Genomic DNA, 671,255 nt, shown 5'->3' on the forward strand with positions numbered 1-671,255 from the left:
CCCCCACTGGATGTCGCTGGGGAACCACTTCCATTCCTCGCCCGTGATCTCGGGGTCCGTCATCAGGGCGTTGCGGACGATCAGATAGAAGGGGATGAGGAAGAGGAGCGCGGCGACGCCGGTCGCGAGGTAGAGACCGGTCGAGCCGATGACGCTGCCGGCGCGGACCCTGCGAGGCCTGGCCGGTGCCTCGACCCGCTGCGCCGGAGGTGTCGTCGTGGTGGTCACTTGGACTCCTCACCCCTTCCGAATCCCATGATCTTGCCCTGGAGCAGGGTGACGAGGCAGATCAGCACGGTGAGGATCAGCGCTCCCGCGCTGCCCGCGCCGTAGTCCTGGCTCTCGCCGAGCGCCTTGTAGTACAGCTCCATCAGCGGCGGCCGGCCCCAGGTGGTCTTCGCCAGCAGGTTGAAGAACTCGTCGAACGCCTGGTACGCGGCCACGAGGAGCAGCAGGATCACGGCGGTGGAGGTCGCCCGCAGCTGGGGCAGGGTGATGTGCCAGAACGTCTGCCAGCCGGGCTTCGCGCCGTCGATCGCGGCGGCCTCGTAGAGCTCCTGCGGGATGTTCTGCAGGGCCGCGATGAAGAGGATCATGTAGAAACCGGCCTGGAGCCACAGTCGCACGGTCACGATGACCAGCCAGTACCACGGCGGGTCGGGACTGCCGAGCCACGCGGTGTTGTCGATGCCGAACATGTTCAGGAAGGTGTTCGCCATACCGAAGCGGACACCGTTGAAGATGGACATCTTCCAGATCAGCGAGGCGGCGACATAGCTGACAGCCGTCGGCAGGAAGAACACCGAGCGGAAGAACGCCCGCATGAACCGCAGCCGGTTCACCATCAGCGCGAGACCGAGCGAGGTCGCCCAGGTCAGCGGCACGATGAACGCGGCGAAGACGGTGAAGGTACCGAGGGACCCGATGAAGTCCTCGTCGGTCAGCATGAGCACGTAGTTGTCGAGGCCGACGAACTTGCTCGGGGTGACCGTGAAGCGGGCCTCGAAGAACGAGAGCCACAGGCTCCACAGGATCGGCGCGTAGACGAAGACGGCCAGGCCGATCAGGAACGGCCCGGTGAAGAGCCAGAAGTTGAAGGTGGGGGAGCCCCGCAGCCCCCGCCGCGGCCTGGCCGGAGCGGCCTTCGCCGGGGCGGGGCTGGAGACACCGTCCTTGGTGATGGTCGACATGTCGTGGCTACCTGTCCGCAGGTCTATCCGAAGAGCTTCTTCAGCTCGCGGTTGACCTTGGCGTCGGCCTTGGTGAGCTCCTTGTCCGGGTCACCGCCCTTGCGCACCGAGTTGGCCATGACGTCCTCCAGGGCGGTGATGCTCGCCTGGGTCCAGCCGATGTTGTCGAAGTGGCCGAACTCGTTGAAGAGCTTCACACCCTCGGCGGGCAGACCCGACTTCAGCTTGTCGGCGGACTCCGCGATGGAGGTGCGCGGCGGGATGTGGAAGCCGTAGGAGAGCGCCCAGTCCTCCTGGAACTCCTTCTGGTCGATCCACAGCCACTTCACGTATTCCTTGGTCTCCTCGACGTTCTTGCCCTTGGCGTTGACGAACATCGACCAGCCGCCGTTGTAGACGGACTGCTTGCCCGCGTCGCCGACCTTCGGGAACGGGAAGATGCCGAGGTCGTCGCCGAGCGCCTCCTGCATCTGCGGCATCGCCCACATACCGCACCACTGCATCGCCGTCAGGCCCTGGTTGAGGGCGGACGGGTCCCAGAAGTCGGTCGGCGCGTCGAGCAGCAGGTCACCGCTGGTGAACAGCTTGCGCAGCTGCTTGAAGCCGTCGACGACCCCGTCCGTGTGGTAGGCGATCCGGTTCTTGTCGTCCAGGTGCTGCGCACCCGCCGACCAGATCAGCGGGCTGACGATCGCGTGCAGCGTGTTGCCGAGGTAGGCGCCCTTGACCTTGCTCGTGGTCAGCTTCGCGGCGGCCTCGACCAGCTCCTCCAGGGTCTGCGGGACCTCGACACCGGCCTTCTCGAACATCGACTTGCGGTAGAAGAAGAACTGGGGGTCGTCGATCATCCGGATGCCGTAGATCTTGCCGTCGACCGTGTGCGACTGGATGTCGGCCGGGTTGAAGTCGTCCTTGACCGGGTCGATCAGGTCGGTCAGGTCCGCCACCTGGCCGCTCTCGATCATCTGCAGCTGCGGGTGGAACTCGAAGCAGTCGGGGGCCTTGTCCGTGAGCAGCGTCGCGAACAGCTTGCTCTCGAAGTTGGAACCGGTGATCCACTGCGTGGTGACGTTGCCGCCCTTGTACGCCTTCGCGTACCGCTTGATGGCCTGCTCGGTGCCGGCCTCGCCGTAGGCGTGGAAGTACTGCGTCAGGGCCTTGCCCGAACCGGAGCCGCCGCCTCTGCCGTTGTTGCTGCCGCACGCGGCGAGACCCCCGGCGGCGGCCAGACCCAGCGCGGCCCGCAGAGCGGTGCGGCGGTCGAAGTTCCTGTTGCTCAATGCCGACATGCTGACGTCCTTGTCTCGAGTACGGCTCCCGGCGACGCGCCGGTGCATGGCTCTGCGGCTCAGTGCCAGTGGCTCAAAGAGGCTTGCGGAGCGGGACGTTAACCTTCGGCTAAGGCTTCGGCAAGGGGTTGAACGAAGTCTGTTCGAAGCGTTGCATTCGGTTCGGGTGTCCGAACACCCTTGTCGTGCGGTGGAGTTGGGGACGAAAACGAGGGCCGCCGGGTCAGGGTCCGGCGGCCCTCTGCTCAAGGGGGTGTCACCCCCGCGACCAGGCCCGATGCCGGGCCGGCGCGGTGCGCACCCGTTCCCTCACGACGCCGGGGCGGTACGGTTCCTCGCGGGGGCGCCGCGTCGGGTGGGCCGCTGGCTGATGGACGACAGCGCCCCCTCGAGGGCGAACGTCGCGGCGCCCAGGCACACCGGGTCGGTCGGGATGGGGGACAGGACGATCTCGGCGGCGTCCAGCGGCCGGCGCAGCGAGTGCCGGGCCACGGCCTCCCGCACCTCGGCCAGCAGCGGTTCGCCGAGCGTGGCCGCGACCCAGCTGCTGAGCACGACCACTTCCGGATTGAGCAGATTCACCAGGTCGGCGATACCGGCACCGAGGTAGCGGGCGGTGTCCCGGACGACCTTGAGCGCGACGGGGTCCCCGTCGGCGACGCCCCGGGCGAGGGCGTCGATGGTCGCGGTCTGGTCCTCCGGGTGCAGCAGGGTGCTCTGCGGGGCGAGCTCCCGCAGATGCAGCATGATGCCGGGCGCCCCGACATAGGTCTCCACACAGCCGTGGTTGCCGCAGTGGCACAGCCGCCCGTCGAGCACGAGCGTGGTGTGCCCCCACTCCCCGGCGCTGTTGCTGACCCCCCGGTGCAGTCCGCCGCCCAGCACCAGCCCGGCGCCGACCCCCGTGCCGAGGTTCACCACGACGGCGTCCCCGCGGCCCCGGGCCGCGCCGAACCACAGCTCGGCGACCGCGCAGGCCCGCAGCGGATTGTCCAGGTGGAGCGGGTAGGCGATGTGCTCCGCGAGCAGGTCGAGCAGCGGGACGTCGTGCCAGTCCCAGTTCGGGGCGTACTCCGACACCCCGCCCTCCCGGTCCACCTGCCCCGGCACGCTCACCCCGACGCCGAGCACGCGCGCGCCCTCGACCCCGGCCTGGGTGACCACCGAGCCGACGGCCGCCGCGACATGGCCGACGACCTGCTCCGGCCGGCTCTCCCCGGGGCGCATGTCCTCGTCCGCGCGGGCCAGCACGTTCAGCGCCAGGTCGAACAGCTCGACCCGGACATAGGTCTCCGCGATGTCGACGCCGATCAGCGCGCCGCCCGCGGTGTTGACGGCGACGAGGCCCCGGGGGCGCCCGCCCGCCGAGTCCTCGAAGCCGACCTCGGTGATCAGCCGCAGGTCGAGCAGCTCCCCGACGAGGGTCGCGACCGTCGCGAGGCTCAGCCCGGTGGCCGCCGCCAGCTCCTGCCGCGACGTGGGAGACTCGGCGATGATCTGGCGCAGCACCTCATAGCGGTTCGCGGTGCGAATGTCGCGAGACGTGCGCTTCACCGACGACATGTTCTCCTCGATCCCTCCAGGCCATGACGAGGCCTGCGGCCCCGGCGCGGCGCAAGGCTATGACTCGGAGAGACTTTCGACAAGGGGTTAGGAAAGGGGGTTTACAAAGTTCCTCCGGCAGCTGACGCCCCCTGGCCGGAGAGCGACGGGGCGCCTCGGGCCCCAGGTGGGAGAGCCGCCCGCCGGTCCGGCTCAGTCGCCGAGCACCTCCCGGACGAAGGCGTTGCGGAACGTGCCCGCCGGGTCCAGCGCCTCCGCCAGCGCCCGGAATTCACCCAGCCGGGGGTACAGCCCCCGCAGCGCGGCCCCCGGAACCGTGAACACCTTCCCCCAGTGCGGTCGCGCCCCGAACGGAGCCAGCGCCGCCTCCACCCGCCCCACCACCGGCAGGACGGCCGCCGCGTCCGCGATCCAGGTGAAGTGCAGCGCGACCGTGTCCCGGCCGTGGGACGGACTGAGCCACTGCTCGTCGGCGGCCACCGTACGGACCTCGCACACCTGGAGCACGGGTGCCACCGCCTCCCGTATCCCGTCCAGCGCGCGCAGCGCCTCCCCGGCGTCGGCCCGCGGGAGCAGATACTCCGACTGGAGCTCCTCCCCGCTGCTCGGCGTGAACTCCGCCCGGAAGTGCGGCAGCCGCTCGTGCCACGGCCCGGGCACCCCCAGCTGCTCGGTGCAGTTCACCGCCGGCATCCCGGGCACCGGGTGCGTCGCCTCGGCCGCCGGGGCGGCCCACGGGAACTCCCGGTAGGGCTGATCGGTGCGCCGCTTGACCCAGACCTGGTCGAAGCCGGAGTGCCGCCAGCGGGTGAACAGACTCACGCTGTACGCCGCCGCCGAGACGGCCGCGAGGTCCGGCCCGGACAGGGGGAGCGGACCGTGGACGGTCTGGCTCACCTCGAAGGCGGGCTCCAGGTCCAGGGTGAGCGCGGTGACCACACCGAGGGCGCCGAGCGATGTCACCGCCCCGCCGAACCGCTCGTCACCACGCCCCAGGGTCAGCGTCGAGCCGTCCGCGACGACCAGTTCGACCTCGCGGACGGCCGCCGCGAGGGGCCCGTTGCCGTTCCCCGAGCCATGGGTGCCGGTGGCCACCGACCCCGCCACGGAGATGTGCGGGAGGGAGGCCATGTTGTGCAGGGCGAGCCCATGGGCGTGCACCGCGCGGGCCAGCTCCGCGTACCGGACACCGCCCCCGACCCGTACCGTACGGGCCGCCGAGTCCACCTCGATCGTCGGCGGCAGCCCGGACAGCGACAGCAGCACGCCGTCCGGGCCGGGCTCGGCGATCTCGTTGAACGAGTGGCCGCTGCCCAGCACCCGCACCCGCCCACTGCCCGCGACCAGGGCCCGCAGCGCGTCGACCGAGTGCGGCCGGTGCAGCTCCTTCGCGCTGTACGTGATGTTCCGCGCCCAGTTGGTCAGGGCCTCGGTCGTCATGCCTGAATTCCTCCACGATGTGCGAGCCCCGGGGGCCCGATCCGATCCCTTGCCGTCGGCGCCCATCCTTCCCCGGTCCGGGCCGTCCGTTGCCCCCTCTCGCCGGCCCGCCTACGGTGAGAGCGGTTTCCGCCGCCCACCACCGCCACCGGAAGGCCACTTTCTTGCCCGAGCGTCCGCGTGCCCTGTTCGCCATGACCGCCGAGAACATTCCGCGGGTCTTCCCGCCGGAGGTGCTGTCCCGGCTGCGGGAGGCGGTGGACATCGATCCCGAGCTGGTCGTCGAACACACCGAGGACTTCACCGACCCCCGCGTCCGGCCGGTGCTCGCCGGCGCCGAGGTACTGATCACCGGCTGGGGCTGCCCCCCGATCGACGCGGCGGTCCTCGCGGCGGCCCCGGCGCTGCGCGCGATCCTGCACTCGGCGGGCTCGGTGAGGGGGTTCGTCACCCCGGCCGTCTGGGAGCGGGGCATCACCGTCTCCACGGCCGCCGACGCCAACGCCCTGCCCGTCGCCGAGTACACGCTCGCGATGATCCTGATCGCCGGCAAGGACCTCCTCGGCCACCGCGACCGCCTGCGGGCCGAACGGCACCATCCCGGCTGGGGCTTCGTCCCCGGCATCGGCAACCACGGCCGCCGCGTCGGCGTCATCGGCGCCTCCCGCATCGGCCGCCGCGTCATCGAGCTGCTGCGCCCCTTCGACCTGCGGGTGAGCCTCACCGACCCGTATGTCGACGAGGCGGGAGCCGCCGCCCTCGGCGTCCCCCTGCTGCCGCTCGACGACCTCCTGCGCACCTGCGACATCGTGACCGTCCACGCCCCCGACACCCCCGAGACCCACCGTCTCCTCGGCCGCCGCGAACTCGCCCTCATGCCCGACGGGGCCGTCCTGATCAACACAGCCCGCGGCGCCCTGGTCGACCACGACGCCCTCACGCGCGAACTGCGCACCGGCCGCCTCTCCGCGGTCCTCGACGTCACCGACCCCGAGCCGCTCCCCGCCGACTCCCCGCTCCTCGACCTCCCCAACGCCTTCATCACCCCCCATCTCGCCGGTTCCCAGGGCAACGAGGTCGCCCGCCTCGGTCTGGCGGTCACGCAGGAGGCCGAACGCCTGGCCGCCGGAACCCGCCTGGCCCACGCCCTCGACCGCGCCGCACTCGCCCGCACGGCGTGACCGTCACGGACGGCGCCGGCCTCCCAGGAGGCCCGGCACGACAGACGCCGCATGCCGTGCGGGCCGGCCTCCCCGGCCCACTTTCCGGTGTCCCCCGTCAGTCGCGGACGAGACAGAACGGGTGTCCTGCCGGATCCGCGAAGACGAGCCAACCCCGCTGTCCGTCACCCTCGTCGAGCAGTGTGGCGCCCCGGTCGAGGACGTCCTCCCGGGCCCGGTCCAGGTCCTCGACCCCCAGGTCGAGGTGGAACTGCTGAGGGTGAGCGGAGTCGGGCCACCGCGGCGGCCGGTAGTCCTCGACACGCTGGAAGGCCAGCACGAACCCACCGTCCGTGTGGAGCGTCGCCCAGCCCTCGCCGAGCGACCACCGCGGATCCGGCCGGTCCACTTCGCCGCCGAGAAGCGACTGGTAGAACCGGGACAGCTCAACGACATCGGCGCAGTCCAACACCACACACTGCAGCTTGGCGATCATGAGGGGCAGCGTCTCACGACGCCTCATGACGATCCACAGCCGGAGTACAGGGCCTTGCCCGCGAAGGCATGCCTGCCCCGTGCGCGCCCCGGGAGCCGGCGGACACTGGCGGACACGACCTGGCCCGGGATAGCCCCGCCGGCCGGTGACCCGGCGGCTCGTACGGATCGCCGCCGTTCCGGCGGCGATCCGTACGAGCCGACGCGGCCGGACGACCGCCCGACGGCCGCCGGACGACCCGCTCGGGGCCCCCGCTCCCACCTCCGCCCGGCCGGAGGCATACCGTGAGGAGTCGAACGAGAGGAGAAACGGCATGGGCAGCCGCACCGCGCTGGTGGAGGACCTGATGGAGAGGTTCCCGCACGTGCCACGGGAAGCCGTCTTCAAGGAGGACCTGCTCAGGGGCGGCGTGGCCTTCGACGCCTCCGCCCTCAGCGACAACGAGGACGGCGAGGTCAAGCCGAAGTCGTACTTCATCTTCTCCTTCGACCACGGCACCCTGCCCGAACTGGGCGAGGCCGCACTGCGCCGCCCGCCCGAGGAGATCATCCTCACCGGCGGCCCCTACGACCTGCGGCGCACCGTCGTCTCCGTACGGGTCAACCCGTCGTCGCCGTACCGCGTCGCGGCCGGCGACGACGGCCTCCTCGGCCTCTACCTCGACGGCCGCCGCATCGCGGACGTCGGCGTGCCGCCGATGCCCGAGTACTACCGGCACACCCTCTCCAACGGGAAGTCCGTGATGGAGGTGGCCCCCACCATCCAGTGGGGCTACCTCATCTACCTGACCGTCTTCCGCGTCTGCCAGTACTTCGGCGCCAAGGAGGAGTGCCAGTACTGCGACATCAACCACAACTGGCGCCAGCACAAGGCGGCCGGCCGCCCGTACACGGGCGTGAAGGACGTCGACGAGGTCCTGGAGGCCCTGGAGATCATCGACCGGTACGACACGGCGAAGACCTCCACCGCGTACACCCTCACCGGCGGCGCGATCACCAAGACGGTCGCCGGACGCGACGAGGCCGACTTCTACGGCCACTACGCCAAGGCCATCGAGGAGCGCTTCCCGAACCGCTGGATCGGCAAGGTCGTCGCGCAGGCGCTGCCGCTCGACGACGTCAAGCGCTTCCACGACCACGGCGTGAAGATCTACCACCCCAACTACGAGGTGTGGGACGAGTACCTGTTCAAGATGTACTGCCCCGGCAAGGAGCGCTACGTCGGCCGCGACGAGTGGCACAAGCGCATCCTGGACTCGGCGGAGGTCTTCGGCGCGCGCAACGTCATCCCCAACTTCGTCGCGGGCGTGGAGATGGCCGAGCCGTTCGGGTTCACCACGGTCGACGAGGCCATCGCGTCCACCACCGAGGGCCTGCGCTTCTTCATGTCGCACGGCATCACGCCCCGCTTCACCACCTGGTGCCCGGAACCCACGACCCCGCTCGGCAAGGCCAACCCGCAGGGCGCGCCGCTGGAGTACCACATCAGGCTCCTGGAGGCCTACCGCGCCACGATGGACGACTTCGGTCTGTCCTCGCCCCCCGGGTACGGCCCGCCCGGCCCCGGTCACGCGGTCTTCTCCGTCAGCTCCTTCATGGACAGCCTCCCGGCGGCGGACGAAGCCACCGAAGAGGTTACAGTCGAGTAACCTCTGTGACCGTTGAGTCGGATGGGACTCCCGTACGTACAACTCCACAGCGGAAAACGACGTTCGGCACATCTGAACACGCGGCTTGTCAGTTGTGTGGGAAGCGTGAAAAGCTCGGGGCCGCCACCAGATGGTCCCCTCAACTCCCTTGCCTCAAGGGTCAGTTGGCCTTTCTTGTGGACTTCCCCCCTCGCTCTGTGGATGCAGGAGACCCATGCCCGACCTGCCGAAGCCCCAGGACGCCGCCGAAGCCGCGCTGTTCTCGGAGTGCTGGGACGCGGTCCTGTCGTACGCCGATCTGTGCACGTCCGGTTCGAACGCGGCGACCCAACTGGCCACCCAGGCCTTCAGCAGCGGCATGCGGGAGGCCGAGGCCCTGGAGTTCGAGGCGGGCGTCGGCCGCGGCGCGGGGCGGCGGGCCCTGCGGCTGCCCCGCATACCCTTCCTGCTGACCTGGGTCAGAACCACCTCCGCCGCCTGGGAGTCGGGCGGACAGGGCCATCGTCTCGACCCCGACCTGCGGTTGTGGCTCAACTCCGACAAGGCCTTCCGCTACACCGGGCCGCCGCTGAACCGCCCCCTGGCCCTGCGCGCCCTCCGGGACATGCAGGAGCCCGACGCGGCGCTGCTGTGGCTGGCCGAGGTCGAGTCGCTGCCGCTGACCTCGGTGGCCCGCAGACTCGGCCTGGATCCGGCCGTCGCCCGCGCCGAACTCGACCAGGTGCGGTCCCTGTTCCGGGACCGGTGCCAGCGCAACCTGGCCGACACGCCCATGAGCGCCGACTGCCGCAGCTACGCACGGCTGCTGGACGCGGTCACCCGCTCGCCCGGCACGGACACCCCCGAAGACCTCTCACGGCACCTCGCCACCTGTGTGGAGTGTGCCGAGGCGGCCGCCTGCCTCGGACTCCACGGCGGTGGTCTGCCCGCCGCCCTCGCCGGCGGGGTGATCGGCTGGGGCGGACTCGCCTACCTGGAGCGCCGCCGGCGCGCCGCCGAGGCGGGGCTGCTGCCGGGCCGCGCCGACTCCACCGGCACCGACCGGGGACTCTCGCCGGGCAGGGAAGCCCGCCCGAGGATCGGCCGCACTGGGGTGCTGGCCGGCGCCGCCATCGTCTCCGTGCTCGCGCTCACCGTCTCGCTGATGCAGTTCGGCGACGACGACACGGCCGTCGCCGGGGGCGAGGACAAGGGCGCGTCGCCGGTGGTCCAGCAGGACCACTCCCTCCCGGAGGCCGAACCCGGCCCGTCCGGCGACGCCTCCGAACTGCAGAGCACGACCCGCCCGCAGGAGACCGGCACCGACGGGGGCGCCAACAGCAACGAGGAGCCCCAGGGGGACTCCTCGTCGCCCGCGCGGTCGCACAAGCCGGTCGAGCCCGACAAGCCGTCCGCCGTCACCTGCCAGGTCCGCTACCAGGTCGACAACGAATGGCCGGGCGGTTTCCAGGCCACCGTCACCGTCACCACCACCAAGGCCCTCGACGGCTGGCGCGTCGGCTGGTCCTACCCGGAGGGCCAGCGCGTCACCCAGATGTGGGACGGCGCCTTCGACCAGAACGGCTCCCGCGTCACCGCCACCGCCGCCGACTACAACAAGACCGTCGCCAAGGGCGGCACCTTCGGCGTCGGCTTCCTCGGGACCTGGGAGGGCGACGCCAACACCGCCCCCGACGACTTCACCCTCAACGGACGGCCCTGCGGGACGACCGACTGAGGGTTGTCCCGGCCGGTAATTCGGTTGACGGGGGCCCGCGGGCCCCCGCTAGGGTGAGACCACCCCGCACGGCGGCCCCTCCGGCCGCGGTGCCGACGACGTGTGAGACAGGAGGTGTTGACCGATGGCTGTCACGGTGACGAGCGCTGCCCGCATCCAGGAATCCATCCAGTCCACCTCCGTGGTCACCGGCTGACACACTCGACCTCACCCCGCGCCGCCCTGACGGGCTCGCGCGCGGCCGCCGGGACCACCCTTGTGAAGGGTCTCCCTTGACTTTCTCCGGCTCTCCTTCCGGTTCCGCCTCCACTCTCTCCGCTCTGGTCCCCTACGGCTGGGACGACGCCTGGGCGGACGCCTTCGCCCCCTATGACGCCGAGGGCCTGCTGGCCGGGCGGGTCGTCCGGGTCGACCGGGGGCAGTGCGACGTCATCACGGCCGACGGCCTCCTGCGGGCCGACACCGCGTTCGTCACCCCGCACGACCCGATGCGGGTCGTGTGCACCGGCGACTGGGTCGCCGTCGAACCCGCGGGCGACCCCCGCTACGTCCGCACCTGTCTGCCCCGCCGCAGCGCGTTCGTGCGCTCCACCTCCTCCAAGCGCGCCGAGGGACAGATCCTCGCCGCCAACGTCGACCACGCCGTCATCGCCGTGTCGCTCGCCGTGGAACTCGACCTCGGCCGCGTGGAGCGGTTCCTCGCGCTGGCCTGGGAGTCCGGGGCGCAACCGGTGGTCGTGCTCACCAAGGCCGACCTCGTGCCGGACGCGGTGACGCTGGCGCACCTGGTGCGGGACGTCGAGACGGTCGCCCCCGGCGTCCCCGTCCTCACCGTCAGCTCCACCGCAGGTGAGGGCCTCGACGTCCTCGGCGCCGTGCTCGGCGGCGGCACCTCCGTGCTGCTCGGGCAGTCGGGCGCCGGCAAGTCGACCCTGGCCAACGCGCTGCTCGGCGAGGAGGTCATGGACGTCCAGGCCACCCGCGACATCGACGGCAAGGGCCGGCACACCACCACCACCCGCAACCTCCTCGCCCTCCCCGGCGGGGGAGTCCTCATCGACACCCCCGGTCTGCGCGGCGTCGGCCTCTGGGACGCCGAGACCGGCGTCAACCAGGTCTTCGCCGAGATCGAGGAACTCGCGGCGCGCTGCCGCTTCCACGACTGCGCGCACGTAGCGGAACCGGGCTGCGCCGTCCTGTCCGCAGTGGACGAGGGCACCCTGCCCCACCGCCGCCTGGAGAGCTACCGCAAACTCCTGCGCGAGAACCAGCGCATCGTCGCCAAGAGCGACGCCCGCCTCCGCGCGGAGATCCGCAAGGAGTGGAAGCGCAGGGGCGCGGAGGGCCGCGCGGCGATGGAAGCGAAGCGGGGTGGCCGACACTAGCCCCTGACCACGGACATCCCCCGGAGGACCGGGCCGCCGGCCCGCCCCTCCGGGGGATGCCGGGACCTGCGCGAGAAACCCGAACCACCCGCACCCGCCGGGCCCTCGGCCACCCCCGGGGGCCACCGGGCGCCCGGTGCGGGTGGCGGGTGTGGAGTGCCGTGTCCGAATCCCGCCAGCCGAAGCCTCCGTCGTCGCGGAGACTGGACTCGTGGAGGACATCGAGGACACCAGGTACGAGGCTGTGCGCAGCAGAGACGCCCGCTTCGACGGCACCTTCTTCTTCGCCGTGACCACCACCGGCATCTACTGCCGCCCCAGCTGCCCCGCGGTGACCCCGAAACGGCACAACGTCCGCTTCCACCCCACCGCGGCCGCCGCACAGCAGGCCGGATTCCGGGCCTGCCGCCGCTGCCGCCCGGACACCGCTCCCGGCTCGGCCGAGTGGAACGTCCGCGCGGACGCCGTGGCCCGGGCCATGCGCCTCATCGCGGACGGCGTGGTCGACCGGGAGGGCGTCGCCGGTCTCGCCGGACGTCTCGGCTACAGCACCCGCCAGATCCAGCGACAACTCACCGCCGAGGTGGGCGCGGGCCCCGTCGCCCTGGCCCGCGCCCAACGCGCCCACACCGCCCGCGTCCTCCTCCAGACCACGGCCCTGCCGATCACACGGATCGCCTTCGCGGCCGGCTTCGCGAGCGTGCGCCAGTTCAACGACACGATCCGCGCGATCTACGCCGCCACCCCCACGGACCTGCGCGGCGCGGCCCCCGCGGACCGGCGCCCGGCGGCCCCTCCCGGCCCGCGTGCAACCGTCCCCGGGCGAGGAGCCCGCCCCCGGTCCACCGAAGCCGCGGGTGCCCCGTCCGCCGGCATCCCCCTGCGCCTCGCCCACCGCGGCCCCTACCACCGCGCCGCCCTCTTCGACCTCCTCGCCGCCGAGGCGGTACCCGGCGTGGAGGAGGTCAGAGGGGCCCGAGGCCACCGCACCTACCGCCGTACCCTGCGCCTGCCGTACGGCACCGGGATCGCCGAGGTCGACGAACGCCGGGGCACCGGCGGCGGCCGCAACGGGAGAGCGCCCGGGCGTCCCGGGGGTCACCCCGGCGGCTGGCTGGACGCCCGCCTCCACCTCTCCGACCCCCGCGACCTCACCACCGCCGTCCAGCGGCTGCGCCGCCTCTTCGACCTCGACGCCGACCCGTACGCCGTGGACGAGCGCCTCGGCGCCGACGACCGGCTCGCCCCGCTGGTCGCCGCCCGGCCGGGCCTGCGCTCACCGGGGGCGGCGGACCCGGAGGAGTTCGCGATCCGGGCCCTCATCGGACACACGGAGGCCGCACGACTCGTACGGGTCTACGGCAAGCCCCTGGACGCCCCGGACGGCACGCTCACCCATCTGTTCCCTGAACCGGCGGCGCTGGCCGACGCCGGCGGCGCCCTCGGCGCGCTCGCCACGGCCCTCGCCGACGGCACCGTACGCCTCGACGTGGGCGCCGACCGCGACGACGCCGAGGCCGCGCTGCTCGCCCTGCCGGGCATGGACCCCCGCACCGTCGCCGAGATCCGTACCCGAGCCCTCGGCGACCCCGACGTGGCCCTGCCGGACACGCCCCTCCCGGACGCATGGCGGCCCTGGCGCTCGTACGCCCTGCGCCACCTGGGCCCGGGGGACGGGGGCGTCGCGTGGTGACGACCCCACCAGAAGAAACGACCAGACCAGTGGCAACGAGGAGTTCAGCCGTGAGTGCCGGACAGCGGACGTACTACACCACCGTCGACAGCCCCGTCGGCCCCCTGCTCCTGACCGCCGACGAGTCCGGCGCGCTCACCTCCCTCTCCGTGCCGGAGCAGAAGGGCGGCCGGGTCCCGCTCGCGGACTGGCGGCGCGAGCCGGCGCCCTTCCGGGAGGCCGAGGAACAGCTCGCCGCCTACTTCGCCGGGGATCTCACGGAGTTCCGGCTGGCGTACCGCGCCGAGGGCACGGAGTTCCGCCGGCAGGTCTGGGCCGCCCTGGACGACGTCCCGTACGGCGCGACCACCACGTACGGCGCCATCGCGGCCCGCATCGGAGCGCCCAGGGCCGCCGTCCGGGCCGTCGGCGGCGCGATCGGCGCCAACCCGCTGCTCATCGTCCGCCCCTGCCACCGGGTGATCGGCGCGGACGGCTCACTCACGGGGTACGCCGGCGGCCTTCAGCGCAAGCGGGTGCTCCTCGGTCTGGAGGGAGTGCCCGGCGCGCCGGCCGCCCTGGACGACGCGATCCCGGCGGCCCTGGCCGACGCGATCGATCCGGAGCATGCGACGTGACGGGGCCGGGCGGTGACGGGTGAGCCGCGTGATCCGCCGCGTGACCGCTGCTCCCCGGGACCGACGCGACCGGGCAAGGGCGGGTCAGCGGCCGAGCACCGCTCCGACCCACGCGCCCGCGATCAGCAGACAGGCGAAGAGCTCCGCCAGCACGCTGGAGCCGCCCGACCGCATGGCCGTGCGCACGGCGGCCGCAGCCTCACGGTGCCGGCCGAGCCGGAGCCGCTCCGAGAGGTAGATCCCGCCGACGAAACCGGGGATCGCGCCGACCACCGGGACAAGGATGAAACCCAGGAGGGCTCCGGTACCGGCGTACACCGCCATTCGGGTGGACGCGCCGCTCAGCTCCAGGCGCCGGGGAGGAAGCATCCAGCGCACCGCCCGGGACAGCAGCAGGACGGTCGTGGAGCCGACGAGCACCCACCAGGCAACCGGGCGGGGCTCCTCCAGTGCCCACCACATGACCCCGGCCCACACCAGCAGCGACCCCGGTACGCCGGGCACCAGCACTCCGCACAGGCCGAGCAGCACGACCACGCCGACCAGCAGGAGTTCCCACGCGCCCATCTGACCAGGGTGCAGGACCGCACGAGAAGCCGCAGGTCAGGTAGGCCGACCCGGTGTGCACCGCCGGCTCGACGCCGGAGTGCGGAATCCCCGTGCGTGGCGGCACCGTCCGGAGGTCTGCGTCACGCTCCCCGGGAACTCAGGGACGCCCTCACACCGCCCGACGCGGGCGGGACAACGGAACAACCCGTTTCCCCGTCGTTCCTCCCCTCCCTCGATTCCCTTCTCTCGCACCGGAGTTCGACGTGTAGTCCGACACGCCGCACGGTCGCGTGCTCCGCGAGCCGATTTTCCGGATGCCCCGTTTTCATACGGCTGTTGCGGTGGACAATTGGGGGCATGAGCCAGCAGGGGGAGAGGCCGACCGGTCAGGATCACGACTGGTGGCGGCAGTTGTACGACGACTCCAGTGGGGACACGGGCCCTTCGGTCGCGGCCGATTCCCTCGACGACCGGTTCGCCTCGGCATCGAGCACGGTCGCGCAAGGACCGACGACACCGTCGAGTGCGTCGAGTGCGCAGGGGACCCGGGAAACCGAACGGGACGGTCCGAGCGGCAAGGACACGAGAGGCACCGACCCCGCCAGGTCCGCCTCCTCGGATTCCCCGGCCCCTTCGGTCGCCCCGGTCACCAGAACACCTCAGGCCAAGGTCCCGCCCCGGGGTTCCCCCGGTGACCCCGGCCGTCCGAGCACCCTCTCGGGCTCCCTGCCCGCCCAGGGCCACCTACCCGACTCCGCTCCGGCACCGATGCCGCCCTCGCCGACCCAGGGCACCGCTGCTCGGCCGTCGTCCGCCGAGCCGTCGTCCGCCGAGCCGTCGTCCGCCGAGCCGTCGTCCGTCGAGCCGTCGTCCGTCGAGCGCCTGTCCGGCGAGCAGCCCTTGTCCGGCGAGCAGTCGCCGTCCGCACCCTCGTCGACCGCCGAGCTGCCACCTCCCACCGAGCCGCCAGGGACGGAAGCCTTCCCGCCCGGACCGAGACCTCCCGGCTTCCGCGCGGCTTCACCGCGCAGCCGGCCCCCCGGCGAGACACCCCCGAACCGGACCGCGGGCGCCCCGACCCGGCCGGACGCTCCGCCCGGCGCCGCGTCCCCGCCCTCCCGGCCGTCCGGCTCGCCGTGGCCCCCGGGGCCCTGGGCACGCTCGGGCGGGCCCAGCCGCTCCCGGACGGGCCCGGCGGCTGCCACCCCCTCGCCGGGACGCCCCCCGGCCTCCGTTCCCCCGGGTGACTCCCGACCGGCGAGCGACCCGCCCGCAGGCCCGCCCCGGGCGCCCGAGGCCACTTCACCGCCGGACCCACCCGTGCCGCACGGCACGCCCCCGCCCTCCGGTCCCTGGCCGCGCCCCACCACCTCCTCGCCGACGGAACCCTCTCCGCCCCCACGGTCCGACTCCGTTCCACCGCCCCCACCGTCCGGCTCCGTTCCACCGCCCCCGCCCACCGACCCCGCCTCCGCCCCTTCTTCCTCGCGGCGCTCCGCCCGCCCGACGGCGCCCCTCGGCCCGCGCGACACCCCTTCCCCGGACCATCCCCCGGGAGCAGCGCCCCCCTCCTCGGGGGCCGGTGAGGAGGCGGACCCGCGAACGCTGCAGGCGCAGCAGGTCAGGCTGGTCACCGGGAGCCGGCCGGTGCATGTGGACCACGTGGGGTCCGGGCCACCCACCTACGACGCCGAGCCCACCGCCCTGCCGCCGGCCGACCCCGACGACCTCGGTGACCTGGTCGCGGACACGGTGCTCGACGGGGCCCGCTACGGGGCCTGTACGCTGCGCGCCGTCTCGCTGCGCGGGGATTCCTCGCGCTACCGGGGCGAGCCGCGCCGGGACTCACTGCTCACCGTCCGGTTCGGCGTGGGCGAGCAGGCCCTGGTACTGGTGGCGATGGCGACCGGAGCCCGGGCGAACCCGGGCGCGCACCGGGCCGCGGCCGAGGCGTGCCGGTGGATCGGGCAGGCGATCGGACGCAGTCACGCACGCCTGACGGAGGACATCCGGGCCGCCCGGCGCGGCGACCTGAAGTCCGGACTGCACCGGCTCACCGACCGCAGCCTCGGCAGACTGCGCGCGAGCGCGGCCGAGCAGGGACTCGACCCCGAGGAGTACACCGCGAGCCTGCGCTGTCTGCTGCTGCCGGCTGACCCCCGGTGCCGTACACGTGTGTTCTTCGGGGTCGGGCAGGGCGGACTGTTCCGGTTGCGGGGCGGGGAGTGGCAGGACATCGAGCCCCGGGTCGCCGAGACCGCCGGCGACCCGGTGGTCGGGTTCGGCTCGCTGCCCCACGAGACCCCCGAGGGCGACCGGCTCACCATGGACCTCGGCATCACGACACCGCCCAGCCCGTACGAACCCGCCCCCGCACCGCCCCGCGAACCCTTCCGGTTCCGTGCCTCCGTGGCCCGCGAGGGCGACGTCCTGCTCCTGTGCACCCCCGGACTCGCCGAGCCCCTGCGCGGAGAGGAACAGCTCGCCGACCACCTCGCGGCCCGCTGGCGCACCGCCGAGCCACCCGGTCTCGCCGCGTTCCTCGCCGACGCCCAGGTCCGGGTCAAGGGCTACGCCGACGACCGTACGGCGGCGGGCGTCTGGGAGGCGTGACCGCCACCGGCACGCACCGGCCACCCCGTCAAACCGGGCGGACGGACCTCGGCTGACGCCGTCCCCGCCCGGCGTACGGTGTCAAGTCGTCATACCGGCCGACCTGTTGGCCTGTACCAGCGCCTGATTTCAGCCAATGAACATCATCGTCGTCGAGCGCTCCTCGTGCGCCGCTGGTGCAGGGCTCGTCCGCCCGTCGTGCGCCCCTCGCGCGCCGTCGCGACACGGCCGGAATCGGCAGCTCACATGGGCGATCGGCCCCGGCCGAAGGGTCGGGTACCAGCCGCCCGGACGGGGGCGCGGCGTCGGGTTCGTCGGTGTGTGAGGTGGTTTTCCGGGGCGGGAAGCGCTGTCTTCCGGTACCGGTGGCTGGCTTGACCCTGTGCGTTTGAACGCGCACGGAGGGACGTTGGCGATTCGGCATGAGTGCCGCGATCCAGGCCCGGGCAGGGATTCCCGTGTGCGTGTTCGAGCAGGAGGGGAATCGGTCATCGGCGCGTGGGCGGGGGTCATGAAGAGGCAGGCGCGAGGAGGCGGTCCCGTGGCGATCGGGGCGTCCTCGGCGGACGTGGTGGAGGAAGTGACCGACGATGTGCCGGCGCAGCCCGGTGCCGGCCAGCTCAGGCGCAGGCTCGGGCGGGCGGATCTCCGGGCGGTGCCCGAGTCCCGCCGGGCCCTGCGGGAGCTGCTCCGGCAATGGGGGCGGCCGGGGAGATCGGAGATAGCGGAACTGCTCACCAGTGAGCTGGTCACCAACGCCCTGGTCCACACCGACGACGACGCGGTGCTGACGGCCACGGTCTCACCCCGCGGGCTTCATGTGGAGGTGCGGGACTTCGTGGCCCGCAGGCCCAGGCCGCGGCCGCAGAACACCGATGACGGCACCCATGGGCGCGGGCTCCTCCTGGTGCAGTCCCTCGCCGACGCCTGGGGGGTACGGGCGCACGGGGTGGGCAAGTCGGTCTGGTTCGACCTCGACGGCGGGCTCACCTGAGAGGTGCCCCGTGATCCCCGGCAAGCGCGCGGCGCCGGCTACGGCTCCAGGGCGAACGCAGCCGAACGGACAGGGGCGCGGCATCAGCCGCGCCCCTGTCCGATGGTGTGGTCCGGTCTCAGCCGAACTGCTGCTCAAGGTCCTTGAGCTTCCGCTCCAGGGAGTCGAGTCGCGGCAGGGCCATTGTGTCGTCCTCCGCGGTGAGGTCCACGGTGATCGACTTGTCGGAACCGTTGCGCACGGGCTGCAGGGAGGGACGGGTGCGTACGGGAAGGGGCTCCGGCGCCGATATGGCAGGCTCCGAGACGGCCTGGGCCGGTACGCGCTCCACGGTGGTGTCCACCTGGCGCTGACCGCCGCCACCACCGCCGCCACCGCCGGGCAGACCCCGGTGGCCACGGCTGATCGCCTTGAGGTGGGCCCGCTCCAGACGCTCCTGCTCCCGCTTGCGCGCGCGGGCCTCCTCCTTGAGGCGCTTGTCCTCGCGCACCTCGTCCACCGCCTCGTCCAGGCTGCGCACGCCCTCGAGGAGCATCAGCGACCAGGCCCTGTACGTCTCGCGCGGAGCCCGCAGCCAGCGCACGACACGGATCTGCGGCAGCGGACGCGGCACCAGACCCTGCTCGCGCAGGGCCGCACGGCGGGTCTGCTTCAGCGCGCGGTCGAAGAGCACCGCGGCGGACAGGGACATGCCGGCGAAGAACTGCGGGGCGCCGTCGTGGCCGAGACCACGGGGCGCGTGCACCCAGTTGAACCAGGCCGCGGCACCCGCGAACGTCCACACGAGTATGCGGGAACCGAGAGCCGCGTCCCCGTGGCTGGCCTCGCGGACCGCGAGCACCGAGCAGAACATGGCGGCGCCGTCCAGGCCGAACGGAACCAGGTACTGCCACCCGTTGGTGAGGCCCAGGTTCTGTTCACCGAACCCGACCAGGCCCCGGAAGGAGAGCGCCGCGGCGACCGCGGCACAGCAGAAGAGAAGGACGTAGGAGGCCGTGCCGTACAGGGCTTCCTTGCGGCGGCGCCGCTCCTCGCTCCGTTCCCACGAATCCTCGGTCTTAGCGTGCTCCCCGGAGCGCTTTCCGCGCGCGAGCACCGCCACCGCCGCCAGCATGCCCAGGAGCAGTACGGCGCCCGGAAGCAGCCAGTTCAGCGATATGTCGGTCAATCTCATCAGGGGTCCCTTGCATTGGGATAGGGCGTAACGCCCGCCATAGTGGCCCAATCCTCGCGGCCCTCAGGGGGTTTCGGGGCAAGAGACCGCCAGGGAAGTGCAATGAGTGACGCCAGGCGGCATTCTGCTCGAACTGCCGCGCGAGGGACGGGAGTTGAGTGCGAGTGAGATTACCCGTTCGAGTGGTTCTACGGAAAGTTCCCGCGATACGTGAGGAATTTGTGAACCACCTGTAACCCGACGAGGGTCCCACCCGGAGTGGATCTTACGGCACGTGCCACCGGCGATCCCCGGGGGGTCCTCGGGGGGTTCTCGGGGTGTGGGGCGGAGACGGGCCGTCAGGTGGCGCCAGGGGCGGCCGGCTTGGCGATCCGTTCGGCCTCGCAGGTGCGCGGGCAGGTGACGCAGGTGTGTCCTCGGGGGTCCTGGAGAACATGCAGCAGCTCATCCGGTCCCGTGTGGACAGCGGCTCGCCGCCCGGACCGGTCGGCTCCCGGATGCCCGCGGAGCCCACGTACGGCCGGTTCGCGCCCGGCAACGGCAGTTCCAGCTCGCCGCCGGCACCTCTCGCGCTCGCCGGGGCCGAGCAGTCCGGCGATGTACCGGATGCCCTCCGTGATCTCGTGGGTCGCCATGCCCCACAGGGCGCGCCCGCGGCGCCGCATCCGCGGGCCGAAGCCGCCGCGGACCGGTTCGATGTGCTCGGCGGGCGGCGCGCACCTCGGCCCGCAGCGCCGTCACGACGTCCGGGCGCCCCTTTCGTCCCTGGTCCCGGAGGATCTGCTCCTCGTCCCACGCCGGGGACGCGTCGAGCCGGGTGCCGCCGGCCGCCGGCCGGCCGCGCCGACCCACCCCTCACCATCGGGCAATGGATCCGCGAGGGAGAGTTCTGTCACGCTCATCACGGGCAGGACCTCGGTCGGCCGCGCGCGCGGCCGTCATGGGAGACCTGCGCGAGGTGGGGGCCGGTGCCGGAGTCGAGGGGGCGTACGGGGGCCGCCGTTTCACCAACGCCGCCAGGTAAGGCGTGCCTTACCCGAGGCTGATCCGATGTGGTCCGGGTTTGAACTGAGGGCATGTGCGCCTATGGTGCTTTACGACCGGTAACAACCCCAGTAGTGCCGTAAGCGCCCCCGTGTACCGGTCGGCCGTACCGGTCGCCGCACTACCCGACACACGTCGACCCATGCTCGGCTCGGAGGAGGACCTGTGGACCAGGCCGGACCGCGTTCGCGACAGGCCGCTGCCGTGAGCGCGCCGGACGCCGCCCGTCCGGCCACGGCCTACCGAGTGCCCGCGCAGCCCGGAGTGACGGACGTCGACCGGGAGCGCGGCATCACCGTGGACGGCACCGGCAGGCCCGGCCGCGCCGGCACCGCGCCGACCGCCGGCGTGGGCCGCCGTGACACCGCGCCGTCGGCCGAGGCCGCCCGAGGCGAGCACACCCACAGTGAGACGCCGATCCCCCTGCCCCGCGGCGCCGGAACCGGGGGCGACGAGCGCTCCGGCGGCCCCCGACCCCAGGGGCGCCCCGTCGTGCAGCGCGCCTCGGTGCGCGGTCAGATCCTCGACGCCCTGCGGGCCGCGCTCGCCGCCGGCGAGCTGACCCCGGGCGAGGTGTACTCGGCGCCCGCGCTCGGCGAGCAGTTCGGCGTCTCCGCCACCCCGGTCCGCGAGGCGATGCAGCAACTGGCGATCGAGGGCGCGGTGGAGGTCGTGCCCAACCGCGGCTTCCGCGTCGTGCGGCGCGGCGCCCGGGAACTGGCCGAGCTGGCGGAGGTGCGGGCGCTGCTCCAGGTGCCGGTGGTCCTGCGGCTCGCGCGGACGCTGCCGGCCGACAGCTGGGCCGAGCTGCGGCCGCTGGCCGAGGAGACGGCGCGGGCGGCGTCCGCCGGGTGCCGGGCGACGTACGGGGAGGCGGACCGGGCCTTCCACCGGGGGATGCTGTCGCTGGCCGGCAACGAGCAGTTGGTGCAGATCGCGGACGACCTGCACCGCAGGAGTCAGCTGCCGCTGACCACCGGGCCCGCCGGTACGCGGATCGAGCTGATGGCCGACGCGGCGGAGCACATCGCGTTGCTGGACGCGTTGGCCGCCGGGGATCTCGAGGCCGTGGAGTGCCTGATGGGCAACCACTTCGGCGGGGGGCGGGGCGGGGCGGTCTAGTACCGGAAGGCGTGCGGGTCGTTCGCCGGGTGCGGGTGGTCGGTGGCTGGTCGCGTGGTTCCCCGCGCCCCTGGGGGGCCTTTCGGGGGCGCCCCGCCCCTCACGCCGTGGCCGCCGGTGGGGCCAACTGCCTGGAGAGCCAGGTCGGTACGCCGCCCAGGAGGCGGAAGAGACGGCGGGCCTCCTCGCGGAGGCGGGACGCCTCCGGTTCCGGCTCGGTGTCGGCGAGGGAGGCGAGCGCGGGGGCCGTCCCGACGAGGTAGCCCAACTCCTCGCGGATGCGCAGGGATTCGGCGAAGCCGTGCCGGGCCTCGGCCAACTCGCCGTCACGCAGGGCGAGTCCGGCCAGATGGCGCCAGGTGAAGGACTGCAGCAACAGGTTGTCATGGGCGGCGGCGCCGGCGTGGGCGCGGCGGTAGGCGGCCCGGGCGGCCTGCGGCGCGTGGGCGAGGTTCTCGGCGAGGAGGCCCCGCCGGAAGTCCAGCAGTGCCCGGCCGGGCGCTCCCGGGGCGATCAGGGCGGCCGCCCTTCCCAGCGCGGCCCGCGCCTCGTCCGAGCGGTCACGGACACCGAGCAGAGTGGCCGCGTACGCCAACTGGCCGCGCTCGCAGGCCGCCGCGCCCCGCTCCTCGTCGGTCTGGGCCTGCGCCTCGGCCGTGCGCAGCGCGTCCTCGGCCTCCTCCCAGCCCTGCTCGGTGTAGAGGCAGCGCTCGACGAGCAGCGCGGTGCGCTGGAGCGCGGCCTGTGGGGTGACGGGTTCGATGAGCGCTGCCGCGTCGACCCAGCACGCTCGTGAACGCAGGCGCCATACCGCGGTCTGGAGCGGATCGTCGCCGGCGGTCGTTCCGTTACCAGACATGGCGGTATGCGCCACGTTGCCCTCCCCGAGCACACCGTTGAGCTTTGAGTGGTGGCCGCATCTCAGCACGAATGGGCGGGCTGGCCAAGAGGGTGGGTGAAAGAATTCACAAAGTCATGGGGTGCGGGGGGCGCACATCGGTCTCACTCCACCACCCCCGGTGCTCCGGGACGGCGGCCCCCAACTCCCCACCCGTGGGCGCTAACTCATCCGCAGGGCCAGGAAGAAGTCCAGCTTGTCCTCCAGGCGGGACAGGTCCCGGCCCGTCAACTGCTCGATCCGGCCCACCCGGTAGCGCAGTGTGTTGACGTGCAGGTGGAGGCGGGCGGCGCAGCGGGTCCAGGAGCCGTCGCACTCCAGGAAGGCCTCCAGGGTGGGGATCAGCTCGGCGCGGTGGCGGCGGTCGTAGTCGCGCAGCGGGTCCAGGAGGCGGGCCGTGAAGGCGCGGCGGACGTCGTCGGGGACGAAGGGCAGCAGCAGGACGTGCGAGGCCAGTTCCTGGTGGCCGGCCGCGCAGACCCGGCCGGGGCGGGCGGCCGCCACCCGGCGGGCGTGCCGGGCCTCCTCCAGGGCGCCCCGCAGTCCCTCCGCCGAGTGCACGGCCGCGCTGACGCCGAGGGTGAGCCGCCCGTCGTCGTCGAGGCCGGCCGACAGCGGGTCCCGTACGGCCGCGAGCAGGGTGTCGGCGTGGACGCCGGCCTCGGAGCCGTCGTGCTCCGTGGAGACGGCGGGCAGCGGGACGAGCGCGATGGCCTCGTCGCCCGTGTGGGCGACGGCGATGCGGTCCGAGTGCTCGGGGCCGGTCGCCAGGGGGTCCACGAGGATCTCCTCCAGCAGCGCCTGCGCCACCGGCCCCCCGTCGATCTCTCCGGCCCGGCGCCCGCCGCCGCTCTCGACCGGGGCGGGCGCCTCCTCCCACTCGACCCGCGCCACGACCACCTGCCAGTGCGGGGCCGACCCGAGACCGGGCAGCAGCACCGGCGCGGCGACCCGGAGGCGGGCCGCGATCTCCGCGGGCGCCGAACCCGCCTGGACCAGCTCCAGGACCTCCTGCGCGAGCCTGCGCCGTACCGTGCGGGCCGCGTCGCGGCGGTCCCGCTCGACGGCGATCAGCTGGGTGACGCCGTGCAGCAGGTCGAGCCGCTCGGCGGCCCAGTCCCCGGCGTCCGCCTCGACCGCGAGCAGCCACTCGGACAGCACCGTCTCGCGCACGTCACGGGGGGCGGCGTTCGTGGAACGACCCGTGCTGGTGATGGGGAACAGTGAGTACGTCGTCGTACCGACGCCCACCCGGTACGGCCCGCGCCGCCCCGTGCGGGCCGCCGCCAGGTGTTCGCCGGCCAGCCGGGCGCACAGCTCGGCGGACAGGGGAGGTCCCGCGACCTTGGGGCCCGCGATGAGCCGGCCGGTGGGGGAGAGCACCCAGGCCCGCAGGTCCAGGTCGGAGCCGAGCAGATCGAGGACCACGTCCGGGCCGCCGCCCGCCGGGCCGGAGGTCATCATCCGGCGGTGGCGGTCCACCACGGCCGCCAGGTCCCCGGCGCGCTCGCCGGAGACCTGCCGCACGACGTGCTCGGTGATCGTCGCGAAGGCCACCGACTCGTTGACCGCGAGCAGCGGCAGCCGGTGCCGGGCGCAGGCCACGACGAGGTCCTCGGGGACGTCGCCCAGCTCGGCCTCACCGGCGGCCAGGGCGGTGACACCGGCGCCGACCAGGATCCGCACGAAGGGCTCCGAGTCGGTGGCGTCACGGCGCCAGGCCAGGCCGGTGAGCACCAGCTCGCCGCCGGAGAGGTACCGGCTGGGATCCCGCAGGTCGGTGGTCATCACACCCCGTACGGTGCGGTCCAGCTCGTCCTCGCCGCCGAGCAGCCGCAGACCCAGCGCGTCGGTGTCCAGCAGTGCCCGCAGGCGCATTCTCGTCGCCGCCGTTCTTGTCTCGAAATCTATGGCCGGTTCGCTCGGGGAGCGCCCCGGTGGCTTCCGGAGGAGGCTGGTTACGGAAGGCCGCGGCACGTTCGGGGCGTGGCCTGGGACTTTCGAAAACCGACTCGCCCGACCCCGGATGTGTGCTGCGTGTTTCCAGAGCGAAACGAGGAGGTTGCTGATGGCCTCCGTTCATACGAATCTACAAGATGCGCCCCCTGGCCAGGCAACTCCTTCATGGTTTCCGTGACTGACCGGGGTGGATCGGCGCGCTGTGTACTGACCTGGATCCCCGTGAACAGCACATGAGCGAGCCGGGCCCGCCGCACACGATCTGGCTCAAACGGAACCACTCCGACACGACAGAGACGAAGAAGAGAGCCGGTCAGATGGACTTCCTTCGCCCCGCCAGCTGGGAGGAGGCGCTCGCCGCGAAGGCCGAGCACCCCACCGCTGTGCCGATCGCCGGCGGCACCGACGTGATGGTCGAGATCAACTTCGACCACCGTCGGCCCGAGTATCTGCTGGACCTGAACCGCGTCGGCGACCTCTACGAGTGGGAGGTCGGCGAGCAGACGGTTCGCCTGGGCGCGTCCGTCCCCTACAGCCGGATCATGGAGCACCTCCGCCCCGAGCTGCCCGGCCTCGCCCTGGCCTCGCACACGGTGGCCTCCCCGCAGATCCGCAACCGCGGCGGAGTCGGCGGCAACCTCGGCACCGCATCCCCGGCCGGCGACGCCCACCCGGCCCTCCTCGCGGCGGGCGCCCGGGTCGAGGCCGAGTCCGTACGGGGCTCCCGGCTCATCCCCATCGACGACTTCTACACCGGCGTCAAGCGCAACGCGCTCGCCCCCGACGAGCTGATCCGCGCCGTGCACATCGACAAGGCGGACGGACCGCAGCAGTACGCGAAGGTCGGCACCCGCAACGCCATGGTCATCGCCGTGTGCGCCTTCGGACTGGCCCTGCACCCCGCGACACGCACCGTCCGCACCGGCATCGGCTCGGCCGCGCCGACCCCCGTCCGGGCCGAGGCCGCCGAGGACTTCCTGAACGCGGCGCTCGACGAGGGCGGCTTCTGGGACAACGGCAGGATCATCACCCCGTCGGTCGCCAAGCAGTTCGCCGAGCTGTGCTCCGCCGCCTGCAACCCGATCGACGACGTCCGCGGCACCGCGAGCTACCGCCGCCACGCGGTCGGCGTCATGGCCCGCCGGACGCTCATGTGGACCTGGGAGTCGTACCGCGGCGACGCCGCCCGCACGAAGGGAGTGGCGTGATGCGCGTCAGTTTCACGGTCAACGGACGTCCGCAGGAGGCCGACGACGTGTGGGAGGGCGAGTCCCTGCTGTACGTCCTGAGGGAACGCCTGGGGCTCCCCGGCTCCAAGAACGCCTGCGAACAGGGCGAGTGCGGCTCGTGCACCGTCCGCCTGGACGGCGTGCCGGTGTGCGCGTGCCTGGTCGCCGCCGGACAGGTGGAGGGCCGCGAGGTCGTCACCGTCGAGGGTCTCGCCGACCACGCCAGACAGCGCGCCGAGCACGGCGGCTGCGCGCCCGGCGGGTGCGGCACCGCGGACGGCGCGCCCGGGACCCCGCTCGACGAGGCGCGGCGGTGGGCCGCCCGGGGCACCGACTCCCAGACCGGCGAGGGCACCGAACTCTCCCCGGTCCAGCAGGCGTTCATCGACGCGGGCGCCGTCCAGTGCGGCTTCTGCACCCCGGGGCTGCTGGTCGCCGCCGACGAGATGCTGGAGCGCAACCCCAACCCGACCGACGCGGACATCCGCGAGGCCCTGTCGGGCAACCTGTGCCGCTGCACCGGCTACGAGAAGATCATGGACGCGGTCCGTCTCGCGGCCGCCCGGCAGTCCGAAGGGGTCTGATCATGGGAACCAACGGCCTGCCCGCCGACATCACCCAGGGCTCCCGCACCAAGGGCGGCATCGGCGAGTCCACCCTCCGCCCGGACGGCACCCTCAAGGTCACCGGAGAGTTCGCCTACTCCTCCGACATGTGGCACGAGGACATGCTCTGGGGCCAGATCCTGCGCTCCCCGGTCGCCCACGCCGAGATCGTCTCCATCGACACGGGCGAGGCCCTCGCCACCCCCGGCGTGTACGCCGTGATGACGTACGACGACCTGCCGACCGAGGTGAAGCACTACGGCCTGGAGATCCAGGACACCCCCGTCCTCGCCCACGGCAAGGTCCGCCACCACGGCGAGCCCGTCGCCATCGTCGCCGCAGACCACCCCGAGACCGCGCGCCGCGCCGCCGCCAGGATCAAGGTGGAGTACCGCGACCTGCCCGTCATCACCGACGAGGCATCCGCGACCGCGCCGGACGCGGTCCTCGTCCACGAGAACCGCACCGACCACCACGCCGGGCACGTCCCCCACCCGAACATCGTCCACCGCCAGCCCGTCATCCGCGGCGACGTCGAGGCGGCACGGCGGCGCGCCGACGTCATCGTCGAGGGCGAGTACGTCTTCGGCATGCAGGACCAGGCCTTCCTCGGCCCGGAGTCCGGCCTCGCGGTGCCCGCCGAGGACGGGGGCGTCGACCTCTACATCGCCACCCAGTGGCTGCACGCCGACCTGCGCCAGATCGCGCCCGTCCTCGGCCTGCCCGAGGACAAGGTCCGGATGACGCTGGCCGGCGTCGGCGGGGCCTTCGGCGGTCGCGAGGACCTGTCGATGCAGATCCACGCCTGCCTGCTCGCCCTGCGCACGGGCAAGCCCGTCAAGATCGTCTTCAATCGCTTCGAGTCCTTCTTCGGCCATGTCCACCGCCACCCCGCGAAGCTCCACTACGAGCACGGCGCGACGAAGGACGGCAAGCTCACCCACCTCAAGGCCCGTATCGTCCTGGACGGCGGCGCCTACGCCTCCTCCTCCCCGGCCGTCGTCGGCAACGCCGCCTCCCTCGGCGCCGGCCCGTACGTCATCGAGGACGTCGACATCGAGGCCCTCGCCCTCTACACCAACAACCCTCCCTGCGGCGCGATGCGCGGCTTCGGCGCGGTCCAGGCGTGCTTCGCGTACGAGGCGCAGATGGACAAGCTCGCGGCGAGGCTCGGCATGGACCCCGTGGAGTTCCGGCGGATCAACGCCATGTCCCAGGGCGCCGTCATGCCGACCGGCCAGGTCGTCGACTCCCCGGCCCCGGTCGCCGAACTCCTGCGCCGCGTCAAGGCGATGCCCATGCCCCCCGGGCAGCAGTGGCTCGCGGCGGGCGAGGCGGCGGACGTGCGGGAGCTGCCGGGCGGCCTGTCCAACACCACGCACGGCGAAGGCGTCGTACGCGGCGTCGGCTACGCGGTCGGCATCAAGAACGTCGGCTTCTCCGAGGGCTTCGACGACTACTCCACGGCACGGGTGCGCATGGAGGTCGTCGGCGGCGAACCGGTCGCGACGGTCCACACCGCCATGGCGGAGGTCGGCCAGGGCGGCATCACCGTCCACGCGCAGATCGCCCGCACCGAGCTGGGCGTCACCCAGGTGACGATCAACCCCGCGAACACACAGGTGGGTTCGGCCGGCTCGACGTCGGCGTCCCGTCAGACGTACGTCACCGGCGGCGCCGTGAAGAACGCCTGCGAGCTGGTCCGGGAGAAGGTCCTGGAGTTGGGCCGCCGCAAGTTCGGCACGTACCACCCCGCCTGGGCCACCGCCGAACTCCTCCTGGAGGGCGGCAAGGTCGTCACCGACGCCGGCGAGGTGCTCGCCGACCTGGTGGACGTCCTCGGTGACGAGGCCGTCGAGATCGAGGAGGAGTGGCGGCACCGGCCGACCGAGCCCTTCGACCTGCGCACCGGGCAGGGCTTCGGCCACGTCCAGTACTCGTTCGCCGCCCACCGCGCCGTCGTCGAGGTCGACACCGAGCTGGGCCTGGTCAAGGTCGTCGAACTGGCCTGCGCCCAGGACGTCGGCAAGGCCCTCAACCCGCTCTCCGTGCTCGGCCAGATCCAGGGCGGCACGACCCAGGGCCTCGGCATCGCCGTCATGGAGGAGATCATCGTCGACCCTGAGACGGCGAAGGTCCGCAACCCCTCCTTCACGGACTACCTCATCCCCACCATCCTCGACACGCCGACCATCCCCGTCGACGTGCTCGAACTGGCCGACGACCACGCGCCGTACGGGCTGCGCGGCGTCGGCGAGGCCCCCACCCTGTCCTCGACCCCGGCCGTGCTCGCGGCGATCCGCGCGGCGACGGGGCTGGAGCTGAACAGGACGCCGGTACGCCCGGAACGCCTCACGGGTACGGCGTAACTCCGTTGAGCCACTGGTGAGTTCGGTGGAAGCGGTCCGTCGGGCGGTGCGGGGGTGCGGGGGCCGGTCGCGCGGTTCCCCGCGCCCCTTGGCGGCATGGGGCGCGGTCAGACGCTTCTGAGGACGCGGGGAACCGCTGGACCGGGCCTCGGGCCCGCCGCCGGGTACCGTCCGTGCAACCGTCCGCCTGTGAGGAGACCGAGAGATGCTGGACATCGCCGAAGAGCTGCACCGGTGGGTCGGTCAGGGACGCGACTTCGCCGTGGCCACGGTGGTGGCCGTGGGCGGCAGTGCCCCTCGACAACCGGGCGCCGCCCTCGCGGTGGACGCCGACGGCACGGCGATCGGCTCGGTCTCCGGCGGTTGTGTGGAGGGCGCCGTCTACGACCTGTGCCGGCAGGCGCTGGAGGACGGCGCACCGGTCCTCGAACGCTTCGGCTACAGCGACGAGGACGCGTTCGCCGTCGGCCTGACCTGCGGCGGGGTCATCGACATCCTCGTGACACCGGTGCGGGCCTGCGACCCCGTCCGCCCGGTGGCCGCCGCCGCGCTCGCCTCGGCGGCGGGCGGGGAGGCGGCGGCGATGGCCCGGATAGTCTCCGGCCCCGCGGAGCTGCGGGGCCGGGCGCTGCTGGTCCGCCCGGACGGCTCCTACGACGGCGGCTTCGGCGCCCACCCCGAACTGGACCGTACGGTCGCCGCCGAGTCCCGCGCCCTCCTGGACGCCGGCCGCACCGGCACCCTGGAGATCGGAGAGCAGGGCTCACGCTGCGGAACACCGCTCACGGTCCTGGTCGAGTCGTCCGTCCCACCACCCCGGATGATCGTCTTCGGCGCCATCGACTTCGCGTCGGCGCTCGTCCGCATCGGCAAGTTCCTCGGCTACCACGTGACCGTCTGCGACGCCCGCCCCGTCTTCGCCACGCGCACCCGCTTCCCGGAGGCGGACGAGATCGTCGTCGAGTGGCCCCACAGATACCTGGAGCGCACGGACGTCGACGCCCGCACCGTCCTGTGCGTCCTGACCCACGACGCCAAGTTCGACGTACCGCTCCTCCGCCTCGCCCTGCGCCTCCCCGTGGCCTACGTCGGGGCGATGGGCTCCCGCCGCACCCACCTGGACCGGAACGAACGTCTCCGCCGGGTCGGCGTCACCGAGCTGGAGCTGGCCCGCCTCCGATCACCCATCGGCCTGGACCTCGGCGCCCGCACTCCCGAGGAGACGGCCCTGTCCATCGCCTCCGAGATCGTCGCCGGCCGGCGTGGCGGAAGCGGGGTCTCCCTCACGGGGGCGCACACGCCGATCCACCACGACGGCCCCTCGTCGGACACGGCCAACGTGCCCAACTTGCGGGTCTCTTGACGTCCACTCGGGTCGCCTCGCTTGTGACTTGACCGCCAGGGCGGCAGGGTTGACGTCTGCGATACGGCAACAGCACGACGGGGGCGGACAGTTGGGCGCGGTGAGCGTGGAGCACGGCACGGGTGGCGGCATGGACGAGGGGCCCGACGGCGCCACGGGTATGGACGGGGGCGGCGGCGGTGCGGGCTCGGGGCCGGTCGACGGCGGTGGCGGCTCGGGGCCGGTCGACGGCGCGACCGAGGAGGGGACCGGCGGCACCCGTGACGAGCGGCGGCTGTCGACACCGGCGACCACCGTGCTCGGCCTCTTCCTCGTGGCCGACGTGGTCTTCGTCTGCGGCGCCCTCGTGACCCTCTGGCCCGTGGTGCTGGAGACGATCGAGCCGGGGGCGGACCCCGCCGCCACCGCCCGCTGGTCGCCGTTCGGCTTCGGCGACTGGGCGCTCACGGCGGACACCGCGATGCTGCTGGCCGTGGTGGTGTGCAGCGCGCTCGGCAGCTTCGTCCACGCGGCCACCTCGTTCGCGACGTACGTCGGCAACCGGCGGCTCTACGCGAGCTGGCTCTGGTGGTATCTGCTGCGCGCCGGTATCGGCGTGGCTCTCGCGCTCCTCGTCTACCTCCTGCTGCGCGGCGGCCTCTTCGCCGGCAGCTCCGGATCCGGCGCCACCAACCCGTACGGCTTCTCCGGCATAGCCGGCCTCTGTGGCCTGTTCTCCAAACAGGCCACCGACAAGCTCCGCGAGATCTGCGACACCCTCCTCAGCACCACGGGCGACGGCGACCGCGACCGCCGCGACGGGCTCGCCACCCCGCGCGACGGCGACCCGGACCCGGGCAGGCCCTGACGCTCGACCGCGGCTCAGAGGCCGGGGGACGTGCCCCGCAACAGCCCGTCCATCGCGCGCCCGAACATCCGGCGGGCCAGCCACCCGAGGGGCCGGTCGAAGAAGCCCGGCAGCCACCGCACGCGCAGCTCCTCGCGCCACAGGACGCGCGACACGGGCGAGCCGCCACCCGCCCGGTCGACACCGGTGCCGTCACCGCTGTCGCTGCCGTCGCCGTACGGCTGGACCTCGATCTCCGCCCAGCCCGTGACCAGGGACCCGTGCTTGACGAGCCGGCACAGCCCCGTCTTCCCGCCCTCCGGCGGCCGCCACACCACGACCTCCATCGGGTCGTCGAAGGCGAGCGGCCCGATACCGCTGCGCGCGACGAAGACCGTGCCCTCGGCGGTCGGGGGAGGGATGCGGACGGTGACACGGGTCAGGGGGACGACGTCGGCGTGGCGGGGCCAGTCGGTGAGACGGTGCCAGGCGAGGTCGGCCGGGAGGGGGGAGAGGCGTTCGAGGGAGAAGAGGACCACGAACCGATCGTAAGGGCGCAACCAGGGACGGGCCGGACCAGCCGAAGCGGGCCCGTCGTCGGCCGCCGCCATCCCGCGTACGGCACCATGACCCCCGTCCACACGCCCGGGCGGGCCGGAAGGCGCTCCGGGCCTAATGCCGCAACAGGCAGCGTCCGCCCCGTCGCGACGCCCGGCACGCACTCTCGCCGCACCGGGCACAAGCCCGAGTACGGTCCAGTACGAGGGCTTGCGCCCGGCACGCCGAGAGCACGCACCAGACGCCGCTCCTTGACGGGCAAACGTTGCCTGCCGCGGGCGCTAGCCCCTCGACTCACACCTCCAGCAACTCCCGTGCCCTCACCGGCGCCCCCGTCTCCAGCGACCGGTTCGCCGCCAGTCCCGTCACCAGGGAACGCGCCCCGTCCACCGCGTCCGCGGCGCGCCCCAGCCCGTCGGGCTCCCGGTCCCCGAACAGGTCGGCCAGCATCCGCACGTCCCCGCCGCCGTGCCCGCCCTCACCCGTCGCGACCTCCACCTCGCGCGGCCGCTCCCAGAACCGGCGTACGAGCAGCTCGGTCCGCCCCGCGCCGTCGCCGGTCTCCGTGCCGTGCAGGACGGGGCTCGCCCCGGTGACCCGGACGTGCGGCCGGGTCCACGTCGACTCCTCCACCAGCAGCTCCAGGCGCCCCTCGCTGCCGTTGAAGGCGATGCGGTAGCCCTCCCAGGGCGCGTACGCCGTCAGGTGGTACGTCAGGGTCGCCCCGGACGCGTACCGCACGAGGACCGCCATGTCGTCCTCGATGGTGACTCCGGGCCCGAAGACGTTCCGGTCGCGGTGGTAGCCGTCCTCCCGCTCGGCGTCCAGGTAGAGCGCGCTGAGGACGGGAGAGTCCGCGAGACGCAACGCGAAGGGGTCGCCCTCGGCGGCCGGGGAGCCGTGGGCGCGCTCGTAGTCCCGGGCGAGTCCCCGGCGACCGCCCGCCTCGTCGCCGTAGAAGAACAGGCCGCCCTGGGCGAAGACGGTCTCCGGGCGGGTGCCGAGCCACCAGTTGACCAGGTCGAAGTGGTGGGTCGACTTGTGCACCAGCAGCCCGCCGGAGTTCGCCTTCTCGCGGTGCCAGCGGCGGAAGTAGTCGGCGCCGTGCCGCAGATCCAGCAGCCACTCGAAGTGCACCGAGCCGACCTCGCCGATCTCACCGCTCGCGAGTAGCTCCCGCACGGCGGAATGGACGGGGTTGTAGCGGTAGTTGAAGGCGACCCGCACCTCGCGGCCCGTCCGGCGGCGCGCGTCCAGGATGCGGCGGGCGCGCTCGGCATCGGTGGTCATCGGCTTCTCGGTGACGACGTCGCAGCCCGCCTCCAACGCCCGCACGATGTAGTGGTCGTGGGACCGGTCCACACCGCACACCACCACCAGATCGACCCGCTCGCGCCGCAGCATCTCCTCGAACTCCCCGGCGGGGTGGGCGCGTACGGGGGAGCGGCCCGGGTGGTCGGCGGCGATCCAGGCGTTGTGGACGGCCATGCGGTGCGCGTTGGTGTCGCAGAAGCCGACGAGGTCGATCCGGTCCGCGAAGGAACCCGTCAGCGCCTCGGTGAACATCCGTGCGCGGGCGCCGAGTCCGACCACGGCGGCACGGCGGCGGCCCACGGAGACGGTGCAGGGGTCTTGTTGTGACATCCGGACCTTCCCTAGGGTCTCGTGCGGGGGGTGGAAGCGCTTTCTAGCGAAAGAGGTGACCCACTCATGCCCGGAAACGGGACGAGGAAGTCCTCCCTGACGGCCGTGGTCCTCGCGCTGTGCGCGGTGCTCGCCGGCTGCTCTGGCCCCGAGCGGCCGGGCGGCGGCGAGGTCGTGCTGCGCTACACCTGGTGGGGCAACCCGGACCGGGCGGCGAGAACCCAGCAGGCCGTCGACCTCTTCGAGAAGAAGAACCCGGGGATCGAGGTGCAGACCTCGTTCTCCGGCTATGACGCCTACAAGCAGAAGCTGGCGACCCAGGCCGCCGGCGGTGACGCGCCCGACGTCATGCAGCTCGACTACCGGATGATCGACCAGTACGCCTCCGGGGGCGTCCTGCTGGACTTCTCCGAGCAGCAAGCCGCCCTCAACACCGACGAGTTCGACACCGGGCTGCTCGCCACCGGGAAGGTCGACGGCAGGCAGTACGCGATCCCGCAGGCGCGTGGCACCGAGACCGTCGTGTACGACGCGAAGCAGTGGAAGGCGGCCGGGGTCGCACCGCCCCGCGAGGGCTGGACGTGGAACGACTGGGCGGACGCCATGCGGGAGTTGGCGCGGAGGACGGGCAAGCCCGGTGGCACGGACCCCGGCTGGAGCGAGGACGCCTTCGAGGTGTGGTTGCGCGGCCGGGGCAAGGACCTCTACACCGAGGACCGGCAACTGGGCTTCACCGCAGACGACTTGGCACGCTACTGGACGTTCACCGACCGGCTGTGCCGGGAGGGCGCGGTCTCGCCCGCCGAGGAGACCACCCAGCTCGACGGCACGGTGGAGAACACCCCCCTGGGCCGCGGCAAGGCCGTCTCCGACAACAACTGGGACGCCCCGGCCGGCGGCTACCTCGGCCTCCTCCCGGACGGCGAGGTCACCCTCGCGCCGATGCCCTCGGGGGAGGACGGCACCCCGGGCCAGTACTTCAAGCCCTCGATGTTCATGGGCGTCGCCGCCGACACGAGTCACCCCGAGGAGTCCGTCCGCCTCGTCGACTTCATGCTGAACGACCCCGAGGCCGCGAGGATCCTCGGCGCCACCCGCGGCATCCCCGTCAACGAGACCCTCCGCGAGGAGATCGCCCCCGGCCTGAGGGACTTCGACCGGACGATCTACGACTACCAAACTTCCCTGGAGGGCGAGTTGAAACCCCCGCCCCAGGCGCCCCCCTCCGGCGACAGCGCCCTGCAGACCACCTTCCAGCGCGACTACGACCAGGTGTCGTACGAGCGGATGTCCCCCCGAGAGGCCGCCGAGAACTACATCACCGAGGCGAAGGCGGAGCTGAGGCCATGACCACCACACACATGCCGACGACCGCACGGGGCGAGGGCGCCGCCGCGCCGGACCGGCCCGCCCGCGGGCCCCGGCGCGAGGGCGCCGCCTGGGTCTTCCTGTCACCGTGGGTCCTGGGCGCCTGCGTGCTGACCCTGCTCCCGATGGCCGTCTCGCTCTACCTCTCCTTCACCGACTACGACCTGTTCAACGCTCCCAGCTGGGTGGGCCTGCGCAACTACACCCAGATGTTCACCGAGGACCCCCGTTACTGGCGTTCGGTGGGCGCGACCCTGACGTACGTCGCTGTCGCCGTCCCCCTGCAACTGGCCCTCGCCCTCGTCGTGGCCCTGGCCCTGAGGAACATGAGGCACGGCAAGGCCTTCTACCGATCCGCCTTCTACGCCCCCTCCCTCCTCGGCGCGTCCATGTCCATCGCCCTCGTCTGGCGGGCGATCTTCAACGACGGCGGCACGGTCGACCGCCTGCTCGGCACCGGCGGCTGGGTCAACAAGCCCGGCTGGGCGCTGCTCGCGGTGGCCCTGCTGACGGTGTGGCAGTTCGGTGCCCCGATGGTCATCTTCCTCGCCGGACTCCAGCAGATCCCGGGGGAGCTGTACGAGGCGGCCGAGGTCGACGGCGCCGGGCGATGGCGCCGGTTCCTGTCGATCACGGTGCCGATGCTGTCACCGGTGATCTTCTTCAACCTGGTCCTCCAGACCATCCAGGCCTTCCAGGTCTTCACCCCCGCCTTCGCGATCAGCGCGGGCAAGGGCGGCCCCGCCGACTCCACCCTCTTCTACACCCTCTACCTCTACGACCGGGGCTTCGTCGCCTCCCACATGGGTTACGCCTCCGCCATGGCCTGGGTCCTGCTGCTCGTCATCGGCGTCGTCACCGCCGTGCTGTTCCGTACGTCCCGCTCCTGGGTCTTCTACGCCTCCGAGGGGGACCGATGACCACCACCTCACCCTCAACACCGGTAGTACGCAAGCCTGTCGCCTGGCGGCGGGCGGCCCTGCACGCCGGCTGCCTGGCCGCGCTCCTCGTCATGCTGTACCCGCTGGCCTGGCTCCTCGCGACGTCCGTGAAGCCCGCGGACGAGGTCATCGCCAGCCTCGACCTGCTGCCGGGCCGGCTGGAATGGTCCAACTACGAGACCGCGCTCGACGGCGTCAACGACGTGTCCGTGGGCCGACTGCTCGGCAACTCCCTGCTGATCGCGGGCGGCGCGGTCATCGGGAACGTGCTGTCCTGCTCCCTCGCGGCGTACGCCTTCGCCCGCCTGCGGTTCCGCTTCCGCGGGCCGCTCTTCGCCTTCATGATCGCGACGATCATGCTGCCGCACCACGCGGTGCTGATCCCGCAGTACATCATCTTCAACCAGCTCGGCATGGTGAACACCTACTGGCCGCTGATCCTGCCGAAGTTCCTGGCCACCGAGGCGTTCTTCGTCTTCCTCGTCGTGCAGTTCATGCGGGGGCTGCCCAGGGAACTGGAGGAGGCGGCACGGATCGACGGCTGCGGACCGTTCCGGAGCTTCTTCCTGGTGATCCTTCCGCTGACGCGTCCGGCCCTGATCACCACCGCCATCTTCACGTTCATCTGGACCTGGAACGACTTCTTCACGCAGCTGATCTACCTCTTCTCCCCGGAGAAGTTCACGCTGACGCTGGCGCTCAGGTCGTTCGTGGACGCGTCGAGCACCTCCGCTTTCGGCCCGATGTTCGCCATGTCCGTGATCGCGCTGCTGCCGATCGTGCTGTTCTTCCTCGCCTTCCAGCGGTTCCTGGTGGAGGGTATGGCCAACTCGGGGATCAAGGGGTGAGCGCGATGCGGACCACCAGGGAGCCGGGCGAGATCTTCGGACCGAGGATGACGCTGTTCGCCGATGTGCTGTGCGTCGGTGTCGCCGTGGCGGTGGTGAGCCTGCCGCTGGTGACCCTGCCCGCCGCGCTGTCCACGGCGTGCGAGGTGCTGCGGGGAGTGCGGGACGGGCGGCCGGTCACCGCCCGACGGTTCCTCGGCGGGCTGCGGCGACGGCTGCGGCCCGGCGACTTCGCCGCCGGGCTCGTGACCGTCGCCGGGCTCGCCCTCGTCCTCGTCGACCTGGCGCTGGTCTCCGCCGGCCTGCCCGGCGGCCCCGCCTTCACCCTGGCGTTCGCCGCCGTCGCAGGCTGCGCCGCCGTGGTCGGTCTGCGCGCCTGCGCCCGCCATGAGTCGGCGGTCGACTGGCCCGCGGCGGTACGCGGGGCGGCCCGCGACGCCGTGCGGGACCCAGGAGGCAGCGCGCTGGTGGTGCTGGCCGTGGTGGCGGCCGTCCTGTGCGCGTGGATGCTGCTGCCCCTCGCGTTCCTCGTCCCCGGTCTGCTGGCCCTGGCCCTCACCGCGGTCGACGTACGCGGAGCACGCGTACTACGCCGAGAAGGCCGAGAAGGCCGAGAATGCCGGGAACGCCGAGTACGCGGAAAAGGAGTCGCTGCCCGGGAGGGGCTGTGATGGGGTGACACCCGGCATTCGTCTCGCAGGATCGGGGAGCAGTGAACAGAAGGCGGCAGAAGAAGCTGTCCGAACGACTCGTCCGGGCCGCGACGGCCGGTGACACCGCCGGTGTCGCCGCGCTGCTGCGGGCGGGCGCCTGCCCGGGGACGGCCGATGCCGACGGCACGACACCGCTGTACGCGGCGTCCGTGAACGGCGCGGCCGACACCGTCCGGCTGCTGCTGGCCGCCGGCGCCCCGCCCGACGCCGAGAGCGGGCGCGGCGCGGAGGGCACCCCGCTGTGCGGGGCCGCCTGTTGGGGCCACATGGACGCCGTGCGCGAACTCCTCGCGCACGGCGCCGATCCGAACCTGCGCGAGGATCACGGCACGGGCCGCACCCCCCTCTACTGGGCGGAGCACGGCCCCCACCCGGAGACGGCGGCGCTGCTGCGGGCCGCGGGGGCCCGCCCGCTCGACGGCGGCGTGTGACGCGCCGGGACGCGACCGGAGCCCGTGACAGGGCGAGGGGCCACCGCTCGTCGACCGCTCCGTGACGGTCAGAAGGAGTACGGCCCGAAGCGGCCCCACGCCACGATCGCCGAAAGGATCAACAGGACCACGCCGGGGACCACGGCCTGGGCGCCGTCCTTGCGGCGGACGTGCACGACCACCGCGCCGATCATCGTGAGGACCAGGCCGGTCGCCGCGAGCGGCACCAGGACCGGGGCGATGTCCAGGACGGCCGGCAGGATCAGGCCTATCGCGGCGAGGCCCTCCAGCGCGCCGATCGCCTTGACCGCGCCCGCCGAGAAGTCCTCGGTCCAGGCCATCCCGGACGCGGCCAGCTTCTCCTTCGACTGGGTGGTCTTCATCAGACCGGCGGCGAGGAGGCGGCGGCGAGGAGGCGGCGGCGCGGCCGTCGTCCGCTCACGAGCCCGCCGGCGGGCTCGTGGTGCCGCGCGCCTCCAGGGTCGGAGTCGTCAGGACCACCTCGGCCGGGCGGGTGGGGTCGGCGATGCGGTCCAGGAGGCACTGGGCGGCGCGGCGGCCGACGTCGTGACTGGCGTTGTCGACGGTGGTGAGCCACAGGTGACGCAGCCGGGAGACATAGGTGTTGTCGTAGCCGACGAGCGACAGGTCGCGTGGCACCTTCAGGCCCAGTTCCTCGGCGGCGGACAGGGCGCCGACGCAGGACATGTCGTTGAACGCCACGATGGCGGTGGGGCGTTCGGGGGCGCTGAGCAGCCGGACCGTGGCGCGGTAGCCGCCCTCCTCGGTCAGATCGCCGCGCTCGACGGCCGCCAGGTCGGACAGACCGTGCTCCCGCATGACCGTCTCGAAGCTGCGGCGGCGCAGCGCTCCGACCACGCCGTCGCCCGCGATGTGCGCGATCCGCCGGTGGCCGAGGGCGATGAGGTGCTCGGTGGCGAGCCGGGCGCCCGACTGGTCGTCGCCCGCGACGACATCGACATGGGGGAGCGTCGGCTCACGGGCCCCGGCGACCACGGTGGGGATCCGGCCGGCCGCCTCGCGCAGAGCCTCGGACGGGGGCAGTGTGCCGACCGCGATCAGGCCGTCGACCCGCAGTTCCGTGAAGGTCCGGGTGAGGTCCTCCCCGAGACGCCGGTTGAGGTGGCCGTCGGCCAGCAGCATGCGCAGTCCGTTGTCGTGCAGCCGGGAGTTCAGGCCGTCCAGCAGCTCCACGAACCAGGGATTGCGCATGTCGTTCAGGAGGACGCCGACCGTCCGGGTGCGGCGTTCGCTCAGGCTGCGCGCGGCGGCGTTGGGCCGGTAGCCCAGCTCGTCCACGGCCGCCAGCACGGCCTCCCGCTTCTCGGGGCGCACCTGCTCGGAGCCGCGCAGCACCAGGGAGACCAGGGACTTCGACACGCCGGCGCGCTCGGCGACATCGCGGATCGTCGGAGGTCTCATGGCGTGGACCGTTCCACAGGGCGGGCGTGGTTGTCAAAGGGCTTGACAGCCTTGAAGGCTCGCCTCCAAGGTGAGCGGCGTACGTTCTGGAACGGTCCAAATCCGGTCCGGTGAGTCCGAAGAAGGGCAGTCATGGTGAGTGCGCTCGGTGTCGCCGTCGTGGGGTTCGGCTGGATGGGACGGGTGCACACCCAGGCCTACGCCCGCCTGCCGCACCATTTCCCGCAGCTTCCCGTACGCCCCGAGCTGGTCACCGTCGTCGAGGACGTGCCCGGCCGCGCCGAGGAGGCCGCCGAGCAGTTCGGGTTCGCGTCGACCGCCCGTGACTGGCGCGAGGTCGCCGCCGACCCGCGTGTCCACGCCGTGAGCATCACCGCGCCGAACTTCCTGCACCGTGAGATCGGCGTCGCCATGGCCGAGGCGGGCAAGCACATCTGGATCGAGAAGCCCGTCGGCCTCACGGCCGCCGACGCCCGCGCCGTCGCCGACGCGGTCGCCGCGGCCGGCGTCCAGGGCACGGTCGGCTTCAACTACCGCAACGCCCCCGCCGTCGCGTACGCCCGCGAACTGATCTCCGCCGGCGAGATCGGCACCGTCACCCATGTCCGCGTCCGCCTCTTCAGCGACTACGCCGCGCACCCGGAGGGCGCCCTGACCTGGCGGTACGAGCGTGAGCGCGGCGGCAGCGGCGTCCTCGGCGACCTCGCCTCGCACGGCGTCGACCTCGCCCGCTTCCTCCTCGGCGACATCACCGCCCTCACCGCCGACACCGCGGTCTTCGTCCCCGAGCGGGCCCGCCCCACCGGCGCCACCGCCGGCCACACCCGTGCGGCCGGCGGCGAACTCGGCCCCGTGGAGAACGAGGACTACGTGGGCTGCCTGCTCCGTTTCGCCTCCGGCGCCCGGGGGGTCCTGGAGGCCAGCCGGGTCGCGGTCGGCGAGCAGAACAACTACGGCTTCGAGGTCCACGGCACCAAGGGCGCCGTCCTGTGGGACTTCCGCCGCATGGGCGAACTGGGCGTCAGCCGGGGCACGGCCTACCAGGACCAGTCCGTCAGCACGGTCTTCGTCGGCCCCGGCCACGGCGCGTACGCGGCCTTCCAGCCGGGGTCCGCCAACGCCATGGGCTACGACGACCTCAAGGTCATCGAGGCCCACCACTTCCTGCGCTCGATCGCCGAGGGCACCCCGTACGGCGCCACCCTGGACGACGCCGTGCACAGCGCCACCGCCCTGGACGCCATGAGCCGCTCCGCCGAGTCGGGTGCGTGGGCGGACCTCTGAGCCGGCCACCGACCCGAATCGCGCCTAGGGGCCGGGTTCCGCCGCCGGCATCGACCCGCCCCGAGGCCGGGGCTCCCGGGACAGGAGAACACGGTCGACGCGTGCAGGCCGTGCGAGATCAGTCGAGGTTGTTGCCCCAGAGGGACTCGTCGTCGCTCCTGAGGCTGGGGACCCCGTCGTAGGTGGCGCCGTCCGCGGTCACCAGGGGTGCGGAGAGCTGATCCTCCAGCACACCGTCGCGGATTCGCACGATCGTGCTGTCGTGGTCCGTCCCGCCGGGCTTGAACGTCCTGCCCTCGATCGCCGCCTGCAGGTAGTAGAGCGCGTACTTGGCGTAGAGGTCGGCGGGCTGGGAAACCGTGGCGTCGATCTTGCCCTCGGCGATCTCCTTGAGCTCTCTGGGGGTGCCGTCGTTGGAGACCACGAACACATGCCGCTTGTCCTCCGGACCGACCAGGACACCCTGCTGCCTGAGCACCTGCAGGCTCCCGGAGAGCGCCAGGCTGGACTGCATGTAGATGCCCTTGATGTCGGGGTGGGCCGTGAGATTCGCCTGCAGTTTCTGCGCCGCGACCGCCCCGTCCCAGTTCGTCGTCTCCCCGAAGACCCTGATCCCGGGATAGCGCTTCTTCATGCAGTCGTTGAACCCCTCGGTGCGATCGCGGCCGTTGACGGAGGCGAGGTCTCCCTGGAGCATGACGACCTTGCCCTCGCCGCCGAGCTTGGTGCCGAGGAACCGGCAGGCCTTCTCTCCGTACGCGCGGTTGTCGGCGCGCACCACCATGTAGACGTCGCCGGTGTCGGGACGGGTGTCCAGGGTGACCACGGGGATCTTCTGCGCGGCCAGCTGCCGCAGGATGGGCGTGGTCGCGGCGGTGTTCTGAGGGGCCATGGCCACGCCCTTCACGCCGTGGATGATGAGGCTCTGCGAGTTGGTGGCGAGTTTGGCGACATCGTTCCGCGAGTTGGTGGTCTTCAGCTCCAGCCCGAGTTCCTCGGCGAATCCAGGGGTGTACTCCATGAACGCGTTCCAGAAGTCGGTGTCGGAGCGGGGGTAGTCGACGCCCACCACCGGGCTGCTGTCCGTGTCGGCACCGGAGCCGCCGCAGGCGCCGAGCACGGCGACGACGAGAGCGCTGGCGGCGCCGAGGCTGATGCGGCGGAAGCGTCGGGTCTTCACGGCTGGTTCTCCCTTGCGGACGGTTTCGTGCGGGAGACGGGGCGGGGGCCCGATCCCCGGCGCGCCGATGCCGGCGAGCGGGACGTGGAGGCCGCCGCGCCACTGTGGGGGTTGTCCTCGACGGCTCCCGGACGGCCACGTCGAGCGGAGCGCCGGCCGGCGTCGCGGGCACGTCGCCGTGCGGCGGGCCGAGGCGGGCGACACGAGCCCCCGCAGGGCGGCGAGCAGCCGCGCCGTGGCCGGCCCGAAGTCCGATGCACCACCGCCGACCACGGCCGTCAGCCCGGAATCCTGTGACGAGCCCATGCTGCAGCCTCCGCTGCCCAATCTAATACGCCCCCAGGTATTCCTGCCTGAGCTGCGGTTTCCGGGCGGCTGGAGCGCGGCGGGCCGTGGTGGGGGGCCAGGGGTGGGTGGCCTTCGCCGGCCGAGCCCTCGATCGTGCGACAGCGTCCGGCGAGCGCCCGACGTCCTGCACGAGGAACCCGCCCCGTCCCCGCGGACCGCCGTCGCCGTGCGGACGTCAGTTGCGGACGAGCAGCTGGAAGTCGAAGGAGTAGCGCGAGGCCCGGTAGATGTGGCTGCCGTACTCGACGGCCCGGCCGGTGTCGTCGTACGCCGTGCGCTGCATGGTGAGGACGGCGGCACCCCTGGGCTCGCCGAGCCGCTCCGCCTCCTCGGGGGCGGCGATCCGGGCGCCGACCGTCTGGTGGGCGCTGTGCAGGGTGATGCCCGCGTTGCGCATCATCCGGTACAGGCCCGTCGCCTCCAGCCGTTCCGTGTCGAGGTCCAGCAGGCCCGCCGGGACGTGGTTCGAAAGGAACGCCACCGGCTGGCCGTGGGTGAGGCGGAGCCGCTCGAAGAGATGGACCTCCGCGCCCTCGGCGATGCCCAGCGCCGCCGCGACCTCGGCGGAGGCCGGGCGGATCTCGCTCAGCAGCACCCGGGTCGTGGGCTGCTGGCCCGCCGCCTCCAGGTCGTCGTAGAGACTGCTCAGCTCCAGCGGACGCTTCACCTGACTGTGCACAACCTGCGTGCCCACGCCCCGGCGGCGCACGAGCAGGCCCTTGTCGACCAGCGACTGGATGGCCTGCCGCACGGTCGGCCTGGACAGGCCGAGGCGGCCCGCGAGCTCGATCTCGTTGCCCAGCAGGCTGCCCGGGCCCAGTTCCCCGTGCTCGATGGCGGACTCCAGCTGCCGGGCCAGCTGGTAGTACAGCGGCACCGGGCTGCTCCGGTCGACACCGAGGTCGAGCTTCTCCGTACTCCCTGTGGTCGCGCTGGTCACGGTCTGAGGGTAACCGTCCGTCCGGATGACAGGAAGCCCTGTCATTTCGTTGTCCTGACAAGCCCGGCACCCACGTAGGGTGCCGGGCGGTGGTCGGGCCGACGGCGGGCCGTGCCCGTCACGCGCCGGGATGGACGCCGGGGTGGAGGTGACGCCGCTGGGCGGCGACCTCACGCTCGTAGGTCCGGCGCGCCTCGACCGCGGCCGGCCGGGCGGCCGTCTCCGCCACCGGTACGTCCCACCAGGCCTCCGCCGGGGGAGCGGTGGGCGCCGGGTCGGTCTCCACGTACACGCAGGTCGGCCGGTCCGAGGCGCGGGCCGTGGTGAGGGCGTCGCGCAGTTCCCGCACGGTCTTGGCGCGGATGACGTCCATGCCGAGGCTGGCGGCGTTGGCGGCCAGGTCCACCGGGAGCGGGGCCCCGGTGAAGGTGCCGTCGGTGACGCGGTAGCGGTAGGCGGTGCCGAACCGCTCGGCGCCCACCGACTCCGACAGCCCGCCGATGGAGGCGTAGCCGTGGTTCTGGACGAGGACCAGATTGACGGGCAGCCCTTCCTGGACGGCGGTCACGATCTCCGTCGGCATCATCAGATACGTGCCGTCGCCCACCAGCGCCCACACGGCCGTGCCGGGCGCCGCCTGCTGCACTCCGATCGCGGCGGGGATCTCGTAGCCCATGCAGGAGTAGCCGTACTCCAGGTGGTACTGGCGGGGGCTGCGGGCCCGCCACAGCTTGTGCAGGTCACCGGGGAGCGAACCGGCCGCGTTGATGACGACGTCGTCGTCCCCCACGACCGCGTCCAGGGCGCCCAGCAGCTGCGTCTGCGTCGGTACGGCGTGCTCGTCGGCCGGGGTGTACGCGGTCTGGACCACCCGCTCCCAGCGCTCCTTGCCGGCCCGGTACTCGGCGACGTACGCCTCGTCGACGCGGTGCCCGGCGAGCGCCTCCGTGAGCGCCTCCAGACCCGCCCGGGCGTCGCAGACCACGGTCCGGGCCGCCAGCTTGTGGGCGTCGAACGCGGTGATGTTCAGGTTGACGAAGCGGACGTCGGGGACCTGGAAGAGGGTGTTGGAGGCGGTGGTGAAGTCGGTGTAGCGGGTGCCGACGCCGATGACCAGGTCGGCGGTGCGGGCGATGTCGTCGCAGACGGCGGTGCCGGTGTGCCCGATGCCGCCGAGGTCGGCCGGGTGGTCGTGGCGCAGCGAGCCCTTGCCGGCCTGGGTGGACGCGACCGGGATGCCGGTGGCCTCCGCCAGCGCCCGCAGGGCCGCCTCCGCCTCGCTGTGGTGGACGCCGCCGCCGGCGACGAGGAGCGGCCGCCGGGCCGCGCGGATCGCCCGGACCGCCTCGGCCAGCTCCGCCGGGTCGGGCGCGGGCCGCCGCACCCGCCAGACGCGCTCGGCGAAGAACTCCTCCGGCCAGTCGTACGCCTCGGCCTGCACGTCCTGCGGCAGGGCGAGGGTGACCGCGCCGGTCTCGACGGGGTCGGCGAGGACCCGCATGGCGTTCAGGGCGGCCGGGATCAGCGCCTCGGGGCGGGTGATCCGGTCGAAGTAGCGGGAGACCGGGCGGAGGGTGTCGTTCACCGAGACGTCGGCCTCGGTGGGGTGCTCCAGCTGCTGGAGGAGCGGGTCGGCGGAGCGGGTCGCGAAGTAGTCGCCCGGCAGGAGCAGCACGGGCAGCCGGTTGATGGTGGCGAGGGCGGCGCCGGTGACGAGGTTGGTGGCGCCGGGCCCGATGGAGGTGGTGACCGCCTGCGCGGACAGCCGGTTCAGCTGGCGGGCGTAGCCGACGGCCGCGTGCACCATGGACTGCTCGTTGCGGCCCTGGTGGAACGGCATGGTCTCCTCGCCGGCCTCCAGCAGCGCCTGGCCGACGCCCGCGACGTTGCCGTGGCCGAAGATGCCCCAGGTCCCGGCGATCAGCCGGTGTCGGACGCCGTCGCGCTCGGAGTACTGCGCGGACAGGAACCGCACCAGCGCCTGGGCGACGGTCAGCCGGCGGGTGGAGGGGGTGGTCATCGGGACCTCACTGGGACGAAGGGGTCGGGGGCTTGGCGAGGGTTGTGCTCGTGCTCGTGCTCGTGCTTTGGGGTGCGGGTGCGTGTGTCGGTGCATGTACGCGGGGCTCAGAGCAGTCCGACAGCCGTGTCGACCGCGGTCTCCACGCTGCCCTCGGCGGGGTAGAGCAGGGAACGGCCGACGACCAGCCCCTGGACGGTCGGCAGGCGCAGCGCCTTGCGCCACTTCTCGTAGGCGCCGTCCTGGTCCTTCCCCACCTCGCCGCCGAGCAGTACGACGGGCAGGGTGGAGGTCTCCAGGACCTCGCCCATGGCGTCGGCGTCGTCGGTGACGGGCAGCTTGAGCCAGGTGTACGCGGAGGTGCCGCCGAGGCCCGCGGCGATGGCGATGGACCGGGTGACCGCCTCGGCGCTCAGATCGTTGCGGACCCGGCCGTCCACCCGGTGCGAGAGGAACGGCTCGACGAACAGCGGCAGTCGGCGCGCCGCCATGTCGTCGACCGCCCGGGCCGTGGAGTGGAGGGTCCGCAGGGAGCCGGGGTCGTCGTAGTCGACGCGCAGCAGCAGTTTGCCCGCGTCGAAGCGGAGCCGCTCGATGTCCTCCGGGCGGTGGCCGGTGAAGCGGTCGTCCATCTCGAAGGACGCCCCGGCGAGCCCGCCGCGGTTGAGGGAGCCCATGACGACCTTGTTCTCCAGGACGCCCAGGAGCAGCAGGTCCTCCAGGATGTCGGCGGTGGCCAGCACGCCGTCCACGCCGGGTCGCGACAGCGCGGCACAGAGGCGTTCGAGGAGATCGGCCCGGTCGGCCATGGCGAGGGGGCGCCCGCCGACGCCGAGGGCACCGCGGGCGGGGTGGTCGGCGGCCACGATCATCAGACGGCCGCTGTCACCGATCAGCGGACGGCGGACTCGGCGCGCCGCCGCTTCGGCGATGGCCTCCGGGTGGCGTGCGCGCACGGACACCAGGTCGGGGATGGTGATGGTCAACTCGGGCTCCGTTCCAGGGGCGGTGCCCCTTCGCCCCCTTCGGACGCCTCATGGCTCGGGGGTGTGTGGTTCTGGCGGGTGCGGATGGGGGGGGTGCTCGCGTGGTTCCCCGCGCCCCTGAACGCCCTGCGGGCCGTCCGACAGCAGGGGCCGCGCCCCGTGCTTCTCCGACGAAGGGCGGGCCGCAGGCCCGTCCCTTCAGGGGCGCGGGGAACTGCGCGACCGGCCCACTCACCGGCATACGACAGAACCGGCCGTCGAAGCCGCGGCGTGCACGATCCCGGCGGGAGCGGCCCGGCGCCGGGGCGGGCCCTGGCGGGAGCAACCCGGCGGTGGGGGCGGGGCCACGGCGTCACCCACCCGTCAGCAACTCCTCCACCTCCCCCTCCGTCGGCATCGCCGAGGAGCAGGCGAGGCGGGAGGCGACGAGGGCGCCGGCGGCGTTGGCGTACCGCATGGTCCGCTCCAGGTCCCAGCCGCGCAGCAGCCCGTGGCAGAGGGAGCCGCCGAAGGCGTCGCCCGCGCCGAGCCCGTTGACGACCTCGACCGGTACCGGCGGCACCTCGGCGACCGTGCCGTCCCGGTGCACGGCGAGGACTCCCTTGGGGCCCTGCTTGACGACGGCCAGCTCCACACCCGCCTCCAGCAGTGCCTCCGCACAGGCCCGGGGTTCGCGTACGCCGGTGGCGACCTCGCACTCGTCGAGATTGCCGACGGCGACCGTGGAGTGCCGCAGGGCCTCGGCGTAGTACGGGCGGGCGGTCTCGGGGTCCTGCCAGAACACGGGACGCCAGTCCAGGTCGAACACGGTGACGCCGCCCCTGTCACGGGCCTTGAGCGCGGCCAGCGTGGCGGAGCGGCTGGGCTCCTCGCTCAGGCCGGTCCCGGTGATCCAGAAGACCCGGGCGGCGCGGATGGCGAAGAAGTCCAGTTCGTCGGTGTGGATCTCCAGGTCGGGGGCCTTGGGCCGCCGGTAGAAGTAGAGCGGGAAGTCGTCCGGCGGGAAGATCTCGCAGAACGTGACCGGTGTGGGGTACGCGGCGACGGGCGTGACGAACCGGTCGTCGACCCCGAACTCCTTGAGCGCCTCGTGCAGGAACGCGCCGAAGGGGTCGTCTCCCGTCCGTGTGATCACCGCGGCCGTGTCGCCGAGCCGGGCCGCGGCCACCGCGACGTTGGAGGCGGACCCGCCGAGGAACCTGCCGAAGGACTCGACACGGGCGAGCGGCACACCGGTCTGCAGCGGATACAGATCCACTCCGATGCGACCCATGGTGATGAGATCGAAGGACTCGGCGGACTCGGGCATGCGCGGCGCTCCTCGGGTGGGGGTGCGGGCCGACCGGACCGTGGGCCGGCAGGGGATGCGCGGGCACGGGGCCGGATGTATCCCAGGTGTAGGGGCCCGAGTGAGCCCCTGTCAAGGCTTTGTACTGACATTCGGACCTGCTCGTGAAATGATGTCTTAACAAAGTCTTGACAGGTGGGTGTGCCAGGGGTTTGTATCCCGTCCCAACGAAACAGCGCAGCCGGCCTACCGGCAGAATGATCCGGACTTCAGGTCCGGGCCCGCGCGGGTATACCGCCCGACGCTGTCCCGTTCCCTTTCCCCCTGTCGCACAGTGAGGTGCAGGAAAGATGGACCGCACGTTTCAGCCCCGCTCACGCAGAGTGGCTCCCTTCTTCGCCGTGGCCGCGGCCTCCGCGATGTTCATAGCCGGATGCTCCAGCAGCTCCGGAGGCAAGGAGGCCGAGGAGGGCGGGGCGAACGCCTCCGCGGGCAAGGCCAGCACGCCGCGGATGACCGTGGCGCTGGTGACCCACGCCGGGCAGGGCGACACCTTCTGGGACATCGTCCGCAAGGGTGCCCAGACCGCCGCCGACAAGGACAACGTCAAGCTGGTCTACTCGAACGACCCGAACGCGGCCAACCAGGCCAACCTCGTCCAGAACGCGATCGACCAGAAGGTCGACGGCATCGCCGTCACCCTCGCCAAGCCCGACGCGATGAAGGACGTCATCGCCAAGGCGGAGAAGGCGGGCATCCCCGTCGTCGGCCTGAACTCCGGCATGGACGTCTGGAAGGAGCAGGGTCTGCTCTCCTTCTTCGGCCAGGACGAGACCGTCTCCGGTGAGGCCTTCGGCAAGAAGCTCAACGAGACCGGCGCCAAGCACGCGATCTGCGTGATCCACGAGCAGGGCAACGTCTCCCTCGAGGCCCGCTGCGCCGGTGTGAAGAAGACCTTCAAGGGCAAGACCGAGAACCTCTACGTCAACGGCACGGACATGCCCTCGGTGAAGTCCACCGTCACGGCCAAGCTCAAGCAGGACTCCTCGATCGACGAGGTCGTCACGCTCGGCGCGCCGATCGCCCTGACCTCCGTGCAGTCGGTCGACGACGCCGGCAGCAAGGCGAAGGTCGCCACGTTCGACCTCAACAAGGAGCTGACGGACGCCATCAAGGCGGGCGACATCGAGTTCGCCGTCGACCAGCAGCCCTACCTCCAGGGCTACCTGGCGATCGACTCCCTGTGGCTCTACAAGAACAACGGCAACTACAGCGGCGGCGGTGAGGAGCCGGTCCTGACGGGCCCGGCCTTCGTGGACAAGGACAACGTCGACACGATCGCCAAGTTCGCCGCGAAGGGCACCCGGTGATCTGAATGACCCAAGCAACGGCACCGGCGGCGAGCTCCCCCTCGCCGCCGGCTCCGCCGGCCGCCCAGAAGGACGGCCGTACCGTCGAACGCTCCCTGGGCCGGCGTCTGCTGGCCCGCCCCGAGGTCGGCGCGCTGATCGCCGCGATCGGCGTCTACATCTTCTTCTTCGCCGTCGCGCCCTCCTTCCGCGAGGCGGGCTCACTGGCGACCGTGCTCTACCAGGCGTCCGTCATGGGCATCATGGCGCTGCCGGTGGCGTTGCTGATGATCGGCGGGGAGTTCGACCTGTCCGCCGGTGTCGCGGTCACCACCTCCGCGCTGACCGCCGCGATCCTCAGCTTCCAGCTGACGGTGAACGTGTGGACGGGTGTGATCGTCGCGCTGGTCGTGTCGCTGGCGGTGGGCGCGTTCAACGGCTGGCTGCTCATCAGGACCGGCCTGCCGAGCTTCCTGGTGACCCTGGGTTCCTTCCTGATCCTCCAGGGCTCCAACCTGGCCGTCACCAAGATCTTCACGGGCAACGTGGCGTCCGACTCGATCGCCGACATGGACGGCTTCGACCAGGCCAAGAGCATCTTCGCCTCCGAGGTGACGATCGGCGGCGTCGACTTCAAGATCACGATCTTCTACTGGCTGGTGTTCGCGGCGATCGCGACCTGGCTGCTGCTGCGCACCAAGTTCGGCAACTGGATCTTCGCGGTCGGCGGCAGCCAGGACAGCGCACGGGCCGTCGGCGTGCCCGTGAACTTCACCAAGGTCGCCCTCTTCATGGGCGTGGGCGCCGGGGCCTGGTTCGTGGGGATGCACCTGCTGTTCTCGTTCAACACGGTGCAGTCCAACGAGGGCGTGGGCAACGAGTTCCTCTACATCATCGCCGCGGTGATCGGCGGCTGCCTGCTGACCGGCGGCTACGGCTCGGCGATCGGCCCGGTCATCGGCGCCTTCATCTTCGGCATGGTCAACCAGGGCATCGTCTACGCCAACTGGAACCCCGACTGGTTCAAGGCCTTCCTCGGCGTGATGCTCCTGATCGCCGCCCTCGTCAACTTGTGGGTCCGCCGCCAGGCGACCCGGAGGTGAACCACCCCATGACACCCACGAACACGACCGCCGCCACGACCGACGCGACCCCGGCCACCGACACCCCGGTCGTGGAACTGCGCGGCGCGGGCAAGGCGTACGGCAACGTCCGCGCCCTGCACGGCGTGGACCTGACCGTCCACCCCGGCAAGGTCACCTGCGTCCTGGGCGACAACGGCGCCGGCAAGTCCACCCTGATCAAGATCATCTCGGGTCTGCACCAGCACACCGAGGGCGAGTTCCTGGTCGACGGCGCCCCGGTCCGCTTCACCACCCCGCGCGAGGCGCTCGACGCCGGCATCGCCACCGTCTACCAGGACCTCGCCACCGTCCCCCTGATGCCGGTGTGGCGGAACTTCTTCCTCGGCTCGGAGATGACGAAGGGGCCCTGGCCGCTGCGCCGCCTCGACATCGAGAAGATGAAGCAGACCGCGGACGCCGAGCTGCGGAACATGGGCATCGTCCTGGACGACCTGGAACAGCCCATCGGCACCCTCTCCGGCGGCCAGCGCCAGTGCGTGGCCATCGCCCGCGCCGTCTACTTCGGCGCCCGCGTCCTCATCCTCGACGAGCCCACCGCCGCCCTCGGCGTCAAGCAGTCGGGTGTGGTGCTGAAGTACATCGCCGCCGCCCGCGACCGCGGCCTCGGCGTCATCTTCATCACCCACAACCCCCACCACGCCTACATGGTCGGCGACCACTTCAGCGTCCTGCGCCTCGGCACGATGGAACTCTCCGCCGCCCGCGACCAGGTCACCCTGGAGGAACTCACCAACCACATGGCGGGCGGTACGGAACTCGCGGCCCTCAAGCACGAGCTGGCCCAGGTACGCGGGGTCGACGTGGACGAACTTCCCGAAGAGGAAGACCTCACCGCTCCCGTGGCCACCGCGAAGGACGGCGCGGCGTAACGTTCCGCCCCCGCCGACCGGCACGACGACAACGGCCGTGTCGTCAGGACGGCTTTCCTGACCCGACGGCTCCTCCACCGCGAGGAGCCGCCAGGAGAGACATCCTGACGATCACGGCCGTTCGTCCTGTCGAGCCTCGGGCGTGGGCCCGTCCGCCGGTCGCCGACGTCCGGCGATCAGGAGTGTGGCCGAAACGGGGTCGTTCACGGTGTGATCGCCTACGAACGCTGTCTGCGCAATGTCCGTCTCACCGAGGGCTCGCCGACCGTACTCGACACCGCCAAGGGCCTGGCAGGCTCGCTTCGGCGGGCGGGCGGGCGGGCGGGCCGGCCGGCGCAGGCCGAGGGCGCGCTCGGCCGCTGGGAAGAGGCCCGCAAGAGCTGCATCGAGGCGTATGCACTGCTCAGGGAGGTTCTCGGGCGCTCGCACCCGTCGACGCTGACCTGTGCCGGCAACCTTGCCGTCACCCTGAAAGAGGTCGGCCGGATCAAGGAAGCGGAGAGCAGGCACAAGGACGCGCCGGCCGCCCTGATCCAGCGCGTCGGCAACAACCATCCGTTGCCGAGACCGTTAGCGGCTTTCACCCCTGGTGCAGGTCCTCGACGAGTGGCGTCCGAGCTGTCTTGACCTGGCGCCCCACCCGATCTGATCCGCGACCGACCCAGTGGGCCGCCGGCGCGGCCCACGTGTCGATCCAGGCGCGTCGTCGCCGAGGCGGAAGCAGAAGCGTGGCCCGGCAGGCAGAGGGCGGGGGTGCGTAGTGGGGCGGGCGGGTGAAGCCGTCCGCGGGCCGGTGCGGCGTGCCACGACGGCCCCACACGATGACTGATCCTTTTGTCGTTCAAGAGGAATTTCAGTCCTTTGTCCTCGTGTGTCACCGGGATGGGTCATGCGCATCAGCTCCAACGCCCCGCCGCTCACCGCACCCGTCGCCGTGCCGCCCGCCGTATCACCGGTCCTCACCCCGCTGGCCGTCGTGGCCGGAGCGTTCACGCTCGCCCAACTCGTCCTCGTGCCACCGGGGATGGGGCTGGGCTGGGACGAGTCGGTGTACGTCAGCCAGGTCAGCCCGCACGGGCCGGCCGCGTTCTTCAGCGCGCCCCGTGCGCGCGGTGTCCCGCTGCTCGTCGCGCCGGTCGCGGCCTGGTCGTCGTCCACCGAGTTGCTGCGGATCTATCTGGCGGTGCTCTCCGGCGTCGGGCTCTATCTCGGGCTGCGGGTGTGGCGCGGGCTGTTCCCCGTGCGGGTGCTGGCGCTCGCGGGGGCGCTGTTCGCCACCTTGTGGGTGACCCTCTTCTACGGGCCGCAGGCCATGCCCAACTACTGGGTCGCCATCGGAGCGCTCGTCACGACGGGATGCTTCCTGCGGGCGCGGGCGCGGGCGCGGACCGAGGCTGAGGCTGAGGCTCAGGCTGAGGCTGAGGCTCAGGCGCACTCGGTGGGCCGTACGACGCTCTGGGGCGCCGCCGCCGGCACCGCGCTCATCGCGTGGATGCGGCCCACCGATGCCGTGTGGGTGACCCTGCCGCTGTTCCTCCTGCTGGTCGGCGTGCGCAGGTGGCGGCAGCCCCGGCTGCTCGCGGCGATGGCGGTCGGAGTCGGCACCGGCGCGGGAGCCTGGGTGATCGAGGCGTACGCCCGGTACGGCGGGCTCGCCCGGCGGCTGGCCGACGCGTCACACGTCCAGGGCGGACTGGGCTGGAACATCGCCGTCGACGACCAGTTGCGCAGCCTGGGCGGGCGCACCCTGTGCCGCCCCTGCACCGGCGAGCTGCCCCACATCGCGGTCTACGCGTGGTGGTTCGCCCTGCCGGTGCTCGCCGCGGTCGGGGCGGTCGTGGCGTTCCGGGCGGGACGCCGTACGCCCACGCTGGTCCTGCTGGCCTGTGCCACGACCGCCGCCCTGCCCTACCTCTTCTTCATCGGATACGCCGCGCCCCGGTTCATGCTCCCCGCGTACGCCCTGCTCGCGATCCCCCTCGCCGACGGACTGCTGGCCTTGGTCACCGGGCCGGGCGGGGCGTGGCGGCCGGTGGCCGGGACACTCGTGGCGCTCGCCCTCATCGGCCATCTGGCCGTGCAGTACGCCGTGCTGACGCGGACCGTCGAACGCACCACCGCCTGGCACCGCGACTGGGACCGGGTCGCCGCCGACCTGCGACGGCTGGGCGTACGGCCGCCGTGCCTGCTCACGGGCGACTACGCCATCCCCATCGCGTTCCACGCCGGCTGCGCCTCCGCCGCCGTCCGCGGCAACAACGCCAACACCACCCGCGAGGGCATCCTGCGCACCGCCGAGCGCATCCCGGTCGCCGCCCTCGTGGCACCGGGCGGCACCCCGCCCGACTACGCCCGCTCCTGGCCCGCCCGGGAGGCCGCCGGGTTCCGGCTGCACGTGGCACCGACGGCGCCGTAGGCGACAACGGCGGCGGGGCATCGCGCAGGTCCGGTCCGGTCCGGTGGCGCCCGCCGGGACCGCGGGCCGCCACCGGGCCCGCGGCCTCTCACCGGGGCCCCGGCCTGCGGTGGGACCCGCCCCGGAAGTCCCGCGGACGGCGGCGCGCCCCGGCGGTGTTGCCCACCCTGACCACCAACGCCCCGACCACCACGAACATCACCGCGAGCAGCAGACACGCCACCGTGATCCGCCCGTAGCCGCCGACACCCCGGTCCGGGTCCAGGAACCGGTACGCGTACCGGCCGGTCACCGCACCCCGGGCCAGGCTGTAGCCGACGTAGAGGAGTGGGAGGACCAGCCAGGAGGCGGCGCGCGGGTAGCGGACCCGGCGGCGCGGCGGGTCGACCAGCCAGTCGGCGATCATGACCAGCGGCAGCACCTGGTGCAGCACATGGTCCACCCACGACGGCATCAGAGTGTCGTGGAACCCGGTGTCGACCACCCCGTACACCAACCCGCTGACCGCCGTGTACAGCACCACCGCACCACGCACCAGGTCCGGCACCCCGCGCCCGCCCCCTGTGCCGCGCAGCCCCTCCACCCCTGAGACCAGCAGGACGACGCACGCCGCCATGGAGCTCAGGATCGTGAAGCGGCCGAAGAAGTCCGCGAGGCCGGTCGCCGACGTCGCGGCGTCGTGGCCCGCGAAACCCAGGGCCACCGCTGACAGGACGGCCAGGGCGATACGTGACAGGGAGAGAGCGAGCGTCATGCGCCCAGAGGTACGGGCGGTCCGGGCTCCCGGCCCGCATTGCTCCGTCCGAGGGCCGCGCCCTCGGCCGACGGCCGCGCCGGTGCGGCCCGTCTCAGGACACGGAGGTGATGAAGCCGTCGCTCACCTTGTCGAAGACGGGACGGTACGTGTCCCAGTCCAGGTCCGGTGCCGAGAGGTAGATGTCGTACTCCCGCTCGCCCTCGCGCCCGAAGCCGAGGTCGATGGCGCGGAAGGCCCGGGCGCGGCCCTGGAAGGTGAACTCCCAGACGGCGGCCGGCTGCCCCCGCAGCGTGGTCTTCTGCATACGCAGCTTGCGGTAGGTGCCGGGGTAGTTGGCCTTGGTGTTCGCCTCGATGTCCTTGAAGTGGGCCATGGGGTGCGAACCGGCGGGGTCGACCACCCCGATGTCGAGGCGGACGAGTCCGGTCGTGTCGATGTAGACGACCTTTTCCGAGGTCCGCTGTGCGACCTTCCAGCCGTCCGGGACCGGGAAGGACACGTTGAGCTCCTTCTCCTCGACCAGGTGGTAGCCGTCGGGGACGGGTGACGGGGAGTAGGCCGGGGTGGGGGAACCGTCCGCACTGTCCGGAGTGGTGTTCGCACCGGGGTTCGAGGCCGCGTAGAGCGACGCCCCGATGACCGTGGCGGCCACGGTCACGGCCACGGCGAGCGAGACGAGGACGCGACGCCGCCTTCGGGGGCCGAGGGATGAAGGGGCGTCACCGTGCCACGCCTGCCCCGGCTTTCGCCGCGGCCCCGTCTCCGGTTCCGGTTCCGGCCCCGTCTCCGGTTCCGGCCCCGTCAGGATGTGGCCTCCCGTCGCCGTGGTGTGCCGCCCCGTATCTCCGTGGTCGCCGCGGCCTGCCGCGGCGCCCGTGGCGGCCGGCCCGGGCAGTGCGGTCGTCGGCGCGCCGGACAGCACGGCTCGCAGCGCCTGTTCCGTCTGCTCCGCGGTGGGCCGTTCCTCGGGGTCCTTGACCAGCAGGGCCTCGATCAGGGGTCGCAGGGCGCCGCCCTGCTTCAGGGGCTCCAGCGGGTCGACGGCGATGGCGTACGCGGCCTCCATCGCGGTCAGCCGGCGGAACGGCGGGCGGCCCTCCACCGCCTGGTAGAGCGTGGCACCCAGCGCCCACAGGTCCGACGCGGGGCCGGGCTTCCGGCCGCGAATGCGCTCCGGGGCCATGTAGTGGATGGAGCCGACCATCTCGCCGGTCTTGGTGAGGGTCGAGGCGTCGGCCGTCATCGCGATGCCGAAGTCGGTGAGGACGACACGGCCGTCCGCGCCGAGCAGGACGTTGCCGGGCTTGACGTCCCGGTGCAGTACACCGGCGGCGTGCGCGGCGCGCAGCGCGGTGACCATGCCCAGACCGATCCGGGCCGCCTCCTCGGGCGGTACGGTCCGGCCGTCGGTGAGAAGGTCGGCGAGGGCGGGTGCCGGGACGTACTCCATGACGATGCAGGGCCGTCCGTCGCCGTCCACCTCGTCGTCGACGACGTCATGGACGACGATCACGTTCGGGTGCGCGACCCGGGCGGCGCTGCGGGCCTCGCGGCGCGTGCGCTCGTACAGCCTGGCCAGGTCGTCGGGGGACAGGTGCGGCTGTACGTGGAGCTGTTTGAGCGCGACCTGACGGCCGAGGACCTCGTCCTCGCCCCGCCACACCGTGCCCATGCCCCCGCGGCCGATCTGCTCCGTGAGCCGATAGCGCCCGGCGACGAGCCGCCCTACGTCCGACACCACGTGCCTCCGCCAGCCCTGCGTACGTTCGATTCGCGACGTCACCATATCCGGCCACCCGTACGGGTCCTGCGGGCGCACCCGGACCGGGCCGGGCCCCGGCGTTCCGTGGCATCTACATGATCGTGGAGGGAGCTGCGGGAGCCGGGAAGTGTCTCGATTCGTTCGCCTCGCGCCCGCGGCCGGCCCCCGGGGGCCGGCCGCGGTTCGGGGCGGGGCTCCGGCACGGGGCCGAGCCGGTGGCGCACGGCAGGGGGAACGCCATCTGCTCCGTATCCGGTCACCGAAGGACCCGGTCGTCGTCGGGCGACGGGGACTGCCCGGTCCGTCCCGGGAGACCCAGGACGCGCAACCCCTCGGTGTTCCGGCGTAACGTCGAGAGCGTGGACCCCACGGCTGACGGTCTTGTGTCGCGTGTCGCGCGCGAGCTCGGTTCGAAGGCGGACGAGCTGATCGCCGAGGTGGAACGGTGCCTGCGCAGCGAACTGCCGGACCTCTGGGAGCACCCGGACGCCATGACGTCGGAGAACGTCGCCCAGCACGTGGTCGTCGTCCTGTCCGCACTCGAACAAGGGGTCGACCCTCGTGCCCTGGAGCAGCCGATCGCGGAGCTGACCCGCGTACGTCGGCTGGCGCGGCACGGCGTACCCGTCAGCCTGGTGCTGCGGGCCTTCCGGCTCGGGCAGGGCGTCATGCTCGACCGGCTGCTCGAGGAGATGGCTCGGCTCACGGACGACTCCACGCTGATCAGCGAGGCCGCTCGTCGACTGATCGTGACGGCCACCGAGTACGTGGACCGCTCGTCGGAGCAGGGCGTGGTGGCGTACGAGGAGGAACGGGAACGGCGGCTCCGGGGGCGGCTGTCGATGGTGAACGAGGCGAGCGTGCGCATCGGTACGACCCTGGACATCGCCCGCACCACCCAGGAGCTCGCGGACTTCGCCACCCAGCCGTTCGCCTGCCTGGCCGCCCGTTCGTTCGCCGACCTGGTCACCGTCGACCTCATCGACTCCGCGCTGCACGGCCACGACACCCCGCCGGAGGAGCCGCTCGTACTGCGCCGGCTCGCCAGGCGAACGTCGGCAGCACCGGAGGACCGGGCCGAGTCCGATGCCGGGGCCCCGGCCGAGGCCGATTCCGAGCCCGGGACCGGGCCCCGGGCCGCCTTCGAGCCGGGACCCGCCGTCGAGCAGGCGGCGGAGGCCGGGCCCCCGAGACCCCACACCTTCCCGGCCGGCTCGCTCCCGGCCCGCGCCCTGGCCACGGGGCACCCCTTCCGGCACCGCGTGGACGGCGAACCCCCCGACCCGGCGCTGCCGACGACGGCCGACGGGCACGCCGACGGCACCCACCCGACCGACCCGCCCGGTCCGACCCGCCCGGCCCCGGCCCCAGCACCCCCGAGTCCGTCCGCACCCCCGAGTCCCTCCGCACCGTCGGCGCCCCCTGCGCCCCAGGCGCCGTCCGCGCACTCGATGCTGGTCGTGCCGCTGCGGGCCCGGGGAGCCACCCTCGGGGTCGCGCAGTTCTTCCGCCATCGGGCATCCGACCCGTTCGACGACGAGGACCTGCTCCTCGCCCAGGAGATCGCGGCGAGGGCGGCGGTGGCAGTGGACAACGCCCGCCGGTACACGCATGCCCGAGCCACCGCGATCAGCCTCCAGCGCAGCCTGCTGCCGTCGCGTACGCCGCCGCAGTCCGCCGTGGAGGTCGCCTGCCGCTACCTGCCCGCCGGTGACCGGGTAGGTGTCGGCGGCGACTGGTACGACGTCATCCCGCTCTCCGGGGCCCGCGTCGCCCTCGTCGTCGGCGACGTCGTCGGCCACGGCATCCACGCCGCCGCCACCATGGGCCGGCTCCGCACCGCCGTGCGCACCCTGGCCGACATCGACCTGCCCCCCGACGAGCTCCTCACCCACCTCGACGACGTCGTCATCCGCCTCTCCGCCGAGGCCGAGGGGGAGCGGGGCGGCGCCGGGGACACGGCCCCCGGGTCCGAGCCGGGAGGGGGCGTGCGGACGTCCTTCCCCCTCGCCGACGCCGAGTCCGTCGGTGTCATCGGTGCCACGTGCCTCTACGCCGTGTACGACCCCGTGTCGCGCTCCTGCGCGCTCGCGCGGGCGGGGCATGTGCAGCCCGCCGTCGTCGCCCCGGACGGCGTCGTGGAGGTTCTCGATCTGCCGCCGGGGCCCCCGCTGGGGCTGGGCGGGCTGCCGTTCGAGGCGGCGGAGTTCGAATGGCCGGTGGGCAGTGTGCTCGTCCTCTACACGGACGGCCTGCTGGAGGCGCGGGGCCATGACATCGACGAGGGGCTCACCCGGCTGCGCGGAGCCCTCGCCCGTCCCGCCGCGTCCCTGGAGGCCACCTGCGACGCGGTACTGGAAACACTGCTCCCCGCGCGTCCGCCCGACGACGTCGCCCTGCTGCTGGCCCGCACCCGTGCGCTCGGCTCCGAGCAGGTGGCCGCCTGGGACCTGGAGGCGGACCCTGCCGCCGTGGGGCGGGCCAGGGCGAACGTCTCGCGCCAACTCTCCGTATGGGGCCTGGAGGAGCTGGGATTCCTCGCGGAGCTGGTGGTGAGCGAACTGGTCACCAACGCCATCCGCTACGGCCGGCCCCCCATCGGACTACGGCTCATTCACGACCGCACGCTCCTGTGCGAGGTCTCGGACGCCGGCAGCACCACCCCGCACCTGCGCCGGGCCCGGGTCTTCGACGAGGGAGGACGGGGTCTGCTCCTGGTCGCCCAGCTCACCGAACGCTGGGGCACCCGCCACGCCCGCCGGGGCAAGACCGTCTGGGCCGAGCTGAACGCCTCCGGCGGCCTCCCGGACATGTCCTTCCCGTAGACCGGGGCCCCTCGGGGTGGGCACACGAGGGCCGGCCGTTGATCCGACGACTGACAGGGGGAGCGGATGCCGGTCTCCAGGACGGTGCGACCCGGATGTGGCGGAGGCCGTGGTGGCAGTGAAAGCCGGATCGGTGCTACGGCCGGGGCGACCCGGTGCGGACACGCCCGCGGTGCCCGAGCAGGAGAGCATCCTGCCGCGCGGCCTGGAGGCCTTCGCCGAGCCGGGCCACGGCCGAGCCTCGCCCGGGAGCTCGCCCGCCGACTGGGCGTCAGCCACAGCCTCAGCAGCGCTCTTGTGCTCCAGGCAGAGCCCTGAGCTGCGCCTTTACTTGTCGGTGGGGCCGTCCGGTCCTCAGGCGACCGCGCTGCGCCCCACCACCGCCCCCGCCCGGTCGACGCAGATCACGTCGACGGCGACCGGTGCCCCGCGCAGGACCGCCAGGGCCTCGTCGCGGGCCGCCGTCGCGACCAGGTCGCCCAGCGGCACACCGGCCGCCGCGCACAGCTGGAGCGCGGCGAGGCCGGTGTTGGCCGCCGCCACCCCGGCGGCCAGCGTCTCGTCCGCACCGCCCCGCCGGGCCAGCTCGGCGAGGAGGCCCTTGTCGACCTGGGAGCGGCCGGAGTGCAGGTCGAGGTGGCCGGCGGCGAGCTTGGAGAGCTTGGCGAAGCCGCCGCAGATCGTCAGCCGGCCGACCGGGTGGCGGCGGATGTACTTCAGGACCGCGCCCGCGAAGTCGCCCATGTCCAGCAGCGCGTCCTCCGGCAGTCCGTACTCGGAGACGACGGTCCGCTCCGAGGTCGACCCCGTGCACCCGGCGACATGCGTACGGCCCGCCGCGCGCGCCACGTCCACGCCCCGCCGGATGGAGTCGATCCACGCCGAGCAGGAGTACGGCACCACGATCCCGGTGGTGCCCAGGATGGACAGGCCGCCGAGGATGCCGAGCCGGGGGTTCCAGGTGGAGCGGGCGATCTCCTCGCCGTGGTCGACGGAGAGGGTGATCTCGACGTCACCGGTGTCCCCGTGGCGGGCGGCTACCTCGGCGACATGGTCGCGCATCATCCGGCGGGGCACCGGGTTCACGGCCGGCTCCCCGACGGGCAGGGGCAGACCCGGGCGGGTGACCGTCCCGACGCCCGGGCCGGCCCTGAAGACGACGCCGGACCCGGCGGGCAGCCGCCGGACCGTGGCCCGGACCAGCGCGCCGTGCGTGACGTCCGGGTCGTCGCCCGCGTCCTTCACGATGCCCGCCATCGCGGCCGTCCCGGTCAGCTCCTCGGCCGCGAGCGCGAACGACGGGGTCTGCCCCTTCGGCAGGGTGATCGTCACCGGATCGGGGAACTCCCCGGTCAGCAGGGCGGTGTACGCGGCTGTGGCCGCCGCCGTCGCACAGGCACCGGTGGTCCAGCCGGGCCGCAGCCCGGTGTGCTTGAGTTGGGCCGCGCGACCGCCCTTCGCCGCACCGGCCGCCCCACCGGCGCGCTGCTCGTCACTGCTGTTCATGAACGGACCCGGACCCCCATGCACGTACTGGTACTCGGCGGAACCACGGAGGCCCGCCGCCTCGCCGAACTGCTCCACGGCACGCCCGGCCTGACCCTGACCAGCTCCCTCGCCGGACGGGTCGCCGGCCCCCGGCTGCCCCCGGGCGAGGTCCGCGTCGGCGGCTTCGGCGGACCCGAGGGCCTCACCGCCTGGCTGCGCGAGCACCGGGTGGACGCACTCATCGACGCCACCCACCCCTTCGCCGGGACGATCAGTTTCCACGCGGCGCGGGCCGCCGCCGACGCCCATGTTCCCCTGCTCGCCCTGCGCCGCCCCGGCTGGGTCCCCGGCGACGGCGACGACTGGCACGAGGCCGCGTCCCTGGCGGAGGCCGCGACCCTGCTGCCCGCACTCGGCCGGCGCGTGTTCCTCACCACCGGGCGCATGGGCCTGGCCGCCTTCGCCGGACTCGACGGACTCTGGTTCCTCGTACGGTCCGTCGACCCGCCCGAGGCCCCGCACCCGGCCCGTATGGAGGTACTGCTCGACCGGGGCCCCTTCACGCTCGACGGGGAGCGCGCGCTGCTGCGCCGCCACCGCGTCGACGTCCTCGTGACGAAGGACAGCGGGGGAGCGGCCACCGCACCCAAGCTCACCGCCGCACGCGAGGCCGGCCTCCCCGTGGTCGTGGTCCGCAGGCCCCCGGTGCCCGAGGGCGTCCCCGCGGCGGCGGACCCCGGGGCGGCGGCCCGCTGGGTCGGCGAGCGCCTCACGGGCCGCTGACCGCGCACGTCTCCACCGACGTCAGCAAGGTCCCGCGGGCCCGTTCCCCCGAGGCCGCGGCCCCGGGCACCCGTGTCGCCCGCGGCCCCGCCCCCGACGGGGCTCCCCCTTCACTCCTCCTCGCTCGCGAGCGCGTTGAGCGCGGCGGCGGCGATGGCGCTGCCGCCGCGACGGCCGCGTACGACCAGGTACTCCAGCCCCGACGCGTTCGCGGCCAGGGCGTCCTTGGACTCGGCGGCGCCGACGAAGCCGACCGGGACGCCGATGACGGCGGCCGGACGGGGAGCGCCGTCCTCGATCATCTCCAGCAGGCGGAACAGGGCGGTCGGCGCGTTGCCGACGGCGACGACCGAGCCCTCCAGCCGGTCCCGCCACAGTTCGAGCGCGGCGGCGCTGCGCGTGGTGCCGAGCTTCGCCGCCAGCTCGGGGACGGCCGGGTCGGCGAGCGTGCACACCACGTCGTTGTCGGCGGGCAGCCGCTTGCGGGTCACGCCGCTGGCCACCATCCGGACGTCCGTGAACACCGGCGCCCCCGTGCGGAGCGCCTCCCGGGCGCGGGCCACCACGCCCGGCGAGTAGGCCAGGTCCCGTACGAGGTCGACCATCCCGCAGGCGTGGATCATCCGGACGGCGACCCGGCTCACGTCGGCGGGCAGCCCCGCGAGGTCGGCCTCCGCGCGGATGGTGGCGAAGGACCGGCGGTAGATCTCCGCCCCGTCCTTCTCGTAGTCGTACGTGGTCACGGTGCTCTTCTCGCTGCCTTCGGTCGTCCTACGGCTGTCCTGCGGGCCTCTCCGCCGGGACCCGGTCCGTGTGGACTCCCACCGGGCCCGGGCGCCGGACGGCGAGCATATCCACGGGTGCCGCGGGGCCACACTCCGCCCTCGGGTGACGACCCTCGGTGCACGACCGCCCCCGCTTCTGCCACGCTGGCGGACATGACGGTGCACAGATCCTCTGAGTTCGCGCAGTTCACCAGCCCCGACGAGGTGACCCCGGGCCTGCGGCAGGAGATCACCGACTGCTGGGAGGGCGTGGCCAACGCGGGCGGAGCGGTGCTCGCCACCGAGTTCCCGCCGCTGCCGGTCAGCACGCACGACGTAGCGCCCGTGGTCGACGGCCTGGTCCGGAGCCTGCACCCCGGGCGGGGCAGGCTCCTCGTCGCCACCGTCGGCGGCTCGCTGGCCGGCTGGCTCGTCCTTCGCCGCGAGCCGCACCCGCTCGGCGCGCACTGCGGCACGGTCAACCACGTCCAGACCCATCCGCGTCACCGGGGCCGGGGCATCGGCGCCGGGCTGATGCATCGCGTCCGCGACATCGCGCGGGACGAGATGGGACTGGAGCGCCTGCAGCTCTCCACCCGCGGCGGGGTGGGGCTGGAGGACTTCTACCGCAAGCTGGGCTGGGAGGAGGTCGGCCGCTGGCCCGGCGCGCTGCGGATCGCACCGGGCGACGACCGGGACGCCATCCTGATGAGCCTCGCACTCTGAGCCACCTCCGGGCTCCTCCCCGCCCGGCCGGGCGCCGTCCGCGCGACCCGGCCTCGTCGCCTCAGCAGGTGGCCCGGATGATCCCCACGGCGCGTTCCAGGTGCGGCTCGGCGCGGTCGGCGCGGTGCGCGACGGCCAGCTCCACTCGTGCGTCGGCCCCGGTCAGCGGCAGGTAGACGACGCCGTCGAGGGCCAGCGCGGTCACCGGCTCGGGCACCACCGCGACACCGAGACCGCCGGCCACGAGCGTGACCAGCGTCGAGGTCTCGCCGACCTCGTGACGGATGCGCGGCTCGACGCCGGCACCGCGCAGCAGACCCAGGACGACGTCGTACATCACCGACCGGCGGTCGGCGGAGTGCACGATCAGGTCGGCACCGGCCAGGTCCGCCGCCCGCAGCCGGCTGCGGCGGGCCAGGGGGTGGTCGACCGGTACGGCGACGACGAGCCGGTCGCGGCGCAGGGTGTGCACGGTGAGGGAGAGGTCCGCCGCCGGAGGGCGCAACAGGGCGACATCGATCGCCCCGATGCGCAGGGCCTCGACCTGGTCCGGCGCGAGCATCTCCCCGCGGAACGAGAAGTCGACGCCGGGAAGCTCCTCCGAGAGGCGCCGCGAGAGCGCGGGCAGGAGGCTGTACGTCGCCGAGCCCACGCATCCGATCGCGAGGTGGCCCACCGTGCCGGCGGCGACGCGCCGTGCGTGGTGGGCGGCCTCGTCGACGTCGGCGAGGATCGCCCGCGCCCGCTCCAGATAGGCACGGCCCGCCTCGGTGAGGTCGACACGGCGCGTGGTGCGGCGGAACAACGGGACGCCGAGCTCCGCCTCCAGCTGCCGGATCTGCTGGGACAGCGGCGGCTGCGCCATGTGGAGCCGCTCGGCGGCCCGCCCGAAGTGACGCTCCTCGGCCACCGCCACGAAGTACCTCAGGTGCCGCAGATCCATATCTCGTCCATATCAATCGCGTTCGATATGCGTACTTCAGAATATCGGGTCGCGCGGTTAGCGTGGCTGCCATGAGCGCATTCATCTACGCCGCGACGAGGACGCCGTTCGGCCGCTTCAACGGCGCCCTGGCCGGTGTCCGCCCCGACGACCTCGCCGCCTCCGCGATCACCTCGACGCTCGCGACGGTGCCGGGGCTCGACCCGGCCGCGATCGGCGACGTGGTGTGGGGCAACGCCAACGGCGCCGGCGAGGAGAACCGCAACGTCGGCCGCATGGCCGCGCTGCTCGCCGGGCTCCCGGTGAGCGTGCCCGGCAGTACGGTCAACCGGCTGTGCGGCTCCAGCCTCGACGCGGCGATGACGGCCAGCCGGCTGATCGAGTCCGGCGACGCCGAGGTGGTGCTGACCGGCGGCGTGGAGTCGATGACGCGTGCGCCCTGGGTGCTGCCCAAGCCGGCGAAGGGGTTCCCGGCCGGCGATGTCACCGCCGTCTCCACGACGCTCGGCTGGCGGCTGGTCAACCCGCGGATGCCGAAGGAGTGGACGGTCAGTCTCGGCGAGGCCAACGAACTGCTCCGGGAGCGCCACGGCATCTCCCGCGAGCGGCAGGACGAGTTCGCCGCCCGCTCCCACCGGCTCGCCCACGCGGCCTGGGAGTCGGGCTTCTACGACGACCTGGTGACACCGGTCGAGGGCGTCGACCTCACCCGTGACGAGGGCATCCGTGCCGGATCCACGCCGGAGGTGCTGGCCGGGCTCAAGCCGGTGTTCCGCACCCCGGAGCAGGGCGGCACCATCACCGCGGGCAACGCGAGCCCGCTCAACGACGGCGCCGCCGCGGTGCTGCTGGGCAGCGAGAAGGCCGCGGCGACGATCGGGGCCGACCCGATCGCCCGGATCGCCGGTCGCGGCGTGATGGCGCTGGAGCCGCAGGACTTCGGCTACGCGCCGGTCGAGGCCGCGAACCGCGCGCTGGCCCGGGCCGGGATCGGCTGGGACCAGGTGGGCGCGGTCGAGATCAACGAGGCGTTCGCCGTGCAGTCGCTCGCCTGCCTCGACGCCTGGAAGATCGACCCCGCCCTCGTCAACCAGAAGGGCGGCGCCATCGCGATCGGCCACCCGCTGGGCGCCTCGGGCGGCCGTGTCCTCGCCACGCTGGCCAAGGTGCTGCGGGAGACGGGGCAGCGCTACGGCGTCGCCGCGATCTGCATCGGGGTCGGCCAGGGGCTGGCCGTCGTACTGGAGAACTGCGACGTGCCGGGGGTGGCCGCATGAGCAGGGCGGAAGTCCTCCGGAGCGCCGACGAGGCGGTCGCCGGCATCGAGGACGGGTCCACCGTGCTGGTCGGCGGCTTCGGCCTGGCCGGCATGCCGTTCGACCTGATCGACGCGCTCATCCGGCAGGGGGCGAAGGACCTCACCATCGTGTCCAACAACGCCGGGAACGGCGACGTCGGACTGGCCGCGCTGCTGGCCGCCGGCCGGGTGCGCAAGGTGCTCTGCTCGTTCCCGCGCCAGGTCGACTCCTGGGTCTTCGACGGCCTCTACCGCGAGGGGAAGGTCGAACTGGAGGTCGTGCCGCAGGGCAACCTCGCCGAGCGGATGCGTGCGGCCGGTGCCGGCATCGGCGCGTTCTACTGCCCGACCGCGGTCGGCACACCGCTCGCCGAGGGCAAGGAGGAACGGGAGATCGACGGCCGGAAATACCTGCTGGAGTACCCGATCAAGGGCGACTACGCGCTGATCAGCGCCCACGTCGCGGACACGATGGGCAACCTCGTCTACCGCAGGACCGCCCGCAACTTCGGACCCGTCATGGCCACGGCGGCGACGACGACCATCGTCCAGGTCGACCAGGTCGTCGAGCCCGGGAAGCTCGACCCCGAGGCCGTCGTCACCCCGTCCATCTACGTCGACCGGATCGTCCAGGTCGAGGCCCGTCACTACACCGTGCAGGGGGCGCGATGACCGCCACACCTACGACCGCGTCGACGACCGGGTCGACGACCGCGCCGAGCAGTCAGGCGCACGCCGGGGCGCCGGTCGGCGCGGACCACCGGCTCTCCATGGACGAACTGGCCGCCGTCATCGCGCGCGACATCCCGGCGGGCGCCTTCGTCAACCTCGGGATCGGCCAGCCCACCAAGATCGCCGACCATCTGCCGGCCGACTCCGGGGTGGTGCTGCACACCGAGAACGGCATGCTCAACATGGGCCCGAAGGCCGAGGGCGACGCGGTCGACCCCGACCTGACCAACGCCGGCAAGGTCCCGGTGACCGAACTGCCGGGAGCCGCGTACTTCCACCACGCCGACTCGTTCGCGATGATGCGCGGCGGCCACCTCGACGTGTGCGTCCTCGGGGCGTACCAGGTGGCGTTCGACGGCGACCTCGCCAACTGGCACACCGGCGAGCCCGACGCCATCCCCGCCGTCGGCGGTGCCATGGACCTCGCCATCGGCGCCAAGGACGTCTACGTGATGATGACGCTCTTCACCCGCTCCGGTGAGCCGAAGCTCGTGCCCCGGTGCACGTATCCGCTCACCGGCGTCGGCTGCGTCAGCCGCGTCTACACGGACTGCGGCGTCTTCGACGTCGGCCCCGGCGGCGTACGCATCCGGCAGACGTACGGCGTCAGCGCGGCCGAACTGGCGGAGCGGCTCGGCATCACGCTCCCGTAGGGCCGACGGCCACGCCGACGCCCGCACCCCCTTCCTGGAGGGGGTGCGGGCGTTTGTGGCGAAGACGTCTTCCCCCGGCAGCGGCGCGCCCCCCGCCGGGATCACCGGAGCAGCAGCGTGTCGGCGGAGCGCTGCAGCGCCAGTACCGTGAGGGCCGCCATGACGGCCGTGAGGACCTGGAGGGCGATGTTCACCGTCCGGCGCTCCGTGGCCCAGGAAGGCAGAAGGCCCCCAGGCACGGCCAGGGCCAGCAGCACGAGGCCCGTTCCGGACAGGGCGCTCTCGACGAGCACGGTGGCCCATGCGTCGAAGGGGTGGGCCCACGAGGTGAAGCGGGCGGCCCACAGCACGGTCGTGGTGAGCGTGGCCGCGAGCGGCGCGGCGTACAGCGCGTGACCGAGCCCTCCGGAGCCTCGGAGGACGACGAGCGTGACCGCGCAGACAGCCGCGGCGCATACCGCCGTCAGCACATCGAGCCGCCACACATCGCTCCAGTCGCCCGCCGCCCGCGGTTGGGACACGAGCCGGGTGGCGGCCGTGGCGAGGGCGGCAACGGCAGCGGCCGAGGCCGGGAGGAACCGGCCGAGTCGGCTCCGCCGAGGACTGCAGGCCCAGGCCCACGCGGCAAGCACGGCGATCGCGGCCAGAGCGACGGCCTTGTAGGCGCTCGACGGCGAGCGGGGGCCGACCAGCAGGGCCGCGCTCAGCACATCCGGTTGACGGAAGATCTTCAGGGCGACGATGAAGTCCAGCGCGAGCCACAGCGCTCCGCTGAACAGCAGGGTGCCGACGATGATCTCCGGCAGCCGGCCGCGGAGGGTGCCCCGTCCGGCCTTCGCGCGGACGTTCCGCAGTCCGGCGAACGCCGAACTCAGCGCGGCAGCCCCCATGACCGCCAGGGAAAGCGTGACCAGCGGCGGCCACCCCTGCATGATCCCGGTCTGTGGTGCGCCCGTGCCGCGCAGGCGCAGGAACAGTCCGACCGCCGTACTCACCCCCAGGGTCGGCAGCAGCCACCACGCCATGGGCGCGAACCCTTCCTGCCGGTCACCGCCCGCCTGCCATGCCGTCGTCCCCCATCCGAAGGTCAGAAACAGCCCGGCCGCCAGGGCGGCGACGGGGGCCGAACTCCAGCCGGTTCCGGTGAGCAGGAGGCCGGCGAGCTGGTTCACGGCGTCCACCAGGACGGCCGTGAGCAGTCCGACGGCGATGGTGTCGAGGACGGTCGGGCGCATGTACAGCCGCGGGTCACGGAGCACGTCGAGGCGGCGCTGATGGGTGGGATGTGCGGCCCGCGCCGAGCTCAGCGGATCGCGCCTCGGCTGGGGTTCACCGAGCAGAACCTCCCAGGGCGCAACGGACTGCCCGTGTACGGCGGTCAGGTCCGCCTCGTGCTCACGCGACCTCGTGATCATCTGGGCGATGAGCGCGGCGATCACGGCGAGGACCAGGGAACGTACTCCGTACTCGGCCCAGAGGGGTTGGGAGATCATCCCCTGGGGAGTCGCCTCCCGGGAGCGCATGCCGTGCACCGCGTGCAGCAGGGGCGCGGCGAGGAGGACGGGCAGGAGGGCGTACCACATCCCACGCGTGAGCCAGACCAAGGTGACGTCCCCGGCCGTGACATGGCCCATCTCGTGCCGGATGACCGCCTCCGCCTCCGGTTCGCGGAGCAGGCGGATCCTCTCGGGCAGGATGATCAGGTGGCGGCCGCGGCGACGCACCGTGAAGGCATCCTGTACCCGCTTCCCACCCCACGCCAGCCGCGGGGCGCGCATGACGCCCATCTCCCGGGCGACCCGGTCGGCCGGCTCCTGCCAGTCCGCGGAAACCGCCTGCAGCGGCCCGGCCTTGTACAGCAGAATGCGCGGCAGGGCCCGCAGACCCGTCAGGCCGAGCAGGAGCACTGCTGCCGACCCGGCCAGGGAGGTCAGGGCGAGCCTGCGCTGCACCGGCGCCTGGCAGCGCAACGACCACTGGGCCTGGTCCAGAACAGTGCCCGGTACGCGCTGCGCTTCGTCCAGGCACCGGCTCGTCTCCGTCGCCCAGGACATACCGAACACCAGGTTGTGGACCAGCTGGCCGGCGAAGGCACCGGCGAGGGCCAGGGTCACGAAAAGCAGCACGTAGCGTGCGGTGGTGGGCGACAGAGCCCTGGCGAGCCGACCCCGTGCCGGGTGCGGTCCCGGCGTCGTCACCACAGGGCTGGGCCGCCGGCTCTCGCTGACGGTCACCGGCTCCCTTCCTCGTTCCCGCGCAGGACCCGCATGATCGTCTCGGCCACCTCATGTGCCTGACCGGCAGTCGCCCCGATGCTCTGCGCCCAGGCCGCCAGTGAGGCGAGGGCCGCCTGTTCCTCCTCCGGGTCGAGAGAGACCGGGAGGAAGTCCGCCGCCGGTTCCCCGGCCGGGGGTTGGGGGCGACGGTTCCTGAGGAGACGTTTGATCTTTTCGCGCGTGATGCTGCCGAGAGCGTCCACGGCCTGGCCCGCTACGCGCTCGGTGGCGATCTTCAGGAGCCAGGCCGCCACCGGGAGGATGTACGCCAACGCCGACGACATGGTGATTCCCGAGGCCACGGCCGGCCTGAGCGCGGGCTCCGTCACCCCCTGCGGGTCCTCCCGGAAGTCCTCCCACAGCTCGGTGAAGCCGACGCGTTCACCGTCGTGCAGCTCCAGAAAGACCTCATGCCCGAGGGACTCCAACAGGGCCCAGCCCTCAGCCTCGTCCAGACCCTCGATGGAGCCCGGAACGGGCACAGTGTGTCGCGTGCTCTTGGCCCTGCGCGATAGAAACATGATCCTCCTCGGATGCGGGGCCCCGATTGCCTCGGTCTCCCTGCCGCCGACCGTAACGAGGGCAGTGCTCTCCGTAGCCGGATCTCTGCGAGTTCCGATAAGGGGATGGAAGGGCTGATAGCGTTCGTGCTTTTGATCAGTCGGCGGCCCGGCGTAGCCGATCGCGGCCCGAGTCGAGGGAGGTGTCGGGCTCCTCGGGCCGCGCACGGTGTCTCGTGCCCCCAGCCTGGAAGCCCACCCTCCCCCGCGCCCATCCGGCAACCGTCGGGGCCACCCCCGCCGAATGGCTGAAGGAGATCGCCGTCCGGTCGCATCGGACGCGCCGGCCCCGCCGGTCTGGCCGGTCGCGCCGGACGGGACCCTGCCGGCCGGCACGCTCCGCGAGAACCAACGAGATGGCGCTGCGGGACGTCGTCATGGAGGTGGCACGGGAGACGACCGTGCTGGGTGGCCCACCGCCTGGCGACGGTGACGGGCGTCGAGCGGATCGTCGTGATGGAGGCCGGACGGGTCCGGGCCGTCGGCACCCACGAGGAAGCGCCGGTCTTCGTCGCCGGTCCCCTGCTTCGCCGCTGAGCGGGGGCCCGTGGGCACCCTGATCAGCGGTGGCGCGGGCGGGGCGGCCCGCCTCGCCCGCGCCACCGGAGGTCAGGCCTGGGACGGCTCCGGTTCCGTCGCCCGGGGCAGCCGGCCGAGGCCGCGGTCGAAGCGGCGCAGGAGGAGTACCGCGGTGGTGGCGAGGCCGGTGAGCAGACCGAGCCAGATGCCGAGGGTGTCCAGGCCCAGGGCGAGACCGAGGAGCGCGGCGGCGGGCAGACCCACCAGCCAGTAGCCGACGAGGGTGACGCGGAAGCCGCCCTTGGTGTCGTCGAGGCCGCGCAGCAGGCCGACGCCGATGTTCTGCGCGCAGTCGAAGAACTGCAGCACAGCGGCGACCAGCAGCAGTTGGGTGGCGATGTCGACCGCCCTGGCGTCACCGGTGTCGAAGAACGGCGCGAGCACCAGGCCAGGTGCGCTCACGTACACCAGCCCGACCACGGCCATCACCGCCGCCGCGCAGACCAGGGCGGTGGCCTTCAGCCGCCGGGCCGCGGCCAGGTTGTGCAGCGCCAGCTCCCGGCTGACGCCGATGGACGCGGCGTGGGAGAGGCCGACGGCGATCTGGAAGACGATGTAGACAAGCTGGTTGACGGCGGTGTGCGCGGCCAGCGCCGCCGTGCCGAAGCTGCCCGCGAACAGGGCGACGACGAAGAAGAAGCCCGCCTCGGAGCCGTAGGTGGCGGCGATCGGCGTACCGAGCCCGGTCAGCCGGCGCAGGGTCGCGGGGCGGGTCTTCCAGACACTGAGCGACAGCACGGGGGCCAGCCGGGGATCGCGCCGGGCGGACACGTACAGGGCGAGACAGGACAGCGCGTACACCAGGCTGGTGGCCAGGCCGATGCCGGGCAGGCCCAGCTCGGGGAAGATCCAGGTGCCGTGGATGAGGGCCCAGTTGAGGCCGGCGTTGACGGCGATCGAGACGAGGGTGATGCGCAGCAGGGCCTGCGGGCGGCGCATGCCGACGGTGAACTGCCGTATCGCCTGGAACCACAGACAGGGGATCAGGCCGGGGGCCATCGTGTAGAGGACGGGCTTCGCGGCGTCGACCACCTCCGGGTCCTGGCCGAGCCAGATCACGGCGTGCCCGATGAGCACCATCAGCACGGCGCCGACGACGCCCACGAGGGTCGACAGCAGCAGACTCGCCCGGACCAGGTCCCGTACCTCGTCCTCGGCGGCCCCCGGCGACTCGGCGGCCCCCGGTGATGTCGCCGACTCCGCCCGCGCGTCGGCCGCCGCTACCTGGTTGCCGACGGCGGTGACCATGCCGACGCCCATGGTGCGCAGCTGGTTGAAGATCACCATGGCGAGGCCGCCCGCCGCCAGGGCCTCGGTGCCGAGGAGGCCCATCATGATGGTGTCGGTGGTGGTGAGGGCGACCTGCGCGAGCTGGGTGAGCGCCAGCGGCACGGCCAGCGAGGCGAGGGCGCGGCTGTCGCCGAGGAGGCGGGCGAGGGCGGGCGGCATCGGCTTCCGTTCCTGAGTGGGGGGACGCTTACGACGGGAGGGTCTACCCCCGGACGTCCGGCACGACGCGGCGGAGCTTGGCGAGCAGCTCGTCCACCTCGCGTTCGGCGTCGGGGGAGAGCAGGTCCCGGGCGCTCATCCAGTCGTCGTCGAAGACGGTGTCCAGGTACTTCTCGCCGCCGTCGTTGATCAGGGCGACCATAGTCGTCCCGGGCGCGAGGGAGGGCATCCGGGTCAGGGCCTCGTACACCACTCCGCCCGCCGAGCCGCCGAGCATGAGTCCGGTGCGGCGGGCCACGGCGCGGGCGGTGGCGAACGCCTCGACGTCACCGACCTTCGCGCCCTCGTCCAGCAGCGCGTAGTCGACCATGGCGCCGATCGTCGCGCCCTCCGGAGTGCCGGTGCCGGACTGGTGGTAGTCGTGCGCCGGCGGTCCGAACGCGATGGACCCCTTGGGCTCGACGCCGACGATCCGCACGTCCGGCACGGTCCGGCGCAGCGCGCCCCCGGTGCCGAACAGTCCGCCGCCGGTGCCGACGGCGCCGATCAGGATGTCGATACGGCCGTCCAGCGCGGCGTCCAGCTCCCGGGCCACCGGGTGGTAACCGACGCCGTTGGCGAGGTTGTTGTGCTGTTCGGTGAAGTACGCGTTGTCCGACTCGGCGGCCATCCGCTCCGCCAGCTCCTCGCGTGCCGCCGTGGCGAGGTCCTCGTCGCCCTCGGCGGCCACGTAGACCAGTTCGGCGCCCATGGCCTTCATGGCGCGCAGCTTGTCCTTGGAGGCGTGGTGGTCGACGACCGCGGTGAACGTGTAGCCCCGCTCGGCGGCGACCACGGCGAGCCCGAGGCCGGTGTTGCCGGACGTGGACTCGATGATCCGCCCGCCGGGGCGCAGCAGCCCGCGCTCCTCGGCGTCGACGACCATCTGCCGGGCCATGCGTATCTTCGCCGTCCCGGTGGGGTTGAACTGCTCCAGCTTCAGCAGCAGCCGGGCGTCGCTCTCCGTACGGCACAACTCGAACAGCGGGGTGGCGCCGATGAGTTCGGAGACCTGGCGGACGACGGGCGGGCGGTGCAGGGGGTGGTGGTCCGGGTGGCTCATGGCTGGGGACTCCCTACGGGTGGCGGTCGAGCCGCCAGTGGGCGCGGACGGAGGGGGAGTGGGGGGCCGACGGTTCGACGACGACCTTGGGCGGCAGCGGCAGCTCGTGGAACGGGGACTCGTTGGAGTCCATCTGGTAGCCGGCCGTGTTCAGGTACACCAGCAGGTCACCGGTGGCCGGGCGGACGGGGAAGGGGATCTTGCGCCAGGTGAGCAGGTCCGACTCCAGGCAGGTGGCGGCGCCCACACAGGCCGGGTACGGGCCCGCGTCGGCGAGGTCCGCCCGGTCGGCCGGGACGAGCACCGGGTCGGGCAGGAACTCGCTCTCGAACCACTGCTCGGACAGGCTGAGGCTGCTGCCGTCCACGGTGAGGATGTCGTAGCCGTCGCGTTCCTTGACGCCCTGGACGCGGAAGACGCTGCAGCCCGCCTGGTCCAGCAGCGCCCTGCCCGGCTCGACCAGCAGCGTCACCCCCGCCCCCCGCACAAGGTCGGCCAGGCTCGACCCCTCGCCCGCCGGGGTCGACGCGAGCAGGGCGGCGAGGGCGTCCGCGCCGGCGACGGGGGAGTGGTACGGGTAGTAGCCGGCGAAGGTCTTGTGCCGGTGGAAGTGCTCGGGCCGGGTGCTCTCGTGGAAGCGCCGCCAGTCCTTCGCGGCCACGTAGTCCACCGCGAAGCCGCCGCCGACGCTCACCCGGTCGGCCCGCAGCCCCAGGGTGCGGGCGTGCGCGCACAGCCGTACCGACCGGGCGGCCAGGTCGGCCCGTTCCTGGATGTCGTAGCCGGAGAGGTGGAAGCTGAACCCCGCCATGTCCACCTGTTCGGGGCGGCAGCGGTCCAGGGCCGTCGCCAGCTCGGTGTCGTCCAGGCCGAAGCGGCTGTGCGGCTGTCCCGGCGGGAGGAGGCGCAGCAACACCTGTGCGGTGCGGCCGAGTTCCCTCGTCAGGGCGAGGACGCGGTCCAGCTCGTCGAGGGCGTCCACGGCGACAAGCGCCCCGTGCAGTACGGCGACCCGCAGCAGATGGTCGTCCTTGGCCGGGCCGGTGACCACCAGGTCCGTGCCGCGCACGCCGGCCGCCAGCGCCTCGCGCAGCTCACCGTGGCTCGCGACGTCGACGCCCAGGCCCGCCACGGCGGCCCGTTCCGCGAAGACGGACGCCTTGTTGGCCTTCTTGGCGTAGTACACGCGGCCGTCCACGCCCGCCGAGGCGAACGCCTCCCGGAACGCGGCGGCGTTCGCGTCGAACCGCCGCGGGAACAGCACGTGGTACGGCCCGCCAAGGCCATGGCCCAGCTCGTGCAGGAGGGCGCTGCCGGGCCGGCCGAGGAGCGCGCGCACCTCCTCGGTGGTGTGCGAGGGGAGGGCGGTCGTCACGTCCACAGCGGCACCGCCGTGCCCAGGCCCTGGGCGAGCGCGAGTTGGGCGAACCGGTGGCCGAGGGCGATGTCGGTGACGACCAGCCCGCTGTTGTACGCGAAGATCCGCTGTCCCGGGTCCGTGCGGCCCTCGGCGCGGCCCGCGAGAACCTCCGGGAACTCGGCGTGCACGGACCGGAGTTCGCCGTCGGCGTCGGCCATGTCCGTGCCGGTGACCCGCATCTGGGCCTCGCTGGTGGCGATGACCCGGTCGGCGGTGTGCAGGGTGGAGGGCGCGATGCCGTACCCGATCAGCACCGACAGGGCGGACGGCTTGAGCCACTCGGCCTCGACGGACGCGGGGGTGCCCGGTCCGGCGGTGGCGAGGACGATGTCCGCGTCCTCGGCGGCGGCCCGCAGGTCCGTGACGATCTCCGGTTCCCGGTCGGGGAAGTAGGTGCGCAGTTGTTCGCGCACGGCCCGGATGCCGTCCGGGTGGGTGCCGAACAGCATCAGCCGCTCCAGGTCGGGCAGGGTGGTCAGCAGGAACGGCAGCGCGAGCCGGCCCTGGGTGCCGGTGCCGATGACGAGAGCGCTGCGGCTGTCCGGGGCGGCGAGTTCCCGGGCCAGCAGGGCGGAGACCGCCGGGGTGCGCAGGGCGCCGATCCGGCCGCAGTCGAGCATGGCGACCGGCAGGCCGGTCTCGTCGTCGTAGAGGGTGAGCGTCGTGTAGTAGTGCTGCTTGTCGCGGTCCTCGTGGAGGCCGTACTTGTAGGAGGTCTTGATCGCGACGACCCCCCGCACCCCGTCCCGGCCGAGCATCGCGTAGGCGACGGAGTGGCCGTCCTCGGGCTTCACTGTGAGCTTGCGCGGGTTGTCGGAGCGGCCGTCCGCCAGGGTGCGGTACGCCTGCTCCACCACGGAGACCACATCGGCCAACGAGATGTCCATCCCGGCCACGTCGCTGGTGCTGAGCACACGCAGAGTCTTGTCGTCGGGCGTCACGGCCGGTCCTCCCATGTCGTCGGTGCGGGTCATGCGTACGCCTCCACGGCGGCCTGGCCGTAGCCGTGCTCCGCCTCCTCGGCGGGAGGCCTGGTGCGGCGGTCCCGGACCCGCACGGAGGAACGTTTCAGCCAGCGGTCCGTGCCGTCGTAGCGGGCCTTGAAGGGGACCCGGCCGTGGACGACCAGGTCGTTGTCGACGACCAGGACCTCACCGGGGTTCAGGCTCACCGCGACGCTGACACGGGCCAGTTCGTCCTCCAGCCGGGCGTAGGCCGCGCGATGGTCCTCGGGTGCCTGGTCCAGCGGGGTGTAGGCGGGGTCGAAGCGCAGGGTCAGGCCCTCCTGGGACGCCCACAGCGTGGGCACGGCCGGTGGCTCGCCCGCGTAGCCCCGGGCCTCCTCGTAGGCGTCGTCGGGCAGGATCGGAAGCACCGGAAGGCTGAGCAACTCCACCTCGCGGGCGTCGAGTTCGACCTGGCGGATGCTGGCCGCCGTGGTGGCGACCGAGTCGTGGTTGCGCATGCAGCCGAGGACCAGCAGATGGGCCCGGCCGGGGTGGAACGCGTCCTCGGTGTGCGGGCTGAGCAGCACACTGCTGCTGGCGCCGGTCTGTTCCTCCTCATGGCCGGGAGACGGCACGATGTTGTGTACGAAACGGCCCTCCTGCTGCCCCTCCCAGGCGATGGGGGTGCCCATCACCGTCGAGAGCAGCAGCAGGACCACGTCGTATACGGCGCCGGCGTCACCGGCGGTCGACCAGTGGCCCGGTGTGGGGCCGATCTCGGTGTCGTCGACGGGCAGACCGCGCAGCACGAACAGGCCGTCGGCGGTGTCGACGGGGCGGCAGGCATGGCGTATCGCGTCGCTCAACGAGGCGGCTGTGGAGGGGACTTCGGCCAGCAGACCGGGATGGGTCGACGACCCGTCGTACCTGGTCAGAAGGGTGCGGGCGGCGGTGGTCAGTTCGGCCACCGAGTCGGGATCGAGCAGGCGTAAGGGTGCGGTTCCCGTGGGCATGGGTGACTGTCCGTTCCAGTGCGGGGGGTGCGGGGCGCGGTGCAGTGGTCTACGGGCATGGGGAAGAAGGCATTCCGGAGCGGGCCGCGTGGTCGGTGCGGTGCCGGAATCCCTGTGAAACATAGCCAGGCCCCAGTTTTCAGGCAAGGCTTACCTAAGTACGATCTAGATCACGTGAAGTCGGTCTTGTCACAAGGGAGTTGCGCAAGGTAGGTAAGGCTAAGCAAATCTCGGTCAACTGCGGGAAAACGAGGAACACGTGGAGCTGACGCGACGTCACATGCTCTGGCTCGGCGGCGCCATCGGTACGGGCGCCCTGCTCACCGCTTGCGGTGGAGGCGGCGACGAGGAGCCGAACGCATCCGCCGACGGCGGTTCGGCCGAACCCGTCAAGGGCGGCACCCTGCGGGTCGGCGCCCTCGGCAGGGCCGGCGCCATCACCCGTGACCCCCACGGCAGCCAGGCCAACGAGAGCGACTACCTCATCCTCAGCCTGATCTACGACACCCTGACCGTCCCCGGCGCCAGGCCCAACACCGAGCCGCGCCTCGCCGCGAGCTGGAAGGCCTCGGACGACCTGAAGACCTGGCGGTTCACGATCGCCAAGGGCGCGAAGTTCCACGACGGTTCACCGGTCACCGCCGTGGACGTCGTCTTCTCGCTCAAGCGGCTGCGCGCCACCCCCGCGGGTGCCTCCCGGCTGCCCGGCATCCAGGAGAAGAACATCTCCGCCGACGGCACCGACACCGTCGTGATCGTCTCCGACTACGCCAACGCCGAACTGCCGCTCCTGGTCCGCCTCACCACCTTCGTCGTCCCCGAGGGCACCACCGACAAGGACATCGCCAAGGCCCCCGGCACCGGCCCCTTCAAGCTCGACTGGTTCCGCGGCGGCAACGCCCGCCTGGTCCGCAACGACGACTGGTACGGCGGCGACGTGCACCTCGACGCCATCGAGGTCAAGATCTTCGAGAGCCCGCAGGCCATGGCGAGCGCCCTGCTCGCCGGCCAGATCGACCTCGCCTCCAACGTCGGCGCCGTCGCGGCCCGCACGGCCGAGAGCCGCAAGGACGTCAAGACCGTCCGCCGCCCCAACGACATGGCGATGCCCGTCGTCCTGCGCACCGCCGACGGCCCGTTCGCCGACGCGAAGGTCCGCGAGGCGCTGCGCCTGGCCGTCGACCGCGAGGCCATGGTCAAGCAGGTCCTGTCCGGCTACGGCACCGTCGCCAACGACATCCTCGGCACCGGCGACCCGGCCTACGACAAGAGCATCCCGCAGCGCACCCGTGACCTCGCCAAGGCCAGGGCACTGCTCAAGGAGGCGAAGTTCGACACGTCCAGGACGTACGAGCTGTACACCACCGAGGACATCGCCGGCCTCGCCGAGTCGGCCACCCTGTTCGCCACCCAGGTCCGCGAGGCCGGCGTGAAGGTGAAGGTCGTCAAGCAGGAGTCGGCCACCTTCTGGGACAGGACCTGGCTCAAGGCCGACCTCTACACCACCTACTGGGGCACCAACGACTCGGTGGTCTTCTTCGCCAGCAAGACCATGGTCTCCGACAGCGGCACCAACGAGGCCGGCTGGAAGGACAAGGACTTCGACACGGCGTACCGGAAGGCCATCGGCACCGCCGACGCGGGCGAGCGCACCGCACTGCTGAAGCGACTCCAGCAGATCGAGCACGAGAGCTCCGGCTACCTGCTCTGGGGCATGGCCGACGGCATCGACCTCGCCGGCCCCAAGGTCCACGGGCTGCCCACGCTGCCCGGTTACGGACGGGTCCGGCTCGAGCGGGCATGGCTGGCCCGTTGACCGCTGACACGGCCGCACCCGCCGGGCCCTCTCCCGAGACGGAGAAGGCCCGGCGATCGCGTGCCCCCCTCCCGCTGCGCGCCGCCCGGCTCGGACTCGTCGTACTGAAACGGGCGATGCTGCTCGCGGTGCTCCTGGCCCTGGTCTTCGGCACCGTCGAACTGCTGCCGGGCGACGCCGCCGACGCCACCTCCGAGCGCGGGGAGAGCGCCGCCGACACCGCGGCCCGACGGAGACTGCTGGGCCTCGACCGGCCGGTCCTGGAACGGTTCTGGGACTGGATGGGCGGGCTGCCCACCGGGGACCTGGGGGTGTCGGCGCGCGGCGAGAAGGTGAGCGACCTGCTGTCCTCGGCGTTCCCCAACACCCTGCTGCTCGGCGGACTCGCGCTGCTGCTGACCGCCGTGGTCTCCCTCGCCCTCGGCTGCTGGGCCGCGCTCCGGCCCGGCGGACGCGCCGACCGCGCCGTCTCCGGCACCGCCACCGCGGTCCTCGCCCTGCCCGAGTTCGTCGTCGCCGTCGTCCTCGTCCTGGCGCTCTCGCTGTGGACGGGCTGGCTGCCCGCGGTCACCCTCACCGACGCCGACGGGACCCCCGCCGACTGGACCATGCTGATCCTGCCCGTGCTCGCCCTGACCGTCCCGCAGGCCGGCTGGAACGTACGCATCGTCCGCGCCGCCCTCGCCGACGAGGCCCGCGCCCCCCATGTGGAGACCGCCGTCCTCGACGGCCTCCCCCCGCACCGCGTCCTCACCCACCACGTCCTGCCCGGCGCGCTGCCCACCATCACCGCCGGCCTCGCGACCTCCACCGGCATGCTCCTCGGCGGCGCGGTCGTGGTCGAGACCATCTTCAACCACCCCGGGATCGGGTCGGTCCTGGCCTCCGCCGTGGCCGACCGCGACAGCCCCGTCATCGCCGGAGTGACGGTCCTGTCGGGCGCGGTCATCACGGGCGTCCTGCTCCTCGCCGACCTGGTCCGGAACATCACGGCGGGAGTACGCCGATGAACCCCCGCACCCGGGCGCTCGCCCTCCGTGTGGTGCCCGCGCTGCTGCTGGTCTGCCTCGCGCTGGCCGGGCCCTGGCTCGCCCCCCACCCCATCGACGCGCCGGTCGCCGCGCCGTACGCGGAACCCGGCGGAGACGCCCTGCTCGGCGGTGACCAGCTGGGCCGGGACGTACTGAGCAGGTTGCTGGCCGGCGGGCGGGAGCTGGTCCTCTCCTCGCTGCTCGTCGCCGCGCTGGTCACCGGCGGCGCCGCGGTGCTCGGCGCGATCGGCGCCCTGCGCCCCCGCGTCGGGCGGCTGGTGGAGCGGACCGCCGACGTGCTGATGCTGTTGCCCGCCGTGCTCGGCATCCTCCTGGTCACCCTGTCCTGGCCGGACGGCGGCCGGCTCGCCGTGATCGCCGCCGCCGTCGTCCTCGGCGTGCCGTACGCCGTACGGCTCGTGGCCGGCGCGGCGGCCCCGGTGGCCGCCTCCGGCTATGTCGAGGCCGCCGCGGCGGGCGGCGAACGGCTGTGGCACCTCGTGCTGCGCGAGGTCCTGCCCAACCTGCGGGCCACCCTGCTCGCCCTCTTCGGGCTGCGTTTCGTCGCCGCCGTCTACCTGGTAGCCACCGCCGGATTCCTCCAGGTGGGGCCCCAACCCCCGGCCGCGGACTGGGCGCTGATGATCCGTGAGAACTCCTCCGGCATCCTCCTCAACCCCTGGTCCGTGGTCGCCCCCAGCCTCGCCATCGGTCTGCTCGCCCTCTGCGTCAACCTCGCGGCGTCCGCCCTCACACCCCAGACCGGCCGGAAGGCGGTGACCGTCCTGTGAGCCACACACCCGAGCGGTACCGGAAGGACGGCCTTGCCGCGTCCCCCGCCACCCCCGCGGCCCGGGTGTCCGACCTCACCGTGGCCGCCCACGACGGGCGGATCCTGCTCCGGGACGCCCGGCTCACCCTGCGACCGGGCCGGCTGACGGCCCTCACCGGCCCCTCCGGCTCGGGCAAGACCACACTGCTGCGCGCCCTCACCGGACTCCTGCCCCCCGGCACCGAGCGCACGGCCGGGCGCGTGGACGTCCTCGGCCGCGACGTGTTCGCCCTGTCCGAGCGGGAGCTGCGAGCCCTGCGCCGCCAGCGCCTCGCCTACGTCGGCCAGGACCCCGGCTCGGGGCTCAACCCCCGGATGCGGGTCCGCTCCCTGCTGCGTGAACTCAGCGACGACCGCACCCCGGAAGCGGTGCGGGCACTCCTCGAAGAGGTGCGGCTCCCGGCGGCCGGCGGCCTCGCGACCCGGCGGCCGGCGGCACTGTCCGGCGGTCAGCAGCGCCGGGTGGCCCTCGCCCGCGCCCTGGCCCGCCGCCCCCGGATCCTCCTCCTCGACGAGCCCACCGCCGGTCTGCACCCCGAACTCCGCGACGAGATCGGCGAGTTGTTGCAGCATCTCGCCAGCGAGCACCAGCTGGCCGTCGCGCTCTCCTGCCACGACCCCGAACTCGTCGAGCGGATCGCGGACGAGGTGGTGGAACTCCGGGCGAGGGTCCCCCGGCCCCGTCCGCCCCGCCCGGGCGACGCCGTGGCCGGCGACCCGGCGGCGAACCCGACCGAGGACCGGGCCGAGGACCCGACCGAGGACCGGGCCGGGGACCCGGTCGGGGACCGGCCGAGGCGCCGGGCGCCCGGCACCTCGCCGGCGGACACACCCGTGCTCGACGTGCGCGGCCTGCGCGTGGTCTTCGGCCGGCGCTCGGACGTCCCCACGCTGGACGGCGTCTCCCTGACCGTCGCCCCCGGATCGGCGACCGGCATCGTCGGCGCCTCGGGCTCCGGCAAGACCACCCTCGTCCGTGCCGTGGTCGGGCTGCAACCGATCACCGCCGGCACCATCCGTCTCGACGGGGCACCGCTGAGCACCGGCCTGCGCGGCCGCAGCCGCGAACAGCGCCGCCGCGTCCAGCTGGTCACCCAGAACCCGCTCGGCGCGCTCAACCCCAGCCGCACCGTCGGCGCCGCGATCGGCAGGCCGCTGCGACTGCACCGGCGCTGTACGTCCGGTGAGGTGCCGGCCCGGGTGGCGGACCTGCTCGGACAGGTCGGGCTGCCCGCCGAGTTCACCTCCCGCTACCCGCACGAGCTGTCCGGCGGACAGCGCCAGCGCGTGGCCGTCGCGAGGGCACTGGCGGCCGACCCGGACGTACTGATCTGCGACGAGGTGACCTCGGCGCTGGACTCCGCCACCGCGGAGTCGATCATGGACCTGCTGGCCCGGCTACGCGAGGAGCGCGGCACGGCCCTCGTCCTCATCAGCCACGATCTCCCGCTGATCGCCGAACGCACCGACACGGTCACCGTCCTCGACGCGGGCCGCGGCGTCGAGTCGGGCCCCACGGCCACGGTCTTCACCGCGCCGAACCATGCGGCGACGCGAGCGCTCCTGCGGACACCGGCGGGGATGACATGACGTACCCGGCGGTGGTCGTCGACCTCGAACCGGCGGACGCGGCGCGGCGGGCATGCCGGATGCCCGACTCCGCGACCGGCCGACACCCGCCGCCCGCCGGCGCCTTCCTCCGCTCACCCCCGTGCCCCGGGCGGAGCCGGTGACTCCGCCCCGTGCGAGGGTGCGGTTCGGGGTTTGGGCACCGTGACGCCGCTCGTCGTCCCCCGCGGCGGGGAAGCGCGTCGTCATGGCGCGGGTGCCGGCCGAGGCGGTGCCCATGCCCAGCGCGAGGGGCGGCGGTACCGCGGCCCCCGCACACCGACGGCGCCGGCCGGGTCGCCGAGCGTGCCGTCTTCCGCCGGGTCGCCGCGCTCGCCGGCTCCGGCCGGTCCCTTCCGGCCGTACGAGCATCCCGGCCGCCGCGTGCGCCGCCAAGCCCACGCACTGCGCCTCGACCCGTCACCACGGCACCTCCACGGCGGGACGCGCTGACGCCCCCTGCGCGTGACCGGCCGACCAGACGGAGCCGGTCCGCCGTCGACGCGGGGAGAGAGCGCCGGCCACTCCCTGCCCGCCGCCCCACGGCGCCGCACGGCGCTCCGCGTGCTCGCCGGTCGTGCCGCTCAGTCGGCGTCGGCGACGATCGAGCCGACGCGCTCGGCCAGCGCCGGATCGCGGCGGACCAGGAGGGCCGCATAGCAGACGGCGGCGAGCAGCGTGGCGATCGCCGCGTAGGGGAACCAGTTGTACGGCGCGGGCTGTCCCGGCTTGGCGAGGTAGTACAGCGGGACCAGGATGGCCACCGTGCCGAGCACGGGCAGGAGAAGGTGGCGGACCACCCGGAACTCCTGCGGGCGGTACCTGCGGTAGTACAGCGGCAGGGCGATGTTGGACGCCAGGTAGACCAGCAGGATCAGGATGGCGCCGAGCGTCGAGGACTCGGTGAAGAAGACCACCGGGTTCATCGGGCCGCCGCCCGGGCCCAGCAGATGGCCCAGGCCCCAGCCGCCGATGATCAGCAACGCGATGGCGGTGAAGGTGACGATCGCGTTGTTCGGCGTGCGGCGGGTGGGGTGCACATAGCCGAAGAACGCGGGCAGCAGACCCTCGCGTCCGGCGTTGAACACCAGGCGGGCCTGGGAGTTGATGCCCGCGATCAGCACGCCGAGGGTGGAGGTCAGACCTCCGAGATAGGCCAGGAACGCGAGCACACCGAGGGTGTCGTGGGCCACCTCGATGAAGGGGATCCGGGAGTTCCCGAGCCTGGTCACGTCGTAGCCGAAGCCGGTCACCGTGGCGTAGGCGAAGAGAATGTAGCTCACCGTCATGATCACCACGGAGGAGAACACCGCGCGGCCGACGTTGCGCCGGGGGTTCTCCGTCTCCTCGGCGAGTGCCGCCGAGTTCTCCCAGCCGATGAACAGGTACACCGCCAGCGGGAAGCCCGCCGCCAGCCCCTTGAACCCGTCGCTGATGTGGTTCGGCAGGAACGGGTCGAAGGACAGCGCGCCCCGGTGTTCCACCAGCGCCGCCACCGAGACCACCACCAGCACCAGCATCTCGGCGCCGAAGAAGTAGCCGGCCCACTTGGTGGAGACCACCACCCCGCGCAGCATCAGCACCACCGCCAGCCCGGTCAGCAGCAGCGTCCAGATGATCCACGGCAGGTCCACGCCGGTGTAGTGGTGCAGGGTGATCTGCACGAACCCGCCGGAGATCGAGACGACGCCGGCCATCGCGATGATGTAGCCCACCGCCGCCAGCAGCGCCGTGGTCACCGCGCTGACCGGTCCGAACGTCCTGCCGACGAAGGTGATGAAGCTGCCGGCCGAGGGGTGCGCCCTGGAGAACTCGGCCAGCGTGTTGCCGAGGAGCGCCACCGCGATGCCCGCGGCCGCGATGGTCAGGGGCGAGGCCACGCCCGCGGTGGTGGCAAGGAAGGCGAAACCGAAGAAGAAGCTCATGGCCGGGCCGACGTTGGCCATGGTGGCGGCGGCGATGTCCGCCATGCCGAGGACACCGCCGCGCAGCCGCTGTGGCGCGCCGCCGGCGGGACCCGGCGGGGACAGCGGACCGGCTCCGGGGTGGGGCATGGCGGCAACTCCTCGTGCGGTGTGGTGGCGTGGTGGGTGCGCGGGGTGTCGAGGGGCAGGCGGTGCGGACCGGGCGTCAGCCGTGCCCGGAATGCCGGTGTGCCTTCACCGCCCGCACGGCCGGATCGGTGGCGCCCCGCCCCAGTTCGGTGAGCAGTTCGGCGTGGCAGCCGTTCCGCGCCCGTACCACCTCGGGCCGCGGTGCGGGCAGCAGCAGACACAGGCGGCCGAGCAGGTCGGCTGCGAACTCGCGGATGCCGGGACCGCCGAGCACCTCGGCGAGGTCCAGGTGGAAGCGGGTCTCCAGCTCGGCCAGGTGCGTGGGGTCGTCGCTCCGGTCCATGTCCCCGACCAGTGCGCGCAGCCCGTCCAGCCGCTCGGCCGGTACCTCTCCCGCACCGTGCGCCACAAGACCGCACTCCAGCAGCAGATGGAAGGCGTCCAGCGAGGCCGCCTCCGCGGCGTCGTGCGTCAGGGCGACGACGGTGTCCCAGCCGTGCGCGACGAAGGTTCCGCCCGACCGTCCGCGCCGGCGGTCGAGCAGACCGTCCTGGCACATGCCCTCCAGCGCGCGGCGCACGGTGATCTCACTGATCCCCAGTTCCTCGGCGAGGACACCGGTGTCGGGCAGCCGGTCGCCAGGCCGCACCGCTCGCAGGCGTATCCGCAGTGCGATCCGTGACCGTACGAGATCGGATCCGCTCTGGCCGCCGAGGGGCAGCGCGCGGGCGTGTCCCACGCCGATGGCCGATGTCGTAGGAGCGGGGCCCGCCTGGTTGTAGGGCCCGAACTTGCCCGCTGCGTTCACCACGGCGCCACCCTAACGGCCTGCCGACCGCGGTCGGGGCCCGGCGCGAGACCTGGTCCGGCCGACCGGGGCCGGTGTCGGGCGATCCCGGTGAGCGGGGAGGACCGGGGGTGGTTCCCGCGACGAGGCGGCGGTGCGGTGCATCGGGGCTCCAGGGCGAGGGAGGGGAGGAGCAGGGGACGGAGGGCTCGGAACAGCCGGGGGACGGCACGGCGCAAGGCATCGCGACGGGGTGACGGACCGCGCTGCAGAAAAAATTAGAGCAAGGTGAACAGTTAAACAAGACCTTGCCGCGACCGGTCGTGGAACCGACGGAGGCGGTCCGGTCGATACCCCCGCCGTGACGGCCCTGAGCAGGTAATTCGCTCCCCGAAGAGGGCCTCTTCGGGCTCCCTCGGTGGCGCGTGGGGGCCTTTCCGGGGGTGGCATGCCCTGGGGGGCCACGCTCGGGTGCCGGGCAGCGGGCGCGACGGGACCCCTTGTTTTTTTAGATCGCGGTGAACTATTTTCCTGACCGCCACCGGCACGACCGGTCCGGCAGCCACCGGGTCGGGGGGCCGCGGTCCACCATGCCCTTCCCGCGACCGTGATCGCCACCCTCGTCTTCGCCCGGCACCTCCCACGCCCGCCCGCGGAATCCATGCGGCGACCCCGACCGATCCCGCCGGAACCCTCCCTCGTCCCCGTCTGCCACTGGATGTCGTGATGACAACACGTCCCCCTGTCTCCACCCTCGATCAGGCAACCGCCCCGGACGGCGCCTCAGAAGGATCCGGCCTGCAGGCCGGGCTGAAGAACCGCCATCTGTCGATGATCGCGATCGGCGGTGTCATCGGCGCCGGCCTGTTCGTCGGCTCCGGCTCGGGCATCGCCGCCGCGGGCCCCGGAATCCTCATCTCGTACGCGCTGGTCGGCGCCCTCGTCGTCCTCGTGATGCGGATGCTCGGCGAGATGGCCGCCGCCAACCCCACCTCCGGCTCGTTCTCCGCCTACGCCGACCGGGCGCTCGGCCGCTGGGCCGGCTTCACCATCGGCTGGCTGTACTGGTTCTTCTGGGTCGTGGTGCTCGCCGTGGAGGCGACCGCCGGCGCCAAGATCCTCACCGGGTGGATCCCCGGCGTCCCGCAGTGGGGCTGGGCCCTGATCGTCATGGTCGTGCTCACCGCGACCAACCTCGGCTCGGTCGGCTCCTACGGCGAGTTCGAGTTCTGGTTCGCCGGGATCAAGGTCGTCGCCATCGCCGCGTTCATCGTGGTCGGCGGACTCGCGGTCTTCGGCCTGCTGCCCGGCTCGGACCACCCGGCGACGGGCCTGTCCAACCTCACCGGGCACGGCGGATTCCTGCCCCATGGCCCAGGGGCGATCCTCACGGGCATCCTGATGGTCGTCTTCTCGTTCATGGGCAGTGAGATCGTCACTCTGGCCGCCGGCGAGACCGAGAACCCGCGGGCCGCGGTCACCAAGGCCACCAACAGCGTGATCTGGCGGATCGCGGTGTTCTACCTGGGCTCGATCCTGGTGGTGGTGTCCCTGCTGCGCTGGGACGACCCGGCGATCCTCAAGGACGGCTCGTACGTGGCCGCGCTGGACTCCATCGGTATCCCGCACGCCGGCCAGATCATGAACGCCATCGTGCTCACCTCGGTGCTGTCCTGCCTCAACTCCGGCCTCTACACGGCGTCCCGGATGGCGTTCTCGCTCGGCCGCCGCAGCGACGCCCCGGCTCCGTTCGCCCGCACCACCGGGCGCGGGGTACCGCGGACGGCCATCCTGGCCTCGGTGGTCTTCGGCTTCGTCGCGGTCGCCTTCAACTACCTGTGGCCGGACACGGTCTTCCAGTTCCTGCTCAACTCCTCCGGCGCGATCGCCCTGTTCGTCTGGCTGGTGATCTGCTTCTCCCAGCTGCGGATGCGCAAGATCATCCAGCGGGAGACGCCGGACAGGCTGGTCGTCAGGATGTGGCTCTACCCGTACCTGACCTGGGCCACCATCGCGATGATCACATTCGTCCTGGGCTACATGCTCACCGACACCGCCGACGGCGGCGGCCGCGACCAGGTGGTCCTGTCCACCCTGGTGGCCGTGGGCGTGGTCGCGGTCGCACTGCTCCGCGACCGCCTGCGCCGCAATCGCTCGCGCGACGCCGGGATCTCCTCCTGAGGGTTGTCCCGTAATCCCCGACGGACGAACCACTGCCGACGGCCGGGGGACGCCACACCGATGTCCCCCGGCCGGACCCGTGCCGCTCCGCCGCCCGGCTCCGACGGCCGGCCCTGTGATCGACTGGTGCCTGTTGCGGCACCATGGGCGGCAGATCGTGAACCCGAGGAGGGTGCCCTGATGGACCGCTGCGTCAACGCACACGAGGTGGAGCTCGCCCCCCTGCCGCTGAAGGAGGAGGACGTTCTCGCGGGACGCCCGGCTGCGTCCGCGAGAACTCTGGGGGAGGTCGGCGGCACGGAATTCGGCCTGTGGGCCCTGACGGTCGGTACGGTGCGCGACATCGAGGTCGACGAGATCTTCGTCGTACTCGAGGGAGACGCGACCGTGCGCTTCGAAACCGGGGAGAGTGTCGAACTGACCCCCGGGGTCGTCGTGCGTCTGCACGCGGGGGAACGGACCGAGTGGGAGGTCCGCTCGCCGCTGAGGAAGCTCTTCGTGGCCGCCGGCTGAGACGCCGGGCGGCGCCGTACCGCTCTTCTGAACGAACTCGCCCGGAGCACCTTCGGCAGGCCCGCCGGCGACGTCATCGACGCCCGGACCAGCCTGGGTCATGACGTTGCCGACACCCCCGACGGGGAGTTCGGTGTTCCGTGAGAGCTGCCGGGCGCCGGCGCCCGGCATTGTCCGACTTCGGCCAGGTACTCGCTCATCGCGTCACGGTTGCGGATGAGTACGTCGATCCGCTCGGTGAGCCGGTCCCGCTCGGCGGCCAGCAAGGCCAGCATCTCCGGTGTTGCATCGGGGAAGTGGATCGATCGAGGTTTGTCCAGGCACGGAAGGATCTGCTTGATGATGCGGGTGGGGAGCCCCGCATCCAGCAGGCCACGGATTTGGTTGACCCTGTCCACGTAGCGGTCGTCGTACTCCCGATACCCGTTCGCGCCCCGGTCCGGGACGATCAGCCCCTGCTCCGTGTTCGGGTCGAGGGCCTGTACGGCGGTGCGGTCGCCGTCACGGCGGACGACCACGTTGCAGGGCTTCAACGGATCTTCGCCCTGGTGCTGCTGACGGGGGCCGCGCCTCATGTCGACCGACCCGGTGGTGTGATGCGCCGACGCCCTCAGGCCCGACGAGCCCTCAGGCCCGGCGAGCACTGTGACCCGGCCGGGCCCTATGCCAAGGACAGGAACAGTTTCTCCAACCGGGCGCGCATCGCGTCCGTGTCCTCACCGTTCTTCCGACCGGAGTCGATGTCCGCCACGCACTGCTGCAAGCCGGTCGCGATGATCGCGAAACCGGCCCGGTCGAGAGCACGTGAAGCGGCGGCGAGCTGCGTGACGACGTCCTCGCAGTCCCGTCCCTCTTCGATCATCCGGATCACACCGGAGATCTGACCCTGCGCGCGGCGCAGGCGGTTCAGCACGGCCTTCAGGTCCGCACCCTCGAGCTCCAGTTCCACGATCACTCCTCAAGAAATACCCCTAAGGGTACTGTATGTCCCGGTTCGGGACGGCTGAGGGCACCCGTGGAGACTCCATGGGTGCCCTCGGCCGTCAGTTCGCCCCCGCCGGGTCGGCGGCCCGTCGGCGCACGTCCTCCATGTCGACGGCCCGGAGCTTGCCGATGAGCTCCTCCAGTGCCTGCGGCGGCAGTGCGCCCGGTTGTGAGTACAGCACGGTCCGGTCGCGAACGGCCATCAGGGTGGGGATGGAAGAGATCTGGAAGGCGGCGGCGAGTTCGGGCTGTGCCTCGGTGTCGACCTTGCCGAAGACGATGTCGGGGTGGCGTGCGGCGGCCTTCTCGTAGACGGGGCCGAACATCCGGCACGGTCCGCACCAGGCCGCCCAGAAGTCGATCAGCACGATCTCCGAGCCGGTGACGGTCTCCTCGAAGTTGTCCTTGGTCAGTTCCACGGTGGGCATGGCTTCCGGTCTCCTCTCATATACCCGGTGGGGTATCCGTTTCAACCGGTGCCGGTCCGGGTTTGTTCCAGGCAGACGGGCGGCAGCGGGAACCAGCGCATGCGCTCGAAGTCGGCCGGCAGCCCGGTGGGGGCGTCGTCCAGGCGGTCGGAACGAGAGGCCAGCACCTTGCGTGCGCGGTCGAGCTGACCGGGCAGTGCCTCCTCGCCCAGCCGGTGGTGGCGGACGGCCGGCGCGGTGAGGCGCCCGTCGGCGGTGAAGCGCACGTCGGTCAGCCGCAGTGGGGGATCGGCGGCGTCGGCGTGGTGGTGCCACTGCCCGGTGTGCGGGTCGAAGCGGTATTCGGGCAGGAGCCGGTGGCCATGGGTGGCGATCAGGTCGACGGCGTCGATGAGGTAGTCGCGGACCGTGTCGCTGATGAAGTAGTTGAAGTTGACGCGGGTCCAGCCGGGTTTGATGCCGTCGAAGCCGTGGACGACCTCGTCGAGCAGGGCGTGCGAGGTGGCCGCGTCGATGGCGAGCAGGCGGTGGCCGTACGGTCCGGCACACGAACAGCCACCGCGGGCCTGGACGCCGAGCAGGTCGTTCAGCAGGGCGACGACAAAGTTGTGGTGCAGGTAGGAGCGTGCCCCATGGCGGATGCGGAAGGAGATGATGGACAGCCGCCGGGCGTGGTGGTCGCCGAGGATCTCGATGCGCGGGTTGGTGTCCCAGCGGGCCAGCGCCTGCCGCCAGTGGCCCTCCTCGGCGGCCTGGATCGTGTCGGTACCGACGGCCTGTTTCAGGGCGAAGACCAGACCGGCGCGGATGGACTCGACGATGGCCGGGGTGCCACCCTCCTCACGTGCCACCGCGTCGTCGAGATAGCGGTGGCCGAGCGGGTCGACGAAGGCGACGGTGCCGCCGCCGGGCGCGGTGGGCACCCGATTGCGGACCAGCTCACGCCGTACGACGAGGACACCCGGAGTGCCGTAACCCACGCTCGGCCTTGCTCGCGCGGGGGGACCCCCATCGGCGTTCGTCCGTCGGAGCCACGCAACATGTACCAGCTGAACACGATCCCCGCGGCCGAGGCCAGGGAGGCCCAGGTCCAGGGGCTGGTCAGCAGTGTGTGGCGCAGGTCGGGGCTGATCTGTTGGCCGAGGACGAAGACGCCCATGACGGCGACGAACCAGCCGAAGGACTTGCGCAGCGCGTCCTGCGGGATGCGTCCGGCGAGCAGACCGCCGAGCAGGCTGCCGGCGACGGCGGTCGCCGTGACGAGGGCCGCGAACCCCCAGTCGATGTGCACGCTGGCGAGGTAACCGGTCAGCCCCGCGAAGGACTTCATGGCGATGACCAGCAGGGAGGTGCCCACGGCGACGGTCATCGGCAGTCCGCCGAGCAGCGCGAGGGCGGGGACGACCAGGAAGCCGCCGCCCGCGCCGACCAGCCCGGTGACCAGGCCGACGACGATGCCGTCCAACAGGACGTGCAGGACGGGGAGTTCGTGGTGGACCTTTTTCGGCTGCCGCTTGCGCCCCCGGATCATGGCGCCGGCGGTGGCGATCATCATGAGAGCGAACGCGAGCAGCAGCACGGTGCCGGGGATGAACTCGGCCAGTCGTCCGCCCGCGTAGGCGCCGGTCATGCCGGCCAGGCCGAACAGCAGCCCGGTGCGCCAGCGGACGCGTCCGGCGCGGGCGTGTGAGACGACGCCGGCGGCGCTGGTGACGCCGACGACGAACAGCGAGGTGGCGATGGCCTCCTTGGCCTCCATTCCGGCCAGGTAGACCAGGATGGGCACGGTCAGGATGGACCCACCACCGCCCAGGACGCCGAGGCTGACCCCGATGAGCAGGGACGCGGCGATGATCACGGCGATCATGACGTGCTCCGCAGGGCGGCGACGACGGTGTCGATGTCGGCGCGCGGGCCGCGGTTGTAGGGCAGCTTCGACAGCAGCATGCCCATGGCGCAGGTGTTGGTGAGCGCGGCGGCGGTCAGCCCGGCGCCGACGGCTGTGCCGATCAGGTGCAGGCCGGGCAGGAACAGGCCCGCGACGCCGGTGATCAGGACGAGGGTGCCGGCGACCAGGCGCACCTGGCGTTCCAGGTCCCAGCGTTCGGGGCCGCGGGTGAGGGCGCCGCCGGCGGTCTCCCAGGCCATGACACCGCCGTCGAGGACGCGCAGGTTGGGCAGTCCGGCTTCGGCGAGGGCCTGTTCGGCCTGGGCGGCGCGGGTGCCGGAGCGGCAGATGAGGACGACGTCCTCGTCGAGGTGGTGGCGCAGTTCGGCGCGGTGCTCGCGGAGGGTGTCGAGGGGGACGTTGTAGGAGCCGGGGATGTGGGCGGCGCGGAACTCGCCGGGCGTGCGCACGTCCAGCAGGCGCGGGCCTTCCCCGTCCCGGGTCAGGTCGCGTAGGGCGGCGGGATCGAGTCGTGGTTTGTCGGCGTGGGTGGTCATCGGGGTTCCTTGCTGTCTTTGAAGCTCTCTCTTGATGGGGGGTGGGCGGCGGCCGCGACCTCGGGACCGCCGCCCGGGGTGGGGTGGGTCAGGCGTCGGCCGTGGCCGGCCGGGCGAGCCAGGCGCCGTAGCCGCCGAGCAGGTCGGAGACGTCGGTGCGGCCCTTGTGGCGCAGCAGGCTGGCGGCGATGGAGGAGCGGTGGCCGCCCGCGCAGTGCACGGCCAGGGGCCGGTCGGCGGGGATCTCGTCAACGCGGCGGGCGAGTTCGGCCAGTGGGATGTGCAGGGAGCCCTCGATGAAGCCCTCTTCGCGCTCGGCGCTGTTGCGCACGTCGAGGACCAGCGGGGGTTCCTCGCCGTCCAGCTCCCGGCGCAGTTCGTCCGCGGTCAGTCGGCCGGCCTGCTCCATCTCGTGGGCCAGGACCACGAAGGCGCCCTCGGGCTCGCGCAGGTAGCCGCCGACCCTGTCGAAGCCGATGCGGGCGAGCCGGGTGACGATCTCTTCCTCGCGGTCCTGGGGCGCGACCACGACGACGTCCTGCTCGGGAGCGACGACCATGCCGGCCTGTTCGGCGAAGCGGCCGTCGGCGGGCACGTTGACCGAGCCGCGCAGGTGACCGGCGGCGAAGTCCTGCGGGGAGCGGGCGTCGACCACGACCGCCCCCGCCGCCCGCCGCTCCATGAACTCCTCCACCGACAGCGGCCGGGGTGCGGCGCCCGCGTCGAACAGGCCGTGTTCCTTGCGGTTGAGGATGGCGTCGTAGACGAAGTAGGCGGGCGCGGAGGGCTGTCCCTCGGTCACCAGCTCCACGAACCTCTCCTCGCTCATCGGGCGGCAGGCGTAGTTGGTGGCACGCTGCTCGCCGATGGTGGACTGGCGCTGGGTGGAGAGGTTCTTGCCGCAGGCGGAACCGGCGCCGTGCGCGGGGAAGACCCGGACCGCGTCCGGAAGGCCCATCAGCTTGTGCTGGATGGTCTCGTAAAGCATCTTGCCGAGTTCGTCGGCGGTCACGCCGATGGAGGCGAGCAGGTCGGGGCGGCCGACGTCGCCGATGAACAGCGCGTCACCCGTGAGGACGCCGTAGGGGACGGCGTCGTCGGCGTGCTCGTACACCAGGACGCTGATCGACTCCGGGGTGTGGCCCGGGGTTTCGAGGATCTGCAGCTGGACGTCGCCGAGGGTGATGTGTTCGCCGTCGATCAACTTGTGGATGGGGTACTCGGCCTCCGCGCGCTGTCCGTAGCCGATCCAGGCGCCGGTGCGGTCGGCCAGCTCCAGGTGGCCGGCGAGGAAGTCGGCGTGGAAGTGGGTGTTGATGACCGCCTCGATGGTGAAACCGTGCTCGGCGGCGTCGGCGAGGTACTCGGACACGTCGCGGCGCGGGTCGACGACGACGGCCTTGCCGGTGGTCTCGTCGGCGATCATGTACGACGCCTGGGAGAGGCAGTCGAGGTAGTACTGGGCGAAGAACATCTTGGGGACCTCCGTGTCGGAAGAGCAGGACTCTTTCTTCATACCCCCGGGGGTATGCAACAGGGTCTGGTCCGCCCTGTGCGCGGACGGGATGGTGGTCGGCCCGGGTCGGGGGATGCCCGGGCCGACCGGTCAGAGGCGGCCGGTGAGCATGCCGTGCCAGTACACCGGCGGCAGCCCGTACCGCTTGAACAGCCACATCGCGCGCCGCTCCTTGAAGGGGTCGAGCAGCGGGAAGGTGGGCGTGGGGTTCAGGTCGTAGTCGAACTCGGCGAGCAGCATCCGGTCGCGAGCGGTCACCAGCGGGCAGGAGGTGTAGCCGTCGTACCGGTGCGACGGGGAACGGCCGTTCATCACGTCGAGCAGGTTGGCGGCCACGACCGGCGCCTGCTTGCGCACGGCGGCTCCGGTCTTGGAGGTGGGCAGGTTCGCGACGTCGCCGAGCGCGAAGACGTTGTCGTACGACGGATGCCGGAGGGTGTGTTTGTCGGCGGCGACGAAGCCCTGAGGGCTGGCAGGGTCGGCGAGCGAGCCCGACGCGATCCAGTCGGGGGCGCTCTGCGGCGGCACGGAGTGCAGGAGGTCGTAGCCGATGGTCTCCTTGGTGCCGTTCGCGTGGTCGGCGACCGTGATCTCGCGGGCATCGCCGTCGACGGCGGTCATCTCGGAGCGCAGCCGCACCTCGATGCCGTAGCGCGCGGCCACCTTCTCCAGGACCTGTGACCAGGCGGGCACCTTGAACATCGCCGGGTCGGGGATGACGAGGATGATCCGTATCCGGTCGAGGACCTTCTGCCTGCGCCAGTGGTCGGCGGCCAGATAGGCGATCTTCTGCGGAGCGCCGCCGCACTTGATCGGGGTCGCCGGGTGGGTGAAGACCGCGGTGCCCGAGCGCATCTGCTTGATCAGCTCCCAGGTGCGCGGCGCGTACTCGGGGGAGTAGTTGCTGCTCACCCGGTCATGCCCGACCGCTTCGGCCAGGCCGGGCACGCCGCCCCAGTCGAGCTGCAGGCCGGGCGCCAGCACCAGATGTTCGTAGGTGAGTTCGGCGTCGCCGGACAGGGTCAGCGTGCGGGCGTCGGGATCGACGGCCAGCGCGCGCCGGCGGATCCAGCGCACGCCGTCGGGTATGACGGAGCCCTCGGGGCGGCGGGACGTGTGCAGGGGGGCCTGGCCGCCGCCGACGAGGGTCCACAGGGGCTGGTACCAGTGGGTGTCGGACGGTTCGACGAGGGTGATGTCGGTGACGCCGGCGCGGCGCAGGCGGGCGGCGACGCTGATGCCGGCGCTGCCGCCGCCGATGACGGCGACGCGGTGGCGGCCGGAGACCGGCGCGTCGGTCGGTGAGGGGGACGTGGCCAAGGCGATGCTCCTTCCGGGCTGGCCGATGTGCGGGTGTCGTACGGGGGTCAGGCCGCGTGCTCGCGGGATCCGGTCGCGATCGGGCGGCCGTCACGGGCCCAGGTGCCGGTGCCACCGGCCACGGAGTAGGCGTCGATACCGCGGGCGGTCATCAGATCGGCGGCGGTCTTGCTGCGGTTGCCGCTGGCGCAGATGACGTACACCGCCCGGTCCGTGGGCAGCTCGCCGCACCGGGCCGGCACGGTGCGCAGCGGCATCGGCTGTGCGCCGGGCACATGCCCGGCGGCGTATTCGTCCGGTTCCCGCACGTCGACCACCAGTCCGCCGTCGGACCAGGCCGCGGCGAGGGCTTCCTGTGTCACTTCACGAGCCACTTGGTTGCCTCCTCAAATACCCCGGGGGGTGTCTTGTCGGTGAGAGTACGGCGGTTCCGGGAGGTGCGTCAAATACCCCGGGGGGTATTTGCCCGACAGGCAACATCGGGTCGGCGCCGGCGCGCCGACGGCCTGTGCCGGCTTCACGGGCGGCTCACGGCCGTCGTGTGCCGGCTCGGGGCAGGCGGATGGTGATCCGGGTTCCGCCGCCCGGTCCGGAGGCAGCGGTGACCGTGCCGCCGTGCGCGGTGACCAGTTCCCGGACGACGGCCAGGCCGATGCCGCTGCCGCCGGTCGCGCGGGCGCGGGTGCCGCGCCAGAGGCGGTCGAAGACGTGGGGGAGTTCGGCGGCGGGGATGCCGGGCCCGGTGTCGGCCACCTCGACGAGTGCCTCGGCGGTGGTGGAGGAGGTGGTGACGGTGACGGTGTCGCCGGGCCGGCAGTGGCGGGCGGCGTTGCTGAGGAGGTTGCCCAGGGCCTGGTGCAGGCGGTCGGCGTCGGCCCGGACGGTCACGGGCCCGGCGTCCAGATGGGTGCGCACGGTCAGCCCGGCGGTGCGCAGTTCGGCCTCGCGGCCTGCCACCGCGGCACGGACCAGGCCGGTCAGATCCACGTCGGCCGGGTGGAGGGACAGCCGGGCCGATTCGGCGTCCGCCGGTTCGCCGAGGTCGCCGACGACACGGCCCAGCCGCAGGGTCTGGTCGTGGAGCGCGGCCAGGCGCTCCGGGGCCGGGTCGGCGTAGCCGTCGCGCAGTTCCTCCAGCCCTGCCTGCAGGGCCGCGAGCGGGGTGCGCAGTTCGTGGGCGATGTCGGCGGCGAGCCGGTGGCGGGCCCGTTCGGCGCGGGTGACGTCGTCGGCCATGGCGTCGAAGGAGCGGGCGAGGTCGCCCAGCTCGCCCGGTGCGTCGATGTGGGTGCGGGCGGTGCGGTCCCCGGCGGCGAGCGCACGGGCGGTGGCCGCGACCCGGACGACGGGAGCGGTCAGACGCCGGGTGACGAACCAGCTGACGGCCGGCGCGACGGCGAGAGCACCCAGAGCGGCGGCGATCACCCAGCCCCAGGCGACGGACAACCCGGTCGATCCCGCGGCGATGCGGTTCGGCCGGCACCGCCTGAGCGCGTTCTCCGCCTGCCGTCGCGGCGGACGCGCCATCGGCCGCGCAGCCACTCCCCGGCTTCTCCCAGTGCGACCAGCGGTGCGGCGGACGCGGCGCACAGCACGGCGCCCGTGGTGCGGCCCACAGCCTGGCTCAGAGGCCAGAGCGCAACGGTCATCGCGGCCCGCCCGAGATCGACCGACGCGATCACCGACCGCCTGGGCGATGGCCCGCCCAGGAGGGCAAAAGTGCTGGTCAGGGTTTCAGCGGAGGCAGGTGGGCGATCAGCCGCATCGCTTCTCCCCAGGGACTCCTCGGAGCCGATTCCGGCGCGGTCCGCGACCGGTGCGAGAGGAGAGGCCGCATAGGACTGGGCCCCGCAAGAGGGAATCAGAGCCAGTCCCGCCGCTTGAAAATCACGTACAGGCTGAAGCAAACCACCCCCATCAAGCCGATCGCGAAGGGGTATCCGAAGTCCCAGCCCAACTCCGGCATGTGCTCGAAGTTCATGCCGTAAATGGTTCCCACGAGTGTGGGAGCGAAGAGAATCGCCGCCCAGCTCGAGATCTTCTTGATCTCCTCGTTCTGTTCGAAGCCCGCCTCCGCCAAGGCCCGCATCTCCGCGTTCTGCTGCTGTGTCACCAGCGTCGCGTTGACCGTGAGGATGTCCGTGAGGGCCTGGCGGAAGCCGTCGACGCGTTCGCTGGTGTGGGTGACGTGGTCGGCGACGTCGCGGAGGTAGCTCTGGAGCTCGTCGTCCGTCCCGTACTTGGTGAAGCCGGCCATGAGGCCGTGGAGCATCCCGACCAGGGGCCGGGTGGCGCGCTGGAACTCGACGACCTCGCGGGAGAGTTCGTAGATACGGCGGGAGACCTCCGGGTCGCCCCCGAACACCTCGGTCTCGATCTCGTCGATGTCGTTCTGCACCCCGGCGACGACCGGTGCGTAGTCGTCCACCACCGCGTCGAGGATGGCGTACAGCACCGCCTCCGGGCCCAGCCTCAGCAGCTCCGGTGTCCCCTCCATACGGCGGCGGACCGCCGAGAGGTCCGGCGCCGCGCCGTGGCGGACCGTGATGACGAAGTCGGGGCCCACGAACACGTGCAGCTCTCCGAAGTCGACCTCCTCCGGGGCGTCGAGGTAACGGGCCGCGCGCAGCACGACGAAGAGCGTGTCGCCGTAGCGCTCCAGCTTGGGTCGCTGATGGGCCTCCATCGCGTCCTCGACGGCGAGCGGATGGAGGTCGAACTCCGTCGCCAGGGACAGCAGTTCACCCTCCGTCGGACGGGCCAGGCCGATCCACGCCATGCCGGACGGTGCCTCCCGCAGCTCCCGGAAGGTCTCCGAGAGCGTCGCCGGCGCGGAAACCCGCACGCCGTCCTCGTACAGGACCGCCTGCACCACGCTGGCCCGCTCGGACTGCTCCGGCCGCGCCGGCTCGGGACGCGGTGCCGGCGGCATGGCCGCCGGGGACGTGGGAGGGGGCAGGGCGCGGCGCCAGACGGACCTCCTGGCGCTCTTCGAGGCCGGGCGGGCACGGCGTTCGGCCATCGGTCTGCCTCCCGAGTCGCACATATGTCTGTGTGATCTTCGAGCAGGATATACGGGGCAAACGGTGTGACGGGCCGCGGGAGCCGCGCGCGTCGGCCCTTGCGGACAGAACCTGTCCGCAAGGGTCGCTAGCGTTCCACCATGACGAAGAAGGCGACCTCGACCGCACCCCTGCTCGGCGCCCGCGCCCTCAACCGCGCCACCCTCGCCCGGCAGCTGCTGCTGCGCCGTGCGCCGGTGACCGAGCTGTCGGTGAGCGGCGCCGTCGAGCATCTGCTCGGGCTCCAGGCGCAGAACGTCAAACCGCCCTACTACGCGCTCGCCGCCCGCCTGGAGAAATTCGCCCCCGAGCAGTTGTCGCGGCTCATGGCGGAGCGTGCCGTCGTACGGATCGTCACGATGCGGTCCACCATCCACACCCACACCGCCGAGGACTGCCTCACCCTGCGGCCGCTGGTGCAGCCCGCCCGCGAGCGGGAGCTGCACCAGTTCCGCAAGGGTCTCGTCGGTGTCGACCTCGACCGGCTCGCCTCCCTCGCACGGGAGTTGGTGGAGGACGAGCCGCGCACCCTCAAGCAGTTGCGCGAGGCGCTGCTCGTGGAGTGGCCCGACGCCGATCCGCTCGCCCTCGGCATCGCCGCCCGTTGCCGGCTGCCGCTCGTGCAGGTCACCCCGCGCGGGCTGTGGGGCAGGAGCGGCCAGGTCGCGCTGACCACCGCCGAGCACTGGCTCGGCCGCCCCGCCGAGCCCGCCCCCGCGCCCGAGACCGTCGTACGCCGCTATCTCGCCGCCTTCGGGCCCGCCTCCGTCAAGGACATGCAGACCTGGGCCGGGCTGACCCGGCTGCGCGAGGCGTTCGACCGGCTGCGCCCGGAGCTGGTCACCTTCCGCGACGAGAGCGGCGTCGAACTCTTCGACCTCCCCGACGCGCCCCGCCCCGACCCGGACACCCCGGCCCCGCCCCGCCTGCTGCCCGAGTTCGACAACCTGCTCCTCTCCCACGCCGACCGCTCCCGCGTCGTGCCCCCCGGTCTCAAGGGCCGTAGCTGGCAGGGAAACCAGGCCTACCGCACCTTCCTCGTCGACGGGTTCCTGGCGGGGATCTGGAAGTTCGACGGCCCCGTCGTTGTCCTGGAGCCGTTCGGCCGCCTCACCGCGGAGCAGCGGGCCGGACTCGTCGCGGAGGCCGAGCGCACCCTAAGGACGCTGCCCGGCGAGGGTGCGGACGCCGGCGGCGGCCCGTACGACATCCGCTTCGGTGCGGTCGCCGGCTGACCCGACCGGGCGGGCCGTCCGGCGGACGTCCATGGAGAGGGGGCGCTGCGAACCGCTCGTGGCAGGTTCGCAACGCCCCCTGGTATCACCTGAGGATGTGCCTCAGGAGTTCGCGGGCCGGCCTTCCCCGACTACGAGTTGACCTGCGCGGCCACCGTGCTGGAGAAGGTGGTCAGCCGGGTGTAGATACCGGGGTACTGCGCGTCGGCGCAGCCGTAGCCCCAGGAAGTAATACCTGCCAGGACGCCCCCGATCATCAGGGGACCGCCGCTGTCGCCCTGGCAGGTGTCCACGCCGCCGGAGGTGTAACCGGCGCACACCATGTCGCTCGCCTTGAACGCGGAGCCATAGGAACCGGAGCCGCCGCAGACCGAGTTGGAGACGATCGGCACGGTCGCGGTACGCAGCTGGTTGGAGGAGGAGCCGCCCGAGGAGGTGGTGCCCCAGCCGAGGATGCGGGCGGTGGTGCCGGCCGCGTAGACACCGGTCTGCGACGAGGTGACGTACGAGACGGGGGTGTACGGCATCGACGACGACAGGGTCAGCACGGCCACGTCGCTGCCGTCCTCGGCGGCCGTGTAGTTCGGGTGGATCCAGATGCGGCTGACCGACCGGACGGTGCCGTTCGTACCGTTGCGGTAGGTGCGGCCGCCGACGACACGGGTGTTGCTGGTGGTTCTGCCGTCGACGCAGTGGGCCGCGGTGATCACCTTGGTCGCGGACACGAGCGTGCCACCGCAGAACTGGCTCTGCGAGGCGTTCGTGATCTGCATGACGTACGGGTACGCGCTCGCGGTGGTGGTCGTACCGCCGACGATGGGCTGGGGAGCGGCGACGGCGCCGGGGGCGCCGAGCAGCGCGGCCGCGGAGGCGGCGGCGGTCGCCGCGGCGGCGACGATCGTCTTCCTGGCACGGTGGAACCCGAACATGGTTCTCCTCATGGGGGGGGAGTTGCCGGTGGGGGACGCGCGGGTGGGGGTGGTGCACAGGGGCCTGCGGTACCGCCCCCGCTCGGGGGAGCCGAGCGGGGGCGGTGGGCCGGTCTGTGTGCCCTGGCGTGCGGCACGGCGTAAAACGTATGACCCGATGTGATCGCTCCCCAAGGGGGGATCCCCCTAAGGGAGTTGGGGAGGGAAAACCCTCGATGACCCGGGCCGTGGTGTGAGCCTAGGCTGGAGTCGCAAGGGCGGGGGCGCGTCACGGTCGACGCGAAACCCTCGCACACCGGTCCCCTGGGAGGGGTCGTGCGCCGTTCCCGGGGAGGTCAGTTCGTCCGGTGTCCCGCCGCCAGTCGCACGATGTCCACACGCGACCGGATCCCCAGCTTCCGGTAGACCCGCGTGAGCGTCGCCTCGACCGTCTTCACGCTGATGTACAGCTTGCCGGCGATCTCCCTGTTGGTGGCGCCCTCCATCACCAGCTCGGCTACCTGCCGTTCCGTCGCCGCGAGCCCGGCGAGGGCGTCCAACGCCGACGGGGCGATCGCCGGCTGCGGCGCGGGTGCCGGGGCGACCGCGGCCCGCTCCACCTGGCGCAGCCACGGCAGGGCGCGGCAGCGGCGGAACAGCCGGGACGCCTCGTCGTACGCGGCCGGGCCGGGCGCGGGTGCCACCCCTGCGCGCGGAGCGACACCGAGTGTCTGGGGCGCGGCGCGCAGACGGGCCAGGGCGTAGGCGGCCCGCGCCTCCTCCAGTCCGCAGCCCAGCTTGGCCAGCCGGTCCTGCGCCGAGGTCAACTGCCGTACGGCCGCCTCGTGTTCACCGCGTGCCGCACGCACGAGGGCCTCGGCCCGGTCGAGGACCGCGAGGATGCTCTCGCGGCCCAGCCGCATCGCCCGCTGCCTGGTGGCGTCGATGACGTCCTGCGCCTCGGCGATCTCCCCGACCCGCACCAGCGCCTCGGCGAGATCCGCCTGCCAGCGGCCACGGGCGGGGTCGGTGACCCCGAGGCCCTCCTCCAACTCCCGCACCCGGCGCAGCGCCTGCACGGTGCCGGCCGCGTCCCCGGCCACCAACCGGGCGTGGCCGAGGGCGCCGAGGGCGCGCGAGAGGTACATCAGGTCGCCGTCCTGCTCGGCGTGTTCGGCGGCCTCCCGGGCGAGAGCCTGGGCCCGCTCCACGTCGCCCCCCGCGGCCTCCGCGAGCGAGGTCAGCATGGCGGAGGCGCCCTCGCCGATACCGGAGTCCCGGGCGAGCCCGTAGCCCTCACGGGCGAGGTCGAGGGCCCGGCCGCAGTGCCCGGTGCGCAGTTCGATCTCGGCGAGGAAGCGCACGTAGTGCACCTCGCTCTCGACCATGCCGCGACGCCGCACCTCGCGCAGCAGCGCGGTGGCCGTGGCGCGGGCGTCGCCGAACTGGTCGCTCATCATCAGCCAGCGGAAGCGGGTCGCGCCCGCCCCGTTGTGGTGACAGGCCAGCTGCGGGTCCTGCGGCTCCTTCAGCGCCTTCTTGATCGTCGCGGGCGCGTCCGGGTGCCCCATCAAGGTCTCGACCTGCGCCTGGTGGGCGAGCGCCAGAAGCTCGGTGCGGCGGTCACCGGCCTTCGCGGCCAGTTCCGCGGAGCGCGCGGCCTCCTCGCGGCCGGCCGCGAAGTCACCGTCGATGACCAGCGCGCGCCAGGCCAGCTGGTAGTGGACCAGGGCGAGCAGCCGCGGGTCGTCGCCCGCGTCGGCCAGGGCCTGCGGGTAGACGGCGTCGACCTCGGCGATCGACTGCCCGGCCGCCTCGATCACCACCATCCAGGCACGGACGCGTTCGGCGGGCTCGGTGGCCCGGCTCAGCACCTCGCGGGCGATGTCCCGGGCCAGGTCGTTCTCGCCGGCGGTCAGCGCGTCCTCGGCGGCCTGGAGCCGCCGCTCGTCCGGGGAGGGCGTCGTGTCGCCCGGGGTGTGCCGGGCCGCGAGCAGGCCCAGCTCGGCGGCGACCGAGGGCGCCCCGCGGTCCCGGGCCACGGCGGCGGCCTCGCCGAGCCGGGCGGCGACCTGCGGGTCGGCACCGGTGGTGGACAGCGCGAGATGCCGGGCCCGCTCGATGGGGTCGACGGCGGCCGTGGACAGCGCGGCGTGGGCGGCCCGCCGCTCCTGGGCGGTGGCCTCCGCGTACAGCGCCGCCGACACCAAGGGGTGCGCGAACCGTACGCCGGGGCTCTCCCGCTCCGGTGCCAGCAGCCCGAGCTCGACGGCCCGCGCGGTCTCCGCCTCGGCGTTCTCCCGCCCGGCGGCGCGCAGCAGGGCCAGGGTGGGCCGGGCTCCGGCGCTCGCCACGAGCAGGGTGCGGCGGGCCTCCGCCGAGAGCATGTCCAGCCGGTTCAGCACCAGCGTCCGCAGCGAGGTCGGCACCGGCAGCGGCTCGCCCGGGCGGGGCGGGGTGGGGCTGTCGGCGAGGGCGCGGCCCAGCTCCAGCGCGAACAGCGGGTTGCCGCCGCTGGTGCGGTGGATGTCGCGCACGGTGGAGCGGGGCAGGCCCGTGTAACCGCGGTTCTCCAGCAGCTCGGCGACATGCGCTCTGGACAGCGGATTGACTCTGAGGGCCAGGGTGTCCGGCGGGGACGCGCGTAGATACCTGTCCTGCTCATGGCCATGGGGGTCCGTCGAGGTACGGACGGCGCACAGCATGCGGACCGGCATCTCGCCGAGGCGGCGGGCGGCGAACCCGAGCAGTTCCACGCTGGCCGGATCCAGCCACTGGAGGTCGTCGGCGACGATCAGGACGGGGCCCTTGGCGGCCAGCGCGCGCAGGGTCGACAGGACCGCGAGGCGCAGGGCCAGGCCGTCGCGCTGGAGGGTGGACTCACCCCGTCCGGTGAGCGCGGATTCGAGGGCGGTGCGCTGGGGGGCGGGCAGCTGGTCGGAGACCTCGTCCACGACGAGGCCCAGCAGGTCGGTCAGGGCGAGGAACGGCAGGTGCGACTCGGACTCGGTCGCCGAGCAGCGCAGCACGGTGCGGGCCGTCGTGTCGTATTCAGCGGCCAGCGCGCGCAGGACGGTCGATTTACCGATACCGGCCGAGCCGTGCACGAGGACGCTGCCGCCGCGCGCGAGCTGCTCCCGCGCCGCAGTGAACAGCTCCTCCCTGCCTATGACCAGGTCGGGGCGGGGTCTCCCAGGCTCCTTGAAGTCCCGATGCACGGGCCACCGCTCCCCTCTGTGTCGTGTCCGGGCCAATATTAGGCAACCAGTCCTTGAATTTCGGAACGCAGCGTGGTGAGGGAAATAACAGGAAGGGTACGGCATAAGGAATTTCACACGCCCGAAACATGAATCCCCCGCCATGCCCGGGCCCACCCCTCACCGGCCTGTGGCCCCGCCGGTCCGTGAGCCGGCCGTCCCGGGCGGCTCCCGCCACCCGCGCGGGCCCAGGGAGGCGGGCCCCTGCGCAGCACGTGGGTCGCGGTGGACCCGGCGCCGGCCGCGCGGCCGACGACGGCCCCCGTACACCCCTATTGTCCCCCTGCCCCCGCGGGGCGGCGGCCGGACCGAGCCCTACGGGAGGAGCCCCGCCCGGCGGGCCGCGACGACCGCTTCCAGACGGGTGCGGGCCTCCAGTTTCCGCATGGCCGAGCGGAGGTAGCCCTTGACCGTTTCGGGGCGCAGGCCGAGACGGCCCGCGGCGGCGGCGTTGGTCGAGCCGAGGGCGACGCAGGAGAGGACGTCCAGCTCGCGGGGGGTGAGGGTGACCCGAGGGCCGGCGGGCGGCGCGGGGGAGCCGGGGCCGGGGGCGTCGACGGCGGCGGCCCCCGCCAGGCGGCCGCAGACCTGGAGGAGCTCCCGGCGCAGCTCCGGATCGTCGATGCGCGGGGCCAGCGCGCGCAGTGCCCCATGCGCCTCCCTGACCTCCTCCCACGCCCCAGGCGCCCCGTCCTCCGGCGGCCGTGCCGCCGCCAGCAGGTTCCGGGCCTCGTCCCGCACCACCAGGGCCTGCTCCATGTCCCGTGCCGCCTCCAGCGCCGCCCCGACCGTACGGTCGCCCAGCGGCTGGGGTGTGCGCAGGGCGCCGTACATCACACCGCGCACCCGGCGCCGTACGACGACGGGGACGGCGAGCACCGAGCGGATGCCCTCGGCGGCGACGGCCCCGTCGTACTCGTGGCTGATCTGCCGCGACGAGGAGTAGTCGGTCACCCAGCACGGGCGGGCCAGCGCCACCGCCTTGCCGCCGAGGCCGTTCCCGGAGTGCACGGACAGCCCGCTGAGCGAGGTCGTCCGGTTGCCCTGGAGTTCGCTGATCCGCAGTTGCCCGGGGCCCGGCTCGACCAGTCCGGCGAAGGCCAGCGGCAGTCCGGTGGCCCGCCGTAACCGGTTCAGCGCGCCGCGCAAGTCCGCCGTACCGGATGAAGCGGCATCGACGGAACCGAAGGGATCAACTGCCACGAACTCGCCCTTTCCGCGCGGCGCACCCCCGTTCGGGGGTAGTGAGACGCGTATCACGCATTACACGATGTCAGGCGACGGTCCGGCAATGAGGAGGACACATGTCGGCGATGACGAGCGCCACGAAGGAGTTCCGGGCGGCCAGGGACTTCCTGCTCGCCCACCGCGAGGACTACGCCACGGCCTACGAGGGCTTCACCTGGCCGCGCCCCGACTTCTTCAACTGGGCACTCGACTGGTTCGACGAGATCGCGCGCGGGAACGACCGCACGGCCCTGCACATCGTCGAGGAGGACGGTACCGAGACCCGCCTGTCCTTCGCCGAGATGTCCGAGCGCTCCTCCCGCGTCGCGAACTGGCTGCGCGCGCAGGGCGTGCGCGCCGACCACCGCGTCCTCGTCATGCTCGGCAACCAGGCGGAGCTGTGGGAGACCGCCCTCGCCGCCATGAAGCTGCGGGCCGTCGTCATCCCCGCCACCCCTCTGCTCGGCCCCGCCGACCTGCGGGACCGGGTCGAGCGGGGCCGGGTCCGGCATGTGATCGCACGGGCCGGGGACGCCGCCAAGTTCGACGAGGTGCCCGGCCGCTACACCCGGGTCGCCGTCGGCGGCACCGTCGACGGCTGGCGACCCTACGAGGACGCCCGCCTGGCCCCCGCGGACTTCACGCCGGACGGCGAGACCAACGCCTCCGACCCGCTGATGCTGTACTTCACCTCGGGCACCACCGCCCAGCCGAAGCTGGTGGAGCACACCCATGTGTCGTACCCCGTGGGCCACTTGGCGACGATGTACTGGATCGGCCTGCGACCGGGCGACGTCCACCTCAACATCTCCTCGCCCGGCTGGGCCAAGCACGCCTGGTCCAATCTCTTCGCCCCGTGGAACGCGGAGGCGACCGTCTTCATCCACAACTACACCCGCTTCGACGCGGCCCGGCTGCTGTCGGAGATGGAACGCGCGGGCGTCACCAGTTTCTGCGCCCCGCCCACCGTGTGGCGGATGCTGATCCAGGCCGACCTCACCCAGCTGCGTACCCCGCCCCGTGAGGTCGTCGCCGCGGGCGAGCCGCTGAACCCCGAGGTCATCGAACAGGTGCGGCGGGCCTGGGGCGTCGCCATCCGGGACGGCTTCGGCCAGACCGAGACCGCCGTGCAGGTCTCCAACAGCCCCGGCCAGGAGCTGAAGGCCGGCTCGATGGGCCGGCCCAGCCCCGGTTACAAGGTCGTCCTCCTCGACCCCGTCACCGGCGCCCCCGACGTCGACGAGGGCGAGATCGCGCTCGATCTGTCCGACCGTCCGGTGGGCGTGATGACCGGCTACCACGGCGACCCCGACCGCACCGCGGAGGCCATGGCGGGCGGCTACTACCGCACCGGCGACATCGGCTCCCGCGACCGGGACGGCTACCTCACCTACGTGGGCCGCGCCGACGACGTGTTCAAGGCGAGCGACTACAAGATCAGCCCGTTCGAGCTGGAGAGCGCCCTGCTGGAGCACGAGGCGGTGGCGGAGGCTGCCGTCGTGCCCGCGCCCGACGAGGTGCGGCTCGCGGTGCCGAAGGCGTACATCGTGCTGGCGGCGGGCTGGGAGCCGGGCCCGGACACCGCGAAGATCCTCTTCGAGCACTCCCGGACCGTCCTCGCACCGTACAAGCGGGTCCGGCGGCTGGAGTTCGCCGACCTGCCGAAGACGGTGTCGGGCAAGATCCGCCGGATCGAGCTGCGCGAGGCCACGGCCGAGGGCTCGGACGCCGAGTACCGCGAGGAGGACTTCCGGTGAGCGGGAGCGGCGGGCCCGCGGGCGGGTCGTCGTACGCGCACGGGACGAGCGGCACGCCCCTTCTCGGCGAGACGATCGGCGCCGACCTCGACCGGGCGGTGGCCGCCTGGCCGGACCGCGAGGTGCTCGTCGACGTGCCGTCCGGGCGGCGGTGGACCTACGCCCGGTTCGCGGCGGACGTGGACCGGCTGGCGTACGCGCTGGTCGCCGGCGGGATCGCCAAGGGCGACCGGGTCGGCATCTGGGCGGTCAACTGCCCGGAGTGGGTGCTCGTGCAGTACGCCACCGCGCGCATCGGCGCGATCATGGTGAACATCAACCCGGCCTACCGCACCCACGAGGTCGAGTACGTCCTCAACCAGGCCGGGGTCTCCCTGCTGTTCGCCTCGCTCAGCCACAGGACGAGTGACTACCGGGCGATGGTGGAGCAGGTGCGCGGGAACTGCCCACGGCTGCGGGAGACCGTGTACATCGGCGACCCGAGCTGGGACGCGCTGATCGCGCGCGGTACGCCTGTCCCGTTCGAGGAGCTGTCCTGCGACGACCCGATCAACATCCAGTACACCTCGGGCACCACGGGCTTCCCCAAGGGGGCGACCCTCTCCCACCACAACATCCTCAACAACGGCTACTTCGTGGGCGAGTTGCTCGCCTACACCGAGCAGGACCGGGTGTGCGTCCCCGTCCCCTTCTACCACTGTTTCGGCATGGTCATGGCGAACCTGGCCGCCACCTCGCACGGCGCCTGCGTCGTCATCCCGGCCCCCTCCTTCGATCCGAAGGCGACTCTGGAGGCCGTCCAGCAGGAACGCTGCACCTCCCTGTACGGCGTGCCGACGATGTTCATCGCGGAGCTGAACCTGCCCGACTTCGCGTCGTACGACCTGTCGTCCCTGCGCACCGGCATCATGGCGGGCTCGCCCTGCCCGGTGGAGGTGATGAAGCGGGTCGTCGCCGACATGCACATGGCCGAGGTGTCGATCTGCTACGGCATGACGGAGACCTCGCCCGTCTCCACCCAGACCCGGCGCGACGACGACCTGGAGCACCGCACCGGCACCGTCGGCCGGGTCCTGCCGCACATCGAGGTGAAGATCGTCGACCCGGCCACCGGGGTCACCCGGCCGCGGGGCACGGCGGGGGAGCTGTGCACCCGCGGCTACAGCGTGATGCTCGGCTACTGGGAGGAGCCCGAGAAGACCGCCGAGGCCGTGGACGCCGGCCGCTGGATGCACACCGGGGATCTGGCGGTGATGCGCGAGGACGGTTACGTCGAGATCGTCGGCCGGATCAAGGACATGATCATCCGGGGTGGTGAGAACATCTACCCGCGGGAGATCGAGGAGTTCCTGTACGGCCACCCGGGGATCGCCGACGTCCAGGTGGTCGGCGTCCCGCACGAGCGGTACGGCGAGGAGGTCCTCGCCTGCGTCATCCCGCGCGACCCCGCCCGGCCCCTCACCCTGGAGGAGCTACGGGCCTTCTGCGACGGGCAGTTGGCGCACTACAAGATCCCGAGCGCGCTGCGCATCCTGGACGCCTTCCCGATGACGGTGTCGGGGAAGGTCCGCAAGGTCGAACTCCGGGAGCGTTACGCGGCCGACTGAGGGTTGTCCCGTAGGCCGTGCTTCAGGCAGCGGTGAGTCCTGGGCGGAGAGCTCTTCGGCCGGTTCCGTGCAGCGCAGGCGGGCCGGGGAGAAGTCGTAGGGCAATCAGCCTTCCAGGGGCCATCGGGGTCCCCACATGTTCACGCCCCCGCGCCGGTCGCGACCAGTTCCACCGCCGCGGCGTTCACCGGCTGCGGGGTGCCCGTGAGGTCCAGGACGAACAGGGCGACGCCGAGTCGGTCGGCGCGGTCGCGGGCGTCGTCGGCGTATCCGGCGAGCGAGAAGTGGACACAGTCGCGGGACTCGGCCAGGGCGGTCAGCCACAGGCATTCGACGTCGCGCAGCGAAGCCGGCTCGACCAGCGGGTGCACCTGTGCCAGGACCCCGGGCGCGCAGAGCCCGATGCCGTGGGGCTGGCGCCGGTCGGCGCGGCGGACGTCCCGGTAGCCCAGCCAGCGCAGATAGAGGGCGACGGCGGTGACCGCGTCGCGCGCGGTGCGGATGGTGACGGGCTGGAAGGTGGCCCGCGGCTCGGCGGCTGGTTCGGTGGGCGGCTCGGCCGGTGGTTCCACCGGGTCCCCGTTCGCGGGGCTGTGCGGCTCTGCGGCGCCGGTCACCGGCACGCGCAGCACGGTTCCGCACGAGCAGCCCAGCTCCGGATGCGGCCACTGGTCCGCGCGTCCGCAGCTCCCGCAGCGGACGGTGACCCAGTCCTCGTCCCAGGTGCGGTGGGTGACGCAGACGGGGGCGGCGCGCCGGTTCAGGGGCGGCGCGACCGGGGTGCCGCACGCGCAGGGGTAGGCGGGGGCGGCGTACTCGTGTTCCCGCCCGCAGTCCGGACAGCGCACCGCCATGGTCTCGCTCATGTCCCACCCCACCACCGAGCTCACCGGGTCCCGTCGAACAGCCCCCTCATCGTCCTCCACCCGGGGGCGCACCGGCAGGGGAACGCCGTGACAGGTGTGGGCGGTCGGCGGTCCGCCGCCGAGTCCGGTGATCGCGGCGCGGGGACCCCGAACAAGGGTGATCCCGGAGCGGGTCACCGACGTCTCGATGTCCACGACGAACGGCATCGGTGCCGTGGTGGAGTCCGAGGAGCTCGCGACCGGGCCCGGTCGCGAGCCGGCCTCGGTCATTCCTGAAAGGTCTGCTTGAAGGTCTGCTCGAAGGTCTGGTTGACGGTCTGACAGGGCTCCGCACGTCCCACAGGACTCTTCAGGTCTGACCGGGAGGGGGCCGTGCGCCGGTGTGACCTCGCATGATGCGAGCCGCTTTGCCACGCCGCGGCACGGCCCCCGCTTCCCCCGTGCCCCCGTTTCCCCGGTCCCGCGAACCCGTTCCCCCGTTTTCGCCGAACCCGCGATCACGCGGACCCGTTTCCCCCGTGTCCACGATGACGCGTTGCCCCGTACCCACGACGAGGCTTTCCCCCAGAGGGCCCGCCGCCCCCGTGCCGGCGGGCCTCGTGTGTTGAGGATGTGCCCGCACCCAGGGTCAGTTGAAGCCCCCTGACGGGTGTTCAGAGGTTGATTTGAGGGTTCCGTAGGCGCCCTACGCACCCTTGCGTAGGCAGCGCGCCGGGCATGTCCGCCCAGAACCGGCACTGGTGACGATCCGTCAGCCGGAAGACCACAACGCCCCCACGGTGGCGCGGTGCGTGGCGGCGTTGGAGGGCCGTTCGAGAAGCCGGCCGCGGTGGCGGCCGCGGGGCGCTCCAGGAGCGGGAGTCCCATGGGGCCTCGGACGCTCCCGTCCGCACCGTTTCCGGTACTTGGGTTTCCATAATTCGGAATTCATCTTCTGTTTAATGGAAGATGTCGCTCGTAATCGGAGCTTGCCAAGAGGACTCGGGGGAGGGGAGCCGTGGGAGACCCCTCGAACGGCTCAGTGCGTTCCGCCGGAGGAGGCGGCAGCGCGTGAGCGGTGTGACGGTGGTGGAAGGGATGGGTCGGTACACGGACAGGAGGAGGGCGCGATGGCGTACGGAGCGGTCGAGAGCGGCACGGTGTGCCCGGCCCCGGACATGGACGGCGGCCTGCCGCCGGACCCGTCCCGGGGCGTCTTCGAGCCGATCGCCGCCGTCGCCGACGCCGTGCTCTACGAGGGCTATCTGCTGTACCCCTACCGGCGGTCCTCCGCCAAGAACCGCGTCCGATGGCAGTTCGGTGTGCTGTTCCCCCGGGAGTGGGTGGAGGCGGACGGCCCTGTCGTTCCCGGTGTGTCCGGCTCGGCCGATTCCTGGTACCAGCGGACGGAGTGTCTGCTGCGTGTCCGGCGGCCCGACGCGACCGTCCGGGTGAGGCTGCGTCATCTGCAGACGCAGCGCAAGCAGGTGGAGGAAACCGGCCGTGACGGCGGCCACCGCGCCGTCGAGTCGCTGCGGAGCGACGACGGCACGGTCCATCTGACCTTCGACGAGGCGGTCCCGTGCGAAGCCGACGTCGTGGTCCCGCTGGACGATCTGCTGCGCGGCGAGACCACCGTCCCGGTGGCGGTGCCGGCCGGTGAGGACATCGAGCCGCTGCCCCGCCATGCCGGGCGGGTGGTGCGGCGCCGCGAGGAGGTGAGGGCGAGCGTCACCCTGACGGCCGAGCGGCTCGCGGACGACGTCTGCCGGCTGCGCGTCCACACCGCGAACACCGTGGACGGCCTGGAGCCCCGGGCGCCTCGCGACGAGGCGCTGCGCCGGGCGCTCGTCGCCACCCACACCCTCATCGGCGGTGACGGAGTGGACTTCGTCTCGCTGATCGATCCGCCGGCGGACCTGGCCGACCATGCGCGGGCCTGCCGGAACGAGTTCACCTTCCCCGTCCTCGCCGGCGAACCCCCCGCCGGGTCCGTCGTGCTCTCCGCGCCGATCATCCTGCCCGACCACCCCCAGGTGGCCCCCGAGAGCCCGGGTGACCTCCATGACGCGGCGGAGATCGACGAGATCCTCACGCTGCGCACCATGCTGCTGACCGACGAGGAGAAGCGGGAGGCGCGGGCCACCGACCCGCGGGCCGCCGCGATCCTCGACCGGGTCGACACCATGCCCCCGGAGGTCTTCGCCCGCCTCCACGGCGCCGTCCGCTCGTTGACCCCGGTCGCCACCGCGGCATCCGCTACTCCGGTCGCCGCCCCGGCGCCCCCCGCCCCCGAGCGCCCCGTCTGGTGGCAGGAGGGGGCCGACGACGGGCTCTGCCCGTCCACCGAGACGGTGGTCGTCGACGGTGTCCCGCTCGGCGGCGGCAGCCGTGTACGGCTGCGGCCCCGCAGGAGCGCCGACGCCCAGGACATGTTCCTGGCCGGGCGCACCGCGAAGGTGGCCGCCGTCTTCCACGACGTCGACGGCAGCCTGCACCTCGCCGTCACCCTCGACGACGACCCCGCGTCCGAACTGCACACCTGGTACGGCCGCTTCCACTACTTCCGGCCCGACGAGCTCGAACCACTGGAGCCCGCCGGATCACCGGACGAGCCGCCGAAACCGGCTCCCGCCGCAGCCCCGGCGCGGCACACGACCGACTCCGAGACCCACCGCAGCGGAGGCCGATGACATGACCACCAGCAGCAGTACCACCGAAGTCAGCAAGGAACCCAGCCGCGCCGAGGACCGCGAGGGCTTCGACGAGATCACGATCCTCTGGATCTCCGAGGGCATGAGCTGCGACGGCGACACCGTGTCGCTGACCGCCGCCGGCCAGCCCTCCATCGAGGACCTGGTCCTCGGACTGATCCCCGGCCTGCCGAAGGTGAACCTCGTCAACAAGGTGCTGTCCCCCAGCCTGGGCGGCGAGGACTTCCTCGCCCCCTACCGGGCGGCGGCACGCGGCGACCTGGCCCCCTTCATCCTCGTCATCGAGGGCTCGATCCCCAACCAGAACATCATCGAGGGCGACGGCTACTGGACGTCCTTCGGCAACGACCCGGAGACCGGTGAGCCGCAGACCCTCAACTGGTGGATCGACCAACTCGCCCCCAAGGCCTGGGCGGTCGTCGCCGCCGGCACCTGCGCCACCTTCGGCGGCATCCACGCCATGTCCGGCAACCCGACCGGCTGCATGGGCCTCGCCGACTACCTGGGCTGGGACTACACCTCGCAGGGCGGGCTGCCCGTGGTCAACGTGCCCGGCTGCCCGATCCAGCCCGAGAACTTCATGGAGACCCTGGTCTGGGTCCTCTACCACGCGGCCGGTTCCGCGCCCCCGCCGCCGCTGGACCACATGCTGCGCCCGCAGTGGCTGTTCGGCAAGACGGTGCACGAGGGCTGCGACCGGGGCTCGTACTACGAGCAGGCCGGCTTCGCCAAGGACTACAACTCGCCCAAGTGCCTGGTGAAGACCGGCTGTTGGGGCCCCGTCGTGAACTGCAACGTGCCCAAGCGCGGCTGGATGGCCGGGATCGGCGGCTGCCCGAACGTCGGCGGCATCTGCATCGGCTGCACGATGCCCGGTTTCCCCGACGCGTTCATGCCGTTCATGGACGAGCCCCCCGGCGGCACCCTGTCGTCGATGGTCATCAAGCCGTACGGGGCCGTCATCCGCAGACTGCGCGGCATGACGAACGAGCTGGTCAACCACGAGCCCAGGTGGCGCCACAACAAGCGCAAGCTGACCAGCGGCTACAACCCGCGCTGGCGCCCGTGAGGCCGCGCACACCGCGTCCCGCCGCCACGACCCCGACCACCCCCAGCACCTGCACCACCCCCAGCACCTGCACCACCCCACCCACCCGTCACCCGCACGAAGCCGACAACGAGGGGCACCACCGCACATGACCACCACCGAGGCCCGGCCCACCGAGCGCAAGCCGCCACAACTCGTGGACATGTCCTGGGATCCGATCACCCGGATCATCGGGAACCTGGGCATCTACACGAAGATCGACTTCGCCAACCGGGAAGTCGTGGAATGCCACAGCACCTCGTCGCTGTTCCGCGGCTACTCGGTGTTCATGAAGGGCAAGGACCCTCGCGACGCGGGCTTCATCACGTCCCGGATCTGCGGCATCTGCGGTGACAACCACACCACCTGCTCCGACTACGCCCAGCAGATGGCCTACGGCGTCAAGCCGCCCCCGCTGGCCGACTACATCGTCAACCTCGGCGAGGCGGCCGAGTACATCTTCGACCACACGATCTTCCAGGACAACCTGGTCTTCGTGGACTTCTGCGAGGCCATGGTCAAGTCCACCAACCCCGGTGTGCTGGCCCGCGCCGAGGCCACGTCGGCACCCCGCGGCGACATCCACGGCTACCGCACGATCGCCGACATCATGCGGGCCTTCAACCCCTTCGAGGGCGAGGTCTACAAGGAGGCCCTGAAGGTCAGCCGGATCACGCGCGAGATGTTCTGCCTCATGGAGGGGCGGCACGTCCACCCGTCCACGCTGTACCCCGGCGGCGTCGGCACGATGCCGCAGCCGACCACCTTCACCGACTACCTGAGCCGGCTGATGCGGGTCATCGACTTCGTGAAGAAGGCCGTCGCCATGAACGACGACGTCTTCGACTTCTTCTACGAGGCGCTGCCCGGCTACGAGGAGGTCGGCCGCCGTCGTGTCCTGCTGGGCTGCTGGGGCGCCTTCCAGGACCCCATGACCGTCGACTACCGCTACGAGACGATGAACACCTGGGGCAAGCAGATGTACGTCACCCCGGGCATCATCGTCGACGGCGAACTCGTCACCAACAACCTCATCGACATCAACCTCGGCCTGCGCATCATGCTGGGCAGTTCGTACTACGAGGACTGGGTGAACGAGCAGCCCTTCGTCACCCACGACCCGCTCGGCAACCCCGTCGACATGCGCCACCCGTGGAACCAGACCACCGTCCCGGTGCCGCAGAAGCGGGACTTCGACGACAAGTACAGCTGGGTCATGAGCCCCCGCTGGCTCGACCCGCGCACCGGGGACCACCTCGCCCTCGACACCGGCGGCGGCCCGCTCGCCCGCCTGTGGTCGACCGCGCTGAGCGGCATCGTCGACACCCCGTACGTCAAGTCCACCGGCCACAGCGTGCGCATCTCCCTGCCCAAGGGCGAGACGCTCCCGGAGACGACCTTCGAGTGGCGCATCCCGCAGTGGAGCAACACCATCGAACGCGACCGCGCCCGGCCGTACTTCGTCGCCTACGCGGCCGCGATGGCCCTCCAGTTCCTGGAGGAGGCCATGGGGCTGGTACGGGCCGGCGAGACCAAGGTGTTCGAGAACTTCGAGGTGCCCGACGAGGCGATCGGCTGCGGCTTCCACGAGGCGGTGCGCGGCGTCCTCTCCCACCACCTGGTGATCAAGGACAAGAAGATCGCCAACTACCACCCGTACCCGCCCACCCCCTGGAACGCCAGCCCCCGCGACAAGTTCGGCACCCCCGGCCCGTACGAGGACGCCGTCCAGGGCCAGCCGATCTTCGAGGAGAACGGTCCCGACGACTTCAAGGGCATCGACATCATGCGCACCGTGCGCAGCTTCGACCCCTGCCTGCCGTGCGGCGTGCACATGTACGTCGGCAAGGGCAAGACGCTCACCACGCTCCACTCGCCGACGTACGGGGCGAACCATGGCTGAGGCCGCCGCCCCGGCACGGCTCGCGGACCCGGACGTCGAGGCCCGGCTCGCCCGCCTCGACGAGCTGCTGGAGGAGGTCGAGTCCGCACCCGGCCCGGCGACGCGCTCCGCGACCGAGGCGGTACGGCTGCTGACCGAGGTCTACGGCGAGGCCCTGGCCCGTGTCCTCGACCACGCGGACGCACCGCTGGCCGAACGCCTCGCCGACGACGAACTGCTGGGCCATCTGCTGGTGCTGCACGACATCCACCCCGAGTCCCCCGAGGACCGGGCGGCCCGCGCGGTCGAACGCCTCCGGCCCGCCGTACGGGAACGCGGCGGCGACGTGGAGTGGGCCGGTGTGGACGGGGACGTGGCCCGGGTCCGGCTGACGTCGGGCGGCGGCTGCGGCTCCGGGTGCGGCGGCGGAGGAGGCGACGTCAGTGCCGCCGTACGGGAGGCGGTGCTCGCCATGGCTCCCGAGCTGACGGAGGTGCAGCCGGTGCCGGAGACTCCGGCCCCCGCGTTCGTCCCGCTGACCACGCTCAGGCGCCGGGGTGCACCGTGACCACCGAGGGGGCACTGGCCCGCCTCATCCGGTCGTCCGCCGACCGCGCCGCGGCGGCCGAGGCGGAGGTGTGCGACCTGTGCGCCGCTCCGGTCGCCGACGAGCACGCCCACCTCTACGACACCGGGCAGGCGGAGGTGCGCTGCGTGTGCGGCCCCTGCTCGGTGCTGTTCGCCGAGGCCCGGGCGGGCGACGGCCACTACCGGCTGGTGCCCCGGCGCCGGGTGCGGCTGCCGCACCTGGACACGGCCGTGCTGGGGGTCCCGGTCGGCCTGGTCTTCTTCGTCCCCCGGGCGGACGGCACCGTCACCGCCGAGGGCCCGAGCCCGGCGGGCGCCATGCGGTGGGAGGTCGACGCGGACGCCTGGACGCAACTGGTCGGGACGTGTCCGCAGCTCGCCGGCATGGAACCCGATGTGGAGGCCCTGCTGGTGAACACCGTCCACGGTCTCGACCACCACTGGATCGTGCCGGTCGACGACTGCTACCGCATGGTCGCCGTCGTACGCCGCGAGTGGCGCGGCCTGTCCGGCGGCGGCCGCATCTGGCCGGCCGTCGAGCAGTTCTTCGAGGACCTCACCGAGCGGTCATGAGCACGCACTCCGCGGGTCGGAGGCGAGGAAGGAGCGCACCCATGGGCAGCATCAGAGTGGGCCGGGCCCAGGCCAAGCCCGATACGCCCCGGCACATCGCCGGCATGCACCAGGGCAACCGGGGACCGTACAAGGCCCAGAAGGGACACCACGAGGACGGCACCGCCGACGCGCGCCGCTCCACCGGGATCCACTGGAAGCGGCATGACACCCTCGCGGAGACCATGCCGAACATCTCACCGGGATGAGACAGCAGGGAGTCGCCGTGATGATGACGTACATGCGCGTACGAAGGCCCGCCTCCGTCGGCAGACGGGGCGGGATGACCGGACAGCGGGTCCTGAAGGCCGAGGCCGCCATGGTCGGCGGTCTGGCCCTGGCGCTGCTCCTGTGGGAGCTGCCGAGCCTGCGGCGGGAGGCGCGGATCTGGCGGATGGCCGGCGGTTTCCGCGCCGGCCACCGGTATCCGTGAGCCCGCCGTGCACGAACTGTCGATCGCGACCGCGATCATCGAACGGGCCGACGAGCTGGCCCGGGCGGACGGCACGGGCTCCGTCTCGGCGGTGACCGTCCGGGTCGGGGAGCTGGCGGGCGTCGTACCCGACGCCCTCAGCTTCGCCTTCGAGGTGGCCCGGGACGGCACCGCCCTCGCCGGGGCACGGCTCCTGGTCGAGCAGGTCCCCGCACAGGCCTGGTGCGGGGAGTGCGCCGAGGAGTTCGCGGTGGGCATGCCGCCCTTCTTCTGGTGCCCGCGCTGCGACCGGCCCTCCACCGAGCTGCGCAGCGGCCGGGAACTGGAGATCGCCGCGATCGAGCCGGCACCGGCACCCGCATAGCCCGAGGGCCCCGCCGGTACGCCGGCGGGGCCCTCGGACTCCAGCTCAGCAGATCCGCGGAAGCTGCTCGCCGAGCGGCAGGTCCACCACCCGCGTGCCGCCGAGACCGGTGGCGACCACGACCATCCCCGGATGGTCGGAGACGCACTCACCGATCAGCGTGGCCCCGGCGCCCTGCGGATGGGCCCGCATCGCCGCCAGCACCTCCTCCGCCGCCGACGGCGGCACGAAGGCGACCAGCCGGCCCTCGTTGGCGACGTACAGGGGGTCGAGCCCGAGGAACCCGCAGGCGTTGGCCACCGCGTCCGGCACCGGGATGGCGCGCTCCCGGAGGCGGACACCGGTCCCGGAGGCACGGGCGATCTCGTTCAGGGACGCCGCCAGACCGCCCCTGGTGGGATCGCGCAGCACATGGATGTCGGGGGTGACCGCCAGCATGGCCGCGACCAGCTCCGCGAGGGGCGCCGTGTCACTGGCGACGTCCACCCCGAACTCCAGCCCCTCCCGCACGCTCATGATCGCCACCCCGTGCAGGCCGATCGGCCCGCTGACGATGACCGCGTCCCCCGGCCGAGCCCGCTGGGGCCGGATGTCCACGCCGTCCGGGACGAGACCCACACCGGCGGTGGTGACGTACACCCCGTCCCCGTGTCCGGACTCCACCACCTTGGTGTCGCCCGTGGCGACGGTCACGCCGGCGGTCTCGGCCGCCGCGCCCATGGCGCGGGCGATCCGCTCCACGACCGCCAGCTCCACGCCTTCCTCCAGGACGAAGGCGGCGGAGAGGAACGCGGGCCGGGCACCGCTCATCGCCAGGTCGTTGACGGTGCCGTTGACCGCCAGATCGCCCAGGCAGCCGCCGGGGAAGAACAGCGGCCGGACCACGTAGGAGTCGGTGGAGAACGCCAGCCGGGCACCGCCCAGTTCGAGGACGGCGGAGTCGGCGAGCGAGGCCAGCACGGCGTTGCCGTAGGCGGGGGCGAAGACCTGCTCGACCAGTTCCGCCGACAGCGCGCCCCCTCCGCCGTGTCCCATCACCACGACCGGCTGGTCGCGCAGCGGGGCGGGGCAGGTCCAGGCGGACGGATCGACCACATCGGCGAGTTGCTCAGGCAACGGGGTTCATCTCCTCCCGCGCGGCCGGGGCGGCCTGCGGTGTCGGGCCGTCGTTCATCCGGCGGTACAGGTAGTAGGCCGCGCAGGCGCCCTCGCTGGAGACCATGGTGGCGCCGAGCGGGGTGCGCGGGGTGCAGGCGGTGCCGAACGCGGCGCACTCCGTGGGCTTGATGAGCCCTTGGAGCACCTCGCCGCTGCGGCACTCGGCCGGCTCCTCGGTACGGATACCCGAGACGTCGAAGCGGTGCTCCGCGTCGTACGCGCGGAACGCGTCGGTGAGCCGCCAGCCGCTCGCCGGGATGCGCCCGATCCCCCGCCAGTTGCGGTCTGTGACCTCGAACACCTCCTCGATCATGCGGACGGCGGCGGGGTTGCCCTCCTCGCGCACGGCACGCGCGTAGGCGTTCTCCACGCGGTGCTCACCGCGCTCCAGCTGGCGGACCGCGCGGCGGATGCCCTCCAGGATGTCCAGCGGTTCGAAGCCGGTCACCACGATCGGCACGCGGTACCGCTCGGCGAGGTCCGGGTACTCTGCCGTGCCCATCACGCTGCACACGTGCCCGGCCGCGAGGAAGCCCTGCACCCGGCAGGAGGGCGCCGTCATGATGGCCTCGACCGCCGGGGGCACCCGCACATGCGACACCAGCAGGCTGAAGTTGGTCAGGCCCAGGCGGCGCGCCTGGTGCACGGCCATCGCGTTGGCGGGGGCCGTGGTCTCGAAGCCGATGGCGAAGAAGACCACCTCCCGGTCCGGGTTGCGGCGGGCCAGCTCCAGCGCGTCGAGCGGCGAGTACACCACGCGGACGTCACCGCCGCCGCCCTTGACCCGGAACAGGTCCCGGTCGGTGCCGGGCACGCGGAGCATGTCACCGAAGGAGCAGAAGATCACCCCCGGGCGCGCGGCGATCTCCAGCGCCTTGTCGATGACCTCCAGGGGTGTCACGCACACGGGGCAGCCCGGCCCGTGGATCAGCTCCACCTCGTCGGGCAGCAGACGGTCGATGCCGTGGCGGACGATCGAGTGGGTCTGCCCGCCGCACACCTCCATCAGGGCCCACGGCCGGGTGGCGGTGGCACGGATCTCGTCCAGCAGCCGCCGCGCCAGAGCGGGGTCGTTGAACTCGTCGATGTACTTCACGGGGTTCCCGCCTCCTTCGCCGCCTGCTCCCAGGCGTCGCCGAACTCCTCCTCCAGCAGCCCCAGTTCCTCGAAGAGCTTCAAGGAGGCCAGGGCCGACTCCTCGTCCAGGCGCTGGAGCGCGAACCCGACGTGCACGATGACGTACTCACCCACCCGCACCTCGGGTACGTACTCCAGACACGCCTGCTTCTGCACACCGCCGAAGTCGATCAGCCCGGTGAGCGGGTCGGCGCCGTCGTCGATGGCCACGACCTTGCCGGGCACTGCCAAACACATGGGTCACTCCTCTTGTCGTCGGTGAGCCGCGACCACCAGTTGGCCGAGGGCCAGCCCGCCGTCGTTCGGCGGGACCTCGCCGTGCCGCAGCACCGTGAAGCCCGCCCCGGCCAGCAGTCGCGTGCACTCCTCCTCCAGCAGGGCGTTGGCGAAGACGCCGCCGCTCAGGGCGACGACGGCCCGGCCGGTGTCCCGGCGGGCCCGTCGGCAGATCTCCACGACGGCCCGCGCGACGCCCCGGTGGAAGCGCGCCGCGAGCACGGCGGGCGGGGTGCCCCGGCGCAGGTCGGCGACGAGCGCCCGCAGCACGGGCGCCGGGTCCCACGCGTCGGCGGTAATGCCGAAGGCGTACGCCGAGGTGTCGGCAGCCCAGGCACTGGCGGCCGCCGCCTCCAGTTCCAGGGCGGCCTGGGCCTCGTAGCCCGCGCGGTGGCATACGCCCGCCAGGGACGACACGGCGTCGAAGAGCCGGCCCATGCTGGACGTCGCCACGCAAGCCAGTCCGCGCGTCAACTGGCGATCCAGCATTCGGAGTTCTCGCGGCGCGCAAGCGGTCACGCAGGGCAGGTCCGCATCCCACGGCAGGCCCGCGGCCCACAGCCGGGCCAGCGCGAGGCGGCACGGGTTGGCGACCCCCGCGTCACCACCGGGCAGCGGGGCGGGGGCCAGGTGAGCGAAGCGCCGGTGGCCCGTGTAGTCGGCGAGCAGGATCTCACCGCCCCAGACGGTGCCGTCGTCGCCGTAGCCGGTGCCGTCGAACGCGACGCCGATGACGGGCGCCGTGCCGTCGAGGCCGTGCTCGGCCATCGCCGAGGCGATGTGCGCGTGGTGGTGCTGGACGAGCACGGGCCTGCCCCCGGAGAGCCGGGCGGCCCACCGCGCCGAGTGGTACCCGGGGTGCCGGTCCGCGGCGACGAGTTCGGGGCTGACGCCGGTCAGGCTCCGCATGCGCGTCTCCGCCCGCCGGGCCGCCTCCAGGGTGGTCAGCTCACCCATGTCGCCGATGTGCGGACCGAACCACGCCTGGTCGCCCTCGCCCAGGCACAGGGCGTTCTTCAGATCGCCGCCCACCGCGAGCGCGGGCCGTACCGCCACCGGCAGCCGCAGCGGGCGGGGCACGTACCCCCGGGACCGGCGCAGCACCTGCTCGGTGCCGTCGGGGCGCACCCGCAGCAGGGAGTCGTCACAGGGCGCGGAGACGGCCCGGTCATGGGCGAGCCAGGCGTCCGCGAGGCCGGCCAGCCGGGTCAGCGCCTCGTCGTCGTCCGTGACGATCGGTTCCCCCGAGCGGTTGCCGCTCGTCATCACCAGCACCCGCGGGCCCGGCGGATCGCCGGGCAGCCCGAACAGCAGCGTGTGCAGCGGGGTGTACGGCAGCATGACGCCGAGGTGCGGGCTGCCGGGACACACACCGGAGGCGAGGACCCGCTGACCCGCGCGCGGGCGCAGCAGGACGATGGGGCGCCGGGGGCCGGTGAGCGCCGCCGCCTCGGCCGTCGAGACGGCGGCGATCCGCCGTACGGTGTCGAGGTCCGCGCACATCACCGCGAACGGTTTGCCGCCGCGCGCCTTGCGGGTGCGCAGGGCGTCGACAGCGGTCGCGTCGCCGGCGTCGCACGCCAGGTGGTAGCCGCCCAGGCCCTTGACGGCGACGATCCGGCCGGCGGCCAGCAGCGCGCGGGCCGTCGCGAGGGCGTCGGCGTCCCGGGCGGGCCGGACCCCGCTGCCCGACGCGGGCACCAGACGCAGCCGGGGCCCGCAGCCGGGGCAGGCGACGGGCTGGGCGTGGAAGCGGCGGTCGGCGGGGTCGCCGTACTCCCGGGCGCAGGCCGGACACAGGGGGAAGCCGGCCATGGTGGTGACGGCCCGGTCGTACGGCATCCCCGTGGCGATGGTGAAGCGGGGACCGCAGTGGGTGCAGGTGACGAAGGGGTGCCGGTACCGGCGGTCGGCCGGGTCGGCCAGCTCCCGCAGACAGTCCGCGCAGGCCGCCGTGTCCGGCGGGAGCAGGGTGCGGCCGGGGGACCGTTCGGTGGAACGGATCGTGAAGGTGTCGTCGGCACCCGTGGCGGACAGGTCCTCGACCCCGACACCGGTGACGGCGGCCAACGGCGGCGGCTCCGCGGCCAGTCGGTCGCAGAACAGCGCGATGCCGGCCGGCGGGCCCTCCACCTCGATGAGCACGCCGTTCGCCGTGTTGCTCACGAAGCCGGCCAGGGCCAGGTCCGTGGCCAGGCGGTGGACGAACGGGCGGAAGCCCACGCCCTGCACCGTTCCGCGCACGGTGACGCGTCGGCGCACCGTCCGCTCGCCGCCGGTGCCGCGCGGAGCGCTGGTGGCGGGCGCCGTCACGAGACGCGGCCGGCCGCGAGGCCGGACCCGGTGTCCTCATGGCTGTGCGGACGCGGCGCCAGGGGAGGCCGGTGGACGGGCGCCCCGTCCCGCACCGCGAGCACCCGCTCCAGGACGGTGTCGACGCCCTCGCCGCTGCGGGCGCAGGACCGCACCACCTCCACGCCCGGGTTGACCCGCCGCACCTGGGCGTGGAAGGCGGACTCGTCGAAACCGGCGGCCTCGGCCAGATCGGTCTTGGTGAGCACCACGAGATGGGCGGAGCCGAAGGCCGTGGGGTACTTCAGCGGCTTGTCCTCCCCCTCCGTCACCGCCATGAGGACGATCCGCAGGCTCTCGCCGAGGTCGTAGGAGGCCGGGCAGACGAGGTTGCCGACGTTCTCCACGAACAGCAGCGAGGTGTCGGCGGGCAGCCAGCTCTCCACGTGGCCGCGCAGCTGCCGGGCCTCCAGATGGCACAGCCCGTCGGTCAGCAGCTGCCTGACCGGCGCCCCCGAACGGGCGAGCCGGCGGGCGTCGTTCTCGGTCGCCAGGTCCGCGGTCAGCGCGGCCACCGGCAGCTGCCGCTCCACCGCGCGGGCCAGCACCCGGCCGAGCAGTTCGGTCTTGCCGCTGCCCGGGCTGGACAGCAGGTTGACCACGGTCACCCCGCGTCCGGTGAGCTCGTCGCGCAGGCTCGCGGCCAGCCCGTCGTTCTTCGCCAGGACGGCCTGGGTGACGTCGTCCACGGACTCGCACATGGCGCAGCTCCTCGCGAGGGGTCGGGTGCGTCGGACCGCTGCCGATCCTCCGCGCCGCCGGCGACCGGGCGGGGGAGACGGGCCGCGGACGGGCCCGCGGATTCGTCCGGGCGGCTCAACGGGGCTGCGCCGCCGGGGTCAGCGGGGGCGTCGCCGCCGGGTCCGCGAGCAGCGCCGGGACCATGGTGTGCAGCGCCGTGACGGCCCGCGCGACGGCGTCGCGCACCGTCGCGCTGACCCCGGGGGCGATGTCCTCGTCGCCGTGCGGCAGCACCTCCGGCTCGCAGGCGAGGACGAGGACACGGGGGAGCGGTTCGTCGCCCAGGTGGGCGGCCAGGGCCAGGACCTTCGCCGGGTCCATCCCGTGTGCCTCGGGCGGGGGGCCGCCGGTGGCGCGGTCGGGCGGTTCCGGTTCGATCAGCGACAGGGTGCCGGGCCGGTGCCCGCGCACGGACGCGTCCACCAGGACGGCCGTGTCGTAGCCGCCGAGCAGTTCGTAGGCGAGGTCCATGCCCCGGATGCCGAAGTCCCGCACCCGCGCCTCGGGCGGCAGCGGGCACCCGTCCAGGGCACGGATCACCTCGGGGCCGAAGGCGTCGTCGGCGAGGAAGATGTTGCCGACCCCCGCGACCAGCAGGCGCGCGCTCATCGCGCACCTCCCGTGGCCAGGGGCCGGGCGGAGCCGTGGGGCTGCTTACGGACGAACGCCGAACGCAGGGCGTGGTAGGGGGCGTGCGGGTCGAGGAAGACGGCGTGCATACGGGCGAGTTCGGTCTCCCGGTACGCGGCGAGCGGCCGCCGCTCCTCGTCCGCCCGGCGTGCCGCCGCTTTGGCGGCGATCCGCGACGTGAGATCCGGCGCCTCGGCGAGCGCGGCCGCCATGCTCTCGACCTCGGCGGTGAACCCCTGCGGGGCGACCGGCAGGAGACGGTCCACCAGCCCGATCCGCGCGGCGGTCGCGGCACTCACCGGCAGCGCCTCGCCGGTCAGCCGCTCTGCGGTCTCCGCTCCGACGCGGCGCGGCAGCGTGTACGTCCAGTACTCCGACCCGTACAGGCCCATGCGCCGGTAGTGCGGGTTGAGGACGGCGCCCTCGCGGCACCACACCTCGTCGGCGGCCAGGGCGAGCATGACGCCGCCGGCCGCCGCGTTGCCGCCGAGCGCCGCCACCACCAGGCGGTCGGTGGTGCACAGCACCGCCTCGACGAGGTCGTTCATGGCGTCGAGGTTGGCCCGGGACTCGGCCGCCGGGTCGGCCGACGCCTCGATGACAGCCAGGTGGATGCCGTTGGAGAAGAAGTCGCGGGACCCGCCGAGCACCAGCACCGGCGTGGGGCGGGCGACCGCGTACCGGTAGGCGTCGAGCAGCCGCCGGCAGTGGTCGGTGGCCATGGCGCCGCCGGGGAACGAGAAGTCCAGGAAGCCGACGGCGCCGAGCCGGCGGTACCGGATGTCGGTGAACGTGCGCCGGCCCGGGGGCAGTTCGAGCGGGACGGCGCTCACCGGCAGCCGGGTCCGGCGGTCGTCGGAGCCCGGCGTCCCCCGGGCGGCTCCGGGCGGGGCGGAGAAGCCGGCGAGGACGGAGTCCGCCGGGCGGCGGAACGGCGCGGGGTCGCCGGAGCTCTTGCGCGGGCGCAGTTCGGGGATCCACACCGCGCCGTCCCGGGTGGCCCGGCAGACCGCCCCGGCCCGTGTCGCCAGCAGTTCGCCGGGACGTCCGCGGAGCCGGTCCTCGGCGTGTCCGCCGTGCAGGAACACCTCCCGGCCGAGGAGTTCGTCCAGGACTCCCGGCTGCGAGTCGGCCGCGCGGAGCTTCCTCAGCACCGTCCGCGTGCCGTCGTTCTCCCAGTCGATCCGGCGCCGCTCCTGGCGGAAGAAGTCGCGCCACACCACCCGGATGCCGGGATCGCTCTGCGGCCGCGGTTTGAAGGACCCCTCGGCGTACCGCCGCACGGCCAGCAGGACGGCGGCCGAGGCGGCGTCGGAGACCTCGCCCCGGTACAGGTCGCTCTTGCCGACCGGAGGCACCGGGAACGACACGGCGGCCCAGACGTCACCGGCGTCCATCCCCGCCTCCGCCTGGAGGACCGTCACCCCCCAGTGGGGCGCCTCCTCGGTGATCGCCCAGTCCAGGGAGGACGGGCCGCGGTCGCCGGGCGGCCCCGGGTGCACGATGAGGCAGGGGCGCTCCCGCCACACCTCCTCGGGCAGGGCCGTCCTCAGCAGGGGAGCGACGATCAGCTCCGGGCGCCTCTCGCGTGCGGCGGCCAGGACCGCGTCGGTGCCGTGCGAGGCCAGAACGACCTCCACGCGGTGCCCCCGGTCCGACAGTTCCGCGTACACACGCTGGGAAAGGCTGTTGAACGCGCCGGCTACCAGCAAGATGTCCATGACGTGGCATGTTCGCCGGTCCGGGGAGGGGCACGAAGGACCACGGCGGCGTTTCGCCCGGCTCGTGTCCCTACATGGGCGAGCCTCGGTGTGTACGCAGGGCCCGGTCGCCGTGCCCCGGCCGTGTCGGGACACCCGGGCCGGGCGACCTCGGATCGCCGTGCGGCGTCCGTTAAGGTCGTGTCGCAGCGGCGGGGGCGCACCAAGCGTGCGATGCGGGAACGTGCAGGTCGGAGCCGACGTCATGGGGGCGTAGTGCGATTGCGAGTGGAGTTCACCACCGAGCCGTTCGACCTGGACGAGCCCCCGCGGCATGCGCTGGTCGCCCGGGACGTCATCGAGGCGGCCGAGCTGGACGCCGTCGACGTGGGCCCCTTCGGCAACACCGCCGAGGGCGGGTCCGACGCCGTGCTCACCGCGGTCGACGCCCTGCTGCGCCGGGCCCTGGAGGCGGGCGCCACCCGGGTCTCGCTCCAGGTCAACGTGGTCGGGGAGGGGCAGGGGTGAGCGCCGCCGGGGACGACCCCTTCGTCGCGGCCGTCAAGCCGCTGGTCGACGCCATGGGCGGGGTCATGCTGCCGCCGGGCGAGGCCGGCCCCGACGACGTCGTGCTCTCCTGGCAGGGCGCCGATGTCGTCGCCGTACGTCTGCCGCAGCTCGCCGAGTCGCTCGACCACATCCTCGCCGCGCTGGAACGCAAGCACGGCAAGGCCCTCGGCGACCTCGACCGCAAGACCAAGCAGGAGATCGTACGGACGCTGGAGGCGCGCGGCGCCTTCTCCGTGCGGCACGGTGTGGAGACCGTCGCGAGCGCCCTCGGCGTCAGCCGCTTCACCGTCTACAACTACCTGAACAGGGAGAACGCGGCGAAGGGCCGGTGAAGGGCGGTCCGGTCGGGCGAGCGGCGCCCACCGTATGTTTTCAACAAACTGTTGACGAGGTGTCGTCGCGGGGCGTTAGCTTGCCGTAGCCAGTCCAGCACCACGGCCACGGAGGCTCCCGTGACTTCGCGTTCCTCGACGCCCGGCCTGACCCGCTTCAACACCCTGGAGAAGCAAGCCGCCGTCGCAGCGCTCCACGAGGTGTGCGCCTCGGCGGAATGGGGGCGCAGACTGCTCGCCGGCCGTCCGTACGCCACCGTCGCGGACCTCCTCGACGCCGGTGACGCCGCCATGGCCGAGCTGACCGCCGAGGACCTGGCGGAGGCGATGGCCGGACACCCGCCGATCGGCCGCCCCAGGCCGGGCGACCCGACCTCGGCCCGTGAGCAACGCGGCATGGCCGGCGCCTCCGACGCGCTGAAGGCGGAGATGCTCGAACTGAACCTGGCCTACCAGGAGAAGTTCGGCCACGTCTTCCTGATCTGCGCCACCGGCCGCACCGGCGAGCAGATGCGCGACGCCGTCAGCGAGCGCATCGGCAACACGCCGGAGGAGGAACGCGAGATCGTCCGTGTCGAACTGGGCAAGATCAACCGCATCCGCCTCACCCGACTGGTCGAAGAGGACTGACAGCAGCATGAGCAACAGCACCACGGCCTCCGTGTCCACGCACATCCTGGACACCAGCGTCGGCCGCCCCGCCCCCGGGGTCGCCGTCCGCCTCGCCGCCCGTCCGGGACGCGACGCGGACTGGCGGGACCTCGGCGGCTCCGCGACCGACGCCGACGGCCGGTGCAAGGACCTCCCGGCGCTGCCGGAAGGGACGACCCACGTACGGCTCGACTTCGCCGTGGAGCCGTACTTCGAGGCCAAGCAGGCCGAGACCGAGCAAGCCGAGGCACAGCAGGACGCCCCCGCGAACCGGGACAGCGGTGTGTTCTTCCCCGAGGTGGTCATCACGTTCGCCGTCGACGCCGGCGAGCACTACCACGTACCGCTGCTGCTCAACCCGTTCGGCTACTCCGTATACCGAGGGAGTTAGCACGCATGCCCATTCTTGGACAGAACCAGTACGGCAAGGCCGAGAACCGCGTCGTACGCATCACGCGGGACGGCGCCACCCACCACATCAAGGACCTCAACGTCTCCGTGGCCCTCTCCGGAGACATGGACGAGGTCCACCTCTCCGGCTCCAACGCCAACGTCCTGCCGACGGACACCACCAAGAACACGGTGTACGCCTTCGCCAAGGAACACGGCATCGAGTCCGCCGAGCAGTTCGGCATCCGTCTCGCCCGCCACTTCGTGACCTCCCAGCCGGCCATCCACCGGGCCCGTATCCGCATCGAGGAGTACTCCTGGGAGCGCATCGAGCACTCGGGGAAGGGCGCGCACTCCTTCGTCCGCAAGGGCCAGGAGACCCGGCTCGCCCAGATCACCTACGACGGCTCGGCGTGGGAGGTCGTCTCCGGCCTCAAGGACCTCACCGTCATGAACTCGACCGACTCCGAGTTCTGGGGCTATGTCAAGGACAAGTACACGACCCTCCCCGAGGCGCACGACCGCATCCTCGCCACCGACGTCTCCGGCCGCTGGCGCTTCAACTGGACCGACGACGAGGCGCCGACGCCGACCTGGGACGAGTCGTACGCGCAGGTCAAGCGGCACATGCTCCAGGCCTTCGCCGAGACGTACTCGCTCTCGCTCCAGCAGACCCTCTACGCGATGGGCGCCCGGATCATCGACCGGCGCGGAGAGATCGACGAGGTCCGTTTCTCCCTCCCGAACAACCACCACTTCCTGGTGGACCTCGCCCCGTTCGGCCTTGAGAACGACACCGCCGAAGGAGCCGTCTACTTCGCCGCCGACCGCCCCTACGGCCTCATCGAGGCGACCGTCCTGCGGGACGGCGCAGAGGCTTGCATCCCGGCCGACCTCACCAACCTCTGACGCGGACCCGGAACGTACATCCGGGAGTTGGGACGAACAACGATGGCTCAGCGCATCGTCATCGAGAACGCGGCGATCGCGACCGTGGACGCGCGGGACACGGAGTACACGTCGGGCCATGTGGTCGTGGCGGACCACGTGATCGAGTCGGTGGGCGCGGGACGGGCCCCCGAGGGACTGACGGACGTCGTACGCCGGATCGACGCCACCGGACACCTGGTGACTCCCGGCCTGGTCAACACCCACCACCACTTCTACCAGTGGATCACCCGGGGTCTCGCCACCGACCACAACCTCTTCGACTGGCTCGTCGCGCTGTACCCGACCTGGGCGCGCATCGACGAGCAGATGACGTACGCGGCGGCCCAGGGCTCCCTCGCGATGATGGCCCGCGGCGGTGTCACGACCGCGATGGACCACCACTACGTCTTCCCGAAGGGCTCCGGTGACCTGTCGGGCTCCATCATCCGGGCCGCCCGCGAGACGGGCGTCCGCTTCACCCTCGCCCGCGGCTCCATGGACCGCAGCGAGAAGGACGGCGGCCTGCCCCCGGACTTCGCCGTCGAGACCCTCGACGGGGCGCTCGCCGCCACCGAGGCCACCGTGAACGCCCACCACGACGCCTCCTTCGGCGCCATGACCCAAGTGGCCGTCGCCCCCTGCTCCCCGTTCTCCGTCTCGACCGAACTCCTCAGGCAGGGCGCCGAGCTGGCCCGCCGTCTCGGCGTACGGCTGCACACCCACGGCTCGGAGACGGTCGAGGAGGAGAAGTTCTGCCACGAGCTGTTCGGCATGGGCCCGACCGACTACTTCGAGTCGACGGGCTGGCTCGGCGAGGACGTGTGGATGGCGCACTGCGTCCATATGAACGACTCCGACATCGAAGCCTTCGCCCGGACGAGGACCGGCGTCGCCCACTGCCCGTCCTCCAACGCCCGGCTCGCGGCCGGTATCGCCCGCGTCCCCGACATGCTGGCGGCCGGCGTCCCGGTCGGCCTCGGCGTCGACGGCACCGCCTCCAACGAGTCCGGCGAACTCCATACCGAGCTGCGCAACGCGCTCCTCGTCAACCGCCTCGGCGCCCACCGCGAAGCCGCCCTCAACGCCCGCCAGGCGCTGCGCCTCGGCACCTACGGCGGTGCCCAGGTCCTGGGCCGGGCGGCCGAGATCGGCTCCCTGGAGGCCGGAAAGCTCGCCGACCTCGTCCTGTGGAAGCTCGACACCCTCGCCCACGCCTCCATCGCCGACCCGGTGACCGCCCTGGTCTTCGGCGCGGCGGCCCCGGTGACCCTGTCGCTGGTGGGCGGCCGTGCCGTCGTGGAGGACGGCCGCCTGCTGCACGTGGACGAGGACGCGATCGCCCGCTCGACACGGGAAGAGGCCCGGCGACTGGCCCGGATCGCGGCAGGGGACTGACGGGCCGCGGGTGCCCACCGCCGGCGGCGCAGCGGCAACCCGGCCGCGCCGTACGGCGGTGGACTCCGGCCGAGGGGGACGGCCCTCGCCGGTACGCCGTGGACCCGGCCGGGGTCCGCGGCGGCCGTCTCCCGAGCGCACACGAACCCGTTTCAGGTGAGCGCCGTGAGCCGGTCCCACACCTCGGCGGCCACCGTGTACGTGTCTCCGGCCGGCTCGGTGGCGAGCGGTCCAGGGTTCCGGATCCAGCGGTCCTCCAGGGCGAACCAGTCGATCTTCTTCGGTGCCCGCCCGTCGGCGAGCGCGGCCCGCAGCTCCTCGAAGTACGTCGACCAGCGCAACCGGTACAGCCCACCGACCAGGCCCGCCCACTCCCGGTTGGCGTAGTCCCGCAGACCCGCGTCCGCGCCCTCGCGGGTGCCCCACACGGTCAGCAGCGACAGGTTGTCGTACGCCAGCCGCTCCCGCTCGGCGTCGCTCGCCCCCCAGGCCCGCGCATCGGCGACCCAACGGCCCAGCAGATGACGGGAGTCGGTGGCGAGCAGCCGGTCCAGCAGCTCCAGCAGGGACAGCCAGACCTCCGCCAGCTCCTTCAGCCGGGCGGCGTCACGGGCGTCGTACGCCGCCTTGATCCGCGGCAGCAGCACCCGGCTGCGGTTGGACAGGACCTGGCGGGCGACGTCCAGGAGATCCCGGCGGTAGGCGGACGACGTACGCAACCCGGCCCGCACACGCAGCAGTTCGCCGAGCGCCGGCTCCAGGTCCGCCGGGGCGTACCGGAGCTGCTTGGGCGACCAGCGGGCAGCTCGTACGACGCCCAGCGCCGGACGCGCGCCGAACAGGCCGTCGGCGCCCTCGCTCCACCGGTCGGCGCGGGTGGTGCCGTAGACGGTCCGGCGCAGGATGTCCCAGGCGGCCTCGGCATGCGGGTCGCGGGCGCCGTACCGCGCGTGCGCCCACGTGGCGAACCACCTCTTGAGGTCCAGTTTCCCCTCGCGCCAGGCCAGTTCGGAGAACAGGGCGAAGGCCGCCGGGTTGTTGTCCGCCGCTTCCGGCATCAGTGCGATACCGCGCAGCCTGCTGCCGGGCCTGGTGCGCCACGTCTCGTACAGCTCCGCCCAGTCGCGGGTGTTGGCGCCGAGCACGGTGTGGCCGCCGAAGTTCCAGATCGAGCCGAACGCGTACGGTGTGTCACCCCAGTCGGCCTCGCGGTCGGTGACCGTGGGAAATCGGTCGGAGAGGCCGTCGACCACGAGCATGTGCTTCTTGTCGACGGCGTCGACGATCGCGCGCGGCGGGTTGTGCTGCCAGCCGAGGATCACCCAGGTGGCGTCGGGGCGAGCCCGCCGCAGCGCCCGCTCGACGCCCTTCGCCGCGTCCCCCACGGGCACGTCACCCGGATCGCCGCCCTCGTGCAGCAGGTCCATCTTGTACAGGTTCGACGGACCGCCGAACAGCTCGTTCTGTACCCGGTAGAAGGCCGCCGCCACCCGCGCGAACGCGTCCGTGCGCGGGTCCAGCCAGTCGGGGCGGGCGAAGCCCATCCAGTCGCCCTGCGGGATCGTCCGCGCCCCCGGGACGCGCTCGGCGAAGCCCGGCGGGACCGTCCCGAAGTAGCCGGGGAACACCGGGGTCATGCCCAGCTCGCGCACCCGGTCGGCGATCCGGCGGCCGAGGGCGGCGCGGGCGTCGAGCAGCTGCCGGGAGACGGGGGCGGGGAATCCCGACAGGTTCTGCAGCAGCCACCACGGCTGGTGGGCGGGGCCCGGGATCCACTCCCGAAGCTCCTCCTCCCCGTACCCGAACTCCTGGAACACCCGGTGGTAGAGCGCGTCCGCGCCCGTGTAGACGAGGATCTCGTTGTAGCCGTGCAGGGCCAGCACGTCCAGCTCGTGTTCCCAGTACGACCAGTCGAGGTAGGCGCCCGTGTAGCCGTCGTTGGTGTCGTTCAGGGCGAAGCGGTGGGGGACGTTCGCGCGTCGGGTGACCGTGCCGTCGAGGCCCGGCAGGGCGCGGGGAAGGTCCGTCTGCTCGCCCGCCCAGTTGATCTCGGCGTACGCGATGTGCCGCAGGTACCAGTGGAGACCGGTGAGTCGGGTGGCCGGGGTGTCCCCGGTGACGGTGATGCGCCCGGTGCGGCCCGTGACCTGGAAGGTGTCCCGCTCGGCCTTCTCGGCGAATGTGATCTGCCGCCAGTGGTCCGGCAGCAGCCGCCGGGCCGCCGAAGCGGCCGCGTCCCCCTGTCCGTCCGCGCGAAGGGCGTCGACCGGCGGGGTCGCACGGGCGGGGGTGCAGGCGACCGCCGCCCCCGCCGAACCGGCGGCGAAGGCGGCGAGAAGGGCACGACGGGCGAGCGGCATGAGGTCTCCGGGTGCGGGTGGGGGGTACGCCGAGGGAGGAATACCCCCGAAACGACACTTCCGCACCGACACACGGCCACAAGGGGGAGAATCCGCCGTGAACGGCCGGGAGGCGCCCGCGCTGCCCGGGGCTCTATGGGGCGGGGGTCCACGCCATCAGGTTGGCCAGGAGTTCCGCCTGCTCCACGGCGTCGTCGAGGGCGTGGTGCGTGTGCCGGCGCCGCGAGAGCAGATGGCGCGGCATCGTCCCCTTGGCCACCGCCCGCAGCGGGACCTTCGCCTTCGTGGCGTACAGCGTCTTCATGTCGAGGCACCCCGAGTGCCCGAACGGGCTGTCGCCGGTGAAGCGGATCAGGTACCAGTACAGGAACGTCCAGTCGTACGACGCCGGGTACCCGCACATCACCGGCTGCGCCCCCGCGCTCACCTCACGCACCCACGCGCCGAACTCCCCGAGCGCGACCGCCGGGTCGGCCCCCCGCACCAGCAGCCGCTCCCGGTCCAGGCCGCTCACGGCCAGCGCCTCCGACACGAACTCCTCGCTGATCGGCCGCAGTTCACGGTAGAAGGTGTGTTCCTCCGGGTCGGCCGGCGTGAAACCGTCCACGTCCTGCCGGCCCGCGACGGCCGCGCCGACGCTGAGCATCGAGTAGGGGCCGGGGATGGGTCCGTCGGCCTCGATGTCCACGGAGATGTACAGACTGGGCTTGATCCTGCGTAGTGCCATGGGGCGAGCATGACGGCCGGCCGACACGCGGCGCATCCGGATTTCGGGCCGGGCGGACTCGGCCTCTAGGGACGCGCGTACGCCTGACAGGGCCGGCCGGCGGGACGGCGGCCGGTGAAGAACGAGGCCGGGGGTACGCCCATGAGGGTGCGGAAGTCGGCGGTCATGTGCGACTGGTCGTAGTACCCGGTGGCGGCCGCGAGCTGGGCCCACGGGACGGCGGGGGAGCGGTGCGTGAGGATGTGCCGCACCCGCGCGATGCGGGCGAAGTGCTTCGGCGAGACCCCCACCCCGTCCGCGAAGAGATTCCGCAGCTGCCGCTCGCTGACGGCGAGGCGCTCCGCCGATTCCCGCACACCTCGGGGGAGATGGCCGGGACCCGTCGACAGCGCGCGCACCGCCGCACGCAGCATCGCGGTACGGGGGTCGTCGGCAGGGGCGAGGTGCTCCGACAGGACCTCCGCCAGGCGGGGGAGGATCGACTCGGCCTCCGGCGAACGGAGTTCGTCGGCGAGTCGGCGTGCCGCCGCTGTCGGGAAGTCGCCGAGCCGGATCACCTTGCCCACCAGGCCGGCCGCCGGGACACCCAGCAATGGGCGCGCTGTGCCCGGCGCCAGGCGCAACTGCACGCAGGAGACCGGTCGTTCGCTCACGTGGTAGGACGCCCGGGGGCGCGGGCCCACGACCATGACGACCCGGTGGCCGCTCTCCTCGGCCCGTACGACCAGCTTGGTCGCGGTGTCGGGGAGATGGGCGTACGGCTCCTTCGGATCACCATCCGTCGGCGCGGCCTCGGCCTCCGCTCCGTCGAACCACGCCCGCAGGGCGTCGGGCAGCGGGCCGGGCCCTTCGGGTGCGCCGGCCCCGGCCCCGGTCTCGTACGTCGTCGGCGTGTTCACCCGTCCACCGTAGACGCCGGACACGCTGGAACGGGGGTCGGCGACTGTGCCGGAATTTCCTAGAGTCCGGGGCCGGCGATCGGCAGCCTGGTGGGCATGATCATCGTCACGGGTGCCACCGGCACCATCGGCAGTGAAGTCGTACGACAGCTCGCGGCGCGCGGTGAGAAGGTGCGTGCCCTCACGCGGGACCCGTCCCGAGCGCGGGTGCCCGGCGGTGTGGAAGTGGCGCGCGGGGACCACCGCGAACTCGCGACCGTCGAGGCCGCGATGGCCGGGGCCTCGGCGCTCTTCGCGGTGGGTGTGCTGGGCCCCGGTGACGGAGAGGTGGACGCGGCCCTGGTGGACCTGGCCCGCGCGGCGGGCGTCGGGCGCATCGTGAAGCTCTCCGCCATCGGCACCGGGGACCCGGCTGCCGGTCCCGGCGGCAACTGGCATCTGCCGGGCGAACGGGCCGTCCGCGACAGCGGGTTGGAGTGGACCGTCCTGCGGCCCTCGTCGTTCGCCTCCAACACGCTGAGCTGGGCGCAGGCGATCTGCTCCGGTTCACCCGTGCCCAACATGACGGGCACGGGTACCCAGGGCGTCGTCGACCCCCGCGATGTGTCGGAGGTCGCCGTGGAAGCGCTCCTCACCGCACGGCACGCGGGGCGGACCTACACCCTGACCGGCCCGGAGGCCATCAGCACCGCGGACCAGGCCGCCACCCTCGCCTCCGTGCTCGGCCGGCCGGTCGGGACGGTCGACCTGTCGCCGGGGCAGGTACGGGACCACCTGGTGGCCGCGGGGATGGGGGACACCTATGTGGAGGGCGTCGTTGCCGGGACCGCGTTCGTGCGCGCGGGCGGTGGGGCCGACGTGACCGACGACGTTCCGCGGGTGCTGGGCCGACGGGCGCGCACGTACCGGGAGTGGGCGGAGGACCACCGGGAGGCGTTCGCCGCGACGTGACGGGTGGCGCACCGACCGGGGCGGCTTCCGCCTTCGTCATGTCCTCCTGCGCCTCTCGTCCCGTTCGCCGTACGTCGATGTGCGCCGGATGTCCCGAATGGGCCGCCGGGTGTCGATCGTGAAGCACCAGGGGTGGCGCCCGAGCCTCCCGTGCCACCGCAAGGGGCCGCTTCGCGATGACGGACCTGCTCCTGCTCGCCTTCGAGAACGACCCGAAGCCGCTGAACCCGCTGGACTGAGCAACCGGAGGGCTGTCACTCGCCGTTCGGGCTGTGGGCCGCGCTCACAGCCCGAACGGCTTCGGGTCGGCGGCCAGCTCCCTGAAGTACTCGCGCGGGTCGGCGACGAGCTTGCGTGTCCGGAGGTCCAACAGCCCGCCCACACCGGTGATCTCGGCGGCCACCGTGCCGTCGGCCTTGCGAATCGTCTGCTCCATCCGGAACGTCCTGCCCTCGCCCCAGAGGAACGCGCAGGTCACCTCGACCTCGTCACCGGCGAGCAGCTCACGCCGGTAGCTGATCGTCGTCTCCAGGGCGACGGGACCGACGCCCTTCGCCATCAGGTCGGCCTGCCGGATCCCGGCCGCCTGGAGCAGCGACCAGCGCGCGTGCTCCCCGTACTGCAGGTACACGCTCTGGTTGAGGTGTCCCTGGACATCGGTCTCGTACCCCCGGACGGTCACCGGGACGGAAAACGGCTCGGACTCTGACACAACTACCCCTCGGCTGCCTCGGCGGTGAACAGGACGGACGCAAGCCTACTGAGCGCTTGCTCATGTTGTGGTCGACGGTCCGGCTCTGGCCGGTCACACCTTCCTGGGTGAGGCCAGCAGATACCGTTCGCGGGTCCGCGGGTCCGTGTGCTCGCTCGCGTGCCAGCCCGCCTTCTCCAGGGTCCCCGCGCAGGCGCGCAGCGCCCCGGCGTCCGGCTCGTGCACGGCGACGGCCTCCGGCTGCGGGGTGGCCCGCACCCGGTAGCCGCCACGCTCCGTCTGCGCGCCCGCCGGGCGGTGGCCCGCCGCCTCGAGGGCGAGCGCGGCGGCCCGTACGAGATGCGTGCGCTCCCAGCCGCACGGGCGGTCGGTGGCGCCGCCAGGGTTGGTCATCCGCCGTAGTTCGAGGAGTCCCTGCCAGGCGCTGTGCACCTCACGGGCCCGTGCCGGCCCGGCCTCGGCGGACTCCTCGCCGCCCACCCGGGCGGCGAACACCCCCGACTCGGCGGGGGCGGGCGGAGCCGGGGACGGCGCCGGTGCGGGGCCGGCGGGCGCGGCGGCCCCGGTGCGTTCCGCGGCCTCGGGCGGCGGGCCCGTTTCCCGTATCCGGTGCCCGGCCGGCGTCAGGAAGTGATCGTGCGGCGGGCGTGGGTGGCGGAACGCCAGCCCTCGCTTCACCAGCGCCGCCAGCTGGGCCGCCGTACCCGTGAGCCGTCCGGTCACGGGCTCGGCGGCGTCGATGATCCGCCGCTGGACGGCGGTCGGCGGTCGGGTCACGACGACCTCCCTTCCCGCAGGAGCGCTGTCGTACGCGGACGACGTCAACCCACTCGAAGACTACGAGGAGGGTCTGACATTCCATGCCGCGAGCACCGGACGGCCGTGTTCCGTACCGAGCCGGCAGACCGTGCCCGTGGCGAGCTGGAACAGCGCCCCGGCGGACACCGGCAGCCCGAGGTAGCGCGCCGTCAGGACGCGCAGGAAGTGGCCGTGCGCCACCAGCACCACACAGCCCTCCGTGTTCGCCAGCGCCGCGTGCGCCTTCGCCAGTATCCGGTCGGCGCGCGCCCCGACGTCCTCCGGGCCTTCCCCGGGGTGGTCGGGCGGTCCCGGAGCCACCCCGTCGGTGAACAGGAACCAGCCGGGCCGCGTCCGGTGGATCTCCTGGGTCGTCACCCCTTCGTACGCCCCGTAGTCCCACTCGGAGAGGTCCGCGTCCACCTGCGCCCCGGCGAGCCCGGCCAGCTCGGCCGTCTGCCGGGCCCGCTTCAACGGACTGACGAACACGGCCCCGATCCGGTGCGAGTTCAGCAACGGCGCCAGCCCGCGCGCCTGTTCCCGCCCCCGGTCGGTCAGCGGCAGGTCCGTCCAGCTGGTGTGCTGCCCGGACAGCGACCACGAGGTCTCCCCGTGCCGCACGAGAAAGAGATCAGCCATGCCTCACAGGCTACGAGCCCACCGCTCCAGTTCCTCGAACTCCGGCTCGCGCAGCCCCCGGCGGGGGTCGATCCGCAGCAGCAGGGCCGGTGTGTCGTGGTGCCGGGCGACATGGCGGACGTCGAGGTCGGTGATCATGTCGTCGACCCAGACGAAGGGCCGGCCGGCGGCCCACTCCAGGACCCGGCGGGTCTTCCAGTAGAGGCCGTCGGGGTCTCGTGCGAAAAGATCGGTGAACTCGATGACGGGCAGGTCGCCGGGGAGGCCGATCACGGGGCCGATCATCTCGTTCGCGTCGTGCATCCAGGTGGTGGCCCAGGCCAGGTCGTACGGCAGGGCGAGCAGGCGCTGCCCGTGGGCGGGGTTGAGGCGGACGCGCAGGCCCCGGCGGAGCCTGCGGGAGCCGGGTTTCTGGCGGGCGGACCAGAGGGTGGGGTGCACCCGGCGGGTGATGTAGCCGCGCGGTCGCCGCAGGCGGGCGCCGAACGGGTTGAGGGGGCCGTCGACATCCAGCAGGAGCAGAGGTCGGTCAGTCATGGGAAGGGTCTACCCACGACGGGGCGGTCGGCCTGCCGGAGGTCCCGTACGACGACCGGGAGGCAGCCCCGGACGCGGTTCCCCGGAACCGCCCGGCCGTCCCTCGCCGAGGGGCCCCCAGCTCCGCGGCCCTCCGCTACTGCCGATAGCCGCTCAGGAACCGTCCGATACGGCTGATCGCCGCGTCCAGATCGTCCGCGTGCGGCAGCGTGAGGATGCGGAAGTGGTCGGGGGCCGGCCAGTTGAAGCCCGTGCCCTGGACGACCTGGATCTTCTCGCGGAGCAGCAGGTCGAGGACGAACTTCTCGTCGTCGTGGATCTTGTGGACCTTCGGGTCGAGGCGCGGGAACGCGTACAGCGCGCCCTTCGGCTTGACGCACGACACGCCGGGGATCTCGTTGAGCTTCTCCCACGCGACGTTCCGCTGCTCGTGCAGACGCCCGCCCGGCGTGGTCAGGTCCCGGATGGACTGACGGCCACCGAGCGCGGCCTGGATGGCGTACTGGGCGGGGGCGTTGGCGCACAGCCGCATGGAGGCCAGCATCGTCAGGCCCTCCAGATAGTTGCGGGCGTGCTGTCTGGGTCCGGTGACGACCAGCCAGCCGGAGCGGAAGCCCGCCACCCGGTAGGTCTTGGACAGGCCGCAGAAGGTGAGCACGACCAGGTCCGGGGCGAGTGCGGCGGCCGAGTGGTGCACGGCGTCGTCGTACAGGATCTGGTCGTAGATCTCGTCGGCGAAGACCATCAGGCCGTGCCGGCGGGCGAGATCGAGGATGCCCTCGATGATCTCCTTCGGGTAGACGGCGCCGGTGGGGTTGTTGGGGTTGATGATGACGACGGCCTTGGTGCGGTCGGTGATCTTCGACGCCATGTCGTCCAGGTCCGGGTACCAGTCGGCCTGCTCGTCGCACAGGTAGTGGACCGCCTTGCCGCCGGCCAGGGTGGTCACGGCCGTCCACAGCGGGAAGTCCGGCGCGGGGATGAGGATCTCGTCGCCGTCCTCGATCAGCGCCTGTACGGCCATGGAGACCAGCTCGGAGACGCCGTTGCCGAGGAAGACGTCGTCGACGTCGACCTCCAGGCCGAGGGTCTGGTAGCGCTGGGCGACCGCGCGTCGGGCGGAGAGGACGCCGCGCGAGTCCGTGTAGCCGTGGGCCTGCGGGAGCATCCGGATCATGTCCTGGAGGATCTCCTCGGGCGCCTCGAAGCCGAAGAGCGCGGGGTTGCCGGTGTTCAGGCGCAGCACGCTGTGGCCCGCCTCCTCCAGCGCGTTCGCGTGCTCGATCACGGGGCCGCGGATCTCGTAACAGACCTCGCTGAGCTTGCTCGACTGCCGGAACTCCATGCGCTCTCGCCCTCCGGTTCGCTATGTCGCTTGTTCGCTTGGTTTTACCAAGTAGGCGCTTGGAAAGTCCAATGACATGTCTAGACTGCGTCGCATGTCACCTCGCCGAAGCTACGACCAGTACTGCTCCGCCGCCCGGGCGCTCGACCTCGTCGGTGACCGCTGGACCCTGCTGATCGTGCGCGAACTGCTCGCCGGGCCGCGCCGCTACACCGACCTGCACGCGGACCTGCCGGGCGTCAGTACGGACGTCCTCGCGTCACGGCTGAAGGACATGGAGCGTGACGGTCTGTCGACCCGGCGCCGGCTGCCGCCGCCGGGGGCCGCGTACGTGTACGAACTCACCTCGCGCGGAAGGGCGTTGCTGCCGGTGCTCCAGGCGCTGGGGGAGTGGGGCGAGGGTGTGCTGGGCGACCGGCGGCCGACGGACGCCGTACGGGCGCACTGGTTCGCCCTGCCGCTGCTCCGCGACCTCGACGGTTGTGCCGCCGGGCTCGTCGAAGTGCGGCTGGCGGAAGGGACGTTCCACCTGTGGGCGGGCGCCGGGGAGGCGCCGGTGTACGGCGACGGGCCCGCTCCGGGGGAGCCGGACGCCCGGCTGTCTCTCGACGAGGAGACCTGCGGCGCGGTGGGCCGGGGGGAACTGGGCCTGAGGGACGCCGTAGGGCAGGGCCGGGTCGAGGTCACGGGGGAGGGGGCCCTGGCGAAGGAGTTGCGGGAGGGATGAGTTCCGGTGAGGGCGCTCGCGGGCGTCCCTTCCGGGCGGTCCGTGCGAAGGCCCGCCGAACCACACGTGGTCGGCGGGCCGTTGAACGGGCGTCAGGCGCCCGGCGGCGGCACCCTCGCCGGGCGGCCCGAACCGCGGGTGAGGGAGTAGCCGCCGATGCCCGCGAGGGCGGCCAGGACCGCGCCGAGCGCGGTCCACACCCAGCGGTCGCTCCACCAGCCCGAGGCCCAGCCGTCGTCGGGTTCGAGGGAGGACAGGACGGCCTCGGCCGAGGAGTCCTCGTCATCCTGCCGCGAGGTCACCGCGATGCCCGGCACGAGCGGCTGCGCCAGCGACCCGTCGACCGCCGCCGCACCGCCGATGTCCTTGGACTCGGCCCGGACCTCCACGCCCACCGGCAGGCCGAGATCGGCCGTGGCCAGTCGCGTCGTCGTCAGCCGGACGTAGTACGTGCCCGGCAACGGGTCGCCCGACCACTGCTCCGACCAGGCGCGGACCGTGCGCAGCGTGCAGGACAGCTCCACGGAGGCCGCCCCCGCGTCGGCCGTGCGCGTCTGTGCCCCGTACTGGCAGGCCTGGCGGCGCCGCAGCCCGTCGTACACGTCGAGCTGCCACGTCGAGGACGACCCGGCCGCCTCCGGCAGCTTGACCGTCGCCCGCACGGTGGGGCGTTGGCCGGCGTCCGCCGGGAACGACCAGTACAGGTAGTCGCCGGTCGAGGCGCTCGCCGTCGCGGTCTCCCCCTGTTCGAACTCCGCCGCCGTACGGAAGGAGGTGCCCGCCTCGGTGGGCGCGTCACCGTTCTCCGACGGGCTCGCGGAGGGAGTGGAGTCGGCCGCCGCCGGGGAGACGGCCAGGGCCAGCATCAGCAGGGCGGCGCCCCACACACGTGTGATCCGCATCAGTTGGTCCTCCAGACCGCGACCCGCCAGCGCGACAGCCAGCCCCACAGCACACCCGCCAGGAACCCGGCGAGCACCAGCACACCGAGCAGCCACCAGCCGCGGCCGAGCCCGAAGGAGGCCACGTCCTTCGCCTGGTCCGGTCCCTCCACGACATCGACGGTGATCTCCAGCGGCAGACCGGGCGTGGTCTTCACCCCGCCGGCCGGCGCGTACGAGTGGGTCACCTGGAGGCACACGGTCTCGGCGACGTCCTCGTCCTCCTCGTCCTCGGCCTCCGCCTTCGGGTAGCGCAGACCCGTCGATATCACGTCCGTACGGCCGTTCCCGGCCGCCTCACCGCGCACGATCTCGCGGTTCTTCACGGTGACCGCACGCAGCAGCACCCCGTAGGACGGGGTGACGTCACGGTCCGCCGCGACGCTCACCGAGGCCCGCAGCTCCTGGCCGGGCTTCACGTCCACGCGGTACCAGCGCTGCTGGTTGAACTCCTCGCGGTCGGTGAACAGACCCGAGGTGAGCGTGGGCGCCTGGGCGCACGCCTCGGCGCCCTCGACGGCCTTCGGTACGACCACCGGGTCGGCGGCGCGGTCCACCAACTGGTTGACGCGGTCGGTGAGTTCGTCGCGGTGCTCGATCGAGGTGTACGTGCCGCCGGTCGCCTCGGCGATACAGCTGAGCTGGACGCGCATCTTGGCGTTGGGGACCAGGCCGAGCGTGTCGATGGTCAGGCCGATGCCCTTGGCCGCGATCTCGCGGGCCACCTCGCACGGGTCGAGCGGGGCGCAGGTGTCCTCGCCGTCGCTGATCAGGACGATGCGCTTGGTGCCCTCGCCGCCCTCCAGGTCGTCGGCCGCCTTCAGCAGCGCCGGGCCGATCGGGGTCCAGCCGGTCGGGGTGAGCGTGGCCACCGCGGTCTTCGCCTCGGTGCGGTCCAGCGGGCCCACCGGGTAGAGCTGCGCGGTGTCCTTGCAGCCCGTCTTGCGGTCGTCGCCCGGGTAGTCGGCCCCCAGCGTGCGGATGCCGAGCTGTACCTCCTCGGGTGTCGCGTCCAGGACCTCGTTGAACGCCTGCTTCGCCGCGGCCATCCGGGACTGCCCGTCGATGTCCTTCGCCCGCATCGAACCGCTGACGTCCAGCAGGAGGTTGACCTTGGGCGCGGTGGCCGTCGTCTCGTCGGCGACGGCCGTGGACGGGACGGCGATCCCGGCCGTCAGGGCGGCGAGCAGGGCGAACACCCCTGCTGCCGGCCGATGTCTTGTGATCATCGGCGGATCCTATTGACCGGGAGGCCCGCGCTTCAAAACGAGACCGCCCGTTCACCGGCCGGACAACGGCACCCGCCGCGCGGGCGGGGAGGCGGGCGCGCGGCGGAGGTTCGCCCCGGCCGCCGGGCCGCCGACGGGCCCGGTGGCGAGTGGCCGTTCCGCCGATGGGCCCCGGTGACGAGCCCCGGCCCCGGGCCCCACCGGCGGTCGTCACCGCAGGGGAGTCGGCAGCTCCGCCCAGATGTCACCCGGCCGCTCCGGCGAAAGACGCATCAGCGTCAGCGCCTTCGTCGGTACCGGCCCCTCCAGCAACGTGTCCAGATCGGCGGTCGGCGGCACGTCCCGTACGGCGGCGGAGAGCGCCTCGCGCAGCACGGGCGTCGAGCCCGCCGTCGCCCCCAGCGCGCCCGTGATCAGCGCGCCGAACAGCTTGCGGCGCAGGGCGGTCTCGTCGTCCGTGATGATGCGACCGGTCATCGCGGGGGCGGCGAGCCCGTGCCGGGCCAGCCGGGCGGGGCTCACCCTGATGTCCGCGAGGTCGCGGTAGACGAGCCGCACGGGGGCACCCGACGGCGACAGCACCACCAGAAGGTTCTGGCCGTGCGCCTCCAGCGCCACACCCAGGTCGAGGAGCCGGAGGCAGACCGTGAGCGCGAGTCGGCTGAAATCCGCCAGCCACGAGGGTGACCGGGGCAGTCCGGTGGCCCCCAGCGCGGCCACCGGGACGACCCGCTCACCGGCGGCGGTGTCCGCGTACCTCTCCGGCGACTCCCGCAGGACGGCCGCCAGGTCCGGCGAACCCGCGGTGACCGCGCCGAGCGTACGGGTCACGTGCAGCAGCCCGTCCGCGCGGTCGGCGACCTCCGCCATGAAGTCCGACACGATCGCCGAGGTCTCGATCGAGTAGACCGAGATGTCCCGCACGGAGGACGTCAACCGGGCGCTCAACGCGGTCTTCACATGCTCCCCGCCCTCCGCGAGGGCGAGGGTGCGCAACGACATCAGCGGATGTGCGTCGATCACCTCGCCCGGGGGGCACTTGAGCACATGAGCCGCCTGCCACGGATGGACCGGCACCAGCACCCGTCCCCCGTCCCGGAAGCGCTCCGGCCACTCCCCGACCACCAGCGCCTCGTCCACCGGTGCCAGCCCCAGCGGTACGAGCTGCCGGTGCTCGGGCCCGTAGGCGAGCTGATCGGCGGCGGAGAAACCGGGCCGGGAACGGCAGTTGGGGTGGAAGGGATGTCCGTCGACGATGGACTGCTCCCACTCCCGGCTCGTCACCGGCGCCTCCGCCACCGTCGGTCGGCCGGCCCGCGACAGCGCCAACGAGGCCGCGCTGTGGTCGAGTTCGGCTGCGAAGGCGGCACTGTGCGGGACCGCGAGCGCGCTCATCAGCCGCGCCGGACGGTCGTACGGCCGCCCGCCGAACCACACCTGGTCGACCGGCGCATCCGTGGCGTACGGGTCCACCGGGGGGCCGTGCAGCCGGCGGCCGTCGGCCAGCAGGAGCGTGACGCCGTCGTCCCCGGCCGTCTCCCGGCGCACCACCCAGGGCAGCGGTTCGTGCACGAGGCCCCGCCACAGCCGCGCCAGCACTGCCGCCCGGGCACCGGGCAGCGCGGCCGTGTAGGGCAGCGTCAGACCGGGGCGCACGGCGCCCAGCTCGGCGCCGAGCGCCGCCTCGGCATCCGACATCGGACGGCGGTCCACGGGCGGCCTCCTAGGGGGCGGTACGACGACGGGCGGATACGGCACCGCTGTCGACAGCGGCGTACGACCACTGCCCGCCCGCCTCCGCGGCGACGCATGACGGCGTCGGGACAAGCCACCTCGGGCAGACATACTGATCACACGTGCACCGTATGTGGAACGAATGGACTCCGTGGACGCCAACCCGCCCCGCGACGACGTCGGGACCGCCGCCGACGCCCACGCCGCCGCACCGCTGCTCAACTGCCTCCTGAGGGAGGTGGCCGAGCCCGTCGGACCAGGTGTGTACCGCCTCGCGGCCGGGGGCCGCCTGCTGCGCGTCCGGGGCACCCGCCGCCCCACCGGCCCCGAGGTGTTCACGGACGGCGCCTGGCGTCCGCTGACCCACGCCGGACTGGTCGAACTCACCGCCGACGAACTCCGCCTCCGCACCGGCCTGGCCAACCCCGAGCTGCCCGCCGAGATGCTCGACAGCCGCGAGACCGTGGCCGCCTTCCTCGCGGCGCGCGCCCACGCGACGGCACCCGAGGACCCGTACCGCCGTTCGGAACAGTCGCTGGTCACCGGGCACCCGTACCACCCCGCCCCCAAGGCGCGCGGCGGCGGCCCGGCCGCCGCCTGGCTGCCCTACGCGCCGGAGGCGTACGCCGGTTTCCCGCTGACGCTGCTCGGGGTCCGCCAGGACATGCTGGTCGAGGAGGGCGACACCACCGCCCTCGACACCCTGGGCGCGGCCCCGCCCGGCTACCGGCTGCTGCCCGCGCACCCCTGGCAACTCGACCTGGTGGGTGAGCGGTTGGCCGAGGCTTTCGCCGACGGACGGCTGATACGGCTGGGGCACACGGCGGGGGAGGTGTGGCCGACGGCCGCGATCCGCACGGTGTGCGTCCCGGGGGAGGTCGTTCGAGGGAACCCCGGTGGGACGCCCGGCGAGGTCCCCGGGGCGGACCGCTTCGAGGCGGACCTCTTCCTCAAGTTCAGCCTGGACGTGCGCATCACCAACGACGTACGCCGCCTGTGGCGCCACGACCTGCTCAAGCTGCGCCGCACGGACGCGGCGGCCGGCGCGGCCCTCGCCGCGCTGCCGGACGGCGCCTGGCTGAGCGACCGCGGCTACCGCACCGCCGCCTTCGCGTTCGAGGAGCTCGCGGTACTGGTCCGCGACGGGCTGGCCGGACATCTGGCCCCCGGCACGACCGCCGTCCTCGGCGCCGCCCTCACCGAGGACACCGCGGCGTTCCCGGACAACCCGCTGGTCCGCGCCACCGCCCCCGGCGAATGGTGGAAGGCGTATCTGCGCGCGGTCGTGCCCCCGGCCCTCGGCGCCTTCCACCACCACGGCGTCGTCCTCGAAGCCCACCTCCAGAACACCCTGGTGGCCTGCGACGCCGCCGGCACGCCCGTCCAGGCCCTGTACCGGGACGCCGAGGGCGTGAAGCTCCTGCCGGACGTGACCCGCGAGGCGGGCTGGGAGCGGCTGGTGTACTGCCTGTTCGTCAACAACGTCCTGGAGGTCGGGGCGGCCGTGGCCGAACACCACCCCGGGGTCGACGTCCGGGCCGCCGTACGCGGGGAACTGGACCGGCACCGCGAGGTGCCCGGCGTCGAGAACCTCCTCGACGCGGCGACGCTGCCCGGCAAGACGAACCTGCTGCTGCGCTGGACCGGGGCCGACGGCGCGGAAGCCCGCTACCTCCCGCTGCCCAACCCGTTCCGGCATGCCGACCGCTCCGGGGCCGCGTAACGCCCTGCCTGAGGGGACTCGGGCACGTCCGGCCCGCCTGTACCGCGCCCCGAGGGGAGCACGGCCGCCGCGGCCGTCCGGCCGTGGCCTCCCCGTGACGCCGGAGGTGCCTCGTGAGCGGCGGGAGTGATCCGGCCACCGCTGCCGACGCCCTGGACGCCGAGTTCGCGGAGACCGTGCGGGGGATCGGCGCGTCCATCGGCGCCCTCTATCTGCTCGCGCCGGACGAGGAGGTGCTGCGCCTCCGTCTGCTGTGCGGATCGCCGGCCGAGTTCGCCGCCCCCTGGACGCGCGTGCCGCTCGGCGCGCGCCCCGGTGGCCGTCGCGGCCCGGGAGGGCCGCTTGGTGTGGGTGGGCGGGCAGGAGGAGATGGCCCGCTCCTTTCCGCGCACCGCGATGGTGCTCCCGTACCCGCTGGCCCTGGCGGCCGCCCCCGCCACCGGCGCACGGCGGTGGGGGACGCAGCTGCTGATGTGGCCGACCGGCCACCCCCGTACATGACGGCTCGCGAGCGGGGACATATCGAGTCCCGGTGCAGACGCCTGGCCCGGCTGCTCGACGAGAGGGAGGAGCACGACGGCGTAGCGGTGCCCGCCTGCCTGCCCCGCGTCGTCCCCACCGGGACCGGCCGCCCGTCCATGAGCAAGGAGATGGCCCTGGCGGACTTCGTGGAGCGCCTGCCCGGCGGCAGTTGCGCCCTGGACCTGGAGGCACGGTTCACCTACGTCAGCAAGGGCGCCGGCGAACTCTTCGGCCGCGATCCGGGCCGGCTGCCGGGCACCCTGCCGTGGCAGTCGCTGCGCTGGCTCGACGAACCCCTCCATGAGGACCCCGGGAGCCCGTCTCCTTCACCGCGCGCCGCCCGCCCGGCCGGTGGCTCGGCATCCATCTCCATTACGCGCCGGTGCCGAGGGTGCCCCGCGCGGTCAGCCGACCCGCTGCTCGCGCTGCTCGCGCAGTTCGTGGACGGTGGCGGTCAGCGTGCCGTCCTGCTGCTCGTAGTGCGACAGGGCGAGCCCGAGACCGAAGAAGGTGGGCGCCCACTCGCCGACGAACAGACCCCAGCGGTCGGCCCGGTCCAGCCCGGTGCCCGGCTCCATCTTGAGGGAACCGGCCCAGGCCACGACGGTCAGGCCGATGGAGGCCATGGCGGCGATGTAGGCGTGCTCGCTGCGGATGCCCATGTCGTGCAACTTCTTGATGACCATGATCGGCTCCTCGGGATGGGGGGATGTCCGCTCGGCGGGCGAGTGCCCCCGGGCGGGACACTCATGCACCGAATTGCCGGAAATGCCCTTTGTGTGAAAGGGGTCGGCCTTCCGTGCTCCGGGCCGGCGGAGGCCCGGCCTCCCGAACCCGGGGCGGCCGGATCAGTCCGCGACGCGGCGCTCGATCCAGTCGGCCGCGGCCCGGCGGAAGATCCGCCTGCTGTCCGCGCGCAGGAAGTCATGGCCTTCGTTGCGCAGCAGCAGCAGTTCGGCCTCCAGGCCCCGCTCGCGGGCCGCGCGCACGAACTGCTCGGACTCGCCGAGCGGCACATTCGTGTCGTGTTCGCCGTGGACGGCGAGGAGCGGCACCCGCAGCGCGTCGATCCGGGTCATCGGGGACAGCGCGTGCAGCAGTTCGCGGTCGTGTTCCGGATGGCCGTACTTGTGCGCCGCCGACTCCGCGATCCACGGCTCGGTACCGGCGTAGAAGGTCGCGAAGTCCGACATGCCGCACGCCGCGACACCCGTGCGGAACAGCTCCGGGTGCCACACGAGCGAGGCCATCACCAGATAGCCGCCGTAGGAGCGGCCCATGACGGCCAGCCGCCGCGGATCGGCGAGACCGGCCTCGACGACGTGGGCGGCGCAGTCGGCGACGTCCTCGATCGCGGCGAACCGTCCCGTACCGAGGTCCGCGTCGACGAACGACCGGCCGTGTCCGGAGGAGCCGCGCACGTCCGGGGCGAAGATGTCGAGCCCCCGGCCCGACAGCTCGTGGTACAGCGGGTTGAAGACGGGCCGTTCCTGCTCCTCCGGACCCCCGTGCAGATGGATCACACAGGGTGCCGGCTGCCCCGGGGCGCGGCCCGGCGCACGGTAGTACCAGCCGCTCAGCGGCAGCCCGTCGCGCGCCATCGGCCGCAGCGGCACGGGACGCACGGGCGGGCGCCCCGGTGGTACGGCGTCCTCGTCCCGCGACGACCACTCGGTGCGCCGAGCGGCGCCCTCGGAGAGCCACCACACACCGGGCCGCCGCTGCGACCCGGACAGCGCCAGCACCAGGTCCGAACCACCGCCGGCCCGCACCATCCGGGTCACCACCTCGTGCGGCAGCGACACGGCCCGCCGCACCCCCACCGACGCGTCGCCCGCGGACACCGCGACGGCCGTGACCTCCAGCTCGGTCGCTCCCCGCACGTTCCACGCCAGGGCCGCCGTGGACCCGTCGTGACCGAACGTCAGCAGTTCCAGTCCGCACCCGTCGCGCTCCGCGGCGACGGCCATCCCCAGCGGCTCGCCCTCGGGCGCCAGCCGCACGGCGAACAGCGCGGCGAACTCGCGTGCCGCGTCGCTGCGCAGCCACAGCGTCGTGGCGTCGGGGGAGAACCGGCCGATCCACGGGTCCCCGTCGGCGACCGGCAACGCGAACGTGGTCCGCAGGTCGGAGGTGCGGACCACGAGCGCCTCGCGGCGGCCGCGCGGGCCCCGGCGCACCAGGGCGAGCCGGCCGTCCTGGCTGAGGTCGCACACCCGCAGTGTGGCGGCGCCGCGTTCGACCGCCAGCAGCTCGGGCGCCGCCGCGCCCGTGGGGTCGACGAGGTAGGCGGCGAGACCGCCACCGGCCGCCCCCTCCCGGTCGGCCTCCCGGTCGTTTCGGCGGGCGGTCCCGCCCTCGCGTTCCGCGAGATGGTCGGCGGGTCCGGCGTCGCCGTGGTGCGGGCCGCCCAGCAGCACGGCCCGGCCGTCGCGGACCGCCCAGCCCGGCGGGCGGGCCGGCGTGTACGTGTGCGGGTCGGCGAGGCCCGGCTCCGCACGGGCGGGCGTCTCCTCGGTGTCGCCGCCGCCCGGCAGGAGGACCGGCTCGGCGACGGTGACGGCGACCGCCGAGCCGTCGTGCTGCCAGCAGCCCAGATACGCGGAGCTGCCCGGCTCCGCACCGGCGAGGACCCGCCGCCCGGTGCCGTCGGGCCGGACGCACAGCACCCGGGTGTGCTCGCCACCGCCGGGGGCGGTGGTGTAGGCGATCCAGCGGCCGTCCGGCGACCAGGCCACCTCCTTGACCGGGTGAGGATCCGAGTCCAGCAGGTGGACCTCGCGTCCGTCCACCGGACCGGTCCACAGCTGCGGCACCCCGCCCCGGTCGCAGATGAACGCCACCTGACGGCCCGTGGGGTCCACCGAGGGGTACCAGCAGCCGTGGGACCGCAGCGGCTGCGGGGTGTCCCGGGTCCCGGCGGTCTCCGGCAGCGGCACCGGCACGGGCGCCGTCGACGCCGGGGGGGCGAGGCCGGACATCCCGGCCCGCGCGGTGCCCGGAGCGGCCCTGGCCGGGGACACGGCGCCGTGGTCCAGGGGCAGCCACGGCAGCCCGCCGACGACGTCCTCACCGGCGCGGATGTCGAAGGGAGGCTCCGCGGTCGGATCCGACGGGGCTGCCGTGGCCGGGCGCGAGGGCCGGCTCCCCTGCGCCCCGGTCAGCTGATTCCGTGCGTTTGCAGCCATATCTCCAGCAAAGCTACCTGCCACAGGGCGTTCGCCCCACGCCTCGTACGGTGCTCGTCCGGCGCCGAGAGCAGCTTGGCCACGTACGCCTCCTCGAAAACACCGCGCGACGCGGCCTCGGGGGCCGACAGGGCCTCGGTCACCCGGTCGAGTACCGGGCCGGCCATGTTCATGATCGCGGGGACCGGGAAGTAGCCCTTGGGGCGGTCGACGACCTCCCCGGGCAGGACCCGCCGGCCGGCGGCCTTGAGGACTCCCTTGCCTCCGTCGGCGAGCTTCAGCTCCGGCGGACAGGCGGCGGCCAGCTCCACGAGTTCGTGGTCGAGGAACGGGACCCGGGCCTCCAGCCCCCAGTCCATGGTCATGTTGTCGACCCGCTTGACCGGATCGTCGACCAGCATCACCTCGGCGTCGAGCCGCAGCGCCGCGTCGAGGGCCGTCTCGGCACCGGGGCGCGCCATGTGCTCCCGTACGAACTGCCCCGAGACGTCGTGGTCGGGCAGCATGTGCGGCTGGACGATCCCGGTGAGATCGCCGTGCGAGCGGTCGAAGTACGTCTCGATGTACGCATGGTGGGCCCGCTCCCTGGGCACGGCGGCCATGTCCGGGTACCAGTGGTAGCCGGCGAAGACCTCGTCGGCGCCCTGGCCGCTCTGGACGACCTTGACCTCCTTGGCCACCTGCTCGGACAGCAGGTGGAAGGCGACCACGTCATGGCTGATCATCGGCTCGCTCATCGCCTCGACCGCCGTGTCCAGGGCCGTCGACACCCGGTCCGAGGGCACCATCAGCTGGTGGTGGTCCGTGCCGAAGCGCCGGGCGACCAGGTCGGAGTAGTGGAACTCGTCGCCGTCCACACCGCCCTCCGACTCGAACCCCACGCTGAACGTCGCGAGGTCCGTCTGCCCCTCGTCCGCCAGCAGCGCCACGATCAGACTGGAGTCGAGGCCGCCCGACAGCAGGACGCCCACGGGCACGTCGGCGACCATGCGGCGGCGTACGGCGGTGCGCAGCGCGTCGAGCACCGCGTCGCGCCAGTCGTCCGCGCCCAGCCCCGCGTGCTCGGGCCGGCGCGTGTACGACGGCTGCCAGTAGCGGATGTCGCGCCGGCGTCCGTCGGGCTCCACGACGCGCACGGTGGCCGCGGGCAGCTTCCGCACCCCGTTGAGGACGGTGCGGGGCGCGGCCACCGTGGCGTGCCAGCTCATGTACTGGTGCAGGGCGACGGGGTCGAGGGAGGTGTCGACGCCGCCGCCCGCCAGCAGGGCCGGCAGCGAGGAGGCGAAGCGCAGCCGCCCCGGCGACTCGGCCAGGTACAGCGGCTTGATGCCGAGCCGGTCCCGGCCGAGCACGAGCCGGCCGGTGTCCTGTTCCACGATGACGAAGGCGAACATGCCGAAGAAGCGGTCGACGCAGCCGGTGCCCCACTGCTGGTACGCCTTGAGCACGACCTCGGTGTCGGAGTCGGAGAAGAAGCGGTGGCCCAGTCCGCGCAGTTCCTCGCGCAGTTCCCGGTAGTTGTAGACGCAGCCGTTGAAGACACCGGTGATCCGGCCGGTGGAGTCGGCCATCGGCTGGGCCCCGCACTCGGACAGGTCGATGATCTTCAGCCGCCGGTGCCCCAGGGCCACGGCGCCCTGCGACCAGACGCCCCTGCCGTCCGGTCCGCGGGCGGCGAGTCGGTCGGTCATGCGCTCCACGGCCGCCAGGTCGGGGCGGCCGCCGTCGAAACGGATCTCTCCGGTGAGACCGCACATCAGGCCGCACCCCCTCGCGGATGGACGCCGGTCGTGCCCGGCGACGAGGGAGCGCCGAGTGGGGACCACCCGGTCTGATCGGTATCGGTGTTGCTGGTGGGCATGTCGAATCTCCTTGATCGCAGGCGGCACACCGGCGCCGCGGAGCGGACCACGACCGCTCCGGGGGTGGCGCCGCCCCCTCGGGGGGCGTCGGCCGGTGACCGCCTTTCCGCATGGCTGCGCGGTTCAGCCCCCGACGGCCTGCACCGGGCCCGCCGCCAAGGGCCCCCGCACCGCGGCACCGTCCGCCGCTGCAGGCCGGCGCACCGCGGTGGGCACGGGGCGCCTGCCGCGCTCCCCCCGGGTCTCGGCGACCACCGTCTCCACGGCCGCGCGCAGACCGTGGACCTCGGCGACCCCGCGCAGCCGGTGGGCGGCGCTGCCCTCGGCGAGGGTCTGCGCCATGAGCAGACGCACGATCTCCCAGTCGCCGCAGGACTCCAGGGCCGGACGCAGCCTCCGGAGCATGCCGCGCAGAACGACGGGCGCGGGCGCGGGCAGACGGGTGACCGGATCGACCAGGTCCCCCTCCAGTCCCGCCCGGGCCGCCCGCCAGACGGCTGCCCGGAGCCATTCGTGCCTGCCGTCGCACACCTGGTCCCCCCGCTCCAGCCGGACCCGGGCGTCCTCGACGAGGGCCCGGAACAGCCCGGCGACGAGCACGACCGTCTCGGTACGCGGACAGGCGTCGCAGATCCGCAGCTCCAGGGTCCGCTGGTGGTCGGACGGCCGCAGGTCGTAATAGACCATCCCCGGGTCGCTGATCACTCCGCCGCGGATCAGATCCGCGACGGCGGCGTCGTAGTCGTCGGCCGAGGCGAAGCAGCCGACCGGCCCGGCGGTGGGCCAGCGCTGCCACAGCATGGTGCGCCAGCTGGCGTACCCGGTGTCGGCGCCCAGCCAGAACGGTGAGCTGGCGGAGAGCGCCAGCAGCGGGGGCAGCCAGGGCGAGACGGCGCACATGATCCGGACGGCCGTGTCGCGGTCCGGTACGTCGACGTGCACCTGCGCGCTGCACACGAGGTGCTCGTCGGAGACCTGCCGGTACTCCTCGGCCATGGACCGGTACCGCCGGTCCGGGGTGGGGTCACCCGGGGTCACCTGCGCGAACGGTACGGTCCCGGCGGCGGCGACGGCCAGCCCGAGAGGGGAGGCCGCGGTGTCCAGCCGTCGCCGAGCCCCCGCCAGGTCGGCGCGCAGGGCCTCCAGCGAGGTGTGCACCCGGCTGTTCCACTCGACGGCCGACCGCTGAAGCTCGGGTTTGAAGCCCGGTCTGCGCAGACGGCCGAGGATCGCGTCTGCGCCCGGGACGAGTCGCCCGCTTTCCAGGTCCAGGACGTGGAACTCTTCCTCAACGCCTACCCGAACGGCCACGATCTCTCCCTCTTCCGTTCCCGAGATCGCCCGCCGGGCAGGGGACCCGCGGCGACCGTTGCGCCATGCGGGTTCCCGGCAAAAGCATAAATAAGCCTCAAGATCCTGCACGTTTGTCGTGGTCGTATGGCATATGAGCGGGAAGGTGGGGTCCGGATCGTCAGCGGAAGAGGGGAGACCCGATGCGGCGAAGCCGCCGGCACAGGTGAGGAGGGCGCTGTGCGGACGGCGTGGCGTCTCGGCAGGGAGCGTCTGAGGACGGCGTACCGGGCCTCGGCGGTGATGTGGTCGGTCCACCTCGGGGACGACACGGCCGCGAGGTTCCGCGCCGCCGCCGACGTCCACGCAGCCGCGCGGGGCGCGGTCCCCGTCGTCGGCCGGGATCACGACGCCGACCGGGCCGGTCCCGGCCGGAGCGGCGGCCTGAACCGGACGGAGCCGCGATCTACCCCCGGTTACTATGCTCACTTCATACCGGAGGCCGGAGACGAGGCGGGTGACCCGAGGACGTGCTGAGAGAGGTCACCGCGACTCGCTATGTCACCCCCCTCCGGTCCGGTGGCTCCGTCCCCGGTGTCGTCGAGGCCGACGACCTGGGCACCTATGTCGTCAAGTTCACCGGCTCCGCGCAGGGCCGCAAGGCGCTGGTCGCCGAGGTGATCGTGGGGGAGCTGGCGCGTGCGCTCGGGCTGCGGTTCCCGGAGCTGGTCCTCGTCCACTTCGACCCGGCGATCGCCGACGACGAGCCGCACCAGGAGGTCCGGGAGCTGCACGGCGCGAGTGCGGGAGTCAATCTCGGCATGGACTTCCTGCCGGGCGCGAAGGACTTCACCCCCGAGGTCGCGAAGACGTTCCCCGTGGACTCCTCGGAGGCGGGCGGGATCGTCTGGCTCGACGCGCTCACCGTCAACGTCGACCGTACGGTCCACAGTTCGAACCTGATGGTCTGGCCCACCCTCGGGACCGTCCCTCCGCGGCTGTGGCTCATCGACCACGGCGCCGCCCTCGTCTTCCATCACCGCTGGGACGCCTCGGACCCCGCCAAGGCGTACGACTTCCGGCACCACGCCCTCGGCCACTACGCACCGGACGTCCGCGCGGCCGACGCCGAGCTGGCGCCGAAGGTCACCGAGGAACTGCTGCGGCGGATCGTGGCGGAGGTCCCCGACGCCTGGCTGAGCGTCGAGGACGGGTTCGCGACGCCCGACCGGGCGCGTACGGCGTACGTCGACTACCTCCACGCGCGCGTGCGGGCCTCGGAGTCCTGGCTCCCCACCGACTTCCCCTCCCGGGAGGAACTCGCCGCGGAGGAGGCGCTCCGCGCGGCGAGGACGCAGCGAGGCCGCCCGGACTGGCTCAAGCGGGTCCCCGACCTGCACGGCAAACCGGCGGCCGAACAGGATTGGTCGGTGCACCTCGGATGACGGACACGACGGACTCGGCGACCGGCACGCCCACGGCCCCCCGGCGCGTGTCGATCGAGTACTGCACCCAGTGCCGCTGGCTGCCCCGCGCCGCCTGGCTGGCCCAGGAACTGCTGACCACCTTCGAGACCGAGCTGGCCGAGCTGTCCCTGCGGCCCGGCACCGGCGGCGTCTTCGTCGTACGCGTCGACGACGAGATCGTGTGGGACCGCCGTGACCAGGGCTTCCCGGAGCCCACGGCCGTGAAGAAGGCCGTGCGCGACCGAGTGGCCCCGGGGAAGTCCCTGGGCCACTCGGAGAAGTGACGTCAGCCGGCACCGGCCGAAGCCGGTGCCGGCGCGGCGCCGGGGGTCAGCCCGTGAGCCGCTCGTACGCCGGCAGCGTCAGGAAGTCCGCGTAGTCCTCGTCGAGCGCGACCTGGAGGAGCAGGTCGTGGGCCTGCTGCCAGTGGCCCGTCGTGAAGGCCTCCTCGCCGATCTCGGCGCGGATGGCGGCCAGTTCCTCGGCGGCGACCTTGCGGGCCAGCTCGGGCGTGGCCTTCTCGCCGTTCTCGAACTCGACGCCCGCGTTGATCCACTGCCAGATCTGGGAACGGGAGATCTCCGCGGTGGCCGCGTCCTCCATGAGGTTGAAGATGGCCACGGCGCCGAGGCCGCGCAGCCAGGCCTCGATGTAGCGGATGCCGACCTGTACGGCGTTGACGAGACCGTCGTACGTGGGCCTGGCGTCGAGCGAGTCGACCGCGATCAGGTCGGCGGCCTCGACATGGACGTCCTCGCGCAGCCGGTGCTTCTGGTTCGGCTTGTCGCCGAGCACCTTGTCGAAGGACTCCATGGCGATCGGCACGAGGTCGGGGTGGGCCACCCAGGAGCCGTCGAAGCCGTCGTTCGCCTCGCGGTCCTTGTCGGCGCGGACCTTCTCGAAGGCGACCTTGTTGACCTCGGGGTCCCTGCGGGACGGGATGAACGCGGCCATGCCGCCGATCGCGTGCGCGCCGCGCTTGTGGCAGGTGCGGACGAGCAGTTCGGTGTACGCCCGCATGAACGGGGCCGTCATCGTCACCGCGTTGCGGTCCGGGAGGACGAACCGGGCCCCTCCGTCACGGAAGTTCTTCACGATGGAGAACAGATAGTCCCAGCGGCCGGCGTTCAACCCGGAGGCGTGGTCGCGGAGTTCGTAGAGGATCTCCTCCATCTCGTACGCGGCGGTGATGGTCTCGATGAGCACGGTGGCACGGATCGTGCCCCGGGGGATGCCGACGTAGTCCTGTGCGAGGACGAACACGTCGTTCCAGAGGCGGGCCTCCAGGTGCGACTCCGTCTTCGGGAGGTAGAAGTAGGGGCCCTTGCCGAGGTCGAGCAGCCGCTGGGCGTTGTGGAAGAAGTACAGGCCGAAGTCGACGAGGGCGCCGGGCACGGGGGTGCCGCCGGCGTCGACGAGGTGGCGCTCGTTCAGGTGCCAGCCGCGCGGGCGCATGACGACCGTCGCCAGCTCGTCGTTCGGGCGCAGCGCGTACGACTTGCCGGTGCGCTCGTCGGTGAAGTCGATGTTCCGGGTGTACGCGTCGGCCATGTTCACCTGGCCGAGGACGACGTTCTCCCAGGTCGGGGCGGAGGCGTCCTCGAAGTCCGCGAGCCACACCCGGGCGCCCGAGTTGAGCGCGTTGATGGTCATCTTGCGGTCGGTGGGGCCGGTGATCTCGACCCGGCGGTCCTCCAGGGCGGGCGGCGACGGGGCCACCTTCCAGGAGTCGTCGGCGCGGATCGCGGCCGTCTCCGGGAGGAAGTCGAGCGTGGAGGTGCGGGCGATCTCCGCGCGGCGCTCGGCGCGGCGGGCGAGCAACTCGTCACGCCGGGGCGTGAACCGCCGGTGCAGCTCGGCCACGAAGGCGAGGGCCGCGTCGGTGAGGATCTCGTCCTGGCGGGGCAGGGGCTCGGCGTCGACGATGGCCAGCGGGGACGGCGCTGGTGCGGACATGAGCTGTCACTTCCTTCAGCGGTCGTGGCACCGGGTGTCGGTCGACCCGGGTAGGGCGGGAAGCGCCCTCGCGTTCAGATGGCGGCACTTCTGGTTAGTGGATACTAGTTTCCTCATGGTGGAAGTTCAATGTTTTGTTGATGTCGGGATTCTCCGGTGCGAGGCAAGGGGGCGCCGGGTGCCACTCCGGCCACGCGCCGCTCATTCGAGATGGCCGAGGTCGGCCTCGGTGTCGATGTCGTACGGCCGCGCCACGTCCCCGCACTCGACGAGCGTGAGTTCCTCGGCGTGGGCCCTCAGGTAGGCGCGTGCCCCCTGATCGCCGGTTGCGGCCTCCGCGATGCCCGCCCAGTGCTCGGCGCCGAACAGCACGGGGTGGCCGCGCTCCCCGGCGTAGGCGGCGGCCACGAGTGCCGTGCCCGCTCCGGCCCACTCGTACGCGGTGAGGACCCGGGTCACGGCCTCCGGCCCGATGCCCGGCTGGTCCACGAGCGACACCAGCGCCGCCTCGGCGCCCGTCCCGGCCAGCGACTCCAGTCCGGCCCGCAGGGACGAGCCCATGCCGTCGGCCCAGTGCGGGTTGTCCACCAGGACGCAGCCGGGCAGTTCGGCCCGGGCCCGTACGCTCGCCGCCTCCGCCCCGAGGACCACATGGATCCGCGAGCAGCCTGCCGCCCGCAGCACCGCGACCGCGTGTTCGACCAGGGGGCGCCCGCGATGGGGGAGCAGCGCCTTGGGGCGCCCGCCGAGGCGCCGACCGCCGCCGGCGGCGAGCAGCAGTGCGGCGATGCGGGGTGGCTGACCGCCTTGGCCGCCCTGACGGTCCTGACCACCCTGGGCGTCCTGACCGCCTTGACCGTCCCGGCAGTCCCGACCGGCCTGACCGCGCTGATCGCCTTGACCGGCCTGGGCGGTGGTCGGCCGGCCGCCGTCGCTTCCGGTCTGCCGGTCGTCCTGACCTGCGGTCTCTCCGTCGTCTCGGCCTGCGGGCCGCCGGTGGTCGTGTGTCATGCGCCCTGCATACCCGAACCGGCGTGCAAGTGCCCGTGAGCCGGGGGCCGGTGGCGTCTGTCGGCAGAGGAATCCATGGGGCTGAATTTCGGTCCTCGGTGTGGCGCTCGCCATACCGTTGGCGTTTACTGGCCCGCGCCACCCCCGGCGGGCGACCTACGCGCAGGGGGGCGGCCGGACGTGCGACGGGGCGCGACCGGCGGGTGTGAGGGGGAGGGCTGGCTTGCGGAGCTTGGGGCAGAGGCCGGTGACCGGCAGTGGTGAGGATGAGAGGGTGGCGGGGCTGCGGTCCGCCGTGTCCCGGTTGCGCCGTGAACTCGCCGCGCATCCCGCCGATTTCCCGGACCGGGGGATCGCGGAGGACGAGTTGGCCGCGCTCGCGGCGATGGTCGTGAGCGGCATCCCCGAGGTCCCGCGCCTGCGGCGGTCCCTTCTGTTGATCGCGGGGGCGATCGGGTCGGTCAGCGCGCTGTCGAGAGGGCTGGCGGAGGTCCGCCTGGCGGTGGACCTGTTCGGGGAGCCGCCGGGTCGGTGACCGCCGGGGTCCCGCCCCGCCGCCCCGGTCCTCCACCACCCTCAGCCGGTGGGCCGCCGCGTCCTGGCCGGCTCAGCCGCAGCACCGGCGCGATCCGTTCCGCCGCCGCCTCCGTGACGCGGCCCGCGGGACCGCCGACGCGACCGCACCGCGCTGACACCACCACCGCTCGCGGCGCCATCGCCGGGACGCACCGTGACGGCGTCACGACCGGCTCCCTCAGCGCGCCGACGAAGGCGTTCCCGGCGGACACCCCACCCACCCGCAGCCGCGGAGCAATCCCCCGGCCCCGAGTCGTCACGCGCCCGGCGTCTCAGCCCCCCGTGCTGGCGAGTGCCTCCGACAGCTCCGCCGCCACCTGCCGCAGCACCGGCACGATCCGTTCCGTCGCCGCATCCGTGACGCGGCCCGCGGGGCCGGAGATGGAGATGGCCGCCGCGGTGGGCGAGTCGGGGACGGAGACGGCGAGGCAGCGCACGCCGATCTCCTGCTCGTTGTCGTCGACGGCGTAACCCATCTCGCGCACGTCGTCGAGCGCGGCGAGGAATCCGTCGGGCGTCGTGATCGTCTTCTCCGTGGCGGCCGGCATACCGGTACGGGACAGCAGGGCCCGGACCTCGTCCGCCGGCAGCTCGGCGAGCAGGGCCTTGCCGACCCCCGTGGAGTGGGGAAGCACCCGGCGGCCGACCTCCGTGAACATCCGCATGGAGTGCTTGGACGGCACCTGCGCCACGTACACGATCTCGTCGCCGTCGAGCAGAGCCATGTTCGCCGTCTCGCCCGTCTCCTCGACCAGCCGTGCGAGATAGGGGCGCGCCCAGGTGCCGAGCAGCCGGGACGCGGACTCGCCGAGGCGGATCAGGCGCGGGCCGAGGGCGTAGCGCCGGTTGGGCTGCTGGCGTACGTAGCCGCAGACCACGAGGGTGCGCATCAGCCGGTGGATCGTGGGGAGCGGCAGCCCGCTGCTCGCGGAGAGCTCGCTGAGGCCGACCTCGCCGCCGGCGTCCGCCATCCGCTCCAGCAGATCGAAGGCGCGCTCGAGGGACTGGACACCGCCGCCGGACGAGGACGACTTGGTGGAGTCGGTGGTGCTGGCGCTGGACGTCGGCACGGGCGCGGGTCCTTTCACGAAGGCAGGCGAAGTCGCAGCCTACCGGGCAGTTCGTTGACTGCTCCCTTGAGCGTCACTATGTTCTGCCTGGCGGAATTCTCCTTCCGTTTAATGAAAATGTCCAGGGGGTGGGATGGGGGAGCAGAGTGGAAGAGGGTGCCCTTGACGGGGTCCGGCCTGAAGTGAAGACTCCTTCAACAGAACGTTGAATTCCGTTACGTGGAAGTAAATCCCGTTGACGCGGAAGAGAAACGACCGCAGGACGAGAGGGGTCCGGGTGTCCGACGCTGAACTGGTGCTGCGCTCGACGCGGGTCATCACGCCCGAGGGATCGCGCCCCGCCGCCGTCGCCGTCGCGGCGGGCCGGATCACGGCCGTCCTCCCGTACGACGCCGACGTGCCCCCCGGCGCCCGTCTGGAGGATCTCGGTGACGACGTCCTGCTGCCCGGCCTGGTCGACACCCATGTGCACGTCAACGATCCGGGGCGCACCCACTGGGAGGGCTTCTGGACCGCGACACGCGCCGCGGCGGCCGGCGGCATCACCACCCTCGTCGACATGCCCCTCAACTCCCTGCCGCCCACCACGACGGTCGACCACCTCCGTACGAAACAGGAGGTCGCCGCCGACAAGGCGCACATCGACGTCGGCTTCTGGGGCGGCGCGCTGCCCGACAACATCAAGGACCTGCGCCCGCTGCACGACGCAGGGGTCTTCGGCTTCAAGGCGTTCCTGTCCCCGTCCGGCGTCGACGAGTTCCCGCACCTCGACCAGGAGCGGCTCGCCCGCTCCCTGGCCGAGATCGCGGGCTTCGGCGGACTGCTCATCGTGCACGCCGAGGACCCGCACCACCTCGACGCCGCCCCCCGGCGCGGCGGCCCCCGGTACGCCGACTTCCTCGCCTCCCGCCCCCGCGACGCCGAGGACACCGCCGTCGCGGCCCTCATCGACCACGCCCGACGGCTCGACGCCCGGGTGCATGTGCTCCACCTGTCCTCCGGTGACGCGCTGCCGCTGATCGCCGCCGCCAAGGCCGAGGGCGTACGGATCACCGTGGAGACCTGCCCGCACTACCTCACCCTGACCGCCGAGGAGGTCCCGGACGGGGCGAGCGAGTTCAAGTGCTGCCCGCCGATCCGCGAGTCCGCCAACCAGGACCTGCTCTGGCAGGCGCTGGCCGACGGCACGATCGACTGCGTGGTCACCGACCACTCCCCGTCCACGGCCGATCTGAAGACCGGCGACTTCGCCACCGCCTGGGGCGGTATCTCGGGCCTCCAGTTGAGCCTCGCGGCGGTCTGGACCGAGGCCCGCCGGCGCGGCCACGGCCTGGAGGACGTGCTCCGCTGGATGTCGGCCCGCACGGCCGCCCTCGTCGGCCTCGACCGCAAGGGCGCCATCGAGGTCGGCCGTGACGCCGACTTCGCCGTGCTCGCCCCGGACGAGACGTTCACCGTCGACCCGGCGGCCCTCCAGCACCGCAACCGGGTGACGGCCTACGCGGGCCGGACGCTGCACGGCGTCGTCAGGTCCACCTGGCTCCGCGGTGAACGCATCGTCGCGGACGGCGAGTTCACCGCGCCGAAGGGGCGGCTCCTCACCCGCACCCCCTGATCCACTTCCGCCTCGCGGCGGGCCCCAACCGAGAGGCAGACCTGATCATCGTGACGGCGATCGTGAACTTCACCGGCGACGCGAACCCCTACGGCGGCGGTGACCCGTACGCGGACTACCGCACCGCGGAATTCCCCTTCACCCACCACGCCAACCTCGCCGACCGCGGGCTCGGCGCCGGTGTCATCGCCGCCAACGACGAGTTCTTCGCCCAGCGGGAGAACCTGCTGCTGCCCGAGCGGGCCGAGTTCGACCCGGAGCACTTCGGGCACAAGGGCAAGATCATGGACGGCTGGGAGACCCGGCGCCGCCGGGGCGCCTCGGCCGACCACCCCTGGCCCACGGCCGACGACCACGACTGGGCGCTGGTCCGCCTGGGCGCGCCCGGCGTCGTCCGGGGCATCGTCGTCGACACGGCGCACTTCCGCGGCAACTACCCGCAGGCCGTGTCGGTGCAGGCGGCCTCGGTACCGGGCGCCCCCTCGCCCGAGGACCTCCTCGCCGACGACGTGAAGTGGACGACCCTGGTCCCGCGCACCCCGGTCGGCGGCCACGCGGCGAACGGCTTCTCCGTCTCGGTCGAACAGCGCTTCACCCACCTGCGCGTCAACCAGCACCCCGACGGCGGCATCGCCCGACTGCGGGTGTACGGCGAGGTCGTCCCCGACCCCGCGTGGCTGGACGTCCTCGGCACCTTCGACGTGGTCGCGCTGGAGAACGGCGGCCAGGCCGAGGACGCCTCCGACCTCTTCTACTCCCCGGCCACCAACACCATCCGGCCCGGCCGCGCCCGGGTCATGCACGAGTGCTGGGAGACCCGTCGCCGTCGCGACCAGGGCAACGACTGGATCCGCTACCGCCTGGCCGCCCAGTCCGAGATCCGGGCCCTGGAGATCGACACGGCCTGTCTGAAGGGCAACGCGGCGGGGTGGGCCGGTGTCTCGGTGCGCAACGGCGAGGACGGCACCTGGACGGAGATCCTCCCCCGCACCCGCCTCCAGCCCGACACCGACCACCGCTTCGTCCTCCCCGAGCCCGTGGTGGCCACCCACGCCCGTATCGACATCTACCCGGACGGCGGCATCTCCCGTCTCCGCCTCCACGGTTCCCTGACCGAGGAGGGCCGGACGCGGCTGGCCGCCCGCTTCCAGGAGCTGGGCGTCTGAGAAGTCAGGGAAGCCGAGGCGCTCGCGAGGGGCTCGGGGGACCGCGCGAACGTGCCCACGCCGTTGCGGTCGCCGACGGAGCGCTGTCCCGCACCCCCCGCGGGCGGCCGAACCACTTCCCGCCGCACCGATGAGTTGCGGGCGTCCGCGGGGTCTGAGGTGATGACAGCAGACCCCGCACCAGGAAGCAGGCGATCGCCATGGGCAAGCTCGTCTCGACCGTCTTCGTCACCCTCGACGGCGTCTACCAGGCCCCCGGCGGCCCGCGGGAGGACACCCGCGGCGGCTTCGAACACGGCGGCTGGAGCTTTCCGTACGCCGACGACGACTTCGGCACGTTCGTCGCCGAGAGCTTCGGCAGGGTCGGCGCGTTCCTCCTCGGCCGCCGGACCTACGACATCTTCGCCTCGCACTGGCCGAAGGTGACCGACCCGGCCGACCCCGTCGCCGGCAAGCTGAACACGCTGCCGAAGTACGTGGCCTCCTCGACCCTCACCGACCCCGGTTGGTCCGGCACCACGGTCATCCGCGGCGACCTCGCCGAGCAGGTCACCGCCCTCAAGGAACGCACCGACGGCGAACTCCAGGTGCACGGCAGCGGCGCGCTGGTCGGCTCCCTGCTGGCCCTCGACCTCGTCGACACCCTGCACCTGCTGACCTTCCCGGTGGTGCTCGGCTCCGGCCTGCGGCTGTTCCGTGAGGGAGCCCTGCCGACGGCCTTCCGGCACGCGGGCGGCCGGATCACCGGCCGCGGGGTCTCCATCCAGACGTACGAGCTGGAAGGGCGCCCGGCCTACGGCAGCTTCGCCCTCCCCGAGGACTCCGAGGACGTCTCCGAGGACGCCTGAGGACGCCTGAGGACGTCTCACGGGGCGTCGCATGTCGTCGTATGTGAAGAGAACGCGCCGTCCGTGAACTCCTGTTAACTCCCGGAAAACTTACCGTGCGTGCCGGGCGAATCATCCAGCTTGTCATTGACATGCCATCGTCTACGCGCGTCATCATGAGGGCATGAGATTCCCCCCACGCACAGCGCGCGCCACGCGTGTCGGCGCCGTCGCCGCCCTGATGTCCGCCCTCCTCGTGGGCGGCACCGTCACCGCCGGCGCCGCGGACACCTCGGCCGCCGCGGTCGGCAGCATCTGCTACGGCGACCTGCCGTCGCAGGCGCACACCACGCTCGACCTCATCGAGCGGGGCGGCCCGTTCCCGTACTCGCAGGACGGGAGCGTCTTCCAGAACCGGGAGCGCGTCCTGCCCTCCCGGTCCAGCGGTTACTACCACGAGTACACGGTGAAGACCCCCGGCTCCTCGACCCGCGGCGCCCGCCGCGTCGTCACCGGGCAGCAGCACCAGGAGGACTACTACACCGCCGACCACTACGCGTCCTTCGACCTGATCGACCACGACTGCTGATCACCGCCGGGACACCCGCCGGGCCGTCCGTCCTCCCCCACCCGGACGGGCGGCCCGACGGGCCGGTCACCCGGCCTTCCGGCCGTCGGCCGCCGCGAACAGCGCGAGCCCCAGCACGATCAGCGCGATGCTCACATAAATCTCGTAGCCGTCCAGGACGGCCCACCGCTGTGTCACACCCCACCTCAGTTTGCCGGTGAGCTCGTACACCAGACCGCCCGAGCCCTGCAGCAGGGCGATGAAACCGAGGAACTCCAACAACTGCTTCATAGGAGAGATCCTCACCGCGAGGACCCCTCGCCCTCATCGGCCGCGGGGCGCGGCCCTTCCGACCGGAGTACCGATACGCACGACGCCGGACCGCCGAAAGTCGGGCGAGGGGTACGACTTTGGTCGCTGTCCCCGGCATCGGGGACCAACGAGGCCCGGTCCCCGCATAGATTTGTCGACTGTGAGCGCTGACGAACAGGTGGCCGAACCACCGGACTTCCCCGCGCGGCGCTGGCTGTTGCCGTCGGCCGTCCTCGACCCCGCCCTGGATCCCGGCACCGGACGGCCGGGGAGACGACCCCGGCGCACCGCGCGCGACTGGGTCGTCGACTTCACCTGCTTCCTGATCGCGGTGGGCATCGGCCTCCTCGGTGTGGACACGGTGAACAAGGAGACCGACCTCCCCGCGGCCCTCGCCGTCCTCGACCAGGTGCTCGGCGCGCTCGCGTGCGCCGCGGTCTGGCTGCGCAGGCGCCGGCCGACGGGGCTCGCCGTGGCGATGGTGCCCGTCTGCTTCGTGTCCGCCACCGCGGGCGGGGCCGGCCTGGTCGCCCTCTTCACCCTCACCGTCCACCGGCCCTTCCGGTACGTGGCCTGGGTGGGCGGCGCCTCCCTCCTGCTGAACCCGGTCTTCTTCCGGCTGCGCCCCGACCCCGACATCACCTACCCCTGGGCGGTCTTCGTCTCCGTCGTGCTCACCGCCGCCACCGTCGGCTGGGGCATGTTCGTGCGCGCCAAACGACAGCTCATGCTGAGTTTCCGGGACCGCGCCCAGCGGGCCGAGACGGAGGCGGCCCTGCGGGCCGAACAGGCACAGCGGCTGGCCCGCGAGGCCATCGCCCGAGAGATGCACGACGTGCTCGCCCACCGGCTCACCCTGCTCAGCGTGCACGCGGGCGCCCTGGAGTTCCGGCCCGACGCGCCCCGCGCGGAGATCGCCCGCGCGGCGGGCGTCATCCGGGAGAGCGCCCACGAGGCGCTCCAGGACCTGCGGGAGATCATCGGCGTCCTGCGCGCGGGCGAGTCCGAGGACGCCGGGCGCCCCCAGCCGACGCTCGCCGCGCTGGAGGGCCTCGTCGCCGAGTCCCGCGTCGCCGGGACGAAGGTCGTCCTCGACCACCGCGTCACCGACCCCGCCGCCGTCCCCGCCTCCGTGGGCCGCACCGCGTACCGCATCGTCCAGGAGTGCCTGACCAACGCCCGCAAACACGCACCCGGCGCCGAGGTCACCGTCACGGTCTCGGGCGCGCCGCGCGACGGACTCACCGTCTGTGTACGCAATCCGGCGCCGCCGGGGGAGGTCCCGCCGGTCCCCGGCTCCGGCCAGGGACTCATCGGCCTGACCGAGCGGGCGACGCTCACCGGCGGGCGCCTGGAGCACGGCCCCGAGGCGGACGGCGGCTTCCGGGTGCGTGCCCGGCTGCCCTGGGGCTGAGAGTGTGGGTGTACGGGTCGGCGGGGCAGCGGGTGCGGGTGGTGGGTGGTTTCTCGCGCAGTTCCCCGCGCCCTGAAGGGTGGAGCGAGGCGACCCCGGGGTCACCCCGTTCGCGGCACCACCCGCTGCCCCGCCGACCCGTACACCCACGCCGACGCCTCGTCGATGAAGTCACCGGGGAAGCCGAGGCGGAAGCCGGTGGTGTCCTCCAGGCGGGCCAGTACCTCCTCGGGCAGCACGAGCCGGGCCGCGCCCAGGTTGTCCGTGAGCTGTTCGGCCCGGCGGGCGCCCAGGATGGGGTGGACGGCGGGGGAGTGGGCCATGGTCCAGGCGATGGCGACCTGCGCGGGGGTGGCGCCGAGTTCGTCCGCGGCGGACTGCACGGCCTGCGCGACCGCGCGCTCCCGCCGCCCGACCGTCTCCGCGGACAACCGGGTCGCCGTGCCCGGCGCCGGCCCGCCCGGACGGGTGTACTTGCCGGACAGGATGCCGTTCTGCAGCGGGCTCCAGGCCGCCACCGACATCCCGAACGCCTCCGCCATCGGCAGCAGTTCACGCTCGATGTCCCGGTTGAGCAGGCTGTACGGCACCTGGAGCGCCGACAACGGGGACCAACCCCGCCACTCCGCCAGGGTGTTGGCCCGCGAGACCACCCATGCCGGGGCGTCCGAGATCCCGACGTACAGCACCTTCCCCGACCGTACGGCGTCGTCCAGGGCGCGCATCGTCTCCTCGACCGGCGTGTTCCGGTCCCAGATGTGCACCCAGTACAGGTCGATGTAGTCGGTCTCCATCCGCCGAAGACTGGTCTCCAGCGACAGGGCCAGGTTCTTGCGGTGGTTGCCCGCCGCGTTGGGGTCGGTGCCGTCGCGCGAGACGGTGTACTTGGTGGACAGCACGAACCGGTCCCGCTGCCCCTTGAGCAGCTCGCCGACGATGCGCTCGCTCTCTCCGCCCCGGTAGTTGACGGCCGTGTCGATCACATTGCCGCCGGCCTCCGCGTACACGTCGAGGATCCGCGCGCACTCCGCCCGGGGCGCCCCCACCCCGCCCTGCTCGCCGAACGTCATGGCGCCGAGGAACAACTCGGAGACACGGAGCCCGGTCCGGCCCAGGAGTCGGTAACGCACCCAAAACCTCCGTCAGTTGAATGCCGTGGCGGCCGACACTAACGGGTCGCCCCGGCGGAGGGCGGCGGTCCGTGACGCGGCGTCAATACGGTAGGCCCATGACCGACATGCGAACGGTGGGCCGATGACCACGATCCGACTGCTCCTCGTCGACGACGACCCCCTCGTCCGCGCCGGGCTCTCCCTCATGCTGGGCGGCGCCGACGACATCGAGATCGTGGGGGAGGCGGCCGACGGCGCCGAGGTGGACGCCCTGGTCGACCGCGCACGCCCCGACGTCGTCCTCATGGACATCCGGATGCCGACCGTCGACGGTCTCTCGGCCGCCGAGCGGCTCCGCCGCCGCGCGGACGCGCCCCAGGTCGTCGTCCTGACCACCTTCCACGCCGACGACCAGGTGCTGCGGGCCCTGCGCGCGGGGGCCGCCGGGTTCGTCCTGAAGGACACCCCGCCCGCCGAGATCGTCGCGGCGGTACGCAGGGTCGCCGCCGGTGAACCCGTCCTGTCACCCGCCGTCACCCGCCGGCTGATGGCGCACGCCGCGGGCAGCGCCCCCGACACCCGCCGGACGACCGCCCGGTCCCGCGTCGCCGCCCTCAGCGACCGGGAACGCGAGGTCGCCGTCGCGGTCGGCCGGGGCGCCTCCAACGCCGAGATCGCCGCCCAGCTCTTCATGAGTGTCGCCACCGTCAAGACCCACGTCTCCCGCATCCTCGCCAAACTCGACCTCAACAACCGTGTGCAGATAGCCCTGTTGACATACGACGCCGGGTTGCTGGAGGACGACGGGCGATAGGGGTGGAAGCAGTCCGTGCGGTCGCCTCCGCCGGTGACCGGAAGCGCCTGTGCCGTGTGCCGTCCGGGCACCGAGACCGGCGGTCTGGTACGCCTCACGCGGACCCGCATCTCGAGGGGGACACGGTGACCGTCCCCGTCCCCGTCCTCGTCTCCAGCACGCGGGCGGCGATCGACCGGTGCTAGGGCACTCGGGCGGGGGCCCGAGCGTTGTGCGGGTGAGGGGGGAATCGTGAGGAAGACGAAAGTGATCGATCTGAGCAGGTACGGGACCCGGTTCACCGAGAACCCGTACCCCGTGTACGCCGAGCTGCGGGCGCTCGGCCCGGTGCACCGGGTCCGGCTGCCGGGACCCGACGCCCACCATGAGGCCTGGCTGGTGGTGGGGTACGAGGAGGCGCGGGCGGCGCTCGCCGACCCCCGGCTGTCGAAGGACGCCTCGAAGATCGGGGTCACCTTCCTCGACGAGGAGCTGATCGGCAAGTATCTGCTGGTCTCCGACCCGCCACGGCACACCCGGCTGCGCAAGCTCGTCGCCCGCGAGTTCACCGCCCGCCGTGTCGAGCAACTGCGGCCCAGGATCCAGCAGATCACCGACTCGCTGCTCGACGCGATGCTGCCGCTCGGCCACGCCGACCTGGTGGAGTCCTTCGCCTATCCGCTGCCGCTCACCGTCATCTGCGAACTGCTCGGCGTGCCCGAGTTCGACCGCGCCGCCTTCCGCGAGCTGTCGACGGAGACGGTGGCACCCACCAGCGCGGAGAGCGAATACGACGCCTTCGTCCGACTCGCCTCGTACCTGGGCGAGTTGATCGAGGACAAGCGCTGCTCCCCGCCCGCAGACGACCTGCTGAGCGCGCTGATCCGCACGACCGACGAGGACGGCGACCGGCTGTCGCCGGACGAACTGCGCGGCATGGCCTTCATCCTGCTCATCGCCGGCCACGAGACCACGGTCAACCTCATCACCAACGCCGTCCACACCCTGCTCACCCACCCCGGCCAGCTCGCCGAGGTCCGGGCCGACAGGAACCTCGTGGACGCGGCGGTGGAAGAGACCCTGCGCTACGAGGGCCCCGTCGAGAACGCGACGTTCCGCTTCGCCGCCGAGCCCCTCGCCATAGCCGGCACACCCATCGCGGCCGGCGATTCCGTGCTGATCGGCCTGGCCGCCGCCGACCGCGACGACAGCCGCTGTCCCGCCGCCGACCGCTTCGACATCCACCGCGACACCCGCGGTCATCTCGCCTTCGGCCACGGCATCCACTACTGCCTGGGCGCGCCCCTGGCCCGGCTGGAGGCACGCGTCGCCCTCCGCGCCCTCCTCGACCGCTGCCCCGGGCTCGCCCTGGACGGCCCGCCGGGCCCCTGGCTGCCGGGGATGCTCATACGCGGCGTACGGAGCCTTCCGGTCCGCTGGTGAGTACGCTCTCCACCGCTCGCCGCCCCCAGCCCCGCAGGAGAACCCGACCATGCTGCGCACCGCGGAGATCACCGCGGCCCTCGTCCGGCCGCCGGGTGGCCAGGAGAGCCACCAGCTGTACTGGGGCCCCACCCTCGAATTCAGCCTCGACTGCTTCGTCTGCGAGCGCCTCGGCCGCACCACGGTCTTCGAGCGCGGTGCCGAGAAAGCCCTGTGCTCCGGCACGCGCAGCGGCCTCGGCCGTCATCACGCGCCGGCCCGCATCGCCGCGTTCGACAGCACCTCCGGGGACGAGCGGCTCGCGGTCCGGATCCTGCTCGACTTCTGGTGGGCGCCCTTCGAGGACGGCCGCGACGGCCGCCGCTCCGCGGCACCGACCAGCCACCCCTGGGTGCGGCTGCACCTCGGCTACTACTGCCACGAGACCGGGGAATCGGGCAAGCCCGGCATCCAGACCAACGTGAGCCGGCCGTGGGACCTCCGCTGCCGCGACTGCGACCAGATCCTGGCCACCGACACGGAGACCCCGTCGGTACGGCTGCTCGTGTGAGCCGCGCCCGCGCAAGCGGTCCTGTGCCGGCGGCTCAGTCGCGGCCGCCCGGGATCTCGCCGAGGTTCACCGGCCGGTGCTCCCGGCGGGACAGCTCGCAGGCCTCGGCGACGCGCAGCGCCTGCAGCGCCTCGCGGCCGTCGCAGGGGTTGGCCCGCTCGCCGCGCACCACCTCGACGAAGGCGGCGATCTCCGCCTCGTACGCCGCGGCGAAGCGTTCCACGAAACCGGTCCACGGCTTGTCGGCGGGTGGCGGACCGGACGGCTCGGTGGACGCGACCGGCGTACGGTCGTCCAGCCCGACCACCACGGTGTCCAGCTCCCCGGCCAGCTCCATGCGGACGTCGTAGCCCGCCCCGTTCACCCGCGCCGCCGTCGCCGTGACGAGGGTGCCGTCCTCCAGCGTCAGCACGGCCGCCGCCGTGTCCACGTCGTGCGCCTCCCGGAACACCGGGTTCCCGGCGTCCGACCCCGTGGCGTACACGGTGACGACCTCGCGCCCCGTCACCCATCGCACGGCGTCCAGATCGTGGATCATGCAGTCCCGGAAGATGCCCCCGGACGCCGGCAGATACCCGGCCGGCGGCGGCGCCTGGTCGGCGCTCAGCGCCCGCACGGTGTGCAACCGCCCCAGCCGCCCCGACCGCACGGCCTCACGGGCGGCGACATAGCCGGAGTCGAAGCGTCGCTGGAAGCCCATCTGCAGCACGGTTCCGGCGGCGTCGACCTCGGCGAGCGCGTTTAACGTGCCCTGCATGTCCACGGCGATGGGCTTCTCGCAGAACACCGGGAGACCCGAGCGTGCTGCCCGACCGATCAGTTCGCCGTGGGCCGACGTGGCGGCCGTGATGATCACGGCGTCCACACCCCAGGTGAAGATCTCGTCCACGCCGGGCGCGGCCGTCTCGCCCAGGCGATCCGCGAGGTCATGGGCCCGTGCCGTGTCGACGTCCGTGATGATCAGGGAGCCGACATCGCGGTGGCGGCTGAGCGTGGCCGCGTGAATCGTCCCGATTCGACCCGCTCCGATGAGTCCGATGCGCATGAGAAACAAAGTGCGGTCGCACCCACCGCCGTGTCAATGCTTTGTCCGGACAACCGAACGACGCCGCTTCCCGTCATCCGGCGCCGGGGCTACGCTCGGCCCGTGCCGAAACCAGAAGTGGATCCGACCGTGTCGCTCCAGCTCAGCGTCGACCGCAGCAGCCCGGTCCCGCTCTACTTCCAGCTGTCGCAGCAACTGGAGGCCGCGATCGAGCACGGCGAGCTGACCCCGGGCAGCCTGCTGGGCAACGAGATCGAACTGGCCGCCCGCCTCGGCCTGTCCCGTCCGACCGTCCGCCAGGCCATCCAGTCCCTCGTCGACAAGGGCCTCCTCGTCCGCCGCCGCGGCGTGGGCACCCAGGTCGTCCACAGCCAGGTCAAGCGCCCCCTGGAGCTCAGCAGCCTCTACGACGACCTGGAGGCCGCCGGCCAGCGCCCCGCCACCCGGGTCCTGCTCAACGCCACGGTCCCCGCCTCCGCCGACGTCGCCGCCGCCCTCGCCGTCGCCGAGGGCAGCGAGGTTCACCGCATCGAGCGACTCCGTCTGGCCCATGGCGAGCCCATGGCCTCCCTCTGCAACTACATCCCGACCGGCCTCCTGGACCTCGACTCGCCCCAGCTGGAGGCCACGGGCCTCTACCGCCTGATGCGCTCCGCGGGCATCAACCTCCACAGCGCCCGCCAGACGATCGGCGCGAGAACGGCCACACCGGAGGAGGGCGAACGCCTGACCGAACCCGAGGGTGCGCCCCTCCTGACCATGCAGCGCACCACCTTCGACGACACGGGCAGAGCGGTCGAATACGGCACCCACATCTACCGGGCCTCCCGCTATTCGTTCGACTTCCAGCTGCTGGTGAGGGCGTAGGAGGCCGTCCCCCGGGCCCCTGATGAGCAAGGGGCGCAGTCCTCGCTCATCAGGGGCGCGGGCTGTGACATGTGCGACTCCGGCGCGTGGGCGTGACCAGCCCCCACTCACCCGCACCCGAAAAACAAAGGGGCGGCACCCCCTGCCCCCACGGCGCACCAAGCGGAGCGCTAAGGCAGAATCGGTCCGATGAGCACTTACCGCGACTTCACCCACCGCGGCTCCGCGCGGGCCACCGTCCTGCGTACCGTCGGCACACGCGAGCGCCGCTCGCACCTGACGGCGCCCCGCGTCCCCACCGTCGGCATCGACATCGGCGGTACGAAGGTGATGGCGGGCGTCGTGGACGCCGACGGCAACATCCTGGAGAAGCTCCGCACCGAGACCCCGGACAAGTCCAAGAGCCCCCAGGTCGTCGAGGACACGATCGTCGAGCTGGTGCTGGACCTCTCCGACCGGCACGACGTGCATGCGGTCGGCATCGGCGCCGCCGGGTGGGTCGACGCGGACCGCAACCGTGTGCTGTTCGCCCCGCACCTGTCCTGGCGCAACGAACCGCTGCGCGACCGGCTCGCCGACCGCCTCGCAGTGCCCGTGCTGGTCGACAACGACGCCAACGCCGCCGCCTGGGCCGAGTGGCGCTTCGGCGCCGGCCGCGACGAGGACCACCTGGTCATGATCACGCTCGGCACCGGCATCGGCGGCGCGATCCTGGAGGACGGCCAGGTCAAGCGCGGCAAGTTCGGGGTCGCCGGTGAGTTCGGCCATATGCAGGTCGTGCCCGGCGGTCACCGCTGCCCGTGCGGCAACCGCGGCTGCTGGGAGCAGTACAGCTCGGGGAACGCGCTGGTCAGAGAGGCCCGCGAGCTGGCCGCGGCGGACTCCCCGGTCGCCTACGGGATCATCGAGCACGTCAAGGGCAACATCGGCGACATCACCGGGCCGATGATCACCGAGCTGGCCCGTGAGGGCGACGCGATGTGCATCGAGCTGCTCCAGGACATCGGCCAGTGGCTCGGCGTCGGCATCGCCAACCTGGCCGCCGCCCTCGACCCGTCCTGCTTCGTCATCGGCGGCGGCGTCTCGGCCGCCGACGACCTCCTCATCGGCCCCGCCCGCGACGCCTTCCGCCGCCACCTCACCGGCCGCGGCTACCGCCCCGAGGCCCGTATCGCCCGCGCCCAGCTCGGCCCCGAGGCCGGCATGGTGGGCGCCGCCGACCTCGCCCGCCTCGTCGCCCGCCGCTTCCGCCGCGCCAACCGCCGCCGGGTCGAGCGCTACGAGCGGTACGCGCGGTACGTGGAGGCCCGCCGCACCACCCGGGACTCCGCATGACCGCCTCCGTGCCCCGTCAGGGCACCTCACCCGAGGAACCCGAGCAGCCCGCCGAGGACCGCCGCCACAAGATCCGCCGGCGCGCGCTCACCCTGGCGATCATCGTGCTGCTGATCGGCGTCCCCGCCGGCTATCTGGTGATCTCCGCCAACCAGAGCCGGGACAGCGGCAAGGACAAGGAAGCGAAGTACTCGGCGACCGGCCTCACCGCACACTGGCCCTCGCGGCTCCAGCAGCGCCTCTACGACGTCCCGATCCCGCCGTACTCGAAGCACCTCGCGTACTACGAGACCAACAACTGGCGGACCAGCCGTCTGTACGTGCAGTTCTACACGAGCAACGAGGGCCTCGAACGCTTCCTCGACCAGATCGGCACCAGCACGGCGGCGCTGAAGAAGGGCGAGATGGCCGTCCACGCCCGCGACCGGCGGATCGTCGGCTGGGACTTCAGCGGCCCCGGCCCCTGGTACGGCCTCGTCAACAGGCAGAAGGATCCCGCGCCCACCCACAACATCGTCGTGAACCGGTCCAACCCGGACCATCCGATGGTGTACGTGGTCTCGCGAACCGTGCCCTGACCTGCGCGTACCCGGGCCCGTCGGGGTTCGCGCACGGTCGACGGGACCGAATGTCAGACCCCGCCCGTAGAGTCGGAGACAGCTGATCGGAGCCGACAGGCGGCTCATCCGACCATGGGCGGGGAGGTGACCGGACACATGCGGGACATGGCTGTTCCCGAGGCCGACACGGCCGTTCCCGTGACACCGGCCGTCACCGATCCCCTGACCGTCCCGGTGCGGCTGGCCGCCGTCTTCCGGCCGGCACCCCTGCCCCGCCACGGCCGGGTCGCGTTCTGGGACCCGGAGAGCGACAAACCACCCCCCGGCGGCGCCACCGAGGACCTCACGGTCGTCCGCCGGCACGGCGCCACCGGCGTCCGCAGAGGCACCGTCCCCGCCCTGTCCCTGCCCGTCGCCGACGCCCTGCCCCTGCTCGCCCGGGCCCGCCGCGACCCGGCCGCCCACCCCGCCACGGCCTGCTGGGGTGCCGCCGCCCTGCACGCGCTGCGGCTCGTCGCCCGGGGGCGTCTGCTGCCGGGGCTCACCGCCGACGGGTTCGACGCCTGGCGGGCCGGACCGCTCGACCCGGACGACATCGCCCACCTCAGGGCCGTCGCCGCAGCACTGCCGTACGAGGGCCACGCCGTGCCACTCCCCGGCAAGGGCCCCCTCAGGCTGCCCGACCCGGAGGCACTGGTGCGGTCCTTCCTGGACGCCGTCGCGGACACCCTGCCCCGCGGCCCGGCCGCGCCGTACGTATCCGGCAGGCCCTTCGCCGCGAGCACCGGCCAGCGGCTCCCGGGCGCCCGCGACTGGGCCGCCGAGGTCGCCGCCGGCATGGACGCGGGCGTACGGGTCTCCCTGCGCCTCGACCTGTCGGCGTACGACCTGTTCGACGACAGCGAAGGCGGCCGCCGGGCCGGCGCGGCGGTCGTCCAGGTGCACAGCCTCGCCGACCCCACGCTGGTCGTCGACGCCACGGCGCTCTGGGCGGGCGACGCGGACGAGGCGTTCGGGCCCCGCGCCCGTGTGGACGCCGCCCTGGCCGTACGCCGGGCGGCCCGCGTCTGGCCGCCCCTGGACCGGCTCGCCGACCAGGACGTCCCCGACGTCCTCGCGCTCTCCGAGGACGAGCTGTCCGACCTCCTCGGCGTGGCCGCGACCCGACTGGCCGCGGCCGGGGTCGCCGTGCACTGGCCCCGCGACCTCGCCCAGGACCTGAGCGCCCGCGCCGAGGTGCGCCCGGCGCCCGGCTCGGCCACGGACGGCACGGGCTTCTTCGAGAGCGAGGAACTGCTGCGGTTCCGCTGGCAGCTGGCGCTCGGCGGCGACCCGCTCACCGACGCCGAGATGGACGCCCTGGCCGAGGCGCACCGCCCGATCGTCCGCCTGCGCGACCAGTGGGTCCTCGTCGACCCGGCTCTCGTCCGCAAGGCCCGCAAACGCGAACTGGGCCTGCTCGACCCGGTGGACGCCCTGTCCGTGGCCCTCACCGGCACCGCCGACGTGGACGGGGAGACCGTGGAGGCGGTCCCGGTGGGCGCGCTGGCCGCGCTCCGCGACCGACTGACGGCCGGCGTCGGCCCGGTCGAGTCGCCCCCGGGTCTCGCGGCCACCCTCCGCGACTACCAACTCCGGGGCCTGGCCTGGCTGGACCTCATGACCTCCCTCGGCCTCGGCGGCTGCCTCGCCGACGACATGGGCCTCGGCAAGACCATCACGGTCATCGCCCTGCATCTGCGCCGGGCCCGCCCCGAGCCCACCCTGGTCGTGTGCCCCGCCTCGCTGCTGGGCAACTGGCAGCGCGAGATCACCCGCTTCGCCCCCGGTGTGCCCGTGCGCCGCTTCCACGGCCCCGACCGCACCCTGGACGACCTCGGCCCCGGCTTCGTCCTCACCACCTACGGCACGATGCGCTCCACGGCACCCCAACTCGCCGAGCAGCGGTGGGGCATGGTCGTCGCCGACGAGGCCCAGCACGTCAAGAACCCCTACTCGGCGACGGCGAAGGCCCTGCGCACCATCCCGACGCCCGCCCGCGTCGCCCTCACCGGCACCCCCGTGGAGAACAACCTCTCCGAGCTGTGGGCCCTCCTCGACTGGACCACCCCCGGCCTCCTCGGCCCCCTCAAGTCCTTCCGCGCCCGCCACGCCCGCGCCGTGGAGAACGGCGAGGACGAGGAGGCCGTGACCCGTCTCGCCCGACTGGTGCGCCCCTTCCTGCTCCGCCGCAAGAAGTCCGACCCGGGGATCGTCCCCGAACTCCCGCCCAAGACCGAGACCGACCACCCGGTCCCCCTCACCCGCGAACAGGCCGCGCTCTACGAGGCCGTCGTCCGCGAGTCGCTGCTGGCCATCGAGACGGCCGAGGGCATCGCCCGCAGGGGCCTGGTCCTCAAACTGCTGGGCGCCCTCAAACAGATCTGCGACCACCCGGCGCTCTACCTGAAGGAGGAAGCAGCCGGCCACGGGGACCGCCTGTCCGCGCGCTCCGGCAAACTCGCCCTCCTCGACGAGCTGTTGGACACCCTGCTCGCCGAGGACGGCTCCGCCCTGGTCTTCACCCAGTACGTCGGCATGGCCCGCCTCATCACCGCGCACCTCGCCGCCCGCGCGATCCCGGTCGAGCTGCTCCACGGGGGCACACCGGTCAAGGACCGCGAGGAGATGGTGGACCGCTTCCAGAGCGGGCAGACCCCGGTCCTGGTCCTCTCCCTCAAGGCGGCCGGCACCGGCCTGAACCTCACCCGCGCCGGCCATGTCATCCACTTCGACCGCTGGTGGAACCCCGCCGTCGAGGAACAGGCCACCGACCGCGCCTACCGCATCGGCCAGACCCAGCCCGTCCAGGTCCACCGCCTCATCACCGAAGGCACCGTCGAGGACCGCATCGCCGAGATGCTCGAATCGAAGCGGGCCCTGTCCGACGCCGTCCTGGGCTCCGGCGAAGCGGCTCTCACCGAGCTGACCGACCGCGAGCTGACCGACCTCGTCTCCCTGCGGAGGCCGGGATGAGCGCCCCCGACCCCGCCCCCCGCCCGGCCGACGCGGCCCGCCAGGCGCTGCGCGCCGCCCGGGAACGGGCCATGCGCGGCGCGGAACGGGCGGAGGAGCCGGCCACCGCGACATCGGCGCCGGGCAGCACGGGTCCGGCATCCGGGGACGACACGGGGGTGCCGGGCGGTGCGGACGGGACGGCGGGCAGCGGCGCCGGGAGGTCCGTCGGGGGTGCCACGGCGTCGGACCGCGTCGCGCGGACGTCGGGCCCGGCTGGTACGGCCTCCGACGGTGCCGCCCGGACATCGCGCCGTGCGGCGGAGACGTCCGGCCTGGGCGGTCCCGAACCGGACAGCGCCGGTGACCGGGCGGGTGGTGGCGACTCGGCGCCCGCGTCGCCCCCGTGCGAGGCCGGGGGCACACGGGGCGCCCGGCCGGGCGACGTGGCCCGGAAAGCGCTGTGGCGGGCCGCCGACGCCAGGGCGGCGGCCACCCCCGAGGAACCGGCCGGCGAGAGCGCATCGCGTGCTCCGGACGCACCCCGCGGCGGTGGCAGGGGTGCCTCGGGCGGCGCCAGGCCCGGTGACATCGCCCGGGCAGCCCTGCGCGCCGCTCGTGGCGCGGCCGAGCGGGCCCGCGCCCAAGCGGAGGCCGGAGCCGTGGCCAGGACCGAGGCAGCCGCACCTGAGGAAGCGCCAGGGCAACCGGACGCCACGCCCGGGACCCTGGCCCCGCGCCCTCCCGCGGGCCCGGCGCCGCTCCACCGCCGGGCAAGGCAGGAGAGGCGGGGTCCCGCCGCTGATCGGGGCGAGGGGCCCCGTCCGGTCGGGGACGTACGCGCTCGGCTCGCAGGTGCCTTCGAGCCGCCCGCGGCGGAGCCGGCACCTCACCCCACCTCCGCCGAGGCGCCGCAGGATCACCTCGACGCCGCGTCCGGCCTCGGCCCGGACGAGGGCGTAGGCCACGACGGCCCCCGGACACGGCCCACGGCATCTCGGCCGGCCTCCGGGCGGCGCAGCACACACCCGGAACCCACCGAAGCCGAAGCCGCAGCCGAGTCCGAAGCCGAGTCCGAACGTGAAGCCCAGGTCGGCGACCGGGCCGTCCCACACGCAGGCGTCGACCACCCCCGGGACACCCGACCCGCGGGCTCCGCCACCCCTCGCGTCCCCGCCACCATGGCCGCGCCCTCCCGGGACGGCGAACTCCGCCGGACCTTCGGGGCGTTCCCGCCCCGCACCTCGACGGGGGAGGCGTTCGCGGAGAGCTGGTGGGGCAACGCGTGGGTGACGGCGCTGGAGGAGGGCGCCCTCGACGCGGCCCGGCTCGCGCGGGGTCGGGCGTACGCCGACAAGGGCCGCGTGGACGCGATCACGGTCACGCCGGGGTTGGTCCTGGCCTATGTGCACGGCAGCCGGCCCCGACCGTACCGGGTGCAGGTCCGGCTGCGGACGCTGGACGACGACGAATGGGACCGCTTCCTGGACAGGGCGGCCGAGCGCCCCGGCGACATCGCCGCCCTGCTCGACAGGGAACTGCCGCAGTCCCTCGGCGACATCGGTGCCGACGTCGGTGCGGGTGCCGCCCCCGCGTCCGGTGCCGCCCCCGCGTCCGGTGCCGCCCGGAACCGTCGCGGGACGCGACTGCTGCCCGGCCCCGGTGAGCTGGACCCCCGGTGCAGTTGCCCGGATCGCGGGCACCCCTGCAAGCACGCGGCGGCGCTCTGCTATCAGACGGCGCGGCTGCTGGACGAGGACCCGTTCACGCTGCTGCTTCTGCGAGGCCGGGGAGAGCGGGAGTTGCTCGACGCGCTGTCCCGGCGCAACGCCGCGCGGGCGGCGCGTGCCGCCCAGGAGGAGCGACCCGCGGCACCACCGGGTGTCCGGGCCGCCGAGGCCCTCGCCCCGCGCACCCTCCCGCCGCTGCCGGCCCCGCTGCCCACGCCCCCGCACCCGGAGCAGCCCCCCGTGTATCCGGGGGCGCCGGGCGGTCCCGACCCGTTCGCACTGGACCAGTTGGCCACCGACGCGGCGGCCCGGGCGCACGCCATGCTCACCACCGGACGGGACCCGGTCGCCGAGCTGACGCTCTGGCAGGACGCGGTACGCCTGGCCGCCGCACGCCCCGGCTCCGGCCTCACCGCCACCACCCGCGCCCTGTACTCCTCGCTGGCCGCCGCCACCGGCCGCACCCCGGCCGACCTGGCCCGCGCGGTCGCCGCCTGGCGCCAGGGCGGCCTGGAAGGTCTCGCCGTCCTGGAGGAGCCCTGGGACCCGCCGGCGGGTCGCTTCGACCGTGCCCGCCCCCTGCTCCTCGCCGCCGACCTCCCGGCGTTCCGCCCCTGGCACAACCACCTCACCCACCCCCTGGGCCATGTCCAGCTCCGGCTCGGCCGGGACGGCCTGTGGTACGCCTACGAGTCCGAACCGGGCCACGACGACTGGTGGCCGAGAGGCACACCGGACCTCGACCCGGTGGGAGCCTTGACGGGCCTGGGGGCGACCGACGGCCTCTGACGGCTCTCCATTCCACCCCGAAGCGCAACACGCGACACGCCGGGACTTTTGTTCGAAGGGTGGTCCGTTCTCCGGCCCCCCACCCGTCCCACGGCGTGACCTGCGCTTCGGTGAAGACGGTGTGAGAGTTGCCCGCCGATGTTCAGGAGTCGGCAGGGCGGATTACGGTCCCCGGGACAGAGCATCGAAGGCGGGACGTTAGCGTGTACCGGTGAGTGAGACGACGACCCCTGCCCTCCAGTACCGCTTCGACGGGCCGGACGACGCCCCGGTCCTCATCCTCGGGCCCTCGCTCGGTACGACATGGCACATGTGGGACAGGCAGATCCCCGAACTGACCAAGCAGTGGCGGGTCTTCCGGTTCGACCTGCCGGGCCACGGCGGTGCCCCCGCCTACCCCGGCGGTTCGGTCTCCGAGCTGGCCGCCAGGTTGCTGGCCACGCTGGACGCGGTCGGCGTGCAGCGCTTCGGCTACGCGGGCTGCGCGCTCGGCGGCGCCATCGGGGCGGAGCTCGCGCTGCGCCACCCCGACCGCCTCGCCTCGCTCGCGCTCATCGCCGCCTCGCCGCGCTTCGGCACGGCCGACGAGTTCCGTCAGCGCGGCGTGATCGTACGGACGAACGGTCTGGACCCCATCGCCCGCACGTCCCCGGACCGCTGGTTCACCGCCGGGTTCGCGGCGGCGCAGCCCGCGATCACCGAGTGGGCCGTGCAGATGGTCCGCACCACCGACCCCGGCTGCTACATCGCCGCCTGCGAGGCCCTCGCCTCGTTCGACGTCCGCGCCGAACTGGGCCGTATCGGGGTCCCCACCCTCGTCCTCGTCGGCTCCGACGACCAGGTGACGGGGCCGGCCGAGGCCCGTACGCTCGTCGCGGGCATCCCTGACGCCCGGCTCGCCGTCGTCCCCAGCGCCTCGCACCTGGTCCCAGTGGAGCAGCCCGCCGCGGTCACCGACCTCCTCGTCCGCCACTTCTCGACGGCCTGGCAGCCCGCGTACGACTCGACCACCGGTCAGGTCGCCATCCCGGTGGCGCCGGCCAAGCCGGCCCTCGCCGTCGCCGTGCCACCGCAGAGCGGCCCCGTCGCCGAGATCGCCCCGGCCGCCGTCCAGCCGGAGGCGACGGGCAGACCGGACCCGTACGACGCCGGGCTCAAGGTCCGCCGCGAGGTGCTCGGCGACGCCCACGTCGACCGGGCGCTGGCCACGGCGGACGATTTCTCCGGCGACTTCCAGGAGTTCATCACCCGCTACGCCTGGGGCGAGATCTGGGACCGGCCGGGTCTCGACCGCCGTTCCCGCAGCTGCGTCACGCTCACCGCGCTCGTCGCCGGCGGACACCTGGACGAACTCGCCTTCCACACCAGGGCCGCCCTCCGCAACGGGCTCACCCCGGACGAGATCAAGGAAGTCCTGCTCCAGGCCGCCGTCTACTGCGGCGTCCCGGCCGCGAACAGCGCCTTCAAGGTGGCCCAGCAGGTCATCCGCGAGGAGACCACGCCTGAGGAATGACCCCGGAGCGACCGGCGGGCAAGCCCGGGAACCATCGGCGAGCGGGCCCGGAAAGGGCCGGTGAGCGGGCCGTCGGCCGCCCGGCGGGGGCAGGATGGACCCATGACCATCAAGCTCACGAAGAAGTCGCACGCCTGCGTCCGTCTGGAGAAGGACGGACGCACACTCGTCATCGACCCCGGCGGGTTCAGCGAGGAGGACGCGGCGGTCGGCGCGGACGCGGTCCTGGTCACGCACGAGCACCCCGACCACTTCGACGAGGGACGGCTGCGCGCGGCCCTCGAGGGCAACCCGGCCGCCGAGATCTGGACCCTGCGCTCCGTCGCCGAGAAGATCTCCGCCGCCTTCCCCGGCCGGGTGCACACCGTCGGCCACGGCGACTCGTTCACCGCCGCGGGCTTCGACGTCCAGGTGCACGGCGAGCTCCACGCCGTCATCCACCCGGACATCCCGCGCATCACCAACGTCGGCTACCTCGTCGACGGCGGCCGGGTCTTCCACCCCGGTGACGCCCTGACCGTCCCCGACCGCGCCGTGGAGACGCTGATGCTGCCCGTCATGGCCCCCTGGAGCAAGATCTCCGAGGTCATCGACTACGTCCGCGAGGTCAAGCCGCAACGGGCCTACGACATCCACGACGCCCTCCTCACCGACCTGGCCCGCCCGATCTACGACCGCCAGATCGGCGCCCTGGGCGGCGCCGAGCACCTCCGCCTCGCGCCCGGCACCTCGGCGGACCTGTGAGCACCCGCCGGACCGGATGAGGAGCCGGAAGAGGAGCCGGAAGAGGAGCGGGAGCGGGCCGAAGCAGGGCCGGGGCCGGGCGGGACGGCGTTGTCGGACCCGGCCGGTAAGTTGTGGGGCATGCGCATCGCCACCTGGAACGTGAACTCGATCACCGCCCGCCTCCCGCGGCTCCTCGCCTGGCTGGAGACCAGCGGCACGGACGTGCTCTGCCTCCAGGAGGCCAAGATCGCCGAGGACGCCTTCCCCTTCGACGCGCTGCGCGAGCGGGGCTACGAGGCCGCGGTGCACGCCACCGGCCGGTGGAACGGCGTGGCGGTGATCTCCCGCGTCGGCCTGGAGGACGTCGTCAAGGGCCTGCCGGGCGACCCCGGCTACGACGGCGTCGTGGAGCCCCGCGCGATCTCCGCCACCTGCGGCCCGGTCCGCGTCTGGTCGGTGTACGTGCCGAACGGCCGCGAGGTCGACCACCCGCACTACGCCTACAAGCTCCAGTGGTTCGAGGCCCTCAAGGCCGCCGTCGCCGGTGACGCCGCCGGCAGCCGCCCCTTCGCCGTCATGGGCGACTACAACGTGGCGCCCACCGACGACGACGTGTTCGACGTCGCCGCCTTCGAGGGCGCCACCCATGTCACCCCCGCCGAGCGCGCCGCCCTCGCCTCCCTCCGCGAGGCCGGGCTCTCCGACATCGTCCCCCGCCCCCTCAAGTACGAGCACCCCTTCACCTACTGGGACTACCGCCAGCTCTGCTTCCCCAAGAACCGCGGCATGCGCATCGACCTCGTCTACGGCAACGAGCCGTTCGGTAAGGCCGTGAAGGACGCGTACGTGGACCGCGAGGAGCGCAAGGGCAAGGGCGCCTCCGACCACGCGCCGGTCGTGGTCGACCTGGACGTGTAGCGGCGCGGGGACAGCGCCTCAGAGCAGCCGCAGATCCACCGACTCGGCCAGCGCGGCGAGCCCCGCCTCGCCCGGATGCAGATGGTCCCCGCTGTCGTAGGCGGGGAGCATCCGCGACGGCCGGTCCGGGTCGCGCAGCACCCGGTCGAAGTCCAGCACCCCGTCGAAATCCCCGTTGCCGCGGATCCACTCGTTGACCGCGACCCGCTGGGCGTCGGCGGCGGCCGTGCAGCGCGCCTCGCCCTCGCAGGGCGCGATCGTCGCCACCAGCATGCGCAGACCGCGGGCGCGGCCCCGGGCGGCGATCTCCCGCAGCCCGGCGACGACCTGGTCCGCCGTGCCGCCCCAGCGGACGTCGTTGACGCCCTGGAAGACGACGGCGGTACGCGCGGAGGTCTGCGCGAGGACGTCGCGGTCCAGGCGGTTCAGGGCGCTGACGCCGCCCGTGTCGGTGGAGACGCCGTCTCCCGGATAGCGGTCGGTGACCACCCGGTTCGCGGAGATCCCCTGGTTGAGGACCCCGTAGCGGGGGACCTCGCCCTGGTTCAGCAGCCGGTCGGCCAGCACGTCCGGCCATCGGCGGTTCGCGCCCGCCGTCGTCCTCTCCCCATCGGTGATCGAGTCACCGAGGAGCACCACCGACCCGGGACCGCCGCCCACGTCGACGCCCGTCAGCAGCGGCCAGGTGGTGATCGCCGAGGTGTACGCCGCCGCCGAGCCGTCGCCCGCGTGGTCGCCCGCCTCGCTGACGTACGAGGTCTGCTGGGCCAGCCGGTGCACGGGCGCGGCCGGCACCGTGCCGGGCAGATGGAAACTCACCAGCAGATCGGTGTCCGGCGGCACCTCGAAGCCCAGTGGATCGCTGAACGCCTGGGCGCCCGCCGCGATCTCGGTGCCCGCGCGGCCCCCGAACGACAGCGGTACCGGTGTGCCGAGGGCGGCGGCCCCCTCCGCCCGCAACGCCACCGTCGCACTGCCGACCCGTACCGGCGCCGACGCGAAGGTGTTGTCGAGCCGGATCCGCACCCGGGGGCCGCCGGCCGACGTGTGCACCACCAGCCGCAGAGTGCGGTCGGTCCACGGTCCGACGGCGGTGTAGCCCGAGGTCGCGGCCGCCCAACTTCCGGTCCAGCCACGTGACTCGGGCCGCACCGACAGGGCGAACACATGCAGGTCCCGGTCGCGCGGCAGGGTCACCGAAGCCACCTGGCGGCCCCGCACGAGGGGCACGGTGACGACGTACAGCCGCGCCTTCTCGGTGAGTTGACCGCCGGGCGTGTTGATGTGGGGGAGGGCGACGGCCTTGGTGGCGAGCGGGCCGGTGCGCCAGTCCGGAGCGGTGAGCCGGTACGAGGAGCGGGCGCCGCCCGTGTAGCGGACCGTGCCGGTGCCGGTCGCGTCGGTGCCGCCCGTCGCGGCGACGAGGAGGGCGAGGGCGTCGCCCCGGCCCCCTACCCGTACGGACTGGCCGTCGGCCCGTACGTTGTCCGGCTCGCCCGGGGCGCGGTCCGGCCAGGTCAGCCGGGCTCCCTGAACGGTCAGGGCACGGCCGGGCGTCCAGCCGGCGGCCGTCAGGTCCCGTGCCGAGAGGGAACCGCCCGTGCCGTCGAAGTCGGCCTCGCCGGGCCGCGTGTCCTCACTGACCGCCCGGTTGTCGAACAACCGCGCCAGCGGGACCGGTTCGCCCGCTCCACCGGTGGCGGCACGGGCGGAGGCGACGGGAGCCACCGCCGCCGACAGGCCCAGTACGACAGCCGTTCCCCAGACCCGTCGGCGCACGCGCGCCCCCTCCCGTTCGCTGATGACCCTCGCGACTTCGATCCATCGATCCATCGATCCGTCGCCTCCGTCCGATCCAACGACGGGGCGACGGATGCGCCACGAAACTAAGGAGGCGTCAGGGGCCCGTCAATGAGGCGGGCGCGAACCGGGGAGGAACTCCGGGCGAACAGGCGACTTCCGCGCGCCTGTGGTGCCAGGGGTGGTGCGAATGACACGCTGACCACATGAACATCCGTTTCCTGGGCAACTGGCGCAAGAAGCGTGGTCCCGCGCGGGGGGTCGCGATGATCTCCGTCGGCGAGGGGGACGGCAACGGTCAGGAGCGTCAGGAGCGCATCGTCGAACTCCTCTCCGAATGTGAGCTGCTGCGGGCGCAGGCCCAGCAGGCGGGGGCGGAACTCGACGACTCGGCCGCCTCGTTGGAGGAACTCGATCAGCTGGTGCCGCGCTGGCGGGACGACGAGGAGACCGCGACCTGGCTGGGCAACGACGCCGGGCTGTACCTCGGCACGGTCGTCGTCCGCACCGTCCCGGGCGCCCGCTGGGAGATCTGGCCCAATGGGCAGCCCGTGGTGAGGCTGGCCTCCGGCCGGGAGATCGACGTGGTCGAGGCCGGACACGAATGGGCCGACAACGGCGTACCGGAGCTGTCGCAGCTGTACGCCGAGATCGCGGAGGGGTGAAGGGCCGGGTCGGGTGCCCGCGCGGCGAGGCCCCGCCCCGTGCCTGACAATACGGCTATTCCCCGACGGTGCGTGTCGCGTATTGAGTCACCCTCCGTCCGGATAGTTTGCGGCACCTGCGACACGACACGGCCGAGAGCGAACAGGGCGGGCAGTGCATGGCTGTCGATCCGCTGATCGAACTGCATGGTGTGAACAAATACTTCGGTGACCTGCATGTCCTCCAGGACATCGACCTCACCGTGGACAGGGGGGAGGTGGTCGTGGTCATCGGCCCCTCGGGATCGGGGAAGTCGACGCTCTGCCGGGCCATCAACCGGCTGGAGCCCATCCACTCCGGGGAGATCCTGCTCGACGGACAGCCGCTGCCGGCGGAGGGCAAGTCCCTCGCGGCGCTCCGCGCGGATGTCGGCATGGTCTTCCAGTCGTTCAATCTCTTCGCGCACAAGACGGTGCTGCAGAACGTGTCGCTCGGTCAGATCAAGGTGCGCAAGAAGAAGAAGGAGGAAGCCGACAAGCGCTCCCGCGAACTCCTCGACCGGGTCGGCCTGTCCGACCAGGCGCCGAAGTACCCGGCGCAGCTCTCGGGCGGTCAGCAGCAGCGCGTCGCGATCGCGCGGGCGCTGGCGATGGACCCGAAGGTCATGCTCTTCGACGAGCCGACATCCGCCCTCGACCCCGAAATGATCAACGAAGTCCTCGAAGTCATGCAGCAGTTGGCGCGCGAGGGCATGACCATGGTCGTCGTCACCCACGAGATGGGCTTCGCCCGTTCCGCCGCCAACCGCGTCGTCTTCATGTCCGACGGGCGCATCGTCGAGGACCGCACGCCCGACGAGTTCTTCACGAATCCGAACAGCGACCGAGCCAAGGACTTCCTCTCGAAGATCCTCAAGCACTGACCGCCGCCGCTGGACCGGGCGCGGGCCTCGACTACGATGAGCGGTTCCTCCACTTGGGGGTGACCGAGGCCGTGGACTCCATCCCGGCCATCAAGGGGACGCTGCTGCCAGGCGTGCAGTAGCCAGGGGCCAGGCCCGCCCGGCGGCAGCCGGAGATCACTGCTCGCGCAGTGGGATCGACACGTACGACGGGTCGTCCGGCGGCGAGGAGAAGGTCAGCTGCGCGCCGGACGGGTTGTGCTCGATGTAGAGCGGGTCGACCGTGTCGACGACCAGGGCGAGACGGTGGCCCGCCGGAACGTCGTAGGCCGTGGAGAACAACTCCAGGTCCACGCCGAACGGCCGGCCGGGCGTCTTGCCGTGGAAGGTGTACGGCGCGTTGCTGACCAGCTTGCCGAGGCCGAGCGGGCCCACGTCGTACAGATAGGCGACGAGGGTCCCGCTCTCCTTGGTGGCCGTCACCGTGGTGTGCAGCTTCGCGGTGCCCCGCACCCGCTGCGTCGTCCGGTACTTCTCCGACTGCCACACGGCCGCCCAGCGGCGCGGCAGCAGCGGGATCGAGGCCACGGGCGGCAGTTGGACGACCTGGTCGAGGACGCTGGACAGGAAGATGACCCCGCCGTTCGCGCCCGAGTCCACGTTCGTGTGGATCGTGGTGCCACTCGCGAGGGCGATCTTCTCGCGGGTCGCGGTGACCGACTTCCAGTCCGGATAGCCCTCGAAGGCTCCGCCGGTCCGGGGCTTGAGCTGGACGGGCTGCTCGCCGTCGATGCCGTTGGCCTGGCCCCGCAGATGGTGGTCGAACCAGCGCCTGGTGTCCGTCCACACGTCGTTGGGCAGCCCGAACAGGCCCGTCAACTCGGTGGTGGCGTGGTCACCGGGCCGCAGTTCGAGTCGCTTGGGACCGGTGAGCTTCTCGTAGAAGTCCGCGTACTGGTTGGGCGGGAAGACCGAGTCGCCCCAGCCGTTGGCGAGCATGACGGCCGTGCCGTTGGCGTTGATGGCGTCCACATAGGTCGCGGGGGAACGTTTCTTCCCCCAGCCGATCATCTCCTGCTCCTTGGTCAGGTTGGACGCGTAGAAGTTCTTGAAGATCTCCTGGAGTTCGGGGCTCTGCCGGCCGGTGATCCGGCCGGCGCCGTCCAGCAGGCCGACCGCCTGGAGGTGCTGGGTGCGCCCGGAGTAGATGGAGTCGATGAGGTCGGCCCACCCGCTCAGCGCGGCGACCGCCTTGACCCGCTTGTCGTGCGCGGCGGTGAGCAGGCTGATGCCCGCGCCGTACGACAGCCCCGCCATGCCCACGCGCCGTTCGTCGGCCGGGGTGTGGGCGAGCGCCCAGTCGATCACCTTGGAGGCGTCGGCTATGTCCGGTGGCCCGGCCACTTCTATGTACCCGCCGGACTCCCAGAAGCCCCGCACGTTGTAACTGACCACGACGTACCCGGCCTTGGCGAGCTGCTGCGCCTGGGCCAGGTACTCGACCTGCGGCAGGCCCCAGCTCGTGGGGAGCACCAGCAGGGGGTACGTGCGGGAGGAGTCGGCGGGGGCGACGACATTGGCCTTGAGGACCGTGCCGCCGGCGCCCGTGATGTCGACGAAGCGGGTGGTGGGGGAGTCCGCCGCGGCCGCCTGGGCGGCGGGCGCGAGCCCGAGGGCCGTGCCGGCGACCAGGGTGGCCGACACGGCCCCCACGGTGGTCGTGCGCAGGGCCTTGGCCGTGCGCGAAGTCGTGCCGTGCGGGTGTCTCACGGGTCGCTCCTCACTCGTGTCAGTGCAAAGTGACCCGACGGTAACCGCCACGGCTTACCAGAGGTAACTCCTCGGTAAGTTACGTGACGGTAACAGTTGGCGTGAACGCGTCGGCCGACTCGCCCCGCACCTCCTACGAGGCCCGGTGGGAGGCTTTGGCCGGGAGCGCCGCCGGCGGGGTCTGGGCGGCGCGGGTGACGTCCGCGACCAGTTCGACGACATCGGGGCCGTAGGCCTGGGAGTTGACGACCTTCAGCAGCAGCACGAAGTTGCCGGTGCCGTACTTGCGGTGGAGCCGCTCGTGGTGGCGGGCGAGATAACGGGTGGCGGCCTGGTTGGTGATGGCCCGCTGACCGCAGAACAGGAAGACGGGCCGGGCCTGGTCGGGCTGGCCGGTGGTGAGCCGGGCCAGGAGGACGTGCTCGGTGACGCCGGGCTCCATCCGGTAGGTGTCGTCGCCGATGAGGAAGGCGGCGCGGTCCGGGCCTGGCTCGGGATCGGTGTTGAAGCGCAGGCCGGGCAGCATGGCCCCGATGTGCGCGGCCATACGGCGGTTGGATACGGGACCTCCCACGCAGAACTCGGTGCGCTCGCCGAAGCCCTGCCGTGCCGCGTCCTGGGTGATCATCTGGGCGTGCGCACCGCAGTCCTTGATCAGCGCGGACAGCTCCAGCAGCGCGAACACGTCGAAGCGGTGCACCGCCAGGTCCGCGCTCGACGGATCGCGGTTGACCACCAGCAGGGACTCGGAGTTCTCGGGCAGCCCGAAGAACGCCTGCTTGCGGCGGAGCTTGCGCTTCCACAGGTAGGTCCGGACGAACCAGCCCAGCGAGGCACTGATGCCCGCCGCGATCACGCCGAGGACGATATTGCGCACGTCGTCATTCATGGCCGCGCATGGTAGCGGGCGCGGCGGAACCCTGTCCGAATCCCTGTCCTATTCCCTGACCGGTTCCGTCGGGCCACCCGGTCGGCCACCTGTGCGGTCGCCCCCGTAGGGCGTTGCGTCGCGGGCGTGTTGCGGGACGGCCGGATGGCCGAGACGCCGCTGACGGGGCCATCGCGGCCACGTTAGTCTGCGCGAACGGTCGTTGACTGGAGGTACTGATGCGTCTGCGTCGCCCTGTCGCGCGGAAACTGGCGGTTCTGGCGGCTGTGTCCGCCGTGGTGTCGGTGGGGGCGGCGCCGCCGACGTCCGCCGCGCCGGACCCCGTCGAGAAGGTGCCGGTCGCCGTCGGCTACGGCGGTGCCGTGGCGAGCGTCGACCCGGACGCCTCGGCCGCCGGGATCGAGGTCCTCAGGAAGGGCGGCAACGCGGTGGACGCGGCCGTCGCGACCGCCGCCGCGCTCGGTGTCACCGAGCCGTACTCGGCGGGCATCGGCGGGGGCGGCTACTTCGTGTACTACGACGCCGCGTCCCGCAGGGTCCACACCGTCGACGGCCGCGAGACGGCGCCGCTCAGCGCCGACGAGGGACTCTTCCTGGAGAACGGCACCCCGATCCCGTTCGCCGAGGCCGTGACGAGCGGGCTCAGCGTCGGCACCCCGGGCACGCCCGCCACCTGGCGGACCGCGCTGCGCAGCTGGGGCAGCAAGCCGCTCGCCAAGCTGCTCAAGCCCGCCGAGAGACTGGCCCGCGACGGCTTCACCGTCGACGCCACCTTCCGCGCGCAGACCGCCGCCAACGAGGCCCGGTTCCGCAACTTCCCCGCCACGGTCGACCTCTATCTGCCCGGCGGGCAGCTGCCGGTGGTCGGCTCGACGCTCAAAAACCCCGATCTGGCCCGCACCTACGCCGAATTGGGCCGCAAGGGCGTCGGGGCGCTCTACCGCGGCGACATCGCGCGGGACATCGTCGACACCGTCAACAAGCCGCCCGTCGACCCCGCTTCGGGCTACAACGCCCGCCCCGGCGACCTGACGGCCGCCGACCTCGCCGCCTACCGCACCAAGCGCCAGGCGCCCACCAAGGCGTCGTACCGCGGACTCGACGTCTACGGCATGGCCCCGTCCTCCTCCGGCGGTACGACGGTCGCCGAGGCGCTCAACATCCTGGAGCGGACCGACCTGTCGAAGGCGAGCGACGTCCGGTACCTGCACCGCCTCATCGAGGCGAGCCGGGTGTCGTTCGCCGACCGGGGCCGCTGGGTGGGCGACCCCGCCTTCGAGGACGTACCGACGAAGGAACTGCTCTCGCAGAGGTACGCCGACTCGCGCGAATGCCTGATCAAGGACGACGCCGTGCTCACCAGCCCGGTCGCGCCGGGTGACCCGCGCGACCCGGCGGCCTGCCCGACGGGCGGTACGGCCGCGCCGACCACGTACGAGGGGGACAGCACGACCCATCTCACCGTCGCCGACAAGTGGGGCAACGTCGTCTCGTACACCCTCACCATCGAGCAGACCGGTGGCAGCGGCATCACCGTGCCGGGCCGTGGCTTCCTGCTCAACAACGAGCTGACGGACTTCTCCTTCACCCCGGCCAACCCGGCCGTGCACGACCCGAACCTGCCCGGGCCGGGCAAGCGGCCGCGCTCCTCCATGTCACCGACGATCGTGCTCGACCAGCACGGCAGGCCCGTGGTGGCGCTCGGCTCGCCGGGCGGCGCGACCATCATCACCACCGTGCTGCAGACCCTGACCGGCTTCCTCGACCGGGGCCTGCCGCTGGTCGACTCCATCGCCGCGCCCCGCGCCAGCCAGCGCAACCAGACCACCACGGAGCTCGAACCGGGTCTGTGGAACAGCCCTCTGAGGGGACAGCTCGAATCCATCGGGCACGGCTTCCGGCAGAACCCCGAGATCGGCGCGGTCGCCGGCGTGCAGCGGCTGCCGAACGGCAAGTGGCTGGCCGCCGCCGAGACGGTACGCCGCGGCGGCGGCTCGGCGATGGTGGTGCACCCGACGCGTTAGCCCGCGTCAGCCCACGTCTGATGCATCCGGAGCGGGCGGCGTCGTCGTACGGAAGGTGAGCCGCCCGTTCTCCGTCTCCGCCCGCACCCGGCTGCCGGACGGCAGGCGGCCGTCGAGGAGGAGGCGGGACAGGGGGTTGTCGACCTCCCGCTGGATCGTGCGGCGCAGCGGCCGGGCCCCGTAGTCGGGCTGGTGGCCGTGGTGGGCGAGCCAGTCGACGGCCTGTTCGGTGAAGTCGATGGTGACGCCCTGCGCGTGCAGGCGCTGCCGGGTGCGTTCCAGCAGCAGGTCGGTGATGCGCCGCAGTTGCCCGGCGGTGAGCCGGCGGAAGACCACGATCTCGTCGACGCGGTTGAGGAACTCCGGCCGGAAGTGCTCCCGGAGCGGCCTGAGGACGCGCTCGCGCCGCTCCTCCTCGGCCGCCTCGGCGCCGCCCGCGACGAAACCCGGCCCGGACCCCCGGCGGATGATGGCGTCCGAGCCCAGGTTGCTCGTCATGACGATCACCGTGTGGGTGAAGTCGACCGTGCGGCCCTGGGAATCGGTGAGCCGGCCGTCGTCGAGGACCTGGAGCAGGATGTTGAAGACGTCCGGGTGGGCCTTCTCCACCTCGTCCAGAAGCAGCAGCGAGTAAGGGTGCCGCCGCACGGTCTCGGTGAGCCGGCCGGCCTCCTCGTGGCCGACGTAGCCGGGCGGCGCGCCCACCAGCCGGCTGACCGTGTGCCGCTCCTGGTACTCGCTCATGTCGAGGCGGACCATCCGGTCCTCGCTGCCGAAGAGGGCCTCGGCGAGGGCGCGGGCCAGCTCCGTCTTGCCGACACCGGTCGGGCCCAGGAAGAGGAAGCTGCCGATCGGCCGGTCGGGGCTGGACAGCCCGGCCCGCGACCGGAGCACCGCGTCGGCGACCACGCTCACCGCCTCGTCCTGCCCGACGACCCGCTGGTGCAGATGCTCCTCCAGCCCGAGGAGCCGCTCCCTCTCCTCCCGGGTGAGGCTGCTGACCGGGATGCCGGTCTGCCGGGACACCACCTCGGCGATGTCCTCGGCGGTGATCTCCAGGCTCTGCCCGTCGTCGGCCCGGTCCTCCTCGTGGCCTGCGGCGACCCGCTGCCTCAACTCGCCGATCCGGTCACGCAGCTGTGTCGCCTGCTCGTACTGCTCGCTCGCGACCGCCTGGTCCTTGTCACGGGTCAGCTGCTCGATCTCCCGCTCCAGGGCCCGCAGGTCCGTGCCCTTGGTCCGGGAGCGCAACCGCACCCGGGCGCCCGCCTGGTCCATCAGGTCGATGGCCTTGTCGGGCAGCCGCCGGTCGGACAGGTACCGGTCGGAGAGGTCCACGGCGGCCCTCAGCGCCTCGTCGGTGTAGCGGACCTGGTGGTGGGCCTCGTACCGGTCGCACAGACCGCGCAGGATCTCCAGCGCGTCGGCGGTGGACGGCTCGGTGACCAGCACGGGCTGGAACCGGCGGGCCAGCGCCGCGTCCTTCTCGATCCTGCGGTACTCCTCCAGCGTCGTGGCGCCCACGATGTGCAGCTCGCCGCGCGCCAGGGCCGGCTTGAGGATGTTGCCCGCGTCCATCGCGCCGCTCTCCCCGGAACCGGCCCCCACGACGGTGTGCAGCTCGTCGATGAAGACGATCAGCTCCTCGGAGTGCGTGCGGATCTCGTCGACGATGGTGGTCAGCCGCTCCTCGAAGTCGCCCCGGTAGCGGGTGCCGGCGACCACCCCGGACAGGTCCAGGGCGGCCACGCGGCGCCCGGCCAGTACATCGGGCACGTCGCCCTCGGCGATGCGCTGCGCCAGCCCCTCCACGATCGCGGTCTTGCCGACGCCCGCCTCGCCGATGAGGACGGGGTTGTTCTTGCCCCGCCGGGAGAGCACCTCGACGGTCTGCTCGATCTCCTCGTCCCGGCCGATCACCGGGTCGATACGTCCCTGGCGGGCCTGCTCGGTCAGATCACGCCCGTACCTGTCGAGGGTCGGAGTCGTCGCGCGGCGCGGCAGCTCGGACTGCGGGTACACGGGGCGCGGCAGTCCGGGCTGGGTGCCGTTCGTCGGCGGCTCCGACGCCTCCGGCGGCAGCGACGCCGCCGACAGGTGCGCGGCGTTCAGGATGTGCCCGGCGGCCGAGTCCGGGTTGGCGGCGAGGGCGCTCAGGACGTGCTCGGGGCCGATGTAGCCCGAGCCGGTGGACCGGGCCAGCTCATGGGCGTCCAGCAGGGCCCGTTTGACCGCCGGGGTCAGGGCGAGCGACGCGGGTGCCGGCCCCTGGCCGGGTTTGTGCCGTGCGGGGCCCGACCGCTCGTCGATCTCACCGGCGAGCACGTCCGGATCGGCGCCCGCGCGGGCCACCAGACTCCGGGTCGGTTCGGCGGCGAGCGCGGCGCGCAGCAGATGCTGGGTGTCCAGGTCGCTGCTGCCGTGCTGCGCCGCGTACGCCGCCGCGTCCGCCACCAGCTGCCGGGCCTGGCCGCTCATCAGCCGCCCGATCTCGATGCGCTGGGGGCGGGGCCCGCCGAAGAAGCGTGCGAAGAACTCACTGAAGGGGTCCGGACCGTAGCCCTCGGGCCCCGGGAATCCGCTGTTCATTGGCACGCGAGTGCCCTGTCGCCGCGCGGCTACACCCGGGGGCGCCGTCGGGGCGGGGGTGTGTTGTCGGGTGCGGGTCGGTTGTGGTTACTCGCGCAGTTCCCCGCGCCCCTGAAGGCTTGGGCCTGCGGCCCGCCTTCATCGGAAAGGCACGGGGCGGCAGGTTCCGGCTTTTCCAGCGGCGCGGGGAACCGCGACCAGCCCCGCACCGGTGGGCCCCCGGCGCCCTACCGCTCGGTCAGCACCCGCGGCCCCGCGTGCGTGATGGCCACCGTGTGTTCCACGTGGGCCGCACGGGAACCGTCGTCCGTGCGGAGCGTCCAGCCGTCCGGTGCCGTGTGGTACCCGTCCGCGCCGCCGCCGATCAGCATCGGCTCGATCGCGAGCACCAGGCCGTGCCGCAGGGGCAGCCCCCGCCCGGGCCGCCCCTCGTTCGGTACGGACGGGTCCTCGTGCATATGGCGGCCGATGCCGTGCCCGCCGAAGCCGTCGGGGATGCCGTACCCGGCGGCACGGCACACGGAGCCGATGGCGTGGGCGATGTCGCCGATGCGGTTGCCGACGACCGCGGCCCCGATGCCCGCGGCCAGCGCCCGCTCCGCGGTCTCGACCAGCCGCAGATCGGCGGGGCGCGGCTCGCCCACGACGAAGCTGATCGCCGAGTCCCCGGCCCAGCCGTTCAGTCGGGCACCGCAGTCGATGGAGACGAGGTCGCCGTCGCGCAGCCGGTAGGAGGTGGGGATGCCGTGCACGATCGCGTCGTTGACCGAGGCGCAGATCACCGCCGGGAACGGCGTCGGCGCGAAGGAGGGCCGGTAGCCGAGGAACGGTGACGAGGCACCCGCCCCGCGCAGCACCTCGTGCGCCACCTCGTCCAGTTCGAGCAGGGAAACGCCCACGTCGGCGGCCTTCCGCACCGCGCTGAGCGCCCGCCCCACGACCTGCCCGGCCTCGGACATCGCGTCGATGGACGCGTCCGTCTTCAATTCCACCATGCCAATTACTATACCGCTCGAATCCAATTCTCATACCGGTCGCCCCGGGGTGGCCGGTATTAGAATGGGCGTATGGTCCGTACCCCCCTGACCCCCGAAGAGCGCGAGCGCGGCGAGCGGCTCGGCCGGTTGCTGCGGGAGGCCCGCGGCGGCCGCACCATGGCGGACATCGCCGCCCGTGCGGGCATCTCCGCGGAGACGCTCCGCAAGATCGAGACCGGCCGCGCGCCCACCCCGGCCTTCTTCACGGTCGCCGCCCTGGCCCGCGCGCTGGGCCTGTCCATGGACGAACTCGCCGGGCGGTGCGCACCGGCGGAGGCCGTGCCGCCGGCGGCGGTGGCCTGAGCCGGTCGGGCGTGCGCCCGGGGGCGACGCGTGGCCGGAGCCCGTCGCCGCGGTGTCCGAAACCCTCACACACAGCGGCCGGCCGACCGCGCACGGCACACTGCGCCCGGTCCGAAAACTCCCCGTAGCCTCCCTGTAACACGGCTGGTGTTCTCTGGCGGACCGGGGCACTCCAGTCTGCCGGGGAGTATGCGATGGCTGTGGATCAACTCCCGGGTGAGGTTCGGGAGTTCGCGGATTACCTCAACAAGCTGATGGCGAAGCTGGACCAGGGCGGCGGTTGGTGCGCCGTCTTCTGGCGGCGCGACCCGGACGGCATGCGGGCCTGTCTCGACGGCCTGGAGGTTCCGCCCTGGGACGTCGTCGAGGCGCTCATGCACGACCTCCACACCGCGTACGGTCCCGCTGCCGCCGCCCAGGAGACCCGGCGGGCCCGCGCTCTGCACGGCGCCTCACTCGCCGCGTACGACGCCCGGCCCGGCGGTCGCGACGCCCTCGGCGACCGCTACGACGGCATGCTCCGCGAGCAGCGCTACGCCGCCGACCGCACCGCCGAACTGGACCGCCGGCTCCGTGCCGCCACCACCCGGGAACAGGCCGAGGCCCTCCGGCTCGAGCTGGCCTGGGCCCAGGACGACCAGGAGCGGGCCACGGCCCGCTGCGCCGAACTCCTCGCCCGCATGGAGACCCTCGATCGTCGCGCCCCGCACCTGCCTGTGCGGGGCGCGACGCGCTCTGCTGGAAACTCCGCCGACGGCGTCTCCCGGGCGTCGGAGGGGGACGGGCACGGTCCGGAGGCGGTGGCCCGCGGCGGCCGCACGTACCCGGGCACGCGAGGCGACGGCCGTACGCAGGACACCCGTGCCGCTCAGGAGGTCGCGCACACCAGCCGTGCCGCTCACGACATCGCGCGCGACGCCCGCCGTGACGGGTACGCCACCGCCTTCCCCGCCCCCGACGGGCCTGCCCCGGCCGACACGGCCTTCTCCACCCCGGAACCCCAAAGCCCCGCGCCCGAACCCACCCCCGACGCCGAACCCACCCCCGACGCCGAGCCCGCGGCCACGAAGAAGCGCTCCAAGCGGCGCCCCCGCGGCGGTGCCCGTTTCGCCGGCGCCGTGGAGGCGGAGGAGGCGCCCGTCGTCGTGCCCGAGAGCGCGCCCGCGCAGCCGGCCGCGTCCAAGGGGCGCGCACCCCGGGGCGCACGCTACGCGGGCGTCGCCGAGACGGCCGCGCCGGAGCCACAGCGGGAGCGGCCCGCCCGGCAGCCGCTGGACGACGAGGCGCGGCGGGAGGTCGCCGAGACCGTCGAACGGCTGCTGCGACTGCGCAGGGAGGGACGCAGCGGGGAGGCGCACGCCCTGCTCGTGGAGGTCGCGTACTGGCCCGCCGCCCGTTTCCCGCTGCTGGCGACTGACATGCACAGGGCAGGACTGGGTGCCGACTGGGCGACCCTGTTGTGGGAGGCCGCCTCGCTGCCCGTCGACCGGCTGGTCGCCGTCGTCGACGCCCTGAACGCGGCGGGCCGCGGCACCGACGGGGAGCAGATGCTCCGGCAGGGCGTCTCGCGGCCCGCCGAGGAGATCGGCGAGGCGGTGCTCGGGCTCACCGCCGAGGGGCGTGAGCGACAGGCGCGTGCGCTGCTCGAAGCGTATGTACGCATCCGCACGCCCGAGGAGGCGGCCCGCGTCGCCGAGGCACACCCGCAGCGGCTCACCCGGATGGTCGTGGAAGCGGCGCACGCCGTGTCGGAGGACCGGCAACGGGACGTGGCGCACGCCCTGCGCGTCGCCGGACTCGCCTGACGGCACACCGGTCGCCACGGCGGCCCTCTCCCCGGGACGCGCAGGCGATCACCCACTGGAGTGCGAAACGTGATCGACTCGGCCGGTTAACGGCGATGGTCTTGCCCAGCCCGTCGGCGAGGCTTACTTTCAAGCCTCTACGGCCTGCTTCTACGGGCGTAGAGGCTGTCTGACTCCCCGGTCGAAGGAGCAGCTGACATGGCCAACGTCGTACGCGCCGCCCTCGTCCAGGCGACCTGGACCGGCGACACCGAATCCATGGTCGCCAAGCACATCGAGCACGCCCGCGAGGCGGCCCGGCAGGGCGCGCGGGTGATCGGCTTCCAGGAGGTCTTCAACGCGCCCTACTTCTGCCAGGTGCAGGAGCCGGAGCACTACGCATGGGCCGAACCCGTGCCCGACGGGCCGACCGTGACCCGTATGCGGGAGCTGGCCCGTGAGACCGGAATGGTGATCGTCGTCCCGGTCTTCGAGGTCGAGCAGTCCGGCTTCTACTACAACACGGCCGCCGTGATCGACTCCGACGGCACGTATCTCGGCAAGTACCGCAAGCACCACATCCCCCAGGTCAAGGGCTTCTGGGAGAAGTACTACTTCAAGCCCGGGAACCTCGGCTGGCCGGTCTTCGACACCGCCGTCGGCAAGGTCGGCGTCTACATCTGCTACGACCGCCACTTCCCGGAGGGCTGGCGCCAGCTCGGCCTGAACGGCGCCCAGCTCGTCTACAACCCCTCCGCCACGCACCGGGGCCTCTCCTCCCACCTCTGGCGGCTCGAACAGCCCGCGGCTGCCGTCGCCAACGAGTACTTCGTCGCCGCGATCAACCGGGTCGGCGTGGAGGAGTACGGCGACAACGACTTCTACGGCACCTCGTACTTCGTCGACCCGCGCGGCCGGTTCGTCGGCGACACCGCGAGCGACCGGGACGAGGAACTCGTCGTACGGGACCTCGACTTCGATCTGATCGAGCAGGTGCGCACCCAGTGGGCGTTCTACCGGGACCGCAGGCCGGACGCGTACGAAGGACTCGTGCGGCCCTGACGTGGGCACGTACAGCCCTGACACACCACACCCGTACCGCAGTGAAAGGAGTGGTGCAGCCGTGACCGACGAACTGCTCGGCCGTCACAAGGCCGTGCTGCCCGACTGGCTCGCGCTCTACTACGCGGACCCGCTGGAGATCACCCACGGCGAGGGCCGTCATGTCTGGGACGCCGCCGGCAACAAGTACCTCGACTTCTTCGGCGGCATCCTCACCACGATGACGGCGCACGCGCTGCCCGAGGTCACCAAGGCGGTGAGCGAGCAGGCCGGGCGGATCATCCACTCCTCCACGCTCTACCTCAACCGGCCGATGGTGGAACTGGCCGAACGCATCGCCCAGATGTCCGGCATCCCGGACGCCCGTGTCTTCTTCACCACCTCCGGCACCGAGGCCAACGACACCGCGCTGCTGCTGGCCACGACGTACCGGCAGAGCAACCAGATCCTGGCCATGCGCAACAGCTACCACGGCCGCTCCTTCAGCGCGGTCGGCATCACCGGCAACAAGGGCTGGTCGCCGACCTCGCTGTCCCCGCTCCAGACGCTGTACGTGCACGGCGGCGTCCGCACCCGCGGCCCGTACGCCGATCTCGGCGACGCCGACTTCATCGCGGCCTGCGTCGCCGACCTGGAGGACCTGCTCGGCCATGTCCGCCCGCCCGCCGCGCTGATCGCCGAGCCGATCCAGGGCGTCGGCGGCTTCACCTCACCGCCGGACGGCCTGTACGCGGCGTTCCGTGAGGTGCTCCAACGGCACGGGGTGCTGTGGATCGCCGACGAGGTGCAGACCGGCTGGGGCCGCACCGGCGACAACTTCTGGGGCTGGCAGGCGCACGGGCGGAACGGGCCGCCCGACATCATGACCTTCGCCAAGGGCATCGGCAACGGCATGTCCATCGGCGGTGTCGTCGCCCGCGCCGAGGTCATGAACTGCCTCGACAGCAACTCGATCTCCACCTTCGGCGGCACCCAGATCACCATGGCCGCCGGGCTCGCCAACCTGAACTACCTGGTCGAGCACGACCTCCAGGGCAACGCGCGCCGCGTCGGCGGACTGCTCATCGAGCGGCTCCGGGCGATCTCGGCGCAGATCCCGGAGGTCAAGGAGGTACGCGGCCGGGGCCTCATGATCGGCATCGAGCTGGTGCAGCCGGGCACCGAGCAGGCCAACCCGGACGCGGCGGCGGCCGTGCTCGAAGCGGCCCGCCGCGAGGGCCTGCTGATCGGCAAGGGTGGCGGCCACAACACCAGCGCCCTGCGCATCGCACCCCCGCTCTCCCTGACCGTCGCCGAGGCGGAGGAGGGGGCCGACGCCCTCGAACAAGCTCTGCGGAGCATTCGGTAACGCCACCGGAGCAGATCTGAGGAACGCCGCATGACCACCGCCCTGGAACCCGCCCTGTCGGTACGCCAGGTCCTCACCCTGGACCGGGTCCTCGCCGGAGAGCCAGAGGTGGTGGCCGGGGCCGGGCAGCTCGACCGGCCCGTCCGCTGGGTGCACGTCGCCGAGGCCCCCGACGTGGGGGTCATGCTCAGCGGGGGCGAGATGGTCCTCACCACCGGGGTCCTCCTCGCCGGTGACGAGGAGGCGCAGGCCGAGTACATCCGGTCCCTGCACCGGGCGGAGGCCGCGGCGGTCGTCCTCGGCCTGGGCCGGGCCTTCCCCACGCCGCCCGAGGTGATGCGCCGGGCGGCGGAGCGGTGCGGACTGCCCATGGTGGTGCTGCACCGGCCGTTCCCCTTCGCCGAGCTGACAGAGGAGGTCCAGTCCCGGCTCGTACGGCGCAAGTTCGCCGCCGTGAGCCTCTCCGAGGCCGTGCGGACCGCGCTGACCGGCCTCATCACGGCCGGCGCCCCGCTGCAACGGCTGCTGGACGAGATCGCCCAGCACGCGGGCTGTCCGCTGGTCGTCACCAACCTCGCCCACCGCGTCCTCGCCACGGCGGGCGAGCGGTCGGCCGTCGACGACGTGCTGCGCGACTGGGAGCGCATCTCACGGCAGGCGGGCGGCACCGAGGGCGACGGCTGGATCCGCGCCGAACTGGGCGGACGCGGGGAGCGCTGGGGCCGGATCGTGCTGTGCGGCCACCGCGGCGACACGGCCACGGGGCGGCTCCTCGCCGACCGGGCCGCCGAGGCGCTCGTCCTGCACCGCATGCTCGGCGGCACCGCGCACAGCTGGGAGGAGCAGTCCGCGCAGAGCCTGCTGACCGATCTGGTCTCCGGTGTCGTACCGGCCCGGCAACTGCTGCCCAGGGCGCGGGCGGCCGGGCTGCCGGTCAACCGCCGGACGTTCGTGCCGCTCGTCGTGGGCGACGGGGACCCCTCCCAACTCGACCGGGTGCTGCGGATGCTGGGCCTGTCGGGGCTCGTCGCCGAACTCGCCGAGGGCGCGACCGCCGTCCTGCTGAGCCTCGCCCGGGACCAGGACGCGCAGGCGCTCGCCGCGCACTTCGCGACCCGGCTGCGGTCGGAGTCCGGGGGACGCCGGACGGTCGTGGCGGCGGCCGAGCCGCGCATCACCTGGGAGGAGGTCCCGGCGGGACTGCGCGAGGCGCGGCACGTCGCCGACGCCGTCGCCCAGTCGGCGACCGGGCTCGACCTGCCCGTCGTCGTACGGCTGCGGGACGTCCATCTGCGGGGCCTGATCCGGCTGCTGCGGGACGATCCGCACGTCCAGGCGTTCGCCGAGCGGGAGCTGGACGGGCTGCTGTGCGGCGACCGCCACGCCGAGCAGGACCTGCTGCCGGTCCTGCGGACCTATCTCGCCACCGGCCGCAACAAGTCGCACACCGCCCAGCTGCACCACGTCAGCCGGCCCGCCCTGTACCGCCGCCTCGAAGCCATAGAGGCCCGGCTCGGCGTCGACCTCGACGACTTCGAGCAGGCCGCGTCCGTGCACATCGCCCTCCTCGCGCACGACGCGCAACAGGGCTGAAACATGCCGGGACCTGCGAAAACAGCGGTGAAACATGCGCCCACGAAGAGGTGACACGGTGGAACGCGAAGCGGCTCCAGACGTGACACCGTGCAACTCAAACCGCTCCGCGCGACTTCCTAGGCTCGCCGCACACCGAGTGACCGGAGGTCCCGATGAGCAGAGTCATCCGCGCAGCCATCTTCCAGACGGCCTGGACCGGCGACAAGGAATCGATGATCCAGGTCCACGAGCAGGCGGCCCGCGACGCGGCGGCGCAGGGCGCCCAGGTCATGTGCTTCCAGGAGCTGTTCTACGGTCCCTACTTCTGCCAGGTCCAGGACAAGGCGTTCTACGAGTACGCCGAGCAGATCCCCGACGGCCCCATCGTCAAGCGCTTCCAGGCGCTCGCCAAGGAGCTGAACCTCGTCCTGGTGCTGCCGATGTACGAGGAGGAGCAGCCGGGTGTCCTGTACAACACGGCCGCAGTGATCGACGCGGACGGCAAGTACCTCGGCAAGTACCGCAAGCACCACATCCCGCAGGTGCCCGGCTTCTGGGAGAAGTTCTACTTCCGCCCCGGCAACGCGGGCTGGCCCGTCTTCGACACGGCGGTCGGGAAGATCGGCGTCTACATCTGCTACGACCGTCACTTCCCGGAGGGCTGGCGGGCGTTGGGCCTCGGAGGAGCGGAGATCGTCTTCAACCCGTCGGCCACCTCGCGCGGACTGTCCCGCTACCTGTGGCAGTTGGAGCAGCCGGCGTCGGCGGTCGCCAACGAGTACTTCATCGGAGCGATCAACCGGGTGGGCGTGGAGGACCTCGGCGACAACGACTTCTACGGCACGTCCTACTTCGTCGACCCGGAGGCCCAGTTCGTCGGCGAGGTGGCGAGCGACAAGGAGACCGAGCTGGTCGTCCGCGACCTCGACCTCGCCAAGCTCCGCGAGGTCCGGGACCGCTGGCAGTTCTTCCGCGACCGCCGCCCGGACGCGTACGCGCCTCTCACGGCGCCGTAGCGAAGCCTCCCCCGCGCCCCGTGCTGTTCGAAGGGGCGCGGGGCCGCACCACCTTGCGGCTGCCGCCGCCCGGGCGCGACCAGCCACGAACGACCGGCACTTTCCCGACAACCGAACGGAGCGTGACCGAATGAGCGGCCGTACAGTCATCCGCGGCGGTCTCGTCATCACAGCCTCGGATGAGATCCACGCCGATGTCCTGATCGAGGACGGCCGCGTCGCCGCCCTCGCCGCCAGTGGGACATCGGCCGCCCAGGGATGGGAGGCCGACCGCACCATCGACGCCACCGGCAAGTACGTGATCCCGGGCGGCGTCGACGCCCACACCCACATGGAGCTGCCCTTCGGCGGCACGTTCGCCTCGGACACCTTCGAGACCGGCACCCGGGCCGCCGCCTGGGGCGGCACCACGACGATCGTCGACTTCGCGGTGCAGAGCGTGGGCCACACCCTCCGCGAGGGCCTCGACGCCTGGCACGCGAAGGCGGAGGGCAACTGCGCCATCGACTACGCCTTCCACATGATCGTCTCCGACGTGAACCAGGACACGCTCAAGGAGATGGACCTGCTGGTGGAGGAGGGCGTCACCTCCTTCAAGCAGTTCATGGCCTACCCGGGCGTCTTCTACAGCGACGACGGCCAGATCCTGCGCGCCATGCAGCGCTCCGCCGACAACGGCGGCCTGATCATGATGCACGCGGAGAACGGCATCGCCATCGACGTGCTGGTCGAGCAGGCGCTGGCGCGCGGCGAGACCGACCCCCGCTACCACGGCGAGGTCCGCAAGGCCCTGCTGGAGGCCGAGGCCACCCACCGGGCCATCAGGCTCGCCCAGGTCGCCGGCGCCCCCCTGTACGTCGTGCACGTCTCGGCGATGGAAGCGGTCGCCGAGCTGGCCAGGGCACGCGACGAGGGGCTCAACGTCTTCGGCGAGACCTGCCCGCAGTATCTGTTCCTGTCCACGGACAACCTCGCCGAGCCGGACTTCGAGGGCGCCAAGTACGTGTGCAGCACGCCCCTGCGGCCGCGCGAGCACCAGGCCAAGCTGTGGCAGGGCCTGCGCACCAACGACCTCCAGGTGGTCTCCACCGACCACTGCCCGTTCTGCTTCGTCGGGCAGAAGGAACTCGGCCGCGGCGACTTCTCCAGGATCCCCAACGGTCTGCCGGGCGTCGAGAACCGGATGGACCTGCTGCACCAGGCCGTCGTCGACGGGCGCATCTCGCGCCGCCGCTGGATCGAGATCGCCTGCGCGACCCCGGCCCGGATGTTCGGCATGTACCCCAAGAAGGGCACGATCGCGCCCGGCGCCGACGCCGACATCGTCATCTACGACCCGCACGCCGAGCAGGTCATGTCCGCCGAGACCCACCACATGAACGTCGACTACTCGGCGTACGAGGGCAAGCGCACCACCGGCCGGGTCGAGACGGTCCTCTCGCGCGGCGAGCCGGTCATCACCGAGCGGGAGTACACCGGTCACGCCGGGCACGGTGTCTACACCCCCCGCTCCACCTGTCAGTACCTCAACTAGGAGCGGAGCAGATGGACTTCGGACTCGTCCTGCAGACCGACCCGCCGGCCTCGCGTGTCATCGAGCTGATGAAGCGCGCCGAGGACAACGGCTTCACCCACGGCTGGACCTTCGACTCCGCCGTGCTGTGGCAGGAGCCGTTCGTCATCTACAGCCAGATCCTGTCCCAGACCACGAGACTGAAGGTCGGCCCGATGGTCACCAACCCGGGCACCCGCACCTGGGAGGTGACCGCCTCGACCTTCGCCACGCTGAACGACATGTTCGGCAACCGCACCGTCTGCGGCATCGGCCGCGGCGACTCCGCGATGCGCGTCGCGGGCCGCACCCCGAACACCCTGGCCCGCATCAGCGCCGCCATGAAGGTCATCCGCGCCCTCGGCTCGGGCCAGGAGGCCGACCTCGGCGGCACCGTGATCCGCTTCCCCTGGATCAGGGAGGACGCCGAACTCCCGGTCTGGATGGCCGCGTACGGGCCCAAGGCACTGAAGATGACGGGGGAGGAGGCCGACGGCTTCATCCTCCAGCTCTCCGACCTGTACCTCACCGAGTACATGGTCAAGGCGGTCAAGGACGCGGCCGTCGCCGTCGGACGCGATCCGTCCGAGGTGAAGATCTGCGTGGCCGCCCCCGCCTACATCACCGAGGACGACTCGCCGGAGGCGCTCGCCCACGCCCGTGAGCAGTGCCGCTGGTTCGGCGGCATGGTCGGCAACCACGTCGCCGACCTGGTCTCCAAGTACGGCGAGCACTCCGCGGCCGTACCGGAGGAGCTCACGGACTACATCAAGGCCCGCGAGGGGTACGACTACTCCCACCACGGACGGGCCGACAACCCCGACACGGCGTTCGTCCCCGACGAGATCGTCGACCGGTTCTGCGTCATCGGCACCCCCGACATGCACATCGCGAAGCTGAACGCGCTGCGGGACCTGGGCGTCGACCAGTTCGCCGTGTACGACATGCACGACGCGCAGGAGCGGGTGATCGACGTGTACGGCTCCACCGTCATCCCCGCGATCACCGGCTGACCTGGGGTTCCCTGCTCGGTCGGCTCCTGCCACAATCCGGAACGCTTCGCTCCGTCACGACCCCCCACACCTTGACTCCCTCCCCGCTCCCCCGGGGAGGGCCCAAGGCCCGCACGGCCTTTCTCTCCCGTCCCGCCTCCCTGATTGGCCTGCCCATGACCGAAACAGTTCCCCCGGGGTCGCCGATGGCCCAGTCCGCCGACTCGTCCGGCCGGATCGAGCTGGCCCCCGAGGCCTTCCCCGCCGACAGTCCCTTCGCCAACGAGGACCTGCGCCCCGTACCCGTCTCCGAACGCAGGTGGACGACGTACAACTTCGCGGCGCTGTGGATCTCCATGGCCCACTGCATTCCCAGCTGGACCCTGGCCTCCGGCCTGGTCGCCCTCGGCATGGACTGGAAGCAGGCCGTCTTCACCATCGCCCTGGCCAACGTCATCGTGCTGCTGCCGATGCTGGCCACCGGGCACGCCGGACCCAAGTACGGCATCCCGTTCCCGGTGCTGGCCCGCGCCTCGTTCGGTCTGCGCGGGGCGAACATACCGGCCATGATCCGGGCGGCCGTGGCCTGCGGCTGGTTCGGCATCCAGACCTGGATCGGCGGCAGCGGCATCTTCGCCCTCGGCTCCAAGCTCACCGGCGGTCAGTGGGAGACCGCCGGGAAGATCGCGGGCAACCCCTGGCCGCTGTGGCTCTGCTTCGTCCTCTTCTGGGCGCTCCAGATCGCGATCATCTACCGGGGCATGGACTTCCTGCGGCACTTCGAGAACTGGGCCGCGCCCTTCGTGATCGTCGGCGCCTTCGTGCTGCTCATCTGGATCGCGGTCAAGGCGGACGGCTTCGGCGCCCTGCTGGACCAGCCGTCCAAGCTGGGCTGGGGCGCCGACTTCTGGCCTGTCTTCTTCCCCTCCCTCATGGGCATGATCGGCTTCTGGGCCACCCTCTCGCTGAACATCCCCGACTTCACCCGCTTCGGCGCCAGTCAGAAGGCGCAGACCTGGGGACAGTCCCTCGGTCTGCCCACGACCATGACGCTCTTCGCGATCCTGGCCGTCCTCGTCACCTCCGGCTCCGAGGCCGTCTACGGCGAGGCGATCTGGGACCCGGTCACCCTCGCCGCCAAGGCCGACAGCACCTTCGGTCTGCTCTTCGCCCTGATCACCGTGCTGATCGCGACGATCTCGGTGAACATCGCGGCGAACGTGGTCTCCCCGGCCTACGACCTCGCGAACCTCGCTCCGAAGCTCATCAACTTCCGCACGGGCGCCCTGATCACGGGTGTCGTCGGCATCCTGATCTTCCCGTGGAAGCTGATCTCCACACCCGAGTTCTACATCTTCACGTGGCTCGGCGTGGTCGGCGGACTGCTCGGCACGGTCGCGGGCATCCTCATCGCCGACTACTGGATCATCCGGCGCACGGTCCTGCACCTCGCGGACCTGTACACGCCGGGCGGCCGCTACTGGTACTCCTCCGGCTGGAACTGGCGGGCCATCGTGGCCTTCCTGGTCGGCGGCGTCCTCGCGGTCGGCGGCTCGTACTCGACCGTGTCCGCGGAGGGGGTCTCCTCGGGCCCGTTCCCGGAGGACGGCCTCATCCCGCTCCTCAAGCCGCTGGCCGACTACGGCTGGGCGGTGGGCCTCGCCGCGTCGATGCTGGTGTACGTGGCGCTGATGGCGGGGGAGCGGGAGAAGGCGAGAGCGACCGTCTGAGCCGGCGCCTCTGACCGCGGTGGCGGTGGTCGTGCCGGAGACATGCCCCTACCGGGCACCCTCCAGTGCGGCCACCGCCTCCTTCGCGGCCTTGATGGCGCCCTTGTTGATCTCGTCGGTGCCGGGCGCCTTCTGCGACTCGAAGTCGCTGCCGTTGTAGGTGACGACCACCAGGGCGTTGGCCACGCGCGCGTACACCACGCCCTCGCGTGTCTGCTGCTTGTCCTCGGTGGTGAGGTTCACGACCGAATAGGCCCCGTCGCCCAGACCGGGCACCGCGCCGCCGCCGCTCTTCTGCGACATCCGCTCCTTGTAGGTGCTTTCGGCCTTCGCGTCCGTTTGGTGAATCTCGTACGAGATGTCGAGCCAGCGGTAGTCGTAGCCCTTGAGCGCGTTCCAGGAGCAGGTGCGGCGCACGGACTCGTCGGTCGACGCTATCTCCTTGCCGGCCGTCTTGGCGCCCGGAACAAGGGATTTGACCGTTTTCGCCGTGACGGCGCCGCAGGGCGCCGGTGCTTTGGCGTATGTCCTGGTCGCCGCGGACGTGGCCGGCGCGGACTCGGTTGTGGAGATGGGCCCGGAGGCGGTGTCCCGCGTGGACTCCTTCCCCGCCGGGCTCGTGTCCGACGAACCGGACGACAACGCCCAGCCTGCCGTGGCGAGTACGGCGACCGGAAGCAGACGCACGGTGAGGGCGAGCGGCAGAGGGAGATCACGCACAGCGCACTTCTCGGGGTCGAGGCGGCGGTACCGCCGGTCGGTGGGGTACGTCAGTGTCACACGACTGCCTGTGGGGCGAAAGTGCGACCTCGCTCCGTGTATACGTGGTGACCGGCCTCCACCGTTCAGCGAGTGGCGACTTCGCGGAGTCACGGCTTCTGCCCGGCGCCCGTGCCAGGATCGGTCCGTGATCCCGATACCGGGCCGTACGGTCTCCCGTGTGTCCCTCGCCGCCGCGCTGGTCGTGGCCGTCGGTGGCTGTGGTCTGGCGGAGGAGATCGACCGCGAGGTGAACCCCGACCGGGCCGTGCCCTCGACGGCGGCCCCGTCCGCCGCACCGGGGTTTCCCGGCGGTGTGCACACGGACGAGCTGCGTCGTGCGCGCACCGACGCCGTCTCGGCGCACGGGCGCCACCCGCACTCGGCGGACGACCCCGTCTTCACCACCGCCTACTTCGCCGACCCCGCCGAAGTGCCGGGCGAGTTCGACGCGGCGGGGCTCGCGTGCGAGGGCCAGTACGGCCTGGAGGGCGTCGCCTGGCCGATGGGGGACGTGGAGGAGTGGCTGGACGACCCCGAGCGGAGGAAGGCCGTTCCGGCGGCGACCCGGCGCATCGAATCGGAGCCGTCGCTGCTCGGCGCGAGCGGGCATGTGCTGACCGTGGGACGGCGTGCGTGAAGCGCTTCTGACGGGGCCTCGGGGGACGCTGCGTACGATCGGCGGACGATCGTCGTGCTGTGAGGAGTCCGCCCGTGTTCACCACTCGACCGACGCTCCAGGGGACCTTCGGCATGGTGTCCTCCACGCACTGGCTCGCGTCGCAGTCCGCGATGGCCGTCCTGGAGGACGGCGGCAACGCCTATGACGCGGCCGTCGCCGCCGGTTTCGTCCTGCACGTCGTCGAGCCGCACCTCAACGGGCCCGCCGGGGAGGTCCCCCTCATCCTGGCCACCGCTGACGGCGAGGTGCGGGTGCTGTGCGGACAGGGCGTGGCGCCCGCCGGGGCGACCATCGAGCACTACCGGGGACTCGGTCTGGACCTCGTCCCCGGTACGGGCCCCCTGGCGGCCGCCGTGCCGGGCGCGTTCGACGCCTGGATGCTCCTGCTGCGCGACCACGGGACGAAGGACCTCGCCGACGTCCTGAAGTACGCCATCGGGTACGCGGAGGACGGTCACGCGCCCGTGGAGAACGTCGGGGCGACCGTCGAGTCGGTGCGCGACCTCTTCGAGAAGGAGTGGGTGTCCTCGGCGGAGGTCTACCTGCCCGGCGGACGGGCGCCCCGCCCCGGCGAGCTGTTCCGCAATCCCGCCCTGGCCGCGACCTGGCGGCGGCTGCTCGCCGAGGTGGAGGGAGCCGGGGACCGCGCGGCCCGGATCGAGGCGGCGCGGGAGGTGTGGCGCTCCGGCTTCATCGCCGAGGCCCTGGTACGGCAGGCCGGCCGGCCCACCATGGACACCAGCGGCGAACGGCACTCCGGCACGCTCACCATGGCCGACCTGGCCGCCTGGTCCGCCTCGTACGAATCCCCGGCCACGTACGACTGGAACGGCTGGACCCTGTGCAAGGCGCGCCCCTGGAGCCAGGGCCCCGTGCTCCTCCAGCAACTCGCCCTGCTCCCGCCCGACCTGCCCGCGTACGGGTCGGCCGCCTACGTGCACCTGCTGATCGAGGGCTGCAAGCTCGCCATGGCGGACCGCGAGGCCTGGTACGGGGACGCGGCACCGGTTCCGCTGACCGAACTGCTGTCCGACGCGTACAACACCGAGCGGCGGGCGCTCGTCGGCGACAGCGCCTCGTACGAGCTGCGGCCCGGCAGTCCCGGCGGGCGCACCCCCCGGCTGAGCGCCCACGCGAGCGTGGTGGCCACCGGCGAACCCGGCTTCAACCCGATGGGGGTCGGTGAGCCCACGGTCGCCAGGAGCCCTCGGCCGCCCGTGCCGGGGGAGCCCGAGACCGCGGCGGACGGGAGCACCCGGGGCGACACCTGCCATCTGGACGTCGTCGACCGGTGGGGCAACATGGTCGCGGCCACACCCAGCGGAGGCTGGCTCCAGTCCAACCCCGTCGTCCCCGAGCTGGGCTTCCCGCTCGGCACCCGGCTGCAGATGACCTGGCTGGACGAGGGGCTGCCGAACTCGCTCACCCCCGGCCGCCGGCCCCGCACCACGCTCACCCCCTCGCTGGCGCTCCGCGACGGGGTGCCCGTGCTGGCGTTCGGCACCCCCGGCGGCGACCAGCAGGACCAGTGGCAGCTCCACTTCTTCCTCGGTGTCGCCCTGCGCCCACCGGTCCGGGGCGGCCTCGACCTCCAGGGCGCCATCGACGCCCCGAACTGGCACACCGACGGCTTCCCCGGCTCCTTCTACCCGCGCGGTATGCGCCCCGGCAGCGTCACCGTCGAGGACCGCATGCCCGCGCGGGTCGTCGCGGAACTGCGCCGGCGCGGCCATGACGTCACCGTCGGCGAACCCTGGTCCGAGGGCCGCCTCTGCGCGGTCGCGCGCGACCCGGAGACCGGAGTGCTGTCGGCGGCGGCGAACCCGCGGGGCATGCAGGGGTACGCGGTCGGGCGCTGAGCGGGGCTTCGTCGTTACCCGGCCACGCTGTTCATGGTGATTCCATGCGGAGTGCACCGGCCGGGTGGGGATTGTCAGCGGTGCGTGCTGTGATGGAGGCATGATCGAAGACAGCGAAACCATCGACGAGTTTCTCGCCCGGCACGCCTCCGACGTCGAAGAAGCGATGCGCAAGGCCGCCGCCGCCGAGATCATGCCGCGCTGGCGGCAGCTCGCCGCGCACGAGGTCGACCAGAAGAACGGCCCGCACGACCTCGTCACCGATGCCGACCGCAAGGCCGAGCTGTATCTGACGGAAGTGCTGCCCGCGCTGCTGCCCGGCTCGGTCGTGGTCGGCGAGGAGGCGGTCCACGCCAACCCGGCGTCGTACGAGGCGATCCGCGGCGACGCGCCGGTCTGGATCGTCGACCCGGTGGACGGTACCCGGCAGTTCGTGCGCGGCGAGCCCGGCTTCTGCACGCTCGTCGCCCTCGCCCTGGACGGGGTGGTGCGCGCCTCCTGGACGTACGCGCCCGCGCTCGACCGGCTCGCCGTGGCGATACGCGGCCGGGGGGCCACGCTGGACGGTGAGCCCCTGCACGCCGGTCCACCCGAGCCCGGCCGTGACCTCGACGTGGCCACCTCCCATCCGGACTACACCTCGGAGGGGCAGAAGGCGGCGCTGCTGGGCCTGTGCACGGAGGGCGTCGCCCCGCGCCCGTGCGGGTCGGCGGGGCTGGAGTACCTCGCCATCGCACGGGGGCGGTTGGACGCGGTCGCGTTCTCCTGGGAGGCGGCCTGGGACCACGCGGCGGGCCTCCTCCTCGTCGAGGAGTCCGGCGGCGCCCATCTGACCCTCGCGGACGAGCCCTTCCGGATCACCGGCGGCAACACCCTGCCGTTCACCGCGGCGCGGGACGCGGCCACGGCTCGCCGGGTGCGGGGGTTGCTGTCGGCCGGAGCCTGAGCTGCAGTCCGGGGCATGGGCCCGGTTCCAGGGAGAAGCGGATCGTGACGACCTCGAACTCGGTCACCGTGCCGACCGCAGGCCAGTCCTCGGCCTCCCTGGGGAGGTGGAGCACATCCACGAACGCTCCCACGGGCCGTCCGATGTCCACGACCATACCGGTCAGCCCCGGCCCCCAGGGCAGTGCGGACACCGTGCCCGTGAGCCGGGCGCCCTGGGGGAGCGGCCCCGTGTCGTAACGGCTGAGGTGCCGGTCCCGCAGGGCCGCCCCCCACGCCTGGGCGAACGCCTCCTCCGTGACGGGAACCGCCTCCGGCGGCTCCTCGACGGGCCCCTCGTCGAGGACGCCGTACACGGCCTCGTAGAGCCGGCCGGCGAGCGGGCCGTGCTTCTCGCGTGTCGCTGTCAGGTACGCCCACGACGCGGCGACCGACGCGGCGCCGTGCGTCTCGTCCGGGCGCTTCGTGAGCCACTCGGGCAGCGGGGGCGGTTCCCGCCGGCCGTCGAAGGTCGCCTGCCGCAGTACCCGCCCGTCGTCACCGACCTCGAACCAGTGCCGCAGATCCTGTTCGGGGTCGGTGAAACGGAACCGGCGAGTCATTCGGCGCAGCCTACCCAGGCCCTTGGCCGTCGGTGGTCGGGCATATCCTGATCGCAGGTTCGCCGCCGGGCGGAAGCCCGTCCGCGGCGCCTGATGGCCATCGGCTGACGAAGGGGTCCGAACGTGCCGGCGATGCTCGACGCGGTGGTGGTGGGGGCGGGGCCGAACGGCCTGACGGCTGCCGTGGAGCTGGCCCGCCGCGGGTTCTCCGTGGCGGTGTTCGAAGCCAAGGACACGGTCGGCGGAGGTGCCCGCACCGCCGAGCTCACCCTGCCCGGCTTCCGGCACGACCCCTGCTCGGCGGCCCACCCCCTGGGCGTCAACTCGCCCGCGTTCACCGGGATGCCGCTCGCGCGCTACGGCCTGGAGTGGCTGCACGCCGAGCTTCCCATGGCGCATCCGTTCCTCGACGGCTCGGCGGCGGTGCTGTCGCGCTCGGTGGGGGAGACGGCCGCCTCCTTCGGGCCGCGGGACGCGGGCGCGTACCGCAGACTGGTCGAGCCCTTCCTGCCCAGGTGGGACACCCTGGTGCGGGACTTCATGTCGCTGCCGCTGTCGGCGCTGCCCCGCGACCCGGTCACCCTCGCCCGCTTCGGCCTCGCCGGACTGCCCCCCTCCACCTGGCTGATGCGCCGCTTCAGGGACGAGAAGGCCAAGGCCCTGTTCTCCGGGCTGGTCGCCCATGTCATCGCCCCGCTCGGAGGGCTCGCCACCGGCGCCGTGGGCCTCGTCTTCGCGCTGGCCGCGCACGCCGCCGGCTGGCCGGTCGCCCGCGGCGGCTCCCAGGCCATCTCCGACGCGCTCACCGCCTATCTCAAGGACCTCGGCGGCACCGTCCACACCGACTACGAGGTCAAGCGGCTCGACGACCTGCCGCCCGCCCGCGCCTATGTCTTCGACACCTCGCCCACCGCCCTGGCCCGGATCGCGGGCTTCGGGAGCTTCTACGAGTCGTACCGGTACGGCGCGAGCGTCTTCAAGATCGACTACGCGCTGGACGGCCCGGTGCCCTGGACCGCGGAGGAGGCGCGCCGCGCGGGTACGGTCCAGGTGGGGGCGAGCAAGGCGGAGATCGGCGCCGCGCTGGACGCCGCCTCCCGGCACGGCCACGCCCCCGACCGGCCGTTCCTGATCACCGTGCAGCCCAGCCTCGTCGACCCGTCCCGGGCCCCCGAGGGCAGGCACGTCTTCTGGGCGTACGGCCACGTCCCCAACGGCTGGACCGGGGACCTGACGGACACCGTGGAGCGCCAACTGGAGCGCTTCGCCCCCGGGTTCCGGGACCGGGTCCTCGCCCGCGCCACCGCCGGACCGCCCGAACTCGCCGCGCACAACGCCAACTACATCGGTGGTGACATCGCCTGCGGCGCCGCCTCCGGCCTCCAGCTGCTGCTCCGCCCCCGACTCACCCTCCACCCGTACCGGACCCCGCACCCGGCCGTGTTCATCTGCTCGTCGGCCACGCCGCCCGGCCCCGGAGTACACGGCATGTCGGGGCACAACGCGGCCAAGGCGGTATGGCGGAGACTGCGTCAGGAACTCTGAACTCCCATAGCGCATAGAGCAGTTCATCGGTAGGCGGTATCAAGTCACGGAACGAGAAAGGTCTTCACGTTTTCTCCATGTGAATGTTCAAGCGGCAGAGGTAGGTTGCCGCCATGAAAGATCGGAGAGTGGATTTCCGCTCCGGCTCGCGGCCTGCCGTGAGTCTTGCTGATCTCGCTCAACTCGTCCGTGCCCCGGCCGCGTTGAGCGTGCCGGGTGACGTCCTCGCGGGCGCCGCCGCCGCAGGCCGTCCACTGAGCGCGGCGACGCTGGGCGTGATGGGCTCGTCCGTCTGCCTCTACTGGGCCGGCATGGCCCTCAACGACTACGCCGACGCCACGATCGACGCGGTCGAACGCCCCGAGCGGCCCGTCCCCTCGGGGCGCGTCCCCCGCCGTACCGCCCTCTCCGTCGCCGGCGCGCTCACCGCCGCCGGTCTCGGGCTCGCCGCCGCCTCGGGCGGCCGCCGCAGCTTCCTGGGAGCGCTGCCGCTGGCCGGTGCGGTCTGGGCGTACGACCTGAAGTTCAAGTCCACCCCGGCGGGAGCGGCCGCCATGGCCTCGGCCCGGACCCTGGACGTCCTCGCGGGCGCGCTGGCGGCCGGGCGCCCGGGCGGAACCGGTGAGGCACTGCTGCGCGGGGCCGTCCCGGCCGCGCTCGTCGGCGCCCATACGTACACGCTGTCCGCCCTCAGCCGCCATGAGATCTCCGGCGCCCCCGCCCGGGTGCCCGCCTCCACCCTCGCCGCCGCCACGACCACGGCCCTCGCGACGGCGGTCCCCGCCGTTCGTACGGCGATCGCCTCCTCACGGGAAGGCCGGTCGAACAGCCCCGCGGCACCCTCGTCGGGGCACACGGCCGGCACCCCCGCCCGGCGGATCTCGCGGTGCCTCGGCACCACCCCCGCCGCACGGTCGGCCGTCACCCGCGCCGCCGTGGTCGGGGCCGGAGCCCTCGCCTACCTCGGCAGCTACGGCACGGCCCAGCTCCGCGCCGTACGGGAGCCCTCGGGCCAGAACGTCCGGCGGGCCGTCGGGGCCGGAATCCTCGGGTTCATGCCCCTCCAGACGGCGCTGACGGCGCGCAGCGGAGCCACCGTCGCGGCGGCGGCCCTCGGCGTCGCCCACCCCTTGGCCCGGCGGCTCGCCCGCCGCATCTCGCCCACCTGAACCAGAACCAGAACCAGAACCAGAACCAGAACCAGAACCTGGACCTGGACCTGGACCTGGACCTGAAAACGGACCAGCACAAGCCTCCGCAGGAGCAGACGCCGGCATGACCGCGCCCCCCACCCCCCTCAGATTCGGTTACGGCACCAACGGCTTCACCAACCACCGGCTCGGCGACGTCCTCACGGTCCTCGCCGACCTCGGCTACGACGGCGTCGCCCTCACCCTCGACCACGGACACCTCGACCCCTACGCCTCCGACCTGCCCCGGCGTGTCGCCGAGATCGCCCGAGACCTCGACCGGCACGACCTCGAGGTGACGGTCGAGACCGGCGCGCCCTATCTCCTCGACCCCTGGGGCAAGCACCACCCGACCCTGATGTCCGACGCCGCCGAGCGCCGTGTCGACCTGCTGCGGCGGGCCGTACGCATCGCCGCCGACCTCGGCTCACCCACCGTCCACCTGTGCAGCGGCCCCGCGCCGGACGACGGGCTGCCGGAGCGGGACGCCTGGAAGCGGCTCGCGACCGGCATCGAGACCGTCCTGGAGACGGCCGAGGAGTACGACGTCTCGCTGGCCTTCGAGCCGGAGCCGTACATGTTCGTCGACACCGTCGAACGGTGCCTGGAGCTGGCCGAACTCGTCGGTGGGCACGAGCTGTTCGGAATCACCCTCGATGTGGGGCACGCCCACTGCGTGGAGGAGCGGACCGTCCTGGAGTGCGTGCGGCTGGCCGCGCCGAGACTGCTCAACGTGCAGATCGAGGACATGCGGCGAGGCGTCCACCAGCACCTCGAATTCGGCGCCGGTGAGATCGACTTCCCGCCCGTGCTCGCCGCCCTGCGGGACCTCGACCACCGCGGACTGGTATCCGTGGAGATCCAGGGCGGCTCGCTCGACGCCCCCGACGTGGCCCGCCGCTCCATCGAGTTCCTGCGCGCGGCGGCCGCCTGACCCCCTTCCGTCACCTCCTGCACCTTCCTTCGCCCCGCATCTCCTCCACCCCCCACCGGAGGCTGTTCCGCCATGGCGTCCCTCGGCATGCCCGCACCTCTGCTCCCCGACCCCCGAAGCGCTCTGTCCCGCCATCCACTCGAACCGGCCGCCCGCTCCTGGCTCGCCGACGCGGAGGCCCGCGTCGCCGCCCGGCCCGCCGCCGTGCGGACCCTGTTCCCCGCCGCCCGCAGACACTGCGGACGCGGCCGGCTGGACGCCCACTGGACCGCCGACGAGGCGGCCCGCGCCGTCCTGCTCATGGCCCTGCCCCTCACCGGCGAACCCCTCGCCGCCGAACTGGCGGGCCTCTACCGCCACGGCGACCCGGCCGAACAACGGGCCGTCCTGCGGACCCTGCCCCTGCTCGACGCGGCCACCGCGGATGTGCCCCGGCCCGAGCACGACCCCGACCCCGAGGCCGAGACCGAGGCCGAGGCCGATGCCGAGACCGGGGCGGAGGCTCTGGCCGTGACCGATACAGCGGCCGGCGGTGAGCCCCTGGCCGACCGCGCCCTCCCCCTCGTCCGCGAGGCCCTGCGCGGCAACGACAGCGGTGTCATCGAGGCCGCCCTCGGACCGTACGGCGCTGCCCGCCTCCCGGACGCCGAGTACCGGCAGGCCGTGCTGAAATGCGTCTTCCAGGAGATCCCGCTCGACCGGATCACCGGACTCGACACCCGTGCCGACGGCGAACTCGCCCGCATGCTGGCCGACTTCGCACACGAGCGGGTCGCCGCGGGCCGGGACGTCCCCCTCGACATCTGGCCCGTCGTCCGGGCCCACCCCGCCCGTACCGCCCTCGCCGAGAAGCTCACCGCCGAGACCCGGGCCGCCGCGTCCGAACGCCGCGAGGCAGCCGAACGCGCGCTGGAGGCACTCCGGTAGACCCGCGGGCCTCACCCACTCGCCCTGCTCGCCGAAGAACCCGAGGAGACAGACGAGACCGTGCGCATCTTCGACCCCCACATCCACATGACCTCCCGCACGACCGACGACTACGAGGCGATGTACGCGGCCGGGGTCCGCGCGGTCGTCGAACCGGCCTTCTGGCTCGGCCAGCCCCGTACCTCGCCCGAGAGCTTCTACGACTACTTCGACGCGCTGCTGGGCTGGGAGCCGTACCGGGCCGCCCAGTTCGGCATCCAGCACTTCTGCACCATCGCGCTCAACCCGAAGGAGGCCAACGACCCGCGCTGCCGTCCCGTCCTGGACGAACTGCCCCGTTTCCTCGCCAAGGACAGGGTGGTCGCGGTCGGCGAGATCGGCTACGACTCCATGACACCGGAGGAGGACGAGGCACTCGCCTTCCAGTTGCAGCTCGCCGTGGAGCATGGGCTGCCCGCGCTCGTGCACACCCCGCACCGCGACAAGGCCACCGGCACCCGCCGCACCCTGGACGTCGTACGGGAGTCCGGCATCGCCCCCGAACTCGTCCTCCTCGACCACCTCAACGAGCTGACCGTCGCCATGGTCCTCGACAGCGGCTGCTGGGCCGGGTTCTCGATCTACCCGAGGACCAAGATGAGCGAGGACCGCATGGTCGCCGTCCTCCGGGAGCACGGCACCGACCGCGTGCTCGTGAACTCCGCGGCCGACTGGGGGCGTTCGGACCCGCTCAAGACACGGAAGACGGCCGACGCCATGCTCGCGGCCGGCTTCGGCGACGACACCGTGGACAAGGTGCTCTGGCGCAACCCCGTCGACTTCTACGGCAGGAGCGGCCGACTGGACCTCGACGAGCCCGAGCCGGACGAGGAGTCCAGCTTCCAGGGCAACTCCGTCCGCCGCGGCGGAGAGTGAGGGGCCGGCCATGCGACTCCGGCACCCGGACGGCACCACCGTCCACCTCGGCTACTGCAGCAACGTCCACCAGGCGGAGGACCTCGAAGGCGTCATCGGCCAACTCGCCGCGTACGCCGGGCCCGTACGCGAGCGCCTCGGCGCGGACCGGCTGGGCATCGGACTCTGGCTCGCCCGTGACGTGGTGACCCGGCTCGTCGACGACGAGGACGACCTGCACCATCTCAGGGCCGAACTCGCCGCGCGCGGCCTGGAGACCGTCACCCTCAACGCCTTCCCCTACGCCGGATTCCACCGCGACGTGGTCAAGAAGGACGTCTACCAGCCCGACTGGGCCGACGAGGCCCGGCTGCGCCACACCCTCGACTGCGCCCGTGCGCTCGCCGCGCTCCTCCCCGACGACGTCGAACGGGGGAGTGTCTCCACCCTGCCGCTGGCCTGGCGCACGCCCTGGCCCCCGGACCGCGCCGAGACCGCCCGCCGGGCCCTGGACCGGCTCGCCGACGGGCTCGCCGCGATCGAGTCGGACACCGGCCGCCGCGTTCGCGTCGGATTCGAACCGGAGCCCGGCTGTGTCGTGGAGACCACCGTCCAGGCCGTACGGGAACTGCGCGGCCTCGACCCCGACCGGCTCGGCGTCTGCCTCGACGCCTGCCATCTCGCCGTGCAGTTCGAGGAGCCCGGGGCAGCCCTCGCCCGCCTCGCGGACGCCGGGCTTCCGGTGGTCAAGCTCCAGGCGTCCTGCGCCGTCGAGGCCGCCGACCCCGGCGATCCCGCCGCCCGCGCCGCCCTGCGGCGCCTCGCGGAGCCACGGTTCCTGCACCAGACCCGTACGGCCGCCGCGCCCGAGGCACCGGTCCAGGCCGTCGACGATCTGCCGGACGCCCTCGACGGCGGCCTGCCCACCGGCACCGGGCCCTGGCGCGTCCACTTCCACGCCCCCCTGCACGCCGACCCCGAGCCGCCGCTGCGCACCACCGCGGACCAGCTGGCAGCCGTCCTCGCGGGGCTGCTCGGCGGGCCCTCGGTCCACTGCGACCACATCGAGGTCGAGACCTACACCTGGTCCGTCCTCCCCGAGCCGCCCGCCGATCTGGCCGGGGGCATCGCCGCCGAACTCGCATGGGCCCGCGACCGGATGACCGGACTCGGCCTCAAGGAGGATCACCAGTGAGCAGCACCCGGCCCCCGAGCGTCCCACCGGGGAGCACCCCGCCCGTGAGCACCCCGGCCCCGCCCGTCAACCGGCTCGTCGTCCTCGACATCGTCGGCCTCACCCCCAAGCTGCTGCGGCACATGCCCGCCGTCGCGGCCCTCGGCGCGCGCGGCTTCCAGGCCCGCCTCGACCCCGTACTGCCCGCCGTGACCTGCACGGTCCAGTCCACCTTCCTCACCGGCGAACCCCCCTCCACGCACGGGGTGGTGGGCAACGGCTGGTACTTCCGCGACCTCGGCGAGGTACTGCTGTGGCGGCAGCACAACGCGCTGGTCGGCGGCGAGAAGATCTGGGACACGGCCCGCAGGACCGCCCCCGGCTACAAGGTCGCCAACATCTGCTGGTGGTACGCGATGGGCGCGGACGTCGACCTCACCGTCACCCCGCGCCCCGTCTACTACTCCGACGGCCGCAAGGAACCCGACTGCTACACCTGGCCGCCGTCCCTGCACGACGAACTCACCGACCGCCTCGGCCCGTTCCCGCTGTTCACCTACTGGGGCCCCAACGCCGGGATGCCCTCCACCCGGTGGATCCTCGGCGCAGCCCGCCAGGTCTTCGACGAGCACCAACCCGACCTCACCCTCGTCTACATCCCCCAACTCGACTACGAGCCCCAGCGGTCCGGTCCCGACTCGCCGGAGACCGCCGAGAGCGCCCGCCGGCTCGACGAGGCGCTGCGCCCGCTGATCGACCACTTCCTGCGCGAGGGCGCCACGGTCGTCGCGCTCAGCGAGTACGGCATCACCCCCGCCTCCCGCCCCGTCGACATCAACCGCGCCCTGCGCCGCGCCGGGCTGCTCGACGTGTACACCCAGGACGGCATGGAGTACCTCGACCCGTGGACCTCACGGGCATTCGCCGTCGCCGACCACCAGATCGCCCACGTCCACGTCCGCGACCCGGCCGACACCGCCGACGTCGCGGCGCTCCTCGCCGGACTCGACGGCGTGGACCAGGTGCTGGACGCCGACGGTAAGAAGGCCCACGGCCTGGACCACGAGCGCTCCGGCGAACTGGTCGCGGTCGCCGACCCCGACGCCTGGTTCACGTACTACTACTGGCTCGACGACGCGCGCGCCCCCGACTTCGCCCGCCAGGTCGAGATCCACCGCAAGCCCGGCTACGACCCCGCCGAACTGCTGTACGACGAGACCGTGCCGGCGGTGAAGCTGCGCGCGATCGGCCAGGTGGCCCGCAAGAAGCTGGGGTTCCGCTACCGCGTCAGCACCGTCCCGCTGGACCCCTCCGGCGTCAGCGGCAGCCACGGCCGGCTCCCCGCCCACCCCGACGACGGCCCCGTACTGCTGTGCTCCGCACCGGACGAGGCACGCGCGACGTACGCCGCGACCGAGGTCAAACGGCTGCTGCTGACGCTCGCGGGAATCCCCGCCACCGACGAGACCCCCCGGTTCGACCCGCACCCCGCCGACGCCCCGCACCCCGCCGACGCCCCCCACCCCACCGATGCCCGGCACCCGGGCAACGACGCGAAATAGGAACGGCACCGCGATGACCACGCACCCCCCACTGCCCACCGCCCGCCCCCTGCTCGACCCCGCCCCCGAATACGCCAAGTGGCAGGCGGAGGAGCCGATCCGCCGTGTGGCGCTCTGGGGCGACGGCAGCCCCTGGGTGATCACCCGGCACGAGCACGCCCGCACGGTGCTCTCCGACGCCCGCTTCAGCTCCGACGGCACCCGTGACGGCTACCCGACCATGCGTCCCCAGCCCACCCCGCGCACCCCCGGCCAGATCTTCATGATGGACGGCCACGACCACAACCGGCTGCGGCGCATGCTCATCAGCGACTTCACCCACCGCCGGGTCGAGTCGCTGCACCCCTCCGTCACCCGGCACGTCGGGAACCTGATCGACACCATGACGGCCGACGGGGCCACCGAGGCGGACCTCGTCGAGGCGTACGCCCTGCCGCTGCCGTCCCTGGTGATCTGCGAACTGCTCGGCGTGCCCTACGAGGACCACGCGTTCTTCCAGCACCAGGCCCGAACCTTCCTCACCATCGCCACCAGCCCCCAGGAGGCGATGGCCGCCCGCGCCCACCTGTACGACTACCTCGGCGAACTGCTCGCCCGACGGACCGAGGAACCCGCTGACGACCTGCTCTCCCGGCTCGCGACGGAGCGGGTGGCCACCGGCCAGGCCACGGTCGAGGAGGCCGTCGGCGTCTCGTTCGTGCTGCTCCTCGGCGGTCACGAGACCACCGCGAACATGATCGCCCTGTCGACCGTGGCCCTGCTGCGCGACCCGGCGCAGCTCGCCGCGCTGCGCGCCGACCCCGCGCTGTGGCCGGGCGCGGTGGACGAACTCCTGCGGTACCTCACGGTGGTGCACTCGGGCATGCGCAGGGTCGCCACCGAGGACGTGGAGGTGGGCGGTGTGCTCATCCGCGCCGGCGAGGGCGTCATCGTGCCCCTCCAGGCGGCCAACCGCGACCCGGACGTCTACCCCGACCCGGACCGGCTGGACGTCACCCGGGACGCGTCCCGGCACCTCGCGTTCGGGCACGGGGCCCACCACTGCGTCGGCGAGTCCCTCGCCCGCGCCGAACTGGGCATCGCCCTGCCCGCCCTCTTCGACCGGCTGCCGGGCCTGCGCCTGACCGCCGACCCCGAGGACTTCGCGCAGCCGCTGAGCCCGGTGCACGGAGTGCGGTCCCTGCCGGTCGCCTGGTGACCGACGGTGCGCCCGACGTCCACGTGAACGGCGTACGACTGCTGCTATAGAGGAGGTCATGACCACCATCACCCTCGTCCAGGGGGACATCACCGAGCAGTCCGTCGACGCCATCGTGAACGCCGCGAACTCCTCCCTCCTCGGCGGGGGAGGAGTGGACGGCGCGATCCACCGGCGCGGCGGCCCCGCCATCCTGGAGGACTGCCGCAGGCTCCGGGCCTCGCACTACGGCAAGGGTCTGCCGACGGGGCAGGCGGTGGCCACCACGGCCGGTGAACTGGACGCCCGGTGGGTCATCCACACGGTGGGCCCGGTCCACAGCCAGAGCCTGGACCGGTCCGCCCTGCTCGCCTCCTGCTACCGCGAATCCCTCCGGGTCGCCGACGAGCTGGGCGCCCGCACGGTCGCCTTCCCCGCCGTCTCCGCCGGCGTCTACGGCTGGCCCATGGACGACGCCGCCCGCATCGCCGTGGGGACCGTCCGCTCCACGGAGACCTCGGTCGAGGAGGTCAGGTTCGTCCTGTTCGACGAGCGGGCGTACCAGGCGTTCGCGGCGCAGCTGCCCTGAGCGTGGTCAGGGACCCGGCCCTCCGCGGGCTCAGTCACCCTCCGGCGCGTCGCTGATCCCCAGTCGCAGATGCTCCACGTGGTACACGGCCTGGTCCAGCAGCTCGGCGACATGGTGGTCGTGCAGTGCGTACACCACCGAGCGGCCCCGGCGCTCACCCACCACGAGCCCCAGATTCCGCAGCAGACGGAGCTGGTGGGAGCACGCGGACTGTTCCATCCCCACCTCGGCGGCCAGCTCGGTCGCCGGGAGCGGGCCTTCCCGCAGCCGGGCCAGGATCAGCAGCCGCGACGGTGTGGACAGGGCCTGGAGGGTGGTGGCCACCTTCGCGACGTTGCCCGCGTCCAGACGCACACGAGGGGTGGCGTCCTGCGCGGTGGCGGTTACGGCTCCATGACCCATGGCGAGTATCTTACCCATCGCACATGAAGGCATGAATGAGTCTTCATGTGTTCCTGTATGGTGTGCCGGGTGTCTGCCACTCTCGTCCCCTCACCGGTCCGCCGTACGCCCGAGTCGACGGCCCCGCGCCGCCGTACCCGCGTCCTCGCCCTGCCCGAGGCGCGCTGGGCCCTGGCGTCGACCGTCGCCTTCCTGGTCGCCTTCCCGCTGGACCTCGCCGGCACCTCCGCCTGGCTCTACGGCCCGCTGTACGCCGTCGCGTACGCGGCCGGCGGCTGGGAGCCCGCCCTCGAAGGGCTGCGGGCGCTGCGAGAGAAGAGCCTCGACGTCGATCTGCTGATGATCGTCGCGGCGCTCGGCGCCGCCGCGATCGGCCAGGTCCTCGACGGCGCCCTGCTCATCGTCATCTTCGCCACCTCCGGCGCCCTGGAGGCCCTCGCCACCGCCCGTACCGCCGACTCCGTACGCGGCCTGCTCGACCTCGCCCCCACCACGGCGACCCGGCTGTCGCCGGACGGCACCGAGGAGACCGTGCCGACCGACCGGCTCGCCGTCGGCGACGTGGTGCTGGTCCGCCCCGGCGAACGCATCGGCGCCGACGGTCAGGTCCTGGAGGGGGAGAGCGAGGCCGACCAGGCGACCATCACCGGTGAACCCCTGCCGGTGCCCAAGGCGCCGGGCGACGAGGTCTTCGCCGGCACCCTCAACGGCAACGGCGCGCTGCGCGTCCGCGTCGAACGCGACCCCGCCGACTCGGTCATCGCCCGGATCGTCGGCCTCGTGGAGGAGGCGTCCCGGACCAAGGCGCCCACTCAGCTGTTCATCGAGAAGGTCGAACAGCGGTACGCCGTCGGGGTGGTCGTCGCCACCCTCGCCGTCTTCGGCATCCCGCTGGCCTTCGGCGAGGACCTCACCGAGGCGCTGCTGCGGGCCATGACCTTCATGATCGTCGCCTCGCCCTGCGCGGTCGTGCTGGCCACCATGCCGCCGCTGCTCTCCGCCATCGCCAACGCCGGCCGGCACGGCGTCCTGGTCAAGTCGGCCGTCGCGATGGAGCGGTTGGGCGAGATCGACGCCGCCGCGCTCGACAAGACCGGCACGCTCACCGAGGGCGCGCCCGAGGTCACCTCCGTACGGCCGCTGCCGGGTTCCGGGCTCGACGACGACGGACTGCTGGCACTCGCCGCGGCCGCCGAGCACCCGAGCGAGCATCCGCTGGCCCGCGCGGTGGTGGCAGCGGCCGGTGCGCGAGGGCTGCGGGTGGCACCCGCCGAGGAGTTCACCGCCACGCCGGGGCGTGGAGTACGGGCCACGGTCGAGGGGCGGGTGGTGACCGTGGGGCGGCCGGCGGAGTACGGCGAGGCCCAGGGCGGCGAGGGAGACGGCCCCGACCGCGGCGGGACGACCGTGCTCGTCGAGCGGGACGGGGCCGCCGTCGGCGTGCTCACCCTCACGGACCGCGTGCGCCATGACGCGTCCGCCGCCGTCGCGGGGCTCGCCGCGGTGACCGGCACGCCTCCCGTGCTGCTGACCGGGGACAACCCGCGGACCGCCGCGCAGGTGGCCGCCGCCACCGGGATCACCGACGTGCGGGCCGGGCTGCTGCCGGAGGGCAAGGTGACGGCCGTACGGGAGCTTCAGGGCGGCGAGGGCCGCAAGGTGCTGTTCGTCGGGGACGGGGTCAACGACGCGCCGGCACTGGCCGCCGCGCACTCCGGGGTGGCGATGGGGCGGGCCGGGTCCGACCTGGCGCTGGAGACGGCGGACGCGGTGGTCGTGCGGGACGAACTGGTCGCGATTCCGGCGGTGGTGCGGTTGTCGCGGGCGGCTCGGCGGCTGGTGGTGCAGAACCTGGTGATCGCCGGGGTGTGCATCGCCGTGCTGGTGGTGTGGGACCTGGCGGGGCATCTGCCGCTGCCGCTGGGGGTCGCCGGGCACGAGGGGTCCACCGTGCTCGTCGGGCTCAACGGGCTGCGGCTGCTGCGGGAAGGCGCCTGGCGGCGAGCAGTGGGGCAGGGTGCCTGAAGGGCACCCGCGGTGACGAGGTGGCCCCACCTCGATGTCGGATTCTCGCCAGCCCCCGCCTCCTTCCGTGCTCGATGCTTGAGCCATGCGGAACGGGATGTACAGGGACGTGGAGCGGTGTGTGCGGGCCGTGCAGTCGAAGGACGCGCGGTTCGACGGGTGGGTGTTCACCGCGGTGCTGACCACACGGATCTACTGCCGGCCGAGCTGTCCGGTGGTGCCGCCGAAGCCGGAGAACATGACGTTCCACCCGAGCGCGGCGGCCTGCCAGCAGGCCGGGTTCCGGGCGTGCAAGCGGTGCCGGCCCGACACGAGTCCCGGGTCACCGGAATGGGACCAGCGGGCCGACCTGGTGGCCCGGGCGATGCGGCTCGTGGCGGACGGGGTGGTCGACCGGGAGGGCGTGCCGGGGCTGGCCCGCCGGCTCGGGTACAGCACCCGGCAGATCGAGCGGCAGCTGCTGGCGGAGCTGGGAGCCGGGCCGCTCGCCCTCGCCCGCGCCCAGCGGGCGCAGACCGCGAGGCTGCTGATCGAGACCACCGCGCTGCCGATGGCGGAGATCGCGTTCGCCGCCGGGTTCGCCTCGATCCGGACGTTCAACGACACCGTGCGGGAGGTCTTCGCGCTCTCACCCAGCGAGCTGCGGGAACGCGCCGCCAAGCGGGCCGGGCTGCCGGCCGCGGCACCCGGCGACTCCGCCGGGACACCGGGTGTGCTGGCGCTGCGGCTTCCCTTCCGGGCCCCGCTCAACCCCGACAACCTCTTCGGACACCTCGCCGCGACCGCCGTCCCGGGGGTGGAGGAGTGGCGCGACGGCGCGTACCGGCGCACGCTCCGGCTGCCGTACGGGCACGGCATCGTGGGCCTCACCCCGCGACCCGACCACATCGCCTGCCGGCTCACCCTCGGCGATCTGCGTGACCTGCCGGTCGCCATCAGCCGCTGCCGCCGGATGCTGGACCTGGACGCCGACCCGGTGGCGGTGGACGAGCAGCTGCGCGAGGACCCGGTGCTGGCCCCGCTGGTCGACAAGGCCCCCGGCCGTCGGGTGCCGCGCACCGTCGACGAGGCGGAGTTCGCCGTACGGGCGGTGCTCGGGCAGCAGGTCTCCACGGCCGCGGCCCGGACCCACGCGGGCCGCCTCGTCCTCGCGCACGGCGATCCGGTCGACGACCCCGAGGGCGGCCTCACCCATCTCTTCCCCTCGCCCGAGGCGCTCGCGGCCGTCGACCCCGAGACCCTCGCGATGCCCCGCACCCGGCGGACGACCTTCACCACCCTGGTCCGCCGGCTCGCGGAGGGCGAGCTTCACCTGGGGGTGGACAGCGACTGGGCGGAGACCCGCGCCCGCCTCCTCGACCTGCCCGGTTTCGGGCCGTGGACCGCCGACGTCATCGCCATGCGCGCACTGGGCGACCCCGACGCCTTCCTCCCCACCGACCTCGGTATCCGGCGCGCGGCCGCGGAGCTGGGCCTGCCGTCCACCCCGGCCGCGCTCACGGCCCGCGCGGCGGCCTGGCGGCCCTGGCGGGCGTACGCGGTCCAGTATCTGTGGGCGACGGACGGTCACCCCATCAACTTCCTTCCCGCATAGCCCCGTTCGAGGACCTGCCATGAAGCAGCACACAGTGATCGACAGCCCTTACGGCCCCCTCACCCTCGTCGCCGACGACGGGGTGCTGTGCGGCCTCTACATGACCGGTCAGCGCCACCGACCACCGCAGGAGGACTTCGGCCCGCGCGACGACACCCTCTTCGCCGAGGCCGAGGAGCAGCTGAAGGCCTACTTCGCGGGCGAGTTGCGGCAGTTCACCCTCGCACTGCGCCTGCACGGCACCCCGTTCCAGCGCAGTGTGTGGGAGCAGCTCGTGCGCATCCCCTACGGCGAGACCCGTTCGTACGGCGAACTCGCCGGTGCCCTGGGCAGCCCCAGGGCGTCCCGCGCGGTCGGCCTCGCCAACGGCAGGAACCCGGTCGGCATCATCGTGCCCTGCCACCGCGTGGTCGGCTCCGACGGCAGCCTCACCGGCTACGGCGGCGGCCTGGAGCGCAAGCGGAGCCTGCTGGACTTCGAACGGGGCACGGCGCTGTTCTGAACCGCCGGGTCTGCCACGGCCGTCGGCGGAACCGGGGATCGGCCATGACCCACGGGTGGTCCCCGCCCGTGGGTCACGGCGTCGTGGGTCTGGGAGCCCCGGCCCCGCCGGGCTTCAGGCGCCTACGGCCCCGACCCTGCGCAGCAGCTTCGGCAGCGCGGTGCCGATCGGTTCCCGTACGACCTCGTCGGCCAGTTCGTCGTACGGCGTGGGCTCGGCGTTGACGATGATCAGCCGGGCCCCGTGGTCGACGGCGACACCGGCGAGCCCGGCGGCGGGGTGGACCTGGAGGCTGGTGCCGACGGCGATGAACACCTCGCACGCCTTGGTGATGGAGACGGCCTCGCCGAGCACCATCGGGTCGAGGCCCTCGCCGAACATCACCGTCGCCGGCTTCAGTACGCCCCCGCACGTCAGGCACGGCGGGTCGTCCTCACCGGCGTCGACACGGGCGAGCGCGTCCTCCATCGGCGAACGGGCATGACACTTGGTGCACACCACGGACCGGGCCGTGCCGTGCAGTTCGAGGACCTTCCGGGCCGGCATCCCCGCCAGCTGGTGCAGCCCGTCCACGTTCTGGGTGATCACCCGCACCGGCACCCCGGACCGCTCCAGCTCGGCCACCGCCAGGTGTGCCGCGTTCGGCTCGGCCTGCAGCGTCCGGTTCTGCCGCCGCATCCGCCACGAGCGCCGGCGGATGTCCGGGTCACCCATGTAGTACTGGTACGTCACGAGCTTCTCGGCCTCCGGGTCCTTCCGCCACAGCCCTTGGGGGCCGCGGTAGTCCGGGATACCGGAGTCGGTGGAGACACCGGCGCCGCTGAGGATGGCGACGAGGGGCTTCTTCATGGGGCCGAGGGTAGGTCGCCCGCCCGGCCGGGACCAGCGGATATCGGGGGCGCGGGGGCCGCGGGGGACTCGCGGGCGGGTCAGACGGCGGGGATGCCGTAGGCGCGGTCGTAGTGCTGGGCGACGAGGAGGCCGGAGTGGTCGCAGGCGAGCTGCCAGTCGTTGACGCCGGTCTCCACACCGTCGGTGAAGTGCCACAGGAGCCTGCCGCGGGCGGCGTCGATGGCGTAGAAACCGTTTCTGTTCTTGTAGGCGGGGACGTAGACCGCGGTGGGTCCGGCGGTCACGGGGTGGTCGGCGTCGAGGCGCGGGGTGGGGCAGAACCAGCGCCGGGCGCCGGTGGCGGCGTTGAACGCGTACACGCCGGAGGGGTCGGTGCCGGTGACGTACACCGTGTTGCCGTGGACGCCCAGGGAGGCGAACTGGCCGTCATCGGGGCTCACCCGCCAGCGCACCTTGCCGGTGCCGAGGTTGAGGGCCTTGAGTTCCCGGCCGATGGCGAAGACGGTCCGGCCGAGGACGGCGAGGCCCGGCCGGAGGTCGTAGCCGACGGGGTGCCGCCACAGGACGCCGGAGCTGTTCGTGTCCCTGACCGTCACATTGCGCAGACCGTCGGCGTAGACGAAGTAGCCCGGGATGATCACCGGTGCCAGCCGGATACCGACGTCCTCCGGGCTGATGGGGATGATCTCGGCCCGGCGGTTGGCGAGATCGACGCCGAAGACCGTGTCCGTGGACGTCGCGACCCCCTGCTCGTCGGACTCCCGCTGGAGCCGGACACCGATCACGGATATGTCGCGGTCGCTGACGACGCCGAGCAGGGTGGTGAACCGGAAGTCCGGCCCGAAGTCGATAGTGAACCGCTCCGAGCCGTCGGCGGGATCCACCCCGATCACCGTCGAGCCCTCACCGAGCGCGACGGCCGCGTCGAAGGCCAGCACCGCGGGGGTGGGTGACTGGCTGATGCCCTGGTAGACCCACAGGGGCCGGGCACCGTCCCTGAGGCCGAGACAGACCAGGTCACCCGGCCGGGTCTTCACCAGGGCCGTCCCCTCGTGGAACACGGCCGGCGCCTGGAGCAGCGGGTCGCTCCGGTACACCCAGGCCGGCTCGGGGGCCGGGCCGAGCGGCGTCACCGTACGCCCTGCCGGTGTCTTCCGCCGGGAGAGGAACACCGCACCCCCGATGGCCGCCGCGGTGGTGGAGGCCGCCGACGCGGCGAGCACCGTACGCCTGGACGGACCCGACCGGGCGTGCGGCCGGCGGTGCCCGGGCGAGGCGGGGCGGTACGGCTCCGGCTGCCCGGGGGAGCCGCCGGCGTAGGTTCCCGGAGCCTCGGCGCCCGGCGGATCGGCGGTGGCCACCGCCTCGGCCGGGTGGCCGGAGTGGTCACACCCCTCCGACGCGCACGGCGTCGGGCTCGCGGCGGCACACGGTGCGCGGTCGGGGGCGTAGGGCGCCGGGTCCGCGGCGTACGGTGCTCGCTCGCGCGCGTACGGAGCCCCGTCCCGGCCGTCGGAACCGGGCGCCCGGTCCTGCTCCCGGGCGCCGCCCGTCCCGTCGCGGCCGTACGCACAAGGCTCGGGGCCGTCCCCGGCCGGGGGGCCGGTGGGCACGTCGTCCGGTGCGGTGGCGAACGTCGCGACCGCCGCCGCGCGGAGGGCTATCGACGCGGTCACCGACGGCGGCAGCCAGCCGTCGCCGGTCACCTGCTCCACCCCGCCGGGCGCGCAGGCCGCGGCCAGCTTGTCCGGGGTGATCCGCAGCCGCGGGTCCTTGGTGAGGCAGAGACTGATGATCTTGTCGAGCGGATCGGGTACCCCGGTCAGGTCGGGCGGGCTGTGCACGACCTGGTAGAGGAGCGTGGCCGCCGCCGTCCCGCTGAACGGGGCGTGCCCGGACGCGGCGTACGTGAGCACGGACCCGAGGGAGAAGACGTCGCCCTCCGGGCCCAGCGGCTCACCCGTCGCCTGCTCGGGACACATGTACTCGAAGGACCCGAACAGCGCCCCGGAGCGGGTGAGGTCGTACCCGTCGGCGGCGCGGACGATACCGAAGTCGATGACCCGCGGACCGTCGGCGGCGAGCAGTACGTTGGACGGCTTCAGATCGCGGTGCACCAGGCCGGCGGCCTGCACCGAGATCAGCGCCTCGGCGATCCCGGCGCCCAGCGCCAGCACCGACTCCACCGGCAGCGGCCCGTGCTCGGAGACCGCCTCGGCCAGGGTGGGGCCCGCGATGTACTCGGTGGCCAGCCAGGGGATCGGACCGTCCGGGTCGGCGTCCACCACGGGCGTCGTGTACCGGCCGCCGACCGCCCCCGCCGCCTCCACCTCGCGACGGAAACGGATGCGGAAGCTCCGGTCGCTCACCAGCTCCGGGCGGACGGCCTTGACCGCGACGAACCGCCCCTCCGGGGAGCGTGCCAGGTAGACCCGCCCCATCCCGCCCGCGCCGAGCCTGGCCGCGAGCCGGTGGGGACCCAGTACCTCGGGATCGTCAGGGCCAAGTGGTTCCATGACCTCAGCTGCCTGTTCTCGGTGAAGACGGGCGAGAAGCGGCCCGCGCTGGGTGGGGGAGACCGGCTGCCCGGGCGGACCCCGTAGGACCGCTCCCCGGAGCCCCGGATCCTGCCGAAGCCGCGGCCCGCGCCCGGTACGCCGGTCCGGGAATCCCGGGTTCCGGCCCGGTTCCGGAGTGAGCGAGCACGGGGCGGCCACTCGGACGGGGTCTGAAGTCACCCTAGAGGCTGGAGTGGCCGACAGGCAGCGTTTTCAGCCAACGCTTTAATTTTCCATCAAGTGTGGCACTTGCTCTTCTCACCGTCCGTACAAGGCGAATTGACAATAGGTCAGCTGACTCCTGTCAACGGCCGGTCAACGCGACAGCGGGTAGCCGTGGCGCATTGTCGACGGTCCTCAGCCCACCCGGACCCCGTTCTCCAGCTCGACCGGACCGGTGCCGTCCGCCAGCGCGTCGAGCGCGGCGAGCACCCGGCGGCCCAGTGTCTCCGAGAGGTAGCCGGTCAGTTCGGCCCGGGGCACGAGCCGCCACGACAGCAACTCCTCCTCCTGCACCCGGATGCGACTCAGCTCGTCCTCGCCGAGCACCCCGCCGTCGTACAGATACGCCACCAGCGGCGGCCGTCCCGCGCCGTGCACCCAGTCCACGGCGAGCAACCGCCCCAGGTCGACGTCGAGGCCGATCTCCTCGGCGGTCTCGCGCCGCGCGCCCTGCCGGGGCGTCTCCCCGTCGTCCGACTCGATCGTCCCGCCCGGCAACGCCCATCCCTCGCGGTAGTTGGGTTCCACGAGCAGGACCCGCCCCTCGGCGTCACGCAGGACCGCGGCGGCGCCGGCGAGGACACGCGGAAGGCTCGCGATGTACGCGGCGAAGTCTTGAGTGGTCATCCAGGAAGCGTAGACGGCGCCCGAGGAGCGGGGAATCGGCGCTCGGAGGCACACCGCGAACCCCCGCGGGCCGGTATGCCCGGGAGCCTGCCCTCAGAGCGCGGAGGCCTCGGCCAACCGCACGGTCCGCTGGGCGAGTTCGCTGATCCGCACTCCGTCGAAGCCGAACACGGCGCTGCGCACGGTGTCCTCCAGCGGGTCCTTCCACCGGTCCGGGATCGCCGCGGCCCCGCACAGCACCCCCGCCACCGAACCGGCGGTCGCGCCGTTCGAGTCGGTGTCCAGCCCGCCGCGCACGGTCAGCGCGACGGTGCGGGTGAAGTCGCCGTCGCCGTACAGCAGCCCGGCGGTGAGCACCGCCGCGTTCGGGACGATGTGGATCCAGTTCGTGCCCGCGGTCTCCTGCGCCACCGTCGCGAGGGTGTCCTCCCAGGCCATCCCCGTCTCGTGCAGCGAGGCCACCCGCCGCACGGTCCGCGCGAGCCGACTGCTCGCCGGGACGACCGTCAGGGCCTGGTCCACCGCCTCCCGCACGGTGCCCGCCGTGAACGCCGCCGACACCAGCGCCGCCGCCCACATCGCCCCGTACACGCCGTTCCCGGTGTGCGACAGGACCGCGTCACGGCGGGCCAGCGAGGCCGCGCGGCGGGGCGCGCCCGGGCAGGTCCAGCCGTGGACGTCGGCGCGGATGAGGGCGCCGATCCACTCCTGGTACGGGTTGTCGTACGTGGCGGTCAGCGGAGGCTTCAGGCCGTTGGCCAGATTGCGGTAGGCGGCCCGCTCCGCCGTGAACGTCTGGAGATACGGCAGCCGCAGCAGCCACAGGTCGCCGACCTGCTCGGTGGTGAAGTCGAAGCCGTGCGTCTCCAGCAGATGGAGCCCGAGGATCGCGTAGTCGACGTCGTCGTCGCGGCAGCTGCCGTGGATACGACCGCGCACGCACTGGCGCCACTCGGGACGCAGCGCGAGCCGGTCGCCCTCGTCGGCCGGCTCCGGCATGTAGTCGGTCAGGGGCAGCGCGTCGGCCCGGCGCAGATAGCGGTCGATGCGCTCCCGCGTCCAGTGGTCGCCCTGCTCGACCGGCTTCCCGAGCATGTTGCCCGCGATCCGGCCCAGCCAGCCTCCGAGTACACGGTCGGCGAGTTCGGTGCCCGAAGGGGTCATGGTTGAAGGTCTACCCAATTCCGCGGATCGGCGCTCGGTGAACGGGTGGCCACACGGCGTGTCGTGTTCGGCGGGCGGGGCGGGGCATGACGCGGGGGCCCCGGTGAGGTTAAGGTCACAGCGGCGCGACTGCCTTGACAAGCGCAAGGCCCGATGAGCGAGGGGAATGCAAGGTGGCGAACGCCGCTGTGGACGGGACCGGTACTGACACGGCAATCCCGCGGGTGCTGATCGCCGCGGACAAGTTCAAGGGCACGCTCACCGCCGTCCAGGTCGCCGAGCGGGTGACGGCGGGCCTGCGCCGGGTCCTGCCGGACCTGGCGGTCGAGGCACTCCCGGTGGCCGACGGGGGAGACGGCACGGTGGCCGCCGCGGTCGCCGCCGGATTCGAACGACACGAGGTGCGGGTGACCGGCCCGCTGGGCGAGCCCGTGACCGCCGCGTACGCGCTGCGCGGCGGCACCGCCGTGGTCGAGATGGCCGAGGCGAGCGGGTTGCAGCTGCTGCCGGCCGGGGTCTTCGCGCCGCTCACGGCCTCCACGTACGGCTCCGGGGAGCTGTTGCGCGCCGCCCTCGACGCCGGTGCGCGCACGATCGTGTTCGGGGTCGGTGGGAGCGCCACGACCGACGGCGGCGCGGGGATGCTCGCCGCGCTGGGGGCGCGCTTCCTCGACGCGGCGGGGGAACCCGTCGGGCCCGGCGGCGGAGGACTGCGCGACCTGGTGACGGCGGACCTGTCGGACCTGGACCCCAGGTTCGACTCCCTCGACCTCGTCCTGGCCAGCGACGTCGACAACCCGCTGACGGGACCCAAGGGCGCCCCCGCCGTGTACGGCCCGCAGAAGGGCGCGAGCCCCGCGGACGTGGCGGTCCTGGACGCGGCTCTGGCGCACTTCGCCTCCGTCCTGGAGACGTCGCTCGGCAGCCGGGCCGCCGAGTACGCCCTCGCGCCCGGCGCGGGCGCGGCGGGCGGCATCGGCTACGGCGCCCTCGTCCTCGGCGCCCGCTTCCGCCCCGGCATCGAGGTGATGCTCGACGTCCTGGGCTTCGCCCAGGCACTGGAGAAGGCCACGCTGGTGATCACCGGTGAGGGCTCGCTGGACGAGCAGACGCTGCACGGCAAGGCCCCGGCGGGTGTCGCGGCGGCCGCGCGGGCCGCCGGCAAGGAGGTCGTGGCGGTCTGCGGCCGCCTGGCCCTGCCCCCCAAGGCACTGGGACAGGCGGGCATCCGCAGGGCCTACCCCCTGACGGGGGCCGAGCCGGACGTGGAGCGCTGCATCGCCGACCCGGGCCCGATCCTGGAGCGGGTGGCCGAGCGGATCGCCCGGGACTTCCTGACCTGACGGGAGGGGGCCCGCTCCCCCGCCGGCGTCGCACGGCGCGCATACGAGAAGGGCCCCGAACCCGAGCGGGTTCGGGGCCCTTCCGCGGAGTACTACGGAAGCTGGGCCGCCCGTGCCTCGCGGCGGTTGCCGCGGAAGTTGTTCACCCGGCGGGCCGTGGCGAACAGGGGGATCACCGCGCCCATGACGAGCTGCAGGGCGCAGCCGGCCTGGAGGAGGAACTGTCCGCCGGGGGCGGCGAAGGCCCAGGCCGCCAGGAGGCCCATGGACAGGACGATCCAGGAGAGCATCGCGACCGCGAGGACACCCCGCGGCTTCGGGTACTCGACCCGGCTCACCATCAGCCACGCCGTGCCGAGGATGGCCAGGAGCGTCGCCTCGAAGGGCAGCTCCAGAAGCACGATCGACACCACGGTCAGCGCGCCGAACGGCGAGGGCATGCCCTGGAAGGTGCCGTCCTTCACCGTCACACAGGAGAATCTGGCGAGCCTCAGCACCACCGCGAGCAGTACGACGATCGCGCCCACCGCGGCCACCCGCTGATGCGCGTCGTTCGCGACCATGCCGTAGACGAGGACGAAGTACGCCGGTGCCAGCCCGAAGCTGATCAGGTCGGAGAGGTTGTCCAGCTCCGCGCCCATCGGCGAGGAGCGGAGCTTGCGCGCCACCAGCCCGTCGAACAGGTCGAAGATCGCCGCGCAGAGCATCAGGATGACCGCCGTGGCCGCGCTGTGGCGGGCCATGCCGAGCTCCTGGCTGCCCGTGAGGTGCGGGATCAGGATGCCCGTGGTGGTGAAGTACACCGCCATGAAGCCGCACGTGGCGTTGCCCAGGGTCAGCGTGTCCGCTATCGACAGGCGCAGCGACAGCGGCATCTCCTCCGCGTCGTCCTCCGCCTCGTCCACGTCCGGCACCCAGTCGGTCGCCGGGCCGGCCTTCCCGGCCTGTGTATCAGGATCAATCACGGTCAATGCGAGTCACCCCAGCCACGGTCTTCTGACCCACCTCGACGTCGACCTCCACGCCCTCGGGCAGGTAGATGTCGACCCGCGAACCGAAGCGGATCAGCCCGATCCGGTCACCCTGCTCGACCTTGGTGCCCTCGGGAACGTACGGAACGATGCGGCGAGCCACGGCGCCGGCGATCTGGATCATCTCGATGTCACCGAGCTCGGTGTCGAAGTGCCAGACGACGCGCTCGTTGTTCTCGCTCTCCTTGTTGAACGCCGGGACGAACCCGCCCGGGATGTGCTCGACGGACGTCACCGTGCCGGAGAGCGGCGCGCGGTTCACGTGGACGTTGAGCGGGCTCATGAAGATCGCGACGCGGGTCCGGCCGTCCTTCCACGGCATGATGCTCTGCACCACTCCGTCGGCGGGCGAGATGACCCGGCCCTGGGCGATCTCACGCTCGGGGTCGCGGAAGAACCACAGCATGCCCGCCGCCAGCGCGGTGGCGGGTACGGCCACGGCCCGGGCGACGCCGGAGCGGCGCGAGCGGGCGAGGCTGAGTGCTGCGGTGGCGACGGTCGGGAGAAGCCACGGCGATGCTCCGCGCGCGAGCCGTACGCCGGCGAGGCTGTCGCGAGGTGCAGAGGTTTGGCTGTGGGGCATGGATGACCTTCGTAGCGGATGATGCCGCGCGGTGACAGGGGACGGCGGCTTTCCGGGGATCGTACCGGTCGCGGCCCGCAACTGGGCAAGCCAGGAAGCCGAGTCGACGGCCGAAGACTGCTGACGGGGTGTGATCTTCTTCTCGAAGAAAACACCCCGAACCAGACATTCGACCCTGGACTAACCCTGGAATCGATACTCCTCGAGTAGCCGGCGACCGATGATCATTTTCTGGATTTCGGCGGTACCTTCACCGATGAGCAGCATCGGAGCCTCACGGTAGAGGCGCTCGATCTCGTACTCCTTGGAGAAGCCGTAGCCGCCGTGGATCCGGAAAGCGTCCTCCACGACTTCCTTGCAGTATTCGGAGGCGAGATACTTCGCCATCCCTGCTTCGAGGTCGTTTCGTTCGCCCGAGTCCTTTTTGCGTGCTGCGTTCACCATCATGGCATGAGCGGCCTCGACCTTGGTAGCCATCTCGGCCAGCTTGAACTGGATCGCCTGGTGCTGGGCGATCTGCTTGCCGAAGGTGTGGCGCTGCTGGGCGTACCGCACGCCGAGCTCGAACGCACGCTGTGCGACACCGCAGCCACGGGCGGCCACATTCACCCGGCCGACCTCTACACCGTCCATCATTTGGTAAAACCCTCGGCCGGTGACGCCGCCCAGTACACGATTGGCCGGAATGCGCAGTCCGTCCATGATGAGTTCGGTCGTGTCGACGCCCTTGTAGCCCATCTTGTCGATCTTCCCGGGGATGGTGAGGCCGGGACGGACCTCCCCGAAGCCGGGCTCCTTCTCGACGAGGAAGGTCGTCATCGACTTGTGGGGCGCGGTGCCCTCGGGGTGTCCTTCGTCACTCCGGACGAGGACGGCGACCAGGCTCGACGTCCCGCCGTTCGTCAGCCACATCTTCTGGCCGTTCAGGACGTACTCCTCGCCGTCCTTCACCGCCTTCGACGTGATGGCCGACACGTCGGAGCCCAGGCCCGGCTCCGACATCGAGAAGGCGCCGCGGACGTCGCCCGCCGCCATCCTCGGCAGGAAGTGGTCCTTCTGCTCCTGCGTGCCGTGCTGCTTGAGCATGTACGCGACGATGAAGTGCGTGTTGATGATGCCGGAGACCGACATCCAGCCGCGGGCGATCTCCTCGACGCACAGCGCGTACGTCAGGAGGGACTCGCCCAGACCGCCGTACTCCTCGGGGATCATCAGGCCGAAGAGGCCCAGCTCCTTGAGGCCGTCGACGATCTGCTGCGGGTACTCGTCGCGGTGCTCCAGCTCGGTCGCGACCGGGATGATCTCCTTGTCCACGAAGTCACGGACGGTGGAGAGGATCTCCTGCTGGACGTCGGTCAGACCGGCGGTCTGGGCGAGACGGGCCATGGCCTACTTCTCCTGCTGCTTCGGTTCCGGGCGGCCGGGCTGCTCGCCGCCGCGCTCCTTGATGTACGTCTCGGTCGGCACCATGACCTTGCGGCGGAACACGCAGACCAGCGTGCCGTCCTGCTTGTAGCCCTTGGTCTCGACATGGACGATGCCGCGGTCGTTCTTCGACTTCGAGGGCCACTTGTCGAGCACGGTCGTCTCGCCGTAGATCGTGTCGCCGTGGAAGGTCGGCGCCACGTGCCTGAGCGACTCGATCTCCAGGTTCGCGATCGCCTTGCCGGACACGTCCGGGACGGACATGCCGAGCAGCAGCGAGTAGATGTAGTTCCCCACCACGACGTTCTTGCCGAAGTCCGTCGTCCTCTCGGCGTAATTGACGTCCATGTGGAGCGGGTGGTGGTTCATGGTGAGGAGACAGAAGAGGTGGTCGTCGTACTCCGTGACCGTCTTCCCGGGCCAGTGCTTGTAGACCGCCCCGACCTCGAACTCCTCGTACGTGCGTCCGAACTGCATTGCGCTCAGGCCTCCGGGATCTCGAACTTCGACGTACGGGTCATCCCCGCCGCCCGTCCCTTGCCGGAGATGACCAGGGCCATCTTGCGGCTTGCCTCGTCGATCATCTCGTCGCCGAGCATCGCCGAGCCCTTCCTGCCGCCCGCCTCGGACGTGTAGTAGTCGTACGCGTCCAGGATCAGCTCGGCGTGGTCGTAGTCCTCCTGCGAGGGCGAGAAGATCTCGTTGGACGCCTCGACCTGGCCCGGGTGCAGCACCCACTTGCCGTCGAAGCCGAGGGCGGCGGCGCGCTGCGCGACCGCGCGGTAGCCCTCGACGTTGCGGATCTGCAGGTAGGGGCCGTCGATCGCCTGGAGGTTGTTGGCGCGGGCGGCCATCAGGATCTTCATCAGGATGTAGTGGTAGGCGTCCGCCGGGTAACCGGGCGGCTGCTCGCCCACGACCAGCGATTTCATGTTGATCGACGCCATGAAGTCGGCCGGGCCGAAGATGATCGTCTCGACGCGCGGGGAGGCCTGCGCGATCTCGTTGACGTTGTTGAGGCCCTGCGCGTTCTCGATCTGCGCCTCGATGCCGATCTTCCCGACCTCGAAGCCCATCGTCTTCTCGATCTGGGTGAGCAGGAGGTCCAGCGCCACGACCTGCTGGGCGCTCTGCACCTTCGGCAGCATGATGCAGTCGAGGTTCTGCCCGGCCCCCTCGACGACCGTCACGACATCGCGGTACGTCCACTCCGTCGTCCAGTCGTTGACCCGCACGACCCGGGTCTTGCCGGTCCAGTCGCCCTCGTTGAGGAACTTGACGATGGTGTGCCGCGCCTCGGGCTTGGCGAGGGGCGCGCACGCGTCCTCCAGGTCGAGGAAGACCTGGTCCGCCGGAAGGCCCTGCGCCTTCTCCAGGAAGCGGGGGTTCGAGCCGGGTACGGCCAGGCAGGAACGCCGCGGGCGGAGACGGTTGACGGTCATACGGGGACCTCCGTGCTGATGAGGGGGTTGAGCTTGTTGGCCTTGCGGATCTCGTCGACGATACGGCCGATGATCCCGGTGATGTCGAAGTCCTTCGGGGTGAACACGGCGGCCACTCCGGCGGCCCTGAGCTGCTCGGCGTCGGCGTTCGGGATGATCCCGCCGGCGATCACCGGGATGTCGGCGGCACCGGCGTCCCGCAGCCGCTCCAGGACGTCCGGGACGAGCTGCGCGTGCGAGCCGGAGAGGATGGACAGCCCCACCGCGTGCACGTCCTCGGCGAGCGCCGCGTCCACGATCTGCTCGGGGGTGAGCCGGATGCCCTGGTAGACCACCTCGAACCCGGCGTCACGGGCCCGCACGGCGATCTGCTCGGCCCCGTTGGAGTGCCCGTCCAGGCCCGGCTTGCCGACCAGGAAGCGGAGCTTGCCGACGCTCAGGTCCCTCGCCGTCAGGTCCACCTTGCGCCGGACCTCCGACAGGGCCGAGCCCGCCTCGGCCGCCACGGCCACCGGGGCGGAGGAGACACCGGTCGGGGCACGGAACTCACCGAACACCTCACGGAGGGCCCCGGCCCACTCGCCGGTCGTGACCCCGGCGCGGGCGCACTCCAGGGTGGCCTCCATGAGGTTGTCGGTGCCCTTCGCGGCCTCCTTCAGCCGCTCCAGCGCCTTGCAGGGGCGCGGGTGGTTGAAGGGCGGCTGGTAGCGGGTGTCCCGCCAGTGCTGGAGCGAGGCGATCACCCGGGCCTCGACGGCCGGGTCGACCGTCTGGATCGCCGTGTCGAGGTCGGCGGTCAGGGGGTTCGGCTCGGTCGTCTCGAAGATGTTGACGCCGACGATCTTCTCCTGGCCGGACTCGATCCGGGCCCGGCGCTCGGCGTGCGAGGCGACGAGCTGCGACTTGAGGTAGCCCGACTCGACGGCGGCCATCGCGCCGCCCATCTCCTGGATCCGCTCGATCTCGGTGAGCGACTCCTCGACCAGCGCCGCGACCTTCGCCTCGATGACGTGGGAGCCCTCGAAGATGTCCTCGTACTCCAGCAGGTCGCTCTCGTGGGCCAGCACCTGCTGGATGCGCAGCGACCACTGCTGGTCCCACGGCCGGGGCAGACCCAGCGCCTCGTTCCAGGCGGGCAGCTGGACGGCACGCGCGCGTGCGTCCTTGGAGAGGGTCACGGCCAGCATCTCCAGCACGATCCGCTGGACGTTGTTCTCCGGCTGCGCCTCGGTCAGCCCGAGGGAGTTGACCTGCACGCCGTACCGGAAGCGGCGCTGCTTGGGGTTCTCGATGCCGTACCGCTCGCGCGTGATCCGGTCCCAGATCCGCCCGAACGCCCGCATCTTGCACATCTCCTCGATGAAGCGGACGCCCGCGTTCACGAAGAAGGAGATACGGGCCACGACGTCCCCGAACTTCTCGGCGGGGACCTGCCCGGAGTCGCGTACGGCATCGAGAACCGCGATCGCGGTGGACATCGCGTACGCGATCTCCTGGACCGGCGTGGCGCCCGCCTCCTGCAGGTGGTAGCTGCAGATGTTGATCGGGTTCCACTTCGGGATGTGGGAGACCGTGTACGCGATCATGTCCGTCGTCAGCCGGAGTGAGGGCCCCGGCGGGAAGACATGGGTTCCCCGCGACAGGTACTCCTTGACGATGTCGTTCTGGGTCGTGCCCTGGAGCTTGGTGATGTCCGCACCCTGCTCCTCGGCGACGACCTGGTAGAGCGCCAGCAGCCACATGGCGGTGGCGTTGATGGTCATCGAGGTGTTCATCTGCTCCAGGGGGATGTCCTGGAACAGCCGGCGCATGTCACCGAGGTGCGCGACCGGCACGCCGACCCGGCCGACCTCGCCGCGGGCGAGGATGTGGTCGGAGTCGTACCCGGTCTGCGTCGGCAGGTCGAACGCCACCGACAGACCGGTCTGGCCCTTGGCGAGGTTGCGCCGGTACAGCTCGTTGGACGCCTCTGCCGTGGAGTGGCCGGCGTACGTGCGCATCAGCCACGGCCGGTCCTTCTGACGCTCAGTCATCTGTTGTGACCTCAGATGTTGCGGAAGCGGTTGATGGCGTCGATGTGCTGGTCGCGCTTGGCCTGGTCGCGCACGCCCAGGCCCTCCTCGGGGGCGAGGCAGAGCACACCGACCTTGCCCTGGTGGAGGTTGCGGTGCACGTCGTAGGCGGCCTGGCCGGTGTCCTCCAGCGAGTACACCTTCGACAGGGTCGGGTGGATCTTGCCCTTCGCGATGAGCCGGTTGGCCTCCCAGGCCTCGCGGTAGTTGGCGAAGTGCGAGCCGATGATCCGCTTCAGCGACATCCACAGGTAGCGGTTGTCGTACTCGTGCATGTAGCCCGAGGTCGACGCGCAGGTGGTGATGGTGCCGCCCTTGCGGGTGACGTAGACGGAGGCGCCGAAGGTCTCGCGGCCGGGGTGCTCGAAGACGATGTCGATGTCCTCGCCGCCGGTGAGCTCGCGGATGCGCTTGCCGAACCGCTTCCACTCCTTGGGGTCCTGGGTGGACTCGTCCTTCCAGAACTTGTAGCCCTCGGCGTTGCGGTCGATGATCGCCTCGGCGCCCATGGACCGGCAGATCTCCGCCTTCTGCGGCGAGGAGACGACACAGATCGGGTTGGCGCCGCCGGCGAGCGCGAACTGGGTGGCGTAGGAGCCGAGTCCGCCGCTCGCGCCCCAGATCAGGACGTTGTCGCCCTGCTTCATGCCGGCGCCGTTGCGGGAGACGAGCTGCCGGTACGCGGTGGAGTTGACCAGACCCGGAGCGGCGGCCTCCTCCCAGCTGAGGTGGTCCGGCTTCGGCATCAGCTGGTTGGACTTGACCAGCGCGATCTCGGCGAGACCGCCGAAGTTGGTCTCGAAGCCCCAGATGCGCTGCTCGGGGTCGAGCATGGTGTCGTTGTGGCCGTCGCTGGACTCCAGCTCGACGCTCAGGCAGTGCGCGACGACCTCGTCACCGGGCTTCCAGGCGTTGACGCCGGGGCCGGTGCGCAGGACGACGCCCGCGAGGTCGGAGCCGATGATGTGGTACGGCAGGTCGTGGCGCTTGGTCAGCTCGCTGAGCCGGCCGTAGCGCTCCAGGAAGCCGAACGTCGACAGCGGTTCGAAGATCGACGTCCACACCGAGTTGTAGTTGACCGACGAGGCCATGACCGCGACCAGGGCCTCGCCCGGGCCCAGCTCGGGCAGCGGCACCTCGTCCAGGTGGATCGACTTGCGGGGGTCCTTGTCGCGGGTGGCGAGCCCGGCGAACATCTCCGTCTCGTCCTTGTGCACGGTGATCGCGCGGTACGACTCGGGGAGCGGCAGAGCGGCGAAGTCGGCGGACGTGGACTCCGGCGACTGGATCGCGTCCAGGATTTCCTTCACGGTGGTGCCTCCGGCGACGAGCGTCCGAGGGAAGACGCTGTTGAGGGTTACGTCGGGTGCTGCTGATCTGTCTGGTGATGCCGTCGGTTCGGCGGAGGGTGGTGCTTGCGGCGGCGCTTTGTGGCGCGGAAGGGTGCCTGTGACGCAGGCGTCCGGGCGCGCAGGCACATGGCTTGCGGGGACAGCCGGCGTACGGGAGTTCTCCGCCCGCCGGCCGCCCGGACTCCTTCAACGTATGGCACGCCGTGTCACCCCGCAAGGCACGGAGTGCCAGAAAGTTCGCTCAGGTGAAATCTTTACGTAACACCTGAGCGATGATCGATCAGGCGGGGGTGGAAAAGGGCCTCTGACATGCCAAAACGGCCACCCCGTGGGGTGGCCGTCATCACAGTTACCGATGAGTAAAGAGGGGTTTCGGGAGGCCCGCGGAAGACGTCAGCGGTCCCGCAGGGCCTCCTCGATCGTGCGCATGACCTCGTCCAGGGGGGCGTCCGTCCGGGCGACGGTCACCAGGACCTCGCCATGGGTGGAGGCCGTGGCGACGGCCGGCTCCGGGTTCATGGAGCGGCCGGCGCCGATGCCGTTGCCGAAGGTCTTGCGGACGATGGCGAAGGCGTGGTCGAGCTGGGTCTCCACGTCGCCCTGGCCGCCGGAGCGGAGCCAGCGGCGCAGGACGTGGTTGTGGGCGGTGACGACCGCCGACGCGGCCACCTCGGCGAGCAGCGGGTCGTCGTTGCCGTCGTCGACATGGGCGTGCTCGTCGAAGTGGCCCAGCAGATAACGGGTGAAGAGGCGCTCGTAGCGGGCCACGGAGGCGATCTCCGCCTCGCGCAGGGTGGGGACCTCGCGGGTCAGTTGGTAGCGGGCGACCGAGATCTCCGGCCGCGCCGCGTACATCTTCATGACTTCCTTGATGCCCCGGCACACCGTGTCGAGCGGGTGCTCGTGCGCCGGTGCCGCGTTGAGCACGGCCTCCGCGCGGATCAGGGTGTCGTCGTGGTCCGGGAAGATCGCCTCTTCCTTGGAGCGGAAGTGGCGGAAGAAGGTGCGCCGGGCGACACCGGCAGCCGCCGCGATCTCGTCGACGGTGGTCGCCTCGTACCCCTTGGTCGAGAACAGCTCCATGGCCGCGGCCGCCAGTTCCCGGCGCATCTTGAGCCGTTGGGCGGCGGCACGACTGCCCGCGGCACTCTCCGGCGCGTCGGGCGTAGCTGGGGTACGTGAGGACTTGGCGGGCTGGGACATGCCCCGAACGTACTGCATCCGCGCAGGAGAGTGCGCAGGTCCACCGATCCCCCCGCCCCGCTCGGGCGGGGGAGTGCGGGTGCCGGAGGGCACGGACCGGCCGCCCGGGGCGAGCAGTCCGCCCCAGTCCGTGCCCTCGTGGAACCACTCGCCCGGACGCTCAGCGCTTGGCATATTCGCGGAAGCCGCGGCCGGTCTTGCGGCCGAGGCAGCCCGCGGCCACCAGGTGCTCCAGCAGCGGCGCGGGGGCCAGCCCCGGGTCGCGGAACTCGCGGTGCAGGACCTTCTCGATGGCCAGCGAGACGTCCAGCCCCACCACGTCCAGCAGTTCGAACGGACCCATCGGGTAGCCGCCGCCCAGCTTCATCGCCGCGTCGATGTCGTCCAGCGTCGCGTAGTGCTCCTGCACCATCTTGATCGCGTTGTTCAGGTAGGGGAACAGCAGCGCGTTCACGATGAACCCGGCCCGGTCGCCGCAGTCCACCGGGTGCTTGCGGATGGCCCCGCACAGCTCGCGGACGGTGGCGTGCACGTCCTCGGCGGTCAGGACCGTGCGGACCACCTCGACCAGCTTCATCGCCGGCGCCGGGTTGAAGAAGTGCATGCCGATCACGTCCTGCGGACGCGAGGTGGCGCGGGCGCAGGCCACGACGGGCAGCGAGGACGTGGTGGTCGCGAGGATCGCCCCCGGCTTGCAGACCTTGTCGAAGGTCGCGAACAGCTGCCGCTTGACCTCCAGGTCCTCCGCCACGGCCTCCAGCGCCAGGTCGACGTCCGCGAACGCGTCGTACGAGCCCGCCGGGGTGATCCGGTCCAGGGTCTCGGCGGCGGCCTCGACCGTCATCCGGCCCTTGTCGACCGAACGCGACAGCGACTTGCCGATGCGGGCCTTGGCGGCCTGCGCCTTCTCCTCGGTGCGCGCGGCCAGGACGACCTGGTAGCCGGCCTTGGCGAACACCTCGGCGATCCCGGACGCCATGGTCCCGGAGCCCGCCACACCGACCGAGCGGACCGTGCGCCCGGGGGCCGTGGCGACCCCCTCCAGCGGCGTCAGCGCGTCCCGCACGACGGTCGCGGAGCCGGGGGCCTCGTAGGTGTAGAAGCCGCGGCCCGACTTGCGGCCCGTCAGACCCGCCTCGCTGAGCTGCCTGAGGATCGGCGCCGGCGCGTGCAGCCGGTCGTGCGAGGCCGCGTACATGGCCTCCAGGACCGTACGGGCGGTGTCGATGCCGATCAGGTCGAGCAGTGCCAGCGGGCCCATCGGCAGACCGCAGCCGAGCCGCATCGCCGCGTCGATGTCCTCACGGGAGGCGTACTTGGCCTCGTACATCGCGGCGGCCTGGTTGAGGTAGCCGAACAGCAGCCCGTCGGCGACGAATCCGGGCCGGTCGCCGACCGCGACGGGCTCCTTGCCGAGGTCCAGCGCGAGGTTGGTGACGGCCGTGACGGCCTGCGGCGCGGTCAGCACCGAGGAGACGACCTCGACCAGCTTCATCGCGGGCGCCGGGTTGAAGAAGTGCAGCCCCAGCACCCGCTCGGGGTGCGCGGAGTCGGCGGCCAGCCGGGTGACCGAGAGGGCGTTGGTGCCGGTGGCGAGCACGGTCTCGGGACGCACGATCGCGTCGAGCTCCCGGAAGACCTGCTGCTTGATGTCGTACGACTCCGGGACCACCTCGATCACCAGGTCGGCGTCGGCGGCGGCCCGCAGGTCGGTGAAGGTGCGGAAGCGGGCGAGCGCGTCACCGCGTTCCCGCTCGGTGATCCGGCCGCGTGCCACGGCGCGCTCGGTCGAGGCCTCCAGCGCGGCGACGGCACGGGCGGCGGCCGCCTCGCTGATGTCGATGCCGATGACCTCGCGGCCGCCGCGGGTGAGCACCTCGGCGATACCGGTGCCCATGGTGCCGAGGCCGACGACGGCGATCGTCTTGAGGGGGGACTGCTGGGACAGGGGCGAGTCGGAAAGGGGAGTGGCCATCGCGGGACTCCAGGGATGAGGGTGACGACTGAGGAAGCGCCCGGGTACGCCGACGAGGGCGCGACCAGCGCGTGGAGTGCGGGTGTTGCCGGGCTGCATGCGCACACGCCCGGTGCCGTCGCCGCGGGCGTGCACACGCCCGGGGGGGAACGGCTGAACCGACCGGCCCTGTCCCGAGGCCGAGTCGCACTGCGGTACTGCGCGTACCGAACCGACTGCGCTCACGACGGCCGCGTCACCAGACCACCGAGAGCGAATACGAGTGGGTCACTCGCTCGTCTGAGCCTAACCGGTGGGTAACGAGCGCGCCAGCCCTCGTCTTTGTGATGTAGGTCCCTGAGAGGATGTCCCGCCCGTAATCTCGACGGCATGGACGAAGCGTTGCGATCGCTCACGGAGCGTGTGCGGAACGAGTCGGGCGGGTCGGCAGGCTGCGCACGGCTCCTCGCCACCGAGGACGCCGACGAGCTGGCCGCCGTACTCACCGAGCCCGGGCAGCCGCTGTGGGCGCGTGAGGTGGCCGCCTTCCGGCTCGGCGTCGCGGGGGACCGGCGGGCCTTCGAAGCGCTCGTGCTGCTGCTCAACCACCGCGACCCGCCCCGCTGCGCCAGTGCCGCCCACGCCCTGGCCCGGCTCGGTGACCCCCGCACCGCCCGCGCGGCCGCCGCCCTCGCCACCAACGAACTGCGCGTCGCCTACGCCCTGCATCCCGTCCGTCTGCTCGTCGAGCTCCGCGCCCCCGAGGCGGTGCCCGCGCTGATCACCACGCTCGAACGCCGCCTCACCCCGCACGACCCCTACCGCCGGGTCGCCCTGGCGTGCGTGGAGGGGCTGGGGGAGCTGGGCGACGCCCGGGCCGGGCGGGTCCTCAACGAGGCGCTCGCGCACCCGTCGCTGGCGGAGGCGGCGGTCCGTGCCCTGGCCAGGATCCCGAAGCAGCGCTGACCTCCGCCGGGGCACCGGTCCGGGGCGCGAGACAGGGGGCCCACCGGGCGGTTGCGCCGCATCCCTCACGGGGAGTTCTCGCCGGTCCCCAGCCGCAGGGCGTACCGCAGTTCCGGTATCTCCACCCCGTCCACCTCGAACGGCTCCTCGGCGCCGTCGGGCGCGAAGCCGTGGTGCTCGTAGAAGCGGCGGGCCCGGACGTTCTCCTTGAGGACCCACAGGAACACCCGGTGGTGCCCGGCTGCCGCGCACCGTTCGAGCGACGCCCGCAGCAGCGCTCCGCCCACACCGCCGCCGAGGCGGTCCGGCCGAACGTAGAGCGCATACAACTCCGCGTCGCGGGTGCGGACTTCACCGGCCCGGTACGGCCCGTGCGCCGCCCATCCGAGGACTTCGCCGGCGTGCTCGGCGACCAGGTTCACCACCGGGTTGCCGGACTTGAGGAGCATCCCGCGGCGCCTCTCCGCGTCCTCCGCCACGTCCAGCCCGTCGAGGTGGGACCGCGGCACGAGCCCCGCGTAGGCCGTCCGCCAGCCGCCGACCCGGATCTCGGCGACGGCCCGGCAGTCGGCCAGGGTCATGGCCCGCACCCCGAGGTCATGAAGATCATCCATGGCGGAACCCTAGGCGGGCGCCGGGCGCGGCGCCCTCCGGATTATTCGCCGAGCACGGCGAAGGCTTCGACCTCCAGCAGGAACTCGGGGCGGACCAGCGCCGTGACCTGCACCGCCGACGCGGCGGGGAGCCGGTCGTCGGGGATGTGCTCGGCGCGAGCCGCGCGGATGGCCGGCAGATGCGCTATGTCCGTGACGAAGTACGTGAGCTTGACGACGTCGTCGAAGGTCGCCCCGGCGGCGGTCAGACAGCGCCGCAGGTTCTCGAAGACCTGGCGGGCCTGCGCCGCCGGGTCGCCCTCGCCCACGGGCTCGCCGTCCTCGTCGAGCGCGACCTGACCGGAGACGGCGACGAGGCGGCCGGTGCCCGTCACGACATGCGTGTACTGGGCGGCGGGGGCGACACCGTCGGGGGCGGCGATCCTGGTCAGTTCACTCATGGCCCCATCCTGGACCATGGCGGTGACGCCGCCCCCGACGGGCCGTCGGAGAAGGATCAGCCGCGGAAGCCCAGCAGGCCGTGGAGGGTCGAGCCGCGTGATGCGGGGGACACGGCCTCGGCCTTCCGCGGCGTGGGGTCGGGCAGCCTCTCGCACACCGCGTCGACCTCGCCGGTGCCGCGCGGCACGGTGCCGTCGGTCAGATAGGCGGCCAGATGCCCGTCGAGGCAGGCGTTCCCGCTCAGCGTGATGCCGTGGTTCCCGCCGCCCTCCTCCACGACCAGGCTGGAGCCGCGCAGCAGATGGTGGGTGATGACGCCGCCCTCGTACGGGGTGGCGGCGTCGTCGGTGGCCTGGAGGATCAGGACCGGTGGCAGCGCGTCGTTGGAGACGTCCACCGGGTTCAGGGACGTCGTGGGCCAGAACGCGCACGGCGCGTTGTACCAGGCGTTGTTCCAGGTCATGAACGGTGCTTTCCGGTGCACCGCCCAGTTGTCCTCACGCCACTGGCCCCAGTCGCGCGGCCAGTACGCGTCACGGCACTGCACCGCGGCGTAGACGCTGTATCCGTTGCTGCCGGAGGAGTCGTCGGCGGCGAAGTTCTCGTACGCCTCGACCAGCGGGTCGTCGTCCCGGTTGTTCACGAAGGCCGCGAACGCCTCGGCGAGATCCGGCCAGTAGCCGTTGTAGTAGCCGCCGGGGATGAAGGTGTCCTCCAGTTCGGAGGCGCCCACCTTGCCGTCCGCGGGCTTCCGGGCCAGTTCCGACCGCATCGCGTACCACGCGGCCTCGATCGCCCGCGGATCGGTGCCGAGCCGGTACGTCCCGTCGTGCTTGGCGATCCAGGCCATCAGGGCCCGGTGGCGGTCGTCGAACGCCTGATCCTGCTGGAGGTTGTCCTCGTACCAGACCCCGGTGGGGTCGACGACGGAGTCCAGCACCGCGCGCCGTACCCGATCGGGGAAGAGCTTGGCGTACACGGCGCCCAGGTAGGTGCCGTAGGAGTACCCGAAGTAGTTGATCTTCGTCGCGCCGAGCGCCGCCCGGATGGCGTCGACGTCCCGGGCCGCGCTCACCGTGTCGATGTACGGCAGCACGTCCCCGTGCTTCTCGGCGCACGCCCGCGCGAAGTCCTCCGCGCGGTTCAGATTCGCATCCTCCGTCATTCCGTCGCTCGGCAAGGAGTCGGGGCGAACCGGAGCGAAGTGGGTCGGCAGGCAGTCCAGGGCGGGCTTGCTGGCGCCGACGCCGCGCGGGTCGAAGCCGATGACGTCGTACTGGGCGGCCACGTCCTTGGGCAGGGACGAGGCGACGAATCCGGCCAGGGTGACTCCGCTGCCGCCGGGGCCGCCGGGGTTGACCAGCAGGGGCCCCTGGGACTTCTCCGCGGTGTGCGGCACGCGGGAGAGTGCGAGCGTGATCTTCCTGCCCTGCGGATCGGCGTGGTTCAGCGGCACCTTGAGGGAGGCGCACTGGAGGGTCGGATACGCGCTGGTGGCGCACTTCTTCCAGGAGAGCTTCGCCACCGGTGCGGCCGAGGAGCCGCCGCTCGCGTCGGCGGGGACCGCCGTGGCCATCCCGGCCAGCACGGCGGCGGCACCGCACAGAGCGGTTGCGCGTTTCTTCATCTGTCAGGTCTCCCAGGACGGAGGGATGTCGAGCCGTGTACACCACGGCCTTTGGTCGCATCGTCCCGGAATGCGGGTGTGGGAGAACCCGGTCTGTCGCACATTGACCCGATCGGCGTGGAAGGAGCGCCCGGATGCCCCCGGCGGGTCGGGGATGTTCCGTCACAGAAGGGTCAGTTGGGTGGGTGCCGCGTCCGGCTCCGTGGGGGGCCGGGCCGGCTCGGGCGCCGCGCCCCTCCTCGGCAGTCCCGCGCGCCGGGGACCCATGCCGAACTCCTCGGCCAGTTCGTGGACCTGACGGGTCACCTGCCGCTGGTACCACTTCGGGGCGTACGCCCCCTCCGCGTACAGCCGCTCGTAACGCCGTACGAGATGGGGGTGGTGGCGCTCGAGCCACGCCGTGTACCACTCGCGTGCGCCGCCCGGCCGCAGGTGCAGCACCAGCGGTGTCACCGAGGTCGCCCCGGCGGCGGCGATCGCCCGGACGGTGTCGCGCAGCATGTCCGGGTGGTCGCTGAGGAAGGGGAGCACGGGGGCCATCAGCACACCGCAGCCGATGCCGTGGTCGGTGAAGGCCCGCACGATGTCCAGGCGGCGCTCCGGGGCCGGTGTGCCCGGCTCGACCGTGCGCCACAGCTCCTGGTCGGTGAAGCCGACGGAGACGGAGATCCCCACCTCGGTGACGTCCGCGGCCTGCCGGATGAGATCGAGGTCGCGCAGGATCAGCGTGCCCTTGGTCAGGATCGAGAAGGGGTTCGCGTGGTCGCGCAGGGCCGCGATGATGCCCGGCATCAGCCGGTAGCGGCCCTCCGCCCGCTGGTAGCAGTCCACGTTGGTGCCCATCGCGATGTGCTCCCCGCGCCACCGCGGTGAGGCCAGGTGGCGGCGCAGCAGTTCGGGCGCGTTGACCTTCACCACGATCTGCGAGTCGAAGTCGTGGCCCGTGTCCAGGTCCAGATAGCCGTGGGTTCTGCGGGCGAAGCAGTAGACGCACGCGTGTGCGCAGCCCCGATAGGGGTTCACCGTCCACTCGAACGGCATCCGTGAGGCCCCGGGGACCCGGTTCACGATCGACTTCGCGCGGATCTCGTGGAAGGTCATGCCCCGGAACTCGGGCGTGTCGAAGGTGCGGGTCGTCACCGCGTCCGCGCCGAACAGCGCGGCGTCCCGGGCCGTGGCGGGGTTCTCGGCCAGATGGTCCCAGCGCATGACGCCTCCTCGGTTGCTCCGGCCTCAGAATAGAACAGATGTTCCCTTGATCGTGCGAATGGGCTTTCGAACATCGTGTGAAGGTCTCGTCGGGAGGGGCTCCGGCGGGTCGCCCGCCGTCCGTGCGGGCCCCCGATTTGGGCCGTCCGGCCGGGTGGTGGTTGGCTTTCCGCACATCCCCGAGTTACCGAGTGCTGGAGGAAGTGCAATGGCGCAGGTCGAGGCCACGACGGAACGAGTCGTCGCGGCGGACGCGGAGACGGTGTTCGACACCCTGGCCGACTACAGCGGCACGCGCGGGAAGCTGCTGCCCGAGCACTTCAGCGAGTACGAGGTGCGCGAGGGCGGCGACGGCGAGGGCACCCTCGTCCACTGGCGGCTCCAGGCCACCAGCAAGCGCGTCCGCGACTGCCTCCTGGAGGTCACCGAGCCCTCCGACGGCGAGCTCGTCGAGAAGGACCGCAACTCCTCCATGGTCACCGTCTGGCGTGTCACCCCCGCCGGTGAGGGCAGGTCCCGCGTCGTCGTCACCACCACCTGGCAGGGCGCCGGCGGCATCGGCGGCTTCTTCGAGCGGACCTTCGCCCCCAAGGGCCTCGGCCGGATCTACGACGCCCTCCTCGCGAACCTCGCCGCAGAGGTCGAGAAGTAGGCGCCGGGCGCACCGCCCTCCGTCGCACCGCCTCCCGGCCCAACGGGCGGCGCAACAGGGCCCGTTGCGCCCTTCACCGGTTGGCGTGGATCTCCCCTGCGCTCCCCGGGGCGCCGTGGCTCGTGGCACTTACCGCCAGTTGCCGCTCGACGCGGGAACCGTGCGGTAGGTGCTACGAGGGGAGCGGTACGCATGAGCGCGACCGCACGGCCGTGTCGGCACGCTCACACCGGTGCTGACGGCACGTTCCGGTTCAGCGACCTCTCCCGTGCCGGGTACACGGTGATCGCGACGGGGTATCCGCCGGTCGTGACGGTCCTTTGTGTCGAGGGCGGCGGCCGGACGCCATTGGATCTGGAGCCGGGGTACGCGGACCGAGGCGCGCGGCGCACACGGGCCCGGAGGCCGGCCGGGTCTCCCCGCCTGTCCGCCGGGTTGGTTCGGGTCCAGCACGGGGGCGTGCGAGTGTGCCGGGCGCCGAGCGTGTGCCGGGCTGTGCGCCGGAGGCTCCCGGTGGTCAATTCCCGTATTGCCACACCGCGCGACGCTACGCCGCCGTACGGTAGTGACGGCGCCGCAGATCTTGCGAGCCGTGGGAAGAAAGGGCCTTGGCCATGGACCGTGGCACGGACACGGGCGTGAACACCGGCCACGGAGCGGGTGACGAGGCGGTGGGGCGGACCGCGGCCGGCCGGGTCCCCCTGGCCGTGGTCGTCGTCGACCGGGGCGGCCTCGTGTCGCACTGGAGCACCGGCGCCTGGCGGCTGTTCCACACCGCCAAGGAGGACGCGGTGGGCCGCCCCGCCCTGGATCTGCTGCCGGTGTCCGGCGCCTTCCCCGAGGAGGACGACACCCCGTCCCGCGCCGCGTACGGCCCGTACGACGGACTCGGCCCCGACCTGGAGTCCTCCCTCGACGGGCAGCTCTGCTACCCGTCGGCCGGACGGGCCCGGCTCACGGTCCCCGAGAACGGACCGGGCGGGACGGGCGCCTCCCGGGCAGAACACGGCACCCGGGTCGACGTCCTGTGGTGGGCCTACCCGCTCGTCGGGCCCGGTCCGGGGCGCCTGCTGGTGCTGGCCGCCGACGCCGAGGCGCTGCGCGGCCAGTACGAAGGGGTGGCCGTCGAGCGCATCGCGCCCGGCTTCGCCCTCCACACAGACTTCCCGGGCGCCGAGGAACTCGCCCGCCGCCTCCCCGAGATCCTGCCCAGCATGAGCGTGGACGAGAGCGCCCGCATCGTCGCGCAGGTCCTCGAACTGGGCTATCCGGTGCTGGAGTTCAGCCGGAACGACCGGGTGCCCGTGACCCCCGACTGGGGTGTGCCCCGGCGCGCGGAGCGGCTGAGGCGCCGCGAACGCGCCGCGCGCGCCGTCGCCGAGGGGCTCCCGGTCCCTCAGGAGCTGAAGGACGAGGGCGAGGACCTCGAGTACGCCGCCGTACGGGAGCGCCTGGAGTTCCTCAACGAGGTGAGCGGACGCATCGGCACCTCCCTGGATCTGTCCCGCACGATCATCGAGGTCAGCAAGGCCGTCGTGCCCCGCTTCACCGATGTCGCCGGCACCTATCTGCGCGAACAGGTCGTCGCCGGTGAGGGCTTCCCCGACGGGGTGCCCGACACGACCACCATGTGGCACCGGGTGGCCGTGGAGCACACGGACGAGCCCGGCCGCTGGGACGACGTCGTCCCGGTCGGCGAGGCCATGCCGTTCCCCGCGCACACCCCGTTCTTCCAGTGCATGACCACCGGCGAACCCGTCCTCGTCCCCCGGATCAGCGAGCAGATGGGGCACGCCATCGCCGCGCAGTTCGAGAAGCGCGACATCCGGCCGCTGATCACGGGCCGCTCCATGCTGATCGTGCCGCTGAAGGCCCGCAACGTGGTGCTCGGCTTCATGATCCTGCTGCGCCACCCGGAGCGCGAGGTCTTCGACGACATGGACCGCGTCACCGGCGCCGAACTCGCCGCCCGCGCCGGGCTCGTCCTCGACAACGCGCGTATGTACACCTACCAGGAGAACGTCGCCGAGACGCTCCAGGACAGCATGCTGCCGACCATCGAGGCCCACCGGACGGGCTGCGACATCGCCACCCGCTATCTGCCCGGCACCCTGCTCGGACGGGTCGGCGGCGACTGGTTCGACTCGGTCAAGCTGCCCGGCGCCCGGACCGCCCTGGTCGTCGGCGACGTCATGGGGCACGGGCTCAACTCGGCCGCGATGATGGGCCAGCTGCGCACCGCCGTCCAGACCATGGCCGCACTCGACCTGCCGCCCGCCCAGCTCCTGCGCAACCTCGACGACCTCGCCCAACGCCTGGGCGACACCTACCTCGCGACCTGTCTGTACGCCGTCTACGACCCCATCGCAGGCGAACTGCACCTCGCCAACGCCGGCCACATCCCGCCGGTGCTGGTCCGCGCGGTGGACGGCCGCAGCGAACTGCTCGACCTGCCCACGGGCGCGCCCATCGGCGTCGGCGGGGTGCCCTTCGAAGCGGTACGCATACCCGTGGAGCCCGGCGACCGGCTCGTGATGTGCACCGACGGACTGGTGGAGGTGCGCGGAGAGGACATCGGAGTCGGCCTCGCGACGCTCTGCGAGTCCGCCGCACACCCGGCCGCCTCCATGGACGCCGCCTGCGACGGCATCATCCGCGCCCTCAACACCAGGGGCGGACGCAAGGACGACGTGGCCCTGCTGATGGCCCGCCTCAACGGCGTCGCACCGCAGGACGTCGCCGAGTGGCGACTCGCCCGCGACCCCGTCGAGGTCGGCCGCGCCCGCGCCGCCGTCCGTGAACAGCTCCACGTCTGGGGGCTGGAGCAGCTCACGGACACCGCCGAACTGCTGGCCGGCGAGCTGGTCACCAACGCGGTACGGCACGCGGGCGGCCGCGGCGTCGAAGTGCGGCTCGTGCGGGGCGACACCCTGCTCTGCGAGGTCTACGACGAGGACCACACCCTGCCGACGCTGCTCAGCGCCGGCCCCGCCGACGAGTTCGGCCGGGGGCTGCGCGTCCTCAGCACCCTCGCGCGCGAGTGGGGGACGAGCCGGACGGGCGCCGGCAAGACGGTGTGGTTCGAGCTGACGCTGCCACGGCGCCGCTGAGGCCGACCGCGGCGGCGGTGTTCCCCGTACGGCGTGGGGTGCGCGGGTGACCGCGCGGGCCATGACGCGGTGTGCGCGATCCGGATGCGCGGTGAAGGTACGCGCGCGGCGCTTGTCCCCGTGTGACGGGCGCGGTAGACCGTTCTGGGCCGTCCGTCCGGTGGCCGCGTCGCATCCTGGGGGGTTGGGCATGAGCGTGACGAGTCGGTACCGGGACGCCTGGGAGGGATTCTGGCGTGAGGCCCCGGACGAGCCGGGAGCCGTGTTCTGGGACGCCGAGCCCGCCCGGACCTCCGCCGTCCATCTGGCCCTCTTCGAGCCGCATCTGACCGCCCTGGACCTGCCCATGGTGGACCTCGGCTGCGGCAACGGCACCCAGACCCGCCATCTCGCCGACCGTTTCGCCCGGGTCGTCGGCACGGATCTGTCGGCCGCCGCCCTCGACCACGCCCGCCGGGCCGACCCCGACGGCCGGGCCGACTACCGGCTCCTCGACGCGACCGACAAGTCGGACGCCGACGCCCTGCGCGCGGACCTCGGCGACGCCAACGTCTATCTGCGCGGCGTCCTCCACCAGTGCGAACCCGACGACAGACAGCGCCTCGTCGCCACCGTCGCCACCCTGGTGGGGGAACGCGGCCGGGCCTTCCTCGTCGAACTCTCCGAGGCCGCCAGGCCCGTGCTCATGGGCCTGGCCCGGAGCCCCGCCGGGCCGCCCGCGAAGCTCGCCCCCGTCTTCCGCCACGGCATCGCCCCCGCCGAGGTCAGCGACGCCGCGGTCCCCGCCTGCCTCCGCGCAGCCGGCCTCACGGTCCTCGCCGACGGCGAACTCCCGCTGGTCACCACCGAGCACACGGCCGACGGCACCCGGATGGAACTGCCGTCGAGGTGGTACGTCGCGGGCCGCGGATAGAGACGGGGGAACGACGGGGGAACGGCGCGCCTCCCCCCGACCCGTCGGCGTGGTCCGCGGGGCAGCCCGGCGGCCGTGCCGTCGATACGCGGCGAGACCTCCGGGTTCGCAGGGCCGGCCGCCCCCTGCGCCGGGGGCGGCGCGTAACGTGAGGCGGTATGAAGATCCTCATCAGCGCGGACATGGAGGGCGCCACCGGTGTCACCTGGCCGGCCGACGTGCTGCCGGGAACCCCGCAGTGGGAGCGGTGCCGGGCGATGTTCACCTCCGACGTGAACGCCGCCGTGCTCGGCTTCCTCGACGGCGGAGCCGACGAGGTGCTCGTCAACGAGGCGCACTGGACGATGCGCAACCTGCTCCTGGAGCAGCTGGACGAGCGGGCGCAGCTGCTCACCGGCCGGCACAAGGCGCTGTCCATGGTCGAGGGCGTGCAGCACGGGGACGTCGACGGCATCGCCTTCGTCGGCTACCACGCGGGCGCCGGCATGGAAGGCGTCCTCGCCCACACCTACCTCGCCAACTCCATCACGGGCGTCTGGGTCGACGGCGTACGGGCCAGCGAGGGACTGCTGAACTCCCATGTGGTCGCCGAGTTCGGGGTACCGGTGGTGCTGGTGACCGGTGACGACGTGGCCTGCGAGGACGCCCTGGGGTACGCGCCCGGCGCGCTCAAGGTCGCGGTCAAGGACCATGTGTCCCGGTACGCGGCGGTGTGCCGCACCCCGGCGCGGACCGCCGCCGACATCCGCGCGGCGGCGAAGGAGGCCGCGTCGCTCGCGGTCCGGCACGAACCGGTGCGGGGCGGGCCCTTCACCGTGGCGCTGGAGTTCGACGCCGAGCACCTGGCGATGGCCGCGACCGTCGTACCGGGCGTGGCCCGGACCGGCGAACGCAAGGTCGCGTACACCAGCCCGACCATGTACGAGGGAATCCGGACCTTCAAGGCGGTCACGACGATCGCCTCGGCCGCGGTGGAGGAGACGTATGGCTGAGCAGACTGCAACGGTGGACGAACAGGCGCTCGACGAGGTCGTCCGGTTCACCTCCGACCTCATCCGCATCGACACCACCAACCGCGGCGGCGGGGACTGCCGGGAACGACCCGCCGCCGAGTACGCCGCCGCGCGGCTCGCCGAGGCCGGGCTGGAACCCACGCTGCTGGAGCGAACCGAGGGCCGGACCAACGTCGTCGCCCGGATCGAGGGCACCGACCCCTCGGCGGACGCGCTGCTCGTCCACGGTCATCTCGACGTGGTGCCCGCGCGGGCCGAGGACTGGAGCGTGCACCCGTTCTCCGGGGAGATCCGCGACGGCGTGGTCTGGGGCCGGGGCGCGGTCGACATGAAGAACATGGACGCGATGATCCTCGCCGTCGCACGGCAGTGGGCCCGCCACGGCATACGGCCCCGCCGCGACATCGTGATCGCGTTCACCGCCGACGAGGAGGCCAGCGCCGAGGACGGCTCCGGCTTCCTCGCCGACCGGCACCCGGGCCTCTTCGAGGGCTGCACCGAGGGCATCAGCGAGTCGGGGGCGTTCACCTTCCACGACGGTGCCGGCCGGCAGCTCTACCCGATCGCCGCCGGGGAACGCGGCACCGGCTGGCTCAAGCTCACCGCGCGCGGCCGGGCCGGTCACGGCTCCAAGGTGAACCGGGACAACGCGGTGACCCGGCTGGCGGCGGCGATCGCCCGGATCGGCGCCCACGAGTGGCCCCTGCGGCTCACCCCGACGGTGCGCGCCGCCCTCACCGAGCTCGCCGCCCTGTACGGCATCGAACCCGAACTCGACGACCCCGCGGGCGTCGACCGGCTGCTGGAGAAGCTCGGCCCGGCCGCCGCACTGGTCGAGCCGACCGTGCGGGGCAGCGCCAACCCGACCATGCTGGACGCCGGCTACAAGATCAATGTGATCCCGGGTGAGGCCGTCGGCCATGTGGACGGGCGGTACCTGCCCGGCGGCGAGGACGAGTTCCGCGAGACCCTGGACCGGCTCACCGGGCCTGACGTGGACTGGGAGTTCCAGCACCGCGAGGTGGCCCTCCAGGCGCCGGTCGACTCGGTGACGTACGCGCGGATGCGGGCCGCCGTCGAGGCGTTCGCGCCCGAGGGCCACGTGGTGCCGTACTGCATGGCCGGCGGCACGGACGCCAAGCAGTTCTCGCGCCTCGGCATCACCGGCTACGGCTTCTCGCCGCTGAAGCTCCCCGAGGGCTTCGACTACGCGGCCCTCTTCCACGGCGTCGACGAGCGCGTCCCGGTCGAGGCGCTCCACTTCGGCGTCCGGGTACTCGACCACTTCCTGCGGTCGGCGTAGTCCGGCAGGGCCTAGGACACCGCGACCCGGGGAAGGCACAGACGGGGGACGAAGGGAGATGGGGGACAAGGTGCAGACGCTGGCGTACGGTTCGTGGCACTCTCCGATCGACGCGGCGCTCGCGGCCGCGCACGACGGGCACCCCGAGTTCGCGGGGTTCGTCGGCGACGAGGCGTGGTGGACCGAGCCACGCCCGACCGAGGGCGGCAGACGCACCCTCGTACGGCGTACCCCCGACGGCGCGGAGGAGTCGGTGCTGCCGGCGCCGTGGAACGTGCGCAGCCGGGTCATGGAGTACGGCGGTCACCCGTGGGCGGGCGTCCTGCGGGACGACGGGCCCCTCGTGGTGTTCGTGAACTTCGCCGACCAGCGCCTCTACCGGTACCAGCCCGGCGGAGAACCGTTTCCGCTCACCCCCGTGTCCCCGGTGGGCGGCGGACTGCGCTGGGCCGATCCGCTGCTGCACCCCGAGCGGGACGAGGTGTGGTGCGTCCTGGAGGAGTTCACCGGGAAGGGGCCGGCCGACGTACGGCGGGTCGTCGCCGCGGTGCCGCTGGACGGCTCGGCGGCCGACGACCGCGGCGCCGTCCGCGAGCTCTCCGACGGTGGGCACCGGTTCGTCACCGGACCCCGGCTCTCGCCCGACGGCCGCCGTGCCGCGTGGCTCGGCTGGGATCACCCGCGGATGCCCTGGGACGGCACCGAACTGATCGTCGCCGAGGTCACCGACGACGGCGGGCTGCGCGGTGCGCGGACCGTCGAGGGCGGTCCCGACGAGTCCATCGCCCAGGTCGAGTGGGCCGCCGACGGCACCCTCGTGTACTCGAGCGACCGCACGGGCTACTGGAACCTCTACCGCCGTGAGGACGACGGCCGCGGTACTCCGCTGTGCGCCCGCGAGGAGGAGTTCGGCGGGCCACTGTGGAAGATCGGCCTGCGCTGGTTCGCCCTGCTGGACAGCGGGCTCATCGCCGTCGTGCACGGCCGGGGCGCCACCGCGCTCGGCGTCCTCGACCCCGAGACCGGCCAGATCACGGACGCGGACGGCCCCTGGACCGAGTTCGCCCCGTCGCTCGCCACCCGGGGCGGCCGGGTGATCGGCATCGGCGCCAGCCCGCGCAGCGCGTACGAGGTCGTCGAACTGGACACCGGCCCCGCGGGCTCAGGCTCCGCCGGTACGCTCGCCGGCCGCGCCCGGGTCATCGGGGCCGCGCACGACGACCCGGTCGACCCCGCCCTCTACCCCGAACCCCAGATCCGCACCTTCCTCGGCCCCGCCGGACGCGAGATCCACGCGCACGTCTACCCGCCCCACAACCCCGGCTGCCTCGCCCCCGGCACCGAACTGCCGCCGTACGTCGTCTGGGCGCACGGCGGACCCACCAGCCGCGCGGCCCTGGTCCTCGACCTGACCATCGCGTTCTTCACCTCCCGCGGCATCGGCGTCGCCGAGGTCAACTACGGAGGGTCCACCGGGTACGGGCGGGAGTACCGCAACCGGCTGCGCGAGCAGTGGGGCGTCGTCGACGTCGAGGACTGCGCGGCCGTCGCCCTCGCCCTCGCCGACGAGGGCACCGCCGACCGCTCCCGGCTCGCCATCCGGGGCGGCAGCGCGGGCGGCTGGACCACGGCAGTCTCCCTCACCACGACCGACGTCTACGCCTGCGGAACCATCCTGTATCCGGTGCTGGACCTCACCCAGTGGGGGTCGGGGGAGACCCACGACTTCGAGTCGCAGTACCTGGAGAGCCTCGTCGGGCCGCTCGCCGAGGAACCGATGCGGTACGCGGAGCGGTCGCCCGCCGAGCACGCCGACCGGATCACCGCGCCCTTCCTGCTGCTCCAGGGCCTCGACGACGTGATCTGCCCGCCCGCTCAGTGCGAGCGGTTCCTGGCCCGGATGGAGGGAGGGCGGGTGCCGCACGCGTACATCGCCTTCGAGGGGGAGGGGCACGGATTCCGGCGGGCGGAGACGATGGTGCGGGTCCTGGAGGCGGAGCTTTCGCTGTACGCGCAGGTCTTCGGGTTGAATCCTCCTGGAATCCCTACCCTGGAGCTCGCCAAGTGACGACACCCCCACCGACCCGCACCACGGCCCCCGCCGTGACCCCGCTGACCCGGCCCGCCCGCCTCGCGCCGGGCGCCCGGGTGGCCGTCGTCGCCCCCAGCGGGCCGGTGCCCGAGGAGCGGCTCAGCGCCGGGCTGGACGTCCTGCGCGGCTGGGACCTCGACCCCGTCGTCGCACCGCACACGCTCGACCGGCACCCCGACTTCGACTACCTCGCGGGCACGGACGCCGACCGGGCCGCCGACTTCCAGGCCGCCTGGTGCGACCCCTCCGTGGCCGCCGTGGTGTGCGCCCGCGGCGGTTACGGCGCGCAGCGGATGGCCGACCTGCTCGACTGGGACGCCGTCCGCGCGGCCGGGCCGAAGATCCTCGTCGGGTTCAGCGACATCACCGCGCTGCACGAGGCCTTCGCCACCCGGGCCGGGCTGGTCACCCTGCACGGTCCGATGGCCGCCGGCGTCGACTTCCTCAAGAACACCCGTGCGCAGGACCATCTGCGGGCCACCCTCTTCGCCCCCGAGTCGGTCCGGACGATCACCGCCGAGGGCAGCACCGCCCTCGTCCCCGGCCGGGCGCGGGGCGTCGTGCTCGGCGGCTGCCTCTGCCTGCTCGCCGCGGAACTCGGCAACCCGCACGCCCGGCCGTCCGCGCGGGGCGCCCTGGTCTGCCTGGAGGACGTCGGCGAGGAGACCTACCGCCTCGACCGCTACCTCACCCAGCTGCTGCGCGCCGGCTGGTTCGACGGCGTCGCCGGTGTCCTCCTCGGCTCCTGGGCCCAGTGCGAACCGTACGAGCGGGTCCGGGCCCTGCTCCTCGACCGCCTCGGCGGACTCGGCGTGCCGACGGTGGAGGAGTTCGGCTTCGGTCACTGCGACGGTGCGCTGACCGTCCCGTTCGGCGTCACGGCCGAACTGGACGCGGACGCCGGGACCTTGACGCTGGACGAGCCGGCGCTCGTCTGAGGCGGGCGCGCGGGACCCCGGGGCCGCCGCGACGGGCGCGGGGCCCGGGGCCACCGTGACGGGCGTTCACCCCGTGGAGGCTCCCGCCGGGCGGGGCACGCCGCCGCGTCGCATCCTGGGCGTATGAGCCCGAAGACGACCACGTCGGACCGAGGCAGGGCACGCGGGCACCGGCAATGGGGTGATCTGCTGACGCCCGGCAGGGTCGCCGTCGGCCTGCTCGCGGTGCTCGCTCTCGTCTTCATCTTCGAGAACACCCGGACCACCAGGATCCGGCTGCTGATCCCCGAGGTCACGATGCCGCTGTGGCTGGCGCTGCTCGGCACGGGGCTGACCGGGGCGGTGTGCGGGGCGTACTTCATGAGGCGCCGCTGGTGAGAGTTCGTGAAACGCCGCCGGTGAGACCGTCGGCGCAGGGAACCGCACCACCGCTGTCCCGACCGGGCGGCGGCCGTCCGTCGCCCCGGCGTACGGTGGCGGGGTGTCCGAGAACGTGTCCTACCTCGCCGTGGGCCCCCGTGTGGGGCTGCGGCACCTCACCCTCGAAGACGGTGCCGAGTTCGTGGCGCGGGCGCGGGAGAGCAGGGAACTGCACCACCCGTGGCTCTTCCCGCCGACCACCCGCACCGCGTACGCCGCGTACGCGGGACGGCTCATCGAGGACCCCACGAAGGCCGGGTTCCTCGTGTGCGAGCGCGACGGCGGGGGCATCGCCGCCTTCATCAACATCAACAACATCGTCGAGGGCGCCTTCCAGTGCGGCGCGCTCGGTTACGGCGCGTTCGCCCACGCCGCCGGGCGGGGGCTGACGGGGGAGGGGCTCGACCTGGTCGTCGAGCACGCGTTCACCGCTCTCGGGCTGCACCGGCTGGAGATCAACGTCCAGCCCGGCAACGCCGCCTCCATCGCCCTGGCCCGGCGCTGCGGTTTCCGGCTGGAGGGCTTCTCCCCCGACTTCCTGTTCATCGACGGGGCGTGGCGGGACCACGAACGGTGGGCGCTCACGACGGAGATGCGGTCCCGCTGATCCGGGGCCCCGCCGGAGCGGCACGGTGGCGGGCCAGCTCCCACGGGTCGTGCGCGGAGATCAGCCCGACCTGGTCGCCGTGGTCGCGGACCAGTTCGCGCAGCCGGGCCTGTGTGCCGAGCCGCAGGTCGCGATGCACCTCCGAGTGGGTCTGGACGATGTCCAGCAGCGGGTGGGGCTCCTTCGCGTCCCCCATCTCACGGTGGTAGTAGTAGGCGTCACCGCAGTGCAGGAGCCACCGGTCGCCGTTGTGCACGGCGACGCCGGTGTGGCCGGCGGTGTGACCGCCGAGGGGGATGAGTTTGATCTCCGGTGGCAGCCCCTTCGGCGCCACCGCGGTGAATCCGAACCACCGCTCGTCGGACTCGTGGCCATAGGTGACCCAGTCGGGCCCGTGTGCCCAGTGGGCCGGGCGGTAGCGGTAACTGGGCGCCTCGGCGCGCGCCGAGGCGAGTTCGTCCGCCATCACGTGGACCCGGGCGCCGGGGAAATCGGGAAGGCCGCCGCTGTGGTCGACGTCCAGGTGGGTCACGATGATGTGGCGCACGTCGGAGGGCGCGTGCCCGAGTCCGGCGACCTGCCGGACGGCTGTCTCCTCCTCGTCGAGCGCCGGCTGGGCCATCTCGACCCAGGCGGCGCCGAGTGTGCCTTCGGGGTCGCGGATGTCGCCGAGGCCCAGTCCGGTCTCGATCAGGACCAGGCCGTCGGTGTCGGTCTCGACCAGCAGGCAGTGGTTCACGGCGGGGGCGGGCTGCGGGCCGTCGTAGGTCGCCTCGATCGTCCGGACCGAGCCGCAGTTCAGGTGATGGATCTTCATGCCGACTAGGCTGCGACTTGAACCGTGCTTCAAGTCAAGGAGTGCCGATGAACGAGTCGTTGATGGACATCGCCGACGTCGCGCGGCGCTCCGGGCTGGCGCCCTCGGCCCTCAGGTTCTACGAGAGGCGGGGCCTGATCACTCCCGCGGGCCGCAACGGCCTCCGCCGCACCTACCGCCCCGACGTGCTGGAACGCCTGGGGCTGATCACCTGCGCGCGCAGCGCCGGGTTCTCGGTCGCCGAGATCGGCCGGTTCCTGGAGGCGCGGCCGTCCGACGCCGACCTGCGTCCGGGCCTGGCGGCCAAGGCCCGCGACCTCGACGAGCAGATCGGCCGGCTCACGAGGTTCCGCGACAGCCTCCGGCACGCTGCCGTCTGCGAGCACGAGCCGATCGTCGACTGCCCGGACTTCAAGCGGGCCGTCGGCAATGTGTCCCCACGTGCGTCGGACCAGGAGGGGTCCGCCTCGTGAGCCTGGACGTTCCGACGCGGCCGCGGCGCCGACTCGTTCCGCAGCTCGACGCGGCGGCTCCGACGGAGCTTGCCCCGACGGAGCTTCCCGACGAACCGACGGCGCCGCTGGGCCCGTTGGTCACGTCACCGTGCGGTGTCGGCCGCAACGTCACCGACCACGACCCCGACCTCCACCCCGGCCCCGGCCCGGCCGGCACGGCGCGCGCACTGCTCACGGACATCATGGTCTCCGGCTTCGCCGACCGGCCCCGCCCCTGCGGAGCCGCGCTTGAGGCGCCACACCCGAGGAGCCGCGCCTTCCGGCCCGGCTACCCCGGGGCGCGGCGGTCGGCGTACTCGTACACCGAGCCGTCCGGGTGCACCGCGATGAGGTTGCGGCCCACGGGTGTCGGCACCGGGCCCGCCAGGACCCGGGCGCCCGAGGCGGTGAGCACCCGGTTCGCCTCGTCGACGTCCTCGACCGCGATGGTGGCGGCCACCTTCCGCAGCACCTCCAGCTCGGACTCCGGGCCACTCATCAGCAGGAAGCAGCCGATGGCGGCGACCTGGACGCCACCGCGCTCGAAGCGCATCGCCGGTCCGCCCGAGAGTCTCTCGTAGAAGGGCACCGCGGCCTCAAGGTCGTCGACGCAGATACGGAGCGTGGTTCCGAGAATCTCCATACGGAGGAGCCTAGTTGGAAACCGCCGGGACCGGCCGCGAGGAGAGGGCTCCGGACGGCCCGAGCCGGCGGGAACCCCGGAGCGGCCTCCTGCGCGTCGCGTTACCCGGGGAGGCCACCGGGTACTCGGGCGGCATGGACCGCTTGGATCATCTCGAACATCTGGACAAGCACCTGGTCGACGAGCTGGCGCTGGTGGCCCGCGAGACCGTGCGGGACGAGCTGCGGCAGCAGACCCGCAAGCAGCGTCGCCGGGCCGCGCTCTACGCCGGGTCCGGAGCCCTCGCCCTGTACGCGGGCGCCGCGCTGGCGCTCGCCCTCGGGCTGGCGCTCTCGCTGGTCCTGCCCGACTGGGCCGCCGCGCTGATCACGGCCGTGGTGCTCGGCGCCGTGGCGTATGCGCTGAGGGGTGCGGCCCGCCCCTCAGCGTCCGGGCCCACGGCCGGGCACGAGGCCGGACCCGCCGCCGGTCACGACCGTGCCGCCGCACGTACCGCGCCCGGCATGCCGCCGGGCGGCACGGCCCCGGCCGGTTACCCGCCGGTGCCGCCCGTCGCCCCCGCCGCCGGTCCGGTGCCGGGTACGTCGGCCGGGGCACCGCCCGTGCCGGGCGGCGACCCGGAGACGGCGCACCACAGGGCGTGACGCCCGATGGGTGCCGCGCTGCCGGGACACCGCCGCAGGACCGTGGTGGTCACCGGGGCCAGCGGCGGTGTCGGCCGTGCCACCGTCGTGGCCTTCGCCGCCCGGGGAGACCGGGTGGCGTTGCTCGCCCGCGGGAGGGAGGGCCTCGCCGCGGCCGCCGACGACGTCGAGCGGGCCGGGGGCGAGGCCCTCGTGGTCACCGTGGACATGGCCGACGCCAGGGCGGTCGAGGACGCCGCCCAGCAGGTCGTCGACGCCTTCGGGCACATCGACGTCTGGGTCGACAACGCCTTCGCCGGGATCTTCGCGCCGTTCACGGACATCACTCCCGACGAGTACCGTCGGGTCACCGAAGTGTCCTACCTCGGCTATGTGTTCGGGACCCGGGCCGCACTGCGGCACATGCCGCCGCGCGAGATGAGGTCAGCGGGACCGAACTCCTCGGTCGCCAGGAAGTAGCCGAACTCGGGCATGGGGGGGTGTCCTCCGCGGGGGTGGGCCACGTCGCGGTCCGAGTACCCGGAGGTCCCGGTGGAAACCGACCGCCCCCAAGGCGTCCCGCCGGTTTGGGCGCCCCCACCGGGGGGACGCGGTAGGCCGGTACGGCACGGGCCGGGAGCCCTGGGAGCGAGGCCGTACGCACCCACCAGAAGACCGAGGACTCCACGACCGAGGACTCCACGACCGAGGACTCCACGACCGAGGACTCCGTATGCGCGACCCCGCCGGAGGCGAACCGTGAGTCGACCCCGCATCGTGATCGTCGGTGCCGGCTTCGCCGGCTACCGGACGGCCCGCACCCTGGAACGGCTGAGCCGGGGCAAGGCCGACATCACCCTGCTGAACCCGACCGACTACTTCCTGTATCTGCCCCTGCTGCCCCAGGTCGCCGCCGGCATCCTGGAACCGCGCCGGGTGACCGTCTCCCTCACCGGCACCCTGCGCCATACGCGCCTGGTGCTCGGCGAGGCCGACGAGATCGACCTCGACGCGCGCACCGTGCGCTACGCCGACCCCGAGGGCGGAGTCGGCACCCTGGCCTACGACCGGCTGGTCCTCGCCGCCGGCAGCGTCAACAAACTGCTGCCCATCCCCGGCGTCGCCGAGCACGCCCACGGCTTCCGCGGCCTGCCGGAGGCGCTGTACCTCCGGGACCATGTGACCCGGCAGGTCGAGCTGGCCGCCGGCTCCGAGGACCCCAGGGCCTGCCGGTCGCGCTGCACCTTCGTGGTGGTCGGCGCCGGCTACACCGGCACCGAAGTGGCCGCCCAGGGGCAGCTGTTCACCGACGAGCTGGTGCGCAGGCAGCCGCGCTGGGACGGGGTGCGGCCCCGCTGGATGCTGCTGGACATCGCCGAGCGCGTGATGCCGGAGATGGACGAGAGGCTGTCCGCGACCGCCGACCGGGTGCTGCGGCAACGGGGCGTCGACGTGCGGATGGGGACCTCGGTGAAGGAGGCGACGCCCACCGGAGTGCTGCTGACCGACGGGGAGTTCGTCGACACCCGCACCCTGGTGTGGTGCGTGGGCGTACGGCCCGATCCGCTGGCCGAGTCGCTCGGGCTGCCGATGGAACGCGGCCGGCTGCTCGTCGAGCCCACGCTCCAGGTGCCCGGCCGACCCGAGGTGTTCGCCTGCGGTGACGCGGCCGCCGTGCCCGATCTGACCAAGCCCGGCTCGTACACCCCGATGACCGCCCAGCACGCCTGGCGCCAGGGCAAGGTCGCGGCCCTCAACGTCGCCGCCTCCCTCGGCAGGGGCGAGCCGAAGCCGTACCGCCACAGCGACCTGGGCTTCGTCGTGGACCTCGGCGGCGTCAAGGCCGCCGCCAACCCCCTCGGCATCCCCCTGTCCGGCCCCGTGGCCGGCGCCGTCACCCGCGGCTATCACCTGGCCGCCATGCCGGGCAACCGCGTGCGTGTCGCCGCCGACTGGCTCCTCGACGCGGTCCTGCCCCGCCAGGGCGTCCAACTCGGCCTCGTCCGCTCCTGGTCGGTCCCCCTGGACACGGCCTCACCCGAGCTGGCGAAGGGACCGGGCACCACGGCGAAGCCCGGAACGGACGGGCACAAGGACGCCTCCGGCAGGGCGGACACGGCCGGGACGAAGACCCCGGAGAAGGCCGGGGCGGCACACGGCCGGGGGACACCACGGCGGTCCGACGCCGCGCGGAAACCCGCACCGGGTTCGGAAGGAGACTCATGAACAGCCGTCAACTGGGCGAGCTGGCCCAGCAGTTGCGAGTGGACAGTGTTCGCTGCTCGGAGGCCGCCGGATCCGGGCATCCCACGTCGTCGATGTCGGCGGCGGAGCTGATGGCGGTGCTGACGGCCCGGCACTTCCGCTACGACTTCGAGCGCCCTCAGCACCCCGGAAACGACCGGTTCGTGCTGTCGAAGGGCCATGCCTCGCCCCTGCTGTACGCGGCGTACAAGGCGGCCGGGGCGATCAACGAGACCGAGCTGATGACCTACCGCAAGCTGGGCAGCCGTCTCGAGGGGCACCCCACGCCGCGCCGCCTGCCCTGGGTGGAGACGGCCACCGGCTCCCTCGGCCAGGGCCTGCCCGTCGCCGTCGGCATCGCGCTCGCCGGGAAGCGGCTGGACCGCACCGGCTACCGGGTCTGGGTGCTGTGCGGGGACAGCGAACTCGCCGAGGGCTCCGTCTGGGAGGCCGCCGAGCACGCCGCGTACGAACACCTGGACAACCTCACCGCGATCGTCGACGTCAACCGGCTCGGCCAGCGCGGCCCCACCCGCCACGGCCACGACCTGGACGCCTACGCCCGCCGCTTCGCCGCATTCGGCTGGCACACGATCGAGATCGACGGCCATGACGTGGACGCCGTCGACCGCGCCTACGGCGAGGCCGCGTCCACCAGGGGCCAGCCCACCGTGATCCTCGCCCGCACCCTCAAGGGCAAGGGCGTCGAGGCCGTCCAGGACCGGGAGGGCCTGCACGGCAAGCCGCTCAAGGACGCCGACGAGGCCATCGCCGAACTCGGCGGCGTACGGGACCTCCGCGTCGAGGTGCACGAGCCGCCCGCCGCGCGGATGCTGCACGCCGTACGGACCGGGCACCCGGAGCTGCCGCGCCACGACATCGGCGAACAGGTGGCCACCCGGGACGCCTACGGGCAGGCGCTCGCCGCGCTGGGCAGCGCACGCGGCGACGTCGTCGCCCTGGACGGCGAGGTCTCCGACTCCACCCGCGCCGAGTTCTTCGCCAAGGAACACCCCGACCGGTTCTTCGAGTGCTACATCGCCGAACAGCAGCTGGTGGCCGCGTCGGTGGGGCTCGCGGCGCGCGGCTGGGTGCCGTACGCCTCCACCTTCGCGGCGTTCCTCACCCGCGCCCACGACTTCATCCGCATGGCCTCGGTCAGCGGGTCCGGCATCAATCTCGTCGGCTCGCACGCGGGCGTCTCGATCGGCCGGGACGGGCCCTCGCAGATGGGCCTGGAGGACCTGGCGATGATGCGCGCCGTGCACGGCTCGACCGTGCTGTACCCGTGCGACGCCAACCAGACGGCCAAGCTCGTCGCCACCATGGCCGACCTCGAAGGCGTCCGCTATCTGCGCACGTCCAGGGGCGAGACCCCCGTCGTCTACAGCCCGACCGAGGACTTCCCGGTCGGCGGCAGCAAGGTGCTGCGCGCCTCCGACGGCGACCGGCTCACCGTCGTCGCCGCGGGGATCACCGTCCACGAGGCGCTGAAGGCCGCCGACGCGCTGGGCCGCGAGGGCATCCCGATCCGGGTCGTCGACCTCTACTCCGTCAAGCCCGTCGACCGCCGCACCCTGCGGGAGGCCGCCGAGCACACCGGCTGTCTGCTCACCGTCGAGGACCACCACGAGCAGGGCGGCCTCGGCGACGCGGTCCTCGACGCCTTCCTCGACGGGCGCCCGGTGCCCCGGCTGGTGCGCCTCGCCGTCCGCGACATGCCGGGCTCCGCCTCCCCGGAGGAACAGCTGCACGAGGCGGGCATCGACGCGGAGGCGATCGCGGCGGCCGGCCGCCTGCTGGTCGAGCACGCGATCACGTCCTGACCGGGGAGCGGAGAACGGTCCGCACGGCGAGGGGAGTTGACCATGGGGGCGGCGCGCACCCTGCGGGTCGGGCGGCGCAGCGTGGAGATCCACCGCCCCGAGAAGGTGCTCTTCCCCGCCGGCGGTGACGGCGGGCAGGCGCGGGGCGGCGGCACGGAGTACACCAAGGGCGACCTCGTGGCGTACTACCGGGCCGTCGCCCCGTTCATGCTGCCCCATCTGCGCGGGCGCCCGCTGATGCTGGAACGGCACCCCGACGGGCTCGGCGGCCCCACCTTCATGCAGAAGAACACCCCCGATCACCATCCCGACTGGATCGAGCGGGTCGAGGTGCCCAAGGAGGGCGGCACGGTCCTCCACACGGTGTGCGAGGACACCGCCACCCTCGTCCACCTCGCCGACCAGGCGTGCGTCACCCTGCACCGCCTGCTCTCCCGGACCGGCCGGATCGACCGGCCCGACCGGATGGTCATCGACCTCGACCCGGCCGGGGACGACTTCGAGCAGGTCCGGCGGGCGGCCCGGGACGTCAGGGAGCTGCTCGACGATCTGGGACTGGTGTCGGCGCCGATGACCACCGGGTCCAGGGGCCTTCATGTCGTCGTGCCGCTGAAAGGGCAAGACGACTTCGACGCGGTGCGCGCCTTCGCCGGGGAGATCGCCGAGGAACTGGCCCGCGCCCGCCCCGAGCGGCTCACCACCGCCGCCCGCAAGAAGGACCGGGGCGGGCGCCTCTACCTCGACATCCAGCGCAACGCCTACGCCCAGACCGCGGTCGCCCCGTTCACGGTACGGGCCCTGCCCGGCGCCCCCGTGGTCACACCGATCACCTGGGAACAGCTCGACGACCCCGACCTCGGCGCCCGGCGCTGGACGATCGAGGACGCCGTCGAACAGGCCCGCACCGACCCCTGGGCCGGGGTGATGAGCCGGGCCCGCGCCCTCGGCCCCGCCCGACGGCGGCTCGGCACGCTGCGCGGCTGAGACGGCACGCATCCGGAATGTTTGGTCAACGGCCGGAGGGCCACTCGGTGTTCGAGGTGGCCATGTCGAACACATCCAACACATCCAAGACGCAGAGTTCACAGAAAAGCCAGAAGTCACAGGAGGCGGACGAATCGGGCGGGGTGCGGGAGTCGTCCGGGCATGCCCGGACCGACGCGGTGGACAGCCGTCCCAGCCCCATGCAGGTACTGCGCCACGCGCGGACCCAGCTCGCGGAGCTGACCGGCATGGCGCCGGAGTCCGTGTCGTCCTTCGAGCAGACGGAGGACGGCTGGACGTTGGAGGTCGAGGTCCTGGAGATGGCCCGGGTCCCCGACACCATGAGTCTGCTGGCGAGCTACCAGGTGGAGCTGGACCCCGACGGTGAGCTCACCGGCTACCGGCGCGTCCGGCGCTACGAGCGCGGGAGGGCTGACCCGCATCGCTCCGGCGGCCGCTAGGGCCGCGGTCCGCACACCATCCACAGGCAACGCAGTCCGCACAGCATCCACAGACAAGGAGGAACAGCCGGCATGACCGTTGTCCCGGCACAGCAGTCCGGCGGCGGAGGCGGCAGCAGCGGCCTCTACGACGTCCTGGAACTGGTCCTCGACCGAGGGCTGGTCATCGACGCCTTCGTACGGGTCTCCCTCGTCGGCATCGAGATCCTGAAGATCGACGTGCGTGTCGTCGTCGCGAGCGTCGACACCTACCTGCGTTTCGCCGAGGCGTGCAACCGCCTCGACCTGGAGGCCGGACCACGCAAGAACCCCGGCCTGCCGGACCTGGTCGGTGAGATCACCGAGTCCGGCGCGCGCGGCAAGTCGAAGGGGGCGCTGTCCGGCGCCGCCGAGACGATCTCCGATGCCTTCAAGCAGGCCCGCGACGACGGTCAGGCCGAATCGCGACCCCGGGCCCGCAAGGCCACCAGCTCGCGCAAGAGGGAGGAACAGGAGTGAGCACGTACGTCTACGGCATCGCGGCGAGCTCGCACAGCGCTCTCCCCGAGGGCATGGGCGGGGTGGGCGACCCACCGCGCCCCGTGCGCATCCTGAAGGAGGGCGAGCTGGTGGCGATCGTCAGCGACGCCCCCGAGGAGCTGCGCCCCAAGCGAAAGGACCTGCTCGCCCACCAGAACGTGCTGAGCGAGGCCGGCGGCGGCGGTTCGGTGCTGCCCATGCGGTTCGGCAGCGTCGCACAGGACGACGCGGCCGTCACCGGGGTCCTCGCCGAACGGGCCGAGCACTACCGGGAGCGGCTGGGCGCCCTCGACGGCAAGGTCGAGTACAACGTCAAGGCCAGCCATGACGAGCAGGGCGTGCTGCACCTCGTGATGAGCGAGAACGCCGAGCTGCGCGCGCTGGCCGAGGCCAACCGCAAGGCCGGTGGCGGCACCTACGAGGACCGGCTGCGGCTCGGCGAGATGGTGGCCACCGCGGTCCAGCACCGGGAGGCCGAGGACGCGGCGGAGGTCCGGCGGGCGCTGGAGACGGCCGCGGCCGCCGTCAGTGTGGGCCCCGACTCCACCGGCTGGCTGGCCAATGTGTCGTTCCTGGTGGACCGGCGGTCGGCCGAGGTGTTCCTCGCCGCAGTGGACGAGGTCCGCAAGAGCCATCCGCACGTCGAACTGCGCGTCAACGGTCCGCTGCCGCCGTACAGCTTCGTCGAGCCGGGACCTGCCCAGCACGCGGAGGCGGCGCACTGATCGCGCCGCACGCACGGCGTACGAGGCCGAAGGAGGCGAGTGCATGGGTCTGATCACCGAGGTGCTGCTGCTGCCGTTCGCACCGGTGCGCGGCAGCCTCTGGGCGGTGAGACAGGTGCTGGCCGAGGCCGAGCGCCAGTACTACGACCCGGCGGCCGTCCGTGCCGAACTCGCCCGCCTCGAGCAGCGGCTCGACGCGGGCGAGATCGATGAGGAGGAGTTCGACCGCTTGGAGGACGAGCTTCTGGAGCGGCTGGAGATCAGTGCGCGCAGAAGCTCAGGAAACGGCGACGGGACGACATGATGAACCGAGTGGGACTGGGCCTCGCTGTCGGGGCCGGATACGTCCTCGGACGTACGAAGAAAATGAAGCTCGCCTTCGCGATAGGCACGATGGTGGCGGGCAAGCGGATGCACCTCGGCCCGCGGGCGATCGCGGACCTGGTGTCCCAGCAGCTGAAGGACAATCCGCAGGTCAAGGAGATGGGCGACCAGCTGCGCGGTGAGCTGCGCGGGGCCGGCAAGGCGGCCACCGGAGCGCTTATCGAACGCCAGATCGAAGGTCTCGCGGATCGGCTGCACGGCCGCACCGCACAGGTGCGCGACCAGCTCTCCGGAGCCGCCCCCGACGGGTCGGCGCGCGATGAGGACGACGACGCGTACGAGGGTGAGGACGAGGACACCGAGACCTCCGACGAGCACGACGAGCACGACGAGGAGGGCGCCGACGACCGGTCCGGCGCCGACGGCGCCGAGGCCGCCGACGAGGAGCCGGAGCCGGAGCGCGGCAGGCCGGCGAGGAAGACCGCGGCGAGGGCCGCCAAGAAGGCCCCCGCGAAGAAGTCGGCCGCCCCCGCCCGCAAGGGCACGGCGAAGAAGGCCGCCGCCAAGAAGACGGCCGCCAGGAAGACCACCCCGGCCAAGAAGACCGCCCGCAAGACCACCCGGTCGCGGGCCACGAGGGGAGGCGGTGGCGATGACTGAGACCCTGGGTGCGGCGACCGGCCGCGCGACGAACACGGCGAAGGGCGCGGCCGACACGGCCAAGGGCGCGGCTGACACGGCCAAGGGCGCGGCGAGCGGCACCCCGCTCTCCGACCTCGCCCACAGCCCCGCCGTCGACCATCTGAAGGACGAGGCCCGTGAGTTCATGGCCGCGCAGGCCCAGCGGCTGCTGGCCGGCGTGGGCCGCAAGCTCGGCGAGACCACCGGCAAGCTGAACGACATCGCCGACGGCGAAAGCCCCGGTTTCGCCAAGCTCGCCCTGGACGGCGGCCGCAAGCTCGCCGAGGGCAAGGGGCCGCTGCGCACCGCCCTGGAGCTGGGCGCGGGCCGGGCCAAGGACAGTGTGATGGGTGCCCTGAAGAACCTCGGCGGCGGCAAGGGCGGCCGCCGCGGGGGAGCGGGCAGCAAACCCACGGTGATCATGGAATCCGTCGACGTGGGCGTCCCCCTGCGCACCGCGTACGACCGGTGGACCCAGTTCCAGGACTTCAGCACCTTCGCGAAGGGCGTCAAGAGCGCCGGCCGGTCGGACGACACCCACTCCGACTGGCAGCTGAAGGTCTTCTGGTCCAACCGCAGCTGGAAGGCGCACACAACCGAACAAGTGCCCGATGATCGGATCACCTGGACATCCGAGGGTGCCAAGGGCACCACGAAGGGCGCCGTGTCCTTCCACGCCCTCACGGACAACCTCACCCGGGTCCTGCTGGTGATCGAGTACTACCCGAAGGGACTGTTCGAGAAGACCGGCAACATCTGGCGCGCCCAGGGCCGCCGTGCTCGGCTGGACCTCAAACATTTCGCTCGCTTTGTCACCCTCAAGGGTGAAGCGGAGGAGGGCTGGCGCGGGGAGATCCGTGACGGCGAGGTCGTGCGCTCCCACGAGGACGTCGTGGCGGAGGAGGAGCGCGACGAGGCCCAGGAAGGCGAAGAGGCCCAGGAAGGCGAAGAGGCCCCGGACGACGGCGAGGCCCGCGACGAGGACGAGGACGTCTACGAGGACGAGGACGTCGACGACGAGCCCCGGGGCGCCGACGAGGCCGACGAGGAACCCGACGAGTACGCGGACGAGGACGAGGAGGGCGCCGAGGACGCGTACGAGGAGGACCCCGAGGCCGAGGAGGACGCGTACGAGGAGGACGTCGAGGAGGACAGCGACGAGGAACCGTACGACCATGAGGACGAGGAACGGGCCGCTGGGGGCGGGAGCCGCCGGTGACCTTTCCGAGCCGAGTCCCCGAGCCGTACGGCCAGAACGGAAGCGCCAACCTGGCCGACATCCTGGAGCGTGTACTGGACAAAGGTCTGGTGATCGCGGGCGACATCCGGATCAACCTGCTCGACATCGAACTGCTCACCATCAAACTTCGCCTCATCGTCGCCTCGGTCGACAAGGCGAAGGAGATGGGCATCGACTGGTGGGAGACCGACCCGGCCCTGTCGTCGCACGCCCGCCGCGACGAGCTCTCCCGTGAGAACGCCGAGTTGCGCGCCCGGCTCGCCGAGCTGGACGACGGCCGGCCCCGGCGTGAGCCGGAGCCGGCCGTCGAGCGCGGCCGTGCCAGAGAGGAGCCCTCATGACCGGACTGCGGTATGTGTACGCCGTGTGCCGACCCTTCGACGCGCCGCTCCAGTCCCAGATCACCGGGGTCGGGGGCGCCCCTCCCCGGCTGCTGCGCCACCACGACCTGATCGCCGTGGTCAGCGAGGTGCCCGAGCGGGACTTCGCCGAGCAGCCGCTGCGCGCGCATCTGGAAGACCTCGACTGGCTGACCGAGACCGCCCACGCCCACCAGAACGTGATCGACGCGCTCACCGTCGTCACCACGCCCCTGCCGCTGCGGCTGGGCACCGTCTTCCACGACGACAGCGGCGTACGGGTCATGCTGGAGGCCCGCGAGGAGGGCTTCCGCCGCACCCTGGACCGGCTGACGGGCCGGGTGGAGTGGGGCGTCAAGGTGTACGCGGAACCGGAGACCGAGGAGCCGCCCCGGGAGCCGGCGAAGGTGGCCAGCGGGCGGGACTATCTGCGGCAGCGGCGGCGCAGCCGACAGGTCCACGAGGAGATGTGGCAGAGGGCCGAACGCTTCGCCCGCCGACTCCACGAGACCCTCTCGGAATGCGCCGAGGACACCCGGCTGCACGCCCCCCAGAATGCCGCCCTTTCCGGTGCGCCCGGCCGCAATGTACTCAATGCCGCCTATTTGGTGCCGCGCAGTGTTTCCGAGGAGTTCGTGGAACTCGTGGACCGCACGAAGAACGAGGAACCCGGATTGCGCGTGGAACTCACCGGACCCTGGGCCGCCTATTCCTTCAGTGGTGAGGAGCCCGGTGAAGGGGACTCCGGTGGCATGAGTGGAGAGAATTCGTGACCGTCATAGAACGCCGGGAAGTCGCCCTCGTGGACCTGCTCGACCGGCTTCTCGCCGGCGGGGTCGTCATCACCGGTGACCTCACCCTGCGCATCGCGGACGTCGACCTCGTCCGGATCGACCTGAACGCGCTCATCAGCTCGGTGAACGCGAATGTGCCCGCACCCTGGGGAGGCAGTGAGTGACCGGCCGCAACCGCCTCGAACTGGAACCCGACACGGTGGAACGCGACCTGGTCAAGCTGGTCCTGACCGTCGTCGAACTGCTGCGTCAGCTGATGGAGCGGCAGGCGGTGCGCCGCTTCGACACCGGGGAGCTCACCGAGGAGCAGGAGGAGCGCATCGGGCTCACCCTGATGCTGCTGGACGACCGGATGACCGAGTTGCGCGAGCGCTACGGACTGCGGCCCGAGGACCTGAATCTGGACCTCGGGCCGCTCGGACCGTTGCTCCCCAGGGACTGACCCGCCGTTCGGCGGGCCGGTCCCCGGGGTGTCACCTCACCACCTGTACCAGCGGCCCCTGCCTCCGGATGCGTTCGTACCGCGCAGCAGGAATCCGAGGAGCCACAGGACCAGAACGGCCAATGCGATGTACCAGAGAATCTTCACCGCAAATCCGGCGCCGAAAAGAATCAGCACCAGCAGCAGTACCAGCAGGATGGGAACCATTATGCGAACCTCCTGATGGTCCGTGTTTCCAGAATTCTCGGTTTCAGGCCGGCTTGCGGCAGAGAATTTCTCCGTGCAGCACGGCGAACCAGCCGTCCTCCTGCCGCCCCCATTCCCGCCAGGCGGCCTCGATCGCGCGCAGCCGCTCCTCGGTCGCGTGTCCGCCCTCGGTGGCCCGCTCGGCGTACGCGGAGGCGACCGTGCGGTCCGCCCACAGACCGCTCCACCAGGCCCGCTCCTCGGCGGTGGAGTACGTCCAGGTGGAGGAGGTGGCCGTGATGTCGGTGAGCCCGGCCCGCAGGGCCCAGGACCTCAGCCGGCGCCCGGCGTCCGGCTCGCCGCCGTTCGCCCGGGCCACCCGCCGGTACAGGTCCAGCCAGTCGTCCATCCCAGCCGACTCCGGGAACCATGTCATCGCCGCGTAGTCGGAGTCGCGGACCGCGATCAGGCCGCCGGGTCTCGTCACCCGCACCATCTCGCGCAGCGCCTGCACCGGGTCGCCGACGTGCTGGAGCACCTGGTGCGCGTGGACCACGGAGAAGGTGCCGTCCGGATGGTCCAGCGCGTGGACGTCGCCGACCGCGAACGCCACATTGGTCAGGCCCCGTTCGGCGGCCGTGCTCCGGGCCCGGTCCAGGATGCCGGGGGCGTGGTCGACGCCGGTGACGTGTCCGTCGGGGACCAGGGCGGCGAGGTCCGCGGTGATGGTTCCGGGGCCGCACCCGATGTCCAGGACGCTCATGTGCGGTTTCAGCGATCCGAGGAGGTACGCCGCCGAGTTGGCGGCCGTCCGCCAGGTGTGCGAACGCAGTACCGACTCATGGTGCCCGTGCGTGTAGACGGCGGTCTCCCGTGACTTCGGCATGACCGTTCCCCTTCTGCAGGTCCTGGGGGAACCGTACGCACTCCTGCCGAATAATGAGACCGCCGTCTTGAATAATGGACTGCCGGTCAGTCCGTGGTCGCGTCCTCGGAGGTCAGCCGAGGGGCCGGTAGACCGTGAGTGCCTCCGGGAGCTTCCGCAGCGTCAGATCGCCGTGCACCTCGGTGACTTCGCCGTCGTACGCCAGCGGGGTGCCCGGCGTGACGCCCTCGACGCGCAGCCGGCTCACCCGGACCGCGGCGTGTGCGGGGGAGCGGGTCAACGGGCCGGCGAGCGCCGCCGCCAGCAGCCGCAGCGCCGGGCGGCGCCCGCCGTGCACCACACGGACGTCGAACAGACCGTCGGCGAGGTCGAAACGGTGACCGGGGGCCAGGCCCAGCCGGTGGTACGTGCCGTTGCCGGCGAAGAGCAGCCAGATCGGGCGCGGCCGGCCCTGGAAGGTGGCCTGGAGCGGGTGCCGGTCGGAACGCAGGACGCGCAGTGCCGCGATCACCCCGGCCGGCCAGCCCCCGATCACCCGCTCCCAGCGCTCACGCTCGCGTACCAGCTCCGGATACACCCCCACGCTGAAGGTGTTGACGAAGTGACCTTCCGTCTCGCCGGACCTGAAGTGCCCGACGTCCACCCGGACGGCCTCGCCCTGGCGCAGGGCACGGGCGAGATCGCGTACGTCCTCCACGCCGAGGTCGTGCGCGAAGTGGTTGAGCGTGCCGCCCGGCAGCACGGCCAGGGGCAGACCGTGGCGCAGGGCGACCTCGGCGGCGGTGTTGACCGTGCCGTCGCCGCCGCACACGCCGAGCACCCGGGCGTGGGCGGCCGCCTTCTCCAACTCGGCGCGCACATCCTCCGGTGCGCACTCGACCGTCTCGGCGCCGGGGAGCGTGTCCCGCAGGGCGCGTACCCGGTCGGCCGTCCCCGAGGCGGTGTTGGCCACCATGACCAGGCCCTCGCCGTCCCGCAGCGCGGGCGCGTCCGCGCGAGGGCGGCCGGGAGGCGCGAGCTGGTCGCGGGTGGGCACCATGCCCCGCACGGCGTAGGCGGCGCCCACGCCCAGGGCGGCGCCGACCAGCACGTCACTCGGGAAGTGCACGCCGGTGTACACACGGGACAGCGCGACGGCGGTCGCGAGGGGGGCGACCACCGCGCCCCAGCCGCGGGACTCCAGCGCCACACCGGTCGCGAAGGCGGCGGCCGACGCGGAGTGGCCCGACGGGAACGACGTGGTGATCGGCTGGCGCTTCAGCTGGCGCATCACGGGAACGTTGTCCAGGACCGGACGGGGGCGGCGCACCGTGCGCTTGCCGAGGGTGTTGATCGTCGCCGAGGCGAGGGCGAGGGAGGCCACACCGCGAACGGCCGCCCTGCGTGCCCTCGGGCTGCGGGTGGCGGCGATCGCGGCCGCCGTGGCGAACCAGAGGACGCCGTGGTTGGCGGCGCGGCTCAGCCTCGGCAGCATGGGGTGGGCGCCCGGCCACTCGCGGGTCGCCACCGCGTTGAACAGGCGGCTGTCCGCGGCGAGGAAACGGTCCCGGAGAATGTGGTGGCCCGGGAGGCGGACGGTGAGGTCGACGTCTGCGGTCATGGGTCCACGGGTACCCCATGGTGCGCGAACCCTGTCGGGCGGGGTCCGTTCGGCGAGTCCCGGGCGCCGGGCACCCCGGTGCCGCGGCCATGCCGGCGGACGGCTCCGCCCGCAGCCCGGCGGGCACGAGGCAGGCCACGGCCCGGCGGCACGAGGCAGGCCACGGCTCGCCGTGCGGGACCGCCCGGGGAATCGGTTTGCGTCCCGGATCTCGGGGCTCGGAGAATGCGGCGCATGGGATATCTCGAAGCCGCGCATCTGGAGTACCACCTTCCTGACGGGAGGGCCTTGCTCGGCGACGTGTCCTTCCGGGTGGGGGAGGGCTCGGTGGTCGCCCTCGTGGGGCCCAACGGGGCCGGGAAGACGACCCTGCTGCGGTTGATCTCCGGCGAGCTGAAGCCGCACGGGGGGTCGGTCACCGTGACCGGCGGGCTCGGCGTCATGCGCCAGTTCGTGGGGTCCGTACGGGACGAGACGACCGTCCGGGATCTGCTCGTCTCCGTGGCGCAGCCCAGGATCAGGGAGGCGGCCCGGGCGGTCGACGAGGCCGAGCACGCGATCATGACCGTCGACGACGAGGCGGCCCAGCTCGCCTACGCCCAGGCCCTTTCCGACTGGGCCGAGGTCCGCGGCTACGAGGCCGAGACGCTCTGGGACATCTGCACCACCGCCGCGCTCGGCGTGTCGTACGAGAAGGCCCAGTGGCGGCAGGTGCGGACGCTGTCCGGCGGTGAGCAGAAGCGGCTCGTGCTGGAGGCGCTGCTGCGCGGCACCGACGAGGTGCTGCTGCTCGACGAACCCGACAACTACCTCGACGTCCCCGGCAAGCGCTGGCTGGAGGAGCGGCTCGCGGAGACCCGCAAGACCGTGCTGTTCGTCTCCCACGACCGGGAACTCCTCGCCCGCGCAGCCGAGAAGATCGTGAGCGTGGAGCCGGGGCCCGCGGGCGCCGACGCCTGGGTGCACGGCGGCGGCTTCGACACGTACCACGAGGCCCGGCGGCAGCGGTTCGAGCGCTTCGAGGAACTGCGCCGCCGCTGGGACGAGAAGCACGCCCAGCTGAAGAAACTCGTGCTCACGCTCCGGCAGGCAGCCGCGGTCAGCCACGAGATGGCCTCACGGTACGCCGCCGCCCAGACCCGGCTGCGCAAGTTCGAGGAGGCCGGGCCGCCGCCCGAGCCGCCGCGCGAGCAGGACATCACCATGCGGCTCAAGGGCGGCCGTACCGGCGTACGGGCCGTCACCTGCGCCGGGCTCGAACTGACGGGGCTGATGAAGCCCTTCGACCTGGAGGTCTTCTACGGCGAGCGCGTCGCCGTCCTCGGCTCCAACGGCTCCGGCAAGTCGCACTTCCTGCGCCTGCTCGCCGGCGAGGAGGTGGCCCACACGGGACAGTGGAAGCTGGGCGCCAGGGTCGTACCCGGGCACTTCGCGCAGACGCACGCCCATCCCGAGCTCCAGGGGCGGACCCTGCTCGACATCCTGTGGAAGGAGCACGCGCAGGACCGGGGCGCCGCCATGTCACGGCTGCGCCGCTACGAGCTGACCGGACAGGCCGAGCAGTCCTTCGACCGGCTCTCCGGCGGCCAGCAGGCCCGCTTCCAGATCCTTCTCCTGGAACTCCAGGGGGTCACCGCCCTGTTGCTCGACGAGCCGACCGACAACCTCGACCTGGATTCGGCTGAGGCCCTCCAGGAAGGTCTGGAAGCCTTCGAGGGCACGGTGCTCGCGGTCACCCACGACCGCTGGTTCGCGCGTTCGTTCGACCGCTATCTGGTCTTCGGCTCCGACGGCCGGGTCCGCGAGACGCCGGAGCCGGTGTGGGACGAGCGCCGCGTGGAACGCGCCCGCTGACCGCACACCGGCTCACGCAGAGGCCGGCTTCGCCCGGTGCGCGGACCCGCCGCGCGCCGGGCGGCCGGGGTCACTTCCAGCGCAGCAGCGCGCCCAGGCCGCCGACCGGGACCTCGGCCTCCGCGGCCTCGGGCGCCGGAGACACGGAGATCGCCGGAGCACCGGTGGTCACCACCGACCGCAGCAGCGCGTCGTCCGCCCGGGCCGACCGGGCGTCGTCCTCGGAGAGCCCGAGCGTCCGCAGCTCCGTACGGCGTACGGCCAGCTGGTCCGGGTCCTCGCCGACCCACAGCGCCCGGTGCGTGTCGGGCCCCTCGGCGCGGACGAGCAGCTCGTCGATCCGGTGCTCGCGCGCCGCCTCCACCAGGTCGGCCACGTCCTCCACGGCCCCCCGGCGCCCCTCGGCGTCCGCGCCGCGCGCCGCCAGGAACCGCTCGACCTCGTCGGCGGCGCGCCGGCGGACGTGCTCGGCGCGGATCCGTGCCACGTCCTCGTCCAGCAGCCTGCTGCCCGCCCCGTGCGGGGCCTCGACCACCCGGTCGAGCAGCCGCTGCGGCAGCCGGTCCCGCACGGCGTGCCGCTCACGGTCCTCACCCACGAGGATCAGCAGATCGGCGCGGGTGTCCTCCTGGCACACGGCGAGCGCGTCGGCGACCTCCGCCGCGTTGTGCTCCCAGGTGTTCTCCACCCGCAGCTGGAAGTGCCGCTCCGACCAGTCGACCGTGCTCGTCCGGTGCACCGGCCACTGCCGCCCGGTCACCGAGCCGGCGTCCTCACTGCCGAGGGCATCGCGAGCTCGAACCGGGCGCCCCGCCGGTCCACGTACGCCACCACGCACACCGGGTCCTCCCCGGCCAGGTCCAGCAGCGGCGCCGTACGCGGCAGCGGCGCCCAGAACGCCTGGTTCGCCGGCGGCGGCGCGGCCGGCGGCGGATCGAGGACCACCCGGCCCTCGCGGGCGAACAGCGCCCGGCCGTGCGGCTCGGTGTCGTGCCGCAACTCCTCCACCGCCTCGTGCACGGCCCGGCAGGTCGCCTCGTCCGCTCCCTGCTCGGCGAGCTCACGGGAGACGGCGGCCGCGGTCAGGGACCGTTCCCGGGCCATGGACTCCGAGGGCGCGGACGTACCGACGTACACGGAGGCCCAGGGCCCGGGATGTTCGTACAGTGGATGGAGAAACGCGAGATCCATGGCTCCCTCCCGGATGCCGCTCGGGGTAACGCTTGCCGGGCGGGTACCCGGACCTCATGGAGGAACACGAAGATCGGGGTACCACCATGACCGGAGTGCACCCGGACCAGCTGGACGACCAGCAGCTGATGAAGGAGCTGGAGTCGATCCACCGGACCCGCCACGACACGCTGCTGCACGGATCGCCCGAAGCGCTGCGCACCCACAACGAGCGGATGGCGCAACTGGAGGGCGAGTACCTGCGCCGTCATCCGCGCCGCCCGGTCGTCTCCGGGCGGACGCGCGACGGCGCCCGCGACCGAGGACCGGGGCCGTCATGAGGCGTATGACTTCCGACCCGACCGGCGCCGGTGATACCGACGGCACGGGCGGCGACACCGGCCGCACCGGCACGGCGACCGCCACACCGGCCGACAACGCGGCCGACCACGCGGCCGAAACGGCGGAGCCCCATCCGCTGCTCGCCTGGCATGCCGAGGCCCAGAACCTGTTCGGCGCCCGTGTGCACGCCGTCCGCGACGACCAGTGGGGTGCCGGCACCCCCTGCGCCGAGTGGACGGTCCGTGACCTCGTCAACCACCTCGTCTCCGAGCAGCTGTGGGTGCCGACCCTGGTCAGGGACGGCTGCATGATCGAGGAGGTCGGCGACACGTTCGACGGGGATCTGCTGGGGCACGATCCGGCCGCGTCCTGGGACACGGCGGCCCGTTCCGCGCGGGAGGCGTTCACCGCGCCGGGGGCGCTCGAACGGACGGTCCATCTGTCGTACGGCGACACCTCGGCGACCGCGTACTGCGCGCAGATGATCGCGGATCTCGTCGTCCACACCTGGGACCTGTCCCGGGCGATCGGGGCCGACGAGCGGCTCCCCGAGGGACTGGTGACGTTCGCGACGGAGGAGATCGCGCCGTACGCGGGGGATCTGGAGAAGAGCGGGCTGTTCGCGGCACCGGTGGAGCCGCCGGCGGGTGCCGACGCACAGACCGCGCTGCTGTGCCTGCTCGGCCGTCGGCCGTAGTGCTCCGCCGAGCGGCCGCCGGCCTGCGAGCGGCCCGGTGCGAGCGGCCGGAACCGGCAGGGGGCGCCCTCGGTCCGTGAGGGCGCCCCCTGGGGGTGTGCCGGCCTCAGACGGCGGCCGTCTGGAAGGCCTCAGACGGCGGCCGTCTGGAAGACGTCGAGGAAGGCCTCGCAGAACGCCTTCAGGTCGTCGGGCTTACGGCTGGTGATCAGCTTGTTGGGGCCGTGGTCGCAGACCTTCACCTGCTCGTCGACCCATTCGCCGCCCGCGTTGCGGATGTCCGTGCGCAGGCTGGGCCATGAGGTGAGGACCCGTCCGCGGACCACGTCCGCCTCGACCAGCGTCCACGGCGCGTGACAGATCGCGGCGACCGGACGTCCCCGCTCGACGAACTCCCGGACGAAAGAGACGGCCTTGTCGTCCATCCGCAGGAAGTCCGGATTGGCCACCCCGCCGGGCAGCACCAGGGCGTCGAACGACTCGGCGGGCGCCTCGCCCACCACGTCGTCCACGGCGAACGTGTCCGCCCTGTCCAGATGGTTGAAGGCCTGGACGTGGCCCGGCTTCGTCGACACCAGCACCGGCTCGTGACCGGCGTCCGTCACCGCCTGCCAGGGATCGGTGAGTTCGATCTGCTCCACACCCTCGGGTGCGGTCAGGAATGCGATACGCATACGCGTTCGGTCTCCTTTCTGGTCGGACCGTTCCGGTCTCCTCGGACGTGCTCGGCGTCCTTGGAGGCCTTCGGTGTCCTTGGACGTCTTCGGTGTCCTTGGACCGTCGCGGGCCCGTCATGGGGGCGGCTCGTGTCCTCCCCCGAGCGGGTCAGACCGGGGGTCCACCCGGCCAGGTGTCCGGTTCGGCCCGGCTGATGCCGGCCGGCGCCGAATGCGGTTCCTGCGCGACGGCCAGATCGCCCAGGCTCACCATGCCCACCGGGTGCCCGTCCGCCAGGACCGGAAGACGGCGTACCGCGTGGTCGCGCATCAGCGCGACCGCGGCGGACACCGCGTCGTCCGGGCCGATCACCACCGGGTCCGGGGTGCAGACGGCCTCGGCGCTCACCGTCAGCGGGTCCACGCCCTCGGCGACGGCCCGCAGCGTGATGTCACGATCGGTCAGGACCCCGATGAGCTGCTCGTCCAGGGTGACCAGGACGCCCCCGACGTCCCGCGCGCGCATCAGCTGCGCCGCTTCCACGAGTGAGGCGTCCGGGGGGACCGCCACGACACCGGGCGTCATGACGTCCCTGACGAAAACAGCCATGCTGATCGGCCTCTCGTTTGCTGCTTCCGGGCCGCGGGGCACTCCCGCGCGGGGTGACGACGCCCGCAGTACCCGCGAGCCGGGCGGCCATGCGTCTTCGCCGTGTGCGGGTTGCGTGCCCGCCCGGTCACCGCGTCCGGCCGCCGTCCGGGCCGCCGGCCACCGCCTCCGCGAGCTGGTGGACGGAGTCGTAGCGTGCCTTCTTCGGCAGCCGTTCCAAGGGTTCGACGAGGTTGTCCGGGGCGTGCCGGTCGCGCAGTACGCGGATCAGCTCGCCGGGCCTGGCCGGGAACGACGTACGGCCCAGCACACGGGCCAGGTCCAGGCGCAGCGCCTCCACCCGGGCGGGCGCGCGGCTCGGCGTCACCGGCCCGTGCGCGACCTCCGGGTCGTCCTCGGCGTACGGCTCCGGGTCGTGCCACTCCTCCGTCCGGGTGGGGTGCCCGGATCGGAGCAGCCCCTGCAGTTCGTGCTTCATCTCGTCGTCGCGGTGGACGTTCAGCCGGTCGCTGCCTCGCTGCATGATTCCCCTCCAGGGTTCGCGTGGCCCCCGCGTACCCGAGGACCCGGCGTCGACACGGCCTTTCCGGCGGCCGGTTGCGGTCGCGGTCCCGGGTTCCGCTTGCCGCCCGGGTTTGCCCGTCCGCGCAGGGGAGACCCGGCCGGAAGCCCCCCACCGCACATTCCCTCGGGAAGGACCGGGCCCATGGCGGTGATCGCTGTGATCATTCCGATGCTGATGCTTGGCGCCGTTCTGGCGCTGGGCCGCTACGAGGAGCTGGTGCTGCCGCCGGCCGACGACGCCGACCGGCCCGAGCCGGTGGTCCCGGCCGGCTGACGGACACCGGGGCGCGGGCGTCGGTGCCCCGCACCGGCGCGGCCGCAACCCGGCCCGATCTCGACGGCCCCACGAAACGGGCGGCCTCACCGGGCCTCCCACACCGGCCGCACCCAAGCCTCCCGCCCTCCGGCCCTCCCGTCCTCCCGCCCTCCGGCCGGCTACGGGCCTCGGGTTCTGTGGCCCCGGCCTCGGGCTCTATGCCAGGACCTTGCAGCAAGCCGCTCGGTCAGATGGCGGTGGTACGGCGGTGGTGCGGGCGACGGATCGGCCGGGGCGGCCCCGCAGGGGGCCGCCGGCCACTACCGCTTGCCCCTGGGCTTGGTGCTCGGCAGGAACTCCTGCATCTTCGCCTTGAAGCCCTGCTTGATCATGGACCCCCGGTCCGCGTCGCCCTTGAGGATCGAGGCGGCCGTGGCCTCCATCTGCTCCCAGGTGGCGTGCGGCGGGATCGGCGGGACCGCCGGGTCGGTGAGGAACTCGACGACGGCGGGGCCATCGGCCTCCAGGGCCGCGCGCCAGCCCGCCTCGACGTCCTCCGGCTTCTCGACCCGGATGCCGGTCAGGCCCAGGGAGCGGGCGAACGCCGCGTACTGGACGTCCGGCAGTTCCTGGGACGGCAGGAACGACGGTTCGCCGCCCATCGCCCGCAGTTCCCAGGTCACCTGGTTCAGATCGTGGTTGTTCCAGATGCCCACCACCAGCCGCGGGTCCTCCCAGGAGTCCTTGTACTTGGCCGCCGTGATCAGCTCCGCCAGACCGTTCATCTGCATCGCGCCGTCCCCGACCAGCGCGATCGCCGGACGGTCCGGATGGGCGAACTTCGCGCCGATCGCGTACGGCACGCCGCAGCCCATCGTCGCCAGCGTGCCCGACAGCGACGACCGCATGCCGTCCCGCAGGGTCAGATGGCGGGCGTACCAGTTCGCCGCCGACCCCGAGTCCGACGAGATGATGGCGTCGCCCGGCAGCAGCGGGTCGAGGGCGTGGGCGACGTACTCCGGGTTGATCGGATCGGCCGACAGCTCTGCACGCCGCGCCATCACCTCACGCCAGCGGGTCACGCCCGCGCACACCTCGTCGTACCACTCCCGGCCCCGCTCCGGGTCGATCAGCGGGATCAGCCGCTCCAGTGTCGCCTTCGCGTCGCCGACCAGGTTCACCTCGTACGGGTAGCGCATCCCGACCATGTGGGGGTCGATGTCGATCTGGACCGCCCGCGCCTTGCCGTACTCGGGCAGGTACTGCGAGTAGGGGAAGGACGAGCCGATGGTCAGCAGCGTGTCGCAGTCGCGCATCAGCTCGTACGAGGGGCGCGTGCCCAGCAGGCCGATCGAGCCGGTGACGTACGGCAGCTCGTCGCTGAGCGCGTCCTTGCCGAGCAGGGCCTTGGCGACCCCGGCGCCCAGCAGCTCGGCCATCCGCCGGACCTCGGCGCGGGCTCCGGCGGCGCCCTGTCCGACCAGGATGGCGACCTTGTCGCCGGCGTTCAGGATCTCGGCCGCCCGCTCCAGCGACTCCTGCGAGGGAACCGTCGTCCAGGAACCGCTGTCCAGGCTGGAGGGGACCATCTTGAAGTCATGGGTCGGCGGCGAGTAGTCCAGCTCCTGCACATCGCCGGGGACGATGATCGCGCTGGGTGCCCGGCGGGCGTAGGCGGTGCGGATCGCCCGGTCCAGGACGTTGGGCAGCTGCTCGGGCACGGTCACCGTCTCGACGAAGTCCGAGGCCACGTCCTTGAACAGCGTGTGCAGGTCCACCTCCTGCTGGTACGAGCCGCCCATCGCGCTGCGATGCGTCTGGCCCACGATCGCGAGCACCGGCACATGGTCCAGCTTGGCGTCGTACAGCCCGTTCAGCAGATGGATCGCGCCCGGCCCCGAGGTCGCCGCGCACACCCCGATCCGGCCCGAGAACTTGGCGTAGCCGACCGCCTGGAACGCGGACATCTCCTCGTGCCGTGACTGGATGAACCGGGGCCGGTCCTCCGCCCGCCCCCAGGCGGCGAGCAGCCCGTTGATGCCGTCACCTGGATAGCCGAATACGTGTTCGACTCCCCACTCGCGCAGCCTGCGCAGGATGTGATCGGCGACATACGCGCTCATACTGGACCTCCCGGGGTGTTTTTCCCAGTGCCGAGTCACCCGGTGGCGAAGAGGAAAACCTGGGTGTGTTTGCCGCGTGTGAAGCGGGGCAGGCGCACCACAGTGCTTCGGACAGGAGGCACGTCCGTGGGATAGGCGTTCGATCCTTACATCACGGGTGTGCCCTTATGTGCATGTCCGCGCCCCCCACGGTGACCGTCCACCCCAGAGCACATCCAGGGAGTTGCGACGCACCATGCGTACTCAGGCAAGCGCGAAGCGCCACCCGCACGACGACGCCCCCGACACAGCGGACGCGTTCCGGGAACTGGCGACGCTTCCGCCCGGTCCGGAGCGGGACGAACTGCGGGGACGGATCGTCGAGGCGTGGCTGCCGATGGCCGAGCGGCTCGCCGGCCGGTTCCGCAGCCGCGGCGAGAGCTACGAGGACCTGCGCCAGGTCGCGGCGCTCGGCCTGGTCAAGGCCGTCGACCGCTACGACCCGGAGCGCGGGAACGCCTTCGAGAGCTATGCGGTACCCACCGTCACCGGTGAGATCAAGCGCCACTTCCGCGACCACATGTGGACCCTGCACGTGCCGCGCCGGGTCCAGGACCTGCGCAACCGCGTGCGGTTCGCCAGCCAGGACCTCTCCCAGACGATCTCGGGCCGTCGGCCCACCGTGGCCGAGATCGCCGCACACGCCAACATGAGCGAGGAAGACGTACAGGTCGGCCTGGAGGCCCTGGAGAGCTTCACGGCGCTCTCCCTGGACGCCGAACTGCCCGGGAGCGAGGACGGCTACTCGCTCAGCGACGCGCTGGGCGCGCCCGACCCCGCGCTCGACACCGTCGTCGACCGTGAGGCGGTCAAGCCGCGGCTGGCGGCGCTGCCGGAGAGGGAGCGGGCGATCCTGTACATGCGCTTCTTCGGCGACATGACGCAGAGCCGGATCGCCGAGCAGCTGGGCATCTCGCAGATGCACGTCTCCCGGCTGATCAGCCGGTGCTGTGGCCGGTTGCGGGACCAGGTGATGCAGGACGTGGGAGGCTCCTCCAACTGAGCCGCACAGGCCCGGCCGGCCGAGCCATGGCGCTCGGCCGGCCGGGCCGTCGCGTTCGGAGGCCGAGCGCCTGGGGCCCTCCTGCCGGGTCTCCGCGGCGTCAGGTGCCTGCCCCGCGGGTGCGGCGGTGGGGTCCGCTCCCGTTCGAGCGGAGCCGGGACGGGGGAGCGTGCATGGCGGGGCAGGGCAGACGGAATGGTCAGACACCCCTTATGCATCGCCCATGGCCAGGGCTATGTGGCGGGACATCGTGTCCATCGCCCGGGCCTCGGCCATCGAGAAGGCCAGGCGGGCGCCCGAGCGGAAGAGGGTGAGGACGCCCTTGACGGTGCCGTCGGGAGTGGCCAGGGGGACCGACAGCAGTGACGTGACGTCCGCCCGCACCAGCACGGGGGCGCCCGTGGCGTCGTGGCCGAAGGCGTCGGGGTCGGCAGGGCGGACCTGGAGGGCGGTGGAGCCGTCCCGGGTGGCCGCCACGACCAGGGGGCAGGAGGCCGGGTCCTGGTCCGCGAGCAGGCTCGCCTCCTTGCCGGAAGGGGCCAGCACGGTCGCACGGGCCGGCCGGGGGGACGTCGTGTCGGCCACGACCCAGTCGGCGAAGCGGCCGTGCAGGACACGGGCCGCACGGTCGAGCGCCCCGGACGCGGGCGCGGTGAGCAAGGCCGTCGTCATGGCGTCCAGCAGATCCATGAGCGCCGCGTGGCGGGTCGTCTCCGTGAGATTGGGCAGGGGGCGGGCGGGGCCCTCCACGGAGGGCATCCGGTGGCCCGCCGGTTGCAGGACGACCAGGACGGCGGTCCGGGGCTCACCGCTGGGCCGCAGCGCCGTCAGCGTCGCCCGAACCGGAACCGAGGGGCGCTGCTGGAGGTGCACGGTGATGCTGCGGTCGCCCTCGCCGCGGGCCACGGCGGCGACCTGGCCGCGGACCGCGCTCCGGTCGGCGTGCGCCAGGAACCCGGTGAGCGGGCGACCGGTCGCATAACCGGCCCGTACGCCGGTGAACGTGCTCGCCGCCTGGTTGAGCCGGCGCACCACCGTCTCCCGGTCCAGCAGGGCGATGGGCAGCGGCAGCTCTTGGAAGACGGCCTTCAGTAAATGGTGTTCCTGCGCGGCCGAGGAGGTCCCGCCGGGCGGGCGGGCGTTGAGCCGCTCGTACCATGGCCACAACTGGTCGGCCACATGGTCGAGTTCGAAGATCGCCGCGTCCAGCACCGTCGGCAGAGCGTCGGCCGGCACCGATCTGGCCGTCTTGAGTTCCGCGACCCGGCGTACGAAATCCGCCAGCTGCTCACCGAATTCGTCCGTCTGAGCCATGCGACGAACGTAACGCGTGAGGGGCGCTCACGGGGACGGTGTGACGCAAGGCATCGCACCGGCCGTCCCCATTCGTTTTCCGCGCGGGCGAGCGGGAAGGCGACCCGGGGAGAGGAGGCGTGCAGCATGCCGGAAACCGAACACGCCGGCCTTCTGAGCAGCGAATCACCCGAGTCGGCCCTTCCGGCGAGAAGGCTCTCCCAGCTCGTCGAGCACGCCGCCCGCTGCACCAGCGACTGCTGCGGGGCGAGCAGCATGGTCTCCGACGACGGTGTCGAACGCCCCGCCGCCGTCACCCACCCCGACCTGGCCGGACTGGTCGCGGTCCAACTCCGCTCGGGGGACGGGCCGATACCGGCCGCGCTGGAACGCGGGGAGCCGGTCGACGCGGCGGACCTCCTGCGCGACGAACGGTGGCCGGACTTCCGGGCCGTCGCCCTCGACGCGGGCGTGCGGTCCAGTGTCACACTGCCGTTCAGGCGGCCGGGGCTGACCGTCACCCTCAGCCTCTACAGCTTCCGCCCCGGTGCGCTGGAGGACGTGCCGCGAGGGCCGGCCCGCGCGCTCGGCGACCTCGCCGCGACGTGCATCGTCCACGACCGTTCCTACCGGGCCGCTCTCACCGAACTCGACCAGCTCGGCACGGCGCTGCGGACACGGCCGGTCGTCGACCAGGCGTGCGGCATCGTCATGCACGTCCTCGGCTGCGACGCGGACGCGGCGTTCACGGTGCTGCGGCGCATCTCGCAGGGCACGAACCGCAAACTGGCCGACGTGGCCTCGGCGGTGGTGGAGAAGCGGGGGAGGGGACTGGAACGGGAGTTGGTGTCCCTTTCCGAGTGAGGCGGGGAGCGGACGCCTCAGGGCTCGGGGCCGCGGGTGCGCCGGCGAGAGCGGGTGGTGCGCCGCCTCCCGCGCGGCTCCGCGCGCCCGGGAAGGACGGGCCCGCGGCCGGCGCGCACACCCCGTCACCCACTCGGCGGCCCGCGTCCCGCGAATGGTGCCCGGCGGCGCGCGGTGGGCCGGGCCGAGGGTTCTGATGGGGAGGGCGGGGCGCGGTGGTCGTGCCCTCAGCCGGAGTCGGCCTAAGGAGCCTCGCCCATGCGCCGCAGAGCCCGTGTCCTGTCCGCCGCCGTCCTGTCCGGTGCCGTGCTCGGCGTCGCGGCCCCGGTCGCGTACGCGAATCCGGCGGCCGAGGTCAATCCGCAGGACGCCGCCCCGGGCGAGACCGTCGCCGTTTCCGTCTCCTGCCCCCCGACCGGCGGTCCGGCTCCCGACACCATCGACGCCGACTCCCAGGCGTTCGAGCAGGGCACCGTCGAGCTGCAAAGGATCCCGGGCAACGACGACCCCGCGGGCGGGCCCTCCTACCAGGGCAGCGCCCGTGTCGCTCCGGCCGCGGACCTCGAGACGGGCCCGGACACGGCCGGCGGCCCGACCGAGTGGGGCGTCGAAGGGGTCTGCCCGGCCCCGCCCGGCGGTGAGGAGCAGCAGTGGAGCGCCACCTTCACCGTCGACCCCGGTGGCGGCCACCACCCCACGCACCACCCCGATGACCAGCCTCCCCACCCCGATGACCAGCCTCCCCACCCCGATGACCAGCCTCCCCACCCTGATGACCAGCCTCCCCACCCCGATGACCAGCCTCCCCATCACGACGACCAGCCCACCCATCACGACGACCAGCCCACCCATCACGACACCCGCCGTCCGGCGCCGGTCCAGCGCGGCGTTCAGGCGGGCGGCGGCGGTGCCTTCACCGACTCCGTCCCCGCCATGGCCGCAGGCGGCCTCCTCATCGCCGGCGCGCTCGGCGCCGCCGTCCACCGGCTGCTGCACCGACGGGGCCGGTGGACGCCGTGACCGCGCGCCGCTGTGACCGGCGCAACCCGGCGAGGTGCCCATGGAGCGCGTGAGCCGGGGTACCGGCAGGCCGAGGGCGTGTACGGCGCATCGCGGGGTACGACGGAGCACGCGCGGGAACGGCGGAGCACCATGGACATCGCGGGAGCGCTGAGCACCGGACAACGCGACAGGACTGCGCGGAGGCAGAGATGCGGCGGACGGAACCGGAAAGAGGTCCGGTGGGGCACGGCCCGGTCCGCTACGGACCGCCCCTCCCCGACCAGGGACTGCCGCTCCTCCCCGAGCTGACCGCCGTGCTCTCCGCGGCCGCCGGCCGCCCCGACGCCGTACCCCTCGGCGGTCCCCCCGCCCTTCTGGAGGCCGCCTGCGGCTACTGGGACCGGCGCGGGCTGCCCGTCACCCCCGACCGCGTCGCGGCCGCCCCCGGCGCCCCCGCCCTGCTACTGGCGCTGACCGCCGCGATCGGCGGCGACGTACTGCTCCCGCGGCCGTGCGCCGCCTGGTGGGAGCCGGAGGCACGGGCGCTCGGCAGATCCGTCTTCCACGTACCGACGCCCGCCGAGTGCGGCGGTGTACCGGACCCGTACGCGCTGCTGGAGACCGTGCGCAGGATCCGGGACGAGGGCGGCGACCCCCGGCTGCTCGTACTGTGCCCCGCCGACGACCCGACCGCCACCGTGGCCCCGCCCGAACTGGTGCACGAGGCTGTGGAGGCCGCCGCCGGGGCCGGTCTGCACCTGGTCAGCGACGAGACCTGGCGCGACACCCTGCACGACCCCCACGACCCCGTGCTGCTCAGCCCCGCCGAGATGCTCCCGGACCGGGTCACCGTGGTCACCGATCTCGCCGGCCCGTTCCTGCCGCCGGGCTGGCCCGCCGCCGTCGCCCGTTTCCCGGCCGACGGCACCGGCGGCGGACTGCGCGACCGGGTCCTCGACGTGCTCACCGCGCTCGGCGCCCGCGTCGCCACCCCGGTCGCCGCGGCCGCCGCGTACGCGCTCGACGAGCCCGCCCCCGTCACCGAGCGGCTCGCCACCGCGGTACGACTGCACGCCCGTCTGGCGGCTGCCGCGCACCGTGCGGTGATCGCCGCCGGCGCGTTCGCCCTGCCCCCGAGAGCGGGCCGGCATCTGTACGTCGACCTCGGCCCGCTGCGCCCGGCGCTCACCGCGCACGGCGTCGGTGACGCCCAGGAACTGGAGGACTTCCTCACCGCCCGGCTCGGTCTGCCCGCGCCCGGCGGCCACCGCTTCGGGGACGACCTCGGGGCGCTGCGCTTCCGCCTGTCGACCGGGCTGTTCCTCGGCAGCGCGGACGAGGAGCGGGCGCAGGCCCTGGCGGCCCCCGACCCTGTGGAACTACCGCACGTGGAACATGCGTTGACCTTGTTCGGATCGACCTTCGAGAACCTCCGGTGACGAGGAGGCTCCGGGCCGCCGGGCCGGGCCCGCGAAGCCCCCGCGTCCGCCCGCAGGCCGGTCCGCAGCGACGACGACCCTTCGACGACGCTCAGCGATGGGAGCCTCCTCGATGACGCAGCAGTCCGAGTCGACCACCTCGGCGACCACCTCGGCGCGCGCCTCCGCGACCCCCGAGGACACCGACGATCCGGCGTCCTCAGCCCGCCTCGGTGCCCTGGACCCGAGGCCCGCGTCGCCCTTCGCCGTCCCGCTCGCGCCCCCGGAACCCGCCGAGCCCCGCCCCCTCGGCGAGCGGCGCCGCTGGCCCAGGTCCTTCGCCGGCCGGCTGACCACACCCCTGCCGGGCCTGCGGGCCCTCGCCCGTTTCGCCCGCGAGGGCTCGGTGCGGCCGCGCCCCGAGGGCCTCGTCGACATTCCCCGACTGCCTTACGAACCCGGCCCGCTGCCCCGCGTGGACGCGCACAGCGTCGCCGTCACCTGGGCGGGGCACGCGAGTTGGGTGGTGCGGATCGGCGGTCTCACCGTCCTCACCGACCCCGTCTGGTCCCGCCGCATCCTCGGCACCCCCGCCCGGATCACCCCGGTCGGCGTGGCCTGGGACGCGTTGCCGCGCGTGGACGCGGTCGTCATCAGCCACAACCACTACGACCATCTGGACGCGCCCACCCTCCGCCGACTGCCGGACGACACACCGGTGTTCGCGCCCGCCGGTCTCGGCGGCTGGTTCCGCCGCCGCCGGTTCACCCGCGTCACCGAGCTGGACTGGTGGGAGGCCGCCGAACTCGACGGCGTCCGCTTCGACTTCGTACCGGCCCACCACTGGTCCAAGCGCACCCTCACCGACACCTGCCGCTCCCTGTGGGGCGGTTGGGTCCTGACCGAGCCCGACGGGAAGCGGGTGTACTTCGCGGGCGACACCGGCTACGGCCCCTGGTTCTCCCTGATCGGCCGCCGCTACCCCGGCATCGACCTCGCGCTCCTGCCGATCGGCGCGTACGACCCCCGCTGGTGGCTCAGCGACGTCCACTGCGACCCCGAGGAGGCCGTCCAGGCCTTCCAGGACCTCGGCGCCCACCACATGGCCCCCATGCACTGGGCCACGTTCGTCCTCTCCGCCGAACCGGTCCTGGAACCACTCACCCGCGTCCGGGCGGCCTGGGAGGCGGCGGGGCTGCCACGCGAGAACCTGTGGGACCTGCCGATCGGAGCGTCCCGGGTTCTCGAGTGACGGTGGTGCCGGTGCCGGTGCCGGTGCGGGTGCGGGTGAGGGTGCCGGTGCGGGTGCGGGCCAGCCCCCCGGCCGCGGCGCGGCTCCCTTCGGGAGCGCGGCCGATCGCGCGACAGGCCACGACGAACCCGCGGCTCGCGAGGAACGACGGCGGCGGCCGGACTCTCAACGCACGAGTCGCCGCCACGCACCCGGCACCACACTGATCAGCAAGGCCAGCACGACCGCCGCCAGCACCCCCTCCCACGGCTCCGCGAACAGCGAACCCCCGAGTATCCCGATCAACTGGTACGTGAGCGCCCACGCGAGACACGCCGGCAGATTCCCCCGCGCGAACCGCCGCAACGGCATCTTCGCCAGCAGACAGGCCAGCATCACCGGCAGACGACCGGCCGGCACCAGCCGGGACAGCACCAGCACGGCCACCCCGTGACCGTCGAGCTTCCGCTGGGCCTGCGCCAGCCGGTCCTCGGGCGCCCGGCGGCGGATCGCCTCCAGCCAGCGCGAACCGTTCTTCGAACCCATCCCGCGCCGCCCCAGCCAGTACAGCGCGATGTCACCGAGGAACGCGGCCGACGACGCCACCACGAACACCATCAGCAGCGCGAACGGCGCCGTCTGGTGGAACGCCACCACGGCCGCCGAACTCACCAGCGCCCCCGTGGGCACCACCGGCAGCAACGCCCCCACCAGCACCAGCAGGAACAGCGTCGGATAGCCGATCGCCTGCTGCGTCGACTCGTACGGCAGGGGAGTGGCCGCGACGGACAGGAGCATCACCGGGCGCCCTCCCCGGCCCCGCTCGGCCGTACGCTCTCGCCGTGCTCCAGCCGGTGCACGGCCACCTCGGGCGCGCGCACGGCGGCGAGGCGGACGAACTCCTCACCGGGCGCGTGGAATTCATGGGGGCGCACGGCGTCCAGGCCGATCGGCCAGTACGTGCCGTAGTGAACCGGGATCGCGCTGCGGGGCGCCAGCAGCGCGAGCGCCTCCGCCGCGCGCCCCGCGTCGAGATGCCCCTCACCGAGACAGGGCCCCCAGCCGCCGACCGGCAGCAGCGCCACATCGACCGGCCCGACCTCCTTGGGCATCGACTCGAACAGCCCGGTGTCCCCGGCGAAGTAGGTCCGCGCCTCACCCTCGACGACGAAGCCGAGAGCCGGCGAACGGTGCGGTCCGACCGGCAGCCGCCGCCCGTCATGGCGCGCCGGCACGGCCCGGACGACCAGGTCACCGACGCTCACCTCGTCACCGGGCGCCACCTCGGACAGCCGCAGATGCCGCAGCCTGCGCAGCCCCGGCACCTGGCGCGGCGCACCGCGCGGCACCACCAGCCGGGTACCGGGGGCGAGCCGGGACAGGGACGGAACGTGCAGATGATCGGCGTGCAGATGCGACACCAGCGCCACGTCCGCGACCGCCGCCTCGGGCGGGGGCGGCGCTCCGCGGCGCCTGCGCAGATGCGCGAGCCGGCGCGTGAAGAGCGGGTCGGTGAGCACGCGCGTGCCGGAGTCCTCCACCGTGCAGGTGGCATGACCCCACCAGGTGACCTCCACCGGCACTCCGTTCGCCTCCTTCGCGCTACTCCCCCGAGCCTACGGGCTGGAGTAGGGTCTCAGGCTCTGGACCCGGAGGTGAGGGGGACGCCGTGGGAGACGAGAGTGAGGCCTTCGCCCTGTCCTGCCAGGAGCCACCCCGTGAGTGCCAGGAGACACCCCGTGAGTGCCCGGAGCGTACGGCGGGACGCGGGCCGGTGGTGCGGGTCGCCGCCATCGCCAGCCTCACACCCCTGGAGGAACTGGAGGCGGACCCCTTCCTGGTCGACTCCCGCAGCCAGCACGCCATGTGCGCCCGCTGGGCCGCCGAGCGCGGCTACGTGGTGACGCGCGAACTCCTCGTGCGCGGTCTGCGCCCCGACCACTGCGCCCTGTGGGCCGACGTCGACGCCGGCCACGTCGACCTCTTCGTCGCCCCCAGCCGCCGCGTCCTCGAACGCGCCCTCGCCTCCGTCGACGACTTCACCGCCGAGTGCGCCCGCCGCGGCGTCCGCGTCGAGACCGTCGGCCGCGCCGAACCCGCCTACGACGCCCAGATGAAGGCCCGCGTCCACCGCCGTCTGTCGATGCCGACCGCGGGGTACGACGGCCGCTGACCACCGCGGGCCGCGCTCCGTGCCGTGCCCGGGCCGCACCCCGCCCCTGCCCCCGTGCCACCCCTCCGTGCCACCCCGGCTTCCCGGCCGTTGTGACAGGCTGGGGGCCCAGGAACGGGACGTAAGGGTGGCCGGACGTGGGCGGTGAGCGTTGGCGGAGGGTGCTGAGCGGGTTCTGGCGGATGCTGGCCGTGTGGGCGGTGTCGACGCTGACGATGCTGGTGCTCGCGGGCGCGCTGCCGGACTTCCGGCTCCAGTCCAGCACCGGCGAGAGCGCCACCCAGATCGCCGTCACCGCTGCCCTCGGCGCCGGGGTGTTCGGCGTGCTGTCCGCCCTGGTGTGGCCGCTGCTCGTACGGGCGCTGCTGCTGGTGCCCGCCCTCGTCCTCGGTGTGCTCGTCTTCTTCCTCAACGGCTCGCTGCTCCTCGTCGCCCTGTGGATCAACCCGTCCGGACAGGGTGAGGCCGCGCCCGAGACCGCCGTGGTCGTGGCCGCCGTGATGTCCGCCGTCGCCTCCGCCACCGGCGGCTCCCTCGCCGTACGCGACGACGACGCCTACCGGCGCCGTCTGTACCGGCTGGCGGACCGCCGCCGCAGGCACGCCGCCGGCGCGCCCGGTCCGGTCGGTCCGGGCACCGTCTTCCTCCAGCTCGACGGCGTCGGCCACGACGTGCTGGAGGCGGCCGCCGCCAAGGGCCTGATGCCGACCGTGGCGGCCTGGCTCGGCGCGCCCGCGCCCGCGCCCGGGACCGGCCACGCCCGTGCCACCCACCGGCTCACCCCGTGGCGCACCGACTGGTCCAGCCAGACCGGCGCCAGCCAGCTCGGCATCCTGCACGGCAGCAACCACGACGTGCCCGCCTTCCGCTGGTACGAGAAGGAGAACCAGGAGGTGATGGTCTGCAACCGTCCCTCCAGCGCCGCCGAACTCCAGCGCCGCGCCATCGAACGCACCGGCGACGGGGGGCTGCTCACCGTCGACGGCGCGAGCCGCGGCAACCTCTTCAGCGGCGGCGCCGACCAGCTCGCGCTCGTCCTGTCCATCGCGGCCCGCCGGGGCAAGCGGAACCGCTCCCGCGCCGGGTACTTCGCCTACTTCTCCGACCCCGCCAACGCGGTCCGCACCGCCCTGTCCTTCGTCGCCGACGTGTTCCGGGAGACCGGCCAGTCCACCCGCGCCCGGCTCCGCCGACAGCGGCCCCGCGTCAATCGCGGCGGCCTCTACCCGCTCATCCGCGCCTTCGCGACCATCGTCGAACGCGATGTCGTCGTCGCCGCGGTGATCGGCGACATGTTCGCGGGCCGCGCCGCCATCTACGCGGACCTGGTCGCCTACGACGAGGTCGCCCACCACTCCGGACCCCACAGCCGGGACGCCGAGAAGATCCTCGAACGGCTCGACCGCTCCATCGCGTTGATCGCGCAGGTCGCCGAACACGCCCCCCGCGCCTACCGCATCGTCCTGCTCTCCGACCACGGACAGAGCCCCGGCGAGACCTTCCTCGGCCGCTATGGCCTCACCCTGGGCAACCTGGTCCGAGCGGGCTGCGGCCTGCCCGTGCCCCGCAGGGCCGAGCGCACCCACAGCGGCGCCGAGGCCCGCTCGGCGGTCCGGGCCGCGCTGCACATCCCCGTCGAGGAGGGCTCCGAGGAACACCGCCCCACCCACCGATCCGAGCCGATCGTCCTCGCCTCCGGCAACCTCGGCCTGGTCTCCTTCCCGGACGTGGCGCACCGGATGAGCCGGGAGGAGATCGACGCCCGCCACCCCGCCCTGCTGTCCACCCTCGCCAACCACCCCGGCGTCGGCTTCGTCCTCGTCCGCAGCGAGGAACACGGCGGCCTCGTCCTCGGCGCGCACGGCACGGAGATCCCCGTCGACGAGCTCAGCGACGACCGCCCCGGCCCCCTCGCCGACTTCGGCCCCGGCGCCGCCGACGCCGTACGCCGCACCCACGGCTTCCCGCACGCCGCCGACATCATGGTCAACTCCTGGTACGACCCGGTCGAGGGCGAGGTCCTCGCCTTCGAGGAGCAGATCGGTTCCCACGGCGGCCTCGGCGGCTGCCAGTCCCGCCCCTTCCTGCTCTCCCCCCTGGCCCTCTCGGAACCGGTCTCGGGGAGCGAGGAGTTGGTCGGCGCGGAACACGTCCACAAGGTCCTGCGGCGCTGGCTGACAGAGGCCGACGGCCCCCAGGTCCCGGTGGGGGCGCACGCGCCCCGAAGGGGCGCGGGGAAGGGCGCGACCGGCTCGAACGAACCCGCACCCGCCCATCGCCAGAACCCGGCAGAGGCGTAGGCATCCCCGGCGCGAGAATATTCGGCTGCGCTCCTTCGAACAGGCGCCCACACTTGTTCGCACCGTCCCGAGGACAACACCAGGAGCCCACCCCTTGCAGGCAGCCGTCACCGTCACCCCGTCCCGTCTCCCCGAACTGCTGCTGGGCCTCGCCACCGTGCGGCCCGTGTTCGTCTGGGGCGCCCCCGGCATCGGAAAGTCCTCCCTGGTACGGGACTTCGCCGAGTCGCTGGGCCTGGAGTGCGTGAGCCTGCTGGGTACGCAGCTCGCGCCGGAGGACCTGATGGGCGTACCGCAGATCCGCGACGGGCGCTCGGTGTTCTGCCCGCCGGAGGCCATCGCCCGCGACGAGCCGTACTGCCTCTTCCTGGACGAGCTGAACGCGGCGACACCGGACGTCCAGAAGGCCTTCTACTCACTCATCCTGGACCGCCGCATCGGCGCCTACGAGCTGCCGCAGGGCTCCATCGTCATCGGCGCCGGCAACCGCGCCACCGACAACGCCCTGGCCCGCCCCATCGCCTCCGCGCTGGTCAACCGTCTCACCCACGTCCACCTGGAGGCGTCCCCGAAGGACTGGCTGGCGTGGGCGGCGGGCAGCGGCATCCACCCCTGGATCGTGGACCACCTCACCGACCGCCCGGACCATCTGTGGTCCAAGCCGCCGAAGACCGAGGAGCCGTTCTCCACCCCGCGCTCCTGGCACATGCTCTCCGACGCCCTGCACTCCTTCGGGCAGGCCCTCGACGAGGACACCCTCCAGGTGCTCGCGCACGGCACGCTCACGCCCGCCCACGCCGTGGCCTTCTGCGGCTACGTCAAGGTCGTGCGCAGCCGCTTCGGCATCGAGGCGATCATCAAGGGCGACGCCCGCTGGCCGAGCCGGACGGAGGACCGCGACCTGCTGTACTTCCTCGCCGACTCCTTCCGCGGCCGGCTCATCAAGGACCTGCCCGCGAGCAAGCAGCACATGTCGGCGAACGGCCGGCAGACCGCGTACCGCGCCAAGTCCCTGCTGGTGCAGCTCGCGGAGATCTCCGTCGAGGTCGCCCAGACCGTCATCGCCTCCGACGCCGACGGCCGCCCCGTGCTGCCCGCCTGGTTCCTGGTGGAGGCGGCCCGTGACATGCCCCGGCTGGTGGAGGCCCGCCGATGAGCCGCGGCGGCGGCAGGAACCAGGGCAAGGGCAAGAAGAAGCGGGACATCGCCGGCGCCGCCTACTCCGCGGGCCTGGAGCTGGTGCGGGCCAACCCGGCGCTGCGCTCCATGGGGCTCACCCACTGCCGCAGCGAGACCTGCGAGCTGGTGCCCCGCGACGGCCTCGTCACCGTCGACTCCGAGGGCGAGGTGCACGCCCATCCCGACCGGCTCGCCGAACCCGGTGCCTGGGCCTGGGCCCTCGCCCATGCCACCCTGCACGTCGGCTTCGGGCACGTCCCGGCCGCCACCGGGGAACGCGAGCAGCCCGACCGCTTCGACCTCGCTGCCCGCTGCGTCGTCGTCAACCGCTTCCTGCTCACCTTCCCCATCGGAGACGCCCCCGAGCACCTGCCCACCTCCTATCCGGACGGCGACGAGGAGCAGCTCGCCGCCCGCTGGCGCCGCGACGGGCTGCCCACGGCGTACGAGCGCTGCGGCACCGCCGAAGGCGAGCCCGACCAGATCCTGCTGACCTGGCCGAAGTGGGCGGGACAACTCCCCGACTGGCAGCTCGCGTTCGCCCACGCCCTCGCCGGGACCATGTCCGCCGCGATGGACATGGCGGGCGGACGGCGGGACTCCCTGGACGGCGAGCCGGTGCGCAAACGGCCCTGGGAGGCGGCGCTCAGCTGGTTCATCTCCTCCTACCCGCTGCTCGGCGGCATCGCCGCCGGAATGAAGATCATCGCCAAGGCCGACATCGCCCACGCCCACGACATCGCCATCGCGGCCGTCGACGCGGACGCCGGCGAGATCTACATCAACCCCCTGCGCGACTTCGAGGACGAGGAGTGGCGGTTCATCCTGGCCCACGAGATGCTGCACGCCGCCCTGCGCCACGGCGACCGGTGCGGCACCCGCGACCCGTACCTGTTCAACGTCGCCGCCGACTACGTCATCAACGGCTGGCTGTGCGAGATGCAGGTCGGCACCATGCCGGAGGGCCTGCTGTACGACACCGAACTGAAGGGCCTGTCCGCCGAGGAGGTGTACGACCGCATCGCCGACGACCTGCGCCGCAAGCGCCGGCTGTCCACCCTGCGCGGCAGGGGCACGGGCGACATCCTCGGCGGCCCGCTCGGCACCCCCGGCGACTACGTGGACCTCGACGAGTTCTACCGCCGGGGCCTCGGCCGGGGCCTGGACCTGCACCGGCGGCAGGAGCGCGGCCACCTGCCGGGCGGCCTGGTCGAGGAGATCCGCGCCCTCACCCACCCCCCGCTGCCCTGGGACGCGCAACTCGCCCGCTGGTTCGACGAGTTCGTGCCCCGCCCCGAACCCGTACGGAGCTACGCGCGCCCCTCGCGCCGCCAGTCCGCCACCCCCGACATCCCCCGCGCCGGGCGGTACTTCCCGCCCGAGGAGATCGCCCGCTGCACCTTCGGCGTCGTCCTCGACACCTCCGGCTCCATGAACCGGGTCCTGCTCGGCAAGGCCCTCGGCGCCATCGCCTCCTACGCCGAGGCCCGCGACGTACCGGCCGCACGGGTCGTCTTCTGCGACACGGCCCCCCACGACGCGGGCTATGTGCCGGTCACGGAGATCGCCGGGCGGGTCCGCGTCCACGGCCGGGGCGGCACCGTGCTCCAGCCCGGCGTCGACCTGCTGCAGCGGGCCGACGACTTCCCGCCGGGCGCGCCCCTGCTCGTCATCACCGACGGCTGGTGCGACGCCCTGCGCGTACGACGGGAGCACGCCTTTCTGATCCCTCAGGGTGCCCGCCTGCCGTTCACCGCGCGCGGACCGGTGTTCCGCGTGCGGTGAACGGCCCCGCCCTCGCACCAACCCGGATGCGTCCCGGCGGACTTGGACCCGGCCGATCGCGTCCGCGGCCGGACGGCGCTCGACGGGTTGTACGCCGGGCGAACGAGCGGCCGACGGCGGCGGGCCACCGCCCGTCGGCTGGGACTCGGACCCTTCGGTGTGATCGGATGGGGTCCGACCCCGTTGGAACGGGACCCACGTGAAAGGAAGAACCGTGGCTACCACGCGCTCCGCACACACCGTATGGGAAGGCAACCTGCTCGAGGGCAACGGTGTCGTCACCTTCGACTCGTCCGGCGCCATCGCCGAGCAGCCGGTGACGTGGGCCGCTCGCACGCAGGAGGCGAACGGCAAGACCAGCCCCGAGGAGCTGATCGCGGCCGCCCACTCCAGCTGCTTCTCCATGGCGTTCTCGCACGCCCTCGCCGGCGCCGGCACGCCGCCCACCAAGCTCGTCACGTCCGCCGACGTGACGTTCCAGCCGGGTGAGGGCATTACCGGCATCCACATCACCGTCGAGGGCGAGGTGCCCGGTCTGGACGAGGCGGGCTTCGTCGCGGCGGCCGAGAACGCCAAGGTGAACTGCCCCGTCAGCCAGGCACTCAAGGCCGTGCCGATCACCCTGTCGGCCAAGCTGGCCTGACCCCCGGGCCCACGGCGGCCGGACCGGTCACCTCCTCGGGGCGACGGTCCGGCCGTCGGCGTCCCGACGCGCGAGCCGGCGGTGACGACGCCGTGATCCGGTCACCCGGCCGGGCCACCGCGATCACCCCACGGCTGCCCACCGCACGTGCCCACCGCACGCGCCCACCACGCGGGAACGGCCGGCTCCGGTGCCCGCCCGGCGGACGATGGTGGACGCGGCCTCGACACCCGGCGGGCGCTCGGCCGTGCGCAGGGCGAGGGCGGGCAGGGTGCGGAGTGGATGGTCCTGCCGGTGTACCTGCTCGGGACCCGCACCGGTGCCCGGCCCGAGAACGAGCCGGGCGGACCGCCGCCCTCCGACGCCGTCGCGCGGCGGCTGACCGGTCCGTTCGCAGCCCAGCCGGTGATCTTCCCCGACGAGCCGGCCCGCCCGTCGGCGCGTGGAGCTGATCCGGACGAGCGCCGCCACCCGGACCCTCCTCGACGACCGCCGGACGGCGGACCAGAAGCTCACGGGATCGACGGGATCGCAGCTCCGGCACTTCGGGGCCTTCGCCTAGCGGTCCCGGCGGGCCGGAGACCGGATGGGGGGCTGGCTGGACGGCGCTGGACGGCTGGTCCATGTGCTGCCGTCCCCGCAGCGCCCGAAACGACTCGCGGCCGAGGGCGCGCCCGTCGGGCGGCGGCTGAGGAATATCGCCGGGACCGGGGCCCCGACGAGCGGGATCTTCACCGACGGGTCCACGGGGCGTCCACCGGGCCGGGCTGCCTGACCGCGGGCGACCCCGGGCGGAGCCGCCCGTGAGCGCGCCGCGGACGTCGATGGAGGTGGTCCTTCGCAGCCTCGGCATCCAGCGGCTGATCACGGCGGAGGAGCTGCCCCCGCGTCGCCGAGCAGACCGAGGCGGACCAGGAAGCGGGCGGCGCCCGTGCCGCGGCCGCCTTCCTGAGGCACTACCGGCGGCGGTACCCGACTCCCGGCAGCCGGTCGACCCCGGGACGGTCGACCAGTCGCTGCTGAAGCACACCGGCTCGCACACCGCCTGGTGACGGCGAACGCGGTACGCGCGGCGGTCGACCTGCCGTGCTGGGCCTGCGCCACGGCGGTGTGAGGCACATCCTGCGCCTGGCGCACGCCGTGCGCGGAAGCACGTGGTTTTTCCCGACCATGCCTCCCAGACGTCCGCGCCCGGCCCGCGAGCGCCCCACGCCCCATTGACAAGAGCCCACTCAAGTTTTGTGCTGGTGGTAGGAACCACGGGCGGAACCTTGGCGGACCTTGCGGGAAGGGGACGGCGATGGGGCGTGCGGTCGGAATCGATCTCGGGACGACGAACTCGGTGGTGGCCGTGTTGGAGGGCGGTGAGCCGACCGTCGTCGCCAACGCGGAGGGCCAGCGGACCACTCCGTCCGTCGTGGCCTTCGCCAAGAACGGCGACGTCCTCGTGGGCGAGGTCGCCAAGCGGCAGGCCGTGACCAATGTGGAGCGCACCGCGCGTTCCGTCAAACGCCATATGGGCGACGGGAACTGGCGTTTCCCCGAGCAGGGCTCCGTGGACGGCACCCGGCTGAGGGCCCAGGAACTGTCCGCCCGCGTGCTCCAGAAGCTCAAGCGGGACGCCGAGGCGTATCTCGGCGACGACGTCACCGACGCGGTGATCACGGTGCCGGCGTACTTCGACGACTCCCAGCGGCAGGCCACCAAGGAGGCGGGGGAGATCGCCGGACTCAAGGTCCTGCGGATCATCAACGAGCCCACGGCCGCGGCCCTCGCGTACGGCCTCGACCGGGGCGAGGAGCAGACCGTCCTCGTCTTCGATCTCGGCGGCGGCACCTTCGACGTCTCGCTGCTGGAGATCGGCGACGGGGTCATCGAGGTCAAGGCCACCAACGGGGACACGCACCTCGGCGGCGACGACTGGGACCAGCGGGTCGTCGAGTACCTCGTCAAGAAGTTCAAGGGGCAGTACGGCATCGACCTCGGCAACGACAAGATGGCGCTGCAGCGGCTCCGGGAGGGCGCCGAGAAGGCCAAGATCGAGCTGTCCAGCTCCTCCGAGACGTCCATCAACCTCCCGTACGTCACCGCCTCCGCCGAGGGGCCGCTGCATCTGGAGGAGCGGCTGACGCGCGCCCAGTTCCAGGAGCTGACGGCCGATCTGCTCGACCGCTGCAAGACGCCGTTCCACCAGGCCGTGAAGGACGCGGGGGTGAAGCTCTCCGCGATCGACCACGTCATCCTCGTCGGCGGCTCGACGCGGATGCCCGCCGTGACCGACCTGGTGAAGGAACTCACCGGGAAGGACCCGCACAAGGGTGTGAACCCCGACGAGGTGGTGGCCGTGGGCGCCGCGCTCCAGGCGGGTGTCATCCGCGGCGACGTCAAGGACGTCCTGCTGCTCGACGTGACCCCGCTGTCCCTGGGGATCGAGACCAAGGGCGGCATCATGACCAAGCTGATCGAGCGCAACACCACGATCCCGACCCGGCGTTCGGAGATCTTCACGACGGCCGTCGACAACCAGCCCTCGGTCGGCATCCAGGTCTACCAGGGGGAGCGGGAGATCGCCGCGTACAACAAGAAGCTGGGCGTCTTCGACCTCACGGGACTGCCTCCGGCGCCGCGCGGGGTCCCGCAGATCGAGGTGGCCTTCGACATCGACGCCGACGGGATCATGCATGTCTCGGCGAAGGACCTGGCCACCGGGCGCGAACAGAAGATGACCGTGACCGGTGGTTCCGCCCTGCCCAAGGACGACATCGACCGGATGATGCGGGAGGCCGAACAGTACGCGGAGGAGGACCGGCAGCGCCGGGAGGCCGCGGAGACCCGCAACCAGGCCGAGCAACTCGTCTACCAGACCGAGCGGTTCATCCGTGACAACGAGGAGCGGGTACCGGCCGACATCCGCGGCGAGGTCGAGGCCGCCGCGGCCGAGCTGAAGCAGCTCCTCGACCACCCCGAGGACACGGCCGCCCTCCGGGCCGGCATCGACAAGCTGGCCACGGTGAGCCAGCGCATGGGCCAGGCGATGTACGCGTCAGCCTCCGGCCCGCAGGCCGGGGAACCCAGCCCCGGCCCCAGCCCCGCCGAGGAGGAGGGCGTCGTGGACGCGGAGATCGTCGACGACGAGAAGAACCCGAAGAACGGCGCGGCCTAGCACCGGAGGAGCGGCGTGGCCGACTCTCTCCAGACTGCGAGGTGTCTCATGAGACACCGGCAGCCGAGCTGCATCTCCTACCGCCAAGCCATCGGCTCGGCTGCGCTGGCGGTCGTGCCCCGCCGGCCTGCAGACTGGCAGCACGAACCATCGGTGCCCGGAAGGCGAGAACCCTTGCTCCTTGCGACTGGCAGTGTCGTCATCTTCCTGTGGCTGTTCCTCTTTGCGTGGGTCGGCTGGCGGCGGCGCAGGCATGGCGGCGGCGGAGCATCCACTGCTGAGGCGTGGGCCGAGCTCTTCCATCCGTCACAGCGACACGTGCAACAGGAGCGGGAACGCCAACTTGCCCTCCGGGACGACGCAGACTCCGGTGCACCCCCCAGCTCTGTTGACCTCGACTCCGGCAAGGCGGTTATCCGCCCCGTGCAGAGCACCACGAGCAGGTACGACGCCCTGTAACGGTTCGTTACATCGTCATCCGCCCGCGCCGGATCCACGCCTTGGCCGACAGCGGATCAGCAGGTCGCGGTGGTCTGCTCGCCGACCTCATCCGCAGGCGCATGAGCTCGGAGCGATTTCTACTCCAGCAGCTTTTTCCTGGTGCAGTAGCTTGCCAACACCCCCAGGGGAATCACCAGCTGCCGCAGAGTAGGACAACCGGAGGATCATCCATGCCCCGAGAGGCGCCCTACCTCGCAGTAGCCGACGTGCTGCGTGCGCGGATTCTCGCGGAAGAGTGGGAGATCGGGGAGCGCTTGCCGTCCCGGGCACGGCTCGCCGTGGACTACGGGGTCGGACGCAACGTCATACAGAGGGCCATGGACCGTTTGATCATCGAGGGTCTCCTCGAAGGCCGCGCCGGCTCGGGCACCTACGTCCGTAGGCCGCGAGAGCGCCTCCGGCTGGTCCGCTCGCGGCACCGCGAACGCCGGGAGGGTGCTCTTCGCCGGCAGGACGGGAAGGAGCGGGGCAGGGCCGACGCCTGGGATTCACACAGTCAGGTGCGCGTCCCCGCCCCCGAGCCAATCGCCGAGCGGCTTGCCATCAGCCCCGGGGACCTCTGCGTCTGTACGCATTACGAGTTCCTCGCCGACGGGCAACCTGTCCAGCTTTCCGAATCCTGGGAGCCGATGGCTATCACGTATGGAACGCCGATCGTACTGCCCGAGGCGGGCCCCCTGGCGGGTAAGGGGGTGGTCGAGCGCATGCGTTCCATTGGCGTGGTCATTTCGACTGTGGTCGAGGTGCCGCGCCCGGCTCGTGCCACTCAGGTGCAGGCGAACCTTCTGGGGATCAGCGTGGGAGACCTCGTTCTGCAGATCGAGCGGACCATCTTCGACACGGACGGGCGTTCGGTGGAAACGGCCGACATGGTCATTCCGGACATGCGTCGCGAAGTGGTCTACGAGTTCGGAGTCGACCGTCTGTAGTCGTTGAAGCCACCAGAGAGACATCGAAAATCCGAGAGTTGGGTATCCCGTGGCAAAATCCTCCCGGCTCGGCCTATTACGCGATCGGGACTTTGGGCGATTATTCGCTGCCACTGCACTCGGCCAGTTGGGCGACCGCATCATCTTTCTGGCCTTGCCTTTGGTTGCCGTCGGGGCATTGCATGCCGGCGAGTTTGAGGTGGGGTTACTGACCGCGATGACTTCGGCAGGATCGCTCCTGGTCGGGTTGCCGGCGGGCGCGTGGGTGGACCGCATGCGGAAGCGATCGGTGATGATCAGCACTGATCTCGCACGCGCGCTGTTCCTCTTGACGGTTCCGATGGCGTGGTGGGCGGGCCTTCTCGCCATCTGGTGGCTCTATGCAGTCGCCTTGATTCACGGAGTCCTGACTGTCCTCTTCGATGTTGCATACGTCAGCTATCTCCCGCACCTGGTGGGACGCAGCAATCTCGTGGAAGGAAACTCAAAACTGTCGGCCATGCGCTCGGTGACCAGTATCAGCGGGCCGGCGGTGGCGGGGCCGCTGGTCGGCCTGGTTGGAGCTCCTGCAACGCTTTTGGCGAGTTCGGCCGGGATGGCTATGTCGGGGCTGCTCGCGATCACCATCCGGAAACACGAAGAGAAGCCTGAGCCGAGTGGACACCCTCAATTGGCCCGAGAGATCAAGGAGGGGCTGAAGTTCGTCATCAAGTACCCTGCTCTCCGTGCGATCATGCTGGGGGATGCGATATTCAACCTCTTCCTGGCCATGTATCAGACCATGTTGCTGGTCTTTTTGGAGCGAGAGATAGGTCTCCAGTCCTTTGGTATCGGCCTCATTCTGTCGGGAATGGGTTGCGGTGCCTTGATGGGCGCCCTGTCGGCAACCAGGGTCTCCAAGTGGATCGGGCAAGGCCCGGTCATCTGGATCGCGCCTCTGGTTACCTGTCCGTTGACCGTGCTCATGCCGTTAGCGCGAACGGGTTGGAGCGTGTATGTGGCTGCGATCGGGCTCGCGGCTCTGTCGCTGGGTGGAGTCGTTCGCGTGGTGGCTCAGTCAAGCTTCCAACAGGCCCTGACGCCGGATCGGCTTCTGGGTCGGATGAGCGCAACAGCTCGATTTGCTTCCTGGGGTGGCATTCCCCTCGGTGGGCTTTTGGGTGGAGCCTCGGGCGCTGTGTTCGGGGCACCAGGAACGTTGTGGATTGGCGCAGCCGGTATGACGCTGAGTGTCCTGCCCAACTTCCTTTCACCGCTTCGCGCAATGCGCACGCTGCCAACGGAGAAGGCCCCCGACCTCGCGCGTTGAGGCGTCACCGATGGCTGACAAACAAGTGGCGCGATCCATGGTGGCCCGGCTGACGTCGGCCTCCCGCCAAAGGTTGTTCCGGCTTCTGCGCAGCTTGCCGCGGAGCTCTGCGACTTCCGCGGTGTATCGGTGCTGCAGCATGCCAGCCGGGCTGGTGGCGGTCCGGGCGTCCCATTCGGTGGGAATCTCGGCGGCTCGGTTCATCGTGGCCCGGCTGACCTCGGCCTCGCGGCAGAGGTTGTTCTTGGTGAGCTTGCCGTCAGTGTGCTGGGACTGGTCCGACAGAAGCCTTTCCACGGCATCGCGCAGTGCCTGTTCCGGCTTGGTGGAGACGACGGGCCCAGGACGAGGCGGGCTCCACGTAGTGAGCGGTGGGTCCCAGCCACCGCCCTGCCGCGCACGCCCCTGTCGCGCACGCGCCCGCCACGAACGCCCCCGCCCCCGAGACGGCGGTCAGTCGCGGCGGCGGATCTCGGCGGTGTCGGACCGGCCGCGACCGGCGGGCACGCGGCACGCGCGCGGCGGCCTCCGAGGTCCGGGGCTGCCGGGGGCGGCCGCAGTACAGGTCGCGCGGGGCGGCCTCAGTACCGGTCGCGGTACTCCCGCAGGATCTCTCGGGTGCGCTCCGCGGAGGCGGCGTGCGCGGCCATGTGGTCGAGGACCTCCAGGTGGAGGGCTACCTCGTGCCGGGAGTCGAGGTAGAGCGCCCCGGTGAGGTACTCCGTGTAGACCATGTCGGGCAGTTCGGGCTCCGCGAAGCGGAAGAGGGAGAAGGGGGCGTACGTGCCCGGGTGCGGGCCGGCGGCGAACTCGGCGACCTGGAGGGTCACATGGTCCTTCTCGGTGGTCTCCAGCAGCCGGTCGATCTGGTCGCGCATGACCTGGGAGCGGACGCTCACCGGCCGTCTGAGCGCCGTCTCGTCCATGATCACCCACAGGTGCGGCGGGTTCTCCCGGGTGAGCAGCTTCTGGCGGGCCATGCGCAGCGACACATGCCGCTCGATGGTCTCGGGGCCGGTCTGGCCGAGTGTCCCCGCCTCCATCACCGCCCGGGCGTAGTCCTCGGTCTGCAGCATGCCGGGCACGAAGTGCGGTTCGTACTGCCGGATCAGATGCGCCGCGCCCTCCAGGCTCACGTACAGGCTGAACCAGTCCGGCAGCACATCGTGGAACCGCTGCCACCAGCCGGGCCTGTTCGCCTCCTCGACCAGCTTCACGAACGAGGCGACGTCCTGCTCGGCGACGCCGTACGTGGTGAGCAGCACCTGTACGTACGGGATCTTCAGCGCGACGTCGGCGGTCTCCATGCGCCGTACGGTCGCCGGGGCGACCCGCAGGACGCGCGCGGCCTCCTCGCGCTTGAGCCCCGCGGCCTCGCGCAGTTCCTGGAGCCGTCTGCCCAGCACCACCTGACCGACGGTGGGCGCGGGCCGCCGCTCACTCACGCCACGCCTCCCCACGCGCCGAAGTACGCGCCAAGTCTGTCATGTTCCGGTGCACATCTCATGGGGACGACCGGAACGGGAAGCCCCCGGTTCCGGTTCGACCACCACGACGCCGCGGCGGTGAGCGCCACGGCGACCTCAAAGAGTAAAGGACGATTCCGAAGAGTGAGCAACGGTCCCACAGCGTGACATCCGTCATGACTCCCCCTCGGACGCCGCCCCCGTCCGGACCCGGCCATGATCTTCGAGCTCTTCGAGGGTGGATGCGGTCATGACCTCCGAGGTAATCGACCGCCGTTCCCCCGCTCAGGCAAGGTGGGGCCATCGGGTTCCGGGCCGGCGCACTCCGGCCCGGGACCCGGCTCCGGCGGCCCGCACGGCCGCCCCCATCCGACTGACTCCACCTCGACGGAGGGTGATGCGCCATGTCCGCGACCCAGCTCGCCGCTCTCGCCCGGACCACCGAACCCCGTACCATGCTGCGCCGCTTCCTGGCCGTGGACGCCGCCGTGACCGGGGTGAACGGGCTCGCCTACCTCGTCGCCGCCGCTCCGCTCGGCCGGCTCCTCGGGGCCGGCTCCGGCCTCCTCGTCGCGCTCGGGGCGTTCCTCACGGCGTACGCGGCGGCCGTGGCCCTGCTGGCCGTGCGGGGGCGTCCGCCGATGTGGCCCGTGCGGGCGGTGATCGAGGCCAACCTCGCCTGGGCCGTCCTCAGCCTCGTCGCCCTCGCCGTGTGGCTCACACCGACCACCGCGGGCGCGGTGTGGACGGTGCTCCAGGCGCTGACCGTGGCCGGGTTCGCCGGGGCGCAGTACGTCGCCGCGCGGACGATCGAGGACTGACCGCCCGTCACATGGACAGCGACTGAAGGTACTTGACCGTCGCCGGATCGGCCGGGAGAAACGTCTCGATGGCCAGCTCGGCCACGGTCACGTCCATGGGCGTGTTGAACGTGGAGATCGACGAGATGAAGGACAGCACCCGTCCGGCGTGCTCGATCCGCATCGGCAGCGCGAAGGACACGCCCGGCTCCTCCCCGGGCTCCTCCTCGGGCGTGCCCGGCGGCAGCGGATACGCCGCCACCTCCTCGTACAGCGCGCGCAGCGGCTCCGAGCGGCGCAGGGCGATCTGACGCTCCATCTGCTCCAGCAGATGACCGCGCCAGGCCCGCAGATTGCGGATGCGGGGCGCCAGGCCCTCGGGGTGGAGGACCAGCCGCATCGCGTTCAGCGGCGGCACGAGCAGGGACTCGGGTACCCCGTCCAGCAGCATCGCGATGCCCCGGTTGGCCGCCATCACGTGGTACGTGGCGTCGAGCACCAGCGCCGGGTACGGCTCGTAGCCCTGGATCAGACGCTCCACGCCCTCGCGGAGGGCCGCCATCGACGGGTCGTCCAGCGGTGTCTGCGGATAGCGGGGGGCATAACCGGCGGCCAGGAGCAGCGCGTTGCGGTCCCGCACCGGGACGTCCAGGTGCTCGGCGAGCCGCAGCACCATCTCCTCGCTGGGCCGGGAGCGCCCCGTCTCGACGAAGCTGACGTGCCGCGCCGACGAACCGGCGCGCAGCGCCAACTCCAGCTGACTGACCCGCCGTTGCTCCCGCCACGCGCGCAGCAGCGGGCCGACTCCCCGGTCGGGAGGGGTGCCGGGACGGTTGGTGGTGCCGGGCGGGACAATGGCCATACGTCAGAACGTAGCCGAGGCGATCGAGGAGTGGCGCGTGTACGACCCGTGGAACCCGTCCTGGGAGGCGACGGCGGTGTACCGGGCCCGGGTGCGAGGCTGCCTGCTGGGCGGGGCGGTCGGGGACGCGCTCGGCTACCCGGTCGAATTCGCCTCGCTGGCCGTCATCCGTGCCACGCACGGCGACCGAGGGGTGACCGGCCTCGTCCCGGACGCGGACGGAGTGGTGGGGCGGGTCAGCGACGACACCCAGATGACCCTCTTCACCGTCGAGGGGCTGCGGCAGGCACACGAGCGGGCACGTCTCAAGGGCATCGACGGCGCCTGGTCCCAGCTGGTCCGGGAGGCCTACGGCCGCTGGCTCGACACCCAGCGGCAGCCCGGCCCCGACCCGCGCGCGACGGGCCTCGCCGCCCTGCCCTGGCTGTACGCCCGCCGCGCCCCCGGCAACGCCTGCCTGTCGGGCCTCGCCCAGGTGCACCACCCCGATCCGGCCGCACCCCTGGGGCGTCCCGGCCCCGTCAACCCGGACTCCAAGGGCTGCGGCACCGTCATGCGCTCGGCACCGTTCGGACTGGCCCGCGTCCCGGCCGAGACCGCGTTCGGCATGGCGGCCCGCAGTGCCCGGACGACACACGGGCACCCCACCGGCGGCTACGCCGCGGGAGCGCTGGCCGCGATCGTCGCCCACCTGGTCGCCGACGAGTCGCTGGAGGGCGCCGTCCTGCGCACCCTGCGGCTGCTCGCCCGCCACCCCGGACACGAGGAGACCAGCAGGGCCCTCGACCGCGCACTCGACCTCGCCGCCGAGGGCGCCCCCACGGCGGAGAAGGTCGAGTCGCTGGGCGCGGGCTGGGTCGCCGAGGAGGCCCTCGCCATGGGCGTCTACTGCGCCCTCGCGACGCACAGTGTCGGCGAGGCGCTCCTCCTCGCCGTCAACCACTCCGGTGACAGCGACTCCACCGGCTCCATCTGCGGCAACCTCCTCGGCGCCCACTACGGCGACCACGGCCTCCCGCAGGACTGGCTGGCCGCGACCGAGGGCCGCGCCGACATCACGGTCCTGGCGGACGACTTCGCCACGGAGAGCGTGCGGATGTGAAACCGGGCCGGACCGCCCGGTCCCGGTGGCCCGCGCGGCCGAATGCGTACGGCGCCGGCCATCGCGGCGCGGGCTGACCTGGGACGCAGCGGCCGGGCTGTGGCACGCTGAGAGGGACCGCACGTCACGGAGGGGACGTCACGGAAGGAGCGGGCCATGCCCGTCGAACCCTTGCCGCAGAAGGAGATCGAGGACCGGCTGGCGGAGCTGCCGGGCTGGTCGCTGGACGGGGACCGGATCGCCCGCACCTACCGGCTGGCCTCGCACTTCGCGGCGACCGCGATGGTCGTGCACATCGCCCGCACCCAGGAGGAGCTCGACCACCACTCCGACCTCACCCTCGGCTACAACACCGTCTCGCTGACCGTCCACACGCACAGCGCGGGCGGCGCCGTCACGGAGAAGGACTTCGAACTCGCCCGCAGGGTGGAGGAGCTCGCACCCGGCCACGGGGCGAGCTGAGCCGGTGCTGGACTACGACAAGGAGGCGGACGACTACGACGCCCTGCGCGGCGGCGAGCCCCGCGCCGAGGCCGCCGCCGACGCCGTGCTCGGACTCGTCCCCCGGGGCGCTCGCAGCCTCCTCGACGTGGCGTGCGGAACCGGCATAGTGACCCGGCGGCTGGCCGCCGCCCGCCGTGTGATGCGGGTGACGGGCGTCGACCTCACCGCCGCGATGGCGCGCCGGGCCGCCGCCCGCCTGCCCGGCGCGATCGTCCGCGCCGACAGCCGCCGACTCCCCTTCCCCGACGCCGCGTTCGACGCCGTGACCAGCGTGTGGCTGCTGCATCTGCTCGCCGACCCGGACGACGTACGGACCGTCGTCGGCGAGTGCGCCCGCGTCCTGCGGCCGGGCGGTGTCTACATCACCACCGTCGACAAGGGGGCCGCCCACAACGTCGGCAGCGACATCGACGCCGTCCTCGCCGCCCGCCCGCGGAGTCCGGCCACGGACACCGCGGAGGCCGTCGAGACCTACGCCGGCCGACACGGGCTGCACCCCGCGGGCGAGGCCCGCTTCCCGGGCCGGGGCCAGGGCCGCAGCCCCCGCCGCGCCCTCATGGACCTGCGCCGCGGCTGGTTCGTCACCCTCCCGCCCGGCGATCCCCTCGCCGACGACTTCGCCGTACGCCTGGCGGCCCTTCCCGACCAGGACCGCCCCCGCCCTGACCCGGAGTTCTCCCTCCGGGCGTTCCGCAAGAGGTGACGGCGAGCGCCGCTCAGGAGACCACCGGCCGTGCGGGACGCCCACGGGCGGTCTCCGGTGGTGCCGGCCGGCTGTGGGAGGGATCCGGCCGAGGTGCGCGGAACGTGGCACGATGTACGGCGCGGATGGCGGCAACTCCCGTACGCCGGGCGGCGACTGAGGAAACGGAACCCGTCTGTCCTCCCGGGAGGTAACCCCGTGCAGCACCCGCACGCGCACAGCAGACGCACGATCCGCAGGGCCCGCAGGCTGATGACGACGACGGCGGCCGCCGCGCTGACCGCCGCCGGACTCACCACCTACTCGGCGCCGCCCGCCGCCGCGGCCACCGCACGCCAGGTCGAGAAGCTGGACCGGGGCGTGGTCAGCGTGCACACCGACGCGGGCAACCTGGTCAGCTGGCGCTGGCTGGGCACCGACCCGAACGACGTGTCGTTCAACCTCTACCGGGCCGGCACCAAGGTCAACGCGGCCCCGATCACCGGCTCCACCAACTACTTCCACTCCGGCGCCCCCGCCCAGGCCGACTACACGGTCCGGGCGGTCGTCAACGGTGTCGAGCAGGGCGACTCCGCACACGCGGTCCAACTCCGCACCGGCTACAAGGACGTGCCCATCAGTCCGCCCGCCGGCGGCACCACCCCGGACGGCGTGGCGTACACCTACGAGGCCAACGACGCCTCCGTGGGCGACCTCGACGGCGACGGCGCCCTGGAGTTCGTCCTCAAGTGGCAGCCGACCAACGCCAAGGACAACTCCCAGTCCGGCTACACCGGCAACACCGTCGTCGACGGCATCAAGCTCGACGGCACCCGGCTGTGGCGCATCGACCTGGGCCGCAACATCCGCTCCGGCGCCCACTACACCCAGTTCCAGGTGTACGACTACGACGGCGACGGCAGGGCCGAGGTCGCCATGAAGACCGCCGACGGCACACGGGACGGCACGGGCGCCGTCATCGGCAGCGCCTCCGCCGACCACCGCAACTCCAGCGGCTACGTCCTCACCGGCCCCGAGTACCTGACCATGTTCAACGGGCAGACCGGCAGGGCCATGCAGTCCGTCGACCACGTCCCCGGACGCGGCACGGTCTCCTCCTGGGGCGACAGCTACGGCAACCGCGTCGACCGCTTCCTCGCGGGCACGGCGTACCTGGACGGCGCCCGCCCCTCGCTCATCATGGCCCGCGGCTACTACACCCGTACCGTGATCGCGGCCTGGGACTGGCGGAACGGCGCCTTCACCCGCCGCTGGACCTTCGACACCGGCTCCTCCACCAACAGCGGCAAGGGCTATGACGGCCAGGGCTCGCACAGCCTCTCCGTCGGCGACGTCGACGGCGACGGCCGGGACGAGATCGTGTACGGCTCGATGGCCGTGGACGACAACGGCAACGGCCTGTGGACCACCAGGACGGGCCACGGCGACGCCCAGCACCTCGGCGACCTCGACCCGTCCACGTCCGGCCTGGAGTACTTCAAGGTCTCCGAGTCCACCTCGCAGCCCGCCGAGCTGTACATCGACCCCGCGAACGGGGCGGTCCGCTGGAAGCTCGCCGCCTGCTGCGACAACGGCAGGGGCGTCGCCGGGGACATCCACGCGGGCAACGACGGCCCCGAGATGTGGTCCGCCTCCGACACCTCCGTCCGCGACGAGGCCGGCGCGACGAAGGGCCGCGAACCCTCCTCCGTCAACTTCCTCTCCTGGTGGGACGGGGACCCGGTCCGGGAGCTCCTCGACGGCACCCGCATCGACAAGTACGGCACCTCCTCCGACACCCGCCTGCTGACCGGCTCCGGGGTCTCCTCCAACAACGGCACCAAGGCGACCCCGGCCCTCTCCGGCGACATCCTCGGCGACTGGCGCGAAGAGGTCGTCTGGCGCACCAGCGGCAACACCGCCCTGCGGATCTACTCGACACCGGTCGAGACCGGCACGAAGATCACGACCCTGCTCCACGACACGATGTACCGCACGGGTCTGGCCTGGCAGAACACCGCGTACAACCAGCCCCCGCACACCGGCTTCTTCATCGGCGCCGGGATGCCCACGGCGCCGAGGCCGACGGTCTACACCCCATGAGCGGTATGACGGCGTAGACACGAACGGGTGTATTTTCGGCCGTCCTGGTGACGTCGGCGGACGGAGGCGGGATCATCGTCCGGCCCGCCCCGTCCAGCAAGCCGTCACCTCCAGGGCAGCGGCCGAGAGAGCCCGTCAATGACCTTGTCCCGTGTCGTGACCGCCGCACCGGCGATCATCATGCTCGTCGCCGCCGCGGTGATGCTCCTGTGGTGGATCCGGCACCGTGACGACGAATGAATGAGGGCGCGCGCCATGTTCGGCGCGCGCCCTCGCCGCGTCCCGCTCGGGTGTCAGGTCACCGTGCAGGACTGGTCACCGAGCTTGAAGGCGGTCGGCTTCCCGTTCGTCCCCGACCAGCTTCCGGTGAAGCCGAAGCTCACCGACGATCCCGCCGCGACGTTCGCGTTCCAGGCGATGTTCTTCACCGAGACCGCGGCATCCGACTGGGTGTGGGCCGCGTTCCACAGCTGCGTGACGCTCTGGCCGTTCGGGAAGGACCAGTTGAGGGTCCAGCCCGACCAGGCGCTGGTGCCCGTGTTGGCCAGCCGCACATCGGCCTGGAAGCCGCCCGACCACTGGTTGGTGATCTTGTAGGTCACCGCGCAGGCACCCGTCGGCTGCGGATCCGGGTCGGGATCCGTGCCGCCGCCCCCGCCGCCGCCCGTGTCGGAGGTGTCGCCGTAGACGACCCCGCGGCCGTTGGTGGCGATGTACACCCGGCCGTAGGTCCGCGGGTCACCGGTGATCGCCGCGCCGGTCCAACCCCACTGGTGGGCGTCGTCGTTGATCCGCGTCCACGTCGCGCCCTTGTCCGTCGAGCGGAAGATGCCGCGCACCCCGCCGATCCTGGCGCTGGTGTAGAGGGTCTGGTACGAGGCTCCCGCGGCCGCCTTGCCGAAGCCGATGGTGTCCGCCTGCGCGACGTTCGACAGCTTGGTGAAGGTCGCGCCGCCGTCGGTGGAGTGCCACAGCCCGTACGCGCCGTCCGCCGCCCCGCCCGCGAGCCACACGTCGCCCTTCGTGCCGGGCAGCGCCTTGAAGCGGACGCTGTCACCGCCGGGCAGGCCGCTCGCGCTCGACGCGGTGAAGGTCGCGCCGCCGTCCGTACTGACGTAGAACTTCCCGGACTTGAAGCCGTAGAAGGTCTTCGGGTCGACCCGGTCGGACTCGACGATCGCGCCCGCCGGTATCCCGCTCGACTCCTGCCACGACGTCCCGAAGCCCGTCGTGTACCGCACGCCGGTACCCGCCGGGCTCCACACGAAGCGCGAGCCGTCCGAGGCCGCCGCGACCGTGCCGCCGCCGCTCACCCCCGACGGGTCGGTGCCCGCGAACCAGTTGGCGCCGTTGTCCGTGGAGAACGCGATGTGCGGCCCGGAGTCCAGGTTCCCCACCCGGACCACGGTGTTCGGGTCGGTCTCGGCGAAGTCCAGACTGGTCGTCGTCGTGAAGTTCGGCTGGGTGAACATCATCGACGGGACCTTCGTCAGATCCGTGTGCCGGAAACCGCCGACATCACCGAGCGCGCTGAGCAGCGGGGCGCCGGACGGGGGAGAGGCGAGGTCGTTGACGGCCGTCTCCTCCAGGCCCCGCACCATGGGCTTCACGGTGAACTTGGCGCCGCTGTCCCAGTCGGTGAGGTTCTCGGTGCCGTAGATCGTCGCGCCCGTCCCGTACATCATGCGGTTCGAATCGAACGGGTCGATCTCCAGCGACTCCGTCATCCACCCCAGCTTCGGCGTCTGTTCCGGCGGAGACGGGTTCGCGCCCCACGTCAGCCACGGCGACGACGAGACGTCCATGGTGTAGCGGTTCTCGCGGTTGGGGTACGAGGTGTAGTCCCACGCCTTCGTCCAGGTCGCACCCTTGTCGGTGGAGCGGAAGATCTGTGTGTCCGGCCACCAGGAGCTGTACGCCGTCGCCATCACCGTGCCCGGCTTCTGACGGTCCACCGTGAGCCCGCTGAAGCCGTAGTACGTGTCGGCCTCCGCCACCGGACTGATGTCCGTCCACGTCCCGGTCGCCGTCGCGTACCGGTAGAGCCGGCCCTTGCCGCCGTCGTACGGGCCGCCCGTGTCGCTGTACGCGAGGTACAGGTAGCCGTTGGCCGCGTCCAGGACCCCCTTGTGCGCCAGTTGGCCGGTCGGCTGCCCGGCCACCCGTGACCAGGTCGCGCCCGCGTCCGTCGACCGGTAGACCGCGTTCTCCTTGTCGGCCACGCCGACGTAGACCGTCTTCGTGGCGGTGCCCGCGGTGCCCGTCGACTCGTCGAAGGTGACCCAGACGATGCCCTGGTTGTCGCTGGAGTACCCGCTGGTGTCGGACGGGTCGGCCACGTAGTCGCCGACGTTCGGGAAGTTCGTCACCTGCGACCAGGTGACCCCCGAGTCCGTGGACCGCCACAGCCCCTTGCCGCTGGGCGCCCCCAGGTACAGCACGCTGTTCCTGTGGGGGTCCACCGCCAGCCGCTCGCCCATGCCGCGCCCCGGCATGTTCCCGCCCAGCTTGAACGGCAGGTTCGCCTTCTGCCAGCTCGCGCCCCGGTCGGACGAACGGTAGATCGCGCCGTTGCCCGGGTCCCAGCTGTTGGTGTAGGTGCCGGCCGCCACGTACACCTTGTCCGGGTCGACCGGGTCGGAGGCGAGGCTCACCACACCCGTGTGCCCCCAGTCGTCCCAGCCGACCGAGTCGAGCAGCGGTGTCCACGTCTTCGACGACTCCACCCACCGGTACGCCCCTCCGATGTCCGTGCGGGCGTACGCGAGGTTCCTCTCCTTGCGGTTGAACACGATGCCGGGCACGAACCCGCCACCGTCGATGCGGGCGTTCTTCCACGTGTAGGTGTCCGCGGCGATCGACACCTTCCTGTCGGACTGCGCGGCTTGTGCCGCCCGTTCGGCCCGCTCGGCGGCCAGCGCGGGTGGGGAGCCCGCGAGCAGACCGGCCGCGAGGGCCAGAACGGTGGTGAGGATGCGGGTTCTTCGCACGGTGAAGTCCTCTCCGGATGCGTGGGGGGAGGCGGATGGACGGGCGGTGCGAACGGCCGGGCGGCCCCCTGTGCGGGTGGGGACCGCCCGGCCCGGGTCCTGCCCCCGCCGGAGCGCAGGACCTCGTACCCGGAGCTTCAGCGGGGACTTATTCGAGGAGCTCCGCGTACGAACCCATGGCCAGGGCGATGTCCGCCTGGGCCCAGAACCGGTGGTACGTGAACGACGGCGCGGCGCCACCCGCCAGATACGCCTCGATCTTCGACCAGGCCGGGTCGTCCTCGTAGAACGACCGGATCGACTCGAACGTCGACGACGAGTTGATCGTGTCGCCGTTCGGCATCGTGCCCGTCCACCCGTTCGGGACGTACACCCGGTCGTCGAACCGGTTGTAGTCAGCGCGGGTCTCCGGGACGGCGACACCCAGCCCGTCCTGGTGGTGCTGCCACATCCCGTCGAGCAGCGCCTTGGCGACCCGGGCCGCGTCGGCGTCACCGGAGCGGTCCGCGTAGTACGTCAGCGTCTTGGCGTACGCGGCCGCCACGCCCACGTCGTCGGTGTAGTCGGCGACGGTGACGTGCAACCCGCTGTTGGAGCCGGGGCTGGACGGGTTCCAGGTGTTCGGGGCGCCGGACCACTGGAGCGTGGAGGGAATCCGGTACGTCCCGTCGGGGTTGATCGTGGTCTTGGACAGCGCCCAGTCGACCCACTTGTCGAGCACCGTCTTCGCGGCGGCGTTACCCGTCTGCTGGTAGTACTCGGCGACCCGCTCCATGGACCACGCCTGGAAGCCGAACCACTGGTTGGACGGCGGGTCGTGGTACACGGGCTTCTCGTCGTAGTACATGCCGTAGAAGGTCGGCGTCCCGGCCGGAGGCGTGGCGTACCGCCCCGCCCAGCTGTTGGTCGCGCCGCCCGCGATGCCGCCCTCGTCGGACTGCAGCCAGCGGTAGAACTCGATCTGCCGGTCCAGGGACTTGGCCCAGTCCGCCTGCCCGGTCGCCGACTTGGGCTTCAGCGGGGCGTAGTTGGCGAGGGCGTACGCGGCCAGCGGGTTCTGGTAGCCGCCGTGCGCGTGGCTGGAGCCGATGCGCCAGGACCAGCCGGCGTTGGTGTCGGTGGCGCCACCCCACGCGTAGTACCAGGAGAGCAGGTAGAAGGAGGCGTCCTTGCCGGTACCCGCGGGGCACGTGGTCGGTCCCACGCAGTTCCCGACCTTCTTGAAGTACTTGTCGTACATCGCGTAGCGCAGGTAGTCGCCCATCTTCGCGGCCTTGCCGACGGTCGCGGAGACGTCACCGCCCTTGCCCTGCTGCTTGGCCCAGACGTCCGCCCAGTACGCCGCCTGTACGGCGCGCGCGTCGGCGTCCGGGGCGTTGGTGAACTTCCACTGCTTGGCGTAGGAGGCGTCACGGGTGAACAGGTCCAGGTACCCGTTCCTGCCGCCGTACTTGAACTGGTCGCAGGTGGGCTGCGGGACGGTCTCCCACACCGACTCCTGCGGTCCGCGCTGGAAGGTGTTGATGTACGACGGGCCGGTGTCGGCCGGTCCGGCCTCGCACTTGCCCGGCGAGTTGCCGTAGCCGTAGACGTTGTCCACGTCCTGCAGCCAGTGCATGCCGTAGATGTCGTCCGTGTTGTAGGCGCTCTTCAGCTCGGCGGCGATCGGGTCCGAGCCGACCGAGACCGAGGTGTTCAGCTGCGCCGGGTACTCGTTCGGGGTGTCGTGCTCGGGGGCGTACGTCGCCGGCTTGGAGGCGTTGTAGAAGGAGGTGGTCGGCTGGTCGGCCTTGGTGGGGATCATGTACTTCTCCATGATCTCCCAGGCGCCGTTGAACTTGGACCAGTCGCCCGTGACCTTGCCGTACATGGCCTGGAGCCACAGGAGGTAGCTGTACGCCTCCGAGGTGGTCTCATGGCCGTGGTCCGGCGCCTCGACGATCAGCGTCTCCACCGAGTGGTACGGGATGCCCTCGGGGGAGAAGTAGCCGTTCGCCGGGTTGGTGATCTTGCCGTAGAGCTCCAGGAAGCGGGCGTCGTACACCTTCGACGCCGCCAGCTGCGTGACCGTCACCGAGGCCTTGGCGTGGCCCGTGGCCGTCGACTCGAAGACCGCGGCGCCCGTGCCCGAGGAGTCGGCCGTGATGGTCACCTTCTGGGCCGTGTTCCAGTTCTGCGGTGTGAACGTCAGCGACGCGCCACCGGTGACCGACAGGCCCGAGTTGCCGGAGGCCCGCGCGGTCGTCACCGTCACATTGCCCGACGGCTGCGTCGAGAGCTTCACGTCGTACGTGCCCGTCTTGCCCTGCTGCACGCCCAGTTGGGTCGGTGAGACCACCACGGCGGGGCCCGACGCGACCGTGATGCCGACCGGTGCGGAGTCCGCCGACGCGCCCAGGCTGTCGTACGCCTTGGCGACCAGCGAGTGGCTGCCCACGGACAGACCGGTCGCCGAGAAGGTGTACGGCGAGGTCGTGTCCGTGCCCAGCAGCCTGGTGTCGTCGTAGAACTCCACCTTGGTGACGGTCGCGTTGTCCGCGGCCGCCGCGGTGGCCGCCATCGGCACCGGGTCGCCCTGCGAGTACGTGGCACCCGCGGTCGGGCTGGTCAGCACGGTGATCGGCGGCTGGTGGGCGCCGACACACGCGGTGCCGTTGATCGCGAAGCCGGTCGGCGCGGTGTTCGTGCCGCTGTAGGTGAACTGGGCGCCGGTGCTCACCGCGGCCCCGACGGCGATGGTGCCGTTCCAGGACGCGTTCTTCGCGGTCACCGTCTTGCCGGACTGCGACCAGGTGCCGCTCCAGCCGCTGGTGAGCGTCTGGTTGCCCGTGTACGCGTACGTCAGGGTCCAGCCGTTGATGGCCTCCGTACCCCGGTTGGTGATGGTCAGCTCGGCGGTGAAGCCCGAGCCCCAGTCATTGGTCTTGTAGTCGACGTTGCAGGCGACGGCCGCCGCGGCGGCGGGGGACGATCCCGTGCCCAGCATCGTCAGGGGAAGAGCGAGGGCCGCGACCACGGCGGTCCACAGGCGCCGTGTGCCACGGCGTCCGCGTCTGGGGTGCATGCTCTGGTTCCTTCCGTGCGGCTCTTACGAAGGTGGGGGCGGAGCAGCAACAACAAGCCTTGAACCAGTGGGAGCGCTCCCATATTGAGGAGAGGGGTGCAGGCGGTCAAGGTGCTTGAAGAGTCGAAAAGATTCGACGACGGGCGAAAAGATTTGTGCCGGGTAATAACGCAACACCCCTGTCTTTTACCGTCACTTGGCGCTACCTTCACCAGCACCAGTGGGAGCGGTTCCACCAGTCGGCGCGGTCGTCACGGCGCGCCCGATCTGCAAGGAGTCGCTCATGCGTCACCCCGCGCGTTCAGGTCTTTTACTCGTCGCCACGGCCGGGCACCTCCCGCCGGACGGTGACGGGCCGCAGGTGTCCGGGCTGCCCGGCGACAGGGTCGTCCTGCGGGCCCGCGGACTGCCCGCGACCTGAGTCCGCGGCCGTGGAACCGACCCACCGAGTCCCAGGGCGATCCGCTTTTCGCCCGGACCGACCGGAGCACATGGCCCGCTCCCGCCGGTCCGGCCCGGACGCCGCCCGCGACGACCGTCCCACGTCGTCGGGTGCCGGGCCGGGCGACCGTTCGCGCCGCCCCGGCGGACGGGCACCACGCGCAACCCCTACGGAACCTCCACGTACACCCCACTACGGAAGAGGAAACCCGCACTCATGAGCCGTACCAGAACAGCACTCCTCGCGGCGATGGCGCTGGTCGCCGGCGCCGCCGGGACCGCGGTGGCCGCCGTGCCGGACGAGGCCGGCACCCGGGCGATCCCCTGCACCGTCGACTACAAGGTGCAGAACCAGTGGTCCACCGGCTTCACCGCCGCCGTCACGATCACCAACAACAGCGCCGCGAAGTCCTCGTGGTCCGCGAAGTGGTCGTACGCGGGCAACCAGCAGGTGGGCAACGGGTGGAACGCGAGGATCTCCCAGAGCGGCAGCACCGTGACGGCCTCCAACGAGACGTACAACGGTTCGCTCCCGACCGGCGGCTCGGTCAGCTTCGGCTTCAACGCCACCTACAGCGGCACCAACGCCCTTCCCGCCACCTTCACGCTCGACGGTGTGACCTGCAACGTCGACGACGGTGGCGGCGGCGGTCCCACCGATCCCGACCCGGGCACCCCCGGCACGCGGGTGGACAACCCGTACGCCGGCGCCAAGGTGTACGTGAACCCGGAGTGGTCGGCGAACGCCGCCGCCGAACCGGGCGGCAGCCGGATCGCCAACCAGCCCACGGGCGTGTGGCTGGACCGCACCGCCGCCATCGCGGGCGCCGGCGGCAAGATGGGGCTGCGGGCCCACCTCGACGAGGCGCTGCGGCAGAAGGGCTCCGACCAGCTCGTCGTCCAGCTGGTGATCTACAACCTGCCCGGCCGTGACTGCTCGGCCCTCGCCTCCAACGGCGAGCTCAAGGCCGACGAGATCGACAAGTACAAGACGCAGTACATCGACCCGATCAAGGCGATCCTCGCCGACCCGAAGTACGCCGGGCTGCGGATCGTCACCACGGTCGAGATCGATTCCCTGCCCAACCTCGTCACCAACACCGGCAGCCGCCCGACGGCCGTGCCGCAGTGCGATGTGATGAAGGCCAACGGCAACTACGTCAAGGGTGTGGGCTACGCGCTCAACAAGCTGGGCGACGTCCCCAACGTCTACAACTACGTCGACGCCGGCCACCACGGCTGGCTCGGCTGGGACGACAACTTCGGCCCCACCGCCGCCATCATGAAGGAGGCGGCGACCGCCGAGGGCGCCACCGTGAACGACGTCCACGGCTTCATCACCAACACGGCGAACTACAGCGCCCTGAAGGAGAACAACTTCACCGTCAACGACACCGTGGCCGGCAAGTCGGTCCGCGAGTCGAAGTGGGTCGACTGGAACCGCTACGTCGACGAGCTGTCGTTCGCCCAGGCCTTCCGGACCCAGGCCGTCTCGGCCGGCTTCAACTCGAACATCGGCATGCTGATCGACACCTCCCGCAACGGCTGGGGCGGCAGCGCACGGCCCACCGGGCCGGGCGCGACGACCAGCGTCGACACATACGTCGACGGCGGGCGCTACGACCGCCGCCTCAACACCGGCAACTGGTGCAACCAGGCCGGAGCCGGTCTCGGCGAGCGTCCGCAGGCGTCCCCGGCGACGGGGATCGACGCCTATGTGTGGATGAAGCCCCCGGGTGAGTCCGACGGGGCCAGCTCCTCGATCCCGAACGACGAGGGCAAGGGCTTCGACCGCATGTGCGACCCGACGTACACGGGCAACCCGCGGAACAACAACAACATGTCCGGCGCCCTGCCGAACGCGCCGATCTCGGGTCACTGGTTCTCCGCCCAGTTCCAGGAGCTGATGCGGAACGCGTACCCCGCGCTGTGACCTCCGCAGGCTGAGCGGGTCCGCCGGGGGTGAGCACTTCCCCCGGCCCCTGGCGGACCCGGCCGAAGGCACGCCCGCGCGGACGACGGCCGCCCGCCCCTTTCCGGCAAGGGGCCGGGCGGCCGTTGCCGTGCCAGGGCCGCGCGAACCGCTTCGGCGCCGCGGCGACGAGGACCGCGGCGACGAGGACCGCGGCGACGAGGACCGCGGCGACGAGGACCGCGGCGACGACGACCGCTTCGGTGTCGGCGCCGGGGCGGCCGTTTCAGTGGCAGGGTGGTGTGACACACGTCACCGTGACGTGGGGTGGATGAGGCGATGAGTTCCGGACGGCGCGCCGGTCTTCATCGCCGTCACCACTGAGCGGACGAGGAGACCACCCCATGCGCATCGTCATCACCGAGTTCATGAGCCTGGACGGCGTCGTGCAGGCCCCCGGCGGTCCCGAGGAGGACACCGACGGCGGCTTCGCCCACGGCGGCTGGACGCAGGAGTTCTTCGACCCGGAGGTGGTCGGCGGGGCCTGGGACGAGGCGCTGCGCGCGGCGGACGCGCTGCTGTACGGGCGCCGCACCTGGCAGGTGATGGCCGAGGCGTGGCCCGAGCGGGCCGGGGACCCCTTCGCCGACCGGATCAACGCCCTCCCCAAGTACGTGGTCTCCAGCACCCTCGGGGACGACGAGCTTGCCTGGAACACCTCCCGCATCCCCGGCGACGAGGCCGTCGCCCGCATTCGTGGGCTCCGCGAGGCCCCCGGTGGTGACCTGCTGGTCATGGGCAGTCCCAGCCTCGCCCGCACCCTCCTGCACGAGGGCCTGGTCGACGAACTGCGGCTGATGATCATGCCGGTCGTCCTGGGCGGCGGAAAGACGATCTTCCCCGACGGCGGCGCCAGGCGGACCCTGGAGCTGGTCTCCACGGTCACCAGCGCCACGGGCGTGAACGTCTGTGTCTACCGGGCCGCGGAGAAGGGCTGAGCCCCGGAGAGTTTGCCGTTACGGCAAGGGAGATTGCCGTTCGGCGGTGTCTCGGCGCAGGCTGACGGCAACCGGAAGAGAGGCTCACCACCATGGGACACCACCACCAGCACGGTCACGGGCGCCACGACCACGGTCACACCGACATCGACTGGGCCGAGCTGGCCGAGCATCTGGAGCAGCAGGCGGAGCTGTTCGCGCCGCTGAACCGCAGGGCCGCGGCCTGGGTGGCCGAGCGGCAGCCGGAACCCGGGCTGGTCGTCGACGCGGGCAGCGGGCCGGGCGTCGTGAGCACGCTGCTGGCCGACACGTTCCCCGGCGCCCGTGTGGTCGCCGTGGACGGCTCGGGTCCCCTGCTCGCGCGGGCCCGGGCCCGGGCGGAACGCCTCGGCGTGGCCGACCGGTTCGCCACCCTGGAGGCGGAACTTCCCGAGGGGCTGGCCGAGTTGGACTACCCCGTCGACGTGCTGTGGGCGAGCCGCAGTCTGCACCACCTCGGCGACCAGCGGGCCGGCCTCGCCGCCTTCGCCGAGCGGCTGGCCCCGGGCGGGGTGCTGGCGCTCGTGGAGGGCGGGCTGCCCGCGCGGTTCCTGCCGCGGGACATCGGCATCGGCCGGCCCGGCCTCCAGTCGCGGCTCGACGCGGTCGAGGAGATGTGGTTCGGCGAGATGCGCGCCGCCCTGCCCGGTACGGTGGCGGAGGCCGAGGACTGGCCGGGGCTGCTCACCGCCGCGGGCCTGCGCGACGCCACCTCCCGCACCTTCCTGCTGGACCTGCCGGCCCCGGTGTCGGAGGAGGCGCGCGCCCACGCCGTCACCCTCTTCCGGCGCCGCCGAGAGACCCTCGCGGAGTACGCGGACCATCTCGACCCGTCCGACCTCTCCACGCTCGACCGGCTCCTGGACCCCGACGACAAGGCGAGCCTGTACCACCGCCCCGACGTGTTCGTCCTCACGGCCCACACGGTCCACCTCGCCCGCGCGTGACGCGGGCGGGGCTGCGCCGGGTGCCCCGTGACACGCGAAACCGCCCGCCGGAATCCCTCCGGCGGGCGGTCCCGTCAGCCGGCGTCGGCCGCGGTGGGCCTCAGGCCATGTCGAAGGTCGCCGGGTCGGGACCGATGCGGCGGTCCTCGTTCAGCGCGCTGATCGCGGCGATGTCCTCGGTGTCCAGGGAGAAGTCGAAGACCTCGATGTTCTCCTTGATGCGGGACGGGGTCACCGACTTGGGGATGACCACGTTGCCCAGCTGGAGGTGCCAGCGCAGCACGATCTGGGCCGGGGTGCGGCCGTGCTTCTGCGCGATGGCGACGATCGCCGGGACCTCCAGGAGGCCCTTGCCCTGGCCGAGCGGCGACCATGCCTCGGTGGCGATGCCCTGCTCCGCGTGGTACTCGCGGGCGGCGTGCTGCTGGAGGTGGGGGTGCAGCTCGATCTGGTTGACCGCCGGGATGACGTCGGTCGCCTCGATCAGCGTCTCCAGGTGCTCCGGAAGGAAGTTGGAGACACCGATGGCCCGGGCGCGGCCGTCGGCGTACAGCTTCTCGAACGCCTTGTACGTGTCGACGTACGCGCCACGGGCCGGGAGCGGCCAGTGGATCAGGTACAGGTCGACGTACTCCAGGCCGAGCTTGTCCAGCGACTCGTCGAACGCGCGGAGCGTGGCGTCGTAGCCCTGGTCGGTGTTCCAGAGCTTGGTGGTGACGAAGAGGTCCTTGCGGGGGACGCCGGAGGCGGCGAGCGCCTTGCCGGTGCCCCGCTCGTTGCCGTAGATCGCGGCCGTGTCGATGCTGCGGTAGCCGGCCTCCAGCGCCGTGCCGACGGCCTGCTCGGCCTCGTCGTCCGGCACCTGCCAGACGCCGAAGCCCAGCTGGGGCATCTCGACGCCGTTGTTCAGGATGATCGGGGGGACCTTGCTGCTCACGAGCTCTCGATCCTTAAAGTCGTCGGTTGGTGCTTCCCATCGTCAACGATCACGGCGCGCGATGCATTCCTGAGCGGCTCGCTCGCGCCCCGAATCGCAGAATGGCCGGAAATGGATCCGACGGTTCTACGTTATCGGTCCGGACCATTGACCGAACACCGTCACACGGGGAGCCTTGCCGAAGCCCCGCACGCGTCCCTGAACTCCGGTCATCTCCGTGAATGGACGGCCATGCCCCCCACCCGCAGGAACCTCCTCGGCGCCGCGCTCGGCGGCGCGACCGCCGCCGCCCTCGGCCTGCCGACCGCCGCGCACGCAGCCTCCTGGCAGCTGAAGTGGTCCCCGTCTGCGAGCGCGGACGGGCTCCGCGCCTTCGAGACCGTCGAGGACGACCGCGCCGACTCCCACCCCTCCGCCGCGCCGCACATCCGCGCCACCGGCGACACCTGGCGGTTCGACATGCACACCGTCGACCGGGACACCTCCACCGACCGGCAGCGCCAGGAGGTCACCGGCCTGCGCACGCCCGGCGGCTTCCTCCGCTGGACCGAGGGACAGACCTGGCGCGTCACCTACCAGATGTATCTGCCGAGTTCGCTCAGGGCGACCACCAGCTTCACCCACGTCATGCAGATGAAGCAGCCCGGAAACGGCACCTCCCCGCTCGTCGTGCAGTCACTGCGCAGGGTGAACGGCACGCAGACCATCGAGCTGAAGCTGCCCGTCGACGACATCCTGGTCGGCCGCACGGATCTGGCGCCGCTGCACGACTCCTGGACCGATGTCGACTTCCAGGTGAAGGTCGGCAACGGCTCGGCGGGGTCGGTGCGCTGGATCCTCAGGAAGGGCCCGGCCACCCTCATCGACGTCTCCCGCTCCGGGGTCGACACCTTCCTCGCCGACCGGCTGCGCCCCAAGTGGGGCATCTACCGCTCGCTCGGCGACACCTCGGGCTCGCTCCGGAACTGCCACATGCTCCTGCGGAACATGCGGGGCTACCAGCTGGTCTGACCCGGTACGCCGAGGCGCCCGGCGCCCGCCGAGCGGTCTCACGCCCGGTACAGCGCCTCCACCTCCTTCGCATACGTCTTCTCGATCGCCTTCCGCTTCAGCTTCAGCGAGGGCGTCAGCAGGCCCTGCTCCTCGGTGAACTGGTGCGCCAGTATCCGGAACGTGCGGATCGACTCTGCCTGCGAGACCAGGGTGTTGGCGGCGACCACCGCCCGTCGCACCTCGGTCTCCAGCTCCGGGTCGCGCACCAGGTCGGCCGGTGCCAGCCTAGGCTTGCCGTGCATCTGGATCCAGTGCTCGACCGCCTCCGCGTCCAGGGTGACGAGGGCGGCGATGTACGGCCGGTCGTTGCCGACGACGATGCACTGGGCGACCAGGGGATGGTCCCGCACCCGCTCCTCCAGGACCGCCGGGGAGACGCTCTTGCCGCCCGAGGTCACCAGGATCTCCTTCTTGCGCCCGGTGATCGTGAGATAGCCGTCCTCGTCGAGGGAGCCCAGGTCCCCGGTGGCGAGCCAGCCGTCGTGCAGGGTCTCGTCGGTGGCCTTGGGGTTGTTGAGGTACCCCTGGAAGACATTGGGGCCGCGCAGCCAGACCTCGCCGTCGTCCGCGATGTGCACGGTCATGCCCGGGATGGCCTGGCCGACGGTGCCGTACCGGGTGCGCTCGGGCGGGTTGGCCGTCGCGGCCGCCGTGCACTCCGTCAGCCCGTACCCCTCGTAGATGTGGATGCCGGCGCCCGCGTAGAACAGCCCGAGCCGCCGGTCCATCGCCGAGCCGCCGGACATGGCGTACTTGATCCGGCCGCCCATGGCCTCCCGGATTCTGGAGTAGACGACCTTGTCGAAGAACTGGTGCTGCATCCGCAGCCCCGCCGAGGGGCCGGGGCCCACACCCCAGGCCTTCGCCTCGACGGCGTCCGCGTACTTCACGGCCACCTCGACGGCCTTCTCGAAGGGACCGGCCCTGCCCTCGCGTTCGGCCTTGCGCCGGCTCGCGTTGAAGACCTTCTCGAAGATGTACGGCACCGCGAGGAAGAACGTCGGCCTGAAGGCCGCCAGGTCCGGCAGCAGCACGGCCGCGTTGAGCTGCGGCTGGTGCCCGAACTTGACCTTGCCGCGGATCCCGGCCACCTGCACCATCCGACCGAAGACATGCGCGAGGGGCAGGAACAGCAGGGTCGCCGGCTCCTCGCCCCTGCGGGACCTGAACAGCGGCGCCCAGCGCTCGATGACCGTGTCCGCCTCGACCATGAAGTTGGCGTGGGAGATGACACACCCCTTGGGGCGGCCCGTGGTGCCGGACGTGTAGATGATCGTCGCGACCGACTCGGGGGTCACCGCCCGCCGGTGCCGGTGCACCACCTCGTCGTCGAGCTGAGCGCCGGACTCGTACAGCTCCTCGACCGCGCCCTCGTCCAGCTGCCACAGCCGGCGCAGCTGCGGCAGCCGGTCGATGACCGTGGCGATGGTCATCGCGTGGTCCTCGTGCTCGACCATGGCCGCCGTGCACTGCGAGTCGTACAGCATCCAGAAGACCTGCTCGGCGGAGGAGGTCGGGTAGACGGGCACGACCTGGGCGCCGACGGTCCACAGCGCGTAGTCGAACAGGGTCCACTCGTACCGGGTGCGGGACATGATGGCGACCCGGTCGCCGAACCGGACTCCCTGTGACAGCAGGCCCTTGGCCAGCGCCAGCACCTCGTCACGGAACTCGGCGGAGGTCACATCGCGCCACTCGCCGCGCTCGTCCTTGCGCCCGAGCGCGATGTACGTCGGGTCCTCCTGGGCGTACTCGAAGACGACGTCGGCCAGACCGCCCACCGGCGGCGCCGACGCCAACGGAGGGTTGGTGAACTCGCGCAAACCCGCTCCTCGTGGCACTCCGCACAGCGCGTGAAAGCTACCTCACCGGGAGCCGGGACGGGAGGGGAACGGGAGGGGACGAATCGGCAAGATCAGTACGAGCGGGCAGCGGAATATGTGTGCAGACGCGGAGAAGCCGGGCGAAATTCCTTACGGAGCAGTAAGTTTCGGCACCGTAATCTCCACCGAATCTGTACGACCCGATTACCGCCACCGCTGGGGCCGGGCCGCGCCGCTTCACGCCCGGCCCCAGCGATACCGGTCCCAGGGACCGACATCAGTACCAGCGCGGCGGCGCACCGGTCCGTCACACCCCGCGGGCCCGGCCGTGGAGGCGGTCGCCGCCGGAGAGGATCGCCGCGGCCAGCGCGTCCGCCGCGCTCGTCGCCGCTCCCGGTCGCCGTCCGTGCACGAGCACGAAGTCCACCTCGCCGAGTTCCGGCAGCCCCGCCCGCTCGGGGACCCGGACCAGACCGGGGGGCACCAGACGGCGGGAATGGGCCATGACCCCGAGGCCCGCGCGGGCGGCGGCGATGAGGCCGTTGAGGCTGCCGCTGGTGCAGGCCACCCGCCAGGCGCGGCCCTCCCGCTCCAGCGCCTCCAGCGCCAGGGCGCGGGTGATGCCCGGCGGCGGGTAGACGATCAGCGGTACCGGGCGGTCGGGGTCGAGGCGCAGCCGCTCCGCGCCGATCCACACCAGCCGGTCCGTCCAGACCGGCTCGCCGCGCGGGTCCTCCGGGCGCCGCTTCGCCAGCACCAGATCGAGCTTGCCCGCCGCGAGCCGCTCGTGGAGCGTGCCGGACAGCTCGACCGTCAGCTCCAGGTCGACCTCGGGGTGGTCGTGCCGGAAGCCTTCCAGGATCTCCGGCAGCCGGGTCAGCACGAAGTCCTCCGACGCGCCGAACCGCAGCCGGCCCCGCAGCCGGGTGCCGGTGAAGAACGCCGTCGCCTGCTCGTGCACGTCCAGGATCCGGCGCGCGAACCCCAGCATCGCCTCGCCGTCCTCCGTCAGCTCCACCGAGTGCGTGTCCCGGGTGAACAGCTGCCGCCCGGCCGCGTCCTCCAGCCGGCGAACGTGCTGGCTGACCGTGGACTGGCGCAGCCCGAGCCGCCGCGCGGCCTGGGTGAAGCTCAGCGTCTGCGCCACGGCGAGGAACGTCCGCAGGTGGGAGGGGTCGTACATGAGGGCACCCTACCCCGGTCATCGCGAATCACGATGACAGTCAGAACGGTATGAGGGATTCCCGATCAGGGGGCGGCGGAGGACGATGGAGAGGGCCTCTCAGGCCCTGCCACAGACCCGATCGAAAGCACGTGGAGCACCGTGAAACGCCTGCAGTGGCCGACTTGGATGCCGATCGACCCCTACATCCTGCTGTTGCTGGGGACGGTGGGCCTCGCGGCGCTCCTCCCGGCGCGGGGCTCGGCCGCCGACGTCGCCTCGGGCGCGTCCACTGTCGCGATCGCCTTCCTGTTCTTCCTGTACGGGGCCCGGCTCTCCACCCGTGAGGCCCTGGACGGTCTGAAGCACTGGCGGCTCCATGTCACGGTGCTGGCCTGTACGTTCGTCGTCTTCCCGCTACTGGGCCTGGCCGCCAGGGGCCTCGAACCGGTGCTCCTGAGCCACTCCCTCTACACCGGCCTGCTCTTCCTCACCCTCGTCCCGTCGACCATCCAGTCCTCGATCGCCTTCACCTCGATGGCCCGCGGCAATGTGCCCGCCGCGATCTGCGCGGGCTCCTTCTCCTCCCTCGCGGGCATCGTCGTCACCCCGCTGCTCGCGGCGATCCTGCTCGGCGGCAGCGTGGGCGGCTTCTCCGCCGACGCGCTCTGGAGGATCGTGCTCCAGTTGCTGGTGCCGTTCGTCGCCGGACAGGTCGCCCGCCGCTGGATCGGCGGCTTCGTCACCCGGCACAAGAGGGTCCTCGGCCTCGTGGACCGCGCCTCGATCCTCCTCGTGGTCTACGTCGCCTTCAGCGAGGGCATGGTGCGCGGCGTCTGGAGCCAGGTGAGTCCGCTGCGGCTCGGCGGGCTGCTGGTCGTCGAGGCCGTGCTCCTCGCGGTGATGCTCACCCTCACCTGGTACGGCGCGAGGGTTCTGCGCTTCGACCGGGCCGACCGCGTCGCCATCCAGTTCGCCGGCTCCAAGAAGTCCCTGGCCTCCGGACTGCCCATGGCGAGCGTCCTGTTCGGCGCCGAGGCGTCCCTCGCGGTGCTCCCGCTGATGCTGTTCCACCAGATGCAGCTCATGGTCTGCGCGGTCATCGCCAAGCGCCGCTCGCACGACCCCGAGGCGGCGGAGGTCACGGAGCGGCGAGACGAAGCGACACGAACCGAGGCCGGTACAGGGACACGTTCCGCGTGATGTTCAGCTGCGCCGCCGCCGCGTTCGCGTCCAGCCAGTTGACGTCGTAGCTGAGGACCAGCCGCCCGCCGCTGACCGCCTCGTGCGCCTGCGGGTTGTACGCCGCCACCCCGTCCCTCGGCAGCGGCGGGGCGAACCCCTCGGTGGGCCCGTGCCAGGGCCCGGTGGGAGAGCACGCCCAGTAGGCGGTGACGGTCGTCAGCCCCTCGGTCCCCGCGGCCATCGTGAACAGCACATACGTCCGCCCGTCCCGTACGACGCTGAAGGCGCTGCCCACGCCTTTGTCCTCCCCGTTCCCCAGCACCGCCGCCGGGCGCCCCCGCACCGTCCACCGCGAGCCGTCCCAGTACTCCCACGCCCCCGGCTCCCCCAGCCTGCCGCGCGCCACCCGTGCGACATACGCGTGGGAGGTCGGCCGGGAGGCGGCCTGGGCGTCGGTGCCGCCGAAGACGTACGTCCAGTCGCCCGCGTCGACGGCCGTCGTCCCGAAGAGCACCCGCCGGGCGGGATCGGCGACCGGCGCCTGGTCGAGGACCGTCGTGATCCCCTCCAGCCGCAGCGCGGGCAGCGACAGCGTGGCGACCTCGGTGGCCGTGGGCACCCCGTAGATCCAGGGCGACTGCCCCGCCGTACGCGTCCACAGCAGTACCCGGACGACCTTCTCGGCGGAGCCGGGGGAGCGGGGTTCGACCCGGGCGGCCACCGGCCAGCGCCACCGCTGGGGCGCCGGGTCCGGGAAGACGGGGGCCGGGAGGGTGGACTCCAGGCGGCCCGAGGGGGACATGACGACGGCCGAGTTGCGTACGAGGGGTGTCGAGACGTCCCGCCAGGCCACGGACTCGCCGACCGGGTTGGGCGGTGCGTGCACCCGGCCCAGATAGGTGTCGGAGAACAGCCACAGCACCCGCCCGTCGGGCAGGCGCACCGAGTGGGTGCCGTCGCCGCCGGTCCAGTCGTCGGTGCGGGTCGCGTCGTCGCCGTAGCGGGCGAACTCACCGGTCAGCGGCTCGTCCGGGTCCCAGTCCCGGACGGTGCGGGCCGTGCAGGTGGGGCCGCCCTCCCGGTCGCCGTCCGGGATGGCGGTGAGCAGCACGGCCGCGAGGGCCAGGACCAGCGCCAGGATCAGGACCGGTCCCGCCCCCGTCCGCCGTCGTGCTCCTGCGTCGTCGGGCACGGGAGGGACGTTAGTGGCCCGGGTCCACACGGTCCATGGGCAGCCACAGGATCGCGCCGCGCCGCGCGGCCGTGTCCCCCACCCGCAGCCCCGTCACCTCGTGGTCGCTCAACGCCCGGTCGACGACGAGCACTTCGTCGAGCGTTCCGGTGAAGTGCACCCGGCTGTCGACCCGTTGCCCGAGGTGCACCCCGAACGGCGAGTTCCGGCTGACCGATCCGGCGACGTCCGTGGTGGCGAACCGCGTACCGTCCACGAACAGCGCCAACTCCCCGCCGCCCCGTCGCAGCACCAGGTGGTGCCACCGCCCGTCGTTGTACGCGCCCGTCGACCGCACCGCCACGCTCCTGGACGGCGCGGCCCCGTCCCGCACGGTCATCAGCCCCGTCAGCCGCCCCGAGGCCGGCTCACCGCGCACCCACACCTGCGGCTGCGTGGTCCCCACCCCGCCCATCCACAGCATCGGCTGCTCCCCGGTGGTCGCCGTGTACCGGAACCAGAGCGAGGCGGTGAAGTCCTTGGCGTGCAGCGGGAGCCGGGGCCGGTAGGGCAGCCGTACGGCGTCGTCGGCGCCGTCGAACTCGATCGCGCCCCCGAACGCCCCGTCCGTGGGGCGCGCACCCCCGAGTACCGCGGCCCGCCTGCCGCCCGGGGCCCTGTCGGGCGTCGTCGGGTCCGAACCCCGGCGCGGCTTCAGCCAGTCCTCCGTGAAGCGGGCGAAGCGGATCTCGTCCCGGGCGTCGACGGCGCCGCCCTCGTACATCAGCCCGACGACATCGTTGCCGTCGACGCCGCGGCCGATCCGCACCAGGTCCGAGTAGCCGGACCAGTCGGTGGTGACCACCGTGCCCCGGTCCACGCTCTCCCAGGTGCGACCGCCGTCGTACGAGGAGCGGACCGCCATGGTCCGACGGCGGTCGGGGTCGGCGGGACCGGCCAGCAGCATGCGGTCGCCGAGCCGTAACACGGACCCCTGCACCTGGGGCATGTACAGGTCCGGGAGCGCCCGGAACGGGGAGGCGAAGCTGCGGCCGCCGTCGCGGCTGACCGCCTGGCCGCGGTGCCCGAGGTCGGTGCCGTCCTGCTCACGCCCGCTCACCAGCACCGAGCCGTCCGCGCGCTCGGTGAGCGTCAGCTCCGACGGCTTCTGCCGGAACGTGCCGCCGACCGCGACCGGCCAGGTGTCCGTGGCGCCGATCCGCCAGTTCTCACCGCCGTCGTCGCTGGTGACGAGCGCCGCGTGGTTGGCGGTGACCCGGCCGTCCGCCCAGGTCTCGGCGTTCACCCCGAAGACCAGTCGGCCCGCGTGCCGGCCCCTGGTGAGCTGAATGCCGTGCACCGGCCCGGTGGCGTACCAGGAGTTCCAGTGGGCCGGGCGGATTTGCTCGCCGAGCGGGCGCGGCTCGGACCAGGTCACTCCGTCGTCGTCGCTGTACTGGAGGTGGGGCGTGCGGTCACAGGGCACGTCGCAGCTCGCGCTGTCCGTACGGCCCGAGTTGTACGTCTCCGCCAGCAGGATCCGGCCGGTCTCCCGGTCCACCACGGGGGCGGGGTTGCCGTGCGTGTCGCCCTTGCCCTCGTTGACGACCTGGAGCGGGCCCCAGGTGCGGCCGCCGTCCGTGGACCGTTTCAGCACGAGGTCTATGTCGGCCGCGTCCCCGCAGTTGAGGACGCGCCCCTCGGCGAAGGCCAGCAGGGTCCCCGCCGTGCTCCGCACGATCGCCGGGATGCGGAAGCAGGCGTAGCCGGGGTCCTGGGACGCCTTGAAAAGAACCTGTTGCTCGAACTCGGGTGCGCCGGGGCCTTGTCGGGCCTGTGCCCCGGAGGGGTGGGGGAGGGCGAGGAGCGCGGTGGCGGTGAGCAAGGCGGTGAGGGTGGATCTGAGACGTGCGCGAAGACTCGACGGCACGGTGCGGCCAGCCCTTCATGCGTCCGGATGGGGGGACGTCGGACGTCCCATGTCCTATGTCCGCCCACAGACGCTACGCGGGGGTTCAGGGGCCCACAAGAACCGTGCGGAAGGGTGTGTCAGGGGGCGCCTTCCGACTCGGGGGCGCGCGTGGTTGTGGCGGGTGCGGGTGCGGGTGCGGGTGCGGGTGCGGGTGCGGGTGGGGTGTGGTTTCTCGCGCAGTTCCCCGCGCCCCTGAAGGGTTGTGCCTGCGGCCCGCCCTTCATCGAAAAGCACGGGGCGCGGCCCCGGTCGCTTTTCAAGGGCGCGGGGAACTGCGCGACCAGCTCCCACCCACCCGCACCCGGCAACGCACCGGTGGCCCAACGGCGCGTACCCGGCGGCTGAACCGGCTGAACCGGCTGAACCGGCTGAACCGGCGGAGCCAGCCGGTCAGCCGCCCTGGGCGGCCGCGGCCCGCAGGGCGATGCGGTGCTCACCCGCGTACACGTTCATGGAGGCTCCCCGCAGGAAGCCGACGAGGGTCAGCCCCGTCTCGGCGGCCAGGTCCACCGCCAGCGACGACGGCGCCGACACCGCCGCCAGGACCGGTATCCCGGCCATCACCGCCTTCTGCGCCAGCTCGAAGGAGGCCCGCCCCGACACCAGCAGCACGGCCCGTGACAACGGCAGCGACCCGCTCTGCAGCGCCCGCCCGACCAGCTTGTCCACCGCGTTGTGCCGGCCCACGTCCTCCCGTACGTCGAGCAGCTCGCCGTCCTCGCCGAACAGGGCCGCCGCGTGCAGACCCCCCGTCCGGTCGAAGACCCGCTGGGCCGCGCGGAGCCGGTCCGGGAGGCTCGCGAGGAGGCCGGGGTCCAGGCGGACCGGGGGAGCGTCACCGCCGTGCGTGTCGTCGACGGGCCAGCGGGCCGTCGTACGGACCGCGTCCAGGGAGGCCTTGCCGCACAGCCCGCACGACGAGGTCGTGTAGACGTTGCGTTCGAGGGTGATGTCCGGGACCACCACACCCGAGGTCGTCCGCACGTCCACCACGTTGTACGTGTTCGCACCGTCTGCGGTGGCGCCCGCGCAGTACACGATGTTCTGCAGGTCGGACTGCTCGGCCAGCACGCCCTCGCTGACCAGGAACCCGGCGGCGAGCGCGAAGTCGTCGCCGGGGGTGCGCATGGTGATCGCGAGGGGCTTGCCGTTGAGGCGGATCTCCAGCGGCTCCTCGGCGACGAGCGTGTCCGGACGCGAGGAGACCTCCCCGTCCCGGATGCGGATCACCTTGCGTCGTTCCGTGACTCGTCCCATGTCCTGCCCCTGTCCCGACCAGTCCCGCTCAGTCCCGGTTCTGTACGTGCTGGTAGCCGCAGCGGCCCTTGATGCACAGGTTGCCGTGGGCCACCGGGTTGTCGTGCGGCGAGGTGACCTTCACGATCTCATTGTCCTGCACGTGCTGTGTGAGGTCGCAGCCCACTCCGCGGTACGCGCACACCGTGGTCGGCCGGCCGAGGAGGCGAGGAGTCCGAGGACGGTCCTGCGGCCGCCCCGGTCGCCCCGGTCGCCCCGGTCGCTCGGCGCGCCGCCGCCGGACGCGGGTGCGCGGGCACGAGGGAGGGCGATGCCGCCGGGCGCGGCGGCCGGGGTGGACATGCACCGACCGTTCGGCGCGCGCCGCATGCCGTTCGTCGCACACGGTCGACGCGCCGACTTCTCAACTCCCCGGTCGCTCCCTACCGTCCGGGATCATGAGTCCCCCCATCGCGCCCGTGGGCTGGAGCCGCTGGCTCGTTCCCCCCGCCGCCCTCTCCGTCCACCTCTCCATCGGACAGGCCTACGCCTGGAGCGTGTTCAAGCCGCCGCTCGAATCCGCGCTCGGCCTCAGCGGCACCCAGAGCGCGCTGCCCTTCCAACTCGGCATCGTCATGCTGGGCCTGTCCGCCGCGTTCGGCGGGACGCTCGTGGAGCGCAACGGGCCGCGCTGGGCCATGACCGTGGCCCTGGTCTGCTTCTCCTCCGGCTTCCTGATCGCCTCCCTGGGAGCGGCCACCGAGCAGTACTGGCTGATCGTCCTCGGCTACGGCTTCGTCGGCGGGATCGGCCTCGGCATCGGCTACATCTCGCCCGTCTCCACCCTGATCAAGTGGTTCCCCGACAGGCCCGGCATGGCCACCGGCATCGCCATCATGGGCTTCGGCGGCGGTGCGCTGATCGCCTCGCCGTGGTCCGCGCGGATGCTGGAGACCTTCGGCGCCGACTCGTCCGGGATCGCCGTCGCCTTCCTCGTCCACGGACTGTCGTACGCGGTGTTCATGGCCCTCGGCGTGCTGCTCGTCCGGGTGCCCCGCGGCGAGAAGCCCCGCGCGAGCGGACCGAGCGCCTTCGAGGGCCCGCAGGTGTCGGCCCGCGACGCCATCCGCACGCCGCAGTTCTGGTGCCTGTGGGTCGTCCTCTGCATGAACGTGTCCGCCGGCATCGGCATCCTGGAGAAGGCCGCCCCGATGATCACGGACTTCTTCGCCGAGTCCTCCACCCCGGTCTCGGCCGGCGCGGCGGCGGGCTTCGTGGCGCTCCTCTCGGCGGCCAACATGGCGGGCCGCATCACCTGGTCGTCGACCTCCGACCTGATCGGACGCAAGAACGTCTACCGCGTCTACCTCGGCGTCGGCGCCCTGATGTACCTGCTCATCGCGCAGTTCGGCGACTCCTCCAAGCCGCTGTTCGTCGTCTGCGCCCTGGTGATCCTCTCCTTCTACGGCGGCGGCTTCGCCACGATCCCCGCCTATCTGAAGGACCTCTTCGGCACCTACCAGGTCGGCGCCATCCACGGCCGGCTGCTCACCGCCTGGTCCACCGCCGGTGTCCTCGGCCCGCTGATCGTCAACTGGATCGCCGACCGGCAGGAGGAGGCGGGCAGGAGCGGCCCCGACCTCTACGGCATGTCCTTCTTCATCATGATCGGCCTGCTCGTCGTCGGCTTCGTCGCCAACGAGCTGGTCCGGCCCGTCCACCCCCGCTTCCACATCCCCGCCCCGAGGGAGGCCGCAGATGCCGTCCAGCGACAGCAGTCCGGATCAGCCTGACCGGCGTCCACTGATCGTCTTCGCCTGGCTGTGGGTGGGCGTACCGCTCGCCTACGGACTGTACGAACTGGTACGAAAGGCCACGCAACTGTTCACCGCCTGACCGCTCGGCACGTACTCGGACGTCCGGAGGTCTGACAGAAGCCCACAACATGGGTTCGTCTTTACTGTCACCTCACCCGCCCTCCTACCCGTGAGTCACTGCGCAGACTGGTGAATCCCGCTGACCACAGGCTATGAGGGGGAACACCCATGAACGGCTCGCGGATCGCCGCCGTCGGCCACTACCAGCCCGCCAAGGTGCTCACCAACGAGGACCTGGCGGGCATGGTCGACACCAGTGACGAGTGGATCACGAGCCGCGTGGGCATCCGCACCCGGCACATCGCGGGGCCCGACGAACCCGTCGACGAGCTGGCCGGGCACGCCGCCGCGAAGGCGCTCGCCTCGGCCGGCCTCACCGCCGCCGACATCGACCTCGTCGTGGTCGCCACCTCCACGGCCGTCGACCGCTCCCCGAACATGGCCGCCCGGGTCGCCCACCGGCTCGGCATCCCCTCCCCGGCCGCCATGGACGTCAACGTCGTCTGCGCCGGCTTCACCCACGCCCTCGCCACCGCCGACCACGCGGTGCGCGCGGGCGCCGCCACCCGGGCGCTGGTCATCGGCGCCGACAAGATGTCCGAGGTCACGGACTGGTCCGACCGGACGACCTGTGTGCTCGTCGGGGACGGGGCGGGCGCGGCGGTCGTCGAGGCGGCCGATCCCGCCGCCGGCGCGCCCGGCATCGGGCCGGTGCTGTGGGGCTCGGTGCCCGAGATGGGACACGCGGTACGGATCGAGGGGACGCCCGCGCGGTTCGCGCAGGAGGGGCAGAGCGTCTACCGCTGGGCCACCACCAAGCTGCCGCCCATCGCCCGCGCCGCCTGCGAGAAGGCCGGGCTCGCCCCCGCCGACCTCGCCGCGGTCGTCCTCCACCAGGCGAACCTGCGCATCATCGAACCACTCGCCGCGAAGATCGGCGCCGTCAACGCCGTCGTCGCCCGGGACGTCACCGAGTCCGGCAACACCTCGGCCGCGAGCATCCCCCTCGCCTTCTCCAAGCTCGTCGAACGCGGCGAGATCTCCAGCGGCGACCCCGTGCTCCTGTTCGGCTTCGGCGGAAACCTGTCGTACGCAGGACAGGTCGTCCGCTGCCCCTGAGCACCGCCCTGGCGGTGATGTGACGCGACAGACTCGTCAACTCCCTGGCCGATGAGGCTCGCAGACTGTAGACGATAGACAATCCGTACTGGCTGTCGACCTCGACATTCCCTTACGGGCCGTCGGCTTTCCGCGTGCGGTACACGCTGTGGTGCTCTGGAGGGGGACCCGATGCTGTCGACCGGACTGCCGCAAGGGGCCGTGCCCAAGCTCGAGCGCCCCGGCCCGCTGCGCGACCGCGTCCACGAAGCCCTGCTCGAACTGATCACCACCCGCGTCCTGCGCCCCGGCCGGCACCTGGTCGAGAGCGAACTGGCCGGGCACCTCGGAGTGTCCCGGCAGCCGGTCCGCGAGGCCCTCCAGCGTCTGAGCACCGAGGGCTGGGTCGACCTCCGGCCCGCGCAGGGCGCGTTCGTGCACGAGCCGACGGAGGAGGAGGCGGACCAACTCCTCACCGTCCGCACCCTGCTGGAGGCGGAGGCGGCCCGTCTCGCCGCGGCGAACGCCGGTACGGCGGGCATCGCCGCGCTGGAGGAACTCTGCGCGGAGGGCGAGCGGGCCGTCGACGCGGGCGACGCGGACGCCGCCGTCGCGTTGAACACCCGCTTCCACGCGAAGGTCATGGAACTCGCCGGCAACGCGGTCCTCGCCGAACTCGCCGCCCAGGTCGATCGCCGGGTCCGCTGGTACTTCACCCCGGCCGCCCGGCAGCGCGGCCACCAGTCCTGGATCGAACACCGCGAACTGCTCACGGCGATCGCCGCGCGCGACGAACAGCTGGCGACAAACGTGATGCGAGCGCACACGGAGCACACGCGCAAGACGTACCACGAGCGGCCGGAGTAACCGCGAGGTGCCCCGTCAGCCGGTCACGGCACCGGGTGACGGGACCGAGCGCCCGCCTCGGCGTCGACGAGCGGGGTCGCGCCATCAGGTGCGGCACGGTCGTAGGATCTGATCTCCTGGGGCGGGGAGGGCATCACGATGGAAGAGGCAGGGATCCGCCTCGGCTGCGACAGCGCATGGCTGGAGCTCGCCCACGCGGGCGGAGACGCCTGGCGAGTGTCCGCCGACTGGGGCTCGTGCCTGAAGGCCGACTTCGTCGCCACCCTCACCAAAGAAGAGACGGCTGGCTTCGCCGCACGGATGCTCTCCCGTCTACGGGCTCCGTCGGCCAGTCCCTTCTCGGTGGCGGTGACTCCCGGCCGCAACAATCCGCTGAGGCTGAGGGCCGAGCCCGTCCGGGGCGGTTTCGCCTTCTTCGTGCGTCTGACTCCCAACGGGGACGACGACGTGTGCCGCCTGCAGATGGAGATCGACCCGATCGACGCCGGCGAACTCTGCGACATGTTCGACGCGTTGTACGCGTCATCGGTGCTCTGACCGCGGAGATGCGCGAGCGTCCGAGGCCGTTCCCGTCGAATCGGCGTACCGCGATCCGGACGGTGTCGGCCCGCCGGTGGTGGCTTCGCGCCCCTTCGCCCGGCTCTGCGCACCTTCTTTGTCCTGCGAGTGGAGAAAGTTGGCGGCAATCTGTGCTCAACTTCTTCCCAGTCGTGGTGACCGCTGCTACGTTCCCTGCGAAAGCAAGCCACACTGAGGTGGCCGGAACCCAGCGGACACAGGCCGGTTGAGGCGGGGAGGGGCTCGTGAGACGTATGACGGCTCGTCCCGCGAACGCGCACCAGGCACGGCTGCTGAAGCTGCTGCGGGACGGTGGACCCCACTCCCGCGCCCAGCTCGGTGACCGGGTCGACCTCTCCCGGTCGAAGCTGGCCGTCGAGGTGGACCGGCTGCTGGAGACGGGTCTGGTCGTGGCCGACGGACTCGCCGCCTCCCGCGGCGGCCGGCGCTCGCACAACATCCGGCTCGCCCCCCAACTCCGTTTCCTGGGCGTCGACATAGGCGCGACCTCGATCGACGTCGCCGTCACCAACGCCGAGTTGGAGGTCCTCGGCCACATCAACCAGCCCATGGACGTCCGGGACGGCCCCGTCGCCGTCTTCGAGCAGGTCCTCTCCATGGCCGCCAAGCTGAGGGCCTCGGGGCTCGCGGAAGGGTTCGACGGCGCCGGCATCGGCGTCCCCGGACCGGTCCGCTTCCCCGAGGGCATCCCGGTGGCCCCGCCGATCATGCCCGGCTGGGACGGGTTCCCGGTGCGGGAGGCGCTCAGCCAGGAACTCGGCTGCCCGGTGATGGTCGACAACGACGTGAACCTGATGGCGATGGGGGAGCAGCACGCGGGCGTGGCCCGCTCCGTGGGCGACTTCCTCTGCGTCAAGATCGGCACCGGCATCGGCTGCGGCATCGTCGCCGGCGGCGAGGTCCACCGCGGGACGACGGGCAGCGCCGGCGACATCGGCCACATCCTGGCCGTACCGGACGGCCGCCCCTGCGCCTGTGGCAACCGGGGCTGCCTGGAGGCCCACTTCAGCGGCGCCGCGCTCGCCCGCGACGCCAAGGAGGCCGCCCAGCAGGGCCTCTCGGTGGAACTCGCCTCCCGGCTGGAGACCAACGGCACCCTGACCGCCGTCGACGTCGCCGCCGCGGCCGCCGCCGGTGACGCCACCGCCCTCGACCTGATACGCGAGGGCGGCAACCGCACCGGCCAGGTCATCGCCGGACTCGTCAGCTTCTTCAACCCCGGCCTGGTGGTGATCGGCGGCGGAGTGACCGGCCTCGGCCACACCCTGCTCGCCGCCATCCGTACCCAGGTCTACCGCCAGTCCCTGCCCCTCGCGACCGGCAACCTGCCCATCGTCCTCGGGGAGTTGGGCCCCGCCGCCGGAGTCATCGGCGCGGCCCGCCTGATCAGCGACCACCTGTTCTCACCCGCGTAGCCACTCCGTTCGTCAGCACCGAGGACCACCAGCCCAGGCCCTCCGCACGGCACCCCGCACCGAGCCGCCCACCGCGCCGGGTCGCACCCGGCACCGAGCCGCACGCCGTACCACCGCACCGCGCAGCACGCCGTACCACCGCACCGCGTACCGAGCCGCACGCCGCACAGCACTCCGCCCTGCTCCGCCTCGTCCTGCTCTGCTCTGCCTTGCCCTGCCCTGCCCGAACACGCCTGCTCCGCAGGCTGATTCGCCCTGCAACCGGCCCGCACGCCCGCCAAGGGGAACTCATGGCACCAGAATTACCGCTGCTCACCATGTCCGGCATCACCAAGTCGTTCCCCGGCGTCCGGGCCCTCGACGGCGTCGACCTCGACGTCCAGGCCGGAGAGGTCCACTGCCTGCTCGGCCAGAACGGCGCCGGCAAGTCCACCCTGATCAAGGTGCTCGCGGGCGCCCACCAGCCCGACGGAGGCACCATCACCTGGCGGGGGGAGCCCGTCACCCTCAGGTCGCCGATCGCCGCCATGCGCCTGGGCATCGCCACCATCTACCAGGAACTGGACCTGGTCGAGCACCTCTCCGTGGCCGAGAACGTGCACCTCGGACATGAGCCCACCGCCGCCGGCTTCGTCGTACGGGGCAAGGCCGCGCGGGCGTCCACCGCCGCTCTGCTGAGGCGGCTCGGGCACCCGGAGATCGACCCGGCCCGCCTCGTCGGTGAACTGTCCGCCGCCCAGCAGCAGATCGTCTCCATGGCGCGGGCGCTCTCCCACGACGTACGCCTCATCGTGATGGACGAGCCGTCCGCCGCCCTCGACCCCGACGAGGTCGACAACCTGTTCAGGATCGTCGGGGACCTCACCGCCGACGGGGTCGCCGTCGTCTACATCTCGCACCGCCTGGAGGAGATCCGCCGGATCGGCGACCGGGTGACCGTACTGAAGGACGGGCGGGCCGTGGCGGGCGGACTGCCCGCGAAGTCGACGCCCACCCGCGAGGTCGTCGCCCTGATGACCGGCCGGAACGTCGAGTACGTCTTCCCGGACCGGCCGCCCGAGCCGCCGGCGACCGCCGCCCCCGTCCTGGAGGTCCGAGGGCTGGCCCGCGAAGGGGAGTTCGAGGCACTCGACCTGGACGTCCGGGCCGGGGAGATCGTGGGCCTCGCCGGTCTCGTCGGCTCCGGACGCTCCGAGATCCTGGAGACGATCTACGGCGCCCGCAAACCCTCCGCGGGGCAGGTCCGCGTCGACGGACGGCCGCTGCGGACCGGCAGCGTACGGGCCGCCGTACGCGCCGGGCTCGGACTTGCCCCCGAGGAACGCAAGGCGCAGGCCCTGCTGATGCTGGAGTCGGTCACCAGGAACGTCTCGGTGTCGACGATGTCCCGCTTCGCCCGCGTCGGCTGGATCGACCGGGGCGCAGAGTTCCGGGCCGCGCGCGCCGCGACGCGCGAGCTGTCCCTGCGCCCCGACAACCCGGCCGTACCGGTCCGCACCCTCTCCGGCGGCAACCAGCAGAAGGCGGTGCTCGCCCGCTGGCTGCTGCGCGGCTGCCGGGTACTGCTGCTGGACGAGCCGACCCGGGGCGTCGACGTGGGCGCCCGCGCCGAGCTGTACGCGGTGGTGCGCCGCCTCGCCGACGAGGGCCTGGCCGTCCTGCTGGTCTCCAGTGAGGTGCCCGAAGTCCTCGGCCTCGCCGACCGGGTGCTCGTCCTGCGCGAGGGCCGGGTCGTGCACACCGCCCCCGCCCGTGAACTCGACGAACACCGCGTACTCGACCTCGTGATGGAAGGAAGCCCCGTGGCAAGTGCAGCCACTCCCGCCGGCCCGGGCAGCCCGGCGACCGGCGCGGCAGGCCCGGTGACCGGTGCCGACGGCCCGGCGGCCGGCGAAGGGAGGCCGGCGTCATGACCCAGCACGCGTCCCCGCCCCGCGACGGAACAGACAAGGCGACCCCCGTCGCAGGACCGCCCGCCTGGCGCACCGTCCTCTTCCGCGCCGACGTCCGCACCCTCTCCCTCCTCGGTGTCCTCGCCGCGCTGGTCGTCATCGGCGGCATCACCAGGCCCGACGAGTTCCTGGACACCCGCAACCTCCAACTCGTCCTCACCCAGGCCTCCGTGATCGGTGTCGTCACCGTCGGCATGACCTTCGTCATCACCTCCGGCGGCATCGACCTGTCGGTGGGCGCGATCGTCGCCCTGGCCTCCGTCTGGGCGACCACGGTGGCCACCCAGGAGTACGGCTTCGCCGGCATCCTCTTCACCGCCGTGATCGTCGGCGTCGGGTGCGGCCTGGTGAACGGGCTGCTCATCGCGTACGGCGGGATGGTCCCCTTCATCGCGACGCTCGCCATGCTCGCCTCCGCCCGCGGGCTCGCCCTCCAGATCACCGACGGCAAGACCCAGATCGTCACCGTGGACGGCGTCCTCGACCTCGGCGAGCGCGACGCGTATGTCCTCGGTGTACCGCCGCTGGTCCTCGTCTTCGCGGTCGTGACGGTCATCGGCTGGCTCGTGCTGAACCGCACGACCTTCGGCCGGCGCACCGTCGCCGTCGGCGGCAACGCGGAGGCCGCCCGGCTCGCGGGCATCGACGTCCGCCGCCAGCGCCTCTACCTCTACCTCCTCTCCGGGCTCTGCTGCGGCATCGCCGCGTTCCTGCTGATCGTGCTCTCCGGCTCGGGCCAGAACACCAACGGCAACCTCTACGAACTCGACGCCATCGCCGCCGCGATCATCGGCGGCACGCTGCTCACCGGCGGCCGGGGAACCATCACCGGCTCCGTGCTCGGCGTCCTGATCTTCACCACGATCACCAACATCTTCGCGCTGAACAACCTTCAGAGCGACGTCCAGCAGATCGCCAAGGGCGCGATCATCGTCGCCGCGGTCCTGGTCCAGCGACGCACGGCAAGCACGACCTGACACACCGAAGAGCCCCCACCGGAAAGGTCCACCGCCATGCCACAGTTCCCCAGCCGCAGAGGACTGCTCTTCGGGACCGCCGCCGTCTCGGCCGGCGCCCTCCTCGTCGGTTGCACCAGCAATGAGACCGACGGTGACAACGCGGCGGCCGACAACCAGCCCGCCGCCGACGACAAGCCCGGCAAGGAAGTGACGATCGGCTTCGCCGGACCCCAGGCCGACCACGGCTGGCTCAACGCCATCAACGACAACGCCAAGAGCCGCGCCGAGCGGTACCAGGACGTCACCCTGGAGATCACCGAGGGCTCCAACGACACCGCCCAGCAGATCGGGCAGATCGAGACCCTCATCAACAAGAAGGTCGACGTCCTGGTCGTCCTGCCCGCCGACGGCAAGGCCCTCACCCAGGTCGGCCTCAAGGCGATGCGCGCCGGCATCCCGGTCATCAACCTCGACCGGATCTTCAACTCCCCGCAGGCTTACCGCTGCTGGATCGGCGGCGACAACTACGGCATGGGCCTCAACGCCGGGCACTACATCGGCGAGAAGCTCAAGGACAAGTCCGACGCCCGCGTCATCGAACTCGCCGGCCTCGACAACCTGGAGCTCACCAAGCAGCGCACCCAGGGCTTCGACGACGCGCTGAAGAACTACCCCAACATCAAGAAGGTCGCCCGCCAGGCCGCCGAGTTCACCGTGGAGTCCGGGCAGGCCAAGATGGCCCAACTCCTCCAGGCGCAGTCGAAGTTCGACGCCCTGTGGAACCACGACGACGACCAGGGCGTGGGCGCCCTGCGCGCCATCGAGCAGGCCGGACGCGACGACTTCCTCATGGTCGGCGGCGCGGGCGCCCTCTCCGCCTTCCAGGCCATCAAGAAGGACGACGGCGTCCTCAAGGCGACCGTCCTGTACCCGCCGACCATGGCCGCCTCCGCGATCGACCTCGCCCGCGCGCTCGGCCAGAGCAAGGGCGTCGGAGGCCTCGCCGAGTTCGAGATCCCGTCCTCGCTGACCCTCTACTCGGCCGTCGTCGACAAGGACAACGTCGACCAGTACATGTCCACCGGCTTCAAGTGACGACTCCCGCCGGACGGGCCTGACCCGGACGACCACCGGGAGCCGGCAGCCGCGGCCCCCGGGGTTCCGCGTCGGGCCCGACCCCCCACCGCGCCGCGACCACGAGGAGGACACACGCATGGGACAGCCGCAGCAGCCCGACCAGGCCGAGGCGGAGGAGGCAGAGGCCCCGGGAGCCGGCACCGGTACCGGGACCTGGCCCGCCGGGATCGCCGGCGGGGTCGGCAAACCGCCGCTGCGGGTCGGCATGGTCGGGTACGCCTTCATGGGGGCCGCGCACTCGCAGGGCTGGCGGACCGCCGGACGGGTCTTCGACCTGCCGCTCAGCCCGGTGCTCGCCGCGGTGTGCGGCCGGGACCACGACGCCGTGCGGGCCATGGCCGACCGGCACGGCTGGGCCACGACCGAGACCGACTGGCGGGCCCTCGTCGCCCGCGACGACATCGACCTCGTCGACATCTGCACCCCCGGCGACAGCCACGCCGAGATCGCCCTCGCCGCCCTGGCCGCGGGCAAGCACGTGCTCTGCGAGAAACCGCTCGCCAACACCGTCGAGGAGGCGGAGGCGATGGTGGCGGCCGCCGAAGAGGCACAACAGCGCGGCCAGTTGGCGATGGTCGGCTTCAACTACCGCCGGGTGCCCGCCACCACGCTGGCCCGGCGCATGGTCGCCGAGGGGCGGCTCGGCGCCCTCCGCCACGTCCGGGTGACGTACCTCCAGGACTGGCTCGTGGACCCCGAGTTCCCGCTGACCTGGCGGCTGCGCAAGGAGTCCGCCGGGTCCGGGGCGCTCGGCGACCTCGGGGCGCACATCGTCGACCTCGCGCAGTACCTCGCCGGGGAGCCGGTCGTCGGGGTCTCGGCGCTCACCGAGACCTTCGTCCGGGAACGCCCCCTGCCCGCCGGGGCGTCCAGCGGCCTGGCGTCGGCCGGCGGCTCCACCGCGCGCGGGGCCGTCACGGTCGACGACGCCGCCCTGTTCACCGGCCGCTTCGCCTCCGGCGCGGTCGCCTCCTTCGAGGCCACCCGCTTCGCCACCGGGCGCAAGAACGCCCTGCGCATCGAACTCAACGGCGAGCGCGGCTCGTTGGCCTTCGACCTGGAACGGCTCAACGAACTCTCCTACCACGACCACACCGAACCCGGAGCCCGCGCCGGCTTCCGCCGCATCCTCGTCACCGAGTCCGACCACCCCTACCTGGACGCCTGGTGGCCGCCGGGCCACGGCCTCGGCTACGAGCACACCTTCGTCCACCAGGCCCGCGACCTGGTCCACGCCGTCGCGGCGGGCGAGCGGCCCGAACCGTCCTTCGCCGACGGACTCCAGGTGCAGCGCGTGCTCGCGGCGGTCGAGGAGAGCGCCGAGAAGAACTCCGTCTACACCCCCACAGCGGTCTGAGGAGGCCCCGCACCATGCCGCGCACCTTCACGCTCTTCACCGGCCAGTGGGCCGACCTGCCCCTCGAAGAGGTCTGCCGCCTCGCCCGCGACTTCGGCTACGACGGTCTCGAACTCGCCTGCTGGGGAGACCACTTCGAGGTCGACAAGGCGCTCGCCGACCCGTCGTACATCGACTCCCGCCACCAGCTGCTGGAGAAGTACGGCCTCAAGTGCTGGGCGGTCTCCAACCACCTGGTCGGCCAGGCCGTCTGCGACGCCATCATCGACGAACGCCACCGGGCCATCCTGCCCGCCCGGATCTGGGGCGACGGCGAACCCGAGGGCGTCCGGCAGCGGGCCGCCGCCGAGATGGCCGACACCGCGCGGGCGGCGGCCGCCTTCGGCGTCGACACCGTGATCGGCTTCACCGGCTCCGCCATCTGGCACCTGGTGGCCATGTTCCCGCCCGCGCCCGAGTCGATGATCGAGCGCGGCTACGACGACTTCGCGACGCGCTGGAACCCGATCCTCGACGTCTTCGACGCCGAGGGCGTGCGGTTCGCCCACGAGGTCCACCCCAGCGAGATCGCGTACGACTACTGGACGACGCAGCGGGCGCTGGAGGCGGTCGACCACCGCCCCGCCTTCGGCCTGAACTTCGACCCCTCGCACTTCGTGTGGCAGGACCTCGACCCGGTCGGCTTCCTGTGGGACTTCCGCGACCGGATCTACCACGTCGACTGCAAGGAGGCCCGCAAGCGCCTCGACGGCCGCAACGGCCGCCTCGGCTCGCACCTGCCCTGGGGCGACCCGCGCCGCGGCTGGGACTTCGTGTCCGCCGGCCACGGCGACGTCCCCTGGGAGGACGTCTTCCGGATGCTCCGCTCGATCGGCTACCAGGGCCCGATCTCCGTGGAGTGGGAGGACGCCGGCATGGACCGGCTCCAGGGCGCCCCAGAAGCCCTCACCCGCCTCAAGGCGTTCGACTTCGAACCGCCGTCCGCCTCCTTCGACGCGGCGTTCGGCGGCAACGACTAGGCGCAGTACACCATTCGGCCATCTGTCCGGCCGGGCCGCCACGGCCCGGCCGTGTCCCCGGGGTGACGGCGCACCCCGGCGTACCGCACACACCCGTACACGTCCGTACGACCAGCCCCTCCTTGGAGGCCCTTCGTGCACCCGTACGACGACAACAGACACCCCACCAGCCCCTTCAGGCGCCGGAGAGTCCGCGGGCCCCTGGCACTGCTGAGCGGTCTGCTGCTCGCGGGTACCTCGCTCTCGCTGACCGCGCCCGCCGCGGCCGAGGCCGCCCCACGGGCCGCGGCCGAGGACTTCCAGCAGGTCACCCTCGCCAAGGGCGAACCGGAGGTCGGGGAGCCCATGTCCCTCGCCGTCCTCCCGGACCGCTCGGTGCTGCACACCTCGCGCGACGGCGAGCTGCGGCTGACCGACGCGGCCGGCAACACCAGGCTCGCCGGCAAGCTCGATGTGTACTCCCACGACGAGGAGGGCCTCCAGGGCATCGGCGTCGACCCCGGCTTCGCCGAGAACCGCTTCATCTACCTCTATTACGCGCCCCCGCTGGACACCCCCGCCGGGGACGCCCCCGAGACCGGCACCGCCGCCGACTTCGCGCCCTTCGACGGCGTCAACCGCCTCTCCCGCTTCGTCCTGAAGACCGACGGCACGCTCGACAAGGCCAGCGAGAAGAAGATCCTCGACGTGCCGGCCTCGCGCGGCATCTGCTGCCACGTCGGCGGTGACATCGACTTCGACGCGGCGGGCAACCTGTACCTGTCGACCGGTGACGACAGCAACCCCTTCCAGTCGGACGGCTTCACCCCCATCGACGAGCGCGCGACCCGCAACCCGGCCTTCGACGCCCAGCGCACCTCCGCCAACACCAACGACCTGCGCGGCAAGATCCTGCGCATCAAGGTCAACGCCGACGGCTCGTACGCCATACCCGACGGCAACCTGTTCGCACCCGGCACGGACAAGACGCGCCCCGAGATCTACGCGATGGGCCTGCGCAACCCGTTCCGCTTCAGCGTCGACAAGAAGACCGGAGTCCTCTACGTCGGCGAGTACGGCCCCGACGCGGGCGCCGCCAACCCCTCGCGCGGCCCGGCCGGACAGGTCGAGTTCGCCCGGGTGACCAGGCCGGGCAACTTCGGCTGGCCGTACTGCACCGGCAAGAACGACGCCTACGTCGACTACGACTTCGCCACCGGCGCCTCCGGCGCGGCCTTCGACTGCTCGGCGCCGAAGAACACCTCGCCGAACAACACGGGCCTGACCGACCTGCCGCCCGCCGAGCCCGCGTGGATCCCGTACGACGGCGGCTCCGTACCGGAGTTCGGCGACGGCTCCGAGTCACCGATGGGCGGTCCGGTCTACCACTACGACGCCTCGCTCGACTCCCCGGTGAAGTTCCCCGAGTCGTACGACGGTGACTTCTTCGCCGGTGAGTTCGGCCGCCGCTGGATCAAGCGCATCACCAGCGACGCCGACGGCACCGTGCGGTCCATCGCCGACGTGCCGTGGACGGGCACCCAGGTGATGGACATGGCCTTCGGCCCGGACGGCGCGCTGTACGTCCTCGACTACGGCATCTCCTGGTTCGGCGGCGACGAGCACTCCGCCCTGTACCGCATCGAGAACGCCACCGACGGACACTCGCCCGTCGCCCAGGCCGCCGCCGACCGCACCTCCGGTCAGGCCAGGCTCAAGGTCCGCTTCTCCTCCGCGGGCACCGGTGACCAGGACGGCGACGCCCTCACCTACAGCTGGGACTTCGGCGACGGAGGCACCTCCACGGCGGCGAACCCCACGCACACCTACAAGAAGAACGGCACCTACACGGCGACCGTCACCGCGAAGGACCCCTCCGGGCGCACCGGCAGCGCGAGCGTGCGGATCGTCGTCGGCAACACCGCGCCCAAGGTGACGCTGGAACTCCCCAAGGACGGGCAGCTGTTCGCCTTCGGTGAGGCCGTGCCGTTCAGGGTGCGGGTGAGCGACCCCGAGGACGGGCGGACCATCGACTGCTCCAAGGTCAAGGTCACCTTCGTCCTCGGCCACGACAGCCACGGCCACCCGGTGACCTCCGCCAACGGCTGCACCGGCACCATCCAGACCAGCGCCGACGGCGGCCACGACGAGAACGCCAACATCTTCGGCGTCTTCGACGCCGAGTACACCGACGGCGGAGGCGGCGGCCAGGCCCCGCTGACCACCCACGACCAGAACGTGGTCCAGCCCAAGCACCGCCAGGCCGAGCACTACGGCGACTCCTCCGGCATCACGGTCCAGTCGAAGGCCACGGCACACGGCGGCAAGACCGTCGGGGACATCTCCAACGGCGACTGGATCTCCTTCAAGCCGTACGTCCTGTCCGACGCCACGAAGATCACCGCGCGGATCTCCTCCGGCGGCGCGGGCGGCAGGCTGGAGGTCCGGGCGGGCTCACCCACCGGCCGGCTGCTCGGCAGCACCACCGTGCCGGTCACCGGCGGCTGGGAGAACTTCCAGGACGTCACCGCGAACCTGACCCGGGCCCCGAGCGGCACCACCACACTCCACCTGGTGTTCAAGGGCAGCGGCTCCGGCGGTCTGTTCGACGTGGACGACTTCACGTTCACCACGAGGTGAGGGGCGGCCATGCGAACCAACGGACGTATCGGGACCGCCGCGATCGGCGCCGCCCTGCTGATCGGCTGCCTCTCGGGGCCGGCCGTGTCGGATGAGGCGGCCGGCACCGGGCCGGCACACGGCTCCGCACAGGCCCGGGTGCTGGTGTTCTCCAAGACCGCCGGCTTCCGCCACGACTCGATCCCCGAGGGCATCACCGCCCTGCGGGAACTGGGCGCCGCCCACGGCTTCGGGGTCGACGCCACGGAGGACGCCGGCGCCTTCACCACCCGCAACCTCGGCCGCTACGACGCCGTGGTCTTCCTCTCCACCACCGGCGACGTCCTCGACACGAGCCAGCAGACCGCGTTCGAGCGGTACATCAAGCGCGGCGGCGCCTACGTCGGCATCCACGCCGCCGCCGACACCGAGTACGACTGGGCCTTCTACGGCGGGCTCGCGGGCGCGTACTTCCAGTCGCACCCCGCGATCCAGCCCGCGACGGTCGACGTCGAGGACCACGCCCACCCGGCGACCGCCGGACTGGGCGCGACCTGGAACCGCACGGACGAGTGGTACAACTACCGCTCCAACCCCCGGGAACGGGCCCATGTCCTCGCCTCGCTCGACGAGTCGTCGTACAGCGGCGGCACCATGAACGGCGACCATCCCATCGCCTGGTGCCAGAACTACCAGGGCGGCCGCGCCTTCTACACCGGGGGCGGCCACACCAAGGAGTCGTTCGCCGAACCCGCCTTCCGGCAGCACCTGCTGGGCGGCATCCGGTGGGCGATCGGCGAGGCCCGGGCCGACTGCCGGCCGGAGAACGGCTACCGGCCGCTCTTCGACGGCACCTCCCTGGACGGCTGGCGGCAGGCGGGGCCGGGCTCCTTCGAGCTCGGCGCCGACGGCACGCTCACGTCCACCGGCGGTATGGGCATGCTCTGGTACGCCGACCGGAGCTTCGGGGCGTACTCCCTGAAGCTCGACTGGAAGATGGCCGGCCCCTCGGGCGACGACAACTCCGGCGTGTTCGTGGGCTTCCCGCCCTCGGACGACCCGTGGTCGGCCGTGAACAACGGCTACGAGATCCAGATCGACGCCACCGACGTACCCGAGCGGACCACCGGGTCCGTCTACGGCTTCCGCTCCGCCGACATCGGCAGGCGCGACCGCGCGCTCAACCCGCCGGGGGAGTGGAACACGTACGAGATCCGCGTGGAGGGCGAACGCCTCCGCGTCTGGCTCAACGGCGTGCAGATCAACGATTTCACCAACACCGATCCGGCCCGCAGCCTCAGGGACGGTCACCTCGGCATCCAGAACCACGGTGCCGGCGACCGGGTGTCCTTCCGTGACGTCCGGATCAAGGAACTGCCCGCGGGAGCCGCCGGTACGGCGGCCCCGCCCACGGGCGACTGAACGGCGGCGGGCGGGGGACGCCGGACTCCCGCCCGCCGCCTCCCCTCCCGGTGATCCCGGGTTCCCGCACCACGTGCTCGACAAGGAGGCTGCCATGTCCGCGTCCCCGTCCGTGTCCGCTCCGGCACCGGGTGCCGCGCCGCGCGTCGGCGTCTGGCTCATCGGGACCCGCGGCTCCGTCGCCACCACCGCCGTCGCGGGCTGCGCGGCCGTCACGGCGGGCCTGCACGCCCCCACGGGCATGGTCACCGAGACCCCCCTCTTCGCCGGCTCGGGCATCCCGCCCCTGACCTCCCTCGTCTTCGGCGGCCACGACACGGCGGACTGCCCCCTGCCCAAGCGCGCCGAGGCCCTCGCCGCCGGCGGTGTCCTGCCCCATGACCTCCCCGCGGCCGTCACCGCCGAACTCGCCGCCGCCGACCGCGAGATCAGGCCCGGCGGCCCCGTCCCCGGCGACACCCGCACCCCCGACGAGCTGATCGACGCCTTCACCACCGACCTCCAGGACTTCGTACGGCGCCGGGGCCTCACCCGCGCCGTCGTCGTGAACGTGGCCTCCACCGAACCCGCGCCCACCGGCACCGCCCCGCCCCCCAGCTCCCTGTACGCGGCAGCCGCCCTGCGCGCCGGCTGCCCGTACGCCAACTTCACCCCCTCGACGGGCCTGGACCACCCGGCCCTGACGACCCTGGTCGAGTCGGCGGGCGTGCCCTGGGCGGGCCGCGACGGCAAGACCGGCCAGACCCTCCTCCGGTCGGTCCTCGGCCCGATGTTCGCCCAGCGGGCGCTGACCGTGCGCGCCTGGTCCGGCACGAACCTCCTCGGCGGCGGCGACGGTGCCGCCCTCGCCGACCCGGCGGCAGCCGCCGCCAAGAACGCCGGCAAGGAACGCGTCGTGACCGACACCCTCGGCACTACCCCCGAGGGCGAGACCCACATCGACGACGTCCCCACCCTCGGCGACTGGAAGACCGCCTGGGACCACATCGCCTTCGACGGCTTCCTCGGCACCCGCATGGTCCTCCAGACCACCTGGCAGGGCTGCGACTCCGCGCTCGCCGCGCCCCTGGTCCTCGACCTGGCCCGCCTCCTCGCCCGCGCCCACGAGGCGGGCCTCTCGGGCCCGCTGCCCGAGCTGGCCTTCTACTTCAAGGACCCCGTGGGGCACGGCCCGGCGGCACTGGGGGAGCAGTACGCGGCGCTCGCGGGGTTCGCGGAGCGGCTGCGGACCGCAGGCCGGGACCTCGCCGGACCGGAGGACGGACGGCGGGCGGCGGCGGGCGGGCCGGAGCCCGAGCCGTGGGCCGGGCCGGAGCGGGCGCCCCTACCCGGGCCGCGCCCGGTGGGCGAACCGGGGCCCCGCGCGATGCGGGAACCGGGGCCCCGCGCGATGCGGGAACCGGGGCCCGATCCGGAGGGCGAGCCGAAGCCGCGAGGTGAGGCCCGATGACCGCCCAGGCCACCCTTCTCTCCTTCGGCTACGGCACCAACGGTCTCGCCGACCTCCGTCTCGACGACGCGCTCGCCCTGCTCGCCGACCTCGGCTACGACGGCGTCGGGCTGACCCTCGACCACATGCACCTCGACCCGCTGGCGCCCGACCTCGCGGCCCGTACCCGGCGACTCGCGCGACGGCTCGACGCCCTCGGCCTGGCCGTGACCGTGGAGACCGGCGCCCGCTATGTCCTCGACGCCCGCCGCAAGCACGGCCCGACCCTGCTGGACGCCGACCCGGACGACCGTGCCCGCCGGGTCGGCCTGCTCCTGACCGCAGTACGGGTCGCCGCCGACCTGGGCGCCCACGCCGTGCACTGCTTCAGCGGCGTCACCCCGCCCGGCACCGACGCGGACACCGCCTGGAAGCGCCTGCCCGACGCGCTCACCCCCGTCCTCGACGCCGCCACCGCCGCCGGGGTCCCGCTCGCCGTCGAACCCGAACCAGGTCACCTCCTCGCCACGCTCGCCGACTTCCACCGCCTCCGCGAGGCCCTCGACAGCCCGGCCGCCCTCGGCCTCACCCTCGACATCGGCCACTGCCAGTGCCTCGAACCCCTCCCGCCCGCCGACTGCGTCCGCGCCGCCGCGCCCTGGCTGCGCCACGTCCAGATCGAGGACATGCGGCGCGGCGTCCACGAGCACCTGCCGTTCGGCGAGGGCGAGATCGACTTCCCGCCCGTCCTCGAAGCGCTGGCCGCCGTCGGCTACCGGGGCCTGACCGTCGTGGAACTGCCCCGCCACTCGCACGCCGGCCCCCACCACGCCGAGCGGTCCCTCTCCTTCCTCCACCGGACGACCGGCCGCCCGGCGGTGCCGCCGCCGGGTCCCGCCGCCGCACCTCCCGGGAGAACCTCGTGATCCACCACCGCCCCCCGAACCCGGCCGACCCGGCCGACCCGGCGGACCGCCCCGGCCATCCGGCCCGCACCGCCCCCGCCGAACTGCGCGGCCTGCTGAGGGCGCGGCTCGACGGTGCCGCCCGGGAGTGGCTGGACCGGGCCCTCGACGAGGCCGCCTGCCACCCCGGCACCCACGGCCCCCTCTCCGTCTGGGAGCTGCGCCTCGCCGAGGCGGGCCGACGCTGCGGCACCGAGCACGCCGACGCCGCCCGCGTCCTGATCCTGGACGCGGCCCGCGCCGACACCGACGCGCTCACCCGGGTCTACCGGCAGGGCACCGCCGACGAACGCCGCGCCGTGCTCCACGCGCTGCCCCACCTGGTGCCGGGTCCCGAGGCGCTGCCCCTCGTCGAGGACGCCCTGCGCACCAACGACACCCGTCTCGTCGCCGCCGCCCTCGGCCCCTACGGGGCCCGCCACCTCGGACCGCACGACTGGCGGCACGCCGTCCTCAAGTGCCTTTTCACCGGCGTATCCGTCGACGAGATCACCGATCTGGCCCGCCGCGCCCACGGCGACACCGAACTGGCCCGCATGCTCGGCGCGTTCGCCGACGAACGCACCGCCGCGGGCCGTCCCGTGCCCGGAGACCTGCACCGCGTGCTCGCCCTGACCGCGCCCCCACCGGCCGACGAGACCGCCGTCGACGGCAAGGAGACCTGATGCGCATCTTCGACCCCCACATCCACATGACGTCCCGCACCACCGACGACTACGAGGCGATGCACGAGGCGGGCGTCCGCGCGGTCGTGGAGCCGGCCTTCTGGCTGGGCCAGCCCCGCACGTCCCCCGCCTCGTTCCTCGACTACTTCGACTCCCTGCTCGGCTGGGAGCCCTTCCGCGCCGCCCAGTACGGCATCGCCCACCACTGTGCGATCGCCCTCAACCCCAAGGAGGCCAACGACCCGAACTGCACCCCCGTCCTGGACCACCTGCCCCGCTATCTCCTCAAGGACCGGGTCGTGGCCGTCGGCGAGATCGGCTACGACTCCATGACGCCCGCCGAGGACCTCGCCCTGGAGCACCAGCTGCAGCTCGCCGCCGACCACGGCCTGCCCGCCCTCGTGCACACCCCCCACCGCGACAAGCTGGCCGGGCTGCGCCGCACCGTGGACGTCGTGCGGACCTCCGAGCTGCCGCCCGAGCGGGTGCTGCTGGACCACCTGAACGAGACCACCGTCAAGGAGGCCAAGGACAGCGGCTCCTGGCTGGGCTTCTCCGTCTACCCCGACACCAAGATGGACGAGGAGCGCGTGGTCGCCGTCATCAAGGCGTTCGGCACGGAGAAGGTGCTGGTCAACTCCGCTGCCGACTGGGGCAGAAGCGACCCCCTGAAGACCCGCGGGGTGGCCGACGCCCTGCTTGCCGCCGGGTTCGACGAGGACGACGTGGACCTGGTCCTGTGGCGCAACCCGGTCGCCTTCTACGGGCTCAGCGGCCGTCTCACCCTCGACGCCACCACGACCGGCGCCACCCACGAGGGCAACAGCATCCTGCGCGGCGGGGAGTGACCCATGCGCTTCCGCCACCCCGACGGTTCCACCGTCCACCTCGCCTACTGCACCAACGTGCACCCGGCCGAGACCCTCGACGGCGTCCTCGCCCAGCTGCGCGACCACTGCGAACCCGTCCGCCGGCGCCTCGGCCGCGACCGCCTCGGCATCGGCCTGTGGCTCGCCAGGGACGCCGCCGACGCGCTGATCACCGACCCCTCCGCCCTGCGCGGCCTGCGCGCCGCACTCGACCGGCGGGGCCTCGAAGTCGTCACCCTCAACGGCTTCCCGTACCAGGGGTTCGGCGCCGAGGAGGTCAAGTACCGCGTGTACCGGCCGGACTGGGCCGACCCCGAGCGCCTCGACCACACCACCTCCCTGGCCCGTGTCCTCGCCGGGCTCCTCCCCGACGACGTCACCGAGGGCACCGTCTCGACCCTCCCGCTGGCCTGGCGCACCGCGTACGACGCCGGCCGGGCCCAGGCCGCCCACACGGCCCTGCGCACCCTCGGCGAGCGCCTCGACGCCGTCGCCGAGCTGACCGGCCGCTCCATCCGGGTCGGCCTGGAACCCGAGCCCGGCTGCACCGTCGAGACCACCGCCGACGCCATCGGCCCGCTCACCGCGATCGGCCACGACCGCATCGGCATCTGCGTCGACACCTGCCATCTCGCCACCTCCTTCGAGGACCCGCACACCGCCCTCGACGCGCTCGCCCAGGCCCGCGTCCCCCTCGTGAAATCCCAGCTCTCCGCCGCCCTGCACGCCGAACACCCCCACCTCCCCGAGGTCCGCGAGGCACTCGCCGCCTTCGACGAACCCCGCTTCCTGCACCAGACCCGCACCTCCACCGCCGCCGGTCTGCGCGGCACCGACGACCTCGGCGAGGCCCTCAACGGCGACGCCCTCCCCGACGCCTCCCCGTGGCGCGCCCACTTCCACGTCCCCCTCCACGCGGCCCCCGCCGCCCCCCTCACCTCCACGCTCCCGGTCCTCCAGGCCGCCCTCACCCGCCTGGTCGGCGGCGCCCACCCCCTCACCCGCCATCTGGAGGTCGAGACCTACACCTGGCAGGCCCTGCCCGCGGAGCTGCGCCCCACCACCCGGGCCCGCCTCACCGACGGCATCGCCGCCGAACTCAGCCTGGCCCGCGACCTGTTGACCGATCTCGGACTGAAGGAGCTGCCGTGAACACCCCCACCCCGCTCCTCGTCCTCGACGTCGTCGGCCTCACCCCCCGCCTCCTCGACCACATGCCCCACCTCAAGTCCCTCGGCCAGTCCGGCTCCCGCGCCCCCCTCGGCACCGTCCTGCCCGCCGTGACCTGCGCCGCCCAGTCGACCTTCCTCACCGGCTCGCTCCCCGCCGAGCACGGCATCGTCGGCAACGGCTGGTACTTCCGGGAACTCGGCGACGTCCTGCTGTGGCGCCAGCACAACGGTCTCGTCGCCGGGGACAAGCTGTGGGACGCCGCCCGCCGCGCCCACCCCGGCTACAGGGTCGCCAACATCTGCTGGTGGTACGCCATGGGCGCCGACACCGACATCACCGTCACCCCCCGCCCGATCTACTACTCCGACGGCCGCAAGGAACCCGACTGCTACACCCGGCCCCCCGCCCTGCACGACGAACTCACCCAGAAATTGGGCACCTTCCCCCTGTTCCACTTCTGGGGCCCCGGCGCCGATCTCGTCTCCAGCCGCTGGATCATCGACGCGACCCGCCACATCCTCCGCACCCGCCGCCCCGATCTGGCCCTCTGCTACCTCCCGCACCTCGACTACGACCTCCAGCGCCACGGCCCCGACGACCCGCGCTCCCTGAAGGCGGCCGCCGACCTGGACCGCGCCATGGCACCGCTGCTCGACGAAGCCCGCGCCGAGGGCCGCACCGTGGTCGCGCTCTCCGAGTACGGCATCACGCGCGTGGACCGGCCCGTCGACATCAACCGCGCCCTGCGCCGCGCCGGCCTCCTGGAAGTGCACACCCAGGACGGCATGGAGTACCTCGACCCGATGGCCTCACGGGCCTTCGCGGTCGCCGACCACCAGATCGCCCACGTCTACGTCCGCCGCCCCGAGGACCTGGACGCCACCAGAGAAGCCCTCGCGGCTCTCCCCGGCATCGACCAGCTCCTCGACGACGAGGGCAAGAAGGCCCACCACCTCGACCATCCGCGCTCCGGGGAACTCGTCGCAGTCGCCGATCCGGACGCCTGGTTCACGTACTACTACTGGCTCGACGACGACCGAGCGCCCGACTTCGCCCGCCTCGTCGAGATCCACCGCAAACCCGGCTACGACCCGGTCGAGCTGTTCATGGACCCGCGCGACCCGTATGTGAGGCTCAAGGCGGCCACGGCACTGGCCCGCAAGAAGCTCGGGCTGCGCTACCGCATGGCGGTCGTGCCGCTGGACCCCTCACCTATTCGCGGCAGCCACGGCCGCCTGCCCGTGAGCGACGACGACGGTCCGCTCATCATCTGCTCCACCCCCCGTGCCGTCGGCGACCGCCTCGCGGCCACCGATGTGAAAGCACTGCTGCTCCGACTGGCCGGTCTGTCCTGACAGCCCGGCACCTCCACTGACGACCAGTGAAGCACCCGCCACTGACAACGCCCTCCCACCCAGAGGAGTCCCCGGTATGAGCCGCACCCACCAGCCCGACCCCGAACTCGCCCACCGCCTCAGCAGACGAGGCATGCTCGGCGTGGCCGCGGGCGCCACCGTCGCCGCCCTGCTGGGCACCGCCGCCCCCGCCCAGGCCGCGGCCGGAGCCGAGGCCGCGACCGCGGGCAAGGGCCGCGGCCGCCCCGTCCTGCCGCCCGGCCGCCTCGGCATCCAGCTCTACAGCCTCCGCGACAAGGTCTCCACCCTCGGCTTCGCCCCCGTCTTCGCCGAGCTGGAGAAGTACGGCTACGACGAGGTCGAGTTCGCGGGCTACACCCAGGGCTCAGCGGGCCCGATCACCCTGGCCCAGCTGAAGCGGCTGGCCCGGAACCACGGCCTCACCCCGATCGGCAGCCATGTCGGCTACTACTCCAGCGACCCGAACGCCTACACCTTCGCCCAGAACCTCGACAAGGTCCTCGACGACGCCCAGGCCCTCGGCCTGAAGCACATCGGCACCGCCGCGGGCCCCTTCCGCTACGGCACCACCGTCGACGCCATGAAGCGGGCCGCCGAGGAGTTCAACACCTACGGCGCGGCGGCCCGGGCACGCGGCATGAAGTTCTACCAGCACAACCACTCCGAGGAGTTCTCCTTCGCCTCGGACCAGCCGCACGTCCGCCTCTACGACGTGCTGCTCCGCGAGACCGACCCGAGCCTCGTCTACCTGGAGATGGACATCTTCTGGGCGTACGTCGCCCAGTTCCGCTTCTCCAAGCGGCCCGACGGCACCCCCGCCCCGTTCGAGCCCCTCGACTACGTCCTCAGGCGCCCGAACCGCTATCCGCTCTTCCACGTGAAGGACGGCGAGAGCGACCCGTCGAACCCCTTCGGCTACCGCATGGTGGACGTCGGCGACGGCGACATCGACTACCAGAAGTTCATCTCGGCGGTGACCCGCCTCAAGGGCCACCGCCTCGCCCACCACTGGCAGGCCGAACACGACAACCCCGCCGAGTCCTTCACCTTCGCCCGCCGCTCCAGCGAGCATCTGCACTCGCTGCGGGAGAAGTGCTGACCGGAGCGAGCGCGACAACGACAGTAGGCGGCCGCCCCGTGGTGTGAGACCACGGGGCGGCCGCCCGCTGCCGTACGCCTCGGCGTCGGGCCGCCTCTTGCGTCGCCGGGTTCACGGCGTCCGAGGGCAGGACGATGGGCCACGCCGGGGGCGATCGTCTCCGGTTCCGGTTCGTCCGGCGCGGCCCAGCCCAAGGAGGCCCTGGAAGCGGTCGGCGTACGGGTCGGGAACACGCCCACCGAGACCGCCCGGCTGGTCCTGGCCGCCCTCGAAGGCGGTTCTTGACATGGCACCGGCGGCCACCTCCGCCGGCACATCCCCCGGCCACGTCACCCTGAAGACCGGCACACCCCCTGGCCCGACGCCTGGCGACGCTGTCTCGCCGTCGCCCCCGAGGCCTTCGGGGACGACCGTGTCCTCAACCTGTGGGACGCTGCCTGGCGCCGAGGCGTGATCGTCCGGTCACGTTCGGTAAGGCCGCGCGGCCCGCTCGTCGAGGCCCGCGCGGCTCCGCCCGGGGCCCGGATATGCAGGTGAAAGCCACTCCGAAACCTTGGTATTGTTGTCCATGTCGCCGCGGGGAACACCCCCGGTCAGGCGCCAGACACCTAGTCCGGGTGGCGGAATGGCAGACGCGCTAGCTTGAGGTGCTAGTGCCCTTTATCGGGCGTGGGGGTTCAAGTCCCCCCTCGGACACTCACAGGGACGTTCGGAAGATCGTCCCGAAGCGTTCACGAAATGCCGGTCGAGTCATGTGACTCGCCGGTATTTCGTCGTTTCTGGGGCCTTCAGGCCTCGTGATCGGCTCGGTGAGGGGTGAGGGGTGAGGGGTGAGGCGGTGGCGGTCCAGGTACTGCGCCCCTCACCTGCGGAAACAGGACATGCCTGCGCGACGGCTGGTAGCCGTGGCGCAGGCATTGGTGGTGCTACTTCCTCCGGAACCACCCAGGCCCCAGTCCCCGGGTGTCCACGATCAAGGGGAAGCTTCACTTCGCCGGACTCTTGAGAGGTGTACCGGCCCCCACCCCCGCCTCCACCAGGAACGGACTCGCCTCGCCCGACCACGACACGTACAGACTGTCGCGCGCTCTCGTGCAGGCGACGAACAGCAGGCAGCGTTCCGACATCATGTCCGTCTCGTGCTGCTTGGCGTCCAGCTCGGCGGGCGTCACCGCCTTCGCGAACGGCACGGCACCGTCGTTGGCGCCGATCACCGCGACGCAGCGGAACTCGAGTCCCTTGAACGAGTGCATGGTTCCGACCCGTACGGCATCCGCCGCGCCCGCTGCGTCGGCGGACCGCAGCGATACGGCGGGGATGCCGGCGGTCTTGAGGTGGGTCACCGCCTTGGCGCACGTCTTGTTGAACCGGGTGCTCACCCCGATCTCCTCGGCGCCGACGCCCGCATCCAGCCACGTCCGCACTTGGGCGACCAGAGCCGCGAGTTCGACGTCCTCGTCCGCCGCCGCGTGCACGGCAGGCCCGTCGCCGTGCAGGGCGGAGCGGTAGCCGAGCAGCGTGTCGTCGCGGCCCTCGTCCTCCAGCTGGGCGATGGGACGGCCGATGAGCAGGGCGGTGGACCAGCGCAGGATCTCCTGGGTGCTGCGGTAGTTCTTGCGCAGTTTCACCGACCGCCCGGTGACCTTGATGCCGAGCGACTTCAAGGACACCTTCGAGTCGTAGATGCGCTGGTGCGGGTCGCCCGCGATGAACAGGTCGTCCGGGCGGGCGGGCACGGCCGCGCGCAGCAGACGCCACTGCGCCGGGTGCAGGTCCTGCGCCTCGTCCACCACCACATGCCGGTATCGCGGCCCCTTCTCCGCCAGCAGCCGCGCCGCCTCCGCGCAGGTCTGCAGCCAGGTCCGGGCCCCGTCCGCGGCCAGGCCGTCCGTGAACCGCTCCACTGTCTCCCACACCAGCGGCCGTTCGGCCGCGGTCAGCCGGCTCCCGCGCCCGCGCCGGTCCGCCGACTCGTACTCGGCGAGGCTCCGGATGTCCTGGGCGAGGATGACGTGCCGGTACTCCTGGGCGAGGAACTGCGCGCTGCCGGGGAAGCCGGTCGCCTTGGCGGCCTTGCCCCAGCGGCTCTCCTCCTCGTTGTTCATCAGTGGCCGCAGAGCCACCGCGCCCGGCGCCTCTGCGACGACCCGGCTGGCGAATCCGTCCACCGTCGAGACGTCCACCTTCTCGCGCAGTTCCGGGTCCTCCACCAGCGACTCGAGGCCGGAGCGGAGCGCGTTGACGAGCGCGTTGGTGTAGGTGGTGAGCAGGATGCGGTCCCCGTCGCGCAGGTGCCCCAGCAGGTGCTTGACGCGGTGCAGGGCGACGACGGTCTTGCCGGTGCCGGGCCCGCCGGTGACCTGGGCCGGCCCCGAGTACGACGCCCGGTAGGCCACCTTGCGCTGCGAGGGGTGCAGGAACACCCGCCAGGCCGCGAACGGCTTCTCCAGGATGTCCCGCAGTTCCTCCGGCGCCGTGACCAGCGCGATGCGCGCCCGGGTGTGCCGGATCGCCGTCTCGTAGTCCTGGGTGTCCACCGGCTGCGTCGACGCCTGGAGGGCGGGCGCGACGATGTCCTGCCACACCTCCTGGATCGGGATCCCTTCGGCGAGGTACTGCAGCACCTCCCGCTGGTCCTGCGGCAGCAGCGGCGCGAACACCTCCAACTGCTCCTTGTCGACGAGCGACCGCGCCTGCCGCAGCGTCTCGTCGTCGATGCCGAGAGCCTTAAGGTCCCCGTCGGAGAACTCGGCGAACAGCCGCTTCTTCGGGGAGCCCTCCGCGACCCGCTCGTACGCCGGCGTGAGCTCGTCCAGGGTCGCGGCGTCCCGGATCTCGACGGCCCGCGTCACCTCGTTGATGCTGGCCTTCTGCTTCTTCGCCCAGGCGATCGCCTTGTCGTGCTGCATGACCCGCAGCAGGATGAACGTGTCCCCCGTCGGCGGAGCGAGGACCACACCGCGCCAGAACTGGTCGATGCGGATCGTCCGTATCTGCTTGTCCTTGGCGTTCGTCAGGCTCTCCAGCTTCAGCCCCTGATCCTTGAAGAGCTGATCGAGGGTGAGCTGGTTGAACTTCTCCCACGCCTCCAGCACGCCCTTCCTGACCGGCGGCTGAAGCTTGGGGAGTTCGGCGAAGAAACCGATGTCGAAGGCGAGCTGCGGCATGAGGGGATCCTAAGGGCCGGGCGGGGTGCGATGCGGGCGGAGTACCAGGTCAGGAGGAGGAGCCGGGGCTGCCACCGTCGAGATCCAGACGGATCACGGCCAGCGTCTCGGCGACCTCGGCGGTGAGTTCGTCGTCCGGGCCGAACACCATGCACAAGTCCTCGTGCAACGGCTCCAGGACGTCGAAGGCGTCCGCGGCCCGGCCCTGCGCGAGCAGCAGCATGCCGATGTCGCGCCGCAGTTCCACGGCCGTCTCGCTCATGTCGCCGTCCACGGACCGGACGACATCGAGGACGTCGTGCAGCCCCGCCAACGCCTCCGTCACCTGGCCGAGTTCGCCCCGGCAGCGCGCCGCCTGCGCCCGGCTGTCCAGCGCCTCCTCACTGCCCGGGCCGCTCACCCGCCCGTAGGCGTCGGCGAGCGCCTCGAACTCGGGCAGCGCGGCCCGGTGGTCGCCCGCCAACTGTCGGCTGACCGCCCGTCGCATGCGCAGCCCGAGGACCGCCTTGTTCTCCGAGCCGAGGGCACGCGCGGCGGGCTCGATCATCTCGCCCACCACCTCGGCGGCCTGCGCGTACCGCTCCTCCTCCAGCAGGGCGCGGTAGTGCGCGTGGACCTCCCGGATCTGCTCCCGCAGCGCCTCCCGCTCGGCCGCCGGAACGGCGGGCGGGAGACCGGGCCCGGCGGCGGCACCGGCGGGCCGCGCGCCCGCGCTGCCGGCGTGGCCGAACTGCTCCAGCAGCTCGTACCGTCCCGCGATCCGCCGTGGCTCCGGCACCTGGTCCCCGCCCCCGCCCCCGTCGAGTTACCGAAGTGGTCTTGGATGCGCTGGAAAGCATTTCGCGGGTGCGGGTTCCGCGCGTCCAACCGGGTCGCGGGCGACCTACGTGATCAGGTCACGGGAGGCGGCGCACTCGGCGGCGCACTCCGCCCAGACGGTCTTGCCGGGCGCGCCCGTGGCGCGGGGCGACCAGCCCCACCGGTCGGCCAGCGCCTCGACGAGCAGCAGGCCGCGCCCGCTGTCGCCGTCCGGCGGCGCGGTGGGAATGCGGGGCACGCGCTCCCCACGGGTGTCGCTGACCTCGATCCGTACGGTGCCGGTTGCCGGGTCGGCGGTGAGCAGGACGTGGAAGTCCCGGCCGGCGACGTGCCCGTGCCGGACGGCGTTGGCGCACAGCTCCGCCGCGACGAGGGTGACGACGTCGTGCGCGTCGCTGCCGTACGGGATGCCCCAGGCGTCGAGCCGGGTCCCGCACAGCCGCCGGGCCAGGCGGGCGCCGCGCGGGGTCGAGCTGAAGCCCATCGCGAACTTGTGCACGGTGAGGGGTGATTGTGCTGCGGTCATGCACTCACCGTGGCGTGTCGTGGCACAGCGTCACCAGGGGTGATGCGCTGACGTCGGCCCTTCGTACGGGGCGGGTGGGCGCTCTGTACGTGGTGGTACGCGAGTACGCGGGGAAGAGGCCGCACCCTCTTGCGGCCGTGCTCGCTGGGCCGGCGGACCGGTCAGTGGGTCAGGACAAGGACGAGGACGACGAGGGCGACGACCGCCGCCACCGCCAGGAAGACCTTCCTCCGCCCCTCCTCCGACACCCGCCGCCGGACGTCGAGTCGTCCGTCACTGCTTCGGAAGACGTAGAACTCCAGGTTGTCGGAGTAGGGCGGCGTCGCCTTGACGACCGTGAGCCGCTTGATCACGACCTCTCGCTCCTTCTCGCCCTTCCGTAGGCGCAGGTGCGGTTCGAGGGCCGAGCGATGGTCAGGGGAGAGGTCGTCGGGAAGCGGATCCTGAATGCCGAGCCGGTCCGTGTGCCAGCCGCCCGAGCCCAGTCCCGAGGCCACTTGCCGGGGCCGTGGGACAGGGGGTGACACTCTCTCGGTCTGTGAGGGCCACTTGATCCGTCCTGCCGTCCAGGACGTGAGGTTCCCGTGTCCACGGCAGGTGGCGCACTCGACGGTGCCTGCCCCCTTGCACGGTACGCAGGGGATGCGCCCACTCGCCTGGCACTCCTGACACCTGACCTTCCCCCAGCCCCGGCACCCGGGACACGCGCTGTCGGGTGTCTGGCATGCCTCGCAGTTCACCCGTTCGTCGGGTCGGTCGGCCCGGCCCGGCTTGGGGGGCCTGGGCGGGGTGCTGGGCAGACCGCCGTGCTTGAGGGTTTGCGTGCATGCGGTGACGCCCTGGCACACGGTGCATACGCGGGCGGGCTCGCACGGGCGGTACCTCATGCCGTTGCAGTCGGCACACCGCCGCCGGCCGTTGCCGCAGTCACAGGACCGGAGATGCACCGTGCCGCGCTTGACCAGGTCGAGCGGCCGGTCTCCGGGCTTCTCGTGCGGGCTCAGCTTGTAGTTTTCCAGCACGTCGTACACCGGTCGCTCCGAGAGGTCGACGGCGCCGGGCTCGTGCTGTGTCCCCTCGGTGCGTTGCTCGACGCGCCGGGTGACGGTGCCTTCAAGCAGGTGCAGGCGGGTGAGGCGGAAATCCGCAGGGGCCGCGCCAAGACGCCTGCTCCGGCCGCGTGCCAGGAAGGCGCTGAGCGCCGCACGCACCTCGTCGTCGGACGGATCGTTGGGTGCCACCACGAAACTTGCTCCCCCCAAGCAGTGCCTCTCCCGCCCGAGAGCAGGGGCCGAACCGGTGCCGAGCGCCCCCAGTGTGACGGGACAGGGCCCGCCGCGAAAGGGCGCGAAAGGGAGAGCTCATGTTGCCGCCCGTCCGAGCGGCGCGCGCAGCAGTCTGTGCCGGAAGTGGTGCGCACCAAGCCTGGCCACCGCGGGCACGGCGGGCGGCGCGTCGGCCCCTGGGCGTCGCGTGACCTGTGGTGATGCCACGGCGTTAACCCGTCGGGGCGGGCTCGACCCCTGTGTCCGGCGAGGTGCGGCAAGAGGTGGGCAGGGCGGTGACCGTGAGGGACGTGGAAGCGGAGCAGCGGCAGCAGCGGCCGGAGGACGAGCCGGGGACGGGGGTGGTGACCGCGTTCGGGCGGCAGTTGAAGCTGCTGCGGGTCCGGGCGGGGATGGACCGGGCGGAGTTCGGCAAGCGGGTCGGGTACTCGGCGGACACCGTGGCGTCGATCGAGCAGGGGAGGCGGATCCCGCAGGCCCGGTTCATCGAGCGGGCGGATGAGGTGCTGGGGGCTGGCGGGTTGCTCACGGCGTTGAAGGAGGAGGTGGGGCGGGCTCAGTATCCGGCGTTCTTCCGGGACGCGGCGAGGTTGGAGGCCGATGCGCACGAACTCTTCCTGTACGCGGTACAGGCGATCCCTGGGCTTCTGCAGACCGAGGAGTACACGCGTGCTCTCCTCGCCATGCGGCGACCGCTACTGGACGAAGACACAATGGAACAGCGAGTCGCAGCGAGGCTGTCACGCCAAGAGATCTTGAGCCGCTGGCCAGCACCTCTCATGAGCTTTGTCATCGAAGAGGCCGTGCTCCGTAAACCCTTCGGCGGTACGCCGGTTCTGCGCGGTGTCCTCGAAAACGTCCTACTGACCGGGCAGAAACGCAACGTGGAGATCCAGGTCATGCCGAACGACCGCGAGGACAATGCCGGCGTGGACGGCCCCTTCACGTTGATCACGCCGAGGCGGGGTGACCAGATCGCGTACCTGGAAGTACAAGGACGCAGCATCCTGGTCAGCGACCGAGACGAAGTACGGTCCATCTCAGCACGTTATGGGATCATCCGAAGTCAGGCTCTCACTCCGCGAGAGTCCCTGGGATTCGTAGAGAAGGTGCTGGGAGAGCTATGAACACGGGTGAGTCGTGGCGCAAGAGCAGCTACAGCGGCGCGGAGGGCGGCGAGTGCATCGAGGTCGCCGAGACGAGCGGAGCCATCTGGGTACGTGACTCCAAGCGACCGACGGAAGCCAGACTGTCCTTCGGGGCCGACGCATGGGCCGACTTCGTGCGGATGACCGCGCGACGCTGAACTGACTGAAACTGCCGGGGCTCGGTGCGCGCGTCGCACCGAGCCCCGAGCATGTCAGATATCCTCCAGCCCCTCCTCCCGGCGGATCATCCGCCAGGCCGCGCGGCGGGCGCTGCGGTCGAGGTTGGACTTGAAGTCGCGGTCCGTGCCGAAGTACCGCTTGCCGAGGGTGTCGATCGTGGAGACATGATCCATCATGTTCTCCTCGAACTTCTTGTCGAAGACGATGCCGAAGTTCTCCTCGTCGTTGACGAGGGCGGCGGCCCGGACCTTCGGGTCTTTCTTGGTGGCGTTGAAGGCCGGGAGGACGTCCTCCTCGGTGAACTCCGTGCCGAACTTGGCGTTGAACTTTTCGATCAGCTCGGACAGCAGTGACTTCTCGGCGTCCTTCGCGCCGCCCGCCCCGTCCCCGAAGCCCTTGAGCTCGGCGGGTCCCTCCGGGTTGAGGGACACGTCGTACTCGCCGGTCTTCTCGACGCGCAGGTGGCTGAGGTCCACTTCACCTACGTTGACTCCGCCGTCCGCGAGGCGGGGGAGCCGGTTGAGCAGGTAGCGGCCGTAGAGGTACAAGCGCTCCAACTCGGCGTCCTGGTAGGGCACGATCTGCGCGAGGAACCCGTACTTGCGAACGTAGCCGTTGAGGTTGGCCCGGAAGTCCTCGGCGGCCTCGACGTCGTCCTCCTCGTCGCTCTCCAGGAGGTGGGTGAAGCGGGTGACGGCGGGGGACAGGAGCCGATACAGCTCGGCGTGCAGCTTCTCCCACTTGGACTGGGAGCCACCCGCCTTCTCCTGCGCCTCGAAGTACGCGGCGACGAACTCGTCCATGTCCTGCTCCGAGATGATCGGCGCGGACATGACGCGGCTCTGTGCCGAGTACAGGAGGTTCGGGTCGGAGGGCAGGGTCTGCGCCTCCTCGAAGTACGGGCGGAACGCCTCCCTGATGTCCTCGGCGTCGTTGACGAAGTCGAGGACGGCGAGGTCGGCCTGGGACTTGCGTTCAGCGGTGCGGTTGAGGCGCGAGAGGGTCTGCACGGCGGCGATGCCGGTCAGCGTCTGTTGACGTACATCGTCGTGAGGAGCGGCTGGTCGAAGCCGGTCTGGTACTTCTCGGCGACGACCAGGATCCGGTACTCCTGCTGCCCCTTGCCGCCGGCCTTCGCTGCCTTGTCGTCGGCACGGGTGTAGCCGAACGCCTTCGGTAGCGCGCTTTCCGACAGGCCGCCGTTCTCCTTGCTCTCGGTGGTCTCGTCGCCGTCGATGGTGAGGGACCCGGAGAAGGCGACCAGGACACCTAGGTCCGGGTACTTGGTGTCGTAGTCGCGGTCGGCGATGTAACTGCGGATGGCGCGGGCCATCTGCACGGCGGAGAGACGGGAGGCCGTGACCACCATGGCCTTGGCGCGTCCTCCGAGCCGGCCGCGGGTGTGGTGGACGAAGTGCTCGACGATCACCTGGGCGTGCTGGGACACCGTGTGCTCGTGCATGAGCGCGAACCGGGCGAGCAGGCTGTTGGCCTTGGAGGGGTCGACCTCCTTCTCGTCGTGGTTGAGGTTCGCGAGTTTCCAATAGGTGTTGTAGGTGACGTAGTTGCGCAGAGGGTCGAGGATGAAGCCTTCCTCGATGGCCTGGCGCATGGAGTAGGTGTGGAAGGGGCGGTAGACGGTCTTGCCGTTCTCCACGTCTTCCGTGCCGAAGAGTTCGAGGGTCTTGGACTTGGGCGTGGCGGTGAAGGCGAAGTAGGAGAGGTTGCCGGCCCGGGAGCGCGCCACCGCCTTCGCCTTCAGCTGGGTGTCCAGGGTGACCGTGGTCGCGCCCTCGTCGTCCGAGTCGGCGTCCAGGCCGAGGTCGCGCAGGGCGGACTTCACGGCGGTGGCGGCGTCGCCGGACTGGGAGGAGTGCGCCTCGTCGACGATGATCGCGAAGCGGCTGCCCTTGATCTCGGTCGGGTTGCGCTTGATGTAGTCGAGCAGCGCCGGGAACGAGTGCAGAGTGACCGTGACGATCTTCCCGGTGTCCCGGGAGAGCGCGCGGGCGAGCTGCTCGCTCTTCGCCCCGTGCTTCTCGTCGACCTTCACGACCAGGCCGTCATGCCGGGCGCTTCGTCCGTGCGCGTGACGGTGATCGAAGGGGAGGTCGGCTACTCGGCTGACAGCGACCGTGCCTTCCCCCTGGCCAACATCGAGGTGGATCTCCCCACGCGCGAACAGGACAGCCGGCGGAACAAGATCGAGATCAAGTTCCGCTACAACGAGAGCGGCATCCTGCGCTTCACCGCCACCCACGCGGAGACCGGCGTGGTGCTTGCCGAGCGGGAGATCGACTCCTTCGGACCCGACGGCACCCCACTGCAGCACGGTCTCGACGATGAGCTGACCCGCCTCCTGGCCCACACCGTCCGCCCGTTCGCCGACGGCTCCTCCACCGTCCGGCACCTCTCGGCAGCCGAAACGGCCAACGCCCGCCCCGCACCGATCGACATGTCCGTGCGTGTAGTGGAGGCCGACCCGGCCGTGACGATCAACGGCGAGCCGCAGGGCTTGGTGACGGGGGGACTTTGACCAGCCTCTGCACTTTGGTGGGTGATCTGCGGGTGCGCCAGAGCGCGCTCCACTGCTGCGGCAGATAGCGGGGGCCAGCGGATCCTGTCGCTGGCCGCCGGTGGCCTGGATGCCCGCCTTGCCCAGGCCCCCGGCGGCGAACTGGACCATCTCGACTTCTTTCAAGGCCTCTGTCAGGACGAGATCACTCGACGCGAGACCGCCACCTTCGAACGCCCCCGCAGGACGCCGCCCGCGCTCAGCACCTCACCTCTGCCCTGTCGATCAGCTCCGGCTTGCGGATGCGTCGGCCGAACTCGACCGACGTGATCTGGTCCTTCCCGTAGCCGACACGGGAGCCGAGGCAGGTTGTCCAGGACCCGCCGTACAGTCGCGTTCGGGGTCTGTTGCGCCAGCCAGTCGCGCAGTTCGTCGGCCGACCGGTCGGCCTTGCCGTCCTTGGGGCCGACACCGGCCACCAGCGCCGCCCACAGCCGACGCCAGGCGCCGACGGAGTAATGGCGCAGCAGCACTCCCCGCCAACCGGCCGTCTCAGGAATCTCCGTCAACACGGGATCCGTTGTCGCATCGCCACCGAAAGCCACCGCGGAGCGCAGCGTCTCCTGACACCCGTTGCCCTCATGACCGTGGAGATCGATCGCCCGGCCGAGGATACGGAGGGTCGCACGCCGAGTGCGGTCGGGCGCCTCCCAGTCCCCCCGCGACTGGGTCCCTCCACCGCGAGTTGCGGTCAGCACGTCCGTCAGCCATTCCCGCTCGGCCGGACACGGGACCCCAAGAGCCGCCTGCCGCGCTGTCTCCAGGTCGGCGGAGGACACGACGTCCCGCGCCGCGAGTGACAGTAGAGGGGCGAAGGGATCTTTGACCGCAGGAGGGCACGGGCACCGGCCGGGTTTGAGCACTCCGTCCCGGACCCGCCACGGTGCCGAGCACCGTTGCGGGTCCGCCGTACTGGTCCCAAAAGCCCCAGCGGCGGGGTGAGTACGACTGGCCCAGCTGCTCCTCGTCGGCGGCTCGCGCGAGTTCCAGTCCCTCTGCGCAGAAACCCCGCGCCCGATCGACCCCGTGGGCAAGCCACGCCGGATCTGTCTCCGTGTGGTGCAGGAGCGCCGCCAGGAGGACCTCGCTGCGGCGGACCGCCCGGCGGCACGCAGTGATGTCCCATACGTTTCGTTCTGCGTGCGCCGCGATCGCCGCGTACAGGCAGCCGCACCCCGCCGTTCACCGTCATGACCTCGATGCCCTCCAAGGCCTGATGCCCCGCACAGAAAGGTCAGCGCCCCATGTCCGTCGACCGGATTGCCTGGGAAGCCGCAGTACGCCACCTCTTCGAGGACGCGTTCCCGTACGACGCCACGGGTCCACGACGCCACGAGGACTGGACCCTCGACGTTCTCGCGCTGATGGCCCGGGCCGTACCGGACCCCCGGGGCTGGACCGGTCTCGACGACACGGCGCAGGCCCCGGAGCGCGAGACGTACCCCACGTATCCGTTCGCCGTCCGCCCTCCGGAGTACATCGCGGCACGTCTCCATGAGATCGACCGGGCCAGCGCCGAGAACCTGCTGCTGGCCCTCACGGACGACTGCTGCACCCTGTCCAACCTGAAGCGCTTCACGGAGAGTGAGGAGGAACTGCGGGCGATGGCACGCACGATCCTCGCCCGGTACGGAGACGAGGCCACCTACCACACCAACGTCAACAAGCCAGGCCATGTCCGTGGCACGCTCGACTTCACGTCATCGGGTTGGGCTTACAGCCCGCTGGCGCTCACCGACGACTACTCGGAGGACTGCGGCCTGATCGTCGTCTCCGACACCGAGGTGGGCATGTTCTGGAACTTCTCCGACTACTGATCCGTACAAGCGCAGCTCCTGACAGCCCGTGGGGCGCGTCCAGCTGGAGGTCGACCTGCTGGCCGGGCCGGGGGCCCGTCGACGTCCGCGCGGCGCGCGTGGTGCTGAGCCGCGAGCCGTCGAGCCCGCACGGCTTCGTCGTCCGCACGACCGTCCCGGTCTACGTGTAGGGGCTGCCGCGCATGTCCATGAAGCCCCTCGAACACGACCGCCGGTACGGCGAGCTGGAGCAGGTGATGCGCGCCTACCTGGGGCAGCCGGTCGACGACACCCCGGAGCGGCGCAGCCGGGCGCTGGACGCCCACCTCCGTCTGGCACTCGCGCCCCTGGGCCGTCGCGGAGGCGGAGCGCCAGCTACGCGAGTACAGCCGCAACCCGCCGGGTCGCTTCCGGCAGAGGCTGGGCGAGTTCTACCCGATGCCGGACACCGGGAGGGCGGAGTCCGAGATCGGTGAATGGTTGATGGTGCTGGCCGATCACCTGAAGAAGAGCGTCGAGGAAGGCGACGTCCCAGGACCGTCGTCCCCGCAGACGCACCGGGAGTGGCACGCGCGCTTCCCGGAGACCGCACAATTCCTCGGGGGCTGGTTCTCGCAGGACATCGTCGACGAGTTCCCCGACCATGACGAGGCCGTCGCCGACTACGCCGCCACCACCGACCCCCACCTGGTAGCACGCCTCGTGGGCGAACTCCACGAACTGCTCGCCCTCCCCCTGGACGAAGGGGACTACGCCCTGGCAGCCGCCGAACTGGGCATGGAGGTCGGCCGACCCGAACTCTTCTCCTACGGCGCCTGGTTCCAGGCGGTGGCGGCGACACTGTCTGGCGGCTGATCCGGGAGCACCGTGCGCGGGAGATTGTGCGCCTCCGGTGAGGTCGCCGCCCAGCACCCCGGAGAACCACAGGTCGGCCGAGCGGCTGTTCACCGGGCTCCTCGACGATCTCCTTCACCTCGTCGACGGTGAGGGCCGGGTTGATCGACGTCCCGTCGTCGTCGCGGTCGCACACCACGAACTCCTCCGGCCGCAGCCGGTTGACGAGCGCCGGGGAGTGGGTGGCCACGATGAACTGCGTCCACTCGGCGGCTTCGCGCAGCCGCTGCACCACGAGTTCCAGGGCTTGCGGGTGCAGCCCGTGGCCGATCTCCTCGATGCGGGTGAACGCCGGTGGGCTGGGGTCGTACAGCAGGGCGAGCAGGCCCGAGGAGGCGGACCGTCCCGTAGGAGGCGTCGGCGAGCGGGGTCAGGAGGCGCAGGCCGCGCTCGCGCAGCACGAAGGTCAATTGGTCGGTCGACCCGCCGACCTCCTCGAACTCGATGTTCTCCAGTGCGGTGCTACGCGCGCAAGGGTCTCGACCGGACGGTGCATTCAAGGGGCCCTTCTCGCGTTGCGGGACGCGTCCGTGCCGGCGGGTGGTCTCACCACGCGGAGCGGCTGCCCTGATCCCCACGGACGGAGCCGGGCTCTTTCTTTTCTCTTCAACTTCTAGTCGAATAGCGGCACTTGAGTCACACGCGTGTCATACGTTGCGGACGTCCCCGACCAGGACGCCCCCTGTCCGCAGCCGACCGAGGAGACATGCATGCCCAGCTCCCCCCTGAGCCGTCGCGCGTTCGTGCTGCTCGGTGCCGCTGTCGCCGCCGCTGCCGGAGCCCGGACCTCGGTGGCCGTCGCCGCGCCCACCCGCACGCCGACGCCCGTGCGGATCGTCGACGACAGGGCGACCCCCGCCACCCGCGCGCTCTACGCCTACCTGAAGCGGCAGCAGGGCAACGGCATCCTCTTCGGGCACCAGCACGACCTCACCTACGGCTTCACGTTCACCACCCCCGACGGCAAGTCGTCCGACACCAGGGCGGCGGTGGGCGACTACCCCGCGGTCTTCGGCTGGGACACCCTCGTCCTCGACGGCGACGAACGCCCCGGCGTCGAGGGCGCCTCCCACGCCGAGAACATCGCCGCGCTCAGCCGGTGCATCCGGCAGGGGGACGCACGCGGCGGGATCAACACCCTCAGCGCCCACCTGCCGAACTTCGTCACCGGCGGGGACTTCTACGACACCACGGGCCGCGTGGTCCGGCAGATCCTGCCCGGCGGCGCGAAGCACGCGGCCTTCAACGCCTTCCTCGACCGCATCGCGAAAGCGGTCAAGGGCGCGCGACGGCCGGACGGCACGGCGATCCCGGTGATCTTCCGCCCCTTCCACGAGAACAACGGCGGCTGGTTCTGGTGGGGCGCCGGCCACACCACCTCGGGCGAGTTCATCGAGCTGTTCCGCTACACCGTCGAGTACCTGCGCGACACCAGGGGCGTCCACAACCTGCTCTACGCCTACTCGCCCAACGCCAGTCTCGGCGGCGACCCGGCCGGCTACCTGAAGACCTACCCGGGCGACCGCTTCGTCGACATCCTCGGCTACGACTCCTACGACGAAGCCGCCGGGCCGACGCCCTGGCTGGACGGTCTGGTGAGGGACCTGGCGATGGTCGTCCGGCTGGCCACCGAGCGCGGCAAGGTGCCTGCCTTCACCGAGTTCGGCGAGAGCGGCACCGAGGTCCGCGACCCGCAGTGGTTCACCCACCTGCTGCAGGCCCTCAAGGCCGACCCGCTGGCCCGCCAGGTGACGTACATGGCCACCTGGGCCAACTTCGGCGGCACCAGGCGCGCCTACGTGCCGTACCCCGGCCACGCCCTGCTGCCGGACTTCGCCGCCTTCCACCGGGACGCACACACCCGGTTCGCCGCCGACCTGCGAGGGGTGTTCTCGGCGCGCACCACCGCCGTCAGGAACGGCCCGGTCATGCATCTGGTGACCCCCACGGACCGACAGCGCGTGACGGGCCCGAGGACCACCGTCCGCGTGCGGGTCACGCCCGCGCGGGCGAGCCGGGTCACCTACAGCGTGAACGGCGGACGCCCCAGAGCACTGCGTCTCGACGCCGACGGCTTCTACTCGGCCGACTGGTCGACAGGCCCCGCCCTGAGGAAGAACGGCTCGGCGACCCTCACCGTGCGCGCACGGGTGGACGGCCGGACGCTCACCGACTCGGCGGTGGTCCTCCTCGGCGAGCCCGCACCGCTGCCCGCCGGCTGGATCGACGACTTCGAGGGGTACGCAGGGGACGACATCGCCCTGAACGAGGCGTACACCCACCTCAACTCCCACACCCTCACCCTGTCGCCCGAGCACAAGTCGTCGGGCTCCTACGGGCTGGCCTACGCGTACGACTTCTCCGGCGCGGAGTTCACCGGCATCGGCAAGCCGCTCGCCGTGGACTGGTCCGCGTTCACGTCCCTGGCGATGTGGCTGCGGGGCGACGGTTCGGAGAACGGCGGGGCGCTGGAGATCGTCGCCGACGGCATCCAGTTCCAGTACCGGTTTCCGCTGACCGACACCGGCGGGCAGGAGATCACGGTGCCTTTCGGCGAGTTCCAGCCCGCGCCCTGGGACACGGCACACCCCGGAGCCGTGCTCGACGCGGCCCGCCTGGCCAAGGTCACGGCGTTCACCCTGTACCTCGGCCGGGGCGGCGGCACGGTGACCAAGGGCGTGGTGTACGTGGACGACATCAGGGCCGTCGCGGAGCCGCGGAAAATACGGTGACCCGGCCCCGTCGCCGTCCCTAGACTCGCCACACATCGCGCGCCGCACGAGATCGCGGCGCGCGGTCCGCACGCATGACGCATGGCGCATGACGTGTGTCCTGTGGCGCATGACGTGAGGAACGACGAGAGAGGGGAGCCCGGCCGTGTGTGACCGCACCGCTGTCGTCGTCCCCTCCTCCCTGTACGAGGTGATCCTCGTGTCCTCGTCCGTCCGGTGCCCGCTGCGCGGCCGGTACCGGATGCCCGTGACGCGGGCCTGACGTCGAACCCACGCGCCGAGAGGCGAGGACGGCCCTGTCCTCGCCCCGTCCTCGGCATGCCCTCGTCGTACCCGCCCCGCACGGGAATCGCGCTGCCCTGACACAGCTCAGCTGAAAGGCCACGGGCCATGCGCACCGTCGACACCACCACCCTGACCGCCGTCCGCAACCTGGGCATCCTTGCCCACGTCGACGCCGGGAAGACCACCGTCACCGAGCGGATCCTCTATGTCACCGGCACCACGCACAAGCGGGGCGAGGTCCACGACGGGACGACCGTCACCGACTTCGATCCGCAGGAACGGGACCGCGGCATCACGATCTTCTCCGCTGCCGTCAGCTGCGCCTGGGACGGCCACCGGATCAATCTGATCGACACACCGGGCCACGTCGACTTCGCCGATGAGGTGGAGCGCTCGCTCCGGGTGCTCGACGGCGCGATCGCCGTGTTCGACGCGGTCGCGGGCGTGGAGCCGCAGAGCGAGTCGGTGTGGCGGCAGGCCGACCGGCACGGCGTACCGAGGGTCGCCTTCGTCAACAAGCTGGACCGCGCCGGGGCCGACCTCGACAGCGCGGTCGACTCCATCCGGCGGCGGCTGCACCCCGCGCCGCTGGTCGTGCAGCTGCCCATCGGGACGGAGGACGGTTTCACCGGCGTCGTGGACCTCCTCCGCATGCGGGCGCTGACCTGGGCCGACGGCAGCGACGACGTACAGGAAGGGTCCGTGCCCGAAGCCCTGCGCGACGAGGCGGAGCGCCGCCGGCGACAACTGGAGGAAGCCGTGGCGGAACTGCACGCCGGCGCCCTCGACGAGTTCTGCGCGCAGTCCACGCTCTCCGCGCCGACGCTCGCCACGGCACTGCGCGACCTGACCGCGAGCGGTGAGGGCGTGGTCGTCCTGTGCGGCTCCGCCTACCGCAACCGCGGCATCGAACCGCTGCTCGACGCGGCCGTGGCCTATCTGCCCTCACCGGTGGACGTGCCGCCCGTACGCGGTACGCACGACGGTACGGAGCAGGAGCGGACCGCCGACCCGGAGGCACCCCTCGCCGCGCTGGCGTTCAAGGTCAGCGCGACGGCCACCGGGCGGCTGACGTATCTGCGGCTGTACTCGGGGACGATCAGGAAGGGAGACACCGTGCTGGACGCGGGCACCCGGCGCACCGAGCGGATCGGACGAATCCTTCGGGTGCGGGCCGACCGGCATGCCGAGCTGGACGGGGCATCGGCCGGGGACATCGTCGCCGTGATCGGCCTCAAGGCCGCACGCGCGGGGACGACCCTGTGCGCACCGGCGGCTCCGCTGCTCCTCGAACCGCCGTCCGTCGCCGACCCGGTGGTGTCGGTGGCCGTGGAGGCCCGCAGGAGCACGGACATCGACCGGCTGGCGTCGGCGCTGGCACGGCTCGCGGAGGAGGACCCCTCGCTGGTGGTGCGGACCGATTCCGAGACCGGACAGACCGTGCTGTCCGGTATGGGGGAACTGCATCTGGAGGTGGCGGTGGAGAAGATCCGGCAGACGTCCGGCGTGGAGGTCACGGTCGGCCGGCCACGGGTCGCCTATCGCGAGACGGTCGTCCGAGGTGTGTCCGGCCTGGTCTTCCGGCATGTCAAACAGGACGGGGGCGCCGGGCAGTTCGCCCATGTCGTCCTCGATGTCGCCCCCCTGGAGGCGGCGGACGACGACAATGCGGACGGCGCGACCGGCTTCGCCTTCCGTTCGACCGTCGTCGGCGGACGCGTGCCGCAGGAGTTCGTGCGCGCGGTGGAGGCCGGGTGCCGGGACGCCCTCGCGGAGGGGCCCCTCGCCGGTCACCCGGTGACCGGGCTGAGCGTCACCCTGACCGACGGGGCGACCCACTCCAAGGACTCCTCGGAGATGGCGTTCCGCACGGCCGGGCGGCTCGCGCTGCGCGAGGCGCTGCGCGGCAGTGCCATGGCGCTGCTGGAGCCGGTCGCCGAGGTCACCGTGACCGTGCCCGCGGACGCGGTGGGCGGGGTGCTCGGGGATCTCGCGGCGCGGCGCGGGCGGGTGTCCGACTCGGTGGCCCGGGCGGGGTCGGTGGTCGTCAGCGCGACCGTGCCGCTGGCCGAGCTGTTCGGGTACGCGACGCGGCTGCGCAGTCGTACGCAGGGGAGGGGGACGTTCACGACGCGGCCCGCCGGGTACGCGGTGGCACCTGCCGCCGCGGTGGTGAGTGAGCGTTAGGGGGCTGCCCCGCGATTCCCTGACGCTTGTCGCGCGGTTCCCCGCGCCCCCTGACAGGGGGCGCGGGGAACGCTGTGTGCGCGTCAGGCCCAGGGGGTCACTGCCGTGAAGGAGCTGTCGGCCCGGAAGGTGTCCGTGGCCTGGTAGGTGTCCACGCGGAGTTCGTAGTTGTAGTGGCGGAGGTAGCGGCCGGGATAGTTGTACGACTCCAGGCTGACGGAGCCGGACGCGCTGCCCGGGCGGGCGCAGTACGTGGCGTCCTTGTTGAAGACGGCCGTGCCGTTGCTCGCGTCGAAACGGACCCGGAAGTCCCAGTGGCGGAGATAGCGGCCGGAGGAGTCGCGGAAGGAGTAGCAGTTGGCGTCCGCGAGGCCGGGCACGATCGTGAGGGTGGCGCTCTGCTTGACGGCGGTGGTGCTGGAGGAGGTCACCGGGTCGATGTAGCCGAGGCTGTCGGAGCGGACCGCGGCATAGCGGCCCGGGTAGTTGACGGACTGCAAGGACCGGGTGGTGTTGGCCGGCAGGGTCGCGCCGCCGGACACCGTCTCCTTCAGGACGGTCAGATGGCGGACGAAGCCGCTGAGGCCCGGCAGCTCGGTCCGCGGGGTCCAGGTGGCGAAGTTGTCGTAGCTGTCGCTGTACCAGTACTTGCCGTCGCGGTAGGCGTCGAAGAAGATGCGCCAGCCTCCGTTGTCGAGCGGGACCAGGGCCGGGCCCTCGTTCCAGGATCCCCAGCCCGCCCAGTCTCCGGTCTTCCGGATGGTGTAGGGGCCGGTGAGGCTGGAGGCGGTGGCGTACTCGAGGTACTTGGTGGTCTCGTTCTTGATGATCGCGTGGTAGGTGGAGCCGACCTTGACGACGAAGGTGTCGATGTAGTTCGGCGCGATGCCGGCCAGCTGGGTGGGCGCGGACCAGGTGGTCAGCGCGGAGTTGGTCGCCGTGATCTTGTAGGGCGTGAAGTGGGTGGCCGTGCTCGCCGTCGTCAGGGACACGATGATGCTGACGCTGCCGTCGGTGTCGATGAACCACTCGGGTGCCCAGGTGCGGGTCAGCCCGCTGATCGGGATCGTGTAGTTGTACAGGAACGTCCAGTTCACCCGGTCGGTGCTCCGGGCGAAACCGATCGTGTTGCCGGTCCAGTTGGTGGTGTAGGTGATGTAGTAGAAGCCGTCCGTGTGCCTGAAGACGCTGGGGTCACGGATCAGCCCGGAGGGTGGGGTGTAGGCCGGGCCCTTGCGGAGGGTGAAGCCGGTCGCGTCCGGTGAGTCGTAGACGTACATGTTCGACTCGCTGGAGTTGGTGAACGCGGTCATCGTGTACCGCGTCGCCTGCCCCGCCGGTGGATGAGCGGCTCCGGCCGGTCCGGCGAAGGCGGTGGTGAGGCCCAGCAGGGCGGCCACCGAGGTCAGCAGGGCGAGGACCGCCCTGAGGGTTCTGTTCAACGCTCGTCCCATTTCTGCGTGAACTGCCCTGAGGCGTCGGGATGTTGTTCGAAATGTCGCACCTCGTGCGGAACTTCGGTCAGAAGATAAGAGGGAGGTATGTGCACGTCAATGACTTGCGCAGGAGTTTCTGCGAGGCGTCATTCCGCTTTGCGCCCGCGGTGACTCCGCTGCGCCTCCCGCTCACCCCCGCGGGTGACCCCGGCGTTGCCTCCGGCCCCGCGTTTCCCCAGCTCACCCCGTGTTTCCTGACCACCCTCCCGGCGGGCAACAGGAAACCCGTCGACCGCCTGTGGGCAAGGGGGCAAGTCTGGATCCGTCAGCACGCAGCGAGACGGACCAGCGAGGCCGAGGGGGACCCGATGAGACGCACGCTCATGTCTCTGTGGGCAGTCGTGACGGTCGTGGCGACCGCCGCGACCGGATGCACGGCGGACGCCGAGGCGGACAGGCCGGGCTCGGCCACCACGGCCGCCCGCCAGGCCCGGCCCCAACCGCTGACCTGGCGGCAGGAGCTGCGCGTCGGCGACGCCCAGCAGCGCCTGATGAAGCAGTGCATGAACCGCAAGGGCTTCGACTACTGGGAGGACCGCACCCTGACCCTGAGTGAGAGCCGCCCGGTGCGCTTCGTCCAGGACGACGTGGAGTGGGCCCGAGTACACGGGTACGGAGGCCGGATCGACGCGAAGAGCCGGCGCGTTCACGAACGCAACCCCATCGGTACCTACCGCGAGGGCCTCTCCGCGTCCCGGCGTGCCGCCTTCGACACCGCGCTCGACGGGGGCGACGACGCACGCATCCTCACCGCACCAGTGCCGGGGCTCAAGGGCGAGGTCCGCAAGAGGACCGGCGGCTGCACGGAGGAGGCCGAACGCAAGCTGTTCGGCGATCCGGCCGAATGGTTCCGCACCGGCAAGGTCGCGAAGGGCCTCAGTGGGCTCTACGGCGAGGACCTGATGAAGGATCGCCGGCTCACCGCGGCGATCGCGGCCTGGTCCCGGTGCATGAAGAAGGCCGGGCACCCCTACAAGGACTCCCAGGCGGCCCGCGAAGCCGTCCGGGTCAACACCGTCCGCCTGGGCGAGGCCCGCGCCGACGAGGCGTTCGCCGACGAGCGGAGGACCGCCGTCGCGGACGCGACCTGCGCCCGCCGGACGTCCCTGCGGTCCGTGGCCTGGGCCCGGGAGACGTACTACGAAGACCGCCTGCGCGACCGGTACGGCAAGGACATCGACACCTACCGACGTCTCGCTCAGCAGGCCCACGACCGGGCGGTGCGCATCGTCCCGGAGCGGGACTGACCATCTCCGCTCCGGACACGGGCACCGCTCTGCACCACCCACGCACACCAAGCGAAACGAGGGGAAACACCATGCGCAAGTTCACCGTCGCGGCAGCGCTCGTCGGACTCACCGCCCTGGGCGTCGTCGTACCCGCGACTGCCTCCCAGGCGGCCGACAACGCCGTCGCCGGCCCCGGCTGCGACAGCAAGTGGGGTCCGCGCAACGGCAACATGTACGCCTGGCAGGACCTGGACTGCTCGGGTCCCCTGCTGATCACAGCCGCCGGAAACAGCTCCAACTGGGGCACGGCCGCCAACGACAAGGCCACCTCCGTCATGAACCGCGGCTTCGTCGGCGGCCTCGACCACGTCGCCTTCTACGAGCACGACCAGCACCGCGGCGGCCACGCCTGCCTGGCCCCGAACGAGCTCTACGCCGACAACCTGACCGACGACCGGTTCAACAACGGCGTCATCGTGAACGACCAGATCACCTCGCACCGCTGGGTCAACGGGAGCGCCTGCGGCGCCTTCGTGAAGTAGTCCTCCCGATCGGCGGGTGCGGCCCGGGACCGACCGACCCGGGCCGCACCGGCCGCCTTCGGAGGACACATCACTCATCGACACGGGGAGGGAACGGCATGATGCGCAAGCTGACGGTCACAGCGGCGGTCCTCGGGCTCGCCGCGCTCGGACTCGCCGCGCCCACCGCCGCCGCGCAGGCGGCGCAGGGTGCCGCCTCGAACTGCGAGGGCGTACGGCCTCCGTCCGGCACCGCCGTCCTGGCCTGGGACGGCCCGAACTGCACCGGAGAACCTCTGCCCATCCCCTCGGGGGGCGGGGACTGGGGCGCCGCCGGTGACAGGGCCTCTTCCGTGATGTACCGCAACCCCTTCGTCGGCGGCCACGACCACGTCGCCTTCTACGAGAACGCGACCTTCTCCGGCGGACACGCCTGTCTCTCGCCGGGCGAACTGTACGCCGCCGACCTGACCCACAACCGCTTCGGCAATGGCGCCGTCGTCGACAACAACATCAGTGCGCACCGGTGGGTGAACAGGACTGCCTGCGCGGCCTTCCTCCGCTGATGTCGCAGGTCTGAGGGAGAATTACATCCGGAACCGTCTGCCCGCGGTTCCGGATGTTCGTGTTTTCGCCACTCCGAGTGAAAGACTTGGCCGCCCCCCTGGACCCGGCAGTAACCTGGGCACTCGCCGTCTCACGGCCGCACTGCCTTGGGGGACACCTTGGGGGACCCGCAGCACGGACAGGACTCAGACCCTCATCACGGACGGGACCGGGACGCGCTGACCACGCTGTCCTTCCCGGCACAACTGAGACGGCTGAGACGGGAACGCGGACTGTCGCTCACCGACCTGGCCCGACAGACCCACTACAGCAAGGGCTACCTCAGCAAGATCGAGACCGGCACCAAGCGCGCCACCGTCGACGTGGCCCGGCTGTGCGACCAAGTACTCGGCGCCGAGGGGGAGTTGCTGAGGCTGGTGCAGCAGGCGCCGCCCCGTGGGGACGACCCCGGCACCGGCACCGACACCGGGGGGCGGCAGTCCGACGAGACCTGTCCCTACCGCGGCCTGGCGGCGTTCACCCCCCGGGACGCGGAGATGTTCTTCGGCCGGGACCGCGCGACGGCCGCGCTGGTGGAGCGGATCTTCGAACGGATCGACACCGGACCGCTGATGCTCGTCGCACCGTCCGGCGCGGGCAAGTCGTCGCTGCTCAACGCCGGTCTCGTACCGGCGCTTCGACGCGGCGACCTCCCCATGCCGGGCGCCGACCGCTGGCCGGTGGTGCTGCTCACCCCCACCTCGCGCCCCCTGGACGAACTGCTGGAGCGCTTCGCGAAGGCGCTGGGCAGCGACCTCGGCATCACCGCCGACGAGGTGCGGGACAACCCGGGCGCCCTGCTCGGCGCCGTACGGGCCCGCTCGGACCACTCGCCGCGGGCCGAGGGGACACGGCGCCCCCCGCCACCCCGACCGGTGTTGATCGTCGACCAGTTCGAAGAGCTCTTCACCCTCTGCGCGGACGAGGACGAACGCCGCTCCTACGTCCGCGTGCTGTGCGCCCTCGCGACCTCCCGGCCCGCCGAACAGTCGCACCCCGCGGCCGTCGTGGTGCTCGGCGTGCGCGCCGACTTCACCGGCCGCTGTCTGGACCTGCCCGAACTGGGCCGGGTCTTCACCGACGGGCTGTTCGTCCTGTCCCCGATGACCGTCGCGGAACTGCGGGAGTCCATCACGCGCCCCGCGGAACTCGCCGGCGTCACCCTCGAACCCGGCCTGGTCCCCCTGCTGCTGCGGGACGCGGGACTCCGCGACGAGCCGGACACCGGCCCCGGGGCCTCGGCGATCGGCTCCGACGAGACACCCTCCGGCGCCCTCCCCCTGGTCTCCCACGCGCTGCTCGCCACCTGGCAGCGGCGCCGCGACTCCGCGCTGACCGTCGACGGGTACGAGCGGGCCGGCGGCATCCAGGGGGCGGTCGCCCGCACCGCCGAGAACGTGTTCGCCCGGCTGTATCCCGCCGAGCAGAAGACGATCCGCCGCATCCTGTCCCGGCTGGTCCTCGTCATGGACGGAGCCGGGGCGACCCGCCGCCGGATGAGCCGGGACGCGCTGATGGCGCAGCTCGGCGACGCGGACGGGGCCGCCGCCGCGCTCGACGCCTTCGTCCGCGCCCGCCTCATCACCCTGGACAGCGACACCGTCGAGATCACCCACGAGGCACTGCTGCACGCCTGGCCCCGGCTCCGCGACTGGATCCACGCCGACCGGGCCGGCCTCCTCCTCCACCAGCAACTCGCCCACGCCGCCGGCGAATGGGAACGTGAGAACCGCGACCCGTCCGCCCTCTACCGGGGCACCCGCCTCGACACCGTACGGACGTGGGCCGACGAGTCGGACGGCTGGAGCAGGCTCGGGCCCGACGAGCGGGCGTTCCTGAGGGCCAGTCAGGCAGAGGAGGACGGCCGCCGCAGGCAGGCCCGGCGACAGGTACGGCTGCGGCAGTCCATGCTCGCCACGCTCGCCGTACTGCTGGGCCTCGCCGTCACGGCCGGAGGACTCGCGTACCAGCAGCGCGAGGGCGCCCTCGGCCAGGAGCGCGTCGCCCGTTCCCAGGCCCTCGCCGAGCGGTCGGCGTCCCTCGCGGGGGGCCGGCCGGAGGCGTCGATGCTCCTCGCGGAGGAGGCCTACCGGACCGCGACCACCGCCGAGGCCCGCGGCGCCCTGCTCAGCACCCAGTCGCAGCCCTTCACCGCCCGGCTCGACGGCCACCGCGGACCCGTCAACGCCGTGGCCTTCGCCCCCGACGACCGTACTCTCGCCACGGCCAGCTCCGACGGCACGGTGGCCCTGCGCAGCACGGCCGGCGGCCACCGGACCCTCGCCCGGTTCACCGTGCCCGGCCGGGTGCGCGCGGTCGCCTTCAGCCCCGACGGCCGCACGGTCGCGGTGACGTCGGCCGACGGACCGGTGACCCTGTGGAGCACCACCGGCCACCGCAGGACCGGCGTGCTCTCCGACGCCACGAAGGGCGCGCGGTCGATCGCCTTCGACCCCCGCGGGGGCAGGCTCGCCGTAGCGGCCGTCGACGGCACCGTCCGGCTGTGGGACACCGGGTCCCGGCCCCGGCCCGTCGCCACCCTCCCCGGACACAAGGGCACCCTCAACGCGCTGGCCTACGCCCCCGACGGGCGGATGCTCGTCTCCGCCGGCACCGACCGCGCCGTCCGGCTCTGGGACACCGACCGGGACCGCTTCCTCAACGTCCTCAAGGGGCACACCGACGACGTGCTGGGCGTCGCCTTCTCCCCGGACGGGAGCACCGTGGCCTCCGCCGGCGTCGACCGGACCGTACGGCTGTGGGACGTGCGCGACCGGCGGTCGACCGCCACGTTCACCGGGAGCAGCGACGACATCAACGCGGTCGTCTTCACCCCGGACGGGATGACGGTCGTCGGCGCCGTCGGGGACGGGACGACCCGGCTGTGGGACGTGCGCAGCGGCCGCCAGACCTCGGTGCTCGCCGGACACACCGACTACGTCCTCGGGGTGGCCGTGACCTCCGACGGTGCCCTGCTGGCCACGGCCGGCTTCGACCAGTCCGTCGTCCTGTGGGACCTGGCCGGGCCGGTCCTGACGTCCCGTCCGTTCACGGAGGTCTGGCAGACCGTGTACAGCCCCGACGGGAGACTGCTGGCCACCGCCGACGCCGACCACGCCGTACGGCTGTGGGACGCGCGGACGCACACCCTCCTGGCGGCGCTGGAGGGTCACGCCGAGACCGTCTTCTCGGTGGCCTTCTCACCCGACGGGCGGACCCTCGCGTCGGCGGGTTCCGACGGCACGGTACGCCTGTGGGACGTCGCGGAGCACTCGGCGCTGAAGAAGCTGACCGGGCACAGCGGACAGGTCTTCGCAGTCGCCTTCTCGCCCGACGGGCGCACCCTTGCGTCGGCGGGCTCCGACCACACCGTGCGCCTGTGGGACGTGGCCCGGCGCAGGCAGCTGACCGTGCTCGGCGGCCACAAGGACTTCGTCAACGATGTCGCGTTCAGCCCCGACGGCCGCACCCTCGCCGGCGCGGGCGACGATCTGACCGTACGACTGTGGGACGTCGCCTCGCACCGCGAACTGGGCACGCTGACCGGGCACTCGGGCGCGGTCCGCGGTGTGGCCTTCAGCCCGGACGGCCGCACCCTCGCCAGCAGCGGCAACGACGGCACCGTACGCCTGTGGGACGTCCGGCACCGCCGCATCGAGACCGCGCTCACCGGCCACTCGGGCGCGGTCCGCGGTGTGGCCTTCAGCCCGGACGGCCGCACCCTCGCCAGCAGCGGCAACGACCGCACGGTACGCCTCTGGGACGTCGCCCGACGGCAGCCGTGGGCGACGCTCACCGGCCACACCAACGCGGTCTGGGGCGTCGACTTCGCCCCCGACGGGCGGACCGTGGCCAGCAGCAGCACCGACGGGACCGTACGGCTGTGGGATCTCGACCCGGACGCACGGCTGACGGACATCTGCCGGCTGCGCGCGGGGATCGGCCCCGAGGAGCGGGCCACGCTGCTGCCGGGGGTGCCCGTCGCGACGGACCCGGGGGCCTGCGGAAGCCGTTGACGGACCCGCCGGGACGATCCGCCGCCGGTCGGCAACCGCCCTGCTCGGACGGGGTTTCCCGGATGTTTCCCGTTGCCCGATGGGATGGGGCGACACCCGGATCTCGACGCGCGGGGCCCAGGACGAGCAGGCTGCTGCCGACCACCACTTCGGGCACGTTCGCCACGGGTCGGCGCCTCGCGCCACCGAGCGCCCGCGACCGGCCCGGCTTCGTGCACGCGTTCACACCAGTTCATCGAGACCAACAGGAAACGGGGGTTCCGGCATGGTGAGCCGGACCAATCTCATCCGCACACTGATCGCACTCATGGCCCTGCTGCTGTGCGCGCCGCTGTCCACGGCCTCCGCGGCACCGGCCGCCCCGGCCGCCGACTGCGGCGTCCTCGCCCCGGGCGCCTCGCCCGCCGCGCAGCGGGCGATCGCCGCGGCCTGCGCCGAGGTCGCCGCGGGCACCTGGTACACGTGGGGCGGCGGCCACGGCGCCCAGCCCGGCCCGACGTACGGGCAGGTGGACCCCACCGACCCGGCCAGCGAACACGACCCCGAGCGGCGCGGCTTCGACTGCTCCGGCCTCGTCCGGTACGCGTACGCCCAGGCCGCCGGCTCCGACATCCTCAACGGCGTGGCCAGCCAGCAGTACTACACCCACCGCGCCGCCGCCCGCTTCACCGCCGCCCAGGGCCTCGCCCCGCTGCTGCCGGGCGACCTCCTGGCCTACGGCACGGACTCGGGCAACATCCACCACATCGCCATCTACCTCGGCGCCGGCAAGATGGTCGAGGCCCGGCAGTCCGGCACCAAGCTGATGGTGAGCGACGTCCGGACGAGCGGCTACTACGGCGCCGTCCGCGTCAACACCGGCGAGGTCACCGGCCACATCCACCGGACCTGGGGCACCGACGTCTGGACCAAGAAGCTGCCCCGCCTGGACGCCGCCCGCGTCTACCCGTTCCCCGGCCCCACCACCATCCGCGTGAAGTGCCAGAAGCACGCCCAGCTGGTGAATGCCGAGGGCTACGAGAACGACGCCTGGTCCTATCTCCCGGACTACGACGCCTGGGTGACCAACATCTACATCCAGGGCCCGGCATGGCTCCCCGGGGTGCCCGACTGCAAGGACGTGCCCGCGCCCCCCGGCCCGTGACCCACCGCGCCGGTGGCCGTCGGGGGGCGGCCACCGGCGCGAGCCGTGCCCGGACGGCGGGCCCGAGGGCACCCGGCCAGGCCCGGTCCGGTGGGACTCGCGCACACACCGGCCAGGCCCACCGGGCACGGCACCGCTGCGCCCCCCACCACCCGGGGGCGCAGTGTGCCGTTCATGCCGACCGACCGGACCCAGGATGCAGGGCGCCGCCCGGTACCCGCCGTGGCCGGCGCGCCGACCTCGGCGGGCCGGGCCGACGACGAGCTCGAACCCGCCCGGCGATGCGACTTCGTGCGGGTGGGAACGGCGAGCCCGAGGTCAGTCTCGACTACCAGGTGAACGTGTGGGACCGGTACAACTGGGACCCCGGCAAGAAGCCCCCATCGGACCGACCGACGTGACCGACGCCGACATGGCCCGGCTGCACACCACGGGTCTGGGCAGAGAGTTCGGCATGCGAGGCAGCGGATCGGTGCAACACCATGACCTGCGTTCCAGCGGCAGTCTTCCGGCCCCGAGGCCCCGGGGCGAGTCGGGACGCGCACCGATCCGGGACGTAACGGGGACGCCCGATGACGCGGACACCCCACCGATCTCGGCGCGTCATCCTTGCCGTCGGCGCTGTGGCCGCCCTCTGCCTGGCCGCCCTCTGCCTGGCCGGTCCGACCCTCGCCGCCTCTACTTCGAGAAGCTGGAGGAGACCTCTCCCCGCTGAAGCCGGGCCCCGTGGCCCGGTCGCGGGGCGAGCGAACCGGGTCACGGGAGTCCTCGACCGGCGGCGGCGGGCCGTGGCCGCGCTCGCCGGCCGCGATCAGTAGCCGTAGATCATCTTGTAGGCGACCTCGGGGAGGAACTGCCCGGCCGACGAGCCTGATCCGACGCCGCAGTTGCCGTCCGACTCGCCCGGCGCCTTGATCCACAGCAGCATCTCGGCGCCGCCGCCCATCTGGGTGGCGGGGCCGATGCGGCGGCCCGAGGGGTTGCACCACTGGCCGTTGGAGCCGTTGCCGTTGCGGCTGGTGTCCACGACGAACGGCTTGGTGTAGCCGTAGCGCGCGCTGAGCTGGCTGTTCACGGCGTTGCCGTAGGCGGTGTTCTCGGCGGTGGTCAGGTAGTTGGAGACGTTGAGCGAGAAGCCGTGGGCCTGGCGGAGGCCGGCCTCGTGCAGACGCCGCGCCATCGTTGCCGCGTCCGTCCACGCGGGGTTGCCGGCATCCATGTACACCCAGGTGTTGGGAGCCTGGCGGCTGAACTGCGTGAGGGCACCGCTGAGCATGCCCTGGCGTTCGGTGATCTGCGCCTGGTTCATGCAGCCGTAGTCCCCGAGGGAGTCCGGCTCCAGGATCACCAGGGCGGGACGGCTGCCGATCCCGCCGGCGAACTGGGAGATCCAGTTCGCGTACGCCGACGGTGAGGCGGCCCCGCCCGCGGAGTGCCCACCGCAGTAGTCGCGGTTGTAGATGTTGTACGCGACGAGGATGGGCAGCTTGTCCCTGCTGTCCGCGGCGCCCGTGAACGAGCCCGTGGCGGAGCCGATCGAGCCGCTCCACGAGCCGAACCAGCGGGCCATCGGGGTGTTCGCGATGGAGGCGTTGATCGCGGACGCCCGGCCGTCACCGGGGTTGGCCGCGACCCACCGCTTCGCGCTGGAGTCGGGGTCCACATAGAACCCGCTGGTCATGCTGGTCGGGTCGGCGGCATGGGCGGACGGAGCGGCGGCGAGAGCGAGCGGCAGAGCACAGAGCGCTGCCATCAGGACGCGGAGCCTGCGGCGCATGACATCACCTCGGTTTCCTGGCAAGGATGCGTCGCGCGCTCTCGTCCCGAGCGTGCGACGCGCTGAGGAAGTGCGGTGGTACGGCGTACCCCGATGAGGTGGGAGCGCTCCCATTGGAAGCGCTTCCAGTGGTGCCGAGAACCTTAGGGGTATGGTCGGTATCGTGTGGCTGGCTGGTAGAACTGTCAATAGTCGAGGTGTGAACCTCCCTCTGTACAGGGTGAGTTGCAGGCTCTACGGTCCTTGTCACCGGAAGCGGTCCCAGTTTTCGGCCCGGGGGAGAGACATATGGTCATGGCAGAGGATCCGCCGCGTCGGCATCCCACGCTCGACGCCGTGGCCGCACTCGCGGGCGTCTCCCGCTCCGTGGCCTCCCGTGTCCTCAACAACGCGCCGCACGTCAGCCGGGGGAAACGCGAGGCGGTCGAGCGGGCCGTCCGGCAACTCGGCTACGTGCCCAATCCGACCGCCCGCGCGCTGGCCACCCGTCAGACGGGAGCGGCCGCCCTGGTCGTCTCGGGAGAGGATCCGTCGATCTTCGCCGATCCGTTCTTCGCCCAGGTGATCGTGGGGGCGTCGGCCGCTCTTGAGGAGGCCGACCTGCATCTGATGCTGTGTCTGGCCGCGACCGACCGGGGTCGCGAACGGGTTGAGGAACTGCTCCGCGGAAAGGGTGCCGACGGCGTCATGCTGATGGCCCTGCGCGAGAACGATCCGCTCGCCCGTGTGGCCGAGGAGGCGGAGATGCCGGTGGTGTTCGGTGGACGCCCCGTCGGGTCGGCTCCCCGCTGGTACGTGGACGTCGACAACACCGGCGGAGCGCGCGAGGCGACCGAGTATCTGCTCTCCCGCGGCCGGACCCGGGTGGCCGCGATCTGCGGGCGGCTGGACACCGAGGCGGGCCGCGCCCGGTACCGCGGCTACCGGGACGCCATGCTGGCCGCCGGCCTCGATCCGTTCCCGCCGGACGAGGGGGACTTCACCGAGCCCAGCGGAGCCGCCGTCATGGCCGGGCTGCTGGCGGAACGCCCCTACCTGGACGGTGTGTTCGCCGCCAATGACAACATGGGGGTGGGGGCGCTGCGCACCCTGCGGGAGGCCGGGCGCCGCGTCCCCGAGGACGTCGCCGTCGTCGGGTTCGACGACCTGGCCGTGGCCCGGATCGCCGATCCGCCGCTCACCACCGTCCACCAGCCCATAACGGCCCTCGGACGGGAGATGGCGCGCATGCTCGTCGCGCTGGTCAACGGGCAGGACCCCACCCCGCTGATCCTGCCCACCCGCCTGGTCACCCGCTCCAGCGCCTGACCCTGCGGCGGCCCGGCCGGGCCGCGCGCCCGGCCGAGCGACCACTCGACCGGGCGGGTGCTTGTCCGGGGGCGTGCTTGTCCGGGCGGCGCGCGTCCAGGCCTGCGGGGTGGCTCAGCCGGGTGGTCGGGGCCGCGTTGCGATCGGGGGGCGTGCTCTTCTGGGCGGGCGGGGTTGTGTGATCGGGTGGGCGGGGTCGTGGCGCTGTGCGGAGTGTTCCTCCGGGCCGGCGGGGCTGTTCGGTCGGGCGGCTGGACTGCCCGGCCCGACGGGGGGCGCGTGTTGGGGGGGCGCGCTCGCCCGGACCGCCGGGACGGTCCGGGCGGGCGGCGGGACTGCCTCGGGCCGGCGGAGTGCTCGGCCGACCCGGCGGGGCGCCGCTCGGCTGATGTGGCCGGCGCCCGTGCCGGGTGGCCGGGCCGATGCCGGCACCGCAGGTCACGGCGGCGGCGCGGCCCCGCCCCTGCCGGGACTCAGGACGCTCAGGCGGCGTCCTTGCGTACCTCCTCCAGCCGTACCGGGCGGCGCTCGGCCACCGACAGCGTGCACGCCTCGGCGATCCAGCTGGCCTCGATGGCGTCGGCGACCGTGCAAGGGGAAGGGCGGGTGCCGGCGACGACCTCGGTGAACGCGGTCAGTTCGGCGCGGTAGGCGGGGGTGAAGCGGTCCATGAAGAAGTTGTGCGGTGGACCGGCGGGGAAGGTCACGCCCGGCTCGGCGGAGCGGAGGGGGAGCCGGCCGTCGAGGCCCGCCGCGATGCTGTCCTTCATGCCGTGCACCTCAAGGCGCACGTCGTACCCGCGGGCGTTGTGGCGGGTGTTGGAGATGACGCCGATGGTGCCGTCGTCGAAGGTGAGCAGCGAGGACGCCGTGTCGACGTCACCGGCCTCCTTGATGTACTCCGCGCCCTTGTTGCCGCCCGTCGCGTACACCTCGACGACCTCGCGGCCCGTCACCCAGCGCACGATGTCGAAGTCGTGCACCGCGCAGTCCCGGAAGATGCCGCCCGACACCGCCACGTACGCGGCCGGCGGCGGGGCCGGGTCCAGGGTCGTCGACCGCACGGTGTGCAGCGCGCCCAGTTCACCGCTGAGGACCGCCTCGCGGGCGGTCATGCAGCCCGCGTCGAAGCGGCGGTTGTAGCCGATCTGGACCTCGATGCCGCTGTCCCGGACGGCGCGCAGCACGGTGAGGCTGTCCTCGACCGTCTTCGCCACCGGCTTCTCGCAGAACACCGGGATGCCCGCCTCGACGGCGGCGAGGATCAGTCCGGGGTGCGCGTCCGTCGCCGCCGTGATCACGACTCCGTCGATCCCGGAGGCGAACACCGCCTCGGGGGAGTCGGCCACCGTGGCGCCGAACTTCTCCGCCGCCGCGGCAGCCGCCGCGGCCACCGGGTCGGAGACCACCAGCTCCTCCACGACGTCCAGCCCGGACAGTGTCCCGGCGTGGAAGGCGCCGATGCGGCCCAGCCCCAGGATGCCAATGCGCATGATCGAGTGTCCCTTTCAGATGTGCGGGGGAAGGTAGAAAGCAGGGATTAGAGCAGGTCAGGGCTGTCAGTCGGAGGCGCCCAGGACGTTCTGGTCCCAGTCGATCACCGAGCCCGTCACCACACCACTGCGGTCGGACAGCAGGAAGACGACGAAGTCGGCGATCTCGTCGACCTGGCCGAGCTTTCCCATCGGCAGCCGTTCCGCTGCCCGCTCCCGCCAGTCGTCGCCCGCGTCGTGGAACTCCCGCTGGATCGCGTCCTCGCCCTCGGTCTCCGTCCAGCCGATGTTGAGGTCGTTGATCCGGATCCGGTCCCAGCGGTGGGCGTGGGCGGCGTTGCGGGTGAGGCCCGCCAGGCCGGCCTTTGCGGCGGAGTACGGCGCGAGGAACGGAGGGCCGCCGTGCGCGCAGTTGGAGCCGATGTTGACGATCGTGCCGGGCGCCCCGCGGGCCACCAGATGCGCCACCACCGCCTGCATCGCGAAGAAGGGGGCGCGCAGGTTGATCGCGATGTGCGCGTCGAACAGCTCCGGCGAGGTGTCGAGCAGCGACCCGCGTGAGGTCAGCCCCGCCGCGTTCACCAGGCTGTCGATCCGGCCGTGGGCCGCGATCACCTCGTCCACGCCGCCGCGCACCCGCGCCGGGTCCGCGAGGTCCGCGCGGACGAACAAGGCGCCTGTCTCCGCCGCCAGTTTCTCGCCGACCTCGGCGCGGCGGCCCGTGAAGGCGACGGTCGCGCCCTCGCGCAGGGCGGCGCGGACGATGCCCGCGCCGACGCCCTGGCTGCCGCCGTTGACGAGGACGACCTTGTCCTCCAGGAGTGCCATCCGGGGTGTTTCCTTTCGTTCGGCTCCGACGCCGCGCACCGGCGGTGCCGCCAGTCGGCCGCGGTGTCGGGTCAGGTGCGGCGCCGTTCGGCGCCCGCTCGCAGTTCCCCGCGCAGCCGCGCCGGGCTCCAGTCCTCGGCCACGGCCCGCCACAGCGTGTCCGCCTGGGACGGCGGGGCGAGTCCGTCGACCGGCGGGTCCCGGTCCAGGTTCGTGGGGAAGGCGTAGCCCTCGGCGGTGGCCGCCACCACGCGGCGCAGCCAGTCCTCGGCGGCGCCCCCTGCCTTGCGGGCGAGCAGGGCGGGGAACACCGCGTTCGCCATGGCCTCGCGGTCCACCGTCTCCATCGCCCGGCCGAAGGCGGAGGAGACCTGGAGCAGGTTCGCCATCCGCCGGACGTCCGTCGAGCGGTTGTGCCCGGCGGCGTGGAACAGCGCTGGGTTGAAGAAGACCGCGTCCCCCTTCTCCAGCGGGAGCTGCACGTGGTGGGCGTCGAAGTACGCGACGAACTCGGGCAGCCGCCAGGCCAGGTAGCCGGGCTCGTACTTCTGGGAGTGCGGCAGGTACAGGGTCGGGCCGGACTCGACGGGCATGTCGCAGTGGGCCACCGCGCCCTGCAGGGTCAGCACGGGGGAGAGGCGGTGGACGTGCGCCGGATACGCGGCGGCCTGCTCCGGGCCGAGGAAGCCGAGGTGGTAGTCGCGGTGCGGGCTCTGCGCGGCGCCGCCCGGGTTGACCACGTTGATCTGCGACGTCATCTGGTAGCCGGGGCCGAGCCAGGCCTCGGAGACCAGCGCCAGCATGTCGTTGGCGTAGTAGTCGGCGAACGCCTCCGGGGCCCGTACGGCCGTCTTCTCCAGGGCGTTCCACACGCGGTCGTTGGCGCCGGGCTTCGCGAAATGGTCGCCGCGGGCCGCGCCCGAGGCCCGTTCCTCCTCGATCAGCGCGGTGAAGGCGGCGGTGGCCGCGTCCACGACCCGCGGGTCGGGGAAGGCCCGCTTGAGGACCACGACACCGGGACCGTCGAGCATCGCCCGGACGAGCTCCACCTGCACCGCGCGACGGTCCGCCGCCGCCCGCAGGCGCTCGCTGTCGTAGACGGGTACGTTCCGCTCGACGCCCTCCGCGTACGGGTGGTCGCCGGCATCGGTGGTGCGCTCGACCAGGGCCCGGAACGCGTCGAGGTCGCAGTCCCCCTCGGACGGCCAGGTCGCCGAGCCCGCGGCGGTGAGGGCCATGCCGGGTCCTTTCACTGGTCTGGTCGGTCGTCGGCTTCCGGGCCGGCCGGGTGGGTCCCCGGCACGCGAAGCCCGGCAGGCCGGGCTTTCCCCGCGTCGCCGTCTCTGTCAGTCTTGGGCCCGGACCACCCTCATTCAACCCTCAGCAGCCCCTCAAAAAACCCTCATTCGCAGCCGGGAACGCAGTCATGGGACACCCTTACACGATCCGTGAGATCGCCCGTCAGGCCGGGCTGAGCCTGGCCACGGTCGACCGGGTCCTCAACGGTCGCGGCGGGGTGCGGGAGAGCACCGCCCGCGAGGTCGAACAGGCGATCAAGGACCTGGACCGGCAGCGGACCCAGGTGCGCATCGGCGGCCGTACGTTCATGGTCGACATCGTGATGCAGTCGCCGGACCGGTTCTCGACCGCCGTCCGGGAGGCCCTGGAGGCCGAACTGCCGTCCCTGCACCCGGCGGTCGTGCGTTCCCGCTTCCACTTCCGGGAGACCGGGCCCGCCTCGGAGATGGTCCGGATGCTCGACCGGATCGGCCGGCGCGGCTCACAGGGCGTGATCCTCAAGGCCCCCGACGTCCCCGAGGTCACCGGCGCGATCGAACGGCTGGTCGCGGCAGGCATCCCCGTCGTCACCCTCGCGACCGATCTGCCGAGCAGCCCGCGCAGCGCGTACGTCGGCATCGACAACCGGGCAGCCGGGGCGACCGCCGCGTATCTGGTCCGGCAGTGGCTCGGTGACCGGCCCGGCGCCGTGCTGGTCACCATCAGCCGGGGCTTCTACCGCAACGAGGAGGAGCGCGAGATGGGGTTCCGGGCGGCGATGCGGGCCGCCGAGCCGGGCCGCAGGCTCGTCGAGGTCACCGACAGCGACGGCCTCGACGCCACCCAGCGGGACCTGGTCCGGGACGCGCTGGAGCGGGAGCCGGACCTCGCCGCCGTCTACTCGATCGGCGGCGGCAACACCGCGACGCTCGACGCCTTCGCCGCGGCGGGCCGGGCGCCGCACGTCTTCGTCGCGCACGACCTGGACCACGACAACACCCGGCTGCTGCGGGCCGGCAGGCTGTCCGCCGTGCTCCACCACGACCTCCGCCAGGACCTGCGCCGCGCCTGCCAGACCATCATGCGCGTCCAGCAGGCCCTCCCGGAGGAGGGTCCCTCCCTGCCCTCGGCGATCCAGGTGGTCACGCCGTACAACATGCCGCCGGGGAACGGGTAGCCGAGGGGCCGTTCAGGTGTCCTCGCGCCGAGACCGCCCGGGTCGCTCATGGTGCGAGGACACCTCAGGCCCTCGTCCGGAACGTGCGCCGGTAGGCCAGCGGGGACACCCCGATCGCCGCGTGCAGATGCTGGCGCAGGGACGTGCCGGTGGCGAAGCCGACATGGCCGGCGATCTCGTCGACCGGCAGGTCCGTGGACTCCAGGAGGTGCCGGGCGCGGGTCACCCGCTGCTGGACGAGCCAGCGGCCCGGGCTCATCCCCACCTCGTCGTTGAAGCGGCGGGCGAAGGTGCGCAGGCTCATCCGGGCGTGCCCGGCGAGGTCGGTCAGCGTCAGTGGTGAGTCCAGGTGTTCGAGGGCCCACTGGCGGGTGGCGGCCGTGCCGTTGGCCGGGTCCTGGGGGACCGGCTGCTCGATGTACTGGGCCTGGCCGCCCTCCCGCCACGGCGGCACCACGCACCGGCGGGCCACCCGGTTGGCGACCTCGCTGCCGTGGTCCTTGCGCACGAGATGCAGACACATGTCGATGCCGGACGCGGCGCCCGCCGAGGTGAGGATGTCCCCGTCGTCCACGAACAGGACGTCCGGGTCCAGGTCGACCCTCGGGAAGCTCCGGCGGAAGGTCTCGGCGAGCGCCCAGTGCGTGGTCGCGGGCCGGCCGTCCAGCAGTCCGGCCGCGGCGAGCACGAAGGCGCCGGTGCAGATGGAGACCAGCCGGGTGCCTGGGCGGATACGCGCGAGCGCCGCCGCCAAGGGGTCGGGAAGCTCGGTCGGCAGCAGCCCGAGGGCGGCCGGGAAGGGCCCGAACGAGGCGATGACCACGGTGTCGGCCGTGGCCAGGACCTCGGGGCCGTGCTCCACGGAGACCGTGAAGTCGGCGGCAGAGCGCACCGGCCGGCCGTCGGCCGTGCAGGTCAGGACCTCGTACAGGCCGTCGGTGGAGCCGAAGACCCGGCTCGGTATGCCGAGTTCGAAGGGGTAGACCCCGTCGGGGGCGAGGACCACCACACGGTGCGCGGACGTCATGCCGGACAGTCTGGCACGGATCGTGGCACGATCCCATCGAATGATGGCCATCGTGCCATTGCTGGGGTGCCCGTCCCCGGCGCAGGCTGGACGCCATGACGGAAGCGAACACGAACCCCGGCACCATGCGTGCCGTCAGCCAGGACGACTTCGGCGGGCCGGAGGTACTGAAGGAGGTCGAACGGCCGCGCCCCGTGCCCGGCCTCGGCGAGATCCTCGTCCGGGTCCACGCGGCCGGCGTGAACCCGACGGACTGGAAGAACCGCGCCCATGGACTGTGGGTACCGGACCCCCTGCCCGTACTGGGCTGGGACGTCTCCGGGGTCGTCGAGGCGGTGGGCCTCGGGGTCACCCTGTTCAAGCCGGGCGACGAGGTCTTCGGCATGCTGCCCTACCCGCACGGGGCGGGCGCCTACGCCGAGTACGCCAAGGGGCCGGCCCGGGCCTTCGCCCACAAGCCCTCGAACATCGGCCATGTCGAGGCGGGCGCCCTGCCGCTGGCCGCGCTCACCGCGTACCAGGCGCTCGTGGACACCGCCGACGTGCGGCCCGGCCGGCGGGTGCTGATCCACGCGGCCGCCGGGGGAGTGGGGCACCTCGCCGTGCAGATCGCCAAGGCGAGGGGTGCGTACGTCATCGGTACGGCCAGCGCCGGCAAGCACGAACTGCTGCGCGAACTGGGCGCCGACGAACTGATCGACTACCGGACCGAGGACTTCGCCGAGCGGGTGAAGGACGTGGACGTGGTCCTGGACACCCTGGCCGGGGACGTCCGCACCCGTTCCCTGGACGTCCTGCGTCCGGGCGGCACCCTCGTCACGATCCTGCCGATCGGCCTGGAGGACGACGCGAGGAAGGCCGCCGAACTGGGGGTACGGCTCGAAGCGCTGCTGGTCGAGGCCGACCGGGCGGGGATGCGGGCCATCGCCGGCCTCGTCGCGGAGGGGAAGCTGCGCGCCCGTGTCGACGCCGTCTTCCCGCTCGCCGAGGCGGGGAAGGCACACGCCCACGGGGAGACCGACCGGACCACGGGGAAGATCGTCCTCACCGTGCGCTGAGGCCGGCGCCGGGCCGTGCCCGGCTCGCCGCGCGCCTCGCGCACGCCGTCTCGTACGGCAACCCGCGGGTCGACCGGTACGCCGATCCGTACGTCAGCTCGACACCAGCTCGGCCGCGCGGCGCTCCGCGCCGGCCTCCACGGCCACGGCCACGGTCACCGGCTCCGGCACGGTCACCGTGGCCGTCGCCGTGTCCCGGCCCTCGCGGTTGCGGTACAGCCAGCCGATGTCCCGGCCGAACGACCAGACCAGCGAGCCCAGCGCCACGGCGGCGACGGCGAAGTTCGCCGCGTAGGGCAGCAGTTCGGAGGCGGCCACCAGCAGGAAGACCCCCTGGATCGCGGCCACCGTCTTACGGGCCATGCTGTGCGGGAGGGAACCGTTCAGCCACGGCATGACCTTGGCGGCGGCGACGAAGCCGTACCGCATCAGGCCGATCAGCAGCACCCACGGGCCGAGCGACATCGACACGTACACGCTCAGCACGAGGATCAGGAACGCGTCGACCTCCATGTCGAAGCGGGCGCCCAGCGCGGTCGACGTGCCGGTGCGCCGGGCCACCTTGCCGTCGACGCCGTCGAGGATCAGGGCCACGGCGGTCAGACCGACGAAGAGGGAGACCGGCGGCGAGCTCTGGAAGGAGTCGGCGACCAGCGCGGTGACGGCGCCGACGAGGACCGCCCGGCCGAGCGTGACCCGGTTCGCGGGGCCGAAGGAACGGGGCCGGCTGCGCAGCAGCGCCCGGTTGAGGACCGCCCACGTGGCGAACGCGAACGCCAGCCCGGTCAGCCAGCCCGCAGGACCCAGTCCGATCGCCGTGCCCAGGAAGGCGAGGAGCAGCACCTGGGCGCCGGCGCCCACCGCCGTCTCAGAGAGCACCAGCCGGCCGTCGTAAGTGTTGTTCAGGGCCACCGCAAACCTTCCGAACGTGTGTGGAAGAGTCGATCATCGCCGCGTACCGTTCCGCGACTTCCACTGCTGCGTACGTGGAGAACCGCCCGACCGTTCACGGAGACACATATGAAACACACAGCCCGCGCCTTCTGGCTCAGCTCCCCGGGACGGGGCGAGATCCGCGAGGAGCACCTCGCCGCCCCGGCCGACGGCGAGGTGCTCGTCCGCGCGCTGTACTCCGGTGTCAGCCGTGGCACGGAGACCCTCGTGTTCGGCGGTCGCGTACCCCGGAACCAGCACGCGACGATGCGCGCGCCCTTCCAGGAAGGAGAGTTCCCGGCACCGGTGAAGTACGGCTATCTCAGCGTCGGCCGGGTCGAAGAGGGGCCGGACGCACTGGTCGGCCGGAACGTCTTCTGCCTGTATCCGCACCAGAGCCGCTACGTCGTGCCGACGAGCGCCGTCACCGTCGTGCCGGAGTTCGTCCCCGCGGCCCGCGCCGTCCTCGCCGGAACCGTCGAGACCGCCGTCAACGCGCTGTGGGACGCGGCTCCCCTCGTCGGCGACCGGATCGCCGTCGTCGGCGGCGGCATGGTCGGCTGCTCGGTGGCCGCCCTGCTCGCCCGCTACCCCGGCGTACGGGTCCAGCTCGTCGACGCCGACCCCGCCCGCGCCGACCTCGCCCGCGCCCTCGGCGTGGACTTCGCCCTGCCCGGCGACGCGCTCGGCGAGTGCGACCTCGTCGTGCACGCCAGCGCCAGCGAACAGGGCCTCGTCACCTCGCTCGGACTCCTCGCCGCCGAGGGCACCGTCATCGAGCTGAGCTGGTACGGGGACCGCCGGATCGCGCTGCCGCTCGGCGAGGCCTTCCACTCACGCCGGCTCACCATCCGCAGCAGCCAGGTCGGCACCGTCTCCCCGGCCGGGCGCCCCGGCCGCACCTACGCCGACCGGCTGGCGCTCGCCCTCGAACTCCTCGCCGACGCACGCTTCGACGCGCTCGTCACGGGGGAGTGTGCCTTCGAGGAACTCCCGGACGTGATGCCGAGGCTCGCGAGCGGGGAACTGCCGGGCCTCTGCCATCGGGTACGGTACGCCGCCGAGTGACCCACTGACCGGTCAGCGCTTCCGCCCCACCCGCCCCTGAACTGCCCCGACGGAACGCTGACCTCCGAAGAATCCGCAAGACTCGGCTGAACAACGGGTAGGGAGCAGCCGTACTACACGGCATGCCCCGGCCCGGGGGCAGACGTACCGCACTGGAGGGTCGTCCGTTGTTCAGCATCACCGTCCGCGATCACATCATGATCGCCCACAGCTTCCGCGGGGAGGTCTTCGGACCCGCGCAGCGCCTGCACGGCGCCACCTTCCTCGTGGACGCCACCTTCCGGCGCGCCGAGCTGGACGACGACAACATCGTCGTAGACATCGGGCTGGCCACGCAGGAGCTGGGTGCCGTGGTGAGCGAGTTGAACTACCGCAACCTCGACAACGAGCCCGACTTCGCGAACACCAACACCTCGACGGAGTTCCTGGCCAAGGTGATCGCGGACCGGCTCGCCGAGCGGATCCACAAGGGCGCGATGGGCGAGAACGCCAAGGGCATCGCGGGCATCACGGTCACCCTGCACGAATCGCACATCGCCTGGGCGAGTTACGAGCGTGCCCTGTGACCGACACGACCATCGACCGGGCGGACCTCGGCACCGCCGCGCAGGCCGGCGGTGCCGCCCAGGCGAACGGGGGAGAGCAGATGAGGCTCGGCTACGTGCCCGTGCAGAACGCGGCGCTGAAGAACGCCGCGATCGTGCCCATGTCGCTGCGCTCCGTGCACTTCGTGCTGCCGGGCGGCGTCGACGACCTGGCCCGCCCCAGCGGCGGCAACGCCTACGACCGCCGGATCTGCCTCGACCTGCCCGGCTTCGGCTGGCAGGTGCACCAGCACGCGCTGCACGGCAGCTGGCCGCGTCCCGGCGCCGAGGCCCGCGCCGAACTCGCCCGTACGCTGCGGGAATTCCCCGACGGCACGGTCGTCCTCCTGGACGGGCTGGTCGCCTGCGGTGTCCCCGAGATCATCATCCCCGAGGCCGAACGCCTCTGCCTGGCCGTCCTGGTGCACCTGCCGCTCGGCGACGAGACCGGCCTGGAACCGGACGTGGCCGCCGAACTCGACGCCAAGGAACGCGAGACCCTGCGGGGCGTGCCGGCCGTGATCGCGACCAGCGACTGGGCGGTCCGCCGACTGGTGTCCCACCACGGCCTCGCCCCCGAGCGGGTCCATGTCGCCGCCCCCGGCGCCGACATCGCCCCGCTCGCCTCCGGCACCGACGGTGTCTCCCGGCTGCTGTGCGTCGCCGCGGTCACCCCGCGCAAGGGCCAGCACCGGCTGGTCGAGGCCCTCGCGACCGTCACCGACCTGCCGTGGAGCTGCGTCCTGGTCGGCGGTGTCGACCAGGACCCCGAGTACGTCGACCACATCCGCGGCCTCGTCGCCAAGTTCGGTCTGGAGGACCGGCTGCACCTCGCCGGACCGCAGACGGGCGCCGAACTCGACGCCAGCTACGCCTCCGCCGACCTGATGGTCCTCACCTCCTACGCGGAGACCTACGGCATGGCGGTCACCGAGGCCCTCGCCAGAGGAATCCCCGTGCTGGCCACGGACGTCGGCGGTCTCCCGGAGGCCGTCGGCCGCGCCCCCGACGGCGGTGTGCCCGGCATCCTGGTCCCGCCGGAGAACCCCGCGGCCATCGCGTCGGAGCTGCGCGGCTGGTTCGGGGAGGCCGACGTGCGGCGCCGGCTGAAGGCCGCGGCGCGCGGGCGCCGCGCCGCGCTCGACGGCTGGGCCACCACGGCCCGCAGCCTCGCCCACGTCCTGGGGCGACTGCGCCACGAACCCCGGAGGGCGGCATGACCACTTCAGCCGAAACGGCCACCACGACGACCGCGTCCGCGGGGACACCGGCGGGCGGGGACAGTGGTGGTTCCGTGAGCCCGGGACCGGGTTCCGCGCCTTCCGCGGGTACGCCCGCACCCACGGCCGCGGCGGCTTCCGCCACCGGTACCGCGCTCAGCATGGCGGGGCGGGGCGGCGACACCCCGGCGGCCGAGGGGCATCAGTACGCGCCGCAGTGGCTGGAGTTGCGGGAGAGCGCCGACGCCGCCGCCCGTGCCGCGGATCTGCTCGACCCGCTGCGCATCCGTCTGGCGAACCTGCCCCGACGGGCCACCGGACTCGTCATCCACGACCTCGGCTGCGGTACGGGCTCGATGGGCCGCTGGCTCGCGCCCCGGCTCGACGGCGCCCAGCAGTGGGTCCTGCACGACCAGGACCCCGCCCTGCTGCGGCTGGCCGTCGAGCGGGCCCCGCGCGCGGCCGCCGACGGCAGCCCCGTCACGGTCACCACCCGGCGCGGCGACATCGGGCGGCTCAGGGCCGAGGACCTGGCCGGCGCCTCGCTGGTCACGGCGTCCGCGCTGCTCGACGTCCTCACCCGCGAGGAGATCGAGACGCTCGCCGGGGCCTGCGCGGGCGCCGGCGTCCCCGCGCTGCTGACGCTCTCCGTCGTCGGCCGCGCCGACCTCGTACCGGCCCACCCCATGGACGAGGAGGTGGCCGAGGCGTTCAACGCCCACCAGCGCGCGAGCGATCTGCTCGGCCCCGACGCGATCACCGTGGCCTGCGAGGCGTTCGCCCAGCGGGGCGCCACGGTCCGGGTCAACCCGAGCCCCTGGCAACTCGACGACCGGCACATCGCGCTCACCGAGGAGTGGTTGCGCGGCTGGGTCGGCGCCGCGTGCGAACAGCGCCCCGAACTCACCGAGCGCGCCGAAGCCTACCTCCGCGACCGCCTGGCGGCCTGCGCGGCGGGCGAGTTGCGCGTCACCCTCCACCACAGCGACCTGCTGGCCCTTCCCCGGCCGACGGGCGGCACCCCGTGACGGCGCCCGTGGACGCGTACACACAGGTGGGCGAGCGACGGGTCGGCGTACGGCCGAGGGGCGTCCGGGCGCGTGTGAGGGCGAGTGCTCCCTCGCCCCGCGCGCGCATGCGCACGACCGCGCCGGTCACGACCCCGCGCCGGCACCCGCAGGCCGCACCCCGGAACACCGTGGTGGTACCGGGCGAGGACCGCGCGGAAACGAGCCGGCCCGCCACACGCCCCGGCCTGACTGCGGCCCCGACCGTGGTGACCCCGGCCGCCCGCCGCCCCTCGGCGGTGCCGGTCCGCGCTCCCCGGGCGTCCTCGGCCCCGCTGCCCGGCCCCGCGCTCAAGGCGTCGACGTCCGCCGAGGCCTTCGACGGCCACCGGGCGGAGGCCGCCGCGGTGCCCCCGCGTACGGCATCGCGGGCGCTGCCGGGCGACGGCCCCTCCGGCGCTCCGGAGCCGGCCCGCCCGGTGAAGGGCGAGGTCCCGGTGGACGCCCCGGCCGAGTCCGGGCCCCGCCTCGGCGCCAGGGTGCTCCGCGCACTGCGCGCCCACTTCGGGAGCATCGCGGGAACGATCATCCTCGCGGTCGTCGTGTGGCGGCTCGGGACCGGTGTGTTCGTGGACGGACTGCGGCGGATCGACGCCGGAACGCTGGTCGCGGCCGTCGGGATCGGCGTGGTGACGACCGTGTTCAGCGCCTGGCGCTGGTGCGCGGTCACGAGGGCGCTGGGCATCCGGCTGCCCCTCGGCCCGGCCGTCGCGGACTACTACCGGGCGCTGTTCCTCAACGCGGCGCTCCCCGGCGGTGTCCTCGGAGATGTGCACCGGGCCGTCCGGCACGGGCAGAGCTCCGGGGACATGGGACGCGGCGTACGAGCGGTGGTGATCGAGCGGACGGCGGGTCAGCTGGTGCTGGCCGCCGTGGGCGTGGCGGTCCTGCTGGCCATGCCCTCCCCGGTGCTGGAGCAGACCCGTCGCGCGGCGGGCGTGCTGGCGCTCGTCGCCCTGGGCGCGACCGCCATCTGGGCGGCACTGCGGATGGGCCGCAAGCCGGTCCCCGCGGGCGGCGGCCGGGGCGGTCGGGTGCGCGCCGCGCTCACCGAGGCGCGCGGCGCGCTGCTGAACCGCGACAGCGGCCCGGCCGTGCTGATCTCCTCCGTGGTGGTGCTGGCCGGGTACGTGGCGATGTTCCTGCTCGCCGCACGCGTCGCCGGCTCCGCGGCGACCCCGGCGACGGTGGTGCCGCTCGCTCTGCTGGCCCTGATCGCCATGAGCCTGCCGCTGAACGTCGGCGGCTGGGGCCCCCGGGAGGGTGTCACCGCCTGGTCGTTCGGCGCGGCGGGTCTGGGCGCCTCCCAGGGCCTGACCGTGGCCGTCGTCTACGGCGTGCTGAGCTTCGCGGCGGCGCTGCCGGGGGCCCTGGTCCTCGTCGGACGCTGGTACGGCTCGCTGAGGGCCCGCCGTCAGTCGACCGCCGGGGCGGGCACCGCGTCGACCACCGGACCCGGTGCCGACCGAGCCTCGGACGGAACCGCCCCCTTGTCCCAGGCGTCCGAGGTGACCACGGAGAAGTGCGCACCGAAGGCCTGGACGAACCCCGCCAGCAACTCCTTCCCCTTCGCGGCGGACGCCAGGGACGGACGGCCGATCACACCGGAATCGGTGTAGGCCGACATACCGAGGGAGAGGAGATGACGGCGGTCGTCGGCAAGGAAATCGGTGGTCTCGTGACCGGGCCGGACCAATTCCGGATGGCAATGCAGAAGTATGGAGGTCTCAATTTCTCCCGCATGCATATCACTGAGCAACGAGGTCTCTACACCCGCCCGTTCACGGGCGGCCTCCCAGTCCTCCATCGCCGGGAAAAGCGCCATTTGATGTCCCGCCGCGGTGGATTCCTGGACGACATTGCCCAGGACGTAATTCCCGCCGTGACCGTTCACCACGACCAGCGCCTCGACGCCCGACCGGCGCAGGGAGTCGGCGATGTCGCGGACCATCGCGTGCAGCGTCGTCGCGGAGATGCTCACCGTGCCCGGCCAGCCGGCGTGCTCGTGGGAGCAGGCGATGGTCACGGGCGGCAGGAGGTGCACCGGATAGGCGGCGGCTATCTCCCGCGCTATGGCACACGCCACCAGGGTGTCCGTGGCCAGCGGCAGATACGGGCCGTGCTGCTCGAAGCTGCCGACCGGAAGCACCGCGACCTGCCGGCCGGTTCCCGCACCGCGCTCGCGGACGTCCGCGGTGGTGTCGGCGGGCAGCAGACCGTATACCGTCGGCTGCTGTCCCCGTCCCTCCTGCCGCGCCCCCGACTCCGTTCCCGAACTGCTCATCTTTTCCCGGCCTTTCGTCTCTGCTGATGCTCCGTCATTTTCGCATGACGTCAGGACTCACCAGATAGGAACCAGATCATGACAGAAAATGTTGGCGTACTCGGCGCTAATGCCCAGTCCTCCGGTGCCGTCCGCGTGGTCAATGCACCGCTGCCCACGACGTACGGCGACTTCGAGGCCGTAGGTTATCTCGACCAGGACCGCGGCGAGGAACAAGTGGCGCTGGTGTACGGCGACATCAGCGGCGGTGAGAAGATACTCATCCGGCTGCACTCCGAGTGCCTGACCGGTGACGCGTTCGGCTCCCAGCACTGCGAGTGCGGGGAGCAGCTCGACAGCGCACTGCGCGCCATCGTCGCGGAGGGCCGAGGCATCCTCGTCTACCTCCGCGGCCACGAGGGGCGCGGGATCGGGCTGCTCGCCAAGCTCCAGGCGATGAAGCTCCAGGCCGAGGGCCTGGACACGGTCGAGGCGAACCTCGCCCTCGGTCTGCCGGTGGACGCCCGCGACTACCGGGTGGCCGCCGAGATGCTGCACGACCTCGGCGTACGGTCGGTGCGGCTGATGTCGAACAACCCGCGCAAGCGGGAGGCGCTGCTGCGCCACGGCATCCAGGTCTCCGAGCAGGTGCCCCTGCTGATCACGCCCTGCGAGGACAACATCACCTACCTGCGCACCAAGCGCGAGCGGCTGGACCACTACCTCCCCCACCTGGACGCGGTGGTCCACTCCTCCTGAGCGCCGCAACACGCGAGTTCCCGCCCGCCGCACGGGGCCGCGCGGCGGCCGTCACCGGGGTCACCCGCCACCGGCCGCCGCGCCTGCCGGAACGTTCCGGCAGGCCGGTTCGCACGGCATGCCCTTCGGCCGACTCCGCTGCCGCACCGCATGAACGTTCGCCTGTGGTGGAAGACCTGACTCCGTCGGGCGAACCGACCACGACCGGACGAAGGGAGCCGCGTACGTGATCCGCAGCGCACGGGTCGTCGTCATAGGCGGCGGTGTCATCGGCACGAGCATCGCCTACCATCTGGCCTCCGCGGGCGTGGACGACGTCGTCCTCGTCGAACGCGACGAACTCGCCTCCGGCTCCACCGCACGGGCCGCCGGCGGCGTACGCGCCCAGTTCTCCGACGAACTCAACATCCAGCTCGGCGCCCGCAGCCTGGAGGCGTTCGGCCGCTTCGGACAGGAACCGGGCCACGACATCGGACTCCACCGGGTCGGCTACCTCTTCCTGCTGTCCACGCCCGACGACGTCGACCGGTTCGAGGCCGGTGTCCAGCTGCAGAACGACCTGGGCGTACCCAGCCGCATGATCGACCCCGCCGAGGCGCAGCGGCTCTCCCCGCTGATCAGCACGGACGGCCTGCTGGCCGCCGCGTTCTCGCCCGACGACGGCCACTGCACCCCCGAGTCCGTGGTCCACGGCTACGCGGCCGGGGCCCGCCGCCGCGGCGCGACCGTCCTGCGCAACTGCGAGGTCCTCGGCATCGAGACCTGGCGGGACACGATCACGGCGGTGGTCACCAGCAAGGGCCGGATCGTCACGGACACCGTGGTGTGCGCGGCCGGCGCCTGGTCCCGGTCCATCGGCGCCATGGTCGGCGTGGACCTCCCGGTGGAGCCGCTGCGCCGCCAGATCGCGGTCACCGAACCGGTTCCCGGCCTGCCGCCCGGCCTGCCCATGACGATCGACTTCACCAGCAGCCTCTACTTCCACACCGAGGGCCCCGGCCTCCTCGTCGGCATGTCCGACCCCGACGAACGGCCCGGCTTCGCCACCGACGCCCACGACCGCTGGATCCCCCGCCTCTGCGCGGCCATGGAGCACCGGGCGCCCGCCCTGCTCGACCTGCGCCGGACGGGCGGCTGGGCGGGCCTGTACGAGATCACTCCGGACCACAACGCCCTGATCGGCGAGGCCGGTTCATGCTCCCGCTTCCTCTACGCGACGGGCTTCTCCGGCCATGGTTTCCTCCAGGGCCCCGCGGTCGGCGAGGTGGTCCGCGACCTGTACCTCGGCCGCGTACCCTTCGTCGACATCAGCCCCTTGAGCGTCGACCGCTTCACGGCCGACGCGTTGCGCCCGGAGGCCAACCTCGTATGACCGATCGCCACTTGTGGCTCCGCCACGAGACCCGCACCACCGAACGCCGCACCCCGATCGTCCCGTCCGACGCCCGGCGGCTCGTCGAGAGCGGAGTACGGATCACCGTCGAGGACTCCCCGCAGCGGATCTTCCCGACTCAGGCGTACGCGGAGGCGGGCTGCGAGGTCGCCGAGCCGGGCCGGTGGCCGTCGGCACCGCGGGACGCGGTGATCGTCGGGCTGAAGGAACTCCCCGACGGACCGGCTGAACTGACGCACCGGCACATCTTCTTCGGGCACGCCTACAAGGGGCAGCCCGGCGCCGAGGCGCTGCTGCGCAGGTTCGCCGCCGGGGGCGGGGCGCTGCTCGACCTGGAGTACCTGGTGGACGACCAGGGCCGCAGGCTCGCCGCGTTCGGCTTCTGGGCGGGCTATCTGGGCGCGGCCCTCGCGGTGCTGCACCACCGGGGCGGTCTGGAGAGCCCGCTGGTGCCCACGGCCAAGGAGGAGATGGAGGCCCGGCTCCGCGCCTCCGAGGGCGACCTGACCGCGCTGGTCATCGGCGCCCTGGGCCGCAGCGGGCGCGGTGCGCGTACCGCGCTCGCCGAGGCCGGTATCGAGCCCACCTGCTGGGACGTGGCCGAGACCCGCGACCTCGACAGGGGCGCCCTGCTCGCCCACGACCTGATGGTCAACACCGTGCTGACGACGAGCCCGGTCCCGCCCTTCCTGACGGACAAGGACCTCGACGAACCGGACCGCCGGCTGCGCACCCTCGCCGATGTCACCGTCGACGTCGGCTCGCCCATGAACGTCCTGCCGTTCTACGACACCACCACCGACTGGGACCACCCGGTGCGGCGCCTGCGCGAGCGCCCGCCGCTCGACCTGATCGCGATCGACAACCTGCCCTCCCTGCTGCCCCGCGAGGCGAGCACCGACTTCTCCGCCGCGCTGCTGCCGCAGCTGCTGGACCTCGGCACGGGCGGCGCGTGGGGCCGCTGCCTGGACCGGTTCCGCCGGGCGTCCCACGAACTGGGTCTGACGACGAGGGAGTCACCGGATGGCTGATGACGCGGTCCCCGCGAGCGGCACCGTCCACTGGGTCGGTGCCGGCCTCTCCACGGGCAGCGGCCTGGCGAAGGTGTGCGACACCGCCGCCCGGGTACGGCTGTGGCACCGCACCGAGGAGCGCGCCGAGCGGGCCCTGGCCGCACTGGGCCTCACCGGACGGGCCGAGCCCCGCGCGTACACCCCGGCGGCGCTCGCGGCCGAGCTGACCCCCGGTGACGTGGTCGTCTCCATGCTCCCGGCCACCGAGCACGCGCCGCTGCTCGGGGCGTGCGTCGAGGCGCGGGCGCACTTCGCCTGCTCCAGCTATGTCTCGGACGCGGTCCTGGAGCTGGCGCCGGCGGCCGAGGCGGCGGGGGTCACCGTCCTCACCGAGGCGGGCCTCGATCCGGGCGTCGACCATCTCTTCGCCCACAGCCTGATCGCCCGGGCGTGCGGGGCGATCGGGCCGGAGACGGCCGCCTCGTACACCCTGACCTCGTACTGCGGCGGCGTCCCGGCCGTCCCCAACGACTTCAGGTACCGCTTCAGCTGGGCCCCGGCCGGCGTCCTGAACGCACTGCGCGCACCGGCCCGCTGCATCGAGGACGGTACGGAGACGACGGTCGCACGCCCCTGGCGGGCGACCCGTCCGTACGTCGTCGACGGCGAGACCTTCGAGGCCTACCCCAACCGCGACAGTGTCCCCTTCGTCGCCCAGTACGGCCTCCCGCCCGCCTGGAAACCGCGCACCTTCGTCCGCGGCACCCTCCGCCTCGACGGCTGGCTCACCGCCTGGGCGCCGGTCTTCGCGGAACTCGAACGCGACGACGACCGGCGCATCGCCGCCCTGGCCCGCGAACTCGCCGCCCGGCACCCGATGACCGAGGCCGACCGGGACCGTGTCGTCCTGGCCGTCACCCTCGACGTCCGCGCCGCTTCCGGCGACCGCTGGTCCGGCCGCTGTCTCCTCGACCTGACCGGCACGGCCGAGGAGAGCGCCATGGCCCGCTGCGTCTCCCGCCCCCTGGCCCTCGGCATCGCCCACATCCTCGACGGTTCCCTGCCCCCGGGCCTGCTCCGCGCGGCGGAGACGGGGGAGCGGTCGGAGGTGTGGCTCACCGAACTGGCCGAGGACGGGCTGGAGTTCGCGCTGCGCGTCGAGAGCTGAAGCGGGTGGGGGGGCACCCCGGGGGTCGGATGAGGTCTGTCCCGCGCCGGTGGCGGCCCCGGGACGACGGCGACGCGGGTGCTCAGGGTGAAAGGGCTTCCCTCTGACAGCCATACCCAGAACCCCTGGGCCCTCCGATCTTACGAATGACCGGAGCAACCACCCTTGAAAGGTAGGACCCCTCGGTCCACGACGGCCTCGTGGACCAGCCGCTTCAGTTCCGGGTAGACCGAGAACGACGAGCGGCGCCGTACCTGGGTCATGAACTGGACGGTCAGATCGCGGCGGGGATCCACCCAGAAGATCGTGGTGGCGGCGCCGGTCCAGCCGAAGGTGCCGAGGGAGGACGGGCTCTCCGTGGCCTCGGGGTCGATGACGACGGAGACGCCGAGGCCGAAGCCGACGCCCACGTTGCCGGGCTGCCGGTGGAAGCCGCTGCCGTAGGTGTGGATGTCGACGCCGCCCGGCAGCTGGTTGGAGGCCATCGCGCCGACCGACTCGGGAGTCAGCAGGCGGACGCCGTCGAGTTCGCCGCGGCGGCGGAGGAACTCGGCGAAGCGGTGGTAGTCGCGGGCGGTGGCGACCATGCCGCCGCTGCCGGACAGGAAGCGCGGGCGGCCGTGCAGGGGCAGGCCCGGCACCGGGGCGATCGAGCCGTCCTCCTGCTCGCCGTAGAGCTGGGCCAGCCGCCCCGCCTGTTCGGGGGAGACCTGGAAACCCGCGTCGGTCATGCCCAGCGGGCCGAGGATCCGCTCGCCGAGGAACTCGTCCAGGGCCTGCCCCGACACCACCTCGATGATCCGGCCGAGGACGTTGCTGGCGACGGAGTAGTTCCACTGCGTGCCCGGCTCGAACTGCAGGGGCAGGCGCGCGTACTCCGCGCAGGTCCGGGCGAGGTCGGCGCCCGGCCGGACCGAATGCTCCAGGCCCGCCTCCCGGTAGAGGGCGTCCACCGGGTGGTCGTAGTAGAAGCCGAAGGTCAGGCCCGAGGTGTGGGTCATCAGGTGCCGGACGAGGATCGGCTGCCGTGCCGGCCGGGTCCGGGTGCCTGCGCCCTCGCCGGACTCGTACACCCGGGGCTCGGCGAACTCCGGGAGGTAGCGGGAGACCGGGTCCGTGAGGGACAGCCGTCCCTCCTCGACCAGTATCAGCGCCGCCACCGATGTGACCGGCTTCGTCATCGAGTAGATCCGCCACAACGTGTCGGTCTCCACGGGCAGCCGCGCGTCGACGTCGCGCTGTCCGTACGTCGTGAGGTGGGCGACGCGGCCGTGCCTGGCGAGGGAGAGCAGATAGCCGGGCAGCCGGCCGTCGTCGACCTGGCGGGCGAGGTACTCGTCGAGGCGGGCCAGGGTCTTCGGGTCGAGGCCGGCCTCGCGCGGCTCGGTCTCTCGGCGCAGTCGTTCCATGGTGGTTCTCCTCCGGCGGCCCGGGTTACGGCTCACATACGTCCTTGCCTTCATCGTTCCGTACCGACCGCGATCCATCCCTCGGAGGACGGGCGGGTCGGGGCATTCGTCCGGCAAGTGGCGCACCGAGCGCCGACAGGCCCGCCAGCAGCAGGAACGCGGGCTCCGCGGCAAGGGGCAACAGGGTCGCCGCGGCGGCCACTCCGAGCGTCGGCCCGACGTTCATCGCGGTCTGCTGGAGCCCGCCCACCACCCCCGCCGACTCCGGCGGCGCGTCCCGTACGACGACCGCGGTGGCCGTCACCATCACCGCGCCGAACCCGGCGCCCAGCAGCAGGAATCCGCCGCCGATCACCGCCGTGGGGGAACCCGGACCCACTCCCGACAGCGCCAGCACCCCGGCGGTGAGCAGCAGTGTCCCGGTCAGGGCCGTCGGGCGGGCGCCCCATCGGCGCAGCAGCACGGCCGAGACCGGGGCACCGAGGACCATCATCACGCCGCCGGGCAGCGCGACGAGGCTCGTGCGCAGCGGGTCCATGCCGAGCACGTCCTGGAGGACGTGGCTGCCGGCGAACAGCGCGCCCATCATCGCCGCCGACGCGGTCACCAGCACCCCGAGCGCCGCGCCCGCCGTCACCGAGCCGAGCAGGGCGGGCGGCAACAGCGGGTCGGGCGTGCGCCGTTCACGGCGTACGAGGGCGCCGGCCGCGACCGCGGCCACGAGCAGACCGAGTACAGCGGTCACCGTCCAGCCGTGCCCAGGTATCCCGACCAGGGTGTGCACGAGCGCCGCGAGCGCCACGGCGAGCAGGGCCGCGCCCGGGGCGTCGAGGCGGCCGGCGGGTGCACTCCGGGCCCGCGGCGCGCGTACCGCCAGGGCCAGCAGGCCCATGACCAGCGCCGGTATCACGTTCAGGAAGAACACCGCCCGCCAGCCCAGCTCCGCCACCAGTACCCCGCCCACCAGCGGACCGGCCGCGGCGGCCACCCCGATGGCGCTGGTCCGCAGCGCGACGGGCATCCCCAGCCGGTCGGGTGGGAACGCGGCCCGCAGCATCCCGAGGGTGGCCGGCTGCAGCAGCGCCCCGAACACCCCCTGTACGACCCGCAGCGCGATCACCCAGCCCACACCGGGCGCGAAGCCGATGCCCGCCGACGCCGCGCCGAAGCCCAGGACGCCCCACGCGAACACCCGCTGATGCCCGTACCGGTCACCCAGCCGCCCCGCGAAGACCAGCAGACTCGCCACGGCGATCAGATATCCGGTGCTGGTCCACTGCACCTCGGCGTAGGAGGCGTCGAGGTCCCGGCGCAGGGTGGGCTGGGCGATGGTCAGCACGGTCCCGTCGAGGGCGACGACCACCGCACCGAGCACACTGTTCGCGAGCGTCAGCCGACGGTGCGGCACGGAAGGGGCCGACGGTGCACCCGCGTCCGCCTCCCGTACGACCTCCGTCACCGGTCCTCGCTCCCGAGGTGGGCGTCGAGAGCCGCGTTGAGCAACGGGGTGAAGTCATCTGCTCCCGTGGTGAGTTGGAGGCTGCCCCAGGTCCACAGCTGGGCGATGCCGTACAGGTTCGCCAGGAGTGCCCCGGCGACGAGCCTCGCGTCGGCATCGGGCCGGGCGCGGCCGACGAGGTCCACCAGCAGGCCGAACACCGGCAGGCTGGCGTCCCGCAGCCCCAACGTGTTGCTCTCCAGCAGATCGTGACGGAACATCAGCTCGTGCATGCCCCGGTGGGTGAGCGCGAAGTCGAGGTACACCCGGCCCAGCGTCGCCACCTGCCGCCGAGGGCTCGCCGTGCCGTCGCCGAGGGCCGCGGCCCCCCTGGCCGCGAGGTCCTCGAATCCCCGGCGCGCGATGGCCGACAGCAGCTCCAGATGCGTCGGGAAGTACCGGCGCGGCGCCCCGTGCGAGACCCCCGCCCGCCGCGCGATCTCCCGCAGCGACAGTGCCTGCACCCCCTCGGTCGTCACCAGCTCGACCCCGACATCGACGAGCCGGGTCCTGAGCCCGGCGCTCCGCTCACTCATGGACACTGTCTACCGCAGAAGAGTAGACAGTGTCTACCAAGGCTGGCCGGATGGTGGACACGGCATTCCCGCCGAGAACGTTCCTGTGGCCGGACAGACCGTTCGAGGACGGTGAACTCATCGGCCGGCCCCCCGGGGGGCCGCGGGCCCCGGGGCGCGGGGAATTGCGGCCGCCGCCGGCACGTTGACGTGTCATGCCCTGGGACACGAACGACGCGGACGCCACACAGAACGCCCTGCTCGCCCTGCTCTCCGAATACGACGGCGGAGTGCTGGTCACGCTCAAGGCGGACGGCCGCCCCCAGCTCTCGAACGTCAATCACGCCTACCACCCCGGCGAGCGGACGATCCGCGTGTCCGTCACCGACGACCGCGCCAAGACCCGCAACATGCGCCGCGACCCCCGCGTCTCGTACCACGTGACCAGCGCCGACCGCTGGGCGTACACGGTCGTCGAGGGCACGGCAGACCTCACCCCGGTGGCCGGGGACCCGTACGACGAGACGGTCGAGGAACTGGTCCGCCTGTACCGGGACGTGCGGGGCGAGCACCCCGACTGGGACGACTACCGCGCGGCGATGGTCCGCGACCGCCGGCTCGTGCTGCGGCTGAGGGTGGAGAGGGCGTACGGCATCCCGAGGCGCTGAGACGCTACTCGGCGGCCCTTTCGAGGACGCACGGCTCCCCGCCGTCGGGGTCGCCGACGTACGTCCACAGGACGGCCCTCTCGGCCGTTCCCCTCGCCTCGTACTGCGTCCACACCCCACCGGGCGCGAAGGTGAGCCGGACCGCCGACATCGGCTCGTCCGTCTCGGTGTCCTCCGACTCGAGGTGTCCCCAGCCGCCGGAGCCGGGATCCGGGGCCTCGGCCCCCCAGAGGGCGTCGGCCCTGAAGTCGCCGCACACCCCGTCCGAGGCGAACGTGCCGTCCCTGCGCAGGACCAGGCTGCCGCCGGAGTCGTCCCGCCAGGTGCCGGCGATCTGCTCCTGCCGCATGACGAGGGGTTCGCCCTCCGGGACCTGCGTCGGGAAGAGTGTCCTGCCCACGACCATGAGCAGGAACGTGCCGCCGAGCAGCAGCACCGGAGCGGTCAGCAGGCACCCCAGCACGATCAACACGCCGATCAGTACACCGTTGCCGTTTTCCGACCGCTCCACGACCCACCCCGTTGATCACCCCGAGCCCTGGCCGGCGCCCGCGCCCATCATCCCTCCGACCTGCGGGCATGTGTGCATCGGGGTCCCCGGCGGAGGTACGCCGACCAGTCGGGACGCACGGCGGGGCCCCGAACACCTTGGGTGCCCGGGGCCCCGCCGACCGGACGCCGGCGATCGGGGGCGGGGGTCAGGCCGCGACCCGCTCCCGGTCCCTCGTCGCGTCGGCCGCGCGGACCCCGAGGAGTTCGGTCGGGACCTTGTGGGTCTCCCGGGCGGTGAGGGCCGCGATGACCGGCGGCACGCACAGGGCAGTGGTGAACAGGGCCACCGCGAACCAGTCGTCCCCGTCGGGGCCGGCGATCTGCGCGGCGAAGGTGACGGCGAACCCGGCGATCGCGAAGCCGATCTGGGTGCCGATGGCCATGCCGGACAGCCGCACCTTGGTGGAGAACATCTCGCCGTAGAAGGAGGGCCATATGCCGTTCGCCGCGCTGTAGACGACGCCGAAGGTGACGATGCCGAGGACGAGGACCAGCGGGTAGGCGCCGGTGGAGATCGCCCACAGGTAGACGAACATCATCACCGCGCTGCCGGCCGCGCCGATCAGGAACACCGGGCGTCGGCCGATGCGGTCGGAGAGCGTGGCCCACAGCGGGATCGCGCCCAGCGCGACCAGGTTGGCCAGCGCGCCCACCCACAGCATCGAGGAGCGCGACAGGCCGACCGACTCGCTCGTGCCGTACGCCAGCGCCCACACGGTGAAGATCGTGGAGACCGAGGCGACCAGCGCGCCCGCGATCACCCGCAGCACATCCGCCCAGTGCTCGCGCAGCAGCACCGCGAGCGGCAGCTTCGCGACGCCGTCGGAAGCGGTCTGCTGCCGGGTGAACGCGGGGGTCTCCTCCAGGGTGCGGCGGATGACGTAGCCGACGACGGCGACCGCGATGCTCATCCAGAACGGGACACGCCAGCCCCATGACAGCAGCTGGTCCTCGGGGAGCGCGGCGATCGGGATGAAGACCAGGGTCGCGAGCAACTGGCCGCCCTGGGTGCCGCTCAGCGTGAAGCTGGTGAAGAAGCCGCGGCGGTCCTCCGGCGCGTGTTCCAGCGTCATGGAGTTGGCGCTGGCCTGCTCACCCGCCGCCGAGATGCCCTGGAGGACGCGGCAGATCACCAGGAGGACCGGGGCGAGGGTACCGACCTGGTCACGGGTGGGCAGGCAGCCGATGAGGAACGTCGACAGGCCCATCAGGATCAGCGTGAAGACCATGATCTTCTTACGGCCCAGCCGGTCGCCGAAGTGACCGAGGAAGAGCGCGCCGATCGGCCGCGCCGCGTACGCGACACCGAAGGTGCCCAGCGACAGCAGGGTCGCCGTCGCCGGGTCCGACTCGTCGAAGAAGACCGTCGGGAAGATCAGGGCGGCGGCGCTGCCGTAGATGAAGAAGTCGTAGTACTCCAGGGCGCTGCCCACCCAGGCGGCCGTGGCGGCCTTCCTGGGCTGGCCGGGAGGTGCGGCGGGGACGGACACGGCGTGCTCCTTCGAGGAATCCCCCCATTGAGGGGGAGTGAGCGGAGGAAGGCAAGGCAGGACGGGCGATGCGGGGGGAGGGGAGCCGGATCCCCGGGGGTGCTGGGGCGGCCGTGCCGGGCGCTACCCGGCTAATTAACGCACTGGATAGTTAGTAGCGGTTGGCTACGGATGTTGCGCCCAGGTTTCCCGGGTGTCAAGGGGGGCGCCGGACGAAACCCGCGGCTCCCGGGCGGCCGAGGGTGTCGCCGCCGGAGCGACGCGCGGTCCGCCGCCGGTCCGTGGTCTGTTCGAGCGTGGTGGCGCCGTCAGTCCGTCGCGCGGTCCGCCGTCAGATACGCGATCACCATGTCGCCGAGCATCTTGCGGTAGTGCTCGCGCTGCTCGGGGGCGACCAGGTCGCGGCCGAAGAGGGCACCGAAGGTGTGCCGGTTGGCGACCCGGAAGAAGCAGAAGGCGCTGATCATCGCGTGCAGGTCGACGGCGTCGACATCGGCCGTGAACAGACCGGACTTCTGCCCCGACTCCAGGATGCGGCGGATCACGTCCAGCGCCGGCGAGCCGATCCTGCCCAGCTTCTCGGAGGCGGTGATGTGCTCGGCCTCGTGGATGTTCTCGATGCTGACCAGGCGGATGAAGTCCGGGTGGCGCTCGTGGTGGTCGAAGGTGACCTCGGCCAGGCGCCGGATGGCGGCGACCGGGTCCAGGTGCTCGACGTCCAGCTCCTGCTCCGCCTGCCGGATCACCGAGTACGCCCGCTCCAGCACGGCCGTGAACAGTTGCTCCTTGCCGCCGAAGTAGTAGTAGATCATCCGCTTGGTGGTGCGGGTGCGGGCGGCGATCTCGTCGACCCGGGCCCCCGCGAAACCGGAGCGGGCGAACTCCTGGGTCGCGACGTCGAGGATCTCGGCCTTGGTGCGGGCGGCGTCACGGGTGCGCCCGTTCGGTCGTGCCGGCTCTTCGACGCTGGTCATCGGGTTCCTTCGGGCGAGGGGCCAATGACCGCGATTGTAGAAGAGGGCTTCCCCTGTTCGGCCGGGGCTGCTATGACTAACGTACTAGTTCGTACATTAGTGAGCCTCAGGGAGGCCCCGCCGTGCCCCAGGTCTCGAACCCCGTCCCGAAGCGGGACTCGTATCTCGTCGGCCTCGTCGGCTCCGGCATCGGGCCCTCGCTCAGCCCCGCGCTGCACGAGCGGGAGGCCGACCGGCTGGGGCTGCGGTATGTGTACCGGCTGATCGACATCGACCGGCTCGGGGTCGGCCCCGAGGCGGTGGGCGACCTGGTGCGCGCCGCCCGGGACCTGGGCTTCGACGGGCTGAACATCACCCATCCCTGCAAGCAGCTCGTCATCGAGCACCTCGACGCCCTCGCCCCGCAGGCCGCGGCGCTCGGCGCCGTCAACACCGTCGTCTTCGAGGACGGCCGAGCCGTCGGCCACAACACGGACGTCACCGGCTTCGCCGCGTCCTTCGCCCGCGGACTGCCCGACGTGCCGCTGGAGAAGGTCGTGCAGCTGGGGGCCGGGGGCGCGGGCGCGGCCGTCGCGCACGCCACGCTCACCCTCGGCGCCGAGCATGTCACCGTCGTCGACGCGATGCCCGACCGCGCGGCCGGCCTCGCCTCCGCCCTGGACCGGCACTTCGGCGCGGGACGCGCGGCCGCGGCGGCGCCGGAGGCGTTGCCGGAGCTGCTGGGGGAGGCCGACGGGGTGGTGCACGCGACACCGACCGGGATGGCCGCGCACCCGGGGCTGCCCTTCGCCGCGGAGCTGCTGCACCCGGGGCTGTGGGTGGCCGAGGTGGTGTACCGGCCGCTGGAGACGGAGCTGCTGCGGACGGCCCGCGCGCTGGGGTGCGCCACGTTGGACGGGGGAGGGATGGCGGTGTTCCAGGCGGCGGACGCGTTCCGGTTGTTCACGGGGAGGGAGGCGGACGCGCCCCGGATGCTGGCCGACATCGCGGAGTTGGCGGGGGCCGCGGGGGTGCCTCGCTAGGCGTTGTCCCGTCATGCCCGGCGGGCCTGGGGCGCTTCCGATGACATCGCCACCGGGTCGCGGGGGCCGTCCCGGTCGTCGGCCGCACAGCTGGAACCGAAGGAGCACCACCATGCGTACGTCCATCGCCACCGTGTCCCTCAGCGGGTCGCTCACCGAGAAGCTCACCGCCGCCGCGCGGGCCGGGTTCGACGGGGTGGAGATCTTCGAGAACGATCTGCTGGCCAGCCCGCTCGCCCCGGAGGAGATCCGGGCCCGGTGCGCGGACCTGGGGCTGAGCATCGATCTGTACCAGCCGATGCGGGACATCGAGGCGGTGCCGGCCGACGAGTTCGACCGGAACCTGCGTCGGGCCCGGCACAAGTTCGAGCTGATGCGGCGGCTCGGCGCCGACACGGTCCTGGTGTGCTCCAGCGTCCATCCGCTCGCGGTCGACGACGACGCCCTCGCCGCCGCTCAGCTCCGCCGGCTCGCCGACCTCGCGCAGGACTTCGGGATCCGCGTCGCCTACGAGGCGCTGGCCTGGGGACGGCACGTCAGCACGTACGACCACGCCTGGCGCATCGTCGAGGCCGCGGACCACCCCGCGCTCGGCACCTGCCTGGACAGCTTCCACATCCTCGCCCGCGGATCGGACCCGAAGGGCATCGAGGACATCCCCGGCGACAGGATCTTCTTCCTCCAGCTGGCCGACGCCCCGCTGATGGCGATGGACGTACTCCAGTGGAGCCGCCACTACCGCTGCTTCCCCGGACAGGGCGGCCTCGACGTCGTGGGCCTCGTGTGGCATGTGAAGGCGGCCGGATACCAGGGACCCCTGTCACTGGAGGTCTTCAACGACGTCTTCCGGCAGGCCGAGGCGGGCCCCACCGCCGTCGACGCCCACCGCTCCCTGCTGATGCTCCAGGAGGCGGCGGGCCTGGCCACGCTGCCGCAGCCCGTCGTCCCCACCGGGGTCGCGTTCACGGAACTCGTCACCCCCGACGCCGAACCCGTGGGCGCGGTACTCGGCGCCCTCGGCTTCGCCCGCACCGCCCGCCACCGCAGCAAGCCGGTGGACCTGTGGCGGCAGGGCGAGGCGAGGGTCCTGGTCAACACCGGCCCGGCGGCGCGCCGCGACGGCACCCAGCTCGCCGCGATCGGCCTGGAGTCACCGGACCCGGCAGGCGCCGCCCGCCGAGCCGAGGCCCTGCAGGCACCGGTCCTGCCCCGTCGCCGCGCCCCGGAGGACGTCGCCCTGGACGCGGTCGCCGCCCCCGACGGCACCGCACTCTTCTTCTGCGCCACCGACCGGCCCGAACTCCCCAGCTGGACCAACGACTTCCAGCCCGTGCCGCACGCGGAGCCCGCCCGGTACGTCCACCGTGTGGACCATCTCGCCCTCACCCAGCCGTGGCACCAGTTCGACGAGGCGGCCCTCTTCCACCGGACCGTGCTCGGCCTGCCCGCCCGCGAGAGCGTGGACGTGGCCGACCCCTACGGCCTGTTCCGCAGCCGACCGGTCGGCAACGCCGACGGCAGCGTACGGATCGCCCTCGGCGTCGGCCCCGCTCCCACGGACCACACCGCCCGCGCCCAGCACATCGCCCTCGCCACCGACGACGTGGTCGCCGCGGCCCGCGCCTTCCGCGACGCCGGAGGCCGGCTGCTGGCCGTCCCCGGGAACTACCACGACGACCTGGCCGCCCGCTTCGAGTTCGCCGACGGCGAGCTGGAGACCTACCGTGAGCTGGGCATCCTCTACGACCGGGACCAGGACGGCGAGTTCCGCCACTGCTACACCGAGACCGTGGGCCGCGTCTTCTTCGAACTCGTCCAGCGCGACGGCGGCTACCGGGGCTACGGAGCCCCGAACGCCCCGGTACGCCTCGCCGCCCAGCACGCCCAACGCCCGGTGAAGTAGGAGGAGTCATCGGCGACCGGGGCCCATCGGGAGGCCCCGGGCTCGCCGCGCACCGGTGGAGTCACTGGCGGCTGACGGTGCGGGTCACACCCGTGACCACCGTCGTCGCCAGGATCCACCCCGTGATGACGAGGACATACGACAGCCACTGCCCCCAGCCCTCGGGCGCGTACGCCCGCTCCTGGCCGAAGTCGATGATCGGCAGCAGCAGATCGAGGGTGTAGAAGACCGGGTTGAACTCCGGGGCCTCGTCGGCCTTCAGCGGCCGCGGCCGGTCCAGCGCGTACGCCACCGAGCCCACCGCCAGCAACGACAGCAGCCAGACCGCCGCGCGCAGCGGACGGAACCCGTAGCCGACGGTGGCCTCCTGGACCAGGCCCCACAGCCGCCCGTACCACGGGAGCGTGGCCCGGCGCCGGCGCTGCCTGGCGAGCTGGACCAGCCGGGCCGCGTCGTCGTCGCCGATACGGCGGTACGCGGCGGTCAGCTGCTCGTAGGAGTGGGGGATGAACCCGTCCCCGTCCCGCGCCAGCATCGGCAGCCGCAGCGGGGCCGGGAGATGCGAGAGGAGCGAGGTGTAGGTCAGGTCGTTGAGCAGCACCCGCTCGGGAACCACATCGGGTTCCATCAAAAGGACCTCGATCTGCGAGCGGCGGAGGTTGAGGATGCCCTCCATCCGGGGACCGCCGCGCAGCCACAGCTCACCGATGACGCAACTGCTGGCCCGTAACGCCGTACCGCCCGGGTGCGCCAGCCGCGCGTACGACAGGTCCAGGCGCCCCGACACCCGGGCGCCGCGCATCTCGACCCGCCCCCGCACCCGCGCGCGGCGCAGTTCGACGTCGGCCTCCGCAGTGAGCGTCTCCGCGGTGAGCGCGACACCGTCCGGCCGCTCCAGGCACACGTCGTTGAGGTTGACCGACCCGGCGACCCGGGCGCCGGCGAGCCTGACCTCGCCCCGCGCCCGCAGTCCGGGAGCGCACAACTCCTCACCGATCTCCGCCTGGTTCAGCCGCAACGCCGGTTCCTCGTCGTCCGGCGCGGCGAACTCCGACCCTTCCATGAACAGGGTCCCGGAGATCTGCGCCCCCGTGAGCTTCACCGGCCCCCGGAAGCGGCAGCCCGTCAGCCTCATCCCCCCGTCGATCCGGACCCGCGCCGAACGCAGGCCCGGCAGTGCGGACCCGGTGAGGTTGAGATAGGTGAGCTGCGCGCCCGACAGGTCCGGGGTCTCCTCGAAGTGGCAGTCGCTGAGCCGTACGACGCTCTCGACCGTCGCGTACTTCAGGTCCAGCGTGCCGGTGATCCGAGCCCCCGCGATCTTGAGCGCGGCGACCTCGCCCTCCTCGCGGGGTGCCGTGAGGAGCAGTGTCCGCAGGACCGCCGCCCGCAGGGTCCGCCGGGAAGCCTCCTCGCCCTCGTCCTCGTCCTCGTCCTCGGCGGACGCGCCGGGCTCGACGGCACCGAAGTCCACCGAGGCACCCCGGGGAAAGGCTTCCCAGACACGTCGCTCGGCCGGGGTGAGGTCGTCGATCATCATCAACGGGACTCTCACCCGAGACGCGTGTACCTGTCAACCACCGCTTTTCGGCCGCTCGGTGGCCCCATACCCGGCCGTGTGCGCGGTGCGCGTCCGTCAGACCGTTCACGAAGAACAGGTCGCGGGGCTCGGGGGATCAGCCGGCGCCAGAGGTCGGCGGGGCGCAGGCGCGGGGTGACGAGGGGGCCCCCACCCACCCCCACCCACCCGCACCCGCCAACGCACCCCCGCGGCCCACGCACCCGGCGGCTAACGCTTCGTCGACTCCACCGCATGCCCCCCGAACTGGTTCCGCAGAGCCGCCACCATCTTCATCTGCGGGGAGTCGTCCTGGCGGGACGCGAAGCGGGCGAACAGGGACGCGGTGATCGCCGGCAGCGGCACCGCGTTGTCGATGGCCGCCTCGACCGTCCACCGGCCCTCCCCGGAGTCGGCGGCGTAGCCGCGCAGTTTCTCCAGGTGCTCGTCCGTGTCCAGCGCGTTGACCGCGAGGTCCAGCAGCCAGGAGCGGATGACCGTCCCCTCCTGCCAGGACCGGAACACCTCGCGGACGTCCGTCACCGAGTCCACGGCCTCCAGCAGCTCCCACCCCTCGGCGTAGGCCTGCATCATGGCGTACTCGATGCCGTTGTGGACCATCTTGGAGAAGTGCCCGGCGCCGACCTTGCCGGCGTGGACGTACCCGTACGGCCCCTCCGGCTTGAGGGCGTCGAAGAGGGGCTGGAGCCGGTCGACGTGCTCCTTGTCGCCGCCGACCATCAGCGCGTAGCCGTTCTCAAGTCCCCATACTCCGCCCGAGACGCCCGCGTCCACGAAGCCGATGCCCTTGGCGCCCAGCTCCTCCGCGTGCTTCTCGTCGTCCGTCCAGCGGGAGTTGCCGCCGTCGACGACGGTGTCGCCGGGCGACAGCAGGTCCGCCAGCTCGTCCACGACGGACTGCGTGGGAGCGCCGGCGGGGACCATCACCCAGACCGTGCGCGGCGCGTCGAGCCGCTCGACCAGCTCGGCCAGAGTGCCCACGTCGGAGACGTCGGGGTTGCGGTCGTACCCGATGACGGTGTGGCCGGCGCGGCGGATCCGCTCGCGCATGTTGCCGCCCATCTTGCCGAGACCGATGAGACCGAGCTGCATGTCAGTTCACTTCTTCCTGAGCGTCACGGGTGCCAGGGGTGTCATGGGTGTCATGGATGTCGCGGGTGCCGCGGGTGCCGCGGGTGTCGCGGGTGCCGCGGGTGCCGCGGGTGCCGCGGGTGCCGCGGGTGTCATGGATGTCGCGGGTGTCGCGGTCGCGGGAGTGACCGCCGTCGCGCAGCGGCGGGGGGTGGGGCATCGGGCCCGCGCGGTGGTTCGCCCACTCGGCCCACTCCGGGCGCCGGTTGGGCCGGAGGGTGTCACTCATGGCCGGCGGCCTCCTCGGTGTGCTCACCGCCGCGCAGGGCGATGGCGTACATCTCGTCCGCGTCGAGGCGGCGCAGTTCCTCGGCGATCAGCTCGGAGGTGGGGCGCACCTTCAGGGCGAGGGTGCGGGACGGCTGGTCCGGCAGGGTGAGCGTGGCGAGCGGGCCCTCGGGACGGTCGATGACGATCTCACCGTTCTCGGTGCCGAGCCGTACGCCCGTCACGACCGGCCCGGCGGTGGTGACACGCTCGACGGTGACTCCGAGACGGGCCTCCAGCCAGCGGGCCAGCAGTTCGGCGCTCGGGTTGTCGGCCTCGCTGTCCACGGCCGCCGAGGTGATCTTCGTGCGGGCCTGGTCGAGGGCGGCGGCGAGCATGGACCGCCATGGCGTCAGCCGGGTCCAGGCCAGGTCCGTGTCGCCGGGGGTGTAGGAGGCCACCCGCTGCTCCAGCGCGGCGAGCGGGGACTCGACGGCGTACATGTCGGTGATCCGGCGCTGCGCCAGCGCCCCCAGCGGGTCCTTCGCCGGGTGCTCCGGCGCGTCCACCGGCCACCACACCACGACCGGCGCGTCCGGCAGCAGCAGCGGCAGGACCACGGAGTCGGCGTGGTCGGACACCTCGCCGTACGTCCGCAGCACGACGGTCTCGCCGGTGCCCGCGTCGGCGCCCACGCGCACCTCGGCGTCCAGGTGCGACCGGGTGCGGTCACGGGGAGTGCGGGCGTGCCGCCTGATGACGACCAGCGTGCGCGAGGGGTGCTCGTGCGATGCCTCCTCGGCCGCCCTGATCGAGTCGTAGGCGTTCTCCTCGTCCGTCACGATCACCATCGTGAGGACCATGCCCACGGCGGGCGTGCCGATGGCCCGGCGTCCCCGCACCAGGGCCTTGTTGATCTTGCTTGCCGTGGTGTCCGTCAGGTCGAGTTTCATGGCCTGCGCCAGCTCCGTCCGTCTCGTGCGAGCATCTCGTCGGCTTCCTCGGGTCCCCAACTGCCCGAGGGGTACTGCGCGGGGCTGCCGTGCCTCGCCCAGTGCTCCTCGATCGGGTCGAGGATCTTCCAGGACTCCTCCACCTCCTGGTGGCGGGGGAAGAGATTGGCGTCGCCGAGCAGCACGTCCAGGATCAGCCGTTCGTACGCCTCCGGGCTGGACTCCGTGAACGACTCGCCGTACGCGAAGTCCATGGTGACGTCCCGGATCTCCATCGAGGTACCCGGCACCTTCGAACCGAAGCGCACGGTCATTCCCTCGTCCGGCTGCACCCGGATGACGATCGCGTTCTTCCCCAGCTCCTCGGTGGCCGTGGAGTCGAACGGGGAGTGCGGGGCGCCCTGGAAGACGACCGCGATCTCGGTGACCCGGCGGCCGAGCCGCTTGCCGGTGCGCAGATAGAACGGGACACCGGCCCAGCGGCGGTTGTCGATCTCCAGCTTCACGGCCGCGTACGTGTCGGTCCTGGAACCCGGGTCGATGCCGTCCTCCTGGAGGTAGCCCACCACCTTCTCGCCGCCCTGCCACGCCCCGGTGTACTGGCCGCGCACGGTGTGGGCGCCCAGGTCGGCGGGGAGCCGCACCGACTTGAGGACCTTCAGCTTCTCGGTGAGCAGCGCCTCGGCGTCGAAGGCGATCGGCTCCTCCATGGCGGTGAGCGCCATCAGCTGCAGAAGGTGGTTCTGGATGACGTCGCGGGCGGCGCCGATGCCGTCGTAGTAGCCCGCCCGGCCGCCGATGCCGATGTCCTCGGCCATGGTGATCTGGACGTGGTCGACGTACGACCGGTTCCAGACGGGCTCGTACATCTGGTTGGCGAAGCGGAGCGCCAGCAGGTTCTGGACGGTCTCCTTGCCGAGGTAGTGGTCGATGCGGAAGACCTGCTCCGGGTCGAACACCTCGTGCACGACCGCGTTCAGGTCGCGGGCGCTGGCCAGGTCGTGGCCGAACGGCTTCTCGATGACCGCGCGCCGCCAGGAGCCCTCGGGCGCGTCGGCCAGCCCGTGCTTCTTCAGCTGCTGGACGACCTTCGGGAAGAACTTCGGCGGTACCGAGAGGTAGAAGGCGAAGTTGCCGCTGGTGCCGCGAGAGGCGTTCAACTCCTCGACTGCTGAGCGGAGTTGCCGGAACGCCTCGTCGTCGTCGAAGTCGCCGGGGACGAAGCGCATGCCCTCGGCGAGCTGCTGCCAGACCTCCTCGCGGAACTCGGTGCGCGCGTGCTCGCGCACCGCGTCGTGCACCACCTGCGCGAAGTCCTGGTCCTCCCAGTCCCGGCGGGCGAAGCCCACCAGCGAGAAGCCCGGCGGGAGCAGGCCGCGGTTGGCCAGGTCGTACACGGCCGGCATCAGCTTCTTGCGTGACAGGTCACCGGTCACCCCGAAGATGACGAGCCCGGACGGTCCCGCGATCCGGGGAAGCCGGCGGTCGCGCGCGTCCCGCAGCGGGTTGGTCCAGTCGGCCGCCGCCAGGGCGGTCGCCTCGGAGGTCGAGGTCATTCCCCATCAACTCCCTTGCTGTTCGGAGACTGTGGACGGGACGGTGGTCACGCCGACGACGCGCCCGGACGCGACGAGCCGGGCGCCGGGTCGCCGGAGGTGACGCGCTCGCGGGAGATGCCGTCGAGCCGGACGGGGACGCCCTCCTCGCAGAGGCGTCGCACGGGGTCCGTGGCGGCGGCCGCCGCGGTCGGTTCGGTGGGCACAGTGATCATCTTCCTTCAGGCGTTTGCGTCAACCGCGGACGGCGGCCAGGGATTCCCTCGAGTGCGGCGGATTCACTCGGTCGCCTTCGAAACCAAAAGTCTGACTTCTATGAGGGAAGGTTGCCGTGTGCCGGCCTTCGGTGAAACTGGGACACCGACCAGGGGGACGGGCGAGGCCATGTGGGACAGGGGCATCCGGGACGGCGGCGACTCGCAGGGGAGCGGCCGCATCCGGACGTTCCCGTTCCCGGCCGACCTGGGCCTCTCCGGTGTCGGCAGGCAGGTCGGCCCGGTGGACGACCGCCGCACCTGGCGCGCGGACGCCCCCTGGAACGGGTGCACCGCATCGACTTCCACGTGGTCATGCTGTTCGACCACGGTCCCGTCACCCACATGGTCGACTTCACCGAGTACGAGGCGGACGCGGGCGATCTGCTGTGGATCCGCCCCGGACAGGTGCATCGCTTCTCACACACCACCGGGTACCGCGGGACCGTCCTCACCATGCAACCGGGATTCCTGCCCCGGGCCACGGTCGAGGCGACCGGCCTCTGCCGTTACGACCGGCCCCCGCTGCTCCGCCCCGACGAGGCCCGACTCGCGGGCCTGCGCGCCTCGTTGGCGCACCTGGAGCGCGAGTACGTCGACACGGCCACCCTGCCGCCCAGCCTGCACACCGCCGTCCTGCGGCACTCCCTGACGGCATTTCTGCTGCGCCTCGCCCATCTCGCGGCCGGCTCGGCCGAGGCGGCCCTCGGCCACCACGACACGACCTTCACCCGGTTCCGGGACGCCGTGGAGCGCGAGTTCACCACCAACCACAGCGTCGGCGCGTACGCCGACGCCCTGGGCTGCTCGCGCCGCACCCTCGTCCGGGCGGTCCGCGCCGCCACAGGGGAGACCCCCAAGGGCTTCATCGACAAGCGGGTGGTCCTGGAGGCGAAACGGCTGCTTGCCCACACCGACCTGCCGACCGGCCGCGTCGGCGTGGCGGTCGGCTTCCCCGACTCGGCCGACTTCTCCAAGTTCTTCCACCTGCACACCGGGACGACGCCGGTGGCGTTCCGGGCGGAGCTGCGCTGACCGCGCCGGGCGGCTCCCGCACACGGGAGAGGGGCTCCGCCCGCGGGCGAAGCCCCTCCCGATGAGGTCAACAGTCCTCTCAGCGAGAGAAGTTGAACCAGTTCACGTTGACGAAGTCCTGAGGCTGACCGCTCGTGAAGGTCAGATACACGTCGTGCGTCCCGGTGACGCGGCCGATGTTCGCCGGCACCGTCCGCCAGGACTGCCAGCCCCCGGTGTTGGCGAGGGAGAAACTTCCGATCGGGGCGTTCGAGCGGCTGTCGAGGCGGACCTCGACCAGTCCGCTCACCCCGGCGTTCGCCCCGCTGGCCACCCGGGCCACGAACTGGGTGGCCCCCGTGGAACCGAAGTCGACGTTCTGGAACAGCGCCCAGTCGCCGTTGGCGAGGGAGCCGATGTTCTGGCCGCCGCCGCTGTCCGTCGTGGTCTCCGTACTGACCCCGCTCTGCCCGTTGAACGACTCGGCCTGGATCGCGCTGTACGCGTCCCGGGTGCCCGACGGCGGGGGAGTGGTCGTGCCGCCGCCGGCCGACAGCACCTGCACGTAGTCCACGACCATGGGGACACCGGAGCGGGTGTCGCCGTCCAGACCGCCGCCGAACGCGTCGGGGAAGGCGCCGCCCATCGCCACGTTCAGGATGATGAAGAAGCCGTGGTCGGTGGCGTTCTTCCAGGTCGTGGCGTCCATCTGGTCGGCGCTGACCGAGTGGAACCGGGTGCCGTCGACGAAGAACCGGATCGTCTCCGGGGTCACCGAGCGGTCCCACTCCATGGTGTAGGTGTGGAAGCCGGACTGGCAGGTGGTGCCCGGGCAGGCGGTGGAGTTGCCGATGCCGGTCGTCTCGTTGCACGGGCCGCCGGGGGTGATGCCGCAGTGCATGGTGGCCCACACCTGGTTGCGGCCCTGGACGTTCTCCATGATGTCCAGCTCGCCGACGCCCGGCCAGTTCTGGTAGTTGCCCCGGTAGGGCGCGCCCAGCATCCAGAACGCCGGCCAGTAGCCCTCGGCGGCCGTGCCGGTCACATTCGGCATCTGGAGCCGGGACTCGACCCTCAGCTTGCCGCCCGCCGGCGGCTGGAAGTCGGTGCGGTTGGTCTCGATACGGCCCGAGGTCCAACGGCCCGCCGAGTCGCGCAGCGGGGTGATGCGCAGATTGCCGTTGCCGTCGAGCGAGACGTTGGCGGTGCTGTTCGTCATCGTCTCGACCTCGCCGGTGCCCCAGTTGGCGGGCCCGCCGGGGTACGAGGTCCCGGTCGCGTACTGCCAGTGGGAGGTGTTGACACCGGTGCCGGCCGTGCCGTTGAAGTCGTCGAGGAAGACCTGGGTCCAGCCGGTGGGCGGCGCGGGGGCGGCCCCCTGCGCGGTGGTCGCCCCCGCCGCGGCCAGCGCCACCGCGCTGACGACGGCGAGGAGCACGCGACGGAGCGGGCGACGACGTCCGATGGGTGTGCCGGGGGGTTCACTCATGGCGGCCTCTTTGGGGTGGGGAGTACGGAGTGAAGTGCGCGGGCGGAGAACGCTCTGCTCGGTCCCGTTCCTTGAGAGCGCTCTCAGGGAAGAGCGTGCGGATAATGTGCGCTTCAACGCTGCGGTCGTCAAGAGTTAAAGCAGAGAAAGTCCGTGCGCGAAGGGCGAGTTCACCCTGTGAAGATCGGCAGTTCTCGGGCGGTGTCCGGCCACGGGGGAGGCGGCGGGGCCGCCCGGCGCCGACCGGGTGAGGGACATCGGTGATCGGGAGCTGAGGACGTTCGACTTCCAGAAGCGCCACAGCGACTACGGGAGGCACGGTCCGGCACCAAGACGATGACCGCGCTGTGCGCCCTGATCCTCGCCGACCGCGGCGCCCTGGGCCTGGACGCCCCGGTGGCCGCGTACTGGCCCGAGTTCGGCGCGGCGGGCAAGGAGACCGTGCGGGTGAGTCATCTGTGCACCCGCACGGCCGGGCCGCCCGTCTTCGACGCGCCGACCACGCTGGAGGACCTCTGTGGCTGGCCGGCCTGCGCGGAGAGGGCGCCGGTCAGGAGGGCGAGAGGGGTGAGGGCGCCGGCCGGGACGCGGACACGGCGGACCGGCCCGGTATCGGCGCCCCCCGGCCGCGCGGTTCGTCGGGCTGCCAGCCCAGCGCCCGCGAGATGCCCCGGGCCGCGACCCGCACCGCGGGGGTCAGCACGGGCACCTGGGCACCGGCCTGGGGCACGACCACCGACACGGCGGCGACCACAGCCCCGCCCGGCCCGCGTATCGGGGCCGCCACCGACAGCGCGTCCTCGGTCACCTGACGGCTGCTCACCGCCACGCCCGCACGCCGGACTTCGGCGAGTACCCGCCGCAACCGGGCTCCGTCGGTGATGGTGTACGGAGTGAAGGCCGCCAACTCCCCCTGACAATAGGTCTCTTGCGACGTGTGGTCGCCGTAGGCCAGCAGCGCCAGCCCCACGCCCGTGGCGTGCAGCGGCCAGCGGGCGCCGACCCGGATGTGGACGCCGACGGCCGAGCGCCCGGAGAGCCACTCGATGTAGACGACCTCGTCGCCGTCGCGGACGGCGAGCTGCACGTTCTCGTGCGTCGCCTCGTACAGGTCCTCCAGGTACGGCAGCGCGATCTGCCGCAGGGCGAGTCCGCGCGGGGCCAGGGCCGCGACCTCCCACAGCCGGAGCCCCACGTGGTAGATCCCGTCCCCGTCCCGTTCCAGGGCGCCCCACTTCGTGAGCGCGCCCACCAGCCGGTGCGCCGTGCTGAGGGTGAGCCCGGCCCGGCGGCTGATGTCGGTCAGGGACAGCGCCGGATGGTCGTGGTCGAAGGCGGCGAGCACGGCGAGCAGCCGGTCCGGGGCGGACCGCGCGGCCCCCGGCTCCGGCGGCGCGCCGGCGGTCATCGGCACCGGGTCACCCCAGCCCGGCCTCGGCGACCTTCTGGAGCAGGACGTGGAGCGCGTCGCGCTCGGCGGCGTCCAGCGGCCCCAGCAGTTCGTCGGTGACGCGTCGGCCGGCCTCGTCGGTGTCCCGGAGGAAGGAGCGGCCGTCCTCGGTCAGCACCACGATCCGGCTGCGGCGGTCGTCGGGCGAGGGGCGCCGCTCGGCGAAGCCCAGCTTCTCCAGGTCGTCGACCAGGCCGACGATGGCGCTCGGGTCGTACCCGAGGGAGGAGCTCAGCTCCCGCTGGAGCGCGCCCGGCGTGGTGGTCAGGAAGCGCAGCAGCGCGTAGTGGCGCAGCCGGAGCCCCGACTCCTGCAGCGAGGCGTTGAACAGCTGCCCCGAGCGCTGCCCCAGGCGGTACAGCAGATACCCCGTGTCCGCGTGCAGCCCGCGCATCCACGGCTCACGCGCGTCGATCGAGGCGGAGTTCTGAGTCTGCTGGCCGGCGATGGCGGGCTCCCTGGTCGAGGCCCCCTGCGGGGCGGCGCTTGTGGTGCTGCTCCCCAGGATGCCCCAAAGACCTCGGCTCAACAACTATTGACGTCAACAACTATTGCTCTTAACTTCGATTTCGAAGCCGCGCAGCCATCCGCGCTGTCACTCCGAAGGGACCCCACTCGTGCCCAGCATCGATCTCACCGGCAAGGTCGCCGTCGTCACCGGCAGTGGCCGTGGCCTCGGACTGGCCTACGCCCAGGCCCTCGCCGCCGCCGGCGCCTCCGTGGTCGTCAACGACATCGACGAGGCCGTGGCCGAAGCGGCCGTGAAGTCCATCACCGAGGCGGGCGGCTCGGCCGTGGCCGAGGTCGTCCCGGTCGGCACCACCGAGGCCGCCGATCGGCTGGTGGGCCGCGCCGTGGAGGAGTTCGGGCGGCTCGACATCCTGGTCACCAACGCCGGCATCCTCCGCGACAAGGTGCTCTGGAAGATGTCCGACGACGACTTCGACGCGGTGATCACCACCCATCTCAAGGGCACCTTCACCTGCGCCCGCGCCGCCGCGATCCGCATGCGCGAGCAGGGCGAGGGCGGCTCCCTGATCCTCGTCGGCTCCCCGGCCGGCCAGCGCGGCAACTTCGGCCAGACGAACTACGCCGCCGCCAAGGCCGGCATCGCGGCCTTCGCCCGCACCTGGGCGATGGAGCTGGGCCGCGCGAACATCACGGTCAACGCGATCATCCCGGTCGCCGCCACCGCGATGACCGAGACCATCCCGGTCTTCGCCCCGTATGTGGAGGCCCTGCGCGAGGGCAAGCCGTTCCCGGACTTCCTGCGCAAGGGCGAGGGCTTCGGCACCCCCGAGGACTGCGCCGCCCTGATCCCGTTCCTCGCCTCCGAGGCCGCCCGCGGTGTCACCGGCCAGGCCATCGGCATCGGCGGCGACAAGGTGGCACTCTGGTCGCATCCGCAGGAGATCAAGACCGCGTACGCGAACGGCGGCTGGACCCCCGAGGCGCTCGCCGACGTCTGGCCGGCCTCGCTGGGCGCCGAACCGCAGACCGTGGGCATCCCCGCCCCGAAGATCCCGGAGGCGTGATGAGCACCGCAGGTCCCGCCATGAACGTGGACGAGCTGGTCGCGATCGACGTCCACACCCACGCCGAGGTGTCGTCGAAGAAGGGCACGTCGTCGCTGGACGACGACCTCCACGACGCCTCCTCCGCCTACTTCAAGGTCGAGGGCAAGCGGAAGCCCACCCTGGAGGAGACGGCCGCCTACTACCGCGAGCGGAAGATGGCCGCCGTGATCTTCACGGTGGACGCCGAGTCCGCGACCGGCACCGAGCCCGTCCCCAACGAGGAGGTCGCCGAGGCGGCCGCCGCCAACGCGGACGTGCTGATCCCCTTCGCCTCCATCGACCCCTTCCGCGGCAAGGCCGGCGTCAAGCAGGCCCGCCGCCTCGTCGAGGAGTACGGGGTGAAGGGCTTCAAGTTCCACCCCAGCATCCAGGGCTTCTTCCCCAACGACCGCTCGGTGGCGTACGACCTCTACGAGGTCATCGAGGAGACCGGCACCATAGCCCTCTTCCACACCGGGCAGACGGGCATCGGCGCGGGCGTCCCCGGGGGCGGCGGCATCCGGCTGAAGTACTCCAACCCGCTGCACGTGGACGACGTCGCCGCCGACTTCCCCCATCTGAAGATCATCCTGGCGCACCCGTCCTTCCCCTGGCAGGACGAGGCGCTGGCGGTGGCCACGCACAAGCCGGGCGTGCACATCGACCTGTCCGGCTGGTCCCCGAAGTACTTCCCGCCCCAGCTGGTGCAGTACGCGAACACCCTGCTCAAGGACAAGGTCCTCTTCGGCTCCGACTACCCCGTCCTCACCCCCGACCGCTGGCTCGCCGACTTCGACAAGCTGACGATCAAGGACGAGGTCAAGCCGAGGATCCTCAAGGAGAACGCCGCCCGGCTGCTCGGGCTGACGAAGCCATGACCACACCGTGAGGGACACCCCCATGTGCAAGGACGGACAGGGGCACAGACATGCGCAATGAGGGACTGGGATCGTGGCCCGCCCGGCGGGCCCGCAAGACCCCGCAGCGCACCGCGCTGATCCACGGCGACACGAGCATCACCTACGCGAAGCTGTACGAGCGCACCACGCGTCTCGCCCACGCCCTGCGCGCCTGTGGCGTACGCCGCGGCGACCGCATCGCCTACCTGGGGCCCAACCACCCCTCGTACCTGGAGACGCTGTTCGCGGCCGGCACGCTCGGCGCGGTGTTCGTCCCGCTCAACACCCGCCTCGCCGGACCCGAGATCGCCTACCAGCTCGCGGACTCCGGCGCCAAGGCCCTCGTCTACGCGCCCGGCTTCACCGGACTCGTCGCGGGGCTGCCGGGCGACACCGACGTCCGCACGTACGTCGAGACCGGCCCGGAGTACGAGGCGCTGCTGGCCCGGGCCGACGCCGACCCCATCGACCAGCCGGTCACGGCCGACGACACCTGCATCATCATGTACACCTCGGGGACGACCGGCCGTCCCAAGGGTGCGATGCTCACACACGGCAACATCATCTGGAACGCCGTCAACGTCCTCGTCGACCAGGACGTCATCGCCGACGAACGCGCCCTGGTCTCCGCTCCGCTGTTCCACACCGCAGGGCTGAACATGCTCACCCTGCCCGTGCTGCTCAAGGGCGGCACCTGCGTCCTGGTCGAGTCGTTCGTGCCGGAGGCCACCTTCGACCTGATCGAACGGCACCGGATCACGTTCATGTTCGGTGTCCCCACCATGTTCGACCAGGTGGCCCGGCATCCGCGCTGGGCCGACGCGGACCTGTCGTCGCTCCGGATGCTGTCCTGCGGCGGGTCCCCGGTGCCGACCCCGCTCATCGCGAAGTTCCAGGAGCGCGGTCTCACCTTCCTCCAGGGCTACGGCATGACGGAGGCCGCCCCCGGCACCCTCTTCCTCGACGCGGAGCACGCCGTGAGCAAGGCCGGTTCCGCGGGCGTCCCGCACTTCTTCAGCGATGTGCGGGTGGTACGGCCGGACATGACACCGGTCGACGTGGACGAACCCGGCGAGGTCGTCGTCCGCGGCCCGCACGTCATGCCCGGGTACTGGGGACTGCCGGAGGAGACCGCCGCGGTCTTCGCCGACGGCTGGTTCCGCAGCGGGGACGCCGCACGCGTCGACGAGGACGGGTACGTCTTCATCGTCGACCGCATCAAGGACATGATCATCTCCGGGGGCGAGAACATCTACCCCGCCGAGATCGAGGACCAGCTCCTCGCCCACCCCGACATCGTCGAGTGCGCGGTCATCGGCGTACCCGACGACAAGTGGGGCGAGGTGCCGCGCGCGGTGGTGGTCCCGCGGGAGGGTTCCGCCCTGGACGCCGACGAGGTGCTGGCCTCGCTGGCCGGGCGGCTCGCCAAGTACAAGATCCCCAAGTCGGTCGTGATCGCCGAGGAGTTGCCCCGCACGGCCTCCGGCAAGTTGCTTAAGGCCCGGGTGCGCAAGCGCTACGGCAACAGCTGACTCATCATCAATTCTTTTGGAAAGCAGGGAACATGAGCATCACCGTGAACGGCATCGACGAGCTCAAGAAGCTCGCCGGCAGCGACCTCGGAGCCAGTGAGTGGATCGAGGTCACCCAGGAGCGCATCAACACCTTCGCCGACGCGACCGGGGACCACCAGTGGATCCACGTCGACCCGGAGAAGGCGGCCGAGGGCCCCTTCGGCGCCCCCATCGCCCACGGCTACCTGACCCTGTCGCTGTTCATCCCGCTGTTCACCGAGCTGCTGGACGTCGAGGGAGTGTCGACGAAGGTCAACTACGGCCTGAACAAGGTGCGTTTCCCCTCCCCGGTGAAGGTCGGCTCCAAGATCCGCCTGGTGGGCACGCTGACCTCGGTGGAGGACGTCCCGGGCGGCGTGCAGATCACCGTCGACGGCACGATCGAGATCGAGGGCGCCCCCAAGCCGGCCGCGGTGCTGCAGAGCCTGTCCCGGTTCTACGCCTGAGAGGGCCGTCCCGGACCGGGGCGCCCCGAGAACGCCGCAGGGCGGAGCACTCCCCCATGGGTGCTCCGCCCTACGGGCATAGGATCAGCCGGCGCGGTTCCGGCTGCGCGAAATCCGGGGCGGGAAACGGGCCACTGACATCTCCCTGAGGCGGGGGCGGTGCGTTCCGGGACGACCCGAGGCTGGCACTCGCCGTGACGCCGGTACAAGGGGTTCCGCGCTGGTGGGACGCTGGGACGGCCGTCCCGCGACCGGCCTGCGACGTCTGCCGGCCGCTGGGACGGCGCTGGGACGCGACGCGAACGGATGCCGGTCGTCCGCCCGGAAGTGGCTGGAGTTCGCCGGGTTCCGGCGGTCTGTTTCTGGCACAGTGTGCTCGGGCGCGTGGCATCGGGGGATCCAGGGGGCGCCTCTCATCCATGGACACATCGCGCCGCCGTCCGACCCACGTGCGGCGCCGCCGTCACGCGCGGCAGCAAGGGGAAAAGGGGGGACGCCCGTGTCCGAGTGCACGGAGTCCGAGCGGTTCGCCGCCTTTCTGCGCTCGCTCAAGGAGCGGTCGGGACTCAGTTACGCGGCCCTCGCCACGAAGGCCGGAACCAGTGGGTCCAGCGTGCACCGCTACTGCCTGGGCAGTTCGGTACCGCAGGACTACGGCACCGTCCACCGCCTGGCCGTGGCCTGCGGAGCCACCCCGGAGGAGCTGCGGACGCTGCACCGCCTGTGGGCCCTGGCGGACGCCGCCCGGGAGCCCGATCCCACGGCGACGACGGGGCCGGATACCCCTCCCACCGGACCACGGACCTCTCCGACAGAAGCGAGGGCCGCGCGGCCCGAACCGGAGACCGCTCGGCCGGAGCCGGGATCGGGGCGGCCGGAACCGCTCGCCGCTCGCCCGGAGCCGGAAGCGGCGCGGCCGGAACGGGGAGCCGCCGAAGCGGGGCCTGAGCCGGATGGAGTCCAGCCGGAGGCCGAGCCGGATGCCGCCGGGTCGGAGCCGGGGAGTGAGCCGGAGCCCGGTAGCGCCCGAGCGGGGTCCGGGCGTGAGCCGGAGGCAGTCCAGCCGGAGGCAGTCCGGCCCGCCCCGGGTGCAGACGCGTCGGAGGCAGGGCACCGCGCCGGGGCCCTACGGTCCCGGCGCCGGCGGACCCGCGCCGGCATGACCGTCGGCCTGGCGGTGCTGCTCCTCGGCGGGATGGCCTGGACCCTGCCGTCGCTCGGCCCGGCGGACGGAGACGGCGGCGGCCCCGACAAGAGCACCTCGGCACGGCAGAAGACGGACGGCCGCACCCTCTTCACCCCCGCCTGCCGGGAGGTGGTGGCCATGGGCCAGCACGACGCGTGCGTCCGCGAGGTGCAGCGCCTCCTCGAAGCCAAGGGCGCGGTCATCGGCGTGGACGGCGACTTCGGACCGCAGACGCTGCGCCGTGTGACCGCCTTCCAGGTGATCGCGGGGATCGAACCGCCCAACGGCGTGGTCGGCGACAGGACCAAGCGGGCGCTGTACGAGTCCGGGGCGCGCATGGACACCTGGACGCCGGACGAGGTGCGGCGGCGCATCCGCGAGGTGTTCACCGAGGCACCGGACCGCGCGGTCGCGATCGCCGACTGCCAGTCCTTCCTCGACCCGCTGCACATCCTCCCCAACACCAACGGCACCAGGAACTGGGGGCTGTTCCAGATTTCCGACGCCCGGCTGAGGGAGTTGAAGGGCACCCCGCGCAAGGCACTCGACCCCGAGTGGAACATCCGCGCGGCCAAGCGGCTGTGGAGCCGGCACCGGGACTTCGGCGACTGGCCCCACTGCGACCGGGCGTTCAAACCGAGTCCGTCACCCTCCCGGTAGGTCCGGCGCACCGAGGGGCGGGGGGGCCGTACGACCGGAGGACCGGCGGTCGTACGGCCCCCGCGCCCCTCAACCGGACGCGGCACTCACCGCACGTCCACGAACACCGGGTTCGTGTAGAACCAGGTGTCCTTCCACGGATCGCCGTTGCCCGGCTCATGGGGGACCGGGCCGTGCGGGTCGATGGCGGCACCCAGGTAACCGGCTCCGTTGCGGTGGCCGTCGCTGCCGCGCAGACGGAGGTAGAAGGGCTCGTCGCCGACCGTGATCGGGACGCGCAGGGTGTACGTGCCACTGCGGCCGCTCACGTCCTCGGTGTGGACCACCCTGGTGTCCGGGGCCCGCCAGGAGTCCCGGTCGGTCACCGGGCCCTTCACCGCGCCCCGGATGACGTCCACATGGGCCGGTGCCGGCAGGATGCCCTGCGGGTTGGGGCGGGACGCCGTGGTCACGGTCACCGTCAGGGTGAGCTTCTCGCCCCTGCGGGCGTGGACCCGTCCGCCGAGGGTGACGCCCCGGCCGGGGGCCCGGTCCCGCTTCACGCGGACCTCCAGGCCGTCCAGCAGATGGCCGTGGTCGAGCCAGACCCGGCCCGCCCGCAGGCCCGCCATCACGGCACGGTAGCCGTACCGGGTGACGCCGACGTGGGTGCGGCTGAACTGGCCGGGCCAGAAGTCGCTGCCGGGCTGCGGGGTGTCGGTGTTCACCGGGTCGGGCAGCCTGCCGGTGGTGTCGAAGTTCTGCCCGGCCGGCCAGTCGCCGTTCTTCCAGGTGTCGAACACGATCCGGTGGGCGTCCGAGTTCGTGGTGATGGAGAACAGCCTGCCCTCCGCCAGCAGGGAGTCCCACAGGCCGCCCACGGTCGCCGTCGACCAGTCGAAACCGCCGTAGGTGAGGTACGCCTCCGCCGGGTAGCCGGGCCAGGACTGGGCGGACGGCTTGTTCTCGTACTCGCCCCGGATCGAGGTCGCGCCCCGCCGGCCGGGGATGGCGGCGCCCTGGGCGCCGGGCGCGCCCTCCATGCCGATCATGATCTCGGGGGCCGCGTCCCGCCAGGCGCGCAGCTCGTGCGGGGAGTCGATGCCGAGCCGCAGCGGGTGGTTGGCGAGGACCAGCACGTCGTCGACGTAGCCCGAACGGCGCTGCTCCGCGAGCCACTTGACGGCCTTGACGGCGTGCGCCTCGTTGCGGGCCGTGTCCGGACCGCCCACCGAGCCGTCGGTGTACCCGAGCAGCTTTCCGTCGTAGGCCCTCTCGAACCGGGCGAGGACGTCGGCCTCGTTCGGGCCGGGGGAGGTGAAGACCGTGCAGTGCTCGGCGGCCGGGATGTACCACTCCAGGCCCTGGAAGATCAGCTGACGCGGGTTCTCGGCACGTGCCCGGAGGATCTCCTCGTGCTCCAGCGCGGCCCCGAAGTCGGCGTGCCCGAGGTTGGCGTGCTCGGTGAACACCATCCAGTCGAGGCCGTACGTCGCGCCCGCCGCGGCCAGCTGGGAGAACGTGTACTTCGCGTCGTGGCTGTACACGGAGTGGACGTGGTGGTCGCCGACGAGATAGGCGAGGCGGGGGTCGTCGCCCCCGTCGCGCCCGGAGGCGGCGGCCGCGGGCATGGCCGGGGAGCTCAGGGCGAAGGCCGCGCCGAAGAGGCCCGAGGCGCGCAGGAGGCCACGCCGCGACAGGCCCTGGGCGTCGAGGTCGGCGGGGGAGACGGACGGATCGGCCCAGACGGGCAGTCGCTGCTCTGGCATGGTCGTACGAACCCTTCCGGGTGGGGGTCAGTGGTTCATGAACGAGGTGACGGGCAGCGCCCGTCCGACGACGCGGACGTCACCGAGCCGTCCGTGCAGGATCTGGTCGATCTTCCCCGCGTACGCGTAGCCGCCGAGGAGCCACGGCAGTCCGACTGAGGTGAGGCCGACGGCCGCGGCCCTGGGATTGCGTACGACCGGGCAGCCCTGGACGTACAGGGTGGTGTGCCGGCCGTCGTTGACGACCGCCAGGTGCCACCACGTCTCCAAGGGGGTCTCCTGGCCCCAGTTGGTCGCGATGCCCTGCTGGTTGAGCGGGCGCACCGCCCACTGCGGCTCGCGGTCGTTCGACAGCGACAGCGTGGCGAGCGGCTCGTCCGGGTCGTCCTCGGTCCTGCCCGCGGCGCCGCCCGTGCCGGTACGGCCGAGGATGCCGGCCCACGCGTGGTGCGCCGGGTCCCAGTCGGCGGGCAGCCGGTAGAACGCCTCGATGGTGTAACCGTCCTCGAACGTCGCCGAGTTGAGGGGCGCCCCGTCGACCGTCCGCAGATACGCGCCCTTCAGGGGCGGCTTCCGGCCGTGGAACTCCAGGCTGCCGTGGCCCGGCTGGTCCGGGTGGTGGTCGGCGCAGTAGGTGAGGGCGCCTCCGCCGACCGTGACCGGGGTGAGGTCGTTGCCGTGTCCGGAGCGGTCGCGCACGAGGCCGTCGACCCGTGCCCCGTCCTTCTGGCCGTCGAACCGCCAGTACGCGAGGGTGCCGCGCACCAGCATCCTCGACGCGGGCCGTGCGGGACGCGCCGGCACCGGCGCGAAGCCCGCGAACCGCTTCTCGAAGTCGATGTCGACGGTGAACCGGTCGGCGTCGCCGGAGAGTTCCGCCTCCTGCCGCTCCAGCTCGTTGAGTCCGTCGGCCGCCCGGCCCAGGATCCACGGGGAGACCGTCTCCACGTCGATGGCGTTCCGGTCGAGGTCGAAGCGGTAGAGGCGGATCATCGCGGCGCCGCCGAAGTACCGGTTCTGGTAGTTCGTGAGGTGCAGATGGACGTCGTTGCCCGCCCCGTTCCTCCGGACGGCGCGGGCCGCGGGCCAGTAGTGCCCGTTGAGGGTGAGGAAGATCTGGTCGTGGTCCGCGATCAGCCGGTCCCACAGCCGCTGCCCGTACGGGGAGAGGGAGTCGTCCTCGTCGACCAGCTCGTGCGTGGTGACCACGACCGGCGTCCTCGGGTGCGTCGCCAGGACCTCCTCGGCCCACGCGTAGCCCTGCGCCGACAGCCTCCAGTCCAGGGCGAGCACCATCCACTGCCGCCCGCCGGCCTCGAAGAGGTGGAAGGAGTTGTAGCCGTCCGGGGAGGCGCCGCCGAACGTCCGGGAGCCCTCGAACCGGTCGGGGCCGAACACGTCCAGGTAGGGGGTGGGGCCCCGCTGGTCGTCGGTGGACGAGCGGACGTCGTGGTTGCCCGCGAGGACGCTGTAGCCGACGCCCTTCCGGTCGAGCAGCCGGAACGCCTCGCCGATCGCCGCGCACTCCTGCCGCGTGCCGTTCTGGGTGAGGTCGCCCAGATGGGAGAGGAAGACGATGTTCTCGTCCCGCCCGTGCTCCAGCAGATACCGCAGGGACGCCTCGACGGGCGCACGGTCGATGCTCGGCCCGTCGAAGAGGTACTGCGTGTCCGGCATCACCGCCAGTGTGAACCGGCGGCTGCCGGGATCGGGCCGCCAACCCGCCGCCGACGCGGGCGACTCGGCGGCGGCCGAGGCGGTTCCGGCCGCCGGGAGCACCGCTGCCGCCGCACCCATCAGCGCGGTCGCCCGCAGGAAGTTCCGTCTGCCGGCGCCGGCCTGCGGGGCCGCCTCGCCCTGCTCGTGATCATGCGAAGTACACACCTGTGCTCCGTGGGAAGGTCCGTGGAAAGGGCTGCGCGAAGAGAGGGGAGGGGGTGGTGTTCAGAGCACGCGCAGCGTCCGCGACCAGTGGTGGACACCCGGCGGGACGAGATACGAGGGCGAGGCGTCGGGCCCGCACGACGCCGTGCCGAGCCCCCGGTGCGCCGCGTCGCTCACCGGCTTGGGGATGAGGTCGGGGAAGACCACCCCGTCGGCGATGAACGCGCCGTCGTGGATCGCCTCGCCGAAGTCACCGCCGTACGCCCAGCGCTGCCCGGGGGCGGCGACACCGTTGTCATACAGCCCGGCGCCCCCACGTCCGGCCGGTCGTCCGTCGTTCACACGCTGGAGGATGCCGTGGTCCCGGGACTCCCGGATGAATCCGCCCTGAAGACCCGGGGTCGCCTCGATGGCCGCCCACGTGTCGGAGAGGGTGCCGTTGCCGTTGCCCATGGCGTGCGAGTACTCGCACGGGATCAGCGGCCGGGTCTGCTCGTCTGAGAGCGCGAGCGCCACGCAGTCCTCGATCGGCGCGCACATCGGGCAGGCGATGTATGAGACGTCGTCCGTGGCCGCCCGGTCGAGCTTCGCGGCGCCCTCGTCTGCACCGGCCGGGTCGGATCGTGCCGCCGCAGCCGGCCCGCCGCATCGCCCGCGTGCAGCGCCCAGGGACCCGGCAGTTCGGCCCGGGACCAGGCCGGTCCCGGCTCGGCCCCGGGGGTCGGCAGCAGCTGGAACCGCCGGCGCCCGTCGAGCGACCGCGCCCCGGCGCGGTGACTCCCATGGGCGCAGGGCGATCGGGGGATCGGCGGCGCGGGGCGCGGGGTTCGACGGGACGACCATCGGCGGGCGTCCTCCGTACCGAGATCGCGGGCGGCCGGGCCGGCCGGGGGGAGGGCGGGGACGAGGAGTACGTCGGTCATGACCGCTCCGGGTTCGGGGGTGATATGGGGCGGCCGGTCGGCCGGGGCAGGACACGGCCCGCCAGGTTCCAGTCCGGGTCGACGGGGATGCCGAGCCGGTCCAGGGCGGTGGGGGCGATGTCGACGAGCCGGGGTTCGTCGAGGAGGGCGCCGCCGGGCATGCCGGGCTCGGCGAGGACGACGAACACCTCGCGCTCGGCATGGGTGTCGCCGCCGTGGCCGCCGCCGTCGCGGTGCCCGTGGTCCGTGGTGACCAGCACCGTCCACCGCTCGTCCGCGCGGGCGGGGTCGGAGCGCCGGGCGGCGATCGCGTCCAGCAGCCGCCCGAGGTGGGCGTCCTGGTCGAGGAGGGCCTGGTCGTAGGCGGGGCCGAGCGGGCCGGTGCCGTGGCCGGCCTCGTCGGTGGCGCCCAGATACACGAACAGGGCGTCCGGGTCCTTCCTGGTGAGCCAGCGCACGGCCCTGCGGGTGACGAGACGGTCCGCGGTTCGGTAGCCGCGGCGTTCCCCGTTGAAGCGCACCCGCCGGCCGATGCCGCGGCCGAGGGTGCCGCGGCGGACCAGGGTCGGCCACGACACGGCCGCCGCCGTGCGCAGTCCCGGCCGCACGGCGGCGGCGCGGCTGAGGAAGTCGGGGTAGCGGGCGTAGTCGGCGCCGGCGAAGTCGTTGCCGGTCACCCCGTGCCGGTCGGGCCACACGCCGGTCAGGATGCTCGACCAGCCGGGTCCCGAGTCGGTGTAGGCCATGCTGGTGGACGGCCCGTGCCCGGCCTGGCCGTCCGTCTCGCCGTAGGGCAGCAGACTGCTGCCGTAGGCGCCCGCGGCCATCAGGCCGTGCAGCACGGGCGCGGTGGACGGCGACCGCATCAGCCGGTCGAAGCGCAGTCCGTCCATGCCCACCAGGAGCACCTTGCCCCGCTCCGGCCGTCCCGCTCCGACGACATCCACCACGGTGCACCTCTCTCTCGTCAACGCTTCAGGTGCCTTGTACCGCACCCTCGGTGGCGCCCGCGATGAATCCGCGGGCGAAGACGGAGAACACGACGACCAGCGGGAGGGAGGCCATGAGCACACCGGCCATGACCATGCTGTAGTCGGTGTTGTGGCCGACGTTGAGCTGGGCGAGTTCCACCTGGAGCGTGACGTGGTCGGGGTTGGTGAGCACGATCAGCGGCCAGACGTAGTCGTTCCAGGCGCCGACGAAGGCGTAGATGGCGAGGAACGACATCGCGGGTCTGATCATCGGCAGTGCGACGTTCCAGTACTGGCGGAAGAACCCGGCGCCGTCGATGCGCGCCGCGTCGAGCAGTTCGTCGGGCACGCCGTTCTCGATGTACTGGCGCAGCCAGAAGATGCCGAAGGCGTTGGACAGGGCGGGCCACACCAGTGCCTTGAGCATGCCGACCCAGCCGACCTCCGACATCAGGATGAACTGCGGCAGGACCGCCAGCTGGAGCGGCAGCATCATGAACACCAGCAGCGTGGCGAAGAGGATCCTGCGCCCGGGGAAGTCGAACTTGGCGAAGGCGAAGGCCGCCAGGGAGTCGACGAACAGCACCAGGACGGTGGTGACACAGGCGACGACGATCGTGTTGAGCATCGACCCGAAGAAGTCGACGGTGTCGAGCACGCCCCGGATGTTCTCCAGCAGATGGGAGCCGAAGGTCATCTTCGGGGGGCTCTGGTAGATGTCACGGGTGGTGTTGGTCGCCATCACGATCGTCCACAGGAACGGGAAGACGGAGATCGCGACGGCCAGGACCAGGAACACGTGGGCGGACAGGCCCTTGGGGCGACGCGGCCGCTTCGCGCCGGTGGCCGGCCGCGGCGTGACGGCTGTCGTCATGGCTTCCTCCCTCGTTGCACAATGCGCCAGTTGACGGCGACGAGCACGATGACCAGTACGAAGAAGGCCCACACGATGGCCGCGCCGTAGCCGTAGTCGTTGTCGAGGAAGGCCGACTGGTAGAAGTACAGCAGCGTGGTCAGGCCGGCCTGGCCCGGGCCGCCGAGGTTCTGGTTGGCGGCGTTGCTGGCGAAGAGCACCTGGGGTTCGCTGAAGCTCTGCAGACCGTTGATGGTCGAGATGACGACGGTGAACAGGATGATCGGCCGCATGATCGGAATGGTGATCTGGAAGAACGTGCGGACGGGACCGGCGCCGTCCATCCTGGCGGCCTCGTAGACCGACTGCGGGATGGCCTGGAGCCCGGCCAGGTAGATGATCATGTTGTAGCCGGTCCACATCCAGGTCATCAGCAGCGCGATGACCACCTTGATCAGCCAGGGATCGCTCAGCCACGGCACGGGATCGATGCCGGCCATGCCGAGGATCGCGTTGACCAGACCGAAGTCATTGCTGAACACCGCAGCGAAGAAGATCGCCACGGCGACGATCGACGTGACGTTCGGTACGTACAGGGCGATGCGGTAGAAGCCCTTGAAGCGCCGCACCGAGTGCAGCAGCGTCGCGAGGACGAGGGCGCCGAAGAGCGTGGGGACGGTCGACAGCACCCAGATCACCAGCGTGTTGCGGACCGACAGCCAGAAGACCGGGTCGTTCCACAGGAACTCGAACTGCTGGAGTCCCACGAACTGCTTGGTGCCCAGGCCGTCGTAGCGCTGGAACGCCAGATAGAGCGAGTAGAAGACGGGGCCGAAGGAGAAGACCGTGAAGACCAGATAGAAGGGTGAGATGGCCAGGTACTGCCGCCAGAACGACAGCACCCCGCGGCGTGCGGGCCGCGCGACGCCCGCGGGCGGGGTGCGCCGCGGGCGGAAGCGGGCCGGGCCCGGCCCGCCGCGGTGCTCGCGCACCGCGGCGGGGCCGGTGACCGGAGGTGACGACACCTCAGCTCACCCCCTGTCGCCGGGCGATCTGCCTGGCCTGGGAGAGCGCGTCCTTCCAGGCGTCGTCGGGCTTCTTGCCCTTGGCCTCGACGCTGGTCAGCTCGGCCATGAAGGGCGCCATGACCGCGGAGTCGGCGGGCGCCTCGTAGCTGACGGGGATGGCCTCGGCGGCCGGACCGAACACCTCGATGATCTTCTGTCCGCCGAAGAAGGCGTCGGGGCCGGTCATGGCGTCCATCGCGTAGGTGGCCGGGGAGGCGGGGAAGATGGTGGCGTCGGCGAAGCTCTTGGCGTTGTTCTCCGGGCTGAGGATCCAGCTGATGATCTTGAACGCCTCTTCGGGGTTCCGGCACTGCTTGGGCAGAGTCAGGTAGGAGCCGCCCTGGTTGGCCGGCCCGCCCGGAGTCGCGCAGACCCGCCACTTGCCCTTGGTGCCGGGTGCCGCCGACTCGATGTCCAACGCGTGCCAGGCGGCGCCCACTTCGGTGGTCAGGGTCTTGCCGACGGCGGAGTTCCAGCTCTGGTCGTTGATCTTGGCGTCGAGGCCGAGCCGGTAGGCGCGCACCGCCGTGTCCCAGGCGGCGCGGATGTGGTCCTGGTCGCCGATGAAGTGGTTGTCCTGGTCGATGAACCGCTTGGTGCCCTGGCCGACGGCGATGCTGAACACCGAGCCCATGTTGTTGATCAGGAAGGTGCCGGGCAGCGCCTTCTTCAGCTCGGTGCCGAGCGCGAAGTAGTCCTCCCAGGTCTTGGCCTCGGCGGCGACCTTGTCCGGCTCGCTGGGCAGTCCGGCCTTGTCGAACTGGTCCGCGCGGTAGAAGAGGGCGGTGGGGCCTATGTCGATCGGGAAGCCGATCTGCTTGCCGTCCTCGGTCCGGGCGAGCTTGGTCTTCCACTCCAGGTACTGCGACGAGAGCTGCTTGAAGCCCAGCTCGTTCAGGTCGAGGAAGCGGTCGGCGTTGGGCAGGAAGGACGCGATGTCCTCGCCCTTGATGCCGGTGATGTCCGGCACGGAGGAGCCGCCCGCCGCGAGGGTGGTGGTCAGCTTCTGCTTGAAGTCGCCGCCGATGGAGGCGCTGGTCAGCTTGACCTGGCCCTTGAAGTGCGTCTTGGCCTCGGCGACCACCTTGTCGCTGAGGGCGCCGCCCCAGTACCACATGGTCAGGTTCTTGCCGTTCTTGGTACCGCCGGACTCCGCGCCGCCGCCACAGGCGACGGTCAGGCCGGAGGCTGCCGCGGTGAGGACGGCGGCCTGGAGGAAGCCTCTACGAGAAAGGTCCACGGGACACTCCTGTTGTTCCTGTTCGTGGTGCTGAGGGGCGGTGTTTCCGGGGGGCTCGGGGCAGCGGTGCGGGCGGGGTGACCGGAGCGTGGCGCACCGGCGGGCCGGTGTCCGCGGGGATGCGGTCCGCGAGGAAGCCGTAGGCCCTCTTCAGGCCGGGGTCGGTCAGCGAGCGCCACCAGCGCTCGACGCCGTACCAGCCCGGGGCGGCGAGCGCCCCGCCGTGGTGCCGTACCGACAGGCCCGCGGCGAGAACGGCGAACCGCAGCCGCTCCGCCAGCGGCCAGCCGCCGAGGGAGGCCGCGACGAAGCTCGCGCCGAACACGTCCCCGGCGCCGGTCGTGTCGAGGACGTCGACGTCGAGGGCCGGGACCTCGGCGTACTCGCCGGTCGTCTGGTCGACGCCGACCGCGCCTGCCCCGCCGCGGGTGACGACCGCGACCGGCACCAGCTCGAAGAGCGTGCCGAGCGCGGCCACCGCGCTGTCGGTACGGGTGTAGGCCATCGCCTCGGTCTCGTTGGGGAGGAAGGCGTGGCACAGGGCGAGTTGGCCGAGCAGTTCACGCGACCACTGCCGGGTGGGGTCCCAGCCGACGTCCGCGTAGATGTGCGTGCCGTTCGCGGCCGCCGTGGCGAGCCACTCGCGGGGCTCGGCCTCGATGTGCACGAGCGCGGTGCGCGACTCGGGCGGGTCGCCCATCAGCGCGTCCTGCGAGTACGGCGGCTCCTGGCCGTGGGTGACGAGGGCCCGGTCGTGGCCCTGGGCCAGCGAGACGGTGACGGGGGTGTGCCAGCCGTCCGCGGTGCGTGAGAGGGAGAGGTCCACGTGTTCCTGTCCGGCGAGGACCTCACGGCAGTACGCGCCGTAGTAGTCGTCGCCGAAGACCGTGGCGAGGGACGTCCGCAGGCCGAAGCGGGCGGCGGCCACCGCCAGGTTGGCGATACCGCCGGGACCGCAGCCCATGCCGCCGGTCCAGATCTCCTCGCCGGGGGCCGGCGGGCTTCCGAGCCCCGTGAGCACGAGGTCGTAGAAGAGCAGCCCGGTCAGCAGCACATCGGGCCGGTCGTCGTCCACGCGTGCACCTCTCGTCAGAACTCTTCAAATTCAATGCCGGGAATCGTGCGCCGATCCGAGAGATTGGTCAATACCCGAGCAGAACTGAGCATGGAAATGATTGAGGATGACGAGTACTGTTCAGAGTGTGCTGGCAGAGAGACGACACCAACTCATCCTGCGGGCCCTGCGATCAGGTGGCCCCGCGGCCGTGACCGACCTGTCCGAACAGCTCGGGGTGAGCCCGGCCACCGTCCGGCGAGACCTCGTCAAGCTGGAGGAGGAAGGGCTGCTGACCCGGGTGCACGGCGGGGCGGTCGTGGAGGAGGGCGACCAGCCCTTCGCCGAGGTCGCCGAGGTCCGGGTGGCCGAGAAGGACGCGATAGCGGCGCGGGCCGCCTCCATGGTCCGCGACGGCCAGTCCGTCCTGCTCGACATAGGGACCACCGCCTACCGCCTGGCCCGGCAGTTGCACGGCCGCAGGCTCACCGTGATCACCAGCAATCTGGTGGTCTACGAGGAACTCGCGGACGACGAGGGCATCGAACTGGTGCTGCTCGGCGGCATGGTCCGCCGCGAGTACCGCTCCCTGGTGGGCTTCCTCACCGAGGACAACCTCCGTCAGCTGCACGCGGACTGGCTGTTCCTCGGCACCAGCGGGGTGCGGCCCGGCGGCCAGGTGATGGACACCACCGTCGTCGAGGTCCCCGTCAAGCGCGCCATGATCAAGGCGAGCGACAAGGTGGTGCTGCTCGCCGACTCCGCGAAGTTCCCCGGCACGGGGATGGCGCGGGTCTGCGGCCCGCGGGAACTCGACGTGGTGGTCACCAACGCGCCCGTGGACCAGGCGACCCGCACCTCCCTGGAGGAGGCGGGCGTCGAGGTCGTGACGACATGAACCGCGCACCGGGCATGAATCGCGGCGCCGGAGGCATGATCCCCCGCCCCGGCGGCATGCTCCACCGGGGCGGCGGTGTGGTCCACGACGGCGGCCCGGTCCGCGTCCGCCGCCGTGGTCGCGTCCACGGCGGCGGGGGCCGGCCGACTGACACGTGTCCGGGCGGCCGGCACCCACCGCGCGCCACGGCGCAGGTCCGCTTCGCCGGCCGGTCCCCGGGCCGGCCGGCGGACCCCGCGCCTGCCCGCACACATGCACGATCGGCAAAGGTGGTAGTTGCGTGAAGCTGACGATTCTGGGCGGCGGAGGATTCCGGGTGCCCCTCGTGTACGGGGCGCTCCTCGGAGACCGCGCCGAGGGCCGGGTCACCCGTGTCGTCCTGCACGACCTGGACGCCGAGCGGCTCTCCGCCGTCACGCGGGTCCTCGCCGAGCAGGCCGCCGGCGTCCCCGACGCCCCCGAGGTGACCGCCACCACCGACCTCGACGAGGCCCTGACCGGCGCCGACTTCGTCTTCTCCGCGATCCGCGTCGGCGGCCTGGAGGGCCGGGCCCACGACGAGCGGGTGGCCCTCGCCGAAGGTGTCCTCGGCCAGGAGACCGTCGGCGCCGGCGGCATCGCCTACGGTCTGCGCACGGTCCCCGTCGCGGTCGACATCGCCCGGCGCGTGGCCCGGCTCGCCCCCGACGCCTGGGTCATCAACTTCACCAACCCGGCGGGCCTGGTCACCGAGGCCATGTCCCGCCATCTCGGGGACCGCGTCATCGGCATCTGCGACTCACCCGTCGGCCTCGGCCGCCGTATCGCCCGGGTGCTCGGAGCCGATCCCCGCGAGGCCTGGATCGACTACGTCGGCCTCAACCACCTCGGCTGGGTCCGCGGTCTGCGCGTGGCAGGCCGCGACGAACTCCCGCGGCTGCTCGCCGACCGCGATCTGCTCGGCTCCTTCGAGGAGGGCAAGCTCTTCGGCGTCGACTGGCTCCAGTCCCTGGGCGCCGTCCCCAACGAGTACCTGCACTACTACTACTTCAACCGCGAGGCCGTACGCGCCTACCAGGCCGCCGAGAAGACCCGCGGCGCCTTCCTCAAGGACCAGCAGGCCCACTTCTACGAGGAGATGCGCCGCCCCGACGCCCACGCCCTCAAGGCATGGGACCGCACCCGCGCCGAACGCGAGGCCACCTACATGGCGGAGAACCGCGAGACGGCGGGCGCCGGCGAACGCGACGCCGACGACCTCTCCGGCGGCTACGAGAAGGTCGCCCTCGCCCTGATGCGGGCCATCGCCCGCGACGAGCGCACCACCCTCATCCTCAACGTCCGCAACCGGGCCACCCTCTCCGTCCTCGACACCGAGGCCGTCATCGAGGTGCCCTGTCTGGTCGACGCCAACGGCGCCCACCCGGTCGCCGTCGACCCGCTGCCCGACCACGCCACCGGCCTGGTCTGCGCGGTCAAGGCCGTCGAGCGCGAGGTCCTCGCCGCCGCCGAGTCGGGCTCCCGCACGACCGCGGTGAAGGCCTTCGCCCTGCATCCCCTGGTCGACTCGGTCAACGTGGCCCGGCGCCTGGTGGAGGGCTACAAGGCGGTGCACCCTGGGTTGGACTACCTGAAGTAGGCTCCCTCGGGAAAGCGCTTTCCGTACGTCCTCGCCCCTTGCCTCCTCCGTATCTCCCCCCGCTCCGCCGTCTTCCTGGAGACCTTTCATGCATGACGAACGCCGCCGGATCGAGGAACGCGTAGAGCGCGTCCACACCCAGCGCGTCAAGCCCGCGATCTACGCGGCCTCCGTTCCCTTCGCGGTCGAGGCGTGGCAGGCGCCGGGGGAGCCCGTCCCCTTCGAGGAGGCCGCGGCCGCCTCGTACAGCCCCTTCGCGATGGACACCCCCTGGGGGCCGCCCTGGGGCACGACCTGGTTCCGGATGCACGGCCGGGTGCCCGCCGAGTGGGCCGGGCGCCGGGTGGAGGCCGTCATCGACCTCGGCTTCGTCGGCGACTGGCCCGGCAACCAGGCCGAGGCCCTCGTCCACCTCACCGACGGCACCCCGCTGAAGGCGGTCAACCCGCTCAACCAGTACGTACCCGTGGGCAACCCGGTCCGCGGCGGCGAGGTGATCGACTACCTGGTCGAGGCGGCCTCCAACCCCGACATCCTCGCCGACAACTTCTCCAGGATCACCCCGCTCGGTGACGTCCTGACCGCCGGCGACAAGCCGCTCTACACCTTCCGGCGCGCCGACCTCGCCGTCCTCGACGAGGAGGTCTTCCACCTCGACCTGGACCTCCAGGTGCTGCGCGGACTCATGGTCCACCTCGGTGAGCACGAGCCCCGCCGCCACGAGATCCTGCACGCCCTGGACCGGGCGATGGACGCCGTCGACCTGGACGACGTCTCCGGCAGCGCCACGGCGGTCCGAGAGATCCTCGCCCCCGTCCTCGCCCGGCCCGCCCACGCCAGCGCCCACACCGTCTCCGGCGTCGGCCACGCCCACATCGACTCGGCCTGGCTGTGGCCCATCCGCGAGACCAAGCGCAAGACGTCCCGCACCTTCTCCAACGTGACCGCGCTGGCCGACGAGTACGAGGACTTCATCTTCGCCTGCTCCCAGGCCCAGCAGTACGAGTGGGTGCGGGACAACTACCCGCAGGTGTGGGAGCGCATCAAGAAGGCCGTCGAGAAGGGCCAGTGGGCGCCCGTCGGCGGCATGTGGGTCGAGGCCGACGGCAACCTGCCCGGCGGCGAGGCCGTCGCCCGCCAGTTCGTCCACGGCAAGCGGTTCTTCATCGAGAACTTCGGCATCGAGACCAAGGGCGTCTGGCTGCCGGACTCCTTCGGCTACAACGCCGCCTACCCGCAGCTCGCCAAGCTCGCCGGCAACGAGTGGTTCCTCACCCAGAAGATCTCCTGGAACCAGACCAACAGGTTCCCCCACCACACCTTCTGGTGGGAGGGCATCGACGGCACCCGCATCTTCACCCACTTCCCGCCCATCGACACCTACAACGCCCGCTTCAGCGGGGAGGAGATGGACCGCGCCGTCCGCAACTACCAGGAGAAGGGCGCCGGCACCCGCTCCCTCGCCCCCTTCGGCTGGGGCGACGGCGGCGGTGGCCCCACCCGAGAGATCATGGAGCGTGCCCGGCGCCTCGCCGACCTCGAAGGCTCCCCGAAGGTCGTCATCGAGCACCCCGACGAGTTCTTCGCCAAGGCCCGCGCCGAGTACGAGGACGCCCCCGTCTGGAACGGCGAGCTCTACCTGGAGCTGCACCGGGCGACGTACACCTCCCAGGCCCGCACCAAGCAGGGCAACCGCCGCAGCGAGCACAAGCTGCGCGAGGCCGAACTGTGGGCCACGACGGCCGCGCTCCACGCGCCCGGCTACGCCTACCCGTACGAGAGGCTCGACCGCCTCTGGAAGACGGTCCTCCTCCACCAGTTCCACGACATCCTGCCCGGCTCCTCCATCGCCTGGGTCCACCGTGAGGCGGAGGCCGAGTACGCGCGGGTCGCCGGGGAGCTGGAGCAGCTGACGGCGGAGGCGATCACGGCGCTCGGCGGCGGGGACACCCGTGTCTTCAACACCAGCCCCCGCGACCGGGCCGAGGTCATCCGTACGTCCGAGGGCGCCCCGATGTACGTGACGGTCCCCGCGAACGGCAGCGCGCCCCTCGCCCCCGCACAGCCCCCGCACCCTGTCACCGTCGACGGCCTCACCCTCGACAACGGCCTGGTCCGGGTGGCGGTCGCCGAGGACGGCACCCTGGCCTCCGTGCACGACCTGGTCGCCGACCGCGAGGTCCTCGGCGAGAGGGGCAACCTCCTCCGCCTGCACACCGACCTCCCCAACTACTGGGACGCCTGGGACGTCGACAAGCACTACCGGAACCGCTACACCGACCTCCTGGACGCCGAGTCCGTCACCGTCGTCGAGGCCGGCCCCCTCATCGGCGCCATCCGCGTCGAGCGCTCGTTCGGCAAGGGCTCCCGCATCACCCAGACGATCACCGTCCGGGCCGGCAGCCGCCGGATCGACTTCGAGACGGACATCGACTGGCACGAGGCGGAGAAGTTCCTCAAGGCAGGCTTCCCGATCGACATCCGGGCACCGCACTCCTCCGCCGAGATCCAGTTCGGCCACATCCAGCGCCCCACCCACACCAACACCAGCTGGGAGGCGGCCCGCTTCGAGGTCTCCGGCCACCGCTGGGTGCACGTGGCCGAGCCCGGTTACGGCGTCGCGGTGATCAACGACTCCACGTACGGCCACGACGTCTCCCGCACCGTCCGCGAGGACGGCGGCACGACCACCACGGTCCGCCTCAGCCTGGTCCGCGCCCCCCGTATCCCGGACCCCGAGGCCGACCAGGGCAAGCACCGCCTCACGTACGCGCTGCTGCCCGGCGCGACCATCGAGGACGCGGTGGCCGAGGGCTACGCCCTCAACCTGCCGTTGCGGGTCGCCGACGCGGCGGGCGCACCCGAGCCGGTCGTCTCCGTCGACGGCGCGGGCGTCACGGTCGAGGCGGTCAAGCTAGCCGACGACGCCTCCGGCGACGTGGTGGTCCGGCTCTACGAGTCCGGCGGCGGCCGTGCCCGGGGTGTCCTGCGCACCGGCTTCCCGCTCGCGGGGGCCCACATCACCGACCTGCTGGAGCGGCCCCTGTCCGAGGCGGCCACGGACGGCGACGGCGTCCCCGTCACGCTGCGCCCGTTCGAGGTGCAGACCCTGCGGCTCGTGGTGGGGAGGCGCTGACGGGGTTGCTCCGCGCCCCCTGAGCCGGTGGACGCCCGGTGGCGGCCTGCCGCGTCGTGCGCGGAGCGCGCACCCACCGCATGAGCGGGGAACCGGGCCCGGCCGGTGTCGGCAGTCGTCCGTCCTGCCCCGTCGGGAGGGCCCGGAGAGGGGAGGTGCGCAGCTTGTCCATCCCCGTTGTCACCACCGGTCGTGTTCGTGTTCGTACTCGGCCGCGGCGACGTGCCTGGCGAGGTGGGGGCGATGGCCTCCCACCGGCCCCCGGGAAGGGCCTGCGGCCCGGGAATTCCAAGGCCTGGGCCAGGCCGACGCCGCTCATGACCGCTCCTCGCGACCTCAATGGCGTCGGCCGTACGGCCCAGCCGGCTGCAGGCCGGTCTCGGTCGAGTGGCGGACGCGGGCCCGGCGGCCGCGCACTCCTCCGGTGCGCCGAACCGACAGCCCGCCGGTCCTGACCGCTACAACTCGTCGGAGAGGTGGTCGGCGAGCACCTGAATCCGCGGGTCATGGGGCCAGCGATCGGCGAGTGCCATCACGGCCGCTCGCTGCGTGTGCCAGTCGGAGGAGTCGGCGGCCAGCTCGGTCAGCAGTTCCTCGGTCACGGGGTCGTCGCGCCAGCCGCCGGCCAGTGCTCGGATTGCCGCGCTGCGGCTGATCGGGTCGCTTCGGCCGGTGGCAATCCGTCGGAGCAGCTCGCCGGTCTCCGTGTCCCGCCAGCCCGCCGCCAGGGCGTGTATGGCGGCGGAGCGCAGGTGTTCATCGGGGTCGTCGATGGCGAGCCGGCGAAGCAGGACGGCGGTCTGCAAGGTGCGGGAGTTCCTGACGAGAGCCTGGACGGCGGTCCGGCGGACGTAGGGTTTGGGGTCGTTCTCGGCCCTGTCGTGCAACAGCGCGACGGTGTGCGGGTGGTCTCGCCAGATGGCTCCCAAAGTCCGTACCGCCGCCGCGCGTACGCCCTCGTTGTCGTTGTCGTCAACCGCGAGCCTGCGAAGCAGCGTCCCGGTCGCCGGGTTGTTGTGCCATCCGGCGGCGAGGGCGAGGACGGCCGACTCGCGGGCTTGCGACGGGGCGTTGCCGTTGGCGACGCTGCGCAGCAGTGCCTCAGCGTCGGGATGGCCGGGCCAGGCGGAGCCGACGGCCTGCAGTGCGGCCTGCCGCTCCGGCGTACACGCGCCGGAGGCGGCGAGCTCGCACAGCCACGGCAGCGTCCGCGGATGGGTGCGCCATTCCGTGGCCAGCAGCCGCACCGCGGCAACCCGGACCTCCTTGTTCGGGTGGGCCGTGGCCAGTTCGTGCAGCAGCACGGGGGTCTCCGCGTCGGCGCGCCGGTCGACTACGAGGGGCTTCAGCGCGGCGTACTGCGGATTCCCTGCGGCGGGCGGAGGCGTCGGTCGGGCTGGGGCAGGGCCGGTGGGTGGGGTCTCGGCGCGGGCCAGCGCCCATTTCGCATTGTCCCGTACCCATGGCTCGCTGCCGGCGTCGGCGGCGATCGCACGCAGCAGCGTCAGGGTCTGCGGATCGTCGGGCCGGCACGTGACGAGGATGCGGAACACCCGGCACCGCAGATGCGGGTCCGGATCGCGGGCGGCGCGGTCGTGTAGTACGACTGCCGCGTCCGGGTTGCGCGGCCAGCCGTCCGCGATGGATCGCACCGCGGTGAGGCGGACCGAGTCGTCCGGGTCATCGGTCGCAGACAGGCGTAGCAGGGGGAAGGTCTCAGGCTCGTCGCGCCAGCTGTCGGCGAGCGCGGCCAGCGCCCCCTGCCGTAGGTGTCGATCGTGGTCGGCAAGACATCTGTGCAGCAACATCCTGATGGACTGATCCTGGCGACGGGTCCTTGCGAGTAGCTGGAGCGAACCGCTCCTGAAGCCTCCATCAGGGTCTGTCTCGGCGAACTCACGGAGCAGTTCAGCAACCTGCGGATCGTCCGGCCATTCCTGGACAAGCGCGAGTAGCGCCTCCCACCTGCCGGAGGGATCAGGGCCGAAGACTGCCTGACCGACCAGGCTGCTGCGGAACTCGCTGTTGTCGCGTAGCAGCGAGGCACCGACCCGCGCGGCCGGCGGTGCCTCGAACCAGACGAAGTCCTCGCCCTCCCTCATGACCCTGAGGAACTGGCCGTGCGCCCGGTACCAGTCGTGGTACCGCCGACCGATGGCGGATTCGCTTGCGCCGAGCCGGCCGAGCACGCGCGGCAGCGTCTCCGTGACCGCGCGGGAATCGAGGGGCGCCCGCTTCTCGACCATGTGCTCGATCAGCGCGATCACCGCGTTGAGGACGGCGGAACACTGGGCACTCAACAGGCCGGGGTCGACCTCGCCGAGGCACCTGGCAGCGAGCACGATGTGCTGTGGCGTCTCGTCCGAAGACGTCCCGGGCCGCCGAATGAACCACAGCGGATCGGCCGCAAGGAGGTGCTCGACGATGTGTCCTGCGAGGCGGGGTTCGACCATCCCTGCGAGAAGGACGAGGGTTTCATGCCAGGTGGAGTCGGCCCAGTGCTTGCCGTACACCTGGTGGACGAGGGCATCCTCCGTCAGACTGCGCTCAACGGTCAGCCGCCGGTGGATGTCTGCCGCGGCGTGATATTCGAGGAAGGTCCGGTGGGGGAAACCGAGGCCGTCGACCTGCTGGACCAGCAGTCCGGTGTGCCGGAGAAGGTTCTCCAGGAAGGCATCCCAGCGCTCTGGGCGGATTTTGCTGGGGCGCCGCACGGCCTCGTGTGAGGCCAGTGCCTCGGTGACCGGGGTCCTGTGGCCCGAAAGCCTCCGGTGCGCCAGATAGCCGATCAGCTCGGGCAGCCGTTCGTGGACATGCCGTGCGGCGGCTTCGGCTTCCTTGCGTGCCCCCGGACTCTGGACGCTTTCCACGAGCTGCTTGATCGCTTCATTGTGGCTTTCCGCGACGTGCTTGCTCTCGTTGGTCGCGTAGAGCAGGTCGGTGAAGGCTTCATACACCGCGGCGCGGCCGTCCGGCAGCTGGTGCTCGGGCTTGGCGAGGTACAGCTGGCACAGCATGAAGGCCATCAGCGGGGTACGAGCCAGCTCGTCCAGGGAGACGCTGCGGAGCGCACCGGCGAAACGGTGAGCGTGGTGGGTGGCCTCCTCTTCTTGCCGCCAGCGGGTGCGGAAGTACTTCTTCACATAGGCGTGCAGATCGTGCGGTGTGAACGGCTGCAGTTCATAGTGCGGCGCCCTGCGGCCGAGGACGTGGTCGAGGACGTCGAGTTCGCCCTCTGCGAGAGGGCGGGTTGCCACGACGCACCGGTACAGCGATGGTTGCGCCACGACGGCGTTGGCTATCTTCTCCAAGACCACGCGACGCTCGTGCGCGTTGGGGAGTTCGTCGAGGTCGTCGACGAGGAGCTGCCAGTGCGCCCCCGTCCAAGGCCGCTGCAGGAAGCGGTCTCGGGTCAGCTTCTGGAGCTGCCCGAACCGGCTTAGCCTGGTGGCGCCGGCGAGCACGTCAGGTACTTGCACCTCCTCGCCGGTGAACGCGTGTGCGCTCACCCATACCGGGACGGCTCCATCACACTTCGCGACGTTGTGCGCGTTGTCGAGCAATTCACCGGCAGCCTCGCGTAGCCGCGCGTGCAACAGCGTGGACTTGCCGGTGCCGGGACCGGCGATGAGCACGCACACCCGGTCGGCCTTCCGGAAGACCGCTTCGGCCGGCTCGGAGGGAACGGCCAGGTCGACACCGCTCCCTCCCGCGGAAGAGCCGTCGCCGGACCCGGTGTGCCCGTCCCGGGCCGCAGGACGGCTGTGCTGGCGCACGTAGACCTTATCCAGGGAAGGCGGTTCGGGAATGCTCAGGTACGGGTGCTTCTCGCCGGCCTTCAGGGCGGCCGCAAGGTAACCGCGCACCTCCTCGTCCATGCTGATCCTGCGGCGGGCAACGCGCTCTTTCTCGTCTGCTGCGTACCACCGACGGGCCTCCCGGATGTCCTCTTGGCTCCCGCCCATCGCCTTGACCAGACGGTCGAGCTGGTCCCGGTCCGCCGGCCGGCTGTCGCCGCGCAGGATGACGTGAACCCGGCTACGCGCCAGGCCCATCTCCTCGGCGATCACCTGAAGGGACTTCGTGCCGTTGTCGGTGCGGACCTTGTCGAGGTGTTCCAGCAAGCGCCGGAACGGTCCCTCGGCAGGCCACCGCTCGGGATTGACCGGCTGACCCCTGCCCATCGGCCTCCGTTCGGTGTTCTGTCACTGTCCTGTGCTCCCCACCGCCCCTTGACGACATGCCCCAAGTCAGCGACGGCGGCCGGGGCGGAGGACACAGACAGGACGCGGCAGGACACGCAGCCTAGCCAGCCGGCGGGCACTCTTGGTGCCGTCCACGAAGAAGGGAGCACACAGAATGCAGTCCTGGCTGGCTCTCATTGGCAACGTCCTGGGGTTCACCACCGCCGTCGTCGCCCTGTTCACCGAAGTCCTGCGGAGGGGCCGCCGACGGGCGCGGCATCCCCGGTCCGCTTGCCGCGCACCAGCCCCACCCGCCGGCCGCGAGGGGGGTGACGGGCACGAAGACCGTGCGACCTGAGCCTCCCGGGGCGCTTCATCGACCGTGCTCGGCCATGGCGCCCCGCTTGGGGGCGGGGTACCGGAGGGCGGCCGGCGGGTCCAGCCACCCTCCCCTGTCGTACGGCCTCGGGGCCGGCCTCAGACCGCCAGGGGGCGGTCGGCGGCCGAGGTGCAGGCGGTCGGCGACGGGGCGCGTGTGGGAGCCTCCGGGGGCACGGCGAGCGACCGGGCCTCCACGGCCTCCACCGCGCCCACGGGCACCTCGACCACCATCGGCGTGCTCACGGCTCCCGGCACCTCGACGGTCCTGTGGACGTCCGCGGCGGCCGGCGCGTCCACCGCCACCACCGCACCCGGGCCCGCGCCCTGGCCCACGGCCGCACCCGCCGCGTTCGCGGCCACCGCGTCGTCGGCCTGCTGGGGCAGCGTCACCGGGCGCACGGGCCGTGTCCCCGACACCACGGTGTAGTCCTGGCCCACCCGGGTGGGCAGCACGTCACCGGTCTCCTCGCCGAGCGCCAGCCGCACCGCCGCCCAGGGGGCGTTGATCCCGCACAGCGACAGCTGGTGCAGCCCGCCGGCCGGCCGCGTGTTCACGTCCATCAGCACCGGCCGGTCCCCGAACATCCGGAACTGGATGTTGGCCAGGTAGTGCAGTTCGAACGACTCGGCGAGCCGCCGGGCCGGCTCGATCCAGGCGGGGTTCAGGGAGAAGCCCCGCCGCCGCCCGTTCTTCGTGCGGCCCACCGCCATCCGCACCCGCCCGTCGGTCCCGGTGAGGCAGTCGACGGACACCTCCGGCTGTTCGAGACGGGGCATCACCAGCCAGTCGACGGGCTCCCCGGCCTCACGCACGGCGGCGACCACCATGTCCAGCGGCACGTACGGGCCCGGGAATCCGCTGAGATGATCCAGCGAGAAGGGGGCGCGGGTCACCACGCGGAAGCCCACACCGCCCGCCCCCGAAGCGGGCTTGAAGCACGCCCGGTGCCCCTGGGCCTCCAACTCGTCGACAGCGGCGACCAGTTCATCGGCGTTCGTCACCCGGAACCACGGCGGCACGGGAACCCCGTACGCCTCGACCGCCTCGTACGCGGTGACCTTGTCCTCGAAGACCTCGATCGCCTCGGCGGGCGGCGCCAGCAGCGCCGTGCCGACGGCCGTGAACTCCTCGCGGTGGGCGGCGATCGCCGCCTGGTGCAGCCGCGGCACGAACACGTCGACACCGCGCCTGACGCACTGGTCGAGCGCGTACTCGACGTACGCGGCGGGGGAGAGGCCCTCGGGCTCCAGATCGGCGGTGTCGGCGGCGGCCAGCACGGGGGAGTCGGCGTCACCGTGGGTGGCATGGATGTCCACCGGACGAGCGTGCGGATTATTCCGCAGCTGATCCATGAAGAAGACGTTCTCCGCGTACGTGCGGTTGAGCCAGACGCGTACGCGAGAGACCATGCAGGCCGCCTTTCTACGGTTCGCGGGCACGGCGGAGCAGGCCGTGCCCGGCCAGGGGGGATGGAGGTACGCCGAACCGCCGACGCGAACGACGGGCGTGACGGTGGTGTTGGGGCGATCATAAGGCCACCGGGACCGATGTTTCTGTCACGCGCGTGTTAAGCCTTGTGGGGTGGGCGCGCCGGAGTCGCCAAGGGCGTTCAGCCAGTCGCTCTTGTCCCCCGGTGCGCACGTGTGTTCTCGTGTTGTTGATCGAAGTCGTGGAGGGAGTGAGGGTGGAGTCGACGGTGGGCCGGCCCGGGAACCTGCTGGCCATCAGCGATCTGCACATCGGCTATCCCGAGAACCGCGCGCTGGTCGAGCGGATGCGCCCCGAGACGGACCACGACTGGCTCCTCGTCGCCGGTGACGTCTCCGAGAAGGTGGCCGACATCCGCTGGGCCCTTCAGACCCTCGCCGGACGCTTCGCCAAGGTGGTGTGGGCGCCGGGCAACCACGAGCTGTGGACCCACCCCAGCGAGACCGTCCCCTACCGCGGCGTCGAGCGGTACGAGCATCTCGTCGCGCTCTGCCGGGAGTTGGGCGTCGTCACACCCGAGGACCCGTACCCCGTGTGGGAGGGAGGGGGCGGCCCCGTCGTCGTCGCGCCGCTCTTCCTGCTGTACGACTACTCCTTCCTGCCCCCGGGCTGCGCGACGAAGGCCGAGGGGCTGGAGTACGCGCACGGCACCGGCGTGGTCTGCACCGACGAGCACGTCCTGCACCCCGACCCCTATCCGAGCCGCGACGCCTGGTGCCGCGCCCGGGTCGCCGAGACCGAGCGCCGGCTCACCGAGATCCCCGCCGACCTGCCCACGGTGCTGGTCAACCACTACCCCCTCGACCGGCACCCGACGAACGTCCTGCGCTACCCCGAGTTCGCCATGTGGTGCGGCACCGGCCTGACGGCCGACTGGCACCGGCGCTTCCGCGTCGAGGTCATGGTCTACGGCCATCTGCACATCCCCCGGACCACCTGGCTGGACGGGGTCCGCTTCGAAGAGGTGTCCGTGGGTTACCCCCGCGAGTGGCGCCCGCGCCCGGAACCCCCGGGAAGGCTGCGCCGGATTCTGCCGATGGAGGTCGGAACCGTTGATCGAGGAGCTGCTCCCGGAGTCGGTCGTGGCCGTGGAGGCGTTCGCCGATGACACGACCGGGGGAGCCGACGGGATCGAGCTGTACCCGGAGGAGGAGGCGATCATCGCCCGCGCGGTGCCGAAGCGGCGCCGCGAGTTCACCGTCGTACGCGCCTGCGCCCGGCGGGCCATGGAGAAGCTCGGCGTCCCGCCGCGGCCCATCCTGCCCGGTGAGCGCGGCGCCCCCGGCTGGCCGGAGGGCCTGAACGGCAGCATGACCCACTGCGACGGATACGCCGCCGCCGCACTGGTCCGCGCCGCCGACCTCGCCTCCCTCGGCATCGACGCCGAACCCCACGACGCCCTGCCCGAGGGCGTCCTTGAGGCCATCGCGCTCCCCGCCGAGGAAGCCCGACTGCGCCGACTCACCGCCGACCACCCCTCGGTCCACTGGGACCGGCTGCTGTTCAGCGCCAAGGAGTCCGTCTACAAGGCGTGGTTCCCGCTCACCGGCCGCTGGCTGGACTTCTCCGAGGCCGACATCGAGGTGTCCGTCGACCCCGGCGCCCCCTCGGGCGGTCTGCGCGCCGAACTCCTCGTTCCCGGACCGGTGGTGGACGGCCGGCGCATCACGGCTTTCGCCGGACGCTGGAGCGTCGGGCGCGGGCTGGTGGTGACGTCGGTGTCGGTTCCCTTCCCTCTGGAGAACGAGGCTCGCCGTTGACTTCCCTTGCGTACGCAGACCTGCACGGACAGATGGCCGCGGAGGTGGCCGCGGAGATAGAGCACGCCCTGGAGGAGCTCGGCCCCGCCGCCACGGCGGTACGAAGATCGATATCCGGGCTGCTCGGACACCAGCGCATGAAGTACCCCCTGTCGGTGCTCCCGCTGCTCGTGCACGGTGCCGAGACGGGTGCCCCCGAACCGGCCGTTCCCCTGGCGGCCGTGCACGTGCTGTGGTGGACCTCCGCGTGCTATCTGGACGACCTGGCCGACGGCCACGGCGCGAACCTGCCGCAGGGACTCGGCGCGGACGAGGCACTGCTGGCCGCCGTCCTCAGCGGCCAGGCCCTCCCCATCCGGATCGTCCAGGCGCAGCCCGTCTCCGACGCCCTGCGCAACGCCCTCACCCGCGAGATCGTCGACTGTGGGATCGGCGCCGCGGAAGGGCAGCTGCGGGACCTCCGCGGTGACCTCGACGCGGCCTCCCCGGATTTCGTCCTCGAGGCGTACCGCGGGAAGTCCGGGGCCCCCTTCGGGATGATCACGGCGATGGCGGCGATCCTCGCCGGCGCCGGCCCCGACCGCACCGAACTGTGGCGGGAGTTCGGCGACGCCTTCGGCATCCTCTGGCAGCTCTTCAACGACCAGGAGGACCTCCTCTCCGGCCGCGACGAGGACCTGCGCAACGGCACCGTCACCTATCTGCTCGCCTGCGCCCTGGACGAGGCGTCCCCCGGGACACGGGACCGCCTTGTCGAACTGAGCTCCGCCGCACGGAAGTCCGAGCCCGCGCGGCGGGAACTGCGGGAGCGTCTGCTCGCCCCCGACGTCCTCCACCGCTACGAGAAGGACCTCGGCACCCACCGTGACGAGGCGTACCACGTCCTCGACCGGCTCGGTGGCCACGAACCCCATGTCTCGGCCCTGCGCCGGCTGGTGGACGGGTCCGCCGGGATGCATCTGACGTAGCCGGTGCCGCGGGCCCCGCACGGTCCGCCGGCAGGCCCGGCGGACCGTGCGGGCGAGCGGGTCAGAGCCCCGGGCACCAGCTCCGCAGCAGCCGGAAGAACTCCTCCTCGTTGCCCGCCAGACCCGCCTGCGCCAGCGCCTGCTCGGCCTCGGCGAGCGCGGCGGTCGGCACCACGGCTGGTCGGCGGCCCTCCGGCGGCCCGTCGAACGCTGCTCGCACGGTCCCCAGCAGCCGCAGATAGGCCTGGACGGCGGTCCGCTCGCGGTCGGTCAGTACGGCGGTGTGCATCGGACGGCGCTCCCCTCGTTGGATGAGTGACACGCCCCCAGCTTGCCGCCCGGCACTGACAATCCCGTTCTCCCGCACGCCGGTTCGCTCGGTCAGCGGACGGGAGAACCGCCCTACCGCGCCGCCCTCAGCACCGTGTCCCGCTCACGGTCCGTCAGCGGTGGTCCTGTCAGCGGGTCCTTGACCGGGCCGCGCAGCACCGCAAGCACGATCTCCGGCTTGATCAGGGCGGCGCCCGGCGCGGAGAGCGTGATCACCCCGAGGAAGGCCCGGAAGACCAGGGGCCGCCCCACCGCCGTACGCATCAGCCGCTGCACATACAGCCCGAAGAGCCGCTGCACGACGTTCGGCCGCTTGCCGATGGCCTCCGGGTAGCGGATGTCCGTGCCGGTGGCCAGCTCCCACGCGAGCGCCACCGGTACGGCGACGGCCCGCTGGATGCGGCGCGCCAGCCCCGGCGCGGTGATCCCGTGCTCGGCGACCTTCTCGCGCAGCCCGAGGGCGCACTGGGCGGCGACCGACATCCCGTGCCCGTAGATCGGGTTGTACGTCGCCACCGCGTCGCCGATCGCCACGAACCCGTCCGGCCAGCGGGACACCTTCTCGAAGTAGCGCCGTCTGTTGATCGTGCTGCGGGTGACCACCACATCGGTCAGCGGCTCGGCGCGGGCTATCAGCTCGCCCACGACGGGATGCCTGACGTTGCGCGCGAACTCCTCGAACTCCTCTGCCCTGCCGGTGGGTTGACCGCCGCGGGTGCCCGACAGGGTCACCAGCCAGCGTCCCCCCTCGACGGGCACCAGCGTCGCGCTCTGCGCCGGCACGGGATCCGCCGCGTTCGGCTGGACGTTCACCACCGGGTACTCCTCGGTCCCTTCGGGCGCCCGGAAGATCCGGCTGGCGTACACCAGTCCGGAGTCGACCTCCTCCATCGGCGCGGGCGGCACCCCCAGCGCGTCGAGCCAGGCGGTGCCCCGCGACCCCCGCCCGGCGGCGTCCACCACCAGGTCGGCGGGCAGCACCCGCTCCTCACCGTCGGCCATCCGCACCCGAACGCCGGTCACCCGGGACGCGTCGCCCGCCAGTCCCAGGATCTCGGTGCGTTCCAGGACGGTGACCCGGGGACCGGCCAGCAGCAGGGAGCGCACCACCGACTCCAGCAGATCCCGGCTGCACGCGATCATGAACTCCATCTCGGGCCAGCGCCGGACCCAGCCCTGCGCCGACAGCGACACCAGCCCCGTCGGCAGCGGCACGCGCCGGGCCCCGGCGGCCAGCCACGCCTCCGTCACCCCGGGCAGCAGCTCCTCCATCGCGCGGGCTCCGCCGGACCACAGCAGATGGGCGTGCCGGGCCTGCGGAACACCCTTGCGGGCCTCGGGCCCCTCGGGCAGCGTGTCACGCTCGACGACGGTGACCTCGGCGTGGTCGCGCAGCGCGGCGGCGGCCAGCAGGCCGGCCAGGCCCGCGCCGACGACGACGGCACGCCGCCCGGGGGTGACCGCGGTGTCGTGTGGACCGCTAACGGGTTCGCTCATGGAAGTCGCTCTCTGGCCTGGTCGCGGCGGCCCATGCGCGGGCGGCCGCTACGACGGGGGACTGACGCAGGGCGATGGACATCCGCACCAGGTCACGGGGGTTCTCGGCGGGCAGCGTGGGGGTGTCGGCGACCGCCGAGCTGAGGACGCGGCCCTCCGGATCGTCCTGCCGGGCCCGCACCGCCGCCGTGAGCATCGCGGCGTCGGCCTCGGCCCGCGCCTGTACCGGCTCCGAGCCCGCCGCGACGGCCGCCGCGTAGGCCCTCGCGCGCACCTCGGAGTCGAAGTACGGGTACAGGCTGAGCATGCCGTCGTGGATGTCGGACTCCCGCTGCGTCATCTGCAGCTGCGCGGGCGCCCACCAGGAGATCCGCACCTCGTGGCCGGCCTGGGCCCACACCGGCCGCAGCTCCCGCCACAGCGGGCCGAGCCTGCGATAGGTGGACCAGGTGGTCCAGGAGTCGCCGATGCGCTGTCCGGCGAGCGGCAGACAGAAGCCGACCGCGCTGACCTGGGTGCCGATCGACGCCAGCGTGGGGGCGAGATACGTGCTCAGACCGTCCAGGTCGGCGCCCTGCCAGCGGGCCGCGACGGCGACCGACTTGGCGGCCGAGAAGGAGACGTTGACGAGATAGCCGAACGCGATGACCAGCAGGCCGGCGCGCAGCCAGCCGCCCACCTGGAGCGCCCAGCGCCAGCACATGACGTGCATGGCGACGCCCGCGACGGTGAGTCCGGCGAGGTACAGCACGATCATCTCGCGCAGGAACGGCGTGTTGGCGTAGTACGTGTCGAAGTCCCGCACCCGCTCCACCGGAGCGTTCCCGAGCACGAACAGCACCACGATCGCCACGCAGACCCCGGCGTACCCGGCGATCCAGCGGCGCGAGAGCCGGCGGGTGACCTCGGGGGAGCCGCCGCGCCAGTTGGTGATCAGCACCAGACAGGAGCCGCTGAACGCGCTCAGCAGGACGTACACCAGGACCGCCGACAGGTTGGTGACGCCGCTGAGGCGGTTGACCTCGTTGATCGTCGGGGGCGCGGCGAAGAAGAACACCAGGGAAGCCAGTGTCATCAGGGCGCACACGGACCTGATCAGGGGATCGCCCCAGTTCCGCAGCAGCGCGGGCGTCTTCAGGGCGAGGGCGACCGCCATCGCCGCGGCCGGTATGTAGTAGCTGTGCCCGTCCATGGTGTCGGCGGCTGCCTCAGCCCTGCGGGCCGCGGTAGCCCAGCGAGGCTCCGATCCGGCCGGCCAGGTGATCACGCCGCACGGGCCCGCGCAGCGCGGAACCGGGAAGCCACGTACGGCACTTGCTGGCGAGCAGCAGACCGAAGCTCTCGGCGTCCTGTTCGTCGGTCAGGTCGAAACGGGTCCGCGCGGCCACCTTCAGGACCGTCGCCTGGAGGTCGGCGTCCACGTTCAGTAAGCGCGCGGCGACCGCGGCGCCCTCCGCGACCTCGACATGGTGGCCGCAGTGCCCGGCCTGCATGTGCCACAGCTCGTGGCCGAGGATCACCAACTGGTGGTCGGGAGCCGTGCGTTCCTCGATGACGACGAGGTCCTGCTCAGCCATGTCCAGCCACAGCCCACTGGCCGTGCCGGGCGGGAATGCGGCCGTACGGTAGTGGACGGGGCGGCCGCGGCGTCTGCTCATGGCGTCGCACAGGGCGCTGTAGAGGTCGGCGGGGTCCGCCGGCGCCGGCAGCGTAAGCTCGCCGACCAACTCGCCGCACAGACGGCGCATTTCCCTTCCGATGCCCACAGATCTTCCCCCGGTCAGGACTCGGGCCGCTTGACGCTCTCCAGCAGCATGTCCAGCCACTCCGCCACCTTGTCGCGGTGCTGGTCGGTGGGCAGCTGGGCCGCCCGCCAGGCGATGGAGCGCACCCCGTGGTTCTGCAGCAGCCGCTGCAGCGGGTCGTCGGCGGCCTCGGCCGCCGCACGCTCACGGTCGGCGAGCTGCTGCAGGAGCTCCTGCTCGGTGCGCATCAGGGCGCTCGCCAGGGCCTCGGGGTCCTCGGCCGTGAGGAAACCGGCGTGCACCCGGAAGAAGCGCTGGATGGCGTCGCAGTGCTCCATCGTGGGCCGCCGGTCGCCGTTGATCAGGGCGCCGGCCTGCTGGCGCGACATGCCCGCCCCGTCGGCGATCTCCTGCTGGGTGTACTTGCGGCCGTTGGGCTTCAGCCGGGTGCGGCGCAGCAGGTCCAGGCGCTGCAGAAAGCGCGCTTGGATGTCCGGCTCACCCGCGGCCTGACCGCTCAGCAGGGCCTTCACCACCGCCTCGGGGACACCGGAGGCGACCGAGAGCCGACGGGGGTCGAAGACCTCCGAGGGCGCCGCGCCCAGCTTGTCCGCCAAGGCGGTGACGCGGGCCACGACGGCCGGCAGCAGAACCGTCGCCGCGGCGTCCGGAACCTCGAAGCCATCCGTCACCGACAGGTCTCCTACGTCTCTCTCAGGCCAATTTCGCGGTACTGCGGAATCCGTGGAACCAAGCCTGGCGCGAGACCCTGGTCCCGGCAAGTACACCGTGAACTGCGGGGAGACTAGCCGCTTCGTCGAACTCACATCCAGGTCTCGCCACAACTGTGGCGAGATTCAGCCGTCAACTGTCGCCGAATGCCACGATAGTTGACATGACTCCGCCGGGGGCACGAGGATCAAGAGGCCGCGTGAAGGCCGCATAGGCAAGAGGGGTGACCTCCCGATGGCACATCAGGCAGGAGGGCGGCGGTCGGTACCGCGGCCCGTCCCCGACAGTCTCGAAGCCCGGGAAGCGCAGGCATATCTGCTGGACTACGCCGCGCTGCTGGAGTCCGTCACCTTCCCCTCCGTCGTCCTCGACCACGGCTGGGACGTCGTCCTCGCCAACTCCGCTTTCCGGAAGCTGTTCAGCGGCGTGGGGCCGCACCCGACGGCCATGCCGGGCGACAACTTCCTTCGCTTCGTGCTCTTCCACCCCGACGCCGCCACGGTCCTCGGCGAGCACGAGTCCAGCTGGTGCCTGCCGATGCTCGCCCACTTCGCCACCGCCGTGGAGCGCCACGCCCAGGACCGTGGCCTTCAGTCGATCCGCCGGGACATCGCCCAGGACCCCATCATGGACGCCGCCTACCGCCACGGTCTGCCGCACTGGCTGCGCACGGTCGGCCCCGGCGCCGCGCGGCACGACGGCGCGGTCCGCCCGCTGGTCCACCCAGACCCCCGCTGGGGCGTCACGGACTGCCGGGTCGTCGACGAGACCCCGGACACCCTCCGCGACCTGGGCTACACCAGGATGACCCTCGTACTGCGCGAGGCCGGCCGCCAGTCCGACATCCCCCGCAGGCCACGCCGCTCCCGCCGGACCTCCGCGGGCCACCTCAGCGTGGTGCCCTCACCCGCCCGGTGAGCCGCACCCCCTCCGGTGCCGCCGGCGTTCAGGTCGCCGACGGCACCGGAGGTCAATCCTTCTCCGGCGCGACGTCCCACCTGGCCGCGTCCGGCGGGACGTCGCGCTCGTCCGCCCGGATCTGCTCGTACACCCGCGGGCGCGGTTCGGCGAAGCGTGCCGAGCCGCGCGGGGTACGGCGGCACGGGTGCGCCATCGTCGACCGGGCACCGGAGGAGGGGCTCAGGTCGGTCGCCGCCCCGGTCCGGGACCGGGACGGGGCGGTGGCCGCCGTGAACATCCCGGCCGGGACCGGGACGGGGAGGTGCTGGCCGCCGCCGTGAACATCCCCGTTCACGCGAGCCGGTATCTCCGTCGAGGCGGTACGCCGCCCGCGGCGGTGGTTCTAGAGGTCGAGCACGAGCCGCGGGCCCCGGCAGCGGGACACACAGATAAGCATGGTCTCCCCGGCCTCGCGCTCCTCGTCGCTCAGCACCGAGTCCCGGTGATCGGGGGTGCCGTCCAGCACGTCCGTCTCACACGTCCCGCACGTGCCCTCCGTGCACGAGTAGAGCACCTCGACCCCCGCGGCCCGCACGGTGTCGAGCACCGAGACCCCGACCGGCACGGTCACCGTCTTCGCCGACCGCTCCAGCACGACCTCGAACTCGCTGTCCGGGCCGGTCTCCTGCTCCTTCGGCTGGAACCGCTCCACCCGCAGCGCGCGCCCCGGACAGCGTTCCTCGACCGCGTCGAGCAGCGGGCCTGGGCCGCAGCAGTAGACGAGGGTGTCCTCGGGCAGTCCGTCGAGGACCGAGCCCAGGTCGAGGAGGCCCGTCTCGTCCTGCGGGGCGACGGTCACCTTGTCCCCGTACGCGGCCAACTCCGCCCGGAACGCCATCGAGCGGCGGCTGCGCCCGCCGTACAGCAGCGACCAGTCGGCGCCCGCCGCCTCGGCCGCGGCCAGCATCGGCAGGATCGGCGTGATGCCGATACCGCCGGCCACGAACCGGTAGCGCGGCGCCCGCTCCAGGGCGAAGTTGTTGCGCGGCCCGCGCACCCGCACCTTGTCACCCTGACTCAACTCCGTGTGCACGAAGGCCGACCCACCCCGCCCGGCGGGCTCCCGCAGGACCCCGATCCGCCAGGTGTACCGGTCCGCCCGGTCGCCGCACAGCGAGTACTGCCGCTCCAGACCGGGCCCGAGCAGCACATCGATGTGTGCCCCGGGCTCCCACCCGGGCAGTTCCTCGCCCAGTGGGTGGCGCAGGGTGAGGGCGACAACGCCGTCGGCGGCGAACTCCCGCTTCTCGACGACGAGTTCCGCCTCATACGAGGACGAGGGCGAGGGCGAGGACGCGAACGAGGGCGAGGGCGAGGGCGAGGGCGGTGACGAGGTCATGAGCTGATTCCTTGCGGCTCGTTTCCGTGCGGCTCGTGTCCCTGCGGATGGGAGAGCATCCACTCCCACATCTCGATCGGGTCCTGCGAGGTGTGCTCGCGTCCGCAGTGACAGGTGCCGTGCAGGACGTCGGTGCCCGGCAGCCAGTCGATGCGGTAGATCTCACCGGTGCGGAAAGGGGCGGTGGGGGATGTGCTCACTGGACCTTCTCCACGGGCTTCGCGCCCTCCTCGACCAGCCGGGCGAGGATACGGCGGGCGGCCAGACCGCCGGTGTCGATGTTGATGCTCAGCTCCTGGTAGCCGGTGCGCTCGGTGCCGAGTGTCCTCTGGAGCAGGTTGAGGGCGTCGACGTCCTGCATCACGACGGTGTGGTTGTTGTTCCGCAGGAACTCGGTGACCTCGTCGTCCTCGGTCGCCCAGTCGCGCGAGACCATCCAGAAGTCGTACACCTTGCCGTCGGTCGACGGGGTGATCGCGTACGTGACCTCGGTGTGGAAGCCGTTCGGGTCGCTGCCGTCCGCCTCGGGGACCACGCCGACCGGGGCGACCCGGCTGTGCAGGAGGTACAGGCAGGGGGCGAAGTACTCGATGTCCTGCCAGCGGGTGATGCGGCCGGTGATGCCGGTCGACCTGGCGTAGAACGGCGGGCACTCGGCGTCGTCCATGTGGCGGCTCACCCGGACGATGCCGGCGCCCTCGTCGACCTCGGTGGTGATCGGTGTCTCGGCCACCTCCGGGGTGCCGATGTAGCCGCCGTGCAGATACGTCTCGTGGGACAGGTCGAGCAGGTTGTCGACGAGGAGCCCGTAGTCGGCGTCGATCGGCTCCATGCCGCGCACCGTCACCCAGCCGGGCGAGTCGAGGTGCTTCGCCCGGGGGATCGTCTGCGGGTCGGCGAGCGCCGGGTCGCCTATCCACACCCAGATCAACGAGTCCTGCTCGACCACCGGGTACGAGGCGACCCGCGCGGTCCGCGGGACGCGCTTCTGCCCCGGCACGTACACACAGGTGCCCGTCGTGTCGTACGTGAAGCCGTGGTAGCCGCACACGATCCGGTCGCCGTCGAGCCGGGTGGGGGCCTCGGACAGCGGATACCGGCGGTGCACACACCGGTCGTGCAGCGCGACGGGCGTGCCCTCCTCCTCCGTCCGGTAGAGGACGAGCGACTCGCCGAGGATCGTCCGGCCGAGCAGCTCCCGCCCGACCTCATGGGCATAGGCGGCTACGTACCACTGGTTCCTGGCGAAGGCGGTCATGTGAGGCATGGGCTTCCCGTCCCTGTCGGCGGGGCGTCGGTGCCCCGCGTGCCGTGGTTGGAACCAGGGTCGTGAGACGTGCGCCGGCTCGGCAAGGCGGCTTCTGCCAGGCGGAAGAACTTCTGTGAAGAGGCTGGTCAGAGCCCTGTTCTGGTAGCCCCCAGCCGCCAGAGTGGAGGGCCGGGTGGTGCTGCTGTGAGGTTCGCGCTCGGGATGGCCGGACGGACTGCGGGGTGGCTTCCTGTTGTCGCCGCCACTCGCGTTCACTCCGGGTGTCCGGCCGACACGCGGGGGCGGTCGAGGTTCGTTCGTCGATCAGGAAGGGGAGCCAGGTGTCGTGGTTGTGGGGGACTCGCGTCCGTCTGTACCCGGTCCGTCGACGCCCAGCGACACCAACCGCAGGTCGGCTTCGGGCCTCGCCACGGAGACATGGTGTCCGGGCTGCCCAGGCGCGATCCATTCCGTCAACCTCTCAAGGTAGGCCCGCACCGTCACGCCCTCCGCAGCGGCTGCCGCCGCCAGGCGGTCGTACGTGGCGGTCGAGACACGAAGGTCCCTCTCAGGCATCGGTCGGCTGCCTCCCCTCGGCCAGCAGGTCGAGCAGTTCCTCCGCCCACGACGGGTCGTAGCGGTCGAGGCGGGGCAGGCCCCCCTTGTCGGGATCGCCGGTCCACCGGACGTGGGCGCCGGGGTTGTGGACCGCGTACCCGCCGGGCGCGAACAGGTGAGGGCTGCCCTGGATGTGAGGCCCCTGGGCGACGCGGAACTGCTCGTAGACCTCCGCGCGGCCGGCACCGCGCTCGAGAGCGCGGGCCAGGGCCCGTTCGTCGACGTGCTCACACCCCGCGGCGACGTCGAGGATCTCAGGGAGAATGCTGACGCACCGGCTCTCGACGTAGAACGCGTGGCGCAGTCCTGCGTCCAGTTCGTCGCTGCCGCGCAGGCCACCGACGGACGGGTCCTTCGCGGCCTGGACGGCTTCCATCACGGGCAGCATCGTCGAGGGGTAGTCGTACTCCCGCCCGGCCCACAGACGCCAGCCGAGGTCGGGTCGGTGAGCGGAGATCACCACGATCTCGGGCTCCACGATGAACTTGGGCGTGGGCTGGTGGTTGAACAACTCCAGCGGGAAGGCCCGGTGGTCGATCAGGAGGTCCTGCTCCCGTGCCCGGGCGGCAGTGCGCAGCGTGTGCAGGGCGAGGGTGGCCCACGGGCACCCCGGATCGGACCAGACGGTGACGGATCGTGGTGCCGGGGCAGTGCTCATGGTGTCCTCCTTGGTGGCGGGACCACACCGGGGTCCTCGACGTGTGTGTCGCGTCGTGGAATCCCATGGTGACGCGCTTGCGGTGCCCGGCGCCCGATGCCGGCGCTACTTCGTCAAGTCGCCCCGCAGCGGGCTCCGCGGAGATTCCCGCCGACCGGGACGGTGGTCCGGACACCGTCCGAACCGTGCGTTCCGGACAGGGATTTCCGGAGGAGAGCCAGGCGGTGGTGGCCCGGCCACCGCCGTCCGCCACAAGTCCTGTGCTCTGCGTACCTGGGAAGGGCACTTCGCCTGCCGCACATTGAACGGGCAGCCCTTCGGATCGTCTTCGTCTACTCCCGATGGAGGGTCCGTTCATGAGTGTGGTCGCGCTGAGCCCTGACCAAGCGCAGAGTCCGATCACGCACGAGCCGTCGTACGCAACTCCGTGCAAGGTGTCGCTGACGGAGATGTGTTCACTGCTTTTCGCCTCCCTGCCCCGCAGCGACCAACGTCGCAAGGGCATGGAGTACATACGTGGTTTGCTGGAGGTGAGGGGACGCAAGTCGATACGCAACATCGCCGCGCTTGTCGGTGGAGAGGCGACGGAACAGAGTCTGCACCACTTCATCAGCGACTCGAGCTGGGAATGGGGTCCGGTGCGCCGGGCACTGGCCCGGTACACGGTGAGCGCGGTCCCACCACAGGCTTGGGTGGTACGGCCCATGGTCATCCCCAAGGCAGGGCGGCACTCCGTCGGAGTGGAGCGGCGCTTCTTCCCGGAGCACGGGCAGATGCTCAACGCCCAGCAGGCCGTGGGCGTATGGGCGGTCGGCGAGGATGCGAGCGTGCCGGTCAACTGGCGGCTGCAGCTCTCCCCGGCCTGGCTCGCCGAGGACCGTCGGCGCCGCGCGTCCATACCGGACGACGCGTCGGCGGAGACCCTCGGTGAATGCGCGCTCCGGGCCTATCTGGAGACCGTGGCCTGGCGGCTGCCGTCCCGCCCCCTGGTGATGGACGCCCGCGGCGCTGACATCACCTCGACGGTGTCGCAACTCCTCGACCGGGGCATGCCGATGATGCTCAGGGTGGACGACTCCCTGCGGCTTTCGGTGAGGGACCCCGCGCTGAAGGGCTTCGGCACCACCTTCAGGCCGGTGCGCCAGATCATGAGCGCGAGCCGGGGCCTGCAGCGGCCGGTGGTGTGGCCGGGCGACGGCGCGGGGACGGGCAGGTGCTCCGGGCTCGTCACTGCCGTACGAGTGGCGCTGCCCGCCCCCGCGGGCCGGCCGGCCACACGCGGGCACGGTGACCTGCTCCTGCTGGGGCTGGGGAACAACGACCGGCGCCGGCCGCGGGAGGTGTGGCTGACCGACCTGACGTCGGTTCCGCCCGCGTTCCTGATGCGGCTGCGGGGGATGATCCCCCGGGTCGACCAGGACCTTGCCCACGGAGCCGGCCAGGTGGGGATCCGCGACTTCGCCGGACGCTCCTACCGCGGCTGGCACCGCCACGTCACCCTCGCGTCCGCCGCGCACATCCTGGCGGCCCTGGGCGACACCGACGACGCCGAACTCGGCTATGCGTCCTGATCCCCGGCTGTTTCCCCGGCCGACTCGTCGCGTTCCCGCAGCACACGCCGTATCCGGGACATCCGGAGCGCGAGCTGGATCTCCAGGGCGCGTTCGGGCTTCTGCCAGTCCGAGCCGATCAGTTCACCGATGCGTTCCAGCCGGCGGGCGACGGTGTTGGGGTGGACGTGGAGCTGCTCGGCCGCGTACGTGGGACTGCCGCCGGTGTCGAAGTAGGCGTCCAGCGTGCGGATCAGTTCCGTCAGCCGCTGCTCGTCGTAGTCGAGTACTGCTCCTATGGTGCCTTGGATGAACCTGTCGGCGTCCACCTGGTCCGACAGCAGCAGCCCCAGGAACCCCAGCTGGTGAGTCGAGGCGGAGGTTCCTGCGGCGCCCAGGGCGGTCATCGCATCGAGGCAGCGTGCCGCATCCCGGTACCCGTGGAGGACCGCACCGGGGTCCGACACGGGTCCGGAGCCGCTGACCGTGGGCGGAGGGCCGGGCAGGGACGACAGCTCGTCGTGCACCGTCCGGGCGGCGGTGCCCGGGTCGGTGCCCGGCAGCAGCAGCACGATGTCGCCTTCGTGCGTCGTCCGGAGCCCGTTCAGACGGCGTGCGCAGGTCGACGCCCGGGTCACCGCGTGTGCCTGCGCGCCCCCTTCGAGGCGGGCGATCACGACGACGTGCGGCTGATCGAGACCGATGCCCAGCCGGCGGGCGCGCCGCTCCAGCAGATCCCGGGGGCGGGGCCCACTGATCAGCAGGTCTTCGAGCAGTTCGTCCCGGAGCTGCCCCTCCACGGCCGCGCCTCGGCCCTCCTGGAGGGACAGCAGCACCGCGACGACGCGCGCCACGTACCGCAGTAGTTCCGCGGTGTCGCCGGTCAGGGCAGGACCGGCCTGGACGTACAAGGCGCCCAGGTGGTGACTGCGGGCGAGGACCGGCACGGACCAGATGCCGTCCTGCAGGAGGGCGGGCGCGGGATCCAGCAGGACACCGGCGGCCTTCGTGGCGCGAGCGAACTCCTCGCCGCGCTCGGACAGGTCACCGGCTGCGGCGATCGTCGTACCGTGCGGGCTGCACAGCAGCACCGGAGCACCCAGTCTGAAGTGGCACTCTTCCACCAGCAGCTGCGGGTCACAGCCGTCGAGCACCAGGGAGAGCAACTCCCCTTGGGCCTTGGCGAGCCCGCGTGCGTCGGCCAGGTCCGCCTCGGCGCGCGACAGCCGGTCCCGCAGGGCCGACGTCTCCGCGAGCGTCTCGTCCCAGTGAACGGCCCGTGACAGCGCCACACCGCCGATCTCGGCGAGCATGTTCGCCAGCGCTATCTCGTCCGCGGAGAAGTGGCGCACGCTGCGGTCCGCCACGTGCAGCGAGCCGGCGAAGGCGGTGCCGCGGCTCAACGGCACCGCGAGCACGGCGTGCAGGCCCTCGGCGCCGATCCACTGATCGAGCTCGGCGGAATGCCGGAAACTGTCGTCCGTCAGGTAGTCGGAGGTCCACAGTGGCGCGCGGTGTGCCAGTACCGCGGCCGCGAGCCCGGCTCCCTCCGGTAATCGCAGCCGCGTGTTGAGCATCGTGACGTGACCGTCGAGCGAGTGCAGCCGGAGCGCCCCGTCGTCGGTGGCGGGCAGGGTGACCCAGGAGACGTCGACGCCGAGCAGCAGCCGCGCCCGGCGGGTGATGATCTTGAGGGTGTCCTCGACCGTGTGCGGGCTCGTCAGATCGGAGGCCGTGTCGACGAGCGTGGCGAGGGCAGCGCTCCGCTGCTGACGACGCTCAAGCCGGGCCTGGATGCCCAGAGCCAGTCGTTTGATGCGTTCCACCGTGCGCAGGTCGCCGCCGGTCACGCCCTGTCTTCGTGCCTCCTCGACCACGGCTTCGAACCGGTTCGCCGACCCTTCACCGGCCAGGAGGTCCAGCAAGGCCAGCACAGCCGTCACCGCTTCGTCCTTCGTCCCCGACACGACGCCCTCCGGTGTCTCGATTCCCAACCGCCGGCAGTGACGGTGCACGAGGCCGAGTCGCATGGGCCGCAGCTCCACCGGTGCAACGGGAGGACACCCGCGTGCATTCCGCGAGCCGAGAGCCGCAACCTCTCTTCCCACGTGGTGACCTGGTGGCTTGCGGACCGCCACGATGGCCGCCAAGCAGGCTCACGGCTCGCTGTCCCTCACGAACCCCCTTGGGAATTATGCCAGTTGACGTATGGAATGAGGCTCTGGGAAACGGGTGTGTGCCGTCACACCCGCGGGGTGTGACGGCACATCCGGATCGAGGCCGCCGGCGGTCAGAGCGACAGGAGCGAGACGATGGCAGGGCCGAAGGCGGCACCGAGCAGATAGGCGAGGTTGAACAGGCCGATAGCCGGGGGGCGTTGGTCGTCGGGGACGGCCGAGGCGGCGCGCACTGCGAACGCTCCCTGGCCCGAGGCCGCCGCGATCGACGTCAGGGCCTGGGCGGCCAGCAGTACCGCGGCAGAGGTGCCGACGACAGCCAGCACCGTTCCCGCGAGGGCGAGACCCACCAGCGCGGTGATCACGACCCGGCGTCCCGTCCGTGCCGAGACCGCCACGACGAACCAGGAAAGGGCACCGCCCAGCAGCAGCGGCCACACCATGGCGACGCCGATCTCACTGGTGGACCACGACGTGTGATCCTCCAGCTGCTCCGGAATCGCGTACATCATGCCGAAGTTGACCACCGCCAGGCACAACGCGAGGCCCGCCGAGACCAGGAAGCCCGGGTTGCGGACCAGGACGGCGGGGACGAAACCCCGCGGCCGCGCGCGCACCCGGGCCGCCAGCGCTCCCGCCGCGAGGACGGAGCACACGCCGGCCACCAGCGGCGTGTGCGGCACGAACACGAACGCGGTGACCAGCGCGGTCAGCAGCACCGCGCCCAAGGGGTCGAACGGTTCCCGCCCTGCGGGAGCGCCGTGCCCGCACCGGGCCGCCGCGAAGGGCACGGCCACCGCACTCAGCACCGGCAGCGCCAGGGCGGCCTGCCAGGACAGCACGTCGTTCACGAGGGAACCGGCCAGCGGGGCCGTCGAACCCACCACGGCGAGCGAGGCGGTGACCAGTCCCATGGCGCGGGGCGAGCCGGCCAGGCTCATGGCCGTCGCCGTGAGGCCGGCCGTGCCGAGACCCATCAGGGCGGTGCCCAGGACGAGGACCGGCAGGACGGGTATGCCGGCCACCAGGCCCGCCCCCAGCAGGACGAGCAGACCGCACACGGTGAGCGCGCTGCGCGCCCCGCGGCGGTCCAGCAGCCCGGCCAGCAGGGGTGTTCCGACGGCTATGCCCCAGCCGAACGCGGTCACCGTCCAGGTGGCGGCCCCGGTCGTGACGCCGAGGTCCTTCGCGGCGTCGTCCAGGACCAGGGCGGGGCCCGCGATGCCGAAGGACAGCGGGCCGGCCATGAGGGCCAGCCAGAGGGCCGCGGGTCCGTGGAACGGGCCGCGGGTGGTGGTGGTTGCGTGAGGTTTCCTGCCCGGCGCGGCGGGACCCGGGGCGCCGGACTCGGCGAGTGAGTTGCTCATCTGTGCTCCCTGAGCGGTCGGTCGTCGCTGGACCACCCTGGCCCGGTCCGGCGTGCAGCCCTTCGGGGGAGAAGGCGCCGGCCGGGCCAGGGAGTCGGGGATCGGGGCAGGAGGGAAGCGGGGCGGGGCGGGCCGGGCGCCGACCGGGAGCCCCGCTGCCGCCTGCCCGGGGGATCAGCCGTCCAGCGTCGGGTAGTCGGTGTAGCCCCGGTGGTCGCCTCCGTAGAAGGTCTCCGGGTCGGGCGTGTTGTAGGGGCCGCCGGCCTTGATCCGCGCGGGCAGGTCGGGGTTGGCGAGCCACAGCGAGCCGATGCTCACCGCGTCGCACAGGCCCTCGGCCAGGACCGCCTCGGCGGCCTCGGGCGTCACCGCGGCCTCCTCGCCCGTGGCGTGCGGGTTGAGGATGAGGACGCCCGGCCACTCGCGCCGGATCAGCTTCGTGATGTCACGGCCGCCGAACTCCATCAGGTGGACGTAGGCCAGGCTGAGCGGCGCCAGGGCGCGGATCAGGGCCTCGTACAGCGCGGCGGAGTCGCTCTCCTCGATGCCGTTGGTCGTGTTGGCGGGGGAGAGGCGGATACCGACCCGCTCGGGGCCGATCGCGTCGCTGACCGCCTGGGCGACCTCGACGGCGAAGCGGATGCGGTTGTCGATGCTGCCGCCGTAGGCGTCGGTGCGCAGGTTGGTGTTGTCGGCGAGGAACTGGTGGATCAGGTAGCCGTTGGCGCCGTGCAGTTCCACACCGTCGAACCCGGCGTCCATCGCGTACTTGGCGGCGGAGATGTGGTCCTCCACCGCACGGGCGATGTCCTCCAGGTCCATGGCCTTGGGCGTGGGGTGGTCCAGCATGCCCTCCGGCGTGTACATACGGCCGCCCGAGGCCACCGCCGAGGGGGCCAGCGGCAGCGCGCCGTCGGGGTAGAGGCTCGGGTGCCCGATACGGCCCGAGTGCATGATCTGAACGAAGATCCGGCCCTGCCGCTCGTGCACCGCGTCGGTCACCCGACGCCATGCCTCCACCTGCTCGGGCGTGTGCACGCCCGGTGTGTCGATGTATCCCTGCCCGATCACGCAGGGCTGCGTGCCCTCGGTGATGATGAGGCCCGCTCCGGCGCGCTGTCCGTAGTAGTCGGCCGCCAGCGGGGTCTGTACGCCGTCCCTGGCCCGGCTGCGCGTCATCGGCGCCATGACGAGCCGGTTGGGCAGCGTCAGCTTGCCCAGGGGCAGCGGTTCGAAGAAGTGGCTCACGATCTCCTCCATCGGGGAACCGGCTTGTTCCACACCGTAGGAAGGGGGGAGGTCAGGCCGAATCAGTAAGATTTCTGAAACCGGATACGTACGTCGGCACGGCTTGCCTACCGGTGGGCCGCATCACGGGGAGTGGGGGCACCTACGTGCTGTACGGCAGGTCCACCGAGCTTGCGGCCCTCGAGGAACTCACCGCCCGGGCCCGCGAGGGACGCAGCGGTGCCCTGGTCCTGCGCGGTGAGGCGGGCATCGGGAAGACGGCCCTGCTCGACCGGGCGGCGCAGTCGGCGTCTGTGTCGGACATGCGGGTCCTGCGGGTCACCGGGGTCGAGCCGGAGGCGGACCTGGCCTTCGGCGGGCTGGTGCAGCTGCTGTGGCCGGTGCAGGACCGGCTGGACGGGTTACCCGAACCCCAGGCGGACGCCCTGCGGGCGGTCCTGGGGACGGGCCGCACCCGGACGCAGGACAGGTTCCTGACCGGCCTGGCCGTGCTCACGCTCCTGGCGGACCTGGCCGAGCAGGGGCCGCTGCTGTGCCTGGTGGACGACGCCCAGTGGCTGGATCAGGCCACCTCCGACGCGCTCCTCTTCGCCGCCCGCCGGCTCGCCGCCGAGCAGGTGGCCATGGTGTTCGCCACCCGGGACGAGGGGTTCGCCGCCCCCGGGCTCACCGAACTGCGCCCGTCCCGGCTGGACACCGGCGACGCGGTGAGCCTCCTCGCCGACCTGGGGCTGCCCCCCGCCCTGCGGGACCAGGTCATCGCCGAGTCCGCCGGGAACCCGCTGGCGCTCATCGAGTTCGGCGCCGCCCGCCGCGACGACCCCGGCAGCTTCACGCCCGTGACCGTCGCCGACCGGGTGCTGTCGTCGTACCGCACCCAGATCGCCGCGCTCCCCGAGAAGACGCGGCTGGCGCTGCTGTTCGCCGCGGCCGAGGGGCGGGGCGACCTGCCGCTGCAGATGAAGGCGGCCCGCACGCTCGGCGTGGGTCTGGTGGACCTGGAGGACGCGGAGCGGGCGGGGCTGATCCAGGTGACCGAGAGCACCGTCGTCTTCCGCCACCCGCTGATCGGGACCGCCGCCTACCAGGGAGCCGTGCTGGCCCGGCGGATCGCCGTCCACCAGGCGCTGGCCGACGCCGCGGAGGACCCCGACTGCCGGGCCCGCCACCTGCCGCTGGCCACCACCTCACCCGACGACGAGGTCGCCGCCGAACTGGTCGCCGCCGCCGAGCGGGCCGCCGACCGCAGCGCCTACGCCGCCGCCTCGCTCCTGCACCAGCAGGCCGCCCGGCTCACCCCCGACCGCCGCGCCCAGGTCCACCGGCTCACCGACGCCGCGACCTGCGCCCTGAACGCCGGACACGCCGGCCAGGCCCGGGACCTGGCCGAGCAGGCCGAGCGGTCGGCCCCCGAACCGGAGGACCTGGCCCGGCTCGCCCCCGTGCGGGCCGCCGTGATGTTCGAGTCGGGGGACCAGCGGGAGGCCGCCCGCCTGCTGCTGCGGCGGACGCACGCGGCCGGCCCCGGCCTCGGCCCCGCCATGCTCCGCACCGGCGCCACGTACGGCTGGTTCGCCGGCGACGCGGAGTCCGTGCGTGAGGCCGCCGAGCGGCTGGCGTCCCTCGGGGAGGCCGACCCGATGGTGGAGGGCATGGCCCACCTCGTCGACGACGACTACGCCCGCGGACTGCCCCTGCTGGAGCGCGCCGTCGCCGCCGGCCAGGACGGCTCGGACGCGGCGCGCACCCGCGCCCTGCACAGCGCGATCCTGCTCGGCGACGACGCCACGGCCATGGAACTGGCCGCGGCCGAGGTGGCCCGCTGCCGCGCGCGGGGCCTCATCGGGGCCCTGCCCCAGGCCCTGCACCTGCTGGCGGAACGCCAGGTGCTGGCCGGGGCCCACCGCGACGCCGAGGCGTCGGTGGCCGAGGCCGTGGAGATCGCCCGCGACACCGGGCTGCGCGAGCGCGTCGCCTGGCTCAACGGCGTTCCCGCCCGGATCGCGGCGATCGAGGGCGACGAGCAGCGCTGCCGCGACCTCACGCGGGACGTCCCCGACGTCGGCCGGGTGGCCGGCGAGAGCGCCCTGAGCCTGCTGGAACTGGCGCGCGGCGACTACGAGGCGGCCCTCGGCCGGCTGGAGACCGCCGTCGGCCCGGGGCCGCAGCGCCACACGGCGATGGCCATGGCCACCGTCGCCGATCAGGTGGAGGCCGCCGTACGGCTCGGGCAGTCCGAGCGGGCGGAGCGGCCGGTGCGCGCCTTCGAGGCCTGGGCGCGGGCCGGCCGGCAGCCGTGGGCACTGGCGGTGGCCCATCGGTGCCGGGCGCTGGTCGACGGGCGCGAGGAGGACTACCGGGAGGCGGTCCGGCTGCACGGACAGGGCCGGCGGCCCTTCGAGCGGGCCCGCACCGCGCTGCTGTACGGGGAGTGGCTGCGCAGGGCCCGGCGCCGCAGCGAGGCCCGTGACACGCTCCGGTCCGCCCTGGAGGACTTCGAGCGGCTGCGCGCCGTGCCCTGGGGGGAGCGCGCGCGTGCGGAGCTGCGGGCGGCGGGTGACGCGACGACGGGCGCCAAGGCCACCGCGGAGAACGTCCTCGACCGGCTGACCCCGCAGGAGCTGCAGGTGGTCCGGCTGGCGGCCGACGGCAACAGCAGCCGGGAGATCGCCGCGCAGCTGTTCCTCAGCCGCAGGACGGTCGAGCACCATCTGTACAAGGCCTATCCCAAGCTGGGCGTCGGCTCCCGGCGGGAACTGGCACGTCTCAACCTGGTCTGAACGGCGTGGATCTGACGGAGAACGAGGCGGATCTGACAGAGATGGTTCCGATCTGACAGATCCGCGACGGCGTCCGGGCCGCTCGCGGACGAGGCCGGGGCCTCTTTGCCAGAATCCCTGACCATGATGCGTGCTGCCTACATTGAACAGCTCGGATCTCCGGACGTCATCCGTTACGGTGATCAGCCCACGCCGGAACCGGGGCCGACCGACGTCCTGGTGGACGTCACGGCCGTCTCGGTCAACCACGTCGACACCTTCGTGCGCTCGGGCGCCTGGCGCACCCCGCTCACCTTCCCCTTCGTCATAGGCCGGGACCTCACCGGCACCGTCGCCGCGGTCGGCACCGGAGTCCACCGGTTCCGGCCCGGCGACCGGGTGTGGTGCAACAGCCTCGGCCACGACGGCCGTCAGGGGGCCGCCGCCGAGCGGGTGGTGGTGCCCGTCGACCGGCTGTACCGCCTGCCGGAGCGCGCCGACCCGTACGAGACCGTCGCGCTGGCCCATCCGGCCGCGACCGCCTACCTCGGCCTGTTCACCCACGGGCGGCTCCGCTCCGGCGAGACCGTCGTCGTGGTCGGCGCGGGCGGGAACGTCGGCAGCGCCCTGGTGGTGATGGCCGCCGCCGCGGGCGCCCGGGTCGTGGCCGTCGCCTCCGCGCGGGACGCCGGGTACTGCCGCGGCCTCGGCGCCGACCACGTCGTCGACTACCGGGACCCCGACGTGCCCGGGCGCATCCGTGCCGCCGCCCCGGCGGGTGCCGACCTCTACCTCGACGCGTCGGGCACCAACGACCTGGAGACCGCGGTGGACCTGCTCGCCGGGCGGGGGCGGATCGTGCTGCTCGCCGGACTGCTCTCCCGGCCTGTGCTGCCGGTGGGGCCGCTGTACCTGAGGGACCGTTCCATCCACGGCTTCGCCATCTCGCACGCCACCGCCGGGGAGCTCGCCGAGGCCGCCAGCGCCATCAACCGGCTGGTCGCCGACGGCAGCCTCAGGCCCCGGGCCGTCGAGCGGCTGAACCTGAGCGACGCCGCCGAGGCCCACCGCCGGCTGGAGGAGGGCAAGGTGCACGGAAAACTCGTGCTGAGCGTCACCGACGGCGCCTGAGGCGAACGGGGCGCACGGCGCCGGTGAAATGCGGGAATTCAGACCTGACAAATGAGAAAGCCGCTCTTTGACCGGCGCCGGGCAGCCTCGACAGAATTCTGCACATGACTCAGTCAATCATCGACACGTCGCCGCTCTTCGAGCTCAAGGCCGACATTCACATTTCCGCGACCCCGCTCGAGGTCTACTCCGTCGTCAGTGATCTGCCGCGCAGTGCCGAATGGAGCCCCGAATGCCGGGGCGGCACATGGGTCTCCGGCGAACCGTCCACCGTCGGCGCCGTCTTCCGCGGCGAGAACCTCCGCAGCGAGGACGTCGTCGCCTGGGCGCCCCTGGTGCGCGGCGTCTGGCACACCGAGTGCCGCATCACCGCCGCCGAGCCCGGCCGCACCTTCCGGTGGATGATGCTCACCCACGCCCGCGAGGACCAGGAGAGCATCTGGGGCTTCGACATGGCGCCCGCCGAGGACGGCTGCGTGCTCACCCACCACTTCCGCATGGGCCGGGCCACCGCCGGCATCCACAAGATCGTCGCCGACCTCGACGAGGACGACCGCAAGCGCTTCGTGGCCGACTGGACCGCCAAGCTCGAACAGGACCTCGACGCCACGCTGAAGCGCATCAAGGACGTCATCGAAAAGCGGTGACAATTCCCGGTGATCCGTACGGGAGCCTGAATTCAAACGGCCCGCCGCACGGCTGAGGAACAGTCACGGCGGATGAGAGGGTGGGCAGATGTTTCTCCAGCGCATCGGAAACAAGGGAATTCGGCTGGGCACGCTCTTCGACCGGGCCGCGGCCCGGCACCCGGCGAATCCCGTGATTCTCGACCATGATCTCGACGTCGCTCCGGAGCGCGGGCGCCGCATGACGCTCACGGAGGTCGCCGACCTCGTCGACGACCTGGCCTCCCGGCTGTGGGCGGCCGGCGTCCGGCCCGGGGAGCGCGTGGTCGTCCACAAGACCAACGGGTTCGACATCACGCTCCTGGCCTGCTCAACGGCCAGGATCGGCGCCGTCCCGGTCCTGCTGTCCCCGAAGCTCGACGGCGCCACCGTGTGCGAGCTGGTGCGCCGCGTGGACCGGCCCTACCTGGTGACCGACCAGGACAAGCTGGACCACCACCTGCCCGCCGAGATCTTCGGCCTGACCCGGCAGGTGCTCCTGGCCTCCGGCAGCCACGACGAGGCCGTCACGCTCGCCTCGCTGGCCGGCTCGACCCGGGTCGCGCCGGTCACCATGCCCCCGGACCACCCGACGCTGGTCACCCACACCTCCGGCACCACCGGAACGCCCAAGCTGGCGGTGCACACCGGGCGCACCTTCCAGGCCCGCTACCGCCCCCAGGGCACGGTGGCCTCCCTGGTGGGCCGCAGCGAACCGGTGGCCATCCACGTGTCGTTCGTGCACTCGCGGATGTTCACCGCCATGCCCATCACGATCCTCCAGGGGCACCCGCTGATCATCCTCCGGGACGACGACCCGGAGGTCGTGGCCGAGGTGTTCCGCCAGGCCCCGCCGGGTCTGATCGAGGCACACCCCAACACGTTCCTGCGCTGGGAGGTGCTGGTCGACGACCCGCGCCGGCCGCTGGCGAACGTGAAGTACTTCAGCAGCACCTTCGACGCCATCCACCCGCGCACCGTGCACCTGATGCTGACCGCGTCCCGCCGCGAGTCGCCGCAGTTCGTCCAGATGTACGGGCAGAGCGAGGTCGGCCCGATCGCCGGGCGCACCTACTCCAAGAAGCGCGGCGCGGACGCCGACGGCCGCTGCGTGGGCTCCCCGTTCCCCGGTATGACGGGCGTGCGGGTGGTCAGCCGGGACGGCAAGCGGCCCACCAAGTCCAACCCGGGCTACATCGAGGTGCGTTCCGACGGACGGATCGTCACCTACCTCGGCGAGCACGCGCGCTGGGAGAAGCAGGCCGACGGCGAGTGGTGGCGCATGGGCGACCTCGGCTACCGCACCAAGTGGGGCTGCCTGCACCTGCTCGACCGGGAGGTCGACGAGATCAAGGGCATCGACAGCACCCTGGAGATCGAGGACACCCTCTTCGCCCGGATACCGGAGCTCGTCGAGGTCATCATCGTCCCGGACGAGGACGGCAGGCCCCTGCCCGTGGTGTGCACCCGCGACGACAAGCCGCTCGACCTGGCGGCCTGGAAGTCCGCGGTGGCCGGTCTGCCCGCGATGGCGGAGCCCGTGCAGTGGAAGCTCGACGACCTGCCGCAGACCGCCACCACCAAGATCAAGCGGCTGGAGCTGGCCCGGCTGCTGAAGGCGGAGCGGACGGACGCCTAGGTCCCGGATCCCGCACCGCCACCTCCTCGGGGCGCGGGCCCATCCCGCCCCCCGTGGGCCCGTGCCCCCGTCACCCCCCGCACGACGGCCCGGCGCCACGCGCCGGGCCGCCGTCCCCAGCCGAGGAGTTGCCCCCGATGACGGCACTGCGCGCCTCCCGACGCCGGATCGAGCACTGGGATCCGGAGGACGAGGAGTTCTGGGAGCGCACCGGCAAGCACGTCGCCCGACGCAACCTCGTCCTGTCCGTCCTCTCCGAGCACATCGGGTTCTCGATCTGGAGCATGTGGTCGGTCCTGGTGCTGTTCATGTCCCCGGCCATCGGCCTGGGCTTCGCCCCGAGCGAGAAGTTCCTGCTGGTGGTCACCCCCACCCTGGTGGGGGCACTGCTGCGACTGCCCTACAGCTACGCCGTGACCCGGTTCGGCGGGCGGAACTGGACCGTGTTCAGCTCGGTCCTGCTGTTCGTGCCCGCGCTGCCGGCGCTGTACTTCGTCCAGCGGCCCGGCACACCCCTGTGGGTGTTCCTGCTCATCGCCGCGACCGCGGGCGTCGGCGGCGGCAACTTCGCCTCCTCGACCACCAACATCGCCCACTTCTACCCCCGGCGTCACCAGGGCTGGGCGCTCGGTCTCAACGCCGGCGGCGGCAACCTGGGCGTCGCCGTCATCCAGCTCGTCGGCCTGCTGGTCATCGCCACCGCGGGCGACACCCACCCCGCCTACGTGATCGCCGCCTACCTGCCGCTGATCGCCCTGGCCGCCGTGCTCGCGGCGCTCGGCATGGACAACGTCGACACCGGCCCGGCCTCGACGGGCGCGCTGCGCGAGGCGGTGGGCAACCCGCACACCTGGTGGATCTCGCTGCTGTACCTGGGCACGTTCGGCTCGTTCATCGGGTACGGCTTCGCCTTCGGGCTCGTGCTGCAGAACCAGTTCGGCTCGACACCGCTGGAGGCCGTCGGGTTCACCTTCCTCGGGCCGCTGCTCGGCTCGCTGTCCCGCCCGCTGGGCGGCCGGCTCGCCGACCGCTGGGGAGGCGCCCGGGTCACCTTCTGGAACTTCCTCGCCATGGGCGCCGGCACACTCCTGCTGCTGATGGCCTCGGCCCACCACTCGCTGGCGCTGTTCGTCGCCGTGTTCACGGTGCTGTTCGTGCTCAGCGGCCTGGGCAACGGCTCCACGTACAAGCTGATCCCGGTCGTCTTCGCCGGGCAGGCGGAGGCCGCCGTCACCGCCGGCCACGACGCGACCGAGGCCTTCGCCCGGGCCCGCCGCCTGACCGGCGCGGTCATCGGCATCGCCGGTGCCGTCGGCGCGCTCGGCGGCGTCGTCGTCAACCTGGCCTTCCGGGCGTCCTACGGCAGCCGCGGCACGGGCGAGCCGGCCTTCTGGTTCTTCCTCGCCTTCTACGCGGTGTGCGTGGCCGTCACCCTGCTGGTCTACCTGCGCGCCCCGCACGGCACCCCGACGGGCGAGGCGCGGCAGGCGCTGCGGGCCGGACGCGGGGCCGCCGAGACCTCGGAGGTCACCCGTGCCTGACAGCGCGCCGCGCACGAGCGTGGCCACCCACTGCCCGTACTGCGCCCTGCAGTGCGGCACCCGCCTCGGCCACGGCGCCTCGGGAACCGTGGTGGAACCCTCCGACTTCCCCGTCAACGACGGCAGCCTGTGCCAGAAGGGCTGGACCGCGCCCGCGGTGCTCGACGTCCCGGACCGGCTGCGCCGGCCACTGCTGCGGGGCCCGGACGGCCGTCTCGCCCCGGCCGACTGGGACACCGCCCTCGACACGGTCGCCGCGCGGCTGCGGCGCATCCGCGACGCGCACGGCCCGGACGCGCTCGCCGTGTTCGGCGGGGGCGGCCTCACCAACGAGAAGGCCTACCTGCTGGGCAAGTTCGCCCGACTCGCCCTCGGAACCAGCCAGATCGACTACAACGGCCGGTTCTGCATGTCCTCGGCCGCCGCGGCCGGCAACGCCGCCTTCGGCCTGGACCGCGGACTGCCGTTCCCCGTCGCCGACCTCGACGCGGCCGACACCGTCCTGCTCGCCGGCGCCAACCCCGCCGAGACCATGCCGCCCTTGATGCGGCATCTGCGCAAGGCCGACCTGATCGTCGTCGACCCGCGCCGCACCAAGACCGCCGAACGGGCCGCCGTGCACCTGCAGCCGGTGCCCGGCACCGACCTCGCGCTGGCGCTGGGGCTGCTGCACATCGCCGTGAGCGACGGCTGGTGCGACAAGGAGTACGTCCAGGAGCGCACCACCGGCTTCGACGCGGCCTGGCGGCGCGCCGTCACCTGGTGGCCCGAGCGCGTCGAACAGGTCACGGGCGTGCCCGTCGCCGAACAGCGCGCCGCCGTGGAGCTGCTGGGCGAGGCACGCCGGGCCTACGTGCTGACCGGACGGGGTGCCGAGCAGCACAGCAAGGGCGCCGACACCGCCGCGGCCTTCATCAACCTCGCCCTCGCCCTGGGCCTGCCCGGGGTCGCCGGCAGCGGCTACGGCTGCCTGACCGGACAGGGCAACGGCCAGGGCGGCCGCGAGCACGGGCAGAAGGCCGACCAGCTCCCCGGCTACCGCATGATCACCGACCCGGAGGCACGGGCCCACGTCGCCCGGGTCTGGGGCACCACACCGGACGCCCTGCCCGGCCCCGGCCGCAGCGCCTACGAACTGCTCGACGCGCTCGGCACCGAGGGCGGCCCGCGCGCCCTGCTGGTGTTCGGCTCCAACCCCCTGGTGTCCGCGCCCCACTCCGCCCATGTCGCCGACCGGCTGGCGGCCCTCGACCTGCTGGTGGTGGCCGACTTCGTGCCCTCGGAGACCGCGCGGACCGCCGACGTCGTCCTGCCGGTCGCACAGTGGGCCGAGGAGGAGGGCACCCTGACGAATCTGGAGGGCAGGGTGCTGCGGCGCCGCCGGCTGCTGCCCCCGCCGGAGGGCGTGCGCACCGACCTGGAGGTCCTGCACGGCCTCGCGGTCCGGCTCGGTGAACCGGCCCACCGCTACCCGACGGCGCCGCGCCAGGTCTTCGACGAACTGAGGCGCGCCTCCCGCGGCGGTACGGCCGACTACTCCGGCATCACCTACGAGCGCCTCGACGCGGGGGAGGCCCTGCACTGGCCCTGCCCGGAACGCCCCGGCGGGCAGCCGCACCCCGGCACGCCCCGCCTCTTCCTCGACGGCTTCGCCACCCCGGACGGCCGCGCCCGGTTCGCCGAGGTCGACCACCGCGACCCGGCCGAGACGCCCGACGCCGGCCACCCCCTGTACGCCACCACCGGCCGGGTCCTCGCCCACTACCAGTCCGGCGCGCAGACCCGCCGCGTGCCCGAACTCAACGACGCCGTCCCCGAGCCGTACGTCGAGATCCACCCCGACACCGCCGAACGCGCGGGCCTGCGCGAGGGCGGCACGGCCCGCGTCACCTCGGCCCGCGGCACCACGGTCGCGCGGGTCAGGCTGGTCGGCAGCATGCGCACGGACACGGTGTTCCTGCCGTTCCACCATCCCGGCGCCGGCCGGGCCAACCTGATCACCGGCACCGCCCTCGACCCCCGCAGCAGGATGCCCGAGTTCAAGGTCTGCGCCGTGCGGATCGAACCCGGCACCGACGCGCCGTGAGGCCCGCCATGACCGCCACCCACCACGTCCTCGTCATCGGCCACGGGCCCGCCGCGCACCGGCTCGTCGAGCGGCTGCGCGCGCACGGCCACCGGGGCCAGGTCACCGTCCTCGGCGCGGAGCCGCGGCCGGCCTACAACCGGGTCCTGCTCACCTCCGTCCTCGACGGCACCCTCACCGCCCAGGATCTGGAACTGCCCGCCCCACCCGACGGCGTGCGCGTCCGGCCCGGCGTCACCGCCACCGCCGTCGACCGCGCCCGCCGCCTGGTGCGCACCGGCACCGGCGAGACCTTCCGCTACGACCGGCTGGTGCTCGCCACCGGCGCCCGGCCGAGGATCCCGCACCTGCCCGGCGTGCTCACCGCGGACGGCAGGCTCACCGAGGGCGCCACCACCCTGCGCACCCCCGACGACGCCGGACGGCTCGCGGACGGGCCCGTGGTGGTGCTCGGCGGCGGCGTGCTCGGCACCGAGACCACCCTCGCGCTGCTGCGCGCCGGCCGCGACGTCACCCTCGTGCACCCCGGGCCGCACCCCATGCACGACCGGCTCGACGGCGCGGCCGGCGCCCTGCTCGCGAGCCGGCTGCGCGCCGCCGGCGCCCGCCTGCGAACCGGGCGCGCCGCCGTGGAGTACCGGCCCGGCAAGCTGGCCCTCGACGACGGCGAGGTCCTGCGGGCCGACGCGCTCGCGCTGTGCACCGGGGTCGAACCCGAGACCGCGCTCGCCAGGCGCGCCGGACTGGCCGTCCGCACGGGCATCGTCGTCGACCGGCACCTGCGCACCGCCGATCCGCGCATCCACGCCCTCGGGGACTGCGCCGAGTTCGGCGGCGAGGTCCCCGGACTGGTCGGCACCGCCTGGGAACAGGCGGAGACCCTCGCCCGGATCCTCGCAGGGCACGACACGCACCACCGCGCCGGCCGGCCCGTGCTGCGGCTGAGGGCGCCCGGCCTCGACCTGGCCTGCCTCGGTTCGCCCGACCCGCCGGGCGCCACCCGGCACATCACGCTGTCCGACCCCGCCCGGGGCCGCCACGCCGCGCTCGCCCTCGACGGGGACCGCGTGGCGGGCGCGGTCCTCATCGGCCTGCCGCGCGCCACCGCCGCGCTCGCCCAGCTGTACGCGCGCGACCTGCCGGTGCCGTCCGACCGGTTCGCTCTCCTGCTGGGCACCGCGGCCGGCGCACACCCCGCCCGCGTCGAACTGCCGGACGCGGCGGTGCTCTGCCACTGCAACCACGTCACCAAGGCCGACCTGCTGCGCGCCTGGCGCGCCGGCGCCCGCGACCTGACGGGGATCGCCGCCGCGACCCGCGCCACCACCGGCTGCGGCGGCTGCGCGGACGACGTCCGCCTGGTCCTCGCCTCGGCGACCGGAACCTCGGCGACGGGAACCTCGGCGACCGGAGGGAACAGCCCATGACCCGCACCCCGCGCACCCTGGTGGTCGTCGGGCACGGCATGACCGGCCACCGCCTCGTCGAGCACCTGAGGGCCCACGACCGGTACGGCACCTGGCGTGCCGTCGTCCTGGCCGAGGAGCCCCGCCCCGCCTACAACCGGGTCGCCCTGTCGTCCTACCTGGAGGGCAGGAGCGCCGCCGACCTCACCCTCGCGGGCCGCGCCTTCCTCACCGACCCCCTGGTGGAGCTGCGTACGGACGCCCCGGTGACCGGCATCGACCGGCGGGCCCGCACGGTCACCACCGCCGACGGCACGGTCACCCGCTACGACGCCCTCGTACTGGCCACCGGGTCCCGGCCGTTCGTGCCGCCCGTGCCGGGGCGCGACCTGCCCGGCTGCTTCGTCTACCGCACCTTCGACGACCTCGACGCCCTCCGCGAGGCGGCACGCGAGGGCCTCCCCGGTGTCGTGGTCGGCGGCGGCCTGCTCGGCCTGGAGGCCGCCAACGCGCTGCGGCTGCTCGGCGTTCGCCCCCACGTCGTGGAACTCGCGCCGCGCCTGATGCCGGTGCAGCTCGACGACGGGGGAGCACACGTGCTCACCCGGCTCGTCACCGGTCTCGGTCTGCGGGTGCACTGCGGCACCGCCGTCCGCGAGATCCACCCGGCCGCCGACGGCCGGGTCGGCGGGGTCGCCCTCACCGACGGCACCGCGCTCGACGCCCGGCTGGTGGTGTTCTCCGCGGGCATACGCCCCCGCGACGAACTGGCCGGACCCGCCGGACTCGCCACCGGCGAGCGCGGCGGCTTCCTCGTCGACGACCTGTGCCGCACCGACGACCCGCACATCTGGGCCGTCGGCGAGTGCGCGGCCGTCCGGGGCCGCACCTACGGGCTGGTCGCCCCCGGCTACCGGATGGCCGAACTCGTCGCCGACCGGCTGCTCGACCGCCCCACGACCCCCTTCGCCGACCCCGACACGGCCGCCAAGCTCAAACTCCTCGGTGTCGACGTGGCCAGCTTCGGCGACGCCCACGCCGAGACCGAGGGCGCCGTGGAGTACGTCCTGCGCGACGACACGGCCGGCACCTACGCCAAGCTCGTCCTCGACCCCGAGGGACGGGTCCTGCGCGGCGGCGTCCTCGCCGGCGACGCCACCGCCTACCGCACCCTGCGCGCCCTGACCGGCCGCGAACTGACCGCCCCGCCCGACCGGTTGCTGTCCGCGCCGGGCCCCGGCGGCCCGCCGCCCCCGCACCGCGCGGCGGACGCGGCCTGACTTGACGGAGTAGTGACCGGCGGTTGGCGGCCGGCCCGGCACCGGAGCGACGATCACTGTGCCCCATGGTGCGCGCCGCGCCGCCCCGACAACGCCGAGGCGGGAAATGAGGTTCACCAGATGCCCAGTCGCACAGTGGTCGTCCGGACGACGGCGGGACGAGTGGCGGGAGTGCGGGCCGACGGGCTGACCGTCTTCCGGGGCGTGCCCTACGCGGCCCCACCGGTGGGCCCGCTGCGGTTCTCCTCGCCCCGGCCGCCCGAGCCGTGGCAGGGCGTACGGGACGCCACCGCCTTCGCGGCCCCCTCCCTGCAGGGCGACTACCTTCCCGACAGCAGCGAGGACAGCCTCTACGCCAACGTGTGGACCCCGGACGTGGAGGGCCGTCTGCCGGTCCTCGTCTACATCCACGGCGGCGGCTGGATGCTCGGCGCGGGCAGCGAGCCCGACTACGACGGTGCCCGTACCGCCGTCCGCGGCCGCATGGTCGTCGTCAACTTCAACTACCGCCTCGGCGTGTTCGGCTGGGGCCTGCACGAGGACCTCACCGACCCGCGCACGGGCTCCTGCGCGAACTGGGGCCTGCAGGACCAGGCCGCGCTGGTGCGCTGGGTCCGCGACAACGCCGCCGCGTTCGGCGGCGACCCGGACAACATCACCGTCTCCGGCACCTCCGCGGGCGGCTCCAGCACCTGGCAGCTCGCCCTGCTGCCCGAACTGCGGGACATCATCAAGAGGATCATCCCGATCAGCGTCAAGCACGTGTGGGAACCGGCCAGTTCCACCACGCCCACGGAGTCCCGCGAGGTCTACCGGTACCTGGCGCGCCGCTTCGGCACCACCGTGCCCGGCCTGCGCGCCGTACCGGCCACCGAACTGAGGGACGCCTTCGACGAGGTGTACGCGGGCAGCCCCACCGAGCGGTTCGTGCAGGGCGCACGCGAGTACCGCGGGCCGATCGTCGACGGGCGGTGGATGCGCGGCCACGACCACGCCCTGCCCACCCCGCGCATCCCGATGATGCCCGTCTACTGCCGCACCGAGGGCTCCTTCTTCACCACCGGACCCGGATACCCCTACCCCGGCCCGCACCCGGCCGACGACGCCGGACTGCGCGCCGCCGTCCGCGAGGTCCTCGAAAAGGGTGCCGTCAAGGTCACCGACGAGCAGGTGGACGACTGCGTCGCCCACTACCGGCGGGCGTCCGAGGCGGAGGGCCTGCCCCACGACCCGGTGTCGGTGTGGACACAGGTGTGGGGCGACGGGCTGTTCCGCTACCAGATCGTGCGGCTGGCCGAACGGCACGCCCGCGAACGCGACCCCGCCGCCTCGCCGCAGTACCTGATGGAGTTCGCCCACCCGCTCAAGCCGCCGTACGCCGGCACCACCCCGCACGAGGCCGTCGCGAAGTTCCTCTTCGGCACGTTCGCGCTGCCGGTCAACGCACCCGCCTACGGGGACGGACCACTGGAGCGGCGGATCTCGGACACGCTGATCGACCTGGTGGCGGCCTTCGCCCGCGGCGGCACACCGAGCAGCGAACACGCGCCCGCCTGGCCGGTGTTCAGCCCGGACCGGCCCACCGTGATGGTCCTCGGCGGCGAGCGGGTGGCACGGGTCGGCACGGTGTCGGCCCAGCCCCACCTGACGTACTGGGACCGCGCCGGCTGGGTGCCGCGGCCCTGAGCACCACTCCATCCCCCCGCCCCTGCACCACCACAGGAACGAAAGGAACTGGGACTTCGATGTGCGGACTCGCAGGCTGGGTCGCCTACGACCACGATCTGTCGGTACACGGCGGGACGGCGTCGGCCATGACGGAGACGCTGGCGTGCCGGGGCCCCGACGACCGCGGTGTGTGGATGTCACCGCACGCCGTCCTCGGGCATCGCCGGCTCTCCATCATCGACCTGGAGGGCGGCCGCCAGCCGATGCACGTCACCGGTGAGGGCGACGGCCTCCCCGTCCTCGTCTACACCGGCGAGGTGTACAACTACCGCGAGCTGAAGGAGGAACTCGCCGGTCTCGGCCACGCGTTCCGCACCTCCAGCGACACGGAGGTCGTCCTGCACGCCTACCTGGAGTGGGGCGAGCACTTCGCCGAACGCCTCAACGGCATGTACGCCCTCGCCCTGTGGGACCCGCGCACCGAGGAACTCCTCCTCGTCCGCGACCGCATGGGCGTCAAGCCCCTCTTCTACCACCCGACGCCCGACGGCGTGCTGTTCGGCTCCGAGGCCAAGGCCATCCTGGCGCACCCCGACGCCGAGGCGGTCGTCGACCGCGAGGGCCTGGCGGAGATCTTCGCCATCATCAACACCCCCGGCCACGCCGTCTTCAAGGGCATGCACGAGGTGGTGCCCGGCACCGTCGTGCGCTTCCACCGCGGCGGCCACACCACCCGCACCTACTGGCAGCTGGAGGCCCGCCCGCACACCGACGACCTCGACACCACCGTCACCCGCGTCCGCGAGCTCCTCGAGGACATCGTCGAACGCCAGCTCATCGCGGACGTCAAGGTGGGCACCCTGCTCTCCGGCGGCCTCGACTCCAGCGCCATCACCGCGCTCGCCGCCAAGGTCTTCCGCGACCAGGGCAAGCAGGAGCGCATCAAGGCATTCTCCATCGACTTCAGGAACAACGAGGAGAACTTCCGCGGCAACGGCATCTGGATGGACCCCGACACGCCGTACGCCATCGACGTCGCCCGCCGCTCCGGCGCCGAGCACGTCATCGTCGAGCTGGAGAACCACCACGTCCTCGACGAGGACGTGCGCAGGCGCGTGCTGCGCGCCCAGGACCTGCCCGTCTCCACCGGCGACATGGAGCACTCCCTCTACCACCTGTGCAAGGCGCTCAAGGAGCAGGTGACGGTCGCCCTGTCCGGCGAGACCGCGGACGAACTCTTCGGCGGCTACAACTGGTTCTTCGACAAGGAGGCCGTGGAGGGCGACACCTTCCCCTGGTACGACGCCTGGCGCCGGCTCGGCGGCCTGGACACCATGAAGGAGATCGGTCTCTGGGACCGGCTCGGCCTCGACGAGTACGTCGCCAAGCGGTACGCCGAGGCGCTCGCCGAAGTGCCGCGTCTGGAGGGCGAGTCCGCCGACGAGGCGCGGATGCGGGAGCTGTCGTACCTCAACATCAGCCGCTGGGAGAACTTCCTGCTGGACCGCAAGGACCGCATCAGCATGGCGGCGAGCCTGGAGGTGCGGGTGCCGTTCACGGACCACCGGCTGGTGGAGTACGTCTTCAACGTGCCGTGGGCCATGAAGACCTTCGACGGCCGTGAGAAGAGCCTGCTGCGCGCCGCCGCGAGCCACGTCCTGCCCGAGTCGGTGCTGGAGCGCAAGAAGAGCCCCTACCCGTCCACCCAGGACGTGGAGTACGTGCGGGCCCTGCGCGCCAAGGTCGAGGCCCTGCTGGACGGTTCCCCCGTGCTCGACCTCGTGCCGGCGGAGGGCATCCGCAAGCTACTGGACAAGCCCGTCGAGTCCTACGCCGGTCTCGGCGGCCTGTGGGGCATGCGGGCCGTGATGGAGCGCCTGGTCGAGTTCGACGCGTGGGTGAAGGAGTACGACGTCCGCGTGGAGTGGTGACACTCCCACCGGCGCGGCGTGCGGCGTGCGGCACCCGGACGGGCCGCGCGCCGCACCGCCGTGCGCCCCGACCCACCTCTCGCACCGGAAGGACGCTCATGGACACCTCAGGACTGCCCCTCGTGGTCGACGACTCCCCGGAGTGGGGGAGCAAAGGGCTCGACCTCGACGCCTACCTCGCCCGCATCGGCTACCGGGGGCCGCGCGAGACCTCCCTCGCGGCGCTGCGCGCCCTGCACCGCGCGCACCGGGACTCCGTCTGCTTCGAGAACGTCGACATCGCCCTGGGGCGTACGGTCTCCCTCGACATCGACGCCGTCCAGCGCAAGATCGTCCAGGCGGGCCGCGGCGGCTACTGCTACGAGACGAACCTGCTGTTCGCCGCCGCGCTGGACCGCTTCGGCTTCCCCGTCACACGGCTCCTGGTCCGCATCCGCGAGGGCAGCGGCAAGCGCCGGTTCCGCTCCCACACGGCCCTGCTGGTGCGGGCGGACGACACCGTGTGGCTGGCCGACCCCGGCTACGGCTACGCCGCGCTCATCGAACCCATCGCCCTGCGACCCGAAGCGGAGAGCACCGTCGCCGGCTGGTCGTGGCGGCTGACGACCGAGGACGGCCACTGGCTCTTGCAGTACCGGCGGCCCGAAGGCTGGTTCGACATCTACGCCTTCCGCACCGAACCCCAGTACGCCGTCGACTTCCAGGCCGCCCACTACGTCAGCTCCACCCGCCCCGGCTCGCCCTTCGTCGGGCAGCTCGTGGTGCAGAGGGCCAACGACGAGGAGCGGTACCGGCTCAGGAACAACGAGTTCATGACCGAGTACCGCAGCGGCGAGCAGCGCCTGCGCCTCCTGCGCCCGCACGAGACCGTGGACGCCGTGCGCACCACGTTCGGGCTGCCGCTCACCGCGGAGGAGGAACGGCTGCTGCACGACTTCCTCGCCGCCCGGCGGTGACGGGCGCGTGACCGTACGAGCACTCCCCGCCCGGAAGGCGGGGAGTGCTCGTATGGGGCTTCAGGCATTCACCTCTCGCGGGGCCAGCGCCGCCAGTACGGCCTCCACGACCCACTCCGGGGTGCGCCCGCCGGTGTCGACGACCGCCCGGGCGACCTCCGTGTAGAGCGGACGGCGTGCCGCGGCCAGCGCACGCCACCGCCGGTGCGGATCACCCGCCAGCAGCGGCCGGCCGGGGTCCCGGCCGATCCGCCGCACCGCCTCGCCGGCGTCGGCGTCGAGGAAGACCACCGGCAGCCCGGACAGCAGCGCCCGGGTCCGCGGATCGAGGACCGCCCCGCCGCCCAGCGCGAGCACGCCGTGGTGCCCGGTCAGGGCCCGGGCCACCGCCCGTGCCTCGATCGCCCGGAAGGCGGACTCGCCGTCGTCGACGAAGATCTCGGCGATGGTCCGGCCCTGCTCGGCGACGATGTCCCGGTCGGTGTCCCGGTAGGCGACTCCGAGCCGCTCGGCCAGCAGTTGTCCGACGGTGGACTTGCCCACGCCCATCGGGCCGACCAGCACGACCAGCGGCCCGCTCATCGGACGGCGAGGTGGTCGAGGTACGAGGTGACGTTGCGGCGGGTCTCGGCAACGCTGTCGCCGCCGAACTTCTCCGCCACCGCGTCCGCCAGCACCAGCGCCACCATCGCCTCGGCCACGATCCCGGCCGCCGGGACCGCGCACACGTCCGAGCGCTGGTGGTGCGCCTGGGCGGCCTCGCCCGTGGAGACGTCCACCGTCCGCAGCGCCCGGGGCACGGTCGCGATCGGCTTCATCGCGGCCCGCACGCGCAGCAGTTCACCGGTGGACAGACCGCCCTCCGTGCCGCCGGAGCGGCCCGAGGCCCGTCTGACGCCCTCCTCGGTCGCCAGGATCTCGTCGTGCGCCCCGGAACCCGGCACCCGCGCCAACTCGAAACCGTCTCCCACCTCGACGCCCTTGATGGCCTGGATGCCCATCAGCGCGCCGGCGAGCCGGGCGTCGAGCCTGCGATCCCAGTGCACATGCGAGCCGAGGCCGACCGGCACGCCGTAGGCCAGGATCTCCACCACACCCCCGAGGGTGTCGCCGTCCCTGTGGGCCTGGTCGATCTCGGCGACCATCGCCTTCGAGGCGTCCGCGGCCAGACAGCGCACGGGGTCCGCGTCCAGCCGCTCCACGTCCGCCGGCGTCGGGTACACGCCCTTCGGCGCCCTGGCCGAGGCCAGCTCCACGACGTGGCTGACGATCTCGACGCCGGTGGTCTCCCTCAGGTACGACCGGGCCACCGCGCCCAGCGCCACCCGGGCCGCCGTCTCCCGGGCGGAGGCCCGCTCCAGGATCGGCCGTGCCTCGTCGAAGCCGTACTTCTGCATACCGGCGAGGTCGGCGTGACCGGGGCGCGGGCGGGTCAGCGGGGCGTTGCGGGCCAGTCCCTGGAGGATTTCGGGGTCGACCGGGTCGGCCGCCATGACCTGCTCCCACCTGGGCCACTCGGTGTTGCCCACCATGATCGCCACCGGCGAGCCGAGCGTGAGGCCGTGCCGCACACCGCCGAGGAAGGTGACCTCGTCCCGCTCGAACTTCATCCGGGCACCGCGGCCATGGCCCAGCCGCCGCCTCGCGAGATGGTCCGCCACCATGTCCGTGGTGATCGGCACGCCGGCGGGTAGACCCTCCAGCGTCGCCACGAGTGCGGGACCGTGGGACTCACCCGCGGTCAGCCAGCGCAACCTGCTCAACGGTGCCGCGCTCCTTTCCCGTCGCGTGGGGGAGAACCTCCTTGATGAGGTCGCCGACGATGCGCACGCCGTCCTGGGTGAGCACCGACTCGGCGTGGAACTGCATCGACGCGAAGTGCGGGCCGCGCAGCGCGTGCACCTCACCGGTGTCGGGATCGCGGCTGACCTCCACCACGCCCACCCCCTCGTACTCGGCCTTGTCCTCCTCGGCGCGGGCGGCGAACGTGTTGTAGAACCCGACCCGTTCCCGCGCCCCGAACAGGTCGATCTCCCGCTGCACGCCCTGGTTGGGCACCGCCCGGCGCACCAGCGGGAAACCGAGCAGCGTGCACAGCGTCTGGTGGCTGAGGCAGACGGCGAGGAACGGGCGCCGCTCGTCGAGCAGGGTGCGCACCGTGGCACGCAGGTGCGCGATCTTCGGGTGCTCGACGTCACGCGGATCGCCCGGACCGGGCCCCATCACCACGAGGTCGTATCCGTCCGTGGAGTACGGCTCGTCGAAGCGGCGGACCGTCACCCGCAGCCCCAGGGAGCGCAGCTGGTGGTCGAGCATGGACGTGAACGTGTCCTCGGCGTCGACGACCAGCACGCGGCGTCCGCTCAGCTCCGGAACGGGCCGCGCCCCGGAGCCGTGACCGGCCAGCCAGAAGCCGGCGAGGGTGGCGTTGCGCTGCTCCAGCGCCGACCGGACCCGCGGATGGTCCGCGAAGCGGGTCGGCCCGTGGCCCTCGATGGCCGCGAGCAGACCCGCCGCCTTCGCCGCCGTCTCGGCGACCTCGCTCTCCGGGTCGGAGTGCCGTACGAGCGTGGCGCCGACGCCGATCCGCAGCCGGCCGGAGGCGTCGATGTCGGCGGTACGGATCAGGATGGAGGAGTCAAGGGCCCGCTCGCCGTGCTCGTCACGGCCGATCAGCGCGACGACACCGCTGTAGTAGCCGCGCCCCTCGGGTTCGTACCGGTTGATGACCCGGCAGGCGTTCTCCAGCGGGCTGCCGGTGACGGTCGGGGCGAAGAGCGTCTCGCGCAGGATGTCGCGCGGGTCGCGTGTGCTGTGCCCCTCGATGAAGTACTCGGTGTGGGCGAGGCGGGCCATCTCCTTGAGGTACGGCCCGACCACCCGGCCGCCCTCCTCGCAGATCCGGGCCATCATCTTCAGTTCCTCGTCCACGACCATGTACAGCTCGTCGGCCTCCTTGCGGTCGGCGAGGAAGCCGAGCACCTCCGGCAGCGCCGGGCCCGTGGACGGGTAGCGGTAGGTGCCGCTGATCGGGTTCATCACCGCCAGGCCCTCGCGCAGGCTGATGTGCCGCTCGGGAGTGGCGCCGACGAGCGTGCGCGAGCCGGTGTGCACCAGGAACGTCCAGTAGGCGCCGCTCTCGCGTTGCAGCAGGCGCCGGAAGACCGCCAGCGCGTGCCGCGGGGTGTAGCCGGTGATGTCGGCGGTGTAGGTGCGCCTGATGACGAAGTTGGCGCCCTCCCCGGTGCCGATCTCGTCCTTGACGACCCGGCGGACGGTGGCGGCGTACTCCTCGTCCGGGACGTCGAAGCGGCCGCCGGACAGCTCCACGGGCAGGTCGGGGATCCGGGTCAGCACCTCGGTGACGGGCACGGTGGCCTGACCGGTGACGGTCATGGCCAGCAGCGGCGTACCGTCGTCGGGGCAGTCGAATCCACGCTCGGCGATCTGCCGGTAGGGCACGAGGGCCAGGACCTCGTGGCGGGGGCCGGCGGATGTCTCCGCGGCGTCGGGCAGGGGCAGTTCGGCGAGGGTGCGCGACTCGGCCGCCTCGCCGACGACGACGTCCAGCACGCCGGGGCCCGTCGCCTCGGGGCGGTGCAGGAGGGCGTACGCGGCCGGCGGCCGGTCGCCCAGGATCCGGCCGAGCAGGTCGCCGCTCGCGGTGCCGGTCATGCCAGGACCTCCTTGGTGGTGACGACGACGGCGCAGCGCTGCGCCGCGTACTCCAGGGCCAGCCGGTGGTGGTACTCGGAGAAGTCGGCCACGGCGTCGGCCACCAGGAACGGCTGGATGTCGTGGGTGAACGCCTCGACGGCGGTCATCAGCACGCCGACGTGGGCGTACACGCCGCACAGCACCAGCTGGTCCCGGCCGCCGGCGCGCATCCGCTGCAGCAGGTCGGAGCGGAAGAAGGCGCTGTAACGCCACTTGGTGAGCTGCCAGTCGCCGGGGGCCGGGGCGAGTTCGTCGACGACCTGCCGGTCGGCGGGGGCGGTGCGCATGCCCGGGCCCCAGAAGTCCTTCAGCAGGCCCCGCTGTTCGTCGGTCATGCCGCCGGGCTGTGCCGTGTACGCCACCGGGATGCCGAGCCCTGCGCAGTGCTCGCGCAGCTGCCGGGCGTTGCCCGCGAGTTCCTCGCGCAGGCCGTCGGGCAGGGGCCGCAGGAAGTAGCGCTGCATGTCGTGCACCAGCAGGACTGCGCGGTCCGGGTCGACGGACCACTGGGCCACGTTGCCGGGCAGGTCGCCGGCCGTCGGCATCGGGTAGGGGGTGATCTCGGGTATGCCTGCCATGAGTTGCTCTCCTGGTCGCCTCAGGTCGGTGGGGGTCGGGGCTCAGGCGCCGAGCGCGGCGCCGCCGTCGACGGTGAGTTCGTGCAGGGTGATGTGGGAGGCCTCGTCGGACAGCAGGAAGGCGACGGCGTCGGCGACGTCCGAGGGGCGGGCCACCTTGCCCAGCGGGATGCCGACCCGGAACGCGTCCAGCCGCCCCTCGATCGTGTGCTTCGGGCCGGACTCGTCGTGCCACATGGAGGTGAGCATCGGGGTGCTGGTGGAGCCCGGCGCCACCACGTTGCAGCGGATGCCGTCCCGGGCGACCTCCAGGCCCAGGCTCTTGGTGAACATGGTCGCCGCTGCCTTGGACGCGGCGTAGGCGGCCATCTGCACCCGTGGGGTGGCGGCGGCGTTGGACGCCACGGTGACGATCGAGCCGCGCCGGCGCGGCAGCATGCGGTTGACGACGGCCCGCGACATCAGGAAGACGCCGGTGGCGTTGACGGCGAACGTCGTCGTCCAGTCCTCGTCGGTGAGGTTGCGCACGGAGCCCAGACGCAGCACACCGGCCCCGTTGACCAGGTACTCCAGCGGGCCGAGGCGCTCCTCGGCCGCGCGGACCACGGCGTCGACGTCGGCGGCGCTGGTGACGTCGGCGGGCAGGGCCCGCGCCTCCAGGCCGTCCGCGCGCAGCTTGTCCACCACCTGCCGCAGCCGGTCGGCGTCGCGGTCCACGGCTCCCACCACCGCGCCGCGTTCACCGAGGGCGCGGGCCACCGCCTCGCCGATGCCGCCCGCCGCCCCGGTGACGAGTGCGACCTTTCCGTCCATTGTCAGGACCTCCTCATCTGCGTGTCTGCCCGACGGCCGTGCCCCGTGCCGGTCGGGGTGGGTGGCGGAGCTGTCAGCCGAGCCAGGCCGAGGCCACGGCGACGGCCTGGCTCGGGTTGAGGCGCGGATCGCAGTAGGTCGTGTACTTGTCCGCGACGTGCTCGACGCAGGCGTCGTTGGGGACGCACTCGGTGACGTCGTCCGGCGTGGTCTCCAGGTGCAGCCCGCCGATGATGCCGCCCTCGGAGCGGACGGCCTCCTGGAACTCCTGGATCTCCCGCTCGATCGTCTCCAGGAAGCGCGTCTTGAGACCGCCCGGCAGGGTGACGGTGTTGCCGTGCATGGCGTCGGTCAGCCAGATCACCGGATGGCCGGCCTCGCGGGCCGCGGCGACGAGCTTCGGCAGGCGATCGCCGACGGTGGCGGCCCCCATGCGGGAGATGAGGGTCAGCCGGCCCTTCTCCCGGTCCGGGTCGAGCCGTTCGCACAGCCCGAGGAGTTCGTCGGCCGTCACCTTGGGCCCGATCTTGCAGGCGACCGGGTTGGCGACCCGGGACAGCAGGGCGACGTGCGCGCCGTCGAGCTGGCGGGTGCGCTCGCCGATCCAGGGCCAGTGCGTGGAGGCGAGGACGAGCCGGCCCCGGTCGTCGCGGCGGACCAGGGGGAGTTCGTAGTCCAGGATCAGTGCCTCGTGGCTGGTCCACACCGGCGGCTCGACGGCGTGCCGCCGCCCGGCGTCCTGCCAGCCGAGGTGCGTCATGATCTCGCGGGCCGCCTGGTAGCAGGCCAGCATGCGCCCGGGCTCGGGGCGCCGGCTCTCCGGGTCGGGCTCCGGGCCGTTGACCATGTGGCCCCGGTAGGACGGCAGTTCCACACCCCCGACCAGTTCGGTCGGGCTGGAGCGGGGCTTGCCGAACTGGCCCGCGATCCGGCCCACGCGGATCACCGGCTTGTGCGTGATCATCTTCAGCGCGCCGGCCAGCAGGTCCAGCACCGCGGTCTTCCGGGCGACATAGCCGGGCGTGCACTCGGCGGGGTCCTCGGCGCAGTCGCCGGACTGGACGACCAGGGCCTCGCCCGAGGCGACCCGGGCCAGCAGCGAACGCAGCGTGTCGACGTCCGCCGCGTCGACGAGGGCCGGGCGGTGGGCCAGGGTGTCCGTGACCTGCCGCACCCGCGCCGCATCACCCCACTCGGGCTGCTGCCTGGCCGGTTTGTCCTTGATGTCGAGCAGAGCGTCGTCCACTGGTGTCTCCTTTGGCGAAGGGCGTGACTGCGGCGCGCCATCGCCGGGGCAGGGAAAACCCCGTGACCGCGCGGCCGTGCGGGTCTCGGACATGGGCCGGCGGGGCCGGGCGCACCGGGGTGTGCCGGGGCCGCCGTCATCGGGCAAGCCGCACGAGCGGCGCCGCCGCGGGCCGTGCGGGTGGTGCCGCGGGCCGTGCGGGTGGTGCCGCGGGCCGTGCGGGTGGAGCCGCGGGCCGTGCGGGAGGTGCCCGTCCGCGCGTCGGAGGCGCGACGACCGCCGCTTTGGTTCGGCACGCGTAATAGCTCTGGTGATAGCTCCGATCCTGCGGTAGGCGGCGGGAACGCCGCGGCCGGGAATTGCTCGCTTTGCGCCGGATCCGGAAGCCGGGGCACGCAATGCCGCTGCCCCGCAAATGCATTACCGGCCCGGAGGTGATGCTTTCCGCTTCACCCGGTTCCGGTGCCGGGCCGGGGAACCGGAGCGGCCGTCACGGGGCCGCGCGCGGCTCGGCCCGGATCCGAGGGGCCGTTCGAGCGTCGGCCCCGGGGGAGCCGCGACGGGGCGCGGCCAGGGAAAACAGGCCGTTCGCCCAGGTGACGAGCGCGCCGGTCGGCGTCCGGAGTGCGGACAAGTCCCGTGCAGGGCCTTCGAGGACGGCGATGTGGGCCGTGCATGCGGTGCTCCCTCGGCAGACGGAGTGGTCGTGCCGGACCTGAGCCGGCTGTTCGCTCCGATCCTGTATCGAAAGCGAAGGCAGGCCCAATGGCGATCGACGCACTTCGTCAAATAGCCGCTACTTCATCAAGTCGATGTCGGAACCACTTTGCGCCAATGTGGCATGACACCCGTAGTTCATCTCGGGTGCATGCGAATAGCCTGACGGTGACGCTTGAACTCGCCATGGAGTAGCAAGGAGTGACGACCCACCATGTCGGACCGGCTGAGGCAACCGGGCGTGCTGGAGCTGGACGAACTGGTCGCGGAGGGCGTCTCGCCCTGGCTGGACGGACTCACCCGCGGTCACCTCGCCTCCGGATGCCTGAACCGGCTCATCGCGCGCACCGGCGTCCGGGGCGCCACGTCCGACCCGGCCGCGCTGGCGGCGGCGGTCGAGAGCGACGACGCCTACCGCGAACAACTCGCGGGCCTGGCCTCCGACGACATCTGCGCCGCCGACGCGGTGCGTGCGGTGGCGGCGTACGACGTCCGCTGGGCCTGCGACGAACTCCGCCCGGTGTACCAGGCCACACGCGGCCTGGACGGCCTGGTGTCGATGGACCTGGACCCGCGCCTCGCCCACGACGTCGAGTCGGCCGTGGCGGAGGCGGAGCAGGCGCTGCGCGCGGTGAACCGGCCGAACGCGATGGTCAAGCTGCCCGCCACCACGGAGGGGATCGCCGCGATCAGGGAGTGCGTCGGTGCGGGCTTCCCCGTCCATGTCACCGCGGTCTTCTCGGCCTCGCGCTACCGCGAAGCCCTCGACGCCTATGCGGAGGGCCTCCGGCGCGCCCTGGCCGACGGTCGGCGACTCTCGGCGCTGGCCTCGGTTGTCTCACTGCCCGTGGGCCTGCTGGACGCCGAGGTGGACGCGCGGCTGGAGGACCTGGGCACCCCCGACGCCCTGGCGCTGCGCGGCGAGGCCGCTGTGGCACGGGCCCGCCACTTCTACCGGATGTACGACGATTGGTTCGGCGGCGCCGACTGGCGGGCCCTGGCCGCCGCGGGAGGCCATCCGCAACGGCTGATGTGGACGGCCACGACCGTGACCGACTCCTCGTCGTCACTCACCCGCTACGTCGAGCAACTCGTCACCTGGGGCACGATCACCTTGATGACCCTGCCCACCCTGGAGGCGGCCACCCGCCGACTCGACATGTGTGGAGACACGTTGATGGGTCGCCACAGTACGGCTCTCGAGGTCTGGAAACGACTGGAAGGCCTCGGCGTCGACGGCGAAGAGATCGCCAGGAAGCTGGAAGCCGAGAGCGTCGAAGGACTGGCGGCCGCGTGGCGCGACCTCTACGCGGCAGTGGACGCGGGGCGGCACACGGCTCACCGGACGTGACCAGGCCGGGGCCGGGCGCCGGTCCGGCTCGGCTCGGCTCGCTGGAGGCCGTCTTGTCGAGTCGGCGCAGCACGCGGTGGGGCGGCAGGTCGGCTGAGGCGGTGTAGCGCAGGGCGGAGCGGTGGGCGGTCTCGACGGCTGCTACGAAAGAGCTGGTCAGAGTCAGTCCTTGACGGCTGTCGCGATGAGAGCCTGCAGCTGTTCGGCGATGTGGTCGAGTGGCCGCGTGCTGCGCCGGGCGCGGCACAGGGCAACTGTTCCCTCGACGGCCGCGACGATGAGCGTCGAGAGCTGGGCGGCCTGCCGGGCTTCGGCGCCGTGCGCCCGCAGTGAGTCGGCCAGCAGGCTCTCCCACTGCAACTGCTGCTTGCCCTCAGGGAAGTAGTGGTGCGTGGAGCCGAGCGGCGCCTTGGCGTACTTGGCCATCTCGCGGATGCTCGTGGCGCTCAGAGCCCGCCTGCCGACCATGCCGGCGGCGCCGACCACGATCCGCTCCCGCGCCTGCGGGCTGGGTTTCGTCACCTGCGGGATCCCTTGCCGACGAGTTCGCCCAGGAGCGCGGGCGAAGCGCCGACCGCCGACGCTCACGGCAGCAGTTGGCGTACGAGCGCGTCCGCCGCCCACCGTTCCCAGCGCGCCGGGGGCCAGCCGCGACCGGTGACCAGCAGGCCATAGGTCTCCGGGCCGAGGACGGCCAGGGCGATGTCGGCGGCGGAGGAGGCGTCGTGACCGTCCCGCAGTACGCCGCCGGTCTTTGCCGTCAGCGCCTCGGCGAAGCGGAGCTGGACCGCATGGCGCTGCTCCTGGTTGGCCCGCCACAGTTCGGCCACCTCCGGGTCGGCGGCGGCCGCGCCGCGCACGACCTCCAGGATCGGCGCGGCGCGCCGCAGGATACGGCGGGCACCGGCTGCCTGGAGGGCCAGCTGGGTGGCCGGGTCGGGGGCGTCCAGGACCTCGCGGGCCCAGGGGCGTTCGAGGGTCGCGACCGCGTCGAGATCTCCGGCGATCGCGGTGTCCAGCAGTTCCTTGAGCAGGGCGCGCTTGTTCCTGAACGTGAAGTACACCGTCTGCACGCCGACTTCTGCGCTGCGGGCGATGTCCTCCACGGTCGTGCCCGCCCAGCCGCGTTCGGTGAACAGCCCGGCAGCGGCGTCAAGCATCCGCCGCCGGGTGCGGCGGGCCTTCTCGGCGCGGGTCAGGGGCGCGTCCACGCTGCCTCCTCGGTCGGCGGGTTTTGACTGTAGTGAGACTACAGTGTTAGTCATTGGAGTATGACTACAGTGAAATCCGGTGGTGCCTCCGCCGGGCGAGTCCTGGTCGTCGGCGGGTACGGGGCCGTCGGCGCGGTCGTGACCGCCACGCTCGCCGAGTGGTTCCCGGGGTGCGTCGTCTCCGGCGGGCGCGACGCGGTGCGGGCCCGCCGACCGGGCGGGGCACGGATCGACCTGACCGATCCCGAGGGGTTCGCGCGGACACTGGACGAACTCGGTGACGTGGCGGTGGTGGTGCTGTGCGTCGAGCCCCCGGACGCCGCCATCGCGCGCATCTGTCTGGAGCGCGGCGTCCACCTGATCGACGTCGGTGCCACGCCCCGGCTGCTCGACGCCGTGGCCGCTCTGCACGACGTGGCCGTGACCGCCGGCGCAACGGCCGTGCTCAGCGTCGGTGTGGCGCCCGGCCTGACGAACCTGCTCGCCCGCCGCGCCCATGAGGCCGTGGGCGGAGCGGAACGCCTCGACATCACGCTGCTGCTCGGCTCCGGCGAGCGGCACGGCGGGGACGCGGTCCGCTGGACCGTGGAGGGGCTGACCGAGCCGGTCACGGCCCGCCCCCTGCGCACGGCGCTTCCCGGGTACGGCACCCGGACCACCCACCCCTTTCCCTTCTCCGACCAGCACACCCTGCCGAGCACGCTCGGCGTGTCCGAGGTGACCACCCGGCTGTGCCTGGACTCCCGCCCCCTGACCGCCGCACTCTTCGCGGCCCGCCGCACCGGGCTGCTGCGCGTCGCCCGCCGACCAGGCGTACGACGGCTGCTGACCGGCGCCTTCCGCCGGGTGCACGTCGGGGGTGACGGCTTCGCGATCCGCGCCGACGCGCGGCGCGGTGACCGCCACGCCGCCCGGGCTCTCACCGGACGCGGACAGAGCAGGATCACCGGTCTGGTCGCGGCTTACGTCACCCGTGAACTGCTCACCGGAACTCCGGCGAGCGGGGTGCACCACATCGAACAGCTGTCGGCGCTGGCCGGGTTGCCGGAGACCCTGGCCGCCGAGCACGGCGTCGCACTGCACGCCCCGCTTCCCCCGGGCCGGCGCCGCGGCCGGTGACCGGCGGCTGGACCGGCGGCGACTACGCCGCCTTCTGCGACGCCTGGGCACACGCCGCCGACGACGTGACCGCCGCGGCCCCGACCGCCCTCGGCCGTACCGCGACCGGGCCCGCACCGCTCGTGCTCGACGTGGCCACCGGCACCGGACCCGCGGTCCTCGCCGCCGCCCGCGCCGGGGCCGAGACCGTGGGCCTGGACCACGAGCCCGCACTGTTGCGGACAGCCGGGGAACGCGTCAGGCCGGCCGGGCTCGCCGCGAGGGCACGCTTCGTCGTCGGGGACGCCCTCCGGCTCCCGTTCCCGGCCGGCGCCTTAGGGCTCCGAACAAGAGTGGAGCCCGGCTCGCGACGCCCGGCACGCACGCTCGCCGCGTTGCCGAAAGCCCCTGGTAGCCCCGCTACAAGGAGCTTCCGGCGCCTTGCGATCGCACGCACCAGACGCCGCGAGCTGATCGGACTCCAGTTTTGTTCGGAGCTCTCAGACGCCGTCCTGTCCACCTTCGTTGTGATGTTCGCCCCCGACGCCCGCCGGGCCGCAGCGGAACTGCTCCGGGTCTGCCGCTCCGGGGGATCGTGGCCGTCGCCTCCTGGACCCCCGACGGCGTCATGGGCAGGATCGCCCCGACCGTCACCGGGCACCTGGACCGGCCTCCGACCCCACCGCCCCCGACCCGCTGGGGTGACCTCGCGCACCTCTGCGCCTGGTTCGGGCCGCTCCCCGCTGCCGTACGGACCCGGGTCGAGCACGTCCGCGTCACCTACCCGTCCGTGACCCACGCCGTCACCGTCTTCGAGAACAAGCCCGGCCCGCTGCGCGCCCACCGGTCCGCCCTGCGGGCCCTCGGCCGTTGGGGCGCCGCCCGCTCCGAGCTGGCAGCGCTGTTCGACACCCACAACCGCACCGGCGCCGACCTGGCCGGAAGTCATGGAATCCCGCCCCGAGTGCGGCGTCGCCCCCAAAGGCCGCCGCGCAACCGTCCGGATACCGCTCAGGGAGTTCCCGTCCTGTCACGTCGCCCTACGCATCCTTGACGCGACAGTGACGGCTTCTTAGCGGCCACCGGCATACATGACCCAGCGAACACTGCCGGGAACCGGCAATGCGGGGTCGGTATCGGATCGTGCAGCATGGCTCGTGGGGAGCACGGCGGATGAATCCATGCCGGGCACCGGCAGGTGCCCGGCATGGAGGCCCGGAACGACCGTGCACCGTCGGAGACGACTTGTGCGCGCCGCGGGCGGAGACAGCGGAGGGGGACGGGGAGATGCGGACATTCCTGGCAGCGGCCACGGGTCTGCCCACGATCCTGCTGACCAACGCCCTCATCGTGGTCGTCTGTTTCTGGCTCCTCGCCGCCGTGGGTGTCGCCCGCGTGGACAGCTTCGACACGGACGTGGATCTGCGGGCATGGCGGATGGGCGACGTGCCCGTGACGGTCGCCTTGTCGCTACTGACGGTGATCGCCTGGCCCCTGAGTACTGGCGGGGCGGTTCTCGTGGCCGTGTACGTGCCCCCGGGACCCGTAGCCGGGATGCTGCGCCTCGTCGCATGTGTGGGGGCGCTGTCCGTCGCCTGGGCCGTGACCTGCCTGATCGTACGGCCGTTGCACCGCCTCTCCCCGGACGAACCCGGGGTCTCCGAGCGGAGCGGGTCCGGCCCGGGCGGTGCCGCCGCGCTGCCGCACACCCGCGGAGGGCATCCCCGCGGGACCGCGCCGCGAGCCGCCGCGCTGCATCCGCGGGACCGCGCCGCCTGAGCCTTACCGCCGCCGGATCTCACCTCCGGCCTCTCTGCTTCACGCTCAACTCCCTTACGCCCGAAGGACGTATGCCATGGTCGTCATGATCGTGGGCATCGGCGTGCTCGTCGCCGTCTGCCTGCTCCTCGTACTCGTCGTCGCCCGACTTTTCCGCAAGGTGGAGCAGGGCAAGGCGCTGATCGTCTCCAAGATGCGCAAGGTCGATGTGACCTTCACCGGGCAGGTCGTGCTGCCGGTGCTCCACAGGGCCGAGGTGATGGACATCTCGGTGAAAACCATCGAGATCACCCGGGCCGGCAAGGAGGGGCTGATCTGCCGGGACAACATCCGGGCCGACATCCGCATCTCGTTCTTCGTCAAGGTCAACAAGACCGCCGAGGACGTCGTCAAGGTCGCCCAGGCGGTCGGTACGGCACGGGCGAGCGACCGCAACACGCTGCAGGAACTGTTCCACGCGAAGTTCTCCGAGGCGCTGAAGACCGTCGGCAAGCAGATGGACTTCACCGACCTCTACACCAAGCGCGAGGAACTGCGGTACCGGATCATCGAGGTCATCGGCGTCGATCTGAACGGCTACCACCTGGAGGACGCGGCGATCGACTACCTGGAGCAGACGCCGCTCAGCCAGCTCGACCCGGCCAACGTCCTCGACGCCCAGGGCATCCGGAAGATCACCGAGCTGACGGCCGTGGAGCACGTGCGCACCAACGAGGCCCAGCGCACCGAGGAGAAGGAGATCACCCGGCAGAACGTCGACGCCCGGGAGACCATTCTGGAGCTGGAGCGCCGACAGGCCGACGCCGAGATCAAGCAGCGGCGGGAGATCGACACCGTACGGGCGAGGGAGGAGGCCGAGACGGCGCGGGTGGTGGAGGAGGAGCGGCTCCGCGCGCAGGGCGCCTTCCTCAAGACCGAGGAGCAGCTCGGCATCCAGCGGGAGAACCAGGCCCGTGAGGTCGCCGTCGCCGCGAAGAACCGCGAGCGGGTCATCGCCGTGGAGAGCGAGCGCATCGAGAAGGACCGCCTCCTCGAAGTCATCGCCCGTGAACGGGAGACCCAGCTGACGCGGATCGCCGCCGAGAAGGAGGTGGAGGCGGAGAAGCGGGAGATCGCCGAGGTCATCCGCGAGCGGGTCGCCGTGGACCGAACGGTCGCCGAACAGGAGGAGTCCATCAAGAAGCTGCGGGCCGTGGAGGAGGCGGAGCGGCAGCGGCAGGCCGTGATCATCGCGGCCGAGGCTCAGGCGCAGGAGCGGCTGGTCAAGGACATCAAGGCCGCCGAGGCGGCCGAGCAGGCAGCCACTCACCGTGCCGCCGAGGAAATCACCCTGGCCGAGGCCCGGTTGAAGACCGCTGACCTCGACGCGCGGGCCAAGCTCCGCCTCGCCGAGGGGGTTCAGGCGGAGTCCGCCGCCGAGGGCCTGGCCGCCGTCCAGGTCCGCGACAAGGAGGCCGAGGTCATCGAGAAGGCCGGCCGCGCGGAGGCCGAGGCCACCGAGGCGCGCATGCGGGCCGAGGCGGAGGGCTCCCGGGCCCAGGCGCTCGCAGAGGCCGAGGCCATCGGCGAGAAGCTGAAGGCGGAGGCGGCCGGTCTCACCGAGAAGGCCGCCGCGATGGCCGCGCTCGACGAGGCGTCCCGTACGCACGAGGAGTACCGGTTGCGGCTGGAGGCGGAGAAGGACATCCGCCTGGCCGGGCTGGACGTGCAGCGGCAGATCGCCGAGGCGCAGGCCACGGTGCTCGCCACCGGGCTGGAGAACGCCGACATCAACATCGTCGGCGGGGAGTCGGTCTTCCTCGACCGGCTGGTCGGGGCGATCGCGCTCGGCAAGGGCGTCGACGGCTTCGTCCAGCACTCCGAGACCGCCCAGGCACTCGCGGGGCCCTGGCTGGACGGCACGGCGAGCTTCACCGACGACCTCACCCGTGCCCTCGGATCGGTCTCCACGGCCGATGTGCGGGATCTGACCGTGTCCGCCCTGCTCATGAAGCTCATGAGCAATGGCGGCGCGAACGCCGGACAGTTCCAGCAGCTCCTGGACAAGGCCGGCGAACTGGGCCTCGCCGACACCTCGCTGGCCGCGCTCAACGGCAGCGTCAGGGCCTGACACACGCCGGGGCTCCCCGCACGCCGGGGCCCCGACCGTGTCACCACGGCCCCCCGGCCCGTGGTCCGGAGCCGCCGCACAGGGGACGGCAGCTCCGGACCACGTTTCTTTCGACTTCTCTCCGACTCTCCGAGAGGGACCCCATGACCACCGGGACCAGCGGTCTGGACACCGGCACGTACGAGGTGCTGCGCGACCGGCTCACCGCGCAGGCCGCGGAGCTCGCCCGGCGCGCCGAGGCGCTCAACACCCGCCGGACCGAGGAGTTCGGCTCCACCCTGCTGGAGCTGACGAGCACCGAGCGGCTGCGTACCGAGCACAACTGCGTGCCCCGCGACATCGTCTCCGTCGGCGACACCCTGCTCTTCGGCCACAACGTCTTCCTCGGCCTCAAACCGGAGACGGCGGTGGGCGATGTCTTCGCGCTGTACGACCGCGCGCTGAACCGGCTGCCCGAGGACGCCGTGCCGGGCCTGCTCGACGACCCCGCCTTCGTCCGCGAGTTCGCCGCTCTCTACCGCTACTACCGCCAGGCCCACCTCCTGCAACTGCGCAGCGCCGAAGGCAAGTTGCTCGCCGTCTTCCAGACGGGGGAGAAGACGGGCGACATCCGTGTCCTGCGCTGGGCACTGACCGACGACGGACAGGTCACCTTCCTCGACGCGCGGGGCGAGCGCGGCGACCACCACAACGTATTCCCGCCCTCCCACGACTTCGCCTGGACACGGACGACCCGCGAGCACCACGTTCTGGGCCGCCACCCGCATGTCTCCATCGAGGGCGAGGTCTTCGTCGAGACCGTCGGCGGCGCCCTCACGGTCAAGATCGAGGACAACACCGAGACCGGCGAGGGCATCTACGCCGAGCCGGTTGCCGAGCCGCTGCAGTCCCTCGCCGACGCCGACATCGCGTACGCGCGTGTGGGCGCCCTCATCCTGCTGGACGTCCTGCCGTACAAGGAGGACGTCCACCGCTACCTGGTCTTCAACACGCTCACCAAGAGCGTCGTCCGCCTGGACGGCATCGGCCGGGCCTGCCGGGCACTGCCCGAGGACCAGGGGATCGTCTTCCCCGGCGGCTACTGCCTCGCCACCGGCACGTACAAGACCTTCGACGGCATCGCCGCCTCCTCGGGCATGGCGGACCTGGAGTTCGAGCGCGCGGTCCGTTCGCCGAACGGCGAGGACGTGCTGTTCGCCTTCCACGCGCGCGTGGAGGGCCGCAGTCTGCTGCTGTCGTACAACCTGATCCGCAAGGAGGTAGCCACCCCCCTGACCTGCCATGGCTGGGCGCTGTTCGACGACGGGACCCTCCTCGTCCTGCGTGCGGACAGCGACGAGCCGCAGCGTGTCCATCAGCTCCAGGTCTGGAGATCCCCGTACGTCTCCGACACCCACGCCGCCGCCCAGCCCGTCGGCACCGGCCCTTCTGCAGGCTCTCAACTCGGTTCGCGCAGGGGAGACCTCATCGCCCGCGTCGGCAACGCCGACCTCGTACGCGGCATCTCCGACTGCCTGTCCCTCGCGCGCGCCGTCACCGAGACGACCCCGACGAGCGAGGTCTACGAGGCCCTGGCCGCCGCGTGCATGCGAGCCATCGACTCGTACCACTGGCTGAGCGAGCCCGAACTCGGAGACCTGCACACGCCGCTCACGCAGATCCGGGCCACCGCCGAACAGGTGCTGGCCGAGTTCGAGACCGTACAGGCCCTCTCCCGGCAGGCCGCCGACGCGCTCGCCGAAGCCGCCACGCGCGTCGCCCAAGTCGTACGCCGTCTGCGCGGCGAAGCCCCGCGCGGCGCCGCCGCCTGGGTGACGGGCCTGACCGAACTGCGGCAGGCCCAGGGACATCTGCTCACCCTCAAGGACATGCGGTATGCGGACACCGCCCGCATCGACCAGCTCGCCGCCGCGGCCGAGGCCGACCTCGCCTCCTTCGGCCGACGGGCCGTCGCCCATCTCGCCCGCGAGGACGCCTTCGCCGGCCACCAGGACGAGATCGAGCAACTCGTCGCCCACGCCGAGGCGATCACCACCGTCGCCGAGGCCGCGCCCGTCGCCGCCCGCCTCGACGAACTCGCCGACGGACTGCGCACGGTGACCGAGGTCGTCGCGGGACTCGACATCGGCGACGCCATCGTCCGCACCGCCATCCTGGAGCGGATCGCAGAGCTCCTCGGCGCCGTCAACCGCGCCCGCGCCACCCTCGACGGCCGCCGCCGCGCCCTCCTCGACCGGGAGGGGCGGGCCGAGTTCGCCGCCGAGTTCGCACTGCTCGGCCAGGCCGTCATCGGCGCGCTCGCGGCTGCCGACACTCCGGAGGCCTGCGACGAGCAGCTGGCCCGCATGCTGGTGCGGGTGGAGAACCTGGAGGCGCGGTTCTCCGAGTTCTCCGAGTCCGCCGATTTCGACGACTTCCTCGGCGAACTGGCGGAGAAGCGCGACGAGGTCCACGAGGCGTTCTCCGCCCGCAAGCAGAACCTCGCCGATGCCCGTGCCCGCTGCGCCGAGCGCCTGGCCGACTCCGCGACCCGCGTTCTGCGGACGGTCACCCGCCGCGCCGCCGCGCTCCTCGACGCGGACGTCGTCGCCACGTACTTCACCTCCGACCCGATGCCCGCCAAGGTCCGCCGCATCGCCGAGGACCTGCGGCGACTCGGCGACCAGGTCCGGGCGGAGGAACTGGACGGACACCTCAAGGCCGCCCGCCAGGAAGCCCTGCGCGCTGTGCGCGACCGCACCGACCTGTACACCGACGACGGCCGCACGATCCGCCTGGGCACCCACCGCTTCGCCGTGAACACCCAGCCGCTCGACCTCACCCTCGTCCCGCGCGACGGCGGCCTGGCCTTCGCGATCACCGGCACCGACTACCGCTCCCCGGTCACCGACCCGGACTTCGCCGCGACCCGCCCGTACTGGGACCGCCCGCTGCCGTCGGAGTCCCCCGAGGTCTACCGCGCCGAACACCTGGCCGCCCGGCTGCTTGACGAGCACGGCCCCACGGCCCTCGCCGAGGCCGACCTGCCCGCCCTCGTACGCCGGGCGGCGGAGGCGGCGTACGACGAGGGCTACGAGCGCGGCGTCCACGACCACGACGCGACCCTGGTCCTCATCGCCCTCCTGCGCCTGCACGAGGGCGCCGGCCTGCTCCGCCACGAGCCCGCGGCCCGTGCCGCCGCCCAGCTGTTCTGGGCGCACGGCACGACACCCCGGAAGCGCGAGAGCTGGACCCGGCGTGCGGTGTCGCTGGCGCGCCCGGGACACGTTCGGGCCGGCGCCGGCGATCACCGACCTCCGGGCGGAACTGGCGGAGGCGATCGCCGGGGAGGCGGCGGATGCCGCCGCCGGGTACCTCTTCGAGGAGCTGACGAGCGGCCCCGACGGCTTCGTCATCAGTGCCGGCGCCCGCACGCTGCTCGACAAGTTCCGCCGTACGGTGGGCACGTCGGCCTACGACGACGACCTCGCCGCACTCGGTGACCTGGCGGCCCGCAAGCAACTGGTCGAGGCGTGGCTGACGTCGTACACCGCGGCCACCGGCACGGACATCGCCTCCGGCGACCTGGCGGAGGCGGTGACCGCCGAGCTCTGCCCGGAGCTCGACCGCTACGAGTCCGCCGCCACCCTGACCGAGACGGTCGAGGGACTGCTCGGCACCCACCCGCGCATCCACGACCGCACACTCACCGTCCGCGTCGACGAACTCCTCGCCCGCACCCAGGTGTTCCGGACCCACGAGGTCCCCGCACACCGTGCCTACCAGCGCCGCCGCACGGCACTGGTGGCCGCCGAACGATCGCGCATCCGCCTGGACGAGTACCGGCCGCGGGTGATGTCCGCGTTCGTACGGAGCAAGCTCATCGACGAGGTGTACCTGCCCCTGGTCGGCGACAGCCTCGCCAGGCAACTCGGCACCACGGGGGAGTCCAAGCGCACCGACACCGGCGGTCTGCTGCTGCTCATCTCCCCGCCCGGCTACGGCAAGACGACGCTCATGGAGTACGTCGCCGACCGCATCGGCCTCATCCTGGTCAAGGTCAACGGACCGGCGCTCGGCCACGCCGTGACCTCGCTCGACCCGGCCGAAGCCCCTAACGCCACCGCGCGCCAGGAGGTCGAGAAGATCAACCTCGCGCTGGAGGCGGGCAACAACACCCTCCTCTACCTTGACGACATCCAGCACACCTCGCCCGAACTGCTGCAGAAGTTCATCCCGCTGTGCGACGCAACGCGCCGCATCGAGGGCGTGCGGGACGGCGAGCCACGCACGTACGACCTGCGCGGCAAGCGCTTCGCGGTCTGCATGGCCGGCAACCCGTACACCGAGTCCGGCAGCCGCTTCCGCTTGCCCGACATGCTCGCCAACCGCGCCGACGTGTGGAACCTCGGCGACGTCCTGACCGGCAAGGAGGGCGCCTTCGCGCTCAGCTTCATCGAGAACGCGCTCACCGCCAACCCGGTCCTCGCCCCGCTCGCCGGCCGTGACCGCGCCGACCTCGATCTGCTGATCCGTCTCGCGGAGGGCGACTCGACGGCCCGTGCCGACCGGCTCGCCCACCCGTACTCACCCGCCGAGCTCGAGCGCGTCCTGGCCGTCCTGCGGCACCTGCTCGCGGCCCGCGAGACGGTTCTGGCGGTGAACGCCGCCTACATCGCCTCCGCGGCCCGGTCCGACGCCACCCGCACCGAGCCGCCCTTCCAGCTCCAGGGCTCCTACCGCAACATGAACAAGATCGCCCAGCGCATCCAGCCGGTCATGAACCACAGCGAGCTGGCGGCCCTGATCGACGACCACTACCGGGCCGAGGCCCAGACCCTGACCGCCGGCGCCGAGGCCAACCTGCTGAAACTGGGAGAGCTGCGGGGCACGCTGTCGCCCGAACAGCTTGCGCGCTGGGCCGAGCTGAAGGCCGCGTACGTCCGCACCCAGACCCTCGGTGGCTCGGACAACGACCCCCTCACCCGAGCCATCGCCGCGCTGGGGCTGCTCGCCGACCGCGTCGCGGCCGTGGAGACGGCGATCAACCGTGCCGCCGACCCGCGGTACCTGGTGGCCAATCCGGCGGCCCGGCACGCGGCCCGCCCGGCCGCAGCCGCAGGGGAGGAGTAAGAGCTCCGAACAAGAGTGGAGTCCGATCGGCTCGCGGCGTCTGGTGCGTGCGATCGCAAGGCGCCGGAAGCTCCTTGTAGCGGGGCTACCAGGGGCTTTCGGCAACGCGGCGAGCGTGCGTGCCAGGCGTCGCGAGCCGGGCTCCACTTTTGTTCGGAGCTCTAACACGGCGCACGCTCGTCCTGTGCCCCTGCCCGCGGAGTCGCCCCACGCGGCCCCACGCGGGCGGGGTTCGCCGTCGGGCGCGCTGCTCCGGCCGGTAGACAAAGCACCGGTCTCCTCCGGATACCGGGCTGCCCCTCCGTCTCAGCGAGGCCCGCCCCGTCAGCGCCCCCGGACGGCGGCACCTCCGGGTCGCCCTCTGCGCCGAGATGCCACAGACTCAGGAGGAGGGCCCGCGTCGGTGTGGGCCGCGGAGAGGGTGACCGTCGTGCTGGAGGTCCCGCTCTGGTTGTGGGTGGCGTTCGCCGCGACGGTGGTCGTGTCGCTGGCGGTGGACCTGCTTGCCCACCGTTCCGCACACGTCATCGGCTTCAGGGAGGCCTCCGCCTGGAGCGCCCTCTGGGTGGGCCTCGCACTGGTCTTCGGCGGGGTCGTCTTCGTCGTTCTCGGCACGACGGCCGGCACCGAGTACACCACCGCGTGGCTGCTGGAGAAGAGTCTGTCCGTCGACAATCTCTTCGTCTTCGCCGTGATCTTCGCCTACTTTCGCGTTCCCCGTGCCTATCAGCATCGTGTCCTGTTCTTCGGCGTGATGGGAGCCCTGGTCTTCCGCGGGATCTTCCTCACCCTCGGCGTGGCCGTGGTCAGCCGCTTCACCGCGGTGCTGTTCGTCTTCGCCGCAGTGCTGTTCTACAGCACCTACAAACTCCTCAAGGGCGAGGACGAGGGCTTCGACCCCGGCAAGAGCTTCACGCTGCGACTGCTCCGCAAGGTCATCCCGGTTCGGGACGAGTACGCGGGTATGAGGTTCACCGTCAAGGAGGCCGGCAAGCGCGTGGCCACCCCGCTGCTCGCCGTGGTGGCCGCCATCGAGGCGGCCGACCTGGTCTTCGCGGTCGACAGCGTGCCCGCCGTTCTCGCGGTCAGCGACGACCTCTTCATCGTCTATACCAGCAACGCCTTCGCCATTCTGGGCCTGCGCGCCTTGTATTTCCTGCTCGCGGGACTGCTCGACCGCTTCCACTACCTCAACATGGGGCTGGCGGTGATCCTCGGCTTCATCGGCGTCAAACTGGTCCTCCAGGCGGCTCACAAGACGATCAGCCCCAGCATCCCGGAGATCCCCTCGCCGATCAGCCTCGCGGTCGTCGTCCTTGTGCTGGCCGGGTCCGTCGTTCTCAGTCTGCTACGGCCCACCGGGCCCCATCCGGCCCCTGACGCGGGGACACGGGCGGACACGCCGGCCGATGACCCGGGGCCTTCCGGCTCGCGGCGAACCGAAGGCGAGCGACCCGTCGGCCACGAGCGGCCGGCTGACCGTGAGGACGATCGTTGAGCACCCGACCTGCTGCTCTCCGCGGCCAGGCGATCTATGGTTAAAGGATGAGTAAAACCGAGCATGAGACCGGCCCTCAGGGAACGCTGGTGTGCCCGGTCTGCCGGCAGCCCCTGGACATGACCATCAGGAGACGGCACAAGACCTTGGGGGTGTTCGTGCCCGTGTGGGGCCCGGCCCCCTGCCACAACCGCGACTGTTCCGCCTACATGGTGGAGCCGGCCCCCGGGAGCACCCACCGAAGGCGTTGACAGGGCCCTTCTCCGGACGGTGCGGTCGTGCGGGCACGGCTCGCGGGGCGCGTGCTGTGTGCCTGCGAGACCGCTGCGTGCCGGCGACCACTTGGCGGGGTCTCGCCGAGTTCCTCGGCCACCACCCGCCGCGCCGTAGCAGCCGGTCGACCGTGCCCCACTCCAGACGTGCTCCGTGAGCCGGCCGCTGGGGGGGCGACGTGCTCGGTGCTCCGAGGTGTGCAGGGGACCGGCATCAAGGGAGCGTGAAGATTGCCGTGACCAGGCAGTGTTTTGGTGTCGCCCCTGTGTGAGTATGCGGTCACCGGCGCGGTGACAGTGGGGGAGAGGCGGTGAGCTGGCATGGCCTGGTTTCTGGGTCTCGGCATCGTAGGAGTCGTACTCCTCCTCTTGTCCCTCGTGTTCGACGGTGTCCTTGAGGGTCTCTTCGGCGGCGTCGACGGGCTGGACGGCCTCTTCGAAGGCTGGCTGTCACTCCCGGTCATCGCCGGATTCGTATCGATGCTCGGCTTCTCCGGCGTGATCGTCATGAGCACCACCGGACTCGGCGCGGCCGGTGCCACCGCGATCGGAGTGCCCGCCGGGGCCGCCACGGGCTGGCTCGCGTACCGCCTCAGCCGTGCGCTGCTGAGCGACCGGTCCGGTGCCGCACCGCGCGAGGGCGAGCTGATCGGCGCCGCCGGCTCCGTGGTGACGGCCATTCCGGCCGACGGCTACGGCGAGGTGCTGGTCCACCTGGCCGGGCAGCCCGTGAAGCTCGCGGCGAAGAGTCCGATCCCGGTGGCGCGAGGAGCCGAGATCTGGGTGGAGGAGGCGCTGTCGCAGACAGCGGTCTCCGTGCGCCCTGTCGAACGCTGACCCGCCGCACGGCTTCGCACAGACGGGGCGCCGCCCGGCGCTCCTCCACCCACATGAACCCGTATCGATCTGCCGTCCCCTGGGAGGGCTGAGGGGAAGGACATCATGAGTCCAGTCGTCATCGCCGTGATCGGAGTCGTCGTACTCCTTGTACTGATCGGTCTCGTCGTGGTGACCCGCTACAAGGTGGCGGGCCCCAGTGAGGCCTTCATCGTCACCGGGCGGCGTGGCAAGCAGTCCACCGATCCGGAGACGGGTCGGGTGTTCACCGACAACAGCGGGCAGAAGGTCGTGGTCGGCGGCGGGGTGTTCGTCGTGCCGTTCGTGCAGCAGAAGTTCACTCTGGACCTGTCGTCCCGTCACATCCCGGTGGCGGTGCGCGGCGCGGTCACCCTGCGAGGCGTGAAGGCGCACCTGGAGGGGGTCGCCATCGTCAAGGTGGGCGGGACCGAGGACTCCATCCGGGCCGCCGCCCAGCGGTTCCTGATGCAGCAGGACGGCATCGTCGGCTTCACCCAGGAGGTGCTCTCCGGCGCGCTGCGGGCGATCGTGGGCCGGATGGCGGTGGAGGACATCATCCGCGACCGGGCCGCGTTCGCCGGCCAGGTCGCCGAGGAGGCCGAGGCCAGTCTGTCCGGGCAGGGCCTGGTACTGGACGCCTTCCAGATCCAGGACATCAGCACCGAGGGCTCCTACCTGGAGGACCTCGGGCGCCCCGAGGCCGCCCGAGCCAAGCAGGAGGCCGACATCGCCGAGGCCGTGGCCCGGCGTGCGGCCGAGCAGGCACGGCTGAAGGCCGAGGAAGAGATCGCGATCGCGCAGCGGACCTTCGCGCTGAAGCAGGCCGAGATCAAGGCCGAGACGGACGAGGCCGCTGCTCGTGCGGCCGCGGCCGGTCCGCTGGCCGAGGCCGCTCGGCAGCAGGAGGTGCTCGGCGAGCAGGAGAAGGTCGCCGAACGACAGGCCGCCCTGACCGACCGCGAGCTGGACACCAAGGTCCGCAAGCCCGCGGACGCGGCCCGCTATCAGGCCGAGCAGGAGGCGGAGGCCCGTCGGATCGCGCTGGTCAAGGAGGCCGAGGCGACCGCCGAGCGGGCCAGGCTGACGGGTGAGGGCGAGAAGGCGCAGCGCGCCGCGCTCGCCGCGGCGGTGCGTATCGAGGGTGAGGCGGAGGCCGCCGCCATCGGTGCGAAGGGGGCCGCCGAGGCCGAGGCGATGCGGAAGAAGGCCGACGCCTTCGCCCAGTACGGCGATGCCGCCGTGCTGCAGATGCTCGTGGAGGTGCTGCCGCAGGTCGTCGCCAAGGCGTCCGAGCCGCTCAGCGCGATCGACAAGATGACGGTGATCTCCACCGACGGTGCCTCGCAGCTGTCCCGTACGGTCGCCGACAACGTCGCCCAGGGTCTTGAACTCCTCGGATCCACCACCGGAGTCGACCTCGCCGAACTCTTGAAGGGCATCACCGGGCGGGTCGGCGCAGCGCAGCCCGCGCCGACGGCTCCGGCTGAGGCCAATGGAAAGGTCGAGATCACCGGCTGACGCCGACATCGAGAGAGAACGCCCGGGCGGTCCGGCAACCAACCGCCCGGGCTTCTGCGTGAAGGCGCTGCAACGGTCTGGAATGTGCAAGCGACTTCGACAACTGCCGGAGACGGGCAACGAGCGACCTGCGCGGAGCCACGTGCAGGGGCATGCGCTAGAAAGGCGTCGACAAGGAAGCAACAACGGGGGCCGCATGACCTTTCGGGACACGTCCGGGGAGCACGACGACTACTTGGAGGGATACGCCCGCATCCTCGCGGACGCCTCGGCGACCGGGCGGCGGCTGACCCGCAGCGAACTGGATTCGCGGCGGGCGCTGGGCGAGCAGGCGGCGGAGGCGGGCCTCGGCCTGCGGGCTCTGGTCGGCGCCCACATGGCCGCCACCCGGGCGCACTGGCCGGCCGGGGACCGTGTTTCCGTGGACGACGTGCTGGGCGCGGTGGCACAGGCCGTCGACGCGTTCGCCGAAGGCTACGAGCGGGCGCAGCGGCTCGCCGTACGCCAGGAGGAAGCCGCTCGCCGCGAGTTCATCGACGACCTGCTGTACGGCCGCAGTGACCTGGGCCGCCTCGCCGAGCGCGCGGAGCGGTACGGGCTGCGACTGTCGTACGAGCACGCGGTCGCCGTGGCACGAGGCCCGGTGGCCTACGAGGAGGGCGACACGGTGCTGCGGGACGTGGAACACGCGCTGATCGGCCGGTTCGGCGACCGCAGCATCCTGCTCACCACCAAGGACGGCCGGCTGGTGTGCATCGCCCCCGGCGACCAGGGCGAGGTGCTCGCCCACTTCGCCAAGCAGGCGTTCGCCGCCACCGGCGGCGGTCAGGTGGGCATCGGCCGCCCGCAGCCCGGCGCGGCAGGTGTCGTCCAGTCCTACGAAGAGGCCCTGAACGCCCTGGACCTGGGCGAACGCCTCGAACTGGACGATCCCGTGCTGCATGCGGCGGACTTTCTCGTGTACCCGGTGCTCACCCGCGACCGGCAGGCCATGGCCGATCTGGTGGACAACGCCCTCGGCCCGCTGCGCCGAGCCCGCGGCGGAGCCCAGCCGCTGCTGGACACCCTCACCGCCTACTTCGACGCCGGGTGCGTGGCCGCCGAGGCGGCGCGGCGGCTGTCGTTGAGCGTGCGCGCCTTCACCTACCGCCTGGAGCGCATCCACAAGCTCACCGGCGCGGACCCCTCTGACCCCGTTCACCGTTACACCCTGCAGACCGCGGTGATCGGCGCCCGCCTGCTGGACTGGCCGACGAAGCCGGAGTGACGCCAGGACGACGGTCTCGGTGATGCACCGGCTCCGGAGGTACCGGACGGGGCGGGCCTGTCGTACTCAGGCTGTACCCCCTGTCTCGGAGGGTGCCCGGGTAGTCGCCGCCGACGCGGGCGCGAACCACCCGGATCACGATGCGGGGGCTGTCTCTCCGCTGTGCCCCACATGGCGGTGCTTCACGGGCCGAAGGACCGAGTTCGAACCTGTGGCCGTCGTCCGAGGAGTTCGGCCAGGCCCTGCCGGGTGGTGGCGAGGACCACCCGGTCCTGCGGGCGCAGGACGTACCCGGGGTGCGGCTTCCACAGGAGGCCGGCGGGCCGCTCGGTGTCGTCGTGGGCCGGGGTGGTGGCGAGGTCGGGGAGGCGGTCGTCGGGTGCGGCGGTGTCCAGGGCGAGGACGCGCCAGGCGCCGGGCCGGAAGGACTCGGCGACGGTGCGTCCCTCCAACTGCGGATGCCCGGCGACGTCCAGTGCCGCGAAGAGCAGGACGCGCCGTTCGACGGGGATGGCGCCGAGGATCTGGCGGCCCATCATCGCGCCGGCGAAGGCGGGCGCGGCGAGGGTGGAGACACTGCGGCTGCGGGTGAGGGCCTGGGGGTGGGCGGCCCGCATGGTGCGGTGGACGGCGGTGGCGAAGTGGTCGTCGTACAGGCGGAGCGCTGTTCGCAGGTCGGGTTTGACGGAGCGGGCGTAGAGGGCGGCTTCGAGGTTGGTGGTGTCGCTGCTGGTGAGGGCGAGCAGGGCGTGGGCGCGGTCGATCCCGGCCGCTTCCAGGACGCCTTCCTGGGTGACGTCGCCGAGGACCGTGGGAACGCACAGGCGGCGGGCGAGCGGGATGCCGCGTGCCTCGGGGTCCTCCTCGACGCACACCACGGGGATGCCGAGTTCGTGCAGCCGGGCGAGGACGCGGGTGCCGATCTTGCCCAGGCCGAGCAGGACGACGTGGCCGGACAGGGCCCGGGGCGGTCGGCGCAGCGCGGAGGCGGTGCGGAAGGTGCCGAACGCCTCCAGGGCGGCGGCGAGCAGCACGGGCAGGAACAGCAGCCCGGCCAGGCCGGCGAGGAGTTGGAGGACCTGACGGCTCGTGGGTTCGTCGAGGGCGGGGTCGTTGATGGCGAACAGGTCGAGCATGGTGAGGTAGGCGGCGTGCAGCGGGTGACCGTCGGTGGTCAGGGAGGTGGCCACGGCCAGAGCCAGCACGCTGGTCACCAGTCCGGCCAGCGACCAGCGCAGCCGGGCGGGGAACAGGGCGGCGAGCGGCAGCCCTCGTTCCGTCAGGCGGCGGGGTGGGGGAGCGGTGCCGGTGTGGGTGATGGTCTCCAGGACGACCGTGCCGCGTCCGGTGGCGGCGGCCACCGTCTCTTCGTCGGGCAGCAGCGTCGGCCCTTCCCGGCCGCTGGCGTCCGAGCCCTCCGCACCGGACGGGTCTTCGGTGGTCGACGACAGCAGGGCGAGTGTGCACAGGCCGGGGTCGGCCACCTCGCCGGTGGCCGGTGGTGTGCGTTCCACGGCCCGCAGCAGCAGCCCGTCGGCCTGGACGACCTTGCTGGTGCCGGCGACGGCGGTGGCCGCGAGGGCGGGCGCGGCGGTGTCCGCGTCCGACAGGACGGTGGTGGAGGTGTCCAGGGCCGCCGGGTCGAGGTCGGGGACGGCCAGGGCGGCGGCCTGGTCGAGGAGTTCCTCCAGGTGCTGGCCGAGTTTGCGGTTGTAGAGCCGGATGACCAGGCGCAGCCGGGGGTTGAGCCTGCGGGCCGCGAGCGCGGCGCGGATGTTGGTCTCGTCGTCCTCGTGCACCAGAGCCAGCGCGGCGGCCTCGCGCACCCCGGCCTCGGCCAGCGCTCTCTCGTCCAGCTCCGGGGCTTCGAGGACGCGCTGAGCGTCCGGGCCGGTGTCCGTCCGTCCGATCACGGACTGCACCCGGTCCAGCAGGGCCGAGGTACGTGCTCGCGGCCCGATGGCGCCGGTGCGGGACGCCGGTGGTACGACGAGGGTGACCCGCTCCCGGTACACCGCGGTGAGTTCGCCGGCCAGCCGCTCGGCGAGCGCGTCGTCACCGCACACGATCATGTGGCCCGCCTGAGGAACGAGCCGTGCGGGCTGCGGGAACACCGTCATGCGGACCCTCCCTGACTGCCTGGACGAGTTCGTGCCGATACACATGTCCGACGGCCGACGCTCCGCGCGCGGCGGAGGTGAGGACCGGGCCCCGCTCCGTCCCGTCGGTGGCGACGCCCATCCGGCCCTTCCGGCCGTTCACGCTTCTCCTCCGACAAGTCGTTCCATCAGCCGGCCGGCTGTCACCACGCCCGCCAACCACCGTTGGTCGTCGTCGCGTTCGACGACGGCGACCAACGGGCTGCGGGTCCGCGCGATGAGGTCCGTGATCCGTGCGAGGCCGTCGTTCTCCTCGACCGTCGGCGGGCTGGGACTGCCGGGCGGCAGCCAGTCCGCGACCGTGAGGCCGGCGATCCGTGTCGGGGCCTCCTCATGGTCCCGCCCGTCGGACACGAGCCGTCCGACGAGGTGGGCGCAGGGCACGAGGGCGTACGGCACGGCGTCGGTGTCGACGACCAGAAGCGCGGGTAACCGGCGCAGAGCCGGCAGGCGGACGGCGTGGGCGGCGTCCTCGTCGGTGGTGACGTACGGGTGGGGCTCGGCGAGGTCACGCGCCGACACGGTCGGCTCCCTCGACAGCGGGGGGCGTGCCAGGACCGGAGCGTGTGCCCGTGAGGCCGTCCACGTGGAAGAGCCGGGCGATCGGTACGTCGGTGGAGCTGTGCGCGATGATCGAGAAGGCGATGCACACGGCGATGAGGGTGAATGCCTCCTCGCCCTGTGGGATCCCGGCCTGGAGCACGAGCAGCCCGTAGACCACCGAGGCGAAGCCCTTGGGCCCGAACCAGGCCGCGACCAGCTTCTCCTGGCGGGTGAACCGGGTGCCGAGCAGCGACAGCAGCAGCGACGCCGGGCGGATCAGCACGATGGCCAGGACGACGGCCACGTATCCGCCGAAGGACAGGTCACCGAACAACTGCGGCGTCAGCAACGCGCCGAACACCAGCAGCGCCGCGAACTTCGCCAGCTCCGCCAGCGCCTCGCCCAGCGGCTCGAACGCCTCCTTCGCCTCCAGCGAGCGTGCGGTGAGCACGGCGCCGGCGGAGAACGCGGCGAGGTAGGGGTTGGCGTGTGTGAGATGGCAGACCGCGTACAGGATCACGCCGATCGCCAGCGGCAGCAGCGGCTGCAGTTTCGGCTCGGCGCCCAGCAGCCGGAAGCGTACGAGTTCGATGACGACGTAGGGCAGGACGATGCCGAAAACCAGCCCGAGGACCAGTTCCAGGGCGATCTTGCCCAGGGACGCCTCGGCGTTGCCGGAGGTCGGGCCGGCCGCGGCGATCAGGATGAGGACGACCGGCAGGGCGAGCCCGTCGTTGATGCCGCTCTCCACGTTCAGCAACTGCCGCAGCTTCGACGGGACCTCCTTGCGGCCGACGATCGCGGAGGCGAAGACCGGGTCGGTCGGCGCGAGCACGGCGCCGACCAGGAAGGACGTCGTCCAGTCCAGCCCTGCCAGGTAGTGCGTGATCAGCGCCATGCCGATGAACGCCAGCGGCATCCCGAGCCCCAGCGCGCGGGCAGGGTTGCGCCAGTTCGCGCGCAGCTTGGGGAAGGAGACGTGCATGCCGTCGGTGAACAGCACCGCGAACAGCGCCAGATCCGCCGTCACCGACACGATCTCGCTGTCCGGAGTGATGTGGATCCAGCCCAGGAAGCCGTCGCTGACGAGCGCGCCGCCGACAAGGAAGAGCAGCGATGTCGACAGCACCGTGCGGGCGGCGAGACCCGACAGCAGCACCGCTATCAGCAGCGCCACCCCGAAGACCACGACAAGCACCATGAACAGGACCCCCGATCAGCGAAGAGAGTTCTCTCGACCGCCGACCAGACTTCCCGGCACACCGCGGGGAACCCTACACGTTCTTTATGCGGCGTTGACAGGCCTTTGGTGCGCAGCCACGGATCCTCGTACGTTGCCGGGTTCCGGCATCAGACACTGCTCCTGGCATGGGTCAGGAGGATGCGCTGCCCCGGGGCCGGGCAGGGAACGGAGGAGGGCCCGCGGCAGGCCGACTTCACGCGGCGTAGTGGCAGCAGCGCGCGGACGCGTGGAAGGCACGGTCCGCGGACGGCGTACGAACATCCGGTCGCCGCGGGCCGTGGCACGGCCGCCCACGAAGAAGGCGCCCCGTTACTCGGAGGGTGGAGCGTCCTCTGAGAGGCCGTCTCGGCGACCGGAACGGTCTCCTCACCACCGGAACGACCGACTCGTCTGCGTTGGGCCACGCGGGGCGTCCAAACGTGATGATGATCGCATCGGCCCGCCTGCATCGGGAGCTCTCGGTCCGCATGCCGCGAGTCGTGGCGGTTAGTGTGTAAAGAACGCGTCAAAGGCGCGGGGTGTGCCGGGAAGTCTGGTCGGCGTCGAAGGGGCACGTGTGCCCGGAGCTCGATGCTGTGGAGGTCTTCCCGGATGCGTGCACCTCGTGGGGAGCGTTCCGTCTTCCTCGGCCTGCTGCCCTGGCCGGAGCGGGTCCGGGTGGCCCGCGCCCTGCGTACGGAGACGGTCGGCGGGCTGGTGCTGCTGACGGCGGCCGTGGTGGCACTCGTGTGGGCGAACACCCCGTGGAACGGTACGTACGAACAGCTGCGCGACGCCCACTTCGGGGTCTCCGCGCTGGGTCTGGACCTCTCGGTGGAGCACTGGACGGCGGACGGGCTGCTGACCGTGTTCTTCCTGGTCGCCGGTATCGAGCTGAAGCGCGAGCTGGTCGTCGGTGAACTGCGGACACCGGCCACGGCCGCCCTCCCGGTGGTGGCCGCCCTGTGCGGTATGGCGGTTCCCGCCGGCGTCTACCTGGCCACCGTCGGACTCGGCGGAGGCAGCTCACAGGGGTGGGCGGTGCCCATGGCCACCGACATCGCGTTCGCGCTCGCCGTGCTCGCGGTGCTCTCCACCCACCTGCCGTCCGCCCTGCGGGCGTTCCTGCTGACGCTGGCCGTGGTCGACGACCTGGGCGCGATCCTGGTGATCGCGGTCTTCTTCACCAGCGACCTGAACCCGGCCGCCCTCGCCGGGGCCGCGGCGGGCCTGGTGGTCTTCTACCTGCTGCAGCGGTTCCGGGTACGCGGCTGGTGGTGGTACGTGCCGCTGGGACTGGTGATCTGGGCGCTGATGTACAACGGCGGAGTTCACGCCACCGTGGCCGGTGTGGCCATGGGGATGATCCTGCGTACGAGCCGTGGCGAGGGCGAGGACGTCTCCCCGGGCGAGCGGGCCGAACACCTGTTGCGGCCGATCTCCGCCGGGGTGGCGGTGCCGTTGTTCGCACTGTTCGCCGCCGGGGTGAGTGTGTCGGGCGAGGCGCTGGGCGAGGTGTTCACGCGTCCGGAGCCGCTGGGAGTCGTCCTCGGACTGGTGCTGGGCAAGACGGTGGGGATCTTCGCGGGCACCTATCTCGCGGCCCGCTTCACCCGGGCCCGTCTCAACCCCGACCTGGCCTGGGCGGACGTGTTCGCCCTGGCCGTACTGGCCGGCATCGGCTTCACCGTGGCCCTGCTCATCGGCGAACTCGCCTTCACCGATCCGGCCGCTGCCGAACACGTCAAAGCGGCCGTCCTTCTCGGCTCGCTGATCGCGGCCGCCGTCGCGGCCGTGCTGATCAGACGCCGCAATGGCATCTACCGCCGTTTGTGGGAGGCCGAGAACCGGGACGAGGACGCCGACGGCATCCCCGACATCTACCAGCGTGCCGCCCTGGGGCGCGATGGTGCGGGGGGCCCTGGCTGAAGGAGCCACCGTCGTCGCCGGGAGCCCGGGCGTCGGCGGACGTCCAGTGGATCACCCCTGCTTCGCGCCCTTCGCCGGTGCAGCAGCCGGAACCAGGACAGCGAGCCACCGCGTCGACCGGACGTTCCTCGGTCGACCGGGGCGCGCCCTGCCAACGACACCTGACACCTGACACCTGATGCCTGGCTCCGGAGGGACGGCCGCAGAACCTCCGGGCTGGAGGTCAGAGGAGCACCGCCGCCGGGTAGGGTGACGGCCGCGCGGGGTGTGACGGGCTCCGACGAGGTCCATCCCTGGCCATGACGGACTGGGCGTACACAGAAGGGGAGCCGTGGGAGGACGTTCCGCGCATCCGCGCAGGTCGCTGTTGACCGCGCACCCGGCCCGTACGGTCGTGCTGGCCTTCGCCGCCGTGATCGCGCTAGGGACCGGGCTGCTGGCACTGCCGCTCGCCGCCGAGGACGGTACGGCCACCGGGCTGGTCACCGCGCTGTTCACCTCCACCTCCGCCGTGTGCGTGACGGGCCTGGCCGTGGTGGACACAGGCACGTACTGGAGCGGCTTCGGCGAGGGTGTGATCCTCGCGCTGATCCAGGTCGGTGGCTTCGGCATCATGACCATGGCCTCCCTGCTCGCCCTGCTGGTCTCCGGGAAGCTGCGGCTGCGACTGCAGCTCACGGCCCAGGCGGAGACCAAGAGCCTGGGCATCGGCGACGTACGACGGGTGCTGCTCGGCGTCGCCGGCACGACGCTGATCGTGGAGCTCGCGGTCGGCGCGATCCTCTCCCTGCGTTTCCGCTTCGGGTACGGCAACTCCATCGGTGAGGCCGTGTACCTGGGCTACTTCCACGCGGTGTCCGCCTTCAACAACGCCGGGTTCGGCCTGCACGCCGACAGCCTGACCCGTTATGCCCGGGATCCGTGGGTCACCCTGCCGATCGCCGTGGCCGTGATCCTCGGCGGGCTCGGTTTCCCCGTCCTCCTGGAACTGCTCCGCCACCGCAACCGCAACCGCCCCCGCACCGCCGGCCGCCGCAACTGGACCCTGCACATCAGGCTGACGCTCGTCACCACCGTCGTGCTGCTTGCCGCCGGCACCCTGCTGACCTGTCTGCTGGAGTGGACCAACCCGGCCACTCTCGGGTCGCACGACTGGCCGGAGAAGCTCCTGAACGGGTTCTTCCACTCCGCGATGACCCGTACGGCAGGCTTCAACTCACTCGACATCGGGGCCATGCATGCCTCCACGCTCTTGATGACGTGCATGCTGATGTTCATCGGCGGCGGCAGCGCGGGGACCGCAGGCGGAATCAAGGTCACCACGTTCGCGGTGCTGGCCGTCGCGATCATCGCCGAGGTGCGCGGCGAACCCAAGACGTCGGTCCTGGGCCGCAGACTCGCCCCGCACAGCCTGCGCCAAGCGCTGACCGTGGTACTGCTCGGCGTCGGTCTGGTCATGGCCGCCACCCTGGCTTTGCTCAGCATGACCTCGCTGCCGCTGGAGGGGGTGCTCTTCGAGGTCGTCTCCGCCTTTGCCACCGTCGGGCTGTCCACCGGCATCACGGCCGACTTTCCCGACGCCGGGCAGCTGATCCTCGTCCTGCTGATGTTCATCGGCCGTCTCGGTCCGGTCACCCTGGTCTCGGCGCTGGCCCTGCGCGAGCGCGTCCGCCGTTACGAACTGCCCGAGGAGCGACCCGTCATTGGTTAACTACCTGCACTCCCTGCGTCGGCGCCGCGGTAAGCGGCTGGCCCACCAGCACACACAGCACACCGGGGACCAGCGGGTCGCGGTCATCGGCCTCGGCCGCTTCGGCAGCTCGCTGGCCAACGAGCTGATGCACCGCGGCTGGGACGTCCTCGGCATCGACACCGACACCCGTCTCGTACAGAAGTACAGCGACGGACTGACCCACTCGGCGGTCGCCGACTGCACCGACCCCGAGGTGCTGCGTCAGCTCGGCGTGCACGAGTTCACCAGCGCGGTCGTCGGCATCGGCACCGACATCGAGGCGTCCATCCTGGTCAGCTCCAACCTGCTGGAGGCCGAGGTCCCCAACATCTGGGCCAAGGCCATCAGCCGCCAGCACGGCCAGATCCTCGAACGTCTGGGCGTCCACCACGTCGTCCTGCCCGAGCACGAGATGGGCGAACGGGTCGCGCACCTGGTCACCGGGCGGATGCTGGACTTCATCGAGTTCGACGACGACTACGCGCTGGTGAAGACCGTCGCCCCGGGCATCGCCACCGGCGTCCCGCTCGGCCAGAGCCACGTCCGCAGCAGGTACGGCGTCACCGTCGTCGGCATCAAGCGCCCCGGTGAGGACTTCACGTACGCGACCGCCGACACGGTCGTGCAGAAGGGTGACGTCATCGTGGTCACCGGCAAGACACATGCGGTGGAGAGGTTCGCCGAGCTCGGCTGAGCGGCGCCGCGCCGTAGGGAGTGTGCCGAGGGCACGAGGGCAAGGGCGTCGGCGAAGGCCGCAGCCACCGCATGCGCCCGCCCCCGCTCGCCGCCCGGGTCTCCGGTGTCCGCCTGCGCCGGGACCGTCGGTGCCAGGCCGGCCCGGACCAGGTCGGCGATCAGCCCGCCCGACGAAGCGTTGTCGCCCGCTCGGCGAAGCGTTGTCGCCCGTGTCGGTCGGAATCTTCACCAGCCGGTGAGCAGCAGGTGGTTGATGAGCAGCGCGAGTGCGGCCTGTGCGGCCAGCCAGGCGCGGGGCCGGGGGAGCAGGGCGCCCGCCGCGAGCAGCCACATGGCGAAGGGCAGCCAGATCCGTTCGGTCTCCGCTTTGCTCATACCCGACAGGTCGGCGACGAGGAGTGCGGCAAGAGCGAGGAGTACCAGCAGGGCCAGGCGGACTTCGGGAGTGTGCCGGGGCGTGTTCTCGACGGGCAGGGGGCATACGCGTGCCCGGACCGGCCGGAGCCGCTCGCGCTCCCGGACGAGTACGGCGGCGGTCCGCCGCAGCCCCGCCACCGTGGCCGGGCCGACCACCAGCGCGGTGCAGGCGAGGTTCGCCCAGACCCAGTAGCCGTAGGGTCTGAACCCGCCCGCTCCCTGGTAGTAGCGTTCGACGAGCAGGTGGTACGCCTCCCACCAGTCGAAGCCGACGAGTGTGAAGGCCAGCGGTACGACGGCGGTTCCCGCGAGCAGGAAGGGCAGCGTCCTGAGCCTCCTTCGCCCGAGGACCAGCACTCCCGCCCCGACCACCGCGAACAGCGTGAGCCCGTACGAGAGGTAGCAGGCCAGGCCGAACAGCAGGCCCGCGCCGAACGCGGCGGTCCACGACCGGCGTGTCGTCCGGGCCGTGGCCGCGAGTGCGACGAGGGCTACGGACCATGCGGCGACGGCCGCGAAGTAGCCGTCGGCCGACGTCCCCATCCACACGGCGGCGGGCGCGAGCGCCAGGAAGGGTGCCGCCCGGCGGGCCAGGGCCTCATCGGCCAGGCTCCTTGCGGTGACGAGGACGGCGACCGCCGTGGTGGCCCCGATGGTGATGGCCCATACCCCCGCCCAGGCGCCTCCGCCCAGCCCGATGCGGTCCAGGAGGACGAAGGTGAGGGTGGCGCCCGGGGGGTGTCCGGCGACGTGCGGGGGCCAGTGGTCCGGGGAGTGGAGCAGGATGTGGTTCGTGAAGTCCCGCAGGGTCGCGGGGATGTCGTGGAAGCGGTCGATGACCTGGAGGTACTCGTACCGGGTGGTCAGTCGTCGGGCGATGCCCCGGTGCCAGCCGTCGATGAGGGCGAGGGAGAAGATCCATGCCGTGGCGGTGGCCCAGGAGGCGAGCAACAAGGCGCGCCAGGGCAGGCGTGCGGCGACGGTGGGGCCGTACGCCACGACGACGACCGCGACGGTGACCGCTGCCGGGGTGCCGGGGCCGAAGTGAGGGAGCCAGTTGGCGTACAGGGGTGGCCAGCCGACGTGGAGGACGTCCTTCGACCGCTTGATGGCGACACCCACCAGCGCGGCCGTCAGGACGAGCAGTGCGGCGCCGGCGACGGCGTACAGGTCGCGGCGGAGATCGCGGCGAAGGCCGGGGCCGGTATCGCCACGCAGGTCACTGCGGAGATCACGGTTCACGCGGGAACGTTAAGCCGGACGGCGGCGGCCGGGGCCCGTGTCAGACGCGGACGTCAGTGTTTCGTCATGGTTCACGGACGCGGTGCCGTGCCGCCCACAGCGCGGCGGGTTTCTCGAATCCTTACGAGACCCTGACGAGGTATCCGATCTTGCTCAACGTGCCCGTCTCACCCGTAACTCTGGTCACGACGTCGCAGCTGAGCGACGGCGAGAGGAATTCGAGGAGCCGAAGGTGATCACGCGGTACGCGTCACTGCGGCTTCCCCAACGGCTCCGACTCCGGAGCGGCACCACAGCGGCATCCGAAGCCATCTGACCAGAGTTCTCCAAGGAGTCCCATGCGACGCAACACGCGCAAGCGATCGAAGACGACCCGCCGGACCGTCGCCGCACTGGCCGCGGCGATGCTGGGAGCAGGGGGGCTGCTGGTGGCCAACGTGTATGCCTCGGCCGGTGAGAGCGGAGCCGGGAACACGACCAGGAGTTCCCCCCAGGACCGGATCGATCAGGCCATGGCGGCCGGGGCCGCCACCATCGACTGCCCCGACGTCGGCTCCCGACTGCGGCAGGTGCCCGATCAGGCCCGGGCCGAGGTCGACAGGGAGCTCGCGCTGCTGGACCAGCAGGTCGCGGAGGCATACCAGCGGTTGCAGAGCTCGGTCCGTGCCATACAGCAGGACAGCGCCTTCGCCGACAACGCGGTCATGGGTCCGCTGAAGGGCAAGCGCACCGCGGCCATCGACCGCATCGAGATCGCCATCGGTCGTGTGGCCGACCGGCCGCAGGGGCTTCAGTCCCTCGCCGCCTGCACGCTCCGCGCCTCCGGCAACCAGGCGGGCGAGGGCCAGGGCGGCGAAGAGCAGGAAGGCCAGGGACAGAACCAGGGGAACGGCAACCAGGACCAGGGGAACGGGCAGGGAAAGCCCGCCGGTAACGGCGGACAGGCCGGTAACGGTCCGGTCGCCGCGGACTTCGTGGACATCACCACCGTCCAGCCCAACGTCCCCAGCCCTCAGCGGCAACAGAACGCCTCGCTCGGCAAGTTCACCACCGACTGCGGAGTGAACGAGAACAAGCTGTACAACACCGACAACATCATCGTCGCCCCCGGCGTGGCCAACGGGGCGCACCACACGCACGACTACGTCGGGAACCAGGCGAACGACGCCTTCGCCGACGACGCGGACTTCGCCGCCGGCGAGACCACCTGCCGGAACCAGGGGGACAAGTCGTCGTACTACTGGCCGGTCCTCCGCTTGCAGGACGGCACCCAGGAGTTCGACGCCGACCGGCCGGGCGGTGGCGCCGAGGGCAACGTGGGCAGGATCCTCACCGCGTCGCAGGTGACCCTGGACTTCGTGGGCAACCCGAGCGGCAAGGTCGTGACGATGCCGAAGTTCCTGCGCATCATCACCGGCGACGCGAAGGCGTTCACCAACGGAACCGCCAATGCGAACGCCGCGTGGAGCTGCACCGGCTTCGAGGACCGGCAGCTGACGGACAAGTACCCGATCTGCCCCCAGGGCAGCAGCGTCGTCCGTACGTCGAAGTTCCAGAGCTGCTGGGACGGCCGGAACATCGACAGTGCCAACCATCGTGATCACGTCGCGTTCGCCGACCCGCGGACCGGTGCCTGCCCGAGCGGCTTCCGAGCCATTCCGCAGCTGGTCCAGCGCCTGGTGTACGACGTGGACGCGCCGAGCCTGAACGACGGAGGCCGGTCGCGCCCCTTCTTCTCCGTGGACGGCTTCCCGGAGCAGTTGCACAAGCCGGTCACCGACCACGGCGACTTCGTCAACGTCTTCGACGAGAAGTTGATGAACCGGATGGTCGAGTGCATCAACACCGGCCGGAAGTGCCAGTGACCCCGACGAGTTGAGCCACCGCCCGGCCCTGTCCGCGGCTGACGAGAGTTTCCCCTTCCTGGCGCTCGGCCCGGTCGTCCCGTTGTGGGACAGACCGGGCCGGGGCGCCCTGCTGACGGTGGCGACGTACCGGCCGGCGAAGGACCCGGCACGGACCGAAAGCCCTGCGAACCACTGAAAGGCTTACGAACCGCTGACATCCCCGAGCCGCTCGGCCCGCGGGCGGATGGGCGGCCCTACGGTCGGAGCATGTTGATCCTGGTCACCGGAGGTGCGGGTTTCATCGGCTCGCACGTCGTCACCGCCCTCGTCGGCGCCGGGCACGCGGTGCGCGTCCTCGACGCACTGCTGCCCTCCGCCCACCGCACCGCGCCGCGGATTCCTCCCGGGGTGGACTGGCGGCACGCGGACGTCCGTGACAGGGCGGCCGTCACCGACGCCTTGCGGGGCGTGGACGCCGTCTGCCACCAGGCCGCGATGGTCGGCCTCGGCAAGGACTTCGCCGACGCGCCCGACTACGTAGGCTGCAACGATCTCGGTACCGCGGTGCTGCTGGCCGGCATGGCGGAGGCCGGGGTGAGGCGTCTGGTGCTGGCGAGTTCGATGGTGGTGTACGGCGAGGGACGCTACACATGCTCCCGGCACGGTGTGGTCCGGCCGGGGCCGCGCCTGGTGGCGGACCTGGAGGCGGGGCGCTTCGAACCACCGTGTCCGCACTGCGGTGAGCCGCTCACCGGCGGGCTGGTGGACGAGGAGGCGCCCGCGGACCCGCGCAACGTGTACGCCGCCACGAAGCTCGCCCAGGAGCACCTGGCCGCCGCGTGGGCGCGGGCGACGGGCGGCAGGGTGTCCGCCCTGCGCTACCACAACGTCTACGGCCCCGGCATGCCGCGCGACACCCCGTACGCCGGGGTCGCGTCCCTGTTCCGGTCCGCGCTGGCGCGCGGGGAGGTCCCGCGCGTGTTCGAGGACGGCGGGCAGCGGCGGGACTTCGTGCACGTCCGGGACGTGGCCGGGGCCAACCTCGCCGCGCTCGACGGTGTGCGGGGCCTCCCGGAGGGCGGCCTGCGGGCGTACAACGTCGGCAGCGGGGAGCCGCACACCGTGGGGGAGATGGCCACCGCGCTGGCCGCGTCGTACGGCGACCGGGTACCGGTCGTCACCGGGGAGTTCCGGCTCGGCGACGTCCGCCACATCACGGCCTCCTCACGACGTCTCCGCGAGGAACTGGGGTGGAAGCCGCAGATCGCCTTCGCGGAAGGGATGGCGGAGTTCGCGGCGGCACCCCTACGAGCCGGATGAGCCCGGCCGGGCGCCGAGTCGCCCAAGGGGAGTGACCAAGGGACCGGCCGGGCTTCCGCCGGCCGGTCCGCTCCTTCCGGACGATCACGGATCGTTCTTCCCCGACCTCAGACCGCCGCGGGCAGATGGACCTCGAACCGGCAGCCGCCCGGCACATCGGACACAGCCGCGTGCCCCTGGCGGGCAGAGCGATCCGTAAGGGCCGGCGATGTCAGCGATCCGTAAGGATGTCACATCCCTTATGCCCGTTCTGCGTTCGTAGGCTCAGTGGGGTGATCGAGACAACCCCTCCCTCCGTGGACGTCGTGCTGCCCTGCCTCGACGAGGCCGAAGCCCTGCCCTGGGTGCTGCACCGCATCCCGCCCGGCTGGCGCGCGATCGTCGTCGACAACGGCTCCACCGACGGATCCCCCGACATCGCCCGCGACCTCGGGGCACATGTGATCCACGAGCCGCGCCGAGGCTTCGGCGCCGCCTGCCACGCGGGACTGACCGCAGCCACCGCCGACGTCGTCTGCTTCTGCGACTGCGACGCCTCCCTCGACCCCCGCCTGCTGCCGGCTGTCGCCGGCCCCGTCCTCAACGGCTCCATCGACCTGACCCTGGGGCGACGCCGGCCCACCGTTCCCGGGGCCTGGCCCCTGCACGCCCGGCTCGCCAATCTCGAACTGGCACGGCTGATCCGCCGTCGTACCGGCCTGCGCCTGCGCGACCTGGGCCCGATGCGCGCGGCTCGCCGCGAAGCGCTGCTGGGCCTGGGCCTGAGCGATCGCCGCTCCGGCTACCCGCTGCAGATGGTGGTCCGGGCCGCCGACGCCGGCTGGCGCATTCAGGAGACGGACGTGCCGTACCACCCGCGTACGGGCCGCTCGAAGGTCACCGGAACCTGGCGGGGCACCTGGCAGGCGGTCCGTGACATGCGTGCCGTTCTCGCCGAGCGGCCGGCCGGGCCCGGTCACACCTCCACCGGCCCGGACACGCCGGTTGCAGGAGGCGCGCGATGAACACCGTCACGGCGGCGGCCACACTGCTGATCATCGCCAAGGAACCGGTCCCCGGCCGCGTCAAGACCAGGCTCACGCCGCCCTACACGCCGTACGAGGCGGCAGCCCTGGCGGAGGCCGCCCTCACCGACACCCTCCACACCCTGCTCCGGGTCCCGGCCCGGCGCCGGGTGCTCGTCCTCGACGGAACGCCCGGCCCATGGCTGCCGCCGGGCTTCGACGTCGTCCCGCAGGTGCCGGGAGGGCTGGACGAGCGGATCGCGGGCGCCTTCGCCCTCTGCGACGACGGGCCCGCCCTGCTGGTCGGCATGGACACCCCGCAGCTCCCCGCCGACCTGCTGGCCGATGCCGGCGGGGACGGCCACGACGCCTGGTTCGGCCCGGCCGCCGACGGCGGCTTCTGGGCTCTCGGCCTCGCCGACCCCTCCCGCGCCGGGGCTCTCGTCCGGGGCGTACCCATGTCCACCGACCGCACCGGCGCGATCCAGCGACGCAGACTAGTTGAGGCCGGGCTGACGGTCCGCGACCTCCCACTGCTGCGGGACGTCGACACCGCGTCCGACGCCGCCTCGGTCGCCGGCCTGTGTCCACCCGGCTCGCACTTCGCCACCGTCCTGCACTCGCTCGCGGAGGTGACCCGGTGAGCGGCGTAGCGGTCGGTACGGAATCCGTCGTCGAGCCGGCCGAACGAAGCGACACGGCGTCCCCGCCGCAGACCGGCCTTGAGCCGCCCGAGCGGCTCACCGTGCCCGAGCCTTCCGCCGACCGCTTCGTGACGTCCGTGGCGCCGGGCGAGCCCTGGACGGCCGACCCTTACGCCCAGGCCCTGCGCACCGGCCGGGGCCCGCTGTACCTGCGCCGCCTGGGGCCCCTCACCCCGGGGGAGGCCGAGCTGATTCCCCTGGAGGTGGAGCGCTGGTGCGCCGCCCCCGACGCCGCCGACACCAATGTGCTGGGCCGTTGCACCGGCCCCGTCCTGGACGTCGGCTGCGGTCCAGGGCGCCTGGTAGCGGCCTTGACCTCACGTGGCGTCACCGCCCTTGGCGTGGACGTCAGCCCGGCCGCCGTCGCCCGGACCCGGCGCCACGGCGGAGCCGCCCTACGGCGCTCCGTCTTCGACCGCCTGCCGGGAGAGGGCCGCTGGGGCACCGTCCTGCTGATGGACGGCAACATCGGTATCGGGGGCGACCCGGCAGCCCTGCTCACCCGCCTGCGCGACCTCCTGCGCCCCGGTGGCCGCCTCCTGGCCGAGACGGCCGACGACGACGTGGACCAGCGTCTCACCGTCCGCGTGGAGGACGCCCACGGCCGCCACGGCCGCCCCTTCCCCTGGGCACGCGTCGGCACGACCGCCCTGCTGCGCGCGGCCGACTCCACCGGCTGGATCCTCACCGGCCGATGGAGCGTCGACAGCCGCTCCCTCGTGGAGCTCCACCGCGCCACGGCGGAGCGCCAGGAGCCGGACGCGGCCCGGGACGGGGACTTCACGGCCCCCGACCCCACCCCCATAGCCGCCGAGAAGCCGCAGGTCACCGTCACGGCTGGGCTCCATGGACATCGGGGCGGTGACATGTCGTGAGCTCGCTCGCGAGGCATGGACCACCCAGCAGATCTCGGGCAACCGGTGTACGAGATCAACCCCTGCGGGCTCAGTGGGGGTGGCCGTGCGCGGTCGCGGCAGTCTGACGGAACGTCAGGCAGCAGGACCCATGGATCGATGCCGTGCTCGTGTGAACGGCGGATTTCCGGCGGACGGCCACGCCACGGGAGAAGGCGGCCTGCGCGGCCATCGGCTCCATGATCAGGGTCGTCGGGCGCCGCCCATCTCGGCGGTGAAGCCCTCGGGGTCGCTGTGGAACCCGCGGACCATGTGGTGGAACTCCCACGCTCCGGAGGAATGCCGGGTGAACTCCCCGATCGTTGCCGCGGTGGCTTCGGGGACCTGCGCGAAGTCGTCCTTGAGAAGCTCCTGGTACCCCTCGACGACCAGCACTCCGGCGTTCGATAGGGCACCGAAGGTCTTGGGGCCGGTGTTCTGGTGGATGGCCACGCCCACGACGACCCGTGCGAAGGAGGGAGCGAGGCGATCGAGTTCCAGGGTCATCACTTCCACGTAGCCGAAGCCCTGGCCGGTCTGGCTGTGCCGGCCCATGTTGATGGTGCCGTCCGGTGAGCGGCTGTCGAAGTGCACGACGTACACCGGCGGCCCGTACGGCGCGTTCGCCGAGTAGGTCGTGGCGATGATGTCGAGATGGTGAGGTGGCTGATTCCAGGGACTCGGGTCCCACTTGAGCCGTACCTCGGCCTTCCCCACGCCCTGGCTGTCGCCGCTCACCGGATCGCTGCCTCTCCCCTGTCAACCCCCGTGGCGGGGTGGTCCCCGCATGGGGAAGTATGGCTCTCGGCCATCGTGTCGAATCCTTGTGCCGAAAACAGGCCGCCGACGATCATCACCTGCCCGTGCCCGTGCCCGTGCCCCTGCCCGTGCCCGGGCAAAGGGTTCCGCGCCCTGCCGGTCCGCGCGCAAGGCCGACCAGGCGGCCGCCCTGGGAGCCGGCGATGTGCACGTGCTGGAGCTTGTCGCCCGCGTGACGCATCATCGCCGCGATGTCCGCCGCGCCGTCCCGCGGATCGCAGGCGGAGCGGTCACCGACCGTCGGCCGAACGGTCACTTGTCCCAGATCTTGCGGTACGCCTCCCGGTATCCCACCCCGTCCCAGGACAGAGCGCCGCCGCTGTTGGCGGCGGTGCTGATGTGAACGGGTGCCACGTACCGGCTGGCCGGCTCCCCGGCGAAGGCCCGGTTGAACTCGTCGATGATCTGCCAGCCCTGCTCGGACAGCGGTTCGGGCACGGTGGCGGCCTGGAACCGTCTGCCGTTGATGCGCTCGAAGGCCGACGGATCGCCGTCGCCCGCACCGATGTTGTAGGGGGCGCCGGCGCCGTCCCTGCCCTTGGCGCGCAGGGCCGCGGCCGCGTGGTCGAAGTAGAGGTCGTTGATGGCGACGGAGTGGGTCCACTCGTCGCCGTGGCGGTCGAGGAGCGACGAGACCACCTTGAGGGTACGGCTGTTGGCCTGAGGGATGGGGATGTCCTCGTAGCTCAGCAGCCTGATGTCGGAACAGGTGGAGAGTTCCTTCCTGATCAGGTCGGACTTGCGCTTCGCGAACGGTATGGACGCGTCCGTGAACAGGACGACACCGGCGCGGCCCCGGGAGCGGGCGATGATCCAGTCGGCGCTGATCCTCGCGACGTCCTCCACCTCGGTGGTGACATTGGTGAAGAGTTCGGGGCTTCTGCTGGGCCCCGGAGCGGTGACCGCGTGCCAGCCGACCAGGGGGATGCCCGCGGCGTTGGCCCGGTCGACCTGGCGGGGCGTGGACTTCGGGTCGAACCCTCCGATGACGATGCCGGACGGCCTGAGCGCGAGGGCCTCGTCGAAGGCGTCGCGCAGACCCTCCGGCGTGCCCTGCCCGTTGATGGTGCGTACGTCCCAGCCGATGACCTCGGCGGCCTCCTGGACACCCCTGGCGACACCGGCGACGCCCGGGTTGGTCAGGGTCTGGGCGATGTAGACGATGGTCTTGTCCGCGGCGGCCGCGGGACCCGTGGTGGGGCCGGACCAGGGGGCGTCGACGTCCTCGGCCTTCTTGACGACGCGCTTGGCGGCGGCGAGGACCGAAGGGCAGCCGGGCTCCGCGGGCGCCGGGGAGTGGGTGCCGGACGCGGCGCTGCCCGAACCCTGCTCGCAGCCGGTCGACAGGGTGGCGGTCACTGCCAGAAGCACGGCTGCCGTCACGGCCGTCCTGCGGGTGTGGTGCACGGGATCTCCTCACGGAACACGACACGAACGGGACCTGCATGGGGGGAGGAGGGGGACGGTCGTGAGGGCGACGACGGTCCCGGCGCACGGCCTGACGTCAGGTGACCCGAACGCGACACCCTGGGCGTGCTGGGGTGGGAATGTAGCAGGCACCCGGTGCGGCTGCAGGCCACCCACGGTGCAGAGGTGATCTACGCGCGGTGACCTGGAAATGATCCGATTTCGTGATCAACGGTTATAGAACGACCCCTTGTCAACGCCCGCACAGACGGTACTCTCTCACAGCCAGTTCCGGACATGTGACCGAATGTGTCTGCTCTGGCGGGAGTGGACTCCGTCTGCGCGCGTCCGCTCCCCGGTGCCGGCGCGGTCCGGAGACAACGGCACCCGGTCACCGCTCAGAAGCCCGTCGAAGGAGGCCCGGGTGCCCGCGAACACCGTGGACCCATCGCCCGCACTCGCCACGCCCGAACCCGTGGGCGGCGCGCCCCGGTTGCGGCGGCACGCCGTGTCCCTCCTCGACCGCTGGCCGTTCCGGCGCAAGCTGAACATCCTGGTGATCGCACCGGTCGCGGTCGTCGGCGCACTGCTCGGCGTCGGCATCGGCGGCCAGGTGGAGCAGGCCCGGGAGGCCGACCGGACCGAGGCCCTGGTGCGGGACAGCGAGCAGGTCACGCGGCTGATCAACGACGTGCAGGCCGAGCACAGGCTGGCGCTCGTGCTGTCCGTCCGGTACGACTCGGCCCGCCCCGGGGCCGAGCCCCCCTCGACCGCCGAGTACCGCAAGGCACAGCGCGACACCGACGCGCAGATCGCGGCCGTGCGCTCCGCGTTCGGGTCGAGCCTGCCGAAGGAGGAGGCGCAGGGCCTGGACTACCTCCGCGACCTCGCCGTACTCCGGGACAAACTGGCACGCGGATACGTTCCCGCAGCGGACATCGACCCCGCCTACGCCGCGGCGGTCGACTACCTGCTCGACGGGATCGGGCTGGATGACCTCTCCGGCAGTTCCTCCTCCTCGGTCATCACCATGCTCGACACGGTGCTGCGCGCCGACGCCGCGCACGCGGCCTTCGAGAGCGCCGTGTTCTCCGCCCAGAGCCGCGATGCCAACGCGCTCACCGAGTACAGCCGCGCGGTCGGCGCCCACGAGCTCTACCGGCACCACGCGGCCCGTTTCGAACGCATCGCCACCCCGGCGCAGGTACTGCTCCTCGACGGCATCGAACGCGCCGCGGAACAGAACGGCATCGAGTCGCAGTTCGCGGAGCTCCAGATCGATCCGGCGGCGTTGCAGGGCCGTACTCCGGCGCAGCTGCGCGAGGGGATCACCACCGCGGGCAAGCAGGCGGAGACCCGCCTGGAGACCACCGGGGCACTGATCGAGCAGATCGCCGCGCGGGCCGACGCCGCGTCCGCGAGCGCCCTGCGCAAGGCGCTGCTCATGATCGGCCTGGCCGTGCTGGGCTTCGCCGTCTGGCTGCTCTTCTCCGTCCTGGTCCGGCGCTCGGTCCTGCGCCCGGTGCGGGCCCTGACCGACGCGGCCCAGCAGGTCGTCGACGTCGCGGGAGAGGAACTCGCACGGGTCGCGGACGACGACGCCGCCGACGGCACTCCGCTGCGGACCCGGCCCATACCGGTCCCGGTCCGCGACGAGATCGGTGAGCTGGCCGAGGCGTTCAACCAGGTCCAGGTCACCGCCGCCCAACTGCTGGAGCGCCAGGTGCAGAGCCGTCGCAACGTCGCCGAGATGTTCGGCAACGTGGGGCGCCGCGTCAGCAACCTGACCTCTCGTCAGCTCCTGCTGATCGACGCGGTGGAGCGCGAGGAGACCGACCCGAACCTCCTGGAGCAGCTCTACCGCATCGACCACATCGCCGTACGCCTCCAGCGCAACGCGGACAGCCTGATGCTGCTGGCCGGCCTCCGGGAGACCGCCGTCAAGGCCCGTCCGGCCGGCCTCGCCAACGTCATCCGGGCCGCGCTCGGCCAGATCGAGGGGTACCAGCGGGTGTCCCTGCGATCGGAGACGGAGGTCACCATCGCGCCCGACCTCCATGACGACCTGACGTTGATGCTCGCCGAACTGCTGGAGAACGCGGTCGCGTTCTCCCCGGCCGACGCCGCGGTGGAGGTGACCGTCCGGCCCGGCACCGATGTCACCGCGGACGGCGGAGCGCTGATCGAGGTCATCGACCACGGCATGGGCATGAGCGCGGAACGGCTCAGCGAGGAGAACGCCCGCCTGGTCCGCCGGGAACGCCTCGACCTGGTGCCGACGAAGGTGCTCGGCCTCTTCGTGGTCGGAGCCCTCGCCCGGCGCTGGGGCATCCGGGCGGCCCTCAGCCGCACCCCGGGCGGCGGCGTCACCAGTACCGTCTGGATCCCCTCCACGCTCCTGCTCGCGATGAGCCCCGTGTCCCCGACGCCCGCCTCCGAACCGGCCTTCGCTCCGGCCCGGGAACGCTCGGCGACCGGCGCCCCGGGCAGGCGGGGACCGGAGCCGGGCGCTCTCCCGTCGAAGTCCGCCACCGCCGTCCCCCTCCTGCAACGCCGCCCGGTGATCCCGTCGCCGGACGGCCGGCTGCCCCGGCGTACCGGAACGGGCCGCGGCCGCGGCTCCGGCGAACCGTCGCAGGAGTCCCCCAGCCCGCTGCGGCGGCGGGTCCGGGGCGCCACGCTCGCCATGACCACACCGCCGCCCGACCGGGCCCTCCCGACGGTGCTGCGCCCCGTCGACGCCGAGGCCGTCCGTTCGGAACTCGACGAGTTCGAGGACGCCGTGCGCAGGGCGGAACGGGACAGCGGCACCGCTCCGCCCCGCCCCGCGGAGGAACGATCATCCACGCCAGAACAGCAATCCCAGAAGGAGTCGGGCCAGTGACCACGTCGACAGGTGACAGCCGTTCCGAGCAGAAGGAACCAACGGACCTGCGAGCCGCCGCGGCCGACTTCACCTGGCTGCTCGACCGGTTCGCCGCGGAGACCGCCGGGGTCGTCGACGCCATCGCGGTGTCGTCCGACGGGCTGCTGATCGCGGCCTCGCAACTGCGTGACCAGGCCGACTCCGAGCGGCTCGCGGCGATCGTCTCCGGCCTCACGAGCCTCGCCGCCGGTGCCTCCGGGAACTACGGCCTGGGCGCCCTCAACAAGGTCATCATCGACCTGGAGGGCGGCCATGTGCTCGTGTCGGCGATGGGCAGCGGCGCCGTCCTCGGAGTGGTCACGTCGAAGGAGGCGAAGCTCGGGACCATCGCCTACGAGATGGCTCTCTTCGCCAACCGGGCCGGGGGCGCGCTCACCCCTCAACTGGTGCTCGAACTGAAGAACAACGTCGGCGCCACGTCGGCCGGCTGAGCCCCGAGGAGGGATGGTGATGGCCGTCAGCGGACCACAACCTCACGAGATGTCAGAGGACGGGGACGGCTCGCCCGAGCCCGTGGGCCGCGCCCCCGCGATCCGGCCGTTCCTGCTGACCGCCGGCCGGGTCTCGGGCGGCGGCACCGGGACCGTGCTGCCGCTGGAGAGCCAGGTCGTGGCCACCTCGGACGGGCTGTCCGTCCTCCGCTCCCTCACGTTCGAGCACCGTGACATCGTCGTCTGCTGCCAACAGCCGCAGTCGGTGGCGGAACTGGCCGCCCGCCTGCGGCTGCACCTCAACGTCGTCCGGGTACTGGCCGAGGACCTGTGCGCCGCCGGCCATCTGGCGGTCTACGTACCGAACACCAGGACCACCCAGGACATCTCTGTACTGCGAAGGGTCATCGATGGTCTCCGTGCCGTACCCGACTCACGGGGCACACTCCGCAACAGCGGTTGAACAGCCGCCGCTGCCGGTCAAGCTCGTCGTCGCCGGCGGTTTCGGCGTGGGCAAGACCACCGCCGTGGGCGCGATCTCCGAGATCAGGCCGCTCACCACCGAGGCGGCGATCACCGAGGTCGCGGCCGGGGTGGACGACCTCACACACACCCCGGGCAAGACCACCACCACCGTCGCCATGGACTTCGGCTGCATCACCATCGACCCGACGCTGAAGCTGTACCTCTTCGGCACGCCGGGACAGGAACGGTTCGGCTTCATGTGGGACGACCTGGTCGAGGGAGCACTCGGCGGCCTCGTCATCGTGGACACCCGCCGGCTGGACGACTGCCACGCGGCCGTGGACTACTTCGAGCACAAGGACATCCCGTTCGCGGTGGCCGTCAACGCGTTCGACGGGAAGGTCGAGCACGAGCTGGAAGAGGTGCGGTGGGCGCTGGACCTGACCGAGCACGTCCCGCTGTTCGTGTTCGACGCGCGGGAGACGGGATCGGTCAGGGACGCGCTCCTGGTGGTCCTGCACATCGCCCTGGCCCGCGCCGAGAACGCGGCCGCGGGGGCTGACGGTTCGTGACGTGCCCCGCGCGTCACGGGCCGTCGCCCTGCGGTCCTGCGGTCCTGCGCCCCGTCGGCCTCGCGGCCCTTGGTGCCCGCGTGACCTTCCCGCCCGGCGCTGTTCGCGTCCCGGACCCCGGTCGGCCACACCTGTGCCATGCCCCCTTCCCCGGCGTTCGTTCCTCTTGGACCATTCCCCGGGGGCTCTCGTAGCACCCCCGGCGCGCAGGTCACATCCGACGCACCACGTCAGGACAAGAGGTCACCCACCCATGCCTGAAGTCAACCGGCGGCGATTCCTCCAGGTGGCGGGCGCCACCACGGCGTTCACCGCTCTGTCGGCCAGCATCCGACGGGCCGCGGCACTCCCCGCGCACCACGACTCCGGCACCATCGAGGACGTCGAGCACATCGTCGTCCTCATGCAGGAGAACCGGTCGTTCGACCACTACTTCGGCTCACTGAGAGGCGTACGCGGCTTCGGTGACCCGCACCCGGTCACGCTGGACAGCGGGAGGACGGTGTGGCACCAGTCGGACGGCACCCGGGACATCCTGCCGTTCCACCCCGAGGCCGACGACCTCGGCATGCAGTTCCTGGAGGGCCTGCCGCACGGCTGGTCCGACGGGCACGCCGCCTACAACGGCGGCAAGTACGACAAGTGGGTGCCCGCCAAGGGCACCACGACGATGGCGTACCTGACCCGCGAGGACATCCCGTTCCACTACGCCCTCGCCGACACCTTCACCGTCTGCGACGCCTACCACTGCTCGTTCATCGGCTCCACCGACCCGAACCGCTACTACATGTGGTCCGGCCACACGGGCAACGACGGCACCGGCGGCGGCCCCGTCCTCGGCAACGACGAACTCGGCTACGGCTGGACGACCTACCCCGAGCGCCTCGAAGCCGCCGGGATCTCCTGGAAGATCTACCAGGACATCGGCGACGGTCTGGACGCGGCCGGCTCCTGGGGCTGGATAGCCGACGCCTATCGCGGCAACTACGGCGACAACTCCCTGCTCTACTTCAACCGGTACCGCAACGCCAAGCCCGGTGACCCCTGGTACGACAAGGCCCGCACGGGTACGAACGTCAAGGCCGGCGACGGCTACTTCGATCAGCTGAAGGCGGACGTCGAGGCGGGCCGGTTGCCGCAGATCTCCTGGATCGCGGCGCCCGAGGCGTTCTCCGAGCACTCCAACTGGCCCTCGAACTACGGTGCCTGGTACATCGCGCAGGTCCTGGACGCGCTCACCGCCGACCCGGACGTGTGGGCGCGGACGGCGCTGTTCATCACCTACGACGAGAACGACGGGTTCTTCGACCACGTCGTGCCGCCGCTGCCGCCGCGCTCGGCCGCGCAGGGCAGGTCGACCGTCGACGTCGGCCCCGACCTCTTCGCCGGGAGCGCCACACATGCGGCCGGGCCGTACGGGCTCGGCCCGCGGGTGCCGATGCTGGTGGTGTCACCCTGGAGCAGGGGCGGGTTCGTGTGCTCCGAGACGTTCGACCACACGTCGATCCTGCGTTTCATGGAGCGCCGGTTCGGGGTGCGGGAGCCGAACATCTCGCCGTGGCGGCGAGCCGTCTGCGGTGACCTGACCTCCGCGTTCGACTTCTCCCGCAAGGACGGCCGGCCGGCCGCGCTGCCCGACACGGACGGGTACGAGCCACCGGACCGCGAACGGCACCCCGACTACCGGCCGACCGTCCCGGCCACCTCCGGCGTCCCGCGCCAGGAACGGGGGCTGCGTCCCGCCCGGCCGCTCAAGTACGCGCCCAGGGTGGACGGTTCGGCCGATCCGGCAGCCGGGACCTTCACCCTCACGTTCGCCTCCGGGGCGAAGGCCGGCGCCGCGTTCCTCGTCACCTCAGGCAACCGTACGGACGGACCGTGGACGTACACCACCGAGGCGGGCAGGACGCTCTCGGACACCTGGAACTCGGCGCACTCGGGCGGCTCGTACGATCTGACGGTCCACGGCCCCAACGGCTTCCTGCGCGTCTTCAAGGGGCCGGGCAAGGAGGCGACCGGCCTGGAGGTCACCGCGCGGCACGTCGGCGGCGACGTGGAGCTGACCTTCGCCAACAAGGGTTCCGCCGCGGTGCTGCTGAAGATCCGCAGCGGCTACGGCGCCGGCCAGGGGCGTACGGTCAGGGTCCGGGCCGGCGCCACCGTCCGGCGCATCGTGGACCTCCGGGCGAGCCACCGCTGGTACGACCTCACGGTCACCGCCGAGGCGGCACCCGGCTTCCTGCGGCGGTTCGCGGGCCATGTGGAGAACGGCCGCGTCGGCGTCAGCGACCCGGCACTGGGTCGACGGCCCGGGGCGTGACCCCTCCGGGAGGGCGCCGCTGAGCCCGGGGGAACCGCGGTCGAGCGTCCGCGCGCACGTCGTGGCCGTTCGCGCGGTTCCCCGCCTCCTCGAGGTGCGGAGCCCCGCCGTCCTGCGATGGCGGCGCCGCGGGTGTGGTCGAGCGGCGTGGCGACACCCTGTCGGCGCCGGTACGCCGCCCCCGGTCTCAGAGGGAGGTCAGCTTCGGGAGCAGCGGCGGTTCCGTGGGGGCCTGCCGGGGTTCCAGGGCCAGGACCGCGGCCACCGGGTGGGGCCCGTCGGCCGGGTGCGGGTGCGGGGCGGAGCGGGGCGCGCGGGTCAGGAGGACCACGCCCCGGCCCGCCACCACGGCTCCGGCCACGGCGAGGAGGATGCCCGCCGCGCCGCCCCGCAGGCCCTCGCCCAGCAGGGACAGGCCGATCACGGCGGCGGCGACGGGATTCGCCAGGGTCACCACCGCGAGCGGCGCGCCCAGACCGCCCCGGTAGGCCGTCTGGGAGAGGAACAGGCCGCCCACGGCAAAGGCCGCGACCAGCAGGGCCACGACGACGACCTCGACGCTGAGCAGCGGACCCGAGGGATCGGTCGCGGCCACCGTCACCGTCTGGGTCAGGGCCGACGCGACCCCGGACGCCACGCCGGAGGCGGTCGCATGCCGCAGCCCCGGCTCGGCGCCGCGACGGGACAGCAGCCCGATCAGCGCGGCCGTGGCCCCGGCGACGGCGACCGCCTCCGGCACGCTCAGCACGTCGTCCGGCGCGGAGCCGGACGCGGTGACCAGGATCGCCGCGAGCCCCACCAGCGTGAGCGCCGTACCGCGCCACTCCACCGCGCCGACCCCTCGCCCCGCCAGCCGGGCCCCCAGCGGCACCGCCGCCACGAGGGTGAGCGCGCCCAGCGGCTGGACCACGGTCAGCGGACCGTACTTCAGGGCGACCACGTGCAGCAGTGCGGCGCCGCCGTTGAGCGCGACCGAACCCCACCAGGCGCCGCTGGCCAGCATCCGCCGTACTCCGGTGCCGGCGCCGCGGGACGCGAGCCGCTCCTGGGCCACGGCGGCGCCCGCGTAGGCGACGGCCGAGACCAGGGAGAGGGCGACGGCCACGAGCGTGGCGTTCACCGCCCCGCTCCGACCAGGACGGGTCCCTCGACCGGGGCGATCCCCATCGGTCGCGGGCCGGTCGGGGCCACGTGCCGCGGGACCCGGATCACCGCCAGGACGATGCCCAGCAGCACGCCCGCCGCGAGCGCGTCCAGCCAGTAGTGGTTCGCGGTGCCGACGATCACCAGCAGCGTGACCAGCGGGTGCAGCAGCCAGAGCGCGCGCCACCGGGAGCGGGTCGCGGCGATCAGCCCGATCGCGACCATGAGGGCCCAGCCGAAGTGGAGCGAGGGCATCGCCGCGAACTGGTTCGCCAGGGAGTCGGTCGCCGGGCCGGCCGAGTACACCGTCGGCCCGTACACCTGGCCGGTGTCGACGAGACCCGCCGCCTCCAGCATCCGGGGTGGTGCCAGCGGGAACGCGAGATGGAGCAGCAGGGCGGCGGCGGTGAGGGCCGCCAGAACCCGGCGGGCCCACACGTAGTGCGCGGGGCGCCGCAGGTACAGCCAGACCAGGAAGGCCGCGGTGGCCGGGAAGTGGACGGTCGCGTAGTAGACGTTCGCCAGGTGGACCAGCGTGTCGCCGTGGAGCAGCGCGGCCTGCACGGCCGCCTCGCCCGGCAGGCCGAGCGCGCGCTCCCACTCCCGGACGCGGTCGGCGTTGCGGAAGGCCTCGGCGGTGTGCGCGCTCGTCAGCAGCCGTCCCGACTTGTAGAGGAGGAAGAGACCTGCGACGAGCAGGAGCTCACGGACAAGGGGCGGTCGCGGTGTCGCGGCGGCCGGCCCCTCCGAAGGCGCGGCGCGGCATTCCATCCCCCGGCCCTTTCACTGACGGCGCTGGTGGCGCTGGTTCCCTTGGCGGCACAACGATCGACACGGACGCGTACCGACACGGACCTGTTCCGACACGGACCTGTTCCGATACGGACCTGTTCCGATACGACTTGGTTCCGATACGCGAGTGTACCGATACGCCACTGTACCGAAACTGGAGGGTATCGATACGGTGCTGTACCGATACGTTCGCGTTCCGGTACAGTGGCGTATCGACAGGCGCAGGGATGTGACCCGACCGAAGGAGACGAGAGTCATGACGTCGCAGGCCGCGGACGGGCCGGACACGGCCGTCGCCTCGCGCCGCTCCAAGATCACGCCTGAGCGTGAGCAGGAGTTCTTCGACGCCGTGCTCGAACAGATCCGTGAGTGCGGCTATGACTCGGTGACCATGGAGGGCGTCGCCGCGAGCACCCGGTGCAGCAAGTCCACGCTCTACCGGCAGTGGAAGAACAAGCCCCAGTTCGTGGCCGCGGCGCTGCGGGCCCGCCGCAGCGTGCGGTTCGGCGGTATCGACACCGGCTCCCTCCGCGGCGACATGTGCGAAGTGGCCCGGCAGGCGAGCGAGGGGTTCGCCCTGGAGGGCCGGATCTACCAGGCCCTCGGCCAGGCTGTCGTCCAGGACGAGGAGCTGCGGGCGGCATTGCGCGACGCCCTGATCGAGCCCGAGATCGACGCCCTCAGGACGATGATCGACCGTGGTGTCGCCCGGGGCGAGGTCCCCGCCGGACATCCGGCGCTGGAGTTCGTCCCCGCCCAGATCTTCGGTGTCCTGCGGGCCCGCCCGGTGCTGGAGGGCCGGGACGCGGACGAGACGTACATCATCCGATTCATGGAGGCGGCCGTGTTCCCGGTGCTCGGCCTCACCTGAGACTCGGGCCGCCGTTCATGGAATGACCGGACGGCGACCCGACCGCGCCGCACCGTGGGGACGGGGGCGGCGCGCACCCCCCCGGCCGGGTGGGGTTCCTCTTGAGCGGAGAGGAACCCCGCCCGGCCGACTCACACGTCCTGGCCGCTGCCGCCGCCGGTGATCGCCGCCTTCTTGATGCCCTTGGTGATGTCGTCGATCACCGACTGCTCGGGCGCCTCGTCGCTGACGTCGATGCCGAAGCGCACCACGACGAGCCGCGAGGAGTCGGCCGGGGACGGGAACGCGAGCGACTCGACATAACCGTCGTCGCCCTTGCCGGTGGCCACCTTCCAGCGGACCAGATAGCCCTTCTCGCCGGCCACGGTCACCGCCTTGGAGGCCAGCTCCTTGTGCGAGCTGATCTTGCCGTAGCCCTCGCTGCCGTAGGCGTCCTCGGCGTTCTTGGCGATGTCCTCCTTGGCGGCCGCCTCGGCGGTGGTGGCCTTCAGGTTCAGCTCCTCGGCGGGCATCGAGTAGGCGCCGCCGCGCGTACAGGTCTTGGATGGGTCGGCGGGGCACTTGTACGACGCCTCCGTCACGACCTGCGCGCCGACCGGCAACGACGAGGCGATCCACCCCTCGGGCACGGGGATGCTGATGCCGCTGACCGAGTCGGTGGCGTACCCGTCCTCGGTCTGCGGAGGCCGCCCCGACCCGTCCGGCGCCGGCGACTGCCCGCCGGAGCCACCGGAACCCCCCGAGCCGCCGGGCCCGTCCTGGCCGCCGGAGCCGCCCCCCGGCCCGCCGTCGCCGCCCCGGCCGTTCTGCCCTCCGGAGCCCTGTGACGTCGTGCTGCCGTCGCTGCCGCCGTCGTTGCCGACCAAGGCGTACGCGCCGATCCCGATGCACGCCAGAACCGCGACGGCCACGGCGACGGCTATGCCCGTGCGCAGCCCTCGCTTGGGGGCCGGGGGACCGTAGGCCGGGTATCCGGGATACGCCGGTGCGGCGGTGGGCGGATACGGCCCCGCGCCCGGCGGGAAGGCCGGGGGCCCGAACGTTCCGGCCGAGCCCACGGGCCGGACCTGGTCCGTCCACGCCCTGCCGTCCCACCAGCGCTCGGTGGGCGGCGCGTCATTCGTCTGGCCGGGGTCGGGGTACCAGCCGGGAGGAGTCACCTGCGTCATGACGCCACCGTATGAGGCCGGAGTGAAAAGGGGATGAGAGGGGACCGGAATTCGCCGCGCCGAGCGCCGTTCTGAACCCTTGGTGAGCTTTCGTGCGATGGTCTGGTTTGCGCCGATGGCAACGAAGGTGGCCTTGGGGCGGCACCCCCGAGCGACGCCCGCGAGCAGCCGACGCGGCCGGATCTCCTGGACCGTGCCCCGCCCGGCCGGGGCGCCGTTCACCTCGTACGCCGCGCGCCCGCCCGTGCCGTCCCGCGCCACCGCGTCGATCGGCGCACACAACGGCACGGTGTCGAAGACGGTGCCGTCGGACGCGGTGACCTGACGATGCCCCGAGGATCAGCGCCGCGGGTGTCCCCGGCCGCCCACGCGGCCACACCGGGTCGAACAGGCCCACCACGGGCACGCTCCGCCCCGCCCGCCCATGAAACACCCTGGTGCCGGCGGCTCCTGACGAACCGGCACCTCGCGCCCGCGAAACCGGTCCCCGCTCGCGACAGGTTGACGGCCCGTCACGTCGGCCACGGCAGGTGGGCGGCCGGAAGCGTCGCCCGACGGCCGTCCCGTGTCACCCCGGACGGCGGGAGGAGCCCCGACGAGCCTCCACTTCTGCCGCCGGACGGCTACGCTCGATGACCTGTACGTCGTTTGGGCGACCTGGGGAGGTAGCGGGATGACGGAGGCACGGCCCGACACGGCCGCCTCGGCTTCCCTGTGGGAGCGCGACGCGGAGATCGCCGCGATCACGGAAGCGATCGAGGGACTCTGCGCCGACCCGACCTCACCCGGCAGGGTCCTGGTCTTCCGGGGCGAGGCGGGCATCGGCAAGACCGCCCTCCTCACCGAGGCGCGCCGTATCGCCGAGGAACGCGGCTGCACGGCCTGGTACGCGCGCGGCGGCGAGACCATCACCTCCGTCCCGTTCAACGTCGTGCGCCAGCTGCTCCAGCCCGCGCTGCTGGAGCTGCTGGACGGCGAGACCCCTGACCACCGGTGCGACTGGTACGACATCGCGGGCCCCGCCCTCGGCCTCGCCGAACCGGGCGAGGCACCCGCCGACCCCCGGCACGTGTGCGACGGCCTCGTCGCCGCCGTGAGCCGGCTCGCCCGCAGGACCTGGCCGCTCGTGCTGCTGATCGACGACGCCCACTGGGCCGACCAGGAGACCCTGCACTGGCTGTCCGCGCTCACCGGACGGCTGGCCGAGATGTGCGTCCTCGTCGTGATCGCCCGCCGCCCCGGTGAGGCCACCGGGGAACGAGCCCGGTGTCTGCGGGAGATCGCCGCCGCGGCCGGCCCCGTGACGAAGATCAGCGCGCTCACGCCCGACGCCACCGCCGGGCTCACCCGCACCACGGTCGGCGAGCACGCCGACGACGCGTTCTGCCGCGAGGTGTGGGCGGTCACCGGGGGCAACCCGTACGACACCGTCGAACTCCTCGCCAAGGTCAAGGACAGCCGGCTCCACCCGGTCGAGGACTCCGCCGCCGAACTGCGCGCCCTCAACAGGGCGGCCCGCGGCCACGGACTCGTCGCCCGCCTGGAGGAACTCGGCGTCGAAGCCACCCGGTTCGCCTGGGCGGCCGCCATCCTCCACACCGGCATCACCGTGGAGATCGTCGCCCGCCTCGCCGGGCTGCCCGCGGACCGGGCGCGGGAGTGCGCCGAACTGCTCACCCAGGCCCGCATCCTCACCGCGCCCGATCCGGCCAACCGCCAGCCCGACGACGGCGACCTGGTGTTCGTCCACCCCCTGATCGCCACCGCCGTCTACGACTCCATCCTGCCCAGCGTCCGCACCGCGTTCCACGGCGTCGCCGCGACCGTCCTCACCGAGTCCGGGCGCGGCCCCGCGGCGGCCTCCCGCCACCTCCTGGAGGTCCTCCCGGACGGCGAGTCCGAAGTCGTCGAACAACTCCGGGCCGCCGCGACCGAGCACCTCGCCGTCGGCGCCCCCGAAGCGGCCCGCCGCTGCCTGGAACGCGCGCTCCAGGAACCGCCCCGGCCCGACGTCCGCGTACGCGTCCTGTACGAACTCGGCTGCGCCACCCTCCTCACCGCCCCCGCCAGGACCGTCGAATACCTCCGCTCGGCCCTCGCCGAACCCGGCCTCGACAGCACGGAACGGGTGGACGCGGTGTTCCGGCTCTCACAGGCGCTCGTCCACAACGACCAACTGGGCGAAGCCGTCCGCACGGTCGAGGCGGAGGCCGCCCGGCTCGAACCGGGGCCGGCCCGAATGCGGCTGCAGGCCGCGCGCTACATGTGGGAGGGCATCCACGCGGGCGAGGAGGCGTCCCCGAACCGCTCCCGGGAACTCGCGGAACTCGCCGCGACCTGCACCGGCCGCGACAACTCCGAACGCGCACTGCTCATCCTGCGGAGCTTCGACGCGATGGCCCGCGGCGAGAACGCCGAGGTGGTCGTCGAGCACTGCGACCGCGCCCTGGTCAACGGCAGGCTCGCACCCGGACTCGGCTGGACCGACACCGAGTGGGGCATGGAACTGCTGCTGATGCTCACCACGTCATACGCCTACGCCGACCGCCTCGACCGTGCGGAGAGCCTGTGCACGGAGGCCCTGCGCACCTACGAGTCCGCCGGATGGAGCGGCGGCCATCTGGCGCTGGCCCACGCCTATGTCGCGCTCGCCCACCGCAGGCGGGGCCGCCTCAGGGAGGCCGAGGCGTCCCTGCGCGAGTCGCTGGTGTTCGCCGAGCGGGTCGGGCGGGGTCTTCCCCTGTTCTGGACGTCGACCTGCAACCTCATCGACACGCTGCTCGCCCGCGGCCATGTCCAGGAGGCATGGGAGGTCGCCGAGAGGAACGGCTTCGCGCCCCCGTACCCGTCGCCCATCGTGCTGCCCGACCCGCGTTCCGTCCGGGGCAGGCTGCTCCTCGCCGTCGGCCGCACCGAGGACGGCATCAACGAACTGGAGGCCGCGGAGAAGGCGGCGGACGCCCGCGGACACCACAACACCGTCCTCGTCCCCTGGGGCGGCGACCTCGCCCGCGCCCTCGCGGGCGTGGACCCGCGACGCGCCGTGGAGATCGCCGGCCTCGTGCGGCGCCGCGCCGAACGCTACGGCACGGACACCGCCATCGGGGAGGCGCTGCGTGTCGAGGCCGCCCTCGCCACCGGCAGGCAGGCCGCCAACCTCTACGCCAAGGCCGTCACCTACCTCGAAGCCTCACCCTCCGCCTACGAACACGCCGCGGCCCGCGTCGAGTACGGCATCGCCGTCCGCTCCGCCACGGAACTCCGACGGGGGCTCACCCTCGCCGAGTCCTGCGGCGCGGACGGTATCGCCGAGCAGGCCCGGGAGGCCCTCGTCGCGCTCGGCTAGGACCCTTCTTGGTCGTGCTCCTCCTCCGCGAGTACCCGCTGGGCCGTCGCGAAGGCCGAGTTGGCCGCCGGGACGCCGCAGTAGACGGCCGTCTGAAGGAGGACGGCACCGATCTCGTCGGGGGTGAGGCCGTTGCGGCGGGCCGCTCGGATGTGCATGGCCAGTTCGTCGTAGTGACCGTGGGCGACCAGGGCGGTCAGGGTGATCATGCTGCGTTCGCGCCGCGAGAGGGTGGGGTCGGTCCAGATCTCGCCCCAGGCGTAGCGGGAGATGAAGTCCTGGAAACGGGCGGTGAAGGGCGACTGATAGGACTGGGCGCGGTCCACGTGCGGATCGCCGAGCACCTGGCGGCGCACCTCCATGCCGTGCCGGGGGTACCCGTCGAAGTGCGTGCGCAGCGCGGCCAGCACCGCCTCCGGGCGTTCGGCGGGCGCGAGATGGGACGCGCCTGGGACTTCCGTGAGCGACGAGCCCGGCACCGCGTCCGCGATCTCCCGCAGATGGGCGGGCGGAGTCGCCGGGTCCTCGCGGCCGGCGATCAGCAGGGTCGGAGCCGTGATCCCGGGCAGCGCGTCACGGATGTCGAAGGAGGCGAGCGCGTCACAGCACGCGGCGTACGCCTCCGGGTCGGCCCTCCGGTGGTCGTCGACCAGCTCCGGCACGGTGAACCCGGGGGTGAACCACCGGGCGTCGGCGGTCCCGGCGAGCCCGGCCAGCCCGTCCCTGCGCACCAGCTCGGCCCGGTCCCGCCACGGCTTCTCCCCGTTGAAGTGGGACGAGGAGCAGATCACCGCGAGGGACGAGATCCGCTCCGGGTGGTGCGCGGCGAGATGCAGACCCACCGCTCCGCCGAGCGACACTCCCGCGTACGCGAACCGCTCGATGTCCAGCGCGTCCGCCAGGGCCAGCACCAGGGCGGCCAGGTCGCCGACCGTCGCCCCGGCGGTGATCAGCTCGGCCGGAGAACCGCCATGGCCCGGCAGGTCCCAGCGGATCACGCGGTGGGTGATGGACAGCTCGGGGGCCACCTTGTCCCACAGCCTGGTGGAGGTGCCGAGGGAGGGGCCGAGCAGCAGCGGGGGAGCGGAGGCCGGGCCCTCCGCACGGTGGTTGAGCAGTGTGTCCGTCAAGGTCGCTCCAGGGCACGGTCGGTGAGGTCACCGGCACAGCCGGTGTAGCGGGCGGGATCGGTGAGGTCCGCCAGGTCGAGATCCTTCAGTTCCGGTTCCTCGGCCAGTAGTTCGCCCAGGGGGCGACCCTCGGCGTGGACGCGCCCGGCGGTCCGGGTGAGCAGCTCCTTGGCGCGGGCCCGGCCGAGCACCGGCGTCAGCTCGGCGGCCAGCCGCTCGGAGACGATCAGCCCGTGGGTGAGACCGAGATGGCGCCGCATGGCGTCCGCGTCCACCCGGAGCCCCCGGGTGAGCTCCACCGCGTCCCGCGCGGCGCCCCCCACCAGCCGGAGCAGATCACGCAACGGCTCCCACTCGGCGTGCCACGACCCGGCGGGCCGCTCGTCCTCGGCGGCCAGTGCGCCGTACAGCGTGGCGGCGAGCTGGGGCGCCCGCCGGGCCGCCGCCGCGATCAGCGTGGACCGCACGGGGTTCGCCTTGTGCGGCATCGCGGACGAACCGCCCCCGCTGCCCTCGGCGACCTCCGCGATCTCCGTGCGGGCCAGCGTGAGCACGTCCACCGCGACCTTCCCCAGGGCCCCGGCTGCGAAGGCGAGCGCCCCGGCGAGGTCGGCGATCGGGGTGCGCAGCGTGTGCCACGGCAACTCCGGCTCCCGAAGGCCCAGTTCACCGGCGTATGCGGCGACGAGGGCGCGGGCGCCGGCCGGCGTGTGCGGTGTCCCGGCCGCGGTCGCCGGGGCGAAGACGGTGAAGGCCGCCAACGTACCGGCCGCACCGCCCAGTTGGGCCGGCAGGCTGGCCCGTACGACCGCGATCCGGTCCCTGGCGTCCAACACCAGCGACCGCCATCCCGCCGCCTTCAGCCCGAAGGTCGTCGGCACGGCGTGCTGGGTGAGGGTCCGCCCGGGCATCGCCGTGTCCCGGTGCTCGGCGGCCAGCCCGGCGAGCGCGGTCTCCGTCCGGCCGAGGTCGGCCAGCACCAGGTCGAGGGTCCGCGCGGCGACCAGCATCGTCGCCGTGTCCATGATGTCCTGGCTGGTCGCGCCCCGGTGGACGTACGGTCCGTACTCGGCGCCGACCGCCGCGGTGAGGTCCGCGACCAGTGGGATCACCGGGTTGCCGCCGCCGCGGGCGCGCTCCGCGAGCGACGCCGCAACGACGGCGCCGGTGCCGTGGCGGGCCGCCTCGGTCACCGCTGTCGCGGCCTCCGCCGGGGCGAGCCCCAGCGCGGCCTGGGCGCGGGTCAGGGCGGCCTCGGCGTCGAGCAGCGCCCGGAGGTAGGCGCCGTCGCCGGTCTCGGCCGCCGCCGGGGAGCCGGTCCACCCGGGGGCGAGCAGACCGGCGTCGGATTCGGCCGGGGGCACCTCCCGCCCGGGGGGTGAGGGAGTCACCGGAACTCCAGGAAGACCGTCTCGCCCTCGCCCTGCAGACGGATGTCGAAACGGTAGGTGCCGTTGCCCTGGTCCTGCGCGATCAGCGTGCGCCGACGCGCCTCCTCCACCCGGGAGAGCAGCGGGTCGGCGGCCAGCGCCGCCTCGTCGTCCGGCAGATAGATGCGGGTGAACAGGTGGACGAGGAGACCGCGCGCGAAGACGCACACGCTGATGTAGGGAGCGTTCCGTCCGCGTGCGCCGGGCCGCAGCGTGCGCGCGGTCCAGTGCCCGTTGGCGTCGGTCTGGATGCGGCCCCAGCCGGTGAACTCGACGCCGTTGCGGCCGAGGAAGCCGCCGCTCGCGGGATCGCGCCGCATGGAGCCGTCGACCTGCGGGACGTCGCCGTCCGGGTCGGGGCCCCACAGCTCCACGAAGGCGTCCGGCAGCGGATCGCCCTCACCGTCGAGGACGTAGCCCTGGAGCGCGATGGTGTCGGGGTGGCCGGCGGGGGCGATGTCGCCGCCGCCGGGGAACGGCAGGGCGTGACCGTAGAAGGGGCCGACGGTGTGCGACGGGGTCGGGAGCACCGTCTCGGGACGGCTCGTGTCGATCTTCGTCATGGCAGGTCAGCGTCCTTCTTCGATCCAGGTGGCCTTCGGTCCGTCGAGCACGATGTCCCAGACGTACCCCATCGAGAACTCCGGCACGGACAGGTTGTGGTCGTACGTGGCGACGAGCCGCTGCCGGGCCGCGTCGTCCGTCACCGACTGGATGATCGGGTCGTACGGGAACAGCGGGTCGCTCGGGAAGTACATCTGGGTGACCAGCCGCTGGGTGAACGCCGTGCCGAAGAGCGAGAAGTGGATGTGGGCGGGCCGCCAGGCGTTGAGGTGCTGGCGCCACGGGTACGGGCCGGGCTGGATGGTCGTGAAGTGGTAGTGCCCGTCGTCGTCGGTCAGGGTGCGGCCGACGCCGGTGAAGTTCGGGTCGAGCGGGGCGTCGTGCTGTTCGCGCTGGTGGGCGTAGCGGCCGGCCGAGTTGGCCTGCCAGATCTCGACCAGCTGGCCGCGGATCGGGCGCCCGTCGCGGTCCAGGAGGCGGCCGGAGACGGTGATGCGCTCACCGATCGGCTCGCCGTGGTGCTGCCGGGTGAGGTCGTTGTCGATCTCGGTGATGTCCCGCTCGCCGAAGGCGGGGGAGGACAGCTCCACCAGCTCCGGGTCCTTGCCGACGTCGATGGGGATCGGCGGCTGCTTCGGGTGCCGCAGCACCGAGGACCGGTACGGCGCGTAGTCACGACGCGGCTGGTGCTCGACCGGCCCGCCGTCGGCGATCCGCTTCTCGTACGCGGCGCGCTCGGCCGCGATCTCCAGGTCGATGTCCGCTTGGGTGAGACTCATGAGGGTTCCTTAGCGCTCGAGGCAGGGGCGAGACCCCGGCCCACGCCGATGCAGAGGGGGGCGGTGCCGGTGCCGGAGCCCTTGCGGGCGGGCTGACGGGCGGCCTGTCCCGGTGGGCGAGCCGGCCGCCCGGACGATCCGTCCGGCCGTGCGAAGGACCGCGAGGCCGGATCCATGGCCCCGCGGTTGTCCGACGCGACCACAGGGCCCGGGACGCCGCGCTCGTGGGGTGCCCGGATCGGCGCGTCCGGCACGCCGCTCGGTCCGAAACCGCCGACCGCGAGCGTCGCGCCGTCCGGCACATCGGCCACTGCCTCCAGGGCTGTGGCGACCGCCTCGACCATCCGTGAAGCCCCATCTCGTCCCGAGTGCCCGGTGACCAATTAGTCAGGGCACTGAGTATTTCGGTGAAGTTCCCTTCACGCTGCCACTCGCCGGGTTCGCCGTCAAGGCCTGCGATACGTGCCAGGTCGGATGGGTGCACGGCGCTGGACACGCCCCGCTGGGATCCCGGTATCGTTCGCATCGTTCAGTGTACGAACGAATCGTTGTCCTTACCGACCGAGCCGAGGAGCGCACATGGCCGCGGTGGACCTCTCCACCCATCCAGGGCACCTGGCCCGACGGCTGCAGCAGGCGCACTACCTGCTGTGGAACGTGATGGTCTCCGAGGAGATCACCTCGCCGCAGTTCGCGGTCCTCAACACCCTCGTCGCCGAGCCGGGGCTCGACCAGCGCACGGTGGGGGAGCGGGTCGGCCTCGACCGCTCGACGATGTCCGAGGTGATCAGCAGGCTCGGCCGCCGGGGTCTGCTCGACAAGGTCCGCGACCCCCAGGACGGCCGGCGCTTCCTCCTGCGGCTCACGGAGGACGGCGAGCGGACGCACCGCAGGCTCACCGTGCGGACCGCCCGGATGAACCAGGTGTTCCTGGCCCCCCTGTCGGAGGACGAGCAGCGCGTGTTCTTCGAGCTGATACGGCGGGTGGCGGACGCGGCGGAGGAACTGCGCAGCCCGGCGGAGACGCTCCGCTAGTGCTGTGACCGGAACGGTTTGCGCCGGACCGTGTCCGTGGACTCCCCTCGGGCCGCCGGTCCGGGTGCCACGCACGCGGCGCGGACGTGACCCGGGCGGCGCGCCCCGGGCCGGAGCCGCGGGTCTGATCCGCTCGGCAGGCGGTGCGGTGAACGCGGCTTCGGGGGAGCGGAGCGTCCGGCCGTGGGCGGCCGGTGGGTCCCCCGCGGTTCACCGGGCTTCTGCTCGGGTGGCGCGACCCGGGTCACTTCTTGACGTACACCACCCAGACCTGGCCCTTCGCGAAGTTCATGGGTTCGCCGTCCGGCGTCGTGAAGGTGGTGCCGTCCGAAGGGTTACTCCGCTCCCAGCGGGCGTCGAAGGCGCGGCCGTCGCGCAGGACCTCGGCCTTCCCGGAGCCCACCGTCTCCGTGTACGGCGTGTTGTTGCCGAGGTAGTCGTGGAACTGGGACTTCCGGACGGTCACGTGCTGGACGACCACGGTGGCCGGCGCGACGCGCGTGCCGTCGGTCAGCACGGTTTCCCGCCCGTCCATGGAGACCGGCCAGCGCTGCTCCTTGTCGGACCAGGTGAAGGTGAAGCGGGCCGCCGGGTAGCGGATCGTGCGGGAGTCCTCGGGGGTGCCGCCGGCAGGCGCCCGGCCGTAGCGGAAGCCGGTGGTCAGGGCGTCGGCGCCGGGCGGGGAGCCGACCAGTTCCGCGGGGCGCAGATAGAGGTTGTGCGGGGCGGCCTTGTCGGTGCCCCGGTAGTACGCGGAACCGGCGTCGCCCGGCGGCCTGGCGTCCAGCGGCGCCCTGTCGATCAACGGGAGCAGCTTGCTCTGGGCCCCGGAGAAGGCCAGGGCCGGCTCGTCGAACTGGCGGAGCAGCTCCAGATCGGACTCCCGGGCGCTGCGCACGGGGCCGACGGCCTCCGGGAACCTCGTCGCGTAGACCGCCATCAGCCGGCTCAGACCGCCCTCGACCTGCTCGGCGTAGACGATGTCCGCGGCGTCGAGCCCCGTCTGGGGTCTGGCGGCGCGCACGTTGTCGATCTTCACGGCGAGTATCGAGCCGGCGGACGCCGCGGTGCCGGGTCTGTCCCCGGGGCTTTCGCCCTGGCGGCCGTCGTCCGAGCCGCTCCCGGAGCAGCCCGCCATGAGGGCGCCCGCCGTGAGCGCGGCGAGTACCATGCCCGTCGTCCCCCGGCGCCGAGTCCGCCGCGTCTTCAGTTCCATGCCCACCGTGCCCGTCCTTCGCCGCGTTTTGCCTTTGATTGTGCGCTTATCAGGTGATAGTTGGCCATCCCTGTTTACTTCCGCCCGCATCGGCCGGTTCGCCTGACATCGGCGTGGTTCGGCACCAGCGCTCCGGGTACTCGTGCCGGACCTGCGAGGCCGAGTCGAGGGACGGAGCGGGACGCGATGAAGGCAGTGACATGGCAGGGCAAGCGGGACGTACGCGTCGAGACGGTGCCCGACCCGGGGATCCAGGAGCCGACGGACGCGGTCATCCGCATCACCTCCACCGGGCTGTGCGGCTCCGACCTGCACCTGTACGAGGTGCTCACGCCGTTCATGACGCCGGGCGACATCCTCGGCCATGAACCCATGGGCATCGTCGAGGAGGTGGGCGCAGCGGTACCCGACCTCGCGGCGGGCGACCGGGTCGTGGTGCCGTTCCAGATCGCCTGCGGCAACTGCTGGATGTGCCTCACCGGGCTGCCCACCCAGTGCGAGACCACCCAGTGCACCGGCGAGGGCATGGGCGCCGCCCTCTTCGGCTACACCCGGCTGTACGGCGCGGTGCCGGGCGCGCAGGCCGAGTACCTGCGGGTCCCGCAGGCCCAGTTCGGACCGATCAAGGTGCCGGAAGGCCCGCCCGACGACCGGTTCGTCTACCTCTCCGACGTGCTCCCCACCGCCTGGCAGGCGGTCGAGTACGCACACGTCCCGCCCGGCGGCAGTGTCGCCGTGCTCGGCCTGGGGCCCATCGGCGACATGGCCTGCCGGGTAGCCCAGGTACGCGGCGCCGAGCAGGTGTTCGGCGTGGACCTGGTGCCCGAGCGGCTGCGCCGGGCCCGCGACCGCGGTGTCGAGACGTTCGACCTCAGGGACTTCGACAGCCAGAAGGAACTCGTGACCGCCATCCGCGACCGCACGGCCGGACGCGGCCCCGACGCCGTGATCGACGCCGTCGGCACCGAGGCCCACGGCAGCGCGGCCGCCAAACTCGCCCAGACCGCGGCCGGAATGCTGCCCCGCGCCATCGGCGCCAAGTTCGCGGAACACCTCAGCGTCGACCGGCTCGCCGCCCTGCACACCGCCATCGAACTGGTACGGCGCGGCGGCACCATCTCCATCTCGGGCGTGTACGGCGGCACCGCCGACCCCATGCCGCTGCTCACCATGTTCGACAAGCAGATCCAGCTGCGCATGGGCCAGGCCAACGTCCGCACCTGGAGCGACGCCATCCTGCCGCTCCTCACCGACGAGGACCCGCTGGGCGTCGACACCTTCGCCACCCACCGCATGCCGCTCAGCGAGACGCCGCACGCCTACGAGATGTTCCAGCGCAAGGACGACGGGGCGGTGAAGGTGCTGCTGGAGCCGTGAGCGGACCCCTTGGACACCCCTTGGCCAGGGGCCGACCACTAGGGGCCGAGGATCTCCGCCAGGTCGTAGTTCACCGGCTCCTCCAGCTGCGCGTAGGTGCAGCTCTCGGGGGTGCGGTCCGGGCGCCAGCGGCGGAAGCGCGCCGTGTGACGGAAGCGGACGCCGTTCTCCATGTGGTCGTACGCCACCTCGGCCACCCGGTCGGGCCGCAGCGCAACCCACGACAGGTCCTTCTGCCCCGACCAGCGGCTCGGCGCGCCCGGCAGCCGCGCCGTCTCGTGCGCCGCCTCCTCGGCCCAGGCCGCCCAGGGGTGCTCCCGGGCGTCCGCCATCCGCAACGGCTCCAGCTCGGTCACCAGCTCGGCGCGGCGCTTCATGGGGAACGCCGCCGACACTCCCACGTGCTGCAGGGTTCCTCCGTCGTCGTACAGGCCGAGCAGCAGGGACCCGACCACGGGCCCGCTCTTGTGCAGCCGGTACCCCGCGACCACCACGTCCGCCGTACGCTCGTGCTTGATCTTGAACATGGCGCGCTCGTCCTGCCGGTACCGCAGATCGAGCGGCTTGGCGATCACCCCGTCGAGCCCGGCGCCCTCGTACTGCTCGAACCACCGCTCGGCCACCGCGCGGTCCGTGGTCGCCGGGGCGAGATGGACGGGTGCCGTGACCCCGGCCAGGGCGCGTTCGAGGAGCCTGCGCCGGTCGGTCAGCGGAACATCGGTCAGCGACTCGTCGTTCAGGGCCAGCAGATCGAAGGCGACGAAGGAGGCGGGCCGGGTGTCGGCCAGCATCCGGACACGGGAGTCCGCCGGGTGGATGCGCTCGGTGAGCGCATCGAAGTCGAGCCGGCCGCCGCGGACGATCACGATCTCGCCGTCCATCACACAACGCTCCGGCAACCGCTCCGCGAGCGCCCGCACCAGCTCGGGAAAGTACCTGGTCAGCGTCTTGCCGGTACGGCTGCCGAGCTCCACCTCGGGGCCGTCGCGGAACACGATCGCCCGGAACCCGTCCCACTTCGCCTCGTAGTGCATGTTCGGCGGGATCTTCGCCACGGACTTGGCGAGCATCGGCTTCACGGGCGGCATCACCGGCAGATCCATCCTCCGATTCTGCGGCCCCGCGAGGATATTCGCCCGGTATGCGGCATTCACCGCCTGCGCCTACCGTGGCCGCATGGGTGATGCGGTGGAACTGGAGGTTGCGGGCAGGACGGTACGGCTGTCCAGCCCGGACAAGGTGTTCTTCCCGGAGCGCGGTTTCACCAAGCTGGACCTCGCCCGGTACTACCTCGCCGTCGGCCCCGGCATCCTGCGGGCCCTGCGGAACCGGCCCACCACCCTGGAGCGCTACCCGGACGGGGTGACCGGAGAGAACTTCTTCCAGAAGCGGGCCCCGAAGAACATGCCCGACTGGATTCCCACCGCCCACATCACCTTCCCCAGCGGACGCAGCGCCGACGAGATGTGCCCGACCGAGGTCGGGGCCGTCGTGTGGGCCGCCCAGTTCGGCACGCTCACCTTCCACCCGTGGCCGGTCCGCCGCGACGACGTCGACCGCCCCGACGAACTCCGGCTCGACCTCGACCCGCAGCCGGGCACCGACTACGCCGACGCCGTCCGCGCCGCCCATGAGCTGCGCTCCGTCCTCCATGACTACGGCGACCTGCGCGGCTGGCCGAAGACCTCCGGCGGACGCGGCCTCCACATCTTCGTCCCGATCGCACCGCACTGGACGTTCACCCAGGTCAGACGCGCCGCCATCGCCGCCGCCCGCGAACTGGAGCGCCGGATGCCGGACCAGGTGACCACGGCCTGGTGGAAGGAGGAGCGAGGCGAGAAGATCTTCGTGGACTACAACCAGACCGCCCGCGACCGCACCATCGCCTCCGCCTACTCGGTACGGCCCCGCCCGCACGCCCCCGTCTCCGCGCCCCTGACCTGGGACGAGGTGGGCACCGCCGTGCCCCGCGACTTCGATCTCGCCACGATGCCGGTGCGCTTCGCCGAACGCGGCGACGTGCACGCCGACATGGACGACCACGCGTACTCCCTGGAAGCACTGCTGGAACTGGCCGCGCGTGATGAGCACGACCACGGACTGGGTGATCTGCCCTATCCGCCGGAGTATCCGAAGATGCCGGGGGAGCCGAAGCGGGTGCAGCCGAGTCGGGCGAAGAGGCGCTGACCGGTCGTCGGCCGGTGCCCGGTGCCGCCCTGTGCCGTCGTGCGAGTGCCGCTTCGGCGTCCCTTTCCGCGCAGTTCGCCGCGCCCCGTGCGGGCGGCGCTACAGCTCCTTGATCCGGATGTCGCGGTAGGAGACCACGTCCGTCGTGCCGTGCACCTGCAGTCCGAGGTAGCCGGAGGCGAACCGCCGCCCGTCCGTGCCCGGGTCGTCCGCGCGGGGCGGGGCGAAGTCCTGGCCGCCGGTGTTGTCGAACTCGTTGATCAGCACCCCGTTGCGGTACACGGAGTAGTGCTGGTCGACCACGCGGATCTCGTAGTCGTTCCAGGTGCCCTTCTGGGTGACACCCGCGCCCGCGAGCCCCACCCGGTCGAAGCCGTAGACCGAACCCGTCTTGTACATGTCGCCGTCGGGGCGGTCCAGGACCTGCACCTCGTGGCCGTACTTGATGGCGACCCACTCCGGCCGTGACTCCTCCGGGTGCTCGTGGACCCACGGGAACCGCACGAAGACCCCGGAGTTGGCGTTGGACGTGCCGGGCGCGTCGTCACGCCACTGCAGGCGCAGCGAGAAGTCGCCGTACTTCCGCTCCGGGAACCACAGCATGCCCAGCCCGTCCTTCGTCGTCCCGGACGTGATCGAGCCGTCGGCGTTGCGGGCGAACGAACCGCCGCCCACCTGCTGCCACTTGGCGAACGACTCCGCCGTCCCGTCCAGGATCGTCCGATAGCCCTCGGTCTGACCGGGCCTGCCGATGCCGGACTCCGCCGCGGCCTCCTTCACCGCGTCGTACTCGCGCCGGTCGACCACCCCGGCCTTCAGCAGCTTGTTCAGGACGGTGTCCACGTGCTTGAGGAACAGCGCGTGGGACGTCCACTCCTTCTCGTCCTCGATCAGCTCGTTGATCCGGCAGCGGTTGTCGGTCACCCGGTTCGGCACACCCGAGTCGACCGCGCCGACGATCACCGTCAACCGCTCGTCGTACTCCGCGCAGGTGGGGGCCGGTACGCCGCCGCCCGCGACGACCGTGAACGTCACCGAGCGCGCCGCGGCGGTGTTGCCCGCCTTGTCGCTCGCCCGGTACGCCACCGTGTGCGTGCCCGCGCGGTCGACGACCACGGGGGCGGCGTAGGCGAGGTAGGGACCGCCGTCCAGCGAGTACTCGACCGCGGCGACACCCGATCCGCCGTGGTCCGTCGCGCTCACGGTGACCTTCGCGCTCCTCAGGTAGGCGCCGGCCGAGTTCCGCTCGCCCTCGACGGTCACCCCGGTCACCGGGGGTGTCGTGTCGGCGGCGGGCGGGGCCACGACCGTGAACCCGACGCTCTTCGCCGCCGAGACGTTGCCCGCCCTGTCCGTCGCCCGGTACCGCACCTCGTGCGTGCCGGTCTCGTGCACCATCACCGGAGCCGTGTAGGGCCGCCAGGCGCCCGAGTCGCCGAGCGCGTACTCGACGGTGTTGACCCCGGAGCCGGTGTCCGACGCGGACACGGTGACCGTGGCCATGGCGACGTACTGACCCTGGGCGTTGCGTTCACCGGTCACCGTGGCCGAGGTCTCCGGCGCGGTGGTGTCGTCGGTCGGCGGCGCGACGACGGTGAACTCCACGCTCTTCTCGGCGGCCGTGTTGCCCGCCTTGTCGACCGCCCGGTAGCGGACCTTGTGGTTGCCCACCTGGTCGATCACCACGGGGGTGGTGTACGGCGCCCATGCGCCCGTGTCGCCGGTCGCGTACTCGACCCGCTCCACCCCGGAGCCGCCCGTGTCGGTCGCGGTGACGGTCACCGTCGCCGAGCCGACGTACGCGCCCTCGGAGTTCCGGGTGCCGCTCACCGAGGCCGAGGTGTCCGGCGCGGTGGTGTCCTCGCCGGTGCCCTCGGTGACCACGAGGATGCCCTGCATCTGCCCGTGGCCGGGGATGGTGCAGTAGTAGCGGTACCGGCCGGGGGCGAGCGTCACCTCGGCGGTGTGCCGGCCGCCGCGGTCGTCGTTCGGGTTGGCCAGGATGTTCAGCGGGACGTCGTTGTTGTACTCCGGGTCGGAGACGTCGAACGTCAGCGTGTGCGGCATCCCCGTCGTGTTGCCGGTGGCGGTGCTGTTCTCGAACACGATGGTCGTCGCGCCCGCGACCGCCGTCCTCGGGGCCGTCGTGTACTTGGTGATGTCGTCGCCGGCGGTCCAGGTGAGCACCTGGGCAGCGGCCTCGGCGGCCGGTTCCGCCCGCCCGGTGGCGGGCGTCGCCGTGAGGCCGAGCACCATCAGCAGGGCTGCCGTCAGGACCGCCCACAAGCGTCTCTCGCGCGTCACCGCGCCCTCCTCGCGAGCTGGTCGGCGGCCGGCGTGGGGCCGCCGCCCGTGTAGGTCACCCGCCACAGGGCGGACTTGGCGTCGGACGTGAAGAAGCCGCGTCCGTAGTCGAGGAGGTACAGGGCCCCGTCCGGCCCGAACTTCCAGTCCATCAGGTTCCTGATGCCGTCGTTGCCGACCGGGATGATCCGTTTCAGCGTCTCGGCGTGGATCGGGAGCCCGCCGCCGCCGTGGTTCCTCGGGTCGGTGAGCACGGCGTGCCGCGGCTGGTCCGCGTCGTAGAAGTCGCCGACGAACCACTTGCCGTCCCAGTACGCGGGCCACCGGCCGGAGCCGGTCGCGGCGGGGTCGTAGCGGTAGACCGGGCCGTTCATCGCGGCCTGTCCGCCGCCCTTCAGCCAGGGCAGCAGGTACTTGGCGTCCTCGTTCTTGTAGGAGGGGACGCCGTTCGCGTCCCGCGGGAAGTCGGGGGCGCCGCCCTGCGGTGAGTACCAGATGTTGTTGCCGGTCACCGGGGGCAGGTTGACGAGGCCGTCGTTGTTGGGGGACTCGTTCTTCGGGTGGTCGCAGTCGTACCAGCCCAGCGGCTTCGACGGGTCCGGCAGATTGCGGTCCCGGTACGGCTGCTCGTTGCCCATGCAGTACGGCCAGCCCCGGTTGCCCGCCTCGGTGATGACGGCGAACGTGTCGTACTTCGCCGGCCCCCAGGTCGTCGACGGCGCCGAGGCGTCCGGGCCGACCCAGCCCGCGTAGAGCACGTCCGTCTTCTTGTCGACGAAGATCCGCGCGGGGTTCCGTACACCCATCACATAGATCTCGCCGCGTGTCTTCCCACCGCCCTCGTCGGTCTCCTGCCCGGTGAAGAGGTTGCCGTCGGGCAGGGTGTACGTGCCGTCCGGCTCCGGGTGGATGCGCAGGATCTTGCCGTTGAGGTTGTTGGTGTTGCCGGCGGTGCGCCGCGCGTCGGCGAAGGACACGCCCTTGTAGTTGGGCTGGGGGTTGTTGCCCGAGTAACCGGCGCTGAAGCCGCTGGAGTTGTTGTCGCCGGTCGCGATGTACAGGTTGCCCCGCGAGTCCCAGGCCATCCCGCCGCCCGCGTGGCAGCAGCTGTGGATCTGCACCGGCCACGTGAGCAGCACCTTCTCGCTGCCCGGGGCCAGCTTGTTGGTCGCGAGGTCGAGCGTGAAACGGGAGACGCGACGCTCGGCCATCCGGGTGTCGCGGTTGATCTGCGCGTGGGGCGTGTAGTGCAGGTACACCCAGCCGTTCTGCTGGAACCCGGGGTCCAGCTCGATGCCCAGCAGCCCCTCCTCGACCTTGGTCAGCTCGTCACCGCCGCCCTTGTTGCCGAAAACGGTGAGGGCGCCGGCCAGGGTGACCTGCTGGGTCCGCGGGTCGTAGACATGGACCTCGCCCCTGCCCTTGCCGATGTCCGGGTCGTTCCAGTCGGTGACCACCGGCTGGGAGGAGTCGGCGCCGCCGCGGCCGATGTAGAGGACACGACCGTCGGGGGCGGTGACCAGGCCGTGCGGTTCGCCGATCTGGTCGTTCTGCCCTGGCTGGTTGGGCCGGGTCAGCCGCTCCGCCTTGTAGTTCGCGTCGATCGTCGCCTTGCAGTCGGCCCGGGTCAGCCGGGACGTCCACAGCAGGGCGCCGCGCAGATGCGCACGGAAGTCGCTCTCGTCGTACGCCGACACCGTCCCGCCCATGCCGGTGTAGAAGGAACGGCCGCCGTCGTAGTCACGGCACCAGCTCACCGGGTGGTCCCAGCCGTTGGCGCTCGCGCCCGGCTGGTACGTCGACTCGCGCACCCGCGCCACGGTGTGCACCGCACCTGACGGGTTCTTCACCCAGTTGAACCACTTGTCCGGCCGCTTCCACTGCACGGGCAGGTCCTTGGTGGCCGGGTGCCGCCGGTCCCCGACCTCGACCGTGGCCCGCTGCACGGCAGTCGGGCTCGACGCGGCCGGGCGGGCGCCGATCAGCCCCGTGAACCAGTCCGAGTACGGCTCGGCGCGTGCCGCGTCATGGATGCCGACGAAACCACCGCCCGCCTCCATGTAGGCCTCCAGGCCCGCCTCCTGCTCGGGGTCCAGGACGTCGCCGCCGCCGGTGAGGAAGACCACCGCGTTGAAGCCGCCGAGACGGGCCCCGTCGGTGAAGACGGAGGCGTCATCGGTGGCGACGACCTCGAACCGCTCGGCCGCGGGCCCGGAGAGCCCGATCCGCTCGATGGCCTCGATCCCGGCGTTGACGAGCGGCGACTCCTCGCCGGATGCCGCGGACCCGTGGAAGATCAGCACCCGAGGGCCCGAGCCGCCCGGGGGCGAGGTGATCGACATCGTTGTCAGTCCGGGCTCCGGCGCCGGGCGGGCGTGGGCCGCGGGGCCCGACAGCAGCCCGGCGGCCAGGACCGAGGCGGTCACGGCGGCCGCCCAGGGCCGTCTTCCCCGCCTTCTCGTGTCGCTCAACCCTCGTAAGTACATGGGCACCTCCTCGGTCACAGCCACAGCGCCAAGGAAGCTAAACCCCTTTGCGCGGCACGCCAATACCTATGACCGGAATGCCACCAACTTTGTCCTGGGTGTGGATAAACATCCGTCGTGCCGCTACCGTCTCACAGGTTCGCCACAGACACCGGCGTGCCTTCGTGAATGCCGTATCCGCATGGGGAGTTCCGCATGGACGGACTGGACAGACGAGGCTTCAACCGACGGCTGCTCCTCGGTGGCGCCGCCGCCGCGACATCGTTGTCCGTGGCCATCGACACGGTCGGCGCGCCCGAGGCCGCGAGCGCCGACACGGCGGCGAGGACGGCTCCGGCGGGCGGCGAGGTCCGGCACATCAGGCTGTACGCCGAGAAACTGGCGGACGGTCAGATGGGCTACGGCCTGGAGAAGGGCAAGGCGTCCGTGCCCGGCCCGCTGATCGAGCTGAACGAAGGCGACACGCTGCACATCGAGTTCGAGAACACCATGGACGTGGCGGCCAGCCTGCACGTCCACGGACTGGACTACGAGACCTCCAGCGACGGCACGAAGCTCAACAGGAGTGACGTCGAACCCGGCGGCACCCGTACGTACACGTGGCGGACGCACGCGCCCGGCCGGCGCAAGGACGGCACCTGGCGGGCCGGCAGCGCGGGTTACTGGCACTACCACGACCATGTCGTCGGCACGGAACACGGCACGGTCGGCATCCGCAAGGGCCTCTACGGGGCGGTGATCGTCCGCCGCAAGGGCGACGTCCTCCCCGACAAGACCGTCACCGTCGTCTTCAACGACATGCTCATCAACAACAAGCCCGCCCACTCCGGACCGGACTTCGACGCGACCGTGGGCGACCGCGTGGAGTTCGTGGTCATCACCCACGGCGAGTACTACCACACCTTCCATCTGCACGGACATCGCTGGGCCGACAACCGCACGGGCCAGCTGACCGGCCCCGACGACCCCAGTCAGGTCATCGACAACAAGATCTGCGGCCCCGCCGACTCCTTCGGCTTCCAGATCATCGCCGGTGAGGGTGTCGGAGCCGGCGCCTGGATGTACCACTGCCACGTCCAGAGCCACTCCGACATGGGCATGGTCGGCCTGTTCCTGGTCCGCAAGCCGGACGGCACGATCCCGGGATACGAGCCGCACGAGCACGCGCACTGAGGCCCGTCCGCGCGTCTCGCTTCAGCCCCCGCTGATGTCCAGCACGTCCCATGTGGGTGACGACTCCTCCTGGACGTAGATGCGCGGTCCCCGCGACACGACACGCCGCCGGCGGTCCACCGGGGTGCCGTCCGCGCGGAGAAGACGCGAGGTGACCACGGTGTCGACCGAGGTCTCGCCGAGGGAGGCCACGACGAGCCGGTCGCGGTCCTGCCCGTAGCCGCCGAAGAACGCGACGAACTCTCCGTGCACGGCCACACCGGACGCGCCCTCGACCTGTGTCGAGCGCAGCCGGAGCGGTCGGCCGTCCCCCACCTCCACCAGAGGGAAGGACATGTAGGGCGTGTACGGATACACCCAGGCCGCCCTCCGGTCCACGTTCAGCGCGTAGCAGTGGGCGATCCAGTCGGCGCCGGGCGGCGGGCTGTACGCCCACAGGGCGTCACCGGTGGCGCTCCAGCGGCGTGCGCCCGCAGTGCTGAGGGGATCGTCGCCGTACACGCCCTCGTCGAAGTACCCGATCCACAGGTCGCCGGACTCGTCGGTCAGCAGATGCTCGATCCCGTCGCCGACGCGGAACGTCCACGTGGGACGCCCCAGCGCGTCGAAGACCTGGACCTGCTCGGCACCCGCACGGCTGCGCGCGTCCGCGACGACGAAGCCGCCGTCCGGAAGCGAGTCGACCTTGGGGTGACGGGCCGACACCGAACCGAGCGAGGTCTCGTACGAGGCGCCGTCGTCGACGGTGACGACCACGGCGTCGTACGGCCCCGGCGCCTCCGCCGGAGCCCGCAGCAGCCAGTGGGCGCGGCCGAAGGCGTCGACCGTGCTGTGGAGGAGATGCAGATCGCGGTACGCGCGCGGAAGGCGGGCGTACCCGGTCAGGCGGTCAGGCGTCATGGGCCTTTCTCATGGTCATGCGGTGATCTTCACGGCTGCCCCCTGCCCGGTGCAACCGAATTCCGGCGGACGCCCCCCACCTGGTCCGGGAGCGCTCTCGGGGCGGCCCGGCCATGGTTATCCTGATCCGCAACCGCTCTTGAGGAGTCCTGAAGTGACCGAGGCAGTGTCGCGACCCACGCTGGAGGCCGTGGCCGCGCGCGCCGGTGTGTCACGGGCGACCGTGTCCCGTGTCGTCAACGGGGGCGAGGGCGTCCGCGAGCCGCTGGTGGAGCGGGTGCGCAAGGCGGTCGAGGAACTCGGCTACGTCCCGAACCAGGCGGCCCGCAGCCTGGTCACCCGGCGGCACGACGCCGTCGCCGTCGTGATCGCCGAGCCGGAGACCAGGGTGTTCGCGGACCCCTTCTTCGCCCTCCAGCTCCGGGGCATCAGCAAGGAACTGACGGCGCACGACTCACAGCTCGTGCTGCTGCTCACCGAGGGCCCCGAGGACCACGCGCGGGTCGGCCGGTACCTCGCGGGCGGGCATGTCGACGGGGCCCTCGTCTTCTCCCTGCACCTCGACGACCCGCTGCCGGGACTCATCAAGGGCGCCGGTGTGCCGACCGTGTTCGGCGGCCGGCCAGGCTGGGGCGACGGTCCGCGCGGCGACGGTCCCACCGTCTACGTCGACAGTGACAACCGGGGCGGCGCCCGGGACGCCGTGCGGCATCTCGTCGGTCTCGGCCGCAGCCGGGTCGCCCACATCACCGGCCCCCTCGACCAGACCTCCGCGGTCGACCGCCTCGACGGCTACCGGGACGTCATGGTCGACGCCGACCCCCGGCTGATCGTGGAGGGCGACTTCACCCCGGCCGGCGGCGAGCGCGCGATGCGCGTCCTGCTGGACCGCTGCCCCGAGGTGGACGCCGTGTTCGCCGCCAACGACCTCTCGGCCTCCGGCGCCCTCCGGGTCCTGCGCGAACGGGGACGGCGGGTGCCGCAGGACGTGGCCGTGGTCGGCTTCGACGACATGCTGCCGGTGGCGGAGGGCTCCGACCCGCCGCTGACGACGGTCCGCCAGGACATAGAGGGGATGGGGCGGTTGATGACCCGTCTCCTGCTGCGCGGTCTCGAACGACGAGGGCGGGACGAGGACCCGGGACCGGGCCCCGGCAAGGGCCTGGGGGACGCGCCGTCCAGTGTCGTGCTGCCGACGACACTGGTCCGACGCGCCTCCGCGTGAGCCCGTGGGCCTGCGGCGCCTCACCCGAGCCCGTGAGGCCTACGCGCCCACCGTCACCGTGAACCGGCGCGGGTTGCCGTCGTGTGCCGCGCCGGACACGTCCGGCTGACCGTCGGGCCGTACGTCGTCGTACGGGAACGCGTATCCGATCGGCGAGTTGGCGTGCACCACGCGGGACCAGTGGTTGGTCACGGTTCCCCGGTAGTAGGCGCTCGCCGTGGACCCGTTCGGCTGCGTGGGGTGGGTGAGCATGAGCGAGCGGTTGAACCCGGCGGCGATACGGGCGAGGAGGGCCTTCTTGACGTCGGGGTCACCGGGGTTGTTGGCGAACGGGCCGTGGTTGCAGGTGAAGATGTCCTTCGAGGCCGGCCGGGCGAAGGAGTGGCCGCCGGCGAAGGTGAGCCGGTCGCCGACGACCCGGCCGGAGAGCACGCCCCGCCCGCCCTGCAGGTCGATTCTCAGATCCGTCGAACGGTACTTGTCCCACACCTGGTCGACGTACGCGTCCCAGTAGGAGCGGAACGGCATCCGGTCCGGCCGGTCGAAGTACGGCGCCATCAGGTTCTGCGGCGAGATGACCCGCAGGACCCCGCCGTCGCCGCCCCGGACGACGAGCCGGTCCCACGGCTGTCCGTCCCTCGCCGCCTGGGCCACCAGGTCCGCGGCGATACGGTCGACCGCCCCGCTCGGCAGCGGGGCCACGGTGTGCGTGGCGTCGCCCTCCAGGGTCAGGCCGATGGGGAGGGCCGTCACCAGGTCGACGTAGCTGATGTTGGCGAACAACTGGGTGGGGTCGAACGTGAACTCGCAGAACGACCAGGTCCTGCCGAAGTTGGGGTCGGCGGCCGTGGCGAACGCGGGCTCGACCAGCGCCGGGCCGGGGTTGAGGAAGAAGTCCAGGGTGTCGTCCCGCACGAAGTAGACGCGGGCTCCGAACATCTGGGGGAGCGTCAGCACCACGGGGGCGGACCCCGCCGGGCCGAGCGGGATGGCGCAGTCCACCGGCAGCGGTGTGTGCGGTGCCGAGGGCGAGGCGGGCCGGTAGACGCTGCCGTTGGCCCGCAACAGCACCCAGGCGCCGGTCGACTGTTCGTGCCCGGTGACGTACGCCCGGACCGTGCCCGGCAACGAGGCGTTGCGCAGGGCCAGTTGGCAGGTGGTGGGAGCAGCGGCGCGGGCGGGGGAGCTGAGAGCGCTCCCAGCGGCGGACGCGCCGATGACGGTGGCGGTTCCGGCGAGGAACCTACGACGGGAGAGCATGGTGGGGCCTCCTGGGAGTGGGGAGTGGAGGCACAGGGGTGGGGGCCCTGCTGTGGTGCACCCACTGTTCCCAGGGGATGTTGAGCCGTCAAGACTTATGACTGAGAGCGCTCTCACTGATCTCCGGCGTTCAGGACTTGACGACGACTCGTCGGGGGAGCCGGCACCGCTGTCCGCACAGGTAGGAGCAGCCCGGTGCCGCGCTCACCGCCACTCCGTGCCGCGCTCACCGAGCGCGACCGGCGCCGGGCTTCCCGGTCCGGTCCTCACCCCTGCGGCGGCGTGCTCCTGATCACCGCGAAACGTGCCCCGTACGGGTCGGTGAGCTTGGCGATGCGGCCCACCCCGGTCAGATCGGTCGCGGGCATACGGACCCCGCCACCGCCCTCCTGGGCCTTCCGCACGGTCTCGTCGGTGTCCGCTACCTCGAAGTACGGCAGCCAGTACGGCCCGGTCTCGGTGGGGTCCTCGTCCAGCGGGACGATGCCGCCGAACATGTCCGCCGGTTCCTTCCCGGCAGGGTTCACACAGGTGTAGCTGCCGCCCTCGACGTCGATCGCCGAGGTCTCCCAGCCGAACACCGCGTTGTAGAACCCGGCGGCCGCGGGCAGGTCGGGGGCGTAGAGCTCCAGCCAGCACAGCGAACCGGGGTCCATGACGACGTCGAGCCCCGTGGTGCGTCGGGGCTGCCAGATGCCGAAGGGGACGCCCGCCCGGTCGGCGAGGATGGCCATCCGGCCCTCCTCCGCCACATCCATGGGCCGCATCAGCACCGAGCCGTGCGCCTGCTCGACCGCCTTGGCCGTGGCGTCCGCGTCCGGTGACTGGAAGTAGACGTTCCAGGACGGCGGGCCCTGCTCCGGTGGGTTCTGCATACCGGCCGCCGCGGTCCGGCCGTCGAGCTGGAAGAAGCCGTAGCCGCCCATCTCGGGGCCGGCCGACCGGAACCGCCAGCCGAAGAGACGGGCGTAGAACGCGCCGGCCCCCTCGATGTCGGGGGTGCCGAGGTCGATCCAGTTCGGCGCGCCGGTGACAAAACGGGTGGTGAGCATCCTGGCCCTCCTTCGAGAGCTCCTTGAGGGGTCCCACTGCCTTTCTGTCGAGTCTCGCACCGCCCACTGACAACCGCCGGGGCACGCCGCCGGACCACGCCGGCCAGACCACGCCGGCCGGGGCGCGGCCGTCGCGGTGGTGCCGCGGGACGCGGGTCAACCGCGGGGGTGGGGTGGGGGCGCGATTCCGTGTTCCCGGTGGCGGTGGCGGTGGCGGTGGCGGTGGCGGTGGCGGTGGCCACCGGCTTCCGGGGGCGTTCACCTCCGCGCGCCGCCGTGCGCCGGGACGCTCCCGGCGGGGAACATGGAGGGCTCGGAGCGCCGTGTTGATGCGGCGTTGATCGAACGTTTTTCGCGCACCGGCACGATCCTGTCCATGCACATCGACACGATCACCCCGGTCGACATCGCCTGGCAGGAGAAGGCGCTGTGCGCACAGACGGGGGCCGACTTCTTCTTTCCCGACCCCGGCAGCTCGGTTCGCGAGGCGAAGCGCATCTGCGGCATGTGCGAGATGCGCACCGCCTGCCTCGACTACGCCCTCGCCAACGACGAGCGCTTCGGCGTCTGGGGTGGCCTGTCCGAGAAGGAGAGACTCCGCCTCCGGCGCACCGGACGCGGCTGACCCGGGTGCGCCCCTCCGGCGGGAGCGGCCTCACGGGTTCTCCGGGGCGGACGGAGGCGGGGTGACCGGCCTCCGCTCACCCGTGGCGGGCGGTCACGCCTTCGCGCGCGCCGCCATCCGCGCCTTGCGGGCCGCCAGCTTCTCGTCGAACTTGAGCGCCTCCGCGTCGAGCCCGTCCATGTAGAGGCCGAGTTCCTCCTGGGCCTTCAGGCCCTCGGGGCCGAGGCCGTCGATCTCCAGGACCTTGAGGAAGCGCAGGACGGGCTGGAGGACGTCGTCGTGGTGGATGCGGAGGTTGTAGACCTCGCCGATCGCCATCTGCGCGGCGGCGCGCTCGAAGCCGGGCATGCCGTGACCGGGCATGCGGAAGTTCACGACGACATCGCGCACCGCCTGCATGGTGAGGTCGGGGGCGATCTCGAACGCGGCCTTCAGCAGGTTCCGGTAGAAGACCATGTGCAGGTTCTCGTCGGTGGCGATACGGGCCAGCATGCGGTCGCAGACCGGGTCGCCGGACTGGTGGCCGGTGTTGCGGTGCGAGATCCGGGTGGCCAGCTCCTGGAAGGCGACGTACGCGACCGAGTGCAGCATGGAGTGCCGGTGGTCGTGCTCGAAGCCCTCGCTCATGTGGGCCATGCGGAACTCTTCGAGCTTGTCCGGGTCCACCGCGCGCGAGGCCAGCAGGTAGTCGCGCATCACGATGCCGTGTCGGCCCTCCTCGGCGGTCCAGCGGTGCACCCAGGTGCCCCAGGCGCCGTCCCGGCCGAAGAGCGTGGCGATCTCGTGGTGGTAGCTGGGCAGGTTGTCCTCGGTCAGCAGGTTCACCACGAGGGCGATACGGCCGATCTCGGTGACCTTCGACTGCTCCTTGTCCCAGGCCTCGCCGTCCTCGAAGAGGCCGGGGAAGTTGCGGCCGTCGCTCCACGGCACGTACTCGTGCGGCATCCAGTCCTTGGCGACCTGCAGATGCCGGTTCAGTTCCTTCTCGACCACTTCCTCCAGCGCGTACAGCAGACGCGCGTCGGTCCAGTCGGAGGACGGGCTGCCGAGAAGAGGGGAAGTGATCGACACAGAGGCTCCAGGGGGACGGCCGGGGGATGAACACATGTGCGGTCACGCGCGGATGACCGAACCTACGGAATCGTAGGCTACGAATCCGTAGGTTACGAAGACGTAGGTTAAGCGCGCGGTAAAGGCCCCTGATCAGCAGGGCCTTGCCGGGTTCGGGCGCACATGCCGAACAGCCCCCGGACGCGCAGGTCCAGGGGCTGGAAAGGCGAGGCGATCACCGGGTCAGGCGTACAGCTCCCGCAGCCGTACCGAGAGGCATGTCACACAGCCCTCCAGCTTCTCGAACTCGCTGATGTCGACGACGACGGGCTCGTAGCCCAGATCCGCGTACAGCTCGGCGGTCTTCGGCGCGCTCGCCGCCATCAGCAGTTTGTCGCCGCCGAGCAGCACCACGTGCGCCCCGGCCTCCTCCGGCACCGGCAGGAAGCGCCCGAACAGCGACGGCGCGTCCATCTTCGGGATGTGCCCGACGACCGTTCCGTCCGGCAGCGCGGTGACCGCCGACTTCAGATGCAGCACCTTGCTCACCGGTACGGAGACGACCCGTGCCCCGAGCGGCTCGAACGCGGCCCGCAGCTGCTGGACCCCGGCCGCGTTGGTACGCCCGCCCCGGCCCACGAAGACGGTGTCGCCGACCTTCAGGACGTCGCCGCCCTCCAGGGTTCCCGGGGCCCAGACCCAGTTCACCGAGCAGCCGAGCGCGGCCACGGCCTCCTCGGTCCCGGCGGTCTCCTCCAGCCGGGACTCGGCGCCGGGGCGCGCGATCAGTGCCACGTTCTTGTACACGACGACCGTGTCCTCGACGAACACCGAGTCCGGGCAGTCGTCGGCGGGGTCCACCTCGATGGTCTCCCAGCCGTGCGTACGCAGGGCCTCGCCGTACGCCTCCCACTGCTCGACCGCGAGGTCGACGTCCACCTTCGCCCGTTCGATGTGCGTGACGAGGCCTTCTGCCAGGCGGGGGCTGGGACGACGGACGAGGGCCTTCTTGCTGGGCACGTGTGGGACTCCGAATCGAACGAGGTTTTTCCGGCGCCCGTGAAGCGACGCCGGTCCGCCATCATGCAGCCCCGGCCCACCAGGACAAAACCCCCGCAGCCAGGCTGTGGCCCTCCTGAGATACTCGGCGGTAGCCGGGCGCGGAGGCGGCGGGACGAGAGGGGCCGGGCACCGGGCCCGTCCCTTCAGGGGCGCGGGGAACCGCGCGACCAGCCCCCACCTGCCCGCCACCGCCCACCTGCCCCCGGCGGTACGGCGGGACCCGGCGCGCCCAACGCGCATCCCTCGCCGGCCCGGCCGCCGAACGGCGGACCCGGCGCCAGGCAGGGGGTGCGGCGCCCCGCAGCGGGCGCCCCGCAGCGGACCGGGCACGCGGCAGCGGCGGGCACCCGGCAGCGGTACCAGGCACCCCGCAGCGGACCGGGCGTCCCGTGGCCGTCGGGGTCAGCCGGTGGTTCCGAGTTCCTCCGGTGTGGTGTCGCGCAAGCCGCCCTCCTCCAGCAGCAGCCATCGGGTGATGCCGAGGGACTCCAGGAACGGCAGGTCGTGGCTGGCCACGATCAGCGCGCCCTCGTAGGACTCCAGCGCCGTCGTCAGCTGTCGCACACTCGCCATGTCCAGGTTGTTCGTCGGCTCGTCCAGCAGCAGCAGCTGCGGGGCGGGCTCGGCGAGCATCAGCGCGGCGAGGGCGGCCCGGAAGCGTTCCCCGCCCGACAGTGTCGCCGCCGGCTGGTCGGCGCGGGCGCCCCGGAACAGGAAGCGGGCCAGCCGTGCCCGCACCCGGTTGTTGGTGGCGCCCGGCGCGTACCGGGCCACGTTCTCGGCGACCGTCAGCTCGTCGTCGAGCACGTCGAGCCGCTGCGGCAGGAACCGCAGCGGAACGTGCGCCCGCACCTCGCCGCCCACCGGCTCCAGTTCGCCCGCGATCGTGCGCAGCAGTGTGGTCTTGCCCGCCCCGTTGCGCCCGACCAGCGCGATCCGCTCGGGGCCCCGCAGGTCTAGACCGCCGTTCACCCGGGCGCCGTACCGCAGCCGGAGGTCCAGGGCGGTGAGCACGGTACGGCCCGGGGGCACGGCCGTGTACGGCAGGTCGACGCGGATCTCGTCGTCGTCCCGTACCGCCTCCACCGCCTCGTCGAGCCGCTCCCTGGCCTCGGCGAGCTTCTCCTCGTGCATGATCCGGTGCTTGCCCGCGGACACCTGAGCGGTGCGCTTCCTGAGCTTCATGACGGCTCGGGGCTCCCGCTTGTTCTCGTACATCTTGTTGGCGTAGCGCGTGCGCCTGGCCAGCTTGGTGTGGGCGTCGACCAGCTCGCGCTTCTGCTTCTTCAGATCGGCCTCGGCGACCCGCACCATCCGCTCGGCCGCCTCCTGTTCCGTGGTGAGCGCCTCCTCGTAGACGGAGTAGTTGCCGCCGTACCAGGTGACCTCGCCGGCGCGCAGATCGGCGATCTGGTCGACCAGGTCGAGGAGTTCGCGGTCGTGGCTGACCACGATCATGACCCCGGACCAGGCCGAGACGGCGTCGTACAGCCGGCGGCGGGCGTACAGGTCGAGGTTGTTGGTGGGTTCGTCGAGGAGCAGGACGTCCGGGCGGCGCAGCAGCAGCGCGGCCAGGCGCAGCAGCACCGACTCGCCGCCCGAGATCTCGCCGATCGTGCGGTCCAGGTCGATGTGACCGAGCCCGAGTTGACCGAGGGTCGCCAGGGCGCGCTCCTCCACGTCCCAGTCGTCGCCGACCGCCGCGAAGTGCTCCTCGGCCACGTCGCCCGCCTCGATGGCGTGCAGCGCGGCGCGGGTCGCGGCGATGCCGAGCGCCTCGTCGACGCGCAGCGCGGTGTCGAGCGTGACGTTCTGCGGCAGGTAGCCGATCTGGCCGGTCACCCGGACGGTGCCGTCGGTCGGCGTCAGCTCACCGGCGATCAGCCTCAACAGGGTCGACTTGCCGGACCCGTTGACCCCGACGAGCCCGGTCCGGCCGGGGCCGAACGCGATCTGGAGGTCCTCGAAGACGGGCGTGCCGTCGGGCCAGGTGAAGGACAGGGAGGTGCAGGTGAGGGAAAGGGGAGCAGACATAAGGGCCTCGCGGTTGCTTGCGGTGGTCGGGGCAACGCGTGCGGACACCGCGAGCGCGACACATCGAGGCGAGGGCGAACCCGCTGGGCGGGGCCGGAAGAAGGCCCGCTGCCGGGGGACGGCTCGTACGCCGAGGTCGCACGCAACGCACACAGGGAGCCGGGATACGGCGATGATGTGTGACGCGGTGTCTCAGGACCTCAGACGAGCAACGTCCTTCTCCAATCGACGGCAACAGGACCGCTGTACAACGTAGGAGGGGCCGTCAGGGGTGTCAACGGATTAAAAGGGCACCCGGGCCGGCCGCCCCCGGCCCGAGCGGGGCGGCGTCGCAAGGCTGGGTGTCAGCAGGCGTCCCGCATCAGCTCGGCCAGGTCGTGGTCCAGGTCCACCTGGTGGTGTTCGAGGCCGAGGGGCACCAACTCGGTCGTCCGGTCCAGGAAGCGGCGCACCTCGCCGGAGAGGACGTGCACCACGGCGGTGCCCTCCGGGGCGTGGAACTCCAGGACCAGCCGCTCGTACCCGTACGGGCGCACCCGGACGTCCCCCTGGCCGACGGCCTCGTCCATGCCGGTCACCAGGAGTTCGCGGGCGAAGGTCCAGCAGACCTCGACACCCTCCAGCGTCGCCGGGGCGGGGAACGTCATACGGACGGCGAAGGGGTCGCTCCGGTCGTAGTGGAGCGTGGCGGGAATGCTCGGCATCCGCGGCGCGGCGGCGACGAGACGGGCCTCTACGGGCTGCTCGATGACGGTGGACAACGCCTTGCTCCCTTGTGACGGCTGGACGGACTCCGGATGGCTTGGCCGGGCATGTGAGGAGACGCTGGATCGGGCCGATCCGTGCACACGGGCTTCGAGTGACCTCTGTCACCGAGTCCAATCACTGAGGTGATCCATTTCTCGTCCCAGGGTCCCGGGATACCCGAGAGGACACCGCAGGCGGCTCCGCGGTTCCCGGGCGAGGCCATCTGGACGGGGTACGGGGGGTGGGCTAGCTTCGCCCGCCATGAGGGCCTTGGGGCAGTCGAGAAGCAGGAACCGGACGAGTCGGACGATGACGATGGGACTGGCCGCGACGGCGCTCGCCGCCGCCATGACCGTCCCCGCGCAGGCACACGGCGACGGCCGGCCACCCCACTGGGAACTGAAGGAAACCGGCACCGACGTGCGCTTCCGCGGTCTCGCCGCGGTCAGCCGGAACACCGCCTGGCTGGCCGGCAGCGCGGGGACCGTGCTGCGGACCAAGGACGGGGGTGCGCACTGGCGCGATGTGTCACCACCGGGCGCACAGGATCTGCAGTTCCGGGACATCGAGGCATTCGACGCACGCCGGGCGGTCGTTCTGGCCATCGGTGAGGGCGAGGCATCCCGCGTCTACCGCACGGACGACGGCGGCGCCACCTGGACCGAGTCGTTCCGCAACACCGACCCGCGCGCCTTCTACGACTGCCTGACCTTCTTCGACACCCGCCACGGGCTCGCCATGAGCGACCCGGTGGACGGGAAGTTCCGCATCCTGTCCACCAAGGACGGCGGCCGTTCCTGGAACGTCCTGCCGGACGACGGCATGCCGCCGGCCCTGGAGGGCGAGGCGGGCTTCGCGGCGAGCGGGCAGTGCCTGGTCGGCTCGGGTCGGCGGGATGTGTGGCTGGCGACCGGCGGAGCGGCACGCGCGCGGGTGCTGCACTCCGCCGACCGCGGTCTGACCTGGACGACCGCCGACACTCCCGTCCCGGCGGGCGACCCGGCCCGCGGCGTCTTCGGCCTCGCCTTCCGCGACCGGTCCCATGGCATCGCCGTCGGCGGCGACTACCGTGCCGACCAGCCGTCCCCGAGCGCGGCGGCCACCACCGACGACGCGGGCCGCGGCTGGAGGGCCGCCGCGCAACCGCCGCCCGCCTACCGCTCCGGTGTCACCTGGCTGCCGTACAGCCGTACGGCGGCCCTCGCCGTCGGCCCCACCGGCACCGATCTCACCACCGACGGCGGCCGCACCTGGCGCACCGTCGACACGGGCTCGTACGACACAATCGACTGCACCCCGGACCGCGGCTGCTGGGCCGCCGGGGAGAAGGGACGCGTCGCCCGGCTGGAGAACTGAGGGAAGCGCCGGTGAACGGGCGGTGGCCGGGACTGAATCCCGCACGTCGGGATACCCGTGGGGTGATCGCGTCAGGAAGGGAGTGATCGGCATGCCACGCGGTTCGAGCCCCAAGCGGGAACGTCAGTACGAGCACATCAAGGAGAGTGCCGAGGACCGGGGCGAGAGCGAGTCGCGCGCCAAGGAGATCGCCGCCCGCACGGTCAACAAGGAACGCGCGCGGTCCGGTGAGTCCAAGACCGCGAGCCGTACGTCCACCCAGGACATGTCGTCGGGCAAACGCGGCGGGCAGCGCTCCCACAGCGGGTCCGAGGGGCCCACGTACGACCAGCTGTACGAGGAGGCCAAGCGGCGCAACATCCGCGGCCGTTCCGACATGAACAAGAGCCGGCTGAAGCGCGCCCTCGACAAGTAGAGGGGCGGCCCTGGCCGGCGGGCTCGCCGCGGGGATGCGTACGCTCCTCGGACCATGACGACCGTACGCATCCCCGCGGGCTGGCCCGCCACCGAAGACCAGGCCCGAGCCGTGCAGGACGAGTTGCGCGGCAAGGTGGTCCTCGACGAGACCGGGCCGCCGCCCGGCACCGGACACGTCACCGGCGTCGACGTCGCGTACGACGACGAGCGGGACGTGGTCGCGGCGGCGGCCGTCGTGCTGGACGCGGCGACCCTCGGAGTCATCGCCGAGGCCACGGCGATCGGGCGGGTGTCCTTCCCCTACGTCCCCGGGCTGCTGGCCTTCCGCGAGATCCCGACCGTCCTGGCGGCCCTGGACGCGCTGCCGTGCGACCCCGGCGTCGTCGTCTGCGACGGCTACGGCCTCGCCCACCCGCGCCGCTTCGGGCTCGCCAGCCACCTCGGCGTCCTCACCGGGCTCCCCACGATCGGCGTCGCCAAGAACCCGTTCACCTTCACGTACGACGAACCGGGCACCCCGCGCGGCAGCGCCTCACCCCTCCTCGCCGCCACCGGCTCCGGCCCGGAGGAAGTGGGCCGCGCGCTGCGCACCCGCGCCGGGGTCAAACCGGTGTTCGTCTCGGTCGGCCACCGCATGACCCTCGACAACGCCTGCGCCCACACCCTCGCCCTCACCCCGGCCTACCGCGTCCCGGAGACCACCCGGCGTGCCGACACGCTCTGCCGCCGGGTCCTGCGGGAGACGGCGGGCCGAGCCCCCGGGGACGCACGTGAGTAGGTGCGGGCTTCGCACCTGAGTACGAGTACGGATATCGGCGCGTCGCCGTGACCGGCAGGCTGGACCGCATGACGACGCACCGAGCCCCGAAGCCCGCCGCCGGCCCCGGCCGGCCCGTCGAACGTGCCGTCACGGCCGGCCTGCTCCTCGCACTGATCGCCGGGATCGCCTGGATCGGCGGGATGGTCTACACGCTGACGGGATGGGCCTGAGCCCCGAGCGCGGCGCGGGCGGTGCGTGTCCGGCCCCCTCCGGGGGCCGGACACCGCGTCACCGGGAGGCGGCGACCCGGAACGTGATGCCCGCCGCGCGCAGCCGTTCGATCAGCGCGTCGCCCATCGCCACCGCCGTCGTGACCTGGCCCGCGGTGGCGGGTAGGTCGTCGAATGCCAGGCAGAGCGCCGACTCGGCGAACATCTTTGCCGTCTCGCCGTAGCCGGGGTCACCGCCCGAGACCTCGGTGAAGACCCGTCGCCCGCCGCCCTCGCCCACGAACCGCACCGAGAACCAGCTCCTGGCCCGCTTCTCCGCGCTCGGCCCCTCGCCGGGCCTGTGCAGGTTGCTCAACCAGCGCCGGGCGGGCGGCACTTGGGCGGCGGCGGCCACCGCACCCACCAACGCGGCCCCGCCCACCGCGAACGGCAGGGTCCGCACGGCGGCATAGTGGCGGTAGCGGAAGTCCGGCCCGTAGCGCCGCAGGGCGCGCGCCGAACGCTGCACCACCCGCGCATCGATGGTCGGCAGCGGCAGCGCCCACGCGCCGACCTCCTTGGCGAACCGGGGCGCGCTCACCGGCGCGTACGCTCGCCGCCCCACCGTCCGCGGCTCGTGCCGCCTGCGGTCCCGCGAGGCGGCGGCCATCTGCCGGGGTCGCGAGAAGACCGTCAGCGCGGAGGTGAACGTGCCGCCCGAGAACATCCCCGACGCCCGCACGAAGCCGTCGACGGTGATCGGCACGTCCTCCGGGAGCTGCAGCACCGTGAAGTACGCTCCCAGGTCGTGCGGGATCGAGTCGAAGCCCGCCGCGTGCACGATCCGGGCGCCGGTCTCACGCGCGCGTGCGTCATGCCGGACGTAGGTGAGGTCCATGAACTCCGGCTCGCCGGTGAGGTCCAGATAGTCGGTGCCCTCGTCGGCGCAGACGGCCACCAGCTCCTCGCCGTAGGTGATGTACGGGCCGACCGTCGTGGCCACCACGCGCGCCTGCTTCGCGAGTTCGCGCAGGGACGCCGGATCGGACACGTCCGCCTGGAGTACCCCGATCCCGGCGCCGCCGGGCAGCCGCTCCCGCAGCGCCGCCAGCTTCGCCGCGCTGCGCCCGGCCAGCGCCCAGCGCAGCCCTTCGGGCGCGTGCTCGGCGAGATACTCCGCGGTCAGCTCGCCGACGAACCCCGTCGCCCCGAAGAGCACGATGTCGTACGCCCGGTCCGCCCTGTTCTGCGTGCTCATGAACCCCTCAGCCCTCGCCCCCGCGCCGTTGTCGGTGGGTGAGGCTAGCGTGAGGGACGAGCAGCCGAACGTGCGGGATCCGGAGGTGGCCGTGCCCGTGCCCGGGAACGCCCTGAAAAAGTGGGAGAAGGTACGCGAGTTCGCCCTCGGGATGCCCGGCGCGGCCGAGGAGTTCCCGTGGGGCGAGAGCGTCGCCAAGGTCAACAGGAAGGTGTTCGTGTTCCTCGGTGTGGACGACGGCAGTCATCCGCTGGGCGTCACCGTGAAGCTCAGGGACGAGGAGACCCACGCCCACGCCCTCACCTGCCCCGGAGCCGAGCCCGCCGGGTACGGCCTCGGCAAGGCCGGCTGGGTGCGCGTCCCCCTGGAGGAGCCGGGCGCCCCGGGCGTGGAGCTGCTCTGCGACTGGGTGGAGGAGAGCTATCGCGTGATCGCCCCGAAACGCCTGATAGCGGAGCTGGAGACCCGCGGAGCCTGACCGACGCACGTCGGGACATCCGGCACGACCTTGGGCACAATGGCTAAGCGTTTGCTCAGCCAGGGCCTTGTGCGGGGTGGAACGCGTTCCTAACATCACTGGTGTTACATCATCGGTGTCACAGAGCTGGGGGCTCTCGATGGCAGTGGCGAAGACGCCCGGGCACGGCCCGCTCGCCGGTGTGCGCGTGGTCGAACTCGCGGGCATCGGCCCCGGCCCGTTCGCCGCCATGCTCCTCGGCGACCTCGGCGCCGACGTCGTCCGCGTCGACCGGCCGGGCGGCGCCGGTCTCGCCGTGAACCCCCTGTACGACATCACCAACCGCAACAAGCGGTCGGTGATCGTCGACCTCAAGTCCGACGACGGCCCGGACGGCGTCCTCGCCCTCGCCGAACGCGCCGACATCCTGATCGAGGGCTACCGCCCCGGAGTCGCCGAGCGCCTCGGCGTCGGCCCCGACGCCTGCCACGCCCGCAACCCCGCCCTCGTCTACGGCCGGATGACCGGCTGGGGCCAGCAGGGCCCCCTCGCCCAGCGCGCCGGCCACGACATCGCCTACATCGCCCTGACCGGCACCCTCGGCATGATCGGCACCCCGGACACCCCGCCCGTCGCCCCCGCCAACCTCCTCGGCGACTACGCGGGCGGCTCGCTCTACCTCGTCGTCGGCGTCCTCGCCGCCCTGCACCACGCCCGCGCGACCGGCGCCGGGCAGGTCGTGGACGCGGCCATCGTCGACGGCACCGCGCACCTCTCCGCGATGATCCACGGCATGCTCGCCGCCGGCGGCTGGCAGGACCGCCGCGCCGCCAACCTCCTCGACGGGGGCTGCCCCTTCTACGGCACCTACGAGACAGCCGACGGCCGGTACATGGCCGTGGGCGCCCTGGAGCAGCAGTTCTACGAGGAGTTCGTCGACCTCCTCGGCATCAGGGACCGGGCCCCGGCCCGCAAGGACGTCGCCGCCTGGGGCCGACTGCGCGAGACGGTCGCGGCCCGTTTCAGGACGCGTACGCGCGACGAGTGGACGGCCGTCTTCGAGGGCTCCGACGCCTGTGTGGCGCCCGTCCTGTCCCTGCGCGAGGCCCCGGACCACCCGCATCTCGCGGCCCGCGGGACCTTCACCGACTTCGGCGGCATCACGCAGCCCGCCCCCGCACCCCGTTTCTCCGCCACCCACACATCGGTCCGCGGCGGCCCCGCCCAGCCGGGCGCCGACACCACGGACGTGGCCCTCGACTGGGGCATACCCGGCCTCCTGGCCGGCCGTCCCCCGTCCCCCGGCCCGGAGGCCGCCCCGACGGACGGCATACCCGACGGCGAGATCGGCGCCTGACGCCCGGCCCTCGCGCCCCGACCACCCGGCTCTCCACCGCCACCCGAAAGGCCAGACCCGTGAGCACCGAAGCGTACGTGTACGAGGCGATCCGCACCCCGCGCGGACGCGGCAAGGCGAACGGCGCCCTGCACGGCACCAAGCCCATCGACCTCGTCGTCGGGCTGATCCACGAGATCCGGCGGCGGCACCCCGGCCTCGACCCGGCCGCCGTCGACGACATCGTCCTCGGCGTCGTGGGCCCCGTGGGCGACCAGGGCTCCGACATCGCCCGGATCGCCGCCATCGCCGCCGGACTGCCGGACACCGTGGCCGGCGTACAGGAGAACCGCTTCTGTGCATCGGGCCTGGAGGCCGTCAACATGGCCGCCGCCAAGGTCCGTTCCGGTTGGGAGGACCTGGTGCTCGCCGGCGGCGTCGAGTCGATGTCACGGGTGCCCATGGCCTCGGACGGCGGCGCCTGGTTCAACGACCCGATGACCAACCTCGCCGTCAACTTCGTGCCGCAGGGCATCGGCGCCGACCTCATCGCCACCATCGAGGGCTTCTCCCGCCGGGACGTCGACGAGTACGCGGCCCTCTCCCAGGAGCGGGCCGCGGCGGCCTGGAAGGACGGCCGGTTCGACGGCTCCGTCGTCCCCGTCAGGGACCGCGCGGGCCTCGTCGTCCTCGACCACGACGAGCACCTCCGGCCCGGCACCACCGCCGACTCGCTCGCCAAGCTGAAGCCGTCGTTCGCCGACATCGGCGAGCTGGGCGGGTTCGACGCGGTGGCCCTGCAGAAGTACCACTGGGTCGAGGAGATCGACCACGTCCACCACGCGGGCAACTCCTCCGGCATCGTCGACGGCGCGGCGCTCGTCGCCATCGGCTCCCGCGAGACCGGCGACCGCTACGGCCTGCGCCCGCGCGCCCGGATCGTCTCCGCAGCCGTCTCCGGCTCCGAGCCCACCATCATGCTCACCGGCCCCGCGCCCGCCACCCGCAAGGCCCTCGCCAGGGCCGGGCTGACCATCGACGACATCGACCTCGTCGAGATCAACGAGGCGTTCGCCGCCGTCGTCCTGCGCTTCGTGAAGGACATGGGGATCTCCCTGGACAAGGTCAACGTCAACGGCGGGGCCATCGCCCTCGGCCACCCGCTGGGCGCCACCGGCGCGATGATCCTCGGCACGCTCGTCGACGAGCTGGAGCGACAGGACAAGCGGTACGGGCTGGCCACGCTGTGCGTGGGCGGCGGCATGGGCATCGCGACGATCGTCGAACGCGTCTGACACCCGGCGGAACCACAAGACTTCTACGGAGAGCCCCCTCATGACCGAGAGCACCACCATCCGCTGGGAACAGGACCGCTCGGGCCTCGTCACCCTCGTCCTCGACGACCCCCACCAGTCCGCGAACACCATGAACCAGGCGTTCCGCGACTCCCTCGCCGTGACCACCGACCGGCTGGAGGCCGAGAAGGACTCCATCCGCGGCGTGATCATCACCTCCGCCAAGAAGACCTTCTTCGCCGGCGGCGATCTGCGCGACCTCATCCGGGTCACCCCCGACACCGCGCAGCAGCTGTTCGACGGCGGCCTGGAGATCAAGCGGCATCTGCGCCGCATCGAGACCCTGGGCAAACCCGTCGTCGCCGCGATCAACGGCGCCGCCCTCGGCGGCGGCTACGAACTCGCCCTCGCCTGCCACCACCGCGTCGCCCTCGACGCCCCCGGCTCCAAGATCGGCTGCCCCGAGGTCACCCTCGGCCTGCTCCCCGGGGGCGGCGGCGTCGTCCGCACCGTACGGCTCCTCGGCATCGCCGACGCGCTCCTGAAGGTCCTGCTCCAGGGCACCCAGTACAGCCCCCGGCGTGCCCTGGACAACGGCCTCGTCCACGACGTGGCCGCCACGCACGACGAGCTGATGGCCAAGGCGCGCGCCTTCATCGACGCCAACCCCGAGTGCCGGCAGCCCTGGGACGAGCCGGGCTACCGCATCCCCGGCGGCACGCCCGCCAACCCCAGGTTCGCGGCGAACCTGCCCGCCTTCCCCGCGACCCTGCGCAAGCAGACGGGCGGCGCCCCCTACCCCGCCCCGCGGAACATCCTCGCCGCCGCGGTCGAGGGCGCCCAGGTCGACTTCGAGACCGCCCAGGTCATCGAGGCCCGGTACTTCGTGGAGCTGGCGGCCGGCCAGACCTCGAAGAACATGATCCAGGCCTTCTTCTTCGACCTCCAGGCCGTCAACTCCGGCGCCAACCGCCCCAAGGGCGTCGAACCCCGCCAGGTCCGCAAGGTGGCCGTGCTCGGCGCCGGGATGATGGGCGCCGGCATCGCGTACTCCTGCGCCCGCGCCGGCATCGAGGTCGTCCTGAAGGACGTGTCCGAGGAAGCGGCGGCGAAGGGCAAGGGCTATTCCGAGAAGCTCTGCGCGAAGGCCGTCGCCAAGGGCCGCACGACCCAGGAGAAGGCCGACGCCCTCCTCGGCCTGATCACGCCCACCGCCGACCCCGCCGACCTGGCCGGCTGCGACGCGGTCATCGAGGCCGTCTTCGAGGACACCGCCCTCAAGCACAAGGTGTTCCAGGAGATCGAGAGCGTGGTGGCCCCGGACGCGCTGCTGTGCTCCAACACCTCCACCCTTCCCATCACCACCCTCGCCGAAGGCGTGGAGCGCCAGTCCGACTTCATCGGCCTGCACTTCTTCTCGCCCGTCGACAAGATGCCGCTCGTCGAGATCATCAAGGGCGAGCGGACCGGTGACGAGGCCCTCGCCCGCGCCTTCGACCTGGTCCGGCAGATCAAGAAGACCCCGATCGTCGTCAACGACTCGCGTGGCTTCTTCACCTCCCGGGTCATCGGCCACTTCATCAACGAGGGCGTCGCGATGGTCGGCGAGGGCATCGAGCCCGCGTCGGTCGAGCAGGCGGCGGCCCAGGCGGGCTACCCCGCGAAGGTCCTCTCCCTGATGGACGAGCTGACCCTGACCCTGCCGCGCAAGATCCGCACGGAGACGCGGCGGGCCGTCGAGGAGGCGGGCGGCACCTGGGAGGAGCACCCCGCCGAGGCCGTCATCGACCGCATGGTCGACGAGTTCGGCCGCACCGGCCGCAGCGGCGGCGCCGGCTTCTACGACTACGGCCCCGACGGCCGCCGCACCAGGCTCTGGCCCGGCCTCCGGGAGCACTTCACCCGGCCCGGCCACCGGATCCCCTTCGAGGACATGCAGGAGCGCATGCTGTTCTCCGAGGCCCTCGACACCGTCCGCCTGCTGGAGGAGGGCGTCCTCACCTCGGTCGCCGACGCCAACATCGGCTCGATCTTCGGCATCGGCTTCCCCGGCTGGACGGGCGGCGTCCTCCAGTACATCAACGGCTACGAGGGCGGCCTGCCGGGCTTCGTGGCCCGGGCGAGGGAACTGGCCGACCGCTACGGCGCCCGCTTCACGCCGCCGGCGCTGCTGGTGGAGAAGGCGGAGCGGGGGGAGGCGTTCGCCGACGCGTGACCGTCCTGGGGGTGCGGGGTGCGGGGTGCGCTGGCGGCCGCGGGTTCGTGGTGGCCTGTCGCGCAGTTCCCCGCGCCCCTGAAGGGTCGGGCCCGCGGCCCGCCCGCCCTTCTCTCCCCTCACCCCTCCTTCATCCACTCCCGCAGCTCCTCGCGCAGGGAGCGTTGAAAGGTCGTCAGCAGGGCCTGGACGACCAGGGGCTGCATATGGGCCGACAGGGACTTCACCGCCCGGGGGTCGCGCTCGGCGACCGCGTCGCGGAAGAGGCCGGACAGCTCGTGGGCCGCCGCCCGGGCGTGCTCGATCAGGACGTTCCGCGCGGCCAGGATCGACTCCTGGGACAGCGGTACGTCAAGGAGTTCCGCCCCCAGCCGCAGCAGACCGGGGTCCACCAGGAACCCGTCGCCCTCCCGCTCGACCAGGCCCATCGCCATGAGCCGTCCCACGTCGCCCTCGTCCAGGGACCGCCCGGCCCGCACGTCCAGCTCCTGCCGTGTCACCGTCTCCACCGCGTCCGGCGCCCAGGAGGCCACCACGGCCCGCTGCAGGGCGAGATCACGGGGGGACAGATCCGGCGGCAGCTGCCGCAGATACCGCTCGATGGCTGCCAGGGTCATGCCCTGCCGCTGGAGCTCCTCGATCAGTGCGAGCCGGGCCAGATGACCCCGCCCGTAACGACCGACCCGGCGTGGACCGATCACCGGCGGTGGCAGCAGACCCTTGGTGCCGTAGAAGCGGACCGTGCGCACCGTGACCCCGGCCCGCGCGGCCAGTTCGTCGACGGTGAGGACGTCCTCCTGGCCGCTCTCAGCCGTGTCCGCTCCTTCTCCGGTCCCGGTCGTCATGACAGCAGTATCGCTGTCCCACCAGTGCTGTGAAACCTTCAACGGCTGCTCAGGGCGATTGTCGGTGGCGGCCCGTACGGTGTGGTCCATGCCGGGGATCACATACGTCAGGGGAGACGCCACGGTGCCGCTGGGCAAGGGCGTCAAGGTCATCGCCCATGTCTGCAACGACCTCGGCGGCTGGGGCAAGGGCTTCGTCCTCGCCGTGTCCCGGCGCTGGCCGGAACCGGAGGCGGCCTACCGCGCCTGGCACCGCGACCGCGCGCACAACGACTTCGGTCTCGGCGCCGCCCGGTTCGTCCAGGTCGGCCCGTACACCTGGGTCGCCAACCTGATCGGCCAGCGGGGCATCCGTTCGGGCGGCAAGGGCGCCCCCGTCCGGTACGAGGCCATCGACTCGGCCCTCGCCCTGCTGGCCGACAAGGCCCTGGAGCTCGAAGCCTCCGTCCACATGCCCCGCATCGGCTGCGGTCTCGCCGGCGGCACCTGGTCCCGGATCGAGCCCCTGATCACCGAGCGGCTCGTCCGGCGGGGCATAGCGGTGACGGTGTACGACCACGGGGACTGACGGCCCGCCGTCCACCGGGACCGAAGGGCGGCTGTTGGGGTGAACGGCCGTCGATTATCGGTCAACTCTGGCGCAGACGTGCGATGCGTCGTGCGTGTGAACGGGTAAGCCATCGGTATGGACCTTCTCCCGGTGGACATCGGCCCGTTGAACCCCCCGGTCGCGGAACTCGTCGTCGCGGCGGTGCTGTTCGCGCTGGTGTTCGTCTTCTTCCTCCGGCTGGCGCCCCGGGTGCGGCATGTGCTGGCGGAGCGGGAAGCGGCCACCGACGGGCTCGAGGCACAGGCCGAGGCCGTACGGCGGGAGGCGGAGAACAAGCGGGCGGAGGTGGCCGCGACCCTGGCGGAGGCCCGGCACCAGGCCGCCCGCATCCGCCAGCAGGCGTTCGAGGAGGGCACGACCCTGGTCGCCGAGGCCCGCGCGGAGGCACAGCGCGAGTACGCGACGATCCTCACCCAGGGCCAGGCCCGTATCGCCTCCGACCGCGCCGCGGCCGAGGCCGAACTCCGCGTCTACGTCTCCGAACTGGCCTCGAACCTGGCGAGCAAGATCCTCGGCGAACGGATCGAGGCCAAGGCCGAACCGCGCCTGTAGGAGCGGGGGCGCAGCCCCCGCCTCCTCCATCGGCGCGGGGAACCGCGCGACCGGCCGCGACGGGCCCGCAGCCGCCGCTCGGCGGCAACCCCCGCGTCCTACCGACCGTGCCCGTGCCGGCTGTCGTGCTCGTGCACGGAGTTCGTCGCCGCGATCTTCCTCCACGACTTGGGTGCCTTCGCCACCCCGCCCCCACCTGAGGCGACCCCCGCCCGCTCGGCCGCCGCGGCCCCCGGCTTCACCGGCTGGTACAGCCACGTGTCGAACAGTTGGTCCAGCCGCCGCCCCGAGACCTCCTCCGCGTACGCGACGAAGTCGCCCACCGTCGCGTTGCCGTACGCGTGCCTCGTCGGCCACCCCTTCAGGATCCCGAAGAACGCCGTGTCACCGATCTCGTTGCGCAGCGCCTGCAACGCCAGGGCCCCCCGGTCGTACACGGCGATGTGGAACTGGTTCTCCGGCCCGGGGTCACCCGGCCTGACCGTCCAGAAGGGATCGTCGGCCGCGCGGGAGGCGTACACATGGTCGGCGATCTCCTGCGCCGTACCCTCGTTCTCGTGCTCGGACCACAGCCACTGCGCGTACCGGGCGAAGCCCTCGTTGATCCAGATGTCCTTCCACCCGGTGACGGAGACGAGGTCGCCGTACCACTGGTGGGCCAGCTCGTGCACGACCACCGACACGTTCGACCCGTTCGCGAACTGCCGGGGGCTGTAGAAGGGCCGGGTCTGTGTCTCCAGGGCGTATCCCACCTGGGGGGTGTTGGGCACATACCCGCCGAGGCCGCTGTACGGATACGGCCCGAAGTACTCGGTCAGCCAGGCGGCGACCTCACCGGTCCGCTCGACGCTCGCGCGGGCCGCGCCGTAGTCGTCGCCGAGGTCCTTGCTGTAGGCGTTGACGATCGGGATGCCGTTCCCGGTCCGCCCGGTCGTGATGTCGAACCTCCCTACGGCGAGCGTGGCGAGATACGTGGCCTGGGGTCTGTCGGAGCGCCAGTTGTAGCGGGTCCAGCCCGCTCGGGACGAGGTCGACTGGAGCGTGCCGTTGGAGAGGGCCTGGGTGCCGTTCGGGACCAGCACCGACACGTCGTACGTGGCCTTGTCGAGCGGGTGGTCGTTGCTCGGGAACCACCACCAGGACGCCTCGGGCTCGCCCGCCGCGACACCGCCGTCCGGGGTGCGGAGCCAGCTCGTGAAGCCGTACGCCTTCTCGGACGACGGAACCCCGGCGTAGCGCACCACGACGCTGACCTCCGTCCCCTTGGGCAGCGGGTCCCCCGGAGTGATCTCCAGTTCGTGCTCGCCGGAGGTGGTGAAGGCCGCCTTCGCACCGTTGACCCGTACCTCGCTCACGTCCAGGAGGAAGTCCAGGTTGAAGCGGGACAGGTTCTCGGTGGTCCGGGCCAGCAGGGTCGCGGTGCCCTCCAGCCGGTCCGTCTCCGGCTGGTACTTGAGCCGGAGGTCGTAGTGGGAGACGTCGTATCCGCCGTTGCCGTAGGCCGGGTAGTAGGGGTCGCCGATCCCCGGCGCACCGGGCTCGTACGAGGCCGCCGATGCCGGGATCGCCAGCAGGAGGGAGGCCACGAACGCGCCCGGGGCGATGAGTCTGCGGTGCACGAATCACTCCAAGTGGTCGGTGAGCGGTTCCGCTTGTCCGTGCGGAGACTATTGAGTCCCTGTGCGCCCAGCGGTGTCCATGACCCCCGCCGTCACACGATCGCCATTCGGTCGACATGAGTCACCCCACTTGACGCTCCTTTCCGGCCAACACCGTGGCCGATCTCCCACGCGCCCCAACGGGTCCTCTTTTGAGCGGGAGTTGACAGCAGTACCGTCCGCGCATGCCGATACCTGCGCGACGCACACGCCGTTCGACCTGGAGATCCCTGGCGACGGTCGCCACCTCCGCCGCCCTGATGGCCGGCTTCGTCACCCCGGCGGTCGCCGGCACCACGACGCCCCGGAAGAGCCAGCCCGTCTACGCGTACGACAAGGCGATCCGCGAGGCCGTCTGGGTGGACATCGGACTCGACGGCGACCGCGACGGGAGGAACGACCGTGTCGCCGTCGACATCGTCCGCCCGAGCGAACCGGCCCAGCGGGGCCGCAAGATACCCGTGATCATGGACGCCAGCCCGTACTACTCCTGCTGCGGACGCGGCAACGAGAGCCAGCGCAAGACGTACGACGCGAACGGGAACGTCGTCCAGATGCCGCTGTTCTACGACAACTACTTCGTGCCCCGCGGCTACGCCTTCGTCGCCGTCGACCTGGCCGGGACCAACCGCTCCGACGGCTGTGTGGACGTCGGCGGACGCTCCGACATCCAGTCCGCCAAGGCGGTCGTCGACTGGCTCAACGGCCGTGGAAAGGCGTACACCACCCGCACGGGAACCAAGAAGGCCAAGGCCGGCTGGACCAACGGCAGAACCGGCATGATCGGCAAGAGCTACGACGGCACCGTCGCCAACGGTGTCGCCGCCACCGGCGTCGAGGGCCTGGAGACCATCGTCCCGATCGGCGCCATCTCCTCCTGGTACGACTACTACTTCGCCAAGGGCGCCCCCCTCTACGACTCCGGCCCCGACTGGCTGTCCGACGCCATCGAGAGCCCCGAGGCCCGCGCCGAGTGCGCCCATGTCCAGCGGGCGCTCGTGGACGGCGCCCCGCGCACCGGCGACTGGACGCGGCTGTGGACCGAGCGCGACTACGTCAAGGACGTCCGCAGGGTCCACGCCAGCGTCTTCGTCATCCACGGCCGGCAGGACCTCAACGTCCGCCCCAAGCACTTCGGCCAGTGGTGGGACGCCCTCGCCAAGCACGGCGTCGAGCGCAAGATCTGGCTCTCCCAGACCGGCCACGTCGACCCCTTCGACTTCCGCCGCGCCGCCTGGGCCGACACCCTGCACCGCTGGTTCGACCACGAACTCCTCGGCTACGACAACGGCATCGACGACGAGCCCATGGCCGACATCGAACGCCACCCCGACCGCTGGGTGAAGACGAAGGTCTGGCCGCCGCGCGCGACGAGCACCACGACCCTCCGCCCCGGCAAGGGCACCCGGCCCGGCGTCGGCACCCTGGGTCTCCGCAAGCGGCCCGGCACCGAGACCTTCACCGACAACCCCGCCCTGAACGAGACCGACTGGGCGGCGCACATCGACCGGTCCACCCCCGACAAGGCGGGCTTCGTCACCACGCCGCTCACCAAGGACCTGCGGATCTCCGGCTCCGCCAAGGTGACCGTCACCGCCACGCCCACCACCTCCACCGCACACCTCTCGGCGGTCCTGGTGGACCTCGGCCCGGACACCATCCGCGACTACTCCACCGCGGGCGAGGGCATCACCACCCTCACCGACCGCACCTGCTGGGGCCCGAGCACCACCGGTGACAGCTCCTGCTACCTCGAGACCCGGGCGAAGACCGCCGCCGTCGGCTACACGATCCTCAGCCGCGGCTGGGCCGACCTCGGCAACCACTCCTCCGGCACCGGGGCCCCGCTCACCCCCGGCACCCCGTACAGCCTCACCCTCGACCTGCACGCGAGCGACCATGTCGTCCCGGCGGGTCACCGGCTCGCCCTCATCGTCGCGGGCACCGACGAGGGCCTCATCGACCCGCCGTCGACGAAGCCCACCCTGACCCTCGACCTCAAGCGCACCTACGCCAAGGTGCCGCTGGTCGGCGGGGCCGCCGCCTTCAGGAAGGCGACCTCGGGTGCCACCGCCGCGCCGAAGGGCTCCGTCCTCGACGGCGTCGGCGACCCGAGCGGCGCCGCCCGCATCCCGGGTGACGGCGTATGAGGGCCCGGACCATGATGTAGGTGCATCTCGGCAGGCCCGGACTCCGCACCGGTCGGTCACTCGCCGGTGCGAGGTCTCGGGAGCCGCGGGCAGATGCTGCGAGAACGGGCCGCTGATGCTCCGAGCCGGGACCGCCGGACCCCCTACGGGTTGCCGACGATGCCCGCGTCGTGGGCGAGGAGGCCGGCTTGGGTGCGGTTGGCACAGCTCAACTACGTGTCGACGATCGCCGACCGTGTCCGTCCTGGGCTCCTGCTACAGCCAGTTGGCGATCGTGCTCGCGGCACGGCGCCAGAACGGGATACTGAAACGCGTGCGGGCGACACCGCTGCCCGCGTCCGCGTACTTCGTGGGACTCCTGGCGCACTGCGTCGTCGTGAGCGTCGTCGACGTCCTGCTGATCACCATGGCCGGCCGGCTCTACGGCGTCTCGCTGCGCGCCTCCTCGCAGCTGCCCGCACTGGCCGTCACGCTCGTGCTCGGCGCCGCCGCCTTCTGCGCCCTCGGGGTGTCGCGGTGGCGTCGCTGATCCGCGACGCGGAGGCCGCGCCGTCGGTCGTGCAGTTCGTCCTGTTCCCTACTCTCCGTGCGCGCTCCGGCGGCTGCGGTGTGCTCGTACCGTTGCGCCGGCAACTGAGGGGCGCCCATCCCGTCACCTCCTGGACGAGCGGGCCCCGTACCGCCTGACGGGGGAAGAGCACGACACCACCTGGTGAAGAAGGCGGCAGCGGGGTCACATGCGGGAGGGCTCGCTGGGCAGGAGTAGCTCAGTTCCAGCCACTCGCGGAAAGGTTCCACCTGTGACGCACGATCACACAACCACCCACCACGGGGGAGGCGTGCTTCCCGGTTCGGAGGCGGGTCTCCCCGGCGGCGGGCGGCCCCGGACCGATCGCGTCGTGTTCGGCGTGACGGCAGTACTGACCTTGGCTTTCGTGCTCTGGGGCGCCCTTGCCACCGACTCGCTCGAAAGCGTCTCGGGCAAGATGCTGAGCGGCCTCATACACAACGGCGGTTGGGCGTTCATGCTGGCCGCCTCCTGTTTCGTGGTCTTCGCCCTGTGGCTCGCCGCCAGCCGCTACGGCCGTATCCACCTCGGTGTCGAGGGGGAGAAGCCCGAGTTCCGCACGGTGTCGTGGGTCGCCATGATGTTCAGCGCGGGCATGGGTATCGGTCTGATGTTCTATGGCGTCAGTGAGCCCCTGGCGCACTTCACCACGCCTCCGCCGGGCACCGACCCCGACGGGGCCGGTGAGCGCATGGAGACGGCGATGGCGACCACGCTGTTCCACTGGACTCTGCACCCCTGGGCGATCTACGCGGTGGTCGGCCTCGCCATCGCCTACAGCACCTTCCGCAAACGCCGCCGCCAGACCATCAGCGCCGTCTTCACCCCGCTGATCGGCGAGAAGCACGCGAACGGCACCGGCGGCCGGGTCATCGACATCCTCGCCATCGTCGCCACCATCTTCGGCTCGGCGGCCTCCCTCGGCCTGGGAGCGCTCCAGATCGGCTCCGGCGCCCGGGAGCTGAACTGGATGGACAAGGTGAGCACCGGACTGCTCGTCGGCATCATCGCCGTCCTGACCCTGGCCTTCGTCGCCTCCGCGGTGTCCGGGGTGGAGAAGGGCATCCAGTGGCTGTCCAACACCAACATGGTGCTGGCCCTGGCCCTGCTCCTCTTCGTCTTCGTGGCCGGCCCGACGATCCTGGTCCTCGACCTCCTGCCCACCTCGGTCTTCTCCTACCTCGGCGATCTGCCGCAGCTCGGCGGCCGCACCGAGGCGTCCGGCGGCGAGGGCGTGGCCGACTGGCTCAGCAGCTGGACCGTCTTCTACTGGGCGTGGTGGATCTCCTGGACGCCCTTCGTCGGCATGTTCATCGCGCGCATCAGCCGCGGCCGCACCATCCGCCAGTTCATCGGCGGCGTCATCCTGGTCCCCAGCTCGGTCAGCCTCGTGTGGTTCGCGGTGTTCGGCGGCACGGCCATGAAGCTCCAGGACCAGGGCCGGCTCGGTGACGAGTCCACCGCGGAGGGTCAGTTGTTCGCGGTCCTCAACCAGTTCCCGGCGGCCACCGTCAGCTGCCTGCTGGTGATGGTGCTGGTCGGTATCTTCTTCGTCTCCGGCGCCGACGCCGCCTCCATCGTCATGGGCACCCTCTCCCAGCGCGGCGCCCTGGAACCCGGGCGCTTCGTCGTCGTCTTCTGGGGCGTCCTCACCGGAGCCGTCGCCGCGATCATGCTCCTCGTCGGCAGCGGCCAGGGCGACGCCCTCACCGGCCTGCAGAACCTCACGATCCTGGCGGCCGCCCCGTTCGTCCTGGTCATGATCGGCATGTGTGTGGCGCTGATGCGCGACCTGCGCCGCGACGCGGTGATCGTGCGCGAGGAGATGGCCTCCGAGGCCGTCGAACTCGCCGTGATCGAGGGCCACAAGCGCTACGACGGCGAATTCGAGATCCGGGTCGGCCCGGGGCAGGGAACGGAGGTCGAGGGCGATCCCATCGGGCACCGGAAGGCCTGACCGCCACCAGGGGGCGCGGCGCCCGGGCGCCCGGGGCACCGCTCCGGGAGCCGGCCGCCCGCGCCCAGGCGCCCTCCCGGAGTTGCCCGGAGCCCCTTCTCGGCCGTCCGGCGGAGGGCCGCGACCGCCCCGCGGCGGGCCGGAATCACCCAGGACCCCTCCACGGTCACCCGGCGGCGAGTCGCGCGACCTCCCGGGCGCAGCCCCAGGCCACCGTCACCCCCGCGCCGCCGTGCCCGTAGTTGTGCACCAACAGCCGCCCGGCAGACGGCCGCTCACTCTCCAGCCGTACGGCGGGCCGGGCGGGCCGCAGCCCCACCCGGTGCCCGATCACCCGCGCCCCGGCGATCTCCGGCCGCACGGCCGCGCACCGCCGCACGATCTCCTCGGCGGCCACGGGGTCGGGTGTCATCGACCACGCGTCCTCCTCCGCCGTACCGCCGAGGATCAACCCGCCCGGCTGCGGAATGAAGTACGTGCTCGTGCCATCGGCGTGGTCCACCGATGTCATCCAGGTGGTGACACCCGGGTTCTCCACCACGACCAACTGCCCCCGCACCGGACGCACGGACGGGTCCGGCACCAGGTCGCGCGCGTCGAGCCCGGTGCAGTTGACGACCACGCGGGCGTCGACCGCGGTGAGGTCCGTGACCGCGCGCTCCTCGATCGTCCCGCCCGCCGCGGCGAACCGCTCGCGCAGCCACCGCAGATGGACCGGCATGTCGATCACCGGCAGCCGCGCCCACAGACCCGTCCCCGCGTACTCCTGCGCCGTCGTGGCCCGCAGGCCAGCCACCCGTGAGGCCCAGGCACCGAGTCCGTCCAGCGTGGTCTCACCGTGTACGCCCTCGACCAGGCGTACGCCTGTCTCGTCCGGCCGTGCCGCCAACTCCTCGTACACCGCCAGCGATACGAGCGCCCATTCACCGGCGAGCGCCTCCGGTTCGATGCGGTACGGCCACCACAGCCCGCCCGCGACGGCGGACGTGGTCCGCTCCGCGGGCTCCCGGGCCCAGACCCGGACCCCTCTGCCGCTCTCCGCGAGGACGACGGCCGTCGTCAGACCGACGATGCCGCCACCGACCACGATCACATCGCTGTTCGATTCCCTGGTCACAAAGGGACGTTAACGGACTATGTCATGCCGTGCTCACAAGTCTGTCTTTGTGGGGATACTCACACCATGTCTGCCGAGTACGCGACCTTCGGCCTGGCACCGGCGATCCGAGCCGGTGGCGTCCTCGCCGACGGTGCCTACCAAGCCCACCGGGACTTCGTGGACTTCATCGTCGACGGACGCCCGCTGCTGTTCCAGCTGTCCGACCTCGACGCCGTCTCGCCCCTCGCGTCCGACATACCGCCCGCGATCTTCACCGCCCAGGTGCGCGGCCTGCTCCTGGAGGCCGACGCGCCCCTGACCGGCGGCCGGTACGTCATCTACGGCTGCCCCGAGTGCGCCGACCTCGCCTGCGGAGCCGTGACGGCGGTGATCGAGCGGGACGGCGACGACTACGTGTGGCGGGACTTCGCCTGGCAGACGGAGGAGGAGGCCGACCTCAGGCTGAACGGCTACACCGGCATCGGCCCCTTCCGGTTCCACGGCTCCGAGTACCGCAGCGCCCTGCAGTCGCTGTTGCGCGAGTCCGCCGACGAGGCCCCGCCGCGCCCACGGGTCCTCCTCATCGGTGCCCGGGTCGCCGTCCTCGCCCGACTCGCCGCCGCCCTGCGGGCCATCGGCATCGGCGCGGACATGGCGCACGACGCCGCCGGTGTGCCCGACGAGGAGCTGCGTGGTTACGGCGCGGTCGTCTTCGGCCGGGCCGTCGGCGAGGCCGACCGTGCCGCGGTACGCACTGCCTTCGACCGGGCGGGGGTGCGGGTCGCGTACGTCGACGGGTTCGCCCCGATCATTCCGCTCCTCGTCGCGCAGATCGAGAACGCGCTGGACCGCAGCCCGGTGGAACAGCGCCGGCTCACCCGGCTGATCGCGGCGGACGGTCAGGCCGGTGTCGAGATCACCTCCACCTGCCGGGTCGAGCTGACCGCGTACCGCCTCGACCGGCTGTACCGGACACACACGTACAAGTTCTTCGACGGCATCCTGCCCGCGGGGCGGCACCGGATCGGGCTGGACGCCAAGTCCGTCAAGGGCGAGTCGTTCATCGTGGCCCGGACCGCGGGCACGGTGCTGGTGGAGCCGATGGTGAGGTGACCGGCTGCGGTCGCCAGGTCGCCAGGTCGCCCGACCGGCCGCGGGGCCGTGGGGGCCGGCCGCGCGGCTCCCCGCGCCCTTCGCGCGCTTGCTCGTGCCGCCGGCCGCCGCGGGCGTCGGCCGTGCTGCTCCTCGGGGTGAGAGCACGGTGCGGAGGTCGTTAGGATCGCACCCTGTGACCGCCACCCTCGTCGTCAAGAACCTCGCCGCCGGCCACGGCGACCGCCCGCTCTTCTCCGGGCTCGACCTCGTGGTCGCGCCCGGTGACGTGATCGGGCTGGTCGGCGCCAACGGAGCGGGCAAGTCCACCCTGCTGCGGCTGCTCGCCGGGCTCTGCCCGCCGGAACAGGGGGAGCTGCGGCTGTCCCCGCCCACGGCCACCGTCGGGCACCTCCCACAGGAGCCCGAGCGCCGCGAGGGCGAGACGGTCCGGGAGTTCCTCGCCCGGCGTACGGGGGTCGCCGAGGCCCAGCGGGTGATGGACGACGCCACCCAGGCCCTCGTCGACGGGGCGCCGGGCGCGGACGACGCGTACTCGGCAGCCCTGGAGCGCTGGCTCGGCCTCGGCGGCGCCGACCTCGACGAGCGGGCGGCGGAGGTCGTCGACTCCCTCGGCCTGGACGTCGACCTGGACCAGCCGATGACCGGCCTCTCCGGCGGCCAGGCGGCCCGCGCCGGCCTCGCCTCCCTCCTCCTGTCCCGCTACGACGTCTTCCTCCTCGACGAACCCACCAACGACCTCGACCTGGACGGCCTCGAACGGCTCGAACGCTTTGTGAGCGGCCTGCGCGCCGGCACGGTCGTCGTCAGCCACGACCGCGAGTTCCTCACCCGCACGGTCACCAAGGTCCTCGAACTCGACCTGGCACAGCAGCGGATCAACCTCTACGGCGGTGGCTACGAGGCGTACCTGGACGAGCGCGAGACGGCCCGGCGCCACGCACGCGAGGACTACGAGGAGTACGCCGACAAGCGGGCCGCACTCCAGGACCGAGCCCAGACGCAGCGCTCCTGGATGGACAAGGGCGTCAAGAACGCCCGGCGCAAGGCGGGCAACGACAACGACAAGATCGGCCGCAAGTTCCGCAGCGAGGCGAGCGAGAAGCAGGCCGCCAAGGCCCGGCAGACCCAGCGCATGATCGAGCGGCTCGACGTCGTGGAGGAGCCGCGCAAGGAGTGGGAGCTGCGCATGGAGATCGCGTCGGCCCCGCGCTCCGGCGCCGTCGTCGCCACCCTGCGGGACGCGCGGATCAAGCGGGGCGACTTCGCCTTCGGTCCGGTGTCGCTCCAGATCGACTGGGCCGACCGCATCGCCATCACCGGCGCGAACGGCGCGGGCAAGTCCACGCTCCTCGGTGCCCTGCTGGGCCGCATCCCGCTGGACGCGGGCCACGCCTCACTCGGCTCCGGTGTCCTGGTCGGCGAGGTCGACCAGGCCCGCGCGCTCTTCCACGGCCCCGAGTCGCTCCTCGACGCCTTCTGCGCGGCCGTGCCCGACACCGAGCCGGTCGAGGTCCGCACCCTCCTGGCCAAGTTCGGCCTGAAGTCCCACCACGTCCTGCGCCCGGCCGTGACCCTCTCACCCGGCGAACGCACCCGCGCCGCCCTCGCCCTCCTCCAGGGCCGCGGTGTGAACCTGCTGGTCCTGGACGAACCCACCAACCACCTCGACCTGCCCGCCATCGAGCAGCTGGAGTCCGCCCTCGACGCCTACGAGGGCACGCTGCTCCTGGTCACCCACGACCGCCGCATGCTGGACGCGGTACGGGTGACCCGGCGCTTCGAGGTGGCATCGGGCAAGGTCACGGAGGGCTGAGCCGCTGGCCGGGGCCCACGTCCGCACAGCGCGGTGCCGGGCACCCCGCAAGCAGGGCACCCGGCACCGGCACGATCACCTCAGCGCCGCTTCGGGTCCACCAGCCCGGCCTTGCGCAGCGCGTCCGCCATGGCGCTGTTCGCCGGAGCCGGCGCGGAGCCCCCCTGCCGGGACCCTCCCTGCCGGGAGCCGCCGCCACCACCGCCGCCGCGGCCCTGCCGCTGCTGAGGCGCCCGGGCCCCCCGCTGCGGCCGCGTGCCCCCGCCGGACTGGCCCTGAGGCGCGGCCTCGTCGTCCAGCCGCAGCGTCAGCGAGATCCGCTTGCGCGGAATGTCGACGTCGAGCACCTTCACCTTGACGATGTCGCCGGGCTTGACCACATCGCGCGGATCCTTCACGAACGTCTTGGACATCGCCGACACATGCACGAGCCCGTCCTGGTGCACCCCGACGTCCACGAAGGCCCCGAAGGCCGCCACGTTCGTCACGACCCCCTCCAGCACCATCCCGGACACCAGGTCGGAGATCTTCTCGACGCCCTCCTTGAACGTGGCCGTCTTGAAGGCCGGCCGGGGGTCGCGCCCCGGCTTCTCCAGCTCCTTCAGGATGTCGGTCACGGTCGGCAGACCGAACGTCTCGTCCACGAAGTCACCGGGCTTCAGCGACCGCAGCACACTCGTGTTGCCGATCAGCGCCGCGACCTCGCTGCCCGCCGCCTTCACCATCCGCCGCACCACGGGGTACGCCTCCGGGTGCACGCTGGAGGCGTCCAGCGGGTCGTCGCCGCCCCTGATCCGCAGGAAGCCCGCGCACTGCTCGTACGCCTTCGGACCGAGTCGCGCCACGCCCTTCAGCTGGGAACGGGACGTGAACGGACCGTTGGAGTCCCGGTGGGCCACGATGTTCTCGGCGAGACCGGAGGAGATACCGGACACCCGGGCGAGCAGCGGCGCGGAGGCCGTGTTCACATCGACGCCGACGCCGTTCACACAGTCCTCGACGACCGCGTCCAGCGACCGCGACAGCTTCACCTCGGACAGGTCGTGCTGGTACTGGCCGACGCCGATCGACTTCGGGTCGATCTTCACCAGCTCGGCGAGCGGGTCCTGCAGACGGCGCGCGATCGAGACGGCACCGCGCAGCGAGACGTCCATCCCGGGCAGCTCCTGGGAGGCGAACGCCGACGCCGAGTACACCGAGGCGCCCGCCTCCGACACCATCACCTTGGTGAGCTTCAGCTCCGGGTGCCTGGTGATCAGCTCACCGGCGAGCTTGTCGGTCTCGCGGGACGCCGTGCCGTTGCCGATGGCGATCAGCTCGACCGCGTGCTCCTTGGCGAGACGGGCCAGCTTGGCGATGGCCTCGTCCCACTTGTTGGCCGGAACATGCGGGTAGATCACGTCGGTGGCGACGACCTTGCCGGTCGCGTCGACCACGGCGACCTTCACGCCCGTACGGAAACCGGGGTCGAGGCCCAGCGTCGCGCGGGTACCGGCGGGGGCGGCTAGCAGCAGGTCGCGCAGGTTCGCCGCGAAGACGTTCACCGCCTCGTCCTCGGCGGCCGTGCGCAGCCGCAGCCGCAGGTCGATGCCGAGGTGCACCAGGATGCGGGTCCGCCAGGCCCAGCGGACGGTGTCCGTCAGCCACTTGTCGGCGGGGCGCCCACGATCGGCGATCCCGAACTTGTGAGCGACGATGCCCTCGTACGAAGACGGTCCGTCCGTGGGCTCCTCCGGCTCCAGGACGAGGTCGAGGACGTCCTCCTTCTCGCCCCGCAGCATCGCGAGGATGCGGTGGGAGGGCAGCTCGGTGAACGGCTCCGCGAAGTCGAAGTAGTCGGCGAACTTGGCGCCCGCCTCCTCCTTGCCCTCCTTCACCCTGGCCGCCAGCCGGCCCCGCACCCACATGCGCTCGCGCAGCTCGCCGATCAGGTCGGCGTCCTCCGAGAACCGCTCGGTGAGGATCGCCCGCGCGCCGTCCAGCGCCGCCTGCGCGTCGGCGACGCCCTTGTCGGCGTCGACGAAGGCCGCGGCGGCGGCCTGCGGCTCCACGGTCGGGTCGCCCAGCAGGCCCTCGGCGAGCGGTTCGAGCCCCGCCTCGCGCGCGATCTGCGCCTTCGTGCGCCGCTTCGGCTTGAACGGCAGGTAGATGTCCTCCAGCCGCGCCTTGGTCTCGGCGCCGCGGATCTGCGCCTCCACCTCGGGGGTCAGCTTGCCCTGCTCCCGCACCGAGTCGAGGATCGCCGCACGGCGGTCCTCCAGCTCGCGCAGATACCGCAGCCGCTCCTCGATCGTGCGCAGCTGCGCGTCGTCGAGCATCTCGGTCGCTTCCTTGCGGTAGCGGGCGATGAAGGGAACGGTCGAACCGCCGTCGAGCAGTTCCACCGCGGCCTTCACCTGCCGCTCCCGTACGCCGAGTTCCTCGGCGATCCTGCCTTCGATGGACCCTACTTCGATGGATCCGGGTGTCGTCACGATCCCGTACCGCCTTCTCCACTGAGGTTGCGCGGCAATTGTGGCAGGTGACGCGGACAACGGGGGATCAGGGCGGCGCGTGCCGGTCATCCGGTCCGGACGGGTGGGGGGCCGGATCCGGACAGCCGGGGAGCCGGACGCGGGCTCGCGTCCGGCTCCCTCGGTTCACGGCTCGGCCGGGGTCAGGCCCGGCGCGCGCGTCCGGTGCGGCGCGTGGAACTCGAGGCGCCGCCGAACAACCGGGCCACAGCTCGGAACGGCAGCGTCACCACCGTCGCGACAGCCCCTCCGATCTGGCGCAACACATCTGCGATCGCACGGAACACGTAACTCCCCTTTCCTCTCCCGGCCGACCGGGCCGGGAGAGCACGGGTACCGCGTCCCGTCTCCTTCATGCGTGAACGAGCCGGCCGGCCCGCACGAGACCGTGCCCCGGCGGCCCACCGCCCCCGGGCCGCACCCGGCCTCGCCGGTCACGCGCCGGTCACTTCTTGCCGATCATCCCCGCCGGGAACGCGCCGGCACCGAGCATCGTCGTCACCATTCCGCTCATCAATTCGGTGAGTCGTTCCACGCCGGCCGCGCCCAGGTGCTCGTACGGGGCCCGGTCGAGGCGGTCCGTCGCGCTCTCGATCTCCTCGCGCAGTGCGGCACCCGCCTCCGTCAGTTCGCCCTCGCCGTCGACCAGTCCGCGCTCCTGGAGCCGCCCGCGGGCCGCCTCCCAGTCGGCCCGCGTCCAGCCTCGGGTGCCGAGCATCCACTTCGGGGACATGCCCTTGCCGGTCGCGGTATGGCTGACCAGTGCCTCGACCGGGTCGAGACCGGCGCCGAGAAGGACCGTGAGGTGCCCGTCACCCCGGTGCTCGCGCAACAGCGTGGCCGCATGCCACAGCGCGAGGTGGGGGCGCTCGGGCACCGGCAGGTCGGCGTGCGCGGCGTACAGGGGACGCGCGGTCCGCACGCACGCCTCGGTGGCCCGCAGGGCCAGCTCGGCGGCCTCCGCGACCTCCCTGGAGCCGATCAGCTCGTCGCCGAGCAGCCGGCGCAGGGTGGCGTCCGCGACCCGCTCGCGTGCCGCCAGCACCACCGAGGGCGAGGCGGTCTCCCACACCTCGGGCACATGCCGGGCCACCAGGTCGTGCCGGAAGTTGAAGAACGTCGCCGTCACCACGCCCGGTCCGACCGGGCCCATGGCGGCGGCCCGCACCGCGAAGTACGCCGCACTCGGGTGCTCGACCCCCACCGCGCCCAGCTCCCGCCCGAGGTCCGGGGAGAAGTAGTGCGCGGAGTGGAACGGGTTGAGCAGGTTGTGGCAGCGCCGCTCGGCGCGCTCCGGCAGGGAGGAAGGCGTCATGCCCCGCAGGTTACCGACTGGTCGGTTCGTCGTCTGGGGCAGGCCCCACGTGCCTCTGCTCACACCGCGTCGGCCGGGCCTGACCGATGGCAGGAAAGGTGGGGTACCCGTCATTGCGGCCATCGCCCGGGCTCCCCAGAATCGGGACATGCGCACAGTCCTGGTCGTCCTCTTCGACGGCGTGCAGAGCCTCGACGTCACCGGCCCCCTGGAGGTCTTCCAGGGCGGCGAGTTGCACGCTCCGGGCTCCTACCGCATCCGCACGGCCTCCCCGGACGGCGCCGCGGTGCGCACCTCCAGCGGCCTCACCCTCCTGCCGGACCAGGCGCTCACGGCATCGCCCGCCCCGCACACCCTGCTCGTCCCCGGCGGCCAGGGCACCCGGCACCCCGCCCCGGACGTCGTCGCCTGGCTGCGGGAGCACGGCCCCCGGGCGGAGCGCCTGGTGTCGGTCTGCACCGGCGCGATCCTGCTCGCCGAGGCGGGCCTCCTGGACGGACGCCGGGCGACGACCCACTGGGCGTACTGCGACAAGCTGGCCCGCGACCACCCGTCGGTGGACGTCGACCCGGACCCCATCTACGTCCGCGACGGCCATGTCGCCACCTCGGCCGGTGTCACCGCAGGCATCGACCTGGCCCTGGCCCTCGTCGAGGAGGACCTCGGCCGAGAGGTCGCCCTCGGCATAGCCCGCCACCTGGTCGTCTTTCTGCGTCGCCCCGGCAACCAGGCCCAGTTCAGCGCCCAGCTCACCGCGCAGACCGCGCGCCGGGAGCCCCTCCGGGAGGTCCAGCATTGGATCACCGAGCACCCCGGCGGCGATCTGAGCGTCGAGACCCTGGCCGCCCGGGCCCGCCTCTCACCCCGTCACTTCGCCCGCGCCTTCCAGGCCGAGACCGGCACGACCCCGGGCCGCTATGTCGACCGGGTCCGCCTCGAACACGCCCGCCGGCTGCTGGAGGACACCTCCGACGGCGTCGAGGAGATCTCCCGCGCCTGCGGCTACGGCACCTCCGAGGCCATGCGCCGGGCCTTCGTCAAGGCACTCGGCACGCCCCCCGCGGAGTACCGCCGCCGCTTCCGGCCGGCGTCCGCCCCCACCCACTGAAGGGACCCCCATGCAGATCGCCGTCGTCCTCTTCGACCGCTTCACCGCTCTCGACGCCGTCGGCCCCTACGAGACCCTCGGCCGTCTCCCCGACGCCGAACTGGTCTTCGTCGCCGAGGAGACCGGCCCCGTCCGCTCCGACACCGGAGCCCTCGCGATCACCGCGGACCGGACCCTCGCCGAGGTTCCGGCCCCGGATGTCGTCGTGGTGCCGGGCGGCCCCGGCCAGTTCGCGCAGATGGAGAACGAGACCCTCTTCGCCTGGCTCCGCGCGGCCGACCGTACGAGCACCTGGACGACCTCCGTCTGCACCGGCTCCCTGATCCTCGCGGGCGCCGGCCTCCTCGAAGGCCGCCGGGCCACCTCGCACTGGCTGGCGCTGGACTTCCTCAGGCAGTACGGGGCCGAGCCGACGGGGGAGCGGGTCGTGTTCGACGGCAAGTACGTCACCGCGGCCGGGGTCTCCTCCGGCATCGACATGGGCCTCACCCTGATCGGCCGGATCGCGGGCGACGAGCACGCCCAGGCGGTCCAGCTGATGACCGAGTACGACCCGCAGCCCCCGTACGACGCGGGCGCCCCGCACAAGGCGCCCGCGCATCTCGTGGAGGAGTTCCGCACCAACAGCCGCTTCGCCCTGATGTGACCCCCGGTCGCCCCGGTGCTCAGGCCACGGCTCTCACACCGTCCAGGTGAACAGGGGCCGCCTGCGCTCCAGGAACGCGGCGACGCCCTCCGCGGCGTCGCCGCTGCCGCGTGCCTGCTCGGCCCAGTACGCGTCCCGGTCCCTCCGGCCGTCGGCGAACTCCTTGGCCGCCGCCTGGGTCAGCCGGGAGCGCGAGACCAGCACCCGCGTGAACTCCGCGACCCGCTCGGCCAGCCCGCCCACGGGCAGCACCTCGTCCACCAGGCCCGTGCGCAACGCCCGTTCGCTGTCCATCAACTCACCCGAGAACAGCAGGTACTTGGCGGTGCCGGGGCCGACCAGCGACACCAGCCGCCGGGTGGAGGAGGACGGATAGACGAGCCCCAGCTTCGCGGGGGTGATCCCGAACAGCGACCCCTCCTCCGCGAACCGCAGATCACAGGCCGCCGCGAGCTGCGACCCCCCGCCCACACAGTGCCCCCGGATCGCCGCGAGCGTCGGCTTGGGGAACGCCGCCAGCGCCTCCTCGGCGAGCAGTGCCAGCCCCTGGGCCTCGCCCGGGGACTCCCGCAGCGTCGAGATGTCGGCCCCCGCGCAGAACGTCCGGCCCTCGCCGGTCAGCACCAGCGCCCGTACGGAGGGATCGGTGGCCAGCCGGTCGAGCAGCGGCGGCAGGGACCGCCACATCCCGGCCGTCATGGCGTTGCGCTTGGCCGGGTGGTGGATCACCACCGTCGCGACCCCGTCGGCGGTGGAGTGCAGCAGCTGAGGGTCCATGCACCGGATGCTAGCCACCTCGCCGGCGCCGCTCTTCGACGGCCTCCGGCTGACCGCCCCCGGTTCGGCGGGCGGCCGGCCCGTCGTCGGGCCTCTCTCGGGAATGATCACGGAGAGTCACGACCGGGGTCGGGAAGATCAGGCACGGCACCGAACCCGTACAACCCGAATAGTTTCAAGAGCGACATAAGGCTGGCAGAACCGAGCATTCCATCGATCGTTCCGAACCCGGTCGGTCGTGAAATCGTCGATACGCGCTGACTTGTGTTCAGGCATCCGTGGACGGCGTCGAGTCGCCAACACTTAACGTGTGGTGACAATCGAGCGCAAAGGCGGCGACCGGACCATGGACGACCGAGGGCGCGGCGGTGACCCACGCCCCGGCGGCGGCGGGCACGTTCCCGACGACCGGAGGCCGCCGGAACCGTTGCCGTACGAAGGGGTCTGGCGGTTCACCGCGGCCGCCGTCGACGCCTCGGTGCCGCAGGCGCGGCGCGCCGTCCGGGACCTGCTCGTCCGGCAGGGCGTGCCGATCTCGGACGACCTGGTCCAGGGATTACTGGTGATCGTCTCCGAGTTGGTGACGAACGCGGTCAAACACGCGGCGGTGCTCTCGCCCACACTCGCCGTGGAGGTCGCGGTCGGAGCGGAGTGGGTGCGTGTCGCGGTGGAGGACAACCACCCCTACCGCCCGACCGCCCTGGAGACCGACCACGGCCGGCTGGGAGGGCGGGGGCTGCTGCTGGTGCGCGAGATCACCAGGGAGGCCGGCGGAGTCTGCGATGTCGAGCACACCGCGAGTGGCGGCAAGGTGATCTGGGTCGCCCTGCCGCTCAAACCCGCGCACCTCTGACGGCCGCGGTCACCAGCCCGCGGTCGGGCCCGTCAGTTCCCTGACCGCGGGGCGGGCCGCGTCCAGCACCGTCATGAACCAGGCCGAGAAGGTGTCCTTGGCGTGCCGCTCCGCCAGCTCCGCCGGCGTCACGAAGGCCGTGGCCCCGACCTCCTCCGGGTCCGGCCGCAGCGGGGACCGCACCAGTCCGACGAAGAGGTGGTTGAACTCCTGCTCCACCAGACCCGAGTCCGGGTCGGGGTGGTTGTAACGGACCGTGCCCGCCTCGCCGAGCAGCGCTGGCGACACCCCGAGCTCCTCGTACGTCCGCCGCGCGGCGGCCGCGAAGGGCGACTCACCGGGGTAGGGGTGGCCGCAGCAGGTGTTCGACCAGACCCCGGGGGAGTGGTACTTGCCGAGGGCGCGCTGCTGGAGCAGCAGCCGGCCCCGCTCGTCGAAGAGGAACACGGAGAACGCCCGGTGCAGTCGCCCGGGCGGCTGGTGGGCGGAAAGCTTCTCCGCCGTGCCGATCGTCGTGCCCTCCTCGTCGACCAGCTCCAGCAGGATCGCTTCCGTGGTGCTGTCCGGTGACTCGTGCATCGCGGTGGCAGGTGTGATCGGCATGCCCATCCTTCGCTTCGTTCCTCGAATCCCAAGTCTGCCGTAGGGAACCGGCACCCCTGGTACTTCACGCCAACCCGCATGTCCTACCCCCGCACCCCCCGCGCGGACACCCATGGATCGCCCACCGGCCCTCCACAGCGGGCGAACTCCCGCTCGCCGGGGGTGCGGGTACCTCGCGGGCGCCCGGTCTCGGCGGCCGCGCGGCCGGGTGCCGACCGTCGAAACCCGGCCGGATGGCGTAACCGGATGACGTACCAAGCGGGTCCCGGCACACGCGGCGCGCCACATGGGGAGGCCGGCAGCGGCGGCCGGGGATCAGTGGCAGAGCTTCGCCTCGTGCGCCGCGTGTCCACCGGGCTCCAGCTGGAAGGTGCAGTGCTCGACGTCGAAGTGGTCCCCGATGCAGCCCTGGAGCTCGTGGAGCATCTTCTCGTTGCCGATGGCGTCGAGCGTCTCTGAGCCGACCACGACATGGGCCGACAGGACGGGCATCCCGGAGGTGATGGTCCAGGCGTGCAAGTCGTGGACGTCCTCGACGCCGGGCAGAGCCAGGATGTGCGCCCGGACCTCCGCCATGTCGACGTTCTTGGGGGCCGCCTCCAGCAGCACGTCGAGGGTCTCCCGCAGCAGCTTCACCGTGCGCGGCACGATCATCACGCCGATGACCAGCGAGGCGATGGGGTCGGCGGCCTGCCAGCCGGTGAGCAGGATGATCCCGGCCGAGACGATCACCGCCAGCGAGCCGAGCGCGTCGGCCGCCACCTCCAGGAAGGCGCCCCGTACGTTCAGGCTCTCCTTCTGGCCCCGCATCAGCAGGGTCAGCGAGATCATGTTGGCGACCAGACCGATCGCACCGAACACGACCATCAGACCGCCCTCGGTGCCGACCGGGGTGACGAAGCGCTGGATCGCCTCGAAGAGCACGTATCCGCCGACGCCCAGCAGCAGCACACAGTTGGCGAGTGCCGCCAGAATCTCGGCGCGGGCGTAACCGAACGTGCGGTTGCCGCTCGGCGGGCGGTTGGCGAAGTGGATCGCGAGGAGCGCCATGCCGAGACCCACCGCGTCCGTCGCCATGTGCGCCGCGTCCGCGACGAGTGCGAGGGAGTCGGCGAGGACACCGCCGACGATCTCGACCACCATGACGGCGAGCGTGATCGACAACGCGATCCGCAGCCGGCCGCGGTACGCCGCCGCCGCCGTACCACCGGCCGGCGCGTGATGCGCGTGCCCGTGATCGTGCCCAGCCCCCATGGAATCCGCCCTTCCGTGTCCCTGTGTCCGGCTCCGGGACCACAGTCAACTACGGGCGGGGGGTATGGGGCAACGCGGCACTGAACACCGTTGTCATGTGCTCTGACCTGCGGAAACGATACGCAGGTCAGAGTGGTGTCATGATCGGGAACCCGGTCGCAGACCGTGGTGCAGGCACCAGCCGGCCCATGCCGACTCGACCATCTCGCGCACCCCGCGCCGGGCCGTCCAGCCCAGCTCCCGCTCGGCGAGCGCGGCCGAGGCGACGGCGCGCGGCGCGTCACCGGGGCGGCGCGGTTCGACGAGCGCGGGCCGCCGATCGCCGGTCACCTCGCCGATGAGCGTGACCAGTTCACGTACCGAGACGCCCTCCCCCCGGCCGATGTTCACGGTCAGGTCGCCGGACGTGCCCTCCGCGGTGAGTCGCCGGACCGCGGCGAGGTGGGCCTCGGCGAGGTCGGCGACATGGATGTAGTCCCGGACGCAGGTGCCGTCCGGGGTCGGGTAGTCGTCGCCGAAGACCCGGGGTGCCTGGTCGCGGGTGAGGCGGTCGAAGACCATCGGGATCACGTTGAAGACGCCGGTGTCGGCGAGCGCGGGCTCGGCGGCGCCGGCCACGTTGAAGTACCGCAGACAGACGGTGGCCATGCCGTGCGCCCGGCCCGCCGCGCGGACCAGCCACTCCCCGGCGAGCTTGGTCTCGCCGTAGGGGCTCATCGGGGAGCAGGGGGTGTCCTCCGTGATGAGGTCCACATCCGGGTTGCCGTACACGGCGGCGGAGGAGGAGAACAGGAACCGCCTCACCCCGGCACCGGCCGCCGCGTCGAGCAAGGTGGCCAGTCCGCCCACGTTCTCCTGGTAGTAGCGGGTCGGCTGGGCCACCGACTCGCCGACCTGCTTGCGGGCCGCCAGGTGCACCACGCCGGTCACCGCGTGCTCGGCGAACGTCCGCTTGAGGAGGTCGCCGTCCAGGGCGGAGCCGTGTACGAGCGGGATACGGTCGGGGAGGCGGCCGGGGACCCCGGCCGAGAGGTCGTCCAGGGCGACCACCTGTTCTCCGGCGTCGGCCAGGGCCTTCGCCACATGTGCGCCGATATATCCGGCTCCGCCTGTGATCAGCCAAGTCATGGGCACCTACCTTAACGGGGTCCCCCCGAGTTTCATTGATGTTTTCTGTTGAATGATGTTGGACTCTGTTTGTTCTCGGCGGGCAAGGTGCGGGGTTCGGCGTATATCGCCTATGAGTCGATATGCGAACCGGAGTTTGTGGCGTGGCCCTCGGATCCACGATGATGATCGCGGCGGAGCCCCAGCAGGCCCACCTGATCGGGCCGTGAACGGGCGGTGAATCCTCGTTTCCCTTCATCCGATAACCTCTGCCGACACGCCGCCGGACCGTAGCGGGCCGGGGTGTCTCCACCACGCACATGCCCGGCGCGGTCGCGTCGGCACCCAGGGAGTGAGTTCGTCTGTCGACCGCCATCCTCACCGGTCAGCCGGTCCCCGGATCGTCGCTGGAGGGCGATCTGCGGTCGCTCGGCTTCGACGTGCGGGTCGCCGCCGACGCCGGTGACGCCGAAACGCTCCTGGCCGCCGTTCCCGCCGGTCAGCGGGTCGCGATCGTCGACGCCCGGTTCGTGGGGCATGTGCACGCGCTGCGTCTGGGCCTCACCGATCCCCGCTTCGACGCCGCCGCACTGCCCGGCGCGGTGACCGTACAGGCCGCCGCCCGCCAGGCCCTGACCCGCGCACTGGCCCGGGAGAGGTCCGCCGAGGGCGGCAGCACCGCGGTCGCCGTGGACAGCGTCGCCGACCGGGTCACGGCCGCCCTCGACGCCGACGGCGTCCCCCTGTACCGGCCCGACCTCGGCACCCTGGTCGCCGCGGTCCCCGCCGACCCGCAGGCCCGCAACGAGGCCCGCCAGGCGGTCGCCGACGTCGACGACGAGGCCGTACGGCTGAGGACCGCCGTGAAGTCCCGCGACGGCTTCTTCACCACGCACTTCATCAGCCCCTACTCCCGCTACATCGCCCGCTGGTGCGCCCGCCGCGGCCTGACCCCGAACCAGGTCACCACCGCCTCGCTCGTCACCGCACTGATCGCGGCGGGCTGTGCGGCCACCGGAACCCGCGGCGGGTTCGTCGCGGCCGGCGTCCTGCTGATCCTCTCCTTCGTCCTGGACTGCACCGACGGCCAGCTGGCCCGCTACTCGCTGCAGTACTCGACCCTCGGCGCCTGGCTCGACGCCACCTTCGACCGCGCCAAGGAGTACGCCTACTACGCGGGCCTCGCCCTCGGCGCCGCCCGGGGCGGCGACGACGTCTGGGCCCTCGCCCTCGCCGCGATGGTCCTGCAGACCTGCCGCCACGTCGTCGACTTCTCCTTCAACGAGGCAAACGTCGGGGATCCCGCCGCCACCGCCAACACCAGCCCCACCGCGGCCCTCTCCGACAGGCTCGACAGCGTCGGCTGGACGGTATGGGTACGCCGGATGATCGTGCTGCCCATCGGCGAGCGCTGGGCGATGATCGCCGTGCTCACCGCGGCCACCACGCCCCGCATCACCTTCTACGCCCTCCTCATCGGCTGCGCCTTCGCCGCGACGTACACCACGGCGGGCCGCGTGCTGCGCTCGCTGACCCGCAAGGCGCAGCGCACCGACCGGGCGGCACGGGCGCTCGCGGACCTCGCCGACAGCGGCCCGCTCTCCGAGGCGCTGGCACGGCTCCTGCCCGGCCCCCCGCGCAAGACGGCACTGCTCAGCGCGGCCTTCGGGGCCGTGGCCGTGGTGACCGCCGCCTGGGTCTGGGGCCCCTCCTGGCAGGTCGTCGCCATGGCGGCCCTGTATGTCGGGCTGTCGGCGGAAGCTGTCGAGCGCTCCCTCAAAGGTGCCCTGGACTGGCTGGTTCCCCCGCTGTTCCGCGCCGCCGAATACGGCACCGTCCTGGTACTGGCGGCCAAAGCCGACGTGAACGGAGCCCTTCCCGCGGCTTTCGGGCTGGTGGCCGCGGTCGCCTACCATCACTACGACACGGTGTACCGCATCCGCGGTGACGCCGGCGCGCCGCCGCGGTGGCTGGTGCGGGTGATCGGCGGCCACGAAGGCAGGACGCTGCTGGTCACCGTTCTGGCCGCGCTGCTCGCGCCCACGGATTTCAAGGTCGCGCTCACGGTGCTCGCCGTGGCCGTGGCGCTCGTGGTGCTCCTCGAGAGCATCCGCTTCTGGGTGACCGCCCACAAAACCGGCGCACCCGCCGTACACGATGAAGGAGAACCCGCATGATCGGCCTCGTGCTGGCGGCCGGCGCCGGACGGCGTCTTCGCCCCTACACCGACACCCTGCCCAAGGCTCTGGTGCCGGTGGGCCCCGAAGGCAACGAGGAGAGCCTCACCGTTCTCGACCTCACCCTCGGCAACTTCGCCGAGATCGGCCTGACCGAGGTCGCGATCATCGTCGGGTACCGCAAGGAGGCCGTCTACGAGCGCCGCGAGGCGCTGGAGCAGAAGTACGGCCTGAAGATCACCCTGATCGACAACGACAAGGCCGAGGAGTGGAACAACGCCTACTCCCTGTGGTGCGGCCGTGACGCCATCAAGCACTCGGTGATCCTCGCCAACGGCGACACCGTGCACCCGGTCTCCGTCGAGAAGACCCTGCTCGCCGCGCGCGGCGGCGACAAGAAGATCATCCTCGCCATCGACACCGTGAAGTCGCTGGCCGACGAGGAGATGAAGGTCGTCGTCGACGCCGAGAAGGGCATGACGAAGATCACCAAGCTGATGGACCCGGCGGAGGCCTCCGGCGAGTACATCGGCGTCACCCTCATCGAGGGCGAGGCCGCCGACGAGCTGGCCGACGCGCTGAAGACCGTCTTCGAGACCGACCCGCAGCAGTTCTACGAGCACGGCTACCAGGAGCTCGTGAACCGCGGCTTCAAGATCGACGTGGCGCCCATCGGTGACGTCAAGTGGGTCGAGATCGACAACCACGACGACCTCGCCAAGGGACGTGAGATCGCGTGCCAGTACTGACGAGGCTCATCCCCTCGCCGGTCGTCGTGGACATCCGTCCCGGCGCGCTCGATGATCTGGCGACGATCCTGTCGGACCAGCGCATCGCGCCGTCGGGCCGGCTGGCCTTCGCGATCAGCGCCGGCTCCGGCGCGGCGCTGCGCGACCGGTTCGCCTCCGCGTTCCCGGAGGCGGACTGGTTCAGCGACGCCGACGGCACCATCGACGGCGCGGTACGGCTCGCCGACTCGATCAAGAAGGGCGGTCACTACGACGCCGTGGTCGGGCTCGGCGGCGGCAAGGTCATCGACTGCGCCAAGTACGCCGCGGCCCGGGTGGGCCTGCCGCTGGTCGCCGTCGCCACCAACCTCGCCAACGACGGTCTGTGCTCCCCGGTCGCCACGCTCGACAACGACGCGGGCCGCGGCTCGTACGGTGTGCCGAACCCCATCGGGATCGTCATCGACCTCGATGTCATCCGTGAGGCCCCGGTGCGCTTCGTGCGGGCCGGCATCGGCGATGTGATCTGCAAGATCTCCGCCGTGGCCGACTGGGAGCTGTCCAGCCGCGAGACCGGCGAGAAGGTCGACGGACTGGCCGCCGCGATGGCCCGCCAGGCCGCCGAGGCCGTGCTCCGCCACCCCGGCGGCATCGGTGACGACGACTTCCTGACGACCCTGTCCGAGTCCCTGGTGCTGTGCGGGATCTCCATGTCCGTGGCCGGCGACAGCCGTCCCGCCTCGGGCGCCTGCCACGAGATCAGCCACGCCTTCGACCTCAGCTTCCCCAAGCGCAACGCCCTCCACGGAGAGCAGTGCGGACTGGGCGGTGCCTTCGCCACGTTCCTCAGGGGCGACAAGGAGATCGCCGGGCAGATGACCGAGGTGCTGCGCCACCACGGGCTGCCCGTCCTCCCGGAGGAGATCGGCTTCACCATCGACGAGTTCGTCAAGGTCGTGGAGTTCGCGCCGCAGACCCGGCCCGGCCGGTACACCATCCTCGAGCACCTCGAACTGAGCACCGAGCAGATCAAGGACGCATACGCCGACTATGCCAAAGCCATCGGTAGCTGAGCTCCGACCGGTCGTCCACCCCCCGGGTGTGAAGGACCGGCGGAGCGGCGAGCACTGGGCCGGCCGGCTCTACATGCGCGAAATCTCCCTGCGCATAGACCGGCACCTGGTGAACACCCGGGTCACGCCCAACCAGCTGACCTACCTGATGACCGTCTTCGGCGTCCTCGCCGCCCCGGCGCTGCTCGTGCCGGGCATCTGGGGCGCCGTCCTCGGTGTGCTGATGGTCCAGCTGTACCTGCTGTTCGACTGCGTCGACGGGGAGATCGCCCGCTGGCGCAAGCAGTACTCGATCGCCGGCGTCTACGTCGACCGGGTCGGCGCCTACCTGTGCGACGCGGCCGTGCTCGTCGGCTTCGGCCTGCGCGCCGCCGACCTGTGGGGCACCGGCCGGATCGACTGGCTGTGGGCCTTCCTCGGCACCCTCGCCGCCCTCGGCGCCATCCTGATCAAGGCGGAGACCGACCTCGTCGGGGTCGCCCGGCACCAGACCGGGAAGCCCCCGGTCCAGGAGTCGGCCTCGGTGCCCCGCTCCTCCGGCATGGCACTGGCCCGCCGGGCCGCCGCCGCGCTCAAGTTCCACCGGCTGATCCTCGGGGTCGAGGCGTCCCTGCTGATCCTGGTCCTCGCGCTCGTCGACCAGGCCCGGGGCGACCTCTTCTACTCCCGGCTCGGCGTCGCCGTCCTCGCGGGCATCGCCCTGCTGCAGACGCTGCTGCACCTGGTGTCCATCCTCGCCTCCAGCAGGCTGAAGTGAGCGGCGGCATGAAGGTCGGCGCGGTCATCATCACCATGGGCAACCGCCCCGACGAACTCCGCGCCCTCCTCGACTCGGTCGCCAAGCAGGAGGGCGACCGGGTCGAGGTGGTCGTCGTCGGCAACGGCTCACCCGTCCCGGACGTCCCCGAGGGCGTCAAGACGGTCGAGCTGCCCGAGAACCTCGGCATCCCCGGCGGCCGCAACGTCGGCATCGAGGCGTTCGGCCCCGGCGGCCGGGACGTCGACGTCCTGCTCTTCCTGGACGACGACGGCCTGCTCGCCCACCACGACACCGCCGAACTGTGCCGCAGGGCCTTCGAGGCGGACCCGAAGCTCGGCATCATCAGCTTCCGCATCGCCGACCCCGACACCGGCGAGACCCAGCGGCGCCATGTGCCCCGGCTGCGCGCCTCCGACCCGATGCGCTCCTCCCGGGTCACCACCTTCCTCGGCGGCGCCAACGCCGTACGCACCCGGGTCTTCGCCGAAGTCGGCGGGCTCCCGGACGAGTTCTTCTACGCACACGAGGAAACCGACCTGGCGTGGCGGGCCCTCGACGCGGGCTGGATGATCGACTACCGGTCCGACATGGTGCTGTACCACCCCACGACCGCGCCCTCCCGGCACGCGGTCTACCACCGCATGGTCGCGCGCAACCGCGTCTGGCTCGCGCGCCGCAACCTCCCCGCGCCGCTCGTCCCCGTCTACCTGGGTGTCTGGCTGCTGCTGACCCTGCTCCGCAGGCCGTCGGGCCCGGCGCTGAAGGCGTGGTTCGGCGGTTTCAAGGAGGGCTGGACGAGCGCCTGCGGTGCCCGTCGGCCCATGAAGTGGCGTACGGTGTGGCGCCTGACCCGACTGGGCCGACCTCCCGTCATCTGACAAGCTCGATATCTGAGAGCATGCGGCGGTACCCGGTCCCAGGTTTCCGCCTCGGCCCGACCAGGCTGCGCACTTTGAGGACGAAAGTATCCATTTGTGAGTGAGACAACGCATGACGGCAGGCTCGCGGTGAGCGACCGCCCCTCGCCCGATGACGGGCTCTCCGCGGCGGAACTGGCCGCCAAGTACGGGCTGTCCGTGAGCGGCGCCCGGCCCGGACTCGTCGAGTACGTCCGCCAGATGTGGGGGCGGCGCCACTTCATCCTCGCCTTCTCCCAGGCGAAGCTCACCGCGCAGTACAGCCAGGCCAAGCTCGGCCAGCTGTGGCAGGTGGCCACCCCGCTGCTGAACGCGCTGGTGTACTTCCTGATCTTCGGCCTGATCCTCAACGCCGACAAGGGAATGCCGCGCGAGGTCTACATCCCGTTCCTGGTCACGGGTGTGTTCGTCTTCACCTTCACCCAGAGCTCGGTGATGGCGGGCGTCCGCGCGATCTCCGGCAACCTGGGCCTGGTCCGCGCGCTGCACTTCCCCAGGGCGTCGCTGCCCATCTCCTTCGCACTCCAGCAGCTCCAGCAGCTGCTGTTCTCGATGGTCGTGCTGGTCGCCGTCACGATCGCCTTCGGCAGCTACCCGACGCTGTCCTGGCTGCTGATCCTGCCGGTGCTCGCGCTGCAGTTCCTCTTCAACACCGGTCTGGCCCTCATCTTCGCCCGTATGGGATCGAAGACCCCGGACCTCGCGCAGCTGATGCCGTTCGTGATGCGGACCTGGATGTACGCCTCAGGCGTCATGTTCTCCATCCCGGTGATGCTCGCCGGCCACCCCAAGTGGATCAGCGACGTCCTCCAGTGGAACCCGGCCGCCATCTACATGGACCTGATGCGCTTCGCGCTCATCGACGGCTACGGCCGCGAGAACCTGCCCCCGCACGTGTGGGCGGTCGCCGGCGGCTGGGCCGTGCTGATCGCGCTCGGCGGCTTCGTCTACTTCTGGAAGGCCGAGGAGAGGTACGGCCGTGGCTGAGACCCGAGTCCCCACCGTCATCGCGGACGAACTGCACATCGTCTACCGCGTCAACGGCGCCAAGACCGGCAAGGGCAGCGCCACCGCAGCTCTCAGCCGCATACTCAAGCGAGGCGCCGACGACGCCGCGCGAGGCGTCCGCAAGGTGCACGCCGTCAAGGGCGTCTCCTTCATCGCCTACCGGGGCGAGGCCATCGGCCTCATCGGCTCCAACGGCTCCGGCAAGTCCACCCTGCTGCGCGCCATCGCCGGGCTGCTCCCCGCGGAGAAGGGCAAGGTCTACACCGACGGCCAGCCCTCCCTCCTCGGCGTCAACGCCGCCCTGATGAACGACCTCACGGGCGAGCGGAACGTCATATTGGGCGGCCTCGCGATGGGCATGTCGCGAGAGCAGATCAAGGCGCGCTACCAGGAGATCGTCGACTTCTCCGGCATCAACGAGAAGGGCGACTTCATCACCCTGCCGATGCGCACCTACTCCTCCGGCATGGCGGCGCGCCTGCGGTTCTCCATCGCGGCGGCCAAGGACCACGACGTCCTGATGATCGACGAGGCCCTCGCCACGGGCGACCGCAAGTTCCAGAAGCGCTCCGAGGCCCGCATCCGCGAGCTGCGCAAGGAGGCCGGCACGGTCTTCCTGGTCAGCCACAACAACAAGTCGATCCGGGACACCTGCGACCGGGTCCTGTGGCTGGAACGCGGCGAGCTGCGCATGGACGGTCCGACCGAAGAGGTCCTGAAGGAGTACGAGAAGTTCACGGGCAAGTAGTCCGCCTCCGCCCGGGCCCCGCCGGAACTGCTCCGGTGGGGCCCGGCGTCTGCGGAGGAGACGGGGGCACGGCGTCCGCAAAGGAACCGCCAACTCCGGCAAGGAACAGTCAACTCCGGCCACCCGTAGGAATCTTGGGGGCAATCGGTGCGTTCTTGTGATGTGCAGGACACCCCGACGGAGCATGGGGCGTTGTAGAACGTAAGCTGTACCGGTGCCGAATCGCGGCAAGTGGGTCCATAATGCGCGACACCCGGCATCCGCCGCACACGCCGACGATCGGGCGGCGTGTCCGAAATAGTGCGTATTGGGTCGGCAGTGTAGAACGGGAGATGTGACGGCCATGGCTACGGAAACTCCCCAGCTCAACAACGCTTCCGCCGTCCCCGCGCCGGGTGACGAGCGGTGACCGAAAGCGGGACGGCGCGCACCGGTGACCCGGAGCGCGACACCCTCGACAAGGCCGCGGCCGAGAACTTCCCCGTCGCGCCGTTCTTCCTGCCCAGGGCCTGGCGCGACGATCTGACGGCGCTCTACGGCTTCGCCCGCCTCGTCGACGACATCGGCGACGGCGACCTCGCCCCCGGCGGCGCCGACGCCCGTCTCCTGGGCGTCTCCCCGCAGGACGCCGACGACCGGCTCCTCCTGCTCGACGCCTTCGAGGCCGACCTCCGCAGGGTCTTCGACGCCACCCCCTGCCACCCGCTGCTGCGCGGCCTCCAGCGCACGGTCCGCCGTCACTCCCTCGGCCCAGGGCCCTTCCTCGACCTGATCGCCGCCAACCGCCAGGACCAGCTCGTCAAGCGGTACGAGACCTACGACGACCTGCTCTCCTACTGCGAACTGTCCGCCAACCCCGTGGGCCGCCTGGTGCTCGCCGTCACCGGCGCCACCACCCCGGAACGGATCCGCCTGTCCGACGCGGTCTGCACCGCGCTCCAGATCGTCGAACACCTCCAGGACGTGGCCGAGGACCTCCGCGGTGACCGCGTCTACCTGCCCGCCGAGGACCTGAAACGCTTCCACGTCCAGGAGGCGGATCTGGCCGCGCCCACCGCGGGCGCGTCGGTGCGCGCCCTGGTCGCGTACGAGGCGGAACGCGCCCGGAGCCTCCTGGCCGAGGGCACCCCGCTGGTGGGGAGCGTCCACGGCAGGCTGAGGCTGCTCCTCGCGGGGTTCGTGGCGGGAGGAAGGGCGGCCCTCCACGCGATCGCCGCCGCGGAATTCGACGTACTCCCCGGCCCACCCAAGCCCGGCAGGCTCCGGTTGCTGCGGGACATGGGCGCGACCCTGCGAGGAGAGGGGTGATCCGGACCGTGGAGTCGGAACCGCACGCGTCCGCGCCGGTACTCGCCGCCTACAGCTACTGCGAGGCCGTCACCGGACGGCAGGCCCGCAACTTCGCCTACGGCATCCGGCTGCTGCCGACGCCCAAGCGCCGTGCGATGTCCGCGCTGTACGCGTTCTCGCGACGCGTCGACGACATCGGTGACGGCGCGCTCGCGCCGGAGGTCAAGACGGCCCGGCTGGAGGAGACCCGGTCGCTGCTCACGCGGGTCCGCGCGGGCACCGTCGACGAGGACGACACGGACCCCGTGGTCGTGGCGCTCGCCCATGCCGCGAACCGTTTCGCCATCCCGCTGGGCGCCCTCGACGAACTCATCGACGGCGTCCTGATGGACGTGCGCGGCGAGACCTACGAGACCTGGGACGACCTGAAGGTCTACTGCCGGTGCGTCGCCGGCGCCATCGGGCGGCTCTCCCTGGGCGTCTTCGGCACCGAACCCGGAGCGCGGGGAGCGGAGCGCGCGCCGGAGTACGCCGACACCCTGGGACTCGCCCTGCAACTCACCAACATCCTCAGGGACGTTCGCGAGGACGCCCAGGGCGGCAGGATCTACCTGCCGGGCGACGACCTCGCAAAATTCGGCTGCTCCGCCGGGTTCGCCGGGCCGCTCCCGCCGGCCGAATCCGACTTCGCGGGTCTGGTGCACTTCGAGGTGCGCCGGGCCCGTGCCCTCTTCGCCGAGGGCTACCGGCTGCTGCCCATGCTGGACCGGCGCAGCGGAGCCTGTGTCGCCGCCATGGCCGGTATCTACCGGCGGCTGCTCGACCGCATCGAGCGCGAGCCGGAGGCCGTGCTGCGCGGCCGTGTCTCGCTCCCCGGCCGCGAGAAGGCCTATGTCGCGGTGCGTGGGCTGTCCGGTCTGGACGCCCGCCATGTGTCCCGGCATGCCGTCAGGAGGCGCGCCTGATGGACAATCCGGGCCAAGGCGAACTCATCGCGGACAAGTGGTACGCAACCCTCCGCGGCACGGGGGCGTCCCTGACGACGACGGCCTGCCGCGGACCGATCCCTCGCCCCGGCGGACCGGCAGGGGAGGGCGCGCGATGACCGACACAGCACAGCCGGACGGACCCCCGCGCGGGGGCCGTACGGGCTCCCACGGCACGGCCGTGGTGGTCGGCGGAGGACTGGCGGGCATCACGACCGCGCTCGCACTCGCCGACGCCGGAGTGCGGGTCACCCTGCTGGAGGGGCGCCCGCGCCTCGGCGGGCTGGCCTTCTCCTTCCAGCGCGGCACCCTGACCGTCGACAACGGTCAGCATGTGTACCTGCGCTGCTGCACCGCCTACCGCTGGTTCCTCGACCGGATCGACGGCACCGCGCTGGCCCCGCTGCAGGACCGTCTCGACGTGCCGGTCCTCGACGCCCTGGGCAGGCCCGGCCGGCGGCTCGGCCGGCTGCGGCGCGACGCGCTGCCCGTCCCCCTGCACCTGGGGCGCAGCCTGGCCGCGTACCCGCACCTCTCGCTCACCGAGCGCGCCAGGGTGGGGCGCGCCGCGCTGGCGCTCAAGGCGCTCGACCTCGGCGACCCGGCACTGGACGCGCGGGACTTCGGCGGCTGGCTCGCCGCGCACGGCCAGTCCGCGCGTGCCGTCGAGGCACTGTGGGACCTGGTGGGCGTCGCCACCCTCAACGCGGTGGCCCGGGACGCCTCCCTCGGGCTCGCCGCGATGGTCTTCAGGACGGGGCTGCTGTCCGAGCCGGGCGCGGCCGACATCGGCTGGGCCCACGTGCCGCTGGGCGAACTCCACGACCGGCTGGCCCGCAAGGCCCTCGACTCGGCGGGCGTCCGCACCGAACTGCGGACCCGCGTCACCTCGCTGTCCGCCGGAGGGAACGGCCGCTGGCGGGTCGAGGTGCCCGGCGAGAGCCTCGACGCCGACGCGGTCGTCCTCGCCGTACCGCAGCGCGAGGCGTACGACCTGCTGCCGGAGGGCGCGCTCGACCACCCCGAGCGGCTGCTGGAGATCGGCACCGCGCCGATCCTCAACGTCCATGTGGTGTACGACCGGAAGGTGCTCAGCCGTCCGTTCTTCGCGGCGCTCGGCTCGCCCGTGCAGTGGGTCTTCGACCGGACCGAGGCGTCCGGGCTGGGCGAGGGCCAGTATCTGGCGCTGTCGCAGTCGGCCGCGCACGACGAGATCGACGAGCCCGTGGCCGTGCTCCGCGAGCGCTATCTGCCCGAACTGGAGCGACTGTTGCCCCGCGTGCGCGGCGCGCGCGTGAAGGACTTCTTCGTGACCCGGGAGCGCACCGCGACCTTCGCTCCCACCCCCGGCGTCGGACGGCTCAGGCCCGGCGCCCGCACCAAGGCACCCGGCCTGTACCTGGCCGGAGCGTGGACCGCCACCGGGTGGCCCGCGACCATGGAGAGTGCGGTCCGCAGCGGCGTCGGCGCGGCGGACGCCGCCCTCGCCGCCCTGGGCCGGCCCCGGGACCACCTCTTCGCCTACGAGGAGGCAGCGTGACGCTCGAAGCGCACCCCGACGGTTCCCGCACTCTCGGCACCGCAACTAGAGGAGAGACTGTGCCCACTGTGCCCCCGGCCGCGACGGCAGCCGACGCGGTGGACGTGACCGCGCTCCTGGAGCGCGGGCGGACCCTGGCCACGCCCGTGCTGCGGGCGGCGGTCGACCGGCTGGCGCCCCCCATGAACACCGTCGCGGCCTATCACTTCGGCTGGATCGACACCCATGGCAACCCGGCCGACGGCGACGGCGGCAAGGCCGTGCGCCCCGCCCTCGCCGTCATGTCGGCCGAGGTCACCGGCGCCGCCCCCGAGGTCGGTATCCCCGGCGCGGTCGCGGTGGAGCTGGTGCACAACTTCTCGCTGCTGCACGACGACCTGATGGACGGCGACGAACAGCGCCGCCACCGCGACACCGTCTGGAAGGCGTACGACCCCGCCCAGGCCATCCTCGTCGGCGACGCCCTGATGGTCCTGGCCAACGAGATCCTCCTCGAACTCGGCACCGCCGAGGCGGCCCGCGCCACCCGCCGTGTCACCACGGCGACCCGCGCGCTCATCGACGGACAGGCCCAGGACATCTCCTACGAGCACCGCGAGCGGGTCACCGTCGAGGAGTGCCTGGAGATGGAGGGCAACAAGACCGGCGCCCTGCTCGCCTGCGCCTGCTCCATCGGCGCGGTCCTCGGCGGCGCGGACGACCACACCGCCGACACCCTGGAGAAGTACGGCTACCACCTCGGGCTCGCCTTCCAGGCCGTGGACGACCTGCTCGGCATCTGGGGCGACCCGGTCTCCACCGGCAAGCAGACCTGGAGCGACCTGCGCCAGCGCAAGAAGTCCCTGCCCGTGGTGGCCGCGCTCGCGGCGGGCGGCCCCGCCTCCGAGCGGCTCGGCGAACTCCTCGCCGCCGACGCCAAGAGCAGCGACTTCGACAGCTTCTCGGAGGAGGAGTTCGCCGCCCGCGCCGCCCTCATCGAGGAGGCCGGCGGCCGGGAGTGGACCGCCCAGGAGGCGCGCCGCCAGCACGCCGTCGCCATCGAGGCGCTCCACTCGATCCGGATGCCCGAGCACGTACGGGACCAGTTCGCGGCGCTCGCGGACTTCGTCGTCGTACGGAAGAGATGACCGCCATCGGCCGGCCGCCGGGCGCCGTCGGCCGAATAGCCCTCGCGTAGTCGCCGGCCGGTGCGTGTTCACCGGACACGCACCGGCCGACGGCCGACCCACCGCAGAGATCCGTCCACTGCACGAAGGGGAAGCCATGACAGCGACGACCGACGGAAGCACCGGGGCAAGGCCGCCCCGCGCTGCCTCGGCCAGCGACATCGACACCGACACCCCGGTGGCGGCGGGGGCCCGGGACGCCGCCGAGCGCGCCCTGCGGCGTGCCACCGATCACCTCCTCGTGCGTCAGGACGCCCAGGGCTGGTGGAAGGGCGACCTGGAGACCAACGTCACCATGGACGCCGAGGATCTGCTGCTCCGTCAGTTCCTGGGCATCCGCGACGAGCCGACGACACGGGCCGCGGCCCTGTTCATCAGAGGCGAGCAGCGCGAGGACGGCACCTGGGCGACCTTCTACGGCGGTCCGCCCGAGCTCTCCGCGACCGTGGAGGCGTACGTCGCCCTGCGGCTGGCCGGCGACGATCCGTCGGAGCCGCACATGGCGAAGGCGTCCGCGTGGATCCGGGAGCGCGGCGGGATCGCAGCGGCCCGGGTCTTCACCCGGATCTGGCTCGCCCTGTTCGGCTGGTGGAAGTGGGACGACCTGCCGGAGATGCCGCCGGAGCTGATCTACTTCCCGAAGTGGATGCCGCTGAACATCTACGACTTCGGCTGCTGGGCTCGGCAGACCATCGTGCCGCTCACCATCGTCTCCGCGAAGCGCCCGGTGCGGCCCGCGCCGTTCCCGCTCGACGAACTGCACACCGATCCCGGACGGCCCAGCCCGCCCAGGCCGCTGGACCCCCTGGGCACCTGGGAGGGCGCCTTCCAGCGGCTCGACAGAATCCTGCACGGCTACCGCAAGGTGGCGCTGAAGCGGCTGCGCAGAGCGGCGATGAACAGCGCGGCCCGCTGGATCATCGAGCGGCAGGAGAACGACGGCTGCTGGGGCGGCATCCAGCCGCCGGCCGTGTACTCGGTCATCGCGCTGCATCTGCTCGGCTACGACCTCCAGCACCCCGTGATGCGGGCCGGACTGGAGTCACTGGACCGGTTCGCCGTGTGGCGCGAGGACGGCGCCCGCATGATCGAGGCCTGCCAGTCACCGGTGTGGGACACCTGCCTCGCGACCGTCGCGCTCGCCGACGCGGGCCTGCCCGCCGACCATCCCCAACTGGTCAGGGCCGCCGACTGGATGCTCGGCGAGGAGATCGTCCGGCCCGGCGACTGGTCGGTCAGACGCCCCGAACTTCCCCCGGGCGGCTGGGCGTTCGAGTTCCACAACGACAACTACCCCGACATCGACGACACGGCCGAGGTCGTACTCGCCCTGCGCAGGGTCAGGCATCCCGACCCCGAACGCGTCGAGAAGGCCATCGCGCGCGGGGTGCGCTGGACCCTCGGGATGCAGTCGAAGAACGGCGCCTGGGGCGCCTTCGACGTCGACAACACCAGCATGTTCCCCAACAAGCTGCCGTTCTGCGACTTCGGCGAGGTCATCGACCCGCCCTCCGCCGACGTCACCGCCCACGTGGTGGAAATGCTCGCGGTCGAGGGCCTCGCGCACGACCCCCGCACCCGGCGCGGCATCGACTGGCTGCTGGCCGAACAGGAGCCCAGCGGAGCATGGTTCGGCCGCTGGGGCGTCAACTACATCTACGGAACCGGGTCCGTGGTCCCCGCGCTGGTCGCCGCCGGACTCCCCGCCGCCCACCCGGCGATCCGCCGGGCCGTGGCCTGGCTGGAGACCGTCCAGAACGACGACGGGGGCTGGGGCGAGGACCTGCGCTCCTACCCCGAGCCCGCCGAGTGGGGCGGCAAGGGCGCCTCCACCGCCTCCCAGACCGCCTGGGCGCTCCTCGCGCTGCTGGCCGCGGGGGAGCGGGACTCCAAGGCCGTGGAGCGCGGCGTCGAGTGGCTCGCGGGGACCCAGCGAGACGACGGCGGCTGGGACGAGCCCCAGTTCACGGGGACCGGCTTCCCCTGGGACTTCTCCATCAACTACCACCTCTACCGGCAGGTGTTCCCGCTCACCGCCCTCGGCCGGTACCTCCACGGCGAACCTGCCGTACCGAAGGCCGGGGCGAGCTGATGGACACGGCCGCCGCCCCGGCGCCGCTGCTGATCGCCTGCGCGCTCGGCATCGAGCAGTTCGCCCTGCGCAGCGGCGACCGGGGCGGCGCCGGCGGCCCGGTCACCGTGCTGCGCACCGGCATGGGCCCCAGGGCCGCCGAGCGAGCCGTCACCCTGCTGCTCGCGGAACCGGCACTGGCCGGGGCCGCCGTCCTGGCCACGGGGTTCTGCGCGGGGCTCGCCCCCGGTATGCACCCCGGTGACCTCGTCGTCGCCGAGGAGACCCGGGGCCCCGGCGGTGCCGTCACTCCCTGTGTGGGCATCGAACGACTGGTCAAGGAGCTGGGACGGGCCGTGCCCGGACGCACGGTCCACACCGGCCCGCTCACCGGATCCGATCACGTCGTACGCGGTCAGGAACGGTCGGACCTGTTCGCGACCGGAGCGATCGCGGTCGACATGGAATCCGCGGTCACGCTCCACTGCGCCGTGCGCTCGGGCGCACGCCCGGTTGCGGCCGTCCGGGTGGTCGTGGACGCTCCAGAACACGAGCTGGTCCGGATCGGCACGGTGCGCGGTGGAATATCGGCTTTCCGCGTCCTTCGTGCCGTCCTCCCCGCTTACTACGAATGGCACCGTTCCTTGCTGCTCCCCAGGAGGTGAGCCAGATGGCCATGCCGCTCCGCCAGTCCATCAAGGTGGCGACGTATCTCGCTGAACAGAAGCTCCGCAAGCGCGCCAAGTTTCCGCTGATCGTCGAGTTGGAACCGCTCTACGCCTGCAATCTGAAGTGCGAGGGCTGCGGCAAGATCCAGCACCCGGCCGGGGTGCTCAAGCAGCGCATGCCGGTCGCGCAGGCCGTGGGCGCGGTCCTCGAATCGGGTGCGCCGATGGTGTCCATCGCCGGTGGCGAACCGCTGATGCATCCGCACATCGACGAGATCGTGCGGCAGTTGGTGGCCCGCCGGAAGTACGTCTTCCTGTGCACCAACGCGCTGCTGCTGCGCAAGAAGATGGACCTGTTCAAGCCCTCGCCCTATTTCGCGTTCGCCGTGCACATCGACGGGCTGCGGGAGCGGCACGACGAGTCGGTGGCCAAGGAGGGCGTGTTCGACGAGGCCGTCGCCGCCATCAAGGAGGCCAAGCGGCGGGGCTTCCGGGTGACCACCAACTCGACCTTCTTCAACACCGACACCCCGCAGACCATCATCGAGGTCCTCAACTTCCTCAATGACGACCTGAAGGTCGACGAGATGATGATCTCGCCCGCCTACGCCTATGAGAAGGCGCCCGACCAGGAGCACTTCCTCGGTGTGGAGCAGACCCGCGAACTGTTCAGGAAGGCCTTCGCGGGCGGCAACCGGCGCCGCTGGCGCCTGAACCACTCGCCCCTCTTCCTCGACTTCCTGGAGGGCAGGGTCGACTTCCCGTGCACCGCCTGGGCGATCCCCAACTACTCGCTCTTCGGCTGGCAGAGGCCCTGCTACCTGATGAGCGACGGCTACGTCCCGACGTACCGGGAGCTGATCGAGGACACCGACTGGGACGCGTACGGCCGCGGCAAGGACCCGCGGTGCGCCAACTGCATGGCGCACTGCGGCTACGAGCCCACCGCCGTCCTCGCCACCATGGGATCGCTGAAGGAGTCGCTGCGCGCCCTGCGCGAGACGGTCTCCGGGAACCAGGGGTGATGTCATGACCGCCGTGTCCCTCGGCGTTCCCGAGGTGCCCGTCCGGCCGGTCGCCGAGCGCCGCCCGTCGCGGCGGATCGAGGTCGGGCCGGTGGCCGTGGGCGGCGGGGCCCCGGTGTCCGTGCAGTCGATGACGACGACCCGTACGTCGGACATCGGCGCCACCCTGCAGCAGATCGCCGAACTCACGGCGTCCGGCTGCCAGATCGTGCGGGTCGCCTGCCCCACCCAGGACGACGCGGACGCCCTCGCCACCATCGCCCGCAAGTCGCAGATCCCGGTGATCGCGGACATCCACTTCCAGCCGAAGTACGTCTTCGCCGCGATCGAGGCCGGGTGCGCGGCCGTAAGGGTCAACCCCGGCAACATCAAGCAGTTCGACGACAAGGTGAAGGAGATCGCGCGGGCGGCGAAGGAGCACGGGACGCCGATCCGTATCGGGGTCAACGCCGGGTCGCTCGATCGGCGGCTGCTCGAGAAGTACGGCAGGGCGACGCCCGAGGCGCTGGTGGAGTCCGCCCTGTGGGAGGCGTCGCTCTTCGAGGAGCACGACTTCCGGGACATCAAGATCTCCGTCAAGCACAGCGACCCGGTCGTGATGATCGAGGCGTACCGGCAGCTCGCCGCCCGCTGCGACTACCCGCTGCACCTCGGTGTCACGGAGGCGGGCCCCGCGTTCCAGGGCACGATCAAGTCGGCCGTGGCCTTCGGCGCGCTCCTCTCCGAGGGCATCGGCGACACGATCCGCGTCTCGCTGAGCGCGCCGCCGGCCGAGGAGGTCAAGGTCGGCATCCAGATCCTGGAGTCGCTCAACCTGCGGCAGCGGCGGCTGGAGATCGTGTCCTGCCCGTCGTGCGGACGGGCGCAGGTCGACGTCTACCGGCTGGCGGACGAGGTGACCGCCGGACTGGAGGGCATGGAGGTGCCGTTGCGCGTCGCGGTCATGGGCTGCGTCGTCAACGGGCCGGGCGAGGCACGGGAGGCGGACCTGGGGGTCGCCTCCGGCAACGGCAAGGGGCAGATCTTCGTGAAGGGCGAGGTCATCAGGACAGTGCCCGAGTCGAAGATCGTGGAGACCCTCATCGACGAGGCGATGAAGATCGCCGAGCAGATGGAGAAGGACGGCGTCGCGTCGGGGGAACCGGCGGTCACCGTGAGTTGACGACACGGGCTGAAGAGCACGGATCGAGAGGGGGCCCGACGTGACGATTCTGGAGAACATCCGGCAGCCGCGCGATGTGAAGGCGCTGACCGAGGAGGAGCTCGGCGCACTGGCCGAGGAGGTCCGGGAGTTCCTGGTGCACGCGGTCGCCAGGACCGGCGGTCACCTGGGGCCCAACCTGGGGGTGGTGGAGCTGACCATCGCGCTCCACCGGGTCTTCGAGTCACCCGTCGACCGCATCCTGTGGGACACCGGTCACCAGAGCTACGTCCACAAGCTGCTGACCGGACGACAGGACTTCTCCAAGCTGCGCGGCAAGGGCGGCCTGTCCGGCTACCCCTCGCGCGAGGAGTCCGAGCACGACGTCGTCGAGAACAGCCACGCCTCCACCGCCCTGGGCTGGGCCGACGGCCTCGCCAAGGCCCGCCGGGTGCTGGGGGAGCGGGGCCATGTCGTCGCCGTCATCGGTGACGGGGCGCTGACCGGCGGGATGGCCTGGGAGGCGCTCAACAACATCGCGGCAGCCAAGGACCGGCCGCTGATCATCGTCGTGAACGACAACGAGCGCTCCTATTCGCCGACCATCGGCGGCCTCGCGAACCACCTCGCCGCCCTGCGGACCACCGACGGCTATGAGCGGTTCCTCGCCTGGGGCAAGGACGTCCTGCTGCGTACCCCCGTCGTCGGCCACCAGCTCTACGAGGCGCTGCACGGGGCGAAGAAGGGCTTCAAGGACGCGTTCGCGCCGCAGGGCATGTTCGAGGACCTGGGTCTGAAGTACGTGGGGCCGATCGACGGGCACGACGTCAAGGCGGTCGAGTCGGCGCTGCGCCGCGCCAAGCGCTTCCACGGGCCCGTCCTCGTGCACTGCCTGACCCAGAAGGGCAGGGGGTACGAGCCCGCCCGTGCCGACGAGGAGGACCATTTCCACACGGTCGGTGTGATGGACCCGCTCACCTGCGAGCCGCTCGGTCCCTCCGGCGGTCCGTCCTGGACCTCCGTCTTCGGTGACGAGATCGTCCGGATCGCCGACGAGCGGGAGGACGTCGTCGCGATCACCGCGGCGATGCTGCACCCGGTGGGCCTCGGCAGGTTCGCGGAGAAGTTCCCCGACCGGGTCTGGGACGTCGGGATCGCCGAGCAGCACGCGACGGTCTCGGCGGCCGGCCTCGCCACCGGCGGACTCCACCCGGTCGTCGCCGTCTACGCCACCTTCCTCAACCGGGCCTTCGACCAACTGCTGATGGACGTGGCGCTGCACCGGTGCGGGGTGACCTTCGTCCTGGACCGGGCCGGGGTCACGGGCGTCGACGGTCCCTCGCACAACGGCATGTGGGACATGTCCGTCCTCCAGGTCGTCCCCGGGCTGCGGATCGCCGCACCGCGCGACGCCGAACAGCTGCGCACGCAGCTGCGGGAGGCGGTCGCCGTGGACGACGCGCCCACTCTGATCCGGTTCCCGAAGGAGTCGGTGGGGCCCGAGGTCCCGGCCCTGGAACGGGTCGGCGGCATGGACGTCCTGCACCGCTCCCCGGCCTCCGCGGACCCCGAGGTGCTGCTGGTCTCGGTCGGCGTCATGGCCCAGGTGTGCCTCCAAGCCGCCGAGCTGCTGGAGGCGCGCGGCATCGGCTGTACCGTCGTCGACCCCCGCTGGGTCAAGCCGGTCGATCCGGCGCTGCCGTGGCTCGCCGACGAACACCGGCTGGTGGCGGTCGTGGAGGACAACAGCCGGGCGGCGGGGGTCGGTTCGGCCGTCGCCCTGGCCCTGGGGGACGCCGCCGTGGACGTACCCGTACGGCGGTTCGGCATCCCCGAGCAGTTCCTCGCGCACGCCAAGCGGGGCGAGGTGCTGGCCGACATCGGGCTGACCCCCGTCGACATCGCCGGGCGGATCAGCGCGTCCCTGGCGGGGAAGGCCGCGTTCGAGAAGGGGGCGCTCACGAAGGGGGTTTCCGTCGAGGGGGGCGTCGCGAAGGGCACGTCCGTCGAGGGGGCCGTCGCGAAGGGCACGTCCGTCGTGTCGGCCGTCCAAGAGGGTGCGTCCGTCCGGGAGCGGCCGAGGAAGGAGGCCTCCCGGGGGGCGTCGTCGACGGGCGCGTCGTCGCAGGGGGATTCGACCGAGGCCGAAGCCGTCAAGGAGACACCGCAATGACCACCGCGAAACCCGCCGCCGGGAACGGGGAGTTCGACCTCGGCAGACTGCTCGCCGAGCGCGGCGCCGAGCGCTACGAACTCCACGCCCGGCACCTGAACCACCAACTCCCCCGCATGCTGCACACCATCGGCTTCGACAAGGTGTACGAGCGGGCCGAGGGCGCGTACTTCTGGGACGCCGACGGGCAGGACTACCTGGACATGCTCGCCGGATTCGGGGTGATGGGCCTCGGCCGCCACCACCCCGTCGTCCGCAGGGCGCTGCACGATGTCCTCGACGCGCAGCTCGCCGACCTCACCCGCTTCGACTGCCAGCCCCTGCCCGGACTGCTCGCCGAACGGCTGCTCGCCCACAGCCCGCACCTGGACCGGGTGTTCTTCGGCAACAGCGGTACGGAGGCCGTCGAGACCGCGCTGAAGTTCGCCCGGTACGCCACCGGCCGGCCCCGCGTCCTCTACTGTGACCACGCCTTCCACGGGCTCACCACCGGCTCGCTCTCCGTGAACGGCGAGAACGGCTTCCGGGACGGCTTCGCCCCGCTGCTGCCCGACACCGCCGTACCGCTCGGTGATCTCGGCGCACTGGAGAGGGAGCTGAGGAAGGGCGACGTCGCCGCCCTGATCGTGGAGCCCATCCAGGGCAAGGGGGTGCACGAGGCGCCGCCCGGCTATCTGCGCGCCGCCCAGGAACTCCTGCACGGGCACAAGGCGCTGCTCATCGCGGACGAGGTGCAGACCGGGCTCGGGCGGACCGGGGACTTCTACGCCTACCAGCACGAGGAGGGCGTCGAGCCGGACCTGGTGTGCGTCGCCAAGGCGCTCTCCGGCGGGTACGTACCGGTGGGCGCGACCCTTGGCAAGGAGTGGATCTTCAAGAAGGTCTACTCGTCGATGGACCGCGTCCTCGTCCACTCGGCGAGCTTCGGCTCCAACGCCCAGGCCATGGCCGCCGGGCTCGCCGTCCTGTCGGTGATGGAGAACGAGGAGATCGTGGCGAACGCCCGTGCCACGGGAGAGCTGTTCAAGAGCCGGCTCGCGGCGCTGGTCGACAAGTACGAGCTGCTGGGGGACGTGCGCGGCCGGGGCCTGATGATCGGCATCGAGTTCGGCAGACCCCGGTCGCTGAAGCTGCGCGGCCGGTGGACGATGCTCCAGGCGGCGCGCAAGGGGCTCTTCGCGCAGATGGTCGTCGTGCCGCTGCTGCAACGGCACCGCATCCTCACCCAGGTCTCCGGCGACCAGCTGGAGGTGATCAAGCTGATCCCGCCGCTGATCATCGGGGAGCGGGAGGTCAACCGGTTCGTCGAGGCCTTCACCGAGGTCATGGACGACGCGCACAGCGGCGGCGGGCTGATGTGGGACTTCGGCAAGACCCTGGTGAAGCAGGCGGTGGCCAACAGGTAGGGGCGCACCCGGCCGAGCGGGCCTTGCCTCTGAGGCAAGAAACTTGCCCCAGAGGCAAGGCTGCGGCTGAATGGAGGGCATGAGCCCTGCCGAGGGTACCGACCCTCCCGAGCCCGCGGACGCGGACCTGCCCGCCGTGGCCCCGCAGCTGCGTGCCCTGCGCCGACGGGCCTCCCTCACGCTGGAGGCTGCGGCCCGGGCCGCCGGGCTTTCGCCCGCACACCTGTCCCGGCTGGAGACCGGCCGGCGCCAGCCCTCGCTGCCGATGCTGCTCGCGCTGGCCCGTATCTACGGTACGACCGTCTCCGAACTGCTCGGCGAGACCGTCGCCGACCGGAACGCCGTCCTGCGGGCCGGCGACATGGAGCCGACCAGGGCCGGCGGCTGGACGTACTGGCAGGCGGGTGCCCCGGGACGCGGGATGCAGGCGCTGCGCGTCCATGTGCCGTACGGCTCGCAGGGCGACATCGTGCGGGTGCATCCCGGCGAGGAGTGGCTGTACGTCCTCAAGGGACGGCTTCGGCTGCGCCTCGGGGACACCGCGCACCTGCTCGCGCCGGGGGACGGCGCCCACTTCGACTCGCTGACCCCGCACCGTATCGCCGCCGCCGATCACGACGGCGCCGACCTGCTGTTCGTCCACACCCTGCTGCAGAGCCCGACCGCCGCGCTGTGCCTCGGGCCGACCACCCCGGAGACGTCCCATGAGTGACCTGGAAGAGAAGTTCCCCCGCGCCCTGTGGGTGCGGCTGATCATCTACATCGCCGTCGGCCACCTCTTCGCGGCCTTCATCTATCTGCTGTTCGAGGTGGGCGCCAAGCAGTGACCGAGGTGGGCGCTGTGCGCTGACCGAGACGGGCGCCGTGCGGTGACTAGTCGAGCAGTCGCTCGCGCAGCCGCTCGCGGTTCTCGGGACTCAGCTTCAGGCCCTGCGACAGATAGGTGTCCACGTCGCCCCAGGTCTCCTCGACCGTCTCGAAGGCCGCCTGGAGGTACTCGGCGCGGGCGTCGAACAGCGGGCTCAGCAGCTCCATGATCTCGGGGGAGTAGGCGTTCGGGGAGGTGCTGCTGCGGCGCACCTTGTAGCGGCGGTGCTTGGCGTTCGACTCCAGGTAGTCGGCCACGATGGCCTCCTGCTCCACGCCGACGGCGAGGAGCGTCACCGCTATGGAGAGGCCCGCGCGGTCCTTGCCCGCCGCGCAGTGCATCAGCGCGGGCACGCTGTCCTCCGCCAGCGCGTGCAGCACCCGGGAGTGCTCGGCCGTGCGCTGCTTGATGATCGTGCGGTAGGAGGCGATCATCCGGCCGGCCGCCTTGCCGTCGTCGAGCAGCGCGCGCAGTTGGTCCAGCTCGCCGTCGCGGACCATCTTCCAGAACTCGGCTCCGTCCGCCGGGTCGGACAGCGGCAGGTTCACGTTCCGCACGCCGGGCAGTTCGACGTCCGGGCCCTCCAGCCTCTGGTCGGCCGCATTGCGGAAGTCGAAGATCGTGTGCAGACCGAGGGAGTTCAGGAACGCGGCGTCCTCATCGGTGGCGTGCGCGAGATGCCCGCTGCGGAACAGCACTCCCTGACGCACCCGGCGACCGTCCACGGTCGGCAGGCCACCCACATCCCGGAAATTGCGCACCCCGGTCAGCTCGGGCTCGGTCGACGGGATCTGCTGCGTCACGGGGGCTCCTCCCATCCGGGCCGTCGGCGCCGATCGTCGACGGGCACGCGCTCGGCATCGAGGCGTCCCTCGACGATACGACATGGGTGCCGTCGCGATCAGTTGTCCACAGGCGCTCGCGGCGGGGCCGGCGGCGGTTGTCCACAGGCGGCGAGGCGCTCCCGCGGCGACCTGCGATGATGTTGAAGCACGATCGCACCTGTTCGAATATGTGAGGCCTTGATGTTGGACATCGCCACGGACGGCCGGACCTGGCTTCTCACGGGCCCGCGGAGCAGCTACGCCCTGCGGCTCACCGAGAACGACGAGCTGCTGCACCTGCACTGGGGTCCGAGGATCACCCTCCCCGACGCCGAGGAGCTGGCCGCCCGCCAGGAGTTGCCCTACTGGCCTTTCGAGGCCCCCGTCGACGGCCACGAGGAGTACCCCGTCGAAGGCGGCCCGCGCTTCGCCCGCCCCGCCCTCTCGGTCCGCACCGAGGCGCGGCGCGGCACCGAGTGGACGTTCCAGGAGTACGAGGCGGACGGTGACGAGTTGCGCCTGCGCTTCGTCGACGACGGACTGCGGATCACGCTCCACTACCGGATGCGCGACGACGTCGTGGAGCGCTGGGTGACCCTCGCCAACGAGGGGGCGGCCGTGGAGCTGCTGCGGGCCGACTCGGCGACCTGGACGCTGCCCCGCCGCGAGGAGGGCTGGCGCCTGTCCCAGCTGCACGGCCGGTGGGCGGCCGAGTCCCGGTTGGCGCGTGGCGAACTCACCTACGGGGAGAAGGTCATCGGCAGCCGCCGAGGGCACACCGGACACCAGCACCTGCCCTGGGTCGCCCTCGACACCGACGCCACCGAGGACCACGGCGAGGTCTACGGCTGCGCCCTCGGCTGGTCGGGCTCCTGGCGGATCGCCGTGGCCCAGCTGCCGGACGCACGGGTGCAGATCACCGGCGGCGCCGGGTACGACGAGTCGGGGCTGTTGCGGCTGGAGGCGGGGGAGACGTTCACCACGCCCGTTTTCGCGGGACTGTGGTCCGACGGCGGCCACGGCGGGGCGAGCCGGGCCTGGCACGCCTACCAGCGGGCGTATGTCATCCCGGACGCGGACCGGGACCGACCGGTGCTGTTCAACTCCTGGGAGGCCACCGAGTTCGACATCTCGGAGGAGCAGCAGGGGGCGCTGGCGGAGCGGGCGGCGGCCATCGGGGTCGAGCTGTTCGTGGTCGACGACGGCTGGTTCGGGGCGCGCACCAGTGACCGGGCCGGACTCGGCGACTGGACGCCCAACCCGGACCGCTTCCCCCAGGGGCTGAAGCCGCTCGCCGACCGGGTGCACGCCCTCGGGATGCAGTTCGGCATCTGGGTCGAGCCCGAGATGGTCAACCCGGACAGCGAGCTGTACCGGGCGCACCCCGACTGGGCGCAGTACCAACCGGGACGAAAGCGGACGGAACTGCGCAATCAGCTGGTGCTGAACCTCGCGCGGCCGGACGTCCAGGATTATCTGTGGGAGAAGCTGGACGCCCTGCTCTCCAGCGCCCCGATCGACTATGTGAAGTGGGACTTCAACCGCTGCTTCACGGACGCCGGCTGGCCCGGTGAGCCGTACCCGCAGAAGCTGTGGGTCGAGCACGTGCACGCGTTCTACGCCCTGCTGGACCGGCTGCGGGCCGCGCACCCGGGTGTCGCCTTCGAGTCGTGCTCGGGCGGGGGCGGCCGGATCGATCTCGGCGTCATGTCGCGGACCGACCAGGTGTGGACCTCCGACAACACCGACCCCCTGGACCGGCTCGCCATCCAGCACGGATTCAGTCACATCCATCCGGCGCGGGTCATGGCCGCGTGGGTCACCGACAGCCCCAACAACCAGCTCAACGGCCGGGTCAGCTCCCTGCGGTTCCGCTTCGTCAGTGCCATGGCGGGCGTGCTCGGCGTCGGCGGCGACCTCACCAAGTGGAGCGAGGCGGAACTGGCCGAGGCGCGGGAGTGGGTGCAGCTCTACAAGGAGATCAAGCCCGTCGTGCAGCGCGGCGACCAGTACCGGCTGCGCCCGCCGAGCGGAGGGCTGAGCGCCGTGCAGTACGTCCACGGCGACGAGGTGGTCGTCCTCGCCTGCCTCCAGGCCCAGCACTACGGCGAGCCGCTCCCGCCGCTCCGGCTGCGCGGCCTTGACCCCGCGAAAACCTACGAATGCCGTGAAACGGGCGAAGTGCACCGAGGGGCGGTGCTGTTGCACCACGGCCTGCGGACCGGGCTGCGCGGTGACTTCGATGCGACGGTTATCCGCCTGCGTCGCACTTGAGCGATCTGTCCGAAATGGAGCCGTTAATCCAACTGGCCCTGGAATAAAGACTACTGAGGCGTAGGCGCGTGAGCAGCGTCATACTCGTGACGGACTGTCGTCGTCATGCTCACGTAATTCAGGAGCTTTTCCAGGGCCTTTGGAAATGCCTATACGGCACACCTTTACGGAGCGTAATCGGGATTCGGTGTAAGGATCACGTAGGAAGACGCGCGGGAAATCCAGATAGTTGTCTCTGTGGGGACAAGTCGCTTACGTTCAGCCTCGATCCGGACGGACGCCCAATCCTGCCGCCGACCGGAGCCGCATACCGACCCGATCCACGGCAGGAGCGGGGGACCCACAGGCAGTACCGCCTGTTCCGGTCTCCGGAACGGCTAGGGGTAAAGCCGGGCGCAAGCCCGGCCGGGCATCTCCAGTCCGCACCCGACAGCTCACCTCGCAGGCGCCGGAGAGGAATTCGCCATGCCCGCGAAGGGTAAGCATCGCCGTCCCAAGTCCCAGCGTTTCACCCGCTCGATCGCTGCCGCCGGAACCGGTGGCGCCGCGCTCGCGCTGCCCCTGATGGGAGCCGCCGGCGCTCACGCCGCGACCCCCACGGCCGCCGTCTCCGGAGCTTCCGAGAAGACGGCCACGGCCACCCCCGGGAAGGCCGTCACCGAGCAGATCGCCGCGAAGAAGAAGGCGGCCAGGACCTACACCGTGAAGGCCGGCGACTACCTCGCGAAGATCGCGGACGAGCAGGATGTCCGGGGCGGCTGGAAGCGGCTCTACTCGGACAACCGTTCAGTGATCGGCTCCGACCCCTCGCTCATCCACCCGGGACTGAAGCTCGTCGTCGGCGGCAAGCCGGCGTCGGGCGGGCTGTCCCAGTCGTCGACGAAGACCCAGTCGTCGCAGTCCTCCAAGCCCGCCCAGGCGTCGAAGCCCTCCGGGTCCGCGGCGAAGGCGACGACCGGTGCGTCCGCCGGTCAGGTGGCCGAGTCCAGCAGCTCCGGCTACACCCTGCCCATCCAGGGCGCCACCATCAGCACGGCGTACAAGACCGCCGGCAGCATGTGGTCCAGCGGCTACCACACCGGTGTCGACTTCGTGGCCCCGACCGGCACGAGCCTCAAGGCCGTGGGCGCCGGCACCGTCGTCTCCGCCGGCTGGGGCGGTGCGTACGGCAACCAGGTCGTCATCAAGCTCGCCGACGGCTACTACGCCCAGTACGCCCACCTGTCCTCGATCGGTGTCTCCGCGGGGCAGTCCGTGAGCGGCGGTCAGCAGATCGGCCTGTCGGGTGCCACCGGCAATGTCACCGGCCCGCACCTGCACTTCGAGATCCGTACGACCCCCGACTACGGCTCGGACATCGACCCGCTGGCCTATCTGCGGTCGAAGGGCGTCACCGTCTGACGCGCCGCTCCCGGCCCACCTGATGTCATCGAAGGCCGGACCCCGATCCCGGGGTCCGGCCCTCGCCATGCCCCTGCGAGAAGGAGGGGCCACCGCCGTCGCGGCGGCGGTCACGGCGGCGGCGGGGGAGCCTCACGACCACGCGTAGGGCTTTCGATCGGGTGATCGCCGGGGACGACTTCCGGCGGCTCCGGCGGTGGCAAGGGGAGTTGGGGCGCGGTGGGACGGTGAGTGCCGCGCGGGGGCGCTGGAGGCCGACGACCGGGTGTCCGGCCTGAACAACTCCCGACGACCCGGAATCCCTTCCGGATCCAGGAATTCCGGGTGTGGCGGCTGTTCTGACCCGGCGTATTCCCGGGTTGATCGAATCTTGAAGCGTGGTCTATCTCACCGCCCGTCAACCCCTTATTACGGTCGCGTAGGTCACATCCCAAGGTGAATCATGGGCCGATGTGGCAGACGATTCGAAGAACAGCAGATCAGTGATCGGGTCGTACGTGGCGGTGGGGGACAGCTTCACCGAGGGCGTCGGCGATCCCGGCCCCGACGGGGCGTTCGTCGGTTGGGCGGACCGGTTCGCGGTACTTCTCGCGGACCGGGTGCCCGAGGGCGACTTCAGATACACCAATCTCGCGGTGCGGGGGAAGCTCCTCGACCAGATCATCGAGGACCAGGTGCCGAGGGCGCTCGAACTCGCGCCGGATCTCCTTTCCTTCTGCGCGGGCGGGAACGACATCATCCGGCCCGGCACGGACCCGGACGAGGTCGCGGAGCGGTTCGAGCGGGCTGTGGCGCGGCTCACCTCGGCGATCGGCACGGTGATGGTGACCACCGGGTTCGACACACGTGACGTGCCGGTGCTCAGGCATCTGCGCGGGAAGATCGCGACGTACAACGGGCATGTGCGCGCGATCGCCGACCGGTACGGGTGTCCGGTGCTCGACCTGTGGTCGCTCAGGACCGTGCAGGACCGGCGTGCCTGGGACGACGACCGGTTGCACCTGTCGCCCGAGGGGCACACGCGGGTCGCTCTGCGGGCCGGGCAGGTGCTGGGGGTGGAGGTGCCGGCGGATCCCGAGCAGCCGTGGCCGCCGCTGCCGCCGCGGGGGACGTTCGAGGTGCGCCGGGACAACATCCAATGGGCGCGGGAGTATCTCGTGCCGTGGATCGGGCGGCGGTTGCGCGGGGAGTCGTCCGGGGACCACGTGTCGGCGAAGGGGGCACTGTCGCCCGACGACATCAGGATGCGGATCGAATCCGTGGCCTGACGGTGCTGGAAGGCGCCCGACGCCCGCGGCGCGCTGCGGACGGGGCCGTGCCGGTGCGTCAGTCCGTGGGCCAAGGGGTGTCCCGTGATCCCCGGCGGATCAGCGCGCGGCACCGGGGCGCGGGCCCCGCTCCACCGGAGTGATTGCCGGGGTGCCCCCGTCCCCCGTGGCCGTACCCACCTGACCGGGGCGCGCAGGGAACCTGCCTCCCGGGCCAGGATCACGCACAGGAGCGGGCCGCGGCTCCCAGGGCCGAGTGCGCCGGGGGCCTGGGGCCCCTCCCGGTAGGGACGGGTTCTCCGGGCCGCTGTGTCCGACGGGCTCGGCACACCGGCACGAGCCCCTTCCGCGCACGGACGGTTGACGGGCCGCCGTTGTCAGTTCGTCGGCGGCCGGCCCAGGTTCAGCTCGTGGGCCAGGGTCTCGTCCGCCCATTGCCGGGCCTTCGCGCGGGAGACCGCTCCGTCGTAGGACGTCAGTTGTACGGCCAGGCCGTCCAGGAGAGCGGTGAGGCGGAGGGCCGACGCCCGGGGGTCGGGGCAGTGGAACTCGCCGGCGGCCACGCCCTCCTGGATGAGACCGGTGAGCGCGGCCTTCCACCGGAGGTCGAGGTCCCGCGTCACCTCGCGCAGGGCGGGGTCGCGGAGGGAGACCGCCCAGCCCTCGATCCACAGACGCCAGCCCTTGGCCTGGCCGGTGGGGGCGTACCAGCGGACGGCCGCCCGGAGGCGGCGCAGAGCCGTCGTGCGGCGCGCCAGCAGCCCACGGAGACGGGTGAGGTCGTCCTCGGCGGCGTACCGGAAGGCCTCGGCGACCAGCTTCTCCTTGGTCGAGAAGTGGTAGAGCACCAAGGCGTTGCTCACACCGAGGGAGGCGGCCACGTCGGCGATCCGTACCGCCGCCACGCCCCGCGCCTCGATCTGTTCGATGGCAGCCCGCAGCAGTTCCTCGCGCCGCTCGGCCACACTCAACCTGACCCTGCCCACACGGCAACCCTACCTACGGGTCAGATCGGGCGGTGCCGTCCAAAGCGCGCCTCTATGACGGGGAGGCGGTCGGCGGCGATGGCGTGGGCGGCCGCCCGGGGTGTCGTGCCGTCGCTCTCGGCGCGGGACAGCATCAGGTCCACCAGGGCCCGCATGGAGCGGCGGGTGTGGTCGAAGGCGCTCCGGGCCTCCGGCGCGATGTCACCGAACAGGGTCCACCACCACCAGGCGTTGGTGCCGGAGTTGACCACCACGTCGGGGAGGACCGTCACCCCTCGGCCGGTGAGCAGGGCCTCGGCCTCGGGGAGGACGGGCATGTTGGCCGCCTCGACGATCAGGCGGGCGGTGATCCGCGCCTGGTTGGCCGGGTCGATCGCGTAGGAGACGGCGGCGGGGACCAGGACGTCGGCGTCGGCGGCCAGCCAGGCGTCCGGGCCGGTCTCCCGGTCCTCCGGGCGGAGCGCGGAGCGGTCGACCGTGCCGTGGGCGTCCCGGGCGGCCAGCAGCGCCTCGACGTCCAGGCCGGCGGGGTTCGAGACGGTGCCCTTGATGTCGGCCACGGCGACGATCGTGAGGCCCGCGCGGGCCAGGAAGCGGGCGGTGGCGCCGCCCATGGTGCCCAGGCCCTGCACGGCGACCCTCGTTCCCGCGTACGGTGTGCCGGCCCGGTCCAGGGCCGTCAGGACGGACTCGGCGACACCGCAGCCGCCCACCAGCTCGTCGAGTCCGATGCCGTCGACCTCGACCGTGAAGGCGTCCGCCAGCCGCTGCCGGGCGGCCCGCTCGTCGTCGAGGAGGGGGTAGACGGCCTGGACGGTCGAGACGAGGCCCGCCTCCGCGGCCGCCCGGTCCACCAGGTCCTGGGTGAGCCCGAGGTCCTCGCCGGTGGTCCAGAAGGCCTCGATGTACGGGCGGGTCGCGCGCAGGTAGCGCACCAGGACGCCGTACGCCTCCGGGTCCCGGGGGTCGCAGTCGATACCGCCCTTGGCGCCGCCGAGCGGGACGTAGCGGCCCTCGGGGTCGTAGTGCAGCGCTTCCTTCATGGTCATGCCGCGGGCCAGGCCGGCGACCTCGCCGAGCGTGCAGCCCGGCCGCATCCGCAGACCGCCGCTGGCCACCCCGCGCACCAGCCGGTCCACCACGAGGAAGCCGCACCGGCCCGTGACGTCGTCGGTCCAGGTGAGGGAGAGGTACGGGGTGGACATACGGGGCTCCTGAGGGGCGGCCGGGGGAAGTGGCGGTGGCGGGCGGGAACGGATGGAGGGCGGAGCGGGTTGTAGAAGCAGGCCCCGGTCGGCGGTACCCGCGGGGAACAGACGGCTCTACTGAACCGTTGGTCAGTATGTCACCGTGCCCCGCGGATCGGGCGCGGTGCTGTCAGAGGGGCGGACCATAATGGAATGCCTCAGCGAATCCACCAGGAGGTGCCGTGTCCGGTCCCCGTTCGCAGAGCTCGGGGCTGCGCGTCCAGCCAGCCGCCTTCGGTGCGGTTCCGACCGGCGCCAGGCTGGAGCGGATCCGCAGGTCCCCGCATTTCGCGAACGGCGCGTTCGTGAACCCGGAGGGCGCCCGTATCGGCCCCTCGCGCGGGGTCGCGCTGGAGATGGCCAAGGGGTACTTCCGCAAGGACGAGCGTGTCCGCCGCGCCCCCGCCGGTCTGATCCCCGTGCACTCCACGACCCTCGCCGACCTGGCCAGGCCCCCGGCGAGCGGCCTGCGCATCACATGGATGGGCCACTCCGGCGTGCTCGCCGAGATCGACGGGCACCGCGTGCTCTTCGACCCCGTCTGGGGTGAGCGCTGCTCCCCGTTCGCCTTCGCCGGGCCCAAGCGGCTGCATCCCGTGCCGCTGCCCCTGGCCGCGCTCGGCCCGGTCGACGTCGTCGTCATCTCGCACGACCACTACGACCACCTCGACATGCCCACGATCAAGGCGCTGGCCGGCACGGACACGGTCTTCGCGGTCCCCCTCGGCGTCGGCGCCCACCTGGAGCACTGGGGTGTCTCCGAGGGCCGCATCCGCGAGCTGGACTGGAACGAGGCGACGAAGGTCGGCGGCCTCACCCTGACCGCCACCCCCGCCCGGCACTTCTGCGGCCGCGGTCTGCGCAACGCCCAGCAGACGCTGTGGGCGTCCTGGGTCGTCGCCGGTGACGAGCACCGGATCTACCACAGCGGCGACACCGGCTACTTCCACGGCTTCAAGGACATCGGCGGCGAGCACGGCCCGTTCGACCTCACCATGATCCAGATCGGCGCGTACAGCGAGTTCTGGCCCGACATCCACATGACGCCCGAGGAAGGGCTGCAGACGCATCTCGACCTCCAGAGCGGCGAGCCCAGCGGTGTGCTGTTGCCCATCCACTGGGCGACGTTCAACCTGGCGATGCACTCCTGGGCGGAGCCCGGCGAGCGCTCGATGTGGGCCGCGCGCAAGGCCGGGGTGACCCTGGCCACGCCCCGGCCGGGTGAGCCCTTCGAGCCGCGGAGCACACCGCCGGCGGATCCGTGGTGGCGATCCGTCGCCCGGCGCCCGGTCGGCGGCTGGCCGGCGTGGCCGCCGGTGGGAGAACGGCTCGACCTGGTCGCGGAAGGCTGAGCCCCGGGAAAGGGGGCGACCGACATCGTCAACGCCCCGGAATTCTCCCGGCAGGGTGATTTTTCGATGGACGGCGAAGGCCGGGGAGTGCATTTCTCCCCGGCCTTCGCCGTATTTTGACGACCTGTTGTGAACAGCTTTGATCGAAATGTTGTCGCACAGGGAATGCGGGAGGAACATCCGTCCGAAGAATGGTCGGACTGCCGTGCGAAGCCCCATACCAGAGCCCCACGCTTTACGGGGGTATTTGTCAACTGCGCACCGCACATGACGCGTTGGCGACTACTGTGAGTTGCCGCCGGGCGACGCAGGGCCGAATTCCTCGACTCTCCCGACCGACACGCGATGGCGCATGCCCAAGTCGCCCAGACGCGGCACCCCCCACACCCTGACGGACCAGTACGAGGACGCTGATGTCTCACCTTCGCGCACCGGCCGCACGCGCAGACCGCCGTGAGGGCGGGCGGCACGGGCGATCGGCGGCACCGGCCGGCAGATCGGCCACCCGTCCCGTCCCCGCGTTGCCCGAGATCCACATACGGCCACAGTTGCTGCGTCTCGCGGTCCTGCCCCCCACCGCGGTGGCCCTCAGCGCCTGTGCCGCCGTGCTCTTCACCGTCCGCGCGGGGGAGCACCGCCCCGGCCCCACCCTCTGGGCGGTCCTCACCGGCGCCGTCGCGGTGGCCCTGGCCGCCGTCGTGATCGCCGCCGTGGCCGCCGGCCGCACCGCCGGATCCGTGGGCGAACGGCTCGGCGCCCTGCGCGAGTCCAGCGCCAGAGGGGAGGACGACCTGCGGGCGCTCGTCGAGGCGCTCCGGCGCGGAGAGCAGCCGCCCGCGCGTGGCCCGCGCCCCACGACCGGCCCGGACGCCGACGACTTCGGACTCCTCGCCGACGAACTGGCCCGCGCCCAGGACAGCGCCGTCACCGCCGTGGTCCAGGCCTCCCAGCTCTCCAGCCACGCCGGCAGCGAGCAGAAGCTGGAGGTCTTCGTCAACCTCGCCCGGCGACTGCAGTCGCTGGTCCAGCGCGAGATCTCCATCCTCGACGACCTGGAGAACGAGATCGAGGACCCTGACCTGCTCAAGGGCCTCTTCCACGTCGACCACCTCGCCACCCGCATCCGCCGCCACGCCGAGAACCTCGCCGTCCTCGGCGGCGCCGTCTCCCGCCGCCAGTGGAGCAACCCCGTCCCGATGACCGAGGTGCTGCGCTCCGCGATCGCCGAGGTCGAGCAGTACTCACGGATCAAGCTGGTGCCCCCGGTCGAGGGCACCCTGCGCGGCCACGCCGTCGCCGACGTCATCCACCTGCTGGCCGAACTCGTCGAGAACGCCACGGTGTTCTCCGCCCCCCACACCCAGGTCCTGCTCCGCGCCAACCTCGTCACCTCCGGACTCGCCGTCGAGGTGGAGGACCGAGGCCTCGGCATGCCCGTCACCGAACAGCACAAGATGAACGCCCTGCTCGCCGACCCCGACCAGGTGAACGTCGCGAGCCTGCTCCAGGACGGCCGCATCGGTCTCTTCGTCGTCTCCCAGCTCGCCCGCCGCCACGGCATCCAGGTCCGGCTCCAGAGCAACATCTACGGCGGCGTCCAGGCCGCCTTCGTCGTCCCCCAGGGCCTGCTCGGCACCGACCAGGCCGCAGGCGGAGACGTACCGCGGCCCCAGTCCCCGGGCCGTCAGCCCACCGGCGCACGCCAACCGGTCATCGGCCCCCGCCACGCACAGTCCCCCTCCGGGCCCGGGACGGCCGCGTCCGGACCGCCGGACGGCTCCGCCGCCCGGCAGTTCCCGGTCACCCCGTCCGGACGGCCGACGCAGGCCGGGCGTCCCGAGCCCGGACCCGCCGCCCCGAGTTCCGCCCGTCCCTCCGTGCCCCGACAGCAGGGACCGGGCAGGGGCACACACCAGGGCCTCCACGCGGGCCCGGGTGGCGGCGGACAGAGGCCGGGCCGCGGTCAGGGCGCAGGCCAGGGCGGCGGAGTCACCCCGCTGCCCGTGCGCGGCGCGCGCGAGGACCGGCCCAACCCGTCCGAGGCCGTGCCCGGAATCCGCCCCGAGGACCGGCGGAACGTGGCCGACAACACCGCGGCACCCCCGACCCCGCGCGTCCCCGGCACGGTCCGCGGCACCATGGGCAAGCCCCAGCTGCCCCGGCGCCGGGCACAGCAGCACATCGTGCCTCAGCTGCGGGACGGCCCCGTGCCCACGTCCCGTCAGGACCCGGAGCACCACGTCGGCCACGACCCCGGCCTGATGGCCGCCTTCCAGCGCGGCATCGGCCTCGCCGAGGCCCGTCAGCGGGACGGCTCCGACTGGGACGCGGCCATGCTGGGCACGGCCGCCCTGGACCTGACGCCCCCGCAGACCGCGACCCGCGGCGAGCCCGAACGCCGGTACCCGGACCGCGGGGACACGACGTCAGGCCTCGGCACGGCCCCCACGGACGCCCTTCGCATGGAGCCGGCGCCCACGGACGCCCTTCGCATGGAGCCGGCGCCCATGGACGTGCCGCACCGGGACGCGACCCAGCCCCTGAGCGGCCCCGTCGGGGGTGCCGCCCCCACAGCCGCACCGCCGTCGGCCCTCGACGCGGCACACGACCTGACAACCCGGAAGGACGGGAGCACGCCGGCCGGATGAACACCCCCCTGCACACCCCCACCGCGGTTCCCACCCCTTCCGCTCCAGCTGACCTTCGGACCCCAAGGAGTCGATCCACCATGGCGAGCGATGCGCCGAACGGCCATGTATCCGACCTCGACTGGCTGATGAGCGGTCTCGTGCAGCGCGTGCCGCACACCACGAGCGCGGTGCTGCTGTCCTGCGACGGGCTCGTGAAGTCGGTCCACGGCCTCGACCCGGACAGCGCAGACCACATGGCGGCCCTGGCCTCGGGTCTGTACTCCCTCGGACGCAGCGCGGGCGTCCGCTTCGGCGACGGCGGCGAGGTACGCCAGGTCGTCGTCGAACTCGACTCGGCCCTGCTGTTCGTCTCCACCGCGGGCTCCGGCACCTGCCTCGCCGTGCTCGCCGGACGCGAGGCCGACGCGGCGGTCCTCGGCTACGAGATGGCGATGCTGGTCAAGAGCGTCCGCCCGTATCTGGTCACCCGGCCCCGCCAGGCCGTCGAACCCTCGGCGATGAGGCCTTGAACAGGGCCGCGTCCGGCGACGGGCCCCTGTACGACGACGCCGCCGGGCGTCTCGTGCGGCCCTACACCGTCATCAACGGCCGGACCCGGCCGACCACCGCGCTCGATCTCCTCTCACAGGTGATGGCCACCGGGGCGACCCCCCTCGGCTATCTCGGCCCCGAACACGCACAGGCACTCGACCTGTGCCGGGCACCCGTCCCGGTCGCCGAGGTCGCCGCCCACCTCAAGCTGCCGGCGGCGGTCACCAAGGTGCTGCTGTCCGACCTGGTCGACTGCGGGGCTCTCACCACGAAGCCCCCGGCCTTCCACCACAACCCGACAGACCGGTCTCTTCTGGAGGCAGTGCTCGATGGACTACGACGACAGCTCTGACCCCTTCCCCACCGCACTCAAGATCCTGGTGGCGGGAGGGTTCGGGGTAGGCAAGACGACCTTCGTCGGCGCGGTGAGCGAGATCGCGCCACTGAGCACGGAGGAACTGCTCACCACGGTGAGCGCGGCCACCGACAGCCTCGAGGGCATCGAGAACAAGGTCGAGACGACCGTGGCCATGGACTTCGGCCGCATCACGCTCGATCCGCGGCATGTGCTCTATCTGTTCGGCACCCCCGGACAGCAGCGCTTCTGGTTCATGTGGGACGAACTCTCCGAGGGCGCCCTCGGAGCCGTCATCCTCGCCGACACCCGGCGCCTGGAGGACTGTTTCGCCGCCGTGGACTTCTTCGAGCAGCGCGGCCTCGGATTCATCATCGCCGTCAACGAGTTCGACGGGTCCTACCGCTACCATCCCGAGGAAGTGCGCGCGGCGCTCGACCTCGACCCGGAGATCCCGGTCGTCTGCTGCGACGCCCGGATCTCCAGCTCGGGCGTGCAGACCCTGCTCACCCTGGTGCGGCACCTCCTCGCCCACACCCCGGCCGACCTTCCGAGCCGTGGGGCCCACACGTGACGTACGACCCGCCCCGCCCCGTCGGCCGGCTGCTGCTCACCCCCGAGGACCGGGACGCCCCCGAGCGAGTACGGCGGCTGCGGCTGCTGCGGGTCGGCGAGCACCCGGAACCCGCGTTCGACGCCTTCGCGGACCGGCTCGCCGAGGTCGCCTCGGTGCCGTACGCGATGGTCACCTTCGTCGACGAGAACCGCCAGTTCTTCGCGGGCCTGCACGCCCCGTCCGGGCCCACGGGTGACGCGCCCGCGCTCGGGGCGGTCCGCGAGCTGGCCCGCGATCACGGCTTCTGTCCCCACGTGGTGGTCCGGCGCAAGGCGCTCGTCCTCGAAGACGTCGGCGACTACCCGAGATTCGCCGGCAATCCGATCGTCGACGACCACGGCATCCGCTCCTACCTCGGCGCCCCGCTCATCGACCGCACGGGCCTCGCCCTCGGCACGGTCTGCGTCCTCGACGTGCACCCCCGGCCCTGGGGCAGGGGCGGCCTGGAGACGATCAAGGCGATGGCGGCGGAGCTGGCGGCGCGGATCGGGGCGCGGGAGGCGTTCCCCTGAGGAGCCCTTCGCCCGACTCCTGCAAACGGGACGGCGGTTCATGGCCGATCCGGGGTCCGGCCCCTCGGCCCCGGCGGGGTGTGAAGGAAAGCTGCGGCGGAGGTTAAGAAAACCTCGATGGACCACGGGTGCCGCCGTACGGCAGATTGCTCGGTGATCCCACCCCTCTCCCCGGCACGGGCGTGTTCGCCATGCCCTGCCGCGGGACCGCACCCACAGGAGCCGTGGCGTTGAAGGCGCTGGTCAAGGAGAAGGCGGAGCCCGGGCTCTGGCTCGTGGACGTACCGGAGCCGGAGATCGGCCCCGGCGACGTACTGATCAAGGTGCTGCGGACCGGTATCTGCGGTACCGACCTGCACATCCGGTCCTGGGACGGCTGGGCCCGGCAGACCATCCGCACCCCCCTCGTGGTCGGTCACGAGTTCGTGGGGGAGGTCGTCGAGACCGGCCGTGACGTCATGGACATCAAGCCCGGCGACCGGGTCAGCGGCGAGGGCCACCTGGTGTGCGGCAAGTGCCGCAACTGTCTCGCCGGGCGGCGTCATCTGTGCCGTGCCACCGTCGGCCTGGGCGTGGGGCGCGACGGCGCGTTCGCCGAGTACGTGGCGCTGCCCGCGTCCAACGTCTGGGTGCACCGCGTCCCCGTGGACCTGGATGTCGCGGCGATCTTCGACCCGTTCGGCAACGCCGTGCACACCGCGCTGTCCTTCCCGCTCGTCGGGGAGGACGTCCTCATCACCGGGGCGGGCCCCATCGGTCTCATGGCCGCCGCCGTCGCCCGGCACGCCGGCGCCCGGCATGTCGTGGTCACCGACGTCAGCGAGGACAGGCTGGAACTGGCCCGCAAGATCGGTGTCAGCCTGGCGATCGACGTCTCCGGGTCGAGCATCGCCGAGGGGCAGCGGCAACTCGGGCTGCGCGAGGGCTTCGACATCGGCCTGGAGATGTCGGGCAACCCCGCCGCGATGCGCGACATGATCGCCAACATGACGCACGGCGGCCGGATCGCCATGCTCGGACTGCCGTCCGAGGAGTTCGCCGTCGACTGGGCCCGGATCGTCACCTCCATGATCACCATCAAGGGCATCTACGGCCGCGAGATGTTCGAGACCTGGTACGCCATGTCGGTGCTCCTGGAGGGCGGTCTCGACCTCGCCCCGGTGATCACCGGCCGCTACGGCTACCGCGACCACGAGGCGGCGTTCGCGGACGCGGCGAGCGGGCGCGGCGGCAAGGTCATCCTCGACTGGACCGCGTGAGCCACCGGACCGCGAGCGACCGGCGCCGACCGGACCGCGTAAGTCATCCGTATCTCCGGGCCCGTACCGCCGGGTCCGTACCCCTGGGAGCCTTCCGATGTTCGACTCCGTGCGCGACGACCTCCGCACCACCCTCGACGAGATCCGCGCCGCCGGACTGCACAAGCCCGAGCGGGTCATCGGCACCCCGCAGTCCGCGACGGTGAACGTCACCGCGGGCGGCCGCCCCGGTGAGGTGCTCAACTTCTGCGCCAACAACTACCTCGGTCTCGCCGACCACCCCGAGGTCGTCGCCGCCGCCCACGCGGCCCTCGACCGCTGGGGCTACGGCATGGCCTCCGTCCGCTTCATCTGCGGTACGCAGGAGGTGCACAAGGAGCTGGAGGCACGGCTGTCGGCGTTCCTCGGCCAGGAGGACACCATCCTGTACTCCTCCTGCTTCGACGCCAACGGCGGTGTCTTCGAGACCCTGCTCGGCGCGGAGGACGCGGTGATCTCCGACGCCCTCAACCACGCCTCCATCATCGACGGCATCCGCCTGTCCAAGGCTCGCCGCTTCCGCTATGCCAACCGTGATCTCGCCGACCTGGAAAGGCAGTTGAAGGAGGCCACCGAGGGCGGCGCACGGCGGAAGCTGATCGTCACCGACGGCGTCTTCTCCATGGACGGCTATGTGGCCCCGCTCCGCGAGATCTGCGACCTCGCCGACCGCCACGACGCCATGGTCATGGTCGACGACTCCCACGCCGTCGGCTTCACCGGCCCCGGCGGCCGCGGCACCCCCGAACTGCACGGCGTCATGGACCGCGTGGACATCATCACCGGCACCCTCGGCAAGGCGCTCGGCGGCGCCTCCGGCGGATATGTCGCCGCCCGCGCCGAGATCGTCGCCCTGCTGCGCCAGCGCTCCCGCCCGTACCTCTTCTCGAACACGCTTGCCCCGGTGATCGCCGCGGCCTCCCTGAAGGTCCTCGACCTCCTCGAGTCGGCCGACGACCTGCGGGTCCGGCTCGCCGGGAACACCGCGCTGTTCCGCCGCCGGATGACCGAGGAGGGGTTCGACATCCTCCCCGGCGACCACCCCATCGCGCCCGTGATGATCGGGGACGCGGCGAAGGCGGGCCGGCTGGCCGAGCTGCTCCTGGAGCGCGGCGTCTACGTGATCGGCTTCTCCTACCCGGTCGTCCCGCAGGGCCAGGCCCGCATCCGCGTGCAGCTGTCCGCCGCGCACTCGACGGACGACGTGAACCGGGCGGTGGACGCGTTCGTCGCCGCCCGGGCCGAACTGGAGGGCTGAGCGGGAGGGCCGAGCGGACCGGTCAGGGGAAAAGCGGGGATTTGAGAGAATCGGTCCCATGATCGAGGCACGGCGGCTCCACATCCTTCGTGCGGTGGCCGACCACCGTACGGTGACGGCGGCTGCCGCCGCGCTCTATCTCACCCCCTCCGCGGTCTCCCAGCAGCTCACCGCGCTGGAGCAGGAGACAGGTCACCGGCTGGTCGAGCGGAGCGCGAGAGGCGTACGGCTCACTCCGGCCGGCGAGATCCTGCTGAGCCACACCAACGCCGTCCTCGCCCAGCTGGAGCGGGCCGAGGCGGAGCTGGCCGCGTACCGCTCGGGCGCGGCCGGCACGGTCACGGTCGCCTCCTTCGCCACCGGGATCGCCCAGGTCGTCGCGCCCGCCGTGGCCCGCCTCGCGGTTTCCTCCCCCGGCATCCGCCTCCGCGTCCAGGACGCCGAGGGGGACGCGAGCCTCCCGATGGTCCTGGACCGCCAGGTCGACATAGCGGTGGCCGTGGAGTACCGGGGGGCTCCCGCCGCCGACGACCCGCGTCTCACCCACGTCCCGCTCTACGCCGAGCCCTTCGACGCGGTCGTGCCCCTGACCCACCGGCTGGCCGATGCCGAGGAGGTGCCGCTCGCCGAACTGGCCAAGGACCCGTGGATCGGCCCGTACCCCGGCAACCCCTGCCATGACGTGGTGGTCCTGGCCTGCGAGAACGCAGGCTTCCAGCCCCGGCTGGAGCACTCCTCCGACGACTTCCGCGCTGTCGTCGCCCTGGCCTCCGCCGACGCGGGTGTGGCCCTCGTCCCCCGCTCCGCCCTGCGCGGCATGGACCTGACCGCGGTCGTCGTACGCCCCGTCGACGGCGTGGCCCCGACCCGCCGTGTCTTCGCCGCGGTGCGGCGCGGGGCGGAAGGGCACCCCCTGATCAGCCCGGTGCTGGAGGCGCTGGGGGAGGCGGCCGGGTAGGGCGGGCGCGGGAGGGGAGCCTGCGGCATGGCGCGTGGCGCCGGCCGGCCGCCGGAAACCCTCGGTTCGACCCTGGTGTTGTTTCGTTTCTGGGATAGCATCCCGAATATGGGAAACGCGGAAGTGGGGCCGGGCCCCGTGGACGTCCGCCTCGGTGCTCGTCTCGCCGAGCTGCGGGCGGAACGCGGCTGGTCCCTGGGGGAGTTGGCGGAGCGCAGCGGCGTGAGCCGTTCCACGCTGTCCCGCGCCGAGCGGGCCGAGACCAGTCCGACCGCTGCGCTGCTGAACCGCCTCTGCCGCGTCTACGGCCGGACCATGTCCCAGCTGCTCAGTGAGGTGGAGGCCGAGCCCGTCACGGTCGTCCGCGCCGCCGACCAGGCCGTCTGGGAGGACGGCGCCTCCGGGTTCGTACGGCGGTCGGTGTCGCCGCCCGCGGCCGGACTGCGCGGAGAACTCGTCGAGGGGCGCCTCACGGCGGGCGCCGACCTCGCGTACGACGGCCCGTCCGTTCCCGGCCTGGAGCAGCACATCTGGGTCCTCACGGGGGTCCTCCGAGTGACGGACCGGGGCGTCGAGCACGAGCTGACCGCCGGTGACTGCCTGCGGATGCGGGTCTGGGGGCCCGTGCGGTTCAGGTGCCCGGGGCCCGAGGACGCGCGATACGCGCTGGTGGTGGTCGAACCGTGATCACGATCGAGCGGCTCGACGACCGCGCCCGACTGCTGTCGGTCGTGGGGGAGTTGGCGGACCTGCTGGTCCGCACCGTGAACGGCGGAGCGTCCGTCGGTTTTCTCGCACCGCTCGACCGTACGGCGGCCGTCGCCTGGTGGCGGGCGCGCGTCGACGCGGTCCTGGCGGGTGCACTCGCCGTATGGGTGGCCCGTGACGGTGACCGGCTGATCGGCACGGTGAGCCTCGCCTTCCCGGACAAGCCCAACAGCCGCCATCGGGCCGAGCTCGTGAAGCTGATGGTCCACCCGGACGGGCGGGGGCAGGGCGTCGGCAAGGCGTTGCTCGCGACCGCCGAGCGGGCGGCCCTCGACGCCGGTGTCACCCTGCTCCACCTGGACACGGAGACCGGCAGCCCGGCCGAGTGCCTCTACGCCGGGGCCGGTTGGACCCGGATCGGGGCGATCCCCGACTACGCGGCGGACCCGCACGGGAGCCTGCGGCCGACGTCGATCTACTACAAGCGGGTCGGGGAGCGGACCGGTGGCGGCGCCGGTGTACCGGCTCCCGCCGGGTGATTGTCAGTGGGGGCCACTACTGTGCGTCGCATGCCGGATGCCGAAGACGCAAGACGAGTCGCCCTCTCGCTGCCCGACACCACCGAGAAGGTCGCCTGGAACATGCCCACGTTCCGGGTCGCGGGGAAGATGTTCGCCACCCTGCCCGAGGACGAGACGTCCATGGCCGTGCGCTGCCCCAAGGAGGAGCGCGACGAACTGGTGCTGGCCGAGCCCGAGAAGTTCTGGATCGCCGACCACGAGGCCGGCTTCGCCTGGGTACGGGTGCGGCTGTCCGCCCTGGAGGGCGAGCCGGAGCTGCGGGACATCCTTGCCGACTCCTGGCGCCAGGCGGCCCCGAGCCGGCTCCTCGACGCCCACCCCGAGTTGGGGATACCGGCTCCTGACTAGGGCTGTCCTCCAAAGCCCCGCACGGCTGTCCGGCCCGGGCCCGGGGGCACCATGGGGCGCGTAGTCCCGTCGGGGTGAACCCGGTGCTCCGTTTCCCTGCGGCCACGTGCTCCCGGGTCGGGCGCCTGTCGGTCCACGGCGTGGGCCGGTGGCGGTGGCGCGGGCGTCAGACCCCGGCCCGTGCTTCGAGGAAGCCGCCGATCCGCTCCCGCAACGAGGTCGCGTCCAGGCCGTGCGCGGTCACATGCTCCTCGATCTGCCCGTACCGCCGCAGCTCGCGGCGGCCCACCCCCAGCCCCAAGATGCGGTGGGGTACGTCGGCGAGGGCCTCGCCGGCGGCGGCCGTGGAGGTGCCCGCCAGATAGGGCTCCACGAGCACCACATCGGTCCCCGCCCCCTCGGTCGCCCGGCGCAGCGCCGCCGAGTCGAAGGGGCGCACGGTGGTCGCGTACAGCACCGTCACATCAAGCCCCTCCGTCGCCGTGAGGACCGCGTCGAGCAGCGGCCCGACGGCGACGACGACCCCGCGGCGCCCTTCCCGCACGGTGAGGAACCGCTCCCCGTCCACCGCCAGCGCCCGCCCGTTCGACTGCACGGACAGCCGGACGTACACCTTGTCGTCCTTGCCCTCGCCGGCGCCGACCGCGTGGCGCAGCAGCGTCTCGGCCTCGTCGGGGTGCCCCGGCACATGCACCGTCCAGCCGTCCAGTGTGTCCAGCAGTGCCACATCGCCCGGTGCCATGTGCGTGAAGCCGCCGGCGGGCCAGTCGAAGGAGGCGGCGGCGCTGACCAGGACGGCGCCCACGTCCTGGTGCCCGAGATCCAGTTTGACCTGCTCGAAGGGCCGCTCCACCAGGAAGCTCGCGAAGGTGTGCACCACCGGTCGCATCCCGGTCAGTGCGAGTCCCGCGCCCGCGCCGATCAGCAACTGCTCACGGATGCCGACATTGACGACCCGGTCCGGGTGCCGTCGCTCCGCCTCCCTGAAGCCGTCCCTGCCGATCTCGGCGAGGACCAGCGCGACCCTGGGGTCCTCGTCGAGCAGCCGGGAGACGACAGGGGCGAAGCGTTCACGCATGGTGTCCATGAGTGCGGAGTGTCCTTTCGGAGGAGGTGCGAGAGGAGGAGGGAAGGGGAGTGGGGGGTAGCGGTGCCAGGGCTCAGGTGGGCTGCGGTCCGGGGGCGTTCTTGGGCTCCACGCGGGCCACCACGACCCGGGGGCGGCCCGGATGCGGTGCGGTGAAGGCGGCGTGGAGCGCCTCGTGGTCCCGGCCGTCGACCGTCTCGGCGGACCAGCCCGCCGCCTCGAACCGCGCGGCGATGCCGCCGGGCCGCGCATGGCTGGCGGACGAGTTGTCGATCACGACGGTGTGCAGCCGGTCGAGCCCGGCCGGCCCCGCGAACGCGATCGCCTCGTGATTGCTGCCCTCGTCGAGTTCGGCGTCCCCGATGAGCACCCATACCGCCGGATCGGGCCGTCCCTGGGCCCGCAGACCGAGCGCCGTCCCCACCGCGATCGGCAGGCCGTGCCCGAGCGAGCCGCTGCCGATCTCCGCGCCCGGCACCAGCACCCGGTCGGGGTGGTGGCCGAGCGGCGAGTCGTACGAGCCGAAGCCGGGCAGCCAGTCGACCGGGACGAATCCCTTGGCGGCGAGCACCGCGTAGTACGCCATCGGCCCGTGCCCCTTGGAGAGCAGGAACCGGTCGCGCTCCGGGTCGTCCAGCCTCTCCGGTCCCACCCGCAGGACCCGGTCGTACAGCACCCACAGCGCGTCCAGCGTGGACGTGGCCGCGGGGCCGTGCTTCTCGTCGCCCGTCATCAGCGCCATCAGCCGGGGCAGATCCGTGAACCCGTAGGTACGTTCCGTCGTGGTCGTCATGCCACGAGCGTGCTACCTCAATCAAGGTTGAGGTCAAGCGGTGATGTGTGCACGAGTTCCCGACGCCGACCGCGCCGCCCGTCGCGGCTCGCGCTCGCCCGCGATAAAACGGGTGCGCGATCACCGGCCCGAGTGCGGTATTGTTTCCGTGCGCGTTCGGCCAGGGGAAAGCCCAGGTCAGGCGGGCAACGGGACGTGGCGCAGCTTGGTAGCGCACTTGACTGGGGGTCAAGGGGTCGCAGGTTCAAATCCTGTCGTCCCGACTTTGCGAAGTCGAAGGTCAGAGGCCGTTTCAGAGGAGATCTGAGGCGGCCTCTTCCTGTGTCCGGAGCTTCCTCGGGCATGCCGCACTCCGGATCCGGGCGCGTGGAGGCACCGCATGGGGATCGTCTCTGTGCTGATCCCTCTCACCGCCGCGGTCTCGGCCGAGCGCCAGACCGACTGCGACCGCGGGATGGGCGCGGCGCGGACATCGACACCACGCGCGCGCTCGTGGCGGTGGCCGGGACCGGGCGCCGGAACGGTCAGTCCTTCAGGGCGACGAGGACGTGGCTGTCGCCGTACTGCCAGACGGGGGTGATGTGGGCGAAGCCCGCGGTGCGCAGGAGTTCGACGTGGCAGGTCAGGGGCAGGTCGTTGTCGTTGCCGTCGTGGTTGCCGGGCGCGGCCCGGCGCTTCTCCCGCTGGGCGAACAGGTCGGCCAGCTCCGGATCCTCGGCGGCCGCGCTCCACCAGGACCGCCAGTCCTCGTGCTCCCGTGTGCGCGACCGCTCGGCCCGCCGCCGTCCCACCTCGGCGCTGAGGTCCGAGCACCGGTCGTCGTCCAGGGCGAAGTGATCGCCGTTGACGAGGACGCCACCCGGCCGCAGCAGGGCGTACAGGCTGCGGTACGTGCGCAGCAGGGTCCGCTCGGAGAGGTAGTGGAGGGCTGTGGTGGAGACGACCGCGTCCAGCGGGCGGTCCAGGCCGAGGGCGTCGGTCCAGCCGCCCTCGCCGATGACGGCGTCGACGAAACGGGCGGCGTCCGCGTGGTGCGTGCGGCCCAGTTCGAGGAGCAGCGGGTCCATGTCCACGGCGACGATCTCGGCGGCCGGGAGCCGCGCGGCCAGCCGGGCGGCCATCGACCCCGGACCGCAGCCGAGGTCGAGCAGGAGCGGTCGGGCCCTGCCGGTGGTGATGTGCTCGACGACATCGGCGATGACCGTGAACCGCTCCTCGCGAGCGACGGCGTAGTGCTGCTGCTGGCGTTCCCAGCGCTCGATCCACACCTCGGCCGTCTCCATGCTCACGCCCATGGCCTCGCGTCGCCTCTTCCGTATCGCACCGCAGGTTGCGGTCAGAACCTATCGGTTACTGGAAACGGTTTCCATTCGCGCGGGGTGGGCGGTGTCCGGTCGGGCAGGAGCAGGGGCGGCCCAGTCCGTCGTCGTGGGGCGCCGTCCGCGCAGGCGCCCGGGGAGAGAGCCGTGTCGGCGGCTCTCTCCGGTCATGCGGGGTGTCGGCCGGCTGCGGGACGACTTTCAGCCCAACTCGGCCAGCACGTTCAGCAGGTCGTCGATCTCCCCAGCCGTGTTGTACACGTGGACGCTGACCCGTACCGAGCCGTCCCGCTTGTCGGTGCCGGCCTGGCAGAGGTTGTCGGCGCGGACCATGAATCCGTGGCTGTACAGGATGAAGCCGAGATCGTCCGAAGGGATGTCGCGGTGGCGGAAAGTGACGATGTCGTGGCGCCGTTGGACGGGGGAGTCCGCGGCCAGACTGGCCTGGCAGCCGAGGATCTCGTACGGGTCCAGGCGGCGCAGCCCTTCCGTGAGCCGTGCCGTGAGCGCCGTGGTCCAGCGGGCGATCCGGTCCGTGCCGGTGGCGTCCAGCCAGTCGAGAGCGGCCTCCAGCGCGGCGACCCCCACCGTGTTCGGGGTGCCCTGCCAGCCACCCGGCCGGAACTCCGGCCCGCGGCCGGGGGAGTTGCGGGCCCACACGGCCCCGGAACCGGGCAGCGCCAGCGTCTTGTGCCCGGAGAAGACCACGAAGTCCACGTCGAGCCGGTCCACGGACAACGGCAGATGGCCCACGCTCTGCGCGGCGTCCAGGCAGATCGGCACATGGGGGCCGACGGCCTCGCGGACGCGGTGCACGTTCATGTCGCCGCCGTACACGTGGTGGACGTGGGTGACGGCGACGAAGCGGGTGCGCGGACCTGCCAGCGGGGACAGCGCCCGGTGGTCGTAGTCGCCGGACGACTCCTGGTACGGCAGCGGCCTCACCCGTACGGTGACACCCTGCCGTGCCAGCAGGTCCGCGACCTCCAGCCACGGGTCCAGATTGGCCCGGTGGTCGGCGAACGGGACCAGGATCTCGTCGCCGTCCGAGACATGGCCGGGTAGCCAGTCCCGGGCGATCGTCCGCAGCCCCTCGGTGGTGCCGCCCGTGAAGTGGACGTCCGAGCGGTCCGGCGCCGTGTCGCCGAGGAAGTCCTTCACGCGCCGCCGGGTGCGCTCCACCAGGGCCGTCGTGCTGTTGGCCCAGGGGTAACCGCCCCGCCCGGCATTGGCGTTCGAGGTCGTCAGATACGTCTGCACGGCGTCCAGGACGGCCCGAGGTTTCTGGGTGGTGGCCGCGCTGTCGAAGTACGTGAGGCCCGGGTGCGCGGTGATGATGGGGAACTGCTCCCGCACCTCCCGCTGCCAGTCGGCCAGCTCCTCCAGATCGGTTCCCGGCACCGGTCAGTCCCTCACCAGGGGGGCGCCCGCGTCGCGCCACGCGACGATCCCGCCGGACAGACTGCGGACGTCGGGATGACCCATACGGGTCAGCAGCGCGGCGTACCGGGCCGACTTCTCGCCGACGGGGCAGGCCAGCAGCACCGGTTGCCGCTTGCTAAACGGCAGGCCGCCGTGGACCAGTTCCTCGAACAGCTCGTCGGCGATGTTCACCGAACCGTCGATGTGCAGCGCGGCGTAGGCGTGCGGTCCCCGCAGGTCGACCACGAGCGGCCGGGGCCGCCCCTCCTCCAGCCACCGCCGTGCGTCCGCCGCGTCGATCACCGCGGCCTCCGCCCGCACCTCGGCGTCGGACAGGGCCGTCACGGAGTGCCGGCGGGCCGGCCTGCCCAGCAGCTCCGGGCGGCGCTGCCGGACGTACCCGAGATAGCTCTCGGCGCGGTCGCAGACGATGAAGACCGCCGTCCGCCGCTCACCGTCCGCCAACTCGGCGTCGACCGTACGGAGATGGCGTACCGCGCCGTGGAAGGCGGCGCCGCCCGTCGGCCCGGTCAGCAGTCCGCAGCGGCGGATCAGGGTCAGCATCCCGTCGATGGCCTCGTCGGCGGTCACCGACTCGATGGTGTCGTACGTCGCCGGGTCGAACAGGCCCACCTGGTGCACCTCGTCGATCGTTCGGATACCGGGGATGAAGTCCGACTTGTGGGCGACGAGGCCGACCACCCGTACACCGGGATCGTGTTCGCGCAGCACGCGGGCGACGCCCGTGGAGGAGCCCGCCGTGCCCACGCAGGCGATGAACCAGTCGGGGGCCCGCCCGTCCAGGTCCTTGACGATCTCCGGCCCGGTGCCCGCCACATGGGCCTCGGTGTTGCGCGGGTTGAAGTACTGGTCGGTGTGGAAGTACGTGTCGTCCGAGCCGCTGAGGGCCTGGTGGAAACGCGTCAGCGGATCGTCGGTGTCGGTCGGGTCGAGACACTCGCTCTGTCCGGGCAGCTCCTCGATCTCCGCACCCAGCAGCAGGAGCAGATCCTTGATCTCGGGCACCCGCATCCGGTTGGTGACGCTCTTGAAGCGCAGCCCGTGCATACCCGCCAGCAGCGCCAGGGCCTTGGCGGTGTTGCCGCTGGACAGCTCCACGACCGTCGCACCGCGCTCCGCCGCCGAGGGCAGACCCGGGCCGGCCATGTGCCAGGCGGCCCGGTCCTTCACCGAGCCGAACGGATTGAGCATCTCCAGCTTGGCGTACAGGTCGATGCGGCGCAGACCGTGCACGGCCGGATCGATCCGCACCAGCGGCGTGTTGCCGATGGCGTCCGTGATGCTGTCGTACCTCATGAAACCGCTCCACCCACTCCCGTGATCGGCCAGTACTCCTCGTCGAGGCGCCAACTCCAGGAGTCCCGCTCCCGGGTGACGGCGACCGTGCGCGCGAGCGGCTGCCGCTGCGCACGGTGGGCGTGGAAGTCCATCGCGTATCCGGCGGTGTTGGCGAACGCCAACAGGTCGCCCGTGCGCGGGAGTCGGGGCAGATAGACCTTGCGGCGGGTGATCAGATCGGCCTCCAGACAGAGATTGCCGGCGAGATGGACCCCCACCGGTCCCGCGCCGGTGTCCGTGCTCGGTCCCGGACGGGGGAGGAGGACCGGGTCGACGAGCACCCCGTGCTCCTCCAGGCTCACGTCACCGGCGTTCATCCCGAGCCGCACCAGGAGGTCGCCCGAGTCCGCGCCGGCCCGGCGTACGTCGAGGACCCGTGCCAGCGTCAGTCCGCACTGGTCGACCAGGGCCCTGCCCGGCTCGCAGGCCAGGTCGTAGAGGTGCTCCAGGAGCAGGGTGGCCGTCGGGCGGCCCGAGGCGGGGGCGGGGTGGCGGAGCAGTTCGTCGAGGTAGCCGGGGCCCGCGGTGCGGCGATGGGCCGGGTAGAGCGCCGGGGCCCCGCGCAGGGTGCCGTTCTCGTTCCGCAGCCCGTACCCGTGTCCGCGCCACGTCAGGGCGGGCCGGGTGCCCAGCACGGCCTCGGCGAGCGCGGTGGTGTAGCGCTCCCACTGGCCGGCGTCGGCGACGTACCCGACCCCGAAGCCGCCGCCGATGTCGATGACCCGGGGGTCCAGTCCGCGGGATCGGCACTCGTCCATGACCGCGACACACGTCTCCAGCGCGACGGCCTTCTCCGCCATACCGGTGGTGTCCAGATGGTAGGCGACCCCGGTCAACCGGACCGCGTCCGCGTGCCGTGCGACCGCGTCGACCAGGGCGTCCACCTCGCGCACGGGTGAGCCGAAGCGGCTGCGACGGAAGAGGACCCTGGTGCCCGACGCCGCGGAAGCGGACGCCTCGAACTCCGAGAGCCGCAGCAGGACGTCGGTGCGGGGCAGGCCGTACTTCCTGACCAGCCCGGCCAGTTGATCGAGCTCGGCGGGGGAGTCGAGGTTGACGCAGGCGCCCGTGCGGGCGGCCAGCCACAGGAACTCGGGGTCCTTCGGCCCGGTGGCCATGATCCGGTCGGGGGTGAAGCCGGACTCCAGGGCGTGCCGCAGCTCGCCCAGCGAGGCGACGTCGATTCCCACCCCGGCCGGGTCGGTCGCCGTCAGCCGCCGCACCAGGCTGTGCGCCTGGTTGGCCTTGTGCGCGTAGTACAGCCGGCCGCCGAGGCGGTGCTCGCGGTAGACGGCGTGGAAGCCGGCGACGTTGTCCGCGATCCGGTCGGGCAGCAGCACGTTGAGCGGTGAGCCGAGCGAGTCGGCGAGGGAGTGCAGGAAGGGCGAGGCTTCCAGTAACGCGTCGAGCGGTGGTTCCAGTCGTGGTCGCAGATACAAAGGCGTGCGCACGGCAGGCGGCCCCCTATGGTGTGCACCGGCGATGGCGGCTCCCGGCAGTCGAGCACCGCCGTGGAGTACCGGCAGGCCTCACACAGCCGTTCGGGGGTCAGCATTTCCCGTCGAATATCCCTTTAAGCCCTGGGATAGTCCCTGGTCTCCGCCGCCCCGCGGTCCCGAGGAGGTCCTGCGCCGCCCGGGGAGCGCTGTCCGACGGCGGTTCGGGGCAGGTCGCCGGGCGCGGGCCCGGGCCGACGCGGCGGGCGGACAAGGGCTCGACCGGGCGGATGCGAGTGCGAGCGCCGGCGGGTGATCACCGCCCCGCCGCAGCCGTCCGCGGGGGCGCCGACAGGGGGCGCACGGGGGCGGGTTCGCGTCGCTTCGCGTGTCCCCGGTGGACCGGACGGAGCGCCGCTCGCTTTGATGGGGACGGCGCGGGCCACCGTGCCGCCACAGGGCCGGACGGCCCCCACCGCACACGCCCCGGAGTGGAGCTGCCATGGTGACGGATCGGTACGGCAACGCCCTGTTCGAGTGCACCGCCGAGGCGGCGGCCCATCTGGACCGGGCCGTGGAAGGGCTGCTGTTCTTCCGCCCCGAGTTCCCCACCGCGGTCGCCGACGCCGTCGCCGCATGCCCCACGGCACCGCTGGCACAGGCGTTCTCGGCGTATCTGGGCGTCCTGGGCACCGAGCCGCGCGACGCCGTCGAGGCCCGCCGCCGCTTCACCGAGTACGGCGCCGGGCTGGACCGCACGGCACTGCCCCGCAGGGAGCGCATGCATCTCGCGGCCGCGGAGGCCTGGCTCGGGGGCGACCTGAGCACGGCGGCCCGCATCCTCGAAGAACTCGTCGTGGCGCACCCCCGCGACCCGCTGGCCCTGGCGGTCGGCCACCAACTGGACTTCTTCACCGGGGACGCGACCCGGCTGCGGGACCGGATCGGCGGAGCGCTCCCGGCCTGGGACGCCGACGACCCCCACCGCGGCCCCCTGATGGGCATGTACGCGTTCGGACTGGAGGAGTCAGGGCACTACGACCGCGCCCTGGAGACCGCCCTCGCCGCCGTCGAGCAGAACCCCCGCGACGTCTGGGCCATCCACGCGGTCGTCCACGTCCACGAGATGCGCGGGCGGTACGCGGACGGCATCGACTACCTCGACGCACGGCTCGACGACTGGGCCCGCGGCACCCTCCTGACCGTGCACAGCTGGTGGCACTACGCCCTGTACGCGCTGGAGGCCGGCGACACCGACACGGCCACCCGGATCTACGACGCCGTACTGCACCACGAGGACTCCAGCGGGTTCGTCATGGAGCTCCTCGACGCGGCCTCCCTGCTGTGGCGGTTCCTCCTCGCCGACCTGGACCAGGACACCCGGTGGCAGGCCCTCGCCGACGCCTGGGCGGCCCGCGCCGACCCGCCGTACTACGCCTTCAACGACGTCCACGCCGTCATGGCCTTCGCCGGGGCGGGCCGGCTGGCCGAGGCGGACGCGTTCCTCGCCGAACGGCGGCGCCGGCTGGAACGGGACGACGCCCGCCGGACCACCAACCACGCGATGACCGCCGAGATCGGGCTGCCCGTCGGTGAGGCGCTGGTCGCCTACGCGCGAGGCGACCACGAGACGGTGGTCGACCTGCTGTGGCCCGTCCGCCGCCGCGTGCACGCCTTCGGCGGCAGTCACGCCCAGCGGGACGCCGTCCAGCGCACCCTCCTGGAGTCGGCCCTGCGCGCCGGACGAGCCGACCTGGCCCGACTGCTCCTCGGGGAACGCACCGGACTGAGCCCCCACAACCCCTACAACTGGCTGCGCCAGGCCCGGCTCGCCGACACGCTGGGCGAGGCCGGCCGCGCCGCCGTCGCCCGCGACACGGCGCACGAGCTGGCGGCCCCCGCCGCGAACCGGCTGAAGCGGGGACTGCACCGGCCGTATCTCGCCCGCACCCCTTGAGCGGCTCTCCCTCAGGGGGCGGCAAGTGTCGGCCCCAGCGGAAGGTCCCGCCGCGCCGGGCTTTAACCCGGCCCCGCGCGATCTCGCCCTCGACGCCGAGGACACGGCTCACCCCCGTGCTCGGTCGACGGCAACAGCCACTCCCCGATCTGGTAGGGGGGAACATCTGCTGGTCCAGCAGCAGCACACGGTGGCCGCGCGACGCGACGGCCGACGCGGCGGTCGACCCGGCCGCCGGCACGGGCCCCCGCCGACGACGATCACCTCGATCTTCCTTGCGGGGCAACGGCGTTGACCCTGAAGGCTGGCGGCCGAACGTCAGAACATCTCGGCCGACGGTGTTCGGGACCCCGGCGGCACACGCCACGCGCCGCCGGGAGCCCCCTTGGTCACCCGCTAGGACACGCAGCCGACATGGGCGAGGGCCTGCTTCAGCAGGACTCCCTGGCCGCCCGGCATCTCGTTCTGGACGGACGCCGACGCGGCCTCCTGCGGGCTGAACCACACCAGGTCGAGCGCGTCCTGCCGGGGGCGGCAGTCGCCGGACACCGGGACGATGTACGCGAGCGCCACCGCGTGCTGCCGGGGGTCGTGGAACGGTGTGATGCCCTGCGTCGGGAAGTACTCGGCGACCGTGAAGGGCTGCAACGAGGCCGGGACGCGGGGCAGCGCCACGGGGCCGAGGTCCTTCTCCAGATGGCGCAGGAGCGCGTCGCGTACCCGCTCGTGGTGCATCACGCGGCCGGACACCAGCGTGCGGCTGACCGTTCCGTCCGGGCCGATGCGCAGCAGCAGGCCGATGCTGGTGACTTCGCCGCTGTCGTCGACGCGCACGGGCACGGCCTCGACGTACAGGATCGGCATACGGGCACGCGCCGATTCGAGTTCGTCGGAAGTCAGCCAGCCGGGCGTGGTTTCGGTCATGTCAGACATTGGCCGATCATACTTTCCAGGTCACCTGGCGCGCGCGTCGCTCCGATCACATGCGCCGCGTCCGTGTCGCGTGCCGTTCAGTCGTGGGCGGCCCACATGCCCCGTACATGACCGAGGTGGCGGGTCATCACCGCCCGGACGGTGTCCTCGTCGCGGTCGAGGAGGGCGTCGAGGAGTTCCAGGTGCTCCTCGGCGGACGCCAGGAGACGGCCCGCCTCGACGAGCGCGGTCAGCCCGTACAGGCGGGAGCGCTTGCGCAGGTCGCCCACCACCTCGACCAGATGCGCGTTGCCCGCGAGGGCCAGCAGGCCGAGGTGGAAGCGGGTGTCGGCCTCCACGTACGCGATGAGGTCCCCGGCGGCCGCGGCGGCCACGATCTCCCGTGCGGCGGGCCGCAGCGCCTCCAGGGAGACCGGGTCGGCGGTGCGGGCCAGGGCGACGGTGGTCGGGATCTCGATCAGCGAGCGGACGTGGGTGTACTCGTCGAGCTGCTTCTCGGTCACGGCGGTGACCCGGAAGCCCTTGTTGGGCACGGTGTCGACCAGGCCCTCCTTGACCAGGTCCAGCATGGCCTCGCGCACCGGTGTCGCCGAGACGCCGAAGCGGGCGGCGAGCGCGGGGGCGGAGTAGACCTGGCCCGGCCGCAGTTCACCGGCGATCAGCGCGGCCCGCAGCGCGTCGGCGACCCGTTCGCGATAGCTGCTCTTCTTCCCGCCGAGCACCGGCAGGTCGGGCGCCGGAGGACCGGCGGCACCCCGGACGCCGGCGGCACCCCGGACGCCGGGGGCGCCCCGGGTGTCGGTGGCGGCCGGCGGCACGGAGGCGGCAGCCGACGCGGAGGGTGCGCCGGTGTGCTGCGGGGCCATGGGGGTCATGCGGTCTCTCCTGGAGTCCTGGAGCCCGGAATCCCAAGGGTTGTCCCGTAATCCCCGGCGTCGCGCGCCCGCCTTGGATCACGGGACGACTTCTAGAGGACGAATCCGGAGGGGAAGGGGTCGGTCGGGTCGAGCAGGTACTGGGCCGTGCCGGTGATCCAGGCACGGCCCGTGAAGCTGGGGAGCACGGCGGGGATCCCGGCCACCTCGGTCTCGCCGAGGAGGCGTCCGGTGAAGTGGGTGCCGATGAAGGACTCGTTCACGAACTCGGTGTGCAGCGGGAGTTCGCCTCGCGCGTGCAGTTGCGCCATGCGGGCGCTGGTGCCCGTACCGCAGGGCGAGCGGTCGAACCAGCCGGGGTGGATCGCCATCGCGTGCCGTGAGTGCCGGGCGGTGGCGCCGGGCGCGTACAGATGGACGTGGTGGACACCGCGGATGGACGGGTCCTCGGGGTGGACGGGCTCCTCCTCGGCGTTGACGGCGTCCATCAGGTCGAGGCCCGCGCGGAGGATGTCGTCCTTGCGGGAGCGGTCGAAGGGCAGCCCGAACTCGGCGAGCGGCAGGATGGCGTAGAAGTTACCGCCGTACGCCAGGTCGTAGGTGACCGTCCGCCCGTCGGCCAGGGTGATCCTGCGGTCGAGGCCGGCCGAGAAGGACGGCACGTTCCGCAGGGTGACCGCCTGCGCGGCGCCGTCCTCCACCGCCACCTCGGCCACGACGAGGCCGGCCGGGGTGTCGAGACGGATGGTGGTGACCGGCTCGACGACCTCGACCATGCCGGTCTCCACCAGGACCGTCGCCACCCCGATCGTGCCGTGGCCGCACATGGGCAGATAGCCGGAGACCTCGATGTAGACCACGCCCCAGTCGCAGTCGGGGCGGGTGGGCGGCTGGAGGACCGCACCGCTCATCGCCGCGTGACCGCGGGGTTCGTTCATCAGCAACTGCTTGACGTCGTCCCGGTGTTCACGGAACCAGAGCCGCCGTTCGTTCATGGTCGCGCCGGGGATCGTACCGATCCCGCCGGTGATCACCCGGGTGGGCATGCCCTCGGTGTGCGAGTCGACGGCGTGCAGGACGAGCTTGCTGCGCATGACCGTTCTCCTTCCGCTCCCCTCCCGCGCGCGTTACGCGAGCCCCGCGGCGACGGCCTTCTCGGTGGCCGACCTGATCACGGCCTCCTGCTCCGGCAGCAGTTCCACCCGCGGTGGCCGGCAGCGCCCGCCGTGCCGGCCCACGACGTCCATGGAGAGCTTGATGGCCTGCACGAACTCGACCTTGGAGTCCCAGCGGAGCAGCGGGTGCAACTGCGCGTACAGCCCCTTCGCCGTCGCGAGGTCCCCGTCCACCGCCGCGTGGTACAGCTCCACGGTCGCCGCGGGCAGCGCGTTCGGGTAACCGGCGACCCAGCCCTTGGCGCCCGCCAGCGCCAGCTCCAGCAGCACGTCGTCGGCGCCGATCAACAGGTCCAGCTCAGGGGCGAGTTCGGCCAGCTGGTAGGCCCGGCGCACATCGCCGGAGAACTCCTTCACGGCCCGGATGTACCCCTCGCCGTGCAGTCTGGCCAGCAACTCGGGGACCAGATCGACCTTGGTGTCGATCGGGTTGTTGTACGCCACGACCGGCACGCCCGCCTTCGCGACCTCCGCGTAGTGCGCCAGCACCGAGCGCTCGTCGGCGCGGTAGGCGTTCGGTGGGAGCAGCATCACCGAGGCGCAGCCCGCGTCCCGTGCCTGCTCGGCCCAGCGGCGGGACTCGGCGGAGCCGTAGGCGGCGACGCCGGGCATCACCCGCGAGCCGCCGATCGCCGCGACGGCCGTCTCCACGACCCGCGCCCGCTCCTCGGGAGTCAGCACCTGGTACTCGCCGAGGGAGCCGTTCGGCACGACACCGTCACAGCCGTTCTCGACCAGCCAGGCGCAGTGCTCGGCGTACTTGTCGTAGTCCACCGACAGATCGTCGCGGAGGGGGAGTGCGGTGGCGACGAGGACACCGCGCCAGGGGCGGTCGCCGGTGCCGGTCGAGCGCGCGGAAGTGGTCATCTGCGGTTCCCTCCATGGGGTGTGACATGGTACTGGCGGCTTTTCGGGACGAGCTGCTTCCCGGCGACGGCTCACTCCACGGGCGGACCTCCCGGCTCCTCGGTCTCCCCGGCCCGCGCCAGCACACCGAGCGGCACGGGGAGCGCGAACGGCCGCCGCGCCACCCCCTCCGCGCACCCGGTGACCCCCGCGACCGCGGGCCCGCACATCCGGCCCTGGCACCAGCCCATCCCGGCCCTGGTGAGCAGTTTCACCGTCCGGACGTCCCCGGCCCCCAGCTCCCCGACGGCCTCGCGGACCGCCCCGGCGGTGACCTCCTCGCACCGGCAGACCACCGTGTCGTCGGTGACCTGCTCGGTCCAGTGCGCGGGCGGCGCATGAACGGCATCGAGCGCGGCGAAGAACTCCCGCAGCCGTGTACGGGCCGTGGCCGCCGCCGCCCACTCCCGCGGATCCGGTGTCCAGCCGTGGAGCCGGGCCGCCGCCGACCGCCCGGCGACATGGCCCTCGGCGAGGGAGAGGTCAGCGCCGCCGATGCCGGTGGCCTCGCCCGCCGCCCAGACACCCGGTACGTCGGTGCGCTGCTCGTCGTCGACGGCCACCTTCGTGCCGTGGGCGTCGATCCGGCAGCCCAGGGACTCGGCGAGGTCGGTGTGCGGGACCATGCCGTGCCCGACGGCGAGCGTGTCGCAGGGAACGCGCCGCTCGCTGCCGGGCCTGACCCGCCCCCCGGCGTCCAGCGCGGCCACGGTCACGGCCTCCAGCCGGTCGGTGCCGTGCGCCTCGACCACGGTGTGGCGTACGAGGGTCCGCACCCGGTGGCGCAGCAACCGGACCGCGTACCCGGCTCCTTCGGCCAGCTTGTCCGTCCGGCCCGCGAGCGGCCCCGCCCGCCGGACGAGCGCCCTGGGGTCGGCGGACTCGACCAGCGCCGCCACCCTGACCCCGGCCGCCGCGAGCCCGGTCGCCACCGGCAGCAGCAACGGCCCCGTCCCGGCGACGACCGCCGTACGGCCGGACACCACGAGCCCGCCCTTCAGCATCGCCTGCGCGCCCCCGGCGGTGACCACGCCCGGCAGGGTCCAGCCGGGGAAGGGCAGCACCTTCTCGTAGCCGCCGGTCGCGAGCACGACGGCGTCGGCCCGCACCTCGACGGGTTCCTCCTGCCCGGGCCCGAGCAGCGCGTGCACGGTGAAGCCGCCGGAGGCGGCGGCCCCCGGCCCGGTGGTCCCCGCGGACCGCGGCTCCACGCACCACACGTGGTGGTCGGGCAGATGGGTGATGTGCCCGGCGGCGATGTGCCGTTCGAAGCCGTCGGACAGCCGCCGCCAGGTCCGCCACCGGTGGTGGAGCGACTGCGGACGCCGTGCCCCGAGTGCCGCCGCGGGCTGCCGGTAGAACTGGCCGCCGGGCGCCTGCGCCGAGTCGACCACCGTCACGTGGACGCCCCGCCCGGCCGCCGCCAGCGCCGCGGCGAGGCCCGCCGGCCCCGCGCCGACGACCGCGAGGCGGGGCGGCCGTCCAGGGCGCGGCCCGACCGGTTCACTGCCCATGCCCCGTCCCCTCCTGGGTGCGGATCGCGTCGCCCGGCCGGACCGGCATCAGACAAGCCCTTTGGTTGGGACGGTCGTTGACGGTCACCAGACAGTCGAAGCAGACGCCGATACCGCAGAACACCCCGCGCGGGCGGCCCTCGCCCCGGGTGGTGCGCCAGGACGTCACCCCGGCCGCCCAGAGCGCCGCCGCGACCGTCTGGCCGGGCAGGGCGTCCAGCTCACGGCCGTCGAGGGTGACGGTGAAGGGGGGACCCGGTTCGGCCGCCGCCCGCTCCAACGGGTTCATTCCCGCTCCTCCTCGTGTGCGGTGGACCGGTGGGAATCCTGGTCGAACGCGACGGGCCGGTGGGCATCCTCGCCGTGTGCGGTCAACCGGTGGGAACCCTCGCCGAACGCGAGGGGCCGGTCGGGGTCCTCCCCGCGCGCGGCGAAGCGGTCCGGGCGGAACGGGGTGAGATCCAGCTCGGGCGTCCCGCCCCCGAGCACCTGGGCGATCAGCTGCCCCGTCCCGGTGGCGAGCCCGATGCCCGCCCCCTCGTGTCCGCACGCGTGGAACAGCCCTGGCATCCGCGGGTCCGGCCCGATCGCCGGCAGATGGTCGGGCATGTACGGCCGGAACCCCACGTACGTCCGCGTCGCGCGCACCCGCTCCAGGAACGGGAACAACCGGGTCGCGCCCGCCGCCAGCGCCCGTACGACGGGCAGTGAGAACGACCGGTCGAAGCCGACCCGTTCCCGGCTCGCCCCGATGAGCACCGGCCCGGCGGCCGTGCCCTCGACGACCGGGGAGGTCTGCAGCGCCGCCGAGTCGCTGGCCACGTCGGCCACGTAGTCGGCGGCGTACACCTTGTGCCGGACCAGGGGCGGCAGCGGTTCGGTGACGAGGACGAAGCCACGCCGGGGAAGCACGGGCAGGCGGACCCCGGCGAGCGCGGCCACCTCGCCGCTCCAGGTGCCCGCGGCGTTCACCACCGCCGGGGCGCGGATCTCGCCCCGGTCGGTCCGCACGCCGCGCACGGCGCCGTCGTGTGTGCGCAGCACCCCGGTCACCGCGCGGCCGGTGAGCAGACGGGCACCCGACGCCCGCACGAGATGCGCGGCGGCCAGGGCCGGCATCACCTGGGCGTCCTGCGGGTAGTACACACCGCCCGCGAGACCGGGGGCCAACTGCGGTTCCAGATCATGGAGTTGCGCGGCGGTGACCGTCTCCGCCGTGACCCCGGCGGCGCGCTGCCCGGCCGCGAACTCCTCCAGCGCGGCGACCCCTTCGGCCGTCGAGGCGACCACGAGCCCGCCCTTCGGGTCGTACTCGAACGCCGTACCGAGGCCCGGTTCGGAAGCCAGCCCGGTCCACAGACGACGGGACAGCAGGGCCAGTTCCAGTTCGGGGCCGGGCTCCTTGTCGGAGACCAGGAGGTTGCCCTCGCCCGCCCCGGTCGTGCCGCCGGCCACCGGGCCGCGGTCCACCACCGTCACGTCCAGACCCGCCCGGGCCGCGTACAGGGCGCAGGCCGCGCCCACCATTCCCGCTCCGACAACCACGACGTCGCAGGTCAGTCGCTCGGTCACATCAGTACTATGTCACATGGCGCTGTGGGGCGGAATACCGTGGACCGAGGCACGGAAGCGCCCCACCACCCCGGGTACTCCCGCGCTCGTCGGGCCCTCCGCGGTCACCGTCGACACCCCCGCGCCCGGCGCCTCGCCGCACGCGGGCAGGCCGGCCCCGCCACCGCCGTCCCGGAACTCGATGGACCGCCCCTGACCGTCGCCTCCCCGCGCCCTCACCCGCCTCACCGGCCGGACCACCGCGGTCTGCCGCGCCCCGCGCCGACAGCCCCCGGCCCGGTCTTCGGGGGGCCGCGGCGGCAACTCGAACGCCCCACCCCGCATGCCCCCGCCCCCACCGGCCCCGAAACTGACCCCATGCCAGGACATGCCCCCGGCGCCGGGTCGGGACCCAGCCCCATCGAGGACTACGCCCTGATCGGCGACCTCCTCACCGCGGCCCTGGTCGCCAAGGACGGCAGCATCGACTGGCTCTGTCTTCCCCGCTTCGACTCACCCGCCTGCTTCGCCGCCCTGCTCGGGGACGAGGACAACGGCCGCTGGCGCGTCGCCCCGCAGGAGCGGAGCGGCGCGGTGGCCCGCCGCCGCTACCGGGACGACACGCTGATCCTGGAGACGGAGTGGGAGACACCCGGGGGCCGGGCCCTGGTCACCGACTTCATGCCGCCGCGCGGCGAGGACGCCCCCTGCGTCGTACGGATCGTCGAGGGCCTGAACGGCACCGTGGACATGCACACGGAGCTGCGGCTGCGCTTCGACTACGGCCGGGTGCTGCCGTGGATGCGGCACCGGGACGGACAGCTCACGGGCATCGCCGGGCCCGACGCGGTGTGGCTGGACACCGGGGTCCGGCTGACCGCCGACGGCACCTCCCATCGCGCCACCTTCCGGGTCACCCCCGGTGAACGGGTCCCCTTCGTACTCGTCTGGCGCCCCTCGCATCTGCCGGCTCCCGACCCGGTGGACGCCTTCGACGCGCTCGCCGCCACGGAGACGTACTGGCGGCTGTGGCTGCGCCGGCTGACCTACGCGGGCCCGTACCGCGACGCGGTCGCCCGCTCCCTCATCACGCTGAAGGCCCTCACGTACGAGCCGACCGGAGGCATCGTCGCGGCCCCGACCACCTCCCTGCCCGAGGAGATCGGCGGCATCCGCAACTGGGACTACCGCTACTGCTGGCTGCGCGACGCCGGGATGGCGCTGGAGGCGCTGCTGCGCAGCGGGTTCACCGCCGAGGCGGACGCCTGGCGCGGCTGGCTGGCCCGGGCCCTCGCCGGCCGGCCGGAGGACGCGCAGATCATGTACGGCATCGCCGGGGAGCGGCGGCTGACCGAGTGGGAGGTCGACTGGCTGCCGGGCTACGAGGGGTCGCGCCCGGTGCGGATCGGCAACGCGGCCGCGGCCCAACGGCAGCTCGACGTACCCGGCGAGGTGATGGACACCATCCATCTGTCCATCGGCTGCGGACTGCGCCCGCGCCGGCACCTGGTCGACCTCCAGGCGGTCCTGCTCGACCACCTGGAGCAGGCGTGGACCGAACCCGACCAGGGCCTGTGGGAGATGCGCGGCACCCCCCGCCACTACACCCACTCCAAGGTGATGTGCTGGGTCGCCTTCGACCGCGCGGTCCGCCTGGCCGAGACGCACGACCGCCCCGGCCCGGTGGAGCACTGGCGCCGGCTGCGGGACCGTATCCACCGCGAGGTCTGCGAGCGCGCCTTCGACCCGGACCGGGGCACCTTCACCCAGTCGTACGGCTCCCGCGAACTCGACGCCGCGCTGCTGCAGATCCCGCAGACCGGGTTCCTGCCGCCCGACGACCCCCGCGTCGTCGGCACCGTCGAGGCGGTACGCCGCGAACTCCTCGTCGACGGCCTCGTGGCCCGCTACTCGGCGGGCGGCCCCGACTCCCCGGACGGCCTCACCGGCGGCGAGGGCGCCTTCCTCGCCTGCTCGTTCTGGCTCGCCGACGCCCTGCTGTCGATCGGCCGGGAGGACGAGGCCCGCGACCTGTACGAGCGGCTGCTCGACCTGCGCAACGACGTCGGGCTGCTCGCCGAGGAGTACGACCCCCGGGCCCGCCGCCAGCTCGGCAACTTCCCGCAGGCGTTCACGCACGTGCCGCTCATCCGGGTCGCCTACGAACTCGACCGGCACGCCACCCACGCCCGCCGCGGCCACCCCGAGGCCCCGCCCGGGGCGGGGGAGGGGTGAGCGTGCTGCCGGGATTCCTCACCAGGGCGGTCGACCTGCTGCTCGGCCGGGACGGCCGGAGCCGCCCCCTGCACCTGAGGGCGGCCGGCGGCGCCACCGTCGTCCTCGTCGTGGTGATGCTCCTCGGCTCCTGGGCGGTGACCGCCGCCGAACGGGACGCCGCGCGCGCCAACCTCACGTCGTACCCGAAGGCCCTGTGGTGGTCCGTCGAGACGGCCACGACCGTCGGCTACGGCGACTTCTATCCGGTGACCTTCTGGGGCCGGGTCGTCGGCGCGGTCGTCATGGTCGTCGGCATCACCACGTACGGCATGGTCACGGCGGCCATCGCCACCTGGTTCGTGGGCCGGGAGCAGAAGCGTCACCAACTCGCGCACCACGCACACGACCTGTGTGACGAGACCGCCCGCGCCCTGCACGAGCGCTTCGACCGGCTGGAGCGGATGCTCACCCGCACGAGTGATCCCGACTGAACCCCCGCGACCGCTCCTCGGACACCCCCTTGACGCGGAACGACAGGGGATCGACACTCCATCAGGGGTATTTCCTAGTGAACAGGTAGGGAATGATGGGGCGCGTGGAGCCGGTGGTGACTCGTGTGCGACGCACGCGCCGGCAGTCCCTCCTGCTGACCTCCCGCCGGCACATCGACCTGCAGCGCGTCTGCAGCGCGACACACCCCTCCGCCTGAAGCGGCGCGTGGCGCCGCGCCCGCCGCCGAGGACGCGTGTGCCCGTACCCGACCCCTGGGAGACCCATGCCCACTCTGTCCGTCCATGCCCTGAACGCCGTCCCGGCGCAGCGGCCGCAGCCCGCCTTCCGGGGCCGGATCGGCTGCGACGCCCGCAGCGGCCACTACGCCGTGCCGCGCCGCTACCGGTTGCACCTGTCACTGTCCTGTCCGGGCGCCCTCCGCATCGCCGTCGTGCACGGCCTGCTCGGGCTCGCGGACGTCTGTCCCGTCACGCTCCTGCCCGCCGTCCCCGACGGACCGGACGGCGAACACTCCGAGCTGCGCCCCCTGTACGAGGCGAGCGCGCACCGGTACGCCGGGGCGGCCACCGCGCCGGTCCTCGGCGACGACTGGTCCGGACGCATCGTCAGCAACCATGTCCCGGACATCATGCGCGACCTCGCCCGCCGATTCGGGGGCGGCCGCCCCGAGCTGTACCCGGAGGGTGCCGAGGGCGAGATCGAGGGCGTCGCCCGCCTCTGCGGGCAGGGCATCGACGCGACCGCGCAACGCGCCGGACGGGCCGACGCCGACGACGCGGCACGCCGCGACGCGCTCGGCTCCCTGCTGCGCACCCTGCGCTCGCTGGACGCCCGCCTGGCCCGGCAGGACCACGTCCTCGGCGACCGGCTCACCGCCGCCGACGTCGAGTTGTGGACGAGCCTGGTGCGACTCGACACCGTGCACCGCCGGCACCTGGACGCCGCCGCCGTGCACCGCGTCGCCGACCACCCGCACCTGTGGGCGTACGCGCGCCGGCTGACCGCCCACCCCGCCTTCGGGCCCCGTCTCGACCTCGACGGCATCGCCCGCAGGCACCACGCGCAGTGCCAGGGCCTGGAGGCCGCCGGAGCCGCCGTGCAGATCCTGGACTGGGCCTCCCACGTCCCGGACCAGGCCGTATCGACTGACGGTCAAACGTCCCACGCTGCGCACCGACGTTGACAGGGCCGTATCGGGCCTGCGTTACCTACGGCCACCCGAAGAACGCGAGGCCGCCGGGCCGGAAGAGCGATGGTGACGGACACGTACGCAACCCCGAGGCCGGCCGCCTGGCGGCGCCACGGCCGGGTGCCGCTCCGCGCCGACCGCGCGCCCGGGGCTCTCGACGAGTGAACCCCCAGGCGCCGCCGTGTCCGCCGGCGGCGCCCGCCGTTCCGCAGGCGCCGCCGGTGCGGGGGGCACGCGTTACGACGCCCTGAGCGGGTCGTGCCCCAGTGTCATCAACCGATGGCGGCGGTACGTCCCGTCCGCCTCCGGCTCGCTCTCCCGGTGGGCGTCGACGGAGTCCACGACCTCGTACATCACCCGGATGTCGTCATCGGTGAGATCCGTGCGCCGCTTCTGCAGGATCTCCAGCACCCGCCTGCCGGTGGACGACCCCGGCCGGTCCGGCAGCGGCTCCGTCTCCTCGTCGGCGTACCGGGTCCGGAGCCAGGCCGCCAGCTCCTGCGAGGTCATGTTCACCACGCGGTGGAACTCGTCCCACAGCGCGTCCAGTTCCAGGGCGTCGGTCATCGCTGCCCCCTTCGCCGCTCGGTGCTTGGCCTACGGCGGATCCCAAGCTCAGGCGTCCTCGCGCGGCCAGTTCTCCGCCTCGAACATCCAGCGCTGCTTCTCCAGTTCATAAGTGATGGAGATCAGCAGGTCCTGTGTCACCTTGTCCGCGTCCTCGGTGGCCTCGATGCGCTCCCGCAGCCGTCCGACGGACGTCCCCAGCGCCTCCACCAGAAGCCGCACGACCTCGTTGTCCCGCAGCCAGCCCTCCTTCGGGCCCTGCAGCGCGAACCTGGCCGCGACGGTCTCGGGGCGGCCGTCGGGCGCGACACCCAGCGCCGCCGCGCGTTCCGCCACCTGGTCCGCGAACGACCGTGCCGTGGAGACCACCTCGTCCAGTTGGAGGTGGATCGAACGGAACCGCGGGCCCACGATGTTCCAGTGGGCCTGCTTGCCGATCAGAGACAGGCCGAGCAGGTCCACCAGGGTCTCCTGCAGCGCCTCCCCGGTCACCCGGAGAGCCGCCTCGGGCAGGGTGCTCCTCACTATCGTCATCAGGTGAAACTCCTCATCGCATCAATGGCGCGTCATCGCTTCATGGCGCGTCGCCCGGTGCCGCGCCAACGCTTGGTGCCGGGCCGCCTCGACGCTCCCGGCCGTGCGGAGCAGCGCGGTGCGTTCCGCCTCGCACATGCCGCCCCACACACCGGACGTCTGCCCGCTGCCGAGCGCCCAAAGCAGACACTCGCGCAGCACGGGGCACCGGGCACAGACGCGCTTGGCGGCCTCGATGTCGTCGAGCGCCGGTCCTGTGGTGCCCACGGGGAAGAACAACTCGGGGTCCTCGCCCACGCAGGCCGCTTGCCGCAACCACTCCATGCGAGGCCGGGTGCCCAGGACGGATGGGGGAAAACGCGGCAAGCCACCGCCATGGACGCGGTCCTTCCGCATCGGCGCGCACCGGTGCGCCGGACCGCGCCCGCTCCTCAGCGCGCGAGCACACCGTCCACGAACTCCATGACATCCGCGAGGACTTCCGCACGGTTCGTCTCGTTGAACACCTCGTGCCGGGCACCCGGGTACACCCGCTCCGCCCACACCGTCCCGCGCAACCGCTCGATCCCGGCACGCGTCCCGGGCAGCGGCACGATCCGGTCGTCGTCGCCGTGCAACCACAGCAACGGCAGGGTCCCGACGCCCCCGTCCTCGGAGACGGTCTCCAGCGTGCGCTCGAAGGCCTCCAACGTCGGCCGCCTGAAGGGGCCGTGCCACACCAGCGGATCGTTCGCGTACGCGGCGCCGACCGCCGGATCCCGCGACAGCTGCTCCGGGTCGAGCGGCACCTCGGGCACCTCCGGCGGCGCGAGCAGCGCCCTCGGCACCCTCCAGTCACCGATCACCGGCCCGGACAGCACGAGCGCGGCCGGCCCGGCATCGTACCGCTGCGCGTACCGCGCGGCCACCAGACCGCCCATCGAGTGGCCGATCAGCACCACCGGAACACCCGGGTACGCGGCCCGGGCCAGCTCCTCCACCGTGTGCACATCGGTGACCACGTCCTCGAAGTCCTCGATCAGCACCCGCTCGCCGGCCGACCTGCCGTGTCCCATGTGGTCCGGGCCGAACACCGCCGCGCCATGGTCGACCAGGGCGTCCGCCACCTGCTCGTACCGGCCGATGTGCTCGCCGTAGCCGTGCACCAGGAGCGCCACGTACCGGGCTCCCTCGCGCGGCCACTCCCGTGCGGTGACACCGCCCCGGGTACCGGCGAAGGTGTGCTCCCGCGAGTCGGCCATGACGTCTCCCACTGGCGTCGGTGAAGGTGGCCCGGTGGATCCTGCCAGCCGGTCCGGCGACGGTCCATGGACCGGCCGGCACCGCGAACCGAACCGGACAGGCCCCGGGCCCCAGGACCGATCGGCGAGACGGTCCTGTCGGGGGCCGTTAGGTGCGCATAGCATCGGTCCCCGCATGAACACGATGACTCTCTGGCACCTGTCCCCGGCCGGGTTCGCCGCACTCGCCTTCGCCGCCCTGCTCGTCGGCTTCTCCAAGACCGCCGTGAGCGGCGCCAACACGGTCAGCCTCGCGATCTTCGCGGCCGTGCTTCCGGCCCGCGCCTCGACCGGTGTCCTGCTGCCGATCCTCATCGCCGGGGACGTCCTCGCCGTGCTGACCTACCGCCGGCACGCCCACTGGCCCACCCTGTGGCGGCTCTTCCCCGCCGTCGGCGCCGGCGTCGTGTTCGGCACGCTGTTCCTGATGTGGGCCGACGACCGGATCGTACGGACCTCGATCGGCGCGATCCTTCTGCTGATGACGGCGGTCACGGTGTGGCGCCGCCGCACCGCCGGCCAGGACGACGAACCGGGCTCCGTCACGACCCGCGCCGGGCGGGCCAAGGCCCGCTCGTACGGGGTCCTCGGCGGCTTCACCACCATGGTCGCCAACGCCGGCGGCCCGGTGATGTCCCTGTATCTGCTCTCGGCGGGCTTCCGGAAGCTCGGCTTTCTCGGCACGTCGGCGTTCTTCTTCCTGATCGTCAACGTCTCCAAGGTTCCCTTCAGCGTGGGCCTCGGCCTCATCGACGGCCCCTCCCTGCTGCTGGACGCGGCACTCGTCCTCTTCGTGGTGCCCGGCGCCCTGCTCGGCAAGTGGGCGGTGCACCGCATCAACCAGCGGCTCTTCGAGCAGCTGGTGATCGCGGCGACGGTCCTCGGCGGCCTCCAGCTACTGCTGCGCTGACGCCTTCGCCAGCAGCGCGGGCAGATCCGCGAACGAGTCCACCACGTGGTCGGGGCTGCCGCTCGCGGCGCGATGCGTCTCCGGCAGGTACTTCCCCGTCCTCACGAGCACCCCGGTGACGCCCGCCCGCTGCGCCGCCAGTACGTCCGACTCGATGTCGTCGCCGACCATCAGCGCGTCCCGAGCCCCGACGCCGAGGTGCGCCAGCGCCGCCTCGAAGAACGCGGCCGACGGCTTGCCCGTGATCTCGGCCTCCACCCGCGCCGCCTGCTCCAGCCCGGCCACGAACGCTCCCGAGTCCAGCTGGAGTCCCTCGTCCGTCCGCCAGTAGAGGTTGCGGTGCATCGCGACCAACCGGGCCCCGCGCTGAAGATGCCCGAAGGCCCGGTTGAGGGCCGCGTAGTCGAAGCCGGGCCCCGCCCCGCCGACGATCACCACGTCCGGGTCCGTCTCGTCGTCGCCGGCCAGCCGGACCCCGGTGAGGTCCTCGCGGATGTCGTCACCGCTGTTCAGCAGCGCGCAACGGGCACCGGGACAGTGCCGGGCGAGGTACGTGGCGGTCACGGCCGGCGCGGTCAGGATGTCGTCGGCCGCCACCGGGAACCCGGCGCCCGCGAGGACCCCCGCGATCGACGCCCGCGTCCGGGACGTCGTGTTGGTGACCAGCGCGACCCCCAGACCGGCCCCGCGGAGCTCCCGCAACGCCTCGACCGCACCCGGCAGGGGCTTCCACGAGACGGTGAGTACGCCGTCGATGTCGACGAGAACAGCACGCTTCGAGGGCATACCGGGACGATACCCAGGACGCCCGCACGGCCGCGGGCGCCGCGTCGGGAAAGCCTTACGGGACCGTCGGGCCGCTCCGCACGGGGAGCGCAGGCGGCCACCGTGCCCTGGTCAGCCCTCGCGGGGCCCGCGCGGCGGATACGTGTCCATGACCGGCACATGAATCCTCCGCACAGCGAGAGTCCGCCCGGACGGCCCGGACGGCCCGGACGGCCCGGACGGCCCGGACGGCCCGGACACCCGGGGCGCCGCGTCCGGGGGCGGTCGTGGAGCCGCGACGCCGGCGGCCACCGGCCATCGTGCCGCTACCCGGCCCCGCCTCCCCGCAGGCGAGGCGCCCACCGCACCGCGTCCACCGGCTGCCCTTCCCCCTCCACGACCCCGGCCAGCCGCCGCGCCCAAGCCGCCAGCGACGCCAGATCGACGCCGTACGGCCGCTTCCGGCCGTCAGCCGCCGCCCACTCCTCGACCGCGCCGGCCCCGCGCCGCAGCAGCCGCGCGCCGCCCTTGGTGTTCCCGCGCGCCGAGTGCGTGAGCCCGACGGCGAGCTGGGCCAGCCCCCGCCACAGGGCGCGCTCCTCCTCCGGCCCCGACTTCCAGGCGTCCTCGAAGACCTCGTGCGCGTGGAACGGCTTCCCCGCGTCCATCAGCGCCTGCGCCTCCGCGACGGTCTCCTCGGGCCCCCGTACGATCCCCTCCGGCTGCCGCTCCACACCGTCCGCCCCGTACGGCAACGGTCGCCCGAGCCCGTCCCGGGGACGCGCGTTCCGCGCGCGCCCCTCCGCGTCCCGGTCCCGTCCCCGCGCCGCCCCGCCGTCCGATGTCGCGTCCATGCCCCGATTGTCCCTCGCCCCCGTCGACCACAGGGCACCGGCCGACGTACGGTAAAGTTCTGTCTGCGCGATCACGCGGTTCCACCGCGGACAGCGCACCGGGACGTGGCGCAGCTTGGTAGCGCACTTGACTGGGGGTCAAGGGGTCGCAGGTTCAAATCCTGTCGTCCCGACGGTGCAGGGGCAGCGGGCCCGCCGAATACGGCGGGCCCGCTGCTCGTTCCGGCGCCGCGAACGACGTGTCCGGATTGCATCGCACCTGTGTACGGCCCGCCGCCGTCCGGGGAAAAGGCTTGGACCTCGTGCGTCCCGGCACGGGAGACTTCGAGCCATGCCCTCTTTATACGCGTATGACGCGGCCGCTCAGGCAGGGCATCCCCCAGGAGGCACGTGGCGGACCGCCACACGACACACAGGGGCGGGATGGGATCACCTGAATCACGCACAGCACCGCCGGGCAAGGGCCCGGTCCTCCTCGCACTGCGCTACTACGGACGGGAGCTCGCCCGGCTGCGGCTGCTGGCCCTCCCCGGCATGCTCCTGCCGGCCCTCGGCAACATCGGCATCCACTACGTCGCACCGCTGGTCGTCGCCAAACTCGTCGGCCGGATCGCCGACGACACCGGCATCACCGTCGGCTCGGCACTGCCCTACGTCCTCGGGTTCGCCGGCGTCCTCCTGTTCGCCGAGACGCTCTGGCGCCTCGGCCTGCACTGTCTGAACCGTCTCGACGCCCTCGGCATCGAGCGCCTGTACGTCATCGGCATGGACGAACTGTTCGCCAGGGACGCCGCGTTCTTCCACGACAACTTCGCCGGTTCGCTGACCAAGCGCGTGCTGAGCTTCGCCTCCCGCTTCGAGCAGTTCGTCGACACGCTCACGTTCTCGGTCCTCGGCAACTTCGTGCCGCTGCTGTTCGGGGCGGTGGTCCTGTGGCGTTACGAGCCGCTCCTCGTCGTCGGGCTCCTGGTGATGATCGCGTTGACGGCGGTCTGCGTGGTGCCCCTCATCCGCCGCCGCCAGGTGCTCGTGGGACTGCGCGAGGAGGCCATCGCCCGTGTGTCGGGCCATGTCGCCGACAGTCTGATGAACATGGACACGGTCCGCGCCTTCGCCGCCGAGGAGCGGGAAGCCGCGGAGCACCGGTCCCGGGTCGCCGAGTCCCGGCGGCTCTCCCTGCGGTCGTGGGACTACGGCAACCTCCGCATCGACACCCTGGTCGCCCCGCTCTCCGTCCTCACCAATGTGCTCGGCCTGGTGCTCGCGATCGCCCTCGGCGCGGGCGGGAACGGTGTGGAAGCGGTCGTCGTCGCCTTCACCTACTACACCAACGCCACCCGGATCATGTTCGAGTTCAACCAGATCTACCGCCGTATGGAGAGCGCGATGACGGAGGCCGCGCAGTTCACCGACCTGCTGCGGAACCCGCCGACCGTGCTCGACCCGGCGGAACCGGAGCCGCTGCGGCCCGGCCCCGCCGACGTGCGCTTCGAAAAGGTGACCTTCGCCCACGCGGGCGCCGAGCCGCTCTTCCGGGGCCTCGACCTGACGGTGCCCAGCGGGGCGAAGGTCGGTCTGGTGGGCCGCTCCGGCGGCGGCAAGACAACGCTGTCCAGGCTCCTGCTGCGCATGACCGACATCGATGCCGGACGGATCCTCGTCGGCGGCCAGGACATCAGCCGGTTGCGCCAGGCCGACCTGCGCGGCCTCATCGCGTATGTGCCGCAGGACCCGGCCATGTTCCACCGCACCCTGCGGGACAACATCGCGTTCGCCCGGCCCGACGCCACCGACGCCGAGATCCGGCGGGCGGCGGAGGCGGCCCACGTCACGGAGTTCGCCGACGCCCTGCCGGACGGCTTCGAGACGCTGGTGGGCGAGCGCGGCGTCAAACTGTCCGGCGGACAGCGCCAGCGGGTCGCGCTTGCCAGGGCGATCCTGCGCGACGCGCCGATCCTGCTCCTCGACGAGGCGACCAGCGCCCTCGACTCGGAGAGCGAGGTCCTCGTCCAGGAGGCGCTGTGGCGGCTCATGGAGGGCCGTACGGCGCTCGTGGTCGCCCACCGGCTGAGCACGGTCGCCGGCATGGACCGGCTCGTCGTCCTCGACCGCGGCCGGATCATCGAGCAGGGCACGCACCAGGAACTGCTCACCGCCGACGGCGCCTACGCGAGGCTGTGGCAGCACCAGTCGGGCGGCTTCCTCGACGACGGCCCCACCGGCGACCCCGCCGACGACACTTCGGCCGACCACGGACCCACCGTCCCCGCACCCGCCGAGCACGCACCCGACAGCCGCAAGCCCGCCGGCCAGACCTTCGCCCACCCGACGTCCGCCGACCACGGACCCGCCGACGAACCGTCCGTGTCCGCCGACGGGACCTCCGCACATGACCGGCCCGCCGATCCGCTGGGCGTTCAGCCCCGGTAGCCCCGCAGCTTCCGGTACAGCGTGGCGCGGGCGATGCCCAGGGCCGCCGCCGTCCGGGCCTTGTTGCCGCCGTGGCGGTGGAGGGCGTCCAGGATGGCGGCGCGCTCGGCGCGCTCCATGGGGCTGAGCTGTCGGGCGGCGGGGCCCTCCCGTACCGGGGCCGGCAGCTCGGCCCGCCGGACGGGACCCGTCGCCCGGCGCCGCTCGGTCAACGCCCGTACCAGGTGCACCAGTTCGGTGACGTTGCCGGGCCACGGGTGCCGCTCCAGAGCGCGCAGCGCGTCCAGTGTCCAGGTGAGCGGTGGTTCCCCCGGCGCCGGCCGCGGGGTGAGGGAGTCGAGCAAGTCCCTGATGTCCTCCGGTCGTTCGCGCAGCGCGGGCAGGATGACCGAGCGTGCGGCCAGGCTGTCCAGCAGCCGTTGGAGGCAGGGGCCGGGAGGGGGACCCGGGGTGTACGTCACCAGCAGGGGCGCCGCGGGAGGCGCCTCGAGGAGTGAGTTGAGGGCCGCCACATCGCGCTGGGTCAGGCGCTCGGCATGCCGGATGAGAACCGTGCGACCGCCCTTCCACGCCTCCAGGGCCGCGTCGACCTCCCCCTCCGCCGCGTCCGCCGTCAGCGGCGGGTCCCCGGTCAGTTCCCGGGCCAGAGCCGTCTTCCCCGTGCCGCGCTCCCCGACGAGCAGCAGCGGCTCGGACGACGACCGGGCCAGCTCCACCGCCCGGTCGACCGCGTGCCGCCAGGCCACCGAACGCCCGGCCGGCCCTCCGTCGCCACCGGCACCGACACGCTGCCCGGCCCTGGCCCCGCCGCGCCGCTCGTCCGCCGCGGCAGCCGCCCGTCCCACCGGCTCCAGTACGGCGACCACCCCGATCACCGAGCCGAGATGCGTCACCGGGGTGAGCATCGCGCGACACCTCGAACCCTCCGGCAGCCGGGCGGGGTACGAGGAGGGGGCCGCCGGGGACGAGGACGGGGACGGCGACGTGGACGGGGGCGGCGACGTGGACGGAGGCGGGGATGGGGACCGGAACCGTGACGGATAGGCGGCGGAGGCCGCCATCCCCGCCGCGTACTCCCGCCCCGCCGCAGCGTCCAGCTCCGCCGCAGTCTCCCGCCCCGCCGCGGTCTCCAGCTCCGCCGCAGCCTCCGCCCCCGCACAGCCCCCGGGACCCGAGCCTCCCGACACCCCGACCACGGCGACCGCATGCCTCTCCAGCGCCTCCAGCCCCTCCGGCGACAGCAGCCGCCCCGCTGCCTCGCTGACCAGCCGGCTGCGGCCGTCCAGGGCGACGACCGCCCGCCCAGGCCCCTGGGGCCCGCGCCCGCCGCGCTCCCGCCCCCGGCCCACCTCACTCTCCTGGCCGTGACGCCCCGCACCCCCCAACGCCGCCGCATACGCGTCCAGCAGCACCCGCTCCGCCCCCTGCGACCGCGCGAGGAGCTCCGCCTCGACGGCGTCGGCGGCGGCCTCGGCGAGGGCGGCGCCCGGATGCGGGCCGCACTCCGCGCAGAGCGCGGAGGCCACGGTCACCGTGCCCAGTGGCCGCCCGGCGCCGGGCGCGAGCACCGGCACGCTGACCGCGCAGACGTCCTGCCAGAGGTCGAGGAAGTGTTCGGGTCCGTGGACCTCGGCGCGCCGCCGGGTGCTCAGCGCCCGGGCCGCGCTGTTGGCGCCGACCGCCTGCTCGGAGAGGTCGAGCCGGCACAGGTCGTCCCGTCCGCCCCCGGCCGCCCAGCGCACCCGCAATCGCTCGTCGGTGAGGAGCAGGGCCGCCTGTTCCGCGCCGAGGGCGGGCGCGATCCGTTCGAGGACCGGCCGGGCCGCCGCCAGCAGGGCCGACTCCTCCGGCCGTACGGGAGGCCGGACCGGGTCGGGGAACGGGTCCCGCACATCGTGCCGTACCCCGAAGAACCGGGCACGCTTCCACGCGGCGACGACCTCTTCCGGTACGTCGTCCGGCAGTTGCCGCCCCAGCAGGAACAACTCCCGGGCCCTGCGCAGCGAAGTGAGGGTGGGGCGGTCGGAGACGGAGGGATGCTCTGTGGTGGTCACGACACCAATCACCGTACCGGCACAGGTTGAATGAGCAACAAGCGCCCCGCTTCCGTACTCCCTGGTGTGGGAGGCACCGCGCGGGTGCCCCCCGGCTCCGCCCCCCGGCTCTTCCCTCCGTCCCCGTGACACGGGCCGCCTCACACGGACGCCGCACTGTCTCATAGTGAGACACCCACGCTCCCGCACACCCGTCCATGATCTTGGACGGTCGGTGCCTGTTCTCATGTCCCTGGAGCGTCCCCCGTGCACACCGTCGAGCCCCATGTCGTGACCGACGTACTGATCGTGGGCAGCGGCCCCGCCGGCGCCTCCGCCGCGCTCGCGCTGAGCACCTACGGCGTGCCGAACACCGTCGTCACCCGCTACGCGCACCTCGCCGACACGCCCCGCGCGCACATCACCAACCAGCGCACCATGGAGGTGCTGCGGGACCTCGGTGTCGAGGACGAGGTCGTGGCGAAGGCCACCCCGCAGCATCTGATGGGCGACACGACCTTCTGCACCAGCCTCGCCGGCGAGGAGCTCGGCCGGGTCCGCTCCTGGGGCAACGACCCGCTCGTGCAGGCCGCGCACGAACTCGCCAGCCCCACCCGTATGTGCGACATGCCCCAGCACCTCATGGAGCCCGTGCTGATGGACGCGGCGGTCGCCCGTGGCACCAACCTGCGCTTCAGCACCGTCTACAAGTCCTTCGTCCAGGACGCCGACGGTGTCACGGTCACCGTCGAGGACCGGCTGCGCGGCGACGAGTACACCATCCGCGCCAAGTACCTGATCGGCGCCGACGGCGGCCGCTCCCAGGTCGCCGAGGACGCCGGGCTGCCCATGGGCGGCCAGATGGGCGTGGCCGGCAGCATCAACATCGTCTTCGACGCCGACCTCACGAAGTACACCGCGCACCGGCCCTCCACCCTGTACTGGGTGCTCGCCCCGGGCGCCACCGTCGGCGGCATCGGAGCGGGCCTCGTGCGCTGCGTCCGGCCCTGGAACGAGTGGCTGATCGTCTGGGGGTACGACGTCACCGCCGGCGCCCCCGACCTCACCACCGAGTACGCCGAGAGCATCGTCCGCAAGCTGATCGGCGACGACGAGATCCCGGTGACGATCAAGTCGTCCTCGGCGTGGACGGTCAACGAGATGTACGCGGAGACGTACTCCGACGGCCGGGTCTTCTGCGCCGGTGACGCCACGCACCGCCACCCCCCGTCCAACGGCCTCGGCTCCAACACCTCCATCCAGGACTCCTACAACCTGGCCTGGAAGCTCAAGCTCGTCCTCGACGGCACGGCCTCCCCGACGCTGCTGGACACCTACACCGCCGAACGCGCCCCGGTCGGCCGGCAGATCGTCACCCGCGCCAACAAGTCCATCGGCGAGACCGCCCCCGTCTTCGAGGCGCTCGACGGGCTCTCCCCGCAGACCCCCGAGCAGCTGTGGGCCAACATCGCCGCCCGCAAGGACGCCACCGAGGCCGCCGAGAAGCAGCGGGCGCGACTGCGCGAGGCCATCGCGTTCAAGGTGTACGAGTTCAACGCGCACGGCGTCGACCTCAACCAGCGGTACACCTCGGACGCGATCGTGCCCGACGGCACCCCCGACCCCGGTTTCGACCGCGACCCCGAGCTGTACCACCAGCCCAGCACCCGCCCCGGCGCCAAGCTCCCGCACGCCTGGATCACCTCCGGCACCCGCACCCTCTCCACGCTCGACACCGTCGGACAGGGCCGCTTCACCCTGATCACCGGCATCGGCGGCACCCACTGGACCCGGGCGGCCGAGGCCCAGGACCCCGCGATCGCGACCGTCGTCATCGGCCCCGGCCAGGAGTACGAGGACCCGTACGGCGACTGGTCGCGGCTCAGCGAGGTGGCCGACGGGGGAGCGCTGCTCGTCCGCCCCGACGGGTACGTCGCCTTCCGGCACGCCACGGCCGCCGCGTCCGCCGAGGACGCCGAGCGGTTGCTGACGGAGGCGGTGCGGCGGATCCTCGGACATGCCTGACGGGAAGGATGCCCGGACATGACCAGCGAATTCACCACCCGCATCACCGAAGAGGTCGTCGACAGCCTGAAGGGCACCCCCGACCCCCGCCTGCGCGAGCTGCTCGCCGCCCTGACCCGCCATCTGCACGCCTTCGTCCGCGAGACCGAGCCCACCATGGCGGAGTGGGAGCAGGCCATCGCGTTCCTCACCGCGACCGGACAGGCGTGCACCGCCACCCGGCAGGAGTTCGTGCTGCTCTCGGACGTGCTCGGCGTCTCGATGCTCGTGGAGACGATCAACAGCGAGCGGGGCGCGGACGGGGAGCACGGGGACGGAAACGGCGAGCGGGGTGGCGGGCAGGGCCGGCCCGGCGGCGTGACCGAGTCGACCGTTCTCGGCCCCTTCCACATGACCGACTCACCGCCCCGCGCGCTCGGCGCGGACATCGACCTCGTCGGCGGCGGAGAGCCGTGCGTGATCAGCGGCCGTGTGCTGTCCCGCGACGGCACCCCGCTGCCCGGCGCGGTCCTCGACGTCTGGCAGGCGAACGCCGAGGGCTTCTACGACGTACAGCAGCCGGACGTGCAGCCGCCGGGCAACGGGCGCGGACTGTTCACGACGGACGACGAGGGCCGCTTCTGGTTCCGCACCTGTGTGCCCAGCCCGTACCCGATCCCGACGGACGGGCCGGTCGGCGCGCTCCTCGGGGCCACGGCCCGCCACCCCTACCGCCCGGCCCACATCCACTTCATCGGTTCGGCGGAGGGGCACCGGACGGTCACCACACATATCTTCGTGGCCGGCAGCGACCACCTCGACTCGGACGCGGTCTTCGCCGTCAAGGAGAGCCTCGTCCAGGACTTCACGCAGACCGACGACCCCGCACTGGCAGGGGAGTTCGGCATCCCGAACCCGTTCCGGCACGCCCGCTTCGACCTCGTCCTCGACACCCTCGACCGCGAGGGGGCGTGATGGAGTTCGTCCACGAGTCCCCGCCCGTGCGGGTCGTCCTGCGACCCGGCGCCTCGGTGACCGCCGTACCCGGCGAGGCCGAACGCCTGGGCCTGCGACGGCTGCTGGTGGTGTCCGGGCCCCGGGGCGCGGAGACGGCCCGGGCCGTCGCGGACTCCCTGGGCGACGCCTGCGCCGGGCTGCACACCGAGGCCCGTATGCATGTGCCCGTCGAGGTCGCCGAACGGGCCGTCGAGGTGGCACACGCCGCCGCCGCGGACGGTTGCGTGGCCGTCGGCGGCGGCTCCGCGATCGGCCTGGGCAAGGCGATCGCCCTGCGCACCGGACTGCCGCTGATCGCGGTGCCGTCGACGTACTCGGGCTCGGAGATGACCCCCGTCTGGGGCCTGACCGAGCACGGCGCCAAACGCACCGGACTCGACCCGTCCGTCCTGCCCCGCAGCGTCGTCTACGACCCGCGACTCACCCTGTCCCTCCCCGTGGGGCTGACCGTGACCAGCGGCATCAACGCGGTCGCCCACGCGGCGGAGGCCCTCTACGCCCCGGACGCCACACCGCTGGTGTCGCTGACCGCGGCGGAGGGCGCCCGGGCCATGACCCACGCCCTGCCCGAACTGGCGGCCCACCCGCAGGATCTCGACGCCCGGAGCCGCGCGCTCTACGGCGCCTGGCTGTGCGGTGCCGCGCTCGGCGCGACCACCATGGGCCTGCACCACAAGCTCTGCCACGTCCTCGGCGGCACCTTCGGCCTGCCCCACGCCGAGACCCACACGGTCGTCCTCCCGTACGCCCTGGCCCACAACGCCCCCGCCGCCCCGGAGGCCCTGGCGGCGCTGGGCCGGGCCCTGGACACCGAGGACGTCCCGAGCGCCCTGCGGGAGCTGGCCGGCCGTCTCGGCGCCCCCCGCTCCCTCGCCGAACTCGGACTGAGGGAAACCGACTTGGCGCCGGCCGCGGCCCAGGCGGCCGGACAGACGTACCCCAACCCGCGCGAGGTCACCGAGGCGGGTGTGCTGGACGTACTGAGAGCGGCGTACGCGGGCGGCCGGCCGACACCCACCTGACCCATGCCCACCGAACACCGCGAACTGAAAGGTGAACAGCATGCCCCTCGGACTGCTCCGGCGGCGATCCTCTCGAGCCACCCGGGGAGCCGCGGGCCTGACGCTTCCGGTCCCGCCCGGCGCGGGTTCCCTCGTCCGCGAGGTCCTGGACCCCGTGAACCAGCCCATGGGCGCGGCCGAGGTGACGGTGACGGAACTCCGCAGCCACCGGGTCGCGGCCCGCGGCACCACCGACCCGTACGGCTACTTCATGGCCGTCCTGCCGCCGGGCGCGTACAGCCTGCTGATCGTGGCCGAGGGGCTCGAACCCCACCGCGAGTCCGTGGAGATCATCGCGGACACCGGCCCGACCCCGGAGCGCGTCTGGCTGAGGTCGGCCCGGCAGCTGGAACTCCCCGTCCCCGGCACCTGGCTCTTCGACCCGCCGCACACCGCGATCCGCTTCATCGCCAAGCACGTCGGCATGGCCCACGTCCACGGCCGGTTCGAACGCTTCGAGGGCGGCCTGCAGATCGCCCAGGACGTCACCGAGTCCCGCGTCCGCGTACGCATCGACGCGTCGAGCATCAACACGGGCAACAACACCCGTGACACACACCTGCGTTCGGCCGACTTCCTCGATGTCGAACGCTTCCCCCACATCGACTTCACCAGCCACCGCTTCGCCTACCGGGGCGGCAGCAAGTGGACCCTCCAGGGCAGCCTCACCATGCACGGCGTCAGCCGTTCCGTCTCCCTCGACACCACCTACCTGGGCACCGTCAACGGCGGCTACGGCGAGGAACTGCGCTGCGCCGCCCTCGCCAAGGCCGAACTCCACCGCGAGGACTACACCCTCAACTGGCGAACGATGCTCGCCCGGGGCATAGCCGTCGTCGGCCCCACGGTCCAACTGGAACTCGACGTCCAGGCCATGTACCGCACCCACGACACGCCTACGCCGCCCGAGTAGCGAGCACCGAGCCCGCGCGACAACCGGTGATCCGGGCGCAGGGCCACGTAGGGTAGGGTTTACCTGCGCGTTCACACAGCACATGAGCAGCACCGGGGCTGTGGTGACGCGACGGGACGTGGCGCAGCTTGGTAGCGCACTTGACTGGGGGTCAAGGGGTCGCAGGTTCAAATCCTGTCGTCCCGACTCTGCCTCACCAGAGTCGCAGGCCGTTCTCTCCTCGACGGGGAGAACGGCCTTTCCGCGCTCCGTACCCGGGCGGTCCCCTCCGGATGCTCCTATGGATGTCAAGCCGCAGGAGCGAGGTCGGTTTGCGTGATTGGTTCGGTTGGTGTGCTGGTGAGAGCGCGGTAGATCTCGCGGGC

At 72.3% G+C, this 671,255-nt stretch carries 560 protein-coding genes, 4 tRNA genes, 21 pseudogenes and 1 riboswitch (1 of these 586 only partly in view); of the genes and pseudogenes, 338 read left to right on the top strand and 247 right to left on the bottom strand.

Annotated features, from left to right (window positions below):
* The 5 genes from AC067N_RS03575 to AC067N_RS03595 form a co-directional block, all read right to left on the bottom strand.
* Positions 1–228 carry the 5' portion of a carbohydrate ABC transporter permease gene (locus tag AC067N_RS03575; RefSeq protein ID WP_478677235.1) on the bottom strand. It extends 666 nt beyond the left edge of the window, so the window shows 228 of its 894 coding nt (coding positions 1–228); the start codon lies at positions 226–228; its stop codon lies beyond the left edge, outside the window.
* Entirely contained in the window at positions 225–1,190 is a 966-nt protein-coding gene (locus tag AC067N_RS03580) for a carbohydrate ABC transporter permease (protein ID WP_478677236.1), read from the bottom strand. The genes AC067N_RS03575 and AC067N_RS03580 overlap by 4 nt, the downstream gene beginning before the upstream one ends.
* Positions 1,191–1,213: 23 nt before the next feature.
* Positions 1,214–2,479 carry an ABC transporter substrate-binding protein gene (locus AC067N_RS03585; RefSeq protein ID WP_478677237.1) on the bottom strand — a complete coding sequence of 422 codons (1,266 nt, stop codon included), beginning with the start codon at positions 2,477–2,479 and terminating at the stop codon, positions 1,214–1,216.
* 309 nt (positions 2,480–2,788) lie between these two features.
* Complete coding sequence (locus tag AC067N_RS03590) at positions 2,789–4,042, bottom strand: ROK family transcriptional regulator (RefSeq protein WP_478677238.1); 1,254 nt, start codon at positions 4,040–4,042, stop codon at positions 2,789–2,791.
* A gap of 192 nt (positions 4,043–4,234) precedes the next feature.
* Complete coding sequence (locus AC067N_RS03595) at positions 4,235–5,482, bottom strand: FAD-binding protein (RefSeq protein WP_478677239.1); 1,248 nt, start codon at positions 5,480–5,482, stop codon at positions 4,235–4,237.
* Positions 5,483–5,646: 164 nt separating this feature from the next.
* On the opposite strand from AC067N_RS03595, the gene AC067N_RS03600 reads away from it, so the two are divergent.
* Positions 5,647–6,663: a hydroxyacid dehydrogenase gene (locus AC067N_RS03600; RefSeq protein WP_478677240.1), complete on the top strand. Its 1,017-nt coding sequence runs from the start codon at positions 5,647–5,649 to the stop codon at positions 6,661–6,663.
* A gap of 97 nt (positions 6,664–6,760) precedes the next feature.
* Here the strand turns inward: AC067N_RS03600 and AC067N_RS03605 are convergent, their stop codons facing one another.
* Positions 6,761–7,138 carry a VOC family protein gene (locus AC067N_RS03605; protein ID WP_478677241.1) on the bottom strand — a complete coding sequence of 126 codons (378 nt, stop codon included), beginning with the start codon at positions 7,136–7,138 and terminating at the stop codon, positions 6,761–6,763.
* A 313-nt stretch (positions 7,139–7,451) separates the two neighbouring features.
* On the opposite strand from AC067N_RS03605, the gene AC067N_RS03610 reads away from it, so the two are divergent.
* From AC067N_RS03610 to AC067N_RS03630, 5 genes are all read left to right on the top strand, one after another.
* Positions 7,452–8,786: a radical SAM protein gene (locus tag AC067N_RS03610; protein WP_478677242.1), complete on the top strand. Its 1,335-nt coding sequence runs from the start codon at positions 7,452–7,454 to the stop codon at positions 8,784–8,786.
* Between the two features lie 214 nt (positions 8,787–9,000).
* A complete protein-coding gene (locus tag AC067N_RS03615; protein ID WP_478677243.1) occupies positions 9,001–10,503 on the top strand; it encodes a cellulose binding domain-containing protein in 1,503 nt (500 codons plus the stop codon).
* Positions 10,504–10,775: 272 nt separating this feature from the next.
* Positions 10,776–11,888: a ribosome small subunit-dependent GTPase A gene (rsgA, locus tag AC067N_RS03620; protein WP_478677244.1), complete on the top strand. Its 1,113-nt coding sequence runs from the start codon at positions 10,776–10,778 to the stop codon at positions 11,886–11,888.
* A 211-nt stretch (positions 11,889–12,099) separates the two neighbouring features.
* A complete protein-coding gene (locus AC067N_RS03625; RefSeq protein ID WP_478677245.1) occupies positions 12,100–13,581 on the top strand; it encodes an AlkA N-terminal domain-containing protein in 1,482 nt (493 codons plus the stop codon).
* 50 nt (positions 13,582–13,631) lie between these two features.
* The gene (locus AC067N_RS03630; protein WP_478677246.1) at positions 13,632–14,198 is read left to right on the top strand and encodes a methylated-DNA--[protein]-cysteine S-methyltransferase; all 567 of its coding nucleotides are present in this window, start codon (positions 13,632–13,634) and stop codon (positions 14,196–14,198) included.
* Between the two features lie 84 nt (positions 14,199–14,282).
* Here the strand turns inward: AC067N_RS03630 and AC067N_RS03635 are convergent, their stop codons facing one another.
* Complete coding sequence (locus AC067N_RS03635; RefSeq protein WP_478677247.1) at positions 14,283–14,765, bottom strand: DUF456 domain-containing protein; 483 nt, start codon at positions 14,763–14,765, stop codon at positions 14,283–14,285.
* A 641-nt stretch (positions 14,766–15,406) separates the two neighbouring features.
* Positions 15,407–15,706, bottom strand: a complete 300-nt coding sequence (locus AC067N_RS03640) for a hypothetical protein (protein WP_478677778.1) — start codon at positions 15,704–15,706, stop codon at positions 15,407–15,409.
* On the opposite strand from AC067N_RS03640, the gene AC067N_RS03645 reads away from it, so the two are divergent.
* Entirely contained in the window at positions 15,693–17,360 is a 1,668-nt protein-coding gene (locus tag AC067N_RS03645; protein ID WP_478677738.1) for a protein phosphatase 2C domain-containing protein, read from the top strand. The two genes, AC067N_RS03640 and AC067N_RS03645, sit on opposite strands and share 14 nt — an antisense overlap.
* A gap of 541 nt (positions 17,361–17,901) precedes the next feature.
* On the top strand, positions 17,902–18,354 hold the full coding sequence (locus tag AC067N_RS03650; protein WP_478677248.1) for an ATP-binding protein: 453 nt from the start codon (positions 17,902–17,904) through the stop codon (positions 18,352–18,354).
* Positions 18,355–18,472: 118 nt separating this feature from the next.
* Here the strand turns inward: AC067N_RS03650 and AC067N_RS03655 are convergent, their stop codons facing one another.
* The gene (locus tag AC067N_RS03655) at positions 18,473–19,528 is read right to left on the bottom strand and encodes a DUF2637 domain-containing protein (protein ID WP_478677249.1); all 1,056 of its coding nucleotides are present in this window, start codon (positions 19,526–19,528) and stop codon (positions 18,473–18,475) included.
* Positions 19,529–19,866: 338 nt separating this feature from the next.
* Positions 19,867–20,470: pseudogene (locus AC067N_RS03660) on the bottom strand (hypothetical protein).
* Between the two features lie 267 nt (positions 20,471–20,737).
* On the opposite strand from AC067N_RS03660, the gene AC067N_RS03665 reads away from it, so the two are divergent.
* The gene (locus AC067N_RS03665) at positions 20,738–21,694 is read left to right on the top strand and encodes a GntR family transcriptional regulator (protein ID WP_478677250.1); all 957 of its coding nucleotides are present in this window, start codon (positions 20,738–20,740) and stop codon (positions 21,692–21,694) included.
* Positions 21,695–21,794: 100 nt separating this feature from the next.
* Here the strand turns inward: AC067N_RS03665 and AC067N_RS03670 are convergent, their stop codons facing one another.
* Together AC067N_RS03670 and AC067N_RS03675 are read right to left on the bottom strand one after the other, a co-directional pair.
* Positions 21,795–22,568, bottom strand: a complete 774-nt coding sequence (locus AC067N_RS03670) for a hypothetical protein (protein ID WP_478677251.1) — start codon at positions 22,566–22,568, stop codon at positions 21,795–21,797.
* A 186-nt stretch (positions 22,569–22,754) separates the two neighbouring features.
* The gene (locus tag AC067N_RS03675; RefSeq protein WP_478677252.1) at positions 22,755–24,470 is read right to left on the bottom strand and encodes a PucR family transcriptional regulator; all 1,716 of its coding nucleotides are present in this window, start codon (positions 24,468–24,470) and stop codon (positions 22,755–22,757) included.
* Positions 24,471–24,868: 398 nt separating this feature from the next.
* On the opposite strand from AC067N_RS03675, the gene AC067N_RS03680 reads away from it, so the two are divergent.
* The 5 genes from AC067N_RS03680 to AC067N_RS03700 all read left to right on the top strand — a co-directional run bounded on the left by AC067N_RS03680 (position 24,869) and on the right by AC067N_RS03700 (position 30,964).
* Positions 24,869–25,759, top strand: a complete 891-nt coding sequence (locus AC067N_RS03680; RefSeq protein WP_478677253.1) for an FAD binding domain-containing protein — start codon at positions 24,869–24,871, stop codon at positions 25,757–25,759.
* Positions 25,759–26,364, top strand: coding sequence for a (2Fe-2S)-binding protein (locus AC067N_RS03685; protein WP_478677254.1), 606 nt, complete (start codon positions 25,759–25,761; stop codon positions 26,362–26,364). The genes AC067N_RS03680 and AC067N_RS03685 overlap by 1 nt, the downstream gene beginning before the upstream one ends.
* Positions 26,365–26,366: 2 nt before the next feature.
* Positions 26,367–28,754 (top strand): xanthine dehydrogenase family protein molybdopterin-binding subunit, encoded by a 2,388-nt coding sequence (locus AC067N_RS03690; RefSeq protein ID WP_478677255.1) that lies wholly within the window; start codon positions 26,367–26,369, stop codon positions 28,752–28,754.
* Between the two features lie 205 nt (positions 28,755–28,959).
* Entirely contained in the window at positions 28,960–30,117 is a 1,158-nt protein-coding gene (locus AC067N_RS03695; protein ID WP_478677256.1) for an XdhC family protein, read from the top strand.
* A 100-nt stretch (positions 30,118–30,217) separates the two neighbouring features.
* On the top strand, positions 30,218–30,964 hold the full coding sequence (locus tag AC067N_RS03700; protein WP_478677257.1) for a hypothetical protein: 747 nt from the start codon (positions 30,218–30,220) through the stop codon (positions 30,962–30,964).
* A 14-nt stretch (positions 30,965–30,978) separates the two neighbouring features.
* Here AC067N_RS03700 and AC067N_RS03705 read toward each other — a convergent pair whose 3' ends face one another.
* Both AC067N_RS03705 and AC067N_RS03710 read right to left on the bottom strand, forming a co-directional pair.
* Positions 30,979–31,482 (bottom strand): SRPBCC family protein, encoded by a 504-nt coding sequence (locus AC067N_RS03705; RefSeq protein WP_478677258.1) that lies wholly within the window; start codon positions 31,480–31,482, stop codon positions 30,979–30,981.
* A gap of 313 nt (positions 31,483–31,795) precedes the next feature.
* On the bottom strand, positions 31,796–33,145 hold the full coding sequence (locus tag AC067N_RS03710; RefSeq protein WP_478677259.1) for a Gfo/Idh/MocA family protein: 1,350 nt from the start codon (positions 33,143–33,145) through the stop codon (positions 31,796–31,798).
* A gap of 66 nt (positions 33,146–33,211) precedes the next feature.
* On the opposite strand from AC067N_RS03710, the gene AC067N_RS03715 reads away from it, so the two are divergent.
* The 5 genes from AC067N_RS03715 to AC067N_RS03735 are packed head-to-tail and all read left to right on the top strand — an operon-like array spanning position 33,212 to position 37,446.
* A complete protein-coding gene (locus tag AC067N_RS03715; RefSeq protein WP_478677260.1) occupies positions 33,212–34,495 on the top strand; it encodes an ABC transporter substrate-binding protein in 1,284 nt (427 codons plus the stop codon).
* A complete protein-coding gene (locus AC067N_RS03720) occupies positions 34,492–35,433 on the top strand; it encodes a carbohydrate ABC transporter permease (RefSeq protein WP_478677261.1) in 942 nt (313 codons plus the stop codon). Before AC067N_RS03715 ends, AC067N_RS03720 begins: the two co-directional genes overlap by 4 nt.
* A complete protein-coding gene (locus AC067N_RS03725) occupies positions 35,430–36,302 on the top strand; it encodes a carbohydrate ABC transporter permease (RefSeq protein ID WP_478677262.1) in 873 nt (290 codons plus the stop codon). The genes AC067N_RS03720 and AC067N_RS03725 overlap by 4 nt, the downstream gene beginning before the upstream one ends.
* Positions 36,303–36,307: 5 nt before the next feature.
* Positions 36,308–36,973, top strand: coding sequence for a hypothetical protein (locus AC067N_RS03730; RefSeq protein ID WP_478677263.1), 666 nt, complete (start codon positions 36,308–36,310; stop codon positions 36,971–36,973).
* Positions 36,974–37,014: 41 nt separating this feature from the next.
* The gene (locus AC067N_RS03735; RefSeq protein WP_478677264.1) at positions 37,015–37,446 is read left to right on the top strand and encodes an ankyrin repeat domain-containing protein; all 432 of its coding nucleotides are present in this window, start codon (positions 37,015–37,017) and stop codon (positions 37,444–37,446) included.
* Positions 37,447–37,514: 68 nt separating this feature from the next.
* On the opposite strand, the gene AC067N_RS03740 is transcribed toward AC067N_RS03735, so the two are convergent.
* Both AC067N_RS03740 and AC067N_RS03745 read right to left on the bottom strand, forming a co-directional pair.
* Positions 37,515–37,832 carry a DoxX family protein gene (locus AC067N_RS03740; RefSeq protein WP_478677739.1) on the bottom strand — a complete coding sequence of 106 codons (318 nt, stop codon included), beginning with the start codon at positions 37,830–37,832 and terminating at the stop codon, positions 37,515–37,517.
* 52 nt (positions 37,833–37,884) lie between these two features.
* Entirely contained in the window at positions 37,885–38,889 is a 1,005-nt protein-coding gene (locus AC067N_RS03745) for a LacI family DNA-binding transcriptional regulator (protein ID WP_478677265.1), read from the bottom strand.
* Between the two features lie 132 nt (positions 38,890–39,021).
* On the opposite strand from AC067N_RS03745, the gene AC067N_RS03750 reads away from it, so the two are divergent.
* Entirely contained in the window at positions 39,022–40,173 is a 1,152-nt protein-coding gene (locus AC067N_RS03750; protein WP_478677266.1) for a Gfo/Idh/MocA family protein, read from the top strand.
* Between the two features lie 118 nt (positions 40,174–40,291).
* Here the strand turns inward: AC067N_RS03750 and AC067N_RS03755 are convergent, their stop codons facing one another.
* From AC067N_RS03755 to iolC, 5 genes are all read right to left on the bottom strand, one after another.
* Entirely contained in the window at positions 40,292–41,353 is a 1,062-nt protein-coding gene (locus AC067N_RS03755; RefSeq protein ID WP_478677267.1) for a sugar ABC transporter substrate-binding protein, read from the bottom strand.
* A gap of 523 nt (positions 41,354–41,876) precedes the next feature.
* On the bottom strand, positions 41,877–42,641 hold the full coding sequence (locus AC067N_RS03760) for a GntR family transcriptional regulator (protein WP_478677268.1): 765 nt from the start codon (positions 42,639–42,641) through the stop codon (positions 41,877–41,879).
* A gap of 118 nt (positions 42,642–42,759) precedes the next feature.
* A complete protein-coding gene (gene iolD, locus AC067N_RS03765) occupies positions 42,760–44,661 on the bottom strand; it encodes a 3D-(3,5/4)-trihydroxycyclohexane-1,2-dione acylhydrolase (decyclizing) (protein ID WP_478677269.1) in 1,902 nt (633 codons plus the stop codon).
* A gap of 107 nt (positions 44,662–44,768) precedes the next feature.
* Entirely contained in the window at positions 44,769–45,647 is an 879-nt protein-coding gene (locus tag AC067N_RS03770) for a Cgl0159 family (beta/alpha)8-fold protein (protein ID WP_478677270.1), read from the bottom strand.
* 352 nt (positions 45,648–45,999) lie between these two features.
* Positions 46,000–46,956 (bottom strand): 5-dehydro-2-deoxygluconokinase, encoded by a 957-nt coding sequence (gene iolC / locus AC067N_RS03775; protein WP_478677271.1) that lies wholly within the window; start codon positions 46,954–46,956, stop codon positions 46,000–46,002.
* 329 nt (positions 46,957–47,285) lie between these two features.
* Here iolC and AC067N_RS03780 point away from each other — a divergent pair, with 329 nt between their 5' ends.
* The 5 genes from AC067N_RS03780 to AC067N_RS03800 all read left to right on the top strand — a co-directional run bounded on the left by AC067N_RS03780 (position 47,286) and on the right by AC067N_RS03800 (position 52,714).
* On the top strand, positions 47,286–48,305 hold the full coding sequence (locus AC067N_RS03780) for a sugar ABC transporter substrate-binding protein (RefSeq protein ID WP_478677272.1): 1,020 nt from the start codon (positions 47,286–47,288) through the stop codon (positions 48,303–48,305).
* Between the two features lie 5 nt (positions 48,306–48,310).
* Positions 48,311–49,387: an ABC transporter permease gene (locus tag AC067N_RS03785; protein WP_478677273.1), complete on the top strand. Its 1,077-nt coding sequence runs from the start codon at positions 48,311–48,313 to the stop codon at positions 49,385–49,387.
* Between the two features lie 8 nt (positions 49,388–49,395).
* Positions 49,396–50,298 carry an ATP-binding cassette domain-containing protein gene (locus AC067N_RS03790; RefSeq protein ID WP_478677274.1) on the top strand — a complete coding sequence of 301 codons (903 nt, stop codon included), beginning with the start codon at positions 49,396–49,398 and terminating at the stop codon, positions 50,296–50,298.
* Between the two features lie 210 nt (positions 50,299–50,508).
* Complete coding sequence (locus AC067N_RS03795) at positions 50,509–50,925, top strand: tetratricopeptide repeat protein (protein WP_478677275.1); 417 nt, start codon at positions 50,509–50,511, stop codon at positions 50,923–50,925.
* A 262-nt stretch (positions 50,926–51,187) separates the two neighbouring features.
* Positions 51,188–52,714, top strand: coding sequence for a hypothetical protein (locus AC067N_RS03800; protein WP_478677276.1), 1,527 nt, complete (start codon positions 51,188–51,190; stop codon positions 52,712–52,714).
* Between the two features lie 88 nt (positions 52,715–52,802).
* Here AC067N_RS03800 and AC067N_RS03805 read toward each other — a convergent pair whose 3' ends face one another.
* Together AC067N_RS03805 and AC067N_RS03810 are read right to left on the bottom strand one after the other, a co-directional pair.
* On the bottom strand, positions 52,803–53,468 hold the full coding sequence (locus tag AC067N_RS03805; protein ID WP_478677277.1) for a Pr6Pr family membrane protein: 666 nt from the start codon (positions 53,466–53,468) through the stop codon (positions 52,803–52,805).
* A 94-nt stretch (positions 53,469–53,562) separates the two neighbouring features.
* Complete coding sequence (locus AC067N_RS03810) at positions 53,563–55,212, bottom strand: serine/threonine-protein kinase (protein ID WP_478677278.1); 1,650 nt, start codon at positions 55,210–55,212, stop codon at positions 53,563–53,565.
* Between the two features lie 380 nt (positions 55,213–55,592).
* On the opposite strand from AC067N_RS03810, the gene AC067N_RS03815 reads away from it, so the two are divergent.
* Complete coding sequence (locus AC067N_RS03815) at positions 55,593–58,058, top strand: SpoIIE family protein phosphatase (RefSeq protein WP_478677279.1); 2,466 nt, start codon at positions 55,593–55,595, stop codon at positions 58,056–58,058.
* A gap of 354 nt (positions 58,059–58,412) precedes the next feature.
* On the opposite strand, the gene AC067N_RS03820 is transcribed toward AC067N_RS03815, so the two are convergent.
* The gene (locus tag AC067N_RS03820; RefSeq protein WP_478677280.1) at positions 58,413–59,564 is read right to left on the bottom strand and encodes a cobalt-precorrin-5B (C(1))-methyltransferase; all 1,152 of its coding nucleotides are present in this window, start codon (positions 59,562–59,564) and stop codon (positions 58,413–58,415) included.
* A gap of 18 nt (positions 59,565–59,582) precedes the next feature.
* Here AC067N_RS03820 and AC067N_RS03825 point away from each other — a divergent pair, with 18 nt between their 5' ends.
* On the top strand, positions 59,583–60,329 hold the full coding sequence (locus AC067N_RS03825) for a cobalt-precorrin-6A reductase (RefSeq protein ID WP_478677281.1): 747 nt from the start codon (positions 59,583–59,585) through the stop codon (positions 60,327–60,329).
* A 110-nt stretch (positions 60,330–60,439) separates the two neighbouring features.
* On the opposite strand, the gene AC067N_RS03830 is transcribed toward AC067N_RS03825, so the two are convergent.
* Positions 60,440–61,072, bottom strand: coding sequence for a precorrin-8X methylmutase (locus AC067N_RS03830; RefSeq protein ID WP_478677282.1), 633 nt, complete (start codon positions 61,070–61,072; stop codon positions 60,440–60,442).
* Between the two features lie 195 nt (positions 61,073–61,267).
* Here AC067N_RS03830 and AC067N_RS03835 point away from each other — a divergent pair, with 195 nt between their 5' ends.
* Complete coding sequence (locus tag AC067N_RS03835) at positions 61,268–61,819, top strand: N-acetyltransferase family protein (protein ID WP_478677283.1); 552 nt, start codon at positions 61,268–61,270, stop codon at positions 61,817–61,819.
* A 61-nt stretch (positions 61,820–61,880) separates the two neighbouring features.
* On the opposite strand, the gene AC067N_RS03840 is transcribed toward AC067N_RS03835, so the two are convergent.
* The gene (locus AC067N_RS03840; protein ID WP_478677284.1) at positions 61,881–62,762 is read right to left on the bottom strand and encodes a LysR family transcriptional regulator; all 882 of its coding nucleotides are present in this window, start codon (positions 62,760–62,762) and stop codon (positions 61,881–61,883) included.
* 71 nt (positions 62,763–62,833) lie between these two features.
* Here AC067N_RS03840 and AC067N_RS03845 point away from each other — a divergent pair, with 71 nt between their 5' ends.
* Genes AC067N_RS03845 through AC067N_RS03855 form a run of 3 tightly spaced genes read left to right on the top strand, consistent with a single transcriptional unit; the run spans position 62,834 to position 65,444 of the window.
* Positions 62,834–64,039 carry a thiolase family protein gene (locus tag AC067N_RS03845; RefSeq protein WP_478677285.1) on the top strand — a complete coding sequence of 402 codons (1,206 nt, stop codon included), beginning with the start codon at positions 62,834–62,836 and terminating at the stop codon, positions 64,037–64,039.
* A complete protein-coding gene (locus AC067N_RS03850; RefSeq protein WP_478677286.1) occupies positions 64,036–64,731 on the top strand; it encodes a 3-oxoacid CoA-transferase subunit A in 696 nt (231 codons plus the stop codon). The genes AC067N_RS03845 and AC067N_RS03850 overlap by 4 nt, the downstream gene beginning before the upstream one ends.
* Entirely contained in the window at positions 64,728–65,444 is a 717-nt protein-coding gene (locus tag AC067N_RS03855) for a 3-oxoacid CoA-transferase subunit B (RefSeq protein ID WP_478677287.1), read from the top strand. The genes AC067N_RS03850 and AC067N_RS03855 overlap by 4 nt, the downstream gene beginning before the upstream one ends.
* Before the next feature lie 101 nt (positions 65,445–65,545).
* Here AC067N_RS03855 and AC067N_RS03860 read toward each other — a convergent pair whose 3' ends face one another.
* Both AC067N_RS03860 and AC067N_RS03865 read right to left on the bottom strand, forming a co-directional pair.
* Positions 65,546–67,570 (bottom strand): M48 family metalloprotease, encoded by a 2,025-nt coding sequence (locus AC067N_RS03860; RefSeq protein ID WP_478677288.1) that lies wholly within the window; start codon positions 67,568–67,570, stop codon positions 65,546–65,548.
* A 104-nt stretch (positions 67,571–67,674) separates the two neighbouring features.
* Positions 67,675–68,202: a hypothetical protein gene (locus tag AC067N_RS03865; protein ID WP_478677289.1), complete on the bottom strand. Its 528-nt coding sequence runs from the start codon at positions 68,200–68,202 to the stop codon at positions 67,675–67,677.
* Between the two features lie 486 nt (positions 68,203–68,688).
* Between AC067N_RS03865 and AC067N_RS03870 the strand changes: the two genes are divergently transcribed.
* Complete coding sequence (locus tag AC067N_RS03870; RefSeq protein WP_478677290.1) at positions 68,689–68,817, top strand: hypothetical protein; 129 nt, start codon at positions 68,689–68,691, stop codon at positions 68,815–68,817.
* 72 nt (positions 68,818–68,889) lie between these two features.
* Here AC067N_RS03870 and AC067N_RS03875 read toward each other — a convergent pair whose 3' ends face one another.
* The 5 genes from AC067N_RS03875 to AC067N_RS03895 are packed head-to-tail and all read right to left on the bottom strand — an operon-like array spanning position 68,890 to position 74,790.
* Entirely contained in the window at positions 68,890–70,308 is a 1,419-nt protein-coding gene (locus tag AC067N_RS03875) for an MATE family efflux transporter (RefSeq protein WP_478677291.1), read from the bottom strand.
* A gap of 43 nt (positions 70,309–70,351) precedes the next feature.
* Positions 70,352–71,410 carry a cysteine synthase family protein gene (locus AC067N_RS03880; RefSeq protein ID WP_478677292.1) on the bottom strand — a complete coding sequence of 353 codons (1,059 nt, stop codon included), beginning with the start codon at positions 71,408–71,410 and terminating at the stop codon, positions 70,352–70,354.
* A gap of 13 nt (positions 71,411–71,423) precedes the next feature.
* Positions 71,424–72,785 (bottom strand): alanine racemase, encoded by a 1,362-nt coding sequence (locus AC067N_RS03885; protein WP_478677293.1) that lies wholly within the window; start codon positions 72,783–72,785, stop codon positions 71,424–71,426.
* A complete protein-coding gene (locus tag AC067N_RS03890) occupies positions 72,782–73,804 on the bottom strand; it encodes an ornithine cyclodeaminase family protein (RefSeq protein WP_478677294.1) in 1,023 nt (340 codons plus the stop codon). The genes AC067N_RS03885 and AC067N_RS03890 overlap by 4 nt, the downstream gene beginning before the upstream one ends.
* The gene (locus AC067N_RS03895; protein WP_478677295.1) at positions 73,801–74,790 is read right to left on the bottom strand and encodes a TauD/TfdA family dioxygenase; all 990 of its coding nucleotides are present in this window, start codon (positions 74,788–74,790) and stop codon (positions 73,801–73,803) included. The genes AC067N_RS03890 and AC067N_RS03895 overlap by 4 nt, the downstream gene beginning before the upstream one ends.
* Before the next feature lie 280 nt (positions 74,791–75,070).
* On the opposite strand from AC067N_RS03895, the gene AC067N_RS03900 reads away from it, so the two are divergent.
* Genes AC067N_RS03900 through AC067N_RS03915 form a run of 4 tightly spaced genes read left to right on the top strand, consistent with a single transcriptional unit; the run spans position 75,071 to position 80,059 of the window.
* Positions 75,071–76,606, top strand: a complete 1,536-nt coding sequence (locus AC067N_RS03900; protein ID WP_478677740.1) for an ABC transporter substrate-binding protein — start codon at positions 75,071–75,073, stop codon at positions 76,604–76,606.
* Complete coding sequence (locus tag AC067N_RS03905; protein WP_478677296.1) at positions 76,591–77,616, top strand: ABC transporter permease; 1,026 nt, start codon at positions 76,591–76,593, stop codon at positions 77,614–77,616. The genes AC067N_RS03900 and AC067N_RS03905 overlap by 16 nt, the downstream gene beginning before the upstream one ends.
* Positions 77,613–78,428 carry an ABC transporter permease gene (locus AC067N_RS03910; RefSeq protein WP_478677297.1) on the top strand — a complete coding sequence of 272 codons (816 nt, stop codon included), beginning with the start codon at positions 77,613–77,615 and terminating at the stop codon, positions 78,426–78,428. Before AC067N_RS03905 ends, AC067N_RS03910 begins: the two co-directional genes overlap by 4 nt.
* Positions 78,425–80,059: an ABC transporter ATP-binding protein gene (locus AC067N_RS03915; protein WP_478677298.1), complete on the top strand. Its 1,635-nt coding sequence runs from the start codon at positions 78,425–78,427 to the stop codon at positions 80,057–80,059. Before AC067N_RS03910 ends, AC067N_RS03915 begins: the two co-directional genes overlap by 4 nt.
* A 602-nt stretch (positions 80,060–80,661) precedes the next feature.
* On the opposite strand, the gene AC067N_RS03920 is transcribed toward AC067N_RS03915, so the two are convergent.
* On the bottom strand, positions 80,662–82,131 hold the full coding sequence (locus AC067N_RS03920) for an APC family permease (protein ID WP_478677299.1): 1,470 nt from the start codon (positions 82,129–82,131) through the stop codon (positions 80,662–80,664).
* 76 nt (positions 82,132–82,207) lie between these two features.
* The gene (locus tag AC067N_RS03925; protein WP_478677300.1) at positions 82,208–82,942 is read right to left on the bottom strand and encodes a FadR/GntR family transcriptional regulator; all 735 of its coding nucleotides are present in this window, start codon (positions 82,940–82,942) and stop codon (positions 82,208–82,210) included.
* A 702-nt stretch (positions 82,943–83,644) separates the two neighbouring features.
* On the opposite strand from AC067N_RS03925, the gene AC067N_RS03930 reads away from it, so the two are divergent.
* Both AC067N_RS03930 and AC067N_RS03935 read left to right on the top strand, forming a co-directional pair.
* Entirely contained in the window at positions 83,645–85,099 is a 1,455-nt protein-coding gene (locus AC067N_RS03930) for an amino acid permease (protein ID WP_478677301.1), read from the top strand.
* A 180-nt stretch (positions 85,100–85,279) separates the two neighbouring features.
* Positions 85,280–85,612, top strand: coding sequence for a cupin domain-containing protein (locus tag AC067N_RS03935; protein WP_478677302.1), 333 nt, complete (start codon positions 85,280–85,282; stop codon positions 85,610–85,612).
* Between the two features lie 98 nt (positions 85,613–85,710).
* On the opposite strand, the gene AC067N_RS03940 is transcribed toward AC067N_RS03935, so the two are convergent.
* The 11 genes and pseudogenes from AC067N_RS03940 to AC067N_RS03990 all read right to left on the bottom strand — a co-directional run bounded on the left by AC067N_RS03940 (position 85,711) and on the right by AC067N_RS03990 (position 95,327).
* The gene (locus AC067N_RS03940; RefSeq protein ID WP_478677303.1) at positions 85,711–86,187 is read right to left on the bottom strand and encodes a MerR family transcriptional regulator; all 477 of its coding nucleotides are present in this window, start codon (positions 86,185–86,187) and stop codon (positions 85,711–85,713) included.
* 86 nt (positions 86,188–86,273) lie between these two features.
* Entirely contained in the window at positions 86,274–86,561 is a 288-nt protein-coding gene (locus tag AC067N_RS03945) for a metal-sensitive transcriptional regulator (protein ID WP_327320250.1), read from the bottom strand.
* A 94-nt stretch (positions 86,562–86,655) separates the two neighbouring features.
* A complete protein-coding gene (gene trxA, locus AC067N_RS03950; RefSeq protein ID WP_478677304.1) occupies positions 86,656–87,024 on the bottom strand; it encodes a thioredoxin in 369 nt (122 codons plus the stop codon).
* 41 nt (positions 87,025–87,065) lie between these two features.
* On the bottom strand, positions 87,066–88,004 hold the full coding sequence (locus AC067N_RS03955; RefSeq protein WP_478677305.1) for an aminotransferase class V-fold PLP-dependent enzyme: 939 nt from the start codon (positions 88,002–88,004) through the stop codon (positions 87,066–87,068).
* Positions 88,005–88,036: 32 nt separating this feature from the next.
* Positions 88,037–88,891 (bottom strand): annotated as a pseudogene (locus AC067N_RS03960) (sulfite exporter TauE/SafE family protein); the annotation flags it as partial.
* A complete protein-coding gene (locus AC067N_RS03965; RefSeq protein ID WP_478677306.1) occupies positions 88,888–89,469 on the bottom strand; it encodes a rhodanese-like domain-containing protein in 582 nt (193 codons plus the stop codon). The gene AC067N_RS03965 and the pseudogene AC067N_RS03960, both read right to left, overlap by 4 nt.
* An 88-nt stretch (positions 89,470–89,557) precedes the next feature.
* Positions 89,558–90,943 (bottom strand): MBL fold metallo-hydrolase, encoded by a 1,386-nt coding sequence (locus AC067N_RS03970; RefSeq protein WP_478677741.1) that lies wholly within the window; start codon positions 90,941–90,943, stop codon positions 89,558–89,560.
* Between the two features lie 132 nt (positions 90,944–91,075).
* On the bottom strand, positions 91,076–92,305 hold the full coding sequence (locus tag AC067N_RS03975) for an NAD(P)/FAD-dependent oxidoreductase (protein WP_478677307.1): 1,230 nt from the start codon (positions 92,303–92,305) through the stop codon (positions 91,076–91,078).
* A 47-nt stretch (positions 92,306–92,352) separates the two neighbouring features.
* Entirely contained in the window at positions 92,353–92,679 is a 327-nt protein-coding gene (locus AC067N_RS03980) for a rhodanese-like domain-containing protein (protein WP_478677308.1), read from the bottom strand.
* Positions 92,680–92,833: 154 nt separating this feature from the next.
* Positions 92,834–93,832, bottom strand: coding sequence for a sensor histidine kinase (locus AC067N_RS03985; protein ID WP_478677309.1), 999 nt, complete (start codon positions 93,830–93,832; stop codon positions 92,834–92,836).
* A 334-nt stretch (positions 93,833–94,166) separates the two neighbouring features.
* A complete protein-coding gene (locus tag AC067N_RS03990) occupies positions 94,167–95,327 on the bottom strand; it encodes a magnesium and cobalt transport protein CorA (RefSeq protein ID WP_478677310.1) in 1,161 nt (386 codons plus the stop codon).
* Between the two features lie 141 nt (positions 95,328–95,468).
* Here AC067N_RS03990 and AC067N_RS03995 point away from each other — a divergent pair, with 141 nt between their 5' ends.
* Complete coding sequence (locus AC067N_RS03995; protein WP_478677311.1) at positions 95,469–96,602, top strand: winged helix DNA-binding domain-containing protein; 1,134 nt, start codon at positions 95,469–95,471, stop codon at positions 96,600–96,602.
* Positions 96,603–96,733: 131 nt separating this feature from the next.
* On the opposite strand, the gene AC067N_RS04000 is transcribed toward AC067N_RS03995, so the two are convergent.
* The 3 genes from AC067N_RS04000 to AC067N_RS04010 all read right to left on the bottom strand — a co-directional run bounded on the left by AC067N_RS04000 (position 96,734) and on the right by AC067N_RS04010 (position 101,970).
* Positions 96,734–97,531, bottom strand: coding sequence for a S1 family peptidase (locus AC067N_RS04000; protein ID WP_478677312.1), 798 nt, complete (start codon positions 97,529–97,531; stop codon positions 96,734–96,736).
* 335 nt (positions 97,532–97,866) lie between these two features.
* Complete coding sequence (locus tag AC067N_RS04005) at positions 97,867–100,728, bottom strand: helix-turn-helix transcriptional regulator (protein WP_478677313.1); 2,862 nt, start codon at positions 100,726–100,728, stop codon at positions 97,867–97,869.
* A 354-nt stretch (positions 100,729–101,082) separates the two neighbouring features.
* Positions 101,083–101,970 carry a helix-turn-helix transcriptional regulator gene (locus tag AC067N_RS04010; RefSeq protein ID WP_478677314.1) on the bottom strand — a complete coding sequence of 296 codons (888 nt, stop codon included), beginning with the start codon at positions 101,968–101,970 and terminating at the stop codon, positions 101,083–101,085.
* Positions 101,971–102,080: 110 nt separating this feature from the next.
* Between AC067N_RS04010 and AC067N_RS04015 the strand changes: the two genes are divergently transcribed.
* Positions 102,081–103,751 carry an AMP-binding protein gene (locus tag AC067N_RS04015; RefSeq protein WP_478677742.1) on the top strand — a complete coding sequence of 557 codons (1,671 nt, stop codon included), beginning with the start codon at positions 102,081–102,083 and terminating at the stop codon, positions 103,749–103,751.
* On the top strand, positions 103,748–105,358 hold the full coding sequence (locus tag AC067N_RS04020; protein ID WP_478677315.1) for an AMP-binding protein: 1,611 nt from the start codon (positions 103,748–103,750) through the stop codon (positions 105,356–105,358). The genes AC067N_RS04015 and AC067N_RS04020 overlap by 4 nt, the downstream gene beginning before the upstream one ends.
* Positions 105,359–105,498: 140 nt before the next feature.
* On the opposite strand, the gene AC067N_RS04025 is transcribed toward AC067N_RS04020, so the two are convergent.
* Complete coding sequence (locus tag AC067N_RS04025; RefSeq protein ID WP_478677743.1) at positions 105,499–106,224, bottom strand: hypothetical protein; 726 nt, start codon at positions 106,222–106,224, stop codon at positions 105,499–105,501.
* A gap of 1,109 nt (positions 106,225–107,333) precedes the next feature.
* Here AC067N_RS04025 and AC067N_RS04030 point away from each other — a divergent pair.
* The 8 genes from AC067N_RS04030 (at position 107,334) to hypA (ending at position 113,883) form a co-directional block, all read left to right on the top strand.
* Positions 107,334–108,896, top strand: a complete 1,563-nt coding sequence (locus AC067N_RS04030; protein ID WP_478677316.1) for a hypothetical protein — start codon at positions 107,334–107,336, stop codon at positions 108,894–108,896.
* A 1-nt stretch (position 108,897) separates the two neighbouring features.
* Positions 108,898–109,986, top strand: a complete 1,089-nt coding sequence (locus tag AC067N_RS04035) for an NADH-quinone oxidoreductase subunit B family protein (RefSeq protein ID WP_478677317.1) — start codon at positions 108,898–108,900, stop codon at positions 109,984–109,986.
* 127 nt (positions 109,987–110,113) lie between these two features.
* Positions 110,114–111,907, top strand: a complete 1,794-nt coding sequence (locus AC067N_RS04040; protein WP_478677318.1) for a nickel-dependent hydrogenase large subunit — start codon at positions 110,114–110,116, stop codon at positions 111,905–111,907.
* Complete coding sequence (locus AC067N_RS04045) at positions 111,900–112,454, top strand: NifU family protein (RefSeq protein WP_478677319.1); 555 nt, start codon at positions 111,900–111,902, stop codon at positions 112,452–112,454. Before AC067N_RS04040 ends, AC067N_RS04045 begins: the two co-directional genes overlap by 8 nt.
* Positions 112,451–113,047: a DUF5947 family protein gene (locus AC067N_RS04050; protein WP_478677320.1), complete on the top strand. Its 597-nt coding sequence runs from the start codon at positions 112,451–112,453 to the stop codon at positions 113,045–113,047. The genes AC067N_RS04045 and AC067N_RS04050 overlap by 4 nt, the downstream gene beginning before the upstream one ends.
* 41 nt (positions 113,048–113,088) lie before the next feature.
* Complete coding sequence (locus AC067N_RS04055) at positions 113,089–113,295, top strand: hypothetical protein (protein ID WP_478677321.1); 207 nt, start codon at positions 113,089–113,091, stop codon at positions 113,293–113,295.
* On the top strand, positions 113,292–113,519 hold the full coding sequence (locus AC067N_RS04060) for a hypothetical protein (protein WP_478677322.1): 228 nt from the start codon (positions 113,292–113,294) through the stop codon (positions 113,517–113,519). The genes AC067N_RS04055 and AC067N_RS04060 overlap by 4 nt, the downstream gene beginning before the upstream one ends.
* Before the next feature lie 7 nt (positions 113,520–113,526).
* A complete protein-coding gene (hypA, locus tag AC067N_RS04065) occupies positions 113,527–113,883 on the top strand; it encodes a hydrogenase maturation nickel metallochaperone HypA (protein ID WP_478677323.1) in 357 nt (118 codons plus the stop codon).
* Positions 113,884–113,928: 45 nt separating this feature from the next.
* On the opposite strand, the gene hypE is transcribed toward hypA, so the two are convergent.
* The 7 genes from hypE to AC067N_RS04100 all read right to left on the bottom strand — a co-directional run bounded on the left by hypE (position 113,929) and on the right by AC067N_RS04100 (position 121,898).
* The gene (gene hypE, locus AC067N_RS04070; RefSeq protein WP_478677324.1) at positions 113,929–114,999 is read right to left on the bottom strand and encodes a hydrogenase expression/formation protein HypE; all 1,071 of its coding nucleotides are present in this window, start codon (positions 114,997–114,999) and stop codon (positions 113,929–113,931) included.
* A complete protein-coding gene (gene hypD, locus AC067N_RS04075) occupies positions 114,992–116,137 on the bottom strand; it encodes a hydrogenase formation protein HypD (protein ID WP_478677325.1) in 1,146 nt (381 codons plus the stop codon). Before hypD ends, hypE begins: the two co-directional genes overlap by 8 nt.
* On the bottom strand, positions 116,134–116,415 hold the full coding sequence (locus AC067N_RS04080; protein ID WP_478677326.1) for a HypC/HybG/HupF family hydrogenase formation chaperone: 282 nt from the start codon (positions 116,413–116,415) through the stop codon (positions 116,134–116,136). The genes hypD and AC067N_RS04080 overlap by 4 nt, the downstream gene beginning before the upstream one ends.
* 3 nt (positions 116,416–116,418) lie before the next feature.
* Positions 116,419–118,767: a carbamoyltransferase HypF gene (gene hypF, locus AC067N_RS04085; RefSeq protein WP_478677327.1), complete on the bottom strand. Its 2,349-nt coding sequence runs from the start codon at positions 118,765–118,767 to the stop codon at positions 116,419–116,421.
* Positions 118,764–119,507: a hydrogenase nickel incorporation protein HypB gene (gene hypB, locus AC067N_RS04090; protein ID WP_478677328.1), complete on the bottom strand. Its 744-nt coding sequence runs from the start codon at positions 119,505–119,507 to the stop codon at positions 118,764–118,766. Before hypB ends, hypF begins: the two co-directional genes overlap by 4 nt.
* Positions 119,508–119,622: 115 nt before the next feature.
* Positions 119,623–120,156, bottom strand: coding sequence for a hydrogenase maturation protease (locus tag AC067N_RS04095; protein ID WP_478677329.1), 534 nt, complete (start codon positions 120,154–120,156; stop codon positions 119,623–119,625).
* On the bottom strand, positions 120,153–121,898 hold the full coding sequence (locus AC067N_RS04100; RefSeq protein ID WP_478677330.1) for an enoyl-CoA hydratase-related protein: 1,746 nt from the start codon (positions 121,896–121,898) through the stop codon (positions 120,153–120,155). The genes AC067N_RS04095 and AC067N_RS04100 overlap by 4 nt, the downstream gene beginning before the upstream one ends.
* Positions 121,899–122,153: 255 nt before the next feature.
* On the opposite strand from AC067N_RS04100, the gene AC067N_RS04105 reads away from it, so the two are divergent.
* From AC067N_RS04105 to AC067N_RS04130, 6 genes are all read left to right on the top strand, one after another.
* Positions 122,154–122,405: a YkoF family thiamine-binding protein gene (locus tag AC067N_RS04105; RefSeq protein ID WP_478677331.1), complete on the top strand. Its 252-nt coding sequence runs from the start codon at positions 122,154–122,156 to the stop codon at positions 122,403–122,405.
* Complete coding sequence (locus AC067N_RS04110) at positions 122,402–122,779, top strand: helix-turn-helix domain-containing protein (RefSeq protein ID WP_478677332.1); 378 nt, start codon at positions 122,402–122,404, stop codon at positions 122,777–122,779. Before AC067N_RS04105 ends, AC067N_RS04110 begins: the two co-directional genes overlap by 4 nt.
* A 120-nt stretch (positions 122,780–122,899) precedes the next feature.
* A complete protein-coding gene (gene uraD, locus AC067N_RS04115; protein ID WP_478677333.1) occupies positions 122,900–123,409 on the top strand; it encodes a 2-oxo-4-hydroxy-4-carboxy-5-ureidoimidazoline decarboxylase in 510 nt (169 codons plus the stop codon).
* A gap of 7 nt (positions 123,410–123,416) precedes the next feature.
* Complete coding sequence (uraH, locus tag AC067N_RS04120) at positions 123,417–123,821, top strand: hydroxyisourate hydrolase (RefSeq protein WP_478677334.1); 405 nt, start codon at positions 123,417–123,419, stop codon at positions 123,819–123,821.
* Positions 123,822–123,826: 5 nt separating this feature from the next.
* Entirely contained in the window at positions 123,827–124,729 is a 903-nt protein-coding gene (gene pucL, locus AC067N_RS04125; RefSeq protein WP_478677335.1) for a factor-independent urate hydroxylase, read from the top strand.
* Positions 124,730–124,771: 42 nt separating this feature from the next.
* Entirely contained in the window at positions 124,772–126,145 is a 1,374-nt protein-coding gene (locus tag AC067N_RS04130) for an 8-oxoguanine deaminase (protein WP_478677336.1), read from the top strand.
* A gap of 152 nt (positions 126,146–126,297) precedes the next feature.
* On the opposite strand, the gene AC067N_RS04135 is transcribed toward AC067N_RS04130, so the two are convergent.
* The 3 genes from AC067N_RS04135 to AC067N_RS04145 all read right to left on the bottom strand — a co-directional run bounded on the left by AC067N_RS04135 (position 126,298) and on the right by AC067N_RS04145 (position 130,131).
* The gene (locus tag AC067N_RS04135; RefSeq protein WP_478677337.1) at positions 126,298–128,505 is read right to left on the bottom strand and encodes an alpha-N-acetylglucosaminidase; all 2,208 of its coding nucleotides are present in this window, start codon (positions 128,503–128,505) and stop codon (positions 126,298–126,300) included.
* A gap of 133 nt (positions 128,506–128,638) precedes the next feature.
* On the bottom strand, positions 128,639–129,232 hold the full coding sequence (locus tag AC067N_RS04140) for a 3'-5' exonuclease (RefSeq protein WP_478677338.1): 594 nt from the start codon (positions 129,230–129,232) through the stop codon (positions 128,639–128,641).
* Positions 129,233–129,297: 65 nt separating this feature from the next.
* The gene (locus AC067N_RS04145; protein WP_478677339.1) at positions 129,298–130,131 is read right to left on the bottom strand and encodes an AraC family transcriptional regulator; all 834 of its coding nucleotides are present in this window, start codon (positions 130,129–130,131) and stop codon (positions 129,298–129,300) included.
* 96 nt (positions 130,132–130,227) lie between these two features.
* On the opposite strand from AC067N_RS04145, the gene AC067N_RS04150 reads away from it, so the two are divergent.
* Complete coding sequence (locus tag AC067N_RS04150; RefSeq protein ID WP_478677340.1) at positions 130,228–131,082, top strand: NAD(P)H-binding protein; 855 nt, start codon at positions 130,228–130,230, stop codon at positions 131,080–131,082.
* Positions 131,083–131,365: 283 nt separating this feature from the next.
* Here the strand turns inward: AC067N_RS04150 and AC067N_RS04155 are convergent, their stop codons facing one another.
* From AC067N_RS04155 to AC067N_RS04175, 5 genes are all read right to left on the bottom strand, one after another.
* Complete coding sequence (locus AC067N_RS04155) at positions 131,366–131,794, bottom strand: acyl-CoA thioesterase (RefSeq protein ID WP_478677341.1); 429 nt, start codon at positions 131,792–131,794, stop codon at positions 131,366–131,368.
* Positions 131,795–131,887: 93 nt separating this feature from the next.
* Positions 131,888–132,571, bottom strand: a complete 684-nt coding sequence (locus tag AC067N_RS04160; protein WP_478677342.1) for a hypothetical protein — start codon at positions 132,569–132,571, stop codon at positions 131,888–131,890.
* A 60-nt stretch (positions 132,572–132,631) separates the two neighbouring features.
* On the bottom strand, positions 132,632–133,231 hold the full coding sequence (locus tag AC067N_RS04165; protein ID WP_478677343.1) for a histidine phosphatase family protein: 600 nt from the start codon (positions 133,229–133,231) through the stop codon (positions 132,632–132,634).
* Positions 133,232–133,234: 3 nt separating this feature from the next.
* Positions 133,235–133,768, bottom strand: a complete 534-nt coding sequence (locus AC067N_RS04170; RefSeq protein ID WP_478677344.1) for an HAD domain-containing protein — start codon at positions 133,766–133,768, stop codon at positions 133,235–133,237.
* 136 nt (positions 133,769–133,904) lie between these two features.
* Complete coding sequence (locus AC067N_RS04175) at positions 133,905–135,113, bottom strand: pyridoxal phosphate-dependent aminotransferase (protein ID WP_478677345.1); 1,209 nt, start codon at positions 135,111–135,113, stop codon at positions 133,905–133,907.
* A gap of 94 nt (positions 135,114–135,207) precedes the next feature.
* Here AC067N_RS04175 and AC067N_RS04180 point away from each other — a divergent pair, with 94 nt between their 5' ends.
* Complete coding sequence (locus AC067N_RS04180) at positions 135,208–135,840, top strand: winged helix-turn-helix transcriptional regulator (RefSeq protein WP_478677346.1); 633 nt, start codon at positions 135,208–135,210, stop codon at positions 135,838–135,840.
* 92 nt (positions 135,841–135,932) lie between these two features.
* On the opposite strand, the gene AC067N_RS04185 is transcribed toward AC067N_RS04180, so the two are convergent.
* The 3 genes from AC067N_RS04185 to AC067N_RS04195 form a co-directional block, all read right to left on the bottom strand.
* A complete protein-coding gene (locus tag AC067N_RS04185; RefSeq protein ID WP_478677347.1) occupies positions 135,933–136,742 on the bottom strand; it encodes a hypothetical protein in 810 nt (269 codons plus the stop codon).
* Positions 136,742–138,010, bottom strand: coding sequence for a VWA domain-containing protein (locus AC067N_RS04190; protein ID WP_478677348.1), 1,269 nt, complete (start codon positions 138,008–138,010; stop codon positions 136,742–136,744). Before AC067N_RS04190 ends, AC067N_RS04185 begins: the two co-directional genes overlap by 1 nt.
* Positions 138,011–138,220: 210 nt before the next feature.
* Positions 138,221–139,723, bottom strand: coding sequence for an IucA/IucC family protein (locus AC067N_RS04195; protein ID WP_478677349.1), 1,503 nt, complete (start codon positions 139,721–139,723; stop codon positions 138,221–138,223).
* Between the two features lie 163 nt (positions 139,724–139,886).
* On the opposite strand from AC067N_RS04195, the gene AC067N_RS04200 reads away from it, so the two are divergent.
* Positions 139,887–141,467, top strand: coding sequence for an IucA/IucC family protein (locus tag AC067N_RS04200; RefSeq protein ID WP_478677350.1), 1,581 nt, complete (start codon positions 139,887–139,889; stop codon positions 141,465–141,467).
* A gap of 342 nt (positions 141,468–141,809) precedes the next feature.
* Positions 141,810–141,968 carry a hypothetical protein gene (locus tag AC067N_RS04205; protein WP_478677351.1) on the top strand — a complete coding sequence of 53 codons (159 nt, stop codon included), beginning with the start codon at positions 141,810–141,812 and terminating at the stop codon, positions 141,966–141,968.
* Positions 141,969–142,393: 425 nt separating this feature from the next.
* Here the strand turns inward: AC067N_RS04205 and AC067N_RS04210 are convergent, their stop codons facing one another.
* The 4 genes from AC067N_RS04210 to AC067N_RS04225 form a co-directional block, all read right to left on the bottom strand.
* Complete coding sequence (locus AC067N_RS04210; protein ID WP_478677352.1) at positions 142,394–142,675, bottom strand: hypothetical protein; 282 nt, start codon at positions 142,673–142,675, stop codon at positions 142,394–142,396.
* A gap of 162 nt (positions 142,676–142,837) precedes the next feature.
* Positions 142,838–145,177, bottom strand: a complete 2,340-nt coding sequence (locus tag AC067N_RS04215) for a S9 family peptidase (protein WP_478677353.1) — start codon at positions 145,175–145,177, stop codon at positions 142,838–142,840.
* Positions 145,150–146,934: an N-acetylglutaminylglutamine amidotransferase gene (locus AC067N_RS04220; protein ID WP_478677354.1), complete on the bottom strand. Its 1,785-nt coding sequence runs from the start codon at positions 146,932–146,934 to the stop codon at positions 145,150–145,152. The genes AC067N_RS04215 and AC067N_RS04220 overlap by 28 nt, the downstream gene beginning before the upstream one ends.
* A gap of 228 nt (positions 146,935–147,162) precedes the next feature.
* Positions 147,163–148,350, bottom strand: coding sequence for a carboxylate-amine ligase (locus AC067N_RS04225; RefSeq protein ID WP_478677355.1), 1,188 nt, complete (start codon positions 148,348–148,350; stop codon positions 147,163–147,165).
* Positions 148,351–148,859: 509 nt separating this feature from the next.
* Here AC067N_RS04225 and AC067N_RS04230 point away from each other — a divergent pair.
* Positions 148,860–149,774, top strand: a complete 915-nt coding sequence (locus tag AC067N_RS04230; protein ID WP_478677356.1) for a HipA family kinase — start codon at positions 148,860–148,862, stop codon at positions 149,772–149,774.
* Positions 149,771–150,079, top strand: coding sequence for an Rdx family protein (locus tag AC067N_RS04235; protein ID WP_478677357.1), 309 nt, complete (start codon positions 149,771–149,773; stop codon positions 150,077–150,079). The genes AC067N_RS04230 and AC067N_RS04235 overlap by 4 nt, the downstream gene beginning before the upstream one ends.
* 46 nt (positions 150,080–150,125) lie before the next feature.
* Here AC067N_RS04235 and aceB read toward each other — a convergent pair whose 3' ends face one another.
* Positions 150,126–151,751 carry a malate synthase A gene (gene aceB, locus AC067N_RS04240; protein ID WP_478677358.1) on the bottom strand — a complete coding sequence of 542 codons (1,626 nt, stop codon included), beginning with the start codon at positions 151,749–151,751 and terminating at the stop codon, positions 150,126–150,128.
* 201 nt (positions 151,752–151,952) lie between these two features.
* Positions 151,953–152,540 (bottom strand): nucleotidyltransferase family protein, encoded by a 588-nt coding sequence (locus AC067N_RS04245; RefSeq protein ID WP_478677744.1) that lies wholly within the window; start codon positions 152,538–152,540, stop codon positions 151,953–151,955.
* A gap of 469 nt (positions 152,541–153,009) precedes the next feature.
* On the opposite strand from AC067N_RS04245, the gene AC067N_RS04250 reads away from it, so the two are divergent.
* Complete coding sequence (locus AC067N_RS04250; RefSeq protein WP_478677359.1) at positions 153,010–153,297, top strand: DUF5955 family protein; 288 nt, start codon at positions 153,010–153,012, stop codon at positions 153,295–153,297.
* A gap of 313 nt (positions 153,298–153,610) precedes the next feature.
* Here the strand turns inward: AC067N_RS04250 and AC067N_RS04255 are convergent, their stop codons facing one another.
* Entirely contained in the window at positions 153,611–154,408 is a 798-nt protein-coding gene (locus tag AC067N_RS04255; RefSeq protein ID WP_478677360.1) for an IclR family transcriptional regulator, read from the bottom strand.
* Positions 154,409–154,685: 277 nt separating this feature from the next.
* Between AC067N_RS04255 and allB the strand changes: the two genes are divergently transcribed.
* The 4 genes from allB to AC067N_RS04275 all read left to right on the top strand — a co-directional run bounded on the left by allB (position 154,686) and on the right by AC067N_RS04275 (position 158,605).
* Positions 154,686–156,023 (top strand): allantoinase AllB, encoded by a 1,338-nt coding sequence (gene allB / locus AC067N_RS04260; protein ID WP_478677361.1) that lies wholly within the window; start codon positions 154,686–154,688, stop codon positions 156,021–156,023.
* A 50-nt stretch (positions 156,024–156,073) separates the two neighbouring features.
* A complete protein-coding gene (alc, locus tag AC067N_RS04265) occupies positions 156,074–157,189 on the top strand; it encodes an allantoicase (RefSeq protein ID WP_478677362.1) in 1,116 nt (371 codons plus the stop codon).
* 200 nt (positions 157,190–157,389) lie between these two features.
* Entirely contained in the window at positions 157,390–158,037 is a 648-nt protein-coding gene (locus AC067N_RS04270) for a dihydrofolate reductase family protein (protein WP_478677363.1), read from the top strand.
* 163 nt (positions 158,038–158,200) lie between these two features.
* Positions 158,201–158,605: a guanyl-specific ribonuclease gene (locus tag AC067N_RS04275; RefSeq protein ID WP_478677364.1), complete on the top strand. Its 405-nt coding sequence runs from the start codon at positions 158,201–158,203 to the stop codon at positions 158,603–158,605.
* Positions 158,606–158,671: 66 nt separating this feature from the next.
* Here the strand turns inward: AC067N_RS04275 and AC067N_RS04280 are convergent, their stop codons facing one another.
* The gene (locus AC067N_RS04280; protein WP_478677365.1) at positions 158,672–158,875 is read right to left on the bottom strand and encodes a hypothetical protein; all 204 of its coding nucleotides are present in this window, start codon (positions 158,873–158,875) and stop codon (positions 158,672–158,674) included.
* Positions 158,876–159,056: 181 nt separating this feature from the next.
* On the opposite strand from AC067N_RS04280, the gene AC067N_RS04285 reads away from it, so the two are divergent.
* On the top strand, positions 159,057–160,310 hold the full coding sequence (locus AC067N_RS04285; RefSeq protein ID WP_478677366.1) for a sensor histidine kinase: 1,254 nt from the start codon (positions 159,057–159,059) through the stop codon (positions 160,308–160,310).
* Between the two features lie 101 nt (positions 160,311–160,411).
* On the opposite strand, the gene AC067N_RS04290 is transcribed toward AC067N_RS04285, so the two are convergent.
* The gene (locus tag AC067N_RS04290) at positions 160,412–161,440 is read right to left on the bottom strand and encodes an aldo/keto reductase (RefSeq protein ID WP_478677367.1); all 1,029 of its coding nucleotides are present in this window, start codon (positions 161,438–161,440) and stop codon (positions 160,412–160,414) included.
* A 124-nt stretch (positions 161,441–161,564) separates the two neighbouring features.
* Here AC067N_RS04290 and AC067N_RS04295 point away from each other — a divergent pair, with 124 nt between their 5' ends.
* From AC067N_RS04295 to AC067N_RS04305, 3 genes are all read left to right on the top strand, one after another.
* Positions 161,565–162,236 carry a response regulator gene (locus tag AC067N_RS04295; protein ID WP_478677368.1) on the top strand — a complete coding sequence of 224 codons (672 nt, stop codon included), beginning with the start codon at positions 161,565–161,567 and terminating at the stop codon, positions 162,234–162,236.
* A 231-nt stretch (positions 162,237–162,467) separates the two neighbouring features.
* Entirely contained in the window at positions 162,468–163,658 is a 1,191-nt protein-coding gene (locus AC067N_RS04300) for a cytochrome P450 family protein (protein ID WP_478677369.1), read from the top strand.
* A gap of 49 nt (positions 163,659–163,707) precedes the next feature.
* The gene (locus AC067N_RS04305; protein WP_478677370.1) at positions 163,708–164,208 is read left to right on the top strand and encodes a hypothetical protein; all 501 of its coding nucleotides are present in this window, start codon (positions 163,708–163,710) and stop codon (positions 164,206–164,208) included.
* Positions 164,209–164,242: 34 nt separating this feature from the next.
* Here the strand turns inward: AC067N_RS04305 and AC067N_RS04310 are convergent, their stop codons facing one another.
* Positions 164,243–165,253, bottom strand: a complete 1,011-nt coding sequence (locus tag AC067N_RS04310) for a Gfo/Idh/MocA family protein (protein WP_478677371.1) — start codon at positions 165,251–165,253, stop codon at positions 164,243–164,245.
* A 129-nt stretch (positions 165,254–165,382) separates the two neighbouring features.
* Between AC067N_RS04310 and AC067N_RS04315 the strand changes: the two genes are divergently transcribed.
* The 8 genes from AC067N_RS04315 to AC067N_RS04350 all read left to right on the top strand — a co-directional run bounded on the left by AC067N_RS04315 (position 165,383) and on the right by AC067N_RS04350 (position 176,685).
* Positions 165,383–166,120 (top strand): GntR family transcriptional regulator, encoded by a 738-nt coding sequence (locus AC067N_RS04315; protein WP_478677745.1) that lies wholly within the window; start codon positions 165,383–165,385, stop codon positions 166,118–166,120.
* Between the two features lie 189 nt (positions 166,121–166,309).
* On the top strand, positions 166,310–167,455 hold the full coding sequence (locus AC067N_RS04320) for an ROK family glucokinase (protein WP_478677372.1): 1,146 nt from the start codon (positions 166,310–166,312) through the stop codon (positions 167,453–167,455).
* Entirely contained in the window at positions 167,452–168,033 is a 582-nt protein-coding gene (locus tag AC067N_RS04325; protein ID WP_478677373.1) for a sugar kinase, read from the top strand. The genes AC067N_RS04320 and AC067N_RS04325 overlap by 4 nt, the downstream gene beginning before the upstream one ends.
* Positions 168,034–168,171: 138 nt before the next feature.
* Entirely contained in the window at positions 168,172–171,030 is a 2,859-nt protein-coding gene (locus tag AC067N_RS04330; RefSeq protein WP_478677374.1) for a DEAD/DEAH box helicase, read from the top strand.
* A 641-nt stretch (positions 171,031–171,671) separates the two neighbouring features.
* Positions 171,672–173,528 carry an SWIM zinc finger family protein gene (locus tag AC067N_RS04335; protein ID WP_478677746.1) on the top strand — a complete coding sequence of 619 codons (1,857 nt, stop codon included), beginning with the start codon at positions 171,672–171,674 and terminating at the stop codon, positions 173,526–173,528.
* A gap of 211 nt (positions 173,529–173,739) precedes the next feature.
* Positions 173,740–175,041, top strand: coding sequence for a bifunctional 3-oxoadipate enol-lactonase/4-carboxymuconolactone decarboxylase PcaDC (gene pcaDC / locus AC067N_RS04340; protein ID WP_478677375.1), 1,302 nt, complete (start codon positions 173,740–173,742; stop codon positions 175,039–175,041).
* Positions 175,042–175,149: 108 nt separating this feature from the next.
* Positions 175,150–175,785 (top strand): MBL fold metallo-hydrolase, encoded by a 636-nt coding sequence (locus tag AC067N_RS04345; protein WP_478677747.1) that lies wholly within the window; start codon positions 175,150–175,152, stop codon positions 175,783–175,785.
* A 120-nt stretch (positions 175,786–175,905) separates the two neighbouring features.
* Positions 175,906–176,685 (top strand): exodeoxyribonuclease III, encoded by a 780-nt coding sequence (locus AC067N_RS04350; RefSeq protein WP_478677376.1) that lies wholly within the window; start codon positions 175,906–175,908, stop codon positions 176,683–176,685.
* A gap of 18 nt (positions 176,686–176,703) precedes the next feature.
* Here the strand turns inward: AC067N_RS04350 and AC067N_RS04355 are convergent, their stop codons facing one another.
* Entirely contained in the window at positions 176,704–178,518 is a 1,815-nt protein-coding gene (locus AC067N_RS04355; protein WP_478677377.1) for an SGNH/GDSL hydrolase family protein, read from the bottom strand.
* Between the two features lie 173 nt (positions 178,519–178,691).
* Here AC067N_RS04355 and AC067N_RS04360 point away from each other — a divergent pair, with 173 nt between their 5' ends.
* Together AC067N_RS04360 and AC067N_RS04365 are read left to right on the top strand one after the other, a co-directional pair.
* Positions 178,692–179,150, top strand: coding sequence for a DUF6278 family protein (locus tag AC067N_RS04360; RefSeq protein WP_478677378.1), 459 nt, complete (start codon positions 178,692–178,694; stop codon positions 179,148–179,150).
* 158 nt (positions 179,151–179,308) lie between these two features.
* Positions 179,309–180,052 (top strand): amino acid ABC transporter ATP-binding protein, encoded by a 744-nt coding sequence (locus tag AC067N_RS04365; protein WP_478677379.1) that lies wholly within the window; start codon positions 179,309–179,311, stop codon positions 180,050–180,052.
* A gap of 156 nt (positions 180,053–180,208) precedes the next feature.
* Here the strand turns inward: AC067N_RS04365 and AC067N_RS04370 are convergent, their stop codons facing one another.
* Together AC067N_RS04370 and AC067N_RS04375 are read right to left on the bottom strand one after the other, a co-directional pair.
* Complete coding sequence (locus tag AC067N_RS04370; RefSeq protein ID WP_478677380.1) at positions 180,209–181,801, bottom strand: CocE/NonD family hydrolase; 1,593 nt, start codon at positions 181,799–181,801, stop codon at positions 180,209–180,211.
* A 133-nt stretch (positions 181,802–181,934) separates the two neighbouring features.
* Entirely contained in the window at positions 181,935–182,690 is a 756-nt protein-coding gene (locus tag AC067N_RS04375) for a hypothetical protein (protein WP_478677381.1), read from the bottom strand.
* 218 nt (positions 182,691–182,908) lie between these two features.
* Here AC067N_RS04375 and ggt point away from each other — a divergent pair, with 218 nt between their 5' ends.
* Positions 182,909–184,714 carry a gamma-glutamyltransferase gene (gene ggt / locus AC067N_RS04380; RefSeq protein ID WP_478677382.1) on the top strand — a complete coding sequence of 602 codons (1,806 nt, stop codon included), beginning with the start codon at positions 182,909–182,911 and terminating at the stop codon, positions 184,712–184,714.
* Between the two features lie 6 nt (positions 184,715–184,720).
* On the opposite strand, the gene AC067N_RS04385 is transcribed toward ggt, so the two are convergent.
* Together AC067N_RS04385 and map are read right to left on the bottom strand one after the other, a co-directional pair.
* A complete protein-coding gene (locus AC067N_RS04385; protein WP_478677383.1) occupies positions 184,721–187,303 on the bottom strand; it encodes an ATP-dependent Clp protease ATP-binding subunit in 2,583 nt (860 codons plus the stop codon).
* A 227-nt stretch (positions 187,304–187,530) separates the two neighbouring features.
* Complete coding sequence (gene map, locus AC067N_RS04390; RefSeq protein WP_478677384.1) at positions 187,531–188,298, bottom strand: type I methionyl aminopeptidase; 768 nt, start codon at positions 188,296–188,298, stop codon at positions 187,531–187,533.
* Positions 188,299–188,370: 72 nt separating this feature from the next.
* Here map and AC067N_RS04395 point away from each other — a divergent pair, with 72 nt between their 5' ends.
* The 9 genes from AC067N_RS04395 to AC067N_RS04435 all read left to right on the top strand — a co-directional run bounded on the left by AC067N_RS04395 (position 188,371) and on the right by AC067N_RS04435 (position 199,702).
* Entirely contained in the window at positions 188,371–188,643 is a 273-nt protein-coding gene (locus tag AC067N_RS04395) for a helix-turn-helix domain-containing protein (RefSeq protein ID WP_478677385.1), read from the top strand.
* Positions 188,644–188,837: 194 nt separating this feature from the next.
* The gene (locus AC067N_RS04400; protein ID WP_478677386.1) at positions 188,838–190,448 is read left to right on the top strand and encodes a hypothetical protein; all 1,611 of its coding nucleotides are present in this window, start codon (positions 188,838–188,840) and stop codon (positions 190,446–190,448) included.
* A gap of 198 nt (positions 190,449–190,646) precedes the next feature.
* On the top strand, positions 190,647–191,489 hold the full coding sequence (locus tag AC067N_RS04405; protein ID WP_478677387.1) for a nitrilase-related carbon-nitrogen hydrolase: 843 nt from the start codon (positions 190,647–190,649) through the stop codon (positions 191,487–191,489).
* 61 nt (positions 191,490–191,550) lie between these two features.
* Positions 191,551–192,837, top strand: coding sequence for an aspartate aminotransferase family protein (locus AC067N_RS04410; RefSeq protein WP_478677388.1), 1,287 nt, complete (start codon positions 191,551–191,553; stop codon positions 192,835–192,837).
* A gap of 30 nt (positions 192,838–192,867) precedes the next feature.
* A complete protein-coding gene (locus AC067N_RS04415) occupies positions 192,868–194,430 on the top strand; it encodes a PucR family transcriptional regulator (protein WP_478677389.1) in 1,563 nt (520 codons plus the stop codon).
* A gap of 155 nt (positions 194,431–194,585) precedes the next feature.
* Positions 194,586–195,428 (top strand): nitrilase-related carbon-nitrogen hydrolase, encoded by an 843-nt coding sequence (locus tag AC067N_RS04420; RefSeq protein ID WP_478677390.1) that lies wholly within the window; start codon positions 194,586–194,588, stop codon positions 195,426–195,428.
* Between the two features lie 130 nt (positions 195,429–195,558).
* Complete coding sequence (hydA, locus tag AC067N_RS04425) at positions 195,559–196,962, top strand: dihydropyrimidinase (protein ID WP_478677391.1); 1,404 nt, start codon at positions 195,559–195,561, stop codon at positions 196,960–196,962.
* 11 nt (positions 196,963–196,973) lie between these two features.
* Complete coding sequence (locus AC067N_RS04430) at positions 196,974–197,993, top strand: TIGR03842 family LLM class F420-dependent oxidoreductase (protein WP_478677392.1); 1,020 nt, start codon at positions 196,974–196,976, stop codon at positions 197,991–197,993.
* Positions 197,994–198,148: 155 nt separating this feature from the next.
* A complete protein-coding gene (locus AC067N_RS04435; protein WP_478677393.1) occupies positions 198,149–199,702 on the top strand; it encodes an NCS1 family nucleobase:cation symporter-1 in 1,554 nt (517 codons plus the stop codon).
* A gap of 48 nt (positions 199,703–199,750) precedes the next feature.
* Here the strand turns inward: AC067N_RS04435 and AC067N_RS04440 are convergent, their stop codons facing one another.
* Complete coding sequence (locus tag AC067N_RS04440; RefSeq protein ID WP_478677394.1) at positions 199,751–200,422, bottom strand: hypothetical protein; 672 nt, start codon at positions 200,420–200,422, stop codon at positions 199,751–199,753.
* A gap of 187 nt (positions 200,423–200,609) precedes the next feature.
* On the opposite strand from AC067N_RS04440, the gene AC067N_RS04445 reads away from it, so the two are divergent.
* The 3 genes from AC067N_RS04445 to AC067N_RS04455 all read left to right on the top strand — a co-directional run bounded on the left by AC067N_RS04445 (position 200,610) and on the right by AC067N_RS04455 (position 203,948).
* Positions 200,610–201,101 (top strand): hypothetical protein, encoded by a 492-nt coding sequence (locus tag AC067N_RS04445; protein ID WP_478677395.1) that lies wholly within the window; start codon positions 200,610–200,612, stop codon positions 201,099–201,101.
* A gap of 74 nt (positions 201,102–201,175) precedes the next feature.
* Positions 201,176–203,002 (top strand): gamma-glutamyltransferase family protein, encoded by a 1,827-nt coding sequence (locus tag AC067N_RS04450; protein ID WP_478677396.1) that lies wholly within the window; start codon positions 201,176–201,178, stop codon positions 203,000–203,002.
* Between the two features lie 100 nt (positions 203,003–203,102).
* Positions 203,103–203,948, top strand: a complete 846-nt coding sequence (locus AC067N_RS04455; RefSeq protein WP_478677397.1) for an inositol monophosphatase family protein — start codon at positions 203,103–203,105, stop codon at positions 203,946–203,948.
* Here AC067N_RS04455 and AC067N_RS04460 read toward each other — a convergent pair.
* Complete coding sequence (locus AC067N_RS04460; RefSeq protein WP_478677398.1) at positions 203,884–204,549, bottom strand: hypothetical protein; 666 nt, start codon at positions 204,547–204,549, stop codon at positions 203,884–203,886. The two genes, AC067N_RS04455 and AC067N_RS04460, sit on opposite strands and share 65 nt — an antisense overlap.
* Positions 204,550–204,681: 132 nt before the next feature.
* Between AC067N_RS04460 and AC067N_RS04465 the strand changes: the two genes are divergently transcribed.
* The 9 genes from AC067N_RS04465 (at position 204,682) to AC067N_RS04505 (ending at position 214,541) form a co-directional block, all read left to right on the top strand.
* A complete protein-coding gene (locus AC067N_RS04465) occupies positions 204,682–206,094 on the top strand; it encodes a phytoene desaturase family protein (protein WP_478677748.1) in 1,413 nt (470 codons plus the stop codon).
* 113 nt (positions 206,095–206,207) lie between these two features.
* Complete coding sequence (locus AC067N_RS04470; protein WP_478677399.1) at positions 206,208–207,263, top strand: SCO3242 family prenyltransferase; 1,056 nt, start codon at positions 206,208–206,210, stop codon at positions 207,261–207,263.
* Between the two features lie 106 nt (positions 207,264–207,369).
* Positions 207,370–208,218: a sugar phosphate isomerase/epimerase family protein gene (locus AC067N_RS04475; protein WP_478677400.1), complete on the top strand. Its 849-nt coding sequence runs from the start codon at positions 207,370–207,372 to the stop codon at positions 208,216–208,218.
* An 87-nt stretch (positions 208,219–208,305) separates the two neighbouring features.
* On the top strand, positions 208,306–209,145 hold the full coding sequence (locus AC067N_RS04480; protein ID WP_478677401.1) for an EboA domain-containing protein: 840 nt from the start codon (positions 208,306–208,308) through the stop codon (positions 209,143–209,145).
* Between the two features lie 60 nt (positions 209,146–209,205).
* Positions 209,206–210,060 (top strand): TatD family hydrolase, encoded by an 855-nt coding sequence (locus tag AC067N_RS04485; RefSeq protein ID WP_478677402.1) that lies wholly within the window; start codon positions 209,206–209,208, stop codon positions 210,058–210,060.
* Between the two features lie 10 nt (positions 210,061–210,070).
* Positions 210,071–211,234, top strand: coding sequence for a metabolite traffic protein EboE (eboE, locus tag AC067N_RS04490; protein ID WP_478677403.1), 1,164 nt, complete (start codon positions 210,071–210,073; stop codon positions 211,232–211,234).
* Positions 211,235–211,356: 122 nt separating this feature from the next.
* Positions 211,357–212,775: an alkaline phosphatase family protein gene (locus AC067N_RS04495; protein ID WP_478677749.1), complete on the top strand. Its 1,419-nt coding sequence runs from the start codon at positions 211,357–211,359 to the stop codon at positions 212,773–212,775.
* Positions 212,776–212,788: 13 nt separating this feature from the next.
* On the top strand, positions 212,789–213,973 hold the full coding sequence (locus tag AC067N_RS04500; protein ID WP_478677404.1) for a cytochrome P450: 1,185 nt from the start codon (positions 212,789–212,791) through the stop codon (positions 213,971–213,973).
* A 58-nt stretch (positions 213,974–214,031) separates the two neighbouring features.
* Positions 214,032–214,541: an O-acetyl-ADP-ribose deacetylase gene (locus tag AC067N_RS04505; RefSeq protein WP_478677405.1), complete on the top strand. Its 510-nt coding sequence runs from the start codon at positions 214,032–214,034 to the stop codon at positions 214,539–214,541.
* A gap of 30 nt (positions 214,542–214,571) precedes the next feature.
* Here AC067N_RS04505 and AC067N_RS04510 read toward each other — a convergent pair whose 3' ends face one another.
* Complete coding sequence (locus AC067N_RS04510) at positions 214,572–214,943, bottom strand: ArsR/SmtB family transcription factor (protein WP_055523282.1); 372 nt, start codon at positions 214,941–214,943, stop codon at positions 214,572–214,574.
* 57 nt (positions 214,944–215,000) lie between these two features.
* Here AC067N_RS04510 and AC067N_RS04515 point away from each other — a divergent pair, with 57 nt between their 5' ends.
* From AC067N_RS04515 to AC067N_RS04525, 3 genes are all read left to right on the top strand, one after another.
* Positions 215,001–216,968 carry a heavy metal translocating P-type ATPase gene (locus AC067N_RS04515; protein WP_478677750.1) on the top strand — a complete coding sequence of 656 codons (1,968 nt, stop codon included), beginning with the start codon at positions 215,001–215,003 and terminating at the stop codon, positions 216,966–216,968.
* An 85-nt stretch (positions 216,969–217,053) separates the two neighbouring features.
* Complete coding sequence (locus tag AC067N_RS04520) at positions 217,054–218,562, top strand: AlkA N-terminal domain-containing protein (protein ID WP_478677406.1); 1,509 nt, start codon at positions 217,054–217,056, stop codon at positions 218,560–218,562.
* A gap of 19 nt (positions 218,563–218,581) precedes the next feature.
* Complete coding sequence (locus tag AC067N_RS04525) at positions 218,582–219,064, top strand: methylated-DNA--[protein]-cysteine S-methyltransferase (RefSeq protein ID WP_478677407.1); 483 nt, start codon at positions 218,582–218,584, stop codon at positions 219,062–219,064.
* Between the two features lie 114 nt (positions 219,065–219,178).
* Here the strand turns inward: AC067N_RS04525 and AC067N_RS04530 are convergent, their stop codons facing one another.
* The 4 genes from AC067N_RS04530 to AC067N_RS04545 all read right to left on the bottom strand — a co-directional run bounded on the left by AC067N_RS04530 (position 219,179) and on the right by AC067N_RS04545 (position 224,487).
* Positions 219,179–219,913, bottom strand: a complete 735-nt coding sequence (locus tag AC067N_RS04530) for an SIR2 family NAD-dependent protein deacylase (RefSeq protein ID WP_478677408.1) — start codon at positions 219,911–219,913, stop codon at positions 219,179–219,181.
* Between the two features lie 80 nt (positions 219,914–219,993).
* Positions 219,994–222,432, bottom strand: coding sequence for a protein kinase domain-containing protein (locus AC067N_RS04535; protein WP_478677409.1), 2,439 nt, complete (start codon positions 222,430–222,432; stop codon positions 219,994–219,996).
* Positions 222,433–222,831: 399 nt separating this feature from the next.
* Positions 222,832–223,323, bottom strand: coding sequence for an NUDIX domain-containing protein (locus AC067N_RS04540; RefSeq protein WP_478677410.1), 492 nt, complete (start codon positions 223,321–223,323; stop codon positions 222,832–222,834).
* 93 nt (positions 223,324–223,416) lie between these two features.
* Positions 223,417–224,487 carry an ADP-ribosylglycohydrolase family protein gene (locus tag AC067N_RS04545; RefSeq protein WP_478677411.1) on the bottom strand — a complete coding sequence of 357 codons (1,071 nt, stop codon included), beginning with the start codon at positions 224,485–224,487 and terminating at the stop codon, positions 223,417–223,419.
* Positions 224,488–224,660: 173 nt separating this feature from the next.
* Here AC067N_RS04545 and AC067N_RS04550 point away from each other — a divergent pair, with 173 nt between their 5' ends.
* Positions 224,661–225,830 (top strand): glycerate kinase, encoded by a 1,170-nt coding sequence (locus AC067N_RS04550; RefSeq protein ID WP_478677412.1) that lies wholly within the window; start codon positions 224,661–224,663, stop codon positions 225,828–225,830.
* Between the two features lie 92 nt (positions 225,831–225,922).
* Here the strand turns inward: AC067N_RS04550 and pssA are convergent, their stop codons facing one another.
* From pssA to AC067N_RS04595, 9 genes are all read right to left on the bottom strand, one after another.
* Positions 225,923–226,744 (bottom strand): CDP-diacylglycerol--serine O-phosphatidyltransferase, encoded by an 822-nt coding sequence (gene pssA, locus AC067N_RS04555; protein WP_478677751.1) that lies wholly within the window; start codon positions 226,742–226,744, stop codon positions 225,923–225,925.
* A gap of 43 nt (positions 226,745–226,787) precedes the next feature.
* Positions 226,788–227,444, bottom strand: a complete 657-nt coding sequence (locus tag AC067N_RS04560; protein WP_159774840.1) for a phosphatidylserine decarboxylase — start codon at positions 227,442–227,444, stop codon at positions 226,788–226,790.
* A 180-nt stretch (positions 227,445–227,624) separates the two neighbouring features.
* Positions 227,625–228,830: an acyl-CoA dehydrogenase family protein gene (locus AC067N_RS04565; protein ID WP_478677413.1), complete on the bottom strand. Its 1,206-nt coding sequence runs from the start codon at positions 228,828–228,830 to the stop codon at positions 227,625–227,627.
* 3 nt (positions 228,831–228,833) lie between these two features.
* A complete protein-coding gene (locus AC067N_RS04570; RefSeq protein WP_478677414.1) occupies positions 228,834–229,346 on the bottom strand; it encodes a MaoC family dehydratase in 513 nt (170 codons plus the stop codon).
* A 5-nt stretch (positions 229,347–229,351) separates the two neighbouring features.
* On the bottom strand, positions 229,352–230,311 hold the full coding sequence (locus tag AC067N_RS04575; RefSeq protein WP_478677415.1) for an HpcH/HpaI aldolase/citrate lyase family protein: 960 nt from the start codon (positions 230,309–230,311) through the stop codon (positions 229,352–229,354).
* Positions 230,308–232,344, bottom strand: coding sequence for a protein meaA (locus tag AC067N_RS04580; RefSeq protein WP_478677416.1), 2,037 nt, complete (start codon positions 232,342–232,344; stop codon positions 230,308–230,310). The genes AC067N_RS04575 and AC067N_RS04580 overlap by 4 nt, the downstream gene beginning before the upstream one ends.
* A gap of 11 nt (positions 232,345–232,355) precedes the next feature.
* On the bottom strand, positions 232,356–233,693 hold the full coding sequence (gene ccrA, locus AC067N_RS04585) for a crotonyl-CoA carboxylase/reductase (protein ID WP_468094616.1): 1,338 nt from the start codon (positions 233,691–233,693) through the stop codon (positions 232,356–232,358).
* 435 nt (positions 233,694–234,128) lie between these two features.
* Positions 234,129–234,938, bottom strand: coding sequence for a TetR family transcriptional regulator (locus AC067N_RS04590; protein ID WP_478677417.1), 810 nt, complete (start codon positions 234,936–234,938; stop codon positions 234,129–234,131).
* Positions 234,939–235,098: 160 nt separating this feature from the next.
* A complete protein-coding gene (locus tag AC067N_RS04595) occupies positions 235,099–236,913 on the bottom strand; it encodes a 3-hydroxyacyl-CoA dehydrogenase family protein (protein WP_478677418.1) in 1,815 nt (604 codons plus the stop codon).
* Between the two features lie 369 nt (positions 236,914–237,282).
* On the opposite strand from AC067N_RS04595, the gene AC067N_RS04600 reads away from it, so the two are divergent.
* Positions 237,283–237,858 (top strand): adenylosuccinate lyase, encoded by a 576-nt coding sequence (locus tag AC067N_RS04600; protein ID WP_478677419.1) that lies wholly within the window; start codon positions 237,283–237,285, stop codon positions 237,856–237,858.
* 65 nt (positions 237,859–237,923) lie between these two features.
* Here AC067N_RS04600 and AC067N_RS04605 read toward each other — a convergent pair whose 3' ends face one another.
* From AC067N_RS04605 to AC067N_RS04620, 4 genes are all read right to left on the bottom strand, one after another.
* Positions 237,924–238,472 carry an N-acetyltransferase family protein gene (locus AC067N_RS04605; RefSeq protein WP_478677420.1) on the bottom strand — a complete coding sequence of 183 codons (549 nt, stop codon included), beginning with the start codon at positions 238,470–238,472 and terminating at the stop codon, positions 237,924–237,926.
* Between the two features lie 41 nt (positions 238,473–238,513).
* Positions 238,514–238,912, bottom strand: a complete 399-nt coding sequence (locus AC067N_RS04610; protein WP_478677421.1) for a RidA family protein — start codon at positions 238,910–238,912, stop codon at positions 238,514–238,516.
* A gap of 56 nt (positions 238,913–238,968) precedes the next feature.
* Complete coding sequence (locus AC067N_RS04615) at positions 238,969–240,540, bottom strand: alpha/beta hydrolase (RefSeq protein WP_478677422.1); 1,572 nt, start codon at positions 240,538–240,540, stop codon at positions 238,969–238,971.
* 162 nt (positions 240,541–240,702) lie between these two features.
* On the bottom strand, positions 240,703–241,749 hold the full coding sequence (locus AC067N_RS04620; protein ID WP_478677423.1) for an Rv2578c family radical SAM protein: 1,047 nt from the start codon (positions 241,747–241,749) through the stop codon (positions 240,703–240,705).
* A 208-nt stretch (positions 241,750–241,957) separates the two neighbouring features.
* Here AC067N_RS04620 and AC067N_RS04625 point away from each other — a divergent pair, with 208 nt between their 5' ends.
* The 9 genes from AC067N_RS04625 (at position 241,958) to AC067N_RS04665 (ending at position 252,797) form a co-directional block, all read left to right on the top strand.
* Positions 241,958–242,401 (top strand): SRPBCC family protein, encoded by a 444-nt coding sequence (locus AC067N_RS04625; protein WP_478677424.1) that lies wholly within the window; start codon positions 241,958–241,960, stop codon positions 242,399–242,401.
* Positions 242,402–243,015: 614 nt separating this feature from the next.
* Complete coding sequence (locus AC067N_RS04630; RefSeq protein ID WP_478677425.1) at positions 243,016–245,511, top strand: ATP-binding SpoIIE family protein phosphatase; 2,496 nt, start codon at positions 243,016–243,018, stop codon at positions 245,509–245,511.
* Positions 245,512–245,701: 190 nt separating this feature from the next.
* Positions 245,702–246,424, top strand: coding sequence for a class I SAM-dependent methyltransferase (locus AC067N_RS04635; protein WP_478677426.1), 723 nt, complete (start codon positions 245,702–245,704; stop codon positions 246,422–246,424).
* Between the two features lie 158 nt (positions 246,425–246,582).
* Positions 246,583–247,416 carry a M55 family metallopeptidase gene (locus tag AC067N_RS04640; RefSeq protein WP_478677427.1) on the top strand — a complete coding sequence of 278 codons (834 nt, stop codon included), beginning with the start codon at positions 246,583–246,585 and terminating at the stop codon, positions 247,414–247,416.
* Positions 247,409–248,740, top strand: a complete 1,332-nt coding sequence (locus tag AC067N_RS04645) for a M20/M25/M40 family metallo-hydrolase (RefSeq protein ID WP_478677428.1) — start codon at positions 247,409–247,411, stop codon at positions 248,738–248,740. Before AC067N_RS04640 ends, AC067N_RS04645 begins: the two co-directional genes overlap by 8 nt.
* 58 nt (positions 248,741–248,798) lie before the next feature.
* Positions 248,799–250,808: a prolyl oligopeptidase family serine peptidase gene (locus tag AC067N_RS04650; protein WP_478677429.1), complete on the top strand. Its 2,010-nt coding sequence runs from the start codon at positions 248,799–248,801 to the stop codon at positions 250,806–250,808.
* Positions 250,809–250,843: 35 nt separating this feature from the next.
* Positions 250,844–251,770 carry a S66 peptidase family protein gene (locus AC067N_RS04655; protein WP_478677752.1) on the top strand — a complete coding sequence of 309 codons (927 nt, stop codon included), beginning with the start codon at positions 250,844–250,846 and terminating at the stop codon, positions 251,768–251,770.
* A 123-nt stretch (positions 251,771–251,893) separates the two neighbouring features.
* Positions 251,894–252,148 (top strand): LapA family protein, encoded by a 255-nt coding sequence (locus AC067N_RS04660; RefSeq protein ID WP_478677430.1) that lies wholly within the window; start codon positions 251,894–251,896, stop codon positions 252,146–252,148.
* Between the two features lie 103 nt (positions 252,149–252,251).
* Entirely contained in the window at positions 252,252–252,797 is a 546-nt protein-coding gene (locus AC067N_RS04665) for a GNAT family N-acetyltransferase (protein WP_478677431.1), read from the top strand.
* Here the strand turns inward: AC067N_RS04665 and AC067N_RS04670 are convergent.
* Positions 252,772–253,614: an MBL fold metallo-hydrolase gene (locus AC067N_RS04670; protein WP_478677432.1), complete on the bottom strand. Its 843-nt coding sequence runs from the start codon at positions 253,612–253,614 to the stop codon at positions 252,772–252,774. The genes AC067N_RS04665 and AC067N_RS04670 overlap by 26 nt on opposite strands.
* 47 nt (positions 253,615–253,661) lie before the next feature.
* Here AC067N_RS04670 and AC067N_RS04675 point away from each other — a divergent pair, with 47 nt between their 5' ends.
* On the top strand, positions 253,662–254,087 hold the full coding sequence (locus AC067N_RS04675; RefSeq protein ID WP_478677433.1) for a MerR family transcriptional regulator: 426 nt from the start codon (positions 253,662–253,664) through the stop codon (positions 254,085–254,087).
* Between the two features lie 310 nt (positions 254,088–254,397).
* On the opposite strand, the gene AC067N_RS04680 is transcribed toward AC067N_RS04675, so the two are convergent.
* On the bottom strand, positions 254,398–254,751 hold the full coding sequence (locus AC067N_RS04680; RefSeq protein WP_055539039.1) for a VOC family protein: 354 nt from the start codon (positions 254,749–254,751) through the stop codon (positions 254,398–254,400).
* Between the two features lie 134 nt (positions 254,752–254,885).
* On the opposite strand from AC067N_RS04680, the gene AC067N_RS04685 reads away from it, so the two are divergent.
* From AC067N_RS04685 to AC067N_RS04755, 15 genes and pseudogenes are all read left to right on the top strand, one after another.
* The gene (locus AC067N_RS04685; protein ID WP_478677434.1) at positions 254,886–255,395 is read left to right on the top strand and encodes a phage holin family protein; all 510 of its coding nucleotides are present in this window, start codon (positions 254,886–254,888) and stop codon (positions 255,393–255,395) included.
* Between the two features lie 6 nt (positions 255,396–255,401).
* A pseudogene (locus tag AC067N_RS04690) lies at positions 255,402–255,812 on the top strand (SDR family NAD(P)-dependent oxidoreductase); the annotation flags it as partial.
* A 321-nt stretch (positions 255,813–256,133) separates the two neighbouring features.
* On the top strand, positions 256,134–257,600 hold the full coding sequence (locus AC067N_RS04695; protein WP_478677435.1) for an NAD(P)/FAD-dependent oxidoreductase: 1,467 nt from the start codon (positions 256,134–256,136) through the stop codon (positions 257,598–257,600).
* On the top strand, positions 257,597–259,444 hold the full coding sequence (locus AC067N_RS04700; RefSeq protein WP_478677436.1) for a transketolase: 1,848 nt from the start codon (positions 257,597–257,599) through the stop codon (positions 259,442–259,444). The genes AC067N_RS04695 and AC067N_RS04700 overlap by 4 nt, the downstream gene beginning before the upstream one ends.
* A gap of 42 nt (positions 259,445–259,486) precedes the next feature.
* Complete coding sequence (gene ligD, locus AC067N_RS04705; protein ID WP_478677437.1) at positions 259,487–260,428, top strand: non-homologous end-joining DNA ligase; 942 nt, start codon at positions 259,487–259,489, stop codon at positions 260,426–260,428.
* 62 nt (positions 260,429–260,490) lie between these two features.
* The gene (locus AC067N_RS04710) at positions 260,491–260,889 is read left to right on the top strand and encodes a gas vesicle protein GvpO (RefSeq protein WP_478677438.1); all 399 of its coding nucleotides are present in this window, start codon (positions 260,491–260,493) and stop codon (positions 260,887–260,889) included.
* Between the two features lie 72 nt (positions 260,890–260,961).
* Positions 260,962–261,387 carry a gas vesicle structural protein GvpA gene (locus tag AC067N_RS04715; RefSeq protein WP_478677439.1) on the top strand — a complete coding sequence of 142 codons (426 nt, stop codon included), beginning with the start codon at positions 260,962–260,964 and terminating at the stop codon, positions 261,385–261,387.
* Positions 261,384–262,133, top strand: a complete 750-nt coding sequence (locus AC067N_RS04720; protein WP_478677440.1) for a GvpL/GvpF family gas vesicle protein — start codon at positions 261,384–261,386, stop codon at positions 262,131–262,133. The genes AC067N_RS04715 and AC067N_RS04720 overlap by 4 nt, the downstream gene beginning before the upstream one ends.
* A 43-nt stretch (positions 262,134–262,176) precedes the next feature.
* Positions 262,177–262,437, top strand: coding sequence for a gas vesicle protein GvpG (locus AC067N_RS04725; RefSeq protein WP_478677441.1), 261 nt, complete (start codon positions 262,177–262,179; stop codon positions 262,435–262,437).
* Complete coding sequence (locus AC067N_RS04730; protein ID WP_478677753.1) at positions 262,437–263,117, top strand: DNA primase; 681 nt, start codon at positions 262,437–262,439, stop codon at positions 263,115–263,117. Before AC067N_RS04725 ends, AC067N_RS04730 begins: the two co-directional genes overlap by 1 nt.
* Positions 263,110–264,357, top strand: a complete 1,248-nt coding sequence (locus tag AC067N_RS04735) for an SRPBCC family protein (RefSeq protein ID WP_478677442.1) — start codon at positions 263,110–263,112, stop codon at positions 264,355–264,357. Before AC067N_RS04730 ends, AC067N_RS04735 begins: the two co-directional genes overlap by 8 nt.
* Positions 264,354–264,719: a gas vesicle protein gene (locus AC067N_RS04740; protein WP_055512022.1), complete on the top strand. Its 366-nt coding sequence runs from the start codon at positions 264,354–264,356 to the stop codon at positions 264,717–264,719. Before AC067N_RS04735 ends, AC067N_RS04740 begins: the two co-directional genes overlap by 4 nt.
* Complete coding sequence (locus AC067N_RS04745) at positions 264,716–265,510, top strand: GvpL/GvpF family gas vesicle protein (RefSeq protein ID WP_478677443.1); 795 nt, start codon at positions 264,716–264,718, stop codon at positions 265,508–265,510. Before AC067N_RS04740 ends, AC067N_RS04745 begins: the two co-directional genes overlap by 4 nt.
* Positions 265,507–265,695, top strand: coding sequence for a gas vesicle protein (locus tag AC067N_RS04750; protein WP_055512018.1), 189 nt, complete (start codon positions 265,507–265,509; stop codon positions 265,693–265,695). The genes AC067N_RS04745 and AC067N_RS04750 overlap by 4 nt, the downstream gene beginning before the upstream one ends.
* Positions 265,692–265,973, top strand: a complete 282-nt coding sequence (locus tag AC067N_RS04755) for a gas vesicle protein K (protein ID WP_055539027.1) — start codon at positions 265,692–265,694, stop codon at positions 265,971–265,973. The genes AC067N_RS04750 and AC067N_RS04755 overlap by 4 nt, the downstream gene beginning before the upstream one ends.
* 36 nt (positions 265,974–266,009) lie before the next feature.
* On the opposite strand, the gene AC067N_RS04760 is transcribed toward AC067N_RS04755, so the two are convergent.
* The 3 genes from AC067N_RS04760 to AC067N_RS04770 form a co-directional block, all read right to left on the bottom strand.
* Entirely contained in the window at positions 266,010–266,180 is a 171-nt protein-coding gene (locus tag AC067N_RS04760) for a hydrophobic protein (protein WP_478677444.1), read from the bottom strand.
* Positions 266,181–266,223: 43 nt separating this feature from the next.
* Positions 266,224–267,045, bottom strand: a complete 822-nt coding sequence (locus AC067N_RS04765; RefSeq protein ID WP_478677445.1) for a class I SAM-dependent methyltransferase — start codon at positions 267,043–267,045, stop codon at positions 266,224–266,226.
* Between the two features lie 112 nt (positions 267,046–267,157).
* Positions 267,158–268,645 (bottom strand): phosphatase PAP2 family protein, encoded by a 1,488-nt coding sequence (locus AC067N_RS04770; protein ID WP_478677446.1) that lies wholly within the window; start codon positions 268,643–268,645, stop codon positions 267,158–267,160.
* Between the two features lie 234 nt (positions 268,646–268,879).
* Between AC067N_RS04770 and AC067N_RS04775 the strand changes: the two genes are divergently transcribed.
* Positions 268,880–270,499 (top strand): ABC-F family ATP-binding cassette domain-containing protein, encoded by a 1,620-nt coding sequence (locus tag AC067N_RS04775; RefSeq protein ID WP_478677447.1) that lies wholly within the window; start codon positions 268,880–268,882, stop codon positions 270,497–270,499.
* Between the two features lie 70 nt (positions 270,500–270,569).
* Here AC067N_RS04775 and AC067N_RS04780 read toward each other — a convergent pair.
* Positions 270,570–271,690: pseudogene (locus tag AC067N_RS04780) on the bottom strand (baeRF2 domain-containing protein).
* Positions 271,691–271,776: 86 nt separating this feature from the next.
* Here AC067N_RS04780 and AC067N_RS04785 point away from each other — a divergent pair.
* Entirely contained in the window at positions 271,777–272,010 is a 234-nt protein-coding gene (locus AC067N_RS04785) for a DUF6158 family protein (protein WP_478677448.1), read from the top strand.
* Between the two features lie 5 nt (positions 272,011–272,015).
* Positions 272,016–272,708: a TIGR03086 family metal-binding protein gene (locus AC067N_RS04790; RefSeq protein ID WP_478677754.1), complete on the top strand. Its 693-nt coding sequence runs from the start codon at positions 272,016–272,018 to the stop codon at positions 272,706–272,708.
* Positions 272,709–272,839: 131 nt separating this feature from the next.
* On the opposite strand, the gene AC067N_RS04795 is transcribed toward AC067N_RS04790, so the two are convergent.
* The 3 genes from AC067N_RS04795 to AC067N_RS04805 form a co-directional block, all read right to left on the bottom strand.
* The gene (locus AC067N_RS04795) at positions 272,840–273,382 is read right to left on the bottom strand and encodes a type 1 glutamine amidotransferase domain-containing protein (protein WP_478677449.1); all 543 of its coding nucleotides are present in this window, start codon (positions 273,380–273,382) and stop codon (positions 272,840–272,842) included.
* A 151-nt stretch (positions 273,383–273,533) separates the two neighbouring features.
* Positions 273,534–273,974 (bottom strand): CBS domain-containing protein, encoded by a 441-nt coding sequence (locus AC067N_RS04800; protein WP_478677450.1) that lies wholly within the window; start codon positions 273,972–273,974, stop codon positions 273,534–273,536.
* A gap of 127 nt (positions 273,975–274,101) precedes the next feature.
* On the bottom strand, positions 274,102–274,497 hold the full coding sequence (locus tag AC067N_RS04805) for a DUF2795 domain-containing protein (protein ID WP_478677451.1): 396 nt from the start codon (positions 274,495–274,497) through the stop codon (positions 274,102–274,104).
* Between the two features lie 183 nt (positions 274,498–274,680).
* On the opposite strand from AC067N_RS04805, the gene AC067N_RS04810 reads away from it, so the two are divergent.
* On the top strand, positions 274,681–274,812 hold the full coding sequence (locus tag AC067N_RS04810; protein ID WP_478677452.1) for a hypothetical protein: 132 nt from the start codon (positions 274,681–274,683) through the stop codon (positions 274,810–274,812).
* Positions 274,813–275,114: 302 nt separating this feature from the next.
* On the opposite strand, the gene AC067N_RS04815 is transcribed toward AC067N_RS04810, so the two are convergent.
* The gene (locus AC067N_RS04815; RefSeq protein ID WP_478677453.1) at positions 275,115–276,917 is read right to left on the bottom strand and encodes a thiamine pyrophosphate-requiring protein; all 1,803 of its coding nucleotides are present in this window, start codon (positions 276,915–276,917) and stop codon (positions 275,115–275,117) included.
* 235 nt (positions 276,918–277,152) lie between these two features.
* On the opposite strand from AC067N_RS04815, the gene AC067N_RS04820 reads away from it, so the two are divergent.
* Positions 277,153–277,959 (top strand): RNA polymerase sigma factor SigF, encoded by an 807-nt coding sequence (locus tag AC067N_RS04820; protein ID WP_478677454.1) that lies wholly within the window; start codon positions 277,153–277,155, stop codon positions 277,957–277,959.
* Positions 277,960–278,169: 210 nt separating this feature from the next.
* On the opposite strand, the gene AC067N_RS04825 is transcribed toward AC067N_RS04820, so the two are convergent.
* The gene (locus AC067N_RS04825; RefSeq protein WP_478677455.1) at positions 278,170–279,273 is read right to left on the bottom strand and encodes a PAS domain-containing protein; all 1,104 of its coding nucleotides are present in this window, start codon (positions 279,271–279,273) and stop codon (positions 278,170–278,172) included.
* A gap of 126 nt (positions 279,274–279,399) precedes the next feature.
* Here AC067N_RS04825 and AC067N_RS04830 point away from each other — a divergent pair, with 126 nt between their 5' ends.
* The 4 genes from AC067N_RS04830 (at position 279,400) to AC067N_RS04845 (ending at position 283,788) form a co-directional block, all read left to right on the top strand.
* A complete protein-coding gene (locus AC067N_RS04830) occupies positions 279,400–280,116 on the top strand; it encodes an ANTAR domain-containing response regulator (protein WP_478677456.1) in 717 nt (238 codons plus the stop codon).
* 258 nt (positions 280,117–280,374) lie between these two features.
* On the top strand, positions 280,375–281,136 hold the full coding sequence (locus AC067N_RS04835) for a hypothetical protein (protein WP_478677457.1): 762 nt from the start codon (positions 280,375–280,377) through the stop codon (positions 281,134–281,136).
* A 191-nt stretch (positions 281,137–281,327) separates the two neighbouring features.
* On the top strand, positions 281,328–282,557 hold the full coding sequence (locus AC067N_RS04840; protein WP_478677458.1) for an aminotransferase class I/II-fold pyridoxal phosphate-dependent enzyme: 1,230 nt from the start codon (positions 281,328–281,330) through the stop codon (positions 282,555–282,557).
* A 112-nt stretch (positions 282,558–282,669) separates the two neighbouring features.
* Positions 282,670–283,788 carry an MBL fold metallo-hydrolase gene (locus AC067N_RS04845; RefSeq protein ID WP_478677459.1) on the top strand — a complete coding sequence of 373 codons (1,119 nt, stop codon included), beginning with the start codon at positions 282,670–282,672 and terminating at the stop codon, positions 283,786–283,788.
* Between the two features lie 165 nt (positions 283,789–283,953).
* Here AC067N_RS04845 and AC067N_RS04850 read toward each other — a convergent pair whose 3' ends face one another.
* The gene (locus AC067N_RS04850; RefSeq protein WP_478677460.1) at positions 283,954–284,565 is read right to left on the bottom strand and encodes a DedA family protein; all 612 of its coding nucleotides are present in this window, start codon (positions 284,563–284,565) and stop codon (positions 283,954–283,956) included.
* On the bottom strand, positions 284,565–285,350 hold the full coding sequence (locus tag AC067N_RS04855) for an MBL fold metallo-hydrolase (protein WP_478677461.1): 786 nt from the start codon (positions 285,348–285,350) through the stop codon (positions 284,565–284,567). Before AC067N_RS04855 ends, AC067N_RS04850 begins: the two co-directional genes overlap by 1 nt.
* A gap of 191 nt (positions 285,351–285,541) precedes the next feature.
* Between AC067N_RS04855 and AC067N_RS04860 the strand changes: the two genes are divergently transcribed.
* The 5 genes from AC067N_RS04860 (at position 285,542) to AC067N_RS04880 (ending at position 291,847) form a co-directional block, all read left to right on the top strand.
* A complete protein-coding gene (locus AC067N_RS04860; protein WP_478677755.1) occupies positions 285,542–285,940 on the top strand; it encodes a hypothetical protein in 399 nt (132 codons plus the stop codon).
* Positions 285,941–286,122: 182 nt separating this feature from the next.
* Positions 286,123–288,240 (top strand): phage holin family protein, encoded by a 2,118-nt coding sequence (locus AC067N_RS04865; RefSeq protein WP_478677756.1) that lies wholly within the window; start codon positions 286,123–286,125, stop codon positions 288,238–288,240.
* A 94-nt stretch (positions 288,241–288,334) separates the two neighbouring features.
* Positions 288,335–289,396, top strand: a complete 1,062-nt coding sequence (locus AC067N_RS04870) for an ATP-binding protein (protein ID WP_478677462.1) — start codon at positions 288,335–288,337, stop codon at positions 289,394–289,396.
* Positions 289,393–291,204, top strand: coding sequence for a vWA domain-containing protein (locus AC067N_RS04875; protein ID WP_478677463.1), 1,812 nt, complete (start codon positions 289,393–289,395; stop codon positions 291,202–291,204). The genes AC067N_RS04870 and AC067N_RS04875 overlap by 4 nt, the downstream gene beginning before the upstream one ends.
* A 214-nt stretch (positions 291,205–291,418) precedes the next feature.
* Complete coding sequence (locus AC067N_RS04880; RefSeq protein WP_055541002.1) at positions 291,419–291,847, top strand: OsmC family protein; 429 nt, start codon at positions 291,419–291,421, stop codon at positions 291,845–291,847.
* A 123-nt stretch (positions 291,848–291,970) separates the two neighbouring features.
* Here the strand turns inward: AC067N_RS04880 and AC067N_RS04885 are convergent, their stop codons facing one another.
* Positions 291,971–292,318, bottom strand: a complete 348-nt coding sequence (locus tag AC067N_RS04885) for a hypothetical protein (RefSeq protein ID WP_478677464.1) — start codon at positions 292,316–292,318, stop codon at positions 291,971–291,973.
* Positions 292,319–292,650: 332 nt separating this feature from the next.
* Here AC067N_RS04885 and AC067N_RS04890 point away from each other — a divergent pair, with 332 nt between their 5' ends.
* The 5 genes from AC067N_RS04890 (at position 292,651) to AC067N_RS04910 (ending at position 297,749) form a co-directional block, all read left to right on the top strand.
* Positions 292,651–292,899 carry a hypothetical protein gene (locus AC067N_RS04890; RefSeq protein ID WP_478677465.1) on the top strand — a complete coding sequence of 83 codons (249 nt, stop codon included), beginning with the start codon at positions 292,651–292,653 and terminating at the stop codon, positions 292,897–292,899.
* 248 nt (positions 292,900–293,147) lie between these two features.
* A complete protein-coding gene (gene dnaK, locus AC067N_RS04895; RefSeq protein ID WP_478677466.1) occupies positions 293,148–295,010 on the top strand; it encodes a molecular chaperone DnaK in 1,863 nt (620 codons plus the stop codon).
* Positions 295,011–295,058: 48 nt separating this feature from the next.
* A complete protein-coding gene (locus AC067N_RS04900; protein WP_478677757.1) occupies positions 295,059–295,469 on the top strand; it encodes a DUF6191 domain-containing protein in 411 nt (136 codons plus the stop codon).
* A 212-nt stretch (positions 295,470–295,681) separates the two neighbouring features.
* Positions 295,682–296,440 (top strand): GntR family transcriptional regulator, encoded by a 759-nt coding sequence (locus AC067N_RS04905; protein WP_478677467.1) that lies wholly within the window; start codon positions 295,682–295,684, stop codon positions 296,438–296,440.
* 49 nt (positions 296,441–296,489) lie between these two features.
* Positions 296,490–297,749 carry an MFS transporter gene (locus tag AC067N_RS04910; RefSeq protein ID WP_478677468.1) on the top strand — a complete coding sequence of 420 codons (1,260 nt, stop codon included), beginning with the start codon at positions 296,490–296,492 and terminating at the stop codon, positions 297,747–297,749.
* Positions 297,750–298,330: 581 nt separating this feature from the next.
* Here the strand turns inward: AC067N_RS04910 and AC067N_RS04915 are convergent.
* A complete protein-coding gene (locus tag AC067N_RS04915; protein WP_478677469.1) occupies positions 298,331–299,194 on the bottom strand; it encodes a helix-turn-helix domain-containing protein in 864 nt (287 codons plus the stop codon).
* A gap of 425 nt (positions 299,195–299,619) precedes the next feature.
* On the opposite strand from AC067N_RS04915, the gene AC067N_RS04920 reads away from it, so the two are divergent.
* On the top strand, positions 299,620–300,036 hold the full coding sequence (locus AC067N_RS04920) for a hypothetical protein (RefSeq protein ID WP_478677470.1): 417 nt from the start codon (positions 299,620–299,622) through the stop codon (positions 300,034–300,036).
* 7 nt (positions 300,037–300,043) lie between these two features.
* Here the strand turns inward: AC067N_RS04920 and AC067N_RS04925 are convergent, their stop codons facing one another.
* Positions 300,044–300,877, bottom strand: a complete 834-nt coding sequence (locus tag AC067N_RS04925) for a helix-turn-helix domain-containing protein (protein WP_478677471.1) — start codon at positions 300,875–300,877, stop codon at positions 300,044–300,046.
* On the opposite strand from AC067N_RS04925, the gene AC067N_RS04930 reads away from it, so the two are divergent.
* From AC067N_RS04930 to AC067N_RS04945, 4 genes are all read left to right on the top strand, one after another.
* Positions 300,870–301,979 (top strand): ADP-ribosylglycohydrolase family protein, encoded by a 1,110-nt coding sequence (locus AC067N_RS04930; RefSeq protein ID WP_478677472.1) that lies wholly within the window; start codon positions 300,870–300,872, stop codon positions 301,977–301,979. The two genes, AC067N_RS04925 and AC067N_RS04930, sit on opposite strands and share 8 nt — an antisense overlap.
* A gap of 156 nt (positions 301,980–302,135) precedes the next feature.
* Positions 302,136–302,441, top strand: coding sequence for a 4a-hydroxytetrahydrobiopterin dehydratase (locus AC067N_RS04935; protein ID WP_478677473.1), 306 nt, complete (start codon positions 302,136–302,138; stop codon positions 302,439–302,441).
* A 4-nt stretch (positions 302,442–302,445) separates the two neighbouring features.
* Complete coding sequence (locus tag AC067N_RS04940; RefSeq protein WP_478677474.1) at positions 302,446–303,186, top strand: class I SAM-dependent methyltransferase; 741 nt, start codon at positions 302,446–302,448, stop codon at positions 303,184–303,186.
* Between the two features lie 198 nt (positions 303,187–303,384).
* Positions 303,385–305,268: a rhamnogalacturonan lyase gene (locus tag AC067N_RS04945; RefSeq protein WP_478677475.1), complete on the top strand. Its 1,884-nt coding sequence runs from the start codon at positions 303,385–303,387 to the stop codon at positions 305,266–305,268.
* A 293-nt stretch (positions 305,269–305,561) separates the two neighbouring features.
* Here the strand turns inward: AC067N_RS04945 and AC067N_RS04950 are convergent, their stop codons facing one another.
* A complete protein-coding gene (locus tag AC067N_RS04950; RefSeq protein WP_478677476.1) occupies positions 305,562–308,258 on the bottom strand; it encodes a cellulose binding domain-containing protein in 2,697 nt (898 codons plus the stop codon).
* Between the two features lie 148 nt (positions 308,259–308,406).
* Positions 308,407–311,322, bottom strand: a complete 2,916-nt coding sequence (locus AC067N_RS04955; RefSeq protein WP_478677477.1) for a glycoside hydrolase family 48 protein — start codon at positions 311,320–311,322, stop codon at positions 308,407–308,409.
* Between the two features lie 658 nt (positions 311,323–311,980).
* Between AC067N_RS04955 and AC067N_RS04960 the strand changes: the two genes are divergently transcribed.
* The 3 genes from AC067N_RS04960 to AC067N_RS04970 all read left to right on the top strand — a co-directional run bounded on the left by AC067N_RS04960 (position 311,981) and on the right by AC067N_RS04970 (position 315,659).
* Complete coding sequence (locus tag AC067N_RS04960; RefSeq protein ID WP_478677478.1) at positions 311,981–313,696, top strand: glycoside hydrolase family 6 protein; 1,716 nt, start codon at positions 311,981–311,983, stop codon at positions 313,694–313,696.
* Between the two features lie 383 nt (positions 313,697–314,079).
* Positions 314,080–314,673 (top strand): dihydrofolate reductase family protein, encoded by a 594-nt coding sequence (locus tag AC067N_RS04965; RefSeq protein WP_478677479.1) that lies wholly within the window; start codon positions 314,080–314,082, stop codon positions 314,671–314,673.
* Between the two features lie 92 nt (positions 314,674–314,765).
* Positions 314,766–315,659 (top strand): class I SAM-dependent methyltransferase, encoded by an 894-nt coding sequence (locus AC067N_RS04970; RefSeq protein WP_478677480.1) that lies wholly within the window; start codon positions 314,766–314,768, stop codon positions 315,657–315,659.
* A gap of 100 nt (positions 315,660–315,759) precedes the next feature.
* On the opposite strand, the gene AC067N_RS04975 is transcribed toward AC067N_RS04970, so the two are convergent.
* Positions 315,760–316,596: an aldo/keto reductase gene (locus AC067N_RS04975; protein ID WP_478677481.1), complete on the bottom strand. Its 837-nt coding sequence runs from the start codon at positions 316,594–316,596 to the stop codon at positions 315,760–315,762.
* 231 nt (positions 316,597–316,827) lie between these two features.
* On the opposite strand from AC067N_RS04975, the gene AC067N_RS04980 reads away from it, so the two are divergent.
* Positions 316,828–317,607, top strand: coding sequence for a Tat pathway signal sequence domain protein (locus AC067N_RS04980; RefSeq protein ID WP_478677482.1), 780 nt, complete (start codon positions 316,828–316,830; stop codon positions 317,605–317,607).
* Positions 317,608–317,645: 38 nt separating this feature from the next.
* On the opposite strand, the gene AC067N_RS04985 is transcribed toward AC067N_RS04980, so the two are convergent.
* Together AC067N_RS04985 and AC067N_RS04990 are read right to left on the bottom strand one after the other, a co-directional pair.
* Complete coding sequence (locus AC067N_RS04985; protein ID WP_478677483.1) at positions 317,646–319,472, bottom strand: AMP-dependent synthetase/ligase; 1,827 nt, start codon at positions 319,470–319,472, stop codon at positions 317,646–317,648.
* Between the two features lie 307 nt (positions 319,473–319,779).
* The gene (locus AC067N_RS04990; RefSeq protein ID WP_478677484.1) at positions 319,780–320,655 is read right to left on the bottom strand and encodes a LysR substrate-binding domain-containing protein; all 876 of its coding nucleotides are present in this window, start codon (positions 320,653–320,655) and stop codon (positions 319,780–319,782) included.
* A 141-nt stretch (positions 320,656–320,796) separates the two neighbouring features.
* On the opposite strand from AC067N_RS04990, the gene AC067N_RS04995 reads away from it, so the two are divergent.
* Positions 320,797–321,837 (top strand): bile acid:sodium symporter family protein, encoded by a 1,041-nt coding sequence (locus tag AC067N_RS04995; RefSeq protein WP_478677485.1) that lies wholly within the window; start codon positions 320,797–320,799, stop codon positions 321,835–321,837.
* On the opposite strand, the gene AC067N_RS05000 is transcribed toward AC067N_RS04995, so the two are convergent.
* The 4 genes and pseudogenes from AC067N_RS05000 to AC067N_RS05015 form a co-directional block, all read right to left on the bottom strand.
* The gene (locus tag AC067N_RS05000) at positions 321,776–323,011 is read right to left on the bottom strand and encodes a hypothetical protein (protein ID WP_478677486.1); all 1,236 of its coding nucleotides are present in this window, start codon (positions 323,009–323,011) and stop codon (positions 321,776–321,778) included. The genes AC067N_RS04995 and AC067N_RS05000 overlap by 62 nt on opposite strands.
* 10 nt (positions 323,012–323,021) lie before the next feature.
* A complete protein-coding gene (locus AC067N_RS05005) occupies positions 323,022–324,920 on the bottom strand; it encodes an exo-alpha-sialidase (RefSeq protein ID WP_478677487.1) in 1,899 nt (632 codons plus the stop codon).
* A 432-nt stretch (positions 324,921–325,352) separates the two neighbouring features.
* Positions 325,353–326,219 (bottom strand): formate dehydrogenase accessory sulfurtransferase FdhD, encoded by an 867-nt coding sequence (fdhD, locus tag AC067N_RS05010; RefSeq protein WP_478677488.1) that lies wholly within the window; start codon positions 326,217–326,219, stop codon positions 325,353–325,355.
* Between the two features lie 28 nt (positions 326,220–326,247).
* A pseudogene (locus tag AC067N_RS05015) lies at positions 326,248–326,409 on the bottom strand (2Fe-2S iron-sulfur cluster-binding protein); the annotation flags it as partial.
* Between the two features lie 247 nt (positions 326,410–326,656).
* Between AC067N_RS05015 and AC067N_RS05020 the strand changes: the two are divergent.
* The 22 genes and pseudogenes from AC067N_RS05020 (at position 326,657) to AC067N_RS05125 (ending at position 350,750) form a co-directional block, all read left to right on the top strand.
* Positions 326,657–327,991, top strand: a complete 1,335-nt coding sequence (locus AC067N_RS05020) for an OFA family MFS transporter (protein ID WP_478677489.1) — start codon at positions 326,657–326,659, stop codon at positions 327,989–327,991.
* Positions 327,957–328,094, top strand: a complete 138-nt coding sequence (locus AC067N_RS05025; protein WP_478677490.1) for an MFS transporter small subunit — start codon at positions 327,957–327,959, stop codon at positions 328,092–328,094. Before AC067N_RS05020 ends, AC067N_RS05025 begins: the two co-directional genes overlap by 35 nt.
* 149 nt (positions 328,095–328,243) lie before the next feature.
* Positions 328,244–329,194, top strand: coding sequence for a beta-ketoacyl-ACP synthase III (locus AC067N_RS05030; protein ID WP_478677491.1), 951 nt, complete (start codon positions 328,244–328,246; stop codon positions 329,192–329,194).
* Positions 329,195–329,365: 171 nt separating this feature from the next.
* Positions 329,366–330,040 (top strand): GntR family transcriptional regulator, encoded by a 675-nt coding sequence (locus AC067N_RS05035; protein WP_478677492.1) that lies wholly within the window; start codon positions 329,366–329,368, stop codon positions 330,038–330,040.
* A gap of 138 nt (positions 330,041–330,178) precedes the next feature.
* Entirely contained in the window at positions 330,179–330,577 is a 399-nt protein-coding gene (locus AC067N_RS05040; RefSeq protein ID WP_478677493.1) for a hypothetical protein, read from the top strand.
* A 275-nt stretch (positions 330,578–330,852) separates the two neighbouring features.
* Complete coding sequence (locus AC067N_RS05045; RefSeq protein WP_478677494.1) at positions 330,853–332,034, top strand: ROK family transcriptional regulator; 1,182 nt, start codon at positions 330,853–330,855, stop codon at positions 332,032–332,034.
* A 290-nt stretch (positions 332,035–332,324) separates the two neighbouring features.
* A complete protein-coding gene (locus tag AC067N_RS05050; RefSeq protein ID WP_478677495.1) occupies positions 332,325–333,947 on the top strand; it encodes a sugar ABC transporter ATP-binding protein in 1,623 nt (540 codons plus the stop codon).
* Positions 333,944–334,963 (top strand): ABC transporter permease, encoded by a 1,020-nt coding sequence (locus AC067N_RS05055; protein ID WP_478677496.1) that lies wholly within the window; start codon positions 333,944–333,946, stop codon positions 334,961–334,963. The genes AC067N_RS05050 and AC067N_RS05055 overlap by 4 nt, the downstream gene beginning before the upstream one ends.
* A 36-nt stretch (positions 334,964–334,999) precedes the next feature.
* The gene (locus AC067N_RS05060) at positions 335,000–336,040 is read left to right on the top strand and encodes a substrate-binding domain-containing protein (protein WP_478677497.1); all 1,041 of its coding nucleotides are present in this window, start codon (positions 335,000–335,002) and stop codon (positions 336,038–336,040) included.
* 118 nt (positions 336,041–336,158) lie between these two features.
* Entirely contained in the window at positions 336,159–337,439 is a 1,281-nt protein-coding gene (locus tag AC067N_RS05065; protein WP_478677498.1) for a Gfo/Idh/MocA family protein, read from the top strand.
* Positions 337,440–337,453: 14 nt separating this feature from the next.
* Positions 337,454–338,458 (top strand): sugar phosphate isomerase/epimerase family protein, encoded by a 1,005-nt coding sequence (locus AC067N_RS05070; RefSeq protein WP_478677499.1) that lies wholly within the window; start codon positions 337,454–337,456, stop codon positions 338,456–338,458.
* Between the two features lie 135 nt (positions 338,459–338,593).
* Entirely contained in the window at positions 338,594–341,077 is a 2,484-nt protein-coding gene (locus tag AC067N_RS05075; protein WP_478677500.1) for a PQQ-dependent sugar dehydrogenase, read from the top strand.
* A gap of 9 nt (positions 341,078–341,086) precedes the next feature.
* Complete coding sequence (locus tag AC067N_RS05080; protein ID WP_478677501.1) at positions 341,087–342,478, top strand: ThuA domain-containing protein; 1,392 nt, start codon at positions 341,087–341,089, stop codon at positions 342,476–342,478.
* A gap of 94 nt (positions 342,479–342,572) precedes the next feature.
* Entirely contained in the window at positions 342,573–343,928 is a 1,356-nt protein-coding gene (locus AC067N_RS05085) for an inositol-3-phosphate synthase (protein ID WP_478677502.1), read from the top strand.
* On the top strand, positions 343,925–344,833 hold the full coding sequence (locus AC067N_RS05090; protein WP_478677503.1) for a sugar phosphate isomerase/epimerase family protein: 909 nt from the start codon (positions 343,925–343,927) through the stop codon (positions 344,831–344,833). Before AC067N_RS05085 ends, AC067N_RS05090 begins: the two co-directional genes overlap by 4 nt.
* Positions 344,833–345,537, top strand: a complete 705-nt coding sequence (locus AC067N_RS05095; protein ID WP_478677758.1) for an EboA domain-containing protein — start codon at positions 344,833–344,835, stop codon at positions 345,535–345,537. The genes AC067N_RS05090 and AC067N_RS05095 overlap by 1 nt, the downstream gene beginning before the upstream one ends.
* The gene (locus AC067N_RS05100) at positions 345,537–346,385 is read left to right on the top strand and encodes a TatD family hydrolase (RefSeq protein WP_478677504.1); all 849 of its coding nucleotides are present in this window, start codon (positions 345,537–345,539) and stop codon (positions 346,383–346,385) included. Before AC067N_RS05095 ends, AC067N_RS05100 begins: the two co-directional genes overlap by 1 nt.
* 3 nt (positions 346,386–346,388) lie before the next feature.
* On the top strand, positions 346,389–347,558 hold the full coding sequence (eboE, locus tag AC067N_RS05105) for a metabolite traffic protein EboE (RefSeq protein ID WP_478677505.1): 1,170 nt from the start codon (positions 346,389–346,391) through the stop codon (positions 347,556–347,558).
* Entirely contained in the window at positions 347,555–348,934 is a 1,380-nt protein-coding gene (locus AC067N_RS05110; RefSeq protein WP_478677506.1) for an alkaline phosphatase family protein, read from the top strand. Before eboE (AC067N_RS05105) ends, AC067N_RS05110 begins: the two co-directional genes overlap by 4 nt.
* A 76-nt stretch (positions 348,935–349,010) precedes the next feature.
* Positions 349,011–350,054, top strand: coding sequence for a sugar phosphate isomerase/epimerase family protein (locus tag AC067N_RS05115; protein WP_478677507.1), 1,044 nt, complete (start codon positions 349,011–349,013; stop codon positions 350,052–350,054).
* A 101-nt stretch (positions 350,055–350,155) separates the two neighbouring features.
* Positions 350,156–350,339 (top strand): annotated as a pseudogene (locus AC067N_RS05120) (succinate--CoA ligase subunit alpha); the annotation flags it as partial.
* Positions 350,340–350,665: 326 nt separating this feature from the next.
* Positions 350,666–350,750: transfer RNA gene (locus tag AC067N_RS05125), tRNA-Leu, on the top strand.
* A gap of 290 nt (positions 350,751–351,040) precedes the next feature.
* On the opposite strand, the gene AC067N_RS05130 is transcribed toward AC067N_RS05125, so the two are convergent.
* The 4 genes from AC067N_RS05130 to AC067N_RS05145 form a co-directional block, all read right to left on the bottom strand.
* The gene (locus tag AC067N_RS05130) at positions 351,041–353,221 is read right to left on the bottom strand and encodes a UvrD-helicase domain-containing protein (protein WP_478677508.1); all 2,181 of its coding nucleotides are present in this window, start codon (positions 353,219–353,221) and stop codon (positions 351,041–351,043) included.
* A 49-nt stretch (positions 353,222–353,270) separates the two neighbouring features.
* The gene (locus AC067N_RS05135; RefSeq protein WP_478677509.1) at positions 353,271–353,999 is read right to left on the bottom strand and encodes a hypothetical protein; all 729 of its coding nucleotides are present in this window, start codon (positions 353,997–353,999) and stop codon (positions 353,271–353,273) included.
* Positions 354,000–354,104: 105 nt separating this feature from the next.
* Positions 354,105–354,566, bottom strand: a complete 462-nt coding sequence (locus AC067N_RS05140; RefSeq protein ID WP_478677510.1) for an ATP-binding protein — start codon at positions 354,564–354,566, stop codon at positions 354,105–354,107.
* A gap of 161 nt (positions 354,567–354,727) precedes the next feature.
* Positions 354,728–355,063: a hypothetical protein gene (locus AC067N_RS05145; protein ID WP_384461436.1), complete on the bottom strand. Its 336-nt coding sequence runs from the start codon at positions 355,061–355,063 to the stop codon at positions 354,728–354,730.
* A gap of 1,070 nt (positions 355,064–356,133) precedes the next feature.
* Between AC067N_RS05145 and AC067N_RS05150 the strand changes: the two genes are divergently transcribed.
* Positions 356,134–356,979, top strand: coding sequence for a helix-turn-helix domain-containing protein (locus AC067N_RS05150; RefSeq protein WP_478677759.1), 846 nt, complete (start codon positions 356,134–356,136; stop codon positions 356,977–356,979).
* The gene (locus AC067N_RS05155) at positions 356,976–357,158 is read left to right on the top strand and encodes a DUF397 domain-containing protein (RefSeq protein WP_220645420.1); all 183 of its coding nucleotides are present in this window, start codon (positions 356,976–356,978) and stop codon (positions 357,156–357,158) included. The genes AC067N_RS05150 and AC067N_RS05155 overlap by 4 nt, the downstream gene beginning before the upstream one ends.
* A 54-nt stretch (positions 357,159–357,212) precedes the next feature.
* Here the strand turns inward: AC067N_RS05155 and AC067N_RS05160 are convergent.
* Positions 357,213–359,245 (bottom strand): annotated as a pseudogene (locus AC067N_RS05160) (type I restriction enzyme subunit R domain-containing protein); the annotation flags it as partial.
* Between AC067N_RS05160 and AC067N_RS05165 the strand changes: the two are divergent.
* The 4 genes and pseudogenes from AC067N_RS05165 (at position 359,246) to AC067N_RS05180 (ending at position 362,406) form a co-directional block, all read left to right on the top strand.
* Positions 359,246–359,716, top strand: a complete 471-nt coding sequence (locus tag AC067N_RS05165) for a hypothetical protein (protein ID WP_478677779.1) — start codon at positions 359,246–359,248, stop codon at positions 359,714–359,716.
* Between the two features lie 1,283 nt (positions 359,717–360,999).
* Complete coding sequence (locus AC067N_RS05170; protein WP_478677511.1) at positions 361,000–361,572, top strand: hypothetical protein; 573 nt, start codon at positions 361,000–361,002, stop codon at positions 361,570–361,572.
* A gap of 22 nt (positions 361,573–361,594) precedes the next feature.
* Positions 361,595–361,742, top strand: a pseudogene (locus AC067N_RS05175) (RNase A-like domain-containing protein); the annotation flags it as partial.
* Between the two features lie 12 nt (positions 361,743–361,754).
* Positions 361,755–362,406, top strand: a pseudogene (locus AC067N_RS05180) (contact-dependent growth inhibition system immunity protein).
* A gap of 30 nt (positions 362,407–362,436) precedes the next feature.
* Here AC067N_RS05180 and AC067N_RS05185 read toward each other — a convergent pair.
* A pseudogene (locus tag AC067N_RS05185) lies at positions 362,437–362,900 on the bottom strand (AAA family ATPase); the annotation flags it as partial.
* Between the two features lie 255 nt (positions 362,901–363,155).
* Between AC067N_RS05185 and AC067N_RS05190 the strand changes: the two are divergent.
* Positions 363,156–365,177, top strand: a complete 2,022-nt coding sequence (locus AC067N_RS05190) for a glycosyl hydrolase (protein WP_478677512.1) — start codon at positions 363,156–363,158, stop codon at positions 365,175–365,177.
* Positions 365,178–365,567: 390 nt separating this feature from the next.
* Positions 365,568–367,649: an elongation factor G gene (gene fusA / locus AC067N_RS05195; RefSeq protein WP_478677513.1), complete on the top strand. Its 2,082-nt coding sequence runs from the start codon at positions 365,568–365,570 to the stop codon at positions 367,647–367,649.
* An 83-nt stretch (positions 367,650–367,732) separates the two neighbouring features.
* On the opposite strand, the gene AC067N_RS05200 is transcribed toward fusA, so the two are convergent.
* On the bottom strand, positions 367,733–369,091 hold the full coding sequence (locus AC067N_RS05200; RefSeq protein WP_478677514.1) for a glycoside hydrolase family 43 protein: 1,359 nt from the start codon (positions 369,089–369,091) through the stop codon (positions 367,733–367,735).
* A gap of 377 nt (positions 369,092–369,468) precedes the next feature.
* On the opposite strand from AC067N_RS05200, the gene AC067N_RS05205 reads away from it, so the two are divergent.
* The 5 genes from AC067N_RS05205 (at position 369,469) to AC067N_RS05225 (ending at position 376,661) form a co-directional block, all read left to right on the top strand.
* On the top strand, positions 369,469–370,392 hold the full coding sequence (locus AC067N_RS05205) for a hypothetical protein (protein WP_478677515.1): 924 nt from the start codon (positions 369,469–369,471) through the stop codon (positions 370,390–370,392).
* Positions 370,393–370,463: 71 nt separating this feature from the next.
* Positions 370,464–370,916, top strand: coding sequence for a peptidase inhibitor family I36 protein (locus AC067N_RS05210; RefSeq protein WP_478677516.1), 453 nt, complete (start codon positions 370,464–370,466; stop codon positions 370,914–370,916).
* 98 nt (positions 370,917–371,014) lie between these two features.
* Positions 371,015–371,461: a hypothetical protein gene (locus AC067N_RS05215; RefSeq protein WP_478677517.1), complete on the top strand. Its 447-nt coding sequence runs from the start codon at positions 371,015–371,017 to the stop codon at positions 371,459–371,461.
* Positions 371,462–371,620: 159 nt separating this feature from the next.
* Entirely contained in the window at positions 371,621–375,517 is a 3,897-nt protein-coding gene (locus AC067N_RS05220; RefSeq protein ID WP_478677518.1) for an nSTAND1 domain-containing NTPase, read from the top strand.
* 265 nt (positions 375,518–375,782) lie between these two features.
* The gene (locus tag AC067N_RS05225; RefSeq protein WP_478677519.1) at positions 375,783–376,661 is read left to right on the top strand and encodes a C40 family peptidase; all 879 of its coding nucleotides are present in this window, start codon (positions 375,783–375,785) and stop codon (positions 376,659–376,661) included.
* An 811-nt stretch (positions 376,662–377,472) separates the two neighbouring features.
* On the opposite strand, the gene AC067N_RS05230 is transcribed toward AC067N_RS05225, so the two are convergent.
* Entirely contained in the window at positions 377,473–378,438 is a 966-nt protein-coding gene (locus AC067N_RS05230; protein ID WP_478677520.1) for a glycoside hydrolase family 6 protein, read from the bottom strand.
* A gap of 294 nt (positions 378,439–378,732) precedes the next feature.
* On the opposite strand from AC067N_RS05230, the gene AC067N_RS05235 reads away from it, so the two are divergent.
* Complete coding sequence (locus AC067N_RS05235; protein WP_478677521.1) at positions 378,733–379,746, top strand: LacI family DNA-binding transcriptional regulator; 1,014 nt, start codon at positions 378,733–378,735, stop codon at positions 379,744–379,746.
* Between the two features lie 482 nt (positions 379,747–380,228).
* Here AC067N_RS05235 and AC067N_RS05240 read toward each other — a convergent pair whose 3' ends face one another.
* The 3 genes from AC067N_RS05240 to AC067N_RS05250 all read right to left on the bottom strand — a co-directional run bounded on the left by AC067N_RS05240 (position 380,229) and on the right by AC067N_RS05250 (position 383,305).
* Entirely contained in the window at positions 380,229–381,239 is a 1,011-nt protein-coding gene (locus AC067N_RS05240) for a Gfo/Idh/MocA family protein (protein ID WP_478677522.1), read from the bottom strand.
* Positions 381,240–381,305: 66 nt separating this feature from the next.
* The gene (locus AC067N_RS05245; protein ID WP_478677523.1) at positions 381,306–382,067 is read right to left on the bottom strand and encodes an SDR family oxidoreductase; all 762 of its coding nucleotides are present in this window, start codon (positions 382,065–382,067) and stop codon (positions 381,306–381,308) included.
* A 71-nt stretch (positions 382,068–382,138) separates the two neighbouring features.
* Positions 382,139–383,305 (bottom strand): phytanoyl-CoA dioxygenase family protein, encoded by a 1,167-nt coding sequence (locus AC067N_RS05250; protein ID WP_478677524.1) that lies wholly within the window; start codon positions 383,303–383,305, stop codon positions 382,139–382,141.
* A 188-nt stretch (positions 383,306–383,493) separates the two neighbouring features.
* Between AC067N_RS05250 and AC067N_RS05255 the strand changes: the two genes are divergently transcribed.
* Positions 383,494–384,522 carry a LacI family DNA-binding transcriptional regulator gene (locus tag AC067N_RS05255; RefSeq protein ID WP_478677525.1) on the top strand — a complete coding sequence of 343 codons (1,029 nt, stop codon included), beginning with the start codon at positions 383,494–383,496 and terminating at the stop codon, positions 384,520–384,522.
* A 64-nt stretch (positions 384,523–384,586) separates the two neighbouring features.
* Here AC067N_RS05255 and AC067N_RS05260 read toward each other — a convergent pair whose 3' ends face one another.
* Positions 384,587–385,549: a GlxA family transcriptional regulator gene (locus AC067N_RS05260; protein WP_478677526.1), complete on the bottom strand. Its 963-nt coding sequence runs from the start codon at positions 385,547–385,549 to the stop codon at positions 384,587–384,589.
* Positions 385,550–385,644: 95 nt separating this feature from the next.
* Between AC067N_RS05260 and AC067N_RS05265 the strand changes: the two genes are divergently transcribed.
* Complete coding sequence (locus AC067N_RS05265) at positions 385,645–386,607, top strand: NADP-dependent oxidoreductase (RefSeq protein ID WP_478677527.1); 963 nt, start codon at positions 385,645–385,647, stop codon at positions 386,605–386,607.
* A gap of 93 nt (positions 386,608–386,700) precedes the next feature.
* Here AC067N_RS05265 and AC067N_RS05270 read toward each other — a convergent pair whose 3' ends face one another.
* On the bottom strand, positions 386,701–387,519 hold the full coding sequence (locus AC067N_RS05270; protein WP_478677528.1) for a CDP-alcohol phosphatidyltransferase family protein: 819 nt from the start codon (positions 387,517–387,519) through the stop codon (positions 386,701–386,703).
* 108 nt (positions 387,520–387,627) lie between these two features.
* On the opposite strand from AC067N_RS05270, the gene AC067N_RS05275 reads away from it, so the two are divergent.
* The 5 genes and pseudogenes from AC067N_RS05275 to AC067N_RS05295 form a co-directional block, all read left to right on the top strand.
* Positions 387,628–388,608 carry a zinc-dependent alcohol dehydrogenase gene (locus AC067N_RS05275; protein WP_478677529.1) on the top strand — a complete coding sequence of 327 codons (981 nt, stop codon included), beginning with the start codon at positions 387,628–387,630 and terminating at the stop codon, positions 388,606–388,608.
* A 167-nt stretch (positions 388,609–388,775) separates the two neighbouring features.
* The gene (locus AC067N_RS05280; RefSeq protein WP_055519615.1) at positions 388,776–389,174 is read left to right on the top strand and encodes a 6-pyruvoyl trahydropterin synthase family protein; all 399 of its coding nucleotides are present in this window, start codon (positions 388,776–388,778) and stop codon (positions 389,172–389,174) included.
* Positions 389,171–390,412: a glycosyltransferase family 4 protein gene (locus AC067N_RS05285; RefSeq protein WP_478677530.1), complete on the top strand. Its 1,242-nt coding sequence runs from the start codon at positions 389,171–389,173 to the stop codon at positions 390,410–390,412. Before AC067N_RS05280 ends, AC067N_RS05285 begins: the two co-directional genes overlap by 4 nt.
* Positions 390,409–391,440 carry a class I SAM-dependent methyltransferase gene (locus AC067N_RS05290; protein ID WP_478677531.1) on the top strand — a complete coding sequence of 344 codons (1,032 nt, stop codon included), beginning with the start codon at positions 390,409–390,411 and terminating at the stop codon, positions 391,438–391,440. The genes AC067N_RS05285 and AC067N_RS05290 overlap by 4 nt, the downstream gene beginning before the upstream one ends.
* A 107-nt stretch (positions 391,441–391,547) precedes the next feature.
* A pseudogene (locus tag AC067N_RS05295) lies at positions 391,548–392,774 on the top strand (lysylphosphatidylglycerol synthase transmembrane domain-containing protein); the annotation flags it as partial.
* Between the two features lie 119 nt (positions 392,775–392,893).
* Here the strand turns inward: AC067N_RS05295 and AC067N_RS05300 are convergent.
* Positions 392,894–393,763 (bottom strand): creatininase family protein, encoded by an 870-nt coding sequence (locus AC067N_RS05300; protein ID WP_478677532.1) that lies wholly within the window; start codon positions 393,761–393,763, stop codon positions 392,894–392,896.
* 78 nt (positions 393,764–393,841) lie between these two features.
* Between AC067N_RS05300 and ribA the strand changes: the two genes are divergently transcribed.
* From ribA to AC067N_RS05320, 4 genes and pseudogenes are all read left to right on the top strand, one after another.
* The gene (gene ribA / locus AC067N_RS05305; RefSeq protein ID WP_478677533.1) at positions 393,842–394,501 is read left to right on the top strand and encodes a GTP cyclohydrolase II; all 660 of its coding nucleotides are present in this window, start codon (positions 393,842–393,844) and stop codon (positions 394,499–394,501) included.
* 208 nt (positions 394,502–394,709) lie between these two features.
* A pseudogene (locus AC067N_RS05310) lies at positions 394,710–395,873 on the top strand (NAD(P)/FAD-dependent oxidoreductase); the annotation flags it as partial.
* Positions 395,870–396,925 (top strand): saccharopine dehydrogenase, encoded by a 1,056-nt coding sequence (locus AC067N_RS05315; protein WP_478677534.1) that lies wholly within the window; start codon positions 395,870–395,872, stop codon positions 396,923–396,925. The pseudogene AC067N_RS05310 and the gene AC067N_RS05315, both read left to right, overlap by 4 nt.
* On the top strand, positions 396,918–398,075 hold the full coding sequence (locus tag AC067N_RS05320; protein ID WP_478677535.1) for a saccharopine dehydrogenase family protein: 1,158 nt from the start codon (positions 396,918–396,920) through the stop codon (positions 398,073–398,075). Before AC067N_RS05315 ends, AC067N_RS05320 begins: the two co-directional genes overlap by 8 nt.
* A 140-nt stretch (positions 398,076–398,215) precedes the next feature.
* Here AC067N_RS05320 and AC067N_RS05325 read toward each other — a convergent pair whose 3' ends face one another.
* The 3 genes from AC067N_RS05325 to AC067N_RS05335 are packed head-to-tail and all read right to left on the bottom strand — an operon-like array spanning position 398,216 to position 401,518.
* Positions 398,216–399,484 (bottom strand): serine hydrolase domain-containing protein, encoded by a 1,269-nt coding sequence (locus AC067N_RS05325; RefSeq protein WP_478677536.1) that lies wholly within the window; start codon positions 399,482–399,484, stop codon positions 398,216–398,218.
* A 25-nt stretch (positions 399,485–399,509) separates the two neighbouring features.
* Positions 399,510–400,943: an MFS transporter gene (locus AC067N_RS05330; protein ID WP_478677537.1), complete on the bottom strand. Its 1,434-nt coding sequence runs from the start codon at positions 400,941–400,943 to the stop codon at positions 399,510–399,512.
* On the bottom strand, positions 400,940–401,518 hold the full coding sequence (locus AC067N_RS05335) for a TetR/AcrR family transcriptional regulator (RefSeq protein WP_478677538.1): 579 nt from the start codon (positions 401,516–401,518) through the stop codon (positions 400,940–400,942). Before AC067N_RS05335 ends, AC067N_RS05330 begins: the two co-directional genes overlap by 4 nt.
* Before the next feature lie 194 nt (positions 401,519–401,712).
* On the opposite strand from AC067N_RS05335, the gene AC067N_RS05340 reads away from it, so the two are divergent.
* On the top strand, positions 401,713–402,165 hold the full coding sequence (locus AC067N_RS05340) for a TIGR03618 family F420-dependent PPOX class oxidoreductase (RefSeq protein ID WP_478677539.1): 453 nt from the start codon (positions 401,713–401,715) through the stop codon (positions 402,163–402,165).
* Between the two features lie 4 nt (positions 402,166–402,169).
* Here AC067N_RS05340 and AC067N_RS05345 read toward each other — a convergent pair whose 3' ends face one another.
* The 3 genes from AC067N_RS05345 to AC067N_RS05355 form a co-directional block, all read right to left on the bottom strand.
* Positions 402,170–402,676, bottom strand: a complete 507-nt coding sequence (locus tag AC067N_RS05345) for a hypothetical protein (protein WP_478677540.1) — start codon at positions 402,674–402,676, stop codon at positions 402,170–402,172.
* A gap of 187 nt (positions 402,677–402,863) precedes the next feature.
* Entirely contained in the window at positions 402,864–404,207 is a 1,344-nt protein-coding gene (locus AC067N_RS05350) for an MFS transporter (protein WP_478677541.1), read from the bottom strand.
* A 308-nt stretch (positions 404,208–404,515) separates the two neighbouring features.
* Positions 404,516–405,181 (bottom strand): TetR/AcrR family transcriptional regulator, encoded by a 666-nt coding sequence (locus AC067N_RS05355; protein ID WP_478677542.1) that lies wholly within the window; start codon positions 405,179–405,181, stop codon positions 404,516–404,518.
* A 122-nt stretch (positions 405,182–405,303) separates the two neighbouring features.
* Between AC067N_RS05355 and AC067N_RS05360 the strand changes: the two genes are divergently transcribed.
* On the top strand, positions 405,304–406,203 hold the full coding sequence (locus AC067N_RS05360) for a shikimate dehydrogenase (protein WP_478677543.1): 900 nt from the start codon (positions 405,304–405,306) through the stop codon (positions 406,201–406,203).
* Positions 406,204–406,315: 112 nt separating this feature from the next.
* Complete coding sequence (locus tag AC067N_RS05365) at positions 406,316–408,106, top strand: bifunctional sugar phosphate isomerase/epimerase/4-hydroxyphenylpyruvate dioxygenase family protein (RefSeq protein WP_478677544.1); 1,791 nt, start codon at positions 406,316–406,318, stop codon at positions 408,104–408,106.
* Between the two features lie 61 nt (positions 408,107–408,167).
* Here AC067N_RS05365 and AC067N_RS05370 read toward each other — a convergent pair whose 3' ends face one another.
* The 6 genes from AC067N_RS05370 to AC067N_RS05395 all read right to left on the bottom strand — a co-directional run bounded on the left by AC067N_RS05370 (position 408,168) and on the right by AC067N_RS05395 (position 413,738).
* The gene (locus AC067N_RS05370) at positions 408,168–409,646 is read right to left on the bottom strand and encodes a membrane-associated oxidoreductase (protein ID WP_478677545.1); all 1,479 of its coding nucleotides are present in this window, start codon (positions 409,644–409,646) and stop codon (positions 408,168–408,170) included.
* Between the two features lie 249 nt (positions 409,647–409,895).
* Positions 409,896–410,777: a phosphogluconate dehydrogenase (NAD(+)-dependent, decarboxylating) gene (gene gnd, locus AC067N_RS05375; protein ID WP_478677546.1), complete on the bottom strand. Its 882-nt coding sequence runs from the start codon at positions 410,775–410,777 to the stop codon at positions 409,896–409,898.
* A gap of 1 nt (position 410,778) precedes the next feature.
* Positions 410,779–411,045: a hypothetical protein gene (locus AC067N_RS05380; RefSeq protein ID WP_478677547.1), complete on the bottom strand. Its 267-nt coding sequence runs from the start codon at positions 411,043–411,045 to the stop codon at positions 410,779–410,781.
* Positions 411,038–411,976, bottom strand: a complete 939-nt coding sequence (gene opcA, locus AC067N_RS05385; protein WP_478677548.1) for a glucose-6-phosphate dehydrogenase assembly protein OpcA — start codon at positions 411,974–411,976, stop codon at positions 411,038–411,040. Before opcA ends, AC067N_RS05380 begins: the two co-directional genes overlap by 8 nt.
* Positions 411,973–413,532, bottom strand: a complete 1,560-nt coding sequence (gene zwf / locus AC067N_RS05390; protein WP_478677549.1) for a glucose-6-phosphate dehydrogenase — start codon at positions 413,530–413,532, stop codon at positions 411,973–411,975. The genes opcA and zwf overlap by 4 nt, the downstream gene beginning before the upstream one ends.
* Positions 413,533–413,579: 47 nt before the next feature.
* Positions 413,580–413,738 (bottom strand): hypothetical protein, encoded by a 159-nt coding sequence (locus AC067N_RS05395; protein WP_478677550.1) that lies wholly within the window; start codon positions 413,736–413,738, stop codon positions 413,580–413,582.
* Between the two features lie 178 nt (positions 413,739–413,916).
* Between AC067N_RS05395 and AC067N_RS05400 the strand changes: the two are divergent.
* Positions 413,917–414,821, top strand: a pseudogene (locus AC067N_RS05400) (helix-turn-helix domain-containing protein).
* 79 nt (positions 414,822–414,900) lie between these two features.
* On the opposite strand, the gene AC067N_RS05405 reads toward AC067N_RS05400, so the two are convergent.
* Positions 414,901–416,289, bottom strand: coding sequence for a glycoside hydrolase family 16 protein (locus tag AC067N_RS05405; RefSeq protein ID WP_478677551.1), 1,389 nt, complete (start codon positions 416,287–416,289; stop codon positions 414,901–414,903).
* A 336-nt stretch (positions 416,290–416,625) separates the two neighbouring features.
* Between AC067N_RS05405 and AC067N_RS05410 the strand changes: the two are divergent.
* A pseudogene (locus AC067N_RS05410) lies at positions 416,626–416,766 on the top strand (serine hydrolase domain-containing protein); the annotation flags it as partial.
* A 73-nt stretch (positions 416,767–416,839) separates the two neighbouring features.
* Here AC067N_RS05410 and AC067N_RS05415 read toward each other — a convergent pair.
* Together AC067N_RS05415 and AC067N_RS05420 are read right to left on the bottom strand one after the other, a co-directional pair.
* Positions 416,840–417,697, bottom strand: coding sequence for an IclR family transcriptional regulator (locus AC067N_RS05415; RefSeq protein WP_478677760.1), 858 nt, complete (start codon positions 417,695–417,697; stop codon positions 416,840–416,842).
* 10 nt (positions 417,698–417,707) lie between these two features.
* The gene (locus AC067N_RS05420) at positions 417,708–418,133 is read right to left on the bottom strand and encodes a MarR family winged helix-turn-helix transcriptional regulator (protein WP_478677761.1); all 426 of its coding nucleotides are present in this window, start codon (positions 418,131–418,133) and stop codon (positions 417,708–417,710) included.
* Between the two features lie 223 nt (positions 418,134–418,356).
* On the opposite strand from AC067N_RS05420, the gene AC067N_RS05425 reads away from it, so the two are divergent.
* The 6 genes and pseudogenes from AC067N_RS05425 (at position 418,357) to AC067N_RS05450 (ending at position 424,060) form a co-directional block, all read left to right on the top strand.
* Positions 418,357–419,274 carry an SDR family NAD(P)-dependent oxidoreductase gene (locus AC067N_RS05425; RefSeq protein ID WP_478677552.1) on the top strand — a complete coding sequence of 306 codons (918 nt, stop codon included), beginning with the start codon at positions 418,357–418,359 and terminating at the stop codon, positions 419,272–419,274.
* A 20-nt stretch (positions 419,275–419,294) separates the two neighbouring features.
* Positions 419,295–420,173: an amidohydrolase family protein gene (locus tag AC067N_RS05430; RefSeq protein WP_478677762.1), complete on the top strand. Its 879-nt coding sequence runs from the start codon at positions 419,295–419,297 to the stop codon at positions 420,171–420,173.
* 50 nt (positions 420,174–420,223) lie between these two features.
* Positions 420,224–421,726, top strand: a complete 1,503-nt coding sequence (locus AC067N_RS05435) for an acyl-CoA synthetase (protein WP_478677553.1) — start codon at positions 420,224–420,226, stop codon at positions 421,724–421,726.
* A gap of 32 nt (positions 421,727–421,758) precedes the next feature.
* A complete protein-coding gene (locus AC067N_RS05440; protein WP_468079102.1) occupies positions 421,759–422,214 on the top strand; it encodes a MaoC family dehydratase in 456 nt (151 codons plus the stop codon).
* Between the two features lie 499 nt (positions 422,215–422,713).
* Positions 422,714–422,917, top strand: a pseudogene (locus AC067N_RS05445) (helix-turn-helix domain-containing protein); the annotation flags it as partial.
* Positions 422,918–423,373: 456 nt separating this feature from the next.
* The gene (locus AC067N_RS05450) at positions 423,374–424,060 is read left to right on the top strand and encodes a peptidoglycan-binding protein (protein WP_478677763.1); all 687 of its coding nucleotides are present in this window, start codon (positions 423,374–423,376) and stop codon (positions 424,058–424,060) included.
* An 86-nt stretch (positions 424,061–424,146) separates the two neighbouring features.
* On the opposite strand, the gene AC067N_RS05455 is transcribed toward AC067N_RS05450, so the two are convergent.
* From AC067N_RS05455 to AC067N_RS05490, 8 genes and pseudogenes are all read right to left on the bottom strand, one after another.
* Positions 424,147–425,808 carry a PHP domain-containing protein gene (locus AC067N_RS05455; RefSeq protein ID WP_478677554.1) on the bottom strand — a complete coding sequence of 554 codons (1,662 nt, stop codon included), beginning with the start codon at positions 425,806–425,808 and terminating at the stop codon, positions 424,147–424,149.
* Positions 425,809–425,835: 27 nt separating this feature from the next.
* On the bottom strand, positions 425,836–427,692 hold the full coding sequence (locus tag AC067N_RS05460; RefSeq protein WP_478677555.1) for a LamG-like jellyroll fold domain-containing protein: 1,857 nt from the start codon (positions 427,690–427,692) through the stop codon (positions 425,836–425,838).
* A 174-nt stretch (positions 427,693–427,866) separates the two neighbouring features.
* Positions 427,867–428,339, bottom strand: a pseudogene (locus AC067N_RS05465) (glycoside hydrolase family 2 TIM barrel-domain containing protein); the annotation flags it as partial.
* 272 nt (positions 428,340–428,611) lie between these two features.
* Positions 428,612–429,565, bottom strand: a complete 954-nt coding sequence (locus AC067N_RS05470) for an alkaline phosphatase family protein (RefSeq protein WP_478677556.1) — start codon at positions 429,563–429,565, stop codon at positions 428,612–428,614.
* Positions 429,566–429,590: 25 nt separating this feature from the next.
* Entirely contained in the window at positions 429,591–430,460 is an 870-nt protein-coding gene (locus AC067N_RS05475; protein ID WP_478677557.1) for a carbohydrate ABC transporter permease, read from the bottom strand.
* Positions 430,457–431,341 (bottom strand): carbohydrate ABC transporter permease, encoded by an 885-nt coding sequence (locus AC067N_RS05480; protein ID WP_478677764.1) that lies wholly within the window; start codon positions 431,339–431,341, stop codon positions 430,457–430,459. The genes AC067N_RS05475 and AC067N_RS05480 overlap by 4 nt, the downstream gene beginning before the upstream one ends.
* A gap of 124 nt (positions 431,342–431,465) precedes the next feature.
* Entirely contained in the window at positions 431,466–432,746 is a 1,281-nt protein-coding gene (locus tag AC067N_RS05485; protein ID WP_478677558.1) for an ABC transporter substrate-binding protein, read from the bottom strand.
* Complete coding sequence (locus AC067N_RS05490; RefSeq protein WP_478677559.1) at positions 432,730–433,821, bottom strand: carbohydrate kinase family protein; 1,092 nt, start codon at positions 433,819–433,821, stop codon at positions 432,730–432,732. The genes AC067N_RS05485 and AC067N_RS05490 overlap by 17 nt, the downstream gene beginning before the upstream one ends.
* A gap of 127 nt (positions 433,822–433,948) precedes the next feature.
* Here AC067N_RS05490 and AC067N_RS05495 point away from each other — a divergent pair, with 127 nt between their 5' ends.
* The 3 genes from AC067N_RS05495 (at position 433,949) to AC067N_RS05505 (ending at position 439,452) form a co-directional block, all read left to right on the top strand.
* Positions 433,949–434,698: a DeoR/GlpR family DNA-binding transcription regulator gene (locus tag AC067N_RS05495; protein ID WP_478677560.1), complete on the top strand. Its 750-nt coding sequence runs from the start codon at positions 433,949–433,951 to the stop codon at positions 434,696–434,698.
* A 280-nt stretch (positions 434,699–434,978) separates the two neighbouring features.
* Positions 434,979–436,316: a 6-phospho-beta-glucosidase gene (locus tag AC067N_RS05500; RefSeq protein WP_478677561.1), complete on the top strand. Its 1,338-nt coding sequence runs from the start codon at positions 434,979–434,981 to the stop codon at positions 436,314–436,316.
* Positions 436,317–436,404: 88 nt separating this feature from the next.
* Entirely contained in the window at positions 436,405–439,452 is a 3,048-nt protein-coding gene (locus tag AC067N_RS05505) for an alpha-mannosidase (protein ID WP_478677562.1), read from the top strand.
* 458 nt (positions 439,453–439,910) lie between these two features.
* Here AC067N_RS05505 and AC067N_RS05510 read toward each other — a convergent pair whose 3' ends face one another.
* Both AC067N_RS05510 and AC067N_RS05515 read right to left on the bottom strand, forming a co-directional pair.
* Positions 439,911–443,576, bottom strand: a complete 3,666-nt coding sequence (locus AC067N_RS05510; protein WP_478677563.1) for a HEAT repeat domain-containing protein — start codon at positions 443,574–443,576, stop codon at positions 439,911–439,913.
* Positions 443,577–444,113: 537 nt separating this feature from the next.
* On the bottom strand, positions 444,114–445,427 hold the full coding sequence (locus AC067N_RS05515; protein ID WP_478677564.1) for an ATP-grasp domain-containing protein: 1,314 nt from the start codon (positions 445,425–445,427) through the stop codon (positions 444,114–444,116).
* A gap of 275 nt (positions 445,428–445,702) precedes the next feature.
* Between AC067N_RS05515 and AC067N_RS05520 the strand changes: the two genes are divergently transcribed.
* From AC067N_RS05520 to AC067N_RS05530, 3 genes are read left to right on the top strand one after another with little or no spacing between them, the layout of a single operon-like run.
* Complete coding sequence (locus tag AC067N_RS05520) at positions 445,703–446,614, top strand: metallophosphoesterase family protein (RefSeq protein ID WP_478677565.1); 912 nt, start codon at positions 445,703–445,705, stop codon at positions 446,612–446,614.
* Positions 446,559–447,266, top strand: a complete 708-nt coding sequence (locus tag AC067N_RS05525) for a 4'-phosphopantetheinyl transferase family protein (RefSeq protein ID WP_478677566.1) — start codon at positions 446,559–446,561, stop codon at positions 447,264–447,266. Before AC067N_RS05520 ends, AC067N_RS05525 begins: the two co-directional genes overlap by 56 nt.
* A complete protein-coding gene (locus AC067N_RS05530; protein ID WP_478677567.1) occupies positions 447,263–448,234 on the top strand; it encodes a polyprenyl synthetase family protein in 972 nt (323 codons plus the stop codon). The genes AC067N_RS05525 and AC067N_RS05530 overlap by 4 nt, the downstream gene beginning before the upstream one ends.
* Positions 448,235–448,295: 61 nt before the next feature.
* Here the strand turns inward: AC067N_RS05530 and AC067N_RS05535 are convergent, their stop codons facing one another.
* From AC067N_RS05535 to AC067N_RS05555, 5 genes are all read right to left on the bottom strand, one after another.
* Complete coding sequence (locus AC067N_RS05535; protein WP_478677568.1) at positions 448,296–448,523, bottom strand: hypothetical protein; 228 nt, start codon at positions 448,521–448,523, stop codon at positions 448,296–448,298.
* Positions 448,524–448,636: 113 nt separating this feature from the next.
* Positions 448,637–450,061 (bottom strand): FAD-dependent monooxygenase, encoded by a 1,425-nt coding sequence (locus AC067N_RS05540; protein WP_478677569.1) that lies wholly within the window; start codon positions 450,059–450,061, stop codon positions 448,637–448,639.
* Positions 450,045–451,253: an MAB_1171c family putative transporter gene (locus AC067N_RS05545; protein WP_478677570.1), complete on the bottom strand. Its 1,209-nt coding sequence runs from the start codon at positions 451,251–451,253 to the stop codon at positions 450,045–450,047. The genes AC067N_RS05540 and AC067N_RS05545 overlap by 17 nt, the downstream gene beginning before the upstream one ends.
* Positions 451,254–451,269: 16 nt before the next feature.
* On the bottom strand, positions 451,270–451,809 hold the full coding sequence (locus tag AC067N_RS05550; RefSeq protein ID WP_478677571.1) for a toxin-antitoxin system, toxin component: 540 nt from the start codon (positions 451,807–451,809) through the stop codon (positions 451,270–451,272).
* Positions 451,810–451,841: 32 nt separating this feature from the next.
* Positions 451,842–452,498, bottom strand: a complete 657-nt coding sequence (locus AC067N_RS05555) for a helix-turn-helix domain-containing protein (protein WP_478677572.1) — start codon at positions 452,496–452,498, stop codon at positions 451,842–451,844.
* Positions 452,499–452,772: 274 nt separating this feature from the next.
* On the opposite strand from AC067N_RS05555, the gene AC067N_RS05560 reads away from it, so the two are divergent.
* A complete protein-coding gene (locus AC067N_RS05560; RefSeq protein ID WP_478677573.1) occupies positions 452,773–453,456 on the top strand; it encodes an MmyB family transcriptional regulator in 684 nt (227 codons plus the stop codon).
* Between the two features lie 52 nt (positions 453,457–453,508).
* Here AC067N_RS05560 and AC067N_RS05565 read toward each other — a convergent pair whose 3' ends face one another.
* From AC067N_RS05565 to AC067N_RS05585, 5 genes are all read right to left on the bottom strand, one after another.
* Positions 453,509–453,793 carry a hypothetical protein gene (locus AC067N_RS05565; protein ID WP_478677574.1) on the bottom strand — a complete coding sequence of 95 codons (285 nt, stop codon included), beginning with the start codon at positions 453,791–453,793 and terminating at the stop codon, positions 453,509–453,511.
* A gap of 48 nt (positions 453,794–453,841) precedes the next feature.
* Positions 453,842–454,837 carry a PDR/VanB family oxidoreductase gene (locus AC067N_RS05570; protein ID WP_478677575.1) on the bottom strand — a complete coding sequence of 332 codons (996 nt, stop codon included), beginning with the start codon at positions 454,835–454,837 and terminating at the stop codon, positions 453,842–453,844.
* The gene (locus AC067N_RS05575; RefSeq protein WP_478677576.1) at positions 454,834–455,037 is read right to left on the bottom strand and encodes a hypothetical protein; all 204 of its coding nucleotides are present in this window, start codon (positions 455,035–455,037) and stop codon (positions 454,834–454,836) included. The genes AC067N_RS05570 and AC067N_RS05575 overlap by 4 nt, the downstream gene beginning before the upstream one ends.
* A complete protein-coding gene (locus tag AC067N_RS05580; protein ID WP_478677577.1) occupies positions 455,034–456,104 on the bottom strand; it encodes an aromatic ring-hydroxylating dioxygenase subunit alpha in 1,071 nt (356 codons plus the stop codon). The genes AC067N_RS05575 and AC067N_RS05580 overlap by 4 nt, the downstream gene beginning before the upstream one ends.
* A gap of 550 nt (positions 456,105–456,654) precedes the next feature.
* Complete coding sequence (locus AC067N_RS05585) at positions 456,655–457,362, bottom strand: DsbA family oxidoreductase (RefSeq protein ID WP_478677578.1); 708 nt, start codon at positions 457,360–457,362, stop codon at positions 456,655–456,657.
* Between the two features lie 356 nt (positions 457,363–457,718).
* Here AC067N_RS05585 and AC067N_RS05590 point away from each other — a divergent pair, with 356 nt between their 5' ends.
* Positions 457,719–458,933, top strand: coding sequence for an IS701 family transposase (locus AC067N_RS05590; protein WP_478677579.1), 1,215 nt, complete (start codon positions 457,719–457,721; stop codon positions 458,931–458,933).
* Here the strand turns inward: AC067N_RS05590 and AC067N_RS05595 are convergent.
* From AC067N_RS05595 to AC067N_RS05605, 3 genes are all read right to left on the bottom strand, one after another.
* Complete coding sequence (locus tag AC067N_RS05595; protein WP_478677580.1) at positions 458,921–460,942, bottom strand: helix-turn-helix domain-containing protein; 2,022 nt, start codon at positions 460,940–460,942, stop codon at positions 458,921–458,923. The genes AC067N_RS05590 and AC067N_RS05595 overlap by 13 nt on opposite strands.
* A 260-nt stretch (positions 460,943–461,202) precedes the next feature.
* Complete coding sequence (locus tag AC067N_RS05600; RefSeq protein WP_478677581.1) at positions 461,203–462,456, bottom strand: MFS transporter; 1,254 nt, start codon at positions 462,454–462,456, stop codon at positions 461,203–461,205.
* Between the two features lie 174 nt (positions 462,457–462,630).
* Entirely contained in the window at positions 462,631–463,716 is a 1,086-nt protein-coding gene (locus tag AC067N_RS05605; RefSeq protein ID WP_478677582.1) for an alkene reductase, read from the bottom strand.
* Positions 463,717–463,850: 134 nt separating this feature from the next.
* Here AC067N_RS05605 and AC067N_RS05610 point away from each other — a divergent pair, with 134 nt between their 5' ends.
* The 11 genes from AC067N_RS05610 (at position 463,851) to AC067N_RS05660 (ending at position 480,766) form a co-directional block, all read left to right on the top strand.
* Positions 463,851–466,484 (top strand): ATP-binding protein, encoded by a 2,634-nt coding sequence (locus AC067N_RS05610; protein ID WP_478677583.1) that lies wholly within the window; start codon positions 463,851–463,853, stop codon positions 466,482–466,484.
* Between the two features lie 126 nt (positions 466,485–466,610).
* Entirely contained in the window at positions 466,611–467,594 is a 984-nt protein-coding gene (locus tag AC067N_RS05615) for an NADPH:quinone reductase (RefSeq protein ID WP_478677765.1), read from the top strand.
* Positions 467,595–467,698: 104 nt separating this feature from the next.
* The gene (locus AC067N_RS05620; protein WP_466207349.1) at positions 467,699–468,241 is read left to right on the top strand and encodes an SRPBCC family protein; all 543 of its coding nucleotides are present in this window, start codon (positions 467,699–467,701) and stop codon (positions 468,239–468,241) included.
* A gap of 88 nt (positions 468,242–468,329) precedes the next feature.
* A complete protein-coding gene (locus tag AC067N_RS05625) occupies positions 468,330–469,898 on the top strand; it encodes a class I adenylate-forming enzyme family protein (RefSeq protein ID WP_478677584.1) in 1,569 nt (522 codons plus the stop codon).
* 137 nt (positions 469,899–470,035) lie between these two features.
* Positions 470,036–471,439 carry a nitrate/nitrite transporter gene (locus AC067N_RS05630; protein ID WP_478677585.1) on the top strand — a complete coding sequence of 468 codons (1,404 nt, stop codon included), beginning with the start codon at positions 470,036–470,038 and terminating at the stop codon, positions 471,437–471,439.
* Positions 471,432–473,525, top strand: a complete 2,094-nt coding sequence (locus tag AC067N_RS05635; protein WP_478677586.1) for a molybdopterin oxidoreductase family protein — start codon at positions 471,432–471,434, stop codon at positions 473,523–473,525. The genes AC067N_RS05630 and AC067N_RS05635 overlap by 8 nt, the downstream gene beginning before the upstream one ends.
* 8 nt (positions 473,526–473,533) lie before the next feature.
* Complete coding sequence (locus AC067N_RS05640; protein WP_478677587.1) at positions 473,534–474,952, top strand: FAD-dependent oxidoreductase; 1,419 nt, start codon at positions 473,534–473,536, stop codon at positions 474,950–474,952.
* Positions 474,949–476,211 carry an FAD-dependent oxidoreductase gene (locus AC067N_RS05645; protein ID WP_478677588.1) on the top strand — a complete coding sequence of 421 codons (1,263 nt, stop codon included), beginning with the start codon at positions 474,949–474,951 and terminating at the stop codon, positions 476,209–476,211. The genes AC067N_RS05640 and AC067N_RS05645 overlap by 4 nt, the downstream gene beginning before the upstream one ends.
* 120 nt (positions 476,212–476,331) lie before the next feature.
* Positions 476,332–477,897, top strand: coding sequence for a carboxylesterase/lipase family protein (locus AC067N_RS05650; protein ID WP_478677589.1), 1,566 nt, complete (start codon positions 476,332–476,334; stop codon positions 477,895–477,897).
* A 59-nt stretch (positions 477,898–477,956) separates the two neighbouring features.
* Positions 477,957–479,810 carry an asparagine synthase (glutamine-hydrolyzing) gene (gene asnB, locus AC067N_RS05655; protein WP_478677590.1) on the top strand — a complete coding sequence of 618 codons (1,854 nt, stop codon included), beginning with the start codon at positions 477,957–477,959 and terminating at the stop codon, positions 479,808–479,810.
* Positions 479,811–479,908: 98 nt separating this feature from the next.
* Positions 479,909–480,766: an arylamine N-acetyltransferase family protein gene (locus tag AC067N_RS05660; RefSeq protein WP_478677591.1), complete on the top strand. Its 858-nt coding sequence runs from the start codon at positions 479,909–479,911 to the stop codon at positions 480,764–480,766.
* Positions 480,767–480,826: 60 nt separating this feature from the next.
* On the opposite strand, the gene AC067N_RS05665 is transcribed toward AC067N_RS05660, so the two are convergent.
* The 6 genes from AC067N_RS05665 to AC067N_RS05690 all read right to left on the bottom strand — a co-directional run bounded on the left by AC067N_RS05665 (position 480,827) and on the right by AC067N_RS05690 (position 487,120).
* A complete protein-coding gene (locus AC067N_RS05665; protein ID WP_478677592.1) occupies positions 480,827–481,348 on the bottom strand; it encodes a shikimate kinase in 522 nt (173 codons plus the stop codon).
* Entirely contained in the window at positions 481,345–482,529 is a 1,185-nt protein-coding gene (gene aroC, locus AC067N_RS05670; RefSeq protein WP_478677593.1) for a chorismate synthase, read from the bottom strand. The genes AC067N_RS05665 and aroC overlap by 4 nt, the downstream gene beginning before the upstream one ends.
* Complete coding sequence (locus tag AC067N_RS05675; RefSeq protein WP_478677594.1) at positions 482,498–484,441, bottom strand: anthranilate synthase family protein; 1,944 nt, start codon at positions 484,439–484,441, stop codon at positions 482,498–482,500. Before AC067N_RS05675 ends, aroC begins: the two co-directional genes overlap by 32 nt.
* Positions 484,438–485,061, bottom strand: a complete 624-nt coding sequence (locus AC067N_RS05680) for an isochorismatase family protein (protein WP_478677595.1) — start codon at positions 485,059–485,061, stop codon at positions 484,438–484,440. Before AC067N_RS05680 ends, AC067N_RS05675 begins: the two co-directional genes overlap by 4 nt.
* A gap of 42 nt (positions 485,062–485,103) precedes the next feature.
* Positions 485,104–485,874 carry a 2,3-dihydro-2,3-dihydroxybenzoate dehydrogenase gene (locus AC067N_RS05685; protein ID WP_478677596.1) on the bottom strand — a complete coding sequence of 257 codons (771 nt, stop codon included), beginning with the start codon at positions 485,872–485,874 and terminating at the stop codon, positions 485,104–485,106.
* A gap of 73 nt (positions 485,875–485,947) precedes the next feature.
* Positions 485,948–487,120, bottom strand: coding sequence for a 3-deoxy-7-phosphoheptulonate synthase (locus AC067N_RS05690; RefSeq protein ID WP_478677597.1), 1,173 nt, complete (start codon positions 487,118–487,120; stop codon positions 485,948–485,950).
* Positions 487,121–488,051: 931 nt separating this feature from the next.
* On the opposite strand from AC067N_RS05690, the gene tal reads away from it, so the two are divergent.
* Entirely contained in the window at positions 488,052–489,188 is a 1,137-nt protein-coding gene (gene tal, locus AC067N_RS05695; protein WP_478677598.1) for a transaldolase, read from the top strand.
* A 162-nt stretch (positions 489,189–489,350) separates the two neighbouring features.
* On the opposite strand, the gene AC067N_RS05700 is transcribed toward tal, so the two are convergent.
* Positions 489,351–489,710: an LmrA/YxaF family transcription factor gene (locus AC067N_RS05700; protein ID WP_478677599.1), complete on the bottom strand. Its 360-nt coding sequence runs from the start codon at positions 489,708–489,710 to the stop codon at positions 489,351–489,353.
* A gap of 62 nt (positions 489,711–489,772) precedes the next feature.
* Positions 489,773–490,399: a TetR/AcrR family transcriptional regulator gene (locus tag AC067N_RS05705; protein ID WP_478677600.1), complete on the bottom strand. Its 627-nt coding sequence runs from the start codon at positions 490,397–490,399 to the stop codon at positions 489,773–489,775.
* Between the two features lie 60 nt (positions 490,400–490,459).
* On the opposite strand from AC067N_RS05705, the gene AC067N_RS05710 reads away from it, so the two are divergent.
* From AC067N_RS05710 to AC067N_RS05755, 10 genes and pseudogenes are all read left to right on the top strand, one after another.
* Positions 490,460–491,518, top strand: coding sequence for a saccharopine dehydrogenase family protein (locus AC067N_RS05710; RefSeq protein WP_478677601.1), 1,059 nt, complete (start codon positions 490,460–490,462; stop codon positions 491,516–491,518).
* A gap of 131 nt (positions 491,519–491,649) precedes the next feature.
* Positions 491,650–491,820, top strand: a pseudogene (locus AC067N_RS05715) (methyltransferase domain-containing protein); the annotation flags it as partial.
* A 272-nt stretch (positions 491,821–492,092) separates the two neighbouring features.
* Positions 492,093–492,551, top strand: a complete 459-nt coding sequence (locus tag AC067N_RS05720) for a hypothetical protein (protein WP_478677780.1) — start codon at positions 492,093–492,095, stop codon at positions 492,549–492,551.
* Between the two features lie 233 nt (positions 492,552–492,784).
* Positions 492,785–493,276, top strand: a complete 492-nt coding sequence (locus tag AC067N_RS05725; RefSeq protein ID WP_478677602.1) for a hypothetical protein — start codon at positions 492,785–492,787, stop codon at positions 493,274–493,276.
* Positions 493,277–493,352: 76 nt separating this feature from the next.
* Entirely contained in the window at positions 493,353–495,386 is a 2,034-nt protein-coding gene (locus AC067N_RS05730) for an SPFH domain-containing protein (protein WP_478677603.1), read from the top strand.
* A gap of 143 nt (positions 495,387–495,529) precedes the next feature.
* Positions 495,530–500,498 (top strand): annotated as a pseudogene (locus AC067N_RS05735) (DNA repair ATPase).
* Between the two features lie 430 nt (positions 500,499–500,928).
* Positions 500,929–501,996, top strand: coding sequence for a TerC family protein (locus AC067N_RS05740; RefSeq protein WP_478677766.1), 1,068 nt, complete (start codon positions 500,929–500,931; stop codon positions 501,994–501,996).
* Positions 501,997–502,589: 593 nt separating this feature from the next.
* Positions 502,590–503,105: a hypothetical protein gene (locus tag AC067N_RS05745; RefSeq protein ID WP_478677604.1), complete on the top strand. Its 516-nt coding sequence runs from the start codon at positions 502,590–502,592 to the stop codon at positions 503,103–503,105.
* 105 nt (positions 503,106–503,210) lie between these two features.
* Entirely contained in the window at positions 503,211–504,644 is a 1,434-nt protein-coding gene (locus tag AC067N_RS05750) for a flotillin family protein (protein ID WP_478677605.1), read from the top strand.
* Positions 504,645–504,840: 196 nt separating this feature from the next.
* Entirely contained in the window at positions 504,841–505,911 is a 1,071-nt protein-coding gene (locus AC067N_RS05755; protein ID WP_478677606.1) for a PucR family transcriptional regulator, read from the top strand.
* A 182-nt stretch (positions 505,912–506,093) separates the two neighbouring features.
* On the opposite strand, the gene AC067N_RS05760 is transcribed toward AC067N_RS05755, so the two are convergent.
* The 3 genes from AC067N_RS05760 to AC067N_RS05770 form a co-directional block, all read right to left on the bottom strand.
* Positions 506,094–508,031 carry an NAD-binding protein gene (locus AC067N_RS05760; protein WP_478677607.1) on the bottom strand — a complete coding sequence of 646 codons (1,938 nt, stop codon included), beginning with the start codon at positions 508,029–508,031 and terminating at the stop codon, positions 506,094–506,096.
* Positions 508,032–508,169: 138 nt separating this feature from the next.
* Positions 508,170–508,592 (bottom strand): CBS domain-containing protein, encoded by a 423-nt coding sequence (locus AC067N_RS05765; protein WP_478677608.1) that lies wholly within the window; start codon positions 508,590–508,592, stop codon positions 508,170–508,172.
* The gene (locus AC067N_RS05770; RefSeq protein ID WP_478677609.1) at positions 508,579–509,814 is read right to left on the bottom strand and encodes a cation:proton antiporter; all 1,236 of its coding nucleotides are present in this window, start codon (positions 509,812–509,814) and stop codon (positions 508,579–508,581) included. The genes AC067N_RS05765 and AC067N_RS05770 overlap by 14 nt, the downstream gene beginning before the upstream one ends.
* A gap of 633 nt (positions 509,815–510,447) precedes the next feature.
* Here AC067N_RS05770 and nhaA point away from each other — a divergent pair.
* From nhaA to AC067N_RS05785, 3 genes are all read left to right on the top strand, one after another.
* Positions 510,448–511,764: a Na+/H+ antiporter NhaA gene (nhaA, locus tag AC067N_RS05775; protein WP_478677610.1), complete on the top strand. Its 1,317-nt coding sequence runs from the start codon at positions 510,448–510,450 to the stop codon at positions 511,762–511,764.
* A 331-nt stretch (positions 511,765–512,095) separates the two neighbouring features.
* A complete protein-coding gene (locus AC067N_RS05780; protein ID WP_478677611.1) occupies positions 512,096–513,475 on the top strand; it encodes a TrkH family potassium uptake protein in 1,380 nt (459 codons plus the stop codon).
* Positions 513,468–514,190, top strand: a complete 723-nt coding sequence (locus tag AC067N_RS05785) for a potassium channel family protein (RefSeq protein ID WP_478677612.1) — start codon at positions 513,468–513,470, stop codon at positions 514,188–514,190. Before AC067N_RS05780 ends, AC067N_RS05785 begins: the two co-directional genes overlap by 8 nt.
* Positions 514,191–514,417: 227 nt before the next feature.
* Here AC067N_RS05785 and AC067N_RS05790 read toward each other — a convergent pair whose 3' ends face one another.
* Positions 514,418–515,851, bottom strand: a complete 1,434-nt coding sequence (locus tag AC067N_RS05790) for a hypothetical protein (RefSeq protein ID WP_478677613.1) — start codon at positions 515,849–515,851, stop codon at positions 514,418–514,420.
* Positions 515,852–516,189: 338 nt separating this feature from the next.
* On the opposite strand from AC067N_RS05790, the gene AC067N_RS05795 reads away from it, so the two are divergent.
* The 5 genes from AC067N_RS05795 to AC067N_RS05815 all read left to right on the top strand — a co-directional run bounded on the left by AC067N_RS05795 (position 516,190) and on the right by AC067N_RS05815 (position 521,601).
* Positions 516,190–517,716 carry a DUF1996 domain-containing protein gene (locus tag AC067N_RS05795; protein WP_478677614.1) on the top strand — a complete coding sequence of 509 codons (1,527 nt, stop codon included), beginning with the start codon at positions 516,190–516,192 and terminating at the stop codon, positions 517,714–517,716.
* Between the two features lie 249 nt (positions 517,717–517,965).
* Positions 517,966–519,018 carry an NAD-dependent epimerase/dehydratase family protein gene (locus AC067N_RS05800; RefSeq protein WP_478677615.1) on the top strand — a complete coding sequence of 351 codons (1,053 nt, stop codon included), beginning with the start codon at positions 517,966–517,968 and terminating at the stop codon, positions 519,016–519,018.
* A gap of 227 nt (positions 519,019–519,245) precedes the next feature.
* Complete coding sequence (locus AC067N_RS05805; protein WP_478677616.1) at positions 519,246–520,022, top strand: glycosyltransferase family 2 protein; 777 nt, start codon at positions 519,246–519,248, stop codon at positions 520,020–520,022.
* A complete protein-coding gene (locus AC067N_RS05810) occupies positions 520,019–520,666 on the top strand; it encodes a TIGR04282 family arsenosugar biosynthesis glycosyltransferase (protein WP_478677617.1) in 648 nt (215 codons plus the stop codon). The genes AC067N_RS05805 and AC067N_RS05810 overlap by 4 nt, the downstream gene beginning before the upstream one ends.
* Positions 520,663–521,601: a methyltransferase domain-containing protein gene (locus tag AC067N_RS05815; RefSeq protein WP_478677618.1), complete on the top strand. Its 939-nt coding sequence runs from the start codon at positions 520,663–520,665 to the stop codon at positions 521,599–521,601. The genes AC067N_RS05810 and AC067N_RS05815 overlap by 4 nt, the downstream gene beginning before the upstream one ends.
* A 222-nt stretch (positions 521,602–521,823) precedes the next feature.
* Here AC067N_RS05815 and AC067N_RS05820 read toward each other — a convergent pair whose 3' ends face one another.
* Both AC067N_RS05820 and AC067N_RS05825 read right to left on the bottom strand, forming a co-directional pair.
* Positions 521,824–522,357, bottom strand: a complete 534-nt coding sequence (locus AC067N_RS05820) for a TerD family protein (RefSeq protein WP_478677619.1) — start codon at positions 522,355–522,357, stop codon at positions 521,824–521,826.
* A 333-nt stretch (positions 522,358–522,690) separates the two neighbouring features.
* On the bottom strand, positions 522,691–523,845 hold the full coding sequence (locus AC067N_RS05825; RefSeq protein WP_478677620.1) for a substrate-binding domain-containing protein: 1,155 nt from the start codon (positions 523,843–523,845) through the stop codon (positions 522,691–522,693).
* 424 nt (positions 523,846–524,269) lie between these two features.
* Here AC067N_RS05825 and AC067N_RS05830 point away from each other — a divergent pair, with 424 nt between their 5' ends.
* The 5 genes from AC067N_RS05830 to AC067N_RS05850 all read left to right on the top strand — a co-directional run bounded on the left by AC067N_RS05830 (position 524,270) and on the right by AC067N_RS05850 (position 530,559).
* On the top strand, positions 524,270–526,729 hold the full coding sequence (locus AC067N_RS05830) for a sensor histidine kinase (RefSeq protein ID WP_478677621.1): 2,460 nt from the start codon (positions 524,270–524,272) through the stop codon (positions 526,727–526,729).
* Entirely contained in the window at positions 526,726–527,202 is a 477-nt protein-coding gene (locus tag AC067N_RS05835; RefSeq protein ID WP_478677622.1) for a roadblock/LC7 domain-containing protein, read from the top strand. The genes AC067N_RS05830 and AC067N_RS05835 overlap by 4 nt, the downstream gene beginning before the upstream one ends.
* Positions 527,203–527,251: 49 nt before the next feature.
* On the top strand, positions 527,252–527,665 hold the full coding sequence (locus AC067N_RS05840; RefSeq protein WP_478677623.1) for a DUF742 domain-containing protein: 414 nt from the start codon (positions 527,252–527,254) through the stop codon (positions 527,663–527,665).
* Entirely contained in the window at positions 527,613–528,239 is a 627-nt protein-coding gene (locus AC067N_RS05845) for a GTP-binding protein (protein WP_478677624.1), read from the top strand. Before AC067N_RS05840 ends, AC067N_RS05845 begins: the two co-directional genes overlap by 53 nt.
* 253 nt (positions 528,240–528,492) lie before the next feature.
* Positions 528,493–530,559 carry a phosphocholine-specific phospholipase C gene (locus AC067N_RS05850; protein ID WP_478677625.1) on the top strand — a complete coding sequence of 689 codons (2,067 nt, stop codon included), beginning with the start codon at positions 528,493–528,495 and terminating at the stop codon, positions 530,557–530,559.
* A 187-nt stretch (positions 530,560–530,746) separates the two neighbouring features.
* On the opposite strand, the gene AC067N_RS05855 is transcribed toward AC067N_RS05850, so the two are convergent.
* Positions 530,747–531,679, bottom strand: a complete 933-nt coding sequence (locus AC067N_RS05855) for a DMT family protein (RefSeq protein ID WP_478677626.1) — start codon at positions 531,677–531,679, stop codon at positions 530,747–530,749.
* The gene (locus AC067N_RS05860; RefSeq protein ID WP_478677627.1) at positions 531,676–532,473 is read right to left on the bottom strand and encodes a phosphatase PAP2 family protein; all 798 of its coding nucleotides are present in this window, start codon (positions 532,471–532,473) and stop codon (positions 531,676–531,678) included. Before AC067N_RS05860 ends, AC067N_RS05855 begins: the two co-directional genes overlap by 4 nt.
* 277 nt (positions 532,474–532,750) lie before the next feature.
* Here AC067N_RS05860 and AC067N_RS05865 point away from each other — a divergent pair, with 277 nt between their 5' ends.
* Positions 532,751–533,365, top strand: coding sequence for a TetR/AcrR family transcriptional regulator (locus tag AC067N_RS05865; RefSeq protein ID WP_478677628.1), 615 nt, complete (start codon positions 532,751–532,753; stop codon positions 533,363–533,365).
* 131 nt (positions 533,366–533,496) lie between these two features.
* On the opposite strand, the gene AC067N_RS05870 is transcribed toward AC067N_RS05865, so the two are convergent.
* Complete coding sequence (locus tag AC067N_RS05870) at positions 533,497–534,534, bottom strand: DUF2510 domain-containing protein (RefSeq protein ID WP_478677629.1); 1,038 nt, start codon at positions 534,532–534,534, stop codon at positions 533,497–533,499.
* Positions 534,535–534,649: 115 nt separating this feature from the next.
* On the opposite strand from AC067N_RS05870, the gene AC067N_RS05875 reads away from it, so the two are divergent.
* The gene (locus AC067N_RS05875) at positions 534,650–534,859 is read left to right on the top strand and encodes a hypothetical protein (protein WP_478677630.1); all 210 of its coding nucleotides are present in this window, start codon (positions 534,650–534,652) and stop codon (positions 534,857–534,859) included.
* A 348-nt stretch (positions 534,860–535,207) separates the two neighbouring features.
* Positions 535,208–537,880: an ATP-binding protein gene (locus AC067N_RS05880; RefSeq protein WP_478677631.1), complete on the top strand. Its 2,673-nt coding sequence runs from the start codon at positions 535,208–535,210 to the stop codon at positions 537,878–537,880.
* Here AC067N_RS05880 and pcaDC (AC067N_RS05885) read toward each other — a convergent pair.
* From pcaDC (AC067N_RS05885) to AC067N_RS05905, 5 genes and pseudogenes are all read right to left on the bottom strand, one after another.
* Complete coding sequence (pcaDC, locus tag AC067N_RS05885; protein WP_478677632.1) at positions 537,877–539,010, bottom strand: bifunctional 3-oxoadipate enol-lactonase/4-carboxymuconolactone decarboxylase PcaDC; 1,134 nt, start codon at positions 539,008–539,010, stop codon at positions 537,877–537,879. The two genes, AC067N_RS05880 and pcaDC (AC067N_RS05885), sit on opposite strands and share 4 nt — an antisense overlap.
* Complete coding sequence (pcaB, locus tag AC067N_RS05890) at positions 539,007–540,401, bottom strand: 3-carboxy-cis,cis-muconate cycloisomerase (protein WP_478677633.1); 1,395 nt, start codon at positions 540,399–540,401, stop codon at positions 539,007–539,009. Before pcaB ends, pcaDC (AC067N_RS05885) begins: the two co-directional genes overlap by 4 nt.
* Positions 540,398–541,003 (bottom strand): protocatechuate 3,4-dioxygenase subunit alpha, encoded by a 606-nt coding sequence (gene pcaG, locus AC067N_RS05895; RefSeq protein WP_478677634.1) that lies wholly within the window; start codon positions 541,001–541,003, stop codon positions 540,398–540,400. Before pcaG ends, pcaB begins: the two co-directional genes overlap by 4 nt.
* A gap of 6 nt (positions 541,004–541,009) precedes the next feature.
* On the bottom strand, positions 541,010–541,783 hold the full coding sequence (pcaH, locus tag AC067N_RS05900; RefSeq protein ID WP_478677635.1) for a protocatechuate 3,4-dioxygenase subunit beta: 774 nt from the start codon (positions 541,781–541,783) through the stop codon (positions 541,010–541,012).
* Positions 541,784–541,870: 87 nt separating this feature from the next.
* Positions 541,871–542,127 (bottom strand): annotated as a pseudogene (locus AC067N_RS05905) (CoA-transferase); the annotation flags it as partial.
* A 235-nt stretch (positions 542,128–542,362) separates the two neighbouring features.
* Between AC067N_RS05905 and AC067N_RS05910 the strand changes: the two are divergent.
* Positions 542,363–542,818, top strand: a complete 456-nt coding sequence (locus AC067N_RS05910; RefSeq protein WP_478677636.1) for a MarR family winged helix-turn-helix transcriptional regulator — start codon at positions 542,363–542,365, stop codon at positions 542,816–542,818.
* A gap of 244 nt (positions 542,819–543,062) precedes the next feature.
* On the opposite strand, the gene AC067N_RS05915 is transcribed toward AC067N_RS05910, so the two are convergent.
* Positions 543,063–544,034 (bottom strand): DUF3048 domain-containing protein, encoded by a 972-nt coding sequence (locus tag AC067N_RS05915; RefSeq protein ID WP_478677637.1) that lies wholly within the window; start codon positions 544,032–544,034, stop codon positions 543,063–543,065.
* Between the two features lie 186 nt (positions 544,035–544,220).
* Here AC067N_RS05915 and AC067N_RS05920 point away from each other — a divergent pair, with 186 nt between their 5' ends.
* Complete coding sequence (locus AC067N_RS05920) at positions 544,221–545,411, top strand: zinc-dependent alcohol dehydrogenase (protein WP_478677638.1); 1,191 nt, start codon at positions 544,221–544,223, stop codon at positions 545,409–545,411.
* Between the two features lie 38 nt (positions 545,412–545,449).
* Here the strand turns inward: AC067N_RS05920 and AC067N_RS05925 are convergent, their stop codons facing one another.
* The gene (locus AC067N_RS05925) at positions 545,450–546,514 is read right to left on the bottom strand and encodes an ATP-dependent DNA ligase (RefSeq protein ID WP_478677639.1); all 1,065 of its coding nucleotides are present in this window, start codon (positions 546,512–546,514) and stop codon (positions 545,450–545,452) included.
* 73 nt (positions 546,515–546,587) lie between these two features.
* On the opposite strand from AC067N_RS05925, the gene ligD (AC067N_RS05930) reads away from it, so the two are divergent.
* The gene (gene ligD, locus AC067N_RS05930; protein WP_478677640.1) at positions 546,588–547,598 is read left to right on the top strand and encodes a non-homologous end-joining DNA ligase; all 1,011 of its coding nucleotides are present in this window, start codon (positions 546,588–546,590) and stop codon (positions 547,596–547,598) included.
* 99 nt (positions 547,599–547,697) lie between these two features.
* Here ligD (AC067N_RS05930) and AC067N_RS05935 read toward each other — a convergent pair whose 3' ends face one another.
* Positions 547,698–549,854 carry an OmpL47-type beta-barrel domain-containing protein gene (locus tag AC067N_RS05935; RefSeq protein WP_478677767.1) on the bottom strand — a complete coding sequence of 719 codons (2,157 nt, stop codon included), beginning with the start codon at positions 549,852–549,854 and terminating at the stop codon, positions 547,698–547,700.
* A gap of 44 nt (positions 549,855–549,898) precedes the next feature.
* Positions 549,899–552,388 carry a ThuA domain-containing protein gene (locus AC067N_RS05940; protein WP_478677641.1) on the bottom strand — a complete coding sequence of 830 codons (2,490 nt, stop codon included), beginning with the start codon at positions 552,386–552,388 and terminating at the stop codon, positions 549,899–549,901.
* Positions 552,389–552,583: 195 nt separating this feature from the next.
* On the opposite strand from AC067N_RS05940, the gene AC067N_RS05945 reads away from it, so the two are divergent.
* A complete protein-coding gene (locus tag AC067N_RS05945; protein ID WP_478677642.1) occupies positions 552,584–553,561 on the top strand; it encodes a multicopper oxidase domain-containing protein in 978 nt (325 codons plus the stop codon).
* 21 nt (positions 553,562–553,582) lie between these two features.
* Here the strand turns inward: AC067N_RS05945 and AC067N_RS05950 are convergent, their stop codons facing one another.
* The gene (locus AC067N_RS05950; protein WP_478677643.1) at positions 553,583–554,461 is read right to left on the bottom strand and encodes a hypothetical protein; all 879 of its coding nucleotides are present in this window, start codon (positions 554,459–554,461) and stop codon (positions 553,583–553,585) included.
* Between the two features lie 154 nt (positions 554,462–554,615).
* Here AC067N_RS05950 and AC067N_RS05955 point away from each other — a divergent pair, with 154 nt between their 5' ends.
* A complete protein-coding gene (locus AC067N_RS05955; protein WP_478677644.1) occupies positions 554,616–555,686 on the top strand; it encodes a LacI family DNA-binding transcriptional regulator in 1,071 nt (356 codons plus the stop codon).
* Positions 555,687–555,725: 39 nt separating this feature from the next.
* On the opposite strand, the gene AC067N_RS05960 is transcribed toward AC067N_RS05955, so the two are convergent.
* The gene (locus tag AC067N_RS05960) at positions 555,726–556,946 is read right to left on the bottom strand and encodes a glycoside hydrolase family 64 protein (RefSeq protein ID WP_478677645.1); all 1,221 of its coding nucleotides are present in this window, start codon (positions 556,944–556,946) and stop codon (positions 555,726–555,728) included.
* A gap of 266 nt (positions 556,947–557,212) precedes the next feature.
* Positions 557,213–557,998: a VOC family protein gene (locus tag AC067N_RS05965; RefSeq protein ID WP_478677646.1), complete on the bottom strand. Its 786-nt coding sequence runs from the start codon at positions 557,996–557,998 to the stop codon at positions 557,213–557,215.
* Positions 557,999–558,374: 376 nt separating this feature from the next.
* On the opposite strand from AC067N_RS05965, the gene AC067N_RS05970 reads away from it, so the two are divergent.
* On the top strand, positions 558,375–558,623 hold the full coding sequence (locus AC067N_RS05970) for a WhiB family transcriptional regulator (RefSeq protein WP_478677647.1): 249 nt from the start codon (positions 558,375–558,377) through the stop codon (positions 558,621–558,623).
* Positions 558,624–558,716: 93 nt separating this feature from the next.
* On the opposite strand, the gene AC067N_RS05975 is transcribed toward AC067N_RS05970, so the two are convergent.
* The 4 genes from AC067N_RS05975 to ssgD all read right to left on the bottom strand — a co-directional run bounded on the left by AC067N_RS05975 (position 558,717) and on the right by ssgD (position 563,530).
* A complete protein-coding gene (locus tag AC067N_RS05975; protein ID WP_478677648.1) occupies positions 558,717–559,694 on the bottom strand; it encodes an acyl-ACP desaturase in 978 nt (325 codons plus the stop codon).
* Between the two features lie 222 nt (positions 559,695–559,916).
* The gene (ddaH, locus tag AC067N_RS05980; RefSeq protein WP_478677649.1) at positions 559,917–560,693 is read right to left on the bottom strand and encodes a dimethylargininase; all 777 of its coding nucleotides are present in this window, start codon (positions 560,691–560,693) and stop codon (positions 559,917–559,919) included.
* Positions 560,694–561,137: 444 nt separating this feature from the next.
* Entirely contained in the window at positions 561,138–562,769 is a 1,632-nt protein-coding gene (locus AC067N_RS05985; RefSeq protein WP_478677650.1) for an ABC-F family ATP-binding cassette domain-containing protein, read from the bottom strand.
* 344 nt (positions 562,770–563,113) lie between these two features.
* The gene (gene ssgD / locus AC067N_RS05990) at positions 563,114–563,530 is read right to left on the bottom strand and encodes a spore wall synthesis regulator SsgD (RefSeq protein WP_478677651.1); all 417 of its coding nucleotides are present in this window, start codon (positions 563,528–563,530) and stop codon (positions 563,114–563,116) included.
* Between the two features lie 295 nt (positions 563,531–563,825).
* Here ssgD and AC067N_RS05995 point away from each other — a divergent pair, with 295 nt between their 5' ends.
* From AC067N_RS05995 to mmpA, 4 genes are all read left to right on the top strand, one after another.
* A complete protein-coding gene (locus AC067N_RS05995; RefSeq protein ID WP_478677652.1) occupies positions 563,826–564,872 on the top strand; it encodes a WD40/YVTN/BNR-like repeat-containing protein in 1,047 nt (348 codons plus the stop codon).
* A gap of 91 nt (positions 564,873–564,963) precedes the next feature.
* Positions 564,964–565,287, top strand: a complete 324-nt coding sequence (locus AC067N_RS06000) for a plasmid stabilization protein (RefSeq protein WP_478677653.1) — start codon at positions 564,964–564,966, stop codon at positions 565,285–565,287.
* Between the two features lie 54 nt (positions 565,288–565,341).
* Positions 565,342–566,067: an endonuclease V gene (locus AC067N_RS06005; RefSeq protein ID WP_478677654.1), complete on the top strand. Its 726-nt coding sequence runs from the start codon at positions 565,342–565,344 to the stop codon at positions 566,065–566,067.
* A gap of 68 nt (positions 566,068–566,135) precedes the next feature.
* Entirely contained in the window at positions 566,136–566,279 is a 144-nt protein-coding gene (mmpA, locus tag AC067N_RS06010; RefSeq protein WP_478677655.1) for a morphogenic membrane protein MmpA, read from the top strand.
* Between the two features lie 58 nt (positions 566,280–566,337).
* Here the strand turns inward: mmpA and AC067N_RS06015 are convergent, their stop codons facing one another.
* The gene (locus AC067N_RS06015; RefSeq protein ID WP_478677656.1) at positions 566,338–567,516 is read right to left on the bottom strand and encodes a saccharopine dehydrogenase family protein; all 1,179 of its coding nucleotides are present in this window, start codon (positions 567,514–567,516) and stop codon (positions 566,338–566,340) included.
* Between the two features lie 91 nt (positions 567,517–567,607).
* On the opposite strand from AC067N_RS06015, the gene AC067N_RS06020 reads away from it, so the two are divergent.
* From AC067N_RS06020 to AC067N_RS06035, 4 genes are all read left to right on the top strand, one after another.
* A complete protein-coding gene (locus AC067N_RS06020; protein ID WP_478677768.1) occupies positions 567,608–567,994 on the top strand; it encodes an MmcQ/YjbR family DNA-binding protein in 387 nt (128 codons plus the stop codon).
* Positions 567,995–568,133: 139 nt separating this feature from the next.
* Complete coding sequence (locus AC067N_RS06025) at positions 568,134–569,330, top strand: CaiB/BaiF CoA transferase family protein (protein ID WP_478677657.1); 1,197 nt, start codon at positions 568,134–568,136, stop codon at positions 569,328–569,330.
* Between the two features lie 59 nt (positions 569,331–569,389).
* Positions 569,390–570,604: an acetyl-CoA C-acetyltransferase gene (locus AC067N_RS06030; protein WP_478677658.1), complete on the top strand. Its 1,215-nt coding sequence runs from the start codon at positions 569,390–569,392 to the stop codon at positions 570,602–570,604.
* A gap of 40 nt (positions 570,605–570,644) precedes the next feature.
* Positions 570,645–572,819: a 3-hydroxyacyl-CoA dehydrogenase NAD-binding domain-containing protein gene (locus tag AC067N_RS06035; RefSeq protein WP_478677659.1), complete on the top strand. Its 2,175-nt coding sequence runs from the start codon at positions 570,645–570,647 to the stop codon at positions 572,817–572,819.
* A gap of 119 nt (positions 572,820–572,938) precedes the next feature.
* On the opposite strand, the gene AC067N_RS06040 is transcribed toward AC067N_RS06035, so the two are convergent.
* Positions 572,939–573,664: a MerR family transcriptional regulator gene (locus AC067N_RS06040; RefSeq protein ID WP_478677660.1), complete on the bottom strand. Its 726-nt coding sequence runs from the start codon at positions 573,662–573,664 to the stop codon at positions 572,939–572,941.
* An 88-nt stretch (positions 573,665–573,752) separates the two neighbouring features.
* Here AC067N_RS06040 and AC067N_RS06045 point away from each other — a divergent pair, with 88 nt between their 5' ends.
* Both AC067N_RS06045 and AC067N_RS06050 read left to right on the top strand, forming a co-directional pair.
* Complete coding sequence (locus AC067N_RS06045; protein WP_478677661.1) at positions 573,753–574,232, top strand: macro domain-containing protein; 480 nt, start codon at positions 573,753–573,755, stop codon at positions 574,230–574,232.
* A gap of 117 nt (positions 574,233–574,349) precedes the next feature.
* Positions 574,350–574,826, top strand: coding sequence for a F0F1 ATP synthase subunit B family protein (locus AC067N_RS06050; RefSeq protein WP_478677662.1), 477 nt, complete (start codon positions 574,350–574,352; stop codon positions 574,824–574,826).
* Between the two features lie 98 nt (positions 574,827–574,924).
* On the opposite strand, the gene AC067N_RS06055 is transcribed toward AC067N_RS06050, so the two are convergent.
* Positions 574,925–576,445 (bottom strand): M1 family metallopeptidase, encoded by a 1,521-nt coding sequence (locus tag AC067N_RS06055; RefSeq protein WP_478677663.1) that lies wholly within the window; start codon positions 576,443–576,445, stop codon positions 574,925–574,927.
* A gap of 224 nt (positions 576,446–576,669) precedes the next feature.
* Here AC067N_RS06055 and AC067N_RS06060 point away from each other — a divergent pair, with 224 nt between their 5' ends.
* The 3 genes and pseudogenes from AC067N_RS06060 (at position 576,670) to AC067N_RS06070 (ending at position 581,159) form a co-directional block, all read left to right on the top strand.
* Positions 576,670–578,634, top strand: coding sequence for a Xaa-Pro dipeptidyl-peptidase (locus tag AC067N_RS06060; RefSeq protein ID WP_478677664.1), 1,965 nt, complete (start codon positions 576,670–576,672; stop codon positions 578,632–578,634).
* Between the two features lie 232 nt (positions 578,635–578,866).
* Positions 578,867–579,213 (top strand): annotated as a pseudogene (locus AC067N_RS06065) (ABC transporter permease); the annotation flags it as partial.
* A gap of 320 nt (positions 579,214–579,533) precedes the next feature.
* A complete protein-coding gene (locus AC067N_RS06070; RefSeq protein WP_478677665.1) occupies positions 579,534–581,159 on the top strand; it encodes a BCCT family transporter in 1,626 nt (541 codons plus the stop codon).
* 166 nt (positions 581,160–581,325) lie between these two features.
* On the opposite strand, the gene AC067N_RS06075 is transcribed toward AC067N_RS06070, so the two are convergent.
* Positions 581,326–582,276 carry an FAD-dependent oxidoreductase gene (locus AC067N_RS06075; RefSeq protein ID WP_478677666.1) on the bottom strand — a complete coding sequence of 317 codons (951 nt, stop codon included), beginning with the start codon at positions 582,274–582,276 and terminating at the stop codon, positions 581,326–581,328.
* 66 nt (positions 582,277–582,342) lie between these two features.
* On the opposite strand from AC067N_RS06075, the gene AC067N_RS06080 reads away from it, so the two are divergent.
* On the top strand, positions 582,343–583,371 hold the full coding sequence (locus tag AC067N_RS06080) for an oxidoreductase (RefSeq protein ID WP_478677667.1): 1,029 nt from the start codon (positions 582,343–582,345) through the stop codon (positions 583,369–583,371).
* Between the two features lie 175 nt (positions 583,372–583,546).
* Positions 583,547–585,187, top strand: coding sequence for an ABC-F family ATP-binding cassette domain-containing protein (locus AC067N_RS06085; protein WP_478677668.1), 1,641 nt, complete (start codon positions 583,547–583,549; stop codon positions 585,185–585,187).
* A gap of 80 nt (positions 585,188–585,267) precedes the next feature.
* Here AC067N_RS06085 and AC067N_RS06090 read toward each other — a convergent pair whose 3' ends face one another.
* The 3 genes from AC067N_RS06090 to AC067N_RS06100 all read right to left on the bottom strand — a co-directional run bounded on the left by AC067N_RS06090 (position 585,268) and on the right by AC067N_RS06100 (position 589,015).
* Positions 585,268–587,661 (bottom strand): Tex family protein, encoded by a 2,394-nt coding sequence (locus tag AC067N_RS06090; RefSeq protein ID WP_478677669.1) that lies wholly within the window; start codon positions 587,659–587,661, stop codon positions 585,268–585,270.
* A gap of 182 nt (positions 587,662–587,843) precedes the next feature.
* A complete protein-coding gene (locus AC067N_RS06095; protein WP_169800313.1) occupies positions 587,844–587,987 on the bottom strand; it encodes an LPFR motif small protein in 144 nt (47 codons plus the stop codon).
* Between the two features lie 158 nt (positions 587,988–588,145).
* Positions 588,146–589,015: an SCO6745 family protein gene (locus AC067N_RS06100; RefSeq protein ID WP_478677670.1), complete on the bottom strand. Its 870-nt coding sequence runs from the start codon at positions 589,013–589,015 to the stop codon at positions 588,146–588,148.
* 148 nt (positions 589,016–589,163) lie between these two features.
* Between AC067N_RS06100 and AC067N_RS06105 the strand changes: the two genes are divergently transcribed.
* Both AC067N_RS06105 and AC067N_RS06110 read left to right on the top strand, forming a co-directional pair.
* Positions 589,164–590,123, top strand: coding sequence for a GlxA family transcriptional regulator (locus AC067N_RS06105; RefSeq protein WP_478677671.1), 960 nt, complete (start codon positions 589,164–589,166; stop codon positions 590,121–590,123).
* Positions 590,124–590,133: 10 nt separating this feature from the next.
* Positions 590,134–590,769 (top strand): DJ-1/PfpI family protein, encoded by a 636-nt coding sequence (locus AC067N_RS06110; protein ID WP_478677672.1) that lies wholly within the window; start codon positions 590,134–590,136, stop codon positions 590,767–590,769.
* Between the two features lie 33 nt (positions 590,770–590,802).
* On the opposite strand, the gene AC067N_RS06115 is transcribed toward AC067N_RS06110, so the two are convergent.
* Positions 590,803–591,546, bottom strand: a complete 744-nt coding sequence (locus AC067N_RS06115; RefSeq protein ID WP_478677673.1) for an enoyl-CoA hydratase/isomerase family protein — start codon at positions 591,544–591,546, stop codon at positions 590,803–590,805.
* Positions 591,547–591,892: 346 nt separating this feature from the next.
* Between AC067N_RS06115 and AC067N_RS06120 the strand changes: the two genes are divergently transcribed.
* The gene (locus AC067N_RS06120) at positions 591,893–592,399 is read left to right on the top strand and encodes an ATP-binding protein (RefSeq protein WP_478677769.1); all 507 of its coding nucleotides are present in this window, start codon (positions 591,893–591,895) and stop codon (positions 592,397–592,399) included.
* A gap of 9 nt (positions 592,400–592,408) precedes the next feature.
* Here the strand turns inward: AC067N_RS06120 and idi are convergent, their stop codons facing one another.
* The 3 genes from idi to galE all read right to left on the bottom strand — a co-directional run bounded on the left by idi (position 592,409) and on the right by galE (position 595,384).
* Complete coding sequence (gene idi, locus AC067N_RS06125) at positions 592,409–593,002, bottom strand: isopentenyl-diphosphate Delta-isomerase (protein ID WP_478677674.1); 594 nt, start codon at positions 593,000–593,002, stop codon at positions 592,409–592,411.
* A gap of 315 nt (positions 593,003–593,317) precedes the next feature.
* Positions 593,318–594,256, bottom strand: a complete 939-nt coding sequence (locus AC067N_RS06130; RefSeq protein WP_478677675.1) for a cation diffusion facilitator family transporter — start codon at positions 594,254–594,256, stop codon at positions 593,318–593,320.
* 138 nt (positions 594,257–594,394) lie between these two features.
* Positions 594,395–595,384 carry a UDP-glucose 4-epimerase GalE gene (galE, locus tag AC067N_RS06135; RefSeq protein WP_478677676.1) on the bottom strand — a complete coding sequence of 330 codons (990 nt, stop codon included), beginning with the start codon at positions 595,382–595,384 and terminating at the stop codon, positions 594,395–594,397.
* A gap of 341 nt (positions 595,385–595,725) precedes the next feature.
* On the opposite strand from galE, the gene AC067N_RS06140 reads away from it, so the two are divergent.
* The 20 genes and pseudogenes from AC067N_RS06140 (at position 595,726) to AC067N_RS06235 (ending at position 617,067) form a co-directional block, all read left to right on the top strand.
* Positions 595,726–597,540 carry a DUF5941 domain-containing protein gene (locus tag AC067N_RS06140; protein WP_478677770.1) on the top strand — a complete coding sequence of 605 codons (1,815 nt, stop codon included), beginning with the start codon at positions 595,726–595,728 and terminating at the stop codon, positions 597,538–597,540.
* On the top strand, positions 597,537–598,289 hold the full coding sequence (locus tag AC067N_RS06145) for a phosphocholine cytidylyltransferase family protein (protein ID WP_478677677.1): 753 nt from the start codon (positions 597,537–597,539) through the stop codon (positions 598,287–598,289). The genes AC067N_RS06140 and AC067N_RS06145 overlap by 4 nt, the downstream gene beginning before the upstream one ends.
* Positions 598,277–599,341 (top strand): iron-containing alcohol dehydrogenase family protein, encoded by a 1,065-nt coding sequence (locus AC067N_RS06150; RefSeq protein ID WP_466804071.1) that lies wholly within the window; start codon positions 598,277–598,279, stop codon positions 599,339–599,341. The genes AC067N_RS06145 and AC067N_RS06150 overlap by 13 nt, the downstream gene beginning before the upstream one ends.
* Positions 599,342–599,369: 28 nt before the next feature.
* On the top strand, positions 599,370–600,098 hold the full coding sequence (locus AC067N_RS06155; RefSeq protein ID WP_478677678.1) for a CDP-alcohol phosphatidyltransferase family protein: 729 nt from the start codon (positions 599,370–599,372) through the stop codon (positions 600,096–600,098).
* An 8-nt stretch (positions 600,099–600,106) separates the two neighbouring features.
* Positions 600,107–600,979 (top strand): glycosyltransferase family 2 protein, encoded by an 873-nt coding sequence (locus AC067N_RS06160; protein WP_478677679.1) that lies wholly within the window; start codon positions 600,107–600,109, stop codon positions 600,977–600,979.
* Positions 600,980–601,075: 96 nt separating this feature from the next.
* On the top strand, positions 601,076–602,005 hold the full coding sequence (locus tag AC067N_RS06165) for an ABC transporter permease (protein ID WP_478677680.1): 930 nt from the start codon (positions 601,076–601,078) through the stop codon (positions 602,003–602,005).
* Positions 601,998–602,774 carry an ABC transporter ATP-binding protein gene (locus AC067N_RS06170; protein WP_478677681.1) on the top strand — a complete coding sequence of 259 codons (777 nt, stop codon included), beginning with the start codon at positions 601,998–602,000 and terminating at the stop codon, positions 602,772–602,774. The genes AC067N_RS06165 and AC067N_RS06170 overlap by 8 nt, the downstream gene beginning before the upstream one ends.
* Positions 602,775–603,179: 405 nt before the next feature.
* On the top strand, positions 603,180–604,082 hold the full coding sequence (hpnC, locus tag AC067N_RS06175) for a squalene synthase HpnC (RefSeq protein WP_478677682.1): 903 nt from the start codon (positions 603,180–603,182) through the stop codon (positions 604,080–604,082).
* Positions 604,079–605,029, top strand: coding sequence for a presqualene diphosphate synthase HpnD (gene hpnD, locus AC067N_RS06180; RefSeq protein WP_478677683.1), 951 nt, complete (start codon positions 604,079–604,081; stop codon positions 605,027–605,029). The genes hpnC and hpnD overlap by 4 nt, the downstream gene beginning before the upstream one ends.
* Positions 605,029–605,169, top strand: a complete 141-nt coding sequence (locus tag AC067N_RS06185; RefSeq protein ID WP_478677684.1) for a DUF6380 family protein — start codon at positions 605,029–605,031, stop codon at positions 605,167–605,169. The genes hpnD and AC067N_RS06185 overlap by 1 nt, the downstream gene beginning before the upstream one ends.
* A complete protein-coding gene (hpnE, locus tag AC067N_RS06190) occupies positions 605,166–606,590 on the top strand; it encodes a hydroxysqualene dehydroxylase HpnE (protein WP_478677685.1) in 1,425 nt (474 codons plus the stop codon). The genes AC067N_RS06185 and hpnE overlap by 4 nt, the downstream gene beginning before the upstream one ends.
* Before the next feature lie 59 nt (positions 606,591–606,649).
* Entirely contained in the window at positions 606,650–607,717 is a 1,068-nt protein-coding gene (locus AC067N_RS06195) for a polyprenyl synthetase family protein (RefSeq protein WP_478677686.1), read from the top strand.
* A 136-nt stretch (positions 607,718–607,853) separates the two neighbouring features.
* Positions 607,854–609,848 carry a squalene--hopene cyclase gene (gene shc / locus AC067N_RS06200; RefSeq protein ID WP_478677687.1) on the top strand — a complete coding sequence of 665 codons (1,995 nt, stop codon included), beginning with the start codon at positions 607,854–607,856 and terminating at the stop codon, positions 609,846–609,848.
* Positions 609,848–610,492, top strand: coding sequence for a phosphorylase family protein (locus tag AC067N_RS06205; protein WP_478677688.1), 645 nt, complete (start codon positions 609,848–609,850; stop codon positions 610,490–610,492). The genes shc and AC067N_RS06205 overlap by 1 nt, the downstream gene beginning before the upstream one ends.
* A 5-nt stretch (positions 610,493–610,497) precedes the next feature.
* Positions 610,498–611,520 carry an adenosyl-hopene transferase HpnH gene (gene hpnH, locus AC067N_RS06210; RefSeq protein WP_478677689.1) on the top strand — a complete coding sequence of 341 codons (1,023 nt, stop codon included), beginning with the start codon at positions 610,498–610,500 and terminating at the stop codon, positions 611,518–611,520.
* A 4-nt stretch (positions 611,521–611,524) separates the two neighbouring features.
* On the top strand, positions 611,525–612,682 hold the full coding sequence (gene ispG / locus AC067N_RS06215) for a flavodoxin-dependent (E)-4-hydroxy-3-methylbut-2-enyl-diphosphate synthase (RefSeq protein WP_478677690.1): 1,158 nt from the start codon (positions 611,525–611,527) through the stop codon (positions 612,680–612,682).
* 40 nt (positions 612,683–612,722) lie between these two features.
* Positions 612,723–614,603, top strand: a pseudogene (gene dxs, locus AC067N_RS06220) (1-deoxy-D-xylulose-5-phosphate synthase); the annotation flags it as partial.
* Between the two features lie 227 nt (positions 614,604–614,830).
* Positions 614,831–616,240, top strand: coding sequence for an aspartate aminotransferase family protein (locus AC067N_RS06225; RefSeq protein ID WP_478677691.1), 1,410 nt, complete (start codon positions 614,831–614,833; stop codon positions 616,238–616,240).
* Positions 616,241–616,319: 79 nt separating this feature from the next.
* A complete protein-coding gene (locus AC067N_RS06230; RefSeq protein ID WP_478677692.1) occupies positions 616,320–616,952 on the top strand; it encodes a helix-turn-helix domain-containing protein in 633 nt (210 codons plus the stop codon).
* Positions 616,945–617,067, top strand: coding sequence for a DUF6126 family protein (locus AC067N_RS06235; protein ID WP_468095086.1), 123 nt, complete (start codon positions 616,945–616,947; stop codon positions 617,065–617,067). Before AC067N_RS06230 ends, AC067N_RS06235 begins: the two co-directional genes overlap by 8 nt.
* 46 nt (positions 617,068–617,113) lie before the next feature.
* Here AC067N_RS06235 and AC067N_RS06240 read toward each other — a convergent pair whose 3' ends face one another.
* Positions 617,114–617,911 (bottom strand): tyrosine-protein phosphatase, encoded by a 798-nt coding sequence (locus AC067N_RS06240; RefSeq protein ID WP_478677693.1) that lies wholly within the window; start codon positions 617,909–617,911, stop codon positions 617,114–617,116.
* A gap of 222 nt (positions 617,912–618,133) precedes the next feature.
* Here AC067N_RS06240 and AC067N_RS06245 point away from each other — a divergent pair, with 222 nt between their 5' ends.
* The 3 genes from AC067N_RS06245 to AC067N_RS06255 all read left to right on the top strand — a co-directional run bounded on the left by AC067N_RS06245 (position 618,134) and on the right by AC067N_RS06255 (position 622,875).
* The gene (locus AC067N_RS06245) at positions 618,134–620,206 is read left to right on the top strand and encodes an alpha-galactosidase (RefSeq protein WP_478677694.1); all 2,073 of its coding nucleotides are present in this window, start codon (positions 618,134–618,136) and stop codon (positions 620,204–620,206) included.
* A gap of 302 nt (positions 620,207–620,508) precedes the next feature.
* A riboswitch (cyclic di-AMP (ydaO/yuaA leader) is annotated at positions 620,509–620,667 on the top strand.
* Positions 620,668–620,671: 4 nt separating this feature from the next.
* Positions 620,672–621,607 (top strand): M23 family metallopeptidase, encoded by a 936-nt coding sequence (locus AC067N_RS06250; protein ID WP_478677695.1) that lies wholly within the window; start codon positions 620,672–620,674, stop codon positions 621,605–621,607.
* 482 nt (positions 621,608–622,089) lie between these two features.
* Positions 622,090–622,875 (top strand): SGNH/GDSL hydrolase family protein, encoded by a 786-nt coding sequence (locus AC067N_RS06255; RefSeq protein WP_478677771.1) that lies wholly within the window; start codon positions 622,090–622,092, stop codon positions 622,873–622,875.
* Positions 622,876–623,252: 377 nt separating this feature from the next.
* Here AC067N_RS06255 and AC067N_RS06260 read toward each other — a convergent pair whose 3' ends face one another.
* Together AC067N_RS06260 and AC067N_RS06265 are read right to left on the bottom strand one after the other, a co-directional pair.
* Positions 623,253–623,861 (bottom strand): TetR/AcrR family transcriptional regulator, encoded by a 609-nt coding sequence (locus AC067N_RS06260; protein ID WP_478677696.1) that lies wholly within the window; start codon positions 623,859–623,861, stop codon positions 623,253–623,255.
* A 20-nt stretch (positions 623,862–623,881) separates the two neighbouring features.
* The gene (locus AC067N_RS06265) at positions 623,882–625,066 is read right to left on the bottom strand and encodes a glutamate dehydrogenase (protein WP_478677697.1); all 1,185 of its coding nucleotides are present in this window, start codon (positions 625,064–625,066) and stop codon (positions 623,882–623,884) included.
* A 224-nt stretch (positions 625,067–625,290) separates the two neighbouring features.
* On the opposite strand from AC067N_RS06265, the gene AC067N_RS06270 reads away from it, so the two are divergent.
* From AC067N_RS06270 to AC067N_RS06325, 12 genes are all read left to right on the top strand, one after another.
* Complete coding sequence (locus tag AC067N_RS06270) at positions 625,291–626,460, top strand: MBL fold metallo-hydrolase (RefSeq protein WP_478677698.1); 1,170 nt, start codon at positions 625,291–625,293, stop codon at positions 626,458–626,460.
* A gap of 413 nt (positions 626,461–626,873) precedes the next feature.
* Positions 626,874–629,108 carry a sensor histidine kinase gene (locus AC067N_RS06275; protein WP_478677699.1) on the top strand — a complete coding sequence of 745 codons (2,235 nt, stop codon included), beginning with the start codon at positions 626,874–626,876 and terminating at the stop codon, positions 629,106–629,108.
* A gap of 80 nt (positions 629,109–629,188) precedes the next feature.
* Positions 629,189–629,620, top strand: a complete 432-nt coding sequence (locus AC067N_RS06280) for a roadblock/LC7 domain-containing protein (RefSeq protein WP_478677700.1) — start codon at positions 629,189–629,191, stop codon at positions 629,618–629,620.
* Positions 629,617–629,994, top strand: coding sequence for a DUF742 domain-containing protein (locus AC067N_RS06285; RefSeq protein WP_478677701.1), 378 nt, complete (start codon positions 629,617–629,619; stop codon positions 629,992–629,994). Before AC067N_RS06280 ends, AC067N_RS06285 begins: the two co-directional genes overlap by 4 nt.
* A complete protein-coding gene (locus AC067N_RS06290) occupies positions 629,972–630,571 on the top strand; it encodes a GTP-binding protein (RefSeq protein ID WP_478677702.1) in 600 nt (199 codons plus the stop codon). The genes AC067N_RS06285 and AC067N_RS06290 overlap by 23 nt, the downstream gene beginning before the upstream one ends.
* Complete coding sequence (locus tag AC067N_RS06295; protein WP_478677703.1) at positions 630,568–631,125, top strand: GAF domain-containing protein; 558 nt, start codon at positions 630,568–630,570, stop codon at positions 631,123–631,125. The genes AC067N_RS06290 and AC067N_RS06295 overlap by 4 nt, the downstream gene beginning before the upstream one ends.
* A gap of 230 nt (positions 631,126–631,355) precedes the next feature.
* Positions 631,356–632,384: an L-threonine 3-dehydrogenase gene (gene tdh, locus AC067N_RS06300; protein ID WP_478677772.1), complete on the top strand. Its 1,029-nt coding sequence runs from the start codon at positions 631,356–631,358 to the stop codon at positions 632,382–632,384.
* Between the two features lie 97 nt (positions 632,385–632,481).
* Entirely contained in the window at positions 632,482–633,681 is a 1,200-nt protein-coding gene (locus AC067N_RS06305; protein ID WP_478677704.1) for a glycine C-acetyltransferase, read from the top strand.
* 58 nt (positions 633,682–633,739) lie between these two features.
* On the top strand, positions 633,740–634,639 hold the full coding sequence (locus AC067N_RS06310) for a LysR substrate-binding domain-containing protein (RefSeq protein WP_478677705.1): 900 nt from the start codon (positions 633,740–633,742) through the stop codon (positions 634,637–634,639).
* Positions 634,640–634,747: 108 nt separating this feature from the next.
* Positions 634,748–635,326, top strand: coding sequence for a helix-turn-helix domain-containing protein (locus AC067N_RS06315; RefSeq protein ID WP_478677706.1), 579 nt, complete (start codon positions 634,748–634,750; stop codon positions 635,324–635,326).
* Positions 635,326–635,886 carry an N-acetyltransferase family protein gene (locus AC067N_RS06320; protein ID WP_478677773.1) on the top strand — a complete coding sequence of 187 codons (561 nt, stop codon included), beginning with the start codon at positions 635,326–635,328 and terminating at the stop codon, positions 635,884–635,886. Before AC067N_RS06315 ends, AC067N_RS06320 begins: the two co-directional genes overlap by 1 nt.
* A gap of 30 nt (positions 635,887–635,916) precedes the next feature.
* On the top strand, positions 635,917–636,276 hold the full coding sequence (locus AC067N_RS06325; protein ID WP_478677707.1) for an MmcQ/YjbR family DNA-binding protein: 360 nt from the start codon (positions 635,917–635,919) through the stop codon (positions 636,274–636,276).
* A gap of 166 nt (positions 636,277–636,442) precedes the next feature.
* On the opposite strand, the gene AC067N_RS06330 is transcribed toward AC067N_RS06325, so the two are convergent.
* Positions 636,443–637,363 carry a transketolase family protein gene (locus tag AC067N_RS06330; RefSeq protein WP_478677708.1) on the bottom strand — a complete coding sequence of 307 codons (921 nt, stop codon included), beginning with the start codon at positions 637,361–637,363 and terminating at the stop codon, positions 636,443–636,445.
* Positions 637,364–637,436: 73 nt separating this feature from the next.
* Complete coding sequence (locus tag AC067N_RS06335) at positions 637,437–638,156, bottom strand: transketolase (protein ID WP_478677709.1); 720 nt, start codon at positions 638,154–638,156, stop codon at positions 637,437–637,439.
* A gap of 189 nt (positions 638,157–638,345) precedes the next feature.
* On the opposite strand from AC067N_RS06335, the gene AC067N_RS06340 reads away from it, so the two are divergent.
* Positions 638,346–638,419: transfer RNA gene (locus AC067N_RS06340), tRNA-Pro, on the top strand.
* A gap of 261 nt (positions 638,420–638,680) precedes the next feature.
* Here AC067N_RS06340 and AC067N_RS06345 read toward each other — a convergent pair.
* The 4 genes from AC067N_RS06345 to AC067N_RS06360 all read right to left on the bottom strand — a co-directional run bounded on the left by AC067N_RS06345 (position 638,681) and on the right by AC067N_RS06360 (position 643,707).
* Positions 638,681–639,451: a class I SAM-dependent methyltransferase gene (locus AC067N_RS06345; RefSeq protein ID WP_478677710.1), complete on the bottom strand. Its 771-nt coding sequence runs from the start codon at positions 639,449–639,451 to the stop codon at positions 638,681–638,683.
* A 225-nt stretch (positions 639,452–639,676) separates the two neighbouring features.
* Positions 639,677–640,876 carry an aminotransferase class V-fold PLP-dependent enzyme gene (locus tag AC067N_RS06350; protein WP_478677711.1) on the bottom strand — a complete coding sequence of 400 codons (1,200 nt, stop codon included), beginning with the start codon at positions 640,874–640,876 and terminating at the stop codon, positions 639,677–639,679.
* 3 nt (positions 640,877–640,879) lie between these two features.
* Positions 640,880–642,214: a pyridoxal-phosphate dependent enzyme gene (locus AC067N_RS06355; protein ID WP_478677712.1), complete on the bottom strand. Its 1,335-nt coding sequence runs from the start codon at positions 642,212–642,214 to the stop codon at positions 640,880–640,882.
* Complete coding sequence (locus AC067N_RS06360; RefSeq protein WP_478677713.1) at positions 642,211–643,707, bottom strand: Y4yA family PLP-dependent enzyme; 1,497 nt, start codon at positions 643,705–643,707, stop codon at positions 642,211–642,213. Before AC067N_RS06360 ends, AC067N_RS06355 begins: the two co-directional genes overlap by 4 nt.
* A 487-nt stretch (positions 643,708–644,194) precedes the next feature.
* Between AC067N_RS06360 and AC067N_RS06365 the strand changes: the two genes are divergently transcribed.
* Positions 644,195–645,649: a tetratricopeptide repeat protein gene (locus AC067N_RS06365; protein WP_478677714.1), complete on the top strand. Its 1,455-nt coding sequence runs from the start codon at positions 644,195–644,197 to the stop codon at positions 645,647–645,649.
* 396 nt (positions 645,650–646,045) lie between these two features.
* Here AC067N_RS06365 and AC067N_RS06370 read toward each other — a convergent pair whose 3' ends face one another.
* The 7 genes from AC067N_RS06370 to AC067N_RS06400 all read right to left on the bottom strand — a co-directional run bounded on the left by AC067N_RS06370 (position 646,046) and on the right by AC067N_RS06400 (position 652,624).
* Positions 646,046–646,573 (bottom strand): NUDIX hydrolase family protein, encoded by a 528-nt coding sequence (locus AC067N_RS06370; protein ID WP_478677774.1) that lies wholly within the window; start codon positions 646,571–646,573, stop codon positions 646,046–646,048.
* A gap of 86 nt (positions 646,574–646,659) precedes the next feature.
* Positions 646,660–647,448, bottom strand: a complete 789-nt coding sequence (locus AC067N_RS06375) for a GntR family transcriptional regulator (protein ID WP_478677775.1) — start codon at positions 647,446–647,448, stop codon at positions 646,660–646,662.
* A 101-nt stretch (positions 647,449–647,549) separates the two neighbouring features.
* Positions 647,550–648,551 carry a proline racemase family protein gene (locus tag AC067N_RS06380; RefSeq protein ID WP_478677715.1) on the bottom strand — a complete coding sequence of 334 codons (1,002 nt, stop codon included), beginning with the start codon at positions 648,549–648,551 and terminating at the stop codon, positions 647,550–647,552.
* 33 nt (positions 648,552–648,584) lie between these two features.
* Complete coding sequence (locus tag AC067N_RS06385; RefSeq protein ID WP_478677716.1) at positions 648,585–649,499, bottom strand: dihydrodipicolinate synthase family protein; 915 nt, start codon at positions 649,497–649,499, stop codon at positions 648,585–648,587.
* A 71-nt stretch (positions 649,500–649,570) separates the two neighbouring features.
* Positions 649,571–651,052, bottom strand: coding sequence for an FAD-dependent oxidoreductase (locus AC067N_RS06390; protein ID WP_478677717.1), 1,482 nt, complete (start codon positions 651,050–651,052; stop codon positions 649,571–649,573).
* On the bottom strand, positions 651,042–651,341 hold the full coding sequence (locus tag AC067N_RS06395; RefSeq protein WP_478677718.1) for a (2Fe-2S)-binding protein: 300 nt from the start codon (positions 651,339–651,341) through the stop codon (positions 651,042–651,044). The genes AC067N_RS06390 and AC067N_RS06395 overlap by 11 nt, the downstream gene beginning before the upstream one ends.
* Positions 651,338–652,624 (bottom strand): NAD(P)/FAD-dependent oxidoreductase, encoded by a 1,287-nt coding sequence (locus AC067N_RS06400; RefSeq protein ID WP_478677719.1) that lies wholly within the window; start codon positions 652,622–652,624, stop codon positions 651,338–651,340. The genes AC067N_RS06395 and AC067N_RS06400 overlap by 4 nt, the downstream gene beginning before the upstream one ends.
* Before the next feature lie 357 nt (positions 652,625–652,981).
* On the opposite strand from AC067N_RS06400, the gene AC067N_RS06405 reads away from it, so the two are divergent.
* The 4 genes from AC067N_RS06405 to AC067N_RS06420 all read left to right on the top strand — a co-directional run bounded on the left by AC067N_RS06405 (position 652,982) and on the right by AC067N_RS06420 (position 656,516).
* A complete protein-coding gene (locus AC067N_RS06405) occupies positions 652,982–654,838 on the top strand; it encodes a glycoside hydrolase family 15 protein (RefSeq protein WP_478677720.1) in 1,857 nt (618 codons plus the stop codon).
* Positions 654,839–654,840: 2 nt separating this feature from the next.
* Positions 654,841–655,311 (top strand): potassium channel family protein, encoded by a 471-nt coding sequence (locus tag AC067N_RS06410; RefSeq protein WP_478677776.1) that lies wholly within the window; start codon positions 654,841–654,843, stop codon positions 655,309–655,311.
* 95 nt (positions 655,312–655,406) lie between these two features.
* Positions 655,407–655,529: a putative leader peptide gene (locus AC067N_RS06415; RefSeq protein ID WP_478677777.1), complete on the top strand. Its 123-nt coding sequence runs from the start codon at positions 655,407–655,409 to the stop codon at positions 655,527–655,529.
* A 66-nt stretch (positions 655,530–655,595) separates the two neighbouring features.
* Positions 655,596–656,516: a glutathione S-transferase C-terminal domain-containing protein gene (locus AC067N_RS06420; protein ID WP_478677721.1), complete on the top strand. Its 921-nt coding sequence runs from the start codon at positions 655,596–655,598 to the stop codon at positions 656,514–656,516.
* A gap of 243 nt (positions 656,517–656,759) precedes the next feature.
* Here the strand turns inward: AC067N_RS06420 and AC067N_RS06425 are convergent, their stop codons facing one another.
* The 4 genes from AC067N_RS06425 to AC067N_RS06440 form a co-directional block, all read right to left on the bottom strand.
* Complete coding sequence (locus AC067N_RS06425) at positions 656,760–657,089, bottom strand: DUF3140 domain-containing protein (protein ID WP_478677722.1); 330 nt, start codon at positions 657,087–657,089, stop codon at positions 656,760–656,762.
* 48 nt (positions 657,090–657,137) lie between these two features.
* Positions 657,138–657,623: a Dps family protein gene (locus AC067N_RS06430; protein WP_478677723.1), complete on the bottom strand. Its 486-nt coding sequence runs from the start codon at positions 657,621–657,623 to the stop codon at positions 657,138–657,140.
* A gap of 21 nt (positions 657,624–657,644) precedes the next feature.
* Positions 657,645–657,947 carry a WhiB family transcriptional regulator gene (locus tag AC067N_RS06435; protein WP_478677724.1) on the bottom strand — a complete coding sequence of 101 codons (303 nt, stop codon included), beginning with the start codon at positions 657,945–657,947 and terminating at the stop codon, positions 657,645–657,647.
* A 107-nt stretch (positions 657,948–658,054) separates the two neighbouring features.
* On the bottom strand, positions 658,055–658,864 hold the full coding sequence (locus tag AC067N_RS06440) for a lysophospholipase (protein WP_478677725.1): 810 nt from the start codon (positions 658,862–658,864) through the stop codon (positions 658,055–658,057).
* 175 nt (positions 658,865–659,039) lie between these two features.
* Between AC067N_RS06440 and AC067N_RS06445 the strand changes: the two genes are divergently transcribed.
* Entirely contained in the window at positions 659,040–659,813 is a 774-nt protein-coding gene (locus tag AC067N_RS06445; protein ID WP_478677726.1) for a sulfite exporter TauE/SafE family protein, read from the top strand.
* Here AC067N_RS06445 and AC067N_RS06450 read toward each other — a convergent pair.
* Both AC067N_RS06450 and AC067N_RS06455 read right to left on the bottom strand, forming a co-directional pair.
* On the bottom strand, positions 659,799–660,599 hold the full coding sequence (locus tag AC067N_RS06450; protein WP_478677727.1) for a TIGR01458 family HAD-type hydrolase: 801 nt from the start codon (positions 660,597–660,599) through the stop codon (positions 659,799–659,801). The two genes, AC067N_RS06445 and AC067N_RS06450, sit on opposite strands and share 15 nt — an antisense overlap.
* A gap of 305 nt (positions 660,600–660,904) precedes the next feature.
* Positions 660,905–661,432, bottom strand: a complete 528-nt coding sequence (locus tag AC067N_RS06455; RefSeq protein WP_478677728.1) for a DUF309 domain-containing protein — start codon at positions 661,430–661,432, stop codon at positions 660,905–660,907.
* A gap of 99 nt (positions 661,433–661,531) precedes the next feature.
* Between AC067N_RS06455 and AC067N_RS06460 the strand changes: the two genes are divergently transcribed.
* Positions 661,532–661,605: transfer RNA gene (locus tag AC067N_RS06460), tRNA-Pro, on the top strand.
* A 250-nt stretch (positions 661,606–661,855) separates the two neighbouring features.
* Positions 661,856–663,862: an ABC transporter ATP-binding protein gene (locus AC067N_RS06465; protein ID WP_478677729.1), complete on the top strand. Its 2,007-nt coding sequence runs from the start codon at positions 661,856–661,858 to the stop codon at positions 663,860–663,862.
* On the opposite strand, the gene AC067N_RS06470 is transcribed toward AC067N_RS06465, so the two are convergent.
* Entirely contained in the window at positions 663,850–665,916 is a 2,067-nt protein-coding gene (locus tag AC067N_RS06470; protein ID WP_478677730.1) for a helix-turn-helix domain-containing protein, read from the bottom strand. The two genes, AC067N_RS06465 and AC067N_RS06470, sit on opposite strands and share 13 nt — an antisense overlap.
* Before the next feature lie 246 nt (positions 665,917–666,162).
* Between AC067N_RS06470 and AC067N_RS06475 the strand changes: the two genes are divergently transcribed.
* The 5 genes from AC067N_RS06475 to AC067N_RS06495 all read left to right on the top strand — a co-directional run bounded on the left by AC067N_RS06475 (position 666,163) and on the right by AC067N_RS06495 (position 671,076).
* Positions 666,163–667,920, top strand: a complete 1,758-nt coding sequence (locus tag AC067N_RS06475; protein WP_478677731.1) for an FAD-dependent oxidoreductase — start codon at positions 666,163–666,165, stop codon at positions 667,918–667,920.
* A gap of 18 nt (positions 667,921–667,938) precedes the next feature.
* Positions 667,939–668,874 carry a dioxygenase family protein gene (locus AC067N_RS06480; protein ID WP_478677732.1) on the top strand — a complete coding sequence of 312 codons (936 nt, stop codon included), beginning with the start codon at positions 667,939–667,941 and terminating at the stop codon, positions 668,872–668,874.
* Entirely contained in the window at positions 668,874–669,938 is a 1,065-nt protein-coding gene (locus AC067N_RS06485) for a maleylacetate reductase (RefSeq protein WP_478677733.1), read from the top strand. The genes AC067N_RS06480 and AC067N_RS06485 overlap by 1 nt, the downstream gene beginning before the upstream one ends.
* A 40-nt stretch (positions 669,939–669,978) precedes the next feature.
* The gene (locus tag AC067N_RS06490) at positions 669,979–670,890 is read left to right on the top strand and encodes a YceI family protein (protein ID WP_478677734.1); all 912 of its coding nucleotides are present in this window, start codon (positions 669,979–669,981) and stop codon (positions 670,888–670,890) included.
* 112 nt (positions 670,891–671,002) lie between these two features.
* A tRNA-Pro gene (locus AC067N_RS06495) sits at positions 671,003–671,076 on the top strand.
* The last annotated feature ends 179 nt before the right edge of the window (positions 671,077–671,255 follow it).

The sequence above is a fragment of the Streptomyces sp. NPDC042364 genome (genome assembly GCF_056437585.1).

Bases quoted from the DNA above. Each gene is read 5' to 3' on its own strand.
- eboE (WP_478677403.1), top strand. From the start codon at position 210,071: ATGCGACTCCGGCACCCGGACGGCACCACCGTCCACCTCGGCTACTGC.
- AC067N_RS04350 (WP_478677376.1), top strand. From the start codon at position 175,906: ATGCGCATCGCCACCTGGAACGTGAACTCGATCACCGCCCGCCTCCCG.
- AC067N_RS06040 (WP_478677660.1), bottom strand. From the start codon at position 573,664: ATGACGACCGGGACCGGAGAAGGAGCGGACACGGCTGAGAGCGGCCAG.
- AC067N_RS05920 (WP_478677638.1), top strand. From the start codon at position 544,221: ATGAAGGCAGTGACATGGCAGGGCAAGCGGGACGTACGCGTCGAGACG.
- AC067N_RS03845 (WP_478677285.1), top strand. From the start codon at position 62,834: ATGAGCGCATTCATCTACGCCGCGACGAGGACGCCGTTCGGCCGCTTC.
- AC067N_RS04040 (WP_478677318.1), top strand. From the start codon at position 110,114: ATGACCACCACCGAGGCCCGGCCCACCGAGCGCAAGCCGCCACAACTC.
- AC067N_RS04460 (WP_478677398.1), bottom strand. From the start codon at position 204,549: ATGACTCGCCGGTTCCGTTTCACCGACCCCGAACAGGATCTGCGGCAC.
- AC067N_RS04175 (WP_478677345.1), bottom strand. From the start codon at position 135,113: ATGGAGTTCCGGCAGTCGAGCAAGCTCAGCGAGGTCTGTTACGAGATC.
- AC067N_RS04715 (WP_478677439.1), top strand. From the start codon at position 260,962: ATGACCGTTGTCCCGGCACAGCAGTCCGGCGGCGGAGGCGGCAGCAGC.
- AC067N_RS03995 (WP_478677311.1), top strand. From the start codon at position 95,469: ATGACGAAGAAGGCGACCTCGACCGCACCCCTGCTCGGCGCCCGCGCC.
- AC067N_RS05965 (WP_478677646.1), bottom strand. From the start codon at position 557,998: ATGCTCACCACCCGTTTTGTCACCGGCGCGCCGAACTGGATCGACCTC.
- AC067N_RS04435 (WP_478677393.1), top strand. From the start codon at position 198,149: ATGACCGAAACAGTTCCCCCGGGGTCGCCGATGGCCCAGTCCGCCGAC.
- AC067N_RS04615 (WP_478677422.1), bottom strand. From the start codon at position 240,540: ATGAAGAAACGCGCAACCGCTCTGTGCGGTGCCGCCGCCGTGCTGGCC.
- AC067N_RS05030 (WP_478677491.1), top strand. From the start codon at position 328,244: ATGAACGGCTCGCGGATCGCCGCCGTCGGCCACTACCAGCCCGCCAAG.
- AC067N_RS04545 (WP_478677411.1), bottom strand. From the start codon at position 224,487: ATGACCCCTTCGGGCACCGAACTCGCCGACCGTGTACTCGGAGGCTGG.
- AC067N_RS05080 (WP_478677501.1), top strand. From the start codon at position 341,087: ATGCGAACCAACGGACGTATCGGGACCGCCGCGATCGGCGCCGCCCTG.
- pcaH (WP_478677635.1), bottom strand. From the start codon at position 541,783: ATGAGTCTCACCCAAGCGGACATCGACCTGGAGATCGCGGCCGAGCGC.
- hypB (WP_478677328.1), bottom strand. From the start codon at position 119,507: ATGTGCGAGTCCGTGGACGACGTCACCCAGGCCGTCCTGGCGAAGAAC.
- pucL (WP_478677335.1), top strand. From the start codon at position 123,827: ATGCCCATTCTTGGACAGAACCAGTACGGCAAGGCCGAGAACCGCGTC.
- AC067N_RS04385 (WP_478677383.1), bottom strand. From the start codon at position 187,303: ATGAACAGCGGATTCCCGGGGCCCGAGGGCTACGGTCCGGACCCCTTC.
- AC067N_RS04080 (WP_478677326.1), bottom strand. From the start codon at position 116,415: ATGTGTTTGGCAGTGCCCGGCAAGGTCGTGGCCATCGACGACGGCGCC.
- AC067N_RS05745 (WP_478677604.1), top strand. From the start codon at position 502,590: ATGGCCTGGTTTCTGGGTCTCGGCATCGTAGGAGTCGTACTCCTCCTC.
- AC067N_RS03825 (WP_478677281.1), top strand. From the start codon at position 59,583: ATGCACGTACTGGTACTCGGCGGAACCACGGAGGCCCGCCGCCTCGCC.
- AC067N_RS04625 (WP_478677424.1), top strand. From the start codon at position 241,958: ATGGCGCAGGTCGAGGCCACGACGGAACGAGTCGTCGCGGCGGACGCG.
- AC067N_RS04140 (WP_478677338.1), bottom strand. From the start codon at position 129,232: ATGGCACTACGCAGGATCAAGCCCAGTCTGTACATCTCCGTGGACATC.
- AC067N_RS03905 (WP_478677296.1), top strand. From the start codon at position 76,591: ATGGCTGGCCCGTTGACCGCTGACACGGCCGCACCCGCCGGGCCCTCT.
- ggt (WP_478677382.1), top strand. From the start codon at position 182,909: ATGCGTCTGCGTCGCCCTGTCGCGCGGAAACTGGCGGTTCTGGCGGCT.
- shc (WP_478677687.1), top strand. From the start codon at position 607,854: ATGACAGCGACGACCGACGGAAGCACCGGGGCAAGGCCGCCCCGCGCT.
- AC067N_RS04030 (WP_478677316.1), top strand. From the start codon at position 107,334: ATGGCGTACGGAGCGGTCGAGAGCGGCACGGTGTGCCCGGCCCCGGAC.
- AC067N_RS04525 (WP_478677407.1), top strand. From the start codon at position 218,582: ATGAAGCAGCACACAGTGATCGACAGCCCTTACGGCCCCCTCACCCTC.
- AC067N_RS04465 (WP_478677748.1), top strand. From the start codon at position 204,682: ATGCTCGACGCGGTGGTGGTGGGGGCGGGGCCGAACGGCCTGACGGCT.
- AC067N_RS03965 (WP_478677306.1), bottom strand. From the start codon at position 89,469: ATGACCACCCACGCCGACAAACCACGACTCGATCCCGCCGCCCTACGC.
- AC067N_RS06275 (WP_478677699.1), top strand. From the start codon at position 626,874: ATGTCTCACCTTCGCGCACCGGCCGCACGCGCAGACCGCCGTGAGGGC.
- AC067N_RS04280 (WP_478677365.1), bottom strand. From the start codon at position 158,875: ATGAAGCAGTTGTTGGAGTTCCTCGGTTTCATCGCCCTGCTGCAGGGC.
- AC067N_RS04810 (WP_478677452.1), top strand. From the start codon at position 274,681: ATGGCGGTGATCGCTGTGATCATTCCGATGCTGATGCTTGGCGCCGTT.
- fusA (WP_478677513.1), top strand. From the start codon at position 365,568: ATGCGCACCGTCGACACCACCACCCTGACCGCCGTCCGCAACCTGGGC.
- AC067N_RS03920 (WP_478677299.1), bottom strand. From the start codon at position 82,131: ATGCCCCACCCCGGAGCCGGTCCGCTGTCCCCGCCGGGTCCCGCCGGC.
- AC067N_RS04215 (WP_478677353.1), bottom strand. From the start codon at position 145,177: ATGGCTGCAAACGCACGGAATCAGCTGACCGGGGCGCAGGGGAGCCGG.
- AC067N_RS06490 (WP_478677734.1), top strand. From the start codon at position 669,979: ATGCCCCTCGGACTGCTCCGGCGGCGATCCTCTCGAGCCACCCGGGGA.
- dnaK (WP_478677466.1), top strand. From the start codon at position 293,148: ATGGGGCGTGCGGTCGGAATCGATCTCGGGACGACGAACTCGGTGGTG.
- pcaG (WP_478677634.1), bottom strand. From the start codon at position 541,003: ATGACGAAGATCGACACGAGCCGTCCCGAGACGGTGCTCCCGACCCCG.
- AC067N_RS04605 (WP_478677420.1), bottom strand. From the start codon at position 238,472: ATGGATGATCTTCATGACCTCGGGGTGCGGGCCATGACCCTGGCCGAC.
- AC067N_RS03750 (WP_478677266.1), top strand. From the start codon at position 39,022: ATGGTGAGTGCGCTCGGTGTCGCCGTCGTGGGGTTCGGCTGGATGGGA.
- AC067N_RS04520 (WP_478677406.1), top strand. From the start codon at position 217,054: ATGCGGAACGGGATGTACAGGGACGTGGAGCGGTGTGTGCGGGCCGTG.
- AC067N_RS05950 (WP_478677643.1), bottom strand. From the start codon at position 554,461: ATGACGCCTGACCGCCTGACCGGGTACGCCCGCCTTCCGCGCGCGTAC.
- AC067N_RS04745 (WP_478677443.1), top strand. From the start codon at position 264,716: ATGACCGGACTGCGGTATGTGTACGCCGTGTGCCGACCCTTCGACGCG.
- AC067N_RS05335 (WP_478677538.1), bottom strand. From the start codon at position 401,518: ATGAGTGAGCGGAGCGCCGGGCTCAGGACCCGGCTCGTCGATGTCGGG.
- AC067N_RS04015 (WP_478677742.1), top strand. From the start codon at position 102,081: ATGACGAGCGCCACGAAGGAGTTCCGGGCGGCCAGGGACTTCCTGCTC.
- AC067N_RS04310 (WP_478677371.1), bottom strand. From the start codon at position 165,253: ATGCGCATCGGACTCATCGGAGCGGGTCGAATCGGGACGATTCACGCG.
- AC067N_RS05985 (WP_478677650.1), bottom strand. From the start codon at position 562,769: ATGTCTGCTCCCCTTTCCCTCACCTGCACCTCCCTGTCCTTCACCTGG.
- AC067N_RS06045 (WP_478677661.1), top strand. From the start codon at position 573,753: ATGCCGGGGATCACATACGTCAGGGGAGACGCCACGGTGCCGCTGGGC.
- AC067N_RS05300 (WP_478677532.1), bottom strand. From the start codon at position 393,763: ATGAGCAGTTCGGGAACGGAGTCGGGGGCGCGGCAGGAGGGACGGGGA.
- AC067N_RS04130 (WP_478677336.1), top strand. From the start codon at position 124,772: ATGGCTCAGCGCATCGTCATCGAGAACGCGGCGATCGCGACCGTGGAC.
- AC067N_RS04925 (WP_478677471.1), bottom strand. From the start codon at position 300,877: ATGGCCATTGTCCCGCCCGGCACCACCAACCGTCCCGGCACCCCTCCC.
- AC067N_RS03710 (WP_478677259.1), bottom strand. From the start codon at position 33,145: ATGTCACAACAAGACCCCTGCACCGTCTCCGTGGGCCGCCGCCGTGCC.
- AC067N_RS04475 (WP_478677400.1), top strand. From the start codon at position 207,370: ATGACCGCGCCCCCCACCCCCCTCAGATTCGGTTACGGCACCAACGGC.
- AC067N_RS05475 (WP_478677557.1), bottom strand. From the start codon at position 430,460: ATGACGACAGCCGTCACGCCGCGGCCGGCCACCGGCGCGAAGCGGCCG.
- AC067N_RS04830 (WP_478677456.1), top strand. From the start codon at position 279,400: ATGCCGGAAACCGAACACGCCGGCCTTCTGAGCAGCGAATCACCCGAG.
- aceB (WP_478677358.1), bottom strand. From the start codon at position 151,751: ATGTCCGCACCAGCGCCGTCCCCGCTGGCCATCGTCGACGCCGAGCCC.
- AC067N_RS05755 (WP_478677606.1), top strand. From the start codon at position 504,841: ATGACCTTTCGGGACACGTCCGGGGAGCACGACGACTACTTGGAGGGA.
- AC067N_RS05340 (WP_478677539.1), top strand. From the start codon at position 401,713: ATGCCCTGGGACACGAACGACGCGGACGCCACACAGAACGCCCTGCTC.
- AC067N_RS04185 (WP_478677347.1), bottom strand. From the start codon at position 136,742: ATGCGGATCACACGTGTGTGGGGCGCCGCCCTGCTGATGCTGGCCCTG.
- AC067N_RS03695 (WP_478677256.1), top strand. From the start codon at position 28,960: ATGCTGGACATCGCCGAAGAGCTGCACCGGTGGGTCGGTCAGGGACGC.
- AC067N_RS05380 (WP_478677547.1), bottom strand. From the start codon at position 411,045: ATGAGTGACACCCTCCGGCCCAACCGGCGCCCGGAGTGGGCCGAGTGG.
- AC067N_RS05440 (WP_468079102.1), top strand. From the start codon at position 421,759: ATGAGCATCACCGTGAACGGCATCGACGAGCTCAAGAAGCTCGCCGGC.
- AC067N_RS05625 (WP_478677584.1), top strand. From the start codon at position 468,330: ATGTTTCTCCAGCGCATCGGAAACAAGGGAATTCGGCTGGGCACGCTC.
- AC067N_RS04680 (WP_055539039.1), bottom strand. From the start codon at position 254,751: ATGGAGATTCTCGGAACCACGCTCCGTATCTGCGTCGACGACCTTGAG.
- AC067N_RS04470 (WP_478677399.1), top strand. From the start codon at position 206,208: ATGAAAGATCGGAGAGTGGATTTCCGCTCCGGCTCGCGGCCTGCCGTG.
- AC067N_RS04700 (WP_478677436.1), top strand. From the start codon at position 257,597: ATGAACAGCCGTCAACTGGGCGAGCTGGCCCAGCAGTTGCGAGTGGAC.
- AC067N_RS05205 (WP_478677515.1), top strand. From the start codon at position 369,469: ATGTCTCTGTGGGCAGTCGTGACGGTCGTGGCGACCGCCGCGACCGGA.
- AC067N_RS04415 (WP_478677389.1), top strand. From the start codon at position 192,868: ATGACCACCGCCCTGGAACCCGCCCTGTCGGTACGCCAGGTCCTCACC.
- AC067N_RS06005 (WP_478677654.1), top strand. From the start codon at position 565,342: ATGACGACCGTACGCATCCCCGCGGGCTGGCCCGCCACCGAAGACCAG.
- AC067N_RS06435 (WP_478677724.1), bottom strand. From the start codon at position 657,947: ATGGAGTGGTTGCGGCAAGCGGCCTGCGTGGGCGAGGACCCCGAGTTG.
- AC067N_RS03690 (WP_478677255.1), top strand. From the start codon at position 26,367: ATGGGAACCAACGGCCTGCCCGCCGACATCACCCAGGGCTCCCGCACC.
- AC067N_RS03780 (WP_478677272.1), top strand. From the start codon at position 47,286: ATGGACCGCACGTTTCAGCCCCGCTCACGCAGAGTGGCTCCCTTCTTC.
- AC067N_RS05275 (WP_478677529.1), top strand. From the start codon at position 387,628: ATGAAACACACAGCCCGCGCCTTCTGGCTCAGCTCCCCGGGACGGGGC.
- AC067N_RS04845 (WP_478677459.1), top strand. From the start codon at position 282,670: ATGACGCAGCAGTCCGAGTCGACCACCTCGGCGACCACCTCGGCGCGC.
- AC067N_RS05850 (WP_478677625.1), top strand. From the start codon at position 528,493: ATGCCTGAAGTCAACCGGCGGCGATTCCTCCAGGTGGCGGGCGCCACC.
- hpnE (WP_478677685.1), top strand. From the start codon at position 605,166: ATGACCGACACAGCACAGCCGGACGGACCCCCGCGCGGGGGCCGTACG.
- AC067N_RS05600 (WP_478677581.1), bottom strand. From the start codon at position 462,456: ATGAGCAACTCACTCGCCGAGTCCGGCGCCCCGGGTCCCGCCGCGCCG.
- AC067N_RS04980 (WP_478677482.1), top strand. From the start codon at position 316,828: ATGCCCCCCACCCGCAGGAACCTCCTCGGCGCCGCGCTCGGCGGCGCG.
- AC067N_RS05235 (WP_478677521.1), top strand. From the start codon at position 378,733: ATGGCAGAGGATCCGCCGCGTCGGCATCCCACGCTCGACGCCGTGGCC.
- AC067N_RS04875 (WP_478677463.1), top strand. From the start codon at position 289,393: ATGAGCCGCGGCGGCGGCAGGAACCAGGGCAAGGGCAAGAAGAAGCGG.
- AC067N_RS05230 (WP_478677520.1), bottom strand. From the start codon at position 378,438: ATGCGCCGCAGGCTCCGCGTCCTGATGGCAGCGCTCTGTGCTCTGCCG.
- AC067N_RS05620 (WP_466207349.1), top strand. From the start codon at position 467,699: ATGACTCAGTCAATCATCGACACGTCGCCGCTCTTCGAGCTCAAGGCC.
- AC067N_RS06355 (WP_478677712.1), bottom strand. From the start codon at position 642,214: ATGAGGTACGACAGCATCACGGACGCCATCGGCAACACGCCGCTGGTG.
- AC067N_RS03935 (WP_478677302.1), top strand. From the start codon at position 85,280: ATGGACCGCTGCGTCAACGCACACGAGGTGGAGCTCGCCCCCCTGCCG.
- AC067N_RS06110 (WP_478677672.1), top strand. From the start codon at position 590,134: ATGCAGATCGCCGTCGTCCTCTTCGACCGCTTCACCGCTCTCGACGCC.
- AC067N_RS03880 (WP_478677292.1), bottom strand. From the start codon at position 71,410: ATGAGCCACCCGGACCACCACCCCCTGCACCGCCCGCCCGTCGTCCGC.
- AC067N_RS05140 (WP_478677510.1), bottom strand. From the start codon at position 354,566: ATGACCGCAGCACAATCACCCCTCACCGTGCACAAGTTCGCGATGGGC.
- AC067N_RS04905 (WP_478677467.1), top strand. From the start codon at position 295,682: ATGCCCCGAGAGGCGCCCTACCTCGCAGTAGCCGACGTGCTGCGTGCG.
- AC067N_RS04610 (WP_478677421.1), bottom strand. From the start codon at position 238,912: ATGAGTGAACTGACCAGGATCGCCGCCCCCGACGGTGTCGCCCCCGCC.
- AC067N_RS04165 (WP_478677343.1), bottom strand. From the start codon at position 133,231: ATGGCTGATCTCTTTCTCGTGCGGCACGGGGAGACCTCGTGGTCGCTG.
- AC067N_RS05210 (WP_478677516.1), top strand. From the start codon at position 370,464: ATGCGCAAGTTCACCGTCGCGGCAGCGCTCGTCGGACTCACCGCCCTG.
- AC067N_RS05935 (WP_478677767.1), bottom strand. From the start codon at position 549,854: ATGGTGCTCGGCCTCACGGCGACGCCCGCCACCGGGCGGGCGGAACCG.
- AC067N_RS05290 (WP_478677531.1), top strand. From the start codon at position 390,409: ATGACCACTTCAGCCGAAACGGCCACCACGACGACCGCGTCCGCGGGG.
- AC067N_RS05945 (WP_478677642.1), top strand. From the start codon at position 552,584: ATGGACGGACTGGACAGACGAGGCTTCAACCGACGGCTGCTCCTCGGT.
- hydA (WP_478677391.1), top strand. From the start codon at position 195,559: ATGAGCGGCCGTACAGTCATCCGCGGCGGTCTCGTCATCACAGCCTCG.
- AC067N_RS05615 (WP_478677765.1), top strand. From the start codon at position 466,611: ATGCGTGCTGCCTACATTGAACAGCTCGGATCTCCGGACGTCATCCGT.
- AC067N_RS03610 (WP_478677242.1), top strand. From the start codon at position 7,452: ATGGGCAGCCGCACCGCGCTGGTGGAGGACCTGATGGAGAGGTTCCCG.
- AC067N_RS05840 (WP_478677623.1), top strand. From the start codon at position 527,252: ATGTCAGAGGACGGGGACGGCTCGCCCGAGCCCGTGGGCCGCGCCCCC.
- AC067N_RS05505 (WP_478677562.1), top strand. From the start codon at position 436,405: ATGCATGACGAACGCCGCCGGATCGAGGAACGCGTAGAGCGCGTCCAC.
- AC067N_RS05535 (WP_478677568.1), bottom strand. From the start codon at position 448,523: ATGCACACCGCCGTACTGACCGACCGCGAGCGGACCGCCGTCCAGGCC.
- AC067N_RS05065 (WP_478677498.1), top strand. From the start codon at position 336,159: ATGGGACAGCCGCAGCAGCCCGACCAGGCCGAGGCGGAGGAGGCAGAG.
- AC067N_RS05455 (WP_478677554.1), bottom strand. From the start codon at position 425,808: ATGCCAGAGCAGCGACTGCCCGTCTGGGCCGATCCGTCCGTCTCCCCC.
- nhaA (WP_478677610.1), top strand. From the start codon at position 510,448: ATGCGTGCACCTCGTGGGGAGCGTTCCGTCTTCCTCGGCCTGCTGCCC.
- AC067N_RS04735 (WP_478677442.1), top strand. From the start codon at position 263,110: ATGACTGAGACCCTGGGTGCGGCGACCGGCCGCGCGACGAACACGGCG.
- AC067N_RS05585 (WP_478677578.1), bottom strand. From the start codon at position 457,362: ATGAGCACTGCCCCGGCACCACGATCCGTCACCGTCTGGTCCGATCCG.
- AC067N_RS04770 (WP_478677446.1), bottom strand. From the start codon at position 268,645: ATGACCGCAGACGTCGACCTCACCGTCCGCCTCCCGGGCCACCACATT.
- AC067N_RS03715 (WP_478677260.1), top strand. From the start codon at position 33,212: ATGCCCGGAAACGGGACGAGGAAGTCCTCCCTGACGGCCGTGGTCCTC.
- AC067N_RS04930 (WP_478677472.1), top strand. From the start codon at position 300,870: ATGGCCATACGTCAGAACGTAGCCGAGGCGATCGAGGAGTGGCGCGTG.
- AC067N_RS05250 (WP_478677524.1), bottom strand. From the start codon at position 383,305: ATGGCCCTCACCGCCGCGGGCTCGGCGACCTGGCCGTCCGAGGGGGAC.
- AC067N_RS04565 (WP_478677413.1), bottom strand. From the start codon at position 228,830: ATGGCCCGTCTCGCCCAGACCGCCGGTCTGACCGACGTCCAGCAGGAG.
- AC067N_RS04025 (WP_478677743.1), bottom strand. From the start codon at position 106,224: ATGAGCGAGACCATGGCGGTGCGCTGTCCGGACTGCGGGCGGGAACAC.
- AC067N_RS04510 (WP_055523282.1), bottom strand. From the start codon at position 214,943: ATGGGTCATGGAGCCGTAACCGCCACCGCGCAGGACGCCACCCCTCGT.
- AC067N_RS03675 (WP_478677252.1), bottom strand. From the start codon at position 24,470: ATGCGCCTGCGGGCACTGCTGGACACCGACGCGCTGGGTCTGCGGCTG.
- AC067N_RS04270 (WP_478677363.1), top strand. From the start codon at position 157,390: ATGGGCAAGCTCGTCTCGACCGTCTTCGTCACCCTCGACGGCGTCTAC.
- AC067N_RS05970 (WP_478677647.1), top strand. From the start codon at position 558,375: ATGCACATCGACACGATCACCCCGGTCGACATCGCCTGGCAGGAGAAG.
- AC067N_RS05515 (WP_478677564.1), bottom strand. From the start codon at position 445,427: ATGGTCTCTCGCGTACGCGTCTGGCTCAACCGCACGTACGCGGAGAAC.
- AC067N_RS04955 (WP_478677477.1), bottom strand. From the start codon at position 311,322: ATGCACCCCAGACGCGGACGCCGTGGCACACGGCGCCTGTGGACCGCC.
- AC067N_RS05045 (WP_478677494.1), top strand. From the start codon at position 330,853: ATGACGGCTCGTCCCGCGAACGCGCACCAGGCACGGCTGCTGAAGCTG.
- AC067N_RS03970 (WP_478677741.1), bottom strand. From the start codon at position 90,943: ATGTTCTTCGCCCAGTACTACCTCGACTGCCTCTCCCAGGCGTCGTAC.
- AC067N_RS04850 (WP_478677460.1), bottom strand. From the start codon at position 284,565: ATGCTCCTGTCCGTCGCGGCCACTCCCCTGCCGTACGAGTCGACGCAG.
- AC067N_RS06345 (WP_478677710.1), bottom strand. From the start codon at position 639,451: ATGGGCGTGAGCATGGAGACGGCCGAGGTGTGGATCGAGCGCTGGGAA.
- AC067N_RS06440 (WP_478677725.1), bottom strand. From the start codon at position 658,864: ATGGCCGACTCGCGGGAGCACACCTTCGCCGGTACCCGGGGCGGTGTC.
- AC067N_RS06145 (WP_478677677.1), top strand. From the start codon at position 597,537: ATGATCGGCCTCGTGCTGGCGGCCGGCGCCGGACGGCGTCTTCGCCCC.
- AC067N_RS05320 (WP_478677535.1), top strand. From the start codon at position 396,918: ATGGCTGATGACGCGGTCCCCGCGAGCGGCACCGTCCACTGGGTCGGT.
- AC067N_RS06380 (WP_478677715.1), bottom strand. From the start codon at position 648,551: ATGCGCAGCAAGCTCGTCCTGCACGCCGTCGACTCGCACACCGAGGGC.
- AC067N_RS05960 (WP_478677645.1), bottom strand. From the start codon at position 556,946: ATGCTCTCCCGTCGTAGGTTCCTCGCCGGAACCGCCACCGTCATCGGC.
- AC067N_RS04200 (WP_478677350.1), top strand. From the start codon at position 139,887: ATGGACTCCGTGGACGCCAACCCGCCCCGCGACGACGTCGGGACCGCC.
- AC067N_RS04840 (WP_478677458.1), top strand. From the start codon at position 281,328: ATGCGGCGGACGGAACCGGAAAGAGGTCCGGTGGGGCACGGCCCGGTC.
- AC067N_RS06430 (WP_478677723.1), bottom strand. From the start codon at position 657,623: ATGACGATAGTGAGGAGCACCCTGCCCGAGGCGGCTCTCCGGGTGACC.
- AC067N_RS06445 (WP_478677726.1), top strand. From the start codon at position 659,040: ATGAACACGATGACTCTCTGGCACCTGTCCCCGGCCGGGTTCGCCGCA.
- AC067N_RS06025 (WP_478677657.1), top strand. From the start codon at position 568,134: ATGGCAGTGGCGAAGACGCCCGGGCACGGCCCGCTCGCCGGTGTGCGC.
- AC067N_RS05630 (WP_478677585.1), top strand. From the start codon at position 470,036: ATGACGGCACTGCGCGCCTCCCGACGCCGGATCGAGCACTGGGATCCG.
- AC067N_RS06290 (WP_478677702.1), top strand. From the start codon at position 629,972: ATGGACTACGACGACAGCTCTGACCCCTTCCCCACCGCACTCAAGATC.
- AC067N_RS04095 (WP_478677329.1), bottom strand. From the start codon at position 120,156: ATGAGCGCGCGCCTGCTGGTCGCGGGGGTCGGCAACATCTTCCTCGCC.
- AC067N_RS06370 (WP_478677774.1), bottom strand. From the start codon at position 646,573: ATGACCGAAACCACGCCCGGCTGGCTGACTTCCGACGAACTCGAATCG.
- AC067N_RS05995 (WP_478677652.1), top strand. From the start codon at position 563,826: ATGACGATGGGACTGGCCGCGACGGCGCTCGCCGCCGCCATGACCGTC.
- AC067N_RS06365 (WP_478677714.1), top strand. From the start codon at position 644,195: ATGGTGACGGATCGGTACGGCAACGCCCTGTTCGAGTGCACCGCCGAG.
- AC067N_RS04540 (WP_478677410.1), bottom strand. From the start codon at position 223,323: ATGACCACTCAAGACTTCGCCGCGTACATCGCGAGCCTTCCGCGTGTC.
- AC067N_RS04760 (WP_478677444.1), bottom strand. From the start codon at position 266,180: ATGGTTCCCATCCTGCTGGTACTGCTGCTGGTGCTGATTCTTTTCGGC.
- AC067N_RS04765 (WP_478677445.1), bottom strand. From the start codon at position 267,045: ATGCCGAAGTCACGGGAGACCGCCGTCTACACGCACGGGCACCATGAG.
- AC067N_RS04305 (WP_478677370.1), top strand. From the start codon at position 163,708: ATGCTGCGCACCGCGGAGATCACCGCGGCCCTCGTCCGGCCGCCGGGT.
- AC067N_RS04865 (WP_478677756.1), top strand. From the start codon at position 286,123: ATGCTGGCCGTGTGGGCGGTGTCGACGCTGACGATGCTGGTGCTCGCG.
- AC067N_RS05025 (WP_478677490.1), top strand. From the start codon at position 327,957: ATGCCGTCCAGCGACAGCAGTCCGGATCAGCCTGACCGGCGTCCACTG.
- AC067N_RS03805 (WP_478677277.1), bottom strand. From the start codon at position 53,468: ATGACGCTCGCTCTCTCCCTGTCACGTATCGCCCTGGCCGTCCTGTCA.
- AC067N_RS05545 (WP_478677570.1), bottom strand. From the start codon at position 451,253: ATGGACGGGCACAGCTACTACATACCGGCCGCGGCGATGGCGGTCGCC.
- AC067N_RS05925 (WP_478677639.1), bottom strand. From the start codon at position 546,514: ATGGATCTGCCGGTGATGCCGCCCGTGAAGCCGATGCTCGCCAAGTCC.
- AC067N_RS06375 (WP_478677775.1), bottom strand. From the start codon at position 647,448: ATGGCCCCGCAGCACACCGGCGCACCCTCCGCGTCGGCTGCCGCCTCC.
- AC067N_RS04180 (WP_478677346.1), top strand. From the start codon at position 135,208: ATGTCACCTCGCCGAAGCTACGACCAGTACTGCTCCGCCGCCCGGGCG.
- AC067N_RS05325 (WP_478677536.1), bottom strand. From the start codon at position 399,484: ATGGAACGACTGCGCCGAGAGACCGAGCCGCGCGAGGCCGGCCTCGAC.
- AC067N_RS05115 (WP_478677507.1), top strand. From the start codon at position 349,011: ATGAGCCGCACCCACCAGCCCGACCCCGAACTCGCCCACCGCCTCAGC.
- AC067N_RS06455 (WP_478677728.1), bottom strand. From the start codon at position 661,432: ATGGACGCGACATCGGACGGCGGGGCGGCGCGGGGACGGGACCGGGAC.
- AC067N_RS04820 (WP_478677454.1), top strand. From the start codon at position 277,153: ATGCGTACTCAGGCAAGCGCGAAGCGCCACCCGCACGACGACGCCCCC.
- uraH (WP_478677334.1), top strand. From the start codon at position 123,417: ATGAGCAACAGCACCACGGCCTCCGTGTCCACGCACATCCTGGACACC.
- AC067N_RS06105 (WP_478677671.1), top strand. From the start codon at position 589,164: ATGCGCACAGTCCTGGTCGTCCTCTTCGACGGCGTGCAGAGCCTCGAC.
- AC067N_RS03685 (WP_478677254.1), top strand. From the start codon at position 25,759: ATGCGCGTCAGTTTCACGGTCAACGGACGTCCGCAGGAGGCCGACGAC.
- AC067N_RS05800 (WP_478677615.1), top strand. From the start codon at position 517,966: ATGTTGATCCTGGTCACCGGAGGTGCGGGTTTCATCGGCTCGCACGTC.
- AC067N_RS03855 (WP_478677287.1), top strand. From the start codon at position 64,728: ATGACCGCCACACCTACGACCGCGTCGACGACCGGGTCGACGACCGCG.
- AC067N_RS05660 (WP_478677591.1), top strand. From the start codon at position 479,909: ATGGACACCTCAGGACTGCCCCTCGTGGTCGACGACTCCCCGGAGTGG.
- AC067N_RS04480 (WP_478677401.1), top strand. From the start codon at position 208,306: ATGCCCGCACCTCTGCTCCCCGACCCCCGAAGCGCTCTGTCCCGCCAT.
- AC067N_RS04170 (WP_478677344.1), bottom strand. From the start codon at position 133,768: ATGACTGACCGACCTCTGCTCCTGCTGGATGTCGACGGCCCCCTCAAC.
- AC067N_RS04630 (WP_478677425.1), top strand. From the start codon at position 243,016: ATGGACCGTGGCACGGACACGGGCGTGAACACCGGCCACGGAGCGGGT.
- AC067N_RS06315 (WP_478677706.1), top strand. From the start codon at position 634,748: ATGGGAAACGCGGAAGTGGGGCCGGGCCCCGTGGACGTCCGCCTCGGT.
- AC067N_RS04920 (WP_478677470.1), top strand. From the start codon at position 299,620: ATGTCCGCGACCCAGCTCGCCGCTCTCGCCCGGACCACCGAACCCCGT.
- AC067N_RS05870 (WP_478677629.1), bottom strand. From the start codon at position 534,534: ATGACGCAGGTGACTCCTCCCGGCTGGTACCCCGACCCCGGCCAGACG.
- AC067N_RS05680 (WP_478677595.1), bottom strand. From the start codon at position 485,061: ATGGCAGGCATACCCGAGATCACCCCCTACCCGATGCCGACGGCCGGC.
- AC067N_RS05550 (WP_478677571.1), bottom strand. From the start codon at position 451,809: ATGCGCCGTCTGTGCGGCGAGTTGGTCGGCGAGCTTACGCTGCCGGCG.
- AC067N_RS04965 (WP_478677479.1), top strand. From the start codon at position 314,080: ATGCGCATCGTCATCACCGAGTTCATGAGCCTGGACGGCGTCGTGCAG.
- AC067N_RS06450 (WP_478677727.1), bottom strand. From the start codon at position 660,599: ATGCCCTCGAAGCGTGCTGTTCTCGTCGACATCGACGGCGTACTCACC.
- AC067N_RS06035 (WP_478677659.1), top strand. From the start codon at position 570,645: ATGACCGAGAGCACCACCATCCGCTGGGAACAGGACCGCTCGGGCCTC.
- AC067N_RS05730 (WP_478677603.1), top strand. From the start codon at position 493,353: ATGGTCGTCATGATCGTGGGCATCGGCGTGCTCGTCGCCGTCTGCCTG.
- AC067N_RS03595 (WP_478677239.1), bottom strand. From the start codon at position 5,482: ATGACGACCGAGGCCCTGACCAACTGGGCGCGGAACATCACGTACAGC.
- AC067N_RS04960 (WP_478677478.1), top strand. From the start codon at position 311,981: ATGAGCCGTACCAGAACAGCACTCCTCGCGGCGATGGCGCTGGTCGCC.
- AC067N_RS05240 (WP_478677522.1), bottom strand. From the start codon at position 381,239: ATGCGCATTGGCATCCTGGGGCTGGGCCGCATCGGCGCCTTCCACGCC.
- AC067N_RS05260 (WP_478677526.1), bottom strand. From the start codon at position 385,549: ATGACGTCCGCGCACCGTGTGGTGGTCCTCGCCCCCGACGGGGTCTAC.
- AC067N_RS05050 (WP_478677495.1), top strand. From the start codon at position 332,325: ATGGCACCAGAATTACCGCTGCTCACCATGTCCGGCATCACCAAGTCG.
- AC067N_RS06230 (WP_478677692.1), top strand. From the start codon at position 616,320: ATGAGCCCTGCCGAGGGTACCGACCCTCCCGAGCCCGCGGACGCGGAC.
- AC067N_RS06385 (WP_478677716.1), bottom strand. From the start codon at position 649,499: ATGACCACTTCCGCGCGCTCGACCGGCACCGGCGACCGCCCCTGGCGC.
- AC067N_RS03850 (WP_478677286.1), top strand. From the start codon at position 64,036: ATGAGCAGGGCGGAAGTCCTCCGGAGCGCCGACGAGGCGGTCGCCGGC.
- AC067N_RS05435 (WP_478677553.1), top strand. From the start codon at position 420,224: ATGCGCAATGAGGGACTGGGATCGTGGCCCGCCCGGCGGGCCCGCAAG.
- AC067N_RS04455 (WP_478677397.1), top strand. From the start codon at position 203,103: ATGATCGAAGACAGCGAAACCATCGACGAGTTTCTCGCCCGGCACGCC.
- AC067N_RS04650 (WP_478677429.1), top strand. From the start codon at position 248,799: ATGGGGGACAAGGTGCAGACGCTGGCGTACGGTTCGTGGCACTCTCCG.
- AC067N_RS05430 (WP_478677762.1), top strand. From the start codon at position 419,295: ATGAACGTGGACGAGCTGGTCGCGATCGACGTCCACACCCACGCCGAG.
- AC067N_RS04835 (WP_478677457.1), top strand. From the start codon at position 280,375: ATGCGCCGCAGAGCCCGTGTCCTGTCCGCCGCCGTCCTGTCCGGTGCC.
- AC067N_RS04135 (WP_478677337.1), bottom strand. From the start codon at position 128,505: ATGCCGCTCGCCCGTCGTGCCCTTCTCGCCGCCTTCGCCGCCGGTTCG.
- AC067N_RS05035 (WP_478677492.1), top strand. From the start codon at position 329,366: ATGCTGTCGACCGGACTGCCGCAAGGGGCCGTGCCCAAGCTCGAGCGC.
- AC067N_RS05860 (WP_478677627.1), bottom strand. From the start codon at position 532,473: ATGGAATGCCGCGCCGCGCCTTCGGAGGGGCCGGCCGCCGCGACACCG.
- AC067N_RS05770 (WP_478677609.1), bottom strand. From the start codon at position 509,814: ATGGTGCTTGTCGTGGTCTTCGGGGTGGCGCTGCTGATAGCGGTGCTG.
- iolD (WP_478677269.1), bottom strand. From the start codon at position 44,661: ATGACCACCCCCTCCACCCGCCGGCTGACCGTCGCCCAGGCGCTGGTG.
- galE (WP_478677676.1), bottom strand. From the start codon at position 595,384: ATGACTTGGCTGATCACAGGCGGAGCCGGATATATCGGCGCACATGTG.
- eboE (WP_478677505.1), top strand. From the start codon at position 346,389: ATGCGCTTCCGCCACCCCGACGGTTCCACCGTCCACCTCGCCTACTGC.
- mmpA (WP_478677655.1), top strand. From the start codon at position 566,136: ATGACGACGCACCGAGCCCCGAAGCCCGCCGCCGGCCCCGGCCGGCCC.
- AC067N_RS05560 (WP_478677573.1), top strand. From the start codon at position 452,773: ATGGCACATCAGGCAGGAGGGCGGCGGTCGGTACCGCGGCCCGTCCCC.
- AC067N_RS04375 (WP_478677381.1), bottom strand. From the start codon at position 182,690: ATGAATGACGACGTGCGCAATATCGTCCTCGGCGTGATCGCGGCGGGC.
- AC067N_RS04725 (WP_478677441.1), top strand. From the start codon at position 262,177: ATGGGTCTGATCACCGAGGTGCTGCTGCTGCCGTTCGCACCGGTGCGC.
- AC067N_RS05795 (WP_478677614.1), top strand. From the start codon at position 516,190: ATGCGACGCAACACGCGCAAGCGATCGAAGACGACCCGCCGGACCGTC.
- AC067N_RS05225 (WP_478677519.1), top strand. From the start codon at position 375,783: ATGGTGAGCCGGACCAATCTCATCCGCACACTGATCGCACTCATGGCC.
- AC067N_RS04660 (WP_478677430.1), top strand. From the start codon at position 251,894: ATGAGCCCGAAGACGACCACGTCGGACCGAGGCAGGGCACGCGGGCAC.
- AC067N_RS06245 (WP_478677694.1), top strand. From the start codon at position 618,134: ATGTTGGACATCGCCACGGACGGCCGGACCTGGCTTCTCACGGGCCCG.
- AC067N_RS04060 (WP_478677322.1), top strand. From the start codon at position 113,292: ATGAGACAGCAGGGAGTCGCCGTGATGATGACGTACATGCGCGTACGA.
- AC067N_RS05370 (WP_478677545.1), bottom strand. From the start codon at position 409,646: ATGATGATCGACGACCTCACCCCGGCCGAGCGACGTGTCTGGGAAGCC.
- AC067N_RS03895 (WP_478677295.1), bottom strand. From the start codon at position 74,790: ATGCCCACGGGAACCGCACCCTTACGCCTGCTCGATCCCGACTCGGTG.
- AC067N_RS04505 (WP_478677405.1), top strand. From the start codon at position 214,032: ATGACCACCATCACCCTCGTCCAGGGGGACATCACCGAGCAGTCCGTC.
- AC067N_RS05910 (WP_478677636.1), top strand. From the start codon at position 542,363: ATGGCCGCGGTGGACCTCTCCACCCATCCAGGGCACCTGGCCCGACGG.
- AC067N_RS04495 (WP_478677749.1), top strand. From the start codon at position 211,357: ATGCCCGCCGTCGCGGCCCTCGGCGCGCGCGGCTTCCAGGCCCGCCTC.
- AC067N_RS04590 (WP_478677417.1), bottom strand. From the start codon at position 234,938: ATGTCCCAGCCCGCCAAGTCCTCACGTACCCCAGCTACGCCCGACGCG.
- AC067N_RS03940 (WP_478677303.1), bottom strand. From the start codon at position 86,187: ATGAGGCGCGGCCCCCGTCAGCAGCACCAGGGCGAAGATCCGTTGAAG.
- AC067N_RS06305 (WP_478677704.1), top strand. From the start codon at position 632,482: ATGTTCGACTCCGTGCGCGACGACCTCCGCACCACCCTCGACGAGATC.
- AC067N_RS04575 (WP_478677415.1), bottom strand. From the start codon at position 230,311: ATGACCGTCAACCGTCTCCGCCCGCGGCGTTCCTGCCTGGCCGTACCC.
- AC067N_RS05875 (WP_478677630.1), top strand. From the start codon at position 534,650: ATGGCAACGAAGGTGGCCTTGGGGCGGCACCCCCGAGCGACGCCCGCG.
- AC067N_RS04055 (WP_478677321.1), top strand. From the start codon at position 113,089: ATGGGCAGCATCAGAGTGGGCCGGGCCCAGGCCAAGCCCGATACGCCC.
- map (WP_478677384.1), bottom strand. From the start codon at position 188,298: ATGGTGGAATTGAAGACGGACGCGTCCATCGACGCGATGTCCGAGGCC.
- ispG (WP_478677690.1), top strand. From the start codon at position 611,525: ATGACCGCCGTGTCCCTCGGCGTTCCCGAGGTGCCCGTCCGGCCGGTC.
- AC067N_RS03800 (WP_478677276.1), top strand. From the start codon at position 51,188: ATGCGCATCAGCTCCAACGCCCCGCCGCTCACCGCACCCGTCGCCGTG.
- AC067N_RS04395 (WP_478677385.1), top strand. From the start codon at position 188,371: ATGGTCCGTACCCCCCTGACCCCCGAAGAGCGCGAGCGCGGCGAGCGG.
- AC067N_RS05665 (WP_478677592.1), bottom strand. From the start codon at position 481,348: ATGAGCGGGCCGCTGGTCGTGCTGGTCGGCCCGATGGGCGTGGGCAAG.
- AC067N_RS05710 (WP_478677601.1), top strand. From the start codon at position 490,460: ATGACTACAGTGAAATCCGGTGGTGCCTCCGCCGGGCGAGTCCTGGTC.
- AC067N_RS05760 (WP_478677607.1), bottom strand. From the start codon at position 508,031: ATGACGGTGTTCCCGCAGCCCGCACGGCTCGTTCCTCAGGCGGGCCAC.
- AC067N_RS04000 (WP_478677312.1), bottom strand. From the start codon at position 97,531: ATGTTCGGGTTCCACCGTGCCAGGAAGACGATCGTCGCCGCCGCGGCG.
- AC067N_RS04405 (WP_478677387.1), top strand. From the start codon at position 190,647: ATGGCCAACGTCGTACGCGCCGCCCTCGTCCAGGCGACCTGGACCGGC.
- AC067N_RS05810 (WP_478677617.1), top strand. From the start codon at position 520,019: ATGAACACCGTCACGGCGGCGGCCACACTGCTGATCATCGCCAAGGAA.
- AC067N_RS04420 (WP_478677390.1), top strand. From the start codon at position 194,586: ATGAGCAGAGTCATCCGCGCAGCCATCTTCCAGACGGCCTGGACCGGC.
- AC067N_RS03655 (WP_478677249.1), bottom strand. From the start codon at position 19,528: ATGAGATTGACCGACATATCGCTGAACTGGCTGCTTCCGGGCGCCGTA.
- AC067N_RS05085 (WP_478677502.1), top strand. From the start codon at position 342,573: ATGTCCGCGTCCCCGTCCGTGTCCGCTCCGGCACCGGGTGCCGCGCCG.
- AC067N_RS03790 (WP_478677274.1), top strand. From the start codon at position 49,396: ATGACACCCACGAACACGACCGCCGCCACGACCGACGCGACCCCGGCC.
- AC067N_RS05650 (WP_478677589.1), top strand. From the start codon at position 476,332: ATGCCCAGTCGCACAGTGGTCGTCCGGACGACGGCGGGACGAGTGGCG.
- AC067N_RS03930 (WP_478677301.1), top strand. From the start codon at position 83,645: ATGACAACACGTCCCCCTGTCTCCACCCTCGATCAGGCAACCGCCCCG.
- AC067N_RS05865 (WP_478677628.1), top strand. From the start codon at position 532,751: ATGACGTCGCAGGCCGCGGACGGGCCGGACACGGCCGTCGCCTCGCGC.
- AC067N_RS03730 (WP_478677263.1), top strand. From the start codon at position 36,308: ATGCGGACCACCAGGGAGCCGGGCGAGATCTTCGGACCGAGGATGACG.
- AC067N_RS03990 (WP_478677310.1), bottom strand. From the start codon at position 95,327: ATGGCCGAACGCCGTGCCCGCCCGGCCTCGAAGAGCGCCAGGAGGTCC.
- AC067N_RS05645 (WP_478677588.1), top strand. From the start codon at position 474,949: ATGACCCGCACCCCGCGCACCCTGGTGGTCGTCGGGCACGGCATGACC.
- AC067N_RS04685 (WP_478677434.1), top strand. From the start codon at position 254,886: ATGGACCGCTTGGATCATCTCGAACATCTGGACAAGCACCTGGTCGAC.
- fdhD (WP_478677488.1), bottom strand. From the start codon at position 326,219: ATGGGACGAGTCACGGAACGACGCAAGGTGATCCGCATCCGGGACGGG.
- AC067N_RS06420 (WP_478677721.1), top strand. From the start codon at position 655,596: ATGCCCACTCTGTCCGTCCATGCCCTGAACGCCGTCCCGGCGCAGCGG.
- AC067N_RS05155 (WP_220645420.1), top strand. From the start codon at position 356,976: ATGAACACGGGTGAGTCGTGGCGCAAGAGCAGCTACAGCGGCGCGGAG.
- AC067N_RS05675 (WP_478677594.1), bottom strand. From the start codon at position 484,441: ATGACCGGCACCGCGAGCGGCGACCTGCTCGGCCGGATCCTGGGCGAC.
- ligD (WP_478677437.1), top strand. From the start codon at position 259,487: ATGGGGGCGGCGCGCACCCTGCGGGTCGGGCGGCGCAGCGTGGAGATC.
- AC067N_RS06330 (WP_478677708.1), bottom strand. From the start codon at position 637,363: ATGGACACCATGCGTGAACGCTTCGCCCCTGTCGTCTCCCGGCTGCTC.
- AC067N_RS04935 (WP_478677473.1), top strand. From the start codon at position 302,136: ATGCCCGTCGAACCCTTGCCGCAGAAGGAGATCGAGGACCGGCTGGCG.
- AC067N_RS05685 (WP_478677596.1), bottom strand. From the start codon at position 485,874: ATGGACGGAAAGGTCGCACTCGTCACCGGGGCGGCGGGCGGCATCGGC.
- AC067N_RS06415 (WP_478677777.1), top strand. From the start codon at position 655,407: ATGGGGCGCGTGGAGCCGGTGGTGACTCGTGTGCGACGCACGCGCCGG.
- AC067N_RS03720 (WP_478677261.1), top strand. From the start codon at position 34,492: ATGACCACCACACACATGCCGACGACCGCACGGGGCGAGGGCGCCGCC.
- AC067N_RS04670 (WP_478677432.1), bottom strand. From the start codon at position 253,614: ATGAAGATCCATCACCTGAACTGCGGCTCGGTCCGGACGATCGAGGCG.
- AC067N_RS06465 (WP_478677729.1), top strand. From the start codon at position 661,856: ATGGGATCACCTGAATCACGCACAGCACCGCCGGGCAAGGGCCCGGTC.
- AC067N_RS04235 (WP_478677357.1), top strand. From the start codon at position 149,771: ATGACGGACACGACGGACTCGGCGACCGGCACGCCCACGGCCCCCCGG.
- AC067N_RS04150 (WP_478677340.1), top strand. From the start codon at position 130,228: ATGATCATCGTCACGGGTGCCACCGGCACCATCGGCAGTGAAGTCGTA.
- AC067N_RS05215 (WP_478677517.1), top strand. From the start codon at position 371,015: ATGATGCGCAAGCTGACGGTCACAGCGGCGGTCCTCGGGCTCGCCGCG.
- iolC (WP_478677271.1), bottom strand. From the start codon at position 46,956: ATGCCCGAGTCCGCCGAGTCCTTCGATCTCATCACCATGGGTCGCATC.
- AC067N_RS04355 (WP_478677377.1), bottom strand. From the start codon at position 178,518: ATGGATCGATGGATCGAAGTCGCGAGGGTCATCAGCGAACGGGAGGGG.
- AC067N_RS06205 (WP_478677688.1), top strand. From the start codon at position 609,848: ATGGACACGGCCGCCGCCCCGGCGCCGCTGCTGATCGCCTGCGCGCTC.
- AC067N_RS04805 (WP_478677451.1), bottom strand. From the start codon at position 274,497: ATGCAGCGAGGCAGCGACCGGCTGAACGTCCACCGCGACGACGAGATG.
- AC067N_RS05915 (WP_478677637.1), bottom strand. From the start codon at position 544,034: ATGGAACTGAAGACGCGGCGGACTCGGCGCCGGGGGACGACGGGCATG.
- opcA (WP_478677548.1), bottom strand. From the start codon at position 411,976: ATGAAACTCGACCTGACGGACACCACGGCAAGCAAGATCAACAAGGCC.
- AC067N_RS04785 (WP_478677448.1), top strand. From the start codon at position 271,777: ATGACCGGAGTGCACCCGGACCAGCTGGACGACCAGCAGCTGATGAAG.
- AC067N_RS05055 (WP_478677496.1), top strand. From the start codon at position 333,944: ATGACCCAGCACGCGTCCCCGCCCCGCGACGGAACAGACAAGGCGACC.
- AC067N_RS04275 (WP_478677364.1), top strand. From the start codon at position 158,201: ATGAGATTCCCCCCACGCACAGCGCGCGCCACGCGTGTCGGCGCCGTC.
- AC067N_RS04990 (WP_478677484.1), bottom strand. From the start codon at position 320,655: ATGTACGACCCCTCCCACCTGCGGACGTTCCTCGCCGTGGCGCAGACG.
- AC067N_RS05750 (WP_478677605.1), top strand. From the start codon at position 503,211: ATGAGTCCAGTCGTCATCGCCGTGATCGGAGTCGTCGTACTCCTTGTA.
- AC067N_RS04640 (WP_478677427.1), top strand. From the start codon at position 246,583: ATGAAGATCCTCATCAGCGCGGACATGGAGGGCGCCACCGGTGTCACC.
- AC067N_RS06250 (WP_478677695.1), top strand. From the start codon at position 620,672: ATGCCCGCGAAGGGTAAGCATCGCCGTCCCAAGTCCCAGCGTTTCACC.
- AC067N_RS04360 (WP_478677378.1), top strand. From the start codon at position 178,692: ATGAACATCCGTTTCCTGGGCAACTGGCGCAAGAAGCGTGGTCCCGCG.
- gnd (WP_478677546.1), bottom strand. From the start codon at position 410,777: ATGCAGCTCGGTCTCATCGGTCTCGGCAAGATGGGCGGCAACATGCGC.
- AC067N_RS06050 (WP_478677662.1), top strand. From the start codon at position 574,350: ATGGACCTTCTCCCGGTGGACATCGGCCCGTTGAACCCCCCGGTCGCG.
- AC067N_RS04560 (WP_159774840.1), bottom strand. From the start codon at position 227,444: ATGCCCCACAGCCAAACCTCTGCACCTCGCGACAGCCTCGCCGGCGTA.
- trxA (WP_478677304.1), bottom strand. From the start codon at position 87,024: ATGCCCACCGTGGAACTGACCAAGGACAACTTCGAGGAGACCGTCACC.
- AC067N_RS03680 (WP_478677253.1), top strand. From the start codon at position 24,869: ATGGACTTCCTTCGCCCCGCCAGCTGGGAGGAGGCGCTCGCCGCGAAG.
- AC067N_RS04635 (WP_478677426.1), top strand. From the start codon at position 245,702: ATGAGCGTGACGAGTCGGTACCGGGACGCCTGGGAGGGATTCTGGCGT.
- AC067N_RS05450 (WP_478677763.1), top strand. From the start codon at position 423,374: ATGACCGTCGGCCTGGCGGTGCTGCTCCTCGGCGGGATGGCCTGGACC.
- AC067N_RS06395 (WP_478677718.1), bottom strand. From the start codon at position 651,341: ATGAACCCGTTGGAGCGGGCGGCGGCCGAACCGGGTCCCCCCTTCACC.
- AC067N_RS03615 (WP_478677243.1), top strand. From the start codon at position 9,001: ATGCCCGACCTGCCGAAGCCCCAGGACGCCGCCGAAGCCGCGCTGTTC.
- AC067N_RS05415 (WP_478677760.1), bottom strand. From the start codon at position 417,697: ATGACCGCCGGCGCGCCGCCGGAGCCGGGGGCCGCGCGGTCCGCCCCG.
- AC067N_RS03635 (WP_478677247.1), bottom strand. From the start codon at position 14,765: ATGGGCGCGTGGGAACTCCTGCTGGTCGGCGTGGTCGTGCTGCTCGGC.
- AC067N_RS06480 (WP_478677732.1), top strand. From the start codon at position 667,939: ATGACCAGCGAATTCACCACCCGCATCACCGAAGAGGTCGTCGACAGC.
- AC067N_RS03985 (WP_478677309.1), bottom strand. From the start codon at position 93,832: ATGGCGCGTCCGCCGCGACGGCAGGCGGAGAACGCGCTCAGGCGGTGC.
- AC067N_RS04210 (WP_478677352.1), bottom strand. From the start codon at position 142,675: ATGGTCATCAAGAAGTTGCACGACATGGGCATCCGCAGCGAGCACGCC.
- AC067N_RS04035 (WP_478677317.1), top strand. From the start codon at position 108,898: ATGACCACCAGCAGCAGTACCACCGAAGTCAGCAAGGAACCCAGCCGC.
- AC067N_RS06185 (WP_478677684.1), top strand. From the start codon at position 605,029: ATGGACAATCCGGGCCAAGGCGAACTCATCGCGGACAAGTGGTACGCA.
- AC067N_RS05880 (WP_478677631.1), top strand. From the start codon at position 535,208: ATGACGGAGGCACGGCCCGACACGGCCGCCTCGGCTTCCCTGTGGGAG.
- AC067N_RS06265 (WP_478677697.1), bottom strand. From the start codon at position 625,066: ATGTCCACCCCGTACCTCTCCCTCACCTGGACCGACGACGTCACGGGC.
- AC067N_RS04400 (WP_478677386.1), top strand. From the start codon at position 188,838: ATGGCTGTGGATCAACTCCCGGGTGAGGTTCGGGAGTTCGCGGATTAC.
- AC067N_RS04800 (WP_478677450.1), bottom strand. From the start codon at position 273,974: ATGGCTGTTTTCGTCAGGGACGTCATGACGCCCGGTGTCGTGGCGGTC.
- AC067N_RS04620 (WP_478677423.1), bottom strand. From the start codon at position 241,749: ATGCGCTGGGACCATCTGGCCGAGAACCCCGCCACGGCCCGGGACGCC.
- AC067N_RS05940 (WP_478677641.1), bottom strand. From the start codon at position 552,388: ATGTACTTACGAGGGTTGAGCGACACGAGAAGGCGGGGAAGACGGCCC.
- AC067N_RS05365 (WP_478677544.1), top strand. From the start codon at position 406,316: ATGCGTACGTCCATCGCCACCGTGTCCCTCAGCGGGTCGCTCACCGAG.
- AC067N_RS03745 (WP_478677265.1), bottom strand. From the start codon at position 38,889: ATGAGACCTCCGACGATCCGCGATGTCGCCGAGCGCGCCGGCGTGTCG.
- AC067N_RS04900 (WP_478677757.1), top strand. From the start codon at position 295,059: ATGAGACACCGGCAGCCGAGCTGCATCTCCTACCGCCAAGCCATCGGC.
- asnB (WP_478677590.1), top strand. From the start codon at position 477,957: ATGTGCGGACTCGCAGGCTGGGTCGCCTACGACCACGATCTGTCGGTA.
- AC067N_RS06325 (WP_478677707.1), top strand. From the start codon at position 635,917: ATGCCGGATGCCGAAGACGCAAGACGAGTCGCCCTCTCGCTGCCCGAC.
- AC067N_RS05060 (WP_478677497.1), top strand. From the start codon at position 335,000: ATGCCACAGTTCCCCAGCCGCAGAGGACTGCTCTTCGGGACCGCCGCC.
- AC067N_RS03890 (WP_478677294.1), bottom strand. From the start codon at position 73,804: ATGACCCGCACCGACGACATGGGAGGACCGGCCGTGACGCCCGACGAC.
- AC067N_RS03590 (WP_478677238.1), bottom strand. From the start codon at position 4,042: ATGTCGTCGGTGAAGCGCACGTCTCGCGACATTCGCACCGCGAACCGC.
- AC067N_RS04330 (WP_478677374.1), top strand. From the start codon at position 168,172: ATGCGGGACATGGCTGTTCCCGAGGCCGACACGGCCGTTCCCGTGACA.
- AC067N_RS06060 (WP_478677664.1), top strand. From the start codon at position 576,670: ATGCCGATACCTGCGCGACGCACACGCCGTTCGACCTGGAGATCCCTG.
- AC067N_RS04100 (WP_478677330.1), bottom strand. From the start codon at position 121,898: ATGGACATCTTGCTGGTAGCCGGCGCGTTCAACAGCCTTTCCCAGCGT.
- AC067N_RS04790 (WP_478677754.1), top strand. From the start codon at position 272,016: ATGACTTCCGACCCGACCGGCGCCGGTGATACCGACGGCACGGGCGGC.
- AC067N_RS03840 (WP_478677284.1), bottom strand. From the start codon at position 62,762: ATGGATCTGCGGCACCTGAGGTACTTCGTGGCGGTGGCCGAGGAGCGT.
- ligD (WP_478677640.1), top strand. From the start codon at position 546,588: ATGGGTGATGCGGTGGAACTGGAGGTTGCGGGCAGGACGGTACGGCTG.
- AC067N_RS05640 (WP_478677587.1), top strand. From the start codon at position 473,534: ATGACCGCCACCCACCACGTCCTCGTCATCGGCCACGGGCCCGCCGCG.
- AC067N_RS06120 (WP_478677769.1), top strand. From the start codon at position 591,893: ATGGACGACCGAGGGCGCGGCGGTGACCCACGCCCCGGCGGCGGCGGG.
- AC067N_RS04500 (WP_478677404.1), top strand. From the start codon at position 212,789: ATGACCACGCACCCCCCACTGCCCACCGCCCGCCCCCTGCTCGACCCC.
- AC067N_RS06310 (WP_478677705.1), top strand. From the start codon at position 633,740: ATGATCGAGGCACGGCGGCTCCACATCCTTCGTGCGGTGGCCGACCAC.
- AC067N_RS05725 (WP_478677602.1), top strand. From the start codon at position 492,785: ATGCGGACATTCCTGGCAGCGGCCACGGGTCTGCCCACGATCCTGCTG.
- AC067N_RS04815 (WP_478677453.1), bottom strand. From the start codon at position 276,917: ATGAGCGCGTATGTCGCCGATCACATCCTGCGCAGGCTGCGCGAGTGG.
- AC067N_RS04710 (WP_478677438.1), top strand. From the start codon at position 260,491: ATGTCGAACACATCCAACACATCCAAGACGCAGAGTTCACAGAAAAGC.
- AC067N_RS05190 (WP_478677512.1), top strand. From the start codon at position 363,156: ATGCCCAGCTCCCCCCTGAGCCGTCGCGCGTTCGTGCTGCTCGGTGCC.
- AC067N_RS06115 (WP_478677673.1), bottom strand. From the start codon at position 591,546: ATGGACCCTCAGCTGCTGCACTCCACCGCCGACGGGGTCGCGACGGTG.
- AC067N_RS04825 (WP_478677455.1), bottom strand. From the start codon at position 279,273: ATGGCTCAGACGGACGAATTCGGTGAGCAGCTGGCGGATTTCGTACGC.
- AC067N_RS04730 (WP_478677753.1), top strand. From the start codon at position 262,437: ATGAACCGAGTGGGACTGGGCCTCGCTGTCGGGGCCGGATACGTCCTC.
- AC067N_RS05040 (WP_478677493.1), top strand. From the start codon at position 330,179: ATGGAAGAGGCAGGGATCCGCCTCGGCTGCGACAGCGCATGGCTGGAG.
- AC067N_RS05805 (WP_478677616.1), top strand. From the start codon at position 519,246: ATGTCACATCCCTTATGCCCGTTCTGCGTTCGTAGGCTCAGTGGGGTG.
- AC067N_RS04645 (WP_478677428.1), top strand. From the start codon at position 247,409: ATGGCTGAGCAGACTGCAACGGTGGACGAACAGGCGCTCGACGAGGTC.
- AC067N_RS04530 (WP_478677408.1), bottom strand. From the start codon at position 219,913: ATGAAGAAGCCCCTCGTCGCCATCCTCAGCGGCGCCGGTGTCTCCACC.
- AC067N_RS05570 (WP_478677575.1), bottom strand. From the start codon at position 454,837: ATGACCTCGTCACCGCCCTCGCCCTCGCCCTCGCCCTCGTTCGCGTCC.
- AC067N_RS05255 (WP_478677525.1), top strand. From the start codon at position 383,494: ATGGGACACCCTTACACGATCCGTGAGATCGCCCGTCAGGCCGGGCTG.
- AC067N_RS03585 (WP_478677237.1), bottom strand. From the start codon at position 2,479: ATGTCGGCATTGAGCAACAGGAACTTCGACCGCCGCACCGCTCTGCGG.
- AC067N_RS05265 (WP_478677527.1), top strand. From the start codon at position 385,645: ATGACGGAAGCGAACACGAACCCCGGCACCATGCGTGCCGTCAGCCAG.
- AC067N_RS03900 (WP_478677740.1), top strand. From the start codon at position 75,071: ATGCTCTGGCTCGGCGGCGCCATCGGTACGGGCGCCCTGCTCACCGCT.
- idi (WP_478677674.1), bottom strand. From the start codon at position 593,002: ATGCCGATCACACCTGCCACCGCGATGCACGAGTCACCGGACAGCACC.
- AC067N_RS03875 (WP_478677291.1), bottom strand. From the start codon at position 70,308: ATGCCGCCCGCCCTCGCCCGCCTCCTCGGCGACAGCCGCGCCCTCGCC.
- AC067N_RS03580 (WP_478677236.1), bottom strand. From the start codon at position 1,190: ATGTCGACCATCACCAAGGACGGTGTCTCCAGCCCCGCCCCGGCGAAG.
- AC067N_RS06160 (WP_478677679.1), top strand. From the start codon at position 600,107: ATGAAGGTCGGCGCGGTCATCATCACCATGGGCAACCGCCCCGACGAA.
- AC067N_RS05090 (WP_478677503.1), top strand. From the start codon at position 343,925: ATGACCGCCCAGGCCACCCTTCTCTCCTTCGGCTACGGCACCAACGGT.
- AC067N_RS04430 (WP_478677392.1), top strand. From the start codon at position 196,974: ATGGACTTCGGACTCGTCCTGCAGACCGACCCGCCGGCCTCGCGTGTC.
- AC067N_RS04535 (WP_478677409.1), bottom strand. From the start codon at position 222,432: ATGGAACCACTTGGCCCTGACGATCCCGAGGTACTGGGTCCCCACCGG.
- AC067N_RS04045 (WP_478677319.1), top strand. From the start codon at position 111,900: ATGGCTGAGGCCGCCGCCCCGGCACGGCTCGCGGACCCGGACGTCGAG.
- AC067N_RS06080 (WP_478677667.1), top strand. From the start codon at position 582,343: ATGTCTGCCGAGTACGCGACCTTCGGCCTGGCACCGGCGATCCGAGCC.
- AC067N_RS04295 (WP_478677368.1), top strand. From the start codon at position 161,565: ATGACCACGATCCGACTGCTCCTCGTCGACGACGACCCCCTCGTCCGC.
- AC067N_RS05165 (WP_478677779.1), top strand. From the start codon at position 359,246: ATGCCGGGCGCTTCGTCCGTGCGCGTGACGGTGATCGAAGGGGAGGTC.
- AC067N_RS05070 (WP_478677499.1), top strand. From the start codon at position 337,454: ATGCCGCGCACCTTCACGCTCTTCACCGGCCAGTGGGCCGACCTGCCC.
- AC067N_RS05355 (WP_478677542.1), bottom strand. From the start codon at position 405,181: ATGACCAGCGTCGAAGAGCCGGCACGACCGAACGGGCGCACCCGTGAC.
- AC067N_RS05100 (WP_478677504.1), top strand. From the start codon at position 345,537: ATGCGCATCTTCGACCCCCACATCCACATGACGTCCCGCACCACCGAC.
- tal (WP_478677598.1), top strand. From the start codon at position 488,052: ATGTCGGACCGGCTGAGGCAACCGGGCGTGCTGGAGCTGGACGAACTG.
- AC067N_RS04580 (WP_478677416.1), bottom strand. From the start codon at position 232,344: ATGACTGAGCGTCAGAAGGACCGGCCGTGGCTGATGCGCACGTACGCC.
- AC067N_RS06335 (WP_478677709.1), bottom strand. From the start codon at position 638,156: ATGACGACCACGACGGAACGTACCTACGGGTTCACGGATCTGCCCCGG.
- AC067N_RS06405 (WP_478677720.1), top strand. From the start codon at position 652,982: ATGCCAGGACATGCCCCCGGCGCCGGGTCGGGACCCAGCCCCATCGAG.
- AC067N_RS03605 (WP_478677241.1), bottom strand. From the start codon at position 7,138: ATGATCGCCAAGCTGCAGTGTGTGGTGTTGGACTGCGCCGATGTCGTT.
- AC067N_RS05420 (WP_478677761.1), bottom strand. From the start codon at position 418,133: ATGCGCGGGCTGCACGCGGACACGGGGTATCTGCTGTACCGCCTGGGG.
- AC067N_RS06100 (WP_478677670.1), bottom strand. From the start codon at position 589,015: ATGACGCCTTCCTCCCTGCCGGAGCGCGCCGAGCGGCGCTGCCACAAC.
- AC067N_RS04775 (WP_478677447.1), top strand. From the start codon at position 268,880: ATGGGATATCTCGAAGCCGCGCATCTGGAGTACCACCTTCCTGACGGG.
- AC067N_RS05595 (WP_478677580.1), bottom strand. From the start codon at position 460,942: ATGCGACTCGGCCTCGTGCACCGTCACTGCCGGCGGTTGGGAATCGAG.
- AC067N_RS04515 (WP_478677750.1), top strand. From the start codon at position 215,001: ATGGTGTGCCGGGTGTCTGCCACTCTCGTCCCCTCACCGGTCCGCCGT.
- AC067N_RS04595 (WP_478677418.1), bottom strand. From the start codon at position 236,913: ATGGCCACTCCCCTTTCCGACTCGCCCCTGTCCCAGCAGTCCCCCCTC.
- AC067N_RS06485 (WP_478677733.1), top strand. From the start codon at position 668,874: ATGGAGTTCGTCCACGAGTCCCCGCCCGTGCGGGTCGTCCTGCGACCC.
- AC067N_RS05020 (WP_478677489.1), top strand. From the start codon at position 326,657: ATGAGTCCCCCCATCGCGCCCGTGGGCTGGAGCCGCTGGCTCGTTCCC.
- AC067N_RS04675 (WP_478677433.1), top strand. From the start codon at position 253,662: ATGAACGAGTCGTTGATGGACATCGCCGACGTCGCGCGGCGCTCCGGG.
- AC067N_RS05170 (WP_478677511.1), top strand. From the start codon at position 361,000: ATGTCCGTCGACCGGATTGCCTGGGAAGCCGCAGTACGCCACCTCTTC.
- AC067N_RS04325 (WP_478677373.1), top strand. From the start codon at position 167,452: ATGACCGCCTCCGTGCCCCGTCAGGGCACCTCACCCGAGGAACCCGAG.
- AC067N_RS06130 (WP_478677675.1), bottom strand. From the start codon at position 594,256: ATGGGGGCTGGGCACGATCACGGGCACGCGCATCACGCGCCGGCCGGT.
- zwf (WP_478677549.1), bottom strand. From the start codon at position 413,532: ATGACCTCGACCTCCGAGGCGACCGCCCTGGCGGCGGCCGACTGGACC.
- AC067N_RS04600 (WP_478677419.1), top strand. From the start codon at position 237,283: ATGGACGAAGCGTTGCGATCGCTCACGGAGCGTGTGCGGAACGAGTCG.
- AC067N_RS04970 (WP_478677480.1), top strand. From the start codon at position 314,766: ATGGGACACCACCACCAGCACGGTCACGGGCGCCACGACCACGGTCAC.
- AC067N_RS04190 (WP_478677348.1), bottom strand. From the start codon at position 138,010: ATGATCACAAGACATCGGCCGGCAGCAGGGGTGTTCGCCCTGCTCGCC.
- AC067N_RS05540 (WP_478677569.1), bottom strand. From the start codon at position 450,061: ATGAGCGAACCCGTTAGCGGTCCACACGACACCGCGGTCACCCCCGGG.
- AC067N_RS04365 (WP_478677379.1), top strand. From the start codon at position 179,309: ATGGCTGTCGATCCGCTGATCGAACTGCATGGTGTGAACAAATACTTC.
- AC067N_RS05605 (WP_478677582.1), bottom strand. From the start codon at position 463,716: ATGGAGGAGATCGTGAGCCACTTCTTCGAACCGCTGCCCCTGGGCAAG.
- AC067N_RS06280 (WP_478677700.1), top strand. From the start codon at position 629,189: ATGGCGAGCGATGCGCCGAACGGCCATGTATCCGACCTCGACTGGCTG.
- ribA (WP_478677533.1), top strand. From the start codon at position 393,842: ATGACAGAAAATGTTGGCGTACTCGGCGCTAATGCCCAGTCCTCCGGT.
- AC067N_RS04320 (WP_478677372.1), top strand. From the start codon at position 166,310: ATGAGCACTTACCGCGACTTCACCCACCGCGGCTCCGCGCGGGCCACC.
- AC067N_RS05845 (WP_478677624.1), top strand. From the start codon at position 527,613: ATGGTCTCCGTGCCGTACCCGACTCACGGGGCACACTCCGCAACAGCG.
- AC067N_RS06000 (WP_478677653.1), top strand. From the start codon at position 564,964: ATGCCACGCGGTTCGAGCCCCAAGCGGGAACGTCAGTACGAGCACATC.
- AC067N_RS05580 (WP_478677577.1), bottom strand. From the start codon at position 456,104: ATGCCTCACATGACCGCCTTCGCCAGGAACCAGTGGTACGTAGCCGCC.
- AC067N_RS04795 (WP_478677449.1), bottom strand. From the start codon at position 273,382: ATGCGTATCGCATTCCTGACCGCACCCGAGGGTGTGGAGCAGATCGAA.
- AC067N_RS04220 (WP_478677354.1), bottom strand. From the start codon at position 146,934: ATGTGCGGTCTCACCGGAGAGATCCGTTTCGACGGCGGCCGCCCCGAC.
- AC067N_RS06235 (WP_468095086.1), top strand. From the start codon at position 616,945: ATGAGTGACCTGGAAGAGAAGTTCCCCCGCGCCCTGTGGGTGCGGCTG.
- AC067N_RS05590 (WP_478677579.1), top strand. From the start codon at position 457,719: ATGAGTGTGGTCGCGCTGAGCCCTGACCAAGCGCAGAGTCCGATCACG.
- AC067N_RS03910 (WP_478677297.1), top strand. From the start codon at position 77,613: ATGAACCCCCGCACCCGGGCGCTCGCCCTCCGTGTGGTGCCCGCGCTG.
- AC067N_RS03785 (WP_478677273.1), top strand. From the start codon at position 48,311: ATGACCCAAGCAACGGCACCGGCGGCGAGCTCCCCCTCGCCGCCGGCT.
- AC067N_RS05245 (WP_478677523.1), bottom strand. From the start codon at position 382,067: ATGGCACTCCTGGAGGACAAGGTCGTCCTCGTCAACGGCGGCAGCCAG.
- AC067N_RS05405 (WP_478677551.1), bottom strand. From the start codon at position 416,289: ATGAGTGAACCCCCCGGCACACCCATCGGACGTCGTCGCCCGCTCCGT.
- AC067N_RS03820 (WP_478677280.1), bottom strand. From the start codon at position 59,564: ATGAACAGCAGTGACGAGCAGCGCGCCGGTGGGGCGGCCGGTGCGGCG.
- AC067N_RS06425 (WP_478677722.1), bottom strand. From the start codon at position 657,089: ATGACCGACGCCCTGGAACTGGACGCGCTGTGGGACGAGTTCCACCGC.
- AC067N_RS05130 (WP_478677508.1), bottom strand. From the start codon at position 353,221: ATGCCGCAGCTCGCCTTCGACATCGGTTTCTTCGCCGAACTCCCCAAG.
- AC067N_RS03725 (WP_478677262.1), top strand. From the start codon at position 35,430: ATGACCACCACCTCACCCTCAACACCGGTAGTACGCAAGCCTGTCGCC.
- AC067N_RS05315 (WP_478677534.1), top strand. From the start codon at position 395,870: ATGACCGATCGCCACTTGTGGCTCCGCCACGAGACCCGCACCACCGAA.
- AC067N_RS04570 (WP_478677414.1), bottom strand. From the start codon at position 229,346: ATGCAGTTCGGACGCACGTACGAGGAGTTCGAGGTCGGGGCGGTCTAC.
- AC067N_RS06390 (WP_478677717.1), bottom strand. From the start codon at position 651,052: ATGGGCAGTGAACCGGTCGGGCCGCGCCCTGGACGGCCGCCCCGCCTC.
- AC067N_RS03835 (WP_478677283.1), top strand. From the start codon at position 61,268: ATGACGGTGCACAGATCCTCTGAGTTCGCGCAGTTCACCAGCCCCGAC.
- hpnH (WP_478677689.1), top strand. From the start codon at position 610,498: ATGGCCATGCCGCTCCGCCAGTCCATCAAGGTGGCGACGTATCTCGCT.
- AC067N_RS06015 (WP_478677656.1), bottom strand. From the start codon at position 567,516: ATGAGCACGCAGAACAGGGCGGACCGGGCGTACGACATCGTGCTCTTC.
- AC067N_RS06225 (WP_478677691.1), top strand. From the start codon at position 614,831: ATGACCACCGCGAAACCCGCCGCCGGGAACGGGGAGTTCGACCTCGGC.